Source organism: Planococcus sp. BI3 (assembly GCF_056680115.1).
Genome location: NZ_CM155266.1, coordinates 920,955 through 1,843,700, shown reverse-complemented (window position 1 = coordinate 1,843,700; position 922,746 = coordinate 920,955). Strand labels below are relative to the sequence as shown.

Sequence of the window (922,746 nt, the reverse complement as noted above, 5' to 3'; positions counted from 1 at the left end):
GCTGGATGCGGATATTCAGGAGGAGCTTAATGCAGTGATTGCAGAAGTTCAGACAGATGATGCGGTAGAGATGATCTATACGCCGGAAATGCTGCAGAACTACAGCCAAGACCAAACCATTGCGTTTGCGATGGTTTCCTACGATTCTGCAGCGGTAGATGTTTCGCAGGACTCGATTGACCTGGTTCAAGAAGCCATCACGATTACGGAAGACGCCGGAATCCAGACGGAATTATCCGGAGACGTCGAAGTGAATCCATTCAAGATGGAGTTCGCGACGGAAGTTCTTGGGGTAATGGCCGCGTTTATCATCCTGTTCTTTACTTTCGGTTCACTGCTGGTTGCAGGAATGCCGATCGTTACAGCTGGAGTCGGCCTGGTGATCGGTCTTCTCGGCATAGTTTTCGGGACGAATTTTACGTCGATTTCAACGGTGTGCCTGTCGCTCGCAGCGATGCTCGGACTGGCCGTCGGAATCGATTATGCGCTATTCATCCTGTCGCGCTTTCGCCAGGAGTATGCGAGAGGCTATTCCGTTAACCAGGCGATTGCGATCGCCAACGGAACGGCAGGAAGTGCGGTTGTGTTTGCCGGCTTGACGGTCGTCATTGCATTGATTGGTTTGGCGATTCCGCAGATTCCATTCCTGGCCATGATGGGCTTTACGGGTGCGCTTTGTGTATTCATCGCCATCATCGTCGCCATCACAGTCGTTCCGGCCGTCATTTCGTTGTTCGGCAATCGAATGACGCCGCCGGTTGACCGCAAGCGGACGCTTGGCGAAGGCTTTGCAGAACGCGTGAAATTGTCCGGCAAGTACATGAACGGCTGGGCGAAACTGATCAACAAGTTCCCGGTCGCTGTGGCGCTTGCAGGAACCATCGTACTCGCTGTGATCTCGATTCCATTTTTCCATATGGAACTCGGATTGCCGGATGATGGATTCTACGGAGAAGATACCAGCGAACGGCAGTCTTATGATTTATTGAAGGAAGCTTACGGTGAAGGGTATCACGCCCAGCTCGTCATTGTTGCGAAAGCGACAGATGACGATGGAGAAGTGATGACGAAGCTGGAAACCTTGCAGCAGGATATTTCGGCGATGGACAATGTCAATTATATTGCCAATGTCGTTCCGAAAGAAACTGGCGATATGGCGGTCATCCAGCTGTATCCGATGACCGGACCGAATGACTCAGAAACCAAAGACTTGGTGAATGAAATTCGTACGGCTTCTGCGGAATATGAAAAAGACGGCATGGAGCTATTGGTTACAGGAACCACTGCAGCGAATATCGATATTTCCGATAAACTCAGTGAAGCCTTGCCGATTTTTGCGGCATTGATCATCGGATTGGCGTTCATCCTGTTCATGATCGTCTTCCGTTCGATTTTGGTGCCGTTGAAAGCGGTTCTTGGATTCGTGCTGTCACTTGGTGCCACGCTCGGATTTGTAACGTGGGTCATCCAGGACGGCAACTATCATGAATTGTTCGGTTTTGCAGCTGCCGGACCGGTGCTGAACTTCCTGCCGATCATCGTGGTGGGAATCCTGTTCGGCTTGGCGATGGACTATGAAATGTTCCTGGTCAGCCGCATGCGTGAAGAATACACCCATTCCGGCAATGCGCGTAAAGCCGTACTTGCTGGACTTCGGGATAGCGGCGGCGTTGTCACAGCTGCCGGGCTGATCATGATCGCCGTATTTACTGGCTTCATGATGGCATCTGATCCGATGGTCAAAGTGATGGGGATGGCATTGGCGTTCGGTGTATTGTTTGATGCATTCATCGTTCGGATGATGATTGTGCCGGCGGTTATGATCCTGTTGGGGGATGCTGCCTGGTATCTGCCGAAATGGCTGGACAGAATCCTTCCGAACATCGACGTGGAAGGCGAAGCCATTATGGAGAATATGGAAGAGCCTGAGCGTTTGAATAAGAAGAAACCGGTTGAAGTGGAGAGTGTTTAACTTTTACTCGTTGCTGGTGGTTTCTAGTTTATGAAATAAAGCTGTTTAAAAGTGGTTCGCCGCTTTTAAACAGCTTTTTTGTTGTGGATGTAGGCATAAAAAAGCTGCGGCGCTGTGGGTAGTGAACAGCGCTGCAGCTTGAGTTTCTATACGATCAATATTTATAGGACTGCCCGCCGTCAATCGGGATGACGGATGCGTTGATGAATTTTGCTGCGTCCGACAATAGGAATGCGACGAGGTTGCCGACTTCTTCTGGCTTGCCGAAACGTTTCATCGGGTTGACGCTGACAAATTCCTTGCCGGCTGCTTCCCAGTCGTCGCCCGCCATTTGTTTCAGGGAACCTTCGACCATCGGTGTCATGATGGCACCAGGGGCGATGGCATTGATGCTGACACCGAACTCACCGTATTCGATGCCCGAGTTGCGTGTCAAGCCGACGACACCGTGCTTGCTTGCTGCATAGCCGGACTGGTTGCCGACGCCGCGGATGCCGCCGACGGATGCGGTGTTGACGATGGAGCCGTAGCCTTGCTGCTTCATGACTTTCAGGACATACTTCATGCCATAGAAAACCCCGTTGAGGTTGACGCTGATCACTTTTTCAAATTCGTCAGAGCCGTATTCTTCTGTCAGGTTCTGTTTGCCTTCGATGCCGGCATTGTTGAAGAACCCGTCGATCCGCCCGAAGGTGTCCATCGTAATCTGGACATAATTTCTAACGTCTTCTTCACTTGTCACATTGGCTTCAATCAGCTCCATTTCAGCTTCTGGAGCAGCTTCGAGAATCTGTTTTTTGGTTTCCTCAAGCGAGTCTTTATTCATATCAACAAGTACCAGTTTGCCGCCCAGTTTGGCGATGGAAAGTGCTGCGGCGCGTCCGAGGCCGGAGCCGCCGCCTGTGATGATGACCACTTTGTCTGTGTAGCTGATCATGAATGATCTCTCCTTTTTCGATATGGATTGATGGTTTCATTAGGTATATACCCGGGTGGGGTGGGTTTAATCTGGGGGTTAATCAAGTATCCCAAAATATAAAAGGGAGCGAAGAGAGGCACAATATTTATTATTTGATTTTTCAGACAATTACTGTCAGTATCATCTTGTTTTATCAGCAGCTCGTGTCGTTGTTAGCGTTTTCATTGCGTTGTATAGTTTGAACAAATGTATGGCCTACATTACGAACAAAAAACGAAATGGAGTGATTGCATGTTAACGGGAGAACAGTATCTTGAAAGTTTGCGGGATGGGCGAGTGGTATACCTCAATGGGGAAAAGATCGATGATGTAACGACTCACCCAGCTTATCGGAATTCAGCTTTGTCATATGCACGGATGTACGATGCTTTGCACGATCCTGCCAAACAGGATGTGCTGACAACGATCAATGAACATGGCGACCGCACACATAAATTCTTTAAGACTCCACGTACAGCAGAAGATCTGGTTGGCGCTCGGGATGCCATCGTTGAATGGTCGAAATTGAATTTCGGCTTTATGGGAAGAACACCGGATTACAAAGCTTCCTTCCTGGGGCATCTTGAAGCCTATTCGGATTATTACGTAGGCTATGAGGACAATGCCAAAGCCTGGTATAAAAAAGCCTCGAGAGATTTGCCTTTCGTCAATCACACGGTCATCAATCCACAGATGGATCGCTCCAAATCATTGCATGAAAACAAGGAAGTATTCGTTCGGGCAGTTGAAGAACGTGAAGACGGAATTGTTGTAAGCGGTGCCAAAATGGTGGGGACGGCAGCAGCTTTGACAAACTATAACTTCGTGGCGAACTACGGACCGAAAGAACTCGGAGGTGGGGACATCAGCCACGCGCTGATTTTCCTGGTACCGATGAATGCATCGGGCTTGAAGATGATCAGCCGGCAATCCTATGAACTGCAGGCAAAGACAAATGGAACGCCGTTTGACTACCCACTATCCAGCCGATTTGATGAAAACGATGCTGTCATCGTGTTGGACAATGTCTTCATCCCATGGGAAAACATCCTGGCTTATAACAATGTGGAAGTATCCAATAATTTTGTCGCTGAAACGCATTTCGTCAACCGCTTCAGTTTCCATGGCTGTGCCCGCTTAGGGGTCAAGCTGGATTTCATGACGGGTCTGTTGATGAAAGCGACAGAAGCATCCGGAACTCATCAATTCCGAGGTGTCCAGGCCAATATTGGTGAAGTCGTCGCGATGCGCAATATGATTTGGAGCTTGTCGGACTCCATGGCGATGAATCCGGATATCGGACGCAACGGTGTCGCCATTCCAAACGGCGTGGCCGCAAACGCTTATCGCGTGCTTGCTCCGGAAGTATGGACCAAAGTCAAAAAGATATTCGAACAGGTGGTTGCAGGCGGGTTGATTCAGTTGCCATCAAGCGCTGCAGATTTCCTGAATCCGGAAATTCGTCCTTATTTGGATCAATATTATAAAGGGACCAATACAACGGCTGAAGATCGCGTCAAGCTGCTGAAAATGGTCTGGGATTCGATCGGCACGGAATTCGGAGGACGCCACGAATTGTATGAAGTGAACTATGCAGGAAACCACGAGAATATCCGTGTAGAAGCCATGTATCACTCGATCGGCTCAGGCAATGCGGAATCGTTCAAGGCATTGGTCGATGAAGCGATGAGCGATTATGATTTGAACGGCTGGACAAATGCCGTATGGAAAGAAAAAGTTCCTACAACTTGAGGAGGGGTCTTAATGGATAGTCGTGAATTCCGTAACGCAATGGGTAAATTCGCAACCGGGGTCACCGTGATTTCAACAGATGTGGAAGGTGTCTTCCACGGGATGACAGCCAATGGCTTCATGTCGATTTCGCTCGATCCGGCATTGGTCGCAGTTTCCATCGGAGAAAAAGCGCAGACGCTCCAATTGATTAAAGCGAGTGGGCGCTTCGGCGTCAATGTCTTATCGAAAGACCAGCTGGATATCTCGAAACAGTTTGCGGGACAAATTCCAAGTGATGAAGCTTTCCGGTTTGATGTAGCTACTAACTTTCCGATGATCAAGGATGCGCTCGTCCAAATAGTTTGCAAAGTCGAACAGGAAATTTTAGCAGGTGACCATACCATCTTTATCGGTAAAGTCGAAAAAATGGTGACCAAAGACGGTGAACCATTACTGTTTACATGCGGCAAATATGCAGAATTGGATCCGCAATACGCGGTCCTCTAAAAAAGGGAGGAAATAAAGATGACAAGTGAATTGACAAACCAATTTAAAGAACCCATTTTTGATGTTGCCCAGATTGCCCATGTAGAGGTCTTGTCGCCGACGCCAAAAGAAACCATCACGTTTTATACAGACATGCTCGGGATGGAAATAGTCGATCAAGTAGAACATAAAACTTATTTAAGAGCCTATGAAGACAATTATAAATACTCCTTGATTGTGACAGAAGCAGAAGAAGCGGGTCTTGGCCATGTTGCTTGGCGTGCAACTTCACCACAGGCGCTGGAACGCCGAGTCAAAGCGTTGGAGGAAAGCGGACGCGGTACGGGCTGGGCGAATGAAGAATACGGACATGGTCCAGCTTACCAATTTACAACGCCGGATGGCCATAATATGGAAATTTTCTGGGAAGTTGAATATTACGATTGCCATGAGGATAAGCATTCGAAACTGATGTCAAGAAGCCAAAAACGCCCGAAACACGGAGTTCCTGTACGCCGCTTGGACCATATCAACTTGATGTCGAGCAATCCGGCTGCAGATACGAACTTTATGGTGGAAACACTCGGCTTTAAGGTTCGTGAGCAGATTGTCGATAATGATCACGTGATCGGCACATGGAACAGCGTTTCCAATCTTGTGCATGAAATCGCCTTTATGCAGGAGCCGACCGGAGCGAAAGGAAAACTGCACCATGTCTGCTATTGGTACGGCATTCCGCAGAACCTATATGATGTAGCCGACCTACTCAAGGATCATGATTACTTTATTGAAATCCCACCAAACAAACACGGTGTCAGCCAGGCTTTCTGCATGTACGTTTACGAGCCAAGCGGAAATCGCGTGGAATTGTTCGGAGATGCTGGTTATTTGATTTTCGATCCGGATTGGAAAACACTTACATGGGAAATGGCAGATGTTCCCGGCAACGGAGATACATGGATTGGTGCAGTGTTCCCTGATTCGTTCTGGAATTACGGCACACCAGCACCAGCAACTGTTCCGTTAAAAGTAGCCGCTGAATAATAGGAGGTACTCATGGATAAAATCAAAGTAGCCATATTGGGATCAGGGAATATTGGGACGGATTTGATGTATAAAATCCTTAAAACGGACGGTGCGATGGAACTGGCTTTGATGGCTGGCATCGATCTGGAATCTGAAGGCTTGAAACGGGCGAAAGAGCTGAACATCCCGACGACTGCTGAAGGCATAGAAGGCGTTCTGGGTACTGAAGACATTCGCATCGTTTTTGATGCCACCAGCGCAAAAGCCCATATGGCCCATGCGCCCCGCTTGAAGGAAGCCGGCATGATTGCAGTCGATCTGACGCCGGCAGCAGTCGGACCGTACGTGGTTCCGGCAATCAATCTCGGTGATCACCTGGAGCTGGACAATGTCAATATGATTTCCTGCAGCGGCCAGGCGACCACACCGCTCGTCTATGCGGTGAACCGGGTAGCCCCTGTAAAATACAGCGAGATCATCGCGACGATTTCAAGCGTCTCGGTTGGTCCAGGAACACGTCAGAACCTGGATGAATTTACGATGACGACGGCGAATGCCTGCCAGAAAATCGGCGGAGCGGAAACAGCCCGTGCAATACCGGTCATCAACTCTGCCGAACCGCCGATCATGATGAACAATACTGTTTATGCGGTGCTTCAGGAAGAAACCGATGAAGCGGCAGTGGTTGCTTCGATTGATGAAATCGTGGCGGAAGTCCAGCGCTATGTGCCAGGCTACCGGTTAAAAGGTAAACCTTATATCGACGTCCGCCATACACCATGGGGCGAACTGCCGACCGTCATTATCATGAATGAAGTAGAAGGGGCAGGGGATTTTTTCCCTAACTATGCTGGAAACCTCGATATCATGACGGCCGCTGCCCAACAGGTCGGCGAACAATTTGCCAGCCATTTATTGAAGAAAGGAGGCGTGATTGCATGAAGACACTAATCGTCACCGATACGACATTACGGGATGGCTCCCATGCAGTCAGCCATTCCTTTACTCCAGAGTTTGTCGGACAAATTGTCAACCGCCTGGCAGAGGCCAAGGTGCCGGTCATTGAAGTCAGCCACGGTTCAGGTCTTGGCGGCTCGACGATCCAGCAAGGATTCTCGACTCATGACGAATGGCTGCTGATTGAACAGGCGATCGCGAATAAAAAGGATTCCAAGATTGCGTCGCTTTTCGTACCGGGAATCGGTACGCGCCCGGAAATCCTCAAAGCTGCTGAATACGGGGTCGATGTCTTGCGTGTCGCGGTGCATTGCACTGAAGCGGATGTCTCCCAGCAATATTTCGAACAGGCGAAAAAGAGCGGGCTTGGAACAGTCGGATTTCTGATGATGAGCCATACCCAGCCACCTGAAGTATTGGCTAAGCAGGCAAAACTGATGGAAAGCTATGGTGCAGACTGTGTCTACGTTGTGGATTCTGCAGGTGCCCTGGTTCCGGAAAGCGTCCGCGAGCGGGTATCGGCATTGAAGGATGCCTTGTCGGTCAATGTCGGTTTCCATGCCCATAATAATTTGGGGCTGGCCATTGGCAATACGGTTGCCGCCCTGGAAGCAGGAGCCGATCAAATCGACGGCACGCTGCGCGGACTTGGCGCCGGTGTCGGCAATGCACCGACTGAAGTGCTGATCGCCGTATTGAATAAAATGAAAATCGATACAGGCATCAACTTGACGATTCTGATGGATACGGCAGAAGAGCTGGTTGCGCCGGTATTCAAATACCCGAACGTCATCGACCGGGATAATCTGGCTTCCGGCTATGCCGGAGTCTATAACAGCTTCCTGCTGCATGTTAGAGAAGCGGCTGTCAGATTCGATATTAATCCGGTAGCGATCATTGAAGAATTGGGTCGCCGCGGTGCAGTTGCTGGGCAGGAAGATTGGATTTTGGATGTCGCGCTCGAATTGCAGCAAAAAGAATTAGTCAAATGAAAAAAATGCCGTTGATGAGCTTTGTTGACGGCTTTTTCTCCTAGAAGAAAGGAGTGCGGATATGGTTGCAGTTGAACAGCTTGCAAATGAATTAATTGAAGCCGAACAATCGAAAAAACCGATTGCCCCCTTCACGGAACGCTTTCCGTCAATTTCTTTGTCGGATGCTTACCAAATTCAATTGAATTATGTAGAACAGAAAAAAGCGCAAGGTGCACGGGTTGTCGGCAAGAAAATCGGTGCAACGAGCAAAGCGATCCAATCCATGTTCGGTGTTGATCAGCCGGACTACGGCCATTTGTTCGATACGATGATGTATGCAGACGGGGACACGGTGCCGCTTAAGAAATTGCTGCAGCCAAAAGTGGAATGTGAAATCGCTTTTGTCTTGAAAGAAAATCTGATCGGCCCGAACATTACAGCACTAGATGTGATTAATGCAACAGATTACATAGTGCCTGCCATCGAAATCATCGACAGCCGCATCGAGGACTGGAAAATTCGTTTTGAAGACACGGTTTCAGACAACGGCTCTTCCGCTTTGGTGGTGATGGGGACAAAACCGACGAAACTGGAAGGACTAGACCTGAGCTGTTTGGGAATGAATCTCTACCAGAATGGGAAATACCTCGAATCGGCTACCGGTGCCGCAGTTCTGGGCAATCCAATCTATGCCATCGCTTGGCTGGCAAACGCCTTATCGGATTACGATGTGTCACTGTTTGCCGGTGAAGTCATTTTGACGGGTGCTTTTACAGCTGCCCTTACGATACAGGATGGAGATACATTTACCGCTGAATTTGCTCATTTGGGTTCAGTATCTGCCAGCTTTTCAAATGGGGGGAATATGAAATGAAAACAGCATCATTGGAAAAAGCAGTAGAGGATTTATTCCAGGCGGAAAAGAATGTCCACACTTTGCCGCAATTTGCGACAGAGTTTCCGGATTTTGACGAAGACAAGGCTTATGATGTCCAGGAGCTCTTGGTCGACAAGAAATGCTGCGAAGAAGAAACCAGTGTTTCCGGATGGAAGCTCGGACTGACCAGCAAAGCAAAGCAGCAGATGATGGGCGTCCACGAACCTTCATACGGCGTCCTGCTGAGAAACATGAGTTTGGACGAGGGACAGACTCATTCAATCGACAGCTTTATCCATGGCAAGCTGGAACCAGAACTGGCTTTTGTTTTTAAAGAAGATGTCAAGGGACCCTATATAACAGCTGCACAAATTATTCAATCAACCGCTTATGTGCTGCCGGCATTCGAAGTGATCGACAGCCGTTTTGAAGCGTTTAAATTCACCCTTCTGGATGCAGTGGCGGATAATTCATCTTCTTGCCGCTATATTCTCGGCAATCAGATGTTGCCACCGGATGCTGTAGATATGAGCCTGACTGGAATCGTCTTCCGGAAAAATGGAGAAGTCATGGCAACCAGCACACTCGCTGCAGTCATGGGCAACCCGGCTAGCGCCATTGCTTGGATGGCTAATAAAATCGCCAAGCGCGGCCAATTTATCAAAAAAGGCCAAGTCGTCTTGAGCGGTGCCATCACGCAGGCCGTCCACATTGAACCGGGCGATCATTTTTCAGCCGCATTCGATGGCTTCGGAACCATTAACGCCAGTTTTAAGACAGGAGAGTGAACGATATGCCATTTATCCAAGTCACGATTGCTGAAGGACGGGAACCTGAGAAAGTGGAACAGCTGATTTTTGATATTACCGCGACCGTATCCGAGGTGCTGGATGCACCGAAGGAGAATGTACGCGTACTGATTACGGAAGTGCCGAAAACACATTGGGGGATTGCGGGACAGTCCATTTCAAAAAGAAAAGAGGAATCGAGATGACTACAGTCGAAACTACAGTAAGGCAAGTTCAGCATTTCATCAACGGAAATTATGAAGCTTCTTCCGACCAGCAGACATTCGAAGTCAAAAATCCGGCAACACAGGAAGTGATTGCTGTTGTTTCGGAAGCGACAGAACAGGATGTCGAAAAAGTATGCCAGGCAGCAAGGGAAGCGTTTGAAAATGGGCCTTGGCGCACCATGACCTTGGCAGATCGGTGCGCGAAAATACGCCGTATGGCTGAAATCATCCTGGAGCGCAAAGAAGAAATCGCACGTCTGGAAGCATTGGATGTCGGAAAACCATACAGCCATGCAATTGCAGCAGAAGTTCCGCGTGCAGCGCACAATCTGAAGTTTTTCGCAGATTTCATGGAACAGCAGGGCGGGGAAACCTATCCGATGGAAGATGCGTACATCAATTACACACGCCATGAGCCGGTAGGCGTTGCGGGATTGATTACACCATGGAATGCTCCATTCATGCTCACCACCTGGAAGCTCGGTCCATGTCTGGCGGCAGGCAATACAGCCATTATCAAGCCAGCGGAAATGACGCCACTTTCGGTTTCCTTGCTGGGAGAAATCGCGAAGCAGGCAGGCATCCCGGATGGCGTCGTCAATATCGTCCATGGCAAAGGCAGCATCGTTGGAACTGCGATTACGAAAAATACCGATGTCGACTTGATTTCATTCACCGGATCGACAGCAACGGGGAAAGCCATTATGCGCAACGGCGCAGATACGCTGAAAAAGTTCGCCTTTGAACTGGGCGGCAAAGCAGCTAATATTGTTTTTGAAGATGCAGATTTGGATAAAGCAATCCCCATTTCGATCCAAGCGGCTTTCCTGAATTCTGGGCAAGTGTGCTTGGCAGGTTCCCGGATATTGGTGCAACGTTCGATACTGGACACGTTCATCGAAAAATACAAAGCTGCAGCAGAAGCTTTAGTGGTAGGCGATCCACAAGCAGCGGAAACGAAAATGGGGCCGCTCGTCAGTGAAGAGCATTTCAAAAAAGTGAAATCTTATTTGGAGATTGCCAAAGAAGAAGGGGCAACTTTGATTACCGGAGGCGGCACGCCGGAACTGGCGGCTCATCTTAAAGATGGCTATTATCTTCAGCCGACGGTCTATCTGCACGAAGACCCGAAAGCGCGGATTTGCCAGGAAGAGATTTTCGGCCCAATTGTGACAATCATTCCTTTTGATACAGAAGAAGAAGCATTGCGCATTGCCAATGATACAGATTATGGCTTGAACGGGGTAGTCTGGACAGAAAATCTGAAGCGGGCCCACCGCATCTCTCATGGAGTGAGAGCCGGCACCATCTGGGTCAATTGCTGGTTTGTCCGGGATCTGCGCGCGCCGTTCGGTGGATTCAAAAAGAGCGGAATCGGTCGTGAGGGCGGACAGCACAGCCTGGAATTTTTCACCGAAGCGAAAAACATCTGCATTGCCTTGAACTGAAGGGTGGGAAAGTGAATGGGACAGAAATTGACTTCTAACCAGCAAACGTGGGCAACCACGGGGAATGAACCATTTGAAAAACTTCGGAAACGTGACTCAGTCGAATTGCCATTGGCGGCTTTTTCAGCCTGGCAGAAGCAATTGATTAAGATGCTTGGCTTAGCAAAAGTCAAAAAGAACTTTTTCCAGTTTGGTTGGTCGCAGGGTGAGGAAATGGCGCGAACTGTCAGCCAGCGGGGGGATTTGGATTTGATATCCCAAATGCTTCAAGGGGCAGAAATGCATGAAGCATTGGGGCAGGCAAATGTCTGCATTGACGTCAAGAAGGTTGAAATTGTTGGGGACGAAGTAGTCTCTGTTCTGTTCAAAGGAAGATGGACCAATTCTTTTGAAGCGGAACACTATATAAAAGAAGATACTGCCGCTGTAAAACCCGTTTGCTACATGCTTTGCGGGTTTGCCAGCGGCTATATCTCCGCCTTGATCGGCAAAGATGTCTTTTTCAAGGAACACGCGTGTGAAGCAAGCGGAGATGCTGCCTGCCAATGGGAAGGCAAACTGCTCAAAGATTGGCATCCAGACGAGTACGATAGTTTTATAGGAGCAGATCCGGAAGAAGGTGCCCCTCGTTTTTTGCAGCTTGAAGAAGAGCGGAACCGGCTTCAGATGGTCATCGATATCCACAATGAACTGACTGAAGAGCTTATCCGATCAAATAGCTTAAAGAATATTTTAAGCATTTTAAAGAGGTACATTAAAAAACCAATCATCATCGAAAACCAGAAAGGCCAAATCACGGATTTTGAAAACATCACACTGGAAAAGGCTGCTGACCTGCAGATTTCTTTCCATAATCGGCTGAAAGAATGGCCCATCCAAAAAACGGATTTATTTCAGTTTGAACATATCAGCCGTCTGACGGCTCCAATTTATATACAAAATCAGATAGCCGGCTATTGCTCCTTCATCTATGGACAGGATGACCAGCAGCCAGAAGAAATAGACCGCATGATTCTTGGCAGGCTGACATCCATCAGTACGTTGGTGTACTTGAATAATCGGAACATCATGGAAGCCAATGCCCGGACCAGGGGGATTCTGTTCGAGAAGATGCTGACGGATGGCTTTGAGTCGAAAGAACAGATTGTCCGCGAGTTGAATCTGTTGAATATTGATGCGTCGGGTGATTACCATGTCGCATATTTGGCACTCGGCTACAGCGAATTCAACGAAGAGGACAATCTGTCGACATTCACAAACATTTATGAAGAAGTGGTACAGTTCTTCCACGAGCGCAGTTATGAAGTGCTGCAGGTTCAGCGCGCAAATGGAATTCTGTGCTTTATTCCGGAGTCAACAAGCCATGCTCTGCTGGAAAATGGTCCGACCCTTTTCCATGAGCGGATCAAGCGTGCCTATCCGAAAATTCAATGCCATGTCGGTGTCAGTTCTACGTCTAATGACCTTAGTCATGTAACCGATCAAATGAAGGAAGCGATGACAGCGGCCCGGTTCACTACAACCCATCAGCCAACGATGTCATTCAATGAATTAGGAATCCTCGGTATCCTTGTGCATTCGCAGGAAGAAACAGCGATACGAAAAATTGCCGAACTTCAATTAGGTGAGTTGTACGGCGCTTCCGAGCAGCAAAAAGACTATATGCTCACCCTTTACGAGTTCCTGATGAATGGCGGCAACCTGGAGCTGACCTCCGCGAATCTTCAATTGTCGGTAAGCGGTCTGCGTTACCGCATTAACCGGATCAGCGAAATCGGCAAAGTCGACCTGCGTGATTCGGAGAAGCAATTCGATCTGCTGCTGGCTTTGAAGGCATTGAAGGTGATCGGGGAGTTTTAAGAAAAGAAGAAACGCTGATTCGTATAAAATGACCACAGCTACCTGGCAGCCGAAATAACGGGCATCCAGATAAAAAGCCTTTGATCTCATAGATTAAAGGCTTTTTATCTATTGAATGAAGGGAATCAGATGAGTCTCGGCGAAAGATACTCAGGTAGAAAAGTATCCTAAAGGAGGAGTCGTATGTTCACTGATGTACAGGATGTGCTTAAAAACTACGAGGACGCCGTTTACGAGAAGAATGTCGAGAAGTTTCTTTCAGGGTATGCGCCGGACGTTCATATTTTCGACTGTTGGCAGGAATGGCAATACGATGGGATTGAACAGTGGAAGGCCCTGGTGGATGACTGGTTTGGGGGATTGGAAGAAGGGGAGTTGCTTCGGGCAGCGCTGCACGACGAAGTGATAAAAGAAAATGTGGAATTTGCACATGTCCATTGCTCCATCAGCTTCGCGGCTTTTGATGAGACGGGCAAGGAACTCCGAAAGATGAGTAACCGCTTCACGTTTGTGCTGGAAAAAATAGAGGGTTCCTGGCAGATTATCCATGAGCATTCTTCGCTGCCAATCGGCATGAAGGATGGGAAAGCGATTTTTGGCTAATGGAATAAAATCTTAGTCCTTATTAACGTGAAAACTAGATCAACCAAAAAAATCCACTGGAGGAAAAGCATGGCTTTTCTCCAGTGGATTTTTTGCGTTCTATTCTTTTTCCGTCAAGAACGTAATGATCAAAAACAGCAGGAAGGCCAGCAGCAACAAGCTGCCGCCTACGATGAAAAGGACCATGACAAAGGTTTCATTCCAATTGAACGGATTCAAGTTATACAGCCACATGCCACCAGTCAACGTGAAGGCGCCGACCATTCCGAGTACGCTGTGGATAGCGACCAGTTTTTTGTATTTGATCGTGTAGACCCGGTAGAAAATACCCCAGGCAAAGACTGACAGCCAGCCGACGAGCAGGATATGGGCGTGGATCGGGCGCAGTGCATAATCCATTTCCCCAGCCATCTGTGAACCGAGAAATGTGCCGAACAAGCCGAATATTGCTGAAAAGCGTATTAAACGAAGACTCCAAGTTTTTTCCATGAGTAAACCTCCAACTTATATTTGTTTGGGATCGGGATGCGGGAAGGTCAGAATGAATTCACTGCCCTTATCTTCTTTACTATTGACGCGGATGGCGCCTTGATGCAAGGTAACGATTTGGTGGACGATCGACAGGCCGAGTCCGGTGCTGTCTTTTTTGCGTGCAGCATCGCCCCGGTAAAAACGGTCGAACAGCTGTGGAAGAGCGTCTTCCGGAATGCCCAGACCACTGTCTTTGAATGCTATAGTGACGCCTGCATCGTCTGACTGCAGGGTGATTTCGATGCTGCCGCCGGGTTTATTGTACTTGATGGCGTTGGTCAGCAGGTTGTCCCAGACATTGTCGAGCAGCTCGGCATCGCCGCTGAACCGGATGGGGGCGAGTTGGTAAGACAAGTTGATGTCTTCTTCCTCAAGGCGCCAGCGGTATTTCCGGACAACGCTTTTTAATTGCTCATCCAACTGGAATTCTTTCACTTTCATCGGATAAGCGCCTTGGTCGAGCGATGTCAGCAGCAGCAATTGGCGAGTCAGACTGGACAGCCGTTTTGCTTCTTCGTCAATGATGGACGTATAGATAAAGCGGTCTTCATCGGCAAGGCCGGGTGACTTCAACAGGTCTGCATAGCCTTGAATATTCATGAGCGGGGACTGGAAATCATGCGACACATTGCTGATGAAGGATTTGCGCGCCAGGTCGTTGTGCTGCAGCTGTGTCTGCATGAGATTAAAACTTTCCGATAGCTGGCCGATTTCATCGTTTCGCCGGATGTCGAGTGGAAAGCTGTAGTTCTCTCGCGCGATGTGTTTGGTCGCTTCAGTCAGCTGAACAATGGGACGCGTCAATTGCCGCGCCATAAAGATCATGCCGATGATGCTGACAAGCGCAATCGCTGCCACAAAACCGATCAGCACAGAATGGATATCGGTCGATACGAGCTTGGTATCAGGACGGATGAACAGGCCGTACCGTTCACCGCCTCTTTCAAACGGGACGCCCACTGTGTTCTGCAGTTCATTGGTGAAGTGGCCGATCATGAAAATTTCGTCTTTAAGATTGTCCAGCCCGGTATAGGTTTTATTTTCCGTCAGGACTCGGGTGGCGGATTCTGGAAAGGCCGTGTCGTCAAAGGGTTCACCGAAAAACTGCGTGTTTCCTGCACTGTCGACGAGCGCAATCTGATAGCCGAGCTTCGCAACGGCCTGCATATAGCCGGTGAAGCTTTCATCGGAATAAGGGATATTTTCCACAGTGCTGACGATTTCTTCTGCGATGGCGACGTTTTGTTCGATCGTTTCTTCTTTAGTGACCGTCACATAAAAGATATTGGCGATGGTGAAGCCGATCAGGATGCTGATGGCCAGGATGAACAAGGTTGCCACGGTGAATTGCCGGTACAAAGTTTTCATTTCGGTGCCTCAAGCTTATAGCCGATGCCGCGCAGTGTATGGATTTCAACAGTGGCGCCATAGCGCTTTAAACGGTCGCGGATCCGGTTGATGTGGGTATTCAAAGTCATTTCAGTGCCTTCGTGTTCTTCGCCCCAGACATAGTCCATCAGCAGTCCGCGGGGAGTGGCCAGATTGGCGCGCGACACCAGCAGCGACAACAGTTCGAATTCCTTCAAAGGCAGGATGACGGTTTCATTGCGGATCGTCACTTCGAAATTCCGGCGGTTGATCGCCAGGTTGCCCGCCTGCAGGTTTTCCTGAACGGACCGCTCGGAGCGGCGGAGCACCACCGCGATGCGGAACAGCAATTCCCTCGGCTCAAAAGGCTTGACCATATAATCCTCGGTGCCGGACAGGAAGCCTTTTTCCTTGTCCTCCAGCTGTCCTTTTGCCGTCAGGAGGATTACGGGAATACCAAGATCCTGCGTCAGGATGCGCGTCAGCTGGAAACCGTCCATGCCCCGCATCATGACATCCACGATGGCCAAATCAACGAGCTGGTCCTCGAGCAGCAGCAAAGCCTGTTCCGCATCGTTTGCTTTAAACACGGTATAGCCTTCTTTGCCGAGGTGGATTGCTACGAGTTGCTGAATATAGATATCATCGTCCACGACGAGTATTTTCATGTGGATTCCTCCCATACAATCAGAAAGCCCGGCATAAGGAAGACCGGGCTTTCAACTCTCTCCATTATGCCGGGTTTACTGGTCTTTTTCAAAAAACAGTATCAACGCCGGAAGCAGCAATCCGCGCACCAGGAAGGTATCAATCAGGATGCCAATCGATACGATAAAGCCGAAAATGAACAAATCAGCGATCGGCATGGTCGTCAAAGCTGCAAACGTGGCTGCCAGAATGATGCCGGCAGAAGAAATCACACCGCCTGTATGGCTGATGGCGATTTCCAGCGCATCTTTGACCTTCCGTGATTTTCGCTCTTCGATAAAACGTGACACCAGGATGATGTTGTAGTCGATGCCCAGCGCCACCAGGAAGATGAATGCATACACCGGCACGCGCGTACTGATGGCCTCATAGCCGAACAGCACATCGACAAGGAAAATCCCCAGCCCAAGCGCCGATACATATGAGAATAAAATCGTTGCCATCATATAGATCGGCATTTTCCATGAACGGGTCAATGCAAGCAGCAGCACTAGAATCAGCAGTGTTTCTAGGATAACGATTTTGTAGATGTCTGTGTTGTTGACATCCCGTTCATCGACAAGTTTCGGTGTAATGCCGCCAAAATGCGTCTCGCCGTCAATGGAAGCGCGGTCCAGCAAAGCACCGCTGTCGTTCCGCAGCTGCTCCACAAAATCAAGGGCTTCTGCCGAATAAGGATTCATCGAAAGTGCAATCGTGTATTTCACGGCTTCTCCATTTTCCGTTTGTCCGGATAAACGGGCAGAAGCGACTTCCGGATAAGCGGTCAGCTCTTCAGAAAGAGCGGCAGCCGCGCTATCAGTAATCGGTTCATCACCGACAACGAGCAGGGAAGAAGGGGCGATTTCGCCTTTGTCGAATTTCTGTTCAACAATTTCATAGCCGACACGGGACGGCATGTCTTCCGGGAATGATTTCACCGTATCGAATTCGAATTCCAGGTTCACGACATTCAATGCGGAAACGGTCATCAGAAGGGCGACCAGCCCACCAGAAATCAAGGGCTTGTTGACGACGAATTTTGCCACCGGTCCCCAGATGCCGTGCTTCACTCCTGTTGCCTCCCCGTATTTCGGCACTTTCGGCCAAAATGCTTTACGGCCGAATAGGGTGAATAAAGCTGGAATCAATGTGATCGAAGCGATCATGATGACGAATACAGCTGTCCCGAAAATCGGTGCGAAGTTCGCATAGTCGCGGAAGTCCGCAAAGAACAGCACCAGCATCGCCGCAAGAACTGTGCCACCGGCGAAGAATACCGGTTCACCTGTTGCGCGCATGGCATATTTCATGGCTTCATGTTTGCTTTCGTAATGGTTCAGTTCCTCGCGGAAGCGCGAGAACACGAACAGCGAGTAGTCGATTACAGCCGCAAACAACAGAATGCTCATGATCGAGGTGGTTTGGCTGGTCAGCTCCAGGCCGCCGGCACCCATGAAGGCGAGTGTCTGGTTGACCACCTGGTAGACAATCACGGTCGCGAGCAGCGGAATGAATGCGAGTAGTGGCGAGCGGTAAATGACGATCAACAGCACGAGGATGATCAGCACGGTCGCAATCAGCAAGACAAAGTCCGCTTGTTCAAACAATTTCACGGTATCGCCAGCAATGCCGGCGGGACCGGTGACGTAGAATTCCATACTGCCCGAATCTGCGGCAATGTCGCTTCCGATTTCAGAAGCTTTGTCATTGATTTCCGCAAAGTCGGCACTGCCGAGCCCTGCTTCAAGTGACATTGGAATGATCATGGTCGTGTTGTCTTCAGAGAAGAATCCTTCCAAAGCAGGAGGGGGCAATTGGCTGATGTCGACAATCGAGTCGATGCCTTCAATGTCTGCCTCTGTGATGCCTGCCAGAATTTCCTGTACAGTTTCGGGATTGACATCGCCTTCGCTGTTATGGAAAACGAGAATGCCGGGCGTCCCTTGGTCGTCCGGAAAATATTCCTTCAGTTTCTGGTCCGCGATGATTGACTGGGCATTATCGGGCAGCGACTGGAAGTTTGCTACCTTGTAGTCGTTGAGCGTTGGGCCCATACTGAGCGCAATCATCAGCACAAGCCAAGCGATGATGGTAATCCACATGCCTTTTTTTGTTGATACCCAATCCGTGATCGGGTTCAGGAATTTGTTCATGTTTCTTTCCCCTCTTTCTATGTAGAATATTTCTGATCCATCATAAGGGATGAATATAAATTGAATATCAATTTTCGGTGGCAGAGAGTTGAACATTTGCTTGTTTAATTGGCCTGAAAATGCTGAAGAGAGGATTAGTATCGGGTGTATGGGGTAGACTATCATAAAAACCTACAAATAGGAGGAGTCACCAATGGCAAGAAAAGGCACAGCAGGTCGTTCACCGGGAGAACAGGCAAGCGGCGCTCCGGAGTCAGCTATCGATAAGGCCGTCAAGAAAACGAAGGAAGTATTCGACAAAGAAAACGAAGCTACGGATTATAAAGATGGCAAAGAGGAAATGCAGGATGCAAAAGAGCATTCCAAAGAGGTTTCAGATAAACGGACAAACAAGTAAAAGCGTATTGAAAAAGCGTTGCCAATTACCTGCAAAGGTAGTGGCAGCGCTTTTTTGTTGTTTCATCTAAAAGGGAATTGTTTGTGTACCTGGCACACAAACAATTAAACAGAAAAAATATTGACTAAATTCAAAATATTAGCTAAAGTAACAACAGGTCATCTGATGACCTGCTTCTTATAAAATGAAAGCGTTTTATCAAATGGGGAAATTATTTTAAAAATGGGGGAGACTGAATTTATGCTATTGCTTGTGGCCTTGAGCGCGATTATTGCACCATTCGTTTTCGTAGTCATTCTAAGGATGTCTGCATTAAAAGGTATGTTTTTCAGCGCTATTATTGTCATTGTATTGGCTTTTGCGGCATGGGGAATGGAAGGGAACGTAATTCTTGCTTCCATTCTTCAAGGCACGCATAAAGCGTTCACCATTCTATTGATTTTATTTGGCGCAATTGTCTTGTTGAACACATTAAAGCATACGGGGGCCGTCAAGCGGATCAATCAAGGTTTTCAAAGTATTTCGGGGGACATGCGTGTCCAGGTTGTCCTAGTGGCATTCTTATTTGGTTCGTTGATCGAAGGGGCAGCCGGATTCGGTACACCTGCTGCCGTGACGGGGCCATTGATGCTGGCGCTTGGTTTTAATCCGCTTGCAGCGGCCGTATTGGCATTGGTTGCGGACAGTTCAGCGGTTTCCTACGGAGCGGTTGGTACACCGATCCAAGTTGGATTAAGCAATATCCCGAATGCGGACCTGTCTTTTTTTCAGGAAATCGGCGTCAAGATAGCGACAATTGATATGTTTGCCGGTACGTTTATTCCTTCCATTCTGGTGATCATGCTGGTATTGATTTTTGGTAAACGCAAAGGGTTATCGGCTATTTTTGAAATGCTGCCATGGACATTGCTTGTGGGTCTGACCTATACATCATCAGCATTGCTTTATGCAACGCTGTTCGGCCATGAGTTTGTGGCGATTCTGGCTTCGCTGACAGGTTTGGCTTTTGCGGCATTCACCGCAAAAAAAGGCTGGCTATTGCCGAAAGAACAATGGAAAGATGCTTTACAGGATGGATTTAAAGTAGAAACGGAAAAGTCGAATATGGGATTATTGACGGCATGGTCTCCTTATTTCGTGGTCGTAGGCTTGTTATTGATTACACGGATCCTGCCTCCCGTAAAAGAATTCACCCTGACCGCAATTAACCTGACTTGGAACAATATATTGGGGATAGAAGGCATCACATCGAAATGGGAAATCTTATATTCACCTGGAACGATTCTGGTTTTGGCTGCTGTGCTCGCCGTCTTTTTCCAACGCCAACCATTTTCCAATTTTACAAAGGCAGCAAAAGAATCTCTTTTTTCCATTAAAAATGCCGGACTGGCGTTGATTTCTACACTGGCATTGGTACAGGTCTTCACCAATTCCAGTATAAACATCAACGATTTGGTCAGCATGCCGAATTACATCGCGCAGGCTTTAGCGGTTGCCATCGGTCCGGCCTGGCTGTTTGCGGCCCCATTTCTAGGGGAGCTGGGGGCATTTATCACGGGAAGTGCGACTGTGTCGACACTGACGTTTTCACCCATCCAATACAGCATTGCAGAACAGACCGGCTTAGACACCAATATTGTGTTAGCGCTCCAGGTCATCGGTGGGGCAGCCGGAAATATGATATGCGTCCATAACGTGGTTGCGGCTTCCGCAGTTGTCGGCCTATCAGGGAAAGAAGGAACCATCATCAGAAAAACACTGATTCCTGCCTTGCTGTACGGTGTATTGGCTGGAATCGGCGGGTTTGTGTTAATAAGCTTTATGTAAATTACCTCTTTCTTTTAAATTATGCCTGTTTCTATTAAAGTAAGGATAGGAACATATAAGTCAGGAGAGAGAAGCCATGGAATTCAAGCAAATCCGAACGAAAAAAATATACGAAGAAGTAACCGATTCCATTTTGGAAATGATCAAGACCGGGCAATTTAAGACGGGAGACAAATTGGATTCTGTCGAACAATTGGCGAAGAATTTCAATGTCGGGCGTTCGGCGATACGAGAAGCCTTGAGTGGTTTGCGGGCTATGGGATTAGTGGAAATGCGCCAAGGCGAAGGAACCTATATCACATCATTTGATGCTTCGAAATTTTCCCTGCCTTTATCTTCAGCACTTCTTATGAAGCGGGAAGACATTAAGGAACTTTCAGAAGTCCGTAAAATTTTGGAGGTCGGAGCGGTGGCTTCCGCTTCAATCAACCATAAAGCTGAAGATTTAACGCCGATGGAAAGAGCCTTGAAAGCCATGAAAGAAGCCAAAGGGCAAGGGCAGATTGGCGAGAAGGCGGACTTGGATTTCCATTTAGCCATCGCACACGCGACGCACAATAAGATGCTGATCAATTTGATGACCAGTGTTTCTGAAATTATGGTTGAATCGATGCGGGAAACACGCCAGCTTCTTTTGTACTCAGAGGAAATGATGGGTTCTCTATATGAAGAGCATCAATTGATCTTTGAATCGATAAAAGCAAGGAACACCGAGGAAGCTCAAAAAAATATGCTGAATCATTTGATTGGAGTAGAAAAAATCTTGTCGCAATACATCGATTAAAGCGTTCATTTTCAGACCCGGTCTATTTTTTCGGACTAGTCATATGATGACCTGCTTTATTTTTGGAAAATAATTACTTTCTTTAATGAATAAAAAATATGGAAGGGTGGATGATTTTATGAAAGTGTCCTTATTTGTTACTTGCCTCTCAGAGATGTTTTATCAAAATGTCGCCAAAGATGTTGTGGAAGTTCTGGAGCGGCTCGGGTGCGATATCGATTTCCCTAAAGGGCAGATTTGTTGCGGGCAGCCTGCTTATAATAGCGGGTACCGGGAAGATGCCCAAAAAGCGGCAAAGCAGATGATTGCCACATTTGAACAGTCGGAAGTTATCGTTACGCCATCGGGTTCCTGTGCGGCTATGTTCAAAGAATATCCTGAACTGCTCAAAGATGACAAAGAGTGGCATGAACGGGCGAAAGCAGTGGCGGACAAAACGTATGAGTTCACCCAATTCATCGTCCATGTCCTGAAAGTCGAAGATGTGGGAGCGGCATATTCAGCGCGCGCAACGTACCATACCTCTTGCCACATGATGCGATTATTGAAAGAAACAGAAGCTCCATTTAAGCTGTTGGCGAATGTTAAAGGGCTTGAAATGCTGCCGCTTGCGAACAATTACGATTGCTGTGGATTCGGCGGAACATTTGCGGTCAAGATGGCGCCGATTTCAGAACAGATGGTGGATGAAAAAGTCCGGCATGTAGAGGAAACAACAGCCACCCTTTTGATTGCGGCAGACAATGGCTGCATGATGAACATCAAAGGCCGGATTGACCGAAAAGGAAAAGCGATTGACGTAAAGCACATTGCACAAATCCTTAATTCGCGTGCAGAAGGGAGTGTCTGACAATGGCTATGAAAATTGGAGAAAAACCATTTTTTGGTCGGGTTGATGAAGCCCTGCAAGATGATTTTATGAGGCAAGCCATGAGTTCTGCGCAAGATCGGCTGCGAGGAAAGAAAATGCTGGCGACTGTGGAAGATGAACTGGTGGGGGATTGGGAAGAATGGCGAAGTGCCGGCGAAGAGATTCGCAGCCACACGCTGGAAAATCTGGATTTCTATTTAGATCAATTAAGTGAGAACTTTTCGAAGCGGGGCGGCCATGTTTATTTTGCTGCGACAGCGGAAGATGCCACCCGTTATATCCAGGAAGTCGCCAAAAAGAAAAACGCCAAAAAAGTGACGAAAGCAAAATCCATGGTGACGGAAGAAATCGGCCTCAACGAAGCGCTGGAAGAAATCGGCTGCGAAGTGTACGAGACGGATTTGGCGGAATACATTCTGCAGATTGACGATCATGACCGGCCGTCCCACATTGTGGTGCCTTCTTTGCATAAAAACAAAGAACAGATCCGCGACACATTCCGGGACAAGGCAAATTATACGGGCACCGAGGAGCCGAAGCAGCTCGCTGCCTTTGCACGGAGCCAATTGCGTGAGACCTTTATGCAAGCGGACATCGGAGTGACAGGCTGCAACTTTGCGGTAGCGGAATCGGGAACGATTTCTCTCGTGACAAATGAAGGAAATGCCAATATGGTCACGACGTTCCCGGAAACACAAATCAGCATTATGGGAATGGAGCGGCTGGTGCCGACCTGGGAAGAGCTCGATGTCATGATCAATCTGCTGAGCAGAAGCGCGGTCGGCCAAAAAATAACGACGTATGTCACCAACCTGACGCCTCAATTGGAAGAAGACAGTGTAGACGCACCTAAGGAATTTCATTTGGTGATTTTGGATGCAGGACGGTCGAAAGCGCTGGGTACTGAATTCCAATCCGCCCTTCATTGTATTCGATGCGCCGCTTGCGTCAATGTGTGTCCCGTTTATCGCCACATAGGGGGCCATGCGTATGGCTCGATTTATCAGGGGCCGATCGGAGCTGTCTTGTCTCCTATTCTCGGAGGCTATGAAGAGTATGGGGAGCTTCCTTTTGCTTCCAGCCTCTGCGCTGCCTGCAGCGAAGCGTGTCCCGTGAAAATCCCTCTTCACGAGCAATTGATCCGCCATCGGGAAATTTATGTAAAGGAAAAAGTGAAGAACAGTGAGAAATTGGCGATGAAAGCATTTGGTATCGGTGCAAGTTCTCCTTCACTTTTCCGCCTGGCAGTAAAAGGGATGCCGACCATGCTGAAACCTTTTGTCAAAGATGACAGCATCTCGAACGGTCCAGGGCCGATGAAACTTTGGACAGCTGTCCGGGATTTCCCGGCACCGGGAAACAGCAACTTCAGGAAATGGTTCGACAACCATAAAAAAGGGGGCGGAACAGATGGCTGAAGGGATGATCCACAATAAAAAAGATTTTTTAACCAACATTTCGACAAGGCTTGGAAGAGAACAAAGTAAACAGGTGACAAGACCTGAGTGGAAACATCGTCCTCAGCTGGAAATCCTGAAGGAGGCCTCTCCTGAAGAATTGGCGGCGATCTTCAGCAAGAACAGCAGTGAAAAAACAACCACGGTGATCGAAACAACTAGCGAACAGCTTCCGGAAGTCCTGAAGGCAACATTCAGCAAGTATGGCGGCGGCCGGGTTGTGGCCACAAAAGATGCCCGTTTTGGTGAGTTCGGGCTGGATGCAGTGCTGGCCGAAAGCGATGCCCATGTCTGGAACGCGGAATTGGGAGAAGAAAATATCGAAATAGCCAAACAAGCTGGCATCGGCGTGTTTTTCAGTGACGTCAGTTTAGCGGAGTCGGGAACGGTTGTGCAATTCAACGACAAAGACATTGCGCGATCTGTCAGCTTACTGCCTTTGGCTTACGTCGCCATTGTCCCGAAATCGACGATCGTGCCGCGCATGACGCAAGCTTCGCAGACAATCCATAAATCGGTCGAGGAAGGCAAAGTACTTTCGACATGCATCAATTTCATATCAGGGCCGAGCAATAGCGCGGATATTGAGATGAATATCGTCATTGGGGTGCATGGACCGATTGAAGCGGTGCATATCGTAGTAGTTGATCGATGATTATTGTTTGCGTGCCTGGCACTGACACAAATTAAAGAAAGCTGGAACTGTCCTATGATCATTGGACAGTTCCAGCTTTTTCAGTATGTGAATTATGTGTGTGCCTGGCACACGCGCAATTTATATTCGCCAACAAAGGATTGTCCGCTTGTTCTGCAGAATAAAATAAAGCAGAGCTATTGGAGGAATCAAGGGTCAGAGTTGGTTTTTGCTGGACAAGGTTTTATAGAGAAAGAGGATGGCATATGAAAAAGTTCATATTGTACGCTGTGGCTATTTTAGGAAGTATTGGACTGATCTACGGGGAAGAGATGTCTGGTACAGACGATACGGATTGGGCCTTTGCTGTATCGACCTTGCTGTTGTTTGCGTTATTCCTGCAGGGATGGAAACGCTGGAATTCGGGTGGTGGAGGCATTATTGCAGTAACAGCATTTATGCTGTTCACCATCGGCTCCATTTTTCTTTTGGATGAGGCGTCCGTTCTCATCTACAGCTTTTTGCTGGGGCTGTTGCTCCTCCCGTTTTGCAGGAGGTACCGGGACGCAGCGGCAACGTCACTGGCTTTTGTAGTGGCGCAATTGGTCCTCTACACCGGAATAGGAAATGACATCATGGTTTGGGTGCTGTTTGCCATGAACGCCCTCTTTGCACTCAGCGGCGCGTATTTTGGAATGAAATGGTTGAGACGCTGCTTTACGGTCTTGTTTTCAATGTCTGCCTTGCTGTTGGTGTTCATAAACAGTTTCAATGAAGGCAAGCTGCTTCTTATTCTGGTTGTCGCAGCCATTGTTTTGGTTTCTGTGGGGATCTATAAATTTTCACGGCCTGCTGTAGGGCTGAAAGAGTAATGGGATTTAAACAAGCGGACCTTTCTATGCCAAAGGAAAGTTCGTTTTTTTAGTTGAGTGAAAAGCATGTTTTTTAAAGAGACAGGGTAGAGTTTGTAAAAGGAGTGATTGTTTTGCCAATGACAGAATTGATGAACCGATTAGACGGAAAAGAACGGCGCATCATCGAAATACGCCGGTATCTTCACGAGCATCCGGAGCTGTCGTTTGAAGAAGAACGGACAGCCGCATATATCGAGAATTTTTATAAGGAAGTGCCGGTGGATCTGGTGGAAACAAATGTCGGTGGCCACCGTGGACTGGTCGTAACGATAAACGGAGCGAAGCCGGGTAAGGCCATTGCGATCCGCGCAGATTTTGATGCCTTGCCGATCCAGGAGGAAACAGGGTTGCCGTTTGCTTCCAAAACGGCAGGCGTTATGCATGCCTGTGGACACGATGGCCACACGGCTTATATGCTGATACTCGCTGAAACGTTGGCCGAGCTGAAAGGGCAACTGGCTGGAACGATTAAAATTATCCACCAGCCGGCTGAAGAAATGCCGCCGGGTGGAGCAATCGGCATGATAGGAGCAGGAGTTCTCGACGGAGTAGATGCGGTTTTCGGCATCCACGTCATGTCAACGATGGAAACCGGAAAAGTTTTTTACCGAAGCGGCAATACACAAACCGGGAGAGCCCGCTTCAAGCTCCATATCCAAGGGAAAGGCGGCCATGGGTCTTCGCCGCATATGGCAAACGACGCGATTGTTGCAGCCAGTTCCTTTGTGATGAACTGCCAGACCATCGTCAGCCGGCGGATGGATCCGTTCGATACCGCGGTCGTCACCATCGGTTCTTTCGATGGCAAAGGGCAGTTCAATGTCATCAAGGATTCTGTCGCGCTCGAAGGTGATGTCCGGACCATGTCGCAAGAATCCCGGGAGCTAGTGGAAAAGCAGGTTCGCCAGTTTGCAGAAGGATTGGAAACATCGTTTGGTGTTGAGACCACACTGGAATATGCCAATGACTATCCCGTCCTCTACAACGATCCGGAAGTCACTGAACTGGTTCGCCAAGCGCTTGAAGAAGCGGCGATTCCGGAAGTGAAGGCTGTTGATGAAGTCCCACCTCAGCCGCCATCGGAGGACTTTGCTTATTACCTGCAGGAAAAGCCAGGGTGCTTCTTCTATGTCGGTGCGAAGCCAGAGGGGAAAGAGTCCTATCCGCATCATCATCCGAAATTCGAGATTGACGAAAAGAGTTTGCTGATCAGCGCGAAAGCCATGGCTGCGGTCGTAGGGGCTTATTGTGGAGGGGATGGAGCGCAATAATTGAGGATAGAATACTATTTTTTTAAAAAATAAGGTTCCACTTATATATTTAAGTTAATTTCTTGACGCGGTAGAGCGAGTGAATGCCTATTTGAAAGCGAAAGTCCATAACAAAACTGAATCCAAATATAGCCCGAGGCCTTCCTAAAAATATTGGAAGGCCTCGGGCTATATTTGTAAAATCAAAAATAATGAATATGATGGTACAAAATGCTAAGGGTTTTTTTGAGTAGTTGTATCAAAAATTCCTGCTAGATTATTGTTGAATTCCTAAATGTATATAAACACAGCTAATTCTATACTGTGAACTCCATATAAAGAAAGTTTAGAAATCTTTAATATATAGTAAGAATTATTTATAGTAAAAACGATAAGTATTTGTTTTCTCATCACTCTACTTCAAGGAATTAAATAAAAGTTAGATTGAAAACCCTTCTAATTAGATTTTTTATAAAAGTTATATTACAAAAGCTCCCTTGAAATTAGAGAAGCTGTTTCTAACGTTTTAGTTACATAAAATTCTATTTTATTATCATCTACTCTGGCTGTTGGAATCATAAGAGTTACACCTGCAATTACTTCCCCAAATCGATCTTTAATTGGAGCACAAAGAGAAAATGCACCCTTTACTCTTTCACCTCTGCTAATAGCATAACCATTTTTTTGTATTATTCGAAGTTCTGTTAATAAATCTTCTTTATTTAAAATAGTATTATCGGTGATTTTAATAAACTCGAAATCTTCCATCATTTTTTTCTGTGTTTCAATTGGCAAATATGCTAATAGCAACTTCGCCGATGACCCTGCATATAAAGGCGAAGTCTGTCCAACGTAAGATAATGTTGCTAAATCATGTTTTCCAGGTATATATCCAATGCATTTTCTTTTTCCTTGATAAATTATATTTAATCCAATGGCTTCTCCTAAGTGATCTCGTAAATCTATCATATGTTTTTTTGATTTTGAAAGTAATTGAGAGTTTTTTTCAACTAATTGTCCTAGAAAAAGTACTTCCATTCCTAATCGATATGTTTTTTTTTGGCTATCTTTTTCTAAAAAACCATGAAGAACTAAAGCGTTTAACACTCTTTGTAGGCTTGATTTTGATAAACCTATTTTATTGTGTAAATCAGCTAATGATAGCTCTGGTTCCATCGTTGTAAAAGATTTTAATATTGTTACTGCACGGTCAATTGTTTGCATAGAATCCCCTATTGCCAATTAAATTCCTCCTTTTTTATGAAATGAAAATTCCGATTTATCTGTCCTCTCTATAATAATCAAAAAAAAATATTAATCAAGCACACGTTTAATTAGTTTTATTATTTTAAATATTCTTAAAATAGATTGATTTTATATCATTTATAATGTTAGTATGTACTAAACATACTGATAGACAGTATGCATTATCGCATATCGGTAAAAAACGTAATATATTGTGTGGAAGGAGGAATATTTAGGTATTGAAGGGCTGGTATTTATTAATGCTAATTCTAAGGGGGAAGATTTATGTTTCTAGGAAAGAAAATAATAATAACGACAATTTTATTAGTGGGGTCTACTATGGTTTTAAGTGCTTGTGGCGATGAAAGTTCTAATGCAAATGAAAGCGCTAACAATCCGGATGGAGAAGTATACGAATTAGATATCAATAATTGGACTTCTTCGACTCATCATTATGCGTATAACGTTTATGAACCATGGAAAGAACTTGTAGAAGAAGAGACAGACGGACGTGTAAAAGTAAATATCTATCATGGGAGCTCTTTAGGGAAATCCAATTCAGTGTACCAAGATGTAAGTGGAGGATTATATGATGTAGGGCTAATTGTAGCTAACTATTTTTATGACACGGGATTCTTCCCATACACAATTGGAAATCTGCCCTTTGCATTTGAAGGACCCGAAGAAGCAGAAGCTATCCTGGGAGAGTTTTTTGAAAAATATGCAAATGAAAAATTAGAAGATATACATTTATTGAATGCTACATCAACAGATGGATATGATTTATTTTCTAGTGATCCAATTAGAAAACCTGAAGACTTGAAAAATAAGAAAATGCGCGTAAATGGAAAAAGTGAAATTGCTTTTGTAGAGTCTTTAGGCGGAGTCCCAGTATCGATTTCGACTGAAGATACTTATGAATCTCTTCAAAAAAATACAATTGATACATCTTTCTATACTCCTATTGGGGCAGAAGGATTAAAGCTATACGAACCGGCACCATATATAACAAAAATGGGTGTTTCTGTTACTCCAGTAGTGCCAATTATGAATAAAAACTTTTATGAAGAGCTCCCTGAAGACTTGAAAAAAATATTTGATGATAAATTAAATCCTAAGTTAACAGAACTGTTCACTGAAAGTTATGCAACAGAATTGGAATCTTCATATGAAGAACTTGGAAAAGTTGTGGAAGATCGGGGAGAAATTATTACTTTAAGTAATGAGGATATTGAAAGTTTTAGAGGGCTTGGGCAAGAAGCATGGGCTCAATGGATAAAAGACGCTGATGCTAAAGGTTACCCAGGTCAAGAAATGGTTGATACTTTATTTGAAATGTTAGAAGAAGAGGGATATCCAGCTCCTTATTAATATGATTCGTAGTTTCACCTATTTCAACATTATTAGGTGGACCTACGATAAAAGTAAGAGTAGAGGTGAAAATATGAAAAAACTAGGTAATATAATTAACTTTTTAACTAATATTACAAAGAATATTGCTTTAGTAACCATGTCACTAATGATGCTATTCATAAGCTTTGCTGTTATTAGCAGAGCTTTATTTACTCCAATTATTGGAGATGTTGAACTTGTCCAATTGGGCATGGTGGTTTTAATTATGTGTGGGTTGGCATATACAGAACAAGTGGACGGTCATATCGCAATCGGTTTGATTGTAGATCGTTTTCCGGAAAAGGTACAAAATTTTTTTTCTGGCGCAGCTAATTTTCTTACTGCCATTGTTACATTGACGATTGGCTTTATTTATTTTGGAGTAGCAATGAATCATAAAGATCATATGCAACTCAGTTCTAGTTTACTGAATATTCCTTATTATCCACTTGACTTCATAATTGTTCTTGGATTCGTCATGTGGGGACTACAAGCATTATTCAAAATGGTAATTCCTATTGTTTCTTTATTTAGTGCCAAATAACAATAGGTGAGGAGGATAGATTATGTCGATCGAGTTAGTAGGGTTATTAGGAATAATAGCAATGTTTATATTAATGTTTTTAAGAGTGCCAATTGCAATTTCAATGGTAATTCCGACTTTTCTTGGGATTTTATATTTGAGGGATTGGAATACTTTGACTACAGCTGTTGAAACAATAATTTGGGATCATAGTTTTAGCTACACATTAACTACTATTCCCATGTTTGTATTAATGGGTGAATTATTATTTATATGTGGAATTAGCGGAGAGCTTTTTTCTACTTTCCGCGCATGGTTAGGAAGGCTGAGAGGTGGATTAGCAATGGCTACAATTGGCTCATCTGCTATGTTTGCAGCTGCTTCAGGTTCAAGTTTGGCAAATACTGCAACGATGGGTGTTATTGCTTCCAAAGAAATGCTAGATTCTGGTTACAGTAAAACATTGACAGGAGGATCAATTGTAGCCGGGGGAACTTTGGGAGTGTTAATCCCTCCGAGCACATTGTTCATAATTTATGGAATGATGACGGAGCAATCAATTGGCCAACTTTTGGTTGCTGGAATCATACCCGGCATTCTTCTTATGCTACTTTATCTCCTCACTGTTTATATTGTGACTTTAATAAAGCCTACAATGGCTCCTTCTTTAAAAGTTAATATAAGTTGGAAGGAAAAATTTTCTTCATTGAAGTCTACTATTTGGATAATAATTCTATTTGCAATAGTTGTTGGGGGTATGTATGTGGGATGGTTCAATCCTACAGAAGCTGCTGGGATAGGTGCATCTGTAACTCTTATCATAGCTTTAATTAGAAGAAGGTTAACTTTTAAGACTTTTATCCAGGCTCTTTCTTCAACGTTAAAAACTACTGGATTTTTATTTGCCATAATTATAATGGCATTTTTATTGAATTTTTTCTTAACAATTACACGAATTCCATTTTTATTAGCAGATTTTCTTAATGGACTAGCATTACCTGATTTTGCGCTTTTCGGAGTAATTATTCTGATGTACATTCTTCTTGGGGCCGTGATGGACTCTTTAGCTATGGTGGTAGTCACCCTGCCAATTATACTTCCGTTAGTATTGTCAATGGATTTAAACCTTATCTGGTTTGGCGTAATCGTGGTTCTGGTAATGGAACTTGCAATGATTTCACCCCCTATTGGAATGAATTGTTTTGTTCTTAAAGGAGCAGCACCTGAATTATCTTTAGAAGATATATTTAAGGGAGCAGCAATTTTTATGATACCGATAGTGCTACTTATTGTAATTCTATATATATTTCCGGAAATCGCACTATATTTACCAAATAATATGTATTGAATTAGAAAATAATAATTTAAGGCGTGTAGTGTATGAGGGATTGGAAAAGGATCTACCATGAAAAGCAATTGAACGTAACCCAAGCAATAAATAAAGTAAATAAAAATCAGGTCATCATATTATCAGCTTATTGTAGTGAACCCCAAACCTTAGTAGAAGAATTAATAAGACAAAAAAGTAGATTAAAGGGATTAAAACTGTACGTTAATCTAGTTGGTAGTCCAGCTTTGTACTCTTTAAAAGATAATTTCCCTTATTTTTGTATCAGGACATTTCTTTCAAATTCAAAGTTAAAAGAAGCGATGTTACATGGTGATTGTGATTACATTCCAATAAATGTATCTGAAATCCCTAAGAAAATTGTGGGTATGGAAATTGATATTGCCTTTATTCAAGTATCACCCCCTGATAATGAAGGATTTTTTAATTTAGGCATTTCTGTTGATTATGTAAAATCACTCGTGAAAAATGCAAAATACGTAATTGCTGAAGTAAATGATTTAATGCCTAGAACCCATGGCGATACTAAACTAACAATTGATGAAATAGATAGCTTCGTCAAAACATCAAGGCCTTTGTTGACAATTCCAGAAAGTGAATTCAGCGATATAGAAAAGAAAATCGGAGAAAATGTGGCAACATTAATTCCGGATGGAGCTACATTGCAATGGGGAATAGGGAGTATACCAAATAGCATTTTACATTCTTTAAAAAATAAAAAAAATTTGGGTGTTCATTCGGGTTCTATTAGTGATCCGGTGATTGAATTAATAGAAACTGGCGTCATTAACAATAGCCGGAAGACTGTCAAAAAAAATAAAATAGTTTGTACCTCTTTAATAGGTACTGAAAAACTATATGCATATGCAAATAATAATCCGGTGATAGAAATGCATTCCGTTGAATTTACTCATAATAGCAAGATAATAGGCCAGCTTGAAAATTTTCATTCTATAAATTCAGCATTGGAAATCGATATAACAGGACAAATAAATGCAGAATCACTTAAAGGTGTTACGATTGCCGGCGTCGGGGGACAAATGGATTTTATTCATGGTGCAAAAAGCTCTATTGGAGGCAGAGTGATTATAGCTCTTCCTTCAACTGCAGCGGGAGGAACAATATCGCGGATTAAGTTTTCAGTATCTGAAGTTACATCGTTAAAATCTGAAGTTGATTATATTGTAACTGAGTATGGAATTGCGAAGTTATTTGGAAAATCGATGAAAGAGCGTGGCAAAGAGATTATAGCAATAGCACATCCGAAATTCCGAGTAGAACTAGCAAAGAGGCTGCAACATAAAAATACAAATAATTCAGATGATGGAGGGTTTTTATGAATATAAAATTTTCTGAAGAATTGGAAAAATACAGGGATGGAGCGATTAATTGGCTCACTTCTGCATTGCCTGAGTGGTGGCATGATTTTGAAGAAAGAGTCAGTGACAAAAAACGCTATGAAGAAGTTCAAAAAAATTGGGATCAAAAACTATTTGAGGGCAGATATTCAGGGATCTCTTGGCCGAAGGAATATGGGGGCCAAGGAGAAAGTGTTTTAAAAGAAATGATTTTTGAAGAAGAGGCCGGCAGAATTGATGCACCTCGAGGCTATAATTTTTTAGGGAAAATTCTACTGGGCCCTACCTTATTGACATATGGAACAGAAGAACAAAAAAAACATTATTTACCTAGATTAGTTAAAAGTGAAGATGTATGGTGTCAAGGCTTTTCAGAACCGAATGCGGGATCTGATTTAGCTGCTTTGCAAACAAAAGCAGAACTAGAAGGAAATATGTGGGTTATTAACGGTCAGAAAGTATGGACAACAGAAGCGCAAAATGCCAATTGGTGTTTTGTATTAGCAAAAACAGACTCTTCAGTTTCCAAACATAAAGGAATTACATATTTTTTAGTTCCTATGAAAGCAGAAGGTGTTTCTGTAAGGCCACTTCGGAAAATAACAGGGGAAGCAGATTTTAACGAAATCTTTTTTGATAATGTTAAAATCCCTAAAAACAATTATATAGGGGAGTTAAATGAAGGATGGAAAGTTGCAATGACAACGCTCTCTTTTGAAAGAGGAATTTTAGCTTTAGGCAGACAAGCGAGGTTTCAGACGGAATTTGAACAGGCAATAAAGTATTCTGAAGTTAATAAGCTCCCTGGAGAACAGGATTTAAAAGACAATCACTACTTCAGCCAAAAGTTTGCTCAGTCTTTTATAGAGCTGCGAGTCATGAGATACCACAGTTTAAAAACAATTAGTGAATATATAAACAATAATGGAAAGCTTGGACCTGAAATGTCTCTGCAAAAATTGTATTGGTCGGAAATGCGCTCACGATTAGGAAATTTACTCATGGAAATACAAGGAGAAGAAGTGAACTTTTCAGAAGAGGACTCCCTTTCTTCCAATCATTTTACAAATATTTATTTCACAACTAAAGGTGAAACCATCTATGCCGGAACTAGTCAAATTCAAAGAAATATTATAGCGGAGAAAGTTTTGAATTTACCAAGATAAAGGAGTGAAATAAATGAGCAGTTTTAAGTTTGAATTAGAGTTTGAAGAAAGCTTAATGCAAAATACCATTAATAAAGCATTAAGAAAGATATATTCTTCAGAAGTGCTTCGAAAGGCCGTGGAAGAGAAAAAAATAAACAGTCGGATACAAAAATTTTTAGTCGAGCAGGGCCTGATTGGATTGCTTAATCCCCTAAAACAGGGTGATGCGAATTTGATGCTTACGACAATTCTTGTAAATGAAGCGGGGAAACGTTTATTATCTTTTCCATTAATTGAACACTTAATGGCGCTATATTTATTGAAAGAGGAGGAGTCATCTGAGGATGTTGAGGCATACGAAGAAGGAGAGAAAATTGCAACTATTGGATGGAATGAGAAGTTACAAGTGCATTCCGAGCATCAAGAATCTTTTCTTTTCGGAACTATCAAATCAATACCATTTGCAAATGAATCAAGCCGGATTTTAGTGCCAATCTCCCAAAAAGGGGAAGGAGTGACAGATCAATTATTGATTATTGATACAGACCAGGTAAGGGACCAGCTGAGAAATGTGAAGACGCAAGATGTGACATATCCTTTATATGAACTTCAGTTAGACAACGTGCTTGTTGATGAAGAATTTTTTAAGTTGATTGACATTGATTTATACGACTTTTATCGTGTGGCTGATTTACTCTTTTCTGCAGAACTTTTGGGTATTGCCCAGGAAACATTAGAAATGACATTAAATTATGCAAAGGAGAGAAGGCAGTTCGGCGTAGAAATTGGGAAGTTTCAAGCAATAAAGCACATGTTAGCAGATATGTATTTATTGAGCGAGAGTGCAAAAGTCACTCTTGAATTCGGAGCTTGGTCTATAGAAAATGATGGAGAAGACAATGATATCGTTGCTACTATTTCAAAAGCATATTCTTCAGAGGCAGCATTGAAAGTTGTTCAAAATGCTATTCAGCTACATGGTGCTGTCGGATTCACTTGGGAACACGATTTACATTTCTATTTAAAACGAGCTCATCGACTTTCCAGTATTTCGAAAACTCCATATGAAGAAAGGCAAAAAGTAGTTGGACATTTGTTGAATCAAAAATCTATTTTGGCAAAAAAACAGGCCGGAGCAGTCAAAAAATAATTCTAAATGGATAGCGGAAAATAATATATAAAAACTTTGTTGAAGGAGCGGAGAAATATGAAAACGGATAGTGTGGTTTATTCCGTAAAAAATGGAGTGGGCTATATCAAATTGAACGAGCCAAATTCACGTAATGCTCTATCGACAGCAATCAAAAAAGGACTTCTCAATTATTTAGATCAAGCAGAGGAAGATTCTAACGTAAAGATTATAATTTTGTTTGGAGAAGGCAGCACATTTTGCGCTGGTGGAGATATAAAAGGGATGGGAAAACGAAGCACTTTAGAATCGGTTGAGAAAATAAACCTGACTAGCAAAATTGCTGTTCGGATGGAATCTTTTCGAAAACCTATCATAGCAGCAGTTAGTGGGTATGCAGTGGGAGCCGGATTTAGTCTCGCTTTAGCTTCAGATATAATTTACGCAGAAGAAAAGTCGAAATTCGGGTTAAGTTTTTCAAAAGTGGGTTTAATTCCTGACTGTGGAGCTTTATATTATTTACCTAGAATGGTGGGTCCTTGGAAAGCGAAGGAACTAATTTTTTCAGGAGAATTACTATCCTCAATAGATGCAGAAAAACTTTGTATTGTAAATAGGGTTTTTCCAGATGGCGAAGTCTTTACAGGAGCGGTTGAGTTTGCTGAAAAAATGGCTGAAGGGCCAGCTCAAACGATGCAGTTTGTAAAATCCATTATCTCTAAAACAGCAAACCAAAGTTTATCAGGCACTGTGGAATACGAAAATTATGCACAATCAATTTTACAACAAACACAAGACCATGCAGAGGGTGTAAATGCATTTATAGAAAAGCGAGAGGCCATATTTGTAGGGCGTTAACCTGATAACACATCATAAGGAGGAATAAGTATATGTCAAAAAGAGATGCGGTAATTGTTGAGGCTGTTCGATTGCCAATGGGTAAAAGAAATGGTGTTTTTTCGGAAACAAGATCTGAACATATGTTGACTGAAACTTTAAAAGGATTAATAAATAGAAGCGGTATTAAGTCGGATGCTGTAGAAGACGTCATTGTTGGATGTGTAACGGAAAATCAGGAACAGGGCAATAATATTGCGCGAGTTGCAACTTTAATGGCAGGGCTTTCTGAAAGTACACCAGCAATGTCTTTAAATAGAAAATGTAGTTCATCTCAACATGCGATTCATCAAGCCGCTCAAGGAATTATAGCGGGAGATTACGATGTGGTAATTGCTGCTGGAATAGAGAATATGAGCAGACATCCACTTGGTTCGGATAAAGTAGAAGAGCCCTCTGAACTAAAAGAATTATATGAAATCGTTCCTCAAGGGGAGTCAGCAGAAAGAATAGCGGAAAAATGGAATATCTCTCGTCAAGAGCTTGATCAATACTCATTTAGAAGCCATCAGCTAGCAGCAGAAGCAAGACGAAATGGAGAATTCAAAAGAGAGATTTTATCAGTAGAAGTAACTAAAGATGGAAACTCAATACAAATCACAGAAGATGAAGGGATTCGGCCGAGTACAACTATAGAAAAATTGGGAGAGTTGAAAACTGTCTTCCGAACAGATGGAAGAATCACGGCTGGAAACTCTAGTCAGATCAGTGATGGAGCAGCTGCAGTTTTAATTATGTCCAGAGAAAAAGCCGAGTTACTTGGATTTAAACCAAGAGCAAAAATTATTGCTCGAGAAGTCATAGGTTCTGATCCTACGATGATGCTGACAGGTCCAATCGCGATTACAAAAAAAATATTAAAAAAAGCAAATTTGACAGTTGAAGATATTGATATTTTTGAGTGCAATGAAGCATTTGCAGCTGTGACACTCGCATGGATGAAAGAGCTGGGCGTAACTGAAGAAAAAGTGAATCTTCGCGGTGGAGCTATTGCTTTGGGGCATCCGACTGGAGCAAGCGGTGCAAGGTTAATGACTACACTTTTGCACCAGTTAGAAGATGCGAATAAAAAATACGGATTACAAGTGATGTGTGCGGGGGGCGGAATGGCTACTGCAACAATAATTGAACGTTTGTAAATTGAGGAGGGAATATATGGAATTTGAAAATCAGATAGTCATTATAACTGGTTCTGGAAGAGGAATTGGCCGCGCATTAGCTCTCGATATGGCTAAGGCTGGGGCAAAAATAATTGTTAATGATTTAGATGATGAAGTGGCTGTTTCCGTAGTTAATGAGATAAAGGCAGCGGGAGGAGAAGCTTTAGCTGTCATAGGAAGTGTATCAGATCGAAATGTAGCTAGAAAAATGGTAGAAAGAGCAGTGGCAGAATACGGAACGGTTCATATTTTGATAAACAATGCAGCTGTAACAAAACCAGCTATGATTGATAAAATGACAGAGTTTGAGTGGGACTTGGTTGTGGACGTTGGATTGAAAGGTGTTTTCAATTGTATCCAGGCTGTAGCTCCACTATTTAAAGAAAAAGGGAAGCAAAATCCGGAAGCTTTGAGCAATGGAAAAATAATTAATATTACTTCAGTAGCTGGATTAACAGGATCAATTGGTCAAATTAATTACTCTGCTGCAAAAGCAGGTGTTGTCGGAATGACGATGTCGGCAGCAAGAGAATGGGGAAAATATAGAATCCAGTCAAATGCTGTTGCTTTCGGAATAGTAGAAACACGGATGACTGAAACAATCCGGACTGAAAAATTTGAGGATGTTTATAAAAATAAAATAGTATTAAATCGATTTGCTGAGACCCAGGATGTAGTGCCTGGTATCATGTTTCTCGCTTCTCAAGGAGCAAATTACATAACAGGCCATGTGCTGAATGTTTCTGGCGGATATCATATCGGAGTTTAAATATATTCTTTGAATTTAATATTAAAATGGGGTGAAAAAATGATAGATCGCTCGATTATCGGGAAAGAAAGTGAACCTGAATTCCATTTAGTTGAGAAAGGCGCTATCCAAAAATTTGCAACAGCAATTAGTGATAAGAATCGGCTTTATTACGATGAAGAGTATGCAAAGAACAAGGGATACTCTTCAATTCTTGCTCCATTAACATTCCCCACAACATTCAGAGGTGAAATGCAGGAGTGGTTTTTGAAATTAGATAAAAACAAGTTATTACATGGTGAGCAAGAATACAAATATGAGCGTCGGCTTTGTGCAGGTGAAAAAATAAAGTTAATCGAAAAAGTGTCAGAAATATATGAAAAAAAAGGGAGAAATGGGCTAATGATTTTTATAATCAGAGAAAGAAATGGGTATGATGACAAAAACAAAAAAGTATTTACTGAAAGCTCTACTTTCATTATAAGAGAGGAGAATTAGAGTATGGGGGAATTTGGAGAAGTGGAAGAAGAAAATCCTCTTCCTATTTTAGTGAAAGATTCTATTACAAGAGTACAACTTGCAAAGTATGCAGGAGCGTCGGGAGACTTTAATCCCATTCATATTGATGAAGAGTTTGCAAAAAAATCCCCTCTTAAAGGTGTAATCGCTCATGGAATGCTATTAATGGGATTCTTAAGCGAATACGCTGAAAAGCTGGCGGGAGAAAATGGAGAAATAAAAACGATAAAAGTTCAATTCAAAACAATGGTAAGACTTAACGATGTTATTACATGTGAAGCAACTTTATTGAAAGCTGATAGTGACAAAAAAATATTCGAGATTAGAGCAAAGAACCAAAATGGAGAAATTGCAGTAAAAGGAAAGACTGAAATAGAATCAAATAATCAATGAAAATTGGTAGGAGGAATTGTATTGATTGAACATACTCAATTATTAAAGCCGATGTTCTCGCCCAGTTCTATAGTTATTATTGGGGCTTCTGGAGATCCTACTAAAATTGGACATAAACCTGTTTCTAATTTAAGAGAAGTGGGCTATCAAGGTAAAGTATATCTAGTTAACTCGAAATATGATTCTGTCGCAGGATTTCCGTGCTATAAAGACATTGCTAGTTTACCAAATGGAATTGATTTAGCCTTAATTTCGGTTAATTCATCTAAAGTCCAAGAAATAATAGAAGAATTGCGTGAAAAAGATATAAAATCGATAGTGATTTTAAGTTCAGGATATTCAGAGATAGGTGAAAAAGGAACAGAATTAGAAAAAAAATTAACTGAATTTTCGGAAGAAAGCAACATTCCAATTTGTGGCCCTAATTCATTGGGGTTAACCAATTTTAAAGAAAAATCGATTGTATCATTTTCGAGTTTGAAATTTGGGGAATATGATCCGATTGCCTTTATTACTCAGAGTGGGGCTCTTGGATCGCTTACCTATACCTTAGCAAAGGAAACGGGTTTAGGCTTTCAATATTTTGTATCGAGTGGAAATGAAGCATGTCTGGATTTCTTCGATTATGTAAATTATTTTGTTGAAGAAGAGTCAGTAAAGGTAATTGGAGGTTATTTAGAAGGTGCAAGAAACTTTGACAAAATGAAAGATGCAATCTATCAGGCTAAGATAAAAGAAAAACCCATTGTCCTTATGAAAGTAGGAAACTCAGTAAAAGGGGCAGAAGCTGCCAGTTCACATACTGCATCGCTTGCTGGGAATGCTGAAGTTTATGAGAATTATTTAAAACAAAGTAATGTGGTCCGTGTAGCTGATGAAGAAGAATTGACGGACACCTTAAATGTATTTACAAAAACAAGGAAACCCAAAAAGGTCGGCGGTGTTGCTATTGTAACCCAATCAGGTGGAGCAGGTATTGTCATGGCAGACCAATGCGAAATCCGGAAAATACCATTAGCTCAATTATCGCATGATACAACTGCCGCATTGATTGATGCACTGCCTAAATTTGCTTCATTTAAAAATCCTATTGATATTACTGCGCAGGTCAATCAAAATCCTCAACAGATTATTGATGCAGTTAAAATTTCCTTAAAGGATGAAACTGTTGAAACAGTAGTAATTTATTTGCAAATGACTGATCAAAGATTTTTGCCTATTTTGCCGGAATTATCAGAAGTAGCTGGAAAATCTGATAAAATAATTGTGTTTTGCTGGGCGGGTATTCAGCAAGCCACCAAAGAAGAGCTATTTAAATACAGGAATATTTGCTGGATTCCTACACCCACAAGAGCGATAAATGCAGTAGCTAATGTTATGAATTATTATAGAAATCTGGTGGGGAATATAGTTGAAGAGAAAAGATTAGAAAGGTTAACGGAAAAAAACTCAACAAAAATTACAGGTGCTATCAATGAGTGGGAAAGTAAATTGTTACTGAAGCAGTATGGTGTGCCAGTACCAGCAGGCCAACTTATCTATAATCAAGAAGATTTAAACGGTATTCAGTTATCTTTTCCGTTAGTCATGAAAGCTGTTTCTTCTGAAATTGCACATAAAAGCGATTTTGGTTTAGTAAAATTGAATATTAAGTCCTTAGAGGAAGCAGAGAAAGCCTATCAAGAGATTCTTACTAATAAAGATAAATACTGCATGGATAAAAAAATTGAAAGTATTTTAATTGAAGAAATGGCTCCAAAAGGTATTGAAGTAATTATTGGGGCTGTACAGGACCAGGTGTTTGGTCCATGTATAATGTTTGGGCTTGGGGGTATTTTTGTTGAAGTTATGAAAGATGTAGTAATCATGCCGGCTCCTTTATCAGAAAAAACAGCATTAAAAATGATTCAATCAATAAAGAGTTATCCGATACTGCAAGGCGCTCGCGGAAAAGTGAAATATGATTTAAATGCTTTAGTAGAAAGCATGGTGCGGATTTCAGAACTTTGCGTTGATAAAAAAGAACATTTAGTTGAGTTTGATATTAATCCCTTAATAGTTCATGAAGAAGGCTTAGGGATTACTGCAGTAGATGCTTTAATTATAGGGAAAAATGAGAGTAAGCAAAGTGTGCTTTTAAATAGTAGTGGTGTTTAATAAATCCGAATTTTTTAGGAAGGAAATGAGTATATGAAGCAAGACAAAATGAAGGAAATCAAAGCATCGATGGAGTTGCCAGTAATAATGGCTCCTATGTTTTTAATCTCTAATCCTAATATGGTTATCAAAGCATGTGAATGTGGCATTATAGGATCTTTTCCAGCTTTAAATGCTCGGACAAACATTATTCTTGAAGACTGGATGAAACAAATCGTAAGGGAATTAGCCCTCATAAAGAATAGAAATCCGAATAAAAAAATAGCCCCATGGGCAGTGAATTTTATAAGTCACAAGACCAATAAAAGATTCGAAGAAGATCTTCAATTAATAGAAAAATATCAACCGCCTATTGTCATCACTTCTCTTGGAGATCCAAGTCAAGTAGTAAAAGTTGTTCATCACTATAATGGGATTGTATTATCTGACGTCATTAACATAGAATTTGCAAAAAAAGCGATTGAAAAAGGCTCTGATGGTTTAATACTTGTTTCTAGTGGAGCAGGCGGACATGCTGGCATGTTAAATCCATTTGCGTTTATTAGGGAAGTAAGAGGATTTTGGGATGGTCCTATTGCTTTAGCAGGATCACTTTCGAGTGGAGAAGATGTTCTTGCATCGGAGATAGTTGGAGCTGATTTTGCTTACATGGGATCTAGATTTATCGCTTCCGAAGAAAGTGAAGCAGTACAAGATTATAAAGAGATGGTAATGAATTCGAGTATTGGCGATATTATTTATACAGATGCTTTTAGTGGAGTAAAGGGGAATTATCTGATTCCAAGCATTCAGAAAGCAGGACTTGATCCTAAAAACTTACAAAAAAAAGAGGGGATTAATTTCACTTCTATTAATGAAACAAAAGCTTGGAAAGATATATGGGGAGCGGGCCAAGGAATAGGTTCTATAAAGAAGATTCAGAGTATATCTGAAATTGTTTCTGAACTCAAGTTATCTTATCAAAAAGCACAGAACACTGTTTTGAGAAAAGAGCATCAATTTCTATAAAAGGAAATACTTTAACGATTTGGCGGTGTGAAAATGCAGATGACTTTAGAAGATATTCGAGAAAGCTTTGTTCAAAGTGCATATTTTAACCACATTGGTTTTAAAATCATCCGTTTCGAAGAAGAGCAAGTTTTGTTGAAATTAGATGTGGAGTCGCATTTGCTAAATGTCAACGGGACTTTGCACGGCGGAGTACATGCATCCATGTTGGATCAGGTGTGTGGAATGATGACAAGGATAACGACTAAAACACGTTGTGCCACGATCAACTTGAATGTCAATTATTTGGCTCCTAGCTCAACGGGAGAGTTATTTGCTACCGCTAAAATTCTTCAAAAAGGCTACCGTATTATGGTAGTTGAAGGCGAAGTATTTGAAGGAAGTGGTCAAGTGATTGCTAAGGCTATAGGGACATTTAAAGTGATTAGAGATTGAAAAAAATAAGTAAAGGAAGATTTTTGTTAAGAAAAAAACTATTGTAGTAATAAAATCACAATGATTTTTAAGGTTGTATCTAGTAATGAAATTTTTGAAATTATTAATTAAAAAATGAAAACAATAGAAATAAATTATTGCATAACGATATTAGTTAACGAATAACAATAAGTAGAGGAGGTAATATTTTGAAGAATCTAGATTTGCCTGTAGTGAAATTTACACCTGAACAAAATGAATTTAGACAAGAAGTTCGTCAGTTTCTAGTCAATGAGCGCGAATCGGGTTCATTCCAGACACATGCAGACTCCTGGATGAGCGGCTATTCGTATGAGGTTTCAAAAAAAATCGGTTCACAAGGTTGGATTGGTATGACGTGGCCTAAGGAATATGGTGGACAAGAACGTTCGGCAATCGACCGTTATATCGTTACGGAAGAATTACTAGCAATTGGTGCTCCTGTTGCAGCGCATTGGTTTGCAGATCGTCAATCAGGGCCACTATTTTTGAAATTCGGAACTGAAGAACAGAAAAGCTATTTCTTGCCTAGAATCGCGAGAGGAGAATGTTATTTCTCTATCGGACTTTCTGAACCAAATTCAGGATCAGATTTGGCCTCCATCCAAACCCGTGCTGAAAAGGTAGACGGTGGCTGGTTGGTTAACGGAATGAAGACATGGACATCCGGTGCACATCACTCTCATTACATGATTACTTTATGTAGAACCTCTCCAAAAGATGAAAAAAATCGACATGGTGGCATGAGCCAATTTGTAATTGACCTTAAAGCAGAAGGTATAACGATTCAGCCAATTCAATTTTTGACTGGAGAACATCATTTTAATGAAGTTTTCTTGGACAATGTGTTTGTTCCAGACAATCGTGTAGTAGGAGAAATCGGTAATGGATGGGACCAAGGAATGGCTGAACTGGCATACGAACGCAGTGGACCTGAACGGATTTTAAGTACATTTCCTTTATTGCAGGAAGTGGTTGAATATTTAAAAATGAAAAATGATATACACGGATTGGCTCAGGCACTCCAATTAGTCTCCCGGATGTGGTCTTTACGGAATATGTCCATTGGAGTGGCTCAAATGCTTGAAGAGGGAGAAGATGTCAGTTTAGCTGCTTCATTGGTAAAAGATTTAGGGACTGAATTAGAGCAGGCAGTAGCAGAGACGGTTCGGTTATTAGTTGATACTAAACCTTCGGTGACATCAGAACGACTTCTGGATCGACTGATGGCTGAATCAGTATTACATGGACCAGGATTTACGTTGCGGGGTGGAACAACAGAAATTCTCCGTGGAATCGTAGCGAAAGGAGTGTTGGCTCAATGAGTGAAATGCAGGAGTATATAGTGGATGCAACCAATAAAATTTTAAAAAAGAATGTTTCAAAAGAATTGATTGATGCTTCTGAACAAGGTGAATGGTCGAGCAAACTCTGGGATACACTCGTAGAATCTGGGCTCGTTGCGATAGGAATCAATGAAGAACTTGGGGGAACAGGTGGCGATGCAATCGACGCTTTTGCCGTTTTGAGACTTGCAGGTAAGTATGCAGCACCCGTACCTATTTTCGAAACGATCATTTCTGGTTGGTTGCTGGCAGAACAACAAGTAACAACAAGTTATGAACCTACTTCATTTGTGATGGATTGGGAAAATGACATAACAGGACATGAATTTACTTTAAAACAAGTTCCTTGGGGAAGGCACGTTTCGCAAGTAGTTTATATCGGCAAAATTAATGGGCAAGCTCGGATAGCATTGTTGCCAACAGATAACGCAGAAGTGAAGACAAATCAAAACATCGCGGGTGAGCCACTCGATGATTTGTATTTCAAAGAAGTTAATTTGGAAACGCTTACTAATTTTGATGTAGATATTGACAATATAACAGAAAAAGTTTTGAAATTTGGTGTGCTTGGCAAATCAGCGATGATGGCAGGTGCAATGGAACAAGTACTTGAACTTTCGGTATTTTATGCAAATGAGAGAAAGCAATTTGGACGCTCCATTGGGAAATTCCAGGCTATTCAGCATCATCTTGCAGCGCTAGCAAGCGAAACAGCAGTTGTTTTAGCTGCATTAAATTACGCGGTTGCGTCATTTGAAGATGGCTCAATCAGGGAAGAATTGCCTTTAGCGAAAATGAAAATCTCGGAAGCGGCTGGGATAGTGGCGGGAATTGCTCATCAATTGCATGGTGCCATCGGTATGACTCATGAACATCAATTGCATCAAGTGACGAGAAGGTTGTGGGCGTGGCGTGAAGATTTTGGCAATGAAATGTATTGGGCAAAAAAATTAGCAAACGCGTATATTGACAATAATGAACTAACATTATGGGACTTCATTACAAACGAGAAAAGAGGGAATATTCATGCCAGATCTACTATTTGAAGTGGAAAAAGGAATTGCAAGAATCACATTAAACCGTCCAGATTCGATTAATGCATTCAGTGGTGAAATGATCGATTTATGGATAGAAGCGCTCGAAACAGTTAGGGATTCAGAAGACATCCGGGTACTTATTGTACAGGGCAATGGCCGTGGATTTTGTTCAGGTGGAGATATTAAAGAAATGATTGCCGGGCGTGGATTCTATAAATCAGACGAAGATCGGATATCCACCGGACTAAACCGTAAAAATTCACTTTGGAAAAAGGTGCAGAGAGTGCCGCTTTTATTACAGGAAATCGATCAGCCTGTAATTGCAAAAGTACATGGAATTGCGTTTGGTGCAGGCCTTGACATGGCATTAATGTGCGATATCCGTATTGCAGCAGAGTCAACAAAGATGTCTGAAAGTTATGTCAAAGTTGGTTTAGTGCCAGGTGATGGTGCCGCTTATTTTCTGCCGCGTCTAGTTGGAACAGACCAAGCGCTGCATATGCTTTGGACAGGAGAAATTTTTGAAGCAAAAGAAGCAAAAGAAATGGGCTTAGTCACCTTTGTAGTGGAAGACGAAGAACTGGATGAATATGTCCAGAAATATGCGGAGAGGTTGGCGGCCGGCCCCCAACAAGCAATGCGTCTGACTAAGCGAGCTGTTTATCAAAGCAAAGAAATGCCGCTCAGATCGTCTCTTGATTTTATTTCGTCGAAAATGGGCTTAGTAATGGAATTGGATGATTTTAAAGAAGGCGTACAAGCTGTTACAGAAAAACGAAAGGCGAAATTCGAGTAGTTAATAAAGAAGCAAGCGGAGGTGAAGAAGCGTGAGAAAACCACTAGAAGATATACGCGTATTGGATCTGTCTCGCGTTTATGCAGCTCCTGCTGGGGCGATGATACTTGGAGACCTCGGCGCAGAGGTAATTAGGGTTGAAACTCCTGGAGGTTCGGATAGTATGCGTGATTGGGGGCCCTTTGTAAATGGTGAAAGCGCCTACTATTTTAGTGCCAACCGCAATAAAAAATCTATCACACTGAATTTAAAGAAAACAGAAGGAAAAGCGTTATTTCTAGAACTATTAAAAAAAGCTGATGTAGTTATTGAAAATTTTAAAACTGGAACAATGGAGAGATTAGGGCTGGATTACCAAGAATTGAAAAAAGTGAATCCGAGAATTATCAGTTGTTCAGTAACTGGTTTTGGCCATACTGGTCCTCTCAGCAAAAATCCTGGTTTCGATCCTGTTGTCCAAGCGATGAGTGGCTTAATGGATGTAACTGGGGCAAGTGATGGAGAAGCTACCAAAGTTGGCATTCCGATTGCTGATATTCTGACATCTGTCTATGTGGCATTAAGTGTAACGGCTGCAGTCCGGCTGAGGGATATGACCGGTGAAGGCCAAGAAATAGACCTTTCTTTATTGGATGTCCAAGTCAGTAGCTTAGCAAACGTGGCAAGCGGTTATTTAAATGCAGGAATGATCTCCGAACGATTAGGGAATCGTCATAATAACGTAACTCCATACCAAGTATTTCAATGCTTAGATGATCCAATTATGATCTGTGCAGGAAATGATGGCCTTTTCAAGAAGTTCGTAGCGCTTCTTGGACACCCGGAATGGGGGACAGATTCAAAATTTGAAACTAATAATGCGCGGAAAGACCATGAGAAAGAATTAATAGAACAGATTTCCAAAATTATTGCCTCACAATCTGCTGAACAATGGCTGACAAAACTTTCTGAAGCGGGAGTTCCGGCGGGGCGAGTCAATAATGTAGCGCAGGCTCTAGAACAAGAGCAAGTAGTTGCGCGTGATTCAATAGAAACCTTATCTCATTCTACTGCCGGAAAAGTGAAAATGATGAGAAATCCGATGCGTTTCAGTGGGCTAAATATTGAAAGTACTCTACCACCTCCATTGCTTGGAGAACATACAAATCTAGTTTATAATGAATTATTGGGACTGGATGAACATGAAGTGAAGCGGTTGAAAGATGCCAACGTCATCTAGTAAGATAAATAACAGAGTGGCCAGGTGAAACGTATGTCAGAAGAAAACTTCCAAAAAAATTACTCTATGTCAACCGTGCATAAAGCGATTCAATTATTGAGGGCTTTTACACGTGATCAAAAAAAGCTAAGCATGACCGAGCTCCATAAGAAAACAGGAATTGGAAAATCCAGTTTGCAGCGTTTATTATCAACGCTTGTTCATGAACGTTTTTTGATGAAAGATGAAGAAACTAAACAGTATTCGCTCGGCATGGAATTGTTTTTTCTGGGAAGCCTAGTGGAGAAAAATGATGCTTTTCTTTCAGTTGCCATCCCTGTAATGGAACGTCTAAGCCAAGTCACAAAAGAAAATATTTCCATCAGTATGATTGACCAGAATGAGCGGCGCTGTATTTATAATATTGCAAGTCAACATGAACTTTCTGCATTGACATATATAGGGAATACTTCGCCTTTATATGCAGGAGCTTCAGCTAAAGTATTATTGGCGTTTCAAAGTGATGATTTTATAAAACATTATTTAGAGCAAGTTGAGTTTGAGAAAATTACGGATATCACCGTAACTTCCAGTGAAGAATTAATGCGAGATATAATGAAGATTCGAACAGTAGGTTACGCAATTTCCTATGGTGAACGCATTAAAGGAGCTATGTCAATTAGTGTGCCAATACGCAATCGGTTCATGGAAGTATTCGCTGTACTGACAGTTACACTACCCAATGTTAGGGAAGACGAATATAATATACCTCAACTAACTAAAGAAATGCTAAAAGGCGCTATGGAAATTCAAGAGAATTTAAAAATGTGAGATAGATTTTGTTAATGGATATGAAATTATAGCCGAAAGCTCCCCGACGAACTGCACGTATGTTCACGGAGGTGCTTATCGGCTTTTTATGATTATATTTGACTGAATCTTCCCTCTATAAAGATCACCTGAAGGCGGCAATGCGATATACTGGTAGGGAAGAATCTTTTCATCTTGTACATGCATCAGCGTGCAGTTCGAGCTATTGGCAGGCTTAATCTTTACAGGTATAGGGTAATCTTTCAATAAGAAAGAGACTGCTCGGCAGTCCCGAAAAAAACCAGACAAAGAGGAGAATGATGATGGAAATTCTAAAACGGTTCAAAGACATTATGACAAGCAATATCAACGCTCTATTGGATAAGGCAGAGGATCCAGAAAAAATGATCGATCAGTATCTGCGTGATTTGAACAGCGACCTCGGCAAAGTGAAATCGGAGACGGCAGCGATCATGGCGGCTGAAAAACGCGAGCGGCGTGAGCTTGAGGAGTTTGAGAAAGAAATCGGCGACATGCAGCGTTATGCAGTAAAAGCATTGGAAGCCGGCAATGAAGACGATGCGCGCAAGTTCCTGCAGCGCAAAGCAGAGCTTTCCGAAAAAGTGACAGACAAGCAGACGGCTGTTGAGCTTGCGGCCGCCAATACGCAGCAGATGCGCCAAATGCATGACAAGCTGGAATCAGATATCGGCGAACTGGAATCCCGCCGCTCTGAACTGAAAGGGAAGGCATCAGTCGCCAAGACACAAAAACGGATGAACGATTTTGCATCTTCCGTAGACGGAGCGGGAGAACGAATTTCCGCTTTTGACAAGATGGAACAGAAAATCAATCAAGAGCTTGACGAAGCCATTGCCATGTCGGAATTGAACAAAGGGTCGGGCACCGACATCAAGGACCTTGCTTCGAAATACGATAGCGACACTTCTGTTGATGACGAACTGGAATCATTGAAAGCCGGCATCAATGTGGACGATGAACTGGAAGCGTTAAAGAGCCAGTTGGGCAAAAATGAATGATGGCTGCGCTGCGGACAGTTTCCTTTAAGCTGAAAGGAGTCGGACAGAATGGTCATTCAGTATAAATGTCCGAACTGCGGCTCGGATATGGCGTTCGACAGCGAGTCGGGCCACCTGTCCTGCCCGAGCTGCGGAAGGCAGGATAACATCGAAACATTTCCGGAAAACAACATCTTGCGGAAATTCGATCCGGAGGAAGCGAAGGAGTATCATTGTGAAAACTGCGGAGCCGTCATCCTGACCGAAGCGGAAACCACCGCGACCCATTGCAGCTTCTGCGGGGCGCCGGTGCTGCTGGCGGACCGGCTGACGGGGGATTTGGCTCCGGCCAAAGTGATTCCTTTCACCATCAGCAAAGACGAGGCTGTCGCGGCTTTCCGGAAATGGACAAAGAATGGCAGGCTGACACCGCCGGGCTTTGCGAGCGGCGACCGCATCAAAAAGATGACCGGGATGTATGTGCCGTTTTGGCTGTACGATATCGATGGCAAAGCCGACGTGGCGGCACTTGCGACCAGAGTACGCAATTATACGCGGGGCGATACCATCTATACGGAGACGGATTTCTATGATGTCCGCCGGGAACTGGACCTCAGCTACTTGAAAGTGCCGGCGGATGCGTCGGAGAAAATGGATGATGAATTGATGGACAAGCTGGAGCCGTATGATTACGGAGAACTCAAGGATTTCAGAATGCCTTACCTGGCGGGCTACCTGGCTGAGAAATACGATTACGACGATGAAGCGCTGTTTTCGCGGGTCGAATCGAAGATTGTTCCTTACATCGATTCGTACATAAGCAGCACCATTTCCGGCTATTCGACCGTCAGTTACACCAATAAACAGATTCAGGCAAATAAAAAAAATGTCTACTATACGCTGTTTCCAGTATGGATGGTCTACTACGATTTCGAAAACAAAGAGCATACCTTTGCGATGAACGGACAAACCGGCAAAGTGGTCGGCAAACCGCCGATCAGCGCGTTCAAAGTCGCTGCCTGGTTCACAGGCATTGCGGCTTCCGCTTTCGCCGTATTGAAAGTGATTTCGTTCGCAGTGGGAGGTGTTCTTTGGTGAGCTATTTTCAGCACAAATGGCTGATGGCATTGTGTTTCCTGTTGGTTTTCATTGGCATCGGCGGAGCTACCGCGTTTGCTGCAGTAGATCAGCGTGTATACGATAACGCCAATCTGCTGAGCGAATCGGAGATTACGGAATTGGAGGCACTCGCAGAAGAACACAGCAGGAAGCATGGAACGGATTTCCTGTTCCTGACCTCTGAAGACCCGGAAGCGGTTGATGTCGTGGAGTATATGGGTGATTTCTTTGACACGTGGGCTGTAGAGAACGGTCAGGAGGATGCCGTGCTGTTGACGATGAACATCGCCACGCGCGATGTCTATCTGGCCGGTTTTGGAACAGCAGAAACGACACTCGATAATCAACGCGTCAATCTGGTGCTGGACCGGATTCTTCCGGAAATGCAAAGGGGCGACTATGCCGGTGCTTTTCGCGAGACAGTGACGACTGCGAGCCGCTACATGGAATTCCGCCCTGGCGTCAATCCGGAGAACATCTTCTTTAAAAATTGGTTCCAGCTGGCTATCGCGCTATTGCTGGGCGGTGGCATTGTCGGTTTTATGCTCTACAATTCAGGCGGGCGTGTAACGACGACGGCAAGCACGTATTTTGATGGGGACAATTCACGGGTGACCGGCAAGCTCGACCAGTTCCGCAACAAAACCGTCTCACGCCGTAAGGTTCCGAAAAAAAGCAGCGGCGGCGGTGGATTTGGCGGTGGCGGAAGCACAGGCGGCGGACGCTCCTTTAGTGGAGGCGGACGCAAGTTCTAAAATGGATCGAAGCAAAGGAAGGAATGAACAGAATGGGTTTTTTCAGCAACCAGTTTTCAGATGTAGTGGAATGGGAAGAATTCAGGGAAGACATGATTTTCTGGAAATGGACCAATAACGAAGTCAAAAAAGGCAGCCGGCTGATCATTCGGCCGGGGCAGGATGCTATTTTCATCAATAACGGCAAGGTAGAAGGAATCTTTGAGGAGGAAGGCGAGTACGATATCGAATCGGAGATTGTGCCATTCCTGTCGACTTTGAAAGGCTTCCGTTTCGGCTTTAATAGCGGCATGCGTGTGGAAGTGCTGTTTGTGAACACCAAAGAGTTCACCGTTAAATGGGGCACGCAGAACCCGATCAATATCCCGGCGCCGCAGCTGCCAGGCGGCATGCCGATCCGGGCGAATGGTACCTTCCAATTCAAGGTCAACGATTATATCGGCTTGATCGACAAGATTGCAGGTGTCCGCAACAGCTACCTGGTGGACGATGTGAAAATCCGTATCACCGCAATCCTGGATCAGCTCTTGATGAGATGGATCACAAAAGAAGGCAAGGACATGTTCAACCTGCAGGCCAATGCGCATGAAATCGGCCGGGGCATCCAGGATGATTTGAACATGCAGCTCATGGATGACGGCATGAAAGTTACCGGCTTCCAGGTCATGAGTTTCAATTATCCAAAAGAAATCCAGGACATGATCAATAAAAGTGCGTCACACGGCATGGTCGGCGACGTCGGGAAATACCAGCAGATTTCAGTGGCCGACGCCATGGGCAAATCATCCGGATCCAATACGGCTTCGGACATGGCCGGCATGATGATGGGCATGAACATCGCCAAAGAAATGATGGACGGCCAAAAAGAGTCGGATTCCGGCAAGCAGCAAGGTACGACGGATGCAGGCGCGAGCGATTCAGCCGCGCAGCCGGAAACAAGTGGGCAAGCAGCGCCGAAGTTCTGCCCGAACTGCGGCCAGAAAAATGAAGGTGCTAAATTCTGTCCGAATTGCGGCCAGAAGCTGGGCTGAGAAATATAGAAAACCGCCACCGGGATGAAAAATCCTGGTGGCGGTTTTTTGCCTTCAAGACAGTTGGCTTTTGGGGTGCAAGAGGTATTCTTTGTGAAATATATATTCAAAGGATGCAGTTCCTAGTAGAATAACAGAAGGGTTCAGCCTAGTTTAATTTTTATGGATAAATTTACCTTATGAGCAATGGGCGGGCGAGCAATAACAGGAACGGAGCGGCAACCAATGAATTCACCACGCTTTAAACTGAGTACCATCATCATCTTCTTTCTCTGCCTTGTGGTATTGATTTCGCTGTCGATTACGATTCTTCTTATCACCGATACGACAAGTGAAAATATAGAAAATCAACTGGAAGAAAAAGCTGTCACTATTTCGCGGACGGTCGCAGAATCACAGGTGGTGCGCGAAGGGCTGCAATCCACTGGGCTGGAAGCGGGCATTCAGGAATATACAAATGCCATACAGGAAGCGACGGATGTTCTGTTCATCGTGGTCATGGATATGGAGGGGTTGCGGAAATCGCATCCCGCTCCTGAACTGATCGGCAAACCATTTATCGGTGGGGACGAAAAGCGGGTGCTGCTTGGAGAAGAGTATACGTCCCGTTCAGAAGGGACACTCGGCCAATCCCTGCGTTCATTCACGCCCATCATGGACGATGAGGAAAACCAAGTCGGCGCCGTGGCCGTCGGCATTTCACTGGACAGGGTACAATCAGCCATTCAGCAGAGCCAAATCAAAATCTTGACGGGCTCTGCTATTGGCCTGTTGGTAGGAATTCTTGGCGCTTTCTGGCTCGCCTGGTATATCAAAAAGAGTTTGTTTGGGTTGGAACCTTATGCCATCGCGCGAATTCATGAAGAGCGGAACCAAATGCTCCAATCTGTCCATGAAGGAATTATCGCGATTGATGCAGATTCAAAGATTGTATTGGTCAATAAATCGGCAAGGCACATTTTTCACAAAGCCGGTTTAACGGACAAAGAACCGGTCGGCATGAACATTGGTGAATTTTTGCCAGGCGCGATGCTGGAGCGGATGTTGGATGAGGAAAATCTTGATTTGGACGAAGAGCATGATTTCAACGGAGTTTCTGTCATCTCAAACCGTGTACCGCTTGTGGTCAACGATCAGGTGATTGGAGCAATCGCTACGTTTCGGGACAAAACAGAAGTGAATCTGTTGGCTGAACAGCTTACAGGCGTCCAGCTTTACGCGGATACGCTGCGGGCACAATCCCATGAATTCATGAATCAGCTGCATGTGTTGCTCGGGATGATCAAGCTTGAAGAATATGGACAAGTAAAAGAATTCATTGCCAAGCTGGCAGATCATCAGGTCCACGAAGTCGGGGCTGTCACACAGCATATCAAAGACCCTGTTCTTTCAGGTTTTATCATCGGCAAAATCAGTTATGCAAGAGAAGCACATGTTGAACTCACGGTTCACTGTAAAACAGAAATTCCGCAGCCAAAACAACCGGGGGTTACCCATGAGCTCATCACAGTTCTTGGCAATGTCATCGATAATGCGATTGACAGCGTTATGGATTGTGAACAGCAGCACATATCCGTTGAATTTTCCTATATCGATGAATTGCTGGAGATGACTATAGCGGATTCGGGTCCTGGCATTCCTTTGGATATGCAGGAGGCTGTTTTTTCAAAAGGCATCTCTTCTAAAGAAGGGAAGGATCGCGGGTTTGGCCTTTACCTGGCAAAGAACAGTGTGGAGAAGCTGGAAGGGTCGATAGACGTTCTGTCCGAACAGGATGGCACGGTGTTTTCCATCATTGTTCCATATGAAGCAGGAGGTGAGAAGAATGATTAATGTGATGATCATAGAAGATGATCCAATGGTAGCCCAACTGAACCGCCAATTCGTTGAGCGGGTCGAGGGGTTTACGGTAATTGGACATGCGGCGAATGCGAAGCAGGCACACGCGCTTCTGGCCGCGGCAGAAGTGGATCTGCTGCTGCTTGATATCCACATGCCCGGGATGAACGGATTGGATTTCTTGCGTCAGCTTCGTGAAGAAAAAAAGGATCTGGACGTCATTCTGATCACGGCAGCTTCTAAAATCAGTCAGATTCAGCAGGCATTGCGGCTGGGGGCTGTCGATTACCTGATCAAACCCTTTGAATTCAGCCGCTTCCAAGAGGCGTTGCTGCAATACAAAAATCATTATAATGGGCTCGATGACCGGAATAAGGTGGACCAGCAGGAGCTTGACCGGATGCTCCGGAAAAAGAGGGATCCTTCTCAAGAACTTTCAAGCCCGCGCACAGTGCCAAAAGGGCTGACAAAAACAACCTTGAAAAAAATCATTGGAGTGATACTGCAGATAGAGGCGGATACTTTTTCCACGGAAGACCTCGCGGAAAGCAGCGGGATTTCAAGGGTATCTGTGAGAAAGTACTTGAAGTTTCTGACGGAAATCGGGTATCTTGAAGAAAATCTCGTTTATGGAATCGGCCGGCCGATTTACCGCTACAGGATAAAAAGATCAAACCAGCATCTCATAACTCCTTATTTGTAGAAGCAGCCAACCCGGCTGCTTTTTTTAATTACAATAAGTCCAATACTTTCATAAGCTATTCGTTTTCTGACAATTTAACTATGATTGGTATTAATCGATTGAAAGCGCTTTCCTCTATTTGGCAATCAATCATCGATAAACAGGGAAACGGATGTGGCCGACAGGCTGCATGGACCGGAACAACAATAGGACGGAGTTGACAGGGATGGAAGAAACAAAACGAAAAGTACCGGCAGAACTGCCGGTGAGAAAAAATTTGGGGACCTTTTCAATTTTCAATATCCCGATTTTATGGTTTGGCATTTTTGCAGCGATCGCCATCTATGCGATGTATACAGATAACTTGCCAGCCGGCATGATCGGGGCCTTGTTGATCATTATGGTTCTGGGTGAACTGCTTGGCTGGATCGGAGACCATACCCCGATTGTCCGGACATTTTTAGGCGGCGGTGCGATTGTCGCCATATTTGGTTCAGCTTATATGGTCTACAGCGGGTTGATGCCTGAAACGACTTCCACGCTTATTACGGAATTCATGAAAGATGGCGACTTCCTGAACTTTTATATTGCCGCGTTGATCACCGGCAGTATTTTGGGGATGGAATCCAAAGTGCTGGTGAAAGCGGGCGTCCGTTATGCTTTGCCGTTGCTGGCTGCAGTTGCCGGAGCGGTGGCACTGGCTGCGTTAGTCGGTATGGTGATTGGATTCAGCATTCAGGATGCTGTTCTGGTCATCGCGATGCCGATTATGGGAGGAGGCATGGGTGCAGGTGCTGTGCCGATGTCCCAGGTCTACTCCGAGATGCTTGGAAACGAGCCCGGTTATTATTTGTCGATCCTGGTGCCTGCACTGGCACTCGGTAACGTGTTTGCCATTATTCTTGCCAGTGTATTGAACATTGTCGGCAAGAAGTATCCAAGTTTGACAGGCAACGGGCAATTGATCAAAGGCTTCCATTACGAGAAAAAAGAAGCACCGGAATACAGCCTGGCTAAAATGGGCATCGGTGTCCTGGCTGCGGTATCGTTTTACATGCTAGGCAATCTATTGGGAGATTTGATACCGCTGCACCCATACGCCATCATGATTATTTTAGTTGCAGGATTGAAAGTGGCGAATGTTATGCCTGAAATTATCATTGAAGGCGCAAGCCAGTGGTATGAATTTGTAGCGAGAAACTGGACCAATGCGCTATTGATCGGCATCGGTGTCGCCTATACAGATTTAGCAGCTGTCTTGAATGCGTTGAGCATTGAATATGTTCTGATCGTTCTTGCCGTGGTAATAGGAGCAGTCATCGGTTCAGGGATTGTTGGGAAGTTCATGGGCTTTTACCCGATCGAAGCGGCCATTACAGCCGGACTTTGCATGGCCAACATGGGCGGGACAGGCGACGTAGCTGTGTTATCTGCAGCACGGCGAATGGAATTGATGCCATTTGCGCAGATTTCTTCCCGTCTCGGCGGTGCACTGATCCTGCTGCTGGCCAGTATATTCATCCCGTTTTTCATCTAGAGAACAGCAAAACCCCACTCGCAAAATCTTATGCGAGTGGGGTTTTTTATTTCTTTCGTCTCCGGGGATTAGCTATTTTAAACCGTCCACTCATTTTCCTGTTTCAGCTGGATTGCCTGTGCTGTGAGCCTCTCAAGGATTGCTGCAAAAGCGCAAACAGCCGTTGAAGCCACAATACAGATCATGCACATCATGAACAGGCCGGCGATATCGCCGCCGATAACAAAAATGAGGGCGATCAATCCGGCAACGAAACAGCCGGCGATAGCAGCAGCGCAGTCCTTGATCGTTTTCAGGGCACGAACCGACTCCGCAGAAAATGCGCGGTTGAGGCCGATGTGATCCAGCAGTTTGTAAGTTTGGTGCAAAGCGATGAAAAACAAGCTGAACAACAGATAGGCAGATAACAGGAAAGGATATTGCAGATAAGCCGTTTCCGGATGGGCCGCTGCATCCCTGCTGGCCATTCCAGGAATGGCAAACAGGCACAAGGCAAGCGCCGGAAGGGCGAGCAACATAAGTACGGCCTTCAGAAATAGCAGTACAGCAGATTTGGTATTTATGGGGCACACCTCGCTTATAGGTCATTGGCTAGGGGGAGAACCATTTACAATGAAGGCTCCTCTTTTTCAGGGCGGTATTCCAAAACATCCCCGGGCTGACAATCCAATGCTTTGCAGATTGCCTCCAAGGTTGATAAACGGACGGCTTTTGCCTTGCCGTTTTTCAGGATGGACAGGTTGGCCATGGTGATGCCGACCTTCTCCGAAAGCTCGGTTACACTCATTTTCCGTTTGGCCAGCATCACATCAATATTGATTATAATTGCCATATCATTCACCTCAGACCGTCAGATCGTTTTCTGATTTTATTTCAAGCGCATTTTCCAGGAGTTTTTGAAGGACCGCCGCAAAGATTGCTATGACAATAGCCCCGAACGTAATGACCATTCCAAGGCCGCCCAGACCCGGCGCATCATCCACCTGTGCCACGTACAGGATAATCGGCAAGCACAGCAAATACAGAACGGTGATGGTGAAGGCACAGTATTTGATGTTCTTCAGCGCCTTAACGGATCTTTCAGAGAAAGCGATGTTCCGGTCAATATAGCCCAACAGTTTCATCGCTTGATACAAAGCCATAAAATACGCAATTGCCGTGCCGTACAAGGCAATCAGGAAAAAGTATTGCAAAAATGGCCATTGCGGTATGAGTTCCCCGACAAAGCTTGAGAGTGGAGGTACGACAAAAATGCACACTGCCACTACCGGCAGCGCCATCAGAAAAAGAACAATTTTCAAAAACAATGTTTCCCGTTTCATTTTAAACACCTCGTTTGGTTAAGATTAGCTCTAGTATAAAATAATATTTATCGATTTACAATATATAAATATTGATTTACGGATTATTTTTTATTTTTAATGTGAAAAATAAAACGGGTCGATGTTCGTTTTCGTTTATTAATAATCATTTATAGCAAGTGGATTTCCGAACCCGGCTGCTTTCTGGGAAATGCCGCAAGAAGGGGTTGTGGGCGTCGATTCCGAGGGCTAGGTTGTTAGAGTCCCGAAATAATGTTATAGTAAATCAGTTGAATCAATTTAATAATTGGTTTTATTATAAAAATTCAACCACTCTGGCCAGGTTTTATAAAGTGTTTTACCGGCTGGTAAGCAGTGGGTTTGTCTAATGATTTTCGCATATGAAATTGTTGTAAACTGAAAAAATCAGAGCAAATTGCTAAAGAGTCTTTGGACGAATGAGGAGATTTTTAATGAAATCGTTCTCTACAATTAGCTGTATGTCTATACGAAGGCATAGAGGCGTCTCGCGGATCCATTTAAATGGATGCAGCGGGAAGTCCTTTTTTTTATGGAAGAAAAAATGGAGCCCTCAGCAGAAAGATGCAGATCGATTCAACAACAACAGAAGGAGGTACTCATGCTCAAATTTGAAAATGTAAGCAAAGTGTTTAACGGCGGTTTTAAAGCTGTGGATTCGGTCAGTTTTGATATTCCAGAAGGAGAGTTCCTGGTACTCATCGGCCCAAGTGGTTCAGGGAAATCGACGACAATGAAAATGATCAACCAGATGGTTTCACATACAAGTGGAACGATTTCAATCAATGGGAAAGACATTATGGACTTGAATGCTTCGGAACTTCGCCGGAATATCGGTTATGTGATCCAGCAAATTGGTCTTTTTCCTCATTACACGATTGAGAAAAATATCGCAATCGTTCCTGAGCTGAAAGGTTGGACAAAAGACAAAGTCAAAGCCCGCGTCAACGAACTGATGATATTGGTCGGTCTTGATCCTGAGATTTTCAGCACACGTTATCCGAAAGAGTTATCGGGTGGACAACAGCAGCGTGTCGGTGTTGCTAGAGCGCTTGCCTCAAATCCGGAAGTTATTTTAATGGATGAACCTTTTGGTGCGCTGGACCCGATTACACGTGAACAATTGCAGCTTGAGTTGATTTCGCTTCAGCGGAAATTGAAGAAGACGATTGTTTTTGTGACCCACGATATGGATGAAGCGTTAAAGTTGGGCGATCGTATCGCAATTATGAAAGACGGAAAGTTACTTCAACTCGACACCCCGGAAAAATTACTGCACGAGCCTTCCCATGGATTTGTAGAAGAGTTTATCGGCAAGCACCGGATTACCCAAAACCCCGAATTGATGCCGGTATCCGCCGTTATGACTGAAAAAGTGATAACTGCACAAAGTGATTTCTCTCCATCAAAAGCACTCTTGATGACACGCCAGCATAAAATCACCAGCTTGATCATCGTGGATGACCAAGGTGCATTTATCGGCTTGGTTTCTGCCTACAAATTAATTAAAAATATAGACACTATCCAGACAATCGAAGAAATTATGGAGACTCCAGTCGCTGTTTTACCTGTAACGGCGACGGCAAAAGAAGCAATTGTCATGATGGCGAATGCGCAACATGGAATCATTCCTGTGTTGGATGAAGCGCAAAAAGTAAGAGGACTTGTAACGCGTGGCACATTACTTTCTGCATTGTCCAGCCAATGGACGGAATTGGAGGAAGTAAATGAATAACTTAAATATCTTTGAACAATTAGTCGAACAGTCGCAAATGCGCTGGCAAGAAGTGCTCGAAGCGACATCTGTCCATATTCAACTGGTGTTCTTTTCGATGCTCATCGCAATCGTCCTGGGCGTAACGCTTGGAATATTGATAACCCGCGTACCGTCGCTTGCAACGGTGGTATTGGGTGGAGCGGGCGTTATGCAGACCATTCCAAGTTTAGCCTTATTGGGCTTTATGATTCCGATTTTCGGAATTGGTGTCAATACGGCCATTGCAGCATTATTTCTGTACTCGCTGCTGCCGATTATCCGCAATACGTATACCGGCATTAAAGATGTCAATAAAGCCACAGTTGAAGCGGCCAAAGGAATGGGCATGACCAGCTGGCAAATCCTGATTAAAGTCGAATTGCCTTTATCGGTTCCGATGATCATGGCCGGCATCCGTACAGCTGCCGTCATCAATGTCGGAACCGCAACACTCGCTGCCTTTATCGGAGCAGGCGGACTGGGAGATTTCATCTTCTTGGGGATTACACGCGGAATCGACGGATTGATCTTGCTTGGCGCGATTCCAGCTGCGCTATTGGCGATTATTCTGGAAATCTTCTTCGGCTCTTTGGAACGCTGGTCGACTCCAAAAGGCTTGAAATGAGGGAGACGCTATGATGAAAAAAATTGCTTTGAAGTTCCTATTGCTTTTAATGGTGACAACACCGCTTGCGGGCTGTATTTTCGTAGAAGAAGACTCATTGATCGTCGGATCGAGAAACAATACGGAAAGCATTATCTTATCGAACATCATGGGCCAATTAATCGAAGCGGAAGCGGGGATTGATGTGGTGTATAAAGAAAATCTGGGCGGTTCAAATGTGGTATGGACAGCAATGTTGAATGACAATATTGATGTGATTGCGGATTACACCGGTACAGTCGTCATCAATTATTATCAGGAAACCGCTGGAGATGCTGATGAGACTTTAGCTGCCACGAAAGAGCTGGTTTTTGCCGATGGCATTACGGCGTTGGAATCTTTTGGCTTCAACAATACCTATACGCTGGCGTTGGATGAAGACGAAGCGGAAAAATTGGATTTAGTGACGTTCAGTGACTTTGCCGAAGTATCCGAAGACTTTACTCTGGGTGCAGTTTTTGAGTTCATTGACCGGCCAGATGGATTACCGGGTTTTCAAGAGGAATATGACTTGGAATTCCAGGATGTTAAAGGAATGGACCACGGCATGATGTACCGCTCGATCAATGCAGAAGAAGTGGACGTCATCAATTCCTATACGACAGACGGGCAATTGCAGATGTACAATCTGCGCGTTCTGGAAGATGATCAAAATTACTTCCCACCTTATCATGCACTGCCGCTTGTGCGCACTGAAATTATGGAAGAATACCCTGAACTGGAAGAGGTTCTTCTTCGATTAGCAGATAAAATCGATGAACCAACCATGCAGGCCATGAATGCCAAAGTGGACAATGAAGGGCAGATGGTTGAAGTCGTAGCAGAGGAATTCCTACAGCAGGCCGGATTGATAGAGTGATCGATAAAAAGATGAATTACGAAAGATGTGTCCTTGGATGAAGACATTCAACTCAAGTACGCCAAAAGGCTTCGCTGTTAACCCAAGCGGTTAACAGCGAAGCCTTTTTCAATTTCCAAAATTTATTAGGAGCTGCAAGATGATGGGGGTTATCTAAGATAAATGAAACGGACTTCCATATAAGCGCTGCTAGAGCAGGGGTTTCCAGTGCCCGATGAAGAGTTTTGGTGATATCAGCCAGTCGGATAACAATTCAGAGTAGTCTGATCCCAAAAAGTTAGCCAGATAGTGAATGTTTCAGATTGCATAAATAAAAACTTAAACGGCAATTATCTCTGACTATCGTTCGCAAAAGTATATGGGAATTCGCGAACGTTCGCCAAGTGTTTTGATATGTATACGAACGGTTTTTTCGGACCCTTTTCAGCTGTTTTCAAAGCGTTCGTAAAAGTGTACTTTTACGAACAGTTTTTAAAGTTGAAGTAGACAGGTTGAAACAGGCTTGCATGTTCGAAACATTCTTTGACAAAGCATCGAACTGAAATTTATTTTGATTATTCATTTTTTCATCAATACCAACTGAATGTTGGATTTCCGACAATACGGCTAACCTGTTGGTTTGTTCAGATCGCTAGGCGTTCTATACTAAGTTGGACAACAAGTGTTGTAAATCTAACAAGATAAGAGGGAATTACTCATGAACAAAGTGTTATTCATTACCGCAAATCCGAATGACGAAAATCATTCGTATAGTATGGCCGCAGGAAAGGCATTCATTGAAACCTATCAAGAAGCAAACGCAACCGATGAAGTTGTAACGATTGATTTATTTCAGGAGCATGTTCCGCAGTTGGATGCAGATGTGTTTAGCGGCTGGGGGAAACTTCGCGCGGGGCAGCCGGTGGACGCTCTTTCAGCGGAAGAACTGACGAAAGTAGGGCGCCTGGATGAGATTCTGGAGCAATTTATGGCAGCCGATAAGATGATTTTCGTCACGCCGATGTGGAACTTCTCTTTCCCAGCAGTGGTGAAATCCTACATTGATGCTGTAGCTGTCCCTGGAAAAACGTTTAGATATACGGCAACTGGCGCCGTAGGCTTACTTCAAGATAAAAAAGTGTTCCACATTCAAGCTCGTGGCGATTTTTATTCAACAGGCCATTTGGCAGAGGAAGAACTGGGAGATCGGTATTTAAAATTCATCATGAGCTTCATGGGAATTACGGAATACGAAGGCTTATTTATCGAAGGACAGGCGAAAATGCCAGCGAAAGCTGCTGAAATCAAAACAACAGGGATTGAGCGCGCCAAAACGGCCGCAATGAGTTTCTAATCGATTGGAGTTTATCAAGGCAATTCCCGGCGCAGTTTACAGAGCCGTGAATTGCCTGTTTTTTCTGCTATACTGAAAACATTCTTTAAATCCAACAACTGTTGAAAAAGTAATGTTTTGAGAAAGGTGGAGACACATGAAAAAGCAAGACCCTCGGATTCGAAGGACCCGACAAAAGATTATCAATGGTTTTATGGAACTGATTAAACATAAAGAATTCAGTGACATCACCATTGCCGATATTACGCAACAAGCCGAAATTAACCGATCCACGTTTTACTACCATTTTCTGGATAAGTACGATTTGATCGATGCGATTCAAAGTGAAGTGCTGACAAGGGAATTTTTCAAAGAAGTCGCGTTGCAGGAAGTCATGAATGAGCAAACCATCAGACTGTCGCTGGAAGCCATTAAGAGGTCCCGAACCGATTTAGCCCGTCATTGTCAACGTGCCTACGAAGAATTCAAACCGAAAATGGATCATGAGGTAAAACAGCGCTTGACGGAAACCCTGCAAACATTGCTGGATAAGGAACGGGGAGTAAAAGAGGAACACGGGACGCTTGCCACGTTTTGGAGCTGGGGAATTTATGGTGTTGCGATGGCCTATGTAGAGGAGAAGGAAACCTTACAAACCTCGGTCGAACGGTTGACCAAAATCATTTTAAGCTAGTAGATAAAAAACTTTCTATCTATTTTGTATGCTTGCTATCTTCAATTCAATTTCTTTTTGGATTTTCAAACAGTCCTCGTCCTCTTTATAATCAGTTTACATATCATACTGTTATCGGAAGTTGCCATGAAACAACTCACTATATTGCGAAACCCAGCGAGCTTATTGTGCAAGGGCTATTGGATGCTTTAAATCTTACAAAAAGATGATTATTTACTAACTGAATAATCAGTCTTTTAATTATGTTTTTTGATTAAAGCGGAGTATGATAAAGGTAAAAGGAGGAGGAGTCTAAATGGAACCTACTTTCGGTCTTGTGCCCATGCTCATCCTTTCGGCCATTGTCATCGTGCTCATCATGTCCTATTTCATTTTCCATCGCTGGGCAAAATGAGTACATGAACGCAAAAAGCCGCATGCTGCTATGCGGCTTTTTGTGTGATATTTTTGGTTGACCATCCTTTTCGCAAGAGCTTTTAACAACAAAGCCTATCCGTTTTATCGGAAAACTCTATATTTTCTGTCGTTGGTATGCTATAGTTGTCAGAATTACATAACGTGTAAGAGTTGGTGCCAAGCTTAGCCTTGGCTTAAAAGGGAAGAACGGTGAAAATCCGTCGCTGTCCCGCAACTGTAAATCGGAGCGATTCACAAAAACCACTGTCTCAGACGGGAAGGTGTGATGAGCGTTGAAGATGAGCCAGGAGACCTGCCAATTTCTAGTGCGCGCCAAATACCTACGTGGAAATAGGTGGTGACATTCATTTTGCGACAGCAAGTTTTTGCATGCTTTTTAAGCGTCTATTGAACTTGAATGTTAAGCCATTTCCCATACGCGGAGATGGCTTTTTTGTATTTGGCATCTTGTAAATTCTAAAGGAGGAATAGCGGATGAAAACAGTGAGTACAGTCGTAGGTTACCCGTATATCGGAGAGAATCGGGAATGGAAGCGCAGTTTGGAATCGTTTTGGAAAGATGCATTGCCACAAGAGCAATTCCTCGCAGAAATGAAAGCCATTCGCCTGAACAATCTGAAGCGGCAGCAATCGCTTGGATTGGAGTTGTTGACTGTCGGGGATTTCACTCTTTATGACCGCATGCTCGATCACGCCGTCATGTTCGGCTTAGTGCCGACCCGCTATAAATGGACAGGCGATACGGTTGATCTGGAGACGTATTATGCGATGGCCCGCGGAGCGGATGCAGTGGTGGCATGTGAAATGACCAAATGGTTCAATACGAATTACCATTACATCGTTCCTGAATACGAAGGACAGCTTCTTGAGCTGACGCGCAATCACCTGGTGGACTATTTCAGTGAAGCGAAAGAAGAGTTGGGGGTCATCACAAAGCCGACGCTGATTGGGCCATTTACCTTCTTCCAGCTGGTGAAAGGATATGATGCCAAATCGAAAGCCATGTTCCTGCTGCAGCTGTTGCCGCTGTACGCGAAAGTACTTCAGCAGCTCGTCGATGCGGGAGCGGAGTGGATTCAACTGGAAGAGCCTGCATTAACGCTGTCCTTGAATGAAGAAGACATCAAGTTGGTCAAGGAAATCTACACTCAATTGGCGGACGATGTACCGGCTGCGAAAATTATGCTGCAAACCTATTTTGAAGCGCTATCGGCATATGAAGAACTGGCGCAATTGCCTGTAGCGGGAATCGGCCTTGATTTTGTTCAGGGAGCCGAAGAGAATATGGCTGCGATCCGCACCTACGGTTTTCCAAAAAATAAAGTACTGGGAATCGGTGCCGTGAACGGCCGGGATATCTGGCGCGCGAACTTAGCGGAAAAAGCAGTGAATCTTCAAGCCATCTTATCCATCAGCGAGGCAACAGAAGCCTGGATTCAATCCTCCTGCAGCCTTCAGCATGTGCCGGTGACAACGAAACAAGAAACAGCTTTGCCGCCTGTCTTGCAGGATGCGCTGTCATTTGCGGATGAAAAAATTGGGGAACTGACGCAGCTGACCACTTATGTGCGTGAAGGGACATGGTCAGGCAATAAGAACGTATCTGAAAGCATACGTGCGATTGAAGCGTTGGCACGCCACAAAGTTAGAGAAAACACGCAGGTGAAAGAACTTGTCGCGCAAGTGAAACCAGAACATTTTGCACGCCCGATCGCTTTCAACGAACGTCTGGAATTGCAGCAGGAAGCTCTCGAACTGCCGATTTTTCCGACGACGACAATCGGCAGCTTTCCGCAATCGGCTGAAGTCAAGCGGACACGGAGTGCTTGGCGCAAAAAGGAAATCACGGATTCGGCGTATGCGGAATTTGTGAAAAAGGAAACCGCACGCTGGATTGGACTTCAAGATGAAATCGGCTTGGATGTGCTGGTCCATGGGGAATTTGAGCGGACAGACATGGTGGAGTATTTCGGCGAGAAATTGACGGGCTTTGCCTTTACCCAAAAAGCTTGGGTGGTTTCTTACGGCTCGCGTTGTGTGAAGCCCCCGATCATTTACGGCGATGTTGAATGGACTGCCCCGATGACCGTCAAGGAAGTGGTGGAGGCGCAGCAATTGACTTCGAAATACGTGAAAGGAATGCTGACAGGGCCGGTGACGATTTTGAATTGGTCATTTGTTCGGGACGACATTTCACGTGAACAAACAGCCAATCAGATTGCGCTGGCATTGAGAGAAGAAATTGATGTTCTTGAAAAAGCCGGCATCCAAATTATCCAGGTGGACGAACCGGCATTGCGTGAAGGCTTGCCGCTCCGCAAAGAAAACTGGAAGGAATATTTGGACTGGGCCGTGAATGCCTTTAAATTGGCGACATCAGGTGTGGCGAATGAAACGCAGATCCACACCCACATGTGCTATTGCGAGTTCAATGATTTCATTGAGCCGATCCGCGCCCTTGATGCGGACGTCATTTCAATCGAGACCTCAAGAAGCCACGGAGAACTGATTGAATCGCTCAAAAAGAATCCATATGAACTGGGTGTTGGCCTCGGTGTCTATGACATTCATAGCCCGCGAGTCCCAAGCGTGGAGGAAATGCAGGCGATTTTAACAGACAGTTTAGCGGTGATCTCCAAAGAACAATTTTGGGTCAATCCGGATTGTGGCTTGAAAACCAGACAGGAAGCAGAAACGGTGGCTTCGCTGAAAAACATGGTAACAGCGGCCCGGAAATTACGGCAGATCCAGCACCAGGCTGTTTAACATAATTTTATGCGCGTCCAGGGACGAGTCGATCCTGGACGCGCATTTTCTATGGGCTAATCGTAAGAAAAAATCCACTCCCAATCGGAAGTGGATTTTTCATTTCTATACAAATAGATGGCCGAACAACACAAGAATCGGCAAGGTGATGATGGTGCGCAACACGAAGATCACGGCCAGTTCCCAGAATTTCACCGGGATGTTTGAGCGCAGGATCAGGATGCCGATTTCGGACATATAGATGATTTGCGTCAAGGACACACCCGCCAGAACAAAACGTGTCAACTCGCTTTCAATGCCGCTGCCGAGAACAGCCGGCAGGAACATATCCGCGAATCCGACAAGGAAAGTCGGGGCAGCTTCAGCAGCTTCCGGCAATCCCATCAATGTCAGGACGGGAATCAGCGGATAGGAAATGATTCGGAAAAACGGCGTGTATTCTGCAACGATCAAAGCGATTGTACCAAGGGCCATAACCAGTGGAATCAATGCCAGCCAGATATCGAGCACGGTCTCAATCCCGACCTGCGCCAATTTTTTCGGGCTTGCAGCGCCATTCGCTTTGCGGCGGGCTTCGTCAAATCCCCATTTGAAAAGGGATGCGCCTTCAGGGATGGTGTCATCGATTTGTTTGCCTACTGGAGCATAGTATGTATCTTTTTTACGCGACAGCGGCGGAATGCGCGGCATGATGACGGCAGCTACCAAGCAGGCAACCGATACAGCCAGGTAGAACTGCAGGAACAAATGGCCGATGCCCACAACGTTTGCGACAATAAGGCTGAAGGCAACCGATGCGATTGAGAAAGTCGTCGCGATTACGGAAGCTTCACGTTCTGTGTAATTGCCTTCATCGTATTGCTTCATGGTCACCAGAACACCAACCGGCGCTGCACCCATCCATGATGCCATGGCATCGATCGAAGAGCGGCCAGGCAAGGTGAAGACAGGGCGCATGAATTTATTGAGCAGGGTCCCGACAAATTCCATCAAGCCAAATTCCACCAACAGGGGCAGCAAAATCCCGGCAAACAGGAACCAGGTCAAGAGGACTGGCGCCAGATCATAGAGAACAACGCCGCCGGTATTGCGTGAAGCGATCGCTTGGGGACCAATTTCATAAAAGGCCATGATGCCGAATGCAAAAGCGAGCACGCGGACAATCAGGCCGAACGGACCGTTGATGAAGGTAGCGCGCAAAAAAGGTGAGTTGCGCACAAATGCGGGTTTCAAGGCAGTCGCCGCTAAGCTGGCGATTGCGGAGAAGCCGAGCAGGATTACAATGAATGGCGGAATCACATCGCCGAACGTCGACAGCAGGAACGATGCCAGAATGCCGACACCGATGGTCACTTCGCCGTTATAGGAAATCGGGAAAAGGAATAACAGCGCGCCGATGATGGAAGGAATGAGGAATTTCCAGGTGTCAGCTGGTCGGATTGCCTTTTTTTTGCTTTGAATTATAGTCATGTAGTTTCCCCCCCAAATGGTGTGCTTGAGTATTTTTTTAGTTTGCGGACGACAGATGGCTGGCTGATGCCCAGAATCTTCGCCATCTCGGTAGTTGTCCGGTAGCGTTTTTGTGCATTCAGCAGGACTTTCTTTTCGACGGATTCCAGAATATGCGGGAGTGTTTGGCCATCAAGTTCAAAGCCGATGCGTTCATCCGCGTCTGGCTGGTAGGTGATGGGCAAATCATCGAGTGTAATCAGCGCTGACTCACTTTCGATAAAACTGCGTTCGAGCACATTTCGCAGCTCACGGAAATTGCCTTTCCAAGGAAGTTGCAGCAAATGGAAGAACAAATCATCAGAAGCTGTTTTCTGCTCGTCGTAGATGCCGTTCAGTTCCTCCAGAATCCGGTTGATCCCCTGATCCAGATCGTCCGGCCGCTCCCTCAGTGGTTTCAGCTCGATTGAAACCAGATGCAGCGAATAAAACAGGTCTTCACGGAAGCGTCCGGCAGCCACAGCTTCTTCGATGGACGTATGGCTGATGGCGATGATGCGGGCGCTGTGCGGATTTTGCAGGATGTTGAACAGTGCTGCCTGGGCAACAGAAGAAAGCTGGTCTATTTCATTGAGCACCAAAGTGCCTCCAGCAGCCAGGCCGATATAGCCTTCTCCATCCAATCCTGTAAAACTGATGTCGAACACCGAATCCGGAATGGCGCTGCCATTGACTTCGATAAAAGCCGAGTCGCGCCGGATGCTCTGTGAGTGGATGAATTTAGCGAGTTCCGTTTTTCCCGTACCGGCTTCACCGTGGATGACCACTGGAACTTCCAGCTGCGCCATTTTGACGGCTGTCTGAAGTGCACGGCTGGAGGAAGGGCTTTCCATGACGCAGCCTTCAATGTGCAGCTGTTGATTGCGCAGATGGGCAAGCTCACCTTTGACCTTGGACATCTCGGTTTCCAGGTTTTCAAGGTATTCTTTCATGACCATCAGCTGTGACATGTCGTAGGAATAGCTGACCACAAATTCCACATCGCCTTTGTCGTTGAACAAGGGAATGCCGGTGATCAGGACTTTTTTTCCGGAAGGTGTATTTTGCCGCAGCACGACTTTTTTCTTTTTCTTCAATACCAGCGGCGTGATGGCGGGAGAGAAAATCCCTGAGGCTTCCAGGTCGTAGACAGATTTGCCGAGCAGCTCTTCAGGTGCTACGCCGTAGGCTTCACCACTTAAGGGGGAGACTTTGATGATCCGGCCTTGTTTGGTAGTGACAATGATGTCTTCATCGTATGTATCAATAATTTCTTCATCAGTATTGGGAAGCAAAAATAAAGTATTCATGTGCGGCCTCCGTTATTCATTCTTGTATAGACTATACATGATTGAATAATCACATTACAAGAAGAAATTAAATTATTTTCAAATAACTTTTAGGGAATATTGAATTTATCAGGATTTTCTTAACAAGTGTTGTTGAGGCGGAGACAGCCGTTTTTCTAATTCTTATGAGATTTTAAGTATTTTTATAAAGGCAATGCAATGTTTTTATAATGTGCAGGAACAGTACTAGGTCAATGACAGGACGTTTAAAGAGAAGGAATAAGGGAATCCTAAAAAACATAGGCGTCTTACTTAAACCAACTTATATAGGAGGAAAAAATATTATGGTAAACAATACTACAAACAACCAGGAAGCAATCAAAACGGTCAATGACCTGATCAAGGACATCAAAGTGGCGATGTTCACGACCATCTCCGCAGACAACAAAATCATTTCACGTCCGATGCAGACTCAGGAAGTGGAGTTTGACGGAGAGCTATGGTTCTTGACGATGAAGGATACAGACAAGTACCAGGAGATCATCAGCAACCCGCACATCAACTTGGCATATGCGGGCAAGTCATACGTATCCATCAGCGGCACGGCTGAATTTATCGAAGATGCCGCGAAGAAAAAGGAATACTGGAATCCGATCTTCGACAAAATGTTGGACACCAGCTATGACGACCCGAATGTGGTGCTGATCAAAGTCGATGCGGATTCAGCGGAGTACTGGGATTCTGGAAACACCTTGAAGTCGGTCAAAACATTCGTTAAAAAGCTGACGGACAACGAAACGGTAAAAGACAAAAAAGAAATGAATGATACCGTAGAGTTCAATTAATAAAGTTCCGGATATAAAAAAGCTCACAGACGGGTTTGTCTGTGAGCTTTTTTGCCTTTAAAGAACTTCTGCTTTTAACGCGGGCTCTTCTTCCGGCGTGATTCCTGCTTTTCGGTCCTGTGCTTCATGCAGCTTGACCATTGCGAAGCGGGCAATCGGCTGGATGACCAGGCTTTCGGCGATTAAGACAATCACAAAATTGCGTGGCCAGTTCGCCACCCAATTGCTGAACAGTTCGGCGTGAAGGCCATTGCCGACGACATCACCGATCAAGGTCATGGCCGCTGACATTCCAAGGACGGTGAACAAGATCCGGAATAGGATTTTCGAATTGAAGCTGTCGGATGAGTGGGTGAATTTAGCGGTCAAAGTTTCAGCGAGGCGCCCAAAAATCACGGGTTCAATGATCATGACGATGATCCACATGATCGGCAGCATTTTTACGATGCTCCAAGCGATGTCGGCATTAAATCCTCCAGCAAAGTAAATGACGCTGAACGAGGTCATGAATAGGACCGTCATGGCCGAGATGAGGCCGCCGTATAGAAAACCTTCTTTTCCGTTGCGGGGCAATCTTTTTTCTTGATGCATGTTCTTCTTCCTTTCAACTTGCTTGTATTCGACTTTTTATACCTTACATATTTGAGCAGGTAAATCGAGGGATGTCATCATAAGGTCAAGGAATGCCTAAACAATTGAACTTACCCTTATCGCATAACGATGGGGGCCTCTTAGATGATGCTCAAACTTAATACGGTACGATTCGAAGTCTGTTTGTAACTATAACAAGTCCATCTTTTCAAGTGTAAGTGTCGATTTTATGACTTTGTGAGGCCGCTTTATTTTGCTGCTGATCTAGAAAATCCCATAAAAAAGAGCCGGCTGCCCAGGCAGTCAGCTCTTCTGTAAATCGTTTTTATTCCACTGCGATCAATTCTTTGGTTACGGTGCCGTCCAAATTCACGGATTTCACTTCACCGAAACCTTCTACCATATAATAAATATGGCCCTCTTCCATGAATTCCGGATTGGCCGCAACTGTCACTTCCACCGCATTCGTGAAAGTCTGGTGCTGGGTGTCCACAGCCACTCCGGCAGCGGTGATGATACGCGGAGCGGCATACATCGTATCGGTGTACCAAGCTTGTCCAACTTCCACGGGGTATTCCAATTCGGTATAGGATTCCGAATAGGGCAACCCGAAGGTATACCGCTCATGGGTTTCGAATTCAGTCAGATCGGTCAATAGGGATCCATCTTCTCTGTAGATACTCCAAATAAAGCCCATCTCCAAGTCGTTGCGCGCAGGCACATAATTGTAGATATGGCGCTCGATGCCGAATTCCGTATCATAGACATAGGTTTTCGTTTTGTCTCTCAAATAGGATTTTGCGATGGTGGCATCGTTTTTAAACTTTGGTTCCAATCCGCGGGCCAAAAATGCAGAGAACTGGCCGCGGCTCACAGTTGCATTCGGACGGAAGGTCTTGTCAGGATAGCCGATGGTGATGTTCGCTGCCAGGATCTTCTGAACCGGTTCATACACTTTCATATTCATGGAAATATCTGTGAAGCTCACATCCGCCCGGAAGGGGACGATAAACAGCCGTGATAGAATAAACGCCATCTCGGCTCGCGTGATTGTGTTGTCCGGCCGGTACGTGCCATCTGGATACCCTTGGATCAACTGCGCTTCCGCTGCTGCAGCAATAGAGCCGCTCGCTTTATGGGAAGCAAGAACATCCGGGAAATCCGTATCGCGCGGAGCATCATCAAACTCTTTCAGCCGGGTGATCATAATTGCCGCTTCTGCACGCGTCACTCCTGCATCTGGGCGCATGGTGCCATCAGGATAGCCTCTCAGCACATCACGGTCCTTCAAATAGCTGATTTCCTCATAAAATTCATGAGACTCCTGTAAATCGGAAGCCCCTTCAACGGGAAGTGCCAAGCCAAAAACCAACGCCAATACTGCCGCCAGTGACACCATCTTCAAAGCCCTCACTCCTTATCCTGGATTTCACCGACCTGTGCAAGCCTACGCTAGACCATCCCCAATTCCGCTGACTGCTGCTTTTGTTTTCCCATACCCTTTATAGCCGAACACTAACGGCAAATAGAGAACTTTTCCTCTTCAAACTATTCGACTGTTTTATAGAAGGAATATCTCATAAGCAGCATAAAACAAGCGAGAAAAACATAGCAAAGAAGGGCAGTCTGCTTAAAATACATTATTTATTTTCAAAATAATTAATTTGTCACAAAAAAATGAAAACACTGAATAGCAGGCAATGGCAGCGGTTACTTTTTTCAAGAAGCTTGCCAATACAGGATTAATAAACCGCTCAGTGGGAAATATTAGTTTGCACAGGCTGGTTTCAGTTTGTATAATGAGAGATAAATATTAAAGTATATGAATAATTATTCAAAAAATATGCATTTTTTCAAGAGGGGATTGAACGTAATTGACATCTGTACAACAGGAAAATCCGATTAAGCAGCAATCATCTTATGAATATATAAAAGCCATCCATAAAAAACTTAAAGACCGGAATCCGGGAGAATCTGAGTTTTTGCAGGCGACCTGGGAAGTATTCGATTCGTTGCAACCCGTGTTTGAACAGCATCCGGAATACGTAGAACAAGGGATTCTGGAACGCATTTCTGAGCCGGAACGATTTATCGCGTTTCGGGTAACCTGGGAAGACGATGCCGGCAATGTCCACGTCAACCGTGGATACCGTGTGCAGTTCAATAGTACACTTGGGCCGTTCAAAGGCGGTTTGCGTTTCCATCCTTCTCTGACAGCCAGTGTCGTGAAATTTCTCGGGTTCGAACAAATCTTCAAGAACGCATTGACCGGCTTGCCGATCGGCGGCGGAAAAGGCGGCTCTGATTTTGATCCGAAAGGGAAGTCAGACCGTGAAATCATGCGTTTCTGCCAAAGCTTCATGACAGAGCTGACCCGCCATATCGGTCCGGACATCGATGTTCCAGCAGGGGATATCGGCGTCGGCAAACGGGAAATCGGTTATATGTTCGGGCAATACAAACGCCTCCGAAATGCCTCGGAAGCAGGCGTCTTTACCGGGAAGAATCCGGAAAACGGCGGAAGCCTTATCCGGAAAGAAGCGACCGGATACGGAACTGTTTATTTTGTTGAAGAAATGCTGAAGGCTCAAGGGCATTCATTCAAAGGCAGCAAAGTCATCGTCTCAGGATCCGGAAACGTCTCGATCTATGCGATGGAAAAAGCCATTGAGTTTGGTGCCACAGTCGTTGCCTGCAGCGATTCTGAAGGCTTTATCTACGATCCGGACGGCATTGATGTTGAAACCGTCAAACAGCTGAAGGAAGTTGATAGAAGACGGATTTATGATTACCTTGAAAGCCATCCGAATGCCCAATACGGCAAAGACAAATCGGAAATCTGGAAAATTCCATGTGATATCGCCCTGCCATGTGCAACGCAAAACGAAATCGACAGAGAAAGCGCGCAGGCAATGGTCGAGAATTTGGTGAAGGCCGTTGGAGAAGGCGCCAATATGCCTTGCACAGAAGAAGCGGTCCGCGTACTGACGCATAATAAAGTATTGTTTGCTCCAGCAAAGGCCGCCAATGCAGGCGGTGTTGCAGTTTCTGCGATGGAAATGTCCCAGAACAGCATGCGCTATTCATGGACAGCCGAAGAAGTGGATGAAAAACTGCTGCAGGTCATGAAAACCATCTACAAAACCTGTACGGATACTGCCGCACAATACGGTTCGCCGGGCAATCTGATTATCGGCGCCAATATTGCCGGCTTCAAAAAAGTCGCCGACGCAATGGTCAGCCACGGCTTGAACTGATCCGTCAGTTTAGACAGGAATCCATTCATCACGGAATAAATGAATTGGCTAACAACACATACGGATAGCAGTAAAGATTTCACCCGCCGTTCCCGGCACATGTATTTTCCGGGAACGGTTTTTTATTTTGGTGGATAAGTGGTTTATTAATGGAGCGGTTTCGCTTACAGTTGGAGATAAGAAGATTGTGTAAAGGATGAGACATGTGAAGGATTTTGCCTCCCACGCTGAACAGTTGGGGATACTCGAGGAGCGTGGCATGCAGGTGCCTGACAAAGCGGCTGCGAAACGGATTTTGTCCCGCGAAAATTATTATGCCTTGATCGATGGCTATAAAGCGCCTTTTTTGGAGCACGATGAAATGCTCAACCCGTATGGCCTTGAACACTATCAGGAAGGCACGGAGTTCGGCCATCTCTATGCCCTGCACAGCTTTGACCGGAAGCTGCGGCTGCTGTTGCTGAATGAACTGCTGAAATTTGAAAAAAACATCAAGTCGAAAGTGGCGTACCGTTTTTCCGAAAAGTTCAGGGAAACAGCAAGTTTTCTGGAACCTGGCCATTACAGTCCGGACAGCCGGCATCATCATGAACGCGACCGCATCATTTCAACACTCGCCAACCTGATCAAAAGCCATAAGAAGCGTGATAAAGTGAGATACCCGGCCATCCGCGAATTTTACGACAAGCACAAAAATGTTCCGCTTTGGGTGCTGGTCAATTTTTTGTCGCTCGGCCAGATCACGCATTTCTATACCGTCATCGATGAAGAACTGAGGGAACGCATTGCGCAAGACTTCGCGGAAGAATACAGCGAGGAATATGGCGAAATCCGATTGAAGGCGAGTGACTTGGATGCGATCTTGCGCATCGTTTTCCCCTACCGCAATAAATCTGCGCATGAAGAGGTATTGTACCGGTATCGCCTTTCTCATCCCGTAGAACTTGATGCGGTAGAGTCGATGCTGGAAATGGAAAAAGGAAGCTTGAGCGAAGCAACGGTATTTTCTGTCTGTTGTCTGCTGAAGCTGGTGCTGGTAAAAGACGATTACGAATGGTTTTCCGGAGAATTGGAGCAGTTGATTGAGGCGCTTGAAGGAACAGTTCAAGAACGGGCATTCGGGGGGATTATGAAGGATGCCGGATTTGATCGGTTAAAGAGGGAGTGAATTCTGTTGATCGAGGAGAGGATTTTCATGCTGTATGTGGCGTTGCTGCGGGGAATCAATGTGGGCGGCAAGAACAAAGTGGATATGAAGAAGTTGAAGCAGGCATTTGAAGAGGCGGGAATGTCTTCAGTCACCACCTATATCAATTCGGGAAATATCATCTTTGCGGACAACGGCCATCGGAAAGAACAATTAGCACCGATTTTGGAACGGGCGATCGATAGCCATTTCAATTTGAAGATCAATATACTGATATATGATGCAGACGAATTCGGGAAAATCGCGCAGGCGATTCCTGAAAACTGGGCCAACGACCAGCAGATGAAAAGCGATGTGCTGTTTTTATGGCAGGATGTCGACGACAAGACCGTGCTGGACGGATTGACGGTCAAGCCGGACGTCGACCGGGTCATCTATGTTCCAGGTGCAATTCTTTGGGCAGTCGACCGGGATAAAGTCACCAGGAGCGGCATGGTGAAAATCGTCGGCTCTGCCCTTTATCAGCGCGTCACCATCCGCAACGTCAATACGGTCCGGAAAATTCAAGCATTGCTGCAATCCCTGTAACCGTGAGTCGACAAATAAAAAAGCTGTTGCCACGTACCTAGTGATACGTGGCAACAGCTTTTTTAAAAATCAAGCGAAGAAGTTAAATTCCATCCGTCAATTCAGTATCCGAATAGACGGAAATCAGGACAACGGCTTTTTCTTCGCCGATGTTTTTTACGAAATGCGGTACGCTGGCGTTCCAGCTGAAGGAATCACCTTCTTCCACCACCATATGATCTTCTCCCTGTTCAGCCAGCAATCTGCCTTCAAGGACCAGGTGGCATTCTTCGCCTTCATGTGCGTTTTGTTCGCCCATCGATGCTCCCGGAGGAAATTCGATAAGTCGCATCCGCAATCCGCCTTTGGACGACAAATGCTCGACTTTCAAGTTGTTGAAAGTCGACCGCGCTCTCTCCTCTTTTTTTACAACGCTCATATGCTCCCGCTTTTCCAGTAATAAATATGGCAAAGGAACTTCTAAAAAATTTGAGATGGTCTGTAATGTATTGATGGATGGAGAGGTTTTGTTATTTTCAATGTTGCTGACAAACCCTTTCGATAAACCAGTTTCTTCACACATCTGTGCAATGGTAATTTTTTTGCGGTTGCGTATCGCTCGGATTTTCGTTCCAATCTCCATTTTTTCACCTCAATAGTTGCCTTATAGAAAACATAATTCTATTTTAACAAACAAATGATTGACAATCCAGTTTATTCTTGTTATCTTATAAGAAATTAATATTCTTATATGAAAACAACCAATTGGCCTTTCGGGTCATTTTTTTCATTTAGTTGTTTACTTATAAGAATAAAATATTCTTTAGAGTAATAAAATCAACAGATTCTCAACGCTCTGAAGAGAGAGGATGACTACAATGAATGGACCATTGATTTATGAGTTGCGCTGTCCGCAGGATGTGGATCCGACAAAAACGTATCCAGCAGTTTTTGTCATGCATGGTATGGGCAGCAATGAAAAGGATATGCTTGGATTGGTCAGTGGCTTTGAAGAGCAATGCTTTATCTTCAGTATTCGCGGTCCGCTTGCCCAACCGCCGGGTTTTGCATTTTTTACGATCGAGGGATACGGCAAACCGCATCGCCATGCGTTTGACCAGGCAGTTGAACAGGTCATCGGCTTTATGGATTGGGCAAAGGATGCATACCCGGTGGACAAAGACCAAATCTATTTGATGGGATTCAGCCAAGGGGCGATTTTGTCGATGACGGTCGGATTGAAAGCAGAAAACCGGGTGAAAGGCATCGTCGCTCTGAGCGGTTATATTCCAGAGTTCGTCAAAACCGAATTCCGGAATAAATCGATGAAGGGGCTGTCGCTGTTCATTTCACATGGAGAAGCGGATCAGGCATTGCCATTTGAATGGGGACAGGCGAGCCGGGATTATTTTCAGCAGTTGGGCGCCGATGTAACGTTTAAGAGTTACGCGTCCCCGCATACCGTTTCCATGGAGAACTATCAGGATTTTGAAAAATGGCTTTTGGATTCATTAGCAAGCGTAAAAAAATAACACATTGATAGGAGGAAATAAAAATGACAAATAAAGTTGAAGCAAGTACATTGTTGTTGCGCGTCGTATTGGGAATCAGTTTCTTTATTCACGGATTGGTGAAGTTTCAGGGGGGCATCGGCAATACAGCGGGCTGGTTCGACAGCATCGGCATACCGGCCTCGCTTGCTTACGTAGTGGCCATCATCGAAATGGTCGGCGGATTTGCGTTGATCATTGGTTTTGGAACTCGTATCGTATCTGCCCTATTGGCAATTGTTATGCTGGGTGCCATTTTCACCGCTAAACTATCAGTTGGCTTTTTGGGTGACGGGACAGGAGCAGGCTACGAATTGGACATCGCCTTCATGGCAATTGCGATTTTCCTTGCGGTCAACGGCAGCAGAATGCTGGCATTGGACACTAAGCTTGTTGAAGCCAAGCAGGCCAATCAACAAAACGCCTAATAATTCAACCGGCAGATTTTAGTGGTCCCTTGACCAGTAGGACATTGGTCTAGAGAAGCTGTTCATAAATAAAACCAAACATAAAAGCTGCACCCGGTATATTGCCGGGTGCAGCTTTTTATCATGCATTAAATGAAACTATTCAATCCGCTGTAAATCTCCACAATGTCATCCAGCTTCATGCGCACCAGTCCGCTCGAAGACGGAGCAACATACTCGATGACTCCAGGGATGACCGGTTCTTTCTGGACGCCCCAGGAAACGGTTTTTCGTTTGCTGAATTGCTGGTAGACGCCTTTGCCGACAAAACAGACGGCTTTCGGGTTAACCTGCCTGATTTTCTGTTCCAGCAGTTTGGCGCCTTCAGTATATTCCTCTTTTGAAATTTCCGCCGCTTGCTTTGTCGGACGCGCAACGATATTCGTCAGGCCATAGCCGAGAGAGAGCAAATCGCTGTTTTCCTCAGGCCGGTATTTCCGCGGCGTCAATCCCGCTTCGTGAAGGATCTTCCAGAACCGGTTGTTTGGGTTCGCGTAGTGGAAGCTGGTTTCGGAAGAGCGGATGCTCGGATTAAAGCCGACAAATAAAATCTTCAAATCTTTCTGCAGGTGGTCAGGAATCGGTTCAAGCCGCAAAATGGATTGCCTCCTTAAAACTATAGGAATAATCTAGTGGATCAGCCTCTGCCGTGTTTTCTCTGAAAGTCTTCTTCAGACTGCAGCAGGTAGAGGATCCCTTCAATTATACCAATGACTGCAGGTATGCCTGTCCAAAAGAACAGCAGATACAGAATCCCCATGCCGGGTTTGCCTAAGTAAAATTTATGTGCGCCAAAGTCGCCGAGGAAAATAGCGAGCAGCGCGGCTGCCAATTTGTTTTTCATGATTGATCATCCTTTCTATTTCTATAGTAGTGTATTCCCTAATTTCATAAAGTTAATGATTATATTGAACGAATGAACAGCTGATTTTATTCTTTAGGAAAGAAGATTTCACCTGAAATTCCATTAAGAATATTATTGCAATATCGTTCGTTTTTATTATCACAACTGATAATAGCCTCGCAATCAGCCAAAATCAAATATGTGTCCGAATGAAAACGGTATCATTGAATTAATGTCAGAAAACTTAACAAATTAGGTTTTTTTATTGGCATAGCGGTTATATAAAAAGATATTCAAATGGAAGAGGGTGAACGCCCGAACTGAACTCCGTAAAATATTCGGTATGCTGCCTTGGTAATTTTTTGCGAACTCTGCTACACTATCAACTTGTAAATAGTTTACTAGAAAAATGTTGCTGGATGATGGAAATGAATAAAAGTTGAAATAGGCGTTCGGACGTCTTCGTAACAGATCAGGGGTTAAGGCCGATTGATTAATAGGGAGACTGGCCAAGGTCTTTGTGAGGGATCAGTTATGAACAAGAAATGGTGGAAAGAAGCAGTTGCGTATCAGGTGTATCCGAGGAGTTTTAAGGATTCGAATAGTGACGGCATTGGCGACATCAATGGCGTGACGAGCAAGCTGGATTATTTGAAAGACCTTGGGATTGATGTGATTTGGATTTGTCCAATGTATGAGTCACCCAATGATGACAACGGTTATGACATAAGCGACTATCAGGAAATTATGGAAGAGTTCGGAACGATGGCGGATTTTGACCGCTTGCTTGAGGAAGTGCACGCGCGGGATATGAAGCTGATCATCGATTTGGTGATCAATCATACAAGCGATGAACATCCGTGGTTCATGGAATCACGCGCTTCACTCGACAATAATAAACGCGATTGGTATATCTGGAGCGATGAACCGACCAATTGGGAAAGTATTTTTGGCGGAACCGCCTGGGAATACGATCAGGAAACCAAACAATATTATCTGCATTTATTCTCCAAAAAGCAGCCGGACTTGAACTGGGAGAATCCAGACGTGCGGCAGTCTTTGTATGACATGGTCAATTGGTGGCTCGACAAAGGAATCGATGGTTTCCGTGTAGATGCCATCAGCCACATCAAAAAAGAATTGAGCAACATCGAGGATCCGGAACAAAATCTGTATGTACCGGCCTGGGACAAGATGATGAATGTCAAAGGCATCCAGCCGCTGCTTGCGGAATTACGTGATGAGACGTTTGCGAAACGCGACATCATGACGGTCGGCGAAGCGAATGGCGTTCAGGCAGGGGACATCAAGGAATGGATTTCTGAGGACGACGGGAAATTCGATATGGTATTCCAATTCGAAAGCATGGGTCTTTGGGATACTGATGCGACAACGGGCATCGACGTGCCGAAGTTGAAAGAAGTGCTGACCAAATGGCAAAAAGCGGTGGAAGGCCATGGCTGGAACGCGTTGTTCATTGAAAATCATGATAAGCCGCGCATTGTTTCCTCTTGGGGGAACGACCGTGAATATTGGCGGGAAAGCGCTACGGCAATCGCCTGCATGTATTTCTTCATGCAGGGCACGCCGTTCATCTACCAGGGGCAGGAAATCGGCATGACCAATGCGCCGTTTGAAGAATTGGCACATTACAACGATATCCAAACGCATAACCTTTACCATTTCAACCGTTCGGAAGGCATGGAGCACGACGCCGTAATGACCATCATCAAGGCACAAAGCCGTGACCATTCGCGCACGCCGATGCAATGGGACGCCAGCCCGAATGCCGGATTTTCAGACGGCGAGCCGTGGCTCCGCGTCAATCCGAACTACGAAGAAATCAATGTGGCAGCGCAGCTGCGGGATCCGCATTCCGTTCTCTGGTTTTACCGCAAGATGATCTGGCTGCGCAAGCAGCAGGATGTCCTCGTCTACGGAAACTACGAGCTGCAGGATGTCGGCCACGAATCGATTTATGCCTACACCCGCACGAATGAAGAAAAGACCCTGTTGGTCATCACCAATTTGACCGAGTATGCCTGCTATTGGGACGAGCCGGAATCCGCACGCTGCCTGTTGAACAATTACCAGCAGCCGGATCCAAAGCAATTGCAGCCTTTCGAAGCACGCGTCTACGAATTGTGAAATGAAAAGCCCCTGCCTCAAGCGAATTGCTTGAGGCAGGGGCTTTTGTGTCGAGAAGAGTCTCGTGGATATTGGATAAACTTACGGAAATCGGCTGTTGCGCAAACAAAGTCGGTTATACTGCAAACAAACCTCGCTATTCCGCAAACAACCCCGGTTATTCCGCAAACAAACCTTTCGGAAGGCATATAAAGTGTAAAGCCAGCTGACTTTATTCACATTAAGTTGAATAAAATCAGCTGGCTAGATGAAATATTGAATCTTGGACTACTAATCATCGAAATTGGCCGGTATATTAGTCTTTAAGCAGACAACTGAAAATTTTTATCCGGAAACAGAAAAAAACACCTTGCCCGAGGGCAAGATGTTTTCGATAGTTTGCGGCGTATCAAGCCACGTTCCACAACGTGTTTCCAAAAGGAGTGCCTGTCCGTCTTACGCAAACGAGCTCATCGCGTAGTTAACAATAGAGCATTTATGTGTCTCTGTCAATCCCTTAGCTCATCACAAGCGCAGTAAAGGCGCCGTATTTTGTTTGAAACGGGATCCTAGCTTAAGTGTGGTGCGTCAAATAGCCACAACGGATTATCGGAAGTGAAGGAGAATAGATATGGAGCAATCATGGCAAGAGATAGCAGAATCGCTGACTGCAATTAAAGTAGTAGCCAATCCGAACAACGAACCAGTAAGCATAGAAGGCTTTGCAGATGGATTCCGCTGCATCGGGGTCGGGACAGACGCGGCGGTGTTTCAATTTTTGGAGGCCCCCGGATATGCCTTCAAGGTATACGCAGAAAATAAAAAAGACAAGCTCGAAGCAGAGGCGAAGGTTTATGCACAAATCGGGGTTTCTCCTTATTTTTCCAGCTGTTATGGCGTAACTGACCGGTTATTGGTGATCAAGTACGAAGAAGGTCTAACCTTATTTGATTGTCTGCTGCAGGGGGTACCTGTTCCGGAACAAGTGATTAAAGATGTAGAAGCGGCCAGGGAATACATCCGGCAAATCGGGTTGAACCCACGGGATATTCATTTGAAGAATATTTTATTGCAGAATGGACGGGCGAAGCTGCTGGATGTTTCCGAGTATATAAAGCCCGGCAATGATTTCCGGTGGGAGCATTTGAAGAAAGCGCATGAGGAGTATTATGCGCTCATCGATGGCAAACCGGTACCGTTCTGGCTTTTGGACACCATCAGGAAATGGTACCACCACTGGAACCGGTACTCGTCTTCTTTTGATGAGTTTATGAAGATTGTTTCGAAACAGATGAGTTATTGGAAATAAGGCTGATGTCTTCAAATAATGTCCTGGAATAGAGAGAGGCGACCATTTCCGTACAGGGAAAATCGGATGAACCGGTTTTATTCCCCTTAGAATAGAAAGAGGGAAAGGAGGGCTATGCATGGACATGCTGAAGGATATGAATAGAGCGCTGCGCTATATCGAGGATCACCTGGATGGAGAAATTGATTTCAGTAAAGTAGCGGCAATTGCAGGCGTGTCGGAATTCCATTTCCGGAAACTGTTTTCGTATTTGTCGGGCATGGGATTGAGCAGCTATATCCGCAGCCGGCGTTTGTCGCAGGCAGCCATCGACCTGCAGCGGGAACAAAGAGTATTGGATGTAGCCGTCAAATACGGCTACGATTCGGCAGACGGCTTCAGCCGGGCGTTCCGTGAATGGTCCGGCATGAGTCCATCGGAAGTGAAAAACAGCGACCGCTTTAAAGCATTTCCGCGCCTGACTTTCCAATTGACGATTCAAGGAGGAATAGATATGGAATGCCGCATCGCAAAAAAAGACGCTTTTAAATTGGTGGGAATCAAAAAACGCGTGCCCATCGTTTTCGAAGGGCCCAATCCGGAAATCATGAAAATGGCGCAGTCCATCACTGCCGAACAGCGCGGGCAGCTGCAGCAATGGCGCAATACGGACGTCCAGACCGTCGTTAACGCATCGCTAAATTTTGATGATGGGCGCTTGGAGGAAAAAGGCCAGCTGGATCACCTGGTCGGATCGATTACAACTTTAGAAGGTGATTTCGAAGGCTTTGATGTCGTGGAGGTGCCGGCGGGAAGCTGGGCGATTTTCAGTCTGGAAGGTCCGTTTCCGCAAAAACTGCAGAACACCTGGGGCAAGATCTTTTCGGACTGGCTGCCATCGTCGAACTACGAACTGGTCGACGGACCGGAAATTTCCTTCAACGGGGATATGGCGGACTTACAGAAAGTCTATAGTGAAATCTGGATTCCTGTGAAGAAACGCCAGAAATGAAATATGCTCTCAGCGCAACAGCGGCTTCAGTGGCCGGCAGATGCGCTGGAGAGTTTTTTGATGTGAATAAAACCGGCGTTCTTGTAAACACGAAAAAGCAGATGATTCCACAAAGCTCATTGGCAAAATGCCATCTCTTGAAAACAATGGTTTCAGCCGGTACAAGAGCCTTTCTTTTACAATTTTTCAAAAGGGGACTACTATAAACCTACATAAAGGAAATAGAAGATTTACATAACAGCGGACGTGAGCCAAGACGCGGTGGTCCGCATACTAAGGATAAGGAGGAGAATAGCATGTGGACTATTCGGAAAAGTGTAGTAATCGATCGGCCGGTTAAAGAAGTTTTCACTTATGCATCAAATCCTGTTTATTGGTATCAGTGGTATGTAGGGCTTTCTGAACCTGAGAATTTAAAAGGGAAAGGCGAAGTGGGAACAAGCATGAACATGAAATATATGATGTTGGGAATGAACCTGCCTATTTCGCTGGAAGTTATTGAAAATTCCCGTGATGGCAATAGTTGCTTTTGGAATGGCCAAATCAATGGGGCCATCAATTCAAAGCAATCCTGGACTTATCATGCTGAAGGAACGGGAACAGAGGTCATATTTGAGATGGAATATGAATTGCCCGGCAGTATACTCGGAAAGTTCGCCAATAAACTTATCATAAAAAAACTGATGGACAACTCAGCAGAACAGACCATAAAAAACCTTAAAGATATTTGCGAAGCAGATTGATTCCACATAAGTCATACTCGACCATGCAATCGTATGGAGGATGTGACTTTTATTCTGTTCACTTAAAATGAAACCCATAACCTTCCTGATTAAACGAAAAATGAAGTGCTGCTGGGAAAGACAGTAGAAGTGGAATTCAAGGAGAAAGGTAAGAATTCCGCTTTCAGGAAGTTTGAAACCGTACTTATCATCCTGTTTTAACGAACATTAAACCATTACTTATGGTTTAATGTTCGTTATTTTGTTGACTGGCGGTTTTGTGTTTGCTATAGTTGCCAAGTGATAGACAAACAACATATCGCTCGTATAAACTCGGTAATACGGTCCGAGTGTTTCTACCAGGTTCCCAGTAAAGAACCGGACTACGGGCTGAAGTATCCGGTTAGCCGAGTTTTCGGCCGATCACTTTTTGAATGCTTGGCGTGTGAAACAGCTCTCCTCCTTCAATTTATACTTTGGCTCCTAAAGATCCGGAAGGTAGAATATACCGTTACAGGGCCTTTTTTCTTTGGCCGCATTGCCGCTGAGCAGACATCAAGGAGGAATTTCACATGAAAAAGATCCAATCGAAAACAGGATTCAGCAATCGCATTTTATTATTCATCATGGCCATGATCTTATTGGCGGTGCTCGCTGGATGCAGTTCAGCAGGTGAAGCTGAAGCAACTGAAGAAAAAGAAGAAACCAAACGGCCAATCTTAATACAGGGACCCATGCCGATCGAAGCTGAAACCTTTGCGGAGCGCCTTGAAAACGTGAAAATAGAAGAATCAGGTTCAACCTATGAATTTTATATCGGTACGGTGGACGGCTATCCAGTCATCGTTTCGAAAACAGGCAAAGGCATGGAAAATGCGGCAGCTTCTACAGCAATCGCTATTGAAAAATACAACCCGGCCGCCATCATCAACCAAGGAACCTCAGGCGGGCACGATCCGGAACTGAATGTGTTCGATATTGTGCTTGGCGAACGCACTGTCAACATCGGTTCGATGAAAACGGGAGACCGTGCAGCAGGTGAAGGCATTGAACCGACTGAATGGAAGCCGATGGACGTCATGGCTTCTGAAGGAAGTGCAGGAGAAGACCCGAATGCAGAAAAAGCCCGTTATTATGAAGGGGATGCTGATCTATTGGCTGCAGCGAACGCAGTGAAGGACAGCTATACCAAAGGCAAAATTGTCGAAGGGACAATCGGCTCAGCTGACCTGTGGAATAACGAAGTGGACCGCATCAATTGGTTCCATGAAAATTACGGCACGTCAGTTGAAGAAATGGAATCGGCATCTGTTGCAATGATTTCAAAAGCCTATGATGTACCGTTCCTGGCAATCCGAATTCTGTCGAACAACAAAACCAACGACGGCGCTTACAACGCAGACACGGCAATAGCCAATCAGGAATATGTTTATGAAGTCGTGAAAGAGTACATTACATTCTTGGAAAGTAAATAAAAAGAAACCTCGATTCAGCAGGACGCCATCGATATAAAAGCAGAAAATAATTTGATCGTCTGAGCTGAAGTGAATAGAATGGCGATCATCAGTGATATTGAGGTGATGCTGGCTAAGCGAATTACCAAACGATAAAAAAGGCCATCCGCGCGATGGCCTTTTTTAGGTCTTTACATAGGTTACGGGCAGTAGAGACAGGGTCTTCCTGCTGATTGAAGCTTCCCTTTATTCCACCACGTGCTCGGTGCTGACTTCATAAGTTTCGCCTTGCCGAGGTGTCAGCCAAGCGGTCAGCTCATAGGTACCGGGTTCCAGTTCAAGCGGCGGAATCTCGAACTCATAACTCAGCTCGTCGCCTTGATCGACAGTTTCTTCACCCAAAGCCTGCAGGTAGACGCTGACGGATGAAAAGAGGAAAACCTCTTCGCCGTTTTCATTTGCCAGGGAAAAGTCGTAGCGCTGGCTGCTGGTGAATTCGAATGTCTGCGATTCTCCTGTCTCATTGACTAAACTATAACGATAGGTCTCGTCGTTGACTTGCTCGATATCGGGTTCCATTTCTCCTTCTGTACTGCCTCCTGTCGTTTCATCGTTTGTATCGGGTTCTTCGATCGCTGGCTCTTCAGAAGAGTTTTCTGTGTCGTTCTCCTGTCCGCTGCCGCAAGCTGCCAAAATTAAAACGGCCATCAGAAGTAAAAAGGCTCCCAGCCAAAATTTATTTTTCATGGATATGCCTCCTCGTGTGCTAAGAAATAAGTCGATCACTTAAGCATAAGAACGTTAAAGCGCCTGAAAAGTTACAGAGCTCATTAGATAGCACAGGGAATGGGCTGAGTATTTTCAGGACAGCCTACACATTGCGGACCGCACCCTGTAGAATAAAGAATAAGAGATTTCACATTATTCCATCAGTCAGACGAAAGGGGAACGACCTACGTGAAAACAGATTTCCATTTTTCAAAAGATATTGAAATAGCTTTTAAAAATGACCCGCCTGGCCAGTGGCTCTCGACATTGCCGCCTGGCTGCCTGCGGCTCAGTTCGGGTTATCCAGCACCAGGCTTAGTTCCTTCTGAAGAAATCAAATTAGCCGTGGTCCGTTTGCTTGATGAAGAACGGGACTTGCCGCTTCATTACCTTGGCAGTCCGCGGGTGCCGCAGCTGAAGGAATTCCTTCGGGACCGCATGGCACAGCGTGGAGTTCGAGCAGCAGAGGAAGAACTTCTCGTAACTTCCGGTGCCTGCCAAGCCATTGACTTGATTGCCCGTGTTCTATTGGACGATGAAGCTGTCGTGGCCGTTGAATCGCCGACCTATATGGAAGCGCTGGAAATTTTCCAGAACTATACAGAGCATTATATAACCGTGCCGATTGATGAAAATGGACTGCAGACCCAGCTGTTGGCGGAACTGTTGGCCGACCGTAAAGAAAAAGGGCAGCCATTGCCAAGACTGCTGTATACCATTCCGACTTACCAGAATCCGACCGGAACAACGCTGTCGCTGGAACGCAGACAGCATGTACTGGAACTTGCAGAACAATACGATTTCATCATTTTGGAAGATGATGCCTACGGAGAACTTGGCTTTCATGACCGTCCACAGCTTTTGAAAGCAATGGACACCAATAACCGCGTGCTTTACGTGGGTTCATTATCAAAAGTGGTGGCTCCTGGCATGCGGATTGGCTGGGTGGTGGCGGATAAACGGATAACCGATCCCTTGAATTGGTTCAAGAAGGACCTGAACCACCCATTCGATCAGGCGACTATGGCTTCGTACCTGGAAGTGACGGATTTTGATGGGCACCTGAAATTCCTGACAGACGCCTACGAGGCCAAATGCTCGACCATGCTGTCGGCTTTAGAGGAGTTTTTACCGCCGGCGGTTTCCTGGTTCGTTCCAAAAGGCGGGTATTTCGTTTGGATCAAAATTCCGGGTGTCGATACTTCGGAATTGCTGCCGGAAGCATTGGCTGCAGGGGTTTCCTTTGTGCCAGGCAAATACTTTTTTCTGAATCAGCAGGAAGGTCTCGAGTATCTTCGGTTGTCATTCAGCTATGCGAGCGAAGAAGAAATCGTCAAAGGAGTAGAATTGCTTGGGCAGGTGGCGGGAGTGAACATCCCCCAGCCAAAAAATAGCATCGATCAGCAATAAAAAAACGCTGCTCAGAGAGCTTTCTATCCCATGCTGACAGTTAAGTGGAAATAAAAATATATACTTTCAAAACGCGCTCATTGCTTTAGCAATAGAGCGTGTTTTTGGATTTTACAGGCTTTTGCTAGAAGCGATCGTGGAAAACCATAATTGACTATATTTTCTGAATACGGTAAAGTTAAATATACTATTTAAGGAAATATGGAAATTTCTAACGGCATCCAAAGCAGTCGGAATTTCTGAGACGGGAGAAGTAGGGACAGCAAGAGAAACCAATTGACCTAAAAGGAGGAGATCACATGAACATCACGGCATCACTCACACAAAACGCTAAACGTTTTCCAGACAAGATGGCAATCACTTGTGAAGGGCGAACGTATTCGTATCAGGAGCTGAATGAAGAGGTCAACCGCTTAGCGAACGGACTGATGGATGCAGGGCTGCAAAAAGGTGATAGGGTTTCGCTGTTTATGAAAAACTCCGATCATTACGTCCTGGCTTTTTTTGCAGTGCTGAAAGCTGGAGGCGTTGCTGTGCCGGTCAATTATCGGCTGAGTCCCGATGAGAGCAGCTATATTTTCGGGCAATCCGAAAGCCGGTTCATCTTTTGCGATGCTGAGTTTGAACGGGTGATTGCCGAAGGGAAAGAGCAGGCTGCTTCGCTTCAACAGGTCATTGTTCATCCCGCAGCTGGCAGTGCCGATCATCTCAGCTGGGAAAGCGTATTAAGTGAAAATGCGCTGGAGCCTTCAATTGAGGTGCTGAGTACCGATGACGCTGAAATCCTTTACACTTCGGGCACTACCGGACAACCTAAAGGTGCGCTATTTGATCATCAACGCCTAGCAAATGTCAGCGCTTCATTTGTTTTTGGAGTTGAACTTGGCGCCCGTGACCGTCTTCTTCACGCAGTGCCACTTTTCCACTCGGCCCAATTGAACCTGTTTCTGGTAACGGGCATCCTGCTTGGAACATCCAATATCATCTTGCGCGACTTCCATCCGGAAAAAGCCATGGAACTTATCAAGGAATTCCAGGTTACTGTTTTCTTTGGCTTGCCGGATATGTACAGTGGCTTGCTGCAAGTACCGGATACAGGAGGAACTGATTTGTCTTCTGTCAAAAAATGCATGTACGGGGCAGATCCGATTGATCCCGATCTTGTCAAAAAGGCGATGGACTTTTTTGGCCACCAGCAATTCTATAATTTATGCTTGTTGACTGAAGGGGGACCGGGTGGTGTCTTCCTGTTGCCAGAACAGCACGAAACCAAATTGGGCTCTGGCGGCAAGCCGATGTATTTCACTGAAGTGCGTGTGGTGGACGAAGAGTTTATGGACGTCCAGCCTGGAACCATCGGCGAGTTTGTCATCAAAGGCAATACGGTTATGAAGGAATACTACAACAAGCCGGAGGAAACCGAAGAGGCTTTCAAAAACGGCTGGCTGCTGACAGGTGATCTGGCGACAATTGATGAAGATGGATTTATCTCGCTTGTGGACCGCAAAGCCGATCGCATCATTTCGGCCGGAGAAAATATTTATTCCATTGAAGTGGAGCGGGTCATCAATAGCCATCCACAAGTTGCGGAAGCTGCGACGGTCGGCATACCGGAAGAGGAATGGGGCGAAATCGTTGGTGTCATCATTGTCCCGAAAGAAGGGGAAACCATTGATGAAGAACAATTGATGGATTATTTCCTGGAGCACCTGCCAGGCTATAAAATTCCGCGGAAATATATGATTGCGGAATCTTTGCCCCGAAACTCCTCCGGGAAAATTATGAAATACCAATTGCGCGAACTGCATATCAGTGAATTCGAGTGGTTCCGGAAAATTCCGGAGAGCCGGTATTAAGCTTCCTATATAAAAAGATGCCCCGCAGCCTTCATTGGCTGCGGGGCATCTTTTTATGTTTTCACGTAATGGAAGCTTCGTAAATGCCTTTGATGGAATTTTCCAGCATGGCGTTGAATTCTTCATCCGATTGGCTCGCGCTGACGCCTTCGGATAATGCGCGGGAGAAGCTGGCGATCAGTCCTTCGTTGGCCGCCAATTTTTGGTTGGCGTCGTCTCGCTTATAGCCGCCGGAAAGCGCGACTACCCGAACCACACGTGGGTGGTCGATCAATTCCTTGTAGTAATTATCGACTGCCGGAATAGTGATTTTGATCATGACGTTCTGATCCTCACTCAACTGATCCAAGTGCTTCAGCATTTCCTCTTTAAGGATTTTTTCGGATTGTTCTTTGTCTTTGCTGTTGATATCGACTTCAGGCTCAAGAATGGGCACGAGACCAGCTGCAAGAATCTGCTTGCCGATTTCAAATTGCTGCTCGACCACTTTCTTGATGCCTTCAGGGTTTGCTTCCTTGATCACGGAACGCATTTTCGTTCCGAAGATATTTCGTTCATTGGCCCGCTTTAACACGTCGTCCAAGTCTGAAATCAGCTTCATGACCTGAACGCCATTTTCTTCATCGGCCAGCCCTTTGTCGACTTTCAGAAAAGGCACGACGCCTTTTTCCTTCCATAAGTAGTCGGGAGTATACTGGCCTTCCACTTTGCGGTCCATCGTCTGTTCGAAAAGGATTGCGCCGATGATCGAATCGGAATTGAAGGAAGGAGCCGTCATGACGCGTGTACGCATTTCATGGATCAAATCATACATTTCTTCTTCCGTTGAATATTGATCTTCCGATACGCCGTAAAGCGCCAATGCTTTCGGTGTGCTGCCGCCACTTTGGTCAAGCGCAGCAATAAAGCCTTTGCCGTTTTTTACAAATTCCATTTGTTCCTGATTCATGATCCCAGCTCCTTAGATAATTTTTTTGGTAAGTAATCACTTCATCTTAAAAAATTACTGCAAAGAACCTCTTTCACTGAATATTGTAACAATATAAAGAGGAAACTACAAAAAGAATTTTTTTACTGATTGGGCAGTGATTAGGATTTGCCTTTATGGATATTCCGCCCCCTTTATTTATTCACAAGGAAGGGCGGATAAAAAGTGTCTTTTGCGATGGAATGGCAGTTTAAACGCCGGATAACCATGGAGTTTGCTATCCACTTCCCCGCATTCACGTCCCGCAGAAAGTCTGGTACGGACCGTTTGTCGGCCCGGCTGGTTCAGTGTACGCTTCTTGCGCTGGAGTGTGGGCATACGGATCGGCCAGCACCGCAAGCAAACGGTGCAGGACGCTGTAATCCCCCTGGAATTCCGCCGCCGCTAAAGCCTCCTCTACACGATGGTTGCGGGGGATGACCGCCGGATTGCTGTCGCGCATCAATTGATGGCTCCTTTCCGGTGATTCTTCCTGCCGCTCCAGGCGTGCCTGCCAAGAGCCCAGCCACTGCTTGAATTCCGCTGCTTCGAACAATTCGCTGCCCTGCAGCTTATCGAAAGTCAGCGCCCGGAAGGTGTTGGTGTAATCGGCACTATGCGCGTGCATCAGATTGAGCAGCTCTTCCGCCAACGTGGAATCTTCGGCTTCTTCATTGAAGAGTCCGAGTTTTCCGCGCAGGCCGGCAAGCCAGTGGCTCTGGAACTGTTCGATGTAGTTGGTGAGCTCATCCTGTGCCATGCTGACCGCTTCCTCCGGAGTATCGTGCAGCAACGGCAGCAAACTTTCGGCAAAACGGGCCAAATTCCAGCCAGCAATCATCGGTTGGTTGCCGTAAGCATAGCGCCCCTGGACGTCAATTGAACTGAAGACAGTCTTTGGATCAAAGCTGTCCATGAATGCGCAAGGCCCGTAGTCAATCGTTTCTCCGCTGATCGCCATATTGTCGGTGTTCATGACACCGTGAATAAAACCAGCCAGCTGCCATTTGGCAAGCAGTGCGGCCTGCCGCTTGATGACTTCCTGCAACAGCGCCAAGTAAGGGTTCGCAACGTTCCCGATATAAGGGAAGTGGCGTTCTATTGCATAATCAGCCAGCGCTTTCAAATCGTCTTTCGTCCCAAATCGTGAAGCGTACTGGAACGTGCCGACGCGCAGGTGGCTGTCCGCAACACGCGTCATGACAGCGCCCGGAAGTGCTGTTTCGCGGCGGACCTTCTCACCGGTTTCAACAACAGCAAGGCTGCGGGTAGTTGGAATGCCGAGGCCGTGCATCGCTTCACTGATCAGGTACTCGCGCAGCATCGGCCTTAATGCCGCACGGCCATCGCCGCCCCGGGAATAAGGCGTTCTGCCGGAACCCTTCAATTGGATATCGAGCCGTTTGCCTTCAGGCGTCAGTTGTTCGCCCACCAATAACGCACGGCCGTCGCCCAGCATCGTGAAATTGCCGAATTGATGTCCGGCATAAGCCTGGGCAAGCGGTGTGCTGCCTTCTGGAACCTGGTTCCCGGCAAGAATGGCAACGCCATCTTCACCCTTCAATTCGGAAGGGTCCAGCCCGAGTGTTTCCGCCAATGCTTCATTTAATACAACCAGTTTAGGGGAACGCACCGGATTGACCGTGATTGTGCTATGGAAAATTTCAGGCAGGCGTGAATAGCTGTTGTCCAGCTGCCAGCCGGTATGGGTCAGTTCTTTTTTATGCATGATCGGATTCTCCTTTTTTCATTAGGATGTACTCTTATTATACCCTCTTGAAGCTGTCACTATGTCTCAGCTGTTCGGTGGATTTACCTGTGCTATAATTCAATTAATCAGAAAATTACTATTCGGACGAGAGGAGAAAAGCTATGAGCAACCAAAAGGTATTGTTTGTTCTGCTGGATGAGTTTGCGGACTGGGAAGCAGCTTCCTTGGCGGCTGCGCTGAACGAAGAGCCTGAAGGAGAGGGGCAAAAATTCGATGTCAAGACGGTGTCGTTGACGAAGGACCCGGTCAAGTCGATCGGTGGCTTTACAGTGCTGCCGGATTATGGAGTGGATGAGGCGCCAGAAGATTACGCGGGTCTGATCCTGATCGGCGGCAATTCTTGGCGAAAAAAAGGCAGCGAACGGGTTATGGAACTGGTCGACAAAGCCATTGCAAAAGAAGCGGTGCTTGGCGCAATTTGCGACGCGACGGTATTTCTTGGAAGAAATGGCCTGTTCAATGACATCCCGCATACCAGCAACCACTTGGAAGACCTGAAGGAAACAGCAGGTGACCAGTATACCAACGAAGCCGGCTACCTCCAACAGCAGGCCGTGCGGAGCGGCAACATCATCACCGCCAACGGTTCGGCATTTCTGGAGTTTGGCAAAGAAGTGATGCACGCTTTGAATTCGGCTCCGCAGGAAGAAATCGACGAGTGGTACGTTTTTTTCAAGCAAGGCTACCATGAGTACATGAAAACCAAGCAATAGCCTTGTTGAGCGAACCACCCCTGATTGTGGGGATGCACCCACAATCAGGGGTGGTTTGTTTTTGATGGTGGACTGGAAGAAACTTCGCTAAACTGGGAAGAGGGATAGACGGAATCGATTATTCAATGCAGATTAAAGGATTGGAATGATAAGATGTTCAAAATCATGATTGTGGAAGACGATTTGACGATAGCCGGCATATTGAAGGAAGAGTTGGAAAAATGGAATTATGAAGCTTTTTTGGTGGATGATTTCAGCCGGGTGCTGGAAGAATTCAAAGCCAAGGCACCGCAATTGATCTTATTGGATATCCAGTTGCCGTCTTTCAACGGCTATTACTGGTGCCAGGAAATCCGAAAAGTTTCGCAGGTGCCGATCATTTTCATCTCATCCCGCAACGAAAACATGGATATCGTCATGGCCATCCAGATGGGGGCAGACGATTTTATTGCCAAACCCTTCGATTTGACGGTCGCAGTTGCCAAAACACAGGCGCTTCTCAGACGGACCTACGATTTCAAGGAATCGGATAATTTCTTGAACTTTCACCAGACCCTCCTGAAGCCGGGAGAATCGAAGCTGTTCGCCGGGGATCAGGAAGTGGATTTGACGCGGACAGAACTGAAGATCATGGAACTCTTATTCCTGCAGAAAGGCGACTATGTGACACGGGAAGAAATCATGGTCAAGCTGTGGCAAGACGAGTCATTCATCGATGACAATACATTGGCCGTCAATATTGCCCGGCTGCGGAAAAAACTGGTGAAGGCAGGGCTTGCGGATTTTATCCTGACCAAGAAGAATATCGGCTATGCACTCAATAAGGAGGCGGCCCATGCGTAAAAGTGCAAGAGGCGCTTTGCTCAAGAGCTTTTTGGTGTCGGTCCGGCCACAGCTGTTTCTGTTCATAGGGATGAGCGTCATTTTTGGAGTGGTCTATGCCCTGGGCAGACTTCCGCTGAGTTTATTTTTCTACAGTCTGCAGGTGGCGGCATTTCTGTTGTTGATTTATTTGATCACCGATTATTTCAGGTATGCCAAACGCTACCAGCTGATCCGCAACCTGGAGCTGGTGAATGCCTCAAGCCTCGAAGAGATTCAAGCAGGTTCCGATTCTACCGACCAGCTCTACATAGAAAAGATGGAGTCTTTGCTCGGACAGCTGCGGGAATCCGAAAATTTACATGCAGAACGGCAGACCGATCAGCTGGATTATTTCACATTGTGGCTTCATCAGATCAAAACACCGATTTCCGCCATCAGCCTCCTGACGCAAAGCTCACGGGCAAAAGAAGCCAAGCAGGTTTCACAGGAACTGGTGAGGCTCGAAGATTACACGCATATGGCGCTCAATTACATCAAGTTGGAAGAACCCGGTGCAGCGATGGAATTATCCCTTGTCGATCTGGATGAGGTCGTAAAAAAAGCAATCAAGAAATATTCCATTCTGTTCATCTACAAAGGCATTCGGCTCGATTACCAGCCACTCGGAATGAACGTGCTGTCCGATGGCCAATGGCTGCAGAATTTGCTCGAGCAGATTTTATCGAACAGCTTGAAGTACACACAAGAAGGCTCAATCTCCATTTACCGGGATCCGAACAATGCAGAAACATTGATCATTGAAGACACCGGCATGGGCATCCGTTCAGAAGACCTGCCGAAGATATTCAATAAAGGCTATTCCGGCATGAACGGCCGCCTTCACGAGAAATCCACAGGACTGGGTTTGTTTCTCAGCAAAAAGATCTGCCGGCGCCTCGGCCACGGATTGGCAATCGACTCAAAGCCCGGCCAGGGAACCCGCGTCGCCATCGATATGTCGCGTGAAGAGCTGCAGGTCTTTGATTAAATAGGTTTTGAGCTGATTATCACAAAAAGCGACCTTTCCCAAGCAATCTTACGAAACCGTAAGATTGCCTTTCTGTTTGTAAGGATAGGTACAGGCAGCCCGTTCGATCCTGCAGTATGATTAAAAGCAAGGAGGGGTTGGCAATGACCTTATTAGAAATCAAGAACTTGAAGAAAGTCTATACGGCAAAATTTTCAAATCAGCAGACAGAAGCACTGACAACCGTCAATTTTTCAATCGAGGCAGGCGAATTCGTTTCCATCATGGGGGAATCGGGGTCAGGCAAGACGACGTTGCTGAACATCATTTCCACGTTGGACGATGCGACATCGGGCGAAGTGTTTCTGGATGGCAAACCGTTATCGAAAATCAAAGATAAAGAGATTTCCGCATTCCGCAGAAACACCTTGGGTTTTGTTTTTCAGGATTTCAATCTTTTGGATAACTTTTCGATTCGCGACAATATCCTGCTGCCGCTGGTGCTGTCGAAAACGCCGGTTGCAGAAATGGAAGCACGGCTGCTGCCAATTGTGAAGAATCTTGGAATTGAAGCCCATATCGATAAGTTCCCTTATGAAGTATCGGGCGGGCAGAAGCAGCGGGTTGCTGTGGCACGCGCCTTGATCACTCAGCCTAAAATCATTTTGGCTGATGAACCGACGGGTGCGCTGGATTCAAAAGCTTCACAGAACTTGATGGAAACCCTGACAGGCATCAACGAAACCGGACAAACCATTTTAATGGTGACCCATAGTGCCCGTGCGGCAAGTTTTTCCAACCGCATCCTGTTTATCCGGGATGGCGCAGTCTATCATGAAATTTACCGGGGCGATGCACCTGCTGATCAGTTCATGGATCGCATTTCGAAGTCCCTGAAGGTCTTGTCCAGCCGGGAGGAGCAGGATGAATAACCGTTTTTTCTCTTCGCTGGCGCTGCGCAACATCAAATCGAACAAACAATTATACATTCCGTATTTATTGTCTTCGAGCACCATCATCATGATGTTTTACTTGATGGCCTCACTTTTAACCAATGAATTCGTACAGGAACGTTCAAGTTCCTTATCCCCGCTGTTTATGATCGGTACGGTGGTGATCGGAATCTTTTCGGTTATCTTCATTCTTTATACAAACAGTTTCCTGATTAAACGCAGAAAAAAGGAAATCGGCTTGTATGGCATTTTAGGGCTGGAGAAAAAGCATATAGCGAAGCTCCTATTTTTTGAAACACTCTTTACAAGCTTTTTGAGCATTGCGGCAGGGCTGGTTGGAGGGCTGGTTTTCGGAAGGCTGTTCTTTATGCTGCTGAATTATTTGGTCAGGTTGCCTGTGGACATCACGTATTCGACGTCAGGCTCTATTGTTTTGGCGACGACGGGTTTATTTCTGCTGATTTTCGGCATGACGTTTCTGTATAATGTCAGCCAATTCACTTTTGCCAATCCGATCAAATTGCTGAAAGGCAAGCAGGAAGGCGAAAAAGAACCGAAAGGCTCGATCATCCTGTTTATTCTGTCACTTGGTCTTCTGGCCTGGGGCTACTGGATTTCCGTGACGATTCCTGATCCGCTTGAAGCCATGACGAAATTTTTTCTGGCAGTGCTGCTGGTCATCATCGGCACATACCTATTATTCATCTCAGGATCGATTTTCATTCTAAAAGCCTTAAAGCGGAACAAGCAGATCTACTACCGGCCCGGCGCTTTCATCTCCATCTCAGGTATGCTGTACCGCATGAAGCAGAATGCCGTGGGGCTTGCAAATATCTGCATCCTGGCGACCATGGTCATCATTTCGGTTTCAACGACGGTGACAATTTTTATCGGGGCAGAGGAAGCTCTGGAAAACCAGTATCCTTATGAAAATAATATGACCCTTTTCGGTGATGTCGATGATGTCGAAGAGATGAATACACGCTTTTATGAGCTTCAGGACAAAGTTGGAGCTAAGGTGGAAGCCGAAGGGCTGGAAGTGACGGACAACGAAAGTTACCGCTATACAAACTTTTTCGGCAGTTTACAAGGCAAAGAATTTGTGTTCGATCAAAGCTATAATGACCAAAAGAATCCGATTGTGCTGACGGTCATCCCGCTTGAAGACTTCAACCAGCTGACAGGGAAATCCTATACGCTTGAAGACGGCGCAGCGCTCTATTACCATTCGACAAAAACCTACAAAGAAAGTGAACTGACAATTGGCGGGAAAACGTACCGGGCAGCCGGAATCGACAACCAATTCGGAGCGGCTATGGATTTAACGGAATCCATGGCACTTGTAGTACCTGATGCTTCCCATCTGCTGGAGATGCAAAGCGATTTCAACGAGCGATTTCCGGAAAGCAATTATTTGACCATTGATGCGGAAATTGGTTGGAATACCTCAGGTACTGAAGAGCAGAAAGAAGTATTGGCCCAAAAGCTGAACAATGAGTATGGCTGGGAAGCAGAAGGAAACAGCCTTTACAATTCCCGCCTCCTCCAACGTGAGGAATGGTATGGCATGAACGGGGGGTTCCTGTTCCTTGGGATATTCCTGGGGCTCTTATTTACCATCGGCACCGTACTGATCACGTATTTCAAACAAGTATCTGAAGGATTTGACGACCGGGAGAAGTTCCAGATCATGCAAAAGGTCGGATTAGACAAGGAAATGATCCAGGAATCCACACGTTCCCAGATTATCTGGATGTTCTTCTTGCCGATTGGCATCGCCACAATCCATGTCATTTTCGCTTATCCGATTGTCCGAAAGCTGCTGCTGATTTTCGGTGTGACAAACGAAACCACCTGGCTGTTGTCATTCGTCGGAGTGGTCATCGCATTTGCGGCCATTTACTGGCTGATTTATCGCCTCACCTCGCGCGTCTATTACAGCATCGTTAAATGAATTGCATACAAACAGCCGTCCGGCCAGACATTCAGTCGCCGGACGGCTTTTACCTATCAGCCAAAAGGCTGAACTTTTATTGCTGCCAAGCAGATGCATCTCCTTTTGTTTATTTATCGGTTACGATGATAGTAATGGAGACGTCAGGCTTGCCGGCGCCTTGGGATGGGTAAAGAGATAGTCAAGGAGGAATTTATATGACCCTTACAACACAAAATATATTTGAACCGTTCACATTCACATCGGGCCTGACCTTGAAAAATCGGGTTCTGATGGCACCGATGACGACCTCGTCTTCGGATCCGAATGGCGATGTTACAGAGGATGAATTGAGTTATTACAAGCGGCGTGCCGAAAGCGGGCTGGGAGCTGTCATTACAGCCTGTGCACATGTCGAACCGCTCGGTGTCGGATTTCCTGATCCCTTAGGTGCTGACAGCGATGAACGGATCGGCAGCCTGGCCCGCTTGGCCGCGTCCATTCAAGAAGGCGGCGCCAAAGCGATTCTGCAGCTCTACCATGCAGGCCGCATGTCAAACGAAGAAGTGCTGAAAGGCGTGCAGCCGGTTGCACCGAGTACTGTGCCAGCGCCGCGCCCCAATGCGGCAACTCCGCGTGAAATGACCGAAGAAGAAATCGCGGCAACAATCGCGGCATTCGGTGAAGCGACGAGACGTGCGATCCAGGCAGGTTTTGATGGCGTCGAAATCCATGGTGCCAATACCTATTTGATCCAGCAATTCTTCTCTCCGCATTCCAATGTCCGCACCGATAAATGGGGCGGCGATGTCACCGCACGCATGGCATTTCCGCTTGCAGTCATCCAATCTATCCAGGAAGCGGTCGCAGAACATGCCGATAAACCATTTGTGGTCGGCTACCGCATCAGCCCGGAAGAACGAGAAGAACCAGGGATCACGATGGACGATACCTTGAAGTTCCTGAGCGCCATCGCTGATCAGGGCATCGACTATATCCATGTATCCGTCGGCAGATTTTTCGGGGGATCGATCCGCGAAGAAGATAACCGGTCGCGCGTGGAAATGATTCAGCAACATATCGGCGACCGTGTGCCGGTAATTGGCGTAGGCGGCCTGCAGACGCTGAAGCAAGTGAAGGAAGCGTTGGAAATCACGCCGCTGGTCTCGCTTGGCCATGCATTGATCATGGATCCGGATTGGTTGGCAAAGGTTCAAAAGAGCCGGGACGAAGAAATCTTCCAGGCGATCCACTTGAGCAAAAAAGAACAGCTGGATATTCCAGAGAACCTGTGGAAGATGGTGACCAATGCACCGGGCTGGTTCCGGGTCGAGGAGTAATCAGGCAATAGGCAAAGCTTCTCTCAAAAAAACAGCGTCACCTGAAGTAATTCCAGGTGACGCTGTTTTAATTTTCGTTACGAAGTTTCGGCTGGTTTTCCGGAAAGCACACGATGTTTTCGGCCCATTACATTGACGATCATGACACCGGCGATGGCGATGGCGCCGCCGATGAGCGACAAGGGAGTCGGCAGTTCGTGAAGCCACATCCAGGCAACGACAATCGCCACTGCCGGTTCCAGGTAAATCAGGCTCGAGACAGAGCTGGCGTTGGCCAGTGACAAGGCGGTTGCCCAGGTCACATAGGCGATTGCGGCTGGGAATATGCCAACGTACAGTATTGCCAGATGGGCTTCCAAAGTGGCAGACTGCATGGCAGTGAACAGGCCGGGTGAGAAGGTGAGAAACGGCAAAGTGCCGGCCCATGTAAAGTAGGCGGTCAACTCAATCGCGGAATAACGCGCCAGCAGCGGCTTCTGGAAAACAAAGAAAATGGCTGATGCAAATGCAGCGATCAATACCAGCAAAGCACCATTGGTCAGGGTAAGAGAAGCGCCTGCTGACCCGAACGTGATAAACAGGATCCCGATAAAGCCGATGCCAAGGCCCATCCAGCCAAAGCTGGTCAATCGTTCCTTTAAAATGAACGCAGCAATCAACGCAGTAAAGATCGGACCGGAACCGACCAGCATGCCGGCGGTACCGGCAGAAATCGTCTCCATTCCAAAGGTGACGAAGATATGGTAGACACTGATGCCGATCCATCCCAGTACCAGGATCCGGAGAATGTCGCCTTTACGGGGCAGGCGGAATTTCGTTCCCGGCCAGAGTGCATAAATCAGGAACAAAGCCGAAGCAATCAGGAAGCGGACCAGCACATTTTGTCCAGCGTCATAGCCGCCCTGAAGCCCGACACGGATGGCTGCGAAGGAAGACCCCCATATTAAAACAGAAAATAATGCCAGTGAAAAAGCTTTTGCGTTCAAGTGATCTCCTCCATTAACCATCGATCGATCCAATGGCTATCCTGTCCATCATAATAAAACAGACAGGAATTAGTATATTCTTTTCTGGAGGAAATGTCTCTAAGAAGAAGCGGTAATGACTGGAAATCCAGACTGCTGTTTCAGACGATTTTCCGTCCGCTCCGTCCAAGCGCATAGTAGATTCCGTGCTGCAGGCTTTGCAGAGATTCGAAAGCCTTCAAGCTATTCTGGGACTGCGCAATGATGATTGCCAGTTCCGGTGAAATGCCGACAAGGATGACTTCTGTTCCGAGAAGCCTGGCGGATGCTCCCAGCTTATCGATCAGGGAAGCGGTATGCTCCGTTATGTGCTGGTTCAGCCCGGTCAGATCAACCAGCAGGTATTCGGCTTTGTGTTTCGGGAGTTCGCTCAAGGTTTTGAATATCAAATCTTCTGTCCGCTGTTCGTCATAGGTGCCGATCATCGGCACTACGATAATGCCTTCAAGCACAGGAATGATAGGGGAGGAGAGCTCTTTCACTAAATTCTGCAGAGCTTTCGTATGCTCGTCCACTAACGCTTCCAGCTTCCGGATTTGATCGGCTTCCTGTTTTCGGGACAGTTCATGGATATTTTGCTGGACCGTCACCTCGGAAGGGAAATACTCGACGATGCTATAGGGAGTATCTTCTTTTTGGTACTGGATGATTTTATACCAGAAATTGATGCCGAATAAACCTGACAACACCCCTGCATAATGCGAAGGGACGAAGATGCCTTCTGAATCCTTGCTCTTCAGCAGGTTCATTTTATATTCCCAGTCATTTTGTATATGCATCGTGAAGGTGTTTTTTTCAGCATCCATTTCGACGATTTCAACTTTTCCCCATCCGGCAGGAGCGTATGTATTGGAAATCCACTCGACAACGTTCGATGCATCAATCTGCTTCATGTCTTTGAACCCTTCACCTACGATAACCCCTTGGCGGAATCCGGTTGTTTCCAAGACAAGTTGCGTCGCTTCTATACCTGAAATATCTTTGATCGTATCAAAGAAAGTTTCCATAGCAGTCGTCCAGAAAAAGACAACATCGCCACCTTCAAAAAGAGCTTCTCCTGTTTCCAAATCCCATTTGAGTTCTATGCCGCCCACATTAACGCTTTTTTTACTCATGCAAAAAATTCCTCCATTGATGAAAATTGATGTAGCGTGTGAAATCCATACTTGTCCCTTAAGTATTCCCTTAGGAATAAACAATATGTCTGGGTGCGGAAAATTTTTGGCCAGCAGGAACCCCAGGCAGCTAACTGCTCATGAATAAACAGCTGGCATTAGTTGGATCCCTCCTGTAGAGAAGATTCGAAGGGATAAGTGACAGCCGTCAATCTTTCCGAGACGTCCCAAAGCTGTTGGGAGATATTCGGGTCGGTTGCATTGGCATGCGGTGTACCCAGTGCCGGAAAGCCTTTTCGCTGAAACTGGCCGAGTGGGCCGATGTATTCGCCACCCGTCAATTCAGGTTCGGCCGCAGCATATAATGTCGACAGTGCACCCATATCGGGCGGCTGCAGGAAAAGATTGGCGATGCGTTTAAAGGCGAACGGGATTTCCCATCTGCCCAGTTTTAATATATTGGTGGCAGATACGCCGGGATGGCAGGCAATGCTGATGGTCTCAAGTCCATGCTCTTTCAAACGCTTGTCCAGTTCCAGTGCAAAATACAGATTGGCCAGCTTGCTTTGGTTATAGAATTGCTTCGCTTGGTAGCCCTTTGCCCCATCGAGATTGGTGAAGTCGATGGAACCGCGGCTATGTGCACGGCTGCTGATGGTCACAACACGTGATTTCGGCGTTTTTGCCAAAACAGGCAAGAGCAGGCCGGTCAATGCAAAATGGCCAAGATGATTGCTGCCGAACTGCATTTCGAAACCGTCTTTCGTTTTAGCATAGGGCGGTGCCATGAGGCCGGCATTATTAATGAGGATGTCGAGCTTGTCGCAGGAATTTTTGAACTTTTCCGCGAAGGCTCTGATACTTTCTAAATCTGCCAAATCGAGCTGTATGACACGAATCTGAGCCTTCGGGTGAAGATTGATAAGAGCGGCTCGTGCCGCTTCGCCTTTTTCAACATTGCGCACAGCCAGGATGATGTTTGCGCTCATCTGCAGCAATCCCTTTGCTGTTTCAAAGCCGATGCCGCTGTTGCCGCCCGTGATGACGGCTGTTTTTCCAGTAAGCAAAAAATCACTTCCTTCATTCATTTCCATTATGTCAGTCAGTCTGGAATCTATAAGGATTATTTTAGCGTTTCTGTGGATGGATTGGAATTTTGACAGATGAAAAAGCGGGCTTTTCACCAATTGCTTGATGGAAAGCCCGCTTTCTGTTTTAATGTTGTTTTTTCCACTCGCCATAAGTCACTTTGACATCGATGACTTTTTTAGTTGTGGAGGTTTTGACATTTTCTTTGGAAACTTGTTTTTTGGTTGTCACTTTCACTTCCGGTTTGCCGAATTTTTTCTCATCATGAACTTTGGTCTCATCGCTGATCACTTTGCCGTTGCTGCCGGGTGCTCCTCTGTGTTTGAGCGTATTGACAGTGGTTTTGATAATTTTGACGGGAGTGGTTGTTGTTTTGATTTTATGGGTCTTTGTCACTTCGTCCCATTTGGTGAGCTTCACAACCTTATAGGTGGTTGCGGTTTTTACTTCACGATACAATTTATGATTTTTTGGATGTTTTTCTTTGGTCACTACCACATCCACTTTTTCAGAAACATCTTTCTTGGATTTCTTGACGGTTGAAGTATCGGTTGATTTTTTAACTTTTACATCTTTGTCATGGCTTACATCAACTGTCGTCGTTACGATGGTCGTGATGCCTTTTTCAAACGTAACCATTTTCGTTACATGGCTGTCGTCTTTGCCGCCGGCCAATGAGCTGGAGGCAAAACCGAATACGAGCACAACAGCGAATAAGATCATAAACAGCTTTTTCATCTTCTTTTTCTCCTTTTGATTGATAGATTTGTGTACGTCCCAACAATTCGAATACAGCACAGGCAAATCCAACAAAGCTATAAATGAACTCTTTTATGCGGCCGCATGAAATTTCAGTTCATTATTTATGATTAAATTATATTACTAATGACAAAATAATACCACAAAATTTCAATTATTTTAAAAATTTTTATTCGCTTTAAATATGTGTGCGATGGCTTGTTGCTTTATTATCCATCAGCGGCAAATGGCGTTAGAATGGAGGAAAAGGAGGCGTTTGGGATCCATGGAAATAGCGATTAACGAATTGACTAAAACATTCAAGGATCGGGTTGCCGTAGATCATCTTTCGCTGACCATCGGGCAAGGGGAGTTTTTTGCGCTTTTGGGTGAAAATGGAGCGGGGAAAACGACGGCCATCAAACTACTGAGCTGCCTGATGGAACCTACCAGCGGAGATGCCATCATGCTGGGCGACAGCATTGCTGAAAATCCGCAAGCAGTGAAGAAGAAGCTGAACATTTCACCGCAGGAAACGGCAGTGGCACGCAATCTTTCTGTAAAAGAAAACCTGGAGTTTATTGCCCGGATTTATGGTTCCAATAAAAAGGCTGCAGAACAAAAAGCGGTTCGGCTGATGGACAAGTTTGGTCTGGAGGATCGGGCCAAAAGCAAAGGCAAGACGTTGTCAGGCGGATTGGAGCGCCGCTTAAGCATCGCAATGGCGATGATTTCAGAACCGGAAATCATTTTTCTAGACGAGCCGACAGTCGGGCTGGACGTTCGGGCACGATTGGACCTGTGGCAGATTCTGCTGGATTTGAAAGGACAGGTCACCATCATTCTGACGACACATTATTTGGAAGAAGTGGAGGCGCTGGCAGACCGCATCGGCATTATGCATAAAGGAAAACTGCGCGCTCTTGGCACCTTGGATGAATTGAAGCTGCAGACGGGTCAAGCCAAACTGCAGGATGTATTTCTCAAGCTGACGGCAGAGGAGGGGACCGGATGAGAGCTCTGACATTCGCGCAGCGGAACCGCAAAGAGATTCTGCGCGATCCGATGACCTTGCTTTTTGGCATGATTCTGCCCCTGTTGATGCTGTGGCTGTTTTCGATGATGGCTGAAAATATGCCGTTTGATCTTTTTACCCTGGATAAGCTGGCACCTGCCATCATTGTCTTCAGTTTTTCATTTATCACCCTGTTTACGGGCATGCTCATCGGACGCGATAAAAGCAGCTCTTTCTTAATGAGGATTTTTGCTTCACCGATGGCTGCGACCGATTACCTGATCGGTTACGCGCTGCCGCTGCTGCCGGTGGCGTTCATCCAGATGGCTGCCTGCTATGGAACGGCATTGCTGCTGGGCATGCCGATTACATTTGCTGCGATTCCGGCATTCGGCGTACTGGCGATCATTTCACTTCTCTATATCGCATTCGGTCTTTTCTTTGGCACTGTTTTCACAGACCGGCAAGTAGGTGCGATATTTGCAATTTTCGTCAATATCACGACCTGGCTGAGCGGTACCTGGTTTGAGCTTGATATGATCGGCGGTATTTTCGAGACAGTCGCTTATCTGCTGCCGTTTGCCCATGCCGTGGACGCATCAAGAGCCGCCTTTGCCGGAGACTACGGCGCAGTTTTCACCCCGCTGGTATGGGTAATCAGCTATACAGCGGTGATATTTGGGCTTGCGGTATGGGGATTCCGGAAGCGGATGCGCGGGTAGAGTTTGAAGATGGAACTTATTAAAAAAATAAGGGGTTATAATAAATGGGTTATATAGAAGAACTTCGAGCAATTGTTGGTCACCGTCCATTGATATTTGTCGGGGCGGTAGTGGTGATTGTAGATGGAAAAGGGCACTTGCTGCTGGAAGAACGGAAATTCCCGAAAGATCTGTGGGGACTGCCAGGCGGACTGATGGAGCTTGGAGAATCTACAGAAGACACTGCGAAACGGGAGGTCATGGAAGAAACCGGATTGACGATCGACGAACTGAATTTGATCAACGTCTACTCAGGCCCCCAGCATTTTGTGGTGGCTGAAAACGGTGATGAGTTCTATGTAGTGACGCTCGCTTATTATTCGAATAAATACCATGGTGAACTGATTGTCGATAAAAAAGAATCGTTGAGCTTTAAGTTTTTTGCCCCAGAGGGACTGCCGGAAAAGATGGTCGGAAGCCACCGTGTTGTCATCGAGGAGTTTCTCGACAAGCATTCCAGAAAGGTATTGCTAGAGTGAGAGAAGTGTAATGAATAGGAAAAGCCACTTTCAGGGATAAACATGAAAGTGGCTTTTCTTTATTGGACTGCAGGATGGGAGAAGTTAAATTCCACTCCGGTCAGTTGTTCGGAGGCTTCCCATAGTTTTTGCGATACTTTTTGATCACCGGCAGAGGCATGCGGTGTATCCAATGTCGGATAGCCTTTACGTTGGCCTTTGCCGTCAGGTCCAATGTATTCGCCGCCTGTCAATTGGGGGTCTGTAGCCGCATAGATGGTCGGCAACGCACCCATATCTGGCGGCTGCAGGAAATTGTGCATCAATGTCTTCAATAGTTTGGGAGCATCCCGGTTGCCGAACTTAAAGAGATTGGTCGCTGAAATGCCGGGATGGCAGGCAAGGCTTAATGACTTTAAGCCGTACTGCTTAAAACGCTTGTCCAACTCCTGGGCAAACAGCAGATTGGCCAGCTTGCTTTGGCTGTAGAACTTCATCGGCCGATAGCCTTTTGTGCCATCAAGGTTATCGAAATCGATAACGGCACCTTTATGGGCCAGGCTGCTGAGTGTCACGACACGGGAATCCGGCGTATTTTTCAGCAAGGGCAGCAGCAGGCCGGTCAATGCAAAATGCCCCAGATGATTGCTGCCGAACTGCAATTCGAAACCATCTTTCGTTTTCGAATAGGGCGGTGTCATGACACCGGCATTATTGATGAGCAGATTGAGTGAATCATGCTGTTCTTTAAAACGATCCGCAAACTCATGGACGCTTGCAAGGTCCGCCAAATCCAGTTTCATCACACTTATCGATGCTTCTTTATTGGCAGTAAGAATTAAATCACGGGCTGCCTCGCCTTTTTGGGTGTCGCGTACGGCCATGATAATCTGTGCACCGCGGTCGGCGAATACTTTAGCAGCTTCCAGGCCGATTCCACTGTTGGCTCCGGTGATGATGGCTATTTTTCCAGTTAGTTGTTCCAAACAATCAGCTCCTGAGTTATTTACTTATTCTGTTGATAAAAATACCACGGGACTGCTTGTCTAACAAATGATAGGATCCAAAAAATTATTTTTTTCACATATTCATCGAAAGAGAAGGGTAAAGAGATATTATCTGCGATAGGTAGGAGCGATGGGATGGAAAAAAATGAAAAAATGGCTGGTTTGGCTTTCTTGCTGTTGCTTGCTGGGCTGGGCATTGCGGCACTCTTTATTGTGTTATTTGTGGAGTTGGCGGAAGAAGTGATGGAAAAGGAGTTCGGCTTGTTTGACCGATTCATCATCAGCGGGATGGAAGCAGGAGCGAATGATAGAATGGACAAGGTGATGTTCGTCTTCACCGAAATGGGCTCAGCCTGGTTTTTGACGGTATTATCCATCGTTATCCTGGGAGTATTGGGATTTAAAATGAAGGATAAATGGGGCATGCTGTTTTTTGTTGTCGCAATAGGAGGCGGCTCGCTCCTGACGCTGTTGCTGAAGAGTTTATATTCGAGGGAGCGTCCGAGCATCAATGCCGAAATTGACGCTGTCGGCTACAGCTTTCCGAGCGGGCATTCAATGGGGGCATTGATATTCTACGGTTTTGTAATTTACCTGGTCGTCCGGACACGCCAGCGGGCATGGATTCAATGGCTGACGGTCACGATCCTTAGTATTGTTGTCCTGCTAATTGGCAGCAGCCGCATCTACCTCGGCGCCCATTTTCCGAGCGATGTTCTTGCGGGCTATATAGCCGGCTCTATCTGGCTGATTTTAAGCCTGATTGCATTGGAGTGGATTCAGTGGCATAGCCGAAGTCCTGTGCCTCCAGTCTATGCGTTGCGGAAACTGCTGAGTCCATTGTACAGAACAGTGCGGACGAAACTGCCATTCTTCTCAGATTAAAGTGGTAAAGTGGGTATTTTTCCCCTGAATTATAACAGGATTCACAGTCAAAGCGGCGAAGGCAATATGAATTCTTTGATTTGACATTAAGATAATTGTAGACAGAGGAGAATGATGATGGATTACAAGAAAATTACAGTTGCAGGCAGTGGCGTTTTGGGAAGCCAAATCGCCTACCAAACAGCATTTAAAGGGTTTGATGTCACCATTTATGATATCAATGATGAAGCGATTGAAGGCTCGAAAAAACGGTTGGCCAAGCTGAAGAAAAATTACCGCAATGACATGGGGGCAAGTGAAAAAGAAGTGGATGCCGCGTATGACCGCTTGACGTTCCATACCGATCTCGCCAGAGCAGTCGCCGATGCGGATTTGGTGATTGAAGCGATTCCTGAAGTAGCAGCCATCAAGACGGCTTTTTATACAGAACTGGGCAAAGCCGCTCCAGAAAAAACGGTGTTTGCGACCAATTCATCGACGCTCCTGCCAAGCCAGTTTGCTGAAGCGACAGGACGTCCGGAAAAGTTCCTGGCCTTGCATTTCGCCAATACGATCCGCATCAACAATACCGCTGAAATCATGAAGCATCCGGGAACGGCTGGCAGCGTTTTTGAAGATATGATCAAATTTGCTGAAGCAATCGGCATGGTGGCATTGCCTCTGCATAAAGAGCAGCCGGGCTATATCTTGAATTCATTGCTGGTGCCTTTCCTGGAAGCGGCTGAACTGCTGCTGGTCAAAGAGGTCGCGGATGTCGAGACAGTCGACAAGACCTGGATGATCGCAACAGGTGCGCCGCTTGGCCCTTTTGCTATTCTGGATGTGGTCGGCATCAACACGGCCCACAACATCGTCCAGGCGAAAGCGGCAGCTACCGGCAATCCCAAATTCGTGGAATTGGCGAACATGCTGAAGACCCAATACCTGGATAAAGGGAAGCTTGGAAGAGAAACCGGTGAAGGCTTCTACAGCTACCCGAACCCTTCTTTCATGAAAGAAGATTTTCTGAAAAATTGACCTGAAACACGCCCAGCCACTTGGTGGCTGGGCGTGTTTTTTCATGTTAGGAAATTCGAAAAACTGGGTATCCATTATTATCAAAATGAAAAGAAGGGATTTTATGAATCGGGTATTTGGGATTTTAGTGGCAGTGGGAGTGCCCTTGACGGTGATCGGCTCTTTTCTGAGTTGGCCGAGCATTGCCATGTTTTTCATCTGTTCCATCAGTGTAGTCGCGTTATCCAGCTTTATGGGAAGAGCTACAGAAAGTCTGGCAATCGTCAGCGGTCCGCGCATCGGGGGCCTGCTCAATGCCACATTTGGAAATGCGGTGGAATTGATCATCTCCATTTTCGCGCTGCAGGCAGGGCTGGTCGGGGTGGTATTGGCTTCCTTGACGGGTTCGGTATTGGGCAATCTGCTGCTGGTTGGCGGATTGTCGTTTTTCCTGGGGGGCATCAAATTCAAGCGGCAAATGTTCAATGTCCATGACGCCACCCATAATTCCGGCTTGCTGATCTTTGCGGTGGTCGTAGCATTTGTGATTCCGGAAATCTTTTCGATGACGATGAATGAAACCGAGACCATCCAATTAAGTGTCGGCATCTCGATCATCATGATCCTCTTGTATTTGGCGGGTCTTTTCTTCAAGCTGGTTACGCATCGCGGCGTCTATAGCCATGCTGACGCAGCACAGGAATCTGCTCATGAGGAGCCCGAATGGCCGAAGAAGAAAGCACTCATCATCCTTTTGATCGCCACCTTGATCGTAGCGTATGTCTCTGAAAATCTGGTCCATACTTTTGAAGAGGTGGGGGAGCAGTTCGGCTGGTCTGAATTATTCATCGGGGTCATCATCGTCGCAATTGTCGGGAATGCCGCTGAGCATGCTTCAGCATTGATCATGGCGATGAAGAACAAGATGGATGTGGCTGTGGAAATCGCCATCGGCTCGACTTTGCAGATCGCCATGTTCGTTGCACCGATACTGGTGCTGATTTCCCTTTTCATGCCCCAGCAGATGCCGCTGGTCTTCACGGTTTCAGAACTGGTGGCGATGATTACGGCGGTTTTCCTCGCCATCAATGTCATGAACGACGGGGAGTCGAACTGGTTTGAAGGGCTGACCTTGCTCGCGGCCTACCTGATTATGGGCATTGGATTTTATTTATTATAAGCGTTCAGAAAAAACTTCCTATAGCTTATCGAGATATAGAGTGCGGTATTTACTGCACCCAAAAAAGCGATGGCAAGAAACAGGTACAAGGAAACCGCATCTCCGCCCAGTCCGATTTCATCGACGATAATCGCATGGTAATAAACGACTTGCACCGCGACAAGTACGGTAATGAGCGACAAGCTGATGACCGAAAATCCATTGAGCAGCTTTTTCCGGATTTTAGGAATCAAAATGGTGATGAATAAAAGAATTGCCGTGGTGAGCAGCAGAAAAAGAATGGGCCTGAGCAAAGTGAATGTGCCGGAATTTTCAAATGAGCTATACGTATACATGAAAAAAATCCTCCTTCTGCAACTGAAATCTTTACAGGTATAACGATAGATCAACTGAATAGGTTCCTCAGAAAAAAACCTCCAGTGGAGATGCTGCGAGTTTGAGGTTTGTTTTTCATTTTCAGTTGAATCTTCTTGGAAGAAGACTCTTGCAGGAGCTTCTAAATTTTGATGAGCGCCCACAAATCTCCGCGAACGCTCATATATCCCCAAATAGCCCTAATAAAAACTGTCCTCAACAAAAAAAGGTGTGTCTCTTGGCCAAGCAGCCGAGAGACACACATTTTTTCAATTTATAGCGTCAAAACTGTCTTTGATTTCTTCATTGCTGAAGTGGCCCGTCTGACTTTTGACGAGTGTTCCATCTGATCCGATATAGACTGAAGTCGGATAGCCGATGATGCCGTATTCATCGAAGAAGGTACCGCCTTCATCCAATAGTACGGTAATGTTTTCAGCATTCGGAAACCCATCAAACCATTTGGCAAATGACTCTGTGCTTTTTTCGGCATTGGAGCCGGGGGATACAATGGTCAATACCGCGAAATCCGTTTCTTCACCGGCTAATGTATTCAACTCTTCCATTCCCGACAAACAAATTGAACACCAGGATGCCCAGAATTTCACATAGACTTTTTGGCCGGCATAGTCAGCAAGGTTCTGTTCATTGCCCTCCAGGTCAACCAACTCAAAAGAAGGGGCCGGATTGCCATCGTTCAATTGGCCGGCATTTGTGCCATTGTCTTGAGAATTGTTGCTGCATGCACTTAATACAACGAGAAAGGCAAGCAGCAGTCCGGTTTTTGTCAGCGCTCTCATGGCTATCATCCTTTACAGTGAAATTGCGCTCAGTTCTTAATAATTCCATCATATAGTGGAAATCCGATAAAAGACATTAGAGTACCTCGGTGATCAGAAAAAAACATCCTCGTATTATAGACGAAGATGGTTTTCTGTCACTTTTCGCTAGTGTTGATTTCTTTCAGCGCATTTTTTTGGATTATGGAATCGGATAGGCGAAGCTGATCGGCGGCAGTTTCAATATGGTCACTGCATTGATCGAATTCAACTTCCGTACCCAGCGTGGTATTGTAGCAGATCCCGCTTTCGCCGGGAGAGGTCAAATTAGGTTCAAAATAAAATTCTTCATAACGGAAAGCGCCATCACGGAAAACAGTCAAATTACTGTCATCATCCAGCAGGGATTGCCCAAGCATATAAGATGGATTGATGTCCACTAGATCGAGAATGGTTGGAGCGATATCAATTTGCCCGCCGGGATCGTCGACAGTGCTGCCACTTTCCGTATTGGGCTCTTTGATGAAGAGCGGCACCTGATGGTCAAGCTCAAACAGCTCCACCTCGGTTTTTGCACCCAGCTCCTGCGCCATTTCACTGTTGGGCTGAGTCAGGCCGCTGTCGTGGTCGCCATAGAAAATGATGAGGGAATCATCCCACATATTCCTTTGCTTCAGCTCTTCCATCATCACTCCGACAGCTCCATCGACATAATGAATAGTTTCGTAATAGCCTTTCAGCAATGGATCCTCATAGCCGGCCAAATCCAGCTGCTCAAGTTCCGCCGGTATTTCATAGGGAGTATGGCTTGACAATGCGACCATAAAGGCGAAATAGGGTTCCTCTAACTGCTCGGTAAGTTCAATGGAAGTGGTAAGAAAATCTTTGTCGTTCAGTGCCATGCCGATGTCCTGATTGTCCGGAAAATCCGTCTGGCTGAAAAAATGATTAAAGCCGATATTTTTGTAGAAATCGTCGCGATTCCAGAAATCCTTTTCGAAAGCATGCATGGCCGCTGTATCATAGCCAGCGTTTTTCAGCAGTTCGGGCAACGCGTCGAATTCATTTTCGGCGTATTGCGTATAAACAGAACCTGATTTCAAGGGATGCAGGGAGGTCAGTGTAATAAACTCGGCATCGGAAGTCCGCCCTTCGTGTGTTTGGTGATAGAATGACGGGAAAAAAATCGACTCTTCTTTCAACGCATTCAAATGAGGGGTCAGTTCCTGTCCATTTACCTCTTGGTTAATCACTGATGTTTGGAAGGACTCTAATTGGACGACAATGATATTCGGCTTTTCCGAGTCGGAAACAGCAGACGGCGTTTCGGGATTCAACTCCCGGATCCGTGCTTCTTCTTCTGCCGTAAGGCGATCCTTTTTAAGGAATGCACCGGTCCCCCGTGCAAAATCCAGGCCGTGGTAGCCCCAAAAGCCAAGCTGGTAATATTCACGCATGTTTGAAATCGGCTCATCGACCAGCCATTGCTCTTCATTTGTGTAGCTGGTTGCGATGGGAATGATAACTAGTGCAAGTCCAAGAGCGAAGCCTGATCCGGCAAGGATTCTTTTTTTCTTCCGGGTTACCGTCTCTGGATTATTGCGGGTGGCAAACAGGATGAGGGAAAAAATCACCAAATCGGCGAAAAAGAAGAAATCTTTCGCTTGGATTAAGGTCAGGAATCCACCTCCCACATCGCTCATCTGCGTAATATCAGAAAGCAGGGCAATGGACAGCAAGTCATTAAAATAGCGGTAATACCACAGATCGGAAACCAACAGGGTGCTATGCAAAAACAACAATGTCAATAGGATCCATCTGCGTTTTTTGTAGCTCAATAACAGTGTCCAGCTGGACAAGACGACAATGGAAGCCAAATTAAGGACAAAGAAACTGAAATGAAACTCAGTCCCTGAATAGATGCTGAACAAATATATTTTGAAAATGGACAAGAACAGGTAAATCCAATACTCCAGAAACTTCATGATGCACCTCCGAACACGTTTTGCCGTTTTGCTGATCAAAGTAAACGGAACCCTTTGTCAGTGAACCCCTTTTTCTTGCTGCAAAACGAAGCTGTTCTTTTTAATTACCACTTATCCGATAACAGAAAACCTTTGGACATGTCAGTTTTGTGTCTGCCTGAGGAAAGGATGAAGTGTTTAGATCTGCCTGGAGTTCGGGTATTTAATAGAGAAAAGAGCGAGTCAGGTTTGGACTGGAAATTTTGGATAATGATTGTTTTTATGATGAAGGGGTGTTGATTGTGGAGAAGTTCAACAAGACCCATGGCAAAGCGGCGTCAGCTAAGGTGGAATGCAACTATCCGGTATTGTCTATTGGGCAAAATTTCATTGTGGATTTTGGCAGTCAGCCTGCTCTTCATGGCAAATGGCAGGTTGTAGATAACGCTGAAGCGCCGTTTTATGTATGCAGCCGTGTTTTTGAGAATGGTGAAGTGTCCAGAAGGAAATCGGCCGATCACCGGCGTAAGTTTTTCGAAGCCGAGATCTACCATGCACTGGATAAAAAATCCTGAAGAAAGAAAATCGGTGGGATAGCGGAGCGGCCGCCTCTTGAGTAGAGGCGGCTATTTCTTATTGTTGGGGTTCTACAAAATCTGCCGTAAAATAAATATATTATATAGATAGATTATTTTAAATTTTGCTGTAATATAAAAGTACTACATAAAAGTAAGGGGTTACATAGGATGAAAACAAAACAGCAAGAGATTGAAACACCTTTTTTATTGGCACTTATTCCGTTGGTTACGATGATCGCTGCAATGGCGATCACCATCATTGTATTTGAAGGAAGCCCGCACGTGCCTTTGGCTTTAGGTGCTGCAGTAGCCGGATTAATCGCCTGGCGCCTTGGCTATAAATGGGAAACGATTGAAGAAGGAGCCTATAAAGGAATTCGCCTCGCTCTTCCAGCGGTTCTTATCATCATCGTTGTCGGCATGATCATTGCTTCTTGGATTGGCGGCGGCATCATTGCAACGATGATCTTCTACGGCTTGCAGATCATTACGCCTACGTTATTTTTGATGACAATCTGCATTATTTGTGGAATCGTATCGCTCGCTATTGGTAGTTCATGGTCAACAATGGGGACCATCGGTGTGGCGGGAATGGGAATTGGCATAAGCATGGGGATTCCGGCTGCAATGGTAGCGGGTGCGGTCATATCAGGTTCTTATTTTGGGGATAAGATGTCTCCGTTGTCGGATACTACAAACCTGGCAGCAGGCGTTACCGATACAAATTTATTCGAACATATTAAACATATGATGTATACAACAATTCCGGGTTTGGTTATTGCATTGATCGTGTACTTTTTCCTTGGCCGGCAATTTGGCGGATCAGCGATTGATCAAGAAAATATCCAGGGCATTTTGGCAGCATTAGACAGTAACTTCGTCATTTCACCTTGGCTTCTGCTGGTGCCTGCAGCGATTGTCGTACTCGTGGCATTGAAAGTGCCGGCTTTGCCTGCATTGGTCATCGGTGTGGTTCTTGGCTTTATGTGCCAGATTTTTGTGCAAGGCGGCAATGTGGGAGATGCAGTCAACACGCTCCATGACGGCTTCGCAATCGTTTCCAATAATGAAATGGTCGATGAATTGTTCAACCGCGGCGGTATCGCCTCTATGATGTTCACAGTTTCACTGACCATTTTCGCAATGGTTTTTGGCGGAATATTGGAACATACCGGCATGCTGAAAGCCATTGTCCAACAAATTTTAAAAGTGGCCAAATCGGCCGGCAGTTTGATTGCAGCCACAATCGTTTCAGCTTTTTTCACAAATGCTACGGCTTCCGAGCAATACATTTCCATTCTCCTTCCGGGAAGAATGTACGCCACAGCTTTTCAGGATAAAGGGCTGCATTCGAAGAACTTGTCGCGTGCCCTCGAAGATGGCGGGACCCTGACTTCTCCCTTTATTCCGTGGAACACTTGCGGAGTCTTTATCCTGGCAACTTTAGCGGTTCATCCATTCGCCTATGCGCCTTATGCGGTGCTCAATTACGCAGTTCCGATCATCGGGATCATCATGGGATTGATCGGCTACAAAGTTCAATTTTTAACAGAAGATGAAATGGCGCAGCTTAAAGTGAGGCAGCAAAGAATCGATCGTGAAAACGAATTGACAGAAGGCGTTTAAGTTTTCTGCGCTTCATGGGTACCAATGAAAAACGAGTCTCCCTCTTTTAGAATTCAAAAGAGGGAGACTCGTTTTTTGATTTTGGAATCAGCCAGAGGAAGAGGGCATCTGCTTTTGGTTGCGGCGATAGATCCCATACAACAGCCAGGGAGAAGGCAGGTCGAAAGGGTGATGGACGGGCAGCGCGCTGACTTGATCAGGGCTTAAGTCCATCCAGAGCAAGGCATTGGTTTTCACTTTTTTGCTCAATTGATGCTGCGCCATGGAAATGGTTTCCCAGAGGCCTGGCTGCTCCATAAGGTCGTCCCATGGATAAACAGTATGCAGGTAATAATCCCGTTTATAATCTTTTTTCACGATCAGCACCCGGTCTTTGTTGGGATTTTCAAAAAATGCCCATTGCTGCAGCTTGGCATCGGCGAATAATTCACCAGAAGCTGGGAATGTGTAATAGCATTCGTAAGGGAAGACTGCTCCTGTTTGGATGTATTGCCTCTCTATCCACGCCTTCTTTTGGGAGAGCTCCGTTAATTCCTGCCAGACAGCGCCGCCGGTTTCAAGTGAAGAAGCATCAGTTGAAATGGCACTGTAAAGTGTTGCCACTTCTGCAAGCCCCAGCTTGTCCATAACGCGCCGGGCGGAGGTGTTTTCCTGCTGCGTATTCGCACCGATCCACTGAATAGCGGGAAGCATAAAGGCCTGTTCCATAATAAAGGCCATCAATTGTGTGGATAAATTGTTTCCGCGATAGCGAAGGTCACTGCGCATTCTGCCCAGCATGATGTACTGGTCGGCAAAAATCGTATAACCGCCGATACTTGCCAGACGGCCGTCCATGAACAGGCCATACAAACGGCTGGAGCCGCTGGATATCCGGCTGTATACCCGAAGAATGTAATCATCCTCTATCCCGGTATCCATGGCTTCCAAATAATGCAGATCTTCCAGTTTTAACTGGCGAATAGATTTTTCCATAAACCGGCACCCCTCGTTCTTGGTAGACTGACTACTTGTATTATATACAGGAAAAGCCCGGATTTGCATGCCTGCTACTCGCTTGTCCTACGATAGAGATTGTTTGAAGAAGTACAGGTTTACAACGGCGGAGCAAGCGGGAAAAGAGAGAGCATATTCTAAAGGAGGCTTCGGCATGACTGTATTTTCAAATGATGCATTAGCGCATAAACACGTATTAATCACGGGGGCAACAGGCGGCATCGGGATTGAGACAGCCCGAACATTAGCTGCGATGGGCGCGCGAATCACCATCACCGGACGCAACAAAGAAAAGTTGGAGAAGTTGACAAGCGAACTGCTTGACCAGATGCCAGAAGACAAGCTCTGTGTGAAGGAAGCAGATTTGACCAAACCAGAAGATCGGACAGGTCTTATCGAACATGCGGAAAGGAAATTAGGATTTATTAACGGATTGGTGAACTCTGCCGGAGTTTCAGGAGGCAAGCGGGTCGAGGAGCTTGATGAACCGTTCATCAAAGAGATGATGGAGCTGAATTTCATGTCGGCCTTCCTGTTGACGCAGGACTTGTACCGGAAGATGTTGGAGCAGAAGGAAGGGGATATCGTCAATTTGGCTTCTTTGTCGGGGTTGCGCGGAACATCCGGCAATACGGCGTATTCAGCGAGCAAGTTTGCGGTAGTCGGCTGGACGCAGTCAATGGCAGCAGAGGCCATTGAACATGGCATCCGCGTCAATGCTGTTTGTCCTGGCTATGTTGATACGGAAATGGCGAGAAGCAGCCTGCGCAGAAAAGCGCAAAGAAACCAAACCAGTTTTGAAGAAGAACTGGAAAATGCAAAAAAAGATATTCCTTCAGGAAGGTTGACGACTGCCCTGGAAGTGGCGAATACCATTGCTTTTTTATTGACGAAAGCTGCCGGGAATATTGTGGGCGAGTCGGTTAAAATTTCAGGAGGCAGTGTCATGAGATGAGGCGGCAGTCTGCCTGTTTAACAAGAAAAGGGGCTTTGTGTTATCTTTTATCCTAATAGCTGTGTATAGTAGATAGAGTGAAAAAGACGATTTGACTGGTTTTTAACTTGCTGGATAAAAGGGGAACGACCATTTGGAAAAAGAGGTTACAGTTATTCATGATATTTTACAGACGTCTGAAGGTGCCCATGTTTTTTATTATGTGGAGGAGCTCGAGCGTTATATTGACAATGCGGCTTCTTACATTATTGCAGGCATCGAGAATGGGGATCAAATCCTCTTTGTTGAGAGTGAACGCCTTTATCCGAAGATCTTAAAGCGTGTAGAAGAACTTGTTTCCAAAGAACGGCTGAAGAACATCCATTATATCAATAATTTCACATTTTACTGGCGGAACGGAAATTTCCATCCACCGACAATCCTGGCCTATTTCTCTGATTTGATCAGCCCATTTATGGAAGAAGAACAGCGCTTCCGGACGTGGGGACATATTGAATGGCGGAACGAAATGGAAATCATCAAAGACATCCAAGAATATGAATGCGGAATCGAAGAGCTTATGCCTCATATCAAAGCACTTTCGGTATGTGCCTATGATGCTTCCCGTGTTTCGGCCGAGTTTAGGGAAGTGCTGATGAACTGCCACGGCTTCCTGATGACAGACGAGGAAATTTCACCGATCACCAAACAGGATAATTGAACTGTAGACAACCAGAAGAATCTCTTCGCGATATGCCGGAAGAGATTCTTTTTTAGGGATACTTGGAGGTCGGGCATTGGAAATCAGCGTGAGGGATAGTCTTATCTTTTATTAACAGAATATTGACAATTATCGAAAAGAGAATACTATATTAAGTAACGAGGCCTTCAGATAAAGCCGTGATTTTCAACAAGAACGGGGCTTTTAAAACTGAAGAAGGAGGAGAACCTGCAATGATTGAAATCGAAAAATACCATTTCGGTTCCATTATCGATGGCAAGGAATTGCCTAAAGATGGCCGGGATGAAATCGAAGTGCTTAACCCCTATACCAATGAAGTGATCGGGAAGATTTCATGTGCGACACCAGAAGATGCAGCCGAGGCCGTTGCGAGTGCCCATCGTGTCTATACCAAAACTATGAAAAAGATGCCGGCGTATAGACGCGCGGAGATTTTACGGAAAACGGCTGACCTCTTGGAACTCGATGCTGATGAATTTGCCCATTTATTGACTTTGGAAGCAGGCAAACCCATTAAGGAAAGCCGTGTCGAAGTGGCACGTGCCATTCAGGTACTGCGTTTTGCTTCCGAAGGCGCCAAATCAATTTATGGAGAAATGATTCCCCTGGACAGTGCGATCGGCGGAGAAAATCAAATCGGCATGTCGAAGCGCGTTTCTCTTGGCGTGGTGGCAGCCATTACGCCTTTCAACTTCCCTTTGAATCTCGTACTCCATAAAATTGCCCCGGCGATTGCGGCCGGCAATACGGTGGTCTTAAAGCCTGCAGAGAAAACACCGCTGTCCCCGGTTCTGCTGTACCGGCTGTTTGAAAAAGCCGGATTGCCGAAAGGTGTGATTAATATCGTGATGGGGCCCGGACAAGAGCTGGCGGAAACTTTGGTGACCCACCCGAAAGTCAAACGGGTGACGTTCACCGGCAGCAGTGCTGTCGGCTGGAAAATTCAAGAAATGGCCAAACGGAAAAAAGTTACTTTGGAACTGGGGTCGAATGCTCCGAATATCATTTTTGAAGATGCTGATCTGGACGTTGCCGTCAACGCTATTTTAATCGGCGGCTTTACGTATGCCGGCCAAGCCTGTGTTTCCGCTCAGCGGATTTATGTACAGGAATCCGTATATCAAGCTTTCCTTGAGAAGCTGACGAAGAAAGTGAAAGCGCTTCAAACAGGAGATCCATTGGATGAATCAACCGATATGGGGCCAATGATTACCCAAGAAGCAGCTGAGCGGGCAGAATCCTGGGTCACGGAAGCAGTCGAACAAGGCGCAACTTTATCGGCTGGGGGCAACCGGCGAGGTACGTTGATGGAGCCGACTATTGTCAGTGATGTCACACCTGACATGAAAGTGGTCTGTGCAGAAGTGTTTGCGCCGATTGTCAGTGTCATGCCGTTCAGTACGGAAGAAGAAGCGGTGCACCATGCCAATGATTCTGATTTCGGATTGCAGGCAGGTGTCTTCACAGCGGATATCAACCGGGCTATGCGGATGGCTGATGCGCTTGATACTGGGGGCGTATGGATCAACGAAGTATCGGTTCGGCGCTATGACCATATTCCTTATGGTGGCGTTAAAAACAGCGGCACGGGAAAAGAAGGCGTCAAATATGCCATTGAAGAAATGACCGATGTGAAATTTATCGGCATTAAACTATATTGAAAATTTGCTTGAGGAGAGGGTGGGAATATGCAAGTGAGATCAGCGGTGTTACGGGAAATTGGAGCTTCAACTCCTTACGAAGAAAGCCAACCGATTCACATTGAAACCTTGGAATTGGATTCGCCGGAAAAAGGGGAAGTGTTGATCCAAATAAAAGCAGCGAGTCTATGCCATTCCGATTTATCAGTGATGAACGGCAGCCGTCCGCGGCCGTTGCCTATGGCTCTTGGCCACGAGGCGGCGGGGATAATTATGGAAGTGGGTGAAGGCGTGACTGATTTGGAACCGGGTGATCACATTGCCTGCGTATTCGTTCCAAGTTGCGGCCAATGTGGTCCGTGTCGGGAAGGGCGTCCCGCCTTATGCGAACCTGGAGCAGCTTCCAATACGGCTGGTACCTTACTGGGTGGCGGGAATCGTCTCCACACAGATACGGAAACCGTCAATCATCATGTTGGCGTATCGGCTTTTTCGGAATATGCCGTGGTCTCAAGAAACTCAGTCGTTAAAGTAAGCAAAGACATTCCATTCGAAAAAGCGGCGCTGTTTGGATGTGCGGTCATTACAGGCGTCGGCGCAGTGGTGAATACAGCTGGCATTAAACTTGGCAGCACCGTCGCCGTGGTGGGTCTTGGTGGAGTCGGGCTCAGCGCTTTACTTGGTGCAATTGCCGCAGGCGCCAGCCGCATTGTTGCAGTGGACATCAATGAAACCAAATTGAAACAGGCAAAAGAATTAGGGGCGACAGATGTTTTTAATTCCAAAGATGCGGATGTGGTCGAACAGGTGCGCAAAGCGACAGGCGGCGGATTGGATTATGCTTTTGAAACTGCGGGCGTCGTCCCGGCGATGGATGTCGCCTATGCCATCACCAAGCGCGGAGGAACCACCGTCACGACAGGACTGCCTCATCCGGAACATCAGTTTTCGTTTCCGTATTTATCACTGACTGCCGAAGAACGAACCATTAAAGGCTCATATCTGGGCAGTTGCGTGCCAAGCCGGGATATTCCCCGTTACATGAATCTGTTTCAGGAAGATCGCTTGCCTGTCGATAAATTGATCACAGACTTTATCACCTTGGATGAAGTCAATAAAGGCTTTGATATTCTGGCGAAAGGTGATTCTTCACGGATCATCATCAAGTTTTAACTCGATAAGCTCAACGACTCTATAAGACCTGGTGGATTAGCCGCTATACAGGATAAAAATAGGAAGGGAGGAGCTTCATAATTTGTTTCTCATGTCGCAAAGTCGATGGCATCAAATATAGAACAAGGAGGATTTACCATGTCTGCAAACAAGGTCTCTTCAAAAGTCGAGGGTTTGGAACTGATAATGGAAAGGTCTTTTGAAGCACCAAGAGAGCGGGTATTTTCAATGTTTACCGAACCGGATCATATTGCACGCTGGTGGGGTCCGACTGGTTGGGACACGACTGTCTACAAAATGGAAGTGGAGCCTGGCGGCATCTGGCATTACTGCATGCGTTCACCGGAGGGCCAGGAAGCCTGGGGAAAAGCAATTTACCGTGAAATTGAGGCGCCAAACCGCCTCGTTTACGTCGATACTTTTTCCGATGAACAGGAAAATGAAGTCGAAGGGCTGCCGACCATGCTGATTACGACGGATTTTTTTGCGGAAGGCACCGGGTGCAAAGTTGTTTCTGCTACGAAGTTCGATTCAGAGGAAGAGCTGAAGAGTGTAATGGAAATGGGTGCTGTTGAAGGCATGGCCCAAACCTACGACCGTCTGGAGGAATATTTGAAGGAACTGCCGTAAGAAAAAAATCAGATTTTCGGAGAGAAGGGGCAATGATGATCACGAAATTGTTTCCTTATTTGAATTTTGATGGGGATGGCCAGGAAGCGGCACATTTTTATACAGACATACTGGGTGGAGAATTGGTTGGCGTTATGACCTACGGAGAAGCGCAGGATGCGGAAGACGTGCCTGAACAAGTAAAGGATATGGTGATGAACGCACAGATCAATTTGAAAAATGGCGACACTTTGATGATTTCTGACGTTCCTCCAGGAATGGGGATGCCTGATTTTCAAAAAGGCAATAACATGTCTGTGACTGTACTATTCGATGAAGTCGAGGAAGCGCGAAACGTTTTCAACAAGCTGCTAGAAGGCGGCAAGGTCGGTATGGAGTTGCAGGAAACTTTCTGGAGCCCTTTATATGGTAGCCTGACCGATCGATTTGGGATCGAATGGCAAGTTTCAGTTGAAGGCGAAATGGAATAGGCTATTGAGGAACCGTAATCCAAAAAAGGGTTGCGGTTTTTCAATAGCCTGTTAAACTTCTTCCAATACAGGGTATAGAAGGTAGACCAATTAACTTTAAATCTTAAAAAGCACGAAGGAGAATGACTATGGACATCGATAAATACTTAGTGAAAAAAGATGAAAAGATAAAGCTTTCCCATTACCCTACAACAGATGAAGAAAAATTCAGTGAAGACCAGCTGAAAGAAAAACTGATTCCTGAAAGCGTCAAAAAGCTGAAGGAACTGCACATGAAGCTGCATGCGCAGGAAGAAAAAGGGATAGTTGTCGTCTTGCAGGCGATGGATGCGGCTGGTAAAGATGAAGCAATTACCTATATCTTTTCGAATTTGACGGCGCAGGGATTGAAGACGACTTCGTTTAAAAAACCGTCGGAAACAGAGCTTGCCCATGATTATTTATGGCGGTTTCGTGAAGGAATGCCAGCCCGTGGGCAAATCGGAATCTTGAATCGCTCTTATTATGAGGAAGTGATAGCGCCGAGAGTCCATGACTTGCTTGGAGAAACCCCTCTTCCGGATGAATTGATCGATGAAGATATCTGGAACGTCCGTTATCGCCAAATCAATGATTATGAACGATATATGGCCGAAAATGGGTTTCCGGTGGTTAAATTCTTTTTCAATATGTCTTATGATGAGCAGCGCCGCCGGTTGCTTGAGCGTATGAAAGATCCGGAGAAAAACTGGGAGTTTTCATTTAATGACGTAAAAGAGCGTGAGCATTGGGACGGGTATCAGGAAATCTTTGAAGATATATTGAACAAAACATCAACAGAATATGCGCCTTGGTATGCACTTCCTGCTGATGATGAGTGGCATTCACGTTATATCGTTTCGGAAGTCATGGTCAAAACGCTGCAGGAATTAGATCCACAATATCCGGAAATCAATGGAGAAGAAAAAGAAGAGCTGGAAAAAGCGATTCGCCGTTTGGAAGAATAAAGATAGAGGGATTCGGAATGTGATTATTCCGAATCCCTTTTTTATTTCCGAACAGTCCGTGAACAAAAGAAGAAACACTTGCTTTTCCTGTCCACGAACCACTATAATATGAAACATTGGTTCACTATAAAAAAGAACAATTTATTTGTTTTCCCGTGTTTTTTATTGAAAAGTAAAAGATTACATTCTGATAAATGCTCTTAAGGTGACGTGCGGCTGCACGGCCTTTTTTTGTGGTTTGAACAAAATAGAATAGTTAAGGCATGCCTTAAGATTGGAGTTCGGTTATGAATAAATGGACAAGATTACTGATTATCTTTGTTTCCTCGATTGTCCTTGGAGTTGCGTTTAATATGTTTTTATTGCCCCATGAAGTGTTGGCGGGCGGAGTTACCGGAATTGCGATGATGCTGGGATTAGTGACACCTTTGAATGCGGGGATTTGGATGATCATCCTGAACATTCCGATTCTCGTTTTGGGCTGGATGAAGCTCGGCAAGACCTTCATAGCCAATAGCCTATTTTCCGTTGTCGTGACGTCTGTATCGATGCTGTATATTCCGGTCATTAAATTGACCGAAGATGCTTTGCTTTCTTCGGTGTTTGGCGGAGTGATTTCAGGAGCAGCCATTGGGATCATCATTCGTTTCTATAGCTCAACCGGAGGCTTTGATGTCATCGGCCTTTTGCTGTCGATGAAACGGGACATTCCGCTTGGTGCACTTGTTTTTGTACTTAACAGTGTGGTAGTTTTTGTATCAGGATTTGTCTTTTCCTGGGAATTGGCCATGTATACAATGGCTTCCATCTATATTTGTGGTCTAGTAATTGACCGGGTCCATACACGCCATATTAAGCTCAGCTTGATGGTAGTGACCAATCAAGGAGATGCAGTCAAAAATGAACTGCTCGATAAACTTTACCGTGGCATCACGGTCGTAGATGGCGAAGGCGCCTATTCTGCGGCAAAAGTAAAAGTTTTGTATAGCGTAATCAGCCGCCACGAGTTGGCATTTGTGCGGCCGTTGATAAAAAATATCGATCCGAATGCCTTTGTCAGCATCAGTGAAACGATGGAAGTCATGGGGAATTTCAGGAAAGACGATAATTTCATGAAAAATCCGGTCTAATAAAAACCTCTCCAGGCAAACTGGAGAGGTTTTTGCTGTTTTGAAGAGGTTGGCTCATCGGTACCGGAAGGCAGAACGAGCATGCATCTGTCCTTATGGCCGCTCAAACAATCAAGTATTCTTTTAATGCCTGCTGCAGGGTGCCGAAAGTTTTTGTTTTTTCGTTGAACTTCAAATGCGAGTGGATCATCTGGCGGACAACCTCTGCACGCAGACCGGTAATGACCGTGCTGCAGCCCATTAAAGCTGTGCCATCAATGATTTTCATCAGATGATTGATGACGTCGATTTCCATATGGGAGATTCCTGACAAGTCGATGATCAGCGTCTGGATATGAACATTTCCGATTTCTGTCAGCACCTTTTCTTCGATAATGGAAGTCCGGTTGGCATCTACTGTGCCAATCAATGGCAGTATGCAGATGGAACTGTTGATGGGAATAATCGGAACTGAAAGATTTTCAACCAATTGGCGGTGTGCCTTAAGCAAAGAATCCTTATATGTAGAATAACTGAGGAAAAAAGCATTTAAAAACGAATCAACCCGAGTGTTGACCTCTTTTTCCATACGGAAAAAATCCATGGGCTTTTCTGGTGGATTGGAATGATCGAATTGTTCGATGAAGTTCCAGAGTGTACGGCGAATAGCCTGTACCCATTCCAGCTTGAAGGAAAGTTCGATAGAATGTGTCGCCCAGGCGATTCCTTCCTGTTTGGCGAATAGCTCCAATTCTCTTTCCTGTCCATCGATAATATAAATAACCAATTTGTGGGCATTTGTTACAAGATCAATATTGCCGATCGCCAATATTTCCTCAATTTTGTCTTTAACGTTGACTGCCTCACTTAACAGACTATCTTCAAACTCAATACTATGTGTATCAAAAAAAATTTGCAGCTCCAGTGAATTCTGCAGAGACTGTGCCATCTTTTTTCTCCTTCTTTCTTCAAATATAGTAGCCGGTTAGAGTCTTTTTGTAACTGCCTGGCTTCGCAGGACCTTGTTTTTATGTATCGGCTACTGAAACAGGAGGTAATCCCTTTCAGAAATGAAATCATTGCTGATATCAACGAATAAATAGCATTCCTCTGATAAAGGATAGCTGAATGTACGAACCAGTTCACCTGTTTCGATATCCGAGTAGATGTCCGATAAAATCCCTCTATGCCACGTTTTCATCCGCATCGTATTTTCAAGAAAAAAAGGACGGAATGCCCAATGTGAACCCGCTTGATCCGGCTCTATTTCCCAACGGTTTCCGTATTTTCTGAAGTTGGATGACACTTGCCGGCCATCGCTATTGCAAATGTATAAGCGGAAACTTTCTTCAGTAAAAGACTCAAGCAAAGCTTCAATAAAGTGGTCCGCTGTTTCGGGACCCTGCCATTTTGAAACAATTTTCTTTACTTTCTCTTCCAATAGGGACGTAAACGCGTAGCGCCCCTCTACCATCGATTTTTCCCGTTGGACAAATGCTGTGATCTTTTCCCCCACATCCAGGGAAATGCAGCCATTCACCGGAAGTTCAAACCCCGGTTTTGCTAAATAAAATCCCTGGTAATAATGGCCGCCATTTTTCCAGGCAAAATATAATTGGTAATTGTCTTCGATATTTTCGTAGGAAAGTTTGGCGCCGATACGACGGGCCAATCCAGAAAGGGTCTGAATGACATCCTGAAACACATCCGGATTGGTGTTTCGCACAATGCTGGTATCAATTTTTAAAATATGAGGCCGGAGTTGGCGGATTCGGTCAATATTGGAGCTTTTTGCACCCACATGATCAACGGCAATCTGAATGCCATAGGTTTTATAGTAAATCAATAAATGTTCCAGTACTTCAAAATCCTCATCAAAATCATGTTCAGTAATTTCCAGGACGATCCGGTTCATGGAGAAACCTTTTTCAGCGTAGATTTGAAGAGTCTTCAGGAAATCTTCTCCGCTGTTGATCAGCAATTGTTTGGCATTTCGGTTGATGAACAGGAGCCCGTCATTGCCGGAGTCGAGCATTTTATGGATCGCCAGTTCCAACAGATGCTGGTCGACTTCAACTTTGTATTCGTCGGGGACATCGCTGTCATGAAAAAAGCTGCCCAAGCTGACCCATGTGCCTTCAAATTGGAATCGCCCCAAAACTTCATAGCCGATTACGGTATGCTTGACTGCGCTGACAATCGGTTGAAAAGCAGGTTTTACTTTATGTAAGTTCTCAAGAATATCCAATGGATCCATAATCTTCGCTCCTTTACTGCGCAACTGAAATGTGACAGGTATTGTTTACATAATCATGAAAAAGTAAATAATGACCATGATGATCATGACGGCCAGCATGGAGGAAATCAATGTAATGTGCATATTCGATGGTGTAAAGGTTTCGTTGATGATTTGCTGGCGTTTCTTTTTATAATTTTGCGTTGCTGAAAAAATAACAGTCAGACCAAAGATGCAGGCGAAAATACCGAGTGCGACAGTGAAGATATCAACAAAAGGGTTTCGGGTGACACCCATGGTGAAATGGAGGCTGGTCGCCAGAAAACCGACGCCGACAATTGAAATCACGGTACGGATCCATGCCAGGTAGGTACGTTCGTTGGCGAGGTGCTGCTGTGTATAGATCAGTTGATTTTTTTCTTTTCGATAGGACTGGCGTGACATTCCATTCTCTCCTTCCAGCAATAATCGGTTGTGGCATCTCAAAAACTGGAATCGAGAAAAACGTATTATATTTCCAGTATAAATGAATCGGGAATAAAAAGAAATTTCGAATAGTTTTATAGGCCGTGGCTTGAGGTTAAAGCGGCAAGCAAAAAAGGCGGTTGAACTTAAATCAACCGCCTTTTCGCATGGCTGTTCTCAGGATTTAAAACGTAAACCTTGATCGGCAAGAGCCAGACGCAGAATCCCTAACGCCTTTGGCCCGAATCCATGCAATTCAAGCAATTCCTTTTCCGTGGCGGACGTCAAGTCTTGAAGACGAAGATAGCCCGCAGCCAGCAATGCCCGTTGTGCCGGTTTGCCGATGCTGCCTGGGAAATCGTGTTCCATGTCAGTAGGTTTTTGCTCCATCCCGATTCCTCCATTTCCACAATCTTTTTCGAAGTGTTTAATTGTAATTATTTTATCAGTATTTGGACAGGAAGGGTATGTTTGAAAAATGGAATAACGGAGAAATAGTAAGTGAAAATGTCTTTATCGGTAGACTGTTTCTGGCTTCAGCAATCGGATTTAGAATGAGCTAAAAGGAGGCGGCTGCAATGAAAAAACAAGTTTTATTCATTCACAGTGCTGGTCCACAAGGGGAGGGGCAAGGGAGTGCAGGATTGCTGCAGTACCTAAAGGATGAATTGGGATCAGTATTTCAGGTGCATGCTCCAGAAATGCCGGATCCGGAAGATCCAAACTACGAAAAATGGAAAACCAGATTAAAAGAGGAAATCGCTGCTTTAGACGATGGCTCGGTATTGGTGGGGCATTCCATCGGAGGATCAGCGTTATTGAAGTTCTTGTCGGAAGAAGAGCTTGGAAAGTCATTTGCCAAGGTCATCACGGTTGCTGCCCCGTTTTGGGGAATCGATGAGGATTGGCAGTTGGAGAGCTTTACGCTGGCGGAGGATTTTGTTTCCCGAAATTCACTATTGCCTGATGTTGTTCTTTTTCATAGCATCGGCGATGAAATCGTTCCTTTCAAGCATCTCGAAAAATATATGGAAAATCTGCCGAGTGCGACAGTAAGGCAACTTTCTGGAAAAGATCATATCTTTCAGGAAGGGCTAAAGGAATTAATAGAGGAAATCCGAAGGGATTAAGCAGAATAGACCCGCTATCATTTTTTGATAGCGGGTCTATTGATGTTCTCTAGAAAAACAACAGATTCAACAGAATCGTCAAGATAATGGAAAGAATAATTGAAATGAGCAGGCTGCCCATACAGGAAATCCGCATAAAACCCCACCTTTTTGATGATAATATCACTTACCCGAATCGGGATAGACTTTAAACCTTCATTTATTCGATAAATTGAAGGTCTTCAATCCATAGGGATAGATGGGATTTGGTGGCAGCATTTAAGCTGGAATCGACGTTTTCCAGCAGATCCAACTCATAGTCTTTGGAATTGGAACTTTTAACGAAGGTAGTCGTAAATGCTGGATTCTGCAAGGTGATGGTACTGGAATCTGCAGTCACCGTTTTTTCGATGTCCAGATGGAGGATTGCCCCAATTAGCCGATCCAACTCATCTTGGCCCGACAGGAAGTTTCCAAGCGAATAAACCACAAAAGCTTTGCGTCCATCTCTAGTGTCGATCCATTCAGGCGGCTGCAGCACATGAGGGTGATGCCCCAAAATAATATCCGCACCATTCTCAGCAGAAAAATGTGCCAGTTCAATCTGCTCGGCATTCGGCATTTTTTGATATTCCACTCCAAAATGAAGACTTAAGACAACTACGTCAGACACGTCTTTTGCGCGTTTCAAGTCCTCTTGGATGAGTGAAGGATCGATGCGGTTTACCAGGTATTCTTTTCCGGCTGGCGACGGAATCCCATTTGTTCCATAGGTATAGGACAGGAAGGAAAAGGTGATGCCATTGCGTGTCATCAACGCAATTTGTGCCCGGTCATCGGCGGACAAATGGGAACCTGTATGGACCATTCCAATCTGGTCCCAATAGCTGATGGCATTTTCAATGGCGGGAATTCCCCGGTCCAGCGTATGGTTGTTTGCCAAGGTAACAACATCGACACCTGAATCCTTCAAAGCGTCGCCTACTTCATAGGGGCTGTTGAAGGCTGGATACGTAGAGAGGCCGATTGCGCTGCCGCCAATAATGCTTTCAGAATTTGCAACAGTAATATCCGCACTGTTCAAAAAAGGAGTGACTTTTTCGAACATAGGATTAAAATCAAAATCATCCTCAGTTTTGGCATCCAGGTAAACACGTTCATGGATCAGGATATCTCCGATGGCGGACAGTGAAGCGGAGCGGGTCGTGCTTAATTCTGCAGGTGCAACAGCAACGGGAAGATTCCTGGTTTCAAAAGCTAGCGGTTGTTGTTCATCGGCAAGTGTGGCAGGATTGGCGGCACATCCGGCAAGTAAAAAAACGGTGAGAGCCAATGACGAAAGAATGGATTTTTTGCAGGAATTCACTGTTTTCACTCCTTATATTTAGTAAAGCCACAGACATCGCATAATCCAACTAGTTGACTCCTTTTTAAACCGCTTTAACGGAAATTAACAAGAGAAAAAAAGTTTTTTCAAAAGAATTGTTGTGTTTGATTTGTTGATGGTTCATACCTTTAATTATAGATTACTATGAATATGCAATTTTAACTAGAGTATTCAAACTAAAGTACTATTCTTAGAAGGGGGATTTTGAAGATATTGTTGCAAGAGTTTTTTTCTGCAGAGAAAATCTAAGCTTTCTCAGTAATTTCCGCTTTTTAGAAGTTAGGAAAAGTAATAGTTTAAAAGTACTGGCTGAAAATGAATGGAGTCTTTATTCGACATAAAAACCCCGCTCATCCTTACGATTTTGATGAGTGGGGTTTATTGAGTGGCTTATGGCTGATTTCGGCGTGTACGGTCTTTAAAGACAAAATATTTGATCATAAAGAAACTGGCTGAAAACGAAGCGAACATCGCGAGTCCTTTTGCTAAGTTATGGCGAATCCAGGAAGGCATGCCGATGGATTGAAACAATAGATTGAAAGCCAGGAAAACGCCATTATTAATAAGCAGGCTGAACAAACCCTGCATGAAAAATCCGAAACGCTGATTAGCGCTGCCTTTAGCCGTGTGCCGAAAAGTGATCGTTGAATTCCAAATATAGCTATTGCTCACTGCCAGACAATAGGCAATGGTATTGAAAAATGTTAAAGTGCCAGCCTGATCGGTCGGATGCATCAGCAGAAGCAAGTTGAGCGAGCCAATATCGACTGCTGCATTGGAAATGCCGATTACGGCAAATTGAAGGGTTTGGACAGGAGTCCGGGATTTCCTGCCGTTCTGCATGACAATCCCACCTGTTCTCCGGGAATTCCGGCCATTCTTATTCAGCAGCCTGTAAAGGTTCGGCTGTCTTATTCTTGGCTATCTCGCTGTACAAATCCCGAACTTGTTCTGCAGCTGCAGCCCAGCCCAATTCGGCGACGTCAAGGGTTGCCTGCTGTGCCAGTTGTTGGCGAAAGCTGGCGTCTTCCAGCTGCAGGATGGTGTTCTTGAAACTTTCAGGAGCTTGTGAATCATAAAGCAGACCGTTTCTGCGATCTGTAACCTGTTCTTTCGTCGGACCACTTTCCGCTGCAACTACCGGCAATCCCGAAGCCATCGCTTCCAGAATGACCAAGCCCAGGGTTTCGGTGGTAGAAGGAAAGACAAATGCATCTGCTGAAGCAAAAGCCGAGGCCAATTCATCTCCGTGAATAAACCCGGTAAATACGGTGCCGGTATTCATAAAAAACTTTTCAAGTTCTTTGCGATGAGGGCCGTCTCCAACAATCGCCAGACAAAATTGGTCTGAAGCTGTTAAGGCATCCCGAATTTTTTCAATTTCTTTTTCTGCAGCCAAGCGTCCAACGTAAAGAAGAAGGATTTTATTCTTATGCACTCCAGATAGTCGGGACCGCATGTCCACTGTAGCGCGTTGTGGGTGGAATTGCAGCGTATCAACGCCGCGCCGCCACACCTGCATCCGCTCAAATCCCTTTTCTGTCAGCTCCTGCAAAACTGTATGGGACGTACATAAATTCAAGTCAGCTTGATTGTGCAGCTTTTTTATATACCACCACACGAGACGGTCGAACTTCCCGAATTTGTAATAGGCCATATATTGCGGGATGTTGGTATGATAGGAGGCCATTAAAGGAATTTCGAGCTTTTTGGCGTAAGCAACGCCTGAATAGCCGATAGCCACTGGGTTGACGACATGAACTATATCGGGATTAAAGTCGGCCATGTATTTTTTGACCAGACGGTTTGGAAGAGCAAACTTTCTGGAGCGGTAAAATGGAAAGGTATAGGCCGGAACTCCTTTGACGATAGCTCCGTCAAATTCCTCCACCCCCAGGCCAGGTGCGATAATTTGAACTTCGTGGCCATCCTTGTGAAGCCAACGAATGCAGGCAGTCAATCGAGTCACAACGCCATCAGTAGAAGGCAAAAAAGTCTCAGTGACGATCATGATCTTCATAGAAAAGCTCCCTCCCGTAAATTTCGGTTCAGCCACCGCAGCTTATTTCCACGTCACGGTTGGCAGGACGTTTTCTTTGATGACACGATCTTTATACATAATGACTGTTTTTAAAATTTCACGTATGACATCGTCTGTCAGTAGATGCGGCTTCAGTCCCAGTTCCAGCAAATTCGTGTTGACTGCTTCAAAGAAATGTTCTTCTTTTTCCACCCGTGGATTTTCCAGGTGGGCAATTTCAACAGGCAATCCCTCTTTTTCTGCTACTTTTTGGACCATCTGTGCCAACTCCAGTACAGAAAACTCTTCGGTAAACTGGTTGAATACGCGGAACTCACCTGAATCGGCTGGATTTTCAGCCGCAATTTCAATGCAGCGCACTGTATCCTCAATATTCAGGAAGGTGCGTGTCTGGCCACCTTTTCCATACACAGTTAACTCATGGCCGATTGCGGACTGGATAATAAATCGGTTTAATGCGGTTCCAAATACAGAATCATAATCCAGGCGGTTTGCCAGGAGCGGATCCAGCTCGGTTTCTTTCGTTGAAAGTCCATAGACTATGCCCTGGTTCAAATCAGTCGCCCGAATGCCCCAAACCCTGCAGGCGAACATGATATTATGGCTGTCATGAACTTTGGAAAGATGGTAATAGGAGCCGGGTTGCTTAGGGAATGGCAGCCGGTCTTTACGGCCTTTGTGTTCAATATCCAAATAGCCTTCTTCAATCGGAATATTAGGTGTGCCATATTCGCCCATGGTCCCAAGTTTAATCAAATGGCAATCAGGAACAATATCCTTTATGCCGTATAACACGTTTAGCGTGCCGACTACATTATTGACCTGTGTATAGACCGCGTGCTCACGGTCAATCATCGAGTACGGAGCAGATCGCTGCTCCGCAAAATGGACGAACGCCTCGGGTTGTTCTTTTTCCAGAACCCTTTTCAGGAAATCAAAATCCTGCAGGTCGCCCTCATATGTACGTATTTCCTTGCCGGTCAGTTCCTTCCACTTGGCTACGCGCTCTTCGAGAGTGGCGATTGGTGTGATGGAATTTGAGCGTAGTTCCTCGTCAATATGCCTTCTGACCATGCTGTCGATGATGGAAACATCATGTCCTTTTTGAGATAAGTGCAAGGCAGTAGGCCAACCGCAAAATCCATCTCCGCCTGCTACAATAATTTTCATAAAAAATCCCCCCATTCCAGCAATTTGTCTCACGGCAACTGTTTCTCTACTAATCCGGATGATACTTTTTTAAATATCGGTTAATTTGGAATATTCCATATATATTTTGTACCACTTTAACCTGAAAAGTAAACCTGGAGCTGATGGAGCTGGGATTTATCCTGCCACAATACTGCTCAAAAAAGAATGCGGGAGTTTTAGAAGAAAAAGAAAAAACCATGTGGTCGCTCTTTTGCAGAAAGGGATATTCTTTACAGAATAAGCTGCAGCAGTACGGTGATGAAAATAAGTCCTGCAACAAAAGAAGGGTAACTGCTGTTCTTTTCCACCGGCAGTTCATCATTTAAGATATTCAGAATGATGCCGCCTGTTAGGAAAGCGGAGAAGAAAGCGATGTTCAGCTCTGTAGTTTCAGTGAAATTATAGAGCAGCCAGCCGACAAGGACGGCAGCGGCTAGTATCCAGCGGCCGATATTTGTATATAGATCCTCGTGGGTCAAGTGCAGAACACGGTTATTGGCAATGAAATGAAAAGAAAAGACGATAAAGTAGATGAAGTAATCGGCAAGATTTTCACCGCTCAAGTCAATCAACAAATAGCCAATCAGCATGTTGTATAAAGAGAACGAAACGATTTCAAGTGCAAATACCGGTTTGCTTGGGCGCGTCAGGTCTTTTTCCTTTTCATTCTTTTCTTGGGATTTATCATTCAGTTGACTGATGCCATAAAAAAACGCAATGCCAGCCAGCGTTGCCAAATAGGTGACATAGTCAAGGCTCTCCAGCCAAGCAGGCAATTGAGCTTCTTCCGCAACTTCCTGGTAATGCGTCAATTCTGGAACCAGGTGCAGGAAGACATAAGCGATCGAGCCACCAGAAACAAATGACATCAGCCTATTTTTAGGCTTCCGGTCCAAAAATTTGATGTAATTCGTAAAGATATGGATAATCATGAATCCGATGATGAATGCCAGGCTGAGATAGAACATGGCGGCACCTCCCAGTATGAGTTAGAAAGAGTATACCCGAATCTCTTTAATGAACCTCTTTTTATACAGGAAAAACAGCAGGGAAATAAATCGGGAAAAAAGGGGAGTCAACCGGGTGTTTTGGGTATACATAAATTATTCACATGGAGACGGCTCATGCCTCGCACAGATTGGAGAACCCTTATGGACTTATTGCTTACCATTTTTCTTTTATTGATCTGTCTATTGATTTCGAATGTTGTAAGCCATTATATCCCGTTTATCCCGACGGCTTTGATCCAAATCGCACTCGGCATTGTCTTGGTTTTGCTTTATGAGGACATCTCTTTCGATATTGAAACCGAATGGTTCCTTTTGCTGTTCATTGCGCCGCTGTTATTCAATGACGGCAGCCATTTCCCGCGGGAAGAGCTGTGGCGGATGAAAGGCCCAATCCTGGGCAATGCCATCATTTTGGTGCTGCTGACGACTGTTGTGGGAGGCTACTTTATCCATTGGCTGATAGATGAAATCCCTCTTGCCGCAGCATTTGCCTTAGCTGCCATCCTGTCTCCGACAGATCCGGTCGCGGTCAACGGCATCGCGCAGCGAATCCGGATTCCGCAGAAGGTATTGAGTCTGGTCAGGGGAGAATCACTGATAAATGACGCATCAGGTCTGGTAGCGTTCAATTATGCAGTAGCCGCTGTAGTTACCGGTTATTTTTCACTGTCAGAAGCAGTCTTGGATTTTTCGTATAAATTTGTGGCGGGTGGGCTGCTGGGGCTGACTTTGGGCTTAATGATCATTGGCATTCGTCTGGTTCTGCGAAAGCAGGGAATCAATGATGTAACATTCCACACCTTGTTGCAGATCATGACGCCGTTTTTGATTTTCATCGTCACAGAAGACATTCTCCATGCTTCCGGAGTCATTGCTGTAGTGGTTGCCGGAATCGTCCATGCATTGGTGCGGGAGCAGACCGAAACCTTAATTGCCGAAGAGCAGGTCGTAACTGAAAATATCTGGACAATCATCCTCTTCATCCTGAACGGTATCGTTTTTCTGTTGCTGGGCCTCAATATCCCGACTTCGATGAGTGGCGTTCTGGAAAATCCCAACACCAGCCTGTGGCTGATCTTTTCCTATGTGGCGGCTATTGGCATAATGATTCTCGGAATCCGTTTTGTTTGGGCTTATCTGTTTTCTGTGTATGAATTCCGTTTCGGCAAAATGGAAGAAGCGGCCAAGCCGAGCTTGAAATTGACTTTATACGTCAGTTTGACGGGCGTTCGCGGAACGGTAACGATGGTCGGGGTATTGTCGCTGCCATTTCTTATGGACAATGGAGAAGCTTTCCCGAACCGTTCGCTTATTCTCTTTTTGGCCGCCGGAACGATTCTCTTCACTTTGATTGTGGCAACGATTTTCCTGCCGATGCTCAGCAAAGGACAAATGGCAGATGGCGAAGATACTTTGAAGATGGATCTGGAGGAAGCAAGACGACGAATTCTGCTTGCCTCGATCAAAAAAATAAAATCTGAAATCACCGAAGAAAATGAAGCAGCGGCCTATGAATTGATGGAGGAATACAACTTGCGTTTCCAGCAAATTCAACCGGAAGAAGATACTGCAACGCAAGCAAACAAAAAGTACCAACGCAAGATGCGGGAGGTCCGCTTGAAGGCGCTAAAGCTTGAGCGCAGGTATATTCAAAAACTGTACCGCAAAAAGGAAATGAAGCAAGACATATACGAGGCATTCGAGAAGTCACTGGACCGACGGGAAGAAGTGCTGGCCAATAATACGCGTTCCACCATGCTGTATCTGCAAGGGAAATTGATTCGGGCGTGGAGACGTTTCAGAGGTCAAAACCTGAAAGAGGAAGAAACACGGCTGATTGAATTTCAGGAAGGCCGTGAAATCCAATTGGAGGCATTGCAGGCAGCTTTGACGGGTATTGAAGAATACGCAAAAAAATACGAACCGAAAGCGATTGTGGAAGCGGTCGTCTCAGATTACAAGCAGATGATCAGCCGATTGAAAAAGCCGGAAGCCCTGTACGATGAAAAATATGAATTACAAAAAGAGGAACTGCGTGTCATTGTCATGGATATGGGACGATCCGAAATCTACAAAATGTATGTGGCCGGAGATATTACAAGAGAGCAGTCGAAAGAACTGAGACGCTATATCCATTATATTGAAAGCGTCACTTTGCATGAGACCAGTGAGTAAAGAGAAGGTACCAAAACTCTATTTCCAGAACTAGAAGAAAACAAGAAATAGAGAAGGAAAGAAAAGGGTTTTAATGAATTTTGTTGAATCAATCAATTAATAAAGTGGGGAGGAATTGATGATGATCAATCGGTATTTACAGAACGGGCTGCAAGGCAAGTATGCCCACTATCAAACAGATCTATTGTTTAATGGCTTGAGCTGGGAAATGGCTGGAGAAAAACCGGAAGGCAGTCCACATTCGGTGTGGGAACTCCTGTTTCATATGAATTACTGGCAGGAATTCATTTTGGCGGAGCTTCGTGAAGAGACGCCGGAAAGCCCAAAGGATTTGTCAGAGTCTTGGCCAGGCTCCCCGTTTCCTTCAAATGAACAGCAGTACACGGAGACAGTAACTCAGTTTTTGAAAGGCCTGGGGCAAGCAACCCAGCAGGCATCAAAAGATTCCTTGGAAGAAGGGATCGGCGGCAGAAAAAGAACGCCGGCGGATTTGCTGATGGTGCTCATCAACCATAATAGCTATCACGGGGGGCAGGTTGTATATGCACGGCGCCTGATTAGTGCTTGGCCACCACCTGATGGGGATGAAGTCGACGAGTAAGGTTCAGGAAAACTAAAAAAACAGCACCGGTTTTTCCGGTGCTGTTTTTTTAGTTTTCAGGAGCTCCGATTTTCAAAGTTTTCAATATTTCTTTTGTGTGTGTTAATTATTTATAAAAGCTATAGGAAAAGAGTTTAGAAAAAATCAGAATATTTTATAAAAAACTATTGTAAAGCGCTTACATATTCCTTATACTAAATTAAATCGGTTTAGTAAACCGGTATACCTATTTATTGAGAGTTTGGAGAAGGTTCAGATGAAGTCAATTACAATGGCAACAGTAGCTCAACATGCAAAGGTTTCTAAAAGTACTGTTTCTCATTTTTTAAATGGACGGTATAGCCATATGAGTGAGGAAACGAAAAAAAGAATAGAAAATTCGATAAAAGAATTGGATTATCGTCCGAATATTTTGGCGAGAAGTCTAAAGCGCAAAACCACAACGACAATTGGAGTCATCGTAGCAAATAGCCTGCATACTTTTTCAGCGCAGGTAATTAGGTCAATTGAGGATCTTTGCAATGAAACAGATTTTCATTTAATTGTCTGCAATGCGGATAATGATTCCAGTAAGGAAAGAAAATACATCGATATGCTGCGTGCCAAGCAAGTTGATGGCATGATCATTGTGCCTACTGGAGACAATGAGGAAATCTATAATGACATGGTCAACAGCAAATATCCGGTAATTTTTGTGGATCGGTCATTACCGAATGTCTCTATTCCTTCAGTAATGGTAAATAATGAGATGGCGTCTAAGCTCGCAGTTCAACATTTTATCGACAGAGGATATCGTGAAATCAGCATCATTACGAATGAAATTGACGCAATTACACCGCGAATAGAGAGAATCGTCGGGTATAAAAAGACATTGGAAAGCAATGGGATAAAAATAGAAGAAGCTTATATTAAAGCATTGGACATTAAACAGGTTCAAGAAGGATTAAAAGAATTGTTGGCGCTGGAAAATCCGCCGCAAGCCATTTTAGCTGGAAATGACTTAACGCTGATTGAAATATTGAAATACTTGAAAAGCCAAGGTCTGCGAATTCCAAAAGACATGGCAGTTATCGGTATTGATGATGTTTCATTCGCTTCTTTTTTTGAACCTGCATTAACTATTGTGGAACAGCCTGCATTTGAAATTGGCAAAAGGGCTACAGAGCTTTTAATGGAAAAAATACAGAAAGTTGATAAAGTTGACCAGCCTAAAATTCAACTTTTCGAACCTAGACTAGTGATTAGAAATTCCTGTTGATTCAAAGTTTTCACTATAAGAAGGAGTGAGTAGATGAATTTTCAGTTAGCTCTGGATCGTATGACGAGAGAAGAATGCTTTGCCATTCTGGAAGAAACAGCTCCCTACATCGATTGGATTGAAGTAGGTACAGGAGTCATTAAGCAGTATGGTGTGGCGATAATTCGAGACATTAAAGAAGCCTATCCGAATAAACTGTTGGTTGCAGATATGAAAACCTGTGATGCTGGAAAACACGAAGCCGTCCAGGCTTTTGAGGCAGGAGCGGATATTACGACGGTCATGGCCTTTTCAGCTGATAAGACAATTACAGACGCTTTGAAGGCAGCTGAAGATTTTAATAGACGTATAATGGTCGATTTACTGGGTGTTACTGATTCAGCTCGTATTCAAGAGCTGCGAAAGATAGGGGTCAGCCTTGTCTGTCTGCATCATGGAAAAGACATGCAGCTTGAGGGGGAAATGACTGGTGATTTGCTGTCGTTAACAGAAAAAATAAACGGTCTGGAAGTAACTATCGCTGGTGGTATAAATAAAGAGATGCTGCCTGCATTGATGGATAAAAAATTGACTGCATTAATTATTGGAAGCGCCATCACGAAAGCTGGAAATCCAGGGCAAATAGCTAAAGAGATGAAGGAGGTGGTGGAGCAGTATGAAAACGATCATAAAAAAAGTGGCTGAAGAAATTTCAACGGTATTATCCAATGTTAGAGAAGAAGAAGCCAACCAATTATCGACCCATTTAAAATCGGCAAAACGAGTTTTTGTTTATGGAGAAGGACGTTCGGGATTAATGGGTAAAGCCTTTGCAATGCGTTTAATGCATGGAGGATTTCATGTTTTTGTAATTGGAGAGACCATTACTCCGAGTATCGAAGAAGGGGATTTACTGGTGGCAATTTCGGGTTCAGGATCGACAGACGCAATCCTTCAATTTGCTTCAAAAGCTAAAAAGTCAGGGGCGAAAGTTTTCCTGGTGACGACTAATAAAGAATCGGAAATCGCTTCGATTTGTGATGGGATTTTGAATATCCCTGCTGCTACTAAACACAGAAGGCCACAAGAGTCTGAAACAATCCAACCGCTTGGAAATCAATTTGACCAATCTGTTCATCTTGTATTGGATGCTATTATAATCGGCACATTAGCAGGCGATGAAGCAAAAGATGTATATGAAGAAATGACTAGGCGACATACCAACTTTGAATGAATTTTATTTGAAGATATTAACCAGAAGTTCAGAAATTCAATACGAGGAGGAAAAGGAAATGAATAAAAAAATGAAAAAGTTTTTAGTTTTGCCATTGGTGTTATCTGCGGCATTAGCCGGATGTGGAAGTGAAGAATCAACAGATGGTGGCACTGGAGCTCCAGAGAAAATCAAGCTGATAGCAGCGCATAATCAAACTTCTCCGGATAATCCTTATCAAGTCGGGTTATTGAAGTTCAAAGAAGTCGTGGAAAGTGAATCCGATGGAAATATTGAAGTGGAAGTGCATGCAGGGACAATTGGCACAGAAGAGTCCGAATTAGTGGAAAAACTTAAGTTGGGGGCGGCGGACGTAGTCCTGGTATCTCCAGGTTTCATGACTCAAACTGGAATTCAGGAAGTAGATCTGTTTGCTCTTCCGTATTTATTTGACAGCTATGATCATTGGGAACAGGTGGTTGATGGTGAAGTGGGAGAAGAGATGGCCACAATTGTTAATGAAAAATCGAATAATGATTTTAAAATTGTGGGATATTGGTCTGCCGGGGTAAGACATTTTTATGGTAAGAAAGCTCTTGAATCCATGGACGACTTAAGTGGAATGACAATCAGAACCCAGACTTCGGGCGTAGTATCCGATTATTGGAAACAAGCAGGAGCAGTTCCCACTTCTGTTGCTTGGGGAGAATTATACCAGGCTCTACAGCAAAACGTAGTAGATTCATCTGAAAACTCTTATCCATATTTCGTTCAGCAAAACCACCACAAAACAGATAACGGGAAATATGTGACAGAAACAGCACATGACTACACGACAAGATTTTTACTGGTCAACGGAAATGAATTCGATTCTTATTCACCTGAACAGCAAGATATTATTACAAAAGCAGCTGAAGAGTCTGTTCAAGCAGAAAGAGAAGCATTACTTGCACAAGAGGAAGAGTACAAAGAAATTGCCATCACTGATGGTGCTGAAATCGGAGAGATTGACACAGCTCCGTTTGCTGAATTAGCACTGCCGTTGCAGGAGCAAGCAGCCACAGATATGGGTGCAGAAGAGTTGTATCAGAAGATTATGGAATTGAAATAATTCAACGATGTTAAAAGGGAGAAGCAGTTTGCCTATTCTCCCTTTTAATTTTTGAGAAAGGATGGGAACATGATAAAAATTTTGGAGAAGGCGCAAATGACTCTGGGGGTAATTACCTTATCGATATTTTTCATTGCTATCATCATTCAGATCGTTTCTAGACATATGGGTGTTGCCATCATTTGGACAGAGGAAGTGGCGAATTATTCCTTTATTTGGTCCATCTTTATGGGGGCTGCCGTCATGGTCAACCAGCGGGAACATTTTAGCTTCGATTTTTTGACGATTAAATTGAAAGGCAGAAAAAAGACAGTTTTAGTATTGATCATCGATACGATTGTATTGCTTTTTGCACTGGCAATTTTGTATTACGGAATTGAAGCAGCGCAAACTTTTTGGAATTATAATTGGGTTGCCATTCCAGAAATGAAAATGGGCTATGTTTGGATTTCCTTGCCGATTATGGGATTCACTATGGCAATTTATACTTTGGGTCACTTATTCAACGGCTTTAAAGACCTCAAAAAACTCAAAAGGGGGGCTGGCGTATGATTGGCATTTTACTTGTTCTGATCTTTCTGGTCCTCATGTTTATTGGTGTGCCAATTGCCTTTGTTATCGGCATTGTCTCTTTTATCGGTGTATTCAGTATTGAAACACTTCCTGAAGTAACGGTACCAATAAGAATGTTGAATGGAATCGATTCTTTTGTGCTGTTGGCTGTACCATTATTTATCTTGGCTGCAAATTTGATGAATCACGGAAAAATTTCACAGAAGTTGATTGATTTATCGCTTTCTGTAGTAGGACACATAAGAGGCGGTTTGGCTCATTCGAATATTCTGGTCTCTATGATCTTTGCAGGTGTTTCTGGTGCAGCTCAAGCCGATACTGCAGGGGTCGGAAAAATACTTATTCCAAATATGAAAAAACAGGGATATGACACGGAAACTGCAGTTGCAGTGACTGCGGCATCTTCCACAATCGGTGTCATAATTCCGCCTAGTATACCCATGATTATTTTCGCTGGCTTAACAAATGCTTCTATTGGCGCATTGTTCCTAGGCGGCATTGTTCCGGGGATTTTAATAGGTCTTGGGATGATGATTTTCATATACATGATGGCCTTGAAAAAAGGATATCCACGATCAAAACGAGCATCTATGGGAACTTTCGTGAAGTTGGTTTTTGAAACATTACCAGCCTTATTAACGCCGGTAATCATCATCGGTGGGATAATTACAGGTTTTTTTACTGCGACAGAAGCTGCAGCAGTTGCGTCTCTTTATACGCTCGTCATTAGCATGTTTTATTATAAGACTTTAAAAGTTTCTGATTTACCAGGAATTTTAAAAGACACTTTAGCATTGAGTTCATTATCGTTGTTCGCTTTGGCAGCAGCAAGTGCACTGGGAGAATTAATGAGCTATTATCAGCTGTCTGTCTTAGCCCAGCAATTCTTTGTAGATAATGTTGGAACGAAATGGTTATTCATATTGATTATCATTGCGTTTTTCTTGTTTATCGGTACCTTCATGGATGCTATTCCAGCGATGATTTTGTTTGTCCCTATCATTTTACCGACAGCAACTTTATTTGAAATGGATCCAGTCCACTTAGGACTGATTGTCGTTATGACTTTAGCAATTGGGCTAATTACTCCCCCATATGGCTTATGTTTGTTATTAGCAGCAAAAATAGGCGGCTTGAGTATAGAAAAATCATTAGTGGCGGTATTGCCATATATCTTAATAGTTTTAGTGGTATTGCTGTTTGTAGCTTTCTTCCCGGATGTTGCGTTCTTTATACCAAAAATGATTAATCCAGGTTTGTTCTTGTAAATATTCAATAGAGAAAGGGCGATTTTATGGTTTCAAGAGAAATATTATCGAGTACAGGCTCGCTTATGCTTGTAAGAGTTAATCTTGCCAAGGGGTTCAACGGAGATGTCGATCAGCATCCTCAAGAACAAATCAGTTATATCGAGAAAGGCGCAGTAGAATTCGAAGTTGACGGCAATAAAAGAATTCTGCAACAAGGAGATACTCAATATATTCCTTCAAACGTAAAGCACCAAGTAAGGGTGATCGAAGAGTGCATTATCCTAGATGTTTTTACTCCTCTGCGTCAGGATATTTTGGATCAAGAGAAATAAGGTTGAAAAGGGAGAGAGTATATTCTCTCCTTTTTTGCATTTTGCACTTTTATACTAACTATGGAGGAGATGGGTGGCGAAATGAAGCAACAGCAAATAGGAATCATCGGTCTGGGAGTGATGGGGAGCAACTTGGCTTTAAACATAGAAAGCAGAGGATTTTCAGTATCTCTATATAATCGTTCCTTGGAAAAAACGGAACATTTTTTAACGAAGCAAGGATCAGGAAAAAAATTTACTGCATTTAAGGGGTTGCAGGAATTTGTTGCGTCATTGGAATGTCCTCGCAAAGTTCTGTTGATTGTCAAAGCTGGTGTTCCTACAGATGAAGTTATTGTATCACTTCTCTCTTTTCTGGAAAAAGACGATATTATCATAGATGGCGGCAACTCACATTTTAAAGATACCTATAGACGGAACGCTCAATTAAAAGAAAGTGGCATTCACTTGATGGACATCAGTTTTTCAGGAGGAGAGAAAGGCGCGCTGGAAGGTCCCGCCATCCTGCCAGGAGGAGCGAAAGAAGCTTATGAACAAGTAAAACCAATTTTGACTGCTATTTCGGCCAAAATAGAAGGACATTCCTGTTTTACTTATTTAGGTCCAAGCGGCACAGGACATTACGTGAAAATGGTTCACAATGGTATCGAGTATAGTGATATGCAATTAATTTCAGAAGCTTATTTTATTTTGAAACATGCAGTCGGTTTAGAGGTAAATGAAATTCAGGAAGTATTTCATGAATGGAACAAAGGGGAGTTAAACGGCTATTTAATCGAAATTACAGCTGACATTTTTGCGAAATTGGATCCTGATAGCGGTAAGGCGCTAATTGATATGGTTCTGGACACGGCAACACAAAAAGGGACAGGAAAATGGGCAAGCCAAAATGCCCTTGATTTAGGAGTGCCATTATCGATTATTACCGAATCTGTTTTTGCACGGGTGATGTCATCTTTAAAGGACGAGCGGGTCCATGCAAGCCAGTTAATTAAGGGACCGCAAAAAATAGTGATAGATAAAAGCAGAGATGAATTGGTTGAAGCTGTGCGGCGAGCACTGTATATGAGTAAAATATGCGCTTATACCCAAGGATTTGCACAATTGGCAGCAGCTTCTGAAGAATATGGATGGAACTTACCATACGGCAACATCGCAATGACTTTTAAAGGGGGATGCATCATCCGCGCACAGTTTCTGGATAATATCAATTCTGCTTACGAACGGAATCCTGGACTAACAAATCTATTACTGGATCCGTATTTTAAAAAAGTAGTAGAAAACTATCAAATAGCGTTGCGTCAGACTTTATCTATAGCAATTCAACAAGGCATTCCAGTACCCGCGCTATCCAGTTCACTTGCTTATTTTGACAGCTATCGAACAGCTAATTTACCAGCCAATTTATTGCAGGCACAAAGAGATTACTTTGGGGCTCATACGTATAAGCGAATAGATAAAGAAGGTTCTTTCCATACGGACTGGTCAGCTGACTGAGCTGAAAAATTGATGATAGGAGTGGAAAGTATGACAGAAAAAATAGATGCAAAGAAAAGAGCAGTTGGCGAAAAAGCAGTTGAATATATAAAGGATGGAATGGTCTTGGGTCTCGGATCCGGCTCAACAGTCTATTGGATGTTAAAAAAATTAGGGGAATATGTAAATGAGGGTTTAGAGATCACAGGGGTACCATCGTCTCTGCGAACAGAAGGGTGGGCCAAAGAATTTGGCATTCCACTAACAACTCTTTCGGAAGCGCGCCGATTGGATTTAGCCATCGACGGTGCGGATGAAGTAGACCCGTCCTTTAACTTGATTAAAGGAGGAGGGGGTTCATTGCTCCGGGAAAAGTTAGTCAACGACGCAGCAAATCAGGTGCTTATCGTAGTGGATGACAGTAAGTTGGTCAATCAGCTTGGCGCATTTCCATTGCCAGTCGAAATCGTTCCATTTGGGTGGGAAAATACCGCTGAGAAAATTTCGAAACTGCATTGCCGACCCAACCTAAGAAAAATTGATGGAGAAATTTTCATTACGAATAATGGAAATTACATTTTAGATTGTGAATTCAATAAAATAATTGATTCTGTTATGTTGCATCAATCCTTAAAAATGATACTGGGAGTCGTGGAGACCGGGTTATTCATCCAGATGGCGGATGTTATTCTGGTAAGTGGGAAAAACGGAGTTAGAATCTTGAAGAAGGAGGACCATCATGAATGAAATAGATGTTTTTACTTTAGGAGAAACAATGGTCGTATTTCAGTCGGACCAACTGCAATCCCTTGAATATGTGCAGCAATTCCCTAAAAGGATAGGCGGCGCTGAAACCAATGTAGCGATTGGCTTAAGTCGTTTGGGACATAAAGTAGGCTGGTTCAGCAAACTGGGCGAAGATTCGTTTGGGCAATATGTATACAAATCTGTCAGAGGCGAAGGGGTTGACACATCTTCTTGCATTTTTTCTGATGAGGCAGAGACTGGCGTCCTTTTTAAAGAGCAATTATCGCCAGAAGATATGAATGTCTATTATTATCGGAAAGGTTCAGCAGCCAGTCTTATGAAGCCTGAAGAATTAAATGAGAAGTACATCGCTCAAGCAAAAATTCTTCATATCACAGGCATCACTCCGGCTTTAAGTGAGTCATGTTATAGAACGGTTTTGAAGGTCATTAATATCGCAAAAGAAAATAATATGACCATTATCTTTGATCCGAACCTGCGTCTTAAATTATGGTCCTCAGAAAAAGCGAAAAAAGTATTGAATGAAATTGCATCTTTGGCAGACGTCATCCTTCCAGGGTTGGATGAAGGGCAATTTATGACAGGGAAAATGACATTAGAAGATGTTGCAGAATCATTGATGGGTGGTAAAGACAAAGTCATTATCATAAAAATTGGTAGTAAGGGTGCTTATTTGCATACGAGAAAAGAAAAAGTCATTATTGAAGGGTTTCCGATTCCTCAAATAATCGATCCGGTTGGAGCAGGTGATGGGTTTGCAGCAGGAATCATTGACGGCATTCTTAATAAGGAACCTTTAAAACAAACAGTCAAACGCGCCAATGCTATAGGAGCCATGGTGATGAAAGTAAAAGGAGATTTCGAAGGTTTGCCAAATTCACGGGCAATTGAACAGTTTATTAACCAGGTCGATAGAGTACGAGACATTAAGCGTTGAAAAAAATCATAGAAACTCTTTTACAGCAAGAAACTAAAAAATCAGCACCGGAAAAACCGGTGCTGATTTTTTATTGTTCAGTAGTCAGCAAAGAAAAACTGTATCCCTGTTCCTTGATGGCTAGAATCAATCTAGGGAGGATGGCCACCGTCTGCTCTACTTCATGCAGCAGGATGATGGCGCCGTCCTCGAGGTTTTCTGTAACGTACCGAATGATTTGGCTGGGGTCTTCTTTCAGTTCCCAGTCCATTGAAGCGACACGCCACATGACGGTCGTTAAGCCCAGTGCCTGGACTGCCTTTAATGTGTTGCTGTTGAAGCGCCCATAAGGAGGGCGGAAATAGCCGACCGGTGTGCCGGTTGTTTTTTCGATATGTGCAGCACTGTTGCGGATATCCTGATACTGCTCCTCGTAGGACAGCTGAACCAGATTCCGGTGTTTCATGGAATGTGTTCCGATGATATGGCCTTCATCAAGCACGCGCTGCCATGGCCTCGCCGGATACAGAAGGCGGGATTGCCAAAAGAACATGGCTTTTACATCTTCCTGTTTCAAGATATCCAGAATTTGCGGCAGCACTTTGCTTGGGCCATCATCAAAGCTGAGGACTACGGATTTTTTGCCGTGCAGCCGGTTGGAAGTAACGATTTGCGGGTGAGTAGAGTCGTACACGACCCTGGATTGATCGACTGCTCATGGACTTTTAATCATACAGATCATCTCCTTTCGCTGTTAAATTCCAGCGTCAAAAAATGCAGGTTGCGGATTGGCTGTATAGGTTTCACGGTATTCATCATTCGTGAAGTCTTCTGGCGGGCCATCAAAAATAAGCTTTCCATCTTTCAAGGCCAGAATGCGGGTGGCATACCGTTTTGCCAACTCAATGTCATGGACATTGATGATGGTCAACAGGTCCAAACGTTCATGCATTTCTGTCAGCAAGCTAAAGATGTGGTTCGAAGTGCCGGGATCGAGGCTTGCGACCGGTTCATCGCCCAGCAGGACTTTCGGCTGTTGGGCAAGCGCGCGGGCAATGCCGACACGCTGCTTTTGGCCGCCGCTCAGCTGTTCCACTTTCCGGTAAGCCATTTCCGACAGGCCGACATCCGCAATGACGCGTTTGGCCAACGCCAACTCATCAGCAGTGAACCAGCCGATCAGGTTTTTAAAAGAAGAACGGTAACCAAACATGCCCGTCAGGACATTCTGCATGACGCTCAAACGAGGAACCAGGCTGAAATGCTGAAAGATCATACCGGTTTCCCGGCGCACTTTGCGCAGCTTTTCTTCATTATGGCCAGAGATGTCCTTGCCGTCAAAATAAATTTCTCCGCTGGTCGGTTTTTGCAACCCGTTCAGACAGCGGATAAAAGTCGATTTCCCCGCACCGCTTTTTCCGAGCACACAAACAAAATCGCCTTTTTCAAGAGATAGGCTGATATCAGTCAGTGCTTCCACTTTGGTATCCGAATAATGTACAGACAGATTTTTCACTTGTATCATATAGCCACTCCTTTAAATGACGCGATTTCGAATAGTGCTGGCCAAAAAGTCGATGGCGATAACCATGATCATAATAATCAAGACATCCAGCGAAACGGAAGAGTATTGAAAAGTTTTAAAGTCATTGAACAGGCGTTGGCCGATTCCGCCGCCGCCGATAAAGCCCAGGATAAGCGAAGTGCGGATGGCTACTTCAAAACGATAGAAAAACTGGGAGAGGACGTTCGGCCAGATTTGTGGAAGGATGCTGAACAGGTTAGCCAGCCATTTTTTCGCGCCAACAGCACGCATCGCTTCCTGGGGGCCAGGGTCAGCTGCTTCAATCAATTCTGAGACCAGTTTTCCAAAGACGCCGACATTATGGAACATGATCGCGATGACTGCTGGAAAAGGTCCGAGGCCGAGCGTCGTCAATAGGATCAAACCAAAGACGATTTCAGGGATCGAACGGACAAAACTAAGTGCCACACGGGTAAAGTGGAAGAGAGATTTGGAAGGCGCCGTATTGCGTGCCGCAATGAAGCTGATCGGCAAAGCGATCAATAAGCCGAAGACACTGCCCAAAAAGGCCATCGCCAAAGTCTCGAGTGTATCTTCCACCATACCTGGAAGTTTAGAAAAGTCCATTGGCCACCACTGGGACAGGAAGTCAATCATATTGCGGAAGTCCTTGAACTTGGAAAGATCAAATTCCGTTATCCGCATGCTGAAAAAGATCAGCACAAGGATGATTATCACGGTAATGAAATTACTTTTTTTAAACCACAAGCTGATCAACTCTATTCTTCAATGATTCCTTGCTTTATAGCGGCTTGCTTGATGCTTTCATAATCTGCATTGTCAGCTTCTGTAAAGCCGGTAGCGCCAAATGCATCAAGGATTTCAGGATCTTCTATCGCCAAAAAGGCTTCACGCAGTTTTGCGACAGTGTCATCGTCTGTGCTTTCAAGCACAGCCCATGGATACTGGAATAATGGTTCAGATTCCCAAACGATTTTCAATTGCTCGCCATCAATTTTGCCTGATTCCAATAGTTGATTGTAGATGGCGCTATCGATGGCACCCGCGTCCACTTGTTTGTTCTGGACAGCAAGTGCTGTCGCGTCATGCGATCCGGTAAAGCGGACAGTTTCAAACTGATTTTCCTGTTCGGATTCATAGACGCCGCGATCCTGTAATTCAATCGACGGAATCAATGAACCGGAAGTGGAATTCGGGTCTCCAAAAGCGAACTGGACTTCCCCTGGATTTTCCAATAGTTCATCTAAAGAAGTAGCGGGATTGTCTTTGTGCGTGATGATATGGGCATTGTAGAATGGTTCGCCATCAACCAGTTGCGTGATGATTGCCTTGGCATTGCTGTTCGCTTCAGCGATGACATAAGTTAACGGGCCAAGGTAAGCCATATCGATCTGGTCATAATTCATTGATTCCACGACACCATTGTAATCGGGGTAAACTTCAATTTCCACTTCGCGATCCAATTCTTCGCTTAGGATGGTTTGCAGCTTGTCCATTGCCGTTTGCATTTCGCCTTCTGTCTGGGCAGGAATTACACCGATTGTGAAGGGTTCTTCGTTTTCAGCAGCTGTTGAACTTTCATTTTCAGATGAATCATTTCCGCAAGCGGATAGGAATAAGGCCAACAAAAGCATAGAGCCAGTTAAATGCCATTTTTTCAATACAAGCACCTCTTTATATTTTTGGTATGCAGCTGACAATAAAACAAGGACTCCAACAGAGTCCTTGTCCAAAGCTTAGCTATTGCTGCTTTTAAGCTTCTCATTGTTTGAACAGCAATCTCTTATCTTACGTGAATACGTCCAGCATTTTCACTTGTCACATTCCCGATGATGGCGGATTGGACATTGTGGTCCTGCAGTTCACGCTGCATTGCATCAGCTTCCGCTTCTGGAACAGAAATCAGCAGGCCGCCTGACGTGACTGCATCGCATAGAATCAATTGATCAATTTCACTGATGTTGTCAGCAAAATCGATGTCATTCGCGAGCCATTGGCGATTTTTGTATGTGCCGCCTGGGATGACGTTTTTTTCTGCAAGTTCTTTCGCGCGGGAAAGAACAGGGACATCTTGATTGATTACTGTGACGCCGACGTTTCCGCCTTTGGCGATTTCCATCGTATGGCCAAGCAAACCAAATCCGGTAACATCCGTACAGGCGTTGACGGTGTAATTTTCCATCACTTCTGCTGCGGTTTTATTCAACGTGGCCATGACAGTCATGACTTCGTCCAAATCTTCTTTTTCCAGGATGCCTTGCTTGATGGCGGTGGTTAAAATACCCACGCCGATCGGCTTGGTCAAAATGAGGCGATCACCTGGTTTTGCACCTGCATTGGAGCGGATGCGGTCTGGGTGGATGGTGCCTGTAACAGAAAGTCCGAATTTAGGTTCCTGATCGTCAATCGAGTGTCCGCCTACTAAAGTGGCACCCGACTCTTTGACCTTATCGGAAGCGCCAGCCAGAATGTCGGCTAAGATGCTTTTATCCAGTGTATTGATCGGGAAAGCAACGATATTCATGACCGTCAGTGGCTTGCCGCCCATAGCATACACATCGCTTAAGGCATTAGCAGCCCCAATTTGGCCGAACATATAGGCATCGTCGACAATTGGAGTAAAGAAATCCAGTGTCTGGACCAATGCGGTTTCATCATTAATTTTATAAACTCCTGCATCGTCAGCTGTTTCCAGGCCGACCAGCAAGTTGGGATCATCTACATTTTTCGGTAAGTGACGCAGAACCTGCGCCAGGTCCTCAGGACCAATTTTGCAGCCTCAACCACCTTTTGTAGATAAAGAAGTGAGTCGTACGCTTTCTTTTTCAACCATGTAAATCTCTCCTTTTTCACCTTCGATTACTGTTTTCCATCATCGAAAAGCTGATCTATTTTAAAATCTGTCGATAAACCTTCAGCAAAGTTTCAGCTTCGCGTTCACTGGAATGATATTGCTTCACATAAGCTTCAGCGAACTGGCCGATGCTTTGCCTTATTTTGTTATTATTCATGAGCTCTTCCCCATAATCAAGGAATTCGTTTCGGGTTTTGTATAAAAACCCTGTTTCCCTATCGGAAATGATGCCGCTGTTCCCTGGAATGTCTGAAGCAAGCACTGGCAGAGCATAGCCCATTGCCTCTAATATGGTTGCCGGCTGGCCTTCCGACAGCGAGGTATTCAAAACAACATCCGTCTCCCGGTAAACGGAACCCATGTCTTCATGCGGTACTTGGCCCAGGTAACGGATCCACTCTTTGTGGCGGTCGACAAGTTCCAGGACAACAGTGCCTTCCTCTTCTTCAAGGATGGGGCCGACGAGCCATAGCCGAAGCTTTGGATAATCCGCATGCAGCTCCTGCAGCATTGAAATTGCTGCAGGGATATTTTTTACTTTACGGATACCGGCAGGCAAGAAAAACAAGAAGCTGTCCGGTTCTTTTGTAAAAGGTGAAACTCCCGGTGGAGAGGGGTAGTTTCCTTGAGGCATGACGAAGATTTTTTCGGCCAGTCCGGGAAGTTCCTTCAGCAGCAGCCCCCTGGCTTTTTCGTCAAACACATGAATGGCTTCTGCTCCATTCAAGGAAGCCAAGACGTCGGCCCGTTTGTCGGGATTAAAAAGATCCTGGTTAAGATCGGTCCCTGTGATGGTCACAATATAATGGGCAGGCTTATGATCCAGCTTTTGAAGAAACTTATAGAAATTATAGGCATGGAATCCATGAACGATATCAGCAGCTGGAAATGAACGGATGGCCTTCTCGTCTGTTGTCGAGATGATTTCCGTCTCGACGCCCAGTTTTTCAAGATTGTCTGATATGCGTTGAACCGTTATGGTATTTCCGCGAAGTTGCGGGTAATTCGGTGAAGCTAACACAATTTTCATCTTCTTCATCCTTTGATCCAACGTTTTGAAGTCCTGAACACTTGGGCTCTCTTAAATTATCCTAAAACAAAGTAAGTTTGTCACTTAAGTCGTCTTTCGTTCCATAAAAAAAAGATTGCCATTATGGCAACCTTTTTAGCCTCGTGTTTTCGTGTTTCTTATTGTATAGCTTCGGCGCCCAGATTCGACAGGCGCTTACGCTTTTCTATTGTCCAGCTTCGGCACCCAGTCCCTCGAGTCGCTTCAGCCTTGCCAGCAATGGCAGAGAACGCCATTACCGGTAAGACTTCCAGCGCTTGTCGGAGGCCCGCAGGATGCGGGTCAACTAAACGTTGCGACAGGAAGTCGCGTTTTTAGGTTAGCATCCTCAATCGGGCACCTCAGCATTTCTATTGTCCAGCTTCGGCACCCAGATTCTAGAGTCATAAGCCACTCTGGCTGTGCGGCTGAAAACATGCCGCTTCGCCAGCGCGTCTTATGCCCGTCGAATCTACACGGGTGCCTCAGCATTTCTGTATGTATTGGCGGGATTGTGTGGGAATCGAACCCACCGAGCCTGGCACGCAGGCCCCTCAGGGTTTTGAAGACCCAGGAGGACACCAGTCACCCATCCAACCCCATGGTATTGTCGACCGACCTGTATCAGTTTATACCGAAAAAAAGATCTGCGCAAGAATGGGGCTTGGCTATAAAGACAGAGAGGGATGCTCAGGCTTGAAACAGCCTGTGGGGAGGACTAAAGTAAAGGAAGAAGCGATTAGAAAAGGCGTGTGAAAAAGATGGAAGAACGATATTTTACAATCGGCATGGCAGGCCATATCGATCATGGCAAAACCAGTTTGACAAAAGCTTTGACGAATGTCGACACGGACCGTTTGATAGAAGAAAAGGAACGGGGAATTTCCATTGAATTGGGCTATGCGCCTTTGCAGTTGGAAGACGATGTCTTTGTGTCGGTTGTCGATGTGCCGGGGCATGAGCGGTTTATTCGCCAGATGATCGCGGGTGTTGCCGGAATCGATTTGGTTGTGCTGGTGGTGGCGGCGGACGAAGGCATCATGCCGCAGACCGAAGAACATCTGGAAATTCTGCAATTTTTGGGTGTGAAACACTGCATCGTGGCCATTTCAAAAATAGACCGTGTTGATGAAGTGATGCTGGAATTGGTGACGGATGATATTAGGGAACGGCTGTCGGAGACTGTTTTTCGCGACGCTCCGTATGTCACGCTTGATAGCCTTTCCGGTACAGGAATCGATGAATTGAAGCAAACGATTTTGGAGGAATTGAAAACTGCCGAATTCCGTGATGCCTATGGTTCATTCCGTTTGCCGATCGACCAGGTTTTTTCGGTACAGGGGCAAGGGACCGTCGTTAGGGGAACCGTCTATGAAGGCGTGGTCCGAAAAGCGGCTCAGCTGCTGATTTTGCCGGCGGGGATTCCGGTGAAAGCGAGACAAATTCAAGTGCATCATGAGGAGCGCGAGCAGGCGCGAGCCGGGCAGCGGACGGCCATCAACCTTGGCGGAATCGAACGGACAGCCATAAAGCGGGGAGATGTGCTGGTGGATTCAGAGCATTTCCTGGTGACGGATACGATCGACGTCGCTTTGCAGGTGATTGGCCGGAAATTCGCGCCGCTTAAGCAACGCACTGCTGTCAGGCTTCATATAGGAACATCTGAAGTGATGGGCAAAATCGTCTTTTTCGACCGCAAGGAGCTGGAAGGGACGCCGGATGAAGTGTTATGCCAAATTCGCTTGGATGAAAAGATTGTAGTACGCCGGGGAGACCGTTTTATTTTGCGGCGGCCAAGTCCGATGGAGACGATCGGCGGCGGCTGGATCATTCAGCCAAGCGGAGGCAAGTACCGCTTCGGCAAGGAAACCATTGAGATGCTTCGTCATCAACAGACAGGGACGCCTCAGGATTTAGTGGCCGATGCCCTGAGCAAATCACTGCTGCTCGATCAGCAGCAGCTGATGCAGCAGACATCGCTGGATGACGGCACCCTGACAGAAACTCTGGCGGAAGGTTTGGCTTCTGGGATCTGGCTGGAAATCCCACGCCAAGGCTATAGCTTGAGCAAGACTTTCATTAAAATAAAAGATCAGTTACTGGCAAGGCTGGAGCAGTTTCATGAAGAATTTCCCATGCGAAACGGCATGGGAAAGGCTGAGCTGATCCAGTCAGTAAGCGCCTCTTATCCGAAACCGCTGCTTGAATTCAGCCTGAATTTATTGATGGAGCAAAATGAACTAGAACGAACTGGCCAATTCGTGGCATTGAAACGATTTAGCCCGCATCTTCCGAACAAATGGCGTGCACGAATGGAGCAGGTTGTCGGCTCTCTGGAAAAGGATGGCTTCCAAGCTGAGAAATGGGAAACGTATTTTACAGACAGTCCGTTGCCGAAACTGGAAATTGCGGAACTGACAGCTTATTTGATTGAGCGCGGACAGGCGTATCGCTTAAGGGAAGATACGCTCATCCACCGTACGGCTTTCGAACAGGCTTTAAACCAGCTGCGGTTGAACACGGGATCTTCCTTTGACTTAAAGCAGGCGAAAGACATCCTCAATCTGTCACGGAAATACATGATTCCGTTTTTGGAGCTGTTGGACGGGCTGAACTATACAAGGCGGTCAGAAGATCAGCGTTACTGGATGGAGGAAAAATTATGAAACAGTACTTGCGGCAGCTGCCGGCAATCCACGAATTGCAGAAAGACCCACGCTTTGAAGAACTGAAAAAAGACTTCAGCTTGAACGATGCGCAGCTGACGGACTTTCTGCAGCAGGAAGTCGGCAGTTTGCGGAAGAGCATATTGGCAGAAGAGCCGCTGACCAAGGAGACAGTCCTTGATTTTGCGGGACAGCTTTTCAAGTCGGTTGAAACACGCGTCAATAAGTGGCAGGGGGACCGGTTGGCACGGGTGATCAACGGCACTGGGACCGTGCTGCATACCAATTTGGGGCGGTCCCGTTTAAGCGATGCGGCAATTGCCCACGTGGCAAAAACAGCAGGGGATTATTCCAACCTCGAATATCGTTTAATGGAAGGGAGTCGCGGATCGCGCCATGACATCATCGAAGATTTATTGTTGGAAGCAACCGGTGCAGAAGCAGCGATGGTGGTGAACAATAATGCGGCAGCGGTATTTCTGATATTGAGCGCGCTGTCTAAAGGGCGGGACGTCATCGTTTCCCGTGGGCAGTTGGTTGAAATCGGCGGTTCTTTCCGCGTGTCCTCCATCATGGAAGAAAGTGGTGCACAGCTCGTTGAAGTGGGAACGACCAATAAAACGCATCTATTCGATTACGAAGATGCAGTAAATGAAGAAACTGCCATGATCATGAAAGTGCATACCAGCAATTTCAAGATGATCGGCTTTACGGAAACGGTGGAGACTCCCAAACTGGTTGAATTGAGCGGAAAGCACCAAGGCCTGATCTTTTACGAAGATTTGGGGAGCGGTGCGCTTTACGACTTTAAGAAACATGGCATCGGAGAAGAGCCGCTTGTCCGTGAAGTGATCCAAAGCGGTGTGGATCTTGTTTCGTTCAGTGGCGATAAGCTGCTTGGTGGTCCACAGGCCGGATTGATCGCCGGCAGGAAAGACCTGATCGACCGGTTGAAAAAGCATCAATTGGCGCGTGTCCTGCGTGTGGATAAGATGACACTGGCAGCGCTGGAAGAAACCTTGAAAAGCTATTTGTCGGGGCCGGAGAAAATCGCTGAACTGCCGACTGTCCGGGATATTATCCGTTCAGCTGATGACATTAAGCTTCAGGCACAGTCGTTTATAAACAAGTTGCAGTCGGATTCCCATAATTACCACAGCGAGCTTCAGGAAAGCACCTCGCAAATAGGGGGCGGCACCATGCCGGGAGTGGAGATTCCCACTTATATTGCAGCGATTCACCATAGCTCTTTAAGTGCCGAACAATTATCGGTTGAATTAAGGCAGGCAACGCCGGCGATTGTGTCCCGGATCCAGGAAGAACGGGTGTGCATCGATTTCCGGACCATCGCCTCTTCCGAAATGAAAGACTTGCTGGCCGGATTCCTCGCCTGCGATTAAATGTGTCTATATCTTCCTGATCTGAGTTAAAGCGGCCATCGCACAAACCTGCGATGGCCGCTTTTGCTGTGGGATGAATTTTTGCTGGAGAAGCTCTATAATTTATACTAAGAGCGTTGCATAGGAGGCAGAGCAGTGAAGATTGTGATAGCACCTGATTCATTTAAAGGAAGCATGACAGCGATAGAAGCAGCCGAGGCGATGGCTGAAGGAGTTCTGGAGGCTTCTGCGGACGCAGAGCCGGTCTTGTTGCCGACGGCTGATGGTGGAGAAGGCACATTGGCAGCGCTGATCGCTTCAACTGGTGGGAAAGTGGTTACAGCTGTGGTGGAAGATCCACTCGGACGGAAAATCACAGCGCAATATGGTGTGCTTGGAGACCAGGAAACCTGTGTAGTGGAATTGGCGGAGGCTTCGGGGCTGACTCTTTTGGCTGCTGAGGAACGCAACCCTCTGCTTGCTTCAACCTATGGGACTGGTGAACTGATCGCCCATGCATTGGATGCAGGCTACCGAAAGTTCATCATCGGCCTTGGCGGCAGTGCGACCAATGATGCGGGAATCGGCATGCTTCAAGCTCTGGGCATGAAATTCCTTGATGTTCATGGTGTGGAATTGGGACCGGGCGCTGTGGCGCTGAAAGGCCTATCGAAAATTGATCTCTTTGGATTCGACAACCGGATCATGGAGAGCCGTTTTTTGATTGCCAGTGATGTTGAAAATCCCTTGATTGGCCCCCATGGAGCGTCAGCCGTCTTTGGTCCGCAAAAAGGGGCGACGCCTGAAATGGTGCAGACACTCGATGCTATCTTAACGAATTTTGCGGATATCGTGGAGCGCTTTACCGGTACAGCGCTGCACCATAAAAAAGGGGCAGGGGCTGCCGGCGGAGCAGGAGGCGCATTTCAAGCATTCTTCTTGGGCGAAATTCGAAGGGGAATCGATGTTGTTCTGGAATCTATGGCTTTTGAAGAGCAATTGCTTGATGCCGATCTTGTGCTGACTGGAGAAGGCAAAACTGATGTGCAGACGCTATCGGGAAAAGCTCCGTTCGGTATTGCGGAATTGGCCGGCCGCCACGGGAAACCGGTCATCCTGATTTCTGGGATGGTCGATGAAACAGATCGAGCCCAGTTATCGCCTTATTTTACCGAAGTCCATGCCGTAGCCGATGACGGGATTTCACCTGAAGAATCCATGGCAGATGCTTTTGGCTATGTGAAAATAAAAACCAGGCACGTCCTGGAAAGTTATTTGAAGAAAAACAAGCTCCAGTAATCTAAAAAGGTGAATCGGGAAATAACCGATTCACCTTTTTAGATAGTAATGTCATCTATTTAAGACAGCATGTTCTTTGTAGTCAAAAACGATATCGGGAAGAATGGAAGGGTCAACCCTGTCCCAAATCAGTTGGTCGCGCGTGGCCTTGTCCACCCAAAAAGACATGACGCGCTCATCCTTTACTTTGTTGCCGGAGTCGTGAACCGGATAAATCCACGAAATGGAGATATCGTTCAATTGGTCGATTTCCGATAAAGGGCCAAGTATGTCTATAGCTTGCTGCCGCATAGTTTGTTGTGTTGAAACCATGGTGAATCCTTTATCTGCATTCAAGGCAAGTTCTGCATCCCAGCCTTCCGAAACGCGGGAAACCGAAATGCCGTCAATGCGTTTTTTGTCCATATTGCTCTGTTCCCCAAGGTGTCGGGTGATGACAGTCTGCAGATCGGTTTGCAGGCTTTTTTCTTCCTGTGATTCGGGCATCAACAGCCAACCGCCTATAGCAATCAAAACGATGGCTGCCACGATCAGCCAAGCCCGGAAGCTAGAACGCTGCTGCTTTTTTTTATGTGTTTTAGCCATTGTTCGATCCCTCCATTCTTGCTTTCATTATAAAGGCAATTCTGGGAATAGAAAAACAAGGCGGGAAATTTCACTAGCCTTCTTTTTTTGAAAAGTTCATGGCGGCCTTGCCGAAAACCGTTATACTGAAAAAAGAATATGGATTATTCTTAACATCAATTTTGAAATTCTTTAGTAGAAGAAGAACGTATTTTCCATGAAACGAGGAGAACGCCATGAAGCAATCTGACAAGCAGCAGGTAATGCTGCAAAGCTATATCGAATCACCGGAAAAGGTCAGGAAACTTTACCGCCGCACTTTATGGATCGTCGTGCTGTCACAGATTTTCGGCGGAGCGGGCCTCGCTGCCGGAGTGACGGTCGGCGCCCTTCTCGCACAAGACATGCTCGGAACGGACCGCTTTGCCGGCGCACCGGTTGCCCTGTTCACGCTGGGTTCCGCAGCGGCAGCGCTCATCATCGGCCGGCTGTCCCAACGCTTCAGCCGGCGGACCGGTTTGGCTTCAGGCTTCTTGGCTGGAGGCATCGGGGCAATCGGAGTGGTCGTAGCGGCCTTATCGGATAATATCGTTCTTTTATTTTTGTCGCTGTTGATCTACGGGGCCGGAACCGCCACGAATCTGCAGGCGCGTTATGCGGGCACAGACCTGGCAACTGTTAAGCAGCGGGGAACGGCCATCAGCATTGCGCTGGTTTCAACGACCTTTGGTGCGTTTGCCGGGCCGAACCTGATCGGTGTCATGGGCAGGTTTGCTGAGTCTATCGGCATTCCAGCTTTGGCTGGCCCATTTATCTTAGCGGCCGCAGCGTATAGTTTGGCGGGCGTGGTCCTGCTGATTTTCCTGCGTCCGGACCCATTGCTGGTTTCAAAAGCGATAACGGAGCATCAGCAAGAGCTTGCACTGAGCGCAACAGACATGGAACCGGTAGAGGAGACTCCGGTCAATAAAAAAGGCGTCATGCTGGGGGCTGCCGTCATGGTGCTCACCCAATTGATCATGTTTGCGATCATGACGATGACGCCGATTCATATGGGGCATCATGGGCATGGCCTTGGAGATGTCGGCTTAGTCATCAGCATCCATATAGCGGCGATGTACCTGCCGTCGATCGTCACAGGCATCCTTGTCGACAAGCTGGGACGGATTGTCATGTCCATAGCAGCCGGAGTGACATTCATGGCTGCCGGAATTGTGGCTGCACTGGCGCCGAGCGATTCCTTGTTCGTATTGATTGTCGCACTGGCTCTTCTCGGGCTTGGCTGGAATTTCGGGTTGATCAGCGGAACCACCCTCCTTGTCGACTCGACCCATCCATCTACGCGGGCCAAAACGCAGGGCACTGTTGATGTATTGGTTGCGCTGGCAGGGGCGACAGGCGGCGGGATTTCTGGAATGGTCATGGCGCAGTCCAGTTACGCTGTGATGTCTTTAGGCGGCGGATTTCTTGCGCTGATCTTGATTCCTGTCGTTCTTTGGTCTACAAAAAAGACTGTGAAGGTGGATCTTTGAATAAGTTGAAATGGAGAGTTTGATTTTTGTCTCCTATCTAAAGTGGAAGGGAGCTTGTCTGTCCATGGGATTTCTAGTTGTAATCATCTTGCTGGTCTTTCTTTTTGACTTCGTTAAATTGCATAAGCAAAACGATGCGTTGATCAAGCAAAATGAACAAGTCATTGAACTCTTGAAAGAAATAAAGGATAAATAGCGTGGAATAAAAAACTTTTATCCAAAACCTATGGCGTTATGCGAAAATTAAGAGCGCGGCTCAATAGAAAAAAGCTCAGTCCACTTATGTGGGCTGAGCTTTTTCAGAAATAATCGCTTATGGGTTCGTCGACCAAAGACCAGCCGATTTCAATAACACACGTGGGTGCAACTTCAATTGGGCCACCATCATTTCAGCCAGGTCTTCCGGCTGCATGACTTTATCCGGGTTGCCGTCAGTCAGGTTTGCTTCAATTGCCAAGTCAGTGGCAACCGTGCTTGGTGTTAAGGCGCTGACGCGGATATTGTGTTTTCTGACTTCCAGCATCAACGATTCCGTCAATCCCATAACGCCGAACTTAGAGGCACTGTAAGCACTTGTAACAGGTGCACCTTTTTGTCCAGCTGTGGATGAAATATTGATGATATCGCCTGCTTGGCGCTCGATCATTTGAGGCAGTACTGCGCGAGTCACGTAATAGACACCCATCAGGTTGGTGTCGATAATCTCTTTGAACTCTTCAGGTGATAGCTCAAGGAACTTGCCGAATTTGCCGATGCCTGCATTGTTGATCAGAATATCAATCGATCCGAGCTCAGCTGCGATATGTTCGACTGCTGCATTGACCGCTTCTGGATCCGCTACGTCAGCCACAGCAAATACAGTTTTGATCCCGTACTGCTCCAACTCCGCTGCAACTTTTTCCAGGTTTTCAGCCGTACGTCCGACCAATCCTACATTTATGCCTTCCGCTGCAAAAGCGATGGCCGTAGCCCGGCCAATTCCTTTTCCAGCTCCTGTAATCAACGCATTTTTTCCTGTTAGCTTCTGCATGTAAACCGCTCCTTTAGTGTAAATCCAATTCCTTCATCAGTGTAGCAAATTCCCATCGAAAAGCCTTGCTCAAGAGCTTAGAAATGAAACTGCCTCTTGAAAAAAGAAATAAAAAAACAGCAGAAAAGATTTCTGCTGTCAGTTGGGCTATTAATCAAGGAATTGCGTATCTGTCAATAAAGCAAAATCAGGCTGTTCTTTCAAGAACTTCAAGTCAAATGATGAATCGCCGAATGCCTGGATCTCTTCAGGAGAAATGGCGGTATCAAAGATCATATTTTCCCAAGCTCCATCAATGATAGAAGCTTCCAGTTTTTGGCCAGTGATGTCATCGATTGTATTGATGGTGATTTCTTTTGCCTGATCCGGATTTTGGGCGATAAATTCAGTCGCTTCTTTATGTGCGTCGACAATGCCTTGGACCATTTCCGGATTTTCTTCAATCAGTTTATTCGAAGTTACCAAAACAGAAGCCGGCAATGTCGTACCGAATGAAATTTCATCCGGCTCGATGATCACCTTTGCGCCTGTGTTTTGCTTCAGTACAGATGCCCAAGGTTCAGGGGCGACTGCAATATCCACTTTTTCAGTGGCGAACATCGCTTCGTATTGAGCCGGGTTGCCCGTTTGGTGAAGCATCTCGCCGCCGATGCGGTTTGAAGTGATGCCGTGTTCTTTCATGAAGGTTTCAAATTGAACGTCGTGTGTGCAGCCGACGCGCGGAGTAATGAAGGTCTTGCCTGCAAAATCTGCGACGGATTCAACGCCGCTGCCTTTTCTTGCCATGACCACCGTACCACCTGAAGCACCGCCGGCAATCATCGTAACATCTGCGCCATTTGTGTAATTGTTCATTGCGGGACCAGGCCCTACAAGGCCGGCATCGATATCACCGGTTTTCAGCGCAGTCATAAAGTCTGCGCCATCAGCGAATGTAACGTATTCAACGGCAGTACCGTCCGCCAGATTCTTTTCATACAGTTCCTGGTCTTTAGCGACCATTGCGGGCACGTGATCAAGGTTCGGGAAATAACCGATGGTAACAGAAGATGAATCTTCGCTTGCGTCAGGTGAACCACAAGCTGCCAAAACACCAACCAAAGCGACAGGTGCAATAAGTGAAAAAATACGTTTCATAAGATGAACTCCTCCTGTGTGTTTAACTAGTACTTCGGGATATGCTTTGCTGCAACTCTTATTTTTTAAGTCTCCAGTCCCCAACGCTTGAGGACGTTCTTTTCGATCCGCTGGAAAATCATCAGGTCGACAATTGCGCCGACGACGCCGATGATGATCATCACGCCGATCACCAGCGACATATTGCCGAAATCGGATGCATAGCGCAGCGTGTAGCCGAGTCCGGGGCCGGAACTGAGAAGTTCTCCGGCCATCAACGCCCGCCAGGCAAATGCCCAGGCCAGGCGTGCCCCTGTAACGAAATAGGGGACAGATGCCGGAATGATCACTTTGATGAACAGATCCAGTCCGTTCGATCCCATGGTCCGTGCTGCTTTGATGAACAAGGGATCGACGTTTTTGATGCCGGTCCGGACATTGAGGATCATAACGAAAGTTCCGCCCAGGATAACGACGAAAATGATGGAGCCTTCGCCGAGGCCGAACCACATCATTGCGAGAGGCAGCCAGACGATGCTTGGCACACTTTGCAGCGCGAGCACCAAAGTTCCAAGTGTTTCATCCGCCGTTTTTGAGCGCGCCAGCAGGATGCCGACGCCGGTGCCGATGATGACTGCTGCAACCAAACCGATCAGCAGCCTGCGGAAACTGGCAATCAAGTCGTAGACTAAGGTCATATCAGCGAATCCCGCTACCAGCGAATCATAGACGCTGACAGGGGACGGGAGGATGGTTTCGTGCCACAGTTCAAAGCGGGAACCCAGTTCCCAGAAGACAATGAGCGCAGCGAAGAAAATAATTCGTTTAACTGCCGGCTTCATATGCTTGCTCCTCGTCTATGACTTTATCGATTTCTGTTTTCAAAAGAGCCATGATCTGCTCTTCCAATGCAGCGATTTCCTGACGGTGCTGTTCACGGGGGCGTGGGATATCCACTGTGATATCAGTCAGGATAGTTCCGGGACGCGTACCCATGACGATGATGCGGTCAGACAGTTTAATTGATTCTGAAATGCTGTGGGTGACAAAGACGATGGTCTTTTTCGTATCGATCCAAATTTCCTCAAGCTGGCCATGAAGCCGGCTTCTCGTCTGTTCATCCAATGCGCCAAACGGTTCGTCCATCAACAGCACGGCAGGGTCCATCGCCAATGACCGGGCAATCGATACACGCTGTTGCATGCCTCCGGATAATTCGTGGGGATAATGGGTAGGATAATTGCTGAGCTGCACCATCTTCAAAAAATGATGGGCGCGTTCCAAGCCCTCTTTTTTGGACATTTCTTTACGTAAAGGGAACATGACATTTTCTGTGACATTCATCCATGGAAATAGGGCGGCCTGCTGGAACACCATGCCCCGGTCTTTTCCGGGCTTCACGACTTTTTTGCCATCCACGATGATGTCGCCTGAAGTCGAGCTGACAAGTCCTGCAATCATTGACAATAACGTGGACTTGCCACAGCCGGATGGGCCAAGAATGGAAACGAATTCTCCTTTTTGGATCGATAGGTCGATGTCTTTTAATACAGTGTTCGGTTTATTATTTTTATCGAAATAGACTTTGTTGATTTGTTTGGCTTCAATAAACATAATGGGTCACCGGCAATAAAACCTACCTTTCCTATCGGATAATATTATTAAAGTATAGTAGAATGATAGGGATTGTCAAGTTGAGATTGCTGAAAAAACAGTTTTTTTGTTGGAATAATAATACATTGAAGAAATTCCAGGATATTTCAGCAGTCAGCAAGATAACAATTGCCCATGAATGGGGAGTTGCTGATTGGATCAATCAAAAAATACAGGCAGATCCGAAATGCTCGGATCTGCCTGTAAATAAGGGGGGATTTCACTTTTCTCAGTGAGTGATGGAGAACTTTCCACTGATTGCTGGTACTGTTTATTCGTTGAATAGGTTCATGCTTAAATAGCGTTCGCCGGTATCTGGAGCGATGCACAGCACTTTTTTTCCTGTGCCGAGGCGCTTGGCAAGTTCAATTGCTGCATAAATAGTGGCGCCGGCGGATGGTCCGACGAAAATTCCTTCTTCGCGCGCAACTCTTTTAAAAATGTCAATGGCATCTTCATCGTTGATTGCCATAATCTCATCGTAAACTTCGGTATTGAGGATATCGGGAATGAACCCTGGGCTTGTACCGACTAATTTATGTTTACCGGGTTTTCCGCCAGACAGTACAGGAGATCCTTTCGGCTCCACAACAACAATGTAAAGTTCCGGAAGATGCTCTTTTAAGGTTTCGCCAGTGCCGGTGATGGTGCCGCCGGTTCCTGCAGACGCCACGAACGCATCCAGTTTGCCGTCCATCTGCTCGAGAATTTCCATTGCCGTGGTAGTCCGGTGGATATCCGGATTTGCCTTGTTTTCGAATTGCTGCGGGATAAAGCTGTTCGGAATCTCTTTTTGCAGCTCCATCGCTTTGCTGATTGCTCCAGGCATCTTGTCATCGCTTGGCGTCAGCACAACCTCAGCGCCGAATGCCTTCAATAGATTGATGCGTTCTTTTGTGGCGTTATCAGGCAAGACCAGGATAGAGCGGTAGCCCTTTGCGGCGGCGACCATGGCAAGGCCGATTCCTGTATTGCCGCTTGTCGGTTCGATGATGGTGGCGCCTTTTTCGATCAGGCCTTCTTTTTCGGCCACTTCGATCATATTGAAAGCGGCACGGTCTTTGACGCTTTTTGATGGATTGAACATTTCCAGTTTAACAAAAACATCCGCGGCTCCTTCTGGAACGATGCGGTTCAGTTTTACGACCGGTGTATCGCCGATCAATTCGATGATATTATTGTATGGTTTCAATGGGAAAACAACCTTTCTTGATTATGGTATGGATCTGTATATTGTTTAGGAGGATCAATAATTGCTGAAATGCTCAAACTGGAGTTTTCAGTTGACGATAGGAAATCCAAACTTTATTGTACTAGTATAACGCATTTTTGTTAATCATATTGGATTGGTCGGTTTAAAAAATGAGGAGAGTGCATAATGGAAAAGATACCTTTGATTGTCAGTACAGAGTGGTTGGAGCAGCGTTTGGATGACCCGAAATTGCGTATTGTGGATGCCACAACGTTTATGGATATTCCGGAAGATGGCGGGGCACCTTCCGTTCAATCAGGAAAAGCTTCTTATGAAGAAGAACATATTCCAGGGGCGGTTTATGCCGATCTGCTGAACGAATTGTCGGACCCGGAATCGCCATTGCCGTTTATGGCCCCGCCGCGCGCTCATTTTGTTGAAAAGATGACCGGGTTGGGAGTTGGAGACGATCATTATACCGTTATCTATGACCAGGGCGCATTGGTGAAAAACCCAGTGGTTGCTGCCTATTGGGCATCACGACTGGCTTGGCAGATGACGTATGAAGGCTTTGAAAATATAGCGATTTTGGACGGCGGTTTGCCGAAATGGAAAGAGGAGAACCGGCCGTTGACGGCTGCTCCAGGAAACTATTCGCCCGCAGCTTTCGCTGGGCAGCGCCGACCGGAATTGCTTGCCACCAAAGAGGATGTACGGCAGGCGATGGACGATGACAATGTCATCCTGATCAATAGCCTGTCACCGGAGGATTTCAGAGGAGAGACCGATACGTACGCAAGAAAAGGGCATATCCCGAGCAGCGTCAATGTCTTTTTTGGCATTCATGCCGATCAGGAGACAAAGACAATGCATGATGACGCTATTCTTCGTGAACCTTTTGAGAAGATCGGTGCACTGGATCCAGACAAAAAAGTCATCACTTACTGCGGCGGCGGAATTGCCGCAACCTGGAACGCATTGCTGCTCAATAAACTCGGCCAGAAAAACGTCGCTGTCTATGACGGTTCGATGAACGAATGGGCGAGCGACCCATCCTGCCCGCTGGTGACAGGAGAATGAATAAAAGACCGCAGTGCCTTCCGGCAATGCGGTCTTTTATCGTTTACCGGTATAATGGCCAGTTATGGATAGTAAGCTAGCGAATCTTCCTTATTCTTCAATAGCTGCCACTGAAATGTGCTGGAAGCTTGCTACATCGAACAAGCCGCAATCGGTTAACTTCAATTTCGGGATAACCGGCAACGACAGGAAAGATAGCGTTAAAAAGGCGTTAAAATGCGTGGGAGCTCCTATCAGCAGAAGACTATCATCGAGAACTTTAAGCTGTTCGAAGACGACGTCGAACGGTTCTTCTGACATCAAGCCTGCAATGGCAAGAGGCAGGCTGGCCAAAACTTTTCCATCCTGGACAACCACTAATCCGCCTTTTAGGTCATGCAGGGCTTCAGCGGCAGTTTTGATGTCGTGATCATTGGTTCCAACGGCGATGATATTATGCGAATCATGAGCAACGGTAGTAGCAATGGCGCCATTTTTTAATTCCAGGCCGTGCACGATGCCAAGGCCGACATTGCCGGTTGCCCGGTGGCGTTCAATCACCGCAATCTTCAATAAATCTTTTTCTGTGTCTGCTACAAAAAAACCATCGACTACAGGGGTTTCTTCAATCAAATGTTCTGTGATGAGATTATTCGGGTTGATGCCGATGATATGAGCCTTCGTGCTGCCGTTTGCGGGAATCTGAAAGCTGTCGGTGGAAAGCGGTGCAATCCGCACGGTATCTGTGACTGTATCTGTCTCGCTTTTTTCCTGGACAGGCCCCACATAGCGGCCGTTTTTGGCCGCCAGTTGGCCCCCTTTATAAACTTCAGCAATTGCGAATTCTTCCAGATTGTCGAGCAGCAGCAGATCCGCATCATAACCTGGAGCAATGGCGCCTTTTTGGTGCAGTCCGAAACATTGCGCGGCATTGAGGCTGGCCATGGAAATTGCGGTTATCGGCTGGATGCCCTGTTTGATGGCAGTCCGGACATTGTAATCGACGCTGCCTTCTTCGATCAGGTCATCCAAATGTTTGTCGTCTGTACAGAACAGGCAGCGGTGAGCGTTCTGTTCGGTGACACCCGCGAGCAGGGCCAGGAGGTTTTTTGCGACCGATCCTTCGCGGAGCATCACATACAGGCCGCGCTCCAGGCGCATCATCATCTCTTCTTTTGTGACACATTCATGATCTGTTAAAATTCCGGCGGTTCCATAGACATTGATGTCATTTTCGCTGAGACCGGCCGCGTGTCCGTCTATTTGACGGTTCAGCAGCAACTTATCAAGCATGGCGTCATCTCCCCGCAGAACGGCTGGAAAGTCCATCACTTCGGCCAATCCGAGAACTCCATCCCGGAGCATAAAAGGAGTCAAGTCTTCGGCGGTGAGGCAGGCGCCTGAATTTTCAAAAGCAGTAGCCGGGACACAAGAAGGCAGCATGAGCTTGATGTCGAGCAGCGTTTTTTCAGCATCCTTCAGCATGAATTCCAGTCCGGCAGTTCCGCTGACATTGGCGATTTCGTGCGGATCGGTGACGACTGTCGTCACGCCATGGGGCAGGACCACCTGTGAAAATTGCTGCGGTGTCACCATCGAAGATTCGATATGGACATGTGCATCAATCAACCCGGGAGCCAGGAATTTTCCGGTGGCATCGATTTCCTTGAGGCCTTCATAATTACCGATGCCGACGATCATGCCGTCGCTGATAGCTACATCGCCTGCAGTGAGGCTTTTTGTGAAGACATTGACGATGGAGGCATTACGGATCACCAGGTCTGCTTTCCTTTGTTTATTGGCGACGTCAATCCGATTTTTCAATTGTACTTTTTTCACTGTTGGTCAGGCTCCTTTGGAATGATTTTGGGTTGCATTGGGAGAAGGGAACTGGCACGACGGATTTAAGGTCGAACAGTTGGTTGGCAAGCTGAGCTTTGCCTCATTTTACATGAGATGCGAACTAAGCTCTAGCAAAAAGCGGGAAAGGGGAGTTTATCCGCAAGACTGGAACTTGTGTGAAAAATACAGCGGACAGGGATTCAAGTACACAAAGGTTTTATTTTACCGACACAAGCGATTATAATAAGGAAATAAATTGGCGGACTTTCAGAAAGAAGATGACGAGATGAGAAAACACCCGATGGCCATAGCTTTTGCAGTCGGTTTAGCCGGTGCAGGGCTCTTTGTAGCAGTGGGAGCACCGATGCCTTGGCTGCTCGGCCCCTTGTTTGCGGTTTTGCTGATGCAATTGTTTACACCGGTTTTGCTGAAATGGCATCCCCGCTTCCGTAATGGTGGCTTGGCTGTGGCAGGATATGTCATCGGCTATGCCTTCACCCTCGAAGCCTTGCAGGGAATGAAACAATATTTTTTAGCGATGGTATTGATCAATATCGCCTTTTTCATCCTGTTCCTGTTCATCAGTTCGCTGATGGCTTCCCGGACAAAAGCTGATCAGGCTACAGCGATGACTTGCTGCGTTCCGGGCGGCTTGTCGCAAATCATTACTTTTGCGGAAGAACAGAAAACCATCGATTTGACGGCAGTCACTTTTTACCATGTTCTTCGTGTGCTGCTGATTGTCGCCATTGTGCCATTCATTGTCGCCAATGGTGGATCTGCGCATGTAGAAGAACTGGGGCAGGGAGACTATTCCCTGCAGCTGCTCGGATTGTTGTTGCTGTGTTACGGGGCTGGAATGCTGGCGCAGAAAGTAAAGGTGCCGACGGCGTTTTTGCTGGGGCCGGTTTTCCTGATTATGGCCTTTAATCTCGCTGGTTTGCCTGTTCCGGTCATGCCCGGCTCTTTTTTGCACATCGCCCAGTTATTCATCGGAATTTACATCGGTTTATTGCTCAAGAAGGAAGATTTGAAATTGACGAAGCGGATGATTTTCTATTCGTTCTTTTCAAGCGCCGTGCTGATCGCTTTTGCCTATGGGCTGAGCTTTATCCTTCAGGATCTCTACGGCCTTAGCTTTTCAACCAGCTTCCTGAGTGTAGTGCCGGGTGGCCTTGATCAGATGGGGCTGATTGCCGCGTCAGTTCAAGCAGACGTAACGGTCGTAACAGCTTTTCAGCTGTTCCGGATCTTGTTTTTATCAGTGCTGGTGGTGCCTTTCGTTAAACTAGTGGTGGGCCGCAGTGAGCAAAGAAAAAAAGTGGTTGAGGAAAATATAAGATAGGGCAAAAGGCAGCAAGGGACATAAGAGTCCCTTGCTGCCTTATTCTGTAGCCTTATTCGGTTGTGTCTTTATAGATGAAATAGTCGAAATCAGCTGGCTGCTGTTGCCCCGACAGATCCTGGCATTGCATACCGACAAATGCACCGGTGAAGAATCCACCGCCTTGAATATAATCATCTGAAAGCTTGTGGGACTCGAACTTTATCGGAAGTGTGATCCAGTTCTCGCCATCAAAGGAATAAGAGTACTGATAGGTTTTCGTTTTCACTTCCACACGCATCCAAACAGCTTCAACATGGTCAGGGATGCTGATCTCTTCCCCTTGGAGCGGCTGCGCGAAGGAGAAGTTGTCGCATACGGTAAGTTCAAGGATGCGCCCTTTCTCTTCGTGCCAGGAAATCTGGAAAGCAGTCCAGTTTTCGGTATTGTAATAATTTATGAGCCCGGCACCCTGCTGGAAAGTGGTGGGCTGGAAAGCGACTTTTGTTTCAGCAATGAAATTAAAATGCTGCCAGCGTCTTGCAACGAACGCCTGCGTGAACTTGGACGTCAGCGATTCGCGCCCGTAGATGCGGAGATGTCCAGGCTTGTCTGTTAAAGACACGATTTCTTCGCCAAGTGGAATGCGGAGTGTCTGAAAATGGCTGTTCAATTCTACAGAATCGAAATCATCCTTTTCAGGGAAATCTGCTGGCCACTGGACTTCTTCGATCGCCGGCCCTTCAATTTGTGAAGCGGGCTGGTTGCCGCCGACAACATACGGCCAATCATCTTTCCATTCCAGGCGCTGGATGGCAGTTTCCCGGCCAAGCGGACAGAAGCCTCGCGGATCCAGTAGAGCCTGATCTTCCTGCGGCAACGGACGGCCAGTTAAATGCACCAGGAACCATTCGTCTGTATGGGTCTGGACCATCGAAGCATGGCCGGCTTTCTGAAGCGGAATTCTTGGATAGGGCCATGACGTGATCAACGGGTTTTCAGGATGGACTTCGTACGGTCCATCGATTTGGCGGGAGCGGGCGATTGTCGCCTGGTGATCGTATTTGGTTCCGCCTTCTGCTGTCAGCAGGTAGTAATAATCCCCGATTTTGTAGAGATGCGGTGCTTCAGTCAGTTTGATGTCAGTGCCTTTAAAGATGATTTTGGAGTCGCCGATGAGTTTGCGCGCAGCCGGATCGAATTCCTGCAGGACGATGCCGTAAAAAGGATGATGCCCGACACGGTGGTCCCAGTACATATTGACAAAGTATTTCTTCCCTGATTCGTCGTGGAAGAGGGAAGGATCGAATCCGGAGCTGTTCAGGTGAGAAGGTTCTGACCATTCCCCGTCGATGGTTTCGCAAGTCACCAAATAATTGTGGCAGTCTTTCCATTGGCCTTCAGTGACTTTCACATCTGTAAAGATCAGCCAAAATTGTCCATCGCTGTACGACAGGGCAGGTGCCCAGACGCCGCCGGAATTTGGGTTGCCGGACATGTTCAACTGGCTCAAACGGTTTAAGGGGCGGGAAATCAACCGCCAGTTCTTCAAGTCTTTGGAGTGATAGATTCCGACTCCAGGAAACCACTCGAATGTGGAAACAGCAATATAGTAATCTTCTCCTACGCGGCAAATAGATGGATCGGGATTGAAACCTGGCAAAATCGGATTTTGAATTACAGTCATTCTTCTTCATCCTCCATTCAAATATGTAAGTGCTTACAAAAAGTGTAGCGTTAACTTATAATCGATCATACCTCACTTAGTCTATTGAGTAAACTAAGTTTTTAAAAAATAAATTATCAACTATAAAAAAAGCTGATATCCGCAAATTGGATATCAGCAAGGCCCGCTAGCAAGAGCAGATTATTTTTTAAGCATTCAAGCTGGTTTTCTGTTGGATGCTGACATTGAGGAAGTTTTCAATGGAAAAGGCGGATGCCCCCAAAGCACTTGAAAAAGTACCTAATTCTGAGAAACAGATGGTCAAATCATTCTGTTGGAACCATAAAGCCTGGTTTGACACACGATCCGTCAAAGTTTTATGGAGCCACTTTGAGGAAGATGCCATCCGGTTGCCGATGATCACTTGCTGAGGATTAAAGCCGTTGATGATGTTATTGATGCCGACGCCCAGATAATCACCTGCTTGTTCAAATAGGGCTATCACTCTCTGGTCGCCCTGCTCGGCAAGCGTCAGGAGGTCGCTCAGTTCCAATTCTTTTCCGGTCTGAGAAGTAAGGTTCATTTTGTCAGCGGCTGTCAGCAACGCCTGTTCAGATGCGAATAATTCCCAGCATCCTTTGTTGCCGCAGCGGCAGGTAGGACCATTCACTTGAATGGTCATGTGGCCAAGTTCACCTGAAAAGCCATTCGAGCCTTTATACAAGGCTCCATTCAATATCAAGCCAACACCGATTCCGATTCCTGCACTGACGTAGATGACATGCTCAGAGTCTTTGCCGGCACCGAATCTCTTTTCACCATATGCCCCTGCATTCGCTTCGTTTTCGATGATGATCGGCAACTGGTATTTGTTTTCGAGAATCAGCTTTAAATTCAGGTTCTTCCAGTTGAGGTTGGGGGCAAGCAGAATTTCCCCGTTGTTGTCAACGATGCCGGGCACACCCACACCGATCCCGATGATGCCGTGTGGGCTCTGCGGCGCAGAATCCATCAGGTAGTCAATGGTGTTGAACAGTTGTTTTTCAATTTCCTCATACGATAAATTTTTAAAGGTGACTTCTTTTTCAATGCAGATATTGCCATTCAAATCCGTCAGCACACCCAGCAGGTAATTGACTCCGATATCGATTCCTACAGAGTAACCCGCTTGTTCATTGAAAAGCAGCATGACCGGACGTCTTCCCCCGCTGGATTTGCCGGGGCCGGATTCATAGATCAAATGATCTTCCAGCAAGTCATTTACCAGGGAAGAGACTGTGCCTTTATTTAAACCGACTTCCTGAGCGACCGCTGCTCTTGAGATGGGGGAGTGGTTTATGATTTTCTTCAGGACCAGGGATTTGTTTCCCTCTTTTACTACGTGGTGGTTCCAGGTCTTGTTTTCTCCAATGTTCATGACAATCAACTCCTTTTACTGAAATTTTGCTCCATATGACATCTTCCGAAGTTGATTGTTGAGAATCTTCTTCACCAATTTCTGTCCCGTTGTTTAAGTTATGGAAAAGGAAGATGGAAGAGACCTTTAAGAGGCCGCCTTGATAAGCTGGAATTTTCAGGTGCTATAGTTATTAGTGTAACGCCATTTTTGTGATTTGAGTAAAAAACCTTGTTCTACTGGCATATTAACATGAAAATAAAACTTTGTTTAGCCACTAGACTAACAATATTTATTTTGCTACAATGAAAACGCATACAACAATCTGAAAATTGTTGTAATAATAAAATTTGCAAGGGGGAGAGAAATATGGGGAAGAAGAAAACGCTTACACTTCTATCGTCTGCTTTCGCTTTATCGATGTTATTGACAGGTTGCTCAGATTCTGAAGAAGCAGGGGAAGCATCAGGGTCAGCCGAAAAAGAAATAAAATTCATGCATTTATGGCCTGAGGGCAGTTCGAAAAAGCATTTTGATGTGGTAAACGACATTATCGCTGAATACGAAGCGGAAAATGAAGGGGTTTCCGTTGATCTTGAAGTATTGAGCAATGAACAATATAAAGACAAACTGAGAGTGCTCTCCACGTCCGGAGATCTCCCGGATGTCGGGTTGACATGGGCAGCAGGGTTTTTAGAGCCTTATGTGGGCGGCAATATGTTTGCGCCGCTGGATGATGTAATCGAAGAAGACTTGAGCGATGCTTTTGTGCCGGGAACTACCGAAGCCTACGAAATGGATGGCTCAACTTACGGACTTCCGTTGGAATTGAATATCGTCTCTCTATACTATAATAAGGCAATGTTTGAAGAGCAGGGAATCACGCCGCCTGAGACTTACGAAGAACTTGAAACGGCTGTGAAAGAATTTAATGACGCTGGGATCCAGCCGATTGCTTTAGGCAACCGGGATTCCTGGACAGGATCTATGTGGTATATGTATCTGGCTGACCGCCTCGGCGGTGCGGATGTATTGAACAAAGCGATTGACCGTTCGGGTTCTTTTGAAGATCCGGCTTTGGTCGAAGCAGCTGCGAAAACGCAGGAATTGGTTGATATGGGTGCTTTCGTCAATGGCTTTAACGGACTCGCCGATGAAGAAGCAAAATCCATGTTCATGAGCGGACAGGCACCCATGTACCTGATTGCGACTTGGGACCTTCCAAACTTCACGACAAACGAAAGCGTACCGCAGGAATTCAGAGATTCAATCGGCTACCTTAACTTCCCGACTGTTGAAGGACAAGGGGATATGAGCAGTTTTGTCGGTGGTCCTGGAGTTGGATTATTCGTTGCTGAAGAATCAGATGTAAAAGAAGAAGCAAAAGATTTCGCATCTTACTTTGTTAAGGCATGGGGAGAAGAAGCCGTGACCAAAGCGGGTGTGATTCCTGCTACTAAAGTGGATGCTGAATCATTGGACCTTCCGGAAATGTATGTGGATATCCTCAATGAATTGAATGGCGCCACGAACATCACCTTGTTCGCGGATGTTCAGATGAGCCCGGATGTGGCTCAAGTGCACTTGGACTCTATTCAAGCCCTTTTCGGCAATCAAGTATCACCGGAAGAGTTTGCTAAGAACCATGAAGAAGCCCTTTCAAAAGAATAAATGATATTTCTAAAAGGGAAAATCTAATTAAAAAGAGGGGACATATCCTAACCTGTGGAATGTCCCCTTTTATTTTCTAAGATATGGGGTTGAATGGTATGAATAAAGTAATGTCGAATAAGTTCTATATCGCTTTTTATATTGCACCAGCTCTTCTTCTGCTGCTGATCCTCGTTTTTATCCCCTTAGTCTTATCAGGGTATTATGGCTTGATGGATTGGGATGGCATAGGAGAAAAAACCTTTATCGGGTTAGAAAATTACATTACGGGGATTCAGGATAAGCTGTTCTGGAACAGTGCATTCCATTCATTCCTATTGGCGATCTTTTCTACATTAAGCTTGGTCATTTACTTGACGGTCTCTTTTATATTGGCTTCCAAGATCAAAGGGGCAGATTTACTGCGTAAGATCTACCTGATTCCCATGTTGTTGTCTTCCGTTGCCATTGCACAGCTATGGGTGAAAATCTACAATCCATCTAATGGCATCCTGAATGTCTTCCTGATGAGCATCGGCGTAGAGAATCCACCCTTGTGGCTGGCGAACCCTTCAATCGTTCTGTTTGCCATATTCGTCCCAATCTTATGGCAGTATGCCGGCTTCTACATCTTGATCTATTATGCAGCTCTCAAGAATATTCCTGAGTCCTTAATAGAGGCTGCCAGAATCGATGGAGCATCTGCTTTCCAGATTGCCACACGCATCAAGCTGCCGCTGATCAAGGAAGTGGTCAGCGTCACAATCGTATTGGCGATCGTCGGATCTCTTAAGTATTTCGATTTGATCTATGTAATGACTGCCGGCGGACCAAACGGAGCCAGTGAAGTTATGGCTTCTTATATGTATAAACTGGCTTTCTCAAATTATAACTTCGGTTACGGCAGCGCCATCGGCTTCCTGCTGTTGCTTATCACCTTGATCGTTACACTCATTGTACGGAAATTGACGGAAACAAAAGACAAACTCGAATATTAGAGGAGGCATGAAAATGGGCCGCATTGGTTACTTCTTTCTTTATCTGGCATTGATCATCGTTGGGTTATTTCAAATCCTGCCGCTGATCTGGCTATTCCTATTCTCCTTAAAAGATAATAATGAAATTTTCGCGGGTTCACCTTTTGCTTTGCCCTCGGAATTCAGATGGGAGAATTACGAAAAAGTCTGGAACGGAGGCATTGGGACTTACTTCTTCAACAGCGTCTGGATTACGGTCCTTGCCATTATTTTGACAGTGCTTTTTGCGAGTATGGCCGCTTTCGCAATTACAAGATTAAAATGGAAATTGAGCGGGCTGGTGCTTGGTTTGTTTATGGTCGGTTTGATGATTCCGATCCATTCGGCATTGATTCCGCTGTACAGCATGTTCTTGAGCGTTGACTTGATCGACAACCCGCTGTCGATTGTCATTACTTATACGGCGTATAATCTGCCTATCACATTGATGATCCTGTTGGGCTTCTACTATACCTTGCCGCATGAAATAGAAGAAGCGGCCGTGATTGATGGCTGCTCGATCCATCGCATGTTTTTCCAAATCATCCTGCCGATGACATCGCCGATTTTAGCAACAACGGTTGTCATCAACATGATCTATAACTGGAATGAATTTGTCTTTGTCAATACCTTTATCAGTTCCGAAAAATACAAAACGCTGACAGTGGGAATCCAAAACTTCATCGGGCAATACATGACGGATTGGGGAGCGATCGGGGCAACCCTGGTCATCAGCGTCCTGCCGATCATCGTGGCTTTCATCTTCTTCAGCAATAAAGTAGTCGAAGGCATTTCATCAAGCGCAGTAAAAGGATAAATGGAAAAAAGCTTCACACCTCAAGGAAGAAATTCCTCGGGGTGTGAAGCTTTTTTATGGGTTCGGCCAATTGCATACATGGCCATCCAGGTGGTAATAAATGCATATAAACTGCCTCCAAATATAAATGCCAGAGCTGGAAATACTCTCATGATAAAGAACAGCGGGACCAGGCATAGAACAATGGCAGCAGTGGCAGGCGGATTGACCAGCATCAGCAGAAACGCGTTTTTAATGACCGAAGGCACCTTGATGTCGTAATGGGCGAAGGCCGGGAAAAGGTAAAAAAGGAAGAACGTGAATAGCAGCATAAATGCAAATAAGGGAATGTATGTCCAATCCAGTTGTTCGTTCGGACTTGCCTGGATATAGAAAATATCCAACACAATAAACAATAGGATCACAGAGATGAAGATTCCGAGAAGATTACTTTTCAAAAAGTCTTTCTTATAGAACTCCCAGAAGGATCTAAAAACCGGAAGATCGGTATTTCCTTTCAGCCATTCACGGCATACCGCAAACATGGAAGTGGTGGCAGGATAAAAACCGAACAGGATGCCTCCCAGCAACGAAAATACCACCCATAAAAAGTTCAGGTAAGCAAATCGGGTAATCCACTCCAGCGCAAGATAAATGGTGCTGCTTACTGTATTCATCAATAACCGCCTCTATCCCTAATTTCAGTAATTTGTAAAATCATACCTTACTCCTCAGAAAAATTCATTTGAAAGCTAACAAATACTTTGTTTAATCAATAGACAAACTAATTATAACTTGCTATAATTCTTAATGAAAGCCTTTTCATTAATTAATCTAACTATTGATACATATTCGTAGAACCAAAAATTATACTGGAGGTATGGAACATGACACATTTCCCGGAAATTGAAAAGATAAAATTTGAAGGAGCGTCTTCAAAAAATCCATTCGCTTTTAAATTCTATAACCCTGAAGAAAAAATTGGTGGGAAAACAATGGAGGAAACACTCCGCTATGCAGTATCCTACTGGCATACATTTACCATGGATGGTTCAGATCCATTCGGTGCTGGAACCATGATCCGATCTTGGGATCGCTTAAAAGGAATGGACTTGGCAAAAGCACGGGTTGAAGCATCATTCGAGTTTTATGAAAAAATAGATGTGCCATTTTTCTGTTTCCATGATGTTGATATCGCACCCGAAGGCAGCAACTTGCGGGAATCCAATAAAAATCTGGATGAAATCGTTGGCATGATTAAGGGATACATGAAAGACAGCAAAGCAAAATTGCTGTGGAATACAGCCAATAACTTTACGCATCCACGCTTTGTCCATGGAGCAGCAACTTCAAGCCATGCAGATGTCTTTGCTTATTCTGCAGCTAAAGTGAAAAAAGGCCTTGAAATCGGCAAAGAACTTGGTGCTGAAAACTATGTGTTCTGGGGCGGGCGCGAAGGCTACGAAACACTTTTGAATACCGACATGAAACTGGAGCTGGATAACTTAGGGCGCTTCTACCATATGGCTGCCGACTACGCGAAGGAAATCGGTTTTGACGCACAATTCCTGATCGAACCAAAGCCAAAAGAGCCTTCTACACATCAATATGATTATGATGTAGCGACAGCCCATGCGTTTTTGCAGAGCTATAAATTGGATGACAAATTCAAATTCAATATCGAAGCCAACCACGCTACACTGGCTGGCCATACGTTTGAACATGAACTTCACTATGCACGCATCAACAATATGCTCGGTTCTGTAGACGCCAACCAGGGAGATCCATTATTGGGCTGGGATACCGATGAGTTTCCGACTGATTTGTGGTCAACTACTTTGGCGATGTACGAAATCCTTCAAAACGGCGGACTTGGCCGCGGCGGCTTGAACTTTGATGCGAAAGTAAGAAGAGGGTCATTCGAGCAGGATGATTTGTTCCATGCACATATTGCGGGAATGGACGCTTTTGCTGTCGGCCTGAAAGTGGCTCAGCAACTGATCGATGATAAGGTGCTTGAAAACGTAGTCAGCAACCGCTACGAAACTTATACAAATGGCATCGGACTGGATATCGTCAATGGCAATACGGACTTCCACAAACTTGAAGATTACGCATTCGGCATTACCGATATTAAACAGAGCTCTGGACGCCTTGAGCAGATCAAAGCGACAATCAATCAATATTTGCTGCAGGCTTTCGCAAAATAAGAAATTTTTCAGGCTGGGAGAGCTGATTTTATGAAATACGTAATTGGCGTCGATTTGGGAACAAGCGCTGTGAAGATTTTATTGGTGGACCAGCAGGGAAGCGTAGTAGAGAGCATCTCGAAAGCGTATCCGCTGATTCATGAAAAAAACGGATACAGCGAACAGGACCCGCAGCATTGGGTAGATGAAACCGCTGCAGGATTGAAAGACCTGTTAAAGGCCTTTGACGGAAATGCAGAAGATATTGAAGGCATCAGTTTTTCCGGCCAGATGCACGGGCTGGTTCTGCTGGACAAAAACAACGAAGTGCTGCGTCCAGCCATACTATGGAATGACACCCGGACGACTGCCGAATGCCAACAGATTTATGATGTGGTCGGACAGGAACGTTTGCTGGAGATCACGAAAAATCCGGCATTGGAAGGCTTTACTTTGCCGAAGATCCTTTGGGTCCAAAAAAATGAGCCTGAACTTTTCGCGAAGGTGAAATCCTTTGTGCTGCCGAAAGATTATTTGCGCTATAAATTGACGGACAAGCTCCAAATGGAATTTTCGGATGCAGCGGGAACCTTGCTGTTGGATGTTACTGAAAGACAATGGAGCCGGGAAATCTGCGACTTGTTTAAACTTGATTTTACGATGTGTCCTCCTTTAGTGGATTCGCATGAAGAAGTAGGCACTGTCACACCGGAATTTGCTGATGCATCCGGTCTTGCTCTCTCAACCCGTGTTTTTGCGGGTGGTGCAGACAATGCTTGCGGAGCCATTGGCGCTGGAATTTTAGAAGAAGGCAAAACAATGTGCAGCATCGGAACTTCAGGTGTCGTGTTGTCGTATGAAGCCAAGGGCGATAAAGACTTTGACGGGAAGGTCCATTATTTCAACCACGCAGCGCCTGGTGCATTTTATACGATGGGTGTGACTTTAGCGGCTGGCTATAGTTTGTCGTGGTTTAAAGATGCATTTGCTCCGGAAGCTTCATTTGATGAATTGTTGTCCGATGTCCGGAATGTGCCTGCCGGATCGAACGGATTGCTGTTTACACCCTATCTTGTTGGGGAAAGAACACCACATGCAGACGCTTCGATCCGAGGCAGTTTTATCGGCATGGATGGCTCGCATCGCCGGAAAGATTTCGCGCGTGCAGTTCTGGAAGGCATTACGTTTTCTTTGAACGAATCAATTTCGATTTTCAGGGAAAGCGGCAAAACGATTGATACGATTGTCTCAATCGGGGGCGGTGCCCAAAACGAAGACTGGCTTCAAATGCAAGCAGATATTTTTGACGCCAAAATCGTTCGTCTGACCAGTGAGCAGGGACCTGGAATGGGTGCAGCGATGCTCGCAGCTTTTGGTTGTTCCTGGTTCGGCTCATTGCAGGAATGCGCAGATGCATTTTTGCAGGAAGACAAGAGCTATTTTCCGATAGAAGAAAATGTGCAGACTTATAGAAAGCTGTTTTCTATCTATCAGGAGGTTTATGAAAAAACACGGGATTTGAATAATAAACTATTGGAATTCCGTAAGTAGTTGCCAAAAAAAACCTCAACTGATCCGTTGAGGTTTTTTCTGTAAAGAAAACCAAATCTTAAGAAGAGGTGAGTGGAATGAATTATCGTCAACTGGGCAAGACAGGGATGGAAATCAGTGAATTGAGCTTTGGGACATGGGCAATCGGCGGTTCTTGGGGAAATACCGATGATGAGCAATCATTGAAGGCTTTGGAATACGCGATGGAAAAAGGCGTCAACTTTTTTGATACAGCAGATGTCTATGGAGATGGACATAGTGAAGAACTGCTGGGCAAAGCGACCAAAGGAAAACACGGCCAGATCCATATCGCCACCAAGTTTTGCCGGGCGGGAGATATCCATGACCCACAGACTTATTCGATGGAACAGGTTTCTAAATACGCCGAAGCGAGCCTGAAGCGTCTTGGGCGTGAGCAGATTGACTTGTATCAGATTCATTGTCCGCCGATGGAAATCTTAAAAGATGGCAGTGTATTCGAAGTACTGGACAAACTGAAGGAGCAAGGAAAAATTCGTTCTTACGGCGTCAGTGTGGAAACAGTGGAAGAAGGGCTCTTGTGTCTGGAGAACCCGAATGTCAGCAGTTTGCAGGTGATTTTCAATTTGTTCCGCCAGAAGCCGTTGGAAGAGCTGTTTCCAAAAGCGCTGGAGAAAAATGTGGGAATCCTGGCGCGCGTCCCGCTTGCCAGTGGGTTATTGACAGGGAAGTTCAAAGCTGATGCACAGTTTGAATCGGACGATCACCGAAACTTTAACCGTGACGGGGAAGCGTTCAATGTCGGCGAAACGTTTGCTGGGGTAGAATTTGCGAAAGGGGTGGAATTGAGTGACCAGCTTGCGTGGATTGCAGACGGCCGTGGCAATCGGACGCAGGCTGCCTTGAAATGGATCTTGCAACAGGAAGCAATCACCTCCGTCATTCCCGGGTTCCGAAATGTTGCGCAGGCAGAAGATAATCTGAAGGCGCTGGATGCCAAGGATTTCTCGGCTGAAGAGATGGAGCGGTTGGCGAAATTCTATAAAGAATACGTACATCCCGAAATAAGAGGCGTCTATTAAAAAAACTTACCGCTAAGAAGCAGAACTGCTTTCTTGGCGGTTTTGTTTAAAAAGGAGAGATTTGGATGGAGAAAATTCGTTGGGGCGTACTGAGCACAGCTGCTATTGGGAGAACGCAAGTGATTCCGGCAATCTGCCGGGCTGACAATGCCGAAATCGTCGCCATAGCAAGCCGGACAGAAAAAGTGCATACGGCCGCTCGGGAATTGAAGATACCGAAAGCCTATGAAAGTTATGAGGAGCTGCTGGATGATCCCGATATTGATGCAGTCTATATCCCGCTGCCTAATCATCTGCATAAAGAATGGGTGATTCGTTCGGCACAAAAAGGCAAGCATATCCTTTGTGAAAAGCCGATGGCATTGAATCGAGCGGAATCGGAAGAAATGATTGCGGTATGCCGGGAACACGGCGTCAAGTTGATGGAAGCCTTCATGTATCAACTGCATCCTCAACACGCCCGTGTGAAAGAGATCATCGCGTCAGGAGAAATCGGGGAAATCAAGTTGATGAAATCCAGCCATTCGTTTTATCTGCAAAATCGTTCAACGGATATCCGGATGGATGCAGCAATGGGAGGAGGCAGCATTTATGATGTCGGGTGTTACTCCATTCAAGCCATTCGCCATATCACGGAGTCCGAGCCGGTGGAAATCATGGCTCAAGGAAGAATTGATCCGGAAAAAGGGATCGATTTGACTGGAATTGTCCAAATGAAGATGAGCAATGGCGTGCATGCGTTATTTGATTGCAGCTTTGACATGACGGGCAGAAATGAATACGAAGTGGTAGGCACCAAGGGAAGCATTCGAGTGCCGTTTGCCTTCCGCCCGGATACCAATGGCCATCTAGGCACGGTAGTTATTCAAAAAGGGGGAGTCGCGCGGGAAGAGAAGATTGCAGGGGATATTTACAGGCTGGAAATCGAACATTTTTCTAATGTGATTCTAACGGATTCGGTGCCGATCATTACAGGCGATTCGACCAGTAAGAATATGCGGGTGATCGACGCGTGCTATAAATCCTTGAGAACTGGAAAAAAGCTTATGATTCAGGCGGACAACCAGTTTATTCCAGTATGAACTGAATTTATCCTGCATATGCAGCCAGTGGCAGCGACGTGGAAAAGTAAGGAGAATTCCCATTTCGCTGCGCAGGACCACAGTGTATCCACTGTTTTCAAAGCAAGTGAGAGAGCAGAACCACAAACTGAATTTTGTTCAATGGATGTTAAGGGACGTAAAGCTCGCCTTGTCCCACGACAATCGCAGAGCCGCCAATTTTAACTTCCTGGAATTGCTGTTTTTTCTTCGTGACCGTGATGTCGATGAAACTGGGCCTTCCCATTTCAATGCCCTGTTCGCTGCGGATGGAATAGGTCTCTTCGTCGCTGCTATTGATGACGCCATGCTCCACCAGAAATGCGCCAAGGGGACCACAGGCGGCACCGGTTGCCGGATCTTCCGAAATGCCCATGGCCGGAGCGAACATCCGGCAATGGACAGTAGAGTCGTCGTGTTCGGTTTCCGTGGTAAAGGCAAAGATATGCTGGCGGTCGGGATTGCTGCTGAAATGGCGTTCCCAGACATCGGTGCGGAAATTGATCTCTCTCATGGCAGCCAAGGACCGCAGTGGGACGAAGAGGAATGGCAGGCCTGAAGAAATGGTTTGAATCGGAAAACGCATATCCAGTTCACTTTTCGGCAGCGACAGCAAATCTGCAACGAGGGCTTGTCTTGTCAGGATTTCACCGAAAACAGGAAGAGGTTGGATCATTTCAACTTTACTGATTTTTTCCTTTTCCTTCCGGACAGTTACAGCGATGTCTCCCAATCCTTCTTCAATGATCCATTCATTCAGGCCATCCTGTGAAGGCAGCATTTTCAAGTAAGCCATGACAAAAGCGGTTCCGATAGTGGGATGTCCTGCTATCGGCAATTCCACCTGAGGCGTGAAAATCCGGAGGCTGACCTGATTTTTCGTTTTTTTAGGGGGACAAATAAAAGCTGTTTCAGATAAATTGAGTTCATTGGCGATTTTCTGCATGGTTTTCGAATCAAGTCCTGAACCGTCATGAAAAACTGCCAATGGATTGCCGCCGAAAGCATCGGTGGTGAAAACATCGACCAACGTATATTTCAAAGTTTTCATAAAAATCCTCCTTTGTTTGATTAGTAAGCCTTTGTAGTTTCTTTGTATCAGTTACCTGCCGAAAAGTCCAACACCTTTCATTGCAATCAATCCGGTTTGAGAATAAAGTAGATTAATGAAACAGAAAAGAAAAGAGGAAAGTGTGTGAAAAAACAGATTGTAGTCATCGGATTGGGGCGCTTCGGAAGCAGTGTCTGTAAAGAGCTGTATAGCATGGGGCATGAAATCATGGCTATAGATACGGATCCCGAAAAAGTCGATGCTTTGAGGGATTTTGCATCTTTTACTGTGATAGCAGATGCGACAGATGAAAATCAGTTGAAATCTCTGGGTGTCCGAAATTTTGAGCATGCTATTGTGGCAATCGGGGATAATCTCCAGGCCAGTGTCTTATGTACTTTGATGCTGAAGGAACTGGGCTTGCCTAAGGTTTGGGTAAAGGCGCGTGATCTGCAGCATGAGAAAATCCTGCACAAAGTTGGGGCGGACCGTGTCATTCAGCCCGAAAAGGAAATGGGGATCCGGGTGGCCCACCATGTGGATTCAGAGAAAATTTTGGACTATATCGATCTTTCCAGTGACTACAGCATCATCGAGCTGGTGGCTTCCGGTAAAATGGCCAATAAAACTTTAGTGAATCTGAACATTCGCAAAGAATTCAACTGCATTGTTTTGGCGATAAAAAAAGAGGAAGAAGTCAATATTGCACCAGCGGTGGATGACATGGTTGAGCAGGATGATGTATTGATCGTTATGGGGCATAAAGATGACTTGAAACGCCTGGAGGCTAAAGCGTTATAATACAAAAGATCGATCGGTTCCGATTATGGAGCCGGCCGATCTTTTTTTATCTGAATTATCTGTTTATTGATGTATCAGGAGGGAATGATACTTACAAGAAGAGCGGGGAAGTAAAGTATTTCGACGGGATGGGGGCTGAAAGTGAAAATCCGGATAGAATGGACCTACAAAAATCCCAAAGGCCAAGAAGTGATTTTCTCTTCAGATGAAATGCCGGCAGAAACGGCCATGATGATAGCTGAAGATTTAGATAGGACCGGCCGGACGAAAAGTATTCGCTTCGTAGATCAGTTCGACAGCAGTTGGACGATAAAGGAAATGAAGGCTTATCTGAAAGGGATTGAAACAGAGCCTCACAACGTGATTGTTTATTTTGATGGGGGTTATGAGCGCAACGCAAGGGTTGCAGGCCTTGGCTGTGTCATCTACTACGAACAAAATGGTAAATCCTATCGGCTGCGGACAAATACAAAATTGGATGGACTGACCTCCAATAATGAATCGGAATATGCTGCCCTCTATTTCAGTCTGCAGGAATTGGAATACCTGGAGGTCCATCATCTCCCGGTACGATTTATAGGAGATTCCCGCATTGTCATCAACAGAATGAACGGTGAGTGGCCGGCAATTGAAGAACAGCTGGTTCCGTGGGCAGACCGAATAGAAGCAAAAATGGCTGAGATGGGCATCCAACCTGACTTCGAGTTGATCCCGCGTAAAGCTAATGCTGAAGCTGATAAACTGGCGACACAAGCGTTAAATGGCATACTGATTGCCGCTGCCAGCGAAGTTATTGCTTAAGGAGTCGCCCTATAGATACTGGTAAAGCCAAAAGGAAAGGAGGAAATGCCGTTTTTTAAATGCAGATCAAAGTGGAATGTAGGCAGTTGGCTCCGGTTGTATATAAGCATCTAGTACTTTGTATTCAAAAATCAGAATAATCGGTTTATTGCTTGCGGAATTGGGTGCAGTAGGTTATAAATAAGTTGTACAATACTTGTGCAAAAACTACACACATGAAGGAGAGGGAAAAATGAAGAAAATTTTAGTTTCATTCTCTGTTGCAGTGGCCCTTGTGTTCTCACTGTTCGCCGCTGGGGTAATGGCAGACAGCCATACCGCTAAAGTAAGAGTGGTTCACGCTTCACCGGATGCACCTGCAGTCGATGTCTATGTCAATGGAGATTTAACACTGGAAGAAGTACCTTTTAAAGCGGACTCGGGTTATTTGGAAGTACCGGCCGGCACGCATGATGTAGAAGTTTTTGCAAGCGGAACAGAATACGCTGCAGGTGAAGGCGTATTGCAGGCAGACCTTGCTGTAGAAGCCGGAAAAGCTTATACAGTTGCTGCAGCAAACCTTTTGGAATCAATTGAATTTGTGGTTGCAGAAGATTCAATGGAAGTAACGGAAGGGCAGACAAAAGTCCGTGTTGGCCATTTGTCGCCGGATGCACCAGCAGTTGATGTTGGCGTGATCGGTGGAGATGCGTTGTTCAGCGGAGCGGAATTCCCAGGAATTACGGATTATGCAGAACTGGATGCAGGGACGTATGATTTGGAAATCCGCTTGCCGGACGGAACACAGGTATTGCCTCTTGAAGGCACTGAGCTAGCTGCAGATACTGTCTATAGTGTCTTTGCAGTAAATACTGTGGATTCTTTGGAAGTGATTGCGCTGGTCGATTATGAAGCTGCGGGATCACCGGATGGCATGCCGACTACTGGCCTTGGAACACCTGATCAGTCACAGTCAATGTGGTTATTGTTGGGTGGAGCTTTAGTTCTTATTGGAACCAGCACTCTTGTGTGGAAAAAACGGTTTCAATAACAAGCTCCTGCTGATTCTGGCTCTATTCTTATTAGCCGGATGCCAGCAGACAGCCGACGAAGTCAGTGTTCGTTCAGAAAATGTGGGGTTTACACTGGATGAACCGGCTGCGGTCAATATCCAGCAGCCAGCTCCAGCAGAAAACCCCATCAATGGATTAAAACGTTCCGGCATACAGCCGACATCTTTACAAATTCCTGCAATTGATCTGGAAGCACAAGTCCAGCATTTGGGAATGACGGAGAATGGTGAAATGGCGGTGCCGGATAACATTGAAGACGTCAGTTGGTTTTCGCCGGGATACGAGCCAGGTGAAAATGGCCGTGCTGTCATTGCGGGGCATGTTGATGGGGTTGATGGACCTGCAATTTTTTGGGACCTGTCCAAGCTCCAATTAGGGGACGAAGTGGTGGTGCAGGACAAAGACAGGACTTTGACATTTAAAGTCCATACGATGGAGTCCGTACCATTGGATCTTGCGGATGTCTCACAAGTCTTCGGATATACCTCTTCCCCGGAACTGGTCTTGGTCACCTGTTCAGGAACCTATGACTTTGATAGGGGAACCCGGGAAGAACGGCTGATTGTCTATGCCAGCCTTATAGAAGAATAAATTTAACAAGAAGCCTCCTATTCCCCGTTCAGGGAATAGGAGGCTTCTTTGAGTTAACGTGATTTTTTTTCTTGAAGGGCTAAATCCGCTTGAGTCCTTGGAGTTTGATAAAACAAAATATTGATCAGTTGGTCTGCCATTTGTTGTGGGGTGAATTTGAATCCGCCATTCACCCATTCAATGATCAGGCCGAACAGGGCGTAAGCATTGTAGCTGCTTAGCAGGCTCGGGTCTATACCGGGGTTCAGCATAGGGCTGATCAGTTCTTTTTGGACAAGTTCCTTCAATACCTGGCAAATCCGATTTTGGAAGCCGGGAAGTACGTTTGAGTTGATGATGATTGTATAAAAATGTGAATAACGTTCGACATGATCAAAAATTTTCACAGAAGCAGAGGACAGTTTGCCGATATCAAAGTCTTTTATTTTTATATAAGGCTCACGGTAGGAGTGGATCAGGTCGATCAGGACATCGTCAATCAACTCATTCAGCAGGTCTTCCTGCGTTTGGTAATGCTTATAGAAGGTTCCGCGATTCAGGTTAGCCGATTGGACAATTTCTGTGATGGTGATGCTTTTGAATTCTTTCTCATCCATCAATGCAATCAAGGCTTCTTTTAAAGCCGTTTTTGATTTGTCGATTCTTCGGTCTTTTTTCATCAGCAGGACCTCACTTTCGCCAGTTGATTTTGTGAAACTGCACAAAATCAAATTCAGATGTACGTTAACCAACATTTAACGGGCAATTTGTTGATTGATAACTAAAGTATAGGCCAATATACTGGGAGTGTATAGATGAAAGCGTTCTTCCATAAGACAAAATAACTGACGGAATAGGAGACTTATAATATGAAACTTGAAGGAAAAGTAGCCATCGTAACAGGAGCAGCATCCGGAATGGGGAAAGCCATTGCGGAACTTTACGCGAAAGAAGGCGCAAAAGTCATCGTTTCCGATATCAATGAAGAAGGCGCACAAACAGTTGCTGCCGGAATCACAGAACATGGCGGTACGGCCATATCGGTGAAAACCAATGTGGGAGATCTTCAGGAAATCGAAGCAATGGTCGACTTGGCTGTAAGTGAGTACGGAACATTGGATATCCTCGTCAACAATGCAGGGATCATGGATAACTTTGAACCGGCTGGAGAAATCGAAGATGCAAAATGGGAACGGATTTTTTCCATCAATACCATGAGTGTCATGCGTGCAACGCGTAAAGCATTGCCGATTTTCCTTGAAAAAAATAAAGGCGTCATCATCAATATCGCTTCAGCAGGTGGATTATATGGTGCGCGCGCAGGAGCTACGTACACAGCTTCTAAACATGCTGTTGTCGGCTTTACGAAAAATACCGGTTTCATGTATGCAAAAGAAGGCATTCGCTGCAACGCTATCGCACCAGGCGGCGTAGAAACCAACATCAGCTCTACAATGACGTCCATCAGCGAAATGGGAATGGGACGTATACAGGCTGGAATGGCGTTGAATCCACGCAATGGTAAATCAGAAGAAATCGCAAAAGTAGCGTTGTTCTTGGCTTCTGATGATTCAAGCTTTGTCAACGGGACCGTGATTACGGCTGACGCTGGCTGGACTGCTTATTAACTGAATAATGAGGTGGAATTCCGTTGCATAGCTTTATGCAACGGGATTTTTTTGGGTTATGCTGATTTTTTTGGGGGAAGTGTATGAAGCATAGAAAATGTAAGGGATTGCAGAGAAAAAAGAGAGGCAAAGGCTAGGACTGAGGAATTGTAGTTTTTAGTTTGGGCGTGGTATTGTCTATTATGTCAGTTTTTCTTCTTTTGTGAAGAATTTACTTTTATGACAACCAGAAAAAAATCTTTAGGAGTTTTTCTGGGATTATCCAAACAGAGGAGAGACGAAATGTCAGTTGCTAAAGAACAAGGAGAGGTAAAATGGCGCCAGTTGGCTATCGTTATTGCCGTCGGACTTATTTTATGGTTTATACCGGCTCCTACAGGATTGGAAACAGAAGCCTGGCATTTGTTTAGTATTTTTGTTGCCACCATTGTGAGCCTGGTAATCAAACCTGTTCCAATGGGCAGTACCGCTATATTGGCCCTGACAATAATTGTTCTGACAAATACCTTGACGCTTGAAGAATCACTCAGTGGTTTTCAAAATACGACCATTTGGTTGATTGTCATTGCTTTTTTTATTTCACGCGGATTTATCAAGACAGGATTAGGAACGCGGATCGCTTATGTTTTTGTTCGCATGTTCGGGAAGAAAACATTGGGTCTGTCCTATTCCATGCTATTCAGTGATCTTATCCTGGCACCTGCAATGCCATCTAATACAGCACGGGCAGGCGGAATCATTTTTCCGATTATCCGTTCACTTTCCGAAACCTATGGTTCCAGAGTAGAAGATGGGACAGAGCGGCGAGTCGGCGCCTTTCTGACAAAAGTATCTTTCCAAGGGGATATGATTACGTCCGCCATGTTCGTAACCGCGATGGCGGCCAATCCTTTGGCTGTCCAAATCGCGCAGGATATTACGGGAATCACCATCACATGGGGCGGATGGGCCTTGGCAGCACTTGTGCCGGGGGTAATCAGCCTTATCCTCATTCCTTTGGTGATTTATAAGCTTTACCCGCCCGAGTTAAAAGAGACGCCGGAAGCCCCGGTTCTTGCAACACAAAAACTTAAAGAGATGGGCCCCTTAAAAAGAGAAGAAAAATACATGATCGGTGTATTTGTGTTGTTGCTCTTTCTCTGGATTTTTGGTGATAATTTTGGTATCAGCGCCACTGCCAGCGCCTTTGTAGGGCTGAGTGTTCTATTGCTGACACAAGTTTTGACTTGGTCGGATATAAAAAAAGAAGAAGGGGCATGGGATACATTGGTATGGTTTGCTGTACTGGTGATGATGGCTACTTACTTGAATGTTCTGGGGATGATTCCGTGGTTTAGCGGAATGATGCAGGATTCGGTAAACCAATTGTCGTGGATGCCGACCTTGATCATATTGGCGATTGTTTACTTTTACTCGCATTATTTTTTCGCCAGCAACACGGCGCATGTCAGCGCCATGTATGCAGCCTTTTTGTCTGTTATTGTAGCAGCAGGAGCACCCCCGCTCCTGTCAGCTCTCATTTTGGCTTTTTTCAGCAACTTATTCGGCAGTTTGACTCATTACGGCTCCGGCCCCGCCCCTGTCTTTTTTGGGAGCGGTTATGTCAGCCAGCAAAAATGGTGGCAATTGGGCTTTATAATTTCAATGATCCACATTGTGGTTTGGATGGGTGTAGGCGGATTGTGGTGGAAGCTGCTCGGCCTTTGGTAGATCCATGCAGAAAAAATAAAATAGATGAAGGAGTGTGTGTCATATGAAGGTGGCGATTATCGGAGCAAACGGAAAAGTCGGCAGTAAATTGGGAAGGATCCTTGCTGAAAGAGGGGATGAGCCTATCGGTTTCATCCGTAAAGCAGAACAGGCTGACCAATTGGAAGCACAGGGCATCCGGACCGTTGCAGCAGATTTGATCGAGACGGATACAGAGGAGTTCGCTCGTCTACTGAAACCTTGCGATGCTGTCGTTTTCACGGCAGGCGCAGGCGGTGCAGGAGAGGAATTGACGACCGCGATTGATGGACAGGGCTTGGTCAAGATTGCCAAGGCTGCTGAGTTGGCAGATGTCCGGCGTTTTTTGCTGGTATCCGCATTTCCTGATGCTGGACGCGGCAAAGACATGCCGGCGAGCTTCGAGCATTATATGAAGATCAAACGTCAGTCCGAAGTCGATTTGGTGAAAACCGCTTTAGACTGGACGATTTTAAGACCGGGAACCTTGACTGACGAAGCAGGAACCGGAAAAGTGAATTTAGGCTATACCTTGATGTACGATCTGATTTCGCGCGAAGATGTTGCCCATACTTTAGCAGAGTTGCTCCATTATCCTACGACTGCAGGCCAGATTTTGGAAGTGGTTCGGGGAGAAGAGCCGATAGCATCAGCGGTAAAAACAAAAGCAGGCAAATAAGAATCTGAATTTTAGGGGTAATTACTGGGAACGCTGCAACCTTTTAAAGGGGTGCAGCGTTCTAGTATGTCTAGGACTTAGATTATTAGAGAAAGCAGGAACATAGGACATGGATTGGTTTGATTTGCTTAAGGCTTTAATATTAGGATTTGTGGAAGGAATGACAGAATTTGCGCCTGTTTCTTCTACGGGCCATTTGATCATCGTCGATGATATGTGGCTGAAATCGCAGGAATTTCTTGGGAAATATCCAGCGAATACATTTAAGATCGTCATCCAGCTGGGGTCGATCTTAGCGGTTGTCGTGGTATTTTGGAAACGCCTGTTCAGTTTGGTGGGCTTGTATAAGATTGAAGGACAGCAGGCAAACGCCAGCTTTAACTTATTGCATGTCATCATCGGCATGCTGCCGGCAGTGATTTTCGGATTTGCCTTCAAGGATTTGATCGATGACCACTTGTTCGGAGTAGAGACCGTCATCTATGCATTGGTCGCCGGTGCGATTCTGATGATCGTTGCAGACAAGTTCGGCCCGAAAAAGCCGACGGTCAACTCGTTGGATGAAATTACCTACCTTCAGGCATTGAAAATTGGCCTTGTGCAATGTCTCTCGTTATGGCCGGGATTTTCCCGATCAGGAGCGACGATTTCAGGCGGCGTGCTGTTTGGGTTGAATCACCGCGTTGCGGCTGACTTCACGTTTATCATGGCAGTTCCCATCATGTTCGGGGCAAGCCTTGTATCGGTAATGAAAAACTGGGATACGCTGTCGATGGACTACCTATCGTTCTACGTTGTCGGATTCATATCCGCTTTTGTATTCGCATTGATTTCCATCCGTTTCTTCCTGAAGCTGATTTCACGCATCAAGCTGATGCCATTTGCCATCTACAGGTTGGTGTTGGCAGCTGTCTTGGCGATTATTGTATTCCTATAACTGACAGACAAAAGGAGCTTCCGCGAGGAGGCTCCTTTTGTCTGTCAAACTTTCGGCAAGCTTTTCACCAACGTAATGAATTCACGTGACACATAGGAGACATAACGGTTTTTTGCCATGATGATGCCCAGTCTCCAAGGAAATGTGTGGGTCAGCGAAATCATTTTGAAGGGTCCATCTTTGACACGGTCGCAAATCAGTTTCGGCATGAGTGTGACACCCAGGTTTTTTTCCACCATCCCGACAATGAAATCCCATTGTGAACTTTCGTAGGCAATTTTCGGCGTAAATCCTTCACTGATGCAGAATTCAACTGTCCGGCTGTTTAAGGTGAACTCCTTACTGAGCAGGAGGAAAGGGTCTTCTTTAAATTGAATCAGATCAATTAAGTCATGATGGGCGAGCGGATGGGACTCATGGACCAGCAGTTTAATCTCTTGGTCGACGAACGGGACAACATCGAATTTTTCCTTGTCGACCGGAAGCATGACAAAGCCCAGATCGACTTCGCCTTCGTATACTTTTCTTTCCACCGTTTTGGCGCCATCCTCTGCGAGCATAATCGTAACATCGGGATAAGCATGCTGAAACTCAGCGATGATTGTCGGAAAGAACAAAGTACTGATGACCGGGGGAAGCCCGATTTTGATCCTCCCTTTTTTCAAGTTCATGACATCGTACAGGGAAGCAGACAAATCATCGAGGCTGTAGATGATTTTCTGTGCTTGTTCATACACCACTTCGCCAGCATCGGTCAATCCGATTTGCCGAGCGGAGCGGTCAAACAACACCACCTCCATTTCCTCTTCCAGATTCTTGACCATCTTGCTTAATGTCGGCTGGGTCACATGCAGCGCGAGCGCGGCTTTCGTAAAGCTTTGGTGTTTGGCAACTTCTACAAAATAAGTCAGTTGACGAATATCCATGAAATCCTCCTTACCTATAACTAATTGTTATAGAACTTATGATTAATATTCATTTTACCTATCCTTTTTAGAGTTGTACACTAATGAAAGCAACAAAGGGGTCGAATAGTTAGATAATTCAATGCTTTTAGGAAATCGAAAAGTAAGCGGTTACAAAATTAAGGGACATAAAGGGGGATTTTAAATGTTGAGTATGTTTGGGATGATTGGTGGACTGGTGCTGCTTATCGTTTTGACGATGAGAGGCATGAATTTATTGATTGCGGGTCCGTTATCGGCCTTGTTTGTAGCGATTTTCAGCGGGCTGCCATTGTTTCCACAGTTAGTGGGAGAAGGGGAAGCAAACTTATTAACAAATTACATGACCAGTTTCTCTGGATTTATCACTTCATGGTTCCCGATGTTCTTGCTGGGTGCAATTTTCGGAAAAGTGATGGAAGACAGTGGTGCTGCTGACAGCGTGTCAAGATGGCTGGTCGGCAAGTTCGGTTTATCCAAGGCTGTGTTGGCCATTGTTATTGCGTGTGCCGTATTGACCTACGGCGGAGTCAGCTTGTTCGTTGTGGCGTTCTCGGTATTCCCGATGGCACTCAGCTTGTTCAAACAGGCTGATTTGCCGCGACGGTTTATCCCGGCCGCATTGGCATTGGGTTCGGTGACATTTACAATGACATCTGCCGGATCTCCGGAAATCCAGAACTGGATTCCAATTGAATACTTGAATACTACTCCTTATGCAGGATGGGAAGTCAGTATTCTGGTAGCGGTCTTTATGGCTGTATTCGGTTATTGGTGGTTAAAGCGGATGATTCAAAAAGCAGTCAATAAAGGAGAGCGTTTTGAAGCACGTTCCACAGATCCCATCGTGGAAGATCGTGAGCTTCCAAATCCATTGATGGGCTTGATTCCGTTGCTTGTGGTTCTGGGGATTTCGTATATTTTCCACGACTCATTGATGACATCTGCCTTAATTATTGCCTTATTGGGTGGTGTCATTACGACCTATTTATTGAATCGTAAATACTTCCTGAACTTGGGCAAGGCTTTGTCTGAAGGGACGATTGGTGCATTGATCGCCATCGGCAATACGGCGGCCGTAGTCGGTTTCGGGGGTGTCGCAAAAGCGGTGCCGGCATTCCAGACGGCAGTTGATGCCATGACCAGTATTCCGGGAAGCCCATTGATCGGCGGCGCTATCGCTGTCAGTGTCATTGCCGGACTGACAGGATCTGCTTCTGGTGGACAGGTTATTGCATTGCCGCTGCTTGCACCTCATTACATCGACATGGGCGTCAATACGGAAGCGCTGCACCGGACGATCGCCATTTCATCCGGAGCTCTTGATTCATTGCCGCATAATGGGTATGTCGTAACAACAATTCAGGGAATCTGCGGAGAAACCCATAAAGCTGCATACGGAGCTGTTGGGGCTGTTACAGTCATTGTTCCGTTGCTTGGATTGGCCATCGCCATCATTCTGTTTACATTAGGCCTTGGAATTTAACAAAAATTTATGGAGGTAATCGATTATGGTAGAGGATAAAGTAGTATTGATCACAGGAGCCGCCAGTGGAATCGGCTATGAAATCAGCGCAGATTTTGCGGAAGCCGGCGCAAAAATTGTGTTGTCGGACATCGATGAACAAGCGGTGAAAAAAGCAGCAGCAAGCTTGAAGTCAAAAGGATTCGACTGCATCGGCATTAAATGTGATGTGACGGATGAAGAAGACATCAAAAAAGCTATTCAAGAAACTGTGGCCCATTACGGCTCGCTTGATGTGCTGATCAATAACGCAGGAATGCAGCATATTGCGCCGCTGGAAGAATTCCCGACTGAAAAATATGAATTGTTGCTCCGGATCATGCTGATTGCCCCGTTCATTGCGACGAAACACGCTTTTCCGATCATGAAGAAACAAGGTTCCGGACGCATCATCAATATGGCGTCCATCAATGGACTTGTTGGTTTTGCGGGAAAAGCAGCCTATAACAGCGCCAAACACGGCGTCATCGGCTTGACCAAAGTCGCGGCACTCGAAGGCGCAGAACACGGCATCACCGTCAATGCGATGTGTCCGGGCTATGTGGATACGCCGCTGGTCCGGAATCAAATGGACGATTTGGCCAAAACACGCAATGTGCCGATTGAAAAAGTCTTTGAAGAAGTGCTGTATCCATTGATACCTCAAAAAAGGCTGCTGGCTGTTAAAGAAGTATCGGATTATACGATGTTCCTGGCCAGCGATAAGGCCTCAGGCATAACAGGACAAGCCGTTGTTTTGGATGGCGGCTACACTGCTCAATAAAAAATGAACAAATAAACCCGTCCAGTGTTTTTGCTGGACGGGTTTTAATGTGGTACATACAGAGAAATTTGGATCTTTAAATAAAATTTTTATTGTTGATCAGTTTTTTCATGTTAGAGGCATGGTACATTTCGTTTTTGATTATTGAGAGTTTGCTGTGTCACAATTTGGTTGATCAACGTTTCGCGTCTTATTTTTTCGGTCGATTCAACTATTAATTATTCCAGGAAATTCTCTGTAATCCCTAAAAATAAATCGGGCTGTTCGACATTGGGGGCGTGGCCCGAGCGTTTAAATTCCATAAAGGTGGCGTCAGGAATAGCGACTGCTGTTTCCCGCCCTTTTTCAGGAGGATTCAACCCATCGAACTTGCCGCTGATAACCAATGTTTCAGCAGTGATGGTGAAAAGCTGCTGGCGAAAATCAAATTCCTTTAATGCATCAGAAGCAATAATCTGTTCCTGCATCGTCAGTTGGCGGCTGTTTTGAGCCGTTATACTGAGCCATTCATCGATCCGTTTTTGGTTATAGTAAATATAGCTCGATGAAGCGCTGAATTTATCAAGCATATTTAACCCATCGAATTTTTCAGGATAGCGGGCAAATAGCTCAGCCATGGAAGATTGTTCCCCAAAGGATTTGGTGGCAACCAAAATAAGCTTATTGACCCGATCGGGATTCTGTGAGGCAATCCCTTGTGCAATATAGCTGCCCATCGATACTCCGAGAACATCGACGGATTCTAATGCTAAATGGGAAACAAGGGCGATGGCGTCTTCTATATGATCCTGTAATGAGTAATGTTCAAGGCGGCTTGACTTGCCATGGCCGCGTGAATCCAGTGCAATGACACGGCGTTGGTTTTTAAAGAATTCAATTTCACGGTAAAACATCGCAGAATTGCTTGTCAAACCATGCAATAGCAATAGGGGGTGGCCTTTTCCGGTGTCTTCATAAAATAATTCGATTCCATTGCGGTCGAAAACAGGCATAATCATTCTCCTTTTCAGTGAACAGCTTGGTGTCTCTTATCTGTTATACCCTATGGTTAAAATATTATGGTTTTTCAAATAAAAAAAAGCACAACAGTAAGTTGTGCTTAGCATCTCCGAAGATTTTTGTGATGATCTTTTGGTTGAAGTTTCTCACGATTCAATTGGATTGCGGCCTGGAATTTTGCCATTTTTCGATAAAGCTGAAGATAGCAGCAAGCAATAGGAACATACTGACGGTCGTATACCAGGGAAACTCGGTGATGGCACGGCCAAAAGCAGTATAAAGGATTGCGGGAGCGATAAGGCCTAACGCAGAAATGACCATATACTCTTTCAGTGACTTAGTCATTTCCATCAAATACAGGGACAATAGATGAAAATGGACAAAAGGCATGATGCGAAGAATCATCACTTGGGCAACTGATAGGGTGCGATCGGGAAAAATCTTGTCTTTTAGGCGGGACATTTTCGCTTGGAATTTCGGAAATTTATTGACCAGCAAATAAGATACCCAACTCATTAAAGTCAAACCGATAAAGGATAACAGGGCACCTTCAAGAAAACCGAAAAGGAAGCCTCCGGCAATGCATACTGCAATAACCGGCAAGAACAGCAGCGGACGCACTAAATGCAATAAAACAAAAAGGAATGGTGCCAGCCAGCCGACATTTTCCATGAATACTTCGAGGGATTGATCGAATTGATCCATACGATTCCGACCTCTCTAAATGTGTTTGCTAATAAGGTAGGATAATCTAAAAAGGCTATAAAAGCAAGAAGTATGTAATTGTTTTTCTTGATTTGTGTTTAATGCCTCTAAAATAGGGAAAACATTATAGTGGTTTAAATCGTTTTGTAAATAAATTTCTTATTTGCCTTTTTTGTGGAACGAGGGAGACAGGGAAATCGGAAGGAAGAAAAGATGAATAGAAGTTTGAAGATTGCAAGTGCATTTATAGGAATTGTAGTAGGGGCAGGATTTGCTTCCGGCCAGGAAATTCTTCAGTACTTTACTAGCTTTGGGTATTGGGGGTTTCCAGCCGTCCTGGTTGCCGGAGCGATGTTCGGGTATTTGGGAATGATTTTAACGCGTCTCGGAAGCCGGATGAATACGATATCGCATGAAGATGCGGTACATGCCATAAGTGGACGAGTCCTTGGAAAAGTGATTGATTACACACTGATTCTTACCTTGTTCGGAATACTGGTTGTCATGATAGCCGGGGCAGGTTCCATTTTTTCTCAGCAATTTGATTTAGCACCAGCTTTTGGCCGTAGTATTATGATAATCCTCGTAGTCTTCACTATCATGTTGAATGTAAAAAGAGTCATTACAATTATCAGCAGTGTTACTCCATTTTTGGTCTTATTGGTAGTTGGAATCACTATTTATAGCTTATTTACCATGAATTCAACTTTTGCAGAACTGGAGCCGGTTGCCAGAGCACAATTATCTACAACGCCCCATTGGTTATTATCTGCTATCAATTATGTGGCGTTAGCCATCGCGCTGGGTGCGCCCATGTCACTTGTCATGGGAGGGGCTGAAAAGGACGAAAAAGTCGCCGCCCGTGGCGGGTTAATCGGTGGACTTGGTTTTGGTGTTCTGTTGCTGCTGAGTTATTTTGCGATTTTTTCAAAAGTCGATGTGGTTGGTACGTCGGATCTGCCGATGCTGGCTCTTGCCGATAATATTTCACCGGTACTGGGTATTATTATGGGAATCATCATTTTCGCGATGATCTACAATACGGCGGTAAGTATGCTGTTGTCATTTTCAGCTCGTTTCATGAAAATGGGGACAAACCGCTTCCGTATTTTTGTCATTATCTCAGGATTAGCTGCATTTCTGTTAAGCTTCTTAGGATTTACCGCACTCGTCAATTGGTTTTATCCGATTATCGGATACCTTGGCTTGTTATTGGTAGGTGCCCTGGTGTTGGCAGATATTCGGAATATCGGAAAAAAAGCAAAAAAATAAGCTTCGAAAAACCAGCTGCCTCGCTATAGAAGCAGCTGGTTTTTTGGGGCTTTAACGGTCAAGACTCTGCTTTTTTCAGTGGGGTAAAGAATCCCACTGATTGAAGTTTCTCTTTATGGTATATTCAGGCTAGCCAGTGGCAGGAAGCACTGCTTGAAAAGAGGGGTTTTATGAAAATACTGGTTGTTGGGGCAGGCGCAATGGGCAGTTTGTTTGGCGGACGCCTAAAAGCTCAGCATGAGGAAGTTCTTCTATATAATAGAAATAATCCGCATGTGGAGAAAATCAATCACAGCGGATTGACGATTGTCGAACGCGATGATAGGGAAACGATTGTTCCGTTAAAAGTCGTGCAGGAAATTCCAAAAGCCGCAGACTTTGATATTGTTCTGGTACTGGTGAAAGCCCATGCCACCAGAACCGTTTTGGAAACGATGAAGGATTTATTGTCTCCGCAGACTTTGGTCATCACCATGCAGAATGGCCTCGGGAATCTCGAAGTGATTGCGGAGCTCTTTCCGGACAATCCAGCCGTTGCCGGAACGATGGGCTGCGGGGCAAGTGTGGAACGTGATGGGCGGATTCTCCACCGTGGCTGGGGAAAAAATTACATCGGCCGGCCTGAAGATCCGGAGGCACAGAAGAAACTGCTGGAGTTTACTGCATTGCTGAACCGCTCGGGACTGGAAACTGAATTGGCGGAAGATGTTCAAACGGTCATCTGGAATAAACTATTCGTCAATGTCGCCTATAATTCATTGACGGCGCTGTCGCGCTTAAGAAACGGTGACATCCTGAATACCGATGAAGGACAGGGGTTATTGCGGCAGATCGTCAGCGAAGCAGTCCAGGTGGCAAAGGCGGAAGGGATTCCTGCAGATGCGGAAAGAGTCGTTGCCAAATGCATCCGGATGGGCCAGGAAGAGATTGGTGCCAACAAATCTTCCATGCTGATGGATGTCCTGCATAAGCGGAAAACAGAAATCGATGCGATCAATGGAGCTGTGGCAAAGCTCGGCAAAAAGCATGGCATCGGGACTCCATCCAATGAATTGATCACGGGAATCATCAAAGTCATTGAAGCGAATTATGATCTTCAAGTCGACTAACTTCCAATGGATTCTGCTATACTTATGGGGTATTGTCCTGAACAAAAGGGCAGATAAGGACGGGATGAATTGAATCGATTAACTGCAACAGGCGACTATATTTATACATACGCCTATACGAATGATGAAAAAGCGTTATGCCAACTGGAAATGCGTTCTTTTTTTGGAAAAGATACCGATGTGAAAATAGTCAAGAGCGGGGTGGCCATTAATCCAAGCCGAAGCCCGTTCATCAAAGAACGGATCGACTTGTATTTTGAAGGCGATACCCTGCAAGATATCATTGAACAATCTGCTGGAGTGGATATGTTGGATGCGACATTCAAAGTGATTTTTCTGAAGATCAACGGCCTGTCCGAACAGGATCAGGTCGACTATTTAGGGAAGCGGGATGTTGAACGGCAAATCGGTTCGGCGATTACCGGTGAAGCGGATGTCCACCACCCTGATGTGACATTCGGCTTGATTCCGTTTGAAGGGCGCTGGTATTTTGGGCGTTATCTCCAAAGTGAGCCGATTTGGTTCAAACATATGAAAAAACCGCGGGAATATTCAACGGCACTCAGCACACGTGTTGCCCGCGCTGTGGCAAATATTGCGGTGCCCCAACCCGAAGGCATCAAAGCCATCGATCCTTGCTGTGGCATCGGTACGGTTTTGGTGGAAGCGTTGTCGATGGGCATTGATATTGTCGGACGCGACATCAACCCGCTGGTTGTCGAAGGATCCCGCGAGAATATCGCCCATTTTGGTTTGACGGGTGATGTCAACCTTGGTCCGATTGCGGAAGTCGCAGAAAGTTACGATGTGGCGATCATCGACATGCCGTATAATCTGTATACGCATGCAACGCCTGCAGAACAGTTGGGGATATTGAAGGATGCTTATCCTTTCACGGAAAAGCTGCTGGTGGTCACCATCGAAACGATGGACCATATGGTCGAAGAAGCCGGATTTGTGGTTACGGACCGCTGCATCGCGAAAAAAGGATTGTTCCTTCGTGAAATTTTGGTGTGCCAGAAAGCAGTTTAATGGAATAAAATCGGGCGCCGCGCTTTGCGGCGTTTTTTTATTGATAGAAACAAAGGGTAGAATCGTATTCGGTGTGCAACGGACTGTATTTTGGCTCGTATGGACCGTATTCCAGGTGCAACGGATCGTATTTTGCCTCGACTGGACTGTATTTCACCCGCAACGGATCGTATTCTGAAAATCGCTGAAAAATAAAGGACATTTCAGCGGAAAATTGAATAGGGTAACAGTACCTTAATCGAAAAGGAGCTGCAATATGATGAAATCCACTAAAACAACGTTTCCCATTACTGAAGTCCGGGCGCAATTCCCGGCTTTGGCCAGAATGTATAAAGATAGACCCGTCGCCTATTTTGATGGGCCAGGAGGTTCACAAGTCGTCAATTCGGCAATCCAGGCGATCACTGCTTATATGGAAAGAGGCGGCGCCAATCTGCACGGGACTTTCCCGTCCAGCTGGGAAACCGAAGAAATCATCTCGGAAGCAAGGCTGGCGGTCGCCGACTTTCTGAATGTCCAGGCAAATGAAGTGGCTTTCGGCGCGAACATGACAACTTTAACGATCGCGATAGCCAACGCACTCGGCAAAAACTTCGAGGCGGGTGACGAAATCGTCGTCACGGAAATGGACCACCGCGCCAATGTGGATCCGTGGATCATGATGGCGAAAGACCGTGGATTAACGGTCCGCTGGGTCAAGGTCGAGGCCGAAACCAAAACTTTGGATTTGAAAGACCTGGACAAGCTGATCAATGAAAAGACAAAGATCGTCGCTGTCGGGATGGCCTCCAACGCCATCGGCACAGTAGTCGACCTGAAGCCTTTCGCCGAACGGGCAAAACAAGTCGGTGCCCTGCTGGTCGCGGACGCTGTCCATGCCGCTCCTCATCTGCCGATTGACCGGGATCAGCAGCAAATTGATATTTTATTATGCTCAGCGTATAAATTCTTCGGACCGCATATCGGAATAGCAGCAATTAAGGAAGATGTCTTCAAGGAGCTTGAGCCGTATAAGCTGACCACTTCACCCAGCTATTACCCGGACAAGCTGGAAACCGGTACGCAAAACCATGAAGGCATTGCAGGCATCCGTCCGGCCATTGAATTTTTTGCCCAATTCGGCACAGGCGAAACCCGCAGAGAACGGATTGTAAGCGGTATGGAGCAAATTGAAATCTATGAAAACAGCCTGGCTGACCGGCTAAGAGAAGGGCTGTCTGCAATCGAAGGTGTGACGGTTACGCAAGCTGCCAACGACGTGCCGAAAACACCAACAGTCGCTTTCCAAGTCAAGGGCATGGAGCCGGGAGAAATTTGCCGGAGATTAGCGGAAGGCTCTAGCATCTTTGTCGCTGCCGGGCATTTCTATGCATCAACCCTTGGAGAGGTCCTGGACGTCAACAGCAGCGGAGGCTGGGTGCGCGCAGGACTTGCCCCTTACAGTACCGAAGAGGAAGTCGAGCGTTTGATCGGCGCCATTAGAAATTTATAAATGAAAAACAGGACAACCACAGCGGTTGTCCTGTTTAATTTGGAACAGCCGTATGTGTTGAAACCAATCTTGCTCTAACAAGCTCAGTCTGGCGCAGAACCGGCTTGCAGAATAGTCGACTTTTTTCTTTTTTCCACAGTTGGTGGTATACTTGTAGGAACTTGTTCCGTCAACGGAGAGCATTACGCCATTTCCCGCAAAGGGAGATGAAAAAAGGAGAATGGAATTTTTGAAACAACCGAACAAAAACACCCCTAACTTACCACCGAACTACGACGAATTGAAAAAAGCGGCGAACCGGACAGCCAACTGGAAAGAGCGCTTGGCTGCGGTTGAAGAGCTTGGCAACTGGAAAAGCGATCCAACGATCGACCTTTTGACGCATCGCATGAACCATGATCCTGTCTATCAGGTACAGGAAGCTGCTTATGCAAAATTAAAGGATTTTGGCGAAAACGTCCACATGCCGGAACGGAAGAAATTTGATTTGATCAAAGACACTTCTAAAGTACTGGTTCGCATCAAGAAAAGCTTGCCTGCAGACCACAGTTATGAAGACTTCAAAGAAAAGCTTCAAAAAATGCGTGTGGATATCTACGATACCTACAAAGGCGATAAAGGCGAGGATTTCGAAAAATGGTTGGAAGACCAATGGAAATCAGCACCGAATAAATAAGCAAGACGAAAAACCGGATGCCCCTGAGGCATCCGGTTTTTTTATAGATATTTTTGGATGATCGGCCGTAAACGGTAGCCGAACAAACCGGCGAGAACCGCCAGGATCAAATCTTTCGGAAGCGGCACAGCCATCCATGCCCAAGCCATTTGGTACGTAAAGCCTTCAGGTGCTGCGAACCACAGTTTATAGGCAGCATACATCCAATTGGTGCCGATCAAGTAATTGACGGCTGTCCCGATAAGAGCTGCAGCGACAAACCCTTTTTTCGAAGGCCATTTCTCTACAACCAGCCCGGTGGAATAAGCGATGAAAATAAAAGAAACAATAAATCCGAATGTTGGGCTGATGATTGTATCCATGCCTCCGGAAAATCCTGCGAAGACAGGGACCCCAGCCAGGCCGATAAATGCGTAAACAATCATGGAAACTGCACCCATACGGCTGCCAAGCAGAATTCCCGCTAAAATCGCGAAGAAAGTTTGAAGCGTAATCGGTACACCGCCGATAATCAAAAATGAAGAAATGTTAGCGCCAATCGCCATCAAGGCAGAGAACATGGCGATATGTACCAGTTGCAGCGTGCGGGAGTGATTGGTCGATCTGGTGGTGGTCGTTGTCATTGCGTTTCCTCCTGATTTTTCAATGTAAGTTGAGTATAATCAGCTAATTTATTTTAGTCAACTTATTTTTTATTTTAGTTAACACAAAAGGTGGGACGATGGGTAGTTGCTATTTGGAAAGTTATGCAAGCTTTTATAAAAAGCTGTTGAGCTTTGGACGATTCCTGTATGATAGAAATAATTCAGTCAGCAATTAGGAGGTTCTCATGAAAAAGGTTTTAGGGATAGATATCGGCGGAACGAAAATTCGCATGGGCATCATCGATTCGAATGGCAAGATTTTTTATGAAGAACAGGTGCCTACAGCATTTCCTCTATATGTTTATTTAGAACAACAAGTACTGCGCCTACTGGCCTTGTATCCCGAAGTAGAGGCAATTGGCGTTGGAACCCATGGCTTTGTCGATCCGAAGGAGGGGCGTGTAATTTACGCAACCGAAATTCTTCCAGGATGGTCAGGCACGGCTGTTAAGCAGCAGCTGGAAAAAGCGACCGGCAAACGTGTTGAACTGGAAAATGACGCAAACTGCGTTGCGTTGGCTGAATCGAAATTTGGAGCGGCTAAAGGGCTCGACCGTGTCGTTTGTTTGACGCTCGGAACAGGCCTTGGCGGAGGAGTTCTTTGGGACGGCAAGCTGTTGAGCGGCGGCCCGCACGGAGGAGCTGGAGAACTTGGCCATATGCTTCTGTACCCAGGCGGCGTCCTTTGTCCATGCGGCCGGAGGGGATGCGGGGAACAATATGTTTCCGGCACAGCCATCAGACGGCGCATCAAAGAAGCCGGCTTAGATATAACACCTCAAGAATTGTTTGAAAAAGCAGCGGTGGATCGAGCCTGTATGCAGGTGGTCGAAGGTTTTACAGCTGATTTGGCCTTTATAGTCAGCAATCTGCAGGCGGCTTTCGATATGGAAATGATGATCATCGGGGGAGGCGTTTCGGAATCGGCGGAGCTTTGGTGGGATTTGTTCCTGAAGCAGCTGGAGCCGCAATTGCTGAATCCGTTAGCCGTTGAAGTTGCGCAATTTGAAAATGATGCGGGCATCCTTGGAGCGGCTCTTCTGGTTCTGGAAGAAGATTGATTGAAAAGATTCCATAGAAAAAAGCTGGCCTGTAAAAGGCCAGCTTTTTTCTATGGTTTAAAATCCAGGTTTGTTCAATAATTTGAAGACATTGTTTTTATAATCTTCGACTCCTGGCTGATCGAACGGATTGATGTCCAGCATATAGGCACTGTAAGCACATGCCAGCATATAGAAATACAGCAGGTGGCCGAGGTGGTATTCATCAATTTTAGGAATCGTCAGGCTGAGCTGAGGTACGCCGCCATCCAAATGGGCACTTGACGTTCCTTTATATGCCACATGGTTGAATTCCTGCAGGGAAAGCCCTGCCATGTAGTTCAATTCATCGTCATCGTTTTCAGCTTCAAAAATCGTCAAGTCTTCGTTTGCTTCCTGGACCAGCAGGAAGGTTTCAAACAAATTGCGTTTGCCGTCCTGGATATACTGTCCCATCGAATGCAAATCAGTAGTAAAGGAAACCGACGCCGGGAAAATCCCTTTGCCTTCCTTGCCTTCGCTTTCGCCGAATAATTGTTTCCACCATTCCTGTACAAATGAAAGCTTCGGTTCGAACGTTGCCATCACTTCTGTCGTATAGCCCTCCACATAAAGCAGGTGGCGGATTGCTGCGTATTGCAGCGCAGGGTTTTCATCCGCATCGGTGTTGTTGTATAGTTCTTCTGCATTCGCAGCCCCCGCAATCAAATCGCGGATGGAATAGCCAGCCGCCGCAATCGGCACCAGTCCAACAGCGGTGAAAACGGAGTAGCGTCCGCCTACGTCTGCAGGTACGACAAAACGCTCATAGCCATTTTCTTCAGCCAGTGTCAGCAATGCACCTTTTTCGGCATCGGTTGTTACGATGATCCGCTCTGCCGCTTCCTGTCCGTAACGCTTCTCCATATAATCTTTCAGGAAACGGAAAGCGATGGCAGGCTCTGTCGTTTTGCCTGATTTGGAAATGACATTGACCATGACGCGTTTGCCGTCCAGATGGGCAAGAAGTTGCTTCAAGTATTCGCCGCTGACCTGATGGCCCGCAAAGACCACTTCAAGCCCGGATTCTTTGCTGAAATAAGGATCCAATGCCGTTAATACAGCTTTGGCACCCAGGTAGGATCCACCAATGCCGATGACAACCAAGACATCCGCTGTATCACGGATTTGTGCAGCCGTTTTTTCAACTTTCTTCAAAAACTCTTCGTCGATCGTGCTTGGCCAATCCAACCATCCGAGAAAATCCGAGCCTCTTCCTGTTTTATTGTAAAGGTCTTCATGAATTTGCTTTAATTGTGCTCTTTTTTCGAGCGTTAGTACAGAACCAATTGATTCTGAAAATGTAATTTTAACCATATTCATCCTCCTGTCTTTTGTTTACCAGTTTACCATAGAAAAACGGCCAATTGCGCATGACTTAAGCAGTAAATAAAGTGCTCCAACAACTCTTTAGTTAAAATCCTGCTCACCACTTCAGCTTTTCTTCTGGAACTGTCCAAAAGCTTCCTAAAAGAAAAAAGGGAAAAGTATTCAGTGATTCATCTTTGCGTTGGAGCTGTTATTCTTTCACCTTGCCAGTATTTATTGGTAAAATAAAGAAAACAATTGGGGGTTATGATATGGCCAAAAAATTATCGAGCATCCTGGCATTGGCGTGCCTAGTCTTTCTGGCAGGCTGTCAGCAACAGGCTACACCTGAAGATCGGCTGAAGGCATACATAGAACACTGGAACGAAGGAGAATTTTCAGAGATGTACAGCGCTTATTTAACTACTGGCACAAAAGAAGCCTACGCCTCAGAGGATTTTGTCGAGCGCCAGCAAAAACTCTATGAGGACCTGGCGATTGAAAATGTCGAAGTCACTTACACTCAACCGGAAGAGGATGCCGAATGGGATACCGAAAATCCAGCAGATTTTCCTGTACAGGTGAAGATGGACACATTAGCTGGACCGGTCGAGTTTGAAAAGACGATGACTTTGCTGTTTGAAACGCAGCAAGACACGGAAGATTGGTTTGTTGAATGGGACCCTTCCTTCATATTCGAGGAAATGGAAACAGGTGACGAAGTCCGCGTCTCGCCAACAAATGCAGAACGTGGTGAAATCCTGGACCGCAACGAGCAGCCGATTGCCATCAACGGCACCGGCTATGATATCGGTGTGGTTCCTGAGAGCTTTACAGAAGATGCAGCTAAAAAGGATCTGGCAGAAATACTTGGGATTTCGGTGGCATCCATCGATGAAAAATTGAGCCAAAGCTGGGTTCAGGAAGATCAGTTTGTACCGATTTCTAAAGCAGCGAAAAATGATGTGGAATTATTGGAGAAAGTAAAAGCGATTCAAGGTGTAACTTCTCAAGAGACGGCCATGCGCGAATATCCATATGGAGAAGCACTGGGCCATTTAAGTGGTTATATTGGTCCCATTACGGCTGAAAAATTGGAAGAATTAAAAGGCCAGGGCTATACATCAACGGACTCAATCGGCAGAAGAGGGCTTGAGCAGACGCTTGAAGAACGTCTGCGCGGCAAAAACGGGATGAAGATTCTCATTAAGAAGCAAGGGGAAAACGGGGAAGAGCTGACAGTTGCGGAAACGCCGCCTGAAAACGGAGAAACCGTCATCCTGACAATTGATGCAAAACTGCAGAAATCGACTTTTGAAGCAATGGAAGGCGAAGCGGGAACGAGTGCCGCAGTTGATCCGGAAACCGGTGAAACCCTTGTATTGGTCAGCTCACCGGCTTATGACCCGAACGAATATATGCTAGGCATCAGTGAAAGCCGCTTTAAGGAATTGAGTGAAGATCCCTTGAATCCGCTATTCAATCGTTTTGGCGCAGCTTATGCACCGGGTTCGACCATCAAGCCGGTCACAGCGGCCATCGGTATGGAAGCAGGAGCGCTTGATCCAGCGGCAGGCCTGCAGATAGACGGGGCCACCTGGCAAAAAGATGGTTCCTGGGGAGATTACCGGGTATCACGCCTGCATCCGGAAGCGCCCAATCCGATTGATTTGAATAAAGCGTTGGTGTACTCGGACAATATCTACTTTGCCCGCCAAGCGCTGGAAATGGGCAATAAAGCATTTGTTTCCGGTTTGCAGAGTTTTGGCTTCGGGGAAGAGATTCCTTTTGCTTTAGAGCTGCAGACATCACAGATTTCCAACGAAGGAACGCTCGGATCTGAAGGCCAGCTGGCTGATACTTCATTCGGACAGGGGCAAATGCTGACGAATATCCTTCACTTGGCCTCCATGTATGAGCCGTTCCTGACAGATGGCATCATGTACAAGCCACTGCTGTTCATGGATGAGGAAAAAAGCCAGGTTTGGAAAGAAGGATTGCTGAGTGCAGAAAATGCAGAAACGCTCCGCAGTGGCATGCGCAATGTCGTGGTCGATGGCTATGCACAGTCAGCCAATAGCTCATCTGTGAAAATTGCCGGGAAAACCGGTACCGCTGAATTGAAAGGAGCCATTGGAGAAGAAGGACAGGAAAACGGCTTTTTCGTCGCCTATGATTCTGAAAGTCCCGATTTCATCCTGGCAATGATGATCGAATCAATTGAAGACAATGGCGGCAGTGATTATGTTGCCGGATTTGCAGCAACGGTCTTTGAAGACTATAAAACGGAATAGCAAATGGAAAAAGCCATCTGTAAGGAACATTTACAGATGGCTTTTTATTATTGATTTCCTAATAAAAATTTGAGCTTAATTGCAGGAATTCCCATGGGAATATTGAATAAAAGAGTAATGGAATTCGGGCAGTGATCAATAGGGGGGATTGGATGGAATACAGGAACTTAGGAGGAACAGGGTTAACGGTTTCAAACGTAAGCTTGGGGACGATGGCTTTCGGCCGCTGGATTGATGAGCAGGCTTCATTCGACATAATGGACATTGCGCTGGACAGAGGGATCAATGTCATTGATACTGCCAATTTTTATGGCAAAGGACAGGACGAAAGTTTCAAATACGGGACAGGGGAATGTGAAGAAATTGTTGGGCGGTACCTGAAAGGAAAGCGGAACAATGCAGTCTTGGCGACAAAAGTCGGGTTGCCGATGGGCCAAGGGCCAAACCAGCAGGGCTTATCGAAACACCACATCATGCAGCAGGCAGAAGAATCTCTTCGGCGGCTGCAGACCGATTGGATTGACCTTTACCAGGTCCACCGTTTTGACAACAATACGCCATTGGAAGAAAGCTTATCCGCTCTCACTGACTTAGTGAGACAGGGGAAAGTCCGCTATATCGGCTGTTCGAATTATGCGGCCTGGCAGATGGCAAAAGCGCGAGGAATCAGCGATTTACATGGATTCGAGCATTTTGTGTCGAGCCAGTCGCAATATAATTTACTGGCCCGTGAATTGGAAAGCGAAATAACGCCCTATTGTGAAGCCGAAAAAATGGGTTTATTGGTATACAGCCCGATGGCTCGCGGCATGCTGTCCGGAAAATACAGGGAAAAAGGCGATATGCCCAAAGATAGCCGTGCAGCAAAAGGAGAAGAACTCATCCAGCCCTATTTTACAGATGCTAACTTTGAAAGAGTTTCTGCTTATAAGGAATTACTTGGTGACCAGGGCTTTAACCTATCACAGTTTGCATTGGCATGGACTCTCAATCAGCCGGCAGTCACTTCAGCAATCGTCGGCGCCAGTAAGCCGCATCACGTGTCAGAGGCTGCTGATATCAGCGGGTGGAAGTGGCCGGAAAGCTTGGAGAAAAAAGTTTCAGCTATTTAATGGAGGCAGATGGAATTCGGTCGGCAGCATGATTCTACACTACTTATTTCCAATGCTAGGAAGAGGGAGAGTGCTTTGAAGAAAACATGGTGGAAAGAGGCAGTCGTCTATCAAATTTACCCGAGAAGTTTTAATGATACAAATAATGATGGCATCGGCGATTTGAATGGCGTGACAGAAAAGCTGGACTACTTGAACGACTTGGGTATCAACATTATCTGGCTTTGCCCGATGTATAAATCTCCGAATGTGGATAATGGGTATGACGTCAGCGACTATCAGGAAATTATGAAGGAAATGGGCACGATGGAGGATTTTGACCATCTTCTTGAAGAAGTGCATAAAAGAGGCATGAGGCTCATCATCGATCTGGTCATCAATCACACAAGCGACCAGCATCCGTGGTTTTTGGAATCACGCTCCTCCAAAGAAAATCCAAAACGCGACTGGTATGTTTGGCGTGACCAGCAAACCAATTGGGAATGTATTTTCGGGGGTCCCGCATGGACTTTTGATCCGAAGACAAACCAATATTATTTGCATATCTTCACAAAAAATCAAGTGGATTTAAATTGGGAAAACAAAGATATGCGTGAAGCCGTTTATGAAATGATCCGCTGGTGGCTGGATAAAGGTGTTGATGGTTTCCGGGTGGATGCCATCAATCATTTGAAGAAAGATTACACCGATATGCCTAACCCCAAAAACTTGCCTTATCTTCCTGCCTGGGAAAAATTCACCGAGGTGGAAGGGCTGCAGGAGATGCTGGCAGAACTGCGGGACAAGACTTTTTCAAATTACGATATCGTCACTGTCGGTGAAGCAAACAGTGTCAAATCACAAGATATGGGACAATGGATCAGTGAGCATGAAGGGAAATTCAATATGATTTTCCACCGGGAAGCCCATGAAGCAGCAAGCAGCAGTTTTGATGCCGGATTGGCTGTCGAGGATCTAAGAGAAGTCCTGGACCGCTGGCAAAAAGCGGCGCATGGCATCGCGTGGAATTCGTTATACTTGGAAAATCATGACCGTCCGAGAACGGTTTCCATTTGGGGGAATGATCGGGATTATTGGTTTGAAAGCGCGACGGCCTTGGCTTGCATGTATTTTTTCATGCAAGGCACCCCTTTTATTTACCAAGGGCAGGAAATCGGCATGACCAATGCTCCGTTTGACGATATCGACATGTATAATGACATCGAAACTAAAAATATGTATCGGTACAATCGCAGGGAAGGTGCATCTCATGAGGACTTGATGAAAATCATTAAGAAAATCAGCCGTGACCATGCCCGCACGCCGATGCAATGGAACAGCGAGGACTATGCAGGATTCTCCAAAACCGAACCTTGGCTTGCAGTAAATCCGAATTATAAATGGTTGAATGTAGAGGCGCAAAAAGATGATCCGAAATCCATTTGGGCTTATTATAAGAAAATGATCCATCTTCGCCAAAATTGGGAAGTGCTGGTCTATGGAACTACTAATTTAACTGATTCCGGCTGCCCTGATGTGTACGCGTACGTCCGGGAAGACCGCTATACAAAAATGCTCATTGCTTCAAATTTAACTGACAGCACCTGCACGTGGAACACGCCTTACGATGCTGAGCTTCTTTTGACCAATTATGAAAAGCGTGTCAAAGGTGTCCTGCAGCCATATGAAGCTTGTATTTATTTTATGAAAAAAGAAATTTACTGATGATTATTGGAATGAAAAAGCTGTAAAGCCATGAGGTTAACATGGCTTTACAGCTTTTTTTTGGTAGAAAGAAAAATCTTATTGTAGGTATATTTGAATGAGTAATTTGACCTGTTCAGGCTTAAATACATAGTTTAACGAAAAAATTTCCCAATTACGGAAAACTGAAACTTCTGCTAACTTTAGAAGTGTGGCAGGGCCGAAAATCGGCAAGGTGTGAAAGTGCGGGAAGCCGCAACTGAATCCACGCTGTCATAAACCATAGTGGAAAAGGGGATTGAACGATGAAGAAATCGGCAAAATTCATTACGACCGCCATGCTGGCAGCTGCTTTGCTAGTACCAGCAATGGGCGTCAGCGCAAACGGGAATTCCGTTGAAAAAGCAAACGGCAATGAGAAGTTCCGTGTATTGATTGATACGGCAAACCAAAAAGAGCTGAAAAACGCTAAAAACCAATACGGGGTCCATTGGGATTTTGAAAACGAAGGATTCACCACCAATATGAATGAGAAACAATTCGAAGCTCTTCAGAAAAACAAAAATATAACTGTTGAAAAAGTTCCAGAATTCAGTATTGAAGAAACGTCTTCCGAACCGTTGGCTAAATACTCGACAATGGCGGCTTCTCAGTCAACACCATGGGGAATCAAGGCTATCTACAATAACGCCAATCTTGCTCAATCTTCAGGAGGAGCCGGCATTAACATCGCTGTACTCGATACTGGAGTCAACGTAAACCATGCGGATTTAGCGAATAATATTGAACAGTGTAAAGACTTTACACTCGGTGCAAGCATCACGAATGGTACCTGTACAGATCGGCAGGGACATGGAACACATGTAGCGGGATCTGCACTGGCAAATGGCGACGGAGGATTGTACGGAGTTGCGCCAGAAGCTGACCTATGGGCATATAAAGTATTGGGGGACAATGGCTCCGGTTCTTCTGATGATATTGCAGCAGCCATCCGCCACGTTGCAGATCAAGCCGCTGCATTAAAAACGAAAGTGGTCATCAATATGTCCTTGGGATCTTCCGCTGAAAGCAGCTTGATCACAAACGCAGTCAATTATGCATACAACAAAGGCGTTTTGGTCATTGCGGCAGCTGGAAACTCAGGCCCTAATCAGGGATCGATCGGGTTTCCTGGAGCATTGCAAAATGCTGTAGCAGTGGCCGCACTTGAAAATGTCATACAGAACGGCACATACCGCGTGGCCGATTTCTCTTCACGCGGCTATAGCTCTACAGACGGTGATTACGTAATCGGGAAGTATGATGTTGAACTATCTGCGCCAGGTGCAGCAATCTACTCAGCGTGGTATACGGGCGGATATGCAACAATCAGTGGAACTTCGATGGCTTCGCCGCATGCAGCAGGACTTGCAGCAAAAGTCTGGGCAACGAATCCGAGTGCGACCAACGTCCAAGTAAGGGCTAATCTTCAAAGCCGTGCAAAAGCATATGACATCCTATCGGGATCAGGTGCTGGCTATGGCGATGACTACGCATCAGGATTCGGCTTTTCACGAGTCCAATAACTAAACAAGGCACGCAGCGAAAGAGGCAACCCGGGCATAGCTGCCCGGGTTGTTTTTTTATCCTGATTCAATAGCACTTCAAGCTCCCTTATTCAGCTTTAACAAATGGAAGAGAGCCTGCCGCTGATTGAAGTTTCTTTTTATGGTATATTTTATTTATTCTGTAAAAAAAGGGTGAAAATATGAATGCTGGTTCAATCATCAAGTATTACCGGACGAAAAACAAACTGACCCAGCTGCAGCTGGCTGAAGGCATCTGCTCGATTTCCCATTTAAGCAAAATCGAGTCCAATGCATACAGTCCCCATGAATCGACCATTAAAGCCTTGTTGCTGAAAATGGGCGTTCTATTGAACAAAGAAGTCGAAAAGCACAAGCGTTTGGAGAAAATCATTGGGAAGTTTATCGATTGTTCCCTTCATTATGATCTTGAAACGATGCGTGAAATATACAAGCAGTTGGAAACGGAAAATGATTATATCCAATCGACAGATTTGGTCAATCAATACGAACTCTATAAATTCCGCTTTTATATTTACGATGCTGATCTCATCAAAGCAGAAGGGCAGAAAAAAATGCTGGAACGTATGAAAGCGTCTTTTTTGGCTCCGGAGCATTGGGTCCATCAATTTTTTCAATCCTTGTACTGGTCCATGATGGGCGACAACGCAAAGTCTCTTGAATTTCTTAACAGTTTGGATATGGGCATCCAAAGCATCCCCCAAAAATTCGAAGGGGAGTTCTATTATCAGAAGGCCCGCATGCTGGTTTTGGCTGACCGCCATGAACTGTCGGCACATTTTGCCGAACTGGCAGTCCGCTCTTTTCAGCTGCACCATAATTACATCCGGCTGCTCCATGCCCAGGTACTTTTGGCGATCAATTACACCCGCAGAAATTTGCTGGTCCAGGCCGAAAGCCTTTACGAAGTGCTGATCCGCAACACCCATCTGACGAAGCAATCAGTATTGCACAATCAAACGCTTTATAATTACACAGAGTTGCTGAGGCTAAAAAATGCGCATGGCGAAGCTTTGGAAATTCTCCAGGAGCTAAAGAAAAAAGTGGAACCTGGTACTTATTTCTATAAAGCGGTTCTGACCAGTCTGTTGGAATCTATGGTTGAAGGCGGGCAAGATTCATCTGTGCAGATTGAGGAGCTGAAAGCGATAAGCGGCTCACCTAAAGACAAATACTTTCATATTTATGCCAATTACTTTGAAAAAAGAAATTTTTCCCAACCAGACCTTATGACCTATTGTGAAGAAATAATGTTTCCATTTTTCAGAAAGAATGGTTATATAAAGGAAACAAAGAATGTTGCCGCTGAACTCGCAGCGCATTACCGGAACCAACAGCAATGGGAAAAAGCTTATTTCTATCAAACTTACGATGAAGAAAATGGAGGTGAGTTGAAATGATGAAAAAGAGATTCTTCATCCAGTCTGTTGCATATGCAGCATTATTGGCTGTCGTTGCCCTCAGTGGACCAAATGTATTGCCTCCAATTTAATTATCTAAAAAAATGTAATTTATAGAATGAATACGCATTTCATCATGTTTATACCGGATCCTGCACTGCAGGCAGACGCTTTCCACGGGCTCGCGCCGAAATCCACTCGGACTAGCGCCCAAGTGGCCGGACCGCTTAGGGGTTATGCACCGCTATTCATTTCGGGTAGACAATGTTTACAGTCTGAAGCTGCTCAAAATTGAGCAGCTTTTTTCATTGTCCGGAGTAAAGTATGATAAGGAGGAAGGAGGGAAAGCATATGTACAAGAAGACCCAATATGTTTTTGACGGCGATCGGCCTGTAAAAGTGGAAATCCGCAACTACAACAAGTCTGATTTTCCGGAACTGATCGCCATTCAACAGGAAAGTTTTCCGCCGCCGTTTCCTTCAGAACTTTGGTGGAATGAAGACCAATTGGCGAACCATGTGGACTTGTATCCGCAGGGTGCGCTGTGCATTGAGGTCGAAGGAGAGTTGGCCGGGTCGATGACAGCATTGCTGACCGACTTTGATCCTGCCCATCCTGCGCATACATGGCAGGAGGCAACAGACGATGGCTGGATCCGAAATCACAAATCCGACGGTGCAACATTGTATGTCGTTGATATTTGCGTCCGGCCGAAATTCCGATCTTTGAAACTCGGCCAGCTCTTGATGCAATCTATGTATGAGCGTGTGGTGCAGGATGGATTGGAGCGTCTGCTGGGAGGCGGAAGGATGCCAGGCTATCATAAATTTTCAGATACGCTGTCAGCAGAACAGTATGCAGAACAGGTACTAGCTGGAAAAATAAAAGACCCGGTCATTTCTTTTTTGCTGCGCTGTGGCAGAACACCGGTATCTGTAGTCGCCGATTACGTGGAAGACGAAGAGTCTGAGAATTACGCATTGCTGATGGAATGGAAAAATCCTTTCCACCAATAATGGCTGGAAAGCCAAGAGCTGAGCCGCAAGATTTTTGCGGCTTGTTTGCCGTGGACAAGAAAACCTGCTGAGCCCCTTGCTAAATTGTATGAAACTTCTGCTGATAAATCAGCCAAGTTGAGCAATAGATATATTTGAAGCAACAGGCTAAGATTTACCTAAAGCATTTGTGCAGAGAAAGGGGCTTTGGACTTGAGCAGAAGAATGGAAGTAATAGAAGTGTGGGAAGCGCGGCAACGAATTGCTCTTCATGTAAAGAAAACACCCTTAATCGAATCTGTAGACTTGTCTGAAAGATTGGGTCGGCCGGTTTACTTGAAGCTGGAGAATACACACGAAATTGGTGCTTTTAAAATCAGAGGCGCGGCCAATAAAATCTTAAGCTTAACTGAAAAAGAAAAAAGGCAGGGAATCACGACATATTCGACAGGAAACCATGGCATGGCAGTTGCATTTATTGCACAAAAATTAGGAATTGAGGCAGTGGTCTGCATTTCAAATCGTGTCCCAAAAGCGAAAGTGGATCGATTGGCGAGATTGGGTGCCCGGATAGAAATAGTTGGGGAGAGCCAGGATGCAGCTGGTGTGCGGTGTTATGAACTGCAGAAGGAAAGAGGCTATACGGTGATCGAGCCATTTGATGACCCTCAAGTTATTGCTGGGCAGGGAACCATTGGCTTGGAACTTTTAGAGGATTTGCCGAATTTAGGAGATGTACTGATACCCTTATCGGGGGGAGGGCTGCTTTCGGGTATTGGGCTAGCTTTAAAAACCAATAATCCAGAAATCCGCATTACTGGAATTTCAATGGAAAAATCCGCTGTCATGTATGAAAGCATAAAAGCAGGGAAACTATTGGAAATGGAAGAAAGTGAAACGCTGGCAGATAGTTTGCTGGGCGGAATTGGTCTCGATAATCACTATACTTTCGGCATGGTTAAAAAGTTTACAGATCAGCTGCTATTAATTCCAGAAGATGAAATCGCTTATGCGATGGCTTATATGATGGATAAGCAAGGGATGATCGTAGAAGGCGCGGCAGCTACAGGAATCGCAGCCGTATTAGGCAATCAAATACCACACCAAGATCGAGCTCTTGTGGTGATTGTCTCAGGGCGAAATGTGGATATTTCGATTTTGCCCGATTTGATCAAAACATATGCTTCTCATTGATTATTGTGCACAGGACAATACGTTCGTCTGGAGGGAAAGATGTGCTGCGGAGTCCATAATTTGCCTAAGCATCCTTCTAATCAATAAATTCTTTTTTGCCTGCAAGTTTACGGCTTTGACGGGAAAGCTTTATTCGTGAACAATTAGAAAACTGTTAATTCAGATTAATATCTCCCCAACTGCAATGCTATAATTAGAGCTAACGATTGGAATAGAGCTTTTTAAATAGGAATCTGTTGGAGCGCGATGGGGGGATACCATGCAATTAACTGTAGAGAGTATATTAAACTATGAGATTTTAGAAAATGCCCGCATTTTAACAGCAAAAGATTCTGTGGCTGATTGTATTGTCCAGTGGATCTCTGTAATGGAGATGCCCGTCGAAAACTTTGTCCGCCAGAACGAAGTTGTCCTGACGACTGCAATCGGCTGCCATAGCAATGTAGAGGATTTTAAAAGTTTTGTTCAAGACATCATCGATTCAAATGCTTCAGCATTGATGATCGCTGTCGGCCGCCACGTTTTTGATATTCCAAAAGAAGTTATTGAATTGGCAGAGCAACAGAACTTTGTCATCATTGAACTTCCTTGGGAAGTGAGATTTTCCAATATTATCGAAGAAGTGATGAAGAACATCAATGATGTACAGCATAAAGATCGTGAAAGATCAGAAAAAGTGCAACAGGAATTATTGAAACTGATTTTAGGTGATACGGATTTAGAGTATATTGCAAAATATATTCAACGGCAGATTGATTGCCCGCTTCTAATCACGGACCGAAACGGTTTTATCCAAGCTAAAAGCGGAGTTGCACAAGATTTTATCAACAGGTGGAAGGATGCTGTGATGCAGGGGGATTTTCCGATTCACAGCAGAGCGGATTTGATGAATAACGATCCTATGCTGCGGAAATTCCGGACGGCAGTTCTGGACAGCAGAGTGATATTGCAAATTCCAGTCCTGCAAGTTTCTGAAGATCCACAAGGCTATATCTTTGTCGTATTGCCAACGGAAACTCTGGTGGTTTCTTATTTGACGCATTATCGGATAACGGTGCTTGAACATTCTGCGACCACTATATCGTTGTGGCTTTCCCGTAAAAATGCCATTGAAGAAACGAAAATAAACTTGCGCAGTGATTTCGTCCAGGAAGTGGCCACTGGGGAAGTTATTTCTGTTAAACAAGCATTTTCAAGGTCCAAACTGCTGGGGTACAACCTGGATCTCCCCTATATTTGCTTAGTCGGATTTCCTGAAAATTTCAAAGAGCTATTTGAAAAGCACGAAAAGGATCATACTTCCTATGTTCAATGGACAGAAAGCATGGTGCGTTATATAGAAGAAGAAATCTATTTTGCTGCCCAGTCATTGAAAAGAGAAGTGATGATGACCTACCAAGGGCACCAATTACTGATTTACCTCGAAAAGCCAGCTGAAACAAATGATGAACACGTCGTCAATTTTTTAGATTTGGCAAATCGCCGTTTAAAGAACCTATTGCCTGAAGTCATGATTTCTTGGGGAATCGGAGATTACAGCGAAGGGTTCCAAGGGCTGTCTGAAAGTTACCGTCATGCTGTTATTGCATTGGATATTGGACGCCGGAAAAAAGGCAAAGGCCAATACATGCTGTACAGTGACACCCGTATAGACCGTGTTCTTTTAACACTCGCGCAAAATGGAGAAATGAAAGATGTGATCATGTCCACCATTGAACCGCTTGTGGAATATGACAAACAACGGAATATGGATTTGATTGGAACATGGAAATGCTATAACCAGAATCATGGAAATGTCAGCCAAGCCGCAAGGGATTTAAGTTTGCATCGTCAGTCTTTGCTATACCGCCTCAGAAAAATCGAATCGCTGACAGGGCTTTCTCTTATTGATCCTGATGACTTATTCTTGCTGGATTTAAGCCTGAAGACTTGGGAAATTGGCGTTGCAGAAGAAACAAATGAATAAACCGCTATCCGGACTTTCACCACAGAGTTCGGGTGGCGGTTTTTATTTTCTTCCAATGCGGAACGATTAGAAAATATGACTACAATAACTCCAAATCTTCATACAGTATTGCGGATGATAGTTTGGAGAGAAAGTTTTATACTGAAATTACGGAAGGTTTATTCCGAAAATTCAAAAAAGTCATTAAGGAAGGGGATTTTCCATGTCATTTGGAACTGCAGAGTATCGAGAAAGAATTCGGAAGACGAAAGAGCGAATGGCATCGAAAGGGATAGAAGTGCTGCTCCTCACTGATCCGGCAAATATGAATTACCTCTCTGGTTACGATGGGTGGTCATTTTATGTACATCAGATGCTAATCGTCATTGATGACGAAGACCAGCCGATCTGGGTAGGGCGGACAATGGATGCAAATGGGGCAAAAATTACTACATGGCTGTACCATGACAACATCATTCCTTATCCAGATACGTACGTTCAGTCGGATACGAAGCATCCAATGGATTTCGTAGCCGATATTTTAAGGCAAATCGGACAAGACAGCCGCAGTGTCGGTGTTGAAATGGAAAACTATTATTTCACTGCAAAATGTTACGAACAATTGAGAAGAGGATTGCCGAATGCGCGTTTTCAAGACGCGACTTTGTTAGTGAATTGGATTCGGATCGTGAAATCAGATCAAGAAATCAACTATATGAAACGGGCTGCTTTACTCACTGAAAAAGCAATGAATGCAGCTATTGAAATGGTAAATGAAGGTGTACGTGAATGCGATGTTGCTGCACAGATCCTGCATGCACAAGTGACGGGCACAGAGGAGTTCGGTGGGGATTATCCAGCCATCATGCCCCTGATGCCATCAGGCGAAAAAACATCGACACCTCATTTAACCTGGACAGATGCCCGTTATAAGAGCAATGAATCTGTCATTTTAGAATTGGCGGGTTGTTATAAACGCTACCATTCGCCATTGGCGCGGACAATTCATCTTGGGACTCCGAGCGATGAACTGAAAAAACTTGCACAAGCGACAGTAGAAGGGATTGAGGAATGTCTTGCAATGATTAAACCGGGGATTGCCCTGGAAGAAATTTGTATTGCATGGACAAAGTCAATTGCTAGGTATGGCTATGAAAAAGAGTCCCGGATCGGTTACCCGATGGGCTTGAATTATCCTCCGGATTGGGGTGAACACACAGCAAGCATCCGCAAAGGCGATCGGACAATCCTGGAGCCGAACATGACCTTTCATCTAATTCCAGGAATGTGGTTCGACAAATCCGGGTTTGAAGCAAGCGAATCGTTTCGGGTGACGGAACAGGGCTGCGAAATCTTTGGCACGCTGCCGAGAGGGCTGCACGTCAAAGGAAAAACCCTGATTATATAGTGAACTTCACTCAAGGAGGTGCTGAAAAATTGTTGATTTATACTGAGCAAGAACTGAAGCAGTATATCACCTTAAATCAGCAGGCGCGGATGGTGATTGAAGATGGCTTCAACAAACTGGCGCAGGGGCAAGTGGAGATGCCGCCCATTATGCGGGTAGACTTTCCGGATCGCAACGGGGAAGTGGATGTCAAGACCGCTCATGTGAAAGGCAAAGAAATGTTTGCCATCAAAGTATCTTCCGGCTTTTTTGATAATCCCAAAATCGGTTTGCCCAGCGGCAGTGGATTCATGATGCTGCTGAGTACACAAACCGGTATTCCGCAAGCACTGTTCCTTGATAATGGCTATTTGACCGAAGTCCGGACTGCAGCAGCTGGGGCGATTGCCGCTGACTACCTGGCCCGTAAAGACATCCGAACTGTCGGAGTGATCGGAGCAGGAAGCCAGGCAAGATTCCAGCTGAAAGCATTGGCATTGGTCAGGGATTTCAAAAAGGTTCTTGTATATGCGAGATCTGCCGAGCGGACCCGCCAATACGCAGAAGAAATGCGCAAAGTTCTTGGCATAGATGTCCAAGCAGCAGAAAGTGCCGAACAAGTGGTCAGAAACAGCGACCTGGTGGTAACAACGACGCCGGCAACTGAGCCTATAGTAAAAACGCAATGGCTGCATGCCGGGCTTCATATCACAGCAATGGGGTCAGACGCTGAACATAAGCAGGAACTGGAGGCGGGGGTCCTGGCAGCTGCGGATAAAATTGTCTGTGATGCCAAAGCGCAATGCGCCAAACTTGGAGAATTGCACCATGCTTTGGACAGCGGGGTATTCAAGGAGGATTCACGGGTTATAGAACTTGGCCAATTAGCTTCTAAAGAGTTGAAGGGCCGCGACAATGATGACCAGATTACGGTATGCGATTTAACCGGTACCGGCGTTCAGGATACGGCCATCGCCCTATTTGCTTACCATGAGTTGCAGAAGCAGCACATAGGGGTGGAAATCGACAATAATCATGAGTTTCAGAAAAACTAAAAGGAGTGGTCATATGACACAAAAAGATATTCATGCAGGGACAAAAGCGGTATGGGCAGGGGAAAAAGAATATTTGGTTCACGGGGCAACCCAGGTACCCGTAGTGTTGAGTGTGGCTTATACGTATGACGATATGGACGAATGGTACGACGTGGCAATCGGCAAGAAAAAAGGCCACATTTACGGGCGCAACACGAATCCGACAGTACAGGCATTTGAAGATAAGGTGAAGATTCTGGAAGGCGCTGAAGCGGCAACCAGCTTTTCCACCGGGATGGCTGCAATCAGCAATACTTTAGCGACATTCCTGTTGCCTGGTGACCGTATTGTTTCAGTAAAAGACACGTACGGCGGCACCAATAAAATCTTCACGGAATTTCTTCCACGCCAAAATATTGAAGTCGCTTTGGCCGAAACCGGCAATCATGAGTCAATCGAAGCGGAAGTTTCAAAAGGTTGTAAAATCCTTTATTTGGAAACTCCGACGAATCCAACAGTTAAAATCACGGATATTGAACGGATGGCAAAAGCGGGGCATGAAGTTGGGGCTTTGGTGATCATCGACAATACATTCGGAACGCCGATCAACCAAAATCCTCTGGAGCTTGGCGTGGATTTGGTCATACACAGCGCAACAAAATTTCTCGGCGGACATGCAGATGCGTTGGGCGGAGTATTAGTCGGTTCTCATGAACTTGTCGAACAAGTTTATCATTACCGTGAAATCAACGGCGCGACAATGGATCCGATGGCGGCATACTTGACTTTGCGCGGCATGAAAACACTGCATCTCCGTGTACGTGAACAATGCAAAAATGCGATGGAGCTTGCCAAATACCTGCAAACAAAAGAATTGGTTGAAGATGTCTTCTACCCTGGACTCGAAACGCATCCTAATCATGATATCGCCAAAAAACAAATGAAAGATTTTGGCGGCATGCTCAGCTTCGCGGTGAAAGGCGGCGTTGATACGGTACGGGACCTTCTTCCAAAATTGCAATATGCTCATCGTGCAGCGAACCTGGGGGCAGTGGAAACGACAGTTGGGCCTGCACGTACGACAAGCCATGTTGAATGTACACCGGAAGAACGCGCAGCAATGGGGATTCCAGAAGGCCTGATCCGCGTGTCTTGCGGCATCGAGAATATCGAAGACATCATTGCTGATTTTGAACAAGCCTTTAAGCATGTTGAAACCGCTTTGAAAGTTTAAATTTTAGGATTCGAGGTGCAAAGTAAATGCCGGGACATCATCTTATTGTGGACCAAGCCAATTCCATAGCAGGCAAATTGATAGAATGGCGGCGTACTTTTCATCAATATCCCGAACTCAGTTTTCAAGAGTTTGGGACCTCTCACTTTATCGCAGAAACTTTACAGGGAATTGAGGGCATCAAAGTGGAAACGGGAATCGGACTAGAAACGAGTATCATCGGTACTTTGACTTCCGGAGAAGGACCGACAATCGCCATTAGAGCGGATATCGATGCACTTCCCATTGAAGAAGAAAATGGCGTCGATTATCGTTCACAAAACCCTGGCATCATGCATGCTTGCGGCCATGATGCGCATTCGGCGATCCTATTGGGGGCGGCTGCAATTTTGGCTGAGCAGTTCAAAAAAAATAACATTAAAGGGACTGTTAAATTCATCTTTCAGCCAGCGGAAGAATGCATAGACGAAGAGGGAATGTCAGGATCTCCTTACCTGGTGCAGGCCGGAGTATACGATGGAGTAGAGGCGGCAATTGCGCTTCATATGTGTCCGTGGCTGCCCGTCGGAGAAGTGCAGATCAGTGATGGTTACAGCATGGCGAATGTCGATGTTTTCCAGGCGAAAATCATGGGAACTGGCGGGCACGGTGCTTATCCGGAACTTGGAACAGATCCGACATGGATGCTGGGGCCGGTTCTACAGGCATTGCATGGGATTGTTTCCCGCAAAGTGTCCGCTTTGGAAGGAGCCGTAATCAGCATCGGCCAAATTCATGCTGGAACTGCAAGCAATATCATACCGACGGAAGTGGAAATCGAAGGGACGATCCGCAGCTATTCCGCCGAAATCCGTAATCTTTTGTCAGCTGAATTACAGAAAGCCTTCTCAATTGTAGAAAATCTGGACGGCGAATATTATTTGGAAATCCATAGAGGCGAGCCGGCGTTGATCAATGATCCATCCGTCAATAACTGGTTCATGAAAGCGATGCATGAAACCTATCCGGAACTACGGATCATCAAAAAGCCCTTTGGCATGGGTGGAGAAGATTTTGGGTATGTCACACAAAAGCTGCCAGGTTCGATGTTTTTTTTGGGAAGCGCCCTTACAGATGGAGTCCACCGGGATCTGCATACGCCGACTTTTGACATTGATGAAAGCTGCCTCCCGGTAGGTGTGGCAATTCTTGCGCAGACAGCGCTTAATTTTTTAACAAAGGAAAAAACATCTGCCGATAAATAAAACTCTGTGAATATTGCATAAAACAGCTGTGCTTTGTGTCTGGAATCAATTCTTCAGCTATTCTTTGGAAGAAGAGCGGCACAGTTGAATCCAACAAGATAGAGGTGGAAAACCGTGGTCCATAAATTGGCTTTTATAGGATTTGGCGTAGTTGGACAAGGCTTGGCTGAAATCCTTCGGGATAAGAAAGAAGCATTAAAGCGGGATGAAGATTTCGAAGCGCAGATCGTGGCGATTGCTGATTTGAGGAAAGGCGCGATTTATCATCCCAAGGGCCTTGATATCGATGTAGTGTTGAAAACGCTGAAAGAAACCGGCAACCTGGAAGACTATCCTAACACTTCAGGGCTGGTCAAAGGGTGGGATAGTTTGACGACCATTCGGGAATCCAATGCAGACACCATCATCGAAGTGTCCTATACGGATGTGAAAACGGGCCAGCCGGCAATCGATCACTGCAAAACAGCCTTCGAAAACGGGAAGAATGTGGTGATGACAAACAAAGGGCCAGTCGCGTTGGCATATAAAGAGCTTTCGGAAATTGCAGAACAGCACGGAGTATCCTGGGGATTCGAAGGCACTGTGATGAGTGGGACGCCGGCACTTCGGATGCCGGTCGCGACACTTGCCGGAAATGAAATTACAGAAATACGGGGAATCTTAAACGGCACCACAAATTATATTTTAACGAAAATGGAAACGGAAGGTGTCAGCTACGAGGATGCGTTAAAAGAAGCGCAGAATTTGGGCTATGCGGAAGCGGATCCGACCAGTGACGTGGAAGGCTATGATGCACGCTATAAAATTGTCATTCTATCAAACTATGTGATGAAAGCACCGTTGACTGTTGAAGAAGTTTCGTGCAAAGGAATTTCAAGCATTACATTAAAAGATATTGAAGAAGCGAAAATAGAAGGGAAGCGCTGGAAGCTCCTAGCGAAAGCGCGTAAAGAAGGGGCCAGAGTCATCGCTTCGATTGCTCCAGAAAAAGTGGAACTGACTGATCGGTTGGCCTCTGTCGGCGGAGCCGTCAATGCAATCACGTATGAGACTGACCTTCTGGGATCTGTAACCTTAAGCGGCGCCGGAGCCGGGAAAACTGAGACAGGTTTCTCGTTATTGATCGACCTGATAACGATTTCCCGTGAAAAACATGCGGTAAAACTATAAAGAGTTAAGGGGGTAATTGTTTGACGACTCATCTTACAGGCCAAAAGATGTTTTTTGCAGGAGAGTGGGTGAACAGTGATCAGTTTATTGAAGTCCGTAATCCTCAAGATAACAGCATCATTGATTTAGTTCCTGCCGCTACATCGCAAGATATGCTGAACTGCGTGGAAGAGGCGAAAGAAGGAGCGGAAATTGCCGCTGCCATGCCTGTCCATGAACGCATAAAAGTAATCAATGGCGCAGCTGATTATATCGAACAGCATATGGAAAAATATGCGCGGACGATTGCAACGGAAAGCAGCAAAACAATTCGCGAAGCCGAGAAAGAAGTAGGACGTGCCATTCAAACCTTACGCATCAGCGCAGAAGAAGCTAGGCGGATCAACGGCGAAACCATTCCTTTCGATCAATCGCCCGGAAGCGAAAACCGCATCGGCTATTTCTACCGTTTTCCAATCGGCATCATCGGAGCGATTACACCATTCAACGATCCACTCAATTTGGTTGCGCATAAAATTGGTCCAGCCATTGCTTCGGGAAATGCCATCATCGTTAAGCCGGCAACTGTCACGCCTCTGAGTGCATTGCTCTTGGCGGAAGCCTTTTCCATAGCGGGCTTGCCAGCTAAAGTCTTGTCCGTAATCACCGGCCGCGGCAGCGAAATCGGTGATGCACTTGTCACGCATCCTGCAGTCCGGATGATCACTTTCACCGGCGGACTGGAAGCGGGTGAAGAAATCTCACGCAAAGCGGGATTGAAAAAAATCAGTATGGAACTGGGTTCGAATTCGCCTGTCATCGTTCTGGAAGATGCCGACTTAGAAGATGCTGTGGATTCAAGCGTATCGGGAGCTTTCTGGGCGGCCGGGCAAAACTGTTTGAGCGTTCAGCGGATTTATGTACAGGAAAGTATTTTCGAGGCATTCAAAAAACAATTTGTGGAACGAACAAATGGCTATATCGTTGGCGATAAACTATCCCGACTTACCGATATGGGACCATTGATTACGGAAAAAGAAGCAATGCGTGTTGAACAACTGGTCGAAGAAGCCGTGGACAAAGGAGCTGTTGTCCTAGCGGGAGGAGAACGGAATGGGGCTTTTTACGCGCCGACTGTGCTAACGGAAATTCCTGAAGATTGCACGATTGCCAAGGAGGAAATTTTCGGTCCTGTCGTTTTGCTTTACCCCGTAGTCGATCTTGATAAGGCTATTGCCTTATCAAATAACGTGAACTATGGATTGCAGGCAGGAATCTTTACGAAGAATATCGATTTGGCGCATAAAGCCATCGCAAAATTGGACGTAGGCGGAATCATGGTCAATGACAGCAGTGATTACCGGATTGACGCGATGCCATTCGGCGGGGTCAAAAATTCTGGTTTAGGCCGCGAAGGGATCAAATTTTCGATTCAAGAAATGACAGAGCCGAAAGTTGTTTGCTTCAAACTATCTGGCCAGTAAAAAATCATCGGAAAAGTGAAAGGAGTTCTTGTGCCGAAGAAAAATCCTGATAAAAAAGGTTTCGTCAAATTTTGACGAAACCTTTTTTATCAGGATTGGATATCTAAACGAAACGCCTTCACCACGATACCATCATCCAAAGGAATAACGTCGAGTGATGCAACGCGCTCAAAGCCCATCTTCTCATAGAGGTCAATGGCATGTTTCATGAAGCTTCCAGTATGCAAACCGATCATTTTTTGTTGACGGATTTTACAGATATCGATGCAATGTTCGACCAGTGCTTTGCCGACTCCCTGAGAACGGAAATCTGTACTGACCGCCAATAATCGGATTTCGGGATAGTCAAGCGTCTCCGTATTCCATTCGTAAGCATTGGACCCTGCGGGGAACAACACCACACTGCCGGCAATCTGCCCATTAATTTCTGCAATAAATACTTCTGCATCCGGTTGCTGGTCAGTGTCTGAAGAGACATTGGCTTTCAGCATTCCCCAGTGCTTTGGTGAGAGCTCTTCTTCATAAGGTTTATACGAAGAAAGACGCTGCTGCTTCAGTAAATAGAATTCATTTTTTTTGGCTTCACGAATCAACAAAAGACCATCTCCCTTTACTCGGAATTTTTGGCGCCTTTTAAAGCTCTCCAAAAAATATGAACGGTAGAACTATTTAATAGGAATAATTATTTCACCATGAGCCTTAAGAGAAAAATCAGCCAGTTTCTATAGGGAAAGTTATTGTAGACATGGTAATTATATAAAAATATATTGCATACATCAAGAAGGAAAAAAGGTGGCAGTCGTATGAAAGCGTATACATATGTAAATTATTTGACGATTATAAAAATAATGAAATATTATTTTTTAATTCGTTGAATTCTGACAAATGTGCTCTATAATAAATAGAAAAGAAAGGATAGGATAATTATGAAAAAAGATTTGCGCATCAACAGTAAAGTTTTCAGCGAAGGGGCGATGAAAGCGCCGAACCGTGCCATGCTCCGCTCAGTAGGAGTTACCGATGAAGATTTCAAGAAACCGATGATTGGTGTCGCCAGTACGTGGAGTGAAGTGACGCCGTGTAATATACATATTGATAAATTGGCGATCAGCGCAAAAAAAGGAGCCAGAGAAGCTGGAGGCGTTCCTTTTATCTTTAATACAATCACCGTTTCCGACGGAATTTCCATGGGGACAGAAGGCATGAAATATTCCCTTTCAAGCCGTGATGTCATTGCTGATTCGATTGAAACGGTGGTAGGCGCTGAAAGCCTGGATGGTTTAGTGGCAATCGGCGGTTGTGACAAGAACATCCCAGGCTGTTTGATCGCTATTGCAAATTCCGAAGTTCCAGCTGTTTTTGTTTATGGCGGGACGATTGCTCCAGGGCGCCACAATGGCCAGGACATTGACATTGTATCGGTTTTTGAAGGTGTCGGCCAGCATAATAATGGAGACATCAACGATGATACGCTTCGCAAGATTGAATGTGGAGCCTGCCCGGGAGCTGGATCATGCGGTGGTATGTACACAGCGAACACCATGGCTTCTGCAGCTGAAGCCATGGGGATGAGTCTTCCAGGAAGTTCTTCCAATCCAGCTGTATCTTCCGAAAAATTAGCGGATTGCGAAAAGGCCGGTGCAGCCGTGCATAATCTTCTTGAACTGGGCGTCTACCCGAAAGACATCATGACGAAAGAAGCGTTCGAGAACGCCATTACTGTCGTTATGGCACTTGGCGGATCGACAAACGCCATCTTGCATTTATTGGCGATTGCCCATGCCGCTGAAGTGGATTTGACGATCGACGACTTTAACCGACTGCAGAAAACAGTTCCGCATTTGGCCGATTTGAAGCCGAGCGGCAAATATGTCATGCAGGATCTGCACGAGGTCGGCGGTGTTCAGGCAGTTATGAAAATGTTGCTTGAAGGAGGCTATCTGCATGGAGATTGCATGACAGTCACTGGCAAAACAGTGGCAGAAAATCTTCAGGAGTCGCCTGGATTGAAGGAAGGGCAAGAAGTCATCATGCCTTTCGATAATCCGAAACGCCAGGATGGTCCACTGATTGTCCTGAAAGGAAATCTTTCACCGAGCGGTGCAGTAGCAAAAGTATCCGGTGTGAAAGTAAAACGCCATACAGGGCCGGCTCGTGTCTATAACAATGAAAAAGAAGCGACAGCAGCTGTAATGGCCAATGAAATCAATGATGGCGATGTACTGGTCATCCGTTATGTGGGGCCGAAAGGCGGTCCAGGAATGCCGGAAATGCTGTCGGTATCTGCAATTCTTGTCGGCAAAGGCATGGGCGCATCCGTTGCGCTATTGACAGACGGCCGTTTTTCAGGCGGTACACATGGCCTGGTGGTCGGACATATTGCCCCGGAAGCACAGGTTGGCGGACCGATTGCCTTTTTACAGGAAGGCGACATGGTAACTATCGATTCAGAGCTTCAGGAAATTTCCATGGATGTTTCCGAAACAGACTTGGAAGAACGCCGCAAGCAATGGGTAGCGCCACCGCTTCACAGAAAAGGCGTACTCGGCAAGTATGCACATAATGTTTCCTGTTCTTCAAAAGGTGCAGTTACCGATTACTTGAATCGATAAATGCATGGGAATAGTTAAGATGCTGATTTTCTGAATCGGACTCATTATGTGAGTGCAAAAAAGTTTGTAATGTTCATTCAAGCAATTAATTGAATAAAACTGGAAACAGTACTCGGTGGGAATGTTTCATTCCTGCTGAGTCGTTCCGCTTGAATGATGTTGAATATTACACATACAAAAAAAGGGGGAAATGAAGATGGCAAAAAAGAAGTTCGGATTTGTGTCAGTTATGTTGGCAAGTGTTTTGGCCTTAACGGCGTGTGGAGGAACTGACAGCGATTCATCAACAGGAGAAGAAGGTTCGGAAGAAACCTATGTCCTGCAGGCAGGGCATTCATTGCCGGATGACCATCCTTACCACCTTGGATTTCTGGAAATGGCAGAAGCTGTGGAAGAACGGACAGATGGCCAAGTAACAATTGAAGTTTTTGCGAACAGTGAAATTGGGGCAGAACGGGAATTGACGGAAGGCATGGGGCTTGGAACAGTCGATTTGGTCGTTTCTTCAACAGCACCCGTCACCAACTTTGTTCCGGAACTAGGCGTCTTGGACGTACCCTTCCTATTTCAGGACCGTGAATCGGCAGTAGAAATTCTGGAAGGCGATATCGGAGATGAGTTATTCGCTAAAATGGAGGAAAATGGGATCATCGGTTTGTCGTGGGGAGAAAATGGCTATCGCCACATCACGAATGCCGTGCGCCCTATTGAAACGCCAGAAGACTTGGAAGGCTTGAAAATCAGAACGCAGGAAAATGAAATTCATTTAGCCGCTTTTGAAGCATTGGGTGCACAGCCGACGCCAATGGCCTGGACTGAAGCGATCACTGCGTTGCAGCAGGGAGTCGTAGATGCACAGGAAAATCCAGCCATCGTTGCAGATCAGTTTAGCCTTTATGATGCGAACCAGAAATACATGAGTTTAACTGGACACGTTTATTCTGTAGCCATCTACATGATGAGCCAGCAGACTTACGATGAATTGCCGGAAGAATTGCGTGATATCGTTGTCGAAGAGGGGCAAAAAGCTGGAGCGAGAGAGCGGGACCTGATCGTTGAAATGGAGAAGGAATCGATTCAGACCTTGAAGGATAACGGTGTGGAAATCATCGAAGACATCGATACTGCGCCTTTCCAGGAAGCAGTACAGCCTGTCTATGAAACAATTGAACATCAGGATCTATTGAATGAGATTCTGGACGCCCAGTAAAAGGACAATAAGTCTATTCGAAAAAGAGAGAATCCTTTCTCTCTTTTTTATATCGGAGGCAAGACGATGAGTAAATTAGTCGGCTATATGAATTTCGGCATCAAACATATATTGAATCTTATTATGGCCTTGCTGGTCACAACCGTTTTTCTCCAAGTGATTTTTCGGTTCATCCTGAACTCACCACTTGCTTGGACCGAGGAACTTGCTCGTTACAGCTTAATCTGGCTGACATTTTTAGGCGCAGCCTATGCAATGTCTTCAAAAGCGCATATCGGTATGGAGTTTTTTGTTAATTTATTTGGTGTCCCCATCCGAAAGATGCTTTATATAGTAGCTACATTTGCGAGTTTGCTTTTTTTCCTGTTGATGGTGATCGAAGGCTATGACTTAGCCATGCAAGGGATGTCACAATTGTCGCCGGTTTTGCGGATTCCAATGGGCGTGATTTATATGATCATTCCAGTCAGTGGTGCAATTTTGATCATCAATATGGCCTCGCAGTTTTCAAAAGACTTTAAAAGCGGGGGTGTCTGAAGATGGCATTGGTGCTGTTTATCTTATTGATGGTTTTATTTTTAATTAATGTTCCGATCGCCGTGGCGCTTGGGCTGGCTTCCACTCTTGTATTCTTTCTCGATGGCAATGTTTCGTTGATCGTCATTATTCAACGGATGTTCAATTCTGTCGATTCGTTCCCGCTAATGGCGATTCCCTTTTTTATTCTGGCAGGTAAATTGATGGAAAGCGGGGGGATTTCCCGGCGGCTGATCCATCTGGCCAACGTCATTTTCGGACGTGTCAAAGGCGGCCTCGGCATTGTGTCGATTGTTGCCTGTGCATTTTTTGCAGCCATTTCGGGTTCTGCCGCTGCAACAACAGCAGCGGTAGGAGCTTTAATGATTCCGGCAATGATCAATAAAGGCTATGACAAGAGTTTTGCGACCGCAATCCAGGCTGCCGGCGGAACCATCGGCATCATGATTCCACCAAGTGTTCCGCTGGTACTTTACGGCGTGGCAGCTGGGGTTTCTGTCAGTGAATTGTTTATTGCTGGAATTGTTCCCGGTTTGTTCGTTATGGTCTCGTTGATTTTGCTGGTCTACCTGATTTCCTTGAAAGAGGGATATGGTGGAGGCGAGAAGTTCGGATTCAAAGATTTCATTAAGGCATTTTTCGATGCATTTTTGGCTTTGATGATGCCAGTAATTATACTGGGCGGTATTTATGGAGGGATTTTCACCCCGACGGAAGCTGCAGTTGTGGCGGTTGTCTATGGTTTGATTGTAGGCGTATTCATTTACCGTGAAATCAAATTGAAGGACCTTTCAAAAATTTTCTCTTCTTCCGTTGTCGTCACTGCAGTCATCATGTTCATCATTGCAGGGGCGTCTGTATTCGGCTACTATTTGACGCGGCAGCGAATTCCAGCTGAACTGACTGAGTTGATGCTCAGTGTCACAGATAATTGGATTATTGCTTTGCTGATCATCAATCTGCTGTTGTTGATCTGTGGGGTATTCCTGGAAACTTCAGCAGCAGTCATTATTTTAACGCCGATTCTTGTGCCGATCGCCAGTGCTCTTGGAATCGATCTGGTGCATTTCGGGATCATTATGATCGTCAATCTCGGGATTGGATTTATCACCCCACCGGTAGGCGTCAATCTATTTGTGGCTGCGAACATAGCAGGAACGAAATTTGAAAGCCTGGTGAAAGCAATTGTTCCATTTGTTCTGATTATGATTGTTGATGTACTCATTATTTCATTTATTCCAGGAATGAGTTTATTCTTTCTTGGAGAGTAAGTAATTGGAGGAGAGTTTATGGCAGCTTATAAAATAGCGGTTCTTCCCGGCGACGGGATTGGACCGGACGTCACCAAAGAAGCGATAAAAGTACTGGAAGCCTTAAAACAGGCGGACTCCACATTTGAAATCGATTTTCAGCAATTCGAATGGGGCAGTGAATATTATTTGGCGCATGGCCATATTATGCCGGAAGATGGATTGGAGCAGCTGAAGCATTTTGATGCGATTTTGTTCGGGGCGGTGGGAGACAAACGCGTGCCGGATGAAATCACCATTTGGGAATTGATCATGCCCATCCGTAAAAGTTTCCAGCAATATGTTAATATGCGACCGATCAGACGCTTGGCGGGTATCGAATCTCCTTTGAAAAATGAGCAGCCGATCGATTTCATGGTGTTCCGCGAAAATGCGGAAGGGGAATATTCAAATATCGGCGGTCGCCTGTACCAGCAGCAGCCGCAGGAAATGGCGATTCAAAATACCGTCATCACCAAGCAAGGCGTCGAGCGAATTGCAAAATATGCGTTTGAATACGCCAGAAAAAATAACAAATCCAAAGTGACCAGTGCCACGAAATCCAACGCCATCATCCATTCGATGAAGCTTTGGGACGAGGTGGTCGAGAACGTTGCCAAAGACTATGGCGATATTGAACTTGAAAGCAATTTTATTGATGCGTTGGCCGCTTACTTTGTCATGCGCCCGGAATCATTTGAAGTGGTCATTGCTTCCAATCTGTTTGGGGATATCTTGACGGATCTTGGAGCAGCTCTGGTTGGCGGGCTTGGGGTATCGCCATCCGGCAATATCAACCCTGAACGGAATTTCCCGTCTATGTTTGAAGCTATCCACGGTTCGGCACCGGACATTGCAGGCAAAGGAATTGCCAATCCGATCGCACAGATCTGGTCAGCTGCCTTGATGCTGGATCACTTAGGGCGGACAGATCTGTCGACAGCCATTGTAGATGCCATTGAACAGGTGCTTCAAGAAGGCAAAGTGCTGACACCTGACTTGGGGGGCACTGCCACAACTCAGGAAGTCGGTTCGGCAATTTCAGAAAAGCTTAAACAGCTGGTAAGCAATTAGGAGGAATGTCATATGAAAATAGACCATAAAGTGGCAATTGTCACCGGTGCAGGTGGCGGGATGGGAAAAGTGGTAGTTGAGCAATTTCTTGAACAAGGTGCAAAAGTGGCGGGCATAGATGTTCAAGTAGATGGCCTTGCTGAACTGGCAGCTAAATATCCGGAACATTTGCTGGTTATTCAAGGCAATTTAACTGACGAAAAGAGTGTCGAAGCTGCTGTGAAAAAAACGGCTGATAGGTTCGGGCAGGTCGATGTATTGGCAAATGTCGCAGGCATTGCACAAGCGGCAACAGACATTGAAAAAGTTTCGCTGAAGGATTGGGAACGGATCATGGCAATCAATTCCACTGCCGTCTTTTTGACTTCACGTGCCGTGGTGCCCTATATGAAAAAACAAAACAGCGGTTCAATCATCAATATTGCTTCCGTTTCCGTAGATCGTCCGCGTCCGGGCTTGAATGCCTATGTCGCTTCTAAAGGAGCGACGATTTCCTTGACCAAAGCGCTGGCCATTGAATTGGCGCCTTATAACATCCGTGTCAATGCAATCAACCGGGGTCCAGCCGATACGAAAATGCTGGGTGAGTTCACGGCAGCCGGCAGTGATGCCGGTGAAACGAAAGAAAATACATTCCGGAAAAGCGTGCCACTGGGCGAATTGATCACACCGGAAGCAATCGCTAATTGTGTCTTATACCTCAGCTCCGATTTAGCGAAAATGATGACTGGCAGCATAGTGAATGTTGACGGAGGCCGCGGAATCTAATCGGAAAGAGGTGCAGAAAAGTGAAAAAACAGCAAATGTACGTAAATGGAAAATGGATAGACAGCATCGGGCAAGAATGGTTTGAAACAAAAAATCCGGCTACTGGAGAAGTTCTGGCAGAAATTCCAAGAGGGAAAAAAGAAGATGTGGATGCGGCAGTCAGAGCGGCCCGCACAACATTCGAATCGGAAGAATGGCAATCTTTTCCTCCGATTGAAAGAGGGCGGATCTTACATAAAGTAGCGGATGCATTGCGGGCAGACGCAGAAGAGATCGCTTTGCTGGAAACACTGGATACGGGCAAGCCGTTGACACAGGCGCGTAAAGATGTCGAGGCATCCGCATTGTATTTTGAATACTATGCGGGAATGGCCGATAAGATTTTCGGGGAAACCATACCGGTCCAGCCGGGGATTCTGGATTATACCTTGCGGGAGCCGATTGGCGTAACTGCTCACATTGTTCCGTGGAACTACCCGTTGCAGATCATTTCACGCTCGACCGCCGCGGCAATCGCAACAGGCAATACAGTTGTAGCGAAGCCGGCGGAAGATACACCATTGACTGCCATTAAGTTAGCTGAAATCTTTGATCAAACCTCCTTGCCTAAAGGCGTTTTCAATATGGTGACCGGCTATGGCTATGAAGCGGGTGCAGCGATTTCCGAGCATCCGGATGTGGACCATATTACCTTTACAGGCTCTGTCCAGACAGGCTCTGCAGTTATGATGGGTGCTGCCAAAAACGTCAAGCCCGTCACCTTGGAACTTGGCGGGAAATCGCCGAACATTGTGTTTGATGATTGCGATCAGGAAGAAGCAGTGGATTGGGTGGTGCGGTCCATTATCCAAAATGCCGGGCAGACCTGTTCGGCGGGTTCCCGTCTGTTGGTGCAGCAAACGATCAAAGACGAGTTTCTCAAAAAAGTTGTGGCTAAAATGGAATCAATTCAAATCGGCAAAGGAATAGATGATCTCGATCTGGGCCCGATCTTAAATGAAAAACAGTTTACCCGCATCCTGGAATTTATGGATGTCGCGAATAAAGAAGGAGCCCAGTTCTTAACGGGCGGTAAACGCCAGGAAACAGCTGGACTTGAAAACGGCTACTTTTTCCAGCCGACTGTCATCGATGGATTGGCGCCGAAAAGCTATGTGGCCCAAGAAGAGATTTTTGCACCGGTCGTTGCTGCATTTTCGTTCGAAACAGAGCAAGAGGCAATTGAGTTGGCCAACGGTACAGAATATGGACTGGTGACCGGCGTTTGGACAAAAGATGGTGCCCGGGCACACCGAGTGGCCAGCAAAATCAGGGCGGGCCAAGTTTTCATTAATAATTACGGTGCAGGCGGCGGGGTGCAGATGCCATTTGGAGGATATAAGAAGAGTGGATTTGGGCGGGAAAAAGGGCTTGAAGCTTTGCGCAATTACACGATTTTGAAGAATGTTGCGCTAAAGTATTAAAAGTTAAAGAATTGGAAAAGGGATGCCCTCGATTGGAGGACATCCCTTTGTTTGTTTAAGGTAACTATAATTTATTTTGAATCAATTTTTCAACCCTTATAAAGGGGGAATCATTTCCATTGAAAGTGTTACTTTCAGTGCCGCGGTCATTGTTCCACTGGGTGTCTTCTAAACTTAAGCAACGTAAACCCTACCTTCTTTTACGTCCTTGCGATCCTTAAATCGCGCCAGTGTGAATAAGTATCTTCAAAAACATTATTGTAGAGTGCCAGATTATCAAAATTTACCAGTTACCTTTATGTTAACTAGTCTACTATCTCATGTTTCTTTCTAAATGTCAAGGCATTCATTTTCTTGCTTCATCTGCTGGTTTTGAGGCAGGGCCACAGCTGAAGGTTTCTCGTGTATTCATTATTCAGCAATTTAAATCCAGCTCAGATAGCTTTTATTTATAGTCCCACCTGTATTGGTGTATAATTGTGGCATTACTGATGGTGGAAGAAGGAGACTCTTATGGATAAGCATTATGCGGATGACAGTTTGGCGTTACACACAGATTTATATCAAATCAATATGTCAGAGGCTTATTGGGCAGATGGCATGCATGAACGGAAAGCAGTGTTCGAATTGTTTTTCCGTAAATTGCCATTTGGCAATGGCTATGCCCTTTTTGCTGGATTGGAACGGGTTTTGGATTACTTGAAAAACTTCAAATTTACGGAAAGTGATTTGGCATATCTTCAAGAACAACTTGGCTACAAAGATGACTTTATTGAATATTTACGGACAGTCCGGTTTACGGGGGATGTCTACTCGGTGGTTGAAGGTGAATTGGTTTTCCAGAATGAGGCGTTGATTCGTGTGGAAGCGCCGCTCGTAGAAGCACAATTAATCGAAACTGCTCTATTGAATATTGTCAACTACCAGACTTTGATCGCGACGAAAGCCAGCCGCATCAAACAAATTGTGAAAAAAGAGCGGGTAATGGAATTCGGAACGAGGCGCGCACAGGAAATGGACGCCGCAATCTGGGGGACGCGAGCGGCCTATATCGGCGGACTTGAAGCGACCAGCAATGCACGGGCAGGCAAGAAATTCGGTATTCCGGTAGCAGGGACGCATGCCCATTCAATGGTGCAGGCCTATAAAGACGAATATGAGGCATTTCATGCTTATGCCAAACGCCATAAAGACTGTGTCTTTTTAGTGGATACATATGATACTTTAAAATCCGGGTTGCCTATCGCGATAAAAGTGGCACAGGAATTAGGCGACCAAATCAACTTCATGGGAATTCGGCTGGATAGTGGGGACATTGCCTTCCTTTCGAAAGAAGCGCGGAAAATGCTGGATGCTGCAGGTTTCCCGGAAGCGGAAGTGGTGGTCTCCAATGACTTGGATGAATACACGATTCTGAACTTGAAAGCCCAAGGTGCCCGGGTAGATTCCTGGGGCATCGGCACGAAGCTGATCACTGCCTACGACCAGCCGGCGTTAGGTGCAGTGTATAAATTGGTTGCGATTGAAAACGAAAACGGCGAAATGGAAGATACCATTAAAATTTCCGGAACTGCAGAAAAAGTTACCACTCCGGGGCTGAAAAACGTTTACCGGATCATAGATAGGGAAAATGGAAAATCAGAAGGCGATTATATCGCGATGCATGATGAAGACCCTGCTTCGCAGGAGCGTTTAAAAATGTTTCATCCGATCCATACGTTTGTCTCGAAGTTTGTCACAAATTTCGATGCCATCAATATTCATCAAAAAGTTATTGAAAACGGCCAGGTCATTTACAAGAATCCAAGCTTGCAGGAAATGCAGGCCTATGCAATCCAAAATATGGATTTGTTATGGGATGAATACAAACGTTCACTAAATCCTGAAGAATATCCGGTGGATCTCAGCCAAAAATGTTGGGACAACAAAATGAAGAATATTCAAGAGGTGCGGCAAGCGGTTCATGATTATATCGGAGACTGAGGAGGAGCCATATGTCTACTTTACAGCAGCAAATCATCGAAGAGCTGAAAGTTCAGCCTTCCATTCAACCAAAAGAAGAGATTGAACGCACGGTTTCATTTTTGAAGGAATACTTGAAGCACCACTCTTTTTTAAAAGGGTTTGTACTGGGCATTTCAGGCGGTCAGGATTCTACATTGCTTGGCAAAATGGCCCAGATGGCAATTGATGAATTGAATGAAGAATCTGGTGGCACCGAATATGGATTCTATGCCCTGCGTCTGCCTTATGGCGTACAGTTGGATGAACATGATGCCAAGGACGCGTTGGATTTTATTCAGCCGACTGGGCTTTACACCATTAATATCAAAGAAGCTGTCGATGCCAGTGATCGGACGCTGGAAAAAGCGGGCATCCAGTTATCCGATTTTGAAAAAGGCAACAAAAAGGCTCGTGAACGGATGAAAGTCCAATACGCGGTTGCAGCGATGCATGGTGCCGTAGTGTTGGGAACAGATCATGCAGCAGAAGCCATAACGGGGTTCTATACGAAGTTCGGTGATGGAGCAGCCGATTTGATGCCGTTATTCCGTTTGAACAAGCGGCAGGGACGGGCCATGTTAAAGGAACTCGATTCTCCGGAACATCTGTACATGAAAATTCCAACGGCAGATTTAGAAGATGACAAACCGGCAATTCCCGATGAAGTGGCTCTCGGAGTCACTTATGAAATGATCGATGATTATTTGGAAGGCAAGAAAATTCCGGCGGACGCTCAGGAAACGCTGGAAGGCCATTATTTGAAGACACAGCATAAGCGCCATTTGCCGATTACGATTTTTGATGATTTTTGGAAATGACAAACGAAAAAAGCAGGGATCCTTCGGGGTGTCCTGCTTTTTTCATTTTAGGATAAAGGTCAGGGGAAGAAGCCGTGCAGTTGAGTTATTACCTGATTTTCGTTATGATTACGGTAAGATTGTGATAATTCAAAACATTTTTCGATTCGTATTGGAGGAACTATAGATGAATGCAAAAGAACGGTTGGAACAAGTCATTGATAATATAGAGAAAGTCATCATCGGCAAGCGCAATATTGCGGAGTTGAGCATTGTTGCCATGTTGTCTCACGGCCATGTCCTGCTTGAGGATGTTCCGGGGGTCGGAAAAACCATGCTGGTCCGTGCTTTGGCGAAATCAGTGGGAGCCGATTTCAAGCGCATTCAATTTACGCCCGATCTGCTGCCGTCGGATGTCATCGGTGTGTCGATCTATAACCCGAAAGACATGGAATTCCATTTTCGGCCGGGCCCGATTATGGGCAATATCATTTTAGCTGATGAAATCAACCGAACTTCCCCTAAGACCCAATCTTCTCTCTTGGAAGCCATGGAAGAAGCCTCTGTCACGATCGATGGAGTAACGATGCAGATTCCCAAACCGTTCTTTGTGATGGCAACGCAAAATCCAATCGAGTATGAAGGGACATATCCTCTTCCTGAAGCACAGCTCGACCGTTTTTTATTGAAAATAAAAATGGGTTACCCGACGCCTAAAGAAGAAATGGAAGTGCTGAACCGCGCACAGTCTGCAGCGCCAATCGAAGAATTGACTTCGGTGATTTCCCTCAATGAACTGCTTGAACTGCAGGAACAGGTGAAAACCATTAAAGTGGATGAAACCATCCGCAGCTATATCGTCGATTTGTCCAGGCAGACCCGGCAGGATTCCTATGTCTATCTCGGAGTCAGTCCGCGTGGCTCTATCGCTTTGATGAAAGCATCTCAAGCCTATGCTTTATTGAAGGGGCGGGATTTTGTGACACCCGATGATGTCCAGTATTTGGCGAAATTCGTTTTCGGCCATCGCATCATGCTGCGTTCAGAGGCCCGTTACGATGGGATCACCGCAGAAGAAATTACAGAACGAATATTAGCGAAAACCCGTGTGCCTGTTCAAAGGCTTGTGGGCCAATGAACCGACTGAAAAAAATTACAGGTTTATGGGGGCGCTTAATCCTCGTTTTATTCATCCTTTTTCTGACCTTTTCCTTTGCTATGTTTCAGGGCGGGTTTGTCAGCTGGTTTATTTTTTACATGGTTCTGCCATTTATCCTTTATTCCGTGCTGCTGACTTTCTATCCTTTGCAGGATGTCGAAGCCACTCGGGATATCCATACAGCCCAAGTCAGGAAAGGTGGAAGTTTATCAGCCACCGCTACGATTAACAGGAAAATTCCCTTTCCGCTGCTTTACACGGTGTTGAGTGAACAAACCAATTCTCCTTCTCTAAATAAAAGAATGGGGGGGCAACAACAGAAAATGGTCGTTCCGGGATTCCAAAAAACGATTTCCTGGACTTATGCTATTGACCAGATGCCGAGGGGAGAACATGTGTTGGAAGGGATTCGCGTGGAAATCGCTGATTTTTTCGGCTGGGTGAAAAAAAGTTGCTTGTTGCCTGTTCAACAGACTGTCCTGGTTTATCCGAACACTGTGGAGATCGCCTATCGACCGATGGAATCACGCTATGATCAAGGATCCATGGCGGCTCCTTTTACCTTGGTGAAGGACACGACCATGGCGAGTGGAATCCGCGATTATCAGCCGGGAGACCGGGTCTCTTGGATTCATTGGAAATCTTATGCACGCACACAGACATTGCGCACGAAGGAATTTGAAGATCGCCAATCGCAGGAGCTTTTTTTATTGGATGACAGAAAAAAATCAGAGAAATTTGAGTTGCAGATAGAGTTGGTGGCGTCTATTTTGAAGTCCATCGTGCGCGCAAACTCAAGCGTGGCTTATCTGTCAGTGGGCCGAAAGCGCAATTATTTCCCGTTGATCCAAACCGAAGAGCATCTGCAGCGGGTGATGTATCATCTGGCGAAAGTTCAAAGTGATTTGGATAAGCCGGTGGATCAAGCCATCGGCCGTGAGCTCCAGCAGATGAATACTTCGAGTCTGCTGTATGTGACCAGCCAGTTGTCGATGGACATGGTTCAGTCCATTCAGCGAAATGCTAAAAGCCTGACCAACTGTATGTGTTTGGTTGTTGTCAATAAAGGCGAAACCTTGCTTAAAGAAGATGAGGAAGTGCATCAGTTTGCCCGCTCGAAAGGCTTTGTCGTCAGGCGTGTGAGTCCGGAGAATTTTGCAACAGTGTTTACGGAGGTGAGCCGGCAATGACTTCCATAAGAAAAAACAAACTATTTATGGCTGTTTTATATGTGCTGGTTTTCTTTATGCTGGCTGAGTGGCTGACACCGGTCATTGTGTTGACCGAAACAGGACATAAAGCGCTTTTCCTGATTTTTATCGCCGTTGGTTTGTTGATGGCTTTTTTAAGGGTTCCATGGTGGTTTTCAGGACCGATAAAAATTTTGTACATTTTATGGTTCATTGTCTATGCCTATACCGGCAATCTGTTTTTTAACGGCGAAGCGCTTGCTTTTCTCCGAAACGATTTCGGTCTGAATTTTTCAGCCTTAACAACCCAGAACTGGGCGCAGACGACAGATGTTTTTCGGACCGTATTATTTTTTGTTTTGCTCTGGATGGCCATTTATTTGATCCATTACTGGGTGAGTTTCAGATTAAGTATTTTCCTGTTTTATTTATTGACCGTCATTTTCATAGCGGTGCTGGACACGTTCAGTCCCTATTCAGGAGATACAGCCATTATCAGGATTATGGTCATCGGCTTGCTTCTTGCCGGTCTATTGTATTTGGCGCGTTGGATGGAAGGGCACCGGATATTGGAGCGTACAGATAAAATGGCTTTGTTTGCGGTGCCGCTTGTTTTGGTGGTGGCGGCTTCGACTGCGCTTGCATTATATCTGCCGAAAGCAGGGCCGATCTGGCCAGATCCGGTTCCGTTTATCACATCTTTCTCAGGACAGGGGGGTGTCGGAAGCGGAGGAAATGTCGGCCGGATCGGTTACGGAGTCGATGATTCACGGCTTGGCGGTTCCTTTATCGGAGATGATACCCCTGTATTCCGCGCGGAGGTGTCGGAAGGCCAGTATTGGAAAGTAGAGTCCAAAGATTTCTATACAACGAAAGGCTGGGAACTTACGGAAAATATAGGCCAATCATTCGTCTATGAAAACAACGAAACGGTTGAAACTGATTTTGTCCCGGATGAAGAAGAGCTCGAAACGGCTCTGTTGTCGATGGAACAGGAGTTTCCATTTGTCCTTTATCCTTACGGAACCCAATCCTTTTCAATGGAAGAACCGCTGGACTATCAGTACAGTACAGCAGACCAGCGATTTGAAACCTATCAGAACGGAGAAGAGTTCGAGCCTGAAACCGTTGAAATCACTTTCAATGAACCCAGCTACAGCCTCACCGCTTTACGGGAAACAGAGCAGGAGGATTTGGCGGAGCTGCCGTCAGAGTTTGATCGTTTCCTGCAATTGCCGGATGAGTTGCCTGCGCGTGTCGGGGATTTGGCTGCTGAAATCACCGAAAGCAGCGATACTGTCTATGATAAGACGCGGGCAATAGAGCGGTATTTCAGTACTTCCGGATTTGTATACAGCCAATCCGATATCCCGGTGCCTGAAGCTGATCAGGATTATGTGGATCAGTTCTTATTTGAAACTCAAAGAGGCTATTGCGATAATTTCTCAACCTCGATGGTGGTGATGCTGCGCTCTCTTGATATTCCAGCCCGTTGGGTCAAGGGATTTAATGAAGGCGAGCAGATCAATGCAGAAGGGGACACCGATATCTTTCAGGTGACAAATAATAATGCCCACTCGTGGGTAGAGGCTTATATGCCGGGTGTCGGTTGGATGCTGTTCGAACCGACCATCGGCTTTACCGGTTCTTCTTCAATCGATTTCGATTTGGAGCTGGATGCGACGGATCCGGAACAGCCTGCCCAACAGGAGACTCCGCTTGCAGAAGACCCTGACACGCTGGAAGAAGAGGAAGCGGCTGTGTCTTCAGGCCCATCTTTCTGGGATGGGTTAACTGAATTTATTGGAGCTAATCGCTGGAAACTCATCTGGGCTTTTGTGGGGAGCGTTCTACTGGCAGGCATCCTCTTTAAAATTCGTCATAAATGGATGCCGAAGTTGCTGGTTTCCTATTACCGAAGCCGCGGAGGCGGTACCGATCGTTTTGAAAAAGCCTACCTGAGGTTGTTGAAGCAATTGGATCTGTATGGCATTCATAGAAAACCAGGGCAGACATTGAAATCTTACGCAGCGTATATCGATTCATTTTTCGGGACTCAGGAAATGTCGGAATTGACGGAAGCCTATGAGCGCTCGGTATACGGTGGGGATGCCGAATCTGTTGACTGGCAAGAGTTGAGGGAAAGTTGGGAAAATTTAATCAATCGCACAAGCGGTTGATTTTACAACCTTTAGCTTGTACAATTGAGAAAATTATAGAATACAGGTGCCCTCATATATGTCCGGTGATATGGATCGGATGTCTCTACCAAGTCTCCGGAAATGACTTGACTATGAAGGTGGATGACGCATGCTTTTTGACATGTGCATTCGCCTTTTTGATGTAGAGCAGAAGAACGCGAGGTCCAATTTTCGCGTTCTTTTGCTATTTTGAGACCTGAATTGAATTGAATAGAAGAGGTGAAGGTTTTGCCAGTTAGTCCAATGTTGAAAGAACAGAAAAAAATCGTCGTTTTGGATTTTGGAAGTCAATACAATCAGTTGATCACTCGCCGCATCCGTGAAATCGGCGTATACAGTGAGCTTCATCCACATACAGTTACTGCTGAAGAAATCAAAGACATGAATGCTACGGGAATCATTTTCTCAGGTGGCCCAAATTCTGTTTACGATAAAAATGCTTTTTCCATCGATGAAGCGATTTTTGAAATGGGCTTGCCGATTTTAGGCATCTGCTACGGCATGCAGCTGATGGCTTTGCACTTGAAAGGAAATGTGGAGAAATCCCAAAACCGCGAGTATGGCAAAGCAGAGCTGAAGCTGACGAAAGAAAGCAAGATATTCAAAGACCTTCCTGAAGAACAGATTGTTTGGATGAGCCACGGAGACTTGGTTACTGCAGTGCCTCCAGGATTTGACGTCATCGGAACCAGCGCAGGCTGTCCGATCGCATCAATGGCTGACGAAAGCCGCGGATTTTACGGCGTTCAATTCCACCCGGAAGTACGCCACTCGATTTACGGCAACGATCTTCTGCGCAAGTTCGTCTATGACGTTTGCGGCATGAAAGATGACTGGTCGATGGAAAATTACATCGAATTGGAAATCGAAAAAATCCGTGAAGAAGTCGGCGACAAAAAAGTGCTTTGCGCGCTTAGCGGCGGAGTGGATTCATCAGTAGTTGCGGTTTTGCTCCACAAAGCGATTGGTGACCAATTGACGTGCATGTTCGTGGATCATGGTTTACTTCGAAAAGGGGAAGCGGAAAGCGTCATGAAGACTTTTGCTGACGGATTCAACATGAATGTCATCAAAATCGATGCACGCGACCGTTTCATGAGCAAGCTTGAAGGCGTTACTGATCCCGAGAAAAAACGAAAAATCATCGGCAATGAATTTATCTACGTATTTGATGATGAGGCTTCAAAATTGGAAGGCATGGACTTCCTTGCACAGGGAACTCTTTATACCGACATCATCGAAAGTGGCACAACCACTGCACAAACCATCAAATCCCACCACAATGTAGGCGGTTTGCCGGACGACATGCAGTTTAAATTGATCGAACCATTAAATACATTATTCAAAGATGAAGTTCGTGTGCTTGGAACAGAGCTTGGCATGCCGGATGAAATCGTTTGGCGCCAGCCATTCCCAGGTCCTGGCCTTGGTATTCGTATCATGGGAGCAGTCACCGAAGAAAAACTGGAAATCGTCCGCGAATCTGATTGGATTTTGCGCGATGAAATCAGCAAAGCCGGCCTTGACCGTGACATTTGGCAATACTTCACCGTGCTGCCAGATCTTCGCAGCGTCGGTGTTATGGGCGATGCCCGTACCTACGATTATGCAATCGGCATCCGTGCAGTCACTTCAATTGATGGCATGACCTCTGATTGGGCACGCATCCCTTGGGAAGTGCTGGAGAAAATCAGTGTCCGGTTAGTCAATGAAGTCGACCACATCAACCGCGTACTGTATGACATTACGAGCAAGCCACCAGCAACAATTGAGTGGGAATAATCCTAGAGGTGCCAGCTAACAAAGCTGGCACCTTTTTTTGTCCGTTTCACGAACTTTTTTTGCTTATTCTATATAAATGTTCGTGTTTAGTCTTGTTTATTCATTTTAGACATGATATATTACGAATGAAATTAAATAAGCTTGTCGTATAATGTCGGGGATATGGCCCGAAAGTTTCTACCGAGTTACCGTAAATAACTCGACTACGATTTTAATCCGCTCAGGTGAAGAGTAGGATGCCTTTCTTTTTTTAGTGAAAGGATAAATCGAACACATACGGCAATCTGCTGTATGTGTTTTTCTTTTGTAGAAATTATACGCAGGCATTCGGAGGAATCAGAATGAAAAAGTATTTTCAGTTTGAAGAACTGGGAACGAATTACCGCCGGGAAATTATTGGCGGTCTAACTACATTTTTAGCGATGGCGTATATCCTTGTCGTCAACCCGCTGACATTAACCTTGGAATCAGTTCCAGATCTTCCAGATGCAATGCGGATGGATTACGGAGCTGTCTTTATGGCTACTGCTCTGGCTGCGGCGATCGGCTGTCTCGTCATGGGCATCCTGGCAAAGTATCCAATAGCACTTGCTCCAGGTATGGGTCTGAATGCATTCTTTGCTTACACCGTTATTCTGACATACGGAATTCCTTGGCAAACGGCTTTGACAGGTGTTTTATTTTCCGGCCTTATATTTATTCTCATCACACTAACTGGTCTTCGTGAATTGATCATCAATGCCATTCCTGCCGAATTGAAATATGCGGTGGGTGCGGGGATCGGCCTTTACATTACGTTTATCGGATTTCAGAATGCAGGCATCATTGTTGATAATCCGGCTACTCTGGTTGGCTTAGGCGATCTTACAAGCGGTTCAGCTCTGCTGGCAATCTTCGGCTTGTTCGTCACCGTCATTTTTATGGTCCGCGGCATTCAAGGCGGAATCTTTTTCGGGATTTTGATTGCAGCAGTTGTCGGTATGATTTTCGGAGTAGTCAACTTGCCGAGTGCCATTATCGATTTGAATGTGCCGAGTATGGCACCGACTTTTGGAGTGGCGCTTGAACCAATCTTCAACGATTTCGGTTCATTGCTGAATATCCAATTCCTTGTAGTTGTGCTGACATTCCTGTTCGTCGATTTCTTCGATACAGCTGGAACTTTGGTTGCTGTAGCAAATCAGGCAGGTTTGATGAAAGACAATAAACTTCCGAGAGCAGGCAAAGCGCTGATGGCTGATTCAATCGCTACAGTCAGCGGAGCCATCTTCGGAACGTCGACGACGACTTCGTATATCGAATCCACATCTGGCGTTGCCGCTGGCGCACGTTCCGGATTTGCGGCCGTCGTCACCGGTCTGCTGTTCCTGGTTTCGATCTTCTTCTATCCTCTACTTGAAGTGATCACCAGTGCCGTAACAGCGCCGGCTTTGATTATCGTCGGTGTCTTGATGGTTTCAGCACTTGGGAAAATCGATTGGACGAAATTTGAAATTGCGGTTCCAGCATTCCTGACGATGATTGCTATGCCTCTTGGCTACAGTATTGCAACGGGAATCGCGATTGGATTTATCTTTTATCCGATTACGATGGTAGTAGCTGGCAAAGGCAAACAGGTTCATCCGATCATGTACGGGCTGTTTGTAATTTTCATTCTGTATTTTGTTTTCATAGCGTGAATCCAAAAGCCTTCCAGAGAACCTGGAAGGCTTTTTTTCTTTGGGTGAAATAATAAAGGCGTCGTATATATAGAAGGAACTTAAAAAATGCCGGCGGGATAAAGATGCGCGCAGAAAAAAACCAGCTTATAAAATCCAGCTGTGAGAATATTACCAGGGCTTTTCTACAAGAGAAATTCAAGTGCTGACCAGTAGTGGGAAAGCTTTATATATAAGGAGATAGCTTCAATGTAAAGAGGGGATTCCCTTTCAAATCTGTAACGCTTTTGTAATCTTTTTGTTAAGAATTTTCTGTTATAATAAAGTTGTGAAAGAATCTGCGATAAAGTGTTGACTCTGTAATATGACCGTGGTATATTAATCAAGTCGCCAATGAGCGCGACACTTTGAACCTTGAAAACTGAACAGCAAAACGTCAACAAACAGCAACGGCCGCGCAAAACGGCCCGCGCAAAACTTACTGATCAGCATTCGTGCAGATCACAAGCGAACCGTGCGTCTAACGACCACGGTACGCCAGCAAGTCAAAGAGCAGTCAAATGTTCTCTATAATGGAGAGTTTGATCCTGGCTCAGGACGAACGCTGGCGGCGTGCCTAATACATGCAAGTCGAGCGGAACCATTGGAGCTTGCTCCATTTGGTTCAGCGGCGGACGGGTGAGTAACACGTGGGCAACCTGCCCTGCAGATCGGGATAACTCCGGGAAACCGGTGCTAATACCGAATAGTTTGCGGCCTCTCCTGAGGCTGCACGGAAAGACGGTTTCGGCTGTCACTGCAGGATGGGCCCGCGGCGCATTAGCTAGTTGGTGGGGTAATGGCCCACCAAGGCGACGATGCGTAGCCGACCTGAGAGGGTGATCGGCCACACTGGGACTGAGACACGGCCCAGACTCCTACGGGAGGCAGCAGTAGGGAATCTTCCGCAATGGACGAAAGTCTGACGGAGCAACGCCGCGTGAGTGACGAAGGTTTTCGGATCGTAAAACTCTGTTGTGAGGGAAGAACACGTGCCAACTAACTACTGGCATTTTGACGGTACCTCACCAGAAAGCCACGGCTAACTACGTGCCAGCAGCCGCGGTAATACGTAGGTGGCAAGCGTTGTCCGGAATTATTGGGCGTAAAGCGCGCGCAGGCGGTCCTTTAAGTCTGATGTGAAAGCCCACGGCTCAACCGTGGAGGGTCATTGGAAACTGGAGGACTTGAGTGCAGAAGAGGAAAGTGGAATTCCATGTGTAGCGGTGAAATGCGTAGAGATGTGGAGGAACACCAGTGGCGAAGGCGACTTTCTGGTCTGTAACTGACGCTGAGGCGCGAAAGCGTGGGGAGCAAACAGGATTAGATACCCTGGTAGTCCACGCCGTAAACGATGAGTGCTAAGTGTTAGGGGGTTTCCGCCCCTTAGTGCTGCAGCTAACGCATTAAGCACTCCGCCTGGGGAGTACGGCCGCAAGGCTGAAACTCAAAGGAATTGACGGGGGCCCGCACAAGCGGTGGAGCATGTGGTTTAATTCGAAGCAACGCGAAGAACCTTACCAGGTCTTGACATCCCGCTGCCCGGTGTAGAGATACGCCTTTCCCTTCGGGGACAGCGGTGACAGGTGGTGCATGGTTGTCGTCAGCTCGTGTCGTGAGATGTTGGGTTAAGTCCCGCAACGAGCGCAACCCTTGATCTTAGTTGCCAGCATTCAGTTGGGCACTCTAAGGTGACTGCCGGTGACAAACCGGAGGAAGGTGGGGATGACGTCAAATCATCATGCCCCTTATGACCTGGGCTACACACGTGCTACAATGGACGGTACAAAGGGCTGCCAACCCGCGAGGGGGAGCCAATCCCAGAAAACCGTTCTCAGTTCGGATTGCAGGCTGCAACTCGCCTGCATGAAGCCGGAATCGCTAGTAATCGTGGATCAGCATGCCACGGTGAATACGTTCCCGGGCCTTGTACACACCGCCCGTCACACCACGAGAGTTTGTAACACCCGAAGTCGGTGAGGTAACCACTTGTGGAGCCAGCCGCCGAAGGTGGGACGGATGATTGGGGTGAAGTCGTAACAAGGTAGCCGTATCGGAAGGTGCGGCTGGATCACCTCCTTTCTAAGGATTAATTCGGAACCGGAGCATTGCGCTTCCGGGGTTGACGTTTTGCGTTCAGTTTTGAAGGTTCACCTTCAGGCGGCAACGCCTTTTTGTGATTCTTTCAACACTTGTTCTTTGAAAACTGGATAAAACGACATTGAAACATATATGCAAGCAATTCATGTACGCGTGGCTTTCGAGCCACAACTTTTTAATTGACCATTGGTTAAGTTAGAAAGGGCGCACGGTGGATGCCTTGGCACTAGGAGCCGAAGAAGGACGGCACTAACACCGATATGCTTCGGGGAGCTGTAAGTGAGCTGTGATCCGGAGATTTCCGAATGGGGGAACCCGCTGCCTTTAATCGGGCAGTATCCATGTGTGAATTGATAGCACATGAGAAGGCAGACCCAGGGAACTGAAACATCTAAGTACCTGGAGGAAGAGAAAGCAAATGCGATTCCCTGAGTAGCGGCGAGCGAAACGGGATCAGCCCAAACCAAGAGGCTTGCCTCTTGGGGTTGTAGGACACTCTATACGGAGTTACAAAAGGAAGGATTAGGCGAAGCGACCTGGAACGGTCCGCCGCAGCGGGTAACAGCCCCGTAGCCGAAAACCCTTCCCCTCCAGAGTGGATCCTGAGTACGGCGGAACACGTGAAATTCCGTCGGAATCCGGGAGGACCATCTCCCAAGGCTAAATACTTCCTAGTGACCGATAGTGAACCAGTACCGTGAGGGAAAGGTGAAAAGCACCCCGGAAGGGGAGTGAAATAGATCCTGAAACCGTGTGCCTACAAGTAGTCAAAGCCCGTTAATGGGTGATGGCGTGCCTTTTGTAGAATGAACCGGCGAGTTACGATTGCATGCAAGGTTAAGCTGAGAAGGCGGAGCCGCAGCGAAAGCGAGTCTGAATAGGGCGCCAGAGTATGCAGTTGTAGACCCGAAACCAGGTGATCTACCCATGTCCAGGGTGAAGGTAAGGTAACACTTACTGGAGGCCCGAACCCACGCACGTTGAAAAGTGCGGGGATGAGGTGTGGGTAGCGGAGAAATTCCAATCGAACCTGGAGATAGCTGGTTCTCTCCGAAATAGCTTTAGGGCTAGCCTCAAGATTGAGAATCCTGGAGGTAGAGCACTGTTTGGACTAGGGGCCCATCCCGGGTTACCGAATTCAGACAAACTCCGAATGCCAGTGATTTATGCTTGGGAGTCAGACTGCGAGTGATAAGATCCGTAGTCAAGAGGGAAACAGCCCAGACCACCAGCTAAGGTCCCCAAATATCCGTTAAGTGGAAAAGGATGTGGCGTTGCTTAGACAACCAGGATGTTGGCTTAGAAGCAGCCATCATTTAAAGAGTGCGTAATAGCTCACTGGTCGAGTGACACTGCGCCGAAAATGTACCGGGGCTAAACGGATTACCGAAGCTGTGGATGGACATCGTAGATGTCCGTGGTAGGAGAGCGTTCTAAGGGCGTTGAAGTCAGACCGCAAGGACTGGTGGAGCGCTTAGAAGTGAGAATGCCGGTATGAGTAACGAAAGACGGGTGAGAATCCCGTCCACCGAATGCCCAAGGTTTCCTGAGGAAGGCTCGTCCGCTCAGGGTTAGTCGGGACCTAAGTCGAGGCCGATAGGCGTAGACGATGGACAACAGGTTGATATTCCTGTACCACCTCCCCGCCGTTTGAGCAATGGGGGGACGCAGAAGGATAAGGAGAGCGTGCCGTTGGTTGTGCACGTCCAAGCAGTGAGGCGTGGAATGAGGCAAATCCCATTCCTGATACGTTGAGCTGTGATGGCGAGAGGCCTAGCCTCGGAGTCCCTGATTTCACACTGCCAAGAAAAGCCTCTAGCGAGGCGGGAGGTGCCCGTACCGCAAACCGACACAGGTAGGCGAGAAGAGAATTCTAAGGTGAGCGAGTGAACTCTCGTTAAGGAACTCGGCAAAATGACCCCGTAACTTCGGGAGAAGGGGTGCTCTGGTAGGGTGTATAGCCCGAGAGAGCCGCAGTGAATAGGCCCAGGCGACTGTTTAGCAAAAACACAGGTCTCTGCAAAACCGTAAGGTGACGTATAGGGGCTGACGCCTGCCCGGTGCTGGAAGGTTAAGGGGAGTGCTTAGCGCAAGCGAAGGTGCGAACTGAAGCCCCAGTAAACGGCGGCCGTAACTATAACGGTCCTAAGGTAGCGAAATTCCTTGTCGGGTAAGTTCCGACCCGCACGAAAGGCGTAACGATCTGGGCACTGTCTCAACGAGAGACTCGGTGAAATTATAGTACCTGTGAAGATGCAGGTTACCCGCGACAGGACGGAAAGACCCCGTGGAGCTTTACTGTAGCCTGATATTGAATTTTGGTGCAACTTGTACAGGATAGGTAGGAGCCTTTGAGCCCGGAGCGCCAGCTTCGGGGGAGGCGTCAGTGGGATACTACCCTGGTTGTATTGAAATTCTAACCCACACCCCTGATCGGGGTGGGAGACAGTGTCAGGCGGGCAGTTTGACTGGGGCGGTCGCCTCCTAAAGAGTAACGGAGGCGCCCAAAGGTTCCCTCAGAATGGTTGGAAATCATTCGCAGAGTGTAAAGGCAGAAGGGAGCTTGACTGCGAGACGTACAGGTCGAGCAGGGTCGAAAGACGGGCTTAGTGATCCGGTGGTTCCGCATGGAAGGGCCATCGCTCAACGGATAAAAGCTACCCCGGGGATAACAGGCTTATCTCCCCCAAGAGTCCACATCGACGGGGAGGTTTGGCACCTCGATGTCGGCTCATCGCATCCTGGGGCTGTAGTCGGTCCCAAGGGTTGGGCTGTTCGCCCATTAAAGCGGTACGCGAGCTGGGTTCAGAACGTCGTGAGACAGTTCGGTCCCTATCCGTCGCGGGCGCAGGAAATTTGAGAGGAGCTGTCCTTAGTACGAGAGGACCGGGATGGACACACCGCTGGTGTACCAGTTGTTCTGCCAAGGGCATCGCTGGGTAGCTATGTGTGGCCGGGATAAGTGCTGAAAGCATCTAAGCACGAAGCCCCCCTCAAGATGAGATTTCCCATTGCGCAAGCAAGTAAGATCCCTCAAAGACGATGAGGTAGATAGGTTCGAGGTGGAAGCGTGGCGACACGTGCAGCTGACGAATACTAATCGATCGAGGACTTAACCAAACAAAGTACGGATTCTTGCATGGAATCAATGTCGTGTATCCAGTTTTGAGCGAACAAGCTCAAGCAAAAAATAGTCCAGTGATGATGGCAAAGAGGCCACACCCGTTCCCATCCCGAACACGGCAGTTAAGCTCTTTTGCGCCGATGGTAGTTGGGGGTCTCCCCCTGTGAGAGTAGGACGTCGCTGGTCTATATGAAAGAAAGTCGTTACCGATTCCGGTAACGGCTTTTTTTGTGGTTCCACACTAAATATTGGGGTGTGCAAACAATTTAGCCGGAAAAAAAGCGCGCAATCTCCAACTTCTTATATACTTGAAATTTCGAATTACGAAGATGGAACAGCTGGAGGACCGTGTGGCGCTGCATGTGGAATTGGAAGTACGACCTCACCGCTGCCTACGTTGCCAGGAGAAGACCCGGCGCGCCCACAATTATCGGATCCAAAAGATCAAACACCTCAAATGGACTCAGGCTGATCGGATGTGAGGCGTCAAAGCGAATACGTTCAAGGAAGTGGCTGGGCATTCCGGCGCTTCGGCTTCGACCATCGTACGCCGGTTCGATATACTGGTGCTCCAGGAACTTACGGAAACTGCCGCATTGCCCCATGTCATCGCGATTGACGAGTATTAAGGCGACACGCAGGAAGGAAAGTATCAGTTGATTATCGGCAACGGGGGCACGAAAGAATCGATTGACATTCTGCCCAACCGAAAGAAAAAGATGATCAAACGCTATCTTCAATAACACGGGGCAGCGGTGGAGATTGTGGTGATGGATATGAGCTCTTCGTTTAAAGCTGCCGTCCGGCAAGCCTTCCTCATCATTGCCGGCCGCTTCCATTTTTGCTGATACATCTACTGGGCATTGCAGATGCGTGCAGAAAAATTGGAACGACTACGACCGCAAAAAGGGCAAGCGGATGCGCTATGTCTTCTACAAAAACAGCGAGAAGTTAACGGAGGAGGACCGTTGGTACTTGAAGCGTTATCTCGAAAATGAGAAGATCGTTTATTCATGACCTAAACTATCAGCGAACAAAACATATCCGGCTAAACGCAGGATAAACAAAAAAGCTTACTGAATTTAATCGATTCTTCCTCTGGTCCAAATCTTCAAAATGTCATTGCAAAATGCTAAAATAAAAAGGAAGTTCCTTCTATAGAAAAGGGATAGCCTGAAGAATACAGTCTATACAAGTTGAACTAATGATCTTCGCCTGCTGATATTCCGCAAACCAGCTCCGCTTTGGGGCCCGCAGGATGTGGGCTATGCAGTTGGCGCGCCATCTGTCCAGGGCTTGCGCCGAACTCACTCGGACTAAACTAAACGCCCGAGTGTTCTTGTATGTTGTTTCACTGCACCCTTGGGAGTCTCTGCGGGTTTGCTCCCTATCTGTTATGAATGCAGTGGGTAAAAGCTGGTTTCTTTAGTTCAACTTATATAGTTACTGCAGATAAATCTTTTTAGCCTCTTGGTCTATCATTTAAAAAGATGCAACATTACAAAATTTCCTTTATGCACTATGATTCTCTCAGCATTTTCTCTCTTGCTTTCTTCGGAATTTTCCCCTAAGATGAAAATTAATTCTTGTTGAAAAGTGAAAGGGTGTAGAGATTGGATGTAAATCCGTGGATCATGGTATTAATCATTTTTTCGATCAACATCGTTTATGTAACTTTTTTTACCGTGCGAATGATCATGACATTAAAAGGATATCGCTATTTAGCTGCTGGCGTCAGTATGGTGGAAGTTGTTATTTATATAGTAGGACTTGGATTGGTGCTGGATAATTTGGATCAAATTCAAAACCTTATTGCGTATGCTTTAGGGTATGGATCCGGTGTCATCATTGGATCTAAAATTGAAGAAAAGATGGCTCTTGGCTACATCACAGTAAATGTCATCACCAGTGAAGCAGGCGAGTATCTGCCGAAGCAGCTCCGGGAAAAAGGCTATGGCGTAACGGACTGGAATGCCAATGGCCGTGATGGGGGGCGGCAATCCATGCAGATTTTGACGCCGCGCAAAATGGAACTGAAATTGTACAAAGCCATTCAGGAAATCGATCCGAAAGCCTTTATCATCGCCTACGAGGCGAAAACGATTCATGGCGGATTTTGGGTGAAGACAGTGAAAAGGGGCAATTTATACAAATGAGTAAAAATACGATATGGTTTGAAGTCGAAGAACATGAATCCATTACCGAATGCTTGGAGCGAATGAAAGTACAGGGGTATATGGCTGTTGGCCGCAAAGAAGAGCCGTTGTTCGAAGAGGTAAACGGACAGCCTGTGCCGATACGGCAAATTGTGAAATTTAAAGGCAGTAAACTTGAGTAATAACAAAATATCCCTTTTAAAACCGAACGATTAAATAATTGGATAACCCATTGTTCGACTTTATCATTGACGTACTTTCTTTGACTTGTTATGATTAATGAGAATACCCCATATATGCAGAAGAATTGGCTTTTGCGTTTCTACCAGGACACCGTAATGTCCGGACTATGCGGGAAAGCAACTTAGTGGATCATAAAACGAAGGAGGGGGGCTTCTCTATGTCCTCACCTATGAATTCGTTTCTTGTACAGTCCTTAAGTAACCTGCTTTTCACGTAATGTGAGCAGATTACTTAAGGGCTTTTTATTTTTTAAAGGAGAGTGTATCGATGAATCCTCGAATTGGCGTCATTATGGGAAGTACGAGTGATTGGGAAACAATGAAACATGCGTGTGACGTATTGGATGAACTGGGTCTGAGCTACGAGAAGAAAGTGGTTTCAGCACACCGGACGCCTGATTTGATGTTCAGCTATGCAGAACAGGCAAGAGAACGCGGCTTGCATGTGATTATTGCCGGAGCTGGCGGAGCTGCACATTTACCGGGTATGGTGGCAGCGAAGACCACCTTGCCGGTTATCGGTGTCCCAATCCAATCTAAGGCGTTAAATGGCTTGGATTCCTTGTTGTCGATCGTTCAGATGCCCGGTGGGGTGCCAGTGGCCACTGTGGCTATCGGCAAAGCGGGTGCGGTCAATGCAGGCTTGCTGGCAGCTCAAATACTCGGGACAGTCGACAAAGAAGCTGCCAAGGCTTTGCAGGAGAGAAGAGACCGGACGGCGGCTGCAGTGCTGGAAAGTTCAGGTGACCTGATATGACCAAGACAATACTGCCCGGACAAACAATCGGGATTATCGGCGGCGGTCAATTAGGGCGCATGATGGCACTTGCAGCAAAAGAAGCTGGATTTAAAATTGCGGTTCTCGATCCAGGTATGGATTCTCCTACTGGACAAGTGGCTGACATTCAAATTGTTGCTCCTTTTGATGACCAGCATGCATTGGAAGAATTGGCTGAAGTGAGCGATGTCATCACTTATGAGTTTGAAAATATAGATGTTGAAGGATTGAAGAAATTAGCGGAAATCTCTTATGTGCCCCAAGGAGCCGAATTGATTCGGGTGACGCAAAACCGGATTTTTGAGAAGCAGTCCATTTCTGAGGCTGGAGTAGTTGTTGCAGATTATATTACAGCATCCTCCTTCGAGGAGTTGACAGAAAAACACGGCGAACTGGCCTTTCCTTTCGTTGTAAAAACTGCGCGTGGCGGCTACGACGGCAAAGGGCAGCAGACGGTTTCTTCTATTGAGGAACTCGCTCAGGCAGAAGCGCTGTTTGAAAATGGTGATTGCGTCGCGGAAGCCTTCGTGGAATTCACGAAAGAGATTTCAGTGATCATTCAGCGCAATGTGCATGGTGAAACGGCTATTTTGCCGATCGGTGAAAATATTCATAAAGATCATATTCTGCATCAGACGATTGTACCTGCACGAATTGGGAAAGAGACGGTCGATCAGGCAAAAGAGGCTGCGGAAAAAATTGCGGCCCACCTGAATATGGTCGGAACCTTAGCAGTTGAAATGTTCGTTTTGGAAAACGGCGGCATCATTGTCAATGAGTTGGCGCCGCGTCCCCATAACTCAGGGCATTATTCAATTGAAGCGACAAACATTTCACAGTTTCATCAGCATATCCGTGCCGTTTGCGGTTGGCCGCTGCGGCAACCTATTTTATGGTCTGAAGCGGTGATGGTCAATGTGTTGGGTGAACATGTCGCGCCGCTGACTTCGAAAATCGCACAATTCCCGAATTGGTCGATTCATTTGTACGGAAAAGATGAAGCGAAGCAGAAACGGAAGATGGGACATGTTACGATATTAACGGAAGACTTAGAGGCGACTTTAAGTGAAATAGACGCATCCGGCATTTGGCCGGAATAATTGGAGGAACTGACAAATGATCGCACGCTATACTCGGCCTGAAATGGGCGCAATTTGGACAGATGAAAACAAATACAATGCATGGCTGGAAGTTGAAATTCTGGCATGTGAAGCTTGGGCTGAAATCGGTGATATTCCAAAAGAAGATGTGGCAAAAATCCGCAAGGACGCTTCTTTTTCAGTAGACCGTATTTTGGAGATTGAAGAAGAAACCCGCCATGATGTGGTTGCTTTTACAAGAGCGGTATCTGAAACGCTGGGCGAAGAACGCAAATGGGTCCATTACGGCTTAACTTCAACGGATGTTGTAGATACAGCCTTGTCTTATCAGTTGAAGCAAGCAAATGTCATTATCCGTAAAGATTTGACAAACTTCATCCAGATTCTTGCAAATAAAGCCAAAGAACACAAGATGACGGTCATGATGGGCCGTACGCACGGTGTCCATGCAGAACCAACGACTTTCGGGTTGAAACTGGCATTATGGCATGAGGAAATGAAACGCAACCTGGAACGCTTTGAAGCAGCTGCAGCTTCCATTGAAACCGGAAAAATGTCCGGGGCAGTTGGAACTTACGCCAACATCGATCCATTTGTAGAAGCATATGTCTGCAAAGAGCTGGGGCTTGCGGCTTCACCGATTTCGACACAGACTTTACAGCGCGACCGCCATGCACAGTATTTGAGCGTTCTGGCCTTGATTGGTTCATCGATCGAGAAATTCGCTACGGAAATCCGCGGACTGCAAAAATCAGAAACGCGTGAAGTAGAGGAATTCTTTGCTAAAGGCCAAAAAGGCTCTTCTGCAATGCCGCATAAACGCAACCCGATCGGTTCTGAAAACATGACAGGGCTTGCCCGTCTGATCCGCGGCTATATGCTGACAGCTTACGAAAACGTTTCTTTATGGCACGAACGCGACATTTCGCATTCATCTGCTGAACGGGTGATCCTGCCGGATGCGACGATTGCACTGAATTATATGCTGAACCGTTTTGGCAATATCGTCAAAAACTTGACGGTGTTCCCTGAAAATATGAAACGCAATATGGATTCAACTTTAGGCCTGATTTATTCGCAGCGTGTGCTGTTGACGTTGATCGATAAAGGAATGGCTCGTGAAGCAGCATACGATCTGGTCCAGCCATGTGCGATGGAAGCTTGGGAAAACCAGACGCATTTCCGCAAAATCGTAGAAGCGAATGACACCATCACAGCTAAATTGTCCAAAGAAGATTTGGATGACTGCTTTGATTACAACCATCATCTGCAGCAAGTGGACATGATTTTCGACCGACTTGGACTAAATTAAACGGGGGCTTCTAAAAATGGAAAAAGGTCAGTTATTGTACGAAGGAAAAGCAAAACGCTTATATGCAACGGACGAACAGGGAATTTTGTGGGTGGAATATAAAGATTCAGCAACGGCTTTCAACGGTGAAAAGAAAGAAGAAATCACCGGCAAAGGCATTTTGAACAATAAAATCACGTCACTGATTTTCACGAAATTGCAGGAAGCGGGCATTGCTTCTCATTTCGTCAAGCAATTGTCTGACCATGAACAATTGGTGCAGCAAGTCAGCATCATTCCATTGGAAGTGGTGGTCCGCAACATCACAGCCGGCAGCATGGCCAAACGCTTAGGAATTGAAGAAGGCGTGGCCATCAGCCGCCCGGTAGTGGAGTTTTATTTGAAAGATGATGAACTGGGCGATCCGTTGATCACAGATGAGCACGTCGATATGCTGAACTTGGCAACTGCAGAAGAAGTGGCAGAGCTCAAACAAAAAGCACGTGAAATCAATAGAGTTCTCATTGGTTTCTTTAAGGAAATCGGTGTCGATCTGGTCGATTTCAAGATCGAATTTGGCCGCGATACGGATGGCAACATCCTATTGGCAGATGAAATTTCGCCGGATACTTGCCGGCTTTGGGATATGGAAACCAAACAAAAGCTTGATAAAGACGTATTCCGCCGCAATCTAGGAAATTTGACAGAAGCGTACGAACTCATTTTAACTCGTCTAGGAGGACAACACTCATGAAAAAAGTAAAAATATACGTAACATTGCGCGAAAGTGTATTGGACCCGCAAGGTTCTGCAGTTATGGGCTCTCTTCATAAAATGGGCTATGGTGAAGTGGAAGACGTACGGATCGGCAAATACCTGGAATTGGTCATCAGCGACAGCGAGCGGGATGTGGATGCTTTAGTGAACGAGCTTTGCCATCGCTTGTTAGCCAACACCGTAATTGAAGATTATCGTTATGAAATTGAGGAGGTTGTCTCGCAATGAAATTCGCAGTGATTGTTTTCCCCGGCTCAAATTGTGACTTGGATATGTACCATGCGGTCAAGGACGAACTAGGTGAAGAAGCGGAATACGTGTGGCATGACTCAAAAGATTTGAGCAGCTACGACGGCATTTTGCTGCCAGGCGGATTTTCATACGGCGATTACCTGCGCTGCGGCGCGATTGCCCAGTTTTCTGGTGTCATGGACGAAGTGAGAAAAGCAGCAGAGGCAGGGAAACCGGTTCTTGGAATCTGTAACGGCTTCCAAATCTTAACGGAAGCAGGGCTGTTGCCAGGCGTTCTTTTGCGCAACAAGAACCTGAAGTTCATGTGCCGTACCGTTGGATTGAAAGTAGAGAACAATAATACATTGTTCACCAACGAATACGAACAGGGCCAGGAAATCCAGATCCCAATTGCTCACGGAGAAGGCAATTATTTCTGCGACGATGCGACATACAGCCACCTCAAAGAAAACAATCAAATCGTCTTTACGTATGCAGACGATTTTAATGGCAGCCGCAATAATATCGCAGGCATCATCAACGAACGCGGAAACGTACTCGGCATGATGCCGCATCCGGAACGTGCCGTGTCCGATTTGATCGGCGGCACGGATGGATTGGCTTTATTCAGATCAATCGTAAAACAGTGGAGGGAAGCACATGTCAGTCATGCTTGAACCAAATGCAGCTCAGATAAAAGAACAGAAAGTTTATCAGCAAATGGGCTTGTCGGATGCGGAATTCGCCATGGTCGAAGAAATCTTAGGGAGACTGCCGAACTACACGGAAACCGGATTGTTTTCGGTCATGTGGTCTGAACATTGTTCCTATAAAAATTCAAAACCGGTGTTGGCAAAATTCCCGACTAAGGGAGAACGTGTCCTGCAGGGACCGGGCGAAGGCGCTGGAATTGTAGACATCGGCGACGGGCAGGCGGTCGTTTTCAAGATGGAATCGCATAACCACCCTTCAGCCATCGAACCTTACCAAGGGGCTGCCACCGGCGTCGGCGGAATTATCCGTGACGTTTTCTCGATGGGCGCGCGTCCGATTGCATTGCTGAACTCGCTGCGTTTCGGCGAACTGACCACTCCACGTGTGAAATACCTGTTTGAAGAAGTTGTTGCTGGTATTGCCGGTTACGGAAACTGCATCGGCATCCCGACAGTGGGCGGGGAAGTCCAGTTCGACGAATGCTATGACGGCAATCCACTGGTCAATGCGATGTGTGTCGGATTGATCAATCACGAAGATATCCAAAAAGGCATCGCGAAAGGAACTGGCAACCCCGTCATGTACGTTGGCGCTAAAACAGGGCGCGACGGCATCCACGGAGCCACTTTCGCTTCTGAGGAACTGACAGACGGCTCTGATAAAAATCGTCCGGCTGTTCAAGTTGGTGATCCATTTATGGAGAAGCTGTTGCTTGAAGCCTGCCTGGAATTGATCAAGTCAGATGCTTTGATCGGCATTCAGGATATGGGTGCGGCCGGATTGACTTCATCATCAGCAGAAATGGCTTCAAAAGCCGGATCTGGCATCGAGATGGACCTGGACCATATTCCGCAGCGCGAAACTGGCATGACAGCTTATGAAATGATGCTGTCTGAATCTCAGGAACGCATGCTCATCGTCGTTAAAGCGGGACGTGAGCCTGAAATCGTTGAGTTGTTCGAAAAATACGGATTGGACGCTGTCACTGTTGGTATTGTTACAGACGACTCCACGCTTCGCTTGAAGCATAAAGGGGAAATCGTTGCAGAAGTGCCGGTCGATGCGCTTGCAGAAGACGCGCCGGTTTACCATAAGCCATCAGCAGTCCCTGCATACTTTACAGAGTTCCAGCAGCTGGAAAATGCAGAACCGAAAGTCTTGGATTACACGAAGACCTTGACGGCGTTATTGAAGCAGCCGACCATCGCTTCAAAAGAATGGGTCTATAATCAATACGACCATCAGGTGCGCACGAGCACTGTAGTGAGTCCAGGGTCAGATGCAGCAGTGATCCGTGTCCGCGGCACCAATAAAGGCCTGGCGATGACAACGGATTGCAACTCACGCTATATTTACCTGGATCCGGAAACCGGCGGCAAAATCGCAGTGGCGGAAGCGGCGCGAAATGTGGTCGTTTCGGGTGCAAAACCTCTGGCCATCACCGATTGCCTGAACTTCGGCAACCCGGAGAAACCGGAAATCTTCTGGCAGCTTGAAAAAGCGGCGGACGGCATGTCTGAAGCCTGTACCATCCTGGATTCTCCAGTTATCGGCGGAAACGTCTCGTTATACAATGAAACCAATGGCACGGCCATTTATCCGACACCGACCATCGGCATGGTCGGGCTTGTGGAAGACCTTTCACACGTCACGACGCAAGACGCCAAAAAACAAGGCGACCTGGTGTATTTGATCGGTGAAAGCTTTACGGAGTTCGGCGGCAGTGAACTGCAGAAGATGGTGGAAGGACGCATTTTCGGCAAAGCGCCAGCCATTGATTTGACTGTAGAAGCAAAACGGCAAAAAGAAATTCTTTCAGCCATTCAGCAAGGGCTTGTCGCTTCAGCGCATGACGTGGCAGAAGGCGGCGTTGCTGTCGCATTAGCCGAAAAAACTTTCGGCAAAGGATTGGGAATGGACGTCACCTTGTCCGGAACGGCGACAACCGCTCTATTCAGCGAATCGCAATCACGTTTTGTGTTGACAGTCAGCCCGGAAAAAGCAGCACAATTCGAAAAAATCGTATCAGATGCCAAGAAAATCGGCCAAGTCACGGGAGACAACTTAGTAATCAACGGTGAAGACGGCACGGCTTGGGTCAACGATTCAGTCGCAACGCTTCGCTCAGCTTGGAAAGGAGCTATCCCATGCTTGCTGAAATCAGAAGCTTAAACGAAGAATGTGGTGTCTTTGGAATATGGGGGCATCCGAACGCGACCCAATTGACCTATTACGGGCTGCACGCGCTGCAGCACCGTGGGCAAGAAGGCGCTGGAATTGTGTCGACAGACGGTGAGGCGCTTCGCCCATTGAAAGGCGAAGGCATGGTCAGTGAAGTTTTTACACCTGAAAAAATTGAAAATATTGCAGGGCACGCAGCTATCGGCCACGTGCGTTATGCAACAGCAGGGGGCAGCGGCATTGAAAATGTCCAGCCCCTGCTGTTTAATTCAACTACCGGCAGTTTAGCGATTTCGCATAACGGCAACCTGGTCAATGCGACACAGCTGAAAGGCCATCTGGAGCGCCAGGGAAGCATTTTTCAAACGACTTCCGATACGGAAGTATTGGCCCATTTGATCAAAAGAAGCGGCTATGCGACATTTGAAGAAAAAGCGAAAAATGCCTTGTCTTTATTGAAAGGCGCATTTGCCTGCGTCATCTTGACAGAGGAAGCGATGTATATTGCCTTGGATCCGAACGGCCTGCGCCCATTATCCCTGGGGAAACTTGGGGATGCCTGGGTGACGGCCTCGGAAACCTGTGCGTTTGATATTGTCGGAGCGGAATTTGTCCGTTCGGTAGAACCGGGTGAGTTTTTGATCGTTACAAAAGACGGTATGCGCGCTGAGCGTTTTGCCTATCCGGAAGAACGTTCAATCTGTACGATGGAATATGTGTATTTCTCCCGTCCGGATTCGGATATCGATGGCATCAACGTCCACACGGCGAGAAAACGCCTCGGCGTCCAATTGGCGAAGGAAGTGCAGATTGAGGCGGATGTGGTAACCGGTGTGCCGGATTCCAGTATATCGGCCGCAATCGGCTATTCGGAACAAAGTGGCATTCCTTATGAATTGGGCATGATCAAGAACCGCTATGTGGGCAGGACCTTTATCCAACCTTCCCAGGACCTGCGCGAACAGGGCGTTAAGATGAAATTGTCGCCAGTCCGCCAGGTGGTCAAAGGGAAGCGCGTCATCATGGTGGATGATTCGATTGTCCGCGGCACGACTTCACGGCGCATCGTCAACTTGCTGAAAGAAGCAGGCGCAACGGAAGTGCATGTTGTCATCAGTTCGCCGCCCATCAAGAATCCCTGCTTTTACGGCATTGATATCAGCACAGCAGGCGAATTGATCGCCGCTAATAATACAGTGGAAGAAATGCGTGAAATTATCGGTGCAGATTCGCTGACATTCCTGTCGGTTGATGGCATGGTCCAAAATATCGGCCGGACAGATCCCGGATCGAAATGCGGCCATTGCCTGGCTTGTTTTACAGGCGAATACCCGACCAATATATATCCGGATACAGTATTGCCGCACGAAAAAGAAAAAGTGAAATAAGGGGGAACCGGCGTGTCAAAAGCATATGAAAAAGCAGGCGTCAATATCGAAGCAGGCTATGAAGCGGTCAACCGCATGAAATCCCATGTGGAACGGACAGCGCGTAAAGGAATGCTGGGGGCGTTTGGCGGCTTCGGCGGCATGTTCGATTTATCCGAGCTGAATTTGAAAGAACCGGTTCTTGTTTCCGGAACGGATGGCGTGGGCACGAAATTGAAGCTGGCGTTCATGGCAGACCGCCACGATACAATCGGCATCGATTGCGTGGCGATGTGTGTCAATGACATTGTCGCGCAAGGTGCGGAGCCTTTGTTTTTCCTTGACTATATCGCAGTCGGCAAAGCGGTTCCTGAAAAGATCGAACAAATCGTCAAAGGCGTGGCAGACGGCTGCGTTCAGTCCGGCGCTGCTTTGATTGGCGGGGAAACGGCGGAAATGCCGGGACTTTACGATGAAGATGAATATGACATCGCGGGCTTTGCGGTGGGCGCTGCGGAGAAATCCAAAATCGTCACCGGGGAAAAAATCACAGCAGGCGATGTCCTGGTCGGCCTTGCTTCCAGCGGCATCCATTCCAATGGCTATTCGCTGGTGCGCCATATCATCTTTGACCAGAACAACTTTACGCTCGACCAAAAAGTCGAAGGCTACGAATCACTCGGACCGATTGGTGACGTTCTTTTGACGCCGACCAAAATATATGCCAAAGCAGTGGCAGCCATCGGCAACGAAACGGTTATTCACGGAATGGCGCATGTGACAGGCGGCGGTTTTATCGAGAACATTCCGCGGATGATGCCGGACGGCTTAGGCGCGGAAATTTCCATCGGCAGCTGGCCGGTGCTTGACATCTTCACATTGCTGAAGGATAAAGGGGAACTCGCGGACCGTGACCTGTATTCGGTTTTCAATATGGGCATCGGCTTCGTGTTGGCTGTCGCGCCTGAAGATGCGGAAGCAGTCCTGAAAACGGCTCAAGCGAACGGGGAGCAGGCTTTCCAGATCGGCCGCGTGTCCAGCACGGAAGGCGTTCAATTCCAAGGCGAACAGGACGGCACGTTGGATGAGCAATAAACCGAAAATCGCTGTTTTTGCGTCAGGCAACGGCTCTAATTTCCAGGCTATTGCCGACGCCATTGCCGGCGGCAGACTGCATGCTGAACTTGTGCTTGCGGTAACAGACAAGCCACAGGCCTTTGTCGTAGAGCGTGCCCGTAAAATGGGAGTAGCATGTTGTGCTTTTGTGCCTTCTGAGTTTGAATCAAAGCAGCTTTACGAGCAGATGCTGAAAGAAAAACTGCAGGAGCTGGGAGTGGAATGGATCGTTCTGGCAGGCTATATGCGCTTGATCGGTCCTGTTCTGCTGACAGCTTATGAAAACCGCATCGTCAATATCCATCCATCGGTCCTGCCCGCTTTTCCGGGCAAAGATGCTATCGGCCAGACTTTGGCGGCAGGTGCACAACAAGCCGGTGTTACCGTACATTACGTGGACGCAGGCATGGATACGGGCAGCATCATTACGCAGCAGTCGTTTCCGGTTGCAGGGCGCGGACGCGAAGAAGTTGAGCAACAGATCCATCAGATTGAACATGAATTATATCCTGCAGCTTTGCAGCAATTATTCGACCGGTAATACTGCCGGTCTTAATCTTTAGGAGGCCTATTTGTGAAAAAAAGAGCATTACTCAGCGTATCGGATAAATCAGGGATATTGGAATTTGCACAGGAACTTGAAAAGATGGGCTATGAACTCTTATCAACAGGCGGAACGAAGAAATTCCTTGAAGAAAACGGCGTTTCCATTACAGCTGTGGATGAAATCACCAAGTTCCCTGAAATTTTGGGCGGCCGCGTCAAAACCTTGCATCCGCTTGTACACGGTGGATTATTGGCTAAACACGATGACGCAGAACACCAAAGACAAATGGCGGAAAACGGCATTTCTCCAATCGACATCGTCTGTGTCAATTTATACCCATTCCGTGAAACAATCGCCAAACCGGACGTGACTGTAGACGATGCCATCGAAAATATCGATATCGGCGGTCCGACGATGCTGCGTTCAGCTGCAAAAAATCACGCTTATGTTACAGTAATCGTCGATGCTGCGGACTACACGGAAGTATTGGCTGAACTACATAATGGAGAGGCGACTCTGCCTGAAACAAGACGCCGTCTGGCTGCAAAAGTTTTCCGCCATACTGCTGCCTATGATTCTTACATCTCCAACTATTTAACTGACCTGACGGGCGAAGAATATCCGGACCAATTGACGCTTACCTATGAATTGTCCCAAACACTTCGTTACGGGGAAAACCCTCACCAAAAAGCGGCATTTTACCGCAGTCCCCTTGGATCGGAGTTTTCAATTGCCAATGCGGACCAATTGCATGGCAAGGAACTTTCCTATAATAATATCCAAGACGCTAATGCTGCTCTTCAGATTATCAAAGAATTCAAAATGCCAGCAGCAGTTGCCGTGAAACACATGAACCCATGCGGCGTTGGGACAGGCGAAACGATTGCGGATGCTTTCGGTAAAGCTTATGAAGCCGACTCGACTTCCATTTTTGGCGGCATTGTTGCATTGAACCGTGAAGTGGATGCCGAAACAGCCAAGCAATTGGCAACCATTTTCCTTGAAATCATTATTGCTCCAGCATTTTCTGAAGAAGCAATTGAATTGCTGACACAGAAGAAGAATATCCGTCTTTTGACGATTCCATTCGATAGCAAAACCAAAGACAAATGGAATACCGTCACCGTTGAAGGCGGCTTGTTGATCCAGCAGCCCGATGTTTATGGCTACGAGGATGCTGACATCAAAGTCGCGACAGAACGCCAGCCGACAGCAGCAGAGCTTGCTGCATTAAAGCTTGGCTGGAGTGTCGTGAAACATGTCAAGTCGAATGCCATTGTCGTATGCAACTCCGAAATGACGTTGGGCATCGGCGCAGGCCAAATGAACCGCGTAGGATCTGCTAAAATTGCTTTGGAGCAGGCAGGCAAAGCGGCACAGGGTGCCATCATGGCATCAGACGCATTTTTCCCGATGAGCGATACAGTGGAAGCTGCAGCACAAGCAGGCATCAAAGCCATCATTCAGCCGGGCGGTTCCAAGAAAGATCAGGAGTCGATCGATAAAGCGAACGAATACGGCATTGCTATGGTCTTTACAGGAGTCCGTCATTTCAAACATTAATCGAGGTGGAGCAAAATGAAGGTATTGGTTATTGGAAGAGGCGGACGGGAACATGCCATCGTGCGGCAGTTCTCGAAATCTCCATCCGTCACAAAAGTTTTTGCCGCTCCTGGAAATGATGGGATGCGGGAAGACGCTGAAATAGCCGCAATCGACGAAATGGATTTTGCTGGCCTTGTTGAATTTGCACAGCAGCAGGGAGTGGATTACAGCTTTGTGGGTCCGGAACAGCCGCTGTCAGAAGGCATTGTCGACTTTTTTGAAGCCAAAGGACTGCGCATTTTCGGTCCGTCCAAAGCTGCAGCACAAATTGAAGGCAGCAAGGCTTTTGCCAAGGAATTGATGAAAAAATACACCATTCCGACCGCAGGCTACGAAACCTTTACAGAAGTTGCCCCAGCGATTGCCTTTATTCGGGAGCAGGGCGCCCCGATCGTCATCAAAGCGGATGGCCTCGCTGCCGGAAAAGGGGTCGTTGTGGCGTTATCGGAAGAAGAAGCCATTTCTGCCGTCAACGATATGCTGGAAGGCCAGAAGTTCGGTGAATCAGGTTCCAAAGTCGTCATCGAAGAATTTTTGGACGGGGAAGAGTTTTCGTTCATGTCCTTTGTCTACGAAGGCCAAATCTATCCGATGGTTATTTCGCAGGACCATAAGCGTGCTTACGACGGCGACCGTGGACCCAATACGGGTGGTATGGGTGCCTACTCGCCTGTTCCCCAAATATCACAGGAAATCGTTGATGAGACGTTTGTGAAAATTGTGGAACCGGCTGTGGAAGCGATGGCATCGGAAGGGACGCCTTTTAATGGCATTCTCTACACCGGCGTCATTTTGACGGAGAAGGGTCCGAAAGTGATTGAATTCAATGCACGTTTCGGAGATCCGGAAACACAGGTGGTCCTGCCGCGCATGAAATCTGATTTTGGGCGCTTTATCGAGGCTGTTCTAAAAGGGCAGCCTGCTGACTTGGAATGGGATGACCAAGCGGTTCTTGGTGTGGTCATTGCGGCGGACGGTTACCCGGAAACAGTCGAAAAGGGCGCTCTTTTGCCTGACTTGACGAAGCTCACTGGAGTTGAAGTGACCCATGCCGGCACAAAACTGTTGAATGGCGGTTATGCAGGAAATGGCGGCCGCGTGCTGCTGGTTTCTGCTAGCGGATCATCTATCCAAGCTGCTCAGGAGAAAGTCTATGAACAGTTGGGCAGCATGGAATGGAATGGATTCTTCTACCGGACAGATATCGGATGGCGTGCAAAATAATTTTATATATGATATACTCATTGATGACACAAATTCGACAAGAAGATGTGTCATTTTTTTTATCGTCTGTCTTATGGACGATAAAGCTAAGAATGAGGATTTTCAACAGCCCACGTTTACCTCTATTTAAACTCCAGAATGGCAAACCCATTACGGCCTCAGAAACAAAATCAGCAAGGCATTTAAAATCGAAGGGAGACAAATTATGAATTGGTATGAAAAATTAAATCAGTATTTTCCAGTTGTGGAAATGAAGTCGAAAGAGCATATGGATGCTTTATTAAAAGAAAAAGGCAGTGTCTATTACAAAGATGAGGGCCCTTATCATGTTTTGATGTATGCAGAATTCCCGCATTTCACTTTTGTTGATTACCTGTTCGTGTCGAAGGAATCACGCGGCATGGGTCTTGGCAAAAAGACGCTTCAGATGTTGAAAGACAAGAACAAACCGATCATCCTTGAAGTGGAGCCGGTCAACTATGAAGATACAGACACAGAGAAACGTCTGCGTTTTTATGCGCGCGAAGGATTTGAACATGCGTCGTCTATCGGATATTGCCGCCGTTCATTAGCAACGGGAGAAGAGAATTCCATGGAAATCCTTTACTGGACTCCAAGCGGAGAATCAGAAGAACAGATTTTCGAGGGAATGCAAAAAATGTATGAGGATATCCACACATATAAGGACGAGCAGTTTTACGGTGAATCGTATGATTCCGTTGCTGACGTGTTGACCTTTAAAGAAGAAGAAAAGACAGATGTCTTAAAACCTTTCAGCAATCCCGTCAACAAATAAAAATTTTGAAATCCACGCAGAATGCGTGGATTTTTTGTGTCCTCGGTTAATCTGAATGTTCTTATTTTTTCAGGGAAATACTGTATTTCATTGTATAATTATGCTACGATATTAAGTATTGAACTAGCAGAAAGCAGGTGCCGGCAAATGGTTAACCCCCTATGGAAAAACACAGAGATTCGAAATCAGTTAAAAATTGTCAGCAAAGAAGTTGCACCGGATCTCGTTTTGACAAATGCAACCTATCTCCACGGAATCTTCAAGAAGTGGGTAACAGGTAATATATGGATAGCAGACGACCGCATCGTCTACGCTGGAAAAGAAATGCCGAAAATCGATGCTTCGACTGAAGTGGCAGATATGACGGACAAATTCATCGTTCCCGGATACATAGAACCTCATGTGCATCCTTCTCAATTATATAATCCTCGAAGCTTTGCAGATTTTGCGGCTCAGGGTGGAACAACGATGTTCCTTTCCGACAACCTGACGCTTTTTTTAGCATTGGAAAACGAGAAAGCGTTTTCATTATTGGATCAATTGGCGGAATTGCCTTTTAGTTTTTATTGGTGGACCCGTTTTGATTCGCAGACGGAATTGAACGATGAAGATAAATTATTCACTTCCACGTCAGTTGGAGAATGGCTGGATCGCCAGGACGTGTTACTTGGCGGTGAATTGACCGGCTGGCCGAAACTGATGGCAGGTGACGACCAGATGCTGTATTGGATTCAAAAAGCCAAAATGGGCTTGAAGAAAATCGAAGGACATTTTCCAGGGGCTTCGGAAAAAACTTTGGCTCGCATGAGATTGCTTGGAGCGGATGGCGACCATGAAGCGATGACGGTGGATGAAGTGGAAATGCGCTTATTGCATGGCTATGGCGTTACACTTCGCCACTCTTCGATTCGCCCGGATCTTCCGCATTTGCTGAAAGGGATTGTGGAACGGGAATTGAATGTCTTTGACAAGCTGATGATGACGACTGATGGTTCCACACCGACTTTCCATTTGGACGGAGTTATGGACTTGTGCATCAAAATTGCGCTTGAAGCGGGTGTACCTCCGATTGATGCTTATATGATGGCATCTTATAATGTCGCACGCTATTATAATGTAACCAGCCTGCATGGCTTGATCGCAACGGGGCGCTATGCAAACTTGAATATTCTTGATACGCTGGAAAACCCGGTGCCTTCAGGCGTCATTTCGAAAGGGGTCTGGCTGAAGAAAGATGGGGAGAAAGTTTATTCTTTGCCGGACATCGATTGGTCGATCTTGCCGGATCTTGATATCGACTATGAATTGACAGAAGATGATTTCCAGTTCTCGATGCCTTTCGGTATTGAAATGGTCAATGATGTCATCACAAAACCCTATTCAGTCAGCGTGGATACCCATGACGGCAAACTTTCGAAATTGCATGATGAAAGCTTTTTGATGCTCATCGATAAAAAAGGCAAATGGCGTGTCAATACCTTGATCAAGGGCTTTGCGCCCGAATTAGACGGGTTTGCCTCTTCCTATACCAATACCGGCGATATCATTTTGATCGGTAAAAACCGTGAAGATATGTGGCTGGCATTTAATGAATTGAAACGCTTGAAAGGTGGAATCATCCTGACCGACAATGGCGAAATTGTGGAATCCTTGCCGCTTCCTTATGGAGGGGTCATGTCGGATCTGCCGATGGAGCAGCTGATCGAACAGGAAAAGGCACTGAAGAAAGCGTTGAAACAGCGTGGCTATAAGCATGGCGATGCAGTTTATACGCTGCTGTTTTTGCAGGCGACCCATTTGCCATATGTCCGGATTACCCAAAAGGGCATTTACGATGTCATGAATAAAAAAATCCTGTTCCCAGCGTTCATGAGGTAATCGATATGAAAAAATGGCTTTTCGCTCTAGTTGTTTTATTGGTGCTTGCGGCATTTGCCGCAGGCTTTTGGCTGATCATGAAGGAAGAACCTGTAGAGTCGCCGTCATTGGAGGATGCATTGACAATTGCGCCGTTCACGGGCGAAAAGGCGGTTCCGCCAACAAATCGCCGAACGGTCATGGCAGTCATCAACAATCATCCGGATGCCCGTCCGCAAACGGGATTGGCCGAAGCAGATATGGTTTTTGAAATGATTGCTGAATATGACATCACCCGGTTTTTAGCCTTGTACCAAAGCGATTTTCCAGAAACAATGGGTCCTATCCGCAGTGCCAGGGAATATTTTGTTGAGCTGGCAGCTGCGTCTGATGCTTTTTTTGTGGCTCATGGCTATAGCCCGGCTGCCCTTGTGATGCTGGAATCTGGAGTAGTCGATCATGTCAATGGCATTCAACACGATGGCACACTGTTTCAGCGCTCAAGTGATCGTATCGCTCCGCATAACTCCTATATCACGTTGGAAAATATCGAAATCGCCATGAAAAATGTGCAGGCTTCGACTGAATACAGCGGGAAATCGCCTTATTATTTCTATGACTCGACGGAAAATGCTAAACTTAAGGAACAGGCTCCTTCGGTACGCGTAGAGTACGGGACAAATGAGCTGTTTTTCAGTGAATTTACATACGACAGTGAGTCCCTTCTTTACAGCCGGTCGTCCGGCGGTATACCGACAACCGATAAAGAGACCCGGGAAATAGTTGAAGTCTCAAATGTTCTGGTTTTTGAAACGCAACACCAAACCGTCGATTCCGAAGGGCGCCAGTCGATTGACTTGGCGAACGGTGGAAATGCCCTGTTGTTCCAGGGGGGTGGCGTTCGTGAAATAGAGTGGAGTTCGGTAGACGGAATGCCTGTGCCAACAGCAGACGGGGAGCCGGTAAAACTGATGCCGGGGAAAACCTGGATTCATATTGTGCCGACTGCGCCAGGGATCGAACAATCCGTCAGCTATACGCCTTGATGATCAGAGCAATGAAAGGATGATGAAGCTGCATGCAAGTTGATAAAATCAGAGGCCATCAGACAGATCAGTTGATCGAAGCTGTGCTGGCCTTGGAAAATAAGGAAGAAGCCTATCGTTTCTTCGATGACTTATGCACGATCAGTGAAATCCAATCGCTGTCGCAGCGCTTGGAAGTGGCTCATATGCTTCGCATGAAAAAAACATACGAAAAAATAAAAAATGAAACTGGCGCCAGCACCGCAACCATTTCCCGTGTCCGCCGTTGCCTCAACTACGGCAATGACGGCTATGATGAAATGCTGGAACGCCTTTATCCCGATGAAAAACCGTTTGAACTTCCAAAAGACTGAACAGAGGAGCAACTCTGTTCGGTTTTTTTGTTATAATAAATTGATGATAAACGATGCAAAGTTGGGTGAAATAAGATGGATTTCAAAACATGGCAACATGTCTTTAAATTAGATCCGGCAAAAGAAATCACGGATGGACATTTGGAACGAATTTGCAGATCCGGGACTGATGCCATCTTGATTGGCGGCAGCGATAATGTCACACTCGACAATGTCCTTCATTTAACGGAGCGTGTGCGGAGCTATGCCCTGCCGGTGGTCATGGAAGTTTCCACCATCGATTCGGTGGCGCTGGGCTTTGATTATTATTTCATCCCGACCGTCCTCAACAGCGACGATCCCAAGTGGATCAAAGGCCTCCATCATGAAGCCATCCGGGAATATGGCGAGATTCTGGACTGGGATGAATTGATTCCTGAAGGCTATTGCATTTTAAACGCGGATTGCAAAGCCGCCAAACTGACCAGAGCGAAAACGGATTTGACGACGGACGATGTGCTGGCTTATGCACGCATGGCCGAACATTTTTTCCGGCTGCCTATTTTTTATGTGGAGTACAGCGGCATGTATGGCGATATGGAGCTGGTAGGGAAAGTGAAAGAGGTCCTGGCTGAAACCCGCTTGTTTTACGGGGGCGGAATTGATTCAGCGGACAAAGCAAAAGCGGCATTGCGTGTGGCAGATACGATTGTCGTCGGCAACATCATTTATGAAAATATCGAAAAAGCGATTGAAACCGTAGAGGCAGTTGCGGAAACGGCTGATTAATCGTTATAATAATAAGAACGAATGTTCGAGGTGGTGCACAATGGAATTGATAACAAAAAACTTACTCAACGGAATGAACCCGGAACAAGCGGAAGCGGTCAAAACGACTGAAGGGCCCCTATTGATCATGGCCGGTGCCGGGTCCGGTAAAACACGGGTGCTGACACATCGCATCGCTTATTTGGTGCTGGAAAAACAGGTCTATCCATCCAATATCCTGGCGATTACCTTCACCAATAAAGCGGCGCGCGAAATGCGCAACCGGATTGATGGATTGTTGGGCCATGGAACAGGGCAGCGCATGTGGGCTTCGACGTTCCACTCGATGTGCGTCCGGATTTTGCGGCGTGACATCGACCGTTTGGGCATGTCGAAGAGTTTCTCTATTCTGGACATGACCGACCAATTGACGGTCATCAAGAATGTCTTGAAGCAGCAGAACCTGGATCCGAAAAAATACGAACCGCGGACCATGCTGAACGCCATTTCATCGGCGAAAAACGAATGCATCGATGCCACGCAGTTCGCGGCGGACATGAACCAATTCAATCCGTATGAAAAGACTATTTCCGATGTCTACTTTGCTTATGAAAAACGGCTGAAGAAAAACCAGTCGCTAGATTTTGACGATCTGATCATGACGACTTTGATTTTATTCAACACGGTTCCGGAAGTGCTGGAGTATTACCAGAACAAATTCCATTATATCCACGTGGATGAATACCAGGATACCAACAACGCCCAATACCAGCTGGTCCAGAAATTAGCCAGCAAGTTCAAGAATATCTGTGTGGTGGGCGATTCGGATCAGTCGATTTATCGCTGGCGCGGGGCGGACATCACCAACATCCTGTCTTTCGAGAAGGATTACCCGAATGCCAAAGTGATTATGCTCGAGCAGAATTATCGCTCGACAAAGCGTATCCTGCAAGCGGCAAATGACGTCATCCAGAAAAACACCAGCCGCTATCCGAAAGAATTGCGCACCGATAATGACGAAGGGCCGGCGATCACGCTGCATAAAGCGGGAGATGAGCGCCAGGAAGCCCAGTTTGTGGTTCAGACCATCCAAAAGCTGATGGATGAAGAGGACTATAAAACCTCGGATTTTGCGATCCTTTACCGCACCAACGCGCAATCCCGGATCATGGAGGAAATGTTCGTCAAATCGAATATGTCCTATACCATTGTCGGCGGAACGAAGTTCTATGACCGCAAGGAAATCAAAGACCTGTTGGCGTATCTGCGCTTGATCGCCAATAATGACGATGATTTGTCTTTGGCCCGCGTCATCAATGAACCGAAGCGCGGAATCGGAGCGACTTCTTTCGAGAAGATGGCGCGTTTTGCGATTGAGCAGGACCGCACCATCATGGATGCATTGCAGGAAGCGGACTTTATGGGGCTGACGCCTAAAACGGCACAGACAGCCCTTGAATTCCGTACGATGATCGACAGCTTTACGCAGATGCAGGAGTATTTATCGGTGACGGAATTGGTGGAGGAAGTCTTGAAGAAATCAGGCTACCGCCAAATGCTGCAGATCGATAAAACGATTGAAGGCGAAAGCCGCCTGGAAAACCTGGAAGAGTTCCTGTCGGTGACGAAAGCCTTTGAAAAGCAAAGCGATGACAAGTCACTGGTGGCGTTCCTGACAGATTTGGCTTTGATATCCGATATCGATTCCTTGGACGATGAAGAAGATGCGGACGGCCCGATCATTTTGATGACGATGCACGCAGCCAAAGGTTTGGAGTTCCCTGTAGTCTTCATCATTGGCCTGGAAGAAAACGTCTTCCCGCATTCGCGTTCGAATAACGACGACGAGGAATTGGAAGAAGAGCGGCGCTTGGCCTACGTGGGAATTACCCGTGCTGAGAAACGGCTCTATTTGACGCATGCGTCTTCCCGGACATTATTTGGAAAAAGCAATTTCAATATGCCGTCCCGATTCATCTCTGAGATTTCAGAGGATCTGATTGAACAAACAACGGCGCACCACCGTGCCGGCGCAGCTACGAGCTACAGACAGGCACCAAAACGGTTGGCTGTGACGCGTCCCGGCTACAATCAGTCAGGCGGCGAAAAGCTTGGCTGGAAAACCGGCGACAAAGCCACCCATAAAAAATGGGGCACTGGAACGGTCGTCAGCGTCAAAGGCGAAGGTGAAGAAACCGAACTGGACATTGCTTTCCCAAGCCCTGTTGGCATCAAGCGGCTGTTGGCTAAATTTGCGCCGATTGAAAAAGTATAATCGGGAGGAAACCCTATGGATCGCATGAAAGCGGAAGAACGCGTAAATGAATTAAATGAAACGCTTCGGAACTATGGCCATGCTTATTATGTATTGGATAAGCCGGCTGTTCCGGATGCCATCTACGATCAATTATTGAATGAATTGCTCGACTTGGAAACATTATATCCCGACTTGATTTTTCCGGATTCTCCGACTCAGCGCGTTGGAGGAACGCCGATCACCAACTTTGACAAAGTCACACATGAACGGCCGATGCTCAGTTTATCGAATGTTTTCGGTGAAGAAGATCTGCGCGAATTCGACAAACGGGTGCGCAGCGGTGCTGGAGACAGCATCGACTATGTCTGTGAGCTGAAAATTGATGGCCTTGCGGTGTCGCTCATGTATGAAGACGGCAAATTCGTCAGAGGCGCAACCCGCGGAGACGGACGCATCGGGGAAGACATCACCGTCAACCTGCGGACCATCCGTGCGATTCCGCTGAAATTAAAGCAGCCCGTCACACTCGAAGTCCGCGGCGAAGTCTTCATGCCGAAAAGTTCTTTCCATGCCTTGAATGAACAGCGTGGAGAGCGCGGCGAAGAACTGTTCGCCAATCCGCGCAATGCCGCTGCAGGGTCGCTGCGCCAGTTGGATCCGAAAGTTGCGGCTAGCCGCAACCTGGATGTGTTCATCTACGGCATTGGTGGAGACGGGGAAACTTACGGCTTGTCTGAACACGATGAGTCGCTTGGTTATTTGGCGAAGCTTGGGTTCAAGACCAATGAAGAGCGAAAAGTTTGCACAAGCGTGGAAGAAGTGCTGGCCTATATCGAGAAATGGACAGAAGATCGCACCAAGCTCTCGTATGAAATTGATGGCATCGTCATTAAAGTCAACCGCTTTCTCTATCAGCAGGATCTCGGATTTACAGCGAAAAGCCCGAAATGGGCCACGGCTTATAAATTCCCGGCAGAAGAAGTGATGACGACCGTGCGCGATATTGAATTGAGTGTCGGCCGGACAGGTGTCGTGACGCCGACCGCCATACTGGATCCGGTTTCTGTCGCAGGCACGACCGTCCAGCGGGCTTCTTTGCATAATGAAGATCTGATCAAGGAAAAAGATATCCGGATCGGCGATAAAGTTATTATCCGAAAAGCGGGGGACATCATTCCGGAAGTGGTTTCGGCCATTGTCGAGCAGCGTACCGGGAAAGAGCTTCCTTTTGAGATGCCGACCCATTGTCCGGCTTGCGATAGTGAACTGGTGCGCATTGAAGGGGAAGTCGCGCTGCGGTGCGTCAATCCCCAATGTCCTGCACAAATTACAGAAGGCCTAATCCATTTTGTTTCCCGAAATGCCATGAATATTGACGGGCTCGGCGAAAAAGTGATTGAGCAATTATACCGTGAAGGCTTGATTCGGGACATTTCCGATATATACAAACTAACAAAAGAACAATTGCTGGAACTGGATCGCATGGGCGATAAATCAGCTTCCAATCTGATTGCAGCAATCGATGCCTCGAGAAGCAATTCGATGGAGAAACTGTTGTTTGGCCTCGGCATCCGCCATGTGGGCGAAAGAGGTGCACGGATTTTATCCGAGCATTTCGGCGCGATGGAGCGGCTGATGGAAGCAACAAAAGAAGAGCTCGTTGACATCCACGAAATCGGCGAAAAGATGGCTGATTCCATTGTCACTTATTTTGACAATGAAGAAGTTCGTGCATTGATGGAACGTTTGCAGGGGGCTGGCGTCAATTTAACATACACCGGCACACGGATCCGCGTTGAGGCCGGCGCCAACGCATTTGCAGGCAAAAAGATCGTCTTGACGGGCAAGCTGGAACAAATGACCCGGCAGGAAGCCAGTGCGCAGATTGAAGCGCTTGGCGGCAAGCTGTCAGGAAGCGTCAGCAAAAAAACCGATTTGCTGATCGCTGGTGAAGAAGCGGGATCCAAGCTCGACAAAGCGCTCGAGTTGAAGGTTGCCATATGGGACGAAGAGCGTCTCGTTGAGGAATTGAACAAATAAGGGGATTTTAACATGAAACGCATATGGTGGATTCCAATCAGCTTGCTGCTGTTAACGGGATGTGTTCCTTCCGGGACCGATGAGGAAACGGAAGTGATAAATGAGAAAGAAGAAGTAGAGACGGCAATCATTCCGAGCATGCAGTTGGATGATCAGTTTTACCGTACACTCTTGCCCTATAAAGAAAGTGCGACAAGAGGGAAAATCGTCAATCGGCTGAACTCCCGCTACGATATTACCGAAACGGAAAATGGTTTATTGCGTTTATCGCAAAAGCAATTTTCACCGGATGATTATTATTTCCAGGAAGGCCAGAAGATCACTGATGAAGATGTGACTTCTTGGCTGCAGCGGACTAGCAAAGATAACCCGGCAGGCTTGAATGCAGCAGACGGCCGTTCAGCAGACCAAAAGAAAGCAGGCGAACGGCCGCCTGCTGAAATACTGGCGCATGTCATTGAACAGAATTATTTAGTGAAAACCAACGAAGAAACCATACGGCTTGGCGGAATCTCGGTTGGCCTGGCGTTAAATTCGGTGTATTACAGCTCTGAAGATGGAATTTCCTATGAAGAAGAAATCTCTCAAGCGCAAATTGAAAAAGAAGGCAAGCGCATGGCCGATGAAATTGTTAAACGCCTGCGTGAGAAAGAAGGTTTGGCCGATGTACCGATTGTGGTGGGGCTTTTTAAACAGAATTCCGCTAACGCAATGGTGCCGGGAACTTACTTCTCATATGGTGCAGCTCCAGGAGGCGAAGGGGCAGTAGCCAATTGGACTGCAGTCAACGAGGCATATGTGCTGTTTCCAACCAACGGGGCAGATGAACGCTACCGGGACATCGACACAGCATTCCGCAATTTCAAGCAGGATGTCGAAATTTACTTTTCCAATTTCACCAGTGTCATTGGCACCGGCTTTTATCAGGAAAATCAATTAAAGGAATTGAAGATTGAAATTCCGATCCAATTCTACGGTGCAGCTGAGGTAATCGGCTTTACACAATACGTAACCGGATTGGTGATGGAGCATTTTCCTGAAAATGTGTTGGTGGAAGTCAGCTTGACATCGACCAACGGCCCTGAGGCATTGGTTTTGAGAAAAGCGGGAGAAACTGAACCGTTTGTTCACATTTATGAATAATTTGCAGGAAAACAGGGATAGCCATGCGGCTGTCTCTATTCATTTTTTTAGAAAAATGTTATGATATAGCGTATGTTTACTGAATCCGGAGGTGTAGAAAAATGGCTAAAATGACAAAAGAAGAAGTGATTGAAGTCGCCCATTTGGCGAGATTGGCAATTACTGACGAAGAAGCAGAACATTTTGCAGATCAATTGGAAGCAATCACGAACGCAATGGAATTGCTGAATGAACTGGATACAGAAAATGTTGAACCGACCACTCATGTCTTGCAGATGGTCAATGTCTTGCGTGAAGACAAATCCATTCCAGGATTGGACCGCGAATTGGTTTTGAAAAACGTAAAAGAACATGAAGGCGGACAAGTAAAAGTCCCAACAATCTTAGATTAACCGGAAGGAGGAACCATAGATGTCATTGGTGGAAAAAACAGCTGCACAATTGCAGGAAATGATACATACAAAAGAAATAACGATTGCTGAAATGACCCAACAGGCGTTTGACCGCATCGAAGCCCTTGAGCCGAAAGTGGATGCATTCCTTGCAATGAACAAAGAACGCGCCACACAGCAGGCCGCCGAAATGGATAAGGTACCTTTTGCTGAACGTGGGCCTTTATTCGGTTTGCCGATCGGAGTAAAAGACAATATCGTAACAGAAGGTTTGGAAACAACAGCTTCCAGCCGCATCCTTGAAGGCTTCAACCCAATCTACAATGCTACTGTGGTAGAAAAGTTGAAAGAAGCCGGAATGGTAACAGTCGGGAAATTGAATATGGATGAATTCGCAATGGGTTCTTCCAATGAAAACTCGTACTATAAAAAAACAAAAAACCCCTGGAATCTTGAAACAGTGCCAGGCGGTTCTTCAGGCGGCTCTGCAGCTGCAGTTGCGGCAGGGGAAGTGCCTTTCACTTTGGGATCGGATACCGGCGGATCGATTCGCCAACCGGCAGCTTTCTGCGGAGTGGTCGGCATGAAGCCGACTTACGGACGGGTGTCCCGTTTCGGTCTGATCGCTTACGCTTCTTCATTGGATCAGATTGGCCCAATTACAAGAACCGTTAAAGACAATGCCTTGCTGTTGAATGCCATTTCAGGGCATGATGACAAGGACTCAACATCTGCTAACGTGGAAGTTCCGGATTTCGCAGCTGCATTGACAGGCGACATTACAGGACTGCGTATCGGTGTTCCTAAAGAATATTTTGGTGCAGGTGTCGGCGAAGCGGCAAAACAAGCTGTTCTTGACGCGTTGAAGGTACTTGAAGAAAGAGGCGCAATCTGTGAAGAAATTTCACTGCCTCATTCAAAATACGCTTTGGCCACTTATTATCTATTGGCTTCTTCTGAAGCATCTTCCAACCTTTCCCGCTTTGACGGAATCCGTTATGGCTACCGCACCGAGAAAGCTGGAAATCTTCTTGAATTTTACATGAATACCCGTTCTGAAGGATTTGGCGATGAAGTCAAGCGCCGCATCATGCTTGGCACATACGCATTGAGCTCAGGATATTACGATGCTTATTACAAAAAAGCGCAAAAAGTCCGTACATTGATCAAGAAGGACTTTGACGATGCGTTTGAAAAATATGATGTTATCATCGGCCCAACTACGCCGACACCGGCATTTAAAATCGGCGAAATCATCGATGATCCATTGACGATGTACGCGAACGACATTTTGACGATTCCCGTCAACTTGGCAGGCGTACCTGCGATTTCAATCCCTTGTGGATTCGACAACGGCCTGCCGTTGGGACTGCAGATCATCGGGAAGTATTTTGATGAAGAAACGGTATACCGTGTTGCTGACGTATTTGAACAAGCGACCGATTTCCATAAAAAAACTCCTCAAACCTGGGAGGGAGCAGCACAATGAATTTTGAAACGATCATCGGGCTTGAAGTCCACGTTGAATTAAAAACAGAATCGAAAATGTTTTCTCCTGCACCGGCTCACTTTGGTGCTGAACCGAACACCAATACCAACGTTGTCGATCTTGGCTATCCGGGCGTCTTGCCGGTAGTCAATAAGCGTGCAGTGGATTGGGCAATGAAAGCGGCCCTCGCATTAAACTGCGAAATTACCCGCCACACTAAATTTGACCGCAAAAACTATTTCTATCCGGACAATCCGAAAGCTTATCAGATTTCACAATTTGATCAACCGATCGGGGAGCACGGCTGGATTGAAATTGAAGTAAAAGGCGAGAAGAAACGCATCGGCATCACGCGCCTTCATATGGAAGAAGACGCAGGAAAACTGACGCATACTGGCAACGGCCATTCGCTTGTCGACTTTAACCGCCAAGGAACACCGTTGATCGAAATCGTTTCTGAGCCGGATATGCGCACTGCTGATGAAGCTTATGCCTTCCTGGAAAAAATCAAAGCGATCATCCAGTACACTGGAGTTTCAGATGTGCGCATGGAAGAAGGTTCATTGCGCTGCGACGCAAACATCTCCCTTCGCCCATTCGGCCAGGATGAATTCGGTACGAAGACGGAATTGAAGAACTTGAATTCATTCAACTTCGTCCGTAAAGGCATCGAGCACGAACAGGTTCGCCAGGAGCAGGTTCTTCTTGCAGGTGGAATCATCGAGCAGGAAACACGCCGCTATGACGAATCTACAGGGAAAACCTTGTTGATGCGCATCAAAGAAGGATCGGACGATTACCGTTATTTCCCTGAACCGGATCTTGTCGACATCGTCATTGATGATGCTTGGTTAGAACGTGTCCGTGCAGAAATTCCGGAATTGCCGGATGCCCGGAAAGCCCGCTATGTATCTGAACTTGGCATGTCTCCTTATGACGCTATGGTCTTGACATTGGCGAAAACGATTTCCGATTTCTTTGAAGCGACAGTAGCTGCTGGCGCTGACGCAAAACTTGCTTCCAACTGGCTGATGGGGGAAGTATCCGCATATCTGAATGCTGAGCAGAAAGAGCTGGAAGATACGGAATTGACTCCTGAAGGCTTGGCTGGAATGATCAAGCTGATTTCTGATGGCACGATTTCATCTAAAATCGCCAAGAAAGTCTTTAAGGAATTGATTGAAAAAGGCGGCGACGCGAACAATATCGTCAAAGCAAAAGGGCTTGTCCAGATTTCGGATGAAAACACATTGCGTGAGTTCGTCACAACGGCACTCGACAGCAACCCACAATCGATTGAAGACTTTAAAAACGGCAAAGACCGCGCAATCGGTTTCCTTGTCGGGCAGATCATGAAGCAGACAAAAGGGCAGGCAAATCCGCCATTGCTCAATAAAATCCTTCTTGCAGAAATTGCAAAAAGATAAGAAATGCTTAAGCTATGCAAAAGGATGGTCCATTATGGGCCATCCTTTTTTTTATGAGCAGTAAAAGTGAAAGGGCGATTATGTTTTCAAAACATGATTATATCGACTGATTGTCCTAACAGGAACTAAATATGATCTCGAGTCGTCTTTAAATCGATGGTTCTTTTTGAGTGCTAGTAACGCTGTAAATTGCTGTTTCTGCATCTCAGCCTTGAAGACTAGGCTATAGAACAGTAAACTGGTAATAATGAGATATTTCGAGCAATGGATTTTTTATTCGCCATTTTTTGAAAGTCTATCCAACCGGACTTTTCGGCCCATTGGCCAGTAAAGCAGGGCAAAGGAGAAGTGATCGTATGATGACCGAACAGGAATACTTTGAAAAAGGCATTACCCTCGAAAGCTATATGGCTCAAATGGAGTCGAATCAGCAAAAGTCCTACAGCGTATATGAAAAGTTTGAATTGCCGGAAGATCCAGGTTTTATGGCTTTGCTGAAAGACAAAAAGCCTCATATCTTGGTTATCACTGAAGACTGGTGTGGGGATGCCATGATGAATAATGCCATTTTGCGAAAAATTGCAGATGCGGCTGAATTGGAGGTTCGTTGCGTATACCGTGATGAAAATTTGGAATTGATGGACCGTTACTTGACGAATGGCGGACGGTCAATCCCAAAATACATCATCCTTTCAGAAGAGGGCGATGTCCTGGCTGATTGGGGACCGAGAGCGCCTAAAGTGCAGCGTTTTGTTGATGAGAAAAAAACGGTGCTGCCAGAGAAAGATGATCCGCAATACGAGCTTCACGTAAAAACGGTAATTGGTGAAATATCGGATGGTTTTGTCTATAATGCTGATTTCTGGCAAATTGTCTATGAAGATTTACAGCAGGTATTTGAAAAAGCATTAAAATAAGTGGATTATCCACCCTAGAGAAAAGACAGGCCAATTGCTTGGATTTATCCTGTCTTGCCTTTACAGAAAGTCCAGAAAGGCTGAATCTGATGAAACGTGCACGTATTATCTACAATCCTACTTCCGGCCGTGAGCTATTCCGTAAACACCTGCCCGAAGTATTGGAGAAAATGGAGAAGGCAGGCTATGAAACTTCCTGTCATGCGACAACTTGTGAAGGCGATGCGATTCAGGCTGCGAGAGTGGCGGTAGAACGGAAGTTTGATTTGGTGATTGCTGTCGGTGGAGACGGTACGTTAAATGAAGTCGTCTCGGGAATCGCTAAATTTGAGGACCGTCCAAAAGTCGGCCTTATTCCTATGGGCACGACCAATGATTTTGCCCGTGCTGTCCATATTCCCCGTGATATCAACAAAGCAGTGGATATCATCCTTAAAGGGGATTCAATCCCGGTGGATATCGGCCTGATGAATGACGACCGTTATTTCATTAATATTGCAGGCGGCGGAAGGCTCACAGAGCTGACCTATGAAGTGCCGAGCAAACTGAAAACCGTGCTTGGGCAAATGGCGTACTATTTGAAAGGCATTGAGATGCTGCCTTCGATCCGCTCTTCCCGTGTCCGGATTGAATACGATGGCCAGGTCTTTGATGACAGTGCCATGATGTTCTTGATCGGATTGACCAATTCTGTCGGCGGCTTTGAAAAACTGGCTCCAGATGCCAGCATCAATGACGGTAAATTCACCTTGTTGATTTTAAAAGAGCTTAATATGGCGGAGTTTATCCGAGTGGCCTCACTGGCTTTGCGCGGTGAGCATTTATCGGACCCGCATGTGATTTATGCAAAAGCCAGTAAAATTACAGTGACGACAGAAGAACGGGTGCTGCTGAATTTGGATGGAGAGTACGGCGGCTTGCTGCCGGCCGTATTCGAAAACTTGGCTGGCCATATTGAAATGTATGTCCCGATAGATTCGCTAAAAGAAAACGACCGCAAATAAAAAGCTGGAAAATGGAGAAGGCTCCATTTTCCAGCTTTTTAAATTTCAGCAGATCGCTTTTAGAGCAACTCAATCGCTTTGTCCTGTTCAGCTGCAAGTTGTGGCAGATCTTTAATCGGTTCCCAGCGGAACAGCAACGTCATGCCATTGTCCCGGCCTTGGCTTTTGATGGTATGTTCAAACTGGTCGATCGGTTCACCTGTGTATTCAAATTGAAAGATGTTCCGTTCATACGCTTTGTCCTGATGTTCAGGATAATAAGTATACTTGTGGATTTTTCCGACGAAATCAAGAACTTCGCGAGGCAATCCTGTTTCTTCTTTGACTTCTCTGTATAATGCATCGATCAACAGTTCGCCGTCTTCGATGGTACCGCCCGGCACTTGCAGGCCAACTTCCGGTTCTCCTTTGTATTCGAATACAAGCAATTCACGATTTTCCTCATCGCCTCTTGTGATATACGCAAATACTTTCCGTTTTGTCCTCATGATGCCTCACCCTTTTTCTTTATTGTTTATAGAATACTAAAAATTGAGAAAAATTTCAATTCTTTTTGCTCCATCTTTGTCACAGCTTATTCAAAGTTTGAACACAATACAAGGCTTAGGAGACGTTTTGGAAAGTAGGTTTGATGTACAATAGGGACTATAAGACACTAAGAATCATACGTTTGCAAAAGGAGACGAGTAAATTGGAATTTCAAGATCCAGCTTTCCTGAGTCGCATTCTAACGCTATTGACTCTATCATTCCATATTCTTTACGCAACAATAGGTGTAGGTGTTCCTCTCATGATTATGATTGCCCAATGGGTGGGCATCAAGAAAAAAGATGATCATTATATTTTAATGGCTCGCCGTTGGGCGAGAGGCTTTGTTATCACGGTTGCGGTAGGTGTCGTAACCGGTACAGCAATCGGCCTGCAGTTATCGCTGTTATGGCCAAACTTTATGCAACTGGCGGGCAATGTCATTGCTTTGCCGCTCTTTATGGAAGTTTTTGCATTTTTCTTCGAAGCCATTTTCCTAGGAATCTATCTCTACACATGGGATCGCTTCGAAGATCAGCGGAAGCATTTCCTGATACTTATCCCGGTTGCAATTGGTGCAGCTGCGTCATCGGTTTTCATTACCATCGTCAACGCCTTCATGAATCAGCCTCAAGGCTTTGAAATACTGAACGGTGAAATGGTCAATGTCAGTCCGCTGCTTGCTATGTTCAGTCCGGCGGTGCCGACAAAAGTGGCACACGTCATGGCCACGGCATTCATGACCAGTGCCTTTGTGCTGGCTTCCATTGCAGCGCTGCGCATGTTGGGCGGCTCCAACCACATCTATCATAAGAAAGCTTTATTCCTGACCATGAAACTGGGGCTGGTATTCGCGATTGCGACAGCCTTGATCGGTGACTTCTCCGGAAAATATTTGGCAGAGTACCAGCCGGAAAAATTGGCGGCTGCCGAATGGCATTTTGAAACTGAAGAGGATGCTGGCTTGATCCTGTTCGGTATTCTGGACGGGGAAGAGGCGAAATATGCCATCAAGATCCCTTACGCACTGAGTATCCTGGCGCATAGCGATCCGTTTGCGGAAGTGACGGGGCTCAATGAATTCCCGGAAGATGAAAGACCGCCGCTGTGGATCCATTACCTTTTTGATACGATGGTCATGATCGGCATGTGGCTGGCATTCTTCTCATTTGTCTATGTCGTAGCTACTTGGCGCAACTGGGCATTTGTTCGGGCCAGATGGTTCCGCTGGCTGATAGTGGCTGGAGGGCCGTTAGCGCTCATCGCCATTGAAGCTGGATGGTGGTTCACGGAAGTGGGGCGCCAGCCTTGGATTCTCAGAGGCTATATGACGGTAAGCGAAGGAGCGACCACCAGCGGCAATATCGATCTGATGATTATTTTATTCGCTGGCTTATATATTGTTCTTGGTATCGGGACAGGTGTTGTCCTCACCCGGATGTACAGACGCAACCCGGTTGAAACAGAATTGGCAGCACGCGAAAAAGGCAAAGGCGGTGAAGAACAATGACTTTAGAGATTATTGGCATATCCGTTCTTTGGCTGTTTCTGTATCTGTATGTCATTGTGGCGTCGATCGACTTTGGCGCCGGCTTCTTTAATGCCTATAGCTCGTTTGTCGGCAAGCAGCATATACTGACCGGTGTGATCCAACGCTATTTGTCGCCGGTCTGGGAAGTTACCAATGTATTCTTTGTGTTCTTCTTTGTCGGGATCATCGGATTTTTCCCGCAGACTGCTTTTTACTACGGCACAACCTTGTTAGTTCCAGCCAGTCTGGCATTGATCCTGTTGGCGATACGCGGTTCCTATTACGCGTTTGCCACTTACGGGGCTAAAATTAATCATAGAGGCTATATCTATATGTACGGCTTGTCCGGATTATTGTTGCCGGCAGCCTTGTCACCGGTGCTGGCCATGTCCGAAGGCGGCTTTATCTTTATGGATAACGGCCAGCCTTACCTGGATTACTGGGCATTGTTCACAAGTCCTTTAATGTGGAGCATCGTGGTCTTGAGCTTAACGGCAGTCCTCTACATCTCGGCTGTCTTCCTGACCTGGTATTCCGCTAAAGCTGGGGATGCCAAAGCCACCAATTTGATGCGCAAATATGCGCTGGTCTGGGCAGGTCCTGCTATTGTCACGGCAACCGGCATCATCTACGAACTGCGCGGACACAATCCTGAGCATTATGCGCGCATTCTGGACTTATGGTGGGCATTCGCGATTTCGTTCCTGCTGTTTGCCGGAACGGTCTACCTGATATGGAAAAAACGCCATTACGGCTGGGCTTTCATTTTATTGATGGGGCAGTTCTTCACGGCCTTCTTCGCATACGGGGCATCGCATTACCCATATTTGCTGTATCCGTATTTGACGATCTATGACAGCTTTACGAATGAAGCCATGGCAATCGCATTGATCATCGCGTTTATCGCAGGTCTTTTCCTGCTGCTGCCATCGCTTTACTTATTGTTCCGCTTGTTCTTGTTCGATAAGGATTACATCGAAGGCAAATCGGATTACCACGCATAGAGGAGGCATTATCGATGCAAGATTTCATGATATTTTATGCACCATTTCTGGTATTGTTCGGAGCCATTATTTTTGGTTTCTGGTTCTCCCTGAAAGACGGTCCCGTAACGAAAGATCGGGACTAAGAACGCGTGCAGGCTTTTGCCTGCCGCGTTTTTTTGTTGTATGATAGTTAGATGTGAAATGGAGTGAATATTTTTGAAACCAGTAAATAAAAATGACCGGATAACGGTCCATGTAGAAGACTTGACGCATGACGGCGCAGGCGTAGCAAAAGTGGAAGGCTATCCGCTGTTCATCCCTGGCGCTTTGCCCGGGGAAGATGTTATTGTCCATGTCCTTAAAACGTTGAAATCTTATGGCTTTGCGAAGCTCATTGAAATAAAACAGGCATCCCCGTTCCGTGTTGAAGCTCCTTGTCCGGTCTTCGATACGTGCGGAGGCTGCCAGATTCAGCACCTGTCGTACGAAGGCCAGATGACCTTCAAACAGAAATTGGTGCGCGATGCCATCACCCGGATCGGCAAATTGCCCGACGTGCCGGTGCATCCGGTAAAAGGCATGGAACATCCATGGCGCTACCGCAATAAATCCCAAATCCCTTTTGGCACACAAGACGGAAAAGTCGTCGCTGGATTTTATCAGACGCGTTCGCATGACATTGCAGATACCGACACTTGCCTGATCCAGACGCCGGAAGCGGATGCCATCATGGTGGCTTTGAAAAAGAACCTGGCTGAAATAGGCATCGAGCCTTACGAAGAAGCGACGCATCGCGGCATGCTCCGCCATGTAGTCGTCCGGAAAGCGCGGGCTACAGGCGAAATCATGGTAGTGCTGGTGACCAAGAAAAAGAAATTTCCTCAAGCAGCACGCGCCATTGAACTGATCCAAGCGACTGTTACGGAAGTTACATCCATTGTCCAAAACATCAACAGCGAAAAGACCAATGTCATTTTCGGTGATGAGACCTTGACGCTTTGGGGCAAAGACGTGATCGAAGACCAGATCGGTGATGTCCGGTTTGAAATTTCCGCACGTTCTTTCTACCAAATCAATCCCGAGCAGACAGAAGTTTTGTACGGCCAGGCGCTCCAGTATGCGCAATTGACAGGAGAAGAAACCGTAATCGATGCATATTGCGGCATCGGGACCATTTCCTTGTTCCTTGCACAGCGTGCTAAGTTCGTCATGGGTGTCGAAATCGTGCCGCAGGCGATTGAAGATGCGAAGCGCAATGCAGAACTGAATGGCTTGTCCAATACGTTGTTTGAAGCGGGACCGGCGGAACAAGTTATTCCGCGCTGGTATAAAGAAGGCAAACAGGCGGATGTATTGGTCGTCGATCCGCCGCGCAAAGGCTGTGATGAGCAATTGCTGCGGACCATCCTTAAGCAGCGTCCGACGCGTGTAGTGTATGTGTCCTGTAACCCAGCGACATTGGCGCGTGACCTGCGCATACTGGAAGACGGGGGCTACCGCACGAAAGAAGTGCAGCCTGTCGATATGTTCCCACAGTCCACACATTGTGAAGCAGTGGCTTGGCTGGAACTGGCAGAGTGAGAATAGATGAATCCAATCAGTGAACGATACTGGTTGGATTTTTTTATTTCTTCATTTATTGCCATTTTTAATCCGTTACAGGTTTTAGACAGACAGCCAAAAGGGTAAAGAAAAGGGAATACTTCCAGAAGGAGAGAACGATGAAAATGGAACAGATACCCGAGTCAAAATTCACGGATAAACGTGAAACGATCATTCAGGGATTGGTTGAGCAAAATATCTTTAAGATCAATGGACGGCAACTATATGAAACTTCACTTTATGAGTTGATGAAAACCTATACAGAAACAAACCAAGCCGGCTGATTCCGGCTTTTTTCAATGGTTTATAGTGAATGGGAGGAAAATACATGCACAATAAAAATTTGGAGGATTATCGCCGGGAACGGCTGGATGAACTGACGATTGCTGAAATGCAGGAACAGATGGCTAGCGGCAGGCTGACTTCCGAAGAACTGGTTTTGATGTATAAGGAAAACATTTCCTTGCGGGATAAGAATACACAAGCTGTCCTTGAAATGAATCCGGATGCGTTGCTGACAGCTCAGGCACTTGATTTTGAACGGCAGCAAACAGGGCCGCGTTCCGCGCTGCATGGCATTCCGATCCTGATCAAGGACAATATAGACACCTATGACAAGATGCATACCAGTGCTGGATCATTGGCGCTGAAGGACCATTATGCGCTGTGGGATGCCAAAGTGGCGGAAAAGCTTCGGCAGGCAGGAGCGGTGATTCTTGGCAAGACCAATATGACGGAATGGGCCAACTTCATGTCGGATAAAATGACCAACGGCTACAGTTCGAGAGGCGGCCAAGTGAAAAATCCATACGGCGCATTTGATGTGGGCGGTTCAAGTTCGGGTTCTGCCGCCGCTATCGCCTCGAATTTGGCGGCGGGGGCGATTGGGACAGAGACATCCGGGTCCATCATCAATCCGGCTGCGCAGAATAGTTTGGTCGGCATCAAGCCAACTGTCGGCCTAATCAGCCGGACCGGCATTATTCCGCTGTCGCATACACAGGATGTTCCGGGGCCTTTGGCGCGGACGGTCGCTGATGCTGCAGCGCTTTTTGGAGCCATCATCGGCGTTGATCCAGAAGACGTCAGCACTGTTTTTGCAGCGCCATTCGAAAACTATGATTGGGCCAAGCATTTAAAAGGAGATGGGCTTCAAGGCGTAAAACTCGGGGTAGCCAGAGCGCTGTTCAAGGAAATCAAAGACGAGCAGGCCGCTCTTTTTGAAAAAGCACTCGATGCGCTGCGTGCTTGCGGTGCGGAAATCATAGATGACGTCGATCTGGGCGTCCACCAGGAGGATTTGGGGTTTGCGGTGCTGCTGCATGAGTTCAAGGCGAATCTCAATGCCTACCTGGCAAAATCAAATCCGAACCAGCCGATCCGTTCATTGGATGATGTCATTGCATTCAATAACAAACACCCTGAAAAGATGCTGAAGTTTGGCCAAAATCTGCTCGAACAAGCCAATGGAATGACGGGCATGCTGACAGAACGGGAGTACGTGGAAGCGCTGGAACGCAACCGTTTTTTGGCAGCTGAGCGCGGCATGAAAAGCGTACTGGAGAATATCGGTGTGGATGCACTCGTACTGCCGCAGGATTTCGGCTGCAATATCGGAGCGGCCGCTGGTTTCCCGTCGATTACGGTGCCTTTTGGCTGGAGTGGATCAGGAGAACCCTTCGGCATCACGTTTGCCGGCCAGGCATTCAGTGAGCCCGCTTTAATTGAATATGCTTATGCGTTTGAACAAGCCGTCGATGGACGGCGCAAACCATAAAAAGAGCGAAGCCTGTGAGGGGCTTCGCTCTTTTTATGTGATGTCGCTTAAATGCTTCCATACTTGCTCAATCATGATCGACAGTTCAGATTCGATCAAGTCGTCGTGGGCCAGTGAAGTGAGGACACTTTCAATCAAAGCTTTTCTTGGACTTTCCGATGCCAGTTCTGTTGACAGAAAATATACCAGCTGCTGGATATTTTCGTGGTTTTTCAGTTTCTTTGTATAGGTTTCCAGCAGGGCAGAAAGCTCCTTCAGGCTGACGTTATCAGCGGAGGTGGCCAGTGGTAATTTCAAATTTCCGATAAACGTGTCTTTTGCCGCTATCTGAAGGGCAATGGTGGCCTGCAGGCGTCGGATGACGAAAGAAGAAAGTTTGTCTGCGGGCACCTCCTCCGTAGAAACAAGACGCCATAGATGAATGAGCTGCTGAACATAGCCATGGACGAAGGCCGCATTTTCCAGTGCATATGGAGTTGCCTCCTTGCCGAAAACATCTATGATCCGTGAAGAAATCCATTCCATTTCCAAAGAGTATTGTTTGATGGAAAATGATTTTAATTCGGGCTCCTGTGAATAGAAGATGCTTTCGTAAAGAGAAAACAGGTTTTTTTCAAGGTTAAGCTTTATTCGGATATACAATTGTTCGGCCAGAACTTCAGGGTCGTTGGCTGCCACTCCAACAGCTGCTGCCATCCGCCGTTGCCGGATCTCACTGCCGATGGATTCCATAATTGCCATGAGGCATTCGGCTTTAGAACTGAAATAGTTATAGAAAGTTCCTTTTGATACATTGGCTTCATCCAGGATGTCTTGTATAGAAGAAGAGTTATAGCCTTTGTTGATGAAAAGCTCATAGGCCGCGTTTAGGATCTGTTGTTTTTTAGGATTCATTAACCTCACCTTTATACCGTTAGTCTATTCTCATTATAACTTGAAAACGCTTTTATATCAATGTTTTATAAAGGGTGCAGCAAAAAACTTGAAAAAAGTATACAGGCAGTATAAAATAATGGAATGGAGAAACAGAAAAAAATATAAAGTAGTATTTACGGAGGAAACAAAAAGATGAAAGAACAGAAGAAAACACCTTATGGCATAATCGCAATTCTCTTTACAGGAGCGTTCGTAGCGATTTTTAACCAGACCTTATTAAATATTGCATTGCCTGAAATAATGATAGACCTCGATATTGATGCTTCTACAGCGCAATGGCTCGTGACGGGTTATATGCTGATAAACGGAATTTTGATTCCGGCCAGTGCCTTTTTCATTCAACGCTATTCAAACCGTTCGATTTTCATTGTGGCGATGTCGCTGTTTGCGCTCGGCACATTGTTGGCTGCAGTAGCGCCAGTGTTCAGTGTTTTACTGATCGGAAGAATGATCCAGGCTTCTGGTGCTGCATTGATGATGCCGCTGCTGATGAATGTCATGCTTGCAGCTTTCCCAGTTGAAAAACGCGGATCGGCAATGGGGGTATTCGGATTGGTGATGGTCGTTGCACCAGCCATCGGACCAACTCTTTCTGGATTTATCGTCGAACATTATTCTTGGCGTGTGCTTTTCTGGATCGTCTTGCCGGTAGCATTGATTCCACTTGCTCTAGGAATTTTCAAATTAAAGAACTTGACCTTCCAGAACCGGGAAATATCGCTTGATAAAGCTTCTCTTGCGCTTTCAAGTTTAGGATTCGGTGGTGTGTTGTACGGTTTCAGCTCTGCTGGCACATTGGGGTGGAGCAATCCGGTCGTTGTGGTGACGATTGCAATCGGTGTGATTTCACTGATCGTCTTCGGCCTGCGCCAGTTGAAGTTGGAGGAGCCGCTGCTTGAAATCCGGATCTATAAATACCCGATGTTCGCTTTATCGTCCGCTATTTCCATCGCCCTTTCCATGTCGATGTTCTCAGCGATGATCCTGATGCCGATCTATATCCAGACCATCAAGGGCATTTCGCCGATTGACTCTGGTTTGCTGATGCTGCCGGGTGCTTTGGTCATGGGCTTCATGTCGCCGGTCACCGGTCGGCTTTTCGACCGGTTTGGCGCAAAAGTACTCGCTATTCCCGGTCTGGCGATTGTGGTGCTGACAACATTTATGTTTAGCCAATTAAGTATGGATTCCAGTTATGTCAGTATCATGTTGATTTATACTTTGCGTATGTTCGGCATTTCGATGGTGATGATGCCTGTTATGACGAATGGGCTCAACACCTTGCCGATGAAAGCTTATCCGCACGGAACCGCAATCAATAACACCTTGCAGCAAGTAGCAGGTGCTGTCGGTTCCGCCTTCCTGATTACCATCATGAATACACGGACTGAGTCGACAGCGAAAGAGCTGGCGGCGAGTGGTGTGGCTCCTGAAAGCATCATGAATATTGCGATGCTTGACGGCATCAACTTCTCGTTTTTCGTTTCTACATTTATCGCGTTAGTGGCGCTTGTCTTGGCGTTCTTCATCAAGAAGCCGGTTCGGCCGGTAACTGAAGCGGAGAAAGAAATCGTCTATAGACAAAAAGAAGTAACTGAATAAGTCATTGAACCAGGCCGTTTATGGGTCTGGTTTTTTGGTTTTTGTGTGCATCGGCTGCTTGCGCTTTTCTTGTTGTCCAGACTCCAGCAGCCAGCTCCTCGAGTCGCTTCAGCCATGCCAGCAATGGCTGAAGAACGCCATTACCGGCAAGGCTTCCAGCGCTTGTCGGAGCTTAACGGCTGCTTGCGCTTTTCTTGATTCAAAAAAGGCGCTAAAACAGCTAATATGGTACACTTATAGCATTGAAAAGAAGGTGGAATCGCAAATGACTTTTATAAAAGAATTAAGCCCGATATGGCAGGGAAAATGGGGAAAGGCTGGATTTGAAACGGCTATGCCGATCCAGGAACAGATGATTCCGGAGATGTTGGCAGGTAATGATATCGTTGCAGAATCTCCGACAGGCTCGGGTAAAACTTTAGCTTATGTATTGCCGATATTGCAGCGTGTCAATCCGGAAAAAAAGGCGATCCAGGCAATGATCGTGGCTCCGTCACAGGAATTATCCATGCAGATCGTCAATGTGTTGCGTGAATGGACAGAAGGAACAGATGTGACAGTCACTCAATTGATTGGTGGAGCAAACATCCAGCGACAATTGGATAAGCTCAAGAAAAAGCCGACCATAGTAGTGGGTACACCAGGACGCCTAAATGAATTGGTGAAAACCAAAAAACTGAAAATGCATGAAATTGGAATTCTGGTCTTGGATGAAGGCGACCAGCTGATGGCACGCGAACACCGGGGCATCATGAAAGACTTGATTGAAAAAACCCAACATGAACGTCAATTAGTGCTGGTATCAGCTACAATTACAGAAGAGATAGAATTGGTGGCGGAGCGTTTGATGCAGCATCCGACACGTTTGCAAGTGACTGCAGAGGATCTTCCGATGTTCGGGAAAGTGACGCATTCATTCATTAAAGTGGACGAGCGGGACAAGACCGAAATGCTGCGAGGCATATCGCATATCCCAGGCATGAAGGGGTTGGCATTTGTCAATAACTTGGACCAGTTGCTGATGAAGGAAAATAAATTGAAGTTCCGTGATGCGAAAATCGTGACCTTGCATTCTGAAATGAAGAAAGATGAGCGTAAAAAAGCATTGGATGCTTTCCGAAAAGGAGAAGTAGCCGTGTTGATTGCGACAGAAGTGGCAGCCCGCGGATTGGATATCGACCAAGTGACGCATGTTATTCATGTGGATGTTCCCCAAACGGTCGAGCAGTACTTGCATCGTTCAGGCAGAACCGGAAGAGCTGGAGCAGATGGCGAAGTATTGACCTTGTTAGCCTACGCAGATGAACGCCATTACAAAAAATTCACCAAAGAATTGCCTTCTAAACCGGTTCAAAAAGTAATCCATGGCGGAAAACTGATTGAAGGATCGAGTAAAACCATCGCGGCAAAGGGGAATAAACGATGAATTTCCAAGAGAAACTCGAACAATATGCTGAATTGACGGTATATGTTGGATTGAATGTTCAAAAAGGGCAATTAGTGGTCATCAATACCACGACTGATACACTTGAATTTACACGCATTGTGGTTAAAAAAGCTTACGAAGCAGGCGCGAAACGGGTACAGGTCAATTACGAAGATCCTATGCTGACGCGGACGCATTTCGAACTGGCACCCGATGAGGCATTTCAGGACTATCCGGAATGGTCCGTCGTCCAGCGCGATGAAGTGATCAACACAGGCGGTTCTTTCTTATGGATTGATGCAGAAGATCCGGATTTATTGACGGGAATTCCTGCGAAACGTCTGGCTGATTCGCAAAAGTCTGCCGGAAAAGCGTTAGAGCGTTACCGCCAAGCAGTTGGAACAGACAAAGTGGCTTGGTCGATCGTCGCGATGCCGTCGCCAAAATGGGCACAAAAAGTATTTCCCGATCTACCGGCCGAAAAACAAGTAGAGGCCTTATGGCAATCCATTTTCAAAACGGTTCGCATCGGTGAAGGAGATGCCGTGGAAGCATGGAGAAACCATATCGCTTTGTTGGAACAGCGCGCTTCCCAGTTGAATGATAAGCGATATGTGAAACTGCAATATAGCGCTCCCGGTACAGAACTGACAATCGAACTTCCCGACAAGCATATCTGGATGTCCGGCGCGTCAAAAACGCCTCAAGGCAATCCATTCATCGCCAATATGCCGACAGAGGAAGTTTACACAGTACCCTTAAAACATGGAGTGGACGGCACGGTCCGCAATACAAAGCCGCTGGTTTATCAGGGCAACGTCATTGACGGCTTTACGCTGACTTTTGAAAAAGGGAAAATTGTTTCGGCCAAAGCGGAAAAAGGGCAAGAACTTCTAAATGAAATGATCAATACGGATGAAGGCGCGGCTTATTTGGGGGAAGTGGCACTGGTGCCGCATCATTCTCCAATTTCCGATTCGAATATCCTATTCTACAATACCTTGTTTGATGAAAATGCTTCAAATCATTTAGCAATCGGCGATTCTTATCCTACCTGCTACGAAGGGGCACGTGATCTGGAGCGCAATCAATTGGCAGCGATAGGACTGAATACTTCGATTGTCCATGAAGATTTTATGATCGGCAGTGAAAATATGGACATTGACGGCATCGCAGCAGATGGTTCAAAAGAGCCTATCTTCCGAAATGGAAACTGGGCATTCTAAGAGGTGATGGAGATGAAGAAGTATTGGATTTCGGCAATGGCGGGATTTCTACTGTTCAGCGGATCGGCTTCTGCACAGGCAGAGCTCCAAATTCCTGCAGCATATGTGGCCATCGGTGATTCCTTGGCAGCAGGGCAGACGCCTGAACGCCAAATAGATGCAGGCTATGCGGATTTGATTGCTCAAGAGCTGTCGCGCAACCAGCCCGTCGCGTTCTATTCGAAAAACCTGGCGTTTCCGGGCTTTACAACGGCTGATGTTTTAGACAGCATCCAAACCGATGAAGCGAAGGAAGTTCTGGCATCCGCCAATCTTATTACCGTATCGGCAGGTGCGAATGACTTGCTGCGTCTGGTGCAGAATGATGCAGCGCAGGGATCTTTGACGTTCCAGCAAGTTCAGGCAGATTTTGCGCTCAACGAAGCAAGAAAGAATATGGATCTGGTTTTGGCCGAGCTTACAGAGCAATCTCCGGACGCAACGGTTTATGTAATGGGTTATTATTTTGCCTATCCGCATGTCCGTGACAGCCAAAAAACGGGGACCGCTAAACAGCTTGATAGACTCAATGCCATTCTTAGGCAGTCTGCAGATAAAGCAGGAGCCGTGTTTGTCTCGGTAGACAAGCCATTTGGTGGAAATGCAGTGGATAAGGTTCCGAATCCATCCGATGTCCACCCGAATGCCGCTGGCTACCAGGCGATGGCGAATGCGTTCTTCGATGAATACCAGGAAGCCTGGACGGTTGAGGATCTGGAATTGCCGGCTCCGAATCCATTGTCTTTCGAACAGATCATGGAAGCGCAGGATCAAGAGGAGCAGGAAGATCAAGAGGAGAGCGACTCTGAAGAAACCGCACAGCGTCCATCTGAAAGCAGTCCAACCGGTTACTTTGCATTAAGAGAAGCAATGCCTTATATCTAGAAAAGCGGAAGCGCCCGTGTAGCTCTGCCGGGCATAAGACAGACCAACGAAGTGGCGTTCTTTGCCACATAGCTGGGTTGGCTTATGACCCGAAGAGCTAGGCGCTTGCAACTGGACAAAGAAAAGCGGAAGCAGCCGTTAAGCCCCGACAAGCGCAAGTTCCCGTGAAATATAAGCTAATTTCTTAATCCATAAAAAAACGTTCCGGCATACAGATGCCGGAACGTTTTTATTTTAGCGTTTTTTCCCACGCGTAGTAGGTTGTTTTGTAGAAGCTGGTTGTCCAGCCTTGCCTTGTTTTCTTTTATTCAATACTTTGCGGATGATCGGGTATGCGATGGGGCCATATTTTATCGCAGATTTCAATAGTCTTCCAATTGCCATTTAAATCTCTCCATTCATGAGGGTAGTTATTGTTGCTTTCCCGATTTTTGCAGAATGCAAACCTGTTTAAGCAGATTGTGCATGAGCTAAAAGGATATCCTTGTATGCATGGACACTTGAAATCGTTACATATTCAGCGTTGCCATGCCAGTCATCGCCGCTCGGGCCGAATTCTATGGCTCCTTCACCGCCGGTCACTGCTGCATAATAGCGCGTATCTGCCGCGCCATGTTGGCCGAATAAAACAGGTTCCTGATCAGTGGTATCTAGAATCGCCTTTTGGAGGCTTTGGATATACGGATTTTCTTTTGTTGTTGTCAGGGCCGGAGTGGATCCTGATGCTTTATAGTCCATATCGACATTCAACTTATCAGCCAATTCCACTAGTTGGCGGACGATTTCATCTTTATCCTGTCCCGGCATAAAGCGGATATCGTAGGACATTTCGCAAATTTCAGGAACAACGTTATAGCGGTCTCCTGCTTTAATGATGGGCAGGTTGACAGAAGGCTGCTCGTAATATTCCGTTGATTCTTTCCGGAAAGGCAGATCTGCGATAGCCATATGGAACTTCATCGCGGATTCGATGGCGTTGATGCCTTCCCAAGGCCGGCTGCCGTGGGCAGGTTTGCCCTTGAACGTCATATCCATCCGCAGGATGCCTTTGGATTGCAGTCCGACTTTTAATCCGGTAGGTTCGCCGCAAATGACGAAGTCGCCATGGAAGCCTTGTTCAACCAGCCACTTGGATGTATTGCGCCCACCAATTTCTTCATCGGTAACGATATGCAGCTGCACGGTTCGTTCTAAGCTGGAGCTGTCCAACTCGATAAAGGCCTGCATCATCGCCGCAACACCGGCTTTCATGTCAGCAGCGCCGCGGCCATAGATCCGGTCCTGTTCCTCGACTGGCACAAATTGTTCCTTGTGGCCTGGAACGACGTCGACATGTCCATTCCAAATAATCGTCTCTGTGCCTTGCCCTTTAGCTGCGGTCAGCATCAGATAGCCTTTATTGTCATGGACAGTGACGGTTTCGCCTTTTTCCTTTAACCAATCGGCACAAAAAAGAAGAGCTTCATTGGCTCCTTCCTTGGTATCACTTTGGATTTTAATCATTTCTTTTAACAACTCAATCATATTTTCGGCTAGCCCAGAATCTCGGCTGCCTCCACCACCTTTCAACTAACTTTATTATTCACTTCTTTACCCTTTCTGGCTATCTTAAAACAGCCTTGCATAAAAGAGAAGCCTTGTGTACAATACAGGTGATTGATAAATATCTGTATACACCACAAGGGGAGCTTTTGCTGAGAGTGAACATCTGTTCTTACCCTTTGAACCTGTAAGTTAATACTTGCGCAGGGATGTGGATGGAAACCGGCCTTTACAACGGCGCCAGGCTCTGTCCTGGCGTCGTTTTTTATATGGTTTTATTCACGGCCCTTCTGGTGATGTGCATAACACATTGAAGGAGGAAGTCATGAGAAATAAAAAAGTATTGTTAATGATGGAAATTGCTATTTTCGCAGCTCTTGGATTTGTATTGGACTTTATCTCGTTCCGCATGCCTCAAGGCGGTTCAGTCAGCCTGGTGATGATTCCGATTGTCTTGATCGCTTTTAGAAGAGGCGTCGGTGCCGGAGTGCTGACTGGAATTCTGGTCGGGCTGCTGCAGATTGTGTCCGGGTTTATCTCGGTGGCACCTTTGTCGTTCGGTTTCGTCGTCATGCAGGTCATATTGGATTATCTTCTGGCATATGGAGTCGTAGGGCTTGCGGGTATCATGCGTACAAAATACCTGCAGTATGCACATGCCAAGCTGACTGGGAAGATGCTGACAGCTATCGTAATGGGAGTGCTGATTGCTTCTGTACTGCGCTATCTCGTGCATGTCATTACAGGCATCCTGTTCTTCGGCATGTTTGCGGAAGGCAATGTGGTCATCTACTCGGCGGTCTACAATGCCACGTATATGATTCCGGTGTTCCTGCTCGCTGCCTTTGTCTGTGCTGCGCTTTTTGCGGCGGCACCGAAATTGGTGGATGCGGAAGCTTGAAATTCAGAAGGCTGTCCCTGGACAGCCTTCTTTTTTATGATCAGTTTTTCGGATTTGTTGAAACGGGTCAGGAGCCTGTGGTTTGATTTTGTGGTATAATTCTTGAATAGAAAATCTTGAAAGAAGGTTCATTGATGATAGCAACTACTGAACAAGATATTGAAATGTTAAAAAAAGCCGGCCAAATGGTGGCTGAAATTCGGGAAGCGATGAAAGCAGCTACCAAAGCTGGAGTCACTACGAAAGAAATCGACGAATTGGGCGGCAAATTGTTCGAAGAGCTGGGCGGCGTTTCCGGCCCTAAATCAGAATACGATTTTCCTGGATTCACCTGCATCAGCGTCAATGAAGAAGTGGCGCACGGCATTCCGGGCGATCGCGTAATCAAGGACGGGGATATCGTCAATATCGACGTTTCTGGCTCATACGAAGGATTTTTCTCGGATACCGGCATTTCCTTTGTGGTAGGCGAAGGGCATGCGGACAAGGAAAAAATCTGTGAAGCGGCAGCTTCGGCCTTTGACCGTGCGATGACAAAAGTCAAAGCCGGTGCGAAACTCAATCAAATCGGCAAGGCAGTCGAACGTGAAGCGAAAGACCAGGGCTTGTTTGTCATTAAAAATCTGACTGGCCATGGCATCGGCAAATCGCTGCACGAAGCTCCTCAGCACATCCTGAATTATTATGATGCATGGGAGACGACCATCCTGAAAGAAGGCATGGTGCTGGCAGTAGAGCCGTTTATCTCACAAAAGGCCGAGCACATCATAGAATCGGGAGATGGCTGGACATTCATCACGCCAGATCAGTCATTGGTGGCGCAAATCGAGCATACTGTACTTGTTACCAAAGGCGAACCGATCCTGTTGACCAAACTGAATAAATAATGATTTTTTAAAAATTTCCAAGGATCCGGATCATTTGCCGGATCCTTTTTATTATTCAGTTTGTAATCAAAGTCTGGCAATAAAAAAACTGTGGACGAGCTCGTCAGAAACGAGTTGTCCACAGTTTTACTGAACTGCCGGAGCAGTTCTTTTTTTAATCAGCAGAATACCGGTTAAAATGACGCCGCTCAGGAAAAGGGCAGCCGTTGTCACCAGCATTTCATCTGTTCCGTGCTTAACAGCAATTCCGATGAATGCCCAAATGAAGACCAAAGCAAAGGGGATGTCCGCATGATGGAAGCGGATGTGCAAAGCAAGTGCAGTCGCGACTGTCAGCATGATCACCGTCCATAGCTGGTCACTGAGTCCCCAGCCGCTCCAATTATAATAAGTCAGGACAAAACTGATGTTGGCGATGGTTGCGACACTGATCCAACCCATGTTAACTGAAATCGGCAGCCGTTCAGTAATCTTTCTATCTGAATTGCTGTATTGCAGATAAAGGGCGATCAATGCCACCAGGTAGCCGAGCATTGCAACGATTGACCAGGCAAAGAATTCATAATGCCACAAAAGAAGCCAAGTGATATTGAAAAGGCAGCTTAAAATGAAAAATAAGGCAATCTTGGATGAGGGAGTTTCTCCCTTTCTTAACCGCACCCAGAAAGCGATGATCCAAACAGCCAATAAAAGATAGATGATGGACCAAATTGAAAATACATAACCGGCTGGCGTAAACAGGACCAGAAGCCGATTGGATATTTCGCCTGTGGTTTGGCCATTCAGCGGCAAGGTGTTTGCTAAAGTATTCATGACAATCACAGCAATGAAAGCAATTGTCATAAGCAAAATACGAATCATACGAAATCCCTCCTTCTTTTCAGTATAACGGTAGCCGTTTCAATCAACAATTATCCGTTTCCAAAAAATCTCCAAAAAATGGCGATAAGGTGAAGTGTTATACAAGGAAGTGGAATATTGTTCCGGTTCAAGAAAGAAAAATGATATACTAATAAGTGTTTTTAGAAAATTAAGTTTACCAGGGGGCAATATCATGACGGTTAAATTTTCGGAAATTTGGGATTTGGAGACACTATTTCCAGGAGGCAGCGAATCACAGGAGCTGCGCCTGCATATGGACGAGGCAGTAACGAAGCTTTCTCAATTTGAAGAGCTGGTCCATAAATTTAAAGTACCGGCTGCAAAAGAAGATGCCCTAAAAGTGGCTGGCTTGCTTGAACAGATGAGCCATATAATGCGGCATCTGAGCCAATCAGGTGCATTTATCGGCTGTCTGATGGCCCAGAACACCCAGGATAAAAAAGCAGGCATTTTGGAAAGCGAAGCTTCCTCACTATCTGCCCGTTTCCAAAACTCTTTTCAGAAAATCCAGCAGGACCTGTCGAAGACTGAAGAAGGTGTATGGGCAGAGCTGCTGAACGAAGAGCCGTTGCGTGAATTCACATTTGTGTTGAATGAATGGCGTGAAGAAGCGAAGATGCTGCTTTCTGAAAAAGAGGAAAACCTGATCACTGCGTTAAGCATCGATGGTTATCATAGCTGGAGCCAATTGTACGATATGCTGGTCGGAGAAATCAGCGTGACGGTCACTGTAGACGGCGAGTCAAAAGTGCTGTCGGTTGGGCAAGCGAATAACTTGAGCTCCCATAAAGATGCAATGGTCCGTAAGGAATCCTATGAAAAATTGGAAGAGGCATGGACAGATAAAGAAGAGTTTTTTGCAAAAACCTTGAACTCTATAGCTGGATTCCGTCTGGAAACCTATAAAAAGCGCGGATGGGACAATCCATTGCAGGAACCGTTGCATATCAACCGCATGAAACAGGAAACATTGGACGCCATGTGGGGGGCTATCAGCAAAAATAAGCAGCCATTCGTCGATTATTTGGATCAAAAAGGAAAACTGCTCGGCAAAGACGGACTGGATTGGTATGACGTGGATGCGCCGGTAACGGAAAGCACCCAGCAGTTTAGCTACCAGCAAGGAGCGGAATTCATTCTCCAGCAATTCGGGAAATTCGGTCCGGAATTGGAGCAGTTTGCCCAGCAGGCATTCGAAAAAGGCTGGATCGAAGCAGAAGACCGTCCGAATAAACGGCCAGGTGGATTTTGTACCGGTTTGCCGTTGAGCGAGGAGTCGCGTATTTTCATGACTTACAGCGGATCGATGTCCAATGTGGCGACTTTGGCACACGAACTCGGGCATGCGTTCCATACCTATGCGCTGCGTCCAGTCCATTCGTTGAACCGGTCATACGCGATGAATGTGGCAGAAACCGCATCTACCTTCGCTGAAATGATTGTGGCGGATGCAGCGGTGAAAAATGCGCAGTCCAAAGAAGAGAAAATCGCTTTGTTGGAAGATAAAGTCCAACGCAGTGTGGCGTTCTTTATGAATATCCATTCGCGTTTCCTTTTTGAAACCCGTTTCTATGAAGAGCGTAAAAACGGTGTCGTTCCGGCAAGCCGATTAAACGAATTGATGGAACAGGCGCAAATAGAAGGATTCGCAGGCGGATTGGCTTCGACGCATCCGCATTTCTGGGCATCCAAGCTGCATTTTTATATCACCTATGTGCCATTTTACAATTTCCCGTATACCTTCGGTTATTTGTTCTCTTTGAGCGTGTATGCAAAAGCGTTGGAGGAAGGAACAGGCTTTGAAGAAAAATATATGGCTTTGCTTCGGGATACAGCAGTGATGTCAGCAGAAGACTTGGCAATGAAGCATTTGGGCGAAGATATTACACAACAGGCGTTCTGGGAAAAAGGAATCGCTTTATGTGTCCAGGATGCCAAGGAATTTATTTCGCTGACATCTGCTGAGGTATGATATGAACTTGCTTTTCGAGGGACAGACCTGTTACCTGCGCAGCTTGGCGATTGAAGATGCAGAAGAAATGATGCAATTGCTGCTGCGAAACCGGGATTATTGGTCTGTGTACGAACCACGGCACCGGGACAGTTATTTTTCAGCAGCCGTTCAGCGTGAAAAAATTCGGGAGTCGATTTACCAGGCGAGGGAAAACCGGGAATACAGCGTGGGGATCTTTGAACATGACACCAATAAGCTGATAGGCCATATTTCCGTCTACAGTGTGAAACGGATGCCATTTTTAAGCGCTTTGGTCGGTTACTCGATCGATGAGGTCTATGTCGGCAAGGGCATTGCTACGGAAGCGGTAAGGCTGATGATCACATTCGGGTTTGAACAGCTCCGGCTCCACCGGATCGAAGCTTATGTCTCTCCGGAGAATGTCGGATCCATCCGGGTATTGGAGAAGACCGGATTTCGCCAGGAAGGTTTGCTGAAAGAGTTTCTTTACATCAATGGCGAATGGAAAGACCATTATTACTATGCCATGATTGAAGACGAGTTTTGAAAGGGCAAGGCCACCTATAAAAAATGGTGGAAAGAAATGCAACGCTGGTTTGAAACGTGAATAAAAGCAGAGGAAGGTGCGTAAATATGAATACAGACAAACTGTTCTCTTATCATAAATGGGCGACACTGGCCTGCTTAGAACATGTTCAAACCTTTGGCGAAGAGCTTTACCAAAGGGAAGGGGCAAATTCATTTGCTTCAATCAAGGAAACAATTGCTCATGTCATCGGAGTGGAAAAGTTGTGGCTGCTTCGAATGAATGGCGTAGCAAAGCCTGCGTTTGAACATTTCGATGTGGCGACAACAGAAAAGGCAATTGAAGCTTTTATGCTGTTGCATGCTGAAATGGAATTATACTTCGCTTCTTTGTCCCCACAACAATGGCAGGAGACACTCGATTACCAAAATATGCGGGGCGATGGTTTTTCAACGTCTCGTGAAGAGATGCTGTTCACCTTTGTCAATCACGGCAGCTACCATAGAGGGCAAATTACGTCTTTCCTCCGTCAATTCGGCAAAGAGGGGATACCGCTCGATTATATCTATTTCCAAAAACAAAACCGCTGAGAATTTCTCAGCGGTTTTCGTTTCCATTGATGACAACATCAAGCTTTCCTGTGGTTGGGTCGATGACCAGGCCATGGACAGGAACAGTAGGGTCCAGCAACGGATGGTGGCGGACCATATTGACACTGTGCGCAACACTTTCTTCCACATTATCAAAGCCGCGGAGCCAGCCTTCCAGATCAACTCCGGAATACTCCATCATCTCGATGGTCTTCTCGTCCACACCGCGTTTTTTCATCTTCTCAAGCATCTCATGAGGTTTAATGGAAGACATCCCACAGTCATGGTGTCCGATAATATAAATTTCGTCTGCATTCAACTCATAGACAGCGACAAGCAAACTCCGCATGATGCCGCCGAATGGGTGGTTGATGACAGCCCCTGCGCTCTTGACGATTTTGATATCGCCATTTTTAAAATTCATCGCTTTTGGCAGCATTTCAAAAAGACGTGTATCCATACATGTCAGAATGACAACTTTTTTGTCAGGAAATTTGGTGGTGATAAATTCCTCGTAACGCTTTTCCTTCACAAAATCTTCGTTATACTCCAAAATTTCATCTAATAAAGCCATTTATGCTTCCCCCTCATCAACTGATACCATTTAAGTTTAATCTAAATTTCTGAAAAATACGAATTGAAACAAATGAAGTACAGAAAATTAGTAATAAAGTCATTCCGTGTCCTTGCTAAGATAATAAGCGCTTGCCTTTTATAGAACAAGGAGTAGGGAAAGCGACATAGATTCTTTCGTGAATTTTGGGGATTTAAAAAACTGAAGACAGCCCCGATTGTTTCGAGTTATCTTCAGTTCTTCTGTTTGGGGCTTGTGGTTTTCGGTGTTGTCCAGCTGCAGTGCCCAGCTCTTCGGGATGTAAGCCGATCTGGCTGTGCGGCTGAAAACATGCCGCTTCGCCAGCTCATCTTACACCTGTCAGAGCTGAACGGGCACTTCCGCTTTTCGGTGTTGTCCAGCTGCAGCAGCCAGCCCCTCGAGTCGCTTCAGCCTGACCAGCAATGGCAACGAACGCCATTACCGGTCAGGCTTCCAGCGCTTGTCGGGGCTAAACGGCTGCTTCCGCTTTTCGGTTCACCTCGACATTTTCTCTAACTGTTTGATCATGCCGAGAGACAAGCCAGTGCCAATGGCGACAGACTCGAGCGGCTGAGGTGCGATATGGACAGGGACCGAAATTTCTTTTGACAGCCATTCCTGCATGCCTTTCAGCAAGGCGCCGCCTCCTGAGATGACGACACCCTGGTCGACCATGTCTCCGGACAATTCAGCCGGGCAATTTTCCAAAGTCGCGCGGATGCATTCCAAAATCGCGGATAAGGATTCTTTTAGCGCTTCCTGTGTCTCAAGGGAACTCAACGAGATGGTTTTCGGCAAGCCGGTCATGATGTCGCGGCCGCGGATTTCCATGTTCTCGACTTCGTGGGGAACAGGGGCATAGCCGATTTCCTTTTTGATGTTTTCTGCGGTGCGCTCGCCAATCAGAACATTATACTGTTTGCGGACGTAATGAATGATATCTTCGTCCATACGGTCGCCTGCTACTTTGACCGTATTTGAAGACACCACTCCGCCAAAGGAAATAATGCCGACTTCCGTGGTGCCTCCGCCAATGTCCACAATGACGCTGGCGACCGGTTCACTGATCGGCAGGTCTGCTCCAATAGCTGCCGCCACAGTTTCTTCGATCAGGTGAACAGTCTTCGCGCCGCTCTGCTTTACCGCATCGTGAATCGCGCGGCGTTCAACTGTTGTGGCTCCAGAAGGTGTGCAAACCATAACATTGGGCTTGCGAAATGCGCTTCCGAGCTGTTTTGCTGCTCGTTGCATAATGATTTTCAACAGGTCCCGGGTAACATCGAAATCTGCAATGACGCCGTCTTTTAAGGGGCGGATGACCAGGATGGAATCTGGAGCTTTGCCGAGCATCGCTTTTGCTTCATCACCAATGGCCAGGACAGCCCGTGTTTTTGCATCCAAGGCCACCACTGATGGTTCGTTTATAATGATGCCTTTTGATTTTGTATAAACCAATATATTTGCAGTTCCTAAATCGATACCAATATCTATTGCAGAAAACATACGTGAATTCCTCCTATGTAAAGACGCTGACTAGTTCGGATTTTACCATTATAGAACAGTGAGCGAAAGAGCCGAAGGGACCTAAAGTACAAGAGAAATGGATAAAACATTTATTTTTGGTCCGGCTTATAGAACTGAAAATAAAAAACCGGCTTCAATGAAGAAGCCGGTCTTTTATGGTTTAGTATTTTTCTTTAGGCATTGGATCTACATGTTCTGCATCGTGCGTATGCAGCTCTTTCCCTAGGAAATGGAGAAGGGTGAAGAAAAACATGAAAATTACGACCATAAAGCCAAGTGTAACAGTAACGCCATAAATCATAATGATAACTCCTCTCTAAACTGTAATTATCAATTTTAAGTATACATGATTTTGAAGCAAAAAATAAGTGTCGAATTATCGATACTTAGAATGCCCAGTTGCCGCCGCGGAAAATCGGTTCACGCGTGCCATCTTCCAAGATGCCATCGATGTCCATTTCCGAAGAGCCCACCATGAAGTCTACATGCGTGATGCTTTGGTTCAAGCCATTCTTCAAGAGCTCTTCTTGAGACATGGTCTTGCCGCCTTCGATACAAAATGCGTAAGCGCTTCCGATAGCAAAGTGGTTTGAGGCATTTTCGTCGAACAGGGTATTGTAGAACAAAATATTTGAATCGGAAATCGGCGATTTATGAGGCACTAATGCCACTTCACCCAGGAAATGTGAACCTTCATCTGTTGCGACCAGTTGCTTCAGGACTTCTTCGCCTTGGGCCGCTGTCACTTCGATGATTTTCCCGTCCTTGAATGTCACTTTAAAGTCATCGATGATGTTGCCGCCATAACTTAATGGTTTCGTGCTTGAAACATAGCCATTCACACCTGTTTTATGAGGAACGGTGAAAACTTCTTCAGTCGGCATATTCGCCATGAAAGCATCGCCTTTTTCATTGATCGATCCGGCCCCGCACCATAAATGGCCATCTGGAAGAGCGACTTCCAGGTCAGTTTTTGGTGACGTGTAATGCAGTTTCGCATACTTTTTGCCGTTCAGGTAATCAACTTTCGTGTGAAGCAAGCCGTCGTGTTCAGTCCATGCTTCAATCGGCTGGTCCAGGTCTGCGCGTACTGCTTTGAAAATCGCATCCCATAATGTATCTATTTGTTGGCCTGCCGGCACGTCCGGGAATACTTTAGCCGCCCATTTTTCAGAAGGAGCGGCGATGACCGTCCAGCTGATTTTATCGGATTGGACGTATTGGCGATACTTGCTCAACGCCTGGCCAGTCGCTTTTTGTGAAGCGGCAATGCGTTTCGAGTCGATTCCAGATAATAGGTCAGGGCTTTGTGACACGACGCTGATGAAAGCAGCGCCTTGTTCTGCCAATTGCTCGCGTTCCTGTACTTTCCAGGCAGGGTAGTCAGAAAACGAGTCTTCTGGCGCTAATTCAAAACGCAGTCGTGAAACGGCATCGTCATTCCAGTCGACATAGACTTGCTTAGCCCCTGTCTCATAAGCCTTTTGTGTAATCAAACGGACCAATGGTGCAGCCTCGATGGCAGCAGCAATGTAAAGCTGCTGTCCAGGTTGAATATTTACCCCCACTTTTACAGCCAGTTCAGCGTAGCGGGTTAATTTTTCGTTAAAAGATGTCAATTGAATCTCTCCTCTCATCTCTTCTATAGTAGCAATTTTCAGTCATAGCCTGCAATGATTTATAACGATATTCGAAATATTATTTTCCTTGCTTTTATTGTTATAAAAGTTTATGATTTAAACAAATGTTTGAACGGAGGTGTTTGCATGAACCAAAAAGAAGTGGAAGTACTGGAATTGATCCGTCGAAATCCATATTTGTCCCAGCAGGAAATGGCGGAACGGTTGAATATGTCCAGGCCATCGCTGGCCAATTTTATTTCCAATCTGATGCGCCAAGGAAAAATTTTAGGGCGCGCTTATGTGCTGCCGGAAGAAAAAACAGTTGTTTGCATCGGTGGCGCCAATGTCGACCGGAAGTTCCTGATGGATCGTCCGGCGCAGATGGGCACCTCCAATCCGGCGTCTGTTTCCGGGAGCGTCGGTGGAGTTGCCAGGAACGTTGCCGAAAATTTAGGGCGGCTCGGCCATTCAGTCAAGCTGCTGTCGATTGTCGGCAACGATCCCGAGTGGAACCTGATTGAAGCGGCTTCGAGTTCCTTCATGTCGACTGAATTGACAAAAGTTGTTGATGGCCTTTCGACAGGAACCTATACAGCGATTTTAGAACCGGATGGTGAGATGCTGCTGGCGATGGCTGATATGAAAATTTACGATTCCCTGACGCCAGATCTCGTCTCTAAAAATGACAGTACGTTATTGTCAGCTGCTTTTCTCGTCATCGATTTGAACTGTCCGCTGGAAACGGTGGAATATGTTCGGCAATTGGCTCTCGCCAATAAAATACCACTGGCGGTTATCCCGGTATCCGCGCCGAAAATGGATCGGTTAAGCAAAGACTTGACCGGAATCAGCTGGCTGATCCTGAATCGGGATGAAGCAAGCAAGTATCTTCAAATGCCCATTGATTCAATAGAAGACTGGCATCAGGCAGCACAACGCCTTTTGGACCAGGGAGCTGAAGCGGTGGTCATCACCAGTGGAAAAGAAGGGGCGATAGCCGGTAATTCTGCCGGCATCCGCCATTACCATTCTATGCAAGTCGACCATGTGGCCGATGTAACGGGTGCAGGCGATGCGTTTTCCAGTGCCCTTGTCCACAGCGTCATGGATGGGCAGGAATTTGAATCCGTCATCCATTCAGGCATGGTCAATGCAGCAAAAACCCTGGAAAGCAATGCGACTGTCCGCCATGAATTGACAGCAGTCCAACTACAAAAAGAACTGGAGGAATTACAATGACATCAATGATTTCCTATTCAACTGAAGTACAGCAGGCACTAGAGGGCAAAAAACCGATCGTGGCACTTGAGTCGACCATCATTTCGCACGGCATGCCGTATCCGCAGAATGTTGAAACGGCTCGTATGGTGGAGCAGATTATCCGTGACAATGGAGCAGTGCCGGCAACGATTGCCATTATGGACGGCAAGATCAAAATTGGATTGTCTGAAGAAGAATTGGAATTGCTTGGCAACAGCCCAGGCGTTTCCAAAGTATCAAGAAGAGATATCGGCCAATTGATCGCCACCAAAAAAATCGGTGCTACAACCGTCGCAGCGACGATGATCTGTGCAGAGCTTGCAGGCATCCGTGTTTTCGCTACAGGCGGCATCGGCGGGGTGCACAGAGGCGCTGAGACGACGATGGATATCTCAGCAGATTTGGAAGAACTTTCGAACACCGGAGTTGCTGTTGTTTGCGCGGGTGCAAAATCGATTTTGGACATCAACCTGACATTGGAATACCTGGAGACAAAAGGTGTACCGGTAATTGGCTACCAAACAGATGTAATGCCTGCTTTTTATACCCGCTCAAGTGGTTTTGAGCTGACATTCCGCAGCAACGATGCAGATGAACTGGCTCAAGTCCTGAAAGCGAAATGGGATTTGGGAATCAAAGGCGGAGCAGTCATCGCCAATCCGATTCCTGCAGAGCATGCACTCGAAGAGTCTTTCATCAACGGCATCATCGCCCAGGCGATGGCTGAAGCAAAAGAAAATGGCATTTCCGGTAAAGAAGTGACACCTTTCCTATTAGGAAAAGTTAAAGAGTTAACAGAAGGAAAAAGCTTGGTCGCGAATATCGAACTCGTTAAGCACAACGCAAAAGTAGGAGCCGAGCTCGCTGTAGCTTATAACAAACTTTAAGTACAAATTGTGAAAAGAAGCCCATTCGTGGGCTTCTTTTTTTGTTGGAGAGGTTTAATGGGTTTTCAGTCTCCTAAAGGTAGGGTAAGGAGAAACAAGGGGTGAAGCAGATGAAAACTGACGTATTCATCGGTGGGGGTGGAATCGGTGGATTGACGCTCGCATTGAAATTGGTGCAGCGTGGAATCGATGTGGTTCTCGCCGAACGGATGGCTGCCAAAGCACCTACCTATAAGGGAGAGCTCCTGCAGCCAAAAAGTATGCAGATATTTGACGGTCTTGGCATATACAAAAAAATATGTGACCGCTCAAATGAAATTAAAGTTTTGGATATGCTCGAACTTTCGAGCTCTCTGCAAGTGAAAGACCAATCATTCATGGATTACAGTGTGCTGCCGGGCAAATACAATGCGGCGTATATGATGCACCACGAAGAACTGAAGTCCGTCATTCTAAAAGCGGCCAGCGAATACGAAAATTTCCATTACCTGAAAGGGACTGCCTGCAAAGGCTATGGAGAAAAAACCGCTTTGCTTCAAAAAGGAACAGAGAAATTTGAAGTGGAAGCGGATTTTTTCTTTGGGGCCGAAGGGCGCTCCTCCGTTACACGAAAAGCAATGGAAATTGAAGTCAAGCAAACCACCTACAATCATCATTTTCTGACGGTCACATTTCCGCGTGCTGAAGACTTCACGGACGGCAAAATCATCTCCACCTACAACCGCTTCCTTGGCCTTTTCCCGTTGCCTGATAGCCAGGTCCGAAGCGTTTATTTGATTCCACCGGGTGACTATAAGAAATTAAAAGAAAAACCGATCAGCCATTTCCATAAATTGTATACCGATTTAGCTCCTATAGTGGAGGGTTATGTGCAGAAATTGACGGATTGGAAAAAGATTCAATTGATGATTCCCGTTATGTACCATGCCGATTCCTATGTCAAGGGGAATAAGGCCATCATTGGCGATGCCAGCCATGCCGTTCATCCGATGGCTGGAGAAGGTATGAATATGGCGATCCAGGATGCCGACATACTCGGGGAGCTGACTGCGGATATGTTCGAGCAGGGAAAAAAGAACGCCAGTAATTTGACATGGTATGAAATAGTACGCTATAAACGGGCAGACCATGTGATTCAGCTCAGCCATCTGGCAGCACTCGCTTATTCGTTTCCATTCAAAACGGTGAGCTATATCCGCCAGCGGACATTTGAGCGCATGGAGGAAGACCCGATTCTCCACTTTAAACAAATGCTGAACGTTTCCGGACTTGGAATGTGGAAGGAGAATTTCCGCGACCGATTTATTCAAGGAGGCATCATGCCCGTGCGCATGAAAGATTTGACAAAAAACACGAAAGAATTGAAGTATTACACCCCGGAAGAAGATTATCCATGGAAAGCGGAGGGACTCCAATGATAGATGTTATGAAAATGTTTAAAGCCAGAATGTACTTAAAACGCAATGAACCTTTTCTATACAGCTGGCATGCCTATGTCGGCTATGAATTGGATCTGTTCAAGGCCTTCGAACGCCCGGTCACGAAATTCGATGTGGCAGATGCCCTGCAATTGGATGAAGACTTGCTGAACCAATGGGTAAGTGTTGGGGTATCGATCGGCCACCTGAAAAGAGCGGGAAGAAACCGATACAAAATCTCGAATGCCTGGAAACTGCCTAAACCAAAAGGCAATAACTCCTCGGGCGTCCTGTTGAAGGAAATGATGGAATTACATATTCCGACTTTGCTGAGTTACCCGGATATGATGCGGAAACAGGAACGATTGCACTTCGATGAAGAAAAACATGCAGCCACCGTGGCTGAAACGAGCCGATTGCTGGAAGTCCTGGCTTTGCCGAAAATGTCCAGGCGCCTGAAAGGAAAAGATGTGGATACGGTCTTGGATATCGGCTGCGGAGAAGGCGGCTATATCAAGAAATTAGCCGAGCGCTTTCCAAAGACGCATTTCACCGGAATCGAAATCAGCCCATCTGTAACGGAAGTTGCAAAAACTCTCACTAAAAAAAATGAAAACATTACAATCGAAAATGCCGACCTGTGGCAATACAAACCTGCCGAAAAACAAGGCATGGTCATGATGAACAACGTCATCCACTATATCGACCTCGAAAAACGCCAGGAGCTATTCACCGAACTGGCCAGCTGGATCAAAGACCAGGGCATTCTGTCCGTTGTGACACCTATCGCCGGAGACAGCGACAGTCCGCCATTCGCCAATGTCTTCAACAGTTTCTTCTCATCATTCGATAACCTCTACCGCTTGCCGACACGCGAAGAATTGGCCCAGTGGGGAGAGCAAGCAGGACTCGAATTGCTCAGCATCCAAACCGTCATAAAAGAAGGCGGCTGGTATATTGTGCAGTATGAAAAGAAAAGCTGAGGAAGCCGTTAAGGTTCGACAGGCATAAGACAGACCGGCGAAGCGGCGTGTTTTCAGCCGCACAGCCGGGTTGGCTTATGACCCAAGAACCTGGCTTCCGAAGCTGGACAAAAAGAAAAGCTGAGGCGACCGTTCTGCTCCGACAGACATAAGATGAACTTCCGAAGCGGCGTTTTTTTGCCGCACAGGAAGGGCAGCTTATGATCCGAGGAGCAGGTCGTCGAAGCTGGACAAAAAGAAAAGCTGAGGCGACCGTTCTGCTCCGACAAAGAAAAACTGAGGAAGCCCAGAAGGTACAACAAAATCCCTATCCTTTCGGCAAATCAAAAACCCCCTGAAGGAATTTTTCCTTCAGGGGGTTTTAGGCTTTCTTATTTACGCAAAGAACCAAGCTCTGTAGCAATGGCCTGCATTTCACTTGTACTGAACTTGTCCCGAGTTGAGACCATTTCATAGAGTTCGTGCAAGTCTTCGTATTGCGAAGCATTAAAATGCTCGGCTTTCATTGCATCCACATTGACCATACGCAATTTTGATTTGATCTCTTCAATCATAAAGCTGACGTTTTCTGGAGATGGTTTTGATAAGTCCATGATAAGTTCCTGCCTTTCGGGTGGGTATGCTTAATCATTTCATTATTCAAATGCAATGTCAATTGCCAGCTCGTTCGGCTTCTTTTTCTTCCTTGATTTTGGCGATGATGCGTTTCGTCTCGTAGACAATGACGCCGGACAGGCCAAGGAGTCCAATCAAGTTCGGGAATGCCATTAAACCATTCATGACATCAGAGAAAGTCCAGACAACATCAAGGGATACGGTTGCCCCTACGAAAACCATCAATACGAAAGCGATGCGGTATACGATGAGCAATGCCGGATTTTTGAACAGATACTGGAAACATTTCTCCCCGTAATAAGACCAACCAATAATCGTAGAAGAGGCAAAGAAAATCAATCCGATGGCTACAACAATCGGTCCTGCGCCTCCCAGGAATTGTTCAAAGGCAGCTGTTGTCAATGCTGCGCCTTCTAATGATTTATCTGTATAAAGGCCTGACATGACGATGGTGACACCTGTAATTGAACAGATGATGATGGTATCGAAAAATACCTGTGTCATGGAGACCAGTGCCTGGCGTCCAGGAAGATCCGTGATAGCGGCAGCGGCAGCGATCGGAGCAGATCCAAGCCCTGCTTCGTTGGAGAATACGCCTCGTGCCACACCATAGCGGATAGCGGCACCAATAGCACCACCGACTGCAGCTTCACCAGTAAATGCCGCACTGAAGATTGTAGCAAACGCTCCAGGAATCAGCTCCATATTGAAGATCATAATAATAATTCCGGCGATTATGTAGAAAAGCGCCATAAAAGGAACAAAGTATGAAGTGACGCGGCCGATGCTTTTGATTCCGCCAAGCAGGACCAGCGCAGTAAAGATAGTTAAAATAATTCCTGTAATCCAAGTTGGTACACTGAATGTATCTCGAACAACAGAAGCTACTGAGTTCGATTGTGTCCCGTTTCCGATTCCGAAAGCAGCAATCGCCCCGAAGGTGGCGAATAAGACAGCCAGCCATTTTTGTTTTAAACCGTGCTCAAGGTAATACATCGGTCCACCGGCCATCTGGCCTTTGGCGTCGACTACGCGGTATTTGACTGCCAACACAGCTTCTCCGTATTTGGTCGCCATCCCGAAGAATGCAGAAAACCACATCCAGAAGACAGCACCCGGTCCGCCGAGAATGACCGCTGTTGCGACCCCGACGATATTACCGGTACCTACCGTGGCAGCCATGGCGGTCGATAATGCTTGGAAATGACTGATGTCTCCTTTAGAAGTCGTATCCGTGTTTTTAGTGAAGACCAACTTCAAAGCATAAGGCAATAGCCGAATCTGCAGAACACCGAGACGTACAGTTAAGAAAATTCCAGTTCCTACTAATAAAATCAATAAAGGCGGTCCCCATACAAAGCCGCTGATCGTGCCCAATAATTCTTCAAACTGTGCCATTATTTCTCCCCCTTTTCACTATCTCTTTTCTATCTGAAAACCTCCTGTAAACATAATATTCCGAAAGTTTTTCAATATAGTCAAGTTATTTTTAAAAAATAATTTTAGATACGTGTTTAGATTTTCAAAGATTAGGGAAAATTCCTAACAGATGTGAAAATTATATTTTTATTGGGAGGAATTTAGAATGAGCCAAAACAAGTTAATGACTGGGTTATTAGTGGGAGCAGCGGTAGGAATCATTGTCTCGCTATTAGACCGTAATACAAGAAATGATGTAATCCAAAAGTCGAAAAAAGCGACCGATAACGCAAAGTATTATGCTAGCAATAGAGACGAATTGATGCAGGCTTTCCAGCAACAGGCTGAAAGAGCACAAAATCTGTATTCCCGCATTTCAGAAGATGCGTCTTATGTTGGAAGCAAAGTAAATGAGTTGAAAGAGATGTCTCCACAAGTTAAGGAAATGGCACTTGAAACCAAAGAGGCATTTATGGATACAAAAGATGCAGTCATCGAAACAAAAGATGATGTGCTTTCAGCAGTCAAAGAAGACAATCCTTCGCCGACTTCTTCTTTGACCGATGATAAGAGTTCTTCGGGATCTGGCAACAAGTCGTCTCAGTTTGACAATAAGCCATCTGAAAAAAGCAATCAATCAGGCAGCAATTCAAATTTCGGGAATCGGTCTTAATCCCATCAGCTCGATAAAACCTGAAGAACAGCAAGAGTATGATAACCAGACCCGTGTCCACTCCATCACTTTCGATGTGACTACAGGTTCTGGCTTTCTAAAAGAATTGTTTCAGAGGATCAAAGACGTCGATGTGCCAGGACTTGGAGCACAGCTGGCGTTTTTTTTCCTCTTGTCAATTTTCCCTTTGCTGATTTTCCTGGTTACCCTGTTGCCATACCTGGCCATATCTGAAACTGAAATTTTTAGTTTCCTGGAAGAGGTTGTACCGGCAGAAGTGTATGTGCTGATTGAAAGTACACTGGTCGAAATACTGACAAACCAAAATACCGGTTTGCTGTCTTTTGGTATTCTGGCGACGATCTGGTCAGCTAGCCTCGGGATGAATGCGTTGATCAAATCACTTAACCTTTCCTATAAAGTAACAGAAGACCGTCCGATTCTGCTGGCAAGAGGAATGTCGATCATCATGACCATCCTGCTGATTTTTATTTTGATCTTGGCTTTGGCGCTGCCTATTTTTGGCGAGCAACTGGGTCTGTTGATTTTTTCATTTCTTGGATTGGAAGAAGGCTTTCTGGCATTATGGAACTCAATTCGCTTTACGATACCGGGAATCATCACTTTTGTAGCCTGCGCCATCATCTATTGGTTGGCCCCTAACGTGAAGATGAATATAGTAAGTGTCCTGGCTGGTGCTGCTTTCGCAGCAATCGGCTGGTTGTTTACTTCCTATCTGTTTTCAATCTATGTCAGCAATTTCGGGAATTTTTCCGCTACGTACGGCAGTATCGGCGGCGTTATCATCTTGATGCTCTGGCTTTATATTTCCGCGATGTTATTGATAGTGGGCGGACAGATTAATGCCGTGATGAAAGAACGGCGGCATTTCATTAAAAAGAAAAAGAAGGCATCCTGAATGATGAACAATTCAGGATGCCTTTTTCTATACATTTCGATTGAGCATGCGCAAGCCGTTTAAGATGACCAAAATCGTGCTGCCTTCGTGGCCAATCACGCCGATCGGCAATGTGATGGTCTGAAAAAAATTCGAGATGATCAGTAGGATGATGACAGAAACGGAGAAGAAAATATTTTGTTTGACAATGCGCTGCATTTTCCGGGAAAGGCGGATTGAGTAGGCGATCCGTGATAAGTCATTTTTCATCAAGATGACATCAGCAGTCTCTAATGCAATATCGGTACCTGCTCCCATCGCGATGCCGGTCGTCGCCGTGGCTAGTGCAGGCGCGTCATTTATGCCATCGCCCGTCATGGCTACATACTTGTATTTTTTCAGCAGTTTTTTCATTTCATCCACTTTATCTGCAGGCAGACACTCTGCGATATAATCGTCGACACCGGTTTCTTTGGCAATGACGGCAGCCGTTTTGCGGTTATCACCTGTCAGCATAATACAGTAGATGCCGGCTTTTTGTAATTCTTCAATCGTAGATTTGGTGATATCGCGAACCGTGTCTTTTAATGCCATAACTGCAAGGATTCCGTGGTTATCCCGGACAAAAGTGACCGTCTTCCCTTGATTGGCTAATTTTCCTAATAGACCCTCTTCAAAAGCTTCTGCAAGTTCTTCGCCGACAAATTTCGGTTTGCCTACGAGAAACTCTTCGCTGTCGATGTTCGCCTTTAAGCCATTGCCGGGTACATCTTCAACTGCCAGGTTCGGTATCGGAGCGATTCCTTTTGATATCACATAATCACTTATGGCTTTTGCCAGAGGATGATTGGATTGGGATTCGATTCCTGCGATTTTGGCCATCGCGATTTGGGGATCCGCTCCTTTTCGGATGACGAAATCTGTGACTTCCGGCTGGCCGCGCGTCAGGGTACCGGTCTTATCAAAAGCGATGGCCTTGACGACGCTCAAATTCTCGAGATGCATTCCGCCTTTGAAAATGATTCCGCTTTTTGCGCCATTTGAAATGGCCGCGAGTGTGGCGGGCATGATGGAAGCGACAAGTGCACAAGGAGAGGCCACGACCAGCAAGACCATGGCCCGGTAGAATGTGGTGTTCCAATCCCAGGCGAACATGTAATGCGGCAAGAATAACATGAGCACAAAAGTCAACAGTACAACTTTTACATAACGGCCCTCAAAGCGTTCGATAAACTGCTGAGAAGGAGATTTTTCGCTTTGCGCCGATTGAACGAGATCGATGATTTTCTGGAACATGGTTTCAGAGCTGGGCTTGGTCATTTCCATCGTAATAGCACCAGACAAATTGACCGTTCCTGCAAACAACTCATCTTCTTCATATTTAGAGACGGGAAGTGCCTCGCCGCTGATTGCGGATTCATCTACAGCGGTTTGGCCGACTTGCAAGACACCATCCACTGGTATCCGTTCTCCGGGTTTCACTACAATCATGTCACCAGTATCCAAGTCGCCGAGAGGGACACGCACCGTTTGCCCTTCTCTGATTAGCCAAGCGGCTTCGGGCTGAATCTCCATTAAGGATGTTATTTCTTTCCGGCTTTTGTTCATCGTATAGGTTTCCAGCGCTCCACTTAAGGAAAAGATGAAAATTAGAATGGCTCCTTCTGTCCAATAGCCGATGATGGAAGAGCCGACTGCTGCTAAAATCATTAAAATTTCAACATTCAGCTGCCTGTCCTCCAAAGTTTTCAGTATGCCGTATTTGGCTTTGGCATAGCCGCCAATCCCAAAGGCCAGCAAGTAAGTGATGACTGAGGGAGTGATGTAATCCTGAATTTCCAGTATAAAGGCGAGGATGATTAAAATTCCTGAAACAATCGATGCAATCAATTCGATATGTGTTTTGAAAGCCGCCATTGATGGTACCTTCTTTCCCTAGAAGAAAAATTTACTGGATAAGCTGCACAAGATTTATTATGGAATTCATTTGAAAGGACGGAATTTTCAAAATCCCATCCTTCTTTATTTTATCACATTTTATGCAAGTAAAAGAGGTAGCGACTTTCCAGTCTAAAACAAAAGAAAAATCCGCTGCCGGAAGCGGCAACGGATTTACTGCTTATTGTTCTTCAGTTGGGCGGCTCTGGAATTGTTTCATCTTGTCGTCTAAATCATCGACCATCGCAATTAAGCGATCAATGTCTTCAAGTTCCGTGTTTTCCGGTTCAATAGCATCTAATACTTCCAAAAACATGCTTAAGCGCTGTTTCATATAAGAGACCTGCTGTTCTTTGTTTGTAATGGATTTCCCCAATTGATACACCTCATTTCGCATGTTAATCGTAACGGAAACTGGCGTAGATTTCAATAAAGAGAAAGTTCAATCAGTTGGGGCATTGTTAGTCCACCCAATCGTACTTTTTCGGTCAGTGGATCCTATATTTGCACAATGGGGAGTCTTACTGACCGTTAAAGCGGGATAAAGTATAGGTAGAACTAATTATTTTACTCTTTTATGTATTTTGAATATTTACTTAATGTGGAGTTTGTGTTAAATTGGGTTTAACAAAACGAGAGGGGAGGCCGAAGGGAATCAGCGAAACCAGACTACAACATCAGGAATTTCAAAGGAGGGGGTTCGCGCATTTCATCGGCACCTTAGCCGAGAATGGGATTATGAAAAATACCTTAACTGTATATAAAACATAAAAGGCTCATCCGCAATCTGACATCAGATACGGAATGAGCCTTTTGTGATGTTTAACGGATTTCAAAGCTTTCGATAATTTCAATAGAGTCCTTGACTGACTGGACCATTGAACAGTTTTTGCGGGTCAATTCCATAACACGTGGCATTTTTTCTTTGTTGATATCCCCTGTGACAATAAAGTGTAAATGGACTTTTTCGACCCGGTCCGCCTCCTCCTCGTTGCGCACAAGCTCTTTAACCTCGATTTGAATATCTTCAGCAGGCATCCGCATCTTATCAAGAACTTTTCTCATGACGCCTCCGCTGCAGACGGCAAGTGAAGAAACCAATAATTGATACGGCCGGAAGCCATACTCTTCGTTGCTCGAAATTTCGAGCTCCCCAAAAGGCAAATGCCCTGTGAAGCCATTTTTGTTCATTGAATAATTCATCTATAAACGCCTCCTATGTTAGAATTGTATCTGAATTCTTATTAAATACAAAAGAACGTGCTTGTTCGGGGAGGCATCATGAAGGGTTTTTTAAAGAGTGAGCGTGGCCGATTTTGGATTCTGGTGGCCATCGTCTCGATTTCAGGCTTTTCTCAGGGCATGCTGCTGCCGCTGATTGCAGTTATTTTTGAACAGGACGGAGTCTCCTCCGCTTTGAATGGCTTGAGTGCCACGGGTTTGTATGTAGGAACCCTGTTGATAGCACCATTTATGGAACCGCAACTGCGGAAGTTCGGCTACAAGCCCTTAATTTTGGTGGGTGGGGGATTGGTCATTCTGTCCCTGTTGATGTTTCCGCTTTGGAAATCGGTGCTGTTTTGGTTTGTGCTGCGAATTTTGATTGGTGTCGGTGACCAGGCTTTGCATTTTTCAACGCAAACCTGGATCACCAGTACCTCTCCCCAGCACCGGTTGGGACGCAATATCGCCATTTACGGCATGTCTTTCAGTGTCGGATTCGGAGCGGGGCCGCTTTTCGTGCCCATGGTGGAAATATTTGAAGCTTTACCGTTCATCGTATCAGGACTTCTGTGTCTGCTGGCCTGGTCTTTGGTTTTCTCGCTGAAGAATGATTTCCCTGAAGTATCAGGGGGATCCATGACAACGAAAGGAACAGCCGGACGTTTTAAAGCGGCTTTGATTATTGCATGGGTGGCATTTTTGCCGCCCCTCGGCTATGGTTTTCTGGAAGCTTCACTGAATGCAATTTATCCGGTCTATGCTTTGCGGCAGTCGATACAAGTCGGGATGGTGTCGATCATGCTGGCAGCATTTTCAGCAGGAGCCATTGCGACACAATTGCCTTTGGGGAATCTGAGCGACCGGATTGGCAGAAGGAAAGTTCTGCTGCTGGCATTGATAGGGGGAGCGGCTGTGTTTGCGGTTGCCAGCTTTTATGAATCCAATGCCTGGCTGACCGTCGGATTTTTTGCGCTGGCCGGTATGTTTGTCGGCTCTACATTTTCGCTGGGCATTTCCTATATGGCCGATTTAATGCCGAAAGATCTTTTGCCGACAGGCAACCTCCTATGCGGTATCGCATTCAGTATCGGCAGTCTAGCGGGTCCATCAATGGGCGGGCTGTTCATTGAATATTCCGGAGGCCTCAGTTTCCTGCTGTTGATTGCCGGGATTCTGCTGCTGATAGCAGTGCTTATTGCTTTGAACGGCAATGCAAAAAAAGTGCAGACTCTATAGTTTAATCCAAAAAAACTGGACCAGAGAATTTTCTCTGGTCCAGTTTTTTTATTGTTCAGCTGTTGGCTGCTTGCGCTTTTCTTTATTGTCCAGCTGCAGCGCCCAGCTCTTCGGGTCATAAGCCAGCCCAGCTGTGCGGCTGAAAACATGCCACTTCGCCGTTCTGTCTTATGCCCGGCAGAGCTACACGGGCTGCTTCCGCTTTTCTTTATTGTCCAGGCTCCAGCAGCCAGCCCCTCGAGTCGCTTCAGACTTACCGACAATGGCAAAGAGCGCCATTACCGGTAAGTCTTCCAGCGCTTGTCGGGGCTAAACGGCTGCTTCCGCTTTTCTTATTTCAGCACCAATTTCGTTACTGTTTCCACTTGTGCGGTTTGCGGGAACATATCGACTGGTTGAATGTATTCGATACGGTAGATCTTTGTTAGTTGCTGCAGATCCTTCGCCAATGTGGAAGGGTTGCACGAGGTATAGACAAAGCGTTTCGGTTTTACTTTCAAAATGGTTTTCAACAACGAATCGTCTAGGCCGGTGCGCGGCGGATCGACTGTCAGCACATCAGGGACAAAGCCTTCATTGCTCCAAAGTTCCAGCCATTTTTCTGCAGTGCCGGTAACGTATTTCGCAGTGATGCCTTGTTTTTTAGCGTTTGCCTTGGCGTCGACGACACTTTCATGGATGACGTCCATTCCGCGGATCTCTTTGGCGCTATCCGCCAGCCATAAGCCGATGGTGCCAACGCCGCAATAGGCGTCGACCACTTTTTCCTGGCCGGTCAATTCTGCAGCGCGTTTGATTTCATTGTATAATTTGACGGTTTGAGTAGGGTTCAGCTGGAAAAAAGCTCGGGCTGATAAATCAAATGCCAATTCGCCCAGTTCTTCATGGATGGTGTCTTTGCCAAATAAGGTGACGGTTTCATCCCCGAAAATAAGGGAGGTTTTTTCTTTATTGATGTTCTGGACGATGGATACAAGATTGGTATCAATTGTTTTCAATCGTTCCAGCAATAATTCCTTTTGTGGAATCTTCGAGCGTGTCGTGACTAGAACCAGTTGGATTTCACCCGTTTTCACACCGGTGCGGACAACGATGGTACGGATGATGCCTTTCATCGTCTTGCCATCGTAAATCGGCATTTTCAGTTCTTCCAAAATCCGTTTCACGGCATTGGTGATGACTGTCGTGTCCGGATGCTGGACGATGCATTGCTCGATATCCAATAATTGATGAGAGCCTTCAGCAAACAATCCGGCAATGACTTTTGTACCTTTCAAGCGTGTCTGGAATTGGCTTTTATTGCGGTAATGCCATGGATCTTCCATGCCGATGGTTTTTTCCACATGGACTTTGGCACCTTTTAAGTAACGTTCCAATGCCTGGACGACAAGGTCACGCTTTTCGACCAGCTGTTGGTCGTAAGTCATATGCTGCAATTGGCAGCCGCCGCATGCTTCATAGATCGGGCAAGGCGGTGTCTGGCGGTGAGGAGAAGCAGTATCTATTTTAACGATGCGCGCTTGGGCAAAATTTCGCTTGACCACAGTCACTTGCGCGGTGATTTCTTCACCTGGCAAAGCTCCCGGCACAAATACCACATTGCGTTTGAAATAGCCAATGCCTTCGCCGTTGATGCCGAGCCGTTTAATGGTCATCGGAAATTTTTGGCCTTCTTCAATAATAGGTTGTTCGTTCATGGATATCACGTCCTTCAGTTAATCATCCCCCCATTATAGCCTTATTTATAGATATCAGCCAGTGCTGATCGCAAATTGGGAAACTTGAATTGGAAACCATGCTGCTCGAGGACGGTCGGCAAGACGCGCTGCCCCTCGAGAACCAATTGGCTTTTGTCTCCAAGTACTGTTTTTAAGGCAAAGGAAGGAACCGGAATCCAATGCGGGCGGCCGAGTGCATGTGCAATTTCTTTGCCGAAATCCTTCATTTGCTTAGGGTTGGGGGCAGTGACATTGAATGCTCCGTTCAGCTGGTCGTTATCGAGTGCAAAAGCGAGTGCCCGCGCTACATCCTTTACGTGGATCCATGACAGCCATTGCTTGCCGGAACCAACCGTGCCTCCTGCAAACAATTTATAGGGCAGCGCCATCAAAGGCAATGCTCCTTCATCTTTGCCCAGAATGATGCCGAATCGGCCACATGCTACCCGTAACCCATCTTCTTCTGCCCGAGCAGCTAAAATCTCCCAATCCCGTACTGTTTGGGCAAGAAAATCAGATCCAAGATCAGCGGAAGCTTCTGTGTAGGTTGTAGTTTCAGATGGCGGATAAATCCCGACAGCACTGGCATTCACGAGGACTTTTGGCTTTTTCTCCAGTTTATGGATAATACGGAGCAATTCATTGGTTGCATCCATGCGGCTTGTGTAGATCAGCTTTTTCTGTTCTTCACTCCATCGGCCGTCATTTATGGATGCTCCAGCTAAGTTGACGAAGGCATCAACACCTTCCAGCTGTGTTTCAGGAACGGCATCTTGGGACAGCCATTTCACATATGTAATTTTATCGGTATTGCTTTTTGGTTTTCTGGTCAAAATAACTACCTCATCGCCTCTAGCCAGTAAAAGACGTGTTAATTCTTCGCCGACAAATCCAGTGCCGCCCGTAATTGCAATTTTCATTTCCATCGCCTCCATTTCTTATTATCATACCCTTTTAAGCATCGAGCTATGCCATTGTTTGCTTGAAAGGTGTATAATGTGAGAAGAAGAGAGGTGCCAGTAAATGCCGATTATTTCAAAAATCACACAGGGAAAGAAAAACCCTGAAAGGTATAATATCTTTTTTGAAGATAAATATGCTTTTAGCGTGGATGAAGCGGTGCTTATCAGGTATCAGCTCACCAAAGGGAAAGAGTTGGATCAATGGACCATCGAAGAGATCAACTTCGAGGACGAAGTCCGAAAAGCCTATAACAAAGCTCTTTATTACCTTGGATTTCGGATGAGAAGTGAAGGCGAAGTGCGCCAGAAACTGAAAGAAAAAGAATACGGTGATGCCGTAATAGATGAAGCCATTAAGAAATTGTACACCCACAAATTTCTGGATGATCAGCAATTTTCAGAGGCGCTGATGCGGACGCAAATCAACTCGGGCAAAAAAGGGCCGCGTGCAATCCAGCAGGATATGCAAAAGAGAGGGATTGACAAACAGATGCAAAAAGATGTTTTGGATTCCTATTCTGAAGAAGAACAATTGGAAGTAGCCAAAGGCCTTGCAGAGAAAATTGCCATCAAAGAGAAGATGAAGACGCCAAGCCAGATCAATCAGAAAATCAGTGATACTTTGATGAGGAAAGGCTACAATTATTCGCTGATCAAATTGGCGATGGAAGAGCTGGACCTTGAAAAAGACGATGACCAATGGTCGGAGATTGTTACGGAACAAGGAGACAAGCTCTGGCGCAAGCATAGCTCAAAACTGACAGGCTATGACTTGAAGTCGAAAGTTAAACAAGGGCTGTACCAAAAAGGTTTTCCTAATGAAGTAATCAGTGACTACCTGGAAAAAAAGGAGCTTGAAGATGACTGAAGAAAAGCGATACAGCGATATGACTGAACATGAACTCCGCGGGGCAATTGCGCGTCTGAAAGAAAAAGCCCGGAAAGCTGAACAACTGGGCATCGTCAATGAATTTGCCGTGCTGGAACGAAAAGCCATGATGGCGGCGGCTTATCTATTGGATCCCGCCGATTTCAAAAAAGGTGAAGTGTACCGCATCGATGGAGATCCAAACGTCTATTTTCAAATCGATTATTTAAAAGGCCGATTTGCCTGGGGATACCGGATGGGCGGAGAAAAACATACGGAAGCGTTGCCGATTTCCATGCTGCGCCCGTTGAAAGAAGGGAAGTAAACGGATGAAAGAAATTATCGAACAACTGACGATCGAACTATTGGAAAAAAATCCGAACTTATCGGAAGAAAAAGCACGTATCTGGATTGAATTGCTGGCTTCAGACTTTGAATCGTCCTATGCTAAAGCTGGATACGATTACCAAGGCACCGCAGTAGTAGAGAAAGTGATGCGCCAGTGGATCGACAGCTACGGCGACAAAATTCATGAATTTGCCAGCACCAACCCGAAATATGCACATTTGTTGAAGGATTAATAGAAAAGCGAAAGCGCCCGTGTAGCTCTGCCGGGCATAAGACAGAACGGCGAAGTGGCATATTTTCAGCCGCACAGCTGGGCTGGCTTATGACCCAAAGAGCTGGGCGCTGCAGCTAGACAATAAAGAAAAGCGAAAGCGCCCGTGTAGCTCTGCCGGGCATAAGACAGAACGGCAGAGTGGCATATTTTCAGCCGCACAGCTGGGCTGGCTTATGACCCAAAGAGCTGGGCGCTGGAGTCTGGACACTAAATACAAATCTAAAACCCCACACTTTCGTAAACTTCAAAAAAGAAAACGCGCACCCGAGGGTGTGCGTTTTCTAGTTATGGCTGAAATCCAGTTTTTTTCTTAATTTGTCTTCACTAAAGATCCAGCCGGTATAAGAATTGATGATTTTGCATTCTTTATCCAAATGGGCAACAGCCACAAATGGATAATAATCATTGCTGCGGTAGCGCAGATCGATCAGCCGTACCTCGTAGATATCTCCATACTCGTTGATTTCCCAACGGTATAATGGAGAGAAGGAAATGAACGCCGCGATGTTCTTGTCTTTTAATGCAGCCTGAATCAGATTGTTTTCAGGCATCTCTTTTTTCATGAATTTATCATAGATGTTGATGGTCCGTCCGTATGCACGGCCGACATAATGATGACGGTCCGTATCGGCAGCAACACGCCAATGGAAAAAACGCATCGTTGGTGCCACAAAAACTTTGTTGGCGCCCGGGATGGTATTCCGGACAGCATGCTTAATCGCTGCCTGGACGGCGAATCTTGCAATGTAGTAGAAGAACATAACGACATACAGAATACCAACCGTCCAAACTGGATCAGCGCCGAATGCCCAAATCATCAAGGCCAGTACATGTGCACCGAAAATGATGGGGTCAAAAGTGTTGATGACGCCAAGTGCAACCCAACGGTTGGAAATCGGCCTGAGCGCCTGTGTGCCATAGGAATTGAAAATATCAACAAATACATGCATGAAAACTGCCAGGAAAGACCATAGCCATAGATGCAGCAGGTTAGCTTCAGGGAAGATGAACGATAATGCACCTGCTATTAGCAGAGGCCAAAGCATCACTGCGGGAATCGAATGGGTGGCGCCTCGATGATGCCGGATATATACGGCGTTATCACGAAGTTTTAAAACAGTGTCGATGTCAGGTGCCAATGAACCGATGATGACACCGGATACTACTGCGGTCATGGTGGCGGGGTGGCTGACGACAGCCGGATCGGCCATTGCGAGGCCGCCAAGGGCAATGCCCATGACAATATGAGTTCCTGTATCCATTGCCTCATCCCCTTTCTATAAAGATGTTAATTGGTATGGAGAACTAAAGATTTTTGTTAAAATAAATGTATTCCTTACTTGCATATATACCCGAAACAAGACTGGAATAATCAAGCTGAACGGAGGCTATCCCCATTAAACTAGAGAAGACACAATTTCAAAATGACCTGATCAACTGGTTTGCGGCAGAAAAAAGAGATTTGCCTTGGAGACGGACGGCAGATCCTTATCAAATATGGATTTCAGAAATTATGCTGCAGCAGACCCGTGTGGATACTGTCATTCCTTATTATAAACGCTTTGTCGAAAAATTTCCCACTTTGAACGACTTGGCTGGAGCCGACGAACAAATCCTGCTGAAGCAATGGGAAGGATTGGGTTATTATTCCCGTGCCCGCAACCTGCAGGCTGGAGTAAAGGAAGTCGCTGAAAACTACGGTGGAATCGTCCCTGATAACCGGAAAGAAATTTCATCCTTGAAAGGGGTCGGCCCGTATACGGCTGGAGCCATCCTGAGCATTGCTTACGGCGTTCCGGAACATGCAGTGGATGGCAATGTCATGCGTGTATTGTCCCGAATTCTTCTGATTGAGGAAGATATTGCGAAGCCAAAAACACGGAAAATCTTTGAACAAGCCGTCACTGAAATCATCAGCCATGAAGATCCGTCTTCATTTAACCAAGGTTTGATGGAACTAGGTGCCTTGATCTGTACACCGACTTCACCAAAATGCCTGCTGTGTCCGGTGCGTGAGCACTGTGCCGCATTTCATGAAGGCAAGCAGCAGGACTTGCCAATCAAATCAAAAGCGAAAAAAACGAAATCACTGCAATATGCAATGGTGGCTATCCGCCACAACAACAAATTGCTGATGGAACAGCGTCCTGCAACGGGCCTGCTGGCGAATATGTGGCAATTTCCGATGCTCGAAACGGCAACAGACATGCTGCCGCTGGAAATCGAAGAACAGCTGTCTGAAAGCTTGAAAGGCGTTGTGGACAAAGCAGAAAAAATTACTTCTTTCAAACATGTCTTTTCTCATTTAACATGGAACGTGGATGGCTTTATCGCCGACAGTGAAAATATAGCGGCACCTGCCCATATGAGATGGGTAACGGCAGAGGAACTGGATTTATTGCCGATTGCCGGACCGGTCCAGAAAATGAAAACGGCATTACAGCAAAGAGGAGATGTTTGATTATGGCAGAACAAAAAGTAGCATTGGTGACAGGCAGCAGCAGAGGCCTCGGCAAAGCGATGGCAATCGCTCTTGCAGAACAAGGATACGATATCGTCGTCAATTACGCACGCAGCAAAACTGCAGCACTTGATACGGTCAAGGAAGTTGAAGCAAGAGGACAAAAGGCCTTATTGGTTCGTGCCAATGTAGGCGATGTCGAGAAACTTCGCGGCATGTTCGAGACCATTAAAGAGGAATTTGGACGTCTGGACGTTTTCGTTTCCAACGCAGCTTCCGGTGTACTGCGCCCTATTATGGAACTTGAAGAATCGCATTGGGACTGGACAATGAACATCAACGCAAAAGCAATGTTGTTCGGTGCCCAGGAAGCGGCGAAATTGATGGATAAAGGCGGCAAAATTGTCGGCATCAGTTCACTTGGCTCTATTCGGTATTTGGAAAATTATACGACGATAGGAGTTTCAAAAGCGGCAGTAGAATCATTAACGCGTTATCTGGCTGTTGAGCTGGCGCCACTCGGAATTGCCGTCAATACAGTATCGGGCGGAGCGCTTGATACAGAAGCTTTAAAGCATTTTCCGAACCGGGAAGATTTATTGAACGATGCGCGTGTCAATACGCCAGCGGGCCGAATGGTTGAAATCGAGGATATGGTCAAAGCGGCATTATTCCTGATTTCTTCGGATTCGGATATGATCCGTGGACAGACGATTATTGTTGACGGCGGCCGCTCGGTCGTGATGTAATCCTTTGGTCCTTCCGCCTTATTGCTGTATGTTTTCAGAATTGATTGATATAATACTGAAATAGCAGATAAACAAAGGCTTAGACAAGAAGGTGGGATGCTACATGGCGATTCCTGCGGAGGGTGAAACAATCCAAATCCACAGTTATAAACACAACGGCCGAATCCACCGTGTCTGGCAGGAAACAACTGTACTGAAAGGTACGAATAATATTGTAATTGGTGCAAATGAACGGACGCTGGTGACAGAATCCGATGGCCGAACCTGGTTGACGCGCGAACCGTCAATCTGTTATTTCCACGCAGAACATTGGTTCAACATCATCTGTATGCTCCGAGACGACGGTGTTTATTATTATTGCAATGTCAGTTCTCCATTCGTCTATAATAATGGCTCGTTGAAATACATCGATTATGACTTGGATGTAAAAGTGTTTCCAGACATGTCTTACACGCTGTTGGATGAAGACGAATATGAAGACCATAAGCGGCAAATGGGTTATCCTGAAGTGATTGATCAAATTCTTCACCGAAATGTGGAAAAGTTGATAGGCTGGATCAAACAGCGCAGAGGGCCGTTTGCCCAGGACTTTATCGAAGTATGGACGGACCGCTATGAATTTCATAGACTAAACCGGATTCGTGATTAAGATGAAAACCTGTTGCCAGCCAACAGGTTTTTCGTTTTGAATAGAATGGAGTGAAAGTTTTGAGCAGTATGAAACGCTATATGCAGTTTGTCAAACCGTATTATTGGCAGATTGCATTGACGATTGTCATCGGAATATTTAAATTTGCGATTCCGCTTTTTATTCCGTTGCTGATCAAAATCGTCATTGATGACATTATCGGAGCGGACGCGCTGTCCAACGCAGAAAAGCTGGAGCAGCTGTACTTATGGCTTGGAGGAACAGCGATCGTGTTTTTCCTGCTGCGCCCACCGATTGAATATTACCGCCAATATTACGCACAGTATGTCAGCAATAAAATCCTTTATGATATCCGCGGCTTTCTCTATGGCCATCTCCAGCGCTTGAGTTTGCGCTATTACGCCAATACGCGTGCGGGTGAAATCATTTCGCGGATCATCAATGATGTGGAGCAGACCAAAAACTTTGTCATGATCGGCTTGATGAACGTCTGGCTGGATCTGGCGACGATTGTCATCGCGATCATCATCATGCTGACAATGGATGTTTCCTTGACCATTGTTGCGCTGCTGGCGTTCCCGTTCTATGCATTCAGCGTTAAATATTTCTTTGGACGGCTGCGTGACCTGACGCGTGAACGTTCGCAGGCTTTGGCCAATGTCCAAAGCTATCTTCATGAGCGGGTGCAGGGAATGAGCATCATCAAAAGTTTTGCACTCGAAAAGCATGAACAGAAAATTTTCAACGAGACCAACGATCAGTTCCTGGAGAAAGCCATTGATCATACCAAGTGGAACGCTAAGGCGTTCGCGGTAGTGAACACCATTACGGATGTCGCACCGCTGCTGGTCATCGGCTATGCCGGATACCAGGTCATCGAGGGGGATCTGACACTCGGTACGATGGTGGCGTTTATCGCATATATCGAACGCCTGTACAATCCACTGCGCCGATTGGTCAATTCTTCCACAACTTTGGTGCAGTCTTTGGCTTCCATGGACCGTGTGTTTGAGTTGATTGATGAAGACTACGATGTGACGGACAAGGAAAAAGCGCATGACCTGAAAGTTGTCGACGGCAAACTGGAGTTCCGCGACGTCTCTTTCCATTACAATGATGGCGGCACGGAAGTATTGTCGGATCTGAACTTCACCGTGAAGCCAGGAGAGACGGTTGCTTTTGTCGGTATGAGCGGCGGCGGGAAATCGACCATCATTTCCCTGATCCCTCGTTTTTATGACGTCACCAGCGGCGGCATCTATATGGATGACCACGACCTGCGTGATGTGACGACCCATACATTACGTGACCAGATTGGCCTAGTTCTGCAGGATTCGATTCTCTTCAGCGATTCCGTAAAAGCGAATATCCTGATGGGGAAACCGGATGCGACAGATGAAGAAGTGGTCACGGCAGCTAAAGCTGCCAATGCAGACGAATTCATTTCGCAGCTTCCCGAAGGCTATGATACGAAAGTCGGGGAACGTGGCGTGAAATTATCTGGTGGACAGAAACAGCGTGTAGCAATTGCACGGGTATTCCTGAAAAATCCACCGATTCTGATACTGGACGAAGCTACTTCTGCACTGGATCTTGAAAGCGAAGCGCTGATCCAGGATTCGTTGGAACGTCTGGCGCATGACCGGACAACTCTCATTGTTGCCCACCGCCTTTCAACGATTACCCACGCGGACCAGATTCTTGTCATTGACCATGGCAAGCTTGCTGAAAGCGGAACACATAATGAACTAATGAAACAGCAGGGCGTGTATTATAACCTGTTCCAGGTCCAACATTTTAATTGATTATTCTTAAAGCCTCCATCTTTTGGAGGCTTTTTTCTATGCTTTTAACTTCCAGCAAATTCAAAAAGAAATATTGCATTAATAGTAATATTACGTATAATTGAAACAGGGAGAATAATCTGAATCATTTTTGTGCAAAAGGGGGAGCAGCATGAATGAACGTAAAACCATCTTAGATGTTAAAGGTTTGAAAACATCCTTTTTCACAGATGATGGAGAGATACCAGCGGTAGATAATGTAGATTTTCACATACGGGAAGGCGAAGTGCTTGGCATTGTCGGTGAATCCGGATGCGGTAAAAGTGTTACTTCACTCTCCATAATGGGCTTGGTTCCAAGTCCTCCAGGGAAAATCACCGGAGGCGAAATTTTATTTCAGGATAAAGATTTGACGAAATTGTCCGAGAAGAAAATGCGGGAAATCAGAGGCAATGACATTGCGATGATTTTCCAGGAACCGATGACTTCGTTAAATCCACTTTTTACAATCGGCGATCAGCTTCGTGAAGCAATCAAGATCCATAAACGGGACTGGTCCAAAAAACAGGTTCAGGAACGGGCCATTGAAATGATGAAACTGGTTGGCTTGCCGCGTCCTGAGGGCTTGATGAAGGAATATCCGCATCAGCTGTCAGGCGGAATGCGCCAGCGTGTCATGATTGCCATGGCATTGCTGTGTGATCCGAAAGTATTGATTGCAGATGAACCGACGACTGCCCTGGATGTGACCATCCAGGCTCAGATCCTGAAATTAATCAAAAATCTCAATGAACGATTGAATACAGCCGTCCTATTAATCACCCACGATTTAGGCGTGGTAGCGGAAACCTGTGAGCGCGTAGTTGTCATGTATGCAGGAAAAGTGGTCGAAGAAGGTCCAGTCCATACGATTTTCAATGATCCGCAGCATCCATATACGAGAGGTTTGCTGGAATCGGTTCCGGATATGCGCTTCAAAAAAGAGCGTCTGTATTCGATTCCTGGAAACGTTCCAAAACCCGGAACCATCAAAACAGGCTGCAAGTTCGCAGAACGCTGTGAATTTGCTTTCGACCGCTGCATCGTGGAAAACCCGGAACTGTACCAAACGGCGGACAATCACCAGACGCGCTGTTTCCTATTTGATCCTAAGGAGGTACAGTCTCATGACAGAACCGTTGTTAAAAGTTGAAGGGTTGAAAAAGTACTTCCCTATTAAATCCGGAATTTTGGGTAGGGTCAGCAACCATGTCAAAGCGGTGGATGACGTTTCCTTCACCGTTCAGGAAGGCGAAACTTTGGGGATCGTCGGCGAATCCGGCTGTGGAAAATCCACGACCGGCCGCATGCTGATGCGCCTTTTGGAACCGACGGAAGGCACAGTGACATTCGATGGCCAGGAATTGACCAGTCTATCGAACAACGATATGCGGAAAGCGCGCCGCGATATTCAGATGGTTTTCCAGGATCCTTATGCTTCGTTGAATCCACGCCATACGATTGAAAAGATTTTAATGGAACCGCTTAATGTCCATAATATAGGCGATCCGAAAGAACGCAAAAAGAAAGTCCATGAATTTCTGGAAATTGTCGGCTTGAGCAGCTACCATGCAAAGCGTTATCCGCACCAATTCAGCGGCGGCCAAAGGCAGCGTATCGGCATTGCACGCGCTTTGATGACGAATCCAAAATTGATTATTGCAGATGAACCCGTATCAGCCCTTGACGTTTCGATTCAGGCACAGGTACTGAACCTGATGCAGGACCTTCAAAAAGAGCTGAAGCTGACTTATATTTTTATTGCCCATGATTTAGGGGTGGTCCGCCACATCAGCGACCGCGTGGGCGTCATGTATCTGGGGCAAATGGCGGAACTTGCCAATACTGAAGATTTGTATGAAAAACCGCTGCATCCATATACGCAGGCCCTGTTGGCTGCTGTACCAGTGCCGGATCCGGAATTCGTCCGGGAAGAAGTCGCCATTACGGGGGATGTTCCAAGCCCCGCAAATCCACCGAGCGGCTGCAGATTCCATACGCGCTGTCCATTTAAAATGGATATTTGCTCGAAAGCGGTGCCGATTTTTGCAGAAGTTGAGAAAGGTCATTCTGTTGCCTGTCATCTTTACGAAGAGTCCAGGCCGCAATGATAATAAATAGAAAAAACGGAGGGGTTAATTTGGGGAAGAAAAAATTCTTATCGTGGGCATTCATGCTGCTTTTATTAGTATCGACAGCGCTTTATGGCTGTAGTTCTGATAATGCATCAGAAGGCGGCGAAGGCGAAGGTGGAAGTGAAGGCGGATCCACTGAAGAGAAAACATTGATCTTTGGACGCGGGGGCGACTCGGTTTCTCTTGATCCGATTACAGTCACAGATGGTGAATCTTTTAAAGTAACGAAAAACATTTTTGATACGCTTGTGAACTTTGGTGAACAGGATACAGAAATTGAATCAGCATTAGCTTCCGAGTGGACAGCTTCTGAAGATGGCTTGACGTATACCTTCACCTTGGAAGAAGGCGTAAAATTCCATGATGATACTGATTTCAATGCAGAAGCAGTAGTCAAGAACTTTGAACGCTGGGCAGCCGGTGACGGGGAACAATACCCTTATTACGGTTCTATGTTCGGTGGGTATGGCGATGATGAAGGACATGTTATCGACTCTGTTGAAGCGACAGGCGATTACGAAGTTACCTTCACTTTGAAACGCCCACAGGCTCCATTCCTTAAAAACTTGGCAATGAGCCCATTTGCGATTGCCTCACCTACTGCGTTTGAAGCAGCAGGCGATACTTTCGGTGACAATCCGGTTGGAACAGGACCATTCGAATTTGTTGAATGGAAACGCAACGATACCATCACAATCGCGAAATTCGAAGATTATTGGGTGGATGGCGAGCCGAAGTTGGATCAAGTGGTCTTCCGCGCGATTCCAGATAACTCAGCTCGTTTAAACGCTTTACTATCAGGAGAAATTGATTTGGCAGACGGCATCACACCTTCTGATGGTGCGACAATCGAAGGGGATGAAAATCTTCAATTGTTTGAACGCCCATCTATGAATGTCGGCTACCTTGGTATGACAGTAACACGTGAACCTTTCGATGATCCAAAAGTACGCCAGGCGATAAACCATGCAATTGACAAGCAAGCGCTTGTAGATGCATTTTTCGAAGGCCGTGCGGAAGTAGCGAAAAACCCGATTCCGCCGGTCATCAGCGGATATAATGACAGCATCGAAGGATATGATTACAATCCTGAACGTGCAAAAGAGTTATTAGCTGAAGCTGGTCTTGCAGACGGCTTTGAAATGGAACTTTATGCAATGCCGGTTCCACGTCCGTATATGCCAGATGGCCAAAAAGTGGCAGAAGCTATTCAAAAGAACTTGGCTGATGTTGGCGTAACTGCTGAAATCGTGTCATTTGAGTGGGCAACTTATCTTGAGAAAGCTGCAAATGGAGAAGCCGATGCATTCCTGCTTGGATGGACTGGCGATAACGGCGATGCCGATAACTTCCTGTATGCCTTGCTTGACCAAGACAATGTCGGAACAAACAACTACACGTACTACGAAAATCAGGAATTGCATGATGTCTTGATCCAGGCACAATCAGAAGTTGACGAAGATCTGAGAAATGAACTGTATATGCAAGCTCAGGAAATCATCCATGAAGATGCTCCTTGGGTACCGCTTGCGCATTCTACACCGCTGCTTGCTGGTGGGAAAAACGTAATCAACTTCAAAGCACATCCAACAGGTTCTGACAAATTGGCTTCAGTAGATTTAGAGTAGGCAATTCCAGGGGAGGAAGTCGGATGATTTCCTCCCTTTTTTTCTTCCTGTTATACATATTGCAAGAGATGGAGAGGTGAAGAAGATGCTTCACTATATCGGAAGGCGGCTTCTACAGTTAATCCCGGTTTTACTCGGTATGACATTTATCGTATTTATGATCATCCGCGCAATTCCTGGTGATCCTGCACAAGTCATCCTTGGTCAACAAGCATCCGAAGAAGCGATAAAAGCATTACGGACAAATCTGGGGTTGGATAATCCTTGGTACATCCAGTACTTTGACTATTTAAAAGGGCTGGTGACAGGGGATCTGGGAGAATCACTGCGTACCCGAACTCCGGTGGTGGATGAAGTATGGCCATATTTGGCGGCAACAATCGAACTTTCTTTATTTGCAATTATTATTGCAGTTGTCATTGGCATCAACGCTGGCATCATTTCAGCCTGGTTCCAAAACTCGTGGTTTGATTACACGGCAATGATCATTGCGTTGATTGGTGTATCTATGCCGATCTTCTGGTTAGGTTTAATGAATCAATGGATTTTCTCGATCGAGTTGGGAATCCTTCCGACAACAGGGCGTGAAAATGTCCGTGATCCTGTCGATGTCATTACCGGTTTCTATGTCATCGATACATTGATTGCAGGCGATTTTAATCAACTATCTACTGTTCTGAAACATCTCGTGTTGCCGGGAACAGCTTTAGCGACAATACCGATGGCGATTATTGCGAGAATGACGCGTTCAAGCATGTTGGAAGTGATGCGTTCGGATTATGTCAGAACAGCGCGTTCTAAAGGCTTGTCGATGTTTTGGGTGGTTTACAAACATGCCCTTAAAAATGCTATCATTCCGGTCTTGACGATTATCGGTCTCCAGATGGGGCTGCTGCTTGGCGGTGCTATTTTGACGGAAACCATTTTCGGCTGGCCAGGAATTGGGCGTTATATTTACGAAGCAATTGGATTCCGGGATTATCCGGTCATCCAGTCCGGAATTTTGATCGTCGCATTTATTTTTGTCATGATCAATCTGTTTGTCGATCTGCTTTACGGCTTGGTTGATCCGCGCATCAAATATGATTAGGAAGGGGGAGACGTACATTGGCTGAAACAGCAATCAAACAAGACAAAGCGGAAATGCAGAAAGTCGCCGGCCCCTGGAAAGAGGCGTGGCGTGGTTTCCGTAAAAGCAAAGTTGCGGTTGTCGGAATGGGGATTGTCATATTTTTTGTATTGTTGGCGATTTTCGGTCCATTGTTTACTCCGCAAGGCATCAACGAACAAAACCTGTCTCAACGGCTTATGCCTCCTTCTTCCTCAAATTGGATGGGGACGGATGATTTTGGCCGGGACATCTTATCCCGAGTTGTCTACGGCGCCCGCATTTCGTTATGGGTCGGCTTTTTAGCGGTTATCGGATCGGTGGTAGTCGGCAGTATCTTAGGGATTTTAGCTGGGTATTACGGACGTTGGGTGGATACCATCATTTCCCGCATCTTCGATATCATGTTGGCATTCCCGAGTATTTTATTGGCGATTGCGGTTGTATCGGTTCTTGGACCCTCTCTGCGTAATGCATTGATTGCCATTGCCATTATCAACGTCCCGAACTTTGGGCGTTTGATCCGTTCGAAAGTTTTAAGCATCAAAGAAGATGAATACATCATGTCGGCAAAAGCGATCGGCATGAAAGACAACCGGATCCTAGTGTCGCATATTTTGCCGAATTCCATGGCACCGGTTATTGTCCAAGGGACACTGGCTATTGCGACAGCCATCATTGAAGCTGCAGCGCTTGGATTCCTTGGGCTTGGCGCACAGGCTCCATCTCCAGAATGGGGCAAAATGTTGGCAGACTCGCGTTCGTATTTGACGAATGCACCGTGGACCATGATTTTCCCGGGTGTTGCCATCATGCTGACAGTTCTTGGCTTTAACCTGATGGGCGACGGTTTGCGTGATGCTTTAGATCCACGAATGAAATCATGAGAAAAAACGTGCGGGGCAATTGCCCTGCACGTTTTTTTATATGGCATTTTCGAGGTCTTGGTCGACTTCTTCTGAATGGTAATTCAAGTAGGCAATGATGAGTAAGTCCAAATGTTCCAGTTGTTCTTCGTAATCCAGTATCGCTGATAAAACATGCATCAAATGATAGACCGAAAATTCATCCTCATTTTCCTCGTGTGCCAAATTTATTTCTTTTACAAAAATTGTCATTACTTCATTGCGTTTTATGACGGCATTTGCTCCAGAACCTTCACTATGCTCCGGCCTCAGTTTACCAACATATTTCATGTATAGTTGCTCGTGATAGCTGGCCAAACTCTCCAATCGCTCCTGGACCATCATATGGAAGTGTTCCGGGAGCTCCATCAACTCGTTTTCGAACCGATTCAGGCGCTTTAAAACTTCAAGGCTTTTTTTCGAGGTGGCAATCATCTGGCGATACAGCACTAATTTACGCGCTTTTGTATACTGTTGTTTTTTAGTGTAGCTGCGCTCTTCTTTGTAGAATGAGTACCATTGATCCACTTTTATCAGCTTTTCCGTCAATTTTTCAATGTCTTCTTTGACTGATGCGTGATCGGACGCATGGCGGATGGAGACGCGGATCCAGCGGACCACTTCTTCACTGACTTCATGGATTGAAGTGAACAGGCGAGTTTCATATTTAGGGGGCAGGAAGATCAGGTTTACAAAAAATGCTGATAAAATACCCAACATGACCGTGCTGATCCTCAACGAAGCAAAGGTCAGGAAGTTAGCGGAATGGGAGTCCATAATGATGATGATGGTGACCAACGTCAAAGGGACAGTATTTTCCAGCTTCAGTTTCAGCATGACCACAATGGCTAAAATCGCTGCTGCCCCTATGGTCAGATAATTATTGCCAAGGGTCAATACAAAAATAATGGCGATGGCTGCTCCAATCAAATTACCGTAAATCTGATCGAGCAAGGTCAGATAAGAGCGATAAATAGATGGCTGGATAGCGAAAATCGCTGCAACTCCTGCAAATACAGGGGAAGGCAATTCCAGTAAGTTAGCCAGGAACAAGGCCATAGAAATGGCCACGCCGGTTTTTAAGATACGTGCACCTAATTTCATTTACTTAAGGACTCCTTCCCATAAATATGGTTTTTACTTATTATAACTGTTTAAACGCTTGACGCACGGCTTGAATGGAAACTTCCACATCTTCTTCAGTGTGTTCAGTTGTTAAAAACCACGCTTCGTATTTCGACGGGGCAAGATTGATTCCCTGCTCCAACATCAGTTTAAAGAAGCGGCCGAAGATTTCTCCATCCGTTGCCTCAGCCTGTTCGTAATTTTCGACTTTGACATCGGTAAAATAGATGGTCAAAGCACCCTTCAGGCGATTGACGGTAATGGTCACACCAAATTCCTTGGCAGCTACCAAAATGCCTTCTTCAAGCTGGGCGCCCAATTTATCCATTTTCTCGTAGACGCCATCTTTTTGAAGCACTTCCAAGCAGGCAATTCCAGCTTGAATAGATGCTGGATTTCCAGCCATCGTCCCGGCTTGATAAGCTGGTCCCAAAGGGGCTACAGTTTCCATAATTTCTTTTTTTCCGCCATAAGCACCGATTGGCAAACCTCCACCAATGATTTTACCAAGAGCTGTAAGGTCTGGCACCAAGCCGAGCATGTCCTGTGCACCGCCGTAATGGAAACGGAATGCGGTAATCACTTCGTCATAGACAATCAATGCGCCTTTTTCATGAGCGATGCGATGGACTTCCTGCAAGTAGCCTTCGTGTGGTTCGACGATGCCGAAATTGCCGACAATCGGTTCCACCAGGATGCAGGCAATTTCTTCGCCCCAACGGTCCATCGCTTCTGCGAATGCCTGTGGATCATTGAACGGAATCGTTATCACTTCTTTCGCGATTGATTTGGGCACGCCAGCTGAATCGGGAATGCCGAGTGTTGCAGGGCCTGACCCAGCAGCAACAAGAACCAAATCGGAATGTCCGTGGTAGCAGCCTGCAAACTTCATGATTTTGGTGCGTCCAGTATAAGCACGTGAAACACGGATCGTCGTCATAACGGCTTCTGTCCCACTATTGACGAAACGGACTCTGTCCATGTTCGGCATTGCTCGTTTCAACATTTTGGCGAAGGTGATTTCGTGGCGGGTCGGAGTTCCGTACAGCAAGCCGGTTTCCGCAGCATGGGTAATGGCTTTTGTGATATGCGGATGTGCATGGCCGGTGATGATGGGTCCGTATGCAGCCAGATAGTCTATGTATTTATTGCCGTCGACATCCCAGAAATAAGCGCCTTTTCCACGTTCCATGGCGATGGGAGAGCCGCCGCCTACCGCTTTAAAAGATCTGGATGGACTGTTGACGCCGCCTACTATATGTTCTAATGCTTCTTCATGAAGCTCTTCTGATGTTGAATGATTCATTGAATGAAATGCCTCCTAATGATTAATCTATTCCTTATTGTAGACAAATTTATCCCTAAACGCCAAAGAAATTGAAACTGGCGCCTGTGTTCGGTACGATAGAGGGAAGAAAAGGAGTGATGGAGATGGCTGCATTGGAAGGTACACAAGCACCAGAATTCTCATTAAAGAATGAAGCGGGGGAAACGGTTTCCTTGCAGGATTTTGCAGGCAGTAAATATGTGGTCCTTTATTTCTATCCGAAAGACATGACGCCAGGATGTACGACTCAAGCCTGTGATTTCCGCGATGCGGAGGCTGATTTTTCAGCACTTAACGCAGTGATTCTGGGCGTCAGCGCCGATTCAGAAGACCAGCACAATAAATTCATTGAAAAACATGGCCTGCCGTTTTCGCTGCTGGTGGATGAAGACCATCTGGTTTCAGAAGATTACGGAGTCTGGGTCGAGAAGAATATGTACGGCAAAAAATCCATGGGCATAGAACGTGCGACTTATCTGATTGATCCAACTGGAACGATCGTAAAAGAATGGCGCAAAGTAAAAGTTCCAAACCACATCCAGGACGTTCTGGAAACGTTGAAAACTATCAGCAATCAGTAAGAAGGGAGACATTCATGGAAATCCTGTTTACATTCATTCCAAAAGAAGATCAACAGCAAAGGCTGGTAACCGAGTTCCCGGAAGTCGATTTCCATTTTCTCTATAAAGACAAAACGCGCTTGCCGTCTGCTGACATCATTGTCACCTACGGAGAAGACCTGACAGCAGCGGATATCGAGGCTGCTGAAAAAGTCCAGTGGATCATGGTTGCCAGTGCAGGGGTTGAAAAACTGCCTCATCAAGCGATTGCAGAACGAGGCATCACCGTTTCCAACGTCAAAGGCATCCATAAAATACCGATGGCTGAATCTGCCTTAGCTCATCTATTGTCATTAAAGCGCTCGCTTCCGATCATTTATGAAAATCAGCGTAACCAGGAATGGAACAGGAGAACCCGTTCTTCAGAATTGCATGGCTCTACAGCACTGATTCTCGGACCGGGTGCCATCGGTTCAGAGATTGGCAGGCTGCTGCAGGCTTTCGGCGTCAACACGATCGGCTGCAACCGTTCGGGCAGTCAGGCTCCACATATGGATGAAATGGTTTCTTTCGAGGACATTCTTAAGAAGCTTCCTCATGCAGATTACGTCATTTCAGTCTTGCCAAGTACGCAGGAAACAAAATATCTATTGAAGAGGGCGCATTTCGAGGCGATGAAAAAGACGGCGATTTTCATGAACCTTGGGAGGGGGGACCTCGTTTCGGATGGAGTGCTGTTGGGAGCATTGCAAAACGAAGAAATTGCTTATGCTGTGCTGGACGTTTTTGAACAGGAACCGCTTCCGAAGGACCATCCTTACTGGTCAATGAATAATGTTGTTGTGTCACCTCATGTATCAAGCCACTCAGGAAAGTATGTCGAACGCGCGCTGGATGTCTTTATTCCCAATCTCAAGAAATGGCTGGCTGACCAAACCATCCCGGCAAATCTGGTTAATATGGAAAAGGGGTATTGAACATGAAGATCTATACGAAAACTGGCGACAAAGGCACGACTTCATTGGTTTACGGAACACGCATCGCAAAAAATGATGTGGTAGTTGAAGCCTACGGTACATGTGACGAAGCAAATTCAATAATCGGCTTGGCAATTGGACACATGAATACCGAGTTTTTTGAAGAAAAGGAAGCGCTTTGTGAAATTTTTCATGAAATCCAGACAACTTTGTTTCATGTGGGTGCAGAACTGGCTACACCCAAAGGAAAAGAAGTGAAATGGAAATTGGGGGAAGAGGATGTCTTTAAGCTGGAGCAATGGATTGACCAGTATGACGCTGAAGTTCCGCCGCTCAGCAATTTCATTTTGCCGGGAGGCCATCCGTCTGGAGCGGCTCTTCATGTAGCGCGGACGGTCGTCAGAAGAGCTGAACGGGCGGTTTTGTCAATTGGACCCGATGTTCCTCCAAATGTACTCGCTTATTTAAACCGATTGTCCGACTTTTTATTCGTTGCGGCGCGTTTGGTCAACCAACGGCTTGGACGGAAAGAAAAAGGGTTGCACGAAAAATAAGAGGAAACTCGCGTAGCAAACGGCGGCAATATAGTGATTTCTTGACATCCACCACTCGGATTAGGTACACTGTTTATAACGATTACAATGTAAGAATATCTATGAAGTGAGGTGCACGGCGATGTCTGAAGTACAATTAAAAGACGCGCTTGATGCTTTGAAGTCAACAGGTGTAAGAATCACACCCCAACGCCACGCGATTTTGGAGTACATGATTCACTCAACAACACACCCAACAGCGGATGACATTTATCGCGCGCTCGAAAAAACGTTCCCTAATATGAGTGTTGCAACTGTTTATAATAATTTACGGGTGTTCAGAAAAGCGGGACTGGTAAAAGAATTGACATATGGTGATTCTTCAAGCCGATTCGATTTTGTCACACATGACCATTACCATATTATCTGTAACGAATGCGGAAAAATCGTTGATTTCCATTATCCAGGACTTGATGAAGTGGAACATTTAGCTTCTCATGTAACTGGCTTCCAAGTGGATTATCATCGTCTTGAAATTTACGGAACCTGCCAATTCTGCTCCAGCAAAACGGCAGAAGCCCAATAAGAGTTTAAACTGAAAGGAGCATACTGCGCATCGCGGTATGCTCCTTTTTTGAGACGTGAAAAAACATCCAGCGAATTTCTGATTCGCTGGATGTTTTCATTGTTGTGAACTTTTCTTATTGTAGTCCTGGTCAAACTCTTTTCCTTCTAAGGAGCGGTCCATTGTCAATGGTTCGTTGCAGTGCATGCAGATATCGACACGGCCCAGCATTTTTGTATGTTTTCCACAACTAGGACATTCAACTGGAATGGTTTTCATTGAAAGCAAACCGATCCAAGCATAGACAGCTGTGCTTCCGATAATCGCAATGACGCCCAGCAGCATGAAGATCACCATTACAACAGGATGATTTCTAAAATAAATGCCGACGTACATGATGACGATTCCGATGAAAATCAGCGCTAAGGCAAACGTCCGAATGCGATTGATTTTATTTTTATAAGGTTTCATGGTTTATTTCCTCCTTGCATCCATCATACTATATCATAAACGCCCTTAAAAAGTGATATCGATTTTCAAATGAAGGAATCCGCAATAAATATGTCGAAATAAAGAAAAGAAGAAGATAACCTGATTGGATCGAATGCCCGAGATATAGAGAACGGGAAGACCCGACAGATTATGGGGGCAATGAAAACACGCTGCAGTTCATAACTAGCCGCTCTGTTCATCTTCATGACGGAATGCGATAGAGACAGCAAGGAGTGAAAATTGATGGAACAAATCCTACGACCTATTTATCAGGAACGCGCCAGCCAAGAAAGTACACTTGGGGTGATTCTAGTAGAAAAAAGAGAAAAGGTCAGCCAAATTACGGATACCTTTGATTCGATTCTATTGATCATCACGAAGGAAAACGAAACCCCGGTGTTCACGAAGCATTATACCTATTTAGATAAAAAGGCTGCGATGCACATCGTGACCGAAAAGCAATTACATAAATGGCTGCTGCTTGGCACAAACCGGAAAATCGTAGATTGGCTTTTCTATGGGCGTGTCGTCTATGACCGTAATGAATTTATGGAGAAATTAAAGAAAGAGCTGAAAGACTATCCTTTCTATGGACGCAAAATCAAAATGGGGATGGAATTCGCCAAACTGATTCGCCGTTATATGGAAGGAAAAGCATTCTTTGAAGAAAAGAACTATATGGATGCCTATCATCATATGGTAGAGTCGCTGCATCATCTGGCCCGATTAGCAGTGCTTGAAAATGGGTTGCCGCCTGAGGTGACTGTCTGGTCACAGGTAAAACAAATGGAGCCGGCTATCTATAAACTATACGAAGAATTGATATCGAGCGATGAGCCGATCGACAAAAGGCTGGAATTGCTGTTTCTGGCAAGCGAATTCTATATTCATTCACGGACCCAGGACGGAGCTCTTCATATAAAGGAAGTGATGGAGAAGCAAAGCAGCTGGACGATCCAGGAATTGCATGAGCAGGAAGAATTGAAAAATTACTCATCCAATTTAGAGGTATTCATTGAATACCTTGTAGATAAGGAACTGATTTTTATTAACGGCGTTACGACGAAGAGCGAGGGAATCTTCCATAGATACTATTATGTGAAGGATTAATTCAGGGCTGGACGCTTGATTCTCTATCCAAAAGAAAGGGAGCAGCATAACTTGCAATAAGAAGTTCAGAGTCTATGATAAAGCAGGAGCTGTTGTTGAAAATCCGGTTGTTCGGACTTTTGGCAACAGCTTTTCTTTTGGAGAATCTGTTCTGAAAGAATAGAATGAATAATGATTTAATGGCAAGTTAATTGGAGGGTTTAAGTTTTTTAAACTTTTTTCTCTATAATCATTGACATACTCTAAGTAAATGTATTATGATAATACACGTCGCTAAGGGAAATTAAGTTTTTTACAATAATAAAAAAGCTTGACTCTTCCGATGAACGATGTTAAATTAGAGAAGTTGCTTTTACAGGACAAACACATTGAACCTTGAAAACTGAACAGCAAAACGTCAACAAACAGCAACGGCCGCGCAAAACGGCCCGCGCAAATCTACTGATCAGCTTATGCAGATCAAAGCGAACCGTGCGTCTAACGACCACGGTACGCCAGCAAGTCAAAGAGCAGTCAAATGTTCTCTATAATGGAGAGTTTGATCCTGGCTCAGGACGAACGCTGGCGGCGTGCCTAATACATGCAAGTCGAGCGGAACCATTGGAGCTTGCTCCATTTGGTTCAGCGGCGGACGGGTGAGTAACACGTGGGCAACCTGCCCTGCAGATCGGGATAACTCCGGGAAACCGGTGCTAATACCGAATAGTTTGCGGCCTCTCCTGAGGCTGCACGGAAAGACGGTTTCGGCTGTCACTGCAGGATGGGCCCGCGGCGCATTAGCTAGTTGGTGGGGTAATGGCCCACCAAGGCGACGATGCGTAGCCGACCTGAGAGGGTGATCGGCCACACTGGGACTGAGACACGGCCCAGACTCCTACGGGAGGCAGCAGTAGGGAATCTTCCGCAATGGACGAAAGTCTGACGGAGCAACGCCGCGTGAGTGACGAAGGTTTTCGGATCGTAAAACTCTGTTGTGAGGGAAGAACACGTGCCAACTAACTACTGGCATTTTGACGGTACCTCACCAGAAAGCCACGGCTAACTACGTGCCAGCAGCCGCGGTAATACGTAGGTGGCAAGCGTTGTCCGGAATTATTGGGCGTAAAGCGCGCGCAGGCGGTCCTTTAAGTCTGATGTGAAAGCCCACGGCTCAACCGTGGAGGGTCATTGGAAACTGGAGGACTTGAGTGCAGAAGAGGAAAGTGGAATTCCATGTGTAGCGGTGAAATGCGTAGAGATGTGGAGGAACACCAGTGGCGAAGGCGACTTTCTGGTCTGTAACTGACGCTGAGGCGCGAAAGCGTGGGGAGCAAACAGGATTAGATACCCTGGTAGTCCACGCCGTAAACGATGAGTGCTAAGTGTTAGGGGGTTTCCGCCCCTTAGTGCTGCAGCTAACGCATTAAGCACTCCGCCTGGGGAGTACGGCCGCAAGGCTGAAACTCAAAGGAATTGACGGGGGCCCGCACAAGCGGTGGAGCATGTGGTTTAATTCGAAGCAACGCGAAGAACCTTACCAGGTCTTGACATCCCGCTGCCCGGTGTAGAGATACGCCTTTCCCTTCGGGGACAGCGGTGACAGGTGGTGCATGGTTGTCGTCAGCTCGTGTCGTGAGATGTTGGGTTAAGTCCCGCAACGAGCGCAACCCTTGATCTTAGTTGCCAGCATTCAGTTGGGCACTCTAAGGTGACTGCCGGTGACAAACCGGAGGAAGGTGGGGATGACGTCAAATCATCATGCCCCTTATGACCTGGGCTACACACGTGCTACAATGGACGGTACAAAGGGCTGCCAACCCGCGAGGGGGAGCCAATCCCAGAAAACCGTTCTCAGTTCGGATTGCAGGCTGCAACTCGCCTGCATGAAGCCGGAATCGCTAGTAATCGTGGATCAGCATGCCACGGTGAATACGTTCCCGGGCCTTGTACACACCGCCCGTCACACCACGAGAGTTTGTAACACCCGAAGTCGGTGAGGTAACCACTTGTGGAGCCAGCCGCCGAAGGTGGGACGGATGATTGGGGTGAAGTCGTAACAAGGTAGCCGTATCGGAAGGTGCGGCTGGATCACCTCCTTTCTAAGGATGAATTCGGAACCGGGTTTCCCGGGGTTGACGTTTTGCGTTCAGTTTTGAAGGTTCACCTTCAGTGGCGACACTGGAATGATCTTCTATTAGAATATGAATTATACTCAAGAGGGCCTATAGCTCAGCTGGTTAGAGCGCACGCCTGATAAGCGTGAGGTCGATGGTTCGAGTCCATTTAGGCCCACCATTCTTCTTGGGGCCTTAGCTCAGCTGGGAGAGCGCCTGCCTTGCACGCAGGAGGTCAGCGGTTCGATCCCGCTAGGCTCCACCAATCATTTCGCACGCAGAAGTGATGAACTTGTTCTTTGAAAACTGGATAAAACGACATTGAAACATATATGCAAGCAATTCATGTACGCGTGGCTTTCGAGCCACAACTTTTTAATTGACCATTGGTTAAGTTAGAAAGGGCGCACGGTGGATGCCTTGGCACTAGGAGCCGAAGAAGGACGGCACTAACACCGATATGCTTCGGGGAGCTGTAAGTGAGCTGTGATCCGGAGATTTCCGAATGGGGGAACCCGCTGCCTTTAATCGGGCAGTATCCATGTGTGAATTGATAGCACATGAGAAGGCAGACCCAGGGAACTGAAACATCTAAGTACCTGGAGGAAGAGAAAGCAAATGCGATTCCCTGAGTAGCGGCGAGCGAAACGGGATCAGCCCAAACCAAGAGGCTTGCCTCTTGGGGTTGTAGGACACTCTATACGGAGTTACAAAAGGAAGGATTAGGCGAAGCGACCTGGAACGGTCCGCCGCAGCGGGTAACAGCCCCGTAGCCGAAAACCCTTCCCCTCCAGAGTGGATCCTGAGTACGGCGGAACACGTGAAATTCCGTCGGAATCCGGGAGGACCATCTCCCAAGGCTAAATACTTCCTAGTGACCGATAGTGAACCAGTACCGTGAGGGAAAGGTGAAAAGCACCCCGGAAGGGGAGTGAAATAGATCCTGAAACCGTGTGCCTACAAGTAGTCAAAGCCCGTTAATGGGTGATGGCGTGCCTTTTGTAGAATGAACCGGCGAGTTACGATTGCATGCAAGGTTAAGCTGAGAAGGCGGAGCCGCAGCGAAAGCGAGTCTGAATAGGGCGCCAGAGTATGCAGTTGTAGACCCGAAACCAGGTGATCTACCCATGTCCAGGGTGAAGGTAAGGTAACACTTACTGGAGGCCCGAACCCACGCACGTTGAAAAGTGCGGGGATGAGGTGTGGGTAGCGGAGAAATTCCAATCGAACCTGGAGATAGCTGGTTCTCTCCGAAATAGCTTTAGGGCTAGCCTCAAGATTGAGAATCCTGGAGGTAGAGCACTGTTTGGACTAGGGGCCCATCCCGGGTTACCGAATTCAGACAAACTCCGAATGCCAGTGATTTATGCTTGGGAGTCAGACTGCGAGTGATAAGATCCGTAGTCAAGAGGGAAACAGCCCAGACCACCAGCTAAGGTCCCCAAATATCCGTTAAGTGGAAAAGGATGTGGCGTTGCTTAGACAACCAGGATGTTGGCTTAGAAGCAGCCATCATTTAAAGAGTGCGTAATAGCTCACTGGTCGAGTGACACTGCGCCGAAAATGTACCGGGGCTAAACGGATTACCGAAGCTGTGGATGGACATCGTAGATGTCCGTGGTAGGAGAGCGTTCTAAGGGCGTTGAAGTCAGACCGCAAGGACTGGTGGAGCGCTTAGAAGTGAGAATGCCGGTATGAGTAACGAAAGACGGGTGAGAATCCCGTCCACCGAATGCCCAAGGTTTCCTGAGGAAGGCTCGTCCGCTCAGGGTTAGTCGGGACCTAAGTCGAGGCCGATAGGCGTAGACGATGGACAACAGGTTGATATTCCTGTACCACCTCCCCGCCGTTTGAGCAATGGGGGGACGCAGAAGGATAAGGAGAGCGTGCCGTTGGTTGTGCACGTCCAAGCAGTGAGGCGTGGAATGAGGCAAATCCCATTCCTGATACGTTGAGCTGTGATGGCGAGAGGCCTAGCCTCGGAGTCCCTGATTTCACACTGCCAAGAAAAGCCTCTAGCGAGGCGGGAGGTGCCCGTACCGCAAACCGACACAGGTAGGCGAGAAGAGAATTCTAAGGTGAGCGAGTGAACTCTCGTTAAGGAACTCGGCAAAATGACCCCGTAACTTCGGGAGAAGGGGTGCTCTGGTAGGGTGTATAGCCCGAGAGAGCCGCAGTGAATAGGCCCAGGCGACTGTTTAGCAAAAACACAGGTCTCTGCAAAACCGTAAGGTGACGTATAGGGGCTGACGCCTGCCCGGTGCTGGAAGGTTAAGGGGAGTGCTTAGCGCAAGCGAAGGTGCGAACTGAAGCCCCAGTAAACGGCGGCCGTAACTATAACGGTCCTAAGGTAGCGAAATTCCTTGTCGGGTAAGTTCCGACCCGCACGAAAGGCGTAACGATCTGGGCACTGTCTCAACGAGAGACTCGGTGAAATTATAGTACCTGTGAAGATGCAGGTTACCCGCGACAGGACGGAAAGACCCCGTGGAGCTTTACTGTAGCCTGATATTGAATTTTGGTGCAACTTGTACAGGATAGGTAGGAGCCTTAGAGCCCGGAGCGCCAGCTTCGGGGGAGGCGTCAGTGGGATACTACCCTGGTTGTATTGAAATTCTAACCCACACCCCTGATCGGGGTGGGAGACAGTGTCAGGCGGGCAGTTTGACTGGGGCGGTCGCCTCCTAAAGAGTAACGGAGGCGCCCAAAGGTTCCCTCAGAATGGTTGGAAATCATTCGCAGAGTGTAAAGGCAGAAGGGAGCTTGACTGCGAGACGTACAGGTCGAGCAGGGTCGAAAGACGGGCTTAGTGATCCGGTGGTTCCGCATGGAAGGGCCATCGCTCAACGGATAAAAGCTACCCCGGGGATAACAGGCTTATCTCCCCCAAGAGTCCACATCGACGGGGAGGTTTGGCACCTCGATGTCGGCTCATCGCATCCTGGGGCTGTAGTCGGTCCCAAGGGTTGGGCTGTTCGCCCATTAAAGCGGTACGCGAGCTGGGTTCAGAACGTCGTGAGACAGTTCGGTCCCTATCCGTCGCGGGCGCAGGAAATTTGAGAGGAGCTGTCCTTAGTACGAGAGGACCGGGATGGACACACCGCTGGTGTACCAGTTGTTCTGCCAAGGGCATCGCTGGGTAGCTATGTGTGGCCGGGATAAGTGCTGAAAGCATCTAAGCACGAAGCCCCCCTCAAGATGAGATTTCCCATTGCGCAAGCAAGTAAGATCCCTCAAAGACGATGAGGTAGATAGGTTCGAGGTGGAAGCGTGGCGACACGTGCAGCTGACGAATACTAATCGATCGAGGACTTAACCAAACAACCGTACAGATTCTTGCATGGAATCAATGTCGTTTATCCAGTTTTGAAGGAACAAGAAAAGTTTTTGAAAAAAAGCTTGAAAAAACCAGTTATAATGGTATAATAAATCTTGTCTTTCAAAATAAAATCAGTCTGGTAATGATGGCAAAGAGGCCACACCCGTTCCCATCCCGAACACGGCAGTTAAGCTCTTTTGCGCCGATGGTAGTTGGGGGTCTCCCCCTGTGAGAGTAGGACGTTGCCAGTCTGATCAATTATTCCGAAGTAGCTCAGTGGTAGAGCACCGCACTGTTAATGCGATGGTCGTAGGTTCGAGTCCTACCTTCGGAGCCAATTTTGGAGAGCTGTCCGAGTGGCCGAAGGAGCATGATTGGAAATCATGTAGGCGGGCAACCGTCTCAAGGGTTCGAATCCCTTGCTCTCCGCCAGAAGATAAATTCCCAAAACATACGGCCCCTTGGTCAAGCGGTTAAGACACCGCCCTTTCACGGCGGTAACACGGGTTCGAATCCCGTAGGGGTCACCAATTTCATGGAGGATTAGCTCAGCTGGGAGAGCATCTGCCTTACAAGCAGAGGGTCGGCGGTTCGATCCCGTCATCCTCCACCATTTACTCTTACATAATCAAGGTTGTACAGTGCAAATGTAATTTGTGAATGATATATTATTATCGCGGGGTGGAGCAGTTCGGTAGCTCGTTGGGCTCATAACCCAAAGGTCGCAGGTTCAAATCCTGCCCCCGCAACCAAATGGTCCCGTGGTGTAGCGGTTAACATGCCTGCCTGTCACGCAGGAGATCGCCGGTTCGATCCCGGTCGGGACCGCCATTTTTATGTAACAAAGTGGGTCAGTAGCTCAGTCGGTAGAGCATTAGATTGAAGCTCTAAGTGTCGGCGGTTCGATTCCGTCCTGACCCACCATTTTTTTATGAAATATCTCCATGCCGGAGTAGCTCAACTGGTAGAGCAACTGACTTGTAATCAGTAGGTTGAGGGTTCAAGTCCTTTCTCCGGCACCATTTTAAGGTGGGGTAGCGAAGTGGCTAAACGCGGCGGACTGTAAATCCGCTCCTTCGGGTTCGGCAGTTCGAATCTGCCCCCCACCACCAGTTTTTAGGGGCATAGTTTAACGGTAGAACAGAGGTCTCCAACACCTCCGATGTGGGTTCGATTCCTACTGCCCCTGCCAATTTTAAAAATTTTATGATGGCGGTCGTGGCGAAGTGGTTAACGCACCGGATTGTGATTCCGGCACTCGGGGGTTCAATTCCCCTCGTCCGCCCCAAGTTTTCATTTCATTAATGCGTTTATAAAATAGTAAAGTGGCGGTCGTGGCGAAGTGGTTAACGCACCGGATTGTGATTCCGGCACTCGGGGGTTCAATTCCCCTCGTCCGCCCCATCTTATTAATGGGGTATAGCCAAGCGGTAAGGCAACGGGTTTTGATCCCGTCATGCCCTGGTTCGAATCCAGGTACCCCAGCTTTATGCGGAAGTAGTTCAGTGGTAGAACGCCACCTTGCCAAGGTGGAGGTCGCGAGTTCGAACCTCGTCTTCCGCTCCATTATTTGGCGGCATAGCCAAGCGGTAAGGCATGGGTCTGCAACACCCTTATCACCGGTTCGAGTCCGGTTGCCGCCTCCATAATGATTTGCCGGCGTGGCGGAATTGGCAGACGCGCGGGACTCAAAATCCCGTTCCTTCACGGGAGTGTCGGTTCGACCCCGACCGCCGGTATTATGAAAGGGCCTGCCTGCCCTTTCCAAAACCCCTTAACTGTGAGCAATCATAGTTAAGGGGTTTTTTGTAATTTTTATTAGTAGTTGAGGGTATTTGAATTGAGAATTATATTTTCCTAAGACTTTTTAAGTTCAATATAAAGCGAGTACCAATATCTTATGGAGTAGCTTATTATAAATTTACGGATACGTTATTTTCAGGGAACAGAAAAAAGCATTAAGAGAAAAATAGGTTTGCTTTTCTGCTGATCTTAGCGATATGTTTATCTACTCAAAACTAATGAATGAAAGTGAAAATAAATGCAGCTCTTATGTATACACAATCATTCAGAACCTTAATAATATATATCTTGTCGAGTAAACATGAGGATATTCTTCTCTGGCGATAAATATAAATGAGATTTTAAAGGTCTTGGAAGCCACAGCATTATTAGTGTTCGTTGTATTTACCCTTTTGTTGACTTTGTTTTGTACAGAATGAAAAAATACGTAAGTTTTAATTTTTCCTAAATCTTATATTAATAAAGTATTGGCGAGTGAAATAAGATGTGCTATAATAATTCTTGTCCGCTAAATCATTACTTGCCGGCGTGGCGGAATTGGCAGACGCGCGGGACTCAAAATCCCGTTCCTTCACCGGAGTGTCGGTTCGACCCCGACCGCCGGTATACAGCAAGTTTAGAAGCAAGGCCCTGACTTTATTGTCTGGGCCTTTTTTCTTTTTCCAAAAAGTATTTTCTGCTTCAGAAAGAAGAAAAGTACCCACCAAAAAAACCGATGAAAATGTTACTTTTACATCGGCTTCTATATTCAGATGCTCGAAGCAATCTGTTCAGTTATTTAGCGTGTTTACAGCTTACACGCTTGTTCTCTGGGGCGAACATTCCATCCGGATTTTTTTTAAAGAGCCACGCATGCAAATCGTAATGCTGGCCTTTAGATCCGTCGTGGTTATCCATTGGTCCCTGAAACTTCTCATTGAATAATTTTGGAGTTTTGTTAGTTTCCTCTGCAGGGACATACCATTCAGCGGCGACTAACTTATAGCTTCCATCTTTTAGTGGTTCATAAACCAGGATTTCAGGTTTTTTGATGTTAAGTTTCGCGTCATCTGCTCGGTTAGGTTTGATTAAGTGAATCCCCATATTCGGTACACAGGCTCCAGGTACTAATCCAACAAACCCTTCATCCAATGCGACATCAATATCCCGATACTTCTTAAGCGCTTTTTTGCTGATGGCTACTTCTTCACGGACACTGTACTTGTGATCATCGTCGTCGTGATGCGGATGGGCACTGACACTCGATAGAGAGGATAGACTGAGAAACGCGGCCATGAGAGCGACGATAAACTTTTTCACTTTACTCCCTCCTTGGTGTATTTTTGTTGTATGTATTAATAATATGTTTTTTCACCGTCAATTATAAACCTATATTTTAAAAGTGCAACATATAAGAATTAATAATCGAATTAATTTTAAGGGAATAAAAGTGTGGAACCAGTTATTAAAACGTTTGAAAACGTAAAGAAGCACTATGGTGAGAAGAACTAATGTATTCTTTATAGGAAGTGAAATAAAATGTTATACTAATCTGAATAAAAAGTAGACCAGTACATTCTAATAATTGAAAAGAGGGACGGTTATGCAGGCAAGAAATTGGCATGGGATTGAGGCGGCTGAACTGCTGAAGCTCTTTGGTACAGATATAGAGAGTGGGCTGGATGAAGAAGAAGTAGCCAAGCGGCAAGCGGAATTCGGAACGAACGAGCTGCCGGAGCCCAAGAAAGACCCGGCGCTTATCAAGTTTTTCAAGCACTTTAATGATGTGCTGATTTACGTGCTGCTTGCAGCAGCGGTCGTGACTTTGTTTTTAGGACATTATATCGATACAGCGGTAATTTTGATGGTGGTTGTAATCAATGCGATTATCGGTTATATCCAGCAAAGCAAAGCGGAAAAGGCATTGGACAGCATTCGAAAAATGCTGTCATTAAAAGCGACAACGCTTCGGAGTTCAGTTAGGAAGGAAGTGCTGTCAGCCGAATTGGTTCCTGGAGATATTGTGGTGCTTGCGGCAGGTGATCGGATTCCTGCTGATATCCGGATTCTGGAAGCGGACAATTTGAATGTTGAGGAATCATCACTGACGGGCGAATCGACAGCGGTCGAAAAAAATTCGGCAATGCTGCCGGATGATACAGGGCTGGGTGACCGTTTGAACATGCTGTTTGCGGGGACAACAATATCTTCCGGTTCCGGAACGGGAATTGTTGTGGCAATCGGAGCAGATACCGAACTTGGGAAAATCAGCTCTTCAATGGAAGAAGTAGAAGGATTGCAGACGCCACTATTAAAGCAGACGGCGGCTTTCGGAAAAGTGATTTCACTGATTATTGTCGTTAGTGCTGTTGTAATGTTTGGCATCGGCTACGTGTTCCATGATTACGAAACAGCCGATTTGCTGCTGGCCATTATCGGTCTGACTGTAGCGGCGATTCCTGAAGGCCTGCCCGCTGTGCTGTCCATCATCTTGGCGCTTGGCGTACAGCGCATGGCAGGGAAGAATGCTATTGTCCGCAATCTGCCATCTGTTGAAACTCTTGGAGCTGTCACGGTAATTTGTTCGGACAAAACCGGAACGTTGACGAAAAATGAAATGACCGTCACTTCGGTGATGCTGAAAGATAAAGAATTTTCCGTGACCGGAACCGGCTACTCGCCAAAAGGGACGATTCTTCATGACAATAAATCAGCAAATCTTGAAGATCATCCGGATTTACAGGAATTTCTGACAGCTGTTAAAACGGTCAATGAATCCTATTTAAGATGTGATGAACAAGGACATTGGGTCATTAGCGGAGATGCTACAGAAGGTTGTCTCATTACACTCGCTGAAAAAGCGGAAGATGTTGTAGACCGGCTGCCGATTCTGTCAAAGATTCCGTTTGACTCGAGCTATAAATACATGGCGGCTTTGGTCGACTACGGTGGCAGTAAATGGATATATGTAAAAGGGGCACCAGAGCGTTTATTGAAAATGGCCGATTTGGAATCTTTTGCTGGAGAAGGGGAAGGTTGGCATGACAAAATGTATCAGCATGCCAATAGAGGCGAGCGGCTGATGGGGGCTGCTGTCAAAGGAGTCAGCACTTCCAAACTCTCTATTGACCAGGGAGATATGGAATCTGGATTCAGGCTGATCGGATTGGCAGGAATTATCGATCCGCCACGGGAAGAAGTCATCGAAGCGATACAGCAATGCAAAAAGGCCGGGATCATCGTGAAGATGATCACCGGTGACCATAAGGATACAGCTGTCGCAATCGGGGCTCAGATGGGCATAGGAGACGGCAAGCGTGTACTTGAAGGCAGAGAGCTGGATCGGATGGATGACCGGCAATTGACGCATGCTGCATTGAATTACGATGTCTTCGCGCGCACCAGTCCAAATAATAAGCTGCAGCTGGTCAAAGCACTGCAGGCTGAAAATCATGTTTGTGCGATGACCGGGGATGGTGTCAACGATGCTCCTGCTTTAAAACGTGCGGACATCGGGGTGGCCATGGGGATAAAAGGGACGGAAGTATCGAAGGAAGCTGCTGGAATGGTGCTGGTGGATGATAATTTCAGTACGATTGTCAATGCGGTGAAAGAAGGCAGACGCGTTTACGACAATCTGAAGAAGACCATCCTCTTCATCCTGCCGACGAATGTTTCGGAAGGCGCTTTGATATTCGTCAGCATCCTGTTCGGCACGACTTTGCCGTTGACGGCGGTACAGATCTTGTGGGTGAATATGATTTCCGCAATCACCATATCGCTGGCAATCGCCTTTGAGAAGCTGGAGCCGGGTGCTATGGAGCGGCCTCCTAGAAAATCGAATGCTAAATTGCTCGGTCCTTATTATATTTTCCGTGTGGCCTTCGTATCATTTGTCATCTGTGGTGGAATTCTATTAATGAACAGGCTCTTGGCCGACCAGCAGGTGGATCCGGCGATCATCAATACAATGACATTGCAGGCATTGGTGATGTCGCAATTGATGTATTTATTCAATTGCCGGAGCGAAACAGAGTTTGCAGTGAACCGTGATTTTTTCTCGAATAAAATCGCGTTCTTGGTATCGGGCATCTTGATTGCTGTGCAATTGGCGGTTACCTACGTGCCCTTTATGAATATCCTGCTTGGAACCGTGCCGTTGGAAGCCCAGTTTTGGATATGGCCGCTTGTGATCGGCATGTCCGTCTTCATTATCGTGGAACTGGAGAAATGGGTTGTCCGCCAGTACAGAAAATCCGGGAAATTCCTTAAAACAGATACATAGCCGCTGCAGTTTTTAAATGGAAAGAAGGAGAAAATTGTGGATGCCAAAATTCAAAAGATTACACCGAATTTTTGGTTTGACATGAACGCTGAAGGACTGGTTCAGCGTTTCCTGGCAGGTGGTGCCGCTCGAGTTGAATCGGATGCTGGACGATACGGCAGAAGAGAAAGTGGAGTGGGTGATGGCAGCGCTGCTGCAGATGAAGAAATTGGACCTTGGTGAATTGCGGCGTGCATACGAAGGATGACAATTAAATGCAGTGGCTGTTCCCTCCTTATCGCTGTGGATGAGGTGGGAATTTTTCTGGTCTGTTTGAGTTGTTCAGCGCGGAGTTTTTGAGTTTCGATCGGGAAATGTGTATGCTGAACTAGAATCGGTGATTCTGCAGCAAAAAGGAGAATTTGATGAAACCTATACATAGCAATATTTTGGAGTTCAGAGGAAGCCATTACGACTTTGGAGTCAAGCAAGGCGAGCTGTTAAAGGATAGTATTACCTTAGACAACCGGACTAAGCAATGGCAGGCGAAGAGGCCTAGATTTGAAATAGATGTGCAGGACACGGAAGATGCCTACCGCAAGTTTGCCCCTGGAATATGGGATGAACTGACGGGTCTGCAGGAGAGCCTCGAATTGCCGATGGAAGACGTTTTGCGTGATTTCGGCGGCTTCCGGATCGACGCCATGCCATCCGGCTGCTCGATTGTTACGGGCCAGGATTTTATGGTCCGCAACTATGACTTTCATCCGCAGACCTATGAAGGGCGCTTCAGTCTGTTTCAGCCGGACGATCAGGGCTACGCCATCATTGGACCGACTTCACGCATTACAGGCCGCATGGACGGCATGAACGAAAAAGGTTTGGCGATGGGCTATAACTTCACACACCGGAAAAAACCCGGGGATGGGTTTGTCTGTTACCTCATCGGCCGCATCATCCTGGAAACCTGTGCGACCATCGACGATGCTGTGGCGTTGCTGAAGGAAATTCCTCACCGTGGATCGTTCAGCTATATCGTGACCGACCCAAGCGGTGAAACGCGCATCATTGAAGCGAGCCCGCGTGCGGTCGATGTCCGGATCAGCAATGTCTGCACCAACCATTTTGAAATCCAGCAGCATGAAAACCGCAATTACCTCAAGGACTCGTTTGGCCGGCTGGAAGCCATCCGCAATCAAAAAAGCCAGACCGAGGATGCACTGCAGGCGTTCCGTCTGTTCAATGATCCAGACAAAGGAGTCTTTTCAGAGTTGTATAAAAGCTGGGCAGGGACCATTCATACCTCGCTTTATTTGCCAAAGGAAAAGAGTGTCTGGTTTGCGCTTGGCGGTAATCAGCCCCCGACCGTTTTCGATTTCGGCAGTTGGCTGCAGGGACAAAATCTGGACGTCCAGAAAATACACGGAACTATCGATACAGAAATCGGATTTGCCCATATGGACAAGCAGTTTTTATCTAAACAAGAAAAAGGCGCCAGCATTTAAATTGCTGAGCGCCTTTCGTTTTATAGTTCCACCATATGGGCAAATGGCAGATGTGTATCAATTTTTCCATTGATGCGTTTGGCGTAAAGCCTTTCGCCTTGCAGCCATTTCTCAAAATCCAGCATGAGCGGCAGGCGGTCCGGCCCGATGGCGAATCCGACTTCCAGGCTCTGCTGGAAATAAGAAGCGGTATGGAGTGTACCGGAAGCCGTGCTGTATTTTTTCGAGAAGACCCCTTTATCCGAGTCATTCAAGAGCCGAAAAGCACTATAGGCATCAATTTGATTTTGCTGCTGCGACAGCATCATCTGTTCTCTTCTGCGCGAGTCATCTGTCTGGTAGCGGTTTTCCTCCACCAGCAATTCAAAATGATTGGTGGAAACAGCAGATTCACGAACCACCACAGAACGCGGGGAGGCTTCGACCACCACTGATTTTCCGGTGCGGTCCAACAGCACATAACTGAAAGAGCGGCGATGCGGCAGTTCTTTCAGCAACTCCACTGCGTCGTCGATCGTGGCACAATTCTCTAAAATCAAACGGCCGATCATATTGCAGATAAAGCCGTCTTCCGAATTTCGGCGATTAATGAAATTATAGCCCATCACTAAACCTTTTTCGTTCATGCCATCGGTCCTGCCCGTGATCTGCATGGTCGGTCCGATGGTCGCAAATCCGCCGTCAGTCGGCTGGTATAAGGCAAATCGCCCTTCATAGCCTTCAGGTGAACTGTCGTAGTTGCGGACCATGAAATCGGATTCGGTATAAATAGAGCAGCCGCTCCGCGTGTATTCCAAATAATAGCCGCCGAACTCGCGGATGGCGTCATGCATTGGCCAATCCAAGGCTTCGGCCAAGCCGTTGATTTCTTCCCAAACTCTCGGTGCTAATGTCAGCAATATATTTTTGGCGCGTTGTTCGTCTATGATCAAATGGCGGCTGGAAGCCTTTCGCTGCTTTTTACGATTGGGGAGAATCAATGATTCCTTCAGCAATTCTCCCTGCATCCGGCCAAAATCGTAATGGCTTCCCCGAAACTGGACAATGTCGCTATGCACTCGTTTCACGTGTCAATCCCTCTTTTATTCATCAATGTAAGAAGAGTTTACTGCATCCGTGGATGAATGAAAAAGAATATGCTTATAGTTGAAGTTTGTAGAAGTTTTAGGATAAAAAGACATGCAGATAGGCGTCGCTCCGGGCGCTTTTTGAAGCTAGCCGGTACTCGTGGATTAAGTTAGGGGGAGGGGGAGCATGGCAAATAGAAAAAAATTCCGTGAAAATAAAACGAAAAAATAAAAGCATGTATCAATAAATCAATAGAACAGCAAAAAGACCGGCCTTCTCTAAGTCGAGAGGCCGGTCTTTCAATCCGTAAAGTTAAACCACATAAAACTCAGCATCTCCACCGTTGATGGCGGTGAACATATTGGAGGCAGCGGTCAGCAGCTGCAAAGCCGTATCCCTGTCCATGGATGGGCGCAGATAAAAGATATGTAATGCGTTTTTTGTCTGTTGGGTTACTGCTGTCCGTTTAGAATCAACGTAGGGGCTGCCGAACGCGCCTTCAGCATCTTTGGATACCAGAATGCCAGTCAGTGTGTTGACGCGGTTATTCAGGCCTTCGTAGCGGTCTGCGCTGGTGCCAACCGTGATTTCAACATCGCCTTCCAGTTTGTCGGCATCATAGAGGCCGAGCGGGATTTCGTATTGCAGCGACAAGAAGCTGTTCATGTCTACAGCTGAATCGACTGTCGACAAGTAATTCTGCTTTTTGACGCGCCGGTACAGCGCTTCCGCAGACGGGCGATAACGGCTGGGATCGGCCCCCAATGCTTTCCAGATCAATTGCCATTCAAGCAGACCAGGAAAATCCGTCAGGTCTTTTTCTTCCAAATCAAAGTACAGCTGCTCCTGAAAAAGCTGGAGACGGCCTTTTAACATTTGAGGTGAATCGGAAACGGTGATATTGTTATAATGAATGACGCCAATTTTAAAATCGTTTAGAATTTCATTTATTTGAGGATCGATTGTCAGTTTCATTGCAATCTTCCTTTCGCCTAGGGGTTTTTATTATCGTATCATAGAATTGAGTGAGGGGTTACGACATGAATCTTGACCAGTTTCAAAAAGAGCTTGTTGCGTATGCCTCGGAAATCGGAATTGATAAAATCGGCTTTGCTTCTGCAGAACCTTTTTATAACTTAAAGCATCAATTGATTCGCCAGCAGCAACTGAACTACCAGTCCGGTTTTGAGGAATCGGACCTGGAAAAACGCACGCGGCCGGAGCTATTGCTGAATGAAGCCGTCAGCATCATCGCCATTGCCATCGCCTACCCGTCACGGATGGCGGATGCACCGCAGGGGGTCAAAGGCGCGCGCCGTGGAATCTTCTCCCGTTCGTCCTGGGGCAAGGATTACCATGCGGCGCTCAGGGAGCGGCTGACGCTGCTTGAAGCATTTATTGCTGCACATTACCCAGAAGCGCGGATGCGGTCGATGGTCGATACAGGAGAGCTGTCTGACCGGGCAGTGGCCGAACGCGCCGGCATCGGCTGGAGCGCAAAGAACACCAATATCATCACCCCGGAATTCGGTTCGTATGTCTATCTCGGCGAAATGATCACCAATATCCCGTTCGGTTTTGATGAACCGATGGAAGATCAATGCGGCGACTGCCGTTTGTGCATCGATACCTGTCCGACAGGTGCCATTGTCGAAGGCGGGCAGTTGAATGCCCAGCGCTGTATTTCGTTTTTGACGCAGACCAAAGGGTTTCTGCCCGATGAGTTCCGTGGCAAGATCGGAAACCGGTTATATGGCTGCGACACTTGCCAGACGGTTTGTCCGAAGAACAAGCGCAAAGCCAATAGGATCCATGCAGAGTTCGAACCGGATCCGGAAATCGCCAAGCCGCTGTTGGAGCCGTTGCTGACCATATCTAACCGGGAATTTAAAGAAAAGTTTGGATATGTGTCCGGTTCGTGGCGGGGCAAAAAGCCGATACAGCGAAACGCCATTTTGGCGCTGGCCCATTTCAAAGACACATCCGCGGTTCCTGCATTGATCAATTTACTGGAAAATGACGAGCGGCCGGTGATCCGTGGCACTGCGGCATGGGCAATTGGTAAAATTGGAACGCTTGAAGGCCTGGAGGCGTTGAAACAGGCCGAGGAGAAAGAAAAAGAGTTAGAAGTTCAAGAGGAAATTCAAAAAGGATTGGCATTTTTTGCTGAAGGATTGAAAGGATAAGTGACTGTTTTGGCTATTCATATTGTGTTGTACCAACCGCTGATTCCGGCAAATACAGGAAATATCGCGCGTTCATGCGCAGGGACGGGAGTAAAACTGCATCTCATACGCCCGCTCGGATTCTCGACAGACGATAAGATGCTGAAACGTGCCGGACTGGATTACTGGGAGCATGTAGATATTCATTATTACGACGATCTGCAGGAGCTTTTTGACCGTTATCAAGACGGGGAGTTCTACTATATTACGAAGTTCGGGGCGCAGCCGCATACATCATTTGACTTTTCGGAGAGAGAAAAGGAGCATTTCTTCGTTTTCGGACAGGAAACGAAAGGGTTGCCGAAGGAATTGATCGAACAGAATCCGGATCATTGCCTGCGGATTCCGATGAATGATAATATCCGTTCGCTCAATTTGTCGAACACAGCAGCGATACTGATGTATGAAGCCCTGCGCCAGCAGGGTTATCCTGGCTTGGAATAGAAAAAAGGACAGCGGATTCCGCTGTCCTTTTGTACTATTCTCTTTCGTTTGTTCCAGGCTTGTCATCGTATCCAGCAGTGAAAATAGCTACTAGGAACGAAACACAAACACCTAAAATAAGGATTAAGTTCATAAATAATGACCTCCTTGAAATGTGCATCTTTGTTTAGTATAGCTTACAATCGGGAAAAATGAAATATGTACATCAGCTGAAATGTGGATAATCTCTGACGGTCTGAAAAGGATAGATCCAGAAAGGAAAATGAAACCTTTTCGGTGTTCATCCGTATAGTATTAGATAAGAAAGTTAAAGAAGGGATGATAACGAATGAAAATGAAAATTTCTGTCGCTTTGCTTTGGATTACAGGTCTGGCCGAAGCGTTTCTTGCGATTCCGTTAATTGGTGGGGGTTTTGTCATTAGCACCGGTTATACGGCTTTAGGTGTTATGTTCGTACTTCATGCGATAACATTGTTCTTCTGTTTCCGTGAGTATTCACCAAAATCAGGATCGATTCTTGGAATCATCACAAGTCTGATTGCCTGGATTCCGGGTATTGGTTGGGTGTTCCATTTGATTACAGCAGCCGTCTTGTTGATTACAGCAGCAATGTCAGGTGCTAGAGCGCGAATCTAAACAAAAAAACCGCCAATTGGCGGTTTTTTTGTTGCAGCTGATTAATGGGGCGCAATCAGCAATTGAATGGCAAACAATACAGCGAATACGTAAAGGATCGGATGGACCGATTTGCCTTTGCCTTTAAAGATTTTCATCAAGGGATAAGAGATGAATCCGAAAGCGATGCCAGTTGCGATGCTGGAAGTCAGCGGCATTGCCAGGACTATCAGGAACGCCGGGAACGCTTCGTCGAATTCTTCCCACTCAATGTGTTTGACCGCACCGATCATCAAGCTTCCGACGATGATCAATGCCGGTGCCGTTATCGCTGCCACATTGGACAAAGCTCCGACCAAGGGGCCGAAAAACGCGGCGATGATGAACAGCACGGCAACCGTCAAGCTGGTCAGTCCGGTCCGTCCGCCGGCAGCAACTCCTGCTGAAGATTCAACATAAGCGGAAGTCGGGCTGGTCCCAACCATGGCGCCTGCTGTGGCTGCGATAGAGTCGGCCAGCAAAGCTTGGCGCATTCTCGGCATTTTATTGTCTTTCATCAAGCCTGCCTGTTTGGCCACGCCGATCATGGTGCCGGTCGTATCGAACAACGTCACCAACAGGAACGAAAAGACGACCCCGTAGAGTCCGAATTCAATCACCAGCTGGAGCGCTTCAACGGGGTTCCAGATCAGGATGCCTTCAGGCAATGATGGCAATTGCATCAAGCCGCCTTCGAACTTTAATTGGCCGGTGAAAAAGGCGACGACTCCGGTCACGATCATTCCGTAAAAAATTCCGCCATGGATGTTCAGGGACATGAAGATGACTGTAATCAACAACCCAAGCAGGGTCAATGCTACAGGCGGGGAAGTCAAATCTCCCAAACCGACTAGATTGGCTTCATTGGCGACAATCAAGCCGCTCAGCCGCATGCCGATAAACGCAATAAAAAGGCCGATGCCGGCGGTGATGGCATGCTTCAGGTTTTCAGGAATGGCCTGGATCAAGACTTTTCGCATCGAAGTCAATGACAATAAAACAAAAATGAGGCCGGCGACAAATACTGCCGCAAATGCGGTTACATAGTCGATGGCGCCGTTTGATCCCAGCACCATGGAAGTGAAATAAGCATTCAACCCCATGCCCGGCGCAATGGCGATTGGATAGTTGGCGGCCAACGCCATCCAAAGCGTACCGATGGCAGCAGCGATGATCGTTGCCAAAAATACTTGGTCAAATGGAACGCCTGCAGCACCCAAAATGACGGGATTGACGATGACAATATAGGCCATTGTCAGGAAAGTCGTCATCCCTGCAGTAATTTCGGTCTTTATAGTGGTATTGTTTTCTTTTAAATGAAACATAAGGGGCTCCTCCCAAAACACGAACGATTTTAAATGACAACCTATATATTATTCGTTTTATTGGCAGAGTGCAAGAGTCTTTCGGGAAATCCTTAAAGTCGAATTTATTGCACATTATTTGTACAATGAAAAAGAAAGGATGATGAAAATGAAATTAGCAATCGACTCAACAAAAACTTTACATAATGCAGTAGAAATGCCGCGCTTTGGTTTAGGCGTATATAAAATGACTGATAAAGAGGCGGCAGTGGAAGCCATGATCACCGCAATTGGTGAAGGCTATAGAGCGATTGACACGGCCACGATTTATGACAATGAAGCGGAAGTGGGCGAAGCGGTGCGGAATTCCGGCGTCAAGCGGGAAGAGCTGTTCATCACTTCGAAAGTGTGGAATACAGACCAGGGCTATGATGAAACACTGCGCGCATTTGAAGCTTCTTTAAAGCGTCTTGGCTTTGATTATTTGGACCTTTATTTGACGCATTGGGCGATTGAAGGGAAGTACGTGGATACATACCGCGCCATCCAGCGCCTCTATGATGAAAAGCTGGTCCGTTCGATCGGCGTTTCCAATCACCAGCAGCACCATCTGGAAAAGATCCTGGCAACCGCCAACACCAAACCGATGGTCAATCAAATTGAATTGCATCCCCAGTTGACGCAGGAACCACTGCGGAGCTATTGTGCTGATCACGACATTGCGGTAACTTCCTGGTCTCCACTGGCGCGTGGGCGTCTGTTGGAAGATCCGGTGCTATCGGAAATCGCCAAAATGCATGGCAAGTCGATTGCACAAGTCATCATCCGCTGGCATTTGCAAAGTGATCTGATTGTCATCCCGAAATCAGTGACGCCGTCGCGCATCAAAGAAAATGCGCAGGTATTTGATTTTTCTTTATCGCAAGAAGAGATGAACGGGATTGACGGGCTGAATCAGGATTGGCGCAGCGGAACACATCCAGACGAAATTAAAGCATAAGAAAAAGCAAGTTCCCCGAAAAGGAACTTGCTTTTTTTATCTTGCTGAATCTTCGACAACGACTTTTTCATTGGTGAATGGGTGGATAAACGACATGCGGAAAGCATGCAGGTGATAGGCGCCGTCCTGTGTCGGCGGTCCGTCGTACAGGGTATCTCCAACGATCGGATGGCCGATATGGGAAAGGTGGGTACGGATTTGGTGCGTGCGTCCTGTTTCAAGCGTCAGGTGAAGCAAAGATTTGCCTTCCATTTGCTTCAACACGCGGTAATGCGTCACGGCGCTTTGGCCCGTTTGGGAAACCATGCGGCGAGTCGGGTGATGGCGGTCACGGCCGATCGGGAACTCGATGGTGCCGGATTTATTATGGACTTTGCCTTTGACGACAGCTTCGTAATCACGAACCAACTGTTTTTGTTCCAGCATGCGGTCCAGCACGTTTTTAGCGACAGGATGTTTCGCAACCATCAACAGGCCGGAAGTTCCCTGGTCCAAGCGGTGGACATGCTCGCCGTACGATCCGCCGTTGCGGATGATGTGGCCAAGGATGGCATTGATGAAAGTATCGGTTTGTCCGACTTCATTGGGATGCGTAGCCATGCCTTTCGGTTTGCGGGCCACGATAAAGTGATCGTCTTCGAACAGGACGGGAAGCTCCACATCGTGTTTCGGCTCATAAGGAGAGTCGGCAGGCGGCAAGTCGAACTGCAGGATCGTGCCTGCTGGCAATGGCTCTTTCCAGATTACTTCCTGGAATTTTTCATTTTTGACGCTTTTGGCCATACGCATTTGATGGACCACTTTCTTGCCAAGGCCCCATTCGGTTCTCAGCAATTCTTCGACGGTCATGCTGTCATCTTTGATTTCATAACTCCAAGTCATCTGGTTTCCTCCATAAAAAAGGATCATGCGCAAGGCACATGATCCTTTTGTCAGTTATTTTTTAACTACATCGTTGAAAAATTGTTCAATATTCTCTTTCGGCTGTGCGCCGACCCAACGTGAAACTTCTTCGCCATTTTCGTAATGGATCAGTGTTGGTGTAGCTTCGATCAAGTATTGCTGCCAGCCCTGTTCATACTCTAACAGATTATACTGCAAAACGTCTATATCCATGTCTTCAGCAACCGGCATTAAAACAGGTGTGGTCTGTTGGCAATACTGGCAAGTCGGGCTGTAGAAATAAACCGTAGTCGGATCGCCGCTGGCAATCTGTTCGTCCAATTCCGCTGGCAGGACAATGTTCTGGTAGTTTTCATCGTCCAACTGGTCGATTGTTGCCTGTTCCAAATCTTCTGTATCATACGGGTTGTCCGCCAATTTGTCATCGTTTGCCTGATTCGTCAAAAAAACGATTCCCGCAAAAATGACAATGACAATTCCCGCAATGATCAATAATTTCTTCATTTTTATTTTTCCTCCTTAAGGGACTTCCATAAATAAATGCTCATTCCGGCGATCAGGATAAATGCAGTCAACGCCAAAAATGGAATGGTGATGAATCCGAGAAGATTGATATATTCCCCTGTACATGGGACCTGTCCGCAGGATGGCGCCGAGTCTGCCAAAAAATCGAGCTTCTGCAAGCCATAATGGTAAAGGGAAATCCCTCCGCCAACGATAGCGAAAATCAGCGTGGTCGCTGCGATTCGAACATTCTTCTGTACATAGGCGACTCCAATGACGATAACCAGTGGATACATAAAAATGCGTTGGATCCAGCACAGTTCGCATGGGGCATAGCCGCGAATTTCAGAAAAATAAAGCGAACCTGACGTGGCAATAAGAGCCACCACCCACATGGAAAGCAAAACATTTTCCTGGCGTTTCGTCATTTGGTGTTCCCTCTTTTCAAAAAATACTTCCATAGAATTATAAATGTTATCGTGGTACAAGTAAAATAATATCAACCTGCGCTATATTCCTATATAATAAAGTTTGAAACTTTTGTGAAGGAGAGCTGTACTGTGGCAGAACAATTCGATTTATCCCATTTTGAAAAAAGCATGATCATTCGTGAAATGAATTATGCAGATATAGATGCCATTCTTGAAATGCAGCGTTTATGCTTTCCTGGAATGGATCCTTGGAAAGAAGAACAATTAAGAAGCCATTTGGGAGTTTTCCCTCAAGGCCAGATGATCGCTGAATTGGACGGCACAGTGATTGGCTCCTGTTCGAGTTTGTTGATTAACTTTGATGAATACGACGACCGCCATACTTGGGATGATGTAACCGATGCCGGGTACATCACCAACCATAATCCCGACGGCTATAATATGTATGGCATTGAAGTCATGGTGCACCCGGAATACCGCCGGATGAAAGTTGGACAGCGTTTATATGAAGCCCGCAAAGAACTTGCGCGCGAATTAAACTTGAAGTCCATCATCATTGGCGGGCGCATTCCGAACTACCACAAGCACGCGGATGAAATGTCGCCGCGGGAATATGTGGATTCTGTATCCCGCCATAAAATCTATGACCCCGTTTTAACATTCCAGTTGATGAACGGCTTCCAATTGATGCGCATCAACCCGAATTACCTGCAGGATGATTTGGCATCAGGCAAATACGCCACTCTGATGGAATGGAATAATGTCGATTACAAGCCGATATCCAAGCGCCATTTCAAAACCAGTTTGCCGGTCCGGATTTGTGTCGTGCAGTATTTGATGCGCGCCATCAAATCATTCGACGATTTGGCCAATCAGGTTGAATATTTTGTGGACGTCGCTTCAGATGCCCATTCGGATTTTGTGGTATTCCCTGAAATCTTCACGACGCAGCTGATGTCATTCCTAAACGAGCCATCGCCGAGCCAGGCAGTGCGCAAATTGACCGAATATACGCCTCAGTATATCGAGTTGTTTACAGACCTTGCTGTCCGTTACAACGTCAATATCATCGGAGGATCGCATTTCGTCAAAGAAGAAGACGATGAAATCTACAACATTGCGTACTTGTTCCGCCGTGACGGGTCCATCGATAAGCAGTATAAAATCCACATCACACCAAATGAACGCAAATGGTGGGGGATTTCTGCAGGAGATTCCGTCCGCGTCTTTGATACCGACTGCGGTAAAATCGCCATCCAGATCTGTTATGATATCGAGTTTCCTGAACTGGCGCGAATCGCGACAGATATGGGCGCGAATATCATCTTCACTCCATTCTGTACGGAAGATCGCCAAGGCTATCTGCGTGTCCGTTATTGTGCACAGGCCCGCGCAGTGGAAAATCAAATTTATACCGTCATTTCCGGAACTGTCGGCAACTTGCCGCAAACCGAAAATATGGATATCCAATACGCTCAATCGGGTATTTTTGCTCCATCCGATTTCGAATTTGCACGCGACGGAATTGTCGGCGAAACCAATCCCAACTTGGAAATGGTGCTGATTGGAGACGTCGATTTGGAAATCCTTCGTCGTCAGCGCCAAAATGGGACAGTCAAGCAATTAAAAGACCGCCGCCACGATGTTTACCGAGTAGAATACAAAAAAGACTAACCATAGCCGCTCCCAAAAATGGGAGCGGCTTTTTTTTTGATTATTTGCTAAACTAGAGGCTAACCTTAAGAATTTAGTTAGATAAGGCGCTTCAGATTCAATCTTCGCAGGAATGCGCAGTTGGTTTGTAGAATAGCTACAGGTGAGGGTTATTAGTTCAATTTATATCACTAGGGATGGAGGAATATATATGTCATGGAAAGAACGCATCAAACGGTGGATGGACCACGAAGCAATTGATGAAGAAACACGGCAGTCACTGACTGTCCTTATGGAAGATGAAAAATCAGCGGAAGATGCTTTTTATCAGGACTTGGTTTTTGGCACCGGAGGAATGCGCGGTGAAATTGGACCCGGCACAAACCGGATGAACGTTTATACCGTACGGAAAGCTTCCCAAGGAATCGCCGATTACATAAAGCAGAACGGGGAGTTGGCGATGGCACGCGGAATGGTCATTGCCTATGACAGCCGCCGCATGTCTCCTGAATTTGCGGAAGAAGCGGCACGGACATTTGCAGCGAATGGAATCCACACGTATTTATACAGCAGTACACGGACGACACCCCAGTTATCGTTCAGCGTGCGCTATTTGAATGCATTTATGGGCATTGTCATCACTGCGAGCCACAATCCGCCGGAATACAACGGCTATAAGGTCTACTCGGAAGACGGGGCCCAATTAAACCTGGAAGACGCTGACCGTGTCATCGACTATGTCAGCCGCGTCGAAGATGAACTGGCCATCGTCAATGATAAATTTGATGAATCGTTGCTGGTCCGGATCGATGAAAAATTGGATGAAGCTTACCTGTCTAACGTGCTGACTGTGCAAGAACATGCAGCAAGACCGATTTCAGCGGTCTTTACGCCGCTTCATGGAGCTTCCGGCGCAACAGTCAAACGGCTGCTGGACCGTGCGGGCTATGATCAGATCACCTACGTAACAGAACAAATGGAACCTGATGGTGAATTCCCGACGGTGAGTTCTCCAAATCCGGAGGAAAGCGAAGCGTTTGAATTAGCGAAGGAATATGGCGCAAAATCCGAAGCCGATTTGCTGATTGCCATCGATCCTGATGGAGACCGCGTCGGCATCGCAGTTTGGAACGGCCGGCAATACGAATTGCTGAACGGCAATCAGACCGGAGCTATACTGATTGAATATTTGCTGAGCCAAAAACAGGAAAAAGGCACTTTGCCGACAAACGGCCGGATCTTCAAAACCATCGTTACATCAGAATTCGGCCGTGTCGTAGCTGAATCCTATGGAATTGGCTGCGAGGATGTTTTGACCGGCTTTAAGTTCATTGGTGAAAAATTACGCCATAACGATGCAAATCCTCAATTTGAGTTTTTATTCGGCTATGAAGAGAGTTATGGCTATTTGATCCGTGATTTTGCACGGGACAAAGATGCGGTGCAGGCAACTTTACTGCTTGTCGAAGCGGCATCCTTCTATAAGAAACAAGGCAAAAATTTGTTGGATATTCTGGTTGAGCTGTATAACCGGTTTGGCTGGTACCGGGAATCGCTGGTATCTGTCACCAAGAAAGGCATAGATGGCGCACGGGAAATTACCGAATTGCTGGAAGGTTTGCGGAAACGGCCGATTCAGGCGCTTGCTGGCATTCCCGTGGTATCTATTGAAGACTATGAAACCCAGAATCGTATTTTTGTCGATTTGGGCACTAACGAAAAAATCGAACTGCCACAATCAAATGTCATCAAATACTTTTTGGAAGACGGCTCATGGGTATGTGTTCGCCCAAGCGGCACTGAACCGAAAGTAAAGTATTATTTCGGAATCACAGCGGCAACCCAACAGGAAAGCGATGAAAAGCTGGAACTCCTGAAAGAGTCATTTTTGGAGGAAGTCAATAGCCGGTAATTGTTCAGCTCCCTGAAAAGGGGGCTTTTCCTTTCTGCTTTTGGCGGCTTCCGCTTTTCTCAGAGCTACACGGGCGCTTCCGCTTTTCTCGGTGTCTAGACTCCAGCACCCAGCTCTTTGGGTCATAAGCCAACCTGACTGGCCAGTTGCAAGTGCCTAACTCTTCGGGTCATAAGCCATTTCAGCTGCGTGGCAAAGTTCGCCACACTGCTAATCTGTCTTATGCCAGTCAGAGCTGACCAGGCACTTTCACTTTTTTTCCTGTGCGGCTGAAAACATGCCGCTTCGCCGGTCTGTCTTATGCCCGGCAGAGCTACACGGGCGCTTCCGCTTTTCTCGTACAAAAGTCCGAGGGAGGAAATTTTTAAAAAAGTGTATGGTTAAATCAGGATGAATGAGGTGAATGGGTATGGTGATGAGCGAGCCCTCCAATATAACGCTACTGAAAGAAATAGCCGAGTTGCTCAATGAAGAAACGGATATGGTGCGCATGCTGGATGGTGCCATCCGGAAACTATTGAGTGCTTCGACTTTTGAGACCGCCTGGATTTTCTTTATTAATGAAAAAGGGAAACATCAATTGGTGGCGCAGGCGAATCTGCCGGCTCCTTTGGAAGACAATAATTGCCGTCATCTGCAAAAAGGCGGCTGCTGGTGCGTCAAGCGCTACCATGATGGGGACCTTGATAAAGCGTCGAATATCATCGCCTGCCAGCGCATCGAAAATGCCATGCCTGCAAAAGCACGGAAGCAGGGCAGCATTACGCATCACGCGACAGTGCCCCTGCAGTCGGGGAAAGAAAAGTTCGGGCTGTTGAATATCGCAGCACCGGACACTGTCGGTTTTTCAAAAGATGAGTTGGCTCTTTTGGAATCGGTAGCTTTTCAAATCGGCTCAGCGATCAAGCGGATCGGATTGACCAAACAAGAGCAGGAATTGGCGCTCGTCAAAGAACGCAACCGATTAGCGCGTGATTTGCACGATTCGGTCAACCAATTGCTGTTTTCGGTGACATTGACTGCCCGGGGAGGCGTGGAGATGTCGGAAGATCCTACTGTTCAGGAAACTTTCCGCGATATCCAACACCTGACCCAGGAAGCGTTGAATGAAATGCGGGCGTTGATCTGGCAGTTGCGGCCAAAAGGGCTGGAAAGCGGGTTGCTTGATGCCATTAAAGGCTATGGTGAAATGCTTGGGCTGACAGTTGAAACAAAAATGACCGGCGTCATCCAATTGCCATCGCGCATCGAGGAGACTTTATTCCGGATTGCGCAGGAGTCGTTGAACAATGTACGGAAACATGCCGGCGTCAATAAAGTCGAATTGTATTTGTCGGTCACTGCCACTGATGTCTTATTAGTATTAAGAGATGAAGGGCGGGGGTTTGCTTTTGACCATAATGTCAACCTGCCGTCCATTGGCATCCAAAGCATACGCGACCGCGCCAATGCAGAAGGCGGAACAGCCGATTGGTCCAGTGAAATCGGCAAGGGAACGGAGATTCTGGTGCGGATTCCGTATTAATGGAGGAGTGAAGAACATGGTGAAAGTATTGATTGCCGATGACCATCACGTGGTCCGGCGAGGCTTGCTGTTCTTTTTGAAAACACAAAAGGACATAGAAGTGGTGGGGGAAGCCGTAAACGGCAAAGAAGCAGTGGAAATGGCTGCGGTCCTTCAACCGGATATCGTCCTGATGGATTTGGTGATGCCGATTATGGATGGGATCCAGGCAACCCGGCTGATCAAAGAACAGTTTCCGGATATGATTGTCCTGATGCTGACCAGTTTTTCAGACCAGGATCATGTAGTGCCAGCGATTGAAGCGGGAGCAGCGGGCTATCAACTAAAAGATATTGAGCCGGACGAACTGGTGGCTTCGCTGCGCAGTTTGATGCGCGGTGAAAATACTCTTCATCCGAAAGCATCGTCCGAGCTGATGAAAGCTCCGGCTGAACCAGCGCCGCATACCTTAAACCAGCTGACGCCGAGAGAACAGGAAGTGCTGGCCGAACTGACAAAAGGCAAAAGCAACCGTGAAATCGCTTCGGCATTGTTTGTCACTGAAAAGACGGTGAAGACCCATATTTCCAATATCTTTATTAAATTAGTCGTTCAGGACCGGACGCAGGCGGCGCTTTATGCCGTTAAGCACGGGCTGACGGAACCAGGAAGAAATTAAAAAGAGTGCAACGGAGGTTTCCGTCGCACTCTTTTTTATCGTTTTTTCACCGGTCGTTTGCGGCTGTCTTTGGTCACTTGTTTCCATTTGCTGCGTTCGGCTTTCTGGGCCGCCACATCGCTTTTTCTTTCCATATGGGCAAGTTCACGCTTCAGCTTCAAGTAACTCCTGTAACGTCCGGCATCCAGTTCGCCGTCTTGGAGTGCTTCTTGAACGCGGCATCCCGGTTCATCATGATGGGCGCAGTCTCGGAACCTGCAGGCTAGCGCCAAATTTTCCACATCGCTGAAGCCTGCTTCGACACCTTCTGAATAATCCCCGAGTTGAAATTCGCGCATGCCGGGAGTGTCGATCATCAATCCGCCTTCGGGCAGCAGAATCATTTCCCGGTGGGTGGTTGTATGCCGGCCTTTGCTGTCGTCTTCCCGGATGTCCTGGACCATCATGCGCTCGCTGCCGGACAGTGCATTGATCAATGACGATTTTCCGACGCCTGATGAACCAAGCAAGGCACCGGTCTTTGAACCGGCCAACTGTTGCTGGAGCTCATCAATTCCTTCGCCGGTCAAAGCGGACACGGCATAGACGGGAACGCCGAATGCCACCGCTTCAACCTGGCGCAGATAAGGTCCTGTGTCGGAGCATTGGTCTTTCTTCGTCAAGACGATAACGGGGTTTGATCCTGAATCCCAAGCCGCCAGCAAATAACGTTCAAGGCGACGGACATTAAAGTCATGATTTAAGGACATTGCCAAAAAGACAAAGTCCACGTTGACGGCAATCAATTGGATATCGGAAGTTTCTCCGGCGCCTTTTCTTGAAAACTGTGAAGTGCGGGGCAGTACTTGATGAATAATGCCTTTCTCTTCGCCTGGCATCTGTTCGGCTATGACCCAATCGCCGACACACGGGAATTCTATGCGGCTATGCTGATGACGGTATTTTCCGGACAGTGAGCAGAGCCATTCCCCATTGGTTGTTACAACACGGTATAAATTTTTATGTTCCAAAGTGACGCGGCCAGGGATTCCTGGTGCAGTTATTTTTTCCTGCCAGCTGGAGTTCCAGCCGTACTGTTCAATCTTCGTCAATGTTGTTTCCTCCTAATTATGCAAAATAAAAAACCACGGATGCGCGCAATTCGCAGTCCGTGGTCCCCAGGCATAATGGAAGAAGCGTATCGTCAGCGATACACAGAAGGAGACACTATAGACTGGAATTGCGTATTCAAAAATAAAATAGCCATAATACCTCACCTCTTTCTTCAAGTTAATTTAACCATACTGCATGGCAATTTGAACGTCAAGTTATTTTTCTGAAGATTGGATATAAAGGGTTTGGAGTTTGGTTTCAAGCTGCAGGATCCGGAATCCGGATAGAAAATTTTTTCGATTAAATAGAATGAAGACTTGCATTTATAAAATGAGAACGCTAATATAATGGTAATATTCTGAACATACTAACTGGTTAGTATCGTGAAAGGGGACTACTGATTTAAAACCGCACGGAGAAAAAGAAGATGAAGAATTTCGGTGAGGAGCAGGGAAAAGCTCGCGACATCCTGCTTGAGTTTATGTGTACGCCAATCTGTCCAATGAGGTGAGAAAATGTCGAAACAAGAAAATATGACCATTCCAGTAAGAACTGGGGAAGAATTAGACTATCCGGCGCTTGAAGATTTTCTGCGCCATCACATTGAGGACTTGCCATCAGGAGAATTGAAAGTCCAGCAATTTAGTTCTGGCCATTCGAATTTGACATATGCACTGCAAATCGACAGCTGGGAGGCGGTTCTCAGGAGGCCGCCGCTGGGACCGGTCGCACCAAAAGCGCATGATATGGAACGTGAATTCAACATCTTGTCTGCACTTCATCCTGTTTTTAAGACGGCTCCAAAGCCCTTTGTATTTTCAGCTGATGAATCCATCATCGGCAGTCCTTTTTTTGTGATGGAAAGGCGGCATGGCATCGTATTGGACACAGAGTTTCCAGAAGGAATTGAAGTGACAAAAGATCTGGGGCGAAAAATTTCAGAGAAGATGGTCGATACACTTGTCCAACTTCATGCGTTGGATTATAGAAAAACACCACTTGCAGACATGGCAAAGCCTGAAGGGTTTATGCAACGCCAAGTAGAAGGCTGGATAGGGAGGTATGAACGTGCCCGAACCGACGATATTGAAGGTGTAGAGCAGTTGAAAGAGTGGTTGCTGACGAATATTCCGATTTCCCAGGAACCCGCCATCATCCATTATGACTTCAAACTGAATAATGCGTTGTTTTCAGAAGATTTTTCCGAACTGACAGGATTGTTTGATTGGGAAATGACCACGGTTGGGGATCCGCTGGCCGATTTAGGAGCGGCTATGAGCTATTGGATTCAAGCGGATGATCCTGATCTATTGAAACACGGGCTTGGCAAAGCGCCGGTGACGGTGCTGGATGGATTTTATAGCCGTGAAGAATTTATCGCAAGCTATGGAGAGAAAAGCGGGCGAGACGTTTCAAATATGAACTTTTATTTGACATTCGCTTATTTTAAATTGGCTGTGATCATTCAGCAAATCTACTATCGCTATAAAAAAGGACAAACCCAGGATTCACGCTTCTCCCATTTTGATCAATTTGTCAAAAGTTTAATGCAGCACGCGTGGATGACAGCGAAAAGGGAGTGAATCGGTGCCGAGACTTCATGTGTTATTGAAAAAAGAAGAGATTGATGATGCCAAAATGCAGGAAGATAAAACAGTGGTGATATTCGACATACTGCTGGCGACATCGACCATCACAGCCTGTTTTTGGCATGGAGCAAAAGAAGTGGTGCCGGTACTGAACAGTGATGAAGCACTTCGTGAAGCAAAAGGAAGGCCGGCCGACAGTTTTTGCTTGGTCGGGGAATACAATGGCAAGACGATTGAAGGTTTTTTGGATCCCAATCCATTGCAGTTAAAAGACCAGATCCGTGGCAAAACGGTAGTGCTGTCAACCACAAACGGAACGGTGGCAATTCGGAAATCTGCTGTGGCAAAAAAAGTGTATACCGCTTCTTTGCTGAACGGCGAGGCAGCAGCAAGAAAGATAGCAGCAGACCATCTTGAAGATACGATTGTCGCTGTCTGTTCAGGGTCGGGCGGGGAGTTTTGCATGGAAGATCTATACGGCGCGGGTTATTTTGTGGATTGCCTGATGACCCTTACAGACAATTGGGATTTAACGGATTCGGCAAAAGCAGCTCGTATTTTTTACCGTTCGAATACGGAACATGCACAAACGATTTTAAAAGATTCACGTGTCGGGAAAATGCTGATGCGGAATGGATTTGAAGAAGAAATCGATTTTATTGCCAACTGTGGGTTGATCGATAGCGTGCCATGGCTGAAAGACGGGAAATTGGTCATCGAGTAAAATTAGAGGAGGAAACAGAATGGAAAACAAACATTTAAACATTAATTTGCAAGGGGCAGTATTGTCCCTGCAATTGAATCGTCCAGACAGCTTGAATGCATTCAGTCCCCAAATGATTGAAGGCTTGTATACCGAAATAAAAAATGCGGGCAGCAATCCGGAGATTAGAGCGGTCATCCTGTCAGGAGCAGGCAGGTCTTTTTCAGCGGGTGGAGATGTGAAGACGATGGGGCAAGCGGGATCTTCAGAGACCTATGAGCATATCGGCAAATTGAACGAATTGGTGTTGGCGATGCGGGCGCTTGAAAAGCCGATCATCGCAGTGGTTCATGGCTTTGCAGCGGGAGCCGCTTTTAACCTGGCTTTGGCAAGCGACATCATCTTAGCGGCTGAAGACAGTAAATTCGTTATGAGCTTTTCTCAAGTGGGATTGATTTCAGATGGAGGCGGTTTGTATTTTCTTCCGCGTTTGATCGGGCCTTACCGTGCCAAGGAATTATTTTTTAATGCACAGCCGATCACTGCTGAAACTGCTCATGAATGGGGAATCGTCAACCATTTATATCCGCTGGAGAAGCTGGAGCAAGAGGCTGTCAGCTTTGCTGAAAAACTGGCAAACGGACCGGCAAAAGCATTCGGGCTGCTGAAAAAAATCACCGATCAATCAGCGACTGCCGGATTGGCGGAAATCCTGGAACAGGAACGGATCACACAAGCGATGATGATCACTACCGACGATCATTTGGAAGGGGTCTCTGCCTTTAAGGAAAAGCGCAAGCCGGTGTTTAATCAAAAACAGCAGGTATTATGAGTGCAAGGAATAAAATATAGGAGTATTTGGTAAATTTGAACGAGGTGAATCGATTGGAGGAGGGGTATAGAAAAGAAAAAAGGAGGAGTGGCAATGACTTCAAATCGTGCCAATGAATACGGTTTGTTTACAGATCAATTTACGCAGAACCCTTATCCAGCCTATAACAAATTGAGGGAAGAGGACCCCGTCCATGCTGTGCGTTTTCCAGATGGCCAGAACGGCTGGATGGTGACGCGCTATAAGGATGCAGAAGAAGTCCTGAAAGATCCCCGTTTCATTAAAGATATGTCGAAGATTTATGGAGGCAGCATGGACATGTTGAGTGTCTTTACGCAGAACATGCTGTTTTCAGATCCGCCTGACCATAAAAGGCTGCGCGGCCTTGCCCAAAAAGCTTTTACCCCTAAAATGATTTCGGGCATGCGCGGCAGGATTCAGGAAATAGCAGATGAGCTGCTCACGGCTATGGAAGAAAAAGAGCAAGTCGACTTGATTGATGAATTCGCTTTCCCTCTGCCGATCATCGTCATCTGTGAAATTTTAGGTGTACCATCGGCAGACCGCGATAAATTCCGGCTTTGGTCCGACTCACTGATTGAAGGCACCAGCGGGGAACTGGGGGAGACAGTCTATCAGCACATGAATGAATTTGTCCAATACCTGGGGCAATGGTTCGCGAAAGTTCGGGAGCATCCTGGAGATGATCTCATCAGCAGCCTGATTCAGGCGGAAGAAGAAGGAGACCGCTTGAGTGAACGGGAGCTGTATGGCGTGGTTACCTTGTTGATTATTGCTGGCCATGAAACCACGGTAAATTTAATCGGCAATACGGTGCTGTCCTTATTGGAAAATCCGGAGCAGCACAAGCTTCTGGAACAGCAGCCCGAGCTCATCACTCAAGCCATCGAAGAGTCTTTGCGCTTTAATGGACCCGTGGAATTCAGTACGTCGCGATGGGCGGGGGAAGATTTCGAATTTCAAGGCAAACAAATGAAAAAAGGCGATTTGGTCGTAGTGTCGCTGAATTCTGCAAACCACGATGAAGCGCAATTCGAAGACCCTGACCTATTTAATATCGAGCGCGAGAAAAGTCCGCACTTGGCATTCGGCAAAGGAATCCATATGTGCCTTGGAGCACCTCTTGCGCGTTTGGAAGGGGAAATTGCCATCGCCAGTCTGCTGAAGCGGTTTCCAAATATGAAACTGGCTGCAGACAGCAATGAATTAAATTGGCGGCCGGGCATGATTGTCCGCGGCGTCAAAGAGCTGCCTGTGCTGCTCAAATGAATAGGAGAGAAAGGGCTGGAGTGCATCCAGCCCTTTTTTGTTTGTCCAAAAGCCATCACGGGAAAGGGAGTTAGAAAGGCAGTTACAAGAGAGGGGATTAACTATGAAGTCACTATCGTTTTGGCTGAAGGAAAAATTGTGGCTCACTCCCGCATTGTATATCGTGATGGCCGTTCTCCTATCGATCACGTTCTTCTACATCGATCTTTTGTATATTGAAAGTCTCAAGCCCTATATCCCTTCTATTCTTTTGACGAATGTCGATTTGGCGAAGACCATCATGGGGAGCTTGTCAGGTGCTCTTTTGACCATGACCACTTTTACTTTTTCCACGATCCTGGTTGTCTTGACCATGTATTCGTCTCAATTTTCACCAAGAACATTGAAAAACTTCATTCACGACAAAATCACTTGGCGGGTATTGGGGATTTTTCTCAGCGGCTTTATCTACAACACGTTATCGCTGCTGTTTATGAGAGACGATTTGTATTCCACTGATGTGCTTTCCACGTTCGTCGGAATTGTCATCGCTTTTTTCTGTCTTTCCACGTTCGCTTATTTTATCCACTATATTGCTACCAATGTGCAGGTCGGCCAGCTGGTCAATGAATTGATCGGCGATACAGAAAAGGCCATCTCTAAACTTAAAGAACTGCAGGAAAATGAAAACAGCAAAGAAACTGTATGGAATCCTGTTGGCATCAAAGAAACGCACTGTGCTGAAAAAGAAGGCTATATCCACTATCTTTCTTTTGGCAAGCTGGTGGATTATGCGGAGGAGCACAAGCTGAAAGTGGAGATCCTCGTCCAAACGGGAGATTATGTCTACGAAGGAAAACCGATTTTCCATGTATTTAAAACCGGGGAGGCCAACGTGTCTGTCGCTAATTTCTACTCGCTCGGCACTTCCAGGACTTCGGAACAGGATCTCGATTTCGCGATTCAAAAACTGGTGGAAGTAGCGCTTCGTGCCATATCTCCAGGCATCAACGATCCGAATACAGCCAATGAAATCATCCTCCGGCTGGGTCGTTTGCTTGGCCAGTTGGGGCAGCTGAAAACAGGTCCGTTCCTATTGGGCGGAGAAGAAAAAGGAGAACGGGTCTTGTATCGTTTTCCTACATACAAGAATGTATTGTACAAAACCTTTTATCAAATAGCCCACTATGGAAAAGAGGACATTTCGGTATTGATTTCCATTATAGAATCGTTGATTGTCGCTGCAGAACTTGTGCCGAAGCGCCATCACGAGGAGTTATGGGACACGCACGGCTATATTCTGGAAGCTGTCGATACCAAAGGGTTGAAATCATTCGATCGGGAAACGCTGCAGGAAAAAATCGATCAACTGGCTGAGGCGACTGGCCAGCATTCCTATAATATTTTGTTGACTGAGAAGGGCTGATGGCGATTCTGCGGGAAGCGCCATTCATAAAGGAGGGAAATGATGCAGAACAACCAATTGTTTGAAGGAATCGACTTTTTACGGAATTTGTCTGTCGGCGAATTTCTGATGTTCTTTATTTACTTGGCTTTGATCCTTCTTGGGAAATCCCTGCTGCTGTTTCTGATGAGAAAACTGATTTCCTCCAAAGATTTCAAAGAACGGATTTATCCTGTGATTGAAGATGTGTTGAATTGGCTGGTGCTATATGGCGGTATCCTTTTCTTCCTGTTTTACTTTTCCAAGGAACAATGGCTGACTTTGGCTTTTTATGAGACAGAAGGGGTGGAAATCTCCATTCTGCTGATTGTGGTGGCAGTAATGATTGTGACTTTTGCCAGCCGCCTGATAAGGGCGTTCAACCATTACGTCATGCCATTTGTCTATGAACAGTTTAATGTGGACATCGGGATGGGCTATACCATCAACCGCTTGTTGTATTACGTGGTGATGTTCCTGGCGTTGGCCATAAGTTTTACCACGGTCGGCCTCGATTTGACGGCCCTCGGATTTGTATTCAGCGTCCTCGGGATCGGCATCGGGTTTGGTGTACGCAATATTGCCGCCAATTTCGTTTCCGGCATCATTATCTTGTTTGAACGGCCGATGGAGGTCGGGGAAATGGTGGAAATCGATAAGAAAATCGGGCGGATCACCAAAATCAAGCTCAGGTCAACAGTCATTGAGACCTTGAAAGAAGGTACATTGGTAGTTCCCAATCAATATTTCATCGAACAGATCGTCAAAAATCGTTCCAGTGCCCAATTATATGCACGGGTTGTAGTCAGTGTGGATTATGGCAGCGATACAGAAAGAATCGAGCGGATTCTGAAAGCCGCAGCTGTCAAGGCAAGCCATTTAATGAAAGGAATACCGGAAAAAGAACCGGATGTCCGGTTTATCGATTTTCGGAACTCGGCACTCGATTTCCAGGTGGAAGTGCAAGTAACCGACGTCGAGATGAAGGAAAGGCTTGAAAGCCGGATCCGCCATGCCATTGCAGAAGATTTTATCGAAAATAAAGTGAAGTTGGCACAGACGATATACGAAAGGCAATAAAAAGTCCATGGCTGTTGAAGGCCATGGACTTTTTAGGGTTTTTAAAAAACTATTCGTCGAAGTCGTCCTCTTGAGCGTAAGTAAAGGAATAATCCGGTTCGATATGGACCAGGATGACGCAATGAGGTTTTACTTTCTGAATTTTTCGTTCGATTTCTTCTGTAATCCAGTGGCTTTCTACGACATTCAGGTTAGGGGCCACGCTGACCGTTAAATCGATGAACATGACATTGCCATGATTCCGTCCTTTAAAGTCGCGCAACGTGATGACGCCGGGCACTCTTCGGACCAAAACAGATAATGTCTCCACCTCGTCTTCATCAAAGCCATCCGTCAAGGTGATGACAGACTCCTTGAAGATATCCAGAGCGGTCTTGATGATGATCAACCCGACAATGAAGGCTGTGATGACATCCAGAATCGGCGCACCGAAAACTGCACCGATGATGCCAATGCCGGCGCCGATACTGACCAGTGCATCGGAACGGTTGTCATAGGCTGCTGCACGGACAGCTGTACTTTTGATTTCCCTGCTGAGTTTCAAATTATAGCGGTAAACGGCATACATCACGACTGCTGAGAAAAAAGCGATCCAGGCAGTAATCAGCGATGGCGCTTCAGCTACGGGTTCGAAAATCGACCGGACAGCATTGCTCAGAACCTGCAAGCCGATGACGGCCATAATGAAAGAAGCCAGAAGCGAGGCGATGGTTTCTGCCCGAAGATGTCCGTAATGATGATTTTCATCCGGCGGCTTCTGGGAAATTCTGAGGCCGACGAGAACAGCGATCGATGCAATAATATCTGTCAGGTTGTTAAAGCCATCCGCTTTCAAGGCTTCGGAAGAACCCCAAAAGCCAAAAATCAGTTTGAGGGCACTGAGGAACACATAAGCCCCAATACTGATCCAGGCACCTTTTTCCCCTCTGCGTAAATTTGTATACAAGTCCATAAAGTTTCCCGCCTCCAAGTTGCTGAAACAAAGTGAAACGACCCTCATAGGAGGGCCGTTTCACTTTCTTTATTTAATATTTTAGCTGTTAGAATATATAGTTGAGTGCATGCATATGAATTGCGGTGTTCTACATTAGAAAAGTAGACAAGGCAAATGTTGCCAAACCGTCTTTTAATAGTATCAATGTCTTTTCAGGCATTGTCAATACCGAAAAGATTCTGTAATAGAGCCAGTCATAAATTTTACAAAAATTTAATGTTGAATCATATAAGCAAACAGTTATGCTTATAGATAGAATCTTTAATTTAAAGGAGAGAGCTATGGCTAAGAAAAGGAACACCTATGCAGAAATTTTAAAAGCTTCGACAAAGCTGGGGCTGACGTCCTTTGGAGGGCCGGCAGCGCATATCGGTTATTTCAGGGATGAGTATGTCACCAAAAGAAAGTGGCTGGACGACAAGGCTTACGCAGATATAGTGGCGCTTTGCCAATTCCTTCCGGGACCGGCAAGTTCTCAGGTGGGGATTTCCATCGGCATGCTGCGGGGCGGCATATTCGGCGGATTTTTATCCTGGTTCGGATTTACGATGCCTTCAGTCATCCTGCTGCTGTTATTTGCACTTGTCGTCACCAATGGTTCGTTTGACAGTGGATGGATACAGGGATTGAAAATTGTCGCCGTCGCAGTTGTTGCGCACGCTTTGTTGGGGATGGGGAAAAGTTTAGCACCGGATCGGCAGCGGATTGCCATTGCAGTTGGAGCGGCGATTCTGATCTTGCTGATTCCCACAACGTGGGCTCAAATTGGAGTGATTATTGGAGCGGGTATCCTTGGGTATGCCATTTACCGAAAAGAGAAAGCGCCGGAACCGGTCAAACTGGTGTTGAGCTTCGGCAAAAAGACCGGCATGGCAGCTTGGGCCGTTTTTGCCGCTTTATTGATCGGCTTGCCGCTGATCCGTCCGTTTATTGAATCCACTTCGTTTGCGATTTTTGATATTTTCTATCGTGTCGGTTCAATCGTCTTCGGTGGAGGGCATGTGGTGCTGCCGATGCTGGAGCGTGAAGTGGTGCCGGATTGGATGACGCCCGATGCCTTCATTGCCGGCTATGGTGCCGCACAGGCCGTTCCGGGTCCACTCTTTACCCTGTCCGGCTATTTGGGGCAATTGATGAATGGCGGATGGGGAGTGGTGATTGCTGTGATTGCGATGTTCCTGCCGTCATTTCTATTAATCATTGGAACATTGCCTTTTTGGAGCATCATCCGGACAAAATCAGGTGTGCAGGCAGCCCTGAAAGGGGTTAATGCAAGCGTGGTCGGCATCTTGCTGGCCGCTTTATACGATCCTGTTTTCACTTCTGGAATTCGTGGGCCTGTCGACTTTGCCATTGCGATAACCGCCTTCACAATGTTAGTCTATTTTAAACTGGCCCCGTGGCTTGTCGTACTGGTGACGGCGGTGCTGGGTGCGATCGCTTATGCGATTTAAAGGCTAGAGGAGGATGGCAATGGTGACGAGCAAAGAAAGAGATCAACAGGATCCGTTAGCGAATTTTAAACAGGAGTTTTTTGTGGAAAAGGAAACGGTCTACATGGATGGCAATTCACTTGGCTTGATGTCCAGACGTTCTGAAGCAAAATTGGAGGCCTTGATGGACAGCTGGAAGACATTCGGAATTGATGGCTGGACAGAAGGCGAACATCCTTGGTTCACCTTAGCGGAAACGATGAGTGCACGTGTTGCACCCTTGGTCGGGGCTGGAGCGCATGAAGTGATGGTGACTGGATCGATTACATCGAATATCCACCAGATGCTGTCGACCGTGTTTCAGCCGACGTCCGAGCGTTCTGCAATCATCGTGGACAGCTTGAACTTTCCTTCGGATATCTATGCAGTGGAAAGCCACCTGCGTCTGCGAGGACTGGATCCGGCTGAGTCGATGCGCAAAATAGGGAGCAAAGACGGCTATACGCTGGAGCTGAATGATATTCTCGAACAGCTGAGGGACGATGTGGCTGTTCTGCTGCTGCCGTCTGTGCTGTACCGGAGCGGCCAGTTGTTGCCGATCCGTGAAATCACGGAAGCGGCCCATCAAAAAGGCATTCTGGTCGGGTTTGATTTGGCACATTCGATTGGTGCCATGCCCCATAATTTGCACGAAGACGGAGTGGATTTTGCCGTTTGGTGCCATTACAAATACATGAATTCAGGACCGGGCGGAACCGGCGGACTTTATTTGCATGAACGGCATCACGACTTGCTGCCCGGCAATGCCGGCTGGTTCGGTTCTGATAAAACACGCCAATTTGATATGGACCATGAATTTTCGAAAGCACCGGGTGCAGGCGCCTATCAGATCGGTACACCGCATATTTTCAGCATGGCTCCTTTACTGGGAAGCCTGGAGCTGTTCGAGGAAGCGGGTATTGAAGCAATCCGACAAAAATCGCTGCAGCTGACCCGTCTGTTAAGGGAGTTGGTTGGACATCAAGTTCCTGAATTGATCGATGTTACCCCTAGTGAAGACGAGGCACGAGGCGGCCATATCGCCTTTTCCCATCCGGAAGCAGCACGGATCTGCAAAGCCTTGAAAAGAGCTAAAATCATTCCGGATTTCCGTGCGCCGAATATCATCCGCCTGGCACCGGTCGCTTTCTACACATCGTTCAGCGACGTAGAGAAAGTAGCAGAGAAATTGCAGAGCATCATGGACAATGAAACCTATAAAAATTTCAGCAATGAACGAAATGTGGTGGCTTGAATGGAACCTAAAAAAATCATTGATATTTCCATGGAATTGAGCAATGCAACCCCGGAATGGCCAGGAGATATGCCGTTCAGCTATGAACTGTCCGTCACCAAAGAGCAAAGCGGTTCAGTCAATGTCGGGAAGCTGCAGTCCAGCACCCATATCGGCACGCATGTCGATGCCCCTTTCCATTACGATGATCAAGGCATCCAGATCCACGAGCTTCCGCTGGATATTTATTTATCAAAAGCCCAGGTCGTGGATGTCAGCGGATTGAGTACAATCAGCGCAGCGGATTTGGCTACGCTTGAAAAAGGCGTCACGACCTTATTGCTGAAAACTATGTCTTGGACAGACCGCAGCAAATTTCCTGAAAAGTGGCCAGTATTTGATGAGTCGATTGCAGAATGGATGGCTGACAATGGCGTGAGGCTCCTTGGAGTCGATGTGCCATCCGTGGATCCTGAAACCAGCAAAGAATTGCCGATGCATCAGGCAATGAACCGCCATCAGCGATTTATACTGGAAGGCATCGTATTGGATGATGTGGCAGCAGGGGTCTACCGATTAGCTGCCTTGCCGCTAAAGATAAAAGGCGCAGAAGGCAGTCCGGTACGGGCAATACTTTATATCTAGAAAAGCGGAAGCGCCCGTGTAGCTCTGCCGGGCATAAGACAGACCTGCAGTGTGGCGTTCTTTGCCACGCAGCTGGGTTGGCTTATGACCCAAAGAGCTGGGCGCTGGAGCTAGACAATGAGAAAAGCGAAAGTGCCTGTTCAGCTCTGACAGGTGTAAGACAATCTGGCAAAGCGGCATCTCTTCAGCCGCACAGACGGAGTGGCTTACATCCCGAAGAGCTAGGCACTGCAACTGGACAAAGAAAAGCGGAAGCGCCCTTCAAATCTATACAGTTTCAAGGAAATGATAAAAAAATGATATTTCCATGAACCACAAATAAAACCTTCACCAGAATTACTGGTGAAGGTTTTATACGTAATCTGAGCGGAAATAAGGCTCCATGCTTTTTATATTCATGGCAATCTCATCGCAGATCTCTTGATAAAGTGCCCATTGTTCTGTACTGTCTGTGCTGCGAAGCTCCGGATTGCGGATGTCCCAGCGCAACAGTTTTTGGCTGGGCAAGTCAGTTGGAATGTCTCCCTGCTCCAACTCTCCATCATGCAGAGCGATGATCAGGTCAGCTTCGCCCACTTCTTCCGGGTTGTAGGTCCGTACTTCAACGGGCGGCAAATCCAATATGACTTCTTTCATCACTTCTAAAGGCATGTCATTGAAAGAGGATTGTGAATCCTGTGTCCAGGCAGCACTGCGAATATCCCAATCAGGAAGCATAAGCCGATTAGCCCAAATTTCGGCCATTAGACCACGATCTTGGTGGGAAGATAAAAAATAAACAGTATGTCTTGGCATGGGTGATCCCTTCTTCCTGTTGGTCAAACCGATTTTTTGCTACTAGTAATCTTTACCCATCCATTAAGGAAATAAACTACTAATTATGTGATGGAATTGTGATAATTATGTATACTGAGACGGAAAGATCCGATTTCCCGGCAACTAGACAATTGCCGGGAAATCGGATCTTTTATTTGACTACCAATATCGAACTTGGTGAATCCTTGATCAGTTTTTTGCTTACGGATCCAACAAAGAATTTTTGCAAGCCTGATTTTCCGCTGTTGCCGATGACCAATAAATCGATTTTCTGTTCTTCGATAAAAGCGGAAATCGTCTTGGCCGCATTTCCTTCCAGTGCTAAGACAGATGCTTTGATATCATGTGCATCCAGCTGCTGTTGAATGGAATTATGCATGTGCTTGGAATATTCGACTACTGTATTATCATAATCTTTCGGGGGACTGAAGCCCTCGTCTCCGATTCCAGGAGGCATAAACTGTGCATAATTGCTGTCCACATTAGCTGAAACAACAGGAGCTGAAGCATGGCCTACATCCATATAGCCAACGCTTTCCCGATAATCTTCATTGACATAAATAACTGAAAGCTTGGAATCCGGCAATGCTTTGACAAGTTCCACTGCTTTGTCGAATGCAATCCGGCTTCCGTCAGACCCATCATACGCCACTGCGATATTTTTATACATTTCCTTCACCTCACCCTGATTCTCTTAGTTCTAAATTACCCTCGAACCTCAGAATGAAACATCCGTTATTTTTTGGAAAGAAAGTATTTTCGAAAAATGTTGACAATTCAAAAAAGACTTTGGTACTCTTGAATTAACAAATAAAAGGAAATGGAGGTTTTGATAATGAAAGGGATCCAAACTGTTAAGAAAATCATTTTAATATCATTATCAGATCCTCCTGTATTTTTTTCCTGAGCTTATTTCGGAAATAGAAGTATTCAGGACAGGTCTGTAAAATTGTCCTGTTTTCATGAGCGTACGCCCATAAACGAGGCGTGCGCTTTTTTATGGTTTGAACAGTTTTTAGAACTGTTTAGATGGATGGAAACTACAAACTCAGCAGGGATTTCTTCATCCCCACTGACCGTTCAAGCAGGATGAAAATCGAGGGGGAGATGTTCGATATGAGGCAGCTGCGAGACGATTAGCGGATTTGGAAAAAAGAAAGAAGGCGTAAATAATGTTTGATGTGTTATGGAAATTAAAATGGTTTTTTAAAGAAAATTGGCTGCGGTACACCACGGCTGTTGTTCTGCTATTCATTGCAAATATTTTAGAAATTATTCCGCCTTGGCTGATCGGCGTTGCCATTGATGCCATTGCGCAGGGAGAATTGACTGCGCAGCTGATGTGGCAGTATATCGCTGTGTTGGCAGCAGCCATGGTATTGGCTTATTTGATTAATTTTGTCTGGCAGTACCAGTTATTCGGCGGAGCATATGTCATTGAACGCCAGCTTCGTTCCAGCCTGATGGGGCATTTCCTAAAAATGACTCCGACTTTTTACGAGAAGAACCGGACAGGTGACTTAATGGCACGTGCCACTAACGACTTAAAGGCGATTTCGGAGACAGCGGGATTTGGCATTTTAACATTAGTGGACTCCACTTTGTATATGGCGACCATCATAGTCGCCATGGGTATGCTGGTTTCATGGGAATTGACGTTCCTGGCAATGATTCCATTGCCTATCATGGCAATTATCGTTCAAATACTGGGCAAGAAAATCCATGTCCGCTATATGGAAGCTCAAGAAGCATTCGGTGATATGAACGACAGCGTGCTGGAATCTGTCGGAGGCGTTCGAGTGATCCGGGCATATGTCCAGGAACGCGCTTCTGAGCAGCAATTTGCGGATATGACGGATGACGTCTACGAAAAAAATATGGCTGTGGAACGAATTGACGCATTGTTTGCGCCGGTCACCAAGGTGCTGACATCCATCAGCTATATGATCGGGCTCGGCTACGGAGCATTTTTAGTCGCTGATGGAACGATGACCCTTGGCGATCTGGTCGCATTCAATGTCTATCTGGGCATGATCGTTTGGCCGATGTTCGCCATCGGGGAACTGATCAACATCCTGCAGCGGGGAAATGCTTCCCTGGACCGTGTCAATGAAACATTGGATTATCCAGAGGATGTCACGGATCCGAAAGAGCCTGCCAAAACTGGCCGTCCAGAACGCATCGGCTTCAAGGATTTCAGTTTCACTTATCCACAATCAAGTTCCATCAATCTTCAAGGCATCAATTTATCAATGGACAGTGGACAGACGCTTGGCATTGTCGGCAAGACAGGCAGTGGGAAATCGACTTTCGTCAAGCAATTGATGCGGGAATATCCGACCGGACAAGGGTCCATCCTCATGAATGGCATCGAATTGAAGGAATTGACGAAAGATCAATTGCGCAGCTGGATCGGGTATGTGCCCCAAGACCACGTCTTGTTTTCACGGACCATCCGGGAAAATATCCTGTTCGGCAAATCGGATGCCAATGAAGATGAACTGATTGAAGCGCTTCGCCTGTCTTCCTTCGAAAAGGATCTGGCATTATTGCCAAGTGGACTGGATACGCTCGTCGGTGAAAAAGGAGTGGCATTGTCCGGCGGCCAGAAACAGCGGATTTCGATCGCACGGGCATTGATTAAAAATCCGGAAATCCTGATTTTGGATGACTCATTGTCAGCGGTAGACGCGAAAACAGAAGCGCGCATCATTGAGAACATCCAAACAGAACGTTCCGGCAAGACGACGATCATCACGACGCACCGGCTGTCGGCTGTAAAGCATGCCGATTGGATTGTGGTGCTGGATGATGGGAAGATTATAGAAGCAGGAACTCATGATGATTTGCTGAAAAAAAACGGCTGGTATAATGAACAATTCCTCCGACAGCAAATCGAGGAGGTGTAGACATGGGGACAGGAAAACGATTAGTACACTATGCACTGAATTTTAAAAGCGTTTTGATTGCCGGATTGGTGATGCTGGCGATTGCAGTGGCTGCGGATCTCGCAGCACCGCTGATTGCCAAGGAAATCATCGATAACCACATAGCAGTTTCAGGAGACACAGTAAACTTTGAACCGATTGCTTACCTGCTGGCTTTGTTCTTTGTATTGGCGATCGTCACCGCGATTTTCCGCTACTGGCAATCCATTCTTTTGCAGAAAGGGGCCAACCGGATCATCCGGAAGATGCGCAATGATGTTTATGAACACACGCAGACCTTGCCGATCCGCTATTTTGATAATCTGCCGGCGGGCAAAGTGGTATCGCGCATCACCAACGACACAGAAGCAATCCGTGATTTGTTCGTGACGGTATTGTCTCAATTTGCGACAAGTTTCATGTATATGGGCGGCATTTATGTTGCATTGTTTTATCTCGACTGGAAAATGGCAGCCATGACATTGGTGCTGATTCCACTGCTTTATGTCTGGATGCTGGTCTACCGCAAATATGCGGCCCGCTACAACCACATCGTGCGGGAAAAAGTCAGTGAAATGAACGCCATGATCAATGAGTCGATCCAGGGGATGACGATCATCCAGGCATTCCGCCGGGAACGAAAGATGAAAGATGAATTCGAGGAAATGAACGATGAGCATTATAAATACCAGAAGAAATTATTGGTGCTTGAAGGAGCGGCTTCCTATAATTTGGTCGGCGTGCTGCGGTCCATGACCTTTATCTTGTTTGTCTGGTATTTTGGCGGAGCTTCCATGTCGGGCAGCGCAGTGGTTACAGTTGGTGTGCTGTATGCGTTCATCGACTACATCATCCGTCTGTTCAATCCGATCAGCGGCATCGTCAATCAGTTTGGCCGCCTGGAACAGGCATTAGTGGCTGCTGAACGGGTATTCCGATTGCTGGATCAAAGCGGCGAGCCTGTAGTGGATAAAAAGATAGCACGCTATCAGGGCAATGTCCGTTTTGAGAAAGTCTGGTTTGCCTATAAAGAAAAGGAATATGTTCTGAAGGATATTTCTTTTCAAGCGAAGCAGGGGGAAACAGTAGCATTGGTCGGCCATACCGGCTCGGGCAAAAGTTCCATTATGAACCTGCTGTTCCGCTTCTACGACGTCAGTGAAGGAGCCATAACGATCGATGGCATCAATATCAACGAGATGCCAAGGCAATCGGTAAGAGAACACATGGGCATTGTGCTGCAAGATCCTTACTTGTTCAGTGGAACGATCGAGTCGAATGTCACGCTCGGAGATGAGCGGATCACCAGGCAAATGGTGATTGATGCCTTGGCCGCAGTTGGCGGCGATCGGGTATTAGACCATCTGCCGAAAGGAATTGATGAGCCGGTCGTGGAAAAAGGCAGCACGCTTTCTTCCGGACAGCGGCAATTGGTGTCTTTTGCACGGGCACTGGCGTTCGACCCGGCGATTTTGATTTTGGATGAAGCAACTTCCAACATCGATACGGAAACAGAAGAAATCATCCAACATGCCATGAATGTATTGAAAAAAGGCCGGACGACATTTATCATCGCCCATCGTCTGTCGACAATAAAAAATGCCGATCGCATATTGGTATTGGAAAAAGGGGAAATTGCAGAAGCGGGTTCCCACGAGGAATTGATGAAGCTTGGCGGTACCTATTTCCAGATGTACAAAATTCAATCAGGAATGTCCCAAACCCAATCTGTTGGGTAAAGGGGCATTCCCTTTTTTTGAGTTCACGAAGCTATCGCTGTTAAATTCGGCCGGCGTTCCCTATAATTAAAAGGGCGGACGAAAAAAAGCGCAGGAACTTTCCCGCGCTTTAATCGTATACATGGTAGAGCATCAGCTCGTGGATCATGGTTTTGATGGTCTCTTCGTCCTCTGGTGCCTTTGAGCGCCACACGATGCTGCCATCCGGATGGTATTCTCCGGAAATCCGCTCATTTTTGTAAAAGAAGGAAATATCCCATCCCGGCAGTTGACGATTTTCGAACATCGGCTTGAATTTAAAATGCTGAAGCATGAAGATCCTCCTTTGCCTTACCCTTTCATTATAGGGGATTCCACCGAATACACAAAGCAGAAAAAGAAATGAGTGACAAAAGTGAATATTATATGGACATTGGCTTTTATGGCAGTCGTAGGCGCGTTAATTGGTGGCGTCACCAACCATCTGGCAATTAAAATGCTGTTTTGGCCTTACGAGGCAAAATATATCGGGAAATGGCGCGTTCCGCTGACTCCCGGGCTGATCCCGAAACGGCGCGATGAATTATCCCGGCAATTGGGACGCACCGTCGTTGAACATCTTTTAACCCCGGAAACTTTCAAAAAGCGTTTTTTCAATAAAGAAATGCATGTGAAAACGGAGAAATGGATCAATCGGCAGTTGAGCAAGCACGTGTTTGATTCGCCGAAATCCTTTAATGACTGGCTTCTTGCAGCTGGGCAAACCGGAATGGATACTAAAATCGAGGCAAAGCTGGATGAATTGGTCGATCTCCAGAAAGACTCGCTGCAATCTTATATTGCAGGAAAGACCATCCGTGAACTGATGCCTGACAACTGGAAAGCGGAAACGGAGACAAAGCTGTTTGAAGGCGTGCAGTATGCAATCGATCAGGGAACAGCTTACTTTGAGTCTCCGCACGGCAGACAAACCATCAAGTCGCTGTTGGACGAGTTCCTGGAATCACGGGGGCGTTTCGGCCATATGCTGCATTCGCTGCTCGGTGAGTCGAAGCCATTGGTCGACCGCATCCAACCGGAAATCATCAAATTCCTTAATTCGCCGAGAACTTTTGAGCTTGTAGGAACTTTGGCGTATAGTGAATGGGAAAAGGTGCAGGACCGAAGAGTCGACGAACTGTTGAAGGAATTTGATTTTGATACGGCATTGGCAGCAGTAAAGCAGTATGTCCGTGAAAAAGCAGCAGTATCCACGCGTTTGAACGCAACACTTGCAGAGACTTGGCCTGGAGGGTTAGAATGGACAAGTGTTAACTTTACTCCACTTGTGACAGACTTTGTCTTCGAGCAAGGAGAGCATAAATTGGAAGAAACCATATTGAAGATTGATATGGAAGGTATGGTGAAACAGCAAGTCGATTCTCTGCCGCTCAGCCGCCTGGAAGAATTGGTGCTTGGGATTTCACGGAGAGAATTTAAGATGATTACCGTATTGGGCGCTTTTCTGGGAGGATTCATCGGGATCTTCCAAGGGATTTTCGTCATGATACTAAACTGACTACAGAAGGAGATTGATGAAAATGACAGTAAACATTTATGACGACATCAACAAATTGGAAAGCACGTTCCGTTCAACAGACGAATTCAAGAAATTGGAAGAGGCTGTAGCACAAGTAACATCGGATAACGAAGCAAACGAATTGTTCAAGACTTTCCGCGATCTGCAGATCTCTCTTCAGCAAAAACAAACACAAGGTGAAGAAATAACTGAAGAAGAAATGATGGACGCGCAGAGCACTGCACAAGCAGCTCAGCAAAACGAAAAGATCCTGGCAATGCTTGAAGCCGAAATGGGATTGAGCCAAATGATTGAAGAAGTAAACCGTGTTTTGATTAAACCAGTACAGTCTCTATACGAAAGCATGTAATTTTACAGAAATAAAGGATTTTTAAAGAAAGACACCGAATACGTAAAGGTGAATGACAATTCATTTTTACGAAGGGGTGTCTTTTTTTTATGTATGAGACGATTAGATTGACGAAACAAGGACGAATCGGCCAACTGGTTCTGAATCGCCCGAAATCAATGAACTCCATGAATGGAACGATGATGAAAGAATTGGCGGATTGCTTTGAATCGCTGCTGCAGGATAGCACGGTGCAAGTGCTGATCATCCGCGGTGAAGGAAGAGCATTCTCAGCCGGCGGCGATATCAAGGAAATGATGGATCCGGAAAATCCGATGGATATCGAATTGGTCATGAAGGATGTCAGCCGTTTGGCAAAAGCGCTTTACACCTTGCCGCAAATCACAGTTGCCGCAATCCACGGGGCATCGGCAGGGCTCGGCTTCAGCATCGCGCTGGCTTGCGACCACGTCATTGCTGAAGAAAACAGCAAATTGGCCATGAATTTTATCGGCATCGGCCTGGTGCCGGATGGCGGCGGCCATTTCTTTATGAAAGAACGTGTCGGCGTGCCGAAAGCCAAGCAGATTATATGGGCGGGACAGACGTTAAAAGCGCATGACGCTCTGGCGAAAGGCCTGATTGAAGAAGTGACGGCTGAAGGGCGTAGCCTCCAGCAAGCTGAAAGCTATGCAGCTGAAGCGATAGCATCGCCGCTTAGTGCCAAATTGGCATCCAAGCATATTCTTCATCAATTGAAAGTCGATGAATTGGAGCAAGTGCTGGAAATGGAAGCGAAAGCACAGTCAGCTATGCGGAAATCAGCGGATCACCTGGAAGGCATCCAGGCATTCGTCGAGAAGCGCAAACCTGAATTTAAAGGTCAATAATAAAAGCATGGCGGGAATTTTCCGCCATGCTTTTTTCGGTCCTATGAATGGAAAAGAAGAAGCTTGCCGGCAGGTGACGCCAGGCGATGGGTTTGGTTGATCAACTCTTTCTCTTCCAGGATGATTTGTCCTTTATCACGTGCTTCTTCATCTGTTTCGGCAGTAAATGTTTCATCTAATATCTGTTTTCCTTTTGTTTCGAACGCTGTCAGTTTATATGTTCTCATGCGGAATCAGTCCTTTCTGAATGGTTATTCATTTTAAGTATAAAGGGTTTCTTTTGAAAAGTCCTGCAATTTTTGAAACATTTCGTCAGATGTTTCGTAATAAGTAGAAAGAGAGGGGCGGACGGAAATGGCTTTACATGTAGAACAGGTGACAAAAAAATTCGGTGATTTTACAGCGGTGGATAATCTTTCGCTGTCGATTGAAGAAGGGGAGATGCACGGCTTCCTCGGTGCCAATGGGGCAGGCAAGACGACCACGTTCCGCATGATTCTGGGGCTGCTGGATCCCACTCATGGAACCGTGCGCTGGAAAGGAAAACCCATTACATATGCAAGCAGTCCGGATATCGGCTATTTGCCGGAGGAACGCGGGCTTTATCCGAAGATGAAGGTTGAAGAGCAGCTGGTCTATTTGGCGCAGCTGCGCAAGATGACGAAGGCGGATGCCAAGCGCGAAACGGCAGCCTGGCTGGAGCGCTTTGAAGTGCCGCATTATGGCCAGAAAAAAGTGGAAGAGTTATCGAAGGGCAATCAGCAAAAAATCCAATTGATTGCGTCGCTCTTACATAAACCTTCCTTGCTGATACTGGATGAGCCTTTCTCGGGGCTCGACCCGGTTAATGTGGAAATGCTGAAAAGAGCCATCCTGGATTTTCAGAAGCAGGGAGCAACAATCGTCTTTTCCAGCCATCGAATGGATCATGTCGAGGAACTATGTGACGATATGAGCATTCTGGATCGTGGAAAAGTTGTGGTTGGAGGCTCAATCCAGGATGTGAAACGGTCATTCGGCAAACAGAAAGTCCGTTTGAATATGAACGCCGACCTTAGCCAGTTAAGTGCAATAGCGGGTGTCGACAATTACACCAAAACAAAAGACGGAGCGTTATTTCAGATCACAGATGAAAATGTGGCGCAAGTTCTCCTGGAAAAAGCCATGGAATTGGGAACCTTACGTCATTTTGCAGTAGAAGACCCTTCCCTCGAAGAAATTTTCATTGCAAAGGTGGGGAAAAATCATGCATAGTTTCTGGATCATTTTCAAGCAGGCATTTATCACCAAAGCAAGAACGAAATCCTTTATCATAACGACACTGATTGTCGTCGCCTCCTTTTTCCTGTTGGCGAACATCCCGAATATCATCGCCATTTTTGATGGTGATGGAGCTGAAGAGAACACGCTGCATGTCCTTGATGAAACCAGTGTGCTGATACCGGAGCTGCAGAACCAGCTTGATTTGGCGGACAGCGGCATCGAAGCTGTACCCACCTTTCTGACGGAAGAAGAACTGCAGCAAAGCATTGAAGAAGGTACCATTGATGATTATTTGGTTTTGACGCAGAATAGCCAATTGGGAGCCCGCTATGTCTCGGAATCCGCCAACGAAATGGGCAGTGGCATGGAAATTGAAAATGCGGTTCAGGCCATACATACGGCATTGACTGCTGAATCGCTCGGTTTGGATGATAGCCAGGTAGGCCAATTGTTCATGCCGGTCGAGTTTGAACGGCAGGCCATTTCAGAATCATCCAAATCACAGGAAGAGTTGAGCCAGGCCAGAGGGCTTGTCTATGTGCTGATCATGCTGATCTATGTGGCAGTCATCTACTATCCAAACATGATTGCGATGGAAGTGGCGACTGAAAAATCTTCCCGCGTCATGGAGATTCTCATCTCCAGCGTGTCGCCGGTTAAGCATATGTTCGCGAAAATTGCGGGCATCGGAAGTTTAGGCATCCTGCAGATGATGATATTCGGGCTGGCCGGCTATTTCGCAATTAAAACGGCAGGCACCGATTTAACGGAAGGCTTCTTCAGCGTCATGGGCTTTTCTGAAGTGAAAATCAGCACTTTCCTGTTTGCCATCCTCTTTTTCCTGTTGGGCTATTTCCTGTATGCGGTGCTTGCGGCATTGCTGGGGTCACTCGTCAGCCGGACAGAGGATGTGCAGCAATTGATGCTGCCGATGATGATCTTGATCATCATCGGATCGCTCATCGCATTTTCGGGCATTTCGATACCGGAAGCCGGCTACGTGACCGTTGCATCGTTCATTCCGTTTTTCGCGCCTTTGGTCATGTTCCTGCGTGTCGGCATGCTGGATCTGCCGCTGTGGGAGCCGCTGCTGTCCATTGCGATCATGCTGGTGACCATCGGCATCCTTGGCTGGTTCGGTGCCCGTGTCTATCGCGGCGGGGTCCTGATGTACGGCTCGTCCCAATCGCTGAAGGACATCCGCAAAGCCATTCGATTAGGAAATAATAAATAATCGAGATAAGAGCTTGGTTTATCGATAATAAAGGCTCTTTCAAAAACGTGATTTATATTACAGAAAAGGCATTGGAAGAAAGACTTGAAGTTGGTGACTTTCTCCACTTGGAGCAATTTCTTAACCCTTGCTCGTTTTAATTAACATAACCAGCTGTTTGCAGGAAGTTTCTTGCAAACAGTTTTTTTTATGGGATTTCCATGGTAAAATAAGAACAAATATTCGGTCTTTAAAAGGAGTTAATTATGGAATCCATTCGATTTATCCACACGGCAGATTTGCATTTGGGAAGTCCGTTCATCGGCATGAAAGGTTTACGCAAGGAACAATGGAAAAAGCTGAAGGACAGCACTTTGGATGCTTTTGATCGGCTCGTTCAATATGCGCTGGATGAAAAGCCTGACTTTATGCTGATTGTCGGAGACATCTACGACGGAGAAGACCGCAGCATCCGCGCGCAAGCCCGTTTTCAGCAGGGAATGCAGCTGCTTTCGGAACAAGGGATTCCGGTGATTATCAGCTATGGCAACCATGATCACCTGAGCGGCAATTGGACGCGTTTTGAACTGCCGAAAAATGTCCATGCGTTTGATGAATCGGTTTCCCAGTTCAAACTGGAAACAGAGGGGGGACCTGTGATCTTTACCGGTTTCAGCTATGGCAAACGCCATGTCAGTGAATCGATGGTTGAGCAGTATCCTCCGGCACAGACAGAGGGCTACCATATTGGCATGCTGCACGGCAGCCTGGAAGGTGATGCAACACATGCTGTTTACGCACCTTTTAAAAAAGAGCAGCTGCTCAGCAAACACTATGATTATTGGGCACTTGGCCATATCCACAAACGTCAGGAGCTTTACCGGGAGCCGTCCATTGTCTACCCCGGCAACATCCAGGGGCGCCACCGCAAGGAATCCGGAACAAAAGGCTTTTACGATGTGACTTTGTCGAAAAGAGAGACTTCTTTAGCATTTATTCCGACATCAGTCGTTCAGTTTAATCAGGTGGCCATTTCAATGGAGGGAATCCTCCATATGAATGAATTGATCGATGCCTGCCGAAGAGAGCTTAGCCTTGTGGGGGAAGCAGCCGGAACAGCTATAGTCGATCTAATGTTTACCGAGATGGATGCAGAGAGTTTTCAGCTTTTAGCTGAAATTCCGGAAAATGAACTCTTGGAAACATTGCAGGAATCGATGGATGCGCTGGATCATTTTATCTGGATCCAAGGGATTCAGCTGCAACAGGCGCTTACTGAAACAGAACCCTCTCCACTCGCGGCTGCATTGGTGCAGACAATCGAAGGCTGGAGCACAGAAGAATGGAAAGTGGTACTGAAGGATTTATACAGGCATCCGAAAAGCAGCCGCTTTTTAGAGCCGTTGGCAGATCAATCGGCCGCAGATCTTCAATTGGCAGCTGCCCAAAAAATTCGGCGCAGCATGCGGGCAGGAGAGTGACAGAATGAAAATCGAAAAACTGATCATTTACGGTTTCGGCAGGCATGAAAACCGGACAATTGATCTGACAGACCAAATGGCATTATTCTATGGCCCCAATGAGGCTGGAAAAACAACGATGCAGCAATTCATCATCCAGATTCTATTTGGCTTTCCTGCACGCAACGGGGCGCATTTACGCTATGAACCGAAAAACGGCGGGAAATATGGCGGACAGCTTCATGTATCCGATCCGCAGTACGGGAAACTGGTGATCGAGCGGATAAACGGAAAATCGGCCGGGGATGTCACGGTTTGGTTTGAAGACGGCAGGCGCGGGGCAGAAGCCGAACTGGAGCAACTGCTGCGCAATTACGACCGCGCTTCGTTCGAGGCGGTTTTTTCATTTTCCATCCATGAGTTGCAGGGACTTGAAGGGCTGAGTGAAACAGAGCTGAGCCGCACCTTGCTGGCTTCGGGGACCACTGGAATTGATGCGGTGACACGCATGGAAAGCCAGCTGGAAAAAGAAATGGCGCAATTGTTCAAAAAGGGCGGGCGCAATCCGGAAATGAATGTGCTGGCAGATGAACTCCGCGTCATCGAAGGCGAGCTGAAAGAGTATAGGCAACGGACAGAATTATATGGCCCCTATATCGAACGGCTGCGGGAAATTGAGCATCGATTGGCGGCCATTGAAGGCGAAGAAGCAGAAACAGACGGGGAACTGAAAAAAATCGGCAAATGGCAGCAGGCCGCCCCGTTGCTTGCTGAGAGAAAGGCTTTGGCAGAGCAAATCAAAGCATTGCAGCTTGTGCAATTTCCGTTGGATGGCAAAAGGCAGATGGACCGGCTGGTGGACAAGCTGTCGGAAACAACAGCCGGCATGGAGCATGTGGCCAATCAGCTCAACAGCTTGCCAGCAGGTGAAGCAGGAGAGCCTGTCCTGCTTCTGGAAAACCTGTTGAACCGTGAATCGGATTGGCATCAACTGCGCCTGCAGCTGGAGCAAAAGCGCAATGAGCATTTAGAACTGTCAGAAGATCGCCAAGCTACATTGTCTCTTCTTGGGCTATCCGAGGGCCAGGCTCTGGCTATGGATGTCTCTTTGAGCCATGAAGAGCAATTGATCGGCAGGCTAAAGGATTTGGATGAAGAAGAAGAGGGCCAACGTTTCCGGCAGCGCACTCTGCAGGAAGAAAAAAACAAACTGGCCCAAACAGAAATGGAGCTAAATTCATTTTTGGCAGGGGAGCCTGCTGGGAAAGAACGTTTGGCTGCGGAACGGTGGCCGGGTATTTCAGCCCGATTGGCGGAAGCCAAAGCCGCGTCAAAGTTCCAGAGTGCAAGCAATGGGAACGGGCAGCTTGTCAACTACATCTTGATTGCCATGGGTTTGATGGTGGCAGTTTATGGCTTTATGCAATCATTTGGATTATTGATGGTGCTGGGAGTTGCAGCAATCGGAGCGGCCGTCTGGCTCCATCTGAAGAGGGAAAAACCTGTAGAACTTTCGGCCGAATACCAGGCAATCTTAAAAGAATATGAGGGAAAAGAAAGCGAGTACGAGGCAATAACGAGAAAAGTCGCAGAATTTGACCATCAGCTGGATGGCTTGATGGCTCAGCAGGATGCCATCAAAAAGAAACTTGCCTTCTATTCAGCAGAAGAACCTGATCTCTCTGCAAAAATCGCCTACCAGCAGCTTCTGGTACAGATCGGCCTTCAACCGGAAGCAAGCCGGACAATGGTTCTGGAGCTGTTCGAAAAACTCCGCAAAGTACAAAGCATCCATTCGCGGCTGCAGCGGATGGACACGGAGATTCGGCGATTAGAAGAGCAGGAGAAAGAATGGCTTGAAAAAGCGGAAGCTGCATGCGGCAAAGGGCTGGCAACCGGGGAACTGATGCCGGCTTTGCGTTCGGAACTGGCGCAGCGGCAGCAAAAACAGCAAGAATGGCTGAAACTGAAAGAGAAAAGAGTGGGGCTGCTGCAGGAAATCGACCGTTTGACCGTTTACCGGGAGCAGCTTGAAAAAGAGCAGCAGGCACTGTTTGAGTATGCCCATGCAGGGGATGTCTTTGCTTTTTACCGAATATCGGATGAGTGGGAACGAAAACAGCAGTTGGAAAAAGAACTCACACTAGTCAACGGGCAATTGGAATCCGTCGGCGATATTGCTATGCCGGATGGCTGGCGACCTGATGATGCTGAACTGGCAGTGGAAAGGCTTCAGACCCTTCTCGTGAAGCTGAAAGCGGAACGGAACGCCCTGTTGGCTGAAAAGGCGGATAAGCAGCAAATGACCCGTCTATTATTGTCGGATACCTCTTACGAAGAAAAGCAGCAGGAATTTGAAGGGAAAAAAGCGGAATTTACTGAGTTGGCCCACAGATGGTCTGTCAATAAAGCCGTTGTGGAAGCGATCAAGCAAACGATGGATGAGTTGAAGGAAAAGAAACTGCCGGCGGTGCTGGAAAGTGCACAACTTTATTTCAACCGATTGACCGCTGGTGCCTATAAGGGACTGGCTATGAACCTGGCTGGATATTTCGAAGCGGAAAGACAGGATGGCATGTATTTCAGGATCGCTGAGCTCAGCCAAGCGACGAAAGAACAGGCATATCTGGCATTGAGGCTGTCTTTAGCCGTGTCGATGAAGAGCAGTCATCCGTTTCCTATTATTATGGATGATGCTTTTGTCCATTTTGATCGCAGTCGGCTGCAGCAAATGATAAACTTAGTGACAGAGCTGCAAAAAGAGCATCAGTTCATCTATTTCACTTGCCACGAAGGCATGCAGCAGGCTTGGCCTAATGCACAGATCATCAAGGTGGCCAATACCGAAAGGAGCGTTCATTCATGACTAAAGGAATTACACAGCGTGCAGTTGGAGAGACCATTGATGAATTCCTGCTGATCAAGCAGTCCATCAAGGGAGTCACAACTACTGGGAATCCATTTATTTCGTTGGTGTTGCAGGACAAAAGCGGCGATATCGAAGCGAAATTATGGGATACAAAAGATGATCAAGAAAAAATCTTTGCTGCGGAAACAATCGTCCGTGTGGGTGGAGAAATCCATAATTACAGAGGGAAAAATCAGCTGCGCATCAAAAGCATCCGGCCAGCAAAGCCTGAGGAAAACCAATCGATTGCTGATTTGATGCCATCGTCGGAAAAATCAACAGATGAATTGCTGGAAGAAGTGATGAAGTATCTGTTTGAAATGGAAAACCCGCAAATTCAGCGGATTACCCGTTTCATGTTGAAAAAATACCAGCAGCAATTCCTGACATTTCCGGCAGCCACACGCAATCACCATGATTATGTTTCCGGTTTAGCGGACCATGTGGTTTCGATGTTGAAGTTGGGCAAGGCATTGATCGAAATCTATCCGGGATTGAACAAGGATTTGCTGTATGCGGGAATCATTCTGCATGACATCGGCAAAGTGATTGAACTTTCCGGCCCGATTGCAACAAGTTATACAGTAGAAGGCAATTTGATCGGCCATATTTCCATCATGGTGACAGAAGTGGCGAAAGCTGCAGAAGAGCTGGAGATTGAAGGGGAAGAAGTGATGTTGCTTCAGCACATTATCCTATCCCACCACGGCAAGGAAGAGTGGGGCAGTCCGAAAAAACCGATGCTAAAAGAAGCGGAAATCTTGCATTACATCGACAATATCGATGCCAAGATGATGATGTTGGATCGTGCCCTTGGAAAAACCAAGGAAGGCGAATTTTCCGAACGCGTCTTTGCATTGGACAACCGCTCATTCTACAAACCGAAAATTTAAGCAGAAAAGCGCAAGCGCCCATATAGCCGCAACAAGCGCTGGAAGCCTTGCCAATAAATGAAGAACCAAAATATTATTGTTTCCTAAGTTTTGAAAAACCCCCGTTTCCTATATTGGAAACGGGGGTTTTTAGATCTTCAGTTATTATTATTCCGCAGGAGCGGCTTCTGGAGCAGGTTGTGGATTAAGGATATCATCCAAAGCACCTTTAAGGTCTTCGTCCTGAATTTCTACATTTGCTTCTTTCATCAAATCAGCGACTTTTGGAAGCAAGGTCGCTTGATCCGCTTTTGAAAGTGCTAGTTCAGAACGGATTTCTTCTTTCTGATCTTCCAATGCCGGTTGGTCTTCCAGCTTGCGCGTCTCAAGAACCTGGATGATGTGGAATCCGAATTCAGATGCTACAGGCTCACTGATTTCATCTACTTCAAGTCCGTATGCAACTTCCTCGAATTCAGGTACCATTGCTCCTGGTCCGAACCAGTCAAGGTTTCCGCCGTTTGCGGCAGATCCTGTGTCAGTTGAGTTTTCTTCTGCTAATGCAGCGAAATCGCCGCCTTCATCCAATTCCTTCTTAAGGGAGTTGGCAGTTTCTTCATCAGCCACAAGGATATGGCGTGCGTTCAATTCAGTGCCTTGGCGGTCGTATTGTGCCTGGATTTCTTCGTCAGTCACTTCAACGCCTTCAGTCAATGCTTTTTCCTGTAATAAATTCAAACGGATGACTTTTTTGTAGCTTTCTTCTGTTTGGTTATTTTGAGTAAGAAACTGGTCAAAGCTTTCTCCAAGCTCTTCTTTATTGCTTTCATACTCGGCATCCACTTCTTCGTCAGTCACTTCGAAGTTTTCAGCAAGTACTTTTTCAATCATAAGGATCTGTACCGCTTGTTCACCAATAGAGGTTTTCATTTCTTCGTAAAGTTCATCTTTTGTGACATCTCCAGCATCAGAAGTTACGATAACTTCGCTTTCACCGCTGTCGCTGCATGCGGCCAAAGCCAGTACAGACGCTGCTAAGGTAATGGTTAAAAAGGATTTTTTCATTGAATTCGCTCCCAACTTTCTATCTAGCTGCAGTAATTACTATACTATAAACGATTCGCAATATGCAAAGTTCCTAAAAAAAGACACTTGCCAGGAGGCAAGTGATTTAAGGTGTAAATTCTACGCCTACATACAACGATACCAGTAGTATTGTGATTAGTATATTAATGGTACGGAATATTTTTTGATGATTTTCTTCTGGGATTTCCCGAGAAGTAACTAATGCTAATGTCATCCGGTTGATCTGGAAAAGATAAAACACGGAGAACATAACAATGAATGCGATAATCATGGATTTCCTCCCCTCTGACTTTACTTCCTAGTATAACAAAGACGGGAAGAAAAAACAGGAATCAGCTGACTACTGGAGGTACTAGAATCTCAAAACCGGTGTCTGTTTCCTCTATTAATGCATGCTTTGGAGAACGCGCTAAATTGCGAAGGTAGATGATGTCTGTCAAACATAACGCACAATGGTACGCCAAAAGCATAGCGAAATAATGGCTGAAGGCAGGCATCAGGATACTTAATGTGATGATGGCTGTGTTTAAAACAAGAAAAGGTGTGGCCAATGACAAGAGAAAACGTACTTTTGGAACCGGTTCATTGATATGGAGCAAAATGGCCGGACAAACCTTCAGTTGTTTTCGAATGATTAGTTTCAATGATTTGTGGCAACCGATCATCGGTAGAAAATGCAAAACCTTGTGAATCGGATAGATAGCCACTAAAGATAAGATGAAAAGCGGAAAATACTGATCAGACAGAGGTGTAGCATAAGCAATCGCGAGCCCAATGTAAGAGGCCATAAAAACAGCGATTCCAAAAAGCGCTGATATCATGAAAAGCCGGTCAAATCCATATTGTTTTTTTACATTAATTGTTTTCCAGCAGTGCATGTATACATCCCCTATTTATAAAATCATTTTTGATTCGATACATACAATACAATGATTTATAAGGAAATGCAACCATAAAAAAAATCTGGGAAGTTACTGATTATTGCTGGCTTTCCTGATGCATGATGACATGGTTTTCTTCATTGAATCTATTTTCGATATTTTTAAAGGAAGCTTCAAAAATTTCCATGAAATCATCTCCGTAAATATTTCGGATAACAGCCATGATATCCATGAACTCAGGGAATTTCCCATACATCTCACGCAAAGGAAGAGAGCCGTCAATAACGGAATGCGGTGTTTTATGATAATTTTCAATCATTTCCTGCATTAATTTCTCGCCTTTTTCAGTCAGCTGTACATAAGTGTTGCGTTTATCCGTATCTCTTTTTGAAAAAGACAGCAGTTCGCGTTCTTCTAATTTTTTTGAAAAATTAAAAGCAGTTGAAACATGCATGACACCAAATTTAGCGACATCTGAGATGGAAGCCCCTTTTAAGTGGTAGGAAATCCAAAGAATATGGTGCTCATTAATATTCAAATCATAAGGTTTTATCCACAATTGCCAATCTTTCTCCACTGCTTTCCACAGCGCTTTCGATAATTGCCCGATGCGTTGGCTAAACAGCATAGCCTCTTTCATGGTATATTCCTTCTCATTCACACAAGCACCAACTTTCCTTCGAAATATTTTCTTTATTATAGCAGTAAAGCAAACGTAATTAAAGTAAGAATAGTAAAATAATTTACAAGAGGAATGATTAGGACCGGGAAAACAGAGCGAAGTGGGAAGGGGCTTTCCTGATCAGCCATTTAAAAAGTTAAAAAGGGCATTTGATTCCGAGAGATTCGCCCGTAAAATCGAGCCATGCTTTACAAGGATTGCAGTAAGCACAGGATGTGTTCCTTTCTAAGCCATGACGCAAAAAAACAGCTGCCTAGAGGCAGCTGTTTAAGCGCTTTGTGTATCGTCGTCAACTTTTTCCTTTTTCGGCTTATCATCATTTTTGTCTTTTTTGTCTTTGGTGATGGTATTCTGCAATTCTTCGATGGCGTTTTGGATTGCCATGATTTCAAGCTGAAGATGCTCTTTTGCAGGAGCCGTGCTTTCGGTCCATGTTTCAAGAGAAGCCTTTAAGCCATCAACTGCTTCAGGCAGCTGTGATTTTGCTTCCTCCGTCAAATGGTTGATCGACTCTTTTAAGCCATTCACTTTTTCCTTCAGTTCGTTTAAATACTCTTTCCATTCGGCTGATGACGACTTCACGGTCGTACGGAATTCCTGTCCTGATTGTGGAGCAGTGAATAAAGCTGTTGCAGCTCCAGCTGCCACCCCTGTAGCAAGTCCTAAGAAAAACCTTGATGCTTTCATGTATAAAACGCCCCTTTCTTCCTATAAACTTCTTTTCCTTTATTTTACCTAATTAAAACATATAGGTGAATGACTATTCAATAAAAAAAGCTTTTCGCCAAAAATAATGACGAAAAGCTCAGATGTTTATGCAGCTTGTGAGACAGCCGTTTCGAATTTCGAACGCTTGACCAGTGTGATGACAATCGGATAAATAAAGGCGAAAGCGACTCCGTTCATCAATACTGCAGGCAAGACCACCGTAACAACCAAAAGGCTGAAGGGGATATTGGCGCCGATTACAAAAATGGCTGCAGACAGGAAAATCGTTCCGGACAATAAAGTGCCGACCGCACAAAGGGCAATAGTGACTGGCAATTTGGAGATGAATTTCTTCAAAATCATCACTAACGCAAGAAAAACAAAAGCCGTGATGAACTTATCGATGATATTCGGGAAAAATCCACCCGGGAATGTAGAAAACAGTCCAGATAGGACACCCGTCGTTACCGCCAATAAAAATACGCTTTTTACATTCGGGAATAAAAGAATGCCGACAAACATCATCGTCAACATGAAATCTGGCTTCATTCCGCCGTTGATGCCTGGAATCACCACATAAAGAGTGGCTCCGACGCTGACCAGCAACGCCATTAAAACTAAATTCTTCGTATTCATTTCTCATCTCTCCTCAGCTCTGTGCTAGTTTCTTTTTCCCGGTCGTGTCCTCATGACCGCCGGCGAAAAACTTATTCTGATTCTATCCTGTCCACTTCAGAAAATCAAGCGTCAGCGGCTAGTTTTTCTTTTACGCTCTCCGCAAGTTCCTGGATCCGTTCGGAAGTGAATTCTTTTTCTTTGGTCATCCACTTGGCGCCGAACCCGTCACTTTCGCCATAGCGGGGAATAAAGTGCAAGTGGAAATGGAAGACGCTTTGGCCGGCTTTGGCGCCGTTATTGTTCAGCAGGTTCATGCCTTCGGGCTGGAAGGTCTCGTTGATGGCTTTCGCGATTTTAGGAGCCACGGCAAATAGATTGGCTGCTTCTTCCGGCGCCAGGTCATAGACAGATTCGCGATGTGTTTTGGGGATTAGCAAGGTGTGTCCTTTTGATAAGGGCATGATATCCATAAATGCAAAGACATGGTCATCTTCATAGATTTTCACGCTTGGAATTTCACCTGCAATGATTTTGCAGAAAATACAATTTGTCATTGGTATCATCCTTTCCATTTGTCCCATTTTACCACAATTGCCATATCAGAAAAGAATTCAGCAGTTAGTTTTGATACAATAGTTTAATAGAAAGAAAGAGGTGTTGTGCATGGCTATTTTGGAAGTCAACGGGTTGACCGGCGGGTATACACGCAAACCGGTCCTGCAGGAAGTGACGTTTTCGATCGGAAAAGGGGAGCTTGTGGGGCTGATCGGTTTGAACGGTGCCGGAAAAAGTACCACGATCAAGCATATTATCGGATTGATGCAGCCCAAATCAGGGCAAATCCGATTGAATGGAAAAACGTTTGAAGAGGATATGGATTTATACCGTTCCTCCTTTTCCTATATTCCGGAGACGCCGGTATTATACGAGGAGTTGACGCTGCGGGAGCATCTGGAATTGACTGCGATGGCTTATAATTTAGATCCCAAGCTTTTTGAAAAGCGCTCTGCCGAACTCCTGAAGGAATTTCGGATGGAAAAGCGCCTGAAATGGTTTCCGTCGCATTTTTCGAAAGGGATGCGCCAAAAAGTCATGATCATGAGTGCGTTTCTGGTGAATCCGGCACTTTATATCATCGATGAACCTTTTGTCGGTCTGGATCCGCTGGGCATCAAATCCTTATTGGACCAAATGGAAAAGCAAAAGAAAAAAGGGGCATCCGTGCTGATGTCGACCCATATCCTGTCCACTGCTGAGCGCTATTGCGACCGGATTATCCTGCTTCATAACGGACGGGTTCGGGCCAGCGGAACGATGGACGAATTGCGGAAGGCTTTCAATATGCCCGAAGCTTCACTGGATGAGTTATATATTGCGATGACCGAGGATGAGCTAAATGAAGAATTTGCATGATGTTTGGTCAAAGCGTCTTCATAAATACACAGCTGAAGTCCAAAATTACCTGAAGTATATTTTCACCGGCCATATTGCGGTTGTGCTGCTTTTTGCACTTGGCGCTGCAGGATTTGCCTACAGCGAATGGATTCAGGATATCCCGCCGGAATTCCCGGGAGCGCTCGTATTGGCAGTTATTTTCGGGGTGCTATTAGCCCTCAGTCCGCCTTCCACTTTATTGAAAGAAGCGGATTCGGTGTATTTTCTGCCTTTGGAAAGCAAGCTGGATGAATTTCTGAAACCGGCCTTGAAATGGTCGTTCTTTTCCCAATTGTACTTGCCGGTCATCGTCTTCATCGTTTCGTTGCCGATGGTCAATGCGCTATACGGTCTGCCGTCGTCTTTTTTGATCGGTTTTCCGATTTTGCTGCTGTTGATCAAATGGTGGAATGTCCAGACCGAGTTTGCTTTTAGGAGACAAGGCGCCGGAGAAGGCGTCTGGCTGGATCGTTTGCTGCGGTTTCTGCTGGTCGGGCTGTTTGTTTACTTCTATGTGGAAGAGCAGCTGGTGATCGCCGTTCTAGTCTTGTTTGCCATCATTTTTTATGGCAAATGGATTGCCCGCAAAGCGGTCGGGAAGCCTTTCGCCTATGAACATTTTATCGGGCTGGAAGAAAATCGCATGCTGCGTTTTTATCAGTTTGCCAATTACTTTACCGATGTCCCTCATCTGAAAGGGAAAATCAAGGCCAGAACCTGGCTAAACTGGATGTACCGATTTATTAAGCCGGGACCCCAAAATGCTCATCTGTATCTGGTCTGGAGAACTTTTGTCCGGTCTGATGAATTGTTTTACTTATGGGTCCGGTTGACTGCCATCATTATGGTGGGTGCATGGTTTATTCCATTCCAGATTGGTGTAGCCTTGTTTGCCGGAGCATTGGCATTCGCGGCAGTGATCCAGATTTGGCAGGGGCTGACCCATACCCAGCATTTCCGGATGGACAACCTGTTTCCGTTGGCCGGGTTCAGCAGGCAGCAGGCCGTGGGGAAACTCATCATGGTGTTGCAGATCCTGCAAAGCATAGCTGCTGCAGTTGTCTTGCTGGTGATGGGGGAAGCGATTACTGCTTTGTTGACTTTTGTCGTCATTTTAGTGGGTTCTCTCATCACTGTGAACGTGTTAAAAAACAAAAAAAATTAAACCAAGCCCGGCATCTGAGAATAGATGCCGGGCTTGGCTTTTTTATTTATGGAAATTGACAGCTGCAGCGCCAAGTGTTTTAGCGGCCAGCAGCATGGCTTCTTCTTTGAAATCGAACTTCGGATGGTGGTGGGGGTAAACCTCTCCATCAGGCATTGCGCCTGTAAAAAAGAAGGCTCCTGGAATTTCCTCCAGGTAATAGGCGAAATCCTCTCCACCCATCTGAGGCGGACAGTCGTACACTTCTTTTACGCCAGGGACAGTTTCTGCGATCTCTTTTACATACAAAGTTTCTTTTTCATGATTGACGACAGGAGGGTATCCCCGCTTGAAATTGAATTCATAGCGGCTGTTGTTGGCCATGCTGGTTCCTTCGATGACATGCTCCATCTCCGTTTCCATCAGGCTTCGGACATCTTCCTTGAATGAGCGGACTGTTCCGGACAACACGGCTTGATCGGCGATGATGTTGAAGGGGTTCTGCGCCACAAACGAACCGACGGATAAGACGGCGGATTCGAGGGGGTCCACTCGTCTGGATACCAGCGTCTGGAGGTTCGAGACGATTTGGGAGCCGATGACGACCGCGTCGATTGTTTCGTGCGGGCTGGCGCCATGGCCGCCCCGCCCTTGAACCTTGAGTTCAAAGCTGTCTGCGGCGGCCATAATCGGACCAACACGTGTATCGATTCTGCCAAACGGTGTCGTGGACCAAAGGTGGGTTCCAAAAATAGCATCGACCCCGTCCAGAACGCCTGCGCTAATCATCGATTTTGCACCTCCCGGAACCAACTCTTCAGCGTGCTGGTGAATCAATACATAAGTCCCGGCCAGTTCATGGCGTAAAGTGTGCAGCACTTTTCCGAGCACCAGGAGGGTGGCTGTATGTCCGTCATGGCCACATGCATGCATCACTCCGTCAACGGTTGATTTATAAGGTGCATTTTCCTTTTGGTCCTGGATCGGCAAGGCATCGAAATCAGCGCGCAATGCAACTGTTTTACCGGGTTTTTCACCTTTAATCGTTGCGACAACACCATTTCCGCCAACGTTATGCTTAACATCAACACCCAATTTCTCATAATAACCTCGAATGTAACGGGCTGTTTTGATTTCATGAAAGGATGGCTCTGGGTTCATATGCAGATAGCGGCGGATTTCCACCATTTCCGGATAAGCGGCATCCAATTCAGCGTATAATTTATCAATCATCAGTAAAACCCCTTTCTCTTTTTTTAAGCATAGCATAAATAACAGTTTATTAAGAAGAGCGGCACACCTTCGCGAAGTCTGTACACGGAGCTGATAAGGCTTGAGTGGACCGGCGCAAAATTTTTCGGCAAATGAATAAGGCGCAGCCACCTCCGATTGCCGAAGTGTGGCTGCGCCTTATTTTATTTATTTTAGTAGGTGAAGTTCATATAAGATGCTGCAAAGTAGACGATGAGAATAATTACCGAAGGTACTGCATACGAAAATGTAGAAGTACTTTCTTTTCGGTAGAGCGAGAACAAGGCCAGCACTGACATAATCAGAACACCGACAGCGATGATCATATTCGCACCGGAGACACCTGAAATGATGGTTCCTGCAGTATATACAGGATCAGACAGGGCAAGGATGATCATGTTGAAGATATTGCTTCCGAGAATCGCCCCGACTGCCATATTGACATTGCTCAATCGCAGCGCTACAAAAACAGAAATGGCTTCCGGAAGGGAAGTTGCCGCTGCAATCAGGAAACTGCCGATAAAGCTGGAACCGATTCCGGTGATGATGGCAATTTGATCCCCGGTAATCGACAAGGCAGTACCAGCAGCCAAAATAATCAGTGCCGCGATGACAAAGCGGACAATCGCTGCTTTTGGTGATAACTTTGCACTTGGATTAGCAGGCTCTTCTTCCGATTCTTCAATTGCTTCTGCTTCAGGATCCAATGAAGGCAATTTATTGATGGCAACCATACCAACAACATAAGTGATGGCAATGATCAATGCATCCAGACCAACACCGAAAATTTGTGTATCAAGACGAAGCCAAAGGGCCATGATAACAAGAACGGTCAATAAAATTCCGAGCAGGGCTGTGTAAATATTGTTGCGCGAAGCCCGGTTTAAGATCCGGCGTCTCCGGAGAAGAAAGTCGAATCCGGCAAGGATGAACAGATTGAAAAGGTTCGATCCGATCATGTTCCCGACAGCGATATCAGCGTTGCCGATGGCTGCTGCTGAGAAACTTGTGGATACTTCCGGCAGGGAAGTAGCTCCTGCGAGTAATAACGTACCAACCATCATTCCGCCCATTGCCGTTTTAGAACTGATAACATCGGCGTATTGGGACAGCTTGATGGAAGCGAACACGGTAAGTGCAGCTGCTAATATGAATATAACGAAAACCAAGTAACTTCCTCCTTTTTAATTATGCCGCAATTCCAGACCAACTGGTTTGCCGGCATCACTCTTCTTCAGGTTTTGCCCGATAGGTGCTGATATAAGAAACGCCGGAGAAAATATTCGGCCGCTGTGAACCAGCTGTACTTTCAGGCTTGGCAGAATGAGCTTCTGCAAAAGCTTGTGACTCTTTCCATTTTTCATAAAAAGCTGGAGATTCCCATTCAGTAAGGACAACATAGGTATCCGAATCGAGCGGTCTCAGAACACGGTATGCGATGTGGCCCGGTTCGTTTTCGATCGCCCCTGCCCGATTTTTAAAACGGTGTTCAAACACAGGGCGGCCTTCGTCTGAGACCGGTATATTATTGAAGACAAAAAATCCTTTTTCCTTGAAACCACCTGTGCCATCAACCACTTCATAACGGCGGGGTGTTTGGAAAATTGTTTTTCCTTCTGTTTCATGAATCATCAAGGTTGTATTTTCACCTTGCATGAGGACCATCGTCTCTCCTGAATGTTTTTCACGCATTTTTTTCATGAAATCGTATGTTCCGGTCGTCATATAGAAATTCACTGAAATTCCTCCTTTAGAAATATAAACACTTCCCTATATTCTTCCCTTTAAAAATCTACACGAAACAGGTATTGACAATCAAGTGAAAAGGAGAAGCGTCTAATTTATGACATTTGCTCCGGGAATCTATACAATAAAGGACGGAGAGTCTATAGTATAGACGGATATAGGTGGATAAACAACACAGCAGCAGATTGAAGGGATGAAAAATCATGACATTTAATGACACGTATCTTCGCGCAGCGCGAGGAGAAAAAACTGACCATGTACCGGTTTGGTATATGAGACAAGCTGGACGTTCCCAGCCGGAATACCGCAAAATCAAGGAAAAATATTCACTCGAAGAAATTACGCATCAGCCAGAACTGTGCGCATACGTAACCAAGCTCCCTGTGGATCAATACAATAACGATGCAGCAATTCTTTATAAAGATATTGTCACGCCACTGCCTGCAATCGGAGTTGACGTGAAAATAAAATCAGGAATCGGCCCTGTTATTGATAACCCGATCCGTACGATGGCAGATATCGAGCGCTTAGGTGAAATCAATCCTGAACAGGATGTCGATTTTGTCCTGGATACGATTCGCCTGTTGACGAAAGAGCAATTGAATGTTCCGTTAATCGGATTTTCAGGAGCGCCCTTCACGTTAGCCAGCTACATGATCGAAGGCGGGCCTTCGAAAAGCTACAACAAAACCAAAGCGATGATGGTTTCAGAACCGGCTATGTGGTTTGCATTAATGGATAAATTAGCGGACACGATCATTCCTTATGTAAAAGCTCAAGTTAAAGCAGGGGCTATGGCCATTCAGATATTCGACTCATGGGTCGGTGCGTTGAACGTAGAAGATTACCGTATTTTCATCAAGCCGGTAATGGATCGTATTTTCGCTGAGTTGCGTACAGAAGGTGTGCCATTGACCATTTTTGGTGTCGGTGCCAGCCATTTGGCAAAAGAATGGCATGAACTTCCAGTGGATGTGGTTGGGTTGGATTGGCGTCTGCCGATTTCAGAAGCACGTTCTATGGGATTGACCAAGACCCTTCAAGGCAACTTAGATCCTTCATATTTATTGGCAGACTGGCCGGTAATTGAGGAACGGACGAAAAAGATTTTGGATATGGGCATGCAAAGTGATGGCTATGTCTTCAATTTGGGCCACGGGGTATTCCCGGAAGTCAGTCCGGATACATTGAAACGACTGACTTCATTCGTACACGAATACAGTGCTGCACATAAAAGTGGTTTAAAGTAGGAACAAAATTCATGTTGAGGTGATTATGTTGAAGAAGACAATGGGATTATTAGTGATGGCATATGGAACGCCATACTCAGAAGACGATATTGAACGTTATTATACGCATATCCGTCGCGGGCGCAAGCCAAGCGAAGAAAGCCTGGAAGATCTGCGCAGCCGCTACAAAGCGATTGGCGGACTTTCACCACTTGCAAAAATCACACTAGATCAAGCAAATGGCTTATGCGAGCGCTTGAACGAAGTGCAGGATGACATTGAATTTAAAATGTATCTTGGCCTGAAGCATATCGAACCGTTTGTTGAAGACGGTGTAGAAGAAATGAAGAAAGACGGCATCACAGAAGCCATTTCGATTGTCTTGGCGCCGCATTTCTCGACTTTCTCTGTTAAATCATATAATGGCCGTGCGGCTGAAGCTGCTGAAAAAGCAGGCATTTCATTGACATCAGTTGAAAGCTGGTACACAGAGCCGAAATTCATCCAGTACTGGAGTGAAAAGATCAGTGCTTCATTCGCTGAAATGTCAGAAGAAGAACGGGCGAAATCTTGCCTGATTGTTTCTGCACACTCATTGCCTGAGAAAATCATCGCAAACGGCGACCCTTACCCGGACCAATTAAAAGAAACAGCTGAAATGCTTCAACAAGCTACTGGCGTGGAAAACGTTGAAATTGGCTGGCAAAGTGCCGGACAAACTGGCGAACCTTGGATTGGGCCAGATGTCCAGGACTTGACCCGCGAGTTGTTTGAACAAAAAGGATACACTTCTTTCGTCTACACACCCGTTGGTTTTGTAACAGATCATCTGGAAGTCCTTTTCGATAATGATTACGAATGTAAAGTGGTTTGTGACGACATTGGCGCAAACTACCGTCGTCCGGAAATGCCGAACGTCCAGCCATTGTTCATCGACGGCTTGGCAGATGTGGTATTGAGAAAACTGGCAGAAAAATAAATTATAATGAAAGTGAGGATTAAACGTGGCCGTAAAAGCGCAGAAAGTAGTCGTCGTGGGCGGTGGCATTACAGGCCTGTCAGCGGCTTACTATTTACAAAAACAGGCAATTGAGCAAGGTTTGGAGATTGACATCACATTGGTTGAAGTAGCCCATCGTCTTGGCGGGAACATCCAGACTTTGCATAAAGATGGTTTTGTAATTGAGCGCGGTCCGGATTCGTTTGTCTCACGAAAAAACAGCATTCAGCAATTAGCCGGAGAATTAGGGATTGAAGACCAATTGGTCCAAAGTGCTACGGGGAAAATCCATGTGGCTGTCGAGAATAAACTTTATTCGATACCGATGGGCTCAGTCATGGGCGTGCCGACAAATTTCGGTGCGTTCCTTACTTCCGGCATCAGCTCCTGGTTTGGCAAAGCCCGCGCATTAGGGGACTTTGTCCTTCCTGTATCGACAACGGTTGAAGACCAGCCGCTGGGTAAATTTTTAAGGCGCAGATTCGGCAACGAATTGGTTGAGAATTTAATTGAACCTTTGTTTTCAGGCGTTTTTGCTGGAGATATTGACCGTTTGAGCTTAAAGGCAACCTTTCCCGAGTTGCTTGAAGCCCAGCAGAAACAGCGCAGTTTAATACGTGGCTTAAGGAAAAATCACGTATCGGATTCCCGGGCCTTTAATACAGAAAAAGAAGGTTTATTCCAAACGTTTGCAGGTGGGCTTGAAACACTGGTGCATACGCTGGAAAAAGAACTTGAGAACTGTAACATTTTAAAAGGCGTAAAGGTTGAAAAATTGGAGCAGCAACAGGATCATGTAAAGCTGCAGTTGAACAATGACGCGTCCATAATAGCGGACGGTGTGATATTCGCCTTGCCGCATACGAAACTGATGCCGATCTTTGAACCTTTGGGACTGTTGAAGGGGCTGAAAGATATGCCCTCGACATCCATTGCAACGGTAACCATCGCCTTTCCGGCAGGTGCCGTAAAATCTGAGCAGGACTACATGGGCTTTGTCGTTGCGCGCAACAGTGATTTCACCATCACGGCGTGTTCAGCCGCTCACTTGAAATGGCCAAGCTTAACGCCACCCGGAAAAACTGTATACCGCTCATTTATTGGCCAGGTTGGTGACGAGGCGGTCGTGGAATTGTCGGATGGGGAAATTGTCAAAGCCGTTTTAGAAGACTTGGATAAGTTGCTGGATATTCAGGGTGAACCTGAATTTACTGTTGTTTCCCGAATGAAAGAAGCGATGCCGCAGTATTTAGTGGGACATGAAGAACGGATTGCTTTAGCGAAAAAAGAATTGCAGGATGCTCTTCCTATGGTGCAGATTGTGGGCGGGTCCTTTGAAGGATTCGGATTGCCTGCCTGCGTTGACCAGGGAAAAGCGGCTGCCAATCAGTTGATCAAACAATTTACTGCTGAATCTTTCAGCGTGGAGGGAAATCTATAATGAAGAAAATTATCTGGTGGGGCCTTCCGTTTTTGCTGCTTGCCGCTTGCGGAACTGGGGAAGCAGATTCTCCAGGTGCCGGTGAACCCCTAGAAGAAGTGATGGTGGCCTTCAACACTGAACAGCAGGCAGCTGTTGCTCAGGAAGTGGTACTGTCCGTTTCTGTGACACAGGGAGACGAATCTGTGGAAGATGCAGATGAAGTCGTTTACGAAGTGTGGGAATCGGGAGACCGCGACAACAGCGAAATGATTCCAGCTGAGCATACAGAGGATGGCGTCTACGAAGCGAAAACAAGCTTTGAAGAAGAAGGCCTCTATTATATGCAGGCGCATACTACAGCCCGGAGCTTGCATGTCATGCCGAAACAGGAAGTCACGGTCGGCAATCCCGATCCGGATTCCATCGTTCCGGATGACAGCGACGATTCACAGGGCATGGATAAAATGGAAGAACATTCCGGCCATTGATACAGATTACCAAAGGCATCGCTTAGGCGGTGTCTTTTTGCTGTTCTATAAGCCGCTTCGGCCGCTCTGGAGGGGACTCCCGCAATAAGCCGGGCAGCGCTTCGCTTGCCAGTCTTATCGCTCCGTCCCCTCCGTTGCCGCGGCTCCGCTGGGCGAGTTGTGATAGAGGGTTCCCGGTTTTGTTTGGGGTAGGTAGATAAATGGGGGTTCTGGAATCGCTCGGCAGCGGTGGTGCACGCGCCGTCGCTAAGCAAGGTTTGTGTATAAAATCATTTTGATGAGGTTTTTTAAGCCGCTTCGGCCGCTCTGGAGGGGACTCCCGCAATAAGCCGGGCAGCGCTTTGCTTGCCAGTCTTATCGCTCCGCCCCCTCCGTTGCCGCGGCTCCGCTGGGTGAGGTGCGATAGAAGGTTCCCGGTTTTGTTTGGGGTAGGTAGATAAATGGGGGGTCTGGAATCGCTCGGCAGCGGTGGTGCACGCGCCGTCGCTTGGGATGGTTATGTGTGGGTTTTGTGTTTTAGCAGAGGGTTTGGCGGCTTTACCTCACCAGGTTACGTTTCTATCTGAGAGAGGTGATGCTTCTACCTTAACTTTTTACTTTTCTACATGAAGCTTTCGTATTTCTATATGAATTTTTGAAAATATGATGCGAAAAGAGTCGATATGGTGAGTGAAAGATCCATTACTGGGTGTGTGCCACGTTCTGTCAGAAACCATCGCTTTCTATTTTGGGCTGTTCGCCATGCGGACAGCTTCCATACATGGGCTCGAGCTTTTATAAAACAGGTGAAATGCGGGTAAGAGAGCAAAAGGTTCAGGTATAGCCAGTAAGCGTTTAGGTAGCCGCGCCAAAAGTTTATATAGGAAGCTCAAACAGTAAGGGAGAGCCAGGATCCGCTGCGCTTCTCTGGTATGGCCGCTTTTCGCCTGCGAAAAGCATAAGAACAACTCATTTTTCCATCACTGCCTCGAATGAATAGAACAGTGATGCCTCCACTTTTATTCATATTGAGAAGACCTCTGAAGCGATTTCTTTCCCTTTATACGGACTTAAATTAATTCAACACAAAAAACGAAGCAACGCCGGTGAGCGCTGCTTCGTTTTTTATAAGTATGTTTTAGTTGATCTTATTAGCTATTGCAGGAATCACAATGAGTACCATAACATTCATGCTGCTCTTCCATTTTTTCTCCACAAGATACGCATTGTTTCGGGGGCAAGTTCTTGAAAAATTCGACTACGTTTTCAATCATAACTTCCATCTCCTTTTGTTATAGTACTGTTGTTGTTTAAGTAAGTGTATTATAACAGTTTGGATTCGTCAACCCTAAATCGTGAATTTATTTGAAAAATCCGTTAAACTAGGGAGAGGAACGCAGCCAAAAGGAGAGAGATTATGTATTTCGTAGACAACAAAGGCATTACTGACCCACGAATCAACTTGGCAATTGAAGAATATCTGTTAAAAACAATGAAGGTTGAAGAGGATCCATTCCTTCTGTTCTATATCAATGAACCTTCGATCATCATCGGCAAGAACCAAAACACATCGGAAGAGATCAATACGGATTATGTAGATTCCAACGGCATTCATGTGGTTCGCCGCTTGTCCGGTGGCGGAGCGGTTTACCATGATCTTGGAAATTTGAATTATAGCTTTATCACAGTGGACGATGGCAACAGTTTCCGCAATTTCCGTAAGTTCACGGAGCCTGTGGTAAAGGCGCTTCAAAGCCTTGGCGTCGATGCTGAACTTTCTGGACGCAATGACCTGATGGCGGAAGGCCGGAAAGTATCAGGCAATGCGCAATTTTCAACCAGAGGCCGGATGTTCAGCCACGGCACCTTGATGTTTGATACTGAAGTGGACGCGGTAGTATCTGCGCTGAAAGTCAGCAAAGAAAAAATTGAATCGAAAGGCATCAAGTCGATCCGCAGCCGCGTAGCGAATATTTCCGAGTTTCTGCAAGAGTCGATGTCCGTGACGGAATTCCGCAATGCGATTCTGCATTTGATTTTCGAAGGCGAAGAAAATGTCCGCTATTATGAACTGACGGATGAAGATTGGGAAAACATCCATGAATTGTCGAAAGAGCGCTATGGCAATTGGGACTGGAATTACGGCAAGTCGCCTAAGTTCAACATCAAGCATTCCCACCGCTTCCCAGTAGGCGGCATCGATGTCCGCCTGCATGTGGAAAAGGGCATTGTCCACGACGCTAATATTTATGGTGACTTTTTTGGAGTCGGTGATGTATCTGAAATTGAACAGGCGATCATCGGTTCAAAATATGAGCGTGCTTCTTTGGATGAAGCGATTGCCGGCATCGACATTCCAAAACTTCTTGGCGGCATCACGACAGAAGAGTTTTTGAAATTAATTTACTAAGAATTGTCCGGAGCCTGCATTTATGCAGGCTCTTTTGTTAAAATGGAAAGAAAAAGAAAGGGGGAATCATTGTGGCTATTCAACGGATCTTCATTGTAGAAGATGATTTGAAAATTGCAGAGTTATTGGCAGAGACCTTGCGGAAATACCATTATGAAGTGGAAACTGCAAAAGATTTCGATCAAATCATCGAAGAATTCGAAGCTTTTGATCCCCATTTGATTTTACTCGATATCAATCTGCCTTCTTATGATGGTTATTATTGGTGCCGTCAACTCAGGCAGCAAACCACTTGCCCCATTTTATTCATTTCAGCCCGTTCAGGAGAAATGGATCAAGTCTTCGCGTTGGAAAATGGCGGAGATGATTTTATTACGAAACCTTTCCATTATGAAATCGTCCTTGCCAAAATAAGAAGCCATTTGCGCAGAGCCTATGGGGAATATGCGCCGAAACAAGAAGAGCGGTCGATCAAGGCAGGGCGCATTGAATTATTCATGGAACGGATGGAGCTGCACGTAAAGTCGGAAGCCATTCCGCTGCAGAAAAAAGAATGCACGATATTGGAGCTCCTGTTGGCCAATTACCCGAAAGTGGTGACGCGGGAACAGCTGCTGGAGGAATTATGGGATGACCAGGCATTTGTGGATGAAAACACTTTGAATGTCAATATGACAAGGGTCCGTAAAAAACTTTCCGATTATCATGTGCTATCCGCCATTGAAACGGTAAGAGGGGCCGGATACCGTCTGCTGCTCCATGAGGAGGAAGCCTGATGCTTCGATTATTCCTGAAAGAGCATGCAGCGTTCATCGTTTTCCAAATTGTGCTGGTGGCATTTATCATGATGCTGTATTGGCTGGATGGCTTCCGCAATCTGGATACGGCCATCTATTCGTTTGTCATCAGCAGCGTGCTGGTAGTGACGTTCCTGACGGCGCGCTTTGTCAAACGCTATCAGTATTATCAACGGATTTTGGCAAAGCCGCTGAGTATGGATCACGCCTTGCAGCGCGAAGGGAAATCGCCCGAACAAATTCAAAATGAAATTTATCTCCAAGAGCTGTATCGCCTTTACCAACACGAGGTGCAGTCATTATACGCAACCCAAAATCGCCATCTCCAGTTCATGAACCAATGGGTGCATCAGATGAAAACGCCTCTATCGGTCATGCATCTGTTGCTGCAGGAAGAGCAGGAGCTGGATAAAAGCAGTGTCCGTGAAGAAATGGACCGGCTGAAAGCCGGGTTGGATACGGTATTGATGAATGCGCGATTGGACACGTTCGAGCAGGACATGCAGATTGAGCAGGTTGCTTTGCGGTCATTGGTCAGCGAAGTGGTTACTGAAAACAAACGGCTGTTCATATCAAAACGCGTTTATCCGGAGATTTCAATCGGGGAAGAGCATATTGTCGCGACCGATCAGAAATGGATGAAGTTCATCATCGGCCAATTTTTGACGAATGCGGTCAAATATACGTTCGAACCCAATAAAAAAGTGATGATAGCGGCCGAATGTGCGAATGGCAATACCTTGCTGACGATACAGGATGAAGGGATAGGCATCCCTTCTTCCGATTTGCCTCGCATAACCAAAGCATTTTTCACTGGAGAAAATGGACGGAAAACAGGGGAATCCACTGGAATGGGCTTGTATTTGGCGAATGAAATTTGCCGGAAGCTGGGTCATGAACTGTCCATTTCTTCTGTTCAGGGAAAAGGGACGACCATCTCTGTTTTATTCTTCAATCAAGATCTTGCAACACAGGAGGAAAACGATGACAATAGTGAAAATCGACGAAGTGACAAAAATATACGAGGGCAAAGTGACGCACCGGGCAGTCAACCAGTTGAGCTTCACAGTGGAAAAAGGTGAATTTCTGGCAGTGATGGGACCTTCAGGCAGCGGGAAAACGACCTTGTTGAATCTGATTTCAACCATCGATTCGTTGACTTCCGGGGAGATTTTGATCGATGGCACCAATCCGCATTTATTGGACAAAAATGAATTGGCGCTGTTTCGCAGAAGAGAATTGGGTTTTGTTTTTCAGGACTTCAATTTATTGCAGATGCTGACCGTTGAAGAAAACCTGGTGCTGCCGCTGACCCTTGATTACGTGCCCATCGATGAAATGGCGCGGCGGGTTCTGATCATCGCCAAACGTCTTGGGCTGACATCGATTCTCCATAAGAAACCAAATGAAATTTCTGGAGGCGAAGCACAACGCACAGCAATCGGACGTGCGCTTATTCATCAGCCGGCACTTATACTGGCTGATGAGCCGACAGGCAACCTGGATTCCAAATCATCGCGTGATGTGCTGGAGATTTTGTCGAATGCCGCCAACGACAGTGATACGACTATCATCATGGTTACGCATGATCCGATTGCGGCAAGTTACTGTGATCGTGTGCTTTTCATCAAAGATGGTGAATTTTTCAACGAAATTTACGGAGATGAACGGCGCCAGACCTTTTATCAGCGGATTTTGAATGTCTTGTCGCTGCTGGGAGGATCCGTAAATGACATTTCGGCAACTCGCTTACCATAACGTTGTCCGCAACCGAAGAAACTACGCGGCTTTCTTTTTAGCCAGTGTTTTTTCAGTCATGGTATTTTTCGTCTACTCGATGTTCATTTTCCATCCGGCATTTGAAGAGGAAGGTTTGCGGTTATTGGCAATCCGGGGAATGCTGATTGCCGAAGTTGTCCTTTACATTTTCACTTTATTTTTCCTGTTTTACTCGATGAGTGCTTTTTTGCAGGCTCGGTCAAAGGAATTTGGAGTGCTGATGCATTTAGGGATGACCAAAAAACAATTGAACAAACTGATTTTCTTTGAAATGCTGATTCTCGGCACTGTTTCAACTGGGACAGGCATCGCTTTCGGCTTTGCTTTTTCAAAATTCTTTTTCATGATTGGCCGCGAAATCATGGAGCTGGATGACTTGCCGCTATACGTCTCGTGGGAACCATTCCTACTGACGATTGCCGCGTTTGCCAGTTTGTTCGTCATTATTTCATTCATCAGTGTCGGGTTTATCCGCACTAAGCGGGTCATCGATTTACTGCAGGGTTATTGGAAGGTCGAAGAAGAAACGAAGTCGTCGACAGTCCTGTCCGTTATGGGAATTGTCTTTTTAGCGATTGCCTATACTTTCGCTGCGAATGTTTCCGATCGGACAGTCTACCAGATGATTTTCATCGTCCCGCCACTTGCCACTTTCGGCACGTATTTATTTTTTACCCATACACTCCATTCCTTTTTGCGGTTGTATAAACGCAACAAGCATTTTTATTGGGAAAAAACGCGTTTGGTGTCATTGGCGGAGGCCTCGGTTAAGCTGAAAGACAGTGCACAGATGTTCTTCATTGTCACGATTGTATCCACTGTCGCTTTTTTGACAGTGGGAACCTTGGCGTCTTTTATGTCCTACACAGGGGATTTCCGCGAATCAAATCCACTCGGGCTCGTCTATATTTCATTTAATGGCAATGAACAGGAAGCGGCGCATGTCGAACATCTGACTAGCCAGCTGGAAAATGAACAATTGTCCTATGATATGGTTGAACTGACGGTCAAGCGCCAAACATCCGGGGCTACTGGAAATGACGTCGATATTTTATCCCTGTCCGAATTTAACCGGTTAGCGGCTGCGCTTGATTTTGAACCGGCTCAATTGCAGGAAGGCGAAGGGATGTTTGTGCCGTTCTCTTTGGATTCTTTAAAAGAGCTGGAGAGCACCAGCGTCGACACGGTCCTGTTTGAAAGTGATGTGCCACTCTCAATCGGATCGACTTATCCGCATGTCGTTTTTCCCATTCATACTTTGAATGTCAATACGATTGTTGTCAGTGACGCCGACTATGAAGCGATCGATGAACCTTTGTTGGGATATGAAACAGGAGCGTCGGACTTTACTTATTATGCCTTTGACGTGTTGAATTGGACCGAAACGATGAATATCGGCAATCAATTGACAGAAACGGTGAGCGAAGCGGTGGAAACCGCTGATTTTAATGGAGTAAACTTTTTCTTTGAAAATCCTGGCGATGATTATCGCTGGTTTAAATCTTCGTTCGCGTTGCTGTTGTTTATCGGCGTCATGGTGGCAGCTGTTTTTCTTTTGGCAGCTGGCAGCTTTATTTATTTTAAATTGTACACAGGCCTTGAGCGCGATCGGAAACAATACCAACTGCTGATCCGTCTGGGCATGACTGACAAGGAATTAGGAAAAATCATTAATCGCCAATTGATTCCCCAATTCTTTTTGCCATGGGTCCTGGCGCTGCTCCACAGTGCTTTTGCTTTTATTTCGCTGCAGGTAGTTTGGGAGGAATTTGCGGAATTATCGATTCTTAGTGAAATGGCCATTGTACTGGGCGGATTTACAGTTGCCCAGATTCTATACTTCTTCTTGATTCGTTGGCGCTATCTGGCCCACCTGCAGGCACCGTAATTTTGCGGTGTCTGTTGTATTGTCTGAAGATTTATTTTATAATGAAAACAGATTAAAATATGAATGAGTATTCATTCAACACGAAAGAGGGATGGAAATGAATTTAATGTCGCGCGTTCATGATATTGCAGAACAGGATTCCGCAAGAATCGCCTACAGTTTTATGGGGAAAGATACAAGCTATGGGGAATTTGATCAGTCGGTTGCTGTGTTTGCCGGCGCTTTACAGGGATTAGGCGTGGAAAAAGGGGACCATGTCGCATTTCTTCTAGGCAACACACCACATTTTTTGATTTCTTTATATGCCACCATGCGTTTAGGGGCTACTGCGGTTCCAATCAATCCTATTTACAGCCCGGATGAAATCGCTTACATAGTCAATAACAGCGACGCCAAAGTAGTGGTGGCACTGGATATGCTCTTGCCGCTTGTAGAGAAAGCGCATAAAGCCTTGCCTGCTGTTGAATCTTATATCATCTGTGAAACAGATCCATCGACACCGGAAAAAATGGCGCAATTGCCTGAAGATGTGAAAGGCAAAGTCCATTCATTTACAGCGCTGTTAGGGAAATCAGCACCGCATACCGAATTTGCTGACGTTCAAGCAGATGATAATGCCGTTATTTTGTATACTTCCGGCACAACTGGAAAACCGAAAGGTGCCATGCTGACACACCAGAATCTCTATTCAAATGCACGTGATGTTGGAGAATATTTGCAGATCGGCGCAAATGACCGGGTAATCGCCACGTTGCCGGTGTTCCACGTATTTGCACTGACGGTTGTTGTAAATGCCCCTCTGTTACAGGGGGCGACGATTATTCTAGTGCCTCGCTTTAATCCGAAAGAGGTATTCGAAGCCGTCAAGACTTATAAGGCAAACGTTTTTGCCGGAGTTCCGACCATGTTCAATTTCATGAATCAATTACCGGATGTCGATCCGGCAGATTTCGCTTCTGTCCGCTTGGCCGTTTCCGGTGGTTCCGCTATGCCGGTAGCTTTGCTGCATAGCTTTGAAGAAAAGTTCAATGTCCGGATTTCAGAAGGCTATGGTTTGTCGGAAGCTTCACCGGTTACCTGCTTTAACCCGATTGACCGCGAGCGGAAAGCAGGCTCGATCGGAACATCCATCATCAATGTGGAAAATAAAGTCGTCAACGAATTAGGCGAAGAAGTGGCCGCAAATGAAGTTGGGGAACTGATTGTCCGTGGACCGAATGTTATGAAGGGCTATTACAAGATGCCGGAAGAAACTGCGTCGGCGATTCGTGACGGCTGGTTGTATACAGGTGACTTGGCCCGTGTCGACGAAGAAGGCTATTTCTATATTGTCGACCGCAAAAAAGACATGATCATCGTCGGTGGCTATAACGTCTACCCGCGCGAAGTCGAAGAAGTGTTATTTGCGCATCCAGCGATTCTGGAAGCAGCGGTTGTCGGCTTGCCGGATCCGAATTTTGGTGAAGAAGTCAATGCCTATGTCGTGCTGAAAGATCCAGCTGTGTCAGTAGAAGAATTGAAAGCGTATTGTGCAGAGCATTTGGCGAAATATAAAGTGCCAAGACAAATTGAAGTCCTGGATGAACTGCCGAAAAATACAACAGGAAAAATCCTGCGCCGGTCACTGAAAGATCAGGCTATGCAGAAATAAGTTGGTTTAAGTTGGGCTCCGGCAGAAAAACCGGAGCCTTTTTCTGTTTGCAGGAAGAAAACGATCAGGCCCGTCTCTTGCGTATCGATAGGCTATTTTTAAAGAAAGCGGCACTGGTTTGTGGAATGCCCATAACAGAATCGTTAAAACAGTAGTTCAACTTTTATAACTTGCATCTGAATAGAATTTGATTGAAAAAACTGACATTTTTTATTATAGTTAAAGAGCAGTATTACGAATTTCGAAATAGTTGGGTCCGAGGAGGAAATGGAATGGCAAAAAAAGCAATTGAAATTAAAGATCTAACGAAATTGGTGTCCGTAACAGATCCCCGGATTTCCCCGGATGGGAAAAGAGCGGTATTTGTCCATACGCAAATTGACGAAGAGGAAAATACATATAGAGCCCACCTTCACCATATCGACCTGGAAACGGGCAAGCAGACCCAGTGGACGCATGGCAAGGAACGGGTGAGTTCACCGCGTTGGTCGGCCGATGGAACAGCCGTCGCTTTTTTATCGGATCGGGATGAGAAGAATCAATTGTTCGTCATGTCGGCGGATGGCGGGGAAGCACGTTCACTGACTGGTTTCGAAAAAGGGGTCAACGGATTTGAATGGGCGCCGTGCGGAACGAAGATCTGGTTTAATGCACTGGTGAAAGAAGGGAAGGCCTTCACTGATAAAGAAGAAAAAGTGGAAAAGAAACAGCCGGAACCGTACCATGTCGATAAGATGAAGTACAAGATGGACGGCATGGGCTTATTGCCTAAAGAATTCCATCGCCACATCGGATCGGTTGAGGTCGAGTCGAAGAATGTGGAACAGCTGACAGAAGGGAAATTCCACTACAGCCTGGAAGCTGTATCACATGATGGAAAGAAATTGGTTTACGGCGTAACACGTGAAGAAAACCTGGATTTTGTCTTCCGGCAGCCTCTTTACCTCTATGATGTGGAGACAAAGGAAGAGTCGGCATTGATCGAAGAAGACGGCTCCTTCGGGGGTGCGGCTTTTTCGCATGACGATTCGAAAGTCGCGTTTGTCGGCAGCACTCGGCAATACGAGAATGCGACGCATTCAGAAGTTTATGTGGCGGATTTAAGAGCCGAAACCCGCGTTTGCTTGACGGAAGCGCTGGATGTGCCTGTCGGCGACTACGTAGTGGCCGATCATCAACAGGGAGCAGCCGCGCCAGATGTTGTCTGGACAAAAGACGACCATCTGTATTTCCAGGTATCGACGATGGGGGACGTGCGCCTGTATTTTGCGTCGCTTGACGGCATGATTTTTCCAGCGTCTCCTGATATGGAGCATGTTTACGGCTATGACATTTCCAGTGACGGCGAATTTGCACTTGCAGCCATCAGCAATCCGGTCAATCCGGGTGAGTTGTACCGCTTGGTGATTGCGACGGGTGAACGCGAGGAGCTGACTCGCTTTAACCAGGAATTCCTGGAAGAGACGGAATTGATTGAAGCGCAGCCGATCATCACAAAAGGTGCGAAAGACTGGGCGGTCCACGGCTGGCTGATGAAGCCCTATGGCTATCAGGAAGGCCAGAAATATCCGCTGGTCGTCAATATCCACGGCGGACCGCACGCGATGTATGCCAATACCTTCGTCCACGAAATGCAATTGCTGGCCGCACGCGGTTTCGGCGTCTTGTATGTCAATCCGCGCGGCAGCCATGGCTACAGCCAGGAGTTCGTAGACGCGGTACGCAGTGATTACGGCGGCGGTGATTATGAGGACATCATGAATTCAGTGGATCAAATCGTGGAATCGAATGACTGGATTGATGGGGATCGTTTAGGCGTCACCGGCGGAAGCTATGGCGGCTTCATGACCAACTGGATCGTTGGCCATTCCACGCTCTTTAAAGCAGCTGTGACCCAGCGTTCCATCTCCAACTGGATTTCTTTCTTCGGCGTATCGGACATCGGCTATTATTTCAGTGATTGGCAAATCGGGGCGGATATGACGGATGTGGATAAGCTGTGGCAGCATTCGCCGTTAAAATATGTGAAAAATGTAAAGACACCTTTGCTGATCCTTCATTCTGAAAATGATTACCGCTGTCCGATCGAGCAGTCGGAACAATTATATGTAACATTGAAAAGTATGAAAAAAGAAACGGAATTTGTCCGTTTCCCTGAAGCCGACCATAATTTATCGCGGACCGGCAAACCGAACCTCCGCTTTGCACGTCTGGAGCAGATTACGGGGTGGATGGAAAAATACCTGTAACTAGAAAAACGGAGCGGCTTTTTCAGCCGCTCCGTTTTCTATTTACCTTTGAATACCGGTTTGCGTTTTTCGCCGAAAGCGGCAAGTGCTTCTACCCGGTCTTCTGTCGGAATGGTGATTTCGTACGCTTTGCGCTCGATTTGGAGACCTGTCTGCAAATCGGTGTTCATGCCGTTCTTGATGGCGAATTTCGCCTGTTGGAGAGCGATGGGCCCGTTGGCCAGAATCGAATCTGCAAATGCCCCGGTCACTTCCGCCAACTGGTCAAGTGCGGCCACTCGTGTCACCAGTCCGTATGCCAATGCCTCGGCTGATGTTAAGCGCCGGGCAGTCAAAATCAATTCCAGCGCTTTGGTTTCACCGATCAATCGCGGCAAACGCTGCGTGCCGCCAGCTCCTGGAATGATCCCAAGGCTGGTTTCCGTCAAGCCGAGAAGCGTGTCTTCTGCCACTATCCGGAAGTCGCAGGCCAGCGCCAGTTCCATGCCGCCGCCAAACGCAAAGCCGTTCATCATGGCAATGGTTGGCTGTGGTAAATTTTCAATTGTGGAAAAAACCTCGCCTATTTTAAAGAGATTGCGTTTGACCAGATCATCGGTCATGTTTTTGCGTTCTTTTAAATCTGCCCCTACGCTGAAGGCCTTTTCTCCTGCCCCTGTAAACACCACGACGCGGATATCGGGATTAATGCGGATTGCTTCCACGACCTGCCCCAGTTCGAGGAGCATGTCATAATTGAAGGCATTCAATGCCTCCGGCCGATTTAATGTGATGAAGGCTAGATTGTTTCGCTGTTCATAGTGAATTGTGTCCATTTTCATCCCCCTTGTGTCGTTCCATCCGTTAAAAACATACCACTTTTTGGACTATTTCGCTATCAGACTCTATAATGAAATCCATGGGAGGGACCGCACTTATGAATCAAATTACGTTTATCCGCATCTTCCGGATTGTCTGGTTGGCAGTCAAAATCTTTTTGCAAGTGACGTTCTTCCAAAAGCGAAATCGCGGCAATTGGAATCCACTGGTTGAAAAAAGATGGAATGAGATGATTACAAAGCAAGCAAAGGAATATAAGAACCTGGCGTTAAAGCTGGGGGGACTCATGATCAAGCTGGGCCAGTTCCTGTCAACACGGGCGGATATCATGCCGCCGTCGTTTCTTGCAGAACTGGAAGGCTTGACAGACCGTGTGCCATCGGTTCCAAAGAAGAGCATCGTCTCGGTGCTGGAACAGGAGTGGAACACCCCCCATATGAATTACTTGGATCACTTGTCGGATTCGGCAGTAGCATCCGCGTCAATTGGTGAAGTGTATAAAGGCGTGTTGAAAAACGGCATGGAAGTGGCCGTCAAAGTTCAGCGGCCAGGAACAGACCGCATTTTGCGCGCAGACTTTAAAGCCATCCGCATCGTCATCTGGATGGCTGAAAAATTCACTCCGTATGCCAAGCAAATTGATTTTAAATTGCTGTATGCGGAAATGACGGAGACGATTGGCGCTGAATTGAATTTCCTGAAAGAGCTTCAGAATGGCCGTGCTTTTGCGGATCGCTTTGACGCTATGGAAGGAGTTCGCATTCCGTTGTATTTTGATGAATTCACAACACGCCGTGTGCTTGTGATGGAATGGATCGAAGGCGCGCGCATCACAGATCTGGCATTCATTGAAAAGAATGAGTTGGACCGCCATGAGATTTCTGAACGCCTGTTTATTTTATTCCTGGAGCAGGTTCTATACGGCGGGCAATTCCACGCAGATCCCCACGGCGGGAATATCCTGCTGGAACCGGACGGCGGCATTGTGCTGATCGATTTCGGAATGATCGGCAATATCTCGAAAAAGGATTCCCAGGCAGTCTTGCGTGCAGCGGAAGGAATCATTTTCAAGAACTACGATCAAGTATTGGATTCGTTGGAAGAGCTGCGGTTCTTGCTGCCACAGGCAGATCGCGCCGTCTTGGGTGACGCGATTTCCCGGCTGGTAGCAGCCTATGAGTCCAACGAGCTGTCACAGATGGACAGCTTTGTCGTTGAGCGGCTGCTGAACGATATGCAGGAAATCGTCCGGACACAGCCGGTCCAATTGCCGGCAGAATTCGCCTTTTTCGGCCGGGCCGCTTCCATTTTCGTCGGCGTCTTGCATGTGTTGGATCCGAATGTGGATTTACTTGCACTTGCCCGTCCGCGAATATTGGAATGGGCCTCATCGCAGAAAGAAGGCAAAGGGATCTTTGGGAAAGAGGATGTTCTGCGCTGGGCGCTGAACGCTACCGGGCCTTTGCGTGTGTTGCCGCAGAAAGTCATTAATTTCCTGGAAGAACCGGAACGCCTTCGCCGCTATTATGAAAATCGGGATGGCCGGGAACGCGAATACCGGCGTGACCTGCAATCCCGTATGTTTGCCGGGATCTTCACGATTCTTTCATTCACCGGGATTTCAGTATCGGTATGGTTCTGGAATGAACCTTATCTCTGGGTATCGTCGGTATTTTTCGTCGGCTCTTTATGGGCGTACCGATCGATTAAATAGAGGTCAAAGCATCCCGGTTCTCTGGATTGGGATCTGGAGATTTGGTTAAATAAGAAAAAAGAGTTGCCGCTTGAAGTCAGTTTCAATGACTTCAAGCGGCAACTCTTTTTATTTTGGGTACTTGCAGACTAGAGTGGAACCGGAAAATTGGGGCACAAAAGAATATGTAGAATGAATTGAAGAAAACAAAGATCCATATGTAGAAATGGCATATAAACAGACTGCGCAGCAGCTTGGATGGAATTATCCTGGGTGATTATTCATAATGTATGGACACGATTAATCCAGTGGCTGCTGTTTCCGTGGCGGAAAGGTGCGTTTCGTTACATAAGCCATGGGGTGATTGTGGACACGCTGTGCTTTTTTAAAGTAGCGGCGGAGTGAACCGGCAAAAGAATGCTGATTGCGTAAAGCGATGGGGGACACATCCAAATAAACCGTTTCGCTATTGCTTAAATAAATGATGCTGCCTTTGCCGCTGCTGTCGCTTTCAATCAAATCGATGGCGTCATAATTGAACCAGACACATTCCTTGTTCTTTGGAGAGTGGGTCGGGAAGAAAATTAGTGGGTTGCCATAATACTCGCCGATGATGATAGGGGGCTTGTGTTTTACGCCGACTGCTTTTTGGGCATAGAGTGTCGCACTTTCAAGTGAAGCACGGTAGAAACGGCAGGAAGTGGTGACTGTTTTATAAACAGCTTCTTCGACCACAAATTCACTGCGGTCTTCAATCACCCGCATCCATGTGCGATGGCCGTCTGTATAGGGTAAAAGGGCATACGTATTGGCGCAGATGGTATACGAGAATGGCCTATGATTCTTTTTGTGCATGAAGATTAACCCCCTAAATTTACTGTACATACCTTATTATAATAAAAAATGGAAATTTCGCAATGCGCAATAGATTGAAAATAAAATTTTTTCTATTTCGTTGGAATTTTCAAATAAATCTTGATTTATTCCATTCGGCTAATGTATACTAATGAAAAGCATTCGGGGTGAAGAAGAATGGAAAATTATTATTCTTATGCTGATTTCATGAAAGCGATGGCTCAAACAAAAAAAATTACGGAAGCGGAAAAACTGCTGAACGATATTTATTTGGACCTGTTCTTAAAGCATGTACACCGTTCCCAACAGGAAGCACAGCTTATGACGCTTATCGACGAAGCCCTGGATCATAATGACCAAAAAGCATTTGCTAGATATGCTGCCCAATTACAAACTCTAAAGCACGAAGAAACTGAATAAATGGCTAACTGAAAATAGCCGGAGAAAAGGGAAGTCGGAGCCAATCTGACTTCCCTTTTTTTCTGTTTGCTGTGAAAATCGAATTTTTTTCTGGCTCTACTCTACGTGCTTCTAATTTTCCGCAGGAGTTTTTCAGCCCAGATAAACCCACTGTTTCGCATTTTTTTATTTGTTTCCACATAAAAAAACATACGTTCGCTTTTTGTTAGGGGTTTTTTAGGGCATATGGTAAAGTAGAAGTAATGAAATAATGGAAGGGCGTCTTAACATGAAACAGGAATTTAATCTTCAAGCTCCTTATGAACCAGCTGGCGATCAGCCTCAGGCCATTGCCGAACTGACGCAGGGCATCATCAATGGCAAACGCTGCCAGACATTGCTGGGGGCTACAGGAACAGGTAAAACCTTTACAATGTCGAACGTCATCCAGCAGGTGAAAAAGCCGACGCTGGTCATGGCCCACAATAAAACATTGGCTGGCCAGCTCTACAGCGAATTCAAGGAGTTCTTCCCTGATAACGCGGTTGAGTATTTTGTCAGTTATTACGATTACTATCAGCCGGAAGCCTACGTGCCGCAATCGGATACATTCATCGAAAAAGATGCCAGCATCAATGATGAAATCGACAAGCTGCGCCACTCTGCGACGAGCTCCTTATTTGAGCGGGACGATGTCATCGTCATTGCATCCGTTTCCTGCATCTATGGCCTCGGTTCACCAAAAGAATACCGTGAACTGGTCGTTTCACTTCGCAAAGGAATGGAGATTGAGCGCAACCAATTGTTAAGAAAATTGGTCGACGTTCAATACGAGCGCAATGACATCAACTTTATCCGCGGGACATTCCGGGTTCGTGGAGATGTGGTTGAGATTTTCCCGGCGTCACGCGACGAACGATGCCTGCGCGTCGAGTTTTTTGGCGATGAAATCGACCGCATCCGCGAAGTGGACGCCCTGACTGGTGAAATTATCGGCGAACGCGACCACGTCGCCATCTTCCCGGCATCCCACTTTGTTACACGCGAAGACAAAATGGTCAAAGCGATTGCCAATATTGAAGAGGAACTGGAAGCGCGTCTGAAGGAAATGCGCGCAGAAGACAAATTGCTGGAAGCGCAGCGCCTCGAACAGCGGACGCGCTATGATTTGGAGATGATGCGTGAGATGGGCTTCTGCTCCGGCATCGAAAACTATTCCCGCCATTTGACGCTTCGTCCTGCAGGTGCCCAGCCCTATACATTGATTGATTACTTTCCAGAAGACTTCTTGTTGGTTGTAGATGAAAGCCACGTTACACTGCCGCAGGTGCGCGGCATGTTCAATGGTGACCAGGCAAGGAAAAAAGTATTGGTGGATTACGGCTTCCGGCTGCCTTCGGCTATGGATAACCGTCCCTTGACCTTCGATGAATTTGAAAAACATATCAGCCAGGCGGTCTTTGTTTCGGCTACGCCTGGTCCCTATGAATTGGAGCATACCCCGGAGATGGTGGAACAGATCATCCGTCCAACCGGGCTGCTTGACCCGACTATCGAAATCCGTCCGATTGAAGGCCAGATAGATGATTTGATGTATGAGATCCGCCAGCGTGCGGAAAGCAATGAACGGGTACTGGTGACGACTTTAACGAAAAAAATGTCGGAAGATTTAACGGCTTACCTGAAAGATGCCGGCATCAAAGTCAACTACCTGCATTCTGAGATCAAGACGCTTGAACGGATTGAAATCATCCGGGAACTGCGGATGGGTGTTTACGATGTCCTGGTTGGCATCAACCTGCTGCGTGAAGGACTGGATATTCCGGAAGTTTCATTGGTGACCATTCTAGATGCGGACAAAGAAGGCTTCTTGCGTTCAGAACGCGCCTTGATCCAGACGATGGGCCGAGCAGCCAGAAACTCAAATGGCCATGTTATCATGTATGCTGATAGGGTGACGGACTCGATGCAAAGAGCGATAGATGAGACCGCACGCCGCCGGACCATCCAGGCCGACTATAACGAAAAGCATGGCATTACGCCAATTACAATACAGAAGAAAATCCGTGATGTCATCCGCGCAACTGCCGCGGCGGAAGAAGCGGAAGAATATGTGTCAAAAGCAGTATCCGGAAAAAAACTCAACAAAGAAGATCGCATGAAGCTGGTCGCACTCCTCGAGACAGAAATGAAAGAAGCGGCCAAAGCACTCGATTTCGAACGGGCTGCAGAATTGCGCGATACAGTGCTTGAATTGAAAGCGGAAGGATGATGGAAGTTGAAGAATAAAGAAATACGGATACAGGGCGCACGTGCGCACAATTTAAAGAATATCGACGTTGTCATTCCGCGTGACAAGCTTGTCGTTATGACTGGGCTGTCCGGTTCCGGCAAATCCTCACTGGCGTTTGATACGATTTACGCAGAAGGGCAGCGGCGGTATGTGGAATCGCTGTCTTCCTACGCCCGCCAATTTTTGGGGCAGATGGACAAGCCGGATGTCGACTTGATTGAAGGGCTGTCACCAGCCATTTCAATCGATCAGAAGACAACCAGCAAGAATCCGCGTTCCACTGTGGCAACGGTAACGGAAATCTATGATTATATGCGTCTTATGTACGCGCGCATCGGAAAGCCGATCTGTCCGAACCACGGCATCGAAATTTCATCACAAACGATCGAGGAAATGGTCGACCGCCTGATCGTTTATCCGGAACGTACAAAAATGCAGATTTTGGCGCCGATTGTCACAGGCCGAAAAGGAACCCACGTCAAGCTGCTTGAAGACATCAAAAAGCAAGGGTATGTACGGGTTCGGGTCAATGGGGAATTGATTGATTTGGATGATGATATTGTGCTTGATAAAAACAAAAAGCATTCAATTGAAGTGGTCATCGACCGGGTTGTCATGAAAGAGAATATTGCACCACGGCTCAGTGATTCACTTGAATCCGCTTTGCGTTTAGGCGATGGCCGGGTGTTGATTGATGTGATGGGCCAGGAAGAATTGCTGTTCAGTGAACATCACGCATGCCCAGTCTGCGGATTTTCGATTGGGGAGCTGGAACCGAAAATGTTTTCATTCAACTCACCTTTTGGAGCTTGTCCGGAATGTGACGGCCTCGGGATGAAGCTGGAAGTCGATCCTGAACTGGTCATTCCAGATTGGAACATATCTCTCAATAAAGGTGCGATTCTGCCTTGGCAGCCGACCAGCTCGCAATATTATCCGCAATTACTGAAAGCGATCTGCCAGCATTACAAGATTGACATGGACGTGCCCGTCAGTGAGTTGCCGGAAGAACACATCAATGTCATCATGCGCGGCTCTGGGAGCGACAAGATCCGCTTCCGCTATGAAAACGATTATGGCCAGATCCGGGACAATCATATTCAGTTTGAAGGGGTGTTGTCCAATGTGGACCGCCGCTATCGAGAAACTTCATCTGACTATATCCGCGAACAAATGGAAAAATACATGGGCGAACAGCCATGCACGGTCTGTGAAGGCTATCGCTTAAAGCCCGAGACTTTGGCAGTCAAGGTCAACGATGTGCATATCGGCAAAGTGACGGAGTTCTCGATAGTCGAAGCTTATCAATTTTTCGATAACCTCAAGCTATCGGAAAAAGATACACAGATTGCTAAATTGATTATCCGGGAAATTCAGGAACGCATCGGCTTCCTGATCAATGTCGGGCTTGATTACCTGACCTTGAACCGGGCTTCAGGAACCTTGTCCGGAGGGGAAGCACAGCGGATCCGCTTGGCGACCCAAATCGGTTCACGGTTGACCGGGGTCTTGTATATTCTGGATGAACCGTCGATCGGGCTGCATCAACGTGACAATGACCGGTTGATTGAGACATTGAAAAGCATGCGCGACATCGGCAATACATTGATTGTTGTCGAACATGATGAAGATACCATGCTGGCAGCTGATTATTTGATCGATGTCGGACCGGGTGCTGGTGTTCATGGTGGTGAAATCGTGGCTGCAGGAACCCCGGAGAAGGTCATGAAAAATAAGAAATCATTGACTGGCCAATACTTGAGCGGCAAAAAGTTCATTCCATTGCCTGCCGAACGCAGAGTACCGAACGACCGGAAAATTTCCATCCGCGGAGCCAATCAAAACAACCTGAAGAAAGTGGATGTCGATATTCCACTTGGTTTATTCACCGCGGTGACCGGGGTTTCAGGTTCCGGAAAAAGTACGCTCATCAATGAAATCCTTTACAAGACGCTGGCACATCGGCTGAACCGGGCAAAAGCGAAACCGGGCCATTTCGATTCAATAGAAGGAACCGAAGGGCTTGAACGGGTCATCGATATCGATCAGTCACCGATCGGACGGACACCCCGGTCAAATCCGGCAACCTATACCGGCGTATTCGATGATATCCGTGATGTCTACGCGACGACCAATGAAGCGAAAGTGCGCGGCTATAAAAAAGGCCGTTTCAGTTTCAATGTCAAGGGCGGTCGCTGTGAAGCTTGCCGCGGAGATGGTATTATAAAAATAGAAATGCATTTCCTTCCGGATGTCTATGTGCCTTGTGAAATTTGCCACGGCAAGCGTTACAACCGGGAAACCCTGGAAGTGAAGTACAAAAACAAAAGCATCTCAGATATCCTGGACATGACAGCAGAAGACGCTGCTTCATTTTTCGAAAACATTCCAAAAATCAGCCGTAAATTAAAGACAGTTGTAGATGTCGGCCTTGGCTATGTCACACTTGGCCAGCCTGCAACCACTTTATCCGGAGGTGAAGCGCAGCGCGTCAAGCTGGCATCAGAGCTGCATAAGCGTTCAAACGGCAAATCCTTTTATATTTTGGATGAACCGACAACGGGTCTCCACGCCGACGATATTTCCCGTCTGCTTCTTGTTCTGCAGCGCCTTGTGGACAATGGCGATACGGTATTGACCATTGAGCATAATCTGGACGTCATCAAGACAGCCGATTATATCATCGATTTGGGTCCAGAAGGTGGAGACAAAGGCGGTACCATACTTGCGACAGGCACTCCAGAAGAAATTGCGGCTGTCGAAAACTCGTATACCGGCAAGTACCTGAAGCCGATACTTGAGCGTGACCGGGGACGTATGGATGCCCTGGTCAAAGGCGCCAGCCGCAGAAAAAAAGCGGTTAAATGAAACTTTTGCTGCTGGCAAACGTATCAATTAGAAGAATAGATCTGATTGTCCTGGTAAGTTTTACTTATCGGCAATCAGACAATGAGGAGGCCACAATACATGCAAAGCGAAAAAGAACGCATTTTGGACATGGTTGAGAACGGTACGATTTCTGCACGTGAAGCCGTAGAGTTGCTGCGTGCTATAGATGGCAGCAGTTCTTCTTCGGATGAGCCGAATTATGGCCGCAACAACCAAAAAGACAAATCTGGCAAACGTGGATTTTTCAGACCGGAAGACATCGTTAAGAAAGTATCGAAGGATTTCTCGAAGAATATTTCAAAAAATGTCTCGAAAAATGTTTCGCGTGACTTTAATGATTTAGGCACCCGGATGATGGACTTTATGCAGTCTTCTGTTGGCAAATTAAAAACGATGGAATTCGACTCGCCATTTGGCGAAGCGATTCAATTCAGCCACACATTCACAGATGAAATAACGGACCTGAATACCATCATTGCGGATATCGCCAATGGTCAGTTGGAGATTTTCCCATCACAGGACGGCTTGCTGCGAGCGGAATGCAGCGTCAAGGCGTATCGTTCGGAGTCACCGGCGCAGGCAAAAGTGGATTTTCTTGATAAATTTGTCTTTATTGCCGATGACCGGAAGCTTCGGATCATCAGTGACTTAAAGACTACTCAGGTTAATGTGGTTTTGTATGTACCGGAGGTTTCTTATGAACACATCACCGCTCGTTTGTTCAATGGCGGGTTCACCATGAAACGCATCGATGCAGCGCTGATCAAAGTGAAAACGGCGAACGGCAAAATCGATCTGAAGCATGTGGAATTTGATGATGCAGAACTGGAAACAGCCAATGGCGCCATCCACGTTCAGGAAACAAAAGGCAAGGTATTGGAAGCTGAAACCTTGAATGGCCGCATCTATATTGATGGCGATATCCAGACGATCGTTTCGAAATCGTTGAACGGCAATATTGTTGCAACCACTAGATGCAAAGAAGCGCGTAAGTTGGAAACAAAGACTTTGGCAGGCAATGTCGAGCTTTATATTCCTTCTCACTTGCCTTTAAAAGGTGAAGTATCTTCAAATCTGGGTAAAATGGATGTCTTGCTGTCGGACATCGACAGTACGCATGAGCAAGGACAATTCCTGCAAAAATCAATCCGGTTCTCAAAACAGGGAACTGAACCGGCCGCAGCGCCGTTATTGGTCTACGGAGAAACCAAAACAGGTTCTGTCCTGCTGCGGTACTTAACAATCGAATAAACAGTTTTCAAGCCGGTACAGAAATCTTGTGCCGGCTTTTTTTAAATGGGTTCACATGGTTGGTATTTTTTTGGCTTTTATTTTACCATTTAAAAAAAGGAAAGGTTTTGGGATATGATCGCTACTATTTTGATCGGGTTCACGATTCTTCTGATGTTGCTCAATCTTTATTACTTTTTCACCAATCAACAGCATAAAGAAAGTTATATCCATACCTCATTATTTACCAAACTCTTCCTCATTATGACCGTCGTTACGTTTGGATTTGCTGTAATCTATTACTTACTGGCTTTCAACAACGATACTTTAAGGCTGAATGATGAAACAGGCAGGAGAGCAGGAGACAATTTTTGGGATTATTTATACTTTAGTGGAGTGACGATGCTGTCCATCGGTTACGGGGATTTGGTGCCGATGGGCTACGCCCGTTTTTTTGCGGTCGTTCAAGCAGCATTGGGCTTGTTATTGCCGTCTGCTTATTTTGTTAAAGCATTCGATGAAATGGGAATACATGAAAAAGAAGGACAAGGAAACCGAAGCGACAAAAAGAATGAAGAAGATTGAATGGAAGGAGGAGGACCGGATGGAAAAAAATAATGCTGCTATAAAAGAAGCTTTTGCTGAATTGATGGCTGAACCCAAAATTCAACAGGCACTCGCATTCGTTGAACAAGACCATCAGCGCACCATCGATGAACAGATTGCCTTGACGGAAATTCCAGCGCCACCATTCAAGGAACGGCAGCGTGCTGAAAATTTCCTGATGCGTCTGAAGGATTTGGGTTTGGAACAAGTCCTCATGGATTCAGAAGGGAATGTCTATGGATTGCGAAAAGGGAAAGGGCAAGGGCCGAAGATTTTTGTGTCTGCGCACCTGGATACGGTTTTTCCTGAAGGGACCGATACCACAGTCCATCAGAAAGGTGGCGTGCTTCATGCACCTGGAATTGGAGATGATACGCGTGGCCTGGCCGAATTGCTGGCAGTGGTGAGGGCCTTTAATGAAGCGGGCATTGAAAATAGCGGAGATATAATCTTCGGCGGAACTGTCGGCGAGGAAGGAGCCGGCGATTTGCGCGGGGTAAAAGCCTTTTTTAAGGAGCACCAGGATATTGATGCCTTCCTGTCACTGGATGGACCTGGCACTCATGCCATCACCTATTTGGCCACAGGAAGCTATCGTTATAAAGTTACATATACAGGACCTGGAGGACATAGTTTTGCGGCGTTTGGAACTCCCAGTGCGACGCATGCATTGGGGCGGGCGATGGCTGCAATCGCCGACCTGGAAACGCCAAGCGAGCCGAAGACGACTTTTTCAATCGGAGAAGTTTCCGGTGGAACATCGGTAAACGCCATTGCGCAGGAAGCTTCGATGCTGGTCGATCTTCGCTCCAATGATCAACAGCAATTGGACAAATTGGAGCAGCGTTTTCTTGAAATCGCAAAAGCAGCGGCACAAGCTGAAAATGCACGGTGGGGGGATGACCGCCTGCAGGTCGAAATCAATCGTTTCGGCAATCGGCCGCCGGCGAGTCAATCTGAGGATGAGCCGATCGTGCAAGTGGCGAGCGGGGCAATCCGGTCGCTTGGAGCAGCACCCGAGTTGAAGGAACCGAGCAGCACAGACGCCAATTATCCGATGAGCATCGGTGTGCCCGCAATCACCATTGGCCTTGGCGGAAAGTTTGATAAAGCGCACACACTGGAAGAATGGCATGACCCGAAAAATGGCCATTTGGCTATCCAAAAAAGCTTGATGACGATCTTGGGCCTGGTTGGTGTTGAAGGAATCAGTCGGCCACTGCTTTGAGAAAATAAAAAATCCGGATCGCCTGTAATGGCGGTCCGGATTTTTTCATTTTTTATCTGGATACAAATCCTGCAGAAAATCAATGGACTGCCTGATCAATTGCTGTAGGACGTCGAGATCGATGTCTTCGGTTTTATTGATGTAAACACAGGCTTTTCCGCTGGTGTGTTTGCCGAATTTCTCAAGCAGCGGTCCGCGTTTCTCATCTCCGGTTGCGAAATACAGGCTGATCTTCGCTTTGCGAGGAGAAAATCCGACAAGCGGCGCATCGCCTTCATGGCCCGTTTTGTATACATAATGATAGGATCCGAAGCCGATAATGCTGGGTCCCCACATTTTTGCAGGAAAGCCGCTGGTCTGCTCGAATAGTTGTAGCAATATATAAGCATCCTGCCGTTTTTTCGGGTTGTCGACCGATTCGATGAACTCTATGACATCGGCATCGGTTTCTGTTGTTTTTTGTTCATACATGGCCAATCCCTCTTTTCCTTCAGCTGGATTCTACAGACAATGCATCGCGTTTTCTGCTCCTTCCCAGGGCACTTTATAACCTTGGCCTTTGGCACAGAAGATGGAAGTGGATGTATAAAGGGGATCTGCATCTTTGGCATAGCCGATCCGGGCAATCACTTCATCTTCATTATGACAGAAATCATAGCCGTCGAACAGCAGGCTGAGCGCTCCTTTGCCACGTGTGAAAGCGGCGAATTCCGAACTGTAGTTCATGAATGCGGCAACTGGCACGCGACCTTCAATCGTCGTTTTTCCATCTACTGTTTCAGGCGCATCAAAGCTGCCGTAAGCCTGTTGAATATCGGACAGCACTCTTCCCATCTGTTCAAGATCGACTTTGATTTTGAAACGGTACATCGGCTCGAGCAGCCGGTTCTGCGCTCTTTCCAACCCTTGGCGAAGTGCGCGGAAAGCGGCTTCCCGGAAGTCGCCGCCAGAGGTGTGCTGATTGTGGCCGCGTCCGGTCGTTAAGGTTGCTTTAAGGTCCGTCAAAGGGGAACCTGTCAATAAGCCGTGATGGTCGCGCTCAGTCAGATGGTGGAGGATCAAATTTTGATGGCCGACCGATAATGCATCTGCGTGACAGGCATTTCCCACCTGAAAGCCGCTGCCGCGTTCGCCGGGTTCAAGTTTCAGATGGACTTCCGCATAATGGCGGAGCGGTTCGAAATGGCCATAGCCCATGACCGGCGATCCGATGGTTTCTTTATACAGAATTTCCGGTTCGCCAAATTGGACCTTGTGGCCGAACCGTTCAAAAACCACTTGTTCCAAAACTTCCAGCTGGATGGCGCCCATGACCTGGATTTGGATCTGTTGAAAATATTCGTCCCAATAGACGGACAGGGAAGGGTCTTCGGCACCGAGAGTTTTGAAACTGGCCAGCACTTCTTTTGGAGCGGTGGAAAGATCAAAAAGGACCGTTGATTTTAATGTCGGCATCGTTCCGAATGTGGAACTTTCTTGCCGGGCACCGATAACATCGCCGATTGCGGCTTCTGATAACCCCGCAATGGCGAATAATTCACCTGCCCGGGCCTGTTCCGCAATGTGAAATTTATTGCCGTTATAAACCCGGATTTGTGTAACTTTTTCTTCGAGATCATTCGGACCGTATGCCAGTTTGTCGCGAACCTTCAGCGTTCCACTGAACGCCTTAAGAAAACAGATCCGGTTGCCGTTTTCATCGTGGCGGATTTTGTAGATTTGAGCGCCAAATGCGCCACTGTCAGCGTAGGAACTGACCGTCAATCCATCCAGCTGCATAAGGAATTCCAGAATGCCGGTATCCTGCAGGGCAGAACCGCTGGCGCAAGGGAAGATTTGATTGGAGGCGATCATAAGCTGAAAAGCCTCTAGCCAAAGTGTTTCGTCATAACCAGACTCCAGGTAATGCATCAGCAACGCTTCGTCCCGTTCAGCGATAAATTCGATCAACTCTTCACTCATGGTTCCGCCTCGATAAGACGCTGTGATATCGAAGGCATCACTGGAAAAATTGGACCGGATTTCCTTCAGGACTTGTGCAGGATTGGCACCTTCACGATCGGTTTTATTGATGAAAAAAAAGACCGGTACTTTGTATTTTTGAAGAAGCTGCCAGACGGTTTCCGTATGCCCTTCAATGCCATCGACGGCGCTGATGAGGAGGATAGCGTAATCCATCACTTGAACGGAGCGTTCCATTTCAGGGGAAAAGTCGACGTGGCCCGGGGTATCGATAAGAAAATAAGTCGAATCATTAAATGAAAAATGGGCTTGGTCAGCAAAAATCGTAATGCCGCGGCTTTTTTCGATGGCATGGCTGTCGAGAAAAGCGTTTTGGTGATCGACCCGCCCGCGCTGGCGAATGCTTTTCGTGTGGTACAGCAGTTGTTCTGAGAATGTGGTCTTGCCGGCATCGACATGCGCAAGGATTCCGATGGTTTTGTTCATGAAGTCACCTCTTTAGCTCTAGTTTAGCAGAATTTGAATTTAACAATAGAAAAAACGCGAAAGCCGATGTGGCTTTCGCGTTCAAAAGGGAATTATTATCCAGTTGGTGTTCAGTGGATGGCGTCAAAACAAGCGATGCCAAAACAGATGCCGAGGGCACACCGTTTCCGGTAAGCGGCAGATTTGAGCAGCTCCACTTCCTGTTTATGCGTCATAAAGCCGCATTCCACAAGGATTGCTGGCATGTGGGTATCCCGTAGAACAGCAAAATCACCTTGCTTGACTCCACGGTCTTTCCGGCCGGTCGCCAGCACAAGAGAACTGTGTACGAACCCTGCCAGTTCTTTGGTTGCTGCCTGGGGCTGGGTGTAGGTGAAGGTTTCCAAGCCATTGACGGTGTTGAAGGAATGGCCCATTGCGTTGGCATGGATGGAAACGAACAAGTCCACCTTCAGCCGGTTTGCGAGTGCTGTCCGTTCGTGCAACGGAACATCCAGCTCATTTTGATGGCTGACAAATACGCTGTGTCCATCCATCACCAATCGTTTTTTCACTTCTTCTGCAACGGCCGAATTAAAATGGAATTCCCTCAGCCTGCCATCGGGTGAACGCTTTCCGGACGTGTCTGGACCGTGTCCGGCATCAATCATTATCTTCATTTTGAAAAACCTCCTTTTGCTATCTATATAGTGGAAGAGACCGCCAAAGGGGACAAAAATCTTCAAATTTAGTTTTTCCATGTTAAAATAAGAGCAAACCGCATGAAAAAAGAACAACTTCGACGAAAATTCGAAATAATGTGTGGATAAGGAATGAGGGGTAAGAAATGGGACAAGTAACAACAAAACAAGTGATGGAAACGTTTGAACTGGATTTGATCAGCGGAGAAGAAGGCATCGGCCGCCATATCCCCATCAGTGATATTTCAAGACCCGGTTTGGAGATGGCCGGCTATTTCACCCATTATCCAGCAAACCGTGTGCAGCTGCTCGGCAAAACCGAGCTTTCTTTTTTTTCTATGTTATTGCCGGAAGAGCGGCTGGACCGGATGATGAAACTCTGTACCGATGACACACCGGCCATCATCGTTTCACACGGTGTACCCGTTCCAGAAGAATTGGTTATTGCATCAAGCAGCCGGCATGTTCCGGTTATGACTACACCCATGTCTACAACGCGTTTTTCTAGTTTGCTGACGAATTATCTGGAAAGCCAACTGGCACCGACAACGGCCATCCATGGTGTGCTGGTTGATATTTATGGTGTAGGTGTCCTGCTGACAGGGAAAAGCGGTGTCGGTAAAAGTGAAACGGCGTTGGAGCTTGTCAAAAAGGGCCATCGCCTGGTAGCTGACGACTGCGTGGAGATCCACCAGGAAGGGGAAAATACATTGGTTGGCCATTCCCCCAAACTGATTGAGCATTTGCTTGAAATCAGAGGAGTCGGCATCATCGATATCATGACCTTGTTTGGAGCAAGCGCGATTCGTACATTCAAAAGGATTTCCCTAGTCATCGATTTGGAGATTTGGGATCAGGATAAAACCTACGATCGCCTTGGCTTGGAAGAAGAAAAGATGAAGATTATCGATACGCACTTGACGAAACTGACGATTCCAGTTCGCCCTGGACGGAACTTATCCGTCATCATCGAAGTTGCGGCGATGAATTATCGCTTGAAACGAATGGGCGTCAATGCCGCTGAAGAATTTTCGAAGCGCCTGGATGATGTCATTGCACAAGATACAAACTAAGCGAATGGGTAGGTGCACAAAATGTTTTCAATACTAGCTTCAATAGACCCGACCGCTTTTTCACTGGGTCCGATTTCGGTCCAGTGGTATGGTGTCATCATTGCTTTTGGCATTGTCGTCGCCTTTTTGGTGGGGCAGCGTGAGATGGTCAAACGGGGGTTGCACCCTGAGTATTTAACGGATTTATTGATTTGGGCGGTGCCGTTGGCAATAGTCGGCGCCCGCATTTATTATGTTGCGTTTGAATGGGACCATTACAAAGACAATCCGGGACAGATCATTGCCATCTGGAATGGCGGCATTGCGATCCACGGTGCATTGATTGCATCTGTGATTGTCGCGTATCTGTTCACCAAAAAACGCAACACCTCCTTTTTAAAAGTGGCGGATATTCTGGCGCCAAGCATCCTGATCGGCCAAGCGATTGGCCGGTGGGGCAATTTCATCAACCAGGAAGCGCATGGCGGAGAAGTATCCCGGACTTTCCTGGAAAATCTCTTCATTCCTGACTGGATCATCAATCACATGTACATAGACGGAACATACTACCACCCGACTTTCCTGTACGAATCCTTGTGGAGCCTGGTGGGCATCATTATTTTGCTGTTGTTGCGGAAGGTTAATCTGGTACGCGGCGAAATGTTTTTCTTTTATATGATCTGGTATTCTGTTGGCCGCTTCTTTATCGAAGGCATGCGGACAGACAGCCTCTATGTGGTCGGTGAACTTCGGGCTGCACAGCTGGTGTCGGTTGTAGCCATCATCATTGCTGTGGTATTTATCGTGTACCGCCGCGTGGCAATCAAAAACCCACCGCATTATAAAGACAAATAACCTTGAAAAGAGCGATCAGATGTCGACTTTGAGAAATGGATTGAAAGCGGGATTGAAGACGACCTGGTCTTTGGGGAAAATCATTTTCCCGATCACCCTGCTCGTCACCATGCTTCAATATACACCGGTTCTGCCTTTTATCATCGATTTGGTTGCGCCGATCATGGGCTTGTTCGGTTTAAGCGGCGATGCTGCCATTCCGCTGGTCCTTGGCAACGCGCTGAATCTGTATGCCGGAATTGCCGGCATCCTGTCATTGGAACTGACGGTCAAAGAAGTGTTCATTTTGGCCGTCATGCTGTCCTTTTCGCATAATATCTTCATCGAAACGGGCGTGGCGCTGAAAGTAGGCGTCAAACTATGGATCGTGCTGGTGGTCCGTTTTGGATTGGCTGCACTGTCCGGAATCATCATCAACCTGCTGTGGAAAGGCGGCGGCGAAGTGGCGCAATATGGCTTTGCACCTGAAGCGGCTGCTGCACCAGAAAGCTGGATGGGGATCTTGCTGATCGGACTGGAAAAAGCTTCGTTCGGCGTCCTGCAATTAGCGATGATCGTTATACCGTTGATGATCATGATCCAAATTTTAAAAGATAGAAAATACCTGCAGAAAATCTCCACGATGCTTGGCCCATTGACCCGTCTGTTGGGTGTAGAGAAGAATGCCTCCTTGACGCTTGCTTCCGGACTGGTTTTCGGATTGGCGATGGGAGCAGGAGTTATGATCCAGGCGGTGCAGGAAGATGGCGTCAGCAAAAAAGACGCGACACTGGTGTTCATCTTCCTGGTCGCCTGCCATGCCATCGTGGAAGATACGTTGATTTTCATTCCACTTGGGATCCCGATATGGCCGCTGCTCGCCATCCGTGTGGTTACGGCACTCGGGCTGACCATTTTTGTTTCCTATATGTGGCGTAAAGCGGAAGAAAAAGAGAAGGAAGTGGTTTCTACATGACGGTAAAGCAGATCAATACCTTATTATTCGATTTTGATGGCACTTTACTGGATACCAATGAATTGATCATCCAGACCTTCTTGATCGTTTTGGATGAGCATTATCCGGGGCGTTTCGGGCGTGAAGATGCTTTGCATTTTATCGGTCCGTCGCTTGAACAGACATTTATGGCCATCGATCCGGATCGTGTGGAAGAGCTGACAGCTCAGTACCGCTCACTCAACTGGACCATGCACGATGAATTGGTTGAGGAATATGATGGCGTGGCCGAAACCCTGCGCCTATTGAAAGCGCAGGGCTTGAAAATGGCGATCGTCTCAACCAAAAAGAGCGAAACCATTCGCCACGGGCTGGCATTGATGGGCGTCAGCGATGTGTTTGATGTGCTGGTCGGCCTGGATCATGTCAGCAATCCGAAACCGGATCCAGAACCTTTGCATCTGGCATTAGAGCAATTGGGTGCTCGCCACGACGAAGCTTTGATGATCGGCGACAACTCGCATGACATCGAAGGCGGCAAAAATGCGGGCGTCCGGACAGCAGGCGTTGCCTGGGCAGCAAAAGGCGAGGAATTTCTGGCCGGCTACAATCCGGACTTCATGCTGCAGCATATCAGTGATTTGCTGGAATTGACGAAAGTGGCCGTGAAATGAGAAATACCCAACGCCATTTTGTGGAAGGTCCGAATTCGCTTTGGCATATTTACAAAACTGTACCCTTCTGGAAAGTAGCCAAAAATTTTTTGGTGATCCAGACAGCTCGGTACACCCCGTTTCTGCCGATGAAAAACTGGATGTATAAAGTGTTCCTAAAAATGAAAATTGGCGAGCATTCTTCTTTTGCTTTGATGGTTATGCCGGACGTCATGTTTCCGGAACGGATCACGGTCGGAAAAAATTCAGTGATCGGCTATAATACAACAATTCTTGCACATGAATATTTAATAGATGAATACCGGCTCGGCGACGTAGTCATTGGAGATCGCGTCATGATCGGAGCAAACACCACGATTTTGCCCGGCATCACCATCGGAAACGGCGCGATCGTTTCCGCTGCCACGCTCGTCCATAAAGATGTGCCAGCTGGAGCTTTTGTCGGTGGAAATCCGATGAGCATCATCTATACAGCTGAACAAATGGCGGAGCGCCAAGCAAAATCCTGAAAGCAGCCACTGCTTTCAGGATTTTTTTCGAGGATATCCCTTGACGATGGATGGAAAAATGCGCTAAAATAATAATTACTTCAACGCGTTAGCAGACTAAAGTAAAATAACCAATATTAGGGAGTTTTATGAATGACCATACAAATGTTCGAAAAACCACTAGGCATGAGAGACGATTTTCCATTCATCGCGAAAAAGAAAGCGGAACTCCGCGCAAATGGAACATCCATTATCCAACAGGCAGGCTATGACCTGCTGCAGACACCAACTTTGGAATATTACGAAACGATCGGCAAAATCTCGGCAATCGCCGATAATGCCTTGTTCAAATTATTGGATAGCCAAGGGGAGACGTTGGTTTTACGCCCTGATATGACTTCGCCGATCGCCCGTGTTGCGGCATCAAAGCTATTAAAAGAAAAGATGCCGGTGCGGCTCGGCTATTATTCCAATGTATTCCGCGCCCAGAAGCGTGAAGGCGGCCGGCCGGCTGAATTTGAGCAGATGGGCGTCGAGCTGATCGGCGATGATTCCTTGTATGCCGATGCGGAAGTCATCATTCTGGCATGGAACATCTTAAAGAACCTGGACATCCAATCGAGCCGCTTCGTAATCGGCCACACGCAATTGCTGCAGCTGATCCTGCAGGACTTTGGGTTGGACCAGGAGCAGATCGAGAAAGTCCATAGCACATTTGTTTCCAAAAACAGTGTCGGCTTTGAAAGTCTGGCGAAGCAATTGCCGATAGAACCATCGCGTTTCGAATCGTTCATCGGGTTGATGTCAACATCCACTGTGGAAGAATGGCAGCAATGGGTCGATCCCCACAACGCGAAACAAACCTCTTTATTCGAAGACATGAAAAAACTGAAGAAAATATTGGATCGCAGCGGCTTGGCCGACGCGGTCACTTATGATTTATCATTCAACAGCCACATGACCTATTACACCGGCTTGGTGTTTGAAGTATACGGCATAGGCAACGGATTTCCGCTGGGCAACGGCGGACGCTATGATGGCTTGATGAAGCAATTCGGCCTGCAGGTTGGTGCCACCGGCTTCGGGCTGCGGGTTGACCGTTTGCTGGAAATCATTTCGGCTGTTCCGGAGGAGGAAGACCATACCCTCATCCTGTTTGATGAACAAAATGAAGACAGAGCCTTTGATCAGGCACAAGAGCTTCGCGAAAAGGGTGTCCGTGTTACGCTGCAATTTGCACCAGCCGTTTCAGCGGTTGATAAATTCAGTGGGCTGTTCAGCAAAGTCTTACGAATGGAAGGTGCCAACTGATGGATGCATTAACGATTGCAATGCCCAAGGGGCGTATATTTGAAGAAGCCTATGAATTATTGGTGAAAGCCGGCTACGACTTGCCGAAAGAACTCGACGATTCGCGCAAACTGATTGTCGAAGCACCAAATGAGAATATCCGTTTTATTCTTTCCAAACCGATGGATGTTCCAGCCTATGTGGAACACGGCGTAGCCGATATCGGCATTGCCGGTAAAGACGTCATGCTCGAACATGACCGGGATGTTTATGAGCTATTGGACCTTGGCATCAGCCGCTGTTATATCGCGACTGCCGGTATGCCGGACACACCGATGAATGAAGTGACGCCGCGTGTCGCGACTAAATACCCGAAAGTGGCATCGCAGTATTATAGAGGCAAAGGTGAACAGGTCGAAATCATCGAGTTGAACGGTTCGATTGAATTGGCGCCGATGATCGGCTTGGCTGATCGTATTGTGGATATTGTCTCGACCGGCAAAACCTTGAAGGAAAACGGCTTGGTCGAATACGAAAAAATCGTCGATATCACATCGCGTTTGATTGCCAATCCGGTAAGCTACCGCTTGAAGCAGAAGCGCATTACGGAACTTGTGGAGAAGCTAAGAAAGCAGGCGAGCGTATGAATATAACTCGTTTATCCTCAGGAATTTCCATCAGAAGAACCATTGCAGAAGGCACTGGCCAGCAAGTTGAGGCAGTCAAAGCCATCATCCAGGACGTTCGGAACAATGGAGACGAGGCTATGTTCCGTTACGCAGAAAAATGGGACGGCGCCAAACTTTCTGCTCTCCGTGTAACGGATGAGGAAATTGCACAGGCGGTAGAGCGATTCGATCGTCAATTGCTGGAAGATTTGACAGAAGCCGCGGCAAATATTCGCCGCTACCACGAAAGCCAGCAACAGCAAGGCTACCGGTTGGACAATGAAGACGGTTCATATGTCGCCCAGCGCGTGACCGCGATTGAATCCGCGGGCCTTTATGTCCCGGGCGGAACAGCTGCTTATCCATCGTCCGTATTGATGAACGTTATCCCGGCCCAGGTCGCTGGCGTTTCGCGCATCGTGCTGATTTCGCCTCCGGGCAAAGACGGCACCTTATCGGATGGCGTTTTGGCTGCGGCCCATATTTTGGGCATCACAGAAGTCTATAAATCAGGCGGCGCCCAGGCAATTGCCGCTTTGGCATACGGTACATCATCAATTGAACCAGTCGATAAAATTACCGGTCCCGGCAATATCTTCGTAGCGCTGGCCAAGCGGGAAGTCAATGGCGATGTCGCCATCGATATGATTGCCGGACCGAGTGAAATCGCCATCATTGCGGATGATTCCGCGTATGCTGACGAAGTGGCTGCGGATTTATTGTCGCAGGCAGAACACGATCCAATGGCTAGCGCTGTCTTATTGACGACCAGCAAAGCTTTGGCTGATGGGGTTTCTAAAGAAGTGGACCGGCAGCTGGCACTCTTGCCGCGTGAAGCCATCGCGAGTCCTGCAATTGCGGACCATGGCATGATCTATCTTGGAGAAACGATGGAAGAGCTGATCAAAGCCGCCAACCAATTGGCACCTGAGCATTTGGAGATCATGACAGAGGACGCAGAAGCGGTAGCGGAACGGATCCTCCACGCCGGTGCCATCTTTATCGGGCGCTACTCATCCGAACCGATCGGCGATTATTTTGCGGGGACCAACCATGTCCTGCCGACCAATAGCACGGCGCGTTTTTCGAGTGCATTATCTGTCTATGATTTTATTAAACGAACCAGCATTGTCCGCTACAGCGAACAGGCTTGGCATACCAATAAAGAAAAAATCGCCCGTCTGGCACGCCTTGAAGGCTTGGAAGGCCATGCGCGTGCAGTCGAATCACGGTCGTGGGAAAAGGGGAATGAACAATGAGAAGAGCAGAAATCAAGCGGAATACCAATGAAACCAAAGTAGCCATCAACTTTTCGTTGGACGGGGAAGGCAAATCGGTGATCGACACTGGTGTTCCATTCATGGATCATATGCTGGATCTGTTCATCAAGCATGGCTTGTTTGACGGCGACATCAAAGCGGATGGGGACACCCATATCGACGATCACCACACGACAGAAGATATCGGCATCGTACTCGGCCAGGCAGTGAAAGAAGCGCTTGGCGACAAAAAAGGCATCCGCCGTTACGGCAATGCGTTTGTGCCGATGGACGACGCGCTGGCGCAAGTGGTCATCGACTGTTCGAACCGGCCGCATCTGGAATTCCGCTGTGAGCTGCCGAACGAAAAAGTGGGCACATTCGATACCGAGCTGGTGCAGGAATTCCTGTGGAAATTTGCGCTCGAAGCTCGCATGAATGTCCATGTCATCGTTCATTACGGAAAAAACACCCATCACATCATCGAAGCGATATTCAAGGCATTGGCGCGGGCGCTAGATGAAGCGACTGGCATCGATCCGCGTGTCAAAGGCGTGCCATCGACAAAGGGGCTGTTGACATGATCATCGGCATCATCGATTATGGCATGGGCAATTTGTTCAGTGTCGAACAGGCGTTGAAAAAGCTGGAATGCACGGTCATCGTATCAGATGACCCGGCCGTATTGCTGGAAGCGGAAGCGATTCTTCTTCCAGGAGTCGGTGCTTTTCCCGATGCCATGGAACTGTTGAATCAAAAAGGCCTTTCGGAATTCATCCGATCCCTGCCGGAAAAAAATATTCCGCTGCTAGGCATCTGCCTCGGCATGCAATTATTGTATGAAGACAGCTCGGAAGTGAAGCCGACTAAAGGACTTGGGTTATTGACGGGGCAAATCCGCCGTTTTGAAAAAGGCGCATACCGGATTCCGCATATGGGCTGGAACCGCCTTGAGTTCTCGCGCGTGCCCTACTGGTTGGATGAGGTGTTAAGCGATACCCACGTTTATTTTGTCCATTCCTTTTTGGCGGTCAATACAGCTGAACAGGAAATTTGGGCGACGGCAAGCTATGGAGGCCATGACGTTCCAGGAGTAGTGGGAAATGGATTGATCACAGGCATGCAGTTTCATCCCGAAAAATCAGGCGATTTTGGCCATTATTTATTGAAGCAATGGATTGCAAATGTCAGGAGGAACCTCAATGACTAAGTTTCAGATTTATCCCGCGATCGATTTACGGGACGGCAAATGCGTCCGTCTTTTTCAGGGAGATTACGCCCAGGAAACCATCTATGGGGATTCGCCGGTCGATATGGCGAAAAAATTTGTAGAGGCTGGAGCACAGTGGATACATATGGTCGATTTGGACGGCGCGAAAGACGGTGTGCGGATCAATGATCAGGTCGTCATCGAAGCTGCAAAACTTGGCGCAAATGTACAGGTAGGCGGCGGCATCCGGACGCGTGAAGATATCGAGCATTATTTATCGAATGGTGTTGCGCGTGTCATTATCGGAAGCTTGGCGATCCGCAACCCGGAGCTCGCGGTGTCGTTTATCGAAGAATTCGGCGCTGACCGCATCGTGATCGGAATTGATGCGAAAAACGGGATGGCCGCAACAGAAGGCTGGATCGAAACATCCGGTCAGGCCGCAACGGAAGTGGCGAATTATTTCGCTTCTAAAGGAGCCAAGCATTTCATCTACACGGATATCGCAACAGACGGAACTTTAGCAGGACCAAATATCGAAGCGAATAGAGCCTTGGCTGATTCTGAAGAGGCACAAGTCATCGTCTCTGGCGGCATCGGATCGCTGGAAGATGTCCGCAACGTAAAAAATGCATCTACCCACAGCAATATTGCAGGTGTTATCATAGGGAAAGCCTTGTACGAAAAACGCTTTACCTTGGAGGAGGCTTTGTCATGCTGACAAAACGCATCATTCCCTGCCTCGATGTGAAAGAAGGGCGCGTCGTCAAAGGCGTCAGCTTCGTTTCGCTTCGTGATGCAGGGGACCCTGTTGAACTGGCTCGTTTTTATGATAAGCAAGGAGCAGACGAATTGGTGTTTCTGGACATCTCAGCTTCCCATGAAGGCAAGGAAACCATGGTCGAAGTGGTCAAAATCGTAGCGACGGAGCTGTCGATTCCCTTTACAGTGGGAGGCGGAATCCGCAGCCTCGATGATATGAAACGCATGCTGCGTGCAGGTGCCGACAAAGTGTCGTTGAATACGGCGGCTCTCGACCGTCCGGAATTGATCAAAGAAGGAGCGGACTTTTTCGGCTCGCAGTGCATCGTGGTGGCGATCGACGCCAAGTGGAACGGCGCCAGCTGGGACGTTTATACCCATGGCGGCCGCAATAAGACCGAGTGGGATGCCGTTGAATGGGCGAAAAAGAGCGTTGAGCTCGGAGCTGGTGAATTGCTGTTGACCAGCATGGACAAAGACGGCTCAAAAGATGGCTTTGATCTGGAATTGACGCGGGCTGTACGTGAAGCGGTCGAAGTGCCGGTCATTGCCAGCGGCGGAGCGGGAAACAAAGAGCATTTCAGCGAAGTCTTTAAAACAGTGGATGCCGACGCCGCGTTGGCCGCATCCATTTTCCATTACAAAGAAACCAGCGTAGCTGAAGTAAAAGATTATTTACGGAAAGAGGGAGTGAATGTCCGATGACAAAAATACACTATGATCAAAACGGGCTGATTCCCGTCATTATCCAGAATGCCGAAACAAAAGAAGTGCTGACACTGGCTTACGCCAATGAAGAAGCGGTCCAAAAAACAATGGACACCAATGAAACATGGCTGTATTCAAGAAGCCGCAATGAACTATGGAACAAAGGCGCGACCAGCGGCAACACCCAACAAGTGATTGCGGTACGCCTGGACTGCGACGGCGATTCTTTGATCTATGAAGTGATCCCGAACGGACCGGCTTGCCACACCGGCAAGGACAGCTGTTTCTTTGAGACCATCCATGGTGAACGCGATGATTCTCCCGCAGACATGTTCGCGCAGTTGACTTCATTGATCAAAGCGCGTGAAGAAGAAATGCCTGAAGGGGCGTATACGACCTATCTGTTTGAAGAAGGCGTGGACAAAATCTGTAAAAAAGTAGGCGAAGAAGCGGCCGAAGTCATCATTGCAGCGAAAAACCGGGATGCTGAGGAATTGGCCATGGAAACAGCCGATTTGTTCTATCACACATTGGTGCTTCTGCAGGAACAAAAAGTAGACTTCAGTCAAGTGGTCAAAGTATTGAAAGACCGTCACGCTACAAAAACGACAAGTAAATAATAGGGGAATATGCTATAATTACAGCACATTTGAGTATAGGGGCGATTTTTATCGTTCCTTTTACTTTTTCGGAGGCATATTTTGGAGAATAAAAAAACAAACTACAAGAACGTCCTATCTTTTATTCCGACAGGGGAATTTTATTACAGAAAAGCGTTGAAAGAACTTCAGCGTGAAAACCATCCAAAAGCACACAAGTATTTGCGTCGCGCGACAGAATTGAGCCCGAAAGATCCGCTCATTCTGACGCAATACGGCATTGTGCTGATGGAAATGGAAGAATTCGAACAGGCCATGGAAATGCTGCATGCGGCATATGAATTGGATCCGAAAGAACCAGACATCCTGTACTTCCTCGCAGAAGTCCATGCTCATATGGGCTTGTTTTGGGATGCGCGAAAATACGCCAAAAAATACCTGGTCTATGAAACGCAAGGCAAATATGCGGCTGAAGCGATGGAAATTGTCGACTTCGCGGAACAGGAAGACTGGCAGCTTTTTGATGATGATGGGGAAGCACAGGACAGCGAATACTATTACCGCCAGGAAAAGGCGCGCCGGATGATGGAGCAGGGTGATTTTGCCGGTGCCATCGAGATATTGGAGAAACTGGTTGAGGAAAAGGCGGATTTCTGGGGAGCGTATAACAATCTGGCGCTGGCTTACTTTTATATCGGGGAAACAGAAATGGCGAAAGCGCTGCTTCACGATGTATTGCGAAAGAATACAGGCAACCTTCACGCGCTCTGCAATTTGGCGGTGTTTCATTATTATGAAAAAAATACGGAGTTGGACGATGTCCTTGAGCTGTTGAAGAAAATTCAGCCTTATGTCTTCGAACACCGGTACAAACTGGGAGCGACGTTTGCGCTGGTCGGCAAATACAAAGAAGCTTATCGCTGGCTGAAAAGCCTGCAGAAACGCGGCTTTGATGGAGATCCGGCATTCTATTTCTGGCTGTCCCATGCCGCCTATCATTCAGGGCATGAAGAAGCATCCCGGCAGGCATGGGATCAATTGAAGAAAATGGATCCCGGCAAAGATGGCTATGAGCCATGGAGCGACCATTCGGCGATGCCGCATGTAGACGCGTTGGAGCATAACCGGGATTATTTGGTTGGAAAGCTGGATCACGTAAAAAAGAGTGAACGGCTATTCGGCTTATTTCTGCTGGGCAAATCATCGCATAAGCAGGAACTCATCTCGCATCCGAACTGGCTGGCATCCGATCAGCCCTCTGTCCTGGAAACCTTTGTACTCGGCTATGCACTTGGCCACCCATTCAAAGAGGAAATTCCGGCCGAGCTGGCATTCATGCGGGCAATGGAAGCTGCAGAGCTCCTTTATGCCCAACACGGCATGGTGACCCAGCAGCGAGCTGAAGTTTTCCAATTATGGTTCCTATTGGTCGAAGAAGCTTTCAGCCGGAATTATCGATTTAAAAACCCGCCGGCGTCAGCGGCTGCGGTGGTTTATATGATCAAATCCTCACATAGTGAAAAAATCACAAAACGTGAACTCGCAGACCGTTTCGGCACATCTGTTGCCACTTTGACGAAATATGTGAAAGAATTATCCAGATACTTGCCAGAAATCGACTCATAGGCATAAAAGTTGAAGCTTTGTCTGGAATCTTATACGATTTAGCTATTGAGAAATAGGAGGCCTACGATTATGACTGAAACGAATACAATTTATGATGTAATTATTATCGGAGCAGGACCAGCAGGCATGACTGCCGCTGTTTATACTTCCCGTGCGAATCTGAAAACCTTAATGCTTGAACGCGGCATTCCGGGCGGCCAAATGGCAAATACCGAAGAAATTGAAAACTATCCAGGCTTTGAACACATTTTGGGGCCGGATCTTTCCACAAAAATGTTCGACCATGCGAAAAAGTTCGGCGCTGAATACGCCTACGGAGACGTAACTGAAATTATTGATGGCGAAGAATACAAAACCATCAAAGCTGGATCGAAAGAATACAAAACTCGTGCCATTATCGTAACGACCGGTGCAGAATACAAGAAGATGGGCATTCCAGGTGAAAACGAACTGGGCGGCCGCGGCGTCAGCTATTGCGCTGTGTGTGATGGAGCCTTCTTTAAACAGAAAGAATTGGTTGTTGTAGGCGGAGGAGACTCGGCGGTTGAAGAAGGGGTTTACTTGACCCGTTTTGCGGACAAAGTAACGATCGTCCACAGACGTGATGAGCTTCGTGCCCAGAAAATCATTCAGGACCGTGCATTCGCCAATAACAAAATCGACTTTATCTGGAGCCACACCGTCAAAGAAATTCACGATGACGGAAACGGCAAAGTAGGAAGTGTCACATTGGTATCAACGGATGATGCCAAAGAAAGAGAATTTAAAGCAGATGGTGTCTTCATCTATATCGGCATGCTGCCTTTAACAAAACCATTTTCAGCACTTGGAATTTTAAACCCTGAAGGTTATATTGTTACTAACGAGAAGATGGAAACTAGTGTGCCGGGGATTTATGCAGCAGGCGATGTTCGCGAAAAAACATTGCGCCAAGTAGTCACTGCAACAGGCGACGGCAGTATCGCTGCACAAGCAGCTCAACACTATATTGAAGAGCTGATAGAGAAAATTGGGATGAAAACACAAGCTTAATTGTTTCTTAATCATTTTGTAACCCGCTTGTCATGAAGAGAAGGTATAGTTGGAAGAGTAAATTGACCCCCTTTTTATAAAGAATTTTGATGGGCCGTCTTTCGAGCAACTCGGAAGATGGCCTCTTTTTTTTGTATTCTTTTACACGACACACCTGGATAGATGTATAATAGAGTAAGTTTATAATAGATGCGGAGTGTCGAATGTGCAGCGAATTGCGAATTTATTAGTCATCAAAAATGGGCAAGTCTTATTATTGAAGAAACCACGGCGTGACTGGTACGTAGCACCCGGCGGAAAAATGGAAAGTGGAGAGTCGATTTTCGAAGCGGCAGTCCGTGAATTCAAGGAAGAAACGAATGCAACTCCAATCGGTACACATTTAAAAGGTGTCTATACGATGATGATCCAGGAAAATGAACAAACTGTGGACGAGTGGATGTTGTATACGTTTGCAGCGAATAGTTTGACCGGAGAAATATTTAAGGAAACGGATGAAGGGCTGTTGGAATGGCATCCGGTGGAGGAACTGGCATTGTTGCCGATGGCAGAAGGAGATCGGACCAATCTGCAATTTGCCGCCAACCAGCAAGGGATTCAATATGGAACATTCTACTATACACCGGAATTCCAGCTGATCAAAGAGACCATCCAAACATCAACCGAAGAGGTGAAACACCAGAATGGATAATCGTAAGGAAGAAACAGAATTAATCATCATCACAGGCATGTCGGGTGCGGGCAAGACTGTCGCAATCCAAAGCTTCGAAGATCTGGGTTTTTTTACGATTGACAATTTGCCGCCTGCATTGTTGCCGACTTTCATCAAATTGATGAGAGATTCAGGGAAATCGATGAAGCGGGTAGCGGCAGTCATGGATTTACGCGGGGGCGACTTTTTTGACAGCCTCATCGATGCAATCGACGATTTATCGAAGGAAACGAATGTTTCCATCACCGTATTATTTCTGGAAGCGGAAAACCAGACATTGGTGAGCCGATACAAAGAAACGAGAAGATCCCATCCGTTATCTCCGGGTGGATTGGTATTGGGCGGCATTAAAAAAGAGCGCGACATGTTAAGTGACCTTCAAGGAAGAGCACAATACATCTACAATACTTCCGGCATGACGCCTCGCCAGCTGAAAGAAAGAATCATCACAGATTTTTCGTCAAAGACCAGTAATGTCTTTACAGTGAATGTGATGTCTTTCGGCTTCAAGCACGGCATGCCGATCGATGCCGATTTAGTGTTCGACGTTCGCTTTTTGCCGAATCCTTATTATATTGAAGAATTGAACCCGCTGTCAGGCCTTGATGAACGGGTATCAAGCTATGTGTTGAAATGGCAGGAAACACAGACGCTTTTGGAAAAATTGACGGATTTATTGCAGTTTATGATTCCACAGTATAAAAATGAAGGCAAAGCACAGCTTGTCATTGCGTTTGGCTGTACGGGAGGCCAACACCGTTCGGTGACTTTGGCCGAATACTACGGCAAGCTTCTGGCTGAGAACAATAAAGTCATCGTTACGCACAGGGATGTCAAAATAAGAAAGGAATGAGTGCATGGAAAGCAACCAGCATCGGAAACGCGTCGTTATTTTAGGCGGGGGCACCGGACTTTCGACACTTTTGCGCGGATTGAAATTGTATCCGCTGGATTTGACGGCCATCGTAACCGTGGCGGATGACGGAGGAAGTTCGGGCCGCTTAAGAAATGATTTGGATGTTCCTCCTCCGGGAGATATTCGAAATGTTCTCGCAGCATTATCGGATACAGAACCCTTAGTTGCTGAAATGTTCCAATACCGTTTTAAGGATTCCTTGGATCTGGACGGCCATTCCTTGGGGAATCTGATGCTTGCCGCACTTACGGACATTACAGGGGATTTTTCCCATGCAGTCCGTGAAATGAGCCGAGTATTGAGCGTCAATGGAACTGTTCTGCCTGCGGCCAATCAAATCGTGACGCTCAATGCAGAACTGGAAGACGGCACCATCATCAAAGGTGAATCCAAAATCCCAGCTTATTTGCAGCCGATCAAACGGGTGTTTATCGAACCCCATGACGTGAAAACCCTGCCCGCCACGATCACGGCGATTGAAAACGCTGATGTGATCGTTGTGGGGCCAGGTTCCCTTTACACCAGCATCTTACCGAACCTATTGGTGAAGGATATAAAAAAAGCAGTGATTGCCGCGAAGGCGAAGAAAATATACATTTGCAACCTAATGACACAAGCGGGTGAAACCTATAAATATACAGCCTCTGACCATGTAAAGGCACTTTATGATCATGTAGGCGAAAATTTTCTGGACGCCATTCTGCTTGATAGAGTCCAAATGCCGCCGATTGTTGCCGAGCGCTACAAAAAAGAGCTGGCATCACCCGTCGAATATGACGAAGAGCGATTAAAACAGATGGGCCTTGAAGTCTATCGAAAAGATATCGCCAACATCTTTGGTGAAACTGTTCGTCACGAGCCGATGAAAGTGGCAGAATGGTTATTTGAATATGCTGGAGGCCGTGCCAGTGAAGATTCGAAGCAGCTTTATTTTTAGTGCTTTGAAAGGGGGAACAGATTTTGTCTTTTGCATCAGAAACAAAAAAAGAAATGACGCAAATAGAAGTAGACGATTGTTGTGGGAAAGCGGAACTGTCCGCAATGATTCGCATGAATGGTACCCTGTCGTTTTCCAATCGGCAATTGAGCCTGGATATCCAAACTGAAAATGCGGCAATTGCTCGACGCATCTACACATTGTTGAAACGCTTTTATAAAGCTTATCCTGTCGAATTGCTCGTCAGAAAAAAGATGCGTTTAAAAAAGAACAATGTTTATATTTGCAGAATCCGCGAAGGGGCCAAGCATATTCTTGAGGACCTGAAAATTTTGACGGAAGGCTTTCAATTCCAGCATCAGATCGTCAAGTCGCTGATTGAGAAGAATTGCTGTAAACGCTCTTATTTACGGGGGGCCTTTTTGGCAGGTGGATCTGTCAACAATCCAGAAACATCATCCTACCATTTGGAAATCTACTCTCTTTATAGAGATCATGCTGATTCTCTGGTTGATTTGATGAACGAATTTCATTTGAACAGCAAAATGATCGAACGCAAAAAAGGCTTTGTGACTTACCTGAAAGAAGCCGAAAAAATTTCGGACTTCTTGAGCATTACTGGCGCTCATTCGGCTTTATTGAAATTTGAAGATGTCCGAATTATTCGGGACATGCGCAACAGCGTTAACCGTCTCGTGAATTGTGAGACGGCCAACTTGAACAAAACCATTGATGCTGCGTTGCGGCAAGTCGAAAATATCCGTTTTATTGACGGAGCAATCGGAATCGATCAATTGCCCGAAAGATTGCGTGAAATTGCCCGACTTCGGGTAGAGTATCAAGACGTGACTCTTAAAGAGTTGGGAGAAATGGTCTCGGGTGGTTCAGTCAGCAAGTCAGGCGTTAACCACCGGTTGCGGAAAATCGATGAGATTGCAGCGTCATTGAGAAATGGAGAAATGATCGGCCGCTAATTGCCGGCTGTTCTTTCATATATAAGAGAGTGAAGTTTTCGGAGGAGGATATGTATGGTTGAAAAACAGGTGAAAGTATTATTGAAAACAGGTCTTCAAGCAAGACAGGCAGCTTTATTTGTTCAGGAAGCGAATCGGTACACTGCAGATGTCTATTTAGAAAAAGACAATAAAAAAGTAAATGCCAAAAGCATCATGGGAATCATGAGCTTGGCCATCAGCAAAGGGACAGAGGTCAAAATCTCTGCAGATGGGTTAGATGAAGAAAAAGCGGTACATGCCTTGTCGGAGATCATTGAGCAGGAAGTGTAATAACCGTTAGCCATAAAAAAACTCACAGCCATGGGCTGTGAGTTTTTGTTTTAGATATCTTTTTTATGATCTTCAGGCAACTTGCTGCGTGTGATGACTTGGTCAATCAAGCCGTATTCAAGCGCGCGTTCGGCTGTCATGAAGTTATCGCGGTCTGTATCTTTGGAAATGACATCCATAGGCTGGCCAGTGCGTTCAGAAAGGATCTGGTTCAATTTCTCGCGAAGGTGCAGAATGCGTTTCGCAGCGATTTCAATTTCAGTCGCTTGTCCTTGAGCACCGCCAAGAGGTTGGTGAATCATGACTTCAGCATTTGGAAGCGCCAGGCGTTTGCCTTTTGTTCCTGCTGCAAGTAAGAAAGCGCCCATTGAAGCGGCCATACCGATGCAGATGGTCTGAACATCCGGGCGGATAAACTGCATCGTGTCATAAATTGCCATACCGGCCGTGATGCTGCCGCCTGGGCTGTTGATGTAGATTGAAATATCTTTATCCGGATCTTCTGCTTCAAGAAACAGGAGCTGCGCTACAATTGAATTCGCAACATTATCATCAATGCCGCTGCCCAGCATGATTACACGGTCTTTCAACAAACGTGAGTAGATATCATAGGCACGTTCGCCTCGGCTAGTTTGTTCGATTACTGTAGGAATTAAGTTCATAGAATAGTTCCTCCTCAATTAAGTTGTTTGCAAACAATGCTGAAAAGTCCTCTCAGCTGTACTATTATCATACACATGTTGGTCAATGAAGGTCAAATCTAACGAATTAAAAAAATAGACTTGCTTAAGTTAAAGTATTTTTGTATAATAGAAAGGTCGCTAACAGCGGAAACGCCCTCGTAGTGTAATGGATAACACGTAAGATTCCGATTCTTGAGATGGGGGTTCGATCCCCTCCGAGGGCATAACAAAACAGCACGGCCCATTTTGCCTTTATGGCAGGATGGGCCGTTTTTTTATGGGGAATTTTCTTCTTCAAACCGATTGATGGAAAGAGCTTTGGAGAAATCATTCCAGGAGCAGGATTCTTCAATCTGCTCCATATTCATCAACATCTCTAATTAAAGGGGCAGGATCACTCAGTGAATGCCACTTCCATTATATACTTCAATAAGAAACGTTTAAAAGAACCGTCGGAAAGGGAAATGACTAGTAGTACATACTAATGAAGAGGTGGAGCCTTTGAAAAAATTATTGATTCCCATTATTATTGTAGTCGCACTTATAGCCATTGTTGCAGCAATCCTTGTGCCAAGCTATAACGGCTTTGTACAGCTTGAAGAAGATGTCAATCAGTCTTATGCCCAAATTGAAAATCAATTGCAGCGCAGACTTGATTTGATTCCCAACTTGGTGGAAACGGTGAAAGGCTTTGCTGATCAGGAACAAAGTGTCATTGACAGTGTAACGGAAGCCCGTTCCAATTTGGCCGGTGCTGAAGGTGTCAGTGAGCAAGCTGAAGCAGATGCCGAGCTGAGCGGTGCATTGAGCCGTTTGCTGGTGGTGGTGGAAAACTATCCGGAAATTCGTTCCAGTGAAAATTTCCAGCAGCTGTCGGATGAGCTGGCAGGGACAGAAAATCGGATTGCAGTAGCCAGACAGGATTATAATGGAACAGTTTCGGAATTTAATCGTAAAGCCAGAAGCTTTCCTGGAAACATGATTGCAGGAGTTTTTGGCTTTGATGAGAAAGAGTATTTTGAAGCAGATCCGGACGCCTCTGAAGCACCGGAAGTCGATTTTGGAACTGATGAGGACGAACAATGAAACGCAAAATAGCGCTCTTATGCTTCTTGCTGCTGATGGTCAGCGGGCGTGGCTGGGCAGCTGACTTTCCGGAATTGACGAATGATCTTTACATTCAGGATGAGGTTGGTATTTTGTCGGAGCAGCAAAAAGAAGAGCTGCGGCAATTGGGCCGCGGGCTGGAAGACGCCACGACTGCTCAAATAATGGTGCTGGTGATCCCGACACTGGAAGGCGAGCCGATTGAAAGCTATGCGAATGAAGCGTTCCGCCATTACGGCGTCGGCTCAGAAGAGGAAAACAACGGCATCCTGGTGGTGTTGTCGCTCGATGAACCGGATAACCGGGAAATCTACGTGGAAATTGGCTACGGACTGGAAGGGGCATTGCCGGATGGGAAAGTCGGCAGGATTTTGGATGAATACGCCATTCCTTACTTAAGCCAGGGCAATTACAGCGAAGGCGTCATCAATTTATATGAAGTTCTGTATCAGGAAGTTGCTGCCGAATATCAATGGAACGGTGAACCAGTGGAACCACAGGCAGCTGATCCCGCGCAACAGGAAGAAGGGCTTCCGCCATTCATGACCATCCTGATTGTATCCGCTATCCTCATCCTTATTACGGGAGGCGGAGGCGGCAAAGGCGGTGGCCGTGCGAGACGCAGGGGCGGAAGAGGCGTTTACATGGGTCCTGGGAGCTTTGGCGGTGGATTTGGCGGAGGCGGTGGCGGTTTCCGCGGAGGTGGCGGGGGCATGTCTGGCGGAGGCGGTGCAGGCCGAGGTTTCTAAAAGGATAAGAGAGTAGAGCTGAAGAGGGGCTTGCGCTTTTCTTTGTCCAGCTCCAGCGCCCAGCTCTTCGGGATGTAAGCCACTCCGGCTGTGCGACTGAAGAGATGTCGCTTCGCCAGATCGTCTTACCCCTGTCAGAGCTAGATGGGCGCTTGCGCTTTTCTGTGTCCAGACTCCAGCGCCCAGCTCTTCGGGATGTAAGCCACTCCGGCTGTGCGACTGAAGAGATGTCGCTTCGCCAGATCGTCTTACACCTGTCAGAGCTAGATGGGCGCTTGCGCTTTTCTGTGTCCAGACTCCAGCGCCCAGCTCTTCGGGTCATAAGCCAACCCATCTGAGTGGCAAAGGACGCCACTCTGCTGGTCTGTCTTATGCCTGTCAGAGCTCAACAGGCACTTCCGCTCTTCTATAATAGAAAGAAGGTATACGATGTTTACTTTATACACACGTTCGAACTGTCCGCTTTGCGACGAAGCCAAATTGATGATCGGACTCATCAATGAAGACTTTCCGCTGTCTTATCGGGAAGTTGATATCGAAAGCGATGATGCATTACACGAGAAATATATGCTGATGATCCCGGTATTGGAAAAAGACGAGGAAGTATTGCTATATGGGAATATCGGTTACGTCGAATTGTTGGAAGCGTTAGAAATTTAACGCTTCTTTTTATTTGCTTTTAAATGAGGGATTAGGTAGAATGATTTTAGTGGGACACAAAATTATTCACTGGGACAAAAAACGTCCAGCTAGAACGGAGTGAAAGTATGGATGCATTATCTGACGCTCAGCAAAAACTGATGCCGGAAATGTCCGAACTCCTGAAAAAACGTTACCAGATTTTACAGACAATCAGTTTGGAACAACCCATCGGCAGGCGAACCTTAAGTGAAGTTGCCGGTGCACCAGAGCGTGAGATTAGAAAAGAAACCGATCTGCTTCGCAATCAGCAGCTGATTGAAATGAAAACAGCCGGTATGACGGTAACTTCGCAAGGACTGGAAGTGCTGGAAAAACTGAAGGTTTTCGTGCGTGAAATATCTGGATTGACTGATATGGAAATACAATTGCAAACAATCTTAGGAATCTCAAAAGTGGTGATCCTGCCGCAGGACAGTGATGAGATTCCAGCAGTGAAATCCCATATCGGCAAAGAAGCTGCCCGTCTTTTGGAAGTACTATTTATCCGTTATAAGAAAATAGCGGTAACTGGCGGCAGTACGATGGCAGCCATCTCCAAAGAGTTATCAATCGCTAAAGCTGATCGGGCGCTTCAATTTATTGCAGCCCGCGGTGGACTGGGAGAAGATGTGCTTCATCAAGCCAACACGATTGCAGCGGCATTTGCCGAAAAAACAGGCGGTTCATTTAAGACCCTTTACTTGCCTGATCACTTAAGTGCTGAAGCTTTTGCGATGATGATGAAAGAGCCGGTGATCAAGGAAATGATGGACTTGTACGATCAGACTGATGTGGTAGTCCATGGCATAGGCAATGCGGAAGAGATGGCGGTCCGCCGGCACTCTTCCCTGGAAGAAGTGGAAAAGATACGTTCGGGTGGAGCGGTCAGTGAGGCTTTCGGCTATTATTTCGATAAAGACGGAAAAATTGTTTATCGCATCCGCACAGCGGGCATTCAATTGGAGCAAGTGCGAAAAGCTGCAGCTATCTTGGCAGTTGCCGGTGGAGGTTCTAAAGCAAGAGCGATTTTGTCTTATTTCAAGAATGCGCCAAACCCGACAGTGTTGGTCACAGACGAAGGCGCCGCACGAAAGATTATTGAACTAACTAAAAAATTGGAGGAATTATAAATGACTTTAAAATTAGCAATTAACGGATTTGGACGTATTGGACGCATCGTATTTCGTGAAGCTTTAACAAATGATAACGTGGAAGTAGTTGCGGTCAACGACTTGACTGATGCTGACATGCTTGCACACCTTTTGAAATACGATTCAATCCACGGAATATTGGACGCTGAAGTTTCTGCTTCAGGAAACAGCATTATCGTAAACGGCAGAGAAATCAAAGTTTATTCTGAAAAAGATCCATCTGCTCTTCCTTGGGGAGAAATTGGTGTGGATATCGTAATCGAATCTACTGGCCATTTCACTGATACTGAATCAGCTTCAAAACACATCGAAGCAGGCGCTAAAAAAAGTTATCGTTTCAGCTCCAGGCAAAAACGGCATGAAAACACTTGTAATGGGTGTTAACCATGAAACGTATAACCCAGAAGAGCATCATGTTGTGTCAAACGCATCATGTACGACAAACGGCCTTGCTGGAATGTCGAAAGTATTGAATGACCGTTTTGGCATCAAGCACGCGATGATGACTACGATCCATTCTTACACGAATGACCAGATCCTATTGGATTCTCCACATAAGGACTTCCGCCGCGCACGTGCTGCTGCAGAATCCATGATTCCGACAACTACTGGCGCTGCTACTGCAGTTGCAAAAGTATTGCCTGAATTGGAAGGCAAAATTGACGGAATGGCTATCCGCGTTCCAACACCAAACGTTTCATTGATCGACTTGGTTGCGCATCTTGAAAAAGACGTAACTGTTGAAGATGTCAACAATGCGTTGAAAGAAGCGTCTGAAAATGAATTGAAAGGTTACCTTGACTACAGCGAACTTCCACTGGTTTCAAGAGATTATAACGGCAACACAGCTTCATCTACAATCGATGGCCTATCAACAATGGTAATTGGAGATAACATGGTCAAAGTACTTGCTTGGTACGACAACGAATCCGGTTATTCAGGACGTTGTATCGACCTTGCGCTTCACATGCACAAAACGGGATTGTAATCCCAAAATCATAGCTTAATTACCAATGAACCTCTATAATAAAAGAGGGTAAAAGGGGCGGGGACATACCCCGCTCCTTATTTTTTTGAATACAAATAGGAGGTATTTTCATGCAGCAGAAAATGACCATGAAAGATTTGGATTTAAAAGGAAAACGTGTATTTTGCCGTGTCGATTTCAACGTACCGATGGCTGATGGAAAAGTAGCGGATGATACAAGAATCCGTGCAGCTGTTCCAACGATAGAGTACTTGATCGAACAAGGCGCTAAAGTTATTTTGGCAAGCCACATGGGCCGCCCGAATGGCCAGATAAATGAAGACTTGAGACTCGCTGCTACAGGTGTCCGGTTAGGTGAATTGTTACATAAAGAAGTGAAGAGCCTAGATGAATCGATTGGCGAGAAAGTTGAACAGGAAATTTCAGCCATGCAGGAAGGCGAAATCATCCTGCTTGAAAACGTCCGCTTCCATCCGGGTGAAGAAAAGAACGATGAAGAGCTCGCAAAAGCATTTGCGAATCTGGCGGATGTCTTCGTCAACGATGCATTCGGTGCAGCTCACCGGGCACATGCTTCAACAGCCGGCATTGCCAAGCATTTGACGGCCGTATCAGGATTATTGCTGGAAAAAGAGCTTGATGTTTTAGGCAAAGCCTTGTCTGAACCGGAACGCCCTTTTACGGCAATTATCGGTGGCGCTAAAGTAAAAGATAAAATCGGCGTGATTGATCATCTATTGGACAAAGTCGACAATTTATTGATTGGCGGAGGACTTTCGTATACCTTTATCAAAGCGCAGGGCTATGAAATTGGAAACTCCCTTGTGGAAGAAGATAAATTAGAACTGGCTAACTCGTTCATCGAAAAAGCAAAACAAAAAGGCGTAAAACTTTACTTGCCGATTGATGCCACAGTGGCCAGTGAATTTTCAAAAGATGCTGACACGAAAAGCGTCAACATCAAAGAAATTCCTTCCGAGTGGATGGGATTGGATATCGGTCCTGAAACAGCCGCAATGTATGCAGACGTCATCAAGGATTCGAAATTGATCATCTGGAATGGACCAATGGGCGTCTTTGAAATGCCGGCATTCGAAAACGGCACGAAATCAGTTGCTCAGGCGATGGCTGAGACATCGGGCTATACCGTAATTGGCGGCGGTGATTCTGCTGCGGCTGTTGAGAAGTTCCATGTAGCCGATAAAATGGATCACATTTCCACAGGCGGCGGTGCATCACTTGAGTTTATGGAAGGCAAGGACTTACCGGGTGTCAGTGCATTGACCAACAAGTAAAGTGATTATTTGAAAGGGAGTGTTTTTGTGAGAAAACCAATTATTGCAGGAAACTGGAAAATGTATAAAACTGCAAAAGAGGCAAAACAGTTTGTAGAAGAAGTCAGCGGCTTAGTGCCGGATTCTGAAAAAGTGGATGCCGTTATTTGTGCACCCGCATTATTCTTGGCACAGCTGGTCATTTCTGCAGAAAACAGCCCGCTTCACATAGGGGCACAAACGATGTCAGAGCAAAACGAAGGCGCATTTACCGGAGAAATCAGCCCTGTCCAGCTTACGGACATCGGCGTTGAATACGTCATTATCGCCCATTCAGAACGCCGCCAGTATTTCAATGAAACAGATGAATCAGCAAATCAGAAAGTGAAAGCCGCTTTCAACCATGGTTTGATTCCAATTCTCTGTGTAGGTGAAACGCTTGAACAGCGCGAGAATGGCGAGACCGGTGCTGTTGTCGAGGCACAGGTGGAAAAAGGGATTTCCGGTTTGACTGAAGAGCAGATCACGCAATTGGTGATTGCCTATGAGCCTATCTGGGCAATCGGCACAGGAAAAACTGCTACAGCTGAAGATGCCAATGAAGTTTGCGGGATCGTCCGTAAAAAAGTGGCGGCACTCTACAACAATCAGGCAGCTGAGCAGCTTCGCGTTCAATACGGCGGCAGCGTAAAACCGGCTAATATTGACGAATTAATGGGTATGGAGCATATTGACGGAGCATTGGTTGGCGGCGCAAGCCTGGAAGCTGATTCTTTCGTCAAATTGTTGGAGGCTGGTTCGCATGCGTAAAACCGAACATCCGGCGGCTCTCATCATCTTGGATGGATTTGGCTGCCGAGAAGAGACTTTCGGTAATGCCGTAGCACTAGCCAACAAGCCGAATTTCGATCGCCTTTGGAAGACCTATCCGCATGAATTGCTGACTGCTTCGGGTGAAGCAGTCGGCTTGCCGGATGGCCAAATGGGCAATTCTGAGGTTGGCCACCTGAATATTGGTGCTGGCCGAATTGTTTACCAAAACTTGACGCGCATCAATAAGTCGATCCGCGATGGCGATTTTTATGAAAATGCCGCTTTTCTTGAAGCGATCGGCAATGCCAAAAACCGTGGCAAAGCATTGCACATTTTAGGCTTATTGTCTGATGGCGGCGTCCACAGCCATTATGAGCACTTATTCGCTCTATTGAGACTTGCAAAACAACAGGGCTTGACCGAAGTCTATGTTCACGGCTTTCTTGATGGCCGCGATGTGGGGCCCCGCACTGCGCTCAAATACGTGGAAGAAACAGAACAGCAGATGAAAGAAATCGGTGTCGGCAAATTTGCATCGATCAGCGGACGCTATTATGCAATGGATCGCGACCAGCGCTGGGAACGTGCTGATTTGGCCTACCGCGTGCTAGTTGACGGTATCGGCAAAACGGCTCCTTCGGCAAATGCAGGCATCACGTATTCCTATGACCTGGACGTTTCAGATGAGTTTGTTGTACCATTTGCCATCGTTGAAGACGGAAAACCCGTAGCGACTATCGATTCGGATGATTCGCTGATTTTCTTCAACTTCCGCCCGGACCGTTCGATTCAATTGACATCCGCGTTTATCCGGGAAGATTTTACAGGTTTCCAGTTAAGCGCTAAACACCCGAAAAATTTGACCTATGTTACTTTTACTTCTTACAGTCAGGATTTGCCGACACGTGTTGCATTTGAGACACTAAACCTGGAAAACACCATCGGGGAAGTAATCTCAGCCAATGGATTGACGCAACTGCGCATTGCAGAAACTGAAAAATACCCGCATGTCACGTTCTTTATGAGTGGTGGGCGTGAAGAAGTCTTTCCTGGAGAAGACCGCATTCTCGTAGCCTCTCCCAAAGTTGCCACGTATGACCTGCAGCCTGAAATGAGTGCTTACGAAGTGACCGATCGCTTGGTGGAACAGATTGAAGCTGGCGCACACGATGCCATCATCTTGAACTTCGCCAATCCCGATATGGTCGGCCACAGCGGCTTGCTGGAACCGACCATCCGTGCCATTGAAGTCGTCGATGAGTGCCTGGGCCGCATCGTTGACGCATTGCACGCACAAGGCGGTTCCGCATTGATCACTGCTGACCACGGCAATGCCGATGAAGTCCGCACGGTTGAAGGTTTGCCGATGACGGCGCATACTACAAACCAAGTGCCGGTGATTTTGACGAAATCAGGTCACGTACTTCGAAAAGGCGGCATTCTTGCCGACTTGGCACCAACGATTTTGAAAATGCTGGATATTGAACAACCGATTGAAATGACCGGAAAACCATTATATTAAAAGGGAGCTGTTTTAATTGCCAATCATCACACAAATTCAAGCACGCGAAGTATTAGATTCACGAGGAAACCCAACAATCGAAGTTGAGGTATTCACAGAAAGCGGCGCATTTGGCCGCGCGATCGTACCTTCAGGCGCTTCAACTGGCGAACACGAAGCAGTTGAGCTTCGCGATGGCGACAAAAGCCGTTTTCTTGGAAAAGGCGTATTAAAAGCAGTCGAGTTTGTTGATACTGAAATTGCTGAAGCAATAGAAGAAAAATACTCAGTGCTTGACCAAGTATCAATCGACAACGCTATGATCGAGTTGGACGGAACAGAGAACAAAGGGCGTTTAGGCGCTAACGCAATTCTAGGTGTTTCATTGGCCGTGGCACACGCTGCTGCTGATTACCTGGACGTTCCGCTTTACCAATACTTGGGTGGCTTTAATGCAAAACAATTGCCGGTTCCAATGATGAACATCTTAAATGGCGGCGAACATGCTGACAATAACGTGGACATCCAGGAATTCATGGTCATGCCGGTTGGCGCAGAATCTTTCCGTGAAGCGGTTCAGATGGGTGCAGAAATCTTCCATAACCTGAAATCCGTACTGAAAGAAAAAGGCTACAACACTTCTGTTGGGGACGAAGGCGGATTTGCTCCGAACCTAGGTTCAAACGAAGAAGCGTTGACGACTATCCTGGAAGCGATTGAAAAAGCTGGCTACAAAGCTGGAACAGACATATTACTGGCGATGGACGTTGCTGCTTCTGAAATCTATGACAAAGAAAAAGGCGTCTACAACTTGCCAGGCGACAACACAGTGAAAACGTCTGCAGAAATGGTGGACTGGTACGAAGAACTTTGCAATAAATACCCGATCATTTCAATTGAAGATGGATTGGATGAAAACGACTGGGCTGGACATAAATTATTGACAGAACGCATCGGTGACCGAGTGCAATTGGTTGGAGACGATCTATTTGTTACCAACACCAAAAAATTGGCTCAAGGAATCGAAGAAGGCATCAGCAACTCAATCCTGATCAAAGTTAACCAAATTGGTACATTGACAGAAACTTTCGATGCAATTGAAATGGCGAAACGCGCTGGCTACACAGCAGTCATCAGCCACCGCTCAGGCGAGTCTGAAGATGTTACCATTGCAGACATTGCAGTAGCGACAAATGCCGGACAAATCAAAACGGGTGCTCCTTCACGTACGGACCGCGTTGCGAAATACAACCAGTTGTTGCGCATTGAAGATCAGCTATTCGAAACTGGCCAATACCTGGGCTTGAAAACTTTCTACAACTTGAAAAAATAAAAAATAGAGGCATTTGCCTCTATTTTCTATTGCTATTGTCATAGGACACAATTTTTGGTAAACTTAGATTTGTTGTGAACGTTCTTTTCAGGAGGTGGAATTTATGCATACGTTGTTAATGACATTACTCGTCATCGTATCGCTCGCATTAATCGTTGTCGTTTTATTGCAATCTGGAAAAAGTGCAGGTCTTTCAGGAGCCATCTCCGGTGGAGCAGAGCAACTTTTCGGCAAGCAAAAAGCTCGTGGTTTGGACTTGGTCCTGCACCGGGTTACGATCGTACTTGCTGCCTTATTCTTTATTCTGGCCGTTGCCATAACGAAAGTTTAATGTAGATGATTCAATCGCCTGACCATACATGGTTAGGCGTTTTCTTTTAGTATTGGAATGGAGGGATCATGATGCGGATTTCGCAGCCAAAACCATTTTTCTTTAAAGCAGGTCCACGGGCTGTGCTTCTTTTACACGGTTTTACAGGAAATTCGGCAGATGTTCGCATGCTTGGCCGTTTTTTAGAGACCAAAGGGTATACGACTATTGCTCCGCATTACGCAGGACATGGCGTTGCACCGGAAGAATTGATCGGCACCGGTCCAGTGGATTGGTGGAAAGACGTGGAACAGGCATATGAAACTTTGCTCGAAGAAGGCTATACTGAGATTGCGGTGGCTGGCCTGTCGCTGGGCGGCGTATTCAGCCTGAAATTAGGGTATACAAAGCCTATCAAGGGAATTGTCACCATGTGTGCCCCGATGTATATGAAAACTACTGACCTTATGTATGAAGGTGTGTTAAAATATGCGCGCGAGTATAAGAATTATGAAGGAAAAAGCGATGAGCTTATCGAAAAAGAAATGAAGGCTTTCCAGGAAAAACCGATGGAATCGCTGGCCGATCTGCGTGCCTTGATTGCAGAAGTCAAAGAACATGTGGATCATGTCTACGCTCCCTTATTCGTCGTTCAGGGCAGATTGGATAATGTCATCAATACAGATTCGGCCAATGTCATTTATGACAATACCGAATCAACCGATAAACAAATCAAGTGGTATGAAAACTCAGGCCATGTCATTACGCTTGATAAAGAGAAAAAGCAATTGCACGAAGACATTTTCGCATTTCTTGAATCACTTGATTGGAGTGTGTGAACCGTCATAAAGGAGGAGTTAGGTTTGGAAAATAACGAACGCTCATTGGAACAGCGCTTATTGGTCTTCATGCGTGAAGAGGCATATAAGCCGTTGACTGTACAGGAAATAGAAGAACAATTTGGTTTTGAAGATGCCGACGAATTCAAGCAACTGGTAAAGACATTGGTGCGTCTGGAAGAGAATGGGACGCTTGTCCGTTCACGATCTGACCGCTATGGTGTACCGGAGCGGATGAATTTGATGCGCGGAAAATTCATTGGACATCCAAAAGGATTCGGATTTGTCGCACCTGAGGAAGCTGGCTTGGATGATGTCTTTATTCCGCCGACTGAAACGAATGGCGCAGTGAACGGTGATAAAGTGATGATCCGTGTTTCTGAAGGTTCTTCAGGAGATCGCCGAGAAGGCGCGATTATCCGGATCATTGAACGCGGCACGACAAAAGCTGTCGGAACCTTCCAGGAAAACAAAGGCTTTGGCTTTGTTGTGACAGACGATAAGAAAATGAATATGGATATCTTTATCGCTAAAGATGATACATTAGGCGCGGTAGACGGCCATAAAGTGGTTGTCGAGATTACCGGATGGCCAGAAGGCAGAAAGTCTGCAACAGGCATGGTGACACAGATTCTCGGCCATAAAAATGACCCGGGTGTCGATATACTTTCCATCATCCATAAATACGGAATTGAAACTGAATTCCCACCGGATGTGCTGGAGCAGGCAAACAATGTACCCGACGAAATCGACCCGGCAGATTTGACGGACCGCCGTGATTTGCGCAGCGAACAGATCGTTACGATTGACGGAGCTGATGCCAAAGACCTTGATGATGCTGTCCAAGTTGTAAAGTATGAAGATGGCACGTATAAATTAGGGGTACATATCGCTGACGTCAGCCATTATGTGACGGAAGGATCTGCAATTGACCGTGAAGCTTATGACCGCGCTACGAGCATCTACTTGACCGACCGCGTCATTCCGATGATTCCGCATCGCTTGTCAAACGGCATCTGTTCATTGAATCCGCAGGTAGACCGTCTGACCTTGTCTTGCGAAATGATTTTCAACGACCAGGGCGAAGTGGTTTCTCACGACATTTTCCAAAGCGTCATCAACACGTCAGCACGCATGACGTATACGGACGTTTATGAAATTCTGGAGCAGGACAATCAGGAGCTGAAAGAACAGTACAGCGAATTGGTGCCGATGTTCGAATTGATGAAAGAACTTGCTGAAGTTCTGCGCACGAAGCGGATGCGCCGCGGTGCCATCGATTTTGATTTCAAGGAATCCAAAGTGTTAGTGGATGAAAACGGCTACCCGACAGATGTGGTTGTCCGTGAACGCACAGTGGCTGAGCGTCTGATCGAAGAGTTTATGCTGGCTGCCAATGAAACAGTAGCGGAACATTTTCATCACTTGGAAGTTCCCGCAATTTACCGTATCCACGAAGACCCGAAACCTGAAAAACTGCAGCGCTTTTTCGAATTCGTCACGAATTTCGGAATCGTGGTAAAAGGTTCAGGCACACAGGTTCATCCGAAAGCCCTGCAGGAAATTGTTGAATCCATTGCAGGAACTCCGGAAGAGCCGGTAATTTCTACAATGATGCTTCGTTCGATGCAACAGGCGAAATACTCGTCTGAGAGTTTAGGGCATTTTGGGTTATCGACTGAATTCTATACACATTTCACATCGCCAATCCGCCGTTATCCCGATTTGGTCGTCCATCGCCTGATTCGCACGTACTTGATCGAAAAGGATTTGTCGCAAAAAACAATCGCTTATTGGAATGCCCATATGGATGATATCGCTACTCATACATCAGAACGCGAACGCCGTGCAGTAGAAGCGGAACGCGATACGGATGCTTTGAAGAAATCACAATATATGGCAGATAAAATCGGGGAGCAGTTTACCGGCATCATTTCTTCGGTGACGAATTTCGGTTTGTTCATTGAATTGGCGAATACCATTGAAGGCTTGGTGCACGTTTCCAATATGACGGATGATTATTACCGTTTCGACGACCGCAGCATGATGATGATCGGCGAGCGCAATAAACGCCAATTCCGTATCGGTGACGAAATTGAAATCAAAGTCATTGGCGTAAAACCGGAAGAATCATCGATTGATTTCGAAATTGTCGGTATGGTTCAAAATACTCGCCAGTCGAGAAGAGAGCAGCCGAAAGTGATCCGAGCCGGCAAAAAAGACGGCGGCGGAAAACCTGGACGTGACGGCAAAAAGCCAGAAGGCGGCGGACCTACACGCAAGCCGAAAAACCCGAAGAAAAAGTTCTATGAAGGCGCCGCAAAACAAGGGCGCAACAAGAAAAAATAAAATAGCGGCTCAAGAGCCGCTTTTTTGAATCTAGCTGAGGTGAAACCGCATGGCCAAAGGAGAAGGCAAAGTAATCGCCCAAAACAAGAAAGCCGGTTTCGATTATTTCATTGAAGAAACGATCGAAGCGGGGATTGTCTTGCAGGGTACAGAAATCAAGTCTGCACGAAACGGCAAAGTCCAGTTGAAAGAATCGTTTGTACGGATCCGCAACGGCGAAGCCTGGATTTCAAATATGCATATCAGCCCCTATGAGCAGGGCAATCAGTTTAACCACGACCCGACACGGTCGCGTAAATTGCTGCTGCACAAAAAGCAAATCAGGGATTTAGAGGCCCATTCGAAAGTGCAGGGTTCGGCAATCATTCCATTGAAGCTTTATTTGAAGGATGGCTTTGCTAAGATTTTGCTCGGCGTCGGTAAAGGGAAGAAAAACTACGACAAACGGGAAGATTTGAAGAAAAAAGACGCGAAACGGCAAATTGACCGGGCGATGAAAGAATACAATCGCTAGGACTTGTAGTCTGACCAATGTTGTCTTATAATAAGGGTATAGCACATGAAGCTGTTTATTCATCTTCCGTGTCTCTTTTTAATAAGGGGACGTTACGGATTCGACAGGGATGATCTGGGCTTGGGTCGCGCGTCGGAGGGTCGGCTCCGTCATCAACGTATTTATAACAACTGGCAAAACAAACCAAAACCTAGCATTCGCAGCGTAAGCTCGGATCTGCTTTATCTATCCATCGCCCATGTGGCTGGGTAAAGCTCAACTTTAGTGGGATACAACGTTTGCTGCCATCTGAGGCAAACGGGAGAGATTCTCAGATTAGTGCCCAGGACGCCTGCTTATTGGCAGAATGGTGCATGAAACCCCAATAGATAAGCTACACGCGTAGACGCTCAAGTAGCGGAATTTCTGGACGCGGGTTCGACTCCCGCCGTCTCCATAGTGAGATTGCTGCTAAATGCAGTGGTATTAAGTTTTAAGAAGTTAGGGAGATTAATGGGGAGTTAAACTAAAGTGAAAACTCCCCATTAATCTCCCTTGCGAATTTGTTTCAAATGACCTTCTAATTTATTTGAATTAGGAGGTTTTTATATGGGGAGAAAACACGGTGTTTTTTCCATTCCGTCAGAAGAAATTGATATTTTTACAAAGAAGATTAAAAATGAAAGAACCGACATTACTATTTCCTCCTTATATGTAAGATTAGCAAGAATACAATAAGGTTTACTTCAGTAAAACGAGGTATATTATAGTTGTTGAATAGATTCTCTTTAGTGACAAGAAAAGTAGGTGGGAAAAATGGGGAAATTCGGATTGGATAGCAAAGGACAGGCAGCTGTCACAAAGTATCATGAAAAAAACAAACCTGCCAAATTTGACAAAAAGCAACAACTTGAAAAAATACGTGCTGAGTATTTGGAAAAGAAGCAAAAACAAACAGATAAATAATATGAATGAAAACATAGGAAGACTAAAATCTCCTATGTTTTTCTTATTCGAAACACTTTTTTCAATTGAGGAAAAAGTGTTATTGACGCTTGATTTGGTCTAGAAATGGACGGTTCTTTTTTAATTTTGAATAAGGTTCTTAATAGGTAATAATACCTGTTAAGCAAAACAGTCAAATAAATAAGTATGGAAACGCTTAAAACCTTTACGGGTTTTAGGCGTTTTTTGGTTTTCATTCTAAATATTGATTTCCGCTGTAGCCGTACGCTTAGGTCTACTGGAAGTGGGCAAAAAGTTGGCGCAATAGGATTTCTGCCGCTTCTATCAACTAATCTAGCTTGAAGAGTTTATCTTGTTATCAAATCCCAATTTACATAAGAAAATAGTAAAAAAATGATTTTAAAGAACTTTCATCGGCAAGTAACGTCATCTTATAATATAGCTTTGAAAGAGGTGGGGGTGTGGAGTTTGGCATTTCTTAATCTTATCCATGGGGCTGTATTTGAGCTTCATTGATATATTCATGAAAAAGCGATTTTTTATACTGAGAAGAACAGGATCCATCTTTATCGGGTGAATTAGGATAGCTTACTCGCTGTTTATGTTTACACCGGGAAGTGCTGAAGTAATTGCAGATTTACTTAATTTATGATGATGCAATTACTAATCGGTATTAGAACATGGGAGGTGACCACTACAATTACTCACCGCATATCCATTCGAAAGATGAAGGATACTGATTTTGAAGTTATGGCAAAGTGGTTAAGTACACCAGAAGTATTGGAATTCTTTGGAGATGTGAACTCTCCATTTACAGTGGAACAAGTCAAGCGTAAATATGAACCGCGAATAAACGGGGACGTACCCGTATATCCGTATATTGTGGAGCTGGACGGGATACCTATCGGATTTATGCAGCATTATAAATTAATCGGAAAAATCCAGGAAGCTTATGGCTATCCATTGACTTTAAATATTCATGGCATCGACCAATTTATCGGAGTTCCAACATATTTCAACCAAGGTATAGGAACGATTATGGTCACTAAATTCATGGATATTCTTTGTGGCGAAACGGATGCCGACATACTTGTTTTAGATCCTGAGCTTACCAATACGAGAGCACTCAGATGCTACGAGAAATGCGGGTTTGTTGGAGTGGAAAAGGTAAATGATGGAAACAACTGGTTAATGGAATTAAAAGTAAGGGGTGTCATCTGTGATGCTGCAAAAAGCGGAAATGACTAAAAAAATCGCTGAAGAAATAGTTGGCTGGAACTATGAGCCGCCTTATGATTTCTACAATAACGAGTCATCTGAAACGGAAATCGCTGAGCTATTAAACGGGACTTATTATGCTGTTATGAGTGAGGACGAGGAAACCGTTGGATTTTTCTGCGTGGGAAAAAATGCACAAGTGCCATTCGGAAAGCATTATGGAGTATATGAAGATTCTTGTATCGACATGGGATTGGGAATGAATCCGAAGCACATCGGCAAAGGAAATGGCATGAAATTCCTCTCTTTTGTACTCTATCATATAGAAGAAACTCATCAGAAATTACCAGTTCGCTTGACCGTGGCTGACTTCAATAAACGAGCCATCCACTTGTACGCGAAACTGGGTTTTCAATTGAATAAACAGTTCAAAAACGATTATGAAAGGTTTATTACTATGGTAAAAAAGTATTAAAAAATGAACAAAACGCCATATCATTCTTCCTTAATAAGCTTCTGAAGGCTTTTGAAAATGGTTTTTGTTTTCCCCGCTGGACTGAACGTGCTACACTAACGGACATTATGTTTGAGAGGGGAAAAATTGATGATTAAAAAAGTGTTATTGACAATCGTACTTGGAGGATCCATGGCGGCAATGGCTGCTTGTGGTGGTGAAGCTGAAGAAAAAACGAGTGAGGAAGCAGCACCACAAGAGGAAACTGCAGCAGCAGAGGAAGAAGCTGCCGGTGAACAACCAGAAATGCCTGAACCTGATTTAGAAGGTGTTCCTGACGTGGTGGCACAAGTGAATGGCGAAGAAATTGGGAAAGAGGAGTTTGAATCCGCTTATACCGGCCAATTCCAACAGATGGCTATGCAGGCACAGATGTCTGGAGAAGAAGTTGACCAAGCTCAGTTAAAAGAGCAAGTGGCTGAAAGCCTTGTGGCGCAGGAACTGCTTATTCAGGAAACTGAAAAACAGAAGCTGACGGCATCGGAAGAACAAACCACTGCAGCGCTGGAGGAACTGTCACAGCAAAATGGACTTGAATCTTCAGAAGAGTTTCTGGCTGCACTAAAAGAACAGGGAATCTCTGAAGAAGAAGTGATGAAGCAGGTGGAATCTCAAGTGAAAATAGAGCAATTGATTGCAGCAGAAACCGGTGAAGTCAAACCGACAGATGAAGAACTCCAAACATTTTATGAGCAAGCGCTGGCTCAGCAAGAGCAGGCAGGCGGCGAAGAAATTCCGGCATTTGAAGAAGTGAAACCACAGCTTGAGGAACAGGTGAAGATGCAAAAAGAAGGAGAAGCTACACAAACTATAGTAGCCCAACTCCGTGAAGAAGCTGACGTTACGATTAATCTTTAATAAGAAACCAGATCCCTCTGCGGATCTGGTTTTTATATGTCTAACATAGTAGAATTAATGGTTTTTTATTAAACAATGCAGATTTTTAATGGCCATTTAATTGGCGAACATTCTTCGTGTAATTGCGGCAAAGTCGGAAAGCGGTTTGCGTTATCAGGACAGGAATATTGAGGATATGTTGAATTTTCAGTTATAGTAAAAGCGCGCACCATCAGATTTAAACTAGAACAGGGAGTTTGACAGGACGGGAAATTTTCCGTATCCTTTACACTTGTGATAAAGAGAAACTTCAGGCAGCGGGGTTTTTCAACCACTGCTGATTTTTAGTTGATCAATTCGGGCTTAGACGGCCAGTGGACTTCCGCTTGGAAAAGTGGAAGTATTGCTGGCCGTTAAAGCGGGATAAAAAGAAAAAGGAGGACACTATATGAAAAAAGTAACCAATGTTTTTTGGATAGCTCTTGCACTCGTATTATTAGCCATTGGCTACGGAGCATTTGCACCTGATAATTTTGCAGAAGTTACAGGGAATATAGAATCATTCCTGACCACATCATTCGGATGGTATTATTTATTGGTTGTTTCCGTCATGGTTCTATTCTGCCTGTTTTTCCTCATCAGTCCGATGGGGCAAATCAAATTGGGCAAAGATAACGATAAACCCGAGTTTTCATTCGGCACATGGATCGCCATGCTGTTTTCAGCAGGAATGGGGATCGGCCTGGTATTCTGGGGAGCGGCAGAACCGCTGTCGCATTTTGCGATCGATCCGGCAACCGCCGAACCTGGAAGCGCTGAAGCAATGCGCGAATCCATGCGCTTCAGCTTTTTCCACTGGGGAATTCATGCGTGGGCTATATATGCTGTAGTGGCATTGGCGCTTGCATACGCCCAGTTCAGAAAAGGGGAGCCGGGATTGATTTCCGCAACTTTGAAGCCATTGTTCGGAGATAAAATGAAAGGGCCATGGGGCACGCTTGTAGACGTCATCGCTGTTTTTGCAACAGTTGTTGGTGTCGCCACCACCCTAGGTTTTGGCGCTATTCAAATCAACGGCGGCCTTGCCTACCTGGTTGACGGAATACCGGGCGACAGCTTTGTCGTTCAATTGATCATCATCGCAATCGTCACGGTATTGTTCATGATCTCCGCTTGGTCTGGATTGAGCAAAGGCATCAAATATCTTTCCAATACCAATATGGTGCTGGCAGTGGTCTTGCTGTTGGCGGTTATTATCCTTGGACCGACCCTATTAATCATGAACATGTTCACCGATACAATCGGAACCTACTTCCAGAACCTGGTCGAGATGAGTTTCCGTGCAGGTCCTGTAGATGGAGAAAACCGTGCCTGGATTGATGGCTGGACCATCTTCTATTGGGCTTGGTGGATTTCTTGGGCTCCATTTGTCGGTATTTTCATTGCGCGTGTATCCAGAGGACGGACAATCCGCCAATTTCTACTAGGCGTCCTGATGATTCCGACATTCATCAGCTTCCTTTGGTTCGCAGCTTTTGGTACAACAGCTATCGATGTACAGAACAGTGGAGTCGATTTGACAGGCTTGTTGACAGAGGAAACTTTGTTTGCCGTGTTCAATGAGTTGCCGCTTGGCGTTATGCTATCGGTCATTGCGATTTTCCTGATTACCACATTCTTCGTCACGTCTGCCGATTCCGCGACATTTGTTCTTGGCATGCAGACAACGGGTGGTTCGTTGTATCCGCAAAATTCAGTGAAACTGACATGGGGAATCGCCCAATCGTCAATCGCTGTAATCTTATTATCTACTGGTGGGCTTGGCACATTGCAGACCGTGCTGATCATTGCGGCATTCCCGTTCTCGATCATCATGCTGCTGATGATGGCATCCTTCTATAAAGCATTGAATCTCGAATACAAATCCATAAAACGCAAACGTTAAAACCGCCGCTTTGGCGGTTTTTTCATTGGATAAACGGTATAATGGAAGTCAGTCAGCAAGAGGATGGAGGATTTTTGAAAATGGAAAAACCGCATGTATTATTAGTGGATGGAATGGCGCTGCTGTTCCGGTCATTTTTCGCAACTTCGGCCGTCGGACAATATTTCCGGACGACTGAAGGATTGGCAACAAATGGTGTACAGGGATTTGCCAGACATGTGCTGGCAGCCAAAACGATGATGAAGCCGACGCATATGGCGGTATGCTGGGATATGGGGTCACGGACGTTCCGGACGGATCTGTTTGACGGCTATAAGGCAAACCGGCCGGCACCGCCTGAGGACATGGTCCACCAGTTTGATCTGGCTCAATCGATCTCCGAACAGCTTGGCTGGATGAATTATGGCGAGAAGGGAATCGAAGCGGATGATTTTATCGGTTCTTTCACCAAGCAGTGGCAGGACCAGGTGGACTTCACCATCATCACAGGGGATAAGGATATGCTGCAGCTGCTGACGCCTTCGGTCAACATCGCATTCATGAAAAAAGGCTTCCACATTTACGATGTCTATACGGAAGCGCGTTTCATCGAAGAGTATGGCATCCAGCCTAACCAATTTGCTGATGTCAAAGCATTTATGGGCGACCCGAGCGATGGCTATCCAGGAGTCAAAGGCATCGGTCCGAAAACAGCGCTTCAGCTGATTCAGAACTACGGTTCAACGGATGGCGTACTTGAAGCCATTGACGAATTAAAGCCAGCTCAGAAAAAGAAAATCGAGGAGCACAAGGAAATGCTCTTGGTATCAAAAAAACTGGCTGTCATCAAATGTGACATCCAGTTGGACATGCCGTTGGAAAGACTGATGGTTCCTGTCTATACCAACGACCATATTCAATTATGCCGCGACCAGCAATTGCTGTTGCTTGCCAAACAGCTTGAGAAGAATGTAGCCGTCACGGCCGATCCATGGGCTTAATCTTCACAAAGCTCAACACTTTATGATTTTCCAGATAAGAAACCGTCCGCATTTTGCTGGGGCGGTTTTTTTGTCCGTTGTCGTGAATGTACAGGATCAGGTCATCCGCTTCCTGTTTAAAGCCGATCAGCGGAACCCAGTGGTAGCTGTACAGCGGTTTTGAAAACCATTGGAAGGTGAAATAACGATCGAACTTCATAGCAAGCGGCCTGCCAGCCAGCAATTCTTCTTTTACTTCTTCGATGCTGCGGATCTTTTGGACTTCATAGCGAGCACCGCTGACTTTATGGAAATTTCTCAGCAGCCTCCAGGTGAACAGGCCGATAGGGGTGGAGCCAAGCAGCCGGTAAAGCTGATCGACACCAACATCCAGCCCTTCATGATGCCGCAGGATAGCAGCGGCCGTCACCGGGCCACAGGCAGAAGAACGGTATTTTTCAGAGATTGCCTCGTCATGCTGAGACATACCTCGAAAAGCAATCAGTTTTTTCACAGCAATCACCTCCAAAAGGATCTGCAAGCTGTATTAGGATTTTTCAGTGAGCAGCTGCTCGAGGGCGACTCTGAAAGTTGTATAGACTTCCAGCTCCATCTGGATTCCGGCATGGACAATTTCCCGGACAAACAGCGGATTGAACCCTGCATAGATGGCGCGCAGACCCATCAGACCCAGCGCAGAGTTTAACTGGCTCAATTCACTGCCCAGCCCGTTGTAGTCGAATTCTGCAAAATCATCTGTTGTGACACCGGTAAAGTCAAAGATGACGCGTTCCGTTTCCCGATGCTTTTCTGCATACTGGAGGACCTTGGTACGGATCATGTCAAAACGGTCCGTGAAAATAAAACCGGCGATCGGCACTAAAATGGTCTTTGGCACAATCGATGGAATGATAGGCACCGACATATTCTTAATCAGCTTTTCATAAAAGATCAGCTGTTCTTTCAATTCTTTGATTTCCTGTTGCGAATCCATTCCGATACCTCCACAGTTTTTTTCGTAAGCCCTACTAAATTTGAACGAAAGAGTACGTTTTTGCACCGCTTCAGCAGCTTTTCCATTTTGGACTCACTTCATACAAGCAGTCTAATGGCAATACTTTCGATATTATAGCGAAAAAAAGGAGCAGGCGTGAGCCTACTCGTTTTGATCATTCAAAAATTTTGTAACCGATTCAGGGGATTTGGCATTGGCACTGTGTAAATGAGCCGCCTTTTCGCCGTCTTTAAAGATCAATAGGCTTGGAATGCCCATGACATCATATTTTTCAGCAAGATCCGGAAGTTCATCGCGGTTCACATCAAACCACTGGTAATTGTTGAATTCTTCGATGATCGGATCGATGAACATGTCCATGCGTGTGCAATCAGGGCACCAGCCAGCCTGGAATTTCACGATTACCGGTTCGTTGCCTTGTATAACTTCGTTAAATTGTTCCATCGTAGTAAGTGATTTCATTGTATTGCCTCCTTATAGGTTCTCTTTCAGTTTACATGGCTTTTATAAAATCGCAAAGAATTTGTTCCTGAAAATTTTTGGGAGTTTTTAACGATTAAATATTGCGAAAAAACGGAATATAACTTACACTAAGAGACATAGAGAACGTTCTATTTTTTTAATTAAAAAATGAATGAGGATTCATTCAAAAATTCAAGGAGGGTTTTGCTAGTGGCTTACCAAATTAGAAAAGCGGCTGTACTCGGTTCAGGTGTTATGGGTTCGGGAATTGCAGCGCACCTTGCAAATATAGGAATCCCTGTATTATTGCTTGATATTGTTCCGCGTGAATTATCGAAGGAAGAACAGGCAAAAGGGTTAGCTCTTGAAGACAAGGCGGTGCGCAATCGTATTGCAACCGGCTCTATACAGAAACTGCTCAAGCAGAAACCGGCTCCATTAACAGCTAAAAAGAACCTTCAATTGATCACGCCAGGAAATCTGGAAGACGACCTCGAAAAACTAAATGATGTCGACTGGATCATTGAAGTCATCGTTGAAAACCTTGACGTTAAAAAATCCTTATACGAAAAGATCGATGGCGTCAGAAAAGAAGGCACCATCATTTCTTCAAATACATCGGGCATCAGCATCAATGCGATGGTGGAAGGCCGCTCAGAAGATTTCGGAAAGCATTTCCTGGGGACTCACTTTTTCAACCCGCCGCGGTACCTGAAATTGCTGGAAGTGATTCCTGCGAATACAACGGCTCCGGAAGTAGTGGAGTTTATGACAACATTCGGAGAAGACCGCTTAGGCAAAGGCGTCGTTATCGCTAAAGATACGCCGAACTTCATCGCTAACCGGATCGGCACATACGGCTTGCTCGTTACATTGCGTGAAATGATGGAACGCGGCTATTCGATCGGAGAAGTGGACTCTGTAACGGGACCACTGATTGGGCGTCCGAAATCAGCGACTTTCCGGACTTTGGATGTTGTTGGACTTGATACCTTCATGCATGTTGCCAAGAATGTCTACGACCAGACTACAGGCGAAGAACAAAAGGTCTTTGAAGCGCCTGAGTTCATGGCTAAAATGGTCGAGAACGGCTGGCTTGGAGCTAAATCCGGGCAAGGCTTCTTCCTGAAAAAAGACAAAGAGATTCTGGAGCTTGATCCGGAAACATTTGAATACCGTACAGCCGGTAAATTGAAAACGCCTTCACAGGAAATTGCGAAGCAGCAAAAAGGCCTTGCAGCTAAAATGAAGACGCTTGTTTATGCAGAAGATCGCACCGGCGAATTGCTTTGGAGCATCCTATCTCCGACATTGCGCTATTCGGCCGAATTGAACGGGGAAATTGCAGACGACATCGTGGCTATCGACAATGCCATGAAATGGGGCTTTGGCTGGGAACAAGGGCCGTTTGAAACCTGGGATGCGATCGGCGTCAAAAAATCAGTCGAGAAAATGAAACAGGAAGGGCATCCGGTTCCGGCATTTGTGCAGTCTTTACTGGACAGCGGAAACGAAACCTTCTATAAAGAAGAAAACGGGGATCTTCATTTCTTCGATGGCACGAATTATCAGCCCGTCCCGGTCAATGAAAAAGTCATCGACTTGAAACGCTATAAGAAAAAGCATGGCGTCATCAAATCGAACTCGGGTGCAAGCCTGATCGACTTGGGCGACGGCATTGCCTTGCTGGAATTCCATTCACGCTCGAATGCCATCGGTTTGGATATCATGCAGATGATCAATTACGCGGTCGACGAAGTGGAGAAGAACTTTAAAGGGCTTGTCATCGGCAACCAGGGCAAGAACTTCTGCGTCGGCGCAAACCTTGGCATGATCCTGATGGAAGCACAGGATGACAATATTTTCGAACTTGATTTCACGATCAAAACGTTCCAGAATGCCATGATGAGGATCAAATATAGCAATAAACCAGTTGTAGCAGCACCATTTGGCATGTCCCTTGGCGGCGGTGCGGAAGTGGCACTTCCGGCAGCGCATATCCAGGCTTCAATGGAAACCTATATGGGCCTAGTGGAAGCAGGCGTCGGGCTGATTCCTGGCGGCGGCGGAAACAAAGAGCTTTATATGAAGCAATTGAAAGGTCTGCCAAATGGCGTAACAGTTGATTACCAGAACATCGCCAGCAAAGTATTCGAATCGATTGCGATGGCGAAAGTTTCCACTTCAGCAGAAGAAGCACGTGAAAACAACTTCCTGAATTTCGTGGACGGCATCAGCGTCAACAGCGATCACTTGATCTACGATGCAAAACAAGCCGCTCTTTCATTGTATGAAAATGGCTACCAGGCGCCTTTACGCGGAAAAGTACCCGTTACCGGTGAACCAGGCTATGCAACCTTATTATTGGGTGCAGAAGGCATGTTCATTTCCGGCTATATCACTGAATATGATTTGAAAATCGCTAAAAAATTGGCATTTGTCCTATCAGGCGGGAAAGTTCCATATGGCACGAAAGTGGATGAGCAGTACCTGCTTGACCTTGAACGCCAGGCATTCTTAAGCCTTGTGGCAGAACCGAAAACCCAGCAGCGCATGCAGCATATGCTGGTAAAAGGAAAACCATTACGCAATTAATCGTTGATTATAAAAGGAGGAACTACACATGCGTGAAGCAGTAATCGTGGCCAGTGCTCGAACACCGGTCGGAAAAGCGGGAAAAGGTTCATTAGCGACTGTACGTCCGGATGATTTCGGCGCATTGGTCGTTAGGGAAGCGCTACAGCGGGCTGGCGGATATGACGGGCCGATAGATGATTTGATCATGGGTTGTGCCATGCCGGAAGCAGAGCAGGGCATGAACATCGCCCGCAATATCGGAGCACTTGCAGGATTGCCGGATACCGTATCAGCCGTTACCGTCAACCGTTTCTGTTCGTCAGGCCTTCAGTCGATCGCTTATGCAGCAGAACGCATTATGGTCGGATCAGCCGAAGCAATCATCGCTGGCGGTGTAGAATCGATGAGTATGGTGCCGATGATGGGCAACGTCATCCGACCGAATGCGAAATTGGCCGAAACAGCACCTCAATATTATATGAGCATGGGGCATACCGCAGAACAGGTAGCTACACAATACGGCATCAGCCGTGAAGACCAGGATGCATTTTCTGTCCGCTCGCATGAAAAAGCAGCAGCAGCCATTGCAGCTGGAAACTTCGATGAGGAAATTATTCCAGTCGAAGTGATCAAACGCTATGTAGATGAAAATAATAAATACCAGGAAAAACCCTCTATGTTTGAAATGGATGAAGGCGTCCGCCACGGAACCAGCATCCAGACCTTGAACAAATTGCGTTCAGCCTTCTCAGCACGCGGAACGGTCACCGCCGGAAATTCATCACAAACTTCCGACGGCGCCGGCGCATTGCTGGTGATGGACCGTGAAAAAGCGGAATCCCTCGGACTAAAACCGATTGCGAAATTCCGTTCATTCGCTACAGGCGGCGTACCGCCGGAAGTCATGGGCATCGGGCCTGTCGTCGCTATTCCAAAAGCTTTGAAATTAGCGGGACTGACGATTGATGACATTGACGTATGGGAACTGAATGAAGCATTCGCTTCCCAGTCACTCGGCGTTATCCGTGAGCTTGGCCTGGACATCGACAAAGTCAACTTCAACGGAGGAGCCATTGCACTGGGCCATCCGCTGGGTGCGACAGGTTCGATCCTGACAATCCGCATGATGAGTGAACTAAAGCGCCAAGGCAAGCAGTTCGGCGTCGTCACAATGTGCATCGGTGGAGGAATGGGCGCAGCAGGCGTCTTTGAAATGCTGTAGAACTGAATTTGATAAATATTTTGTATGGATATTCCGCAAATCAGCTCCGCTTTCCTACGGGCTTGCGCCGAACTAACTCGGGCTAAACGCCCGAGTGGATTTCGGCACGTCGCTATCCCGCGGGAGTCTCCGCTGATTTGCTCCATATCCCAATAGTTAATTAAGAAGAAAAATTTCTTTATTTATAAGAAAGTCTAGAGTCATAGAAGAAAGAGCGGAAGGCGGCGACTCCTGCGGGAAAGCGGAGTGATGAGACCCCACAGGGCGTAAGCCCGAGGAGGCTCAGCGCTTCGCCCGCGGAAAGCGTCCGCCTGGAGCGATTTCTTCAAAATGAAACATAATAAGCAATTACAAAATAGGAGGAATACAAAATGGAACAATCAAAAACATTGATCAAAGGCGGAAGTTTCTTAATCGAAGATGCGGATCTGTCACGTGTGTTCACACCGGAAGACTTTACGGAAGAGCAAAAAATGATTGCAAAGACCACTGAGGATTACGTCAATACAGAAGTAATGCCAGTTGTTGAAAAGTTGGAAAACCACGAATTCGAACATTCCGTCCGTCTGTTGAAAACAGCTGGAGAACTGGGTCTTCTTGGCGCTGACGTACCGGAACAATACGGTGGCCTTGGCTTGGACAAAATCGCTTCTGCGTTGATCGCTGAAAAAATGTCGAAAGCGGGCGGCTTCTCAATCACTCACGGAGCGCATGTCGGCATTGGTTCATTGCCGATCGTCCTTTTCGGCAATGAAGAACAAAAGCAAAGCTACCTGCCAAGATTGGCATCAGGTGAAATGATTGCCGCATACGCATTGACTGAGCCGAGCTCAGGATCGGATGCACTAGGTGCGAAGACCGTTGCCAAACTGAACGAAGCAGGCACGCATTATGTCTTGAACGGTGAAAAGCAATGGATCACCAATGCTGGATTTGCGGATGTCTTCGTAGTCTATGCGAAAATTGACGGAGACAAATTCTCTGCCTTTATCGTAGAACGCGAATTTCCGGGTGTTTCTGTAGGGCCGGAAGAAAAGAAAATGGGCATCAAATCTTCTTCTACACGGACATTGATCCTGCAGGATGCTGAAGTGCCTGTTGAAAACTTATTAGGCGAAGCGGGGCGCGGACATATCATCGCGTTTAATATCCTGAACATTGGCCGCTACAAATTGGGAGTAGGCACAATCGGCGCATCGAAACGTGCCATGGAATTGACGATCCCTTATACAAATCAGCGCCAGCAGTTCAAGACACCGATTTCTTCATTCAACTTGACGCGTGAGAAGTTGGCGACGATGGCGTCTAAATTATATGCAGTTGAAAGTTCGGTTTACCGTACTGTTGGATTGTTCGAAGACCGCATGAGCGGATTTACGGATGAGCAGCAGGCAGACGGCAAATTGGTGGCTGACTCTATCGCTGAATTTGCAGTGGAATGTTCACTCAATAAATTCTTCGGTACGGAAACATTGGATTATATTGTGGACGAAGGCGTGCAATTGCATGGCGGCTATGGCTTTATGCAGGAATACGAAATCGAGCGCATCTACCGCGATTCACGCATCAACCGTATTTTCGAAGGAACCAACGAAATCAACCGCTTGCTTGTACCAGGAACGCTATTGCGCAAAGCAATGAAAGGCGAGTTGCCTTTATTGCAGCATGCACAGAAGCTTCAGGAAGAATTGTTGATGATGATGCCTGAAGAAGTGGGGACAGAAGCGTTGGCTCAGGAGAAATACCTGGTGAAGAATGCGAAGAAAATCGCATTGCTTGCAACTGGCCTTGCAGCTCAGACTTACGGCACGAAACTGGAAGCGGAGCAGGAAGTACTTGTCAACATCGCGGACATCGTCAGCAACGTCTTTGCAATGGAATCAGTAGTCTTGCGTACAGAAAAAGCAATTGCTGCGTCAGGTGAAGAAAAAGCCAAGCAAAAACTTCTATATACGCAGATTTATTGCCAGGAAGCATTCGATCAAATCGAAAAGGATGCGAAAGAAACATTGATCGCTGCCATCGAAGGCGACAACCAGCGCATGATGCTTTCAGCATTGCGCAAACTGACTCGTTCAACACCTTACAACGTGATTGCGAAAAAACGCGAAGCGGCTGTCAAGCTGATCGATGTCGAAAAATACATCGTTTAATGGATAATGGAAAACAGGCAAGCCCAGGTCTACCGGGTTTGCCTGTTTTTTTATTCGTCGACCAGAAGCTTTCTTTTTGGTAAGCTTAGAAAAAAAGGAGGCAGAAACGTGATTACTTATTATGGATACCCGAAATGTACAACATGCCGGAAAGCAAAAAGCTGGCTCGACAAAAATAACGTGGAATATAATGAAATACATATTGCAGAAAACCCGCCGACAAAAGAACAATTAGCTGAAATCTATGGGGCGAGTGGTTTGGAATTGAAGAAGTTCTTCAATACGAGCGGTCTTGTTTACCGTTCACTTGGATTAAAAGAGAAGCTGTCGAACATGACGGAAGAACAGCAATTGGAGCTTTTGGCTTCAGATGGCATGCTGATCAAACGGCCTCTGGCGTGGGACGGCAAAACGGTGACGCTCGGTTTTAAAGAAGCGGATTATCAAAACAGCTGGCTGTAAGAAATCGGCGTCATCTTGTATTTCGCAGCTGTTTATGTCAAACTGAATTTGAATAGACTACATAATTTGGAGGGGTCAAGATGAGCACACCAGCAGAACTTCGTTATTCAAAAGAACATGAATGGGTCAAGATCGAAGAGGGCAATGCGCGTATCGGAATTACTCATTTCGCACAGGCTGAATTGGGGGATATCGTTTTCGTCGAACTTCCACAGGTTGGAGACGAACTGAAAAAAGATCAACCTTTTGGCAGCGTTGAATCCGTTAAGACGGTTTCGGAATTGTATGCGCCAATCAGCGGAAAAGTAGTTGAAGTCAATTCTGAGCTTGAAGACAGCCCGGAATTCGTCAACGAGTCACCTTACGAGCAGGCTTGGATGGTGGTTATCGAAGCTCCTTCTGAAGAAGAAGTCAGTGCATTGATGACGGCAGACCAATACAAAGAAATGATCAACGAGTAAACTTCGGAAAGCGCCTGCATGTTGGCGCTTTTTTTTTATAGGTGCACGTTTCAGCTTGAAAGAAGCGCAGCCATTGACTTGCAGAAACGTGTTTTTGCAGGACCATCTTGTGGAATACAAAACTAGAAAGGGCATTTGTCCGGCTTGTAATAGATGACATCTTTTCTTATACTATTTTCGATGGGGTGAGTGTTTATGGGAAAGGTGATTGTGGTGGAAGGGATCAGCGACAAGTCGAGGATTGCACCGCTCATTGCAGAACCCGTGACGATTCTTTGCACAAATGGTACAGTAAGTGCATCGCGACTTGAAGAATTATTGCTGCCATACGAAGGCCAGGACATCATCATATTAGTGGATGCAGACCCTTCAGGAGAAAAATTGCGGAAGCTGGTCAAACGCGAGTTCCCCGAAGCCCGGCATTTCTATGTCAACCGGAGCTATAAGGAAGTCGCAAAAACACCGCTCCGCATTCTGATGGATGTGCTGATCGCTGCGAATGTCCAGGTCAATAAGCTATTGATAGAGGGATGAAGAAGATGAAGGAATGGACTCATAAAGAATGGACCAAAGAAAAGAATACCAAACACATCACGGCCTTTTATTTGTACACGCCTATGTGTGGGACCTGTCAGGTGGCATCCAAAATGTTGTCTGTCGTTACAGAGCTGTTGCCGGATCTTCAAATCGGCAAAGCAAACTTGAATTACGTCCAGGAAATCGCCGGCCTGTATGAAGTGGAGAGTGTGCCGTGTCTGTTGATTACGGAGGATGGCAAACTAAAAGAAAAAATTTATGCCTTCAAATCGGTGCCTTATTTATATGGCAAGTTGAAATCTGTTGACGAATATAGCCGGTCGTGGTAAATTAAATTTCTGATAAGAAAAGAACAAGCACCATTTAATTGGAGTAAGCCTTGGAATTGACCTATAAGTTCAAACTTTCTTATGCTTTCAATTAATTTCATATCGAAACTCTTATTAAGAGTGGTGGAGGGAAGTGCCCTATGAAGCCCGGCAACCGTCATGAAAATGAAATGGTGCCAAATCACACGAAGCGAAAGCTTTGGAAGATGAGAGATTGGTTTCCGTATAATATACGTTTGCCCTTCTGCTCAGTTATGCGCGGAAGGGCTTTTTATTTTTAGGATTCAGGGGTGTTCAGAGAATGATTGAGTTAAAGAAAGTGACAAAAATATTCGATACAGGGAAAGCAGTTCTTACAGCTGTTGACCAGGTTGATTTATCCATTGCCGATGGAGAAATATTCGGCATCATCGGATATAGTGGAGCCGGTAAAAGCACATTGATCCGTTTGTTGAATGGGTTGGAAAAGCCGACTTCAGGTACGGTAGAAATTAATGGCAAGGTGATTACGTCCATTAAAGGCGCAGAATTGCGGAAGGCCCGTCAAAAGGTCAGCATGATATTCCAGCATTTCAACCTGCTGTGGTCCCGTACAGTCACAGAAAATATCGAATTTCCGCTTGAAATTGCCGGCGTGTCGAAACAACAGCGCGGTAAACGGGTTCAGGAACTGATTGAACTGGTCGGCTTGACCGGCCGTGAACATGCTTATCCATCCGAGCTTTCAGGAGGGCAGAAACAACGTGTCGGCATCGCCCGGGCGCTGGCAAACGATCCGGAAGTGCTGTTATGCGATGAAGCGACATCAGCTCTTGATCCGGAAACTACAGACGCCATTTTGGATCTGCTGGTGGATATCAACAAGCGATTGGGATTGACGATTGTCTTGATCACGCATGAAATGCACGTCATTCGAAAGATTTGCCACCGTGTGGCCGTCATGGAAGGCGGGCGGGTCGTTGAACTGGGTGATGTCCTGGAGGTTTTCCAATCGCCAAAAGAGGAGATCACTAAACGTTTTGTCGCACAGGTGACCGCCAGTGGTGATTCGCAGGAAACCATCAAAAATCTTCGGGAGTTATATCCGACAGGCGAATTGGTGAAGTTGATTTTTGTTGGTGAGCAAACCGAACAGCCAATCCTGACGAAATTGATCCGCAGCCATGCTGTGGAGGTCAATATTGTCCAAGGGAATATATCACATACCCAACGGGGGGCCTATGGAACATTGATTCTCCAGTTGAAAGGTTCTCCTGGAGAAATCGAAGAAGCACTGGCATTTCTTCGTTTAGAAGATGTTCAAGCGGAGGTGATGCACAATGATTGATTCTTTATTCCCGAATGTAGACTGGGACAATATGTGGGAAGCCACACTTGAAACACTCTATATGACGGCATTATCAACAGTATTTACGTTCGTTATCGGATTAGCCCTCGGCATCCTGTTGTTTTTGACGGCACCGAAACAATTATGGGCCAACAAAGTGGTCAATTGGCTGACAGGAGCATTCGTCAATATTTTCCGTTCGATTCCTTTTATTATCCTGATCATTCTTTTGATCCCGTTTACTCTATTCCTGATGGGCTCGATCCGGGGTCCTAACGCGGCATTGCCGGCATTGATCATCGGCTCGGCTCCATTTTACGCACGGATGGTTCTCATTGCATTGAAGGAAATCGACAAAGGCGTCCTTGAAGCAGCTCGGTCGATGGGCGCGACGACCGGCACTATCATCTGGAAGGTGCTGTTGCCTGAATCGAAACCGGCGTTGATTTCCGGTATCACGGTGACAGCCATTGCACTCGTCGGCTATACGGCCATGGCCGGCATCATAGGCGCTGGCGGCCTTGGGACATTGGCTTTCCTGGACGGCTTTCAACGCAGCCGTGAAGACGTTACATTGATGGCGACGATCTTGATCTTGATCATCGTCTTTATCATTCAATATATCGGGGATATAGTCACCACAAAAGCAGACAAACGGTAATAGCGGATTTTCCGTACTATATAAAACACATCATAAGGGAGAGATTGAACATGAAGAAATTTGTAGCAGGAACAGCATTAACGGCTTTGGTACTTGCAGGATGCGGCAATGGCGGGGCTAGTGAAGAAGAGTCTCAGACTTTGCGCGTAGGGGCTTCCAATGTGCCGCACGCTGAAATTTTAGAGCAGGCAAAGCCATTGCTTGAAGAACAGGGCATTACACTTGAAATCGAAACTTATCAGGATTACATCCTGCCGAATGAAGATTTAGAGTCTGGTGAAATCGACGCTAACTACTTCCAACACGTTCCTTATTTAGCATCACAAGTAGCAGATCATGGCTATGAATTTGAAAACGCTGGCGGCATCCACATCGAACCGATCGGTGTTTATTCACAGGATTACGCTTCTCTTGATGAACTTCCAGAAGGCGGAACCATCCTGATGAGCAACTCGGTAGCAGACCACGGCCGTATTTTATCTTTGCTTGAAGCTGAAGGCCTGATCACATTGGCAGAAGGCGTCGATAAGACGGCTGCTGAAGTGAGCGATGTTGTAGAAAATCCGAAAGATCTCCAGTTTGATGCTGATTATGAAGCAGCCTTGCTGGTTCAGATGTATGAAGCAGGAGAAGGCGATGCGGTTCTGATCAACTCGAACTACGCAATTGATGCAGGCATCAGCCCATTGGAAGATTCGATTGCACTTGAGTCTTCAGATTCACCGTATGTAAACATTATTGCCGTACGTGCTGGTGATGAAGAAAATGAAAACATTACAGCATTGGTGGAAGTGTTGAAATCTCAGGAAATCCAGGATTTCATCTTGGAAGAGTGGGGCGGTTCAGTAGTACCAGTAGACTGACGCAAAAAAAAAAAGCATCCTTTTGGGTGCTTTTTTATTTTGTCCAAATAAATAAAATATTTCGCGTTTTTTTGTATACCTTACATTTGATGAAGGTCTGTGCTACTTTGGATAATATAAAAGAAGCATTTGTTCATATGAGGGGGACACATTCATGAAATTCAATTTTGGTTTATTGCCGCGGATTGTCGTCGCAATTATTTTAGGGGTGCTTATTGGCTTGGTGGCTCCAGAAGATGTGGTGCGTGTATTTGCAACCTTTACATCAATTTTCGGCAACTTTTTAAACTTTGTCGTGCCGCTGATCATTCTTGGATTTATTGCGCCAGGAATCGCGAAATTAGGAAAAGGCTCCGGAAAACTATTGGGCATGGCTACCGGAGTTGCCTACGCCTCTACCGTTACAGCCGGGGTTTTAGCGTTCTTCGTTGCAACAACGGTTTTGCCTAATTTTATGCAGGGAGGATCTTTGAGCAGCATGGAAGATCCGGAAACTGCTTTGGCAGCCAGTTTCATTGCACTTGAATTTCCACCTGTTTTTGGCGTAATGTCAGCTTTAATCCTGGCTTTTCTGTTGGGTATCGGGATGGCATCAACAGGCAGCAAGACCATGTTGTCGTTTTTTGATGAATTTCAGGCGATTATCGAAAAAACAATTTCTTATATCATCATTCCTCTTTTGCCATTTCATATCTTTGGTATTTTTGCCAATATGGCATATGGCGGAGCGGTATTTGAAATCTTATCATTATTTGCCATCGTCTTTGTGATGATCATCATCCTTCACTGGACTATGCTTTTACTGCAATATTCTGCAGCAGGGGCGTTAAAGGGAAGAAATCCATTCTCAATCCTGAAAACAATGATGCCGGCATATTTCACGGCATTGGGAACTCAGTCTTCTGCAGCAACCATTCCAGTCACGTTGCGGCAGGCGCGTAAATCCGGCGCCAATGAACGGGTGGCTGACTTTACAGTTCCTTTGTTTGCGACCATCCACCTATCAGGCAGCACCATCACTTTGGTATCTTGTGCGATCGGTGTTGTCTTGCTGACAGGAGGCATGCCGACCTTCGGAAGTTTCTTCCCATTCATTTTGATGCTGGGCATTACGATGATCGCAGCACCGGGAGTGCCAGGCGGGGCTGTCATGGCAGCGATCGGTTTGCTTGAAGTCATGTTGGGATTCGATCCGACAATGGTCGCTTTGATGATTGCACTTTACATGGCACAGGACAGCTTTGGTACAGCAGCGAATGTCACAGGCGACGGTGCATTGGCGCATATTGTCGACCGTTTCACAAACGGTCGTAAAAGTTTAGAATAGTCAATCGATTCGACCAATTATGGCTATTTCTAAAGGTCTATTCCATTGGTAATTTTTGTGCTATTATAGCGAAGATATTACACAATGGGGGGAAACATCATGAAAAAATTATGGGCAATCGGGTTATCAGCGGCAGTTTTATTGACTGCCTGCGGAGCAGAGGAATCAGCTGAGCCAGCAGAAACGGCTACTGCTGCCGAAGGTTCTGAAGACAGTAAAGAAGTAAAAAGAGAATTGATGAAATTTTATATGTCCATTCCAAATGCCATCAATGCTGTCGATACAGAATTGAACACATTTGAAATGAGCCAGGCAGAAGGCACATTGCCCGAAGGCGAAGAATTGCAGGCGATGAAAGATGCAGCAATCACTTCCGCTAACGAAGCAAGAGAAGCTGTTGATGCGCTGGAAATTCCAGAAGTATTGGAAAACCAGAAAGAACAGATCGAAACAGCATTCGCTGCTATTGGTGAGTCCTATAGCCTAAAAGCTGAAGAATTGGCGAAAGATGCATCATTTGAAGCAGCTGATGAAAAATTCAACGAAGCGGATGTTCAATTGAATGAGTTGCTTATGGAGCAGGATTTAGCCGCTTCCAGCATCTATAACGAAGTTTCACAATAAAGTATGAAGCCCCTGACAATTTCTGGTCAGGGGCTTTTTTATAGGGAGTGTATACGACAATAGTTCTATTTTCAGACTAGTTGGACTATTCCTATGTTTATTTGCTTTTCCGTAGGGTATAATAACAAAGGTAATATCAAATCCCAAAAATTTGAAAGGAATGGTTCAATATCGAATCGAACGGAATTGAAAAGACGGAGAAATTGGAACAAGCATTCAGAAGTGCACATGGTTTCGGGATTGATGAATATCAAAATGATCCAGATAAAATAATCGAAGTGGAACGGCGCCGTGAACAGGATTATCAGCTAGGCCAAAAAGTAGCCAGCCAAATCGAACGGCAGGTACATCGTGACTAAAATATATGGAAACGAAACCAGCATCCTCGGATGCTGGTTTTTTATTGATATAATTTCTCAATTAGGAGTCTATTATTGAAAACAACGAAGCATGACAGTTATCATGTAGCGCTTTTGCAAAATACTAAGGAAACCAGTATTTTAAAATGTTTTACTCCAGCATTTTAGGTAGTTTAATGATTTGCTAGTAAAGTGAATATGAGTTAAGATTAGAATGATACTAATTAAGGATGGTTCGCCATTCAACATTAACTTTATGGAGGTATTTACATGTCAACTTTGGTCATTAAAGATTTACACGTTAAAATCGAAGACAAAGAGATTTTAAAAGGTGTAGACTTAACAATTAATACAGGTGAAATTCACGCAATCATGGGGCCCAACGGTACTGGTAAATCAACGCTAGCATCAGCAATCATGGGTCATCCTAAATACGAAGTTACACAAGGTTCTATCACTTTGGACGGCGAAGACGTTCTGGAGATGGAAGTTGATGAACGCGCACGCGCAGGACTTTTCCTTGGCATGCAATATCCAAGTGAAATTACTGGAGTAACTAATGCTGACTTTATGCGCTCTGCAATGAACGCACGTCGCGAAGAAGGCGATGAGATTTCATTGATGAAATTCATCCGTGAATTGGACAACAAGATGGAAGTGCTTGATATGGAGCAGGAAATGGCACAGCGTTATTTGAACGAAGGTTTCTCAGGCGGAGAAAAGAAACGCAATGAAATTCTTCAATTGATGATGATCCAACCGAAAATCGCGATTCTGGATGAAATTGACTCCGGATTGGATATCGATGCATTGAAAGTCGTTTCAGAAGGCATCAACCAAATGAGAAGCGAAAACTTCGGTTGCCTGATCATCACTCACTACCAGCGTTTACTGAACTACATCACACCTGACCATGTTCATGTAATGATGCAGGGACGCATTGTTAAATCGGGTGGGGAAGAACTGTCTGTTAAATTGGAATCAGAAGGCTATGACTGGATCAAAGTTGAACTTGGCATTGAAGACGAGACTGTAGGACAAGCATAATTGAAGGGAGAGACTAGCATGACGGTTGAAACAAATTTAAAAATGACCGAGCAGGACGTGCGCTCCTTTTCAGAAATGAATGGTGAACCTTCATGGTTTACTGAGCTTCGTCTACGTTCGTTTGGTGAAGCGCAAAGCTTGCCGCTGCCAAAACCAGATAAAACAAAAATTCTCAGCTGGAACTTTACTGATTTCCCAGTGCATACAGTACAAAGCCCGACATTTGATTCCCTTGAAGATTTAACGGAAGATGTTAAGGCTATCGTTGATTTAGAGCAGAAAAACCTTTATATCCAACACAATAACACGCCTGCATTTTCACGTATTTCTGAAGAACTTGCAGCTCAAGGCGTTATTTTGACGGATATTTTTACAGCTCTTCGTGAACACGGCGATTTGGTCAAGAAATACTTCATGACTAACGGCGTGAAAACAGATGAGCATAAATTGACAGCGTTGAATGCCGCATTGATGAACGGCGGAGCTTTCTTGTATGTTCCAAAAAATGTCGTTGTGGAAGAACCGGTACAAGTGGTCTTTTACCATGATGACGCTGAAGCTTCATTATTCAACCACGTTATCGTGGTTGCCGATACCAGCAGTAAAGTGACATATGTGGAGAACTACTACTCCACCGTGCCGCACGCAAATGGATTGGCAAATATCGTTTCAGAAGTTTTTGCTGAAGATAATGCACAAATTACTTACGGCGCAGTGGATACATTGGCAGAAGGTTTCATTACGTATGTCAACCGACGCGGCGTAGTGGCTCGCGATGCACGTATCGAGTGGGCACTTGGAATGATGAACGACAGCAACACGATTTCCGAAAATACGACGAATCTGATCGGCGATAATTCTTATGGCGATACGAAAAGTGTTGTAGTTGGACGTGGATCGCAAAAACAAAACTTCACGACGCAAGTTGTCCATTGGGGCAAAGATTCCGAAGGTTTCATCTTGACACACGGTGTGATGAAAGATTCTGCCTCAGCTATCTTCAACGGCATCGGCAAAATCGAATACGGTGCAACCAGATCAAACGCAGTGCAGGAATCGCGTGTCTTGATGTTAAGTGACAAAGCTCGCGGAGACGCAAATCCGATTCTTTTGATTGATGAAGATGATGTAACGGCAGGACATGCCGCATCCGTCGGCCGTGTAGATCCACTTCAATTGTATTACTTGATGAGCCGCGGTATCACAAAACAAGAAGCTGAACGTCTTGTTATTCACGGTTTCTTGGCACCGGTTGTTCGCGTATTGCCAATCGAAGGCGTTAAAAAGCAATTGACGGAGGTTATCGAAAGGAAAGTCCGCTGATGATCAACCAAGAGATAAAAAGCTATTTTCCGATACTCAACCAAGAAATAAATGGTCACCCACTGATTTATCTGGACAGTGCCGCCACTTCTCAAAAGCCGGTTCAAGTCATTGAGGCATTAAAGGATTATTATGAACAGGATAATGCCAACGTGCACCGAGGCGTCCATACGCTCGGTAACCGTGCAACTGAAAAGTACGAAGGCGCGCGTGAAAAAGTCCGTAAATTCATCAACGCCAATTCAATGGAAGAAATTATTTTCCTGCGGGGAACGACCACTGCCATCAATCTCATTGCGCAAAGCTATGGCAGAGCCAATGTAGATGAAGGCGATGAAATTGTCATCACCTATATGGAGCATCATTCCAATATTATTCCATGGCAGCAATTGGCGAAAGAACGTGGAGCCATTTTAAAATATGTTGAACTTGAAAAAGACGGCACGATTTCTTTGGAGCAAGTTCGTGCGGCCGTGACAGAGCGGACAAAAATCGTCTCAATGGTTTATGTCTCGAACGTTCTCGGTACGATGAACCCGGTCAAGGAAGTTGCACAGATCGCTCATGAAAATGGAGCGGTTATGGTTGTTGATGGTGCCCAGGCGGCGCCCCATCTGAAAATAGATGTTCAGCAGCTTGATTGTGATTTCTTTGCATTTTCCGGACACAAAATGTGTGGTCCCACTGGAATTGGTGTGCTATATGGCAAGAAGGAATTATTGAATGACATGGAACCGGTGGAGTTTGGTGGAGAGATGATTGATTTCGTCGGGTTATATGATTCGACATGGAAAGAGCTGCCCTGGAAATTTGAAGGCGGCACACCAATCATTGCAGGCGCAGTAGGATTAGGCGCAGCCATTGATTTTCTGAATGAAATCGGTTTGGATGAAATTGAAAAACATGAACATCAAATGGCTGCTTATGCAATGGAAAAAATGAGCACAATTGAAGGATTGGACATTTATGGTCCGGCGGATCCGCAACAGCGAGCTGGTATCGTTACGTTCAATTTGAACGATGTCCATCCGCATGACGTCGCAACTGTTCTGGACATGAGTGGCATTGCGGTTCGCGCAGGCCATCATTGCGCTCAGCCTTTGATGAAATGGCTGGAAGTTTCAGCTACAGCACGCGCGAGCTTCTACTTATACAATAGCGAATCGGATGTGGACCGCTTAGTGGAAGGTCTGCGTTCGGCAAAGGAGTATTTCAACGATGTCTTCTAATAATTTAGACCAATTATACCGACGGGTTATTATGGACCATTATAAAACACCCCGCAACAAAGGAACAATTGAAGAAAACAGCGTCAATATCGAGATGAACAATCCGACCTGCGGAGATCGCATCCAGTTGACTTTACAGGTCGAAGACGGCATCGTCAAAGATGCGAAGTTTGACGGTGAAGGATGTTCGATTTCAATGGCTTCTGCTTCAATGATGACGCAAGCTGTCAAAGGACAGGAAATTGATACGGCATTAAAACTTTCTGGTATTTTTTCAGATATGATGCTTGGCAAAGAGTACGATGATTCGATTGATCTCGGTGATATTGAAGCATTGCAAGGTGTCTCGCAGTTTCCAGCGCGTATCAAATGCGCGACTTTAGCATGGAAAGCCATGGAAAAAGGCGTTCAAAACGAAGAAAAATCGTAACACAGAACGGAGGAACGACAATGGCGAAAAAAATGCCAGAAATCGGTGATTATAAATATGGGTTCCACGACAAGGACGTTTCAGTTTTCAGATCTAAACGTGGACTGACTGAAGGAATCGTTCGAGAAATTTCTAAAATTAAAGATGAGCCGGAATGGATGTTGAATTCCCGTCTGAAAGCATTGAAATTGTTTTATTCAATGCCGATGCCACAATGGGGCGGCGATTTAGCTCCATTGAACTTCGATGAAATTACGTATTACGTAAAACCATCAGAAGCGAGCCAGACTTCATGGGATGAAGTTCCAGAAGAAATCAAACGCACATTCGACAAGTTGGGGATTCCAGAAGCAGAGCAAAAGTATTTGGCTGGTGTTTCGGCTCAATACGAATCTGAAGTGGTTTACCACAACATGAAAGTTGAATTGGAAGACATGGGGATCATCTTTAAAGATACCGGGTCGGCTCTACGTGAAAACGAAGACCTTTTCAAAGAATACTGGCAGTCGGTCATTCCGGCAGCTGACAATAAATTCGCTGCGTTGAACACAGCGGTTTGGTCGGGTGGATCATTCATCTATGTACCAAAAGGCATCAAAGTGGAATCGCCGCTTCAAGCTTATTTCCGCATCAACTCGGAGAACATGGGCCAATTTGAACGTACACTGATCATCGTGGATGAAGGCGCAAGCGTTCATTATGTAGAAGGCTGTACAGCTCCTGTCTACACGACGAATTCACTTCACTCAGCTGTTGTTGAAATCATTGTGAAAAAAGATGCTTATTGCCGTTATACAACAATCCAAAACTGGGCAAACAATGTCTATAACCTTGTAACGAAGCGTGCATTTGTTGACGCTAACGGCACAATGGAGTGGATTGATGGCAACATCGGTTCGAAATTGACAATGAAATACCCAGCGATTTACTTGAAAGGCGAAGGCGCGCGCGGCATGACGTTGTCAATCGCGATTGCCGGCAAAGGACAACACCAGGATGCTGGAGCAAAAATGATTCACTTGGCACCGAACACATCTTCATCAATTGTTTCGAAATCCATTTCGAAACAAGGCGGTAAAGTTTCATACCGGGGGATGGTCCATTTTGGACGTAAAGCTGATGGTGCTCGTTCAAACATCGAGTGTGATACATTGATCATGGATAATCAGTCTACTTCTGATACGATTCCATACAATGAAATCCTGAACGATAACGTTTCTTTAGAGCACGAAGCGAAAGTTTCAAAAGTATCTGAAGAGCAATTGTTCTACTTGATGAGCCGTGGCGTTTCAGAACAGGAAGCAACAGAAATGATCGTAATGGGCTTTATCGAGCCATTCACGAAAGAACTTCCAATGGAATATGCGGTGGAAATGAACCGCTTGATCAAGTTCGAAATGGAAGGCTCTATCGGTTAATAGATTACTAACCAACCCTTGGTGTGGCTCTGCTCACGCCAAGGGTTATTTTTGTGGATTTCGGTAAGTGAAGAGACGTCAGTCTGTCTAGACAATCTATTCCGTTTTGCGGTTTCTACAAAGGGTATAGAAGCTAAGAAGGTAAATTTTAAGGAGGAATGCAGGATATGAGCCAAACCTTTGATGCATTGAAAGAAAAGCTTAGTAACGCAGACCTGGGGCAAGCGAAAGAAGTAATGGAACAAGCCAAACAAGCTTACGAAGACGGCAAAATCGATGAAACTGAAAAGAAAGAACTGATGGAATCGGCAAAATCCGTAATCAGCGGCGGCAAAGGGCTCGGCGGATTATTCTAAGGGACGACAATGAAAATTCAGTTTGATAAAAATAACCTTTGGCACATTATCTGTATGCCAAAGGTTATTTTTTGATGTTTTTAAGTGCTTCCCGTTTGCTGAGAGGCATCAATGAATGTTCCAAAACAAAGGCCCGTACCCACTCGGCATCGGTTTTGGCATATTCGCGCAACGCCCAGCCGATGGATTTTTGGATGAAGAATTCTGGAGAGGCAGCATGCTGCAGCAGGATGTGGCACAGTGCTGCGGTATCCGTCTGTTGTTTGAATTTTAATTGATGGAGAATGGCTGCGCGGTTTGTCCACATGTTTGAGGCTTGAGACCACTCGAACATAGCTGTTGTGCCGGCAGCCCGTTCTGACAGGATGACGTGGCCAAGCGTTCGCGGAGCGATAGAATCAACACTGTCCCACCAGGACTTGCTTTCAATAAGCTCTCGGAGAAAAGGCAAATGATCAATCGTTAACTGCTTCTGCATTTTTTCCAGCAAAGCGATGGCCGCATATTGGTATTCGCGCTCTGGCATTTTATACAGTTTCCATACTTCTTCAGCCAAATGTTCTGGATCTGGTAGCTGATACTCCAGAAACTGCTCTCTCAGCAACGCTTTCCGCAATGGTGTTTGGATGCCGAGAAACTCAAACTGATTCCGCATATAAGCGGACATGGGCCTTGCTGATTCCTCATTGCGGTTCGCCTCGAACTTCTCGACGATTCCTTGATGATTCCATATTTTTTTCTCCATCGTACCACCTCCTCGAGCTTTTTAATAAAGTGTAGCACAGCTGAAGGCAGACCATGAAACCTCCTGTAAACAGCCAAAGCAATTTTATAAGAAGCTGAAGACTTTGTGAGCTGGCCTTACAATTCACTTTAAACTCTCATTTACTTCGAAGGAACTCTCTTTAAAAAAGACGTTCCTTTTTTTCTATGCTATCATAAAATAATAAAGGTAAATGGAGGCGGGACAATGATTTATGTAGGATTGACGGGTTGGGGAGACCATCCGGATGTCTATAGCCCAGGCTCAAAGAAAACGGAAAAATTAATTGACTATAGTGCGCATTTTCCAATCGTCGAATTGGATTCTTCTTTTTATGCAGTGCAGCCTGAACGGAATATCCGAAAATGGATTGAGGAGACGCCTGAACAGTTTCAATTCGTGGTAAAAGCTTATCAGGGAATGACAGGCCATCTACGCGGAGAAAATCCATTTGAAACGCGTGACGAGATGTTTGACGCGTTCAGCAAATCGATTCGGCCATTGAAAGAGGCTGGCAAGCTTGCGATGGTGTTGCTGCAGTTTCCCCCATGGTTTGATTGCCAAAAGGACAATGTCGACCAGCTTCGTGAAATTACCGGGCGCCTGACGGAGTTTGATTTGGCGATCGAGTTTCGCCATCAGTCCTGGTACGCCAATGGCATGAGCGAAAAGACATTGGATTTTTTGCGGGACAATCACTTGATCCATTCGGTCTGTGATGAACCACAAGCAGGGGACGGTTCGATTCCACTGGTTCCGATCTCGTCAAGAAAAGACAAAGTGCTGCTGCGTATCCACGGCCGCAATGTCCATGGCTGGCTGAATCCGGGACATGGACAAAACTGGCGGGAAGTCCGTTATCTATACGATTACACTAAAGAAGAACTTGAGGAAATCAGCCGAGCGGTAAAAAAACTGGCTGATGCTGCTGAAAATGTCTACGTGATCTTCAATAATAATTCTGGCGGACATGCGGCAGGCGATGCCAAAGAGTTCCAGGAAATGAATGGTTTATCCTTTGATGGGCTTTCGCCAAAGCAGATGGATTTATTTGAAGGAGGATTTTAATGGTTTTCTTGATCATGGCGCTTGTCGGAATCGTTTCCGGCATCGTAGGCGCTTTGATAGGTCTGGGAGGGGGCGTGATACTGGTGCCGGCTTTACTGTTTCTGGGCACCAGTTTCGCGTTTTTCCCCGAACTCTCCCCTCAGAAAATCGTCGGGTTGTCTGTTGTCATGATGATTTTTACAGGCCTTTCTTCGACTTTGGCCTACATGAAAGTTCGAACGATAGATTATAAGAGTGGACTCCTGTTCTTTGCAGGCAGTGCGCCGGGCACAGTGATTGGGGCTTTCGTCAATAAAAACCTGGATTTGCCGTCCTTCAATCTGTATTTCGGCATTCTGCTCGTATTGCTGTCCATGCTTTTGCTGCTGCGTGACCACTTCAAGGCTGTCCGCTGGTTTGTCGATAACGGGCGCAAGACGACGTTTACAGATCAACAAAACAAACAATTCATTTATGGCTACCCTATCTGGTTTGCTTTGCTGCTGACTTTTTTTGTGGGATTTGCTTCAGGATTATTCGGTATTGGCGGCGGCTCGATTATTGTGCCTGCCATGATTCTTCTATTTCTCTTTCCGCCGCACGTGGCGATCGGCACATCCATGTTCATGGTCTTTTTATCAGCCATCGTCAATTCTGTTACGCATATTTCGCTGGGGCATGTACCGTGGATCTACACGATTGCCGTTGTTCCGGGTGCATATATCGGTGCGAAAATAGGGGCCAAATTAAACAAACGCCTCAATTCGGAAATGCTGGTGACGATTTTGCGCCTGGTATTGCTGGTGCTGGGGCTGCGATCAATTTACGAAGGAATATTCAGTTCTTAAAGAGGTGTTTTCATGAGCGAAACTATTCATATTTATCATACAAATGATTTGCATAGCCATTTTACAAATTGGCCGCGCATCAAATCTTTTTTAGCTGAGCGGAAAAGATGGCACGAAGAAGAAGGGGACGTCTGTCTGATTTTGGATATTGGTGATCATGTCGACCGCTCGCATCCTTATACGGAAGGCACATCCGGAAAAGGCAATGTGCTGCTATTGAACGAAGCGGAATACGATGCAGTGACAATCGGCAATAATGAAGGCATCACCCTTTCGAAAGATGAGCTTAACGACTTGTACGTCCAGGCTGAGTTTGAAGTGGTGGTATCGAATTTATTCGATTTGGAAGGCAATCGTCCAGAGTGGGCCAAGCCTTATCATATCGTCCATGCAAAAAACGGAATGCGTATTGGACTAGTGGGGGCGACTGCGGAGTTTACGCCATTTTACCGCAAATTGGGGTGGCAAATCACCGATGCAAAAGAGTCGATACTCCAGGCAGTAAAAGAAATTGAAGAAGAAACTGATTTGATCATCTGTCTATCGCATCTTGGCATCAAAGAAGATGAATTATTGGCAGATCTTTGTCCGCAGATCAATATTATCCTAGGGGCCCATACCCATCATGTATTCCACGAAGGAAAATGGCAGGGAGATACGCTGCTCGGAGCTGCAGGGAAATTCGGGTTTTATATTGGCCAGATTACAGTAGAGGAAACTTTCGGGAAATCTTCTGCGCAGCTGATTGAGACTTCCCGGTTACGTGAAATGGGAGAAGGTTTTGATGACTTTTTGGTTCAACAAGGAAAAAATCAAATGGATGAGCTGATTTTTCACAGCACCAAAATCCTGAAAGCAGAGTGGTTTAAGGAATCGGAGCTTGGAGATTTATTTGGACAGGCAATGATTGACTTTACAGAAGCCGATTGTGCCTTGTTCAATGCGGGAATCTTTATGGAAGATATGCCCGAAGGCGCCTTGACACGCTATGATTTCCATAAAATGCTGCCGCATCCCATCAACCCTTGCCTCGTCGAATTAAGTGGAGCGGAGTTGAAGGAAATCTACCTGCAATCCATGAATTCAGATTGGCCGCAGCTTGAGTTAAAAGGAATGGGCTTCCGAGGTGTGGTATTCGGCAAAATGATTCATATGAATATGGAGATCATTGACCATCGATTCTACATTAATGGTCAACTGGCAGTGCACGATCAAATCTATCGTTTGGTCACCTTGGACATGTTGACCTTTGGTTATTTTTTCCCTAGTTTGAAAAGAGCTGCCAAAACATATTTCATGCCCGAGTTTCTGAGGGATGTCTTCAGCCAATTTTTTCACAGTAAAGCCTTGAAATAGAAGGAATGTTCAGAGTATAGAGGCATTTGATTTTGTGTTAATTTTACGCTATGCTAACAAAGAAATATATATTGGTGGGTAGAGGCTGCAGAGCTGATCAGTAGGGTGCGCGAGTTTGACCGCGTGGAACGCATCTGAAAGGGAGTTTTGCCGAAATCCATTTCCTGGGGTCTAAGGAAATGGATTGGGGTCATTCTGAACAAGAATGTCACTGTCATTCAAGCGAAAGTTTGAGTGGAGAGCTACAGGGTTGTTTGATGTTTTAACGCACAGACGAATTGTAGAAGGCTGACTTATCCAACTGGAGAGGTCGGCCTTTTTTGTCTCATTTTTCACCCATCAAAAACAAGGAGGAACATTTATGGAGAATACGATTTTTTCGATTTTGCCGCCGATTATTGCAATCGTCATGGTGTTATTGACACGCCGTGTGCTGCTGTCATTAGGTGCGGGCATAGTCGCAGCAGCTGTTATCCTGACATGGTTTGCACCAGTCGAAGCACTGCAGGAACTTTTCACCTCATTCGCAATTATTTTCTGGGATGAAGGCTTTAACGCCTATAATGTCTTTATCATTCTCTTTCTTCTATTGCTGGGCATCATTACAGCATTCGTCAGCCTGTCAGGAGGAAGCCATGCTTTCGCTGAATGGGCCTCGACACGCATCAAGTCAAGAAGAGGGGCGAAAATCCTGACAGTGGCTCTTGGGATCCTCATCTTCATCGATGATTATTTCAATGCATTGGCAGTAGGGCAAGTTGCGCGTCCGATTACTGACCGCTACAAAATTTCACGCGCCAAGCTTGCTTACTTTATCGATTCGACTGCTGCACCGGTTTGCGTGGTCTCTCCAGTCTCGAGCTGGGGCGCTGCCATCATCGGCATTATCGCGACCATCTTGGCTGGCCAGACCTTCGTGGAATATTCTGCACTGGAAGCCTTCCTATGGATGGCTCCGATGAACTTCTACGTAGTCGCATCATTGGCCATCGTCTTTTTCGTTGCCATCCGTGACGTGGATTTTGGAGAAATGAAGAAACACGAAGTATTGGCCATCACCAAAGGGCAGCTTTTTGATCCGAAAAAAACCATCCCTGGTGAAATGAAAGAAGATTTCCCATCCCATTCACATGGCCATGTCAGAGATTTGCTGCTTCCTATCCTATTGTTGATCCTTGGAACGGTAAGCGCGATGATTTGGACAGGCTATCAGAATGCCGGCCAGGTTTTTGACATTTGGCTGATTTTTGAAAATACAGATGTACCCGCTTCCTTATTGGCTGGTGGTCTATTAGGGGCACTGACCTCAATCATCCTTTATGCCATGCAGATCAAGCGGAACAAAACAGCTAATGCAGGTTGGATCGCCAAGGGCATTTGGGCAGGCATCAAATCAATGATGGGCGCTGTCCTAATATTGATATTTGCCTGGTCGCTGACTTCATTGATCGGATCGCTTGAAACGGGAACGTATTTAGCTGGTGTGGTTTCTGACGGCAATATCCCGACGGCTATTCTGCCGGTGCTCCTGTTCGTCTTAGCCGGCGTCATGGCTTTCTCTACAGGAACATCATGGGGATCATTCGGTATTCTTTTGCCGATTGCCGGAACCATTATGATCGAAGCGGATCCATCCTTGCTGTTGCCGGCTTTATCAGCTGTTCTGGCCGGTGCTGTTTTCGGAGATCATTGTTCACCGATTTCCGATACGACGATCCTGTCTTCAACAGGAGCCGGAAGCAATCACATGGATCATGTCTTGACGCAGATTCCATATGCATTGACGGCTGCTGGCATTGCAGCGATAGGGTATATTGTCATAGGTTTCACAGGTTCGCTGTTAATTTCTTTAGGTGTGGTCTTAGTGGTACTGGCTGTGCTCTTCCTGGTCTGGTCAAAGCGCACAACTATTATTGAGAAACAACAAAATGCATAGTGAAAACAAGGCAGAGAAGCTTCTTCTCTGCCTTTTTACTTTTGCGGCAATAGTTTTTTTGAAATATATTGTGAATTCATCTTTACTTTAGGGATGCCTCTCGGTATACTATTTTTAGATCGACTAATAATCTGAAAATAATCAAAATTCCTATTTTTATGTCAATAAAATGGGAATAAACAAAGGGGGAAGAGAGATGGAACGTTCACAATGGGGTACGCGTGCTGGCTTTATCATGGCTGCCGTCGGCTCTGCAGTAGGTCTGGGTAACATTTGGCGATTTCCGTATGTTGCGTATGAAAATGGCGGGGGTGCATTTTTCATACCGTATCTGTTTGCATTATTGACTGCAGGGATACCGATTTTAATACTTGAATTTACCATCGGCCACAAGTACCGTGGTTCAGCACCGTTATCATTCTTTAGAATGGGTGGCAAAAAATTGGAATGGCTTGGTTGGTGGGCAGTATTTGTGTCCTTTATCATATCTGTATACTATGCCGTTATTATCGCTTGGGCAATGCGCTATACTATATTTTCTTTCAACCAGGCATGGGGTACAGATACTCAAGACTTCCTGTTCACTGAATTTCTGCAATTGACGGTTCAACCGGGAGAAACCGGAGGGATTGTATGGGGCGTATTCATTCCATTGGCTCTTGTATGGATCATTACTTTGGGGATCCTGTTGGCAGGCGTTAAAAAAGGAATTGAAATGGCCAACCGGATTTTCATCCCGACTTTGCTGATCATTTTCTTCGCAGTAGTAGTGCGGGCTGTTACTTTAGATGGAGCTCTTACAGGATTGGAAGCATTTTTCCAACCTGATTTTGCAGCCATTATGGATCCGTCCGTCTGGGTCGCGGCTTATGGCCATATTTTCTTCAGTTTGTCGGTGGCATTTGCCATCATGATCACGTATTCGAGTTATTTGCCGAAAAAATCGGATATCACGAACAATGCATTCATCACCGGATTTGCCAACTCGAGCTTTGAGCTGCTTGCCGGAATCGGCGTATTTGCGGCTCTTGGATTCATGGCTTCCCAGCAGGGAGTAGCTGTAAGCGATGTTGCTACAGCAGGCGTCGGACTCGCATTTGTGGTGTTCCCGCAGATCATCAATGAATTTCCTGGCTTTAACGGATTGTTCGGGGTTCTCTTCTTCTTATCCTTAACACTTGCGGGACTGACCTCATTGATTTCAATCACTGAAACCTATGTTGCCGGTTTCTCAGAGAAATTTGGGATTTCCCGCACGAAGTCAGTACTTTTCGGCGGTGGGCTTGCAGCTTTGATTTCAATCCTATTCGCGACGCAGGGTGGTTTGTTCTTCCTGGATCTTGCGGATTACTTCATCAACCAATTTGGTGTTGCTGCAATCGGTCTTGTGGAAGTTGTGCTGGTCGTCTGGGTATTCCGCAAGGCGGATCTGCTCAAAGGCCATGCCAACGAAATCTCCGATATCCATCTTGGAGCATGGTGGAAGTTCAGCCTGGGCATCATTACGCCGATCGTTTTAGGTTATATGATGTTCGGTTTGCTGAAAATGAATCTCCTGAAAGAGTTTGACACAGAAACAGGGAACTACGAAGGATACTCTGATATGTTCACTTTATCAGGTGGTGTGGCAGTAGCTGCAGCAGCAGTGATCTTTGGTATTCTGTTCACTCTTGGAAAATGGCATAAAGAGCAGGGAGAATATGACGAGCGCAATTAAAAGGGGGAACTTCTTATGACTACAGGTTCAATTGTTGTAATGATCATCGGTATGGTCATCATTTGGGGTGGCTTGGCTGCCAGCATAATCCACGCGGTAACGAGCAGCAAGAAGAACAAAGCGAGAGACGCTGCAGATAACGTATAATTTACAAGCCCGGAAACCACCAGTTTCCGGGCTTTTCCATGTTTGGGGAGCTGGACGAGTGGTTGTGAGGAGCAGAATTATATGATACATTTGGAACAGAACCGGATTCCATACATAAATCAGATAGATAGGGGACGATGTGCATGTCAACAAAGCAGGAACATCTCAGAAAGCCCGATTGGTTGAAGATTAAACTCAATACCAATGAAAACTATACAGATTTAAAGAAGATGATGCGGGAAAACAACCTCAATACGGTATGCGAAGAAGCGAAATGCCCGAACATCCATGAATGCTGGGGAACACGGAGAACCGCTACTTTTATGATTCTCGGTGCTATCTGTACGAGAGCCTGCCGTTTTTGTGCAGTGAAAACAGGATTGCCGAATGAATTGGACCTGCAGGAACCTGAGCGCGTTGCGGCTTCCGTGAAAATGATGAATTTGAAACACGCTGTCATCACGGCAGTAGCAAGAGATGATTTGAAAGATGGGGGTTCAGCTGTCTTTGCTGAAACCATCCGGGCGATCAAGCGTGCCAATCCGTTTACAACTGTTGAAGTCCTTCCGTCTGATATGGGTGGAGTCTATGAAAACCTGGAGCGTCTGATGGCTGCAGAACCGGATATTTTAAATCACAATATTGAGACCGTTCGACGCTTGACTCCAAGAGTTCGGGCACGTGCCAAATATGACCGTTCACTGGAGCTGTTGAAGCGTTCGAAAGAGCTGCATCCGGAAATTCCGACAAAATCCTCCCTGATGATCGGTTTAGGTGAAACAAAAGAAGAGATCATTGAAGTCATGGATGACCTGCGTGCCAATGATGTCGACATCATGACGATAGGCCAATACCTCCAGCCTTCAAAAAAACATTTGAACGTACAGAAATATTATTCGCCGCAGGAATTTAAGGAATTCTGGGAGATAGCGATGACCAAAGGGTTCTCGCATTGCCAGGCAGGCCCTCTAGTCCGAAGCAGCTATCATGCGGATGAGCAAGTCAATGCAGCTGCCAAAGAGCGCCAGCGCCTCGGAGAAGAGCAAGCAGCTGCTATAAACAGCTAATGGATGGTGAGAAGATTGATCACATTGGATCAGTGGAATTATGATATATTAATCGATTACAGGGAAGGCTTCCAAGAAGAGCCATTAACTAACCGCTATAGTGAAATCCTGTCCAAATATGATTATATTTTGGGAGATTGGGGCTATGGTCAACTGCGGTTAAAAGGTTTTTTTGAAGATACCAACCATAAAGCGACCTATGATACAAAAATCAGCACATTGCAGGACTATCTTTATGAATATTGTAATTTCGGCTGTGCTTATTTCGTCATAAAGAAAGTCGGTAAAGCAACACCCCCTATCGAAGAAACAGAAGAGCAGGCTCCCGAAGCGGATATTTAATCCGCCGGGGGTTTTTTTCGTGCATTATGATATGATAAGGAAAGAAATGAAAGATTTTCAAACGCCTATTGGAGGGTAATTTTATGTATTTTATTGACCGCAGCAAAATAACTGAAACGATTCAGTATATGAATTCTTTATTGGAATTTTACGAAGCCCAGCAACAGTGGACTGCATTTGGCGATCAGCTTGCGCTGGAGCGGGTGGGTGCGAACATTATCGAGTCGATGATCGATGTCGGAAACTCGATGATTGACGGTTTTATTATGCGCGATCCAGGAAGCTATGATGACATCATCGATATTTTAGTGGATGAAAAAGTGATTACAAAAGAAATGGACCAACCACTGAAAAAGGTTCTGGCATTACGGAAAATGCTGGTGCGCGAATTTATGAAAGTGGATCATCAGGCAATCATACAGGCAATCGACGAAAACCTGGAACCGTTAAAGGCATTTGGGCCAAAAGTTGAATATTATCTTATTCATGAGCTGGGACCGGTTTCGGCATTTATTCCGGAGACGAACGATGGCCGTTAAAAAACAATATCAGGCCTATTGTTTAGATTTGGATGGAACAGTTTACCGCGGAACTGAAGCGGTTGAAGAGGCGGCCGGGTTTATCGGCCGCCTTCAGGAAAAAGGGATTGAACCATTTTTCATAACAAATAATGCTTCCATGACGCAACAGCAATTAAAAGACAAAATGGCCGGTTTCGGGATCACAGCAAAAAAAGAGCAGATCATGTCTTCAGCAATTGCTGCAGCTAAATACATTAAACGCTGGTATCCGGAACGTTCAGTCTACATGATTGGTTCGGACGGGCTTGCTCAAGCGCTTCAGCAAGAGGGGATTGAGCGGGTGGAGGACCAAGCTGGAATTGTGTTGATGGGAATTGATCGGAACATCACCTATGACAAATTGGCGACTGCCTGCCTGGAAATCCGAAAAGGCGCAGTCTTTTTATCGACTAACCAGGATTTGGCCTTTCCATCTGAAAAAGGCTTTTTGCCGGGGAACGGGGCATTTACTACACTGGTAGCCGCTTCGACCGATGTGGATCCTGTTTATATCGGCAAACCCCAAATTCATATGCTGGAAGCAATCCAACATGAATCAGGATTTCAGAAGAGCGAGATGGTGATGATAGGAGACAATTATGACACGGATATCCAGGCAGGTATCCGTTTCGGAATCGATACCATCCACGTCAACACAGGCGTCACTCGAATGGAGACGGCACTGGGAAAACAGCATCCACCGAGCTTCGCGATTGAAAATCTTGGATTTTGGGAAATATAAGAAAAAGACGGGATACAAAACAAAAAAGCCCAGCAGGACGACTATAAATAGCGTTGCTGGGCTTAGCGAAGTATGTAGAATCTGATGTTCAGACAATAAAAAAAAACCGTTTTTCAACGGCTTAAAATAAAGGGTTTTCTTCTATGAATTCATAGACTTTTTTGGTCAGCTCTTCAGGAGATTCTGCTTCAACGATTTCTCCGTTGACCAAAGCATATAGAGACTCGGAACATTTTGTGCAATAGCTTAAACAGCCGTATTCCAAAACATCGAGATTAGGGTCCCGTTCGAGTTTTTCAAAAGAATCTTGTGCGCCATTGGCAATGTTACTGATGCAAAATTCAACAATCGGTTTCATTCTAAGTCACCTCACTACAACGAAATCCTACCTTTTTTTGCAGCTGGAGTCAATTAATTGATTTCTGGCGAAAGCATTGTGAAAGTTGTCACAATCAGCTATACTCATATTTGAGAAATTGAAGAGACAGATGAAATTTAAAGGAGATTTTTATGCGAAAATTAGTCTTACTTGGAGGCGGTTACGGCAATATGCGGATTTTGCTTCGTTTATTGCCCGCCAGCCTTCCCCAGGATGTCGAAATTATTTTAATTGACCGTACGCCTTTCCACAGCATGAAGACCGAATTCTATGCGTTGGCAGCTGGTACAGAGTCAGACCATGAAGTCCGTGTTCCTTTCCCGGAGCATGAGCGTTTAACGATTGTGAACGGCGAAATATTGGAAATCGGCCTTCAGGAAAAATGCATTTTCATGGAAAATGGCGAACGTATCGCCTATGACGATTTAGTAATCGGCTTGGGCTGCGAAGACAAATACCACTCGGTGCCGGGAGCGGAAGAGTTTACTTACAGCATCCAGACCATCGGCAAATCACGTGCTACTTATCAGGCATTGCTTGGCTTGCCAGCAGGTGCAATCGTTGGTGTTGTGGGAGCGGGACTTAGCGGGATTGAATTGGCCAGCGAATTGCGGGAAAGCCGGAAAGACTTGAAAATCAAGCTGTTTGACCGCAGCCCCCGGATCCTGCGCGATTTTCCTGAGCGCTTAAGTAATTTTGTGAAAAAATGGTTTGAAAACAATAACGTCGATGTGGTGTCGAATTCCAATATCACACAAGTCGAACCCAAAATGCTCCATAATCACGAAGAGACGATTCCGGTAGATGCGGTTGTTTGGACAGCGGGTATCCAACCTGTCAAGCCCGTGAGAAACCTAGGACTCGAAAGTGACGCCAGCGGACGGGTAGTCATCAACCAATACCACCAACTGCCGAACGACGAGCATGTTTACATAGTGGGTGACTGTGCAGCATTGCCGATGGCGCCTTCTGCTCAATTAGCGGAAGAGCAGGCAGAACAGATCGTCAAAGTATTGAAAGCGACATGGAAAGGCGAGGCATTGCCTGAAACCATGCCGGAAATTAAATTAAAAGGTTTCCTTGGCTCTCTTGGCAAAAAACAAGGCTTTGCTTATTTGGCGGACCGTACCGTAACGGGCCGCATCGCCCGTCTGATGAAATCAGGCGTATTGTGGATGTACAAATGGCATAACGGCTAACAAAAAAGCGCTCAATTATGAGCGCTTTTTCTATTCTACTTCAGAAAACCCGTGCTTTTCCAGTTCGCGGTAGACAGGTTTTAATTGTACGTAACCTTCACCGACAACTTCGCCCTCAATCAAAACAAGTGGGTAAAAGAATTCGTCGTCCAATATGCGCTGCGCATAATCTTTTTGGTGTTCCAGTGTGAGAGGTTTCTCAATGTCGATATAGGTAATTGAAAATGGCTGATCTTTGTATTTCCTTGAGATGGCGGCTTCCAGCCATTCATATGTGTCGATTGAAGACGGTGCATTGACACAGCTTGCACAGATCACGTCGGTTCCGTAGACTTCAATGGATAATTCTTTCTGCATGATTTTGACCCTCCTGTGAATTCATTAGTGGCTTTTTCTCTCTAATCACATTATAATGATTATAATGAAAGGAGTCGATATAAATGACTGAAGCTTTGATTGAAGATCAAGTAATGGAAGTCTTAGATAAATTACGTCCATTCCTTTTGCGTGACGGGGGAGACTGCGAACTTGTTGATATAGAGGATGGGATCGTAAAACTTCGTCTGCTCGGTGCATGCGGAAGCTGCCCAAGCTCGACAATTACATTAAAAGCAGGGATTGAACGTGCGTTAGTTGAAGAAGTTCCTGGTATAGTAGAAGTAGAACAAGTATTTTAATGCCAAGGGACCTTTTAGGTCCCTTTTTCTGTATAAAATAAATGCAATGATGTTGCAGCGATAGATTTTTCGGGAGCAGCCCAAATTGGATAATGCAGCTGCAGAGTGAATAATTCAAGTAACATAGCTGTTCGAAGGTGGACGACTTGAATAATGATGGAAATGATTGCTATGATAAATCATAAGGATGGTGATTGGATTGACAGAAGTAGTTGAAATTACAGAAGCAGCCTCATTCCAGGTAAAAGAGATGATGCGCCATAACGAAGAAGAAGGATCCTTTTTGCGTGTCGCGGTTAACGGCGGCGGATGCAGTGGATTAACATACGGCATGGGGTTTGAAAAGGCCAAAAGCGAAGAAGACGATTTTTACGAGCAATTTGGAATTCCAATTCTTATTGCTAAAGAAGATGCCCCGATTTTAAAAGGGACAGTAGTTGACTATAAACAGTCATTGATGGGCGGCGGTTTTACCATAGAAAATCCAAATGCCATTGCATCATGTGGCTGCGGAACTTCATTCCGTACCGCTAAAAAAGCAGGTACTCCAGAGAATTGTTAAAAGTCGGTGACAAACCGACTTTTTTGTTGTGGATAAGTCTGCCATAAACACATTCCCCGGTTGAAATCATAAGGTATTAGGTCTAATATAGAGTATAGATGTTTATCGGTGCGCCAAGGTTTGACCGCTTTGTCGATATTCGATTAAAAAATGACTTGAAGGTGGTTGCGATTGTATTGAAAAGACCGTCAATATTAGTATTAGGAGCAGGTTATGGTGGATTGACTACTGTAGTGAACCTGCAAAAAGTTCTTGGCACAGATGCTGCGGACATAACATTGATCAATAAAAACGAATATCATTATGAAAGCACATGGCTTCATGAAGCAGCTGCAGGCACATTGCTTCCTGAGCAAGTGCGTTACGATATCAAAGATGTTATTGACAACGTCAAAGTAAAATTTGTCCAAGCGACAGTGGAAGCGATTGATGTAGTCGGCAAAAAAGTCACTACGGACAATGGCGAATTTACATATGATTACATTGTCATTGCACTTGGCTTTGAAGGCGAGACTTTCGGAATCGAAGGCCTTGATAAATATTCCTTGTCAATTGCGAACGTAAAAGCTGCCCGTTATATCCGTGAGCATATTGAATTCCAATTTGCTACTTGGTCTGCAGAGCCAGTCAAAGACGATAGCCGCTTGACAATTATCGTGGGTGGAGCTGGATTCACGGGCATCGAATTCCTTGGGGAATTGGCTAACCGTGTACCTGAACTGTGTAAAGAGTTTGATGTACCGCGTGAAAAAGTTCGTGTTGTTTGTGTAGAGGCTGCGCCAATGGTATTGCCAGGCTTCGACCCAGAGCTTGTCAACTACGCAGTAGGCCATTTGGAGTCTAAAGGAATCGAGTTTTCAATCGGTACTCCAGTCGTGGAAGCGACTCCTGAAGGCGTTAAAATCAAAAAAGGCGATGATGAGTTTGATTTCATCAAAGCTGGTACAGTCGTTTGGGCTGCCGGCGTACGCGGCAACAGACTGATTGAAGCGACTCCAATCGAAAACATGCGTGCTCGCGTTAAAGTCGATAAAGACTTGCGTGCTCCAGGATACGATGATGTCTTCATCATTGGCGACTGTGCATTGATGATCAACGAAGAAACGAATCGCCCTTATCCACCAACTGCTCAGATTGCTATGCAGCAAGCTGTAAACGTAGCAAATAACTTGAAAGCGTTGATGAACGATGAAACGACTCTTGAATTTGTTCCCGATTTAAAAGGAACGGTCTGCTCACTTGGTGATGACGATGCCATCGGTGTTGTCTTCGGCAAAAAAGTAACAGGCAAAAGAGCGTCATTCATGAAGAAAATGATTGATAACCGTGCATTGCTGCTGATTGGCGGACCTATGCTGGTATTGAAAAAAGGTAAATTCAACGTTCTGTAAGCTGGATGATCCAAAGCTCCCTTAGCGGGGAGCTTTTTTTAATGTACTTTTCAAGTCTCCAGTGCATTTGCTGGAGGCTTGTCTATTTTTTATTCCAAGGAGAGATGATGCGTGGCTAATCGGAAACGTGGAAATGTGTGGCTGGGAGCAGCCGGACTCGTAGTAAATTCCAAAGGGGAGTGGCTGGTGGTCAAAAAGCGATATGGAGGTTTGCACGGGAAATGGTCACTTCCAGCGGGGTTTGTACAGGGCTCTGAGACAATTGACCAGGCAGTTCTAAGGGAAGTTAAAGAAGAAACCGGAATTGACTGCGAGCTGATGGGAATGATTGGTTTTCGTTCAGGAGTTATCCGTGAGGAAATCAGTGACAATATGGCAATTTTCTTATTGGAGGCGCAGAACGAAGAGCAGCCTATTACTGCGCAATTATCTGAGCTTTATCTGGCAGACTGGGTATCACCGGCTGACTTGTCAAATGACGCAGAAGCTTCTGTCATGCTGCATGAAATGGTTTCTTATGTATTGGAAGAAGGATTGGAGCCGATTGAGGACGTAGACCCGGGGAAAGTCTTCGGTTATTCGGAGTACAAGTTGTTTTTTAAAAAATAGAGGATAAAACAGAAAAAATGAGGAAATAAAAGAAAAAAAGGGTTGTTACCGTTTACATTTTCTTATTTTCAGTTGCGCTCTATAGAGGCATGTGCTATATTATCAGAATATTACAAACAAGAACAGAAGGAGGTGTTTCGGATGACGATCTTCAAAAAGGCTAAAAACGTCAATCAATGCCCTTATTGTTCAGGACAAGGATATTTTCAATTGCGACTGGGCGGTTCAGAAACGTGCTCCTGCTGTTCGGGTTCGGGAAAAAAATAATGACAATGGGTTAGAAGCAATCGGATCAAGTAATGCCGATCGCTTCTTTTTGTTTGGAGTGGGTTTTGGCGAAGGGCATTTCTACTATTGGCTGCCTCCGCTTTTCTAGTTGTCCGCTCCAACGGCCAACTCTTTGGATCATAAGCCAACCCAGCTGCATGGCAAAGAGCGCCACACTGCTGGTCTGTCTTATGCCCGGCAGAGCTGAACGGCCGTTTCCGCTTTTCAGTGTCCAGACTCCGGCAGCCAGCCCCTCGAGTCGCTTCAGCCTTACCGACAATGGCAAAGTGCGCCATTACCGGTAAGGCTTCCAGCGCTTGTCGGAGGGCCGCAGGATGCGGGTCAGCTAACCGTTGCGACAGGAAGTCGCGTTCTTAGGTTAGCTTCTGCTTTTGGCTGCCTCCGCTTTTCTAGTATAAGTGACAAAGCGATGAACTCTGTTCTGCTGGATTGAAAGCCTCCGTTTTTTCGGGTAAACTGATGAAAGGAATAACGGAGGTTAGAGTTCATGAACAGTTCATTCACGATTGTGCAATTGATTATTTCCATGTTGCTTTTTTATGTTATGTTTTTCGGAATCGGCTTTTTATTGAATATGTTGCTTCGGATGACATGGCTGATGGCTGTGGTTTATCCGGTCGTCATCCTGTTAGTGGTGGATGATGTGGGCATTTTTGATTATTTCACGAATCCTGGGGAATCCTTCTCGATGTTGGGGGACACCATTACATCCATGACAGGCAGTGATATCGCTGTTTTATTGGCTGGCTGGGCTGGTGCCATCACATCCGGGTTTGTCATGAAAATTCTTCGCAAAATGGGTTATCAGATGTTCTAACAAAAAACGCCGATCCGGTTATCCGGGTCGGCGTTTTTTGGTTCTGTATGGTTATGTGAGCATCCCGTAAAAGATGAAGGAAATGGCAATACCTGTCAAAGCCCCCATAAAGACTTCACTTGGTTTGTGGCCAAGCAAGGTCTTCAGTTCCTGTATCTTTTCTTCTTCTTTTTTCTGTGGCCATTTTCTGGTTTCATCCATGAAAAGATAGATATCCTGGCGCATCTTATTGATGGTCAAGGCCTGCTGTCCGGCTTGAAAACGGACACCGGTGGCATCATACATCGTGATGACGGCAAACATGGTCGAGACCGCGAAGATTGTGGAAGAAACACCATGTTCAAAAGCCACGGCAGTCGTTAAAGAAGTCACTGCTGCTGAATGCGAACTTGGCATGCCGCCAGTCGACGAAAAGAGCTTCCAGTCAAGTTCGCGTGTCACGGCATACTGGATGGGGATTTTAACGAATTGGGCGAAGATGATCGCAAACAGGGCAATCATAAGAGGATGATTAGAGAAAATTTCCATACGGGGCCACAGCCTTTCTGTCTAAATATGTTCTCATAGTATATCATAGACAGACTAATTTCTATGGCAGTTTATTCCTTCGATACACGAACTACTCGAAATCCGTATTAAATGCTACACTTGAGGAGAACGTAAAAGGAGGAATTTTATGCAAATCAATTTACAGCAGCATTCACAGCACAACGGAGCGGAAATCCTCATAGTCGGCTTAAGCCGGCATCCGGAAAACAGCACAGGGTGGAGCGAATTCGCGAAGCGTTTTGATGGCAAACTGGAAAGCTGGATCAAGCAGGACTTATCGTTCGATTTAAAATCTGCGATTACCTATCCGACATTGTCTGGAGATATTCCACGGGTTTTGTTTATCGGACTAGATGACCGCAAAAAATTGACCGAGGAAGATCTTCGCTCATGCTTCGGATTGGCAGGCAAAGAATTGGCGAAGAAGAAAGTGAAGCATGCAGCCCTCTATATGGAGTCGTTCGAAAATGACAAGATCACCTCAGAAGATGTCGCTTTTTTGGCTGCAGAAGGCATCACGATGGGCGGCTACAGCTTTGACGATTATAAGACCACATCCAATGAGACGCAGGTGAAACTGGAGTCTTTGACTTTATTGGCAGAAACGGTTTCAGAAGACGTTGAAGCGGCGGCAACCGTCGGAGTGGTTTTCGGGCAGTCGGTCAACGAAGCGCGGACACTTGTCAATATGCCGGCAAACATCCTGACAGCAACGGCAATGGGGGAATACGCCCGTGAACTTGGGGAAACCTATGGCTTTGAAACGGATATTTTAGGAAAAGCCGAGCTTGAAGAACTGGGAATGGGCGCAATTCTTGCGGTCAATCAGGGCTCTGTTGAAGAGCCGCGGCTGATCGTTCTGAAATACAAAGCCACAGAAGGCTTTGAAGACCCGCTGGCGCTTGTCGGCAAAGGGGTGACCTTCGACACCGGAGGTTACTCCATCAAGCCGAAGGACGGCATTGTGGGCATGAAAGGCGACATGGGCGGTGCCGCTGCAGTGCTTGGCGCGATGCGAATCATCGGTGAACTGCAGCCGGAAAAAAATGTGATGGCAGTTATTGCATCAACAGATAATATGATTTCCGGCAATGCCTTTAAACCGGATGACGTCATCACGTCCATGAGCGGCAAAACCATTGAAATCCTCAATACAGATGCCGAAGGGCGTTTGGTATTGGCGGATTCCGTCAGCTACGCGAAGCAATTGGGCGCAACCCGTATTGTGGATGTGGCAACGTTGACCGGTGGAGTCATTGTGGCTTTAGGGAAAGACAAAACCGGCGCTTTGACCAACGATGAGGCATTTTTCGAGTCTTTCCTGGAAGCCTCCATGGAAAGCGGGGAATTTGTCTGGCGTCTGCCTTTGACGGAAAGCGATAAAAAACGCATCCGCAAAAGCGACGTTGCCGATTTGAATAATTCACCCGGCCGTGATGGCCACATGATTTTCGGCGGTGGATTTGTCGGTGAATTTGCAGGGGACACGCCTTGGATCCATCTTGACATAGCGGGAACGTCCGACGCAGACGGTCCACATGATCTGGGACCTAAAGGCGGAACCGGTGCGATGGTCAGAACATTGGCGATGCTGGTCGAAAAGATGGCAGACGAACAATAGAATGAAAAAACAGCCTGCAGGCAATATGCCTGCAGGCTGTTTTTAATGTTCGGTAGTTTTTTTGTCCATCAGTTTGTTCTTTTTTTCTTCCAAAGCATCGGCCATGTCGTCACGCACCGTTTCATCAGCCACTTTGATGCCGGACATATAAGCTGCCCGTCCAATCATATGGCCACCCACAGGTGCTGTGATGAATAGGAACGCGATGGCGATGATCATCTGCGTATTGAAGATGCCTTCGACCAGCCAAAAGTGGATGAAGGCGGCGGTCAATACACAGAGAACCCCGAGCGTCGAGCTCTTAGAGGCCGCGTGCGTACGCGTATAGACATCCGGCAGGCGGATAAGCCCCAATGCCGTGACGAGGCTGAAAATGACCCCTGTGCTCATTAATAGGATGATGAGGATATTAATGATTATTGTCTCGATCGAAAATCTCTCCTCTCTCAAGGAATTTTGCAAAAGCAATGGTCCCGATAAAGGACAGGATACTCAACAATAAGATGATTTCGAGAAAGAACTCCGTCTCGATGATCAGCGACAAAAGGGCAATGATCGACACCAAAGAAATCCCGATGGCATCGAGTGCAACGACCCGGTCAGCGATTGTCGGTCCCTTAACGAGCCGGTAAAGCAGACCGGTAAAGCCGATGCTGACAATGATAAGCGAAATCCAATAAAACATCATCATGGGCGGCTCACCTCCAGAATGGCACGTTCGAATGTATCTTTGATTGCATTGACGGCTCCGTCAATATCGTCAAAGTCGAGCGCATGGATATAGAGCCTTTTCTGGTCGTCTGAAATGCCGACAACAAGCGTACCGGGTGTGAGGGTGATTAAAGCGGATAGTAAAGTGATTTCCCAATCCTCTTTAAGTTCCGTTTCCAATTCGAATATTGCCGGCTTCAAGTTCATATTTGGGCTGATGACAATCCGCAAAACCTGGATGCTTGACAGAAAAAGCTCCTTTAGGAACAACAGGAATAATTTGATGATAGCCCATACCCGTGAAGTATACAGGTGGTATGAAAAGAACCGGCGCATCAGAATGATGATGCCGAGGCCAACGATAAAGCCGATTGCGAATCCGGCTGGACTGAAGGAAACGGTCATGAACATCCAGACAAAGGCCAGGAAGAAATTCAATAAGATTTGTAACGCCATAGTCATCTACTCCTTTAAGACCGCATCAATATAGATGGATGGATTCAGCAGCACTTCGCCTGCGCCAGAAATGAATGGCATGAAGAGTTCCGCACCGACCCCGAATACCACTGTAATGGCAACAAGGATGACCGTTGGGATAAACATTTGATTGAATACGGATTTCTTTAAGGGAACGGTTTCAACCGGTTCTCCCCAAAAAGCATAAACGAAGATGCGCACAGCACTCAACAATACAATCAGGCTTGTTACAAGGACGATAATACTCCCCCAGAATTGCGGGCCTTCAAATCCACCTTGAACAATCAGCAGCTTACCGGGGAATCCGCTGAGGGGCGGAATTCCCGCTAGTCCAAATGCTGTAACCAAATACGTCCAGCCCAAGAATGGATAAGTTTTGATCAATCCGCCCATTTTCCGGAGGTCTGTCGTGCCGAACAATACGGCGACAATCCCGACCAGGAAGAACAAGGCAGCTTTGATCAGCATATCATGGAGCAGATAGAAAATGGAGCCATCGACACCAGGCTGGTTTAATTGGGCAACCCCGAACAGGATTACACCGACCGCAATGATGATATTATAGATGATGATCTTTTTGACATCAAAATAGGCGAGTGCACCCACACAGCCAGCAAGAATGGTCAGGATGGCGATGATTCCAAGTAATTCATGTGTAAAGCCAATATTCATTGTAAAGAACAAAGTATATGTACGCATGATGGCATAAACGCCGACTTTTGTCAGCAAAGCCCCAAATAGCGCCAATATCGGAATAGGTGGTGCGTAGTACGATCCCGGCAGCCAGAAATACAATGGGAAGATTGCGGCTTTAAAACCGAAGACGACCAGGAACATGACAGCAATGACGGTCAGGATTCCGGTTTCTTCAATTTGTGGAATCTTCACTGCAAGATCCGCCATATTCAAAGTTCCGGTGACAGAATAGAGAAATGCGACAGCAGCTACAAACAATGCGGATGAAATAATATTCACCAGCAGGTATTTGATGGATTCACGAAGCTGCGGCTTTTCTCCTCCATGAACGATCAGGAGATAGGAAGCCATCAGCAGCACTTCAACAAATACGAATAAGTTGAAGATATCTCCGGTCGTGAATGCGCCATTGACGCCGACCATCAAGAATATTACCGCTGGATAGTAATAGGATTGCTCGCGTCTCACGCCGATGGTCGGAAAGCTGTAGAACACGACAAACAAAACGATGATGGAAGTAGTGACCACCAATAGGGCAGATAGTGGATCCGAAACCATGGAAATGCCAAAAGGTGCCGGCCAACTGCCGAGCGTGACAGCCTGTACTCCATCAGCATTCACTTTTGCCAGCAGGAATAAAGAAGAAATCAACGTTGCGCCTGCACCAGTTGCAGCAAGTGTACGCTGCAGCTTCAAGTGTTTTGGGAACATCATCAGGATAGTAGCAAACAGCAAAGGAATGATGATCGGAAATAAAAGTAAATTACTCATGGTCTTCAGTTCCTCTCAGCAAATCCATATTGTCCGTACCGAGCTCCTGATAAGACCGGTATGCGAGCACAAGGAAAAATGATGTAACGGCAAATGAAATGACAATCGCTGTCAAAATCAATGCCTGGGGCAAGGGGTCCGCGTAATCGCTGACGCTGACTCCTTCAGCCACGACGGGCGGCGAGTTTCCGCTAAGACCACCCATGGTCAAAAGCAATAGATGGGCGCCATGGCTCAGCAGCCCTGTCCCGATAATGATGCGTATCAGGCTTTTCGAAAGCATTAAGTAAACAGCTGCCATAAAGAGAAATCCGATGGCAACCGACATGACTATTTCCATTATTCATCCTCTCCAATCGTTTGAATAATGGTCATCGTTACACCGACAACAACCAGGTAAACACCTGCATCGAACAGCATCGCCGAGTGCAGGGAAGTATAACCGAAAAGCGGTAAATCAAAGTAATCATATGCATGTGTGAAAAAAGGAACATCAAAGATGATGGACGCAGAGGCAGTGGCAAGTGCCAGCAGTAGACCGACAGCTGTCATTGTCACATAATTGATCGGCAATATTTTCTTGACCGTTTCGAGGTCAAAAGCAAGCATCAGCAGGACAATCGCACTGGTAGTCAGTAATCCGCCGACAAATCCTCCGCCAGGTGTATAATGGCCCGCAAAGAAAATATGGACAGCGAACATCAAAATGATGAAGGTCACTACTTTTGTAGCTGTTTGAAGCATCACATCATTTGTTCTCATGCTGACCCTCCTTTTTGGTCAACCGCAGTTTGATCATGGTAATGATGCCGATACCGGCAATACCCAGTACAGCAATTTCAAACAATGTATCAAATCCACGATAATCGACTAAAATAACATTGACGATATTTCCGCCGCCTGCTTCCGAGTAGACAGTTTCTTTGTAGAATTCGGAAATGGAAGGCAGAGCCTTTTGTGAATGGGACGCTAGAGCAATTAAGGTCATCGTGATGCCAACACCCACTGCAACGAGTGCATTTCCAAGACGGAAGCCCATGCGTTCTTCTTTTCGGCTGATTTGCGGCAAATGGTAGAATGCCAGCAGGAACAGCGCGACGGAAATGGTCTCGATCACCAGCTGGGTCAATGCCAAATCGGGTGCACGGAAAATGACGAAGAACAAGGCAACTGAATAGCCGACAGCCCCCAAAGCGATAATCGCCGTAAGCCTCGATTTCGAAACGAGAATCGTCAGCGTTGAGCCGACTAAAGCCACCATGATGACAATTTCATAAAAACCGATGGGTGCCAAATTAGTTAGGTCCAGAGCAAATGCCTCAGTCAAATAGAGGGTGCTCAAAAGGATGAAAATAACGAAACTGAACATATAGACCAAGTAAGAACGGATAAAGCCGGTCATGTAAAGTTTAGAAAAGCGGTTTGCACCAGTGTCGCTCAAGAACATCAAGTTGTCATATAAAGCATTCAACGAGACGGAATCCGGGAAGAGGTCATAGCTCTTCTGCCATTTGTGCAGCGTCCAGAACATCAGGCCGCCGACTGCAAAGATGCCGAGGGTCATAAAGAGCTCGGTGTTAAAGCCGTGCCATGCCGATACATGGACATCCACTTGTCCAGGAGAAGTATAAAGAAAAGGCTGGATGGCCATAACAGCTGGCTTGACGAGCCAATCACCGACACGGTTCGGGATAAAGAAAATCACAACAACAAGAATGGCGAGAAACACCGGAGAAATGAGCATGCCGATCGGTGCCTCGTGAGCCGGCTTCGGCAGTTGCTCCGGCTTGTGTTTGCCGGCAAATGTATGGAACACAAAATAGAAACTGTAGATGAACGTGAATACGGAACCGAGCCAAGCGACAATCGGGAATAATACGCCCCAGACGTCCATGGAGAATAAGTCAAACTCAGCTAAAGAAAGCATGGCTGTCAGGAACATTTCCTTGCTCAGGAAACCGCCGAATGGAGGCAAGCCTGCCATAGAAAATGCTCCAATCATAGCAACGCTGAAACTAACGGGCATCAAGCTCATCAACCCGCCAAGTTTGCGGATGTCCCGCGTACCGGTTTCATGGTCGATGATTCCGGCAATCATGAACAAACTGCCTTTAAAGACGGCATGGTTGATCAAATGGAATATTGCTGCGAATCCAGCATACTTGAATGTGGTTTCCGCAATATTGTCAATGTGGTAACCGGCAGCTGAAGCCCCCAGCAACGACATGATCAAACCAAGTTGTGAAACCGTGGAGAATGCCAAAATGCCTTTTAGGTCCTTTTGCTTCAAGGCGAAGAAAGAGCCCCAGAACATGGTGAACAAGCCAACTCCTGCCACGAGCCACATCCACGTGCCGGATATCGCGAAAATGGGGGTCAAGCGAGCAACCAGGTATAGGCCTGCTTTGACCATTGTCGCAGAGTGCAAGTAAGCACTTACAGGAGTGGGTGCTTCCATTGCATCGGGAAGCCAGATATAGAACGGGAACTGTGCAGACTTCGTAAATGCACCAAACAGCACAAGGACGAGAGCCCAGATGAAGAAATCATGCGTCGCCATTTCCGGTGCCTGCGAAATCAATTCACGTATTGAATATGTATTGCCCATGATGCCTAGAAGCACAAAGCCTCCAAGCATCATCAATCCGCCAAAAACGGTGACCATCATCGATTTTAATGCACCGAACCTCGAGCGGTCTCGGGTGTACCAATAACCGATCAGAAGGAAAGATGAAATCGATGTTAATTCCCAGAATAGGTAGAGTGTAATTAAGTGATCACTTTGGACAATGCCGAGCATTGCCGTCATGAACATCAATAAATAAACATAGAAGTTATGTAATTGTTCGCGATGTTTGTCCAAATAGAAAATGGAGTACAGTACCACTAAAGCTCCGATGCCTGTAATCAGCAACGTGAACAGCAGGCTCAATCCATCAATATACGCAACAAACGCGATATCAAGTGAAGGGATCCATTGAAATTCAGAAACCAGATTGCCGCCATCAATGGTAGTGGGAAGCAATGAGGCATAGTAAATGAATAAAATAACGGGCACGATCAAAACAAACCAGCCTGTATGGATCTTTCCGACTTTCTTAAATAACAGCGGGATGAAGAGAGCTGCCAGCAAAGGTAAAAAGATTAAAAATACAAATGACAAATGAATCCTCCTTCCAGCATATACGTGATGAGTTTCTAATTAGAAATTATAACGCAAATCGAGTGGTTTTGCACCGTTCATTCATTACGGCTATTGAAATCATTCAACTTTCCATGAGCTTTTCAAATAGGAAGAAACCCAATTAAGTTAGTTTTGTGAATACAGAAGAAAAATGAAAAAAGGCGAGTTTTCAAATGAAAACCCGCCTTTTTTTACGTGTTCTTCAATTCCTGTTCAAGCAATACATCTTCAAAATCCTGCTCGGGTTTTGCCAGTGTGAATCTCAGGAAGGCGAAAGCCAGGACAAACAGCACACCTGTCACGATGAAAACAGAAGAGATGCCGATAATGCCGCTGACAATCCCCCCGAACATGGGACCTATGATGTTTCCAAGAAAACGGAAACTTGTATTGTAACCCATGATCTCCCCTTGAATTTCAATCGGCGCTTCCCGGCGCATCAAAGCGGTGGTCGTCGGAATCATACCGCCGACTGCGATGCCGAACAAGAGGCGCAAAACAATCAATTGCCAAAGCTCGTTGACGAACGCTTGTGGGATTATAAAGAGGAATGCCAGGAGCAGCAGGAACCCGAGAACTTTTTCATAACCGATGGAATCGCCTAAACGACCCCAGCGCCGAGCGAACAACAAGCTGCCGACGCCCGTCGCGCTGAAGGTGATTCCAGCCAGGAACGCCACTTGTCCGCTGCCTTCTGTCAACTGTGCCACATATAGCGACAATAGAGGCTGAATACTGAAATTGCCGATTTGAATCAAAGCAGTGATGATCATGACGTTCAATATCAGGCGATGGCTTAAAATGCCGGTGATGATGGTTTTAGGTGCATAGACATGGGCGCCTTTCTGTTTAATCCGTTTGATTTCATGCAGTCCGAAGACCACAAACAATGCTGCAACGGAAATCACGCTCGCTGTAATCAGGAAAGTGTATTGGAAACCGAAGGCATCTGCCATCAAGCCGCCGAGAACAGGACCGAAAAGTGTACCGGAAACGCTGCCCATCTGAAGCGTACCAAGCGTTTTACCCGCAGTTTCCTTGGAGGTCTGGGAACTGACAAAAGCAAGCGAAGTAGGGATGAACCCAGTCACAACACCCATGAACAGACGGATCAAAAACAGCTCTGTCACAGAATCAGCCGTACCCATCATAAAAATACTGATGGCGATACCGAATCCGTTGATGATTAAAATGGGTTTGAAACCATATTTATCGGCAATGCGCCCCCAGATCGGGGACATGATCAAAGCGGCGACAAAAGTGATGCCAAATACCAGGCCTGACCAGCGCTGTACATATTCATCCGTGAAATTGCCCAAAGATTCTATATAAAGAGATAAGAATGGCATTATCATGGTGGTACTGCCGGCAACAAGGAAATTGGTGAACATGATAATAAAAAAATTCTTTTTCTGAGTATCCAACTGGACCCCTTCTTTCTGAATGGAGCAACTGTTCCTATTATATGATATTTCGCCTGACGAAGAAAGTGTTGTATCTTACCGGTGAATTCAAAAAAAATCTATGCTAAAATAAGGCGGGGTGAAAAGGATGAAAAAAACAATTATAACATCGATTTTAGTGGCATTATTCCTTGGGGCATGCTCAGGGGAAGAGACGAATACAGGAACTGAAGAAACAACAGCTGCACCACAAACAGAAGCGGTTGAAGTTGACGGATATCCTCAGCTCTCAACAGAAGTCGCTGATAATGAAGCGCTTGTTGAACTCACAACATCGATGGGAGCCATGCAGATCAAACTGTTTCCGGACATCGCACCAAAAGCTGTGGAAAACTTTTTGGCGCATGCAGAGGAAGGCTATTATGATGGATTGACTTTCCATCGTATTATTGAGGACTTTATGCTTCAGACTGGAGATCCGACCGGCACAGGCGGCGGCGGTGAAAGCATTTATGGCGCTCCGTTCGAAGATGAATTCCATGACCATCTTTTTAACATCCGCGGCGCGTTGTCGATGGCAAACGCCGGACCTGGCACAAATGGCAGCCAGTTCTTCATTGTTCAGGCACCAGCAGTTGCAGAAGAAGATCTGGCCGGGGAATACCCGGATGAAATTCGAAAAGCCTACCTGGAGCAGGGCGGCGCGTTCTGGCTTGACGGCAAACACACTGTATTCGGTCAGGTGATCGAAGGCATGGAGGTTGTGGACGCTATTGCTGCAGTTGAAACCGAACAGGAAAAACCGGTCGAAGATGTGACTATCGATTCCATCGAAATTCTGGAGCAATAAGCCACAACACCAGCGAAGAGTTTAACCTGGCCCATGGATAAAAGAATGATGCGCTCTATTACTGGAGCGTTAAAGGAAAAGCAGAAGACTCACTCCAGTGGGTTCTTCTGCTTTTCTTTTTTTATTTATGTGCTATTATAGCCCTTAACACTGTAGAAATGTCAGGTGAAAACAAATGGGTTTAAATGAAATGAACAGAAGAGCTGTTGTTGTCCTTGAAGAATGGGATCCTTTTGCCATCGGTTCAGAGCTGTACGGCAAAGAAACCGAAAGAGTCGTGGCTCAACTGCAGGTTCTTGATCATCCTTCAGAACTTGCAAAACAAATCCAGAGCATTTATGAAATCTCTTTTGATAAATGGATTCCACTGGAACGATGTGTAGAGATTTCCTATAAATTGATTGCGCTTAAGTATGAAGCGAAACACATTATCTGAAAATCAAAAAAAGCTTTCAGCGATTATTCGCCGAAAGCTTTTTTTGTGGTGATGATTTATTTTGATCCTAAACCATCGACTAAGTTAGAAGCAGGTACTTCCAATGCATTTGAAAGGATTAGAATGGTTTGATTGGAAGGAACTTCTTCGCCGCTTTCATAGGCTTGAAGCTTGGCAACGCCAATTCTTGTCTTCAAGGCCAGTTCATCCAATGATAGGTTACGCTCTTCGCGAAGCGCTTTTAATTGGGCGTGTAAATCATTTTTCAAAGTCATGCACTCCTTCTATATGGAACTTTCTTCTATTTACATACTATCACGCACAGAAATATTTCGATAGGGAAATTTATGGCATTTCTCGGACAGTCTGATCAGAAAATGGCAATGATGCCACGGATAAAGACAACGATGATCGCAACCGGCGCAACATAACGCACCAATACACGCCAAACATCAACCCATACTTTCTGCTGCGAAAGCTCAATGTGCGCTTCTTCTTTGGTCAGCACATAACCTGCAAACAATGCAGTGAATAGGGCACCAAGAGGCAACCCGATCCGGCTGGTTAACGTATCGACAAAGTCAAAGAAGGTCATTCCAAAGAAAATTTCCTGCGGCATGACACCGAAAGATAATGCACTTGGAATCCCGACGATGAAAATCATCAAGCCGAAAATCAGCGCGACACGGCGGCGGCGATCGTATTTGTTCTTGACGCCGATGGAAACCGTAATCTCCAGCATCGAAATGGAGGATGTCAGTGTTGCAAACAGCAACAGAACAAAGAAGATGATCATCAGGAATTCACCCATGAACAATTGATCGAATATAGCCGGTAAAATAATGAATACCAGTCCGGGACCTTGATCAGGTGTGTAGCCCAGAGAGAAAACCGCCGGGAAAATGATCAATCCGGCCATGATCGAAATCACGATATTCAGTGACACCACACTGATAGATGAGCGTGTCAGATTTTCGGATTTAGGCAGATAGGATGCATACGTGATCATCCCGGCAACACCAACACTCAACGAAAAGAAAGCTTGTCCAAGTGCGATTAATGCGGTCTCAAAATTAAAGAAAGACCAGTCAGGCACAAACATGAAACGTACACCTTCCATAGCGCCATCAAGTGTTAACGAACGGACCATCAGCACCACGAAGAAAATCAATAATGCCGGCATCATGATTTTGCTGGCACGCTCGATGCCCCCCTTGATGCCGCCTTGTACGATCCAAATAGTCAATCCCATGAAAGCGGCCTGTGCAAGCAAAACTTCCCATGGATTAGTAATAATTCCGGTAAACAGTTCAGCAAATTCAGCATCCCCTAAATCGGATAACTGGAACAGGATCGAGCGGCCCAGATAGGACAAGACCCATCCGCCAACCACACTGTAAAAAGACAAAATCAGAAACGAAAAGATAAATCCGGACCAGCCGATTAAATACCACGGTTTACCGGGAGCCTGTTTTCTTAAACCGCTGACGGCATCTGCCTGCCCTCTGCGGCCAATGACAAATTCAGCGAGGAGAATCGGCAGCCCGATTGCCACAGTGCTGATGATAAACAGCAAAATAAAGACACTGCCCCCATTTGCGCCAGTTTCGTATGGGAATTTCCAAATGGCCCCCAAGCCGATTGCACTTCCTGCTGCTGCAAGAATAAAGCCCAGCTTAGAACTCCATTGATCACGTTTTTTCAACTTCTTCACTCCTATCTCATGTAGATTTCCTCATTTTACACGAGCGGCACTAAAAAAAATAGCAGTATTTGAAACGCTGATGGGATTGGAGCGTATAATAATCAGTAAGTCAAAAGAGTGATTATTCCGAAATGTTAAGAGGTGAAGCAATGGCTTCTGAAAATGACCATTATGGAAAGGCCCAAAAAGGGGACGAATCCGCATTCTCTTCATGGGCAGGCGAAATCCAGCCGGATCTCGGCCGCTTTGTTTATCAATTAGGTGTATCTATAGAAGAATTGCCGAACTTCCAACGGCTTTTGCTGCTCCAACTGCACAAACAATTTGAGCAGCTGGCACCAGAGCAGGCAAAAATTCAGCTATACAGAATAACGGTCCAACAAGTACAGGAGCAATCTCTTCAATTTGAGGACAACAGTAAAACTCAAATGCTTGGATTTCAGGAAGACCAGGAACTGCATATGGAGCTGCAAAAACTGGAATTGGCTCAGCGGGTCCCGTTGGTTTTAACTCATTTTCACAACTGTTCAATTACAGATATTTCTATCATTATAGAATTGCCAGAGCATCAGGTAAAGCAGGCGCTGATCGAAGGGATGCAGACAGTTCAACAGTTCTTGCAATTGGATGAAGGGCAGCTGCTGCAGCGGCTGGAAATGCTTGGAAAATCTTATCAGCGGTTGATGCCGCCTTTGCCAGTTGAACAGGAACTTCAGGATGAAGATAGAATTCCTCTTGCTTCGGAAGCAGTTGAAACCGCCAAGCCATCACAACAGACCCGAAAAAAACCGTTCATTGTTCTGGGAGCGGCAGGCCTGTTTTTGGCAGCTGTTATCGGCGTCAGCTTTTCGGTAAATGACCAGCAGGCAGAAACCGCCGGGACGACAGACTATCAGAAAATCGAAAAAGTGACCGATGAAATGGTTGCAGACTGGCGCGGCCAATATGAAACCATTAAAGAAACTTCACCAAAGCGCTTGGGGATGTCGGTTGAACAATACAGCCAGCTGGATTATGTCAAACAGGCAGATGCCGAAATGGCAAGGGTTTTCAGTAATGAAAACCTCAATCTGTTGGAAGATGATCCGATTGGCATGCAAACAGCCATCGATCGCCTCTTCAGGCAGATTGAAACGCCGCGTGGCATGACTGGCTCCTTATCCGGTCCCAACCCGATGCCCACTGAAGAAATAGAGGGTTTTCTCCGTAATTACGCGGCTAAGACCGATGAACTGCGCGTGTTTGCGGATAGCGTGCTGCTAAAATATCAACAGGAATTGGAATCGACGGTTGTGATGGACCAGTTGTCTCCAGAAAAACTACTGGCGGCCTCTGGCAGCTACCCGGAAGAATTGCGTTTGGTTGTTGAAGCTTTGCCCGAATACAACCTGTTTGCCATCGCGCATCCAAACGGAAAAAAGTATAGAACCATTCGGGACGTTAATATTCTCAGCCAGCAACAGCCGATTATGAATGATCCCTACGCTTGGCATTATTTAAACTTGTTAAGCAATGAACCATATTTTGATGACAGTGGATTTTTGATGCCGATCGATTTTGTTTCTCAGCAATTACTTTCTATAGAGCAGGCATTGTTGGAAGAAGCGGAAGAGACGCTCTTATTTGATGGGATGGAGGTGGCTTATCAGCAAGTTTTTTGGCAGTTGGTGAAAGGCAGCGGCGGCTCTGCAGTTTTTGATGGGCAAGGCAAAGTCAAAGACGAATACCGGAAGTCCTGGAGCGACTTGGCTTCATCCAACCCAATGGCTTTCTTGATGCTGCCGATTCTGGAGGAAATGGAAGCCAGCGACTGGACAGCTTCAGCTCATTACGATGAGTTGGAATTCCATGATTTAATGGATGCCTTGGCGATGGAAAAATCAGGCGAGCTCGCTGACAAGCTGCCCAATGGCGATTTGGTCATTGAAGACGAATTTGTCGACATGCAGGATTTTGACTGGAGCCGCATCCAACCATTGTATGACGCATTCACTGCTTCTTATGATTTGCAGCTTTTAGCAGGTGTGCCGCCTCTTGACGTGCTCTTCATGTATCATTATGCCAATAAACTTGAGGATACTGAAACGCTGTGGCATCTTTTGGCGGACAGCCCATTAAAGCCGCCGCTTGATGAATTTGAAAAAGGCTGGAAAAAGATTCCTGAGCTGACGGAAAATGCAGATTGGGTTGAGCTTTCCGCTGATTCCTCCAAACAGCGCGTGAAAAATAAGATTTATCTTCACCCCCTAGTGTATACAGAGGAATTTGATGAACGATTAAATCTGCTGTTGGTGACGGAGAGGGATCAGATTTGGCAAATCGATTACCAGCAGTACGAAAGTTATGACCTGGTTGGTGAAGGCCAGCAGTATAAGCAGATTGTCGACGCTCTTTACGCGGATCTTTCCGCCGATTCCCAAAAACAGCTTCCAGCTGACACCAAGCCTGGAGAAGTGGCAGGAGTATTTTTCAAAGCTGTTGAAAATAAAGACATTCCAACCATGAGGAAGTTAAGTGGAAAAACCGATTGGACAGATGAAGAATTTGATGATTTTCTTGAATTGCATAGTTTCCGTCCGTTTTCCGAGTTGGCGCAATTGAGGTTCATGACCAACTTCAACGCGGGAAGTTCGTCAGTCCTTACTGGCATAGCAGAAATAAAATACGATACCCAACTTCAGGATGGCTTGTTTCAGGAAATGTTTTTCATGGAAAAAACCGTGGCCGGTTGGCGTATGGCTGACTTAAATAACTACTGATTTTACTCTGGGCATATACTTGTGCTATAATATACAGATGCCAATAGGTGTACAGGACAATTAGATATGACTAGGAGCGGGTAAACATGACAAAAACATACCAAACAGGCGATACGGTTTCAGGTAAAGTAACAGGAATCCAGCCATACGGTGCATTCGTAGCTTTAGACGACCAAACACAAGGGTTGGTTCACATTTCAGAAATCACTCACGGTTACGTGAAAGAAGTAAGTGAGTATTTGGCAGTAGGACAAGAAGTTGACGTGAAAGTATTGGAAGTTGATGAGAAATCTAAAAAAATCAGCCTTTCAATCCGCGCACTTCAAGAGCAGCCACCAGCAGCTCAAAAAACTGAAAAACCAAAACAATCTCTTCAGTCACACGTGAACGAAAGTGATTCTGAAGGATTCAACTCGTTGAAAGACAAAATGCAAGAGTGGATCAAACGTTCTGGACAGTAAGAAAAACCAGTAACAAAACAAAAAACGAAGCACAGACATCATGTCTGCGCTTCGTTTTTTTTGATTTTCCGTAACCGGTACTGCAGATTCTGACGGCTCATCCCAAGGGCAGCTGCCGCTTTCGTGACATTGCCGCCATGCAGATCCATCGCTTTTTGCAGGTAATACATTTCAGCCTCAAACAAGTATTCCTCCAGCGGCAATAGCTCCGTAGTGGATTGGACGATAAAATCTTCGGGCTTATGCGCTCCCTTTAAATCGGCTTTCAGCTTGAAATGGTGCGGCAGCATATCCACCGTCACGATTTCCTGTGTCGTCAACATCGACGTGGTTTCATCGAGCAGCAATTCGAGTTCTTTTAAATTACCTGGCCAATCGTAAGCGTGCAGCAAATCCGTTACTTCTTTATCCAGCCCCTTGACGGTTGAACCAACCATCATCCGGTGACGCGAAAAATAATCATCTACAAACGGCAGGATGTCTTCTTTTCGGGATCGCAACGGTTCCACTTTGATGGTCATCGACGAGAAGAAATAATACAGATCCTTCAATAACTTATGCGAAGCGATCAATTCCACTGGGTCGTCGCCAACACTGGCAATAAAATAGGCATTTCCCCGTGAACGTTCTTCAGCCATCTCCAGCAGCTGCTTCTGCAAAGGCAGCGGCAGCAGGTCAATTCGCTCACAGTAGATGGTGCCATCGTCAATTTGCTTGATATCTTCCCCTAATTGATCGATGATCAGGCCATCTGTTCCATGGCAGTAAAGGGTGTACATCTGTCTGCCAGAAGATTGGGCCCAGTGCATCGCTTCTGCAATCAATTCTTTTCCGGTTCCCGATTCGCCTACCAGCAGCACCGGCAATTTTGCCGTTGCCGCTTTTTCGGCAGTCGCGATGACTTTTTTCATACTTTTGGATACGGCAGTGATTGACGAGAAGGTGATGGGCTCTTCATATTTTTTTAAGGGTTGATAAATCACTTTTTCAAGCGTTGTAACATCCCGTGATAATTCGATGGCGCCAATCAGTTTTTTTCCGTTGAAGACCGGATACGTATCGTTGATGGTGGTGATTTCCTGGCCTTTCCGGTTCCAATAGGTCTGTTTGACGTTAAAAACAGGCGTCCCACTCTGCAGAACCTGCAGCAAGGTACTTTCATGCTGGTCAAAACGGAACATTTCCAATAAGGATCGATCTGCCAGTTCCTCAAAATCAAATCCTTCGATTTCACGCATTTTTTTATTGTAAAGAATGGTTTTTCCTTTGGTATCTATAGCATGAATCCCAATAGCGACGTGCTCTCCAGCAAATTTATAGAACGGGGATAAATCGATATCTAGCGGTTTCAAAACGCTCACTCCAAAATTATTTTGATTTTTTAAATAAAAACACTTGAATTATGCAACAATCTTTTGCATTATTATATATGGAAGCAGTTATAAAGTGCAAATTTTTTTTGCGCTTACTTAAAACTCAAGGAGGATTTACATGATTCCCTACAAACACGAACCATTCACAGATTTCTCAATCGACAAAAATCGCACAGATTACCTGGAAGGCTTGAAAACAGTTGAAGCTTACCTGGGTCAAGACTATCCGTTGATTATTGGTGGAGAGCGCATTACCACTGAAGATAAAATCGTTTCATTCAATCCTTCAAATAGAGAAGAACTAATTGGCCGTGTGTCAAAATCAAATAAAGAGTTGGCTGAACAAGCAATGCAATCAGCTGATGAAGCTTTTAAAACATGGAAAAAAGTAAAACCTGAAATTCGCGCTGATGTGTTGATGAGAGCAGCTGCAATTGTCCGCCGCCGCAAACACGAATTCTCGGCACTTTTGACAAAAGAAGCAGGCAAGCCTTGGAATGAAGCAGATGCAGATACAGCAGAAGCCATCGATTTCATGGAATATTACGCTCGCCAAATGCTGCGCCTGAAAGATGGCATGCCAGTGGAAAGCCGTCCGGGCGAAGACAACCGCTACGATTACATTCCTTTGGGAGTTGGCGTCGTCATTTCACCTTGGAACTTCGCTTTCGCGATTATGGCCGGAACAACAGTTGCTGCGATGGTTGCAGGAAACACGGTTCTATTGAAGCCAGCTTCAACAACTCCGGTTGTCGCTTACAAGTTCATTGAAGTTCTTGAAGAAGCGGGCATGCCACCAGGCGTTGTCAACTACATTCCAGGACCAGGCTCTGAAGTTGGGGATTACTTGGTAGATCACGCGAACACACGCTTTATCTCATTTACTGGTTCAAAAGAAGTCGGCCTTCGCATTGCAGAACGTTCTTCAAAAGTGAACGAAGGACAAGTTTGGATGAAACGCCTGATTGCTGAAATGGGCGGCAAAAACACAATGGTTGTGGACAAGGAAGCGGATCTTGAGCTTGCTGCACAATCGATTGTAAAATCAGCATTCGGTTTTAGCGGACAGAAATGTTCAGCTGGATCACGTGCGGTCATCGTTGAAGATGTCTATGATACTGTAGTGGAACGCGTAATTGAATTGACGAAAGAATTGACGATCGGCGATCCGGTTGATCAGTCAAACTACATGGGACCGGTTATTGACGGCAACTCATACAAGAAAATCATGAGCTATATCGAAATCGGCAAAGAAGAAGGCCGTTTGGTTGCAGGTGGAGACGGGGACGATTCGAAAGGTTATTTTGTTAACCCAACCGTTTTCGCTGACCTTGATCCAAATGCACGCGTTATGCAGGAAGAAATCTTTGGACCTGTTGTCGGAATCACCAAAGCGAAAGATTTTGACCATGCAATCGAAATCGCTAACAACACGGAGTACGGCTTGACTGGCGGAGTTATCACAAACAACCGTGCGAACCTGGAAAAAGCCCGTGAAGATTTCCACGTAGGAAACCTTTACTTCAACCGCGGCTGTACCGGTGCGATTGTTGGATATCAGTCATTTGGCGGATTCAACATGTCCGGAACAGATTCAAAAGCAGGCGGACCGGATTACCTTGTTCTTCATATGCAAGCACAAACTACTTCTGAAATGTATTAATTCAACATTCTAAATGTATTAATACAACATTAAATGGTATAATAATTCATTAAAAGGCAGACTAAGGTCTGCCTTTTTTTAAAAAAAGGAGGAAATTAGATGACACAGACACAAACTATCATTGAACAAACAGAAAAATACGGTGCGAATAACTACCATCCACTGCCAATCGTTATTGTAGAGGCGGAAGGCGTTTGGGTAAAAGATCCGGAAGGCAATAAATTCATGGATATGCTGTCAGCTTATTCAGCTGTCAACCAGGGACATCGCCATCCGAAAATCATTCAGGCACTGAAAGATCAAGCGGACCGCGTTACCTTGACTTCACGTGCTTTCCATAATGACAAATTGGCTCCATGGTACCAAATGATCTGCGATATTTCCGGCAAGGAAATGGCATTGCCGATGAATACAGGCGCTGAAGCTGTAGAAACGGCATTCAAAGCTGCACGCCGTTGGGCATATGACGTAAAAGGCGTTGCTGACAACCAGGCGGAAATCATCGCTTGTGAAGGTAACTTCCATGGCCGCACGATGACAGCTGTTTCATTGTCATCTGATCCTGAATACCGCAAAGGGTTCGGACCGATGCTTCCTGGCATCAACTTGATTCCTTTCGGTGATTTGGACGCATTGAAAAATGCCATTACACCAAATACAGCTGCATTCCTGATCGAACCGATCCAGGGTGAAGCGGGAATCATCATGCCTCCAAAAGGTTTCTTGAAAGCAGCGAGAGAACTTTGCCGCGAAAATAATGTTCTTTTCATTGCAGATGAAATCCAATGTGGCCTTGCACGTACAGGCAAAATGTTTGCCTGCGAATGGGAAGATGTAGATCCGGATATGTATATCCTAGGCAAAGCACTGGGCGGCGGAGTATTCCCAATCTCATGTGTCGTAGCCGACAAATCCGTGTTGGGTGTATTCAATCCTGGGTCACACGGTTCCACTTTCGGCGGAAACCCGCTTGCTTGTGCAGTTTCAGTTGCTTCTTTGGAAGTATTGCTTGATGAAAAGCTTTCAGAGCGCTCTCAGGAACTGGGCGAATACTTCATGGAGAAATTGCGTGAAATCGATCATCCTTCTATTAAAGAAGTCAGAGGCCGTGGATTGTTCATCGGTATGGAGTTGACTGAAGCTGCAAGACCGTACTGCGAACAATTAAAAGAATTAGGCCTTTTGTGCAAGGAAACGCATGATACGGTAATCCGCTTTGCTCCGCCATTAATCATTACAAAAGAAGAACTTGATTGGGCGATCGAACGCATTCAAAAAGTATTCTCTAAATAGCATTCACGTGGCACATAAATATTGACATGTGTTACACTAGATTCTGAGTAATTACTAAATAAAAAGAGGCGAACTAATACAATGGCTGAAAACTTGAACTTGTTGACGTCTACGCAGAATGTTATTAAAACTGCATTGGATAAGCTTGGATACGAAGATGCGATGTACGAACTTCTTAAAGAACCGATGCGGATTTTGGAAGTGCGCATTCCGGTGCGAATGGATGACGGAAAAACAAAAGTCTTTACAGGTTACCGTGCTCAACACAGTGACGCGGTCGGCCCAACAAAAGGTGGAGTCCGTTTTCATCCGGATGTAAATCGTGATGAAGTTATTGCTTTATCAATGTGGATGACATTAAAATGTGGGATTGTGGAATTGCCTTACGGCGGAGCAAAAGGCGGCATCATCTGCGACCCGCGCGAAATGTCCATGCATGAAATTGAAAAATTGAGTCGTGGATATGTCCGTGCAATCAGTCAGATTGTTGGACCGAACAAAGACATTCCAGCACCAGATGTGTTTACAAACTCACAGATTATGGCCTGGATGTACGATGAATACAGCAAAATTGATGAATTCAACTCTCCAGGCTTTATCACAGGTAAACCGATTGTTCTTGGTGGATCTCAAGGCCGCGACAAAGCAACAGCTCAAGGAGTGACCATCTGTATTAATGAAGCCGCTAAAAAACGCGGTCTGGATATGCAGGGTGCACGCGTTGTTATTCAAGGTTTCGGTAATGCGGGAAGCTTCCTGGCGAAATTCCTTCATGACGCTGGAGCAAAAGTAGTCGGCATTTCAGATGCTTACGGTGCTCTTCACGATCCAGAAGGTTTGGACATTGATTACCTATTGGACCGCCGTGACAGTTTTGGAACAGTTACGACTTTGTTCGACAATACCATTACAAACAAAGAGCTCTTTGAATTGGACTGTGATATCCTGGTACCTGCCGCAATTGCAAATCAGATTACGGAAGAAAATGCCAATAATATCAAAGCTTCCATCATAGTTGAAGCTGCAAACGGTCCGACTACCGCTGAAGCCACTAGAATGCTCACAGCTCGTGGAATCCTTTTGGTGCCTGACGTTCTCGCAAGCGCTGGTGGAGTTACGGTTTCTTACTTTGAATGGGTGCAGAATAACCAAGGTTATTATTGGACGCAGGAAGAAGTGGACGAAAGACTCAACAAAAAATTGGTTGATGCATTTGAAAATGTCTATAATGTTGCCACTACACGCAATATCGATATGCGTTTGGCAGCCTATATGGTCGGCGCCCGTAGAACTGCTGAAGCTTCACGCTTCCGTGGATGGGTATAAGACACCAATAAAAAACCGCCTGGATTCCAATCCAGGCGGTTTTTTTGTCTCAATCTTTTGCTTTTTGATTTGAGAAACTACATAATATAACCTGAATAGAGGAGGATGATTGGATGAATGCATTTTCATTTTACAACCCGGTAAAACTTATTTTCGGTAAAGGCCAGCTTCAGGCGGCCAAGAAAGAATTGCCGAAATTCGGTAAAAAAGTATTGCTAGTATATGGTGGCGGCAGCATCAAGAAGAATGGCCTTTACGACGAAGTCATTCAAATGTTGTCAGAAGCTGAGCTTGAAGTTTTCGAGCTTTCCGGAGTAGAACCGAACCCACGGATTTCAACTGCCAGAAAAGGCATCGAAATCTGTAAAAAAGAAGGCATTGAGATGATTTTAGCAGTAGGTGGCGGTTCAGTCATCGATTGCACCAAGCTCATCGCCTGTGGCGCCAAGTATGACGGAGACGCTTGGGATTTCGTTTCCCGTAAAGCACAGCCGAAAGAAGCTTTGCCTTTTGGAACAGTCTTGACGATCGCAGCAACGGGTTCTGAAATGAATGCCGGTTCTGTTATCACTAATGAAGAAACGCAAGAAAAATATGGATGGGGAAGCCCGTTGTCATTCCCGCAATTCTCAATCCTGGATCCGACATATACATTGTCGGTACCGGAAAACCATACGGTCTACGGAATTGTCGACATGATGTCCCATATTTTCGAGCAATACTTCAACGATGCCAGCAACACGCCTGTCCAGGACCGGATGTGTGAAGGTGTTTTGAAAGCAGTCATCGAAACTGCACCAAAATTGATGGAAGATCTTCAAAGCTATGAACACCGTGAAACGATCTTGTTTGCCGGAACAATGGGATTGAACAAATTCCTTGAAATGGGCTATAGAGGTGACTGGGGTTCACATAATATCGAACACGCCGTGTCTGCCATCTATGATATTCCCCATGCAGGCGGATTGGCGATTCTCTTCCCGCAATGGATGCGCCATAATGTAAAAGTGAATCCTGCGCGTTTTGCTCAAATGGCAGTCCGTGTCTTTGACGTGGATCCAGAAGGCAAATCGGAAACGGATGTCGCCTACGAAGGCATCGATCGCCTGGTAGCGTTCTGGACGTCTCTAGGAGCGCCAACGCGTTTAGACTACTACGACATCGATGATTCGAAAATTGATGTGATGGTTGAAAAAGCCATGGTCTATGGTGAGTTCGGCAACTTTGCAAAATTGAAAGACGAAGACGTGAAACAAATCCTTCAAGCGTCTCTATAAGAAAAAGGCTCAGCATTTAGCGCTGAGCCTTTTTTCTTTGCTTATTTTTTTCCGAGTGATTCCGGACGGCTGCTCAGGTGTGTCCAATGGGTTTGGCCATCGTCTGCATCGAGAGATACGATGACGTCATCAACACTCGGCTGGCTGAGGATGATTTCCGCCAAGCGTTCCTGCAAAGCATCAGCCTCGGTTACATTTAAATTTGGATCAACTTCAATTTTGGTTTCAACGTGAAGAAATTCACCTTCTTTAACAACTTCCAGTTCTTTGATGTCCCGAACATCGGGATGGTCGCTAAGTATATGTGCAATATGATTAACCATCTGTTCGTCGGTTTCACCGATAGCTCCACGCGCGTTGTCCAGAAAAACTTTCCCGACGACATACAACATCATAAAGCCGATGGCGATAGAGGCTGCACCTTCGACTTGCAAAAAGCCGGTATAATGTGCGATCAATACAGCAACTAGAGCCAGCACGCCACCCGCGGTCGCGACCAAATCTTCCAGAAATACCAGCTTCGTTGCTGGCTTCGCTCGGTTCAAGTAGCTGAAACTTGTAGTCAATGGAGCCATTGCTCCACCTTTTATGCCGGCTTCATGAAGAATTTCCTTGCCGGCTTTATATAGAACGAAAAATTCCAGAATAATTGCAATGGATAAGACCACAACACTGATGATGAATCCTTCTGCTTGCACGGGCGAAGTCAATTGATGCCATCCTTCGACAATGGTTTCGTATGCCATGATGCCAACAATCAGTACGGCGCCCAGAAGAACGATATTCAATAGACGTCCAAAACCATTTGGGAATCGCTTGGTTGGTGCTTTCTTCGAGAGCGCTGAACCGATAAAGACGAAGTATTGGTTGGCTGCATCCCCGATAGAGTGCATCGTCTCCGCGAACATTGCGACGTTCCCGGTAAAGAAGAAGGCCACACCTTTCATAATGGCGATAAATGTATTGATGATAGCTGCAGTCAAAGACGGCTTATTGCCGTCTTTTAATAATCCAAAAAATTCTTTCATAAAAATTCCTCCTCAATTAAATCAGTTCAATTTCAACTTGCTTTACTTGTTCCATATCTGATATCTCTTGATACAGATCGATCGTGTCTTTTTCATGTGAAAAAGATATGCGAATCGATAGTTTATGGAAAGGATCAGGCTTATCCTTATCTGAATGAGTAATGGATATGCTTTCAATAAGCGATCCTCCTGCTTTTAATTCATTCAACACCTCCCGGATAGATGCGCGGTCAGCTACAGTCACCTTTAGGTTCGCTTCGACCATCTTCAGACGCTTTGGCCCGAATTTAAAGAGGAGGGGAGGCAAAACCTCTATTCCAATCAGTACGATTAAAACTGCAGTCATAGCTTCGATATAGAAGCCTGCCGCAACTGCAATCCCAATTCCGCCGGCCCCCCAGATCATAGCCGCTGTCGTCAATCCCGAAATGGAATCATTGCCACGCTTTAAAATCACTCCGGCCCCCAAAAAACCGATGCCCGAAACAATCTGCGCGGCAAGGCGCAGCGGATCCATCGTGATATTAACATTATCATACTCGCTGCCTTGCGCAATATAAGCAGATTCAATCGAGATGATAGTCAACAGACAACTGAACGTTGAAATGACGATGCTCGTCTTTAGCCCAACCGGCTTCCTTTTTAATTCCCTTTCCACTCCAATGATTAAACTTAAAAGGGCAGCGATAAGAAGTTTAAAGAAAGTTTCAAATGAGGAAATTTGCAATGCGCTGAAAAACTCCATATCGATAACCTCCCTTTTTTGAACTTGTATTGATTCTCCGGGCTGATAGTGGCAAACTTATAACGTGCGTTGTCGGTAAGATTGCAGCAGAAGAAGAGGTGTTTGAATGGAAAAACCGGCTATCCATCCGTATATCCCTATTATAGTAGGAGTTTTCTCAGTAGCATTGTCAGCTATTTTTGTTAAGATGACTTCTGCTGATTCGGGAGTAACGGCTTTTTATCGTATGCTATTTTCAGTGTTGATTATGAGTCCGGTCTTCTTCCTGAAATATACCCATGAAATCAAAAAGCTAAGCAAAAGGGATTGGCTCTTCACTTCGGTAGCGGGAGTATTTTTAGCGTTTCATTTTATTTTATGGTTTGAATCCCTTAATTATACATCAGTGGCCAGTTCAACGGTGCTTGTAACGCTACAGCCGTTGTTCGCATTTGCGGGTACATACTTCTTCTTTAAAGAGAAACTCTCTATTAAAACGCTGGTCGCAGGAGCTATTGCAATTTTAGGGAGTGTATTGATTGGTTATGGAGATTTCAAAGTCAGTGGAAGTGCTCTTTATGGAGATATGCTGGCTTTGATCGCCTGCGCATTGATCACAGCTTATCTATTGTTCGGACAGGATGTTAGAAAGAGATTATCCTTGGTGACCTATACATTTGTGGTTTACGGAATCAGCACCATAACGTTATTCTTCTATATTGTATTTAAAGGAGAATCCTTTGGTCCTTATCCGGCTTCTGAATGGATGTGGTTTTTGTTATTGGCGCTTATTCCAAATTTGCTTGGGCACACATTATTCAACTGGGCTTTGAAGTGGGTGAGCACTAATGTCATTTCAATAGCGATTCTTTTTGAGCCGGTAGGGGCTGCTATACTAGCGTACTATATACTTGGTGAGTATTTGAGCATCTCTCAAATTGTCGGGGGAAGTGTTGTTCTGGCAGGGATTACACTGTTTGTTGCAGACTATCAAAAAATTAAAATGTACTTATTTAGAATAAAGGCTTGATTTTTAGCGCGTGGCGGTTTATATTTATATATGTCCTTAAGACAACTCGGAAAAATATTTTGAAATAGTATTGACAACGAGATTGGAACAGGGTATATTAATAAAGTCGCCAATGAGCGCGACACTTTGAACCTTGAAAACTGAACAGCAAAACGTCAACAAACAGCAACGGCCGCGCAAAACGGCCCGCGCAAATCTACTGATCAGCTTATGCAGATCACAAGCGAACCGTGCGTCTTCGGACGGCGGTACGCCAGCAAGTCAAAGAGCAGTCAAATGTTCTCTATAATGGAGAGTTTGATCCTGGCTCAGGACGAACGCTGGCGGCGTGCCTAATACATGCAAGTCGAGCGGAACACTTGGAGCTTGCTCCAAGCGTTCAGCGGCGGACGGGTGAGTAACACGTGGGCAACCTGCCCTGCAGATCGGGATAACTCCGGGAAACCGGTGCTAATACCGAATAGTTTGCGGCCTCTCCTGAGGCTGCACGGAAAGACGGTTTCGGCTGTCACTGCAGGATGGGCCCGCGGCGCATTAGCTAGTTGGTGGGGTAATGGCCCACCAAGGCGACGATGCGTAGCCGACCTGAGAGGGTGATCGGCCACACTGGGACTGAGACACGGCCCAGACTCCTACGGGAGGCAGCAGTAGGGAATCTTCCGCAATGGACGAAAGTCTGACGGAGCAACGCCGCGTGAGTGACGAAGGTTTTCGGATCGTAAAACTCTGTTGTGAGGGAAGAACACGTGCCAACTAACTACTGGCATTTTGACGGTACCTCACCAGAAAGCCACGGCTAACTACGTGCCAGCAGCCGCGGTAATACGTAGGTGGCAAGCGTTGTCCGGAATTATTGGGCGTAAAGCGCGCGCAGGCGGTCCTTTAAGTCTGATGTGAAAGCCCACGGCTCAACCGTGGAGGGTCATTGGAAACTGGAGGACTTGAGTGCAGAAGAGGAAAGTGGAATTCCATGTGTAGCGGTGAAATGCGTAGAGATGTGGAGGAACACCAGTGGCGAAGGCGACTTTCTGGTCTGTAACTGACGCTGAGGCGCGAAAGCGTGGGGAGCAAACAGGATTAGATACCCTGGTAGTCCACGCCGTAAACGATGAGTGCTAAGTGTTAGGGGGTTTCCGCCCCTTAGTGCTGCAGCTAACGCATTAAGCACTCCGCCTGGGGAGTACGGCCGCAAGGCTGAAACTCAAAGGAATTGACGGGGGCCCGCACAAGCGGTGGAGCATGTGGTTTAATTCGAAGCAACGCGAAGAACCTTACCAGGTCTTGACATCCCGCTGCCCGGTGTAGAGATACGCCTTTCCCTTCGGGGACAGCGGTGACAGGTGGTGCATGGTTGTCGTCAGCTCGTGTCGTGAGATGTTGGGTTAAGTCCCGCAACGAGCGCAACCCTTGATCTTAGTTGCCAGCATTCAGTTGGGCACTCTAAGGTGACTGCCGGTGACAAACCGGAGGAAGGTGGGGATGACGTCAAATCATCATGCCCCTTATGACCTGGGCTACACACGTGCTACAATGGACGGTACAAAGGGCTGCCAACCCGCGAGGGGGAGCCAATCCCAGAAAACCGTTCTCAGTTCGGATTGCAGGCTGCAACTCGCCTGCATGAAGCCGGAATCGCTAGTAATCGTGGATCAGCATGCCACGGTGAATACGTTCCCGGGCCTTGTACACACCGCCCGTCACACCACGAGAGTTTGTAACACCCGAAGTCGGTGAGGTAACCACTTGTGGAGCCAGCCGCCGAAGGTGGGACGGATGATTGGGGTGAAGTCGTAACAAGGTAGCCGTATCGGAAGGTGCGGCTGGATCACCTCCTTTCTAAGGATAAATTCGGAACCGGAGCATTGCGCTTCCGGGGTTGACGTTTTGCGTTCAGTTTTGAAGGTTCACCTTCAGGCGGCAACGCCTTTTTGTGATTCTTTCAACACTTGTTCTTTGAAAACTGGATAAAACGACATTGAAACATATATGCAAGCAATTCATGTACGCGTGGCTTTCGAGCCACAACTTTTTAATTGACCATTGGTTAAGTTAGAAAGGGCGCACGGTGGATGCCTTGGCACTAGGAGCCGAAGAAGGACGGCACTAACACCGATATGCTTCGGGGAGCTGTAAGTGAGCTGTGATCCGGAGATTTCCGAATGGGGGAACCCGCTGCCTTTAATCGGGCAGTATCCATGTGTGAATTGATAGCACATGAGAAGGCAGACCCAGGGAACTGAAACATCTAAGTACCTGGAGGAAGAGAAAGCAAATGCGATTCCCTGAGTAGCGGCGAGCGAAACGGGATCAGCCCAAACCAAGAGGCTTGCCTCTTGGGGTTGTAGGACACTCTATACGGAGTTACAAAAGGAAGGATTAGGCGAAGCGACCTGGAACGGTCCGCCGCAGCGGGTAACAGCCCCGTAGCCGAAAACCCTTCCCCTCCAGAGTGGATCCTGAGTACGGCGGAACACGTGAAATTCCGTCGGAATCCGGGAGGACCATCTCCCAAGGCTAAATACTTCCTAGTGACCGATAGTGAACCAGTACCGTGAGGGAAAGGTGAAAAGCACCCCGGAAGGGGAGTGAAATAGATCCTGAAACCGTGTGCCTACAAGTAGTCAAAGCCCGTTAATGGGTGATGGCGTGCCTTTTGTAGAATGAACCGGCGAGTTACGATTGCATGCAAGGTTAAGCTGAGAAGGCGGAGCCGCAGCGAAAGCGAGTCTGAATAGGGCGACGAAGTATGCAGTTGTAGACCCGAAACCAGGTGATCTACCCATGTCCAGGGTGAAGGTAAGGTAACACTTACTGGAGGCCCGAACCCACGCACGTTGAAAAGTGCGGGGATGAGGTGTGGGTAGCGGAGAAATTCCAATCGAACCTGGAGATAGCTGGTTCTCTCCGAAATAGCTTTAGGGCTAGCCTCAAGATTGAGAATCCTGGAGGTAGAGCACTGTTTGGACTAGGGGCCCATCCCGGGTTACCGAATTCAGACAAACTCCGAATGCCAGTGATTTATGCTTGGGAGTCAGACTGCGAGTGATAAGATCCGTAGTCAAGAGGGAAACAGCCCAGACCACCAGCTAAGGTCCCCAAATATCCGTTAAGTGGAAAAGGATGTGGCGTTGCTTAGACAACCAGGATGTTGGCTTAGAAGCAGCCATCATTTAAAGAGTGCGTAATAGCTCACTGGTCGAGTGACACTGCGCCGAAAATGTACCGGGGCTAAACGGATTACCGAAGCTGTGGATGGACATCGTAGATGTCCGTGGTAGGAGAGCGTTCTAAGGGCGTTGAAGTCAGACCGCAAGGACTGGTGGAGCGCTTAGAAGTGAGAATGCCGGTATGAGTAACGAAAGACGGGTGAGAATCCCGTCCACCGAATGCCCAAGGTTTCCTGAGGAAGGCTCGTCCGCTCAGGGTTAGTCGGGACCTAAGTCGAGGCCGATAGGCGTAGACGATGGACAACAGGTTGATATTCCTGTACCACCTCCCCGCCGTTTGAGCAATGGGGGGACGCAGAAGGATAAGGAGAGCGTGCCGTTGGTTGTGCACGTCCAAGCAGTGAGGCGTGGAATGAGGCAAATCCCATTCCTGATACGTTGAGCTGTGATGGCGAGAGGCCTAGCCTCGGAGTCCCTGATTTCACACTGCCAAGAAAAGCCTCTAGCGAGGCGGGAGGTGCCCGTACCGCAAACCGACACAGGTAGGCGAGAAGAGAATTCTAAGGTGAGCGAGTGAACTCTCGTTAAGGAACTCGGCAAAATGACCCCGTAACTTCGGGAGAAGGGGTGCTCTGGTAGGGTGTATAGCCCGAGAGAGCCGCAGTGAATAGGCCCAGGCGACTGTTTAGCAAAAACACAGGTCTCTGCAAAACCGTAAGGTGACGTATAGGGGCTGACGCCTGCCCGGTGCTGGAAGGTTAAGGGGAGTGCTTAGCGCAAGCGAAGGTGCGAACTGAAGCCCCAGTAAACGGCGGCCGTAACTATAACGGTCCTAAGGTAGCGAAATTCCTTGTCGGGTAAGTTCCGACCCGCACGAAAGGCGTAACGATCTGGGCACTGTCTCAACGAGAGACTCGGTGAAATTATAGTACCTGTGAAGATGCAGGTTACCCGCGACAGGACGGAAAGACCCCGTGGAGCTTTACTGTAGCCTGATATTGAATTTTGGTGCAACTTGTACAGGATAGGTAGGAGCCTTTGAGCCCGGAGCGCCAGCTTCGGGGGAGGCGTCAGTGGGATACTACCCTGGTTGTATTGAAATTCTAACCCACACCCCTGATCGGGGTGGGAGACAGTGTCAGGCGGGCAGTTTGACTGGGGCGGTCGCCTCCTAAAGAGTAACGGAGGCGCCCAAAGGTTCCCTCAGAATGGTTGGAAATCATTCGCAGAGTGTAAAGGCAGAAGGGAGCTTGACTGCGAGACGTACAGGTCGAGCAGGGTCGAAAGACGGGCTTAGTGATCCGGTGGTTCCGCATGGAAGGGCCATCGCTCAACGGATAAAAGCTACCCCGGGGATAACAGGCTTATCTCCCCCAAGAGTCCACATCGACGGGGAGGTTTGGCACCTCGATGTCGGCTCATCGCATCCTGGGGCTGTAGTCGGTCCCAAGGGTTGGGCTGTTCGCCCATTAAAGCGGTACGCGAGCTGGGTTCAGAACGTCGTGAGACAGTTCGGTCCCTATCCGTCGCGGGCGCAGGAAATTTGAGAGGAGCTGTCCTTAGTACGAGAGGACCGGGATGGACACACCGCTGGTGTACCAGTTGTTCTGCCAAGGGCATCGCTGGGTAGCTATGTGTGGCCGGGATAAGTGCTGAAAGCATCTAAGCACGAAGCCCCCCTCAAGATGAGATTTCCCATTGCGCAAGCAAGTAAGATCCCTCAAAGACGATGAGGTAGATAGGTTCGAGGTGGAAGCGTGGCGACACGTGCAGCTGACGAATACTAATCGATCGAGGACTTAACCAAACAACCGTACGGATTCTTGCATGGAATCAATGTCGTGTATCCAGTTTTGAAGGAACAAGAAAAGTTTTTGGAAAAAAAGCTTGAAAAAACCACTTAGCATGGTATAATGAATCTTGTCTTTCAAAATCAAATAGTCCAGTGATGATGGCAAAGAGGCCACACCCGTTCCCATCCCGAACACGGCAGTTAAGCTCTTTTGCGCCGATGGTAGTTGGGGGTCTCCCCCTGTGAGAGTAGGGCGTCGCTGGGCAATACATATCGGAGGATTAGCTCAGCTGGGAGAGCATCTGCCTTACAAGCAGAGGGTCGGCGGTTCGATCCCGTCATCCTCCACCATTTTTTCTCTTTCGCCGGAGTAGCTCAACTGGTAGAGCAACTGACTTGTAATCAGTAGGTTGAGGGTTCAAGTCCTTTCTCCGGCACCACTCATGCAAATGAGCCATTAGCTCAGCTGGTAGAGCATCTGACTTTTAATCAGAGGGTCGAAGGTTCGAATCCTTCATGGCTCACCATTTTAATTTCATAATTGCCACGCGGGTGTGGCGGAACTGGCAGACGCACTAGACTTAGGATCTAGCGCCTTCGGGCGTGGGGGTTCGACTCCCTTCACCCGCACCATTTTTGCGGAAGTAGTTCAGTGGTAGAACGCCACCTTGCCAAGGTGGAGGTCGCGAGTTCGAACCTCGTCTTCCGCTCCAATTTTTTTTGCACACTATGCCGACCCTTAGCCGGGGTGGCGGAACTGGCAGACGCACAGGACTTAAAATCCTGCGGTAGGTGACTACCGTACCGGTTCGATTCCGGTCCTCGGCACCATTTATGCAAACCAAATGAATACTTTTTATGCGCCCGTAGCTCAATTGGATAGAGTACTTGACTACGAATCAAGCGGTTAGAGGTTCGAGTCCTCTCGGGCGCACCATATTTTTTACACTCAGCAACTCAAGTTCGGGAAGTAGCTCAGCTTGGTAGAGCACTTGGTTTGGGACCAAGGGGTCGCAGGTTCGAATCCTGTCTTCCCGACCAAACAATGGGGCCTTAGCTCAGCTGGGAGAGCGCCTGCCTTGCACGCAGGAGGTCAGCGGTTCGATCCCGCTAGGCTCCACCAACTATAATATTAAAGATCCTGGCGGCGTAGCTCAGCTGGCTAGAGCGTACGGTTCATACCCGTAAGGTCGTGGGTTCGACTCCCTCTGCCGCCACTTTTTTAGGACCTTTAGCTCAGTTGGTTAGAGCAGACGGCTCATAACCGTCCGGTCGCAGGTTCGAGTCCTGCAAGGTCCACCATTTATCTATTATCACGGAGGAATACCCAAGTTTGGCTGAAGGGATCGGTCTTGAAAACCGACAGGGGAGTCAAATCCCGCGGGGGTTCGAATCCCTCTTCCTCCTCCATATTCTTAAAATGTGTGGACAATTTATTTTAAAGATCTTGTTAGAAATCACTAACTATATTATTGTCGCGGGGTGGAGCAGTTCGGTAGCTCGTTGGGCTCATAACCCAAAGGTCGCAGGTTCAAATCCTGCCCCCGCAACCAAATGGTCCCGTGGTGTAGCGGTTAACATGCCTGCCTGTCACGCAGGAGATCGCCGGTTCGATCCCGGTCGGGACCGCCATTTTTATGTAACAAAGTGGGTCAGTAGCTCAGTCGGTAGAGCATTAGATTGAAGCTCTAAGTGTCGGCGGTTCGATTCCGTCCTGACCCACCATTTTTGCGGGTGTAGTTTAGTGGTAAAACCTCAGCCTTCCAAGCTGATGATGGGGGTTCGATTCCCCCCACCCGCTCCATATTTTATACATATGGGCCTATAGCTCAGCTGGTTAGAGCGCACGCCTGATAAGCGTGAGGTCGATGGTTCGAGTCCATTTAGGCCCACCATTCCGAAGTAGCTCAGTGGTAGAGCACCGCACTGTTAATGCGATGGTCGTAGGTTCGAGTCCTACCTTCGGAGCCATACTGGGGAAGTACTCAAGTGGCTGAAGAGGCGCCCCTGCTAAGGGTGTAGGTCGGGCAACCGGCGCGAGGGTTCAAATCCCTCCTTCTCCGCCAGTATTAGGCCCCTTGGTCAAGCGGTTAAGACACCGCCCTTTCACGGCGGTAACACGGGTTCGAATCCCGTAGGGGTCATTATAAAAAAAGTGTCATGCATTTAATTGCATGACACTTTTTTTCGTTTTGCTGGAAATGTAACTGTGGAGTATCATTCCAAGCATCACCAGTAGTATACCGAATAACGATAAGCCTGAAGGAAGGGCAATAGATAAAAAAAGGATTTCTCCTGCTAAGGCAAACAAAACTTCCATCGATTGTGTGGCTTCCACGGCGCCTAACTTTTGCATGTTTCCTCTAACCAAATCCGTTGCTTTAAAGAAAAGTACGGTGGCGATAACGCCTGAACTGATTGCGACAATTAAGGTTTGAAGACTTTGCGAAGCAGTAGGATAACCGGCAGTAATCAAGCCATATAACGATAGCACCAGCCAAAAAGGCAGACTTGCTAACGTCATCCCTAAAACCCGCTGGTAGGCATCCAGTCTGCCTCCGCAGATATCCATCATTTTTCTGTTGCCGAGTGGATATGCGATAGCAGCGATGACAACGGGAATAAAACCCAACCATAAAGTTGTTAAAGAAACGTCGTTTACTATATGTTGTAGCTGCATGAGACTGATGCCAGCCAATATGATAGAAGAGATCAACAAGCCTCTTAATGGGATTTTCCCTCGTATCTGCACTATTTCTTTTTTGCTATGTATGGTAATTAAAAATAGTGGGGCAAGCAAAGTACCCGCAATAATAGTGATTTGCCATGTTCCTGCAATCAGCCAGCCTGGAGAATAGGCAGCGGCAAAACAGAGGGGTGCGTAGAATAAACCAAATCCGACAAAGCTCCATACTATCCAAGCTCTTTTATTTTTGTTCATTTCCTGTAATAAGGGCTTCAGGTTCTTACGGGACAGAACAATGATCAGCAAAAAGGGAATCATGAAGAAGTAGCGGAGGGAAGCGCTCCAAATCCAGCTTCCACCGCCAGCCTCCATGGCGGCGTTCAGTACAAAAGTAAAGGCAAAGAAAAATGCGGCGAAAATGCCGATGACGATGGGTTTCACTTTTTAACCTCCTGTGATGAAAGCATGTAAATTATCTATCTACTATATCGCATGCTTATGACTTCTTGAAAGTGTTATTTTGACAGACAAAAAGGGATTTCCCGTGGGAATCCCTTTTTGTCTGTATTTTGTTATAGAAGATAATCAAGCAATAAACCAATCCCGAGTAAGAAAGCGACAAAGGTATTTGTTTTTCCTGTATCTTTCATCGCAGGCATTACTTTTAAAGGTTCAGTATAGCGTTTAAATATCTGAACAACTTTGATGGGTTTTAAAACGCTTAGGAAGACCAGTAAAGCCCAAGGCGTCAGCATTCCTGCAATGACTAGCACAACAATCCATGCATAGGCCAGGATGAAGAAAGACATCAAAATGTTGACGGCTGCCGGTCTTCTGACTAAAATCGCTAGCGTTTTACGGCCGCTTTCCTCATCTCCGACAATGTCACGGATGTTATTGGACATCATAATGGCTGCCACGAGCAATGTGCTCGGTACAGCAAGCAATGATGCTTCCAAAGTGACCGTTCCAGTTTGGATGTAGAAGGCAATGATGACAATCAGGTAACCCATGACCACTCCGGAGAAGAGCTCACCAAAAGGGGTGTAAGCGATCGGATAGGGGCCGCCAGTATAAAGGTAACCAATCATCATTGCAACTGCACCAACGATCAAAAGCCACCAGCTGGTTTGTGAACAAATATAAATCCCGATGACCGCAGCGATTCCATAGAATACTAAAGCCAAAGCTAAAACGGTTTTTGGTTTGACTCCGTTTCGAACGATTGCGCCGCCGATGCCAACTGAATTTTCATTATCCAAGCCTCTGGCAAAATCATAATACTCGTTGAACATGTTAGTGGCTGCCTGAATCAATAAACTTGCGATGAGCATGGCCAGAAACAACGTCCAGTTGATGGAGGAATGGTTTAAGGCAATCATCGTTCCCAAGAAAACGGGAGCGAAGGATGCGGTTAAAGTATGCGGCCGGGTCAGCTGCCACCATACGCGCCAACCGCTGTCCGCTTGCAGTGAATGTGTCATATCTATCTCTCCTTTAATTCTTTCCACTCTTCATTGTACTTCAAAATAGGAGGGAATACAGCAAATGATGTGCTGATTTTAGCAGAAAAGAGTATGATAGAAGGTAGAGATTAAAAGAAGAACAGTTAGTGGAATAAACGAGACGCTTGTCTTAAAACGGAGGTAATGAGGTGAATTCAGAATCGTCTTCATCGACCCAGCAATTTGCGGCTGGCCCATACGAAGGCTACCGCTTTTATACCGAAACAATCGAAGTAGCACGCATGTCCGCATTGGCATTTTTTGAAGCGGGTGGCGATGACCACGCGGGAAAACGCATGTATTGGCAAAACCGCGAAAAGACGTTTACATTAGTTGGAATTGGCCATGCCCATGTCCTTTCTACAGACAAGGCAACGGGACGATTCGAGAAAATAAAAGAAGACTGGAAAAGTCTTTGCCGGCAAATCGTCAATGAAGAAAGTTCTGTTCAGCCTGTCCTCTTTGGCGGTTTTTCATTTGACCCTTTGAATAATAAGCCGAGTGAATGGACAAAATTTCCGCAGGCTTATTTTGCGGTGCCGACTTTTCAGTTGATTTTAAAAGGGGAGCAGGCTTTTGTCAGCATCCATTTAATTACGGAGAAGCAAGAAAGTTTCGATCAGTTTGATGCGATGCGCAAGGAACGGGACAAATTGATTCATGCGGCTCAAGTATCTGAAGTGGATAAATACGATAAACCACAGGCAACCGGCCGAATAGAATTGAGAAAACAAGAGTATTTGGATTCTATTCAGCAGGTTACGGATATTATCAACGCTGAAAAAGTGGAGAAAGTTGTTATTGCCCGCACACTGAAGCTGGAATATGAACACAAGCTTTCTCCGGCTTCTGCATTGTACCAGGTTTCCAATGAACAGCCTGAAAGCTTCCTGTTCGGTTTGGAAGCGGAAGAGCAGTTTTTCTTTGGTGCGACTCCGGAGCGTTTGGTGAAAGTGGAAGAACGAAAAGCACTTTCGACCTGTTTGGCAGGTTCCACTCCCCGAGGGAAAACTGTTGAGAAGGATACTGAACTTGGTGAGGAATTGCTGAAAGATCCAAAAAATCGGGCGGAGCATCAATATGTAGTGAAGATGATCAGTGAAGTATTTGAAGCAAACTGTAGCCGAACTATCGTTCCAAAGTTGCCGAAATTAATGAAAATCAGGGACATTCAGCATTTGTATACACCGGTGGAAGGCGATTTGAATCCAGGCGCCACTTTGTTTGATTTGGTAGAAGTTCTTCATCCGACACCCGCACTCGGCGGAGAGCCAAAACTGGAGGCCATGGAGATGATCCGGGAATATGAAGCGATGAACCGGGGGTATTATGCAGCTCCAATCGGCTGGATTGATGCTAAAGGCAACGGTGAATTTGCTGTTGCAATCCGTTCGGCTTTATTGGATGGCGATAGAGCTTATTTATATGCAGGCGGCGGAATTGTTTCAGATTCCACGCCTGAATCAGAGTATGACGAGACATGGGTTAAATTCAGACCGATGCTTCGGGCATTGGGAGGTCAATTGAGTGACGAGTCGTAAAGCGTTAACAGAATATGTATCTGCATTTACCCATTCGCTTGTGGAACTCGGAGTGGCGGATGCAGTCATCAGTCCGGGATCCCGTTCTACCCCGCTTGCCTACGCTTGCATGAAGCAGGAAGGGCTGTCGGTCTACCGGCAGATCGACGAGCGCTCAGCGGCTTATTTTGCGCTGGGCATGGCGAAGGCTTCCGGCAAACCGGTGATGCTGTTGTGTACATCGGGAACGGCAGCGGCCAATTATTTTCCGGCGATTGTTGAAGCGTATTATGCACGGGTGCCGCTGATTGTAGTGACGGCAGACCGTCCGCATGAGCTGCGGGAAGTCGGAGCGCCGCAAGCTATCAATCAAGTTAATTTATTTGGAGCGCATGTGAAATGGGCGACAGATCTGCCGATGCCGGAAACGGAAAACCAATTGGCTTTTCTGTCCCGCCATCTGCACCGCTCTGTCCAGAGTGCCAGCAGTGAACCAAAAGGGCCGGTGCATGTCAATGTGCCGTTCCGCGAACCGCTGCGCATTGATTTTGAGCAGGCTTATGAATCGTTTGGGGAAATTGCTCATTTTGGCGGAGAAATGGCGTTATCGCCTGCCAGCCGGGAATTTCTGCAGGATCTAGTGAAAAAAGAAAAAGGCCTGCTGATCGTCGGGGAAATGACTTCTGCGATGCCAGCTGAATTCTGGGATTTTATTCAACGGCTTGATTGGCCGGTATTGGCGGATCCTTTGTCGAATCTGCGGGGCAATGTCCCACCAGAAGCGAAGCATCTGGTCGTCGATTCCTATGATGCCTTACTGAAAAGTGAAGCATTTAAGGAAGGCGTAGTGCCTGAAGCGGTTATCCGTGTCGGGCCACAGCCGGTTTCAAAGCCCTTGACTTTGTTCTTGGCTGCAGTGAAGCCAGAAGTCTATGCAGTGTTTGATGAAAGTCCGATGCTGCGGGATGCCCAGTCGCTGGCGACGCATCACATTCAGTCTTCGGCGAATGCTTTATGGCAGCTGCCGTTGGGACAGAAAAAAGCGGGTTCTTACCGTGAAAAATGGTCGGCCGCTTCCGCTCTATACTGGGAAGTGGTCAATCGCCATTGCAGAAAAGAGCTGGATGAAGGTGTCTTGGCAAAAGTGTTTTTTGACAGATTGCAAGATTGCGATTTGATTGTCGGCAGCAGTATGCCGATCCGCGATGTTGATACTTTTTTCAAAGCGACCGAGCGGGATGTGATGATCTACGCAAACCGTGGTGCAAATGGCATTGACGGGGTCGTATCGACAGCATTTGGTGTCCAGGCCGCAAAACAGCGTCCTGCCTATCTGTTTATCGGCGATTTGTCGTTCCTGCATGATATGAATGGGTTGATTGCTTCTAAGATGCAGGCGACGGATCTGACGATTGTCATCATGAATAATGATGGCGGCGGTATTTTTTCTTACCTGCCTCAATCTCAGGAAGAGCGTTATTTTGAAGACTTGTTCGGCACGCCGACAGGGCTGACTTTTGGCGATGCTGCGAAAATGTATGATGCGCAGTATGCATCGGTGGAAACGGCAGAACAATTGGCGGATGTGTTGGATCAGCCAAAAGATAAAGCTGTAAGAATCATTGAAGTGTTTACAGATCGACAAAATAACGTCACGACACACCGCAAATTATGGAGCCGCTTTGACGAGGAGCTGGCAAAGCAATGAAGCTGGATGTCGATGGAGTGGGCTACCATGTAGAAATCTTTAATGAGGACAAACAGGAAACGATCGTCTTTCTGCACGGTTTTACCGGCAGCACGAAAACATGGCAACCGGTTATTGAGGGGTGGGGGGATGTTAGAATCGTCCTCATCGATTTGATTGGCCATGGCGAAACGGATTGTCCAGAATCGGTTGAGTGCTATTCGATGGACCGGCAGCTGAAAGATTTGGATGCGCTGTTCGGCCAATTGGATTTGGAAAAGGTGACGCTTGTCGGCTATTCGATGGGCGGGCGCGTGGCGCTCTCTTATGCCTGTAGTCTTCCGAATCGTATCAAAGGTTTGGTGCTTGAAAGTGCTTCTCCTGGTCTCCGGAGTAGAGCGGAGCAGCAGGAACGCCGAACGCGCGATGAAGGGCTGGCAGAACGGATTGTTGCCGGCGGGATAAGGAACTTTGTTGATAAATGGGAAAACATCTCTTTATTCGATAGCCAGAAATCCTTGCCGGAGCGAGTGAAACGAGCCGTACGTGATGAGCGGCTGTCGCAGAATCCGGTAGGTTTAGCAAACAGCCTGAAAGGCATGGGCACGGGTGCGCAGGATTCGTATTGGGAGCGGCTGGGAGAACTGACTATGCCGGTTTTACTGGTGACGGGGCAGTCGGATTTGAAGTTTGAAGCCATTGCCAAAAAGATGGCGGAGCTGATGCCGGACGCTGTTCACAAAACTATTGATGCAGGCCATGCGATACATGTGGAAAAACCTGTTGAATTTGCTACAATAGTAAGAGAGTATTCTAGTTTGAACTACCAAGGAGGAAAATCATGACACGCGAGTGGATTACAGAACGTACATATGAAGACATCAAGTATGAAATTTTCAGCGGCATTGCCAAAATCACCATCAACCGTCCGGAAGTGCGCAACGCATTCCGTCCGAAAACAGTTCACGAATTGATCGATGCATTTTCACGCGCACGCGATAACGCAGATGTAGGTGTCATTGTTTTGACTGGCGAAGGCGAAAAGGCTTTCTGTTCAGGCGGCGACCAATCCGTACGCGGACATGGCGGCTATGTTGGGGAAGATGAGATTCCGCGTTTGAATGTCCTAGACCTTCAGCGTTTGATCCGCGTCATTCCAAAACCCGTCATCGCCATGGTTGCGGGTTATGCAATCGGCGGCGGACACGTTTTGCATGTCGTTTGTGACTTGACGATTGCAGCTGACAACGCACGTTTCGGACAAACAGGACCGCGCGTCGGTTCGTTTGATGCAGGCTATGGTTCAGGTTACTTGGCACGCATCATCGGGCATAAGAAAGCGCGTGAAATCTGGTACCTATGCCGTCAGTACGACGCGCAGGAAGCATTGGATATGGGCTTAGTCAACACAGTGGTTCCTCTTGAGCAGCTGGAAGACGAAACCGTTCAATGGTGCCAGGAAATGCTTGAAATGAGCCCGACTGCACTGCGTTTCGTCAAAGCGGCAATGAATGCCGATACGGACGGCCTTGCTGGATTGCAGCAGATGGCTGGAGACGCGACCCTATTGTATTACACAACGGATGAAGCAAAAGAAGGCCGTGATGCGTTCAAAGAAAAACGCAAACCGGACTTTGGCCAATTCCCGCGTTTCCCGTGATCATCGAATAATTGAAAGCTGTCCTCTCAGGGGACAGCTTTTTTTAGAGAAAGGATTTTTTACATGACGTATCCGAACTGGTTGAGCCAGCGGAGTTATTTGAGTGGAGACCGAATGGCCTTATCGTTCGAGGAGCAGCAATGGACATTTTCAGAAATCAATGACTTGGCGCTAGTCTATGCCGGAAAGTTGGCAGCGCTTGGCGTAAAGGCGGATTCCCGCGTGGCGATTTTGGCCAAATCCAATCCTGAGTTTGTTTTTGTCATGTATGGCTGCCTTCATTTAGGCTGTGAGATGGTCATGCTCAATGAACGGCTGGCGAAAGCTGAACTGGCGTATCAAATCGGTGATTCCGAAGTGGATCATATTTTGGCGGCTGATGTACTGAAGGAAAACCTGGAGTCTTCCGATATGATTCTCTTCAGTGAAATAGAGGCGGCAGCGCCGATTGAATTCGAGCCGCAAAAACAATGGCAGCTGGATCGCACCATTTCGATCATGTATACGTCCGGAACTACAGGAAATCCGAAAGGCGTCCGGCAGACAGCGGAAAACCATTTTTCGAGTGCTGTTTCTTCGGCGCTCAACATCGGCATTGCGCCTGACGATGTCTGGCTATGTTCAGTGCCGTTGTTTCATATCAGCGGCTTTTCGATCCTGATGCGCTCGCTGATCTATGGCATGGGTGTAAGGCTCTATGAGAAATTTGATGCCGCTCAAAGCGCTGAAGAAATCTGCAGTGGAACAGTGACGTACATGTCGATGGTCGGTGTCACGCTGGAACGCATACTGAGCAATATGGAAGGTGCGTCGATGCAGGCATCTCCCCGGTTCAAAGCAGCTCTGGCAGGAGGCGGCCCGATTCCGGTCGCTTACATCAAGCGCGCTAAAGAATGCGGTATTCCAGTTTTGCAGACTTATGGCATGACGGAAACTTCTTCGCAGACTACCACTTTACAAGCGGCAGACGCGGAACAGAAAATCGGTTCTTCCGGCAAGCCCTTGTTTTTATACCAGGTGAAAATAGATGGAACCGAAAAAGCTGGAGAAACAGGTGAAATTCTTATCCACGGCCCTCAAGTGACACCGGGTTACATCGGCAAATTCAAGGAGCGGGGCGTTCAGGAAGATGGCTGGCTCCATACGGGAGACGTCGGCTATTTGGATGGCGAAGGGTTTTTATTCGTCGTAGACCGCCGTTCGGATCTGATCGTTTCCGGTGGCGAAAATATTTATCCTGCTGAAATCGAGAAAGTATTGCTGGCCCATCCGGCAGTGCGTGAAGCAGGTGTCTGCGGTGCAGCAAGCGAAAAATGGGGAGAGGTTCCCGTGGCATTCGTGGTATTGAACGAAGAAGCGACCGCGGAGGAATTGCTGGCGTATTGCCGCGGACAGATTGCTTCCTACAAAGTGCCGAAAAGGCTGGCGTTTGTAGAAGCGTTGCCGCGCAATGCATCGAACAAGCTGTTGAGAAGAGAGCTGAGAACATGGCTGTGAAGCTCGTGGACATTCAATTGACAACAGTTCGGCAGCCCCTGAAGAATCCATTCAAGACGGTGCTGCAGCAGGTAGAAGAACGTGAAGTGATCGTAGTTGCGGTAACAGGCGACACGGGTCATGTCGGCTACGGGGAATGTGTGGCATTTGAAACGCCATGGTATACGGAAGAGACCATTACAGGCTGCCATTTTGTGCTGGAACAAGTGCTGGTGCCTTTGCTTGCGAATAAAACCATCGAAAATCCTCAGGGAGTCTGGGAGCTGTTCGGAGCGGTCAAAGGCAACCGGATGGCCAAAGCCGCAATTGAGATGGCGGTGTGGGATTTGTTTGCCAAGCAGCAAGAAATGCCATTGTGGAAGTTTGTCGGAGGCACAGGGGAACCGATTCCAGCAGGCGTCGTCGTAGCGGCCGATCTTTCAAAAATTGCGGAACAAGTGGCGCAGGCTGCTGAATCCGGCTACCGGCGGGTTAAGATAAAAATCGACCCTGACATGGATCCCGACTTGCTGAAATCGGTGGTTGCCGCTTATCCCGGACTGCAGTTTTTTGCAGACGCCAATGGCAGCTTCCAGGAACAGGGTGTTGAACGCTTAAAAGCATTTGACAGAGTCGGCTTCACGCTGATTGAACAGCCTTTTGGCGAGCGGCAATGGAATTTGTATGCGCTGGCGAAAAGAGAGTTGAACACCAAAATCTGCCTGGACGAAAGCATCGCCTGTGTGGAAGATGTGCAGCAGATGATCGACTCGCAAGCTGGTGATATCATCGTGCTGAAAATGAGCCGGTTAGGCGGATGGACCGAAACTTTGAAGGTGGTTAGATTGTGCCAGGCACATTCTATTGGCATGTGGGTCGGCGGGATGATTGAATTCGGCGTTTCCAAAGCCCATAATCTGGCCTTGGCGTCCATGCCTGGGATTGTCTATCCCGGCGATTTCTCAGCTTCCCGGCATTTCTGGGAAAAGGACATTATCGAACCGGAAATCATCGTGGAAAGCGGAGCAATTGTTTTGAGCGACCGGCCGGGAATTGGCTATAAAGTGGTCTGAATCGATTGGGATTCAGGCTTTTTTCATAAAATGAAATAAAGCTGGAATTTTTGTTTTCAGTAGAGAAGAATTGTGAGACAATGAATAAAAATTAACTCAGATGAATAACTATAAAATCCTCCAAGTGTTTCGTTTACACTGTGTAGCGTAGAGCCGTTTGCTCTTTGGCTCTTCTAATAACAGTGGGAAAGCACCTGTAAATTTAGTTTCCCATCCCATGGGTTTTAGTTTGCAGCTGTGAAAAAATGTCTTTATTAGCCAGATTTGCTGTTTGACCCGATACGGTATGAATAAACGCGAAGGAGGTGAGCCGGTGTTTTTGAAACGGATTAGTTTATTGAAAGAGGAAGTTGAGAATTTCAGGCAATATCCATTTTCCGTTCCTTCGATCGGCAATATGGAACAAGTGGATTTGAGCAATCCAATCACTTTTTTTGTGGGGGAAAACGGCTCGGGCAAGTCTACGCTCCTTGAGGCAATCGCGGATAAATGCGGTTTCAATACAGCCGGCGGCGGCCGCAGCAACACCTATGAAGTGCATGCGGCAAAAGCGGTGTTGGGTGATTACATCCGGCTTTCCTGGATGCCGAAAGTGACGAGCGGCTTCTTCATGCGGGCAGAATCATTTTACCATTTTGCCACTCATCTGGAAGATGTAGACGAAGATGGCTTTCAGTCCTATGGAGGCCGTTCTTTGCATGAACAATCGCATGGAGAGTCGTTCCTGTCCTTGTTCCTGAACCGCTTTAACGGACGTGCCCTGTACCTGCTGGATGAGCCGGAAGCGGCATTGTCACCTCAGCGGCAATTGACGTTTCTCAGGATATTGAAGGATTTGACCACCAAGGAGAATTGCCAGTTCATCATCGCGACCCATTCGCCGATTCTCCTTGGCTATCCGGACGCCCAAATTTTAAGTTTCGATAGAGGCACCATCAGCGAAATCGATTATGAAATGACAGACCATTACCGAATCACCAAATATTTTTTGGATCACCGGGAAAAGTTTTTGAAAGAGATACTGGAAGATTGACATGGAGCCGTATAATAAAGAAAAAGGAATCAGCGTATTTATTCTGACTGTAAATAAGGTGGGGTGGCATGTGAGGAATTCCGAGAAGGCGATCATAACAAACTTTGCTGTCGGTTTGCCGGAAAAGATGGCTTATGGAAACGGCAAGGAAATAGAAACAGCTATTCGAAAGCAACCGGTGCAGGAAGCGTATTTAACCAAGGACGGGTTTGAAGGGGATGGCGTGGCGGATTTAAAGCATCACGGAGGTCCGGAAAGAGCCGTGTGCATCTATCCTTATGAACATTATGCTTACTGGAATGACTCCTTTGATACCGAATTGCCCCGTGCTGCTTTTGGGGAAAACCTGACGGTGACGAATATGCTGGAGCGGAACATCTGCATTGGCGACATTTTCCAAATAGGTGAGGCGGTCATTCAAGTGACGCAAGGAAGAGTGCCTTGCAACGTCATCGATAGAAGGCTTGATATGAAGCCGTTATTGAAGCAGATGGTCAAGACCGGCTATACGGGCTATCTATGCAGGGTGTTGGAAGAAGGAATGGTCAGGGCCGATTCGACCATCCGTACTGTGGCGAAAGATCCTCAGCAAGTATCGGTTCTCTATGCTAATGAAGTGAACTACCACCGTCCGAAAGATATCGATGGAATCGTCAAAGTATTGGAAGCGGAAGAATTGGCCGATGAATGGCGGCAGTTTTTAACTAAGCGATTAATCAAATTGACAGCCGGCGGCTAATCCGGCTGTTTTATTAAAAAAAGCACTGCAGCAAAAATTCGCTGCAGTGCTTTTAATATGCTTTTCTTATTTCAAGATCGTTTCCAGCACCTGAAGGTTTTTTTCCATCAGGGTGAAGTAAGTTTCTTTATTGTCGATGTTTTCCTGTGTTAAAACACCGAGATTATGCATTTCAATCGCTTCAGCACCCACTTCGTTTTGGATGACTTCCGTCAGGTTTGACGAAACGTTCTGCTCAAAGACGATGTACTGCACATCTTTTTCTTTTGCCAGATCAACAATTTCCGTCAATTCTTTTTGTGAAGGCTCGTCCTGGCTGTTCAATCCGGCAATGGCCACTTGCTCAAAGCCGTAAGGTTCTGAAAGGTAGCTGAAAGCAGCGTGGGAAACGAAGAACGTATCCTTGCTGACGCGTTCAGACAAGTCCTCGAACGACCGGTCCAACATTTCCAGCTCTACAACCAATTCCGTGTAATTGCTTTCATAGGTTTCCGCATTTTCAGGATCAGCTTCCGTCAATGAAATCTTGATGGACTCTGCCAGTTTTTCACTCAACACCGGAGACATCCAGACATGCGGATCGGTTGAACCGTGGTCATGGCCATCGTGGCTCTCGCCTTCCTCAGCGTGAGCTTCTTCGCCATGGGCTTCATCATCATGTGATTCTTCTTCGTGGCCGTCTTCTTTATGGCGGAGTGCCGCTTCCAAGTCTTCATCTGAAATCTGGTCGGCAGTAGCGATAAATTCGACATTCTCGTCCTTCAGCGTGTTTTTGGCGCTGTCAATGAATCCTTCCAGGCCGAGGCCGATGGAGAACATCAGATCTGCATCGGCCAGCTTGATCATTTCCTGCTGCGTCGGTTCAAAGGTGTGTTCGTTTGAACCGGCAGGATAGATCGACTGCACATCGACCAAATCACCAGCGATGCGTTCCGTAAAATAAGTCAGTGGATAAACTGTCGTAAAGACCTGCAGCTTTTTCGGATCTTCGTCAACGCTTTGCGCTTCCTCACTTGTTTTTCCACAAGCGGCAAGTAATAATAATAAGGATACCAATACAAAAATCTTTTTCATGTTAACCCTCCAAAATGTAACGATTACGTTTTAATAACTATTAGAATACTACAGGATGCTCTTAAAAAACACAAGAAAAACCACCAATTATTTTTTTGGTGGCCATTCTTCCGGAACAAAATCGATTCCGCCTTTATGGAAAGGGTGGCAGCTTAAGATGCGCTTGGCTGCCAAATATCCGCCTTTCAGCGCGCCATGCTTTTCTACAGCTTCGATGCCGTAATGGGAGCAGGTCGGATAAAAACGGCAGCTTGGCGGAGACAAAGGCGAAATGAACCGCTGGTAAAAGCGGAAAAGCTTCAGTAAAACCGTCTTCATATTCATTCAGCTCTTTTCGCGGGAGATACTTCATATGTTTATTGTAAGGGCATTAGAGGTATAGATAAAGCATAAGAACTTATCAAACTAAATTGGAGAGTGAATGTAAATGTCAAACGAATTAAACCAGGAATTAAACGTACAGGTGGCTACATGGTCAGTAGCGTACACAAAATTACATAATTTTCATTGGTATGTAAAAGGGCCTTCGTTCTTTACATTGCATGTGAAATTCGAAGAACTATACAACGAAGCAACCCTTCATATGGATGAAATTGCCGAGCGCTTGCTGGCATTGGGCGGAAAACCTGTCGCTACAATGAAAGAGCAGTTGAAGCTATCCGTCATCGATGAAGCGAATAAAAAAGAAACAGCTGAAGAAATGGTTGATACCATTGTCAGCGACTACGATAAAATCATGAAATCCTTGAAAAAGGGCATGGAATTGGCCGCGAAAGACGGCGATGACATGACAGAAGACATGCTGAATGCCGTTCATCAAAACCTTGAAAAACATTCTTGGATGTTATCAGCATTCCTTGGTGAAAAGAAGTAAAATAGAAGGATACAAGCGTACACTGAAATTTAGTGTACGCTTTTCTTATGGCATCGAGGTGAAGGAATGCAGTATCAGGATCTGAACGGGTATCCGTGTGAATTATCATTCGAAAAACATACATTCCCTTTAAAAAGTCGGCACGTGCTGGTGATTTGCCGGTATCAGGGAGAATGGGTTCTGACGAGGCATAACAAACGTGGTCTGGAATTTCCCGGCGGCAAAGTGGAAACAGATGAAAGTTTACAGGAGGCTGCTATTCGGGAAGTCTATGAAGAAACAGGTGCTCGCGTAAAACAATTGGAATGGTTCGCTGAATATGTGGTTTATTCGGAAAAACCGTTTTGCAAAACCGTTTTTGTCGGGGCAGTGGACAAGGTGGACCCGATTCCGCTGCTTGAAACACAAGGAATCATTTTGCTGGAGGAATTAGAGTTGGACGGCAGATTCAGTTTTTTAATGAAAGATGCTGGAATGAGGAAAATAATAGAGAAGGTGAAGCAATTTGGAAAATGGGACGATTGAAACGAAAAAACCTTATCCTTCGCCGAATCCGCATGTCCGTTTGACGGAAATTGTTTATTGGTCGGAGGGATTGAGGGTGAAGGGCATGCTGGCAGAACCGAAAGAGCCAGGGAGCTATAGCGGCATCCTGTATTTGAGGGGCGGCATCCAGTCGATCGGAATGGTGCGCCCGGCAAGGATCGCCCAATTTGCAGTGCAGGGGTTTGTTGTATTTGCTCCGTATTACAGAGGCAATCGGGGCGGGGAAGGCCGCGATGAATTTGCCGGTGCGGACCGTTGGGATGCAGTCCATGCGGTCGACGTACTGAAGAAATACAGCAACGGGAACGTGCACCTGCTGGCGTTTTCAAGAGGAGGCATCATGGCGTTATGGACCGCAATCCTGCGTCAGGATATCACGTCGCTCGTCACATGGGCAGGAGTTACAGATACGGTGCTGACCTATAAAGAGCGTCCAGACATGCGGCGCATGATGAAACGGCTCTATGGTGGTACACCCAATACGGCATTAGTTGAATACGAAGAACGCAACCCACTGCTGCGGATCGACGAAAGCGATGCACCGGTTCTGATTATCCATGGATTGAAGGACGAAAATGTCTTTCCTGCTCAGGCCTATCTGCTGGAAGAAGCGCTGAAACTAAATGGCCAGGAGCACGAAACCTGGTACTTCCCGGAGTATACACATTTCTTTCCGCCGGCGGCCAACCGCAATACAGTTAAAGCGGTCTGTAAATGGATGAGAGATAGAGAAGCGTAAGAAATTCCTGCAAAGGGTCTTATTACGCTCCAACCAGTCTGCTGAAGGTTGCCCATCAGCACGCAAAAAAAGCCCATTCGGATTTTACTCCGAACGGGCTTTTATTAACGTGCTTATTTTTGAAGCGGTCCGCCATGTGTCGTGATTTCAGGAGAAACGGTACCGAACTTCTGGAAGTTTTTCTGGAATGCCTGTGCCAATGCCAATGCTTTTTGATCGTAAGCTTCTTTGTCAGCCCATGCATTGCGCGGGTTCAACACTTCTGTTGGAACGCCTGGTACTTCTACAGGAATCTCAAGGCCGAAGAATGATTCTTTTTCAGTCGGGACATTGTTCAATTCGCCTTTGATGGCAGCGCGAACCATTGTCCGTGTGTAAGAAAGCTTCATGCGGCTTCCGACTCCGTATACGCCGCCAGTCCAGCCGGTATTGACAAGGAACACCTGAACGCCGTGCTCATCAATTTTTTTGCCGAGCATTTCAGCATAGACTGTTGCGTGCAATGGAAGGAACGGTGAACCGAAGCACGTTGAGAACGTTGCTTCAGGAGATGTGATGCCGCGTTCCGTACCAGCCAATTTCGATGTGTAGCCACTTAGGAAATGGTACATTGCCTGCTCTTTCGTCAACTTGCTGATTGGAGGCAGAACGCCGAAAGCATCTGCTGTCAGGAAGACGATTGTTTTCGGATGACCTGCTACAGAAGGGTCTACAATATTATCAATTGCCTGCATCGGGTACGCAGCACGTGTGTTTTCAGTCAGTGAATCATCGTCATAATTCGGGATGCGTGTATCAGGATCCACTACGACGTTTTCAAGAACAGAACCGAAACGGATTGCGTCATAGATCTGTGGTTCGTTTTCACGGGATAGATTGATGGTTTTTGCATAGCAGCCGCCTTCGATATTAAAGACGCCGTTATCAGACCAGCCGTGCTCGTCATCACCGACCAGTTTACGGTCACCATCAGCCGACAAGGTCGTTTTGCCCGTACCGGACAAGCCGAAGAACAAGGTAACATCGCCATCTTGTCCAACATTAGCTGAACAGTGCATCGGAAGGATGCCTTTTTCAGGCAACAGGTAGTTCATGATCGAGAAGATGGATTTCTTCATCTCGCCGGCATATTCAGTTCCGCCGATCAAAATGATGCGTTTTTCCATTGACACGATGATGAATGTTTCAGAAGCGGTGCCATCAACAGCAGGATCTGCCTTGAATGTAGGGGCATAGACCACAGTGAATTGAGCTTCATGCACTTTCAATTCTTCAGCCGATGGGCGGATGAACAATTGGTGGGCAAACAGGTTATGCCACGCGTATTCAGTGATTGTTTGGATTGGCACACGTGATTCGTGGTCAGCTCCGGCAAATCCTTTGAAAACGTAAAGTGCATCTTTGTCTTTTAGGTGCTTGATAACTTTAGCGTATAGTTTTTCAAAAACTTCGCTTGAAATTGGACGGTTCACATTGCCCCAGTCGACTTTGTTTTTAGAACTTTCTTCTTCCACAATGTATTTGTCTTTCGGTGAGCGGCCAGTGTATTTCCCTGTCTCCGCTGCTACAGCGCCTTCCCGTGTCAGTACCGCTTCACCGCGGGATGTTGCTGCTTCCACTAATTGTGGCACTGATAATTGAACATGTACATTTTGGCCAGTTAAAAGGTCCTTCAAATCGTTTGCAAAGTTCACTGAAGTCATATATATGTACCTTCCTTTTCTATTATTCCCATAGCGATGGGGAGGATGTATATTCGTTCATTAGTATAACACATTAGGTTGATTAGTCTATACTAATCCCTTGCAGAAATGAAAAAATTAAAAACGGGTTTTTTAGATCAGGTGGAAATCTAAGGGGTTGTGCGTAATAAAAGCTGGGCTGGAAGCCTCTATCCGCCAATCTGTTTCATCCCCATCCAATAGTTTTAACGGGTGAATTTCTTTATTTAATTCAATTGAATACTTTTATTTGCCAAAAATGTTGACAACTCCGTGCTATTTCCGTATGATGAAAAATTGAACGGATACTCTTATTCCGAGCTGGTGGAGGGGACAGGCCCTATGAAACCCGGCAACCTGCTGCGACCGCAGTGATGGTGCCAAACCTGAAACAAGGCTCACAGGCCTTGGATGATAAGAGTGAAAGGTGCTTATGATGATTCTCCTTTCCTCATGGTGAATGAGTGAAGGGATTTTTTTATGGAATGCCCTTAATCCTCGTGTGAAAGGCCACAAACGGCTTAAAGTTCAATCCGGATTTTGTCTGGAACGGACTTGACATGGGAAACGAGTACCGTATCAATTTCGAGAGCAATCTCGCAGGATATAAGGAGGAACATTTTTTGAAAAACCGTCGATTATTTACATCAGAATCAGTAACAGAAGGACATCCGGATAAAATCTGTGACCAAATCTCAGATGCTATATTGGATGCAATCTTAACCGAGGATCCAAACGCGCGTGTCGCGTGCGAAACGACTGTAACTACAGGATTGGTTCTGGTAGCAGGAGAAATCACTACTTCCACTTATGTGGATATCCCGAAAGTTGTTAGACAAACGATAAAAGAAATTGGATATACACGAGCTAAATACGGCTTCGACTCAGAAACTAGTGCGGTCCTTACAGCGATCGATGAGCAATCACCAGATATCGCTGCAGGAGTCAACGTGGCACTTGAAGCACGCGAAGGCAAAATGACAGATAAAGAATTGGATGAAATCGGAGCAGGCGACCAAGGGTTGATGTTCGGATATGCCAACAACGAAACAGAAGAATTAATGCCATTGCCGATTTCACTGGCACATAAATTGGCGCGCCGCTTGGCTGAAGTACGCAAGGAAGAAATTCTTCCCTATTTGCGTCCGGATGGCAAAACGCAGGTGACAGTTGAATATGATGAAAACAATAAACCACTTCGCGTGGATACGATTGTCATCTCTACTCAGCATCACCCGGAAGTAACGCTTGAGCAGATTCAACGCAATATCAAAGAATACGTCATTAAAGAAGTTGTTCCGGCAAAATGGATCGATGAAGACACGAAATACTTCATCAACCCAACTGGGCGTTTCGTAATTGGTGGACCTCAGGGAGATGCAGGCTTGACTGGCCGCAAAATCATCGTGGATACCTACGGTGGCTATGCTCGCCATGGTGGTGGAGCATTTTCCGGTAAAGATGCAACAAAAGTTGACCGTTCAGCAGCCTATGCTGCACGCTATGTAGCGAAAAACATTGTAGCAGCTGGCCTTGCAGATAAATGTGAAGTGCAATTGGCGTATGCAATCGGTGTGGCACATCCCGTGTCCATCGCTTTCGATACATTCGGCACCGGTACAGTGGATGAAGACAAATTAGACGATTTGGTTCGCGCGAATTTTGATTTGCGTCCTGCCGGAATCATCAAAATGCTTGATCTTCGCCGCCCGATCTACAAGCAGACTGCAGCCTACGGACATTTTGGCCGTACGGATGTCGATCTTCCTTGGGAACGCACCGACAAAGCAGCAATCCTGAAAGAACAAGCTGGCGTAGAAGCGGGCATCTAAAACTGAAAAGCAAAAAAGGACGGCCAGGCAGCGATGCCCGGCCGTCCTTTTTTTTATGAAGTGGAGCTTGTCTGCAGTTTATCAACGCGTTTTCCGATGGCTTCAATCAATTCAGCCGGGAGTGGAAAATTCATGGCTGCAGGATCTGACTGGACTGCGGCGATGATAGTCGGCAATGAATCCTCGGGAATATCAAATTTCGAGAAATCTTTCGGCAAACCGACTTGCTCTTGCATATTGCGGATTTTCTCCACCACTTCTTCAAGTAAAGTTTGTGGAGATTTATTGCGGATATCCAGATTCAAGGCTTGTGCCAGTCCTTCGATTTTTGGCAGGTACAACGCCGGAATCATTTCGATGACGTGGGGCAGGAAAACCGCATTCGCAAGGCCATGCGGTATCCGGTAAAGCGCCCCGTAAGCATGTGCCAGATTGTGGACCGGAATGGCGTTCAGCGCGAAGCTGAAGGCAGTGATGCCCATGGTGCTGGCTTGCAGCATCTCCATACGGGCTTTGACATTGCTGCCATTTTGTACGGCTTCCACGATGTTTTTTTCGAACATCCGGATGGTCTGAAGCGCATAGGCATCGGTAAAGCCGGTTGCTGTAGGCGACATCAAAGCTTCGATGGCGTGGGTCAATGCGTCGAAGCCGGTAAAAGCTGTGATGAACGGCGGCAACCCAAGGGTCAAGTCCGGATCCAGAACGGCCATATTGGCACTGATGAAAGGGTGGATGATATTCGTTTTGACTCTTTTTTCTTCATTATAGATGACGGCAATCGGCGAGACTTCTGAACCGGTTCCGGCAGTAGTTGGAACGGCGATATGCGGAATCGGAATGAATTGTGCTTCTGGCCAAGTATAATACGCCAACCCGCCTGGAATCGCTTTTTTGATATCCGTCATTCCGTGATGCAATGCGAATTTAACGCCTTTAACGGTATCCAACACACTGCCGCCGCCGACAGCGAGCAAAGAGTCAGCAGCCATTTCGCGGGCATATTGGATGGCGCGGTTGACGGATTCGCTGCCCGCATCCTGCTGAATATCAGTAAAGATGCCGACTAATTGGGCGCCGGTGCCGTTTTGCGTCAAGCGGAAGATTTCAGCCACTTTATCGACGATGCCGGCGTCTTTTAAGCCTTGGTCGCTGAACAGCACAACCCGTTTGGCACCGAGTCCGTTAAAAAGGTCCGGTATCATGGCTCTGGTATTCGAGCCGCTGTGGATAGTGGTCATCAATGCGAAATTTGAATAAGTAGTAATCAATGAAAGTCCCCCCGATCTTCAATATTAGTTGTCGTTTGTGCCTTCTGAGAATAGCAGTCCAAATGCAATCCGGCGTTCAAGTTCGGGAACCATGGAGGTATGGACATGCTTCAGCTGCGTATAGGCATCCAGAGAATGCTTGCCCATCTCGCGCCCGATGCCGCTTTGCTTATAACCGCCAAACGGTGCATCATTCCGCAGCATATGCCAGTCATTGATCCAGATGACGCCGGCTTTGATTTTGCGTGCGACATCATAGGCTTTATTGACGTCCTGAGTCCAGACACCGCCGGCGAGACCGTAGATCGTGTCATTGGCCATCCGGATGGCTTCGTCCACATCACTGTAGCGAATGACTGTAAGGACCGGACCGAATATCTCTTCCTGTGCGATGGCCATATCATTGGTGACATCTGCAAAAATGGTCGGCTCGATGAAGTAGCCATTTTCAAATCCTTCGACCACCGCTTCTTTTCCGCCACACACCAGTCGGGCTCCTTCGTTGATGCCTGTTTCAATATAGGAGAGGATGGTCTCTTTCTGGCGTTGTGAAATGACTGGGCCCATGGCAGTCGATTCTTCCAATTGGTTGCCGATCTTCAGTGTTTTCGTCAATTCGGCAAGTTTTTCGACAACCACTTCATAAAGCGAGTCCGGAACAAACAGCCGAGTGCCCGATTCGCATAATTGGCCAGAATGGAGGAATACACCGAATAGGCTGCCCGGCAAAGCAATTTCAAGATCCGCATCTTCCAATAAAATATTCGGCGACTTTCCGCCAAGTTCAAGGGTAATGTTTTTGATGGATTCGGCGGCGATTTTCATGATGTTGCGTCCAACTTCCGTTGAACCGGTAAATGCGACTTTACCGACTTTCGGATGGCGCACAAGCGGCTCGCCGACTTCTGTACCAGAGCCGGCGACGACATTGATGACGCCTGGAGGAACCACCTCCGAAATGATTTCTGCCAAGCGCAGAGCAGTCACCGGTGTATGGCTGGCTGGTTTTAAAACGATGGTGTTGCCGGTAGCGAGAGCGGGCGCTATTTTCCAAGCGGCAATCAGCAAAGGCATATTCCAAGGGGTGATGGCTGCGCATACGCCAATCGGCTCCCGCCAGACGAAGTTATGGGCCGGCCCCGGAAACAGGGGGGAAGGCAAGGTTTCGTTGAACGGATAGTCCACGACGAATTTGGCCATTTGCTGAAACAGGTCGATGATGCTCATGATGTCATTTCCTGCAATGCGGCGGACAGTACCACCGGAAGTCAGGGATTCCAAGTAGATAAGTTCGTCTTTGTTCATGGCAATGGCGTCCGCAATCTGGTTTAATGCATCGGCTCTTTCCAGGGGAGGCATCTGGCTCCAACCAGAATTCTCAAAAGCGGCCAGGGCTGCTTCAACTGCCTGATCAACTTCTGTTTCCGACCCTTTTGAAACTTTGGCAACCACTTCACCTGTGGCGGGATTATAGACGTCAAAAGTCTCACCGCTTGAAGAAGAAACCCAAGCACCGTTGATGAAATGTGAAAAGTTCTGAACTCCAACTTGAATGGACATGGCTTTACCTCCAATTGAATTTTTCTGTAAGACAGGATATGATGAGACTGATCGAGAAAAGAGCGAATATTCAAATATAAATGTAAGGGCTTTCAATTAGAGTGTAGAAGCAGGGCAAAGAAAAGTACATCCCTGAAAATGTAGGGGGTGAAGAGGGGGACGCGCATGCAGAGGTTACCGGTTGCTTTGGAGAAATTTATCAATGACCTGATCGATACAGACAGTCCTGAAGAAAAAATCAGCCGGATTGTTGAAGGGTTTTTCAGTTTTTTTCCTTTTTCCAGGCTGTCCTTATTTTCTTATTCTCCTATTAACTTTATGGGTGAATTGATTTTTTCACTGCATGCTGATGGATCTGTCCTCAATAAAGACGCGATCCGGGAAGATATCCGGACGATTCAGCCTATTTATGATGCCATTCTGGACAAAAAAGCAAGATACATAACAGTTGGCGAAAACAAATCAGCACTGCCCATAAAATATATCGAAAAGTATAAGTTGTCTTCCATACTTGTAGTTCCGATCAAAAAAGGAACGATGGTCATTGGCTGTATGCTGATTGATGGCTATGAAGGAGAAGGCGGCGTAAAGGAAACGCTGGTCCAATTAGTGGAAAGCTATTTTGCAAAAGCCTTCAACAAACTGCCTTTAGTCAATGAACAGCAGGTGGGCCATAAATTGAGCAAACGGGAAATTGAAGTTCTTGAGCAGCTGTCAATCGGGTGGAGTACGAAGGAAATGGCATCGAATATGGGGATCAGTGAATTTACCGCGAGGGATTATATTGCATCTGCCATGAGAAAAATGAACGTGAGGCACCGTGCACAAGCCATCGGAGAAGCAATCAGGAGCGGGTTGATCTCTTAGGAGAATTCAATGAAAAAAGAAGAAGCGGCGGACCAGGTCCATCGCTTCTTCTTTTATTCTTTTTGGAGAGATTTGTAATAAGCTCCTTTTTCCGCGTATTCGCGGACGATCCGTTCCATGTCGGCCAGGTCGTCTTCACGGAGTTCACGAACAACTTTCGCCGGACGTCCAAAAGCGAGCACGCCGGGCGGAATGACTTTTCCAGGCGGCACCAAACTGCCGGCACCGATAAATGTGCCTTCTCCAACCTCGGCTCCATCAAGAATCATAGTGCCCATGCCAATTAATGCGCCTTTGAGGATCGTACAACTGTGAAGAGTCACTTGATGGCCAATCGTCACTTCATCTTCCACAAGCAATGTTTTGCCTGGGCTTTGGTGAAGCATGCAGAGGTCCTGGATATTGACTTTATTGCCGATAACGGTCGGTGCTACGTCACCGCGGATGACCGTGTTGAACCACACTGATGAGTCAGCACCGATGGTGACATCGCCAGAAATGGTCGTGTAGTCTGCAATGAAAACAGATGGGTCGATTTGGGGGAATTTGTCTTTATATGGATAAATCATGGCAAAGCTCCTTTAAACAAGATAAGATATTCTATAATCGTAACAAATCAAATTGAAACGTCAAATCCTAAAGTTTTATTCTGAGTTGATTGGTGGGGAAAGGAAGTTGGACTATGTGGAAATGGCAGGCTGAAGGAACAGCAAAGGCTGTAATTGTTCTAATCCATAGTGCATATGAACAGCATATGCGCTATGCATGGCAAATTGAGAAATGGCGATCGGCAGGTTTTGATGTCTATACGGCAGATTTGCCGGGCCATGGAAAGAATTCCGGGACAGACAAGGTCCACCGTGAATCGTTTGATGACTACGAGCTGGCGGTAAATGATATGCTGAAGCTATCGTCGGAAAATGATCTGCCGGTATTCGTCATTGCCCACGGCCTCGGTGCTACAATTGCCATGAATGTCCTGGGCAACCGGAAGTTTAATGTAGCCGGTGCGATTTTCACATCTCCTTGGCTGCAATTAAAAAAGTTGCCTCCCAAAGCGCCCAATGCCTTTCCCGGCGTTGCGCAATTGACGGGCCGCAGAAAAATGGATCATGGCATAGAACTGCGCCACCTGACCAGAGACCAATTTTCCATTGGCCAGGAAACTGAAAACATATTATCCCATTCGGTCATCACGGCAGGGTGGTATAAGGAATTACTGGCCTATATGAAACAAACCGCTGCTGCTGTCGAGCTGTACCCACAGATTCCAACTTATCTGCATACCGCAGAGCGGGATCTGATCACCGAGATTGATGTTTCCCGGCAATGGCTATTGAAGCAGCAGCTGACCGAATTCAGTTACAAGGAATGGAAATTCTGCTACCACGATATTTTTCAGGAACCTGAAAAAGAAGAAGTCTTTCTGGCGACGCAGGCTTTTATCCACACCGTTTTGCGTTCTGTCGGTTATCTGATTGAAGAAAACGTATAAATTTTTGCCAAAGGGTTTTTCTTAACCCACTAGCTGTAAGAGCTGGACAAAGGAGCAGATCAAAATGGCGTTAAGCTATAGCATACTGGATCAATCACCAATATCAGAAGGCAGCTCACCACAAGAAGCCTTAAAGCAGACCGCGATTCTTGCACAAAAAGCCGAGCAATGGGGCTATACACGATTTTGGGTATCGGAGCATCACGACGCGGCAACCTTAGCGGGTTCTTCTCCGGAAGTGCTGATTGCGCATCTTGGAGCCGTCACCAAAACCATCCGGCTCGGTTCGGGGGGAGTTATGCTGCCGCATTACGCCGCTTTTAAAATTGCGGAAAACTTTAAATTGCTGGAAGCCTTGTATCCAAACAGAATTGACGCGGGAGTCGGCAGGGCGCCAGGAGGCATGCCGCGTGCTTCCTATGCATTAAATGAAGGCAAAAAGCGGGACACCAGCCAATTCCCGGCGCAAATCGACGATCTTCGCATGTACCTGACGGATTCCATACCGGAAGAACATCCATATTACGGTATGAAGGCAACGCCGGTAACCAAGAACAGCCCACCTATTTGGATCCTGGGTTCAAGTGACAACTCAGCGCAGCTGGCAGCGGAAAAAGGATTGCCTTATATGTTCGCCCATTTCATCAACGGTGAAGGCGGGCAACAGTTTGCCAAAGAATACCGTGAACGCTTTAAGCCCTATAAAGATAGTAAACCCCATGTAGGCTTTGCTATTTTTGTCGTCTGCCAGGAAACATCGGAACAGGCAGAACGAGTTGCTTCCTCCATGGATCTTTCCCTGTGCATGGGAGCGCAGGGAATGCCTTCAAGAGGAACGCCTCCGCCTGAGAAAGCTATGGCTTACCCCTATTCCAAATTCGAAAAACTATTGGTTGCTGAAAACCGCCGCCGCATAGTTGTCGGCACACCGGAACAGGTTGTGGACCAACTCGAAATTTTAGGGTCTGAGTACAGAGCTGATGAAGTGATGCTGGTTTCCTCTGCTTACAGTTTTGCTGATAAACTAAAAACCTTCCAGCTCGTAGCGGAAGAAATGAAGAAACGCCGATAGGGAATTTCCTGTCGGCGTTTCTATGCTGAGGTATCGAGTATTCGTAAAGGGTAGGAATTCAAATTATTAAATTCGATACGGAAGGGACATAGAGTTTATTTAAACTCCAATTGCGTCTTAATATAAATATAAAGAAAATTCAAAAAACTGTGGTATTTTTTTGATATCCGTTGTACTATGTACTAACAAACATCAAATTCTTATTCTTTAACTGATTCAGATATTTGTTTTCTGAATTAAAATATATACAAAGGAGGTTTTATTTTCTCGAAAATTCATAATGATGGCTGTTTATAGTCCTAAGCCGGGTAAGCCAGTCTAAGGGGTAAACAAAAACTAATTATGAAATGGAGAGGTTAAAATGAAGAAGTATTTTATGATTTTAATGTCGCTTTTCTTAATTCTCGGCTTCTCTTCTACTGCAGCGCTGGCAGGTGGCGATGATCATGACCACGACAAAGATGGTTATCATCACAAATACAAAGATGATGACCGGAAGTACAAAGATGATGACCGGAAATACAAAGACGATGATCGTAAGTACAAAGATGGCAAGCGTAAGTACAAAGATGACGATCGTAAGTATCACAAACATGGTAAAAAATATTACAAGCATAAACATTATTACAAAAAAGGTAAAAAACACTATAAAAAATACCGCCATCATGGAAGACACTAGTTTTTAGAAGTGGACAAGCCCCATTTATTGGGGCTTGTTTTTAAAATCATTCAAGAAGTAGCTGCTCTTTCACTTGCTGTTAATTAACAATGAGTTTAAGGGAAAAACGGCAAAAGGATATTTTGGAATGCTGCAGAAATTTTCTTGCGGCATTTTTTTTGCTGACTCCAAAAAACTGCAGGCAAACTCAATGGATCTAAGCTTGTCTGCAGTCTGCGTACGCCTTTTAAGGAGCGTTTTTGCTATTGATTGATTTTTACAATCGGCTTGATGGTGATGCCTTTTTTGGAGTCTTCAAAAGCTTCGTTAAGTTGGTCAAACTCATATACTTTAATCAGTTTATCGAATGGGAACATGCCGCGCTTATAATAATTCACCAGCTGCGGAATGAACACTTGTGGAATCGAGTCACCTTCGATTACGCCCATTACTGTTTTGCCTTCTGCCATGATGTCATTATGGACATCAAACGTAATCTCAGGTGTCACGCCGACAATGGCACATGAACCAAGCGGGCGCAGGGCATGGATGGCTTGCTTCACGACAGGTGGAACGCCGGTTGTCTCGACCGCATAATGAGTACCGCCATTGGTGATTTTTTTGATCTCCTCTACAACGTCGACATTTTTGCCGTTCAAGGTATGCGTCGCACCGAGTTCCTTAGCCAGCTCCAGGCGGCTGTCATGGATATCCACCGCAATGATATTGAGGCAGCCAGCGATCTTCGCTGCCATGACAGCGCTCAATCCAACCGCTCCACTGCCGTAGATGGCGATGGAAGAACCAAACTCCGGCTTGAAGCGGTTCAATACCGTGCCAGCTCCGGTCTGTATGCCGCAACCCAAAGGTCCGAGCAGCGTCAAATCAACTTCTGGGTCGACTTTAACGACATTCCGTTCATGGGTGACGGCAAAGGTCCCGAAAGATGATTGGCCGAAAAATGTCGACACAGCATGGTCGTCCTGATGGATTCGGTTTGTGCCGTCCTGCATTTTGCCTCCGAAATTCAACTCATTGAAATTCAGGCAAACTGTCGGGTGGCCGGTCAGGCAATTTTCGCAATACCCGCAATAAGCGAACGACAGCACGACGTGGTCACCAGCTTGAACGGTCGTTATTGCCGAACCTACTTTTTCAACGATTCCTGATCCTTCGTGTCCAAGGACTGCAGGAAACGGTGACAAGCCCAAATCCCGTGCAACGGCATCTGTATGGCATACGCCGGACGCCACAATTTTCACCAGTACTTCATTCATTTTTGGTTCGGCGAGTTCCACTTCTTCAAATTTAAACGTTTCCCCTAAGCCATGTGTAACGGCTGCTTGTATTTTCATTCGAATCCTCCTCTATAAATGTAATCCTCTTAACCTAGTACCCGATTGTCTCCTATTTATACATGGTAAGCACAAATGAATGCGGGTTTTCGAAGGGCTGATAAAGTGGTGATTGCATACTGTATAAGGTTCGAAGCATCTATTCCCATATGATTTACTTTAACTAAGTACTCAATAAACGGAAGGAGAGAGCACGATGAAAAGCAATTCAACCCATCCTGCTAAATTCATGAAAGCCTCAGTCCTGCATAAATTCGGTGCTGAAGATCAGCTGGCCACTGAATCCATTCCACTGCCTGAGGTGGGTGATTCCGAGGTATTGATAAAAGTGGAATTTGCAGGAATGGGACCATGGGACATCTTTGAAAGAGAAGGCGGTTATGCGGAGATGCTGGAAATGAGTGTCAAGTTCCCTTATGTACTGGGATCTGAAGGTTCCGGGAAGATCGTTTCGATGGGCAAAGAGGTAAAGGGGCTTGCTATAGGCGATAACGTGATGGCGACAGGATTTCTGAATCCGAAAGGCGGTTTCTATGCAGAGTTTGCTGCAATCGACCAAAAATATGCAACGCTCGTTCCGCCGTCTATCAGTATTGAAGAAGCAGGTGTTATTTCAGGGGTTGGCATCACGGCCTTGCGCGGTTTGGAAGATGTCCTGCAGCTGAATAAAGATGAATCGATCGTGGTGTTTGGAGCGAGTGGCGGAGTTGGCCACTTGGCCGTTCAGCTCGCCAACCAGATCGGTGCCAGGGTCTTTGCCATTGCATCAGGAGCGGATGGCGTCGAGATGGTTCGGAAGCTTGGCATTGAGAATGTGGTGGATGGCTATAAGGACGATCTGCTGTCTGCAGCAAAAGCGATTGAACCGGAAGGATTTGATGCTGCATTATTGACTGCGGGTGGGAAAGCCATCAAAACAATTGCCCGAATGATGAAAGAGGATGGGCGGATCGCCTATCCGAACGGTGTTTTTCCATTGCCGGATAATGATGAGCTTAAGGCGGTTGCTTATAATGGAGAACCCGACGCGGATATAATTAGCAGATTCAATAATTATGTGAAGACTGGAAACGTAAAAGTGCATCTAGACAAGACCTTTGTACTGGAAGAGGCGTCTGCTGGTCACATGGCATTACAGAAACATTATTTAGGGAAACTGGGATTAAAAATAAATTAAAGTTTAAAGAATCTTTATTTTTAATAGAAGAAGCGAAGAAACATAGGCAAATGTCTCTTCGCTTCTTTTAGTTAGCCAATGGATTTCACTTTAAGAAACCAGCTTTAATCCCATTGCCGCACCCAGCACCATCGCAATGAAGAGGATCCGCTTCCAGTCTTTAGACTCATTGTAAAATAGCATGCCGAGTATGGCTCCACCGGAAGCGCCGATTCCGGTCCAGATGGCATAGGCTGTCCCCATGGCCAATGTTTCCATAGCGAAAGCTAAAAAGACAAAACTCGCCCCGAATCCGGAAATCAACAACACAAGAGATTGCCAATTGCGGTCCTGGTGCAGCTTGTTGATCATCGCCACACCGAACATTTCAAATAACCCTGCCAACACTAATGCTGTCCATGCCATTATACTTCTCCTCCTTCAGGAACCGGATCTTTGGTGACCAGTTTCAACCCGATGACTCCTGCCAGTAAAACGCCGACCAGCAGCAGTTTTGCACCACTGAAGGCTTCGTTGAAAATGATGATTTCAGACAGCACCGTACCGGCCGTCCCAAGGCCAACAAAAACCGCATAGACGGTTCCGACCGGTAACTTTCGGCCCGCCATGATCATGACGGTGAAACTGATGACAATCGCTATGACGGTAACCGTCCAATCCCAAAATCCATCGGCATGTTTCAGGCCGATAACCCACACCACTTCAAATACCGCCGCCAGTATGACTTTCAGCCAATTCGAATTCATATTATCTTCCTCCTTGTGGTGTTCACAGAAATAAAAAAAGCCCGGGAGAACTGTAAAAAACAGTTTCTCCCAGGCTTTTGTCCTTCCGTGGCACAGCAGAGCTGTGAGTTTTCTCTCGGACCAGGCCAGCTTGTTTGCTGCGGAACCCTAGAAAACATTTCAGATATGCAATTACTCTGTATTGTACATGCTTTGGAGGAACCTTTCAATGGAACAGCTTTCAATACCTGCACATGCGAACAGCTGGAGATTCAAAGAGAGTCCTTCGATTTCGTACACATGACACCAGCCATTTGTTTTGAATTCGGATCTTCTTCTTGCTGTAAGCGGTCGATAATGTTCCGATAATCCGTTTCATTGCGGTTCTGGCTCATTTTATAGGCGGCTTGAACTTCTCTCACCGGAATCTTGAATCCGACGATGCCTTTCAGTTCTTTTTCCAGCAGTGAAGAGGGGAGTAGATCCCATAGCACAGGATCTTCACGATGGGCTTCATGTTTTTCCATCAAGCTTGTCAGGTCCTGTTTCAGTTCGTCTCCAGTTAAAAGTTGGGCGGTTCCATAGATATGGACAGCCTGATAATTCCATGTCGGCACATTTTCCTGTTTGTACCAGGAAGAAGAGATGTAGGCGTGCGGCCCCTGGAACATGACCAGCACCTCTTCACAGTCCTCAAACGTCCTCCACTGTGGATTTCCATAGGCCATATGCCCGGTTATGAAGAAATCTTCGCCTTCTTTTATCAGCTGCAAAGGAAGATGGCTGGCAATGGGCTTCCCTTTTTTAGTAGTGACAAGCGTTCCAAAGGAATTCTGTTGAACAAACTCGCAGATTTCCTCAAAATCGGTGACTTTAAAATGTTTTGGAGTATACATTCTGTTCCGCCTTTCAGGATAGAGTTAATGGAGCGGCTTGATCAGAATCAAATCGATTTGTTCATCATCGCCCATGAAGAAGGAATGGGATCCTGTCTGCACAAACCCTTTTTTTCGGTAAAACGAAATCGCGTTATCGTTTTCTTCCCAGACCCCGAGCCAAATGCTCTTTTTGTTCAGTTCAGTTGCCAGTTCAATCGCCTTGTTCATCAGCTGCTTTCCGAAACCATATTTCTGGAAAGCTTTTCTTACATAAATCCGTTCGACTTCCAGTGAGTCATCCCCCATCGACTCTGTCTGTGCCTCGCCGGTATTGAGCTTAAGGTACCCAGCCACTTGCTGGTCTGAATAAATGAAAAAGAAAGAGGAAGAAGGGACGGCGAGTTCCTGTTCGAGTTTGTCCAGGTCATAGGCCTTGTCCAAATAAGCCTGAAGGTCTTCAGGCGAATTCTGATCCTTGAACGTCTCGGCGAATGTCTCAATACTGATGGCTTGAAGTTCGTGAAGATCGTCAAGTGTACATTTTTTAATCATTGTTGTCATATGGATTGCCGCTCCTTCAGTCGATTAATCGTTTGTTGTAAATTCAATGGAAATTGGGTTGAATAGAATATATCGTCTTTTTCTTGTATTTACAACAAAAAGAAGGGGCGTTAATAGAGTTAAGTATGTATTAGTGTAATCAGGCTTTTCTTGCTGATTTTTCCTTTCGAGTAGTGCTGGTACTCCTGAGCAGATACATGTGTTACGCTAAAAATAGACAGACTTTGAAGTAGACAGGAGGAAATGAAATGACGAAAGAATATCAGGAACTGGTAGAAAACCGCATCTTCATTGGCGGTGCAGCCGATGCAAAGGGAGCGTCAGAAGCCGAGAAGATTGATGTGGTCGTCGACTTGCGTGCAGAAGCGGCAGAAGGGGATTACGATTATGTTCGGGTCCACAGTCCGATAATTGACGATTCCGATGAACAGCAGGATGAATCGATCAAGAAAGCGATCGACCAAGTAGTAGATGCCTATCATGATGGAAAGAAAGTTTATTTCCACTGTGCAGGCGGAAGCAACCGGGCTGGTACTGTAGCGATCGGGACACTCCTGGCACTTGGCAAAGCGGATACGGTCGAGGAAGCAGAAGCCCAAGCGACCGCTATACGACCGGTCATCATGGTGAAACCACAACTTAAAGAATCACTCAAACGCATTTTTTACAAAGACTAGCCTAATTCGATTGGGGTATGTGGTGTAAAAGTGTGCACAAATTTTTATTGAAGGGGACAGCCGGAAGAAGAACTCGATTTGGAGCGGGACTATATTTCCGATGATTTAAAGGGTTTATTCAAGCGGAAATGAAGGGTTTCGAGTGCAGTTGAAACCACCTCGACGAAAAAGTAAAATAATTCGCAATTCCGACAAATTTATTCTTCCCAAAAAGCTGTTGCCATGCTATTCTATTTAGACAACGGAATATACTTTTGACTTCACGTCAAAGGGGAGTAGCTGTAGGGAAACCTATTTCACAATCGTCATTACATGGTTCGTAGCCATCGGTTGTGATAGCAGAAATTTGCTTAGCGAGACCTTTGCCTTTAATTAGGCAAGGGTCTTTTTTGTTGGAAAAATTTAAGGGGATGATGGAGATGGAAGCAATATTATTGGAATATGTATGGGTACTGCTGGTGCTGGTGGCTTTGGAAGGATTGCTCGCAGCAGATAATGCCGTCGTAATGGCAGTTATGGTAAAACATTTACCGGCAGAGCAACAGAAAAAAGCGTTGTTTTATGGATTGGTCGGGGCGTTTGTCTTCCGATTTGCTGCTTTGTTCATGATCACCTTGTTGGTTGATGTATGGCAGATCCAGGCTTTGGGAGCCGCTTATTTATTGTTTATCGCTTTCAAGCATATTTATGATCAGCGAAAAGGAAAAGAGCATTCGATCGAACCGGAAACAACAAAAGGTTCAGGGTTCTGGATGACGGTATTGAAAGTGGAACTGGCGGACATTGCCTTTGCGGTTGACTCGATGCTGGCTGCTGTTGCCTTGGCGATAACGCTGCCGCATCTTGGAAGCATGGAAATCGGTGGAATCAACGGTGGTCAATTTGGCGTCATGCTGGTTGGTGGATTGGTCGGTATCATCATTATGCGTTTTGCAGCACATAAATTCGTCAAGTTGCTGGCAGACTATCCGCAATTGGAAACGACTGCTTTTGTCATTGTGGGATGGGTGGGCGTGAAATTGACCGTCCTCACCTTGTCACACGAAAAACTAGGGATTCTGCCATATGACTTTGCGCATTCAACCGAATGGAAGCTGATTTTCTGGGCGGTGTTACTGGGAATTGTCCTGGTTGGTGCATTGGTCAGCATAAAGAAGAAGAGAGAGCTGGAAGCCTGAACATTTACTTTCAAGCAGAAAAATAAAATTGATAGGCAAGATGAAAAAGGAAGATCGAATGCGACTCTGCATTTGATCTTCCTTTTTTATTGGTTTCTCATTCATTTCGCGGCTTGCTTGAAAGCTGTTCTGTACACTTCTTTTATTGATGATACATCAATATTTATAGAGGTCGTATTAACGAGCTATTCGGCAGATCCGATTTTGTCCGTTGTACAGACAAACCCGCCAATTGGTCGGAGGCTCTTTGGATTGCCCTTACTTGACTACCAGTACCGGACAGTTTGCGAGCTTCATCACTTGATAACTCACGCTGCCCATCACCATTTCCTGCATTTTGTTTAGTCCGCGGCTTCCGATGACGAGGAATTCAAATTCATTGGCATTGGCATAATCGGAAATTGCATCTGCAGGATCTCCGTAAAGAACTTCCACCTTATAACTTAATGAATTCTGTTTTATCAAGTCTTGAGTTTCCTGCAACTTTTTTTGGATATCGGGGTGTAATGCATCCCCGCCAGTTTCATCATCACTGCTGACATAGGCGACGATGATTTCCGAGTCATTGATTTTGGCTAATTTAATAACTTCTTCAGCTGCACGCAGTGCGTGATTGGATCCGTCTGAAGCTAATAAGAGTTTTGTTGTCATATTATTTCCTCCTTAGTTTTTTCTATAGAATGACTTCCGGGCTCAAATTAATGGCCGGAATTTTTGGATAACCCGCCGATCTTATTATGCAGTTTTGTACTTTCTTTGTTCATTCCAATAAAGGTTACTTTTACGCCTGCTTGTTCGAATTTGCTTTCAACTTTGTCCAGAGCGCCGATTGCTGAATCATCCCAAAGGTGGGACGCGGTCAAATCAAATTCGACTTCCTTCAACTCTTCTTTAAAATCGATTTTCTCCATAAACTCGGATACCGATGCAAAGAACAAGGGGCCTTGTATGGTGTAGCTGCGCTTCTCCTCATTGCCGGACAGGTAAGAGTAGACATTTACCTTCGAGATTTTAGCTGCAAAGAAAATCATGCTCAGCAGGACTCCAGCTAAAACGCCATAAGCCAGATTGTGCGTGTAGACCACAGTGAGAACAGTCACAATCATGATTGATGCATCTGTTTTAGGGATTTTATAGATAGTCCGCAAAGAACTCCAATCGAAAGTACCGATGGCAACCATGATCATAACGCCGGCAAGAGCCGCCATAGGGATTTGAACGACAATTCCCCCAGCGAAAATAATGATCGCCATGAGGAAAACACCCGCAACTAGTGAGGATAATCTTCCGGAACCACCGGATTTTACGTTAATGACGGATTGTCCGATCATCGCACATCCGGCCATCCCGCCAAAGAATCCAGTGACGATATTCGCAATGCCTTGGCCGCGGCTTTCTTTGTTCTTGTCGCTTTCTGTATCGGTCATGTCATCCACGATTGTTGCAGTCAGGAGGGACTCCAAAATTCCTACTACGGTTAAAGCTAAGGCATAAGGGAAGATGATTGCCAAAGTTTCAAAGTTCACCGGAATATCCGGAATCAGGAATAATGGAAGAGCTTGAGTTAAATTCCCCATATCACCCACGCTGCGGACACCGAAGTTCATGAAGATCGCCAAAGCCGTTACCACGACAATTGCGACCAATGTAGAAGGGATGGCCGTCGTAAAACGCGGAAGGATGTAAATGATGGCTAACGTTAATCCAACCAAGGCGAACATGATCCATGTTTCACCGACAAAATGCTGCAGTTGTGAGGTGAAGATTAAAATGGCAAGTGCGTTAACAAAGCCAATCATTACGGCACGCGGGATAAACTTCATTACCCGAGCCAGTTTAAAGACTCCAAATAATATCTGCAAAATACCTGTCAAGATTGTGGTGGCTAACAAATATTGAAGACCATGTTCTGCAATCAACGTGATCATCAATAGCGCCATAGCACCTGTAGCACCTGAAATCATTCCGGGTCTTCCGCCGACAAACGCAATCACGATAGCGATACAAAACGATGCATACAAACCGACCATCGGATCGACTCCTGCAATTATTGAGAAGGCGATAGCTTCCGGAAGCAGTGCTAAAGCGACTACGATCCCTGCTAAAACGTCTCCTCTCACATTTCCAAACCATTGTTCTTTTAAAGCTGTTATTGACATACAATACCTCTTTCTCTGTTATTTTTTTGGCGATTTCTGACTCTCACAGAAATCAATCCTGTTATAAACGTTCGCCTCTTTTCAATTTCTCAATGTATTCGTGCAGATCATCTTTGTCGATGCGCCAATGGCTGCCGATTTTAAAAGCAGGCAACGTTCCTTGCTGTACTAATTTATAGGTGGTCATTTCACTTAATTGTAAGTATTCGGCTACTTGAGCTACGGTCATAATCTCTTTATCCATCATAAAAGCTCCATTCGGTTATAATTTAGTATAATCTGTTATAAAAAACTATAACAGGTTATAATTTAGTATGATCTGTTATAAAGAACTATATCAGGTTATAATAAAAGTAGACTTATTTCAACAGGTTCGACTTGATTCGATTTATTCGGAAAAATAGAAGCGGTTACCAGATGGCAGAAAAAAGGGGATAGTAAAATAGTCCAGAGGCTTGAAAGGGAGCTGCTCATGGTGAGAAACCGGCACAGTGTTTGATCGGCAACAATGGATCAGGAAGCTCGCGGTTTTGTTGTGAAATAAATGATGGCATTAAAAAAGAGGAGTGCGGCTGCACTCCTCTTTTTACTGTTCTAAAGTTTTCAGTTGGCCGGTTTCTTCGTCGTAGAATCTTAAAAGGTCCCCATTGATGACTCTTTCTGAATAGTTAAGTTCGGTGAGCGCCTGATCTACAAAAGGAGCGCATAGTCCTTGGTCGATTTTCTGGCCAGAACCATTCTCGTAACAAGTATTTCCAGCGAAGACATAATCGTCTGTAACGAAACGTCCATCGCGGAAAATGGCGAACTCTTCATGTTTCTCAGAAAATAGATCACTGCCAAACTGCATGTCGGTTCCTGATTCTATACCCATCAAGTTAAGGATGGTTGGGCGTATATCAATTTGGCCGCCAATATTTTCATTTACCTGGCCTTGGCCTGAACCCGGAATATGCACAAAGAAGGGAACCCGTTGAAGCTGTGCCGATTCATAGGGCGTAATCTCTTTTCCAAGAAATTGGGCCATGGCCTCGTTATGGTTTTCTGAAATGCCGTAGTGATCGCCATACATGACGATGATTGAATTTTCATAAAGGCCTTGTTCTTTCAGGTCATCAAATAATTCCTTCACGGCTTCGTCCAAATAACGCGTCGTCTGGAAAAAACGGTTGAGTGTACCTGAATTCGAATCGAATTCGCCGATCAGTTTATCTTGCGGATCCAATGTGAATGGATAGTGATTGGTGAGTGTAATCAACCGGCTGTAGAAAGGCTGCGGCATCTCTGCCATATGGGCAACTGACTGTTCGAAGAAGGGGATGTCTTTCATTCCCCAGTTGACGGCCTGGCCTTCTCCGACCGTAAAGCTCTGGATATCGAGAAATTCATCCACACCCAACGATTCGTACATCATGTCGCGATTCCAAAAGCTCTTGTTGTTGGCATGCTGGACATTGGTTGCATATCCTTTATTGCCAAGTTTTTCTGCCATCGAGTTATAGGTGTTGCCGCCGTGCGTAAAGAATACGGCTCCTCCGCTTAATGGATAAAGGGAGTTTTCCAGCAGAAATTCAGAATCGGATGTCTTGCCGAGGCCTGTCTGATGATAGAAGTTCGGGAAATAAACCGTGTCTTCATCTTCCGTCAGCCCATTGAGGAAAGGCGTAATGGTCTGGCCGTTCATTTCCTCATTCATTGTAAAGGTCTGCATCGACTCCAGTGTCACAACTATCAGGTTCTTGCCTTCAGCAATTCCTAACATTTCTTCAGACGGCTCGACTTGATTGGCTCGAACATAGTTGTGGACATCGGTCAGTTCTGATCCATCTGCGAATGCCCGCTGTGCCTGCGATTTGGATTGGATATAAATATCGTACAAATGATAATTGTACATGCCGAGATTCTTCACAAGCATTTCCCGGTCGAAACTGCGTGTCAATAGTTGTGGACGTTCGGCTTCAGCTAATCCGAGATTCAAGAATAAGACTGCACCTGAAAGAACAAAATAGGCTCTTCTGTAGCTGTTTTGGGATTCCTTGTTTTCTTCTTTAATTTTCAGCAATTTAACGGCAAGCAATAATAGGATGAAATCACTGAAATAAAGGATGTCCATGGGGTAAATGCTGGCGGCAGCACTGGATCCCAAATCACCGAAATTCTCTGTCTGGAACAGCACCGGCAATGTAATGAAATCATTGAAAAACCGGTAAAAAGCGACATTGCCATACAAAATAATGGATGTAACGAGCGTCATCAACAGCAAATACCGATTTCTGTTCTTTGGTTTTTTAAAGAACAGTGACAGTCCGTATAAAAAGAGCAGCAGGCTCAGTGGACTGAGAAACAGGATAATTTCCTGCATGACATTATCGATGGTGATCGAGAAGCCTGTCTGGTAGGTGATATACGTTTTTAACCAGGTGGCGATGATGGCGATTGCCAATATCGTGTGTTTCGGCCATTTTTTCTTCAACATGTAAAATCTCCTTTTGGAGGAACGCCGGGCATTAATTTTCCAAGTAGCGGTATAACGTGGATTTGCTGATGCCGGTCTTTTCCTTGATTTCAGCTAAACTGCATTGTTTGCTGTTGTACATTTCAATTGCTTTTTTTACATTTTCATCAGGTTTCCGGGGTCTTCCGGAGACAGCACCTTTTTCTTTAGCGATAGACAAACCGGCTTTCGTTTTTTCGCTGATTGCATCACGTTGAAAATCGGCTAAGCAACGAAGGATTTTAGAAAAAGTATATTCCTTGTCCCAATTACTTTCAATATTTTCATGAATAGAATGAAATGAGACTCCTTTTGTTTCAAGTTCATCTAAAAGCTCGACTAAATGACGGGTCGAATCCCCAAACGTATAAAGTTTAGAAACAACGATCAGATCGCCGGATTTCGTTTTCTTTAATAACTTATGAAGTTGTTCCCGTTTTTTGGGAGAAGCATGCTCTTCTATAAAAATTTCAGTGCATCCTGAACTATTCAAGAGCAGCAATTGGTTTTTGCATTCTGGATCTTCGACGCTGGGTCTTGCATATCCTATCAACAAGGTAAAATCTCCTTACATAAATTGATTTCATTCATCATAACATAATTGAATAAAAAAGTTCCGAAAAGGTTCTGTTTTGGGAAAAAAGATGGTACACTAAGCCCATTATTAAAAAGGTACGGCTTTTATGAGAGTTAAAAGCCATAAAATATATAATAAGAGGAGCAAAATACTGTGTGGAAAAAAATTAAAACGGAGTGGTTCGGAAATGTCCGGGGAGATGTCCTTGCAGGGATAGTCGTCGCTTTGGCATTGATTCCGGAAGCCATCGCCTTTTCCATCATCGCCGGAGTCGATCCGATGGTCGGTCTTTATGCATCATTTCTTATAGCAGTCATAATCGCATTCATCGGCGGCCGACCTGGAATGATTTCGGCAGCTACGGGAGCCATGGCCCTGTTAATGGTGCCGCTGGTGAGAGATCACGGTGTTGAGTATTTGCTTGCAGCCACTATTTTGACAGGAGTCATTCAAATACTCTTCGGAATTTTTAAAGTAGCGAAGGTGATGAAATTCATTCCGCGGGCAGTCATGATCGGCTTCGTCAACGCATTAGCGATTTTGATTTTCATGGCACAGGTGCCACACTTTATAGGTATTAATAACACAACCTATATTTTTGTAGCGATTACACTGGCAATTGTTTACATTGTCCCGAGATTTTTGAAGTCTGTCCCTGCACCGTTAATTGCTTTGGTTGTTTTGACAGGCGTAGCCATCTATTCCGGATTTGAGTTGCGGACAGTTGGAGATTTAGGTGCGATTACTAAGTCGCTGCCATCTTTCCTATTACCGGATGTACCATTCTCTATTGAAACTATTATGATCGTGTTGCCATACTCACTGGCTTTAGCGATTGTCGGATTGCTTGAATCCTTGTTGACTGCATCAATTGTGGATGATATGACAGGTACAGCAAGTGATAAAAATAAAGAATCACGTGGACAGGGTATTGCCAACTTCGTCACCGGTTTCTTCGGTGGGATGGCCGGATGTGCCATGATCGGCCAATCGGTCATCAATGTGAAATCAGGAGGACGCGGCAGACTTTCCACTTTGGTAGCAGGCCTATTTTTGATCTTCCTGATTATTGTGCTCGGGGATCTGGTCGTTCAAATTCCAATGCCTGTACTTGTAGGTATTATGATCATGGTGGCCATCGGAACTTTTGACTGGTCTTCGTTCACTTATTTAAAGAAAGCACCAAGAACAGATGCAGCGGTTATGGTAGTGACCGTCCTCATCGTCGTTTATACACATGATTTATCCATCGGAGTAATTGCAGGAGTCCTGCTGAGCGCCATCTTCTTTGTCGCAAAAATTTCGAAGATTGAAGTTAAGAAGAAAATGGAAAATGGCACTCCGAGATATAGTGTGGAAGGGCAGCTATTCTTTGCTTCAGTTGAAGATTTCCTCGAAAAGTTTGATTATTCGATTGAAAATGAGGATGTAATCATCGACTTTACAGACGCTCATGTCTGGGATGATTCAGGGGTAGGCGCGATTGATCGTGTCGTATTGAAATTTAAGGAAAATCGTAATGAGGTTATCCTTGAAGGACTGGATTCAGGTAGTAAAAAACTAGTCGATAACCTGGCTATATTCAATAGTGAGAATGCAAAGTTGCCAACCCATTAAACTTATAGGGAGTGTTGAAGGATGTATAAGAAAATATTACTGGCTGTAGATGGTTCTGACCATTCAATTCGTGCGGCAAAAGAAGCGGTGAAGATAGCCGCAGGTTCAGCGGAGTCTGAAGTGACCATCGTTTTTGTCGCAGACTATGACAATGCCAAATACGAAGTGCTGCACAGCGGCAGTTCTATGGAGTTGGATCTTAAACGCAGAAAAAAACTTCAGCCGATTGAAGAAAAATTGGCTGCTGGAAATATCAACTATAAATTGGAAATCCTTCACGGGACACCAGGACCGGCAATTGTCGAATATGCCAATAAAGAAAAAAGCGATATTCTGATCATCGGCAGCCGAGGCTTGAACGGGTTGCAGGAAATGGTTTTGGGCAGTGTCAGCCACAAAGTGGTGAAACGGGCAAATTGTCCAGTTTTGCTTGTGAAGTAATAGAAGGAATAAAAAAGAGCTCTAAATGGGCTCTTTTTTCTGTGGAGGAAGGCAGCAATGTATAGAACAACTGAAAAAATAAAGTTCATCAACAAAGCAGGCGTTGTCCATACGCCATTTTATTATGGTTGGCTGATTGTGGTCATGGCTGGTCTGTCCCACTTCTTCTCCGGTCCTGGACAAACATATTCAAATGCCATTTTTATTGATTACTATATCGAAGAATTCGGTTGGAGCCGCTCGGCGGTATCGGGCATCTATTCCTCCGCAACATTGCTTGCTGGGCTCCTGCTGTTTATCATGGGCCGGATGATTGATCGAATCGGCGCCCGCAAAATGGCGATCATTGTCTCAATCCTCCTGGCGGCTGCCAGTGTATTCAACAGCATGGTGGTCAACTGGGTCATGCTGTTTATCGGATTTTTCGCTATTCGGCTATTTGGCCAAGGATCGATGTCACTTATTCCAAACGCGCTGGTGCCCCAATGGTTTATTCAAAAACGTGGTCGCGCACTCGGCTTGGCTGCACTTGGCGGTATGATCGGATCTGCAGCTTTTCCACTGATTAATGTGTGGCTGATCGAAGCTTATGGCTGGAGGGCTGCCTGGCAAATCCTCGGAGCTTCCGTAATCATCATTTTTACGCCTTTGGCATTGCTGTTTATTCGAAACCGGCCGGAAGATATCGGCTTGCGGCCGGATAATGGACCAAATCTAAGCAAGTTGGAGCATCAGAAGCAATTGTCTTCAGATATCAGCTGGACGGTGAAAGAAGCGAGAAAGACACGGGCCTTCTGGCTTTTGCTGTTCTGTGTCGCAGTTCCGGCATTGGTCAATACCGGTATGACCTTTCATCTGGTTTCCATCTTTTCAATTCAATCCCTGGCTCCGGAAACCGCCGCGACCGTCTTGAGCCTGATGGCAGTCATTGGTTTCCCAATCACTTTTCTGGCAGGCTACCTGCTCGATAAAATTCGCGTGCAATGGATGTTGGCGGCGGTTTTTGCAGGGGAAATCGCGTCGATCTTCTTGTTGAAGGAAGCTGACGTGTTTTCTGGCGCGATTCTTTTTGCTGTGGTATGGGGCTTTATGCTGGGCATCGAGCGGGTGACGCTCAGCGTCGTCTGGCCCAATTATTTTGGCCGCCAATACCTCGGCAGCATCACCGGTATCTCCATGGCCATCATGGTAGTGGGATCTGCACTCGGTCCGCTTCCGTTCGGCTTGTTCTTCGATTTCTTTGGAGGGTATGAAGAAGTGTTGTGGGGGATCATGATTTTCCCGTTCCTTGGGATATTTGCTGCTCTGCTGGCAACACCGCCGGAAAAATCCCGGATCGAGGAATTCCAAAAATAATCTGTTAGCCATAGATTAAAATGTTTATAAAGGAGAAGAAACTCGGTGCTGAGTTTCTTCTTTTTTTGTTTCTGAAAAGCTGCATGAACGATTGAAAATGCCGCATCAGCAATGGATTTGCCTCAAAAAAAGGTTCTGCACACATTCTCGATAGGTTGATTTTATACTGGAAGTATGTAGGGTTCGAGATTAAAATACGGATAAAGAGGTGGATTCCATTGGCGAAAAATGAAGAACACCATCGCAATCCCAAAGAGCATTCGCATTCAACTGAAAAAGACAGTCACCATCCGAATATGGAGGAAGGTGAAACAGCAATCCAGGAAGAACAGGTTCAGCCAGGGCCTGAAGGACACGGAAATCATGAGCAACATGAACACCACGGACATGAAGACATGGTGGAGGACTTTAAAAAGCGGTTCTTTGTGTCTTTGATTCTGACCATTCCCATTCTGGCATTGTCCCCGATGATTCAGCATTTTATGGGAGTCGACTGGCGTTTTGAGAATGATCTTTATACTTTATTTGCCTTATCGACTATCGTGTTCTTTTACGGAGGCTGGCCATTTTTAACGGGCGGCATCAGTGAACTGAAGGAAAAAAAGCCAGGAATGATGACCTTGATCGCCTTGGCCATCAGCATTGCCTATGGCTACAGTACCTTGGTCGTATTCGGTTGGGATGGCAATCAGCTTTATTGGGAATTGGCGACGCTTGTGGTCATTATGCTGCTCGGCCATTGGATCGAAATGCGTTCGATCATGGGTGCATCGAACGCGTTAGAGCAGTTGGTGAAATTAATGCCGAGCGAAGCGCATAAATTGGATGAGCACGATCAAGTCCAGGATATGCCGCTGTCCGAAATCCGCAACAAGGACCGGGTATTGGTGAAGCCGGGTGAAAAAATTCCGGTGGATGGAGTAATTATGGAAGGAAAGTCGACGATCGATGAATCGATGCTGACCGGAGAATCCGTGCCCAGCGATAAAGCAGAAGGCGATGGCGTCATTGGAGGATCGGTGAACAAAGAAGGATCCCTGATCATCCAGGTGGAAAAAACAGGAGAAGAATCGTATTTGTCCCAAGTCATCACAATGGTAAAAGAAGCGCAGGAGTCCAAATCCAAAACACAGGACTTGACCAATCGTGCTGCTAAATGGCTGTTTTATTTGGCTTTAGTGGCCGGATTCGTCACTTTATTCTCCTGGTTGGCCCTTGGCTACGCGTTTGATATCGCCATTGAGCGAATGGTTACGGTCATGGTCATCACCTGTCCGCATGCTTTGGGTCTGGCAGCGCCGTTGGTTGTTGCTGTTTCCACATCCATATCCGCAAAACAGGGGTTGCTGATCCGAAACCGTGCAGATTTCGAAGGAGCACGAAATTTGGATGCGGTGGTATTCGATAAGACCGGAACGCTGACAAAAGGCGAGTTTGGTGTGACGGATATCGTTTCTGAAAGCAGCTATACGGATGAACAGGTGCTGCAGCTGGCAGCGGCGATCGAACAAAATTCAGAGCATCCGATTGCTGCAGGCATCGTCGCGTCCGCCAAGCAAAAAGACATTCTGATCGGCCGAGTGAGCGATTTTGAATCGATTGCCGGTAAAGGCATCCAAGGGACTGTGGACGGGAAGAAAGTCAACGTGGTCAGTCCCGGCTATGTCAACAGCAATCGCTTAAGCTACAATGAAAATCAATTTAATGAGTTATCAGCAGAAGGGAAGACCGTTGTCTTCGTGCTTGTGGAAAATCAGCTCGCCGGCATGATTGCTTTGGCCGATATCGTCCGGGAAACGGCGAAAGAAGCTGTGGCTGCCCTTAAGGCAAAAGGCATCCATTCGGTCATGCTGACTGGAGATAATCAGAAAGTCGCGAATTGGGTAGCGAAGCAAGTAGGCATTGAAGAAGTCTACGCGGAAGTGCTGCCGGATGACAAAGCCAATCAAATCAAAAAGATCAAAGCGAAAGGCTGGAGAGTCGCGATGACAGGGGATGGTGTGAATGATGCACCAGCACTCGCCACAGCGGACCTTGGAATCGCAATTGGCGCCGGGACGGACGTAGCCATGGAAACGGCCGATGTGGTGCTTGTGAGGAGCAATCCGAACGATGTCGTGGCGCTGATTGACCTTTCCAAAAAAACTTACCGGAAATTGGTGCAGAACTTATGGTGGGCGACCGGCTATAATATTTTTGCCATCCCACTGGCTGCAGGTGTCCTGGCGCCTTGGGGAATTATCATCAGCCCGGCAATCGGAGCGGTCTTCATGAGCCTGAGTACCGTTATTGTCGCTATTAATGCCAAGCTGTTAAAAGCATAAGCACTGTAATCATGAACCTTTTGCATGGCAGGTTGATGGACGTTTTACCGATCGTTTAGCCTCGTTAAATGAAAACGCCAATTTCCTGCTGCCATTAGGAAATTGGCGTTTATTTATGGAAAAAGGGATTTTTTCAACGGGGTGGTTTATGATATGAAGTAAAAAGGAGAGGTTATATGAAAAAAACAAATGTTTGTTTCATTGGAGCCGGCCTGCACTCGACGACGAATATTTACCCAGCCGCACTTGAAGCGGGAGCGGAAATCCAAGCAATTGCCACGCGCAGTCTCGAGCGTTCCCGAAATGCTCTCCAACGAATGGGGAGCGAAGGAGTTGCGTATGATGATTACCGGCGCATGCTGGAAAAGGAAGAATGTGCGGGGGTCGTGGTGGTTGCGCAGCCTGAAGACCATGTCTCTCTCGTTCTCGACTGCATCAAAGCTGGAAAAAATGTCTTTGTCGAAAAACCACTTGGCATGACTGAGGCGGAAGCGTTGAGGATTGCAGAAGCAGCTGAAGAGGCTGGAGTCCAGGTGATGGTCGGGTTTATGAAGCGCTACGCGCCGATTTACCAAAAACTCAAAGAAGTGATCGATAGTGAGGCACTCGGCACTGTACGCTCTTTCCAGGCGCGATTTGCTGTTGACAGCACGCTATTCTGCAAAAATGACGAGCAGTTCTTGAAATTTTCCGCCATCCATATGGTGGACCTGGTGCGATTCCTGTTCGGCGAAGCGGTGGAAGCAACAGGTTTCAAAAACAGCAGCGAAGAGTTTATTTCGCATAGCATTTCGGTGAAGTTTGAAACTGGCGTTGTCGGCAGCCTGTATTTCAGCGGCATGACCGCCTGGACGCGTGAAAGTGAGAACATTACGGTGACCTTTGATGAAGGATTCGCTTTTGCAGATGAAATCAATGCGTTGACCATCCACAAATCACAGCATCATGAAGAACAGCCGTGGCAATCGATTGAAGAAGCGGACACCCATTACAAGCCATCCGCAACACCGATGTCCGGGGCATACCGGGACCTGTACCTCCGGGGGTTTGTCGGTGAAATGTCCCATTTCCTTGAATGCTGCACGACGGGCGCGGTGCCGTTGTCGAATGCACGCGACAATGTCCAAACGATGGCGCTTTGCGAACGGATCTTAGATAGTTTATCGTGAAATGCTAAAAACCTTCTTGTTTTCACCTGTATTTCGTTTGTGGCCTTGGAGTATGGAATAGAACAAGGCAAATCAGCATTATGCGGAGTCTGATGGGCAGTAGAAAAGCGCAGCCGGTATTTTACAGCCGGCTGCGCTTTTTCCTGTTTTCGGAAGCAGATCTTCTTTTGCCTATTCCGGACTTTCACAGATCACTTTGATGTTTTCCAATGTATGGGCGGCAGAAATCCGACCCAGCCGTTCGTAGATGAGCCGGTCTGTGATTTTTCCGTACAGGTCATCGGGGATATAGCTTTCGATTTCAAATGTAAGCTCAGTGCCTGAACCTTTTGCTTCGTAATAGCTTGATTGTTTGGCATTAAAGCTTCCGCTCAGCATGCCGGTCCATTTTGCGGTACTCTCCGTAATTTCGCATTCTGTAACTTGAATGGTTTCTGGAAAATGCATGCCCATGATGGCGTAATCCGCTTCGACCGTGGTTCCGAGATCACCGTTGCCGTCGATTTTTTTCGGGGCAGCTAAATTATTATAGAAATGTGCCCAGTTTTCAGGATTGATGGTATAGTGAAAGACTTTTTCAAGTGGAGCATTGATGAAGATGGTCTGTTTTGTATGCGCCATGCGTTCATTCGCCTCCTGATTGGATGATTCTTTCTGTTTCATTATACTACGGGGAAACCGTTTAGTTGATAAATGACTGAATAATATAAAATAAAATGGTTGTTGAATTTTCTTTCTCTTCTTTATCCGGATTGGGTTGAGTAACTTATCATTAGAATCCATCCATTTGTTTGGCTCCTATTAGAATCCTTCGTTAGCTGGTCCGCTCTTCTAAGATCACTTTCCACCAAATTTTTTCCTGGATTTGAGTTTACAAAAAGGGAAAAGATGGTATTAGTTAATTAACTAAAATATGTTGAAAATATATCTTTAATAATAAAAATACGATTATACATAAAAGCTTTTTGGATTTCATTTTGTATCAAGACAGGAATTTTGCGCTGGTCATGCTGTGGAATCTTATTTTCAACAACCTACGGAGGAAGGTTGGATTTATGAGCAGACCAAGTCGGGGTGATGTTCCAGTCTTGCTGGCAGGTAATTTTCTGGTGGCTTGTATTCTTTTGGGAAGCTGTGTTGAACCTGACAAACAATCTGAGCCTATTCCCTTTAGGGAAGACGAGAAGAGGCAAGAGGAGTCGGTTGACGAACAGGAATTTCCACAGGAGATTGGGGCAAAGGAAGAGGCGGCGGCCGGTGAAATCGATATCGAAGGGAAGGAGGCGGAAGTTTCCAGTCATGAAATCCAGGAACAGCTCTTACTGCTTTTGCGGAAAGAAAAGTGGCGAGTCTTCTTTCTGCAATTAAAAGATCCCGCAGAAATTGACGTGCCATCGGATGACTTTAATGAGCCGCATGTTGCGCAAGCCGTTTTAAGCAAACATGATCCTTCCATGAATTATGCCTGGCTGGAAATCAATAAAGTAAACGGCAAGTTCAATGAAGTTTGGCAAAAGCATTGGGGAAGTGTGGTCGCTGGTCCAGAAATTTTGGACGAGGAATCATTGTTAAACCATCTGATGAGTATTCAAAGGAAATATGAATCTTTGCTGAACGAAATAAGGCTCTTGGAATTTAAAAGCTCTACAGAACATGCCCAGCATCTGCATGATTACAAATTGTATCTTGAAGGAGCCATCCTGTACCGCATAGAAGCAGTTTCTCTCTTACTGGATGCACTGGAAACAGGAGAACAGAGGGATCTCTTAGTGGAAGAAGCTGTGGCTGCAGCAATTAGTTCCGAAACTTATGCGGAAATGTCCGATGAGGAGCTGATGAGCTACCAGCAGAGTTTCCGGAGAGACCCAAAATGGAATCCTGAATGATCAATTGCTCCTCAAAAAGGAAAAAGCCGCGAGAGACAATTGTCTCCCGCGGCTTTTTTAATCGGTTTCCTTCTTTTTCTCAATCGCCAACAGGAAAGGCGGGGAATGTTTCTGGTTGATGAATTCATATTTCAGGACGTCGAATGATTTTTGCGGCAGCGCTGCAACGAATTCCATGACAGCGTCCCGCTCTTCACTGCCGCCTTCATGCCCACTGTATACGACAATCAATAATAAGCCATGGACCCGGAGAAGCTCTACGCATTGTTCAAGGGCCATTAGGGTGCTTTGCGCTTTCGTGATGATGCTGTGGTCGCCTTTGGGCAAATAACCAAGGTTGAAGACAGCGGCTGAAATCGGCTGGGTGACGTAATCCTTGATTTTGGCGTGGCTGTCATGGACCAGTTCGACATGCTGGAATTCCTTTACCCGTTCAGCGGTCGCTTGGATTGCTTCTGCTTGGATATCAAAAGCAAAGACTTTGCCTGTGGCTCCGGTCAATCCGGCGAGGAAATGGGTATCATGGCCATTTCCGGCAGTGCCATCGACCACCCAGTCTCCTGGTGAGACGGCTTGCTCGAGAAGAACTTTTGTATAAGGCAAAACGCGCTGCAGCGTCATCGCGCCACGCTCCCTGCAGCTAATTTTCCTTGCCAGCTCTTGCGGCGTTCCAGTTCAGCATCGATGCCGTTCAGGACTTCCCATTTGTTGGCGCTCCACATCGGGCCGATCATCAAGTCGATGGGGCCGTCGCCGGTGATGCGCTGGACTACCATTTCAGGCGGCAGCACTTCGAGCTGGTCGGCAACTAAATTGATGTATTCCTGCTTTTCCAGAAATTCGACCATGCCTTTTTCGTATTGTTTGACCATTGGCGTGCCTTTCAATAAATGCAGCAGGTGAATCTTGATGCCCTGCACATCGAGTTTGGCCACTTCGCGGGCAGTCTCCATCATCATGTCCCGGTCTTCAAGCGGCAGGCCGTTGATGATATGGGTACAGACCCGAATGCCGCGCTTGCGCAATTTCGCGACTCCTTCGACGTATGCCTCGAAATCATGGGCTCGGTTGACCAAAAGCGCCGTCCGTTCATGGACCGTCTGAAGTCCGAGTTCCACCCACAGGTATGTCCGGTCGTTCAGTTCCGCGAGGTAATCCACCACATCATCCGGCAGGCAGTCGGGACGTGTCGCAATGCTCAAGCCAATGACATTTTCCTGCTCCAGTGCCGCTTCGAATTTTTCCTTGATGACAGGCAATGGGGCATGTGTGTTGGTATAGGCTTGGAAATAAGCCATGTATTTGGCGTCTTTCCATTTGCGGTGCATTTTTTCTTTTATTTTATCGAATTGCTCGGGAATCGAATCCACTCGGTCCCCGGCAAAATCACCGGACCCAGCGACGCTGCAGAATGTGCAGCCGCCATGAGCAACCGTGCCGTCGCGATTTGGGCAATCAAAGCCTGCATCCAAGGCGATTTTCATGACCTTAAAGCCAAAATGGTCGCGCAAGTGGCGATTCCATGTATAGTAGCGTTTTCCATCAGATGAAAAAGGAAATTCTGTATTCACTCCAAACAACTCCTCTATCAATAGTGTAGCATGCAAACAAAACAGCCAACAATGTTCAGTGGTACAGATCCTATTTATTAAGAATATTGCGTTTCCATCGATAGTTTGTTTAAATTGAAATGAAAGCGTTTTAACTATCAATTTTGTGATGATGAGGCAGAGGGGGCATAATGGAATGAAACCGATTTACAGTTCTGCAAAAGAAGCTGTTGAACAGATCCAGGATGGCGCTACGATTATGGTAGGCGGGTTCGGATTGGTGGGGATACCTGAACAATTGATTTTGGCGCTTGTCGATAAAGGGGTTACCGACCTCACTGTCATTTCCAATAATTGCGGAGTAGACGAGTGGGGCCTTGGATTATTATTGAAAAACAAACAGATCAAAAAAATGATCGCTTCTTATGTAGGCGAAAACAAAGAATTCGAGCGCCAGGTGCTGTCGGGCGAAATCGAAGTTGAATTGACGCCGCAAGGAACACTTGCTGAAAAAATGCGTGCAGGCGGAGCCGGAATTCCAGCTTTCTTTACACCGGCAGGCGTTGGCACGACCGTTGCAGAAGGCAAGGAAATCCGCGAATTTGATGGCAAGGAATATGTTCTTGAGCACGCATTGAGAGCTGACTTTTCGCTTGTGCGGGCGCACAAGGCAGATAAAATGGGCAACCTGGTATACAACAAGACCGCCCAGAACTTCAATCCGCTGGCTGCAGCCGCTGGAATGATCACCATTGCGGAAGTGGAAGAAATCGTGGAAATCGGTGCGATCGATCCGAACCATGTCCAGACGCCGAGCATCTATGTGCAAGGCTTGCTTCAGGCCAAGCAGGAAAAACGCATTGAACGGCTGACGACGCGCACTGTTTAGGAAAGGGTGGAGAAAATCATGGACAAACAATTAGTCAGAGAACGAATTGCCAAGCGAGCCGAAAAAGAAATCAAAGACGGCGATTACGTCAACCTGGGAATCGGCATGCCGACACTGGTCGCCAATTTTATTTCCGAAAACAAAAGCGTCGTGCTTCAATCGGAAAATGGACTTTTGGGAATCGGCCCTTATCCGACAGAAGACCAAGTGGATCCGGATTTGATCAATGCCGGAAAAGAAACGGTCACCACCATTCCCGGATCTGCATTTTTTACCAGTGCCGAATCTTTCGCGATGATTCGCGGCGGACATATCGACGTGGCGATTCTTGGCGGCATGGAAGTGGCTGAAAACGGCGACTTGGCCAACTGGATGATTCCGGGTAAAATGATCAAAGGCATGGGCGGAGCGATGGATCTAGTCCACGGCGCCAAAAAAGTCATTGTCATCATGGATCATGTGTCCAAGGACGGTTCAGCCAAGATCAAGAAACAATGCGACTTGCCGCTGACCGGAAAAGCTGTGGTCAATAAAATCATCACGGAACGCGCAGTCATCGAAGTGACAGACGCCGGCTTGGTGCTGTTGGAGGTATTCGAAGGATTTACGGTCCAGGATATCATCGACTCGACCGATGCACCGTTGAATACAGAAAATGTCAAAGTCTCATAGGCTATTGCCAAAAAACGGCCGTTCGTCTAAAATGAAGACAATAACCAATGACAGCGAAGAGGACTAGTAGTTTGTGTGTTTTCCACAGAGAGCCGGCGGATGGTGCAAGCCGGTAAAACGCGCAACCGAACTCACCTTGGAGTCAGTGTATGTGAAACCAAGTAAGATACACCGTTTTCCGCGTTAAGGAGTCAAGTTGAGCGAGCAATCGCTAATTTGGGTGGTACCGCGGGAAAACTCCCGTCCCTTATTTATGAGGGACGGGAGTTTTTATTTTGAGGAGGAAAAGGAAATGACATTCAAGCACAAGCTAGTTGAGAAAAAATGGCAGAAATATTGGCAGGACAACAAAACATTCAAAATGGTGGACGATCCATCCAAACCGAAATTCTATGCGTTGGATATGTTCCCTTATCCATCAGGCGCCGGCCTTCACGTCGGCCATCCGGAAGGCTACACGGCGACGGATATTTTAAGCCGCGTGAAACGCATGCAAGGCTACAACGTCCTTCACCCGATGGGCTGGGACGCATTCGGCCTTCCGGCAGAGCAATACGCATTGGATACCGGAAACGATCCGGCAGAATTTACTGCCAAAAACATCGCGACGTTCAAGCGCCAAATCCAGGAACTTGGCTTTTCTTATGACTGGGACCGCGAAATCAATACAACAGATCCTTCTTACTACAAATGGACCCAATGGATTTTCATCCAGTTGTACAATAAAGGTCTTGCTTATGTAGACGAAGTAGCAGTCAACTGGTGCCCTGCACTGGGTACAGTTTTGGCCAACGAAGAAGTAATCGACGGCAAATCAGAGCGCGGAGGCCATCCGGTCGAACGCCGCCCGATGCGCCAATGGGTGCTTCGCATCACGAATTATGCAGATCGCCTGCTTGAAGACCTGAATGATCTGGATTGGCCGGAAAGCCTGAAAGACATGCAGCGCAATTGGATCGGCAAATCGGAAGGGGCAGAACTGGAATTCCAGGTTGCCGATACGGAACATTCTTTCCGTGCCTTCACGACACGTCCGGATACGATTTTCGGAGCGACTTACGCGGTGCTTGCTCCTGAACATAAATTGGTGGCAGCCATTACGACAACTGAACAAAAACAAGCTGTCGAACAATACATCGACGACGTCAAGACGAAAAGTGATCTGGAACGTACCGATTTGGCGAAAGACAAATCAGGTGTCTTCACAGGCGCTTATGCGACCAACCCGGCCAGCGGCGAAGAAATGCCGATTTGGATTGCCGATTATGTACTGGCTACATACGGAACCGGTGCCATCATGGCAGTTCCTGCCCATGACGAGCGTGATTACGAATTCGCCAAGCAATTCGACTTGCCGATTGTGGAAGTCGTTTCCGGCGGCAATATTGAAGAAGAAGCTTATGCTGGCGACGGCAAATTGATCAATTCCGATTTCCTTAACGGCTTGAATAAAAAAGACGCGATTGAAAAAGCCATCAACTGGCTGGTTGACAAACAGGTCGGCGAAAAGAAAATCACGTATCGTCTGCGGGACTGGCTGTTCAGCCGCCAGCGCTACTGGGGCGAACCGATTCCAATCATCCACTGGGAAGATGGCACGATGACACCGGTCGAAGACAAAGATCTGCCATTGATGCTGCCGGTAACGACAGACATCAAGCCAAGTGGTACCGGTGAATCACCGCTTGCCAATATCGCAGACTGGGTCAATATCGTCCATCCTGAAACCGGCATGAAAGGGCGCCGCGAAACCAATACGATGCCGCAATGGGCAGGCAGCTGCTGGTATTACCTGCGCTTTATCGATCCAACCAATGACGAAATGCTGGCCGATCCAGAATTGTTGAAACGCTGGCTGCCGGTTGACGTTTATATCGGTGGTGCCGAACACGCCGTGCTGCATCTGTTGTATGCACGTTTCTGGCATAAAGTGCTTTACGATATCGGTGTGGTATCAACGAAAGAGCCATTCCAGAAATTGTTTAACCAAGGCATGATTTTAGGCGAAGGCAACGAAAAGATGTCGAAATCCAAAGGCAATGTCGTCAACCCGGACCAGATCATCGAAAGCCACGGAGCAGACACGTTGCGCATGTATGAAATGTTCATGGGCCCTCTGGAAGCATCGATCGCCTGGTCGACAAACGGCTTGGACGGCTCCCGCCGATTCCTGGACCGTGTGTGGCGCCTGTTGATGGATGAAGAGCAATTGAGTGCGAAAGTCACCGACACCAACGATGGCAAACTGGAAAAAATCTATCACCAGACCGTCAAAAAAGTGACAGACGATTTCGAAGGATTGCGCTTCAACACAGCCATTTCACAAATGATGGTCTTCATCAACGAAGGCTATAAAGTCGATTCGATTCCGAAAGAATACGTGGAAGGCTTTGTGAAATTGCTGTCGCCGATTGCACCTCACGTAGCAGAAGAATTATGGGAGAAATTGGGCCATGAAGGATCAGTTTCCTACGAAAACTGGCCGCTGTATGACGAGTCGAAATTGGTCGACGATGTCGTTGAAGTTGTCGTGCAAGTGAACGGCAAAGTGAAAACCAAGCTGACCATCGCCAAAGACAGCACAAAAGAACAGCTGGAAACGGCAGCGCTTGCGGACGAACATGTCCAAAAAGCAGCAGATGGCAAACAAGTACGCAAAGTCATCGTCATTCCAGGGAAACTGGTTAATATAGTAGTTGGGTAATTAGAAAAGCGGAGTCTTCCGGGAGCCCTGAACGGCTTAAGGCGGACTGGCGAAGCGGCGCCTTTTGCCGCACAGCCAGGCGGACTTAAGATCCCGAGGGGCTGGAAGACGGAGTCTGGACAAAGAAAAGCGGAGTCTTCCGATAGCCCTGAACGGCTTAAGGCGGAGTCTGGACAAAGAAAAGCGGAGTCTTCCGATAGCCCTGAACGGCTTAAGGCGGAGTCTGGACAAAGAAAAGCGGTATATAAATAATAAAAAGAGTCAGGCTGGAGAATTTCCAGTCTGACTCTTTTTGGATTATCGATGTCATTTTTTCTTAAACGCCGCTTCCAACCGGACTTTCCTTCGCGAAACGGGCTGCACTTTGGCCGGCGACGTTGCCGGTCACCAGTGCGGATGTGATGTTGTAGCCGCCGGTGTAGCCATGGATATCCAGGATTTCACCGCAGAAATACAAGCCCGGCTTCTTTTTGGAAGCCATCGTCTTCGGTTCGATTTCTTTGATGGACACGCCGCCTCCGGTGACGAAAGCTTTCTCGATCGGCTGTGTGCCGTTGACGAACATGGTAAAGGCGGTCAATTGCTGCGCAAATTCCCGTACTTTATCACTGGGCAGTTCTGCGCCGGTCAGTTGGGGATCGATGTCCGCGCGTCCCAGAAGGAACAGCAGCCACCGTTCCTGAGCAAGGCTCTTCCAGACATTCTTCACCGATTTTTTCGGCTCGTCTTTCATCATCTTAACAAGCAGCTGAAAAGCGGATTCTGTATTTTCATCCGGCAGGGAATTGATGCGCATTTCAACGGGCATGCCGCCGTTTTTCTTCATTTCCTTGACGACATACTGGCTGCAGCGCAACACTGCAGGCCCGCTCAATCCGAAATGGGTGAACAGCATATCCATCTGATGCGTCACCAGTATCTTGCCTTTTTTGTTCAAAACCGTCACAGCTGCGTCGCGCAGCGCGAGTCCCTGAAGTTCCCGGCTGACGATGAAGGGTTCTTTCGAAAGGAGGGGCACTTCGGTCGGGTAAAGGTCGGTGACTGTATGTCCCGCTTTTTCCGCCCAAGGGTAGCCATCTCCCGTTGAACCGGTTTGCGGAACTGCTTTTCCGCCAACGGCTACAACGATTGCTTTAGATGTGTATTCTTCGCCGGTATGAAGGCGGACACCCGTCACTTTTTCATCCGTCATCAATAGTTTTTTAACAGGAGAGTCAAGGAGCACCGTAACATTCAGCCGGTCCATTTCCTTGAACATGGCATCAGCCACATCCTGTGCACGGTTGGAAACCGGGAACATCCGGCCATGGTCTTCTTCCTTTAAAGCGACACCAAGTCCTTCAAAAAAAGAAATGATGTCTTCGTTATTGAATACGGAAAATGGGCTGTGCAGAAAACGGCCATTCCCTGGAATATGTTTCACAATTTCGTCAAGAGGCAAACGGTTGGTCACGTTGCAGCGGCCGCCGCCTGAAATAATTAATTTTTTTCCTAACTTCTTTCCTTTTTCAATCAATAAAACCTTTTGGTTGGTGGAAGCTGCGGCAATTGATGCCATTAAACCGGAGGGACCCCCGCCGATGATTATAACGTCATACATAAAATAAGAACTCGCTTTCGTTTTTCTTTCCAGTATACACGATGATGCGAAACTCGTTGAGTAATTTCTTCTATAGGTGTAAACTATCGTGTAGATTGCTTTTATCATGAACAAGTCAGGAAGTGCAAAATGTCGTCATTAATCAAAGGTACAGCCATCTTAACCTTGGGTCTGTTTTTATCGAAAATCCTTGGAGTTATTTATATCATCCCGTTCTACAGCATGGTGGGAGAAGACAATATCGGTCTTTATCAATACGCATACATACCGTATAACCTGATGCTGGCACTGGCCATTTCAGGAGCCCCGATCGCTTTCTCGAAATTCACCGCCAAATATAATTCCCTCGGAGATTATGAGACCGGAAGGAGATTATTGAAGTCAGGCCTCCTGACGATGATGGTCACCGGCTTTGTTTCTTTTCTCTTGCTTTACCTCTTTGCGGAGCCGCTCGCCCGCATCACCATTTCTGAAGATGAGCGAATTTATTCAGTTGGAGATGTCACCGAAGCAATTCGCTGGGTCAGCTTCGCGCTGATTGTCGTGCCATTTATGAGTCTTTGGAGAGGATTTTTCCAAGGTTATAATTACATGATGCCGACAGCTGTTTCGCAGCTGGTCGAGCAGATTGTCCGCATCATCTTCCTGTTGGGTGGAGCATTTGCGGTCATCTATATTTTTGACGGCACACCGAAAACAGCGATTCAATTTGCTGTATTGTCTGCGGCCATCGGGGCACTTGGCGGTATTGTCACTTTAGGTTATTTCTGGAAAAAGAAAAAACCGGAGTACAATCGCCTATTGGCAAATTCTGTTGAATCCTACGACGTGAAATTACGTGATATGTACAAAGAAATTTTGGTTTATGCGGTTCCGGTCATTTTCCTCGGCATCGCCAATCCTTTGTTCCAATTTGTGGATTTGATGACCTTTAACCGGGCAATGAGTTCCGGCGGCAATTTCTCAGAAATCGATTTGCTGGGAATATTGAACTTGACGGCCCATAAACTGGTCATGATTCCGGTCATGCTGGCTACCGGTTTTTCAATGGCTTTAATCCCATTGATCACCAAGCATTTTACCCGCAATGAGCATCTTCAGGTGTCACGAACACTAGACCAATCGATACAGGTCATGCTGTTTCTGACATTGCCTGCTGTCATCGGCATGACGATGCTGTCCGATGAACTGTATCATGTGTTCTACGAAGTGAGTGAAGTAGGTTCAGAAATTTTGGCCCATTACTTGCCGGTAGCCATCCTATTTGCAGCTTTCCCGGTAACGGCATCGATCCTGCAGGGCATCAATAAACAAAAATGGATCATCATCAACCTGTCTACTGGCCTGTTGTTGAAAGCACTCCTGAATACACCCTTGATCGAGCGTTTTGAAACGGATGGTGCCATCGCAGCAACCATCATCGGTTATGTGGCAGCGATCGGCATGAACATGCTGGTCATCGTCAAAACGATGAACTATCATTCGCAGATGGTGGGAAGACGCGTCATCCTGATCGTCATCTTGAACCTGATCATGGCGGGTGCAGTTTACCTGGCGATGTCAGGCTTGGATCTATTTATAGGGATGGACAATAAATTCCTGTCAATGCTGCGCATTATTTTGATTGGCGGCGTGGGAATAATCGTTTACGGCTACCTCGGCCTGAAAACTGGCTTGGCGCAGAAATTGATGGGTTCGAAAATCACAAAAATTTCCCGGAAACTAGGCTTTTAGGAGTGACAGCATGCGTATAGACAAATACCTTTCCAATATGGGTTTCGGTTCCAGAAAAGAAGTCAAGATCCTGCTGAAAACAAAAGCGGTAGAAGTGAACGGCGAAATCGTCCGGGATCCGAAAGTGCATGTCGATGAAAACGCCGATCAGGTCCTGGTTGGCGGAGAGCCGGTTGCCTACACCGAGTTCATCTATCTATTGATGAATAAACCACAGGACGTCATCTCGGCGACAGAGGATAAATACGACCAGACAGTCATCGATTTGCTGGCAGAAGAAGACCGGCATTTTGAACCGTTTCCGGTGGGCCGTCTTGACAAGGACACCGAAGGGTTTCTGCTGCTGACCAATGACGGCAAACTGGCGCATGAATTATTGTCGCCCAAAAAACATGTGGACAAAACCTATTATGCGAAGATTGAAGGAATAGTCACGGAAGAGGATGCGGAAGCATTCGAGAAAGGCGTTGCGCTGGACGATGGCTATGTAACAAAACCCGCCAGTCTAAACATTCTTGAAAGTGGCGCTGTATCCGAAATTGAATTGACCATCACAGAAGGCAAGTTCCACCAGGTCAAGCGGATGTTCGAAAGTGTCGGCAAACGGGTGGTTTACCTGAAGCGTTTATCGATGGGGCCGTTAAGCCTCGATCCGGAACTTGAACTCGGAGCATACCGGCATTTGACGGAGGAAGAAGTAAACAGCTTAAAACAAAGAAACTAGATAATGATGCGTGAGCCTAACCGGTCCGGCCACTTCGCTTCCAGTGGGCTCAGTTTCTCTGCTTTCACAGGAATCTTCGTGGCCTGTCCGCATGGGAGCGTGTTGCTTTAATCAAAGAGGGAAGCATGTTAGCAAGTTCGAGAAAAAATAGTCCTAACAAAACTTGGTAAATCCTTCACTCAAAGATCCGTAGCGCAAGGCGGCGACTCCTGCGGGAACAGCGAAGTGCCGAAATCCACTCGGGCGCTAGTCCGAGTTAGTTCGGCGCGAGCCCGCGGAAAGCGTCCGCCTGAAGCGCAGGATCGGGTGTAAGACGATTAAAAGCATATTCATTCTTAAATTGATATAAATATTCTTTTGTCTACAAGATGAAAACAAAGAAAATGACCGCATAGCTGCGGTCATTTTCTTTGTTTAGGAAATCTTTTCAGGACGTCATTTTCACTTTCCGTTGCGTCGTTGTCCATTTGCCTCGAGTTGGGCTAATCACCAAGTCGTTAAAGGCTAACACATTCAAATCTCTTTGAATGGTGCGAGGAGTGATGCCGAATTCGTCGACAAGATCTTGCGTCGTTACAGTCCCGTTTTCGAGAATGTACTTATACATATCTTTAATTCGAATGAGCATGCGATCAGTTGTTGGTTTCATAGTAACAGAACCACTCCTTCATCTTTTTTCCCATTGGCAAAGACTAGCGGACGATGTGCCGAGGTTTATACAGCAGGTTTATGATAGATGCCAAAGACAGCCCCTTTTCCTAAAAGATGTGTCAATCGAACTAATCTGACAACTTGATTATAGCGGAAAAACATTCGAAATTCTAGGATTTTCCTTTATCTTTACGTAAAAATAACAATAGAAGACAGAATTTTTTATGCAAATTAGCGTCAAATTCTTTAATTTACTGAAAAAAGGTGTACAATAGCCATAACAAAAAGGAGTGTGAAACATGGATTGGCTGCTACAAGCAACGGAACGTAAAGAAACCATGCTGCGTGAATTACAGGAATTAGTGGCGATTCCCAGCGTGTTGAGTGACGAAACAACGCCAACAGCTCCTTTTGGAAAAGAAGTTAAGCAGGCTTTGGATTGGTTTTTGCAAAAAGGAAAAGAACAAGGATATGCCGTAAAAAATGTTGCGGATGTCGCAGGGCATCTGGAAATTGGGCAAGGGGAAGAATTACTTGGCATTTTAGGGCATGTGGATGTCGTGCCTGTTGGTGAAGGTTGGACCAAAGACCCATTCGGCGGAGAAATTCAGGATGGCCGTCTTTATGGCCGCGGAGCCATCGATGACAAAGGACCGACAATCGCTGCCTGGACAGCCTTGAATATGCTGAAGGATGCAGACGTAGAATTTACGAAGCGGATCCGGTTGATCATCGGCACTGACGAAGAAAGTGGCTTCCGCTGTGTAGAACGCTATTTTGAAACAGAGGAAATGCCGACGATAGCGTTTGCGCCAGATGCGGATTTTCCCATCATCAATGCGGAAAAAGGCATTGCCGACCTGGTTTTTTCGACTTTTTCCATGTATGAAGACGCCATCCTGGAATCGTTTATTGCAGGACATCGTACCAATATGGTGCCGGATAAGGCGACGGCTATTTTAAATGGCCAGTTGGAAGAGTGGCAGGAAGAATTCAAGGAGTTTTGCAGTGAATATCAGGTGACAGGTGTGGTTGAACAGCATAACGGTTCAACCGAATTGACCCTCAACGGAAAATCGGCGCATGCGATGGAACCCGATAACGGCGTCAATGCCGGAATTCTGTTGGCGCTGTTCTTAAAAGACCGCCTTGAAGGCGATGGCCAAAAATTTGTGGCATTCGTTGCAGATACGTTTTATCAGGATTCACGGGGCCGCAAGCTGGGACTCGATTTTACGGATGAGCAATCCGGGGATACAACATTCAATGCCGGAATCATCCGTTTTGAAAAAAACAAAACCGCGACAATCAATGTCAGTATGCGGTATTCCGTCAGTTACCCATTCGAAGAAAAGATGGCTGCCTACCAGTTAGAGGATTTCGTAGTGGACATTGCGTCTAATTCCCCTCCTCATCATGTGGACGAAAACGATCCGTTCATCAAGACGCTGCAAAGCGCATATGAAAAACAGACCGGCAATACAGCAGAACTTATTGCCATTGGCGGAGGCACCTATGCACGGGTGTTGGATAAAGGCGTGGCTTTCGGTATGCTGTTTCCAGGTGAACCGGATGTTGCCCATCAAGCGGATGAATTTGTCGACATCGACAATTTAATTAAAGCGACTGCGATCTATGCGGAAGCGATTTATCAATTAGCTTGTAAAAAATGAGGAAAGAGGGAATGAATATGGATTTGATATTGCATAATGGAGAGTTTATTCGTGAAGAAGATTTGGTGATTTCGAAGGAAGACCGCGGCTATCAATTTGGGGACGGGATCTATGAAGTGATTCGTGTCTATGACGGCAACCTGTTTACGGCGAAAGAGCATATCGACCGTTTCTATGAAAGTGCCGATAAAATCAAAATTGTTATTCCGCATACAAAAGATGCATTCCATAAAATGATGTACGATTTTGTTGAAATGAATAATATCGATAATGGCCAGGTCTATGTCCAGATCACTCGTGGAGCCGCTGAACGCCAGCACCAGTTCCCGACTCAGGCAGCACCGGTCATCACCGGCAATACCAAAACGGTGGAACGTCCGGTCGCAAGCATGGAAACCGGTGTAACCGCTAAATTCATCGAGGATATCCGCTGGTTGCGCTGTGACATCAAGAGCCTGAATTTGCTTGGCAATGTGCTGGCAAAACAGGAAGCTTACGAAGAAGGATTTTTTGAAGCGATTCTGCATCGTGGTGAAACTGTGACAGAAGGCTGTTCATCGAATATGTATGGCTTTAAAGACGGCATTCTTTATACCCATCCAGCCAACAACCTCATTTTGAACGGCATCACGAGAAGAGTCATTCTTGAGCTGTGCAAAGAGCTGGACATTCCAGTGGAAGAAACAGCTTTCACGAAAACACAGGCGCTTGAAATGGATGAATTCTTCATGTCTTCCACAACCTCTGAAGTGATGCCGATTATTGAAATCGGCAACCACAAAATCGGTCAGGGCGTACCGGGAGAATTGACCCGCAAACTGCAGGCCGCATTTGAAGCCCGCATTCAGGTAGGCGTGAAATCTTAAACCCATAAAGTTCAGAAGAAAAGTGATTGGCTCTGGCCGATCACTATTTTTTTGTGTCTCTTGCCATGCTAAACTAGAGCCAGGTGATGACAATGAAACCACATTATTTTATTGGAATAAAAATTCCGTTAGCCGTCGCGGAAGAATTGGATGAACAGCGCCGCTCCTGGAATTTGCAAAGCCATAAAAGGCAAACGCCGCTGGAGGATATGCACATCACGCTGTTATTCATCGGCGAAGATGTGCACGGTGAAATCGATCAGGTGGAGGAGCTGCTTTCAGGAATCAAACAGCAGCCGTTCCTCTTGGCGATTGATGATATCAAGACGTTCGGCAACCCTGCGACTCCACGTGTACTCTATGCTTCCCTAGAAACCAGCAGGGAATTGGAAGAACTGCAGCAGCAGGTGCTCGACTCCCTGGAATCGCCGCAAATCCGGCCAGATCCGAAAAAGTTTGTGCCGCATATCACATTGGCCAGCAAATGGGCCGGAGGTGTTCCGTCAGAACAACAATATTCAATCGATAAAATGCAATTCGAGGTGACAGAGTTTTCATTGTTCCGGATAGCGCCAAAGGAAAATCCGCGTTATCAGAAGATAGCCAATTACCCTTTGGGGATCGGCATCTAATACATCCAAAGGCGAGTGTTTATGAAAACAGTATTTATTATCAATCCCGTGGCCGGAAATGGCAGGGCCCTAAAAAAATGGCGCCGTTTCAAAAAGACCATCCACTTCCCATTCGAACAGGTCGTCACGCGGTTTCCTGGGCATGCCTCCGAGATTGCAGCGGGCTACCGGGACCAGCAGCAGGCAGTCTTGTTGATCGGCTTTGGCGGAGACGGAACCTTGCGGGAAACTATTGCGGGTGCTGCAGGCGCAAAGAGGCTGATTGTAGGCTCTGTGTCGGCAGGTTCCGGCAATGACTTTGCGAGAGCCTATGGAACATTCAAGGATGCACAGGCAATCGAACAATTTCTCGGAAATCCTTTTTCTCGAAGAGAAGACCTTGGCGAATTCATTGACGGCACGGCTTTTCAATTTGTCAGCAGCTCAGGCATCGGCTTTGACGCGGCAATCTCCATTGCCGTCAACCGATCATTTATCAAAAAGAAGCTGAACCAGCTGGGCCTCGGCAAACTGGTCTATCTCCTATATGTAATCAGGACGTTCCTGAAGTTCGAGAAATTCACGTTAACTGTGGAAACAGGGGGCACCACGACTATCTACAGGGACGTCTGGCTGGCAACAGTCAGCAACCAACCTTATTTCGGCGGAGGCATGAAAATTTCCCCAACATCAAAAACAGATGACGGATTACTCGAATTGACGGTTGTCCATCACATTTCACGATTGAAACTCTTGCTGGTTTTTGGTACGGTATTCAGCGGAGCACATACGCATTTCAAAGAACTCAGCCAAATGAGCGGTTCGGAATTTGGGCTCTCGACAGACAAACCGGTTTGCCGCCATGTGGATGGCGACGATGCCGGGATGAGTCCACAAAATGAAAAGCTTATTTATGCAGTCAGCCAACAAAAATGGAATTCAATAAATTAATGGAATAGAAAGAGGATGAAACATGAGATCACGTTTTAAACCATGGGCAGCAGAGTTAATCGATACGCATCCGAAGATCGTCATTCCGGACCCGGAACAGCAAAAAGGAAAATGGCATGAAGTCTTCGGAAACAAACATCCGCTTCACATTGAAGCAGGGACCGGCAAAGGCCGTTTTATCATCGGGATGGCAAAAGCCAATCCAAACATCAATTATATCGGCATCGAGCTATTCGACAGCGTGATCGTTACGGCGCTTGAGACTGTTCTCGAAGAGGAAAAGGGTGTTCCCAATCTGCGTCTTTTGAAAGTCAATGCGAAAAAAATCGCCGAGTATTTTGAAAAAGGGGAAGTCGACAGATTGTACCTCAACTTCTCGGATCCGTGGCCGAAAAAACGCCATGCCAAACGCCGTTTGACGCATGAATCCTTTTTGAAGCTCTATGAGGCGGTATTGCCTAAAAAAGGGGAAATCCATTTTAAGACCGATAACCGAAAACTCTTTGAATATTCGCTCACCAGCATTTCTGAATATGGTATGTTATTGAAAGAGGTTTCTTTGGATCTACATGACAATGAACCCGAATGGAACATCATGACGGAATACGAAGAGAAATTCTCGAAAAAAGGCCAGCCGATTTATCGGATGGAAGCACAGTTTTCAGTTAGCTGATCGTCACAAGGGGGAGTAAGAGATGCAGAAATTTCAATTTCACGAAATGAATCTGACATGGCTGGATGGAGGAACGACTTTTTTGGATGGCGGCACGATGTTTGGGGTAGTGCCAAAAGTCATCTGGTCAAAACGTTATCCGGTCAATGAAAAAAATCAAATCGAGTTGCCGACACATCCAATTCTTGTGCAATTTCGAGGACATAATATCCTCATCGACAGCGGGTTGGGCGACGGCAAATTGACGGAACGCCAAATGCGCAATTTAGGGGTTTCTGAGCAGTCGAAGGTGGAAGCAGATTTGGCGGAACTTGGCTTGAAACCTGAAGATATCGACACAATCCTGATGACCCATCTTCACGGGGACCACGCAGCTGGGTTGACGAAATGGCAGGGGGAAGAACTCGTATCGACTTTTCCGAATGCCAAAATCCATGTATCTGCAGTAGAATGGAATGAAATGCAGCATCCCAATATCCGTTCACGCAATACCTATTGGAAAGAGAATTGGGAACCGATCGTCGGGCAAGTCGAAACCTTTGAAGGCGAAACGACTTTATTCGATGCCTTCACGCTGATCCATACCGGCGGCCATTCAGATGGCCACAGTGTCATCAAAATGACCAGCGGCAATGAAACCATCCTGCATATGGCGGACATCATGCCGACGCATGCACACCAAAACCCGCTATGGGTATTGGCATATGATGATTATCCGATGGACTCCATCTACGCAAAAGAAAGGCTGATGAAAGAAGCGCTGGAAAACGGCTACTACTTCAGCTTTTACCACGATGCCTATTACCGCATCCTGAAATGGAGCGCGGACGGCAAAGAAATCGTCGAATCACTTGTGCACAAAGAAAAAGTCATATAAAAAAAGGAGCCGAATCGGCTCCTTTTTTGTTTATACTTGTTTTACTTCGATGACTGCGCCTGTGAAAGCATCAGCCAAAAACTCGAACTGCTGGAGTTCGTCTTCTTTATGGCGTGTGATGCCGCCTTTATAGACTTCGGTAGATAAAGCAAATTGCTTATAAGGCTCGGTTTTCATAAAGATCCAAGAACCGTCGATTGGGCCTTCTTCTTTAAATGCAGATTTGATTTCTTTTAATACATCATCTGCCGGATATAGTTTGTCCTTGCGACCATACACTTCTTTTACTAAATAGGCTGCTGCTACACCTGTAGCAAATCCAATAAGTAAATCACGATTGTTCACTAAAATCCCTCCTCTGCTTACTGGATAAATTGTACCATAAATATTTTGAAGGGCGAAATGAAAGCGCAAAAGTAATTGTTCTTTCGAAAAACGAAATATAAAACTGGAAATTGTCTGATAAAAGCTCTAAACTTAGTAGAGGTAATTTATTTAGGAGGAACTTTGATATGAATGCTGAAACTCGTGAAATGTTTAAAACCCTAACGGAACTGCCCGGAGCGCCAGGCAGTGAACACGCAGTCCGGAAATTTATGCGGCAGGAGCTGGAACAAGTATCCGATCGATTGATCCAGGATAATCTTGGCAGCATCTTTGGCGTCAAAGATGGGCAGCAGGACGGACCACGCATTATGGTTGCGGGCCATATGGACGAAGTAGGCTTCATGGTGACGCAGATCACCGACAACGGCATGATCCGATTCCAGACTTTGGGCGGCTGGTGGAATCAGGTGATGCTGGCCACACGCGTGGATATCATTGCAGGCGAAAAGGTGATTCCAGGCGTCATCGGTTCCATCCCACCGCATTTGTTAAGTGAAGAACTCCGCAGCAAGCCTATGGAAATCAAAAACATGCTGATCGATATCGGAGCAGACGATAAAGAGGATGCGTTGGCGCTGGGCATTCGGCCAGGTCAACAGATTGTCCCGTTCAGCCCATTCACGCCAATGGCCAATGATAAGAAAATCATGGCAAAGGCCTGGGATAACCGCTATGGCTGCGGCCTTGCAATTGAACTTCTGAAAGAACTGAAAGATGAAAAACTGCCGAACCAATTGTTCTCCGGCGCGACAGTGATGGAAGAAGTCGGTTTGCGCGGTGCCCAGACGGCTGCAGCGATGATCAAACCGGATCTGTTCTTTGCGCTGGATGCCAGCCCCGCGAACGACGCGACAGGCGACAAGAACGAATTTGGCCAGTTGGGACAGGGGACGTTATTGCGCATCCTGGACAAGAGCATGGTGACGCACCGCGGCATGCGTGAATTCATCCTGGACACTGCCGAAACACATAACATCCCTTATCAGTATTTCGTTTCCCAGGGCGGTACAGATGCAGGGCGCGTGCATACGGCAAACGAAGGGATTCCAAGTTCAGTCATCGGAATCTGCTCTCGTTACATCCATACTTCATCGTCCATCATCCATACAGACGACTATGCGGCAGCCAAAGAATTGTTGACAAAGCTCGTGAAAGCGTCCGACCGGACAACGCTTGAAACCATCAAACAAAATGTCTGAAAAAGTGCCTGCGGGCTCTTTTTTTTTGGAGGGAATAATAGAAATGAAAAAAATTCGTGCAGCCATCGCGTCAAAAAATCCTGCAAAAATCAATGCCGTATCCAGCGTTCTGGCCAATTTGGAATGGTCCGTCGACTTATCGGCGGTAGATGCAGAATCGGAAGTTTCAGCACAGCCTTTTTCACAGCAGGAAACACGGCAAGGAGCCGTAAACAGAGCCAGCAATGCTTTAGGCGACTATGATTTCGCCATCGGCCTGGAAGGCGGGGTCTACGAAATGGATGGGGTCCTCTATTTATGCAATTGGGGTGCTTTGGCAGCTCGGGATGGCCGCCTGTTTACAGCGGCTGGTGCTCAGATTCCATTGCCGGAAGAAATTACAGTGAAACTCCGGACAGGCGTAGAGCTTGGACCTGTCATGGATGCCTATGCCAATGAAAGTGGAATCCGCCACCATAAAGGCGCCATCGGCATTTTAACGGATGGCCTTGTCAACCGGGGAGAAATGTTCAGCCATGTGGTTAAATTATTGATTGGGCAGTACCAGCGGGACAGCGATTAAGTTGCATGTCCCCGTAAACACCTTTAAAATAAGGAACAGCAACGTTAGGGGGAATGAGCGTGCCTCGATATAGATTGAGTTTTGGATTGCTCCTGGTGTCGGGTATTTTGGCCGGCTGCATGGCAACGCCGGAAGAACAGATTGTACAGGGACTATCGAACGCGCGTGAAGCGTTTGAAGAAGAGCCGGAAAAAGCCAATGAGACGGCTGGGCAAATCGACTTGTATATACCAAGCGGCTATGACGTTGAAGAACCATCGGATGATTTTAATCGATTAATTACAAGAGGCAGCGACTCTTTTTCTTTATTCATCAATCCGAATGAAAAGGCGGCGAGCACCTTGTTCTATGATCTGCAAAAAGCGGAGCCTGAACAGCAATGGGTGACAGATGAAACCTTCCAGCAAAACGGCCGTTTCGGTTTTGCCACAGTAGAAGAAATTGCGGAAGACCAACTGGAACTTGTCGTCAGCACTGGCGGCGTTAAATTGACGACCATCACAAATGAACGTGATATCCCCCAAAATATGAAATGGATGATGAAGACTGTCCGTTCAATAGATACCGATGAATAGGAGACTGCACAAATGAGAAGTTTACAATCGACTGAGGAATTTCAGGAATTGGCAAAAGAGCCTGCAGCTATTTTTATGTTTACTGCAGGGTGGTGTCCGGATTGCCGCGTCATCGAACCTATACTGCCGGATATTGAAAAAACGTTCCCGGACCACACATTTGTATCAGTGGATCGCGACCAGTTTATTGACCTGTGCATCGAACAGGACATTTATGGCATTCCGAGTTTCCTTGCTTATGCCAATGGCCAGGAAACCGGCCGTTTCGTCAGCAAAGACCGTAAAACACAAGCAGAAATCGAAGGGTTTATTTCGAATTTGCCAAAATAACTGCACAAACGGTTCGCCTAGACTGGGCTGAACCGTTTATTTATGAAAGTGAGGCCAAACAACGATGAAATCTACTGAACTTTTTAATATACTTAGAGAGCGGATGCCAAGCCGCCAATTGGAATGGCGCTATGACCGTGAAGAAGATACTGCCTACATTCGCCATCAGGAGCTTGGCAAAGGGATGAGCATCTCCTTGCCGCAGGTGGTCAACCGATTTGAAACGAGAGGCGACGCGGCTATCCAGGAAATCGTCTATACGATCACTGAAACCTTTGATGCTATGGAACGGGAAGCAAAGGGTGAAATGAAGTCCACCGAGCAAATTTTCCCGGTCATCCGCTCAACTTCTTTTCCGACGGAATCCAATGAAGGCCATAAGTTCATTACGGCTGAACACACAGCAGAAACACGGATTTATTTTGCTTTGGATACTGGGACTACCTATCGCTTAATTGACGAAAATGTGGTAAATTCATTAAGTCTGACAGAAGAGCAGATCAAGGAAATTGCGAAGTTTCAAGTGAGAAAATTGAAAACCGCTGTAAAAGAAGACCATGTTGCAGGGAATGTCTTTTATTTTCTGAATGAAAACGATGGCTATGATGCATCACGAATCTTAAATGAATCTTTCTTAAAAGAAATGAAAACAAAAATTACCGGCGATATGACCGTGTCAGTGCCTCATCAGGATGTATTGATCATCGGTGATATCCGAAATGAAACGGGATACGATGTGCTCGCGCAAATGGCCATGCATTTCTTCACCAATGGCAAAGTGCCGATCACTTCCTTGTCGTTCATTTATGAAAATGACGAACTCGAGCCGATTTTCATCATGGCAAAAAATAAACCTAATAATAAGGAGAACGATAAAAAATGAATGTATTCTACAATAAACAGGGAATCGGCGACGTACTGCTGGTCCAACTGCAAACAGAAACCCCAGAAAAAATCCATCCTGAACAGTCAGGAGATGTGACATTAATCAAAGATGAGGCCGGCAAAATTGCCGGATTCAACCTGTTCAATGCTTCAAGCTATGCCGATTTGGCAGAAGGTGAGCAGCAAGTGGAATTGTCAGAAGCACTTGTTACGTCCCTTCAGAATGCACTTGCAAAAAATGGGATCGATTTCACTTTGGAAGTGGATTTTTCACCGAAATTTGTTGTCGGCTTTGTAGAGGCGAAGGAAAAGCACCCCAATGCCGATAAATTGAATGTCTGCCAAGTCGCTGTCGGCGGCGAGCAACTGCAGATCGTCTGCGGCGCTCCGAATGTGGAACAGGGCCAGAAAGTGGTCGTGGCAAAAGTGGGGGCTGTTATGCCTTCAGGAATGGTCATCCGTGATGCGGAACTTCGGGGAGTGGCATCATCTGGAATGATCTGTTCAGCTACAGAATTGGCTTTGCCGGATGCACCTCAGGAAAAAGGCATTCTTGTGCTGCCTGAAGATGCAGAAATCGGTTCAGCTTTCCAAGTAAAGGCGTGACGCATTATGAGCTGGATTAAAAATACATGGAACCGTCTGTTTACAGATGACGCTGAAGAAGCTGAAAAAGAAGTCATCTATGAAACGCCGCCCCCGGCCGTAAAAAAAGAAAAAGCGCCTTTTCGCTTCCCGTTAATTCCGGATGAAGAAAAAGACGATTTTATCCAGGATATAAAACGGACAGAAAACCGTCCGAAAATGCCTATTTTTGATGAGCGGGAAAGAGAAGTTCTTCGGAAAGAATCTGTACTTCCGGCTGACAAACCGATTATGGGACCGAAAGAAGCGCCCGTCCGCCCGGCAAAAGCAAAACGCAAAACAGCCGAGCTGCCAGTCAATACTGCACGGCGTTTCGAACCAAGCCGTTCAGTATCATCGGTTTACGGCTATAATACAGCACGTCCTGCACCTACTCAAAAAATGACGGAAGAAAGAGAACATAAATATAACCGTGAATTGCATGATGAAGCGATTCAGGAAAGAGCAAGAGCTGGCTGGCATAAGCCAAGGCCGATGGTTGAACATGAACTTGAGCCGATTTTTGAAGAAGAGCCCGTGTCCCAGCAAACGGTTCGTGAAACGATGGCAGAAACGCCGAAAGCTGAAGATGAAGCAGCTGCGGAACCGCTGGTAATCGAATCTCATGCAGTCAAGAGTGTTGAAACATCAGATCTTGAAGAGGAAAAGATTAGAACCGAAGAAGCCCATGTACATATGGCATCTCCAGTAATTGAAAACACAGCCAGCAAAGATTTGGCCCTTGTGGACGAAACAGAACTGGAGCCGGAAGCAGAACCGGAAGTGCAGCAAATTCCAGAAATGGAACCGTTAGCTGAGTCAGAGCCAAAACCGGATTCACAGCTAGAGACAGAGCCGGATGCAGAAATGCAACCAACTCCTGAATTAAAGGCGGATACGGAAACACCATCACAACCTGTACCCAAAAAGCGCGAAAAAACTGTGCCGTTTAATGTGCTGATGCTGAAATCAGATAAGGAACTATTGAAAAATAGAGCTAAATCGATTCCTGTGGAAACACCGAAACTGGAGAACCCGGTTGCGCAAACTCCACAAGCGGAAAAAAAAACGGCAGATTTAACTGAAAACCCAGCGCATGCGCTGAATTCAGTTTCTGAAGCCGAGTCACAAGCTTATCAATTCCCTTTGCCGGAATACTTAATGGCTCCTGAAAATGACCGGAAAGACGAAGAGTGGATGGAGGAGCAGGCTGAGCGCTTAATTGAAGCCTTGTCTTATTTCCAGATTAAAGCTGAAATTTTGAGCACAGTCCAGGGACCTGCCGTCACGCAATTTGAATTAAAGGTCGCCCAAGGGATCAAAGTCAGCAAGATCCGTAATTTAGCGGATGACTTGAAACTGGCATTGGCTGCCAGAGATATTCGGATTCAAGCACCGATTCCGGGCAAGAGCTCTATCGGCATCGAAATTCCGAATCGCACAAGCCGTGCAGTACGCATTTCGGAGATTATCAACAGCTCTGTATTTGAAGAGTCGGATTCGCCGCTGGAAGCAGCACTTGGATTGGATTTGACAGGAAAGCCTGTCACCTTGGATTTACGCAAAATGCCGCACGGCTTGATTGCGGGAGCTACAGGATCGGGTAAATCCGTCTGCATTAATTCCATATTGGTCAGCCTCTTATACAAATCGTCGCCAAGAGACCTGAAATTGCTGCTGATTGATCCAAAAATGGTTGAGCTGGCACCCTATAATCATATTCCGCATCTTGTCAGTCCGGTGATTACGGATGTTAAAGCGGCAACTGCCTCATTAAAATGGGCGGTTGAAGAAATGGAGCGCCGTTATCAATTATTTGCACATAGCGGTGTCCGCGACATCAGCCGTTACAATAAACTGGTGAAAGACAAAGGGGATCATGCGCAGCATCTTCCGTATATCCTGATTGTCATCGACGAACTGGCAGACTTGATGATGATGTCTCCGTCAGACGTCGAGGATTCAATTTGCCGGATTGCACAAAAAGCCCGTGCCTGCGGAATCCATCTGGTGATCGCAACGCAACGGCCGTCTGTAGACGTTATTACAGGATTGATCAAGTCCAATATCCCGACACGAATTGCGTTCTCAGTTTCCTCACAAGTGGATAGCCGCACCATTCTTGACTCGCAGGGAGCGGAGCGTCTTCTCGGAAGAGGGGACATGCTGTATCTTGGAAACGGGATGTCAGCGCCGAGCCGTCTGCAAGGCACGTTCGTCACTGATGACGAAATTGAAAAGGTAATCGAGCATGTGAGGCTGCAGGGGAAACCTGAATACTTCTTTAAAGAAGAGGAATTGATCAAGCGAAGTGAATCTCCGGCTGAACAGGATGATTTGTTTGAAGAGGCCTGCCGGTTTATTATGGTACAGGGCAGCGCATCGACTTCGCTTCTTCAACGGAAGTTTCATATCGGTTATAATCGTGCAGCCCGGTTGATGGATCTGATTGAGCAGCACGGCTTTATTTCTGAGCAGAACGGCAGCAAAGCCCGCTCGGTTTTGATTACAGAAAATGATATTGAAGAAGTATTTCATTGATCCCTTAAAAAGCTGCTGAAATATATAGAAAACTGGCTTATTTTAACGGATAGCAAATATATGATATAATAATGCATTGTGTTTATTGGGCTTTGAAAGTCCTATGGGATCGGCCAGCAATCAGTGGGGGCAGAGTGCCTCCGCTGATAGAGGTTTCTCTTTATCTTCACCAGCTATAGAATTCGCTATGCGATTTATGTAGACTAATTTTCAACTTCCACAGGAGGTTCATTTATGACAGTTTTACATTTTACCGGAATCAAAGGTTCCGGTATGAGTCCACTTGCGCAAATCATGCATGATATGGGCGAACAAGTACAAGGCTCTGATATTGAACAGCATTTTTTCACTGAAGACCGTCTTCGTGAACGTGGCATAACCATTTTGCCGTTTGACCCCAACAATATAGAAAAAGATATGACGATCATTGCGGGCAATGCATTTGGCGACGATCATCCTGAATTGGTCAAAGCGCGAGAGTTGGGTGCGACGATTATTCGGTACCATCAATTTCTCGGCGATTTGATGAAGCAATATGTATCAATTGCCATCACAGGGGCACATGGTAAGACTTCGACTACGGGCTTGATGGCCCATGTGCTGGCTGGCTATAAACCAGTCTCTTATTTAATTGGGGATGGAACAGGCGTCGGCCAGAAAGATTCGCATTTCTTTGTGGCAGAAGCTTGTGAATACCGCCGCCATTTCCTGGCTTACCATCCTGACTACGCCATCATGACCAATATCGATTATGACCACCCTGATTATTTCACGGGAGTAGACGATGTTTTCAAGGCGTTCGAAGAGATGGCCCAGCAAGTGAAAAAATGCATCATTGCCTGCGGGGATGATGCATATCTTCAACGGATCCAAGCACCGATTCCGGTCGTCTATTACGGATTTGGAGAAGAAAATGATTTCCAGGCAAGAAATATTGTGAAAACTATTGAAGGAACCACTTTTGATGTTGTGATCCGCAATGAGTTTTTCCATACGTTCACGATTCCGATGTTCGGCGATCATGCCACTCTGAATGCATTGGCTGTTATTTCCTTATGCCATTATGAAAATATTCCGGCCGATATCATTCAGCAGCAGTATGAGGATTTTGAAGGCGTCAAGCGGCGCTTTACGCTTACAGCGATCGGTGACCGGATCTTGATTGATGATTATGCACACCACCCGACGGAAATCCGTGCGACTTTACAATCTGCACGCCAAAAGTATCCAGAGCGCGAGCTTATCGCAATTTTCCAGCCGCATACATTCACGCGCACACAAACCTTCCTGCAGGAGTTTGCTGACTGCCTGCTTGAAGCGGACCATGTGTATCTTTGTGATATCTTCGGATCTGCCCGTGAAAAAGCGGGAACACTGAAGATCCAGGATCTAGCGGAGAAAATTGAAGGCAGCCATTTGCTGCAATTAGATGAAGTCAGCTCTTTAGCAGAACACGGCAATGCTGTATATCTGTTCATGGGAGCGGGAGACGTCACCAAATTCCAGGAAGCTTTTGAAACAACATTAAATACAGGAGAAACGGTTTAACTTTCGGGTTAAACTGTTTTTTTTATGCAGGAATGGAATAGTTTTTGTCGAATAATAATAGAGACCGTGTTTAATCCAAACTCATCAAGGGTAGAAAAAGGATAGAACATAATTCGTTTAAAAGGAGGAAACAGGATGGATTGGCAAATCTTGCTTTACATTGCCGCGATCGTAGCCGCTATTGGATTCTTAATTCTATGCGTAGCGTTGGCAATGACATTAAATTCGTTGAAAAACACATTAAAAGAAGTTTCAGGCACCGTAGCTGGTCTTGAAAATCAATTGCAGGGGGTCACGTTGGAAACGACGAATCTACTGCATAAGACAAATGAACTAGCTGAAGACATTCAAGTGAAATCAGAAAAATTAAATGGTGTAGTTGACGCAGTGAAAGGTGTCGGCAACTCTGTCACTGATTTGAACTCAACTGTCCGCCATATTACTTCGCGTGTAGGAGTACAGGTAGAACAGAACGAAGACAAGATTGCTCAAGTTGTTCAATGGGGTAATGTAGTCATGGGCATCCGTGATAAATGGAATGAGCGCAAGATTTATGAAGCACGTGCAAACTCAACTTACACACCTGATCCTGGACAAAAAAAATTGCCGCATAACGAACAATATTAAAATTGCTTTTACCACTAACTAATTGGAGGGAATATCAATGAGCAAAAACAAAGATTTCAACAATCAATCCAACTTCAACGATTCACAGTATAATAAGGATTACTACTCACAGGGCGGCCAGAACAGCGGCCAAAACTATCAGCAAAGTGATTATGTGCCTCAGTCGTACGGAGCTTCTAACCGCTATGATGATCTTTATGACTATGAAGAATCAGGTGGAGGCTCGAGTTTCCTAGTTGGTATTTTGGTCGGAGGAATCATCGGGGCTGCTGCTGCATTATTCCTGGCGCCTAAATCGGGCAAGGAATTTCAGGCTGATCTTAAAACACAGGCGACTACTTTGAAAGAAAAAGCTTCTCAGCAATCAGATTCAAGTGATGACGGTTCTGCTGGATTTGCACAGCAATTGAAAGAGCAATCGACTAAAGTAGTGGATAAAGTGAAGAACATGAAGGGCGGAAATTCGCCTATGGACGATGGCACTGCTTCATCAGAAGGCGAAGAATCCATCGATATCCATTCAACTGTCCAAAACAGCGCAAGCCAATCATCAGACAAAAAAGGTTCTGATGCTTTCACTTCTACTGCAAATGCTTTAAAAGAAGCGGTTGAAGAAGTAAAGGAAGAAAAGAAATCGGATTCAAGTTCGTCAATAGCCGGCAACACAGGCAGCAGCACGAACAGCAATACAGCGAATACCAGCAAAGGTCCAAATACGACCAGCAGCAACAACAACAGCAATAAATCATCAAATTCCAGCAACAGCAACAAATCATCAACTAATCCATCAAGCAATAACTACAACAAAAAGAATTAATCTGGGAGCGGTTTAGATGAAAAATTTAGTACATGTAGACAATCTGGACAGCTTAAAGCAGGCAGTGGGGCATAACCAGCATTACTGGCTCTTTAAACACAGCAGTACTTGTCCGGTATCCGCAGAAGCCTGGAATGAGTATAATGAATATTGCTCATTGCATCCGAACCAAATCTTTCTTTACCTCGTGGTACAGGAAGATCGGGAATTCTCTAAAGCAATTGAAGAGATTACGGGAGTTAAGCACGAATCACCCCAATTGTTCCATTTCACCAGCCAAAAAGTGGATTGGCACGCTTCCCATAATAAAATTAAAAGAGAATCTATGCAAGAATTTATAGCCTGAATAAAAGCCGAAGCCTTGGTGCTTCGGCTTTTTGGTGAAAAAAACACTTTAGCGCGTTGAATCGCTAAAAGAAATTCCGTGACTTTACCGAATTGTTTGCTTATAATAGTCCTATCATGATAATATGAGTCACCTGATAAAGGTTATTCGCGAAAGGGGAAGTTATAGAATGAGTAATTTAGAGTTAGAGCAACTAAGAGAAAAAGTGGACGCAGTCAACCTGCAGATTCTGTCTCTGATCAATGAGAGAGCTTCCGTAATTCAAGACATCGGCAAGTTAAAAGAGAAGCAAGGGGTTAACCGTTACGATCCGTTGCGGGAACGCCATATGTTGAACTTGTTGAAAGATAATAATAGCGGTCCTCTAGATCAAAAGACTGTTGATCATATTTTCAAGGAAATCTTTAAATCAGCATTGGATATGCAGGAAGAGGATATCCGCAAAGCATTGCTGGTTTCGCGTAAAAAGAAAGCAGAAGATACGGTTATTACAATCAATGGCGAAAAAGTTGGCGCTGGAGATCCTTCCTTCATCTTTGGCCCATGCGCAGTAGAGTCACAGGAACAGGTGATGAAAGTTGCTGAAGCTATCGGAGGCAAAGGATTGAAGATGATCCGTGGCGGAGCTTACAAGCCGCGTACATCGCCTTACGATTTCCAGGGACTTGGTTTAGAAGGATTGAAGATGTTGAAAAAAGCAGCTGATCAGTACAACTTGGCTGTCGTGTCAGAAATCGTTACTCCAGGACATCTGGAAGCTGCTCTTGATTACGTGGATGTTGTCCAAGTCGGTGCACGTAACATGCAGAACTTCGAATTATTGAAAGCAGTAGGATCAATCAATAAACCGGTTCTATTGAAACGCGGCATGTCAGCAACTGTGGATGAATTCATCCATGCTGCTGAATACATCATCGCTTCAGGAAATGAAAACATCATTTTATGTGAGCGCGGTATCCGCACATACGAAAAAGCGACACGCAACACATTGGATATCTCTGCAGTGCCAATCCTGAAACAGGAAACACATCTTCCGGTATTTGTTGACGTAACTCACTCGACAGGTCGCCGTGACCTATTGCTGCCAGCTGCTAAAGCGGCTATCGCAATCGGAGCGGATGGCGTTATGGCTGAGGTTCATCCAGATCCTGCAGTTGCGTTATCAGATGCTCAACAGCAAATGGATTTGGGCCAATTCGATGAATACTACGATGCTCTAATGAAGTTCATGAAACAATACGAAATGAAAGTGTGACCCTGAAAAGCCGGATAAACTCCGGCTTTTCTTTTTTTAGTTGATATTACTGAAGTTTTTGTCGTATGATTAGAGAAAGACTGGAAAAGGAGGGCGCACAATGACCGTTACGATATACGATGTGGCAAGAGAAGCAAACGTTTCCATGGCTACTGTGTCACGTGTAGTGAATGCCAATCAAAACGTTAAACCTGCCACAAGAAAGAAAGTACTGAAAGTAATAGAAGAATTGGGCTATCGTCCCAATGCTGTTGCTCGGGGGCTTGCAAGCAAGAAGACAACAACGGTCGGCGTCATCATACCCGATATTTCCAATAGCCTGTATGCTGAACTAGCCCGTGGAATTGAAGATATCGCTACAATGTACCGCTACAATATTATTTTATCCAACTCGGACCAAAACGAAAATAAAGAACTTCAGTTACTGGAGACAATGCTCGGAAAACAAGTGGATGGAATTGTCTTTATGAGTGATGTGATTTCAGCCGAACTTCTTTATGAAATGAAACGTTCTCCAACGCCAATCGTCCTGGCTGGTTCAATTGATGAAACCGCAGCGATTGCCTCTGTAAACATCGATTATTATGGCGCTGCCTATGAAGCCGTCAAAAGATTTACCGACAACGGCCACAAGAAAATTGCCTTTATTTCGGGACCATTGACATCGATGATCAACAAGGAGTATAAGCTGAAAGCCTACAAAGAGGCATTGGCAGAAGCAGGCATCGACTACGACGAAAATCTGGTCGTAGAATGCAATAATTCATACGATGAGGGAATAGAAGCTGTTCAAACATTGGCTCCTCTCGAACCCACTGCTTATTTTGTCAGCAACGACGAAATGTCAATTGGCGTCATTCATGGATTGGAAGAGCGGGGCAAGAAAATTCCAGCAGACGCAGAACTCATCAGCTATGAGAATTCCAAGCTGGCCCGTATGGCTCGCCCAACGCTGACGTCAGTTGCCTTCCCACTTTACGATATCGGTGCCGTTTCTATGCGCTTATTGACAAAGTATATGAACAACGAAGAAATTGAAGAGAAACAAGTTATTCTTCCATACCGGATCGAAGAAAGACAATCGACCAAAAACAAGTAATAATTGATCATTCTATGAAATGCTAGAATCATAAACAAAAAGCCGGCCGGGATACTTTCAATCCGGGCAGGCTTTTATTTGTTCAGCTGTTTGGTGCAACTAAAGTGGACGGTTGAAATTTCATTGATCACGAAAGAACCAGCGAGAAAAATCCCGCTGGTTCTTTTTGCGTTGCAAGCGATCTTGTCAGTTATTGCGGATCATGTATAGGGCTTTGTTCAGCATTTGAAGATTCTTATCGGTTATTTCCGCTTTACGTGGAATGGCTTTGTACATATTGGGTGGATCTTCCCAAGTATCGATCAACTTGACCGGTGATTCAGGCTGCCATCTCTCCAACCACGATTCCGGTAATTTACCTGAAGGCAGAGGGAAATTGTTCATTTCCATCCAGATTAATGACCAGGCACGGGGGACGACGCGCCAAATATCGTAACCTCCGCCACCGACGGCTATCCAGCGGCCCTCACAATACTCGTGAGCCAGTTCGTGCGCAATCTTGGGTATTTCCTTGTAAATATTCATCGTCCCGTATAAATGGGTCAGAGGGTCCAAATAATGGGCATCTGCACCATTCTGCGTCAAAATGACATCGGGTTTAAAGAATTCAATGATTTCCTTCATAGAGGTGCGATAGATTTCAAGAAAAGATTCGTCTTCCGTAAATGCATCAATCGGGAAATTAAAAGAAGTGCCATATCCTTGGCCGCTGCCGCGTTCATTGATATTGCCTGTTCCTGGGAAGAGGTAACGCCCCGTTTCATGGATGGAGACAGTGCAAACATCGGGATCATCATAAAAACTCCATTGAACACCATCGCCGTGATGGGCATCGGTGTCAATATACAAGACGCGGGCATTGTATTTGGTCTTCAAATAATTGATGGCAACCGAGCTGTCATTGTAGATGCAGAATCCGGATGCTTTTCCTCTGAAACCGTGATGCAGCCCGCCGCCTAAATTTAATGCGTGCTGTGCTTTACCTTCCATGACCCAATCGGCGGCCGTCAGGGTTCCGCCGACCAGCCGTGCACTGGCTTCGTGCATGTTTTCAAAAATGGGCGTATCTTCTGTGCCGATGCCATAGCTTTCACCAGCTTCCGGCGTCACTTCGCCGCGGCTTGCTTTCTTGACGATGTTGATATAGCGTTCGTCATGCGCCAATAGCAATTCCTCATCGGTCGCAATACGCGCTGGTACAATCAAGTCATCTGGAAGCGCATTCATTTTCTTTAATAAATCAATCGTCAAGACGAGTCTTTTCTGGTTGAATGGATGTGTTTCAGAAAATTTATACCCCAATTGATCTTCTGAAAAGATGAATACTGCGTGTTTCATTCGTTCACTTGCGGCATGTTTGGCCATAGGACATCGAATCCTTCTTTTCGCAGATCATTGATGATAGCGAGTGGGTTCATCGTTTGAACGCGGAAAACAAGAATTTTATTGTTGTTGTTTTCTCTGTCGGGGTAAACGAGGACACTCAGCACATTGACATTCTGCTGATGAAATACTTTTGAGACTTCGTACAGGATGCCGGAACGGTTCTTCACTTTTACTTCGATTTGTGAACCGGGCTGATGGGCGCCGGTCAATTCGATAAAGGTATACAAGAGATCCGTCTCCGTCAGGAAACCGACCAGCTTCTGATTGCTGACGACTGGAATACAGCCGATTTTCTGCTCATAGAAAATCATCGCCACTTCTTCAACAAAGTCGAGAGGGTGGGCGGTAACCGGGTTGGGTGTCATGATCTCCGCCACTTTCTTTTTGTAAGGTTCACCTTTTGGTGAGACAGTGAATCGTGAAGGCACAGCGTCTTTCAAGTCACGGTCAGTCACAATGCCGACCACTTTGCCATCCTCCAAAACAGGTGCATGGCGAATCCGCTTTTCTTTGAATAAGTCCATGATATCCTGTACAGTCTGATCGGAACGTAATGTATGGACATCGGTTTTCATGATTTCTTCCACTAACAATAGAAACACCCCTTTTATATTAAATCAATACATATAGCGATTCATGAATCGCAGCTGATCGAATTTTTGGATCGATTCGGGATCGACCCGGCTGCCGATTTTAGCCATGAGGCAATTGGCTGGATGGGAACTGATTTCCGGATCATCGGTGGCATAATATTCCAGTCCGCCAGCCTGCATCATCTTCTCCATGATCTTTCGGTATTCCCAGACATTCAACCCTGTCCCTTTCAAATCCCAATGCCAGTAATACTCGGTCGTAATGACAATGAAATCTTCAAAAGCGTCATCCTCCATCGAGATTTTCAATAGGGATTTCCCGACACCGCTGCCTCTGTATTTTGGGATGACTTCAATCGCCCCAAGTTCGATCAGGTTTTCCATGTTCCCTTCTGACCAGCGCTCCAAGGGATCGGGGTATAGGAAGGTGACATAACCGACAATCATATTCTCTTCGCGGGCGATGAGAATTCGCCCTTCCGGCAAATCAGCAATTTCCACAATGGCTTTATGCTGTTGAGCAGGTGGCCTGAAAGCAACCAGGTCTTCATGGAAATCGAGTTTGTTTAATTCTTTTCCAGGAATAGGACCTTCAATGATCAGGAGACCATGTTTGGTTTCCAGTTCCATGGAGTTGTATGTCTTTTTATGTTCCATCATTTCACCGCCTGTAGGATACAATTAGCTACATTATACATGAACTGGAATGGGATTTGGAAAAATTCTGGTGAAATATGCACTATTTTCTAAAAAGTCAAAAAAGTTCGCTTTCAATTGTCACAATGTTGTAGAATATAAGATAACCAATACGAAAGGGTGATGATTATGAAAGTGGAAGCGTTGCCAGCAAGAGCAGGGGAACATCAATTACATAACTATGAAGAGACGGCTGCGAATTTCGATTGGGCTGAAGTCGAGAAGGAATTTAGTTGGTATGAAAGCGGAAAAGTGAATATGGCTCATGAAGCGATTGACCGCCACGCTGATTCCAACCGAAAAAATAAAGTTGCTCTCTATTATAAAGACCAAAACAGAAATGAGTCATATACATTCTATGAGATGAAGCGCATGACTAACCGGGCAGCCAATTTGTTGAAAGAGAATTCGACATTGGAAAAAGGAGATCGGCTCTTTATTTTCATGCCACGTTCTCCGGAATTGTATTTCCTGATGTTCGGGGCATTAAAAATGGGCCTTATTGTGGGACCCTTGTTTGAAGCATTTATGGAAGGCGCCATCTACGACCGATTGGACGACAGCGAAGCCAAATCGATCATCACGACGCCTGAGCTGTTGGAGCGCGTTCCTTATGACCGTTTGCCAAAGCTGGAAACGATTTTCCTTGTTGGGGCTGACGTTGATGATAAGGAAGGGCATATTGATGTGCTGAAACATTTGCCAACCAGGTCGGATAAATTCGACGTTGAATGGCTGGATAAAGAGGACGGACTGGTTCTTCATTATACATCCGGTTCCACGGGTAAGCCGAAAGGCGTCCTGCATGCCCAATATGCGATGGTGCAGCAATACCAGACTGGGAAATGGGTATTGGACTTTAACGAAACCGATATCTACTGGTGTACGGCGGATCCAGGTTGGGTGACAGGAACGGCATATGGGGTGTTCTCGCCCTGGCTGAACGGTATTACGACAGTTATTTTAGGTGGCCGGTTCTCTCCGGAAGGCTGGTATAAAGCCATTGAAGATTTTGGCGTGACGGTCTGGTACAGCGCACCGACTGCATTCCGAATGCTTATGGGAGCGGGAGATGCATTGGTGGAAGAATACGATTTATCAACGCTGCGCCATGTGTTGTCAGTGGGTGAACCGTTAAATCCTGAAGTAGTCAAATGGGGAGTGAAGGTATTCGACAAACGCATCCATGATACATGGTGGATGACAGAGACGGGTGCACAGACCATCTGTAATTATCCTTCCATGGATATCAAGCCGGGATCGATGGGCAAACCGGTACCAGGCATCAAAGTCGCCATCGTGGATGATCAGGGCAATGAATTGCCGCCTAACCAAATGGGCAATTTGGCGATTGAAAAAGGCTGGCCAGCGATGATGCGCCAAATCTGGAACAATCCAGCGAAATACGACTCTTATTTCCTGAAAGACAAATGGTATGTTTCAGGAGATTCCGCCTATATGGACGAAGAAGGTTATTTCTGGTTCCAGGGACGTGTGGATGACGTCATCATGACTTCAGGTGAGCGTGTCGGGCCGTTCGAAGTGGAAAGCAAGCTGCTGGAACATCCAGCGATTGCGGAAGCAGGGGTCATCGGCAAACCCGATCCGGTCCGTGGTGAAATCATCAAAGCGTTTGTCGCTTTGGTTGATGGCTATGAGCCTTCCGATGAATTAAAAGAGGACATCCGCCAATTCGTTAAAAAAGGATTGGCTGCGCATTCAGCTCCACGTGAAATAGAATTTAAAGACAAACTTCCGAAAACACGGAGCGGTAAGATTATGCGCCGTGTGCTGAAAGCCTGGGAGTTGGACTTGCCGACAGGTGACTTGTCTACAATGGAAGATTGACATACTAAAAGAGCAACAGGCGAGATCTTGCCTGTTGCTCTTTTAGATGAACGAGAAAGCCCGATTCGCAGGTTGCGCGAATCGGGCTTTTTCTGTTAAGCTGCGTCTTCTTCAGCAGGCTCTTCTGGCTCTTCTGGTTCTTCCGGAGCTGGTTCTTCTTCAACCGGCTCTTCTGGTTCTTCTTCAGGAGGTGCTTCCTCCTCTTCTGCTGGCGGCGTTTCAACTTCCGGTTCTGGTTCCTTTTCTTCAGGGGGTGGAGTTGGTTCCGGTTCTGGCTTTGGTTCCGGTGCAGGTTTTGGCTTCGGTGCAGCAATGCTGACACTATTTGAAGCAGCTGATTGCTTGCCTGTGATATCCACTGCCACTACCGTATAACTTCCAGCACCAGAGGCTGAATACGAATTGCTGCTCGCTTCTGAGATGGAAGCGACACGGGAATCGTTTTTGTAAACACGGTATCCGACGACATCATTTGAACCGGAATTGGTCCAAGTGATCGTATTGCCGCTGATGGAAGCTCCAACACCTCCAGGAGCAACACTGTCGGCTTTGAAGCTTGCGCCTGATGCAACTGAAGAGAATCTGGAGTTGCCAGGGAACAGTTTGCCGGCGTCTCCACCGAATGGTGCCATCATGCGATCAATGTATTTTTGTGAAACCGAGATTCCTCCGCCTGAAGTGAATTCACTCGGTGTGTTGGACAAAGCGGCATAACGTTTTCCGTTGATAGTGGTGAACGAACCACTTGTTAAACTGTCATCCGCTTTTGTCGGAACCATAGCATCGGCATTGAATAAATCAGATGCCACGAGGCCGGCTGCTGAACAGGCGCCGCCTGGTGCAAGACCTGAAATGCTGCAGAACGAACGTGTTACGACGCCTTCCGGAGCTTTGAATGTTTCGTTGGCTCCGATCAAATCAGGTGAAGTTTGGTAAGTCGAATTCATCAGGCTCGCCCACAACTGATTAACACGGAGTGATGGAGGCAAATTGACATTTTGGAAATTATCAAGTGAATACTTTTCACGATCATATCCAAGCCATAGGCCCATTGTGATGTTCGGGTTATATCCGACCAGCCAAACATCTCTTGTTTCTTGTGTAGTCCCTGTTTTACCGGCAAAATCAGCGCTGAAATTCAGCATATCATTGGCACGGTTGGCTGTTCCTCTATCTGTTTTAAAGACATCCCGCAGCATGTCTGTCAGAACGTAGGCCGTTTGCGGTGTGTAGATTTCCTGTTCTTCGGTTTCGTGTTCAAAAACAATATTGCCATCCGCATCTTCAATGCGTTGGATCATATAAGGTTCGATTCTTTTGCCGCCGTTCGCAATAGTGGCGTATCCACTGGTAAGCTCTTCGACAGAGCCTTCGATTCCGCCGCCCAAGGCAGTTGAAGGATAGAAATTTTCTTTTTCTTCAACTTGCGAGAAGCCGGCATTGATCAAGTAATTGATCGGCATTTTTTCTCTGATTTGGCCGAACAGGCGAAGGGCAGGCAAGTTCTGTGACTGTGCCAATGCATCGCGTGCCGGCATAACGCCTTGTTCACTTGAAGCGATGAAGTTGGCCGGCGTCCAAGGTTTGCCGTTGTCATTTAAGGTGAACTGCACATCGACAACGGGACTTCCAGCACCGATGGTTCCAAATTCAATGGCTGGTCCGTAAACGAGTAAAGGTTTTACGGTCGAGCCGATTGAACGGTATGCTTGAGTCGCATGGTTCAATTCTTCTATTTCGTGGTCACGGCCACCTACAAAACTTAAAATCCGTCCAGTTTTATTTTCAATCATCATGCTTCCGACCTGAACGGGAAGTTCTTTCATTTCTTCTTCGCCGTCTTCGTTGGTTGATGGAACGGTTAATGTGGTGCCGTAGCGGGTGTAGGCATCTTTTGCTTCCTCGTGTGCATCGTATAGATCTTTATTGATGGTCGAGTGGATGCGGTAACCGTTCGATCGGACCGCCCGATCGGCAAGGATGGCGTATTCCTCATAAAGCTTATCATTTTCTTCAAGGGTTTTCGGATCGATTCCGTCATTTTCAGCAAGAACATCCATAATGATCCGAGCCGCCCGTTTTTCGACTTCTACGGATACAAACTTGTTGTTTTCGCGTGCACGATTCTCTTTTTTACGAAAATCCTTTACGATGTCATAGGCAAGGGCTTCGTTGTATTCTTCTTCAGTAATGTACTCGGTTTCTTTCATCCGATACAAAACTGTTTTCATCCGGTCGACTCCGGGTTGCAGCCCTTCGGCCTCTTTCGGCTCACCAGTTGAAGTGTAAGGTGTGTAGCGGAACGGTGCTTTTGGAATTCCGGCGATAAATGCTGCCTGTGGCAGATTCAATTCACTCGCTGAAATATTGAATATACCGTCGGCCGCAGTTTCAATCCCAGCGATATTAGCACCGGTATAGTTTCTGCCGTAAGGGATGATGTTGAGATACGCTTCCATGATTTCGTCCTTTGTCATGAATTTTTCAAGGCGCATGGCAAGCAGGATCTCTTTTGCTTTTCGTTCATAGGAAACTTCGTTGGTCAAGATCTGATTCTTGATCAATTGCTGGGTCAGCGTGGATCCGCCTGTTTGGCTGTCGGAGTTCGAGACATCCTGCAGCAGTCCTCGAAGAATGGCTTTCGGTACAATTCCTTCGTGTTCCATGAAGTATTCATCCTCGGTTGCAAGGACGGCATCGATGGCTACATCGGAGATTTTATCAAGTGAGGTCTCTTTCCGTTCCAGATCTGTCTGAATTTTTCCGATATAGACCTCATTATCGAAAAACATTTCGGAAGTTTCTTCATAGCTGTAGATTTCCCCGCGCATTTCATCGGGAGTCCGAAGCTTTTCTTCATCCACCAGCGAAGCAAAATAGCCGGCCCCGACAGATGCGGCGAAAACTCCGCCAGTCACCAGGAGAATCGCCAGGATCAATGCAAGATTCCATATGACTCCTGATGTGATGCTCAGACGCTTGAACCACTTTGTCGAGGTCCATCTATCGGTTGTTTCTTCGGCTTTGTTTATCCAATTTCTTAATTTATTACGCACGTTATCGCCCTCCTAAAATCCATTATATTATATCATATTCTCATAACTGCACCTAAACTTATTGACAATGTCGCATAATAACGTAAACTACTAGTATATTTCATATTAAAACGTTGAAGGGTCCGAAGTAGAGCGTGCAATTTTGTTTAGAGAGCCGGTGGGTGGTGCAAATCGGTCAAAATGCATGAGTCGAATTACAGACCTGGAGTTTACGGAAGTGCCCCGTTCGGCACATGATGAGAGGGAGAAGAAATTCTCCAAGCTGGGTGGTACCGCGCAATTGCGTCCCTGCATGAATTTTTCATGCAGGGCCTTTTTATGTGGTTTTTTATCGCTCCCATCGTTTTAAAATCTAAGGAGGAATTACAATGGCGAATGAATTGATTCAAGATCTACAATGGCGAGGGCTTTTATACCAGCAGACCGATGAGGAAGGCATGGAGAAATTGCTGGACGAACAGAAAATTTCTTTGTATTGCGGAGTGGACCCGACTGCCGACAGCATGCATATCGGGCATATTGTTCCGTTATTGACGCTGCGCCGCTTTCAGATGCATGGCCACCAGCCAATTTTATTGGTTGGGGGAGCGACCGGCATGATCGGCGATCCTTCAGGCCGGAACGAAGAACGCCAGCTGCAGACGACTGAGCAAATCGACCGCAATGTTGAAGGGATCAAAGTCCAGATGGAACAGATTTTTGATTTCCAATCGGAGAACGGGGCGAAGATGGTCAATAACCGCGACTGGATCGGCAAGATGAGCGTCATCGAATTCCTGCGCGATTACGGCAAACTGATTTCAGTCAACTACATGCTGGCTAAAGATTCAGTGGCTTCACGGTTGGAGACCGGCATCTCGTTTACCGAGTTTTCCTACACATTGATCCAGGCAATCGACTTTAACCATCTATACAACGAGCACAACTGCCGCATCCAGATTGGCGGATCTGACCAATGGGGCAATATCACTTCAGGCCTTGAAATGATCCGCAAAACGCATGACGAGCAAGCAAAAGCATTCGGCATCACCATTCCGCTTGTCACTAAAGCGGATGGGACGAAGTTCGGCAAATCTGCCGGAGGCGCTGTTTGGCTGGATCCGAAAAAAACGACGCCTTATGAATTTTACCAGTTCTGGATCAACGCAGCGGACGCGGATGTCATCAAGTACTTGAAGATCTTCACATTCATCAGCCGTGAAGATATTGAAGCGTTGGAAGTTGCTGTGGAGACAGAAGCACACCTGCGCAAAGCGCAAAAGACACTGGCCGAGGAAATGACCAAATTGATCCACGGCGAAGAGGCACTTGCAGACGCACAGCGCATCACAAAAGCCTTGTTCAGCGGGGACTTGAAAGCTTTGTCTGCTGAAGAGATGAAAGCCGCATTCAAGGACGTACCATCTGTGGAAATGGCGAAAGAAAACAAATCCATCGTTGACCTGATCGTGGAAGCTGGAATTTCTTCTTCGAAACGACAGGCGCGTGAAGATGTTACGAATGGCGCAATTTCTGTAAATGGTGAAAAAGTGGTCGACCTGGAATATATAGTCGACGAAAAAGACCGGATGGAAGATGCATTTGCCATCATTCGCCGCGGCAAAAAGAAATACCATATGGTCCAATTTCAGTAACAAGCCTCTAAACAGGACAGCCGGATTTTCCGGGCTGTCCTGTTTTTTCTATTCAGCTGGAAAATGCAAAATCCAGGTTTATCCGAAAAGCCAGCGGGTAACATGAGGAATGAACGACGATTGACTTTACTAAAACTTCAAGGAGGCGTTAGCAATGTCAAGAGTAGTTGGCTCTTACGAAACAGAAAACCAAGCAATCCGCGCAATCGAAGAACTGCAGCGGGAAGGGTACAGCAGTGAAGACATCTCGGTATTGAGTAAAGATAAGCGGGAAACTGAAGCCGTGGCTGAAGAGACGGGAACACAGGCGGGAGAAGGCGCAGCGGCGGGGGCAGCGACTGGTGGAGTGTTGGGCGGCCTCGGCGGGGTACTTGCTGGGATCGGTGCCTTGGCCATTCCAGGAATCGGCCCAATTGTTGCAGCGGGTCCGATAGCAGCCGGATTGACGGGTGCTGTTGCCGGCGCGGGTGTAGGCGGACTTGCCGGTGCGCTCATCGGCATGGGAATACCGGACGATGAAGCGGAACGGTATGAAACGCATTTTAATGAAGGAAAAATATTGGTGCTGGTCGAGGATGACAACAGTTCGATACCTGACCGCAATGACCGCGATACATTCATAGGGGAACGGGATCCGCTCATTGGAAATGACAACACGACGACGATAAGAGGCGGGCAAAGTGACCTCGATAATGATCCGTTGCGCGGCAGCCGCAGAGGGCAAGCCGGTTTGTAAAAAGAAGCGGAAAAAGAAAAGCCATCCTAGTTTCGGATGGCTTTTTGATTGGTTATTGATCGGACAGTGGTTGCCGCCCATCTCAATCGCCTTTATATTCAATGCTGTTTTTCTTTAATGAAGCGCGGCAGTTCCATGTCATCAAATTCCTCAGGGTGAATCAGTTTCCCTAGTCGGATGGCGCCTTCGATCAGTCTTGGGGAAGGGCGGCAATACAGTTCTTCCTCCATGACGTGGATGTGGTCGATGGCTTTCAGTTCCTTCCATCCGGGACGTTTTTTGACTAGTTCCGGTTTGACTTTTGATGCCAGGACACCAACCCAAGCGAGCAAAATGTAATCGGGCTCGCGCTCGAGTACATCGGCCCAATCTGTTTGGATATTGGCGGAATCGGTGCCGTCAAACAGGTTGCGGGCACCGGCCATGCGGCTGATTTCGGTCAGCCAATTGATGTTGCCGGGAGTAAAAACAGGCTTTGGCCACCATTCCCAGTAAAGGGAAGGACGGCTTGCTGCTTGTTGTCCCCGTGATTTGATGTCTTCGATGCTGGCCAGGTATTCAGCATGGACAGTTCTGGCGTCTATTCCACAGGCATCAGCCACCTTCAGCAGATCCTGTCCGATTTCCTCCAATGTTTGGGGATCCAATACTAGATGGGGGATCTTTCTTCGAATCAATTCATCGACGTTCTTTTCCATGCCTGGAACACTCAATGAGGCCAAAACCAAATCAGGTTCCAATGCCTCCAGTTCATCCATTCGGATAGACAGGTCAGGCCCCAGCCGCGGCAATGCCGTGATTTCTTTAGGCCAGTCAGAATAATCATCGATGCCGACCAGCAGATGTTCGGCATCTAAAAATGCCAGCAATTCCGTATTGCTTGGGCAAATTGAAATAATTCGCATCCAGCTCCACCTCCATTTTTCACTAGTTTACCATGGTCCCCGAAAAAAATTCTTCCTAATTGATGAAATTGTACAAACAAAGTATGATGAAGAAGATAATTTGAACAACTTACCTCCACTTTCTGTCAGGTTTTATTGACTGGAGAGGAGAGTGGGGTGTCGAATGTTTGATTTGAAAAAAATAGTTAAGCACGGCAAGTAAAGAAAATTGATCTTACTGTAACTTGGAATGTAAGTAGAGTGAAATTATAAGTGAGAGCGGGGTGAAGCTATTGCAGAATAGGACAGCAGAATTTCATGTCAAAGTCTTCTGTCGATTTGATGCAATAGCCGTTGAATGTTGAAAGACCAAGACTTATTTGAGCACTTAAGCAAACGGACCTGGGAAATGACTGAAGAATGGTACAGCTCATTGGACAAAAGCAAAGCGGGAGTCTACGCTTCGACTGATCCCGAGAAAGTGGCTTTGCTGAAAAAACAAAATCACGAATTTCATCTTCGATTTTGTGCCATGTTCGAAAAAGAAAATCCTGATTTTGCAGTTGATTTTCAGGAATGGATAGAAACGATTGCAAAAGACGATGCGCACTTGGATACACCGATTGTAGAAGTCATCGGTGAATTTTTTCGTACACAGCAGCAATACCTCGAGGAAATTGGAGCTTATGCTTTAAGCCATAAAGAGCAGGTAAGCACGGAAAAGTTGATGGAATGGACAGCGGCAATCGTCCAAACCATCAGCAAAATCATCGTAGAGTTTACCGATAAGAATTCTAAAGCAGCAGAAAAGCGCATGAATTCCCAGCAGCAGATGATTGTGGAAATGAGTGCACCTGTTATTCTTTTAGCCAAAAAGACCGGCATGCTTCCATTGATCGGCGAAATCACGCCGCACCGTGCAGAAATCATGTTTGAAAAAGCATTAGCGCAAAGCTCCAAACACGATTTGGAAAAACTGTTCATTGATTTATCCGGTGTTCCGCTCATCGATACGATGGTTGCCCAGCAAGTGTTTCAGCTGATCAAAGGCTTGGAAATCATCGGAGTGCAGGTAGCTTTATCAGGAATCAGCCCTGTCATCGCTCAAACGGCTGTACAATTAGGCATTAAGTTTATTGATATTGAAGTCTACAATACGCTCGCTCAAGCATTGAAGCAAAACAGGGTCCATTTAGTTTGAATACAGTGAAAATCCCCAGAGCCTTCGGCGGCTCCGGGGATTTTTTTATCCATTTTGGGTGTTGTTTGCACAATTCGTTAGTTTGTTTGCGGAATAAGTCACGTTGTTTGCGGAATAAAGAGTTTGTTTGCAGAAGCGAAAAACCCCTCCTGGACAGGGGGATGAGAAAGATCCGGAAAAAACAAAAAAACCCCCGAAACCATTGAATTAACAAGGTTTCGGAGGTTTCCGATACTACCGTTTACGCAATTTTTCAATTAACGTGAGTAGTACTCAACGATCAACTGTTCGTTGATTTCAGCAGACAATTCGCTGCGCTCTGGAAGGCGTACGAATGTTCCTGTTTTGCTATCAGTATCGATAGTTACGTATTCAGGAACGAAGTTGCTTACTTCGATTGCTTCGTTTACTACATCAAGGTTGTTTGATTTTTCACGGAAAGCAATTGTTTGTCCTGGTTTCACGCTGAATGACGGAATGTCAACGCGTTTGCCATCAACAAGGATGTGGCCGTGGTTTACGATTTGGCGAGCTTGGCGACGAGTGCGCGCAAGGCCTAAACGATAAACAACGTTATCAAGGCGAGCTTCAAGAAGGATCATGAAGTTTTCACCGTGCTTACCAGTCATTTTGCCAGCTTTGTTGAACAAAGTTTTGAACTGACGTTCAGTAACTCCGTACATGAAGCGTAGTTTTTGTTTTTCTTGTAGTTGCAAACCATATTCAGAAACTTTTCTGCGTTGGTTAGCACCGTGTTGACCTGGTGCGTAAGGGCGTTTTTCTAATTCTTTACCTGTACCTGAAAGGGAAATTCCCAAACGGCGTGATAATTTCCATGCTGGACCTGTATAACGAGACATATAAGTCTCCTCCTCTGTTTTTGGTTTTTAGAGTAAAATAAAAACCAGATGCATTCATGCTGCAAGCCATTTTATATTCTTGTACCTTCGCTCAGCAGCCAAAGAGTTACACGATACACCTACAATGAGGAATAAAATGGACGAACACGCACATACAACTGCTGCGATTATTTTACACAAAGCATAGTATAACCGATTTTGGACTCTTAAGTCAACCGAGAGCCGGGGAATAGTCTGAAGCACCGGCTTCCATTTTTATATTGTTCAAGGTAGAATGAAATCAAGGTAACATGTAAGCGCTTTCTATTTCAGCTAAGGGGTGGGATTTTATGAAGAAAAAAGAAATGAATATTGAGACGGCGGTTATCCACAAAGGCTATGACAGCTCCAAGCATCACGACAGCCTGGTGACTCCGCTTTACCAGACTTCTACGTATTCTTTTGCAAATGCGGAACAGGGGGAGGACCGGTTTGCGGGAATCAGTGAAGGCAATATCTACTCACGGCTCGGCAATCCGACGGTCCGCGTACTGGAGGAACGGATGACGGAAATCGAAGGGGGCGAGGGAGCGCTCGCTTTCGGTTCGGGGATGGCCGCTGTCAGTGCCATTCTGATTTATTTGACCAAAGCGGGCGATCATGTTCTTTGTTCGAGGGGGATTTATGGCTGTACGTTCGGCTTGCTTGAAATCATGGAAGAAAAATACGGGATCACGCATGACTTGGTGTCCATGACGACCGAGCAGCAAGTGGAACAGGCGATCCGGCCGGAAACTGTCTGCATCTATGTGGAAACGCCGATCAATCCGACGATGGAACTTGTTGATTTGGAGGCAGTGATGGCGGTAGCGAGAAGGCGCAATCTCCGGGTGGTGGTCGACAATACCTTCAGTTCGCCATATCTGCAAAATCCGTTGCGGATGGGAGCGGATTTTGTTTTGCACAGTGCCACCAAATACCTGAATGGCCATGGGGATGTGGTCGGCGGAATTTTGGTGGGGCGTGATGCGGATGAAATGCAGCATATCCGGATGACGGTGCAAAAAGATGTCGGCGGCATCATGTCGCCGTTTGACGCCTGGCTGTTGCTGAGAGGAATGAAAACCTTGCCTGTACGGATGGATCGGCATGTAGCAAATGCCAAAAAAGTATTGGCTTTTTTGAAGCAGCAGGAACTAGTGAAGAAAATATATTACCCTTTCGACGAACAGCATCCGCAGGTTAGCATCGCCAAACGGCAGATGCGGCAGGGAGGCGGCTTGATTTCCTTTGAAATCGAAGGCGGCAAAAAAGAAGCACAAGCTTTCCTGAATGCGCTGTCACTTATTAAAATTGCGGTCAGCCTGGGTGACGCAGAGACCTTGATCCAGCATCCGGCATCGATGACGCATGCGGTTGTGCCGCCTGAAAGAAGGCTGGCGATGGGCATCAGCGATTCTTTATTGCGGCTATCGGTCGGGCTTGAGCATCCGGATGACTTGATCGAGGATCTGGGCAAGGCATTTGAAAGAGTGAAGCCAAAGCTTCAGGAAATTTAAAAGAAACCTTCATGCCTTCTAAAAAAAGACCCTGAACTCGACAATCGAGTTCAGGGTCTTGGCTTGTTCTTAAAGATGCTTCATTAAAACTTCAGTGAAAAGTTCCAGGCCTTGCTGGTCTTCTTCTGTAAAGCGGTTTAGCTCCGGGCTGTCGATATCGAGGACACCGATCACCTGGTCTTCTTTCATGAGTGGAATGACGATTTCAGAGCGGGACGCTGCATCACAGGCGATATGCCCTGGAAATGCCTGGACGTCTTCGATCCGCATGGTCTTTTTGTCGGAAACTGCTGTGCCGCAGACGCCTTTGCCGACTGGAATCCGGACGCAGGCCGGAATACCCTGGAAAGGACCCAGCACAAGTTCGCCATTCTCCATCAAATAAAAGCCGACCCAGTTGGTGCGCTCCAGAAATTGGTTGAGCAATGCCGAAGCGTTGCTCAGGTTAGCGATGCTGTTGTTTTCACCTTCCAATAAAGCATCCAATTGCTTTGAAAGCAGGGTGTATTGTTCTAAGCTGCTGCCGCTGTAATTTGTTTGTGCAAACATGAATAATGACCTCATTTCGTTTTGGGTTTGTAGTACGTTTAAAAGCCATCTGCTTCTTTAAACGGAAGTTCATGGGTGGTGGATCTACCGGAAATGGATAAATCCAATTTACTAAGATAATCGATTCAACTTAGATAAGTATAAATTTTCTCGTAATGCTTATGCAAGCCATTGACACTATGGGCATCGGATCCGAAGACCAGCGGGATGCCAAGTGATTTGGCATATTCGATAAAAGGGAGCGGCGGGTAGGCTTCTAAGCAATCGGGTTTTGAGAATCCAGCGCCGTTGACATCGAGCTCGCAGCCGGCTTTCTTCATTAATTGGAGGATATGCCGAATCTGTGCGCTGTCATCGATTTTTTCGCCATGTGCCAATTGGAATTTGTGGATCAAGGTCGGATGGCCAATTCGTTTGGGCTTGAATGGCCCAATGTCTGCCTGGATGGACGCTTCCACAGTATCGTAATAAAGTTGATAGGCGGACTCGACAGAACCGCATGCAGCAGCCAGTTCCGTAAACACGGCTTTGCTGTAGTCGGCACAAAAATACCGGCCGTCTACTTGGAGAAAATGGACGGATAAAATGGCGTCGTCCAGACTGGGTCCGACTTCATTTAAAAAGGCCTGGGTTTTTTGTTCATATCCTGCAATAAAATCCACTTCCAACCCTAAGCGGATCTGGATATCTTTTTTATAAACATTCTTCAAGCGGGTAACTTCATCCACATAAGGTGCCAACTGCTCCAGGCGCATTCCGCTGTCCTTGTCAGGTGTCGGGTCTATAAAGCCGATTGGCAACGGTGCATGTTCCGTGAAAGAAATATCCGTAAACCCGGACTTAATCGCTTTTTCAATATAAAGTTCAGTTGAGTCTTTTGTCCCGTGAGGACAAAAATGTGTATGAATGTGACCATCTCGTTTCATCTAAAACATCCTCTTTTCTGTCTAATAAAAAATATAATCGCTTTTCTTCTAATTTGGCAAACAAAAGAGTAGAATACATGTTAAAATAAAAGAATCATGAATACATTTACGTATAATTGGTAATGTGATTTTGGAACAGGGGGCTATGTGACTTATGATGGAGTATATCATCATTGCGGTCATCATTCTATTAGCGATAATGATCATCGGCTTTATGTTTCGCAAAAAACATCTGGCTGAAATTGAGCGCTTGGAACAGTTAAAACTGCAAATACAAAATAAACCGATACTTGAAGAACTGACAAAAGTGAAACAATTGAACATGAACGGCCAGACGGAAGAAATGTTTGAACGCTGGCGCAACGTATGGACTGAAATTATGGATGTGCATATTCCGAAAATTGATGCTTCATTATATGATGCTGAAGAAGCGATTAACCGGTTCAGATTCAACAAAGCGACAAAGCTTGAACAGGAAACTGAAATCAAGATCGATACGGTGGATCAACAAATGAACAGCATCCTGGTAGAATTGGAAGAATTGATCGGCAGCGAAGAAAAAAACCGCAGCGAAATCGACCTCATTCAGGAGAAATACCGCCGCGCACGCAAAAATCTGTTGGCTCATCAGTATTCCTACGGTGCCGCAGCTGCACCACTCGAGAAAAAACTCGAATCATTCATTCCATTATTCGATGAATATGAAAAATTGACCGGCGAAGGCAATTACCTTAAAGCCCGTGAAATCGTCATTAGCCTGTCAACTGAAGGCGAAGAAGCATTTTTGCTGGTTGATGATATCCCGCCGTTGCTGGCGGATGTCCAAACAAAAATCCCTTCTTATATTGCTGAATTGCGTCAAGGCAAGAGCGAAATGGAAGAACAGTCCTATTACCTGGGGCATTTGGAATTGACGCTTCAACTGGATGAAATTGAAGAAGAGTTGGAAGTGCTGAAAGAGAACATCGCACTATTGGAAATTGTACAAACGAAAATCGCGGTGGAAAAAATAAAAGACCGGATTGATTCGTTCTATGAGCTTCTGGAAAAAGAAGTGGAAGCAAAACATTACATCGATGAATTCCGCATGGATACAGAACGCCATTTGGAAGTTGTAGCACGTGATACACAGGAAATGGATGAAGAATGCCGATACGTTCAGCATAGCTATAAAATCAGCGAAAGCGAAGCGGCCATTCCAAAGTCTTGTATGGAGAAGATGGAGCAATTAGCGAAACGCTATGACCTGCTCCGTTCACGTCTGGAAGAGGACCAATCAGCGTACTCAAGCCTTCAGGAAGAATTGGTTCATATTCGTGAGGATCTGTCGATTGTCGATTCTACGCAACATGATTTCATGACGGCATTGAAGAGCCTGCGCATCGAAGAAAACAGTGCGCGCGCTAAAGTGGAACAGCTGAAACGCAAACTTCAGGAAACTGATCGCATTTTGCATAAAGCGAATATCCCAGGCATCCCGGAAGATATGGACGTACGCCTGGAAGAAGCCGAAGAACACCTTTTCGTTACCATGCAAACTTTGCGTGAAGTGCCTTTGAACATTAAGCTGGTCGATAATTATTTAGAGCAAGCTGAAAAAAGCATTGATGAGGTTCATGCCAAAGCAATCGAAATGGTTGAGAATGTGCTGTTGATTGAGCGCATCATCCAATACGGCAACCGGTACCGCAAGTCCAATCTGCAATTGGATGCCAAGCTGGGAGAAGCGGAAGAATCATTCCGCCAGCTTCGTTACACCAAAGCATTGGAAGAAGCGGCAACTGCGGTCGAAAACTTTGAACCTGGTTCGATGAAACGCATCGAAGTGCTGGTTAAAGAAGATGCTTGGAACATCTAGAAAAACAAAATGTAAAACCACCAGCGAACAAGAGCTGGTGGTTTTCTTTTCGGAGGCGGAAAAATGATTTACCTGGATAACAGCGCGACAACACGTCCGAAAAAAGAAGTGCTTGATGCTTTTTTAAAAGTTAATGAGCAGTTTTATGCCAACCCTTCATCGTTGCATGCACCGGGAAATCAAGCAGAAGATCTGTTGGAAACAGCACGCAGCCAATTAAAAGAGCTGTTGCATATGGAGAAAATCGTCTTTACTTCCGGCGGCACTGAAGCAAACAACCTGGCATTAATGGGCACCGCCCGAAGCTATCAGCACCGGGGCAAGCATATTGTGACAGCTGTAACGGAACATCCTTCTGTATTGAACTGCCTCGCTGAATTGGAGCAGCAAGGTTTTGAAGTGACACGTCTGCCTGTTGGCCATTTTGGTGAAATCAATAGGGATGAGTTGAAAGATTCATTGCGAAGCGATACGATTCTAGTGTCCTTAATGCACGTCAATAATGAAATCGGCACCATTCACCCCATATCAGAAATAGCGCGTCTGCTGAAAAAACGGCGCATCTTCTTTCATGTAGATGCTGTCCAAAGCATCGGCAAACTCGAGTTCGATCCAGCCAGTATACCTGATTTATTGTCCGTATCAGCCCATAAAATCCATGGTTTGAAGGGCAGCGGGCTATTGGCATATTCCGGCGTTGAATTGCAGGCGATTCAATACGGGGGTGGCCAGGAATCAGGCCTCCGCAGTGGCACTGTCTCTGTTCCGAATGCAGTCGCGTTGGCGAAAGCCTTACGACTGGCAGCGCCAAATCCACTGCATGTGCAATGGAATCAAAACCTGCGCCAGTTTTTTTCGGGATTCAATGGCGTGAAAATTATTAGTCCCGCCGGAGCGTCTCCACATATCCTGGCGGTCGCAGTTAAAGGGATAAAAGGAGAAATTCTTGTGTCCGGTCTGCAAAAAGAGTCCGTCATCGTCTCCACGTCAAGCGCCTGTTCATCCAAAAGCCAGGAAACGAGCCATGTGATTCAGGCGATCGGTCTGCCGCGTGAATTCAAAGACGGCGTCATGCGCATCAGTTTTGGCGCTTTTACCACCGAACAGGACATCATCGCGCTGCAAAGCGCATTTCAGCGGGTATACCGCATAATTAAAGGAGTTTAACCTGATATGAAAACCAATCAAATTCTCGTTCGTTACGGAGAATTATCAACAAAAGGGAAAAACCGGAGTTCATTTATCGGACGGCTGCGCGACAATGTCAGACAGACTTTCTCCGATTTGGAGCATCTCCATATCAAAGCGGAACGCGACCGGATGTTCATCACTTCAGACGATGAACAGGAACTGGCACAGGTGATTGACCGTTTGCCGAATGTATTCGGCATTCAATCATTCAGTCCGGTGACTGCTTGCGAATTGGATCTGGAAGCCATGAAGCGGACAGCCGTAGCCGTAATCGCCAAAATCCAGGATACCGACAAAAGTTTCAAGGTATCCGTGAAACGGCCATTCAAGGAGTTTCCGCATGAAAAACCGGAAATCATGAAAGAACTCAGTTCCCACGTGCTGCGGATTTTTCCGGACTTGAAAGTCCAGATGAAAGATCCGGAAATCGACTTGAAGGTGGAAGTGCGTGAAGAAGCGGTCTATATGATGGCGGAAGTCATTCAAGGCGCAGGCGGTTTGCCGGTAGGAGCGGGAGGAAAGGCCCTGTTGATGCTGTCAGGCGGCTTGGACAGTCCGGTTGCCGGCTACCATATGCTAAAACGCGGCGTCCGGCTAGAATTGATCCATTTCTTCAGCCCGCCGTTCACCAATGAGCGTGCCAAAGAAAAGGTATTTGATTTGGCTGAAAAGCTGTCGCAGTTCGGCTCGTCCGTCAATCTGCACATCATTCCGTTCACCCAGCTTCAACAGGAAGTGCATAAGCAGGTGCCGGATAATATCACCATGACATCCACACGCCGAATGATGATGCGCGTCGCTGATTTGGTGCTGGCTGAGACCAATTGCCGGGCCATCATTACGGGGGAAAGCCTCGGGCAGGTTGCCAGCCAGACATTGGAGAGCCTGCAGGCCATCAACGCTGTGACCAATACACCGGTTCTGCGTCCGTTGATTGCGACGGATAAACTGGAAATCATCGATACCGCCCAGCAGATCGGAACTTATGATATTTCCATCCGCCCGTTCGAAGATTGCTGCACCATCTTTACGCCTGCTAATCCGAAGACCAAACCGAAGCTTGAGAAAGTGGAGTACTATGAAAACTTCGTATCATTCGATGAGTTGATCGAAGAAGCGGTAGCTGAGCGTGAAGTCATCAAGTTTCCGCGCGTCAAAGTAAACCAATTTGAAGATCTATTGTAAGTGTTGAGCCGCCTATCATGGGCGGCTCTTTTTTTGTTGATTTTATTGCGAACGCACCTCAAATGGCGATAACCGCACCTCGCGGGCCATTTTCCGCACCTCAAACGGGTAAAACCGCACCTCGCGGACCATTTTCCGCACCTCAGACACCAAAGACCGCACCTCACCAAGGAATCTTCTGCAATTTCACGCGCTTTTGCTTTGAACAGTGGCAATTATAGACGGGCTATATAAGCCGCTTCGGCTGCTTTGGAGCGGGTTCCCGCAATAAGCCAGGCACGCCAGTCTTATTGCTCCACCAACTCCGGTAACGCAGCTCAGCTAAGTGGGTGGGTGAGAAAAAGCTTCCTTATTTTTGTGGAGGAGATAAGGGGAGAGCTGTTCTGGAATCGTTCAGCAGCGATGGTGCACGCGCCTTAGCTGGGAGCATCTGAGTTTGCAGATGGGTTTCATATTTCTAGATGAAGAGTTGGGGTCCTTACCTCACCCGTTCAAGTTTCTACCGGAGAGAATGGATGGGGCTAGCTCAACGTCTTGCTTCTCTGTATGGTCTAGAAACTTGCGGGAAAAATCAATATACAAATGGAGAAGATGCCCGAAAGCGCCCGCCTGGAGCGAGTTCGTTTCTTTGTCTCTGCTCTACCCTTATAGTCCAACTATATGAAATAGTATGAATACTTAAAAATTCCCTGTATAATGATAGGAGTATAATATTTACATCATCTACAGGGGGGGAATCACCATGAGACGAGAAGAATTGATAGCGCCGGATTCGTATAATCTGGTGGAGGAAATTGAGCGATACGCCAAGGGGGACGGCAAACTGGCCATCCTCTGGGAAAATGATAAAGGCGAAAAGCAGCAGCTTACATATGATGAATTGATGCAACGGGCAAATCGCGCGGCGAATAGCTTTGAAAAAGCGGGACTGGTGAAAGGCGATGTGGTGCTGGTGATGGTGCCGCGTTTGATTGAGGCGTATGTTGCTTATATTGGCGCATTGAAGGCCGGGTTAGCGGTCATACCAAGCTCTGAAATGCTCCGTGCGAAAGACATTGCTTACCGCTTGAAGCACAGCGATGCCAAAGCGGTTATCGCTTATGAACCGTTCATGGATCAATTTGAAGGCGTCAAGGAAATGGACAATGTCGTCAAGTTTGTCATCGGCCAATCTGATCAAAGCTGGATTTCTCTTTTGGATGAAATGAAAACAGCGTCTACTGAATACATAGCAGCACCGACAAAAAAAGACGATATGGCGTTCCTGTCCTACACGTCAGGAACCACCGGCAACCCGAAAGGCGCTGTCCATAGCCATGGCTGGGCGTATGCGCATCTTCGCACATCCGCTGAACATTGGCTTGGCGCGAAGGAAGGGGATATTGTGTGGGCTACAGCGAGTCCAGGTTGGCAGAAATGGATTTGGAGTCCGTTTTTGGCAACGTTGGGAAGCGGAGCTACCGGCTTTGTCTACAACGGCAAATTCGATCCGGCCGTTTACCTGGAATTGCTCGAGACACGCAAGATCAATGTGCTGTGCTGCACGCCGACAGAATACCGTTTGATGGCGAAGCAAAAAGATTTGGCGAAATATGACTTATCGGCTTTACATAGTGCTGTGTCTGCCGGAGAACCGCTCAATGCAGAAGTGATCAACGTCTTTAAAGAAAACTTCAATCTGGAAGTCCGGGATGGCTATGGCCAAACGGAAAACACCTTGCTGGTCGGTGTGATGAAAGGGATGGAATCCCGCATCGGCTCCATGGGGAAACCGACACCCGGCAACCGTGTGGAAATCATCGATGATTTCGGCCAGCCATGCCCTGCCGGCGAAGTCGGAGACATTGCCGTCCATGTGGAAACGCCGGCATTATTTAAGGAATACTTCAAAGATCCGGAACGCACCAGCATGCAGTTCCGGGGTGACTATTATGTAACCGGCGATAAGGCGTCGACGGACGATGACGGATTCTTCTGGTTTGAAGGGCGCGGTGATGACATCATCATTTCGTCCGGCTACACAATCGGGCCGTTCGAAGTGGAGGATGCGCTGATCAAGCATCCGGCTGTCCAGGAATGTGCGGTCATCGGTGCACCGGATGAAATCCGCGGCACCATCGTCAAAGCCTTTGTGGTGCTGGTAGAGGACCATACAGCTTCAGACGAGTTGGTGAAAGAGCTGCAGGATTACGTAAAAGAATTGACCGCACCCTACAAATACCCGCGGGCCATCGATTTTCGCACGGAATTGCCGAAAACAGCATCCGGAAAGATCCGTCGTGTCGAGTTGCGCCAACAGGAAAATGTGAAGAAATAACAACAGCCGGAAAATGAACTGCATCTTTTTTTGTCAGGATCTATTGGCAAGAGCGGTGCGGTTCAAGGACCGGCTCTTTTTTTTGGAGTCTTTCATTTATACACGAGACAGATTCCTTTAATGATGGGAGTTTGTCTTTATTTACATTCGGCATGAGGCCAGCTTATAATTAGACTATTATTTCGAAATACAAAATATAATGAGATTGGTGCGCGATGCAGAGTGACGGATTCTAAAAAAGGTGTTTTGGTCATTATTTTAACGTATACATTATGGGGATTCATGCCGATTTTCTGGAAGCAGATCGACCATGTTCCGGCCGATGAAATCCTGGCAGGCCGGATTATTTGGTCGTTCTTGATGACGCTCGGATTTATTCTTCTATTGAATGGCGGCCGCCAGCTTTGGCTGGACCTGAAAATGCTGTGGGCATCCAAGAAAAAATTCTTCTTATTGATGCTGGCATCGTTCCTGATTTCGGCCAACTGGTTTCTGTACGTTTATGCGGTTTCCAATGACCGAATTGTCGAAACCAGCCTGGGCTATTACATCAACCCGTTGATTTCCATGCTGTTGGGTGCCCTATTTCTGAAGGAGAAATTGTCGCCAGCGATTAAAGTCGCCTTTCTTTTGGCTGCAACCGGTGTGCTGATCTTAACCCTCTCATTCGGCTCTTTGCCTTGGCTCGCTCTCGGAATGGCTTTCAGTTTCGCTTTTTACGGGTTGATCAAGAAAACCATAAAATTAGATGCCTTGCGGGGGTTGGCGATAGAGACGCTGTTCGTCTTCCCGATTGCGATTGCCTACTATGTCTATTTGATGTCGATCGATCGGGTGGCCTTTTTGCAGACGGGGCTGACGACAGATATTCTGCTGATCGCCAGTGGATTGGTCACAGCTTTGCCCTTGTTGCTGTTTGCCATCGGCGCTCCATTAATCCCGCTGTACATGATCGGATTTCTCCAATACATCGCGCCGTCGTTAATGCTATTGATCGGGGTTTTCATTTATGGAGAGGCTTTCGATGCTGTGGATATGATTTCCTTCTCGCTGATTTGGAGTGCGTTGATCCTATTTACTTCCTCGAAATTTCTGGAAGCTCGAGGCATTCGAAAAGCGAATCGGAAAATTTCAGTTTAAATTCCTTTTCCAATGAAACATTTACCACTGTATCCCGTATAGTAAGAGGTAGAAACCAAGGAGGGAATTTCACAAATGAATACAAAACGATGGATCGCATTAGTAGTGGCTGCAGCCGTATTGGGAATTTCATTGGTCATCAACTCAGCGTTCACTTTTCTTCAAAGCGGATTTGGAGAAAGTGTCGATGAATTGATTGCGACTACTGAATCCAGCATCTCGGAAGTTGTGATCGAAGATGGAGATTTTGATAACCGCGTAGCAGTTTTGAATGTAGACGGAGCCATCCAGGATACTGGAGAGGCATCCCCTTTGTTTGGAACAGCCGGTTATAATCATACGTTCTTCATGGAACAATTGGAGAATATCAAAGAGGATTCTACGGTTAAAGCCGTCGTGCTTACGGTAAATTCACCGGGTGGCGGAGTGGTGGAGTCGGCTGAGATTTACGACAAGATCACTGAAATCCAGGAAGAAACAGAAAAGCCGTTTTATGTTTCGATGGGAGCAATGGCTGCATCAGGCGGCTATTATATTGCTGCACCGGCAGACAAGATTTTTGTTAACGAAGAAACCTTGACCGGTTCAATCGGGGTCATCATGCAGAGCGTCAATTATGGCGAGCTGGCAGAACGCTATGGTGTGGATTTTGTCACCATCAAATCCGGTCCTTACAAGGACATCATGAGTCCAACACGCGAGATGACAGACGATGAGCGTGTGTTGCTTCAAGAAATGCTGGATGATTCATATGAGTCATTTGTTGATGTAATCGAAGAAGGCAGAGGCATGACTGAAGCTGAAGTCAGAGCAATTGCAGATGGGCGCATTATGAATGGGCGCCAAGCTGTCGAAGCAAATTTGGCGGATGATTTCGGCTTTGAAGAAGATGTCATCGAACAGGTAAAGGCCGATTTTGATCTTGGCAATGCAGAAGTATTCCAGTACGGCGCTTCAGAAGGATGGGGCTCCCTGTTATCGATGAAAGTAGGTTCGTTCTTCGGCAATGACATGGAAACTCAGATGATTACGAAAATGCTTACGGAATACAGTTCTCCGCGTATGATGTATTTATACGGTGATAAATAAGGAGGGACCATGATGACAGACCACGAAACGAATGAAACAGCAGCAGAAGTGCAAGTCGCACCACATCGTCCCGAAACACCGAGCTACGAGGAAATTCTCATTTACGAACGGAAACCGGCCGGATTTTGGGTGCGGTTCTGGGCTTACTTGATTGATCTCCTGGTCATTGCGGCACTTACAACGATTTTAATCAAGCCGGTATTCGCGCTGCTAGGACTGGAAACAAGCAATATTCCCTGGTATGCGCCATATGCCATCCTGTCAGCTGTCGTCTTCTATGGTTATTTCATACTGATGACCAAATTCTTCATGCAGACTGTCGGAAAAATGATCATGGGCATCCGTGTCGTATCCTTGAAATCGGATAATTTAACATGGGTGACGCTCCTGTTCCGTGAATGGATCGGACGATTCCTTTCAGTGACCATTTGGCCGTTGTATTGGATTGTCGGGTTTACCCCGTTAAAACAAGGTGTCCATGATTACATCGCGGATACAACAGTGGTCCATGAAGAATCTTTCAGAAAAAACAAGCTGGTGAAAAAGAAAGGCGCTGAAGGGTCTGAGTTGCATGAGACTAGAGCGTTTTAGTATGATGAAGAGACTATGAAAGGGAGGCGTTTTTATTGGTACAAATTACATTTAAGAAAAACCCCATTACCTTACCTGATAAAGAAGTGAAAGTTGGAGATCAGGCTCCAGACTTTACGGTCCTTTCCAATGACTTAACACCGGTCACGTTACAGGACACAGCCGGCAAAATTCGGCTGATCAGTGTGGTTCCTTCACTGGATACGGGGGTCTGCTCGGACCAGACAAAGCGTTTCAGCGATGAAGCTGCTTCATTGGGCGACAATGTAGCCGTATTGACCATTTCAGCCGATTTGCCGTTTGCGCAAAAGCGCTGGACGGAAATCAATAAGGTTGATGCCATCACCACGTTGTCAGACCACCGGGATCTATCATTCGGTGAAGCCTATGGCGTGACGATGCAGGAGCTGCGGTTATTGGCACGATCGATTTTCATCATTGATGAAAATGATAAAGTTGCCTATGTGGAATATGTACCTGAAGGAACAGATCATCCCGATTACGAAAAAGCATTAAATGCAGTAAAAGAATTAACAAACTAATACAAGAAACCCACTCGAGAGAGTGGGTTTCCTTATTGAGGACGGCGAAAGTATGAATTCAACGATGGAAAAGACTTTTTATTTTATTGATAACCACACAACAAAAATCCAAAAAGAGCAGGAAAATGCTTATCTGGAAAGTTTGTTGACAACTACTGAAAACTGGCTGGATGGCATCATTAAGCCGGAAGCAGGCGCCAGCAAGGAAGATATCCGTAAAGCGCTTCAGCTGGCTGTGCTGAAAGGCATGAAGGAACATATCCAGCCGCATCATCAAATGACGCCGGACGCCCTGGGTCTACTGGTCGGCTACTTGGTGGAATTATTCGTCAAAAAAGAACAAGCAGTCATTATGGATCCAGCTGTCGGAACCGGCAACCTGCTGTTGACAGTCATGAATTATCTGGATGGCCGATTGACAGGAGCAGGGGTTGAAATAGATGACCTGCTGATCCGTTTGGCTTCAAATGCCGGCAATCTGGTGGAACAGCCAATCACCTTTTATCTGCAGGACGCCTTGCAGCCTTTATTGATCGATCCGGTGGATGTTGTCGTTTCAGATTTGCCGGTGGGCTACTATCCGGATGAGGAAATAGCGACGACATATGAATTGAAAGCGGATGAAGGCATGTCGTATGCGCACCATCTGTTTATCGAACAATCGCTGAAGCACACAGCTGACGGAGGCTATCTGTTTTTTATCGTTCCGAAAGCCTTGTTCGAATCAGCGCACGCCAGCCAATTGCACAGTTTCCTGAAAAAACATGCCCATATCCAATCGGTCATGGAATTGCCGGACAGCCTGTTCAAGAATTCGGCTCACGCAAAAGGAATCCTGGTCCTGCAGAAAAAGAAGGAAGGCATCAAAGCGCCGAAAGAAGTCTTACTGGCCCGTGTTCCGAATATGTCGAAGCCGGAATCCATGTCTAAATTCTTTTCTCAGGTGACGGGCTGGTTTAAAGAAAACAAAGAATAAACGGGCTGCTTTATGCTATACTAGAGCTATAAAAACATCCATATGTATTATTTTTTGATGAAAAGAGGGATGCGCAATGACTGAATCAAACGAAGCGCCGAAAAAAGTCAGTTTGCAGGAAGCTGTAAAACGCCAATTGGAAGCCAAGAAAAATCAGGCTGGAGACAAACAATCTGGCGGCAATGCTTCACTGTCGACCAAAAAAATGAAGAGCCAGCAATCAAAGAAAGTCAGCAATAACCGCCGTAAAATGGGAACATAACATGTAAATACGGTGAGGAACAGGCAGGGAGATCCATTCCCTGCCTTTTTTCTTTGTGCAAAAAAAAGTAGAATTCTTTATAGAAAGTAGTATGGTATTATTAATTGATTATTCGAATAATTGGAAAGAGGATGACTGGTATGCAGACAATTCAAAAGGGTGCGTATGGCTCGGCCGCCTTTCAAGCCGATTGTGCAAATTGTTTTGGCCTTTGCTGCGTAGCGCTGGCATTTGCCGCATCTTCAGATTTTCCTGTTGACAAGGCAGCCGGTGTCCCTTGCAGAAACCTGAATGACGATTTCCGCTGCACTATCCACCGGAATTTAAGGCTCTCTGGCTACAGCGGCTGTACAGTATTTGATTGCCTTGGAGCAGGGCAAAAAGTTTCCCAGCAGACATTTGGCGGCATCAGTTGGAGGGACGATCCAGAATCAGCCGGGATGATGTTCCAGCTCTTGCCGGTCATGCAGCAGTTGCAGGAAATGCTGCTGTATCTGACCCAGGCGATTGAGCGTTGCGACAATGCGGAATTACAGGCTGCGCTGAGTGAAAACAGGCAAGCGGTTGATAGACTGGCTTCTGCATCAGCAGAAGAATTATTGGCAGTGGATTTGTCGGAGTACCGCTTGCACATCAATGACTTGCTGATGCAAGTCAGCGAAAGCGTCCGGCTCGGGTCGGGGCGCGTCAACAAAAAGAATAACCGAAAAAAAGGGCCAGATTACCAGAATGCGGATTTGATGGGCGCGAAATTTCAAGAGAAGGATCTGAAGGGGTCGACATTCAGAGGGGCTTACCTGATCGGGGCAAATTTCAAAAATTGCGATATGAGAAATTCAGATTTCATCGGTGCGGATCTGCGGAATGCCGACCTTTCTGGAGCAGACTTGAGAGGCAGTATTTATCTGACTCAAATGCAATTGAATTCTGCAAAGGGGGATGGCGAGACAAAGGTGCCTGCCTTATTGTCAAAACCAGCTCACTGGAAAGCGGATTGATCCAGCAGGGGAAAATGGAATTTTCCTGAAAAGTATTGACATGCAGAGGAGAACTGGTAGAATCTATTTCAATATACTTTTAAAAATGATGAGTTAAGTGAGTTTTTCTTAAAAAGATTCTTCAGCTATTTACTTCATAAATATTTCGATCGATGATTTAGTAGGCAATTTGTGCGCAGCAGCAAGAGACTGGATGGCAGGTGTGAATTCAGGCAGCAAATTGGATGAAATACAGCATCAGTTAGGATCGTTTCGTAAAAGAGTGGATGTTTTGTTCAGGCAAAGCATTAAATTGGGTGGTAACGCGGAGAAAACCTTCGTCCCTTTATTGGGATGCGAGGTTTTCTCTTTTTTTTTTTTATAGAAAAGGAGAGATTGTCATGCACAACATCAAATCAGTCATCACCCCGAGGTTTCCAGAAGCCATATTACTTACGGCAATTATCTTTCTATTGATCAGTGTCAGCATCATCCGGTTTGAATCGGTTCCGCATATCCCGATCCTGCTTTCGATTCTGCTGTTGATCGGCTATGGCTTGTTGAAGAAAGTGTCTTACCGCACGCTGGAGAAAGGATTGGTTGAAGGAGCTGGAGCTGGAATGAGTGCAGTCTTCCTGTTTTTCTTCATCGGAATCCTCATCAGCAGCTGGATGATCAGCGGCACCATTCCAACTTTGATCTACACAGGATTTACGCTGATTTCCATGACGTTCTTTTATGCCATCGTCTTCATTGTGACCTCGTTGATCGGCTTGTCCATTGGCAGTTCCTTGACGACAGTCGCGACAATTGGTGTTGCGTTCATCGGCATGGCGACGGCGATGGATCTGTCGCTCGCTATCACAGCGGGCGCCATTGTTTCCGGTGCTTTTTTCGGCGATAAAATGTCGCCGTTGTCGGATACGACGAATTTATCATCGACCATTGTCGGTGTGGACTTGTTTGAGCATATCCGCAATATGGGGTGGACGACCATCCCTGCTTTTGTCATCACGTTGATTTTATTCGCCTTATTGTCTCCAGAAGCAGCTGGCGCCAGCATCCAGGACGTAACGAGCTTTAAAGAAGGGCTATTGGGCACGGGCATGATCCACTGGTATACGATTGTGCCGCTGGCTGTCCTGATCCTTCTGACGCTTATGAAAATACCGGCCTTGATGACGCTGGCCTTGAGTTCGCTGTCGGCTGTCCTTATTTCTTTTTTGCATCAGAGTTCTACAGCTTCAGAAATTTTTACAGTTCTGTTCAGTGGCTACGTCTCGACGACGGAAATCGTAGAAATTGACTCCTTGCTGTCTCGCGGCGGCATGGAAAGCATGATGTTCACCGTCGCATTGGTGCTGCTGGCGCTCAGCATGGGGGGGCTGCTGTTTACGCTTGGCATCGTCCAATGCCTTCTGGCAAAAGTGGAGAGCCTTTTGAAAAAGGTTTCATCTGTCATTGCGGCTTCTGCATTAACGGCAATCGGCATCAACATCCTGATCGGCGAGCAATACCTGTCAATCCTGTTGACAGGTCAGGCGTTTAAAGAACCTTACGATAAAGTCGGGCTCGCTGGCAAAAACCTCAGCCGGGTGATGGAAGACGCAGGCACCGTGGTCAACCCGCTCGTTCCCTGGAGTGTTTGCGGAATTTTCATCACGGGAGTCATCGGCGTCTCGACGCTCGACTACCTGCCATTCGCATTCTTTTGCCTGTTGTCGCCATTACTGACCGTGTTGTTTGGATTCACCGGCAAAACCTTGACTTATAAGCAAGAAAAATAAAACACTGAAATAGAAACAGGTGACGTTCCAAGTCGCCTGTTTCTATTTATATAAGTTGAACTAAAAGAGTAACATTTATAGGCCAATTCGGCGGCTACGGAAGAGAAGAGAGCGATGCTCCTCGGCAAGCTTTGTCGCAAAGGTGAACCAAATTCTTCTGGTACACCTTGGTACCCACGATAAGCTGAGAAGAATACTCACACCTTAGTGCCCCATCTCCTCCTAAGCCACACCGGCGTTGGAGAACTCTCAGAGATATGGAGCAAAACAGCGAAGACTCCTGCGGCTTAGCGATTCGACCGATACACCGCAGGGAGCGCAGCGGACGAGGAGGATTGGGCGGGAGCCCGCTGGAAAGCAGAGCTGTTTTGCGGAGTATCGGCTAATATAAAATATTAGTTCAACTTATATAGATAGAGGGGATTTTGAAGCTGAGTCGAATAGTAACATAAGAGGGTAGATTTTCCGCCATGCTGCGGAAAAAATAGTTAAAGGAGTGGTTAGTATGTATCGAAATATTTTATTGGCCGTAGATGGTTCAGAGAATTCGATGCGGGCAGGCAAGCAAGCCGCACAACTGGCATCTTTGATAAAAGGGGTGGAAGTGACGGTGGTCTACGTTTCCGACTTCGATGAAGACAGCAATGAACAATTCCATGATGGAGGTTCGATAGAGTTTGAACTGTCGCGAAAGAAAAAAATCCAACCGGTCAGAGAAGCTTTGGACCGTGAAAATATCTATTACAAAACAGAAGTTATGCATGGGCGGCCGGCACCGGTCATCATAGAGCTGGCAAATGACGGAAATTTCGATTTGGTGGTCATTGGCAGCAGGGGGTTGAATCCAATTTCTGAAATGGTCTTGGGGAGCGTCAGCCACAAAGTTGTCAATCACGTCCATTGCCCGGTGCTGGTCGTCAAATAATGCCTGTCGGGCAATGGTCAATTCTGGTATACTGGAAAAAAAGATTGGTCTGACAACTGCTTGCTGAAGCATAGGATCTGCTGGAGGAAAAAACAGAATGGAAACTTTGCCGAATTGCCCTGAATGCAATTCTGAATATACCTATGAAGACGGCAGTATGCTGGTGTGTCCGGAATGTGCTCACGAATGGAGCCTTACTGCTGAAACCGAAAGTGCCGAGGAAGAACAGCTTATCAAAGATGCCAATGGTACACCTTTAAAGGATGGAGACGCCGTCACTATCGTCAAGGACCTGAAAGTCAAAGGCAGTTCTTCGACTTTGAAGATCGGAACTAGAGTCAAAAGCATCCGGCTGGTCGAAGGCGACCACAATATCGATTGTAAGATTGATGGCTTTGGCGCAATGAAGCTGAAGTCTGAATTCGTCAAAAAAGCGTAACATGAAAAGACCCCACCAAAACTTAGTGAAAAGTTTGGATGGGGTCTTTCCGTTTATATTGAGTAGATAAGCTGCACTAAAGAAACTAACTTTTGCACATCGTTTCGGCCATTAGATCAAACGCCGCGTTTATTGCCCCATACCAACGTGTGCAATTGCGGCAGCACTTTAGCATCGTTCATGATCGGTGAACGCACATGGTAATCGATCAATTGCTCATACTGGTGCAGCAAATCGGCAACCAGTTGCGCATCATCAGTTGTGGCTGTGTCGCTATTTCCGGTCTGCAAAAAGAACGGAACAAGAGGATAGCGCTGATGGATTTCTTCTGCATAGGTGAAATCCTCTTGGTCGAAAACGACGACTTTCAGACTGGCATTGGCGTTCTGCAATTTTTCAACAAATAAATCAAGCTTGGCAAAATCCGTCTTCATGTTAGAGCTGGGCGGTTTCGGCGATAAGGTGATGTCATCGATTTCCACCATCCAGTCCTGCCAAATGGAGGCCTGCGTCTCGACAGCGACCTTCCAGCCTTGTTCATGGCAGAGCTCGACCAATCTGCCGATGCCTTTATGGAGAGCGGGGTTACCGCCTGAGATGGTGACGTGTGAAAATGCCGCGCCGCCGATTTGGATCAGTTCTTCAATAATTTCTTCAGGCTGCTTGGAGACGCTGGTTCCGGTCCCGTCCCAGGTGAATTTCGAATCACACCAGGAACAGGAATAGTCGCAGCCCGCAGTCCGGACGAACATGGTTTTTTGGCCCATGACCATGCCTTCTCCTTGAATGGTCGGACCGAAGATTTCCATTACGGGAATCCTCATGACAGGTCCTCCTTGCGCGGACGGAACACGACATAGCTCGTCGGTGTTTCCCGGACGATGACCTGCAGGCAATGCGGGTGGTTGTTCTTTGTTTTCAAAACCTGTTGAATCGACTGCCAAACCTGTTGGGCAAGAAGCTCCGTGGTCGGGAACTTATTGGCGAATTCAGGATGATCATTCAAGACACTGTGGTCGTATTTTTTATGGATTAATCTTTTCAGTAATTTAAAATCAATGAGAAAACCGGTCTCATCGAGCTCGTTGCCCGCAATGGTGACGTTGAGGTGATACGTATGGCCATGCATCATCTGGCATTTTCCTGCTTCTTCACTGGGAATAAAATGTGCTGCAGAAAAATGCAGGTCTTTATTGAGCTCGAATTGAAATTCATGGGCGGTTGTGGGATAGAACTGCTGCATCATTTTGCAGCACCCGCCAATTTTTTCGCCTGGTAGCGTGCAAGCCCTTCATTGCGCAATTTGCAGGCTGGACATTCCCCGCAGCCAGTGCTCTGAATGCCGTTGTAGCAAGTCAATGTTTTTTCCTGGACAAAATCCATGGCGCCAAGCGTATCAGAAAGCTCCCAAACATCAGCTTTATCCAGCCACATTAACGGTGTGTGGATGATGAATTGCTTGTCCATCGCCAAATTCAATGTGACGTTCAATGAGCGGATAAAAGTGTCGCGGCAATCGGGATAACCGCTGAAATCCGTTTGGCTGACGCCGGTGATCAAATACCGTGAACCGATGGCATCTGCATAGACTGCGGCAAAAGATAAAAACAGATGGTTTCTGCCGGGCACAAAAGTGGATGGCAATTCGCCTTCTTCTGCTGTCACTTCAATATCGTCCCGCGTCAAGGCATTGGCGGATAATTGGTTGATTAAGCTCATATCCAAAACTTTGAAGGAAACGCCAAGTTCGTCGGCAATTTTCCGGGCACATTCAATTTCAGCGGAATGGCGCTGGCCGTAATCGAAAGTCACCGTTGCAACTTCCTTAAAATTCTTGATTGCCCAAAACAGGCAAGTGGTGCTGTCCTGGCCGCCGCTGAAAACGACGACTGCTTTTTCATTCTTCATCTGTAACACTCCTTAGTTTTTTAGAGAGGGAGTTTGCGAACCTCTTTTAGCGAACAGTTCTAATGATAACATAGTGGGCAACAATGGGGTCACTCGGCTATGGGGAAACTGCTGGACTGGACCAGATGATGGGTGGCTGGACCTGTAATTTTTTGTAGCCAGGAGCGTCTAATCCACAAGGGGGTGTGAAGATGAAAAGGATTGTTTTATTGCTGGCATCGGCACTGATGTTGATGGGGACTGCCTGCAACCGGGCGTCCTTTGATGAAGAAGATATTATTGAAAGTACGCACGGAGAAGTTGCAAACGGGGAACGTCTATATGAGTTTTATGAAAATACGGTTGATGGAGAAGAGGATGCGGTGAGAGTGATCACCTATACAACAGAAGGCGATCCCATTTACCAGGATCTTTTTTATAGCAGCAGTGGAATTGAATCGGTGGAGGATTCTTCGGAAGACCAATATGGTTCCGGAGAAGTTGTGACCAGACAATGCAATTCAATAGTCATTCTGTCTTCTGAAACGGAACAGGTGTATGTGCTGGAAGGCTGTGATCCTGAATCAGGTATGGATACTATCCTTCGCGAAGGGGAATAAGGTGTTTTTTTATCTAAAAATTTCCAAATTTTCGATGAGTATTATTTCTGCAAAAGGGTATATTTGATAATAACGGAAGGGGAGATGTGAGATGAAAGCGATAGTCATTGACAGCTATGGTGGCAAAGAACAATTGAAAGAGCGGGAAGTGGAAAAGCCGACCATCAATGAAAACCAGGCACTGGTTGAAATCCATGCCACTTCAATCAATCCGATTGACTGGAAATTGCGTGAAGGATATCTGAAAGATATGCTGCCATGGGAATTCCCGATTATTTTAGGTTGGGATGCAGCCGGCGTCATAGCCGAGGTAGGCGCAAACATCAAAAATTTCAAAGTAGGCGACCGGGTATTCACAAGACCTGCCACAACGCGACAAGGGACGTATGCAGAGTTTGTGCCTGTGGACCAACAACTTCTTGCACATATGCCCGAGAGCATGACGTTTGAAGAAGGAGCGGCGATTCCTTTGACTGGCTTGACTGCCTACCAATGCCTTGTCGACTTTGCGGAAGTGAAAAAAGGGGATAAGGTGCTGATCCACGCTGGAGCGGGTGGAGTCGGCAGCATGGCAATTCAAATCGCCAACAGCATCGGCGCATATGTTGCGACCACGGCAAGCGATAAAAATGATGAATTGGTTAAATCCCTGGGAGCCAACCGGGTCATCAATTACCAGGAAGAGGATTTCAGCGAATTGCTGGAGGATTTTGATGCAGTATTGGATACCCTGGGCGGTGATGTTCTGGACAAGAGTTTCAAAGTACTGAAAAAAGGCGGGAAACTGATTTCCATCGCCGGCCAGCCTTCTTCTGAGTTGGCCGAGGTGCATGAAGTGAAGGTCAGTGATTTCTGGTTGGAGCCGAGTGGTGAACAATTGCAGTTGCTGGCCAACTTATACGTGACCGGTGAATTCAAGCCGGCAATCGGCCATGTTTTTGAATTTACCGAACAGGGATTGAGGGATGCCCACGAATTAAGTGAATCCCATCATGCCCGTGGGAAAATCATCATTAAAGTAAAGCCTTCCTAAATGAAAAAAAGCCTTTCACAAATGTGAAGGGCTTTTTCTTATTGCTTAAGAAAGTATAATTTTTTTGTTCTACAGTTATTGTCCAGACTCCAGCCCCCAGATTCTAGGGTCATAAGTCACTCTGGCTGTGTGGCTGAAAAAACGCCACTTCGCCAAAGCGTCTTATGCCCGTCAAATCTACAGGGCGCTTGCACTTTTCTTATTGGGTTTAGATATTTTCAGGTTTGCCTGATTTATCTTCTGAATAATATTCTGTTGGGGCATCGCTCTGTGCATCTTCTGTACGTACGACCAATACATCACATTTTGCAGAACGAACAATATGTTCAGAAACACTGCCGATTAAGAAACGTTCAACAGCATTCAATCCGGTAGCTCCACAAATAATAAGGTCAGCTTCCACTTTTTGGGCTAAATCTCTTGAAATCATTGTTTTTGGAGAACCATAATCGACGATAATGTTCACTTTTTCAACACCGCCGGCTAAAGCTTCTTTTTTGTATTCTTCCAATAAATCTTCAGCGAATTTCTGCGCGCGATCAGCGATTGAGCGATCATAAGCTTCGATTGCTGCAAATGAGCGGGTATCGATTACATTCACCAAATTTAATGTAGCGTTGTTTCGTTTAGTAATGCCAACTGACTTTTTAAATGCCCATTCTGCTTCTTTGGAACCGTCTACTGCAACAAGAATTTGATTATACTTTAATGTCATCCTAAATTCCTCCTTTTGTCTCTCACTAGTACCATTCGCTATAAGTTTCAGAGTTCCTGCTGAATTGAAGGTAATTTCGAGAATTTTTTGTCTAATCAATGACGACTATTCTCCTGTTGGTAAAGGATGGCGGCAGGGAAGAAAGTACGCAATGGAAGCGCAAATAGTTCTATTCTGTTAAAATGAAAGTGAATTCAGAAAACTTGGACCTGATAGAATGATTCTACCCAATACAATAATGGAGGGTTTCGAGATGCGAATTGGGATACCGACAGAAGTGAAAAACAATGAAAACCGGGTTGCGATGACTCCAGCAGGGGTCGTCAGCTTGACGCTCTATGGGCACGAGGTATTTATTCAATCGGGAGCCGGGCTTGGTTCCGGATTTACGGATGGAGATTACAGTACGGCCGGAGCATCAATTGTTGGGACTGCAGAAGAGGCATGGGCGCAGGAAATGGTCATGAAGGTCAAAGAGCCTGAACCGGAAGAGTACCGCTATTTCCGCGAAGGGCTGATCCTGTTCACGTATCTGCATTTGGCTCCTGAAAGGGAATTGACGAAGGCGCTGCTGGAGGCGAAAGTGACGGGCCTTGCGTATGAGACCGTGCAATTGCCGAATAATTCCTTGCCGCTGCTGACGCCGATGAGCGAAGTGGCAGGCCGGATGTCAACACAGATCGGAGCACAATTCCTTGAAAAGGTCCACGGAGGAGCGGGTGTTCTGCTCGGCGGCATTCCGGGGGTCGGACGTGGAAATGTTGCCATTATCGGCGCTGGAGTAGCAGGAACAAACGCTGCGAAAGTGGCTGTGGGAATGGGGGCCAATGTGACGATTTTGGATTTGAATCCGGATCGCCTGCGCCAATTGGATGATCAGTTCGGGCAGGATGTCCAAACGCTCATGTCCAATCCGTTGAATATCGCAGAGTCTGTGAAAAATGCAGACCTGGTTATTGGAGCGGTTTTGATTCCTGGAGCAAAAGCACCCAAGCTGGTAACGGAAGATATGATCAAATCCATGAAACCCGGCTCTGTCGTAGTGGATATAGCTATCGACCAAGGCGGGATTTTTGAAACCAGCGACCGCATTACGACGCATGACGAACCGACATATGTGAAGCACGGGGTTGTCCATTACGCCGTAGCGAATATGCCGGGAGCTGTGCCGAGGACTTCCACCATCGGTTTGACGAATGTTACGGTGCCTTATGCGGTGCAAATTGCCAACAAAGGATTTGCGCAGGCGGTTCTCGAAAATGAAGCCTTGAAAAAAGGGGTCAATACTTTAAATGGCCATGTCACCTATCAAGCCGTGGCCGTTGATCAAGGACTGGAATACAAATCAGTCGACGACATATTGGGTTGATAAATAAAACAAGCGGCATCGGATTTTTCCGATGCCGCTTGTTCTGTTAGTTGTTGATGATCTGAAGTTCTTTCGGGAATTTCGTCAAGACTTCATAGCCGTCCTCAGTTACCGCTACGTCATCTTCAATGCGGACGCCGACTTTGCCGGGAACATAAATGCCAGGCTCCAAAGTAAAGACCATTCCTTTTTCCATCTTCATCGGATTGGCTCCGTGGATGGAAGGGAATTCATGGACAGAAATGCCGAGGCCATGGCCCAAACGGTGCGTGAAATACTCTCCGTATCCTGCATCCGTAATGACTTTTCGTGAAATCTGATCGAGTTCAGCTGCCGTAACGCCAGGTTTGACTGCTTCGAGCGCTGCTGTTTCGGATTTCAATACGATATTGTATACCGCTTTTTGCTCTTCGCCAGGTTCACCAAGCGCCAATGTGCGGGTGATGTCCGAGCAATAGCCTTTGTGGACAACGCCCAGGTCGAATAAAACCAAATCGCCATTCTGCAGTTTCCGGTCGCCGGTCTTGCCATGAGGTGAAGCGGCTTTATCGCCTGTCAACACGGTTGTATCAAATGACATATGCGTGACTCCGCGTTTTTTCAAAGCCAATTCGATTTCCGTCATCACTTCAATTTCTGTGATGCCTTCTTTGATGGTTTTGGCCGCAACTTCAATGGCATAATCAGCCAAAGCAGCCGCTTCGCGCAAGATCTGCAGCTCCGCATCATCCTTGATGACGCGCATGGAATTCAACTGGTCATCCAGCTGGACAATCTTAAGGGAGCTGAACAGGGACAGGATCGCGTCATAACGGTCCACCGTCATATGCGCTTTTTCGATTGCCATGGTGTTCAATTTAATTCCGCGCGACTGGGCAGTGTTGTACAAAATCTCCATGGAATTCTGCGTGTCTTCATGGCCGACGATTTCTCCGGTCCATCCGGCATTCTTCGCATCCGGCATTTCCATTTTCGGACAGATCAGAAATGGCTCAGCTTCAGCGAATACCATGACGCCCAACAGGCGCTCGTGTGGATTGCTTTGGAAACCGCTGACGTAAAAGACGTTAAAAGGATCGGTAATAAACGCCGCGTCGATCGATTGCTCCTTTAAATAATTTTGTAATTGCTTAATTTTGGTCATATGTATTTCCTCCTCTACATGTGTAGCATATCAAAAATCAGGGTATAAAACAGCTATGTGAGTTGAACTGGACAGCTTAGGCTTTTAATTGGGCTTAAAATAAGAGTAAGATAGAAAGAAACTGCTCCAAGCGGACAAAGCAAACGCAGTGGTTTTCAGGAGCTGGTTTCTGGAATATCAGCGGGCGAAGTTCCTCAGTTCAACTTATCCATCAATCGTTAAAAACTCATTTGGAGGGATTTTATGCACATCTCATATCACGGACATTCAGTGGTGAAAATTAAAACCGGCGAGCACACGATTCTGATCGATCCGTTCATCAATGGCAACGAATTGACAGATTTGAAGGTTGCTGATGAAAAGCCTACCGCCATCCTTTTGACGCATGCCCACAACGACCATGTCGGTGACACGGTTGAACTGGCGAAGCGAAATAATGCGCAAGTGGTAGCGCCGGTGGAGCTGGCCAATTACCTGGGCAGCCAGGGAGTGAACGCAACCGGCATGAATCTGGGCGGTTCCCATGAATTCGACTTTGGCAGAGTGAAGTACACGAAAGCTTTTCACAGTTCTTCCTATACGACTGAAGAAGGTGAAGCGATTTACGGTGGCATGCCAGCCGGGATCCTTTTTAAAGCGGAAGGCAAAACAGTTTATCATGCCGGTGACACCGAAGTATTCGGTGACATGGAGATCCTCGGAAAACGCAATGACATCGATGTGGCATTTGTGCCGATCGGCGACTTTTTCACAATGGGACCGGAAGATGCAGCTTATGCGGTGGAATTATTGCAACCGAAAGTGGTCGTGCCGATCCACTACAATACGTTCCCGCCGATCAAGCAGGATCCGGAACATTTCAAGTCACTGGTTAAAGGTGCAGAAGTCAATATCCTGCAGCCAGGCGGCAGCATCGAATTATAATAGGCAATAAAACCCGAAGAGCTGAGGCTTTACGGGTTTTTTATTTTCTTGTGTTAGTTTTCATTGCTTCCATGGCCCGCCTTCACTTTTCTGATTGTCCAGTTGCGGCGATCAACCCTTCTGGTCATAAGCCGTCCCAGCTGTGCGGCTGAAGAAATGCCGCTTCGCCGGTCCGTCTTATGCCTGTCAGGGCTAACACGATCGCCTCCACTTTTCTATTTGTCCAGTTGCGACGGGCTGTTCCTCGGGGCGTAAGCCAACTCGGCTGTGTGGCAAAGAGCGCCACCCAGTCGGCGTGCCACCCCCTCTGCTCCTGCAGCACTGCGCGCTTCGTCGCAAAGAGATGGGCCAACTGACCTTGACCCATCTCTTGCCTGTCGGACCAGTACGCCCGTCTCCACTTTTCTATAAATTATGCTACACTATAATGTACAGGAAAGTAGAAAGAATAGGTGAAATCATGGCGACTAAACATGAACAGATATTGGATTATATTGAGACTTTGGCTGTGGGCGAGAAAATTTCGGTGCGGCGCATTGCGAAGGATCTGCAGGTGAGTGAAGGTACGGCTTACCGGGCGATCAAAGAGGCGGAAACAAAACGGCTGGTATCGACGATTGAACGTGTCGGGACGATCCGTATTGAACGGAAGAAAAAAGAGAATATTGAGCGTCTGACATATGCGGAAATCGTTAATATTGTTGATGGGCAGGTATTGGGCGGCAGAACCGGATTGCATAAATCCCTGAATAAATTCGTTATTGGTGCAATGCAGCTCGAAGACATGATGCGCTATACGGAAGCGGGCAATCTGTTGATTGTCGGCAATCGCTATAAAGCACATGAGTATGCGCTTCGCGCGGGGGCGGCAGTGCTGGTGACAGGTGGGTTTGAGGCGTCCGAAGGGGTGAAGAAACTGGCAGATGAATTTGAGCTGCCGATCATTTCGACGAGCTACGATACCTTTACGGTAGCAACGATGATCAACCGCGCGATTTATGACCAATTGATCAAGAAAGAGATTCTGCTGATCGAAGATATTTTAATTCCCCTGGATGTGACAGCGCATTTGAATCTTAAAGATCCAATTAGCCGCTATCATGCACTCAATGAAGAAACGACACATGGCGGCTTCCCGGTGGTCGATCAATCCAATAAACTTGTGGGCATCATTACATCACGGGATGTTATCGGCCATCCTTCGACTGAATTGGTTGAAAAAGTCATGACCAAAGATCCCATTACCGTTTCCATGCAAACAAGTGTGGCGGCTGCGGGGCATCGCATGATCTGGGAAGGCATCGATTTGATGCCGGTAGCGGATGACCACGGCAAACTGAAAGGGGTCATCAGCAGGCAGGATGTATTGAAGGCGATCCAAACCGCGCAACGGCAGCCGCAACAAGGCGAAACGATTGATGATATCATCAAAAGCCAGCTTCATCAGCAAACAAGCGACAAATTGATCCTGGAGTTTCGCGTCACTCCTCAAATGACCAATGCCTATGGGTCGATTTCCCATGGGGCATATACAATGATCTTGACGGAAGCGGCAGGTGCAGCATTGAAAACAAAAAACCGTAAAGATAGTGTTCTGGAAAATATAGCAATCTATTTCCTGAAACCGGTACAGTTGGATTCGCTGGTGCTTGTCAAACCTAATATTTTGGATATCAGCCGAAAATCTGCCAAAGTTGAAGTTGATGTTTCTTTGGAAAATGAAATCGTCGGGAAGGCAATGCTGACTTTCCAATTATTGGACCGATAAAGCAGGATGGATAACAGGCATTAAAAAAGGCAGGAGTTGGACTCGGTAAACGAGTCCAACTCCTGCCTGAACATTCTTGTGGGTGAAGAATACCGATTAAGGGTTTAAGTCTGCTTCTTCTTCAAGGAATGCCTGGTAATGGCGTGCCGCCTTATAGTTGTAATAAACCAAAGCTAAGCCGAGTACGATAAATATCGATGAAACAATGTACGTGATCGCCGATTGAAAAACGAACAGCTGATTAATGCCGAAAAAGGCGACAAAACTTCCCAATGCCATGGACGCACGTGCAGCATACCATTTCTTTCTGATCGGCAAGACTGTGCGCGTACGGAATTGCTTTGTTTTGTTATAAAAATAAATGACAAATGATACAATGATTAAAACAACAAATATTAACATAGGGACCTCCTGAATTCCAAAACTCATTATCATTGTACTGAGAACTGAGCAAAATTGCGAATGGATTTCCTTAAAAATGGAGGAACTCGGAAATGAACAGTCAAATCATCGACACAATTAAGCAATACAGCACCATCATTATTCACCGTCATGTACGGCCAGATCCGGATGCTTATGGCTCTCAGCTGGGTTTGAAATATTTACTTGAGCAAAATTATCCGGACAAGCAGATTTTGGCTGCCGGCACACATGACTACACGATGGATTTCCTGGATTTTCCTGATGCAGTTGAGGATCAGGATTTTAAAGGCGCATTGGTGATTGTGACTGATACCGCGAATACTGAACGGGTTGATGATCAACGTTATAAAACAGGTGCCAAACTCATCAAAATCGACCATCATCCGAATGACGATGCTTATGGTGATCTTGTATCCGTCGATACAACGGCCAGCTCTGCCTCTGAATTGGTCTATGACCTTTATACATATGGCCGTGAACACGAGGGATGGACCTTGTCTGCAAAGGCGGCGCGCTTATTGTATGCAGGAATTATCGGGGACACCGGACGTTTCCTATTCCCTAGCACAACACAAAAGACCTTTGCGATTGCCGGCGAACTCATCAAATACGATTTTGACCGCGATGCACTGCATAATGGCATGTATGAAATGGACCGTAAATTATTGCATTTGCAGGGATATATGTACCAGAATTTCAAAATGGATGAAAATGGCGCAGCCCACGTCAAAATCACCAAAGATATTTTAAAGGAATTTGATGTTACCGCGACCGATACCTCTTTGTTGGTTGGATCGCTCGGCAATGTCAAAGGCATGAAAGCCTGGGTCATCTTGATTGAAGAAGATACGGAAATTCGTGTGCGCTTGCGTTCTAAAGGGCCGATCATTAATACATTGGCGAAGGAATTCGGCGGTGGGGGACATCCAATGGCTTCCGGTGCGACAGCTTATTCCTGGAAGGAAGCTGATCAGGTGATCGAGCGCCTTGCTGAAATCTGTGCCGCTGCAAACTAAGGAGGGAGTAGGTTGTCAATGGTTTATCCGCATATAAGCACATCGGCTGATTTGCTGAAAAGCACGGTGCGCCTTGACGAACTTTTCCCGTATTTGAAGGAACAGGGAGCCGCTTCAGCCGCAATCGTCAATACCAAACTATATGGCATTCTTCCGTTTTGGGAAGGATGCCGCCGTGCCGGCATCCATGGGGTGGTCGGCCTTTCGGCTTTTATCGAGTTTGAAGAGCAGCAGTATCCGGTCGTTTTATATGCCCAGTCGAATGGAGGCTACAGCAACTTGCTGAAAATTTCCAGCGCCCTTTCGACAAGGGATAAAGAAGCGATACCGGAACAATGGCTGAAAGCATATCGGCAAGGCCTGATTTGCGTTATTCCCAATAAACCCGAATGGCTGCTGACAGATCGCAGTCCTGTATTCCGATACATAAAAGAGTTGTTCGGTCCGGCAGCGTTCGGCAGCCTGGAGCGGCCCGGTGGGATTCCATCTGAACATGAACCGGCATTTGCCGAACTCTGTGAACAGGCAGAATTGCCGATCATTGCCTCGCACGAAAGCCGCTACCTGCATCAACAGGATGCTTTCGCCTATGAAGTGGCATCCGCAATCGGCCAAGGCCTGAAGATGAACGATCCGGAAAGGAAGAAGCCTGAGCATACCAATGCTTACGTTCCGGGCAGCCAGGAATTTGAGTCCTGGTTTGCCGATCATCCCGAATGGCTCCAGCGTACGGCCGAGATGCTGGAAAGCTGCCAAGTGACAATTGCTATGGACCGCCAGCTGCTCCCGGTGTTCCCCTTGCCTAAAGAAACCGACAAAGCGGCTTTTATTGCAGAGCTGTGCAAGTCGGGCTTGGCCGAACGGGTTCCGGGTTATTCACAAAGCTATCAGGAACGATTGGATTATGAATTGTCGGTGATCGGGGCGATGGGCTTTATCGATTATTTCCTGATTGTCGCGGATTTTATGAAATATGCCAGAGACCAGGATATTCTGACCGGTCCTGGACGTGGCTCTTCGGCCAGTTCACTTGTTGCCTATTCATTGAAGATTACGGATGTAGACCCTATCGAACATGGGCTGCTGTTTGAGCGGTTCCTAAATCCGGAACGGGTTACATTGCCGGATATCGATATTGATTTTGCTGATTACAGACGCCATGAAGTAGTAGACTATGTGGCGAAAAAATACGGGGCTGTCCGAACGGCCCAGATCATTACATTCGGGACTTTATCGGCTAAAGCTGTTGCCCGGGATACCGCCCGTGTTTTCGGTTTTGAGGCAGAAGAACTGGAAGCTATTTCAAAAATGATTCCGAGCCGTCCAGGCACGACACTGCGCTCAGCCCTGAAAGAGTCTCCGGCATTAAATGACTGGATCGTGGAGCGGGAAGAACGCAAATCCTGGTTCAAGACAGCATTGAAATTGGAGGGCTTGCCGCGCCACGCCTCTACCCATGCGGCGGGAGTGATTTTAAGTCCGTCGCCTTTGGTTGACCACGTGCCGATTGAAAAAGGCCACGAAGGCATTTATTTGACGCAATGGCCCATGCAGGAACTGGAAGCGATTGGCCTGCTGAAAATGGACTTTTTGGGATTGCGAAATTTAACGATCCTAGAACAGATCCGCGGCCTGGTGTATTGGGATACCCAAAAGCGCATCGATTACCGCAGCATTCCGCTCCAGGATGCGGACACCTATAAGCTGTTGGCTTTGGGTGATACGACCGGCGTCTTCCAATTGGAATCCGACGGCATGCGCCGTGCGCTCCAGCAGATCAAACCGACAGCCTTTGGCGACATTGTTGCTGTCAACGCTTTGTTCCGGCCGGGTCCGATGGAATTTATTCCATTGTATGCAAGGCGGAAACACGGAGAGGAAGCAGTGAAATACGTCCACCCGATCCTCGAGCCGATCTTGAGCGAAACTTACGGCGTCATCGTCTACCAGGAGCAGATCATGCACATTGCAGCGAAAATGGCCGGTTTTTCACTTGGAGAAGCCGATCTGTTGCGCCGTGCCGTCAGCAAAAAGAAACGGGAAATCCTGGACGAAGAACGGGCGCATTTCACCCGCGGAGCCAAAGCCAAAGGGTTTACGGAAGCGGAGGCGTCGGAAGTCTATGATTTGATCGTCCGTTTTGCGGATTACGGCTTTCCGAAAAGCCACGCCGTCGCCTACAGCATCATTTCCTATCAGCTGAGTTATATGAAGACCCATTACCCGGTCTATTTCTATACAGGCCTGTTGACCAATAGCTCAGGCAATGCCGAAAAGACCAAACAGCTGCTGCAGGAAATCAAAGACAAGAAAATTCCGCTGTTGCCGCCCTCTGTCCAGAAAAGCCGCCATTCGTTTTCAGTGGAAGAAGGCCAAATCCGGGTCGGCCTGAATGCAGTGAAAGGGGTTCCGGGAACGACGGTCAAGGCTTTGCTTGCTGCCCGGGAAGAAGGGCCTTTCACCAGCCTGTTCAATATTGCCGAACGGATTTCTGGCCTGCATTTTACCCGGAAAGCATTTGAGCCGCTGATCAAAGCAGGGGCGCTTGATGATTTCGGCTATGACCGCGGAGTTTTACTGGCCTCGCTCGACAGTGCCATCAAGCATGCTGAACTCGTCAAGCCGAATGAAGACCCTGGATTATTTGACGATATGGGATCGAGTTTCATGAAACCGAAATACACGAAAGCGACAGAGCTGCCTGAAAACCTGAAACTTGATTTTGAAAAAGAAGTCCTCGGCTTTTATCTGTCTAAGCATCCGATTGAACGCGAGAAAGAGCAACGGAAGAAATCTTTTGTTGAGCTGAAGTTGCTGAAGACAAAACGGGACCGGGAATCAGTGAAGGTACTGGGCATGGTGGAAGACATTAAACGGATCCGCACAAAAAAAGGAGACGCAATGGCCTTTCTGACTTTAATGGATGAAACGGGACCGGCTTCTGTGACATTGTTTCCGGTAGAGTATGCCAAATACAATCTGCTATTAGAACCGCACGCAATTCTTGAAATTCAGGGGATAGTCGAAAATCGCAATCAAAAAACGGCTATTATCTGCAAAAATATAGAAACCTGACTGCTTTTCTAAAAGAAAAGCAGTTTTTTCTTTACGTGGCACTGTTTTTTTTGTAAGGTATAGAATATGAGTGGCCAGACCACTTTCAAAAAAATGGGAACTGAGGAACCATCATGAGTCAATCGAAACGATATTTGGATATAGTACGGGACATTCGTGATATGATTCGGCAGGAAAAAATCAAGCCGGGTGAAAGGATTCCATCTGAAAGGGAATTGGCGGAGACCATGCAAGTCGGCCGTTCAACCTTACGGGAAGCGCTGCGCAGTTTGGAATTGTTAGGCTTGATTGAAACACGCAGAGGAGAAGGCACCTTCCTGTCTGACCACAGAAACCACAAATTGGTTGAAGTCTTGTCAACTTTTATTTTACAGGACAATCAGTCTCATCAGGATGTTTGGGAAACGCGTCTGCTCCACGAAGTGGCAGCAATCCAGGCGATCTGCCAAAACAAAGCGGCCAGCCAAATGCGAGTTTGGGAAAGTCTTCGGCTTCGTCTTGCGGATGAAAGTTTTCAGCGGGAAGACTTTGTCCGTGAATTGATGGTATTGTCCGGCAACCGTTTGTCCTTGAAAATCTGGTTTTTACTGAAGCAATACAGCGGAAATCCGTATGACGGAACCGTTTCATCTGAGGAAATTGACAGTATGAACAATATATTGGCCGCAATTGAACGACAAGATGCAGATACAGCCATCCAGGAGTTCAAGATTTGGAGTGAATGGCTGCAAAAGGAGAGAATACTTAATGGCAATGATTCGTGATATTTTTAAACGCAATAAAGACAGTAAGGAAGCAACGATTCCTTCAAAGTCTGCAAAAGATGTACCAGAGGGACTGATGACCAAATGTCCTGAATGTAAGGAAATCACCTTGACGAAGGATCTACAGAAAAACAACAAAGTCTGCCCGAAATGCGACCATCATTTCAAGATGACCGCTTATGAGCGCATAGACAGCCTGTTGGATGTCGGAAGCTTCGAATCGATGGATGATCATTTGAAATCGGAGAATCCACTCGGGTTTCCTGGATATTCAGAAAAAGTTCAAGCCGACAGCGAAAAAACAGGGTTGAATGAAGCTGTTTTGACAGGCTCAGGAAAGCTGCAGGGACAGGATATCGTTTTGGCCGTCATGGATTCCCATTTCCGGATGGGGTCGATGGGGTCAGTTGTAGGCGAGAAAATTACGCGCGCCATTGAAGCAGCAACAGAACGCAAATTGCCATTCATCATCTTTACAGCCAGTGGCGGAGCGCGTATGCAAGAAGGGGTTCTGTCATTGATGCAGATGGCAAAGACAAGTGTAGCGTTAAAACGCCACAGCAATGAGGGGCTGCTTTTTGTATCAGTCCTGACCCATCCGACAACAGGTGGTGTGTCGGCAAGCTTTGCGTCAGTCGGGGACATTAATATCGCTGAACCGAAAGCCTTGATCGGTTTTGCAGGGCGCCGCGTCATTGAACAGACTGTACGCGAGAAATTACCGGAAGACTTCCAGACGGCGGAATTTTTGCTGGCACATGGACAATTGGATGCGGTCGTCCATCGCAGTTCCATGCAGAAGACCCTGGCGACAATTGTGCATCTCCATACGAAAGGAGCTGTGGCAAATGGCTAAGAAAAACGGGAAAAAATCTATGGCTTTTGAAGAGCCGCTTATCCAGCTGCGAGCGAAGATTTTGGAGCTGAAGGATTATACCGCAACAGCAGAAGTGGACTTGAATTCGGAAATCAAGTCTTTGGAAGACAGATTTTCCAAGCTGGAAGAAGAAATTTACGAAAACATGAAGCCTTGGGATCGTGTCCAGGTGGCCCGCCACCCGGAACGGCCGACAACGCTTGATTATATTCCAATGATCTTCAACGATTTCATTGAGTTGCACGGAGATCGCCTATATGGAGATGACGCCGCAATTGTCAGCGGAATCGCTTCTTTCCGCGGCCAGCCGGTCACCATCATCGGCCATCAGCGCGGCAAGGATACGAAAGAGAACGTCAGACGGAATTTCGGCATGCCGCATCCGGAAGGCTACCGCAAAGCATTGCGTCTGATGAAGCAAGCGGAAAAATTCAAACGGCCGATTATCTGCCTGATCGACACGAAAGGCGCCTATCCGGGCAAAGCGGCCGAAGAACGTGGACAAAGCGAAGCGATTGCACGCAACCTCGTGGAAATGGCAGGGCTGGAAGTTCCTGTCCTGTCCATCGTCATCGGTGAAGGGGGAAGTGGCGGCGCGCTGGCACTGGGTCTCGGCAATCAGATCTTGATGCTGGAGAACTCGACATTTTCGGTGATCTCTCCTGAAGGAGCTGCTTCTATTCTATGGAAAGATTCGGCTCTTGCCCAAACAGCGGCAGAAGCGATGAAGATCACTGCCCCCGATTTGCTGGAGATGGAAATAATTGAACACATGATTCCAGAAGTACGCGGTGGTGCCCACCATGATCCGAAGAGACAGGCTTCCATCATCTCAGAAGCGATCAGGCGCTCTCTGGAGGAATTGAACGGCATGTCCGGTGAGGAACTGATCGAACAGCGCTACCGAAAGTTCAAATCAATCGGTGTATTCAGTGAATGATGGAGGACCGCTTCGGCGGTTCTTTTTGTTTTCAAAATTTATTGAAATGGATCGGCTCTTCGGAACCAGACAGGCAAATGCAATAAAATCTTAACATGTTCAGACTCTATTCAAGACTGACAGTAGCGCCTCATCGTGGTAAGGTAAACAGAGTAAATGGAGTGCAGGAGGGGTAGTATGAAGAAAATTGGAGTTTTGACAAGCGGAGGAGATTCGCCGGGCATGAACGCTGCTGTCCGTGCGGTTGTCCGTAAAGGGATTTTTCACGGCATCGAAGTGGCTGGCGTTTATTCCGGATATCAGGGACTGATTGAAGGCAATATCAAAAAGCTGGAAGCAGGCGATGTCGGCGATATTATTCAGCGTGGAGGCACGAAACTTTATTCTGCGCGCTGCGAAGAGTTCCGTACCAATGAAGGCCAATTAAAGGCGATTGAAAACATGAGAAAAGAAGGTCTTGAAGGACTTGTGGTTATCGGCGGGGACGGTTCTTACCGCGGAGCGATGGCTTTGACTGAAAAAGGCTTTCCATGTATCGGCGTTCCGGGGACCATCGACAATGACATTCCGGGAACTGACTATACGATAGGATTTGATACGGCCTTGAACACTGTCATCGAAGCAATCGATAAGATCCGTGACACGGCAACAAGCCACGAACGAACTTTCATTGTGGAAGTTATGGGACGCGATGCCGGCGATTTAGCGTTATGGGCAGGCCTGGCAGGTGGAGCAGAAACCATTCTGATTCCGGAAGATACCTATGATATCGACGAAATGGTTGACCGTCTGCAAAAAGGACGGGCCCGCGGCAAACGCCACAGCATCATCATCGTGGCTGAAGGGGTTATGGGCGGCAATGAACTCGCCGACCTGATCAAAGAAAAGGCTAATATTGAAACACGTGTTTCTGTTCTTGGCCATATCCAGCGCGGCGGTTCTCCAACAGCACGGGACCGTGTCCTGGGCAGCTTGTTCGGCGCCCGAGCGGTGGAAGTTTTGCTTGATGGCGTCGGAGGACGAGCTATTGGCATGAAGAATCACCAGGTGGTAGACTATGATATGACAGAGGCATTCACTGCTGAGCATCATGCTGACATGAGCTTGTATACACTATCTAAAGAACTAGCAATTTAAAACGGTAAATGGAGTGAGTTTATTGAGAAAAACGAAAATTGTCTGCACAATCGGGCCTGCCAGTGAAACGCCTGAACTGCTTGAACGCTTAATTGAAGCGGGAATGAACGTTGCCCGTTTGAACTTTTCACACGGCAACCATGAAGAACATGCACTGCGCATTAAACGGATCCGTGAAGCGGCCGATAAAGCCGGCAAGATCGTCGGCATTCTGCTGGATACCAAAGGTCCGGAAATCCGTACCCACCAAATGGAGAACGACTCGATTGAATTGGTGACTGGCCAGAAAATTGGAGTTTCCATGTCTGAAGTGCTGGGGACTGCTGAGCGCTTCTCAATCACATATGAACAGTTGATTGAAGATGTGGATACTGGATCGGTCATCCTCTTGGATGATGGCTTGATTGAATTGCGTGTGGAGAGCCTGGACAAGGAAAATGGCATTATCCATACAATCGTTGAAAACGCCGGAACGCTGAAAACGAAAAAAGGCGTCAATGTTCCAGGAGTTTCCGTTCAATTGCCGGGGATCACGGAAAAAGATGCTCAGGACATTTTATTCGGAATTGAGCAAAACGTTGATTTTGTGGCGGCTTCATTTGTCAGAAGAAGTTCAGATGTGATGGAAATCCGCAGTTTGCTTGAAAATAACAACGGTTCGCACATTCAAATCATTCCAAAAATCGAAAACCAGGAAGGCGTCGATAATATTGATGACATCATCCAGGTTTCCGATGGACTGATGGTCGCACGTGGAGATTTAGGCGTGGAAATTCCGCCGGAAGAAGTGCCGTTGGTACAGAAATCACTGATCGAAAAATGCAATAGTGCCGGCAAACCGGTCATAACGGCGACGCAGATGCTGGACTCGATGCAGCGCAATCCGCGTCCGACACGCGCAGAAGCAAGTGATGTCGCCAATGCGATTTTTGACGGTACGGACGCCATTATGCTATCGGGTGAAACGGCAGCCGGCATTTATCCGGTCGAATCTGTTGAAACGATGCACCGCATCGCCGTAACGACAGAAGCCGCATTAAACTACAAACGGCTCGTGGATCACCGCCGGAAAGAAAAACAGCCTAATATGACGGAAGCAATCGGCCAGGCCGTAGCTTATACAGCTTTGAATTTAAAAGTTCAAGCCATCATCGCTCCGACTGAAAGCGGCACAACCGCCAAGATGATTTCGAAATACCGTCCGGAAGCACCGATTATTGCGGTGACCTCTTCAGATCGGCCAGCTCGTAAGCTTTCCTTGGTTTGGGGCGTTCAGCCAATCATTGGAACTTCAGTGGAATCGACGGATGAACTGCTTGAAAAAGCGGTGGATGAAAGCTTGAAGTATGGGTATGTCAAACACGGCGATCTTGTCGTAATCACTGCAGGCGTTCCTGTAGGGCAAGCCGGTACGACCAACCTGATGAAAGTGCATGTTATCGGCGATATTCTTGCAAAAGGCCAAGGAATCGGCAAAACTGTCGCATTCGGTGAAACGGTGGTTGTCAGAAATGCAGAAGAAGCATTGGCAATCGACGTGGAAGGCAAAATTATCGTTACAATCGGCACAGACCGTGAAATGATGCCGGCCATCAACAAATGCGCTGGAATCATTACAGAAGAAGGCGGATTGACAAGCCATGCAGCAGTAGTCGGTTTGAGTCTTGGAATTCCGGTCATCGTCGGCATCAAAGATGCAACGTCAATTATCAAGAACAGCTACGACATTACAATGGACGCAGAATCGGGCATTGTTTACCATGGCCATGCCAGTGTCCTATAATCAGAAAAGCTAGGCGATGGAGTTTGGACAATAAATAACGAACTAAAAGTTCTACTTTCTCAAGCTATAAAAAATACGGAGGCCGGTTAAAATGATGAAGTGGATTTTTCTCGCATTGATTATTGTGCCGTCTCTTGAATTGGCTCTGCTGATTTGGGCAGGAGGCAAGCTTGGATTCTTTGTTACAATGGCAATCATTGTTGCAACTGGCTTAATCGGTGCTTTTCTCGCTAAGAAGCAAGGCGTAAAAGCGCTAAAAGATATCCAAGCAGGAATGAACAGTTTCCAAGCTCCTGGAGATCAATTACTGAATGCGGCATTCATTCTGGTTGGCGGTGTTTTGCTGCTGACGCCAGGGTTTATCTCTGACGCAGTAGGGTTCACTATGCTTTTTAGCCCGACTCAGAAAATGTATAAGCCATTCATTTATCGATTGATCTATAAAAAGATGAAAAATACCCGGGTTATCGTAGGATAATGCCGGGTTTTTCCATCGTTTTTTAAAGAGAATTTAATTTCCCTAAGCGTTTCCATTCACAAATTCTACAAAGTTGATTATAATAGCTAAGTAAGGGAATAAAAACAGAAGTTCATAAACGCAGATGAGACATCATTCTGCATTTTTTTTTGGAATGATGAATTAAACTGAAGAAGGAGCGATTTAAATGACATCGTCAAAAGGTTTAGAAGGTGTAGTTGCAACCCAATCCGCGATCAGCTCGATCATTGATGACACACTTACATACGTCGGCTACGATATCGATGACTTAGCCGTAAACGCAAGCTTTGAAGAAGTGATTTACCTGCTTTGGCACCAGCGCCTGCCAAAAGCGGATGAACTGGCAGAACTGAAGCAGCAATTGGCCGACAACATGGCCGTTCCACAAGCTGTGCTGGATCATTTCAAAACATATGACATCAAGAAAGTCCACCCGATGGCGGCGCTCCGCACAGCGGTTTCTATGCTTGGCCTGTTCGACGAAGAAGCCGAAGTGATGGAACCGGAAGCGAACTACCGCAAAGCGATCAAGATCCAAGCGAAAATTTCGACGCTTGTGACCGCATTCGGCCGCATCCGCAATGGCCAGGAGCCGATTGCCCCAAAATCGGACCTGAGCTTCGCAGCGAACTTCCTGTATATGCTGTCTGGCAACGTGCCGGAAGCGATCGAAGAAGAAGCGTTCGACAAAGCATTGGTGCTTCACGCAGACCACGAATTGAACGCCTCGACGTTCACGGCACGTGTAGCCGTGGCAACCTTGTCTGACGTTTATTCCGGCGTCACAGCTGCCATCGGCGCGCTGAAAGGCCCCCTTCACGGCGGCGCCAACGAACAAGTGATGAAGATGCTTACGGAAATCGGCTCAGTCGACAACGTGGAACGCGTCATCACTGAAAAATTGGCCAACAAAGAAAAAATCATGGGCTTCGGCCACCGCGTCTACCGCAAGGGCGACCCGCGCGCGAAGCATTTGCGTGACATGTCCCAGAAACTGACGAAGATCCGCGGCGAAGAAAAATGGTACGACATGTCGGTGAAAATCGACGAAATCGTCACAGGCCAGAAAAACCTTCCGCCGAACGTGGATTTCTACTCGGCATCGGTCTACCACAGCCTGAACATCGAACATGACCTGTTCACGCCGATCTTTGCGGTTTCCCGCACATCCGGCTGGCTGGCGCATATCCTTGAGCAGTATTCGAACAACCGCCTGATCCGCCCGCGCGCGGAATACATCGGGCCTGGCATGCAGACTTATGTGCCGATTGAAGAAAGATAAGAAACGTTTCATCATCATGAAAAAAATATAAATCATAGGGCTTGCACTCTGTGCAGCCCTATGACTTTGACCACAGGAGGAAATTAAACATGACTAACGGCGAAAAAATTTCAGTAGAAAACGGTGTCTTGAACGTTCCCAACAACGCAGTAATTCCTTACATTATCGGTGACGGAACAGGACCGGATATCTGGAATGCAGCATCACGTGTTTTAGAAGAAGCAGTAACAAAAGCATATAATGGTGAAAAATCACTTGTCTGGAAAGAAGTTCTTGCAGGACAAAAAGCATTTGACGAAACTGGCGAATGGCTTCCTGAAGAAACTCTTGACGTAATCCGCGAGTACTTGATCGCAATCAAAGGACCTTTAACGACGCCAATCGGCGGCGGTATCCGTTCATTGAACGTAGCACTTCGCCAGGAACTTGATTTGTATACTTGCCTGCGTCCAGTCCGTTACTTTGACGGCGTACCTTCACCGGTTAAACGCCCAGAAGATACAGATATGGTTATTTTCCGTGAAAACACTGAAGATATCTATGCAGGGATCGAATACGCTACAGGTACGGATGAAGCGAAGAAATTGATTGCATTCCTACAAGACGAAATGGGCGTTAAAAACATCCGTTTCCCTGAAACTTCAGGTATCGGCATCAAACCGATTTCAGAAGAAGGAACAAAACGTTTAGTGCGTGCTGCAATCAACTATGCACTTACTGAAGGCCGTGAATCTTTGACGATCGTCCATAAAGGGAACATCATGAAGTACACTGAAGGAGCTTTCAAAAACTGGGCATACGAAGTTGCTGAGCAGGAGTTTGGCGATAAAGTATTCACATGGAACGAATACGATGCAATCAAAGACGAAAAAGGTACAGACGCTGCGAACAAAGCACAGGAAGAAGCACTTGCTTCAGGCAAAATCCTTGTTAAAGATTCAATTGCTGACATCTTCCTGCAACAGATCCTTACACGTCCAAGCGAGTTCGATGTTGTTGCAACAATGAACTTGAACGGCGATTACATCTCTGATGCTTTGGCTGCTCAAGTAGGCGGAATTGGTATCGCTCCTGGAGCGAACATCAACTACGATACTGGACATGCGATTTTCGAAGCAACTCACGGAACAGCACCTAAATATGCTGGCCTTGATAAAGTGAATCCTTCATCTCTACTTCTTTCAGGCGTCTTGATGCTTGAGCACCTAGGATGGGTAGAAGCTGCTAAAATGATCACAAACTCTATGGAGAAAACTATTGCTTCTAAAGTTGTAACTTACGACTTTGCACGTCTAATGGACGGCGCTACAGAAGTGAAATGCTCTGAGTTTGCTGACGAATTGATTAAAAACCTATAAGAGTTAAGGAGAGGAGGGGGATTTTTTCCCTCCTTTTTTGTATTATTTATTGTCACAATTCCTGTTTTCTTTTGGAATATCTGCATATAACCAACTAAATGAAAATCATCTACTAAAAAGGAGAGATATTTCATGACATTCAAACGTAAAAAGATTTCAGTGATCGGTTCAGGTTTTACAGGGGCAACGACAGCATTCCTATTGGCTCAGAAAGAATTGGGTGACGTCGTTTTAGTGGATATTCCGCCTATGGAAAATCCCGCAAAAGGCAAAGCCTTGGATATGGCGGAGGCAGGCCCTGTCCAGGGATTTGATGCACGCGTGACAGGTACTTCGAATTATGAAGATACCAAAGGCTCGGACCTGGTCATCATTACGGCCGGCATTGCACGCAAGCCAGGTATGAGCCGTGATGATTTAGTCCAGACCAACCAGAAAGTCATGAAAGCTGTTACGGCGGATATTGTGAAATACTCTCCGGAAACGACCATCATCGTCCTGACGAATCCGGTTGACGCGATGACCTATACTGTTTTTCAGGCTTCGGGTTTTCCGAAAGAACGTGTAATCGGACAATCTGGCGTACTTGACTCTGCCCGTTTCCGGACATTTGTGGCAGAAGAATTAGATGTGTCGGTCAAGGACGTCACGGGATTCGTACTGGGTGGCCACGGTGATGATATGGTGCCGCTCGTCCGTTATTCCTACGCAGGCGGAATTCCATTGGAGACGATGATTTCCAAAGACCGTTTGGATGAAATTGTGGAACGCACACGCAAAGGCGGGGCAGAAATCGTTAACCTCCTAGGTAACGGTTCAGCTTATTACGCACCGGCAGCATCAATTGTGGAAATGGCGGAAGCAATCATTAAGGATCAGCGCCGCATCTTGCCTTCCATTGCTTATTTAGAAGGCGAGTATGGATTGGATGGGATTTATCTGGGAGTGCCCACAATTTTAGGTGCAGGCGGCATCGAGAAAATCATTGAAATCGATTTGAACGAAGAAGAAAAAGCTTTATTGAACCAGTCAGCTGATTCAGTGAAAGCGGTAATGAAAGTATTGGCATAATCCATAGGAAAGGCGGACAGGGAGCATAATACCTTGTCCGCTTTTTTTGGATTGCGGGCTCTAATCTTCGCACTTCATGCGTATGCTCCGTTTTCCCATTACCTTAGGTGCTTGCACTTTCATTAGCTAAATTGATACTATAGGAGTATCAAGAAAATGGAGGGATGTTGTTTGTTGCTTGGGAAAAAGCGAAAATTAGGCCGGCGAGTGGAAGAGATCAAAATCGGCGAGAAATTAAAGCTGACAGAAAAAATTGAGGACAAAGATCTTCTTCTTTATCTGGGTTTGACAAATGACAGCAACCCGCTGTATATTCAACACGATTTCGCGGCGCAAACCGCTTTCGAAAAGCCTGTGGTACCGAATATCATGCTGACGGGGATCCTAACGTCCGCGGTATCCAAGTATATACCGGGTCCCGGCTCTTATATTACTGGCCAGCAGCTGAAGTTTTTGAAACCTGTCCATCATGACGAAACAATCGATTTTTTATTGGAAGTTATCGAAGTGGATATCAAGCATAATGAAGTAATCGTTCAGATTGAAGGAATCGACGAAAATGGTGAAATCGCGATACAAGGACAAATTACTGCTAACCCACCGCAAATAGTGGAACAATTGACGACTCCTGCAACGGATAATCTTTAACGCGGTTTGAGATGGGGGTTTCAAACTGAGTGTGGAGGATGTAAAATGCTGAAGAAAATATTGATAATCGAAGATGAACATTCAATTGCGACCTTACTTTCCTATAATCTGGTTCAGGCGGGTTTTGAAACCATTATCGCCAATGACGGCAAACAAGGCTATGAACTGGCTTTGAGCGAAAATCCATCACTGATCGTTTTAGATCTCATGCTGCCGTCGATGGACGGGGTAGAAGTCTGCAAATCCTTGCGCCAGCAAAAAGTCAATACACCGATTATTATGTTGACGGCTAAAGGCGATGAATTTGATAAGGTATTGGGCTTGGAACTGGGTGCAGATGATTACATGACCAAACCCTTCAGCCCAAGGGAAGTGGTGGCACGCATCAAAGCGGTGTTGAGAAGAGCCAATAATGTCCCGACTCCGCAACAGGATTCCTCTGTGCCGATTTCTCTCGGCAAATTAGATGTCTACCCTGACCGCTTTGAAGTTTTCCTCAATAAAGAGCAATTGGAATTTACGCCAAAGGAATTTGAATTGCTGGTGTACTTGATGGAAAACAAAAACCGCGTATTGACGCGTGACCAGTTGTTAAGTGCTGTATGGAAATACGATTTTGCAGGAGATACGCGCATCGTCGATGTCCATATCAGCCATTTGCGCGATAAAATAGAGGAAAACAGCCGCAAGCCAATATTCATCAAAACGATTCGCGGACTGGGCTATAAGTTTGAGGAGCCGAAAAGCTCATGAAATCTTTTCGGCATCGCCTGCTGGCCACTCTGTTGGTATGGATCGGAATGATGCTGGCCGGTTTGTTCATCGTGGTGCTTCAATTGCTGCCCATTTATGAAAACGCCGAGAATAAGTCAGACATTTGGCTGGTTTTGCTTTTGACATTTGCTGTAGCATTGCTTTTTTCAGCCATTGTCGGAAGCCGAATCATCGAAGTGAACATCAAACCGATAGAAAACGCTACTGAGACGGCGATGGAATTGGTCAAAGGCAATTACCGTGCACGTGCCTCGGAATCCAATGCACAAGCCAGTGTGGCATTGAGCAGAACGATCAATGTTCTGGCTCGGAACCTGCAGGAGATTACAGCGGTGAGAGTCATGGAACAGGAGCGGCTGAAAACACTGATTGAAAATATGGGCAGTGCATTGATTATGATTGACAAGCAAGGAGCTATTTCCCTTGTCAATAAACCTTTTCTGGATGAATTTAATTTGTCTACTGAAAATACATTGGGTAAATTTTACAAAGAAATCCACATTCCTGATGAATTAGAGAATTTTATCGAAAATGTCTTCATGACGGAAACGCATTCCCGGTCTCAGATTGAATTTATGTCAGGCCTGAAGTTGAAAAATCTGAATGTCTACGGGGCACCTGTCATTGGAGAGCATCAGCGCTGGCTGGGGATTGTCATTGTATTTCATGATATTACGGAATTGAAAAGGCTCGAGCAGATCCGAAAAGATTTCGTTGCCAATGTTTCCCATGAACTTCGGACACCGGTGACGTCGATTAAAGGGTTCTCAGAAACCCTGCTTGATGGCGCCTATAAAGATAAGGAGACTTTACTTTCCTTTTTGGAAATTGTTCATACGGAAAGCAATCGCTTGGAAATGCTCATCAATGACCTGCTCGATTTGTCGAATGTGGAGCAAAGCGGCTTTGAAGTGAATGCACAGCCGACGGATATGAAGTCCGTGATAAAACGGGCAGTGGAAATGATTCAGCCGAAACTCGATGAAAAATCCATCCGGCTGAATCTGGAGACAAAACCGGTGATTGTTTTAGGCGATGCGAATCGCTTAATCCAAGTGATGATGAATCTGTTGATCAATGCAGTTACATATTCAAGCAACCATACCGAAATCACCATCCGGCTTTTCGTGAAAGACGATAGAGCCGTCATTCAAGTGGAAGACCAGGGAATCGGAATAGAAAGTTCGGAAATCGGCCGGTTATTTGAACGTTTTTACCGTGTCGACCGGGCGCGCAGCCGAAATTCGGGCGGCACCGGCCTTGGCCTTTCCATTGTCAAACACTTAATCGAGGCGCATCATGGAAAAGTGGAAGTCGACAGCCAGGTTGGAGTCGGCACCACATTCACCATCCATTTGCCTTTGGCTAGTTAATTTAGGAGGAAAGCATGGAAACTAAACACCCATTTTTGCCGATTATAATCGGGACAGACATGAACGCTTATAATATGGCCATTTCGTTTCACGAAGCGTATGGCATCAAGCCGATTTTGATCGGCAAAGAACCCTTATCATTTACTTCATTGAGCACAATCACAGAAACCATTGACTTGCATCCCGGATTGGCTGACGATTCCCAGTTTGCCAACATCCTGATCGATGTTGCAGATAAATACAGATCTCCCGGAAAAACTCTCCTGCTGATCGGCACAAACGATCTTTATGTACGCCTGATCATCGAAAATGCCAAGGTTCTGCGGGAACATTATGTCTTTAATTATATTAATGAAGATTTAATGAATCAGCTGCAGGTCAAAGCGAATTTCTATGAGCTTTGCAAAGTCCATGGCATTGAAACACCCACCACTTTCTTCTATGATTGCAATTCAACAGTGCCGTTCGAAGAAGAGATGATGTTCCCAGTCATCATCAAGCCGAGCAATGGCATCGAGTACAGCAGAAATAAGTTTGAAGGCCAACAGAAAGTCTATAAAGTCGAAAGCCCGAAAGAAATGCACAGAGTGGTCGAGCAGATTAAAGCAGGCGGTTACCGCGACGAATTGATCATTCAGGATTATATTCCCGGCGATGACACGTTCATGTGGGATTCTGTCATCTATGCAAATTCCAAAGGGAAAACGCAGCTTGTGACATTTGCACAAGTTGTGTTGCAGGAACATACAGTTACGGCAATCGGGAATTACACAGCGCTGATCACACGTTTTGATAAAGACATGATGGTCAAGCTGCAGAATTTCCTGGAAGCTGTCGGGTACAATGGCTTTGCAAATTTCGATTTGAAATACGATGCCCGCGACAATAAATTCAAAGTGTTTGAAGTCAATATTCGCCAAGGGCGCTCAAGCTATTACGTAACAGCACTTGGACATAATATGGCAGAATACTTTGTCGACGATTTGATTTACCAGACTGATAAGCACGTGACGTATTTGAATGAAGACTTCCTGTTCACTGTCGTACCAAAAGCGGTACTGCGGAATTTCGTCGCTAACAAAGCGGTGCTGAAAGATATCAAGCGCCTGATCAAAAAAGGCCAATACGGCAATCCTCTCTTCTATAAGAAAGACAAGCACCTGAAGCGTAAATTCTATCTTTTGGCGCGCCAGGTGAATTACTATAAGAAATACAAAAACAATCAATGGTAAATTTACACAAGCTTAACACCAGCTTCATACTTGGATGGTAAGGTTTAATAGAACCCCCTTCAACCGCATGATTTGAAAAAGAGTCCCTTCCCCGGGCTCTTTTTCTTTTTTTTTATGAAACTATTTCCATATCATTCCGTATTAAAGAGTAACAAGAAAAAGGGGGACCCATCATGACGACAAAAAAATTGCTTGCGGTGATTGGTTTGTCTATTGCCGGAATTCTTCTGCTGGTTGCCGTTTTCACTTCCTGGTATACAGTAGATGAATCGGAACAGGCGGTTATCATCACGTTTGGTGTAGCCAATGAAACCGTCACTGAAGCAGGCTTGCATTTCAAGATGCCTTGGCCGATCCAAAAAGCAGAAATCCTGTCAAAAGAAACCTATAGCCTGCAATTCGGCTATAACCAAAACGAAGACGGCGAGATTGTCGCTTTCGACAAGGAAACCAAGATGATCACAGGCGACGAAAACATCGTTCTGACGGATTTGGTGGTCCAGTGGAAAATCACCGATCCGAAAAAATACCTGTTCAACGCAGAAGCGCCTCAGGACATTTTGCACGATGCAACATCAGCATCTATCCGCTCCATCATCGGCAGTTCGCTGATTGATGACGCCCTGACTTCCGGAAAAGCGGAAATCGAAGCGGAAACCCGCGATCTGCTGGCTTCGTTAATTGAGAAATACGATATCGGCATTACGGTTCTGGCTGTCAAACTGCAGGACGTGGAGCTGCCGAACGAAGAAGTACGCGCGGCATTCACGAATGTAACCGATGCCCGGGAAACGATGAACACCAAAATCAATGAAGCGAATAAATACGAAAACCAAAAACGCAACGAAGCATTGGGTGAAAAAGCCGCCATCAATTCGCGTGCAGAAGGCCAGAAAGTAACGCGTGTCCAACAGGCGACAGGAGACGTGGCGCTTTTCGATAAATTGTTTGTGGAATATGAAAACAACCCCGAAGTCACCAAGCAGCGGATCATCATGGAAACTTTGGAGTCGGTGCTGCCGAACGCTAAACTGTATATCATGAATGATGAAGGCGGCACCATGAAATACTTGCCGCTTGATGGGCTGCAGACAGCTGTGCCGCCAGCGGCTGAAGCAGAAACAGAAGAAGAAGGGGGTGGCAACTGATGGAACCGAACAAACCCTTAGGTGAAGTGAAGAAATTCAATCCATACAATAAACCGAAAAAAAGCAAAGAACCGAAAGACCCGATTGATTTCAAGAAATACTGGAAACTCATTGTCGGTTTGGTTGTGGCATTCGCACTTTTGCTCGTTGTCCTGACGAATGTTTATGTCGTCAAGGAAAATGAGTACCGCGTTGTCCGCCAATTTGGTGAAGTGGTGAAGATCCAGGAAGAACCGGGCATCAAAATGAAGGTTCCATTCGTCCAGAGCGTCACAACTTTGCCGAACTACCAAATGACTTATGATGTTTCAGAAGCGGAAATCAATACGAAAGACAAAAAGCGCATCATCATCGACAATTACGCCGTCTGGCATGTGGTGGATCCGCTTGAATTGATTTCAAATGCCGGGACGATCGTCAATGCTGAAAGCCGGATGGAGGAGTTCATTTATTCAGTGGTCCGGACAGAGCTTGGACAATTGGATTATGATGAAATCATCAATGATGAAAATTCCTCCCGCGGAAGTTTGAACGATAATGTTACAGCGAAAGTCAACGAGCTGCTGGAGAAAGACCAATACGGCATCCGGGTGTTGGATGTCCGCATCAAGCGGACGGATTTGCCGGAAGAAAATGAGCAATCTGTTTATACCCGGATGATTTCCGAACGTGATTCCACAGCTCAGGATTACCTGTCTCAAGGAGATGCGAAAAAACGTGAAATTGAAGCACAAGCAGACCGTGAAGCGCAGGAAGTGATTGCCACTGCCCGTAAGGAAGCGGCATTGATCCAGGCGGAAGGCGAATCGGAAGCTGCTAAAATCTACAACGAATCCTTCTCGAAAGATCCGGAATTCTATGAACTCTACCGTTCGTTGGAATCCTATAAGAAAACAATCGGTGATGACACGGTGATTATTCTGCCGTCGGATTCTCCATACGCGGATATCCTGTCCGGTAATTTCGAATAAGGCTGTGGCCGTCATTTCTCTTCTATTTGCCCGCGTGGTAAAATAGAGGGAATGACGGCTTTTTTTATGGAGAGGGGTAATTTTTTGGCAAAGAAAATACTTTTATTAGATGGGAACAGCTTGGCATACCGGGCATTTTTTGCCTTGCCATTGCTGACCAATGAAAACGGCATTCATACAAATGCGGTATACGGATTTACCATGATGCTGCAAAGAGTGCTGGAGGAAGAAAAGCCGACGCATATGATCGTGGCTTTCGACGCGGGAAAAACGACGTTCCGCCACAAGACTTTCAGTGAATACAAAGGTGGACGGCAGAAGACGCCGCCTGAGCTGTCGGAACAATTTCCTTATTTGAAGAAATTGATCGATGCCTACCGGATCAAACGCTACGAACTGGAGAATTATGAGGCGGATGATATCATCGGAACCTTAAGCTTGGAAGCGGAGCGGGAAGGCGACGAAGTGGTGGTCATTTCAGGAGATAAGGATTTGACGCAATTGGCTTCACCTTCTACAACGGTTTATATCACCCGAAAAGGCATCACTGATATTGAAAAGTATACAGTTGAGCACATCAAGGAGAAATACGGTTTGACGCCCGATCAAATCATCGATATGAAAGGCCTGATGGGCGATGCTTCCGACAATATTCCAGGTGTCCCGGGTGTGGGCGAAAAAACAGCACTCAAGCTGTTGGCGGCACACGGCTCGGTTGAAGGGGTATACGAAGCCATTGAACAGCAAAAAGGCAAGATGAAAGAAAAATTGGTTGCCAATGAAGAACTTGCCTACATCAGCAAGCAGCTGGCGACAATCGAACGCAATGCGCCAATTGATATCAAGATCGAGGAATTGAGCTATGCAGGACCTGATCAGGATGAGTTGGTGAAGGTTTGGAACGAACTGGCGTTTAAATCTTTATTGGAAAAAATGGAATACACGGCAGAAGAGACCGTGAAAGAAGAGTTGAAATTCGAGGTGTTGGCAAGCATCGATCCGACTATCCTGAAAGATGAGATGGCGGTTCATCTGGAGCTGTATGACGAACATTACCATAGCTGTGATTTGCTTGGGGTGTCCCTATCCACTGAAACAGAAACCTACGTCATCCCAATGGATGTTGTTGACCATTCAGAGGAATTCCGTGCCTGGTTCAAGGACCCGTTGAAGAAGAAATTCATGGCAGATTCCAAAGCGGCAACGGCAGCATTTCTTCGCTGCGGCATTGAACTAGAAGGTGTCGATTTCGACTTGATGCTGGGTGCTTATATCGTTAATCCATCGTTGACCTACACGGATATGGCGAGCATCGTTCAGGAATACGGCTATGGAGATGTCTCAACAAACGAACAGATCTACGGAAAAGGCGCTAAAAAGAAAGTGCCGGAGCAGTCTATCCTTGATGAGCATATTGCCAGAAAAGCGCGCACCATCTGGAAAGTGCGTCCGCTGGTCATAGAAAAGCTCGAGGAAAATGAGCAATTCGATTTATACGATAAATTAGAGTTGCCACTGGCGACGGTCTTGGGCAAAATGGAATCGCTCGGTGTTAGGGTCGACCGCAATCAATTATCTGAAATGGGCAAGGAATTGTCCCATAAGCTGGAAAAAATCGAGTCGGATATCTACGGATTGGCCGGACAGCAATTCAACATCAATTCTCCGAAACAATTAGGCGTGGTGTTGTTTGAAAACCTGGGATTGCCGGCATTGAAGAAAACCAAGACAGGCTATTCAACAGCAGCCGATGTCCTTGAAAAACTGGAAGGGCAACATGAAATCATTTCCTATATCCTGATGTATCGTCAGCTGGGCAAACTGCTGTCCACTTATATAGAAGGTTTATTGAAGGAAATCCACGCGGATGGCAAAGTCCATACCCGTTTCCAGCAGGCCTTGACGACAACCGGGCGACTCAGTTCGACCAATCCGAACCTGCAGAACATCCCGGTCCGCCTGGAAGAAGGCCGGAAAATCCGCAAAGCCTTTGTGCCTTCGGAACCTGGATGGCAGTTGGTTGCTGCTGATTATTCACAGATCGAATTGCGGGTGTTGGCGGATATGTCAGAAGATGAGCGGCTGGTCCAGGCATTCAAGGATGACCGCGACATCCATAGGACTACGGCAAGCGATGTGTTCCACGTTCCTGAAGAACAAGTGACAAGCGAAATGCGGAGTGCGGCAAAAGCCGTCAACTTCGGGATTGTCTATGGCATCAGTGATTACGGCCTGTCCCAAAACCTGAACATTACCCGCAAGGAAGCGGCGGCGTTTATCGAGCGTTATTTCGCCAGCTTCCCGGGCGTCAAAAACTACATGACGACCATTGTGGCAGATGCCAAACGTGATGGGTTTGTGACGACCTTGATGAACCGCCGGCGTTATTTGCCGGACATCACCAGCTCGAATTTTAATTTGCGCAGCTTTGCAGAGCGTACCGCGATGAATACGCCAATTCAGGGCAGTGCCGCAGACATCATCAAAAAAGCGATGATCGATATGGACGCAGCTTTGGAACGCGAAGGGATGCAGGCGCGCATGCTGCTGCAGGTTCATGATGAATTGATTTTCGAAGCGCCGCCAGAAGAATTGGATAAGCTGATGAAGTTGGTGCCGCAGGTGATGGAGAATGCAGTGAAGCTGAGCGTTCCGCTGAAAGTGGACATCGCGTATGGCGCAACCTGGTACGATACTAAATGACAGGAGGGCAACGATATGCCTGAACTTCCGGAAGTGGAAGGTGTCGTTCGGCAGATCCGCCCCGTTTCCATTGGGAAAAAAATTGAGGCAGTAACTGTTTCTGAGACCATTCGTGTCTCCAAAACGAATGGCAAAGAAGCGATCATCAAACGGATGGAAGCCGATCGTTTTATTGAAAGCCTGGTCGGGGCACAAATCATCCGTGTCGAGCGGCGCAGTAAATACATTTATTTCACATTGAGAAATGAAAAAGAATTTTTATTGGTCAACCATTTAGGGATGTCGGGAGCCTGGTTCTATGTCGACCAGCTCCAGTCCATTCCGGAAGATAAATTCCGGCGCCATGTCCATGTTGTGCTGACATTAAGCGATGGCAACTTGCTGGCGTTTTCAGATATCCGCCGTTTCGGGGAGATGAGGGTGTTGCAGGAAGAGGGAGATTTCCCGCCTTTGCTGCTGATGGCGCCAGAACCTTTCGAGGCAGTTGCGCTTGACCATTTCCTGGTGATGGCAGAAAGCCCGAAGTACAAGAACAAGGCAATCAAGGAAATCATCATGGATGGCCAGGTCATTTCCGGATGCGGCAATATTTACGCTACCGAAGCACTTTTTAAGATGAAAATCCATCCGAAGCGTTCAGCCGGACGAATCAGCAAAAAACGCAAAGTGGAATTATTTGAGACGATTGTTGCCATACTTTTGGAAAGCATCGAAGCAGGGGGCAGCACGATTTCGGATTACCGCAATATCAATGGCGAATCGGGCAGCATGCAAAACCATTTTGGAATGTATGGAAAAAAACAATGCGTGGTTTGCGGCACGCTGACGAAAACCATGAAAATCGGGGGTCGGGCGTCGGTGTATTGTCCGGCCTGCCAGAAATGAGGATGGATGATGATCATTGGATTGACAGGCAGTATTGCCAGTGGGAAAAGTACCGTATCCAAAATGCTGCAAAATTCAGGTTATCCGATCATTGATGCCGATTTGGTGGCACGCTTGGTTGTAGAACCGGGTTCCGAAACGCTGACGCAGATTGAACAGGCATTTGGACCGGACGTAATCCAGGCAGATGGCACAATGGACCGCGCAAAAGTAGGGGAGATCATCTTCAATGATCCGGCCAGCCGAAAAATCTTGAACGACATTATCCACCCGGCGATCCGCCAGGAAATGCTCCGGCAGCGCCATGAGTTTCTGGAGCAAGGATTTAAGACGATCATCATGGACATCCCCTTATTGTTCGAGAGCCGCCTGCAGCATTTGGTGGACAAGATTCTGGTCGTCAGCGTCACAGAAGAAAACCAGTTTAACCGGCTGATGGAACGGAATGGCCTGACGAAAAAAGAGGCGCAGGCACGCATCAGTTCCCAATTGCCGATGTCCTTAAAAGAAGATGGAGCGGATGCTGTCATCTACAATAATGGATCACTCGATGAAACGAAATGGCAATTAAACAGAATTTTAGACAATTGGCAAGCCAGCCCTGAAAAAGAATAAAAGATAAGCTGTTTTTAAGGTTCTCTAAATAGTTAATTGTGTTATACTATATAAGAAATTAAAAAAATGAGTATAACTTAATTATAAACGGAGGACTCCTACATGACAGTTTCTATTGCAATTAACGGATTTGGCCGTATTGGCCGTATGGTTTTCAGACAAGCGATAATGATGGATGACGTCGTAATTACAGCAATCAACGCCACTTATCCAGCTGAGACCCTTGCGCATTTAATTAAGTATGACACAAATCACGGCACCTTCGCAGGTGACGTATCTTCAGAAGAAGATACATTAATTGTTAACGGGAAACGGGTTCAATTAGTAAGTGAACGCAACCCATTGAATCTGCCATGGAAAGAAATGGGTATTGATATCGTCATCGAAGCAACCGGTAAGTTCAACTCCCGCGAAAAAGCAGCGCTTCATTTGGAAGCAGGAGCAAAAAAAGTAATTCTGACAGCTCCTGGGAAAAAAGAAGACATCACCATTGTCATGGGGGTCAACGACGACAAATTGGATATCGACAAACACGACATCATTTCCAATGCGAGTTGTACGACAAACTGCCTGGCACCGGTCGTAAAAGTGCTGCATGATAAATTCGGGATTGAAAACGGCTTGATGACGACAATCCATTCTTACACGAACGATCAGCAAAATTTGGATAACCCACATAAAGATCTTCGACGTGCCCGTGCATGTGCGCAGTCGATTATTCCTACTTCTACGGGTGCTGCGAAAGCGCTGTCACTGGTGATACCGGAACTGCAGGGCAAACTGCATGGTATGGCTTTGCGGGTACCGACGCCGAACGTGTCCCTAGTTGATCTGGTTGTCGATTTGAAGAGAGACGTGACAATCGAGGAAGTCAATCAGGCTTTTGAGGAAGCATCAGAAAATGGTCTGGAAGGAATCTTGAGCTTGACGATGGAGCCATTGGTTTCTGTAGATTTCAACAGCAATCCGAAATCGGCTATTGTTGATGGGTTATCGACAATGGTGATTGATGGCCGAAAAGTGAAAGTTCTGGCTTGGTACGACAATGAATGGGGTTATTCAGCGCGTGTCATCGATTTGACCAAAAAAGTTGCAAAGGCTTTAGTGCTGGTCTCTAAATAAGGCTAATCACCCCGGTACTCCGGTTTTAAATGGAGAACCGGGGTTTTTTATGGGAAATTTACTGAAAAAAATTCAGCATTAATAAGATATTATTATTGCATTTACAATAAATCCGTTTTATACTATGAATCGTAGTTGAAAAACGGCTACCACTTCTGAATTTCCATCATGCACCTCGGAATTAGGAGCGTAAGATTTTTTATTCACATGACTGCTTAAAGGGTTAGGACCTCTTTGGACTAACTTTCCCCCGTGGTAGTCAACTTTGAATATTTTGCGCACAAAACAAAATGATATCAAAGGGGGAAAACGAACCATGGAAACAATGGGACGTCACGTAATTGCAGAACTTTGGCAGTGTGATTTTGACAAATTAAACGATATGGATTTTATCGAACAAACTTTTGTTGATGCAGCACTCAAATCTGGAGCTGAAGTAAGAGAGGTAGCTTTTCACAAATTCGCACCACAAGGTGTCAGCGGAGTTGTGATCATCTCTGAATCTCACTTAACTATCCACAGCTTCCCGGAACACGGCTACGCCAGTGTAGATGTTTACACTTGCGGCGACTTAGATCCAACAATTGCAGCAAAGTATATCGCAGAAGCGCTAGGGTCAACCTCAAGCGAGCTTGTCGAAATTCCGCGCGGTATGGGTCCAGTCAGTGTTGAAAAATCCAAAGTTTCAGTAACAGTATAATCCATTAAACAAAAAACACGAAAGCAGAGGATAAATTCCTCTGCTTTTTCTATTTTCCTGAAGGATTTTTGTTATACTAGATACACTAGATAGAGAATTTAGGGAGATGTCAAAATGAAATGTCCAGCTTGCCAACATAACGGCACACGTGTTGTCGATTCACGGCCAATAGATGAAATGAAGTCAACCAGAAGGCGCAGGGAATGTGAATTATGTGGATATCGCTTTACCACTTTTGAGAAAGTGGAGGAGATGCCGCTGATCGTCGTCAAAAAGAATGGCTCACGTGAAGAGTTCAGCCGCGAAAAAGTCCTGCGCGGTTTAATTCGTGCATGTGAAAAGCGGCCGGTATCTCTTGAGGCGCTGGAAGAAATGGTCTTTACAATTGAGAAAGACCTTCGCCGGGCAGGCAATCCGGAAGTTAAATCCGAAGATGTCGGGGAATTGGTCATGAACCGCCTGGCAGCAATCGACGAAGTGGCTTATGTCCGCTTTGCCTCTGTATATCGCCAATTCAAAGACATCACTGTTTTTATCGACGAACTGAAGGATTTGCTGAATAAAAGTCCGGAAGACAAGAAAATCGACTAAGGCGGTGACTTATGACTGCATTTTATAAAGAACTACAGCCTGCCGATCCGTATCGTATCCGGTTGCCTTATCCGTTTTCAAATTATGACCGGCAATTGCTGACGCTCCTGTATCAGCCGCTGATCGGTGCTGAAGCCATTGCCTTCTACTTGACGCTGTGGGCGGAAGGGGAAGCTTCGGGGGAAGAGTCGACCCATTACACCTTGATGAACACATTGGGGAATTCTGTCTCGAAAATTTTTGAAGCAAGAATCCAGCTGGAAGCGATTGGATTGCTCAAAACTTACCGGAAAGACAGCGGCAGCCGTTGCTTCATCTATGAATTATGTCCGCCGCTGGATCCGAAAACCTTTTTCATGGATCCGCTGCTGTCGATGTTCCTGTTCAGTAAAATTGGAGAACCTTCCTACCGCAGAGTGCGGGATCGGTTTCTGGTCCACACTGAAATTCCATCCGATTTTGAAGAAGTGTCCCGGACATTCACGGATATTTTTCAGCCGATCCATGCCAAAGCAGGCTATCCGGCTGTTCAGCCCGATCTGCAGGAACGGAAAAAAGGCGGCTATGAAGCCGATGCCGATTTCGACTTCAGGCTGCTTCGACAAGGCCTGTCGGAGCAGCTCGTACCCAAAAGAGTCCTGACTGCAACCATCAAGGATTTTATTCCCAAATTGGCCTACCTCTACGGATGGGGACCATTGGAGATGCAGAAAGTCATCTTGCTGGCTATCGAAGACGATTACAAGTTGACGGTGGAAGGCTTGAAAAAATCGGCATCCGAATATTATAAGTTGACGGTTTCGACTACGGCACCACAGCTTGTTCAAGTGCCTAAAGAAGCTCCAAAGCTGACAGAAGAAGCACCGAAAACAAAACAGGACGAATTGTTGGTCTACTTGGAGACGGCACCGCCGATTCAAGTGCTGCGCGATATTGCAGATGGCAGTGAACCGCTGCCAGCAGATGTCCAACTGGCCAATCAACTGGTCGTTACCCATGGCATGGAGCCGGCAGTGGTCAATGTCCTGCTTCAGTATGTCCTGCTGCGCACCGATATGAAGCTGACCAAAGCCTACGTGGAAAAAATCGCTTCGCATTGGCTGCGTAAAAACGTCACCACTGCTAAAGAAGCGATGGAGCTTGCGCGGGTTGAGCATACGCAGTATATGAAATGGAAGTCTGAAGGCTCCCCGGTCACGGTGGCCAAACCGTTTACTGGCAATGGCAACCGAAAGCCGGTGCGTGAAGAAAAGCTGCCGGAATGGTTCCACAAGAAAGATGAAGCACCAGCCGCCAAGGCAGAGCCGAGAAACGAAAGCCTGGAAGTGGAGAAACAAAAACTTCTTGCGAAACTGGCGTTGAAGAAAGGAAGAGGTGTTTAAATGGAACCGATTCGTGAAACCTTGAAACGTGTGGTCAATGCGCCTGCTTTTTCTGAGCGTTACAGTGAAATGCGCAAAGAAGTTCTGGAACACCCAGGGGTCAAGAAATTCCTGGAAGACCATGCGGAAGAAATTGATACAGCCACTATTGATAGAGGACTTGGAAAGCTATACGAGTATATAGACCAGTCCCATGATTGCAATAAATGCCCAAGCCTGGGCGCCTGCATCAACCACCTCAAAGGTTTTGAACCCAAGCTGGTATTAGAGCGGGGAACCATCGGCATTTCCTATAGCAAATGCCGCTTGAAGGAAGCAAACGATAATAAACGCCATGCTTCTTCATTGATCCACAGCATGTACATGCCAAAAGAAGTCATGCAGGCGACGCTGTCCGGATTTGATCTGGATGACAGCCGTATGGAAGCGTTCCGTGCGGTCGGGGATTTCCTGGATCAAGCAACGGGCCCTGACAACCTGCCTGAAAAAGGATTATACCTTTACGGGCAATTCGGGATCGGCAAGTCGTATTTACTCAGTGCAGTAGCCAACGAACTGGCAGAGATCAACGTCAAATCGGTGCTGGTGTTCGTTCCGGAATTTATGCGGGAAATGAAGCAGGCAATCGGAGACCAGACCTTGCAGGAAAAAGTCGACTACGTCAAAAAGGCGGACGTCCTGATGCTTGATGATATCGGGGCGGAAGCGATGTCCAGTTGGACCCGTGATGAAGTGCTGGGAACAATTCTGCATTACCGGATGTCGGAGAAACTGCCGACGTTCATGTCGTCGAACTTTAGTTATTCTGAACTGGAATATCACTTGACCTATTCGCAGCGCGGCGAAAAAGAAGATTTGAAAGCTGCGCGCATCATGGAACGGATTCGTGCGTTAACCAAACCCGTCAAGCTCGATGGGCGCAACCGACGAAATTAAGCGCCGGAACTATTGCGTTTTGCGTCATTTCGGTTTATAGTAAAAACAATCGAACCAAGATTTTACATGCTTTGACAAGGATATGAGCGGATTTGTACGACTTTCAGAGAGAGAAGCCCTGGCTGCAAGCTTCTTAAGTACCGACAATCCCGTTTACCCCCTTCGAGCAGCAGCTGTGAACAGTCTCCTCAGTAGCAGCTGACGGAACCGGCCCGTTAGCCGATGCAGAGCTTCATTCCGAACGGATCTGTCCGTTTTGAATAGAAGAAGGGTGGAACCGCGAGCTAAAGCTTCGTCCCTTTTGGGATGGGGCTTTTTTTTGTGGGAAAAAAGAAAAGCGAAAATGGCCGTTTTGCTCTGACAGGCATAAGACAGACCGGCAATGTGGCGTTCTCTGCCACATAGTTGGGTTGGCTTATGACCCGAGGAGCAGGCCATTGCAGCTGGCCAAAGAAAAGCGGAAGCGGCCGTTTAGAGGAACGTAAGCTAAGTGCGCGACTTCCTGTCGCAACGCTTACATGATCCGCATCCTGCGGACCTCCGACAGGCATAAGACAGACCGACAATGTGGCGTTCTCTGCCACATAGTTGGGTTGGCTTATGACCCGAGAATCTGGCCGCTGGAGCTGGACAAAGAAAAGCGGAAGCGGCCGCTTAAGCAAAAAGGAAATGCCTGGCCAGACCCTGTGGCATAGGCATTTTCAACAGATTTTATTAAAAGGAGAGATTGGCATGGCAGACATGATTAAACTAAAATTCCCTGACGGAGCAGTAAAAGAGTTTGAGCGGGGCACAACTACTGAAGAAATCGCACAATCAATCAGCCCAGGATTGCGCAAAAAAGCATTAGCAGGCAAAGTAGGCGATCAATTGGTCGACTTGCGCGCACCATTGAAAGAAGATGGAGACATTGCCATCATCACTCCTGAATCGGATGAGGGGCTGGAAGTTTTACGCCACAGCACTGCGCATCTTTTGGCACAAGCGATCAAGCGGATATATCCTGATGCCAAACTTGGTGTTGGCCCCGTCATTGAAAACGGCTTTTATTACGATATCGATACAGCGTCGGCGATCACTTCAGAAGATTTGCCGTTGATTGAAAAAGAAATGAAGAAGATCATCAACGAAAACGTTGAAATCATTCGCCATGATGTCACACGTGCAGAAGCGCAAGAACGTTTCGCGGCGATTGAAGATCAATATAAATTGGAACTTCTTGAAGCGATTCCGGAAGATGATCAAGTATCCATCTATGAGCAAGGCGACTTTTTCGACCTTTGCCGAGGCATTCATGTCCCATCGACCGGCAAATTGAAAGAGTTTAAATTATTGAGTGTTGCCGGTGCGTACTGGAGAGGGAACAGCGATAACAAGATGCTTCAGCGCATCTACGGAACTGCCTTCTTCAAAAAGGAAGATTTGAAAGCGCATCTTGAGATGTTGGAAGAAGCGAAAGAACGCGACCACCGCAAAATTGGGAAAGAATTGAATTTATTCATGAACTCCCAAAAAGTCGGCCAAGGATTGCCGATGTGGCTTCCAAAAGGCGCAACAATCCGCCGCATCATCGAACGTTATATTGTCGACAAAGAAGAGCGTTTGGGCTATGACCACGTCTATACTCCGGTCATGGGCAGCGTGGAATTGTATAAGACAAGCGGACATTGGGACCATTACCAGGACGATATGTTCCCGGTCATGAAAATGGACAACGAGGAATTGGTTTTGCGTCCGATGAACTGCCCGCATCATATGATGATTTTCAAACAGGGCATCCATTCGTATCGCCAGCTGCCAATTCGCATTGCGGAACTAGGGCTTATGCACCGCTATGAAATGTCTGGCGCATTATCAGGACTGCAGCGAGTTCGCGGAATGACATTGAATGATGCTCATATCTTCGTCCGTCCAGACCAAATCAAAGAAGAATTTAAACGCGTCGTTAATCTTGTGGTCGAAGTCTATAAGGATTTCGACATCAAAGATTATTCATTCCGTTTGTCTTACCGCGATCCAGCGGATAAAGAAAAATACTTTGACGACGACGCCATGTGGAACCGTGCACAGGCCATGCTGAAAGAAGCGATGGATGAGCTGGAAATCGATTATACAGAAGTCGAAGGCGAAGCCGCATTCTACGGACCAAAAGTGGACGTTCAAGTGAAGACAGCTCTTGGCAAAGAAGAAACGTTGTCGACTGTCCAGCTTGATTTCCTATTGCCTGAACGTTTCGACCTGTCGTATATCGGGGAAGATGGCAAGCAGCATCGCCCGGTCGTTATCCATCGTGGCGTTGTTTCAACAATGGAGCGCTTTGTCGCATTCCTGATCGAAGAATACAAAGGGGCGTTCCCGACATGGCTCGCGCCAGTTCAAGTGGAAATGATTCCGGTATCGCTTGATGCCCACAGTGACTACACAAAAGAGTTGCAGGAAAAACTGCAAAATCATAAAATCCGTGTAGACATTGACGAGCGGGATGAAAAACTTGGCTATAAGATCCGTGAAGCGCAAATGCAGAAAGTGCCTTATATGCTCGTCATCGGCGACAAGGAACTGGAAGACGGTTCGGTCAATGTCCGGAAATACGGCGAACAGAAATCCGAAAGTATGCCATTCGACGACTTTGTAAAACTGGTTCAAAGCGAACTTCGCTAGAATGGTTGACAGGTCCAAAGGCACGTGCTACTATGAATAAGGTTATAGAATACTTATATGTGCAAGCAGGAGCACCCGCTTCTCACCTGATCGACCGATTGTTGGCAGGTATACACGATTGACTTTTACACGCAGAAAGAAGCGTGTTGTCATATTTGCGGGTGGACCTCTGTGGTCCATCCGCTTTTGTTTTGATCGGAACCCTGTAAACCGGTTCGGCCGGTTCACACATTTAAGCTATTCGCGACACTATCCGGAGGTGGATTACTATTAGCAAAGACATTAATGTAAATGACGGTATTCGTGCACGTGAGTTGCGAGTTATTGATCAAAATGGTGAACAACTTGGCATCAAAACGCGTATCGAAGCACTTGAAATTGCAGCTCGTGTCAACTTGGATCTTGTTCTTGTGGCTCCTCAAGCTAAGCCGCCGGTTGCTCGTATCATGGACCATGGTAAGTTCAAGTTTGAGCAGCAGAAGAAAGATCGTGAAATCCGTAAAAATCAGAAAGTGATTGTCGTCAAAGAAGTACGCTTAAGCCCTTCAATTGACGATCACGATTTCGACACGAAACTTCGCAATGCGATCAAGTTCCTTGAAAAAGGCGACAAAGTAAAAGCTTCTATTCGTTTTAAAGGCCGTGCGATTACGCACAAAGAAATCGGACAACGTGTCCTTGAACGTTTCGCAGAAGCGTGCAAAGAAGTTGCAACGGTTGAACAGCGCCCTAAAATGGATGGCCGCAGCATGTTCTTGATGCTTGCACCAGTCAACGAAAAAGAATAAGAGATCATTGTTTAGGAGGAATTCGAAATGCCGAAAATGAAAAGCCATAGTGGTGCGTCAAAACGTTTCAAAAAAACGGGTACTGGTAAAGTAAGACGCCACAGCTCACATACTAGCCACTTATTTGCAAACAAATCAACTAAGCAAAAGCGTAAACTTCGCAAAGGGAAATTAGTTTCTTCAGGCGACTTGAAGCGCATCAAATCATTAATCTATAACATGAAGTAAGAAAAACGTAAGCGCCCGTATAGATTCGATGGGCATAAGACGGAGAGGCGAAGCGGTGCTTTTTGCCGCACAGCTGCTTTGGCTTATGACGCCGAGAATCTGGGTGCTGAAGTCTTAACAAGTAACAAAAATCGAATTTTATATATTCAGCAGGAGGTAATGTGATATGCCACGCGTAAAAGGTGGAACAGTGACGCGCCAGCGTCGTAAAAAGGTCATTAAATTAGCAAAAGGTTATTATGGTGCAAAGCACATCCTTTTCAAAGTAGCAAACCAACAGGTAATGAAGTCAGGTAACTATGCTTACCGTGACCGTCGCAACAAAAAACGTGATTTCCGTAGACTATGGATCACACGCATCAACGCAGCAGCTCGTTTGAACGAAATTTCATACAGCCGTCTTATGCACGGACTTAAAGTTGCAGGCATCGACATCAACCGCAAAATGCTAGCTGAAATCGCTGTATCTGATGCAGCTGCATTCACAGCATTGGTTGACCAAGCTAAAAAAGCAGTAACTAAGTAATAAAAGCGTAAGCGCCTGTCCGTTGCAGTCCATAGACATCACACAACTAGAAAGCTGCAATGCTCAGGCGTTTAGCGAAACAATAAAAAAGACTGACGAATTTTCGTCAGTCTTTTCTTATGGAGGAAAATCCGATGTTTTTGATTATTTTTGGTTATATGGCAATAGTAACGGTGATGGCCTTTGTGATGATGAAGGTCGACAAACGCCAGGCACAGCACCGCGGCCAGCGGATTCCTGAAAAGAACCTGTGGGCCGTGGCAATTTTCGGCGGGGGCATTGGGGCTTATCTTGGCATGATGGCATTTCGCCATAAAACGAAGCACACCAACTTCCGCATCGGCTTTCTGGTACTGGCTATGCTTGATGCAGCCATCCTCATCTGGAGCTATCAGAACTTTTATACAGGGTGAAAGCGTGACTCACTCTTCTTGCTTCATTAGACGTTCAATCGGATTTTTCCAGTTGATCCGGGCTTCCGGATAATTCATCAAAATCTCTTTTTCGAGAAATTGGAAATCTTCTTTCGTGAAGCCCTGCAATTTATCGGGATTTTCCACCCACACAAAAATGGAGACTACTTCGAAAGAATTTTCAGTAGTGCCCAGGTATTTTTCACCTTCGAACAGTACGCCGCGAAGCGCAATAAAAAAGTTTTTTTGCACATTTTTTACATCATCCAGAAAATAATAGGTTCCTGATTCAAGGGCGGCATCCAATTTCCTTTTTGGATCTACAATGTAGCGGATCAATCGATAAAATAAATAGATGATCAATGCCAGTACAATAAGGCGTATGAGAAAAGCCATTTGAATTACCTCCTAGGTTACATAGTCCTACTAGTTACTATACGAGTGAAAAGTAGTTTGGTTTCAAGATTTATTTTATTAAAAGGAGAGATTTCTATGAAATTGCAGGAATTGTTCAACATGCAGGAAGAACTCGATCGTTTTATCCAATCCAATCAGGAAATCACAGAAGATGTTTTTCGCAAGAAGGGCTTGGCTTTATTAGTGGAATTGGCGGAACTGGCGAATGAAACACGCTGCTTCAAGTTTTGGAGCACGAAAGGCCCGTCCGAGCGTTCTGTCATTTTAGAGGAATACGTGGATTCGATCCATTTCCTCCTGTCGCTCGGAATCGAAAAAGATTTGAACTCGCTGGAAATTTGGCCGGATCCGGTCGTGGAAAAAGATTTGACGGAATTGTTCCTGCTGACGCAAAAAGCCATCCAGGATTTTCTGGAGAATTATTCTATGTCCAACTTCATGGAGATCTGGAGCTGTTACGGTGGACTGGCGCTGGCCTTGGAATTCACTTATGATGAAGTGCTGGAAGCCTATATCCAAAAGAACAAAACCAATTACGACCGCCAGCATGACGGGTATTGATAGAACGAATGTTTTGATAACTGTCCAGAAGTGCATTATAATAGGTAAGCTATCAATTACTTAGGAGGTCGAAATAATGTCTAATTTGGATAGAACACAATTGATGTTGAAAGAATTGACGGACGCGAACGCCATTCCTGGCAACGAACGCCAATCGCGTGAAGTCATGAAAAAATACATAACACCATTCGCTGACTCAATAGAAACAGACGGTTTGGGAAGTTTGATTGCAAAAAAAGTGGGACTGGCTGACGGACCGAAGATCATGGTAGCTGGCCATTTGGACGAAGTCGGATTCATGATTACGCAAATCGATGACAAAGGCTTTTTGAAATTCCAACCGGTAGGCGGCTGGTGGTCACAGGTCATGCTGGCTCAGCGCGTCACCATCACCACACGCAGCGGCAAGGAAATTACCGGTGTAATCGGCTCAAAACCGCCGCATATTCTATCACCGGAAGCGCGCAAGAAACCCGTCGAGATCAAAGACATGTTCATTGATATCGGCGCTTCAACACGTGAAGAAGCGAAAGAGTGGGGAGTCACTCCAGGGGACATGGTCACACCGTATTTCGAATTCACCGTGATGAACAATGAAAAACTGCTGATGGCGAAAGCCTGGGATAACCGCATCGGCTGTGCGATTGCCATCGATGTCCTGAAAGGGCTCAAAGGCGTCGACCACCCGAACGTGGTTTACGGAGTAGGTACGGTTCAGGAAGAAATTGGCCTGCGCGGCGCCAAAACGGCGACTGCGCAAATCCAGCCGGAGATCGGATTTGCTGTAGACGTCGGCATTGCCGGCGATACACCGGGCATCACGAGCAAGGAATCCAACAGCAAAATGGGCGATGGCCCGCAATTATTGCTGTTCGACGCTTCAATGGTCTCCCATCGCGGCTTGCGCGAACTGGTTGTGGACACAGCTGAAGAAGCTGGCATTCCGTATCAATTCGAAACGATTGCCGGCGGCGGAACAGATGCCGGGTCAATCCATTTGACGGCAAACGGCGTTCCTGCCTTGGCGATCGGCGTAGCGACACGCTATATCCACTCGCATGCAGGCATCCTGCACCGCGACGATTACGAAAACGCCGTCAAGCTGATCATCGAAGTGATCAAAAAGCTCGATAAAGACACCGTAGCGCGTATTACATTCGAATAAAAATTAGAACCCCTTCGCCTCGGCGAAGGGGTTTTTTGTAGTTTGAGGCAGTTCTGCAAACAAACTCGGGTATACCGCAAACAAACCGCCGTATACCGCAAAACAACTCCCGACTTAGCGCAAACAAACGCCTTTATTCCGCAAACAAATAAATATCAGAAACAATATAACTCGAAAAATGTACACTTTACTTGACTAAATGTTAAGTATAATGTACATTTTGTTATATATACCGAACATTCATCAGAAAGGATGAAGCGGATGCTTAAGAACCGCGTAAAAGAACTACGAGCTCGATACGGTTTCACACAAAGTGATCTCGGCAAGCAAGTCGACGTCACACGCCAGACGATTGCGTTTATTGAAAAAGGGGAATTTTCTCCGTCAATCACGCTGGCGCTGAAGCTGGCAAAAGCATTGCAGACAAACGTCAATGAATTATTTTGGCTGGAGGAGGATGGCAATGAAAAATGATTTCCGTTTAAAATATCCGTTGTGGATGATGGGTTTTATTGTCGTGCTGGGAATGTTTGCATACGGCGTCAGTTCCCCGACAACAGAAATGGTCAATACAGAAACGGTACAGAGCATTTCCGTAGAGCTTGGGCCAGTAGCCGGATTTTTCGCTGTCGGATCGGTCATTCTGTATTTCGTTATGCTGGCAATCTTTTCGTACCATTTAACACGCCATAATAAAAAGAATCCATCCCAAAAAATTTCGCCCTTCTCAATCCGACCTCCTGAATACCTGGAGCAGGACGAAGGGATGACGTATATTACGCGCAAAGCTTCCCAAAAAGTCTACACATTCATGTCTTGGAGCTTGCCGACGCTAGCGGTCTTTGCGATATTTTCTCCGTTGCCGAACTTGTTTACCGTTTGGGGAATTCTGCTGGTGGCGCTTATCCAATACCTAATCTACTATCTGGAAATCCGCAAGCATCTTAAGGAGGAAACCGAATGATCTATGAATATTTCCTGGTCTTCCTGGGAGCTGCGATTCCCTGGTTCGAAATCGCGTTGGTGATTCCGCTTGGCATCGTTTGGGGCCTGTCGCCGTTTTGGGTGATGGTGCTGGCTTTCATCGGCAATATGCTGACGGTGCTGGCTTTGATCATCGGCTTTGACCGGTTTCGAATATGGTACGACAAGCGCCAGAGAGCAAAAGGCAAAGCCAATACGAAAAAAAGCGAGCGCGCCATACGCATCTGGAATAAATACGGCTTGCCTGGACTTGCCATGCTCGGACCTATTCTGATCGGCACCCATATCGCCGCTTTTATCGGAATGACCTTAGGGGCAACAAAAAAGAACACGACCGTTTGGCTGACCATCAGCATCGCAGTCTGGACATTGGCATTCGGCATTTTGACCGCACTTGGCTTTGATTTCTTCACGAGGGAAATCTAAGCTGTGTCCAGACTCCAGCGCCCAGCCCCTCGAGTCGCTTCAGCCTTTCCAGCAATGGCAAAAGACGCCATTACCGTAAAGGCTTCCAGCGCTTGTCGGGGCTAGATGGGCGCTTCCGCTTTTCTGTATGCTATACTGGAGCTATTCTGAAATAAAGGCGTGATCCAGTAATGAAAAGAATCGAATCGAACCAAAACTCACTCGTCAAGCATTGGAAAAAGCTTGGAACGACTCGGAAAGAGCGCGATAAGTTTGCGGAATTCCTGGTGGAAGGCTTTCATTTGACGGAAGAGGCATTAAAGAAAAAAGAACTTGTCAAATCATTGATCGTCCGAGAAGGCGTAGACATTCCAGCGGACTGGGATATTGAAGGCGTTCCGCATTATTCCGTTACAGCTGCTGTGGCGAAGGAAATCTCAGAAACCGAGCATACGCAGGGCATTTTCGCGCATTGTGCGCAGCCTGAGTTTACGGAAGACGAACAGAAATCCTGGACTAAAATCCTGATGATCGATGCGGTCCAGGACCCTGGCAACATCGGCACGATGATCCGCACCGCTTCAGCGAGCGGCATCGACGCGGTGATCCTCGGCAAAGGCTGTGCAGATCCGTACAATCCGAAAACCGTCCGTTCGGCGCAAGGGTCGCATTTCCAGATTCCTGTCGTCAAAGGGGAATTGATCGAATGGACCCAACAGGCCAAAGCAAACGGCATCAAAATTTTCGGGACAGCGCTTCAAAACTCGACGCCGGTCCACGAAGCGGAGACGCATGAACAGTTTGCGTTGATCGTCGGCAATGAAGGCAGCGGCGTCGACCAAGTATTGCTGCAGCAGACAGACGAAAATCTGATGGTGCCGCTATACGGCAGCGCAGAATCCCTGAATGTCGCAGTTGCTACAGGCATTCTCTTGTACAGCCTGGTGCCGAAAAACTAAGTTTGATAAAAATCGTGAACTTTCGTATAATGAAGAAGTAAATAAGTAAAAGCGAAGAACGGGAAAAGTACGTTGCGCCCTTACATCCCAGAGATTCTGCACCTTGACTGGAAGTGTGGATATGTAAACGCCTCAGAAGTTCACCCCGCTAGCTGCCTGACGGGACCAGCAGAGATGCTGTAAAGATAGGCCGGTGAAGAGCCGTTATGTAAATGAGTGATTGCTATATGGCGATAACTAGGGTGGTACCGCGAATAATGCCTCGTCCCTTTTCTGGGACGGGGCTTTTTACTGTCTAAGGAGGAGAAAAGAATGGAAGCACAATTGCAGGAATTGAAAACACAGGCACTCGAAAAGATTGCCGAAGCTTCGACCGTGAAAGAACTGAATGAAGTCCGTGTGGCTTATTTAGGGAAAAAAGGGCCGATTACGGATTTATTGAAAGGCATGGGGAAACTCCCGGCTGAAGAACGTCCGAAAATGGGGGCGTTGGTCAATGTGGTCCGTGAAGAAGTGACGACACAGCTCGAAGGCCGCCTGGTCATTCTGGAAGAAGAAGCGATCAACCAGAAGCTGCAAAACGAGACGATTGACATCACCTTGCCGGGGCGTCCCGTCAAAACAGGCAATTCGCATCCGTTGACGCGCGTTGTGGAAGAAATCGAAGACTTGTTCATTTCCATGGGCTATACAGTGGCAGAAGGCCCGGAAGTGGAGAAAGACTATTATAATTTTGAAGCCTTGAACTTGCCAAAAGGGCATCCAGCGCGCGATATGCAGGATTCCTTCTATATAACAGAAGATATTTTGCTGCGTACGCACACCTCACCGGTACAGGCGCGGACCATGGAAGCAAAAGGCGGCGAGCCGATCAAAATCATCTGCCCGGGCAAAGTCTACCGCCGCGACAGCGATGACGCGACGCATTCCCATCAGTTCACGCAAATCGAAGGATTGGTCATCGGGGAAGATATCCGCATGAGTGATTTGAAAGGGACACTGTCCGTATTCGCCAAGAAAATGTTCGGCGACGACCGTGAAATCCGCCTCCGCCCAAGCTTCTTCCCATTCACGGAGCCTTCTGTCGAAATGGATATTTCCTGCTTCAAATGCGGCGGAAGCGGCTGCAACGTCTGCAAGAAAACTGGCTGGATTGAAATTCTGGGCGCTGGAATGGTGCATCCGAATGTTCTTGAAATGGCCGGCTACGACTCGAAACGTCTGACTGGATTCGCTTTCGGCATGGGGCCTGAACGAATCGCTATGCTCAAATACGGCGTCGAAGATATCCGTCATTTCTATACGAACGATGTCCGCTTTTTATCCCAATTCCAACGTACAGAACTTTAAGGAGGAAATAAAACATGCTCGTATCCATTAACTGGTTAAAAGACTATGTAAATACACAACAATTGCCACCCGCCGAACTGGGTGAAAAAATAACGCGTTCCGGTATCGAAGTGGACGCAGTCATCGACCGAACGCAGGGCATGACCAACATCGTCGTGGGTTATGTTGAATCCTGCATCAAACATCCGGAAGCGGATAAATTATCGATCTGCCAGGTCAATGTCGGCGAAGAAACCACTCAAATCATCTGTGGCGCACCGAATATCGCCGCAGGCCAAAAAGTCATCGTGGCACGTCCTGGAGCGAAACTTCCGGGCGACATCAAAATCAAAAAAGCGAAGCTTCGCGGAGAAGAATCGCATGGCATGATCTGCTCGCTGCAAGAGCTCGGCATTGAAGGCAAGCTGGTCCCGAAAGCCTATGCTGAAGGCATTTACGTATTGCCGGAAGACGCGGAAACCGGTTCTGACGTCATCACCAATTTCGATTTGGATGACACGGTACTGGAACTTGGCCTGACGCCGAACCGCGCAGACGCGATGAGCATGCTCGGTGTCGCTTATGAAGTCGGCGCGATTCTTTCTGAAGAAGTCAAATTGCCTGAGATCAGCTACAAAGAAGCATCTGATACAGCTGCCTCCATGTTGACATTGAATGTCGACGCGCCTGAAGCCAATCCGCTCTACGTGGCAAAAGTAGTCCGCAACATCAAAGTGCAGGAGTCGCCGATGTGGCTGCAGCAGCGCCTAATGGCAGCTGGTGTCCGTCCGCATAATAATGTGGTCGACGTCACCAACTACATCTTGATGGAATACGGCCAGCCGCTTCACGCATTTGATTACGATGCATTGGGAACAGGAAATATTACCGTACGCCACGCCAAAGAAGGCGAAATGATTACGACTTTGGACGATGCGGAACGTAAATTGTCCAGCCATCAACTGGTCATCACCAATGGCGAAAAGCCAGTGGCGATTGCTGGTGTCATGGGCGGCGCCAATTCGGAAGTCAGCGAAACGACGACGACTGTTGTCATCGAATCTGCTTATTTCGCATCAGGTTCTGTCCGCCAGACATCGAAAGACCACGGCCTTCGCAGTGATGCAAGCTCGCGCTATGAAAAAGGCGTAGATCCGAACCGCGTCATTCCAGCCGCAGAACGTGCAGCGCAATTGCTGTCCGAACTTGCTGGCGGGGAAGTGCTGGCTGGATCTGTGGTATTCGATGAATTGGATAAAGAAGAGAAAATCGTCAAAGTCTCTCCCGATTTCATCAACAGCCGTCTGGGAATGAAAATTGCTTTTGAAGACATGCTGGATATTTTGAACCGCCTAAAATTCAACACACAAGCAGTAAACGGCCAATTGGTCATTTCCGTGCCGACGCGCCGCCAGGACATTCAGATTCCTGAAGACGTGGTGGAAGAAATCGCCCGCCTTTACGGCTACGATGAAATTCCTGCAACTTTGCCGGAAGCGGAAACCACGCCGGGCGGCTTGACGCCTTACCAGGAAAAACGCCGCATTGTTCGGAACTTAATGGAAGGTGCCGGTTTGCTTCAGGCAACGACGTATTCACTGACTTCCGAGAAATCAGCGAAGCAATTTGCGTTGGAAGAAACAGAAACGACGCGCCTATTGATGCCGATGAGCGAAGAACGCAGCATCCTGCGCCAAAGCCTGCTTCCGCATCTGTTGGAATCCGTTACCTATAACACGGCGAGAAGAATGGATTCTGTGGCTTTGTATGAAACCGGTTCGGTCTTCCTGAAAGGCGACGACGAGCTATTGAACGAGCAGGAACATTTGGCGGTGGCAATCACCGGCCTTTGGCTCGACAACAGCTGGCAGGGCGAGAAAAAGCCAGTCGACTTTTTCGTCCTAAAAGGGATTGTAGAAAGCCTTGGTACTAAACTCGGCATCCAATTCACGTTCGAACGCGGCCAAATGGACGATCTGCATCCAGGCAGAACGGCATTCATCATGCTGGACGGCCAACGCATCGGTGTTATGGGCCAATTGCATCCGACCGAGCAAAAAGCGCGCGATTTGAAAACAACAGTAGTTATGGAATTAAACCTGGCAGCGCTGTTGAATCTGGAGGCAGAAGCATTGGTCTATACGCCAGTGCCGCGCTACCCATCCATGTCACGCGATGTGGCATTGGTGCTTTCCAAAGCTGTCGAAGCCGGAACGATTGAAACCGTCATCCGCAACGCAGGCGGCAAGCTATTGAAAGACGTCCGCGTATTCGACTTGTACGAAGGCGATAAAATGGAAGAAGGCAAGAAATCCGTCGCCTTCTCCTTGACCTACTTTGATCCAGAAAAGACGTTGACGGACGAAGAAGTCATCAACGCCCATGAAAAAGTAATGGCAGCATTGACGGAAGTCGGCGCTGAGCTGAGAAGTTAAATTTGATTCAAAAGTAATGCAGGAAAAGGATGGACCCACTGGGTTCATCCTTTTTATTGCATTTAATAAGTATCATGATTCATGTAATTTACTTTTTATAGGTAATTATAGATGTTTAGTGAAAATAATGTGGTAGTATTTAACTATCATGAATATTGGAGGTACTCTTGTGAAGAGAGTGATGAAAAATGAAAAGGGACTGACCTTGGTGGAAATACTGGCTGCTTTGGTGATTCTAGGGATCGTTCTTGTCAGCGTGATGAGTTTCTTTACCCAGTCGGCGAAGTTTACATCCCATAATAATGAGAAGTTGACGAATATACAAGTTGCAGAAGAAGTGATTGCTGAGATACGTCCGTTAAAATTCACTTTAAATGTTGATGGTACACTGATAAAGGATAAGATATTGGAGCAACTAGAAGATTATGAAAGTATAAATGAAAAAACTTATAAAACAGAAAAATATAGTCCCTATAAAGTTGTTGTTGAGTTAAGAGAAGGTCCTCTGGGTCTTGAAAAACAGCTGAAAAAAGCGTTAGTAATAGTTGAATCTCCACCTGACACAGGAATTAACACTCCTAAGTTCAGTACAGAAATGTATTTTGAGGTGCAACCATGAAAAACGAGAAAGGAATAACTTTAGTCGAGCTTTTAGCTGTACTGGCCATTACAGGAATTATTGTTGTAGCTATCATGTCTGCTTTTTCTACAGGTGCGAACTCCTCTGAACGAACCGCAAGCCGTCAGCAGCTTCAGCAAGAGGCGAATTTAATTGTGGAACAAATCCGGGCAAGCTATTTAGAAAATGAAAAATCCGATTTGATTGATGACCAGTTCATAGTGAGAGTAGAAGGCGATGAATTGGTTATTGCATCATTAGAAAATATAGATAAGAAAATCGTATCTACAGGCTATCAATATAGATTACCTGAAACTGCAGGAATAGAAATGGTAACTTTAAATAGAACCGAACCTTCAGATTTTTATATGGAAATCTGTTCAAACAATCAATGCTTTGAAGTCCAGACTTCATTCAGTAAGTTAAATTAGGAGGGAAAAGGATGGACCGTCTCCAAAATGAAAAAGGATATGCTCTTTTACTTGTTATGCTAATGGTCGTTCTCTTTACAATTATGGGAATGGGCTTGCTGGCAATGAATATGAACGCAGCGAAGCAATTCAATACAAAAGAAGAACAAGTTCAGGCAAGACACCAAGCAGAAATGGGTATCTTACATTACGGGGCAGTTTTAAAGAAAAAGGTTAAGAATTCATCTGCATCCATTCTAAGCTGCAGTGATATTGATAAGCTACTGGGTTCCACTAAAAAAATTATTGAGAGTAACTATATAGTGGAACCTTTAAATATCGCGGGTACTTCTTGTGTGCCAATAGAAAATGGTAAGCGATTAGAAATAAAAATTAAAAGTAGGGGCATTGTAAATGGGAATACTGAAAAACAAATAGAAGCAACTTTTTATGCTGCGAATGAAGGTGCTATAGCCACCACACCACCAATTGTAGGTGTGACTGAACCACCTCTTCCAACTAGTCCGGATACGGTTATCATGGATACGCTATCAATGAAAAAAGATACCGAAGTATATGATGGTAATCTAATAGTAAAAAATTTAGTGTTTTTACCTGGTAACGGAAATAATCTTTCTATAAAAAAAGATTTATATATTTCAGGTTTAATAAGTATGCAAAATCATGATTGCATAGCTGCAGGAGGTAACTTTATAGCTTTGAATGACTTTGTTTGGGGACATAGTCATACTGATATACTAGTTAGAAAAGACGCTTATTTACCAAGCGTGATTAGTGGATGGAAGAAGGACCACACTAACTTATACGTCTTCGGTAATGTATTTTTACCACAGACATATACATATAACATTATATCTGGAGATCGGGAACTTTATGTAGGTGGAAAAGTGTATCAATTAAAAATGGGAAAAGATGGTATAAAGAAATACGTTGAAATCACAAATCCTTTTAAAAGCCTTGGGGATGAAAGTATGGACGCAGCTGACAACTTAACTTGTGCAATTCCTGCCGCTCCAACAATACCCGGTACACCTAAATGGGTTCTACTAGACGAAAAAATTATTGATTATCAGTAAATCTATACATGAAAATTGTTCATAAGTACTAAGAACTTTTAAAGTGAAAAACGAGCAAAGAGAAATTTTCTTTGCTCGTTTCTTTAATTATTTTTATACACAAAAAATTAATATATTAGCTATACAACTATTTATTTTTATTTATGTCCCGAGCCTTCCCGGTATTAGCAAAATACACCTTCATCAAACCCTTCAAATATTCCGGGCTATACTTCAGCAAAATTATTATCGCGGCTTCTACAACCGTTTTCCTAGCACGGCATTCTGGAAACTAGAATAGGATACTTGAATTGATTATAAATAACACCTTGATCTAAATTTCCCGAAGTATTATTTTATCCATCCCACCTCTTTCGCAGCTTAATCTATAAGAATTTCAGCTCAACTATAAATGCTGAAGAAACTATTTTCATACATGATAAAGGGACAGCAACGTTGATTGAAGTTGGCGCTAAGCTAAGAAATTCAAAATAGTCCAATAGTAATGGAAAAAGGGTGGGCCTATGTGGTTCATCCTTTTATTCGTCTAAATAAGTAGGAAAATATAAAAAATTTACTTTTATAGGGTTCTATAGATTTTTTTAATAAAGAACTGTGATAATATTTATCTATTATAATTATGTGGAGGCTTATTATGAAGAAACTATTAAAAGCCGAAAAAGGATTAACTTTGGTGGAAGTTTTAGCATCAACTGTTCTAATCACCTTAATACTGGTATCTTTCATAGCGATATTTGCTCAAGGAGCAAAAACAAATATGGTTTCAGAGAATATAGTAGATAGTACATACCTTGCTCAAACAGAAATGGAATCTATTATTGCACTTTCGAAAGCGCCTCATGAAGATACGCCGAAAGTTGAAATGGACAAAGAATATGGGACGGGTCTTATTTCATCCAACAACGAATGGATCGAATATGAGAAAAACATCCCCAATTCTACAGAGAAGTATTCTATCCGAATAAAAAATACGACATCTACTAGAACAAACGTAATCGTAGAGGTAGTGGACAATGAAAAAAATGTTGTAAGAGCCAAAATGGAAAACGTTGTATTGTGGGAAGAGGACAACCAATGAAAAGAATGCTTGCCCAGCAAAAGGGCATTACGTTAGTTGAACTATTGGCGGTTATGGTAATTGGAGGGATCGTCATGATTTTAATCCTAAGTATATTTTCGAATGGAAATAAAACGTACCAAAACCAAACTGCAAGATCAGAGCAACTTACTGATATGAGGTATGTTGCGAAGGTGATTACAAAAGAAATAAGAATGACTGACAAAGTCTCGATTATGAATGGTGATTTAATCCTTGGAAGTGATGAAAAGCTAGTTTTTTCATTGGAAAATGGGCAAATAAAAAAAGATGAAGAAGTAATTGCTTCTGAGATTGCTGTTTTAGCTTTTCAATTTATTGATAGAACATTAATAATTGAAATAGAAAGTAAGGACGAAAATAATAATAAGCAGCAATTGGGTACTGAAATATACATTAGAGAAGGTGTAGTTATTGAATAAGTTTCTTAAAAACAAGCATTTATTCAAGAGTGAAGGCGGCTATACCCTTCCAATCGTTTTATTGATTTTAGTGGTTTTTTCTATACTTGGAATAAGTTTAATGTCTATATCCATGAATTCCCTAAAGTTGTCAGATAGTGAACGTAAAGACCAAGCTGTTTATTATATCGCAGAAAGTGGAACTACAGTTGTTCTCTCAGACATCAATACTATGGTAGATACTCTCTCAAATTCTTCAGCAACTCTAAGCGAAAACGATTTCTTTATTAAACTGGAACAGGATATGTTAAAAAACAAAGTTATAAATGGTTTTGAGAAGAACAGCGGGGAGACTCCTTTTGCGAAGGTGACTGTAAAACTTATAGAGATAGATGAGGAATTAAAAGAACGTAAATATGAAATTATTTCTAAAGGTGAAATTGGAAAACGAACGCGCACCGTTGGAGGAAGTTTTAGTGTTTCATTTAGTGCTGGTGATCAAATTTCATTACCGCCAAACCTGGGGGTATTTTCGAATGATAAGATATTATTGTCAAATGGCACAATTGAAGGCAACTTAATTCTTAACAAATACAGTTCTAAAGGGATAGAAATTACAGGGAATCCTTCTGTTAAAGGTGCGATTATTGTTCCAGTAGCATCTGGGAATAATGTGTTTAGTGCACCTACGTGGTGGATAAATGAAAACAAGCCTGCAATTTTTAAGGAGCATCAGCTTGCAGAATTTCCTCTGCCTCCATTTCCAGAGTTTCCATCAAACTTTACAGCCTTGCCTAATATGAGCGTAGGCAACCACAAAGTTGTATCAGAAAAAAATATAAACATTACAAGTTATTTAGTTGAAAATCATAAAATCACTTTAGACAAAAATTACGAAATAAATAATATTACGTTTAACAGTAATAGGAAGTTAACTTTTATCGTTAATGAGGATCGCTCAATTGTAGTAAATGATATTAGTGGCAGTGGGCATCTGCATGTCGAAGGAAAAGGAAAACTCACAATATACTTAAAAGAAAATATTCAAATAGATGGAAACTTGAACCCGCAAAACTCCGATAACTTATATATATATGTAGGGCCATCAAAAATTCCGAGTGCTCCTAAAACCATAAAAAGTTCGGATTATGCTCAGTTTAATGCTTCAGTTTATGCCAAAGATGCAAACCTGGAAGTTGTTGGATCAGCCGGGGTAACGGGGCATTTGGTTACAGGTGGACAGTCAGTGAAGTTTAGTGGCGGCACACAGGGTGCGGCTAATGGAACAGTGGTGTTTGCTCCAAATGCGGCAGTCGAACTTACGGGCAGTGGAACGTTAAGAGGGGGAGTCATATCCAAAACCTTTAAGATGGACGGAGGTGCCAAGGTAATAAGCAACAACGTAGATTTAAATGAAAATCCTTTTTGGCAAGTTGGCAGCAGTGAAAAAGGAGAAGCGAGCTTTAATAAGCTATTGATTAAGGAAGTTCAAAACTAACCTTCTATATAAAAAATGGGGCTGTTTCTAAACAGCCCCATTTTTTATATGGAATTTCACCCGCGCCTCTTCCCAGCCAACGCCTTCGCCTTCCCGGTATTCGCAAAATGCACTTTCGTCAAACCTTTCAAATATTCCTCACCATGCTTCAGCAAAATCTTCGCCGCCGCTTCGTCGACGATTTTGCCGGCACCTTTTGGCAAGGTGACGCCGGCTTCTGCACTCATGCGGTCCATTTCTTCAAGAAAGGCGACGCGGGCGATAATGGAAGCGCAGGCGACCGACACGTGCAGACCTTCTGCTTTGGTAGAGAACAGGACGTTCTCACGGATAATTTCCGGTTCTTCTTTGATGTGCTTATAATAGATGCCGCGTTCCGCAAACTGATCAATTAAAATCGCGTCTGGTTTTTCAGGTGCGATAGAAGCTAATACATGTTTGAGTGCCTGGTTATGAAGCAGGGCTTTTATTTTTCCCTGTGACCAGCCCTGGCCTTGCACTTGGTTATACTTGTCGTTTTTCAAAGTCAACACTTTATGGGCGAATGCTCTTCTCAGATCGGGTGCCACTTGGCGCATCCAACTGTCGGTCAGCTGCTTGGAATCTTTGACGCCGAGTTCAAGGGCGAGCGCTACTTTGTCTGCGGGTACGTAGCAGGCAGCGACCGTGATCGGCCCAAAGAAATCCCCCGTGCCGGTTTCGTCGGACCCGAGGACGGAGAGCTTGGCAAAACCGTCGGGCAGTTTGTCGCCTTTGGTGGACACGGTCTTTTCGGCCGTAGACGACGCTGCGCCCCATTTTGCGGCTTCCCGGTCGGCGCCATTTCCCTGGAACATGACTTTTCCGGAGGTGTAGACGGTTACGACAGTGTCCGTCAGCTTGGCACTGAACCGGGCGTAGGGGTTCTTGGTCTGGATTTTGTTTTTCTGGTAATGCGAAATCACTTGGAGAATGCTTTCCTCCGGGAGTTTCAAAACTGTATTTGACATGGATACGTCACCTTTCTTTGATTCACAATCGGCTTGTTTTCATGGTATGATGGTCTATAGAATTCTAAAGGGGGATATTGCATTGTCAGAGCAACATAAAATCCATACGGTCGTTGACATCTATGGCAACACCTATAAAATGGTCGGCACCGAAACTTCCGGCCACATGCGTCTCGTTGCGTCGATCGTCGACAGCAAGATGCGGGAGATCAATGCCTTGAATCCATCGCTGGATCAGGCGAAGCTTGCCGTTTTGACGGCATCAAATGCGGTACATGACTATCTTAAACTGAAAGAGCAAGTTGAACAATTAGAAAATGAATTGAAAAAACTGAAGGGTTGACGTGAATGCTTGATATACTTTTAATCATCTTACTGATCGGTGGCATCATCGTGGGCGCCAAAAGAGGATTTGTTGTCCAACTGATCCATATGATCGGATTTGTTATTGCACTTGTCGTGGCCTATAGCTATTATAAACCTTTGTCTGAATACTTTGTGCTGTGGATTCCTTACCCGGCAGTAAATGAAAATTCCCAGTTTACGCTTGTCGTAGACCAGTTGGATCTGGATCAGACCTTCTATCAATTATTGGCATTTGCCCTTATTTTCTTCGTGGTGAAGTTTGCTTTGCAATTGCTTGCGTCCATGTTCGATTTTTTGAAGTTTTTGCCGGTTCTTGGCTTTTTCAGCAAAATCCTCGGTGCAGCTTTAGGGTTTGTTGAAGCTTACATCCTCCTTTTTGTTTTCATCTATGTGTTTGCGCTGCTTCCGGTGGATGTCGTGCAGAACCAGTTGGAGAATTCAGGGATTGCCCAGTCGATGATTGAGCACACGCCTTATTTCTCTGAGAAAGTAAAAGAATGGTGGTATATTTATATGTAGTAGGAACTTCTCTCTTACGAGGGAAGTTTTTTTAATCGAAACGAGGAGGGCTCTTGGTGAATAAGAAAATCATCATCAGAACGCTTGAAAAAATTGCGTTATACATGGAACTCAAAGGGGAAAACCCGTTTAAAGTATCGGCTTTCCGCAAAGCCGCACAGGCGCTTGAACTGGATCAGCGCAGTCTGGATGAAATCGAAGATGTCACCAAGCTGAAAGGAATCGGCAAGGGGACAGGGGACGTCATTCTCGAGTTGATCAATGACGGCAAGTCTACGGTATTGGAAGAGCTTCAGGAAGAAGTGCCGAAAGGGCTTGTGCCGATGATGAAGCTTCAAGGAATGGGCGGCAAGAAAATCGCCAAGCTGTATAAGGAACTGGGCATCGATTCGATGGAAGCTTTAAAGACGGCTTGTCTGAATGGAGAAATCCAGAAGCTTCCGGGATTCGGTCCGAAATCCGAAGAGAAAATCCTGAAAGAATTGAATGACTTTGAAACCAAGCCAGATCGCCAACCCATCTGGAAAACGGAAGAAACGGTGGCGTTCATCGAAGATGTCTTGATTACGATTGCGGAAGTCACCGAGTTTTCTGTCGCCGGCAGCTTTCGGCGTACGAAAGAAACCAGCAAAGATCTGGACTTCATCATCGCGACAGCTGAACCCGCGCTCGTAAAAGAGCAATTGCTGGCAGCCTTGCCGGTAAAGGAAACGATTGCGTCAGGAGACACAAAAGTGTCAGTGACCGTGGATGTGCTGGAGCCGATCGACGTCGATTTCCGTTTGGTGGCACCCGAAGAATTCGTCACAGCGCTCCACCATTTTACCGGGTCAAAAGACCATAATGTCAAAATGCGTCAGCTGGCGAAATCACAGAACAAGAAAATCTCTGAGTATGGTGTGGAACAGGAAGACGGCACCGTCAAGACTTTTAAATCGGAAACGGATTTTTTCGCGCATTTCGGCCTGCCTTTCATTCCGCCATCGGTGCGTGAAGATGGACGAGAGCTGGACCGTCTTGAAGAGTTGCCGGAACTGGTGGCGATCGAAGACATCAAAGGTGATCTGCATATGCACACCACTTGGTCGGATGGCGCCAATTCATTAAAGGAAATGGTTGAAGCCTGTGTAGCAAAATCCTATCAATTCATGGTCATCACCGACCATTCGCAATATTTGAAGGTCGCAAACGGCCTGACGCCAGAGCGGTTGAAGGAACAGCATGGACTGATCCGCGAAATCAACGGGCAGTATCCGGCAATTGAAGTGCTGTCCGGAACCGAAATGGATATCCTGCCGGACGCCACCTTGGATTTTGACGATGACTTGCTGGAACAGCTGGACTTTGTCATTGCCAGCATCCATTCAAGCTTCCAGCAGCCGCAGGAACAGATCATGGAACGGATTTTGACGGCTATGAAAAATCCGCATGTCCACATGATTGCGCATCCCACTGGACGAATCGTCGGCCAGCGTGACGGCTATAATCCGGATGTCGAGCAGATTTTGGACTGGGCAAAGGAATACGGCAAAATTGTCGAATTGAACGCCAGTCCCTACCGGTTGGATCTTGCAGTACCGTATTTGGTCATGGCGCAGGAAAAAGGTGTGCCCGTCGCAATCAATACGGATGCCCATGCCATCGAAGGCCTCGAAGTCATGGAAACCGGTGTCAAACATGCCCAAAAAGCATGGCTGAAAAAAGATACCGTCGTCAACACATGGTCGCTGGAAAAACTGAAAGCCTTTTTGAATGGATCGAAATAAAGAATGAATAAGTGAACTAATAATTTTTATCAAAGACAGTTCCAATATGGATATTTCACAAACCTTTTTTATATCCCGTTGATCAATTTTTCAAAGACGCTGAGAATAAAAAGTGGAAGGCGGCGACTCCTAGGGGAACAGCTCGAGCTGAAGACCCTGGACTGAGCATAGCGAAGGAAGCGGCTGAAGCTGAGCCCCCGGAAAGCGTCCGCCTGGAGCATTTTATTCGTTTCTTCACTCTTAATTGGGGCAGAGTTATCTTCCGCAATATCATTATCAATTTATCTGAAACGTTAGGAGGTTCTTCAATGATCGCAGAGCGCGCATTAAGAACACTTGAATTTTATAAAATCCGCGATGAAGTGGCACGTTACTGTACTTCATCACTCGGAAAAGCACATGTGGACAAGCTTTTGCCGTCCACCGATATCAATGAAGTCAATCGGCTGCTCGAAGAGATGGACGAAGGCGCCCAAGTATTGCGTGTCAAAAACAATGTGCCGATGGGCGGGATTTTCGATATCCGCCTTCACGCACGACGAGCGCAAATCGGCGGCAGCCTTAGCCCGATGGAATTGATGGAAGTGTCATCGACCATCCGTGCGAGCCGCATCCTGCGCCAATTTTTTGAAACCATCCAAGAAGAAGCCGTGATTCAGATTCCGCATTTCCTGGAGAAAAAAGAATCCATGCCGATCTTGACGGCGCTTGAACATGCCATCAACATCTGTATTGATGATAATGGCGGCGTGTTGGACAGTGCCAGTTCTGAACTGCGTTCTATCCGCCAGCAATTGCGGACACAGGAAAGCCGGGTCCGTGAGCGCCTGGAAAGTCTGGTGCGCGGGAAAAACGCGTCGAAAATGCTGTCGGATTCCATCGTAACGATACGCAATGACCGTTTCGTCATTCCGGTCAAACAGGAGTACCGCAACCATTACGGCGGCATCGTGCATGACCAATCTTCTTCAGGGCAGACCCTGTTCATCGAACCGGATGCAGTGGTGCAGGCAAACAATGAAGTGCGCCGCCTGAAGATGAAGGAAAAAGAAGAAATCGACCGGATTCTGCTCATGTTGTCAGCACAAGTGCAGGAAGTGGCGCATGAACTGTTTGAATTGGTCGAAGTGCTGGGTGAAATCGATTTGATCCTGGCAAAAGCAAAATACGGGGCAGCCCATAGAGGCACAAAGCCGACCATGAATACGGAAGGCTACATCAATTTACGAAAAGCACGTCACCCGTTGATTCCGAAAGACGAAGTGGTGCCGAACGATATCGAATTCGGCGGCGAAATAACAGCTATCGTCATAACCGGACCGAATACAGGCGGGAAAACGGTAACTTTGAAGACTGTCGGATTAGCAACATTGATGGCTCAATCCGGCTTGCCGGTGCCTGCTCTCCACGGCTCTGAACTAGCGGTATTCGATCAGATTTTCGCCGATATCGGAGATGAGCAGTCGATTGAGCAGAGCCTCAGTACTTTTTCTTCCCATATGGTCAATATCGTTGACATCCTGACGAAATTCGATGAAAATTCACTGGTGATTTTCGATGAACTGGGAGCAGGAACAGATCCACAGGAAGGCGCAGCGCTGGCCATTTCGCTATTGGATGAAGTCCATGGCAGAGGCGCGCGCGTCATTGCGACCACGCATTATCCCGAACTGAAAGCATATGGCTATAACCGTCCGGGCGTGGCAAATGCCAGCGTTGAATTTGATGTGGAAACATTGAGCCCGACTTACCGTCTATTGATTGGCGTGCCTGGCCGAAGCAATGCTTTTGAAATCTCTAAACGTCTCGGCTTGCCGGATCATATCATCAATCATGCCAAGAGCTTTACGGGAACTGACAGCAAAGCGGTTGATTCGATGATCGCATCGCTCGAAAAGAGCCGCCGTGAAGCGGAACAGGATGCCGAGCGGACCAAAGAAGTTTTGTCCCAATCAGAGCAGCTGAAAAAAGAGTTGGCCAAGCAGTTGGAAGAATACGAGCAGCAAAAAGAACAGCTGGAAGAAAAAGCGAAGGAAAAAGCGCGCAAAATTGTCGATAAGGCCAGAGCGGAAGCCGAAGCTGTCATCTCGGATCTGCGCAAAATGCAGCTCAACCAAAGCTCTTCCGTAAAAGAGCATGAATTGATCGACGCAAAGAAACGCTTGGAAAATGCTATGCCTGAAAACCGCATCCTGAAAAAAGCGGCCAAAGACAATGTGGACAAACCCTTGAAAGCGAATGATGAAGTCAAAGTGATTTCATTCGGCCAAAAAGGGACCTTGGTCGAGAAAGTCTCCAAAAATGAATGGATTGTTCAAATCGGCATTTTGAAGATGAAATTGCCTGAGTCCGATCTGTCCTATACCAAACCGGAAAAGCAAAAACAAACCCGGACTATGGCGACATTAAAAGACCGTGACAGCCATGTGAAAATGGAACTCGATTTGCGCGGTGAACGCTATGAAGATGCACTTGCACGTGTTGAAAAATACCTTGATGATGCGTTATTATCAAATTACCATCAAGTATCGATCATTCATGGAAAAGGGACAGGGGCATTGCGCCAAGGCGTCCAGCAATATTTGAAAAAACATCCGCGAGTGAAAAATTATCGCTTTGGTGAAGCAGGCGAGGGCGGCTCGGGTGTGACCGTCGCCGAATTACAGTAAGTTTCCGCAGAGGAGCGTAAGAAATGACAGAGACTGGATTTTGGACACACCCGCTGGTGGAGTCAGCCGGCTATTTCAGTGTGGTGGTATTGTGCTTGATCGTTGCCATGGTGATTTTTGAAATGGTGACAAAATATAATAACTGGGAACAAATCAAAAAAGGGAATCTTGCAGTAGCGATGGCGACAGGCGGAAAGATTTTCGGCGTCACCAATATCTTCCGCTTTTCCATTGAGCAGCACAATTCCTTGTTTGAAATGATCGGGTGGGGATTATTCGGTTTTACACTGCTGATTTTCGCCTATATTCTGTTTGAGTTCCTGACACCTAAATTTAAAGTGGATGATGAAATTGAACAGGATAACCGCTCTGTCGGTTTCATTTCAATGACCATCTCTGTCGGTTTGTCGTTTGTCATCGGAGCCAGTATTCAATAGGAGTTGGATGTCGTGGAAAACCTTATTAAGATTCTTTTCGTCTTTTGTGCAATCTTTTTGATTGTGGGAGTCATCTTCCTGTTCATTTTCTAATGGACAGAGCCAGCCTTTGAGCTGGCTTTTTTTGTGGAGAAAATTTATATTCATATTGGCCGGCGCGAAAGGAAATTTCTTGAATTTAAGCACAACAGGATCCAACCTTTAAAATTTATATTCAACTTTTAGAAATAAAGTTTGAAAGCGGTATCATTATTCTTTATAATTAAAAATAGGAATATTCGCACGATTCTAAAAAATATTAGGAGGTCTAAAGAATGACAGAAAAGCCTTGGCTTGCACATTATCCACCGGAAGTTCCGCATACGCTCGAATATCCAAGTATGCCTGTACAGGAATATTTAACAAGGGCTTATGAGAAGTTTCCACAAAAAGTGGCGATTCACTTTATGGGCAAAGAACTTACCTATGAGGAACTCTATCAATCCTCCATGAAGTTCGCCAATTACCTTCAAAAACTGGGCATCAAAAAAGGCGATAGAGTTTCGATCATGCTGCCCAACTGTCCACAGGCAGTCATCAGTTTTTACGGCATCCTTTATGCCGGCGGAGTTGTTGTCATGACCAACCCCTTATATACAGAGCGGGAAATCTCCTATCAGATGAAAGATTCAGGGGCAAAAGCCATTATTGGGCTGGATATTTTATTCCCGAGGATTTCGAAAGTATTAAAGGAAACAGATTTGGAAAATGTCATCGTCACCGGCATCAAGGACTACCTTGCATTTCCAAAAAACCTGGTTTATCCGTTTATCCAGAAAAAGCAATACGGCATGACTGTGAAAGTCGAACACAGAGGCATCAATCATCTGTTCACTGAAATCATGAAGACCGCACAGCCGACTGTTGTCGAAACGCCGTTTGATTTTGAGGAAGACCTGGCTTTGCTGCAATATACAGGAGGTACAACCGGTTCACCGAAAGGCGTTATGCTGACGCATAAGAATATCATTTCAAATGCGACAATGTGTGACAGCTGGCTGTATAAAACCAAAGACGGGGAAGAAACCATCATGGGAATCATCCCGTTATTCCATGTCTATGGCTTGACGACGGTATTGATCTTATCGGTCATGCAAGGAAATAAAATGGTGTTGCTGCCGAAATTCGATCCGGAAACGGCATTGAAGACCATCAACAAGCAAAAGCCCACCCTTTTCCCAGGTGCGCCGACTTTGTATATCGGATTGATGAACCATCCGGATATTGCTAAATATGATTTATCTTCTATTGAAGCATGTTTAAGTGGTTCTGCACCTCTTCCAGCGGAAGTACAGGAGAAATTCGAAAAGCTGACTGGCGGAAAACTGGTGGAAGGCTATGGATTGACTGAAACGTCTCCGGTTACCCATTCGAATCTGGTGTGGGGAGAACGGACGAAAGGCTCGATCGGCTTCCCGTATCCGGATACCGACTGCAAAATCTTCCAGACAGGCACGACAACTCCCGTACCGAACGGCGAGATTGGTGAAATTGCCATCAAAGGCCCGCAAGTGATGAAAGGCTATTGGAATAAACCAGAAGAAACCGCTGCGACGATCGTAGATGGCTGGTTGTTGACTGGAGACCTTGGCTATATGGATGATGAAGGCCATTTCTTTATCGTTGACCGCAAAAAAGACATGATCATCGCAGGCGGTTTCAATATCTATCCACGTGAAATCGAAGAAGTCCTGTATGAACACGAAGCCATTCAGGAATGCGTAGTTGCCGGAATACCAGATCCATATCGCGGGGAAACGGTAAAAGCATACATTGTGCTGAAAGAAGGCTATAATGTTACAGAAGAAGAACTCAATACGCATTGCCGAGAACACTTGGCTTCATTCAAAGTGCCGCGCGTTTATGAATTCCGTAAAGAACTGCCGAAAACAGCAGTTGGGAAAATCCTGCGCCGTTCACTGGTGGACGAAGAGGTCGCTAAGCAGAGCGAAGCAGTTTCATCGTAAATGGATAAAAGCTTGACACTTTAATGAATAAACTATAATATGAAAATATGAATGAATCGCCATTCATATTTTCATATTTTTTTGGGTGGTGACAACATGATAAAAAAAGATAAGCCGAAATATAAACAAATCATCAATGCGGCCGTTATTGTCATCGCTGAAAATGGCTATCATCAGGCCCAGGTCTCGAAAATAGCCAAACAAGCCGGTGTAGCCGACGGAACAATCTATTTGTATTTTAAAAATAAAGAAGACATCCTCATTTCTGTATTTCAGGAAAAGATGGGTATTTTCGTCAGCAAGCTGGAACAGATCATCTCCCGCGACTTGGATGCGTCAACCAAACTGGGGCTGATGATCAAAAGTCATTTCGAGTTATTGGCTAGCGACATCCATCTCGCGATTGTCACGCAACTTGAATTGCGGCAGTCGAATTACGAAATCCGCATGAAGATCAATAACGTGCTGCGGGAATATTTGAATCTGATGGACAAGATTTTGATCAAAGGCATGGAAGATGGAGAATTTGATGCGGAAATGGATATTCGTTTAGCCAGGCAGATGGTATTTGGTACAATGGATGAGACCATTACCACATGGGTAATGAATGATCATAAATACGATCTAGTCGAACTCGCACCACAAGTTCAGCGTCTGCTGCTGAAAGGCATGCAGGCTTAAAGGAAGGGGCTCATTGGATGGAATTTATCAGTTGGAAAAAAGAAGATGGAGTAGCTGTCGCGACGATTAATCGCCCGCCGGCAAATGCACTATCGCGTTCGCTTATTTTGGAAGTCGATGAATTGTTGAACCAAGTGGAAAATGATGAAGAGGTTCGCGTCATCGTCCTGCACGGAGAAGGAAGATTCTTTTCTGCAGGGGCTGACATCAAGGAGTTTACGCAAGTATCTTCAGGAGAAGAATTTTCAAAATTATCAGCGAGTGGCCAGAAAGTTTTTGAACGCGTTGAAACTTTCCATAAGCCAGTCATCGCGGCGATCCACGGAGCGGCTTTAGGCGGCGGATTGGAATTGGCCATGAGTTGCCACATGCGATTTGTCACTGAAAATGCTAAACTGGGATTGCCGGAGCTTCAACTAGGGTTGATTCCTGGATTTGCTGGAACGCAGCGCCTGCCAAGGTATGTAGGAGCAGCAAAAGCGGCAGAGATGCTGTTGACGAGCGATCCGATCTCCGGAACGGAAGCAGCGCAATATGGCTTGGCAAACCGTGCCTATGCAGAAGAAGACCTACTTTCGGAAACGCTTTCAATCGCCCGCAAGATTGCGAAGAAAAGTCCAGTTTCTGTGAAAGTGGCAATCGAGATGCTGCAGTACGCCAAGCCGGCTTCATATTACGAAGGCGTAAATGCTGAAGCACAATCTTTTGGAACCGTTTTTGTTTCAGAAGATGCAAAAGAAGGAATCCAGGCATTCCTGGAAAAGCGTGAAGCACAATTTAAAGGGAAATAATACTCGGGAGGTTTACGTTCATGAACATTTATGTATTGGTAAAACGTACGTTTGACACAGAAGAGAAAATCGTCGTTTCAGGTGGGAAAATCCAGGAAGACGGCGCGGAATTCATCATCAATCCATACGATGAATACGCCATTGAAGAAGCCATCACGGTCCGCGATGCACACGGCGGCGAAGTGACAGTGGTCACAATCGGCAACGAAGAAGCCGAGAAACAGCTGCGCACAGCACTGGCGATGGGCGCTGACAAAGCCGTCTTGATCAATACAGAAGACGATGTTGAAGAAATGGACCAGTTTACTTCTGCGTACATACTGGCTGAATATTTAAAAGATAAAGAAGCTGATTTGATTTTAGCGGGCAACGTCGCCATCGATGGCGGATCTGGACAAGTCGGACCACGTGTGGCTGATTTGCTGGGCATCAACTATGTAACGACCATCACCAGCTTGAGCATCGACGGTGAAACCGTCACCATCACCCGCGATATCGAAGGCGATGCGGAAGAATTGGAAACGTCATTGCCGCTTCTGGTAACCGCTCAGCAGGGCTTGAACGAGCCGCGTTATCCGTCGCTTCCAGGCATCATGAAAGCGAAGAAAAAGCCGCTTGAAGAATTGGAACTGGATGACCTGGATATCGAAGAAGACGATGTCGAAGCGAAAACAGAAACTATCGAAATCTACCTGCCGCCGAAAAAAGCGGCTGGCCGCATTCTGGAAGGCGACATCTCCAATCAGGTAACCGAACTGGTCGGCTTGCTGCGCAACGAAGCGAAGGTTATATAAATAACGAAAAGCGAAGGTGCCCGTTCAGCTCTGACAGGGGTAAGACAATCTGGCGAAGCGGCATGTTTTCGCCGCAAAGCCGGGTTGGCTTATGACCCGAAGAGTTGGGCACTGGAGTCTGGACACCGAAAAGCGGAAGTGCCCGTCCAGCTCTGAAAAGCTTAAAAGCGGGATACTTCCATTAAACTAACGGCAATTAAACATTCCATCTATATTTTCACATCTACTTAGGGGGTAAACGGACCATGGCGAAAAAAGTATTAGTGTTAGGCGAAACGCGCGAAGGTGCTTTGCGTAATGTCTCATTTGAAGCAATTGCAGCGGCTAAGAAAATTTCTGGCGGCGGCGAAGTGGTAGGCGTGTTGATCGGTGACTCGGTGGCTGATTTTGGCGCTGAATTGATTGCATACGGTGCAGACCGTGTGGTAACGGTTGAACATCCGCACTTGAAATCCTATACATCTGACGGCTACGGCCAGGCATTCATGGCAGTCGTTGAACAGGAAAGCCCGGAAGGCATTGTCTTCGGCCATACGGCAGTCGGCAAAGACCTGGCACCGAAAATCGCGTCCAAGCTACAAGCTGGATTGATTTCAGATGTTACGGACATTGAAGGCGAAGGCGATGAGGCCGTTTTCATCCGCCCGATCTTCTCTGGGAAAGCATTCGAAAAAGTGAAGCTGAAAGAAGGCATCGATTTCATCACGGTGCGTTCAAACAATATTGCACCGCTTGAACGGCAGGAACGCTCTGGCGAAGTCACTTCGTTGTCGGTAGATATCACGAACCTTCGCACCATCATCAAAAACGTCGTGCGCAAATCAACAGAAGGCGTCGATCTTTCGGAAGCGAAAGTCATCGTAGCTGGAGGCCGTGGCGTCAAGAGTGCAGACGGATTTGAGCCGTTGCAGGAACTGGCGAATCTTCTTGGAGGAGCTGTTGGGGCATCGCGCGGAGCTTGTGACGCGGATTATTGCGATTACTCGCTTCAAATCGGACAGACAGGCAAAGTGGTGACACCTGACCTGTATATCGCAGCTGGTATTTCCGGTGCGATCCAGCACATGGCCGGCATGTCCAACTCGAAAGTGATCGTCGCGATCAACAAAGATCCGGAAGCGAACATCTTTAAAGTCGCGGATTACGGCATTGTTGGAGACTTGTTCGAAGTCATCCCGATGCTGACGGAAGAATTCAAGAAAGTTATGTAATTTTGAACGGCGGCAGGTCACTAGACCCGCCGCCGTTTTCTGTTTAACACCGCTAGTTGCCGGGTATTGGAAGAGTAGGCAAAAAAATAGCTAGTGTTTTTACCACATGCTATACTCTGTATTATAGTTTGGTTTAATCATAAGGAGGAATTATTAATGGCAATCGTACACGGTACAGATCAGAACTTTTCACAAGAAGTAGCAGAAGGACTCGTTTTAGTAGATTTTTGGGCAACTTGGTGCGGACCATGTAAAATGATCGCTCCAGTACTTGAAGAATTAGACGCTGAAATGAGCGATAAAGTTAAAATCGTAAAAGTTGATGTGGATCAAAACCAGGAAACAGCTGGAAATTACGGCATCATGTCAATTCCGACTTTGCTTTTATTGAAAGACGGAGAGACAGTTGATAAAGTGGTTGGTTTCAGACCGAAAGAAGCTTTAGCTGAATTGGTTGCAAAACACGCATAATTCTTAACCGGGTCCAGTGATGGTACCCGGTTTTTTAATAGGGTGAGATAATAGATGGCTAACGAATTGATTCATCACAAATTGGCAGTATTGCCTGATCAGCCGGGTTGTTATTTGATGAAGGACCGCCAGGAGACCGTTATTTACGTCGGCAAGGCGAAAGTTCTTAAAAATCGTGTGCGTTCCTATTTTACAGGCAGCCATGATGCAAAAACACAGCGCCTGGTCAATGAAATCGAGGATTTCGAGTATATCGTCACGTCTTCGGATAAAGAAGCACTGATTCTTGAATTGAATTTGATCAAGAAATACGATCCCAAATACAACATCATGCTGAAGGATGACAAAAGCTATCCGTATTTGAAGATTACGGGAGAGCGCCATCCCAAGCTGATCACCACCAGACAGGTGAAAAAGGACAAAGGGAAATATTTTGGGCCGTATCCGAATGCTTATGCGGCAGCTGAGACGAAAAAACTGCTGGACCGTCTGTATCCATTACGGAAATGCCATACCATGCCGGACCGTGTCTGCCTTTATTACCACTTAGGGCAATGCCTGGCACCTTGCGTCAAACCTGTTGAAAAAGAGACCTATCAGGAAATGATCGACGGCATCACCAAATTTCTCAATGGCGGGTTCCGTGAAGTGAAGCAGCAATTGGTCGAAAAGATGTCTGAAGCGTCAGAGAACCTGGAATTTGAGCGTGCTATGGAATACCGCGACCAAATTAACATGATCGAAACCGTCATGGAAAAACAGAAGATGGCGATGAACGACTTCACCAATCGCGATGTATTTGCCTATGCAGTCGATAAAGGCTGGATGTGCGTCCAGGTCTTTTTTGTGCGTCAAGGGAAATTGATTGAACGCGACGTCTCGCTGTTTCCGCTTTACCGGGATCCGGAAGAAGAGTTTTTGACTTATCTGGGCCAGTTTTATGAAAAGGCGAATCATGTCAAACCCAGTGAGATCCTCTTGCCGGAAGCGGACGATCCGGAAATGCTGAAGGAATGGCTCGGCGTTCGGGTACTCGTTCCACAGCGCGGAAAGAAAAAGGATTTGGTGGCGTTGGCCAAAAAAAACGCGGAGATCGCCATCAAGGAGAAGTTCCAGCTGCTGGAGCGCCAGGAAGAACGGACAGTCGGCGCCTGTATAGATCTGGGAGAAGCGATGAACATCGAAACGCCTTTGCGCATCGAGGCCTTCGATAACTCGCATATCCAGGGAGCCGATGCGGTTTCTGCGATGATTACATTCATTGACGGCAAGCCGTCCAAAAAGGATTACCGGAAATATAAAACACGCAACGCTTCCAAACCGGATGATTATGCGGCAATGCGTGAAGTTATCCGCCGGCGTTATTCGCGTGTCTTGAAAGATGGCCTGCCTTTGCCGGATTTAATCGTTATTGATGGCGGCAAAGGGCAGATGGAGTCGGCGCGTGAAATTCTGGAGGATGAACTTGGTTTGTCGATTCCGATTGCAGGACTGGCAAAAGATGCCAAGCACCAGACCTCTCAATTGCTGTACGGTTCACCTGCTGAAATTGTGCCGCTCAAGCGGACCAGTGAAGCCTTTTACCTGATGCAGCGGATTCAAGATGAGGTCCACCGGTTTGTCATCACCTTCCACCGCCAGCTGCGCGGCAAGAATTCAATTCAGTCGGCACTTGATGGCCTTGAAGGAGTGGGGCCGAAACGCAAACAGCAGCTGCTGAAGCATTTTGGGTCGGTCAAGAAACTCAAAGAAGCATCTGTTGAAGACATCAAACAGGCAGGAATGCCGGAAGCGCTGGCACTGTCCATCAATCAGCATTTTGCAGAGGACACATTGCCAAGCGAATCATAACATGTTAACGTAAGAGAATAATTGAATCACTTGTAAAAGTGATGATAGAGGCGCGGACGTCAATAGTAAGCATTCGGAGATTTGCAGAATCTGAGATGAATGGTGAAAGGGGCGGTCGCCGAAGTGTGCGTGTAACTGCTGTTGCGCATGCTGGTTCTGCATTTAAGAAGTGCAGAGCTGTCAGAGTCAATCTCTGGAGGGCTATCTCACATGGACGTTTTTCGTACATGATGAAAGAGGTAGTTTGCCGCGGTTGCGGTGAGCTGCCTTTTTTTGTGCCTGGTTTTGCTGCCAGCCATATTGAGGGCCACATACTAAATGTGGGAGTGGATGAAATGGAAACGATCGTCATGAAATTTGGAGGAACGTCTGTTGCAACACCTGAAAAAATCATCGGAGTGGCGGAGCGGGCCATCCGTGAAAAGGAAAAAGGCAAACGGGTGGTCATCGTCGTTTCAGCCATGGGAAAAACGACCGATACACTGCTTGGGCTGGCGGGGGAGATTTCTTCTGAACCGCCAAAGCGGGAAATGGACATGCTGCTGGCTACCGGTGAGCAGATCACCATTTCGCTGCTGGCGATGGCTTTCAAAAAGCTGGGCCATGAAGCCTTATCTTTCACTGGCTGGCAGGCGGGAATCGAGACAGAGTCCGTGCCGCGCAATGCACGCATTGAACAGATTCATACGGAACGCCTTGAACGTGTACTGGAAAACGGCTATTTCTGTGTAGTAGCCGGCTTCCAGGGAGTTGATAGGATCGGCAACATCACCACACTCGGCCGCGGCGGTTCTGATACGACCGCTGTCGCGCTTGCTGCTGCCTTGAAAGCAGAGAAATGTGAAATCTATACAGATGTCAACGGTGTCTATACATCCGATCCGCGCTATGTAACTGGTGCACGCAAGCTGGAACAGATTTCCTACGATGAAATGCTGGAGCTTGCCAATCTCGGGGCGGGTGTCCTGCATCCGCGTGCAGTTGAGTTCGCGAAAAACAATAATGTACCATTATCCGTCAGAGCAAGTTATTCAGACGAGCCTGGCACCATCATACAAGAGGTGATCACTGTGGAGAAAAACTTAATCGTCAGAGGCGTTGCCTTTGAACCTGGAATCGCGCGTGTAACTGTAACCTACAAAAAGCCGTTTAATGGATCGCTTGCCAATATCTTCACGAAGCTTGCCGAAAATCAAATTGATGTGGACATAATCGTCCAAAGCATCAGTGATGAGTTTCCGCCATCCGTGTCATTTTCCATCTCTCAGGAAAGCCTGGAAGAAACACGCCGTGTCCTGACAGAATCAAAAGATGAAATTGGCTTCCTGTCGTTCAATGCCGAGATTGATTTGTCGAAAGTATCGATTGTGGGATCAGGCATGGTGTCCAATCCGGGCGTAGCTGCGCGGATGTTCGATATTTTAAGAAGCCAGGATATTCCGGTGAAAATGGTCAGTACATCTGAAATCAAAATTTCGGTGGTGGTGCCGGAATCGGATATGAAAAAATCGGCGAATGCTTTACATGAAGCCTATGGATTGTCTGAAGTCCACTCTTCTTAAGAAAAGGGCATTTCAGCAACCAGAAATCAAGCCCTAGAACAAAGTAAGTGACAAAATTCACAAAACGTTCAAATTCTCAATGGCGATATTGAGATAATGCTGATATCAGTGCAATAGAGTGAATTCGAAAGAAAAAGCGATTCTCAATTAGAGAATCGCTTTTTAGCATAATTCCATTAAAACGGTTACATTCTGACTTATCTTGTTGCAGGGAGGACGGCTTTCACGTACAAAACGCTTGATAACTATCTGTTTAAAAGAGCTTCGTTGCCTTGACGCTCCTATAGGGGGGGAGTACAATAAATATGTCATATTATTGTATCATGATGGTGTGCGGCTTCAGGTGCTTTCGTAATATCGTTAGCTTTGAACGCTGCCAATTAATGTTTTGAGGGGGGTAAAATTTTTGGATAACAATCGCGAATTTTTAATGCGCAGGCTGCACTCATTGTTGGGGATTATACCTATCGGTTTATTCTTAACACAGCACTTAATCGTCAACCATTTTGCTACACAAGGAGTAGAAGCATTCAATAATGCATCTCACTTCATGGCAAGTCTTCCATTCGTTATTTTCCTGGAGATATTTGTCATTTATTTACCGATCTTGTATCACGCGTTCTATGGCCTATACATAGCGTTTACTGCGAAGAACAATCCTGGGCATTATAGCTATATGCGCAATATTTTGTTTGTTGCACAGCGCTATACAGGGGTCTTCCTGGTAGTCTTCATCGCTTGGCACGTTTTTGAAACAAGATTCCAAGTCGCTATTGGAGCAGCTGCTGAAGCTGATTTCAGTATGATGGAAAACATTTTGAGCAATCCATGGATGTTGGCATTCTACATTCTGGGTGTATTAGCCGCAACTTTCCACTTAGCAAATGGACTTTGGTCTTTCCTTGTTACTTGGGGAATTACACAATCCGAAACAGCACAGCGATACACAACTTATTTCACGCTTCTAGTATTTATTGTATTATCGGTTATTGGTATCAGAGCATTGTTTGCATTCGTTTAAGAATGTTTCAATCATTGGTGAACTAAAAGAGGAGTGAATACTAACATGGCGAAGGGCAAAATTACGATCGTCGGTGGCGGCCTTGCTGGCTTGATGGCATCCATTAAAGTTGCAGAAGCAGGTTCTCCCGTCGATTTATTTTCAATCGTTCCAGTTAAACGGTCCCACTCAGTATGTGCACAAGGCGGGATCAACGGAGCGGTCAATACAAAAGGTGAAGGGGATTCTCCGGATATCCACTTTGATGATACTGTTTACGGCGGAGACTTTCTTGCGAATCAGCGTCCCGTAAAAGCAATGGCGGATGCAGCACCTGGGATTATCCGTATGTTCGACCGTATGGGCGTTATGTTCAACCGTACACCGGAAGGCCTTTTGGATTTCCGTCGTTTTGGTGGGACTATGTACCATAGAACAGCGTTTGCCGGTGCTACAACTGGCCAGCAATTGCTGTACGCATTGGACGAGCAGGTTCGCCGCTACGAAGTGAGCGGACTGATCACGAAATATGAAGGCTGGGAATTCCTTGGTCTTGTTCTCGACGAGCAGGGTGTAGCTAAAGGAATTACAGCTCAAAATATGACGACTATGGAAATCAAATCGTTCCGTGCGGATGCTGTTATTATGGCAACCGGCGGACCGGGGATCATTTTCGGGAAATCGACGAACTCTGTCATCAACACAGGTTCAGCGGCTTCCATCGTCTATCAACAGGGTGCATACTACGCGAACGGTGAGTTTATCCAAATTCACCCGACAGCAATTCCAGGAGACGATAAACTGCGCTTAATGTCAGAATCGGCTCGTGGAGAAGGCGGACGTATTTGGACTTACAAAGACGGTAAGCCTTGGTATTTCCTTGAAGAAAAATATCCTGCATACGGCAACCTGGTTCCACGTGATATCGCAACACGTGAAATCTTTGATGTCTGCGTTAACCAAAAGCTCGGCATTAACGGCGAGAACATGGTTTACTTGGACCTTTCACACAAAGATCCAAAAGAGCTTGATATTAAACTCGGCGGAATCATCGAGATCTACGAGAAATTCACAGGTGATGACCCTCGTAAAGTACCGATGAAAATCTTCCCGGCTGTCCATTATTCAATGGGTGGATTATGGGTCGATGACCACCAGATGACAAGCATCCCTGGCGTTTTGGCAGCGGGTGAATGTGATTATTCTCAACACGGTGGTAACCGTCTGGGCGCAAACTCATTGCTTTCAGCGATTTATGGCGGTATGGTCGCAGGACCGAACGCTATTGAATATGTCAACGCCCTTGGTGTGTTGGCGGAAGATCTTCCTTCAGCTATCTATGATAAGCATGAAGCGGAAGAGCAACGTAAATGGGAAGAGATTTTGGCATTGGACGGCACCGAAAACGCTTACGTTCTGCATAAGGAACTTGGCGAATGGATGACGGACAATGTAACAGTGGTGCGCTATAATGATCGTTTGCAGAAGACGGATGAAAAAATCCAGGAACTGCTTGAACGTTTCAACCATATCAGCATCACCGATACGCAGCTATGGAGCAACCAAGGCGCAATGTTCACACGCCAGTTGCGAAATATGCTACATTTAGCACGGGTGATCACAATCGGGGCGCTTAACCGCAACGAAAGCCGCGGCGCGCATTACAAACCGGATTTCCCGGAACGTAATGATGAGGAATACCTGAAAACAACGATGGCTAAATTCAATGGCTTTGATGCACCTATCTTCCACTATGAAGAAGTCGATACATCGTTGATTCCGCCGCGTAAACGTGATTATTCAGCAAAAGCATAATATTGAAGGGAGCTAATTTACCATGGGTGAAGCAGCAAAAACGGTACTATTTGAAATCGAACGCAGAAACTCTACGGATGAAGATTCGTATTGGGAAAAGTTCGAATTGCCATATAAGATGAACATGAATGTCATTTCGGCATTGATGGAAATTCGTCGTAACCCTGTCAACATGGAAGGGAAAAAAACCACTCCTGTAAACTGGGACATGAACTGTCTGGAAGAGGTTTGTGGCGCATGTTCAATGGTCATCAATGGCAAAGCACGTCAATCGTGTACTGCTCTCATCGACCAGTTGGAACAGCCGATCCGTCTTCAGCCGATGAAAACATTCCCTGTTGTCCGTGACCTTGTCATTGACCGCAGCCGCATGTTCGACTCGTTGAAGAAAGTTAAAGCATGGGTGCCTATCGATGGTACGCATGACCTTGGAGATGGACCACGTATGCCTGAACGCAAGCGCCAATGGGCTTACGAACTATCTAAATGCATGACGTGCGGCGTATGTCTTGAAGCATGCCCGAACGTCAACGATAAATCCGATTTCATCGGAGCTGCACCACTTTCACAAGTTCGTTTGATGAATGCTCATCCAACGGGTGCCATGAACCGCGATGCACGTTTGAACGCAATTATGGGTGAAGGCGGATTAGCAGGATGCGGTAACTCTCAAAACTGTGTAGAATCTTGTCCAAAAGGCATTCCTTTGACAACTTCAATCGCAGCGTTGAACCGCGACACCACTGTTCAAATGTTCCGTAACTTCTTCGGAAGCGACAGAATGGTTGACTAGTATTTAATGGAAACCCCGCTGCGGCGGGGTTTTTAATTTGCCGTTTTTAGAAAATGACTGCTCTTTACTGTAGTTTTTGATATACTAAGAAAATGAAATAGATAACTAGAGTTTGACTAATGTAAGCTGTGCAAAAGAAGACATCGTTTATAGAGTCATGTTGCTGTTTGTTGGAAATACACAGAAAATCTCAAAGTTGCAGCACTCTTAGCGCTGGCACGTCCAGGTGTTGGGGAAACTGGGGAGACAGGCATTTTGCGAAAGCTTTGCCTCAAGCGGCGGAAAAACTGGGAGAAAGAAGTTTTTAACATTTAAAGTTTAGCGGAGGTTTTCCTATGAAAGCGAGTTATATTGGAAATTTTGAAGAATGGAAGCAGGAATTTATTTTTTCAGCTCCGGTTCATGTCCGTTTTTCTGAAACCGATATGTTCGGGCATGTCAATAATACGGTGCCGATCGCTTATTTTGAATTTGCGCGGATTGAATTCATGAAGGAAATGGGCTTGATGCGGCGTTGGCTTGAAGAAGGCAACGAGTTGTTTCCGGTCGTAGCTGATATGCAGGTGGATTTTGTCCAGCAGGTCTTTTTTGATGAAAAACTGGACGTCTATGTCAAGATTGCGCGTGTTGGCACTTCTTCGGTTGATGTCCATTACTGGACGGTCAATGAAAAAGGCGAGACCTGCTTTACCGGACGAGGGACGATTGTCCAGATTTCAAAGCAGACAGGCAAGGGATATCCCTGGACAGCGCAGGATATTGAAATGCTCCGGGCAGAGCAATTGGCTGCCGCGAAAAAATAAGCGAGTTCTTGCTATATCAATAAAAAACCTTCACTATAAGAATAAGATAGGTTTTTCGAGGAGTGATAACTAATAATGAATGATGACAAGCAAGGCATCAGCCATGATTTAGAACGTATAGCCTTTATGGAAAAGGAACTGCGGTATATTTCGGGGATCATCAAGCAAAAAGGCCGGGAAATTTTAAATTCCTATACGATTACGCCGCCTCAATTCGTTGCACTGCAATGGCTGTTTGAACATGGAGACATGACCATCGGCGATCTGTCGAATAAAATGTTTCTGGCATTCAGCACCACAACTGATTTGGTTGACCGCATGGAGAAAAATGAGCTGGTTGTCCGTATTCGTGAAGAGCAGGATCGGCGCGTCGTCCGGATTAAATTATTAAAAGAAGGCGAACGGGTTATTGAAGAAGTGATTCAGAAGCGCCAGGAATACTTAACGACTGTATTAGCGGATTTCACGTTAGAAGAAGCGGCACAATTTGCTGCTTTGCTTGAAAAAATGCACAAAAACATGAAATAGGATAGAGGCGATGACGTTGAATGCGCCAATCGGAGTAATTGATTCAGGAGTCGGTGGACTTACCGTCGCAAAAGAAATAATGAAACTATTGCCGAATGAGCAGATTTATTATATCGGTGATAATGCCAGATGCCCTTATGGACCACGTCCGCTTTCAGAAGTGCGTACATACACTTGGCAAATGGCCAATGCATTGATGAAAAAGAATATTAAAATGCTGGTCATCGCCTGCAATACCGCAACTGCTGCAGCGCTTTACTCTCTGCAGAGAAATCTGCCGATCCCAGTGATCGGGGTTATTTTCCCTGGGGCACGCGCCGCAATCAAATCTTCAACGACGAAAAAAATTGCCGTTTTAGGTACATTGGGTACAGTGGAGAGCGGGGCTTATGAAAAAGCAATCTTGTCACTGGTTTCATCATCGCATGTCGTGCAGCTGGCTTGTCCGCGCTTTGTCCCATTGGTTGAAAGTGATGAATACGAAGGCGAGTTCGCTCAGCGGATTGTTCAGGATACCCTCGCGGTGATTGCCCATGAGGATTTCGATACGGCGATTCTGGGCTGTACGCATTATCCATTGCTGCAAGGCTTTATTGAAGAAACGCTTGGCGACACGGTGCATGTGCTGTCGTCAGCCGAAGAAACGGCAAAGGACGTCGAGCTTTACTTAAGTTATAAAAAACAATTTGCAGAATGGAGCCAGCCGCCGGTGCATCATTTCTATACATCGGGGTCTACGCAGATTTTTGGCTCCATCATCCACAAATGGTTGGGGATCGATGAACCGATCATACATTCGATTCGATTTCCAAAAACCTGAGGGCCCACAGCCCTCAGGTTTTTGTCGTTATCGCCGAAATATGGTAAGCTATTTGAGCATATACAAGGAGGATATTTTATGACACGCATAGATAATAGACAAACAAACGAACTGCGTCCTGTATCAGTGGACGTCGACTATTTGATTCATCCGGAAGGCTCAGTATTGATCACGGTAGGCCAAACGAAAGTCATCTGTACCGCAACTATTGAAGATAAAGTTCCAGGATTCCTTAGAGGCCAGGGCAAGGGCTGGATCACAGCAGAATATTCCATGCTGCCGCGTGCCACCAACAGCCGGAACCGCCGCGAAGCATCTGCCGGAAAAATCGGGGGACGCACAATGGAGATCCAACGCTTGATCGGCCGCGCATTGCGAGCTGTGGTTGACCTGGAGAAGCTCGGTGAACGCACGTTATGGATCGACTGCGACGTTATCCAGGCAGACGGTGGAACGCGCACAGCGTCGATTACAGGCGCATTTATCGCGATGACGATGGCGATCAGCAAATTGGAGTTGCCGGCATTTCCGGTAACGGATTTTCTTGCAGCAACAAGCGTCGGTGTAACTGCTGAAAACGGATCGATCCTTGATTTGAACTATGTTGAGGATTCGACTGCGGAAGTGGATATGAACTTAGTCATGACCGGTGCAGGCCATTTTGTGGAACTGCAGGGAACAGGTGAGGAATCTACGTTCACTCGCGCTCAGCTTAACGAATTGATGGATCTTGGAGAAGCTGGAATCAGCCAACTGATTGACATGCAGCGCGATGCGTTGGGGGATATCGCTGTACGCATAGGTGAAAAGGTGCCTGCAACACTATGAAAAAAATTGTAATTGCAACTCAAAACAAAGGCAAAGCCAAAGATTTCGAAACCCTGCTGGCGCCTCTAGGCTATAAAGTGCTGACCCTGCTTGACGTGGCACAGGACATGGACGTGGAAGAAACCGGTGTGACGTTTGAAGAAAACGCCATCCTGAAAGCTGAGGCGGTATCAAAAGCACTCGGCATTCCGGTCATCTCGGATGACAGCGGACTGGAAATTGATGCCTTGAACGGCGAACCGGGCGTCTATTCAGCGCGCTACGCTGGTGCCGCTAAGAGCGATAGTGCAAATATCGATAAAGTGCTTGAGAAATTGGCCGGCGTGCCTGACAGCGAACGTACAGCGCGTTTCCGCTGTGTGCTGGCAGTGGCAGCTCCAGGACAGAAGACCGAAACTTTTTCCGGCTCATGCGAAGGAGCGATTCTTCATGAGCGCCGGGGCGATAATGGTTTTGGCTACGATCCTGTTTTCTATGTGCCTGCAAAGGACAAAGCAATGGCCGAACTCCAGCCCCATGAAAAAGCGGCAATCTCCCATCGCGGCAATGCTTTGCGCCAGTTGAAGGAAAGCATGCCTGAATGGCTGAACAAGCAGAACTAAACTCCTTGAAATTAATTTTAATGTTTTTTTAAAATAGCATTGACTTTTCTTCAAATCATTTCTATAATTAAAATTGTCTTTCAAAAGAAAAGCAAAGCCGTCCGCAACAGCTGGCGCCACCGTCTGGACTCTAAGAAAGCTTTGGTCTCAGTAGCTCAGCTGGATAGAGCAACGCCCTTCTAAGGCGTCGGTCGGGGGTTCGAATCCCTCCTGGGACATTATAGGAATGATTAGAGTATTATAGAGAATGGAAAAAATGGTTGAAAGCGTTGATATATAACGTTTTCAACCGTTTTTTATTTTTGTGTTTGTTGCTGATTAGTGTAGTCTGGAGAAAGTTTTACACACGTTTTACACATTAACTGATTCTCGTGCTGGCGAATACATCTTTGGAGAGCGCTTTATCTTTCTCTCTCTCAGCTTTTTGATGATATAGGAATAAATCTCTGTAGGATCTGCGGGTTTGCGTGTCAGACATATACAAGACTCAAACACCAGAGTATAGAAGTATGCTGGTGTGGTTGTGTCGAAGATCGTGAGCTGTAATGATATTGGTTTGGAAGTCAGTCACTATACCACTCAGGGCTTTGCTTATGATGAAATTTGTCAAGATGCCAAACTTAAAGTGTGGGTGACAGTGCGCAGGCATTTTCTTGAACAAAGACTCGGACGCATCCATAACTTTCTTATCCATGTCAATCGTCCGACCTGATTCGCCATTCCCCCTATTAACTACTGAATGCACTCTTTCGATTGTTTAGTATTTCTAGGCAGAAAATGAGGTGGACGCATGATGATCATTACAGATTTAGCGAGTGAGACGCAATTAGTAAGTGGCGCAACTAAATTTTGGGTGATTAAGTTAATTATGATGATATAAGATTAAACTCTGCTGTTTAGGTTAGGTTGCGTAAACGGGAAAGATAAAATAAATCAACTTAGGAGACTTTTAATGATACAGGGAAAACTGGTTTCTAATAATTCAAAAATACTTATTATAATTTTCCAAAGTGCGGGAAGAATAACTGATGAAATGTTCGAGGGGATAAAGGAAGGCCGAATCAATGAAAATGAAATTGAAGAAGCTCATAAAAACTATACATGGCATAAATTTAGCGAAAAAACTTACGCCGATTATCTGTTTATTGAAGATTATTTTTCTCAAAGCTACGGATGGTATATGGTTGACGCTGGCAAAAGTATAATCGATGATTTTAATGCAGAATTAGAAAATTTCATCAAATCCAAAGGTTACACTTCAGTAACCAGTTTTGGAAGCAGCAAAGGCGGAACAGGAGCCCTGCTCTACGGCTTAATGAACCCGAAGATTGACAATGTTTATGCATTGGTCCCACAAGTTCATGCGGTTACCTATATCGAAAAACATTACGCTCCGTTTAAGTCCCTATTCTTTCCAGATAATGATAAAGAAGTTGAAACATATTTCAACGAAATCTTTTTTAATGAATCCATCTATAAAGAAGAAAACTATTCAAATACCAATATCTATCTTTATACAGGTATTGGCGATGAGCAATACAAAGAAACGCTGCAATTAAATCAGTTTTTATCCAAAAAAGTAAAGAATAACAACATAATCATTAATTCAAGTTCGAAATCACATACCCCAATCGTTATGGATAACATCCCTTTTATCCGTTCGGGACTGAAATTAATTGCCAATCGCGCTCCAATGGAAGGTCCTAGGTTGTCGAACATTAGAGAAGATATATTGTTGCTTCGGGATAAATAAGTTAAATACATTCAAACCTTCGAAAAAGTTAAATGCAATGCTATTATGCAAGAGAGATCAGTGGACACTCTTTTTACTTTGAGTATAAAATATGAGTCTATCTACTCTTCGGAATTCAAAGAACCTTTCAACAAAGGTTACGGTTCTATTTCCCGTATTCTAAACGCTGTACCGAAACTACCTTCTAATCGTATGAATTGAAGCTTAAATCTCATTTTATTAAACCTCTATAATTAAACTTTTAATAAAGATATTTAGATTTTAAACACTCTTATTGATATAAGAGTGTTTTCTTATATTTAATATTCATCAGTTTGAAATAGAGAGAAATGATAAAACCAAAAATATACAGTACTTAGAAATGGAAACCAAAGGTACAGCAACTAACCTCCTAATCTCGCGCCGCCCTCACCAATTCACTAAATCCCGAAACCAATCCTCCCCCAATACGTACTATAACTAAGGAGGCGTTTCTATGCCGACATGTAAAAACTGCGGAACCCAATGGAACTGGAAAGAATCGATGAAGGCGTCGTGGAAGTTCAGCGGAGCTATGCGCTGCCCGCAATGCCAAAGTGATCAATACGCAACTCCAAAATCCCGGCAGCGCATGACGCTCATCACCTGGCTGGTTTTATTGCCATTGCCGTTTACTGCATTATTCGATGTGCCGCTGCTGTATACGACTTCTATAATAATAGTGCTCTTTGCGATAGGGTTGTCCCTAATTCCAAAAGCAATGGAGCTGAGCAATGAGCATGAACCTATGTGGTAGGTGAACAGATGTTATTCCCGCAATAAGGTTTTTAGTTGAGGTGAATAGGGAATATGTTATGATTATCAGATACAAAAGAGGTGGTAGGATGCGAAAGAAATACCGGGATTTGAAACGCATGGGGAATGTAATTGTCTTTCCGACCACAGTGAATCGTCTGCTGGCAGAAGGAATGACGTTTCTGAAAGAAGAAAAATATGAGGACGCGCGGGATAACCTGTATCAGGTGCTGTCTTATGAACCTGAAAACGCGGCTGCTTTAGGCGGCTATACTTATTGTTTGTACGAGCTTGGGGAATTTGAAGAAGCCCTGGAAGTATGCAGGGAGTTATTGAAGGTCGGTCCGATCCACTACTTGGAGACGATGGAGCTATACATAAGCATTTTAATGCAAGTCCGTGAATTTGAAGAAGCGGAAAAGATGATTGAGGTATTAATAGAAGAAAAAGTGTTGCCGGAAGAACGGCTTGAACAGTTTCAGCAATTGCGGGATTTGAACGAGCGCATCGCAGCGAATGCGGCTACTGAGAAAGTGGATGCCTCAATCTATGCGCTTGATAGATTTTTGGCGCTGCACCCTGCTGAACAAGAGCAGCTGATTCTGGATTTGCCGACTACTTCCTATCAGGCCCTGAAAAAAAAGCTGTTGGCGATCATTGAGCATCCGGAAGCTGATCTGTTGACGAAGACATACATATTATTCATGCTGTTCCAGGAAAAGATTGAAGCGGAAGTAAAGGTTCAAAAATTCCATTACCATGGCACATTCCATATCAGTGAACTTCCTGATCCCGTCAACAATGGCCGCATCCGGAAGATAAAGGCCATTTTGGAAGAACAGCTGGCGAAAGATCCGACGCGGCTTGAACTGGTGAAGGAATTATTCGAACGCCATATTTACTTATTGTATCCATTCATTTGGGATGATTATCAGGAAACGGAAATAGCGCAGGGGTATATGGATTATACAGAAGGCCTGTTCAGTGGATTGACTTCGTTTAATGAAGATGAAAAGCTGCTGGAGCTGATCCAACAGGCTGAATTATGGTTTGAAATGCGCAATGGGTAGAAATAGTTGAACCTGTCGACATGTGTGCTATAATATTGAAGTTGTCAAAATTCGTATAAAACGTAAAATGACTTTGTAGAAAATGTTTGGAGGGCTTATAATATGTCAGCAAAATGGGAAAAACAAGAAGGTAACACAGGAGTTCTAACTATCGAAGTTCCTGCAGAAGAAGTAAACGCCGGTCTTGATAAAGCGTTTAAGAAAGTTGTTAAAGAAATCAACGTACCAGGCTTCCGCAAAGGGAAAATGCCTCGTCAAATGTTCGAAAAACGTTTCGGCGTCGAATCACTTTACCAAGACGCTTTAGATTTCATCCTGCCTGACGCTTACGCGAATGCAGTTGAAGAAGCAGGGATCAACCCAGTTGACCGCCCTGAAATCGATGTTGAAACACTTGAAAAAGACCAGCCGCTTGTATTTACAGCTAAAGTGATTGTAAAACCTGAAGTCCAGCTTGGCGAATACAAAGGCCTTGAAGCGTCAAAACCTGATACTGAGGTATCTGATGAAGATATCGAAAACCAGTTGAAAGAGCAGCAGGAGCGTTTGGCTGAGTTGACTGTTAAAGAAGACGAAGCAATCGTTGAAGGCGATACAGCTATTATCGATTTCGAAGGATTCGTAGATGGAGAAGCATTTGAAGGCGGACAAGGCAGTGACTACTCTCTTGAAATCGGTTCAAACTCATTTATCCCAGGATTCGAAGAACAATTGGTTGGCGTAAAAACTGGAGAAGAAAAAGACGTTGAAGTCACTTTCCCAGAAGAATACCACGCTGCTGAACTTGCAGGAAAAGCTGCAACGTTCAAAGTGAAAGTAAGCGAAGTTAAAGGCAAGGAACTTCCAGAGTTGAACGACGAGTTGGCTAAAGAAATCGACCCTGAAGTTGAAAGCCTGGAAGCTCTTCGCACGAAAATGAAAGACAGCCTGATTGCTGAGAAGAAATCTGCTGCTGATGCTACACTTCGTGACGAATTGGTTCAAAAAGCTGCTGAAAACGCAACAATCGACATTCCTCATGCAATGATCCATTCAGAAATGGACCGTATGATGAGCGATTTCGAACAGCGTTTGACTCAACAGGGGATGAACCTTGAATTGTACTTCCAGTTCTCTGGACAGGACGAAGCTGCACTTCGTGAGCAAATGCACGGTGATGCTGAAACACGCGTACGCGTTTCATTGACACTTGAAGCAATTGCTGAAGCTGAAAACATGCAAGTGACTTCAGAAGACATCAACAAAGAGCTTGAAAAGATGGCTGGACAGTTCAACATGGACATGGACCAGATCAAAACAGCTCTAGGTGGAACTGAAATGCTTGAAAATGATATCCGCATGCAGAACACAGTTGAGTTCCTAGTGGACAACGCTAAAATCTCTGAATAACACATAAGCAATATATAAGAACAAGGCGAAACAAGGTGCGGAAACGCACCTTGTTTTCCACTACATAGAACATGGATTTTCTACGTGCTTTGCCGAAGAATTGACGGTGAATCTAATTAGTTGCTACAATTACGATAATCTTGTAAGATAATGGCTTGAATAGGGGTGAATACATTGTTCAAATTCAATGACGAGAAAGAGCATTTAAAATGTTCATTTTGTGGCAAACCACAAGAGCAGGTTCGTAAACTGGTTGCAGGACCGGGTGTGTATATTTGTGACGAATGTATTGAGCTTTGTACGGAAATCGTAGAAGAAGAGCTTGGTACGGACGAAGAAGTAGAGTTCAAAGAAGTGCCTAAGCCAAAAGAAATTCTGGACATTCTGAACGGCTATGTCATCGGTCAGGAAAAAGCGAAGAAATCATTGGCTGTAGCAGTTTATAACCACTATAAACGCGTCAATTCCAACAGTAAAATTGATGATGTTGAGTTGTCGAAATCCAATATCGTCCTTATCGGACCAACAGGAAGCGGTAAAACATTGCTTGCTCAAACGTTGGCCCGTATTCTGAACGTGCCGTTTGCTATTGCAGATGCAACTTCATTGACGGAAGCCGGCTATGTCGGTGAAGACGTTGAAAACATTCTGCTCAAGCTGATCCAAGCTGCAGATTATGATGTTGAACGCGCAGAAAAAGGCATCATCTATATCGATGAAATCGATAAAGTGGCACGTAAATCCGAGAACCCATCGATCACACGCGATGTTTCCGGTGAAGGCGTACAGCAGGCCCTTCTGAAGATTTTGGAAGGAACCACTGCAAGCGTACCACCTCAGGGCGGACGCAAGCATCCTCATCAGGAATTCATCCAAATCGATACGACGAACGTATTGTTCATCGTAGGTGGCGCTTTTGACGGAGTAGACCAAATCATCAAACGCCGTCTCGGCAATAAAATCATCGGTTTTGGTGCAAATCCGAACAAAGAAGAATTGGACGAAAAATCATTGCTTAGCCAATTGATTCCTGAAGATCTTTTGAAATTCGGTTTGATTCCTGAATTCATCGGCCGTTTGCCTGTATTGGCTAGCCTTGAGCAATTGGATGAAAAAGCGTTAGTTGAAATTTTGACTGAGCCTAAAAATGCATTGATCAAGCAATACCAGAAGATGATGGAGCTTGATGGCGTTAAATTGACATTCGAGCCGGGTGCACTTGTCGAAATTGCGAAACTGGCAATTGAACGCAAAACCGGTGCCCGTGGACTTCGTTCAATTATTGAGAACACCATGCTTGAAGTGATGTTCGACCTGCCTTCACGCGAAGATATCGTTGAATGTGTCATCACTAAAGAAACTGTTGCGGATAGCGTGCAGCCTAAACTTATCTTAGAAGACGGCTCAGTATACGTTGACAATAATAATGAGAAAACATCCGCGTAATGAGTGGAACTTCACGCAGTTGAAAATTCTCGCTGGGTGATAGATGAACCAATCAAAAAGGATGATACGGGCTGACTCTGATCGTGCGCATCCGCGCGTTCTGGAGTTGGTCCGTTTTTGTTAGAAAAGCGAAAGCGGCCGTTTAGCTCCGACAAGCGCTGGAAGCCTTGCCGGTAATGGCGTTCTTCAGCCATTGCTGGAAAGGCTGAAGCGACTCGAGGAGCTGGCCGCTGGTGCTAAATAATGAAAAAAAGCAGCATTTGACAAGATTTGGTGCTGCAGATTCACGTTGAAAATATTCCCGGAGGTGACTTTTCACATGGCTAAGAAAAAAGTAACCAAGCGCGTCCCATTATTACCGTTAAGAGGGCTTCTCGTATTTCCGACGATGGTGTTGCATATAGATGTCGGCCGTGAACAATCCGTAGCGGCGTTGGAACAGGCGTTGCTGGAAGATAATATCATCTTCTTGGCGACTCAAAAAGATATGAGTACAGAACAGCCTGCGAAAGACGATCTTCATAAAATCGGTACATTGGCATACGTTAAACAGATGCTGAAATTGCCGAACGGCACAATCCGTGTGTTGGTTGAAGGTTTGGAACGCGGACAAATGAAAAACTACGAAGAAACAGAAAACTACACGGTTGTTGAAGTGACTTCATTCCCGGATGAAACGGAAAGAGACGCAGAGCAGGATGCCCTGATGCGTCTATTGCTGGAGCATTTCGAGAATTATGCGAAGAGCTCGAAAAAAGTCAGCACGGAAACCTACAATACGGTAGCGGATATCGAAGAGCCGGGCCGTTTGGCGGATATGGTCGCTTCCCATCTTTCCATGAAAGTGGCGGCCAAGCAGGAAGTACTGGAGACTTTTGATATCAGCAAGCGTCTAGAATTGTTGATTACGCGCCTGCACAGTGAACAGGAAGTCGTGGATCTGGAAAAACGGATCAATCTTCGTGTGAAAAAAGCAATGGAACAAACACAAAAAGAATTTTATTTGCGTGAGCAGATGAAAGCGATTCAAACCGAGCTTGGCGACAAAGACGGCAAATCTGCCGAAGTGGTCGACTTGAAAAAACGGATCGAAGAAGCAAATATGCCGGAATCCACTCAAAAAGTGGCTTTCAAAGAACTTGATCGTTACGAAAAATTGCCTTCTGCAGCGGCAGAAAGCGGCATTATCCGCAATTACATCGAGTGGCTGGTGACGATTCCGTGGTCAAAAGCAACAGATGACCGTCTGGATATCAAATACGCTGAAGAAGTCCTGGACCGTGACCATGATGGACTGGAAAGCGTCAAAGAACGCGTGCTGGAATATCTCGCTGTTCAACAGATGACCAATTCCCTGCGCGGACCTATTTTATGCTTAGTCGGACCTCCGGGTGTCGGTAAAACCTCTCTGGCGAAATCGATCGCTGAATCATTGGACCGTAATTTTGTCCGCGTTTCACTCGGCGGCGTCCGTGATGAATCAGAAATTCGCGGCCATCGCCGGACTTACGTCGGTGCGATGCCAGGCCGTATCATTCAAGGGATGAAAAAAGCGGGAACCGTCAATCCGGTCTTCCTGCTGGATGAGATCGATAAGATGTCGAATGATTTCCGCGGCGATCCCTCTTCTGCAATGTTGGAAGTATTGGATCCGGAACAGAATAATTCGTTCAGTGACCATTATATTGAAGAAACCTACGACCTTTCCAACGTGCTGTTCATTGCCACTGCCAATGATCTTGGATCGATTCCAGGGCCGTTGCGCGACCGCATGGAAGTTATTTCGATTGCCGGTTATACCGAAGTCGAAAAGCAGATGATTGCGAAAAACCATCTGGCTCCGAAACAATTGAAGGAACACGGATTAACGGACGAACAGCTGCAGTTCAGCGACGAAGCTTTGCTCAACATCGTCCGCTACTACACGCGCGAAGCCGGTGTCCGCGGACTGGAGCGCCAAATCGCTTCCATCTGCCGCAAAGTGACCAAGCAGATCATCTCAAAAGAGAAAGAGCAGGTTCGTGTTGGAGCAGAGGAAGTGGAAGCTTATCTTGGCAAACGCAAATTCCGCTACGGTATGGCGGAAACAGAAAACCAAATCGGCGTTGCAACAGGGCTTGCCTACACGACAGTCGGGGGAGATACGCTTCAAATTGAAGTTTCCCTGTCAGCCGGTAAAGGCAAACTGCAATTGACGGGTAAACTGGGTGACGTCATGAAGGAATCCGCACAGACGGCTTTATCGTTTGTCCGTGCCAATGCAGAATCTTTTGGAATCGATCCGAATTTCCATGAATCGCATGATATCCACATCCATGTACCGGAAGGCGCTGTTCCAAAAGACGGCCCTTCAGCGGGCATCACCATCGCAACCGCTTTGGTGTCTGCCTTAACCAAGCGTCCAATCCGCCGTGACGTCGGCATGACCGGTGAAATTACGCTTCGAGGCCGCGTTTTGCCAATCGGCGGAATCAAAGAAAAAACTTTGAGTGCCCACCGTGCCGGCTTGAAGACCATCATCCTGCCGCTCGACAATGAGCGTGACCTGGAAGATATCCCAGAATCAATCCGCGAAGAGCTGACCTTTAAACTGGTCTCTCAAGCGGAAGAGGCATTGGAAATTGCCTTAGAAGGAGAAAATGAATGAAGGTTAATAAGGTAGAACTAGTAATCAGCGCCGTCCGTCCGGATCAGTATCCGGAAGACGGCCTGCCGGAATTCGCTCTAGCTGGACGATCGAACGTCGGCAAATCGTCTTTTATCAACAAAATGATCGGCCGCAAAAGCATGGCCCGCATTTCATCCAAACCCGGCAAGACCCAGACGTTGAACTTCTATAAAATCGAAGAAAAGCTGTTCTACGTCGATGTTCCCGGATACGGCTATGCCAAAGTATCAAAAAGCGAACGCGAAGCATGGGGCAAGATGATCGAACGCTATATCACCGGCCGCGAACCCTTGCGTGCAGTCATCCAAATTGTTGACTTGCGCCATCCGCCAAGCAAAGACGATGTCGCCATGTATGACTTCATGAAACATTTCGAGATTCCCTGCATCATCATCGCGACCAAAGCGGATAAAATTCCAAGAGGCAAATGGGACAAGCACAAGAAAATTGTCCGCACCACGCTCGACATGGACAAATCCGATCCACTGATCGTCTTCTCGTCCGAAACCGGACTGGGCAAAGACGAAGCGTGGCAGGAAATTGAAAGCAGAATGCAATAATCCAAAGCGCAGCCTCCGGGTTGTGCTTTTTTTGAACAGTGAATTTAATTTTAAATAAGAGATTCCGCAAACTAGTTCAGCTTTCCTGCGGGCGTCCGCCTGAAGCAAATTCTCTACCCTGCGAAACCCTGAGTTAACAGGTAATTCTGACTAAGAGCGTTATACTTGTAGACAAGAAACGCCTTTGCTACTATTAGTTTATAATAATTATAAACAAGCGCTATATTCATGCCTTGTTCACAATTTTAAAGGCATAATAAACAAAATAAGTGGTATACTAATTTTATAGGAAATATGAACGTGAAAGGTGTTTTGTACCCATGCATACATTAGTAGTTGGGGTGAATTATCGCTCTGCACCCGTGGAGATCCGCGAAAAGCTATCATTTATAGAAAATGAATTGCCACAGGCGATGCAGGCGTTAAAAGAACAAAAAAGCATATTGGAGAACGTCATTGTTTCCACCTGTAACCGGACGGAAATCTATGCGGTCGTAGATCAGCTTCACACAGGAAGATATTATGTGAAGCAATTTCTTGCTGATTATTTTGATTTACCCCAGGAAGCCATTTCTCAATATTTATTCGTCCACGAACAGGATGAAGCGATCGAACATCTATTCCGCGTAACAGCCGGCATCGATTCGATGGTATTGGGTGAAACGCAGATTCTGGGCCAGGTAAGAAACAGTTTTCTTGCTGGGCAGGAACACGGAACTACGGGTACTGTATTCAATCAATTGTTCAAGCAGGCAGTAACTTTGGCGAAACGGGCGCATTCTGAAACAGCTATCGGCGAAAACGCAGTATCTGTTTCGTATGCGGCGGTTGAACTCGGCAAGAAGATTTTTGGCACGCTTAAAAACAAGCATGTCGTTATTTTAGGTGCCGGAAAAATGGGCGAATTGGCCATTAAAAACCTTCAGGGAAGTGGTGCTGACCGTGTAACAGTCATCAACCGGACTTTCGAGAAGGCTGAGTTGCTTGCTGGAAAATTTGGGGGCAGCGCTAAACCGTTAAACCAATTGCAATGTGCATTGCTGGAAGCGGATATCCTGATTTCATCAACGGGATCGACGGATTTTGTCATTGATCTTGAGTTGATGCAGTTTGTGGAGAAACTTCGTAAAGGCAAGCCGTTGTTTATGGTGGACATCGCAGTTCCGCGTGATATGGATCCGCGCATCGGCGATTTGCCGAATGTCTTCCTGTATGATATTGATGACATGCAGGGGATTGTGGAAGCGAATTTGGCAGAGCGTGAACGCGCGGCTGGCGAAATTATGACCATGATCAATCAGGAAACACTTCAGTTCAACGACTGGCTGACAACGCTTGGCGTTGTGCCGGTAATTTCTGCGCTTCGCCAAAAAGCACTCAGCATACAGGCTGAGACTATGGCGAGCATTGAAAACAAAATGCCGGATCTGACTGACCGTGAGAAAAAAGTCCTTAACAAGCATACTAAATCGATCATCAATCAATTGTTGAAAGATCCGATTCTGCAGGCGAAGGAAATGGGCGGAGCGCCTAAATCACGTGAGCAATTGGAATTATTCATGCAAATCTTCGGTATTGAAGAAGAAGTTGAGCAGGAAATACAGAATCAGTCGAAAGCGCTCCGAAAGAAAACGGATAAAGCCGTTCTTCAAACCCAGCAAGCAACAACTGAAACTCCCAAATATTCATTTTAAGCTTTCTTGAAGAGGCGTTTTCGGATCTATATGTTAAAATGTAGAGACGGAACGCCTTTAACTATGGAAACGAAGGGGAATGGGATGGCAGATATAACAATGGCAAGGCTGCACGAAGCTATGGTTATACTATATGCTGTCAGCCTTGTTTTTTATTTTATTGATTACTTATATAAAGAAAAAAAAGCCAGCCGGATTGCGATGACTTTGCTCGGCATTGTCTGGGTAATGCAAACCGTATTCCTAAGCTTGTATATTATTGAAACCCAGCGATTTCCGATATTGACCTTGTTTGAAGGCATTTATTTTTATGCCTGGCTTTTAGTGACGCTGTCACTCGTTTTGAGGATTTTCTACCGCTTTGATTTTGCGGTTTTTTTCATCAATATCATCGGGTTCATCTTCATGACGATCCATACTTTTGCGCCGGTCCAGATCGAGCGGTCGCCTATTGGAGAAGCGCTGGTGTCGGAACTATTGTTCATCCACATCAGCTTCGCGATTCTTTCCTATGTGGCATTTTCCTTGTCGTTCGTCTTTTCGGCGCTTCACATGATTCTTTACAGAATGCTGAAGCGGAAAAAATGGACAAAGCAGTGGAGCAGCCTGCCGTCACTCGGCCAAACCCAGCAATTCATGACGATTTCAATACTGGTCGGCATTTCGTTGCTGTTCGTGTCACTGGTGCTGGGGCTGCAATGGGCGTATATCTCACTGGCTGAGTTTTCGTTGTTGGACATGAAGATTATCGGGTCGTTCATTTTACTGGTAGTCTACAGCTTTATCCTTTGGTGGCACCGCAAGGGCTCACTGAATGGAATGAATTATGCGCTGGCACATACGTATGCATTTTTACTGCTGCTGATCAATTTCTTTTTGGGCAGCCGATTATCTGAATTTCATTTTTGGTATTAAGGAAAGGTAGGATTCATTTGAGAAAAATTATTGTAGGTTCAAGAAGAAGCAAGCTGGCGTTGACACAAACCAACCAGTTTATCGATAAAATGAAAGCAGCGGGAGTACCATTTGAATTTGAAATTAAGGAAATCGTTACGAAAGGCGACCGCATCGTTGATGTCATGCTTTCGAAAGTCGGCGGCAAAGGCTTATTCGTCAAAGAAATCGAACAGGCGCTTGTTGACCGTGAAATCGATTTTGCTGTCCACAGCATGAAGGATATGCCATCAGTCTTGCCGGAAGGCCTGGCAATCGGTTGTATTCCTGAACGTGAAGATCCGCGTGACGCGTATATTGCGAATGGCCACGTGAAATTAATGGAGCTTCCTGTTGGAGCAGTTGTCGGAACCAGCAGCCTGCGCCGCAGTTCACAGCTTTTGCTGCTGCGTCCGGACCTCGATATCCAATGGATCCGCGGCAACATCGATACGCGTCTTGCAAAATTGAAGGCGGGCGATTTTGACGCCATCATTTTGGCGGCTGCCGGTTTGAAACGGATGGGCTGGAAAGATGACCTGGTCACTGAATTCATGGAAGTGGATGAATGCCTCCCAGCTATCGGACAAGGTGCGTTAGGTATTGAATGCCGCGAAGACGACAAAGAACTTCTGGCAGAACTGGCTAAACTTAATCATGAAGAAACTGCTTTGGCGGTCAAAGCAGAGCGCAAATTCCTTCGGGATATGGACGGCAGCTGCCAAGTGCCGATTGCTGGCTTTGCAACTGTAAACGAGGGGGAAATCACTTTTACTGGACTGATTTCTTCACCGGAAGCCGATCAAGTGTTCAAGGAAGTATCCATCAGCCGTGATCCGATCGAAGCGGGCCGTGTGGTTGCTGAGAAAATCAGCGCACAAGGCGGCTACGATTTGATTCAACGCGTTAAAGCTGAGAGCAATGTCTGACAAAGATCTTTTGCTCGAAGGCGAAACCATCGTTTTCACCGGTTCCAGAGAGCCAGAGGAAGCGGTCCGCCATGCACAATCGATGGGAGCGGAGACGCTCTATCTGCCGCTTGTCACCACCTCGATCCGCCAGTCGGAAAAGCCGGATTTTAACGGCTACGACTGGCTGATTTTCACGAGCCGCACCAGTGCGCAGGTGTTTTGCCAGCTTCATGAAAATGTCGCGGCGAAAATTGCGGCGGTGGGTGACCAGACGGCTGTAGTGCTGCAGCAACATGGCTACACCGTCGATTTTATTCCGAGAGTTTTTAGTGCCGATTACTTTATTCAGGAGTTTCCGGTGATTTCCGGTAAAGTCAAATGCTTGTTCATTAAAGGCAATTTAGCGAAAAATACCATTGCTTCGATGCACATGCAAGTGGATGAGTGGACGGTTTATGATACTGTGCTGGATTTAAAAAACGCAAAAAAACTGGTGACGCTGAAAGGTGTCATCATTCTATTCGCCAGTCCTTCGGCGGTGTCGGCATACCGGCAGGCAGGAGGAAACTGGTCGAATATCCGCACCGCTGCCATTGGCCATGTTACCAAACAAGCCATTGAGGCAAACGGCGGGAAGGTGGATTTTACACCTGAAAAATATACTTATCTGGAAGTCATCAATGAAATAGCGAAAGGAAGTTTGTCAAAATGAAAGAATTGAATTTTAACCGTCACCGCCGTTTACGCGGTTCTGCCAATATCCGGTCAATGGTCCGCGAAACGAGCTTACATAAAGAGGATTTCATTTATCCGATTTTTGTCGTTGAAGGCGAGAATATCAAACATGAGATTTCGTCAATGCCGGGTGTTTTCCATTTTTCACTGGATAAATTGGGCGAAGAACTCGATGAAGTCGTTGATCTTGGAATTCCTTCCGTCATTCTTTTCGGCGTACCGGACCACAAAGATGCACTTGGCACGCAAGCCTATCATGATCACGGCATCACGCAGGAAGCGATCCGTTTTGCGAAAAATCGCCATCCTGAATTGGTGGTCATCGCCGATACATGCTTATGCCAATATACGGATCACGGCCATTGCGGCTTGATCGAAGACGGCGTTATCCTGAACGACGAATCGCTGGATCTGTTGGCACAGACGGCTGTGTCCCAGGCAAAAGCAGGAGCTGACATCATCGCGCCATCGAATATGATGGACGGTTTCGTGGCAGCCATCCGTTACGGACTGGATCAGGCCGGCTTTGAAAATACGCCGATTATGTCATACGGCGTCAAATATTCTTCCGCTTATTACGGACCTTTCCGTGAAGCGGCCCACTCAACGCCTCAATTCGGAGACCGCAAAACTTACCAGATGGATCCGGCAAACCGCATGGAAGCCTTGCGTGAAGCAACTTCTGATATTCAAGAAGGCGCAGATTTCATGATCGTCAAACCGGCGTTGTCCTACTTGGACATTATCCGCGAAGTCCGCGATAATTTTGATATTCCGATTGTTGCCTATAACGTATCAGGCGAATACGCCATGGTCAAAGCGGCAGCAGCGAACGGCTGGATCGATGAAGAGAAAATCGTTCTGGAAACCTTATTGAGCATGAAGCGCGCAGGAGCGGATATCGTCATGACCTATCACGCAAAAGATGCAGCACGCTGGCTGGAGGCGACTAAATGACATACGAAAAATCGATCGCAGCATTTACTGAAGCAAAAAAATTAATGCCGGGCGGCGTCAACAGCCCGGTCCGTGCCTTTAAATCGGTCAATATGGATCCGATTTTCATGCAATCCGGCAGTGGAGCGACAATCACTGATATCGACGGCAATACGTACATTGATTACGTCTTGTCATGGGGGCCGCTGATTTTGGGCCATGCCCATCCGGAAGTGGTCAAAGCAATTCAGGAAACGGCAACGCTTGGAACATCATTCGGCGCACCGACCGTCCTTGAAAATACTATGGCGAAACTGGTCATGGACCGCGTCCCATCGATTGAAATGATCCGTATGGTATCGTCTGGTACAGAAGCGACGATGAGCGCATTGCGCGTAGCCCGTGGCTATACCGGACGCGACAAGATCCTGAAGTTTGAAGGCTGCTACCACGGCCACGGCGACAGCCTGTTGATCAAAGCAGGTTCAGGCGTTGCGACTTTGGGCTTGCCGGATTCACCCGGTGTTCCAGAATCGGTCGCTAAAAATACGATCACTGTTCCATTCAATGACTTAGAGAGTGTCCGCACAGCTTTCCAGGAATATGGCGACGAGTTGGCTGCTGTTATTGTTGAGCCGGTTGCCGGCAATATGGGCGTTGTGCCGCCAAATGAAGGCTTCCTGCAGGAACTTCGCAATTTAACGCATGAAAATGGCACAATCCTGATTTTTGATGAAGTCATGACCGGATTCCGTGTCGGCTACAATTGTGCACAAGGTTATTTCGGCGTAACACCGGATATGACGTGCCTCGGCAAAGTCATCGGCGGCGGATTGCCTGTCGGCGCATTCGGCGGAAAACGTGAAATCATGCAGCAAGTTGCACCGAGCGGTTCGATCTACCAGGCAGGCACCCTGTCCGGAAATCCGCTTGCGATGCGGGCAGGATTTGAAACCCTGTCCCGTTTGACGGAAGAAAACTATGAGGTCTTCATCGAACGAGGCGACCAACTTGAAAAAGGTTTCCGGGAAGCAGCGACGAAATACAATATCCCGCATACCGTCAACCGCGCAGGCTCGATGATTGGTTTCTTCTTCACAAACGAAGATGTCGTCGATTTCGAGACAGCAAAAACTTCGGACACTGAGTTGTTCGCAGATTATTACCGCTTGATGGCGGAAGAAGGCATTTTCCTGCCGCCGTCCCAGTTTGAAGGCATGTTCCTATCGACTGCCCACACGGAAGAGCATATTGCAAAAACCGTGGAAGCATTCCATACCGTATTTGCTAAATTGGCACGTTAAGCAACAAAAGAGCGCTGAAGCGTCTGGGTCATCCGGATGCTTCAGCGCCTTTTTTCGGTTATTTATGAATAGAAAAACTGCGTGTGGAAAATATCTCTTGCCCACGGATTGAGATATTTCGTGTACCATAGAAAGAAGGAACAACACTTAGAAATGGGGGATGACTGTGAGGCCATTTGGAGTGACCGCACTCATTGCGATGGCAGCAGGAGCGGTGTTCGAGGCGGTTGGGATGTTCCTGCCGTGGCTTCTTGGGCCGATGTTTGCCTTGCTTTTGGTCAATCAATTCACGAAAATCCCTTTGCACTGGCCAAAAATTCTGCGGACTGTGGGGCTGGTGATGCTCGGCGTGCAGATCGGTTCGTCATTTACGCGGGATGCGGTGCTGTTGATGGCGGTGGATTTGCCATACATGGCGTTCATGACGGTTTCCGTGGTCGCATTATCGATTGGGCTCGGCCTGTTGTTCAAGCGCATGGTCCGTGAAAGCCTGGCGACCAGCCTGCTCGGGTCGATTCCCGGGGGCTTGGCACAGATGGTGATCATCGCAGAAGAGATTCCTTCAGCGAACATCACTGTCGTAACGATGATGCAGACGATCCGGATTTTCATGGTGGTGACGATTGTGCCGTTCCTGACGATTTTCCTGAACGGCAGAGGCGCGGGCGAACTGGAGCAGCAGCTCTTTGCCTTCTCGCCCATGCTATTCCTGTTGGCATCTGTTGTCGGTGTCGTGCTTTTCTTTGGAATGAAACGGATCGGTTTTCCAGCTGCTGAACTGCTGGCGCCGATCCTGGCGATGGCCGCCGTGCAGACCGTGTTGGGTGATGTCCTGATTGATATGCCGTACTGGCTCATTGCCATTGCGCAAGTGTGCATCGGAGCCAGCCTCGGACTTCAGATGGAAGGGATCGGCGACAAGCTGACCTTCCGTTTGGGCGCTGCAATCGTCTTGAACAATGTGCTGCTGATCGGCTTTACTGTCTTGATTGCGTTTGTCTTAACGGCATGGCTGCCGGAATACATATTCCTCGACTTTTTCCTGAGCGCAGCACCCGGCGGCATAGCGGAAATGGCGATTACGGCGCTCGCCGCCGGAGGCGATGTGGCGCTCATCACCGGCTTCCAGCTGTTCCGGTTATTCTTTATTCTGCTGGTAGCGGCCCCAGTCGTGGCATTCATTGTAAAAAAACTTGACGCTAAAAGCGGATATTGAGTACAATAAGGGTAATTAGATATTCATGCGTTGAAGAGGATAGTAGAATGTGCGTACATTTCAGAGAGAAGGCCGATGGGTGAGAGGCTTTCATGGACACATATTTGAATGTCACCTCGGAGCAGTTGCCGTGAAATGAGTAGCGGGAACCGGACTTAACATCCGTTATGAAACTTGAGAGCCAGGTGTGCAAGTGGACCTGTGTATAAAGGTGGTACCGCGAAAAACTCCTTCGTCCTTTACAGACGACAGGAGTTTTTTGCGTTGTGCCAGAAATTAGAGGAGGAATTCCAATGACTGAACAAATGTCGACCAAGTACGATCCGCAATCGATTGAAAAAGGGCGTTACGAGTGGTGGGTCAACAACAAATTCTTCGAAGCAAAACCGGAAAGCGGCAAAACGCCGTATACCATTGTGATTCCGCCGCCGAACGTTACCGGCAAGCTGCATTTGGGGCATGCCTGGGACACGACTTTGCAGGACATCATGACACGCATGAAACGCATGCAAGGCTTTGACGCCTTGTGGCTTCCAGGAATGGACCATGCCGGCATTGCGACACAGGCAAAAGTGGAAGGCAAGCTGAAAGAAGAAGGACGTTCACGCTACGATTTGGGCCGTGAAGCGTTTCTGGAAGAATCATGGAAATGGAAAGACCAGTACGCGGGCCATATCCGTGAGCAATGGGCGAAATTGGGCCTTGGCCTTGATTATTCCCGTGAGCGTTTTACTTTGGATGAGGGCTTGTCAGATGCGGTACGTGAAGTTTTTGTGAAACTCTATGAGAAAAAACTGATCTACCGCGGCAAATACATCATCAACTGGGATCCAGCGACCAAAACCGCTATTTCCGATATCGAAGTAATCTACAAAGACGTACAAGGTGCGTTTTATCATATGCGCTATCCGCTTGCAGACGGCAGCGGCCACATCGAAATCGCGACAACGCGTCCCGAGACGATGCTTGGCGATACAGCGGTTGCGGTTCACCCGAAAGACGAACGCTACCAGCATTTGATCGGCAAAAAAGTCATTCTTCCGATCATCGGCCGTGAAATGGAAATTATTGCGGACGATTACGTGGACATGGAATTCGGAAGCGGTGCGGTGAAAATCACACCGGCACACGACCCGAATGACTTTGAAATCGGCAATCGCCACAACCTGGAACGCGTCTTGATCATGCACGAAGACGGCTCGATGAACGAAAACGCCGGCAAGTACGAAGGGCTGGACCGTTTCGAATGCCGCAAACAGATCGTCAAAGATTTGCAGGACCTGGATGTGTTGTTCAAAATTGAAGAGCACCTGCATTCGGTAGGCCATTCAGAGCGCAGCGGGGCAGTCGTTGAGCCTTACCTGTCAACACAGTGGTTCGTGGACATGAAGCCTTTGGCTGCAGCATCCGTGGAAGCACAAAAAACGGATGCAGGCGTCAATTTCGTACCGGAACGTTTCGAGAAAACATACCTGCACTGGATGGAAAACATCCGCGACTGGTGTATCTCACGCCAGCTTTGGTGGGGACATCAGATTCCGGCCTGGTACCATAACGAAACGGGCGAAATCTATGTTGGCCACGAAGCACCGGCTGACGCTGAAAACTGGACGCAGGACGAAGACGTTCTGGATACCTGGTTCTCATCTGCCCTATGGCCGTTCTCAACACTGGGCTGGCCAAAAGAAAATGATGACTTGAGCCGCTACTACCCGACCGATGCATTGGTTACAGGCTATGACATCATCAACTTCTGGGTATCCCGGATGATTTTCCAGGCACTTGAATTCACCGGTGAAAAACCTTTTAAAGACGTCTTGATCCACGGACTTGTACGCGACGCGGAAGGACGCAAAATGTCCAAATCGCTCGGCAACGGCGTCGATCCGATGGATGTCATTTCCGAGTACGGAGCGGATTCCCTGCGCTACTTCCTGGCAACGGCTTCGTCTCCTGGACAGGATCTTCGCTACGCGAACGACAAAGTCGAGTCTGTATGGAACTTTGCCAATAAAATCTGGAATGCTTCTCGTTTTGCTTTGATGAACATGGATGGCATGACCTACGATCAAATCGACTTGTCCGGCAAGAAATCCGTAGCCGATTCATGGATCCTGACACGTTTGAATGAAACCATCGAACAGGTGACCGATCTTGCAGAACGCTACGAATTTGGTGAAGTGGGACGTTCACTTTATAACTTTATCTGGGATGATTTCTGTGACTGGTATATCGAAATGTCGAAACTGCCATTATACGGCGAAGACGAAGAAGCGAAGAAAATGACGCGTTCGGTTCTAGCCTATGTACTGGATAACACGATGCGCTTGTTGCATCCGTTCATGCCGTTCATCACGGAAGAAATCTGGCAGAATCTGCCGCATCAAGGCGAATCGATCACCATTGCGGCATGGCCGACAGTGGATGAGTCCCTGACGGACCAAAACCAGTCTTCGAGCATGAAGCTGTTGATGGATGTCATCCGTTCGGTACGGACCATCCGTTCAGAAGTACAGTCGCCGATGAGCAAAAAAGTGCCATTGACAATTTCAGCGAAAGACGCCAACATCCATGCTGTCCTTGAAGCGAACGCAGCGTATATCGAACGTTTCTGCAACCCGGAAACTTTGACGATCGGCCAAAACATCGAAGCGCCAGAAAAATCGATGTCCGCTGTTGTGTCCGGTGCTGAATTGTTCATGCCGCTTGAAGGCTTGATCGATATTGATGCAGAACTTGCACGTTTGAACAAAGAACTGGAAAAATGGGCAAAAGAAGTCAAGCTCGTCAGCGGCAAATTGTCGAACGAACGCTTTGTTTCCAAAGCACCAGAAGCAGTTGTTGCAGAAGAACGTGCGAAACAAGCCGATTACGTGGAAAAACACGCAACGGTTGAAAAACGCATTGTGGAATTGCAGAACCTGTAAGATATCAAAAAACCGCTTTCCCAAATGGGAGAGCGGTTTTTTCGTTTTATAGGGATATTCCGTAAACTAGCTCCGCTTTCGGAGGGATAAAACTACTTCGGCCGGTCTTCCTGCCGAAAAGGTGCGTGCTTTTCAAGTCTCCGTATATGCTCGACTAACAGTTCTGCGATATTTTCGTCATGCGTTTCGTAAAACGAACGGGCGCCGACGGGATCTTCGATTTCATTGAACAAGTGGCGTCCGTCTTCCAGCAGCAGAAAGTCAATGCCGATGTAGTCGCTGTTCAAGGCGCGCGCAATCCGCAGGACATCCTTTTCCTGTGCAGCAGTCAGAATGGTTTTCTCGATAGTTCCGCCCAATGAATAGTTAGCCTTGAATGAGTTGTCAGAACTGCGTTTGACGGCGCCGACGACTTCTGTACCGATGACATAGGCGCGAACATCCGCCTGGTGTTCAATCACCGGCTGGAAAACAAGTGCGGAAGAGGCATCTGGAATGTCTCTAGCCGTATCGGTGCGCCAGACCTCAGAACCGCCATGGCCGTCCCTTGTTTTTGCGATGCACGGGAATTCCGCCGCTTCCCGGTAAGTCGGAATGGCTGGAACACCAAGCAGCAGGAACAACTCGTAGCTTTGCCATTTGTCGTTGGCGATGCGATTTACTTCGGCTCGGTTGACTAGGTGGATGCTGTGGTCTTCCAAAAAGCGGGCGGCTTCAGGGCGTCGCGCTCGGAACAGAGTGGTGTCACCCTGCAACTTATCCACAAGCATTGCTTGGCCTTTTTCGCTCCAGTCGTCCCACCGGATAAGCTCGAACTCGCCAAAACGCTGCAATTCTTCAATAAACCCGTGATTGCGTTTGGCATCAGCCGTTTCATAGAGAAGTTTCATGTTAATTCCTCCAATATATAAGCGATCATGGCGTCTGCGACATTGATTCCCGTGACATTCAGGATATTGCGGATATGGGCCGCAGCATTCACTTCACATACCAAAGGCGCTTCGTTTTCCCCGAACAGCAGATCGACTCCGGCGAACGTTGCACCGACTGCATGGGCTGCTGCGAGTGCGAGTTCCTGCTGCGCTGCAGTCAGCTCGATAGGGGAAGCTACGCCGCCATTGGTGATGTTGGCGCGGAAATCGGTTTCCGAATGGCGGTACATGGCAGCGACGATCCTTCCGCCGACAATGTTGACGCGGATGTCGCGGCCGCGGCTGGAAGCGATGAATTCCTGGAATACAAAATCGACGCCTCTCAGGCTGTCGACTTTTTCATAAAACTGCTCTTCGGTTTCAATCAAATAAACTTTCATGCCGAACGAGCCATGGCCTTCCTTAATGATCATCGGCAATTGGAGCCGGGTGATGACTTCTTCAAAATAACCCGAATCCAGTATGGAGAAATTCGGATAAACCTTCGGTGCAACGATGGTCCGTGGCATCGGCAGGCCCTGTGCGGCCAGCTGGACATATTGCGTGGCTTTATTATCGCAGACATCGATAACGGCAGGATCGTTATAAACCGGCACGCCTCGGCTCTTCAAAAAATATCCAAGCAATATATCTTTATCCAATAAAATTGCAAAATCGGGTATACTTATAGCAACTGATAAATCCATCACAGTTTCATAGTTTTTCATGATCTTTGCGGTGATGCCGGCTCTTTCTGCCGCCTCAGCGACAAGCCTGGCCTGGTCTGCAAATTTATCGGAAACCAGGCTTCCGTTGTAAATAACCCAACAACTCGTCATATCCATTCCACCTTCGTGCTATAATCATACTCAAAAAGTGTATCATGTTTACCGCGGAAAAGAGGCTTCTTATGATAATTGGACTTGAACAATATAAAAGCAAATGGAATATACATACAGATTCAGCTATTCATCCGGGATTGGAAGCCATAACGGCTGCCCTGGAAGAACTCGGGAACCCGCAAAAGAGAGGCAGATTTATTCATTTAGCGGGAACCAACGGCAAAGGATCCACGGCGGCGTTCCTGTCGGCAATCCTGCAAGCGCATGGCTGCAGCGTCGGCAATTTCTATTCGCCCTGCATTGAGGACCTCCATGATCAAATCCAGATTAACAGGGTGCCCGTCAGTCCGGAAGAACTCAGCCAAGTCATGGAGCGCTTGAGCCGTTTAAAAACGCCGTTGAGCGATTTTGAACTCCTGACGGCTGCGGCATTCGTCGTTTTCCAGGAACGCGCACCTGAATTTATCATCATTGAAGCAGGCATGGGCGGGGCACTTGACAGCACCAACGTCATCGATTCTGAAATCGCCATCATTCCTTCCATCTCTATCGACCATACTCATTTTCTGGGAACTACAATAGAAGAAATTGCCCGACACAAAGCGGGAATCATCAAAAAATGGAAGCCGGTCGTGATTGGGCAGTTGCCGGAGAGTGCCATGAACATCGTTCAGGAAACTGCGAAGCGGCTCCACGCGGAAGTGATTCAGCCAAATGGTCTGGAAAACGTAACATTAAAGTTGAAGGGGCAGCACCAGCAACAGAACGCCAGCCTGGCAATGGAAGCGGCGAAAGAACTTCTCGGTCTGGATTTCAACGAAGAAAAGGCCCGAGTCGGCTTGTCTTCTGCGACACTTGCATATCGGTTTGAACGAGTCTTGCCGGATGTCATCTTTGACGGTGCCCATAACAAAGCGAGCATTGAGGCACTGGTTGCGACCATAAAGGAAACTTTTCCAGAGCGGCCGATCCACATCGTCATGGGGATATTCAAAGACAAAGATTATAGTAATGTACTGCGCCAGCTGGAAACCGTCAGCGACCATTTCACATTTGTCGACTTTGATAATGAACGTGCGTTGCCGGCGAGGATTTTATTTGAAGAAAGTAAAATCAAAAGAAAGACAATTACAAATTTATGTGATATATTACCTGTGAATAGAAAAGGGGAAGTGACTATAGTCACGGGTTCGCTGCATCTCCTCGTTTTACTGCGAAACTCTGCGAAATCATTTTTTCAGAATTATCAAGCATAGCCTACTAAATTTTTTTATCATCGCTAAATTTATTTACGAAAGGGGAGATGGTGTGGGGAGTTCTTTTACGCGCAAAAAAATCCTTTGGTGCTTATGGGCATTGATTGTTCCGGTTGGCCTTGTACTGGTTTATAATTTTTTTCCGCCATCTGTGGCTGACCCTCTGAATTTAGGGGCGTTTGTCCTGTTTTTTGTGTTGATGAGCCTGATGCCCATGAACATCAATGGCGCCTCGACGTTCCTGGTGCAATGGGTGACAGTGGCGCTATTTTTGAAATATGGCCTCCTTATCGAAATACTGGTTTCGCAAGTATCTATGCTAATCGTCTTGTACCGAATCCGCACCAATGAGGAACAGTCGCTGCGGTTTCCTTTCAACTCGCTGATGTTTTTTGCAGTCTCACTCGTGGCCGGCCTGACGTATCTGGCGGCTGGCGGCGAGATCGGTTCTCTGGAGCTGTCGCATGTTATCGTCTATGGCCTGATTTTTCAGGTGGTGTCGGTTTTAACCAATCAGATCATCTATCAGCTCTATGATTATACGACCGGCAATCGCGGCAAATTCTTTTCCATCGATGCCATATGGGATTTTGCATTGATGCTGGTGATCTTTCCGTTTGCGGTTGCCTTGTATATTTTCGAATCGTATATCGGGATTCCAGCCCTCATTTTACTGGGCGTTCCCTTTTTCATCATGGCCACGGTCATGAAGAAGTTTACCAGCTCAGAACAGGTGAATATTGACTTGAAAAAGGCTGGAGTCATTGGCCATCAACTTGCCGATCGCCTGGAAACAAGTGAAGTGCTCGACCAATTTGTGGTACAGGTCGCTAAAATGTTCAAAGTTGAATACGCTTACGTCATCGATTACCGGGATGGCCAGCAGCAGATACTGCGCATCTATGAGAATAATAAATTGCAGCCCCGTGTAATCGCACCGATTCCATACAATAAAGGAATTGCAGGAAAAGTCATCATCACCAACAACTCTTATATCTATGATGAGAAAAGCCAGTGGCAGGAGCTGATCACCGGCAATCTACCAGAAGACACACAAAGCCTGATGGCCACCCCAATCGCCCGCAACAATAAAACAGAAGGCGTGCTGGTATTGGCTTCAAAGAAGAAATATGCTTTCGCCAAACACCAGCTGCAGATTTTAGAGATCCTCAGCACCTATTTTGCCGTATCGCTTGAAAAAGCAGGCTATATGCAAAAAGTCATCGCGAAAAGCGAACGTTGCGGACTGACCAAATTGTACAATTACCGCTATTTGGACGAAAGTCTGGAAAGCTGCATCAAGGAAATGGAAAAAGGCAATCTGGAGCAATTGTCGCTTGTCATGATGGACATCGATCATTTCAAGAGCATCAACGATCGCTATGGACATCAAAGCGGCAACGACATCCTTGTTCAGCTCGCGGACATCCTCAGGGAAGAAATCGGCAACGAAGGAACCATCGCCCGCTATGGCGGTGAAGAATTTGTCGTGCTGCTCGCAGATTACAGCAAAGACCTGGCCATGCTGCTCGCAGAAAATCTGCGCAGACGCATTGAAAAACATGACTTCCTCATTGAAAGCGACCTCGGGGAGGACCGTGGGCAGCAAGTTATCCACATCACCTTGAGCATCGGCGTATCCACTGCGCCCGATGACAGCGATGAAGGGATGGCATTGATCCGGAATGCGGACCGTGCGTTGTATATTGGCGCGAAACAGGCTGGGCGGAATAAGGTTGCGGCTTATGTGAAATAAGACTACAGAATGGCTAATGCCAGACTGTAGTCTTTTTTCCTATTTTGGAAAGAAAGCTAATCTTTTTTTAGCAAAAAACTTTGATGTTCATGAGAAAACACTGTGCAATGAGACAGAAACAATGTAATAATGAATCTAAGTTGAAATTGGATAAATAGATTCTTTTAATAGGAATAATTAGGTATATATTTATGTACGTTTGAGGGGAGGCCGATGAATTATGAATGATAAAGGATTGTCCCTAGTCGAAGTTCTGGCAGCAGTGGTCATATTGAGCATTCTGTTCCTCGGCATCATGACCATTTTCCCTCAAATGACCTTATTTAATGCCAAGACTGAAACCAAGTTAGATACCATGAATTTGGCCAGGCAGGAGATGGCGGAGCTCATCATACCTGGCAATAAAAAATTGGATGGCATAGTTCGCTTTGATGTGCAGTACAACTGGAGCAATATACTGACAACAGGATCAGATGATCCGCTTACGCTGAATACGGCCAGCTTGATAAATGCAATGCAGGTCCGTGATTTCCAGCATATTTCTTCAGATGCGGCATACCTTCGCTTTGAAAAAAACGATACATTCCGATATGAGGCAGATGTTTATCTCAGCTGTGAACCTTTCAAGAAAATTGATTTGTCCGACTCCGGTGAAATCCCTTGCGAAATAGAGGATAAAAATAAGCTGTTCAGGGTCCATCTGAAAGTCTTTGACAATCAGTTGTTGAGCAGCGAAACCTTTTCCTATATTCATTCCGATGCCGATCTGCAGTCTGCGGATGAAAGTTCGGGTGGCTGATATGACAAGTACTGAAAAAGGAACCAGCTTGGTCGAAGTACTTGCAGTTTTGCTGCTTGTTTCCATTATAGGTGGGATCGGCTGGACAGCCCTCAATATCGGAATGAAACATAACTCGGTTGAAACCAACAAAACACTGCTTCAGCAAGAAGCAAATTTGATCGTCACCAAATTGGTCAATGAGCACAGGCGCAGCGACCATTATTATTTAAGGGCCACAAATGGCCAATTGGAGATCAATTCCTGTGACTCGGATGAATTGGATGTTGAAAGCTGCGATGGGTTTATGAGCGTAACGCAACAAAGCTACCAGCATAAAGGCTCGGTCAATGGCGTCGATTTTACGCTTTTGGATGGCACAAAACGGTTTGAACCGAAAAAAAGCCATGTCAAGCTGGTGCTGAAAGTGACAGATCGGGAAGAAAAACTGTCTGCAGAAGTGGAGACCAAATTGACGAGAATCCTAACCAATCGATAAAGCAGGGGGGTGCCAGAGTGAAAAAACTGGAGAACGAGAACGGTTATGCGTTGCTCGCTATTTTGTTGGTCATTGTTTTGTTCCTTGGATTTTCAGCCGCCTTTTTGAAGGGGTCGCTGAATCATGCGACGCAGGAACGGACAGTGGATACGTCCAATCAATCGGTTGCCGCTGCTGAAATGGGTGTTCTTTATTACACGGCCAGTTTTGAGAAAGAACTAGAACTTGAGCTTTTGGAAATACAAAAGGAAATCAATATAGAACTTGATAGTTTGAAGCTACTTGATCCCAGTAATTTTGAAAGTATGATCCAAGCACTAAATGCTGAGAAAATTGAGGAATACAAAGCACTAATCCTAAAAAAAGTTGCTGATTTGAGCGACGGCAATGAGTATTACGAACGTAACGCTTCTGTCGATGGGAGAATGACCTATACGGTCGAATCAGCCGAGTCAGAGATTGCGGCAGATGAAAAGAGTATCAAAATTGTGATTAAGCTTAAAGGCTCTTCTGAACAGGGACAAGCAAATATGGATAGTGAGTTGTCAGTGATTTTTCATGTGGCAGTTCCAGAATCTTTTCTGACAAAATCGACGCGGCTCATCTATGGTGATGTCTATAAGGATCCACCGCTGAGATCCTGTACTCAGTTTTTAAGTGAAAAAGACTATAATACAGGCATTAATCCTTTGTATGAATGTACTTTAGGGGACAACAAAAAACTTGCTGACCTTTTGGCTGATATTAAAGGATCTCCTCATAATCTGTCGCCACAGGATTTTATGGTTTATACAAATGATTATTTGAAGAATGTCTGCGACCCGAGCGGTAATATTAATAATGCCGAAACTTCCAACTGCAATGCAAATGATTTTGAAGGCGTCAGCGTCAGTGTCTATGGCGACGAAGAAACCGTCACCAAAAACATGATTGGTCTGGAAAACGTGAAAATCTACATAAGTGGCCAATTAACCGTACAAAACCTTAACAATATGTCGAATGCCATATCTGTGCTGAAAGAGTTGAATGTCAGCAACAACTCCCAAAACATCGAAAATTCCACGATTGTTGTTTTGGGATTTGATGATGGTGCCAGGCAAGCGGAACTGAAAGTAGACAATAACATCACCTTAAAGACCAATTCGAAATTTTGTCTGGATGCTGACAGGATTCTTGAAGATGATATCAATAAATTCGGAAATAAAATTACTGTCAATGAAGGAAGCTGGCTGATTTATCATACATCCAGCAATGAAACCCATTTCCAGACAAAGCAACATGTCAAGAAAATCACAAACTATACTGATTTCCTTAGCCTCTGCAATGTTTCCGTCAACGGGTCTCCCACTGCTAACAATATAGACCCCGGATTTGATTTCGAAGTGGAATACTGATAATACAGCCCGACCAATAGGAGGATCTACATGATACGCATACTGATTTTCATCATTCTCGCGGCAGTGGTTTTGCCGCTTACTTTTCTTAATTTAAAACAGGTGCCGCTCGCCAAACGGATGACCATTGCCGGAGGCGGACTTGCCGCAGCGGCGATCGCGATTTTGATGCAAGGGACATATGCTTGGTATATGGTGGCTTTGGCTTTGCTGGGTGTGTCGTTTCTGGCAGTGTTCATCTTCATGAAGCTGGTTGAGAAGGAGCAGAACGAAAAACAGCGCCTGGTGGAAGAACGCCGCGAGCTGAAGCAGCAAAAAACAAAAACTTATTTGGCAACAACAGAAGAAACGCCCGTAGCTGCAGAACCATCCCAAAAGCCGAAGCCGTTCGGCATGCAGTCAATTGACGCCGATCGAGAGGAGATTACCCGTGGACAATAAATTATTTGGAATGACCTTTGCGGCCGTCTTCGGCATAGCGGTTTTAGTATTCGGAGCCACCAATGCAGGCGCTTACGCAGTGGACAATTGGCTGTTTCCGACAGAAGAATTTGGCGACAATACCTATATCGGCACGACCGATGTTTCCAATACGGAAGTGGAAGCGGCGAAAATGATGTTTGCCGGCCAGTCAGAAACATGGCGCGCAGATGCTGAACTCTATGTTACTTACCAGGATGCAACGGCAGCCTACCCGCTTGAAAATGCAGAAATCCTATTAGATGAAACTATGCGTACTGCAGAAACCGGTTCACAGAACAGTTTTGTTTTCGGGCTATCCACCGATACGACCCGGTCATTTTTGGCAGAGCATTTTCCGGTCGCCGATTTTTCGGAAGCGGACGTTGAAACCATCAATGGAAAGCTGGAAACGGCACTCGAGTCAGGGCAGACAAAAACGCAGGTGGCCATCAGCGACGACAGCCTCAGCTTAGCGCGTGAAAAAGTGGCGGATGTCGTGTTTCCAACCTCTATTTCAAGCATCAGCAGTTCGGCAGTCATCGATGCTTTGGATGGCATCCAATTGGCTCCAGACACCCAGTTTTCATTTCTTGAATTTATTGCGGAGCTCCCGCTGACAGATAGCAGCGACGAGGAGCTGACGCAAATCGCTTCAGCCATCTACGGCGCATTGCTGCAGACCAATTTCCTGGTGGACGAACGCAGCATCGGTTCACAGGTGCCGGCTTCCATTCCGCTTGGGCAGGAAGCGGCAATCAACCGCCAGCTTGCAATCGATTTTGTCTTCACCAATCCGAATAGCAGTTCGTTCACGTTGAATCTATCGAAATCCGGTGATGCCTTGAACGCATCCCTCAGCGGCTTCCCGTTTGTTTATAGCTATTCTATCGGCATTACGGAAGAAACCGATATCCAGCCGCGCTTGATCAAGCAATATAGTGCGTTTGTGACCAGCGGCAACCAAGTCGAAGAAACCGGATTGTCCGGAAAACGCCTGAATGTCATCCGGACGATTTTGGAAGATGGCGAACCCTTGGAAGTCGAGACGGTATCAAATGATTTTTATCCGCCAGTCCACCGTGTGGAAGTCTATCCACTGACGCAGCCTGCAGCCGCGGAAGTTGCCGTGCCGGTCGCCGGTGAACCCGGCTTTATCGATGCCAATGGAGACGGCATCCATGACGGCACAATTACAACACCGACTGCGGGCCAACCTGGCTTTGTTGATACGGACGGTGATGGTGTCCATGATGGCCCAACGACAGCTCCGACATCCGGCCAACCCGGATTTGTGGATGCTGATGGCGATGGTGTCCATGACAGCGAAACGGCCACACCGACAACCGGCCAACCGGGCTTTACCGATGAAAATGGCGATGGTGTCCACGATGGCGCTACGGCCAACCCTTCAGTTCCATCAACAACTGACCCGGCGCAAGATGCAGACGATAAGGATGAAAAACCTGAAAAACCTGTCTATGATAAAGGCGGCAATTTAGTTACCGAGTAAGTGTAAGGAAGGAGAGATCAGATTGGCGATTGTCAGAAGAAGGTTAGGCGATATATTAGTCGAACAGGGATTGTTGACGGAAGCGGATTTGCAGGAAACGCTGCAGGGCAAACAAAATGATCAAAAGTTGGGTGACGCCTTGCTCCAGCGCGGCATCATCACCGAGCAGCAATTGATCGAAACTTTGGAAGTGCAGCTGGGCATTCCGCATGTCTCGCTGTTCCGCTATCCGTTCGATCCGATGCTGTTCAATGTGGTGCCGAAGGAATTCGCCAAGCGCAAGCTGCTGGTGCCGCTGAAGACCGAAGGCGACCGATTGTTTATTGCCATGAACGACCCGACGGATTTCATCACCATTGATGATCTGCGGCTGACGACCGGCTTCCAGATCGAACCGACGATCGCTTCAAAAGAAGACATCATCAAGACCATTGCGAAATACTATGATGAAGAATCGTATGACGAGCTGCTGGAAGAATTGCCGCAGATGGCGGAAGAGCAGCAAAACGAATTGAACGACCTGGATGCGCCGATTGTCCGGCTGGTCAACCAGATCCTGTCGAACGCCGTTTCGCAAAAAGCCAGCGACGTCCATTTTGACCCGCAGGAAAACCGCATCCTGGTGCGTTACCGGATTGACGGTACCCTTCGCACCGAGCGGATCTTGCCGAAGACCATGCAAGGGATGATCACCGCACGGATTAAAATCCTGGCGAACCTGGACATCACCGAAAACCGCATTCCACAGGATGGACGGATCAAGACCACCGTCGATTTCCGCGCCATTGATTTGCGCGTATCGTCCTTGCCGACTGTTTTTGGTGAAAAAATCGTTATGCGGATTTTGGACTTGAGCCAAAACCTCACCGATATCGCCAAACTCGGCTTTAATGAGTTGAATATGGAACGCTTTATGCGTGAAATCGATAAGCCGAACGGCATCATCCTCATTTCCGGTCCTACGGGATCCGGGAAATCGTCGACGCTGTATGCGGCGCTGAACAAACTGAATTCCGAAGAAGTCAATATCATCACCGTCGAAGACCCGGTGGAGTACCAACTGGAAGGCATCAACCAGATCCAGGTGAACGCCAATGTCGGACTGACTTTTGCGGCGGGGCTGCGGTCGATCCTGCGCCAGGATCCGGACATCGTCATGGTCGGAGAAATCCGCGACAAGGAAACGGCCGACATTTCCATACGCGCTTCTTTGACTGGGCATTTGGTGTTGAGCACCATCCACACCAACGATTCAATCGCATCGATCACCCGCCTGATGGATATGGGCATTGAGCCTTTTCTCGTAACAGCTTCCCTGAATGCCGTTGTGGCACAGCGTTTGATTCGCCGTGTTTGCCGCGACTGCCGGGAAATCCAGCCGGCGACGATCCGTGAAAAAGAGATATTCGCCAAGCGCGGCATCGAAATTGACACCATCGCACGCGGCACAGGCTGCACGCAATGCAATATGAGCGGCTATAAAGGCCGCATGGCGATCCACGAAGTGCTGGTGGTGGACGAAGCCATCAAAGACGTCATCAACCGTGGCGGCAGCGCTGCGGAAATCCGTGAAATCGCCATCCGAAATAAAACCATCTTCCTCATCGACGATGGATTATTAAAAGTAAAGGAGGGCATGACAACGACGGAAGAAATACTTCGCGTTGCCATTGCAGATTAACTTATGCCTACTACAACTTTCATTGACCATATATTGACTGAAGCCAAAGAGCGGAATGTTTCCGATATCCATATGACCACCGGCATTCCTCCAGTTTTCCGGATGAATGGCACCTTGATCCAGTTTGGCGACAAAAAACTGATGCCGGACGACACTATGGCCATCGCCAAAGCCTTGATGCCGGAATCCCTATGGGACACATTCCTGGAAAAAGGCGAGATGGATTATTCCTACTCCATCGCCGGCGTGGCGCGTTACCGCGTCAACTCGTTCCACCAGCGCGGCTCGATTTCGCATGCATTCCGGACCATTCCGTCCCGCATTCCGACAATCGACGACCTGCAGATGCCGGATACCTTAAAAAAATTGGCCGATACCCATCAAGGCTTGATTCTCGTGACCGGTCCCACGGGTTCCGGTAAGTCGACAACGCTTGCCGCCATGATCCGCTATATGAATGAACACATGACCAAACACATCATCACCTTGGAAGACCCGATTGAGTACATGCACCGGCACGGCACGTCGGTCATCGACCAGCGTGAAGTCGGCTTTGATACCAATTCATTTGCCAACGGTTTGCGCGCAGCACTCCGCCAAGATCCAGACGTTATTCTAGTAGGTGAGATGCGGGATCTGGAAACGATCACCACCGCCATCACTGCCGCTGAAACCGGCCACTTGGTCTTGGGCACGCTGCATACGTCGAGCGCGGCTTCGACCATCGAACGGATCATCGACGTCTTCCCGCACGAGCAGCATGCACAGATTCGGACCCAGCTCGGCGGCATCGTCAAGGCGGTCATTTCCCAGCGCCTGTTGCCGACAGCAGACGGCAAAGGACGCGTCGCCGCAACGGAAATCATGATTTCCAATCCGGCCATCGCCAACTTGATCCGCTCGGAAAAAGTCCACCAGATTCCGAACGTCATCCTGACCAACCGGGCCGCCGGCATGCATATGATGGAAACGTCTGTGCAGGAGCTGTTGAAAAAAGGCAAGATTACACGGGAAATCGCCCAGCCATACTTGAAGGGAGCGGAATAACGTGGCCCGTTACAAATACGAAGGCCGCGACCGCAAAAAAATCCGCACCGGCATCGCTGTCGCCAACAGCCGAAAAGAAGCTGTCGCGAAACTCCGTGATGAAGGCATTCGCGTCATCGAAATCCGCGAAATGCCGGCAACCACTTTGCAAAAAGATATCACATTCGGCAATCCGGTCAAACGCGATCAGTTCATCATGTTCCTGCGCCAGTTTTCGACTTTAATGCGCGCAGGCGTGACCATCGTCGATTCCATCCACATCCTGTCCCAGCAAGTCGAATCCAAAGCGCTGCGAAAAGCCCTGTCGGAAATCGCCGAAGAACTGCGAAAAGGAAATTCCTTGTCCGACTCATTGGCGAAATACCCGAAGATCTTTGAACCGCTTACGATTAACTTGGTCAAAGCGGGCGAAATGTCCGGAAATATCGACGACTCCTTGGAAAGTTTGGCAACCCATTACGATAAAGCCTACCAAACGAAACAAAAAGTCGTCTCCGCCATGTCCTACCCGGTCGTCGTCGGCATCCTGGCGATCGTCGTCGTCATATTCCTGTTGTCTTCGATTGTGCCGATGTTCGCCGATATGTTCGAAGGCTTTGGCGGAGAGCTGCCGATGATCACACAGATCGTCATGGGCGCATCCGACTTTGTTATGGGCTATTGGTACCTGCTTCTGCTGGGCGGATTCGGAATCGCCGCAGTCATCTGGCTGATGCGCAAGGATCCGAGAGGCAATATGATCCTCGACACCCTGCTCCTGAAAATTCCGATTTTCGGCAAGATCCTGCAGAAGTCGGCGTTGGCTCGTTTGACCCGGACCTTGAGTTCACTGTTCTCCAGTTCCGTACCAATCCTGCAATGTTTGACGATGACCGAGAAAGTCGTCGGCAACGCCGTCATGTCGAAAGTCATCTTGGCGTCACGTGATTCACTCGAGCGCGGCGGTTCCTTGACCGAACCTATGCGCAAACACTGGGCGTTCCCGCCGCTCATTCCGCACATGATCTCCATCGGCGAACAGACCGGTTCACTCGACCACATGCTCAGCAAAGTAGCGGAGTTCTACGAAAAAGAAGTGGACGCTGAGACCGATCGCTTGAAAGCATTGATTGAGCCGCTCATGATCGTATTCCTCGCCGCCTTAGTCGGGACTATAGTCTTAGCTATTATGATGCCGATGTTTGAAATGTTCCAGAATGTAGACAATTTGTAGGTATATTTGTTGATTCTGTTTAAAGTATTTTGCAATAAAACAAGAAAAGGCTATTGCTATAATTGGTACTATTGTTATAATTGAGGTGTACTCAAAGCATGATTTAATAGTAAAAAAATAGGAGGAATAAAAATGAGAAAATACTTGCAAAAGAAACTGAACAACGAAAAAGGTATGACATTGATCGAGCTTTTGGCAGTTATCGTTATCATTGCGATTATTGCAGCGATTGCTATTCCAGCGATTGGGAATATTATTGATAACAGTCGACAAAATGCGGTAAGAGCTGATGTGCAAATGGTTTTATCTTCTGCTAATTTATATTTTACTGAAACAGGAGCTGCTAATACCGCGACTGCCACTATAGGAGCAGCTGCAGCAACAACACCAGCTACATCGATGGCAGAATTTATTGATGATCCCGGTGATGTTACATCTGCTACCGTAACAAAACTTGAAGCCGGCAACCAGATTGATGCCACTGTTAATGTTGATGGAACTATTTATACATTTTCAGACATGACTAATGCGCAGTTGTCAGCGTTAGACCCTGCTGGAATCAAAGCCCTAATTACTACTGACTAAGTATTTCAAAGAACTTATAGGAGCTGAAAAAATGGCCTTATCGTTTTTATCGAGAAAAGCACGCGTCGTCACCATTACAATAGAAGAAGACGCGATCCGTCATGTCGACTTGAAATCCTCCCTGCCGATCGAGCTGAATTGCGCGGAAGAGCTTCTTCTTCCTGCAGGCATCATCGAAGAGGGGAAGATCGTCGACGCGGAAGCGCTGGCCTCGGTACTCGATAAGGCTGTCAATCAGTGGGGTCTCTCTAAGAAGTCAGTCCGCTTCCTCGCCCCTGACGAATTCGTTATCATCCGCAAAGTACCTTACCCCGACGATGTCGAAGCCGATGAACTGAAAGGCCATTTCTTCATTGAAATCGGTTCGACGCTGTACCTGCCCTTTGAAGATCCCGTCTTTGATGTGGTGCCGTACCATCCGGAAGAAGAAGAGCCGGAAGCAATCATCATCGCTTCCAAAGAATCGGTCATGCAGTCCTATGAGGACGTGTTTGACCAGGTGAAAATGAAAGCCGTTGTAGCCGACATCACGCCGCTTGCCCTTTACCGCTTGGGTTATCTGCAGCATGATTTCGGGGAAGACGAGCACATCATGCTCATCGATCTACAGTCGAAAAAGATGACCGTGTCGATATTCCATGAACATTTCCCGATGTTCATGCGGCCAGTCGATCTGGAAGTCGAAGATCCGGACGCGGCAGACCGTACAGCTGTCATGGAGACGATTGAAGTCGAAGCCGAAAAACTGGCGAACTTCTACCGCTATAATATGAACAGCGGTGAAATCGGCATCACGAAAATCATCTGCAACGGAGAGTTTTATGACTGGCATTCCTTCCAGGAAAGCCTGGAAACGCGTTTTCAAATTCCTGTACTGCCGCTCGTCATCGACGTCATTCCGTGCGGCGACGAAAAAGATGTTCCAAGACGCTTTAACCGGGCCATCGGTCTCGCGCTGAAAGAGGTGTAAACGTTCATGTTAGTTGATATTAACCTATTGCCGCAAAAAGAACGGGATCGTCCCGCTTTTCTGATTGCGGCGATTTCAATTTTATTAGTAGCCGTCATCGTTTGGGCGGTCTTGGCGTTTCTGGCGGGCTCCCACGAACGGGAACAGGCGGTCCTCGCTGCGCAATCCGTGCAGGTTGCCACCGAACAAGCGGCCATCCGCAGCCAGTTGGAAGCGGAACAAGGCATGAACGAAGAGCAGCAATTGAAAGCCACGGTCGACTGGGCGGAGGGTTATCAATTTGATACCGTTCCTTTATTGAAAGACTTGGTAGCCATCCTGCCGGAACGCGGATTTTTTGAAAGCTTTTCCTATACCGGCCTGGACCAGGCAATCTTATCGGTCCAGTTTGATACCGCACGCGAAGCCGCTTATTATTTGGCGCAGCTGAAAGCGTCCGAACTGATCGAGTCCGCGACCTTGGACAGTGTGGCGCAAAATGAAATCGACACCGCTGAAACTGAAGAAGGCGTTGTTGTGGAAGAAGCAATCATCCAGGAAATGCCCCGCTACATCGCGAGCTACACCATCATCTTTGTCGATGAGCGCATTCCAACAGACGATACCGCTGTTCCGGTGGAAGGCGAAGCTGTTGCCGAAGAACCGGCAGAAGAAGTTGTAGAAGAACCAGCGGAAGACGTGGAGGTCGATGTTGAAGTCAACACCGAAACGGAAGCACCCGCCGAAACAGTTGAACCGGCTGAAACCGCTCCAGCAGAAACAGGAGGGGATGGCCAATGAGCAGTTTATCGAAAAGCCAAAAAGAAAAAGGTTTGATTGTTTTATCCATCGTCTTCCTGTTGGCGCTCGCAGCGTATTCCTACTTCACCCTGTACGCACCGGCCAAAGAAGCGCGGCTTCAGGCTGAACAGACCTTGACATCTGAACGCGACGTTTTGATTGCGCTGCAGACGCAGCTGAAAGAATTGCCGGAAGGCGAACGGATCAGCACCAGCGAGCTGCAACAGAAAGTGTCCGTCGAATCCTTGACCGAACAAATCGTCCTGCAGATCGAACAGGCCGAATTGATTTCTGGCACCTTGATCGACAATATCGGCATCACCGAAGGCCTGGTTTCATTGCCGGTGCCGGTTGAAGGGCTTGAAAACCTGCAGGAAGTCTTGACGACCGTCACCATCAAAGCGAACGACTACGGGGCGATCACCACGTTCATCAAAGAAGTCGAAGCGATGGAACGCATCATGATCGTCGAAGCCGTCGATTTCGGTTCCAACGAAGAAATCACTTCAGCCGACCAAGTGGGCGAACCGCTTGACGTCAACTTGACCTTCTCGGCCTATTTCCGCCCGGACCTGATCGCACTGGCAGACACCTTGCCGAAGATCGACGCTCCGGCCCCAGCCGGCAAGATCAATCCGTTGCCGCAAAACGACGGGACAGCGCTAGCCGAAGAGGATGACACCGAAGAAGATGCAGCTGTCGATGTAGACGTCGAAGTCAATGTGGAAGAAAACGCAGCCGCTTCAGACGAGGAATAGAAGAAAGAGAGAAATCACAGTGATTTCTCTCTTTTTGCTAGAGGTGGGAGGGGGCCAGACACCGTACTGCAAACAAACCCTCGTATTCCGCAAACAAACGAGGGTTTCGCGCAAACAAACTCGAGCATTCCGCAAACAAACCGGATGATTCCGCAAATAAAACCCGTATTCCGCAAACAAAGGCTCTGTCCTCCGCTTTTCGCCTGCGAAAAGCATCCATTCAGTCCTTTTTCTTCGGTACTATGTCGTGGTTGGACGCATTAATGCTGAGATATCCGATTAACTTGAACATATAGTAGAGTTTTCGACTATCACCTAAGAAGTAATTTTTCTCACTACATAAAAAAGAACAGAAGATGGCTAAAACCGTATGCTCCTGCGTCGCGAAGAGATGGGCCAAACTGCCTTTGGCCCGTCTCTTGAAAAGCATCTATTCAGTCCTGTTTCTCCAGCATTGTGTCGGTATTGGACGCGGTGGCGCTAGAATACTTGTTGGATCAGCTCAAGAATTTTCTTTCACTAAAAACGAGTAAGTATTTGTTTTTATAACTTCATGAAAAATAGAAGAAAGAGCGAAAGGTGGCGACTGTTTTCTAAGCAGGCAAATTGGTGGAACACTGCTCCTGCATCGCTACGCTAGCTTCGTCGCAAAGAGATGGACCAAACTCCCTTTGGTCCATCTCTTTGAAAGCGTCCGCCTGCAGCGATTTCTTCAACCAAAAAAACTATAGCAAAGAGGGTTCTTATGGTACTGACTTATTCTGTGTTCTTCTCGCTGTTCGGACTGGTCTTCGGCTCGTTCTTTAACGTGGTCGGCTTGCGCGTCCCGAAAAAAGAATCCATCGCGTATCCGCCATCGCATTGCACCAGCTGCCAGCGCCGCTTGACTGCGCTCGACCTGGTGCCGGTGTTCTCCTACTTGTTCCTGAAAGGCCAATGCCGGACATGCGGCTCGAAAATCCACTGGGTCTATCCCTTGATGGAAGCTGTCACGGCGATTTTATTCGTGGGATCGTATTTGGTGTTTGGCTTTACGCCGGAGCTGATCGTCGCCATCCTGTTCGTTTCGCTATTGGTCATCATCACCGTGTCGGACATCGCCTATATGCTGATACCGGACAAAGTGCTCCTGCCGTTTGCGGTGGTGCTGCTCGGCTTGCGGATCGCGATTCCGCTCGATCCGTGGTGGGACAGCCTGCTCGGCGCTGTGGTCGGATTTTCCTTATTGTTCCTGATCGCCGTTGTTTCCAAAGGCGGCATGGGCGGGGGCGACATTAAACTGTTCTTCGTCATCGGGCTCGTGCTCGGCACGGCCGGCACCTTGATGACCTTGTTCTTCGCGTCGTTCATCGGCGCCATCGTCGGCATCATCCAATTGCGCGTTACGAAGAAAGGGCGTAAGACGCCGATTCCATTCGGTCCGTCGATCGCAGCGGCCGCCGTCATCGTTTATTTCTGGGGAGACGGCATGCTCGCATGGTATATGAATTTTCTGGGGTGAAGCTGAGGCTTCATCTTTTTTTGTTGCCAGCATCTAGCTTCTGTAAACCGCTTCCGCCGCTTTGGACATAGCTCCCCGCAAGAAGCCAGGAAGAACACCTGTCTACTTGTTTCGCTTAGTCCGTGGACGCGCCGGCGCTGGAGAACTCTGATAGATATAGAGCAAAATAGCGAAGACTCCTGCGGCTTAGCGATTCGACCGATACACCGCAGCGGACGAGAAGGATTGGGTGGGAGCCCTTGGCAGCTGGCACCGCGACGTCCTGTCGCGCCATCTGCATGACCCGCATCCTGCGGGCCCGAAAGTAGAGTTAGTTTATGGAATATCAACCCAAATTATCGTAAATTAGAATGGCAAACCGCTCTGCGCAGCGCTTTGCAGAGATCTAACCCTCCAAATCTCATTTTTCGATCCCGCTATCCTGGCAAATTTCATTTATTGCCATTTGTTTCTGTGTTTCTCCAAATGGTATGCTTCTTGAAAAAGGAGAGATACCAACTATGAAATTCAAAACCGATCTGCCCATCATTTTAGCTTCACAGTCGCCGCGCCGCCAGGAACTGCTTGGCATGCTGGGTGTCGACTTCCAGGTCATCCCGAGCGTCAAAGATGAGCCCGATCCGGAAGGTTTCGAAACGGCACTCGGCTATGTGCTGGCATGCGCCGCGCAAAAAGCCCAGGAAGTGGCAACAGGGCAAAAGGAGGCTGTCGTCATCGGCTCTGATACCATCGTCGTTTTGGACGGGGAGATTTTGCTGAAGCCGAAAAATAAAGAACAAGCGAAAGGCTATCTGCAGAAACTATCGGGCCGCACGCACCAAGTGATCACCGCCGTGACGGTCATGCAGGGAAGCAGTGAGCTGTCATTCTATGAAACGGTCAAGGTCAGTTTCTACGATTTGCCGGAAGCGTGGATCGATGCTTATGTCGCTACGGAAGATCCGTACGACAAAGCAGGCGCTTATGGCATTCAGACGGTATCGGGCTTGTTCGTCAAAGAAATTCAGGGCGATTACAACGCGGTGGTCGGCTTGCCGGTTGCGGCTTTAACGCAAAAACTGGTAGCTGCAGGATTTATTTCATTGCAAAGGAGCGGTGTCCGATGCTGAACGAAGCGCCGTTGATGATCCGTGATGTCCATATTTCCGACCGGCCCCGTGAACGCCTGATCAACCAGGGCGCGGCGGCTTTGTCCAATCAGGAGCTGATCGCCATCCTGCTGCGCACCGGCAGCAAGCAAGAGTCGGTGCTGCATCTCGCGAATCGTGTGCTGACCCATTTCGAACAGATCCAGGAATTGAAGAATGCCACCATCGAAGAGATGGTGGCGATCAATGGCATTGGCCAGGCAAAAGCTGTTCAGCTGCTTGCGGCTGTCGAGCTCGGCCGCCGGTTGTCCTCGAAGCAGACCGATACGAAATTCACCATCCGTTCCCCGAAAGATGCGGCTTCTTATTTAATGGCCGATATGACTTCCCTCAAGCAAGAGCATTTTGTCGTGCTGTTCCTCAATATCAAAAATCAGGTGATGCACCGGCAGACCATTTTCGTCGGCAGCCTGAACGCCTCCATCGTCCATCCCCGTGAGATTTTCCGTGAAGCTGTGCGGCGCTCTTCTGCTTCAATCGTCTGTGCCCATAACCATCCTTCCGGCAATCCAGCGCCGTCACCCGAAGACATCGATGTCACCAAGCGGCTCGTTGAAGCGGGCAGCATCATCGGCATCGAGCTGCTCGACCACGTCATCATCGGCGACCACCAATTCATTTCCCTGAAAGAAAAGGGGTTCATGTAGCACTGTTTATTTTTTTCCTTTTCGTCTATAATGAGTGGTATTGTGTCAACGCAATTGCCGAAATACCGGCTTGTTACAGAAAGGAAGAAAACCTGTGCTTGGATTTGGTCTGAAAGATGTCGGAATTGATTTAGGTACTGCAAATACCTTGGTGTATATTAAAGGCAAAGGAATCGTTCTTCGTGAGCCTTCCGTTGTCGTTAAAAATAAAAAGACCGGCGAAATCGTCGCAGTCGGCAGCCAGGCCAAGAACATGATGGGCCGGACGGCTGCGTCAATCGTCGCAATCCGTCCGATGCGTGACGGCGTCATTGCCGATTACGATACGACCTTGACGATGATTCGCCATTATTTGGTTGAAGCGTTCAAAGCGGCTGGAAGCAAATGGAAAAGCGGCAACGTCATGATTTGTGTCCCTTACGGCATCACATCTGTTGAACAACGTGCCGTTCTGGACGCTGCCCGGGGAGCCGGCGCACGTGAAGCGTTCACGATCGAAGAGCCTTTCGCTGCGGCAATCGGAGCAAATCTGCCGGTTTGGGAACCTATGGGCAGTATGGTCGTCGATATTGGTGGCGGAACAACGGAAGTAGCAGTGATTTCACTGGGCGGCATCGTTTCAAGCGAATCGATCCGTGTAGCCGGTGATGCACTGGATACGGAAATCATCCAGTATATCCGCAAAACCTATAATGTCCTGATTGGCGAACGGACAGCTGAAGCGCTGAAAGTGGGCGTGGGATCTGCCCGTATCATGGAAGACGCTGAAAAGGACGTTTCCATGGAAGTCCGCGGGCGCGACTTGTTGACTGGATTCCCGAAAACCTTGCAGGTCACTTCCGGAGAACTTGCGTCCGCCTTGCGTGAATCGGTCGATGCCATTGTCGCAGGCGTCAAAGCGACGCTGGAAAAGACGCCACCTGAGTTGAGCGCGGATGTCATGGAAAACGGCATCGTCTTGACAGGTGGAGGGGCTTTATTGAAAAACCTCGACCGCGTCATTTCAGCTGAAACGTCCATGCCGGTGTTTATTGCCGAAAATCCACTGGATTGTGTCGCACTTGGCACAGGCAAGGCTTTGGAGAATATGGACCAATTCCGTCGCCAGTTATCAATTAAATAAGGAGGATGGCAAAATGCCACAGCTTTTAACGAACAAGCGGCTGATTTTGCTGCTGTTGGGTGTCATCCTGCTCGTTGCACTGATTTCTTTTTCGCTCCGGGACCGCGCCAATGTGTCGCTGCCGGAACAAATCATAAAAGATGCTGTTGGAGCCGGGCAGTCGGCATTTTCACGCCCTGCTCATTTTGTCACTGGAATTTTTGATAATGTCGATTCGTTATTGAATACATTTGAAGAAAACCAGCATCTGAAAACGCGCTTAGAAGAATTTGCGGGCGTGCAGGCTGAAGTCAAGGATTTACGTTCTGAAAACGAAGAACTGAGACTGATAGTAGGAAAAGAAGAAGACTTGCGGGAGTTCAACCCGATCCAGGCGACCGTCATTGCACGGAATCCGGATCAATGGGAAGAAAAAATCATTTTGAACCGCGGCTCCAACCAAGGAGTGGCGGAGAACATGGCGGTCATGACTGCCAGTGGCCTAATCGGCAAAGTCGTGTTGACGACGCCGACCACATCCACTGTGGAACTGATTTCCACGCTCAACCCGAACTACCGCGTATCCGCGATGGTCGTTGGGGGTGCGAAAGAGGTCTACGGCCTGATCGAAGGCTATGATGCCGAACGCCGTGAGCTGTTGCTGAAACGGATTGACGCGAATATCGAGCTGAAGGAAGGCGACCAGGTCATCTCCAGTGGACTTGGCGGTATTTTTCCGAAAGGCATTTTGATCGGCACCATCACTGAAATCACCATCGATGAATTTGGTCTGACAAAGCTTGCTTATGTCAAACCGGCGGCTGACTTTTCCTTATTGGATCATGTCATCATCGCAGATCGTGTAATGCCGGAAGTGGACGGTGAAGACAATGGCGTGACAGGAGACGATGAATCATGATCCGTTTCCTCATTCCGTTGATCTGTCTCGTCCTGTTTTTCATGGAACCGGTTTTTGGCCTTTTTTCACCGCTTAATATCGGCGGGGAACTGAATTATGTGGTGCCGCGTTTCCTCATTATGTTCCTGATTTTCCTGACGCTTTATTATGACCTGAAGCACGCCATGTTCTATGGATTATTTTTCGGGCTCTTGTATGATGTCTTTTACATTGATATTATTGGATTATATTCTTTTCTGTATCCAGCCATTTGTTTGGCGGCAGCATTCATCTTTAAACGGATTCCACGGAACCTGTTGACGGCGACACTGCTGACACTTGCTTTATTGGCGATATTCGAATTTGTGCTTTATCAGTTTTTCCTGCTGATTTCATTGACAGGAATGCCGCTCGGCACATTTTTATCGACGCGGCTTTGGCCGACGATGGTCGCCAATTCCATATTCCTGGTGATGCTCGGCTGGATGTTCAAGTCGGTGATCGTTACGCAGTTATCGGAGCGTGACACTAAGATAGGGTTATATTAATGAAAGCGCAGGTGACGCATTTTTTGAAGAATCTCGTTACTATTAAAGGGAAAAATAAAGGGCTTGTGCTGTATCTCGATGACCAATGTGCCTACACGGATCTATTGGCCGAGGTGAAGGCGAAGGTGTCGGATCCTGCGCTTGACAGTGATACCGAAGTGACGGTGCATCTGAATAAACGCTATTGCACCGACAGCCAGATCCAGGAATTGAGCGAAGCGGTGCAAACCAACCCGCATCTGAAGGTGGTTGCGACGACCAGTGACATCCTGACAGTCGAAGCGAGCGATCAAATGATCCTCGAACGCCAGTCCGAAACGTATGTCGGCATCGTGCGCTCAGGTCAAGTCATAAAAGCTGAAGGCGATTTGGTCGTTATTGGCGATGTCAATCCGAACGGCCGTGTGGAAGCAGGCGGCAGCGTTTATGTGCTGGGCCGGCTTAAGGGTGCGGCGCATGCCGGTACAAAAGGCAACCGCGATGCAGTCATCGCAGCCTCGTGGCTGGAAGCGACGCAACTGAAGATCGACGACGAACTCGAAACCATGACGGATGAATTGTCCAGCCTTTCGGAACAACCGGAAATGGAATGTGCTTATCTACATACAAACGGCACCATCATCATCGACCGTTTGCAGGAATTGCGGTTTATCCGTCCGCAAATTTCAACGTTTAAAGGAGGAAGCTAGTGTGGGAGAAGCTATCGTAATTACATCAGGCAAGGGAGGCGTCGGTAAAACGACGACAACCGCCAACCTCGGCACTGCATTGGCTCTTCAAGGGAAAAAAGTATGCCTGATCGACACCGACATCGGATTGCGCAACCTCGACGTCATTTTGGGTTTAGAGAATCGCATCATCTACGATTTGATCGACGTGCTGGAAGGCCGCTGCAAAGTGCATCAGGCACTTGTCAAAGACAAGCGTTTTGAAGACATGCTGTATCTTTTGCCGGCTGCGCAAACGGCCGACAAAAACGACGTCAATCCGGAACAGATGAAAGAATTGGTGGCGGAACTGAAGAAAGACTATGATTTCGTCATCATCGACTGCCCCGCCGGAATCGAGCAGGGCTATAAAAATGCGGTTGCCGGTGCAGACCATGCAATCGTCGTGACGACACCTGAAATTTCAGCTGTCCGCGACGCTGACCGCATCATCGGTTTGCTTGAGCTGGAAGAAAATATTGATGCACCGCGTCTGATCATCAACCGCATCCGCCCTCATTTGATGAAAGCGGGAGAAGCGCTGGATGTCAATGAAATCACGACTCACCTGTCGATCGACCTGTTGGGCATCATTGCAGACGACGAACGCGTCATCTCGAGCTCGAACAAAGGCGAACCGATCGTCATGGATCCGTCCAACACCGCTGCAATGGGCTACCGCAATATTGCGCGCCGCCTGCTCGGCGAATCGGTACCACTCATGAGCATGGAAAAAGCACCGCCAAGCCTGTTCACCAAAATCAAAGCAGTTTTCACGAAATAAGATTTTTTAGCCTCCGCTGTCTAAGCGGGGGCTTTTTTAAAACTTTGGGGAGGTGTGGCATGAACGATTTTTTATTGGCACAAATGATTTCAGCGGAACGCTTGCCGGCATTGCATGAAGCAAAGTCGGCCGTTTTATCGGAATTAAAGAATTCACTGGCGGGTGCGAGCGGCGAACAGCGCACGGCTGCTTTATTGAAAAGGGAATTGGATCTGCCGGGGGACGTAGCATTTTTGCATGATGTGCATATTCCATATAAAGACGGGACGGCACAAATCGATCTGCTGTTGGTTCATGCGGAAGTTGTCTGCGTATTGGAAGTGAAGAACATGATCGGAGAGTTTTATTTCGACTCCGACAACTTCCAGTTTCACCGTGTGGTTGACGGCCGCAGGGAAGGGATGCGCAATCCAGAAGCGCAGCTGCACCGTGCAGTGCGGGCAGTCAGCGGATTTTTGGGCGTTCCGGTTCATGGTGTGATCGTACTCGCGAGCCGGTCGGGGAAAGTGGTGGAAGCGCCCAAGCAGTATCCGGTCGTGTCGCTCGACTACTTGCCGTTCCATCTTGAAAAGCTCGCGCAGGGGTCAGGGCTTTTTGATGCCTCGGCGTTTGCTTCCAAATTGGCGGGATTGCCGGTGCGCAATTCCAGCCGCCACTGGCTCCAGCGCCACAACATCACCTTCGATTCATTGCGCCTCGGCGTGACTTGTCCGACATGCCGCACGCGTTCGCTCGATTGGCAGGGGCGCAAATGGAGCTGCGGCGTCTGCGGATTTGCGTCGCGGGATGCGCATGAAGTCGCGCTTCAGGAATATGCGGTGCTGTTCGGCGCCGAACTCGATACGAGGCTTGCTTACCGGTTGCTTGGCGTGAAAAACAAATACATCCTGTACCGGCTGCTGGAAAAGACGGCTCAGCGGGGCGATGTGCGTGGAAATCGCCGGATTGTGGAGGACCGGCAGCTGCTGCGCGAGTATTTCGGCCGCGTTTATCGCTGACCGCACCTCAAATGGGCAAGACCGCACCTCGTGAGGCGATAACCGCACCTCAAACAGCCAAGACCGCACCTCGCGAGGCAATAACCGCACCTCACAACCGATCCGCAAACCGCCAACAACCGATTTCCCGAAACATGACATTTTCTATTGACGCCGCAGGTTCTCCCGTGGTATTATTCTAATGTTATGTTTGTAGCGTACCGTGCTGCAACCGCTCGAATCAGGTTGCTTTAAGAATTCGCTCCGGCGGGTCACCTGAATAGGCGAGTCTTAATCTAAGAGGAGGTGCAAGGATATGTACGCGATTATTGAAACTGGTGGGAAACAAATCAAAGTTGAAGCAGGCCAAGAGATCTACGTTGAGAAATTGAACGGAGAAGCTGGGGATGTTATCACATTTGACAAAGTTCTATTTGTAGGTGGAGAAAATACTAAAGTGGGTGTTCCTTTTGTTGAAGGAGCTACTGTTACGGCTAAAGTTGTAAAAAACGGCAAACAGAAAAAAATCACAGTATTCACATACAAAGCTAAAAAGAACTATCACAAAAAACAAGGTCACCGTCAGCCATATACAAAATTGACTGTCGATGCGATCAACCTGTAAGAATGATACGAGTAACTGTAAAAGGAACGTCAAAACGCATTTCGTCTTTTGAAATGTCAGGCCATGCGGATTATGCTGAACACGGGCAAGACCTCGTATGTGCTGGAGCGTCCGCTGTCTCATTTGGAGCGGTGAACGCCATCATGGAGCTGACGGGAATCGAACCTGATATTCAGCAGGCAAACAGCGGCTTTTTAAAAGTCAGTTTTCCGAAGAACCTGAATGACAAGACGGACGAGCAGGTTCAACTGCTGGTACGCGCAATGATTGTTTCATTGAAAACGATTGAAAAAGACTATGAAGAATATATTAAAATAACCTTCACAGCTTAGGAGGTGGGACAGAATGTTAAGATTAGATCTTCAGTTTTTTGCATCCAAAAAAGGTGTAGGTTCAACGAGAAACGGACGTGACTCTGAATCTAAACGCCTTGGCGCAAAACGTGCAGACGGCCAAGAAGTTACTGGTGGTTCGATTTTATACCGTCAACGCGGGACTAGAATTTATCCAGGCGAGAACGTTGGACGCGGCGGAGACGATACACTTTTTGCTAAAATCGACGGAGTCGTACGTTTCGAACGTTACGGACGCGATAAGAAAAAAGTTAGCGTATATCCAGTTGCACAAGAAGCTTAATACAAAACGAAAAGGGCTGCTTTCGCAGTCCTTTTTCTTTTGAAATTTATAAGCGCGGACCCTGGGGCAGGCTGTATGCATTATTTTAGGGATTTCCTGCAAACTCTTGGTATACTGGAATAAGAAGTTGAACCGGGGCGTGACTTATGGAAAAGATAATGACAGTGGCACAATCGCTTCGGCATGCGCGCCATGATTTTTTAAATGAATTGCAATTGATCAAAATGAATTTGGACCTTGGCCGTCTCCAGGAGGCACAGGCGATTATTCGTTCGCATGCCGAAGCGGCTATGCATGCCAGCCGGCTGGCCGATATCGGGCTGCCGCTGACAGAGGAATGGCTGTTGACTGCGAATTGGCGCTTTCCTGGATTCAATTTTGGAGTAGAGTGCCCGGCATTGAAGGCACCCGCGCATTTGGATGCAGACTTTCAGCATTTTCTGGAGAGTTTTGTGGAATCCGCCAAAGAGCGCCTGGATCCTTATCAGGCATTTTATGGCACGATTTTATTGACATCCAGTGCTGCATCTTTTGAATTGAAGATTACGTGTCCAGGAAATTGGCTGGATTTGGATGTTTTGGGAACACCGGAATTTACAGTACGAAAAGAGTGCAGCGAAGACAGCACAATGATAGCTGTTCGTGCACAGATGGAGGGATAATATGTTTGTCGATCACGTAAAAGTTTATGTTAGAGGTGGCGACGGCGGGGATGGCATGGTTGCATTCCGCCGCGAAAAATATGTACCGAACGGCGGACCTGCCGGCGGAGATGGCGGGAAAGGCGGAAATATCGTCTTTATCGTTGAAGAAGGATTGCGGACGCTGATGGATTTCCGTTACAAACGGATTTTTAAAGCAGACCGCGGAACACACGGCATGAGTTCAAATAAACACGGTGCCAAAGCTGAAGATACGTTCATCAAAGTTCCACCGGGCACAGTCGTTAAAGATGTCGATTCGGGCGAAACCATTGCCGATTTGGTCGAACATGGCCAAACAGCGATCATCGCAAAAGGCGGGCGTGGAGGCCGAGGAAACTCACGTTTCGCAACGCCTGCAAACCCGGCACCAGAGCTTTCTGAAAAAGGCGAACCGGGCTTTGAACGCAACGTCACTTTGGAATTGAAAGTGTTGGCGGATGCTGGACTTGTCGGATTCCCGAGTGTCGGGAAATCGACTTTGTTATCAGTCGTTTCCGCTGCTAAACCAAAAATTGCTGAATACCATTTCACGACCATCGTTCCGAATCTCGGGATGGTTGAAACGGAAGACCAGCGCAGCTTCGTCATGGCCGATCTTCCAGGATTGATCGAAGGCGCCCATGAAGGAATCGGCCTTGGCCATCAATTCCTGCGCCATATCGAACGGACGCGTGTCATTGTCCACGTCATCGATATGTCCGGTCTTGAAGGACGCGACCCTTACGACGATTACGTCACCATCAACGAAGAATTACAGCAATACAATATGCGTTTGACGGAACGTCCGCAATTGATCGTGGCAAACAAAATGGATATGCCGGAATCTGAAGAGAATCTAGCGAAATTCCGCGAAAAATTGCCGGAAGATGCCCGCATTTTCCCGATCTCTGCATTGTCGCGCAAAGGCTTGAACAATCTATTGTTCGCGATTGCCGATGTGATCGAAGTGACGCCGGAATTCCCGTTGATCGACGATACCGAAGAAGATTCAGAAAGCACGGTTCTTTACAAACACGAATCCGATGCAGATGGCTTCAACATCACGCGTGAGTCTGATGGCGCCTTTATCCTGTCCGGTTATGCGATTGAGCGCATGTTCAAGATGACCGACTTTTCGCGTGAAGATTCAATTCGCCGATTTGCCCGCCAGATGCGCGGCATGGGAATTGATGATGCTCTTCGTGAACGCGGAGCGGAAAATGGCGACACGGTTCGCCTGCTTGAATTCGAATTCGAATTTATGGATTGATGCGGAGGTAGCTTGAATGAAGGATATTTCGGAACAACGGTATTATTTAGTGCGTGAAGACGTTTTGACAGAAGCGATGCAAAAAACGCTCGAAGTGAAAAAAATGTTGCAGAATGATCGCATTTCCATCATGGAAGCTGTCAACAAGACAGGTCTTTCGCGCTCTGCGTTTTATAAATATCGGGACGCTGTATTTCCGTTCCATTCGATTGTCAAAGAACGGATCCTGACGGTTTTCCTTCAATTGGAAGACCGCTCAGGGACGCTCGCGACGCTTTTGCAGACAGTCGCTGATAACGGCTGCAATATTTTGACCATCCACCAGACCATTCCGATCCAGGGGCGGGCGAATGTCACCTTGTCACTGGACGTAACGGCGATGGACGGGGAATTGGACGTATTTCTACAACAGCTGAAAAAACTCGATTTTGTCGAGTCGGCTGACGTGGTATCAAGTGGATCATCTTAATGGAGGAATGTTTAAATGACTGGACAAGCTGAAAACAAACGAATTTCATATTTAGGGCCGGAAGCGTCATTTACACACCTTGCGGCAAAAAAAGTTTTTCCTGAAGAAACGCTGGTACCATTTACAACCATTCCCGAATGCATAGAAGCAGTGGCAGAGGGCAGCGTAGATTACGCTGTTGTGCCGCTGGAAAATGCGTTGGAAGGATCAGTTCCATTAACAGTGGATTATTTATTCCACGAAGCGCAATTGTATGTGACGGCTGAAGTGTTATCGCCGATTGAACAGCATTTGTTGGTTCATCCTGAAAACCGCAACGCGGAAGCATTTGAAGCGATTTATTCGCATCCTCATGCATTGGCGCAATGCCATAAATTCCTTTTTTATACATATAAGAGTACGCCTCTGGAACAGTACAGCTCGACAGCTGCGGCGGCTAAAATGGTTTCTGAATTGCCGGAACGCAATATCGCGGCCATCGGCAATGAATTCTCCGCCCATAAATACGGCTTGGATATTCTGCAGCGCGATATCCACGATTTCCATTTTAACCACACACGCTTTTTCGTATTGTCGAAATCTAATCACAAACTGACCGATCCGACGCATGATGATCAAATCAAAACAACTTTGATGATCACGCCGCCGGATGATGACCGATCGGGTGTCCTGCATCAGATCTTGTCCGTCTTTGCTTGGCGGCGCCTGAACTTGAGCAAAATCGAGTCGCGTCCTTTGAAAACCGGCCTCGGCGATTATTTCTTCATCGCAGATGTGCTGGTAGACGAAGGGGACGCCATGATGCGCGGCGCCTTCGAAGAACTCGCGGCTCTTGGCTGTACGGTGAAAACTTTAGGTTCGTATTATACGTATAAATAAAACAGAGAAGCCCCGCAGCGAAAACGCTGCGGGGCTTTAAGTTTGTAGACAAAAAATCATTGTTTAGTTAGAAGAATAAGTAGAAAGTTTATGAGCACCATAGCGGATCCTATGCTCCAGGCGGACGCTTTCCGCGGGCTCGCGCCGAACTAACTCGGACTAGCGCCCGAGTGGATTTCGGCACTTCGCTATCCCGCAGGAGTCGCCGCCTTGCGCTCCGGATCCTGGTAACAGGCGGCTTTCTGTTTTGGCTAGTTTGGAAGTAAAAGCAGCGAGTTGAATAACTCTCACTGATTCAACGTGATATTGTTAACCGGGATGGACGTGAAAAGTACCTATAAAATTAGCTTGGGCTGAAGCCGCCCCTCCAGAAAGTAGAGTGGTCGCTCCGATTGAGGCTTACATACCCATTCAACCAACTTAGACTATATCCTCATTTTTCGAAATTCAGCAAAAAGACTTCCATTCAGGAGCTTATGATGTAATCACTAAAATGGTGCAACAGAACATCGTGATACCACTTGACAAGACACTTGCTCCAGACTAACTCCTGCTGAATGTGAGAGCAAGTTTCTTACTGTATAGACCTGCTCCACTTTATAAGCCCAAGAACCTGCAAAATGCAGGTTCTTGGGCTTATAAATACCTATTCAGTTTCTTCCAGCAGAAATCCATTATCCCGCATCACGTTGACGGCTTTTTCAAGCGTCGCGCTGTCTGCTGCGGTGATGGTGTGGAGGTGCGTGCCGTCTGTCAGTTCCAGCAGGTAGCTCGCGCCCGTGTCGCGGACGCGTTTCATGAAGGCTTCGACTTCCGGGACGCTCGAGACATGGATGCCGGCCGTCAGTTCGCCGTATACCGGATGCTCGATCGAGACGTCTTTGACCGTGACGCCTGACTCGACCAACAGCTTCAGTTCGCGTTCGGTGTCTTCGGGCTGGTGGCGGCAGGCGATGCGGCGGCTGGCTTCTTGGGTGGCGCGGTCAGCGAGATACAGATAGCCTTGGCTGGTGGCGATGATCGGTTCGCCTTTCGCCTTCAGCAGGGTCATGTCGCCGACGATGACCTGGCGCGACACGCTCGCGAGCGCAGCCAGGTCGCTGCCGGTCATCGGCTGTGCCGCTGTCTTTATTTTTTCCAGCAGGAATTGGCGCCGCTGTTCGCCGAATAATTTTTTCATGTGGATCCCTCGCTTATCGACTCGTTATCCTTATCTTAACATGTGCCGAATAGCAACGGGTTTATTTCGTCTAAAGCAGCCGAATATGGTATAATCATGGAGTTGAATTAAAGGAGAGACTGTCCATGTACGATTACATAAAAGGCAAGGTTACACGCGTAACGCCTGAATATTTAGTGATAGAACAGCAGGGCATCGGCTGGCAGATTTTTGCACCGAATCCGTATTCGTTCGGCTCGGACGAACTGCAGGTATTTCTGCATCACCATGTGCGGGAAGACGCGCAGCTATTGTTCGGATTTCCGACACTGGAGCAGCGGGAATTGTTCCGTAAGCTGATTTCGGTGTCGGGCATCGGCCCAAAAGGCGCGCTGGCGATTCTCGCAAGCGGACAGCCGCAGCATGTCATCGAAGCGATCGAGCGGGAAGATGAATCCTACTTGGTGAAGTTCCCCGGCGTCGGCAAGAAAACGGCCCGCCAGATGATCCTGGATTTGAAAGGCAAGCTGAGCGAGTTTTTCGCCGACCCCTTCAATCCGGAAGAACTCAATACCCTGCTGTCGAACGACCAGGGAGAGCTGGAAGAAGCGATGCTGGCACTTGGAGCACTCGGCTATTCCGAGCGCGAAATCACCAAAGTCAAACCGCAGCTGCGGGATCTCGACCTCGATACAGAAGGCTTTATGAAAAAAGCGTTGCAGCTGCTGCTTAAACAAAACTGATGAAAGGAGGCGAACGGCATGGAAGAACGCATCATAGACAGCGAGGTTTCGGAGTTTGATGAACGCTTTGAGCAATCGCTCCGTCCGCAATTGTTGGGCCAGTATATTGGGCAGCATACAGTAAAACACAATCTGCAGATCTTTATCGAAGCTGCGAAAATGCGCCAGGAAAGTTTGGACCACGTGCTGTTGTACGGGCCTCCTGGACTCGGGAAAACGACACTGGCTGCTGTCATCGCCAATGAAATGGAAGTCAACATCAAAATGACCAGTGGACCGGCCATCGAACGCCCGGGCGATTTGGCGGCCATCGTGTCGTCATTGGAGCCTGGAGATGTCTTGTTCATTGATGAAATTCACCGCTTGAACCGCTCGATTGAAGAAGTGCTGTATCCGGCGATGGAGGATTTCTGCCTGGACATCGTCGTCGGCAAAGGGCCGACCGCGCGCTCTGTCCGGCTGGATCTGCCGCCGTTCACCTTGATCGGGGCGACGACGCGAGCAGGCGCTTTATCTGCGCCGCTGCGGGACCGTTTCGGCGTCTTGTCCCGCCTCGATTATTACGACACGGAAGCTTTGACGGAAATCGTCATCCGCAGCTCCAAATTATTTGAAGCGGACATCCACCCCCATGCCGCTGTCGAGATCGCCCGCCGGTCCCGTGGAACCCCGCGTATCGCCAACCGTTTATTGAAGCGCGTACGCGATTATGCACAGGTGCGCGGAACCGGCTCTATCACGATGGACATGGCAGAGCAGGCACTGGAAATGCTGCAGGTCGATCCGCTTGGATTGGACCATATTGACCATAAATTATTGACGGGCATGATCGAACGTTTCCGCGGCGGTCCGGTTGGCCTGGATACCATCGCCGCAAGCATCGGGGAAGAGTCGACAACGATTGAAGACGTCTACGAACCGTATTTGCTGCAGATCGGGTTTATCCAGCGCACACCGAGAGGCCGCACGGTGACGCAACTTGCCTACGAACACTTTAAAATGGAGATGCCTGAATGACTAAACCCAACACACCACCCACAACTTTAAATGTACAAGACTTTGATTTTGAATTGCCGGAGGAATTGATTGCCCAAACGCCATTGCTTGACCGTACGTCGAGCCGGCTGTTGGTCATGAATAAAACCACTGGAGCTATCGAGCACCGCCATTTCCGTGACATTACGGATTATCTGCATGCAGGCGACACACTCGTCCTTAACGACACTCGCGTGCTTCCTGCCCGATTGATGGGCATCAAGGAAGATACCGGCGCCAACATTGAAATATTGCTGCTCAAACAGATTGAAAATGATGTCTGGGAGACCTTGGTCAAACCGGCGAAGAAAGTCAAGATCGGCACCATCGTTTCTTTTGGTGAAGGCTTGCTGCGTGCGGAATGCACCGGCATCCTCGACCACGGCGGCCGCCATTTCAAGATGATCTACGACGGCATTTTCTACGAGATCCTGGACCAATTGGGCGAAATGCCCTTGCCGCCTTATATCCGTGAAAAATTGGAAGACCAGGACCGCTACCAAACCGTTTTCGCGAAAGAGCGGGGAAGCGCTGCGGCACCGACTGCGGGGCTTCATTTCACCGATGAGCTATTGGAGGAGATCCGTGCCAAAGGCGTCCATATCGCGTTTATCACGCTGCACGTCGGACTGGGAACCTTCCGTCCGGTATCGGTCGATTCGATCGAAGACCATGAGATGCATTCGGAATTTTACCGCATCAGTAAGGAAACAGCCGATTTGATCAATAAAACCAGAAAACAGGGAGGCCGCATCGTCTCAGTCGGTACGACATCGACGCGCACCCTGGAATCGGTTGCCCAGAAATTCGGTGGGGAGCTGCAGGAAGACAGCGGCTGGACCGATATCTTCATTTTCCCGGGCTACGAATTCAAAGCCATCGACGGCTTGATCACCAACTTCCATTTGCCGAAATCGACGTTGGTCATGCTGGTCAGCGCTCTTTCGAACCGCGACTATATTTTGAACGCCTATCAACAAGCCGTTGATGAACGCTACCGCTTCTTCAGTTTCGGAGATGCGATGTTCATTGAACCACAGAAAAAGGAGAATCACCAATGACAGCAGCAGTAACGTACGAACACATCAAGACCTGTAAACAAACCGGCGCGCGCTTGGGAATCGTCCACACGCCGCACGGTTCGTTTGAAACACCGGCATTCATGCCCGTCGGTACGCAAGCGACGGTCAAGACCATGTCGCCTGAAGAACTGAAAGCCATGAACGCCGGCATCATCCTCAGCAATACGTATCATCTATGGCTGCGCCCCGGCAATGACGTCATCAAAGAAGCAGGCGGCCTGCATAAATTCATGAACTGGGACCGTCCAATCTTGACCGATTCCGGTGGATTCCAAGTGTTTTCATTGAGTGAATTCCGCAATATCAAAGAAGAAGGCGTCCATTTTCGCAACCACATGAACGGCGACAAGCTGTTCCTAAGCCCGGAAAAAGCGATGCACATCCAGAATGACCTGGGCTCTGACATCATGATGGCTTTTGACGAATGCCCGCCATTCCCGGCGACGCATGAATACATGAAATCCAGTGTCGAGCGGACATCCCGCTGGGCAGAACGCTGCCTCGAAGCGCACGAGCGCAAATCGGACCAAGCTTTGTTCGGCATCATCCAGGGCGGCGAATTTGAAGACCTGCGCAAACAAAGTGCGCAGGATCTTGTATCGCTTGATTTCCCCGGCTATGCAATCGGCGGCTTATCCGTCGGCGAACCGAAAGACGTCATGAACCGTGCACTCGAATACACGACGCCATTGATGCCTGCAGACAAGCCGCGTTACCTGATGGGCGTCGGTTCACCCGATTCCTTGATCGATGGCGCCATCCGCGGCATCGATATGTTCGATTGTGTCTTGCCGACACGCATTGCCCGCAACGGCACCCTGATGACCAGCACGGGCCGATTGAACATCAAAAATGCCGCTTTCAAGCGTGATTTCGGACCGCTCGATGAGAAATGTGATTGCTATACATGCAAAAATTACTCGCGCGCTTACGTCCATCACTTGATTCGTGCAGATGAAACCTTCGGAATTAGACTTACTAGTTATCATAACCTGCAGTTTCTGTTAAACTTAATGGAACAGGTGCGTCAAGCGATTCGCGAAGACCGCCTGGGAGATTTCCGCGAAGAATTTTTTGAAGCTTACGGTTTCAATAAACCCAATGCTAAAAATTTCTGAGTTTGTACGAGAATAGAGAAAGTGAAAGGGGGAAATGAATAATGGAAACTTTAATTGCGTTATCACCTTTACTATTAATGTTCTTGCTAATGTGGTTTTTCATCATCCGTCCTGCCCAAAAGCGCCAGAAAGCAACTAAGAACATGCAGACAGAACTAAGACGTGGCGACCGCATTGTAACAATCGGCGGATTGCACGGCCTTATCGATGCAGTTGACGATGAAACGATCTACATCACTGTAGCTGATGGCTCGCGCATGCAGTTCGAGCGTCAAGCAATCGCGAAAGTAGTAGAATCTGCAAAATCAACAATCTAAAAAACATAAAAGCTCGCCTTCGATTTTGAAGGCGTTTTTTTAATGAAAAATAATGTCCTTATTCTAAATTTTCCAGTTACAGGGTACAATGGATATAGTACAACGGAAAGGAGAACATGCATGACGAGTTATCCGGATCTTTTTGAACTCGTACTGCCGGCGCTTCAAAGCAAATGCAGCGAATTTCATTACTTTCAATACGATACATTCACCGAGCAAGACCTATGGGAATTTTGCATCAAGAAAAAATGGCGTAAAAAAGATATAAGCACCATGCACCTCTATGAAATGATCAACGATATCATGGACATGACCGCTTCCGACTTTCTGGCCTACCACCAAGTCGAAGCGTTGAAGAAGGCGCGCTGGAACGATGACAGCACACTCGAAAACATCGAGCACCTCCTGCGTCCGTCCCCGAAAAAAACGACGTAAGTTAGAGTTGGAAATTTAGGGATTTAGCTTTTACCCGCCGCTTCGGCCGCTTCGGGCATGGCTCACACCAGGAGCCGGGAAGAACACCTGTCTCCTGGCTCCGCCTAGCCCGTGGACGCGCCGGCGCTAAAATATTTAGTAATGTCTTCTAAATTCTTGCCCAATAATTGATTAGCAGCGCAATGACCTCTGGAAGAAAGAGTGGAAGGCGGCGCATGTTCCAGTAGAGCGAGTTGCGATAATTCTGCTCCTGCATCGCTGCGCTAGCTTCGTCGCAAAGGCATTGTCCGAACTACCTTCGTCCAATAGCTTGTCCGTCTGGAACGAATTCTTCATACAATGAAAACTGATTTTTATTCAACTCACCAAGTTTGATTTGACAGCAATCAGCGGCTGTTTCATAATGATAGTGCTATGTTTTACGCACCCGAGGAGGAAATTTACATATGAAAGCAAGAGGTCGCATTATTGCCTTTTTCTTACTGGTGATTGTACTGATAGGAATCATAGGCACCACGAGTTTACCCATCGCTAAAGACATTCGGTTAGGCCTGGATTTGCAGGGCGGATTTGAAGTGCTCTACGAGGTGGAAACCTTAGATGGCAAGGAAGTTACGGAAAGTGTGCTGACGGATACGACGGACGCGTTGATGAACCGGATCAACGTTCTCGGTGTCAGCGAGCCAGTCATCCAGATTGAAGGGGAAAACCGCATCCGTGTCCAATTGGCGGGAGTTGAGGACCAATCGTCGGCACGTGAGTTGCTGTCGACGGAAGCGAATCTGACTTTCCGTGATGCACAAGACAATCTGCTGCTTTCAGGGAATGACTTGAAGCAGGGCGGTGCAACCGGCACCTTCGACCAGAACGGCAATCCGATTGTCACGCTGGAATTGAATGATCCCGGCAAATTCGCCGAAGTGACAGAAGAGGTTTCCCAGATGCCGGCACCAGATAATGTCTTGGTCATCTGGCTGGATTTTGAGGAAGGTGTGGATTCCTTCGCGGCAGAACGCATGGAGGCAGATCCGAAATTCGTCTCGGCACCAAGTGTGCAGCAGCGGATTTCGTCACCATCTGTTGAAATTTCCGGATCGTTCTCTGTAGAAGAAACACAAAATCTTGCAGGCATCCTGAACGCTGGCGCATTGCCGGTAAGCCTGGAAGAAATTTATTCGACTTCTGTCGGCGCCCAGTTCGGTGAACAGGCGCTTGACCAGACCATGGTCGCTGCCGCTGTCGGGATTGCATTGGTCCTGCTGTTCATGCTGGTTTATTACCGTTTGCCTGGTATGGTCGCAGTTGTGACTTTATCGGCTTATGTGTACTTGATCCTGCTGGTGTTCGAATGGATCGGCGGCGTTCTGACGCTTCCGGGAATCGCGGCAATCATGCTGGGTGTCGGGATGGCAGTCGATGCCAACATCATCACCTATGAACGGATCCGTGAAGAGATGCGTGTCGGAAAATCGGTTCAAGAATCGTTCAAAGTCGGCGCACGCTCTTCGTTCTCCGCGATTGTCGACGCCAATATTACGACCTTGCTGGCAGCTGTCGTCTTGTTCTATTTCGGGACAAGTTCCGTCAAAGGATTTGCGACGCTCTTGATCATTTCGATCTTGGCCAGTTTCCTGACAGCTGTTTGGGGATCTCGCCTGCTGCTTGGCCTGTGGGTCCACAGTGGCGTACTGGACAATAAATTCGGCTTGTTCGGTTTGAAGAAATCGGAAATCCATGCAAAAGAAGAAGGTTTGGAGATCACGGATCTGTCAACCCGCTTCGACCGCTTTGATTTTGCGGGCCACCGCAATAAATTCTTTTTGGCTTCGATCGTCCTGATTGTTGCGGGAATGGCCGTCATCGGTGTGTTCCGCTTAAATCTCGGCATCGACTTCTCGAGTGGTACCCGTGTTGAAATCGCGTCGGAAGCGGCGTTGACGAAAGAGGAAGTGCAGAGCTTCCTGGACGGCGCCGGCTATGAAACGGATGACATCGTCATTTCGGGTGACGCGTCCAATATCGGCGTAGCACGTTTTAACGAAGAGTTCAGCCAAGAAGACATCAACAGCCTGAAAGCGGTAGCCACGGAAGAATTCGGTGCAGAGCCGAACGTTTCGACGGTATCGCCGACTGTCGGCCAGGAGCTGGCGAAAAACGCGCTGTATGCCCTGTCGATTGCAGCGCTTGGCATCATCATCTATGTCGCCTTCCGTTTTGAATGGCGCATGGGTGTGGCTTCCGTTGTCGCATTGATTCATGATGCGTTCTTTATCGTTGCCATCTTCAGCCTTTTGCGGCTTGAGGTGGACATCACTTTCATCGCGGCTGTTCTGACGATCGTCGGGTATTCGATCAATGACACCATTGTGACATTTGACCGGATCCGTGAAAACATGAAGCGCATGAAGAAAATCGATACTGTGGAGCAGCTGGAGAAAGTGGTCAATGTGTCGCTTCGCCAAACGCTCGGCCGTTCCGTCAACACGGTATTGACCGTGCTGCTGGTGGTTGTTGCATTATTGATCTTCGGTGCGCCATCGATCACCAACTTCTCCATCGCTCTTCTTATCGGGTTGATCGCCGGTACTTATTCTTCCATCTTCATCGCTGCCCAGCTATGGCTGGTTTTGAAGAAAGGCGAGCTGAAGAAGAAAGGCCCGATCGACATCGAGAAAAAAGAACAGGAAAACAAATGGGGTTCTGACGAGCCTGTCGTATAAGTTTAGATTGGAATTGGAACAGGGTATAGTTATTATGACCTTGTTCCATTTTTTTATTAGTTTGAGAGGAGAATCGTAGATGAAAACACAATGGCTTATTTTACTAGGACTTGTTTTTGCAGTAATCATTGCGGTATTTGCCGTTGTTAATGTTGATGAAGTGCCGGTCAACTATGTATTCGGTGAAGCCGAATGGCCGTTGATCCTGGTGATTCTTACTTCTGCACTGCTCGGATTCCTGCTCAGCGGGGTGCTGGCAATCATGCGCCAATACCAGATGCAGCGGAAAGTCAAAGCCTTGCAGAAAGAGATGGCGGTCAAAGAAAATCTGATCGCGACGCAGCAGAATGAAATCGGCGAATACCAGAAAGCTGGTGTGGTGCCGGACGCTCAGATTGTCACCAGTGAAGAACGGACAAAAGAGGAATTTTAATAATTAGACCTTTCGGTGCAGTTGCCGAAAGGTTTTTGTCTGCGTTTTTTTACTGTATAATGAACCGGTGAGGAAGTGATACCAATGATTGAATCCAAAAAAAGATGGCGTTTAACGGCGCCGGATGAAAACGCAGTAGAAGAAATTCAAAAGGAATTGAAGATTTCGTCCGTATTGGCCAAGATTTTGGTGACGCGCGGTTTGGATACTGCAGAAGCAGCCCGTGCATTTATGGAAATGGACATCAGCGGCATACATAATCCTTATTTGATGAAGGATATGGATGTAGCGGTAGAGCGCATTCGCGCAGCCATCGACCGCCAGGAAAAGATTGTGGTCTATGGCGATTACGACGCGGATGGTGTCACCAGCACCACCGTCATGATGACCGTCTTGCAGGATTTAGGGGCCGATGTGTCCTTTATGATACCGAACCGCTTTAAACACGGGTACGGGCCGAACACCGAATTGTTCCAGCAGGCATTCGACAATGGGACAAAATTGATCGTCACCGTCGATAACGGCATCTCGGGCATTGAACAGGTCGATTTCGCCAACGGACTTGGAATGGATGTCATCATCAGTGACCACCACGACATTGGCGAATCCTTGCCGAATGCCTTGGCGGTTGTCCACCCGCGCCATCCGGAAGGCAATTATCCGTTCGGGGAACTGGCGGGAGTGGGTGTGGCTTTTAAGATAGCGCATGCCCTATACGAAGAAATGCCCGATCACCTGATCGAATTGACGGCAATCGGCACTGTCGCGGACCTGGTTCCGCTTCACGGCGAAAACCGATTATTCGTCAAAGAAGGGCTGGCGGCATTGATCGATTCACCAAGCCCGGCAATTGCGGCATTATGCGAAGTGGCCGGCGTCAAGCAGCAGGACATTACGGAAGAGACCATCGGCTTTATGTTCGGTCCGCGCATCAATGCGATTGGCCGGCTGCAGGATGCCGATCCCGCTGTCCAGATGTTCATGACAGAAGATCCGGCAGAAGCGCGTTCACTGGCTTCGGGACTGGACGTTCTGAACAAAGAGCGGCAAGCTATCGTCAAACAGATTGCAGAAGAAGCGATGCAGCAGGTGGAACAGCGCTATCCGAACGGCCCGCCGCGTGTGATCGTGGTCGCTCAGGAAGGCTGGAATCCGGGTGTTGTCGGCATTGTTGCGTCGAAACTGACAGAGAAATTCTACCGTCCGTCAATCGTCCTGTCGCTGAATCCTGAAACCGGCAAAGCGAAAGGCTCTGCCCGCAGCATCGAAGGCTTTCATCTGTATAACGAGCTGGCCAAGAACCGGGACATCCTGCCGCATTTCGGCGGACACCCGATGGCAGCCGGCATGACACTTGAAGCGTCTGCCGTCGATGATTTGCGTGACCGCCTCAACAAGCAGGCAGAAACCAGCTTGACGGAAGAAGACCTGTTGCCGGTCGTGGAAATCGATATCCCGCTGCGGCTGGATGAAATCGACATCACTGCCATCGAATCGATGCGTCAGCTCGCGCCATTCGGCATGGGCTTTGCCAAGCCGAAATTCTATTTGGAAGGCGTCAAAGTAGCCTCTATCCGCAAAATCGGCGCAGCGCAAAACCATTTGAAAATGGAGCTGACGCAAGATGCGGCTCTGCTGGATGCTGTTGGTTTTGGCATCGGTTCGGTCGGAGACGAGCTGACGCCGGATGTTAAAATCGACGTCATCGGCGATCTGCAGATCAACGAATGGAACGGCCGCAAAAAACCACAATTGATGGTGGAGGACGTCCGCACCGATCAATGGCAATTATTTGATATCCGCGGCATTCGCCAGGTATCCCGCTGGTCGAAGCTGATTCCCCAGGAAAATCAGGTGTATTTGGCTTTTAAAGAAGAAACGCCTGCCATGTTCCAGTCATTGCTGTCACAGCCGATCTGCATGGCTGCTCAACTTGATCTCCTGCCCGGCAACAAGCATCACTTAGTGCTGCTGGACCTGCCGGAATCGGAAGAACAATTGGCAGCTGTCCTGTTGAAATTAAAGCCGCAGCGGATCTATGCGCATTTCCACGCCAAGGATTCGCAGTATTTCGAGCAGATCCCAACGCGTGAACAGTTTAAATGGCTGTTCTCTTTCCTGAAGAAACGCGGATCTTTTGATTTCAATAAACATAGTGAAGAGCTGGCAAAACACAAAGGCTGGACGCGGGAGTCATTATTTTTCATGCTGCAGGTGTTTTTTGAACTCGGTTTTGTTACACTTAACAATGGCATTACCGAGATTGCCCAATCGCCGAGCAAAAAAGATTTGTCGGAAGCGCCGATCTACAAAGAGCGTGAACAGCAGATTGCACTGGAGCAGAAGCTTTTGTATGCGTCTTATAAAGATTTAAAAGAGTGGTTCGATGCGAAAGTGTCTGCCAAGGAGGAAGAAATATGGATTTGAAAAAGTACATCACCATTGTTGAAGATTGGCCAAAACCAGGAATCCATTTTAAGGACATCACTTCGTTGATGGACGATGGAACTGCTTATAAGTACGCAACAGATCAAATTGTTGAATACGCAAAAACAGTGAATGCTGAAATTATTGTAGGGCCGGAAGCACGCGGTTTCATCATCGGATGCCCGGTTGCCTATGCGCTTGAACTTGGCTTTGCTCCAGTCCGTAAAGAAGGAAAATTGCCGCGCGAAGTAATCCGTGCCCAATATGGCCTTGAATACGGAACGGATGTTTTAACGATGCACAAAGACGCCATTAAACCGGGTCAGCGTGTCCTGATTACAGATGACCTGCTTGCTACCGGCGGGACGATCGGCGCGACCATCAATTTGGTTGAACAGATGGGCGGCATTGTAGTTGGCTGTGCATTTTTAATCGAATTGACGTATTTGGATGGCCGCAAGAATTTGGACGGCTATGATGTAACGACTTTAATGCAATACTGATAATAAATCTCTCTGCCTTTTTGGCGGAGGGATTTTTTTCTGGCATCAAGGGTATGGAGACAGTAATGACTTTATATGGGAGGTGACCGAAGATGAAGCTGGCAAAACAGCACGACCCCCGACAGAATGCTGCATGGATTGACCATTACTTGGACGATCGCACACCTCTAGAAAAAATCACCCGCGAGACAGAACAATTCTTCACTGCCATCAAAAAAGATTTTGCGGTCAGTAAACACGCCCGGCGGAAAACCAGCTTTGCCGAAAAACTCTGGTCTTTATACGCAGAAGAATTCAAGCCGGAAGATGAAAACGGCTTTGAAACGCAGGTTTCCGGGCGACAGCTTTATCCTGCATGGAAAGAGCGGCTGGACGCTGAATACCGCAAACTCGAATCCACGATTCAGCGCCGCGTCAACGTCCGGGATTATGGCGCTGTGGGCGACGGCGAAACCGACTGCACGGAAGCTTTTAAAAAAGCTTTCGGCAATGGAGTGGTGGAGGTCAAAGTTCCGGTGGGCATCTTTTTGGTGAAAGGGCTGCGGCTGCCTTCCTGGACACGGCTGATTGGAGCGGGTAAAGGGCGGACCGTTTTAAAGCTGCATCCGGATGCTCCCCGGAAAGCCCGTCTGTTGACCAACAGCAATTACCTGTCCGGCAACCGCAATATTTCTGTGGAAGGGTTGACGTTGGACTGGCATGTCGAGCGCCTCGGCGATATCGAAAAAACCAGCGCCGGCGGCAATCATTCCAGTTGCCTGACCTATGCGCGCGTCACCTATGGCTGGGTCCGGGATGTGGAAGCGCTCAATCCGGGCCTTCATTGCTTCGACATTACGGCCCCTCTTTACAATTATGCCGGGGATGGCCTGCGGGGCAAAGGCGGCAGCCGGTTTGTCTGGCTCGACGGCGTCAGCGGCTCGGGTTTCGGCGACGACGGGTTGACGACGCATCACAGCGATTACATTTTCGTCTCCAATTCGCATTTCAGCGACCCGAGCGGACGGGCTCACGACCGTGGCTTTTCCAATTCCAACGGTTTTGAAGTGGATGATGGTTCCCGCCATGTCTGGCTCGTCAATAATTCCAGCGCCCGTTGTTTCGGAGGAATCGAAATCAAAGCCCATGCCAATTCCTCGGCAGCTTCAGGCGTCCATATTTCGGGTCATCTGTCTGTCCATGACAACCGGTCGTTCAATTTCCGCCATATCGGCCATCATAAAAAGGACGATCCGGAATCGCGTTCGGCATTCAATATACGCGCGCAGCGGCTGGTGTCGATCGAACCGATTGAAACATCCCTGTACGAAGGGTCAGCGCCGCGCAGTCTGGTGGTGTCCGGCTACCGCAATGTTGCCATCAACCGTTTCTTGTTTGTCGGCGATCCGGACTATGATTACAAACGGCAGCCGGCTGCATCCATTCAGTATCGTGCTGCCTGCGTGTCCCTGACCAATGGCGTCATCCGGGATTTCACGACGGCAGGCTCTGATGTGTCGATTGCCGGCGGCGAACAAAGCGCCCGGAGTGTACGGGTAGAGAATTTGCTAAGCCTCGGCTCTGCCGAACAGGCGGTGGCTGTCGGAAAAGGCAGCGAGCTGGTCCGCCTGGAGAGTGTCAGAAAACGAAGCGCACATTTGCTTTAGAAATTTTGAAAAGGAGGAAATACTTATGAGATTGACTGGAAAGAAAGTGCTTAGTTTTATTCATCATGAATTCGAGGATCTGGAACTGTGGTATCCCATTTTAAGATTGCGTGAAGAAGGGGCCGAAGTGGACATCGCCGGGGAAGAAGCGGGTGTCGAATATATCGGCAAATACGGTGTGCCAGCAACTTCTGATTTGTCCTACGGAGACGCGCTTGCCAATGAATACGATGCGATTCTCGTGCCGGGCGGCTGGGCACCGGACAAAATCCGCCGCTTTCCCGAGGTTTTGGAGATGGTTTGCCATATGGATGACCAGAAAAAGCCCATCGGCCAAATCTGCCATGCCGGCTGGGTGCTTATTTCCGCCAATATTTTAAACGGCCGGAAAGTCACCAGTACGCCGGGCATAAAAGACGATATGGTCAACGCCGGCGCGGAGTGGCTGGATCAACCTGTGGTGGTTGATGGCCACTTGGTATCGAGCCGCCGTCCACCCGATCTGCCGGATTATCTCCGTGAATTCATTAAAATGGTAGAGAAGGGCTAACAAAGCTTTACATTTAGCCCCTTTGTTTTTTATAATAGAAAGATATACTTTTGGAAAAATTTAAAGCAAGGTGGGCAATTATGGCGAAAGATCAAGTGAGAACAGCTGAAGATGTATTCGAGATGGTTGCGTCTTATATGAATGCCGATCATGTGAAAACAATTAAAAAGGCGTATCAGGTAGCGTATGATGCCCACATGGGACAATTCCGGAAATCGGGAGAACCGTATATTGTACATCCGGTGCAAGTGGCCGGGATCCTCGCAGAATTGCAGATGGATCCAGCCACTGTGGCAGCGGGCTTTTTGCATGATGTCGTGGAAGACACGGAAGTCAGCCGTGAAGACATCGTCCGTGATTTCGACGAGGAAGTGGCCATGCTGGTCGATGGCGTGACCAAACTGAGCAAGATCAAGTATTTGTCAAAAGAAGAGCAGCAGGCAGAAAATCACCGCAAGATGTTTGTGGCGATGGCACAGGACATCCGTGTCATCCTCATCAAACTGGCTGACCGTCTGCACAATCTCCGGACCTTAAAATACCAGACTGTTGAAAAGCAGCGCATCAAAGCTAATGAGACGCTGGAGATCTTTGCCCCGATTGCGCACCGCCTTGGCATCAATACCATCAAATGGGAACTGGAAGATACGGCGCTGCGCTATTTGAACCCGCAGCAGTATTACCGGATCGTCAATTTGATGAAAAAGAAACGGACCGAACGGGAAGATTATTTGAATAAAGTCATGAGTGAAATCCGCACGCAGCTCGACGAAGTCGATATCAAGGCGGATCTTTTCGGCCGGCCAAAACACATTTACAGCATTTACCGGAAGATGGCCATCCAAAACAAGCAATTCAATGAAATCTATGATTTATTGGCAGTCCGCATCACGGTGGAAAGCATCAAGGACTGCTACGCCGTACTGGGCATCATCCATTCCACATGGAAGCCGATGCCGGGCCGCTTCAAGGATTATATCGCCATGCCGAAACAGAACCTGTACCAGTCGCTCCATACGACCGTAATCGGTCCGCAAGGCGATCCTTTGGAAGTGCAGATCCGCACCGAAGAAATGCACCGCATCGCCGAATACGGGGTAGCAGCGCATTGGGCCTATAAAGAAGGCAAAACCATCGACAAGCCGAAAAGCTCGGTCGATTCACGCCTGTCGTGGTTCCGTGAAATCCTGGATTTCCAGAACGAATCCGACAACGCGGAAGAATTTATGGAATCGCTGAAATATGATCTGTTTTCCGATATGGTCTACGTCTTTTCACCAAAAGGCGACGTCATCGAAATGCCGGCAGGTTCCTGCCCAATCGATTTCGCCTACCGTGTCCACTCGGAAATCGGCAATAAAACCATCGGCGCCAAAATAAATGGCAAGATGGCACCGCTCGACACCGAATTGCATACCGGCGATATCGTGGAGATTTTGACGTCTAAGCAATCTTTCGGCCCAAGCCGCGATTGGCTGAAGATCGCCAAATCGACGCAGACCAAAAACAAGATCAAGCAATTCTTCAAAAAGCAATTGCGTGAAGACAATGTCCAAAAAGGCCGTGACTTGATCGAAAAAGAAATCAAGTCACAGGATTTTCCGCTGAAAGAAGTCATGACCAACGAAAACATCAAGCGCGTCTGTGAAAAGTTCAATTTTGCAGGGGAAGACGATATGTACGCAGCGGTCGGCTTTAGCGGCATCACAGCCCAGCAGGTCGTCAACCGATTGGCTGAAAAAATGCGCAAAAAGCGCGAGCAGGAAGAAGCCATCGAAAAAATCACGGTTGAAATGAAATCCAACGCACCGAAAAAGCAAACCGAATCAGGCGTCATCGTCAGAGGCATCGACAATATGATGATCCGCTTGTCGAAATGCTGCAACCCGGTGCCTGGCGACGACATCATCGGTTTTATTACCAAAGGCCGTGGTGTTTCGGTCCATCGCACCGATTGCCCGAACATCCATCCTGAGGAAAACGACCGCTTGATCCCAGTCGAATGGGAGAATGAAGGTTCGCCTGACAATAAATCGTATCAAATCGACATCGAAGTGCAGGCATACGACCGTACCGGTTTGATCAATGAAGTCATGCACATGGTCAGCGAAACGAAGACCACCATCACCGCAGTGAGCGGCCGTGCGGATAAAGACAAGATCGCAACGATCAACCTGTCGATCATGATCCCGCACATCTCGCACCTGAACCGCGTAGTTGAACGGATCAAATCGATTCCGGATGTCTATTCGGTCCTGCGTGTGACGAATTAAGGAGGCACCATGAGAGTAGTTCTGCAACGATCCAAAGGAGCATCGGTGACAGTCGACGGCGCCATCACCGGCGCAATCCGCTCGGGCTATGTGCTGCTTGTCGGCATCACCCATGAAGATACACAGAAAGACGCCGATTACTTGGCCGGCAAGATTGCCCAGCTTCGCCTGTTTGAAGACGAAGAAGGCAAGATGAACCGGTCAATCCTCGACAATGGCGGCGAGATCCTGTCGATTTCGCAGTTTACGCTGTACGGCGATGTCAATAAAGGGCGCCGTCCGAGCTTCACTTCGGCGGCCCGGCCAGAAACGGCTGAACCGCTTTGGCTGGCCTTTAACGACGCGCTGCGCGGTCATGGGCTAGTTGTCGAAACGGGCATCTTCGGCGCCATGATGGACGTTCAGCTGGTCAATGACGGCCCCGTGACGATCCTGGTGGAATCTAAATAGGGATTTATCGAGAAGTACAGGCGAGCCAGCCTGTGCTTCTTTTTTTGTTTGTCCAGCTTATCCACGCTTCTTGCGTGATACGCACGTTCGTGGCTGGATATGCACGCTCGTAGGAAAATACGCACGTTCAGCAGAAAATATGCACGTTCGCAGGAAAATACGCACGAAACGCAAAAATACGCACAAAAAAGCACGGAGAACATTTTCTCCGTGCCATTTTTTTATTCCCCTAGCTGGGCATCGAAATAATTGATGATGCCCGTGTAGAGGCCGAGCGCCGCTTGTTCGCGGAATTGATTGGTGGTCAGGACGCGCTCTTCGTTAAAGTTGCTGAGGAAGCCAAGTTCGACAAGAACGGACGGCTGTTTGTTTTCGCGGAGCACCAGGTAATTGCCGTGCTGGACGCCCCGGTCATGCAAGGTCAGTTTATCGCCGAGACCGGAGTTCAGGTATTCAGCCAATTCCTTTTGGAAATCATGCTGGTAGTAAGAGGTGAAGCCGGACACGCTGCTATCGTCGACGGAATCGTAATGGATGCTGACAAAGGCGTCAGCTCCAGCCTGGTGGCTTCCGGCAACGCGCTTGCGCAGATCGACATAGGTGTCGGATTGCCGTGTCATGACGACTTCAGCGCCAGCTGCGTTCAAATGATGGGACAGGATTTCTGCTGTCTTCAAGGTCAGTTCTTTTTCTTCTGTTTTGCGGACGCCGACCGTACCGCCGTCATTGCCGCCATGCCCCGGATCGAGCACGATGGTGATGCCGTTCAAGGTGCCTTTTTTGCGGTCGGGCACGTCTGTCTGTTCATTTTCCACAACCGTGTCTTCAGAAGACACGACCCATTCAGCCACAAAAGCTGCCTGGCCATCCGGCAATGAAACCTGATACCATTCGCCTTGCTTGTCGATCACGGTGAGCTTGTCTCCGGCATCTGCGCGGCTGGCAACTTCAGAACCGGTTGTTGCTTCGGTCCGTAAATTTGTGCCGTCAGTCAGGATGGTGACAGACTCTTTTGTGTCGTTCGCGACAGTTTCTGCTGTCTGATCGGATAATTGGCCGTGGAACGCGTATACCCAGCCATTTTTGTCTTCAGCCAATTTGATTTCCACCCAGTTGCCTGCCATGGAAATGACAGGGAAGACTTGTCCTTGATTGACCGTCTGCTGGATTTTTGAACTGAGATCGGGTTTCGAACGGACATTCAATGCGCTGACGGCAATTTCAAAAGAAGAGACTTTTGAAATGGCGTTTTTCTTTTCTTCCGTTTGTTCTGCGTCAGCCGGCTGCTCGGTTTGGGGCGCCTCATCTGTCAGGTTCATGTATTCTTTCGAAACAAACCCGCGCGTGTTGCGGAACTCGATTTCGACCCAGTCGCCGGTTAGGCTGATCACTTCGGCTTTATCGCCGGCATTCATTTTCGTCAGAACAGCAGCGGATAAATCAGCTTGTGCGCGGACGTTCAGGCCATTGGCCGAAGATACGCCGGTTTGGCCGGATGCTGTTTCTTCTTCGTCCGTATTGCTTGTCAGCCAAGAAGCGATCCAGCCTTCCTGGCCATCGACACGGACTTCCAGCCAGTCGCCTTGTTTTGAGATGACTGAAGCAGTCTGTCCCTGCTCCAAATCGCCGGTGACGCTGTATGACAGCCCGGGGCCGGATCTTACATTGACAGTCGTGCCGGAAATTTCGACAGTGCCGGTGTCGGCCAGTGCATGATCTTTATCCAGCAGCGGCAAGCTGCCGGCTATAATTAAAAAGAATAAAATAATTGCGATGGACCATTTGCGTTTCATGCCATTCCCCCTAAACAAAGTTCTCTTCAATAGTATCAAAAAACGGACGCCTTGTGTCAAAAAGGTTGACAAGCTATCGGGGAGTTATTAAGATTGATTTATTATACTTATATATTTGCTGACGACGAAGAAAGTAATTGCATGATTTGGCTGAAAAGAGAGGGAGAGTCTCGGGCTGTAAACTTTCCTGCAGACAACTGCGACGAAAAACACTTTCGAGGCTTTTTTCTGAAAAGCGCTTGCCGCTTATTAGGAAAAGACGGAACCGGCCGTTACCCGGAATGAGAGGATGCAGCATTTTGCATCAACTAGGGTGGAACCGCGGAAGCTTATACAAGCTCTCGTCCCTTGCGTAAAGCAAGGGGCGGGAGCTTTTTTGTATGGAAAAATGGAGGAGTAGAGACTATGAACATTCAAGCACCACGCGGCACTTATGACGTGCTGCCAGACCAATCCGCCAAATGGCAGGAGATCGAACAAAAGATCAACGACTTGTGCAGGCTTTATCAATACAAGGAAATCCGCACGCCGATTTTTGAACACACGGAATTATTCCAGCGCGGTGTCGGCGACACGACGGACATCGTCCAAAAGGAAATGTATACCTTCCAGGACCGCGGCGACCGTTCGTTGACGCTGCGCCCGGAAGGCACAGCTTCTGTCGTGCGTTCATATGTGGAAAATAAATTATTCGGCATGCCCGACCAGCCGGTGAAATTGTTCTATACCGGCCCGATGTTCCGCTACGAACGCCCGCAAGCAGGCCGCATGCGCCAGTTCGTGCAATTCGGCGTTGAAGCGATCGGCTCCAAGGATCCGGCGATCGACGCGGAAGTGATTTCACTGGCAATGGACCTTTACCGTTCTGTCGGCCTCAAGCAATTGCGTTTGGTCATCAATTCACTCGGCGACACAGAAAGCCGTGTTGCACACAGGGAAGCGCTGATCCAGCATTTCGAGCCGAGCATCAAAGAATTCTGCGGCGATTGCCAGACGCGCCTTGAGAAGAATCCGCTGCGCATCCTGGATTGCAAAGTGGACCGCAACCATCCCTTGATGGCAACTGCACCGTCACTTGCTGATTTTTTGAATGAAGAATCACAGGCTTATTTTGATGAAGTGCAATCCTATCTTGCCAGTATGGACATCAGCTTTGTCGTCGATCCGAATTTGGTCCGTGGCCTTGATTATTATAACCACACCGCTTTTGAAATCATGAGCGAGGCGGAAGGTTTTGGTGCCATTACGACTTTGGCCGGCGGTGGACGCTATAACGGTCTGGTTGAAGATTTGGGCGGTCCGGAATCGCCGGGAATCGGCTTTGCGATGAGCATTGAACGCCTATTGCTGGCACTTGAAATGGAGAAAGTGGAAATCGGCCAATCGCATAACCTGGAAGTTTACGTGGTGGCGATGGACGAGACGACCAAGAAAAAAGCATTTGCGGTTGTACGCGATCTTCGCATGAACGGCATTTCGGCGGATATGGATTTTGCCGGCCGTAAAGTGAAAGCGCAGATGAAATCCGCTGACCGCAAAGGTGCCGGATTTGTCATTGTCATCGGCGAAACGGAACTGGCAAGCGGAAGAGTGGCATTGAAAGAAATGGCGACGGGTGAACAGCAGGAAATGGCATTCGAAGAAATCGCCCAAACCATATTGAATAAGAAATCACTGGAGGAATAAATATGTCAAGAACGCATTATTGTGGGGAAGTCAACGAAACTGCCATAGGGCAGCGTGTTACATTAAAAGGCTGGGTACAAAAACGCCGGGATCTGGGCGGTTTGATTTTTGTCGATGTCCGCGACCGTTCAGGAATTGTCCAAGTGGTCTTCAACCCGGAAATTTCAAAGGAAGCTGCCGCTATCGGCGAATCGCTCCGCAATGAATTTGTGGTTCATATCGACGGACTGGTTGTAGAACGGACGCAAGGCCAAATCAATGCAGCCATGAAAACCGGGAAAATCGAAGTGCAGGTGGACCACGCAGCCATCATCAATGCAGCGAAAAATCCGCCGTTCGCAATCGATGACAATACGGATGTCAGTGAAGATCTGCGCCTGAAATACCGTTACTTGGACCTGCGCCGTCCCGCGATGTACGAAACCTTTAAAATGCGTTCAGATGTCACCAAATCCATTCGCCGCTTTTTGGATGAAGAAGGTTTCATTGAAGTGGAAACGCCGATTTTGACGAAATCAACTCCTGAAGGCGCACGCGATTATTTGGTGCCAAGCCGTGTCCATGATGGTGAATTCTATGCCTTGCCACAATCGCCGCAGCTTTTCAAGCAGATGCTGATGGTATCAGGATTTGACAAGTATTACCAGATTGCGCGCTGCTTCCGTGATGAAGACCTTCGCGCAGACCGCCAGCCGGAGTTCACGCAAATCGATATGGAAATGAGTTTCCAGACAATGGAAGACATTATCGGCATGAATGAGCGTCTGATGGGCCAAATGATGAAAGATGTGAAGAAAATCGACATCGAGCCGACTTTCCAGCGCATGAGCTATACAGAAGCAATGGACCGTTATGGTTCAGATAAACCGGATGTGCGTTTTGGCCTGGAACTGGTCGACGTATCGGATCTGGTGAAAGATTCGGCGTTCAAAGTCTTCACCGGCGCTATCGAAAACGGCGGCCAGGTCAAACTGATCAACGTTAAAGGCCAGGCTGCCAATTATTCACGCAAAGACATTGATGCACTGGGCGCGTTTGCTGCCGTATACGGAGCAAAAGGTTTGGCTTGGCTGAAAGTCGAAGAAGAAGGCGTCAAAGGGCCGATCGCCAAATTTTTTGAAGGCGAAGCAGCAACTGCTTTGACCCAGCGTGCAGAAGCAGAAGCAGGAGATCTGTTGCTGTTTGTTGCAGACAAGCGCACTGTTGTCGCAGATGCACTGGGCGCACTTCGTTTGAAGTTCGGCAAAGAGCTTGGTTTGATCGACAACTCGATCTATAAATTCCTGTGGATCACAGACTGGCCGCTGCTTGAGTATGATGACAAGGAAGGCCGCTATTATGCAGCCCATCATCCTTTCACCATGCCGTTTGAAGAAGACTTGGATAAATTGGCTACAGAACCGCAGAACGTCCGCGCACAGGCCTATGACCTTGTTTTGAACGGTTATGAGCTGGGTGGGGGATCTTCCCGCATCTATCGCCGCGATATCCAGGAGCAGATGTTTGAAGTACTGGGCTTCAGCAAAGAAGAAGCCAATGCGCAATTCGGTTTCTTGATGGAAGCATTCGAATACGGGACGCCTCCGCATGGCGGAATCGCTTTTGGCCTGGACCGTCTGGTAATGCTGCTTGCGGGCAGCACGAACTTGCGCGACACCATCGCATTCCCGAAAACCGCCAGCGCCAGTGATCTGCTGACAGATGCACCAAGCCCAGTTTCCGGTGCACAGCTTGAAGAATTGAGCTTATCGTTGAACATTCAGAATAATAAAAAAGTATCAGAGTAAAAAGCTTGTCTAAATAAAAAAGGTGTGCTAACATACGGGTATAGAGAATCCTGATGTGTTCGTTTTAAGCAATTCGATTTTGACCCAACATTATGTCGTCGGGAGATCACATTTCGCCATGGCTAACATGCCTTAACGGGAAGTTATAAGTGGTGAAGAGGTCACCCACCTGCTTTCAGCGGGTTCAAACGATGCGCACCAACAAAGACGGCACGATTGGGATTCCTAATAAAAAATCATTTTTATCCCTTCGACAATTATTTGTCGGAGGGATTTTTAATGTGTATAATCCCTATTATGCGTATCTACTTTGAAAGGCAGTGGCTTAATGTTACACCAATTCTCGAGAAATGAATTAGCAGTAGGAAAAGAAGGAATCGATTTATTGAAAAATGCAACAGTCGCCATCCTGGGCATCGGAGGCGTGGGATCCTTTGCGGCGGAAGCCTGTGCACGCAGCGGCGTCGGAACCATCATCCTGGTGGACAAGGACAATGTCGACATCACCAACATCAACCGCCAGCTGGTCGCCAACCTGTCGACAGTAGGGCAGTCCAAAGCGGGCGTCATGAAAGACCGCATCGCTGACATCAATACAGAATGCAAGGTGATTTCCCTGCATATGTTCTATACCGAAGAAACTTATGAAGAATTTTTCAGCTATAACCCGGATTACGTCATCGATGCGTCCGATACCATGATCTACAAGGTCCATCTGATGGAGGAATGCTATAAGCGCGGGACCAAGATCATCGCCAGCATGGGAGCCGCCAATAAAACCGATCCGACACGCTTTAAAATTGCGGATATTTCCAAGACGCATACCGATCCGCTTGCGAAAATCATCCGCAAGAAATTGCGCCAGGCCGGAATCTATAAAGGCATTCCTGTCGTCTTTTCAGACGAAAGTCCGATCATCGTCCGTGAAGACGTGGTCGGAAATGTCGGCAAGCCCGATGCGGCCATCCGCAAAGCGCAGATGCCGCCGTCTTCGAATGCCTTCGTGCCGTCGACGGTCGGCTTGATCGCTGCCAGCTGGGTCGTCAACGACATCACGAAATCCATCCCGATCACGCGCGTCCGCATGAATTAAACGAAAGCCGGCTCTTTTCATGAGCCGGCTTTTCTGTGGGGTTACGACAGAATAAATTAAGTTGTACTAAAGAAATGGTTTTTGGAAATTGTCAAAAAGGAGCAAGTCTGAAGAATTCGCTCCAGGCGGACGCTTTCCTGCGGGCGAGCGCCAAGCCTCCTCAGTCGCTTCGCTCCCTGCGGGGTCTCGGCTGTCTCGCTATCCCGCTGGAGTCGCCGCCTTCCACTCTTTCTTCCTGATTTTGCTGATTAAAGGATTATAGGTTATGGAGTAAAACAGTGTAGATTTCCAAAATAGTGCAGTGACATCGTAAGAATTTCATTCGGGCAATTAGGGAGTGTCATATTGGCACAACTGCATGAGCCGCTTCCTGCGGCACTAAGTTGAAGCTGATTTGCCGAAAATCTAATGCAGGCAGAAGCCGTTGTAAAGAAGTAGTTCACCTTATATAGGTATGAAAAAAAGCCATCTCCGTTTAAGGAAATGGCGTTGCTTAGAACATATTTATTTTTTAGTTTTCCGGAAGCTTTTCAGCTTCTCGTAAATACCGGCGAATTTCTTTTCTTCGCCGGCGATGACGGGTTTGTAGAACTCAGCCGATTTCACTTCTTTCGGCAAGTAATCCTGGTCGGCCCAGCCGCCGAACGATCCGATTGGTGTGTCATGCGGATAGCGGTAGCCGCCATGTCCGAGGTCGGCGCTGCCGGCGTAATGGGTGTCCCGCAAATGCATCGGGATGTCGCCGACATCGCCTTTATTGATGGCGGCGGTGGCTGCATCGATGGCTTTATAGGCCGAATTGGATTTTTCGGACAGGCACATTTCAGCAACAGCCTGAGCGAGCGGAATGCGTGCTTCCGGCAAGCCGAGGCGATCTGCTGCTTGGCAAGCCGACAGTACGTGGCCGCCGACTGCCGGATTGGCAAGTCCGATGTCTTCGTAGGCCATCACCAGCAAGCGGCGTGTCACGGCCGTCAAGTCGCCATTCTCCAGCAGGTGGGCCAAATAGTACATCGCGGCGTTGACGTCGCTGCCGCGCACCGATTTTTGCAGCGCAGACAGCAAGTTGAAGAAATGGGATCCTTTTTTATCGCCGAAAACGCCGACGCGCTTGATCATTTGTTCAATCATCTGGTCTTCGATCATATATTTGCCATCGCGTTCATCAGAAGCGATGACGATCGATTCGAGCATCGTCAATGCCTTTCGGGCGTCGCCGTTGGTGCCTTCTGCGATGCGCTCGACCTGCTTTTCGGAAATATCGATTTGTTCATTGCCGAGGCCGCGCTTTGGATCTGTCAAGGCAGCATTCAGGAGCTGGACGATATCTTCCTGCGCGAGCCTTTTCAGCTGTTTGATTTCACCGCAGCGTGAACGGATTGCAGGGTTGACGTCATGGAACGGATTTTCCGTCGTCGCGCCGATGAGGACGATCGAGCCGCTTTCGACATGCGGCAGCAGGGCGTCCTGCTGGAGTTTATTGAAACGGTGGATTTCATCCAGGAACAACAGGACTTTTCCGGTCATCCGTGATTCCGTCACGACTTCCTCAACATCTTTCTTGCCGGAAGTGGTGGCGTTCAACGCGATGAACGGCAAATTGGACGTGCCGGCGATGGCGTGCGCGATGGACGTCTTGCCGATTCCCGGCTCGCCGTACAGCAGCATGGACGGCACATGGCCGTTGCTGATCATTTTATATAGAGCCGTATGCGGTCCGATGACATCTTTTTGTCCGACGACTTCGTCGATGGTCCGGGGGCGCATACGGAAAGCTAAAGGTTCATTATGCATAAGAAAACTCCTTCCGTACATTCGTTCTATTAGTATAGCGTTTGAGGTTTCAAAAGTCATTGCAAGTCCATTCGGCCCAAATTATGCTATACTGTTTTGAAGAATATCGGTATTTATTTGGAGTGAATCAGTCCGTTATTAGTAGCATTATTCTGCTAATGGCATTCTGAAAATCAGCTGCGCTTTCGGGCCCGCAGGATGTGGGTCATGCAGTTGGTGCGACAGGACGTCGCGGTGCCAACTGCCAAGGGCTCGTGCCCAAGCCTACTCAGTCACTGCATTCTTTGCGACGAAGTGCATAGCGCTGCAGGAGCAGTACGGTTTTCGCAACTGATTTGCTCCATATCTTAATGAGTAAATTATAATATAATAGTCGCTTATGAGAAGTTGTAGAATGAGCGTAAGGCGGCGACTCCTGCGGGAATAGCGCGAGACGGAGCCACTGGACTGAGCGGAGCGAGGGAAGCGGCAGAGTCCGTGCCCGCGGAAAGCGTCCGCCTGGCGCGAATTCTTCATTTTTCAACAGAAAGATCTTTCGTTCAATTTATGAAACTTAGAGGTGTAATGATGAAAATATCAACCAAAGGCCGTTACGGTCTGACAATCATGATCGAACTAGGAAAACTATACGGGGAAGGCCCGGTGCCGCTGCGGAAGATTGCGGCAGAAAATGAGTTGTCCGAAGCTTACCTGGAACAGCTGGTGGGCCCACTCCGCAACTCCGGGCTTGTCAAAAGCGTCCGCGGGGCATACGGCGGCTATATGCTGACGCGCCATCCGAAAGAAATTTCCGCAGGAGATGTCATCCGCGTTCTGGAAGGGCCGATCCAGCCGGTTGAAGGCATCGAAGACGAAAAACAGCCTCAGCGCGAGTTATGGATCCGCATCCGTGATGCTGTGAAGAATGTCCTGGATACAACCTCCATCGAAGATTTGGCGAACGCCAATGTCGGTGAAACTGAAAATTTTATGTATTATATATAAGGGAGTTAATTCATCATGAATCGAATTTATTTAGATCATGCGGCGACTTCGCCGGTGCACCCGGAAGTTGCCGCGACTTTTTCCGAAGCACTCGGGGCGGTCTACGGCAATCCGTCAAGCATACATGGAACTGGAAGAGCTGCACGAAAAGCGCTGGACGATGCGCGTAAATTACTGGCCAAAAGCATCCACGCCGATGACAATGAAATCATTTTCACCAGCGGCGGAACAGAAGCGGATAATTTCGCGATTTTCGGAACGGCTGCCAAAAAGAGCGGCAAGCATATCATCACCACGGTGATTGAACACCATGCCGTTTTGCATGCCTGCGAGAAGCTGGAGCGCGAAGGGTATGACGTGACGTATTTGCCGGTTGGCGAAAATGGGCAGGTGCGAGCAGAAGACGTGAAAAATGCGCTGCGTGACGATACAATTCTAGTATCGGTCATGCTGGGCAACAATGAAGTCGGCACCATTCAGCCTATTGCCGAAATTGGCGAGCTGCTAAAAGGGACGGATGTCACTTTCCACACCGATGCTGTCCAGGCATACGGTGTGTTGCCGATCGATGTCGACAGCCTGAACGTCGATTTATTGTCCGTTTCCGCCCACAAGCTCAATGGCCCGAAAGGCGTCGGTTTCTTGTATCAACGCAAAGGAACGGCATTGACGCCTCTTTTGTATGGGGGAGAGCAGGAACGCAAACGCCGCGCGGGAACGGAAAATGTTCCGGCGATCACTGCGTTTGCCAAAGCCGTGGAGATTTCACTTTCAACGATGGAAGAAAGAACAGCGGCTTACGGAGAATACAAGACCATCTTCAAAACTGCTTTGGATCAGCAAGGCATCGACTATAAGGTAAACGGCAGCAACCAACTGCCACATATTTTAAATCTCAGCATTCCGGGCATTGAAATCGAGTCGTTTCTGGTCAATTTGGATTTAGCGGGGATTTCAGCTTCCAGCGGATCAGCCTGCACAGCGGGATCGATCGATCCTTCCCATGTGCTCGTTGCAATGTACGGGGAACAGGCGATTGAAAGCCGCAATTCCATCCGTTTCAGTTTCGGCATCGGATTGATGCCTGAAGATATTGAACAAGCTGCCGAAAAGACAGCTCAAATCAGCCAGCGTTTGGCGTTAAAATGAAAAGGTGAAAAAAATGACTGCAAAAGCACCACAAGATACACGTGTTGTCGTCGGCATGTCCGGAGGGGTCGACTCTTCGGTTGCCGCACATTTATTGAAAGAGCAAGGCTATGATGTCATCGGCATCTTCATGAAAAACTGGGACGACACCGATGAAAATGGCGTCTGCACAGCGACAGAAGACTACGAAGACGTCATTCAGGTCTGCAACCAGATTGGCATTCCGTATTATGCGGTCAATTTCGAAAAACAGTACTGGGATAAAGTCTTTACGTATTTCCTGGAAGAATACAAAGCGGGGCGCACCCCGAACCCGGATGTCATGTGCAACAAGGAAATCAAATTCAAAGCTTTCCTCGAGCACGCGTTAAGCCTGGGCGCGGATTATTTGGCGACCGGCCATTACGCACAAGTCGAGCACGCAGAAAACGGCGAAACGAAAATGCTGCGCGGCAAAGACTCCAACAAAGATCAGACCTACTTCCTGAACCAATTGGATCAAAGCCAATTGTCTAAAGTGATGTTCCCGATCGGCCATATGGAAAAGAAAAAAGTCCGTGAAATCGCATTGGAAGCTGGTCTTGCGACAGCGGCTAAAAAAGATTCCACCGGCATCTGCTTTATTGGCGAACGCAATTTCAAGGAATTTCTGGGGCAATACCTGCCGGCTCAGCCTGGTGGGATGGAAACCTTGGAAGGTGTCAAGATGGGCTCGCATGATGGTTTGATGTACTATACGATCGGCCAACGCCAGGGACTTGGCATCGGCGGCGCCGGTGACCCATGGTTCGTAATCGGCAAAGACCTGAAAAAAAATATTTTGTATGTCGGGCAAAATATCCACCACGATGCTCTTTTCTCGGATAGCCTGACTGCGGTAAACTTAAGTTTCACATCAAATACAGCGCCAACCGGCATTTTGGAATGCACAGCGAAATTCCGCTACCGCCAACAGGACGTCGGCGTAACGGTGGAATTTAAAGGCGAAGAAGCCATTGTGACATTTGCAGAACCGGTCCGTGCCATTACACCCGGACAGGCAGTCGTCTTCTATGACGGCGAAGAATGCCTGGGCGGCGGAACCATCGACCGCGTCTTTAAAAATGGCGCGCGTTTGGAATATGTAGGCTAATGGGAGAGACAGCGATGAATTACAACGAAATCGGCATACAGGCATTACAGGAAGGCAACACGGAAGAAGCGATCCAAGCTTTTACAAAAGCCATCGAAGAACAGCCGGAAGATCCGCTTGGCTATATCAATTTTGGGCATGTGCTGACTTCCATGGACGAAATCGACCGTGCAGAACGCTTTTTCCAAAAAGCGATTGTGCTGGATGAAACATCGGCGACGGCTTTTTACGGCCTGGCCAATCTTTATTTCAATTCAGAGCGCTATGCAGAAGCCTTGAAATTATATGAAAAAGCGTTGCAGTATGAATTGGAAGGGGCAGATGCCCATTTCATGATCGGCAAATGCCTGGAAAAGCTGGATCAGCCAAAATTGGCGTTGCCTTATCTGCAGCGTGCAGTAGAACTCGATGAAGGGGATGTCCAAGCCCGTTTGAGCTATGGCATCACCTTGGCATCGATCGAATTGTTTGAACTGGCAGAACCGCAATTTCTGCAAGTGCTGGAGCGGGAGCCGAACCATGCGGACGCCCATTACAATCTGGGTGTTCTTTATGCCGTTTCCACAAACCGCACAGAAGATGCCATGCACCACTTGAAACAAGCGTATACGCTTGATGACCGCAATGAAATGGCGCGCTACGCCTACGATATGATCGCAACGACACTGGAATAGCCACGTGAAAAGGAGACGACAGAAATGACCGGACAAATCGATTTGTTTCAAGAAGAAAAACAGTTTGTATTAGGGCGTCCTGTCGTCTCGATTTTTCACAATCCCCAAAATTTATTCTCCATCGCGAAAGTGAAGATCCAGGAAACCAATACCCCGTATACCGAAAAAGAAATCATCGTGTCGGGCTATTTCCCGATGCTGTCACTTGAAGAGCAATACCGTTTTACGGGCGTGGTGAAAAATCACCCGCGCTACGGCGTCCAGTTCCAGGTGGAAACCTTCTCCAAGGAAGTGCCGGAAACTGAACAAGGGATTATCCATTATTTGTCAAGTGATATGTTCAATGGCATCGGCCGGAAAACTGCAGAAACGATCGTCAAAAAGCTCGGCAAAGATGCCATCAAAAAAATCCTGGAGGATCCGGATGCACTGGACAAAGTGCCGCGTCTGTCGGATGAAAAAAAGGACACGATCCGCGCAACGCTGCAGATGAATCTCGGTCTTGAGCGCGTCATGATCCAGCTCAACGACTGGGGCTTCGGTCCGCAGGTCGGCATGCGGATCTACCAGGCGTACCGCGAGGAAACCATTGACATCCTGACGAAAAACCCGTTTCAGCTGATTGAGGAAATTGAAGGAATCGGTTTCCAGCGCGCTGATGAACTGGGCATGAAGCTCGGCATCACCGGCAGCCACCCGGACCGCATCAAAGCGTCGATCCTGCATATCCTCAACCAGGCATCGCTGTCAGAAGGCCATGTCTATGTGGACGCCAAAACCTTGATTCCCATGGTTAAAGAGATGCTGGAATCGCGCCAACAGGAAGATATTCCGGTTGAAGCGATTTCCAAAGCGGCGATCGAGTTGAATGAAGAAGGAAAAGTCGCAGGAGAAGAAACGCGGCTTTATTTGCCATCGCTGTATTATTCGGAAGTCGGCATCGCCACGAAATTGGAAACCTTGCTGGCGGAACAGGCAACCCGCACGAAGTTCCCGAGTTCTGAAGTCCGCAAAGCGCTTGGGGATGCAGAAGAACGGCTGGGTGTCAGCTATGCGGAAACGCAGGTCGATGCTATTGAAAACAGCATCAATTCATCCGTCATGATCTTGACGGGCGGTCCCGGTACCGGCAAGACGACGGTCGTACGCGGACTGGTTGAAATTTATGCTGAGCTGCACGGCTTGTCGCTGGATCCGAAAGAATACGCCAAGAAAAAAGAGCCGTTTCCGATCATCCTGGCAGCACCGACAGGACGCGCAGCCAAGCGTCTGAGTGAATCAACCGGTTTGCCGGCGATGACCATCCACCGGCTGCTTGGTTTCAACGGCCAGGAAAAAGACGAAGAAACGGAAAAGGAAATCGAAGGCAAGCTGATCATCATCGATGAAATGTCGATGGTCGATACCTGGCTCGCGCACCAGCTCCTAAAAGCGGTGCCGGAAGATGCCCAGCTGATTTTCGTCGGAGACCAGGACCAATTGCCGCCGGTCGGTCCGGGACAGGTGCTGCGGGATCTGCTCGAATCAAAACGGATCCCCACTGTGGAATTGACCGAAATCTACCGGCAGTCTTCGGGCTCTTCAATCATCGAACTGGCCCACCAAATGAAAAAGGGCCAATTGCCGGATGACATCACAGCGAAAACAGCAGACCGTTCATTCATCAAAGCAGGAATCGACCAAATTCCATCCGTAGTGGAAAAAGTCGTCAAGAGCGCCTTGTCAAAAGGCCACTCCATCAAAGATATCCAAGTGCTGGCGCCGATGTACAAAGGGCCGGCAGGAATCGATGCCTTGAACCGGCTGATCCAGGAAATGGTCAACCCGAATCCGGACGGCAAACGCAAAGAGCTGGTGTTCGGTGACATCACTTACCGCATCGGCGACAAGATTCTCCAGCTCGTCAACCAGCCGGAAAGCAATGTCTTCAACGGCGACATGGGCGAAGTCGTGGCGATCCTCAAAGCCAAAGAAACGGTCGAAAAACAGGATATGCTGGTGGCGTCTTTTGATGGCATCGAAGTGACCTACGAACGCAGCGACTTGAACCAGCTGACGCTTGCCTATTGCTGCTCGATCCACAAATCGCAGGGCTCCGAGTTTTCGACCGTCATCATGCCGGTGGTCCGCGGCTATATGAAAATGCTGCGGCGCAATTTGCTCTACACGGGCATCACCCGCAGCAAGGATTTCCTCATCCTGTGCGGCGACCCGAGCGTTTTCCGCTACGGCGTCGAACGCACAGACGACGCGCAGCGGATGACGACTTTGAAAAACCGCCTGGCGGTCGCAGCAGAAGAACCGAAAACCGAACAGCAAACGCAGCAAAAAGCGGAAGCGGAGCAAAGCGGCCCCGTCAGCCTGACCAATGAAAATGTCCATGCGATCCACCCGATGATCGGCATGGAAGGCATCACGCCACAGAAGTTTATGGAAGCTTGATTTCTTATAGGCACTATAGAATTTATTGTTGAGCTTAAGAAATAGCTCCAGGCGGATGCTTTCCAAGAGATGAACCAAAGATAATTTGGTGCACCTCTTTGCGACGAAGGAGCAGGGTTTTGCCACTCGTCAGATTTAAAAGTAGTAGCCGCCTTCCACTTTTTCTTTAAAGGTAATGCAAAACAGAAGTGGTAAAATTAAATGATAGTTGACTAGCTGATCTGAAAAGATTTAAGAGGAAGATGAGTTTTATTATTAACATGCCACTTATAGGTTATGGAGCAAAACAGCTGAGACTCCCGCGGGAGCAGTGCAACGACATATAAGAAATCCACTCGGGCGTTTAGCCCGAGTTAGTTCGGCGCAAGCCCGTAGGAAAGCGAAGTTGTTTTGTGGAATAACCAAACACTATGTGAACTGAACACGGGCACAATAAAAAAGTCCATCTATTGACATCACCCTAAGCTTTTTCTATAATTCAAATTAGACTGATAGACAAACACATTGATGGAGACAGTATAAAATCGCATCCGGACAGAAACAGGGCCCCTGGCTGAAAGGCCCTGACGAGATCAGATTTTAGAAAGCTACTCCGGAGTGCAGCTAATCCCTGCCGTTGAACCGCGTTAAGGTGTTCGAGAGACACGGAGCTTCATGGTCCGTGTAACTAGGGTGGTACCGCGAAATAAAGCCTTCGTCCCTTTTTTGGGATGGGGGCTTTTTTATTATGCTGAGGAGGAAAAACAGATGAAAAATTTGAAAGCTGAAGACATCAGACAAATGTACCTCGATTTCTTTAAAGAAAAAGGCCATGACCAGGAGCCGAGCGCACCGCTCGTACCTTTTGAAGATCCGTCACTGCTATGGATCAACAGCGGCGTGGCGACTTTGAAGAAATATTTTGACGGCCGTGTCATTCCTGAAAATCCACGGATCGTCAACGCACAAAAATCAATCCGTACGAATGATATTGAAAATGTCGGCAAAACGGCACGCCACCATACGTTCTTTGAAATGCTCGGAAATTTCTCCATCGGTGAATACTTCAAGACCGAAGCGATCCATTGGGCTTGGGAATTCCTGACTGATGACAAATGGATCGGCTTTGATGCCGATAAATTGTCGGTGACGATCCATCCGGAAGATGAAGAAGCTTATGCAATCTGGTTGAACGAAGTCGGCGTGCCGGCTGAGCGCATCATCCGCCTGGAAGGCAACTTCTGGGATATCGGGGAAGGCCCAAGTGGACCGAACTCTGAAATCTTCTATGACCGCGGCGAAAGCTACGGCAACGACATGAACGACCCTGAATTGTACCCGGGCGGCGAAAACGACCGTTACCTGGAAATCTGGAACTTGGTCTTTTCACAGTTCAACCACAATCCGGACCATACGTATACGCCGCTTCCAAAACAGAACATCGATACGGGCATGGGCTTGGAACGCATGGCTTCTGTTGTGCAAGACGTCCCGACCAACTTCGATACCGATCTGTTCATTCCGATCATCCGGAAAACCGAAGAGATTTCGGGTAAGAAATACGGTGAAGATGCTGATATGGACATGGCGTTCAAAGTGATCGCCGACCATATCCGCACCGTGGCATTTGCGATCGGAGACGGAGCGCTTCCGTCGAATGAAGGCCGCGGCTACGTGTTGCGCCGCCTGCTGCGCCGTGCTGTCCGTTATGCGAAGAAGCTGGGCGTCGAGAAACCGTTCCTGTTCGAATTGGTGCCGGTTGTCGGCGACATCATGAAAAACTTCTACCCGGAAGTCAACGACAAGCAGGACTTTATTATCCGTGTCATGAAACTCGAAGAAGAACGTTTCCACGAAACACTTCATGACGGATTGGCAATTTTGGCATCCGTCGTGGAAAAACAAAAAGCGGCTGGGCAATCGGAAATTCCAGGTGAAGATGCATTCCGCCTGTATGATACGTATGGCTTCCCAGTGGAGTTGACAGAGGAATACGCAGAAGAAGAAGGCATGGCAATCGACCATAAAGGCTTTGAATCAGCAATGCAGGCTCAACGTAACCGTGCGAGAAATGCGCGCCAGAATGTCAATTCGATGCAGACGCAATCTGAAGTGCTGGGCGATATCAAAGCAGCGAGCGAGTTTATCGGCTATAGCGATACGGTATCGGACGCTAATGTTTTATTCATCATCAAAGACGGTGAACTTGCGGACAGCGCGCATGAAGGAGAAGAAGTCCAGGTCATCCTGGATCAGACGCCATTCTATGCAGAAAGCGGCGGGCAGATTGCAGACCGCGGCACGATGAGCAACGATTTGGTCCAAGTAGCTGTGCTGGATGTCAAAAAAGCGCCGAATGGCCAGAACCTGCATTCCGTACGCGTAGAAACCGGTGAATTGACGAAAGCGGCTGTCCACGCGCAAGTGGATGCATCCCAGCGCCGCCATACGGTGAAAAACCATACGGCGACACACCTATTGCATCAGGCTCTCAAAGATGTTCTGGGTACGCACGTCAACCAGGCAGGGTCTTATGTAGGTCCGGACCGTCTGCGTTTCGACTTTTCCCATTTTGGCCAAGTGACAAAAGAGGAATTGGAGATCATCGAACAGAACGTCAACGAAAAAGTTTGGGAAGGCATTGCAGTCCAGACCGGCTACCACAACCTGCAGGAAGCCAAGGACATGGGCGCGATGGCCTTGTTCGGCGAGAAATACGGAGATGTTGTCCGTGTCGTTGAAATCGGCGGCTATTCACTGGAGCTATGCGGTGGTGTCCATGTGGCCAATACGTCTGAAATCGGCTTGTTCAAAATCGTTTCAGAAGGCGGCATTGGAGCCGGCATCCGCAGAATCGAAGCGGTGACTGGTAAAGGTGCTTATGGCAGCCTGAAAGACAGTGAACAGATTTTGGAGCAGGCGGCAGGGCTTTTGAAAGCCAATCCAAAAGATATGGTCCAAAAAGTTCAGTCCGTCCAGGCGGAAATAAAATCGCTGCAGCGTGAAAATGAATCGTTGCTGGCGAAGGTTTCCAATGCGCAATCTGCGGGTATTTTAGATAGCGCGCAGAAAATCGGCGACATCACCGTATTGTCCGTCAAAGTGGAAGCGAAGGACAATAACCAGCTGCGCCAGATGATGGATGATCTGAAAACGAAAATCGACAAAGCGGTCATCGTTCTTGGCGCTACAGACGGGGACAAAGTCATGTTGGCTGCAGGCGTCACGAAAGATTTGGCAGGCGGCGATTATCATGCCGGACAAATCGTCAAACACGTGGCAGAGCTTTGCGGAGGCAAAGGCGGAGGCCGTCCGGACATGGCGATGGCTGGCGCGAAAGATGCCGGGAAACTGGAAGCGGCGCTCGAATCAGTTTATAGCTTAGTGAAATAGGTTTAATAAATCCACGCTATCGGTTATAATGGAAATCAGACAGCAGGAGCAATTATTCCTATTCAAAATCCGAAAGCGAGGTGCTTGTCGTGAGTTCATTTGATCGCACTATGAAATTCGATTCGTCTGATGAGTCGATGGAGCAGGAAGTAAAGCAAGTAATGCTTCAGGTCCATTCTGCACTTGAAGAAAAAGGCTATAACCCGATCAATCAGATTGTCGGATATTTATTATCAGGTGATCCGGCTTATATTCCTCGCCATCAGGATGCGCGAAATATGATTCGCAAACTGGAACGGGATGAAATTCTGGAAGAGCTTGTAAAGTTCTATATCAAAAAGAATAACGGGGAATAATAATGCGTATAATGGGACTTGATGTCGGTTCGAAAACAATTGGAGTCGCAATCAGCGATCCGATGGGCTGGACTGCCCAAGGAATCGAAACCGTCAAAATAAATGAAGCGATCGAAGAATTCGGAATGGCCCGCCTTGGCGAGCTGATCAAGCAATACGAAGTGACCGAAGCGGTTGTCGGCTATCCGAAAAACATGAACAATTCAATCGGGCCGCGCGCTGAAGCATCCGAAAGGTTTGCAGCTTTGCTGAAAGAAGCGTATAGTATACCGGTAGTCCTATGGGATGAACGGCTTACGACCGCAGCAGCAGAGAAGATGTTGATCTCCGCGGATGTCAGCCGCAAAAACCGCAAAAAAGTGATCGACAAGATGGCGGCAGTCATGATTTTGCAGGGCTATCTTGATTTTAAAAAAATATGAGGTGACACAAATGGAACACGGACAAGAGCACATTACAGTCGTTGATGAAAACGGCAACGAACAATTATTTGAAGTATTGTTTACATTTGAATCAGCAGATTTCGGAAAATCATATGTTTTGTATTTCCCGATAGGCGCTGAAGAAGATGAAGAAGGCGAAATCGAAATTCATGCATCTTCCTTTACTGAAAACCCTGACTTAGACGAAACTGTTGGCGGCGGAGAACTTCGCCCGGTTGAAACGGATGCAGAATGGGACATGATCGAAGAAATGCTGAATACCTTCCTTGACGAAGAAGAAGAAAACGAAAACGAAGAGCTATAAAAATGGGAGGACGGAATTGATTGCTGATTCCGTCTTTTTCTTTTGTGCGTTTTTCTTGTATACTATAAGAAGTTGACCAGCTAAGGTCCAACTTTGCAAAAGAGAAAAGCTGGGGGGGAACCCATGGAAAAGCAGTCGAAAAAAGAAATCATGTTTGAACGCATGAAAGAAAAGAAAAAGGAAGTGAGAGTCGTCCGACGCATCGTATTAATAGTCGTGCTGATCCTATTGGTTGTCATCGGTATCGCAGGCTTTCAAACCTATAATTACATCAGCAGCGCTCTGGCGCCGGTTGATCCGGAATCAGAAGAAGTGGTGACAGTCGAGGTCCCAATCGGTTCAAGTTTGGATAGTATTGCGGCATTGCTTGAAGACAATGGTGTCATCGAAGATGCCCGCATCTACAAATACTATGTTAAATTCAATAATGAATCCGAGTTTCAGGCAGGAACTTACGATCTGTTGCCTTCCATGACACTGGATGAAATTACGGAAAGCCTGAAAAGCGGTAAAGTATATCGGGAGCCACTATTTACGATTAATGTTCCGGAAGGCTTAACGGTAGAAGAAATTGCCGAAAACGTCGTTGCAGAGAAAACGTCGCATACGGCTGAGGAATTTTTGGCGAAAATAGAGGATCCGGCTTACCTTGAAGAGCTGATGATCAAGTACCCTGAATTATTGACGGATGAAATTATGGGCGAAAACATCCGCTATGCACTCGAAGGCTATCTGTTCCCTGCCACTTATCCGATTTACGAAGAAGATCCTTCACTGACATTGCTCATTGAACAGATGCTTGATACAACACAAGCTAATGTTATGCAATACCAGGCCGTATTGGAAGAACTCGACCAGTCTCCGCACTGGTTGCTGACATTCGCTTCCCTTCTGGAAGAAGAAGCAACAGCGCAGTCTGATCGCCAAACCATTGCCAGCGTCTTTTATAACCGATTGGAAGACGACATGCCGCTGCAGACAGATCCAACCGTCATCTATGCAATGGGGGAGCACAAGGACCGATTATTCAATACGGATTACGAATTTGAACACCCGTACAGCACCTATCAGAACAAAGGATTGCCGCCGGGGCCGATTGCGAATGCCGGAGGATCTTCGATTGAAGCAGTGCTCGATCCTGCTGATACCGAATACTTCTACTTCCTGGCTGATTCGACTGGTACGAATCATTTTGCCAAAACCTACGAAGAACATTTGGCAAACCGGGATGAACATATCGGAAACTAAAATTTTTGAGAAGGAAGCGCCCTCGCTTTCCTTCTCTTTTTATGGTAACATTTGAAGTAATTTTTGCTTAGTCGAAAAGGAGCTTTCCAGTATGGTGAACAATCAATTAACTACGACGCTTCACGCCATCCAAACCTATGCTGCTGTGCATCATGTGCCGATCATGGAAGATCAGGGCATCCAGGAACTGGTGAATCTGTTGAAAGCCCAGCAGCCTGAACGGATTTTGGAAATCGGTGCGGCTATCGGCTTTTCTGCGATTAAAATGGCTGAGGCGTTGCCGGCGTGTACGGTGGATACCGTTGAACGCGACGATTCCCGCTACGGGAAAGCGGTTGAGTTTATTGCGCAATCAGGTTTTGGGGAACGGATACGAATTTTCCATGCAGATGCATTGGAGCTTGACCTGAGCAGTCTGAAACCGCAGTATGATGCCATCTTTATCGATGCGGCAAAAGGACAATATGAACGCTTTTTCGATAAGTACGAGGCATTATTGCCAACAGGCGGAATCATATATTGCGATAATATGGCGATGCATGGACTTTCAGCTATCCCTTTATCTGAAGTGCCGAGAAGAAAGCGGACGATGATCCGAAATCTGGCGGTCTTTAAGGATCATATGCTCCACCATCCCCGCTATGACACGGAATTATTGTCATCTGGAGACGGTATTATGATCTGCAGAAAAAAATGAACAAACTAAAAAGAAGTATGCTAGGAGCTAAACAACATGTCTACTAAACGGCCGGTCGTTATTGGGATCGCAGGGGGTTCAGGCTCGGGAAAAACGAGTGTAACGAACTCCATCTACGAAGTATTTAAAGAAAACTCAGTGGTAGTGATCGAGCAGGACTATTATTACAAAGATCAGAGCCATTTGGCTTTTGAAGAACGCCTGGCAACGAATTATGACCATCCATTGGCATTTGATACGGATTTGCTGATCACACATGTCAACGAATTGCTGGAGCGCCGTCCCATCGAAAAACCGGTTTATAATTACGCGTTACATACACGTGCTGAAGAAACGGTCATAATCGAACCAAAAGACGTAATCATCCTGGAAGGAATCCTGGTGCTTGAAGATCTGCGCCTGCGGGAATTGATGGACATCAAATTGTTCGTGGATACAGATGGGGATCTGCGCATCATCCGCCGTCTGCTGCGCGACATCAACGAACGGGGACGGACCATCGATTCCGTCATCGAACAATACTTGACCGTCGTCCGCCCGATGCACAATCAATTTATCGAGCCGACAAAACGCTATGCGGATGTTATCATTCCAGAAGGCGGACAAAATGAAGTGGCGATTGATTTAATGGTCACGAAAATCAAAACTATTCTTGAATAGATTGTAAAACTATAATATGATGAGACCAGACTGACGGTTGCACACGTGCATCCAGGTCAGCAGTTGAAGGAGTGGAAACAATGGCTAACGAAAAACAATTTCCAATGACAGCTGCAGGAAAGCAGAAGTTGGAAGATGAACTGGACTTTCTGAAAACAATTAAACGCAAAGAAGTGGTTGAACGCATTAAAATTGCCCGTGATTTCGGAGATTTATCCGAGAACGCAGAGTATGATTCCGCAAAAGAAGATCAGGCATTTGTAGAAGGCCGTATCTCAACATTAGAATCGATGATCCGCAACGCGGTTATCATAAATGAAAATGAATCAAATAAAGACATCGTTCGTTTAGGGACGACCGTTACATTTATAGAAGTTCCAGATGGCGATAAAGAATCCTACACAATTGTCGGATCAGCTGAAGCGGATCCGATGGAAGGCCGCATTTCAAATGATTCTCCGATTGCCAAAAGCATGATCGGCCGCACAATCGGTGAAAATGTCAAAGTATTGACACCCGGCGGAGAAATGGAAATCAAGATTCTTTCAATCACGTGATAGAGGCGGCCATTCTGTAAAAGGGATGGCCGTTTCTCATTATTTTGACTTTAACTGAAACGAAATTATGGTTGAAACGTCAAATTTGTCATACTGGATTTATGGTAAACTATTAAGAAAGGGGGACATCCAATGACTAACGAAGAAAAACCGTATCCCTCTCGTTTGAAGAAAAAGAAAAACCGGTCAAATTCCATTTTGAATATCATGATCGGCTTGGTATTTGCATTGATTCTCATTATTGGAGTTTCCATGCTGTTTAGTGGAGGGGACGATCAGGCTCAAGATTCTGAAGCAGTAACGATTTCACCTGAAACCGAAGACCAAACGAGTGGCACTGGCGACAGTGAAGACGTAAGCGCAGGTACTGAAGAAGAATCGGAAGAAGACGCTGAAGCTGCTGAAAAAGAAAAAGAAGCAGCAAAAAAAGCTGAAGAAGAAAAAGCTGAAAAAGAAGCTGCTGAAAAAAAAGCTAAAGAAGAAAAAGAAAAAGAAAAAGAAGGATCTGTCACAAAAGGCGGAACCATTACACGTGAAGATTCCAGCGACCCGATTGTAGAAGAAACAGTCATCAACACAAGCTGGGAGCCGGTCGGCACCAAGCAAAAAGGTGACCACGTTTCTGTCTACCAGAAGGATTCTGTGGATTGGAACGAAAAAGTCAACGCGGTTGCCTATGCAACAGGCCTTGATGCCAATAATATGTATGTCATGATGATTAAAAACGGCGGCGGTCCGCAGAAGTCGATTGCGACCGTGCAGTCTAAGGATGAATCTGAGAAATACCGTGTCCACATGGAATGGGTAGACGGCGAAGGCTGGAAACCGGTGAAATTGGACGTACTGAAAACGCTGGAAGGCGCCTATTGATAAAGGCGTCTTTTTCTTTGCTATAATGTAAGTGGAACTAAAGAAGCCGGCTTTTACACAACGTTCCGGACGCTTTGGGTAGGGCAAAGACGATTGCTCCTGCGCAAGCTCGTCGCCAATGAGATCCCAGGAATGCCTGGTCCCTCATTGGCTCTAGCGAGAAGTCAGGCAAAGGATGCCAGTCTGCTTGCTCCGCCTAGCCCATGGACACGCCGGCGCTAAGAGATATTGTTAATTCGATGTGAGTCACTGTGTTTCCACACTATATTTATAAAAGATATGGAGCAAATCAGCGGAGACTCCAGCGGGGTAGCGGAGCTGATTTGTGGAATATCAGCAGGCGAAGATCTTTGGCACAACTTATATGTAAATGATAATGAAACAGATAAGATAAACTGACACTGGAATGGGGAATGGCAAAATGAAAATCGGTGTAATTGGTGCGATGGAAGAAGAAGTTCAGTTGTTGAGAAGCGGTCTGGAAAATCCACAGACAGAAGAAATTGCGAAATGTGAATTTACGTTGGGTACATACGAAGGACAGGAAATCGTCTTGCTGAAAAGCGGCATCGGCAAGGTCAATGCCGCCATGTCGACAACGATCCTCCTGCAGCAATACAAGCCGGATATTGTCATTAATATCGGCTCAGCAGGTGGATTTGATGAAGAGCTTGAAGTAGGCGCGGTAGTCATCTCCGACGAAGTCCGCCATCACGACGTGGATGTCACGGTCTTTGGTTATGAAATGGGACAGGTTCCCCAATTGCCCGCGGCTTTCACTTCCAACGAAGAATTGATTGAACTGGCAGTCAAAGCAGTGAAGGAAATGGGCCAGCATGATTACGCAGTCGGTTTGATTGCGACGGGTGACTCGTTCATGAATGATCCGGAGCGCGTGGCTAGAGTGCGTGAATATTTCCCGACGATGAAAGCGGCCGAAATGGAAGCGGCGGCGGTCGCGCAGGTCTGCTACCAATTTGACGTGGCATTCGTAGTCATCCGTGCTCTATCTGATATTGCCGGAAAAGAATCATCAGTATCATTCGATGAATTTTTGCCGATGGCAGCCAAGCATTCAACGGAAATCGTCTTTAATGTGATCAGCCAGTTGGCCGCGCGCATCTAAGTTAATTGATGGCATAAGCCAAAATAAAAAGCTGAGGACGTTTTCTCAACGTCACTCAGCTTTTTTTACACTTTTCTTAAGGTGAAGGTACTGACCATCAATAAGGAACAGACAACGAACAGGAACATATAGACGACCGGCGAAAGCACGGATAGCCCGAAATAAGATAAGGTGATGATCGTGCCAGCCGCTGTAATCGGCAACCCGGTAAAATACCCCGTGGCATCTGAGATGTTGAAACGTGCCAGCCGAAAACCGCCACACGAAATATAAAGAACTGTAAAAACCATTCCGATAAAACCAAAGTCCGATAAGACAAGCTGATAAATTAAAATTGCGGGCGCAACACCAAAGGATAATATGTCACTCATCGAATCGAGTTGTTTTCCTAATTCTGATTCCTGATTGAACTTCCTTGCCACCATACCGTCAAAGCGGTCCAAAAAAGCTGCGATAAATATAAATAGCACGCTATAGCTATAAGATCCATTTAAAGTGGCCATAAGTGAAGCCCCGCCAAACAGCATATTGCCGATTGTGATGGTGTTAGCGGTCTGTGACCTCAGCTTTTTTATGGTGTGATCCATTTTTTCAGTAATTAACAATGGAAAACACTCCTTCTTTTTTGTAAACTTGTTCACTCTATTATACTGTGAAAGGTAAAAAAATGGTAGACTATTTTAGCAACGGAGGCATCTCTATGAAAAAATATTTGTACCAGCGTTCCATTGAACTTACAAATGGAGCTTTTACTTCGAATCTGATTCGACAGTTTGCCCAATCCAAAAACAGCCGCAGGTATATTCCAGGTTATATTAAAGCCTATCAGATTTTAACGGATGATGTTGAAAAGCCGTTGGATTCCTTTCCGACACTCCACGATTTCTTTGTCCGTAAATTGACTGCAGCCAGCCGGCCGATCGACAGTGCACCAGTGGTTTCGCCCGTGGATGGAAAAGTGGAAATTGCTGGAGACCTACAGGGAGAAACTCGGTTTCTTGTGAAGGGTCAGCATTATTCCCTAGCCGACCTATTGGGTGACGCCACTTTGGCAGCCCGTTATCAGCATGGCAAATACGCAGTTTTATATTTATCGCCTGCCGATTATCACCGGATCCACAGCCCGGCTGACGGCAAAGTGAACAAGCAATACGTACTTGGAAAAAAGTCGTATCCAGTTAATGCGGCCGGATTACAGTACGGAAAAGCACCGATCAGCGGAAATTACCGCATGATCACCGAATTGGAGACGGCCTTTGGCAGGATGCTTATAGTCAAAGTAGGCGCCATGTTCGTCAATTCCATCAAGTTGACCGAAACCGGCAGCGAATGGCAAAAAGGCAGCGAAGTGGGCTATTTCAGTTTCGGTTCCACAGTTGTCTTGTTTTTTGAGGAGAATTCCATCAAATTTGTCGAAGATATGTCGGATGGCAAGCGGATCAAGGTGGGAGAAGCGCTAGGAAATATGGTATAATCAAAAGCATTAAGTTCGGAAAACAGGAGTGGGTTGCAGTGTATCAGAATTTTGTACCAAGCCAGTATGTAAAAGATGTTTTCGACATCAAGCCGGAAACATTGATTGAAAAGAATATTAAGGGCATTATTACGGATTTGGATAATACGCTTGTAGAATGGGACCGTCCGGATGCGACGCCGAAATTGATTGAATGGCTGACATCGATGAAGGATGCGGGCATCCAGGTAGTGATCGTTTCCAACAACAAGGAATTGCGCGTCAAGTCGTTCGCGGACCCTTTAGGGATTCCGTTTATCTATCAAGCCCGCAAACCGATGGGCCGCGCTTTCCGCAAAGCGCTCCGGATCATGGAAGCGAAACGCGACCAGGTGGTGGTGATCGGCGATCAGATGCTGACGGATATCTTCGGCGGCAATTTGAATAAGATGCATACGATCCTGGTATTGCCGGTGGCTCAGTCTGATGGCTTTTTCACCCGTTTCAACCGGAGAGTTGAACGAAGAATCATGAAGAGATTGAAAGAAAAAGGACAATTGATGTGGGAGGAAGAAAATTGAGTGAAATACCAACTTGCATCGGATGCGGTGTACAGATTCAAACTGAAAACAAAGAAGAGGTAGGATATGCTCCGCCGTCTTCATTGGAAAAAGAAGAAATTATTTGCCAGCGTTGTTTCCGCCTGAAAAATTACAACGAACTTCAACCGGTTTCTTTGACGGATGATGATTTTCTGCGTATTTTAAATGGTTTAGGGGAACGTGATGGCTTGATTGTGAAAATTGTCGATATTTTCGACTTTAACGGCAGCTGGCTTCCGGGCCTTCATCGCTTTGTCGGGAATAACGATATTTTGCTGATTGCCAATAAAGCGGATTTACTGCCGAAATCAGTCAAACAGCATAAATTGATCCATTGGATGAAGCAGGAAGCCCGTAAATTAGGCTTGCAGCCGATTGATGTGTTGACGGTCAGTGCCCATAGAGGAACTGGGATTCCAGAAGCTATGGAAGCTATCGAAAAATACCGCAAAGGCAAAGATGTCTATGTGGTCGGCTGTACGAATGTCGGAAAATCAACTTTCATCAACCGTGTCATCAAACAGGCGACAGGGCAGGCGGATGTTATCACGACTTCCCATTTCCCTGGAACCACACTGGATATGATTGAAATTCCATTGGATGACCAACGTTCATTGTTCGATACACCAGGAATCATTAACCACCATCAATTGGCACACCATCTTCAAACGGCCGATCTTAAGCAGATTATGCCTAAAAAAGAAATCAAGCCGCGCGTTTTCCAATTGAATGCAGAACAGACGCTATTCATCGGCGGATTGGCTCGCTTTGACTTTATTCAAGGCGATCGTTCGTCCTTTACAGTCCACATAGCCAATGACCTGCCAATCCACCGGACCAAGCTGGATAATGCAGATGCCTTGTATGAGCAGCATTTAGGCGGTATGCTGGCACCGCCTTCAGCAGAGTACAAAGATGATTTTCCGGAATTGGTGCGCCATGAGTTCAGCATTAAAGATGCGAAGACGGATATCGTCTTTTCCGGGCTTGGCTGGATTACGATTCAACACGGCAATGCTGTCGTTGCTGCCTATGCACCTAAAGGTGTAGAAGTTCTTGTGCGCCCATCGCTGATTTAGGAGGTTTTTAGATGAAGAAATGGTACGCGGTGATCGGTGATCCGATTGCCCATTCCTTATCCCCATTCATGCACGATACATGGTTCGATGAACATGGCATTGATGCAGCCTATATTCCGATCCATGTGGAACCGTCACAGCTGGAAAAATCATTCGAAGCCATGAAAACACTGGGAATCAGCGGCTTTAATATCACCCTGCCGCATAAACAGTCGATTGTTCCGCTTCTTGGCAAGCTGGAAGAAAGCGCCATGCAGATGAATGCCGTCAATACGGTGAATTTTGATGGAACGCAGTATACCGGTTCGAATACGGATGGCGACGGCTTTGTCCGGTCACTGCTTGTCCACCCTGTCGATAAAGCATCTAAAGTTTTGCTTATCGGAGCGGGTGGTGCGGCAAGGGGCATTGCTTATGCGTTAAAACGCGCTGGCTTCAGTGATGTCACAATCACCAACCGGACATTCCGCCGGGCAGAAGAATTGGCTGCCGAAACTGGCGGTACCGCTGTCACACTCAAGGATTCCGAAGAGGGCTTGGCTGAATTTGCGATTCTGATCCAAACCACATCTGTAGGTTTGGCAACAGGCGAAGCTTTGCCGATTTCACTGGAACAGGTCAAGGCTGGAACCTTGGTGGCGGATATCATCTACAATCCACTGGAGACACCTTTTTTAAAGAGGGCTGAAGAAAAAAATTGCGTTACATTAAATGGTGTCGGCATGTTTGTCTATCAGGGTGCAATTGCATTTGAGAAATGGACAGGCATTCAGCCGGATACTGAAAAAATGATCAAATTGATCACAGAAAAACTAGGAGGCACTTATGTTAACAACTAAACAAAAAAGCTTTTTGAAAAGCGAAGCACATCATCTTGCACCGATTTTCCAGGTAGGCAAAGGCGGCGTCAGTGATGCTATGCTCGTTCAGATCAAAGAAGCATTGGAAAAACGAGAATTGGTAAAAATTAGCATTCTTCAAAACAACGAGGACGGCAAAGATGAAGTGGCAAAAGCGCTTGCCAAAGGCACAAAATCCCAATTGGTCCAATTGATTGGCCATACAGTAGTGCTGTATAAGCAATCGGTCCATAATAAAAAAATCGAGCTGCCGTTTAAAAGATGAAGAAAGTCGGGATACTGGGCGGAACTTTCAATCCACCTCATCTCGGCCATCTGATTATGGCCAATGAAGCGTTCTATTCAGCCGGATTGGACGAAGTGCGCTTTATGCCCAATTTTATTGCACCGCATAAGGATGTAGTGGGTGCCACTGCACAGCAGCGGCTGGCGATGACCCAATTGGCGATTTCCGGCCATCCGCAATTTCAGATGGAAGATGTTGAAATCAAAAGCGGTGGGGTTTCCTATTCTTTTGATACGCTGACGAAGCTGATTGAACAAGAACCGGATACGGAATTTTATTTTATCATCGGGGGCGATATGGTGGAAGGCTTGCCTTCCTGGTATCGCATCGATGACTTGGTGAAGTCCATTCGCTTTATTGGAGTCAAGCGTCCGGGGTATAATATAGAAACACCTTATCCGGTCATGATGATCGATTCGCCTGAATTGCTGTTGTCATCCACGATGTTGAGAGAACGTGCCGCTTCTGGCGGGCCACTTACTTTTTTGGTGCCTGACAAAGTAGAGGCGTATATTCGAGAGGAGGGATTATATGGATTCCAACCAAATGCTGCAGAAGGTTAAAGAGCGGCTGCCTGAAAATCGCTTTACCCATGTACTTGGTGTAATTGAAACGGCTGTAGGGCTTGCCCGGAAATTTGATGTATCTGAATCGAAGGCTGAAACCGCCGCGATTCTGCACGATGTAGCGAAGTTTTCAGACCAAGAGTGGATGAAATCCATTATTGTCTCTGAAAAGATGGATCCCTTATTGCTCGACTATCATGCGGAACTTTGGCACGCACCTGTAGGCGCTTATTTGGCGAAAACCGAATTTGGCGTAGAAGATGAAGATGTCCTTAACGCAATCCGTTATCATACAACGGGGCGCGAGGAGATGTCTGATTTGGAAAAAATCGTCTATATTGCCGATTTGATCGAACCAAACCGCAAATTTTCAGGTGTTGAAGAATTGCGACAATTAGAAGAACGGGGATTGGATGTTATGATGGAAGCCTCGGTCAAACATTCCATCGAATTTTTAGTATCGAAAAATCAACCGGTATTTCCGGATTCACTGAAGTGTTTCAATTACTTCGTGCAACAGAAAGGGAAAGTGAAAGAATGACTAAAGAAACTTTACTACAAGTAGCTTATAATGCTGCAGAAGATAAAAAAGCAGAAGACATCGTTGTCTTGAATATGGAGGGAATTTCGCTATTGGCTGATTTCTTCGTCATCTGCACAGGAAATTCCGATCGCCAGGTTCAGTCGATTGCAAAAGAAATCATGGACAAAGCGCATGAAGAAGGCCATGAAGTAAAAAGCATCGAAGGATTTGATTCGGCGCGCTGGATCCTTGTCGATCTTGGCGATGTTGTGGCACACGTTTTCCATAAAGACGAACGCTCATATTATAATTTAGAACGTCTGTGGAGAGAAGCTCCGCAAATGGAAATATGAAATACGGAAAATTTGCCGCAGTCTATGATGGACTGATGGAGGATATTCCTTATGAAAAGTATGTGGAGTGGGTCGCTTCCCACGCCCCGTCCGGCAAATTGCTGGATGTGGCGTGCGGAACCGGCACATTGTCACAGCTCTTTGCTGAAATGGGCTATAACGTGACCGCCAGTGATTTGTCTGAAGACATGCTGACGGTCGCCAATCAGCGTTTCCAGGAAGCAAACCAGTCGATTCCAGTCCTTCAATTGTCCATGGACAACCTTGAAGGGCTGAGCGGCTTTGATCTTGTCACGATTGCCATCGACTCTTTGAATTATTTGCAGACTGAACAACAGGTCCAGCAGACGTTCAAGGAAGTTTACGCCGCATTAAACCCGGGCGGCCATTTTTTCTTTGATGTGCATTCCGTTTTTAAAGTGGATACCGTTTATATGGCGAGCCCATTTGTCTACGATGCAGAGGAAATCGCTTATATCTGGCATACAGAGCCTGGTGAATCGCCGCATAGCGTAATTCATGACATGACGTTTTTTGTCCGTCAGAATGGACTGTTTGAACGTTTTGAAGAAACGCACGAGCAGCGCACCTTTCCTATCGAAGTTTATACGAAATGGCTGGAAGCTGCAGGGTTTTCTGTAGATCCGATCACCGCCGATTTTTGGGGTGAATCTCCCACTGAAGAAAGTGAACGTATTTTCTTTCATGCCAGAAAAAAATAAGATTAGCCCAAACCATCTGCAGGTTGCAGGTGGTTTTTTGATTGTCAGAAAATGATGGACAAGAACCTTTGAATTACTATATAATTCAGACAGCTTCCATTTAATTGCCTTCTGAAGAAATGAGGAATGCCAGCTGAAACTTTCCGAGCTTCAGAACAAACCCGCATGGCTGCTGATCCCCGCTGCTGCCATAGCGCTGCTGATGATTTATTTCTTCTTTCCACAAGAAAAGGCGGAAACAACTCCTGCCACTTCTCTCGAACTGATCAACGCTGAATCCCCTCAGCAGACAGAAACCCCAGAAAATGAAAATCCCGTAATCGAACCCAAATTGATGATTGATATGAAAGGCCAGGTGGTTAGCCCTGGTGTATATGAGCTGCCGGCAGGATCGCGCATGCAGGATGCCATTGATGCAGCCGGCGGATTTACGGCAGAAGCCGACAGCCGCGCCATCAATCTGGCGTTGATTGTCGTGGATGAAACAAGTTTGTATGTACCGGCGACTGGTGAGGAAGCCGTTTTGCCTGCCGTGGCACAGGCTTCTTCAGCGGGCGGCAGCAGCCTGATCAATATCAATCTGGCTACTGAAACGGAATTGATGGAATTGCCCGGTATCGGCCCGTCAAAGGCCGCTGCCATACTTGCTTACCGGGACGAAGCCGGGAGCTTCAAGTCACCGGAAGAACTGACGGAAGTCACGGGCATCGGCGACAAGACGTTTGAACAATTAAAAGATCTCATCACCGCCAAATAGAAGACCCGTGCCACAAAAGACGGTTGACGAAACTGTCGCCTCTGCTACACTTATTTTAACTACACAAGCAGGAGGCAATTAAATGAAGCGAATAACTTGGGACCAATTTTTCATGGCGCAAAGCCATTTGCTCGCACTTAGAAGCACATGTACCCGACTGGCTGTCGGAGCGACCATTGTGCGCGACCGGAGAATTATGGCAGGCGGCTATAATGGCTCAATTTCAGGCGGCGACCATTGCATCGATAAAGGCTGCTACGTGGTTGACGGACATTGTGTCCGGACCATCCATGCAGAGATGAATGCTTTGCTGCAATGCGCAAAATACGGCGTCAGCGTCAATGGTGCCGATATGTATGTCAGCCATTTCCCGTGTCTGCAATGCACAAAGTCCATTATCCAATCGGGCATTTCCCGATTGTATTATGCCACTGACTATAAAAACCATGAATACGCCATTGAATTATTGGAACAGGCGGGAGTGGAAGTGGTGCAGGTGGTATTCGATGAGCGGAAAATCGATTTTTTAAGTGTTGAAAAATCAGCTCTCTATATCGAACTTCTGGAGAAATTGCGTGAAAAAGGCGGAAGCGAAGAAGAATTGGCCCATTACAGCGAACGGGTGAATCAATTATTCGGAGAAATCGAAGTGTAACAGCCACTACTTTACTATACCTGGCAGCAGCAACAGCTCTTGCCACATATGCAGCGCATGAAACAGCGGTTCAACTCGTGTTCATGGCGCTGCTTTTTTGTTGGATGTACTGGAAAAGGGAAAGTCTGGCATTGATCATCAGTATTCTTTTAATTGCCTGCGCGGTTTACCTCGTGCAGGATTTACGCAGCCAGGATGGCTTTGATTATTCGCTGCCTTATTCAGGAGAACTGACTTTTCGAGCGGGTGCAGTGATCGACGGCGATAGTTTGAGGGGGTTTGCGGCCTTGGCGGATGAGACGATCGTCTACGCGCGGTACCGCGTGAGCTCGGAGGAAGAGAAGCTTCTAATGGAGGGCTTAATGGATGGCTCTGTCTTTCAGGTATCCGGTATTTTTGAACCCCCTTCAGCTCCTTCCCACCGCTATTCATTCCATATGGCTGATTATCTGAAGCATAATGGGGCCGCTTCGCTATTGACGATTCAGTCGGTGGATGGCGCAAGAGACAACGATACATGGATCAACCGGCTATTGAACAGAAGAGATGCCCTGAAGCATCATATCCGTGAGCATTTTCCTGAAAGTCTGACAGCAGAAGCCGAAGCCCTGCTGATCGGTGAACGGGAAAATATGGATCCTGACGACCAGCGTGTCCATCAAACACTGGGCATCTCTCATTTATTCGCTATTTCCGGATTGCATGTCGGCATTGCATCCGGCTTGTTGTATTTTATTCTTGTGCGGCTGCATATCCGAAAAGAGACGGCAATCATCCTTTTGCTGGTTGTTCTGCCGCTTTATGCGCTGATGGCGGGCGGAGCTCCTTCTGTATGGCGTGCGGTCGGCATGGTTTCCGTCGTATTGGCGGGCAAGCTGTTCGGCTTCCGGTTGTCTATTGCAAGTATTATGTTAACCAGTATGATCGTTTTCATGCTGTGGAATCCGTACGCCATGTATAAAATCGGCTTTCAGTTGTCATACGGCGCGACATTCGGCATTATTTACTCGTTGAAATTTCTGGGGGAGCTCCAATCTTCTGTGAAAACGGGTTTTGTCATTACGTTCATCTCGCAGATGACGCTGTATCCGTTGCTGTTGTTCCACTTTTTTGAGCTGTCGCTGTCTGCGTTTGTGGTCAACAGCCTATTTGTTCCGTTGTTTACATTGCTTATCCTGCCCGCCAATTTTCTGCTGCTCCTTCTGACAGCGGCATTTCAGCCGGCCGCCGATTTTGTTTTTTACTTTTATGAACCGTTGCGCGGTGAAATCGATCGTTTCATGGTTTGGCTGGCGGCTTTGCCTTATCAGCTGTGGAATCCAGGCAAGCCTGGAGTTTTTACCGTGTTTTTGCTGATGGGCAGTGTCTATGCATTTTATTGTGCGGCTGAGCGGAAATTCCGCTTTCGTCAATTGCTGATCCTATTGGTGCCGGCTTTGCTGTTTACGGCATTGCCTTATATGGATCCGCGCTTGAAGGTGACTTTTCTGGATGTCGGACAGGGGGATAGTGCGCTGGTCGAGCTGCCTTACCGGCAGGCCGTCTATTTGATTGATAGCGGTGGGCTGCTGCGTTTTGATACAGAAGCTTTTAAAGAGAAGAAAAGGCCCTATGAAATCGGCAGACAAGTTGTTGCGCCTTATCTGAAAGGGAATGGGATTTCTTCGGTCGACACTTTCATCATTTCCCATCCGGATGCAGACCACGCTGAAGGAGCAGAAGAAATTTTTCGGATATTCCCAGTCGATGAACTGCATCTGACTCCAGGTTCCGCATCGAATGCATTGATGGTGCAGTTGGCACCGGATACGGCTGGAACGGAAGTGGTGTTTCCAGGAGCGGGCTCGAATTGGTCGGTGGGAGAGACTCAGTTCACTTATTTATCGCCAAAGGATGCGGAGTACGAAGGCAATAATGATTCGCTGGTGCTGTTGATGAAGACCGGGGACTACCGGATTTTATTTACCGGCGACCTGGAAGCGGGAGGTGAGAAGGATCTGCTGGAGCCTTATGGCAACGAACTCGCCGGACTGACCATATTGAAAGTGGGCCATCATGGCAGCAAGACGTCCAGCAGTGAGGAGTTCCTCGCTGCGCTTTCGCCTTCACTGTCGATTTTCTCAACTGGCGCGGACAATCGCTATGGCCATCCAAGCCCCGAAGTGGTGGAACGGTTCGCCGAGTTGGAACTCGAAACGCTGAACACCGCAGAAAATGGCACCATCCGATTGCTCTATGATAAAGGAGAGCTGGAGTTGGAAACCATGCGGTGATAAAAAAACGGAGCTATATAAGTTGAACTGCTAATCTTTCACAGCCGCTATTTGGATCCGTACCTGCTAGTGTGTGAATGAAGAAATATACGGTCATGGCTAGTAAAGTGAATCTCTTAGCGCCGGGGCGGTTGAGTATCATTCATATTATATAGACAACAAAAAAAGGTTCCGGGTCATTAGATGACCGGAACCTTTTTTGAGTTAATTACCGTGCTGCGAACTGTACAACTCCAGCAATGATAAAGATAAGGGCGAAAAATCCAAAGGATACGACGAAGCCCATACCTGCGTCGATTGCATCGTTACGCTTGGACTGTACATTCTGTTCAAATTCATTCATTGAAATCCCTCCTAATTCCTTCTAATTATAAGCGAAGACAAAGCAAAAATCTAGATTGAAGTGGACTTAAACCGAGTAATTTATGCGCCGACACATAACTGTCAAATACCCAAAGCGGCAAAAATCCGATATAGTAGAGGGAGGGGAGGCTGATAAGATGATTACTTCCGTGTGGAAATCCATACGCAGCGGACAAATAGACCCTGTTTATCTCATTGTAGGAACAGAAAGCTATTTTATCGAAAAAACTTTAGATTTATTAAAAGATAAATTAACGGATGGCGGCGAATTGGAGCTGACTTTTTTTGATTTGGATGAAGTGCCTGTCGACCACGTCATTGATGAAGCGGATACCATTCCCTTTTTCAGCGACCGCAAGCTGATCATTGCGCGGAATGCGTCGTTCCTGAAAGCGGCGGAACGCGGAAAAGAAAAAATCAACCATGACTTGAAGGCGTTGGAAGCCTGGCTGGAACATCCACCCGGCAGTTCTGTGACGATTTTTGTGGCGCCTTATGAAAAGCTGGACGAACGCAAAAAAGTGACCAAACTGATGAAGCAGCACACTGTCCTGGTGGAAGCTAAATCACTCCAGACGAATGATTTGGAAAGCTGGCTGATGCACGAAGCCAAAAGTTTCGGCAAAGGCATCGATCTTAAGGCAGCACAGCGGCTGATGGAGATGGCCGGCACCAACCTGACGCTGCTGTCTTCGGAAATCGAGAAGATGTCCTTGTACCTTGGGGACGCAGAAGGCGACATCACCGTGGAACTGGTAGAGGCGATGACCGCTCGGACGCTCGAGCAGGATGCTTTCAAAATGCTGCAGTCGTATTTGGACGGCGACGTCAGCGGAGCACTCAGCGTTTATTACGATCTGTTGCGGCAAAAAGAAGAGCCGGTTGCGCTGACGGCTCTGTTGGCCTCGCAGATCCGTTTTATGATCCAGGTCTATTATTTGCAGAAAAAAGGCTATCACGCGCAACAGATTTCGAAGCAATTGAAAGCCCATCCGTACCGCGTCAAGCTGCTGGTGGAAAAACGCCAGCAGATTTCCGAGAAACGGCTGCTGCAGGTGCTCGGTGATTTGGCAGCTATTGATTTGCAGCTGAAAACAGTCAGCGGCAACCGCGACCGCATTTTGGAATTTTTCCTGATGAAGCGCGGCGGACAAGCCAAACGCTGAAAAACAATAGAAAAAAAGCCGGTTCCTCTAGAGGAACCGGCTTTTTTTAAGTTTTACGCTTGTTTCATCAAGCGAGCTTTTTTACGGGATGCAGTATTTCTATGGATCAAGCCTTTAGAAGCCGCTTTTTCCACTTGTTTAATCGCCGCTTTTACAGAATCGCTAGCGTTTTCGTCTTTATTAGTCAAAGCTGTTTCAGCTTTCTTAATAGAAGAACGCATTGCTGATTTCACATGTGAGTTTTGAGCGTTTTTAGTGTCGTTCGTACGCACACGTTTGATTGCAGATTTAATGTTTGGCATATCTTTCACCTCCTAGACAATATGAAAGAGAGGAAATCATCCCTACTCTTTAATGTCTCTATACAACATGAGTTATTTTATCAAATCAGCGAAAGGAATGCAATAGTTACGTGCAAAGAAGTTTGCCTTGACACCAAAATGAATTCGGGAGCTTTTATTGCTCAATGCTTGCTGTACTGCTATAATTCATAGTAGTTTATATAGGAGTGAAGAGAATGAATAATGAGGAAAGATTATCCCGTCAAAGCAAAATCCGCAACTTTTCGATTATTGCGCACATTGACCATGGCAAGTCTACGCTTGCAGACCGTATTTTAGAAATGACGAAAGCGTTGACCACACGAGAAATGAAAGCTCAGTCACTGGATTCCATGGATCTTGAACGGGAACGCGGCATTACCATTAAATTGAATGCTGTCCAGCTTAATTATAAAGCCAAAGATGGAGAAATCTATATTATGCATTTGATCGACACGCCTGGACATGTCGACTTCACCTACGAGGTGTCACGAAGCCTGGCTGCCTGTGAAGGCGCTGTATTGGTTGTCGATGCAGCCCAGGGGATTGAAGCGCAGACCTTAGCGAACGTCTACCTGGCATTGGACAATGACCTGGAGATCCTGCCGGTCATCAATAAAATCGATTTGCCTGCCGCTGACCCGGAGCGTGTCCGCCAGGAAATTGAAGAAGTCATCGGACTGGATGCTTCTGAAGCTGTACTTGCATCAGCAAAATCAGGAATCGGCATTGAAGACATTCTTGAACAGATCGTCGCAAAAGTCCCTGCCCCAACCGGTGACCCGAGTGCACCATTGAAGGCTCTGATTTTTGATTCTCTTTACGATCCGTATCGCGGCATTGTCGCGTATATCCGAATTGTTGAAGGAACCGTTAAACCCGGCGACCGCATCAAGATGATGGCTTCCGGAAAAGAGTTTGAAGTCATCGAAGCGGGTGTTTTCACTCCTCATGCCATTCTCCGTGACGAATTGACGGTCGGCGATGTTGGCTTCTTGACTGCGGCTATTAAAAATGTCGGCGATTCGACGGTCGGCGATACCATTACGCTGGCCAATAATCCGGCAAAAGAGGCTTTGCCGGGCTACCGCCGGTTAAACCCGATGGTCTATTGCGGCATGTACCCGATCGATACATCGAAATACAATGATTTGCGCGACGCATTGGAGAAGTTGGAATTGAACGATGCCGCCTTGCAGTTCGAACCGGAATCTTCCCAAGCACTTGGTTTTGGCTACCGTTGCGGTTTCCTTGGCCTGTTGCATATGGAAATCATCCAGGAACGCATTGAGCGCGAGTTCAGCATTGATTTGATCACTACGGCTCCAAGCGTAATTTACAATGTCCATATGACGGACGGCGAAGTGCTGAAAATCGACAACCCTGCCATGATGCCGGATGCACAGAAAATCCAGGTTGTGGAAGAGCCTTACGTTAAAGCGACGGTCATGGTGCCAAATGATTACGTCGGAGCGGTCATGGAAATCTGCCAGCGCAAACGCGGCAATTTCCTGACGATGGATTATGTCGATGACAGCCGTGTCAGCATCATCTATGAGTTGCCTTTGGCTGAAATTGTCTATGATTTCTTCGATCAACTAAAGTCAGGCACGAAAGGCTACGCTTCGTTTGACTACGAATTGATCGGCTACAAGGAATCTAAACTCGTCAAGATGGATATTCTCCTGAATACGGAACAGGTGGATGCATTGAGCTTTATCGTCCACCGCGATTTTGCTTATGAACGCGGCAAAGTCATCGTTGAAAAATTGAAGAACCTGATTCCGCGCCAGCAGTTCGAAGTGCCGATTCAAGCCGCCATCGGCCAGAAAATCGTTGCGCGCCAAACGATCAGTGCGATACGCAAAAACGTCCTTGCCAAATGTTACGGGGGAGACATTTCCCGTAAACGGAAACTTCTTGATAAGCAAAAAGAAGGTAAAAAGCGCATGAAGCAGGTTGGATCTGTCGAAGTTCCACAAGAAGCATTCATGGCTATCCTGAAAATGGACGACCAATCAAAATAAACGAAAAAAAGGAGGCGGGAATTTCAGCCTCCTTTTCTTATTAGAAATGAGGAAATAAAAATGGTAAAAGGATTGTACATCCATATTCCATTCTGCCACCAAATCTGTTTTTACTGCGATTTCAATAAAGTCTTCTTCAAAGATCAGCCTGTGGATGCCTATATTGATTCAGTGGGCAAAGAACTGGCATTATGGAAACAGCAAGGCGCACTCGACAAGCCGCTGGAAACGATTTTTCTAGGGGGCGGCACCCCGACATCTCTGACTCCGCTTCAATTGGAGAAGCTGCTGGGCTATATTCATCTTTATGTGCCAATGGCCGCTAACCTTGAATGGACATCAGAAGCCAATCCGGATGAACTGACCAAAGACAAGATGCAGGTGCTGTTTGACGGAGGCGTCAACCGCTTAAGCATGGGCGTCCAGTCGTTTGACGAGGACCTGTTGAAGCGGCTGGGCCGTACCCATAGCAACTCAGACGTGAAACGCGCAGTCGATTCAGCCCGCCTGGTCGGCTTTGAGAATTTGAGCTTTGACTTGATGTATGGCTTGCCCGGGCAGACCATGCAGCAATGGGACGATACACTGGATCAGGCATTCGCTTTTGATTTGCCGCATTTCTCAGCGTATTCACTGATCATTGAACCGAAAACCGTTTTCTATAATTTAATGACAAAAGGCAAACTCAACACCGTTACCGAAGATCTGGAAGCCGATATGTACGACAAGCTGATGAATAGAATGGACAGCCGCGGTTTGAAGCAATACGAAATCTCCAATTTTGCGCGTCCAGGCCACGAGTCGCACCATAATTTATTGTATTGGGACAATGTCGAATATATCGGCGTGGGCGCTGGTGCCCATGGCTATGTGGATGGCGTGCGTTATTCGAATGCCGGTCCGTTGAAGAAATACATGGAACCATTGGATGCGGGTGAACGCCCGATCCTCAGTACGCATGAAGTGCCGGTCCATGAAAAAATGGAAGAGGAGATGTTCCTGGGTCTCCGGAAAACAAAAGGCGTTTCCTTGCTTCATTTTCAGGAAAAGTTCCAAAAACCGATGCAGGAGGTTTACGGCAGTATCTTGGAGAAGGAAATCGCCAAGAAAAATCTGGAGATTGCCGGCGGCTTTATCAGGCTGACCAAAAAAGGCCGATTTGTCGGAAACGAAGTATTTGAACAATTTTTATTGGCGTAAAGCTCTTCCGTTGACAAGGATCATTATATTTGTTAATTTTAATGTAGTATTAGCACTCAGGTAGGTAGAGTGCTAACAGAGGTGATGATCATGTTAACAGAACGGCAACTGCTCATCTTAAAGGTGACAGTGGATGATTATATTCAATCAGCTCAGCCGGTAGGATCGAACCAACTCTCCAAGAAACCCGAAATCCCTTTCAGTCCGGCGACTATACGCAATGAAATGGCGGATTTGGAAGGCATGGGCTTTCTGGAAAAAACCCACACGTCTTCCGGCCGCATTCCTTCAGAGAAGGGATACCGCTATTATGTCGACCATTTGCTGACGCCAAGGCCGCTGCCGCAACAGGATATCGTGCAATTGCGTTCGATTTTCGAAGAAAAACTGACAGAGACAGAAGAAGTCATTAAACGCTCTGCAATGATTCTTTCGGAATTGACCAATTACACCTCCATTTTACTGGGGCCTGATGTACGCAGGCACATCGTCAAGAAATTATCGATTGTGCCATTGACGCAAGACGCGGCAGTTGCGATTATCGTCACGGATTCGGGCCATGTGGAAAATCGGATGTTTTCCATTCCGCCGGGGCTCAACCCGTCGGATATTGAGAAGATGGCGAATATCCTTAACGAACGGCTGGTCGGTGTATCGCTGAACAATCTGCATCTGCGTCTGGAACAAGAGACCTTGACGATTTTAAAGCAGCATGTAGAACGTTATGGCGAGCTGTTTCATACGTTCAGACAAGCGGTTTTATTGCCGCATCCGGATGAAAACGTCTATTATGGCGGAAAGCTCAACATCCTGAAACAACCGGATTTTCACGATCTTCAAAAAATCAGGAATTTGATGGATGTAATGGAAGAAGCCAAGCACATTCCGATGATTTTGCCGGTTGGAAGCCAAGGCCTCCACATTCGCATCGGCTCGGAAAACGTGCTGTCGGCAATGGAAGACTGCAGTGTCATCACGGTGTCGTATGATATCGGTGAAGAACAGACGGGCTCTATCGCCATCATCGGCCCAAAACGGATGGATTATAAACGCATCGTTTCCATATTGGATCTGTTAAGCGGTGATTTATCGAAAGAGCTGACCCGCATCTTTAAGGGAACGTGAACAAAGGAGGAACAAATTTGTCTAAAAAAAATGAACCATTAAAAACCGAAGAAAATGCAGCTCCTGAAGATACAAAAGTAAAACAGCCGGTCACAGAGAAGGAAAATCAGCCTGATTTGGCCGATTCAGAAACTCCTGAAATCGATCTTTCTGCTGTAGAAGAGCAGGGAATTGTGGATGAAGCTGAAGAGCTTCGTGAGCAGCTTGAAGCACAGGAAAACAAGTATTTGCGCTTGCTTGCCGATTATGATAATTTCAAACGGCGTGCGCAGATAGACAAAGAACTATCCAATAAATTCCGCTCGCAATCTCTGCTGGCGGATATCCTGCCGGTCCTGGATAATTTCGAGCGTGCCTTATCGCTTCAAACCACCAGTGAAGAAGCCGCTTCCTTGCTGAAAGGCGTCGAGATGGTGCAAAAATCCTTGGTCGAAGCAGTGAGCCGTGAAGGCCTGGAGGAAATCAAAGCGGTCGGCGAACCATTCGATCCGAATTTCCATCAAGCAGTTATGCAGGAAAACGACGATTCCTCTGAACCTGGAACAGTCCTGCAGGAATTGCAAAAAGGCTATGTCCTGAAGGGCAGAGTTCTTCGCCCGGCAATGGTTAAAGTAAACGAGTAAATAAACAAATAAAACATTGGAGGAATTTAAACATGAGCAAAATTATCGGTATTGACTTAGGTACAACTAACTCAGCAGTCGCAGTATTAGAAGGCGGCGAACCAAAAATCATTCCAAATCCGGAAGGCAACCGCACAACGCCTTCTGTAGTAGCTTTCAAAAACGGTGAACGCCAAGTCGGCGAAGTGGCAAAACGCCAATCCATCACTAATCCGAACACGATCCAGTCTGTTAAACGTTTGATGGGTACTCAGCAAAAAGTGACTGCTGAAGGCAAAGAATATACGCCACAGGAAATTTCTGCAATGATTCTTCAATACCTTAAAGGCTATGCCGAAGAATACCTTGGCGAAAAAGTTACAAGAGCGGTTATCACAGTTCCTGCTTATTTCAATGACGCAGAGCGCCAGGCAACTAAAGACGCTGGACGCATTGCTGGTCTTGAAGTGGAACGGATCATCAACGAGCCGACTGCAGCAGCACTTGCATACGGCCTGGATAAAATGGACAAAGATGAAACGGTACTTGTCTATGATCTTGGCGGCGGTACATTCGACGTATCGATCCTTGAACTTGGCGATGGCGTATTTGAAGTAAAATCAACTGCCGGCGATAACCGTCTGGGCGGCGATGATTTCGACAAATTGATCATCGATTACTTGGTGCAGGAATTCAAGAAAGAAAACGGCATCGACTTATCTAAAGACAAAATGGCGACACAGCGCCTGAAAGACGCTGCTGAAAAAGCTAAAAAAGATCTTTCCGGTGTTTCTTCAACTCAAATCTCATTGCCGTTTATCACTGCAGGAGAAGCGGGACCGCTTCACTTGGAAGTTACAATGAGCCGTGCGAAATTTGATGAGCTAACTTCTTCATTAGTTGAACGTACAATGGGACCTACTCGCCAAGCATTGAAAGATGCTGGAATTTCAGCTTCTGAACTTGACCGCGTTATCCTTGTCGGTGGATCTACACGCATCCCGGCTGTACAAGAAGCAGTCAAGAAAGAAACAGGCCAAGATCCGCATAAAGGCGTTAACCCGGATGAAGTTGTGGCAATGGGCGCAGCAGTTCAGGGCGGCGTTTTGACTGGTGATGTTAAAGATGTTGTATTATTGGATGTAACGCCATTATCGCTTGGTATTGAAACAATGGGCGGCGTATTCACGAAACTGATTGAGCGCAACACAACAATCCCGACTTCAAAATCACAGACATTCTCAACTGCCGCTGACAACCAGCCAGCTGTGGATATCCATGTATTGCAAGGGGAGCGCCCGATGGCAGCATCCAACAAAACGCTCGGCCGTTTCCAATTGGCTGATATTCCGCCAGCACAACGCGGCGTGCCACAAATTGAAGTAAGCTTTGATATCGATAAAAACGGTATCGTCAGCGTAAAAGCGAAAGATCTTGGTACGCAAAAAGAGCAGACCATCACCATTCAATCCAACACTTCTTTGACAGACGATGAAATCGATCGCATGATCAAAGAAGCGGAAGAAAACGCAGAAGCTGATGAAAAAGTGAAAGAAGAAGTGGAACTTCGCAACGAAGCGGACCAAGCTGTCTTCACAACTGACAAAACAATCACTGATCTTGGTGAAGCTGTTTCTGAAGAAGAGAAAAAACAAGCGGAAGATGCGCGCGATGAACTGAAAGCGGCATTGGAGTCAGATAATATTGAAGACATCCGTGAGAAAAAAGACAAACTTCAGGAAATCCTGCAAGGCTTGTCAATGAAAGCTTATGAGCAGGCAACAGCAGCTCAGCAAGCGGCACAGGGCGATGGCCAAGCGCCAGGCAACGACGATATAGTCGATGCTGAGTTCGAAGAAGTAAACGACGACAAAAAATAAGAAAAACATGGAAAAGTCAAAGCAAAGCAACATGCTTTGGCTTTTTCAATGTCTTTGCAACAGCGATTTAAACCGTGTACAATAACAATTGATTGCTAGAGGGAGAGTGACTTATGAATAAGCGGGATTATTATGAAGTATTAGGCGTATCCAAGTCTGCTTCTAAAGAAGAAATAAAAAAAGCTTACCGGACTTTATCGAAAAAGTTCCATCCAGATATCAATAAAGATGCAAATGCTTCCGAGAAATTCCAGGAAATAAAAGACGCGTATGAAGTATTGAGTGACGAACAAAAACGTTCGCAATACGATCAATACGGCCATCAGGATCCGAACCAGGGCTTTGGTGGTGCTGGCGGAGCCGACGGATTCGGTTTCGACGATATCTTCAGCACGTTCTTTGGCGGCGGTTCGAGACGCCGTGACCCGAATGCTCCACGCAAAGGCGATGACCTGCAGTATTCGATGACCATCGATTTCATGGATGCCGTGTTCGGGAAAGAATCGGAAGTTGAAATTCCGAAAGATGAAACATGCGATACTTGTGACGGTTCTGGCGCTAAGCCTGGAACCAAGAAGAAAACATGTCCATATTGTGAAGGCTCTGGCCAGATGAATGTGACACAGGATACTCCTTTCGGCCGTATGGTCAATCGCCGTGCCTGCCAGCATTGTGAAGGCACCGGACAGATCATCGAAGAAAAATGTACAACTTGCCGCGGTGAAGGCAAAGTACGGAAAGTCAAGAAAATCAAAGTCACGATCCCAGCCGGTGTCGACGATGGCCAGCAATTGCGTGTTACAGGCCAAGGGGCACCAGGCGTCAACGGGGGACCTGCCGGCGATCTGTATGTTGTTTTCCGCGTAAGACCGCATAAACAGTTCCAGCGCGACGGCGATGATATTTACTTGGATATTTCCATCACCTATCCACAAGCTGCTTTGGGTGACGAAATTGAAGTGCCAACCATTTCCGGCAAAGTGAAATTGAAAATCCCTGCCGGAACACAGAGTGGAGCACGTTTCCGCCTAAAAGGCAAAGGCGTCAAAAATGTCCATGGCTACGGAACGGGTGACCAGCATGTCATCGTCCGCATCAAAACACAGACAAAACTCAGCGAAAAGCAAAAGCAACTTTTACGTGAATTTGCTGAAATCAGCGGAGATATTCCGGAAGAACACAGCAGCTCTCTTTTTGAAAAAATCAAACGCACAATTAAAGGTGATTGATTCGAGCTGGAAATAAGGAAGAATTCCTTGTTTATGGTCAGTAAAGCAATTTAGGTTTTACAAACAGTAGACTCTTGCGAAAAGCAGGAGTCTTACTGACTGTAAAAGCGAAAAAGGAGCTGGGCGGAATTGAAATGGTTAGAACTGGCGATCCATACGACAAATGAAGCGATTGAAGCGGTGTCCAATATTATGCACGAAGCAGGAGCCAGCGGAGTTGTCATTGAGGATTCAGATGACTTGACAAAAGAAAGAGAATATCGTTTTGGTGAAATCTATTCGCTGGATCCCGAAGATTTTCCAGTGGATGGGGTTATTTTGAAAGCCTATTTGCCGGTCAACAGCTTTCTGGCAGAGACGGTTGACGCTGTTAAATCGGCGATCAACAACCTGGTTGAATTCGACATCAACCTGGGCAAAAATGAAGTGACCATAAGCGAAGTGGATGAAGAAGACTGGGCGACATCGTGGAAGAAATATTACCATCCCGTAAAAATTTCCGAACGTTTTACAATTGTTCCAACATGGGAAACCTATAAACCGGTTTCGAGCGATGAATTGATCATCGAGTTGGATCCGGGAATGGCTTTCGGAACAGGGACCCATCCCACTACTGTCATGAGCCTGCAGGCTTTGGAGAAAATAGTGCAGCCGAATGATCGTGTTATCGACATCGGTACAGGGTCAGGGGTATTGGCGATTGGAGCGGCTTTGCTGTCCGCCAAAGAAGTTTATGCACTGGATTTGGATGAGATTGCTGTAAAAGCAGCGGGCATGAATGTTGAGCTGAATAAAGTCCAGGACATCGTAACTGTAGAAGAAGGCAATCTGGTCGATAAAATAGACCAACCGGGTGATGTGGTCGTTGCCAATATTCTGGCGGAAGTCATCATGTCATTTACCGATGATGCATTCAACATCGTTAAACCGGGTGGCTTCTATATCACATCCGGCATCATCGCGGCAAAAAAGAATGATGTCAAAGCTGCTCTTGAAGCTTCCGGATTTATCATTGAAGACGTCATGATGATGGAAGACTGGGTAACCATCATTTCAAAAAAACCTGAATAACGGGGTGCCACAATGCAACGATATTTTATAGAAGGCAAGATTCCCGAAAGTCGAATAGTGGCGATAACGGGCGATGATGCAAAGCACATCGCCAAAGTTATGCGCCAAATAACTGGCGACTATTTGATTGCGGTCATAGAAGGCCAAGCCTATCTCTCCAAGATACTGGCGGCTGACTTTGATGTGGAAATAGAGTTGGGTGAAATACTGGAAACACAGGTGGAACTGCCGAAAAAAATAACCATTGCCTGTGGATTGCCAAAAGGCGACAAGCTTGATTTGATTACCCAGAAAGCGACAGAGCTAGGGATGTATGCACTGCTGCCATTTTCTGCAGAACGTTCGATCGTAAAATGGGACAATTCCAAAAGTGAGAAAAAGATCAACCGGCTTCAAAAGATTGCCAAAGAAGCAGCTGAGCAGTCGCATAGGACGCACATTCCTGAAATACATAACGTCCATAGCTTCAAGCAATTGCTGAGCCAGGCTGAATCATCTTATGATGCAGTGATCGTTGCCTATGAAGAAGAAGCGCGGCAAGGCGACAGAACGCGGTTTGCTGAAATTTTGAAATCATTGTATGATAAAGATTCAGTCTTGATCGTCTTTGGTCCGGAAGGTGGAATTTCTGAAAGGGAAGTCGCAGCACTGAAAAATGCTGGAGCTATCTTCACTTCCCTCGGTCCGCGTATTCTGCGGACCGAAACGGCGCCTTTGTATGCATTGGCCGCCATCTCCTGTGAATTCGAATAAAGCTGAGAGCTTATTCCGGACTGCATCAAAAGTTTCGGGTACTGAACAGCAGGAGCATTTCCCGGTTGGGGGAAATTGCCTGATAAACAAAATGACTTTTACTAGAATGGGGATTTTTAATCATGACGAACATCGCATCATATATTGACCATACTTTATTAAAGCCTGAGTCAACAGAAAGCCAAGTAATTCAATTATGCAAAGAAGCAGCCGAATTCAAGTTCGCATCTGTTTGTGTCAATCCGACCTGGGTTGAAACAGCAGCAGCCGCACTGACCGGCAGTGGCGTGAAAGTATGCACAGTCATCGGGTTTCCGCTTGGAGCATCTACTCCTGAAACAAAAGCTTTTGAAACGACAGATGCCATTTCAAAAGGCGCTGGTGAAATTGATATGGTTTTGAACATCGGAGCACTAAAAAGCGGCAATACAGACCATGTGAAAAAAGATATCGAAGCAGTCGTCCATGCAGCAAAAGGCAAAGCAATCGTAAAAGTGATCCTTGAAACCTGCCTGCTGACTGACGATGAAAAAGTCACCGCTTCTCGGCTTTCTAAAGAAGCTGGAGCTGACTTTGTTAAAACTTCCACTGGCTTTTCAACTGGAGGAGCAACTGTAGAAGACGTCAAATTGATGCGCCAGACAGTCGGTGCTGATTTGGGAGTGAAAGCTTCCGGTGGCGTTCGTAGCCTGGAAGATGTAGAAGCGATGATCGGAGCAGGCGCTACACGCATCGGCGCAAGCTCGGGTGTAAAAATCATGCAGGGGCTAACTTCAGATTCCGATTATTAACTATTGACCTTTCTTTGAGAATGCGATATAATTTTTGAGTATATAACACTTGTTGTTCTTCGCTTCAACGTGTGTTCGGAGGGAGGGAAAAAGAGATGACAAAAACTACCGTTCGTAAAAACGAATCGATTGAAGATGCTCTTCGCCGCTTCAAACGTACTGTTTCTAAATCCGGAACAATGCAAGAGGTAAGAAAGCGCGAGTACTATGATAAGCCGAGCGTGAAACGTAAACTAAAATCAGAAGCTGCGCGTAAACGTAAATTTTAATTGACTTTAACGAGTATAATGACTTTTAAAAAATATGAACGACCAGCCTAAACCGCCAACACGATCACCGTGTTGGCGGTTTTTCTAATTGTCACATTCGCAAGCGCTTTCTTTCGTTATTGCGGAGTCAATCCTTTATAATGGACATAACAGAAATTATTGAAACCGAATGTGAAGTCATCCGTATATATACAAACAGTAAATTTGTAATGCGAAAGGAGAGATCCCATTGAGCAGAGTCAAAGTCTTTATTGGTTTTGGACTTTTACTGTTATCGTTTCTGCTCATGCTCCCGGCTATCCAGGCTGACACTTCGACAGTGTATGTCATACCGATCGAAGATGAAGTCGAAAGAGGACTGCAGGCTTTTATCGAACGGGGCATTGAAGAAGCGGAAGACGCTGGAGCCGAAGCCATTATATTTGAAATAGATACACCGGGTGGATTTGTGGATGCGGCAGATGGCATTGCCCGTTCGCTGAACAAAACTTCGCTGGAAAAATTTTCTTTTATCAACCAGGATGCGCTTTCTGCCGGAGCTTTCCTCGCTTTGCATACCAATGAAATCTATATGCATCCGAATGGCCGCATGGGAGCGGCACAGGTGATTGACATGTCTGGCAATGCAGCTGCCGATAAAGCGAACAGTGCCTGGTTGGCTTCTATGAAGAGTGCGGCTCAGACAGCAGACCGGAATCCGGAATATGCGCTGGCCATGGCAGATGCTTCAATCAGCCTGCCTGAACTGGGCTTGGCCGAAGGGGAGTTATTGACCCTCGGCGCAACAGAAGCCGAGCAGGTGGGTTACTCGGAAGGAACTGTCTCTTCTCTGGACGAACTGCTCTCTTTAAAGGGGTACGAAGATGCCGCTGTTGTGAGGATCGATGAGACTTTTTCAGAAAGCCTGGCCCGTTTTTTGACCAATCCGATCGTCGTGCCGATCCTCTTGTCATTTGCGGGGCTTGGGTTGTTGCTTGAGCTGTTTACACCGGGAGTCGGGATACCCGGTGCGGTGGGGCTGTCTTTCCTGATGCTGTTCTTTTATGGCCATTTGGTGGCTGGATTAGCTGGTTACGAATCGATCATTCTATTGGTAATCGGATTCGGGCTGTTGATTGCTGAGTTCATCATTCCGGGCGGCGTTGCGGGATTCCTGGGGATTGCCGCCATTCTGGGCAGCATTCTTTTGGCGGGAGGGGATCTGAAGACCACCGCCATAGCAGTACTTATTGCAATGATAGTAGCAACAGTGGGGATGGTGATTGTAGTGAAATTCTTTGGTAAGCGGCTTGATTTGTTCAAACGGATTATCTTGACGGATGCCACCGATACAGAACATGGTTATGTATCGACTACAAATCGCCCGGAACTTGTCGGTAAAATTGCTCATTCAGTGACGGCACTCCGTCCATCCGGTACAATCAGGCTGGATGACGAACGCATTGACGCTGTATCTGAAGGCAGGTTTATCGACAACGGGAAAGATGTTAAGATAATCAAGGTAGAAGGTTCGCGCATCGTTGTTCGTGAGCTTGAAAAACAAGAGGAGGAATAACAGAATGGGACTAGAAGCAATTGGTTTAGGCGCAGCAATAATAGGAATCATCATCATTTTGGCAATTTTCTTCACATTCGTGCCAATTACATTATGGATTTCAGCATTGGCCGCAGGAGTAAGAATCAGTATCTTTACACTGATCGGAATGAGATTACGCCGGGTTATTCCATCACGGATCGTAAATCCATTGATCAAAGCATCAAAAGCTGGATTGACAGTAACCATCAATCAACTGGAAAGCCATTACTTAGCCGGCGGTAATGTTGACCGCGTTGTCAATGCATTGATTGCCGCTCACCGTGCCAATATTGAATTGCCGTTTGAACGCGCAGCAGCCATCGATCTTGCAGGTCGTGACGTGTTGGAAGCAGTTCAGATGTCGGTAAACCCGAAAGTTATTGAAACACCATTTATCGCAGGTGTTGCAATGGACGGAATTGAAGTAAAAGCAAAAGCTAGAATTACTGTTCGTGCAAACATCGACCGTTTAGTCGGTGGTGCAGGTGAAGAGACGATTGTTGCCCGTGTTGGTGAAGGGATCGTTTCGACACTCGGTTCAAGCACGAGCCATAAAAAAGTTCTTGAAAATCCAGACTTGATTTCTCAGACAGTCCTATCGAAAGGTTTGGATTCTGGTACAGCATTCGAAATCCTGTCGATTGATATCGCAGACGTTGATATCGGCAAAAACATCGGTGCAGAATTGCAGACGGAACAAGCTGAAGCGGATAAGAAAATCGCCCAGGCCAAAGCAGAAGAACGCCGTGCAATGGCTGTAGCAAGCGAACAGGAAATGAAAGCGAAAGTTGTAGAAATGAGAGCGAAAGTTGTCGAAGCAGAAGCGGAAGTGCCACTTGCAATGTCCGAAGCGCTTCGCAGCGGAAATATTGGCGTAATGGATTATGTCAATTATAAAAACGTTCAAGCAGATACAGGTATGCGAGAGTCCATCTCGAAAACAGGAATGGATAAATCCGACGATAAATAATGGGCGTTGACCATAAGGGAGGTTTGTCGTATGGAAGCTCTCATATTTGGACTGGTAATCATGGCAATCAGTGCTTTTTTCAGTAAAAACAAAAAAGATTCAGCCGATGATTCTCCGGCAGGGCCGGTCTCAACACCAAAATCAACTGGTAGGGACAACCGTTCCGGACAAAGAACGTTCAAACGAGTAGAAGATTATGCGAAAGAAATTTATGGGGAATTGCAGAATCAAAAAAATCAACAGCCTGCCCGAGCAGAACAGGTTAAGAAAAAAGCTGAAGAAGCTGTAAAACGGACTCCGGTTCGGGAAGCGCGCCAGGAAGTACAGCGCCGTGTGAGTTCCCGAAATGCGCCAAGTGGAATACAGGATCGTATTTCAGGAAGCGAATTAAGGGTTTTACAAAATGAGCCATCTGCTCCGCGGGTTGAAAAAAGAAATGATGAACTCTTGCCATTAAGTGATGAGGACGTCAGAAGAGGCATCATCATGGCGGAGATTTTAATGCCGCCAAAGTCTAAAAGGTAACAGCAGCCGGCCAGTGGAAACTGGTCGGCTTTTATTTTTAATAATATTATTATGTAAACTTATGAATTGATTGATGCTATTCCAAAGGTTTTAAAATCACTGTTTCCTGTAGCTTGGCATGGAAGGTGAATTCTTTTGCTCAGTTCATTATCAGATAATTGTTTTACAAGTGATTATCTTTAATGATAGAGTGGAAATAGTAGTAAATACTCTATTCCAAGGAGCGTCCACATGACAGAAAATAACCTACTCGAATTACATGTGAAAGACCCAAATGAAGCGGTTCAGCTGCTCGGGATATCAGACAATCATTTAACGTTAATCGAAGAAGCTTTTGACATTCAAATCATTACCCGTGGTGAAGTCATCAAATTAACTGGTTCAGAAGAAGGCAGGCAGACGGGGAAATTATTAATAGAACAATTACTGAAAGTGATTCGAAAAAATATCAATATCGATCAGCGGGATATTGTCTCTGCTATTGAAATGGCCAAAAATGGCACAATTGAATATTTCGCTGAACTGTATGACGAAGAAGTGGCGCGCAATGCCAACGGTAAATCCATCCGCGCTAAAACCATTGGCCAACGCCATTATATCCACGCTATCCGTGGCAAGGACCTGGTATTCGGGATTGGGCCGGCCGGGACAGGCAAAACTTACTTGGCAGTTGTCATGGCGGTCCAGGCACTTAAAAACGGTCAGGTGAAGAAAATCATTTTGACACGGCCTGCTGTGGAAGCGGGAGAAAGCCTGGGCTTTCTCCCGGGTGATCTGAAGGAAAAGGTGGACCCTTACCTGCGTCCGCTGTACGATTCCCTGCATGATGTGCTGGGGCTGGAGCAGACCAATCGTTTTATCGAACGCGGCACCATTGAAATCGCTCCGCTCGCATACATGAGAGGACGCACATTGGATGAAGCTTTTGTTATTCTCGATGAAGCACAGAATACCACCAAAGCACAGATGAAAATGTTCTTGACGCGCCTCGGCTTCGGCTCGAAAATGATTATTACGGGAGATAAAACGCAGATCGATTTGCCGCGCGGCGCAGAGTCTGGATTGATTGCAGCTGAAACGATCTTAAAAGGCGTCCGCAACATCCATTTCCAGTATCTTGAAAGCGGCGATGTGGTCCGCCATCCGCTTGTTGCGAAAATCATTGAGGCTTATGAAAATCAGCCTACTTAAAAGAGAGAAGGAAAGATGCAGGAGAAAGTTCCCTGCATCTTTTTCTTTGGTTGAATCAGCCTCCGTACAGATTATTTAAACTTATAAATATGGGGAAAATTTCAAATTTTTAGAAATACACCGTGAAATCCATTTCTTTAGTTGTTATGATGGAAATAAGAAATGCGGGGTGTATCGGCATGCGTCAAAGAGCACAAAAAGTCTTTGAAAAAATGGGTTACCGAAAATTGATGGCGATAGGCGTCTTATTGACCGGCATGATGCTCTATGCTTTTTTGATGGACTCTGTTCGGGGAGATACATATGATATCCGGTTATTTCAATTATCATCTGAAACTATCCGTTCTGAAAAAACAGTAGAAGATCCGATTAAAACCGAGTTGGAAAGACAACGGCTCGCGGAAGAAGTGGCGCCGAGCTATCAATTTATGGATGAAATTGCCGCTAACCAATCAGCTGTAATCGAATCCCTTTTCGGTTATATACTTGATGCGAAAGCTCCGCCTGAAAAAGAGCAGGAAGAACTTTCCCAAGAAGCGATGATTGCAGAACTTAGAGAAGACCTGCGCCTGATGGAGACCAGCGAAAATGGCCTGCGTTTAACAGAAGACATGCTGAATTCTTTAGTGTCGCTGCCGACTGACAGACTCGTTGAAGTCCAGGATGAATTGGACAGGCTGCTTGAATCGTATTTGAGCGAACCGGTACGGGTTGAGGCAGTCGCGCGGATCCGCACGGAAATTGAGCAGGATATCCGGCGCAATGAACAGATTCCAGCTGACGTGGTCCAAGCGGCAGTAACTGTGGGCCGCTTCGCCATCATCCCGAACGAACTGGTCAATGAGAAACTGACAGCAAGCCAAGTTGAGCAGGTGCGAAGCAGCGTAGAGCCGACACGCATACTGCAGGGACAGGTCCTTGTTCAGGAAGGGCAGATAGTGGACAGGGAAGTCTATCGCCAGCTGGAACTGGCTGGAATGACAGAAGAGCAGCTGAATTATAAACCGTTGCTCGGGTTATTGATTTTTGTCTTGATCGCTATGGGGCTCCTGCTGGCGGTGATCTCCCGTTCACAGAAGGATGACAAAAATAAAACAACTGAACTGTTGGTCATGATGGCAGTGATCGCCATTTCACTTTCGCTTATGAATTTATTGTATGCGGTCAGTGAAAATTTTGATCTCGTGATTTCTTTTCTTTTCCCGACGGCGCTTGCAGGTATGCTTGTCCGCCTGCTGGTCAGTGAGCGGGCGGCTGTCTTTGTGACGGTCCTGCTCAGTGCAGCAGCAGGGATCATGCTGCAAAGCGGCTATTCCGCTTCTTTGCAGGTGGATGTCGCCCTTTATATCCTGTTTGGTGGATTGACCGCTATTTACTTGATTGATCAGGACGGCGGCCGTGGACGTCTGCTGCAGATCAGCTTGGCGGTAGCCGGAGCCAACGTGCTGTTTGTCGCTTTTTACCTGCTGATCGGCCAGACGCAATACAACTGGTCGGAAATCGGGTTTTATTTTACGGCTGCTGTTGTATCGGGCTTGTTGTCGGGTGCATTGGCAATCGGCCTGCTGCCGTTTTTCGAGTCGGCATTCGGGATGCTGTCGGCTATACGGCTGATCGAGCTGTCCAATCCGAACCATCCGTTATTGAAAAAGATTTTGATGGAAACGCCGGGCACCTATCACCATAGCTTGATGGTCGCCAACTTGGCGGACGCGTCCTGTGAAGCGATTGGGGCAAATGGTCTGTTGGCCAGAGTCGGCTGCTATTACCACGATATCGGCAAAACGAAACAGCCGCAGTTCTTTATTGAAAATCAAGTCAACATCGAAAATCCGCATGACCGTCTGCCGCCGGAAAAAAGCCGCGACATCATCCTCGCGCACGGCGTACAAGGAGCCCGCATACTTAAAAAGTATAAGATGCCTAAGGAAATTGTGGATGTGGCAGCGCAGCACCATGGCACCAGCCTGTTGAAGTTCTTTTATTACAAAGCGAAAGAAACGGATCCGGACACCAAAGAGGAGTCCTACCGCTACGTAGGGCCAAAGCCGCAAACCAAGGAAATTGCCATCATCTGCATCGCGGACAGCCTGGAGGCAGCCGTCCGGTCGATGAAGGAACCAACATCAGAAAAGATAAAAAAATTGGTGGAATCGATTGTGGAAGATAAACTGAAAGATGGGCAATTCGAGGAATGTGATATATCCTTAAAAGAGCTGAAGAAAGTAAAGGCGGTTATGTGCGAAACCTTGAATGGGATTTTCCATTCCCGCATCGAATATCCGAAAGAAACCAATTGACGAGGAGGAACTGCTATGATCGCAATCGATTTTATGGATGAAACGGAAAGCCTGAACCAGCAGGAACTGGATTTTGTACAAAAAATACTGGAACATGCAGCGAAAGAAGAGGGATTGGGGCAATCTGAAGTGTCGGTGACGTTTGTCACCAATGAAATGATCCGTGACATCAACCGGGAATACCGGGGCAAAGATCAGCCGACGGATGTCATTTCGTTTGCCATGGAAGAACTGGGCGAAGGCGAGACGGCCATCATCGGTTCAACAGAGCCGCGGATGCTCGGGGACATCATCATTTCACTGGACCGCACAAAAGAACAGGCGGCCGATTACGGGCATTCGTTTGAACGGGAGCTGGGTTTCCTGGCAGTCCACGGCTTTTTGCATCTGCTCGGGTACGACCATCTGACCGAAGAAGATGAAAAGAAAATGTTTTCCCGACAAGAAGAGATTCTGGTTTCACTCGGCATCACGCGTGAGAAGCATGGCGGCGCGTAGATTTTTCCGCTCTTTCCAATTTGCAGCCGCAGGCATCGGCACCGCCTTAAAGCGTGAACAGAACATCCGCTTTCATGTTTTGGCTGCGGTGGTGGTCGTGCTGGCCGGATGGTTGACGGGTCTGTCTTATCTGGAGTGGCTAATCGTCATTCTGCTGATCGGCGGCATGATTGCACTGGAGATGGTCAACTCGGCCATTGAGCGGGTTGTTGACCTTTCGACTGCCGAGCTTCACCCGCTTGCCAAGCAGGCCAAGGATATGGCAGCAGGTGCCGTTTTGGTATTTGCCGCGGCAAGTGCTATAATTGGATTACTGATATTTCTACCCAAATGGTTTTAAACTCGCAGAGGTGATAAACATGGAAAAAGAACAATTGATGAAGCAAGCGATCGCGGCACGCAGCAATGCATATGTGCCTTATTCAAAATTTCCTGTCGGCGCTGCTCTGCTGACAGCTGACGGCAAAGTATACACAGGCTGCAATATTGAAAACGCCGGCTATTCCATGACGAATTGCGCAGAGCGTACAGCGGTGTTCAAAGCTGTTTCTGAAGGCGACAAGACGTTTGTGGCGCTCGCTGTGTCTGCGGACACCCCGGGCCCTGTGTCGCCTTGTGGTGCATGCAGACAAGTGTTGGCTGAGTTCTGCTCGCCGGATATGCCAGTTTACTTAACAAATTTAAAAGGTGACGTCCAGGAAACGACAATCAGTGAATTGCTTCCCGGCGCATTTTCAACGGAGGATTTAAAATATGCAGCCAGAGAATAACGGATTCAAATCAGGATTTATTTCCATCATCGGCCGTCCGAATGTCGGCAAATCGACTTTCCTTAACCGCGTGGTGGGCCAAAAGATTGCCATTATGAGTGACAAGCCCCAAACCACACGAAACAAAGTTCAAGGCGTCGTGACGACCAATGAAAGCCAGATGATCTTCATTGATACACCCGGCATCAACGAACCTCGCCATAAACTCGGAGACTTTATGCTGAAGGTAGCCAAAAACACATTCCGTGAAGTCGATGTGCTGCTGTTTGTTGCAAGCGGCGTAGACCGTGTCGGCAAAGAAGACCGTTATATTCTTGACATGCTGAAAGGCATCGATGTGCCGGTATTTTTGGTCATCAATAAGATTGACCAGGTGCATCCTGATAATCTGCCGAAAATCATTGAATCGTACCGAAAAGAATTCGATTTTGCAGAGGCGATTCCAATTTCAGCGCTGGAAGGAAATAATGTCGAGAATTTGTTGGCGAAAATCGACGAGCGCCTTCCAGAAGGACCGCAATATTACCCGGCTGACCAAGTTACAGACCATCCGGAACGCTTTATCATTTCCGAACTGATCCGTGAAAAAGCCCTGCATTTGACGCGCGAAGAAATTCCGCATTCCATTGCGGTGGTCATTGAAAAAATTGCACCGGATTCCGAAAATAAGGACATGATCCGCGTTCAGGCAATCATCATGGTCGAGCGTGATTCACAAAAAGGCATCGTTATCGGCAAAAAAGGCGTACTGCTAAAGCAAATCGGTACACGTGCACGCCAGGATATCGAAAACCTGCTTGGGTCGAAAGTCTATTTGGAGCTATGGGTCAAAGTGCAGAAGGATTGGCGCAACAAAGCAATGCATCTACGTGATTTCGGCTTCAGAGACGACGAATACTAAGGAGTCCTTCCCATGCAAAGCCAAGTAGAGGGAATTGTCATTCGTACGATGCCTTATGGCGAAACGAATAAAATCGTCACCTTGTTCACCAAAGAAGCGGGGAAAATAACCTGCATGGCAAGGGGGGCGAAAAAGCCTGCCAGCAGATTGGCGGCGATCACCCAGGTCTTTACCCATGGCACCTTTTCGATCTACAAAGGAAGAGGCATGGGAACCTTGCAGGCAGGGGATCCGCTGGAATCGCTGCGGCATATCCGCGAAGACATCATGTCGACCGCCTATGCCAGTTATGTCACCGAGCTGATTGACCGATTGACTGAACAGGATGAGCCGCAGCCCGTCATTTTTGATATGTTGTATCAGGCGCTCCATGCCATCGATGAAGGCTACGATCCGGAAGCGATCACTTTGTTTGTCGAGTGGAAGATGCTGCAGACGGCCGGTCTTACGCCGACACTGCATCAATGTGCAAACTGCGGCGCGACGGAAGGGGAATTCGCCTTTTCATTTCAGGAACTGGGTTTTCTCTGCCACCGCTGCTTCCATATCGACCGCTACATCATCCGCTTAAGCCCGGCTTTGGTGAAGTTGATCCGCACATTCTATTTTGTGCCAATTGAACGGGTCGGCTCTTTGACTTTGAAAAAAGAATCCAAGACCCTGCTCAAACAAATCGTCCGCACAATTTACGAAGAAAAGGCGGGGATTCGCTTAAAGTCCAGGAAGTTTCTCGAACAACTGGACCGGACGCCTGAATTTTTCCCGAAAAAAGAAGAGTTGCCAAAAGACGAATAGTCTTTTTGGCAACTCTTTTTGTTTTGCTTTTAGTTAAGTTGAACTAATGATCTTCACCAATCAGCTCCGCTTTTCGGTGTCCAGACTCCAGTGCCTAGCTCTTCGGGTCATAAGGCAGACCGGCTGCGTGGCAAAAGACGCCACACTGCCGGTCTGCCTTACGCCTGTCAGAGCTGATCAGGCACTTCCGCTTTTCGGTGTCCAGACTCCAGTGCCTAGCTCTTCGGGTCATAAGTCAACCCGGCTGCGTGGCAAAAGACGCCACACTGCCGGTCTGCCTTACGCCTGTCAGAGCTGATCAGGCACTTCCGCTTTTCTTAATTAAAACTGAATATGCTTCTCGACATAAGCCTGTACTTCAGCGATCGGCATGCGTGTCTGTTCCATTGAATCGCGGTGGCGGACTGTTACTTGGCCGTCTTCGACAGACTCAAAGTCGTAGGTGATGCAGAACGGTGTGCCGATTTCATCCTGGCGGCGGTAGCGTTTGCCGATGGACTGGGATTCATCGTAATCCACCATGAAATGCTTGGCCAATTCAGCGAATACGCCAGTTGCGCCTTCTGCCAATTTTTTCGATAACGGCAAGACAGCAGCTTTATAAGGCGCCAATGCCGGGTGGAATCGTAAAACGGTGCGTTTATCGTCATTTTCAAGTTCTTCTTCGCTGAAGGCATCCACCAGGAATGCCAATGTTACGCGGTCGGCACCAAGAGAAGGCTCGATGCAATAAGGCACGAAGCGTTCGTTTGTTGATGGATCAATGTAGTTGAAATCTTCTCCGGAATGTTCCATATGGCGTTTCAGGTCAAAGTCGGTGCGGTCTGCAATGCCCCAAAGTTCGCCCCAGCCGAATGGGAATTTGTATTCGATATCCACAGTGGCATTCGAGTAATGCGAAAGTTCGTCTTCTTCATGCTCGCGCAGGCGGATATTGTCTTCGGTGATATTCAAATCCAAAAGCCATTTTTTGCAGAAATCGCGCCAGTAAGCGTACCATTCCAAATCCTCACCAGGCTTGCAGAAGAATTCAAGTTCCATCTGTTCAAATTCACGTGTCCGGAAAGTGAAATTGCCCGGTGTGATTTCATTGCGGAAACTTTTGCCGATCTGGGCGATCCCGAAAGGCATTTTCTTGCGCATTGAACGCTGTACGTTCTTATAGTTGACGAAAATTCCCTGAGCCGTTTCCGGACGCAGGAAGATTTCATTGGTTGAAGCTTCAGTGACGCCTTGGAAAGTCTTGAACATCAAGTTGAACTGGCGGACTTCTGTAAAGTCCTGTTTGCCGCATGTCGGGCATTTCACTTCGTGTTCCTGGATCAATTCCGCCATCCGGTCAAAGGACAAGCCGTCGACGATCATTTCGATGCCTTTGGCGTCTAATGCGTCTTCGATCAATTTATCCGCACGGTGGCGGGTTTTACAGCTCTTGCAGTCGATCATCGGGTCGTTGAAGTTGCCGACATGCCCTGAAGCGACCCAAGTTTTAGGGTTCATCAGGATGGCTGCATCCAAGCCTACATTATATGGGGATTCCTGGACGAATTTTTTCCACCATGCTTTTTTGATATTGTTTTTCAATTCGACGCCAAGTGGGCCATAATCCCATGTATTCGCCAATCCTCCATAAATTTCAGAGCCCGGGAATACAAATCCTCTGTGTTTCGCTAATGCTACTACATCTTCCATTGACATAAAATTACCTCCATAAAATAAAAAAATCGTACCCATCCACGGACATGTCATCATGTCCGAGGACGAGTACGTTAAGACCCGCGGTTCCACCTCGATTGACTGCAAAATGCAGCCCGCTTAAAATAAAAAATGGCTCTGGATCACCTTTTCCTGTAGTTGCAGGCTTTCACCATCCCTGCTCGCTCTGGTTACAGTACTTATCTATCCGTCGTTGCCTCTGTTCAGTTCCTTCACATTGTACCATGGCGAAGTTTTCTTCGCAATATCAGGTTAATTAGTATATAATAATTGGTATTGAGTATAACATATTTATATTTTGAGGCGGTGAGTCCAATCGAACTCAATAAACGGCAAGAGGAAATACTGCAAATCGTTAAAGGCAATGGTCCGATTACAGGCGAACAGATCGCAGATCGCCTGAACTTAACAAGATCTACGCTACGACCTGACTTAGCCATCCTGACAATGGCAGGCTTTCTAGATGCCCGTCCGCGTGTTGGCTATTTTTATTCGGGCAAAAAACCGGGCCAGGACGTCACAGACACCATGAATAACATGAAGGTCAAGGATTTTCAGTCGATTCCGGTTGTCGTCAGGGAAGATGTCAGCGTATACGACGCCATCAGCCAAATGTTTCTCGATGATGTCGGCACGCTTTTTGTCGTGGACAAAAAATCGTATCTGACCGGAGTGCTGTCAAGAAAAGATCTGCTTCGTGCAAGTTTGGGCAGCCAAAATCTGACAAGCATTCCTGTACATATCATCATGACGCGCATGCCGAACATTACGTACTGCGCCAAAAACGAATCACTGATCCAGGCAGCACATCGCCTGATCAATCAGCAAATCGACGCCCTGCCAGTGGTAGAAGAACAGCCGGATGGCTTTAAAGTCGTCGGCAGATTAACAAAAACGAATATTACTCGTGCGTTTTTATCATTATCGGAAAACCACGATTTGTGAGGTGCCAACTATGAATTCACTCCGTCTGTTCATTGTCTCCGATTCGGTCGGAGAAACAGGGGAACTGGTCGCAAAAGCGGCCATCAGCCAATATCTCAATAATGATCAAAATGCTGTACTGAAACGTTTTCCTTATATTGATTCCATCGACCATCTGCAGGAAATCATTAAATTGGCTGTCGCACAAAAAGCTTTCATCGTCTATACGCTGGTTTCCCAGAAATTGCGGGACTATATGAAGTCTCAGACAGCTAAATTCCATGTAACGGCAGTGGATCTGATGGGTCCTCTTCTGGATGCCTTGGAGAAAGAGCTTGATGCACCACCCCTGCAGGAAGCGGGATTGGTCCGTAAATTGGATGATGATTATTTCAAAAAAGTGGAAGCCATCGAATTTGCGGTCAAATACGATGATGGCCGGGATCCGCGCGGCATCCTGATGGCTGACATCGTGCTGGTCGGAATTTCAAGAACGTCCAAAACCCCGTTATCGCAGTATTTGGCGCATAAGCGGTTGAAAGTGGCAAACGTGCCCCTTGTACCTGAAGTCGACCCGCCGGATGAGCTGTACCATGTGGATCCGAATAAATGCTTCGGTTTGGTCATATCACCAGATAAGCTCAACAGCATCCGCAAAGAACGGTTGATTGCCCTTGGGTTGAACGACGATGCCAACTACGCAAAAATCGATCGCATCCATGAAGAAATCGGCCATTTCCACAAGGTAGTAGATCGCATTGGCTGTGAAGTAATTGATGTAACGAATCGGGCAGTTGAAGAAACCGCTAACCTGATCCTGAGCAAACTCCAAAAATGATTTCGGGAAAACCACCTGCACAGGCGGTTTTTCTTTCTTTTTGGTGGATTTTTTAATAAAAACGTTTTATAATGAAGAATTGTGGCTAAAGCTTACTAGTGGATAAAATAGTTTGCTCTATCTTTTTGTCGAAAAATGAAGGATTTTATCTTTTTATCACGAATTAAATAAGTTAAGCAAACTAAAGATGGTGAAAATAATGTCCAATCGAGTTCCAGAAGAAGTGATTGAAAAGATCCGTTCCAGCACAGATATTGTGGATGTCGTGGGTGAGTATGTTCAGTTAACAAAAAGGGGCCGCAATTGGTTCGGCCTTTGCCCTTTTCATGGAGAAAGCACACCATCTTTTTCTGTCACTGCCGATAAGCAGATTTTTCATTGCTTTGGCTGTGGAGCTGGTGGCAATGTCATCACGTTTCTGATGGATATTGAAAACTTAACGTTTCAGGAAGCCTTGTCTAGACTCGGAAGCCGCTCAGGCATAGATGTCGATATACAAACCACTGCTGATTCCGGTCCGGTGCAATCAAAAAGCGATCATCAACTGATTTTGATGCACGAGTTTGCTGCGGACATGTACCACCATATTCTATTGAATACGGAAGAAGGCCAAGTGGCATTGGACTATTTGGAAAATAGGGGCTTTACCCGGGAAATCATCGAAAAAAATAAAATCGGCTGGTCGCTTCCAGAATGGAATTACATGGCTTCGGCGCTTAAGCGAAAAGGCTTTAGCGAAGAAGAACTGGAAACAAGCGGATTAGCGATCGCCCGTGAGCAGTCTAGTGGCTATTTTGATCGATTCCGCGGTAGGATCATGTTTCCAATTATGAATGAAAACGGCAAAGTCATCGCCTTTTCGGGCAGGGTCCTTGAGCAGACTAAACAGGAAGCCAAATATATGAACAGCCCAGAATCTCCGATTTTCCAAAAAAGCCAAGTGCTCTACAATGTTCATCATGCCAGAAGTGCTATACGCAAAAATCGGAAAATCATTTTGTTTGAAGGGTTTATGGATGTCATTGCTGCGGGTAAAGCAGGAGTTGACAATGCTTTAGCAACAATGGGTACATCTCTCACTGCTCAGCATATTCGGCAAATGAAACGGTTCGCCCAGGAAGTTGTCATCTGTTTTGATGGCGATGATGCAGGCTGGGAAGCCGCCAAACGGGCTGCAATCGCCCTCAATGAAGATAATTTCAAAGTGGAAGTGGCTGTCCTGCCAGGCAAGATGGACCCGGATGACTTTGTCCGCGAAAAAGGTGCTGAAGCCTTTAAGCAGCAGATCATCGGCAAGCCGCATGCATTCATCGCATTTGCCATGATGCATGCCCGCAGGCATAAAAATTTTCAATACGAAAATGACCTGCTGCAATACATCCAGGAGGTACTGCAGCTTTTGGCCGGTAGATCCTCGCCTTTAGAGCGGGATTTATATATAAAGCAATTATCAGAGGAAACCGGATTATCTCAAGAAGCGATCCTACAGCATTATCGGAAATTGGAAAACAAGACGATTGAACGCAATCGTCCTGAACCACCAGCAGCAGCGAAGACGGCTAAAAAAGAGCCGAAACGGGTCACTTCGCTGCATAGGGCGGAACGGATGCTCCTATCCCATGCCCTGGCAGATCCGTCAGTTATGGATAAATTAGCGGTCGAAGACAATGGCATACCATTTGTCAGTGAAGAATTCCAGGCGCTGTACGTTCAATTGCTCGGTTTCTATGAAGAATGGGATAAAGCCGATTTCCATAAATTCTTGGAGACCCTGCAGGATGCAGAACTCCGCAAGCTTGTCATGGAAACTGCATTATCCGAACGCGATCCGGAACATGCGGATGAAGAAATTTCCGATTGTTTGAAGCATCTGCAAAAACATCGGGTCGAACAGCAAATCAATCTAAAAATCCAGCAATCAAAAGAAGCGGAAAAACAGCATGACCTTAAGCGCGCTTTACTTCTTGCACAAGAAGTGATTGCTTTACGGAAATCATTGTAAGTTAATTCCGGTTTTTTTAAAGGAGGAAGTCACATGGCTGAGAAATCTGAACGCCAAACTGAAGTTGAAGCTAGCAATGTACCATTGACTACTGAAGGTCCGGAAGCAACTGTCGAAGAAGCAAAAAAACAGCTGATTGAAACAGGTAAAAAAACCGGAGAACTCAATTACGAACAAATTGCTGACAAATTAGCGGTTTTCGAAATGGAATCCGATGCTGTAGAAGAGTTTATCGACCAATTGGAAGGCCACGGCATTGAATTGGAACGTAAATCCGATGATGAAGAACATTTGGACCGTTTGATGAAACCGACCGAAGATAAATTCGACTTGAATGATCTGAGCGTACCGCCCGGCATCAAAATCAATGACCCTGTCCGCATGTACTTGAAAGAAATCGGCCGTGTTGATTTGCTGAAAGCAGAAGAAGAAGTCCGTTTGGCAAAATTGATCGAACAAGGGGACGAAGAAGCGAAAAAACGCCTTGCTGAAGCCAACCTGCGTCTAGTTGTCAGTATCGCGAAGCGCTATGTCGGCCGCGGCATGCTATTCCTAGATTTGATCCAGGAAGGGAACATGGGCTTGATCAAAGCCGTTGAGAAGTTCGATTACTCAAAAGGGTTCAAGTTCAGTACCTACGCAACCTGGTGGATTCGCCAGGCCATTACACGCGCGATTGCTGACCAAGCACGGACGATCCGTATCCCGGTTCATATGGTCGAAACGATCAATAAACTGATCCGTGTACAGCGTCAGCTGCTTCAGGATCTTGGCCGTGAACCTTCTCCGGAAGAAATCGGCGAAGAAATGGACCTGCTACCTGAAAAAGTGCGTGAAATCCTGAAAATCGCTCAAGAGCCGGTTTCATTGGAAACGCCGATCGGTGAAGAAGATGATTCGCATTTGGGTGACTTTATCGAGGATTCGGATGCGCAATCGCCATCTGACCACGCTGCTTATGAATTGTTGAAAGAGCAATTGGAAGACGTCTTAGATACCTTGACGGACCGTGAAGAAAACGTGCTGCGCCTTCGTTTTGGCCTGGACGATGGCCGTACGCGGACATTGGAGGAAGTGGGCAAAGTGTTTGGTGTGACGCGTGAGCGGATTCGCCAGATTGAAGCGAAAGCTTTGCGCAAATTGCGCCATCCTTCCCGCAGCAAACGATTGAAAGATTTTCTTGAATAAGAATAACCTCTTGAGCCGCTGCCGGATTTTCCGGAAAGCGGCTTTTTTTGGGTGGCGAACAAAGGAATTCCAGTAAAAGCTTGAGTTTGTCTTAATTTTCACTATATAATGAAAGTTGTAAGCGTATTCACGACAAAGGGGATGTACACAAATGGATTTCGATTTGACACCAGAACAGCAGATGATCAAAAAGACGATTAAAGAATTTGCCGACAAAGTGGTGGCACCAGGTGCCATTGACCGCGACCGTTCCAAGGCATTTCCGACTGAAATCTTCAAACAGCTGTCCAACATGGGGATGATGGGCTTGCCGTTTGATGAAAAGTATGGCGGAGCTGGAGCGGATACCACTAGTTTTGCGATTGTGACAGAAGAATTGAGCCGTGCCTGCGCATCTACGGGCATCACCTATTCTGCGCATATTTCACTCGGCGGGGCGCCGCTGAATTTATTTGGGACTGAAGAACAGAAAGAAAAATACCTGGCACCGATTTGCAGCGGCGACTCATTCGGCGCTTTCGGATTGACGGAACCCAATGCCGGGTCGGATGCTGGAGGAACGGAAACCCGTGCGGTGGAAGATGGCGACGACTGGGTCATCAACGGCTCTAAGGTTTATATCACCAATGCCAGCTATGCCAAGCATTTAGCGATCACGGCGATTACCGGCATGAACGACGGCAAAAAGGAAATCAGCGCCATCATCGTACCGACAGATGCTGAAGGCTTTACCATCATCGATAACTATGAAAAAATGGGTCTTCATTCTTCCAACACGACGGAATTGGTGCTGGACAACGTCCGTGTGCCGAAAGAAAATCTATTAGGCAGACGTGGAGAGGGCTTTAAGCAGTTCTTGGTGACATTGGACGGCGGGCGTATCGGCATTGCTGCTATGGCTGTAGGCATCGCGCAGGCAGCGTTTAACAAAGCCCTTGCTTATTCAAAAGAGCGCAAGCAGTTCGGCAAGCCGTTATCCGAGTTCCAGGTGACTCAATTCAAACTGGCAGATATGGCCATGAAAATCGAACTGGCCCGCAACATGGTCTACAAAGCCGCTTGGCTGAAAGACCAAGGGCGTCCGTTCACAAAAGAAGCGTCAATGGCAAAACTGTATGCTTCTGAAATTTCCATGGAAGTGGCAGATGAAGCGATTCAGATCCACGGGGGCTATGGCTATATGAAGGAGTACGAAGTGGAGCGCTACATGCGTGACGCGAAATTATTGGAAATCGGTGAAGGAACTTCTGAAATTCAGCGAATGGTCATCGCACGCCAGATCGGCTGCTGAAAAGAACAGTTAAAGTCCTGCGGAGATGCAGGGCTTTTTTCATGAAAGCATATTTTGCTGAAAAGAATTTATAAAATAAGTTTTTTTAGGAAAGTATCGTGGTAAACCTATCTATGGATGCATCAAATGAAATTAAATTACCGTTTTTGTCACAAACAAGGAAAAGTTATCTGATAAGACTTTTCGTTTCAATGATAATACAGTACAATAATGAATGATACGAATAATATCATCTAGCAGAACTTAGTAGAAGGAGGGGTAACGGATGCAAAAAAATGCAATTGTACCTTATATCTTAATCATGGCGTTCGGTATTGGTTTAATTTTCTTCTTGTCATTAGAAGGAGTTAATAACGAAGCTGAAATCGCAGAAGAACAAGCAACTGAAGAAGGCGGCGGAGAAGCTGCTGAAGGTGAAGAAGGCGGAGAAACAGCTGAAGGGGAATTTGATCCTGAAGCACACGCACAGGCAAACTGTATTTCTTGTCACGGTTCAAGCTATGAAGGCGGAGTAGGTCCATCATTGGTCGCTACTGAGCTTCCACAAGCAGACATCGAAGATATTTTGATCAATGGTAAAGGCACTATGCCAGGCGGGCTTGTTCCAGAAGAGAACGCAGCAGCAATGGCTGAGTGGGTATTATCACTCGAATAGCATCTAAAAACCCTTAGTTCTTCTGGAGCTAAGGGTTTTTCTGTCAAATTAGGAGGATCTGAATGAATGCTCAACAATTATCACATCGGCTGACAAGAGTCGCCCATCACGTCCCTAAAGATGCAGTAGTGGCAGATATCGGCAGCGATCATGCTTATCTGCCTTGTTACTTAGTATTGAACGGCATAGCGAATAAAGCTGTCGCCGGAGAAGTTGTCAAAGGCCCTTTTGAGTCAGCACAAAAACAAGTTCAACAAGAAGGGCTTACCGGCCAGATCGACGTCCGGCTGGCAAGTGGGCTTGATGCCATCCATCCGGAAGACGGCATTACTGTTGTCACCATCGCTGGTATGGGAGGCCCACTGATCTGCTCGATTCTGGAGCAGGGAAAAGATCGGCTTGCAGGAGTGGAACGACTGATCCTGCAGCCCAATGTCCATGCCAAATCCATCCGTGATTGGGCAGCAGCGAACAACTGGAGCATCACAGGGGAAGAAATATTAAAGGAAAATGAAAAAATCTATGAAATTCTGGTGCTCGAAAAAGTTCAGTCGCCTGTTTTATTGACGGTACAGCAATTATTGATGGGGCCGGAATTGCTGAAGGAAAAGACAGCGATTTTCCGGGAAAAGTGGGCTCGTGAAACCGAACAATGGAAAAAAATTGTGGCTTCTATGGAATCGACTGCTCAAACGATGGAAATTATCGAGAAAAAGCAGGAATTGATTGAGAAAATACAATTGGTGGAAGAGGTGCTGCATCGTGAAAATTCCTAATGGCCAGCAGATCATCGAGGAATTCGAAAAATGGTCGCCTAAGTATCTGGCAATGGAAGGCGATCCAATCGGGTTGCATGTCGGAACGTTAAACAAAAAAATTGAACGGGTCCTGGTGACACTGGACGTCAGTGAAGAAGTTGTTGACGAGGCGATTGCCAAAGGCGCAGGATTGATCATTGCGCATCATCCGCCGATTTTCCGCCCGTTGAAAAACCTGCAGACCGATTTTCCGCAGGGGCGCCTGATGGAAAAACTCATCAAAGCCGATATTGCCGTCTATGCTGCGCACACCAACTTGGATGTGGCAACTGGTGGCGTCAATGACTTATTGGCGGATGCGCTGGGATTAAAAAACACCAGCGTGCTGGTTCCTACTTTTGAAGCGGAATTAGTGAAAATCGCGGTCTTTGTTCCGGAAAGCCATGAAGAGGCTGTCCGAGAAGCATTCGGCAAAGCAGGAGCCGGTGCTATCGGCGATTATGAATACTGCAGCTATACCTTGTCCGGCACTGGCCGTTTCCGCCCGACTTTTGATGCGGATCCGTATATCGGGGAAGCCGGAAAAATGGAAGTGACGGCTGAATCGAAAGTGGAAGTGGTCGTCCGCAAAAACGAAAAAGACCGCGTCATCAAAGCCATGATCGCGGCGCACCCCTACGAAGAAGTGGCATATGATGTGTTCACTTTGGAAAACAAAGAAATTGCCATGGGACTCGGGCGTGTCGGAACACTGGAGACTCCAATGGCATTAAGTGAATTTGCCGATTGGGCAAAACAGCAATTGGACGTTCCGGCTCTTCGCATGGTCGGCGATCCGGATGCCGTCATCAAAAAAGTGGCGGTGCTCGGAGGCGATGGCAATAAATACATTCAGCAAGCAAAGCGTGCTGGAGCGGATGTCTATGTCACAGGCGACCTGTATTTTCATGTCGCACAAGACGCAGAAGCGATGGGGCTCCATGTTATCGACCCGGGGCATCACGTAGAAAAAGTGATGATCCAAGGCGTGGTAGACCATATGTCCAAGCAACAGCCGACGTGGCAATGTGAATTCTTGCCGTCACAGACAAATACGGAACCTTTCCGGTTCATTTAAAAAAGAAGAAGCCGCGGCTTCTTCTTTTTGTTATGTTGGACGACGTTGCTAAGCGATCCAAGGGAATTTCAAAGCTGGTGCCTTGCAGTTGAAAGGGCCAAAATTACAAGGGGAAAATCCGAAAACAGCAAATAGATTAAAATCGGCTAAAGAGACTGGCTAGAGCCTCTTTTTTCGTTTTAGTGAAATTTCGTTTGGGTAAATATTAAATAAGTGAAGATGAAAATTGGGAAGAGGTGATGAAAATGGTCAGCATAGATCGCTCAGCAGCAAGCGATGAGATCCAAAAGTATGAAAAACGCAACATCTGGTCCGGATTATTTTTTGGAATTGGGCTGATGGCGTTTGTCGACGAAGTTATTTTTCACCAATTGCTTCAATGGCATCATTTTTACGATTTGTCGACACCGAAAATCGGTATTTTTGCGGATGGCCTCCTGAATGCCTTTGCATGGTTTGCAGCGATTGGCGGACTGTTCATGTTCGCGGACCTCCGAAGGCGAAATGCGGTCTGGATGCGCCGCTGGGCAGCGTCAATCCTGATCGGAATGGGCGCATTTCAGCTGTTTGACGGCATCATCAACCATAAAGTGCTGCGGACCCATCAAATCCGCTATAATGTTGAATTATTGCCGTATGACTTAGCGTGGAACCTAGTTGGCGCAATCGTACTCGCAGTTGGAATCGCGTTGTTTAGAAAAGCCCGAAAAGAAAGGCGATCAGCGTGACGCGATGCTCCTTCATTATTTGGATTCAATCGAGCCCGGGGTACCGGCTCTCCCCTCTTTAGCAGTCGCTCGGATATTGATTTTTATTCAATAAAACAAGGAAATGATTATATATTTTCATTATGGGTAACTTAAGGGTTAACAGCAGCTAAAATAAAACCGGAAAGTAGGGGGCTAAGATGGAGGAATTTAAGTTGAAACCCGTCCCTCATGCCAAAAAGAAAGGGCATCAATCGCCGAAAGGAAACAAACGAATGGCCAAAATCCTCTTGTCGTTTGCGTTAGTTTCTTCTGCCGCAGTTGCAGGTCCAGTGATTACACCCAGTGCAGCGACTGAAGTGGCCAATTATTACATTGTCCAAAAAGGAGACACCTTCTACAGCATTGCGAAAAAGAACGGGTTAGTGGTTGAACAGCTGATGGCAGCGAACTTCACCACAAGCACCAGACTCATAACCGGACAAAAAATCGCAATTCCGCACCCAAACCAACCGTGGTCTGGCAACCAGGAAAATCTGGAAAACAGAAATTACCGGGTGGTGAAAGGAGATACCTTGTATTCCATCTCCAAACGGACAGGGATTTCAATTGACAGCATCAAAAGGCTGAACCGTTTAACATCGGACATCATTCAGATTGGGCAAATCTTAACGCTTTATCCGGATACGGGGGTCATACACCGAACTTCTGCATCATACTTTGTGAAGTCGGGTGACACCAAGTACACTTTACAAAATAAATTCGGGAATACGATCGCTTTGCCAAGTGGTACATTGCAGGTGCTTCAAGAACTTAAAGTCTCAGGTGAAGTATTGGAAATCACCACCGAAGAACCTTTTGGATTGGCGGATGGCCGCGTGATCGAAGTGAAGGTGGGCAATGATTACTATGCGATAAATCTGTATCAAGGAAACGCTCCAATCGAGCACCTGGCGGATCGGAATGACCTCAAGTTAACATTCACAGTGGTTCGTGTAGGTCCGCGCTATGAACTGGTTTCCTATGCAGTGCAAGAACTGCAGTGAAAAAGTTAAGTTGTTTTTGAATTATGGCCGAATATGCTCTAGTTTTTTCTTGCAATTCGTCAATAATTTGTTTCGAACTTCACCTGGTTCTCAAAGAGTTCCTTATCTTTTGGAGGGGGAGGATGTTCTAGGCTCCCATCAGGCATGTCAAAAAATCCTGGGAATATTCGTTTCGAGTTAACCAATCGCTGTAAAAGCTTCAAATAAGAGCTGTCGAGACGGGAAAATCTTCTGTCCTGATGGCTTTTTATTTTTAAAAAGAAGACAATTTGGGTAGTTGGAAAATGGAATTGGGACATGGCGAAAGGGGTGGCAAGATGGATTGGTTGATCTTTTTAAGCTGGGCGTTGGACGGTGTAATCCTATTGAATGTTGTGCTGGCCATTGTGGTCATTTTCACTGAACGGCGTGACCCGGGGGCTGCCTGGGCATGGCTGCTGGTTTTATTCTTTTTACCGGTCCTTGGCTTTATCGTTTATTTGTTTTTCGGCAGGCTTTTAAAAGATGAGAACTTTTATAATTTAAGTGAAGAAGAACAGTCCTATCACTCCCGGCAAATCAATTCTCAAATCGAACGCATTCAGAGTGGGGCAGCTGAATACGATGATGAACTGCTAAAAAAGCATAAACAGCTGTTGATTATGAATCTCCAGGCTTCCCGTTCCCTGATCAGTTTCTACAATGACATGGATGTCCTCTCTGAAGGTGTACAGAAGTTCGATACCCTGATTGGGGACATCGGCAATGCACAGGAAGAGGTCAATATCCAGTACTACATCATCAAACGGGATGCACTGGGAAAACGGCTGCTCGATGCCTTGCTGGAGCGGGCAAAAGCGGGAGTCAAAGTTCGTCTTCTCTACGACGGTTTCGGTTCGAGAAGTTTAAAGGAAGCCGACTTTAAGGAATTGATTGCATACGGCGGTGAAGTGCAGATTTTTTTCCCATCTGCTCTCGGGTTCATAAATCTGCGGGTCAATAACCGCAATCACCGGAAAGTCTGCCTCATCGATGGAAAAGTCGGCTATATCGGCGGCTTTAATGTGGGTACAGAATATTTGGGTGAAGTAAAGAAATTTGGGTATTGGCGGGATGTCCATTTGCGGATAGCAGGGGATGTGGTCCAGCATATCCAGGAGCGCTTTATTCTGGACTGGAATTATTCTAATCAGCATAAGAAACGAGACGATATCTTTTGCTTTCCCCAACACGATGTAAAGAGCTTGTCTCCGATGCAGATTGTCACGAGCGGCCCGAACTCCCACACGGAACATTTAAAAAACATGATGATCAAAATGATTTCGTCTGCCGAACGAGAGGTATTCATCCAGACGCCGTACTTTATTCCGGATAAGAGTTTTATGGACGCCTGCAAAATGGCATTGCTGAGCGGCGTGAAAATGCATATTATGATTCCTGGAAAGCCGGATCATCCGTTTGTCATGTGGGGATCCTGGTCATTTCTCGGAGAGCTGCTCGATTACGGGGCGGATGTCTATTTATACGACCGCGGGTTTCTTCATTCCAAAACATTGACTGTTGACGGCGAAATTTCAACTGTGGGCACGACCAACCTGGACGCACGCAGCTTTCGCTTGAATTTCGAAATTAACGCGTTGGTGTTTAATCGGCGGGTCGCACTGGAACTGGAGTCGTTGTTCGAATCCGACACAGCCAACTGCCGGAAGCTGACGAAAGAGCTATACGCCAAACGCAATTGGACAATCAAATTCCGCGAAGGTTTTTCGCGGTTGTTAAGTCCGATTTTATGAATGGAATAAGAACCTTTAAAGAGCTGGGACCGTTGTGAACTGCACTAGACAACTAACGCCGGAGAAGGTGCTTGCAATCAGCATCTTCTCCGGTTTTTGGTTGGAAATTTATAGAAATACACAGCTGGAATATGAGGCAACCAGCATTAAATTTCCGTATGTTAGGCTACCACTCAAAGAAAAACTTCAGAGACATGGTGACGATAGAATAAATGAGAACGGCAATTAAAAAGGTCGGGAAATGCGTTTCTTTCTCACTCGGCAACTCATGTTTGAACACAGTGTAAATCATCGCTCCAGAAACAAGAGAAAAAATAATGGATTTGAAAAGCGGCGTGAGTTCAGTAGTTAATGCTGCAGTCCAACCGGCAATAATCCCCACAGCCAATATATAACGGCCGTATTTATTGTATTCGACCGGAAACTTCCGCCACATATCATGTGCAACCGCTACAAAATGCGGGCCAATCGCCACGCAATAAAACAAGGCCTGAATAGCTGACACTTCGAAAGACAGCACTGAGTAAGAGACGAGGGCGTTATAAAGCGCATAGAACGAAATGACGGACCAAAAGGTGGTTGTTCGGGAAACATATTTTTTCTGGATGACGATCTGAATGCCGACAAATAGGACAACACCGACGAGGCCAACAAAATAAATTTCCGACTCCATCGTTAACCGGCGATATGGTTCTTCAATATTTGTCTGTTGCTTGTGCAGAGTGGGGAGTAGGTAGATAAAAATATACGAAACGGCCAGCCCACCTGAAAATGAAAACCATTTCATCTGTTTGAGTTTTTCCGCAGGGACAAGGACGCTTGCAAAGAAATGAATCAAAATGAATACAAAACCGATCAAGAACGGAATCATCTGCATGACCCAAACCTCCTGTCAGATTGTTGCAGCTGGTTTAATATAGAAATTTTAGCTCTATTGTACATCGAGCAAAGTTTAAAATCGATAGGAACAGATGGAATCAGCGGAGACATGAAAAATCGGCAAAGCCGACTGCATCAATCTTCTGGACCCAAAGTACGCAGTCGGCATCAGTTTTGCCGGGTGCCCCGGGAGAGACATGGAATCACTCGAATTACGCCGCATAAAACGGCCACCGTATTAACGATGACCGCATGGTAAAAAAAGTGATGGAGGGAAAACTGACTTGTATTAGTTGAACTGATGAAGAAAACTTGTTGTCAGCTCTCTTTTCCGGCCTTTCCTTTTTGCAGAGCTCTAATATTCTTCTGCAAAGAGAAAATCTTGACAAGTGCCACTGTTGCGCTTAACAGGAATCCCAGTACGGCAGAAACAAGGATAACAAGGATAAGGGGCCACTCCGCTTGACCGAAAACATAATTGACTTGCACAGCATCCACATTGATAACGGCGAAAATGGTGATCAGTACAGCAAATAAAAATGCGAGCAACACAAGCCACTGGAATTTCATAGACGTGATCTCCTTTTCAAAATAAGATGAAAAACAGAAAAGTTTTATAGAGTTTATACCCTGTTTCATTTAACTTATAAACTTGGACAACCGATTTGTCCGAGCTCTATTTGGTCTCACGTTCTTTTTGATAGCCATGTTCTCGCCTTATTCCAATGAAATGGGTTGGAAGAGAGTTTCCATCCAACATTAAAAAGGCTGCCGCCAAAAGTCAGAGAACCAACTTTTGGGGCAGCCTTATATTATTCGCTTACCGGATACGGCTCGATGCGATTCGATGGTTTCGGGTGCTTGATTTTTGGCAGGATTTTATTCAGTGGAACAGTTTGTGCCAGCTGATGTGTACTTGGATCAGCCGGGTCATAAAGGTCCAGGAACTTCATCACTTCTTTGACGATGGGTGTCGGCGTGGAAGCGCCTGCTGTAATGCCCACAGTTTCAACGCCTTCCAGCCATTCCAGATTCAGTTCGGAAATATCCGAAATGCGGTAGGCTGGAGTGCCGGCGATGTCCTGGGACACCTGTGCCAAGCGGTTTGAGTTATTGCTCATCGGGTCGCCGATGACGATCAATAGGTCTGCTTCGCCGGCCTGTTGCGCAACTGCTTCCTGGCGTACCTGAGTAGCCAAGCAAATTTCCTTATGGACTTCGGAATGCGGGAATTTCTCTTTTAGGCGTTCCATCATTTCCACAACATCCCATTGGCTCATGGTCGTTTGGTTGGTGACGATGATTTTTTCTGAGTCGATTTCCAGGCGGTTGACATCTTCCACGGTTTCCACTAAATGGACCATGTCGGGTGCGACGCCGATTGCGCCTTCCGGTTCCGGATGTCCGCTTTTGCCGATATAAATGATCTGGTAGCCATCAGCTGTCTTCTCCTCGATCAAGTCGTGCGTCACAGTGACGTCAGGGCAGGTAGCATCGATCGACACCAGGCCTTTGCGCCTTGCTAGTTCACGGACTTGCGGAGAAACGCCGTGGGCTGTGAAAATGACGGTGCCGGTCTCGACTTTCTCCAGAATTTCCAGCCGGTTTGTGCCATCCAATGTAATGATGCCATCTTCTTCAAATGCATCTGTTACATGCTTATTGTGGACAATCATTCCTAGTATATAAATGGGGCGTGGCAAACTTTCGTCCATTGCAGCATTTTTTGCAATGACCATGGCATCCACCACTCCGTAGCAATATCCTCTTGGCGATATTTTCATAACCTTCATCAAGTACCGCGCTCCTTTCAAAATCATACATTCATTATAACGGAGACGGTGCAGCTTTACAAAAGTTCCATCGCGTAAAGTGGCTATTTTATGCTATAATATCAAGAGCTTAAGGAGGGAATTTAATCCCATGACAAAATTCAACGAATATCCATTCAAACCGTTCCTATTGGAAGCGGTAGAAAAACTCGGTTTTACAGAACCGACACCGATTCAAAAGGAAATGATGCCCCATATATTGAAAGGCACAAGTGCTATTGGACAATCCCATACAGGGACTGGAAAAACGCATAGTTTCATCATCCCGATCGTAGAACGCATCGACGTCAGCAAACAGGAAGTGCAGGCGGTAATCGCAGCACCGACACGTGAACTTGGAACGCAGATCTACAACGAATTGCAGAAACTGGTTGTCGGATCCGGCATTGAAGTAAAATCGTTTATCGGTGGAACAGACAAGCAACGTTCAATCAATAAATTGAAAACACAGCCGCATATCGTCATCGGTACACCTGGCCGCCTGAGAGACCTGGTCAAAGAAAATGCTCTTTTGGTACACACAGGAAAAATTCTTGTAGTGGATGAAGCCGATTTGGCTTTTGATCTTGGTTTTATCGAAGAAATCGACCAAGTGGCTGGGAAAATGCAGGACAAACTGGAAATGTATGTTTTTTCAGCAACCATTCCAGAAAAACTGAAACCATTCCTGAAAAAATACATGGAATCACCAATTCATGTGAAAATTGGCGATAAACGCCCAACAGCTGACGGTCTGGACTTTTACCTGGTTCCTGTCCGCAGCAAAAAGAAAATGGAACGCCTGCAGGATGTCATGAAAGTCATCAATCCTTATTTGGCAATTATTTTCGTCAATACCCGCACAAATGCGGATTATGTTGCTGACCAATTAGCAAAACAAGGAATCCGTGTCGGCCGTGTCCATGGCGATTTGCCTCCGCGTGAGCGCGTCAAAATGATGCGCCAGATCCGTGATTTGGAATACCAATACATCGTTGCAACAGATCTTGCAGCGCGCGGAATCGATATTCAGGGCGTCAGCCACGTCATCAACTATGAGCTGCCGGAAGACCTGGAGTTCTTTATCCACCGTGTTGGCCGGACGGCTCGCGCAGGGATGAAGGGCGTGGCCATCACCTTGTTCAAGCCGGAAGATGACGACGCAATTGTCCGGATTGAAAAAATGGGGATTCCTTTCCAGCAAAAAGACATCGTCAATGGTGAGTTTGCAGATTTGAAAGATCGCCACAGCCGTACGACACGCATAAGAAAAGTGAACGAAGCGGATGCAAAAGCGAAAACGATGGTCCATAAACCAAAAGCGGTAAAACCGATGTACAAGAAGAAGATGAAATGGAAAATGGACGAAATCAAAAAAGCGGAACGCCGCAAAAATCGCAAAAAGTAAGGAGATAGTTTCATGCTATTAGGATCTCACGTATCAATGAGCGGCAAAGGAATGCTGCTTGCAGCAAGCGAAGAAGCCGCTTCTTACGGAGCGTCGACTTTCATGATCTATACTGGGGCACCGCAAAATACGCGCCGCAAACCGATTGAAGAGTTGAATATCGACGCAGGGCGTGCCCATATGGCCGCCAATAATTTAACGAATATTGTCGTCCATGCGCCGTACATCATCAATTTAGGCAATACCCAAAAACCTGAAACCTTTGCACATGGCGTAGAATTCCTTCAAAAGGAAATCGAGCGGACAGCGGCTCTTGGAGCAAAACAGATTGTTCTGCATCCTGGCGCCCATGTCGGAGCTGGAGCGGATGCGGGAATCGCTAAGATCATCGAGGGCTTGAATGAGGTATTGACACAGGATTATCCGGTCAATATCGCACTGGAGACCATGGCTGGAAAAGGCACGGAATGTGGACGCAGTTTTGAGGAAATCGCTGCCATCATCAATGGCGTTACTCATAATGAACGTTTGTCCGTGTGTTTCGACACTTGCCATACGCATGATGCGGGCTATAACATCAAAGAAGATTTCAACGGAGTCCTTGAAGAGTTCGACCGCATTGTCGGCATCGGCCGGCTTCAAGTACTGCACATCAACGACAGCAAAAATGTTCGCGGAGCGGGCAAAGACCGCCACGAAAACATTGGTTTTGGTGAAATCGGCTTTGATGCCTTGAACGGAATCGTCCATCATCCCGATCTTATGCATGTACCGAAAATCCTTGAGACGCCTTATGTCGGACTGGATGCCAAAAATAAGAAACCGCCTTATGCATTCGAAATTGAAATGTTCAAAGCGGGCATCTTTTCACCAGGCGCTATCGAAGAGTTGAAATCCCCTCTATAAGAGGCAAGAAGCTGAAGAAGGACCTGATTTTTTAGGGTGCGTCTTCAGCTTCTTATTTTTTGCTTACTGTCAGGGAAGAACATATTGTCTTCTTCTTATTTTAGTGATCAAAGAAAAGCCGGTGCAAATTATAAACTTATTCAAGCTCTATCTATTTACATTACCAGCGAACTCTACTATACTTTCTTAAGGTAAATCGTAATCATTATTAATTAGAAAAGAGGCGGCAAAATGGTCGCGCCATTAATTGACATTAAAGACATCAGTTTTGAATATGAACAAACAAAAGCGCTCCATAATATTTCCATGAAAGTGGAAGAAGGGGATTTTCTGGCGATTCTAGGCCCAAATGGTTCCGGCAAATCGACTTTGCTGAAGATTATGCTGGGGCTGATAAAGCCGAGCAAAGGCAAGATCGAGCTTTTCGGAGTGGACGCGAAAAACTTTAAGAACCGCGAATGGATTGGCTATGTATCGCAGAAATCCAATTCATTCAATTCAGGGTTCCCGGCAACGGTAGAGGAAGTCGTGGCAGGCGGCCTGGCTAAGAAAACCGGATTGTTCCACCGTTTGCCGAAATCTGCTCATGAACAAGTAGCAGAAGCGTTGGAATCGGTGGGCATGCAGGATTTCATCGGAAGAAGTGTCAGTGAACTGTCAGGAGGCCAACAGCAGCGCATCTTCATTGCCCGCGCATTGGTGGCTAAGCCGAAGATCCTGATTCTGGATGAACCGACTGTCGGCGTAGACCATCAAAATGTTCAGGCCTTCTATGATATGTTGGCGTCACTGAACCGCGAAAAAAATATCACCCTGGTGCTGGTGACGCACGATGTTGATACGGTGACAGACCGCATCACCCACGTAGCCTGTTTAAACCAGACCATCCATTTCCACGGGTTCAAAGAGCAGCTTCACACCATGAGCGACGAGCAGCGCGAAGCGTGGTACGGCCATTCTGTCCGGAAAATTCACCATATCGGAGGAAGCCATGCATGATTGAAGCTATATTATCTTATGAATTTTTACAGAATGCCTTTGCGGCCGGATTGATCATCGGGGTCATTGCCCCGCTCCTCGGCGTCTTTATCGTTGTCCGCAGGCTTTCCCTCATCGCAGATGCCTTGAGCCATGTAACGCTTGCAGGAATTGCAGGAAGCTTGTATTTAAGCCAGAGCGTGGCTTCATTGGCCCTGTTGAATCCATTGTTTCTTGGCATTGCGGCATCGGTAGCCGGGTCGGTGCTGATTGAACGGCTGAGAAGCCTCTACAAGCATTATGAAGAATTGGCCATTCCCATCATTTTATCTGCAGGCATCGGCTTTGGTGCTATTTTCATCTCCTTGGCGCAAGGCTTTTCCAATGACTTGTTCGGCTATTTGTTCGGTTCGGTTTCAGCGGTCAGCAGGGAAGACCTGATGATTGTTGGAGGAATCGCAATCGTCGTGTTGGCATTCATCTATTTCTTTTTCAAGGAATTATTCGTGTTGTCTTTTGATGATGAATACGCGAGAGCTTCCGGCCTACCTGCAAAATGGATCCATTTCATGTTCATGATTGTTACGGCGCTGGTCATTGCCGGATCTATGCGCATTGTGGGCATTCTGTTGGTGTCATCTTTAATGACGATTCCGGTTGCAACCGCTATGCGGGTGACGAAAAGCTTTAAACAGACGATCGTGCTGTCTATTGTTTTTGGGGAAATTTCGGTCATCACGGGACTTGTTACCGCCTTTTATTTTGATTTGGCACCAGGCGGCACAATTGTCGTCACTTCCATTTTCCTGTTACTCCTGGTCATTGCCTATAAAAAGATCATGGTTTCATTTAAAAAAGGAGCGATCGCATGAATTTAACCAACGCATGGAATATCCTGAAAGATAATGGGTTTAAAGAAACGTCAAAGCGCAATCAGATCCTGGAGTTGTTCGCCAATGATGAACGCTATTTGACGGCGAGAGATTTGCTGGATGTCATGCAGAAAGATTATCCGAGCATGAGCTATGACACGGTGTACCGCAACCTGGCAACTTTTGTGTCACTTGGCATATTGGAGGAAACGGAGTTATCGGGAGAGCGCCATTTCCGGATGCAATGTGAAAGCGATCATCATCATCATCATTTCATCTGCATGGATTGTGGGAAAATCAAGGAAATTCCGGTCTGTCCGATGGATATGCTCGGAGCCGCATTGCCGGCATATGAAATTGCTAACCATAAGTTTGAAATATACGGAAAATGTCCGGAATGCAAATAAAAGCGAGAGTGGGAAGAACCCACTCTCGCTTTATTTTTTTAGCTGTTATTACTGATCAATGTCTTTTGGATATTGAATTCATTCTTTACCCATTCATTTGCTTCGAGCCAATCGTAGACGCGTATCACGTTGTTGGGAATCAGTTGCCGGTTATAAGGGGTATCGAATAACAGGACAGGAATGTCCAGTTCTTCAGCGATTTCGACAGCATTATCGTGTTTGTCCTCGAAGAACAAATGGACATTGTGGCGCTTGGCTGTTTCGATTTTCTTATGGGAACCGATCAACTCGATATGGTCATAGGCAATGGCGTGTTCAGCGAACCAGTCAAAAGTGACGTCACGGACATTGTCGCCTCTGGCGGAAATGTAATACAGTTCGTATTGGTCTTTCCAATTGTTCAAGATTTTCTTGGCATTTTCAGAAACCGGAGAAGCTGCGTAGATCTGCGGCTCTGAATCCCGGAACCAGGAATAGAATTCACCTTGAGACAAATGGGGAAGGGCGGCGGTCAAATCATATTCCTTGATATCGTCCAAAGTCAATTCACTCTTGAACTTTTCATTTATGTGAGAAATCAATGACGATGGTGAAGTCACTGTCCCATCAATATCAATTCCAAAACGGTATCTCATCTGCTCACAACCTTATACTTGTTGTTGTTCCATTTCTTTTTTCTCTGCGGCTTGCTTCGCGAAATACTGTTCCGCTAATTTATCGATTTCAATTTTCAATTCATCAACCATTGTTGCCTCAGGAACTTTACGGACAGTCTTGCCGTTCATGAACAGCAAACCTTCTCCGCGTGCGCCGGCAATGCCGATATCGGCTTCACGAGCTTCACCCGGTCCGTTTACCGCACAGCCTAAAACAGCCACTTTCAATGGCGCTTTAATGTGGGAGATGTATTCTTCCACTTCATTGGCGATGGTAATCAAATCGATTTCAATGCGTCCGCATGTCGGGCATGAAATCAGGGTTGCAGCATTAGAGGAAAGGCCGAAAATCTTCAGCATTTCACGGGCCACTTTCACTTCTTCGACCGGATCCGCACTCAGCGAAACACGTAATGTGTTGCCGATGCCTTTAGCGAATAATGCGCCAAGTCCAGCGGCACTTTTCACGGTGCCGGAAAACAAGGTGCCGGATTCCGTGATGCCCAAGTGCAATGGATAATCGAACGCTTTTGATGCCAATTCATAGGCTTCGACAGCCAGGCTGACGTCTGATGCTTTCAATGAAACGATGATGTCGTGGAAATCCAGGTCTTCCAGGATCTTAATATGGTGAAGGGCACTTTCAACCATGCCTTCAGCCGTAGGATAGCCATATTTTTCAAGGATTTTGCGTTCCAAAGAACCGGCGTTGACGCCAATGCGGATCGGAATGCCTTTTGCTTTGGCTGCATTGACAACAGCTTCCACTTTTTCGCGGCGTCCAATGTTGCCCGGGTTGATGCGGATTTTATCGGCACCTTGTTCGATGGCGATCAATGCCAATTTGTAATCAAAATGAATATCCACTACGAGTGGAATATTGATGCGCGCTTTGATGGCGCCGATTGAATAGGCAGCGCGCTCATCAGGACAGGCTACACGGACGATTTGGCAACCTGCTTCTTCCAGACGAAGAATTTCAGCAACCGTCGCTTCCACATCGTGGGTTTTGGTGGTGGCCATACTTTGTATAAATAATTCATTACTGCCGCCGATCGTCAAATCTCCGACTTTTACGGGGCGTGTCTTTGAACGGTGTGTCATTTCGCTCATGAAAAAATCTCTCCTTTTTAATGGTGGCCTGTTTTTGCGGCTCACGTATCTTTGTCCCACAACTGCCGGATTTCCCGAAAGCTGTCGGCTCTATTCCATTACCTATAGCCATTTTAGCAGTGTCGCGCTCTAAAAGACAAGAAAGACGGCTGATTACCAGCGTTCTTTACAAGAAATTAACGTTCCGTTTATTGCTGTTTCATGGGCGGTTTTTTGGGGTAGTAGCCGATAGCCAAATACAAATAGAGGATGGTCAGCAGGCTGGTCGCCAGTGAAACAGCAAATCCGAGCTCGAAGAAACTCAGGATAAATGCCAGCAATGTCGGAACTGTGACACTGAGCGCAGCAGTTCTCCATAAATGGCGGTATTCACCTCGGCGCTTTCTGGCATTCACTATCAGTAAGGCGATCAATGCGAAAAAGCTGATTTTGATGAAATGATAAAGCGTAGTAGAGACAAATAAAAAAACCAAAGCAAATGGATAAAGCAGCCATTCGATGTCTTCGACAAACTCAATGAGACCCGCGATACTGCTGGTCGTATCACCTAAACCAAGAATCCATTCAACAAAAGAAACGATGGTCAATAAAGCCACGAAGACAAAGATGAACTGCATGATTTTGCCGATGGTCATAATACGGACGGCTGCCTGCCTTTTAGGTTCCATTAAACTCGCTTTGAATAATTGGTATATATTCACGATCATCTTCCTTTCATCTATATAATAATCCTACCATGTCAGCAGGAGAAAAAAATCCCGCTTTGTTACGGGAATGTAAATTTTCAATAAAGGTGTTTACAAAATCTTAGTAAACTATTCATAATAGGTTAGGTGTGAATAAGAAATTTAGGAGTTGAATAAGTATCGTGGAAATGAACTGGCAAGAAATTCTCTTTTCCTTCTTCGGTGGATTAGGGATTTTCCTATTCTCAATTAAGTTTATGGGTGATGCTTTGCAGAAAGCAGCAGGCGATAAACTTCGCAGCATCCTGGACCGCTTTACGACAAATCCATTTATGGGTGTTCTGGTCGGTATCATCGTAACCATCTTAATTCAATCAAGTTCAGGTACTACCGTAATCGTCGTTGGATTGGTAAGTGCCGGATTTATGACATTAAGACAGGCCATTGGCGTCATTATGGGAGCGAACATCGGAACTACTGTTACAGCCTTTATCATCGGGCTGGATGTAGGGGCATACGCTTTGCCGATCATGGCAGTCGGTGCCGCAATGATTTTCTTTATCAAGAAAAATCAGCTGCAGAATATCGGGCAAGTTATTTTCGGTTTTGGTGGACTTTTCTACGGTATGGAATTGATGAGCGGAGGCATGAAGCCGCTCCGTGAATTGCCGGCCTTCATCGATTTGACGGTCAACTTAAGTGAATTTCCGATTTTGGGAGTTGTTGTTGGGACAGTCTTTACATTGATTGTTCAGAGTTCCAGTGGTACGGTGGCGATTCTTCAGGGGCTTTATGCTGAGGATATCCTGACGCTCGGCGCATCTTTGCCGGTGTTGTTTGGTGACAATATCGGAACGACCATTACAGCAGTACTTGCGGCACTTGGTACGTCGATAGCGGCTCGCCGCGCTGCAGCAGTGCACGTGCTGTTCAATATCCTGGGCTCGGTCATCTTCTTGATCTTGCTGATTCCTTTTACGGCTTACGTAGAATGGATTTCCGGTGTATTGGCATTGGAGCCGAAGATGCAGATTGCTTTTGCCCACGGTTCATTTAACGTTGCCAACACAATTATTCAATTTCCATTAATAGGTGCATGGGCTTACCTGGTGACAAAAGCCATTCCAGGTGAAGAAGTCCTGGTCGAGTTTAAACCGAAGCACCTCGATATCCATTTTATCGAACAATCTCCGTCAATTGCGCTGGGACAGGCAAAAGAAGAAATCCTGCGCATGGGTGAATATTCGGTCCAAGGACTGCAGGAAACCTATGCCTATTTGATGACGAAGAGCAAGAAGAATGCAGAAATGGGTTATCAGCTGGAGGATGCCATCAATAATCTCGACAGCAAAATCACGGATTACCTGGTGCTCATTTCAGCAGAATCCATTTCGGCAGCCGACTCGACACGCCATACGATGCTGATGGAAACCGTCCGGGATATTGAACGGATCGGAGACCATTTTGAAAACATCATCGAGTTGGTCGATTACCAGGAAAACAACAAAGTGAAAATCACGGAAGACGCAATGGAAGATTTAACGGAAATGTTTACGTTGACCATTGCTACCGTGCAAAAAGCACTTAACGCATTGAATACGACCAGCCATGAGCTGGCGCGTGAAGTAGCCGAACAGGAAGACCTGATCGACAAGATGGAACGCAAATTCCGCAAAAAGCACATTTTGCGTTTAAATGAAGGCAAGTGTACAGCACAAGCCGGAATTGTCTTCGTCGACATCGTCAGCAACCTGGAACGAGTTGGCGATCACGCAGTGAATATTGCAGAAGCGATCCTGGGCAACCGCGCTTAACAAGAAAAGCGGAAGCGCCCGCTTAAGGAAGGTAACCTAAGTACGCGACTTCCTGTCGCAACGGTTACCCACATCCTGTGGGCCTCTGCCGGGCATAAGACAGACCAGCAGTGTGGCGTTCTTTGCCACGCAGCTGGGTTGGCTTATGACCCAAAGAGCTGGGCGCTGCAGCTGGATAATGAGAAAAGCGGAAGCTGCCGCGTAGCCCTGACAAGCGCTGGAAGCCTTAGCGGTAATGGCTGTCTTGGCCATTGCTGCTAAGGCTGAAGCGACTCGAGGGGCTGGCAGTTGGAGTCTGGACAAAGAAAAGCGGAAGCAATAATAACCTGAAACGGCAGAACTTGAAACACAAAATAATCTCTCTTTCATCCCACTTTACATTTTAAAAAATGTAGGGCACGATGGAAGAGAGATTTTTTATATAGGAGGGTTACAGATGGAAATTGTCGGCTGGATTGTCGTCCTGCTTTTTTTCGTTATTGGTTTTATCGGTTTGGTTTACCCGATCATACCGGCAGTGCTGTTCATTTTCGGCGGTTTTGTCATGTATGGGCTGTTTTTCAGCTTTAGTGAGCTGCCCTGGTGGTTCTGGGCAATCCAAAGCCTGTTCGTCATTCTGCTGTTCGGAGCGGATGCCATCGCCAATGCCTTTGGCGTCAAAAAGTTCGGCGGTTCGAGAGCGGGACTTTGGGGCAGCACAATCGGCCTGATCATCGGTCCATTCATCATTCCCATCGTCGGCATTCTGATTGGCCCATTTGTCGGTGCGATCATAGCGGAAATCCTGTTCAATAAATCCTCGTTGAAAAAGTCGTTCCTATCCGGAATCGGCTCTGTGGTCGGATTTATCACTTCTGTCTTCACTAAAGGGATCATTCAGCTCGTCATGGTCGCTATTTTCTTATTCACCATTTAAAGCGGTCAGGTTCCACAGGCTGCTAAATCAGGGTAAATCAGTCAAAGGTCTGAATAAAAGGATTTGGCGTGCGTTATGTTTGTATAGGTCTGAAAATTTTGATAGGCTAAGAGAGTAGACCAATAGACTCAAGGAGGAATTTTATCATGGCATATGAATTACCGGAATTACCTTACGCGTATGACGCACTTGAACCACATATCGACAAAGAAACAATGAACATCCACCACACGAAACACCATAACACGTACATTACAAACGTAAACGCGGCTTTAGAAGGCCACGAAGATCTTGCTTCAAAATCTGTGGAAGAATTGATTTCTGATTTGAACGCAGTACCTGAATCAATCCGTACTGCAGTCCGCAACAACGGCGGCGGACATGCCAACCACTCGTTATTCTGGAAGCTATTGTCTCCAAACGGCGGCGGCAACCCAACTGGCGCGCTTGGCGAAGCAATCAACAGCAAATTTGGCAGCTTTGACGAATTCAAAGAAAAATTCGCCACTGCCGGCAAAACTCGTTTTGGTTCAGGCTGGGCTTGGCTTGTCCTTTCAAACGGAGAACTTGAAATAACATCGACTCCTAACCAGGACTCTCCATTATCGGAAGGCAAAACACCATTGCTTGGTCTTGACGTATGGGAGCATGCTTACTACTTGAAATACCAAAACAAACGTCCGGATTACATCAACGCATTCTGGAACGTAGTGAATTGGGAAGAAGTTTCAAACCGTTACGAAACATCGAAATAATTGTCACTAATTGAAACTTTGCACACACTTTTTCGTCTGAAAAAGTGTGTGCTTTTTTTTATGTGATGATATACTGAGTAGTGGATATTTTTGCGAAAGGAGCAAACGCCCCATGAAACCGCCTCAAAAAAGACGCGTATCACTTGCGAGAGTGAAACTGCAGTCCAACACCGTCTTTCGGATGAATATCCTCTTTTTCACTATCTTTTTATTGTTTTCTTTATTGATTCTCCGTTTAGGCTTTCTCCAGATCGTTAAAGGAGAAGACTATGCGCGTGCTATTGCAAGGACGGAAGAAGTCCCTGTCAACACCAGCGTGCCAAGAGGACGCATCTTTGACAGCGAAGGACGGATTCAAGTCGACAATACACCGGTCAACGCCATCACCTATACAGCGATGCAGACGACCAAAAGGGAAGAAATGTTGACGGTGGCAAAAGAATTGGCTAAATTGATCGAAAAAGACGATGATAAAGTGACACTCCGGGATAAACAGGATTTCTACATACAATTGAATACCGAAAGTAGCAGCAAGAAAGTGACAGATGAAGAAAAAGCCGCTATTGCCGCTGAAGATATTACGGAAAAGGAAAAGCAAGGCAAATTGGATGCATTGGTCAGAGACAAAATCACCGATGAAGAACTGGCCAGTTTGACTGCTGAAGAGCTGGAGATTCTGTCTATTTACCGGGAAATGACTTCTGGATATGCACTGGCTCCTCAGATGATCAAGAACGAAGGCGTTACAGATGAAGAGTTTGCGCGCGTTTCAGAACGGCTAACGGATCCGAAACTTAAAGGCGTCAACACAGTGACGGATTGGAAACGCATTAAATCAAGTGATTTGACGATACTTGGAAGCACGACAACACCGGAAACCGGTATTCCTGCCAATAAAATTGATTATTACCTGGCGCGCGATTATTCACGCAATGACCGCGTAGGCACCAGCTTTCTGGAGCAGGAATATGAAGAAGTGCTGCAGGGCCAAAAATCGGTGGTCAAAAATGTCACGGATGGCAGAGGCAGTGTTATCGAAACCATTCCTGTAGATGAAGGAGAAGCTGGGAAAGACCTGGTTCTTACGATCGACAGTGAATTGCAGAGTGAACTCGAGAAGATCGTTGAAGATAAATTGCTGCAGTTGAAAGCAGCTCCGAGTTCCAAACTGGTAAAAGATGCCTATCTGGTCATGATGAATCCGCAGACCGGTGAAGTGCTTTCGATGGTAGGCAAGCGCCTGGGCAAAGATGACAATGGAAAACAGGTCATCAATGACTATGCTTTCGGCAGTTTTACGGCCTCTCATGAAATGGGATCAACTGTTAAAGGAGCCACCCTATTGACTGGCTATTCACAGGATGCTGTCGAGTTGAATGAAGTTCAAATCGATGAGCCCTTGAAGTTTGCCGGTACATCCCAGAAAAACTCCATTTTCAACACGCAATTATTCAACCGTATTCCGATGACGGATCTGATGGCCATTGAACGTTCATCCAACGTTTATATGTTTAAAATTGCCATGAAGATTGCCGGTGCACAATATCAATATAACCGAGGTTTGTATGTACCACCTGAGAGTTTTGAGGTCATGCGGAATTCGTTCGCACAATTCGGCCTTGGGGTCAAAACAGGCATCGATTTGCCTAATGAAGCCACAGGCTATATGGGCGGAACAACTCCGGGAGCCAAGCTTCTTGATTTAGCTATCGGACAGTTTGATACGTATACACCATTGCAGCTGGCACAGTATATTTCGACGATTGCCAATGATGGATACCGGATGGAGCCGCATGTCGTCAAGGAAATCCGTAAAGCTTCCAGAGACGGAGAAACACTGGGCCCGATTGAAACGATAATCGAACCCAAAATTCTGAACCGCATCAACAACACGCAGGAAGAAATCGATCAAGTGCAAACCGGGATGCGTAATGTGTATAGTGGCAGCTCGGGCTCGGCGCGTGCCCAATTCAGTGATACCCCTTATACAGCTGCCGGGAAAACCGGAACTGCAGAAGTGTATTTCTACGAAAAGGACCATGAAATGAACGGCACATATGCGATCAATATTGCACATGTGGGTTATGCGCCTTATGAAAACCCAGAAATCGCCTATGCGGTTGTCATTCCATATGTCACGACCGACCCGAACAATGTACCAAAAGCCAATAACGAAATTGCGCGTGCAGCAGCTGATAAATACTTCGAGTTGAAAAACAAAGAAGCGGAGTCAGCCACCAATTTAATAAAAGCGCCTTACAGCAATTCAGTTGTAGAAGAAGGCGAGTAAAAAGCTCCAGGGAAGTTCTCTTTATGAGAAACCTTCCTTGGAGCTTTTATTTTTTGGAAGAGCGCCCAATTTACAATTTCTTAACATTGGCTTTATATGTCCTCAACAAACTCTGTTTATAGTAAGGAGTGTAAACAAACATAAACTCTAGGGGGAAACAACGTAATGAGAAATTGGAAATTCGCGATGGCTTCAACTATTCTTGGTTCGGCTTTAATTCTGGGTGCATGTGGCGGCACAGAAGAATCTACAGACACTAGTACTGGCACAGAAGAAACTAGTTCAGACACAGCTGGAGAAGAAGCAGCTGTTGAAGGTTCTGTATCAGGCGACGGATCTTCTACCGTAGCACCGATTATGGAAGGCATTGTAGAAGAATATGCCGGCGCACAACCGGATGTCCAAGTGACTGTAGGCGTTTCAGGTACGGGTGGCGGATTTGAAAAGTTCATCCAAGGCGAAACGGATTTCTCTAACGCTTCTCGTCCGATAAAAGAAGAAGAAGCTGCGAGCCTTGAAGAAGCAGGAATCGACTACACAGAATTCCAATTGGCCTATGACGGATTATCTATCGTCGTCAGCCAGGAAAATGACTGGGTGGAAGACCTGACGGTGGAAGACTTGAAAAAACTATGGGTAGAAGATGGCACTACTAAAAAATGGTCTGATATCAATCCGGAATGGCCAGATGAAGACGTGGTCTTCTATGCGCCAGGAACTGATTCAGGGACATTCGATTATTTCAACGAAGTCATTCTTGAAGAAGAAGACCTTGTCAGTTCAGCAACTCTTTCAGAAGACGACAATACGTTGGTTCAGGGAATCCAGGCTGATCCAAATGCTATCGGATTCTTCGGCTATGCGTATTACGTTGCCAACCAGGATACATTGAAAGTCGTAACAATCGATGGCATCGAGCCAACCAACGAAACGATTGAATCAGGTGAATATTCACCGCTGTCACGCCCGTTGTTCACTTATGCCAACAACACAGCATTAGCTGAAAACGATGCAGCCTATGATTTTATGCAATATACGCTTGAAAATGCAGGAGCTATGGCGGAAGCTGTCGGATATGTCGCTTTGCCACAAGAAAAATACGATCAGGCTTTGGCTGATTTGGAAGCTTTAAAAAAATAAACAGTTAACAGTCTAGTTTAGTCCAGTCTGAGGGTGAGCAGCCACTGCTCACCTTTTGCGGTTGAAAGGGGATTCTATATGCGACCATCTGTGCAGGAAATGATCGCGCAGTCGAGAGGCAAGAAGAACAAAAAAGCAATCGAAAAGATCATTCCGATCATTTTATTTTTGATTGCTTCGGTTTCGGTTTTGACATCCATCGGGATTGTCTTGACATTGATTTTTGAAACCATCACATTTTTTACACGCGTTCCGTTCCTTGATTTTATTCTTGGCACCACCTGGCTGCCATTCTCAAATAATGAAGCCCAGTTCGGCATTTGGCCATTGATCATCGGTACGCTGAAAGTAACGGTGGTCGCCATCATCGTAGCGGTGCCAATCGGGATTTCAGCGGCGATCTACTTGAGCGAATACGCCAGTGAAAATGTCCGCCGAGTTGTAAAACCCGTGCTTGAAGTGCTTGCCGGTGTTCCGACGATTGTCTATGGGTTCTTCGCATTGACATTTGTGACACCGGTGCTTCAGGCAATTTATCCGGACATCAAAATCTTTAACGCGATTTCTCCCGGAATCGTTGTCGGCATCATGATCATCCCCATGATTGCTTCATTGTCGGAAGATGCCATGTCTTCTGTACCGAAAAGCATTCGCGAGGGAGCTTTGGCGATGGGTTCGACAAAGTTTGAAGTGGCGTGGAAAATCACCATACCGGCCGCGCTTTCGGGGATTGTGGCATCAATCGTTTTGGCAGTATCCAGAGCAATCGGCGAAACCATGATCGTGTCGCTCGCTGCCGGGTCAACGCCCAGGTTCGACGGCGACTTCACCGGCTCGATCCAAACCATGACAGCATATATTGTCCAAGTATCAAAAGGGGACGCTGGCTACGGAACGACGATCTACTATTCCATATACGCAGTCGGATTCACGCTTTTCCTTTTCACCATGGCTATGAACATTCTTGCCGGCTACGTATCGAAACGTTTCAGGGAGGAATACTGATATGAGATACATCGAACAGCAAACAGTAGTAAAGCGGATGAATGGCCGATTGATTGCCAATGCCATCTTCAAATACATCTTTTTGGCAGCTACATTACTGGCTTTATTGGCCTTGGTCATTCTGTTGTTCCGGATTGTCACGCAGGGAGCAGGAACATTATCGATTGATTTCCTGACCAACTTCGCTTCCCGCTTTCCGGAACAAGCGGGCATCAAAGCCGCGCTGATCGGCTCCTTATGGCTCATGATGGTCGTCGCACCAACTTCAATTATCTTAGGTGTCGGATCAGCAATCTATCTGGAAGAATACGCAAAGCAAAACCGCGTTACGAGCTTTATCCGCATGAACATTTCAAATTTGGCGGGTGTTCCTTCAGTCGTTTTCGGATTGCTTGGCTTAACGATATTTGTTCGGGCTATGGCATTGGGAAACAGTATTTTAGCGGCAGGATTCACAATGAGTTTATTGATCTTGCCGGTCATTATCGTTGCTTCACAAGAAGCGATTCGCGCGGTTCCCGGTGAACTGCGGGACGCATCCTACGGAATGGGTGCCACCAAATGGCAGACCATCCTGAAAATCATTTTGCCGGCTGCCATTCCGGGAATCCTGACGGGCAGCATCTTGGCACTGTCGCGTGCCATCGGGGAAACCGCCCCTTTGATTGTCATCGGCGTACCGGTCATCATTCAATTTTTGCCGGCAGGCGTCATGGATACATTTACTGCCTTGCCGATGCAAATCTATGATTGGTCGAGCCGGCCGCAGCAGGAATTCCAGGCAGTGGCAGCAGCAGGCATCATCGTATTGATGGCAGTGTTGCTGTTCATGAATTCGATTGCCGTCGTCATCCGCAACAAATTCGATAAACGCTATTAATGAACGCAAATTATGTGGAAGGGGTTCTGCAAATGACCACCATCGTTACCAAAAAACCAGCAACTAAGACAGCAACAATCCAGCCTTCAAAAAAGGCGGTTTATGAAACCAAACAGCTTAACCTTTGGTATGGCACGAACCATGCCTTGAAGAATATTGATCTGGAAATCATGGAAAATGAAGTCACGGCGATCATCGGGCCTTCAGGGTGCGGAAAGTCCACCTACATCAAGACTTTGAACCGTATGGTCGAATTGGTGCCTTCCGTGAAAACCTCAGGTGAAATCCTGTATCGCGGACGCAATATCTTTGATCAGGATTATGGAGTGGAAGAACTTCGGACGCGCGTCGGCATGGTTTTCCAAAAACCCAATCCGTTTCCGAAATCCATTTATGACAATGTGGCGTATGGGCCGCGGATCCATGGCATCAAAAACAAGAAAATCCTTGATGAAATCGTCGAAAAAAGTTTGCGCGGAGCCGCTATCTGGGAAGAAGTCAAAGACCGCCTGAACGAAAATGCCTACAGCATTTCCGGCGGCCAGCAGCAGCGGATCTGCATCGCCCGTGCGCTGGCGATTGAACCGGACGTTATCCTGATGGATGAGCCGACTTCGGCACTGGACCCGATTTCAACTTTGAAAGTGGAAGAATTGGTCCAGGAATTGAAGAAAGAATACAGCATCATCATCGTGACGCATAATATGCAGCAGGCAGCACGGATTTCAGACAAGACCGCATTCTTTTTGAATGGGGAAGTGGTCGAGTTCGACCATACCGATACAATTTTTTCAAATCCTTCCGATAAGCGGACGGAAGATTATATTTCAGGCCGATTCGGTTAAGGAAGGAGGCGGAACTTTTGTCAGTACGTGAAAAATTCGAATTTGAATTGAAATCCGCACAGGAAGAATTGATTTCTCTCAGCACTATGGCGGTATATGCACTCAATAAATCAATGGAAGCACTGGTTTCACAGGATGTGGATGCAGCGCTCGAAGTGATTGAAGACGACAAGGATATCAATCAGCTTGAAGAATATATCAATGACCGCGTCATTTTATTGATTGCCAAGCAATCTCCGGTAGCAACTGATTTAAGGCGCTTGATCGTCACGATAAAAGTGGCGTCGGATATGGAACGTGTAGGAGACTATGCGGTCAATATCGCAAAAGAGACCATCCGCATCGGCAACCAGGAATTGCTGCCGCAGATTGCGCAGATCCAGCAGATGCAGAAGCTGGCGGTTGCAATGCTTCGCCAAGTCATCGACGCGTTTGTCGAAGAAGATGTCGTCAAAGCAAAAGAGATTGCTGAACTTGATGATCAGGTGGATGAATTGTATGGGGACGTGATCCGCAAACTGATGCGCTCAGGCGGCGAAAATCCGGACAGGCTCAGCCAAATCACCCAACTCGCCTTTATCAGCCGTTATATGGAGCGTTCCGCTGATCATGCGACCAATATCGCAGAACAACTGTTTTATTTGGTCCGTGGCCAGCATTACGACTTGAATAAATAACAGGGGGCTCACATTCTCCAAAGTTCCGCTGTATATCGTTGGCAAATGGACATTCTTTCAGCTTGCAGAAAAAGCATCGAGAGCCAAAAAAGCTCCTGATGCTTTTTTTATTTAAAAAGGTTCAATAAATTGGATTTTTACAGTAGACTTTACGGTGGAATATGCTATAATAATTAAGTCGTATAGATCACGCTTATTTACAAATGATCTTTGAAAGAATTAGGAGGGATACCGATGCGTGTTAACATCACTTTAGCTTGTACAGAATGTAGCGAACGTAACTACAGCACTGTTAAAAATAAGCGCAACAACCCTGAGCGTCTTGAAATGAAAAAATATTGCTCACGTGAAAAGAAAATGACAGTACACCGTGAAACGAAGTAATTCATTGATTGCCAAAACCTCTAGAGGTTTTGGCTTTTTTCTTTGTAAAGGAGCAGGTGCTGATATGGACAAACAGACACAGCGAAAAGAAGTGTTGGCTTTACTCAATGCAATGACCGAAGAACAATATAGAAAGAAGTCGGAAAACGTGATCAACCGCTTGATGGCGGATCCTGCATTTTTGGCAGCAGAAACCATTGGCATGACGATTTCTGCATTTCCTGAAGTGGATACTTTTGATTTGATGGAGAAATGTTGGGCAGCAGGCAAAAAAGTAGCTGCACCGAAATGCCATCCGGCGAGCCGGGGCATGGATTTCCGGTTAATCGAACACATGGACCAATTGGAAGTGGTCTATATGAGGCTGAAGGAACCGATTGTTGCAAAAACGGACTACATAAAACCGGGTGGCATCGATTTATTGATTGTGCCAGGCGTGGTTTTTTCCAAGCAAGGCTATCGAATCGGCTTTGGCGGAGGCTATTATGACCGGTTTTTAGCGGGGTACCAGGGCGTTACACGTTCTTTGGCGTTCGATTGCCAGCTTGCGGAGTCGATTCCAGTGGAACCCCATGACTTGCCGGTTCAGGGTATTTATACAGAAAGCGGTTTTATCAACACAAAGGCGGTGAGTGAGTGAAAAATCTATACGATGTTATGCAATTATTGAAACGCTATGGCACGATCATCTACACCGCTGACTACAAAGCGGATCTTGATTTGATGGAAGATGAAGTCAAGGAGTTGTATCGCCTGCAGTTTATTTCTGCAAAAGAATATGCTTCAGCACTGCTTATTCTCCGCCAAAAGAAATCGGAATACGATAAAAAATAAATTCGTCAAACGAAACTTTATCCGATTTCCTTCGTCTAGAATAAGGGTTATTACTTCATTTGACTGCAAAATTCTTTTATACTGTACTATTATGAGGTAATCCAAAAAAATTCAATCGAATTAGGAGGATGTCCGCGGATGTTGAAAAAAGAATGGCCGAAACATTCAATCCTGGCAATTGCCATTATCGCCACATGGCTGAAAACATATATTGTTTATAAGACCAGTTTCTCAATCACCATTGATAATCTATTACAGGAATTCATCTTATTTATCAATCCTTTAAGCATGTTGTTGTTTATATACGGAATTTCCTTGTTCTTCAAGAGCGACAAAGCCAAGAATCGTTATATGGTATCGATCGCCGTCATCACCTCCGTCGTCCTTTATGGAAATGTCGCCTTTTACCGGTTTTTCAGTGATTTCATCACGTTGCCGGTCCTGTTTCAGACTGAGAACTTCGGCGATTTGGGATCAAGTGCGGCAGCCAGTATATTCTGGACCGATCTGTTTTACTTCGCAGATGTCCTTGTTATTTTGCTGGCGATCAAATTCGTTAAAGTAAATCCCGGTAAAGCTGTTTCTTCTTCAGTTCATCGCAAAGCCTACTATGTACTCGCGCTTGCTGTCCTGTTCTTTAATCTGGGGCTTGCTGAAGCAGAGCGGCCGCAATTGCTGACACGCAGTTTTGACCGTGAGATGCTGGTGAAAAACCTGGGCATGTACAATTATCATCTATATGATATCTACGTCCAGTCTAAATCACAGGCGCAGCGTGCGTTGGCTGACGGCTCTGAGCTGGTTGAAGCCAATAACTATGTGAGGGCCAACCAAATCGAACCTTCGGAAGACATGAAAGGCATCGCGGAAGGGCGCAACCTGATCGTTGTGACCTTGGAATCGCTGCAGAGTTTTGCGATCAATAGTGAAATGAACGGACAAACAATCACACCATTCCTGAATTCATTGACAGAAGATGAAGATACCATCTACTTCGAGAATTTCTATCACCAAACAGGATTGGGCAAAACATCGGATTCGGAATTTTTGCTTGAGAATTCACTTTACCCGTTAAGCGGGGGAGCGGTATTCTTTACACACAGCGGAAATACCTATAATTCCATGGCTGAGAGCCTTGGCAAAAACGGCTACTCGACAAATGTCCAGCACGCCAATACGAAAAGCTTCTGGAACCGGGACATCATGTATGAATCGATGAATATCGACGAATTCTATGATATCGAAAGCTATGAAGTCGGTGAAGGCGAAGCGGTCAACTGGGGGATGAAGGATATTCCATTCGTGGAGCAGTCGGTCGACCATATGGCCGAGATGCAAGAGCCCTTCTACAGCCGCTTGCTGACACTGACCAACCATCATCCGTTTACTTTGGATGAAGAAGATAAACTGATCGACGAATACGATTCGAATTCAGGGACCTTGAACCGTTATTTCCAGACATCCCGTTACTTGGACGAATCGATAAAAGTTCTTTTTGAAGACCTGAAAGAACAAGGGCTTTATGAAAATTCGATCATCGTCATGTATGGCGATCATTACGGCATCTCCGAGAACCACAACGAAGCTATGACGCAGTACCTCGGCGAAGAAGTAACAGATTTCACTTCTGCTGAGTTGCAGAAAGTTCCTTTCTTTGTTCACATTCCGGGCTATGGGGAAGGCTATGTCGACGATGAAGTGGGCGGACAAATTGATATGCGTCCGACCATCATGAACCTGATGGGCATCGATACGTCAAAAGATATTCAATTTGGCGGCGATCTGTTCTCAGAAGAGCATGAGGAATTGGTTGTATTCCGCGACGGGCGTTTTGTTACGGACGGAGTGGTTTATGCAGGAAATGTCTGTTATGACAAAGAAACCGGCGAACCGACCGAAAAAGAGTTGTGCGCGCCGTATATCGAACAGGCATTTACAGAGCTTGAATACTCAGAGTCGATCATCAATGGAGACCTGCTGCGTTTCTACGATGAAGAAGACGGCAAGTTGACGACGATTCCTGATGTGGAGCTGGAACAATAAAAAGAGAGAGCTAAGCGCTCTCTCTTTTTATTTTTTTGCATGAAAAAAGCTGATGCGTTTGATGGCATCAGCTTTTTCTTGATTAATGAAGTGCTGGTGGATAACCTTGCGTGATAAGTGTGGCAATAGTGAAGCCGCCAAAAATTACAAACGTCCCAAAGTTAAAAAGAAAACCGAGGATTTCTTTGTTTTTAAGCGTTTGTACGGTGCCGACAGCTGCAAGAATTGCAATAAGTCCAAAAATAACCATTAACATCCAACTCATCGATGACACTCCCTTCAACTTAAACAGCCAGTGCCGCTTTGTTCTCTCTATATTGTAAAGATATTCCGCTGTTTTGTCGAGGATAAAAAGTGTCAGTATCTTGACAGTCCTGTAAAGTGGGGCGTGTTATAATCAGGGTGAGGTGAAGAAGATGCTGAAAATCGACCAATTGGAGCTGGGACCTGTCCAGACCAACTGCTACATCATTTCGGATGATCAGAAAGACTGCCTGATTTTCGATCCGGGAGAAGAAAGCGCCAAGATCTATGCGCTGTTGAAAAAGAAGAAATTAAAGCCGATAGCCATCCTGCTGACACATGCCCATTTCGACCATATCGGTGCTGTGGATGAGTTGCGCGAACGCTATTCGATTCCTGTCTATCTGCATCACTTGGAGAAGGACTGGTTGAGCAAGCCTAATTTAAACGGTTCAGGAAAGTACCCTGCTTTGCCGGATTATCGGATTAAAGACGCGGATATTTTACTGACCGACGAAAAGCATCTGCAGATCGGCTCTTTTCAAGTGGACATTTTCCATACCCCTGGACATTCACCAGGCAGTGTCAGTTTTTCATTCGGCAATGAAGGATTTGCTATTGTGGGCGATACGCTGTTCCGCGGCAGTATCGGCCGTACGGATCTGATAGATGGTTCCGAGAAAAAGCTGCTGCAGTCCATTCGTGACTCGCTGCTGACGCTTCCTGAACATATGATCCTTTATCCCGGCCATGGCCCGGAAACGACCCCTGAGCAGGAAATGAACAGCAATCCGTTCCTTACCGGGTTTTAAGTATGAATGGATCGTTAAAACTCAAAAAAATAAAAGGTGTATCGGATTTCTCCGATACACCTTTTATTTTTTAATTCAGTATTGATTAATGTCCAGCACCAGGAACGTGGATGAACGTAGAGTAATAAGTGAAGCCTACGAAAAATACTGTCAAATAGGCGCCAAAAATGTACATATACATACGTTCAGAAATATTTAAGAATCCAAGAAGAACAAAAAATCCGGTGTTAGCGACCATTAACAATGATACTTCAACCATATCGCCTACATAAAAGAGAACTGCAAATATACCAGTCCACCATCCCATTAATTTGAACATATTATTCATGGGTAATCCCTCCTTTGCCACAACACAATAATCTCTTATTTATTATATAGGAAATAGAGTGAGTGTGTAAACAGCGAGTTCATCTTTCTTTGTGACAAACAGGTGTACGGTTGTTTGCCGGCATAGAATTTAGTCTGGATTCTGCTGATCTCCTCTGTTTGCGGCAAAGCTGACAACCTTCAAATCTGAGATTTGGCGCGTATCCGGGGTTCAAAATTTTATTTTGGCCGATGTTGTTCCTTTCTCAAAAAGAGCCGGTTATACTATGGGGGAACAGAGAAGCGGCCTTTGTTCAAACCGAAGCAGGAGGTGGATATGCAATCAATTATCGAGCGCCGCTGTGTTGACCTTTTGCACGATGCGGCAAAAAATGGCACGACAGACATCCACATCAAACCCGAACCATCCTGCTATACCGTTTCTTACCGCTCGTTCCAAAACCTGCGGCAAGTGACACAACTCCCCTTTGATCTGGGTGATCGCATGATCGCTTATTTCAAATACCTATCCCTTTTAGACATGAGTGAAAGAAGAAAACCCCAAACCGGTTCATTCCAGCTTCCCATCGACGACTTATCCCATTATTTTCGAATTTCGACCTTGCCTTCCGTGTTGACCAAGGAAAGCATCGTCATCCGGATCATGCCGGATGATAACGCCCAATCCATCCATCAGCTGGCCGCTTTCCGTGACTCAGCCCGTCTGCTGGAGAAATTGTCTGAAGCGTCCCAGGGCCTCCTTTTGTTTACGGGCCCTACCGGCTGCGGAAAATCGACTACTTTATATTCCTTGTTGAAACATTGTGCTGAAAAGCTGAACCGGAACATCATCACGCTCGAAGATCCGGTAGAACGCAAAAATCAGGCCATCCTGCAAATCCAGGTAAACGAAAAAGCCGGCCTCAGCTATGCTGCGGGGCTAAAGGCGATTCTCCGGCATGACCCGGACATTATTATGATCGGAGAGATTCGAGACGCTGAGACGGCGCAAATTGCGGTTCGCGCTGCCTTGACTGGGCATTTGGTCTTTTCGACCATCCATGCCAGGCATTCTGTCGGCTGTCTGCACCGGCTCCGCGATTTGGGCGTATCGTTTGAAGACCTGTCCCAAACATTGGTCGCGGTGTCGGCTCAGAAAATCATTCCAATGTTTTCGGAAATCGGACAAACAGAACCTTGCCACCGTGCGCTTTATGAAATTCTTGACGGTGAACGGCTGGAAGAGGCACTGCAGGCAGCGAGCCTGAAAAAAGCCTATATATTGCCGGATTACCTGACGTTTGCCGGACAAGTCCGGGAAGGGGTGAAGATCGGTGCGATTCAAGCTTCCTATGCGCTCAGACAAGATCCGTCTTCGTGACCGTGAACAATTCCTGACGCGTTTGGCCGTCCTGATGAAAGAAGGGTATCTGCTGCCGGTCGCACTCACTTTATTGCTGCCGATGCATACGGCAAAACTGGAAGAAACATTAAATGGCATAACCGGCATTTTAAAAAGTGGAGGCAATGCGGCCGAAATCCTGAAATATTTAGGATTCAAGGACCATGTGCTGTTCCCGGTTGAAATTGCCGAATACCATGGCCGCTTGCCGGAATCGATCGACAGCATTGCGAAAAGTTTTGCGCGAACCGAACAGGTGCAGAAAAAGTTGAAGAACATTTTAATCTATCCAGTATCCTTACTGATTTTTACATCTGTGTTGTTCCTGTTTTTCCGCACCAGCTATGTGCCGAATCTGACCGAGATGATGGAGTCGCTTCAGTCAGGAGACGAAGGTTCCGGCGTACCCGCCTATTTGCTGAGTCTCCCTGACTTTTTCATTGGGATTTTTGCGGCCATAGCCATTTCGGTATATGCCTTCAGGATGCTCTTGAAACGGCAGGCGATCCAAAAGCAGATAGACTGGCTGCTTGCCGTCCCGGTTCTCCGGAACTTCATGAAGCTGTACTGGTCGCATCTCTTGGCGCGTGAGCTTGGAACCTTGCTGCACAGCGGCATTTCCATGCAGGAATCACTCGATCTTCTGCAACGCCAGAACTATCATAAAATCATTCAGTTCATGACGCGGATGTCTCATGAAGAATTGATGATGGGACAAACATTCTCCGCGTCGCTCGAACATTTTTCGTTTGTTTCCAAGGATATGCCCGCTTTCGTTCAACATGGCGAAATGACCGGCTACCTGGGGAAAGAATTGATCCTTTACAGCGAAGTGTTGATGGAGCGGATTGAACAGCAGACGCAAACATTGCTGCGCATTATCCAGCCGAGTTTTTTTATTATGATCGCCGTCTGCATCGTAGGCGCCTACCTGGCGATTCTGATGCCGATGTATAACCTGGTCCATACCATTTGAGGAGGAAAAATATGCGCTTTCTAAAAGATCAAAAAGGTTTCACGTTAATCGAAATGCTGATTGTTATGCTGATCATCACGGTGTTGATCGCCATCGCTATACCGAACGTTACAAAACAATCATCAGCAGTCGATGAAAAAGGCTGCAAAGCATTTGTGCATATAATAAGAGGTGAATACAACAAGCTGGAAAGTCCAGTCATATCAAGGGTTTCAGAGGTTGTTGGAAATAAGCTAATTAAATTAAGTTTTACAATCGCATATTTAGCACAAAAAAATAAAGAAGAAACGAAGATTCAGGGAAAGTTGGTAGCTCTCTCTGAATCATCTAGCAACTGTCACTACACAGTAGCTAGAACTTTTCGCTTCTTCTTTGATGAATACATCTTATCATTTTTAGATGTGTCTATCAAGGGGGGAGAAATGGGGAGTTTTAGCCGTGTAGTAATGCGGTTGAAACTCCTCTTTTTTGTTGTGTTCGTGGGGAAGCCGATAAATCACGTTAATCTCATCGTCAGGTTACTCCGAGCCAATGCAATAAATTCGGATATATCATCTTTAAGCCATTCCCCCTTATGGTTGATGATGAACAGGCGAGAACAGCCTTTAAAGGTTCGGTGGATCATTGGCTAACTTCTGGTTAGGGTGATTCTATTCACGCTTCTAGGAGGCTTTAAATAGCTTTTAGAGGCACATTCAGGGCGATGATTGAATGAGGATGGAAGAAGTGAAAACTTCAAATTTAAGAGGGACATACAAGAAACTTCAGAATCCGACTATGACGCTGAATAATATGTGATTTTCACTTTTGCTCAGATAATATTTGTTTTCCTTTGTCTGAGCAAAGGTGAAAATTTACGCCAATTTCTTAGAGCTTCCTCCTATTCTGCTGAATTAAGGGCGTTGAAAGTCAACTACATAAACAAGAAAGATTAAAGAAATATACCCTGAGGAGGAGAATACACATGGATGAAAGAACAATGGAAAACATGGAAATGAGTATAACTAGACTGGAAGAAGAGATTCAAGAAGCTAAGGATCAGCTATGGAGAATGTTATTGGATGGAGAGAGTATTGAAAAGGTGAGCAATGTAAGATCTTACATTAGGTATCTTGAGAATGAAAAGCAGCAAACAAGCCATTAAGCAGCATAAGGGAATTATGTAGTAATATTTAACTATACATGATAGTTCTAAAGTGGTATGTTATTTTGTGGGGGTGAGAGAGCATGATTAAGCAGAGTCTTAATGACAAAGAATTAGAATTACTAAAGTTAATTAGAGATGGAAAAACAGATTTAGTTAAAGAGGTAAATGCTGAATCAATGGAGGACAAATTTTTGACAATCAGCCATTTAAAAGATGTTTTTGAGTATATTGAATATGAAAAATTTAAAGACAAAAATGGCTATGGTTATAGAAACGTAAGATTGACTAAAGAGGGTTTTTATTATTTTAATCCCGAACAGAGACAAAAAGATATCGAAGATTATTTTAAATAATCAAAACTAAAGCATCTCATTTAGTTGAGGTGTTTTCTTTACCACTAAATCAGAATGGGAAGTGTAAAATGGAATACATCATTGAAAGAAACTCATCTACTAGCACTAACGATAAAACTGCTGATGATAAAGTAGCTGGCCTAAGAGACTATGTAAACTATAATGTGAATGAAGAAGGCTTTAAACTCCATTCAATCATTCCTATTCCTGATAGTGGAGATCATTTAGTAGTCTTAGAGCCAGATAATAGTATTGCTTATGACGTGTATTATCATGACAATGAGACAGGACGGATGATCCTAGAATTTGAAACTGCTGATATGCTTGAGCAATTAAGACTGCTAAAAGAAACTGATGGGATTGTTATTGAAAACTCAGAGGGTATTTTTGAATGTATTTACGTTAGCAGCAGAATCAATGTTTTCGATAATGGATCAATCATTTCAGAAGTTTTAGATGTATTCTTTACAGTTAAGAAAGTAGATTAGTCATTCCAGCATTCTCACTAAGTTTGAGGATGCTTTTTATTTGTTCATTTTTAATCCTTAGAGCTTGTTTAAGAGGCTTTGCTGTAAAAATGAAACTTCTATTCACATACTCTGATAAGAAGCCTTCAGCAATTGATTAGCTATTAAAAATGAGAAGTATATAGGTTATCTGAATGCGGAATACAAGGTGACGGAAAAAGAGCTACTTTTGACCATAGCTCTCGCCGAATACATATAGATAGATAAAAAAAGAAAGAAAAAAGCTACTTTTGCTATGACCTCTCGCCGAATATATATGAGGGGAATTTCATTACACGGAAAAACAACTACTTTTCACCCTACCTCTCTCCGAATAAGTATAAGGGGAATTTATTTAACCGAAATATGCGACACTCCATAGTGAGAAGTGGGACATAAACAGTGAGAGGGTATTTTGAAATGAAAAAGATTAAAACTACGACATTTTATATGTTCTCAAGGTTAGAACAGTAAGAGGACTTATTAAACTTACAAAAAACAGCATAAAAGTGGCTTCAACTCTCTTAGGAACATGAGGGGAATTTTATTATTGCAGAAAACACGACATAACATGCTACAAGTGGTACATAAACTAATGAGGAGATAATTTAAAACTCTCTGGTCGGGAAAAGCGACATTATATGCCCTCCCACGGCTAGAACAGTAGATAGTACTTTTTTAATTTGATTGATCCTATCATTTGTCACAACTTAGACACATTTAGACAAATCATTACACGAAAAATGAAATCAGCAAAAACAGCAATTATGGTAGATGTAGATAGGGCTAAGTGGTGTTTTTGGCAAAATTGGAAGTGGGCTTAAAGAGTAGAGGGACTTTTTATTTTGTGAACAGTTAATTTCATTACACTGGAAAATGCGACTTTTTTGGGTGCAAGGACACGAATGATTATGAATACTACTTTACAAATAGAAAAAAGATTGAAAACGGGTAAAATGTTTACTCCTAGGACACGAATAATAGTAGAGGATATATTATTAGCTGAAGATAATTTAATTAAAATAATTGTGGTGAGATTTGATTTGGGAACATATAATAGAAATATGATGAAATTTTAAAAGTGTGAAATTAATATAAATGATAAATTTTTAGCGTATGGCTGAACGTTTTAGCTATGCGCTTTTATTGTTCCCTCTAATGGGGAATTATTGAACATATGGAAAATTAATATAAAAATAATCATAAAGGTGGACTTTTAGAATGAAAAAATATTATGACTGCTTCAGCACATTGCAAAAAGATTTTTTGGAGGCTAATAAAGTATTTCCATTTAAAACTGCTATACACCATAAGAATTCAAATACAATTTGGGTTTACCTAAAGAATGACAAATTAGATTTATTGCTTAGTGAATGGACGAACAACAGAAGTAAGCAAGTCGTGTAAGTTGGGGACGAAGTCAAACCCTATACCTAAAGAACAGTACTAAGGTTTGACTTCGTCCCCAAAATAAAAAGGAGAATAGGAGAAATAAAAATGACTATCGTGGACACAAAAACATTATCTATTAAAGAGGGCATTGAGCTTTGTATTAAAAATGGTTTACCTGGGGCAGAAGCTCAGCTTGAAAGTTTCATTAAGAATAAGAAACTAGCAACAAATCAAAAAGTTAAACTGCAAGGTAACTTAGAAAGCTTATTTCATGAAGTATTAATAACTGGTGGCGGTCAGAGTGGCAAATGTATTTTAAGCGGTGAAAAAGATAATCCTACTGAGAGAATCACTGGAAACTCTGCTAATGGAAAAAAGCCTACAGGCGATGACGACACTATGAAAGAATATCTGTTTCAATTGCTATGCAATAAGGATGCTATTAGAAAAAATGCAATTGATGAAAACAGTAAAGTTAAGTTAGCTAGAGATTATACAATTAATCAATTGATCGAATTGTTAAATGTTCTTCCTACAACGACTGATTTAGAATCTTCATCTATCCATAAAGAACTAAAAGAGCTTTTCCAGTGTCATTACAGTGATGATTTAATTACTTACATGCAAAAGAACATTTCAAACAATTTGGAAAGTAGAAAAAGAGACGATGTAAAGCTATTTATCAATCATTTGAGCAAAGAAGGAAGAATAGAAGTTTCTTATCTGTATTATGCGAAATACCTTGGAAATTCAGAAAAACTAGATGCACAAAGAGAAAAAGAAATTGTGAGAGCTAAATATGAATACAGACAGCCGGAAATTTTAAGTGCTTATCAAAGAATTAGAGAGCTAGAGTTTAATGAAATTGATGAGGGCATTAAGGAAATTATAGGTGAGCATGGTTTTACTTATCGAGAATATATTCAAGCTGCTAAAAATCTAATTAAAGTTAATCCAATTATGAAAAACATGCTTGAAGAAGTAAAAGAATATCTTGCTGAATATGAATATGATTTCATTTATCAATCTTTGGATATTACAATTTTAAAGCCTGAAACAAAAATGGAAATTAAACGTGAAGAAGCGAAAAAGGCATTTGAGAATAAAATTCTTCTTCTTACAAATAAGCGGATGTTAAAAGAGAAATACAGCAATAAATCAAACTATCAAAAAGAATTTTATCGTTTGTCTATGCTCATAACTCTACGGAAACTAAAAGTAGAAGGCTTGGATGGTGAAATATTAAAAGAAATTGGTCAAATTGGCAATACAGTTAATGAATTAGCATATGTATATGGAAAGAATAAGATTGAACCAGAAGAACGTACAGTTTTTGGATTTGGAGAAGTTAGCATAGAGGATAAGAAAAAGGAGATTCCAGAAGCCTTGAAAGATGTTGATATTGCTAAGCTATTTGATGAGATTAAGCCTGTAGAAATTAAAAATAAGGAATTAGAGTGGATGAATCGCTTTCCGGCTAATCCTAAAAAGAGAAAAGAAGTACTGAAAACTAAGCCTAGTGTTTATGTAAAACCCGCAAAAGGAGGCAGCTTTATTGATATTGAATCAATTGGAGTTGATCCTGAGCCAGTTAAAGTTGAAGAAAAGCAATACAATCGAATTTTCGGTTCAACATTTGTTGTAAGAAATGATGAAATTATGAGGGAGTGGGCTTAATGGATAATTTAATAACATTTCTACCGTTATTTTTCAAAGTATTTAACAAATCTGAGCGAGAATACATTTTAAAAGTGGCTGTTAAAGCTGTAGATCAACATAAAGATGAAGATGAGCGAATAGATGAAACATTAATTAGGCTTGTAGATTCATTTTGTGTTTATGCTACTCAGGAAATTGATACAGCTGGACGGATTGAAGCAATGAATTTCACTGAAGAAGAATTAGAGCAGTTTAAATGGGAATTTCATAGAGCAATTGGAGAAAAATATTTTGGGAAGCAAATGATTGTTGAAGTTTAATCAACTTTAAATTTCATACTACAAAAAGTGCAACAAGCCTGCACTTATACTTATGTAGGTGAAGAGCCTACTAGTAGATAACTTGTGTTGTTATTTCAATTTAACCTTTTCCTTTTATTCTTTGCCTTCTGGATTGTAATCATGGGTTTTTTTGTCATTATAATTCCTCCATGAAATGCTCAATAGTTGTCCTACCATAGCGGCTATTGAGTCAATTTTTTTGAGTATAAGGAAAATAAATATTCATAAGATAAGTAAAGAAATTATATATAGATTGATGAAAGGGGTGAAATGATGTGAACCATAATGAAGAAGTTAGAAATGAATTTGATAATTATCTTAAAAATAATGGAGTTAAAATGGGCTTTGTAGCGATTGAAGTTGGAATTCCTTTAAATTCATTATCAAAGTGGAGAAACTCATATTTTGATTTTCGTATAGATAAATTGATCATGATTAAGAAATATCTTAAAGAAAAAACATTGCAAAACTAGAGAGAAAAGATAAAAGGAAAATGGGGTTAATGGGAAATGGTAAAAGTAGAGATTGATAATAAAACATATGGTTCTGAATTATATTCTGATAAAGAAATTGAAGATATTAAGCAACAGTTTTTAGATGATTTATGGGTAATGGAAATCAAAAAATCTCCAATGGGCTATAAATTTTCGGATGGAACTTATGTAAAGCATCAGATGAAATCTTCAAATGATTGGTTTAATTCTAGGGTTCATAATTCTTGGAAGAAAGTTAGGATCAACCGTAAAGCGTACGATAAAGCACCTTTACATTTAGATGAATGGCTTGGAGAAGTTGCCATAGCGACTCAAACTATTATAAGCAGCTTTAAACCTGAAATTAGTATCAAAGCCAACTACAACTGGGAAGGCATTCTAACAGAAAACTTTAGCAGTTTAAATGTATTGTTTGCATATGTAAATGCTGGATTAGATAAATCGATGGCTAGATATGTAAGGCTACAAGATGATATAAGAGAAACCACTGAAACTCAGTATTTAGCAGATGGATCAAGCTACAAGGCTACTATTTATACTTCTGTAGATGCTCAATCAACTGATGAAATGGTAGAAGGTGCTGATGGACATCAAGAGCCGTTAATGAACCTTTTAGGCAATGAAGCAAGCTTATATTTTGCTGGTGGAAATACTGAAGGAAGTCATTTCATGCAATTTTTTAAAAAGTCTAAGAACCGGATTCTAACAAGGAAGCAGCTTAAATTTCTAGAAGATATGGAAAAAGCAGACCATGAGGATATTACAAAGAATAGCTATACTACGAATGATAAAGAGGAAATAACAGGAATGAGCCGAGGCAGCATTAGTAAGATTAAAAGCAATATTTTAGAAAGAACATTGAAGGCTTATGAGAAAGAAAATCCTTTAGGTAAGCAAACGAATCTACAGCTTAGAAAAGAAAATGAATTGAAATTCTGGAATGAAGTTATTGATATTATTTATTGTGAAGAAGATTTAATAGCTCAGCAGAATAGACTTTTCTCAAATTGGATTGCTGCTAACATATCAAATTCATTCTTATCTGATTTAGTTTATGATAATTTATCAAGCTCAGATGTGTTTAATGTTACTGGAGTCATTTTTAATAAAGGCTCAGTTATTGAAGGAAAGACACTTTATAAAATTGTAGAGCTGATTGAGGCAAGACTAAACAAGCTTGAGGAATTTGATACTACAGTAACTAAATTTTATCGTAAAGAGTCAGAGAATAACGGCTGGAGTCTTAAAAGGCATCAAGCATGGAAACGAAAGAATTTAGCTTTCAAATATCCTGATAAATATGATTATGACGAGAAGAAAGATAAGTTGATTCAAAAGAAGCCAGTAGACTTAGGGAAGAAAAAGCTACACATTGCAAGACGTTTAACAACTTCAGGAGCTTCATTCGATATTATCGCAATGGGGGAAACGGAAGAAATTTAATTGAAGAATCTATTTTTTTATTTAGGATTAATTATAATATTATAGATTTAACCATTATAACAATAACATAAAAGTTGGAAAAAGGGTAGGAAAAAGATTGAATTGAAATGGGAGAGATAACTGATGAAAAAACTAGAATTGCTTATGAAAGTTGATGCTCAAATAGAAAAGCTAAATCAATCAATTGAAAACATGGAAGAGACATTAGAAACAATTAAATCAGGACTTGAAGAAGATCATCAGAAAGTGAAGGTGATTGTAGATGTACAAGCTTAATTTAACTCCTGCTTATCTTAGCGATGAGCAGAAGAAAGACATATTTAATCCAGAGAATTTGAAGAAGACTTTAAATAATCTAACTGAGAAAAAGGAGATTGACGAAATGACAGAAATGGACATCTTAATTGATACGTTGATTCAGAAACAAAATAGCATCTTAAATAAGGCGCAGATTGTAGACGAAAAAGCCGCTGCCTATAAATTGTCTAAGAAAGGTGAAGTCATTGAACAACTTATAGCAGCTAATAAAGAGGTTGAAGAAGAGCTTGATTCATCTCTAGAAAGCTTTGAGAAGACCGAGGATGCCATTAATAACGCTTGGACAACAGTTAAGACTCAGGCTGTAGAAGCAATAAAATCAATCAGCCTACAATATGAGGAAGCTGAGAGACAAGCTGAATTAGATAAGAAATTAGATCAGCTAGAGCTTCAGAAAGATGATTTTGATAGTGAGCTATCTTTTGTAGAGTTGGAAATTAGCATCTATGAGCCTGAAATTAGCCGTTTCTACTCAAAAGATTACTTAGTTGAGTATTCAATTGAAGAAAGTAACAGCGTTCATAGAGGTGGAAGGATGGTTTTTAACCCTGAAGTTTCTTATCAAGGGGCACTATCCTATAAGGTAGCTAATTTAATTGGACAGTATCAAACAGAATTGCATGGTGGAGAAACAATTAAGTATAAAGGTTTCATTTAAATGAAGAGGATTAAAAAGAAACTAGCAGCAGGATTTCTTTCTTGCTGCATCCGTTTTTATTGCATATTAGAAGACTTGAGAAGATGAAGAATAGACAGGAGAAATTAAAATGACAATGACAACAGTAGGACAACATGAATATATGATTGAGGATTTAAAAAGTGTTAAAGATAGACTGCTTGAGTCTGAAATGAATGAGGCCGAGAAGAAAGAGCTAATTAATATGCTACTAAATGTGATTGATGATGTTAAAGCAAGTGATCCAGAATTTAAAGTGAAATTCTTCAATCATTCCAACAATCATCATGAGACGTATCTAAACTTTGCGGATATGTGCTTAAACAAGTTCTATAGTGACATTGAGAACATTGTAAGCCGACTAAAGGGAAAGAAGATGAATCTTAAATACATGGCATCAATTTTAGAAAAGATGATTCAAACGAATTTATATCTGGATAGCGTACAGAATTATATTAATGAAACTAGCTTGCTGCAAGAAGGAGAACATGAAATAAATGTGCTGAAGTTGAGCGATAGAGTGCCAGGGGATTATACGGTAGTTGCCGGATTAGATTAATACAAATTGGAATGGAGAGATTGATAATGGAAAACAAATATAATGAACATTTATCAAAACTGAAGAAATATGAGCAAGTGGAAATTAAACTTGTAAAACGAAAAGGACATGAAAGATATGACGTTATTTATAGTGAGTCTTTAATTAGTAAAGATTCACTATGCTTAATTTTTGGTTTTCCTAAAGATGAGACAACTAAAACCGTTTTTTATGATGATTGTGAAGAATATGCTGCTAAGTTGATTAATGAAAATAAGGAACGACTAGAGAGTGGCGAGATATTAAATTTTGTAGTTAATGAAGAAAATGAAAAAATAATGAAAACTGAGAATCTTAATGAAGAAAATATCAAAATTACACCTTTAGCTAATGAGGTTTTAGAAGAAATTGGACAACTTATTAAAAAGAAACTTGCTGAAGATAATGAAAATAAACTAAAAGAAGCCGATCCATTTAAACATTGGCTTAAATATGAAGGATTTGGAAAACTGGAAGGCGGTAAATAATGACAACTATTGAAGAAGTGGAATTAGCGAACATTGAATTTAGCTATAGTGATACTACAGAAGAATTAGAGTTGTTAACTGTTTATTTTAAACATGCTGGTATGAATGAAACTAGTTTGAAGTTTGCTGGTGAAGTTTATGAAGAATATTATAATTATGATTTGAATAAAATTAGAGATTTTGCTGTTGAACGTGTTGAAAGATATTATATGGAAAAATACGTTGATCCTAAAGTTGTAGATATGCTTCATAGAAAAATTAGCTTAGATTAATTTCTAAGCTTCTTATTTTACATAGAGTAATTATTTACATCTGATTATAATGTATAGTTAGAGTTAGGGGGTATGTACAATGTTTTTCAAGAAAGATTTAACTATTAGGTATCACAAGCTGAGACAGGAAACAGAAATTGATGGTGAAATTTATAAAGAAGAATTTTCAATAAACCAAAGGACTCCGTTTGAGTGGGAAAATAGAATTTACTTTTGTTTAACTATTTCTGAAAGTGCTTGGTACAAAGAATACTATTTAGTAGATGAAATTGAGTGGAATGGTAGATATAAAAATGAAAGCGATGAGTACCATGATGATTTAAACCAAGAATACTATAATAGAGAGGAATGATTTAAATGGTAGGAAAGAAAGATTTAGAGACGCAAACTTTTTATTTAGAAATCAAAAAGAAGGATGGCACAACAGAAGAGATCCTTCTAGGAAAAGAATATTATAAACATTTGCAAGATGAAGATGTAGAAAGTATAGGAGTTATAACATATCACTATGAACAAGGAGACAATGAGTAATAGTATAAAATAGTCTTCTATAAAAATTACTTTAATGACAAGCATTTCCTTTTAATCTAGTATTAGGTTGTAGGGAGGTGAATAGATATGAAAGTTAAAGTTATCACAGAAAGCGGGAAGCCTATGTTTGAAAAGATGGTTGACCTTGAAATTGCTTCATTAAAAGTTGATGGCAAGAAAATTACAGACATCAAATACTCATATGCATTGTTAAACGGAATGGAAGACATGCATTCAGCAATGATTATCTATGAATCTAAATGAAATGATGGAATTGGAGTCACATCTTAAATGGTGTGGCTTTTTCTTATGCTTAATTTTGTGAATGCTACATAAAAATGAAAACCATTAGGAAAGGAGTTGAAAATATATATGGAAAATGAAAAAAGTGTTAATGATGATGTTAGAGATGTTAATTATGAAGAGATGTATGATAAAGATGAAAATGGACTAAATAGCAAACAGAAACATTTTGCTGAACTATATATGACCACTGGAGAAGTCGGTAAATCCTATGCTATAGCATATCAGGTTGCAGATAATGGAGTGGCTGGGGCAGCAGGAAGTAGATTAGGCAAGAATCCAAAAGTAGTTAAATATATAGCTGAGCAGAGAAAAAAAGTTCTCTCCAGCAAAAGGATCGCAACAGAAGAAGACATTTTAAACTTCCTTACTTCAACTATGACAAATCCAGAGCATAAGATTATGGACAGAATTAAATCAGCTGAATTGCTTGGAAAAAATAAAGGATTGTTTGCTGATAAGATTGACATAACTCACGACATAGTTATAGATTTAGGCTTTGATCCAGCAGCTATGATTGAATCATCTACTAATCACATCATTGAGCAGAAGAATAAGGCTATTAAGCATGATGATTATTATGAAGCTGATTATGATGATGTAGAAGAATAGTTTGTATCATTTGAGTGTAGTCTATTGACACATTATTGAACCCTTGATATTATTGACTTACAAGAGTCTCATATACATGTATCATAATTGAAAGGGTGAATGATATGAAATACGGCTATGCTAGGGTATCAAGTAAAGGACAAGATTTAACAATACAATTAAACGCTTTAAATGAAATTGGCTGTGAAGTTATCTATAAAGAAAAAGTAAGCGGTAGAAAGAAAGATGATCGTACTGAATTTAATAAGCTTTTAGATAAAGTTGTAGCAGGTGATACTGTGGTAGTTACTAAGCTAGATAGGTTTGCCAGAAGTACAAGAGAAGCTCTAAATACAATTGATGAATTAGAGAAACGTGGAGTTTCTTTTATTGTTCTTAATATGGGTGGAAAAGTTGTAGACACAAATGATCACTTGGGGAAATTTATGATTACAATATTAGCAGGAGTTGCTGAATTAGAAGCTGATATGATCCGTGAGAGACAGCGAGAAGGTATTGAAGAAGCTAAGAAGCGTGGAGTCTATAAAGGTAGACCAAACACTTATACAGAGAAGCACAAAGGCTTACAACATGCTCTGGAGTTGTACAATGATAGAGATAACAATAAGAAGACTGTGAAAGAGATTGAGCAGATTACAGGGATTAGCAGAGCTACAATATATAGAGCAGTTAGAAATCAGCAAGCAAATTAAATAAGCAGCATAATCAGAATCATTCCAGAAAGTGGAGTGGTTCTTTTTTGTTGTGCAATTCTATCTGTCCAATAAAAACTATATGAAATCAAATGGAGGAAATAATAATGACAAGAGTACATGAACATATCATCTACAAAGCTGAGAACAAAACTACAGGAGAGATTTACATTGGAGCTACTAAGTCAACATTGAACAATAGAAAGTATTCACATGAGTATAAAGCTTTTAATAATCCTACTAGCAAGCTGCATCTATCTATTGCAGAACATGGGAAAGAAAACTTTGAATGGTCTGTTATAGATTCAGCAGACAATAAAGAAGATGCTCTACTACTTGAAAAAGATTACATCAATCATTATCTTTCTTACTACACAGGATTGAATGGAAACAAATATGGTAATCAAGGATTGTCCGGCAGAAAGCATTCAGATGAAACTAAGCAGCTGATGAGAGATAAGAAGTTAGGCGTTCCTAAATCAGATCAGCATAAGCTCATGATGAGTCTATCAGCTATGGGTAAGCATCAAGGAGACTTGTCCGGTATGTCTAAGCTTACTGAGAAGGAAGTCAGAGAGATTAGAAGATTGCTGAAGGAAACTAAGCTAACACTACAAGACATTGCAAACTTCTTTGATGTAACTCATTCAACAATCTCAAATATCAAACATAATAAAACGTGGAAACATTTAGCTTAATCTATTTCAAACTTACAACTTCAGCTAATCATATGAGGTTCTAAGTTTACATATGCTTTTCATATCACATCTAATAGGAGGAATGAAGCTAATGTTTATCTACTCAATTACTAATCAGCAGAATCAAATGAAATATATTGGCATCAGTCTCTATCCATTGGATGTGAGAAAGCAGTATCATGCCACTCATCAGGATCAACTGAGAGCATTGTTACAGTCAACAGCTAACTCTACCATTCATAGTAGTGATAGCTTCTCTAAGCTTGCTCAGGCTTTCATAGAGTACGACATGAATCAGTTTACATGGGAACGATTAGAGAGCTGTGAGAGTATCAGAGAGCTTTGCAAACGTCAGAAATATTACATTACACTTTACGATTCATTTCATAATGGTTACAACAATATCCCAGGAGTTAAAGATATATCTGTATTTGAAATTGATGATACTCCAATTGTTTATGCTGAGAATGATGGACACTTTACCATAGCTAAAGTTAGAGGAACAGCTAATGTTAATTCTAAACTTTCATTTGAAGATGTTCAGCAAATTAAGAAGCTGCTATCTGAAAGAGTATTGTCACAATCTAAAATAGCTAAGAAGTTTAACGTTTCTAAAACTACCATAAACAAAATCAATCAAGGAATCTCTTACATTGAAGATGAGTATACTTCTGATTCAACTAGTCGGCCTCAAGCAATAGCAAAAGGTAAAGCAACAGGATTTACTCCAGAACAAATTGAGAATATCAATAAGCATATCCTTGCTGGGCAGCATACAAAGAAAGAGTTACAGGAGATCCTAAACTTGTCTGAATATAATTTTAAGGCTTTCATTAAGAAGCTTAGAGATGCTGGTCACACTATCAAATTTAAGAAGCCGAATCCATCTTTAACGGATAAGCAAGCTAGAGAAATCAAGCTACTAATCCAAGCTGGATCAATGACACAGATTGCAATTGCAAATCAATATGATGTTTCAAAGACTGTCATTCGAGCAATTCGCAAAGGGGAAACTTATCAGCATATAGTCATATGAAATAATAATCTGAAAATAATTTCCATTTGAGCTTGCATTCTTTTCTAATCGTGCTAATATGTATTTAAGACATATAACTTTTAACATTCTTATATGTTTTATAAATGTATAAGTTTTATAGTTGATTCAAAAGAATACAAACTAAAAAAGTGGATAGGGGAAATGATTATTATGACAGCAGCAACTACAGCAACTAAAGAGGTTTCAACTCACGGAACAATGAACATTCAATTTGCAGTAAATGGCATGACAGCAGAAGAATTTGCTTTAAAATTCAGTGATACACTTACTGAGCAAATGAATATTGCTATGAAGAGTCTAACTGGTGAATCAATCGAGCTTGAGATTTTCGGACATGATATTGACCAGCTAGAAACATTCGTGGGCGAAGAGTTTTAATAATACTAATTTAGGGGGAATGGAAAATGTTTAAAAAGATGACAGCAAGCTTTAATGCAGATATGGACGCAGCAAGCAAGAAGGTAGCGGATAAGGCTCATGAGAAGTATAAGGAGCGGGTAGAGGCTTTGCTGTTACCTGGCGAGCAGTTAATTGGCATCTACGGCTTAGCATTTGAGTTTTGTTTTGTCACAAGCGAGCGACTAGTTTTTAATGATAATACGGCAGTAGCTAAGAAGAGAATCACATCAGTTTTCTTGAAGCATATTCAGGAGATTTCAATGGATAGTGGAATGCTGTTAGGGGATGTTGAAATTTCTACATCTAGAAATAGCTATAGCATCAATCTTGTAGATAAAGGCGTTTGCAAACTCTTCTATAATGATCTGCTTCTAGCTATGCGAAACGTTCAATAAATTACACACAATATAATAGGAAGAAACTCAAGTCACTTCATTAATTTGAAGTGGCTTTTTTGCGTTCAAAAAATTAATCGAAAAGGAAGTTATTACACATGGCAAAAGTTAAATTAAATTTAGATCGTTCATTTTTCAATGATAAATACATTCCCTACTTAGTATCAGATGCCCGTTACAATGTTTTCTTAGGTTCAGCCGGTAGCGGTAAAAGTCACTTTGTAGCTCATAAACTTATAATTGATTTACTAAAGGATAAGAAAAAGCTTTTAGTTGTTCGGCAAACTTTCTCCTCAATCAAAGATTCTGTATTCACTGAGATTACTGAAGCTTTAAAAGGTATGCAGATACTAGATTTAATCAAAGTATCTAAGACGACTCATAAGATGGAGTTTCCTAATGGTTCTCAAATTGTATTTAAAGGAGCGGATGAGGAATCAAAGTTGCTTTCTATCAGTGGATTTGATTTATGTTGGATTGAGGAATCTTCAGAGCTAAGCAAAGAAATCTTTAATCAGCTTGAATTAAGACTAAGAGGAAAAGGGCATAAGAAGCAATTTTATCTCACATTTAATCCTGTCAGCAATTTATCATGGCTTAAAGAGGAGTTTTTTGACAATCCTAAGCCTGATACAGTGGTATGTCATTCAACTTATAAAGATAATCGCTTCTTAGATCAAGCCTATATTGATAACTTGCTAGATATGAAGGAAAGAAATCCAGAAAAATATAGAGTTTATGGTTTAGGCCTGTGGGGACATAGTGGAAAACGTGTATTTGATAACTTCAAAATTGAGGAATTCAACTATAAATATCTGCTTAAAGATAATCCTAACTTGCAATCAGCTATAGGGATGGACTTTGGGTATGTAGCCGATCCATCTACTTTAGTTGCTTCTCTGGTTGATGTGCAGATGAGAAAAATTTATATTTTTGATGAATTATATGAAAAAGGCTTGTTAAATAATGAACTGGCTGCAAGGATTCATGAAAAAGGCTACAGCAAAGAAATCATTATTGCTGATAGTGCTGAGCAGAAGAGTATAGCGGAGATTAAAGGCTATGGAATCAATAGAATCAAGCCAGCTAAAAAGGGTGCTGGATCAATCATGAATGGTATTGGATTCATTCAGCAGTTTGATATTATTGTCCATCCTTCTTGTATTCATGTAATTGATGAGTTGGAAAACTATAGTTTTAAGAAGGATAAGGCTACAGGACAATATTTAAATCAGCCTGTAGACAACTATAATCATTTGATTGATGCTCTCAGATATAGCCTAGAGCGTTTTAACAGCAAGAATAAGATTAAGTTTATGAGTAAGTCGGTATTTGGGATTTGAATACTAAGTAACTTCATGAAATTCTTTTAGAAAATATTACCTTTAATGGTATGATTGAAAGAAAATGTGGAGCTGGGTAGATGGATCAAGGGAAAAACATTTTATACTCTATAGCACTTGGATTGTTTATTTTGTCCAATGTTGAAATGGATTTACCTTTAGTAGTAACAATAGGAATTTCTGTATTTGTTACATTAATCACAGCAGGTGATATAAGTATGTTAATAAGCGTTAAAAGCATAGCTTTCAAAGCTAGAATATTTGAAGCAAATGGGAAAGAAATGAAGATTCCATTTAAATTATGTGATATAGCATCGAATATCTTTTATTTTCTGTCTTTCTTTCTGACATATTTTTCAATACCATTAGCAATTATATATTCCACTTATATTATGAATGACAATAGGTCAGCTGATGAATTGGAACAACTTCAGCAGTTTTTCACTTTATATTCCCTAGGATTAGTAATAATTATTATAGCAATAGGAAAAAAATAATCTTCATGACACTTCAGCAAATCGCTGAGGTGTTTTTTTATGGTCAAAAATCAATCACTGAGGAGTGAAACAATGGAAAAATACAAGATTCAAAATGCTGAAGAGTTAAATGGTGAGCTTATTTTGCAGCTTATCAATCGTTATAAATTAAAGGAAGTCACACGTTTGAAGCGGTTGAAAAACTACTACACTGGTAAGCATGAAACTATTTCTAATCGCACGATGAAAGATCCGACTAAACCTAACAATAAAATCATTAACCCTTATGCTACTTACATTGTAGATACAATTAGCGGTTACTTCTTAGGCATGCCAGTTAATTATGCTTCAAGTGAAGAGGAGCAGATGAAAAAGATTCAATACATTTTTGATTCTAATGATGAGCAATCTTTAAATTCTCGAATTGGTAAAGACGTTTCAATTTTTGGAGTAGGTTATGAGCTTCATTACACTGATGAAGATTCAGAAACTAAAATGGCTTATCTTGATCCTCAAGAAACGTTTATGATTTATGACAACTCCATTCAATCTAAGCCATTAGCAGCTATACGATTCTATGAAGTTGAGAATTATAAAACTCAGCATTCCGTTATGTATGCAGAAGTATATGATAAAGATTTCATCTATTCTTACATTCAAGAAAAGGATGAATTTAGATTAGCAGATGAGCCAGAGCGACACTACTATAAAGAAGTGCCAGTAATTCAGTATTTGAATAATGATGAGACAATCGGAGACTTTGAAAATGTATTGAAGCTTATTGATGCTTATGATTTATCTACTTCAGATCAGATGAATTCTTTAGAGTATTTTGCTGATGCTTATTTAGTTCTGTCTGGAATTGATGCAGAAAGCGAAGATTTAGAAGCTATGAAGGAAAATAGAGTTATGTTAATGGGCGAAAAGGGAACAGCAGATTTCTTGATGAAAGGCGATATTGCTGGAGTTAAAGAATATACAGAACGTTTGAAACAAGACATTCATACCTTTAGTTTTGTTCCGAATATCGGAGATGAATCTTTTGGTACAAGCTCAGGTGAGGCTCTTAAGTTTAAATTGTTCGGTCTAGAATCAGCTGTATCAGTAAAAGAAAGATTCTTTAAGAAGGGATTAGAAAAACGGCTTAAGCTAATTACTCAATTCCTCAATACTAAAGGCGGCTCATATGAATCAAACTCAATTACAATGAGCTTTACTAGAAATATGCCTTCTAACAATGAAACAATTGCCAACATTATTGAGAAACTTAAAGGGACTCTATCAGATAAAACTTTGATTAGCTTGCTTCCTTTTATCGAAGATGCAGCTTATGAAATTGAGCTAAGAGAGCAAGAAAAAGAAGGCTCATTATATGAAGGCTTAGGCAAGTAAATATTATAAATCTGAGATAGCCAATTTTGGTTGTCTCTTTTTTATTTGGAAGAGGTGAACGGTTATAGCCAGCGAACAATATGCAGGATTAAACAATCAAGATTATTGGGTTGAGAGAAGCAAAGAAACTCAAGATGAAGCATTTAAGAAGTTAAAAGTGTCTGAAAAGCTTATGCAGAAAGAATATTTAAAAGCATTTGATGAGATTCAGGAAACATTATCTGCTTTCTATACTAAATATGCTACTGAACATAATGTGACATATGCAGAAGCGCAGAAGCAATTAAACGCATTTGATTTTGCTAGTTACGGCTCAAGAATGGAAACATTGAAACAACGGGCAGTGGCTACTAACAATCCGTTTGTTATTGCTGAAATGCAACGGCTGTATCAATCTGCTTCAGTAAATAGATATAATGCTTTACTTTCTGAAATAGATGCAAAGCTATTGCTGTTGGGATACTCTCAGCAGCTAACAATGGAGGATGTACTGAGTGAAACATTTGAGACTGCTTTATATACAACTGCTTATACTATGGCAATCGGGACAGGTGTTGGGGTATCGTTTGCTAAAATTGCTCATTCAGCGGTTGAGTTAGCTATTAAATACCCGTGGAGCGGAGCAATGTTTAGCGACTTAATTTGGGATAACAAATCTAAGCTTGTAAAAGAGATGAGAACAACTATTACAAATGGACTCATTAAAGGCTCAAGCGTTCAGAGGATGAGCAGACAGCTCAGCAACAACATGGATAGCAGCTATAAGGATGCTCTGAGACTTATCAGAACAGAGACAGCACACGTAGTCACAGAGGCTACAGCTCAAGGATATGAAAAACTTAATCTTAGCTCATTTATATTCTTAGGCACATTAGATAGTAAGACTTCTAAAACTTGTCAGTCATTAGATGGCAAGATTTTTAAATTGAAAGATAAGCAAGTAGGCGTTAATTGTCCTCCTATGCACCCTAATTGTAGATCAGCTATTTCTCCATATTTTCCTGAAATTGAATTAAACGAGCGTAGAGCTAGAGACGTACAGGGGAATTCTTTCATTGTTCCTAATATGAATTATGAAGAATGGGCTTCCAAATACTTGAAATAATAGAAAACTGCAACTTAATCACACTTATACTATAGGGCTTCATATAGCTACATCAAGAGACACTTTAAAAGGTGTCTCTATTTTTTTGCATCAACTACTAAAAAAATTGGACTGGTCGGGGCATTGCAACGCACAGGACAAAAGGAGAGTTAAGCATGGATGAATTGAACAAACAGCAAGAAGAGGTAACTGAAATTAAGCAGGAAGATGAACAAACTCAGCAAAAGCAGGAAGAAGAAGCGAAAACTTTTTCTCAAGAAGAAGTAGAAAAATTGATTCAAGCCGAGACAGATAGGAAAGTTTCTAAGGCATTGGAAACCGCAAAATCTAAATGGCAAGAAGATTTTAAAACTCAACTTGAATCAGAAAAGTCTGAAGCTGAAAAACTTGCAAAAATGACTGAGGGTGAACGTTTCCAAGCTGAATTAAATCGACAAAAAGAAGAGTTTGAGAATGAACGAAAATCATTCTTAAAAGAAAAGCTTGAGAATCAAACGATTAAAGAGCTATCTAATCAGAATTTGCCAATTGAATTCGCTAATTTTGTGAATGGTGAAACAGCTGAAGAGGTTCATCAAAATATTACAACTTTTAAAGCTGAATGGGATAAGGCTTTCAGTATAGCTCTTGAAAAGGCTGTTAATGAGCGTGTACAGGGTAAAACTCCACAAGGCAGCAACAAACAATCAAGCCTACTTAATGTAACTAAAGAGGAATTTCGGAACATGAATTACTCACAAAAATTAAACGTTAAAGAAAGCGATCCTGAACTTTATGCCCAATTAAAAGGCTAATAATTTTCAGGGTACAAAACAAAACTCAAATTAGAATGGAGAAATAAATATTATGGCACAAACGAAAAAAGCAAACTTAGTAAATGTAGAGGTTTTTGCTGATGCAGTTACTTCAAAGATTCCTGGGAGTCTTAAACTATATCCACTAGCATTTGTACAAAACTTTGAAAACGAACAAGCAGGTTCTATTTCTGTTCCTCAATATGAATATATTGGTGATGCGGATGTAGTGGCTGAAGGTGTCGCAATTGATCCTACTTTGCTAACTGCTAACTCAGTACCATTGGAAATTGAAAAAGTTGCTAAGGCTGTTGAAATTACAGATGAATCAGCTAAAGGCGGTTTTGGTGATCCAATCGGAGAAGCAGAAGATCAACTAACTGCATCAATCACAGCTGGAATTGAAAACAAAATGTTTGCAGCACTTGCTACAGCTACTTTGTCTTATACAGGCGCAGCAATCAACGGTGATTCTGTACTTGAAGCCGTATCTCTTTTTGGAGAGAATCAAGATGGAGCTAAAACACTTGTAATTAACCCTGCAAGCCTGGCAACTGTTCGTAAAGATGCAAACTATGCAGATGGCAAACTATTCGATCTTGATGTAGTTGTAGCTTCAAAAGTTCCAGCTAATACTGCTTATGTAGTTAAGCCGGGTGCTGTTGGTCTTTACTTGTCTAAAGATGTAGACGTAGAAGATGATCGCAATATTTTGACTAAATCAACTGTTCTTTCAGCTGATGCTCATTTTGCTACTCATTTGCGTGATGCTTCTAAAGTTGTAAAAATCACTGCTACTGTAGCATAAACATATTTAACTGAATAGTATTCAGAACAAAACGGGCGGTTCATTCCTATGAATGGCTGCCCATTTTTTTTGATGTAAAAATGAAAGAAGGTGGCAAATTTGTTGCTTCATATCACGCTTCAAAAACTCAGAAAAGAGAAAGAAGCCAAACAAAAAGAAGAACAAAAACAGCAGGTTACTGAATCGGTTGCCACTGATGAAAAACCTGTTGAAAAGAAGACTCTAAGAACAAATACACGTAGAAAATCAAAGGTTTAAGGAGGCGTTTAAATGTTAGATAAAATTAAACGCATTTTAGGCTTATCTCTTGTAGATGAAACTTCAAGCGATGATTTTCTATTAGAGCAATTTATTGATATGTATGCAAATGCCTTAATCTTAGAAATCAATGAAACGGCTGTTCCTCCATCATTAGAATTTATTCTAGTAGAGGCTGTTGTTTCACGATGGAACAGAAGAGGCTCAGAAGGCTTGAAATCTGAATCAGTGGATATTGTTTCCCATACATTTAATGATGATCATTTCTCTTCAAACAGACAATTTATTGAAGCTTACAAAGCTAATATGAAACTTATGAATCAAACAAATCGGATTAGATTCTTATGATGTTTGATAAAGATTTTGTTTTTATTGAAGATGAAAAAGTATCAGATGGAATGGGTGGATATGATTTAACAGAGGTTAATGGAACAGCTTTTAAAGCCCATTCAACTCCTGTTAAGTCTGAAACGATTCTAAAAGAGCAGGGTTTTCTTACATCTAAGGGAATCAGATTGATTACTAAAGACAAAATTAATCCTGATGAATCTCTTAAGCTTAAGAATGTAGCAACTAATCAATCGTATAGAGTCATTGAATCATTGGGATTCGATTCTAGCCCATACATTATTTTTCTTTTGGAGGTGATCTAATTTGACTACTGAAATAGAGGGATTGGATCGCTTTCTAAGAACTATACAAAGCATCTCAGACAGCCTAGAGAGTAGTGTGAAGCAAGTTGTTTCACAAACTGCCCTCCAGTTAGAATCTGATGCTAAAAGGCTTGTTCCTGTTGATACAGGACATCTGAGGCGTTCTATTACTACTTCTGTTGAAGCTGGTGGAATGAGTGCAATGGTTTCTACTAATGTTGAATATGCCTTAGCTGTTGAGTTTGGCACATCTAGACAAGCAGCAAAGCCATATATGACTCCTGCCCATACAAGAAGCAAAGCAAAGTATATAGATGATATGGAAGCCGCACTAAGGAGGTTGAGAATTTAATGGCTAATTTAATTCCTACTGTTGAGCTACAGAAAGCTGTATATCAGAAACTTTCAGCTCATTACACTACTTATGATCTTAGACCTTCAAACGCTCAATTTCCTTATATTCTTATCGGTGAAGATGTCACTGTAGATAATTTGACTAAGGGCGACAAGAGGACTACTCACAATTTAACAATTCATACTTTTAGTCAATCAACTAAAAGCCTTGAATCAAAAACTATGAACCATTTAGTTAAAGAGTCGCTATTAAACGACTTAGAGCTAAATGGTTTTTATGTTGATTTAAATAAACTCTCAATGATGATGACGACTAAAGAAGAAGAAACTGATGGAGCAATTCATCACGGAATCATTCAGTTCGACATCACAATCAGAGAAAAATAAAAAACAAATTAGAAATATGGAGGATTAATTATTTATGACACAAATTAAAGGTTTAGATATCGGTATTTATGCAATGAAAGAACAGTTTCCAGGAGAGCCTGAAGTATATACATTAGTAGGCGGGGGCAGAGGGGCGTCGATTTCAATGTCAGCTGAAAGTATGGACATTACTTCTAAAGATACAGAGGGCTGGATGGATAGCATCAGCGGCTTTAAATCTTGGGAATCTTCTACAGATGGAATTGTAGTGATTGATGATGCAGGTTTTGAAGATTTGGAATCAGCATTCTTTGAAGGACGTAAAGTAAAAGTAGCGTTCAAGAAACCTTCTGGATGGGGCTATACAGGCTTTGCCCTAGTCAACTCATTAGAGCTTGAAGCAGGACATGAAGATGTGGTAACTTATTCAATCTCCTTAACTGGTGCTGGCGTATTGGCTAAGACAGCAAACACAGAAATTTAATTTTAATAATGCAGCTAGACAGTAGCAATATTGTTTAGCTGTTTCATTTTATTTTAAAACAATAACAAAAATACTTATATAAAGAGGATGTTTACTTAATGAAAATTGTACAAATCAAAATGGATAAAGAACGTAATTTAAAATTCGGTATGAATACAGTGGTACAACTTGAAAAAGATTTAGGAATGCCAATTGCTGAAATGCAAGATGGAATGAGCATGGAAAATCTATTGAAAATTACTTTCTATGGTTTGAAATGGGAAGACAAAAAATTGACTCTTGAGGACGTTGGAGATTCAATGGATGCAGCAATTGAACATTATGAAACGTTTGAGGCTGTTATTAAACTTGTAATGGAAGCATTTACAGCAACATTCGGTAAGAAGTCCACTCCCAGTAAAAAGTAATGGGTTAATTAATGAAGATAAGCTATTTCAGTGGATTGTTGGAAAGCTGAAGTTATCAATATTAGATTATGAGCATTTCATGGAGCATTATTCTTTCAATGATTTGTATTTGCTTCTGGATCAGCATAGCGAGGAACAGCAAGAACATACAGAGATGATGGAAATATCTGTTATGTATGGCTATGCTTCAGCAAAATCAAAAAGTGGAAAACTTATTAAGATATTTGAGAAGTCTAAAGAAGTCGGCGAATTAAATGAGCGACAAGTAAAAGCAGCAAAACAAAGTAAAGAACATTTCAAAAATACTTTCTCAAATACTTTATAAAAGGGTAGAGCTATCGCAGCTTTACCCTTTTTTTGTATTTAAAAAGAGAGGTGAGCAAATATAAATGAGTATGCAAGATTTATCAGTAAGAATTAGCGCAGATATTACAGAGTTTAGAAATGCTATGGATCAAATTTCTGATTCAGTTAGAGAAGCAGGGGATACTGTTAGAGACTCTATGGGTGGGGCTGAAAGCTCTACATCTGGAGGAGTCGGACGCATTAAATCAGCATTAGGTGGAGTAGCTGGAATTATTGCCGGTGCATTTGCGATAGATAAAATTAAGGATTTTGGTATTAGCTTAGTAGAATCAGCAGCAGATAGTCAAGCCATGACAGCACAATTTGAACAGGTTTTCGGAGGCTTGCAAGGCGAGGCAACTAAAGCTATTGATGGCATGGGGCAAGAATTCGGCATGGTTTCTAGTCGGATTAAGCCAGCATTTACTCAAATGACTTCACTATTTAAAGGGTTAGGCTTAAACAGTGAGGATGCTATGGACGGTGCAAGCCGAGCCATGACAGCCTCAGCCGATGCAGCAGCCTTTTATGATGTTTCTATGGAAGATGCTTCAAGTGCCTTAACTTCATTTATGAAAGGTAACTGGGAAGCTGGAGAATCTATAGGATTGTTTGCAAATGAGGCCCAAATGGCTTCTTATGCTTCTGATACATTAGGACAAGATTATGAAAACCTAGATGAAGCAGGGAAACAGCTTGTTAGACTATCCTTTGCGGAATCTATGCAAGAATCAGCTGGAGCAATGGGACAAGCAAGCCGAGAGTCTGGAAGTTATCAGAATCAGTTAGGTAACTTAAAGCAGATTTGGACAGATTTAAAAGGACAATTAGGACAGCCTATTTTAGCAGTAGCAATTGCTGGAATTAAAGGTTTAGCTGAATGGATTGGGAAAATTGATCCTCAAGCTGTATTAGGTGGATTTAAAGCGTTTGGCTCATATGTCGGATCAGTCTTTTCTCCAATTATTGCCGCTGTAAAGGATAATTTTACCGAGCTATTCGGTAGCTTATCATTTGATGCAGGTTCAATGAGTACAGGATTTGAAAAAATTAAAACGGCAGTTTCTGGATTTGGTGAATTGATTAAGAGTACAACAGAAGGCTTAGGCTGGTTCATTGATAAATTTGATTTTCTAATTTTAGGAATTGCGGCTGGCGTTCTTACATTCAAAGCAATTACAGCAGCAAAAGCGGCATGGGTAACTATTACAACAACATGGACAGCAGTTACAAAAGCAGCGGCAGCCGTACAAGCTGCATTTAACTTAGTTTTAGCGGCTAATCCAATTGCTCTAGTAGTTATTGCAGTAGCAGCATTAGTTGCTGTAGGTATTCTGCTTTATAAAAACTGGGATACAGTAGTAGCCTTTTTGAGTGCAGCATGGGAAACTATCAAATCAGTAGCTTCAGCAGTATGGACTGGATTAAAGATTTTCTTCGCTGCAACATGGGAAAGTATTAAAATTGCCGCAATGACAATCTTTGGAGCTTTGAGAGATGGTTTTGCTGCTATCTGGAATGCCATTAAAGCGGCAGCTTCAGCAGTATGGAATGGATTAAAAGCGTTCTTTAGTGCTGTATGGAATGGAATTGTAGCAATAGCTTCAGCGGTATTTAATGGATTGAAAGCCTATTTTACATTTGTTTTTAATGTGTATAAAACTATCATTATGACAGTGTGGAATGGCATTAAATCGTTTTTATCTGCTTTGTGGAATGGTATTAAATCAACAGCTTCAACTGTTTTTAATGCTATCAAATCTTCTATTAGCACTATTTTCAATGCCATTAAATCAACTACTACGAGTGTCTGGAATGCCATAAAGAACTACATTGTAACTACATTCAATGCTATCAAATCGACAGCTTCAAGTGTATGGAATGCTATCAAGTCTTCTATCACAAGTATAATTAATGCCATTAAATCAACTGTTAGCTCAGTATTCAATAGTATTAAATCTACAGTCAGCTCAATTTGGAATGGTATTAAATCAGCTGTTACCAATACAGTAGAATCAATGAAATCCAGCATCACTTCAAAGTTTAATGCCATCAAGAGTTCAGCTAGTTCAATATTCAATAGTATTAAATCAGCAATGACTCAGCCAGTGAATGCTGCTAAGGATGCTATTAAATCAGCAATTGATAAGATTAAAGGTTTCTTCAGTGGATTAAAATTGAAATTTCCTAAAATCTCAATGCCTAAAATGCCTAAGTTTAGCCTTACAGGCAAATTTAGCTTAATGCCTCCTTCTGTTCCAAAGGTTGGGATTAGCTGGAATGCTAAAGGTGGCGTATTTAATAAGCCTACAGTATTCAATACAGCTAATGCAGGTTTACAAGGAGTAGGAGAGGCAGGTAGTGAGGCAATCATCCCATTAACTGCTAAAGTTTTAGGCAACATTGGTAAAGGCATAGCATCAACTATGCAGAAAAAAACCCAGGCTAACGCAAATACTACTCAGATTGAAAATCTTGTTCATATTGAAAACTTCAATGGAACACAAAAAGAAGTGGAAAATTTGGCATCTACTTTGATTAATAGCTTAGGCAAGAGAGGGGTCATGGTAACACGATGATTCTTTCAAGTGGCTTTTACTATAATCAAGAGTACAGCGGCAATAAAGGAGTTATCAAGATTAGAACTGAAGGCGGTTTTTTGACGGATAGCTTTTTAGCTACTGTAAATAATCAGGTAGTGAAGAATAAAAATAGCAATAAATCATTTCTAGAAGAATCAGATGAAGAGCTTATAGTTTTTCCTATGGCTCTTTATTTTGATGAAAATATTGATGAAACAAGTCTCAGAGGAGTTAGGCGGTGGCTGAATCAGAAAGATTTCAAAGAATTAGTGTTTGAAGATGATCCAAATAAGGTTTACTATGCTAAGCCTAATGGACAAATCACTTTAAATCACAATACAATCTCAAGTGGTTATGTTGAATTCGAATTTCTCACAAATTCTGCATATTCATTTTCAAGAATGATTGAAATTGAGGGTGAAAGTGTCTCTGATACAAATTTTCATGGCTTGTCAATTTATAATGAAGGTGATAAAACTACATTTCCTAAAATGAAAATTATCATGAATCCTAATATTCCTACTAACATTGAGATATTCAATGATACAACAGGACAGCACTTCCTATTAGAAAACAATTTAGTAAATGAAACGGTCATTGTATGGAATGAATATGAGGAAATTGAGACATCTTCAAATTTAAGACATAGATATGACGATCATAACGATGAATTTATTAAGTTTGTTGAAGGAACAAATGATTTAAGAATCAAAGGTAAGTTTGTTTATACAATTGAATACAGTAATATCTATCTTTAAATAAATGGATTAAGGGCTACACACCATTCCCTTAATCTAAGCTGAATGAATCCAATTCATATAATAAAATTTCAAACGAGTTCCTCCTTAAACTCGGGGGAAGGTGAAAACCTTCCTTTTACATATCATAGGGCTGTTTTGTGGCTAATCCTCTTGCCGTGAAACAGCCCTTTTTTTGTCTACTTTTAACTATGCAAAACTATTAGCATACAGTTAAACATATTTGAAGTTTACTTTATATATGCCTTCAACTATACTTAGATTACATATAACTAGTAGTATAAAAGGAGTGTTTAATTTGGCAAAAGAAAAAGAAGTGGATGAACTTAAAGAAATGCTCTCGAAACCTAAAGTAAATATTGAAGATTCTCATGCTAGAACTACTTTTCTATTAGATAGAGAATTAGCTGATAGATTGAACAAATTAGCAGATGGAAAAAGAGGATTTAAAAGTCTTTTCTTCAATAGAGCTGTAAAGAATCTATTAGATGAATTAGAAGATAAGTAGGAAGGGGAGCAATCATAAATGGTTGCTTCTTTTTTGCTATATTAGATGCAAAGCGTTTTAAGTGGTAAATAAGGAGGAAAGCACTTGAAGAAAAAAGCAGTTTTGTATACGAGAATTTCAACAAATAAAGTGGAGCAGCAGCAGAGTCTAGTCAATCAAGAAGAAAGATATACAGAGTATTGTGAAAATATGGGATATGAATTAGCTGAAATCTATGCTGATGAGGGACTAACAGGAACAAATGTTAGGCGAGTAAAATTCAAAGAGATGCTTTTAGATGCGGGGTTAACTTATACGAGAAATGATTTAGGCTATGATTTTTTTACTCCTGCTAAAAATACAAAGCCTAAATTTGATGTAATAATTTGTAAGGATGTTAGCCGCTTCATGCGTGGCTCAGTACAAGGTCAGATGGTTGTTAAACTCCTAAAAGATAAAGGGGTAGATATCATCTTTGAAAATTCTGGAATGTCTACGTTTGATGAAGGATATGAATTTAACTTAGGTATTCTTTTTCAAATTGCTCAAAATGAATCAGCAAATATGAGCAAGCGGATTAAATTTGCAAAGCAGCACAATGCCCGTAAAGGGAAATACAGTCCAGCAAGAATTCCTTATGGATATACTAGAAATGAAAATAATGAAATTGTAATTCATGAGGAACAAGCGGAAATAGTAAAACACATCTTTGAGCGTTATAAAGAAGCTGGTGGCTCTCTCATCTCTCAAGAATTAAATGAAAAAGGCGTGTTAAGTCAGACAGGTAAACGCTGGACTGATGATAAAGTAACCCGTGTTATACATAACCGTATATATACAGGGACAGCTACAGTAGGGAAAAGCTATAAGAAGAATGTAACGGATACACAGAGAAGCAAAAATAGTATAGATCAGTATATTGAAATTCCAAATGCTGTAAAGTCAATTGTAACTATTGAGCAGTATGAAGAAGCCAATTTAACTAGAGAAAAGCGAATGAACAAGAATAAAAAAATTGGTAGAAAGCCAGCTAGAAACGATATATATAACGAAAAGCTGTTTTGCTCAAGTTGTGGTAGTCGCTTTGTCAGGCATACAGGCAATGGCGGCAAAATAAATTATATGTGCCAGAACAGACGAAAGCGGTTGGGTTGTGGAGTTAGAGGAATATCAATCCAGAATCTTAACAGAAGTTTAGCAGAGGTAGAATTAAAATATTTATCTAATGCTATGGGAGATTCATTCTATTATAAAGAACTGCTCAATCTTTTAGCTAAGCAGAAGCTTCAACTGGCTCAAACTAAACTTGAAATACAGAAGAAAATAGACTCATTAGAGGAAGAAATAGATAAAATATCAGATCAATTTGCTTTCCTTAATGAAACAGACAAAATGAAAGCAAGACTAGTAAAGAAGGTTGACGATAGAGAAAATCAAATTACTGAACTTAATCAGCAATTTGAAAAACTTAATATAGAATCCATAGAATACATTTTAGGCAAGTTGGAAGATAAAAAAAGTATGATTGAACTTCTTTCAGTTTCAAAGTCTTTAATAGTGGAAGATAAATTAAAGTTACTTAATAGAATTGAAATTGGCGACTATGATTTAAGCTTTCAATTTGCAATTCCTTCATTTGAGGAAGAAGTAGATTTATATAATAAGCTTTTTCCAATGAATCCAATTAATTTAACCATCCCTTTTAGACCGTTTACAGAAGGCTTCAGGAGAGATCATAAAGCTGCCAGAGAATACTGGGAAACAGCAAATGAAGAATTAAAGTAGGACTTCCATTATAAAAGGAAAATCCTCTTTTTTATTTAATACTTGCAATTGCCTCTTTATTTACAAATGGTCCAGGGACAGGTGGAATCCTACCGCATGGATTTGAAAGTGGTTCCGAACTTGACGGATTTAGTGACGGAAGGTTATTTGAAAACAGGGGAGACAGACTGCCCGAATGGCGATGTGGTGAATATTTCGGTTAATGGAGTGGTGACATCCGCAAAATCACCGTAAACGAACTGGGTTTCACCCTGCTCGAGATGTTGCTGGTGCTCACTATTCTGATGGCGGTGGCCGCGATATCGATTCCAGGGTATCAGAACCTGATGGTCAAAAAAGAAGAACAGCGTTTTTTTGAGGTCCTGCAGCAGGATGTTTATTTCGCGCAGAGCGAAAGTTATTCCTTGCAAAAAACCGCAAAACTCGTATTCAGGGAAACCGCAGGAACCTATGAGCTATTCACAAACCTGCGATATGGAGGTTTATCCAGAAAGCTTCCGGATTCGGTGAAGCTTCAAAAGACCAGCAACCTCAATGAAATCTACTTTAATTCAAACGGTTCAGTCGTCCAATCCGGAACATTGCGTTTTCTGACAAGCGGCGGAGAAAAGGTGATGGTCGTCCATCTCGGAAAAGGGAGAGTGGTGTTTTCTGAATGATAAAGGAATTTCCTGGGCAGAAACCATGGTCAGCCTGTTCATGGTATTCATCATTTTTGGCAGTTTGCTTCCCGCTATGCTCAGTATCCAGCAAAGCCTGCAAGTGAAAAAAGAACGCGTCAGCGCTGTTGAAACCCTCCACGAAGCGGCGAGGGAGATCCGCTCTACTGGTGCATCGAATGGACAGCGGAAAGTTAACGGCATTGTTTACAGCTGGGAGATGGCTGGTGAGCTTTGTGTCGATTATGCAGATTACAAAGGGCAGCAGGAGCAGCTATGCGTCGAATAAACAGGCTGGATGAAAACGGCTTTTCATTTGTAGCCTCGATTTTCGATCTGCTGGTGCTGCTGACGATGCTGCCGCTGATTGTCCTATTCTACAGTTTTGCTGTCAGTTTTACAGAAGACCTGGATCCGCACCGGGTTGAGTGGCAATTGTTCGCCATTGATTTGCAGAGTTATATGAACAGCAGCGATTCGCTCGAAATCATCAATAGCGGCAGTGGCATCCGTGTTGTCCAGATGGGGGAGGAATTTGACATTGAACTGTACACCGATATGATCCGCAAACAAAAAGCCAGAAAAGGGCATGAGGTCATGCTGACCCGTGTGCGGCTGTGCCAATTTTCATTGACCGGCAATACGCTTAAAGTCCGCACCGAATTCACCACAGGCAGTCTGGAAGAGGCAGAGTATGTTTTTTCGCAGCCTGAATAACGAGAAAGGTGCCGTCTATCCCATTGCCATCGTCTTTTTCATGTCGGCCCTGATGCTGTTATCCCACACCCTTTTGCTCTATTCCATCCAATATAAAACATATGATGGTTTGGAAAATATGCATAGACATGCTACGATACAACTACTGATGGAAATTGAGAAAAATAAAATACCTGAGTAGAGGTAAGTATCGGGTGGTAGGATGAACAGAATATATTTGATTGGATTCATGGGCTGTGGGAAAAGTGCGGTCGGCAGAAGGTTAAGCTTCCTGCTGAAACTACCCTTCTATGATATGGACAAGGAGATTGTCCGGCAGACCGGAAAAACGATTCCGGAAATTTTTGAGCAGCACGGCGAAGAATATTTTCGGAAACTGGAAACACAATTTTTGCAAAATTTTAAAAATGATCATTGCATCATCTCCACTGGCGGCGGCGTCACCATGCGGAAAGAAAATCAGAAAATCATGAGAAATACGGGGTTGGTGCTATTTTTGGATGCGCCATTCCGTGAAATCTGGCGGCGGATTCACCGGGATCCGAATCGTCCGATTGTCCGCCAATCCACTCGTGAAGAAATCGAAGCGCTGCATAAAGCGCGCTATCGGGATTACAAACAAACGGCACATATTACCATCCGAACTGAATATCGGACATTGCGGCAGATTACACAATATGCTGCTTTCCAAGTGAAACGTCTAAAAGGCGAATGATTTGATTTTAATTAATCATTTCGTTCGTCTTTTGTCCTTTTTAAGAAAAAAGATTGCGCTTCCCCTGGATCAATGTTAGGATATATTCAAAGTTACACTATTCTGTGTAACGGTTTGGACCAATCAATCTTGATTTGGGCGGATGAATGTATGGGGAGAGAACGCAAATGCGTCGCCGAAGGAGCAAATAACAGAAGTTATGAATCTCTCAGGCAAAAAGACTCGTACAGGACGCATCTCTGGAGAATGCTGCATGTCAGCTACCAAAGAGGAAAGCCATTATGGTAAACTTTCAGGTTCCAGGACAGAGATTTCCCTTCACGGGGAAATCTCTGTCCTTTTTTCGTGCCCAGGCTCACATTAACCTGGCAGAAAGGGTCTTGAAAAATGAGGAGGAAAATCATTGGCACAGTTAAAGCGTACACCTCTGTTTGAAACGTATTCGAAATATGGTGGCAAAACAATTGATTTTGGTGGTTGGGAACTGCCTGTGCAATTTTCGAGCATCAAAGAAGAACATGAAGCGGTCAGAACAAAAGCCGGACTTTTTGATGTATCCCATATGGGCGAAATCTTCGTCACAGGAGCAGACAGTTTAGACTATCTCCAGCATCTTGTAACAAATGATGTGTCCAAAATTCAGGATGGCCAAGCGCAGTATACAGCGATGTGCTATGAAGACGGCGGCACGGTGGATGATTTGCTGGTGTATAAATTAGCGGACCAGCATTATCTGTTGGTCGTTAATGCTTCCAATATCGAAAAGGATTTTGAATGGATGGAACAGGCTAAAACAGGCGATGTGGTATTGGACAATGCGTCTGAACGCTATGGTCTTTTGGCGCTGCAGGGGCCTTTGGCTGAAACGGTGCTTCAGCGCCTGACGGATGAAGACCTGTCTTTGATCAAGCCTTTCCGTTTTAAACAGGACGTTGAAGTAGCGGGACAACAGGTCATTTTGTCGCGGACCGGCTATACGGGAGAAAATGGCTTTGAAATTTACGCATCACCTGAAGCACTGTCCGTTCTTTGGGATGCGATCCTGTCTGAAGGAAAGCCGGAAGGTGTCTTGCCGGTAGGTCTTGGCGCCCGTGATACCTTGCGCTTTGAAGCTTGCCTTGCTCTATACGGCCAGGAATTGTCGAAAGACATCACGCCGCTTGAAGCCGGCATCAACTTTGTAGTGAAACTCAAAAAAGACCAGGATTTCATCGGCAAACAAGCATTGGCAGAACAAAAAGAAGCAGGCGTCCCGCGTAAATTGGTGGGCATTGAAATGATCGATAAAGGCATTCCGCGCCATGGTTATGCGGTTTACGCAGGAGACCAAAAAATCGGAGAAGTGACTACAGGCACCCAGTCGCCGACATTAAAGAAAAACATCGGACTGGCTTTGGTTTCAAGTGAATGGGCTGAAGTGGGAATCGAACTGGAAGTTGAAATTCGCAACAAACGATTAAAAGCGAAAACAGTGGAAACACCATTTTATAAACGATCCAACTAATCTAACTTGAAAAGGGGACAGCACTCGATGAAACATCGCTATTTACCAATGACGTCTCAAGACGAAAAAGAAATGCTGGAAACAATCGGCATCGGATCCATTGATGAATTGTTTTCGGATATTCCGGAAAAAATTCGTTTTAAAGGCGAATACAACATCAAAGCAGCCAAATCAGAGTCTTCATTGACAAAGGAATTGGCGCAGCTTGCAGCCCAAAATGCTGATACCAATCGCTACGCTTCATTTCTTGGAGCTGGCGTCTATGACCATTACAAACCGATCATCGTGGATCATGTGATTTCGCGTTCTGAATTCTATACAGCTTATACGCCTTACCAGCCCGAAATCTCCCAAGGTGAATTGCAGGCAATCTTCGAATTCCAAACAATGATCAGCGAATTGACCGGTATGGATATTGCCAACTCTTCCATGTATGACGGCGGAACGGCACTTGCTGAAGCTGGAATGCTCGCTGCAGGCCACACAAAACGCAAAAAAATTCTGGTGTCACGTGCAGTCCATCCGGAATCACGGGCTGTTGTCCGCAGCTATGCGCTTGGCCAGTCGATCGAGGTTGTCGAAATTCCGTTGAAGGATGGCCACACCGACCTGGATGCATTAAAAGAGATGATCGATGAAAACGTCGCAACCGTGATGATCCAATACCCGAACTTCTTCGGACAGGTTGAAAACCTGAAGGAAATCGAACCGATTGTCCATGAAGCCGGCGCGTTATTTTCTGTTTCTTCCAATCCGTTGGCGCTTGGGGCGCTGACTTCTCCGGGTCAGCTCGGAGCAGACATTACAGTAGGCGATGCACAGCCTTTCGGTATTCCGGAAGCATACGGCGGGCCTCATTGTGGTTATTTCGCCGTCACAAAAAAATTGATGCGTAAAGTACCGGGCCGTTTAGTCGGTGAAACGACGGATGAAGAAGGCCGCCGTGGATTTGTGTTGACCTTGCAGGCGCGTGAACAGCATATCCGCCGCGACAAAGCAACGTCCAATATCTGTTCGAACCAGGCCTTGAATGCATTGGCTGCATCGGTTGCCATGACGGCACTCGGAAAAGTCGGCACACAGGAAATCGCCAAACAGAATATTATCAAAACGCATTATATGAAACAGCAATTGAAAGGAGCGGGCCTTGAAATTGCATTTGAAGGCGCGCATTTCAATGAAATCGTTGTAAAAACGAAAGAACCTGTCAAACAGTTGAACGACCGCCTGTTTGAAAACGACATGATCGGCGGCTATGATCTTGGATTGAGCTATGAAGAGTTTAAAGGCCATATGCTGGTTGCCGTCACTGAACAACGGACAAAAGAAGAAATTGATGCATTCGTGCAGGAAATAGCTGCTAAAGTGCAGGAAGTGGGGGCTACTCATGCATAAGGACAACCAAGCGTTAATTTTTGAATTGACCAAAGAAGGACGTGTCGGCTACAGCCTGCCGACGCTTGACGTACCGGAAGTCGACTTGAGCGAGCTCTTGCCGGCTGAATTGATCCGCACGGAGGCAGCTGAACTGCCTGAAGTATCGGAACTTGATATTATGCGCCATTACACAGCTTTATCCAACCGTAACCACGGGGTGGATTCCGGTTTCTATCCACTGGGCTCATGCACCATGAAATACAATCCGAAAATCAACGAAACCGTTGCGCGTTTCCCTGGATTCGCAAACATCCATCCGTTGCAGGATGAAAAAACCGTTCAAGGGGCTCTAGCTTTGATGTTTGATTTGCAGGAGCATCTGAAAGAAATCACCGGCATGGACGAAGTCACGCTGCAGCCAGCGGCGGGTGCACACGGTGAATGGACCGGATTGATGATGATCCGTGCCTACCACGAGGCACGAGGCGACTTGAAGCGAACGAAAGTTATCGTTCCCGATTCGGCGCATGGCACCAACCCGGCGTCAGCGACCGTTGCCGGATTCGAAACTGTAACTGTTAAATCGAGCGACCAGGGACTTGTGGATCTTGAGGACCTGAAGCGCGTTGTCGGAGACGATACGGCGGCGTTGATGCTGACAAATCCGAATACGCTTGGTCTTTTTGAAGAGCAGATTATGGAAATGGCAGCGATCATCCATGGCGTCGGCGGCAAGTTGTATTATGACGGCGCCAATCTCAACGCAGTTATGTCAAAAGCACGTCCGGGAGATATGGGCTTTGACGTGGTTCACTTGAACCTGCACAAGACTTTCACTGGACCTCACGGCGGCGGCGGACCTGGATCTGGCCCAGTCGGCGTGAAAAATGACTTGCTTCCCTATTTGCCGAAACCGGTATTGGTGAAAAAAGACGATGCCTATACGTTCGACTATGACCGTCCGGATTCAATCGGCCGTGTCAAACCTTTCTATGGCAACTTCGGAATCAATGTTCGGGCCTACACGTATATCCGCTCTATGGGGCCGGATGGCCTGAAGGCAGTGACGGAATATGCGGTATTGAATGCCAACTACATGATGCGCAGACTGCAGCCTCATTTCGATTTGCCGTACGACCGCCATTGCAAGCATGAATTCGTATTGAGCGGCCGCCGCCAGAAGAAACTGGGTGTCCGTACATTGGATATGGCAAAACGCCTGCTTGACTTCGGCTACCATCCGCCAACGATCTACTTCCCGTTGAATGTGGAAGAGGGCATGATGATCGAACCGACGGAAACGGAATCCAAAGAAACTTTGGATGCGTTCATCGATGCGATGATCCAAATCGCGAAAGAAGTGGAAGAAAATCCTGAAATCGTCCAAAATGCACCGCATACTACGGTAATCAACCGTTTGGATGAAACAAAAGCGGCACGCCACCCTGTGCTTCGCTACTACAAAGCTGAATAGAATCTCAAAAAAGGCGTGGGGGCTGTTCAGCCTCCACGCCTTTTTTTATGGCCACCAGTAAAAATGAGGGACAATTCCAGGGTTTTTCGGTCAATTTTTTCTGTGCGCTTTTTTATTTCTGCAGTCCTCACTGAATTTCAATTGGAGTAAGAGAAGAAAGGGGGAAAAAACCCTTCCACTGCTGGAAGGGTTTTGGGATTTAGGCTTTGGATTTAATCTTTCCAGTCCATTGCTTGAACCCGCCTTGCAGCTGGAACAAGTGATTGTATCCTTTTTTCTTCAGGAAGATTGCAACGCGGCCACTGCGTGCTCCATTCTGGTCATATAAATAGACCGGCTTGTCCGAACGGATTTCCTTGTAGCGCTGGCGCAATTGTGATTGCGGAATATTGCGTGCCCCCAGAATATGGCCAGCCGCAAAATCTTTCGGCTCGCGCACGTCGATCAATTGGGCTTTTCGGTAGCCTTCGATAAATTGTTCCTGTGTCAGGTTAGTGACAGCTTTTTTGATGCGGAAATAAGAAATTACCGCGTAAATGATGATTGCCAAAACGATGGCGATCGTGATGTACAGAAATTCCAATGTTCTTGCCCCTTTCTCATCTTCCTTTATTATAAGAGAAGAGATGACGGATATTCAATGCCAATGTTACACTAATTATCGGAAATAGGAGGCGATCTTGTGAAATATCCAAAATGGGTTTTTATAAATTCAGGTGCAAGCAGTCCTTCGTTCAATATGGCGCTTGACGAAGCCCTGCTGACATGGCATAGTGAAGGGCTGATTCCACCGGTCATCCGTTTTTACAGCTGGGAACCAGCTGCGCTGTCGATCGGTTATTTTCAAAAAGTTGAAAAGGAAATTGACATGGAAGCCGTCAACCGGCTTGGCCTTGGATTTGTCCGCCGTCCGACAGGAGGCAGAGGTGTTCTCCATGAGCATGAGCTTACATATAGCATCATCGTCAGTGAAAATTATCCGGACATGCCGGAAACAGTTACAGAAGCTTATCGTGTATTAAGCGAAGGTTTATTGGAAGGCTTTAAAAATCTCGGGCTGGACGCTTATTTCTCTGTGCCGGATACAGATGAAAAGCGCGCTGATTTGAAAAAACCGAAATCGGCTGTTTGTTTTGATGCGCCGAGCTGGTATGAGATGGTCGTTGAAGGGAAAAAAGTGGCAGGCAGTGCACAAACGCGCCAAAAAGGTGTCATTTTACAGCATGGGGCCATTTTGATCGATTTGGATGCCGAGAAGTTGCTGTCGGTTTTCAAATTTTCAAGCGAACAAGCCAAAGAGCGGATGCGCGTCAAAATCCCTGAAAAAGCGGTATCGATCAATTCCCTGCGCAAGGAGCCAGCCGATGTGGAAGAATGCATCCATGCCTTTAGAGCTGGATTCGAACAGGCACTGGCAATCGAGTTGGAGCCCTATACATTGTCGGAACAACAGTTCGCAGATGTCAAGGCTTTGGAGGAAAAAAAATACGCGAATATTGAGTGGAATTTCCGCGTGTGAGAGTCTTTTGGCTCATTTTAAGGATTTCCAAAGCTGGAAACGCTGGTAAATATAGCTTTCCACTGCCTGC

877 protein-coding genes, 42 tRNA genes, 9 rRNA genes, 2 other RNA genes, 2 pseudogenes, 13 riboswitches and 8 other annotated features (1 of these 953 cut by a window edge) are annotated in these 922,746 nt (G+C 46.1%); of the genes and pseudogenes, 742 read left to right on the top strand and 190 right to left on the bottom strand.

Annotation, left to right across the window (positions count from 1 at the left end; all coding sequences use genetic code 11):
• Positions 1 to 1,972, top strand: partial view of an MMPL family transporter gene (locus AC1MEO_RS09280; protein ID WP_480335830.1) — the 3' portion only. The gene continues 254 nt to the left of window position 1, outside the view; 1,972 of the gene's 2,226 nt are visible here — the last part of the coding sequence; its start codon lies beyond the left edge, outside the window; the stop codon is at positions 1,970 to 1,972.
• Positions 1,973 to 2,126: 154 nt separating this feature from the next.
• Here AC1MEO_RS09280 and AC1MEO_RS09275 read toward each other — a convergent pair whose 3' ends face one another.
• Positions 2,127 to 2,909 carry an SDR family oxidoreductase gene (locus tag AC1MEO_RS09275; protein ID WP_480335828.1) on the bottom strand — a complete coding sequence of 261 codons (783 nt, stop codon included), beginning with the start codon at positions 2,907 to 2,909 and terminating at the stop codon, positions 2,127 to 2,129.
• 273 nt (positions 2,910 to 3,182) lie between these two features.
• Here AC1MEO_RS09275 and AC1MEO_RS09270 point away from each other — a divergent pair, with 273 nt between their 5' ends.
• The 11 genes from AC1MEO_RS09270 to AC1MEO_RS09220 all read left to right on the top strand — a co-directional run bounded on the left by AC1MEO_RS09270 (position 3,183) and on the right by AC1MEO_RS09220 (position 13,910).
• Positions 3,183 to 4,682 carry a 4-hydroxyphenylacetate 3-hydroxylase family protein gene (locus AC1MEO_RS09270; RefSeq protein ID WP_480335826.1) on the top strand — a complete coding sequence of 500 codons (1,500 nt, stop codon included), beginning with the start codon at positions 3,183 to 3,185 and terminating at the stop codon, positions 4,680 to 4,682.
• Between the two features lie 12 nt (positions 4,683 to 4,694).
• Positions 4,695 to 5,171, top strand: coding sequence for a flavin reductase family protein (locus AC1MEO_RS09265; RefSeq protein ID WP_480335824.1), 477 nt, complete (start codon positions 4,695 to 4,697; stop codon positions 5,169 to 5,171).
• An 18-nt stretch (positions 5,172 to 5,189) separates the two neighbouring features.
• Positions 5,190 to 6,194, top strand: a complete 1,005-nt coding sequence (locus tag AC1MEO_RS09260; RefSeq protein WP_480335823.1) for a catechol 2,3-dioxygenase — start codon at positions 5,190 to 5,192, stop codon at positions 6,192 to 6,194.
• A 12-nt stretch (positions 6,195 to 6,206) separates the two neighbouring features.
• Positions 6,207 to 7,118 (top strand): acetaldehyde dehydrogenase (acetylating), encoded by a 912-nt coding sequence (locus AC1MEO_RS09255; protein ID WP_480335822.1) that lies wholly within the window; start codon positions 6,207 to 6,209, stop codon positions 7,116 to 7,118.
• Positions 7,115 to 8,125: a 4-hydroxy-2-oxovalerate aldolase gene (gene dmpG / locus AC1MEO_RS09250; RefSeq protein ID WP_480335820.1), complete on the top strand. Its 1,011-nt coding sequence runs from the start codon at positions 7,115 to 7,117 to the stop codon at positions 8,123 to 8,125. Before AC1MEO_RS09255 ends, dmpG begins: the two co-directional genes overlap by 4 nt.
• A 61-nt stretch (positions 8,126 to 8,186) precedes the next feature.
• Positions 8,187 to 8,981 (top strand): 2-keto-4-pentenoate hydratase, encoded by a 795-nt coding sequence (locus AC1MEO_RS09245; protein ID WP_480335819.1) that lies wholly within the window; start codon positions 8,187 to 8,189, stop codon positions 8,979 to 8,981.
• Complete coding sequence (locus AC1MEO_RS09240) at positions 8,978 to 9,772, top strand: 2-keto-4-pentenoate hydratase (RefSeq protein ID WP_480335818.1); 795 nt, start codon at positions 8,978 to 8,980, stop codon at positions 9,770 to 9,772. The genes AC1MEO_RS09245 and AC1MEO_RS09240 overlap by 4 nt, the downstream gene beginning before the upstream one ends.
• A 5-nt stretch (positions 9,773 to 9,777) precedes the next feature.
• Complete coding sequence (locus AC1MEO_RS09235; protein ID WP_480335816.1) at positions 9,778 to 9,978, top strand: 4-oxalocrotonate tautomerase; 201 nt, start codon at positions 9,778 to 9,780, stop codon at positions 9,976 to 9,978.
• Complete coding sequence (locus tag AC1MEO_RS09230) at positions 9,975 to 11,447, top strand: aldehyde dehydrogenase (RefSeq protein WP_480335815.1); 1,473 nt, start codon at positions 9,975 to 9,977, stop codon at positions 11,445 to 11,447. Before AC1MEO_RS09235 ends, AC1MEO_RS09230 begins: the two co-directional genes overlap by 4 nt.
• A 15-nt stretch (positions 11,448 to 11,462) precedes the next feature.
• The gene (locus tag AC1MEO_RS09225; protein WP_480335814.1) at positions 11,463 to 13,307 is read left to right on the top strand and encodes a helix-turn-helix domain-containing protein; all 1,845 of its coding nucleotides are present in this window, start codon (positions 11,463 to 11,465) and stop codon (positions 13,305 to 13,307) included.
• 183 nt (positions 13,308 to 13,490) lie between these two features.
• A complete protein-coding gene (locus tag AC1MEO_RS09220) occupies positions 13,491 to 13,910 on the top strand; it encodes a YybH family protein (protein WP_480335812.1) in 420 nt (139 codons plus the stop codon).
• Positions 13,911 to 14,009: 99 nt separating this feature from the next.
• Here the strand turns inward: AC1MEO_RS09220 and AC1MEO_RS09215 are convergent, their stop codons facing one another.
• From AC1MEO_RS09215 to AC1MEO_RS09200, 4 genes are all read right to left on the bottom strand, one after another.
• Entirely contained in the window at positions 14,010 to 14,399 is a 390-nt protein-coding gene (locus AC1MEO_RS09215; protein WP_480335811.1) for a hypothetical protein, read from the bottom strand.
• A gap of 15 nt (positions 14,400 to 14,414) precedes the next feature.
• Positions 14,415 to 15,809: a sensor histidine kinase gene (locus AC1MEO_RS09210; RefSeq protein WP_480335810.1), complete on the bottom strand. Its 1,395-nt coding sequence runs from the start codon at positions 15,807 to 15,809 to the stop codon at positions 14,415 to 14,417.
• Positions 15,806 to 16,477: a response regulator transcription factor gene (locus AC1MEO_RS09205; protein ID WP_480335808.1), complete on the bottom strand. Its 672-nt coding sequence runs from the start codon at positions 16,475 to 16,477 to the stop codon at positions 15,806 to 15,808. Before AC1MEO_RS09205 ends, AC1MEO_RS09210 begins: the two co-directional genes overlap by 4 nt.
• Positions 16,478 to 16,552: 75 nt before the next feature.
• Positions 16,553 to 18,652, bottom strand: a complete 2,100-nt coding sequence (locus AC1MEO_RS09200) for an MMPL family transporter (protein ID WP_480335807.1) — start codon at positions 18,650 to 18,652, stop codon at positions 16,553 to 16,555.
• A 193-nt stretch (positions 18,653 to 18,845) separates the two neighbouring features.
• Here AC1MEO_RS09200 and AC1MEO_RS09195 point away from each other — a divergent pair, with 193 nt between their 5' ends.
• The 8 genes from AC1MEO_RS09195 (at position 18,846) to AC1MEO_RS09160 (ending at position 26,807) form a co-directional block, all read left to right on the top strand.
• Positions 18,846 to 19,049 (top strand): hypothetical protein, encoded by a 204-nt coding sequence (locus AC1MEO_RS09195; protein ID WP_480335806.1) that lies wholly within the window; start codon positions 18,846 to 18,848, stop codon positions 19,047 to 19,049.
• A 240-nt stretch (positions 19,050 to 19,289) separates the two neighbouring features.
• Positions 19,290 to 20,876, top strand: coding sequence for an L-lactate permease (locus tag AC1MEO_RS09190; protein ID WP_480335804.1), 1,587 nt, complete (start codon positions 19,290 to 19,292; stop codon positions 20,874 to 20,876).
• A gap of 76 nt (positions 20,877 to 20,952) precedes the next feature.
• Positions 20,953 to 21,660, top strand: coding sequence for a FadR/GntR family transcriptional regulator (locus AC1MEO_RS09185; RefSeq protein ID WP_480335803.1), 708 nt, complete (start codon positions 20,953 to 20,955; stop codon positions 21,658 to 21,660).
• Positions 21,661 to 21,778: 118 nt separating this feature from the next.
• On the top strand, positions 21,779 to 22,510 hold the full coding sequence (locus AC1MEO_RS09180; RefSeq protein WP_480335801.1) for a (Fe-S)-binding protein: 732 nt from the start codon (positions 21,779 to 21,781) through the stop codon (positions 22,508 to 22,510).
• A gap of 2 nt (positions 22,511 to 22,512) precedes the next feature.
• Positions 22,513 to 23,949: a LutB/LldF family L-lactate oxidation iron-sulfur protein gene (locus AC1MEO_RS09175; RefSeq protein WP_480335800.1), complete on the top strand. Its 1,437-nt coding sequence runs from the start codon at positions 22,513 to 22,515 to the stop codon at positions 23,947 to 23,949.
• Positions 23,942 to 24,643, top strand: a complete 702-nt coding sequence (locus AC1MEO_RS09170; protein WP_480335799.1) for a LutC/YkgG family protein — start codon at positions 23,942 to 23,944, stop codon at positions 24,641 to 24,643. Before AC1MEO_RS09175 ends, AC1MEO_RS09170 begins: the two co-directional genes overlap by 8 nt.
• Positions 24,644 to 24,888: 245 nt before the next feature.
• Complete coding sequence (locus tag AC1MEO_RS09165; RefSeq protein WP_480335798.1) at positions 24,889 to 25,494, top strand: hypothetical protein; 606 nt, start codon at positions 24,889 to 24,891, stop codon at positions 25,492 to 25,494.
• Between the two features lie 119 nt (positions 25,495 to 25,613).
• On the top strand, positions 25,614 to 26,807 hold the full coding sequence (locus AC1MEO_RS09160) for an amidohydrolase (RefSeq protein ID WP_480336065.1): 1,194 nt from the start codon (positions 25,614 to 25,616) through the stop codon (positions 26,805 to 26,807).
• 462 nt (positions 26,808 to 27,269) lie between these two features.
• Here the strand turns inward: AC1MEO_RS09160 and AC1MEO_RS09155 are convergent, their stop codons facing one another.
• Positions 27,270 to 28,028 carry an IclR family transcriptional regulator gene (locus AC1MEO_RS09155; protein WP_480335796.1) on the bottom strand — a complete coding sequence of 253 codons (759 nt, stop codon included), beginning with the start codon at positions 28,026 to 28,028 and terminating at the stop codon, positions 27,270 to 27,272.
• A gap of 288 nt (positions 28,029 to 28,316) precedes the next feature.
• Between AC1MEO_RS09155 and AC1MEO_RS09150 the strand changes: the two genes are divergently transcribed.
• From AC1MEO_RS09150 to AC1MEO_RS09025, 26 genes are all read left to right on the top strand, one after another.
• Positions 28,317 to 29,402 (top strand): TRAP transporter substrate-binding protein, encoded by a 1,086-nt coding sequence (locus tag AC1MEO_RS09150; protein WP_480335794.1) that lies wholly within the window; start codon positions 28,317 to 28,319, stop codon positions 29,400 to 29,402.
• A gap of 73 nt (positions 29,403 to 29,475) precedes the next feature.
• A complete protein-coding gene (locus AC1MEO_RS09145) occupies positions 29,476 to 29,967 on the top strand; it encodes a TRAP transporter small permease (protein ID WP_480335792.1) in 492 nt (163 codons plus the stop codon).
• A 22-nt stretch (positions 29,968 to 29,989) separates the two neighbouring features.
• Positions 29,990 to 31,294 (top strand): TRAP transporter large permease, encoded by a 1,305-nt coding sequence (locus tag AC1MEO_RS09140; protein WP_480335791.1) that lies wholly within the window; start codon positions 29,990 to 29,992, stop codon positions 31,292 to 31,294.
• Between the two features lie 32 nt (positions 31,295 to 31,326).
• Positions 31,327 to 32,634, top strand: a complete 1,308-nt coding sequence (locus AC1MEO_RS09135; RefSeq protein WP_480335789.1) for an acetyl-CoA hydrolase/transferase family protein — start codon at positions 31,327 to 31,329, stop codon at positions 32,632 to 32,634.
• Positions 32,631 to 33,818, top strand: a complete 1,188-nt coding sequence (locus AC1MEO_RS09130) for an acyl-CoA dehydrogenase family protein (RefSeq protein WP_480335788.1) — start codon at positions 32,631 to 32,633, stop codon at positions 33,816 to 33,818. The genes AC1MEO_RS09135 and AC1MEO_RS09130 overlap by 4 nt, the downstream gene beginning before the upstream one ends.
• A gap of 13 nt (positions 33,819 to 33,831) precedes the next feature.
• Positions 33,832 to 34,950, top strand: a complete 1,119-nt coding sequence (locus AC1MEO_RS09125) for an acyl-CoA dehydrogenase family protein (protein WP_480335786.1) — start codon at positions 33,832 to 33,834, stop codon at positions 34,948 to 34,950.
• Between the two features lie 57 nt (positions 34,951 to 35,007).
• The gene (locus AC1MEO_RS09120; protein WP_480335784.1) at positions 35,008 to 35,787 is read left to right on the top strand and encodes an enoyl-CoA hydratase/isomerase family protein; all 780 of its coding nucleotides are present in this window, start codon (positions 35,008 to 35,010) and stop codon (positions 35,785 to 35,787) included.
• A gap of 32 nt (positions 35,788 to 35,819) precedes the next feature.
• Positions 35,820 to 36,965, top strand: a complete 1,146-nt coding sequence (locus tag AC1MEO_RS09115; RefSeq protein WP_480335781.1) for a thiolase family protein — start codon at positions 35,820 to 35,822, stop codon at positions 36,963 to 36,965.
• 16 nt (positions 36,966 to 36,981) lie between these two features.
• Positions 36,982 to 37,755 (top strand): SDR family NAD(P)-dependent oxidoreductase, encoded by a 774-nt coding sequence (locus AC1MEO_RS09110; RefSeq protein WP_480335780.1) that lies wholly within the window; start codon positions 36,982 to 36,984, stop codon positions 37,753 to 37,755.
• Between the two features lie 39 nt (positions 37,756 to 37,794).
• Complete coding sequence (locus AC1MEO_RS09105) at positions 37,795 to 38,232, top strand: FAS1-like dehydratase domain-containing protein (RefSeq protein ID WP_480335778.1); 438 nt, start codon at positions 37,795 to 37,797, stop codon at positions 38,230 to 38,232.
• Positions 38,233 to 38,235: 3 nt separating this feature from the next.
• On the top strand, positions 38,236 to 38,646 hold the full coding sequence (locus tag AC1MEO_RS09100) for a MaoC/PaaZ C-terminal domain-containing protein (RefSeq protein ID WP_480335777.1): 411 nt from the start codon (positions 38,236 to 38,238) through the stop codon (positions 38,644 to 38,646).
• 21 nt (positions 38,647 to 38,667) lie between these two features.
• A complete protein-coding gene (locus AC1MEO_RS09095; RefSeq protein WP_480335775.1) occupies positions 38,668 to 40,803 on the top strand; it encodes an acetate--CoA ligase family protein in 2,136 nt (711 codons plus the stop codon).
• A 33-nt stretch (positions 40,804 to 40,836) separates the two neighbouring features.
• Positions 40,837 to 41,811, top strand: a complete 975-nt coding sequence (locus tag AC1MEO_RS09090) for an NAD(P)H-dependent flavin oxidoreductase (RefSeq protein WP_480335774.1) — start codon at positions 40,837 to 40,839, stop codon at positions 41,809 to 41,811.
• A 33-nt stretch (positions 41,812 to 41,844) separates the two neighbouring features.
• Positions 41,845 to 42,246, top strand: coding sequence for a PaaI family thioesterase (locus tag AC1MEO_RS09085; protein ID WP_480335772.1), 402 nt, complete (start codon positions 41,845 to 41,847; stop codon positions 42,244 to 42,246).
• Between the two features lie 188 nt (positions 42,247 to 42,434).
• A complete protein-coding gene (locus tag AC1MEO_RS09080; protein WP_480335771.1) occupies positions 42,435 to 43,589 on the top strand; it encodes an acyl-CoA dehydrogenase family protein in 1,155 nt (384 codons plus the stop codon).
• Positions 43,586 to 44,656, top strand: a complete 1,071-nt coding sequence (locus tag AC1MEO_RS09075) for an acyl-CoA dehydrogenase family protein (protein ID WP_480335769.1) — start codon at positions 43,586 to 43,588, stop codon at positions 44,654 to 44,656. Before AC1MEO_RS09080 ends, AC1MEO_RS09075 begins: the two co-directional genes overlap by 4 nt.
• A complete protein-coding gene (locus tag AC1MEO_RS09070) occupies positions 44,637 to 45,443 on the top strand; it encodes an enoyl-CoA hydratase/isomerase family protein (protein WP_480335767.1) in 807 nt (268 codons plus the stop codon). Before AC1MEO_RS09075 ends, AC1MEO_RS09070 begins: the two co-directional genes overlap by 20 nt.
• Positions 45,444 to 45,474: 31 nt before the next feature.
• Complete coding sequence (locus tag AC1MEO_RS09065; protein WP_480335765.1) at positions 45,475 to 46,662, top strand: CaiB/BaiF CoA transferase family protein; 1,188 nt, start codon at positions 45,475 to 45,477, stop codon at positions 46,660 to 46,662.
• Between the two features lie 33 nt (positions 46,663 to 46,695).
• Positions 46,696 to 47,472, top strand: a complete 777-nt coding sequence (locus AC1MEO_RS09060) for an IclR family transcriptional regulator (RefSeq protein WP_480335763.1) — start codon at positions 46,696 to 46,698, stop codon at positions 47,470 to 47,472.
• 302 nt (positions 47,473 to 47,774) lie between these two features.
• A complete protein-coding gene (locus tag AC1MEO_RS09055; RefSeq protein WP_480335761.1) occupies positions 47,775 to 48,491 on the top strand; it encodes a PspA/IM30 family protein in 717 nt (238 codons plus the stop codon).
• 48 nt (positions 48,492 to 48,539) lie between these two features.
• Complete coding sequence (locus AC1MEO_RS09050; protein ID WP_480335759.1) at positions 48,540 to 49,568, top strand: TFIIB-type zinc ribbon-containing protein; 1,029 nt, start codon at positions 48,540 to 48,542, stop codon at positions 49,566 to 49,568.
• On the top strand, positions 49,565 to 50,344 hold the full coding sequence (locus AC1MEO_RS09045; RefSeq protein WP_480335758.1) for a TPM domain-containing protein: 780 nt from the start codon (positions 49,565 to 49,567) through the stop codon (positions 50,342 to 50,344). The genes AC1MEO_RS09050 and AC1MEO_RS09045 overlap by 4 nt, the downstream gene beginning before the upstream one ends.
• 32 nt (positions 50,345 to 50,376) lie before the next feature.
• Positions 50,377 to 51,375, top strand: coding sequence for an SPFH domain-containing protein (locus AC1MEO_RS09040; protein WP_480335756.1), 999 nt, complete (start codon positions 50,377 to 50,379; stop codon positions 51,373 to 51,375).
• A 225-nt stretch (positions 51,376 to 51,600) separates the two neighbouring features.
• A complete protein-coding gene (dcuS, locus tag AC1MEO_RS09035) occupies positions 51,601 to 53,208 on the top strand; it encodes a DcuS/MalK family sensor histidine kinase (protein WP_480335754.1) in 1,608 nt (535 codons plus the stop codon).
• On the top strand, positions 53,201 to 53,917 hold the full coding sequence (locus AC1MEO_RS09030) for a response regulator (RefSeq protein ID WP_480335751.1): 717 nt from the start codon (positions 53,201 to 53,203) through the stop codon (positions 53,915 to 53,917). Before dcuS ends, AC1MEO_RS09030 begins: the two co-directional genes overlap by 8 nt.
• 205 nt (positions 53,918 to 54,122) lie before the next feature.
• The gene (locus tag AC1MEO_RS09025) at positions 54,123 to 55,433 is read left to right on the top strand and encodes a 2-hydroxycarboxylate transporter family protein (protein WP_480335749.1); all 1,311 of its coding nucleotides are present in this window, start codon (positions 54,123 to 54,125) and stop codon (positions 55,431 to 55,433) included.
• A gap of 77 nt (positions 55,434 to 55,510) precedes the next feature.
• Here AC1MEO_RS09025 and AC1MEO_RS09020 read toward each other — a convergent pair whose 3' ends face one another.
• From AC1MEO_RS09020 to AC1MEO_RS09010, 3 genes are all read right to left on the bottom strand, one after another.
• Positions 55,511 to 55,951, bottom strand: coding sequence for a DUF2975 domain-containing protein (locus tag AC1MEO_RS09020; protein WP_480335748.1), 441 nt, complete (start codon positions 55,949 to 55,951; stop codon positions 55,511 to 55,513).
• A gap of 89 nt (positions 55,952 to 56,040) precedes the next feature.
• Positions 56,041 to 56,265 (bottom strand): helix-turn-helix domain-containing protein, encoded by a 225-nt coding sequence (locus AC1MEO_RS09015; protein WP_480335746.1) that lies wholly within the window; start codon positions 56,263 to 56,265, stop codon positions 56,041 to 56,043.
• A 10-nt stretch (positions 56,266 to 56,275) separates the two neighbouring features.
• Positions 56,276 to 56,755 (bottom strand): DUF2975 domain-containing protein, encoded by a 480-nt coding sequence (locus tag AC1MEO_RS09010; protein WP_480335744.1) that lies wholly within the window; start codon positions 56,753 to 56,755, stop codon positions 56,276 to 56,278.
• 619 nt (positions 56,756 to 57,374) lie between these two features.
• On the opposite strand from AC1MEO_RS09010, the gene AC1MEO_RS09005 reads away from it, so the two are divergent.
• From AC1MEO_RS09005 to metE, 6 genes are all read left to right on the top strand, one after another.
• Positions 57,375 to 58,508 carry a betaine/proline/choline family ABC transporter ATP-binding protein gene (locus tag AC1MEO_RS09005; RefSeq protein WP_480335743.1) on the top strand — a complete coding sequence of 378 codons (1,134 nt, stop codon included), beginning with the start codon at positions 57,375 to 57,377 and terminating at the stop codon, positions 58,506 to 58,508.
• Entirely contained in the window at positions 58,501 to 59,154 is a 654-nt protein-coding gene (locus tag AC1MEO_RS09000; protein ID WP_480335742.1) for an ABC transporter permease, read from the top strand. The genes AC1MEO_RS09005 and AC1MEO_RS09000 overlap by 8 nt, the downstream gene beginning before the upstream one ends.
• A 10-nt stretch (positions 59,155 to 59,164) precedes the next feature.
• A complete protein-coding gene (locus tag AC1MEO_RS08995) occupies positions 59,165 to 60,052 on the top strand; it encodes a glycine betaine ABC transporter substrate-binding protein (RefSeq protein WP_480335740.1) in 888 nt (295 codons plus the stop codon).
• A 697-nt stretch (positions 60,053 to 60,749) separates the two neighbouring features.
• Positions 60,750 to 61,385 (top strand): FMN-dependent NADH-azoreductase, encoded by a 636-nt coding sequence (locus AC1MEO_RS08990; protein WP_480335739.1) that lies wholly within the window; start codon positions 60,750 to 60,752, stop codon positions 61,383 to 61,385.
• A 136-nt stretch (positions 61,386 to 61,521) separates the two neighbouring features.
• Positions 61,522 to 62,058, top strand: coding sequence for a TetR/AcrR family transcriptional regulator (locus AC1MEO_RS08985; RefSeq protein ID WP_480335737.1), 537 nt, complete (start codon positions 61,522 to 61,524; stop codon positions 62,056 to 62,058).
• Between the two features lie 551 nt (positions 62,059 to 62,609).
• A riboswitch (cobalamin riboswitch) is annotated at positions 62,610 to 62,789 on the top strand.
• 160 nt (positions 62,790 to 62,949) lie between these two features.
• Positions 62,950 to 65,241 carry a 5-methyltetrahydropteroyltriglutamate--homocysteine S-methyltransferase gene (gene metE, locus AC1MEO_RS08980; RefSeq protein ID WP_480335735.1) on the top strand — a complete coding sequence of 764 codons (2,292 nt, stop codon included), beginning with the start codon at positions 62,950 to 62,952 and terminating at the stop codon, positions 65,239 to 65,241.
• A gap of 105 nt (positions 65,242 to 65,346) precedes the next feature.
• On the opposite strand, the gene AC1MEO_RS08975 is transcribed toward metE, so the two are convergent.
• Positions 65,347 to 66,711 (bottom strand): YjiH family protein, encoded by a 1,365-nt coding sequence (locus AC1MEO_RS08975; protein ID WP_480335734.1) that lies wholly within the window; start codon positions 66,709 to 66,711, stop codon positions 65,347 to 65,349.
• Positions 66,708 to 68,039 carry a sigma 54-interacting transcriptional regulator gene (locus tag AC1MEO_RS08970; protein ID WP_480335732.1) on the bottom strand — a complete coding sequence of 444 codons (1,332 nt, stop codon included), beginning with the start codon at positions 68,037 to 68,039 and terminating at the stop codon, positions 66,708 to 66,710. The genes AC1MEO_RS08975 and AC1MEO_RS08970 overlap by 4 nt, the downstream gene beginning before the upstream one ends.
• A 323-nt stretch (positions 68,040 to 68,362) precedes the next feature.
• On the opposite strand from AC1MEO_RS08970, the gene AC1MEO_RS08965 reads away from it, so the two are divergent.
• Positions 68,363 to 68,863, top strand: coding sequence for a pyridoxamine 5'-phosphate oxidase family protein (locus AC1MEO_RS08965; RefSeq protein WP_480335730.1), 501 nt, complete (start codon positions 68,363 to 68,365; stop codon positions 68,861 to 68,863).
• A 57-nt stretch (positions 68,864 to 68,920) separates the two neighbouring features.
• Here AC1MEO_RS08965 and AC1MEO_RS08960 read toward each other — a convergent pair whose 3' ends face one another.
• Both AC1MEO_RS08960 and AC1MEO_RS08955 read right to left on the bottom strand, forming a co-directional pair.
• Positions 68,921 to 69,454: a DUF2798 domain-containing protein gene (locus tag AC1MEO_RS08960; RefSeq protein ID WP_480335728.1), complete on the bottom strand. Its 534-nt coding sequence runs from the start codon at positions 69,452 to 69,454 to the stop codon at positions 68,921 to 68,923.
• A gap of 325 nt (positions 69,455 to 69,779) precedes the next feature.
• Complete coding sequence (locus AC1MEO_RS08955) at positions 69,780 to 70,853, bottom strand: S-layer homology domain-containing protein (protein WP_480336064.1); 1,074 nt, start codon at positions 70,851 to 70,853, stop codon at positions 69,780 to 69,782.
• 475 nt (positions 70,854 to 71,328) lie between these two features.
• Here AC1MEO_RS08955 and gdhA point away from each other — a divergent pair, with 475 nt between their 5' ends.
• The 3 genes from gdhA (at position 71,329) to AC1MEO_RS08940 (ending at position 74,446) form a co-directional block, all read left to right on the top strand.
• Positions 71,329 to 72,711: an NADP-specific glutamate dehydrogenase gene (gene gdhA / locus AC1MEO_RS08950; protein WP_480335726.1), complete on the top strand. Its 1,383-nt coding sequence runs from the start codon at positions 71,329 to 71,331 to the stop codon at positions 72,709 to 72,711.
• A gap of 196 nt (positions 72,712 to 72,907) precedes the next feature.
• A complete protein-coding gene (locus AC1MEO_RS08945; protein WP_480335725.1) occupies positions 72,908 to 73,879 on the top strand; it encodes an Abi family protein in 972 nt (323 codons plus the stop codon).
• Between the two features lie 27 nt (positions 73,880 to 73,906).
• Positions 73,907 to 74,446: a DUF1697 domain-containing protein gene (locus AC1MEO_RS08940; RefSeq protein ID WP_480335724.1), complete on the top strand. Its 540-nt coding sequence runs from the start codon at positions 73,907 to 73,909 to the stop codon at positions 74,444 to 74,446.
• 82 nt (positions 74,447 to 74,528) lie between these two features.
• On the opposite strand, the gene AC1MEO_RS08935 is transcribed toward AC1MEO_RS08940, so the two are convergent.
• Positions 74,529 to 75,068 carry a helix-turn-helix domain-containing protein gene (locus AC1MEO_RS08935; RefSeq protein WP_480335723.1) on the bottom strand — a complete coding sequence of 180 codons (540 nt, stop codon included), beginning with the start codon at positions 75,066 to 75,068 and terminating at the stop codon, positions 74,529 to 74,531.
• A 235-nt stretch (positions 75,069 to 75,303) separates the two neighbouring features.
• Between AC1MEO_RS08935 and AC1MEO_RS08930 the strand changes: the two genes are divergently transcribed.
• Together AC1MEO_RS08930 and AC1MEO_RS08925 are read left to right on the top strand one after the other, a co-directional pair.
• Positions 75,304 to 75,957, top strand: a complete 654-nt coding sequence (locus AC1MEO_RS08930) for an alpha/beta hydrolase (RefSeq protein WP_480335721.1) — start codon at positions 75,304 to 75,306, stop codon at positions 75,955 to 75,957.
• Between the two features lie 23 nt (positions 75,958 to 75,980).
• Positions 75,981 to 76,403, top strand: a complete 423-nt coding sequence (locus AC1MEO_RS08925; protein ID WP_480335719.1) for a DoxX family protein — start codon at positions 75,981 to 75,983, stop codon at positions 76,401 to 76,403.
• Between the two features lie 128 nt (positions 76,404 to 76,531).
• On the opposite strand, the gene mug is transcribed toward AC1MEO_RS08925, so the two are convergent.
• Both mug and AC1MEO_RS08915 read right to left on the bottom strand, forming a co-directional pair.
• Entirely contained in the window at positions 76,532 to 77,038 is a 507-nt protein-coding gene (mug, locus tag AC1MEO_RS08920; RefSeq protein ID WP_480335718.1) for a G/U mismatch-specific DNA glycosylase, read from the bottom strand.
• Between the two features lie 41 nt (positions 77,039 to 77,079).
• Positions 77,080 to 77,286 (bottom strand): TM2 domain-containing protein, encoded by a 207-nt coding sequence (locus tag AC1MEO_RS08915; RefSeq protein ID WP_223635617.1) that lies wholly within the window; start codon positions 77,284 to 77,286, stop codon positions 77,080 to 77,082.
• A gap of 534 nt (positions 77,287 to 77,820) precedes the next feature.
• Here AC1MEO_RS08915 and AC1MEO_RS08910 point away from each other — a divergent pair.
• From AC1MEO_RS08910 to mtnN (AC1MEO_RS08890), 5 genes are all read left to right on the top strand, one after another.
• Positions 77,821 to 79,434, top strand: a complete 1,614-nt coding sequence (locus AC1MEO_RS08910; RefSeq protein WP_480335715.1) for a glycoside hydrolase family 13 protein — start codon at positions 77,821 to 77,823, stop codon at positions 79,432 to 79,434.
• A gap of 610 nt (positions 79,435 to 80,044) precedes the next feature.
• A complete protein-coding gene (locus tag AC1MEO_RS08905; RefSeq protein ID WP_480335714.1) occupies positions 80,045 to 80,722 on the top strand; it encodes a serine/threonine protein kinase in 678 nt (225 codons plus the stop codon).
• A 118-nt stretch (positions 80,723 to 80,840) separates the two neighbouring features.
• Complete coding sequence (locus AC1MEO_RS08900; protein ID WP_480335712.1) at positions 80,841 to 81,713, top strand: AraC family transcriptional regulator; 873 nt, start codon at positions 80,841 to 80,843, stop codon at positions 81,711 to 81,713.
• Between the two features lie 296 nt (positions 81,714 to 82,009).
• Positions 82,010 to 82,456, top strand: a complete 447-nt coding sequence (locus tag AC1MEO_RS08895; RefSeq protein ID WP_480335710.1) for an SRPBCC family protein — start codon at positions 82,010 to 82,012, stop codon at positions 82,454 to 82,456.
• Positions 82,457 to 82,738: 282 nt separating this feature from the next.
• Positions 82,739 to 82,841: riboswitch (purine riboswitch) on the top strand.
• Positions 82,842 to 83,061: 220 nt separating this feature from the next.
• Positions 83,062 to 83,910 (top strand): 5'-methylthioadenosine/S-adenosylhomocysteine nucleosidase, encoded by an 849-nt coding sequence (gene mtnN / locus AC1MEO_RS08890; RefSeq protein ID WP_480336062.1) that lies wholly within the window; start codon positions 83,062 to 83,064, stop codon positions 83,908 to 83,910.
• A 225-nt stretch (positions 83,911 to 84,135) separates the two neighbouring features.
• On the opposite strand, the gene AC1MEO_RS08885 is transcribed toward mtnN (AC1MEO_RS08890), so the two are convergent.
• Positions 84,136 to 84,636, bottom strand: a complete 501-nt coding sequence (locus AC1MEO_RS08885) for a BsuPI-related putative proteinase inhibitor (protein ID WP_480335708.1) — start codon at positions 84,634 to 84,636, stop codon at positions 84,136 to 84,138.
• A 210-nt stretch (positions 84,637 to 84,846) separates the two neighbouring features.
• On the opposite strand from AC1MEO_RS08885, the gene AC1MEO_RS08880 reads away from it, so the two are divergent.
• Together AC1MEO_RS08880 and AC1MEO_RS08875 are read left to right on the top strand one after the other, a co-directional pair.
• Positions 84,847 to 86,067: an aminotransferase-like domain-containing protein gene (locus tag AC1MEO_RS08880; protein WP_480335706.1), complete on the top strand. Its 1,221-nt coding sequence runs from the start codon at positions 84,847 to 84,849 to the stop codon at positions 86,065 to 86,067.
• A gap of 299 nt (positions 86,068 to 86,366) precedes the next feature.
• Positions 86,367 to 87,923, top strand: coding sequence for a class I adenylate-forming enzyme family protein (locus AC1MEO_RS08875; protein WP_480335703.1), 1,557 nt, complete (start codon positions 86,367 to 86,369; stop codon positions 87,921 to 87,923).
• Positions 87,924 to 87,984: 61 nt separating this feature from the next.
• Here the strand turns inward: AC1MEO_RS08875 and AC1MEO_RS08870 are convergent, their stop codons facing one another.
• Together AC1MEO_RS08870 and AC1MEO_RS08865 are read right to left on the bottom strand one after the other, a co-directional pair.
• Positions 87,985 to 88,872, bottom strand: a complete 888-nt coding sequence (locus AC1MEO_RS08870; protein ID WP_480335701.1) for a fructose bisphosphate aldolase — start codon at positions 88,870 to 88,872, stop codon at positions 87,985 to 87,987.
• Positions 88,873 to 89,146: 274 nt separating this feature from the next.
• Complete coding sequence (locus AC1MEO_RS08865; protein ID WP_480335699.1) at positions 89,147 to 90,619, bottom strand: protein adenylyltransferase SelO; 1,473 nt, start codon at positions 90,617 to 90,619, stop codon at positions 89,147 to 89,149.
• Positions 90,620 to 90,762: 143 nt separating this feature from the next.
• Between AC1MEO_RS08865 and AC1MEO_RS08860 the strand changes: the two genes are divergently transcribed.
• The 6 genes from AC1MEO_RS08860 (at position 90,763) to AC1MEO_RS08835 (ending at position 97,431) form a co-directional block, all read left to right on the top strand.
• A complete protein-coding gene (locus AC1MEO_RS08860; protein ID WP_480335697.1) occupies positions 90,763 to 91,374 on the top strand; it encodes a type 1 glutamine amidotransferase family protein in 612 nt (203 codons plus the stop codon).
• A 153-nt stretch (positions 91,375 to 91,527) separates the two neighbouring features.
• On the top strand, positions 91,528 to 92,217 hold the full coding sequence (locus AC1MEO_RS08855; RefSeq protein WP_480335696.1) for a response regulator: 690 nt from the start codon (positions 91,528 to 91,530) through the stop codon (positions 92,215 to 92,217).
• Positions 92,210 to 93,226 (top strand): sensor histidine kinase, encoded by a 1,017-nt coding sequence (locus AC1MEO_RS08850; protein ID WP_480335695.1) that lies wholly within the window; start codon positions 92,210 to 92,212, stop codon positions 93,224 to 93,226. The genes AC1MEO_RS08855 and AC1MEO_RS08850 overlap by 8 nt, the downstream gene beginning before the upstream one ends.
• Positions 93,227 to 93,369: 143 nt before the next feature.
• Positions 93,370 to 94,137, top strand: a complete 768-nt coding sequence (locus AC1MEO_RS08845) for an ABC transporter ATP-binding protein (protein ID WP_480335693.1) — start codon at positions 93,370 to 93,372, stop codon at positions 94,135 to 94,137.
• A complete protein-coding gene (locus AC1MEO_RS08840; protein WP_480335691.1) occupies positions 94,130 to 96,112 on the top strand; it encodes an FtsX-like permease family protein in 1,983 nt (660 codons plus the stop codon). Before AC1MEO_RS08845 ends, AC1MEO_RS08840 begins: the two co-directional genes overlap by 8 nt.
• Positions 96,113 to 96,309: 197 nt before the next feature.
• Positions 96,310 to 97,431 carry an NADH-dependent flavin oxidoreductase gene (locus AC1MEO_RS08835; protein WP_480335689.1) on the top strand — a complete coding sequence of 374 codons (1,122 nt, stop codon included), beginning with the start codon at positions 96,310 to 96,312 and terminating at the stop codon, positions 97,429 to 97,431.
• A gap of 77 nt (positions 97,432 to 97,508) precedes the next feature.
• Here the strand turns inward: AC1MEO_RS08835 and AC1MEO_RS08830 are convergent, their stop codons facing one another.
• The 4 genes from AC1MEO_RS08830 to AC1MEO_RS08815 form a co-directional block, all read right to left on the bottom strand.
• Complete coding sequence (locus AC1MEO_RS08830; protein WP_480335687.1) at positions 97,509 to 98,417, bottom strand: DMT family transporter; 909 nt, start codon at positions 98,415 to 98,417, stop codon at positions 97,509 to 97,511.
• A gap of 140 nt (positions 98,418 to 98,557) precedes the next feature.
• Positions 98,558 to 99,571, bottom strand: coding sequence for an STAS domain-containing protein (locus AC1MEO_RS08825; RefSeq protein ID WP_480335685.1), 1,014 nt, complete (start codon positions 99,569 to 99,571; stop codon positions 98,558 to 98,560).
• A 158-nt stretch (positions 99,572 to 99,729) separates the two neighbouring features.
• Entirely contained in the window at positions 99,730 to 100,638 is a 909-nt protein-coding gene (locus AC1MEO_RS08820) for an oxidoreductase (protein ID WP_480335683.1), read from the bottom strand.
• A gap of 148 nt (positions 100,639 to 100,786) precedes the next feature.
• A complete protein-coding gene (locus AC1MEO_RS08815; RefSeq protein WP_480335680.1) occupies positions 100,787 to 101,398 on the bottom strand; it encodes a hypothetical protein in 612 nt (203 codons plus the stop codon).
• Between the two features lie 286 nt (positions 101,399 to 101,684).
• On the opposite strand from AC1MEO_RS08815, the gene AC1MEO_RS08810 reads away from it, so the two are divergent.
• From AC1MEO_RS08810 to AC1MEO_RS08800, 3 genes are read left to right on the top strand one after another with little or no spacing between them, the layout of a single operon-like run.
• Positions 101,685 to 102,413, top strand: a complete 729-nt coding sequence (locus AC1MEO_RS08810) for an ABC transporter ATP-binding protein (protein WP_480335679.1) — start codon at positions 101,685 to 101,687, stop codon at positions 102,411 to 102,413.
• Entirely contained in the window at positions 102,410 to 103,135 is a 726-nt protein-coding gene (locus AC1MEO_RS08805; protein WP_480335677.1) for an ABC transporter permease, read from the top strand. Before AC1MEO_RS08810 ends, AC1MEO_RS08805 begins: the two co-directional genes overlap by 4 nt.
• Positions 103,136 to 103,179: 44 nt before the next feature.
• A complete protein-coding gene (locus AC1MEO_RS08800) occupies positions 103,180 to 103,653 on the top strand; it encodes an NUDIX hydrolase (protein ID WP_480335676.1) in 474 nt (157 codons plus the stop codon).
• A gap of 59 nt (positions 103,654 to 103,712) precedes the next feature.
• Here AC1MEO_RS08800 and AC1MEO_RS08795 read toward each other — a convergent pair whose 3' ends face one another.
• On the bottom strand, positions 103,713 to 104,618 hold the full coding sequence (locus tag AC1MEO_RS08795; RefSeq protein WP_480335674.1) for an oxidoreductase: 906 nt from the start codon (positions 104,616 to 104,618) through the stop codon (positions 103,713 to 103,715).
• Positions 104,619 to 104,774: 156 nt separating this feature from the next.
• Here AC1MEO_RS08795 and AC1MEO_RS08790 point away from each other — a divergent pair, with 156 nt between their 5' ends.
• From AC1MEO_RS08790 to cax, 3 genes are all read left to right on the top strand, one after another.
• Entirely contained in the window at positions 104,775 to 105,524 is a 750-nt protein-coding gene (locus tag AC1MEO_RS08790; RefSeq protein WP_480335673.1) for a phosphatase PAP2 family protein, read from the top strand.
• A gap of 117 nt (positions 105,525 to 105,641) precedes the next feature.
• The gene (locus AC1MEO_RS08785) at positions 105,642 to 106,541 is read left to right on the top strand and encodes a 3-hydroxyacyl-CoA dehydrogenase (protein ID WP_480335671.1); all 900 of its coding nucleotides are present in this window, start codon (positions 105,642 to 105,644) and stop codon (positions 106,539 to 106,541) included.
• A 103-nt stretch (positions 106,542 to 106,644) separates the two neighbouring features.
• A complete protein-coding gene (gene cax / locus AC1MEO_RS08780; RefSeq protein ID WP_480335670.1) occupies positions 106,645 to 107,700 on the top strand; it encodes a calcium/proton exchanger in 1,056 nt (351 codons plus the stop codon).
• Here the strand turns inward: cax and AC1MEO_RS08775 are convergent.
• The 3 genes from AC1MEO_RS08775 to AC1MEO_RS08765 all read right to left on the bottom strand — a co-directional run bounded on the left by AC1MEO_RS08775 (position 107,688) and on the right by AC1MEO_RS08765 (position 110,818).
• Positions 107,688 to 108,035 carry a hypothetical protein gene (locus AC1MEO_RS08775; RefSeq protein WP_480335669.1) on the bottom strand — a complete coding sequence of 116 codons (348 nt, stop codon included), beginning with the start codon at positions 108,033 to 108,035 and terminating at the stop codon, positions 107,688 to 107,690. The two genes, cax and AC1MEO_RS08775, sit on opposite strands and share 13 nt — an antisense overlap.
• Before the next feature lie 288 nt (positions 108,036 to 108,323).
• Positions 108,324 to 108,854 carry a TlpA family protein disulfide reductase gene (locus tag AC1MEO_RS08770; protein WP_480335667.1) on the bottom strand — a complete coding sequence of 177 codons (531 nt, stop codon included), beginning with the start codon at positions 108,852 to 108,854 and terminating at the stop codon, positions 108,324 to 108,326.
• Positions 108,855 to 108,991: 137 nt separating this feature from the next.
• Complete coding sequence (locus AC1MEO_RS08765) at positions 108,992 to 110,818, bottom strand: LTA synthase family protein (protein WP_480335666.1); 1,827 nt, start codon at positions 110,816 to 110,818, stop codon at positions 108,992 to 108,994.
• Between the two features lie 281 nt (positions 110,819 to 111,099).
• On the opposite strand from AC1MEO_RS08765, the gene AC1MEO_RS08760 reads away from it, so the two are divergent.
• Both AC1MEO_RS08760 and nhaC (AC1MEO_RS08755) read left to right on the top strand, forming a co-directional pair.
• The gene (locus AC1MEO_RS08760; RefSeq protein ID WP_480335665.1) at positions 111,100 to 111,372 is read left to right on the top strand and encodes a hypothetical protein; all 273 of its coding nucleotides are present in this window, start codon (positions 111,100 to 111,102) and stop codon (positions 111,370 to 111,372) included.
• Positions 111,373 to 111,543: 171 nt separating this feature from the next.
• Complete coding sequence (nhaC, locus tag AC1MEO_RS08755; protein ID WP_480335664.1) at positions 111,544 to 113,001, top strand: Na+/H+ antiporter NhaC; 1,458 nt, start codon at positions 111,544 to 111,546, stop codon at positions 112,999 to 113,001.
• 87 nt (positions 113,002 to 113,088) lie between these two features.
• Here nhaC (AC1MEO_RS08755) and AC1MEO_RS08750 read toward each other — a convergent pair whose 3' ends face one another.
• The gene (locus AC1MEO_RS08750) at positions 113,089 to 113,976 is read right to left on the bottom strand and encodes a GNAT family N-acetyltransferase (RefSeq protein ID WP_480335663.1); all 888 of its coding nucleotides are present in this window, start codon (positions 113,974 to 113,976) and stop codon (positions 113,089 to 113,091) included.
• A gap of 175 nt (positions 113,977 to 114,151) precedes the next feature.
• Between AC1MEO_RS08750 and AC1MEO_RS08745 the strand changes: the two genes are divergently transcribed.
• From AC1MEO_RS08745 to AC1MEO_RS08710, 8 genes are all read left to right on the top strand, one after another.
• Positions 114,152 to 114,952 (top strand): SDR family NAD(P)-dependent oxidoreductase, encoded by an 801-nt coding sequence (locus tag AC1MEO_RS08745; protein ID WP_480335661.1) that lies wholly within the window; start codon positions 114,152 to 114,154, stop codon positions 114,950 to 114,952.
• A gap of 133 nt (positions 114,953 to 115,085) precedes the next feature.
• Entirely contained in the window at positions 115,086 to 115,652 is a 567-nt protein-coding gene (locus tag AC1MEO_RS08740) for an MEDS domain-containing protein (RefSeq protein ID WP_480335660.1), read from the top strand.
• A gap of 233 nt (positions 115,653 to 115,885) precedes the next feature.
• A complete protein-coding gene (locus tag AC1MEO_RS08735; RefSeq protein ID WP_480335659.1) occupies positions 115,886 to 117,334 on the top strand; it encodes an aldehyde dehydrogenase family protein in 1,449 nt (482 codons plus the stop codon).
• A gap of 27 nt (positions 117,335 to 117,361) precedes the next feature.
• On the top strand, positions 117,362 to 118,486 hold the full coding sequence (locus AC1MEO_RS08730; RefSeq protein ID WP_480335657.1) for a zinc-dependent alcohol dehydrogenase family protein: 1,125 nt from the start codon (positions 117,362 to 117,364) through the stop codon (positions 118,484 to 118,486).
• A 138-nt stretch (positions 118,487 to 118,624) separates the two neighbouring features.
• Positions 118,625 to 119,116 carry an SRPBCC family protein gene (locus AC1MEO_RS08725; protein ID WP_480335656.1) on the top strand — a complete coding sequence of 164 codons (492 nt, stop codon included), beginning with the start codon at positions 118,625 to 118,627 and terminating at the stop codon, positions 119,114 to 119,116.
• A gap of 35 nt (positions 119,117 to 119,151) precedes the next feature.
• The gene (locus tag AC1MEO_RS08720; protein ID WP_480335654.1) at positions 119,152 to 119,586 is read left to right on the top strand and encodes a VOC family protein; all 435 of its coding nucleotides are present in this window, start codon (positions 119,152 to 119,154) and stop codon (positions 119,584 to 119,586) included.
• A 128-nt stretch (positions 119,587 to 119,714) separates the two neighbouring features.
• The gene (locus tag AC1MEO_RS08715) at positions 119,715 to 120,572 is read left to right on the top strand and encodes a PPK2 family polyphosphate kinase (RefSeq protein WP_480335653.1); all 858 of its coding nucleotides are present in this window, start codon (positions 119,715 to 119,717) and stop codon (positions 120,570 to 120,572) included.
• Positions 120,573 to 120,859: 287 nt separating this feature from the next.
• Complete coding sequence (locus AC1MEO_RS08710; protein ID WP_480335652.1) at positions 120,860 to 121,702, top strand: YitT family protein; 843 nt, start codon at positions 120,860 to 120,862, stop codon at positions 121,700 to 121,702.
• A 103-nt stretch (positions 121,703 to 121,805) separates the two neighbouring features.
• On the opposite strand, the gene AC1MEO_RS08705 is transcribed toward AC1MEO_RS08710, so the two are convergent.
• The 4 genes from AC1MEO_RS08705 to AC1MEO_RS08690 form a co-directional block, all read right to left on the bottom strand.
• Positions 121,806 to 122,630, bottom strand: coding sequence for an STAS domain-containing protein (locus AC1MEO_RS08705; RefSeq protein WP_480335651.1), 825 nt, complete (start codon positions 122,628 to 122,630; stop codon positions 121,806 to 121,808).
• A gap of 90 nt (positions 122,631 to 122,720) precedes the next feature.
• The gene (locus AC1MEO_RS08700; protein WP_480335649.1) at positions 122,721 to 123,938 is read right to left on the bottom strand and encodes an EAL domain-containing protein; all 1,218 of its coding nucleotides are present in this window, start codon (positions 123,936 to 123,938) and stop codon (positions 122,721 to 122,723) included.
• Between the two features lie 45 nt (positions 123,939 to 123,983).
• Positions 123,984 to 124,361 carry a YidH family protein gene (locus AC1MEO_RS08695; RefSeq protein WP_215099279.1) on the bottom strand — a complete coding sequence of 126 codons (378 nt, stop codon included), beginning with the start codon at positions 124,359 to 124,361 and terminating at the stop codon, positions 123,984 to 123,986.
• 198 nt (positions 124,362 to 124,559) lie between these two features.
• Complete coding sequence (locus AC1MEO_RS08690) at positions 124,560 to 124,772, bottom strand: helix-hairpin-helix domain-containing protein (protein WP_480335648.1); 213 nt, start codon at positions 124,770 to 124,772, stop codon at positions 124,560 to 124,562.
• A 188-nt stretch (positions 124,773 to 124,960) separates the two neighbouring features.
• Between AC1MEO_RS08690 and AC1MEO_RS08685 the strand changes: the two genes are divergently transcribed.
• Positions 124,961 to 125,512 carry an alpha/beta hydrolase gene (locus tag AC1MEO_RS08685; RefSeq protein WP_480335647.1) on the top strand — a complete coding sequence of 184 codons (552 nt, stop codon included), beginning with the start codon at positions 124,961 to 124,963 and terminating at the stop codon, positions 125,510 to 125,512.
• A 199-nt stretch (positions 125,513 to 125,711) separates the two neighbouring features.
• Here AC1MEO_RS08685 and AC1MEO_RS08680 read toward each other — a convergent pair whose 3' ends face one another.
• The 5 genes from AC1MEO_RS08680 to AC1MEO_RS08660 all read right to left on the bottom strand — a co-directional run bounded on the left by AC1MEO_RS08680 (position 125,712) and on the right by AC1MEO_RS08660 (position 131,078).
• Positions 125,712 to 126,857 (bottom strand): CapA family protein, encoded by a 1,146-nt coding sequence (locus AC1MEO_RS08680; RefSeq protein WP_480335646.1) that lies wholly within the window; start codon positions 126,855 to 126,857, stop codon positions 125,712 to 125,714.
• Positions 126,858 to 127,268: 411 nt separating this feature from the next.
• A complete protein-coding gene (locus AC1MEO_RS08675; protein ID WP_480335644.1) occupies positions 127,269 to 127,721 on the bottom strand; it encodes a GtrA family protein in 453 nt (150 codons plus the stop codon).
• 37 nt (positions 127,722 to 127,758) lie between these two features.
• Positions 127,759 to 128,898 (bottom strand): glycosyltransferase family 4 protein, encoded by a 1,140-nt coding sequence (locus AC1MEO_RS08670; protein ID WP_480335643.1) that lies wholly within the window; start codon positions 128,896 to 128,898, stop codon positions 127,759 to 127,761.
• 42 nt (positions 128,899 to 128,940) lie between these two features.
• A complete protein-coding gene (locus AC1MEO_RS08665) occupies positions 128,941 to 130,089 on the bottom strand; it encodes an NAD-dependent epimerase/dehydratase family protein (RefSeq protein WP_480335641.1) in 1,149 nt (382 codons plus the stop codon).
• Between the two features lie 251 nt (positions 130,090 to 130,340).
• The gene (locus tag AC1MEO_RS08660; RefSeq protein ID WP_480335640.1) at positions 130,341 to 131,078 is read right to left on the bottom strand and encodes a hypothetical protein; all 738 of its coding nucleotides are present in this window, start codon (positions 131,076 to 131,078) and stop codon (positions 130,341 to 130,343) included.
• Between the two features lie 183 nt (positions 131,079 to 131,261).
• Between AC1MEO_RS08660 and AC1MEO_RS08655 the strand changes: the two genes are divergently transcribed.
• The 12 genes from AC1MEO_RS08655 to AC1MEO_RS08600 all read left to right on the top strand — a co-directional run bounded on the left by AC1MEO_RS08655 (position 131,262) and on the right by AC1MEO_RS08600 (position 142,793).
• Positions 131,262 to 133,295 carry a Na+/H+ antiporter gene (locus tag AC1MEO_RS08655; protein WP_480335639.1) on the top strand — a complete coding sequence of 678 codons (2,034 nt, stop codon included), beginning with the start codon at positions 131,262 to 131,264 and terminating at the stop codon, positions 133,293 to 133,295.
• 121 nt (positions 133,296 to 133,416) lie between these two features.
• Positions 133,417 to 133,896, top strand: coding sequence for a DinB family protein (locus AC1MEO_RS08650; protein ID WP_480335638.1), 480 nt, complete (start codon positions 133,417 to 133,419; stop codon positions 133,894 to 133,896).
• A 256-nt stretch (positions 133,897 to 134,152) separates the two neighbouring features.
• Positions 134,153 to 135,154 (top strand): LacI family DNA-binding transcriptional regulator, encoded by a 1,002-nt coding sequence (locus AC1MEO_RS08645; RefSeq protein ID WP_480335636.1) that lies wholly within the window; start codon positions 134,153 to 134,155, stop codon positions 135,152 to 135,154.
• Between the two features lie 33 nt (positions 135,155 to 135,187).
• Positions 135,188 to 135,838 (top strand): 3-hexulose-6-phosphate synthase, encoded by a 651-nt coding sequence (hxlA, locus tag AC1MEO_RS08640; protein WP_480335634.1) that lies wholly within the window; start codon positions 135,188 to 135,190, stop codon positions 135,836 to 135,838.
• A complete protein-coding gene (hxlB, locus tag AC1MEO_RS08635; protein WP_480335633.1) occupies positions 135,810 to 136,367 on the top strand; it encodes a 6-phospho-3-hexuloisomerase in 558 nt (185 codons plus the stop codon). Before hxlA ends, hxlB begins: the two co-directional genes overlap by 29 nt.
• 58 nt (positions 136,368 to 136,425) lie before the next feature.
• The gene (locus tag AC1MEO_RS08630; protein ID WP_480335632.1) at positions 136,426 to 137,457 is read left to right on the top strand and encodes a TRAP transporter substrate-binding protein; all 1,032 of its coding nucleotides are present in this window, start codon (positions 136,426 to 136,428) and stop codon (positions 137,455 to 137,457) included.
• 69 nt (positions 137,458 to 137,526) lie between these two features.
• Complete coding sequence (locus AC1MEO_RS08625) at positions 137,527 to 138,009, top strand: TRAP transporter small permease (protein WP_480335630.1); 483 nt, start codon at positions 137,527 to 137,529, stop codon at positions 138,007 to 138,009.
• Positions 138,006 to 139,298 (top strand): TRAP transporter large permease, encoded by a 1,293-nt coding sequence (locus AC1MEO_RS08620; protein ID WP_480335629.1) that lies wholly within the window; start codon positions 138,006 to 138,008, stop codon positions 139,296 to 139,298. The genes AC1MEO_RS08625 and AC1MEO_RS08620 overlap by 4 nt, the downstream gene beginning before the upstream one ends.
• 26 nt (positions 139,299 to 139,324) lie before the next feature.
• Positions 139,325 to 139,612 (top strand): cupin domain-containing protein, encoded by a 288-nt coding sequence (locus AC1MEO_RS08615; RefSeq protein ID WP_480335628.1) that lies wholly within the window; start codon positions 139,325 to 139,327, stop codon positions 139,610 to 139,612.
• A gap of 81 nt (positions 139,613 to 139,693) precedes the next feature.
• Positions 139,694 to 141,109: an NADP-dependent phosphogluconate dehydrogenase gene (gene gndA / locus AC1MEO_RS08610; protein WP_480335627.1), complete on the top strand. Its 1,416-nt coding sequence runs from the start codon at positions 139,694 to 139,696 to the stop codon at positions 141,107 to 141,109.
• Positions 141,110 to 141,139: 30 nt separating this feature from the next.
• On the top strand, positions 141,140 to 141,835 hold the full coding sequence (gene rpiA, locus AC1MEO_RS08605; RefSeq protein WP_480335625.1) for a ribose-5-phosphate isomerase RpiA: 696 nt from the start codon (positions 141,140 to 141,142) through the stop codon (positions 141,833 to 141,835).
• Entirely contained in the window at positions 141,828 to 142,793 is a 966-nt protein-coding gene (locus tag AC1MEO_RS08600) for a sugar kinase (protein WP_480335624.1), read from the top strand. Before rpiA ends, AC1MEO_RS08600 begins: the two co-directional genes overlap by 8 nt.
• A 70-nt stretch (positions 142,794 to 142,863) precedes the next feature.
• Here the strand turns inward: AC1MEO_RS08600 and AC1MEO_RS08595 are convergent, their stop codons facing one another.
• The 7 genes from AC1MEO_RS08595 to AC1MEO_RS08565 form a co-directional block, all read right to left on the bottom strand.
• Positions 142,864 to 143,466, bottom strand: a complete 603-nt coding sequence (locus AC1MEO_RS08595; protein WP_480335622.1) for a polysaccharide deacetylase family protein — start codon at positions 143,464 to 143,466, stop codon at positions 142,864 to 142,866.
• Between the two features lie 60 nt (positions 143,467 to 143,526).
• The gene (phnC, locus tag AC1MEO_RS08590) at positions 143,527 to 144,297 is read right to left on the bottom strand and encodes a phosphonate ABC transporter ATP-binding protein (RefSeq protein WP_480335620.1); all 771 of its coding nucleotides are present in this window, start codon (positions 144,295 to 144,297) and stop codon (positions 143,527 to 143,529) included.
• Between the two features lie 12 nt (positions 144,298 to 144,309).
• The gene (phnE, locus tag AC1MEO_RS08585) at positions 144,310 to 145,065 is read right to left on the bottom strand and encodes a phosphonate ABC transporter, permease protein PhnE (RefSeq protein ID WP_480335619.1); all 756 of its coding nucleotides are present in this window, start codon (positions 145,063 to 145,065) and stop codon (positions 144,310 to 144,312) included.
• Positions 145,066 to 145,076: 11 nt separating this feature from the next.
• Positions 145,077 to 145,979 (bottom strand): phosphate/phosphite/phosphonate ABC transporter substrate-binding protein, encoded by a 903-nt coding sequence (phnD, locus tag AC1MEO_RS08580; protein WP_480335618.1) that lies wholly within the window; start codon positions 145,977 to 145,979, stop codon positions 145,077 to 145,079.
• 122 nt (positions 145,980 to 146,101) lie between these two features.
• Positions 146,102 to 147,151 (bottom strand): selenide, water dikinase SelD, encoded by a 1,050-nt coding sequence (selD, locus tag AC1MEO_RS08575; RefSeq protein ID WP_480335616.1) that lies wholly within the window; start codon positions 147,149 to 147,151, stop codon positions 146,102 to 146,104.
• 55 nt (positions 147,152 to 147,206) lie between these two features.
• Positions 147,207 to 148,202, bottom strand: coding sequence for a glycosyltransferase (locus AC1MEO_RS08570; RefSeq protein ID WP_480335614.1), 996 nt, complete (start codon positions 148,200 to 148,202; stop codon positions 147,207 to 147,209).
• A 522-nt stretch (positions 148,203 to 148,724) separates the two neighbouring features.
• Positions 148,725 to 148,821, bottom strand: a tRNA-Sec gene (locus AC1MEO_RS08565).
• Positions 148,822 to 148,981: 160 nt separating this feature from the next.
• On the opposite strand from AC1MEO_RS08565, the gene selB reads away from it, so the two are divergent.
• From selB to AC1MEO_RS08550, 3 genes are all read left to right on the top strand, one after another.
• Complete coding sequence (selB, locus tag AC1MEO_RS08560; protein ID WP_480335613.1) at positions 148,982 to 150,886, top strand: selenocysteine-specific translation elongation factor; 1,905 nt, start codon at positions 148,982 to 148,984, stop codon at positions 150,884 to 150,886.
• A complete protein-coding gene (gene selA, locus AC1MEO_RS08555; protein ID WP_480335611.1) occupies positions 150,883 to 152,286 on the top strand; it encodes an L-seryl-tRNA(Sec) selenium transferase in 1,404 nt (467 codons plus the stop codon). The genes selB and selA overlap by 4 nt, the downstream gene beginning before the upstream one ends.
• Before the next feature lie 135 nt (positions 152,287 to 152,421).
• Positions 152,422 to 153,564 (top strand): glycerate kinase, encoded by a 1,143-nt coding sequence (locus tag AC1MEO_RS08550; RefSeq protein ID WP_480335610.1) that lies wholly within the window; start codon positions 152,422 to 152,424, stop codon positions 153,562 to 153,564.
• Positions 153,565 to 153,615: 51 nt separating this feature from the next.
• On the opposite strand, the gene AC1MEO_RS08545 is transcribed toward AC1MEO_RS08550, so the two are convergent.
• Positions 153,616 to 154,149 (bottom strand): hypothetical protein, encoded by a 534-nt coding sequence (locus AC1MEO_RS08545; protein WP_480335608.1) that lies wholly within the window; start codon positions 154,147 to 154,149, stop codon positions 153,616 to 153,618.
• Positions 154,150 to 154,364: 215 nt separating this feature from the next.
• On the opposite strand from AC1MEO_RS08545, the gene AC1MEO_RS08540 reads away from it, so the two are divergent.
• A complete protein-coding gene (locus tag AC1MEO_RS08540; protein WP_480335606.1) occupies positions 154,365 to 155,660 on the top strand; it encodes an MFS transporter in 1,296 nt (431 codons plus the stop codon).
• Positions 155,661 to 155,724: 64 nt separating this feature from the next.
• Entirely contained in the window at positions 155,725 to 155,856 is a 132-nt protein-coding gene (locus AC1MEO_RS08535; RefSeq protein WP_480335605.1) for a hypothetical protein, read from the top strand.
• A 117-nt stretch (positions 155,857 to 155,973) separates the two neighbouring features.
• Here AC1MEO_RS08535 and AC1MEO_RS08530 read toward each other — a convergent pair whose 3' ends face one another.
• From AC1MEO_RS08530 to cysK, 5 genes are all read right to left on the bottom strand, one after another.
• A complete protein-coding gene (locus tag AC1MEO_RS08530; protein ID WP_480335604.1) occupies positions 155,974 to 156,690 on the bottom strand; it encodes a 3-ketoacyl-ACP reductase in 717 nt (238 codons plus the stop codon).
• 150 nt (positions 156,691 to 156,840) lie between these two features.
• The gene (locus tag AC1MEO_RS08525; protein WP_480335602.1) at positions 156,841 to 157,827 is read right to left on the bottom strand and encodes an ABC transporter substrate-binding protein; all 987 of its coding nucleotides are present in this window, start codon (positions 157,825 to 157,827) and stop codon (positions 156,841 to 156,843) included.
• Positions 157,828 to 157,892: 65 nt separating this feature from the next.
• On the bottom strand, positions 157,893 to 158,648 hold the full coding sequence (locus tag AC1MEO_RS08520) for an ABC transporter permease (protein WP_480335601.1): 756 nt from the start codon (positions 158,646 to 158,648) through the stop codon (positions 157,893 to 157,895).
• Positions 158,632 to 159,420, bottom strand: a complete 789-nt coding sequence (locus AC1MEO_RS08515; RefSeq protein WP_480335599.1) for an ABC transporter ATP-binding protein — start codon at positions 159,418 to 159,420, stop codon at positions 158,632 to 158,634. The genes AC1MEO_RS08520 and AC1MEO_RS08515 overlap by 17 nt, the downstream gene beginning before the upstream one ends.
• Before the next feature lie 310 nt (positions 159,421 to 159,730).
• On the bottom strand, positions 159,731 to 160,651 hold the full coding sequence (gene cysK, locus AC1MEO_RS08510; RefSeq protein WP_480335597.1) for a cysteine synthase A: 921 nt from the start codon (positions 160,649 to 160,651) through the stop codon (positions 159,731 to 159,733).
• 186 nt (positions 160,652 to 160,837) lie between these two features.
• Between cysK and AC1MEO_RS08505 the strand changes: the two genes are divergently transcribed.
• Complete coding sequence (locus AC1MEO_RS08505; RefSeq protein ID WP_480335595.1) at positions 160,838 to 161,731, top strand: sulfurtransferase; 894 nt, start codon at positions 160,838 to 160,840, stop codon at positions 161,729 to 161,731.
• Positions 161,732 to 161,821: 90 nt separating this feature from the next.
• Here the strand turns inward: AC1MEO_RS08505 and ade are convergent, their stop codons facing one another.
• Complete coding sequence (gene ade / locus AC1MEO_RS08500; RefSeq protein WP_480335594.1) at positions 161,822 to 163,549, bottom strand: adenine deaminase; 1,728 nt, start codon at positions 163,547 to 163,549, stop codon at positions 161,822 to 161,824.
• Between the two features lie 289 nt (positions 163,550 to 163,838).
• Between ade and AC1MEO_RS08495 the strand changes: the two genes are divergently transcribed.
• Entirely contained in the window at positions 163,839 to 164,897 is a 1,059-nt protein-coding gene (locus AC1MEO_RS08495; protein ID WP_480335593.1) for an AbrB family transcriptional regulator, read from the top strand.
• 52 nt (positions 164,898 to 164,949) lie between these two features.
• Here the strand turns inward: AC1MEO_RS08495 and AC1MEO_RS08490 are convergent, their stop codons facing one another.
• Together AC1MEO_RS08490 and AC1MEO_RS08485 are read right to left on the bottom strand one after the other, a co-directional pair.
• On the bottom strand, positions 164,950 to 166,563 hold the full coding sequence (locus AC1MEO_RS08490) for a glycoside hydrolase family 43 protein (RefSeq protein WP_480335592.1): 1,614 nt from the start codon (positions 166,561 to 166,563) through the stop codon (positions 164,950 to 164,952).
• A gap of 187 nt (positions 166,564 to 166,750) precedes the next feature.
• A complete protein-coding gene (locus AC1MEO_RS08485) occupies positions 166,751 to 167,959 on the bottom strand; it encodes an ROK family protein (RefSeq protein ID WP_480335590.1) in 1,209 nt (402 codons plus the stop codon).
• A gap of 348 nt (positions 167,960 to 168,307) precedes the next feature.
• On the opposite strand from AC1MEO_RS08485, the gene AC1MEO_RS08480 reads away from it, so the two are divergent.
• The 3 genes from AC1MEO_RS08480 to AC1MEO_RS08470 all read left to right on the top strand — a co-directional run bounded on the left by AC1MEO_RS08480 (position 168,308) and on the right by AC1MEO_RS08470 (position 171,421).
• A complete protein-coding gene (locus tag AC1MEO_RS08480) occupies positions 168,308 to 169,609 on the top strand; it encodes an extracellular solute-binding protein (RefSeq protein WP_480335589.1) in 1,302 nt (433 codons plus the stop codon).
• Positions 169,610 to 169,707: 98 nt separating this feature from the next.
• Positions 169,708 to 170,586: a carbohydrate ABC transporter permease gene (locus AC1MEO_RS08475; RefSeq protein WP_480335587.1), complete on the top strand. Its 879-nt coding sequence runs from the start codon at positions 169,708 to 169,710 to the stop codon at positions 170,584 to 170,586.
• 13 nt (positions 170,587 to 170,599) lie between these two features.
• Positions 170,600 to 171,421, top strand: a complete 822-nt coding sequence (locus AC1MEO_RS08470) for a carbohydrate ABC transporter permease (protein WP_480335585.1) — start codon at positions 170,600 to 170,602, stop codon at positions 171,419 to 171,421.
• A gap of 20 nt (positions 171,422 to 171,441) precedes the next feature.
• On the opposite strand, the gene AC1MEO_RS08465 is transcribed toward AC1MEO_RS08470, so the two are convergent.
• Positions 171,442 to 172,077 (bottom strand): YesL family protein, encoded by a 636-nt coding sequence (locus AC1MEO_RS08465; protein WP_480335583.1) that lies wholly within the window; start codon positions 172,075 to 172,077, stop codon positions 171,442 to 171,444.
• Between the two features lie 210 nt (positions 172,078 to 172,287).
• Between AC1MEO_RS08465 and xylA the strand changes: the two genes are divergently transcribed.
• The 4 genes from xylA to AC1MEO_RS08445 all read left to right on the top strand — a co-directional run bounded on the left by xylA (position 172,288) and on the right by AC1MEO_RS08445 (position 177,283).
• Positions 172,288 to 173,610: a xylose isomerase gene (gene xylA, locus AC1MEO_RS08460; RefSeq protein ID WP_480335582.1), complete on the top strand. Its 1,323-nt coding sequence runs from the start codon at positions 172,288 to 172,290 to the stop codon at positions 173,608 to 173,610.
• Positions 173,611 to 173,640: 30 nt separating this feature from the next.
• Positions 173,641 to 175,140 (top strand): xylulokinase, encoded by a 1,500-nt coding sequence (gene xylB / locus AC1MEO_RS08455; protein ID WP_480335580.1) that lies wholly within the window; start codon positions 173,641 to 173,643, stop codon positions 175,138 to 175,140.
• 77 nt (positions 175,141 to 175,217) lie between these two features.
• The gene (locus AC1MEO_RS08450) at positions 175,218 to 176,201 is read left to right on the top strand and encodes an aldo/keto reductase (RefSeq protein WP_480335578.1); all 984 of its coding nucleotides are present in this window, start codon (positions 175,218 to 175,220) and stop codon (positions 176,199 to 176,201) included.
• Positions 176,202 to 176,266: 65 nt separating this feature from the next.
• Entirely contained in the window at positions 176,267 to 177,283 is a 1,017-nt protein-coding gene (locus tag AC1MEO_RS08445) for a Gfo/Idh/MocA family protein (RefSeq protein WP_480335577.1), read from the top strand.
• Positions 177,284 to 177,431: 148 nt separating this feature from the next.
• On the opposite strand, the gene AC1MEO_RS08440 is transcribed toward AC1MEO_RS08445, so the two are convergent.
• Positions 177,432 to 178,352: a PhzF family phenazine biosynthesis protein gene (locus AC1MEO_RS08440; protein WP_480335576.1), complete on the bottom strand. Its 921-nt coding sequence runs from the start codon at positions 178,350 to 178,352 to the stop codon at positions 177,432 to 177,434.
• A gap of 144 nt (positions 178,353 to 178,496) precedes the next feature.
• On the opposite strand from AC1MEO_RS08440, the gene AC1MEO_RS08435 reads away from it, so the two are divergent.
• The 4 genes from AC1MEO_RS08435 to AC1MEO_RS08420 all read left to right on the top strand — a co-directional run bounded on the left by AC1MEO_RS08435 (position 178,497) and on the right by AC1MEO_RS08420 (position 181,597).
• Entirely contained in the window at positions 178,497 to 179,153 is a 657-nt protein-coding gene (locus AC1MEO_RS08435) for a potassium channel family protein (protein ID WP_480335575.1), read from the top strand.
• A 141-nt stretch (positions 179,154 to 179,294) separates the two neighbouring features.
• A complete protein-coding gene (locus AC1MEO_RS08430; RefSeq protein ID WP_480335573.1) occupies positions 179,295 to 179,954 on the top strand; it encodes a ribonuclease H family protein in 660 nt (219 codons plus the stop codon).
• Positions 179,955 to 180,186: 232 nt separating this feature from the next.
• Positions 180,187 to 180,984 (top strand): DUF4397 domain-containing protein, encoded by a 798-nt coding sequence (locus tag AC1MEO_RS08425; RefSeq protein ID WP_480335572.1) that lies wholly within the window; start codon positions 180,187 to 180,189, stop codon positions 180,982 to 180,984.
• The gene (locus tag AC1MEO_RS08420) at positions 180,959 to 181,597 is read left to right on the top strand and encodes a class F sortase (protein WP_480335570.1); all 639 of its coding nucleotides are present in this window, start codon (positions 180,959 to 180,961) and stop codon (positions 181,595 to 181,597) included. The genes AC1MEO_RS08425 and AC1MEO_RS08420 overlap by 26 nt, the downstream gene beginning before the upstream one ends.
• A gap of 53 nt (positions 181,598 to 181,650) precedes the next feature.
• Here AC1MEO_RS08420 and AC1MEO_RS08415 read toward each other — a convergent pair whose 3' ends face one another.
• A complete protein-coding gene (locus tag AC1MEO_RS08415; protein WP_480335568.1) occupies positions 181,651 to 182,256 on the bottom strand; it encodes a TetR/AcrR family transcriptional regulator in 606 nt (201 codons plus the stop codon).
• Between the two features lie 189 nt (positions 182,257 to 182,445).
• Between AC1MEO_RS08415 and AC1MEO_RS08410 the strand changes: the two genes are divergently transcribed.
• The 4 genes from AC1MEO_RS08410 (at position 182,446) to AC1MEO_RS08395 (ending at position 186,548) form a co-directional block, all read left to right on the top strand.
• Complete coding sequence (locus AC1MEO_RS08410; RefSeq protein ID WP_480335567.1) at positions 182,446 to 183,204, top strand: SDR family oxidoreductase; 759 nt, start codon at positions 182,446 to 182,448, stop codon at positions 183,202 to 183,204.
• A 282-nt stretch (positions 183,205 to 183,486) separates the two neighbouring features.
• Positions 183,487 to 184,914: an anion permease gene (locus tag AC1MEO_RS08405; RefSeq protein WP_480335565.1), complete on the top strand. Its 1,428-nt coding sequence runs from the start codon at positions 183,487 to 183,489 to the stop codon at positions 184,912 to 184,914.
• A gap of 43 nt (positions 184,915 to 184,957) precedes the next feature.
• On the top strand, positions 184,958 to 185,611 hold the full coding sequence (locus tag AC1MEO_RS08400; RefSeq protein ID WP_480335564.1) for an SDR family oxidoreductase: 654 nt from the start codon (positions 184,958 to 184,960) through the stop codon (positions 185,609 to 185,611).
• 109 nt (positions 185,612 to 185,720) lie between these two features.
• A complete protein-coding gene (locus AC1MEO_RS08395) occupies positions 185,721 to 186,548 on the top strand; it encodes an undecaprenyl-diphosphate phosphatase (RefSeq protein ID WP_480335563.1) in 828 nt (275 codons plus the stop codon).
• Between the two features lie 44 nt (positions 186,549 to 186,592).
• On the opposite strand, the gene AC1MEO_RS08390 is transcribed toward AC1MEO_RS08395, so the two are convergent.
• Positions 186,593 to 187,474, bottom strand: coding sequence for a LysR family transcriptional regulator (locus tag AC1MEO_RS08390; protein WP_480335562.1), 882 nt, complete (start codon positions 187,472 to 187,474; stop codon positions 186,593 to 186,595).
• A 184-nt stretch (positions 187,475 to 187,658) separates the two neighbouring features.
• Here AC1MEO_RS08390 and AC1MEO_RS08385 point away from each other — a divergent pair, with 184 nt between their 5' ends.
• Complete coding sequence (locus AC1MEO_RS08385) at positions 187,659 to 188,978, top strand: GntP family permease (protein ID WP_480335560.1); 1,320 nt, start codon at positions 187,659 to 187,661, stop codon at positions 188,976 to 188,978.
• Between the two features lie 25 nt (positions 188,979 to 189,003).
• The gene (locus tag AC1MEO_RS08380; RefSeq protein WP_480335558.1) at positions 189,004 to 189,780 is read left to right on the top strand and encodes a 3-hydroxybutyrate dehydrogenase; all 777 of its coding nucleotides are present in this window, start codon (positions 189,004 to 189,006) and stop codon (positions 189,778 to 189,780) included.
• Positions 189,781 to 189,998: 218 nt separating this feature from the next.
• On the opposite strand, the gene AC1MEO_RS08375 is transcribed toward AC1MEO_RS08380, so the two are convergent.
• Both AC1MEO_RS08375 and AC1MEO_RS08370 read right to left on the bottom strand, forming a co-directional pair.
• Entirely contained in the window at positions 189,999 to 190,772 is a 774-nt protein-coding gene (locus AC1MEO_RS08375; protein ID WP_480335556.1) for an alpha/beta fold hydrolase, read from the bottom strand.
• Between the two features lie 160 nt (positions 190,773 to 190,932).
• Positions 190,933 to 191,484 carry a TVP38/TMEM64 family protein gene (locus AC1MEO_RS08370; RefSeq protein ID WP_480335555.1) on the bottom strand — a complete coding sequence of 184 codons (552 nt, stop codon included), beginning with the start codon at positions 191,482 to 191,484 and terminating at the stop codon, positions 190,933 to 190,935.
• 213 nt (positions 191,485 to 191,697) lie between these two features.
• Here AC1MEO_RS08370 and AC1MEO_RS08365 point away from each other — a divergent pair, with 213 nt between their 5' ends.
• The 5 genes from AC1MEO_RS08365 to AC1MEO_RS08345 all read left to right on the top strand — a co-directional run bounded on the left by AC1MEO_RS08365 (position 191,698) and on the right by AC1MEO_RS08345 (position 197,065).
• On the top strand, positions 191,698 to 192,756 hold the full coding sequence (locus AC1MEO_RS08365; protein ID WP_480335553.1) for a YkvI family membrane protein: 1,059 nt from the start codon (positions 191,698 to 191,700) through the stop codon (positions 192,754 to 192,756).
• Between the two features lie 170 nt (positions 192,757 to 192,926).
• Positions 192,927 to 193,865 (top strand): ketopantoate reductase family protein, encoded by a 939-nt coding sequence (locus tag AC1MEO_RS08360; RefSeq protein WP_480335551.1) that lies wholly within the window; start codon positions 192,927 to 192,929, stop codon positions 193,863 to 193,865.
• A 69-nt stretch (positions 193,866 to 193,934) separates the two neighbouring features.
• Positions 193,935 to 194,897, top strand: coding sequence for a TRM11 family SAM-dependent methyltransferase (locus AC1MEO_RS08355; protein WP_480335549.1), 963 nt, complete (start codon positions 193,935 to 193,937; stop codon positions 194,895 to 194,897).
• Between the two features lie 256 nt (positions 194,898 to 195,153).
• Positions 195,154 to 196,389, top strand: coding sequence for a cysteine desulfurase-like protein (locus AC1MEO_RS08350; protein ID WP_480335547.1), 1,236 nt, complete (start codon positions 195,154 to 195,156; stop codon positions 196,387 to 196,389).
• 229 nt (positions 196,390 to 196,618) lie between these two features.
• Entirely contained in the window at positions 196,619 to 197,065 is a 447-nt protein-coding gene (locus AC1MEO_RS08345; RefSeq protein WP_480335545.1) for a HEAT repeat domain-containing protein, read from the top strand.
• Positions 197,066 to 197,106: 41 nt separating this feature from the next.
• Here AC1MEO_RS08345 and AC1MEO_RS08340 read toward each other — a convergent pair whose 3' ends face one another.
• Complete coding sequence (locus AC1MEO_RS08340) at positions 197,107 to 197,688, bottom strand: biotin transporter BioY (RefSeq protein WP_480335544.1); 582 nt, start codon at positions 197,686 to 197,688, stop codon at positions 197,107 to 197,109.
• Between the two features lie 206 nt (positions 197,689 to 197,894).
• On the opposite strand from AC1MEO_RS08340, the gene AC1MEO_RS08335 reads away from it, so the two are divergent.
• Positions 197,895 to 198,770 (top strand): ROK family protein, encoded by an 876-nt coding sequence (locus AC1MEO_RS08335; RefSeq protein WP_480335543.1) that lies wholly within the window; start codon positions 197,895 to 197,897, stop codon positions 198,768 to 198,770.
• Between the two features lie 57 nt (positions 198,771 to 198,827).
• On the opposite strand, the gene AC1MEO_RS08330 is transcribed toward AC1MEO_RS08335, so the two are convergent.
• Positions 198,828 to 200,111, bottom strand: a complete 1,284-nt coding sequence (locus tag AC1MEO_RS08330) for a glucose-6-phosphate isomerase (protein ID WP_480335542.1) — start codon at positions 200,109 to 200,111, stop codon at positions 198,828 to 198,830.
• Between the two features lie 257 nt (positions 200,112 to 200,368).
• On the opposite strand from AC1MEO_RS08330, the gene AC1MEO_RS08325 reads away from it, so the two are divergent.
• The 14 genes from AC1MEO_RS08325 (at position 200,369) to AC1MEO_RS08260 (ending at position 219,838) form a co-directional block, all read left to right on the top strand.
• Positions 200,369 to 202,390: a penicillin-binding transpeptidase domain-containing protein gene (locus AC1MEO_RS08325; protein ID WP_480335541.1), complete on the top strand. Its 2,022-nt coding sequence runs from the start codon at positions 200,369 to 200,371 to the stop codon at positions 202,388 to 202,390.
• Positions 202,391 to 202,542: 152 nt separating this feature from the next.
• Positions 202,543 to 203,502 (top strand): aldo/keto reductase, encoded by a 960-nt coding sequence (locus tag AC1MEO_RS08320; RefSeq protein ID WP_480335539.1) that lies wholly within the window; start codon positions 202,543 to 202,545, stop codon positions 203,500 to 203,502.
• 75 nt (positions 203,503 to 203,577) lie between these two features.
• Positions 203,578 to 205,206, top strand: a complete 1,629-nt coding sequence (locus tag AC1MEO_RS08315; RefSeq protein WP_480335537.1) for an alpha-glucosidase — start codon at positions 203,578 to 203,580, stop codon at positions 205,204 to 205,206.
• A gap of 284 nt (positions 205,207 to 205,490) precedes the next feature.
• Positions 205,491 to 206,750 carry a S8 family peptidase gene (locus tag AC1MEO_RS08310; protein ID WP_480335536.1) on the top strand — a complete coding sequence of 420 codons (1,260 nt, stop codon included), beginning with the start codon at positions 205,491 to 205,493 and terminating at the stop codon, positions 206,748 to 206,750.
• Between the two features lie 182 nt (positions 206,751 to 206,932).
• Positions 206,933 to 208,171 (top strand): helix-turn-helix domain-containing protein, encoded by a 1,239-nt coding sequence (locus AC1MEO_RS08305; protein WP_480335534.1) that lies wholly within the window; start codon positions 206,933 to 206,935, stop codon positions 208,169 to 208,171.
• Positions 208,172 to 208,522: 351 nt separating this feature from the next.
• Positions 208,523 to 209,188: a GNAT family N-acetyltransferase gene (locus AC1MEO_RS08300; RefSeq protein ID WP_480335533.1), complete on the top strand. Its 666-nt coding sequence runs from the start codon at positions 208,523 to 208,525 to the stop codon at positions 209,186 to 209,188.
• A 192-nt stretch (positions 209,189 to 209,380) separates the two neighbouring features.
• On the top strand, positions 209,381 to 210,361 hold the full coding sequence (gene eutB, locus AC1MEO_RS08295) for a hydroxyectoine utilization dehydratase EutB (RefSeq protein WP_480335531.1): 981 nt from the start codon (positions 209,381 to 209,383) through the stop codon (positions 210,359 to 210,361).
• A gap of 259 nt (positions 210,362 to 210,620) precedes the next feature.
• Complete coding sequence (locus tag AC1MEO_RS08290) at positions 210,621 to 212,327, top strand: PucR family transcriptional regulator (protein WP_480335530.1); 1,707 nt, start codon at positions 210,621 to 210,623, stop codon at positions 212,325 to 212,327.
• 202 nt (positions 212,328 to 212,529) lie between these two features.
• On the top strand, positions 212,530 to 213,714 hold the full coding sequence (locus tag AC1MEO_RS08285) for a M24 family metallopeptidase (RefSeq protein WP_480335529.1): 1,185 nt from the start codon (positions 212,530 to 212,532) through the stop codon (positions 213,712 to 213,714).
• A 29-nt stretch (positions 213,715 to 213,743) separates the two neighbouring features.
• Positions 213,744 to 214,748: a cyclodeaminase gene (locus AC1MEO_RS08280; RefSeq protein WP_480335528.1), complete on the top strand. Its 1,005-nt coding sequence runs from the start codon at positions 213,744 to 213,746 to the stop codon at positions 214,746 to 214,748.
• A 13-nt stretch (positions 214,749 to 214,761) separates the two neighbouring features.
• The gene (locus tag AC1MEO_RS08275) at positions 214,762 to 215,961 is read left to right on the top strand and encodes a cystathionine gamma-synthase family protein (RefSeq protein ID WP_480335526.1); all 1,200 of its coding nucleotides are present in this window, start codon (positions 214,762 to 214,764) and stop codon (positions 215,959 to 215,961) included.
• A 26-nt stretch (positions 215,962 to 215,987) separates the two neighbouring features.
• Complete coding sequence (locus AC1MEO_RS08270) at positions 215,988 to 217,205, top strand: M20 metallopeptidase family protein (protein WP_480335525.1); 1,218 nt, start codon at positions 215,988 to 215,990, stop codon at positions 217,203 to 217,205.
• A gap of 114 nt (positions 217,206 to 217,319) precedes the next feature.
• Complete coding sequence (locus tag AC1MEO_RS08265; RefSeq protein WP_480335523.1) at positions 217,320 to 218,375, top strand: homoserine dehydrogenase; 1,056 nt, start codon at positions 217,320 to 217,322, stop codon at positions 218,373 to 218,375.
• 20 nt (positions 218,376 to 218,395) lie between these two features.
• The gene (locus tag AC1MEO_RS08260; RefSeq protein ID WP_480335521.1) at positions 218,396 to 219,838 is read left to right on the top strand and encodes an aldehyde dehydrogenase family protein; all 1,443 of its coding nucleotides are present in this window, start codon (positions 218,396 to 218,398) and stop codon (positions 219,836 to 219,838) included.
• A gap of 89 nt (positions 219,839 to 219,927) precedes the next feature.
• On the opposite strand, the gene AC1MEO_RS08255 is transcribed toward AC1MEO_RS08260, so the two are convergent.
• Positions 219,928 to 220,434, bottom strand: coding sequence for a GNAT family N-acetyltransferase (locus AC1MEO_RS08255; protein WP_480335519.1), 507 nt, complete (start codon positions 220,432 to 220,434; stop codon positions 219,928 to 219,930).
• A 330-nt stretch (positions 220,435 to 220,764) separates the two neighbouring features.
• Between AC1MEO_RS08255 and ilvD the strand changes: the two genes are divergently transcribed.
• The 46 genes from ilvD to AC1MEO_RS08025 all read left to right on the top strand — a co-directional run bounded on the left by ilvD (position 220,765) and on the right by AC1MEO_RS08025 (position 275,642).
• Positions 220,765 to 222,450 (top strand): dihydroxy-acid dehydratase, encoded by a 1,686-nt coding sequence (ilvD, locus tag AC1MEO_RS08250; protein ID WP_480335518.1) that lies wholly within the window; start codon positions 220,765 to 220,767, stop codon positions 222,448 to 222,450.
• A 196-nt stretch (positions 222,451 to 222,646) separates the two neighbouring features.
• On the top strand, positions 222,647 to 223,660 hold the full coding sequence (locus AC1MEO_RS08245) for a TRAP transporter substrate-binding protein (protein WP_480335516.1): 1,014 nt from the start codon (positions 222,647 to 222,649) through the stop codon (positions 223,658 to 223,660).
• A gap of 66 nt (positions 223,661 to 223,726) precedes the next feature.
• Positions 223,727 to 224,197, top strand: a complete 471-nt coding sequence (locus AC1MEO_RS08240) for a TRAP transporter small permease (protein ID WP_480335515.1) — start codon at positions 223,727 to 223,729, stop codon at positions 224,195 to 224,197.
• A gap of 2 nt (positions 224,198 to 224,199) precedes the next feature.
• Entirely contained in the window at positions 224,200 to 225,468 is a 1,269-nt protein-coding gene (locus AC1MEO_RS08235; protein ID WP_480335513.1) for a TRAP transporter large permease, read from the top strand.
• An 18-nt stretch (positions 225,469 to 225,486) separates the two neighbouring features.
• Entirely contained in the window at positions 225,487 to 226,560 is a 1,074-nt protein-coding gene (locus tag AC1MEO_RS08230; protein WP_480335512.1) for a tartrate dehydrogenase, read from the top strand.
• 12 nt (positions 226,561 to 226,572) lie between these two features.
• Positions 226,573 to 227,328: an SDR family NAD(P)-dependent oxidoreductase gene (locus tag AC1MEO_RS08225; protein WP_480335511.1), complete on the top strand. Its 756-nt coding sequence runs from the start codon at positions 226,573 to 226,575 to the stop codon at positions 227,326 to 227,328.
• 20 nt (positions 227,329 to 227,348) lie between these two features.
• Positions 227,349 to 228,791 (top strand): aldehyde dehydrogenase family protein, encoded by a 1,443-nt coding sequence (locus AC1MEO_RS08220; RefSeq protein WP_480335509.1) that lies wholly within the window; start codon positions 227,349 to 227,351, stop codon positions 228,789 to 228,791.
• A gap of 513 nt (positions 228,792 to 229,304) precedes the next feature.
• Positions 229,305 to 230,774 carry a nicotinate phosphoribosyltransferase gene (locus tag AC1MEO_RS08215; protein WP_480335508.1) on the top strand — a complete coding sequence of 490 codons (1,470 nt, stop codon included), beginning with the start codon at positions 229,305 to 229,307 and terminating at the stop codon, positions 230,772 to 230,774.
• A gap of 11 nt (positions 230,775 to 230,785) precedes the next feature.
• The gene (nadE, locus tag AC1MEO_RS08210; RefSeq protein ID WP_480335507.1) at positions 230,786 to 231,613 is read left to right on the top strand and encodes an ammonia-dependent NAD(+) synthetase; all 828 of its coding nucleotides are present in this window, start codon (positions 230,786 to 230,788) and stop codon (positions 231,611 to 231,613) included.
• A 166-nt stretch (positions 231,614 to 231,779) separates the two neighbouring features.
• Positions 231,780 to 232,730 carry an AAA family ATPase gene (locus tag AC1MEO_RS08205; protein WP_480335506.1) on the top strand — a complete coding sequence of 317 codons (951 nt, stop codon included), beginning with the start codon at positions 231,780 to 231,782 and terminating at the stop codon, positions 232,728 to 232,730.
• Positions 232,727 to 233,941 (top strand): DUF58 domain-containing protein, encoded by a 1,215-nt coding sequence (locus tag AC1MEO_RS08200; protein ID WP_480335505.1) that lies wholly within the window; start codon positions 232,727 to 232,729, stop codon positions 233,939 to 233,941. The genes AC1MEO_RS08205 and AC1MEO_RS08200 overlap by 4 nt, the downstream gene beginning before the upstream one ends.
• Positions 233,938 to 236,121 (top strand): DUF4129 domain-containing transglutaminase family protein, encoded by a 2,184-nt coding sequence (locus tag AC1MEO_RS08195; protein WP_480335504.1) that lies wholly within the window; start codon positions 233,938 to 233,940, stop codon positions 236,119 to 236,121. The genes AC1MEO_RS08200 and AC1MEO_RS08195 overlap by 4 nt, the downstream gene beginning before the upstream one ends.
• Positions 236,122 to 236,153: 32 nt before the next feature.
• Positions 236,154 to 236,255: riboswitch (purine riboswitch) on the top strand.
• A gap of 130 nt (positions 236,256 to 236,385) precedes the next feature.
• Positions 236,386 to 237,924 carry a glutamine-hydrolyzing GMP synthase gene (gene guaA / locus AC1MEO_RS08190; protein ID WP_480336061.1) on the top strand — a complete coding sequence of 513 codons (1,539 nt, stop codon included), beginning with the start codon at positions 236,386 to 236,388 and terminating at the stop codon, positions 237,922 to 237,924.
• A 124-nt stretch (positions 237,925 to 238,048) separates the two neighbouring features.
• Positions 238,049 to 238,150, top strand: a riboswitch (purine riboswitch).
• 115 nt (positions 238,151 to 238,265) lie between these two features.
• Positions 238,266 to 239,603, top strand: a complete 1,338-nt coding sequence (locus tag AC1MEO_RS08185) for an NCS2 family permease (RefSeq protein ID WP_480335503.1) — start codon at positions 238,266 to 238,268, stop codon at positions 239,601 to 239,603.
• Between the two features lie 548 nt (positions 239,604 to 240,151).
• Positions 240,152 to 241,703 (top strand): 16S ribosomal RNA (locus AC1MEO_RS08180).
• Between the two features lie 206 nt (positions 241,704 to 241,909).
• Positions 241,910 to 244,841: ribosomal RNA gene (locus AC1MEO_RS08175) — 23S ribosomal RNA — on the top strand.
• A 74-nt stretch (positions 244,842 to 244,915) separates the two neighbouring features.
• Positions 244,916 to 245,031 (top strand): 5S ribosomal RNA (gene rrf / locus AC1MEO_RS08170).
• The 16S, 23S and 5S rRNA genes sit together here, the layout of an rRNA operon.
• A 584-nt stretch (positions 245,032 to 245,615) precedes the next feature.
• A complete protein-coding gene (locus tag AC1MEO_RS08165; protein WP_480336059.1) occupies positions 245,616 to 245,693 on the top strand; it encodes a hypothetical protein in 78 nt (25 codons plus the stop codon).
• A 70-nt stretch (positions 245,694 to 245,763) separates the two neighbouring features.
• The gene (locus tag AC1MEO_RS08160; protein ID WP_480336058.1) at positions 245,764 to 245,862 is read left to right on the top strand and encodes a hypothetical protein; all 99 of its coding nucleotides are present in this window, start codon (positions 245,764 to 245,766) and stop codon (positions 245,860 to 245,862) included.
• A gap of 617 nt (positions 245,863 to 246,479) precedes the next feature.
• Positions 246,480 to 247,001 carry a DUF2179 domain-containing protein gene (locus tag AC1MEO_RS08155; protein ID WP_480336056.1) on the top strand — a complete coding sequence of 174 codons (522 nt, stop codon included), beginning with the start codon at positions 246,480 to 246,482 and terminating at the stop codon, positions 246,999 to 247,001.
• On the top strand, positions 246,998 to 247,183 hold the full coding sequence (locus AC1MEO_RS08150; RefSeq protein WP_480335501.1) for an NETI motif-containing protein: 186 nt from the start codon (positions 246,998 to 247,000) through the stop codon (positions 247,181 to 247,183). The genes AC1MEO_RS08155 and AC1MEO_RS08150 overlap by 4 nt, the downstream gene beginning before the upstream one ends.
• An 88-nt stretch (positions 247,184 to 247,271) precedes the next feature.
• A riboswitch (purine riboswitch) is annotated at positions 247,272 to 247,371 on the top strand.
• A 140-nt stretch (positions 247,372 to 247,511) separates the two neighbouring features.
• Positions 247,512 to 248,000 carry a 5-(carboxyamino)imidazole ribonucleotide mutase gene (gene purE, locus AC1MEO_RS08145; protein ID WP_480335500.1) on the top strand — a complete coding sequence of 163 codons (489 nt, stop codon included), beginning with the start codon at positions 247,512 to 247,514 and terminating at the stop codon, positions 247,998 to 248,000.
• A complete protein-coding gene (gene purK / locus AC1MEO_RS08140; RefSeq protein ID WP_480335498.1) occupies positions 247,997 to 249,121 on the top strand; it encodes a 5-(carboxyamino)imidazole ribonucleotide synthase in 1,125 nt (374 codons plus the stop codon). Before purE ends, purK begins: the two co-directional genes overlap by 4 nt.
• Before the next feature lie 16 nt (positions 249,122 to 249,137).
• Entirely contained in the window at positions 249,138 to 250,433 is a 1,296-nt protein-coding gene (purB, locus tag AC1MEO_RS08135; protein ID WP_480335497.1) for an adenylosuccinate lyase, read from the top strand.
• 16 nt (positions 250,434 to 250,449) lie between these two features.
• On the top strand, positions 250,450 to 251,166 hold the full coding sequence (gene purC / locus AC1MEO_RS08130) for a phosphoribosylaminoimidazolesuccinocarboxamide synthase (protein WP_480335496.1): 717 nt from the start codon (positions 250,450 to 250,452) through the stop codon (positions 251,164 to 251,166).
• Complete coding sequence (gene purS, locus AC1MEO_RS08125; RefSeq protein ID WP_480335495.1) at positions 251,163 to 251,417, top strand: phosphoribosylformylglycinamidine synthase subunit PurS; 255 nt, start codon at positions 251,163 to 251,165, stop codon at positions 251,415 to 251,417. Before purC ends, purS begins: the two co-directional genes overlap by 4 nt.
• Entirely contained in the window at positions 251,414 to 252,097 is a 684-nt protein-coding gene (gene purQ, locus AC1MEO_RS08120; RefSeq protein ID WP_480335494.1) for a phosphoribosylformylglycinamidine synthase subunit PurQ, read from the top strand. The genes purS and purQ overlap by 4 nt, the downstream gene beginning before the upstream one ends.
• A complete protein-coding gene (gene purL / locus AC1MEO_RS08115; RefSeq protein WP_480335493.1) occupies positions 252,081 to 254,306 on the top strand; it encodes a phosphoribosylformylglycinamidine synthase subunit PurL in 2,226 nt (741 codons plus the stop codon). The genes purQ and purL overlap by 17 nt, the downstream gene beginning before the upstream one ends.
• Complete coding sequence (purF, locus tag AC1MEO_RS08110; protein ID WP_480335491.1) at positions 254,282 to 255,703, top strand: amidophosphoribosyltransferase; 1,422 nt, start codon at positions 254,282 to 254,284, stop codon at positions 255,701 to 255,703. The genes purL and purF overlap by 25 nt, the downstream gene beginning before the upstream one ends.
• Positions 255,704 to 255,715: 12 nt before the next feature.
• Positions 255,716 to 256,777 carry a phosphoribosylformylglycinamidine cyclo-ligase gene (purM, locus tag AC1MEO_RS08105; RefSeq protein WP_480335490.1) on the top strand — a complete coding sequence of 354 codons (1,062 nt, stop codon included), beginning with the start codon at positions 255,716 to 255,718 and terminating at the stop codon, positions 256,775 to 256,777.
• On the top strand, positions 256,767 to 257,339 hold the full coding sequence (gene purN, locus AC1MEO_RS08100) for a phosphoribosylglycinamide formyltransferase (protein ID WP_480335489.1): 573 nt from the start codon (positions 256,767 to 256,769) through the stop codon (positions 257,337 to 257,339). The genes purM and purN overlap by 11 nt, the downstream gene beginning before the upstream one ends.
• A 33-nt stretch (positions 257,340 to 257,372) precedes the next feature.
• Positions 257,373 to 258,908, top strand: coding sequence for a bifunctional phosphoribosylaminoimidazolecarboxamide formyltransferase/IMP cyclohydrolase (gene purH, locus AC1MEO_RS08095; protein WP_480335487.1), 1,536 nt, complete (start codon positions 257,373 to 257,375; stop codon positions 258,906 to 258,908).
• 15 nt (positions 258,909 to 258,923) lie between these two features.
• Positions 258,924 to 260,174 carry a phosphoribosylamine--glycine ligase gene (gene purD, locus AC1MEO_RS08090; RefSeq protein WP_480335485.1) on the top strand — a complete coding sequence of 417 codons (1,251 nt, stop codon included), beginning with the start codon at positions 258,924 to 258,926 and terminating at the stop codon, positions 260,172 to 260,174.
• A gap of 205 nt (positions 260,175 to 260,379) precedes the next feature.
• A complete protein-coding gene (locus tag AC1MEO_RS08085; RefSeq protein WP_480335483.1) occupies positions 260,380 to 260,970 on the top strand; it encodes a GNAT family N-acetyltransferase in 591 nt (196 codons plus the stop codon).
• Positions 260,971 to 261,117: 147 nt separating this feature from the next.
• Positions 261,118 to 262,848 (top strand): adenine deaminase C-terminal domain-containing protein, encoded by a 1,731-nt coding sequence (locus AC1MEO_RS08080; RefSeq protein ID WP_480335481.1) that lies wholly within the window; start codon positions 261,118 to 261,120, stop codon positions 262,846 to 262,848.
• Positions 262,849 to 262,853: 5 nt separating this feature from the next.
• A complete protein-coding gene (locus tag AC1MEO_RS08075; protein WP_480335480.1) occupies positions 262,854 to 263,873 on the top strand; it encodes a DUF3048 domain-containing protein in 1,020 nt (339 codons plus the stop codon).
• Between the two features lie 32 nt (positions 263,874 to 263,905).
• A complete protein-coding gene (locus AC1MEO_RS08070) occupies positions 263,906 to 264,226 on the top strand; it encodes a YerC/YecD family TrpR-related protein (RefSeq protein ID WP_480335479.1) in 321 nt (106 codons plus the stop codon).
• A gap of 75 nt (positions 264,227 to 264,301) precedes the next feature.
• Positions 264,302 to 264,994, top strand: coding sequence for a heptaprenylglyceryl phosphate synthase (gene pcrB, locus AC1MEO_RS08065; RefSeq protein ID WP_480335477.1), 693 nt, complete (start codon positions 264,302 to 264,304; stop codon positions 264,992 to 264,994).
• 40 nt (positions 264,995 to 265,034) lie between these two features.
• A complete protein-coding gene (gene pcrA, locus AC1MEO_RS08060; protein ID WP_480335476.1) occupies positions 265,035 to 267,248 on the top strand; it encodes a DNA helicase PcrA in 2,214 nt (737 codons plus the stop codon).
• A gap of 15 nt (positions 267,249 to 267,263) precedes the next feature.
• Positions 267,264 to 269,270 (top strand): NAD-dependent DNA ligase LigA, encoded by a 2,007-nt coding sequence (gene ligA / locus AC1MEO_RS08055; RefSeq protein ID WP_480335475.1) that lies wholly within the window; start codon positions 267,264 to 267,266, stop codon positions 269,268 to 269,270.
• Between the two features lie 12 nt (positions 269,271 to 269,282).
• Positions 269,283 to 270,413 carry a CamS family sex pheromone protein gene (locus AC1MEO_RS08050; protein ID WP_480335474.1) on the top strand — a complete coding sequence of 377 codons (1,131 nt, stop codon included), beginning with the start codon at positions 269,283 to 269,285 and terminating at the stop codon, positions 270,411 to 270,413.
• A gap of 101 nt (positions 270,414 to 270,514) precedes the next feature.
• Complete coding sequence (gene gatC / locus AC1MEO_RS08045; RefSeq protein WP_480335473.1) at positions 270,515 to 270,805, top strand: Asp-tRNA(Asn)/Glu-tRNA(Gln) amidotransferase subunit GatC; 291 nt, start codon at positions 270,515 to 270,517, stop codon at positions 270,803 to 270,805.
• 19 nt (positions 270,806 to 270,824) lie between these two features.
• Positions 270,825 to 272,294: an Asp-tRNA(Asn)/Glu-tRNA(Gln) amidotransferase subunit GatA gene (gatA, locus tag AC1MEO_RS08040; RefSeq protein WP_480335472.1), complete on the top strand. Its 1,470-nt coding sequence runs from the start codon at positions 270,825 to 270,827 to the stop codon at positions 272,292 to 272,294.
• Entirely contained in the window at positions 272,291 to 273,721 is a 1,431-nt protein-coding gene (gatB, locus tag AC1MEO_RS08035) for an Asp-tRNA(Asn)/Glu-tRNA(Gln) amidotransferase subunit GatB (protein WP_480335469.1), read from the top strand. The genes gatA and gatB overlap by 4 nt, the downstream gene beginning before the upstream one ends.
• Positions 273,722 to 274,077: 356 nt before the next feature.
• Positions 274,078 to 274,638: a thioredoxin family protein gene (locus AC1MEO_RS08030; protein WP_480335467.1), complete on the top strand. Its 561-nt coding sequence runs from the start codon at positions 274,078 to 274,080 to the stop codon at positions 274,636 to 274,638.
• A gap of 89 nt (positions 274,639 to 274,727) precedes the next feature.
• Positions 274,728 to 275,642, top strand: a complete 915-nt coding sequence (locus tag AC1MEO_RS08025; protein WP_480335465.1) for a diacylglycerol kinase — start codon at positions 274,728 to 274,730, stop codon at positions 275,640 to 275,642.
• A 59-nt stretch (positions 275,643 to 275,701) separates the two neighbouring features.
• On the opposite strand, the gene AC1MEO_RS08020 is transcribed toward AC1MEO_RS08025, so the two are convergent.
• On the bottom strand, positions 275,702 to 276,130 hold the full coding sequence (locus AC1MEO_RS08020) for an NUDIX hydrolase (RefSeq protein WP_480335464.1): 429 nt from the start codon (positions 276,128 to 276,130) through the stop codon (positions 275,702 to 275,704).
• A gap of 203 nt (positions 276,131 to 276,333) precedes the next feature.
• Here AC1MEO_RS08020 and AC1MEO_RS08015 point away from each other — a divergent pair, with 203 nt between their 5' ends.
• The 6 genes from AC1MEO_RS08015 to AC1MEO_RS07990 all read left to right on the top strand — a co-directional run bounded on the left by AC1MEO_RS08015 (position 276,334) and on the right by AC1MEO_RS07990 (position 282,066).
• Positions 276,334 to 277,680: a cytochrome ubiquinol oxidase subunit I gene (locus AC1MEO_RS08015; protein WP_480335463.1), complete on the top strand. Its 1,347-nt coding sequence runs from the start codon at positions 276,334 to 276,336 to the stop codon at positions 277,678 to 277,680.
• Positions 277,677 to 278,705 (top strand): cytochrome d ubiquinol oxidase subunit II, encoded by a 1,029-nt coding sequence (locus tag AC1MEO_RS08010; protein WP_480335462.1) that lies wholly within the window; start codon positions 277,677 to 277,679, stop codon positions 278,703 to 278,705. Before AC1MEO_RS08015 ends, AC1MEO_RS08010 begins: the two co-directional genes overlap by 4 nt.
• 14 nt (positions 278,706 to 278,719) lie before the next feature.
• The gene (gene cydS, locus AC1MEO_RS08005; protein ID WP_407676716.1) at positions 278,720 to 278,830 is read left to right on the top strand and encodes a cytochrome bd oxidase small subunit CydS family protein; all 111 of its coding nucleotides are present in this window, start codon (positions 278,720 to 278,722) and stop codon (positions 278,828 to 278,830) included.
• Between the two features lie 73 nt (positions 278,831 to 278,903).
• Positions 278,904 to 280,268 carry a 23S rRNA (uracil(1939)-C(5))-methyltransferase RlmD gene (gene rlmD, locus AC1MEO_RS08000; RefSeq protein ID WP_480335460.1) on the top strand — a complete coding sequence of 455 codons (1,365 nt, stop codon included), beginning with the start codon at positions 278,904 to 278,906 and terminating at the stop codon, positions 280,266 to 280,268.
• Between the two features lie 140 nt (positions 280,269 to 280,408).
• Positions 280,409 to 280,573 carry a Fur-regulated basic protein FbpA gene (gene fbpA, locus AC1MEO_RS07995; protein WP_480335459.1) on the top strand — a complete coding sequence of 55 codons (165 nt, stop codon included), beginning with the start codon at positions 280,409 to 280,411 and terminating at the stop codon, positions 280,571 to 280,573.
• A gap of 44 nt (positions 280,574 to 280,617) precedes the next feature.
• On the top strand, positions 280,618 to 282,066 hold the full coding sequence (locus AC1MEO_RS07990) for an amidase family protein (RefSeq protein WP_480335458.1): 1,449 nt from the start codon (positions 280,618 to 280,620) through the stop codon (positions 282,064 to 282,066).
• Positions 282,067 to 282,099: 33 nt separating this feature from the next.
• On the opposite strand, the gene AC1MEO_RS07985 is transcribed toward AC1MEO_RS07990, so the two are convergent.
• Entirely contained in the window at positions 282,100 to 282,960 is an 861-nt protein-coding gene (locus tag AC1MEO_RS07985) for a TetR/AcrR family transcriptional regulator (protein ID WP_480335457.1), read from the bottom strand.
• 174 nt (positions 282,961 to 283,134) lie between these two features.
• Here AC1MEO_RS07985 and AC1MEO_RS07980 point away from each other — a divergent pair, with 174 nt between their 5' ends.
• The 4 genes from AC1MEO_RS07980 (at position 283,135) to AC1MEO_RS07965 (ending at position 288,180) form a co-directional block, all read left to right on the top strand.
• Positions 283,135 to 284,604 carry an MDR family MFS transporter gene (locus AC1MEO_RS07980; RefSeq protein WP_480335456.1) on the top strand — a complete coding sequence of 490 codons (1,470 nt, stop codon included), beginning with the start codon at positions 283,135 to 283,137 and terminating at the stop codon, positions 284,602 to 284,604.
• Positions 284,605 to 284,869: 265 nt separating this feature from the next.
• Positions 284,870 to 286,030: a DEAD/DEAH box helicase gene (locus AC1MEO_RS07975; protein ID WP_480335455.1), complete on the top strand. Its 1,161-nt coding sequence runs from the start codon at positions 284,870 to 284,872 to the stop codon at positions 286,028 to 286,030.
• Positions 286,027 to 287,256: an aminopeptidase gene (locus AC1MEO_RS07970; RefSeq protein WP_480335454.1), complete on the top strand. Its 1,230-nt coding sequence runs from the start codon at positions 286,027 to 286,029 to the stop codon at positions 287,254 to 287,256. Before AC1MEO_RS07975 ends, AC1MEO_RS07970 begins: the two co-directional genes overlap by 4 nt.
• Positions 287,257 to 287,268: 12 nt before the next feature.
• Complete coding sequence (locus tag AC1MEO_RS07965; RefSeq protein ID WP_480335452.1) at positions 287,269 to 288,180, top strand: SGNH/GDSL hydrolase family protein; 912 nt, start codon at positions 287,269 to 287,271, stop codon at positions 288,178 to 288,180.
• Between the two features lie 234 nt (positions 288,181 to 288,414).
• Here the strand turns inward: AC1MEO_RS07965 and AC1MEO_RS07960 are convergent, their stop codons facing one another.
• Positions 288,415 to 288,564 (bottom strand): hypothetical protein, encoded by a 150-nt coding sequence (locus AC1MEO_RS07960; protein WP_480335451.1) that lies wholly within the window; start codon positions 288,562 to 288,564, stop codon positions 288,415 to 288,417.
• 66 nt (positions 288,565 to 288,630) lie between these two features.
• Positions 288,631 to 289,704 (bottom strand): M20 family metallopeptidase, encoded by a 1,074-nt coding sequence (locus tag AC1MEO_RS07955; RefSeq protein WP_480335450.1) that lies wholly within the window; start codon positions 289,702 to 289,704, stop codon positions 288,631 to 288,633.
• A 147-nt stretch (positions 289,705 to 289,851) separates the two neighbouring features.
• Positions 289,852 to 289,949, top strand: a riboswitch (TPP riboswitch).
• Positions 289,950 to 290,047: 98 nt separating this feature from the next.
• On the opposite strand from AC1MEO_RS07955, the gene thiT reads away from it, so the two are divergent.
• The gene (gene thiT, locus AC1MEO_RS07950; RefSeq protein WP_480335448.1) at positions 290,048 to 290,623 is read left to right on the top strand and encodes an energy-coupled thiamine transporter ThiT; all 576 of its coding nucleotides are present in this window, start codon (positions 290,048 to 290,050) and stop codon (positions 290,621 to 290,623) included.
• A 134-nt stretch (positions 290,624 to 290,757) separates the two neighbouring features.
• Positions 290,758 to 291,510 (top strand): type I methionyl aminopeptidase, encoded by a 753-nt coding sequence (gene map / locus AC1MEO_RS07945; protein WP_480335446.1) that lies wholly within the window; start codon positions 290,758 to 290,760, stop codon positions 291,508 to 291,510.
• A gap of 126 nt (positions 291,511 to 291,636) precedes the next feature.
• Here map and AC1MEO_RS07940 read toward each other — a convergent pair whose 3' ends face one another.
• Positions 291,637 to 292,371 (bottom strand): TspO/MBR family protein, encoded by a 735-nt coding sequence (locus tag AC1MEO_RS07940; protein WP_480335445.1) that lies wholly within the window; start codon positions 292,369 to 292,371, stop codon positions 291,637 to 291,639.
• A gap of 193 nt (positions 292,372 to 292,564) precedes the next feature.
• On the opposite strand from AC1MEO_RS07940, the gene AC1MEO_RS07935 reads away from it, so the two are divergent.
• The 3 genes from AC1MEO_RS07935 to AC1MEO_RS07925 all read left to right on the top strand — a co-directional run bounded on the left by AC1MEO_RS07935 (position 292,565) and on the right by AC1MEO_RS07925 (position 295,483).
• A complete protein-coding gene (locus AC1MEO_RS07935; protein ID WP_480335444.1) occupies positions 292,565 to 294,364 on the top strand; it encodes a M3 family oligoendopeptidase in 1,800 nt (599 codons plus the stop codon).
• Position 294,365: 1 nt separating this feature from the next.
• Positions 294,366 to 294,914 (top strand): GNAT family N-acetyltransferase, encoded by a 549-nt coding sequence (locus AC1MEO_RS07930; RefSeq protein WP_480335443.1) that lies wholly within the window; start codon positions 294,366 to 294,368, stop codon positions 294,912 to 294,914.
• Positions 294,915 to 295,000: 86 nt separating this feature from the next.
• Entirely contained in the window at positions 295,001 to 295,483 is a 483-nt protein-coding gene (locus AC1MEO_RS07925; protein WP_480335441.1) for a DinB family protein, read from the top strand.
• 7 nt (positions 295,484 to 295,490) lie between these two features.
• Here the strand turns inward: AC1MEO_RS07925 and AC1MEO_RS07920 are convergent, their stop codons facing one another.
• The 4 genes from AC1MEO_RS07920 to AC1MEO_RS07905 all read right to left on the bottom strand — a co-directional run bounded on the left by AC1MEO_RS07920 (position 295,491) and on the right by AC1MEO_RS07905 (position 299,221).
• The gene (locus tag AC1MEO_RS07920; RefSeq protein WP_480335440.1) at positions 295,491 to 296,057 is read right to left on the bottom strand and encodes a beta-class carbonic anhydrase; all 567 of its coding nucleotides are present in this window, start codon (positions 296,055 to 296,057) and stop codon (positions 295,491 to 295,493) included.
• Positions 296,058 to 296,573: 516 nt separating this feature from the next.
• Entirely contained in the window at positions 296,574 to 297,581 is a 1,008-nt protein-coding gene (mreBH, locus tag AC1MEO_RS07915; RefSeq protein ID WP_480335438.1) for a rod-share determining protein MreBH, read from the bottom strand.
• Between the two features lie 181 nt (positions 297,582 to 297,762).
• Positions 297,763 to 297,903, bottom strand: coding sequence for a hypothetical protein (locus AC1MEO_RS07910; protein ID WP_480335437.1), 141 nt, complete (start codon positions 297,901 to 297,903; stop codon positions 297,763 to 297,765).
• 85 nt (positions 297,904 to 297,988) lie between these two features.
• Complete coding sequence (locus AC1MEO_RS07905; RefSeq protein ID WP_480335436.1) at positions 297,989 to 299,221, bottom strand: aminopeptidase; 1,233 nt, start codon at positions 299,219 to 299,221, stop codon at positions 297,989 to 297,991.
• A gap of 147 nt (positions 299,222 to 299,368) precedes the next feature.
• Between AC1MEO_RS07905 and AC1MEO_RS07900 the strand changes: the two genes are divergently transcribed.
• From AC1MEO_RS07900 to AC1MEO_RS07885, 4 genes are all read left to right on the top strand, one after another.
• A complete protein-coding gene (locus tag AC1MEO_RS07900; protein WP_480335435.1) occupies positions 299,369 to 300,463 on the top strand; it encodes a carbohydrate kinase in 1,095 nt (364 codons plus the stop codon).
• Positions 300,460 to 301,371, top strand: coding sequence for a pseudouridine-5'-phosphate glycosidase (locus AC1MEO_RS07895; RefSeq protein ID WP_480335433.1), 912 nt, complete (start codon positions 300,460 to 300,462; stop codon positions 301,369 to 301,371). The genes AC1MEO_RS07900 and AC1MEO_RS07895 overlap by 4 nt, the downstream gene beginning before the upstream one ends.
• Positions 301,372 to 301,481: 110 nt before the next feature.
• Positions 301,482 to 302,789, top strand: a complete 1,308-nt coding sequence (locus tag AC1MEO_RS07890; RefSeq protein ID WP_480335432.1) for an FAD-dependent oxidoreductase — start codon at positions 301,482 to 301,484, stop codon at positions 302,787 to 302,789.
• Positions 302,786 to 303,772, top strand: a complete 987-nt coding sequence (locus tag AC1MEO_RS07885) for a class I SAM-dependent methyltransferase (RefSeq protein ID WP_480335431.1) — start codon at positions 302,786 to 302,788, stop codon at positions 303,770 to 303,772. The genes AC1MEO_RS07890 and AC1MEO_RS07885 overlap by 4 nt, the downstream gene beginning before the upstream one ends.
• Positions 303,773 to 304,143: 371 nt before the next feature.
• On the opposite strand, the gene AC1MEO_RS07880 is transcribed toward AC1MEO_RS07885, so the two are convergent.
• Positions 304,144 to 304,365, bottom strand: coding sequence for a DUF1128 domain-containing protein (locus tag AC1MEO_RS07880; protein WP_480335430.1), 222 nt, complete (start codon positions 304,363 to 304,365; stop codon positions 304,144 to 304,146).
• Positions 304,366 to 304,423: 58 nt separating this feature from the next.
• Positions 304,424 to 305,785: an alanine/glycine:cation symporter family protein gene (locus AC1MEO_RS07875; RefSeq protein WP_480335429.1), complete on the bottom strand. Its 1,362-nt coding sequence runs from the start codon at positions 305,783 to 305,785 to the stop codon at positions 304,424 to 304,426.
• A 187-nt stretch (positions 305,786 to 305,972) separates the two neighbouring features.
• Here AC1MEO_RS07875 and AC1MEO_RS07870 point away from each other — a divergent pair, with 187 nt between their 5' ends.
• Both AC1MEO_RS07870 and AC1MEO_RS07865 read left to right on the top strand, forming a co-directional pair.
• Positions 305,973 to 306,479, top strand: a complete 507-nt coding sequence (locus AC1MEO_RS07870; RefSeq protein ID WP_480335428.1) for a YtxH domain-containing protein — start codon at positions 305,973 to 305,975, stop codon at positions 306,477 to 306,479.
• Positions 306,412 to 307,398, top strand: coding sequence for a YihY/virulence factor BrkB family protein (locus tag AC1MEO_RS07865; protein WP_480335427.1), 987 nt, complete (start codon positions 306,412 to 306,414; stop codon positions 307,396 to 307,398). The genes AC1MEO_RS07870 and AC1MEO_RS07865 overlap by 68 nt, the downstream gene beginning before the upstream one ends.
• A 27-nt stretch (positions 307,399 to 307,425) precedes the next feature.
• Here AC1MEO_RS07865 and AC1MEO_RS07860 read toward each other — a convergent pair whose 3' ends face one another.
• From AC1MEO_RS07860 to AC1MEO_RS07850, 3 genes are all read right to left on the bottom strand, one after another.
• The gene (locus AC1MEO_RS07860; RefSeq protein ID WP_480335426.1) at positions 307,426 to 309,294 is read right to left on the bottom strand and encodes a heavy metal translocating P-type ATPase; all 1,869 of its coding nucleotides are present in this window, start codon (positions 309,292 to 309,294) and stop codon (positions 307,426 to 307,428) included.
• A 202-nt stretch (positions 309,295 to 309,496) separates the two neighbouring features.
• Positions 309,497 to 309,691, bottom strand: a complete 195-nt coding sequence (locus tag AC1MEO_RS07855) for an SE1561 family protein (RefSeq protein ID WP_480335425.1) — start codon at positions 309,689 to 309,691, stop codon at positions 309,497 to 309,499.
• Between the two features lie 446 nt (positions 309,692 to 310,137).
• A complete protein-coding gene (locus AC1MEO_RS07850; protein WP_480335424.1) occupies positions 310,138 to 310,518 on the bottom strand; it encodes an OsmC family protein in 381 nt (126 codons plus the stop codon).
• 78 nt (positions 310,519 to 310,596) lie between these two features.
• Between AC1MEO_RS07850 and AC1MEO_RS07845 the strand changes: the two genes are divergently transcribed.
• Positions 310,597 to 311,775: an MFS transporter gene (locus AC1MEO_RS07845; protein ID WP_480335423.1), complete on the top strand. Its 1,179-nt coding sequence runs from the start codon at positions 310,597 to 310,599 to the stop codon at positions 311,773 to 311,775.
• A 332-nt stretch (positions 311,776 to 312,107) separates the two neighbouring features.
• Here AC1MEO_RS07845 and rlmD (AC1MEO_RS07840) read toward each other — a convergent pair whose 3' ends face one another.
• A complete protein-coding gene (rlmD, locus tag AC1MEO_RS07840) occupies positions 312,108 to 313,472 on the bottom strand; it encodes a 23S rRNA (uracil(1939)-C(5))-methyltransferase RlmD (RefSeq protein WP_480335422.1) in 1,365 nt (454 codons plus the stop codon).
• A 41-nt stretch (positions 313,473 to 313,513) separates the two neighbouring features.
• Positions 313,514 to 314,413, bottom strand: coding sequence for a TIGR01777 family oxidoreductase (locus AC1MEO_RS07835; RefSeq protein WP_480335420.1), 900 nt, complete (start codon positions 314,411 to 314,413; stop codon positions 313,514 to 313,516).
• Positions 314,414 to 314,516: 103 nt separating this feature from the next.
• On the opposite strand from AC1MEO_RS07835, the gene recX reads away from it, so the two are divergent.
• From recX to AC1MEO_RS07820, 3 genes are read left to right on the top strand one after another with little or no spacing between them, the layout of a single operon-like run.
• Positions 314,517 to 315,323: a recombination regulator RecX gene (gene recX, locus AC1MEO_RS07830; protein WP_480335418.1), complete on the top strand. Its 807-nt coding sequence runs from the start codon at positions 314,517 to 314,519 to the stop codon at positions 315,321 to 315,323.
• Entirely contained in the window at positions 315,316 to 315,648 is a 333-nt protein-coding gene (locus AC1MEO_RS07825; protein WP_480335417.1) for a YfhH family protein, read from the top strand. The genes recX and AC1MEO_RS07825 overlap by 8 nt, the downstream gene beginning before the upstream one ends.
• 4 nt (positions 315,649 to 315,652) lie before the next feature.
• Positions 315,653 to 315,904, top strand: coding sequence for a YfhJ family protein (locus tag AC1MEO_RS07820; protein ID WP_480335415.1), 252 nt, complete (start codon positions 315,653 to 315,655; stop codon positions 315,902 to 315,904).
• Positions 315,905 to 316,226: 322 nt separating this feature from the next.
• Here AC1MEO_RS07820 and AC1MEO_RS07815 read toward each other — a convergent pair whose 3' ends face one another.
• Entirely contained in the window at positions 316,227 to 317,207 is a 981-nt protein-coding gene (locus AC1MEO_RS07815) for a metal-dependent hydrolase (RefSeq protein ID WP_480335413.1), read from the bottom strand.
• 200 nt (positions 317,208 to 317,407) lie between these two features.
• On the opposite strand from AC1MEO_RS07815, the gene mutY reads away from it, so the two are divergent.
• From mutY to AC1MEO_RS07770, 9 genes are all read left to right on the top strand, one after another.
• A complete protein-coding gene (mutY, locus tag AC1MEO_RS07810) occupies positions 317,408 to 318,406 on the top strand; it encodes an A/G-specific adenine glycosylase (protein ID WP_480335412.1) in 999 nt (332 codons plus the stop codon).
• 2 nt (positions 318,407 to 318,408) lie between these two features.
• Positions 318,409 to 319,155 carry an enoyl-[acyl-carrier-protein] reductase FabL gene (gene fabL, locus AC1MEO_RS07805; protein ID WP_480335411.1) on the top strand — a complete coding sequence of 249 codons (747 nt, stop codon included), beginning with the start codon at positions 318,409 to 318,411 and terminating at the stop codon, positions 319,153 to 319,155.
• 103 nt (positions 319,156 to 319,258) lie between these two features.
• Positions 319,259 to 319,804 carry a nucleoside tri-diphosphate phosphatase gene (gene ntdP / locus AC1MEO_RS07800; protein ID WP_215102815.1) on the top strand — a complete coding sequence of 182 codons (546 nt, stop codon included), beginning with the start codon at positions 319,259 to 319,261 and terminating at the stop codon, positions 319,802 to 319,804.
• Positions 319,805 to 319,863: 59 nt separating this feature from the next.
• Positions 319,864 to 321,609 carry an ABC transporter ATP-binding protein gene (locus tag AC1MEO_RS07795; protein WP_480335410.1) on the top strand — a complete coding sequence of 582 codons (1,746 nt, stop codon included), beginning with the start codon at positions 319,864 to 319,866 and terminating at the stop codon, positions 321,607 to 321,609.
• A gap of 151 nt (positions 321,610 to 321,760) precedes the next feature.
• Positions 321,761 to 322,780: an ABC transporter ATP-binding protein gene (locus tag AC1MEO_RS07790; RefSeq protein ID WP_480335408.1), complete on the top strand. Its 1,020-nt coding sequence runs from the start codon at positions 321,761 to 321,763 to the stop codon at positions 322,778 to 322,780.
• On the top strand, positions 322,755 to 323,738 hold the full coding sequence (locus AC1MEO_RS07785) for an ABC transporter ATP-binding protein (protein WP_480335407.1): 984 nt from the start codon (positions 322,755 to 322,757) through the stop codon (positions 323,736 to 323,738). The genes AC1MEO_RS07790 and AC1MEO_RS07785 overlap by 26 nt, the downstream gene beginning before the upstream one ends.
• Before the next feature lie 29 nt (positions 323,739 to 323,767).
• Complete coding sequence (locus tag AC1MEO_RS07780) at positions 323,768 to 325,390, top strand: ABC transporter substrate-binding protein (protein ID WP_480335406.1); 1,623 nt, start codon at positions 323,768 to 323,770, stop codon at positions 325,388 to 325,390.
• Positions 325,391 to 325,475: 85 nt separating this feature from the next.
• Entirely contained in the window at positions 325,476 to 326,480 is a 1,005-nt protein-coding gene (locus tag AC1MEO_RS07775; RefSeq protein ID WP_480336055.1) for an ABC transporter permease, read from the top strand.
• 53 nt (positions 326,481 to 326,533) lie between these two features.
• Positions 326,534 to 327,385, top strand: coding sequence for an ABC transporter permease (locus tag AC1MEO_RS07770; protein WP_480336053.1), 852 nt, complete (start codon positions 326,534 to 326,536; stop codon positions 327,383 to 327,385).
• 36 nt (positions 327,386 to 327,421) lie between these two features.
• Here AC1MEO_RS07770 and AC1MEO_RS07765 read toward each other — a convergent pair whose 3' ends face one another.
• Both AC1MEO_RS07765 and AC1MEO_RS07760 read right to left on the bottom strand, forming a co-directional pair.
• Positions 327,422 to 328,507 (bottom strand): FUSC family protein, encoded by a 1,086-nt coding sequence (locus tag AC1MEO_RS07765; protein WP_480335405.1) that lies wholly within the window; start codon positions 328,505 to 328,507, stop codon positions 327,422 to 327,424.
• Positions 328,508 to 328,547: 40 nt separating this feature from the next.
• Positions 328,548 to 329,834, bottom strand: a complete 1,287-nt coding sequence (locus AC1MEO_RS07760; RefSeq protein ID WP_480335403.1) for a glutamate-1-semialdehyde 2,1-aminomutase — start codon at positions 329,832 to 329,834, stop codon at positions 328,548 to 328,550.
• 125 nt (positions 329,835 to 329,959) lie between these two features.
• On the opposite strand from AC1MEO_RS07760, the gene bcp reads away from it, so the two are divergent.
• From bcp to perR, 4 genes are all read left to right on the top strand, one after another.
• On the top strand, positions 329,960 to 330,436 hold the full coding sequence (bcp, locus tag AC1MEO_RS07755; RefSeq protein ID WP_480335402.1) for a thioredoxin-dependent thiol peroxidase: 477 nt from the start codon (positions 329,960 to 329,962) through the stop codon (positions 330,434 to 330,436).
• A 14-nt stretch (positions 330,437 to 330,450) separates the two neighbouring features.
• Positions 330,451 to 331,392, top strand: a complete 942-nt coding sequence (locus AC1MEO_RS07750; protein ID WP_480335400.1) for a D-2-hydroxyacid dehydrogenase — start codon at positions 330,451 to 330,453, stop codon at positions 331,390 to 331,392.
• A 2-nt stretch (positions 331,393 to 331,394) separates the two neighbouring features.
• Positions 331,395 to 331,946 carry a cob(I)yrinic acid a,c-diamide adenosyltransferase gene (locus tag AC1MEO_RS07745; RefSeq protein WP_480335398.1) on the top strand — a complete coding sequence of 184 codons (552 nt, stop codon included), beginning with the start codon at positions 331,395 to 331,397 and terminating at the stop codon, positions 331,944 to 331,946.
• A gap of 121 nt (positions 331,947 to 332,067) precedes the next feature.
• Positions 332,068 to 332,511, top strand: coding sequence for a peroxide-responsive transcriptional repressor PerR (gene perR / locus AC1MEO_RS07740; protein WP_480335396.1), 444 nt, complete (start codon positions 332,068 to 332,070; stop codon positions 332,509 to 332,511).
• A 96-nt stretch (positions 332,512 to 332,607) separates the two neighbouring features.
• Here the strand turns inward: perR and AC1MEO_RS07735 are convergent, their stop codons facing one another.
• A complete protein-coding gene (locus AC1MEO_RS07735; protein WP_480335395.1) occupies positions 332,608 to 332,961 on the bottom strand; it encodes a YgzB family protein in 354 nt (117 codons plus the stop codon).
• Between the two features lie 264 nt (positions 332,962 to 333,225).
• Between AC1MEO_RS07735 and AC1MEO_RS07730 the strand changes: the two genes are divergently transcribed.
• The 23 genes from AC1MEO_RS07730 to AC1MEO_RS07620 all read left to right on the top strand — a co-directional run bounded on the left by AC1MEO_RS07730 (position 333,226) and on the right by AC1MEO_RS07620 (position 341,913).
• The gene (locus AC1MEO_RS07730; RefSeq protein WP_480335394.1) at positions 333,226 to 334,092 is read left to right on the top strand and encodes a nucleotidyltransferase-like protein; all 867 of its coding nucleotides are present in this window, start codon (positions 333,226 to 333,228) and stop codon (positions 334,090 to 334,092) included.
• A gap of 526 nt (positions 334,093 to 334,618) precedes the next feature.
• Positions 334,619 to 336,170, top strand: a 16S ribosomal RNA gene (locus tag AC1MEO_RS07725).
• A gap of 119 nt (positions 336,171 to 336,289) precedes the next feature.
• Positions 336,290 to 336,366: transfer RNA gene (locus AC1MEO_RS07720), tRNA-Ile, on the top strand.
• An 8-nt stretch (positions 336,367 to 336,374) separates the two neighbouring features.
• A tRNA-Ala gene (locus AC1MEO_RS07715) sits at positions 336,375 to 336,450 on the top strand.
• Between the two features lie 123 nt (positions 336,451 to 336,573).
• Positions 336,574 to 339,505, top strand: a 23S ribosomal RNA gene (locus AC1MEO_RS07710).
• A 134-nt stretch (positions 339,506 to 339,639) separates the two neighbouring features.
• Positions 339,640 to 339,755: ribosomal RNA gene (rrf, locus tag AC1MEO_RS07705) — 5S ribosomal RNA — on the top strand.
• A gap of 11 nt (positions 339,756 to 339,766) precedes the next feature.
• Positions 339,767 to 339,841: transfer RNA gene (locus tag AC1MEO_RS07700), tRNA-Asn, on the top strand.
• Between the two features lie 5 nt (positions 339,842 to 339,846).
• A tRNA-Ser gene (locus tag AC1MEO_RS07695) sits at positions 339,847 to 339,936 on the top strand.
• 23 nt (positions 339,937 to 339,959) lie between these two features.
• Positions 339,960 to 340,034: transfer RNA gene (locus tag AC1MEO_RS07690), tRNA-Glu, on the top strand.
• Between the two features lie 7 nt (positions 340,035 to 340,041).
• Positions 340,042 to 340,117 (top strand) — tRNA-Val (locus AC1MEO_RS07685).
• Positions 340,118 to 340,179: 62 nt separating this feature from the next.
• Positions 340,180 to 340,256 (top strand) — tRNA-Met (locus AC1MEO_RS07680).
• Between the two features lie 3 nt (positions 340,257 to 340,259).
• Positions 340,260 to 340,335 (top strand) — tRNA-Asp (locus AC1MEO_RS07675).
• Between the two features lie 17 nt (positions 340,336 to 340,352).
• A tRNA-Phe gene (locus tag AC1MEO_RS07670) sits at positions 340,353 to 340,428 on the top strand.
• Positions 340,429 to 340,450: 22 nt separating this feature from the next.
• Positions 340,451 to 340,526 (top strand) — tRNA-Thr (locus AC1MEO_RS07665).
• 6 nt (positions 340,527 to 340,532) lie between these two features.
• Positions 340,533 to 340,616: transfer RNA gene (locus AC1MEO_RS07660), tRNA-Tyr, on the top strand.
• Between the two features lie 6 nt (positions 340,617 to 340,622).
• Positions 340,623 to 340,696 (top strand) — tRNA-Trp (locus AC1MEO_RS07655).
• Between the two features lie 20 nt (positions 340,697 to 340,716).
• Positions 340,717 to 340,792, top strand: a tRNA-His gene (locus tag AC1MEO_RS07650).
• Positions 340,793 to 340,832: 40 nt separating this feature from the next.
• Positions 340,833 to 340,908, top strand: a tRNA-His gene (locus tag AC1MEO_RS07645).
• A 9-nt stretch (positions 340,909 to 340,917) separates the two neighbouring features.
• Positions 340,918 to 340,989, top strand: a tRNA-Gln gene (locus AC1MEO_RS07640).
• A 6-nt stretch (positions 340,990 to 340,995) separates the two neighbouring features.
• Positions 340,996 to 341,070, top strand: a tRNA-Gly gene (locus AC1MEO_RS07635).
• A gap of 6 nt (positions 341,071 to 341,076) precedes the next feature.
• Positions 341,077 to 341,150 (top strand) — tRNA-Cys (locus tag AC1MEO_RS07630).
• 9 nt (positions 341,151 to 341,159) lie between these two features.
• A tRNA-Leu gene (locus AC1MEO_RS07625) sits at positions 341,160 to 341,243 on the top strand.
• Between the two features lie 586 nt (positions 341,244 to 341,829).
• Positions 341,830 to 341,913 (top strand) — tRNA-Leu (locus tag AC1MEO_RS07620).
• 168 nt (positions 341,914 to 342,081) lie between these two features.
• Here AC1MEO_RS07620 and AC1MEO_RS07615 read toward each other — a convergent pair.
• On the bottom strand, positions 342,082 to 342,606 hold the full coding sequence (locus AC1MEO_RS07615) for a hypothetical protein (RefSeq protein ID WP_480335393.1): 525 nt from the start codon (positions 342,604 to 342,606) through the stop codon (positions 342,082 to 342,084).
• Between the two features lie 283 nt (positions 342,607 to 342,889).
• On the opposite strand from AC1MEO_RS07615, the gene AC1MEO_RS07610 reads away from it, so the two are divergent.
• The 3 genes from AC1MEO_RS07610 (at position 342,890) to AC1MEO_RS07600 (ending at position 347,055) form a co-directional block, all read left to right on the top strand.
• Positions 342,890 to 345,571 (top strand): cation-transporting P-type ATPase, encoded by a 2,682-nt coding sequence (locus AC1MEO_RS07610; protein ID WP_480335391.1) that lies wholly within the window; start codon positions 342,890 to 342,892, stop codon positions 345,569 to 345,571.
• 36 nt (positions 345,572 to 345,607) lie between these two features.
• Positions 345,608 to 345,793 carry a hypothetical protein gene (locus AC1MEO_RS07605; RefSeq protein ID WP_480335390.1) on the top strand — a complete coding sequence of 62 codons (186 nt, stop codon included), beginning with the start codon at positions 345,608 to 345,610 and terminating at the stop codon, positions 345,791 to 345,793.
• A 182-nt stretch (positions 345,794 to 345,975) separates the two neighbouring features.
• The gene (locus AC1MEO_RS07600) at positions 345,976 to 347,055 is read left to right on the top strand and encodes a C45 family autoproteolytic acyltransferase/hydolase (RefSeq protein ID WP_480335388.1); all 1,080 of its coding nucleotides are present in this window, start codon (positions 345,976 to 345,978) and stop codon (positions 347,053 to 347,055) included.
• Positions 347,056 to 347,075: 20 nt separating this feature from the next.
• Here AC1MEO_RS07600 and AC1MEO_RS07595 read toward each other — a convergent pair whose 3' ends face one another.
• Complete coding sequence (locus AC1MEO_RS07595) at positions 347,076 to 348,122, bottom strand: C45 family autoproteolytic acyltransferase/hydolase (protein ID WP_480335387.1); 1,047 nt, start codon at positions 348,120 to 348,122, stop codon at positions 347,076 to 347,078.
• Positions 348,123 to 348,435: 313 nt separating this feature from the next.
• Positions 348,436 to 349,098, bottom strand: coding sequence for a B3/B4 domain-containing protein (locus AC1MEO_RS07590; protein ID WP_480335386.1), 663 nt, complete (start codon positions 349,096 to 349,098; stop codon positions 348,436 to 348,438).
• 65 nt (positions 349,099 to 349,163) lie between these two features.
• On the opposite strand from AC1MEO_RS07590, the gene queG reads away from it, so the two are divergent.
• From queG to AC1MEO_RS07575, 3 genes are all read left to right on the top strand, one after another.
• Positions 349,164 to 350,309, top strand: a complete 1,146-nt coding sequence (gene queG / locus AC1MEO_RS07585; RefSeq protein ID WP_480335384.1) for a tRNA epoxyqueuosine(34) reductase QueG — start codon at positions 349,164 to 349,166, stop codon at positions 350,307 to 350,309.
• Between the two features lie 9 nt (positions 350,310 to 350,318).
• Positions 350,319 to 350,792 carry a tRNA (uridine(34)/cytosine(34)/5-carboxymethylaminomethyluridine(34)-2'-O)-methyltransferase TrmL gene (gene trmL, locus AC1MEO_RS07580; protein ID WP_480335383.1) on the top strand — a complete coding sequence of 158 codons (474 nt, stop codon included), beginning with the start codon at positions 350,319 to 350,321 and terminating at the stop codon, positions 350,790 to 350,792.
• A gap of 328 nt (positions 350,793 to 351,120) precedes the next feature.
• The gene (locus AC1MEO_RS07575) at positions 351,121 to 351,429 is read left to right on the top strand and encodes a hypothetical protein (RefSeq protein WP_480335382.1); all 309 of its coding nucleotides are present in this window, start codon (positions 351,121 to 351,123) and stop codon (positions 351,427 to 351,429) included.
• Between the two features lie 41 nt (positions 351,430 to 351,470).
• On the opposite strand, the gene AC1MEO_RS07570 is transcribed toward AC1MEO_RS07575, so the two are convergent.
• The gene (locus tag AC1MEO_RS07570) at positions 351,471 to 352,772 is read right to left on the bottom strand and encodes an NCS2 family permease (RefSeq protein ID WP_480335381.1); all 1,302 of its coding nucleotides are present in this window, start codon (positions 352,770 to 352,772) and stop codon (positions 351,471 to 351,473) included.
• A 148-nt stretch (positions 352,773 to 352,920) separates the two neighbouring features.
• Between AC1MEO_RS07570 and AC1MEO_RS07565 the strand changes: the two genes are divergently transcribed.
• Positions 352,921 to 353,751, top strand: coding sequence for an aldo/keto reductase (locus tag AC1MEO_RS07565; RefSeq protein ID WP_480335380.1), 831 nt, complete (start codon positions 352,921 to 352,923; stop codon positions 353,749 to 353,751).
• Between the two features lie 36 nt (positions 353,752 to 353,787).
• Here AC1MEO_RS07565 and AC1MEO_RS07560 read toward each other — a convergent pair whose 3' ends face one another.
• Genes AC1MEO_RS07560 through AC1MEO_RS07550 form a run of 3 tightly spaced genes read right to left on the bottom strand, consistent with a single transcriptional unit; the run spans position 353,788 to position 355,586 of the window.
• Positions 353,788 to 354,633, bottom strand: a complete 846-nt coding sequence (locus AC1MEO_RS07560) for an RluA family pseudouridine synthase (protein WP_480335378.1) — start codon at positions 354,631 to 354,633, stop codon at positions 353,788 to 353,790.
• Positions 354,634 to 354,687: 54 nt separating this feature from the next.
• Positions 354,688 to 355,158 (bottom strand): thioredoxin family protein, encoded by a 471-nt coding sequence (locus tag AC1MEO_RS07555; protein WP_480335377.1) that lies wholly within the window; start codon positions 355,156 to 355,158, stop codon positions 354,688 to 354,690.
• 2 nt (positions 355,159 to 355,160) lie between these two features.
• The gene (locus tag AC1MEO_RS07550) at positions 355,161 to 355,586 is read right to left on the bottom strand and encodes a disulfide oxidoreductase (protein ID WP_480335376.1); all 426 of its coding nucleotides are present in this window, start codon (positions 355,584 to 355,586) and stop codon (positions 355,161 to 355,163) included.
• Positions 355,587 to 355,718: 132 nt separating this feature from the next.
• On the opposite strand from AC1MEO_RS07550, the gene AC1MEO_RS07545 reads away from it, so the two are divergent.
• From AC1MEO_RS07545 to AC1MEO_RS07530, 4 genes are all read left to right on the top strand, one after another.
• Complete coding sequence (locus AC1MEO_RS07545) at positions 355,719 to 357,263, top strand: GNAT family N-acetyltransferase (RefSeq protein WP_480335374.1); 1,545 nt, start codon at positions 355,719 to 355,721, stop codon at positions 357,261 to 357,263.
• Positions 357,264 to 357,453: 190 nt separating this feature from the next.
• Positions 357,454 to 359,154: a phospho-sugar mutase gene (locus AC1MEO_RS07540; protein WP_480335373.1), complete on the top strand. Its 1,701-nt coding sequence runs from the start codon at positions 357,454 to 357,456 to the stop codon at positions 359,152 to 359,154.
• A gap of 409 nt (positions 359,155 to 359,563) precedes the next feature.
• A complete protein-coding gene (locus tag AC1MEO_RS07535; protein WP_480336051.1) occupies positions 359,564 to 360,679 on the top strand; it encodes a GAF domain-containing sensor histidine kinase in 1,116 nt (371 codons plus the stop codon).
• A 16-nt stretch (positions 360,680 to 360,695) separates the two neighbouring features.
• Positions 360,696 to 361,337 carry a response regulator gene (locus AC1MEO_RS07530; RefSeq protein WP_480335372.1) on the top strand — a complete coding sequence of 214 codons (642 nt, stop codon included), beginning with the start codon at positions 360,696 to 360,698 and terminating at the stop codon, positions 361,335 to 361,337.
• Between the two features lie 35 nt (positions 361,338 to 361,372).
• Here AC1MEO_RS07530 and rsgA read toward each other — a convergent pair whose 3' ends face one another.
• On the bottom strand, positions 361,373 to 362,428 hold the full coding sequence (gene rsgA, locus AC1MEO_RS07525; protein ID WP_480335371.1) for a ribosome small subunit-dependent GTPase A: 1,056 nt from the start codon (positions 362,426 to 362,428) through the stop codon (positions 361,373 to 361,375).
• A 516-nt stretch (positions 362,429 to 362,944) separates the two neighbouring features.
• On the opposite strand from rsgA, the gene AC1MEO_RS07520 reads away from it, so the two are divergent.
• The 6 genes from AC1MEO_RS07520 (at position 362,945) to AC1MEO_RS07495 (ending at position 369,346) form a co-directional block, all read left to right on the top strand.
• Positions 362,945 to 364,012: a phosphotransferase family protein gene (locus tag AC1MEO_RS07520; protein WP_480335369.1), complete on the top strand. Its 1,068-nt coding sequence runs from the start codon at positions 362,945 to 362,947 to the stop codon at positions 364,010 to 364,012.
• A 4-nt stretch (positions 364,013 to 364,016) separates the two neighbouring features.
• Entirely contained in the window at positions 364,017 to 364,742 is a 726-nt protein-coding gene (locus AC1MEO_RS07515) for a 2-phosphosulfolactate phosphatase (protein WP_480335368.1), read from the top strand.
• Between the two features lie 19 nt (positions 364,743 to 364,761).
• Positions 364,762 to 365,553 carry an enoyl-CoA hydratase/isomerase family protein gene (locus AC1MEO_RS07510; protein WP_480335367.1) on the top strand — a complete coding sequence of 264 codons (792 nt, stop codon included), beginning with the start codon at positions 364,762 to 364,764 and terminating at the stop codon, positions 365,551 to 365,553.
• A gap of 93 nt (positions 365,554 to 365,646) precedes the next feature.
• Positions 365,647 to 366,843 carry a cytochrome P450 family protein gene (locus AC1MEO_RS07505; protein WP_480335366.1) on the top strand — a complete coding sequence of 399 codons (1,197 nt, stop codon included), beginning with the start codon at positions 365,647 to 365,649 and terminating at the stop codon, positions 366,841 to 366,843.
• Positions 366,844 to 366,946: 103 nt separating this feature from the next.
• Complete coding sequence (locus AC1MEO_RS07500; RefSeq protein ID WP_480335365.1) at positions 366,947 to 368,248, top strand: DUF2254 domain-containing protein; 1,302 nt, start codon at positions 366,947 to 366,949, stop codon at positions 368,246 to 368,248.
• 42 nt (positions 368,249 to 368,290) lie between these two features.
• On the top strand, positions 368,291 to 369,346 hold the full coding sequence (locus tag AC1MEO_RS07495; RefSeq protein ID WP_480335364.1) for a mechanosensitive ion channel family protein: 1,056 nt from the start codon (positions 368,291 to 368,293) through the stop codon (positions 369,344 to 369,346).
• A 49-nt stretch (positions 369,347 to 369,395) separates the two neighbouring features.
• On the opposite strand, the gene AC1MEO_RS07490 is transcribed toward AC1MEO_RS07495, so the two are convergent.
• Positions 369,396 to 370,298, bottom strand: a complete 903-nt coding sequence (locus AC1MEO_RS07490; RefSeq protein ID WP_480335363.1) for a cation diffusion facilitator family transporter — start codon at positions 370,296 to 370,298, stop codon at positions 369,396 to 369,398.
• Positions 370,299 to 370,621: 323 nt separating this feature from the next.
• Between AC1MEO_RS07490 and chrA the strand changes: the two genes are divergently transcribed.
• The 3 genes from chrA to kynB are packed head-to-tail and all read left to right on the top strand — an operon-like array spanning position 370,622 to position 373,691.
• Entirely contained in the window at positions 370,622 to 371,794 is a 1,173-nt protein-coding gene (chrA, locus tag AC1MEO_RS07485; protein ID WP_480335361.1) for a chromate efflux transporter, read from the top strand.
• Positions 371,795 to 371,813: 19 nt separating this feature from the next.
• On the top strand, positions 371,814 to 373,067 hold the full coding sequence (kynU, locus tag AC1MEO_RS07480; protein ID WP_480335360.1) for a kynureninase: 1,254 nt from the start codon (positions 371,814 to 371,816) through the stop codon (positions 373,065 to 373,067).
• A complete protein-coding gene (gene kynB, locus AC1MEO_RS07475) occupies positions 373,068 to 373,691 on the top strand; it encodes an arylformamidase (protein ID WP_480335358.1) in 624 nt (207 codons plus the stop codon).
• 351 nt (positions 373,692 to 374,042) lie between these two features.
• On the opposite strand, the gene AC1MEO_RS07470 is transcribed toward kynB, so the two are convergent.
• Both AC1MEO_RS07470 and AC1MEO_RS07465 read right to left on the bottom strand, forming a co-directional pair.
• Positions 374,043 to 374,435: a phosphatase gene (locus tag AC1MEO_RS07470; RefSeq protein WP_480335357.1), complete on the bottom strand. Its 393-nt coding sequence runs from the start codon at positions 374,433 to 374,435 to the stop codon at positions 374,043 to 374,045.
• 223 nt (positions 374,436 to 374,658) lie between these two features.
• On the bottom strand, positions 374,659 to 375,177 hold the full coding sequence (locus AC1MEO_RS07465; protein WP_480335356.1) for a universal stress protein: 519 nt from the start codon (positions 375,175 to 375,177) through the stop codon (positions 374,659 to 374,661).
• A gap of 502 nt (positions 375,178 to 375,679) precedes the next feature.
• Between AC1MEO_RS07465 and AC1MEO_RS07460 the strand changes: the two genes are divergently transcribed.
• Together AC1MEO_RS07460 and AC1MEO_RS07455 are read left to right on the top strand one after the other, a co-directional pair.
• On the top strand, positions 375,680 to 377,416 hold the full coding sequence (locus AC1MEO_RS07460) for an ABC transporter ATP-binding protein (RefSeq protein ID WP_480335354.1): 1,737 nt from the start codon (positions 375,680 to 375,682) through the stop codon (positions 377,414 to 377,416).
• Between the two features lie 2 nt (positions 377,417 to 377,418).
• Positions 377,419 to 379,173 (top strand): ABC transporter ATP-binding protein, encoded by a 1,755-nt coding sequence (locus tag AC1MEO_RS07455; protein ID WP_480335352.1) that lies wholly within the window; start codon positions 377,419 to 377,421, stop codon positions 379,171 to 379,173.
• Between the two features lie 109 nt (positions 379,174 to 379,282).
• Here the strand turns inward: AC1MEO_RS07455 and AC1MEO_RS07450 are convergent, their stop codons facing one another.
• Positions 379,283 to 379,486: a YheE family protein gene (locus tag AC1MEO_RS07450; protein WP_480335350.1), complete on the bottom strand. Its 204-nt coding sequence runs from the start codon at positions 379,484 to 379,486 to the stop codon at positions 379,283 to 379,285.
• Positions 379,487 to 379,594: 108 nt separating this feature from the next.
• Between AC1MEO_RS07450 and AC1MEO_RS07445 the strand changes: the two genes are divergently transcribed.
• From AC1MEO_RS07445 to AC1MEO_RS07435, 3 genes are all read left to right on the top strand, one after another.
• Positions 379,595 to 380,710: a DUF445 domain-containing protein gene (locus AC1MEO_RS07445; RefSeq protein WP_480336049.1), complete on the top strand. Its 1,116-nt coding sequence runs from the start codon at positions 379,595 to 379,597 to the stop codon at positions 380,708 to 380,710.
• Between the two features lie 22 nt (positions 380,711 to 380,732).
• Positions 380,733 to 381,080 carry a YlbF family regulator gene (locus tag AC1MEO_RS07440; protein ID WP_480335349.1) on the top strand — a complete coding sequence of 116 codons (348 nt, stop codon included), beginning with the start codon at positions 380,733 to 380,735 and terminating at the stop codon, positions 381,078 to 381,080.
• Positions 381,081 to 381,169: 89 nt separating this feature from the next.
• On the top strand, positions 381,170 to 381,949 hold the full coding sequence (locus AC1MEO_RS07435; protein ID WP_480335347.1) for an enoyl-CoA hydratase: 780 nt from the start codon (positions 381,170 to 381,172) through the stop codon (positions 381,947 to 381,949).
• A gap of 41 nt (positions 381,950 to 381,990) precedes the next feature.
• On the opposite strand, the gene AC1MEO_RS07430 is transcribed toward AC1MEO_RS07435, so the two are convergent.
• Entirely contained in the window at positions 381,991 to 382,176 is a 186-nt protein-coding gene (locus AC1MEO_RS07430) for a YhzD family protein (RefSeq protein ID WP_480335345.1), read from the bottom strand.
• A 127-nt stretch (positions 382,177 to 382,303) separates the two neighbouring features.
• Here AC1MEO_RS07430 and AC1MEO_RS07425 point away from each other — a divergent pair, with 127 nt between their 5' ends.
• The 5 genes from AC1MEO_RS07425 (at position 382,304) to yhaM (ending at position 389,686) form a co-directional block, all read left to right on the top strand.
• Complete coding sequence (locus AC1MEO_RS07425; RefSeq protein ID WP_480335343.1) at positions 382,304 to 383,203, top strand: ABC transporter ATP-binding protein; 900 nt, start codon at positions 382,304 to 382,306, stop codon at positions 383,201 to 383,203.
• Entirely contained in the window at positions 383,196 to 384,446 is a 1,251-nt protein-coding gene (locus AC1MEO_RS07420; RefSeq protein WP_480335342.1) for an ABC transporter permease, read from the top strand. Before AC1MEO_RS07425 ends, AC1MEO_RS07420 begins: the two co-directional genes overlap by 8 nt.
• A 245-nt stretch (positions 384,447 to 384,691) precedes the next feature.
• Positions 384,692 to 385,906 (top strand): metallophosphoesterase family protein, encoded by a 1,215-nt coding sequence (locus AC1MEO_RS07415; protein WP_480335340.1) that lies wholly within the window; start codon positions 384,692 to 384,694, stop codon positions 385,904 to 385,906.
• A 4-nt stretch (positions 385,907 to 385,910) separates the two neighbouring features.
• Positions 385,911 to 388,751: an ATP-binding protein gene (locus AC1MEO_RS07410; protein WP_480335338.1), complete on the top strand. Its 2,841-nt coding sequence runs from the start codon at positions 385,911 to 385,913 to the stop codon at positions 388,749 to 388,751.
• The gene (gene yhaM / locus AC1MEO_RS07405; protein ID WP_480335337.1) at positions 388,748 to 389,686 is read left to right on the top strand and encodes a 3'-5' exoribonuclease YhaM; all 939 of its coding nucleotides are present in this window, start codon (positions 388,748 to 388,750) and stop codon (positions 389,684 to 389,686) included. Before AC1MEO_RS07410 ends, yhaM begins: the two co-directional genes overlap by 4 nt.
• 147 nt (positions 389,687 to 389,833) lie before the next feature.
• On the opposite strand, the gene AC1MEO_RS07400 is transcribed toward yhaM, so the two are convergent.
• From AC1MEO_RS07400 to AC1MEO_RS07370, 7 genes are all read right to left on the bottom strand, one after another.
• Positions 389,834 to 390,730: a peptidylprolyl isomerase gene (locus AC1MEO_RS07400; RefSeq protein ID WP_480335336.1), complete on the bottom strand. Its 897-nt coding sequence runs from the start codon at positions 390,728 to 390,730 to the stop codon at positions 389,834 to 389,836.
• 106 nt (positions 390,731 to 390,836) lie between these two features.
• A complete protein-coding gene (locus AC1MEO_RS07395; RefSeq protein ID WP_006828367.1) occupies positions 390,837 to 391,022 on the bottom strand; it encodes a hypothetical protein in 186 nt (61 codons plus the stop codon).
• Positions 391,023 to 391,083: 61 nt separating this feature from the next.
• Positions 391,084 to 391,629, bottom strand: coding sequence for a DUF3267 domain-containing protein (locus tag AC1MEO_RS07390; protein WP_480335334.1), 546 nt, complete (start codon positions 391,627 to 391,629; stop codon positions 391,084 to 391,086).
• A 100-nt stretch (positions 391,630 to 391,729) separates the two neighbouring features.
• Positions 391,730 to 392,272, bottom strand: a complete 543-nt coding sequence (locus AC1MEO_RS07385; RefSeq protein ID WP_480335333.1) for an HTH-type transcriptional regulator Hpr — start codon at positions 392,270 to 392,272, stop codon at positions 391,730 to 391,732.
• 309 nt (positions 392,273 to 392,581) lie between these two features.
• On the bottom strand, positions 392,582 to 393,001 hold the full coding sequence (locus AC1MEO_RS07380) for a YtxH domain-containing protein (RefSeq protein WP_480335332.1): 420 nt from the start codon (positions 392,999 to 393,001) through the stop codon (positions 392,582 to 392,584).
• Between the two features lie 126 nt (positions 393,002 to 393,127).
• The gene (locus AC1MEO_RS07375) at positions 393,128 to 393,658 is read right to left on the bottom strand and encodes a tryptophan transporter (RefSeq protein ID WP_480335330.1); all 531 of its coding nucleotides are present in this window, start codon (positions 393,656 to 393,658) and stop codon (positions 393,128 to 393,130) included.
• Between the two features lie 104 nt (positions 393,659 to 393,762).
• Entirely contained in the window at positions 393,763 to 394,194 is a 432-nt protein-coding gene (locus AC1MEO_RS07370; RefSeq protein WP_480335329.1) for an HIT family protein, read from the bottom strand.
• A gap of 109 nt (positions 394,195 to 394,303) precedes the next feature.
• Here AC1MEO_RS07370 and AC1MEO_RS07365 point away from each other — a divergent pair, with 109 nt between their 5' ends.
• Positions 394,304 to 395,053: an ABC transporter ATP-binding protein gene (locus AC1MEO_RS07365; protein ID WP_480335328.1), complete on the top strand. Its 750-nt coding sequence runs from the start codon at positions 394,304 to 394,306 to the stop codon at positions 395,051 to 395,053.
• A complete protein-coding gene (locus tag AC1MEO_RS07360) occupies positions 395,037 to 396,239 on the top strand; it encodes an ABC transporter permease (RefSeq protein WP_480335327.1) in 1,203 nt (400 codons plus the stop codon). The genes AC1MEO_RS07365 and AC1MEO_RS07360 overlap by 17 nt, the downstream gene beginning before the upstream one ends.
• 42 nt (positions 396,240 to 396,281) lie before the next feature.
• Here the strand turns inward: AC1MEO_RS07360 and AC1MEO_RS07355 are convergent, their stop codons facing one another.
• The 3 genes from AC1MEO_RS07355 to AC1MEO_RS07345 form a co-directional block, all read right to left on the bottom strand.
• Positions 396,282 to 397,451, bottom strand: coding sequence for an amidohydrolase (locus tag AC1MEO_RS07355; protein ID WP_480335326.1), 1,170 nt, complete (start codon positions 397,449 to 397,451; stop codon positions 396,282 to 396,284).
• A 191-nt stretch (positions 397,452 to 397,642) separates the two neighbouring features.
• Positions 397,643 to 398,638 (bottom strand): sodium:calcium antiporter, encoded by a 996-nt coding sequence (locus AC1MEO_RS07350; RefSeq protein WP_480335324.1) that lies wholly within the window; start codon positions 398,636 to 398,638, stop codon positions 397,643 to 397,645.
• Positions 398,639 to 398,693: 55 nt separating this feature from the next.
• Positions 398,694 to 399,206, bottom strand: a complete 513-nt coding sequence (locus AC1MEO_RS07345) for an antibiotic biosynthesis monooxygenase family protein (protein WP_480335322.1) — start codon at positions 399,204 to 399,206, stop codon at positions 398,694 to 398,696.
• Between the two features lie 212 nt (positions 399,207 to 399,418).
• On the opposite strand from AC1MEO_RS07345, the gene hemE reads away from it, so the two are divergent.
• Genes hemE through AC1MEO_RS07325 form a run of 4 tightly spaced genes read left to right on the top strand, consistent with a single transcriptional unit; the run spans position 399,419 to position 403,355 of the window.
• Entirely contained in the window at positions 399,419 to 400,465 is a 1,047-nt protein-coding gene (gene hemE, locus AC1MEO_RS07340; RefSeq protein ID WP_480335320.1) for a uroporphyrinogen decarboxylase, read from the top strand.
• A gap of 25 nt (positions 400,466 to 400,490) precedes the next feature.
• The gene (gene hemH, locus AC1MEO_RS07335; protein ID WP_480335318.1) at positions 400,491 to 401,423 is read left to right on the top strand and encodes a ferrochelatase; all 933 of its coding nucleotides are present in this window, start codon (positions 400,491 to 400,493) and stop codon (positions 401,421 to 401,423) included.
• A gap of 25 nt (positions 401,424 to 401,448) precedes the next feature.
• Positions 401,449 to 402,885, top strand: coding sequence for a protoporphyrinogen oxidase (gene hemY / locus AC1MEO_RS07330; protein ID WP_480335316.1), 1,437 nt, complete (start codon positions 401,449 to 401,451; stop codon positions 402,883 to 402,885).
• Entirely contained in the window at positions 402,885 to 403,355 is a 471-nt protein-coding gene (locus AC1MEO_RS07325) for a FixH family protein (RefSeq protein WP_480335314.1), read from the top strand. Before hemY ends, AC1MEO_RS07325 begins: the two co-directional genes overlap by 1 nt.
• Before the next feature lie 1,130 nt (positions 403,356 to 404,485).
• Here AC1MEO_RS07325 and yhfH read toward each other — a convergent pair.
• A complete protein-coding gene (gene yhfH, locus AC1MEO_RS07320) occupies positions 404,486 to 404,608 on the bottom strand; it encodes a protein YhfH (RefSeq protein WP_480335312.1) in 123 nt (40 codons plus the stop codon).
• Positions 404,609 to 404,751: 143 nt separating this feature from the next.
• Here yhfH and lplA point away from each other — a divergent pair, with 143 nt between their 5' ends.
• From lplA to AC1MEO_RS07285, 7 genes are all read left to right on the top strand, one after another.
• Positions 404,752 to 405,744, top strand: coding sequence for a lipoate--protein ligase (gene lplA, locus AC1MEO_RS07315; protein ID WP_480335311.1), 993 nt, complete (start codon positions 404,752 to 404,754; stop codon positions 405,742 to 405,744).
• Positions 405,745 to 405,815: 71 nt separating this feature from the next.
• On the top strand, positions 405,816 to 406,520 hold the full coding sequence (locus tag AC1MEO_RS07310; protein ID WP_480335310.1) for a response regulator transcription factor: 705 nt from the start codon (positions 405,816 to 405,818) through the stop codon (positions 406,518 to 406,520).
• The gene (locus AC1MEO_RS07305; RefSeq protein WP_480335308.1) at positions 406,520 to 407,623 is read left to right on the top strand and encodes a sensor histidine kinase; all 1,104 of its coding nucleotides are present in this window, start codon (positions 406,520 to 406,522) and stop codon (positions 407,621 to 407,623) included. Before AC1MEO_RS07310 ends, AC1MEO_RS07305 begins: the two co-directional genes overlap by 1 nt.
• Complete coding sequence (locus AC1MEO_RS07300; protein ID WP_480335306.1) at positions 407,526 to 408,299, top strand: ABC transporter ATP-binding protein; 774 nt, start codon at positions 407,526 to 407,528, stop codon at positions 408,297 to 408,299. Before AC1MEO_RS07305 ends, AC1MEO_RS07300 begins: the two co-directional genes overlap by 98 nt.
• Complete coding sequence (locus AC1MEO_RS07295) at positions 408,271 to 410,208, top strand: ABC transporter permease (RefSeq protein ID WP_480335304.1); 1,938 nt, start codon at positions 408,271 to 408,273, stop codon at positions 410,206 to 410,208. Before AC1MEO_RS07300 ends, AC1MEO_RS07295 begins: the two co-directional genes overlap by 29 nt.
• A gap of 97 nt (positions 410,209 to 410,305) precedes the next feature.
• A complete protein-coding gene (locus tag AC1MEO_RS07290; protein ID WP_480335303.1) occupies positions 410,306 to 411,859 on the top strand; it encodes a fatty acid--CoA ligase family protein in 1,554 nt (517 codons plus the stop codon).
• Between the two features lie 272 nt (positions 411,860 to 412,131).
• A complete protein-coding gene (locus AC1MEO_RS07285; RefSeq protein ID WP_480335301.1) occupies positions 412,132 to 414,108 on the top strand; it encodes a S9 family peptidase in 1,977 nt (658 codons plus the stop codon).
• Positions 414,109 to 414,146: 38 nt separating this feature from the next.
• On the opposite strand, the gene AC1MEO_RS07280 is transcribed toward AC1MEO_RS07285, so the two are convergent.
• Positions 414,147 to 414,923 (bottom strand): enoyl-CoA hydratase-related protein, encoded by a 777-nt coding sequence (locus tag AC1MEO_RS07280; RefSeq protein ID WP_480335299.1) that lies wholly within the window; start codon positions 414,921 to 414,923, stop codon positions 414,147 to 414,149.
• A 101-nt stretch (positions 414,924 to 415,024) separates the two neighbouring features.
• Between AC1MEO_RS07280 and AC1MEO_RS07275 the strand changes: the two genes are divergently transcribed.
• A complete protein-coding gene (locus AC1MEO_RS07275; protein ID WP_480335298.1) occupies positions 415,025 to 416,641 on the top strand; it encodes an ABC1 kinase family protein in 1,617 nt (538 codons plus the stop codon).
• A gap of 279 nt (positions 416,642 to 416,920) precedes the next feature.
• On the opposite strand, the gene AC1MEO_RS07270 is transcribed toward AC1MEO_RS07275, so the two are convergent.
• Complete coding sequence (locus tag AC1MEO_RS07270) at positions 416,921 to 417,475, bottom strand: competence protein ComK (RefSeq protein ID WP_480335296.1); 555 nt, start codon at positions 417,473 to 417,475, stop codon at positions 416,921 to 416,923.
• Between the two features lie 177 nt (positions 417,476 to 417,652).
• On the opposite strand from AC1MEO_RS07270, the gene AC1MEO_RS07265 reads away from it, so the two are divergent.
• From AC1MEO_RS07265 to AC1MEO_RS07240, 6 genes are all read left to right on the top strand, one after another.
• Positions 417,653 to 417,895, top strand: a complete 243-nt coding sequence (locus AC1MEO_RS07265) for an IDEAL domain-containing protein (RefSeq protein ID WP_480335294.1) — start codon at positions 417,653 to 417,655, stop codon at positions 417,893 to 417,895.
• A 268-nt stretch (positions 417,896 to 418,163) separates the two neighbouring features.
• Entirely contained in the window at positions 418,164 to 420,146 is a 1,983-nt protein-coding gene (gene uvrB, locus AC1MEO_RS07260; protein ID WP_480335292.1) for an excinuclease ABC subunit UvrB, read from the top strand.
• A gap of 6 nt (positions 420,147 to 420,152) precedes the next feature.
• Complete coding sequence (gene uvrA, locus AC1MEO_RS07255) at positions 420,153 to 423,035, top strand: excinuclease ABC subunit UvrA (protein ID WP_480335290.1); 2,883 nt, start codon at positions 420,153 to 420,155, stop codon at positions 423,033 to 423,035.
• 99 nt (positions 423,036 to 423,134) lie between these two features.
• Positions 423,135 to 424,307: a DUF4097 family beta strand repeat-containing protein gene (locus AC1MEO_RS07250; RefSeq protein WP_480335289.1), complete on the top strand. Its 1,173-nt coding sequence runs from the start codon at positions 423,135 to 423,137 to the stop codon at positions 424,305 to 424,307.
• A gap of 114 nt (positions 424,308 to 424,421) precedes the next feature.
• Complete coding sequence (locus AC1MEO_RS07245) at positions 424,422 to 424,871, top strand: potassium channel family protein (protein ID WP_480335287.1); 450 nt, start codon at positions 424,422 to 424,424, stop codon at positions 424,869 to 424,871.
• 19 nt (positions 424,872 to 424,890) lie between these two features.
• The gene (locus AC1MEO_RS07240) at positions 424,891 to 426,120 is read left to right on the top strand and encodes a M20/M25/M40 family metallo-hydrolase (protein ID WP_480335286.1); all 1,230 of its coding nucleotides are present in this window, start codon (positions 424,891 to 424,893) and stop codon (positions 426,118 to 426,120) included.
• Between the two features lie 45 nt (positions 426,121 to 426,165).
• Here the strand turns inward: AC1MEO_RS07240 and AC1MEO_RS07235 are convergent, their stop codons facing one another.
• The 3 genes from AC1MEO_RS07235 to AC1MEO_RS07225 form a co-directional block, all read right to left on the bottom strand.
• Positions 426,166 to 426,591: a DUF1801 domain-containing protein gene (locus tag AC1MEO_RS07235; protein WP_480335285.1), complete on the bottom strand. Its 426-nt coding sequence runs from the start codon at positions 426,589 to 426,591 to the stop codon at positions 426,166 to 426,168.
• Between the two features lie 30 nt (positions 426,592 to 426,621).
• Entirely contained in the window at positions 426,622 to 428,568 is a 1,947-nt protein-coding gene (locus AC1MEO_RS07230; RefSeq protein WP_480335284.1) for a GTP-binding protein, read from the bottom strand.
• A gap of 110 nt (positions 428,569 to 428,678) precedes the next feature.
• Positions 428,679 to 429,227 carry an N-acetylmuramoyl-L-alanine amidase family protein gene (locus tag AC1MEO_RS07225; RefSeq protein ID WP_480335282.1) on the bottom strand — a complete coding sequence of 183 codons (549 nt, stop codon included), beginning with the start codon at positions 429,225 to 429,227 and terminating at the stop codon, positions 428,679 to 428,681.
• A gap of 167 nt (positions 429,228 to 429,394) precedes the next feature.
• Here AC1MEO_RS07225 and hprK point away from each other — a divergent pair, with 167 nt between their 5' ends.
• The 20 genes from hprK (at position 429,395) to AC1MEO_RS07125 (ending at position 446,256) form a co-directional block, all read left to right on the top strand.
• Positions 429,395 to 430,321, top strand: coding sequence for an HPr(Ser) kinase/phosphatase (hprK, locus tag AC1MEO_RS07220; RefSeq protein ID WP_480335280.1), 927 nt, complete (start codon positions 429,395 to 429,397; stop codon positions 430,319 to 430,321).
• Between the two features lie 21 nt (positions 430,322 to 430,342).
• Positions 430,343 to 431,155 carry a prolipoprotein diacylglyceryl transferase gene (gene lgt, locus AC1MEO_RS07215; RefSeq protein WP_480335278.1) on the top strand — a complete coding sequence of 271 codons (813 nt, stop codon included), beginning with the start codon at positions 430,343 to 430,345 and terminating at the stop codon, positions 431,153 to 431,155.
• 19 nt (positions 431,156 to 431,174) lie between these two features.
• Complete coding sequence (locus tag AC1MEO_RS07210) at positions 431,175 to 432,110, top strand: nucleoside recognition domain-containing protein (RefSeq protein WP_480335277.1); 936 nt, start codon at positions 431,175 to 431,177, stop codon at positions 432,108 to 432,110.
• Positions 432,107 to 432,763 carry a pyrophosphatase PpaX gene (gene ppaX / locus AC1MEO_RS07205; protein WP_480335276.1) on the top strand — a complete coding sequence of 219 codons (657 nt, stop codon included), beginning with the start codon at positions 432,107 to 432,109 and terminating at the stop codon, positions 432,761 to 432,763. The genes AC1MEO_RS07210 and ppaX overlap by 4 nt, the downstream gene beginning before the upstream one ends.
• Positions 432,760 to 433,272, top strand: a complete 513-nt coding sequence (locus tag AC1MEO_RS07200; protein WP_480335275.1) for an acyltransferase — start codon at positions 432,760 to 432,762, stop codon at positions 433,270 to 433,272. Before ppaX ends, AC1MEO_RS07200 begins: the two co-directional genes overlap by 4 nt.
• Before the next feature lie 132 nt (positions 433,273 to 433,404).
• Positions 433,405 to 434,562 (top strand): ATP phosphoribosyltransferase regulatory subunit, encoded by a 1,158-nt coding sequence (locus AC1MEO_RS07195; protein WP_480335273.1) that lies wholly within the window; start codon positions 433,405 to 433,407, stop codon positions 434,560 to 434,562.
• A complete protein-coding gene (hisG, locus tag AC1MEO_RS07190) occupies positions 434,562 to 435,188 on the top strand; it encodes an ATP phosphoribosyltransferase (protein ID WP_215102112.1) in 627 nt (208 codons plus the stop codon). The genes AC1MEO_RS07195 and hisG overlap by 1 nt, the downstream gene beginning before the upstream one ends.
• Positions 435,185 to 436,468, top strand: coding sequence for a histidinol dehydrogenase (gene hisD, locus AC1MEO_RS07185; protein WP_480335272.1), 1,284 nt, complete (start codon positions 435,185 to 435,187; stop codon positions 436,466 to 436,468). Before hisG ends, hisD begins: the two co-directional genes overlap by 4 nt.
• A complete protein-coding gene (gene hisB / locus AC1MEO_RS07180; protein WP_480335271.1) occupies positions 436,465 to 437,052 on the top strand; it encodes an imidazoleglycerol-phosphate dehydratase HisB in 588 nt (195 codons plus the stop codon). Before hisD ends, hisB begins: the two co-directional genes overlap by 4 nt.
• Positions 437,049 to 437,678, top strand: a complete 630-nt coding sequence (gene hisH / locus AC1MEO_RS07175; RefSeq protein ID WP_480335270.1) for an imidazole glycerol phosphate synthase subunit HisH — start codon at positions 437,049 to 437,051, stop codon at positions 437,676 to 437,678. Before hisB ends, hisH begins: the two co-directional genes overlap by 4 nt.
• Entirely contained in the window at positions 437,671 to 438,399 is a 729-nt protein-coding gene (hisA, locus tag AC1MEO_RS07170; RefSeq protein WP_480335268.1) for a 1-(5-phosphoribosyl)-5-[(5-phosphoribosylamino)methylideneamino]imidazole-4-carboxamide isomerase, read from the top strand. Before hisH ends, hisA begins: the two co-directional genes overlap by 8 nt.
• Complete coding sequence (gene hisF, locus AC1MEO_RS07165) at positions 438,393 to 439,145, top strand: imidazole glycerol phosphate synthase subunit HisF (RefSeq protein WP_480335267.1); 753 nt, start codon at positions 438,393 to 438,395, stop codon at positions 439,143 to 439,145. The genes hisA and hisF overlap by 7 nt, the downstream gene beginning before the upstream one ends.
• Positions 439,142 to 439,768 carry a bifunctional phosphoribosyl-AMP cyclohydrolase/phosphoribosyl-ATP diphosphatase HisIE gene (gene hisIE, locus AC1MEO_RS07160; protein WP_480335266.1) on the top strand — a complete coding sequence of 209 codons (627 nt, stop codon included), beginning with the start codon at positions 439,142 to 439,144 and terminating at the stop codon, positions 439,766 to 439,768. Before hisF ends, hisIE begins: the two co-directional genes overlap by 4 nt.
• 81 nt (positions 439,769 to 439,849) lie before the next feature.
• Positions 439,850 to 441,373, top strand: a complete 1,524-nt coding sequence (locus tag AC1MEO_RS07155; RefSeq protein WP_480335264.1) for a tetratricopeptide repeat protein — start codon at positions 439,850 to 439,852, stop codon at positions 441,371 to 441,373.
• Positions 441,374 to 441,442: 69 nt separating this feature from the next.
• On the top strand, positions 441,443 to 442,405 hold the full coding sequence (gene trxB / locus AC1MEO_RS07150) for a thioredoxin-disulfide reductase (protein WP_480335263.1): 963 nt from the start codon (positions 441,443 to 441,445) through the stop codon (positions 442,403 to 442,405).
• 205 nt (positions 442,406 to 442,610) lie between these two features.
• Positions 442,611 to 443,096, top strand: a complete 486-nt coding sequence (locus AC1MEO_RS07145; RefSeq protein WP_480335261.1) for an NUDIX domain-containing protein — start codon at positions 442,611 to 442,613, stop codon at positions 443,094 to 443,096.
• Positions 443,089 to 443,970 carry an RNase adapter RapZ gene (gene rapZ / locus AC1MEO_RS07140; RefSeq protein WP_480335260.1) on the top strand — a complete coding sequence of 294 codons (882 nt, stop codon included), beginning with the start codon at positions 443,089 to 443,091 and terminating at the stop codon, positions 443,968 to 443,970. The genes AC1MEO_RS07145 and rapZ overlap by 8 nt, the downstream gene beginning before the upstream one ends.
• A 4-nt stretch (positions 443,971 to 443,974) precedes the next feature.
• Complete coding sequence (locus AC1MEO_RS07135; RefSeq protein ID WP_480335259.1) at positions 443,975 to 444,970, top strand: gluconeogenesis factor YvcK family protein; 996 nt, start codon at positions 443,975 to 443,977, stop codon at positions 444,968 to 444,970.
• A gap of 23 nt (positions 444,971 to 444,993) precedes the next feature.
• A complete protein-coding gene (gene whiA / locus AC1MEO_RS07130; protein WP_480335257.1) occupies positions 444,994 to 445,944 on the top strand; it encodes a DNA-binding protein WhiA in 951 nt (316 codons plus the stop codon).
• 54 nt (positions 445,945 to 445,998) lie between these two features.
• Complete coding sequence (locus tag AC1MEO_RS07125) at positions 445,999 to 446,256, top strand: HPr family phosphocarrier protein (RefSeq protein ID WP_480335255.1); 258 nt, start codon at positions 445,999 to 446,001, stop codon at positions 446,254 to 446,256.
• 50 nt (positions 446,257 to 446,306) lie between these two features.
• On the opposite strand, the gene clpP is transcribed toward AC1MEO_RS07125, so the two are convergent.
• Positions 446,307 to 446,918 carry an ATP-dependent Clp endopeptidase proteolytic subunit ClpP gene (gene clpP / locus AC1MEO_RS07120; protein WP_480335253.1) on the bottom strand — a complete coding sequence of 204 codons (612 nt, stop codon included), beginning with the start codon at positions 446,916 to 446,918 and terminating at the stop codon, positions 446,307 to 446,309.
• 173 nt (positions 446,919 to 447,091) lie between these two features.
• Between clpP and AC1MEO_RS07115 the strand changes: the two genes are divergently transcribed.
• The 21 genes and pseudogenes from AC1MEO_RS07115 (at position 447,092) to AC1MEO_RS07015 (ending at position 466,987) form a co-directional block, all read left to right on the top strand.
• Positions 447,092 to 447,163: transfer RNA gene (locus AC1MEO_RS07115), tRNA-Arg, on the top strand.
• A gap of 277 nt (positions 447,164 to 447,440) precedes the next feature.
• A complete protein-coding gene (locus tag AC1MEO_RS07110) occupies positions 447,441 to 448,025 on the top strand; it encodes a LemA family protein (RefSeq protein ID WP_480335252.1) in 585 nt (194 codons plus the stop codon).
• Positions 448,022 to 448,795, top strand: a complete 774-nt coding sequence (locus AC1MEO_RS07105) for a TPM domain-containing protein (protein ID WP_480335251.1) — start codon at positions 448,022 to 448,024, stop codon at positions 448,793 to 448,795. Before AC1MEO_RS07110 ends, AC1MEO_RS07105 begins: the two co-directional genes overlap by 4 nt.
• Positions 448,796 to 449,224: 429 nt before the next feature.
• Positions 449,225 to 449,455, top strand: a complete 231-nt coding sequence (locus tag AC1MEO_RS07100; protein ID WP_480335250.1) for a glutaredoxin family protein — start codon at positions 449,225 to 449,227, stop codon at positions 449,453 to 449,455.
• A 107-nt stretch (positions 449,456 to 449,562) separates the two neighbouring features.
• A complete protein-coding gene (locus tag AC1MEO_RS07095; protein WP_480335249.1) occupies positions 449,563 to 450,606 on the top strand; it encodes a sugar-binding transcriptional regulator in 1,044 nt (347 codons plus the stop codon).
• Positions 450,607 to 451,615, top strand: a pseudogene (gene gap, locus AC1MEO_RS07090) (type I glyceraldehyde-3-phosphate dehydrogenase). It abuts the gene before it with no gap.
• Between the two features lie 110 nt (positions 451,616 to 451,725).
• A complete protein-coding gene (locus AC1MEO_RS07085) occupies positions 451,726 to 452,910 on the top strand; it encodes a phosphoglycerate kinase (RefSeq protein WP_480335248.1) in 1,185 nt (394 codons plus the stop codon).
• 27 nt (positions 452,911 to 452,937) lie between these two features.
• Entirely contained in the window at positions 452,938 to 453,699 is a 762-nt protein-coding gene (gene tpiA / locus AC1MEO_RS07080; RefSeq protein WP_480335247.1) for a triose-phosphate isomerase, read from the top strand.
• Positions 453,692 to 455,224: a 2,3-bisphosphoglycerate-independent phosphoglycerate mutase gene (gene gpmI, locus AC1MEO_RS07075; RefSeq protein WP_480335246.1), complete on the top strand. Its 1,533-nt coding sequence runs from the start codon at positions 453,692 to 453,694 to the stop codon at positions 455,222 to 455,224. The genes tpiA and gpmI overlap by 8 nt, the downstream gene beginning before the upstream one ends.
• A 16-nt stretch (positions 455,225 to 455,240) precedes the next feature.
• Positions 455,241 to 456,536, top strand: a complete 1,296-nt coding sequence (gene eno / locus AC1MEO_RS07070; RefSeq protein WP_480335245.1) for a phosphopyruvate hydratase — start codon at positions 455,241 to 455,243, stop codon at positions 456,534 to 456,536.
• A gap of 103 nt (positions 456,537 to 456,639) precedes the next feature.
• The gene (gene secG / locus AC1MEO_RS07065; protein WP_006828477.1) at positions 456,640 to 456,867 is read left to right on the top strand and encodes a preprotein translocase subunit SecG; all 228 of its coding nucleotides are present in this window, start codon (positions 456,640 to 456,642) and stop codon (positions 456,865 to 456,867) included.
• 71 nt (positions 456,868 to 456,938) lie between these two features.
• The gene (locus tag AC1MEO_RS07060; RefSeq protein ID WP_480335244.1) at positions 456,939 to 457,685 is read left to right on the top strand and encodes an alpha/beta hydrolase; all 747 of its coding nucleotides are present in this window, start codon (positions 456,939 to 456,941) and stop codon (positions 457,683 to 457,685) included.
• 24 nt (positions 457,686 to 457,709) lie between these two features.
• Complete coding sequence (gene rnr / locus AC1MEO_RS07055; protein WP_480335243.1) at positions 457,710 to 460,034, top strand: ribonuclease R; 2,325 nt, start codon at positions 457,710 to 457,712, stop codon at positions 460,032 to 460,034.
• 49 nt (positions 460,035 to 460,083) lie between these two features.
• On the top strand, positions 460,084 to 460,548 hold the full coding sequence (gene smpB, locus AC1MEO_RS07050) for an SsrA-binding protein SmpB (protein WP_480335242.1): 465 nt from the start codon (positions 460,084 to 460,086) through the stop codon (positions 460,546 to 460,548).
• A gap of 85 nt (positions 460,549 to 460,633) precedes the next feature.
• Positions 460,634 to 460,987, top strand: a transfer-messenger RNA (tmRNA) gene (gene ssrA / locus AC1MEO_RS07045).
• A 356-nt stretch (positions 460,988 to 461,343) separates the two neighbouring features.
• A complete protein-coding gene (locus AC1MEO_RS07040; protein WP_480335241.1) occupies positions 461,344 to 461,493 on the top strand; it encodes a hypothetical protein in 150 nt (49 codons plus the stop codon).
• Between the two features lie 648 nt (positions 461,494 to 462,141).
• Positions 462,142 to 462,741 carry a GNAT family N-acetyltransferase gene (locus AC1MEO_RS07035; RefSeq protein ID WP_480335240.1) on the top strand — a complete coding sequence of 200 codons (600 nt, stop codon included), beginning with the start codon at positions 462,142 to 462,144 and terminating at the stop codon, positions 462,739 to 462,741.
• Positions 462,716 to 463,186 carry a GNAT family N-acetyltransferase gene (locus tag AC1MEO_RS07030; protein ID WP_480336048.1) on the top strand — a complete coding sequence of 157 codons (471 nt, stop codon included), beginning with the start codon at positions 462,716 to 462,718 and terminating at the stop codon, positions 463,184 to 463,186. The genes AC1MEO_RS07035 and AC1MEO_RS07030 overlap by 26 nt, the downstream gene beginning before the upstream one ends.
• Before the next feature lie 129 nt (positions 463,187 to 463,315).
• On the top strand, positions 463,316 to 464,083 hold the full coding sequence (locus AC1MEO_RS07025; protein ID WP_480335239.1) for a SurA N-terminal domain-containing protein: 768 nt from the start codon (positions 463,316 to 463,318) through the stop codon (positions 464,081 to 464,083).
• A gap of 427 nt (positions 464,084 to 464,510) precedes the next feature.
• Positions 464,511 to 466,007, top strand: coding sequence for a glycine betaine uptake BCCT transporter (locus AC1MEO_RS07020; protein ID WP_480335238.1), 1,497 nt, complete (start codon positions 464,511 to 464,513; stop codon positions 466,005 to 466,007).
• Positions 466,008 to 466,087: 80 nt separating this feature from the next.
• Complete coding sequence (locus AC1MEO_RS07015; RefSeq protein WP_480336046.1) at positions 466,088 to 466,987, top strand: 5'-3' exonuclease; 900 nt, start codon at positions 466,088 to 466,090, stop codon at positions 466,985 to 466,987.
• Here AC1MEO_RS07015 and AC1MEO_RS07010 read toward each other — a convergent pair.
• From AC1MEO_RS07010 to AC1MEO_RS07000, 3 genes are all read right to left on the bottom strand, one after another.
• Positions 466,965 to 467,480 carry a C39 family peptidase gene (locus AC1MEO_RS07010; protein WP_480335237.1) on the bottom strand — a complete coding sequence of 172 codons (516 nt, stop codon included), beginning with the start codon at positions 467,478 to 467,480 and terminating at the stop codon, positions 466,965 to 466,967. The genes AC1MEO_RS07015 and AC1MEO_RS07010 overlap by 23 nt on opposite strands.
• Positions 467,481 to 467,513: 33 nt before the next feature.
• Positions 467,514 to 467,960, bottom strand: coding sequence for an STAS domain-containing protein (locus tag AC1MEO_RS07005; protein WP_480335236.1), 447 nt, complete (start codon positions 467,958 to 467,960; stop codon positions 467,514 to 467,516).
• A gap of 162 nt (positions 467,961 to 468,122) precedes the next feature.
• Positions 468,123 to 468,443 (bottom strand): thioredoxin family protein, encoded by a 321-nt coding sequence (locus tag AC1MEO_RS07000; RefSeq protein WP_480335235.1) that lies wholly within the window; start codon positions 468,441 to 468,443, stop codon positions 468,123 to 468,125.
• A gap of 210 nt (positions 468,444 to 468,653) precedes the next feature.
• On the opposite strand from AC1MEO_RS07000, the gene AC1MEO_RS06995 reads away from it, so the two are divergent.
• The 19 genes from AC1MEO_RS06995 to AC1MEO_RS06905 all read left to right on the top strand — a co-directional run bounded on the left by AC1MEO_RS06995 (position 468,654) and on the right by AC1MEO_RS06905 (position 487,148).
• Complete coding sequence (locus tag AC1MEO_RS06995; protein WP_480335233.1) at positions 468,654 to 471,038, top strand: 3-hydroxyacyl-CoA dehydrogenase/enoyl-CoA hydratase family protein; 2,385 nt, start codon at positions 468,654 to 468,656, stop codon at positions 471,036 to 471,038.
• 28 nt (positions 471,039 to 471,066) lie between these two features.
• Positions 471,067 to 472,242 (top strand): acetyl-CoA C-acetyltransferase, encoded by a 1,176-nt coding sequence (locus AC1MEO_RS06990; RefSeq protein WP_480335231.1) that lies wholly within the window; start codon positions 471,067 to 471,069, stop codon positions 472,240 to 472,242.
• 371 nt (positions 472,243 to 472,613) lie between these two features.
• Positions 472,614 to 474,395 carry an acyl-CoA dehydrogenase family protein gene (locus tag AC1MEO_RS06985; protein WP_480335229.1) on the top strand — a complete coding sequence of 594 codons (1,782 nt, stop codon included), beginning with the start codon at positions 472,614 to 472,616 and terminating at the stop codon, positions 474,393 to 474,395.
• A gap of 108 nt (positions 474,396 to 474,503) precedes the next feature.
• The gene (locus tag AC1MEO_RS06980; RefSeq protein ID WP_480335227.1) at positions 474,504 to 474,857 is read left to right on the top strand and encodes an arsenate reductase family protein; all 354 of its coding nucleotides are present in this window, start codon (positions 474,504 to 474,506) and stop codon (positions 474,855 to 474,857) included.
• An 80-nt stretch (positions 474,858 to 474,937) separates the two neighbouring features.
• Entirely contained in the window at positions 474,938 to 475,318 is a 381-nt protein-coding gene (gene gcvH / locus AC1MEO_RS06975) for a glycine cleavage system protein GcvH (RefSeq protein WP_480335225.1), read from the top strand.
• A gap of 195 nt (positions 475,319 to 475,513) precedes the next feature.
• Complete coding sequence (locus AC1MEO_RS06970) at positions 475,514 to 475,852, top strand: toprim domain-containing protein (protein WP_480335224.1); 339 nt, start codon at positions 475,514 to 475,516, stop codon at positions 475,850 to 475,852.
• A gap of 5 nt (positions 475,853 to 475,857) precedes the next feature.
• A complete protein-coding gene (locus AC1MEO_RS06965; protein WP_480335223.1) occupies positions 475,858 to 476,184 on the top strand; it encodes a thioredoxin family protein in 327 nt (108 codons plus the stop codon).
• Between the two features lie 108 nt (positions 476,185 to 476,292).
• A riboswitch (SAM riboswitch) is annotated at positions 476,293 to 476,397 on the top strand.
• Between the two features lie 88 nt (positions 476,398 to 476,485).
• On the top strand, positions 476,486 to 477,511 hold the full coding sequence (locus AC1MEO_RS06960) for a methionine ABC transporter ATP-binding protein (RefSeq protein ID WP_480335222.1): 1,026 nt from the start codon (positions 476,486 to 476,488) through the stop codon (positions 477,509 to 477,511).
• Positions 477,504 to 478,172 carry a methionine ABC transporter permease gene (locus AC1MEO_RS06955; RefSeq protein ID WP_480335221.1) on the top strand — a complete coding sequence of 223 codons (669 nt, stop codon included), beginning with the start codon at positions 477,504 to 477,506 and terminating at the stop codon, positions 478,170 to 478,172. The genes AC1MEO_RS06960 and AC1MEO_RS06955 overlap by 8 nt, the downstream gene beginning before the upstream one ends.
• Before the next feature lie 50 nt (positions 478,173 to 478,222).
• The gene (locus tag AC1MEO_RS06950; protein ID WP_480335220.1) at positions 478,223 to 479,035 is read left to right on the top strand and encodes a MetQ/NlpA family ABC transporter substrate-binding protein; all 813 of its coding nucleotides are present in this window, start codon (positions 478,223 to 478,225) and stop codon (positions 479,033 to 479,035) included.
• 154 nt (positions 479,036 to 479,189) lie between these two features.
• Positions 479,190 to 480,362 carry a dicarboxylate/amino acid:cation symporter gene (locus AC1MEO_RS06945; protein ID WP_480335219.1) on the top strand — a complete coding sequence of 391 codons (1,173 nt, stop codon included), beginning with the start codon at positions 479,190 to 479,192 and terminating at the stop codon, positions 480,360 to 480,362.
• 99 nt (positions 480,363 to 480,461) lie between these two features.
• Positions 480,462 to 480,986, top strand: a complete 525-nt coding sequence (locus tag AC1MEO_RS06940; RefSeq protein WP_480335218.1) for a hypothetical protein — start codon at positions 480,462 to 480,464, stop codon at positions 480,984 to 480,986.
• 203 nt (positions 480,987 to 481,189) lie between these two features.
• Positions 481,190 to 481,345 carry a YuzK family famiily protein gene (locus AC1MEO_RS06935; RefSeq protein WP_480335216.1) on the top strand — a complete coding sequence of 52 codons (156 nt, stop codon included), beginning with the start codon at positions 481,190 to 481,192 and terminating at the stop codon, positions 481,343 to 481,345.
• A gap of 264 nt (positions 481,346 to 481,609) precedes the next feature.
• Positions 481,610 to 482,392: a Fe-S cluster assembly ATPase SufC gene (sufC, locus tag AC1MEO_RS06930; protein ID WP_480336044.1), complete on the top strand. Its 783-nt coding sequence runs from the start codon at positions 481,610 to 481,612 to the stop codon at positions 482,390 to 482,392.
• 18 nt (positions 482,393 to 482,410) lie between these two features.
• Positions 482,411 to 483,715 carry a Fe-S cluster assembly protein SufD gene (gene sufD, locus AC1MEO_RS06925; protein WP_480335215.1) on the top strand — a complete coding sequence of 435 codons (1,305 nt, stop codon included), beginning with the start codon at positions 482,411 to 482,413 and terminating at the stop codon, positions 483,713 to 483,715.
• Positions 483,715 to 484,944 (top strand): cysteine desulfurase, encoded by a 1,230-nt coding sequence (locus AC1MEO_RS06920; RefSeq protein ID WP_480335214.1) that lies wholly within the window; start codon positions 483,715 to 483,717, stop codon positions 484,942 to 484,944. The genes sufD and AC1MEO_RS06920 overlap by 1 nt, the downstream gene beginning before the upstream one ends.
• Positions 484,934 to 485,374: a Fe-S cluster assembly sulfur transfer protein SufU gene (sufU, locus tag AC1MEO_RS06915; protein ID WP_480335213.1), complete on the top strand. Its 441-nt coding sequence runs from the start codon at positions 484,934 to 484,936 to the stop codon at positions 485,372 to 485,374. Before AC1MEO_RS06920 ends, sufU begins: the two co-directional genes overlap by 11 nt.
• 20 nt (positions 485,375 to 485,394) lie before the next feature.
• The gene (gene sufB, locus AC1MEO_RS06910; RefSeq protein ID WP_480335212.1) at positions 485,395 to 486,792 is read left to right on the top strand and encodes a Fe-S cluster assembly protein SufB; all 1,398 of its coding nucleotides are present in this window, start codon (positions 485,395 to 485,397) and stop codon (positions 486,790 to 486,792) included.
• Between the two features lie 167 nt (positions 486,793 to 486,959).
• Positions 486,960 to 487,148, top strand: coding sequence for a hypothetical protein (locus tag AC1MEO_RS06905; RefSeq protein ID WP_480335211.1), 189 nt, complete (start codon positions 486,960 to 486,962; stop codon positions 487,146 to 487,148).
• Between the two features lie 64 nt (positions 487,149 to 487,212).
• On the opposite strand, the gene AC1MEO_RS06900 is transcribed toward AC1MEO_RS06905, so the two are convergent.
• Positions 487,213 to 487,893, bottom strand: a complete 681-nt coding sequence (locus AC1MEO_RS06900; RefSeq protein ID WP_480335210.1) for a DNA alkylation repair protein — start codon at positions 487,891 to 487,893, stop codon at positions 487,213 to 487,215.
• A gap of 225 nt (positions 487,894 to 488,118) precedes the next feature.
• Here AC1MEO_RS06900 and AC1MEO_RS06895 point away from each other — a divergent pair, with 225 nt between their 5' ends.
• From AC1MEO_RS06895 to AC1MEO_RS06850, 10 genes are all read left to right on the top strand, one after another.
• Positions 488,119 to 488,979, top strand: a complete 861-nt coding sequence (locus AC1MEO_RS06895; protein ID WP_480335209.1) for a DUF72 domain-containing protein — start codon at positions 488,119 to 488,121, stop codon at positions 488,977 to 488,979.
• Positions 488,979 to 489,806 (top strand): sulfite exporter TauE/SafE family protein, encoded by an 828-nt coding sequence (locus AC1MEO_RS06890; protein ID WP_480335208.1) that lies wholly within the window; start codon positions 488,979 to 488,981, stop codon positions 489,804 to 489,806. The genes AC1MEO_RS06895 and AC1MEO_RS06890 overlap by 1 nt, the downstream gene beginning before the upstream one ends.
• Before the next feature lie 12 nt (positions 489,807 to 489,818).
• Positions 489,819 to 491,162, top strand: coding sequence for a bifunctional metallophosphatase/5'-nucleotidase (locus AC1MEO_RS06885; protein WP_480335207.1), 1,344 nt, complete (start codon positions 489,819 to 489,821; stop codon positions 491,160 to 491,162).
• A gap of 71 nt (positions 491,163 to 491,233) precedes the next feature.
• Positions 491,234 to 491,415, top strand: a riboswitch (Lysine riboswitch).
• A 108-nt stretch (positions 491,416 to 491,523) separates the two neighbouring features.
• Positions 491,524 to 493,098, top strand: coding sequence for a Na+/H+ antiporter NhaC family protein (locus AC1MEO_RS06880; RefSeq protein ID WP_480335205.1), 1,575 nt, complete (start codon positions 491,524 to 491,526; stop codon positions 493,096 to 493,098).
• A gap of 196 nt (positions 493,099 to 493,294) precedes the next feature.
• A complete protein-coding gene (locus AC1MEO_RS06875; RefSeq protein WP_480335203.1) occupies positions 493,295 to 494,815 on the top strand; it encodes a sodium-dependent transporter in 1,521 nt (506 codons plus the stop codon).
• Positions 494,816 to 494,830: 15 nt separating this feature from the next.
• Positions 494,831 to 494,962 (top strand): methionine/alanine import family NSS transporter small subunit, encoded by a 132-nt coding sequence (locus AC1MEO_RS06870; RefSeq protein ID WP_480335201.1) that lies wholly within the window; start codon positions 494,831 to 494,833, stop codon positions 494,960 to 494,962.
• Positions 494,963 to 495,105: 143 nt separating this feature from the next.
• The gene (gene lipA / locus AC1MEO_RS06865) at positions 495,106 to 496,029 is read left to right on the top strand and encodes a lipoyl synthase (RefSeq protein WP_480335199.1); all 924 of its coding nucleotides are present in this window, start codon (positions 495,106 to 495,108) and stop codon (positions 496,027 to 496,029) included.
• Between the two features lie 15 nt (positions 496,030 to 496,044).
• The gene (locus AC1MEO_RS06860; RefSeq protein WP_480335198.1) at positions 496,045 to 496,371 is read left to right on the top strand and encodes a YutD family protein; all 327 of its coding nucleotides are present in this window, start codon (positions 496,045 to 496,047) and stop codon (positions 496,369 to 496,371) included.
• Positions 496,372 to 496,454: 83 nt separating this feature from the next.
• On the top strand, positions 496,455 to 496,910 hold the full coding sequence (locus AC1MEO_RS06855) for a DUF86 domain-containing protein (RefSeq protein WP_480335197.1): 456 nt from the start codon (positions 496,455 to 496,457) through the stop codon (positions 496,908 to 496,910).
• The gene (locus AC1MEO_RS06850) at positions 496,900 to 497,673 is read left to right on the top strand and encodes a TIGR01457 family HAD-type hydrolase (protein WP_480335196.1); all 774 of its coding nucleotides are present in this window, start codon (positions 496,900 to 496,902) and stop codon (positions 497,671 to 497,673) included. Before AC1MEO_RS06855 ends, AC1MEO_RS06850 begins: the two co-directional genes overlap by 11 nt.
• Positions 497,674 to 497,794: 121 nt before the next feature.
• Here AC1MEO_RS06850 and AC1MEO_RS06845 read toward each other — a convergent pair whose 3' ends face one another.
• Complete coding sequence (locus tag AC1MEO_RS06845; RefSeq protein ID WP_223641936.1) at positions 497,795 to 498,031, bottom strand: YuzB family protein; 237 nt, start codon at positions 498,029 to 498,031, stop codon at positions 497,795 to 497,797.
• Between the two features lie 152 nt (positions 498,032 to 498,183).
• Between AC1MEO_RS06845 and AC1MEO_RS06840 the strand changes: the two genes are divergently transcribed.
• The gene (locus AC1MEO_RS06840; RefSeq protein WP_480335194.1) at positions 498,184 to 499,251 is read left to right on the top strand and encodes an NAD(P)/FAD-dependent oxidoreductase; all 1,068 of its coding nucleotides are present in this window, start codon (positions 498,184 to 498,186) and stop codon (positions 499,249 to 499,251) included.
• Between the two features lie 30 nt (positions 499,252 to 499,281).
• Here AC1MEO_RS06840 and AC1MEO_RS06835 read toward each other — a convergent pair whose 3' ends face one another.
• A complete protein-coding gene (locus AC1MEO_RS06835; RefSeq protein ID WP_480335193.1) occupies positions 499,282 to 499,608 on the bottom strand; it encodes a YuzD family protein in 327 nt (108 codons plus the stop codon).
• Between the two features lie 83 nt (positions 499,609 to 499,691).
• Here AC1MEO_RS06835 and AC1MEO_RS06830 point away from each other — a divergent pair, with 83 nt between their 5' ends.
• The 6 genes from AC1MEO_RS06830 (at position 499,692) to AC1MEO_RS06805 (ending at position 503,595) form a co-directional block, all read left to right on the top strand.
• The gene (locus AC1MEO_RS06830; RefSeq protein ID WP_215102237.1) at positions 499,692 to 499,928 is read left to right on the top strand and encodes a NifU family protein; all 237 of its coding nucleotides are present in this window, start codon (positions 499,692 to 499,694) and stop codon (positions 499,926 to 499,928) included.
• Between the two features lie 199 nt (positions 499,929 to 500,127).
• A complete protein-coding gene (locus AC1MEO_RS06825) occupies positions 500,128 to 500,490 on the top strand; it encodes a HesB/IscA family protein (protein WP_480335192.1) in 363 nt (120 codons plus the stop codon).
• 176 nt (positions 500,491 to 500,666) lie between these two features.
• Positions 500,667 to 501,881, top strand: a complete 1,215-nt coding sequence (locus AC1MEO_RS06820; protein ID WP_480336042.1) for an NAD(P)/FAD-dependent oxidoreductase — start codon at positions 500,667 to 500,669, stop codon at positions 501,879 to 501,881.
• A 111-nt stretch (positions 501,882 to 501,992) separates the two neighbouring features.
• The gene (locus tag AC1MEO_RS06815; protein ID WP_480335191.1) at positions 501,993 to 502,490 is read left to right on the top strand and encodes an NUDIX domain-containing protein; all 498 of its coding nucleotides are present in this window, start codon (positions 501,993 to 501,995) and stop codon (positions 502,488 to 502,490) included.
• A 141-nt stretch (positions 502,491 to 502,631) separates the two neighbouring features.
• Positions 502,632 to 502,757 (top strand): YuiA family protein, encoded by a 126-nt coding sequence (locus tag AC1MEO_RS06810; protein ID WP_006828526.1) that lies wholly within the window; start codon positions 502,632 to 502,634, stop codon positions 502,755 to 502,757.
• A gap of 508 nt (positions 502,758 to 503,265) precedes the next feature.
• Complete coding sequence (locus AC1MEO_RS06805; protein ID WP_480335189.1) at positions 503,266 to 503,595, top strand: YuiB family protein; 330 nt, start codon at positions 503,266 to 503,268, stop codon at positions 503,593 to 503,595.
• Positions 503,596 to 503,646: 51 nt separating this feature from the next.
• Here AC1MEO_RS06805 and AC1MEO_RS06800 read toward each other — a convergent pair whose 3' ends face one another.
• Positions 503,647 to 504,123, bottom strand: coding sequence for a divergent PAP2 family protein (locus tag AC1MEO_RS06800; protein ID WP_480335187.1), 477 nt, complete (start codon positions 504,121 to 504,123; stop codon positions 503,647 to 503,649).
• A 148-nt stretch (positions 504,124 to 504,271) separates the two neighbouring features.
• Between AC1MEO_RS06800 and AC1MEO_RS06795 the strand changes: the two genes are divergently transcribed.
• Complete coding sequence (locus tag AC1MEO_RS06795; RefSeq protein ID WP_480335186.1) at positions 504,272 to 505,765, top strand: leucyl aminopeptidase; 1,494 nt, start codon at positions 504,272 to 504,274, stop codon at positions 505,763 to 505,765.
• A gap of 42 nt (positions 505,766 to 505,807) precedes the next feature.
• Here the strand turns inward: AC1MEO_RS06795 and mnhG are convergent, their stop codons facing one another.
• The 8 genes from mnhG to AC1MEO_RS06755 all read right to left on the bottom strand — a co-directional run bounded on the left by mnhG (position 505,808) and on the right by AC1MEO_RS06755 (position 513,028).
• On the bottom strand, positions 505,808 to 506,227 hold the full coding sequence (mnhG, locus tag AC1MEO_RS06790) for a monovalent cation/H(+) antiporter subunit G (protein ID WP_480335185.1): 420 nt from the start codon (positions 506,225 to 506,227) through the stop codon (positions 505,808 to 505,810).
• Positions 506,175 to 506,456 (bottom strand): Na(+)/H(+) antiporter subunit F1, encoded by a 282-nt coding sequence (locus AC1MEO_RS06785; RefSeq protein WP_480335183.1) that lies wholly within the window; start codon positions 506,454 to 506,456, stop codon positions 506,175 to 506,177. The genes mnhG and AC1MEO_RS06785 overlap by 53 nt, the downstream gene beginning before the upstream one ends.
• Positions 506,453 to 506,932, bottom strand: coding sequence for a Na+/H+ antiporter subunit E (locus AC1MEO_RS06780; protein WP_480335182.1), 480 nt, complete (start codon positions 506,930 to 506,932; stop codon positions 506,453 to 506,455). The genes AC1MEO_RS06785 and AC1MEO_RS06780 overlap by 4 nt, the downstream gene beginning before the upstream one ends.
• 6 nt (positions 506,933 to 506,938) lie before the next feature.
• A complete protein-coding gene (locus AC1MEO_RS06775) occupies positions 506,939 to 508,420 on the bottom strand; it encodes a Na+/H+ antiporter subunit D (RefSeq protein WP_480335180.1) in 1,482 nt (493 codons plus the stop codon).
• Positions 508,413 to 508,760: a Na(+)/H(+) antiporter subunit C gene (locus AC1MEO_RS06770; RefSeq protein WP_480335179.1), complete on the bottom strand. Its 348-nt coding sequence runs from the start codon at positions 508,758 to 508,760 to the stop codon at positions 508,413 to 508,415. Before AC1MEO_RS06770 ends, AC1MEO_RS06775 begins: the two co-directional genes overlap by 8 nt.
• Complete coding sequence (locus AC1MEO_RS06765; RefSeq protein WP_480335178.1) at positions 508,760 to 509,182, bottom strand: Na(+)/H(+) antiporter subunit B; 423 nt, start codon at positions 509,180 to 509,182, stop codon at positions 508,760 to 508,762. Before AC1MEO_RS06765 ends, AC1MEO_RS06770 begins: the two co-directional genes overlap by 1 nt.
• The gene (locus tag AC1MEO_RS06760; protein ID WP_480335177.1) at positions 509,169 to 511,583 is read right to left on the bottom strand and encodes a Na+/H+ antiporter subunit A; all 2,415 of its coding nucleotides are present in this window, start codon (positions 511,581 to 511,583) and stop codon (positions 509,169 to 509,171) included. Before AC1MEO_RS06760 ends, AC1MEO_RS06765 begins: the two co-directional genes overlap by 14 nt.
• 212 nt (positions 511,584 to 511,795) lie before the next feature.
• Positions 511,796 to 513,028 (bottom strand): MFS transporter, encoded by a 1,233-nt coding sequence (locus AC1MEO_RS06755; RefSeq protein ID WP_480335176.1) that lies wholly within the window; start codon positions 513,026 to 513,028, stop codon positions 511,796 to 511,798.
• A gap of 127 nt (positions 513,029 to 513,155) precedes the next feature.
• Between AC1MEO_RS06755 and AC1MEO_RS06750 the strand changes: the two genes are divergently transcribed.
• Together AC1MEO_RS06750 and AC1MEO_RS06745 are read left to right on the top strand one after the other, a co-directional pair.
• Complete coding sequence (locus AC1MEO_RS06750) at positions 513,156 to 513,857, top strand: peptidylprolyl isomerase (protein ID WP_480335174.1); 702 nt, start codon at positions 513,156 to 513,158, stop codon at positions 513,855 to 513,857.
• 175 nt (positions 513,858 to 514,032) lie between these two features.
• Positions 514,033 to 514,293, top strand: coding sequence for a DUF1871 family protein (locus AC1MEO_RS06745; protein ID WP_480335172.1), 261 nt, complete (start codon positions 514,033 to 514,035; stop codon positions 514,291 to 514,293).
• A 56-nt stretch (positions 514,294 to 514,349) separates the two neighbouring features.
• Here AC1MEO_RS06745 and AC1MEO_RS06740 read toward each other — a convergent pair whose 3' ends face one another.
• Together AC1MEO_RS06740 and AC1MEO_RS06735 are read right to left on the bottom strand one after the other, a co-directional pair.
• Positions 514,350 to 514,568 (bottom strand): helix-turn-helix domain-containing protein, encoded by a 219-nt coding sequence (locus AC1MEO_RS06740; protein ID WP_480335171.1) that lies wholly within the window; start codon positions 514,566 to 514,568, stop codon positions 514,350 to 514,352.
• A 95-nt stretch (positions 514,569 to 514,663) separates the two neighbouring features.
• Positions 514,664 to 515,998, bottom strand: coding sequence for a sodium-dependent transporter (locus AC1MEO_RS06735; protein ID WP_480335170.1), 1,335 nt, complete (start codon positions 515,996 to 515,998; stop codon positions 514,664 to 514,666).
• Positions 515,999 to 516,147: 149 nt separating this feature from the next.
• Here AC1MEO_RS06735 and AC1MEO_RS06730 point away from each other — a divergent pair, with 149 nt between their 5' ends.
• Together AC1MEO_RS06730 and yugI are read left to right on the top strand one after the other, a co-directional pair.
• Positions 516,148 to 518,757 carry an RNA polymerase sigma factor gene (locus tag AC1MEO_RS06730; RefSeq protein ID WP_480335168.1) on the top strand — a complete coding sequence of 870 codons (2,610 nt, stop codon included), beginning with the start codon at positions 516,148 to 516,150 and terminating at the stop codon, positions 518,755 to 518,757.
• Between the two features lie 86 nt (positions 518,758 to 518,843).
• Positions 518,844 to 519,218 (top strand): S1 domain-containing post-transcriptional regulator GSP13, encoded by a 375-nt coding sequence (yugI, locus tag AC1MEO_RS06725; RefSeq protein WP_006828542.1) that lies wholly within the window; start codon positions 518,844 to 518,846, stop codon positions 519,216 to 519,218.
• 38 nt (positions 519,219 to 519,256) lie between these two features.
• Here yugI and AC1MEO_RS06720 read toward each other — a convergent pair whose 3' ends face one another.
• Positions 519,257 to 520,570: a sigma 54-interacting transcriptional regulator gene (locus tag AC1MEO_RS06720; RefSeq protein ID WP_480335166.1), complete on the bottom strand. Its 1,314-nt coding sequence runs from the start codon at positions 520,568 to 520,570 to the stop codon at positions 519,257 to 519,259.
• 139 nt (positions 520,571 to 520,709) lie between these two features.
• Here AC1MEO_RS06720 and pruA point away from each other — a divergent pair, with 139 nt between their 5' ends.
• The 4 genes from pruA to AC1MEO_RS06700 all read left to right on the top strand — a co-directional run bounded on the left by pruA (position 520,710) and on the right by AC1MEO_RS06700 (position 526,150).
• Positions 520,710 to 522,254, top strand: coding sequence for an L-glutamate gamma-semialdehyde dehydrogenase (gene pruA, locus AC1MEO_RS06715; protein ID WP_480335165.1), 1,545 nt, complete (start codon positions 520,710 to 520,712; stop codon positions 522,252 to 522,254).
• A 99-nt stretch (positions 522,255 to 522,353) separates the two neighbouring features.
• Positions 522,354 to 523,547, top strand: coding sequence for an ornithine--oxo-acid transaminase (locus AC1MEO_RS06710; protein WP_480335164.1), 1,194 nt, complete (start codon positions 522,354 to 522,356; stop codon positions 523,545 to 523,547).
• 81 nt (positions 523,548 to 523,628) lie between these two features.
• Positions 523,629 to 524,873 carry a Glu/Leu/Phe/Val family dehydrogenase gene (locus AC1MEO_RS06705; RefSeq protein WP_480335163.1) on the top strand — a complete coding sequence of 415 codons (1,245 nt, stop codon included), beginning with the start codon at positions 523,629 to 523,631 and terminating at the stop codon, positions 524,871 to 524,873.
• 113 nt (positions 524,874 to 524,986) lie between these two features.
• On the top strand, positions 524,987 to 526,150 hold the full coding sequence (locus tag AC1MEO_RS06700) for an iron-containing alcohol dehydrogenase (RefSeq protein ID WP_480335162.1): 1,164 nt from the start codon (positions 524,987 to 524,989) through the stop codon (positions 526,148 to 526,150).
• Positions 526,151 to 526,191: 41 nt separating this feature from the next.
• On the opposite strand, the gene AC1MEO_RS06695 is transcribed toward AC1MEO_RS06700, so the two are convergent.
• Together AC1MEO_RS06695 and AC1MEO_RS06690 are read right to left on the bottom strand one after the other, a co-directional pair.
• Positions 526,192 to 527,178, bottom strand: coding sequence for a cation diffusion facilitator family transporter (locus AC1MEO_RS06695; protein WP_480335160.1), 987 nt, complete (start codon positions 527,176 to 527,178; stop codon positions 526,192 to 526,194).
• Positions 527,179 to 527,194: 16 nt separating this feature from the next.
• Positions 527,195 to 527,923 carry an MgtC/SapB family protein gene (locus AC1MEO_RS06690; protein ID WP_480335159.1) on the bottom strand — a complete coding sequence of 243 codons (729 nt, stop codon included), beginning with the start codon at positions 527,921 to 527,923 and terminating at the stop codon, positions 527,195 to 527,197.
• 106 nt (positions 527,924 to 528,029) lie between these two features.
• Between AC1MEO_RS06690 and AC1MEO_RS06685 the strand changes: the two genes are divergently transcribed.
• The 24 genes from AC1MEO_RS06685 to AC1MEO_RS06570 all read left to right on the top strand — a co-directional run bounded on the left by AC1MEO_RS06685 (position 528,030) and on the right by AC1MEO_RS06570 (position 536,035).
• Positions 528,030 to 528,932 carry a DMT family transporter gene (locus AC1MEO_RS06685; RefSeq protein ID WP_480335158.1) on the top strand — a complete coding sequence of 301 codons (903 nt, stop codon included), beginning with the start codon at positions 528,030 to 528,032 and terminating at the stop codon, positions 528,930 to 528,932.
• A 285-nt stretch (positions 528,933 to 529,217) separates the two neighbouring features.
• Positions 529,218 to 530,768: ribosomal RNA gene (locus AC1MEO_RS06680) — 16S ribosomal RNA — on the top strand.
• 206 nt (positions 530,769 to 530,974) lie between these two features.
• A 23S ribosomal RNA gene (locus AC1MEO_RS06675) occupies positions 530,975 to 533,906 on the top strand.
• 134 nt (positions 533,907 to 534,040) lie between these two features.
• A 5S ribosomal RNA gene (rrf, locus tag AC1MEO_RS06670) occupies positions 534,041 to 534,156 on the top strand.
• Between the two features lie 10 nt (positions 534,157 to 534,166).
• Positions 534,167 to 534,242 (top strand) — tRNA-Val (locus AC1MEO_RS06665).
• A 13-nt stretch (positions 534,243 to 534,255) separates the two neighbouring features.
• Positions 534,256 to 534,331: transfer RNA gene (locus tag AC1MEO_RS06660), tRNA-Thr, on the top strand.
• An 11-nt stretch (positions 534,332 to 534,342) separates the two neighbouring features.
• Positions 534,343 to 534,418, top strand: a tRNA-Lys gene (locus AC1MEO_RS06655).
• A gap of 21 nt (positions 534,419 to 534,439) precedes the next feature.
• Positions 534,440 to 534,524: transfer RNA gene (locus tag AC1MEO_RS06650), tRNA-Leu, on the top strand.
• A 5-nt stretch (positions 534,525 to 534,529) separates the two neighbouring features.
• A tRNA-Gly gene (locus AC1MEO_RS06645) sits at positions 534,530 to 534,604 on the top strand.
• 29 nt (positions 534,605 to 534,633) lie between these two features.
• Positions 534,634 to 534,722, top strand: a tRNA-Leu gene (locus AC1MEO_RS06640).
• 29 nt (positions 534,723 to 534,751) lie between these two features.
• Positions 534,752 to 534,828, top strand: a tRNA-Arg gene (locus tag AC1MEO_RS06635).
• A gap of 27 nt (positions 534,829 to 534,855) precedes the next feature.
• A tRNA-Pro gene (locus AC1MEO_RS06630) sits at positions 534,856 to 534,932 on the top strand.
• A 6-nt stretch (positions 534,933 to 534,938) separates the two neighbouring features.
• Positions 534,939 to 535,014 (top strand) — tRNA-Ala (locus tag AC1MEO_RS06625).
• A 20-nt stretch (positions 535,015 to 535,034) separates the two neighbouring features.
• A tRNA-Met gene (locus AC1MEO_RS06620) sits at positions 535,035 to 535,108 on the top strand.
• An 8-nt stretch (positions 535,109 to 535,116) separates the two neighbouring features.
• Positions 535,117 to 535,193 (top strand) — tRNA-Ile (locus AC1MEO_RS06615).
• Positions 535,194 to 535,208: 15 nt separating this feature from the next.
• A tRNA-Ser gene (locus AC1MEO_RS06610) sits at positions 535,209 to 535,301 on the top strand.
• 66 nt (positions 535,302 to 535,367) lie between these two features.
• Positions 535,368 to 535,444, top strand: a tRNA-Met gene (locus tag AC1MEO_RS06605).
• 3 nt (positions 535,445 to 535,447) lie between these two features.
• Positions 535,448 to 535,523 (top strand) — tRNA-Asp (locus AC1MEO_RS06600).
• A gap of 17 nt (positions 535,524 to 535,540) precedes the next feature.
• Positions 535,541 to 535,616: transfer RNA gene (locus AC1MEO_RS06595), tRNA-Phe, on the top strand.
• A 5-nt stretch (positions 535,617 to 535,621) separates the two neighbouring features.
• A tRNA-Gly gene (locus tag AC1MEO_RS06590) sits at positions 535,622 to 535,695 on the top strand.
• Positions 535,696 to 535,709: 14 nt separating this feature from the next.
• Positions 535,710 to 535,786: transfer RNA gene (locus tag AC1MEO_RS06585), tRNA-Ile, on the top strand.
• A gap of 1 nt (position 535,787) precedes the next feature.
• Positions 535,788 to 535,862: transfer RNA gene (locus AC1MEO_RS06580), tRNA-Asn, on the top strand.
• 4 nt (positions 535,863 to 535,866) lie between these two features.
• Positions 535,867 to 535,957: transfer RNA gene (locus AC1MEO_RS06575), tRNA-Ser, on the top strand.
• 6 nt (positions 535,958 to 535,963) lie between these two features.
• Positions 535,964 to 536,035, top strand: a tRNA-Glu gene (locus AC1MEO_RS06570).
• A gap of 14 nt (positions 536,036 to 536,049) precedes the next feature.
• Here AC1MEO_RS06570 and AC1MEO_RS06565 read toward each other — a convergent pair.
• Both AC1MEO_RS06565 and AC1MEO_RS06560 read right to left on the bottom strand, forming a co-directional pair.
• On the bottom strand, positions 536,050 to 537,018 hold the full coding sequence (locus AC1MEO_RS06565) for a DMT family transporter (RefSeq protein ID WP_480335157.1): 969 nt from the start codon (positions 537,016 to 537,018) through the stop codon (positions 536,050 to 536,052).
• Positions 537,019 to 537,149: 131 nt separating this feature from the next.
• On the bottom strand, positions 537,150 to 538,061 hold the full coding sequence (locus tag AC1MEO_RS06560) for a 1,4-dihydroxy-2-naphthoate polyprenyltransferase (protein ID WP_480335156.1): 912 nt from the start codon (positions 538,059 to 538,061) through the stop codon (positions 537,150 to 537,152).
• A 170-nt stretch (positions 538,062 to 538,231) separates the two neighbouring features.
• Between AC1MEO_RS06560 and AC1MEO_RS06555 the strand changes: the two genes are divergently transcribed.
• The 8 genes from AC1MEO_RS06555 (at position 538,232) to AC1MEO_RS06520 (ending at position 547,270) form a co-directional block, all read left to right on the top strand.
• Positions 538,232 to 539,623 (top strand): isochorismate synthase, encoded by a 1,392-nt coding sequence (locus tag AC1MEO_RS06555; protein ID WP_480335154.1) that lies wholly within the window; start codon positions 538,232 to 538,234, stop codon positions 539,621 to 539,623.
• Positions 539,610 to 541,310, top strand: coding sequence for a 2-succinyl-5-enolpyruvyl-6-hydroxy-3-cyclohexene-1-carboxylic-acid synthase (gene menD / locus AC1MEO_RS06550; RefSeq protein ID WP_480335153.1), 1,701 nt, complete (start codon positions 539,610 to 539,612; stop codon positions 541,308 to 541,310). The genes AC1MEO_RS06555 and menD overlap by 14 nt, the downstream gene beginning before the upstream one ends.
• Complete coding sequence (gene menH / locus AC1MEO_RS06545) at positions 541,307 to 542,134, top strand: 2-succinyl-6-hydroxy-2,4-cyclohexadiene-1-carboxylate synthase (protein WP_480335151.1); 828 nt, start codon at positions 541,307 to 541,309, stop codon at positions 542,132 to 542,134. The genes menD and menH overlap by 4 nt, the downstream gene beginning before the upstream one ends.
• Positions 542,131 to 542,949: a 1,4-dihydroxy-2-naphthoyl-CoA synthase gene (gene menB, locus AC1MEO_RS06540; RefSeq protein WP_480335150.1), complete on the top strand. Its 819-nt coding sequence runs from the start codon at positions 542,131 to 542,133 to the stop codon at positions 542,947 to 542,949. The genes menH and menB overlap by 4 nt, the downstream gene beginning before the upstream one ends.
• Before the next feature lie 63 nt (positions 542,950 to 543,012).
• On the top strand, positions 543,013 to 544,446 hold the full coding sequence (locus AC1MEO_RS06535) for an o-succinylbenzoate--CoA ligase (protein ID WP_480335148.1): 1,434 nt from the start codon (positions 543,013 to 543,015) through the stop codon (positions 544,444 to 544,446).
• The gene (gene menC / locus AC1MEO_RS06530) at positions 544,437 to 545,498 is read left to right on the top strand and encodes an o-succinylbenzoate synthase (RefSeq protein ID WP_480335147.1); all 1,062 of its coding nucleotides are present in this window, start codon (positions 544,437 to 544,439) and stop codon (positions 545,496 to 545,498) included. The genes AC1MEO_RS06535 and menC overlap by 10 nt, the downstream gene beginning before the upstream one ends.
• Positions 545,499 to 545,811: 313 nt before the next feature.
• Positions 545,812 to 546,531: an AAA family ATPase gene (locus AC1MEO_RS06525; RefSeq protein ID WP_480335146.1), complete on the top strand. Its 720-nt coding sequence runs from the start codon at positions 545,812 to 545,814 to the stop codon at positions 546,529 to 546,531.
• A gap of 70 nt (positions 546,532 to 546,601) precedes the next feature.
• Positions 546,602 to 547,270 carry an MOSC domain-containing protein gene (locus tag AC1MEO_RS06520; RefSeq protein WP_480335145.1) on the top strand — a complete coding sequence of 223 codons (669 nt, stop codon included), beginning with the start codon at positions 546,602 to 546,604 and terminating at the stop codon, positions 547,268 to 547,270.
• 66 nt (positions 547,271 to 547,336) lie between these two features.
• On the opposite strand, the gene AC1MEO_RS06515 is transcribed toward AC1MEO_RS06520, so the two are convergent.
• Positions 547,337 to 548,344, bottom strand: a complete 1,008-nt coding sequence (locus tag AC1MEO_RS06515; protein ID WP_480335143.1) for a metal ABC transporter solute-binding protein, Zn/Mn family — start codon at positions 548,342 to 548,344, stop codon at positions 547,337 to 547,339.
• An 87-nt stretch (positions 548,345 to 548,431) separates the two neighbouring features.
• Positions 548,432 to 548,662, bottom strand: a complete 231-nt coding sequence (gene yidD / locus AC1MEO_RS06510; protein WP_480335142.1) for a membrane protein insertion efficiency factor YidD — start codon at positions 548,660 to 548,662, stop codon at positions 548,432 to 548,434.
• A gap of 109 nt (positions 548,663 to 548,771) precedes the next feature.
• On the opposite strand from yidD, the gene AC1MEO_RS06505 reads away from it, so the two are divergent.
• From AC1MEO_RS06505 to AC1MEO_RS06495, 3 genes are all read left to right on the top strand, one after another.
• The gene (locus tag AC1MEO_RS06505; RefSeq protein WP_480335141.1) at positions 548,772 to 549,218 is read left to right on the top strand and encodes a Dps family protein; all 447 of its coding nucleotides are present in this window, start codon (positions 548,772 to 548,774) and stop codon (positions 549,216 to 549,218) included.
• A gap of 66 nt (positions 549,219 to 549,284) precedes the next feature.
• Entirely contained in the window at positions 549,285 to 549,743 is a 459-nt protein-coding gene (gene ytkD / locus AC1MEO_RS06500; protein ID WP_480335139.1) for an RNA deprotection pyrophosphohydrolase, read from the top strand.
• Complete coding sequence (locus AC1MEO_RS06495; protein WP_480335137.1) at positions 549,724 to 550,503, top strand: alpha/beta hydrolase family protein; 780 nt, start codon at positions 549,724 to 549,726, stop codon at positions 550,501 to 550,503. Before ytkD ends, AC1MEO_RS06495 begins: the two co-directional genes overlap by 20 nt.
• 113 nt (positions 550,504 to 550,616) lie before the next feature.
• Here AC1MEO_RS06495 and pckA read toward each other — a convergent pair whose 3' ends face one another.
• The gene (gene pckA, locus AC1MEO_RS06490) at positions 550,617 to 552,206 is read right to left on the bottom strand and encodes a phosphoenolpyruvate carboxykinase (ATP) (protein WP_480335136.1); all 1,590 of its coding nucleotides are present in this window, start codon (positions 552,204 to 552,206) and stop codon (positions 550,617 to 550,619) included.
• A gap of 326 nt (positions 552,207 to 552,532) precedes the next feature.
• A riboswitch (SAM riboswitch) is annotated at positions 552,533 to 552,645 on the top strand.
• A 202-nt stretch (positions 552,646 to 552,847) separates the two neighbouring features.
• Between pckA and metK the strand changes: the two genes are divergently transcribed.
• Positions 552,848 to 554,056, top strand: coding sequence for a methionine adenosyltransferase (gene metK, locus AC1MEO_RS06485; protein WP_480335134.1), 1,209 nt, complete (start codon positions 552,848 to 552,850; stop codon positions 554,054 to 554,056).
• 53 nt (positions 554,057 to 554,109) lie between these two features.
• On the opposite strand, the gene AC1MEO_RS06480 is transcribed toward metK, so the two are convergent.
• Positions 554,110 to 555,327, bottom strand: a complete 1,218-nt coding sequence (locus AC1MEO_RS06480) for an iron-containing alcohol dehydrogenase (RefSeq protein ID WP_480335132.1) — start codon at positions 555,325 to 555,327, stop codon at positions 554,110 to 554,112.
• A 24-nt stretch (positions 555,328 to 555,351) separates the two neighbouring features.
• Complete coding sequence (locus tag AC1MEO_RS06475) at positions 555,352 to 556,887, bottom strand: aldehyde dehydrogenase family protein (RefSeq protein ID WP_480335130.1); 1,536 nt, start codon at positions 556,885 to 556,887, stop codon at positions 555,352 to 555,354.
• Positions 556,888 to 557,052: 165 nt separating this feature from the next.
• Here AC1MEO_RS06475 and AC1MEO_RS06470 point away from each other — a divergent pair, with 165 nt between their 5' ends.
• Positions 557,053 to 557,754: a helix-turn-helix domain-containing protein gene (locus AC1MEO_RS06470; RefSeq protein ID WP_480335129.1), complete on the top strand. Its 702-nt coding sequence runs from the start codon at positions 557,053 to 557,055 to the stop codon at positions 557,752 to 557,754.
• A 53-nt stretch (positions 557,755 to 557,807) separates the two neighbouring features.
• Here AC1MEO_RS06470 and AC1MEO_RS06465 read toward each other — a convergent pair whose 3' ends face one another.
• A complete protein-coding gene (locus AC1MEO_RS06465) occupies positions 557,808 to 558,323 on the bottom strand; it encodes a gamma carbonic anhydrase (RefSeq protein ID WP_480335128.1) in 516 nt (171 codons plus the stop codon).
• Positions 558,324 to 558,436: 113 nt separating this feature from the next.
• Between AC1MEO_RS06465 and AC1MEO_RS06460 the strand changes: the two genes are divergently transcribed.
• The 3 genes from AC1MEO_RS06460 (at position 558,437) to AC1MEO_RS06450 (ending at position 561,000) form a co-directional block, all read left to right on the top strand.
• Positions 558,437 to 559,249, top strand: coding sequence for an alpha/beta hydrolase (locus AC1MEO_RS06460; RefSeq protein ID WP_480335126.1), 813 nt, complete (start codon positions 558,437 to 558,439; stop codon positions 559,247 to 559,249).
• Between the two features lie 64 nt (positions 559,250 to 559,313).
• Positions 559,314 to 560,321 carry an LLM class flavin-dependent oxidoreductase gene (locus tag AC1MEO_RS06455; protein ID WP_480335125.1) on the top strand — a complete coding sequence of 336 codons (1,008 nt, stop codon included), beginning with the start codon at positions 559,314 to 559,316 and terminating at the stop codon, positions 560,319 to 560,321.
• 361 nt (positions 560,322 to 560,682) lie between these two features.
• The gene (locus AC1MEO_RS06450) at positions 560,683 to 561,000 is read left to right on the top strand and encodes a hypothetical protein (protein WP_480335123.1); all 318 of its coding nucleotides are present in this window, start codon (positions 560,683 to 560,685) and stop codon (positions 560,998 to 561,000) included.
• A gap of 242 nt (positions 561,001 to 561,242) precedes the next feature.
• Here the strand turns inward: AC1MEO_RS06450 and AC1MEO_RS06445 are convergent, their stop codons facing one another.
• Positions 561,243 to 562,334, bottom strand: coding sequence for an NAD(P)-dependent alcohol dehydrogenase (locus tag AC1MEO_RS06445; RefSeq protein ID WP_480335121.1), 1,092 nt, complete (start codon positions 562,332 to 562,334; stop codon positions 561,243 to 561,245).
• Positions 562,335 to 562,530: 196 nt separating this feature from the next.
• Between AC1MEO_RS06445 and AC1MEO_RS06440 the strand changes: the two genes are divergently transcribed.
• The gene (locus tag AC1MEO_RS06440) at positions 562,531 to 563,511 is read left to right on the top strand and encodes an NADP-dependent oxidoreductase (protein ID WP_480335120.1); all 981 of its coding nucleotides are present in this window, start codon (positions 562,531 to 562,533) and stop codon (positions 563,509 to 563,511) included.
• Positions 563,512 to 563,601: 90 nt separating this feature from the next.
• Here AC1MEO_RS06440 and AC1MEO_RS06435 read toward each other — a convergent pair whose 3' ends face one another.
• The 4 genes from AC1MEO_RS06435 to paiA all read right to left on the bottom strand — a co-directional run bounded on the left by AC1MEO_RS06435 (position 563,602) and on the right by paiA (position 565,675).
• On the bottom strand, positions 563,602 to 563,916 hold the full coding sequence (locus tag AC1MEO_RS06435; protein ID WP_480335119.1) for a DMT family transporter: 315 nt from the start codon (positions 563,914 to 563,916) through the stop codon (positions 563,602 to 563,604).
• Positions 563,916 to 564,257, bottom strand: coding sequence for a DMT family transporter (locus AC1MEO_RS06430; protein WP_480335118.1), 342 nt, complete (start codon positions 564,255 to 564,257; stop codon positions 563,916 to 563,918). Before AC1MEO_RS06430 ends, AC1MEO_RS06435 begins: the two co-directional genes overlap by 1 nt.
• Before the next feature lie 64 nt (positions 564,258 to 564,321).
• Positions 564,322 to 564,419, bottom strand: a riboswitch (guanidine-I (ykkC/yxkD leader).
• 89 nt (positions 564,420 to 564,508) lie between these two features.
• Positions 564,509 to 565,132 (bottom strand): FMN-binding negative transcriptional regulator, encoded by a 624-nt coding sequence (locus AC1MEO_RS06425; RefSeq protein ID WP_480335116.1) that lies wholly within the window; start codon positions 565,130 to 565,132, stop codon positions 564,509 to 564,511.
• A gap of 24 nt (positions 565,133 to 565,156) precedes the next feature.
• Complete coding sequence (gene paiA, locus AC1MEO_RS06420) at positions 565,157 to 565,675, bottom strand: spermidine/spermine N(1)-acetyltransferase (protein WP_480335115.1); 519 nt, start codon at positions 565,673 to 565,675, stop codon at positions 565,157 to 565,159.
• Positions 565,676 to 565,923: 248 nt separating this feature from the next.
• Here paiA and AC1MEO_RS06415 point away from each other — a divergent pair, with 248 nt between their 5' ends.
• Complete coding sequence (locus tag AC1MEO_RS06415; RefSeq protein ID WP_480335114.1) at positions 565,924 to 566,352, top strand: protein-tyrosine phosphatase family protein; 429 nt, start codon at positions 565,924 to 565,926, stop codon at positions 566,350 to 566,352.
• A gap of 419 nt (positions 566,353 to 566,771) precedes the next feature.
• On the top strand, positions 566,772 to 567,530 hold the full coding sequence (locus AC1MEO_RS06410) for a TerC family protein (RefSeq protein ID WP_480335113.1): 759 nt from the start codon (positions 566,772 to 566,774) through the stop codon (positions 567,528 to 567,530).
• A 258-nt stretch (positions 567,531 to 567,788) separates the two neighbouring features.
• Here the strand turns inward: AC1MEO_RS06410 and AC1MEO_RS06405 are convergent, their stop codons facing one another.
• The 5 genes from AC1MEO_RS06405 to AC1MEO_RS06385 all read right to left on the bottom strand — a co-directional run bounded on the left by AC1MEO_RS06405 (position 567,789) and on the right by AC1MEO_RS06385 (position 572,739).
• Complete coding sequence (locus AC1MEO_RS06405) at positions 567,789 to 568,181, bottom strand: universal stress protein (RefSeq protein ID WP_480335112.1); 393 nt, start codon at positions 568,179 to 568,181, stop codon at positions 567,789 to 567,791.
• Positions 568,182 to 568,228: 47 nt separating this feature from the next.
• Positions 568,229 to 569,689 carry a SulP family inorganic anion transporter gene (locus tag AC1MEO_RS06400; RefSeq protein WP_480335111.1) on the bottom strand — a complete coding sequence of 487 codons (1,461 nt, stop codon included), beginning with the start codon at positions 569,687 to 569,689 and terminating at the stop codon, positions 568,229 to 568,231.
• 61 nt (positions 569,690 to 569,750) lie between these two features.
• On the bottom strand, positions 569,751 to 569,933 hold the full coding sequence (locus AC1MEO_RS06395) for a helix-turn-helix domain-containing protein (RefSeq protein WP_480335110.1): 183 nt from the start codon (positions 569,931 to 569,933) through the stop codon (positions 569,751 to 569,753).
• A gap of 342 nt (positions 569,934 to 570,275) precedes the next feature.
• A complete protein-coding gene (locus AC1MEO_RS06390) occupies positions 570,276 to 572,165 on the bottom strand; it encodes an LTA synthase family protein (RefSeq protein ID WP_480335109.1) in 1,890 nt (629 codons plus the stop codon).
• Positions 572,166 to 572,196: 31 nt separating this feature from the next.
• Positions 572,197 to 572,739 (bottom strand): recombinase family protein, encoded by a 543-nt coding sequence (locus tag AC1MEO_RS06385; protein ID WP_480335108.1) that lies wholly within the window; start codon positions 572,737 to 572,739, stop codon positions 572,197 to 572,199.
• A 174-nt stretch (positions 572,740 to 572,913) separates the two neighbouring features.
• Here AC1MEO_RS06385 and AC1MEO_RS06380 point away from each other — a divergent pair, with 174 nt between their 5' ends.
• From AC1MEO_RS06380 to AC1MEO_RS06360, 5 genes are all read left to right on the top strand, one after another.
• The gene (locus AC1MEO_RS06380; protein WP_480335107.1) at positions 572,914 to 574,377 is read left to right on the top strand and encodes a SulP family inorganic anion transporter; all 1,464 of its coding nucleotides are present in this window, start codon (positions 572,914 to 572,916) and stop codon (positions 574,375 to 574,377) included.
• A 21-nt stretch (positions 574,378 to 574,398) separates the two neighbouring features.
• Positions 574,399 to 574,818 (top strand): universal stress protein, encoded by a 420-nt coding sequence (locus tag AC1MEO_RS06375; protein WP_480335106.1) that lies wholly within the window; start codon positions 574,399 to 574,401, stop codon positions 574,816 to 574,818.
• Between the two features lie 57 nt (positions 574,819 to 574,875).
• The gene (locus AC1MEO_RS06370) at positions 574,876 to 576,174 is read left to right on the top strand and encodes an MFS transporter (RefSeq protein ID WP_480335105.1); all 1,299 of its coding nucleotides are present in this window, start codon (positions 574,876 to 574,878) and stop codon (positions 576,172 to 576,174) included.
• Between the two features lie 395 nt (positions 576,175 to 576,569).
• Entirely contained in the window at positions 576,570 to 578,498 is a 1,929-nt protein-coding gene (locus AC1MEO_RS06365; RefSeq protein ID WP_480336040.1) for a copper-translocating P-type ATPase, read from the top strand.
• Positions 578,499 to 578,674: 176 nt separating this feature from the next.
• Positions 578,675 to 579,667 carry a Gfo/Idh/MocA family protein gene (locus tag AC1MEO_RS06360; RefSeq protein WP_480335104.1) on the top strand — a complete coding sequence of 331 codons (993 nt, stop codon included), beginning with the start codon at positions 578,675 to 578,677 and terminating at the stop codon, positions 579,665 to 579,667.
• A gap of 171 nt (positions 579,668 to 579,838) precedes the next feature.
• Here AC1MEO_RS06360 and AC1MEO_RS06355 read toward each other — a convergent pair whose 3' ends face one another.
• Positions 579,839 to 580,288, bottom strand: coding sequence for an SRPBCC family protein (locus AC1MEO_RS06355; RefSeq protein WP_480335103.1), 450 nt, complete (start codon positions 580,286 to 580,288; stop codon positions 579,839 to 579,841).
• A gap of 434 nt (positions 580,289 to 580,722) precedes the next feature.
• Between AC1MEO_RS06355 and AC1MEO_RS06350 the strand changes: the two genes are divergently transcribed.
• On the top strand, positions 580,723 to 581,553 hold the full coding sequence (locus tag AC1MEO_RS06350) for a hypothetical protein (protein WP_480335102.1): 831 nt from the start codon (positions 580,723 to 580,725) through the stop codon (positions 581,551 to 581,553).
• 57 nt (positions 581,554 to 581,610) lie between these two features.
• Here AC1MEO_RS06350 and mnmM read toward each other — a convergent pair whose 3' ends face one another.
• Both mnmM and mnmL read right to left on the bottom strand, forming a co-directional pair.
• Positions 581,611 to 582,174: a tRNA 5-(aminomethyl)-2-thiouridylate-methyltransferase MnmM gene (gene mnmM / locus AC1MEO_RS06345; protein ID WP_480335101.1), complete on the bottom strand. Its 564-nt coding sequence runs from the start codon at positions 582,172 to 582,174 to the stop codon at positions 581,611 to 581,613.
• Positions 582,171 to 583,124 (bottom strand): tRNA modification radical SAM protein MnmL/YtqA, encoded by a 954-nt coding sequence (mnmL, locus tag AC1MEO_RS06340; RefSeq protein ID WP_480335100.1) that lies wholly within the window; start codon positions 583,122 to 583,124, stop codon positions 582,171 to 582,173. Before mnmL ends, mnmM begins: the two co-directional genes overlap by 4 nt.
• A gap of 175 nt (positions 583,125 to 583,299) precedes the next feature.
• On the opposite strand from mnmL, the gene AC1MEO_RS06335 reads away from it, so the two are divergent.
• The 3 genes from AC1MEO_RS06335 to leuS all read left to right on the top strand — a co-directional run bounded on the left by AC1MEO_RS06335 (position 583,300) and on the right by leuS (position 587,368).
• On the top strand, positions 583,300 to 583,992 hold the full coding sequence (locus AC1MEO_RS06335; protein WP_480335099.1) for a CoA transferase subunit A: 693 nt from the start codon (positions 583,300 to 583,302) through the stop codon (positions 583,990 to 583,992).
• An 18-nt stretch (positions 583,993 to 584,010) separates the two neighbouring features.
• A complete protein-coding gene (locus AC1MEO_RS06330) occupies positions 584,011 to 584,664 on the top strand; it encodes a 3-oxoacid CoA-transferase subunit B (RefSeq protein WP_480335098.1) in 654 nt (217 codons plus the stop codon).
• 44 nt (positions 584,665 to 584,708) lie between these two features.
• Positions 584,709 to 584,915 (top strand) — a binding site (T-box leader).
• 41 nt (positions 584,916 to 584,956) lie between these two features.
• Positions 584,957 to 587,368 carry a leucine--tRNA ligase gene (leuS, locus tag AC1MEO_RS06325; RefSeq protein ID WP_480335096.1) on the top strand — a complete coding sequence of 804 codons (2,412 nt, stop codon included), beginning with the start codon at positions 584,957 to 584,959 and terminating at the stop codon, positions 587,366 to 587,368.
• Between the two features lie 316 nt (positions 587,369 to 587,684).
• On the opposite strand, the gene AC1MEO_RS06320 is transcribed toward leuS, so the two are convergent.
• Positions 587,685 to 588,968: a BaiN/RdsA family NAD(P)/FAD-dependent oxidoreductase gene (locus AC1MEO_RS06320; protein ID WP_480335095.1), complete on the bottom strand. Its 1,284-nt coding sequence runs from the start codon at positions 588,966 to 588,968 to the stop codon at positions 587,685 to 587,687.
• Positions 588,969 to 589,097: 129 nt separating this feature from the next.
• Here AC1MEO_RS06320 and AC1MEO_RS06315 point away from each other — a divergent pair, with 129 nt between their 5' ends.
• Both AC1MEO_RS06315 and AC1MEO_RS06310 read left to right on the top strand, forming a co-directional pair.
• Positions 589,098 to 590,702 (top strand): putative polysaccharide biosynthesis protein, encoded by a 1,605-nt coding sequence (locus AC1MEO_RS06315; RefSeq protein WP_480335094.1) that lies wholly within the window; start codon positions 589,098 to 589,100, stop codon positions 590,700 to 590,702.
• A gap of 10 nt (positions 590,703 to 590,712) precedes the next feature.
• On the top strand, positions 590,713 to 591,426 hold the full coding sequence (locus AC1MEO_RS06310) for a pseudouridine synthase (protein ID WP_480335092.1): 714 nt from the start codon (positions 590,713 to 590,715) through the stop codon (positions 591,424 to 591,426).
• A 427-nt stretch (positions 591,427 to 591,853) separates the two neighbouring features.
• Here AC1MEO_RS06310 and AC1MEO_RS06305 read toward each other — a convergent pair whose 3' ends face one another.
• Complete coding sequence (locus tag AC1MEO_RS06305) at positions 591,854 to 592,075, bottom strand: DeoR family transcriptional regulator (RefSeq protein ID WP_146557686.1); 222 nt, start codon at positions 592,073 to 592,075, stop codon at positions 591,854 to 591,856.
• Between the two features lie 301 nt (positions 592,076 to 592,376).
• Here AC1MEO_RS06305 and pepV point away from each other — a divergent pair, with 301 nt between their 5' ends.
• From pepV to AC1MEO_RS06275, 6 genes are all read left to right on the top strand, one after another.
• Positions 592,377 to 593,750, top strand: coding sequence for a dipeptidase PepV (gene pepV, locus AC1MEO_RS06300; protein WP_480335091.1), 1,374 nt, complete (start codon positions 592,377 to 592,379; stop codon positions 593,748 to 593,750).
• 17 nt (positions 593,751 to 593,767) lie between these two features.
• Positions 593,768 to 594,616 (top strand): D-amino-acid transaminase, encoded by an 849-nt coding sequence (gene dat / locus AC1MEO_RS06295; RefSeq protein WP_480335089.1) that lies wholly within the window; start codon positions 593,768 to 593,770, stop codon positions 594,614 to 594,616.
• A gap of 86 nt (positions 594,617 to 594,702) precedes the next feature.
• The gene (gene thpR, locus AC1MEO_RS06290) at positions 594,703 to 595,248 is read left to right on the top strand and encodes an RNA 2',3'-cyclic phosphodiesterase (RefSeq protein WP_480335087.1); all 546 of its coding nucleotides are present in this window, start codon (positions 594,703 to 594,705) and stop codon (positions 595,246 to 595,248) included.
• Positions 595,249 to 595,269: 21 nt separating this feature from the next.
• Positions 595,270 to 596,178, top strand: coding sequence for a diacylglycerol/lipid kinase family protein (locus AC1MEO_RS06285; protein ID WP_480335086.1), 909 nt, complete (start codon positions 595,270 to 595,272; stop codon positions 596,176 to 596,178).
• A gap of 22 nt (positions 596,179 to 596,200) precedes the next feature.
• Entirely contained in the window at positions 596,201 to 596,851 is a 651-nt protein-coding gene (gene trmB / locus AC1MEO_RS06280; RefSeq protein WP_480335085.1) for a tRNA (guanosine(46)-N7)-methyltransferase TrmB, read from the top strand.
• Between the two features lie 22 nt (positions 596,852 to 596,873).
• Complete coding sequence (locus tag AC1MEO_RS06275; RefSeq protein ID WP_480335084.1) at positions 596,874 to 597,728, top strand: YtnP family quorum-quenching lactonase; 855 nt, start codon at positions 596,874 to 596,876, stop codon at positions 597,726 to 597,728.
• 30 nt (positions 597,729 to 597,758) lie between these two features.
• Here AC1MEO_RS06275 and AC1MEO_RS06270 read toward each other — a convergent pair whose 3' ends face one another.
• Entirely contained in the window at positions 597,759 to 598,073 is a 315-nt protein-coding gene (locus tag AC1MEO_RS06270) for a PepSY domain-containing protein (RefSeq protein WP_480335083.1), read from the bottom strand.
• A 167-nt stretch (positions 598,074 to 598,240) separates the two neighbouring features.
• Between AC1MEO_RS06270 and AC1MEO_RS06265 the strand changes: the two genes are divergently transcribed.
• From AC1MEO_RS06265 to ccpA, 13 genes are all read left to right on the top strand, one after another.
• On the top strand, positions 598,241 to 599,314 hold the full coding sequence (locus AC1MEO_RS06265) for a M42 family metallopeptidase (protein WP_480335082.1): 1,074 nt from the start codon (positions 598,241 to 598,243) through the stop codon (positions 599,312 to 599,314).
• Positions 599,315 to 599,357: 43 nt separating this feature from the next.
• A complete protein-coding gene (locus AC1MEO_RS06260) occupies positions 599,358 to 599,876 on the top strand; it encodes a DUF84 family protein (RefSeq protein WP_480335081.1) in 519 nt (172 codons plus the stop codon).
• A gap of 59 nt (positions 599,877 to 599,935) precedes the next feature.
• Entirely contained in the window at positions 599,936 to 600,451 is a 516-nt protein-coding gene (locus tag AC1MEO_RS06255) for a hypothetical protein (RefSeq protein WP_480335080.1), read from the top strand.
• A 12-nt stretch (positions 600,452 to 600,463) separates the two neighbouring features.
• The gene (locus tag AC1MEO_RS06250) at positions 600,464 to 600,781 is read left to right on the top strand and encodes a thioredoxin family protein (protein WP_480335079.1); all 318 of its coding nucleotides are present in this window, start codon (positions 600,464 to 600,466) and stop codon (positions 600,779 to 600,781) included.
• 64 nt (positions 600,782 to 600,845) lie between these two features.
• A complete protein-coding gene (locus AC1MEO_RS06245) occupies positions 600,846 to 601,664 on the top strand; it encodes a DUF1444 family protein (protein WP_480335078.1) in 819 nt (272 codons plus the stop codon).
• The gene (ytpR, locus tag AC1MEO_RS06240) at positions 601,661 to 602,272 is read left to right on the top strand and encodes a YtpR family tRNA-binding protein (RefSeq protein WP_480335077.1); all 612 of its coding nucleotides are present in this window, start codon (positions 601,661 to 601,663) and stop codon (positions 602,270 to 602,272) included. Before AC1MEO_RS06245 ends, ytpR begins: the two co-directional genes overlap by 4 nt.
• 6 nt (positions 602,273 to 602,278) lie before the next feature.
• Positions 602,279 to 604,831: a DNA translocase FtsK gene (locus AC1MEO_RS06235; RefSeq protein WP_480335076.1), complete on the top strand. Its 2,553-nt coding sequence runs from the start codon at positions 602,279 to 602,281 to the stop codon at positions 604,829 to 604,831.
• 234 nt (positions 604,832 to 605,065) lie between these two features.
• Entirely contained in the window at positions 605,066 to 606,379 is a 1,314-nt protein-coding gene (murC, locus tag AC1MEO_RS06230) for a UDP-N-acetylmuramate--L-alanine ligase (RefSeq protein ID WP_480335075.1), read from the top strand.
• Positions 606,380 to 606,514: 135 nt separating this feature from the next.
• Positions 606,515 to 607,006 carry a DUF948 domain-containing protein gene (locus AC1MEO_RS06225; protein ID WP_480335073.1) on the top strand — a complete coding sequence of 164 codons (492 nt, stop codon included), beginning with the start codon at positions 606,515 to 606,517 and terminating at the stop codon, positions 607,004 to 607,006.
• A gap of 37 nt (positions 607,007 to 607,043) precedes the next feature.
• Complete coding sequence (locus tag AC1MEO_RS06220) at positions 607,044 to 607,823, top strand: YtxH domain-containing protein (protein WP_480335071.1); 780 nt, start codon at positions 607,044 to 607,046, stop codon at positions 607,821 to 607,823.
• Between the two features lie 16 nt (positions 607,824 to 607,839).
• Positions 607,840 to 608,169, top strand: a complete 330-nt coding sequence (gene ytxJ, locus AC1MEO_RS06215; protein WP_480335069.1) for a bacillithiol system redox-active protein YtxJ — start codon at positions 607,840 to 607,842, stop codon at positions 608,167 to 608,169.
• Positions 608,170 to 608,338: 169 nt separating this feature from the next.
• Positions 608,339 to 609,424: a bifunctional 3-deoxy-7-phosphoheptulonate synthase/chorismate mutase gene (locus AC1MEO_RS06210; protein ID WP_480335067.1), complete on the top strand. Its 1,086-nt coding sequence runs from the start codon at positions 608,339 to 608,341 to the stop codon at positions 609,422 to 609,424.
• A 100-nt stretch (positions 609,425 to 609,524) separates the two neighbouring features.
• Positions 609,525 to 610,523, top strand: a complete 999-nt coding sequence (gene ccpA / locus AC1MEO_RS06205) for a catabolite control protein A (RefSeq protein ID WP_480335066.1) — start codon at positions 609,525 to 609,527, stop codon at positions 610,521 to 610,523.
• 186 nt (positions 610,524 to 610,709) lie between these two features.
• On the opposite strand, the gene AC1MEO_RS06200 is transcribed toward ccpA, so the two are convergent.
• Genes AC1MEO_RS06200 through AC1MEO_RS06190 form a run of 3 tightly spaced genes read right to left on the bottom strand, consistent with a single transcriptional unit; the run spans position 610,710 to position 613,159 of the window.
• Entirely contained in the window at positions 610,710 to 611,861 is a 1,152-nt protein-coding gene (locus AC1MEO_RS06200; protein ID WP_480336038.1) for an acetoin utilization protein AcuC, read from the bottom strand.
• Positions 611,858 to 612,502 (bottom strand): acetoin utilization AcuB family protein, encoded by a 645-nt coding sequence (locus AC1MEO_RS06195; RefSeq protein ID WP_480335065.1) that lies wholly within the window; start codon positions 612,500 to 612,502, stop codon positions 611,858 to 611,860. Before AC1MEO_RS06195 ends, AC1MEO_RS06200 begins: the two co-directional genes overlap by 4 nt.
• Positions 612,503 to 612,526: 24 nt before the next feature.
• Positions 612,527 to 613,159 carry a GNAT family N-acetyltransferase gene (locus AC1MEO_RS06190; protein ID WP_480335064.1) on the bottom strand — a complete coding sequence of 211 codons (633 nt, stop codon included), beginning with the start codon at positions 613,157 to 613,159 and terminating at the stop codon, positions 612,527 to 612,529.
• 168 nt (positions 613,160 to 613,327) lie between these two features.
• Between AC1MEO_RS06190 and acsA the strand changes: the two genes are divergently transcribed.
• Positions 613,328 to 615,046, top strand: a complete 1,719-nt coding sequence (gene acsA, locus AC1MEO_RS06185) for an acetate--CoA ligase (RefSeq protein WP_480335063.1) — start codon at positions 613,328 to 613,330, stop codon at positions 615,044 to 615,046.
• Positions 615,047 to 615,141: 95 nt separating this feature from the next.
• Here acsA and AC1MEO_RS06180 read toward each other — a convergent pair whose 3' ends face one another.
• The gene (locus AC1MEO_RS06180) at positions 615,142 to 618,102 is read right to left on the bottom strand and encodes a transglycosylase domain-containing protein (protein WP_480335062.1); all 2,961 of its coding nucleotides are present in this window, start codon (positions 618,100 to 618,102) and stop codon (positions 615,142 to 615,144) included.
• Positions 618,103 to 618,206: 104 nt separating this feature from the next.
• Positions 618,207 to 618,395, top strand: a binding site (T-box leader).
• Positions 618,396 to 618,470: 75 nt separating this feature from the next.
• Between AC1MEO_RS06180 and tyrS the strand changes: the two genes are divergently transcribed.
• Positions 618,471 to 619,736, top strand: a complete 1,266-nt coding sequence (gene tyrS, locus AC1MEO_RS06175; RefSeq protein WP_480335060.1) for a tyrosine--tRNA ligase — start codon at positions 618,471 to 618,473, stop codon at positions 619,734 to 619,736.
• A gap of 154 nt (positions 619,737 to 619,890) precedes the next feature.
• A complete protein-coding gene (locus AC1MEO_RS06170) occupies positions 619,891 to 620,472 on the top strand; it encodes a general stress protein (protein WP_480335059.1) in 582 nt (193 codons plus the stop codon).
• Positions 620,473 to 620,570: 98 nt separating this feature from the next.
• On the opposite strand, the gene AC1MEO_RS06165 is transcribed toward AC1MEO_RS06170, so the two are convergent.
• Entirely contained in the window at positions 620,571 to 621,377 is an 807-nt protein-coding gene (locus AC1MEO_RS06165; protein ID WP_480335058.1) for a cobalamin-binding protein, read from the bottom strand.
• A 337-nt stretch (positions 621,378 to 621,714) separates the two neighbouring features.
• Between AC1MEO_RS06165 and AC1MEO_RS06160 the strand changes: the two genes are divergently transcribed.
• Entirely contained in the window at positions 621,715 to 622,557 is an 843-nt protein-coding gene (locus tag AC1MEO_RS06160; protein WP_480335057.1) for an STAS domain-containing protein, read from the top strand.
• 257 nt (positions 622,558 to 622,814) lie between these two features.
• Here AC1MEO_RS06160 and rpsD read toward each other — a convergent pair whose 3' ends face one another.
• A complete protein-coding gene (gene rpsD, locus AC1MEO_RS06155; protein WP_480335055.1) occupies positions 622,815 to 623,417 on the bottom strand; it encodes a 30S ribosomal protein S4 in 603 nt (200 codons plus the stop codon).
• Between the two features lie 329 nt (positions 623,418 to 623,746).
• Between rpsD and megL the strand changes: the two genes are divergently transcribed.
• Entirely contained in the window at positions 623,747 to 624,955 is a 1,209-nt protein-coding gene (gene megL, locus AC1MEO_RS06150) for a methionine gamma-lyase (protein WP_480335054.1), read from the top strand.
• 69 nt (positions 624,956 to 625,024) lie between these two features.
• Here megL and AC1MEO_RS06145 read toward each other — a convergent pair whose 3' ends face one another.
• Positions 625,025 to 625,504, bottom strand: a complete 480-nt coding sequence (locus AC1MEO_RS06145) for a GAF domain-containing protein (protein ID WP_480335052.1) — start codon at positions 625,502 to 625,504, stop codon at positions 625,025 to 625,027.
• Between the two features lie 125 nt (positions 625,505 to 625,629).
• Positions 625,630 to 626,430 carry a histidinol-phosphatase HisJ gene (gene hisJ / locus AC1MEO_RS06140; RefSeq protein ID WP_480335050.1) on the bottom strand — a complete coding sequence of 267 codons (801 nt, stop codon included), beginning with the start codon at positions 626,428 to 626,430 and terminating at the stop codon, positions 625,630 to 625,632.
• A 154-nt stretch (positions 626,431 to 626,584) separates the two neighbouring features.
• On the opposite strand from hisJ, the gene ezrA reads away from it, so the two are divergent.
• The 14 genes from ezrA to AC1MEO_RS06070 all read left to right on the top strand — a co-directional run bounded on the left by ezrA (position 626,585) and on the right by AC1MEO_RS06070 (position 641,709).
• The gene (ezrA, locus tag AC1MEO_RS06135; protein ID WP_480335049.1) at positions 626,585 to 628,288 is read left to right on the top strand and encodes a septation ring formation regulator EzrA; all 1,704 of its coding nucleotides are present in this window, start codon (positions 626,585 to 626,587) and stop codon (positions 628,286 to 628,288) included.
• A 63-nt stretch (positions 628,289 to 628,351) separates the two neighbouring features.
• Entirely contained in the window at positions 628,352 to 629,455 is a 1,104-nt protein-coding gene (locus AC1MEO_RS06130) for a cysteine desulfurase family protein (protein ID WP_480335047.1), read from the top strand.
• Positions 629,456 to 629,461: 6 nt separating this feature from the next.
• The gene (gene thiI, locus AC1MEO_RS06125) at positions 629,462 to 630,664 is read left to right on the top strand and encodes a tRNA uracil 4-sulfurtransferase ThiI (RefSeq protein ID WP_480335046.1); all 1,203 of its coding nucleotides are present in this window, start codon (positions 629,462 to 629,464) and stop codon (positions 630,662 to 630,664) included.
• 742 nt (positions 630,665 to 631,406) lie between these two features.
• Entirely contained in the window at positions 631,407 to 632,981 is a 1,575-nt protein-coding gene (gene mbcS, locus AC1MEO_RS06120; RefSeq protein WP_480335044.1) for an acyl-CoA synthetase MbcS, read from the top strand.
• 222 nt (positions 632,982 to 633,203) lie between these two features.
• Positions 633,204 to 634,121 carry an EamA family transporter RarD gene (gene rarD, locus AC1MEO_RS06115; protein WP_480335042.1) on the top strand — a complete coding sequence of 306 codons (918 nt, stop codon included), beginning with the start codon at positions 633,204 to 633,206 and terminating at the stop codon, positions 634,119 to 634,121.
• 75 nt (positions 634,122 to 634,196) lie between these two features.
• Complete coding sequence (sppA, locus tag AC1MEO_RS06110; RefSeq protein WP_480335041.1) at positions 634,197 to 635,210, top strand: signal peptide peptidase SppA; 1,014 nt, start codon at positions 634,197 to 634,199, stop codon at positions 635,208 to 635,210.
• A 12-nt stretch (positions 635,211 to 635,222) separates the two neighbouring features.
• A complete protein-coding gene (locus AC1MEO_RS06105) occupies positions 635,223 to 635,801 on the top strand; it encodes an RDD family protein (RefSeq protein ID WP_480335040.1) in 579 nt (192 codons plus the stop codon).
• Between the two features lie 35 nt (positions 635,802 to 635,836).
• Positions 635,837 to 636,343: a thiol peroxidase gene (gene tpx / locus AC1MEO_RS06100; protein WP_480335039.1), complete on the top strand. Its 507-nt coding sequence runs from the start codon at positions 635,837 to 635,839 to the stop codon at positions 636,341 to 636,343.
• Positions 636,344 to 636,395: 52 nt separating this feature from the next.
• Positions 636,396 to 637,319 carry a class I SAM-dependent methyltransferase gene (locus AC1MEO_RS06095; RefSeq protein WP_480335038.1) on the top strand — a complete coding sequence of 308 codons (924 nt, stop codon included), beginning with the start codon at positions 636,396 to 636,398 and terminating at the stop codon, positions 637,317 to 637,319.
• Positions 637,320 to 637,395: 76 nt separating this feature from the next.
• The gene (locus AC1MEO_RS06090; protein WP_480335036.1) at positions 637,396 to 637,581 is read left to right on the top strand and encodes a hypothetical protein; all 186 of its coding nucleotides are present in this window, start codon (positions 637,396 to 637,398) and stop codon (positions 637,579 to 637,581) included.
• Positions 637,582 to 637,721: 140 nt separating this feature from the next.
• Positions 637,722 to 638,579 (top strand): pentapeptide repeat-containing protein, encoded by an 858-nt coding sequence (locus AC1MEO_RS06085; RefSeq protein ID WP_480335034.1) that lies wholly within the window; start codon positions 637,722 to 637,724, stop codon positions 638,577 to 638,579.
• 380 nt (positions 638,580 to 638,959) lie between these two features.
• The gene (nhaC, locus tag AC1MEO_RS06080; protein WP_480335033.1) at positions 638,960 to 640,345 is read left to right on the top strand and encodes a Na+/H+ antiporter NhaC; all 1,386 of its coding nucleotides are present in this window, start codon (positions 638,960 to 638,962) and stop codon (positions 640,343 to 640,345) included.
• Between the two features lie 505 nt (positions 640,346 to 640,850).
• Positions 640,851 to 641,270 (top strand): universal stress protein, encoded by a 420-nt coding sequence (locus AC1MEO_RS06075; RefSeq protein WP_480335031.1) that lies wholly within the window; start codon positions 640,851 to 640,853, stop codon positions 641,268 to 641,270.
• A 97-nt stretch (positions 641,271 to 641,367) separates the two neighbouring features.
• On the top strand, positions 641,368 to 641,709 hold the full coding sequence (locus tag AC1MEO_RS06070; RefSeq protein ID WP_480335029.1) for a zinc ribbon domain-containing protein YjdM: 342 nt from the start codon (positions 641,368 to 641,370) through the stop codon (positions 641,707 to 641,709).
• 116 nt (positions 641,710 to 641,825) lie between these two features.
• On the opposite strand, the gene queE is transcribed toward AC1MEO_RS06070, so the two are convergent.
• Genes queE through queC form a run of 3 tightly spaced genes read right to left on the bottom strand, consistent with a single transcriptional unit; the run spans position 641,826 to position 643,617 of the window.
• The gene (queE, locus tag AC1MEO_RS06065; protein WP_480335028.1) at positions 641,826 to 642,533 is read right to left on the bottom strand and encodes a 7-carboxy-7-deazaguanine synthase QueE; all 708 of its coding nucleotides are present in this window, start codon (positions 642,531 to 642,533) and stop codon (positions 641,826 to 641,828) included.
• A complete protein-coding gene (gene queD, locus AC1MEO_RS06060) occupies positions 642,530 to 642,955 on the bottom strand; it encodes a 6-carboxytetrahydropterin synthase QueD (RefSeq protein WP_480335026.1) in 426 nt (141 codons plus the stop codon). The genes queE and queD overlap by 4 nt, the downstream gene beginning before the upstream one ends.
• The gene (queC, locus tag AC1MEO_RS06055) at positions 642,952 to 643,617 is read right to left on the bottom strand and encodes a 7-cyano-7-deazaguanine synthase QueC (protein WP_480335025.1); all 666 of its coding nucleotides are present in this window, start codon (positions 643,615 to 643,617) and stop codon (positions 642,952 to 642,954) included. The genes queD and queC overlap by 4 nt, the downstream gene beginning before the upstream one ends.
• Before the next feature lie 6 nt (positions 643,618 to 643,623).
• Positions 643,624 to 643,667, bottom strand: a riboswitch (PreQ1 riboswitch).
• Positions 643,668 to 643,808: 141 nt separating this feature from the next.
• On the opposite strand from queC, the gene AC1MEO_RS06050 reads away from it, so the two are divergent.
• Both AC1MEO_RS06050 and AC1MEO_RS06045 read left to right on the top strand, forming a co-directional pair.
• Positions 643,809 to 644,216 carry a DUF4362 domain-containing protein gene (locus tag AC1MEO_RS06050; protein ID WP_480335023.1) on the top strand — a complete coding sequence of 136 codons (408 nt, stop codon included), beginning with the start codon at positions 643,809 to 643,811 and terminating at the stop codon, positions 644,214 to 644,216.
• Between the two features lie 91 nt (positions 644,217 to 644,307).
• Positions 644,308 to 645,249 carry an NADP-dependent oxidoreductase gene (locus tag AC1MEO_RS06045; protein WP_480335022.1) on the top strand — a complete coding sequence of 314 codons (942 nt, stop codon included), beginning with the start codon at positions 644,308 to 644,310 and terminating at the stop codon, positions 645,247 to 645,249.
• A 208-nt stretch (positions 645,250 to 645,457) separates the two neighbouring features.
• Here the strand turns inward: AC1MEO_RS06045 and AC1MEO_RS06040 are convergent, their stop codons facing one another.
• Entirely contained in the window at positions 645,458 to 645,964 is a 507-nt protein-coding gene (locus tag AC1MEO_RS06040) for a universal stress protein (protein WP_480335020.1), read from the bottom strand.
• Positions 645,965 to 646,217: 253 nt separating this feature from the next.
• Here AC1MEO_RS06040 and ald point away from each other — a divergent pair, with 253 nt between their 5' ends.
• Positions 646,218 to 647,333 carry an alanine dehydrogenase gene (ald, locus tag AC1MEO_RS06035; protein WP_480335017.1) on the top strand — a complete coding sequence of 372 codons (1,116 nt, stop codon included), beginning with the start codon at positions 646,218 to 646,220 and terminating at the stop codon, positions 647,331 to 647,333.
• Positions 647,334 to 647,379: 46 nt separating this feature from the next.
• On the opposite strand, the gene AC1MEO_RS06030 is transcribed toward ald, so the two are convergent.
• A complete protein-coding gene (locus tag AC1MEO_RS06030; RefSeq protein ID WP_480335016.1) occupies positions 647,380 to 648,477 on the bottom strand; it encodes a M24 family metallopeptidase in 1,098 nt (365 codons plus the stop codon).
• Positions 648,478 to 648,720: 243 nt separating this feature from the next.
• Here AC1MEO_RS06030 and AC1MEO_RS06025 point away from each other — a divergent pair, with 243 nt between their 5' ends.
• Positions 648,721 to 649,401 (top strand): metal-dependent hydrolase, encoded by a 681-nt coding sequence (locus AC1MEO_RS06025; protein WP_480335015.1) that lies wholly within the window; start codon positions 648,721 to 648,723, stop codon positions 649,399 to 649,401.
• Positions 649,402 to 649,861: 460 nt separating this feature from the next.
• Positions 649,862 to 651,169 (top strand): DRTGG domain-containing protein, encoded by a 1,308-nt coding sequence (locus AC1MEO_RS06020; protein WP_480335013.1) that lies wholly within the window; start codon positions 649,862 to 649,864, stop codon positions 651,167 to 651,169.
• A 96-nt stretch (positions 651,170 to 651,265) separates the two neighbouring features.
• Here AC1MEO_RS06020 and AC1MEO_RS06015 read toward each other — a convergent pair whose 3' ends face one another.
• Positions 651,266 to 651,571 (bottom strand): YtpI family protein, encoded by a 306-nt coding sequence (locus AC1MEO_RS06015; RefSeq protein ID WP_480335011.1) that lies wholly within the window; start codon positions 651,569 to 651,571, stop codon positions 651,266 to 651,268.
• Positions 651,572 to 651,663: 92 nt separating this feature from the next.
• On the opposite strand from AC1MEO_RS06015, the gene AC1MEO_RS06010 reads away from it, so the two are divergent.
• The 30 genes from AC1MEO_RS06010 to AC1MEO_RS05865 all read left to right on the top strand — a co-directional run bounded on the left by AC1MEO_RS06010 (position 651,664) and on the right by AC1MEO_RS05865 (position 685,090).
• A complete protein-coding gene (locus AC1MEO_RS06010) occupies positions 651,664 to 652,608 on the top strand; it encodes a DHH family phosphoesterase (protein WP_480335010.1) in 945 nt (314 codons plus the stop codon).
• A gap of 18 nt (positions 652,609 to 652,626) precedes the next feature.
• On the top strand, positions 652,627 to 655,683 hold the full coding sequence (gene dnaE, locus AC1MEO_RS06005) for a DNA polymerase III subunit alpha (protein ID WP_480336037.1): 3,057 nt from the start codon (positions 652,627 to 652,629) through the stop codon (positions 655,681 to 655,683).
• Between the two features lie 113 nt (positions 655,684 to 655,796).
• A complete protein-coding gene (locus AC1MEO_RS06000) occupies positions 655,797 to 656,447 on the top strand; it encodes a FadR/GntR family transcriptional regulator (RefSeq protein ID WP_480335008.1) in 651 nt (216 codons plus the stop codon).
• Positions 656,431 to 657,303, top strand: a complete 873-nt coding sequence (accD, locus tag AC1MEO_RS05995; protein ID WP_480335006.1) for an acetyl-CoA carboxylase, carboxyltransferase subunit beta — start codon at positions 656,431 to 656,433, stop codon at positions 657,301 to 657,303. The genes AC1MEO_RS06000 and accD overlap by 17 nt, the downstream gene beginning before the upstream one ends.
• Positions 657,296 to 658,264 (top strand): acetyl-CoA carboxylase carboxyltransferase subunit alpha, encoded by a 969-nt coding sequence (locus tag AC1MEO_RS05990; RefSeq protein ID WP_480335005.1) that lies wholly within the window; start codon positions 657,296 to 657,298, stop codon positions 658,262 to 658,264. Before accD ends, AC1MEO_RS05990 begins: the two co-directional genes overlap by 8 nt.
• A gap of 177 nt (positions 658,265 to 658,441) precedes the next feature.
• Positions 658,442 to 659,401 carry a 6-phosphofructokinase gene (pfkA, locus tag AC1MEO_RS05985; RefSeq protein WP_480335004.1) on the top strand — a complete coding sequence of 320 codons (960 nt, stop codon included), beginning with the start codon at positions 658,442 to 658,444 and terminating at the stop codon, positions 659,399 to 659,401.
• A gap of 22 nt (positions 659,402 to 659,423) precedes the next feature.
• Complete coding sequence (gene pyk, locus AC1MEO_RS05980; RefSeq protein WP_480335002.1) at positions 659,424 to 661,184, top strand: pyruvate kinase; 1,761 nt, start codon at positions 659,424 to 659,426, stop codon at positions 661,182 to 661,184.
• 91 nt (positions 661,185 to 661,275) lie between these two features.
• Positions 661,276 to 661,662, top strand: coding sequence for an FxsA family protein (locus AC1MEO_RS05975; RefSeq protein WP_480335001.1), 387 nt, complete (start codon positions 661,276 to 661,278; stop codon positions 661,660 to 661,662).
• 187 nt (positions 661,663 to 661,849) lie between these two features.
• Positions 661,850 to 662,965, top strand: coding sequence for a citrate synthase (gene citZ, locus AC1MEO_RS05970; RefSeq protein WP_480335000.1), 1,116 nt, complete (start codon positions 661,850 to 661,852; stop codon positions 662,963 to 662,965).
• 89 nt (positions 662,966 to 663,054) lie between these two features.
• Positions 663,055 to 664,323 (top strand): NADP-dependent isocitrate dehydrogenase, encoded by a 1,269-nt coding sequence (gene icd, locus AC1MEO_RS05965; RefSeq protein ID WP_480334999.1) that lies wholly within the window; start codon positions 663,055 to 663,057, stop codon positions 664,321 to 664,323.
• Between the two features lie 132 nt (positions 664,324 to 664,455).
• A complete protein-coding gene (gene mdh / locus AC1MEO_RS05960) occupies positions 664,456 to 665,394 on the top strand; it encodes a malate dehydrogenase (RefSeq protein WP_480334998.1) in 939 nt (312 codons plus the stop codon).
• A 171-nt stretch (positions 665,395 to 665,565) separates the two neighbouring features.
• Positions 665,566 to 666,042, top strand: coding sequence for a MaoC/PaaZ C-terminal domain-containing protein (locus AC1MEO_RS05955; RefSeq protein ID WP_480336035.1), 477 nt, complete (start codon positions 665,566 to 665,568; stop codon positions 666,040 to 666,042).
• A 45-nt stretch (positions 666,043 to 666,087) separates the two neighbouring features.
• A complete protein-coding gene (locus tag AC1MEO_RS05950) occupies positions 666,088 to 666,795 on the top strand; it encodes a response regulator transcription factor (protein WP_480334997.1) in 708 nt (235 codons plus the stop codon).
• Positions 666,792 to 668,189, top strand: a complete 1,398-nt coding sequence (pnpS, locus tag AC1MEO_RS05945; protein ID WP_480334995.1) for a two-component system histidine kinase PnpS — start codon at positions 666,792 to 666,794, stop codon at positions 668,187 to 668,189. The genes AC1MEO_RS05950 and pnpS overlap by 4 nt, the downstream gene beginning before the upstream one ends.
• A 14-nt stretch (positions 668,190 to 668,203) precedes the next feature.
• The gene (locus AC1MEO_RS05940) at positions 668,204 to 669,421 is read left to right on the top strand and encodes a carboxylate--amine ligase (RefSeq protein WP_480334994.1); all 1,218 of its coding nucleotides are present in this window, start codon (positions 668,204 to 668,206) and stop codon (positions 669,419 to 669,421) included.
• A gap of 173 nt (positions 669,422 to 669,594) precedes the next feature.
• Positions 669,595 to 670,569: an FtsH protease activity modulator HflK gene (hflK, locus tag AC1MEO_RS05935; RefSeq protein WP_480334993.1), complete on the top strand. Its 975-nt coding sequence runs from the start codon at positions 669,595 to 669,597 to the stop codon at positions 670,567 to 670,569.
• Positions 670,569 to 671,540 carry a protease modulator HflC gene (gene hflC / locus AC1MEO_RS05930; protein ID WP_480334992.1) on the top strand — a complete coding sequence of 324 codons (972 nt, stop codon included), beginning with the start codon at positions 670,569 to 670,571 and terminating at the stop codon, positions 671,538 to 671,540. The genes hflK and hflC overlap by 1 nt, the downstream gene beginning before the upstream one ends.
• 66 nt (positions 671,541 to 671,606) lie before the next feature.
• Positions 671,607 to 674,243, top strand: a complete 2,637-nt coding sequence (polA, locus tag AC1MEO_RS05925) for a DNA polymerase I (RefSeq protein WP_480336033.1) — start codon at positions 671,607 to 671,609, stop codon at positions 674,241 to 674,243.
• A 15-nt stretch (positions 674,244 to 674,258) separates the two neighbouring features.
• Positions 674,259 to 675,128, top strand: coding sequence for a bifunctional DNA-formamidopyrimidine glycosylase/DNA-(apurinic or apyrimidinic site) lyase (mutM, locus tag AC1MEO_RS05920; RefSeq protein ID WP_480334991.1), 870 nt, complete (start codon positions 674,259 to 674,261; stop codon positions 675,126 to 675,128).
• A gap of 9 nt (positions 675,129 to 675,137) precedes the next feature.
• Positions 675,138 to 675,743: a dephospho-CoA kinase gene (gene coaE, locus AC1MEO_RS05915; RefSeq protein WP_480334989.1), complete on the top strand. Its 606-nt coding sequence runs from the start codon at positions 675,138 to 675,140 to the stop codon at positions 675,741 to 675,743.
• Positions 675,744 to 675,845: 102 nt separating this feature from the next.
• Complete coding sequence (locus AC1MEO_RS05910) at positions 675,846 to 676,865, top strand: glyceraldehyde-3-phosphate dehydrogenase (protein WP_480334987.1); 1,020 nt, start codon at positions 675,846 to 675,848, stop codon at positions 676,863 to 676,865.
• Positions 676,866 to 677,181: 316 nt separating this feature from the next.
• A complete protein-coding gene (gene speD / locus AC1MEO_RS05905) occupies positions 677,182 to 677,565 on the top strand; it encodes an adenosylmethionine decarboxylase (RefSeq protein WP_191716028.1) in 384 nt (127 codons plus the stop codon).
• Between the two features lie 114 nt (positions 677,566 to 677,679).
• Positions 677,680 to 678,156, top strand: coding sequence for a transcriptional regulator NrdR (nrdR, locus tag AC1MEO_RS05900; protein WP_480334985.1), 477 nt, complete (start codon positions 677,680 to 677,682; stop codon positions 678,154 to 678,156).
• 11 nt (positions 678,157 to 678,167) lie between these two features.
• On the top strand, positions 678,168 to 679,538 hold the full coding sequence (locus AC1MEO_RS05895) for a replication initiation and membrane attachment family protein (RefSeq protein ID WP_480334984.1): 1,371 nt from the start codon (positions 678,168 to 678,170) through the stop codon (positions 679,536 to 679,538).
• Complete coding sequence (gene dnaI / locus AC1MEO_RS05890) at positions 679,539 to 680,474, top strand: primosomal protein DnaI (RefSeq protein ID WP_480334982.1); 936 nt, start codon at positions 679,539 to 679,541, stop codon at positions 680,472 to 680,474. It begins immediately after the preceding gene.
• Positions 680,475 to 681,206: 732 nt separating this feature from the next.
• On the top strand, positions 681,207 to 683,135 hold the full coding sequence (gene thrS, locus AC1MEO_RS05885) for a threonine--tRNA ligase (RefSeq protein WP_480334980.1): 1,929 nt from the start codon (positions 681,207 to 681,209) through the stop codon (positions 683,133 to 683,135).
• 57 nt (positions 683,136 to 683,192) lie between these two features.
• Positions 683,193 to 683,333 (top strand) — a sequence feature (ribosomal protein L20 leader region).
• Between the two features lie 83 nt (positions 683,334 to 683,416).
• Positions 683,417 to 683,923: a translation initiation factor IF-3 gene (infC, locus tag AC1MEO_RS05880; protein WP_480336032.1), complete on the top strand. Its 507-nt coding sequence runs from the start codon at positions 683,417 to 683,419 to the stop codon at positions 683,921 to 683,923.
• 27 nt (positions 683,924 to 683,950) lie between these two features.
• Positions 683,951 to 684,151: a 50S ribosomal protein L35 gene (gene rpmI / locus AC1MEO_RS05875; protein ID WP_008432253.1), complete on the top strand. Its 201-nt coding sequence runs from the start codon at positions 683,951 to 683,953 to the stop codon at positions 684,149 to 684,151.
• Between the two features lie 166 nt (positions 684,152 to 684,317).
• Complete coding sequence (gene rplT, locus AC1MEO_RS05870) at positions 684,318 to 684,677, top strand: 50S ribosomal protein L20 (RefSeq protein ID WP_480334978.1); 360 nt, start codon at positions 684,318 to 684,320, stop codon at positions 684,675 to 684,677.
• 134 nt (positions 684,678 to 684,811) lie between these two features.
• Positions 684,812 to 685,090 (top strand): DUF1294 domain-containing protein, encoded by a 279-nt coding sequence (locus AC1MEO_RS05865; protein ID WP_480334977.1) that lies wholly within the window; start codon positions 684,812 to 684,814, stop codon positions 685,088 to 685,090.
• Positions 685,091 to 685,099: 9 nt separating this feature from the next.
• Here the strand turns inward: AC1MEO_RS05865 and AC1MEO_RS05860 are convergent, their stop codons facing one another.
• Entirely contained in the window at positions 685,100 to 685,486 is a 387-nt protein-coding gene (locus AC1MEO_RS05860; RefSeq protein ID WP_223638419.1) for a sigma-w pathway protein ysdB, read from the bottom strand.
• 96 nt (positions 685,487 to 685,582) lie between these two features.
• On the opposite strand from AC1MEO_RS05860, the gene AC1MEO_RS05855 reads away from it, so the two are divergent.
• The 14 genes from AC1MEO_RS05855 to AC1MEO_RS05790 all read left to right on the top strand — a co-directional run bounded on the left by AC1MEO_RS05855 (position 685,583) and on the right by AC1MEO_RS05790 (position 698,466).
• On the top strand, positions 685,583 to 686,068 hold the full coding sequence (locus AC1MEO_RS05855) for a dUTP diphosphatase (protein ID WP_480334975.1): 486 nt from the start codon (positions 685,583 to 685,585) through the stop codon (positions 686,066 to 686,068).
• A gap of 76 nt (positions 686,069 to 686,144) precedes the next feature.
• Positions 686,145 to 687,233, top strand: coding sequence for a M42 family metallopeptidase (locus AC1MEO_RS05850; RefSeq protein WP_480334974.1), 1,089 nt, complete (start codon positions 686,145 to 686,147; stop codon positions 687,231 to 687,233).
• A gap of 261 nt (positions 687,234 to 687,494) precedes the next feature.
• Complete coding sequence (locus tag AC1MEO_RS05845) at positions 687,495 to 687,707, top strand: helix-turn-helix transcriptional regulator (protein ID WP_480334973.1); 213 nt, start codon at positions 687,495 to 687,497, stop codon at positions 687,705 to 687,707.
• A complete protein-coding gene (locus tag AC1MEO_RS05840) occupies positions 687,697 to 688,197 on the top strand; it encodes a hypothetical protein (protein ID WP_480334971.1) in 501 nt (166 codons plus the stop codon). Before AC1MEO_RS05845 ends, AC1MEO_RS05840 begins: the two co-directional genes overlap by 11 nt.
• Entirely contained in the window at positions 688,194 to 688,643 is a 450-nt protein-coding gene (locus AC1MEO_RS05835; protein ID WP_480334970.1) for a small multi-drug export protein, read from the top strand. The genes AC1MEO_RS05840 and AC1MEO_RS05835 overlap by 4 nt, the downstream gene beginning before the upstream one ends.
• Before the next feature lie 170 nt (positions 688,644 to 688,813).
• Positions 688,814 to 689,581 carry a TrmH family RNA methyltransferase gene (locus AC1MEO_RS05830; RefSeq protein ID WP_480334969.1) on the top strand — a complete coding sequence of 256 codons (768 nt, stop codon included), beginning with the start codon at positions 688,814 to 688,816 and terminating at the stop codon, positions 689,579 to 689,581.
• A 45-nt stretch (positions 689,582 to 689,626) separates the two neighbouring features.
• Positions 689,627 to 689,854 (top strand) — a binding site (T-box leader).
• 39 nt (positions 689,855 to 689,893) lie between these two features.
• Positions 689,894 to 690,931 (top strand): phenylalanine--tRNA ligase subunit alpha, encoded by a 1,038-nt coding sequence (pheS, locus tag AC1MEO_RS05825; protein ID WP_480334968.1) that lies wholly within the window; start codon positions 689,894 to 689,896, stop codon positions 690,929 to 690,931.
• A gap of 14 nt (positions 690,932 to 690,945) precedes the next feature.
• The gene (pheT, locus tag AC1MEO_RS05820) at positions 690,946 to 693,345 is read left to right on the top strand and encodes a phenylalanine--tRNA ligase subunit beta (protein WP_480334966.1); all 2,400 of its coding nucleotides are present in this window, start codon (positions 690,946 to 690,948) and stop codon (positions 693,343 to 693,345) included.
• 169 nt (positions 693,346 to 693,514) lie between these two features.
• The gene (locus AC1MEO_RS05815; RefSeq protein ID WP_480334964.1) at positions 693,515 to 693,964 is read left to right on the top strand and encodes a type IV pilus modification PilV family protein; all 450 of its coding nucleotides are present in this window, start codon (positions 693,515 to 693,517) and stop codon (positions 693,962 to 693,964) included.
• Positions 693,961 to 694,395 carry a type II secretion system protein gene (locus AC1MEO_RS05810; protein WP_480334963.1) on the top strand — a complete coding sequence of 145 codons (435 nt, stop codon included), beginning with the start codon at positions 693,961 to 693,963 and terminating at the stop codon, positions 694,393 to 694,395. Before AC1MEO_RS05815 ends, AC1MEO_RS05810 begins: the two co-directional genes overlap by 4 nt.
• An 11-nt stretch (positions 694,396 to 694,406) precedes the next feature.
• A complete protein-coding gene (locus AC1MEO_RS05805; RefSeq protein ID WP_480334961.1) occupies positions 694,407 to 695,471 on the top strand; it encodes a hypothetical protein in 1,065 nt (354 codons plus the stop codon).
• A 634-nt stretch (positions 695,472 to 696,105) separates the two neighbouring features.
• Positions 696,106 to 696,549, top strand: coding sequence for a type IV pilus modification PilV family protein (locus AC1MEO_RS05800; protein ID WP_480334959.1), 444 nt, complete (start codon positions 696,106 to 696,108; stop codon positions 696,547 to 696,549).
• Positions 696,546 to 696,989 (top strand): PilW family protein, encoded by a 444-nt coding sequence (locus AC1MEO_RS05795; RefSeq protein ID WP_480334957.1) that lies wholly within the window; start codon positions 696,546 to 696,548, stop codon positions 696,987 to 696,989. Before AC1MEO_RS05800 ends, AC1MEO_RS05795 begins: the two co-directional genes overlap by 4 nt.
• The gene (locus AC1MEO_RS05790) at positions 696,982 to 698,466 is read left to right on the top strand and encodes a pilus assembly PilX N-terminal domain-containing protein (protein WP_480334955.1); all 1,485 of its coding nucleotides are present in this window, start codon (positions 696,982 to 696,984) and stop codon (positions 698,464 to 698,466) included. Before AC1MEO_RS05795 ends, AC1MEO_RS05790 begins: the two co-directional genes overlap by 8 nt.
• Positions 698,467 to 698,522: 56 nt before the next feature.
• Here AC1MEO_RS05790 and rnhC read toward each other — a convergent pair whose 3' ends face one another.
• Entirely contained in the window at positions 698,523 to 699,455 is a 933-nt protein-coding gene (rnhC, locus tag AC1MEO_RS05785) for a ribonuclease HIII (RefSeq protein ID WP_480334954.1), read from the bottom strand.
• A gap of 82 nt (positions 699,456 to 699,537) precedes the next feature.
• On the opposite strand from rnhC, the gene zapA reads away from it, so the two are divergent.
• The 37 genes from zapA (at position 699,538) to AC1MEO_RS05600 (ending at position 742,084) form a co-directional block, all read left to right on the top strand.
• Positions 699,538 to 699,798: a cell division protein ZapA gene (zapA, locus tag AC1MEO_RS05780; protein WP_065537053.1), complete on the top strand. Its 261-nt coding sequence runs from the start codon at positions 699,538 to 699,540 to the stop codon at positions 699,796 to 699,798.
• Positions 699,799 to 699,803: 5 nt separating this feature from the next.
• Positions 699,804 to 700,340, top strand: coding sequence for a CvpA family protein (locus tag AC1MEO_RS05775; protein ID WP_480334952.1), 537 nt, complete (start codon positions 699,804 to 699,806; stop codon positions 700,338 to 700,340).
• Positions 700,341 to 700,396: 56 nt separating this feature from the next.
• Entirely contained in the window at positions 700,397 to 702,106 is a 1,710-nt protein-coding gene (gene polX, locus AC1MEO_RS05770; RefSeq protein ID WP_480334950.1) for a DNA polymerase/3'-5' exonuclease PolX, read from the top strand.
• Positions 702,107 to 702,414: 308 nt separating this feature from the next.
• On the top strand, positions 702,415 to 704,775 hold the full coding sequence (locus AC1MEO_RS05765; protein WP_480334949.1) for an endonuclease MutS2: 2,361 nt from the start codon (positions 702,415 to 702,417) through the stop codon (positions 704,773 to 704,775).
• A 23-nt stretch (positions 704,776 to 704,798) separates the two neighbouring features.
• Positions 704,799 to 705,212 (top strand): DUF350 domain-containing protein, encoded by a 414-nt coding sequence (locus AC1MEO_RS05760; RefSeq protein WP_223638360.1) that lies wholly within the window; start codon positions 704,799 to 704,801, stop codon positions 705,210 to 705,212.
• Between the two features lie 314 nt (positions 705,213 to 705,526).
• Complete coding sequence (locus AC1MEO_RS05755) at positions 705,527 to 707,218, top strand: AMP-binding protein (RefSeq protein WP_480334947.1); 1,692 nt, start codon at positions 705,527 to 705,529, stop codon at positions 707,216 to 707,218.
• A 96-nt stretch (positions 707,219 to 707,314) separates the two neighbouring features.
• The gene (locus AC1MEO_RS05750; RefSeq protein ID WP_480334946.1) at positions 707,315 to 707,899 is read left to right on the top strand and encodes a TetR/AcrR family transcriptional regulator; all 585 of its coding nucleotides are present in this window, start codon (positions 707,315 to 707,317) and stop codon (positions 707,897 to 707,899) included.
• Between the two features lie 17 nt (positions 707,900 to 707,916).
• Positions 707,917 to 708,690, top strand: coding sequence for an enoyl-CoA hydratase (locus tag AC1MEO_RS05745; protein ID WP_480334945.1), 774 nt, complete (start codon positions 707,917 to 707,919; stop codon positions 708,688 to 708,690).
• A gap of 20 nt (positions 708,691 to 708,710) precedes the next feature.
• Positions 708,711 to 709,484 carry an electron transfer flavoprotein subunit beta/FixA family protein gene (locus AC1MEO_RS05740; RefSeq protein ID WP_480334944.1) on the top strand — a complete coding sequence of 258 codons (774 nt, stop codon included), beginning with the start codon at positions 708,711 to 708,713 and terminating at the stop codon, positions 709,482 to 709,484.
• A 245-nt stretch (positions 709,485 to 709,729) separates the two neighbouring features.
• Positions 709,730 to 710,695, top strand: a complete 966-nt coding sequence (locus AC1MEO_RS05735) for an electron transfer flavoprotein subunit alpha/FixB family protein (protein WP_480334943.1) — start codon at positions 709,730 to 709,732, stop codon at positions 710,693 to 710,695.
• Between the two features lie 156 nt (positions 710,696 to 710,851).
• Positions 710,852 to 711,166, top strand: a complete 315-nt coding sequence (gene trxA, locus AC1MEO_RS05730) for a thioredoxin (RefSeq protein WP_480334942.1) — start codon at positions 710,852 to 710,854, stop codon at positions 711,164 to 711,166.
• A gap of 54 nt (positions 711,167 to 711,220) precedes the next feature.
• Positions 711,221 to 713,017 carry an excinuclease ABC subunit UvrC gene (gene uvrC / locus AC1MEO_RS05725; protein WP_480334941.1) on the top strand — a complete coding sequence of 599 codons (1,797 nt, stop codon included), beginning with the start codon at positions 711,221 to 711,223 and terminating at the stop codon, positions 713,015 to 713,017.
• A gap of 37 nt (positions 713,018 to 713,054) precedes the next feature.
• Positions 713,055 to 713,229: riboswitch (Lysine riboswitch) on the top strand.
• Between the two features lie 123 nt (positions 713,230 to 713,352).
• Positions 713,353 to 714,579, top strand: coding sequence for an aspartate kinase (locus AC1MEO_RS05720; RefSeq protein ID WP_480334940.1), 1,227 nt, complete (start codon positions 713,353 to 713,355; stop codon positions 714,577 to 714,579).
• A 406-nt stretch (positions 714,580 to 714,985) separates the two neighbouring features.
• The gene (locus AC1MEO_RS05715; protein ID WP_480334939.1) at positions 714,986 to 715,600 is read left to right on the top strand and encodes a succinate dehydrogenase cytochrome b558 subunit; all 615 of its coding nucleotides are present in this window, start codon (positions 714,986 to 714,988) and stop codon (positions 715,598 to 715,600) included.
• A gap of 45 nt (positions 715,601 to 715,645) precedes the next feature.
• Positions 715,646 to 717,394, top strand: coding sequence for a succinate dehydrogenase flavoprotein subunit (sdhA, locus tag AC1MEO_RS05710; RefSeq protein WP_480334937.1), 1,749 nt, complete (start codon positions 715,646 to 715,648; stop codon positions 717,392 to 717,394).
• A gap of 22 nt (positions 717,395 to 717,416) precedes the next feature.
• Positions 717,417 to 718,187: a succinate dehydrogenase iron-sulfur subunit gene (gene sdhB / locus AC1MEO_RS05705; RefSeq protein WP_480334935.1), complete on the top strand. Its 771-nt coding sequence runs from the start codon at positions 717,417 to 717,419 to the stop codon at positions 718,185 to 718,187.
• 335 nt (positions 718,188 to 718,522) lie between these two features.
• Positions 718,523 to 718,990, top strand: coding sequence for an acyl-CoA thioesterase (locus tag AC1MEO_RS05700; protein WP_480334934.1), 468 nt, complete (start codon positions 718,523 to 718,525; stop codon positions 718,988 to 718,990).
• Between the two features lie 75 nt (positions 718,991 to 719,065).
• A complete protein-coding gene (locus AC1MEO_RS05695) occupies positions 719,066 to 719,518 on the top strand; it encodes a MarR family winged helix-turn-helix transcriptional regulator (RefSeq protein ID WP_480334933.1) in 453 nt (150 codons plus the stop codon).
• 16 nt (positions 719,519 to 719,534) lie between these two features.
• On the top strand, positions 719,535 to 720,338 hold the full coding sequence (racE, locus tag AC1MEO_RS05690) for a glutamate racemase (RefSeq protein ID WP_480336030.1): 804 nt from the start codon (positions 719,535 to 719,537) through the stop codon (positions 720,336 to 720,338).
• Between the two features lie 78 nt (positions 720,339 to 720,416).
• Entirely contained in the window at positions 720,417 to 721,166 is a 750-nt protein-coding gene (gene rph / locus AC1MEO_RS05685) for a ribonuclease PH (RefSeq protein WP_480334932.1), read from the top strand.
• Positions 721,163 to 721,768 carry an XTP/dITP diphosphatase gene (locus AC1MEO_RS05680; protein ID WP_480334931.1) on the top strand — a complete coding sequence of 202 codons (606 nt, stop codon included), beginning with the start codon at positions 721,163 to 721,165 and terminating at the stop codon, positions 721,766 to 721,768. Before rph ends, AC1MEO_RS05680 begins: the two co-directional genes overlap by 4 nt.
• Before the next feature lie 144 nt (positions 721,769 to 721,912).
• Positions 721,913 to 721,986: transfer RNA gene (locus AC1MEO_RS05675), tRNA-Arg, on the top strand.
• 734 nt (positions 721,987 to 722,720) lie between these two features.
• Positions 722,721 to 723,521, top strand: a complete 801-nt coding sequence (locus tag AC1MEO_RS05670; RefSeq protein WP_480334930.1) for a hypothetical protein — start codon at positions 722,721 to 722,723, stop codon at positions 723,519 to 723,521.
• Between the two features lie 475 nt (positions 723,522 to 723,996).
• Positions 723,997 to 724,296, top strand: a complete 300-nt coding sequence (locus tag AC1MEO_RS05665) for a TIGR04104 family putative zinc finger protein (RefSeq protein ID WP_480334929.1) — start codon at positions 723,997 to 723,999, stop codon at positions 724,294 to 724,296.
• An 88-nt stretch (positions 724,297 to 724,384) separates the two neighbouring features.
• Positions 724,385 to 725,365, top strand: coding sequence for a tetratricopeptide repeat protein (locus AC1MEO_RS05660; protein WP_480334928.1), 981 nt, complete (start codon positions 724,385 to 724,387; stop codon positions 725,363 to 725,365).
• 102 nt (positions 725,366 to 725,467) lie between these two features.
• The gene (gene tig / locus AC1MEO_RS05655) at positions 725,468 to 726,754 is read left to right on the top strand and encodes a trigger factor (RefSeq protein ID WP_480334927.1); all 1,287 of its coding nucleotides are present in this window, start codon (positions 725,468 to 725,470) and stop codon (positions 726,752 to 726,754) included.
• A gap of 174 nt (positions 726,755 to 726,928) precedes the next feature.
• Positions 726,929 to 728,200, top strand: a complete 1,272-nt coding sequence (gene clpX, locus AC1MEO_RS05650; RefSeq protein ID WP_480334926.1) for an ATP-dependent protease ATP-binding subunit ClpX — start codon at positions 726,929 to 726,931, stop codon at positions 728,198 to 728,200.
• A gap of 319 nt (positions 728,201 to 728,519) precedes the next feature.
• The gene (gene lon, locus AC1MEO_RS05645; protein ID WP_480334924.1) at positions 728,520 to 730,847 is read left to right on the top strand and encodes an endopeptidase La; all 2,328 of its coding nucleotides are present in this window, start codon (positions 728,520 to 728,522) and stop codon (positions 730,845 to 730,847) included.
• A complete protein-coding gene (gene yihA / locus AC1MEO_RS05640) occupies positions 730,844 to 731,428 on the top strand; it encodes a ribosome biogenesis GTP-binding protein YihA/YsxC (RefSeq protein ID WP_480334923.1) in 585 nt (194 codons plus the stop codon). Before lon ends, yihA begins: the two co-directional genes overlap by 4 nt.
• A 320-nt stretch (positions 731,429 to 731,748) precedes the next feature.
• Positions 731,749 to 733,122 (top strand): glutamyl-tRNA reductase, encoded by a 1,374-nt coding sequence (gene hemA, locus AC1MEO_RS05635; RefSeq protein ID WP_480334922.1) that lies wholly within the window; start codon positions 731,749 to 731,751, stop codon positions 733,120 to 733,122.
• Between the two features lie 84 nt (positions 733,123 to 733,206).
• On the top strand, positions 733,207 to 734,037 hold the full coding sequence (ccsA, locus tag AC1MEO_RS05630) for a cytochrome c biogenesis protein CcsA (RefSeq protein ID WP_480334921.1): 831 nt from the start codon (positions 733,207 to 733,209) through the stop codon (positions 734,035 to 734,037).
• A 17-nt stretch (positions 734,038 to 734,054) separates the two neighbouring features.
• A complete protein-coding gene (gene hemC, locus AC1MEO_RS05625) occupies positions 734,055 to 734,984 on the top strand; it encodes a hydroxymethylbilane synthase (RefSeq protein WP_480334919.1) in 930 nt (309 codons plus the stop codon).
• Positions 734,977 to 735,678 carry a uroporphyrinogen-III synthase gene (locus AC1MEO_RS05620; RefSeq protein ID WP_480334918.1) on the top strand — a complete coding sequence of 234 codons (702 nt, stop codon included), beginning with the start codon at positions 734,977 to 734,979 and terminating at the stop codon, positions 735,676 to 735,678. The genes hemC and AC1MEO_RS05620 overlap by 8 nt, the downstream gene beginning before the upstream one ends.
• On the top strand, positions 735,675 to 736,658 hold the full coding sequence (gene hemB / locus AC1MEO_RS05615; protein ID WP_480334917.1) for a porphobilinogen synthase: 984 nt from the start codon (positions 735,675 to 735,677) through the stop codon (positions 736,656 to 736,658). Before AC1MEO_RS05620 ends, hemB begins: the two co-directional genes overlap by 4 nt.
• Complete coding sequence (hemL, locus tag AC1MEO_RS05610) at positions 736,655 to 737,941, top strand: glutamate-1-semialdehyde 2,1-aminomutase (protein ID WP_480334916.1); 1,287 nt, start codon at positions 736,655 to 736,657, stop codon at positions 737,939 to 737,941. Before hemB ends, hemL begins: the two co-directional genes overlap by 4 nt.
• 166 nt (positions 737,942 to 738,107) lie before the next feature.
• A complete protein-coding gene (locus AC1MEO_RS05605) occupies positions 738,108 to 739,157 on the top strand; it encodes an AbrB family transcriptional regulator (protein ID WP_480334915.1) in 1,050 nt (349 codons plus the stop codon).
• A gap of 21 nt (positions 739,158 to 739,178) precedes the next feature.
• Positions 739,179 to 739,400, top strand: a binding site (T-box leader).
• Positions 739,401 to 739,450: 50 nt separating this feature from the next.
• A complete protein-coding gene (locus AC1MEO_RS05600; protein ID WP_480334914.1) occupies positions 739,451 to 742,084 on the top strand; it encodes a valine--tRNA ligase in 2,634 nt (877 codons plus the stop codon).
• Between the two features lie 92 nt (positions 742,085 to 742,176).
• Here AC1MEO_RS05600 and AC1MEO_RS05595 read toward each other — a convergent pair whose 3' ends face one another.
• Together AC1MEO_RS05595 and AC1MEO_RS05590 are read right to left on the bottom strand one after the other, a co-directional pair.
• Positions 742,177 to 742,974 (bottom strand): ATP-grasp domain-containing protein, encoded by a 798-nt coding sequence (locus AC1MEO_RS05595; protein WP_480334913.1) that lies wholly within the window; start codon positions 742,972 to 742,974, stop codon positions 742,177 to 742,179.
• A complete protein-coding gene (locus tag AC1MEO_RS05590) occupies positions 742,971 to 743,834 on the bottom strand; it encodes an ATP-grasp domain-containing protein (protein ID WP_480334912.1) in 864 nt (287 codons plus the stop codon). Before AC1MEO_RS05590 ends, AC1MEO_RS05595 begins: the two co-directional genes overlap by 4 nt.
• Before the next feature lie 71 nt (positions 743,835 to 743,905).
• On the opposite strand from AC1MEO_RS05590, the gene AC1MEO_RS05585 reads away from it, so the two are divergent.
• The 30 genes and pseudogenes from AC1MEO_RS05585 (at position 743,906) to pheA (ending at position 771,400) form a co-directional block, all read left to right on the top strand.
• Complete coding sequence (locus AC1MEO_RS05585; protein WP_480334911.1) at positions 743,906 to 745,093, top strand: bifunctional folylpolyglutamate synthase/dihydrofolate synthase; 1,188 nt, start codon at positions 743,906 to 743,908, stop codon at positions 745,091 to 745,093.
• A 52-nt stretch (positions 745,094 to 745,145) separates the two neighbouring features.
• Positions 745,146 to 746,849 carry a sensor domain-containing diguanylate cyclase gene (locus tag AC1MEO_RS05580; RefSeq protein WP_480334909.1) on the top strand — a complete coding sequence of 568 codons (1,704 nt, stop codon included), beginning with the start codon at positions 745,146 to 745,148 and terminating at the stop codon, positions 746,847 to 746,849.
• 220 nt (positions 746,850 to 747,069) lie between these two features.
• Positions 747,070 to 747,648, top strand: a complete 579-nt coding sequence (locus tag AC1MEO_RS05575; protein WP_480334907.1) for a type IV pilus modification PilV family protein — start codon at positions 747,070 to 747,072, stop codon at positions 747,646 to 747,648.
• A gap of 1 nt (position 747,649) precedes the next feature.
• Entirely contained in the window at positions 747,650 to 748,126 is a 477-nt protein-coding gene (locus AC1MEO_RS05570; protein WP_480334906.1) for a hypothetical protein, read from the top strand.
• Between the two features lie 17 nt (positions 748,127 to 748,143).
• Positions 748,144 to 749,520: a hypothetical protein gene (locus tag AC1MEO_RS05565; RefSeq protein WP_480334904.1), complete on the top strand. Its 1,377-nt coding sequence runs from the start codon at positions 748,144 to 748,146 to the stop codon at positions 749,518 to 749,520.
• Positions 749,521 to 749,550: 30 nt separating this feature from the next.
• Positions 749,551 to 749,961: a hypothetical protein gene (locus AC1MEO_RS05560; protein WP_480334902.1), complete on the top strand. Its 411-nt coding sequence runs from the start codon at positions 749,551 to 749,553 to the stop codon at positions 749,959 to 749,961.
• Positions 749,951 to 751,492, top strand: coding sequence for a hypothetical protein (locus tag AC1MEO_RS05555; protein ID WP_480334900.1), 1,542 nt, complete (start codon positions 749,951 to 749,953; stop codon positions 751,490 to 751,492). The genes AC1MEO_RS05560 and AC1MEO_RS05555 overlap by 11 nt, the downstream gene beginning before the upstream one ends.
• A gap of 22 nt (positions 751,493 to 751,514) precedes the next feature.
• Positions 751,515 to 753,173, top strand: a complete 1,659-nt coding sequence (locus AC1MEO_RS05550) for a GspE/PulE family protein (protein WP_480334899.1) — start codon at positions 751,515 to 751,517, stop codon at positions 753,171 to 753,173.
• Between the two features lie 3 nt (positions 753,174 to 753,176).
• Positions 753,177 to 754,220, top strand: coding sequence for a type IV pilus twitching motility protein PilT (locus AC1MEO_RS05545; RefSeq protein WP_480334898.1), 1,044 nt, complete (start codon positions 753,177 to 753,179; stop codon positions 754,218 to 754,220).
• A gap of 1 nt (position 754,221) precedes the next feature.
• The gene (locus AC1MEO_RS05540; RefSeq protein ID WP_480334897.1) at positions 754,222 to 755,433 is read left to right on the top strand and encodes a type II secretion system F family protein; all 1,212 of its coding nucleotides are present in this window, start codon (positions 754,222 to 754,224) and stop codon (positions 755,431 to 755,433) included.
• 132 nt (positions 755,434 to 755,565) lie between these two features.
• Positions 755,566 to 756,018 (top strand): prepilin-type N-terminal cleavage/methylation domain-containing protein, encoded by a 453-nt coding sequence (locus tag AC1MEO_RS05535; protein WP_480334896.1) that lies wholly within the window; start codon positions 755,566 to 755,568, stop codon positions 756,016 to 756,018.
• 31 nt (positions 756,019 to 756,049) lie between these two features.
• Positions 756,050 to 756,988 carry a type IV pilus biogenesis protein PilM gene (gene pilM, locus AC1MEO_RS05530; protein WP_480334895.1) on the top strand — a complete coding sequence of 313 codons (939 nt, stop codon included), beginning with the start codon at positions 756,050 to 756,052 and terminating at the stop codon, positions 756,986 to 756,988.
• Positions 756,989 to 756,994: 6 nt separating this feature from the next.
• Positions 756,995 to 757,768 (top strand): PilN domain-containing protein, encoded by a 774-nt coding sequence (locus tag AC1MEO_RS05525; protein ID WP_480334893.1) that lies wholly within the window; start codon positions 756,995 to 756,997, stop codon positions 757,766 to 757,768.
• Positions 757,765 to 758,526 (top strand): pilus assembly protein PilO, encoded by a 762-nt coding sequence (locus AC1MEO_RS05520; RefSeq protein WP_480334892.1) that lies wholly within the window; start codon positions 757,765 to 757,767, stop codon positions 758,524 to 758,526. The genes AC1MEO_RS05525 and AC1MEO_RS05520 overlap by 4 nt, the downstream gene beginning before the upstream one ends.
• A gap of 745 nt (positions 758,527 to 759,271) precedes the next feature.
• Positions 759,272 to 760,027 (top strand): prepilin peptidase, encoded by a 756-nt coding sequence (locus tag AC1MEO_RS05515; RefSeq protein WP_480334890.1) that lies wholly within the window; start codon positions 759,272 to 759,274, stop codon positions 760,025 to 760,027.
• Between the two features lie 500 nt (positions 760,028 to 760,527).
• Positions 760,528 to 761,136 (top strand): Maf family protein, encoded by a 609-nt coding sequence (locus AC1MEO_RS05510; protein WP_480334888.1) that lies wholly within the window; start codon positions 760,528 to 760,530, stop codon positions 761,134 to 761,136.
• Entirely contained in the window at positions 761,130 to 761,822 is a 693-nt protein-coding gene (gene radC, locus AC1MEO_RS05505; RefSeq protein ID WP_480334886.1) for a RadC family protein, read from the top strand. The genes AC1MEO_RS05510 and radC overlap by 7 nt, the downstream gene beginning before the upstream one ends.
• 94 nt (positions 761,823 to 761,916) lie before the next feature.
• Positions 761,917 to 762,945, top strand: coding sequence for a rod shape-determining protein (locus tag AC1MEO_RS05500; protein ID WP_480334884.1), 1,029 nt, complete (start codon positions 761,917 to 761,919; stop codon positions 762,943 to 762,945).
• A 13-nt stretch (positions 762,946 to 762,958) separates the two neighbouring features.
• Positions 762,959 to 763,843 carry a rod shape-determining protein MreC gene (gene mreC / locus AC1MEO_RS05495; protein WP_480334882.1) on the top strand — a complete coding sequence of 295 codons (885 nt, stop codon included), beginning with the start codon at positions 762,959 to 762,961 and terminating at the stop codon, positions 763,841 to 763,843.
• Entirely contained in the window at positions 763,840 to 764,370 is a 531-nt protein-coding gene (gene mreD, locus AC1MEO_RS05490) for a rod shape-determining protein MreD (RefSeq protein WP_480334880.1), read from the top strand. The genes mreC and mreD overlap by 4 nt, the downstream gene beginning before the upstream one ends.
• Positions 764,370 to 765,059, top strand: coding sequence for a septum site-determining protein MinC (gene minC, locus AC1MEO_RS05485; RefSeq protein ID WP_480334878.1), 690 nt, complete (start codon positions 764,370 to 764,372; stop codon positions 765,057 to 765,059). The genes mreD and minC overlap by 1 nt, the downstream gene beginning before the upstream one ends.
• A 1-nt stretch (position 765,060) precedes the next feature.
• The gene (gene minD, locus AC1MEO_RS05480) at positions 765,061 to 765,861 is read left to right on the top strand and encodes a septum site-determining protein MinD (protein ID WP_480334876.1); all 801 of its coding nucleotides are present in this window, start codon (positions 765,061 to 765,063) and stop codon (positions 765,859 to 765,861) included.
• Positions 765,862 to 765,920: 59 nt separating this feature from the next.
• A pseudogene (locus tag AC1MEO_RS05475) lies at positions 765,921 to 766,289 on the top strand (nuclease-related domain-containing protein); the annotation flags it as partial.
• Between the two features lie 769 nt (positions 766,290 to 767,058).
• Positions 767,059 to 767,140, top strand: a sequence feature (ribosomal protein L21 leader region).
• Positions 767,141 to 767,154: 14 nt separating this feature from the next.
• Positions 767,155 to 767,463, top strand: coding sequence for a 50S ribosomal protein L21 (rplU, locus tag AC1MEO_RS05470; protein ID WP_223638192.1), 309 nt, complete (start codon positions 767,155 to 767,157; stop codon positions 767,461 to 767,463).
• A 2-nt stretch (positions 767,464 to 767,465) separates the two neighbouring features.
• Positions 767,466 to 767,795 (top strand): ribosomal-processing cysteine protease Prp, encoded by a 330-nt coding sequence (locus tag AC1MEO_RS05465; protein ID WP_480334874.1) that lies wholly within the window; start codon positions 767,466 to 767,468, stop codon positions 767,793 to 767,795.
• Positions 767,796 to 767,808: 13 nt separating this feature from the next.
• Entirely contained in the window at positions 767,809 to 768,099 is a 291-nt protein-coding gene (gene rpmA, locus AC1MEO_RS05460; protein WP_240748317.1) for a 50S ribosomal protein L27, read from the top strand.
• Positions 768,100 to 768,245: 146 nt separating this feature from the next.
• A complete protein-coding gene (locus AC1MEO_RS05455) occupies positions 768,246 to 768,761 on the top strand; it encodes a Spo0B domain-containing protein (RefSeq protein WP_480334872.1) in 516 nt (171 codons plus the stop codon).
• Position 768,762: 1 nt separating this feature from the next.
• A complete protein-coding gene (obgE, locus tag AC1MEO_RS05450; RefSeq protein ID WP_480334870.1) occupies positions 768,763 to 770,052 on the top strand; it encodes a GTPase ObgE in 1,290 nt (429 codons plus the stop codon).
• A gap of 16 nt (positions 770,053 to 770,068) precedes the next feature.
• Positions 770,069 to 770,521 (top strand): ACT domain-containing protein, encoded by a 453-nt coding sequence (locus AC1MEO_RS05445; protein ID WP_480334869.1) that lies wholly within the window; start codon positions 770,069 to 770,071, stop codon positions 770,519 to 770,521.
• 15 nt (positions 770,522 to 770,536) lie between these two features.
• Positions 770,537 to 771,400 carry a prephenate dehydratase gene (gene pheA, locus AC1MEO_RS05440; RefSeq protein ID WP_480334868.1) on the top strand — a complete coding sequence of 288 codons (864 nt, stop codon included), beginning with the start codon at positions 770,537 to 770,539 and terminating at the stop codon, positions 771,398 to 771,400.
• A gap of 646 nt (positions 771,401 to 772,046) precedes the next feature.
• Here the strand turns inward: pheA and AC1MEO_RS05435 are convergent.
• Positions 772,047 to 772,580, bottom strand: coding sequence for a 3H domain-containing protein (locus AC1MEO_RS05435; RefSeq protein ID WP_480334867.1), 534 nt, complete (start codon positions 772,578 to 772,580; stop codon positions 772,047 to 772,049).
• Between the two features lie 125 nt (positions 772,581 to 772,705).
• Here AC1MEO_RS05435 and ruvA point away from each other — a divergent pair, with 125 nt between their 5' ends.
• The 14 genes from ruvA to dtd all read left to right on the top strand — a co-directional run bounded on the left by ruvA (position 772,706) and on the right by dtd (position 788,291).
• Positions 772,706 to 773,302, top strand: a complete 597-nt coding sequence (ruvA, locus tag AC1MEO_RS05430; RefSeq protein WP_480334866.1) for a Holliday junction branch migration protein RuvA — start codon at positions 772,706 to 772,708, stop codon at positions 773,300 to 773,302.
• A gap of 18 nt (positions 773,303 to 773,320) precedes the next feature.
• The gene (ruvB, locus tag AC1MEO_RS05425; protein WP_480334865.1) at positions 773,321 to 774,319 is read left to right on the top strand and encodes a Holliday junction branch migration DNA helicase RuvB; all 999 of its coding nucleotides are present in this window, start codon (positions 773,321 to 773,323) and stop codon (positions 774,317 to 774,319) included.
• The gene (gene queA / locus AC1MEO_RS05420; RefSeq protein WP_480334863.1) at positions 774,316 to 775,398 is read left to right on the top strand and encodes a tRNA preQ1(34) S-adenosylmethionine ribosyltransferase-isomerase QueA; all 1,083 of its coding nucleotides are present in this window, start codon (positions 774,316 to 774,318) and stop codon (positions 775,396 to 775,398) included. Before ruvB ends, queA begins: the two co-directional genes overlap by 4 nt.
• Positions 775,395 to 776,537 carry a tRNA guanosine(34) transglycosylase Tgt gene (tgt, locus tag AC1MEO_RS05415; RefSeq protein WP_480334861.1) on the top strand — a complete coding sequence of 381 codons (1,143 nt, stop codon included), beginning with the start codon at positions 775,395 to 775,397 and terminating at the stop codon, positions 776,535 to 776,537. Before queA ends, tgt begins: the two co-directional genes overlap by 4 nt.
• A gap of 41 nt (positions 776,538 to 776,578) precedes the next feature.
• Positions 776,579 to 776,854 (top strand): preprotein translocase subunit YajC, encoded by a 276-nt coding sequence (gene yajC / locus AC1MEO_RS05410; RefSeq protein WP_480334859.1) that lies wholly within the window; start codon positions 776,579 to 776,581, stop codon positions 776,852 to 776,854.
• A 120-nt stretch (positions 776,855 to 776,974) separates the two neighbouring features.
• Positions 776,975 to 777,289, top strand: coding sequence for a post-transcriptional regulator (locus AC1MEO_RS05405; RefSeq protein WP_480334857.1), 315 nt, complete (start codon positions 776,975 to 776,977; stop codon positions 777,287 to 777,289).
• Between the two features lie 446 nt (positions 777,290 to 777,735).
• Complete coding sequence (secDF, locus tag AC1MEO_RS05400; RefSeq protein WP_480334855.1) at positions 777,736 to 780,009, top strand: protein translocase subunit SecDF; 2,274 nt, start codon at positions 777,736 to 777,738, stop codon at positions 780,007 to 780,009.
• 79 nt (positions 780,010 to 780,088) lie between these two features.
• Positions 780,089 to 780,442 carry a LapA family protein gene (locus tag AC1MEO_RS05395; protein ID WP_480334853.1) on the top strand — a complete coding sequence of 118 codons (354 nt, stop codon included), beginning with the start codon at positions 780,089 to 780,091 and terminating at the stop codon, positions 780,440 to 780,442.
• A gap of 84 nt (positions 780,443 to 780,526) precedes the next feature.
• The gene (gene recJ, locus AC1MEO_RS05390) at positions 780,527 to 782,869 is read left to right on the top strand and encodes a single-stranded-DNA-specific exonuclease RecJ (RefSeq protein ID WP_480334851.1); all 2,343 of its coding nucleotides are present in this window, start codon (positions 780,527 to 780,529) and stop codon (positions 782,867 to 782,869) included.
• A complete protein-coding gene (locus AC1MEO_RS05385) occupies positions 782,860 to 783,372 on the top strand; it encodes an adenine phosphoribosyltransferase (protein WP_480334849.1) in 513 nt (170 codons plus the stop codon). The genes recJ and AC1MEO_RS05385 overlap by 10 nt, the downstream gene beginning before the upstream one ends.
• A gap of 92 nt (positions 783,373 to 783,464) precedes the next feature.
• Positions 783,465 to 785,018 carry a glycosyl hydrolase family 28-related protein gene (locus AC1MEO_RS05380; RefSeq protein WP_480334847.1) on the top strand — a complete coding sequence of 518 codons (1,554 nt, stop codon included), beginning with the start codon at positions 783,465 to 783,467 and terminating at the stop codon, positions 785,016 to 785,018.
• Positions 785,019 to 785,043: 25 nt separating this feature from the next.
• Entirely contained in the window at positions 785,044 to 785,568 is a 525-nt protein-coding gene (locus AC1MEO_RS05375) for a type 1 glutamine amidotransferase domain-containing protein (protein ID WP_480334845.1), read from the top strand.
• An 80-nt stretch (positions 785,569 to 785,648) separates the two neighbouring features.
• Complete coding sequence (locus AC1MEO_RS05370) at positions 785,649 to 787,841, top strand: RelA/SpoT family protein (RefSeq protein ID WP_480334843.1); 2,193 nt, start codon at positions 785,649 to 785,651, stop codon at positions 787,839 to 787,841.
• Positions 787,842 to 787,850: 9 nt separating this feature from the next.
• Complete coding sequence (dtd, locus tag AC1MEO_RS05365; protein ID WP_480334841.1) at positions 787,851 to 788,291, top strand: D-aminoacyl-tRNA deacylase; 441 nt, start codon at positions 787,851 to 787,853, stop codon at positions 788,289 to 788,291.
• 221 nt (positions 788,292 to 788,512) lie between these two features.
• Here the strand turns inward: dtd and AC1MEO_RS05360 are convergent, their stop codons facing one another.
• A complete protein-coding gene (locus tag AC1MEO_RS05360; protein WP_480334839.1) occupies positions 788,513 to 790,084 on the bottom strand; it encodes an N-acetylmuramoyl-L-alanine amidase family protein in 1,572 nt (523 codons plus the stop codon).
• Positions 790,085 to 790,196: 112 nt separating this feature from the next.
• Positions 790,197 to 790,436 (top strand) — a binding site (T-box leader).
• Positions 790,437 to 790,489: 53 nt separating this feature from the next.
• On the opposite strand from AC1MEO_RS05360, the gene hisS reads away from it, so the two are divergent.
• From hisS to AC1MEO_RS05340, 4 genes are all read left to right on the top strand, one after another.
• Complete coding sequence (hisS, locus tag AC1MEO_RS05355) at positions 790,490 to 791,770, top strand: histidine--tRNA ligase (RefSeq protein WP_480334837.1); 1,281 nt, start codon at positions 790,490 to 790,492, stop codon at positions 791,768 to 791,770.
• Positions 791,771 to 791,772: 2 nt separating this feature from the next.
• A complete protein-coding gene (gene aspS / locus AC1MEO_RS05350) occupies positions 791,773 to 793,557 on the top strand; it encodes an aspartate--tRNA ligase (RefSeq protein WP_480334835.1) in 1,785 nt (594 codons plus the stop codon).
• A 44-nt stretch (positions 793,558 to 793,601) separates the two neighbouring features.
• A non-coding RNA gene (ssrS, locus tag AC1MEO_RS05345) (6S RNA) lies at positions 793,602 to 793,784 on the top strand.
• Between the two features lie 101 nt (positions 793,785 to 793,885).
• Positions 793,886 to 794,650, top strand: coding sequence for a tRNA threonylcarbamoyladenosine dehydratase (locus AC1MEO_RS05340; protein WP_480334833.1), 765 nt, complete (start codon positions 793,886 to 793,888; stop codon positions 794,648 to 794,650).
• 504 nt (positions 794,651 to 795,154) lie between these two features.
• Here the strand turns inward: AC1MEO_RS05340 and AC1MEO_RS05335 are convergent.
• On the bottom strand, positions 795,155 to 796,444 hold the full coding sequence (locus tag AC1MEO_RS05335) for a replication-associated recombination protein A (protein ID WP_480334832.1): 1,290 nt from the start codon (positions 796,442 to 796,444) through the stop codon (positions 795,155 to 795,157).
• A gap of 567 nt (positions 796,445 to 797,011) precedes the next feature.
• Here AC1MEO_RS05335 and cymR point away from each other — a divergent pair.
• From cymR to mtnN (AC1MEO_RS05260), 15 genes are all read left to right on the top strand, one after another.
• A complete protein-coding gene (gene cymR / locus AC1MEO_RS05330) occupies positions 797,012 to 797,428 on the top strand; it encodes a cysteine metabolism transcriptional regulator CymR (RefSeq protein WP_480334830.1) in 417 nt (138 codons plus the stop codon).
• A gap of 15 nt (positions 797,429 to 797,443) precedes the next feature.
• Positions 797,444 to 798,577 (top strand): cysteine desulfurase family protein, encoded by a 1,134-nt coding sequence (locus AC1MEO_RS05325; RefSeq protein ID WP_480334828.1) that lies wholly within the window; start codon positions 797,444 to 797,446, stop codon positions 798,575 to 798,577.
• A gap of 13 nt (positions 798,578 to 798,590) precedes the next feature.
• Positions 798,591 to 799,709: a tRNA 2-thiouridine(34) synthase MnmA gene (gene mnmA / locus AC1MEO_RS05320; protein WP_480334826.1), complete on the top strand. Its 1,119-nt coding sequence runs from the start codon at positions 798,591 to 798,593 to the stop codon at positions 799,707 to 799,709.
• A 14-nt stretch (positions 799,710 to 799,723) separates the two neighbouring features.
• A complete protein-coding gene (locus AC1MEO_RS05315) occupies positions 799,724 to 800,383 on the top strand; it encodes a tetratricopeptide repeat protein (RefSeq protein WP_480334824.1) in 660 nt (219 codons plus the stop codon).
• A 24-nt stretch (positions 800,384 to 800,407) separates the two neighbouring features.
• A complete protein-coding gene (gene recD2 / locus AC1MEO_RS05310) occupies positions 800,408 to 802,825 on the top strand; it encodes an SF1B family DNA helicase RecD2 (protein WP_480334822.1) in 2,418 nt (805 codons plus the stop codon).
• A 495-nt stretch (positions 802,826 to 803,320) separates the two neighbouring features.
• Positions 803,321 to 803,530, top strand: a binding site (T-box leader).
• A gap of 42 nt (positions 803,531 to 803,572) precedes the next feature.
• Positions 803,573 to 806,197, top strand: coding sequence for an alanine--tRNA ligase (alaS, locus tag AC1MEO_RS05305; RefSeq protein ID WP_480334820.1), 2,625 nt, complete (start codon positions 803,573 to 803,575; stop codon positions 806,195 to 806,197).
• Positions 806,198 to 806,286: 89 nt separating this feature from the next.
• Positions 806,287 to 806,553, top strand: coding sequence for an IreB family regulatory phosphoprotein (locus tag AC1MEO_RS05300; RefSeq protein WP_223638110.1), 267 nt, complete (start codon positions 806,287 to 806,289; stop codon positions 806,551 to 806,553).
• A gap of 2 nt (positions 806,554 to 806,555) precedes the next feature.
• Positions 806,556 to 806,975, top strand: coding sequence for a Holliday junction resolvase RuvX (ruvX, locus tag AC1MEO_RS05295; RefSeq protein WP_480334819.1), 420 nt, complete (start codon positions 806,556 to 806,558; stop codon positions 806,973 to 806,975).
• A gap of 10 nt (positions 806,976 to 806,985) precedes the next feature.
• Positions 806,986 to 807,300 (top strand): DUF1292 domain-containing protein, encoded by a 315-nt coding sequence (locus AC1MEO_RS05290; RefSeq protein ID WP_480334818.1) that lies wholly within the window; start codon positions 806,986 to 806,988, stop codon positions 807,298 to 807,300.
• 123 nt (positions 807,301 to 807,423) lie between these two features.
• Entirely contained in the window at positions 807,424 to 808,548 is a 1,125-nt protein-coding gene (gene mltG / locus AC1MEO_RS05285; RefSeq protein WP_480334817.1) for an endolytic transglycosylase MltG, read from the top strand.
• Between the two features lie 91 nt (positions 808,549 to 808,639).
• Positions 808,640 to 809,245, top strand: a complete 606-nt coding sequence (locus AC1MEO_RS05280; RefSeq protein ID WP_480334815.1) for an O-methyltransferase — start codon at positions 808,640 to 808,642, stop codon at positions 809,243 to 809,245.
• A 36-nt stretch (positions 809,246 to 809,281) separates the two neighbouring features.
• The gene (gene udk / locus AC1MEO_RS05275; RefSeq protein ID WP_480334814.1) at positions 809,282 to 809,905 is read left to right on the top strand and encodes a uridine kinase; all 624 of its coding nucleotides are present in this window, start codon (positions 809,282 to 809,284) and stop codon (positions 809,903 to 809,905) included.
• A gap of 80 nt (positions 809,906 to 809,985) precedes the next feature.
• Positions 809,986 to 810,462: a transcription elongation factor GreA gene (greA, locus tag AC1MEO_RS05270; RefSeq protein ID WP_480334812.1), complete on the top strand. Its 477-nt coding sequence runs from the start codon at positions 809,986 to 809,988 to the stop codon at positions 810,460 to 810,462.
• Between the two features lie 132 nt (positions 810,463 to 810,594).
• A complete protein-coding gene (locus AC1MEO_RS05265; protein ID WP_480334811.1) occupies positions 810,595 to 811,332 on the top strand; it encodes a YrrS family protein in 738 nt (245 codons plus the stop codon).
• Between the two features lie 421 nt (positions 811,333 to 811,753).
• Positions 811,754 to 812,458, top strand: coding sequence for a 5'-methylthioadenosine/S-adenosylhomocysteine nucleosidase (gene mtnN / locus AC1MEO_RS05260; protein ID WP_480334810.1), 705 nt, complete (start codon positions 811,754 to 811,756; stop codon positions 812,456 to 812,458).
• Positions 812,459 to 812,523: 65 nt separating this feature from the next.
• Here the strand turns inward: mtnN (AC1MEO_RS05260) and pssA are convergent, their stop codons facing one another.
• Positions 812,524 to 813,063, bottom strand: coding sequence for a CDP-diacylglycerol--serine O-phosphatidyltransferase (pssA, locus tag AC1MEO_RS05255; protein ID WP_480334809.1), 540 nt, complete (start codon positions 813,061 to 813,063; stop codon positions 812,524 to 812,526).
• Positions 813,064 to 813,158: 95 nt separating this feature from the next.
• Between pssA and AC1MEO_RS05250 the strand changes: the two genes are divergently transcribed.
• From AC1MEO_RS05250 to AC1MEO_RS05195, 12 genes are all read left to right on the top strand, one after another.
• Positions 813,159 to 813,932, top strand: a complete 774-nt coding sequence (locus AC1MEO_RS05250) for a phosphatidylserine decarboxylase (RefSeq protein ID WP_480334808.1) — start codon at positions 813,159 to 813,161, stop codon at positions 813,930 to 813,932.
• A 38-nt stretch (positions 813,933 to 813,970) separates the two neighbouring features.
• Complete coding sequence (locus AC1MEO_RS05245; protein WP_480334807.1) at positions 813,971 to 814,492, top strand: YqeG family HAD IIIA-type phosphatase; 522 nt, start codon at positions 813,971 to 813,973, stop codon at positions 814,490 to 814,492.
• Entirely contained in the window at positions 814,489 to 815,592 is a 1,104-nt protein-coding gene (yqeH, locus tag AC1MEO_RS05240) for a ribosome biogenesis GTPase YqeH (protein ID WP_480334806.1), read from the top strand. The genes AC1MEO_RS05245 and yqeH overlap by 4 nt, the downstream gene beginning before the upstream one ends.
• 11 nt (positions 815,593 to 815,603) lie before the next feature.
• Positions 815,604 to 816,431 carry a shikimate dehydrogenase gene (aroE, locus tag AC1MEO_RS05235; protein ID WP_480334805.1) on the top strand — a complete coding sequence of 276 codons (828 nt, stop codon included), beginning with the start codon at positions 815,604 to 815,606 and terminating at the stop codon, positions 816,429 to 816,431.
• On the top strand, positions 816,418 to 816,717 hold the full coding sequence (yhbY, locus tag AC1MEO_RS05230) for a ribosome assembly RNA-binding protein YhbY (RefSeq protein ID WP_480334804.1): 300 nt from the start codon (positions 816,418 to 816,420) through the stop codon (positions 816,715 to 816,717). The genes aroE and yhbY overlap by 14 nt, the downstream gene beginning before the upstream one ends.
• Positions 816,714 to 817,301: a nicotinate-nucleotide adenylyltransferase gene (locus AC1MEO_RS05225; RefSeq protein WP_480334803.1), complete on the top strand. Its 588-nt coding sequence runs from the start codon at positions 816,714 to 816,716 to the stop codon at positions 817,299 to 817,301. Before yhbY ends, AC1MEO_RS05225 begins: the two co-directional genes overlap by 4 nt.
• On the top strand, positions 817,270 to 817,845 hold the full coding sequence (yqeK, locus tag AC1MEO_RS05220) for a bis(5'-nucleosyl)-tetraphosphatase (symmetrical) YqeK (RefSeq protein WP_480334802.1): 576 nt from the start codon (positions 817,270 to 817,272) through the stop codon (positions 817,843 to 817,845). The genes AC1MEO_RS05225 and yqeK overlap by 32 nt, the downstream gene beginning before the upstream one ends.
• Positions 817,842 to 818,180, top strand: coding sequence for a ribosome silencing factor (gene rsfS / locus AC1MEO_RS05215; RefSeq protein WP_006828715.1), 339 nt, complete (start codon positions 817,842 to 817,844; stop codon positions 818,178 to 818,180). The genes yqeK and rsfS overlap by 4 nt, the downstream gene beginning before the upstream one ends.
• Entirely contained in the window at positions 818,177 to 818,902 is a 726-nt protein-coding gene (locus tag AC1MEO_RS05210) for a class I SAM-dependent DNA methyltransferase (protein WP_480334800.1), read from the top strand. Before rsfS ends, AC1MEO_RS05210 begins: the two co-directional genes overlap by 4 nt.
• 202 nt (positions 818,903 to 819,104) lie before the next feature.
• Positions 819,105 to 819,659, top strand: coding sequence for a helix-hairpin-helix domain-containing protein (locus AC1MEO_RS05205; RefSeq protein ID WP_480334799.1), 555 nt, complete (start codon positions 819,105 to 819,107; stop codon positions 819,657 to 819,659).
• Between the two features lie 82 nt (positions 819,660 to 819,741).
• Positions 819,742 to 820,314, top strand: a complete 573-nt coding sequence (locus AC1MEO_RS05200; protein ID WP_480334798.1) for a ComE operon protein 2 — start codon at positions 819,742 to 819,744, stop codon at positions 820,312 to 820,314.
• Positions 820,315 to 820,445: 131 nt separating this feature from the next.
• Positions 820,446 to 822,587 (top strand): DNA internalization-related competence protein ComEC/Rec2, encoded by a 2,142-nt coding sequence (locus tag AC1MEO_RS05195; protein WP_480334797.1) that lies wholly within the window; start codon positions 820,446 to 820,448, stop codon positions 822,585 to 822,587.
• Between the two features lie 208 nt (positions 822,588 to 822,795).
• Here the strand turns inward: AC1MEO_RS05195 and AC1MEO_RS05190 are convergent, their stop codons facing one another.
• Entirely contained in the window at positions 822,796 to 822,930 is a 135-nt protein-coding gene (locus AC1MEO_RS05190) for a YqzM family protein (protein WP_006828710.1), read from the bottom strand.
• Positions 822,931 to 823,087: 157 nt separating this feature from the next.
• On the opposite strand from AC1MEO_RS05190, the gene holA reads away from it, so the two are divergent.
• Positions 823,088 to 824,116: a DNA polymerase III subunit delta gene (holA, locus tag AC1MEO_RS05185; protein WP_480334796.1), complete on the top strand. Its 1,029-nt coding sequence runs from the start codon at positions 823,088 to 823,090 to the stop codon at positions 824,114 to 824,116.
• Positions 824,117 to 824,169: 53 nt separating this feature from the next.
• Here holA and rpsT read toward each other — a convergent pair whose 3' ends face one another.
• Positions 824,170 to 824,418 (bottom strand): 30S ribosomal protein S20, encoded by a 249-nt coding sequence (gene rpsT / locus AC1MEO_RS05180; RefSeq protein ID WP_480334794.1) that lies wholly within the window; start codon positions 824,416 to 824,418, stop codon positions 824,170 to 824,172.
• Between the two features lie 215 nt (positions 824,419 to 824,633).
• On the opposite strand from rpsT, the gene lepA reads away from it, so the two are divergent.
• The 20 genes from lepA (at position 824,634) to recO (ending at position 844,909) form a co-directional block, all read left to right on the top strand.
• On the top strand, positions 824,634 to 826,463 hold the full coding sequence (lepA, locus tag AC1MEO_RS05175; protein ID WP_480334793.1) for a translation elongation factor 4: 1,830 nt from the start codon (positions 824,634 to 824,636) through the stop codon (positions 826,461 to 826,463).
• A 60-nt stretch (positions 826,464 to 826,523) separates the two neighbouring features.
• On the top strand, positions 826,524 to 827,663 hold the full coding sequence (hemW, locus tag AC1MEO_RS05170) for a radical SAM family heme chaperone HemW (protein ID WP_480334792.1): 1,140 nt from the start codon (positions 826,524 to 826,526) through the stop codon (positions 827,661 to 827,663).
• A gap of 90 nt (positions 827,664 to 827,753) precedes the next feature.
• Complete coding sequence (hrcA, locus tag AC1MEO_RS05165) at positions 827,754 to 828,788, top strand: heat-inducible transcriptional repressor HrcA (RefSeq protein ID WP_480334791.1); 1,035 nt, start codon at positions 827,754 to 827,756, stop codon at positions 828,786 to 828,788.
• A gap of 17 nt (positions 828,789 to 828,805) precedes the next feature.
• Entirely contained in the window at positions 828,806 to 829,411 is a 606-nt protein-coding gene (grpE, locus tag AC1MEO_RS05160) for a nucleotide exchange factor GrpE (RefSeq protein ID WP_480334789.1), read from the top strand.
• Between the two features lie 32 nt (positions 829,412 to 829,443).
• A complete protein-coding gene (gene dnaK / locus AC1MEO_RS05155; RefSeq protein WP_480334787.1) occupies positions 829,444 to 831,270 on the top strand; it encodes a molecular chaperone DnaK in 1,827 nt (608 codons plus the stop codon).
• 113 nt (positions 831,271 to 831,383) lie between these two features.
• Positions 831,384 to 832,499, top strand: coding sequence for a molecular chaperone DnaJ (dnaJ, locus tag AC1MEO_RS05150; RefSeq protein ID WP_480334786.1), 1,116 nt, complete (start codon positions 831,384 to 831,386; stop codon positions 832,497 to 832,499).
• Between the two features lie 129 nt (positions 832,500 to 832,628).
• Entirely contained in the window at positions 832,629 to 833,570 is a 942-nt protein-coding gene (gene prmA, locus AC1MEO_RS05145) for a 50S ribosomal protein L11 methyltransferase (RefSeq protein ID WP_480334784.1), read from the top strand.
• A gap of 12 nt (positions 833,571 to 833,582) precedes the next feature.
• Complete coding sequence (locus AC1MEO_RS05140) at positions 833,583 to 834,323, top strand: 16S rRNA (uracil(1498)-N(3))-methyltransferase (protein WP_480334782.1); 741 nt, start codon at positions 833,583 to 833,585, stop codon at positions 834,321 to 834,323.
• 122 nt (positions 834,324 to 834,445) lie between these two features.
• Complete coding sequence (deoC, locus tag AC1MEO_RS05135) at positions 834,446 to 835,114, top strand: deoxyribose-phosphate aldolase (RefSeq protein WP_480334781.1); 669 nt, start codon at positions 834,446 to 834,448, stop codon at positions 835,112 to 835,114.
• 95 nt (positions 835,115 to 835,209) lie between these two features.
• On the top strand, positions 835,210 to 835,383 hold the full coding sequence (gene rpsU, locus AC1MEO_RS05130; RefSeq protein WP_008431605.1) for a 30S ribosomal protein S21: 174 nt from the start codon (positions 835,210 to 835,212) through the stop codon (positions 835,381 to 835,383).
• Between the two features lie 229 nt (positions 835,384 to 835,612).
• Positions 835,613 to 836,938: an NfeD family protein gene (locus AC1MEO_RS05125; RefSeq protein ID WP_480334780.1), complete on the top strand. Its 1,326-nt coding sequence runs from the start codon at positions 835,613 to 835,615 to the stop codon at positions 836,936 to 836,938.
• Positions 836,939 to 836,942: 4 nt separating this feature from the next.
• Positions 836,943 to 837,929 (top strand): flotillin-like protein FloA, encoded by a 987-nt coding sequence (gene floA / locus AC1MEO_RS05120; protein WP_480334779.1) that lies wholly within the window; start codon positions 836,943 to 836,945, stop codon positions 837,927 to 837,929.
• 30 nt (positions 837,930 to 837,959) lie between these two features.
• Positions 837,960 to 838,454 (top strand): hypothetical protein, encoded by a 495-nt coding sequence (locus AC1MEO_RS05115; RefSeq protein WP_480334777.1) that lies wholly within the window; start codon positions 837,960 to 837,962, stop codon positions 838,452 to 838,454.
• Positions 838,455 to 838,685: 231 nt separating this feature from the next.
• Positions 838,686 to 839,645, top strand: a complete 960-nt coding sequence (locus tag AC1MEO_RS05110; protein ID WP_480334776.1) for a PhoH family protein — start codon at positions 838,686 to 838,688, stop codon at positions 839,643 to 839,645.
• 179 nt (positions 839,646 to 839,824) lie between these two features.
• Positions 839,825 to 841,945, top strand: a complete 2,121-nt coding sequence (locus AC1MEO_RS05105; protein ID WP_480334775.1) for an HD family phosphohydrolase — start codon at positions 839,825 to 839,827, stop codon at positions 841,943 to 841,945.
• 15 nt (positions 841,946 to 841,960) lie between these two features.
• Positions 841,961 to 842,443 carry an rRNA maturation RNase YbeY gene (gene ybeY / locus AC1MEO_RS05100; RefSeq protein ID WP_480334774.1) on the top strand — a complete coding sequence of 161 codons (483 nt, stop codon included), beginning with the start codon at positions 841,961 to 841,963 and terminating at the stop codon, positions 842,441 to 842,443.
• Complete coding sequence (locus AC1MEO_RS05095) at positions 842,430 to 842,783, top strand: diacylglycerol kinase family protein (protein WP_480334773.1); 354 nt, start codon at positions 842,430 to 842,432, stop codon at positions 842,781 to 842,783. The genes ybeY and AC1MEO_RS05095 overlap by 14 nt, the downstream gene beginning before the upstream one ends.
• Before the next feature lie 19 nt (positions 842,784 to 842,802).
• Positions 842,803 to 843,213 (top strand): cytidine deaminase, encoded by a 411-nt coding sequence (locus tag AC1MEO_RS05090; RefSeq protein WP_480334771.1) that lies wholly within the window; start codon positions 842,803 to 842,805, stop codon positions 843,211 to 843,213.
• Positions 843,197 to 844,114 (top strand): GTPase Era, encoded by a 918-nt coding sequence (gene era, locus AC1MEO_RS05085; protein WP_480334770.1) that lies wholly within the window; start codon positions 843,197 to 843,199, stop codon positions 844,112 to 844,114. The genes AC1MEO_RS05090 and era overlap by 17 nt, the downstream gene beginning before the upstream one ends.
• A gap of 12 nt (positions 844,115 to 844,126) precedes the next feature.
• On the top strand, positions 844,127 to 844,909 hold the full coding sequence (gene recO, locus AC1MEO_RS05080) for a DNA repair protein RecO (RefSeq protein ID WP_480334769.1): 783 nt from the start codon (positions 844,127 to 844,129) through the stop codon (positions 844,907 to 844,909).
• A gap of 321 nt (positions 844,910 to 845,230) precedes the next feature.
• Here recO and AC1MEO_RS05075 read toward each other — a convergent pair whose 3' ends face one another.
• On the bottom strand, positions 845,231 to 846,607 hold the full coding sequence (locus AC1MEO_RS05075) for a glycine--tRNA ligase (protein WP_480334768.1): 1,377 nt from the start codon (positions 846,605 to 846,607) through the stop codon (positions 845,231 to 845,233).
• Positions 846,608 to 846,931: 324 nt separating this feature from the next.
• On the opposite strand from AC1MEO_RS05075, the gene ccpN reads away from it, so the two are divergent.
• The 11 genes from ccpN to cls all read left to right on the top strand — a co-directional run bounded on the left by ccpN (position 846,932) and on the right by cls (position 858,923).
• The gene (gene ccpN / locus AC1MEO_RS05070; protein WP_480334766.1) at positions 846,932 to 847,570 is read left to right on the top strand and encodes a transcriptional regulator CcpN; all 639 of its coding nucleotides are present in this window, start codon (positions 846,932 to 846,934) and stop codon (positions 847,568 to 847,570) included.
• A gap of 10 nt (positions 847,571 to 847,580) precedes the next feature.
• The gene (locus AC1MEO_RS05065) at positions 847,581 to 848,387 is read left to right on the top strand and encodes a pyruvate, water dikinase regulatory protein (RefSeq protein WP_480334765.1); all 807 of its coding nucleotides are present in this window, start codon (positions 847,581 to 847,583) and stop codon (positions 848,385 to 848,387) included.
• A 199-nt stretch (positions 848,388 to 848,586) separates the two neighbouring features.
• The gene (gene dnaG, locus AC1MEO_RS05060; protein WP_480334764.1) at positions 848,587 to 850,389 is read left to right on the top strand and encodes a DNA primase; all 1,803 of its coding nucleotides are present in this window, start codon (positions 848,587 to 848,589) and stop codon (positions 850,387 to 850,389) included.
• 33 nt (positions 850,390 to 850,422) lie between these two features.
• Positions 850,423 to 851,577: an RNA polymerase sigma factor RpoD gene (rpoD, locus tag AC1MEO_RS05055; RefSeq protein WP_480334763.1), complete on the top strand. Its 1,155-nt coding sequence runs from the start codon at positions 850,423 to 850,425 to the stop codon at positions 851,575 to 851,577.
• 151 nt (positions 851,578 to 851,728) lie between these two features.
• Positions 851,729 to 852,868 (top strand): acyl-CoA dehydrogenase, encoded by a 1,140-nt coding sequence (locus AC1MEO_RS05050; protein ID WP_480334761.1) that lies wholly within the window; start codon positions 851,729 to 851,731, stop codon positions 852,866 to 852,868.
• Between the two features lie 265 nt (positions 852,869 to 853,133).
• Entirely contained in the window at positions 853,134 to 853,523 is a 390-nt protein-coding gene (gene cccA, locus AC1MEO_RS05045; protein ID WP_480334760.1) for a cytochrome c550, read from the top strand.
• A gap of 62 nt (positions 853,524 to 853,585) precedes the next feature.
• Positions 853,586 to 854,299, top strand: a complete 714-nt coding sequence (locus AC1MEO_RS05040; RefSeq protein WP_480334759.1) for a tRNA (adenine(22)-N(1))-methyltransferase — start codon at positions 853,586 to 853,588, stop codon at positions 854,297 to 854,299.
• Complete coding sequence (locus AC1MEO_RS05035) at positions 854,286 to 855,398, top strand: Nif3-like dinuclear metal center hexameric protein (RefSeq protein WP_480334757.1); 1,113 nt, start codon at positions 854,286 to 854,288, stop codon at positions 855,396 to 855,398. Before AC1MEO_RS05040 ends, AC1MEO_RS05035 begins: the two co-directional genes overlap by 14 nt.
• Positions 855,399 to 855,643: 245 nt before the next feature.
• Positions 855,644 to 856,126 carry a DUF2243 domain-containing protein gene (locus AC1MEO_RS05030; RefSeq protein WP_480334755.1) on the top strand — a complete coding sequence of 161 codons (483 nt, stop codon included), beginning with the start codon at positions 855,644 to 855,646 and terminating at the stop codon, positions 856,124 to 856,126.
• Between the two features lie 179 nt (positions 856,127 to 856,305).
• A complete protein-coding gene (locus AC1MEO_RS05025) occupies positions 856,306 to 857,151 on the top strand; it encodes a LysM peptidoglycan-binding domain-containing protein (protein WP_480334753.1) in 846 nt (281 codons plus the stop codon).
• Between the two features lie 317 nt (positions 857,152 to 857,468).
• Positions 857,469 to 858,923 carry a cardiolipin synthase gene (gene cls / locus AC1MEO_RS05020; protein ID WP_480334751.1) on the top strand — a complete coding sequence of 485 codons (1,455 nt, stop codon included), beginning with the start codon at positions 857,469 to 857,471 and terminating at the stop codon, positions 858,921 to 858,923.
• A gap of 166 nt (positions 858,924 to 859,089) precedes the next feature.
• On the opposite strand, the gene AC1MEO_RS05015 is transcribed toward cls, so the two are convergent.
• The 3 genes from AC1MEO_RS05015 to AC1MEO_RS05005 all read right to left on the bottom strand — a co-directional run bounded on the left by AC1MEO_RS05015 (position 859,090) and on the right by AC1MEO_RS05005 (position 861,595).
• The gene (locus AC1MEO_RS05015; RefSeq protein ID WP_480334749.1) at positions 859,090 to 859,800 is read right to left on the bottom strand and encodes a hypothetical protein; all 711 of its coding nucleotides are present in this window, start codon (positions 859,798 to 859,800) and stop codon (positions 859,090 to 859,092) included.
• Between the two features lie 320 nt (positions 859,801 to 860,120).
• A complete protein-coding gene (locus tag AC1MEO_RS05010) occupies positions 860,121 to 860,372 on the bottom strand; it encodes a LapA family protein (protein ID WP_480334747.1) in 252 nt (83 codons plus the stop codon).
• A 242-nt stretch (positions 860,373 to 860,614) separates the two neighbouring features.
• Positions 860,615 to 861,595, bottom strand: coding sequence for a 4-hydroxy-3-methylbut-2-enyl diphosphate reductase (locus AC1MEO_RS05005; protein WP_480334745.1), 981 nt, complete (start codon positions 861,593 to 861,595; stop codon positions 860,615 to 860,617).
• Between the two features lie 130 nt (positions 861,596 to 861,725).
• Between AC1MEO_RS05005 and AC1MEO_RS05000 the strand changes: the two genes are divergently transcribed.
• From AC1MEO_RS05000 to AC1MEO_RS04980, 5 genes are all read left to right on the top strand, one after another.
• On the top strand, positions 861,726 to 863,021 hold the full coding sequence (locus tag AC1MEO_RS05000) for a DEAD/DEAH box helicase (RefSeq protein ID WP_480334743.1): 1,296 nt from the start codon (positions 861,726 to 861,728) through the stop codon (positions 863,019 to 863,021).
• A 12-nt stretch (positions 863,022 to 863,033) separates the two neighbouring features.
• Positions 863,034 to 863,927 (top strand): deoxyribonuclease IV, encoded by an 894-nt coding sequence (locus tag AC1MEO_RS04995; protein ID WP_480334741.1) that lies wholly within the window; start codon positions 863,034 to 863,036, stop codon positions 863,925 to 863,927.
• Between the two features lie 231 nt (positions 863,928 to 864,158).
• Positions 864,159 to 864,926, top strand: a complete 768-nt coding sequence (locus AC1MEO_RS04990; RefSeq protein WP_480334740.1) for a metal ABC transporter ATP-binding protein — start codon at positions 864,159 to 864,161, stop codon at positions 864,924 to 864,926.
• A complete protein-coding gene (locus AC1MEO_RS04985; RefSeq protein WP_480334739.1) occupies positions 864,923 to 865,777 on the top strand; it encodes a metal ABC transporter permease in 855 nt (284 codons plus the stop codon). The genes AC1MEO_RS04990 and AC1MEO_RS04985 overlap by 4 nt, the downstream gene beginning before the upstream one ends.
• The gene (locus AC1MEO_RS04980) at positions 865,774 to 866,184 is read left to right on the top strand and encodes a Fur family transcriptional regulator (RefSeq protein WP_215101578.1); all 411 of its coding nucleotides are present in this window, start codon (positions 865,774 to 865,776) and stop codon (positions 866,182 to 866,184) included. Before AC1MEO_RS04985 ends, AC1MEO_RS04980 begins: the two co-directional genes overlap by 4 nt.
• Positions 866,185 to 866,222: 38 nt before the next feature.
• Here AC1MEO_RS04980 and AC1MEO_RS04975 read toward each other — a convergent pair whose 3' ends face one another.
• The 3 genes from AC1MEO_RS04975 to AC1MEO_RS04965 all read right to left on the bottom strand — a co-directional run bounded on the left by AC1MEO_RS04975 (position 866,223) and on the right by AC1MEO_RS04965 (position 868,660).
• Complete coding sequence (locus tag AC1MEO_RS04975) at positions 866,223 to 866,819, bottom strand: hypothetical protein (protein WP_480334738.1); 597 nt, start codon at positions 866,817 to 866,819, stop codon at positions 866,223 to 866,225.
• Between the two features lie 12 nt (positions 866,820 to 866,831).
• Positions 866,832 to 867,953, bottom strand: a complete 1,122-nt coding sequence (gene ispG / locus AC1MEO_RS04970) for a flavodoxin-dependent (E)-4-hydroxy-3-methylbut-2-enyl-diphosphate synthase (RefSeq protein ID WP_480334736.1) — start codon at positions 867,951 to 867,953, stop codon at positions 866,832 to 866,834.
• 188 nt (positions 867,954 to 868,141) lie between these two features.
• The gene (locus tag AC1MEO_RS04965) at positions 868,142 to 868,660 is read right to left on the bottom strand and encodes a DUF1189 family protein (RefSeq protein WP_480334735.1); all 519 of its coding nucleotides are present in this window, start codon (positions 868,658 to 868,660) and stop codon (positions 868,142 to 868,144) included.
• A gap of 161 nt (positions 868,661 to 868,821) precedes the next feature.
• On the opposite strand from AC1MEO_RS04965, the gene AC1MEO_RS04960 reads away from it, so the two are divergent.
• The 13 genes from AC1MEO_RS04960 (at position 868,822) to AC1MEO_RS04900 (ending at position 882,222) form a co-directional block, all read left to right on the top strand.
• Positions 868,822 to 870,453, top strand: coding sequence for a Na/Pi cotransporter family protein (locus AC1MEO_RS04960; protein ID WP_480334734.1), 1,632 nt, complete (start codon positions 868,822 to 868,824; stop codon positions 870,451 to 870,453).
• 436 nt (positions 870,454 to 870,889) lie between these two features.
• A complete protein-coding gene (locus AC1MEO_RS04955; protein ID WP_480334732.1) occupies positions 870,890 to 871,369 on the top strand; it encodes a DUF456 domain-containing protein in 480 nt (159 codons plus the stop codon).
• Positions 871,370 to 871,515: 146 nt separating this feature from the next.
• The gene (sodA, locus tag AC1MEO_RS04950; RefSeq protein WP_480334730.1) at positions 871,516 to 872,124 is read left to right on the top strand and encodes a superoxide dismutase SodA; all 609 of its coding nucleotides are present in this window, start codon (positions 871,516 to 871,518) and stop codon (positions 872,122 to 872,124) included.
• 112 nt (positions 872,125 to 872,236) lie between these two features.
• A complete protein-coding gene (locus AC1MEO_RS04945) occupies positions 872,237 to 874,414 on the top strand; it encodes a peptidoglycan D,D-transpeptidase FtsI family protein (protein ID WP_480334729.1) in 2,178 nt (725 codons plus the stop codon).
• A 165-nt stretch (positions 874,415 to 874,579) separates the two neighbouring features.
• Positions 874,580 to 875,554: a PstS family phosphate ABC transporter substrate-binding protein gene (locus tag AC1MEO_RS04940; protein WP_480334727.1), complete on the top strand. Its 975-nt coding sequence runs from the start codon at positions 874,580 to 874,582 to the stop codon at positions 875,552 to 875,554.
• Between the two features lie 78 nt (positions 875,555 to 875,632).
• Complete coding sequence (gene pstC, locus AC1MEO_RS04935; RefSeq protein WP_480334726.1) at positions 875,633 to 876,559, top strand: phosphate ABC transporter permease subunit PstC; 927 nt, start codon at positions 875,633 to 875,635, stop codon at positions 876,557 to 876,559.
• A gap of 1 nt (position 876,560) precedes the next feature.
• The gene (pstA, locus tag AC1MEO_RS04930) at positions 876,561 to 877,439 is read left to right on the top strand and encodes a phosphate ABC transporter permease PstA (protein ID WP_480334725.1); all 879 of its coding nucleotides are present in this window, start codon (positions 876,561 to 876,563) and stop codon (positions 877,437 to 877,439) included.
• Positions 877,440 to 877,471: 32 nt separating this feature from the next.
• On the top strand, positions 877,472 to 878,284 hold the full coding sequence (gene pstB / locus AC1MEO_RS04925; RefSeq protein ID WP_480334723.1) for a phosphate ABC transporter ATP-binding protein PstB: 813 nt from the start codon (positions 877,472 to 877,474) through the stop codon (positions 878,282 to 878,284).
• A 17-nt stretch (positions 878,285 to 878,301) separates the two neighbouring features.
• Entirely contained in the window at positions 878,302 to 878,961 is a 660-nt protein-coding gene (gene phoU / locus AC1MEO_RS04920) for a phosphate signaling complex protein PhoU (RefSeq protein WP_480334722.1), read from the top strand.
• Between the two features lie 234 nt (positions 878,962 to 879,195).
• Positions 879,196 to 879,345, top strand: coding sequence for a 50S ribosomal protein L33 (gene rpmG / locus AC1MEO_RS04915; protein ID WP_006830468.1), 150 nt, complete (start codon positions 879,196 to 879,198; stop codon positions 879,343 to 879,345).
• 64 nt (positions 879,346 to 879,409) lie between these two features.
• Positions 879,410 to 879,985 carry a 5-formyltetrahydrofolate cyclo-ligase gene (locus tag AC1MEO_RS04910; RefSeq protein ID WP_480334720.1) on the top strand — a complete coding sequence of 192 codons (576 nt, stop codon included), beginning with the start codon at positions 879,410 to 879,412 and terminating at the stop codon, positions 879,983 to 879,985.
• Positions 879,982 to 880,179, top strand: a complete 198-nt coding sequence (locus AC1MEO_RS04905) for a YqgQ family protein (RefSeq protein WP_308788059.1) — start codon at positions 879,982 to 879,984, stop codon at positions 880,177 to 880,179. The genes AC1MEO_RS04910 and AC1MEO_RS04905 overlap by 4 nt, the downstream gene beginning before the upstream one ends.
• Before the next feature lie 138 nt (positions 880,180 to 880,317).
• A complete protein-coding gene (locus AC1MEO_RS04900; RefSeq protein ID WP_480334718.1) occupies positions 880,318 to 882,222 on the top strand; it encodes an LTA synthase family protein in 1,905 nt (634 codons plus the stop codon).
• An 82-nt stretch (positions 882,223 to 882,304) separates the two neighbouring features.
• Here the strand turns inward: AC1MEO_RS04900 and AC1MEO_RS04895 are convergent, their stop codons facing one another.
• The gene (locus tag AC1MEO_RS04895; protein ID WP_480334717.1) at positions 882,305 to 882,487 is read right to left on the bottom strand and encodes a DUF2759 domain-containing protein; all 183 of its coding nucleotides are present in this window, start codon (positions 882,485 to 882,487) and stop codon (positions 882,305 to 882,307) included.
• A 151-nt stretch (positions 882,488 to 882,638) separates the two neighbouring features.
• Here AC1MEO_RS04895 and AC1MEO_RS04890 point away from each other — a divergent pair, with 151 nt between their 5' ends.
• Complete coding sequence (locus AC1MEO_RS04890; protein ID WP_480334716.1) at positions 882,639 to 883,277, top strand: MBL fold metallo-hydrolase; 639 nt, start codon at positions 882,639 to 882,641, stop codon at positions 883,275 to 883,277.
• Between the two features lie 85 nt (positions 883,278 to 883,362).
• Here AC1MEO_RS04890 and AC1MEO_RS04885 read toward each other — a convergent pair whose 3' ends face one another.
• On the bottom strand, positions 883,363 to 883,605 hold the full coding sequence (locus AC1MEO_RS04885; protein ID WP_480334715.1) for a DUF2626 domain-containing protein: 243 nt from the start codon (positions 883,603 to 883,605) through the stop codon (positions 883,363 to 883,365).
• A gap of 315 nt (positions 883,606 to 883,920) precedes the next feature.
• Between AC1MEO_RS04885 and comGA the strand changes: the two genes are divergently transcribed.
• The 50 genes from comGA to gcvPB all read left to right on the top strand — a co-directional run bounded on the left by comGA (position 883,921) and on the right by gcvPB (position 921,157).
• Positions 883,921 to 884,964, top strand: coding sequence for a competence type IV pilus ATPase ComGA (comGA, locus tag AC1MEO_RS04880; RefSeq protein WP_480334713.1), 1,044 nt, complete (start codon positions 883,921 to 883,923; stop codon positions 884,962 to 884,964).
• Positions 884,918 to 885,961: a competence type IV pilus assembly protein ComGB gene (gene comGB, locus AC1MEO_RS04875; protein WP_480334712.1), complete on the top strand. Its 1,044-nt coding sequence runs from the start codon at positions 884,918 to 884,920 to the stop codon at positions 885,959 to 885,961. The genes comGA and comGB overlap by 47 nt, the downstream gene beginning before the upstream one ends.
• Positions 885,962 to 885,972: 11 nt before the next feature.
• A complete protein-coding gene (locus AC1MEO_RS04870) occupies positions 885,973 to 886,593 on the top strand; it encodes a prepilin-type N-terminal cleavage/methylation domain-containing protein (protein WP_480334711.1) in 621 nt (206 codons plus the stop codon).
• Between the two features lie 332 nt (positions 886,594 to 886,925).
• Positions 886,926 to 887,105, top strand: a complete 180-nt coding sequence (locus tag AC1MEO_RS04865) for a hypothetical protein (RefSeq protein WP_480334710.1) — start codon at positions 886,926 to 886,928, stop codon at positions 887,103 to 887,105.
• Between the two features lie 83 nt (positions 887,106 to 887,188).
• Positions 887,189 to 887,461: a hypothetical protein gene (locus tag AC1MEO_RS04860; RefSeq protein ID WP_480334709.1), complete on the top strand. Its 273-nt coding sequence runs from the start codon at positions 887,189 to 887,191 to the stop codon at positions 887,459 to 887,461.
• Between the two features lie 68 nt (positions 887,462 to 887,529).
• The gene (locus tag AC1MEO_RS04855) at positions 887,530 to 887,949 is read left to right on the top strand and encodes a hypothetical protein (protein WP_480334707.1); all 420 of its coding nucleotides are present in this window, start codon (positions 887,530 to 887,532) and stop codon (positions 887,947 to 887,949) included.
• A 1,515-nt stretch (positions 887,950 to 889,464) separates the two neighbouring features.
• Positions 889,465 to 891,036, top strand: coding sequence for a hypothetical protein (locus AC1MEO_RS04850; RefSeq protein WP_480334706.1), 1,572 nt, complete (start codon positions 889,465 to 889,467; stop codon positions 891,034 to 891,036).
• Entirely contained in the window at positions 891,036 to 891,338 is a 303-nt protein-coding gene (locus AC1MEO_RS04845; RefSeq protein ID WP_480334704.1) for a hypothetical protein, read from the top strand. The genes AC1MEO_RS04850 and AC1MEO_RS04845 overlap by 1 nt, the downstream gene beginning before the upstream one ends.
• A gap of 296 nt (positions 891,339 to 891,634) precedes the next feature.
• Positions 891,635 to 891,832 (top strand): hypothetical protein, encoded by a 198-nt coding sequence (locus AC1MEO_RS04840; RefSeq protein ID WP_480334703.1) that lies wholly within the window; start codon positions 891,635 to 891,637, stop codon positions 891,830 to 891,832.
• A gap of 36 nt (positions 891,833 to 891,868) precedes the next feature.
• Positions 891,869 to 893,296: a hypothetical protein gene (locus tag AC1MEO_RS04835; RefSeq protein ID WP_480334702.1), complete on the top strand. Its 1,428-nt coding sequence runs from the start codon at positions 891,869 to 891,871 to the stop codon at positions 893,294 to 893,296.
• Positions 893,297 to 893,419: 123 nt separating this feature from the next.
• On the top strand, positions 893,420 to 893,572 hold the full coding sequence (locus AC1MEO_RS04830) for a hypothetical protein (RefSeq protein ID WP_480334700.1): 153 nt from the start codon (positions 893,420 to 893,422) through the stop codon (positions 893,570 to 893,572).
• A complete protein-coding gene (locus tag AC1MEO_RS04825; RefSeq protein WP_480334699.1) occupies positions 893,559 to 894,272 on the top strand; it encodes a hypothetical protein in 714 nt (237 codons plus the stop codon). The genes AC1MEO_RS04830 and AC1MEO_RS04825 overlap by 14 nt, the downstream gene beginning before the upstream one ends.
• Before the next feature lie 109 nt (positions 894,273 to 894,381).
• On the top strand, positions 894,382 to 894,849 hold the full coding sequence (locus AC1MEO_RS04820) for a hypothetical protein (protein WP_480334698.1): 468 nt from the start codon (positions 894,382 to 894,384) through the stop codon (positions 894,847 to 894,849).
• A gap of 26 nt (positions 894,850 to 894,875) precedes the next feature.
• Complete coding sequence (locus AC1MEO_RS04815) at positions 894,876 to 895,355, top strand: hypothetical protein (protein ID WP_480334696.1); 480 nt, start codon at positions 894,876 to 894,878, stop codon at positions 895,353 to 895,355.
• The gene (locus tag AC1MEO_RS04810) at positions 895,355 to 895,627 is read left to right on the top strand and encodes a hypothetical protein (RefSeq protein WP_480334694.1); all 273 of its coding nucleotides are present in this window, start codon (positions 895,355 to 895,357) and stop codon (positions 895,625 to 895,627) included. Before AC1MEO_RS04815 ends, AC1MEO_RS04810 begins: the two co-directional genes overlap by 1 nt.
• Positions 895,628 to 895,706: 79 nt before the next feature.
• A complete protein-coding gene (locus tag AC1MEO_RS04805; RefSeq protein ID WP_480334693.1) occupies positions 895,707 to 895,979 on the top strand; it encodes a hypothetical protein in 273 nt (90 codons plus the stop codon).
• A 5-nt stretch (positions 895,980 to 895,984) separates the two neighbouring features.
• Entirely contained in the window at positions 895,985 to 896,158 is a 174-nt protein-coding gene (locus tag AC1MEO_RS04800) for a hypothetical protein (RefSeq protein WP_480334692.1), read from the top strand.
• An 87-nt stretch (positions 896,159 to 896,245) separates the two neighbouring features.
• Complete coding sequence (locus AC1MEO_RS04795; protein WP_480334690.1) at positions 896,246 to 896,422, top strand: hypothetical protein; 177 nt, start codon at positions 896,246 to 896,248, stop codon at positions 896,420 to 896,422.
• Between the two features lie 108 nt (positions 896,423 to 896,530).
• Entirely contained in the window at positions 896,531 to 897,073 is a 543-nt protein-coding gene (locus AC1MEO_RS04790; protein WP_480334689.1) for a terminase small subunit, read from the top strand.
• A 104-nt stretch (positions 897,074 to 897,177) separates the two neighbouring features.
• Positions 897,178 to 897,765, top strand: a complete 588-nt coding sequence (locus AC1MEO_RS04785) for a recombinase family protein (protein ID WP_480334687.1) — start codon at positions 897,178 to 897,180, stop codon at positions 897,763 to 897,765.
• A 107-nt stretch (positions 897,766 to 897,872) separates the two neighbouring features.
• Positions 897,873 to 898,463, top strand: coding sequence for a GIY-YIG nuclease family protein (locus AC1MEO_RS04780; RefSeq protein ID WP_480334686.1), 591 nt, complete (start codon positions 897,873 to 897,875; stop codon positions 898,461 to 898,463).
• 91 nt (positions 898,464 to 898,554) lie between these two features.
• Positions 898,555 to 899,499 (top strand): hypothetical protein, encoded by a 945-nt coding sequence (locus tag AC1MEO_RS04775; RefSeq protein WP_480334684.1) that lies wholly within the window; start codon positions 898,555 to 898,557, stop codon positions 899,497 to 899,499.
• Positions 899,500 to 899,670: 171 nt separating this feature from the next.
• Positions 899,671 to 899,898, top strand: coding sequence for a hypothetical protein (locus AC1MEO_RS04770; RefSeq protein WP_480334683.1), 228 nt, complete (start codon positions 899,671 to 899,673; stop codon positions 899,896 to 899,898).
• 26 nt (positions 899,899 to 899,924) lie between these two features.
• Positions 899,925 to 900,314, top strand: coding sequence for a PH domain-containing protein (locus AC1MEO_RS04765; RefSeq protein WP_480334682.1), 390 nt, complete (start codon positions 899,925 to 899,927; stop codon positions 900,312 to 900,314).
• 98 nt (positions 900,315 to 900,412) lie between these two features.
• Positions 900,413 to 901,657, top strand: coding sequence for a PBSX family phage terminase large subunit (locus tag AC1MEO_RS04760; RefSeq protein WP_480334680.1), 1,245 nt, complete (start codon positions 900,413 to 900,415; stop codon positions 901,655 to 901,657).
• A gap of 80 nt (positions 901,658 to 901,737) precedes the next feature.
• The gene (locus AC1MEO_RS04755) at positions 901,738 to 902,154 is read left to right on the top strand and encodes a hypothetical protein (RefSeq protein WP_480334679.1); all 417 of its coding nucleotides are present in this window, start codon (positions 901,738 to 901,740) and stop codon (positions 902,152 to 902,154) included.
• A 72-nt stretch (positions 902,155 to 902,226) separates the two neighbouring features.
• Positions 902,227 to 903,525 carry a phage portal protein gene (locus AC1MEO_RS04750; RefSeq protein ID WP_480334678.1) on the top strand — a complete coding sequence of 433 codons (1,299 nt, stop codon included), beginning with the start codon at positions 902,227 to 902,229 and terminating at the stop codon, positions 903,523 to 903,525.
• 157 nt (positions 903,526 to 903,682) lie between these two features.
• On the top strand, positions 903,683 to 904,630 hold the full coding sequence (locus tag AC1MEO_RS04745) for a minor capsid protein (RefSeq protein ID WP_480334676.1): 948 nt from the start codon (positions 903,683 to 903,685) through the stop codon (positions 904,628 to 904,630).
• A gap of 155 nt (positions 904,631 to 904,785) precedes the next feature.
• Complete coding sequence (locus AC1MEO_RS04740) at positions 904,786 to 905,424, top strand: DUF4355 domain-containing protein (protein WP_480334675.1); 639 nt, start codon at positions 904,786 to 904,788, stop codon at positions 905,422 to 905,424.
• Between the two features lie 52 nt (positions 905,425 to 905,476).
• The gene (locus tag AC1MEO_RS04735; RefSeq protein WP_480334674.1) at positions 905,477 to 906,232 is read left to right on the top strand and encodes a phage major capsid protein; all 756 of its coding nucleotides are present in this window, start codon (positions 905,477 to 905,479) and stop codon (positions 906,230 to 906,232) included.
• Positions 906,233 to 906,331: 99 nt separating this feature from the next.
• The gene (locus AC1MEO_RS04730) at positions 906,332 to 906,490 is read left to right on the top strand and encodes a hypothetical protein (protein ID WP_480334673.1); all 159 of its coding nucleotides are present in this window, start codon (positions 906,332 to 906,334) and stop codon (positions 906,488 to 906,490) included.
• A gap of 12 nt (positions 906,491 to 906,502) precedes the next feature.
• A complete protein-coding gene (locus AC1MEO_RS04725; RefSeq protein ID WP_480334672.1) occupies positions 906,503 to 906,838 on the top strand; it encodes a phage head-tail connector protein in 336 nt (111 codons plus the stop codon).
• Entirely contained in the window at positions 906,835 to 907,143 is a 309-nt protein-coding gene (locus AC1MEO_RS04720; RefSeq protein ID WP_480334671.1) for a hypothetical protein, read from the top strand. Before AC1MEO_RS04725 ends, AC1MEO_RS04720 begins: the two co-directional genes overlap by 4 nt.
• A gap of 1 nt (position 907,144) precedes the next feature.
• Entirely contained in the window at positions 907,145 to 907,495 is a 351-nt protein-coding gene (locus tag AC1MEO_RS04715; protein ID WP_480334670.1) for an HK97-gp10 family putative phage morphogenesis protein, read from the top strand.
• Positions 907,495 to 907,884 (top strand): DUF3168 domain-containing protein, encoded by a 390-nt coding sequence (locus tag AC1MEO_RS04710; protein WP_480334668.1) that lies wholly within the window; start codon positions 907,495 to 907,497, stop codon positions 907,882 to 907,884. Before AC1MEO_RS04715 ends, AC1MEO_RS04710 begins: the two co-directional genes overlap by 1 nt.
• Positions 907,885 to 907,918: 34 nt before the next feature.
• Entirely contained in the window at positions 907,919 to 908,347 is a 429-nt protein-coding gene (locus AC1MEO_RS04705; protein WP_480334667.1) for a phage major tail protein, TP901-1 family, read from the top strand.
• Positions 908,348 to 908,445: 98 nt separating this feature from the next.
• Positions 908,446 to 908,754 (top strand): hypothetical protein, encoded by a 309-nt coding sequence (locus AC1MEO_RS04700; RefSeq protein ID WP_480334665.1) that lies wholly within the window; start codon positions 908,446 to 908,448, stop codon positions 908,752 to 908,754.
• A 79-nt stretch (positions 908,755 to 908,833) separates the two neighbouring features.
• Positions 908,834 to 909,079, top strand: a complete 246-nt coding sequence (locus AC1MEO_RS04695) for a hypothetical protein (RefSeq protein ID WP_480334663.1) — start codon at positions 908,834 to 908,836, stop codon at positions 909,077 to 909,079.
• Positions 909,080 to 909,143: 64 nt separating this feature from the next.
• Positions 909,144 to 911,678 carry a phage tail protein gene (locus AC1MEO_RS04690; protein WP_480334661.1) on the top strand — a complete coding sequence of 845 codons (2,535 nt, stop codon included), beginning with the start codon at positions 909,144 to 909,146 and terminating at the stop codon, positions 911,676 to 911,678.
• Positions 911,675 to 912,439 (top strand): distal tail protein Dit, encoded by a 765-nt coding sequence (locus AC1MEO_RS04685; protein WP_480334659.1) that lies wholly within the window; start codon positions 911,675 to 911,677, stop codon positions 912,437 to 912,439. The genes AC1MEO_RS04690 and AC1MEO_RS04685 overlap by 4 nt, the downstream gene beginning before the upstream one ends.
• A gap of 298 nt (positions 912,440 to 912,737) precedes the next feature.
• The gene (locus AC1MEO_RS04680; RefSeq protein ID WP_149456214.1) at positions 912,738 to 912,947 is read left to right on the top strand and encodes a hypothetical protein; all 210 of its coding nucleotides are present in this window, start codon (positions 912,738 to 912,740) and stop codon (positions 912,945 to 912,947) included.
• Between the two features lie 84 nt (positions 912,948 to 913,031).
• The gene (locus AC1MEO_RS04675; RefSeq protein ID WP_480334657.1) at positions 913,032 to 914,711 is read left to right on the top strand and encodes a recombinase family protein; all 1,680 of its coding nucleotides are present in this window, start codon (positions 913,032 to 913,034) and stop codon (positions 914,709 to 914,711) included.
• A gap of 96 nt (positions 914,712 to 914,807) precedes the next feature.
• Positions 914,808 to 914,945: a hypothetical protein gene (locus AC1MEO_RS04670; protein ID WP_480334656.1), complete on the top strand. Its 138-nt coding sequence runs from the start codon at positions 914,808 to 914,810 to the stop codon at positions 914,943 to 914,945.
• 26 nt (positions 914,946 to 914,971) lie between these two features.
• On the top strand, positions 914,972 to 915,370 hold the full coding sequence (locus tag AC1MEO_RS04665; RefSeq protein WP_480334654.1) for a competence protein ComG: 399 nt from the start codon (positions 914,972 to 914,974) through the stop codon (positions 915,368 to 915,370).
• A 25-nt stretch (positions 915,371 to 915,395) separates the two neighbouring features.
• Complete coding sequence (locus AC1MEO_RS04660; protein ID WP_480334653.1) at positions 915,396 to 915,659, top strand: hypothetical protein; 264 nt, start codon at positions 915,396 to 915,398, stop codon at positions 915,657 to 915,659.
• Positions 915,647 to 916,087 carry a competence type IV pilus minor pilin ComGF gene (comGF, locus tag AC1MEO_RS04655; protein ID WP_480334652.1) on the top strand — a complete coding sequence of 147 codons (441 nt, stop codon included), beginning with the start codon at positions 915,647 to 915,649 and terminating at the stop codon, positions 916,085 to 916,087. The genes AC1MEO_RS04660 and comGF overlap by 13 nt, the downstream gene beginning before the upstream one ends.
• Before the next feature lie 202 nt (positions 916,088 to 916,289).
• Complete coding sequence (locus tag AC1MEO_RS04650; RefSeq protein WP_480334651.1) at positions 916,290 to 916,802, top strand: shikimate kinase; 513 nt, start codon at positions 916,290 to 916,292, stop codon at positions 916,800 to 916,802.
• A gap of 142 nt (positions 916,803 to 916,944) precedes the next feature.
• Positions 916,945 to 917,036, top strand: a riboswitch (glycine riboswitch).
• Between the two features lie 169 nt (positions 917,037 to 917,205).
• A complete protein-coding gene (gene gcvT, locus AC1MEO_RS04645; RefSeq protein WP_480334650.1) occupies positions 917,206 to 918,306 on the top strand; it encodes a glycine cleavage system aminomethyltransferase GcvT in 1,101 nt (366 codons plus the stop codon).
• Positions 918,307 to 918,333: 27 nt separating this feature from the next.
• Positions 918,334 to 919,701 carry an aminomethyl-transferring glycine dehydrogenase subunit GcvPA gene (gene gcvPA / locus AC1MEO_RS04640; protein ID WP_480334648.1) on the top strand — a complete coding sequence of 456 codons (1,368 nt, stop codon included), beginning with the start codon at positions 918,334 to 918,336 and terminating at the stop codon, positions 919,699 to 919,701.
• The gene (gcvPB, locus tag AC1MEO_RS04635; RefSeq protein ID WP_480334647.1) at positions 919,694 to 921,157 is read left to right on the top strand and encodes an aminomethyl-transferring glycine dehydrogenase subunit GcvPB; all 1,464 of its coding nucleotides are present in this window, start codon (positions 919,694 to 919,696) and stop codon (positions 921,155 to 921,157) included. Before gcvPA ends, gcvPB begins: the two co-directional genes overlap by 8 nt.
• 199 nt (positions 921,158 to 921,356) lie before the next feature.
• On the opposite strand, the gene AC1MEO_RS04630 is transcribed toward gcvPB, so the two are convergent.
• Entirely contained in the window at positions 921,357 to 921,740 is a 384-nt protein-coding gene (locus AC1MEO_RS04630) for a rhodanese-like domain-containing protein (RefSeq protein ID WP_480334646.1), read from the bottom strand.
• A 99-nt stretch (positions 921,741 to 921,839) separates the two neighbouring features.
• Between AC1MEO_RS04630 and AC1MEO_RS04625 the strand changes: the two genes are divergently transcribed.
• Positions 921,840 to 922,676 (top strand): lipoate--protein ligase family protein, encoded by an 837-nt coding sequence (locus AC1MEO_RS04625; protein ID WP_480334645.1) that lies wholly within the window; start codon positions 921,840 to 921,842, stop codon positions 922,674 to 922,676.
• Positions 922,677 to 922,746: the final 70 nt, after the last annotated feature.

What these genes read in the sequence shown, in the direction of transcription:
- AC1MEO_RS09275 (WP_480335828.1), bottom strand. Translation starts at nt 2,909, where the DNA reads ATGATCAGCTACACAGACAAAGTGGTCATCATCACAGGCGGCGGCTCC.
- AC1MEO_RS09270 (WP_480335826.1), top strand. Translation starts at nt 3,183, where the DNA reads ATGTTAACGGGAGAACAGTATCTTGAAAGTTTGCGGGATGGGCGAGTG.
- AC1MEO_RS09265 (WP_480335824.1), top strand. Translation starts at nt 4,695, where the DNA reads ATGGATAGTCGTGAATTCCGTAACGCAATGGGTAAATTCGCAACCGGG.
- AC1MEO_RS09260 (WP_480335823.1), top strand. Translation starts at nt 5,190, where the DNA reads ATGACAAGTGAATTGACAAACCAATTTAAAGAACCCATTTTTGATGTT.
- AC1MEO_RS09255 (WP_480335822.1), top strand. Translation starts at nt 6,207, where the DNA reads ATGGATAAAATCAAAGTAGCCATATTGGGATCAGGGAATATTGGGACG.
- dmpG (WP_480335820.1), top strand. Translation starts at nt 7,115, where the DNA reads ATGAAGACACTAATCGTCACCGATACGACATTACGGGATGGCTCCCAT.
- AC1MEO_RS09245 (WP_480335819.1), top strand. Translation starts at nt 8,187, where the DNA reads ATGGTTGCAGTTGAACAGCTTGCAAATGAATTAATTGAAGCCGAACAA.
- AC1MEO_RS09240 (WP_480335818.1), top strand. Translation starts at nt 8,978, where the DNA reads ATGAAAACAGCATCATTGGAAAAAGCAGTAGAGGATTTATTCCAGGCG.
- AC1MEO_RS09235 (WP_480335816.1), top strand. Translation starts at nt 9,778, where the DNA reads ATGCCATTTATCCAAGTCACGATTGCTGAAGGACGGGAACCTGAGAAA.
- AC1MEO_RS09230 (WP_480335815.1), top strand. Translation starts at nt 9,975, where the DNA reads ATGACTACAGTCGAAACTACAGTAAGGCAAGTTCAGCATTTCATCAAC.
- AC1MEO_RS09225 (WP_480335814.1), top strand. Translation starts at nt 11,463, where the DNA reads ATGGGACAGAAATTGACTTCTAACCAGCAAACGTGGGCAACCACGGGG.
- AC1MEO_RS09220 (WP_480335812.1), top strand. Translation starts at nt 13,491, where the DNA reads ATGTTCACTGATGTACAGGATGTGCTTAAAAACTACGAGGACGCCGTT.
- AC1MEO_RS09215 (WP_480335811.1), bottom strand. Translation starts at nt 14,399, where the DNA reads ATGGAAAAAACTTGGAGTCTTCGTTTAATACGCTTTTCAGCAATATTC.
- AC1MEO_RS09210 (WP_480335810.1), bottom strand. Translation starts at nt 15,809, where the DNA reads ATGAAAACTTTGTACCGGCAATTCACCGTGGCAACCTTGTTCATCCTG.
- AC1MEO_RS09205 (WP_480335808.1), bottom strand. Translation starts at nt 16,477, where the DNA reads ATGAAAATACTCGTCGTGGACGATGATATCTATATTCAGCAACTCGTA.
- AC1MEO_RS09200 (WP_480335807.1), bottom strand. Translation starts at nt 18,652, where the DNA reads ATGAACAAATTCCTGAACCCGATCACGGATTGGGTATCAACAAAAAAA.
- AC1MEO_RS09195 (WP_480335806.1), top strand. Translation starts at nt 18,846, where the DNA reads ATGGCAAGAAAAGGCACAGCAGGTCGTTCACCGGGAGAACAGGCAAGC.
- AC1MEO_RS09190 (WP_480335804.1), top strand. Translation starts at nt 19,290, where the DNA reads ATGCTATTGCTTGTGGCCTTGAGCGCGATTATTGCACCATTCGTTTTC.
- AC1MEO_RS09185 (WP_480335803.1), top strand. Translation starts at nt 20,953, where the DNA reads ATGGAATTCAAGCAAATCCGAACGAAAAAAATATACGAAGAAGTAACC.
- AC1MEO_RS09180 (WP_480335801.1), top strand. Translation starts at nt 21,779, where the DNA reads ATGAAAGTGTCCTTATTTGTTACTTGCCTCTCAGAGATGTTTTATCAA.
- AC1MEO_RS09175 (WP_480335800.1), top strand. Translation starts at nt 22,513, where the DNA reads ATGGCTATGAAAATTGGAGAAAAACCATTTTTTGGTCGGGTTGATGAA.
- AC1MEO_RS09170 (WP_480335799.1), top strand. Translation starts at nt 23,942, where the DNA reads ATGGCTGAAGGGATGATCCACAATAAAAAAGATTTTTTAACCAACATT.
- AC1MEO_RS09165 (WP_480335798.1), top strand. Translation starts at nt 24,889, where the DNA reads ATGAAAAAGTTCATATTGTACGCTGTGGCTATTTTAGGAAGTATTGGA.
- AC1MEO_RS09160 (WP_480336065.1), top strand. Translation starts at nt 25,614, where the DNA reads ATGACAGAATTGATGAACCGATTAGACGGAAAAGAACGGCGCATCATC.
- AC1MEO_RS09150 (WP_480335794.1), top strand. Translation starts at nt 28,317, where the DNA reads ATGTTTCTAGGAAAGAAAATAATAATAACGACAATTTTATTAGTGGGG.
- AC1MEO_RS09145 (WP_480335792.1), top strand. Translation starts at nt 29,476, where the DNA reads ATGAAAAAACTAGGTAATATAATTAACTTTTTAACTAATATTACAAAG.
- AC1MEO_RS09140 (WP_480335791.1), top strand. Translation starts at nt 29,990, where the DNA reads ATGTCGATCGAGTTAGTAGGGTTATTAGGAATAATAGCAATGTTTATA.
- AC1MEO_RS09135 (WP_480335789.1), top strand. Translation starts at nt 31,327, where the DNA reads ATGAGGGATTGGAAAAGGATCTACCATGAAAAGCAATTGAACGTAACC.
- AC1MEO_RS09130 (WP_480335788.1), top strand. Translation starts at nt 32,631, where the DNA reads ATGAATATAAAATTTTCTGAAGAATTGGAAAAATACAGGGATGGAGCG.
- AC1MEO_RS09125 (WP_480335786.1), top strand. Translation starts at nt 33,832, where the DNA reads ATGAGCAGTTTTAAGTTTGAATTAGAGTTTGAAGAAAGCTTAATGCAA.
- AC1MEO_RS09120 (WP_480335784.1), top strand. Translation starts at nt 35,008, where the DNA reads ATGAAAACGGATAGTGTGGTTTATTCCGTAAAAAATGGAGTGGGCTAT.
- AC1MEO_RS09115 (WP_480335781.1), top strand. Translation starts at nt 35,820, where the DNA reads ATGTCAAAAAGAGATGCGGTAATTGTTGAGGCTGTTCGATTGCCAATG.
- AC1MEO_RS09110 (WP_480335780.1), top strand. Translation starts at nt 36,982, where the DNA reads ATGGAATTTGAAAATCAGATAGTCATTATAACTGGTTCTGGAAGAGGA.
- AC1MEO_RS09105 (WP_480335778.1), top strand. Translation starts at nt 37,795, where the DNA reads ATGATAGATCGCTCGATTATCGGGAAAGAAAGTGAACCTGAATTCCAT.
- AC1MEO_RS09100 (WP_480335777.1), top strand. Translation starts at nt 38,236, where the DNA reads ATGGGGGAATTTGGAGAAGTGGAAGAAGAAAATCCTCTTCCTATTTTA.
- AC1MEO_RS09090 (WP_480335774.1), top strand. Translation starts at nt 40,837, where the DNA reads ATGAAGCAAGACAAAATGAAGGAAATCAAAGCATCGATGGAGTTGCCA.
- AC1MEO_RS09085 (WP_480335772.1), top strand. Translation starts at nt 41,845, where the DNA reads ATGCAGATGACTTTAGAAGATATTCGAGAAAGCTTTGTTCAAAGTGCA.
- AC1MEO_RS09075 (WP_480335769.1), top strand. Translation starts at nt 43,586, where the DNA reads ATGAGTGAAATGCAGGAGTATATAGTGGATGCAACCAATAAAATTTTA.
- AC1MEO_RS09070 (WP_480335767.1), top strand. Translation starts at nt 44,637, where the DNA reads ATGCCAGATCTACTATTTGAAGTGGAAAAAGGAATTGCAAGAATCACA.
- AC1MEO_RS09060 (WP_480335763.1), top strand. Translation starts at nt 46,696, where the DNA reads ATGTCAGAAGAAAACTTCCAAAAAAATTACTCTATGTCAACCGTGCAT.
- AC1MEO_RS09055 (WP_480335761.1), top strand. Translation starts at nt 47,775, where the DNA reads ATGGAAATTCTAAAACGGTTCAAAGACATTATGACAAGCAATATCAAC.
- AC1MEO_RS09050 (WP_480335759.1), top strand. Translation starts at nt 48,540, where the DNA reads ATGGTCATTCAGTATAAATGTCCGAACTGCGGCTCGGATATGGCGTTC.
- AC1MEO_RS09040 (WP_480335756.1), top strand. Translation starts at nt 50,377, where the DNA reads ATGGGTTTTTTCAGCAACCAGTTTTCAGATGTAGTGGAATGGGAAGAA.
- dcuS (WP_480335754.1), top strand. Translation starts at nt 51,601, where the DNA reads ATGAATTCACCACGCTTTAAACTGAGTACCATCATCATCTTCTTTCTC.
- AC1MEO_RS09030 (WP_480335751.1), top strand. Translation starts at nt 53,201, where the DNA reads ATGATTAATGTGATGATCATAGAAGATGATCCAATGGTAGCCCAACTG.
- AC1MEO_RS09025 (WP_480335749.1), top strand. Translation starts at nt 54,123, where the DNA reads ATGGAAGAAACAAAACGAAAAGTACCGGCAGAACTGCCGGTGAGAAAA.
- AC1MEO_RS09020 (WP_480335748.1), bottom strand. Translation starts at nt 55,951, where the DNA reads ATGTTGCTCGCCCTTCCGGCGCTTGCCTTGTGCCTGTTTGCCATTCCT.
- AC1MEO_RS09015 (WP_480335746.1), bottom strand. Translation starts at nt 56,265, where the DNA reads ATGGCAATTATAATCAATATTGATGTGATGCTGGCCAAACGGAAAATG.
- AC1MEO_RS09010 (WP_480335744.1), bottom strand. Translation starts at nt 56,755, where the DNA reads ATGAAACGGGAAACATTGTTTTTGAAAATTGTTCTTTTTCTGATGGCG.
- AC1MEO_RS09005 (WP_480335743.1), top strand. Translation starts at nt 57,375, where the DNA reads ATGCTCAAATTTGAAAATGTAAGCAAAGTGTTTAACGGCGGTTTTAAA.
- AC1MEO_RS09000 (WP_480335742.1), top strand. Translation starts at nt 58,501, where the DNA reads ATGAATAACTTAAATATCTTTGAACAATTAGTCGAACAGTCGCAAATG.
- AC1MEO_RS08995 (WP_480335740.1), top strand. Translation starts at nt 59,165, where the DNA reads ATGATGAAAAAAATTGCTTTGAAGTTCCTATTGCTTTTAATGGTGACA.
- AC1MEO_RS08990 (WP_480335739.1), top strand. Translation starts at nt 60,750, where the DNA reads ATGAACAAAGTGTTATTCATTACCGCAAATCCGAATGACGAAAATCAT.
- AC1MEO_RS08985 (WP_480335737.1), top strand. Translation starts at nt 61,522, where the DNA reads ATGAAAAAGCAAGACCCTCGGATTCGAAGGACCCGACAAAAGATTATC.
- metE (WP_480335735.1), top strand. Translation starts at nt 62,950, where the DNA reads ATGAAAACAGTGAGTACAGTCGTAGGTTACCCGTATATCGGAGAGAAT.
- AC1MEO_RS08975 (WP_480335734.1), bottom strand. Translation starts at nt 66,711, where the DNA reads ATGACTATAATTCAAAGCAAAAAAAAGGCAATCCGACCAGCTGACACC.
- AC1MEO_RS08970 (WP_480335732.1), bottom strand. Translation starts at nt 68,039, where the DNA reads ATGAATACTTTATTTTTGCTTCCCAATACTGATGAAGAAATTATTGAT.
- AC1MEO_RS08965 (WP_480335730.1), top strand. Translation starts at nt 68,363, where the DNA reads ATGGTAAACAATACTACAAACAACCAGGAAGCAATCAAAACGGTCAAT.
- AC1MEO_RS08960 (WP_480335728.1), bottom strand. Translation starts at nt 69,454, where the DNA reads ATGCATCAAGAAAAAAGATTGCCCCGCAACGGAAAAGAAGGTTTTCTA.
- AC1MEO_RS08955 (WP_480336064.1), bottom strand. Translation starts at nt 70,853, where the DNA reads ATGGTGTCACTGGCGGCAGTATTGGCGTTGGTTTTTGGCTTGGCACTT.
- AC1MEO_RS08945 (WP_480335725.1), top strand. Translation starts at nt 72,908, where the DNA reads ATGAGACATGTGAAGGATTTTGCCTCCCACGCTGAACAGTTGGGGATA.
- AC1MEO_RS08940 (WP_480335724.1), top strand. Translation starts at nt 73,907, where the DNA reads ATGCTGTATGTGGCGTTGCTGCGGGGAATCAATGTGGGCGGCAAGAAC.
- AC1MEO_RS08935 (WP_480335723.1), bottom strand. Translation starts at nt 75,068, where the DNA reads ATGGAGATTGGAACGAAAATCCGAGCGATACGCAACCGCAAAAAAATT.
- AC1MEO_RS08930 (WP_480335721.1), top strand. Translation starts at nt 75,304, where the DNA reads ATGAATGGACCATTGATTTATGAGTTGCGCTGTCCGCAGGATGTGGAT.
- AC1MEO_RS08925 (WP_480335719.1), top strand. Translation starts at nt 75,981, where the DNA reads ATGACAAATAAAGTTGAAGCAAGTACATTGTTGTTGCGCGTCGTATTG.
- AC1MEO_RS08915 (WP_223635617.1), bottom strand. Translation starts at nt 77,286, where the DNA reads ATGAAAAACAAATTGGCAGCCGCGCTGCTCGCTATTTTCCTCGGCGAC.
- AC1MEO_RS08910 (WP_480335715.1), top strand. Translation starts at nt 77,821, where the DNA reads ATGAACAAGAAATGGTGGAAAGAAGCAGTTGCGTATCAGGTGTATCCG.
- AC1MEO_RS08905 (WP_480335714.1), top strand. Translation starts at nt 80,045, where the DNA reads ATGGAGCAATCATGGCAAGAGATAGCAGAATCGCTGACTGCAATTAAA.
- AC1MEO_RS08900 (WP_480335712.1), top strand. Translation starts at nt 80,841, where the DNA reads ATGGACATGCTGAAGGATATGAATAGAGCGCTGCGCTATATCGAGGAT.
- AC1MEO_RS08895 (WP_480335710.1), top strand. Translation starts at nt 82,010, where the DNA reads ATGTGGACTATTCGGAAAAGTGTAGTAATCGATCGGCCGGTTAAAGAA.
- mtnN (WP_480336062.1), top strand. Translation starts at nt 83,062, where the DNA reads ATGGCCATGATCTTATTGGCGGTGCTCGCTGGATGCAGTTCAGCAGGT.
- AC1MEO_RS08885 (WP_480335708.1), bottom strand. Translation starts at nt 84,636, where the DNA reads ATGAAAAATAAATTTTGGCTGGGAGCCTTTTTACTTCTGATGGCCGTT.
- AC1MEO_RS08875 (WP_480335703.1), top strand. Translation starts at nt 86,367, where the DNA reads ATGAACATCACGGCATCACTCACACAAAACGCTAAACGTTTTCCAGAC.
- AC1MEO_RS08870 (WP_480335701.1), bottom strand. Translation starts at nt 88,872, where the DNA reads ATGAATCAGGAACAAATGGAATTTGTAAAAAACGGCAAAGGCTTTATT.
- AC1MEO_RS08865 (WP_480335699.1), bottom strand. Translation starts at nt 90,619, where the DNA reads ATGCATAAAAAAGAACTGACCCATACCGGCTGGCAGCTGGACAACAGC.
- AC1MEO_RS08860 (WP_480335697.1), top strand. Translation starts at nt 90,763, where the DNA reads ATGAGCAACCAAAAGGTATTGTTTGTTCTGCTGGATGAGTTTGCGGAC.
- AC1MEO_RS08855 (WP_480335696.1), top strand. Translation starts at nt 91,528, where the DNA reads ATGTTCAAAATCATGATTGTGGAAGACGATTTGACGATAGCCGGCATA.
- AC1MEO_RS08850 (WP_480335695.1), top strand. Translation starts at nt 92,210, where the DNA reads ATGCGTAAAAGTGCAAGAGGCGCTTTGCTCAAGAGCTTTTTGGTGTCG.
- AC1MEO_RS08845 (WP_480335693.1), top strand. Translation starts at nt 93,370, where the DNA reads ATGACCTTATTAGAAATCAAGAACTTGAAGAAAGTCTATACGGCAAAA.
- AC1MEO_RS08840 (WP_480335691.1), top strand. Translation starts at nt 94,130, where the DNA reads ATGAATAACCGTTTTTTCTCTTCGCTGGCGCTGCGCAACATCAAATCG.
- AC1MEO_RS08835 (WP_480335689.1), top strand. Translation starts at nt 96,310, where the DNA reads ATGACCCTTACAACACAAAATATATTTGAACCGTTCACATTCACATCG.
- AC1MEO_RS08825 (WP_480335685.1), bottom strand. Translation starts at nt 99,571, where the DNA reads ATGAGTAAAAAAAGCGTTAATGTGGGCGGCATAGAACTCAAATGGGAT.
- AC1MEO_RS08815 (WP_480335680.1), bottom strand. Translation starts at nt 101,398, where the DNA reads ATGAAAAAGCTGTTTATGATCTTATTCGCTGTTGTGCTCGTATTCGGT.
- AC1MEO_RS08810 (WP_480335679.1), top strand. Translation starts at nt 101,685, where the DNA reads ATGGAAATAGCGATTAACGAATTGACTAAAACATTCAAGGATCGGGTT.
- AC1MEO_RS08805 (WP_480335677.1), top strand. Translation starts at nt 102,410, where the DNA reads ATGAGAGCTCTGACATTCGCGCAGCGGAACCGCAAAGAGATTCTGCGC.
- AC1MEO_RS08800 (WP_480335676.1), top strand. Translation starts at nt 103,180, where the DNA reads ATGGGTTATATAGAAGAACTTCGAGCAATTGTTGGTCACCGTCCATTG.
- AC1MEO_RS08790 (WP_480335673.1), top strand. Translation starts at nt 104,775, where the DNA reads ATGGAAAAAAATGAAAAAATGGCTGGTTTGGCTTTCTTGCTGTTGCTT.
- AC1MEO_RS08785 (WP_480335671.1), top strand. Translation starts at nt 105,642, where the DNA reads ATGGATTACAAGAAAATTACAGTTGCAGGCAGTGGCGTTTTGGGAAGC.
- cax (WP_480335670.1), top strand. Translation starts at nt 106,645, where the DNA reads ATGAATCGGGTATTTGGGATTTTAGTGGCAGTGGGAGTGCCCTTGACG.
- AC1MEO_RS08775 (WP_480335669.1), bottom strand. Translation starts at nt 108,035, where the DNA reads ATGTATACGTATAGCTCATTTGAAAATTCCGGCACATTCACTTTGCTC.
- AC1MEO_RS08770 (WP_480335667.1), bottom strand. Translation starts at nt 108,854, where the DNA reads ATGAGAGCGCTGACAAAAACCGGACTGCTGCTTGCCTTTCTCGTTGTA.
- AC1MEO_RS08765 (WP_480335666.1), bottom strand. Translation starts at nt 110,818, where the DNA reads ATGAAGTTTCTGGAGTATTGGATTTACCTGTTCTTGTCCATTTTCAAA.
- nhaC (WP_480335664.1), top strand. Translation starts at nt 111,544, where the DNA reads ATGAAAACAAAACAGCAAGAGATTGAAACACCTTTTTTATTGGCACTT.
- AC1MEO_RS08750 (WP_480335663.1), bottom strand. Translation starts at nt 113,976, where the DNA reads ATGGAAAAATCTATTCGCCAGTTAAAACTGGAAGATCTGCATTATTTG.
- AC1MEO_RS08745 (WP_480335661.1), top strand. Translation starts at nt 114,152, where the DNA reads ATGACTGTATTTTCAAATGATGCATTAGCGCATAAACACGTATTAATC.
- AC1MEO_RS08735 (WP_480335659.1), top strand. Translation starts at nt 115,886, where the DNA reads ATGATTGAAATCGAAAAATACCATTTCGGTTCCATTATCGATGGCAAG.
- AC1MEO_RS08730 (WP_480335657.1), top strand. Translation starts at nt 117,362, where the DNA reads ATGCAAGTGAGATCAGCGGTGTTACGGGAAATTGGAGCTTCAACTCCT.
- AC1MEO_RS08725 (WP_480335656.1), top strand. Translation starts at nt 118,625, where the DNA reads ATGTCTGCAAACAAGGTCTCTTCAAAAGTCGAGGGTTTGGAACTGATA.
- AC1MEO_RS08720 (WP_480335654.1), top strand. Translation starts at nt 119,152, where the DNA reads ATGATCACGAAATTGTTTCCTTATTTGAATTTTGATGGGGATGGCCAG.
- AC1MEO_RS08715 (WP_480335653.1), top strand. Translation starts at nt 119,715, where the DNA reads ATGGACATCGATAAATACTTAGTGAAAAAAGATGAAAAGATAAAGCTT.
- AC1MEO_RS08710 (WP_480335652.1), top strand. Translation starts at nt 120,860, where the DNA reads ATGAATAAATGGACAAGATTACTGATTATCTTTGTTTCCTCGATTGTC.
- AC1MEO_RS08705 (WP_480335651.1), bottom strand. Translation starts at nt 122,630, where the DNA reads ATGGCACAGTCTCTGCAGAATTCACTGGAGCTGCAAATTTTTTTTGAT.
- AC1MEO_RS08700 (WP_480335649.1), bottom strand. Translation starts at nt 123,938, where the DNA reads ATGGATCCATTGGATATTCTTGAGAACTTACATAAAGTAAAACCTGCT.
- AC1MEO_RS08695 (WP_215099279.1), bottom strand. Translation starts at nt 124,361, where the DNA reads ATGTCACGCCAGTCCTATCGAAAAGAAAAAAATCAACTGATCTATACA.
- AC1MEO_RS08690 (WP_480335648.1), bottom strand. Translation starts at nt 124,772, where the DNA reads ATGGAGCAAAAACCTACTGACATGGAACACGATTTCCCAGGCAGCATC.
- AC1MEO_RS08685 (WP_480335647.1), top strand. Translation starts at nt 124,961, where the DNA reads ATGAAAAAACAAGTTTTATTCATTCACAGTGCTGGTCCACAAGGGGAG.
- AC1MEO_RS08675 (WP_480335644.1), bottom strand. Translation starts at nt 127,721, where the DNA reads ATGCAGAACGGCAGGAAATCCCGGACTCCTGTCCAAACCCTTCAATTT.
- AC1MEO_RS08670 (WP_480335643.1), bottom strand. Translation starts at nt 128,898, where the DNA reads ATGAAGATCATGATCGTCACTGAGACTTTTTTGCCTTCTACTGATGGC.
- AC1MEO_RS08665 (WP_480335641.1), bottom strand. Translation starts at nt 130,089, where the DNA reads ATGAAAATTATTGTAGCAGGCGGAGATGGATTTTGCGGTTGGCCTACT.
- AC1MEO_RS08660 (WP_480335640.1), bottom strand. Translation starts at nt 131,078, where the DNA reads ATGTTCTATCTCAGCCTGGCATTCATCATCGGATTCATGATTATCCAT.
- AC1MEO_RS08655 (WP_480335639.1), top strand. Translation starts at nt 131,262, where the DNA reads ATGGACTTATTGCTTACCATTTTTCTTTTATTGATCTGTCTATTGATT.
- AC1MEO_RS08650 (WP_480335638.1), top strand. Translation starts at nt 133,417, where the DNA reads ATGATCAATCGGTATTTACAGAACGGGCTGCAAGGCAAGTATGCCCAC.
- AC1MEO_RS08645 (WP_480335636.1), top strand. Translation starts at nt 134,153, where the DNA reads ATGAAGTCAATTACAATGGCAACAGTAGCTCAACATGCAAAGGTTTCT.
- hxlA (WP_480335634.1), top strand. Translation starts at nt 135,188, where the DNA reads ATGAATTTTCAGTTAGCTCTGGATCGTATGACGAGAGAAGAATGCTTT.
- hxlB (WP_480335633.1), top strand. Translation starts at nt 135,810, where the DNA reads ATGAAAACGATCATAAAAAAAGTGGCTGAAGAAATTTCAACGGTATTA.
- AC1MEO_RS08630 (WP_480335632.1), top strand. Translation starts at nt 136,426, where the DNA reads ATGAATAAAAAAATGAAAAAGTTTTTAGTTTTGCCATTGGTGTTATCT.
- AC1MEO_RS08625 (WP_480335630.1), top strand. Translation starts at nt 137,527, where the DNA reads ATGATAAAAATTTTGGAGAAGGCGCAAATGACTCTGGGGGTAATTACC.
- AC1MEO_RS08620 (WP_480335629.1), top strand. Translation starts at nt 138,006, where the DNA reads ATGATTGGCATTTTACTTGTTCTGATCTTTCTGGTCCTCATGTTTATT.
- AC1MEO_RS08615 (WP_480335628.1), top strand. Translation starts at nt 139,325, where the DNA reads ATGGTTTCAAGAGAAATATTATCGAGTACAGGCTCGCTTATGCTTGTA.
- gndA (WP_480335627.1), top strand. Translation starts at nt 139,694, where the DNA reads ATGAAGCAACAGCAAATAGGAATCATCGGTCTGGGAGTGATGGGGAGC.
- rpiA (WP_480335625.1), top strand. Translation starts at nt 141,140, where the DNA reads ATGACAGAAAAAATAGATGCAAAGAAAAGAGCAGTTGGCGAAAAAGCA.
- AC1MEO_RS08600 (WP_480335624.1), top strand. Translation starts at nt 141,828, where the DNA reads ATGAATGAAATAGATGTTTTTACTTTAGGAGAAACAATGGTCGTATTT.
- phnC (WP_480335620.1), bottom strand. Translation starts at nt 144,297, where the DNA reads ATGATACAAGTGAAAAATCTGTCTGTACATTATTCGGATACCAAAGTG.
- AC1MEO_RS08570 (WP_480335614.1), bottom strand. Translation starts at nt 148,202, where the DNA reads ATGAAAATTGTGTTAGCTTCACCGAATTACCCGCAACTTCGCGGAAAT.
- selB (WP_480335613.1), top strand. Translation starts at nt 148,982, where the DNA reads ATGGAAGAACGATATTTTACAATCGGCATGGCAGGCCATATCGATCAT.
- selA (WP_480335611.1), top strand. Translation starts at nt 150,883, where the DNA reads ATGAAACAGTACTTGCGGCAGCTGCCGGCAATCCACGAATTGCAGAAA.
- AC1MEO_RS08545 (WP_480335608.1), bottom strand. Translation starts at nt 154,149, where the DNA reads ATGGCTAAAACACATAAAAAAAAGCAGCAGCGTTCTAGCTTCCGGGCT.
- AC1MEO_RS08540 (WP_480335606.1), top strand. Translation starts at nt 154,365, where the DNA reads ATGAAGCAATCTGACAAGCAGCAGGTAATGCTGCAAAGCTATATCGAA.
- AC1MEO_RS08535 (WP_480335605.1), top strand. Translation starts at nt 155,725, where the DNA reads ATGGGATTTCTAGTTGTAATCATCTTGCTGGTCTTTCTTTTTGACTTC.
- AC1MEO_RS08530 (WP_480335604.1), bottom strand. Translation starts at nt 156,690, where the DNA reads ATGCAGAAGCTAACAGGAAAAAATGCGTTGATTACAGGAGCTGGAAAA.
- AC1MEO_RS08525 (WP_480335602.1), bottom strand. Translation starts at nt 157,827, where the DNA reads ATGAAACGTATTTTTTCACTTATTGCACCTGTCGCTTTGGTTGGTGTT.
- AC1MEO_RS08520 (WP_480335601.1), bottom strand. Translation starts at nt 158,648, where the DNA reads ATGAAGCCGGCAGTTAAACGAATTATTTTCTTCGCTGCGCTCATTGTC.
- AC1MEO_RS08515 (WP_480335599.1), bottom strand. Translation starts at nt 159,420, where the DNA reads ATGTTTATTGAAGCCAAACAAATCAACAAAGTCTATTTCGATAAAAAT.
- AC1MEO_RS08505 (WP_480335595.1), top strand. Translation starts at nt 160,838, where the DNA reads ATGGAAAAGATACCTTTGATTGTCAGTACAGAGTGGTTGGAGCAGCGT.
- AC1MEO_RS08495 (WP_480335593.1), top strand. Translation starts at nt 163,839, where the DNA reads ATGAGAAAACACCCGATGGCCATAGCTTTTGCAGTCGGTTTAGCCGGT.
- AC1MEO_RS08490 (WP_480335592.1), bottom strand. Translation starts at nt 166,563, where the DNA reads ATGACTGTAATTCAAAATCCGATTTTGCCAGGTTTCAATCCCGATCCA.
- AC1MEO_RS08485 (WP_480335590.1), bottom strand. Translation starts at nt 167,959, where the DNA reads ATGAACATTGGAGAAAACAAGACCTGGAACCACCACGTAGTAAAAGAG.
- AC1MEO_RS08480 (WP_480335589.1), top strand. Translation starts at nt 168,308, where the DNA reads ATGGGGAAGAAGAAAACGCTTACACTTCTATCGTCTGCTTTCGCTTTA.
- AC1MEO_RS08475 (WP_480335587.1), top strand. Translation starts at nt 169,708, where the DNA reads ATGAATAAAGTAATGTCGAATAAGTTCTATATCGCTTTTTATATTGCA.
- AC1MEO_RS08470 (WP_480335585.1), top strand. Translation starts at nt 170,600, where the DNA reads ATGGGCCGCATTGGTTACTTCTTTCTTTATCTGGCATTGATCATCGTT.
- AC1MEO_RS08465 (WP_480335583.1), bottom strand. Translation starts at nt 172,077, where the DNA reads ATGAATACAGTAAGCAGCACCATTTATCTTGCGCTGGAGTGGATTACC.
- xylA (WP_480335582.1), top strand. Translation starts at nt 172,288, where the DNA reads ATGACACATTTCCCGGAAATTGAAAAGATAAAATTTGAAGGAGCGTCT.
- xylB (WP_480335580.1), top strand. Translation starts at nt 173,641, where the DNA reads ATGAAATACGTAATTGGCGTCGATTTGGGAACAAGCGCTGTGAAGATT.
- AC1MEO_RS08450 (WP_480335578.1), top strand. Translation starts at nt 175,218, where the DNA reads ATGAATTATCGTCAACTGGGCAAGACAGGGATGGAAATCAGTGAATTG.
- AC1MEO_RS08445 (WP_480335577.1), top strand. Translation starts at nt 176,267, where the DNA reads ATGGAGAAAATTCGTTGGGGCGTACTGAGCACAGCTGCTATTGGGAGA.
- AC1MEO_RS08440 (WP_480335576.1), bottom strand. Translation starts at nt 178,352, where the DNA reads ATGAAAACTTTGAAATATACGTTGGTCGATGTTTTCACCACCGATGCT.
- AC1MEO_RS08425 (WP_480335572.1), top strand. Translation starts at nt 180,187, where the DNA reads ATGAAGAAAATTTTAGTTTCATTCTCTGTTGCAGTGGCCCTTGTGTTC.
- AC1MEO_RS08415 (WP_480335568.1), bottom strand. Translation starts at nt 182,256, where the DNA reads ATGAAAAAAGACCGAAGAATCGACAAATCAAAAACGGCTTTAAAAGAA.
- AC1MEO_RS08410 (WP_480335567.1), top strand. Translation starts at nt 182,446, where the DNA reads ATGAAACTTGAAGGAAAAGTAGCCATCGTAACAGGAGCAGCATCCGGA.
- AC1MEO_RS08405 (WP_480335565.1), top strand. Translation starts at nt 183,487, where the DNA reads ATGTCAGTTGCTAAAGAACAAGGAGAGGTAAAATGGCGCCAGTTGGCT.
- AC1MEO_RS08400 (WP_480335564.1), top strand. Translation starts at nt 184,958, where the DNA reads ATGAAGGTGGCGATTATCGGAGCAAACGGAAAAGTCGGCAGTAAATTG.
- AC1MEO_RS08395 (WP_480335563.1), top strand. Translation starts at nt 185,721, where the DNA reads ATGGATTGGTTTGATTTGCTTAAGGCTTTAATATTAGGATTTGTGGAA.
- AC1MEO_RS08390 (WP_480335562.1), bottom strand. Translation starts at nt 187,474, where the DNA reads ATGGATATTCGTCAACTGACTTATTTTGTAGAAGTTGCCAAACACCAA.
- AC1MEO_RS08385 (WP_480335560.1), top strand. Translation starts at nt 187,659, where the DNA reads ATGTTGAGTATGTTTGGGATGATTGGTGGACTGGTGCTGCTTATCGTT.
- AC1MEO_RS08380 (WP_480335558.1), top strand. Translation starts at nt 189,004, where the DNA reads ATGGTAGAGGATAAAGTAGTATTGATCACAGGAGCCGCCAGTGGAATC.
- AC1MEO_RS08375 (WP_480335556.1), bottom strand. Translation starts at nt 190,772, where the DNA reads ATGCCTGTTTTCGACCGCAATGGAATCGAATTATTTTATGAAGACACC.
- AC1MEO_RS08370 (WP_480335555.1), bottom strand. Translation starts at nt 191,484, where the DNA reads ATGGATCAATTCGATCAATCCCTCGAAGTATTCATGGAAAATGTCGGC.
- AC1MEO_RS08365 (WP_480335553.1), top strand. Translation starts at nt 191,698, where the DNA reads ATGAATAGAAGTTTGAAGATTGCAAGTGCATTTATAGGAATTGTAGTA.
- AC1MEO_RS08360 (WP_480335551.1), top strand. Translation starts at nt 192,927, where the DNA reads ATGAAAATACTGGTTGTTGGGGCAGGCGCAATGGGCAGTTTGTTTGGC.
- AC1MEO_RS08350 (WP_480335547.1), top strand. Translation starts at nt 195,154, where the DNA reads ATGATGAAATCCACTAAAACAACGTTTCCCATTACTGAAGTCCGGGCG.
- AC1MEO_RS08340 (WP_480335544.1), bottom strand. Translation starts at nt 197,688, where the DNA reads ATGACAACGACCACCACCAGATCGACCAATCACTCCCGCACGCTGCAA.
- AC1MEO_RS08335 (WP_480335543.1), top strand. Translation starts at nt 197,895, where the DNA reads ATGAAAAAGGTTTTAGGGATAGATATCGGCGGAACGAAAATTCGCATG.
- AC1MEO_RS08330 (WP_480335542.1), bottom strand. Translation starts at nt 200,111, where the DNA reads ATGAATATGGTTAAAATTACATTTTCAGAATCAATTGGTTCTGTACTA.
- AC1MEO_RS08325 (WP_480335541.1), top strand. Translation starts at nt 200,369, where the DNA reads ATGGCCAAAAAATTATCGAGCATCCTGGCATTGGCGTGCCTAGTCTTT.
- AC1MEO_RS08320 (WP_480335539.1), top strand. Translation starts at nt 202,543, where the DNA reads ATGGAATACAGGAACTTAGGAGGAACAGGGTTAACGGTTTCAAACGTA.
- AC1MEO_RS08310 (WP_480335536.1), top strand. Translation starts at nt 205,491, where the DNA reads ATGAAGAAATCGGCAAAATTCATTACGACCGCCATGCTGGCAGCTGCT.
- AC1MEO_RS08305 (WP_480335534.1), top strand. Translation starts at nt 206,933, where the DNA reads ATGAATGCTGGTTCAATCATCAAGTATTACCGGACGAAAAACAAACTG.
- AC1MEO_RS08300 (WP_480335533.1), top strand. Translation starts at nt 208,523, where the DNA reads ATGTACAAGAAGACCCAATATGTTTTTGACGGCGATCGGCCTGTAAAA.
- AC1MEO_RS08290 (WP_480335530.1), top strand. Translation starts at nt 210,621, where the DNA reads ATGCAATTAACTGTAGAGAGTATATTAAACTATGAGATTTTAGAAAAT.
- AC1MEO_RS08285 (WP_480335529.1), top strand. Translation starts at nt 212,530, where the DNA reads ATGTCATTTGGAACTGCAGAGTATCGAGAAAGAATTCGGAAGACGAAA.
- AC1MEO_RS08275 (WP_480335526.1), top strand. Translation starts at nt 214,762, where the DNA reads ATGACACAAAAAGATATTCATGCAGGGACAAAAGCGGTATGGGCAGGG.
- AC1MEO_RS08270 (WP_480335525.1), top strand. Translation starts at nt 215,988, where the DNA reads ATGCCGGGACATCATCTTATTGTGGACCAAGCCAATTCCATAGCAGGC.
- ilvD (WP_480335518.1), top strand. Translation starts at nt 220,765, where the DNA reads ATGAAAAAAGATTTGCGCATCAACAGTAAAGTTTTCAGCGAAGGGGCG.
- AC1MEO_RS08245 (WP_480335516.1), top strand. Translation starts at nt 222,647, where the DNA reads ATGGCAAAAAAGAAGTTCGGATTTGTGTCAGTTATGTTGGCAAGTGTT.
- AC1MEO_RS08240 (WP_480335515.1), top strand. Translation starts at nt 223,727, where the DNA reads ATGAGTAAATTAGTCGGCTATATGAATTTCGGCATCAAACATATATTG.
- AC1MEO_RS08235 (WP_480335513.1), top strand. Translation starts at nt 224,200, where the DNA reads ATGGCATTGGTGCTGTTTATCTTATTGATGGTTTTATTTTTAATTAAT.
- AC1MEO_RS08230 (WP_480335512.1), top strand. Translation starts at nt 225,487, where the DNA reads ATGGCAGCTTATAAAATAGCGGTTCTTCCCGGCGACGGGATTGGACCG.
- AC1MEO_RS08225 (WP_480335511.1), top strand. Translation starts at nt 226,573, where the DNA reads ATGAAAATAGACCATAAAGTGGCAATTGTCACCGGTGCAGGTGGCGGG.
- AC1MEO_RS08215 (WP_480335508.1), top strand. Translation starts at nt 229,305, where the DNA reads ATGGATAAGCATTATGCGGATGACAGTTTGGCGTTACACACAGATTTA.
- nadE (WP_480335507.1), top strand. Translation starts at nt 230,786, where the DNA reads ATGTCTACTTTACAGCAGCAAATCATCGAAGAGCTGAAAGTTCAGCCT.
- AC1MEO_RS08205 (WP_480335506.1), top strand. Translation starts at nt 231,780, where the DNA reads ATGAATGCAAAAGAACGGTTGGAACAAGTCATTGATAATATAGAGAAA.
- AC1MEO_RS08200 (WP_480335505.1), top strand. Translation starts at nt 232,727, where the DNA reads ATGAACCGACTGAAAAAAATTACAGGTTTATGGGGGCGCTTAATCCTC.
- AC1MEO_RS08195 (WP_480335504.1), top strand. Translation starts at nt 233,938, where the DNA reads ATGACTTCCATAAGAAAAAACAAACTATTTATGGCTGTTTTATATGTG.
- guaA (WP_480336061.1), top strand. Translation starts at nt 236,386, where the DNA reads ATGTTGAAAGAACAGAAAAAAATCGTCGTTTTGGATTTTGGAAGTCAA.
- AC1MEO_RS08185 (WP_480335503.1), top strand. Translation starts at nt 238,266, where the DNA reads ATGAAAAAGTATTTTCAGTTTGAAGAACTGGGAACGAATTACCGCCGG.
- AC1MEO_RS08165 (WP_480336059.1), top strand. Translation starts at nt 245,616, where the DNA reads ATGGATATGAGCTCTTCGTTTAAAGCTGCCGTCCGGCAAGCCTTCCTC.
- AC1MEO_RS08160 (WP_480336058.1), top strand. Translation starts at nt 245,764, where the DNA reads ATGCGCTATGTCTTCTACAAAAACAGCGAGAAGTTAACGGAGGAGGAC.
- AC1MEO_RS08155 (WP_480336056.1), top strand. Translation starts at nt 246,480, where the DNA reads ATGGTATTAATCATTTTTTCGATCAACATCGTTTATGTAACTTTTTTT.
- AC1MEO_RS08150 (WP_480335501.1), top strand. Translation starts at nt 246,998, where the DNA reads ATGAGTAAAAATACGATATGGTTTGAAGTCGAAGAACATGAATCCATT.
- purE (WP_480335500.1), top strand. Translation starts at nt 247,512, where the DNA reads ATGAATCCTCGAATTGGCGTCATTATGGGAAGTACGAGTGATTGGGAA.
- purK (WP_480335498.1), top strand. Translation starts at nt 247,997, where the DNA reads ATGACCAAGACAATACTGCCCGGACAAACAATCGGGATTATCGGCGGC.
- purB (WP_480335497.1), top strand. Translation starts at nt 249,138, where the DNA reads ATGATCGCACGCTATACTCGGCCTGAAATGGGCGCAATTTGGACAGAT.
- purC (WP_480335496.1), top strand. Translation starts at nt 250,450, where the DNA reads ATGGAAAAAGGTCAGTTATTGTACGAAGGAAAAGCAAAACGCTTATAT.
- purS (WP_480335495.1), top strand. Translation starts at nt 251,163, where the DNA reads ATGAAAAAAGTAAAAATATACGTAACATTGCGCGAAAGTGTATTGGAC.
- purQ (WP_480335494.1), top strand. Translation starts at nt 251,414, where the DNA reads ATGAAATTCGCAGTGATTGTTTTCCCCGGCTCAAATTGTGACTTGGAT.
- purL (WP_480335493.1), top strand. Translation starts at nt 252,081, where the DNA reads ATGTCAGTCATGCTTGAACCAAATGCAGCTCAGATAAAAGAACAGAAA.
- purF (WP_480335491.1), top strand. Translation starts at nt 254,282, where the DNA reads ATGCTTGCTGAAATCAGAAGCTTAAACGAAGAATGTGGTGTCTTTGGA.
- purN (WP_480335489.1), top strand. Translation starts at nt 256,767, where the DNA reads ATGAGCAATAAACCGAAAATCGCTGTTTTTGCGTCAGGCAACGGCTCT.
- purD (WP_480335485.1), top strand. Translation starts at nt 258,924, where the DNA reads ATGAAGGTATTGGTTATTGGAAGAGGCGGACGGGAACATGCCATCGTG.
- AC1MEO_RS08085 (WP_480335483.1), top strand. Translation starts at nt 260,380, where the DNA reads ATGAATTGGTATGAAAAATTAAATCAGTATTTTCCAGTTGTGGAAATG.
- AC1MEO_RS08080 (WP_480335481.1), top strand. Translation starts at nt 261,118, where the DNA reads ATGGTTAACCCCCTATGGAAAAACACAGAGATTCGAAATCAGTTAAAA.
- AC1MEO_RS08075 (WP_480335480.1), top strand. Translation starts at nt 262,854, where the DNA reads ATGAAAAAATGGCTTTTCGCTCTAGTTGTTTTATTGGTGCTTGCGGCA.
- AC1MEO_RS08070 (WP_480335479.1), top strand. Translation starts at nt 263,906, where the DNA reads ATGCAAGTTGATAAAATCAGAGGCCATCAGACAGATCAGTTGATCGAA.
- pcrB (WP_480335477.1), top strand. Translation starts at nt 264,302, where the DNA reads ATGGATTTCAAAACATGGCAACATGTCTTTAAATTAGATCCGGCAAAA.
- pcrA (WP_480335476.1), top strand. Translation starts at nt 265,035, where the DNA reads ATGGAATTGATAACAAAAAACTTACTCAACGGAATGAACCCGGAACAA.
- ligA (WP_480335475.1), top strand. Translation starts at nt 267,264, where the DNA reads ATGGATCGCATGAAAGCGGAAGAACGCGTAAATGAATTAAATGAAACG.
- AC1MEO_RS08050 (WP_480335474.1), top strand. Translation starts at nt 269,283, where the DNA reads ATGAAACGCATATGGTGGATTCCAATCAGCTTGCTGCTGTTAACGGGA.
- gatC (WP_480335473.1), top strand. Translation starts at nt 270,515, where the DNA reads ATGGCTAAAATGACAAAAGAAGAAGTGATTGAAGTCGCCCATTTGGCG.
- gatA (WP_480335472.1), top strand. Translation starts at nt 270,825, where the DNA reads ATGTCATTGGTGGAAAAAACAGCTGCACAATTGCAGGAAATGATACAT.
- gatB (WP_480335469.1), top strand. Translation starts at nt 272,291, where the DNA reads ATGAATTTTGAAACGATCATCGGGCTTGAAGTCCACGTTGAATTAAAA.
- AC1MEO_RS08030 (WP_480335467.1), top strand. Translation starts at nt 274,078, where the DNA reads ATGATGACCGAACAGGAATACTTTGAAAAAGGCATTACCCTCGAAAGC.
- AC1MEO_RS08025 (WP_480335465.1), top strand. Translation starts at nt 274,728, where the DNA reads ATGAAACGTGCACGTATTATCTACAATCCTACTTCCGGCCGTGAGCTA.
- AC1MEO_RS08020 (WP_480335464.1), bottom strand. Translation starts at nt 276,130, where the DNA reads ATGAGGACAAAACGGAAAGTATTTGCGTATATCACAAGAGGCGATGAG.
- AC1MEO_RS08010 (WP_480335462.1), top strand. Translation starts at nt 277,677, where the DNA reads ATGACTTTAGAGATTATTGGCATATCCGTTCTTTGGCTGTTTCTGTAT.
- cydS (WP_407676716.1), top strand. Translation starts at nt 278,720, where the DNA reads ATGCAAGATTTCATGATATTTTATGCACCATTTCTGGTATTGTTCGGA.
- fbpA (WP_480335459.1), top strand. Translation starts at nt 280,409, where the DNA reads ATGAAAATGGAACAGATACCCGAGTCAAAATTCACGGATAAACGTGAA.
- AC1MEO_RS07990 (WP_480335458.1), top strand. Translation starts at nt 280,618, where the DNA reads ATGCACAATAAAAATTTGGAGGATTATCGCCGGGAACGGCTGGATGAA.
- AC1MEO_RS07985 (WP_480335457.1), bottom strand. Translation starts at nt 282,960, where the DNA reads ATGAATCCTAAAAAACAACAGATCCTAAACGCGGCCTATGAGCTTTTC.
- AC1MEO_RS07980 (WP_480335456.1), top strand. Translation starts at nt 283,135, where the DNA reads ATGAAAGAACAGAAGAAAACACCTTATGGCATAATCGCAATTCTCTTT.
- AC1MEO_RS07975 (WP_480335455.1), top strand. Translation starts at nt 284,870, where the DNA reads ATGACTTTTATAAAAGAATTAAGCCCGATATGGCAGGGAAAATGGGGA.
- AC1MEO_RS07970 (WP_480335454.1), top strand. Translation starts at nt 286,027, where the DNA reads ATGAATTTCCAAGAGAAACTCGAACAATATGCTGAATTGACGGTATAT.
- AC1MEO_RS07965 (WP_480335452.1), top strand. Translation starts at nt 287,269, where the DNA reads ATGAAGAAGTATTGGATTTCGGCAATGGCGGGATTTCTACTGTTCAGC.
- AC1MEO_RS07960 (WP_480335451.1), bottom strand. Translation starts at nt 288,564, where the DNA reads ATGGCAATTGGAAGACTATTGAAATCTGCGATAAAATATGGCCCCATC.
- AC1MEO_RS07955 (WP_480335450.1), bottom strand. Translation starts at nt 289,704, where the DNA reads ATGATTGAGTTGTTAAAAGAAATGATTAAAATCCAAAGTGATACCAAG.
- thiT (WP_480335448.1), top strand. Translation starts at nt 290,048, where the DNA reads ATGAGAAATAAAAAAGTATTGTTAATGATGGAAATTGCTATTTTCGCA.
- map (WP_480335446.1), top strand. Translation starts at nt 290,758, where the DNA reads ATGATAGCAACTACTGAACAAGATATTGAAATGTTAAAAAAAGCCGGC.
- AC1MEO_RS07940 (WP_480335445.1), bottom strand. Translation starts at nt 292,371, where the DNA reads ATGATTCGTATTTTGCTTATGACAATTGCTTTCATTGCTGTGATTGTC.
- AC1MEO_RS07935 (WP_480335444.1), top strand. Translation starts at nt 292,565, where the DNA reads ATGACGGTTAAATTTTCGGAAATTTGGGATTTGGAGACACTATTTCCA.
- AC1MEO_RS07930 (WP_480335443.1), top strand. Translation starts at nt 294,366, where the DNA reads ATGAACTTGCTTTTCGAGGGACAGACCTGTTACCTGCGCAGCTTGGCG.
- AC1MEO_RS07925 (WP_480335441.1), top strand. Translation starts at nt 295,001, where the DNA reads ATGAATACAGACAAACTGTTCTCTTATCATAAATGGGCGACACTGGCC.
- AC1MEO_RS07920 (WP_480335440.1), bottom strand. Translation starts at nt 296,057, where the DNA reads ATGGCTTTATTAGATGAAATTTTGGAGTATAACGAAGATTTTGTGAAG.
- mreBH (WP_480335438.1), bottom strand. Translation starts at nt 297,581, where the DNA reads ATGTTTTCTGCAATAGATATTGGTATCGATTTAGGAACTGCAAATATA.
- AC1MEO_RS07910 (WP_480335437.1), bottom strand. Translation starts at nt 297,903, where the DNA reads ATGATTTATGGCGTTACTGTTACACTTGGCTTTATGGTCGTAATTTTC.
- AC1MEO_RS07900 (WP_480335435.1), top strand. Translation starts at nt 299,369, where the DNA reads ATGAACCAAAAAGAAGTGGAAGTACTGGAATTGATCCGTCGAAATCCA.
- AC1MEO_RS07895 (WP_480335433.1), top strand. Translation starts at nt 300,460, where the DNA reads ATGACATCAATGATTTCCTATTCAACTGAAGTACAGCAGGCACTAGAG.
- AC1MEO_RS07890 (WP_480335432.1), top strand. Translation starts at nt 301,482, where the DNA reads ATGAAAACTGACGTATTCATCGGTGGGGGTGGAATCGGTGGATTGACG.
- AC1MEO_RS07885 (WP_480335431.1), top strand. Translation starts at nt 302,786, where the DNA reads ATGATAGATGTTATGAAAATGTTTAAAGCCAGAATGTACTTAAAACGC.
- AC1MEO_RS07880 (WP_480335430.1), bottom strand. Translation starts at nt 304,365, where the DNA reads ATGGACTTATCAAAACCATCTCCAGAAAACGTCAGCTTTATGATTGAA.
- AC1MEO_RS07875 (WP_480335429.1), bottom strand. Translation starts at nt 305,785, where the DNA reads ATGGCACAGTTTGAAGAATTATTGGGCACGATCAGCGGCTTTGTATGG.
- AC1MEO_RS07870 (WP_480335428.1), top strand. Translation starts at nt 305,973, where the DNA reads ATGAGCCAAAACAAGTTAATGACTGGGTTATTAGTGGGAGCAGCGGTA.
- AC1MEO_RS07860 (WP_480335426.1), bottom strand. Translation starts at nt 309,294, where the DNA reads ATGGCGGCTTTCAAAACACATATCGAATTGATTGCATCGATTGTTTCA.
- AC1MEO_RS07850 (WP_480335424.1), bottom strand. Translation starts at nt 310,518, where the DNA reads ATGAATTATTCAATGAACAAAAATGGCTTCACAGGGCATTTGCCTTTT.
- AC1MEO_RS07845 (WP_480335423.1), top strand. Translation starts at nt 310,597, where the DNA reads ATGAAGGGTTTTTTAAAGAGTGAGCGTGGCCGATTTTGGATTCTGGTG.
- rlmD (WP_480335422.1), bottom strand. Translation starts at nt 313,472, where the DNA reads ATGAACGAACAACCTATTATTGAAGAAGGCCAAAAATTTCCGATGACC.
- AC1MEO_RS07835 (WP_480335420.1), bottom strand. Translation starts at nt 314,413, where the DNA reads ATGAAAATTGCAATTACGGGCGGCACTGGATTTGTCGGCGAAGAATTA.
- recX (WP_480335418.1), top strand. Translation starts at nt 314,517, where the DNA reads ATGCCGATTATTTCAAAAATCACACAGGGAAAGAAAAACCCTGAAAGG.
- AC1MEO_RS07825 (WP_480335417.1), top strand. Translation starts at nt 315,316, where the DNA reads ATGACTGAAGAAAAGCGATACAGCGATATGACTGAACATGAACTCCGC.
- AC1MEO_RS07820 (WP_480335415.1), top strand. Translation starts at nt 315,653, where the DNA reads ATGAAAGAAATTATCGAACAACTGACGATCGAACTATTGGAAAAAAAT.
- AC1MEO_RS07815 (WP_480335413.1), bottom strand. Translation starts at nt 317,207, where the DNA reads ATGGATACAGGAACTCATATTGTCATGGGCATTGCCCTTGGCGGCCTC.
- fabL (WP_480335411.1), top strand. Translation starts at nt 318,409, where the DNA reads ATGGCAGAACAAAAAGTAGCATTGGTGACAGGCAGCAGCAGAGGCCTC.
- ntdP (WP_215102815.1), top strand. Translation starts at nt 319,259, where the DNA reads ATGGCGATTCCTGCGGAGGGTGAAACAATCCAAATCCACAGTTATAAA.
- AC1MEO_RS07790 (WP_480335408.1), top strand. Translation starts at nt 321,761, where the DNA reads ATGAATGAACGTAAAACCATCTTAGATGTTAAAGGTTTGAAAACATCC.
- AC1MEO_RS07785 (WP_480335407.1), top strand. Translation starts at nt 322,755, where the DNA reads ATGACAGAACCGTTGTTAAAAGTTGAAGGGTTGAAAAAGTACTTCCCT.
- AC1MEO_RS07775 (WP_480336055.1), top strand. Translation starts at nt 325,476, where the DNA reads ATGCTTCACTATATCGGAAGGCGGCTTCTACAGTTAATCCCGGTTTTA.
- AC1MEO_RS07770 (WP_480336053.1), top strand. Translation starts at nt 326,534, where the DNA reads ATGCAGAAAGTCGCCGGCCCCTGGAAAGAGGCGTGGCGTGGTTTCCGT.
- AC1MEO_RS07765 (WP_480335405.1), bottom strand. Translation starts at nt 328,507, where the DNA reads ATGAAATTAGGTGCACGTATCTTAAAAACCGGCGTGGCCATTTCTATG.
- AC1MEO_RS07760 (WP_480335403.1), bottom strand. Translation starts at nt 329,834, where the DNA reads ATGAATCATTCAACATCAGAAGAGCTTCATGAAGAAGCATTAGAACAT.
- bcp (WP_480335402.1), top strand. Translation starts at nt 329,960, where the DNA reads ATGGCTGCATTGGAAGGTACACAAGCACCAGAATTCTCATTAAAGAAT.
- AC1MEO_RS07750 (WP_480335400.1), top strand. Translation starts at nt 330,451, where the DNA reads ATGGAAATCCTGTTTACATTCATTCCAAAAGAAGATCAACAGCAAAGG.
- AC1MEO_RS07745 (WP_480335398.1), top strand. Translation starts at nt 331,395, where the DNA reads ATGAAGATCTATACGAAAACTGGCGACAAAGGCACGACTTCATTGGTT.
- perR (WP_480335396.1), top strand. Translation starts at nt 332,068, where the DNA reads ATGTCTGAAGTACAATTAAAAGACGCGCTTGATGCTTTGAAGTCAACA.
- AC1MEO_RS07735 (WP_480335395.1), bottom strand. Translation starts at nt 332,961, where the DNA reads ATGAAACCTTATAAAAATAAAATCAATCGCATTCGGACGTTTGCCTTA.
- AC1MEO_RS07730 (WP_480335394.1), top strand. Translation starts at nt 333,226, where the DNA reads ATGGAACAAATCCTACGACCTATTTATCAGGAACGCGCCAGCCAAGAA.
- AC1MEO_RS07610 (WP_480335391.1), top strand. Translation starts at nt 342,890, where the DNA reads ATGCAGGCAAGAAATTGGCATGGGATTGAGGCGGCTGAACTGCTGAAG.
- AC1MEO_RS07600 (WP_480335388.1), top strand. Translation starts at nt 345,976, where the DNA reads ATGAAACCTATACATAGCAATATTTTGGAGTTCAGAGGAAGCCATTAC.
- AC1MEO_RS07590 (WP_480335386.1), bottom strand. Translation starts at nt 349,098, where the DNA reads ATGAAACTGACAATCGATCCTCAAATAAATGAAATTCTAAACGATTTT.
- queG (WP_480335384.1), top strand. Translation starts at nt 349,164, where the DNA reads ATGAATCTTGACCAGTTTCAAAAAGAGCTTGTTGCGTATGCCTCGGAA.
- AC1MEO_RS07575 (WP_480335382.1), top strand. Translation starts at nt 351,121, where the DNA reads ATGAAAATGAAAATTTCTGTCGCTTTGCTTTGGATTACAGGTCTGGCC.
- AC1MEO_RS07570 (WP_480335381.1), bottom strand. Translation starts at nt 352,772, where the DNA reads ATGTTTCATTTAAAAGAAAACAATACCACTATAAAGACCGAAATTACT.
- AC1MEO_RS07565 (WP_480335380.1), top strand. Translation starts at nt 352,921, where the DNA reads ATGAAATTAGCAATCGACTCAACAAAAACTTTACATAATGCAGTAGAA.
- AC1MEO_RS07560 (WP_480335378.1), bottom strand. Translation starts at nt 354,633, where the DNA reads ATGACTTGGAGTTATGAAATCAAAGATGACAGCATGACCGTCGAAGAA.
- AC1MEO_RS07555 (WP_480335377.1), bottom strand. Translation starts at nt 355,158, where the DNA reads ATGAAGAAATTATTGATCATTGCGGGAATTGTCATTGTCATTTTTGCG.
- AC1MEO_RS07550 (WP_480335376.1), bottom strand. Translation starts at nt 355,586, where the DNA reads ATGACGAAACGCCAGGAAAATGTTTTGCTTTCCATGTGGGTGGTGGCT.
- AC1MEO_RS07540 (WP_480335373.1), top strand. Translation starts at nt 357,454, where the DNA reads ATGTCATGGAAAGAACGCATCAAACGGTGGATGGACCACGAAGCAATT.
- AC1MEO_RS07535 (WP_480336051.1), top strand. Translation starts at nt 359,564, where the DNA reads ATGGTGATGAGCGAGCCCTCCAATATAACGCTACTGAAAGAAATAGCC.
- AC1MEO_RS07530 (WP_480335372.1), top strand. Translation starts at nt 360,696, where the DNA reads ATGGTGAAAGTATTGATTGCCGATGACCATCACGTGGTCCGGCGAGGC.
- AC1MEO_RS07520 (WP_480335369.1), top strand. Translation starts at nt 362,945, where the DNA reads ATGTCGAAACAAGAAAATATGACCATTCCAGTAAGAACTGGGGAAGAA.
- AC1MEO_RS07510 (WP_480335367.1), top strand. Translation starts at nt 364,762, where the DNA reads ATGGAAAACAAACATTTAAACATTAATTTGCAAGGGGCAGTATTGTCC.
- AC1MEO_RS07505 (WP_480335366.1), top strand. Translation starts at nt 365,647, where the DNA reads ATGACTTCAAATCGTGCCAATGAATACGGTTTGTTTACAGATCAATTT.
- AC1MEO_RS07500 (WP_480335365.1), top strand. Translation starts at nt 366,947, where the DNA reads ATGAAGTCACTATCGTTTTGGCTGAAGGAAAAATTGTGGCTCACTCCC.
- AC1MEO_RS07495 (WP_480335364.1), top strand. Translation starts at nt 368,291, where the DNA reads ATGCAGAACAACCAATTGTTTGAAGGAATCGACTTTTTACGGAATTTG.
- AC1MEO_RS07490 (WP_480335363.1), bottom strand. Translation starts at nt 370,298, where the DNA reads ATGGACTTGTATACAAATTTACGCAGAGGGGAAAAAGGTGCCTGGATC.
- chrA (WP_480335361.1), top strand. Translation starts at nt 370,622, where the DNA reads ATGGCTAAGAAAAGGAACACCTATGCAGAAATTTTAAAAGCTTCGACA.
- kynU (WP_480335360.1), top strand. Translation starts at nt 371,814, where the DNA reads ATGGTGACGAGCAAAGAAAGAGATCAACAGGATCCGTTAGCGAATTTT.
- kynB (WP_480335358.1), top strand. Translation starts at nt 373,068, where the DNA reads ATGGAACCTAAAAAAATCATTGATATTTCCATGGAATTGAGCAATGCA.
- AC1MEO_RS07470 (WP_480335357.1), bottom strand. Translation starts at nt 374,435, where the DNA reads ATGGCCGAAATTTGGGCTAATCGGCTTATGCTTCCTGATTGGGATATT.
- AC1MEO_RS07465 (WP_480335356.1), bottom strand. Translation starts at nt 375,177, where the DNA reads ATGTATAAAAATATCGCAGTGGCGTATGATGGGTCTGACGGAAGCCGG.
- AC1MEO_RS07460 (WP_480335354.1), top strand. Translation starts at nt 375,680, where the DNA reads ATGTTTGATGTGTTATGGAAATTAAAATGGTTTTTTAAAGAAAATTGG.
- AC1MEO_RS07455 (WP_480335352.1), top strand. Translation starts at nt 377,419, where the DNA reads ATGGGGACAGGAAAACGATTAGTACACTATGCACTGAATTTTAAAAGC.
- AC1MEO_RS07450 (WP_480335350.1), bottom strand. Translation starts at nt 379,486, where the DNA reads ATGCTTCAGCATTTTAAATTCAAGCCGATGTTCGAAAATCGTCAACTG.
- AC1MEO_RS07445 (WP_480336049.1), top strand. Translation starts at nt 379,595, where the DNA reads ATGGCAGTCGTAGGCGCGTTAATTGGTGGCGTCACCAACCATCTGGCA.
- AC1MEO_RS07440 (WP_480335349.1), top strand. Translation starts at nt 380,733, where the DNA reads ATGACAGTAAACATTTATGACGACATCAACAAATTGGAAAGCACGTTC.
- AC1MEO_RS07435 (WP_480335347.1), top strand. Translation starts at nt 381,170, where the DNA reads ATGTATGAGACGATTAGATTGACGAAACAAGGACGAATCGGCCAACTG.
- AC1MEO_RS07430 (WP_480335345.1), bottom strand. Translation starts at nt 382,176, where the DNA reads ATGAGAACATATAAACTGACAGCGTTCGAAACAAAAGGAAAACAGATA.
- AC1MEO_RS07425 (WP_480335343.1), top strand. Translation starts at nt 382,304, where the DNA reads ATGGCTTTACATGTAGAACAGGTGACAAAAAAATTCGGTGATTTTACA.
- AC1MEO_RS07420 (WP_480335342.1), top strand. Translation starts at nt 383,196, where the DNA reads ATGCATAGTTTCTGGATCATTTTCAAGCAGGCATTTATCACCAAAGCA.
- AC1MEO_RS07415 (WP_480335340.1), top strand. Translation starts at nt 384,692, where the DNA reads ATGGAATCCATTCGATTTATCCACACGGCAGATTTGCATTTGGGAAGT.
- AC1MEO_RS07410 (WP_480335338.1), top strand. Translation starts at nt 385,911, where the DNA reads ATGAAAATCGAAAAACTGATCATTTACGGTTTCGGCAGGCATGAAAAC.
- yhaM (WP_480335337.1), top strand. Translation starts at nt 388,748, where the DNA reads ATGACTAAAGGAATTACACAGCGTGCAGTTGGAGAGACCATTGATGAA.
- AC1MEO_RS07400 (WP_480335336.1), bottom strand. Translation starts at nt 390,730, where the DNA reads ATGAAAAAATCCTTTTTAACCATTACCTTAGCAGCGTCTGTACTGGCT.
- AC1MEO_RS07395 (WP_006828367.1), bottom strand. Translation starts at nt 391,022, where the DNA reads ATGATTATCGCATTCATTGTTATGTTCTCCGTGTTTTATCTTTTCCAG.
- AC1MEO_RS07390 (WP_480335334.1), bottom strand. Translation starts at nt 391,629, where the DNA reads ATGCACTGCTGGAAAACAATTAATGTAAAAAAACAATATGGATTTGAC.
- AC1MEO_RS07385 (WP_480335333.1), bottom strand. Translation starts at nt 392,272, where the DNA reads ATGAAAGAGGCTATGCTGTTTAGCCAACGCATCGGGCAATTATCGAAA.
- AC1MEO_RS07380 (WP_480335332.1), bottom strand. Translation starts at nt 393,001, where the DNA reads ATGAAAGCATCAAGGTTTTTCTTAGGACTTGCTACAGGGGTGGCAGCT.
- AC1MEO_RS07375 (WP_480335330.1), bottom strand. Translation starts at nt 393,658, where the DNA reads ATGAATACGAAGAATTTAGTTTTAATGGCGTTGCTGGTCAGCGTCGGA.
- AC1MEO_RS07370 (WP_480335329.1), bottom strand. Translation starts at nt 394,194, where the DNA reads ATGACAAATTGTATTTTCTGCAAAATCATTGCAGGTGAAATTCCAAGC.
- AC1MEO_RS07365 (WP_480335328.1), top strand. Translation starts at nt 394,304, where the DNA reads ATGGCTATTTTGGAAGTCAACGGGTTGACCGGCGGGTATACACGCAAA.
- AC1MEO_RS07360 (WP_480335327.1), top strand. Translation starts at nt 395,037, where the DNA reads ATGAAGAATTTGCATGATGTTTGGTCAAAGCGTCTTCATAAATACACA.
- AC1MEO_RS07355 (WP_480335326.1), bottom strand. Translation starts at nt 397,451, where the DNA reads ATGATTGATAAATTATACGCTGAATTGGATGCCGCTTATCCGGAAATG.
- hemE (WP_480335320.1), top strand. Translation starts at nt 399,419, where the DNA reads ATGACATTTAATGACACGTATCTTCGCGCAGCGCGAGGAGAAAAAACT.
- hemH (WP_480335318.1), top strand. Translation starts at nt 400,491, where the DNA reads ATGTTGAAGAAGACAATGGGATTATTAGTGATGGCATATGGAACGCCA.
- AC1MEO_RS07325 (WP_480335314.1), top strand. Translation starts at nt 402,885, where the DNA reads ATGAAGAAAATTATCTGGTGGGGCCTTCCGTTTTTGCTGCTTGCCGCT.
- yhfH (WP_480335312.1), bottom strand. Translation starts at nt 404,608, where the DNA reads ATGATTGAAAACGTAGTCGAATTTTTCAAGAACTTGCCCCCGAAACAA.
- lplA (WP_480335311.1), top strand. Translation starts at nt 404,752, where the DNA reads ATGTATTTCGTAGACAACAAAGGCATTACTGACCCACGAATCAACTTG.
- AC1MEO_RS07305 (WP_480335308.1), top strand. Translation starts at nt 406,520, where the DNA reads ATGCTTCGATTATTCCTGAAAGAGCATGCAGCGTTCATCGTTTTCCAA.
- AC1MEO_RS07300 (WP_480335306.1), top strand. Translation starts at nt 407,526, where the DNA reads ATGACAATAGTGAAAATCGACGAAGTGACAAAAATATACGAGGGCAAA.
- AC1MEO_RS07295 (WP_480335304.1), top strand. Translation starts at nt 408,271, where the DNA reads ATGACATTTCGGCAACTCGCTTACCATAACGTTGTCCGCAACCGAAGA.
- AC1MEO_RS07290 (WP_480335303.1), top strand. Translation starts at nt 410,306, where the DNA reads ATGAATTTAATGTCGCGCGTTCATGATATTGCAGAACAGGATTCCGCA.
- AC1MEO_RS07285 (WP_480335301.1), top strand. Translation starts at nt 412,132, where the DNA reads ATGGCAAAAAAAGCAATTGAAATTAAAGATCTAACGAAATTGGTGTCC.
- AC1MEO_RS07280 (WP_480335299.1), bottom strand. Translation starts at nt 414,923, where the DNA reads ATGGACACAATTCACTATGAACAGCGAAACAATCTAGCCTTCATCACA.
- AC1MEO_RS07275 (WP_480335298.1), top strand. Translation starts at nt 415,025, where the DNA reads ATGAATCAAATTACGTTTATCCGCATCTTCCGGATTGTCTGGTTGGCA.
- AC1MEO_RS07270 (WP_480335296.1), bottom strand. Translation starts at nt 417,475, where the DNA reads ATGCACAAAAAGAATCATAGGCCATTCTCGTATACCATCTGCGCCAAT.
- AC1MEO_RS07265 (WP_480335294.1), top strand. Translation starts at nt 417,653, where the DNA reads ATGGAAAATTATTATTCTTATGCTGATTTCATGAAAGCGATGGCTCAA.
- uvrB (WP_480335292.1), top strand. Translation starts at nt 418,164, where the DNA reads ATGAAACAGGAATTTAATCTTCAAGCTCCTTATGAACCAGCTGGCGAT.
- AC1MEO_RS07250 (WP_480335289.1), top strand. Translation starts at nt 423,135, where the DNA reads ATGCAAAGCGAAAAAGAACGCATTTTGGACATGGTTGAGAACGGTACG.
- AC1MEO_RS07245 (WP_480335287.1), top strand. Translation starts at nt 424,422, where the DNA reads ATGATCGCTACTATTTTGATCGGGTTCACGATTCTTCTGATGTTGCTC.
- AC1MEO_RS07240 (WP_480335286.1), top strand. Translation starts at nt 424,891, where the DNA reads ATGGAAAAAAATAATGCTGCTATAAAAGAAGCTTTTGCTGAATTGATG.
- AC1MEO_RS07235 (WP_480335285.1), bottom strand. Translation starts at nt 426,591, where the DNA reads ATGTATGAACAAAAAACAACAGAAACCGATGCCGATGTCATAGAGTTC.
- AC1MEO_RS07230 (WP_480335284.1), bottom strand. Translation starts at nt 428,568, where the DNA reads ATGAACAAAACCATCGGAATCCTTGCGCATGTCGATGCCGGCAAGACC.
- AC1MEO_RS07225 (WP_480335282.1), bottom strand. Translation starts at nt 429,227, where the DNA reads ATGAAGATAATGATTGATGCCGGACACGGTCCAGACACGTCCGGAAAG.
- hprK (WP_480335280.1), top strand. Translation starts at nt 429,395, where the DNA reads ATGGGACAAGTAACAACAAAACAAGTGATGGAAACGTTTGAACTGGAT.
- lgt (WP_480335278.1), top strand. Translation starts at nt 430,343, where the DNA reads ATGTTTTCAATACTAGCTTCAATAGACCCGACCGCTTTTTCACTGGGT.
- AC1MEO_RS07210 (WP_480335277.1), top strand. Translation starts at nt 431,175, where the DNA reads ATGTCGACTTTGAGAAATGGATTGAAAGCGGGATTGAAGACGACCTGG.
- ppaX (WP_480335276.1), top strand. Translation starts at nt 432,107, where the DNA reads ATGACGGTAAAGCAGATCAATACCTTATTATTCGATTTTGATGGCACT.
- AC1MEO_RS07200 (WP_480335275.1), top strand. Translation starts at nt 432,760, where the DNA reads ATGAGAAATACCCAACGCCATTTTGTGGAAGGTCCGAATTCGCTTTGG.
- AC1MEO_RS07195 (WP_480335273.1), top strand. Translation starts at nt 433,405, where the DNA reads ATGACCATACAAATGTTCGAAAAACCACTAGGCATGAGAGACGATTTT.
- hisG (WP_215102112.1), top strand. Translation starts at nt 434,562, where the DNA reads ATGGATGCATTAACGATTGCAATGCCCAAGGGGCGTATATTTGAAGAA.
- hisD (WP_480335272.1), top strand. Translation starts at nt 435,185, where the DNA reads ATGAATATAACTCGTTTATCCTCAGGAATTTCCATCAGAAGAACCATT.
- hisB (WP_480335271.1), top strand. Translation starts at nt 436,465, where the DNA reads ATGAGAAGAGCAGAAATCAAGCGGAATACCAATGAAACCAAAGTAGCC.
- hisH (WP_480335270.1), top strand. Translation starts at nt 437,049, where the DNA reads ATGATCATCGGCATCATCGATTATGGCATGGGCAATTTGTTCAGTGTC.
- hisA (WP_480335268.1), top strand. Translation starts at nt 437,671, where the DNA reads ATGACTAAGTTTCAGATTTATCCCGCGATCGATTTACGGGACGGCAAA.
- hisF (WP_480335267.1), top strand. Translation starts at nt 438,393, where the DNA reads ATGCTGACAAAACGCATCATTCCCTGCCTCGATGTGAAAGAAGGGCGC.
- hisIE (WP_480335266.1), top strand. Translation starts at nt 439,142, where the DNA reads ATGACAAAAATACACTATGATCAAAACGGGCTGATTCCCGTCATTATC.
- trxB (WP_480335263.1), top strand. Translation starts at nt 441,443, where the DNA reads ATGACTGAAACGAATACAATTTATGATGTAATTATTATCGGAGCAGGA.
- rapZ (WP_480335260.1), top strand. Translation starts at nt 443,089, where the DNA reads ATGGATAATCGTAAGGAAGAAACAGAATTAATCATCATCACAGGCATG.
- AC1MEO_RS07135 (WP_480335259.1), top strand. Translation starts at nt 443,975, where the DNA reads ATGGAAAGCAACCAGCATCGGAAACGCGTCGTTATTTTAGGCGGGGGC.
- AC1MEO_RS07125 (WP_480335255.1), top strand. Translation starts at nt 445,999, where the DNA reads ATGGTTGAAAAACAGGTGAAAGTATTATTGAAAACAGGTCTTCAAGCA.
- clpP (WP_480335253.1), bottom strand. Translation starts at nt 446,918, where the DNA reads ATGAACTTAATTCCTACAGTAATCGAACAAACTAGCCGAGGCGAACGT.
- AC1MEO_RS07105 (WP_480335251.1), top strand. Translation starts at nt 448,022, where the DNA reads ATGAAACGCAAAATAGCGCTCTTATGCTTCTTGCTGCTGATGGTCAGC.
- AC1MEO_RS07100 (WP_480335250.1), top strand. Translation starts at nt 449,225, where the DNA reads ATGTTTACTTTATACACACGTTCGAACTGTCCGCTTTGCGACGAAGCC.
- AC1MEO_RS07095 (WP_480335249.1), top strand. Translation starts at nt 449,563, where the DNA reads ATGGATGCATTATCTGACGCTCAGCAAAAACTGATGCCGGAAATGTCC.
- AC1MEO_RS07085 (WP_480335248.1), top strand. Translation starts at nt 451,726, where the DNA reads ATGCAGCAGAAAATGACCATGAAAGATTTGGATTTAAAAGGAAAACGT.
- gpmI (WP_480335246.1), top strand. Translation starts at nt 453,692, where the DNA reads ATGCGTAAAACCGAACATCCGGCGGCTCTCATCATCTTGGATGGATTT.
- secG (WP_006828477.1), top strand. Translation starts at nt 456,640, where the DNA reads ATGCATACGTTGTTAATGACATTACTCGTCATCGTATCGCTCGCATTA.
- AC1MEO_RS07060 (WP_480335244.1), top strand. Translation starts at nt 456,939, where the DNA reads ATGCGGATTTCGCAGCCAAAACCATTTTTCTTTAAAGCAGGTCCACGG.
- smpB (WP_480335242.1), top strand. Translation starts at nt 460,084, where the DNA reads ATGGCCAAAGGAGAAGGCAAAGTAATCGCCCAAAACAAGAAAGCCGGT.
- AC1MEO_RS07040 (WP_480335241.1), top strand. Translation starts at nt 461,344, where the DNA reads ATGGGGAAATTCGGATTGGATAGCAAAGGACAGGCAGCTGTCACAAAG.
- AC1MEO_RS07035 (WP_480335240.1), top strand. Translation starts at nt 462,142, where the DNA reads ATGATGATGCAATTACTAATCGGTATTAGAACATGGGAGGTGACCACT.
- AC1MEO_RS07030 (WP_480336048.1), top strand. Translation starts at nt 462,716, where the DNA reads ATGCTGCAAAAAGCGGAAATGACTAAAAAAATCGCTGAAGAAATAGTT.
- AC1MEO_RS07025 (WP_480335239.1), top strand. Translation starts at nt 463,316, where the DNA reads ATGATTAAAAAAGTGTTATTGACAATCGTACTTGGAGGATCCATGGCG.
- AC1MEO_RS07020 (WP_480335238.1), top strand. Translation starts at nt 464,511, where the DNA reads ATGAAAAAAGTAACCAATGTTTTTTGGATAGCTCTTGCACTCGTATTA.
- AC1MEO_RS07015 (WP_480336046.1), top strand. Translation starts at nt 466,088, where the DNA reads ATGGAAAAACCGCATGTATTATTAGTGGATGGAATGGCGCTGCTGTTC.
- AC1MEO_RS07005 (WP_480335236.1), bottom strand. Translation starts at nt 467,960, where the DNA reads ATGGATTCGCAACAGGAAATCAAAGAATTGAAAGAACAGCTGATCTTT.
- AC1MEO_RS07000 (WP_480335235.1), bottom strand. Translation starts at nt 468,443, where the DNA reads ATGAAATCACTTACTACGATGGAACAATTTAACGAAGTTATACAAGGC.
- AC1MEO_RS06990 (WP_480335231.1), top strand. Translation starts at nt 471,067, where the DNA reads ATGCGTGAAGCAGTAATCGTGGCCAGTGCTCGAACACCGGTCGGAAAA.
- AC1MEO_RS06985 (WP_480335229.1), top strand. Translation starts at nt 472,614, where the DNA reads ATGGAACAATCAAAAACATTGATCAAAGGCGGAAGTTTCTTAATCGAA.
- gcvH (WP_480335225.1), top strand. Translation starts at nt 474,938, where the DNA reads ATGAGCACACCAGCAGAACTTCGTTATTCAAAAGAACATGAATGGGTC.
- AC1MEO_RS06970 (WP_480335224.1), top strand. Translation starts at nt 475,514, where the DNA reads ATGGGAAAGGTGATTGTGGTGGAAGGGATCAGCGACAAGTCGAGGATT.
- AC1MEO_RS06965 (WP_480335223.1), top strand. Translation starts at nt 475,858, where the DNA reads ATGAAGGAATGGACTCATAAAGAATGGACCAAAGAAAAGAATACCAAA.
- AC1MEO_RS06960 (WP_480335222.1), top strand. Translation starts at nt 476,486, where the DNA reads ATGATTGAGTTAAAGAAAGTGACAAAAATATTCGATACAGGGAAAGCA.
- AC1MEO_RS06955 (WP_480335221.1), top strand. Translation starts at nt 477,504, where the DNA reads ATGATTGATTCTTTATTCCCGAATGTAGACTGGGACAATATGTGGGAA.
- AC1MEO_RS06950 (WP_480335220.1), top strand. Translation starts at nt 478,223, where the DNA reads ATGAAGAAATTTGTAGCAGGAACAGCATTAACGGCTTTGGTACTTGCA.
- AC1MEO_RS06945 (WP_480335219.1), top strand. Translation starts at nt 479,190, where the DNA reads ATGAAATTCAATTTTGGTTTATTGCCGCGGATTGTCGTCGCAATTATT.
- AC1MEO_RS06940 (WP_480335218.1), top strand. Translation starts at nt 480,462, where the DNA reads ATGAAAAAATTATGGGCAATCGGGTTATCAGCGGCAGTTTTATTGACT.
- sufD (WP_480335215.1), top strand. Translation starts at nt 482,411, where the DNA reads ATGACGGTTGAAACAAATTTAAAAATGACCGAGCAGGACGTGCGCTCC.
- AC1MEO_RS06920 (WP_480335214.1), top strand. Translation starts at nt 483,715, where the DNA reads ATGATCAACCAAGAGATAAAAAGCTATTTTCCGATACTCAACCAAGAA.
- sufU (WP_480335213.1), top strand. Translation starts at nt 484,934, where the DNA reads ATGTCTTCTAATAATTTAGACCAATTATACCGACGGGTTATTATGGAC.
- sufB (WP_480335212.1), top strand. Translation starts at nt 485,395, where the DNA reads ATGGCGAAAAAAATGCCAGAAATCGGTGATTATAAATATGGGTTCCAC.
- AC1MEO_RS06905 (WP_480335211.1), top strand. Translation starts at nt 486,960, where the DNA reads ATGAGCCAAACCTTTGATGCATTGAAAGAAAAGCTTAGTAACGCAGAC.
- AC1MEO_RS06900 (WP_480335210.1), bottom strand. Translation starts at nt 487,893, where the DNA reads ATGGAGAAAAAAATATGGAATCATCAAGGAATCGTCGAGAAGTTCGAG.
- AC1MEO_RS06895 (WP_480335209.1), top strand. Translation starts at nt 488,119, where the DNA reads ATGATTTATGTAGGATTGACGGGTTGGGGAGACCATCCGGATGTCTAT.
- AC1MEO_RS06890 (WP_480335208.1), top strand. Translation starts at nt 488,979, where the DNA reads ATGGTTTTCTTGATCATGGCGCTTGTCGGAATCGTTTCCGGCATCGTA.
- AC1MEO_RS06885 (WP_480335207.1), top strand. Translation starts at nt 489,819, where the DNA reads ATGAGCGAAACTATTCATATTTATCATACAAATGATTTGCATAGCCAT.
- AC1MEO_RS06880 (WP_480335205.1), top strand. Translation starts at nt 491,524, where the DNA reads ATGGAGAATACGATTTTTTCGATTTTGCCGCCGATTATTGCAATCGTC.
- AC1MEO_RS06875 (WP_480335203.1), top strand. Translation starts at nt 493,295, where the DNA reads ATGGAACGTTCACAATGGGGTACGCGTGCTGGCTTTATCATGGCTGCC.
- AC1MEO_RS06870 (WP_480335201.1), top strand. Translation starts at nt 494,831, where the DNA reads ATGACTACAGGTTCAATTGTTGTAATGATCATCGGTATGGTCATCATT.
- lipA (WP_480335199.1), top strand. Translation starts at nt 495,106, where the DNA reads ATGTCAACAAAGCAGGAACATCTCAGAAAGCCCGATTGGTTGAAGATT.
- AC1MEO_RS06855 (WP_480335197.1), top strand. Translation starts at nt 496,455, where the DNA reads ATGTATTTTATTGACCGCAGCAAAATAACTGAAACGATTCAGTATATG.
- AC1MEO_RS06850 (WP_480335196.1), top strand. Translation starts at nt 496,900, where the DNA reads ATGGCCGTTAAAAAACAATATCAGGCCTATTGTTTAGATTTGGATGGA.
- AC1MEO_RS06845 (WP_223641936.1), bottom strand. Translation starts at nt 498,031, where the DNA reads ATGAAACCGATTGTTGAATTTTGCATCAGTAACATTGCCAATGGCGCA.
- AC1MEO_RS06840 (WP_480335194.1), top strand. Translation starts at nt 498,184, where the DNA reads ATGCGAAAATTAGTCTTACTTGGAGGCGGTTACGGCAATATGCGGATT.
- AC1MEO_RS06835 (WP_480335193.1), bottom strand. Translation starts at nt 499,608, where the DNA reads ATGCAGAAAGAATTATCCATTGAAGTCTACGGAACCGACGTGATCTGT.
- AC1MEO_RS06830 (WP_215102237.1), top strand. Translation starts at nt 499,692, where the DNA reads ATGACTGAAGCTTTGATTGAAGATCAAGTAATGGAAGTCTTAGATAAA.
- AC1MEO_RS06810 (WP_006828526.1), top strand. Translation starts at nt 502,632, where the DNA reads ATGACGATCTTCAAAAAGGCTAAAAACGTCAATCAATGCCCTTATTGT.
- AC1MEO_RS06805 (WP_480335189.1), top strand. Translation starts at nt 503,266, where the DNA reads ATGAACAGTTCATTCACGATTGTGCAATTGATTATTTCCATGTTGCTT.
- AC1MEO_RS06800 (WP_480335187.1), bottom strand. Translation starts at nt 504,123, where the DNA reads ATGGAAATTTTCTCTAATCATCCTCTTATGATTGCCCTGTTTGCGATC.
- AC1MEO_RS06795 (WP_480335186.1), top strand. Translation starts at nt 504,272, where the DNA reads ATGCAAATCAATTTACAGCAGCATTCACAGCACAACGGAGCGGAAATC.
- AC1MEO_RS06785 (WP_480335183.1), bottom strand. Translation starts at nt 506,456, where the DNA reads ATGATGATGTTTTATTGGATTTCGCTTATCATTGTCAGCATCGGCTTT.
- AC1MEO_RS06780 (WP_480335182.1), bottom strand. Translation starts at nt 506,932, where the DNA reads ATGGCGTTACAAATCTTATTGAATTTCTTCCTGGCCTTTGTCTGGATG.
- AC1MEO_RS06775 (WP_480335180.1), bottom strand. Translation starts at nt 508,420, where the DNA reads ATGAGTAATTTACTTTTATTTCCGATCATCATTCCTTTGCTGTTTGCT.
- AC1MEO_RS06770 (WP_480335179.1), bottom strand. Translation starts at nt 508,760, where the DNA reads ATGGAAATAGTCATGTCGGTTGCCATCGGATTTCTCTTTATGGCAGCT.
- AC1MEO_RS06765 (WP_480335178.1), bottom strand. Translation starts at nt 509,182, where the DNA reads ATGAGAACAAATGATGTGATGCTTCAAACAGCTACAAAAGTAGTGACC.
- AC1MEO_RS06750 (WP_480335174.1), top strand. Translation starts at nt 513,156, where the DNA reads ATGAAAAAAACAATTATAACATCGATTTTAGTGGCATTATTCCTTGGG.
- AC1MEO_RS06745 (WP_480335172.1), top strand. Translation starts at nt 514,033, where the DNA reads ATGGGTTTAAATGAAATGAACAGAAGAGCTGTTGTTGTCCTTGAAGAA.
- AC1MEO_RS06740 (WP_480335171.1), bottom strand. Translation starts at nt 514,568, where the DNA reads ATGACTTTGAAAAATGATTTACACGCCCAATTAAAAGCGCTTCGCGAA.
- AC1MEO_RS06730 (WP_480335168.1), top strand. Translation starts at nt 516,148, where the DNA reads ATGGCTTCTGAAAATGACCATTATGGAAAGGCCCAAAAAGGGGACGAA.
- yugI (WP_006828542.1), top strand. Translation starts at nt 518,844, where the DNA reads ATGACAAAAACATACCAAACAGGCGATACGGTTTCAGGTAAAGTAACA.
- pruA (WP_480335165.1), top strand. Translation starts at nt 520,710, where the DNA reads ATGATTCCCTACAAACACGAACCATTCACAGATTTCTCAATCGACAAA.
- AC1MEO_RS06710 (WP_480335164.1), top strand. Translation starts at nt 522,354, where the DNA reads ATGACACAGACACAAACTATCATTGAACAAACAGAAAAATACGGTGCG.
- AC1MEO_RS06705 (WP_480335163.1), top strand. Translation starts at nt 523,629, where the DNA reads ATGGCTGAAAACTTGAACTTGTTGACGTCTACGCAGAATGTTATTAAA.
- AC1MEO_RS06700 (WP_480335162.1), top strand. Translation starts at nt 524,987, where the DNA reads ATGAATGCATTTTCATTTTACAACCCGGTAAAACTTATTTTCGGTAAA.
- AC1MEO_RS06695 (WP_480335160.1), bottom strand. Translation starts at nt 527,178, where the DNA reads ATGAAAGAATTTTTTGGATTATTAAAAGACGGCAATAAGCCGTCTTTG.
- AC1MEO_RS06690 (WP_480335159.1), bottom strand. Translation starts at nt 527,923, where the DNA reads ATGGAGTTTTTCAGCGCATTGCAAATTTCCTCATTTGAAACTTTCTTT.
- AC1MEO_RS06685 (WP_480335158.1), top strand. Translation starts at nt 528,030, where the DNA reads ATGGAAAAACCGGCTATCCATCCGTATATCCCTATTATAGTAGGAGTT.
- AC1MEO_RS06560 (WP_480335156.1), bottom strand. Translation starts at nt 538,061, where the DNA reads ATGACACATTCACTGCAAGCGGACAGCGGTTGGCGCGTATGGTGGCAG.
- menH (WP_480335151.1), top strand. Translation starts at nt 541,307, where the DNA reads ATGAAGCTGGATGTCGATGGAGTGGGCTACCATGTAGAAATCTTTAAT.
- menB (WP_480335150.1), top strand. Translation starts at nt 542,131, where the DNA reads ATGACACGCGAGTGGATTACAGAACGTACATATGAAGACATCAAGTAT.
- AC1MEO_RS06535 (WP_480335148.1), top strand. Translation starts at nt 543,013, where the DNA reads ATGACGTATCCGAACTGGTTGAGCCAGCGGAGTTATTTGAGTGGAGAC.
- menC (WP_480335147.1), top strand. Translation starts at nt 544,437, where the DNA reads ATGGCTGTGAAGCTCGTGGACATTCAATTGACAACAGTTCGGCAGCCC.
- AC1MEO_RS06515 (WP_480335143.1), bottom strand. Translation starts at nt 548,344, where the DNA reads ATGAAAAAGATTTTTGTATTGGTATCCTTATTATTATTACTTGCCGCT.
- yidD (WP_480335142.1), bottom strand. Translation starts at nt 548,662, where the DNA reads ATGAAGACGGTTTTACTGAAGCTTTTCCGCTTTTACCAGCGGTTCATT.
- AC1MEO_RS06505 (WP_480335141.1), top strand. Translation starts at nt 548,772, where the DNA reads ATGTCAAACGAATTAAACCAGGAATTAAACGTACAGGTGGCTACATGG.
- ytkD (WP_480335139.1), top strand. Translation starts at nt 549,285, where the DNA reads ATGCAGTATCAGGATCTGAACGGGTATCCGTGTGAATTATCATTCGAA.
- pckA (WP_480335136.1), bottom strand. Translation starts at nt 552,206, where the DNA reads ATGACTTCAGTGAACTTTGCAAACGATTTGAAGGACCTTTTAACTGGC.
- AC1MEO_RS06475 (WP_480335130.1), bottom strand. Translation starts at nt 556,887, where the DNA reads ATGTCCATTCAAGTTGGAGTTCAGAACTTTTCACATTTCATCAACGGT.
- AC1MEO_RS06470 (WP_480335129.1), top strand. Translation starts at nt 557,053, where the DNA reads ATGCAGAGGTTACCGGTTGCTTTGGAGAAATTTATCAATGACCTGATC.
- AC1MEO_RS06465 (WP_480335128.1), bottom strand. Translation starts at nt 558,323, where the DNA reads ATGATTTATCCATATAAAGACAAATTCCCCCAAATCGACCCATCTGTT.
- AC1MEO_RS06460 (WP_480335126.1), top strand. Translation starts at nt 558,437, where the DNA reads ATGTGGAAATGGCAGGCTGAAGGAACAGCAAAGGCTGTAATTGTTCTA.
- AC1MEO_RS06455 (WP_480335125.1), top strand. Translation starts at nt 559,314, where the DNA reads ATGGCGTTAAGCTATAGCATACTGGATCAATCACCAATATCAGAAGGC.
- AC1MEO_RS06450 (WP_480335123.1), top strand. Translation starts at nt 560,683, where the DNA reads ATGAAGAAGTATTTTATGATTTTAATGTCGCTTTTCTTAATTCTCGGC.
- AC1MEO_RS06445 (WP_480335121.1), bottom strand. Translation starts at nt 562,334, where the DNA reads ATGAAAATACAAGCAGCCGTTACACATGGCTTAGGGGAAACGTTTAAA.
- AC1MEO_RS06440 (WP_480335120.1), top strand. Translation starts at nt 562,531, where the DNA reads ATGAAAAGCAATTCAACCCATCCTGCTAAATTCATGAAAGCCTCAGTC.
- AC1MEO_RS06435 (WP_480335119.1), bottom strand. Translation starts at nt 563,916, where the DNA reads ATGGCATGGACAGCATTAGTGTTGGCAGGGTTATTTGAAATGTTCGGT.
- AC1MEO_RS06430 (WP_480335118.1), bottom strand. Translation starts at nt 564,257, where the DNA reads ATGAATTCGAATTGGCTGAAAGTCATACTGGCGGCGGTATTTGAAGTG.
- AC1MEO_RS06425 (WP_480335116.1), bottom strand. Translation starts at nt 565,132, where the DNA reads ATGTATACTCCAAAACATTTTAAAGTCACCGATTTTGAGGAAATCTGC.
- paiA (WP_480335115.1), bottom strand. Translation starts at nt 565,675, where the DNA reads ATGACAACAATGATTAAAAAATGTACACTTGACGATCTTCACGAACTT.
- AC1MEO_RS06415 (WP_480335114.1), top strand. Translation starts at nt 565,924, where the DNA reads ATGACGAAAGAATATCAGGAACTGGTAGAAAACCGCATCTTCATTGGC.
- AC1MEO_RS06410 (WP_480335113.1), top strand. Translation starts at nt 566,772, where the DNA reads ATGGAAGCAATATTATTGGAATATGTATGGGTACTGCTGGTGCTGGTG.
- AC1MEO_RS06405 (WP_480335112.1), bottom strand. Translation starts at nt 568,181, where the DNA reads ATGACAACAAAACTCTTATTAGCTTCAGACGGATCCAATCACGCACTG.
- AC1MEO_RS06400 (WP_480335111.1), bottom strand. Translation starts at nt 569,689, where the DNA reads ATGTCAATAACAGCTTTAAAAGAACAATGGTTTGGAAATGTGAGAGGA.
- AC1MEO_RS06395 (WP_480335110.1), bottom strand. Translation starts at nt 569,933, where the DNA reads ATGGATAAAGAGATTATGACCGTAGCTCAAGTAGCCGAATACTTACAA.
- AC1MEO_RS06390 (WP_480335109.1), bottom strand. Translation starts at nt 572,165, where the DNA reads ATGTTGAAGAAAAAATGGCCGAAACACACGATATTGGCAATCGCCATC.
- AC1MEO_RS06375 (WP_480335106.1), top strand. Translation starts at nt 574,399, where the DNA reads ATGTATAAGAAAATATTACTGGCTGTAGATGGTTCTGACCATTCAATT.
- AC1MEO_RS06370 (WP_480335105.1), top strand. Translation starts at nt 574,876, where the DNA reads ATGTATAGAACAACTGAAAAAATAAAGTTCATCAACAAAGCAGGCGTT.
- AC1MEO_RS06365 (WP_480336040.1), top strand. Translation starts at nt 576,570, where the DNA reads ATGGTGGAGGACTTTAAAAAGCGGTTCTTTGTGTCTTTGATTCTGACC.
- AC1MEO_RS06360 (WP_480335104.1), top strand. Translation starts at nt 578,675, where the DNA reads ATGAAAAAAACAAATGTTTGTTTCATTGGAGCCGGCCTGCACTCGACG.
- AC1MEO_RS06355 (WP_480335103.1), bottom strand. Translation starts at nt 580,288, where the DNA reads ATGGCGCATACAAAACAGACCATCTTCATCAATGCTCCACTTGAAAAA.
- AC1MEO_RS06350 (WP_480335102.1), top strand. Translation starts at nt 580,723, where the DNA reads ATGAGCAGACCAAGTCGGGGTGATGTTCCAGTCTTGCTGGCAGGTAAT.
- mnmM (WP_480335101.1), bottom strand. Translation starts at nt 582,174, where the DNA reads ATGACGCTGCAGCGCGTTTTGCCTTATACAAAAGTTCTTCTCGAGCAA.
- AC1MEO_RS06335 (WP_480335099.1), top strand. Translation starts at nt 583,300, where the DNA reads ATGAAACCGATTTACAGTTCTGCAAAAGAAGCTGTTGAACAGATCCAG.
- AC1MEO_RS06330 (WP_480335098.1), top strand. Translation starts at nt 584,011, where the DNA reads ATGGACAAACAATTAGTCAGAGAACGAATTGCCAAGCGAGCCGAAAAA.
- leuS (WP_480335096.1), top strand. Translation starts at nt 584,957, where the DNA reads ATGACATTCAAGCACAAGCTAGTTGAGAAAAAATGGCAGAAATATTGG.
- AC1MEO_RS06320 (WP_480335095.1), bottom strand. Translation starts at nt 588,968, where the DNA reads ATGTATGACGTTATAATCATCGGCGGGGGTCCCTCCGGTTTAATGGCA.
- AC1MEO_RS06315 (WP_480335094.1), top strand. Translation starts at nt 589,098, where the DNA reads ATGTCGTCATTAATCAAAGGTACAGCCATCTTAACCTTGGGTCTGTTT.
- AC1MEO_RS06310 (WP_480335092.1), top strand. Translation starts at nt 590,713, where the DNA reads ATGCGTATAGACAAATACCTTTCCAATATGGGTTTCGGTTCCAGAAAA.
- AC1MEO_RS06305 (WP_146557686.1), bottom strand. Translation starts at nt 592,075, where the DNA reads ATGAAACCAACAACTGATCGCATGCTCATTCGAATTAAAGATATGTAT.
- pepV (WP_480335091.1), top strand. Translation starts at nt 592,377, where the DNA reads ATGGATTGGCTGCTACAAGCAACGGAACGTAAAGAAACCATGCTGCGT.
- dat (WP_480335089.1), top strand. Translation starts at nt 593,768, where the DNA reads ATGGATTTGATATTGCATAATGGAGAGTTTATTCGTGAAGAAGATTTG.
- thpR (WP_480335087.1), top strand. Translation starts at nt 594,703, where the DNA reads ATGACAATGAAACCACATTATTTTATTGGAATAAAAATTCCGTTAGCC.
- AC1MEO_RS06285 (WP_480335086.1), top strand. Translation starts at nt 595,270, where the DNA reads ATGAAAACAGTATTTATTATCAATCCCGTGGCCGGAAATGGCAGGGCC.
- trmB (WP_480335085.1), top strand. Translation starts at nt 596,201, where the DNA reads ATGAGATCACGTTTTAAACCATGGGCAGCAGAGTTAATCGATACGCAT.
- AC1MEO_RS06275 (WP_480335084.1), top strand. Translation starts at nt 596,874, where the DNA reads ATGCAGAAATTTCAATTTCACGAAATGAATCTGACATGGCTGGATGGA.
- AC1MEO_RS06265 (WP_480335082.1), top strand. Translation starts at nt 598,241, where the DNA reads ATGAATGCTGAAACTCGTGAAATGTTTAAAACCCTAACGGAACTGCCC.
- AC1MEO_RS06260 (WP_480335081.1), top strand. Translation starts at nt 599,358, where the DNA reads ATGAAAAAAATTCGTGCAGCCATCGCGTCAAAAAATCCTGCAAAAATC.
- AC1MEO_RS06250 (WP_480335079.1), top strand. Translation starts at nt 600,464, where the DNA reads ATGAGAAGTTTACAATCGACTGAGGAATTTCAGGAATTGGCAAAAGAG.
- AC1MEO_RS06245 (WP_480335078.1), top strand. Translation starts at nt 600,846, where the DNA reads ATGAAATCTACTGAACTTTTTAATATACTTAGAGAGCGGATGCCAAGC.
- ytpR (WP_480335077.1), top strand. Translation starts at nt 601,661, where the DNA reads ATGAATGTATTCTACAATAAACAGGGAATCGGCGACGTACTGCTGGTC.
- AC1MEO_RS06235 (WP_480335076.1), top strand. Translation starts at nt 602,279, where the DNA reads ATGAGCTGGATTAAAAATACATGGAACCGTCTGTTTACAGATGACGCT.
- murC (WP_480335075.1), top strand. Translation starts at nt 605,066, where the DNA reads ATGACAGTTTTACATTTTACCGGAATCAAAGGTTCCGGTATGAGTCCA.
- AC1MEO_RS06225 (WP_480335073.1), top strand. Translation starts at nt 606,515, where the DNA reads ATGGATTGGCAAATCTTGCTTTACATTGCCGCGATCGTAGCCGCTATT.
- AC1MEO_RS06220 (WP_480335071.1), top strand. Translation starts at nt 607,044, where the DNA reads ATGAGCAAAAACAAAGATTTCAACAATCAATCCAACTTCAACGATTCA.
- ytxJ (WP_480335069.1), top strand. Translation starts at nt 607,840, where the DNA reads ATGAAAAATTTAGTACATGTAGACAATCTGGACAGCTTAAAGCAGGCA.
- AC1MEO_RS06210 (WP_480335067.1), top strand. Translation starts at nt 608,339, where the DNA reads ATGAGTAATTTAGAGTTAGAGCAACTAAGAGAAAAAGTGGACGCAGTC.
- ccpA (WP_480335066.1), top strand. Translation starts at nt 609,525, where the DNA reads ATGACCGTTACGATATACGATGTGGCAAGAGAAGCAAACGTTTCCATG.
- AC1MEO_RS06200 (WP_480336038.1), bottom strand. Translation starts at nt 611,861, where the DNA reads ATGAAACACGCAGTATTCATCTTTTCAGAAGATCAATTGGGGTATAAA.
- AC1MEO_RS06190 (WP_480335064.1), bottom strand. Translation starts at nt 613,159, where the DNA reads ATGGAACATAAAAAGACATACAACTCCATGGAACTGGAAACCAAACAT.
- acsA (WP_480335063.1), top strand. Translation starts at nt 613,328, where the DNA reads ATGAAAGTGGAAGCGTTGCCAGCAAGAGCAGGGGAACATCAATTACAT.
- tyrS (WP_480335060.1), top strand. Translation starts at nt 618,471, where the DNA reads ATGGCGAATGAATTGATTCAAGATCTACAATGGCGAGGGCTTTTATAC.
- AC1MEO_RS06170 (WP_480335059.1), top strand. Translation starts at nt 619,891, where the DNA reads ATGTCAAGAGTAGTTGGCTCTTACGAAACAGAAAACCAAGCAATCCGC.
- AC1MEO_RS06165 (WP_480335058.1), bottom strand. Translation starts at nt 621,377, where the DNA reads ATGCGAATTATTTCAATTTGCCCAAGCAATACGGAATTGCTGGCATTT.
- AC1MEO_RS06160 (WP_480335057.1), top strand. Translation starts at nt 621,715, where the DNA reads ATGTTGAAAGACCAAGACTTATTTGAGCACTTAAGCAAACGGACCTGG.
- rpsD (WP_480335055.1), bottom strand. Translation starts at nt 623,417, where the DNA reads ATGTCTCGTTATACAGGTCCAGCATGGAAATTATCACGCCGTTTGGGA.
- megL (WP_480335054.1), top strand. Translation starts at nt 623,747, where the DNA reads ATGAAGAAAAAAGAAATGAATATTGAGACGGCGGTTATCCACAAAGGC.
- AC1MEO_RS06145 (WP_480335052.1), bottom strand. Translation starts at nt 625,504, where the DNA reads ATGTTTGCACAAACAAATTACAGCGGCAGCAGCTTAGAACAATACACC.
- hisJ (WP_480335050.1), bottom strand. Translation starts at nt 626,430, where the DNA reads ATGAAACGAGATGGTCACATTCATACACATTTTTGTCCTCACGGGACA.
- ezrA (WP_480335049.1), top strand. Translation starts at nt 626,585, where the DNA reads ATGATGGAGTATATCATCATTGCGGTCATCATTCTATTAGCGATAATG.
- AC1MEO_RS06130 (WP_480335047.1), top strand. Translation starts at nt 628,352, where the DNA reads ATGATTTACCTGGATAACAGCGCGACAACACGTCCGAAAAAAGAAGTG.
- thiI (WP_480335046.1), top strand. Translation starts at nt 629,462, where the DNA reads ATGAAAACCAATCAAATTCTCGTTCGTTACGGAGAATTATCAACAAAA.
- mbcS (WP_480335044.1), top strand. Translation starts at nt 631,407, where the DNA reads ATGAGACGAGAAGAATTGATAGCGCCGGATTCGTATAATCTGGTGGAG.
- sppA (WP_480335041.1), top strand. Translation starts at nt 634,197, where the DNA reads ATGAATACAAAACGATGGATCGCATTAGTAGTGGCTGCAGCCGTATTG.
- AC1MEO_RS06105 (WP_480335040.1), top strand. Translation starts at nt 635,223, where the DNA reads ATGACAGACCACGAAACGAATGAAACAGCAGCAGAAGTGCAAGTCGCA.
- AC1MEO_RS06095 (WP_480335038.1), top strand. Translation starts at nt 636,396, where the DNA reads ATGAATTCAACGATGGAAAAGACTTTTTATTTTATTGATAACCACACA.
- AC1MEO_RS06090 (WP_480335036.1), top strand. Translation starts at nt 637,396, where the DNA reads ATGACTGAATCAAACGAAGCGCCGAAAAAAGTCAGTTTGCAGGAAGCT.
- AC1MEO_RS06085 (WP_480335034.1), top strand. Translation starts at nt 637,722, where the DNA reads ATGCAGACAATTCAAAAGGGTGCGTATGGCTCGGCCGCCTTTCAAGCC.
- nhaC (WP_480335033.1), top strand. Translation starts at nt 638,960, where the DNA reads ATGCACAACATCAAATCAGTCATCACCCCGAGGTTTCCAGAAGCCATA.
- AC1MEO_RS06075 (WP_480335031.1), top strand. Translation starts at nt 640,851, where the DNA reads ATGTATCGAAATATTTTATTGGCCGTAGATGGTTCAGAGAATTCGATG.
- AC1MEO_RS06070 (WP_480335029.1), top strand. Translation starts at nt 641,368, where the DNA reads ATGGAAACTTTGCCGAATTGCCCTGAATGCAATTCTGAATATACCTAT.
- queE (WP_480335028.1), bottom strand. Translation starts at nt 642,533, where the DNA reads ATGAGGATTCCCGTAATGGAAATCTTCGGTCCGACCATTCAAGGAGAA.
- queD (WP_480335026.1), bottom strand. Translation starts at nt 642,955, where the DNA reads ATGATGCAGCAGTTCTATCCCACAACCGCCCATGAATTTCAATTCGAG.
- queC (WP_480335025.1), bottom strand. Translation starts at nt 643,617, where the DNA reads ATGAAGAATGAAAAAGCAGTCGTCGTTTTCAGCGGCGGCCAGGACAGC.
- AC1MEO_RS06050 (WP_480335023.1), top strand. Translation starts at nt 643,809, where the DNA reads ATGAAAAGGATTGTTTTATTGCTGGCATCGGCACTGATGTTGATGGGG.
- AC1MEO_RS06045 (WP_480335022.1), top strand. Translation starts at nt 644,308, where the DNA reads ATGAAAGCGATAGTCATTGACAGCTATGGTGGCAAAGAACAATTGAAA.
- AC1MEO_RS06040 (WP_480335020.1), bottom strand. Translation starts at nt 645,964, where the DNA reads ATGACATTAAAGTATAATCAAATTCTTGTTGCAGTAGACGGTTCCAAA.
- ald (WP_480335017.1), top strand. Translation starts at nt 646,218, where the DNA reads ATGCGAATTGGGATACCGACAGAAGTGAAAAACAATGAAAACCGGGTT.
- AC1MEO_RS06030 (WP_480335016.1), bottom strand. Translation starts at nt 648,477, where the DNA reads ATGACCAAAATTAAGCAATTACAAAATTATTTAAAGGAGCAATCGATC.
- AC1MEO_RS06025 (WP_480335015.1), top strand. Translation starts at nt 648,721, where the DNA reads ATGCACATCTCATATCACGGACATTCAGTGGTGAAAATTAAAACCGGC.
- AC1MEO_RS06020 (WP_480335013.1), top strand. Translation starts at nt 649,862, where the DNA reads ATGGCGACTAAACATGAACAGATATTGGATTATATTGAGACTTTGGCT.
- AC1MEO_RS06015 (WP_480335011.1), bottom strand. Translation starts at nt 651,571, where the DNA reads ATGTTAATATTTGTTGTTTTAATCATTGTATCATTTGTCATTTATTTT.
- AC1MEO_RS06010 (WP_480335010.1), top strand. Translation starts at nt 651,664, where the DNA reads ATGAACAGTCAAATCATCGACACAATTAAGCAATACAGCACCATCATT.
- dnaE (WP_480336037.1), top strand. Translation starts at nt 652,627, where the DNA reads ATGGTTTATCCGCATATAAGCACATCGGCTGATTTGCTGAAAAGCACG.
- AC1MEO_RS06000 (WP_480335008.1), top strand. Translation starts at nt 655,797, where the DNA reads ATGAGTCAATCGAAACGATATTTGGATATAGTACGGGACATTCGTGAT.
- accD (WP_480335006.1), top strand. Translation starts at nt 656,431, where the DNA reads ATGGCAATGATTCGTGATATTTTTAAACGCAATAAAGACAGTAAGGAA.
- AC1MEO_RS05990 (WP_480335005.1), top strand. Translation starts at nt 657,296, where the DNA reads ATGGCTAAGAAAAACGGGAAAAAATCTATGGCTTTTGAAGAGCCGCTT.
- pfkA (WP_480335004.1), top strand. Translation starts at nt 658,442, where the DNA reads ATGAAGAAAATTGGAGTTTTGACAAGCGGAGGAGATTCGCCGGGCATG.
- AC1MEO_RS05975 (WP_480335001.1), top strand. Translation starts at nt 661,276, where the DNA reads ATGATGAAGTGGATTTTTCTCGCATTGATTATTGTGCCGTCTCTTGAA.
- citZ (WP_480335000.1), top strand. Translation starts at nt 661,850, where the DNA reads ATGACATCGTCAAAAGGTTTAGAAGGTGTAGTTGCAACCCAATCCGCG.
- icd (WP_480334999.1), top strand. Translation starts at nt 663,055, where the DNA reads ATGACTAACGGCGAAAAAATTTCAGTAGAAAACGGTGTCTTGAACGTT.
- mdh (WP_480334998.1), top strand. Translation starts at nt 664,456, where the DNA reads ATGACATTCAAACGTAAAAAGATTTCAGTGATCGGTTCAGGTTTTACA.
- AC1MEO_RS05950 (WP_480334997.1), top strand. Translation starts at nt 666,088, where the DNA reads ATGCTGAAGAAAATATTGATAATCGAAGATGAACATTCAATTGCGACC.
- pnpS (WP_480334995.1), top strand. Translation starts at nt 666,792, where the DNA reads ATGAAATCTTTTCGGCATCGCCTGCTGGCCACTCTGTTGGTATGGATC.
- AC1MEO_RS05940 (WP_480334994.1), top strand. Translation starts at nt 668,204, where the DNA reads ATGGAAACTAAACACCCATTTTTGCCGATTATAATCGGGACAGACATG.
- hflK (WP_480334993.1), top strand. Translation starts at nt 669,595, where the DNA reads ATGACGACAAAAAAATTGCTTGCGGTGATTGGTTTGTCTATTGCCGGA.
- hflC (WP_480334992.1), top strand. Translation starts at nt 670,569, where the DNA reads ATGGAACCGAACAAACCCTTAGGTGAAGTGAAGAAATTCAATCCATAC.
- polA (WP_480336033.1), top strand. Translation starts at nt 671,607, where the DNA reads ATGGAGAGGGGTAATTTTTTGGCAAAGAAAATACTTTTATTAGATGGG.
- mutM (WP_480334991.1), top strand. Translation starts at nt 674,259, where the DNA reads ATGCCTGAACTTCCGGAAGTGGAAGGTGTCGTTCGGCAGATCCGCCCC.
- coaE (WP_480334989.1), top strand. Translation starts at nt 675,138, where the DNA reads ATGATCATTGGATTGACAGGCAGTATTGCCAGTGGGAAAAGTACCGTA.
- AC1MEO_RS05910 (WP_480334987.1), top strand. Translation starts at nt 675,846, where the DNA reads ATGACAGTTTCTATTGCAATTAACGGATTTGGCCGTATTGGCCGTATG.
- speD (WP_191716028.1), top strand. Translation starts at nt 677,182, where the DNA reads ATGGAAACAATGGGACGTCACGTAATTGCAGAACTTTGGCAGTGTGAT.
- nrdR (WP_480334985.1), top strand. Translation starts at nt 677,680, where the DNA reads ATGAAATGTCCAGCTTGCCAACATAACGGCACACGTGTTGTCGATTCA.
- AC1MEO_RS05895 (WP_480334984.1), top strand. Translation starts at nt 678,168, where the DNA reads ATGACTGCATTTTATAAAGAACTACAGCCTGCCGATCCGTATCGTATC.
- dnaI (WP_480334982.1), top strand. Translation starts at nt 679,539, where the DNA reads ATGGAACCGATTCGTGAAACCTTGAAACGTGTGGTCAATGCGCCTGCT.
- thrS (WP_480334980.1), top strand. Translation starts at nt 681,207, where the DNA reads ATGGCAGACATGATTAAACTAAAATTCCCTGACGGAGCAGTAAAAGAG.
- rpmI (WP_008432253.1), top strand. Translation starts at nt 683,951, where the DNA reads ATGCCGAAAATGAAAAGCCATAGTGGTGCGTCAAAACGTTTCAAAAAA.
- rplT (WP_480334978.1), top strand. Translation starts at nt 684,318, where the DNA reads ATGCCACGCGTAAAAGGTGGAACAGTGACGCGCCAGCGTCGTAAAAAG.
- AC1MEO_RS05865 (WP_480334977.1), top strand. Translation starts at nt 684,812, where the DNA reads ATGTTTTTGATTATTTTTGGTTATATGGCAATAGTAACGGTGATGGCC.
- AC1MEO_RS05860 (WP_223638419.1), bottom strand. Translation starts at nt 685,486, where the DNA reads ATGGCTTTTCTCATACGCCTTATTGTACTGGCATTGATCATCTATTTA.
- AC1MEO_RS05855 (WP_480334975.1), top strand. Translation starts at nt 685,583, where the DNA reads ATGAAATTGCAGGAATTGTTCAACATGCAGGAAGAACTCGATCGTTTT.
- AC1MEO_RS05850 (WP_480334974.1), top strand. Translation starts at nt 686,145, where the DNA reads ATGTCTAATTTGGATAGAACACAATTGATGTTGAAAGAATTGACGGAC.
- AC1MEO_RS05845 (WP_480334973.1), top strand. Translation starts at nt 687,495, where the DNA reads ATGCTTAAGAACCGCGTAAAAGAACTACGAGCTCGATACGGTTTCACA.
- AC1MEO_RS05840 (WP_480334971.1), top strand. Translation starts at nt 687,697, where the DNA reads ATGAAAAATGATTTCCGTTTAAAATATCCGTTGTGGATGATGGGTTTT.
- AC1MEO_RS05835 (WP_480334970.1), top strand. Translation starts at nt 688,194, where the DNA reads ATGATCTATGAATATTTCCTGGTCTTCCTGGGAGCTGCGATTCCCTGG.
- AC1MEO_RS05830 (WP_480334969.1), top strand. Translation starts at nt 688,814, where the DNA reads ATGAAAAGAATCGAATCGAACCAAAACTCACTCGTCAAGCATTGGAAA.
- pheS (WP_480334968.1), top strand. Translation starts at nt 689,894, where the DNA reads ATGGAAGCACAATTGCAGGAATTGAAAACACAGGCACTCGAAAAGATT.
- pheT (WP_480334966.1), top strand. Translation starts at nt 690,946, where the DNA reads ATGCTCGTATCCATTAACTGGTTAAAAGACTATGTAAATACACAACAA.
- AC1MEO_RS05810 (WP_480334963.1), top strand. Translation starts at nt 693,961, where the DNA reads ATGAAAAACGAGAAAGGAATAACTTTAGTCGAGCTTTTAGCTGTACTG.
- AC1MEO_RS05805 (WP_480334961.1), top strand. Translation starts at nt 694,407, where the DNA reads ATGGACCGTCTCCAAAATGAAAAAGGATATGCTCTTTTACTTGTTATG.
- AC1MEO_RS05800 (WP_480334959.1), top strand. Translation starts at nt 696,106, where the DNA reads ATGAAGAAACTATTAAAAGCCGAAAAAGGATTAACTTTGGTGGAAGTT.
- AC1MEO_RS05795 (WP_480334957.1), top strand. Translation starts at nt 696,546, where the DNA reads ATGAAAAGAATGCTTGCCCAGCAAAAGGGCATTACGTTAGTTGAACTA.
- rnhC (WP_480334954.1), bottom strand. Translation starts at nt 699,455, where the DNA reads ATGTCAAATACAGTTTTGAAACTCCCGGAGGAAAGCATTCTCCAAGTG.
- AC1MEO_RS05775 (WP_480334952.1), top strand. Translation starts at nt 699,804, where the DNA reads ATGCTTGATATACTTTTAATCATCTTACTGATCGGTGGCATCATCGTG.
- AC1MEO_RS05765 (WP_480334949.1), top strand. Translation starts at nt 702,415, where the DNA reads ATGATCGCAGAGCGCGCATTAAGAACACTTGAATTTTATAAAATCCGC.
- AC1MEO_RS05760 (WP_223638360.1), top strand. Translation starts at nt 704,799, where the DNA reads ATGACAGAGACTGGATTTTGGACACACCCGCTGGTGGAGTCAGCCGGC.
- AC1MEO_RS05755 (WP_480334947.1), top strand. Translation starts at nt 705,527, where the DNA reads ATGACAGAAAAGCCTTGGCTTGCACATTATCCACCGGAAGTTCCGCAT.
- AC1MEO_RS05750 (WP_480334946.1), top strand. Translation starts at nt 707,315, where the DNA reads ATGATAAAAAAAGATAAGCCGAAATATAAACAAATCATCAATGCGGCC.
- AC1MEO_RS05745 (WP_480334945.1), top strand. Translation starts at nt 707,917, where the DNA reads ATGGAATTTATCAGTTGGAAAAAAGAAGATGGAGTAGCTGTCGCGACG.
- AC1MEO_RS05740 (WP_480334944.1), top strand. Translation starts at nt 708,711, where the DNA reads ATGAACATTTATGTATTGGTAAAACGTACGTTTGACACAGAAGAGAAA.
- AC1MEO_RS05735 (WP_480334943.1), top strand. Translation starts at nt 709,730, where the DNA reads ATGGCGAAAAAAGTATTAGTGTTAGGCGAAACGCGCGAAGGTGCTTTG.
- trxA (WP_480334942.1), top strand. Translation starts at nt 710,852, where the DNA reads ATGGCAATCGTACACGGTACAGATCAGAACTTTTCACAAGAAGTAGCA.
- uvrC (WP_480334941.1), top strand. Translation starts at nt 711,221, where the DNA reads ATGGCTAACGAATTGATTCATCACAAATTGGCAGTATTGCCTGATCAG.
- AC1MEO_RS05720 (WP_480334940.1), top strand. Translation starts at nt 713,353, where the DNA reads ATGGAAACGATCGTCATGAAATTTGGAGGAACGTCTGTTGCAACACCT.
- sdhA (WP_480334937.1), top strand. Translation starts at nt 715,646, where the DNA reads ATGGCGAAGGGCAAAATTACGATCGTCGGTGGCGGCCTTGCTGGCTTG.
- sdhB (WP_480334935.1), top strand. Translation starts at nt 717,417, where the DNA reads ATGGGTGAAGCAGCAAAAACGGTACTATTTGAAATCGAACGCAGAAAC.
- AC1MEO_RS05700 (WP_480334934.1), top strand. Translation starts at nt 718,523, where the DNA reads ATGAAAGCGAGTTATATTGGAAATTTTGAAGAATGGAAGCAGGAATTT.
- AC1MEO_RS05695 (WP_480334933.1), top strand. Translation starts at nt 719,066, where the DNA reads ATGAATGATGACAAGCAAGGCATCAGCCATGATTTAGAACGTATAGCC.
- rph (WP_480334932.1), top strand. Translation starts at nt 720,417, where the DNA reads ATGACACGCATAGATAATAGACAAACAAACGAACTGCGTCCTGTATCA.
- AC1MEO_RS05680 (WP_480334931.1), top strand. Translation starts at nt 721,163, where the DNA reads ATGAAAAAAATTGTAATTGCAACTCAAAACAAAGGCAAAGCCAAAGAT.
- AC1MEO_RS05670 (WP_480334930.1), top strand. Translation starts at nt 722,721, where the DNA reads ATGATACAGGGAAAACTGGTTTCTAATAATTCAAAAATACTTATTATA.
- AC1MEO_RS05665 (WP_480334929.1), top strand. Translation starts at nt 723,997, where the DNA reads ATGCCGACATGTAAAAACTGCGGAACCCAATGGAACTGGAAAGAATCG.
- AC1MEO_RS05660 (WP_480334928.1), top strand. Translation starts at nt 724,385, where the DNA reads ATGCGAAAGAAATACCGGGATTTGAAACGCATGGGGAATGTAATTGTC.
- tig (WP_480334927.1), top strand. Translation starts at nt 725,468, where the DNA reads ATGTCAGCAAAATGGGAAAAACAAGAAGGTAACACAGGAGTTCTAACT.
- lon (WP_480334924.1), top strand. Translation starts at nt 728,520, where the DNA reads ATGGCTAAGAAAAAAGTAACCAAGCGCGTCCCATTATTACCGTTAAGA.
- yihA (WP_480334923.1), top strand. Translation starts at nt 730,844, where the DNA reads ATGAAGGTTAATAAGGTAGAACTAGTAATCAGCGCCGTCCGTCCGGAT.
- hemA (WP_480334922.1), top strand. Translation starts at nt 731,749, where the DNA reads ATGCATACATTAGTAGTTGGGGTGAATTATCGCTCTGCACCCGTGGAG.
- ccsA (WP_480334921.1), top strand. Translation starts at nt 733,207, where the DNA reads ATGGCAGATATAACAATGGCAAGGCTGCACGAAGCTATGGTTATACTA.
- AC1MEO_RS05620 (WP_480334918.1), top strand. Translation starts at nt 734,977, where the DNA reads ATGTCTGACAAAGATCTTTTGCTCGAAGGCGAAACCATCGTTTTCACC.
- hemB (WP_480334917.1), top strand. Translation starts at nt 735,675, where the DNA reads ATGAAAGAATTGAATTTTAACCGTCACCGCCGTTTACGCGGTTCTGCC.
- hemL (WP_480334916.1), top strand. Translation starts at nt 736,655, where the DNA reads ATGACATACGAAAAATCGATCGCAGCATTTACTGAAGCAAAAAAATTA.
- AC1MEO_RS05600 (WP_480334914.1), top strand. Translation starts at nt 739,451, where the DNA reads ATGACTGAACAAATGTCGACCAAGTACGATCCGCAATCGATTGAAAAA.
- AC1MEO_RS05595 (WP_480334913.1), bottom strand. Translation starts at nt 742,974, where the DNA reads ATGAAACTTCTCTATGAAACGGCTGATGCCAAACGCAATCACGGGTTT.
- AC1MEO_RS05590 (WP_480334912.1), bottom strand. Translation starts at nt 743,834, where the DNA reads ATGACGAGTTGTTGGGTTATTTACAACGGAAGCCTGGTTTCCGATAAA.
- AC1MEO_RS05585 (WP_480334911.1), top strand. Translation starts at nt 743,906, where the DNA reads ATGATAATTGGACTTGAACAATATAAAAGCAAATGGAATATACATACA.
- AC1MEO_RS05575 (WP_480334907.1), top strand. Translation starts at nt 747,070, where the DNA reads ATGAATGATAAAGGATTGTCCCTAGTCGAAGTTCTGGCAGCAGTGGTC.
- AC1MEO_RS05570 (WP_480334906.1), top strand. Translation starts at nt 747,650, where the DNA reads ATGACAAGTACTGAAAAAGGAACCAGCTTGGTCGAAGTACTTGCAGTT.
- AC1MEO_RS05560 (WP_480334902.1), top strand. Translation starts at nt 749,551, where the DNA reads ATGATACGCATACTGATTTTCATCATTCTCGCGGCAGTGGTTTTGCCG.
- AC1MEO_RS05545 (WP_480334898.1), top strand. Translation starts at nt 753,177, where the DNA reads ATGCCTACTACAACTTTCATTGACCATATATTGACTGAAGCCAAAGAG.
- AC1MEO_RS05535 (WP_480334896.1), top strand. Translation starts at nt 755,566, where the DNA reads ATGAGAAAATACTTGCAAAAGAAACTGAACAACGAAAAAGGTATGACA.
- pilM (WP_480334895.1), top strand. Translation starts at nt 756,050, where the DNA reads ATGGCCTTATCGTTTTTATCGAGAAAAGCACGCGTCGTCACCATTACA.
- AC1MEO_RS05525 (WP_480334893.1), top strand. Translation starts at nt 756,995, where the DNA reads ATGTTAGTTGATATTAACCTATTGCCGCAAAAAGAACGGGATCGTCCC.
- AC1MEO_RS05520 (WP_480334892.1), top strand. Translation starts at nt 757,765, where the DNA reads ATGAGCAGTTTATCGAAAAGCCAAAAAGAAAAAGGTTTGATTGTTTTA.
- AC1MEO_RS05515 (WP_480334890.1), top strand. Translation starts at nt 759,272, where the DNA reads ATGGTACTGACTTATTCTGTGTTCTTCTCGCTGTTCGGACTGGTCTTC.
- AC1MEO_RS05510 (WP_480334888.1), top strand. Translation starts at nt 760,528, where the DNA reads ATGAAATTCAAAACCGATCTGCCCATCATTTTAGCTTCACAGTCGCCG.
- radC (WP_480334886.1), top strand. Translation starts at nt 761,130, where the DNA reads ATGCTGAACGAAGCGCCGTTGATGATCCGTGATGTCCATATTTCCGAC.
- mreC (WP_480334882.1), top strand. Translation starts at nt 762,959, where the DNA reads ATGCCACAGCTTTTAACGAACAAGCGGCTGATTTTGCTGCTGTTGGGT.
- mreD (WP_480334880.1), top strand. Translation starts at nt 763,840, where the DNA reads ATGATCCGTTTCCTCATTCCGTTGATCTGTCTCGTCCTGTTTTTCATG.
- minC (WP_480334878.1), top strand. Translation starts at nt 764,370, where the DNA reads ATGAAAGCGCAGGTGACGCATTTTTTGAAGAATCTCGTTACTATTAAA.
- rplU (WP_223638192.1), top strand. Translation starts at nt 767,155, where the DNA reads ATGTACGCGATTATTGAAACTGGTGGGAAACAAATCAAAGTTGAAGCA.
- AC1MEO_RS05465 (WP_480334874.1), top strand. Translation starts at nt 767,466, where the DNA reads ATGATACGAGTAACTGTAAAAGGAACGTCAAAACGCATTTCGTCTTTT.
- rpmA (WP_240748317.1), top strand. Translation starts at nt 767,809, where the DNA reads ATGTTAAGATTAGATCTTCAGTTTTTTGCATCCAAAAAAGGTGTAGGT.
- AC1MEO_RS05455 (WP_480334872.1), top strand. Translation starts at nt 768,246, where the DNA reads ATGGAAAAGATAATGACAGTGGCACAATCGCTTCGGCATGCGCGCCAT.
- obgE (WP_480334870.1), top strand. Translation starts at nt 768,763, where the DNA reads ATGTTTGTCGATCACGTAAAAGTTTATGTTAGAGGTGGCGACGGCGGG.
- AC1MEO_RS05445 (WP_480334869.1), top strand. Translation starts at nt 770,069, where the DNA reads ATGAAGGATATTTCGGAACAACGGTATTATTTAGTGCGTGAAGACGTT.
- pheA (WP_480334868.1), top strand. Translation starts at nt 770,537, where the DNA reads ATGACTGGACAAGCTGAAAACAAACGAATTTCATATTTAGGGCCGGAA.
- AC1MEO_RS05435 (WP_480334867.1), bottom strand. Translation starts at nt 772,580, where the DNA reads ATGAAAAAATTATTCGGCGAACAGCGGCGCCAATTCCTGCTGGAAAAA.
- ruvA (WP_480334866.1), top strand. Translation starts at nt 772,706, where the DNA reads ATGTACGATTACATAAAAGGCAAGGTTACACGCGTAACGCCTGAATAT.
- ruvB (WP_480334865.1), top strand. Translation starts at nt 773,321, where the DNA reads ATGGAAGAACGCATCATAGACAGCGAGGTTTCGGAGTTTGATGAACGC.
- queA (WP_480334863.1), top strand. Translation starts at nt 774,316, where the DNA reads ATGACTAAACCCAACACACCACCCACAACTTTAAATGTACAAGACTTT.
- tgt (WP_480334861.1), top strand. Translation starts at nt 775,395, where the DNA reads ATGACAGCAGCAGTAACGTACGAACACATCAAGACCTGTAAACAAACC.
- yajC (WP_480334859.1), top strand. Translation starts at nt 776,579, where the DNA reads ATGGAAACTTTAATTGCGTTATCACCTTTACTATTAATGTTCTTGCTA.
- AC1MEO_RS05405 (WP_480334857.1), top strand. Translation starts at nt 776,975, where the DNA reads ATGACGAGTTATCCGGATCTTTTTGAACTCGTACTGCCGGCGCTTCAA.
- secDF (WP_480334855.1), top strand. Translation starts at nt 777,736, where the DNA reads ATGAAAGCAAGAGGTCGCATTATTGCCTTTTTCTTACTGGTGATTGTA.
- AC1MEO_RS05395 (WP_480334853.1), top strand. Translation starts at nt 780,089, where the DNA reads ATGAAAACACAATGGCTTATTTTACTAGGACTTGTTTTTGCAGTAATC.
- recJ (WP_480334851.1), top strand. Translation starts at nt 780,527, where the DNA reads ATGATTGAATCCAAAAAAAGATGGCGTTTAACGGCGCCGGATGAAAAC.
- AC1MEO_RS05385 (WP_480334849.1), top strand. Translation starts at nt 782,860, where the DNA reads ATGGATTTGAAAAAGTACATCACCATTGTTGAAGATTGGCCAAAACCA.
- AC1MEO_RS05380 (WP_480334847.1), top strand. Translation starts at nt 783,465, where the DNA reads ATGAAGCTGGCAAAACAGCACGACCCCCGACAGAATGCTGCATGGATT.
- AC1MEO_RS05375 (WP_480334845.1), top strand. Translation starts at nt 785,044, where the DNA reads ATGAGATTGACTGGAAAGAAAGTGCTTAGTTTTATTCATCATGAATTC.
- AC1MEO_RS05370 (WP_480334843.1), top strand. Translation starts at nt 785,649, where the DNA reads ATGGCGAAAGATCAAGTGAGAACAGCTGAAGATGTATTCGAGATGGTT.
- dtd (WP_480334841.1), top strand. Translation starts at nt 787,851, where the DNA reads ATGAGAGTAGTTCTGCAACGATCCAAAGGAGCATCGGTGACAGTCGAC.
- AC1MEO_RS05360 (WP_480334839.1), bottom strand. Translation starts at nt 790,084, where the DNA reads ATGAAACGCAAATGGTCCATCGCAATTATTTTATTCTTTTTAATTATA.
- hisS (WP_480334837.1), top strand. Translation starts at nt 790,490, where the DNA reads ATGAACATTCAAGCACCACGCGGCACTTATGACGTGCTGCCAGACCAA.
- aspS (WP_480334835.1), top strand. Translation starts at nt 791,773, where the DNA reads ATGTCAAGAACGCATTATTGTGGGGAAGTCAACGAAACTGCCATAGGG.
- AC1MEO_RS05340 (WP_480334833.1), top strand. Translation starts at nt 793,886, where the DNA reads ATGTTACACCAATTCTCGAGAAATGAATTAGCAGTAGGAAAAGAAGGA.
- AC1MEO_RS05335 (WP_480334832.1), bottom strand. Translation starts at nt 796,444, where the DNA reads ATGCATAATGAACCTTTAGCTTTCCGTATGCGCCCCCGGACCATCGAC.
- cymR (WP_480334830.1), top strand. Translation starts at nt 797,012, where the DNA reads ATGAAAATATCAACCAAAGGCCGTTACGGTCTGACAATCATGATCGAA.
- AC1MEO_RS05325 (WP_480334828.1), top strand. Translation starts at nt 797,444, where the DNA reads ATGAATCGAATTTATTTAGATCATGCGGCGACTTCGCCGGTGCACCCG.
- mnmA (WP_480334826.1), top strand. Translation starts at nt 798,591, where the DNA reads ATGACTGCAAAAGCACCACAAGATACACGTGTTGTCGTCGGCATGTCC.
- AC1MEO_RS05315 (WP_480334824.1), top strand. Translation starts at nt 799,724, where the DNA reads ATGAATTACAACGAAATCGGCATACAGGCATTACAGGAAGGCAACACG.
- recD2 (WP_480334822.1), top strand. Translation starts at nt 800,408, where the DNA reads ATGACCGGACAAATCGATTTGTTTCAAGAAGAAAAACAGTTTGTATTA.
- alaS (WP_480334820.1), top strand. Translation starts at nt 803,573, where the DNA reads ATGAAAAATTTGAAAGCTGAAGACATCAGACAAATGTACCTCGATTTC.
- ruvX (WP_480334819.1), top strand. Translation starts at nt 806,556, where the DNA reads ATGCGTATAATGGGACTTGATGTCGGTTCGAAAACAATTGGAGTCGCA.
- AC1MEO_RS05290 (WP_480334818.1), top strand. Translation starts at nt 806,986, where the DNA reads ATGGAACACGGACAAGAGCACATTACAGTCGTTGATGAAAACGGCAAC.
- mltG (WP_480334817.1), top strand. Translation starts at nt 807,424, where the DNA reads ATGGAAAAGCAGTCGAAAAAAGAAATCATGTTTGAACGCATGAAAGAA.
- AC1MEO_RS05280 (WP_480334815.1), top strand. Translation starts at nt 808,640, where the DNA reads ATGGTGAACAATCAATTAACTACGACGCTTCACGCCATCCAAACCTAT.
- udk (WP_480334814.1), top strand. Translation starts at nt 809,282, where the DNA reads ATGTCTACTAAACGGCCGGTCGTTATTGGGATCGCAGGGGGTTCAGGC.
- greA (WP_480334812.1), top strand. Translation starts at nt 809,986, where the DNA reads ATGGCTAACGAAAAACAATTTCCAATGACAGCTGCAGGAAAGCAGAAG.
- AC1MEO_RS05265 (WP_480334811.1), top strand. Translation starts at nt 810,595, where the DNA reads ATGACTAACGAAGAAAAACCGTATCCCTCTCGTTTGAAGAAAAAGAAA.
- mtnN (WP_480334810.1), top strand. Translation starts at nt 811,754, where the DNA reads ATGAAAATCGGTGTAATTGGTGCGATGGAAGAAGAAGTTCAGTTGTTG.
- AC1MEO_RS05250 (WP_480334808.1), top strand. Translation starts at nt 813,159, where the DNA reads ATGAAAAAATATTTGTACCAGCGTTCCATTGAACTTACAAATGGAGCT.
- aroE (WP_480334805.1), top strand. Translation starts at nt 815,604, where the DNA reads ATGAAGAAATGGTACGCGGTGATCGGTGATCCGATTGCCCATTCCTTA.
- yhbY (WP_480334804.1), top strand. Translation starts at nt 816,418, where the DNA reads ATGTTAACAACTAAACAAAAAAGCTTTTTGAAAAGCGAAGCACATCAT.
- AC1MEO_RS05225 (WP_480334803.1), top strand. Translation starts at nt 816,714, where the DNA reads ATGAAGAAAGTCGGGATACTGGGCGGAACTTTCAATCCACCTCATCTC.
- yqeK (WP_480334802.1), top strand. Translation starts at nt 817,270, where the DNA reads ATGGATTCCAACCAAATGCTGCAGAAGGTTAAAGAGCGGCTGCCTGAA.
- rsfS (WP_006828715.1), top strand. Translation starts at nt 817,842, where the DNA reads ATGACTAAAGAAACTTTACTACAAGTAGCTTATAATGCTGCAGAAGAT.
- AC1MEO_RS05210 (WP_480334800.1), top strand. Translation starts at nt 818,177, where the DNA reads ATGAAATACGGAAAATTTGCCGCAGTCTATGATGGACTGATGGAGGAT.
- AC1MEO_RS05205 (WP_480334799.1), top strand. Translation starts at nt 819,105, where the DNA reads ATGATTTATTTCTTCTTTCCACAAGAAAAGGCGGAAACAACTCCTGCC.
- AC1MEO_RS05200 (WP_480334798.1), top strand. Translation starts at nt 819,742, where the DNA reads ATGAAGCGAATAACTTGGGACCAATTTTTCATGGCGCAAAGCCATTTG.
- AC1MEO_RS05190 (WP_006828710.1), bottom strand. Translation starts at nt 822,930, where the DNA reads ATGAATGAATTTGAACAGAATGTACAGTCCAAGCGTAACGATGCAATC.
- holA (WP_480334796.1), top strand. Translation starts at nt 823,088, where the DNA reads ATGATTACTTCCGTGTGGAAATCCATACGCAGCGGACAAATAGACCCT.
- rpsT (WP_480334794.1), bottom strand. Translation starts at nt 824,418, where the DNA reads ATGCCAAACATTAAATCTGCAATCAAACGTGTGCGTACGAACGACACT.
- lepA (WP_480334793.1), top strand. Translation starts at nt 824,634, where the DNA reads ATGAATAATGAGGAAAGATTATCCCGTCAAAGCAAAATCCGCAACTTT.
- hemW (WP_480334792.1), top strand. Translation starts at nt 826,524, where the DNA reads ATGGTAAAAGGATTGTACATCCATATTCCATTCTGCCACCAAATCTGT.
- hrcA (WP_480334791.1), top strand. Translation starts at nt 827,754, where the DNA reads ATGTTAACAGAACGGCAACTGCTCATCTTAAAGGTGACAGTGGATGAT.
- dnaK (WP_480334787.1), top strand. Translation starts at nt 829,444, where the DNA reads ATGAGCAAAATTATCGGTATTGACTTAGGTACAACTAACTCAGCAGTC.
- dnaJ (WP_480334786.1), top strand. Translation starts at nt 831,384, where the DNA reads ATGAATAAGCGGGATTATTATGAAGTATTAGGCGTATCCAAGTCTGCT.
- AC1MEO_RS05140 (WP_480334782.1), top strand. Translation starts at nt 833,583, where the DNA reads ATGCAACGATATTTTATAGAAGGCAAGATTCCCGAAAGTCGAATAGTG.
- deoC (WP_480334781.1), top strand. Translation starts at nt 834,446, where the DNA reads ATGACGAACATCGCATCATATATTGACCATACTTTATTAAAGCCTGAG.
- rpsU (WP_008431605.1), top strand. Translation starts at nt 835,210, where the DNA reads ATGACAAAAACTACCGTTCGTAAAAACGAATCGATTGAAGATGCTCTT.
- floA (WP_480334779.1), top strand. Translation starts at nt 836,943, where the DNA reads ATGGGACTAGAAGCAATTGGTTTAGGCGCAGCAATAATAGGAATCATC.
- AC1MEO_RS05115 (WP_480334777.1), top strand. Translation starts at nt 837,960, where the DNA reads ATGGAAGCTCTCATATTTGGACTGGTAATCATGGCAATCAGTGCTTTT.
- AC1MEO_RS05110 (WP_480334776.1), top strand. Translation starts at nt 838,686, where the DNA reads ATGACAGAAAATAACCTACTCGAATTACATGTGAAAGACCCAAATGAA.
- AC1MEO_RS05105 (WP_480334775.1), top strand. Translation starts at nt 839,825, where the DNA reads ATGCGTCAAAGAGCACAAAAAGTCTTTGAAAAAATGGGTTACCGAAAA.
- ybeY (WP_480334774.1), top strand. Translation starts at nt 841,961, where the DNA reads ATGATCGCAATCGATTTTATGGATGAAACGGAAAGCCTGAACCAGCAG.
- AC1MEO_RS05095 (WP_480334773.1), top strand. Translation starts at nt 842,430, where the DNA reads ATGGCGGCGCGTAGATTTTTCCGCTCTTTCCAATTTGCAGCCGCAGGC.
- AC1MEO_RS05090 (WP_480334771.1), top strand. Translation starts at nt 842,803, where the DNA reads ATGGAAAAAGAACAATTGATGAAGCAAGCGATCGCGGCACGCAGCAAT.
- era (WP_480334770.1), top strand. Translation starts at nt 843,197, where the DNA reads ATGCAGCCAGAGAATAACGGATTCAAATCAGGATTTATTTCCATCATC.
- recO (WP_480334769.1), top strand. Translation starts at nt 844,127, where the DNA reads ATGCAAAGCCAAGTAGAGGGAATTGTCATTCGTACGATGCCTTATGGC.
- AC1MEO_RS05075 (WP_480334768.1), bottom strand. Translation starts at nt 846,607, where the DNA reads ATGTCAATGGAAGATGTAGTAGCATTAGCGAAACACAGAGGATTTGTA.
- AC1MEO_RS05065 (WP_480334765.1), top strand. Translation starts at nt 847,581, where the DNA reads ATGAATTCACTCCGTCTGTTCATTGTCTCCGATTCGGTCGGAGAAACA.
- dnaG (WP_480334764.1), top strand. Translation starts at nt 848,587, where the DNA reads ATGTCCAATCGAGTTCCAGAAGAAGTGATTGAAAAGATCCGTTCCAGC.
- rpoD (WP_480334763.1), top strand. Translation starts at nt 850,423, where the DNA reads ATGGCTGAGAAATCTGAACGCCAAACTGAAGTTGAAGCTAGCAATGTA.
- AC1MEO_RS05050 (WP_480334761.1), top strand. Translation starts at nt 851,729, where the DNA reads ATGGATTTCGATTTGACACCAGAACAGCAGATGATCAAAAAGACGATT.
- cccA (WP_480334760.1), top strand. Translation starts at nt 853,134, where the DNA reads ATGCAAAAAAATGCAATTGTACCTTATATCTTAATCATGGCGTTCGGT.
- AC1MEO_RS05040 (WP_480334759.1), top strand. Translation starts at nt 853,586, where the DNA reads ATGAATGCTCAACAATTATCACATCGGCTGACAAGAGTCGCCCATCAC.
- AC1MEO_RS05030 (WP_480334755.1), top strand. Translation starts at nt 855,644, where the DNA reads ATGGTCAGCATAGATCGCTCAGCAGCAAGCGATGAGATCCAAAAGTAT.
- AC1MEO_RS05025 (WP_480334753.1), top strand. Translation starts at nt 856,306, where the DNA reads ATGGAGGAATTTAAGTTGAAACCCGTCCCTCATGCCAAAAAGAAAGGG.
- cls (WP_480334751.1), top strand. Translation starts at nt 857,469, where the DNA reads ATGGATTGGTTGATCTTTTTAAGCTGGGCGTTGGACGGTGTAATCCTA.
- AC1MEO_RS05015 (WP_480334749.1), bottom strand. Translation starts at nt 859,800, where the DNA reads ATGCAGATGATTCCGTTCTTGATCGGTTTTGTATTCATTTTGATTCAT.
- AC1MEO_RS05010 (WP_480334747.1), bottom strand. Translation starts at nt 860,372, where the DNA reads ATGAAATTCCAGTGGCTTGTGTTGCTCGCATTTTTATTTGCTGTACTG.
- AC1MEO_RS05005 (WP_480334745.1), bottom strand. Translation starts at nt 861,595, where the DNA reads ATGAAGGTTATGAAAATATCGCCAAGAGGATATTGCTACGGAGTGGTG.
- AC1MEO_RS05000 (WP_480334743.1), top strand. Translation starts at nt 861,726, where the DNA reads ATGACAAAATTCAACGAATATCCATTCAAACCGTTCCTATTGGAAGCG.
- AC1MEO_RS04995 (WP_480334741.1), top strand. Translation starts at nt 863,034, where the DNA reads ATGCTATTAGGATCTCACGTATCAATGAGCGGCAAAGGAATGCTGCTT.
- AC1MEO_RS04990 (WP_480334740.1), top strand. Translation starts at nt 864,159, where the DNA reads ATGGTCGCGCCATTAATTGACATTAAAGACATCAGTTTTGAATATGAA.
- AC1MEO_RS04985 (WP_480334739.1), top strand. Translation starts at nt 864,923, where the DNA reads ATGATTGAAGCTATATTATCTTATGAATTTTTACAGAATGCCTTTGCG.
- AC1MEO_RS04980 (WP_215101578.1), top strand. Translation starts at nt 865,774, where the DNA reads ATGAATTTAACCAACGCATGGAATATCCTGAAAGATAATGGGTTTAAA.
- AC1MEO_RS04975 (WP_480334738.1), bottom strand. Translation starts at nt 866,819, where the DNA reads ATGAGATACCGTTTTGGAATTGATATTGATGGGACAGTGACTTCACCA.
- ispG (WP_480334736.1), bottom strand. Translation starts at nt 867,953, where the DNA reads ATGAGCGAAATGACACACCGTTCAAAGACACGCCCCGTAAAAGTCGGA.
- AC1MEO_RS04965 (WP_480334735.1), bottom strand. Translation starts at nt 868,660, where the DNA reads ATGATCGTGAATATATACCAATTATTCAAAGCGAGTTTAATGGAACCT.
- AC1MEO_RS04955 (WP_480334732.1), top strand. Translation starts at nt 870,890, where the DNA reads ATGGAAATTGTCGGCTGGATTGTCGTCCTGCTTTTTTTCGTTATTGGT.
- sodA (WP_480334730.1), top strand. Translation starts at nt 871,516, where the DNA reads ATGGCATATGAATTACCGGAATTACCTTACGCGTATGACGCACTTGAA.
- AC1MEO_RS04945 (WP_480334729.1), top strand. Translation starts at nt 872,237, where the DNA reads ATGAAACCGCCTCAAAAAAGACGCGTATCACTTGCGAGAGTGAAACTG.
- AC1MEO_RS04940 (WP_480334727.1), top strand. Translation starts at nt 874,580, where the DNA reads ATGAGAAATTGGAAATTCGCGATGGCTTCAACTATTCTTGGTTCGGCT.
- pstC (WP_480334726.1), top strand. Translation starts at nt 875,633, where the DNA reads ATGCGACCATCTGTGCAGGAAATGATCGCGCAGTCGAGAGGCAAGAAG.
- pstA (WP_480334725.1), top strand. Translation starts at nt 876,561, where the DNA reads ATGAGATACATCGAACAGCAAACAGTAGTAAAGCGGATGAATGGCCGA.
- pstB (WP_480334723.1), top strand. Translation starts at nt 877,472, where the DNA reads ATGACCACCATCGTTACCAAAAAACCAGCAACTAAGACAGCAACAATC.
- rpmG (WP_006830468.1), top strand. Translation starts at nt 879,196, where the DNA reads ATGCGTGTTAACATCACTTTAGCTTGTACAGAATGTAGCGAACGTAAC.
- AC1MEO_RS04910 (WP_480334720.1), top strand. Translation starts at nt 879,410, where the DNA reads ATGGACAAACAGACACAGCGAAAAGAAGTGTTGGCTTTACTCAATGCA.
- AC1MEO_RS04900 (WP_480334718.1), top strand. Translation starts at nt 880,318, where the DNA reads ATGTTGAAAAAAGAATGGCCGAAACATTCAATCCTGGCAATTGCCATT.
- AC1MEO_RS04895 (WP_480334717.1), bottom strand. Translation starts at nt 882,487, where the DNA reads ATGAGTTGGATGTTAATGGTTATTTTTGGACTTATTGCAATTCTTGCA.
- AC1MEO_RS04890 (WP_480334716.1), top strand. Translation starts at nt 882,639, where the DNA reads ATGCTGAAAATCGACCAATTGGAGCTGGGACCTGTCCAGACCAACTGC.
- AC1MEO_RS04885 (WP_480334715.1), bottom strand. Translation starts at nt 883,605, where the DNA reads ATGAATAATATGTTCAAATTAATGGGATGGTGGACTGGTATATTTGCA.
- comGA (WP_480334713.1), top strand. Translation starts at nt 883,921, where the DNA reads ATGCAATCAATTATCGAGCGCCGCTGTGTTGACCTTTTGCACGATGCG.
- AC1MEO_RS04870 (WP_480334711.1), top strand. Translation starts at nt 885,973, where the DNA reads ATGCGCTTTCTAAAAGATCAAAAAGGTTTCACGTTAATCGAAATGCTG.
- AC1MEO_RS04865 (WP_480334710.1), top strand. Translation starts at nt 886,926, where the DNA reads ATGGATGAAAGAACAATGGAAAACATGGAAATGAGTATAACTAGACTG.
- AC1MEO_RS04860 (WP_480334709.1), top strand. Translation starts at nt 887,189, where the DNA reads ATGATTAAGCAGAGTCTTAATGACAAAGAATTAGAATTACTAAAGTTA.
- AC1MEO_RS04855 (WP_480334707.1), top strand. Translation starts at nt 887,530, where the DNA reads ATGGAATACATCATTGAAAGAAACTCATCTACTAGCACTAACGATAAA.
- AC1MEO_RS04850 (WP_480334706.1), top strand. Translation starts at nt 889,465, where the DNA reads ATGACTATCGTGGACACAAAAACATTATCTATTAAAGAGGGCATTGAG.
- AC1MEO_RS04845 (WP_480334704.1), top strand. Translation starts at nt 891,036, where the DNA reads ATGGATAATTTAATAACATTTCTACCGTTATTTTTCAAAGTATTTAAC.
- AC1MEO_RS04835 (WP_480334702.1), top strand. Translation starts at nt 891,869, where the DNA reads ATGGTAAAAGTAGAGATTGATAATAAAACATATGGTTCTGAATTATAT.
- AC1MEO_RS04830 (WP_480334700.1), top strand. Translation starts at nt 893,420, where the DNA reads ATGAAAAAACTAGAATTGCTTATGAAAGTTGATGCTCAAATAGAAAAG.
- AC1MEO_RS04825 (WP_480334699.1), top strand. Translation starts at nt 893,559, where the DNA reads ATGTACAAGCTTAATTTAACTCCTGCTTATCTTAGCGATGAGCAGAAG.
- AC1MEO_RS04820 (WP_480334698.1), top strand. Translation starts at nt 894,382, where the DNA reads ATGACAATGACAACAGTAGGACAACATGAATATATGATTGAGGATTTA.
- AC1MEO_RS04815 (WP_480334696.1), top strand. Translation starts at nt 894,876, where the DNA reads ATGGAAAACAAATATAATGAACATTTATCAAAACTGAAGAAATATGAG.
- AC1MEO_RS04810 (WP_480334694.1), top strand. Translation starts at nt 895,355, where the DNA reads ATGACAACTATTGAAGAAGTGGAATTAGCGAACATTGAATTTAGCTAT.
- AC1MEO_RS04805 (WP_480334693.1), top strand. Translation starts at nt 895,707, where the DNA reads ATGTTTTTCAAGAAAGATTTAACTATTAGGTATCACAAGCTGAGACAG.
- AC1MEO_RS04800 (WP_480334692.1), top strand. Translation starts at nt 895,985, where the DNA reads ATGGTAGGAAAGAAAGATTTAGAGACGCAAACTTTTTATTTAGAAATC.
- AC1MEO_RS04795 (WP_480334690.1), top strand. Translation starts at nt 896,246, where the DNA reads ATGAAAGTTAAAGTTATCACAGAAAGCGGGAAGCCTATGTTTGAAAAG.
- AC1MEO_RS04790 (WP_480334689.1), top strand. Translation starts at nt 896,531, where the DNA reads ATGGAAAATGAAAAAAGTGTTAATGATGATGTTAGAGATGTTAATTAT.
- AC1MEO_RS04785 (WP_480334687.1), top strand. Translation starts at nt 897,178, where the DNA reads ATGAAATACGGCTATGCTAGGGTATCAAGTAAAGGACAAGATTTAACA.
- AC1MEO_RS04780 (WP_480334686.1), top strand. Translation starts at nt 897,873, where the DNA reads ATGACAAGAGTACATGAACATATCATCTACAAAGCTGAGAACAAAACT.
- AC1MEO_RS04775 (WP_480334684.1), top strand. Translation starts at nt 898,555, where the DNA reads ATGTTTATCTACTCAATTACTAATCAGCAGAATCAAATGAAATATATT.
- AC1MEO_RS04770 (WP_480334683.1), top strand. Translation starts at nt 899,671, where the DNA reads ATGACAGCAGCAACTACAGCAACTAAAGAGGTTTCAACTCACGGAACA.
- AC1MEO_RS04765 (WP_480334682.1), top strand. Translation starts at nt 899,925, where the DNA reads ATGTTTAAAAAGATGACAGCAAGCTTTAATGCAGATATGGACGCAGCA.
- AC1MEO_RS04760 (WP_480334680.1), top strand. Translation starts at nt 900,413, where the DNA reads ATGGCAAAAGTTAAATTAAATTTAGATCGTTCATTTTTCAATGATAAA.
- AC1MEO_RS04755 (WP_480334679.1), top strand. Translation starts at nt 901,738, where the DNA reads ATGGATCAAGGGAAAAACATTTTATACTCTATAGCACTTGGATTGTTT.
- AC1MEO_RS04750 (WP_480334678.1), top strand. Translation starts at nt 902,227, where the DNA reads ATGGAAAAATACAAGATTCAAAATGCTGAAGAGTTAAATGGTGAGCTT.
- AC1MEO_RS04740 (WP_480334675.1), top strand. Translation starts at nt 904,786, where the DNA reads ATGGATGAATTGAACAAACAGCAAGAAGAGGTAACTGAAATTAAGCAG.
- AC1MEO_RS04735 (WP_480334674.1), top strand. Translation starts at nt 905,477, where the DNA reads ATGGCACAAACGAAAAAAGCAAACTTAGTAAATGTAGAGGTTTTTGCT.
- AC1MEO_RS04725 (WP_480334672.1), top strand. Translation starts at nt 906,503, where the DNA reads ATGTTAGATAAAATTAAACGCATTTTAGGCTTATCTCTTGTAGATGAA.
- AC1MEO_RS04720 (WP_480334671.1), top strand. Translation starts at nt 906,835, where the DNA reads ATGATGTTTGATAAAGATTTTGTTTTTATTGAAGATGAAAAAGTATCA.
- AC1MEO_RS04710 (WP_480334668.1), top strand. Translation starts at nt 907,495, where the DNA reads ATGGCTAATTTAATTCCTACTGTTGAGCTACAGAAAGCTGTATATCAG.
- AC1MEO_RS04705 (WP_480334667.1), top strand. Translation starts at nt 907,919, where the DNA reads ATGACACAAATTAAAGGTTTAGATATCGGTATTTATGCAATGAAAGAA.
- AC1MEO_RS04700 (WP_480334665.1), top strand. Translation starts at nt 908,446, where the DNA reads ATGAAAATTGTACAAATCAAAATGGATAAAGAACGTAATTTAAAATTC.
- AC1MEO_RS04695 (WP_480334663.1), top strand. Translation starts at nt 908,834, where the DNA reads ATGGAGCATTATTCTTTCAATGATTTGTATTTGCTTCTGGATCAGCAT.
- AC1MEO_RS04690 (WP_480334661.1), top strand. Translation starts at nt 909,144, where the DNA reads ATGAGTATGCAAGATTTATCAGTAAGAATTAGCGCAGATATTACAGAG.
- AC1MEO_RS04685 (WP_480334659.1), top strand. Translation starts at nt 911,675, where the DNA reads ATGATTCTTTCAAGTGGCTTTTACTATAATCAAGAGTACAGCGGCAAT.
- AC1MEO_RS04670 (WP_480334656.1), top strand. Translation starts at nt 914,808, where the DNA reads ATGGATTTGAAAGTGGTTCCGAACTTGACGGATTTAGTGACGGAAGGT.
- AC1MEO_RS04665 (WP_480334654.1), top strand. Translation starts at nt 914,972, where the DNA reads ATGTTGCTGGTGCTCACTATTCTGATGGCGGTGGCCGCGATATCGATT.
- AC1MEO_RS04660 (WP_480334653.1), top strand. Translation starts at nt 915,396, where the DNA reads ATGGTCAGCCTGTTCATGGTATTCATCATTTTTGGCAGTTTGCTTCCC.
- comGF (WP_480334652.1), top strand. Translation starts at nt 915,647, where the DNA reads ATGCGTCGAATAAACAGGCTGGATGAAAACGGCTTTTCATTTGTAGCC.
- AC1MEO_RS04650 (WP_480334651.1), top strand. Translation starts at nt 916,290, where the DNA reads ATGAACAGAATATATTTGATTGGATTCATGGGCTGTGGGAAAAGTGCG.
- gcvPA (WP_480334648.1), top strand. Translation starts at nt 918,334, where the DNA reads ATGAAACATCGCTATTTACCAATGACGTCTCAAGACGAAAAAGAAATG.
- gcvPB (WP_480334647.1), top strand. Translation starts at nt 919,694, where the DNA reads ATGCATAAGGACAACCAAGCGTTAATTTTTGAATTGACCAAAGAAGGA.